Source organism: Streptomyces sp. NPDC048560 (assembly GCF_040650955.1).
Taxonomy (GTDB): domain Bacteria; phylum Actinomycetota; class Actinomycetes; order Streptomycetales; family Streptomycetaceae; genus Streptomyces.
On sequence record NZ_JBEZIJ010000002.1, the window covers coordinates 1 to 755,425 of the forward strand.

At 70.7% G+C, this 755,425-nt stretch carries 636 protein-coding genes, 1 tRNA gene, 12 pseudogenes and 1 riboswitch; of the genes and pseudogenes, 262 read left to right on the forward strand and 387 right to left on the reverse strand.

Annotated elements, in window-relative coordinates:
- The coding region (locus AB0C82_RS06805; RefSeq protein WP_362837105.1) for a DNRLRE domain-containing protein at window positions 1–1,817 on the reverse strand (1,817 nt) is incomplete at its 3' end.
- Between the two features lie 519 nt (window positions 1,818–2,336).
- Between AB0C82_RS06805 and AB0C82_RS06810 the strand changes: the two genes are divergently transcribed.
- Window positions 2,337–2,879 carry a hypothetical protein gene (locus AB0C82_RS06810; protein WP_362837106.1) on the forward strand — a complete coding sequence of 181 codons (543 nt, stop codon included), beginning with the start codon at window positions 2,337–2,339 and terminating at the stop codon, window positions 2,877–2,879.
- Window positions 2,880–2,904: 25 nt separating this feature from the next.
- Here the strand turns inward: AB0C82_RS06810 and AB0C82_RS06815 are convergent, their stop codons facing one another.
- On the reverse strand, window positions 2,905–5,604 hold the full coding sequence (locus tag AB0C82_RS06815) for a SpoIIE family protein phosphatase (protein ID WP_362837108.1): 2,700 nt from the start codon (window positions 5,602–5,604) through the stop codon (window positions 2,905–2,907).
- Window positions 5,605–5,876: 272 nt separating this feature from the next.
- Between AB0C82_RS06815 and AB0C82_RS06820 the strand changes: the two genes are divergently transcribed.
- On the forward strand, window positions 5,877–6,965 hold the full coding sequence (locus tag AB0C82_RS06820) for a CorA family divalent cation transporter (protein WP_362837110.1): 1,089 nt from the start codon (window positions 5,877–5,879) through the stop codon (window positions 6,963–6,965).
- A gap of 9 nt (window positions 6,966–6,974) precedes the next feature.
- On the opposite strand, the gene AB0C82_RS06825 is transcribed toward AB0C82_RS06820, so the two are convergent.
- On the reverse strand, window positions 6,975–7,970 hold the full coding sequence (locus tag AB0C82_RS06825) for an aldo/keto reductase (RefSeq protein WP_362837112.1): 996 nt from the start codon (window positions 7,968–7,970) through the stop codon (window positions 6,975–6,977).
- 126 nt (window positions 7,971–8,096) lie between these two features.
- On the opposite strand from AB0C82_RS06825, the gene AB0C82_RS06830 reads away from it, so the two are divergent.
- Window positions 8,097–8,987, forward strand: a complete 891-nt coding sequence (locus AB0C82_RS06830; RefSeq protein ID WP_362837114.1) for a LysR family transcriptional regulator — start codon at window positions 8,097–8,099, stop codon at window positions 8,985–8,987.
- Window positions 8,988–9,018: 31 nt separating this feature from the next.
- Here the strand turns inward: AB0C82_RS06830 and AB0C82_RS06835 are convergent, their stop codons facing one another.
- Together AB0C82_RS06835 and AB0C82_RS06840 are read right to left on the reverse strand one after the other, a co-directional pair.
- On the reverse strand, window positions 9,019–11,466 hold the full coding sequence (locus AB0C82_RS06835) for a DHA2 family efflux MFS transporter permease subunit (RefSeq protein ID WP_362837115.1): 2,448 nt from the start codon (window positions 11,464–11,466) through the stop codon (window positions 9,019–9,021).
- Between the two features lie 188 nt (window positions 11,467–11,654).
- Window positions 11,655–12,098, reverse strand: a complete 444-nt coding sequence (locus AB0C82_RS06840) for an SRPBCC family protein (RefSeq protein WP_362837117.1) — start codon at window positions 12,096–12,098, stop codon at window positions 11,655–11,657.
- A 197-nt stretch (window positions 12,099–12,295) separates the two neighbouring features.
- Between AB0C82_RS06840 and AB0C82_RS06845 the strand changes: the two genes are divergently transcribed.
- Complete coding sequence (locus AB0C82_RS06845; protein WP_362837119.1) at window positions 12,296–13,342, forward strand: Rv2578c family radical SAM protein; 1,047 nt, start codon at window positions 12,296–12,298, stop codon at window positions 13,340–13,342.
- Between the two features lie 171 nt (window positions 13,343–13,513).
- A complete protein-coding gene (locus AB0C82_RS06850) occupies window positions 13,514–15,136 on the forward strand; it encodes an alpha/beta hydrolase (RefSeq protein WP_362837121.1) in 1,623 nt (540 codons plus the stop codon).
- A gap of 37 nt (window positions 15,137–15,173) precedes the next feature.
- On the opposite strand, the gene AB0C82_RS06855 is transcribed toward AB0C82_RS06850, so the two are convergent.
- Window positions 15,174–15,749, reverse strand: a complete 576-nt coding sequence (locus AB0C82_RS06855; protein WP_362837123.1) for an adenylosuccinate lyase — start codon at window positions 15,747–15,749, stop codon at window positions 15,174–15,176.
- A gap of 375 nt (window positions 15,750–16,124) precedes the next feature.
- Here AB0C82_RS06855 and AB0C82_RS06860 point away from each other — a divergent pair, with 375 nt between their 5' ends.
- Complete coding sequence (locus AB0C82_RS06860) at window positions 16,125–17,906, forward strand: 3-hydroxybutyryl-CoA dehydrogenase (RefSeq protein WP_362837125.1); 1,782 nt, start codon at window positions 16,125–16,127, stop codon at window positions 17,904–17,906.
- Window positions 17,907–18,128: 222 nt separating this feature from the next.
- Window positions 18,129–18,944, forward strand: coding sequence for a TetR family transcriptional regulator (locus tag AB0C82_RS06865; RefSeq protein WP_362837127.1), 816 nt, complete (start codon window positions 18,129–18,131; stop codon window positions 18,942–18,944).
- Window positions 18,945–18,959: 15 nt separating this feature from the next.
- Here the strand turns inward: AB0C82_RS06865 and AB0C82_RS06870 are convergent, their stop codons facing one another.
- Complete coding sequence (locus AB0C82_RS06870; RefSeq protein WP_362837129.1) at window positions 18,960–19,712, reverse strand: restriction endonuclease; 753 nt, start codon at window positions 19,710–19,712, stop codon at window positions 18,960–18,962.
- 139 nt (window positions 19,713–19,851) lie between these two features.
- On the opposite strand from AB0C82_RS06870, the gene AB0C82_RS06875 reads away from it, so the two are divergent.
- The 8 genes from AB0C82_RS06875 to pssA all read left to right on the forward strand — a co-directional run bounded on the left by AB0C82_RS06875 (window position 19,852) and on the right by pssA (window position 28,725).
- Complete coding sequence (locus AB0C82_RS06875; RefSeq protein WP_362837131.1) at window positions 19,852–20,643, forward strand: GNAT family N-acetyltransferase; 792 nt, start codon at window positions 19,852–19,854, stop codon at window positions 20,641–20,643.
- A gap of 351 nt (window positions 20,644–20,994) precedes the next feature.
- Complete coding sequence (gene ccrA / locus AB0C82_RS06880; protein WP_362838340.1) at window positions 20,995–22,338, forward strand: crotonyl-CoA carboxylase/reductase; 1,344 nt, start codon at window positions 20,995–20,997, stop codon at window positions 22,336–22,338.
- A 1-nt stretch (window position 22,339) separates the two neighbouring features.
- On the forward strand, window positions 22,340–24,352 hold the full coding sequence (locus tag AB0C82_RS06885) for a protein meaA (RefSeq protein WP_362837133.1): 2,013 nt from the start codon (window positions 22,340–22,342) through the stop codon (window positions 24,350–24,352).
- Window positions 24,349–25,320, forward strand: coding sequence for a CoA ester lyase (locus AB0C82_RS06890; RefSeq protein WP_362837135.1), 972 nt, complete (start codon window positions 24,349–24,351; stop codon window positions 25,318–25,320). Before AB0C82_RS06885 ends, AB0C82_RS06890 begins: the two co-directional genes overlap by 4 nt.
- Before the next feature lie 2 nt (window positions 25,321–25,322).
- Complete coding sequence (locus AB0C82_RS06895) at window positions 25,323–25,826, forward strand: MaoC family dehydratase (protein ID WP_328906772.1); 504 nt, start codon at window positions 25,323–25,325, stop codon at window positions 25,824–25,826.
- A gap of 24 nt (window positions 25,827–25,850) precedes the next feature.
- Window positions 25,851–27,056, forward strand: a complete 1,206-nt coding sequence (locus tag AB0C82_RS06900) for an acyl-CoA dehydrogenase family protein (protein ID WP_362837137.1) — start codon at window positions 25,851–25,853, stop codon at window positions 27,054–27,056.
- Window positions 27,057–27,236: 180 nt separating this feature from the next.
- Window positions 27,237–27,884, forward strand: a complete 648-nt coding sequence (locus AB0C82_RS06905) for a phosphatidylserine decarboxylase (protein WP_362837139.1) — start codon at window positions 27,237–27,239, stop codon at window positions 27,882–27,884.
- Complete coding sequence (gene pssA, locus AB0C82_RS06910) at window positions 27,871–28,725, forward strand: CDP-diacylglycerol--serine O-phosphatidyltransferase (protein ID WP_362837141.1); 855 nt, start codon at window positions 27,871–27,873, stop codon at window positions 28,723–28,725. Before AB0C82_RS06905 ends, pssA begins: the two co-directional genes overlap by 14 nt.
- A gap of 318 nt (window positions 28,726–29,043) precedes the next feature.
- Here the strand turns inward: pssA and AB0C82_RS06915 are convergent, their stop codons facing one another.
- Genes AB0C82_RS06915 through AB0C82_RS06935 form a run of 5 tightly spaced genes read right to left on the reverse strand, consistent with a single transcriptional unit; the run spans window position 29,044 to window position 33,898 of the window.
- The gene (locus AB0C82_RS06915; protein ID WP_362837143.1) at window positions 29,044–30,297 is read right to left on the reverse strand and encodes an ABC transporter substrate-binding protein; all 1,254 of its coding nucleotides are present in this window, start codon (window positions 30,295–30,297) and stop codon (window positions 29,044–29,046) included.
- Window positions 30,294–31,421 carry a branched-chain amino acid ABC transporter permease gene (locus AB0C82_RS06920; protein ID WP_362837145.1) on the reverse strand — a complete coding sequence of 376 codons (1,128 nt, stop codon included), beginning with the start codon at window positions 31,419–31,421 and terminating at the stop codon, window positions 30,294–30,296. The genes AB0C82_RS06915 and AB0C82_RS06920 overlap by 4 nt, the downstream gene beginning before the upstream one ends.
- Window positions 31,414–32,304: a branched-chain amino acid ABC transporter permease gene (locus AB0C82_RS06925; protein WP_362837147.1), complete on the reverse strand. Its 891-nt coding sequence runs from the start codon at window positions 32,302–32,304 to the stop codon at window positions 31,414–31,416. The genes AB0C82_RS06920 and AB0C82_RS06925 overlap by 8 nt, the downstream gene beginning before the upstream one ends.
- Complete coding sequence (locus AB0C82_RS06930; RefSeq protein ID WP_362837149.1) at window positions 32,301–33,113, reverse strand: ABC transporter ATP-binding protein; 813 nt, start codon at window positions 33,111–33,113, stop codon at window positions 32,301–32,303. The genes AB0C82_RS06925 and AB0C82_RS06930 overlap by 4 nt, the downstream gene beginning before the upstream one ends.
- The gene (locus tag AB0C82_RS06935; RefSeq protein WP_362837151.1) at window positions 33,101–33,898 is read right to left on the reverse strand and encodes an ABC transporter ATP-binding protein; all 798 of its coding nucleotides are present in this window, start codon (window positions 33,896–33,898) and stop codon (window positions 33,101–33,103) included. The genes AB0C82_RS06930 and AB0C82_RS06935 overlap by 13 nt, the downstream gene beginning before the upstream one ends.
- A 249-nt stretch (window positions 33,899–34,147) precedes the next feature.
- Between AB0C82_RS06935 and AB0C82_RS06940 the strand changes: the two genes are divergently transcribed.
- Window positions 34,148–34,867, forward strand: a complete 720-nt coding sequence (locus tag AB0C82_RS06940) for a helix-turn-helix domain-containing protein (RefSeq protein ID WP_362837153.1) — start codon at window positions 34,148–34,150, stop codon at window positions 34,865–34,867.
- 132 nt (window positions 34,868–34,999) lie between these two features.
- On the opposite strand, the gene AB0C82_RS06945 is transcribed toward AB0C82_RS06940, so the two are convergent.
- Window positions 35,000–36,115, reverse strand: a complete 1,116-nt coding sequence (locus AB0C82_RS06945) for a glycerate kinase (protein WP_362838343.1) — start codon at window positions 36,113–36,115, stop codon at window positions 35,000–35,002.
- 134 nt (window positions 36,116–36,249) lie between these two features.
- Between AB0C82_RS06945 and AB0C82_RS06950 the strand changes: the two genes are divergently transcribed.
- Window positions 36,250–36,744, forward strand: coding sequence for an NUDIX hydrolase (locus tag AB0C82_RS06950; RefSeq protein WP_362837155.1), 495 nt, complete (start codon window positions 36,250–36,252; stop codon window positions 36,742–36,744).
- 419 nt (window positions 36,745–37,163) lie between these two features.
- Here AB0C82_RS06950 and AB0C82_RS06955 read toward each other — a convergent pair whose 3' ends face one another.
- From AB0C82_RS06955 to AB0C82_RS06980, 6 genes are all read right to left on the reverse strand, one after another.
- On the reverse strand, window positions 37,164–39,395 hold the full coding sequence (locus AB0C82_RS06955) for a UvrD-helicase domain-containing protein (protein ID WP_362837157.1): 2,232 nt from the start codon (window positions 39,393–39,395) through the stop codon (window positions 37,164–37,166).
- Window positions 39,392–46,396 (reverse strand): DEAD/DEAH box helicase, encoded by a 7,005-nt coding sequence (locus AB0C82_RS06960; RefSeq protein ID WP_362837159.1) that lies wholly within the window; start codon window positions 46,394–46,396, stop codon window positions 39,392–39,394. Before AB0C82_RS06960 ends, AB0C82_RS06955 begins: the two co-directional genes overlap by 4 nt.
- 229 nt (window positions 46,397–46,625) lie before the next feature.
- Window positions 46,626–46,949 (reverse strand): hypothetical protein, encoded by a 324-nt coding sequence (locus AB0C82_RS06965; protein ID WP_362837161.1) that lies wholly within the window; start codon window positions 46,947–46,949, stop codon window positions 46,626–46,628.
- Window positions 46,946–47,290, reverse strand: coding sequence for a DUF6247 family protein (locus AB0C82_RS06970; RefSeq protein WP_185297432.1), 345 nt, complete (start codon window positions 47,288–47,290; stop codon window positions 46,946–46,948). Before AB0C82_RS06970 ends, AB0C82_RS06965 begins: the two co-directional genes overlap by 4 nt.
- 28 nt (window positions 47,291–47,318) lie before the next feature.
- The gene (locus tag AB0C82_RS06975; protein WP_362837162.1) at window positions 47,319–47,666 is read right to left on the reverse strand and encodes a hypothetical protein; all 348 of its coding nucleotides are present in this window, start codon (window positions 47,664–47,666) and stop codon (window positions 47,319–47,321) included.
- A gap of 42 nt (window positions 47,667–47,708) precedes the next feature.
- Entirely contained in the window at window positions 47,709–48,209 is a 501-nt protein-coding gene (locus AB0C82_RS06980) for an ATP-binding protein (protein ID WP_362837164.1), read from the reverse strand.
- A gap of 164 nt (window positions 48,210–48,373) precedes the next feature.
- Between AB0C82_RS06980 and AB0C82_RS06985 the strand changes: the two genes are divergently transcribed.
- Together AB0C82_RS06985 and AB0C82_RS06990 are read left to right on the forward strand one after the other, a co-directional pair.
- On the forward strand, window positions 48,374–49,261 hold the full coding sequence (locus tag AB0C82_RS06985) for a helix-turn-helix transcriptional regulator (RefSeq protein ID WP_362837166.1): 888 nt from the start codon (window positions 48,374–48,376) through the stop codon (window positions 49,259–49,261).
- Window positions 49,258–49,476, forward strand: a complete 219-nt coding sequence (locus tag AB0C82_RS06990; protein ID WP_362837168.1) for a DUF397 domain-containing protein — start codon at window positions 49,258–49,260, stop codon at window positions 49,474–49,476. The genes AB0C82_RS06985 and AB0C82_RS06990 overlap by 4 nt, the downstream gene beginning before the upstream one ends.
- A gap of 105 nt (window positions 49,477–49,581) precedes the next feature.
- On the opposite strand, the gene AB0C82_RS06995 is transcribed toward AB0C82_RS06990, so the two are convergent.
- From AB0C82_RS06995 to AB0C82_RS07025, 7 genes are all read right to left on the reverse strand, one after another.
- Window positions 49,582–50,247 (reverse strand): hypothetical protein, encoded by a 666-nt coding sequence (locus AB0C82_RS06995; RefSeq protein WP_362837170.1) that lies wholly within the window; start codon window positions 50,245–50,247, stop codon window positions 49,582–49,584.
- On the reverse strand, window positions 50,241–51,452 hold the full coding sequence (locus AB0C82_RS07000; protein WP_362838346.1) for an AAA family ATPase: 1,212 nt from the start codon (window positions 51,450–51,452) through the stop codon (window positions 50,241–50,243). Before AB0C82_RS07000 ends, AB0C82_RS06995 begins: the two co-directional genes overlap by 7 nt.
- A 255-nt stretch (window positions 51,453–51,707) precedes the next feature.
- Window positions 51,708–53,075 carry a HEPN domain-containing protein gene (locus AB0C82_RS07005; protein ID WP_362837172.1) on the reverse strand — a complete coding sequence of 456 codons (1,368 nt, stop codon included), beginning with the start codon at window positions 53,073–53,075 and terminating at the stop codon, window positions 51,708–51,710.
- Window positions 53,068–58,110 carry a class I SAM-dependent DNA methyltransferase gene (locus AB0C82_RS07010; RefSeq protein ID WP_362837174.1) on the reverse strand — a complete coding sequence of 1,681 codons (5,043 nt, stop codon included), beginning with the start codon at window positions 58,108–58,110 and terminating at the stop codon, window positions 53,068–53,070. The genes AB0C82_RS07005 and AB0C82_RS07010 overlap by 8 nt, the downstream gene beginning before the upstream one ends.
- Window positions 58,111–58,134: 24 nt before the next feature.
- Entirely contained in the window at window positions 58,135–61,167 is a 3,033-nt protein-coding gene (locus AB0C82_RS07015) for a DEAD/DEAH box helicase (RefSeq protein ID WP_362837176.1), read from the reverse strand.
- Between the two features lie 68 nt (window positions 61,168–61,235).
- Window positions 61,236–62,558 (reverse strand): protein kinase, encoded by a 1,323-nt coding sequence (locus AB0C82_RS07020; protein ID WP_362837178.1) that lies wholly within the window; start codon window positions 62,556–62,558, stop codon window positions 61,236–61,238.
- A gap of 429 nt (window positions 62,559–62,987) precedes the next feature.
- Window positions 62,988–63,401: a (2Fe-2S) ferredoxin domain-containing protein gene (locus tag AB0C82_RS07025; protein ID WP_362837180.1), complete on the reverse strand. Its 414-nt coding sequence runs from the start codon at window positions 63,399–63,401 to the stop codon at window positions 62,988–62,990.
- Window positions 63,402–63,736: 335 nt separating this feature from the next.
- Here AB0C82_RS07025 and AB0C82_RS07030 point away from each other — a divergent pair, with 335 nt between their 5' ends.
- On the forward strand, window positions 63,737–64,321 hold the full coding sequence (locus AB0C82_RS07030) for a TMEM165/GDT1 family protein (RefSeq protein WP_362837182.1): 585 nt from the start codon (window positions 63,737–63,739) through the stop codon (window positions 64,319–64,321).
- A gap of 11 nt (window positions 64,322–64,332) precedes the next feature.
- Here AB0C82_RS07030 and AB0C82_RS07035 read toward each other — a convergent pair whose 3' ends face one another.
- From AB0C82_RS07035 to AB0C82_RS07045, 3 genes are all read right to left on the reverse strand, one after another.
- On the reverse strand, window positions 64,333–64,851 hold the full coding sequence (locus AB0C82_RS07035; protein ID WP_362837184.1) for a methylated-DNA--[protein]-cysteine S-methyltransferase: 519 nt from the start codon (window positions 64,849–64,851) through the stop codon (window positions 64,333–64,335).
- A gap of 11 nt (window positions 64,852–64,862) precedes the next feature.
- Entirely contained in the window at window positions 64,863–66,335 is a 1,473-nt protein-coding gene (locus tag AB0C82_RS07040) for an AlkA N-terminal domain-containing protein (protein WP_362837186.1), read from the reverse strand.
- Window positions 66,336–66,426: 91 nt separating this feature from the next.
- Window positions 66,427–66,819, reverse strand: a complete 393-nt coding sequence (locus tag AB0C82_RS07045) for a hypothetical protein (protein WP_362837188.1) — start codon at window positions 66,817–66,819, stop codon at window positions 66,427–66,429.
- A gap of 64 nt (window positions 66,820–66,883) precedes the next feature.
- On the opposite strand from AB0C82_RS07045, the gene AB0C82_RS07050 reads away from it, so the two are divergent.
- Window positions 66,884–67,099 (forward strand): hypothetical protein, encoded by a 216-nt coding sequence (locus AB0C82_RS07050; RefSeq protein ID WP_362837190.1) that lies wholly within the window; start codon window positions 66,884–66,886, stop codon window positions 67,097–67,099.
- Between the two features lie 20 nt (window positions 67,100–67,119).
- On the opposite strand, the gene AB0C82_RS07055 is transcribed toward AB0C82_RS07050, so the two are convergent.
- The 8 genes from AB0C82_RS07055 to AB0C82_RS07090 all read right to left on the reverse strand — a co-directional run bounded on the left by AB0C82_RS07055 (window position 67,120) and on the right by AB0C82_RS07090 (window position 77,081).
- Window positions 67,120–68,535: an NAD(P)/FAD-dependent oxidoreductase gene (locus AB0C82_RS07055; protein WP_362837192.1), complete on the reverse strand. Its 1,416-nt coding sequence runs from the start codon at window positions 68,533–68,535 to the stop codon at window positions 67,120–67,122.
- 109 nt (window positions 68,536–68,644) lie between these two features.
- Window positions 68,645–69,508, reverse strand: a complete 864-nt coding sequence (locus AB0C82_RS07060) for an inositol monophosphatase family protein (protein WP_362837194.1) — start codon at window positions 69,506–69,508, stop codon at window positions 68,645–68,647.
- 45 nt (window positions 69,509–69,553) lie between these two features.
- On the reverse strand, window positions 69,554–71,395 hold the full coding sequence (locus tag AB0C82_RS07065; protein WP_362837196.1) for a gamma-glutamyltransferase: 1,842 nt from the start codon (window positions 71,393–71,395) through the stop codon (window positions 69,554–69,556).
- A 68-nt stretch (window positions 71,396–71,463) separates the two neighbouring features.
- Window positions 71,464–72,420 carry an oligopeptide/dipeptide ABC transporter ATP-binding protein gene (locus tag AB0C82_RS07070; RefSeq protein ID WP_362838349.1) on the reverse strand — a complete coding sequence of 319 codons (957 nt, stop codon included), beginning with the start codon at window positions 72,418–72,420 and terminating at the stop codon, window positions 71,464–71,466.
- Window positions 72,421–72,503: 83 nt separating this feature from the next.
- Window positions 72,504–73,664 (reverse strand): ABC transporter ATP-binding protein, encoded by a 1,161-nt coding sequence (locus tag AB0C82_RS07075; RefSeq protein ID WP_362837198.1) that lies wholly within the window; start codon window positions 73,662–73,664, stop codon window positions 72,504–72,506.
- On the reverse strand, window positions 73,661–74,473 hold the full coding sequence (locus tag AB0C82_RS07080) for an ABC transporter permease (RefSeq protein ID WP_362838352.1): 813 nt from the start codon (window positions 74,471–74,473) through the stop codon (window positions 73,661–73,663). The genes AB0C82_RS07075 and AB0C82_RS07080 overlap by 4 nt, the downstream gene beginning before the upstream one ends.
- A gap of 74 nt (window positions 74,474–74,547) precedes the next feature.
- A complete protein-coding gene (locus AB0C82_RS07085; RefSeq protein WP_362837200.1) occupies window positions 74,548–75,501 on the reverse strand; it encodes an ABC transporter permease in 954 nt (317 codons plus the stop codon).
- Window positions 75,498–77,081 carry an ABC transporter substrate-binding protein gene (locus tag AB0C82_RS07090; RefSeq protein WP_362837202.1) on the reverse strand — a complete coding sequence of 528 codons (1,584 nt, stop codon included), beginning with the start codon at window positions 77,079–77,081 and terminating at the stop codon, window positions 75,498–75,500. Before AB0C82_RS07090 ends, AB0C82_RS07085 begins: the two co-directional genes overlap by 4 nt.
- 295 nt (window positions 77,082–77,376) lie before the next feature.
- On the opposite strand from AB0C82_RS07090, the gene AB0C82_RS07095 reads away from it, so the two are divergent.
- A complete protein-coding gene (locus AB0C82_RS07095) occupies window positions 77,377–77,901 on the forward strand; it encodes a GNAT family protein (RefSeq protein ID WP_362837204.1) in 525 nt (174 codons plus the stop codon).
- A gap of 48 nt (window positions 77,902–77,949) precedes the next feature.
- Window positions 77,950–78,327 (forward strand): VOC family protein, encoded by a 378-nt coding sequence (locus AB0C82_RS07100; RefSeq protein ID WP_362837206.1) that lies wholly within the window; start codon window positions 77,950–77,952, stop codon window positions 78,325–78,327.
- A 26-nt stretch (window positions 78,328–78,353) separates the two neighbouring features.
- Here the strand turns inward: AB0C82_RS07100 and AB0C82_RS07105 are convergent, their stop codons facing one another.
- On the reverse strand, window positions 78,354–79,079 hold the full coding sequence (locus tag AB0C82_RS07105; protein ID WP_362837208.1) for a response regulator transcription factor: 726 nt from the start codon (window positions 79,077–79,079) through the stop codon (window positions 78,354–78,356).
- Complete coding sequence (locus tag AB0C82_RS07110) at window positions 79,076–80,353, reverse strand: histidine kinase (RefSeq protein ID WP_362838355.1); 1,278 nt, start codon at window positions 80,351–80,353, stop codon at window positions 79,076–79,078. The genes AB0C82_RS07105 and AB0C82_RS07110 overlap by 4 nt, the downstream gene beginning before the upstream one ends.
- Window positions 80,354–80,569: 216 nt before the next feature.
- On the opposite strand from AB0C82_RS07110, the gene AB0C82_RS07115 reads away from it, so the two are divergent.
- Together AB0C82_RS07115 and AB0C82_RS07120 are read left to right on the forward strand one after the other, a co-directional pair.
- On the forward strand, window positions 80,570–81,277 hold the full coding sequence (locus tag AB0C82_RS07115) for an ABC transporter ATP-binding protein (protein WP_362837210.1): 708 nt from the start codon (window positions 80,570–80,572) through the stop codon (window positions 81,275–81,277).
- On the forward strand, window positions 81,274–83,616 hold the full coding sequence (locus AB0C82_RS07120) for an FtsX-like permease family protein (protein WP_362837212.1): 2,343 nt from the start codon (window positions 81,274–81,276) through the stop codon (window positions 83,614–83,616). Before AB0C82_RS07115 ends, AB0C82_RS07120 begins: the two co-directional genes overlap by 4 nt.
- Window positions 83,617–83,710: 94 nt before the next feature.
- Here AB0C82_RS07120 and AB0C82_RS07125 read toward each other — a convergent pair whose 3' ends face one another.
- Window positions 83,711–85,747 (reverse strand): heavy metal translocating P-type ATPase, encoded by a 2,037-nt coding sequence (locus tag AB0C82_RS07125; protein WP_362837214.1) that lies wholly within the window; start codon window positions 85,745–85,747, stop codon window positions 83,711–83,713.
- Window positions 85,748–85,843: 96 nt separating this feature from the next.
- Here AB0C82_RS07125 and AB0C82_RS07130 point away from each other — a divergent pair, with 96 nt between their 5' ends.
- The 5 genes from AB0C82_RS07130 to AB0C82_RS07150 all read left to right on the forward strand — a co-directional run bounded on the left by AB0C82_RS07130 (window position 85,844) and on the right by AB0C82_RS07150 (window position 90,551).
- Window positions 85,844–86,218 carry a metalloregulator ArsR/SmtB family transcription factor gene (locus AB0C82_RS07130; protein WP_362837216.1) on the forward strand — a complete coding sequence of 125 codons (375 nt, stop codon included), beginning with the start codon at window positions 85,844–85,846 and terminating at the stop codon, window positions 86,216–86,218.
- Between the two features lie 126 nt (window positions 86,219–86,344).
- Window positions 86,345–86,839, forward strand: coding sequence for a lamin tail domain-containing protein (locus AB0C82_RS07135; RefSeq protein ID WP_362837218.1), 495 nt, complete (start codon window positions 86,345–86,347; stop codon window positions 86,837–86,839).
- Window positions 86,840–87,097: 258 nt separating this feature from the next.
- Complete coding sequence (locus tag AB0C82_RS07140) at window positions 87,098–88,162, forward strand: biotin/lipoate A/B protein ligase family protein (RefSeq protein ID WP_362837220.1); 1,065 nt, start codon at window positions 87,098–87,100, stop codon at window positions 88,160–88,162.
- Between the two features lie 79 nt (window positions 88,163–88,241).
- Window positions 88,242–89,003 (forward strand): GntR family transcriptional regulator, encoded by a 762-nt coding sequence (locus AB0C82_RS07145; protein ID WP_362837222.1) that lies wholly within the window; start codon window positions 88,242–88,244, stop codon window positions 89,001–89,003.
- A gap of 192 nt (window positions 89,004–89,195) precedes the next feature.
- A complete protein-coding gene (locus tag AB0C82_RS07150) occupies window positions 89,196–90,551 on the forward strand; it encodes an amidohydrolase (RefSeq protein ID WP_362837224.1) in 1,356 nt (451 codons plus the stop codon).
- Window positions 90,552–90,665: 114 nt separating this feature from the next.
- On the opposite strand, the gene AB0C82_RS07155 is transcribed toward AB0C82_RS07150, so the two are convergent.
- From AB0C82_RS07155 to AB0C82_RS07165, 3 genes are all read right to left on the reverse strand, one after another.
- Window positions 90,666–92,888: an NADP-dependent isocitrate dehydrogenase gene (locus AB0C82_RS07155; RefSeq protein ID WP_362837226.1), complete on the reverse strand. Its 2,223-nt coding sequence runs from the start codon at window positions 92,886–92,888 to the stop codon at window positions 90,666–90,668.
- A gap of 99 nt (window positions 92,889–92,987) precedes the next feature.
- Complete coding sequence (locus tag AB0C82_RS07160; RefSeq protein WP_362837228.1) at window positions 92,988–93,665, reverse strand: response regulator transcription factor; 678 nt, start codon at window positions 93,663–93,665, stop codon at window positions 92,988–92,990.
- Window positions 93,662–94,816 carry a sensor histidine kinase gene (locus AB0C82_RS07165; protein WP_362837230.1) on the reverse strand — a complete coding sequence of 385 codons (1,155 nt, stop codon included), beginning with the start codon at window positions 94,814–94,816 and terminating at the stop codon, window positions 93,662–93,664. Before AB0C82_RS07165 ends, AB0C82_RS07160 begins: the two co-directional genes overlap by 4 nt.
- A 168-nt stretch (window positions 94,817–94,984) precedes the next feature.
- Here AB0C82_RS07165 and AB0C82_RS07170 point away from each other — a divergent pair, with 168 nt between their 5' ends.
- Window positions 94,985–95,968: a carboxymuconolactone decarboxylase family protein gene (locus AB0C82_RS07170; RefSeq protein WP_362837232.1), complete on the forward strand. Its 984-nt coding sequence runs from the start codon at window positions 94,985–94,987 to the stop codon at window positions 95,966–95,968.
- Between the two features lie 27 nt (window positions 95,969–95,995).
- On the opposite strand, the gene AB0C82_RS07175 is transcribed toward AB0C82_RS07170, so the two are convergent.
- The 3 genes from AB0C82_RS07175 to AB0C82_RS07185 form a co-directional block, all read right to left on the reverse strand.
- The gene (locus AB0C82_RS07175) at window positions 95,996–97,435 is read right to left on the reverse strand and encodes an amidase (protein ID WP_362837234.1); all 1,440 of its coding nucleotides are present in this window, start codon (window positions 97,433–97,435) and stop codon (window positions 95,996–95,998) included.
- 128 nt (window positions 97,436–97,563) lie between these two features.
- On the reverse strand, window positions 97,564–98,109 hold the full coding sequence (locus AB0C82_RS07180) for a flavin reductase family protein (RefSeq protein WP_362837236.1): 546 nt from the start codon (window positions 98,107–98,109) through the stop codon (window positions 97,564–97,566).
- A complete protein-coding gene (locus tag AB0C82_RS07185) occupies window positions 98,106–99,116 on the reverse strand; it encodes a beta-ketoacyl-ACP synthase 3 (RefSeq protein WP_362837238.1) in 1,011 nt (336 codons plus the stop codon). Before AB0C82_RS07185 ends, AB0C82_RS07180 begins: the two co-directional genes overlap by 4 nt.
- 227 nt (window positions 99,117–99,343) lie before the next feature.
- Here AB0C82_RS07185 and AB0C82_RS07190 point away from each other — a divergent pair, with 227 nt between their 5' ends.
- Window positions 99,344–99,949 carry a response regulator transcription factor gene (locus tag AB0C82_RS07190; protein ID WP_362837240.1) on the forward strand — a complete coding sequence of 202 codons (606 nt, stop codon included), beginning with the start codon at window positions 99,344–99,346 and terminating at the stop codon, window positions 99,947–99,949.
- Window positions 99,950–100,060: 111 nt separating this feature from the next.
- On the opposite strand, the gene AB0C82_RS07195 is transcribed toward AB0C82_RS07190, so the two are convergent.
- Window positions 100,061–100,465: a MarR family transcriptional regulator gene (locus AB0C82_RS07195; RefSeq protein WP_362838357.1), complete on the reverse strand. Its 405-nt coding sequence runs from the start codon at window positions 100,463–100,465 to the stop codon at window positions 100,061–100,063.
- 160 nt (window positions 100,466–100,625) lie between these two features.
- Between AB0C82_RS07195 and AB0C82_RS07200 the strand changes: the two genes are divergently transcribed.
- The 3 genes from AB0C82_RS07200 to AB0C82_RS07210 all read left to right on the forward strand — a co-directional run bounded on the left by AB0C82_RS07200 (window position 100,626) and on the right by AB0C82_RS07210 (window position 104,065).
- Entirely contained in the window at window positions 100,626–102,155 is a 1,530-nt protein-coding gene (locus AB0C82_RS07200) for an MFS transporter (RefSeq protein ID WP_362837242.1), read from the forward strand.
- A 180-nt stretch (window positions 102,156–102,335) separates the two neighbouring features.
- Window positions 102,336–102,902, forward strand: a complete 567-nt coding sequence (locus tag AB0C82_RS07205; protein ID WP_362837244.1) for a hypothetical protein — start codon at window positions 102,336–102,338, stop codon at window positions 102,900–102,902.
- A gap of 347 nt (window positions 102,903–103,249) precedes the next feature.
- Window positions 103,250–104,065 (forward strand): AfsR/SARP family transcriptional regulator, encoded by an 816-nt coding sequence (locus AB0C82_RS07210; RefSeq protein ID WP_362837246.1) that lies wholly within the window; start codon window positions 103,250–103,252, stop codon window positions 104,063–104,065.
- Between the two features lie 114 nt (window positions 104,066–104,179).
- Here the strand turns inward: AB0C82_RS07210 and AB0C82_RS07215 are convergent, their stop codons facing one another.
- The gene (locus AB0C82_RS07215) at window positions 104,180–105,244 is read right to left on the reverse strand and encodes a DUF6081 family protein (RefSeq protein WP_362837248.1); all 1,065 of its coding nucleotides are present in this window, start codon (window positions 105,242–105,244) and stop codon (window positions 104,180–104,182) included.
- Between the two features lie 172 nt (window positions 105,245–105,416).
- Here AB0C82_RS07215 and AB0C82_RS07220 point away from each other — a divergent pair, with 172 nt between their 5' ends.
- The 5 genes from AB0C82_RS07220 (at window position 105,417) to AB0C82_RS07240 (ending at window position 109,054) form a co-directional block, all read left to right on the forward strand.
- Complete coding sequence (locus AB0C82_RS07220; protein WP_362837250.1) at window positions 105,417–106,337, forward strand: pseudouridine-5'-phosphate glycosidase; 921 nt, start codon at window positions 105,417–105,419, stop codon at window positions 106,335–106,337.
- Entirely contained in the window at window positions 106,334–107,011 is a 678-nt protein-coding gene (locus tag AB0C82_RS07225) for an HAD family hydrolase (protein ID WP_362837252.1), read from the forward strand. The genes AB0C82_RS07220 and AB0C82_RS07225 overlap by 4 nt, the downstream gene beginning before the upstream one ends.
- A gap of 89 nt (window positions 107,012–107,100) precedes the next feature.
- Window positions 107,101–108,180, forward strand: a complete 1,080-nt coding sequence (locus tag AB0C82_RS07230) for a DUF6081 family protein (RefSeq protein WP_362837255.1) — start codon at window positions 107,101–107,103, stop codon at window positions 108,178–108,180.
- Complete coding sequence (locus tag AB0C82_RS07235) at window positions 108,177–108,593, forward strand: lipocalin-like domain-containing protein (RefSeq protein ID WP_362837257.1); 417 nt, start codon at window positions 108,177–108,179, stop codon at window positions 108,591–108,593. Before AB0C82_RS07230 ends, AB0C82_RS07235 begins: the two co-directional genes overlap by 4 nt.
- A 2-nt stretch (window positions 108,594–108,595) precedes the next feature.
- Complete coding sequence (locus AB0C82_RS07240) at window positions 108,596–109,054, forward strand: PPOX class F420-dependent oxidoreductase (RefSeq protein ID WP_362837259.1); 459 nt, start codon at window positions 108,596–108,598, stop codon at window positions 109,052–109,054.
- An 85-nt stretch (window positions 109,055–109,139) separates the two neighbouring features.
- Here AB0C82_RS07240 and AB0C82_RS07245 read toward each other — a convergent pair whose 3' ends face one another.
- Window positions 109,140–110,207 (reverse strand): aldo/keto reductase, encoded by a 1,068-nt coding sequence (locus AB0C82_RS07245; protein WP_362837261.1) that lies wholly within the window; start codon window positions 110,205–110,207, stop codon window positions 109,140–109,142.
- Between the two features lie 3 nt (window positions 110,208–110,210).
- The gene (locus tag AB0C82_RS07250) at window positions 110,211–110,675 is read right to left on the reverse strand and encodes a nitroreductase family deazaflavin-dependent oxidoreductase (RefSeq protein WP_362837263.1); all 465 of its coding nucleotides are present in this window, start codon (window positions 110,673–110,675) and stop codon (window positions 110,211–110,213) included.
- A gap of 132 nt (window positions 110,676–110,807) precedes the next feature.
- Here AB0C82_RS07250 and AB0C82_RS07255 point away from each other — a divergent pair, with 132 nt between their 5' ends.
- Both AB0C82_RS07255 and AB0C82_RS07260 read left to right on the forward strand, forming a co-directional pair.
- Entirely contained in the window at window positions 110,808–111,392 is a 585-nt protein-coding gene (locus AB0C82_RS07255; RefSeq protein WP_362837265.1) for a TetR/AcrR family transcriptional regulator, read from the forward strand.
- A 141-nt stretch (window positions 111,393–111,533) separates the two neighbouring features.
- Window positions 111,534–112,667, forward strand: coding sequence for a hydrolase (locus AB0C82_RS07260; RefSeq protein ID WP_362837267.1), 1,134 nt, complete (start codon window positions 111,534–111,536; stop codon window positions 112,665–112,667).
- Here AB0C82_RS07260 and AB0C82_RS07265 read toward each other — a convergent pair.
- From AB0C82_RS07265 to AB0C82_RS07295, 7 genes are all read right to left on the reverse strand, one after another.
- Window positions 112,610–113,338, reverse strand: coding sequence for a 4'-phosphopantetheinyl transferase superfamily protein (locus tag AB0C82_RS07265; RefSeq protein ID WP_362837269.1), 729 nt, complete (start codon window positions 113,336–113,338; stop codon window positions 112,610–112,612). The genes AB0C82_RS07260 and AB0C82_RS07265 overlap by 58 nt on opposite strands.
- A complete protein-coding gene (locus AB0C82_RS07270; RefSeq protein ID WP_362837271.1) occupies window positions 113,331–114,281 on the reverse strand; it encodes an MBL fold metallo-hydrolase in 951 nt (316 codons plus the stop codon). Before AB0C82_RS07270 ends, AB0C82_RS07265 begins: the two co-directional genes overlap by 8 nt.
- Window positions 114,278–115,267: an aromatase/cyclase gene (locus tag AB0C82_RS07275; protein ID WP_362837273.1), complete on the reverse strand. Its 990-nt coding sequence runs from the start codon at window positions 115,265–115,267 to the stop codon at window positions 114,278–114,280. Before AB0C82_RS07275 ends, AB0C82_RS07270 begins: the two co-directional genes overlap by 4 nt.
- A gap of 47 nt (window positions 115,268–115,314) precedes the next feature.
- Window positions 115,315–116,109: an SDR family NAD(P)-dependent oxidoreductase gene (locus tag AB0C82_RS07280; RefSeq protein WP_362837275.1), complete on the reverse strand. Its 795-nt coding sequence runs from the start codon at window positions 116,107–116,109 to the stop codon at window positions 115,315–115,317.
- Between the two features lie 16 nt (window positions 116,110–116,125).
- Window positions 116,126–116,383, reverse strand: a complete 258-nt coding sequence (locus AB0C82_RS07285; RefSeq protein ID WP_362837277.1) for an acyl carrier protein — start codon at window positions 116,381–116,383, stop codon at window positions 116,126–116,128.
- 72 nt (window positions 116,384–116,455) lie between these two features.
- Entirely contained in the window at window positions 116,456–117,745 is a 1,290-nt protein-coding gene (locus AB0C82_RS07290) for a ketosynthase chain-length factor (RefSeq protein ID WP_362837279.1), read from the reverse strand.
- Window positions 117,742–119,007: a beta-ketoacyl-[acyl-carrier-protein] synthase family protein gene (locus AB0C82_RS07295; RefSeq protein WP_362837281.1), complete on the reverse strand. Its 1,266-nt coding sequence runs from the start codon at window positions 119,005–119,007 to the stop codon at window positions 117,742–117,744. The genes AB0C82_RS07290 and AB0C82_RS07295 overlap by 4 nt, the downstream gene beginning before the upstream one ends.
- 174 nt (window positions 119,008–119,181) lie before the next feature.
- On the opposite strand from AB0C82_RS07295, the gene AB0C82_RS07300 reads away from it, so the two are divergent.
- On the forward strand, window positions 119,182–120,192 hold the full coding sequence (locus AB0C82_RS07300) for an acyltransferase domain-containing protein (RefSeq protein WP_362837283.1): 1,011 nt from the start codon (window positions 119,182–119,184) through the stop codon (window positions 120,190–120,192).
- Here the strand turns inward: AB0C82_RS07300 and AB0C82_RS07305 are convergent.
- Complete coding sequence (locus tag AB0C82_RS07305) at window positions 120,174–120,428, reverse strand: acyl carrier protein (protein ID WP_362837285.1); 255 nt, start codon at window positions 120,426–120,428, stop codon at window positions 120,174–120,176. The genes AB0C82_RS07300 and AB0C82_RS07305 overlap by 19 nt on opposite strands.
- Window positions 120,429–120,548: 120 nt before the next feature.
- On the opposite strand from AB0C82_RS07305, the gene AB0C82_RS07310 reads away from it, so the two are divergent.
- Together AB0C82_RS07310 and cofC are read left to right on the forward strand one after the other, a co-directional pair.
- Entirely contained in the window at window positions 120,549–121,007 is a 459-nt protein-coding gene (locus AB0C82_RS07310) for a nuclear transport factor 2 family protein (protein ID WP_362837287.1), read from the forward strand.
- Window positions 121,008–121,012: 5 nt separating this feature from the next.
- Window positions 121,013–121,687, forward strand: coding sequence for a 2-phospho-L-lactate guanylyltransferase (gene cofC / locus AB0C82_RS07315; protein ID WP_362837289.1), 675 nt, complete (start codon window positions 121,013–121,015; stop codon window positions 121,685–121,687).
- On the opposite strand, the gene AB0C82_RS07320 is transcribed toward cofC, so the two are convergent.
- From AB0C82_RS07320 to hydA, 4 genes are all read right to left on the reverse strand, one after another.
- Window positions 121,657–122,148, reverse strand: coding sequence for a MarR family winged helix-turn-helix transcriptional regulator (locus AB0C82_RS07320; protein WP_362837291.1), 492 nt, complete (start codon window positions 122,146–122,148; stop codon window positions 121,657–121,659). The genes cofC and AB0C82_RS07320 overlap by 31 nt on opposite strands.
- A 55-nt stretch (window positions 122,149–122,203) precedes the next feature.
- Window positions 122,204–122,680, reverse strand: a complete 477-nt coding sequence (locus AB0C82_RS07325; protein ID WP_362837293.1) for a hemerythrin domain-containing protein — start codon at window positions 122,678–122,680, stop codon at window positions 122,204–122,206.
- Between the two features lie 470 nt (window positions 122,681–123,150).
- On the reverse strand, window positions 123,151–124,152 hold the full coding sequence (locus AB0C82_RS07330; protein WP_362837295.1) for a TIGR03842 family LLM class F420-dependent oxidoreductase: 1,002 nt from the start codon (window positions 124,150–124,152) through the stop codon (window positions 123,151–123,153).
- A gap of 544 nt (window positions 124,153–124,696) precedes the next feature.
- A complete protein-coding gene (gene hydA / locus AB0C82_RS07335) occupies window positions 124,697–126,085 on the reverse strand; it encodes a dihydropyrimidinase (RefSeq protein WP_362837297.1) in 1,389 nt (462 codons plus the stop codon).
- A 303-nt stretch (window positions 126,086–126,388) separates the two neighbouring features.
- Between hydA and AB0C82_RS07340 the strand changes: the two genes are divergently transcribed.
- Complete coding sequence (locus AB0C82_RS07340; protein WP_362837299.1) at window positions 126,389–126,682, forward strand: metalloregulator ArsR/SmtB family transcription factor; 294 nt, start codon at window positions 126,389–126,391, stop codon at window positions 126,680–126,682.
- Complete coding sequence (locus AB0C82_RS07345) at window positions 126,679–127,065, forward strand: VOC family protein (RefSeq protein ID WP_362837301.1); 387 nt, start codon at window positions 126,679–126,681, stop codon at window positions 127,063–127,065. The genes AB0C82_RS07340 and AB0C82_RS07345 overlap by 4 nt, the downstream gene beginning before the upstream one ends.
- A 54-nt stretch (window positions 127,066–127,119) precedes the next feature.
- Here the strand turns inward: AB0C82_RS07345 and AB0C82_RS07350 are convergent, their stop codons facing one another.
- On the reverse strand, window positions 127,120–128,403 hold the full coding sequence (locus AB0C82_RS07350; RefSeq protein WP_362837303.1) for an aspartate aminotransferase family protein: 1,284 nt from the start codon (window positions 128,401–128,403) through the stop codon (window positions 127,120–127,122).
- Window positions 128,400–129,242 carry a nitrilase-related carbon-nitrogen hydrolase gene (locus AB0C82_RS07355; protein WP_362837307.1) on the reverse strand — a complete coding sequence of 281 codons (843 nt, stop codon included), beginning with the start codon at window positions 129,240–129,242 and terminating at the stop codon, window positions 128,400–128,402. The genes AB0C82_RS07350 and AB0C82_RS07355 overlap by 4 nt, the downstream gene beginning before the upstream one ends.
- A gap of 477 nt (window positions 129,243–129,719) precedes the next feature.
- Between AB0C82_RS07355 and AB0C82_RS07360 the strand changes: the two genes are divergently transcribed.
- Window positions 129,720–132,014 (forward strand): helix-turn-helix domain-containing protein, encoded by a 2,295-nt coding sequence (locus AB0C82_RS07360; protein WP_362837309.1) that lies wholly within the window; start codon window positions 129,720–129,722, stop codon window positions 132,012–132,014.
- Between the two features lie 513 nt (window positions 132,015–132,527).
- Window positions 132,528–133,529 carry a helix-turn-helix domain-containing protein gene (locus AB0C82_RS07365; protein ID WP_362837311.1) on the forward strand — a complete coding sequence of 334 codons (1,002 nt, stop codon included), beginning with the start codon at window positions 132,528–132,530 and terminating at the stop codon, window positions 133,527–133,529.
- Window positions 133,530–133,561: 32 nt separating this feature from the next.
- Here AB0C82_RS07365 and AB0C82_RS07370 read toward each other — a convergent pair whose 3' ends face one another.
- The gene (locus AB0C82_RS07370; protein ID WP_362837313.1) at window positions 133,562–133,903 is read right to left on the reverse strand and encodes a GNAT family N-acetyltransferase; all 342 of its coding nucleotides are present in this window, start codon (window positions 133,901–133,903) and stop codon (window positions 133,562–133,564) included.
- Complete coding sequence (locus AB0C82_RS07375) at window positions 133,900–134,877, reverse strand: pirin family protein (protein ID WP_362837315.1); 978 nt, start codon at window positions 134,875–134,877, stop codon at window positions 133,900–133,902. Before AB0C82_RS07375 ends, AB0C82_RS07370 begins: the two co-directional genes overlap by 4 nt.
- A gap of 129 nt (window positions 134,878–135,006) precedes the next feature.
- On the opposite strand from AB0C82_RS07375, the gene AB0C82_RS07380 reads away from it, so the two are divergent.
- The gene (locus tag AB0C82_RS07380; protein WP_362838360.1) at window positions 135,007–135,486 is read left to right on the forward strand and encodes a carboxymuconolactone decarboxylase family protein; all 480 of its coding nucleotides are present in this window, start codon (window positions 135,007–135,009) and stop codon (window positions 135,484–135,486) included.
- 41 nt (window positions 135,487–135,527) lie between these two features.
- On the opposite strand, the gene AB0C82_RS07385 is transcribed toward AB0C82_RS07380, so the two are convergent.
- From AB0C82_RS07385 to AB0C82_RS07400, 4 genes are all read right to left on the reverse strand, one after another.
- The gene (locus AB0C82_RS07385) at window positions 135,528–136,196 is read right to left on the reverse strand and encodes a YoaK family protein (protein ID WP_362838363.1); all 669 of its coding nucleotides are present in this window, start codon (window positions 136,194–136,196) and stop codon (window positions 135,528–135,530) included.
- Between the two features lie 68 nt (window positions 136,197–136,264).
- Window positions 136,265–136,771, reverse strand: coding sequence for a DoxX family protein (locus AB0C82_RS07390; protein WP_362837317.1), 507 nt, complete (start codon window positions 136,769–136,771; stop codon window positions 136,265–136,267).
- Between the two features lie 65 nt (window positions 136,772–136,836).
- Window positions 136,837–137,499 (reverse strand): hydrolase, encoded by a 663-nt coding sequence (locus AB0C82_RS07395; RefSeq protein WP_362837319.1) that lies wholly within the window; start codon window positions 137,497–137,499, stop codon window positions 136,837–136,839.
- Between the two features lie 123 nt (window positions 137,500–137,622).
- Window positions 137,623–139,503, reverse strand: coding sequence for an amidohydrolase (locus tag AB0C82_RS07400; RefSeq protein ID WP_362838366.1), 1,881 nt, complete (start codon window positions 139,501–139,503; stop codon window positions 137,623–137,625).
- Between the two features lie 490 nt (window positions 139,504–139,993).
- Between AB0C82_RS07400 and AB0C82_RS07405 the strand changes: the two genes are divergently transcribed.
- The 6 genes from AB0C82_RS07405 to AB0C82_RS07430 all read left to right on the forward strand — a co-directional run bounded on the left by AB0C82_RS07405 (window position 139,994) and on the right by AB0C82_RS07430 (window position 147,714).
- On the forward strand, window positions 139,994–140,977 hold the full coding sequence (locus tag AB0C82_RS07405; RefSeq protein ID WP_362837321.1) for an alpha/beta hydrolase: 984 nt from the start codon (window positions 139,994–139,996) through the stop codon (window positions 140,975–140,977).
- 41 nt (window positions 140,978–141,018) lie between these two features.
- Window positions 141,019–141,741 (forward strand): alpha/beta hydrolase, encoded by a 723-nt coding sequence (locus tag AB0C82_RS07410; protein ID WP_362837323.1) that lies wholly within the window; start codon window positions 141,019–141,021, stop codon window positions 141,739–141,741.
- Window positions 141,742–141,887: 146 nt separating this feature from the next.
- The gene (locus tag AB0C82_RS07415) at window positions 141,888–142,466 is read left to right on the forward strand and encodes a DNA starvation/stationary phase protection protein (protein WP_362837325.1); all 579 of its coding nucleotides are present in this window, start codon (window positions 141,888–141,890) and stop codon (window positions 142,464–142,466) included.
- Between the two features lie 204 nt (window positions 142,467–142,670).
- Window positions 142,671–144,758 (forward strand): DUF4139 domain-containing protein, encoded by a 2,088-nt coding sequence (locus tag AB0C82_RS07420; protein ID WP_362838369.1) that lies wholly within the window; start codon window positions 142,671–142,673, stop codon window positions 144,756–144,758.
- A gap of 8 nt (window positions 144,759–144,766) precedes the next feature.
- Window positions 144,767–146,329 carry a DUF4139 domain-containing protein gene (locus tag AB0C82_RS07425; protein WP_362837327.1) on the forward strand — a complete coding sequence of 521 codons (1,563 nt, stop codon included), beginning with the start codon at window positions 144,767–144,769 and terminating at the stop codon, window positions 146,327–146,329.
- Window positions 146,330–146,481: 152 nt separating this feature from the next.
- Entirely contained in the window at window positions 146,482–147,714 is a 1,233-nt protein-coding gene (locus tag AB0C82_RS07430; protein ID WP_362837329.1) for a PP2C family protein-serine/threonine phosphatase, read from the forward strand.
- 351 nt (window positions 147,715–148,065) lie between these two features.
- Here AB0C82_RS07430 and AB0C82_RS07435 read toward each other — a convergent pair whose 3' ends face one another.
- From AB0C82_RS07435 to AB0C82_RS07445, 3 genes are all read right to left on the reverse strand, one after another.
- Window positions 148,066–149,421, reverse strand: a complete 1,356-nt coding sequence (locus tag AB0C82_RS07435; protein WP_362837331.1) for a hypothetical protein — start codon at window positions 149,419–149,421, stop codon at window positions 148,066–148,068.
- A 130-nt stretch (window positions 149,422–149,551) separates the two neighbouring features.
- Entirely contained in the window at window positions 149,552–149,932 is a 381-nt protein-coding gene (locus AB0C82_RS07440; RefSeq protein WP_362837333.1) for a PPOX class F420-dependent oxidoreductase, read from the reverse strand.
- Between the two features lie 80 nt (window positions 149,933–150,012).
- A complete protein-coding gene (locus tag AB0C82_RS07445; protein ID WP_362837335.1) occupies window positions 150,013–150,330 on the reverse strand; it encodes a helix-turn-helix transcriptional regulator in 318 nt (105 codons plus the stop codon).
- Between the two features lie 41 nt (window positions 150,331–150,371).
- Here AB0C82_RS07445 and map point away from each other — a divergent pair, with 41 nt between their 5' ends.
- Window positions 150,372–151,139 carry a type I methionyl aminopeptidase gene (gene map / locus AB0C82_RS07450; RefSeq protein ID WP_362837337.1) on the forward strand — a complete coding sequence of 256 codons (768 nt, stop codon included), beginning with the start codon at window positions 150,372–150,374 and terminating at the stop codon, window positions 151,137–151,139.
- Between the two features lie 153 nt (window positions 151,140–151,292).
- Here map and ggt read toward each other — a convergent pair whose 3' ends face one another.
- Complete coding sequence (gene ggt, locus AB0C82_RS07455) at window positions 151,293–153,092, reverse strand: gamma-glutamyltransferase (protein ID WP_362837339.1); 1,800 nt, start codon at window positions 153,090–153,092, stop codon at window positions 151,293–151,295.
- Window positions 153,093–153,584: 492 nt separating this feature from the next.
- Between ggt and AB0C82_RS07460 the strand changes: the two genes are divergently transcribed.
- Window positions 153,585–154,019 (forward strand): hypothetical protein, encoded by a 435-nt coding sequence (locus tag AB0C82_RS07460; RefSeq protein ID WP_362837341.1) that lies wholly within the window; start codon window positions 153,585–153,587, stop codon window positions 154,017–154,019.
- A gap of 5 nt (window positions 154,020–154,024) precedes the next feature.
- Entirely contained in the window at window positions 154,025–154,939 is a 915-nt protein-coding gene (locus AB0C82_RS07465) for a hypothetical protein (RefSeq protein WP_362837343.1), read from the forward strand.
- 275 nt (window positions 154,940–155,214) lie between these two features.
- Here AB0C82_RS07465 and AB0C82_RS07470 read toward each other — a convergent pair whose 3' ends face one another.
- From AB0C82_RS07470 to AB0C82_RS07495, 6 genes are all read right to left on the reverse strand, one after another.
- Window positions 155,215–156,075 (reverse strand): amino acid ABC transporter permease, encoded by an 861-nt coding sequence (locus AB0C82_RS07470; RefSeq protein WP_362837345.1) that lies wholly within the window; start codon window positions 156,073–156,075, stop codon window positions 155,215–155,217.
- Entirely contained in the window at window positions 156,072–156,716 is a 645-nt protein-coding gene (locus tag AB0C82_RS07475; protein WP_362837347.1) for an amino acid ABC transporter permease, read from the reverse strand. Before AB0C82_RS07475 ends, AB0C82_RS07470 begins: the two co-directional genes overlap by 4 nt.
- 16 nt (window positions 156,717–156,732) lie before the next feature.
- Window positions 156,733–157,647, reverse strand: a complete 915-nt coding sequence (locus AB0C82_RS07480) for a glutamate ABC transporter substrate-binding protein (RefSeq protein WP_362837349.1) — start codon at window positions 157,645–157,647, stop codon at window positions 156,733–156,735.
- A gap of 10 nt (window positions 157,648–157,657) precedes the next feature.
- The gene (locus AB0C82_RS07485) at window positions 157,658–158,401 is read right to left on the reverse strand and encodes an amino acid ABC transporter ATP-binding protein (protein ID WP_362837351.1); all 744 of its coding nucleotides are present in this window, start codon (window positions 158,399–158,401) and stop codon (window positions 157,658–157,660) included.
- A gap of 123 nt (window positions 158,402–158,524) precedes the next feature.
- On the reverse strand, window positions 158,525–158,965 hold the full coding sequence (locus AB0C82_RS07490) for a DUF6278 family protein (protein ID WP_362837353.1): 441 nt from the start codon (window positions 158,963–158,965) through the stop codon (window positions 158,525–158,527).
- Window positions 158,966–159,311: 346 nt separating this feature from the next.
- Window positions 159,312–159,512: a hypothetical protein gene (locus AB0C82_RS07495; protein ID WP_362837355.1), complete on the reverse strand. Its 201-nt coding sequence runs from the start codon at window positions 159,510–159,512 to the stop codon at window positions 159,312–159,314.
- A gap of 171 nt (window positions 159,513–159,683) precedes the next feature.
- Here AB0C82_RS07495 and AB0C82_RS07500 point away from each other — a divergent pair.
- From AB0C82_RS07500 to AB0C82_RS07510, 3 genes and pseudogenes are all read left to right on the forward strand, one after another.
- Window positions 159,684–160,493: pseudogene (locus AB0C82_RS07500) on the forward strand (RNA repair domain-containing protein); the annotation flags it as partial.
- Window positions 160,494–160,702: 209 nt separating this feature from the next.
- Complete coding sequence (locus AB0C82_RS07505; RefSeq protein WP_362837357.1) at window positions 160,703–161,482, forward strand: SDR family oxidoreductase; 780 nt, start codon at window positions 160,703–160,705, stop codon at window positions 161,480–161,482.
- 143 nt (window positions 161,483–161,625) lie between these two features.
- Window positions 161,626–161,889: a mycoredoxin gene (locus AB0C82_RS07510; RefSeq protein ID WP_362838371.1), complete on the forward strand. Its 264-nt coding sequence runs from the start codon at window positions 161,626–161,628 to the stop codon at window positions 161,887–161,889.
- Between the two features lie 16 nt (window positions 161,890–161,905).
- On the opposite strand, the gene AB0C82_RS07515 is transcribed toward AB0C82_RS07510, so the two are convergent.
- The 10 genes from AB0C82_RS07515 to AB0C82_RS07560 all read right to left on the reverse strand — a co-directional run bounded on the left by AB0C82_RS07515 (window position 161,906) and on the right by AB0C82_RS07560 (window position 171,883).
- Window positions 161,906–162,685: an exodeoxyribonuclease III gene (locus AB0C82_RS07515; RefSeq protein ID WP_362837359.1), complete on the reverse strand. Its 780-nt coding sequence runs from the start codon at window positions 162,683–162,685 to the stop codon at window positions 161,906–161,908.
- Between the two features lie 74 nt (window positions 162,686–162,759).
- Window positions 162,760–163,407 carry an MBL fold metallo-hydrolase gene (locus AB0C82_RS07520; RefSeq protein ID WP_362837361.1) on the reverse strand — a complete coding sequence of 216 codons (648 nt, stop codon included), beginning with the start codon at window positions 163,405–163,407 and terminating at the stop codon, window positions 162,760–162,762.
- 12 nt (window positions 163,408–163,419) lie between these two features.
- Window positions 163,420–164,982 (reverse strand): alpha/beta fold hydrolase, encoded by a 1,563-nt coding sequence (locus AB0C82_RS07525; protein WP_362837363.1) that lies wholly within the window; start codon window positions 164,980–164,982, stop codon window positions 163,420–163,422.
- 36 nt (window positions 164,983–165,018) lie between these two features.
- Window positions 165,019–165,615 carry a hypothetical protein gene (locus AB0C82_RS07530; protein WP_362837365.1) on the reverse strand — a complete coding sequence of 199 codons (597 nt, stop codon included), beginning with the start codon at window positions 165,613–165,615 and terminating at the stop codon, window positions 165,019–165,021.
- A 63-nt stretch (window positions 165,616–165,678) separates the two neighbouring features.
- Entirely contained in the window at window positions 165,679–166,848 is a 1,170-nt protein-coding gene (locus tag AB0C82_RS07535) for an ROK family glucokinase (RefSeq protein ID WP_362837367.1), read from the reverse strand.
- Window positions 166,849–166,959: 111 nt separating this feature from the next.
- A complete protein-coding gene (locus AB0C82_RS07540) occupies window positions 166,960–167,796 on the reverse strand; it encodes an ATP-binding cassette domain-containing protein (protein ID WP_362837369.1) in 837 nt (278 codons plus the stop codon).
- The gene (locus AB0C82_RS07545; protein WP_362837371.1) at window positions 167,793–168,851 is read right to left on the reverse strand and encodes an ABC transporter permease; all 1,059 of its coding nucleotides are present in this window, start codon (window positions 168,849–168,851) and stop codon (window positions 167,793–167,795) included. Before AB0C82_RS07545 ends, AB0C82_RS07540 begins: the two co-directional genes overlap by 4 nt.
- A complete protein-coding gene (locus tag AB0C82_RS07550; protein ID WP_362837373.1) occupies window positions 168,848–169,828 on the reverse strand; it encodes a sugar ABC transporter substrate-binding protein in 981 nt (326 codons plus the stop codon). Before AB0C82_RS07550 ends, AB0C82_RS07545 begins: the two co-directional genes overlap by 4 nt.
- 182 nt (window positions 169,829–170,010) lie before the next feature.
- Window positions 170,011–171,003, reverse strand: coding sequence for a sugar ABC transporter substrate-binding protein (locus AB0C82_RS07555; protein ID WP_362837375.1), 993 nt, complete (start codon window positions 171,001–171,003; stop codon window positions 170,011–170,013).
- Between the two features lie 121 nt (window positions 171,004–171,124).
- Window positions 171,125–171,883 (reverse strand): GntR family transcriptional regulator, encoded by a 759-nt coding sequence (locus AB0C82_RS07560; RefSeq protein WP_362837377.1) that lies wholly within the window; start codon window positions 171,881–171,883, stop codon window positions 171,125–171,127.
- Between the two features lie 166 nt (window positions 171,884–172,049).
- On the opposite strand from AB0C82_RS07560, the gene AB0C82_RS07565 reads away from it, so the two are divergent.
- Entirely contained in the window at window positions 172,050–173,057 is a 1,008-nt protein-coding gene (locus tag AB0C82_RS07565) for a Gfo/Idh/MocA family oxidoreductase (RefSeq protein WP_362837379.1), read from the forward strand.
- A gap of 33 nt (window positions 173,058–173,090) precedes the next feature.
- Here AB0C82_RS07565 and AB0C82_RS07570 read toward each other — a convergent pair whose 3' ends face one another.
- Genes AB0C82_RS07570 through AB0C82_RS07590 form a run of 5 tightly spaced genes read right to left on the reverse strand, consistent with a single transcriptional unit; the run spans window position 173,091 to window position 177,878 of the window.
- Window positions 173,091–174,296, reverse strand: coding sequence for a cytochrome P450 (locus AB0C82_RS07570; RefSeq protein ID WP_362837381.1), 1,206 nt, complete (start codon window positions 174,294–174,296; stop codon window positions 173,091–173,093).
- Window positions 174,297–174,307: 11 nt separating this feature from the next.
- On the reverse strand, window positions 174,308–174,727 hold the full coding sequence (locus AB0C82_RS07575; RefSeq protein ID WP_362837383.1) for a PaaI family thioesterase: 420 nt from the start codon (window positions 174,725–174,727) through the stop codon (window positions 174,308–174,310).
- 14 nt (window positions 174,728–174,741) lie between these two features.
- Complete coding sequence (locus AB0C82_RS07580; RefSeq protein WP_362837385.1) at window positions 174,742–175,914, reverse strand: cytochrome P450; 1,173 nt, start codon at window positions 175,912–175,914, stop codon at window positions 174,742–174,744.
- 27 nt (window positions 175,915–175,941) lie between these two features.
- Entirely contained in the window at window positions 175,942–176,664 is a 723-nt protein-coding gene (locus AB0C82_RS07585) for a response regulator transcription factor (RefSeq protein ID WP_362837387.1), read from the reverse strand.
- Window positions 176,661–177,878 (reverse strand): histidine kinase, encoded by a 1,218-nt coding sequence (locus AB0C82_RS07590; RefSeq protein ID WP_362837389.1) that lies wholly within the window; start codon window positions 177,876–177,878, stop codon window positions 176,661–176,663. The genes AB0C82_RS07585 and AB0C82_RS07590 overlap by 4 nt, the downstream gene beginning before the upstream one ends.
- Before the next feature lie 146 nt (window positions 177,879–178,024).
- On the opposite strand from AB0C82_RS07590, the gene AB0C82_RS07595 reads away from it, so the two are divergent.
- Complete coding sequence (locus AB0C82_RS07595) at window positions 178,025–178,228, forward strand: hypothetical protein (RefSeq protein ID WP_362837391.1); 204 nt, start codon at window positions 178,025–178,027, stop codon at window positions 178,226–178,228.
- A 177-nt stretch (window positions 178,229–178,405) separates the two neighbouring features.
- On the opposite strand, the gene AB0C82_RS07600 is transcribed toward AB0C82_RS07595, so the two are convergent.
- Window positions 178,406–179,335: a DMT family transporter gene (locus tag AB0C82_RS07600; protein WP_362837393.1), complete on the reverse strand. Its 930-nt coding sequence runs from the start codon at window positions 179,333–179,335 to the stop codon at window positions 178,406–178,408.
- A gap of 395 nt (window positions 179,336–179,730) precedes the next feature.
- Here AB0C82_RS07600 and AB0C82_RS07605 point away from each other — a divergent pair, with 395 nt between their 5' ends.
- Together AB0C82_RS07605 and AB0C82_RS07610 are read left to right on the forward strand one after the other, a co-directional pair.
- Window positions 179,731–180,471 carry an SDR family oxidoreductase gene (locus tag AB0C82_RS07605; RefSeq protein ID WP_362837395.1) on the forward strand — a complete coding sequence of 247 codons (741 nt, stop codon included), beginning with the start codon at window positions 179,731–179,733 and terminating at the stop codon, window positions 180,469–180,471.
- Window positions 180,472–180,580: 109 nt separating this feature from the next.
- Window positions 180,581–181,411, forward strand: a complete 831-nt coding sequence (locus tag AB0C82_RS07610) for an aldo/keto reductase (protein ID WP_362837397.1) — start codon at window positions 180,581–180,583, stop codon at window positions 181,409–181,411.
- A 142-nt stretch (window positions 181,412–181,553) separates the two neighbouring features.
- Here AB0C82_RS07610 and AB0C82_RS07615 read toward each other — a convergent pair whose 3' ends face one another.
- From AB0C82_RS07615 to allB, 3 genes are all read right to left on the reverse strand, one after another.
- Window positions 181,554–181,883 carry a putative quinol monooxygenase gene (locus tag AB0C82_RS07615; RefSeq protein WP_362837399.1) on the reverse strand — a complete coding sequence of 110 codons (330 nt, stop codon included), beginning with the start codon at window positions 181,881–181,883 and terminating at the stop codon, window positions 181,554–181,556.
- Between the two features lie 104 nt (window positions 181,884–181,987).
- A complete protein-coding gene (gene alc / locus AB0C82_RS07620; RefSeq protein WP_362837401.1) occupies window positions 181,988–183,103 on the reverse strand; it encodes an allantoicase in 1,116 nt (371 codons plus the stop codon).
- A gap of 2 nt (window positions 183,104–183,105) precedes the next feature.
- On the reverse strand, window positions 183,106–184,449 hold the full coding sequence (allB, locus tag AB0C82_RS07625) for an allantoinase AllB (protein WP_362837403.1): 1,344 nt from the start codon (window positions 184,447–184,449) through the stop codon (window positions 183,106–183,108).
- Window positions 184,450–184,810: 361 nt separating this feature from the next.
- On the opposite strand from allB, the gene AB0C82_RS07630 reads away from it, so the two are divergent.
- Entirely contained in the window at window positions 184,811–185,611 is an 801-nt protein-coding gene (locus AB0C82_RS07630; protein ID WP_362837405.1) for an IclR family transcriptional regulator, read from the forward strand.
- Window positions 185,612–185,687: 76 nt separating this feature from the next.
- Here the strand turns inward: AB0C82_RS07630 and AB0C82_RS07635 are convergent, their stop codons facing one another.
- Together AB0C82_RS07635 and AB0C82_RS07640 are read right to left on the reverse strand one after the other, a co-directional pair.
- Window positions 185,688–186,353 carry an ABC transporter ATP-binding protein gene (locus AB0C82_RS07635; RefSeq protein WP_362837407.1) on the reverse strand — a complete coding sequence of 222 codons (666 nt, stop codon included), beginning with the start codon at window positions 186,351–186,353 and terminating at the stop codon, window positions 185,688–185,690.
- The gene (locus tag AB0C82_RS07640; RefSeq protein ID WP_362837409.1) at window positions 186,350–187,441 is read right to left on the reverse strand and encodes an ABC transporter permease; all 1,092 of its coding nucleotides are present in this window, start codon (window positions 187,439–187,441) and stop codon (window positions 186,350–186,352) included. Before AB0C82_RS07640 ends, AB0C82_RS07635 begins: the two co-directional genes overlap by 4 nt.
- A gap of 110 nt (window positions 187,442–187,551) precedes the next feature.
- On the opposite strand from AB0C82_RS07640, the gene AB0C82_RS07645 reads away from it, so the two are divergent.
- Together AB0C82_RS07645 and AB0C82_RS07650 are read left to right on the forward strand one after the other, a co-directional pair.
- Window positions 187,552–188,760, forward strand: coding sequence for a sensor histidine kinase (locus AB0C82_RS07645; RefSeq protein WP_362837411.1), 1,209 nt, complete (start codon window positions 187,552–187,554; stop codon window positions 188,758–188,760).
- The gene (locus AB0C82_RS07650; protein WP_362837413.1) at window positions 188,757–189,389 is read left to right on the forward strand and encodes a response regulator transcription factor; all 633 of its coding nucleotides are present in this window, start codon (window positions 188,757–188,759) and stop codon (window positions 189,387–189,389) included. Before AB0C82_RS07645 ends, AB0C82_RS07650 begins: the two co-directional genes overlap by 4 nt.
- A 22-nt stretch (window positions 189,390–189,411) precedes the next feature.
- Here the strand turns inward: AB0C82_RS07650 and AB0C82_RS07655 are convergent, their stop codons facing one another.
- Window positions 189,412–189,717: a DUF5955 family protein gene (locus AB0C82_RS07655; protein ID WP_362837415.1), complete on the reverse strand. Its 306-nt coding sequence runs from the start codon at window positions 189,715–189,717 to the stop codon at window positions 189,412–189,414.
- A 224-nt stretch (window positions 189,718–189,941) separates the two neighbouring features.
- Here AB0C82_RS07655 and AB0C82_RS07660 point away from each other — a divergent pair, with 224 nt between their 5' ends.
- Together AB0C82_RS07660 and aceB are read left to right on the forward strand one after the other, a co-directional pair.
- Complete coding sequence (locus AB0C82_RS07660) at window positions 189,942–190,547, forward strand: nucleotidyltransferase family protein (protein ID WP_362837417.1); 606 nt, start codon at window positions 189,942–189,944, stop codon at window positions 190,545–190,547.
- A 273-nt stretch (window positions 190,548–190,820) separates the two neighbouring features.
- The gene (gene aceB / locus AB0C82_RS07665; protein WP_362837419.1) at window positions 190,821–192,440 is read left to right on the forward strand and encodes a malate synthase A; all 1,620 of its coding nucleotides are present in this window, start codon (window positions 190,821–190,823) and stop codon (window positions 192,438–192,440) included.
- 104 nt (window positions 192,441–192,544) lie between these two features.
- Here aceB and AB0C82_RS07670 read toward each other — a convergent pair whose 3' ends face one another.
- A complete protein-coding gene (locus tag AB0C82_RS07670; RefSeq protein ID WP_362838374.1) occupies window positions 192,545–193,507 on the reverse strand; it encodes a fibronectin type III domain-containing protein in 963 nt (320 codons plus the stop codon).
- A gap of 158 nt (window positions 193,508–193,665) precedes the next feature.
- Between AB0C82_RS07670 and AB0C82_RS07675 the strand changes: the two genes are divergently transcribed.
- Entirely contained in the window at window positions 193,666–194,271 is a 606-nt protein-coding gene (locus AB0C82_RS07675; protein ID WP_362837421.1) for a TIGR03086 family metal-binding protein, read from the forward strand.
- Window positions 194,272–194,373: 102 nt separating this feature from the next.
- On the opposite strand, the gene AB0C82_RS07680 is transcribed toward AB0C82_RS07675, so the two are convergent.
- A complete protein-coding gene (locus AB0C82_RS07680) occupies window positions 194,374–195,057 on the reverse strand; it encodes an alpha/beta hydrolase (protein ID WP_362837423.1) in 684 nt (227 codons plus the stop codon).
- 62 nt (window positions 195,058–195,119) lie between these two features.
- Between AB0C82_RS07680 and AB0C82_RS07685 the strand changes: the two genes are divergently transcribed.
- On the forward strand, window positions 195,120–195,944 hold the full coding sequence (locus AB0C82_RS07685) for a chitosanase (protein ID WP_362837425.1): 825 nt from the start codon (window positions 195,120–195,122) through the stop codon (window positions 195,942–195,944).
- 286 nt (window positions 195,945–196,230) lie between these two features.
- Entirely contained in the window at window positions 196,231–197,106 is an 876-nt protein-coding gene (locus AB0C82_RS07690; RefSeq protein WP_362837427.1) for a chitosanase, read from the forward strand.
- Between the two features lie 74 nt (window positions 197,107–197,180).
- Here AB0C82_RS07690 and AB0C82_RS07695 read toward each other — a convergent pair whose 3' ends face one another.
- From AB0C82_RS07695 to AB0C82_RS07730, 8 genes are all read right to left on the reverse strand, one after another.
- Window positions 197,181–198,626, reverse strand: coding sequence for a nucleobase:cation symporter-2 family protein (locus AB0C82_RS07695; RefSeq protein WP_362837429.1), 1,446 nt, complete (start codon window positions 198,624–198,626; stop codon window positions 197,181–197,183).
- Between the two features lie 267 nt (window positions 198,627–198,893).
- Window positions 198,894–200,282 carry an 8-oxoguanine deaminase gene (locus AB0C82_RS07700; RefSeq protein WP_362837431.1) on the reverse strand — a complete coding sequence of 463 codons (1,389 nt, stop codon included), beginning with the start codon at window positions 200,280–200,282 and terminating at the stop codon, window positions 198,894–198,896.
- A gap of 45 nt (window positions 200,283–200,327) precedes the next feature.
- Complete coding sequence (locus tag AB0C82_RS07705) at window positions 200,328–201,719, reverse strand: nucleobase:cation symporter-2 family protein (RefSeq protein ID WP_362837433.1); 1,392 nt, start codon at window positions 201,717–201,719, stop codon at window positions 200,328–200,330.
- 67 nt (window positions 201,720–201,786) lie between these two features.
- Entirely contained in the window at window positions 201,787–202,710 is a 924-nt protein-coding gene (pucL, locus tag AB0C82_RS07710; RefSeq protein WP_362837435.1) for a factor-independent urate hydroxylase, read from the reverse strand.
- Window positions 202,711–202,716: 6 nt separating this feature from the next.
- On the reverse strand, window positions 202,717–203,124 hold the full coding sequence (gene uraH / locus AB0C82_RS07715; protein ID WP_362837437.1) for a hydroxyisourate hydrolase: 408 nt from the start codon (window positions 203,122–203,124) through the stop codon (window positions 202,717–202,719).
- Complete coding sequence (gene uraD / locus AB0C82_RS07720) at window positions 203,124–203,636, reverse strand: 2-oxo-4-hydroxy-4-carboxy-5-ureidoimidazoline decarboxylase (protein WP_362837439.1); 513 nt, start codon at window positions 203,634–203,636, stop codon at window positions 203,124–203,126. Before uraD ends, uraH begins: the two co-directional genes overlap by 1 nt.
- A 154-nt stretch (window positions 203,637–203,790) precedes the next feature.
- Window positions 203,791–204,168 (reverse strand): helix-turn-helix domain-containing protein, encoded by a 378-nt coding sequence (locus tag AB0C82_RS07725; protein ID WP_362837441.1) that lies wholly within the window; start codon window positions 204,166–204,168, stop codon window positions 203,791–203,793.
- Window positions 204,165–204,416 (reverse strand): hypothetical protein, encoded by a 252-nt coding sequence (locus AB0C82_RS07730; protein ID WP_362837443.1) that lies wholly within the window; start codon window positions 204,414–204,416, stop codon window positions 204,165–204,167. The genes AB0C82_RS07725 and AB0C82_RS07730 overlap by 4 nt, the downstream gene beginning before the upstream one ends.
- Window positions 204,417–204,632: 216 nt before the next feature.
- Here AB0C82_RS07730 and AB0C82_RS07735 point away from each other — a divergent pair, with 216 nt between their 5' ends.
- From AB0C82_RS07735 to AB0C82_RS07745, 3 genes are all read left to right on the forward strand, one after another.
- Entirely contained in the window at window positions 204,633–205,472 is an 840-nt protein-coding gene (locus AB0C82_RS07735; RefSeq protein ID WP_362837445.1) for a TIM barrel protein, read from the forward strand.
- A 47-nt stretch (window positions 205,473–205,519) separates the two neighbouring features.
- On the forward strand, window positions 205,520–206,413 hold the full coding sequence (locus AB0C82_RS07740) for a 2-hydroxy-3-oxopropionate reductase (protein WP_362837447.1): 894 nt from the start codon (window positions 205,520–205,522) through the stop codon (window positions 206,411–206,413).
- Between the two features lie 195 nt (window positions 206,414–206,608).
- Window positions 206,609–208,066, forward strand: coding sequence for a catalase (locus tag AB0C82_RS07745; RefSeq protein WP_362837449.1), 1,458 nt, complete (start codon window positions 206,609–206,611; stop codon window positions 208,064–208,066).
- Between the two features lie 361 nt (window positions 208,067–208,427).
- Here the strand turns inward: AB0C82_RS07745 and gcl are convergent, their stop codons facing one another.
- A complete protein-coding gene (gene gcl / locus AB0C82_RS07750) occupies window positions 208,428–210,212 on the reverse strand; it encodes a glyoxylate carboligase (RefSeq protein ID WP_362837451.1) in 1,785 nt (594 codons plus the stop codon).
- A gap of 219 nt (window positions 210,213–210,431) precedes the next feature.
- Between gcl and AB0C82_RS07755 the strand changes: the two genes are divergently transcribed.
- The 3 genes from AB0C82_RS07755 (at window position 210,432) to AB0C82_RS07765 (ending at window position 212,093) form a co-directional block, all read left to right on the forward strand.
- The gene (locus tag AB0C82_RS07755) at window positions 210,432–211,136 is read left to right on the forward strand and encodes a hypothetical protein (RefSeq protein WP_362837453.1); all 705 of its coding nucleotides are present in this window, start codon (window positions 210,432–210,434) and stop codon (window positions 211,134–211,136) included.
- Window positions 211,137–211,218: 82 nt separating this feature from the next.
- Window positions 211,219–211,737 (forward strand): GNAT family N-acetyltransferase, encoded by a 519-nt coding sequence (locus AB0C82_RS07760; protein WP_362837455.1) that lies wholly within the window; start codon window positions 211,219–211,221, stop codon window positions 211,735–211,737.
- A 107-nt stretch (window positions 211,738–211,844) separates the two neighbouring features.
- On the forward strand, window positions 211,845–212,093 hold the full coding sequence (locus AB0C82_RS07765) for a hypothetical protein (protein WP_362837457.1): 249 nt from the start codon (window positions 211,845–211,847) through the stop codon (window positions 212,091–212,093).
- Window positions 212,094–212,189: 96 nt separating this feature from the next.
- Here the strand turns inward: AB0C82_RS07765 and AB0C82_RS07770 are convergent, their stop codons facing one another.
- Entirely contained in the window at window positions 212,190–213,797 is a 1,608-nt protein-coding gene (locus AB0C82_RS07770; RefSeq protein ID WP_362837459.1) for an AMP-binding protein, read from the reverse strand.
- Window positions 213,794–215,470 (reverse strand): AMP-binding protein, encoded by a 1,677-nt coding sequence (locus AB0C82_RS07775; RefSeq protein WP_362837461.1) that lies wholly within the window; start codon window positions 215,468–215,470, stop codon window positions 213,794–213,796. Before AB0C82_RS07775 ends, AB0C82_RS07770 begins: the two co-directional genes overlap by 4 nt.
- Window positions 215,471–215,611: 141 nt before the next feature.
- Here AB0C82_RS07775 and AB0C82_RS07780 point away from each other — a divergent pair, with 141 nt between their 5' ends.
- Entirely contained in the window at window positions 215,612–216,454 is an 843-nt protein-coding gene (locus tag AB0C82_RS07780) for a LuxR C-terminal-related transcriptional regulator (RefSeq protein WP_362837463.1), read from the forward strand.
- A 28-nt stretch (window positions 216,455–216,482) separates the two neighbouring features.
- On the opposite strand, the gene AB0C82_RS07785 is transcribed toward AB0C82_RS07780, so the two are convergent.
- From AB0C82_RS07785 to AB0C82_RS07795, 3 genes are all read right to left on the reverse strand, one after another.
- Window positions 216,483–217,607: a winged helix DNA-binding domain-containing protein gene (locus AB0C82_RS07785; RefSeq protein WP_362837465.1), complete on the reverse strand. Its 1,125-nt coding sequence runs from the start codon at window positions 217,605–217,607 to the stop codon at window positions 216,483–216,485.
- A 75-nt stretch (window positions 217,608–217,682) separates the two neighbouring features.
- Complete coding sequence (locus tag AB0C82_RS07790; protein WP_362837467.1) at window positions 217,683–218,738, reverse strand: glutathione S-transferase C-terminal domain-containing protein; 1,056 nt, start codon at window positions 218,736–218,738, stop codon at window positions 217,683–217,685.
- Window positions 218,735–220,243: an MFS transporter gene (locus AB0C82_RS07795; RefSeq protein ID WP_362837469.1), complete on the reverse strand. Its 1,509-nt coding sequence runs from the start codon at window positions 220,241–220,243 to the stop codon at window positions 218,735–218,737. Before AB0C82_RS07795 ends, AB0C82_RS07790 begins: the two co-directional genes overlap by 4 nt.
- 169 nt (window positions 220,244–220,412) lie before the next feature.
- On the opposite strand from AB0C82_RS07795, the gene AB0C82_RS07800 reads away from it, so the two are divergent.
- A complete protein-coding gene (locus tag AB0C82_RS07800) occupies window positions 220,413–222,818 on the forward strand; it encodes an endonuclease/exonuclease/phosphatase family protein (protein WP_362837471.1) in 2,406 nt (801 codons plus the stop codon).
- Between the two features lie 12 nt (window positions 222,819–222,830).
- Here the strand turns inward: AB0C82_RS07800 and AB0C82_RS07805 are convergent, their stop codons facing one another.
- Genes AB0C82_RS07805 through AB0C82_RS07815 form a run of 3 tightly spaced genes read right to left on the reverse strand, consistent with a single transcriptional unit; the run spans window position 222,831 to window position 225,267 of the window.
- Window positions 222,831–223,751 carry an alpha/beta hydrolase gene (locus AB0C82_RS07805; RefSeq protein WP_362837473.1) on the reverse strand — a complete coding sequence of 307 codons (921 nt, stop codon included), beginning with the start codon at window positions 223,749–223,751 and terminating at the stop codon, window positions 222,831–222,833.
- Window positions 223,752–223,768: 17 nt separating this feature from the next.
- Window positions 223,769–225,037, reverse strand: coding sequence for a beta-ketoacyl-[acyl-carrier-protein] synthase family protein (locus AB0C82_RS07810; protein WP_362837475.1), 1,269 nt, complete (start codon window positions 225,035–225,037; stop codon window positions 223,769–223,771).
- A complete protein-coding gene (locus AB0C82_RS07815) occupies window positions 225,034–225,267 on the reverse strand; it encodes an acyl carrier protein (protein ID WP_362837477.1) in 234 nt (77 codons plus the stop codon). The genes AB0C82_RS07810 and AB0C82_RS07815 overlap by 4 nt, the downstream gene beginning before the upstream one ends.
- Before the next feature lie 230 nt (window positions 225,268–225,497).
- Here AB0C82_RS07815 and AB0C82_RS07820 point away from each other — a divergent pair, with 230 nt between their 5' ends.
- The 3 genes from AB0C82_RS07820 (at window position 225,498) to AB0C82_RS07830 (ending at window position 228,490) form a co-directional block, all read left to right on the forward strand.
- Entirely contained in the window at window positions 225,498–225,944 is a 447-nt protein-coding gene (locus AB0C82_RS07820) for a nitroreductase family deazaflavin-dependent oxidoreductase (protein WP_362837479.1), read from the forward strand.
- A gap of 47 nt (window positions 225,945–225,991) precedes the next feature.
- Entirely contained in the window at window positions 225,992–226,723 is a 732-nt protein-coding gene (locus AB0C82_RS07825) for a nitroreductase family protein (RefSeq protein ID WP_362837481.1), read from the forward strand.
- Window positions 226,724–226,939: 216 nt separating this feature from the next.
- Entirely contained in the window at window positions 226,940–228,490 is a 1,551-nt protein-coding gene (locus tag AB0C82_RS07830; protein WP_362837483.1) for a peptidoglycan-binding protein, read from the forward strand.
- A gap of 52 nt (window positions 228,491–228,542) precedes the next feature.
- Here AB0C82_RS07830 and AB0C82_RS07835 read toward each other — a convergent pair whose 3' ends face one another.
- The 7 genes from AB0C82_RS07835 to AB0C82_RS07865 all read right to left on the reverse strand — a co-directional run bounded on the left by AB0C82_RS07835 (window position 228,543) and on the right by AB0C82_RS07865 (window position 240,019).
- On the reverse strand, window positions 228,543–229,220 hold the full coding sequence (locus tag AB0C82_RS07835; RefSeq protein WP_362837485.1) for a hypothetical protein: 678 nt from the start codon (window positions 229,218–229,220) through the stop codon (window positions 228,543–228,545).
- 142 nt (window positions 229,221–229,362) lie between these two features.
- Window positions 229,363–233,016 (reverse strand): S8 family serine peptidase, encoded by a 3,654-nt coding sequence (locus AB0C82_RS07840; RefSeq protein ID WP_362838376.1) that lies wholly within the window; start codon window positions 233,014–233,016, stop codon window positions 229,363–229,365.
- 207 nt (window positions 233,017–233,223) lie between these two features.
- Window positions 233,224–234,363, reverse strand: a complete 1,140-nt coding sequence (locus tag AB0C82_RS07845) for an XdhC/CoxI family protein (protein WP_362837487.1) — start codon at window positions 234,361–234,363, stop codon at window positions 233,224–233,226.
- Between the two features lie 38 nt (window positions 234,364–234,401).
- Window positions 234,402–235,859 carry an NCS2 family permease gene (locus AB0C82_RS07850; protein WP_362837489.1) on the reverse strand — a complete coding sequence of 486 codons (1,458 nt, stop codon included), beginning with the start codon at window positions 235,857–235,859 and terminating at the stop codon, window positions 234,402–234,404.
- A 250-nt stretch (window positions 235,860–236,109) separates the two neighbouring features.
- On the reverse strand, window positions 236,110–238,527 hold the full coding sequence (locus AB0C82_RS07855) for a molybdopterin cofactor-binding domain-containing protein (protein ID WP_362837491.1): 2,418 nt from the start codon (window positions 238,525–238,527) through the stop codon (window positions 236,110–236,112).
- A gap of 2 nt (window positions 238,528–238,529) precedes the next feature.
- Window positions 238,530–239,126 (reverse strand): (2Fe-2S)-binding protein, encoded by a 597-nt coding sequence (locus AB0C82_RS07860; RefSeq protein WP_362837493.1) that lies wholly within the window; start codon window positions 239,124–239,126, stop codon window positions 238,530–238,532.
- Window positions 239,127–239,128: 2 nt separating this feature from the next.
- Complete coding sequence (locus tag AB0C82_RS07865) at window positions 239,129–240,019, reverse strand: xanthine dehydrogenase family protein subunit M (RefSeq protein WP_362837495.1); 891 nt, start codon at window positions 240,017–240,019, stop codon at window positions 239,129–239,131.
- 273 nt (window positions 240,020–240,292) lie between these two features.
- Here AB0C82_RS07865 and AB0C82_RS07870 point away from each other — a divergent pair, with 273 nt between their 5' ends.
- Window positions 240,293–242,032, forward strand: a complete 1,740-nt coding sequence (locus AB0C82_RS07870) for a PucR family transcriptional regulator ligand-binding domain-containing protein (RefSeq protein ID WP_362837497.1) — start codon at window positions 240,293–240,295, stop codon at window positions 242,030–242,032.
- 163 nt (window positions 242,033–242,195) lie between these two features.
- Window positions 242,196–243,008 (forward strand): hypothetical protein, encoded by an 813-nt coding sequence (locus AB0C82_RS07875; protein WP_362837499.1) that lies wholly within the window; start codon window positions 242,196–242,198, stop codon window positions 243,006–243,008.
- 9 nt (window positions 243,009–243,017) lie between these two features.
- On the opposite strand, the gene AB0C82_RS07880 is transcribed toward AB0C82_RS07875, so the two are convergent.
- Window positions 243,018–243,767: a GntR family transcriptional regulator gene (locus tag AB0C82_RS07880; RefSeq protein ID WP_362837501.1), complete on the reverse strand. Its 750-nt coding sequence runs from the start codon at window positions 243,765–243,767 to the stop codon at window positions 243,018–243,020.
- A gap of 145 nt (window positions 243,768–243,912) precedes the next feature.
- On the opposite strand from AB0C82_RS07880, the gene AB0C82_RS07885 reads away from it, so the two are divergent.
- Entirely contained in the window at window positions 243,913–244,761 is an 849-nt protein-coding gene (locus tag AB0C82_RS07885; protein ID WP_362837503.1) for a (2Fe-2S)-binding protein, read from the forward strand.
- A gap of 192 nt (window positions 244,762–244,953) precedes the next feature.
- Entirely contained in the window at window positions 244,954–246,060 is a 1,107-nt protein-coding gene (locus AB0C82_RS07890) for a DUF2637 domain-containing protein (RefSeq protein WP_362837504.1), read from the forward strand.
- A 45-nt stretch (window positions 246,061–246,105) separates the two neighbouring features.
- On the opposite strand, the gene AB0C82_RS07895 is transcribed toward AB0C82_RS07890, so the two are convergent.
- From AB0C82_RS07895 to AB0C82_RS07910, 4 genes are all read right to left on the reverse strand, one after another.
- Window positions 246,106–246,510, reverse strand: coding sequence for an ATP-binding protein (locus AB0C82_RS07895; protein ID WP_362837505.1), 405 nt, complete (start codon window positions 246,508–246,510; stop codon window positions 246,106–246,108).
- 191 nt (window positions 246,511–246,701) lie between these two features.
- Window positions 246,702–248,444: a pyruvate dehydrogenase gene (locus tag AB0C82_RS07900; RefSeq protein WP_362837506.1), complete on the reverse strand. Its 1,743-nt coding sequence runs from the start codon at window positions 248,442–248,444 to the stop codon at window positions 246,702–246,704.
- 65 nt (window positions 248,445–248,509) lie between these two features.
- On the reverse strand, window positions 248,510–250,042 hold the full coding sequence (locus AB0C82_RS07905; RefSeq protein WP_362837508.1) for a protein phosphatase 2C domain-containing protein: 1,533 nt from the start codon (window positions 250,040–250,042) through the stop codon (window positions 248,510–248,512).
- Window positions 250,043–250,156: 114 nt separating this feature from the next.
- A complete protein-coding gene (locus AB0C82_RS07910) occupies window positions 250,157–253,924 on the reverse strand; it encodes a S8 family serine peptidase (protein WP_362837510.1) in 3,768 nt (1,255 codons plus the stop codon).
- A 205-nt stretch (window positions 253,925–254,129) separates the two neighbouring features.
- Here AB0C82_RS07910 and AB0C82_RS07915 point away from each other — a divergent pair, with 205 nt between their 5' ends.
- Entirely contained in the window at window positions 254,130–255,119 is a 990-nt protein-coding gene (locus AB0C82_RS07915) for a helix-turn-helix domain-containing protein (RefSeq protein ID WP_362837512.1), read from the forward strand.
- Between the two features lie 67 nt (window positions 255,120–255,186).
- Complete coding sequence (locus AB0C82_RS07920; RefSeq protein WP_362837514.1) at window positions 255,187–255,669, forward strand: DUF456 domain-containing protein; 483 nt, start codon at window positions 255,187–255,189, stop codon at window positions 255,667–255,669.
- On the opposite strand, the gene AB0C82_RS07925 is transcribed toward AB0C82_RS07920, so the two are convergent.
- On the reverse strand, window positions 255,656–257,050 hold the full coding sequence (locus tag AB0C82_RS07925; protein ID WP_362838379.1) for an AlkA N-terminal domain-containing protein: 1,395 nt from the start codon (window positions 257,048–257,050) through the stop codon (window positions 255,656–255,658). The two genes, AB0C82_RS07920 and AB0C82_RS07925, sit on opposite strands and share 14 nt — an antisense overlap.
- A gap of 81 nt (window positions 257,051–257,131) precedes the next feature.
- Window positions 257,132–258,286, reverse strand: a complete 1,155-nt coding sequence (gene rsgA / locus AB0C82_RS07930; protein WP_362837516.1) for a ribosome small subunit-dependent GTPase A — start codon at window positions 258,284–258,286, stop codon at window positions 257,132–257,134.
- A gap of 362 nt (window positions 258,287–258,648) precedes the next feature.
- On the opposite strand from rsgA, the gene AB0C82_RS07935 reads away from it, so the two are divergent.
- On the forward strand, window positions 258,649–259,149 hold the full coding sequence (locus tag AB0C82_RS07935; RefSeq protein ID WP_362837518.1) for a DUF5949 family protein: 501 nt from the start codon (window positions 258,649–258,651) through the stop codon (window positions 259,147–259,149).
- Window positions 259,150–259,283: 134 nt separating this feature from the next.
- On the opposite strand, the gene AB0C82_RS07940 is transcribed toward AB0C82_RS07935, so the two are convergent.
- The 5 genes from AB0C82_RS07940 to AB0C82_RS07960 form a co-directional block, all read right to left on the reverse strand.
- Entirely contained in the window at window positions 259,284–259,694 is a 411-nt protein-coding gene (locus AB0C82_RS07940; protein ID WP_362837520.1) for a rodlin, read from the reverse strand.
- A gap of 539 nt (window positions 259,695–260,233) precedes the next feature.
- On the reverse strand, window positions 260,234–260,644 hold the full coding sequence (locus tag AB0C82_RS07945; RefSeq protein ID WP_362837522.1) for a rodlin: 411 nt from the start codon (window positions 260,642–260,644) through the stop codon (window positions 260,234–260,236).
- A gap of 186 nt (window positions 260,645–260,830) precedes the next feature.
- Entirely contained in the window at window positions 260,831–261,121 is a 291-nt protein-coding gene (locus AB0C82_RS07950) for a hypothetical protein (RefSeq protein ID WP_362837524.1), read from the reverse strand.
- A 259-nt stretch (window positions 261,122–261,380) separates the two neighbouring features.
- The gene (locus AB0C82_RS07955; RefSeq protein WP_362838382.1) at window positions 261,381–261,572 is read right to left on the reverse strand and encodes a chaplin; all 192 of its coding nucleotides are present in this window, start codon (window positions 261,570–261,572) and stop codon (window positions 261,381–261,383) included.
- A 268-nt stretch (window positions 261,573–261,840) separates the two neighbouring features.
- The gene (locus AB0C82_RS07960) at window positions 261,841–262,242 is read right to left on the reverse strand and encodes a rodlin (RefSeq protein WP_362837526.1); all 402 of its coding nucleotides are present in this window, start codon (window positions 262,240–262,242) and stop codon (window positions 261,841–261,843) included.
- Window positions 262,243–262,719: 477 nt separating this feature from the next.
- On the opposite strand from AB0C82_RS07960, the gene AB0C82_RS07965 reads away from it, so the two are divergent.
- On the forward strand, window positions 262,720–263,538 hold the full coding sequence (locus AB0C82_RS07965; RefSeq protein WP_362837528.1) for a chaplin family protein: 819 nt from the start codon (window positions 262,720–262,722) through the stop codon (window positions 263,536–263,538).
- Window positions 263,539–263,717: 179 nt separating this feature from the next.
- Complete coding sequence (locus tag AB0C82_RS07970; protein ID WP_362837530.1) at window positions 263,718–264,956, forward strand: FAD-dependent monooxygenase; 1,239 nt, start codon at window positions 263,718–263,720, stop codon at window positions 264,954–264,956.
- A gap of 9 nt (window positions 264,957–264,965) precedes the next feature.
- On the opposite strand, the gene AB0C82_RS07975 is transcribed toward AB0C82_RS07970, so the two are convergent.
- Both AB0C82_RS07975 and AB0C82_RS07980 read right to left on the reverse strand, forming a co-directional pair.
- Window positions 264,966–266,189 carry an acetyl-CoA C-acetyltransferase gene (locus AB0C82_RS07975; RefSeq protein ID WP_362837532.1) on the reverse strand — a complete coding sequence of 408 codons (1,224 nt, stop codon included), beginning with the start codon at window positions 266,187–266,189 and terminating at the stop codon, window positions 264,966–264,968.
- 116 nt (window positions 266,190–266,305) lie between these two features.
- Window positions 266,306–267,223: a LysR family transcriptional regulator gene (locus AB0C82_RS07980; RefSeq protein ID WP_362837534.1), complete on the reverse strand. Its 918-nt coding sequence runs from the start codon at window positions 267,221–267,223 to the stop codon at window positions 266,306–266,308.
- Between the two features lie 132 nt (window positions 267,224–267,355).
- Here AB0C82_RS07980 and AB0C82_RS07985 point away from each other — a divergent pair, with 132 nt between their 5' ends.
- From AB0C82_RS07985 to AB0C82_RS08000, 4 genes are all read left to right on the forward strand, one after another.
- Window positions 267,356–268,294, forward strand: a complete 939-nt coding sequence (locus AB0C82_RS07985; RefSeq protein ID WP_362837536.1) for a CoA-transferase — start codon at window positions 267,356–267,358, stop codon at window positions 268,292–268,294.
- 38 nt (window positions 268,295–268,332) lie between these two features.
- Window positions 268,333–269,112, forward strand: a complete 780-nt coding sequence (locus AB0C82_RS07990) for a CoA-transferase (protein WP_362837538.1) — start codon at window positions 268,333–268,335, stop codon at window positions 269,110–269,112.
- 37 nt (window positions 269,113–269,149) lie between these two features.
- A complete protein-coding gene (locus AB0C82_RS07995; RefSeq protein WP_362837540.1) occupies window positions 269,150–270,688 on the forward strand; it encodes a 3-hydroxyacyl-CoA dehydrogenase in 1,539 nt (512 codons plus the stop codon).
- A 204-nt stretch (window positions 270,689–270,892) separates the two neighbouring features.
- Window positions 270,893–271,300, forward strand: a complete 408-nt coding sequence (locus AB0C82_RS08000; protein WP_362837542.1) for a VOC family protein — start codon at window positions 270,893–270,895, stop codon at window positions 271,298–271,300.
- 86 nt (window positions 271,301–271,386) lie between these two features.
- Here the strand turns inward: AB0C82_RS08000 and AB0C82_RS08005 are convergent, their stop codons facing one another.
- Window positions 271,387–272,472: a YihY/virulence factor BrkB family protein gene (locus tag AB0C82_RS08005; RefSeq protein ID WP_362838385.1), complete on the reverse strand. Its 1,086-nt coding sequence runs from the start codon at window positions 272,470–272,472 to the stop codon at window positions 271,387–271,389.
- Between the two features lie 74 nt (window positions 272,473–272,546).
- Here AB0C82_RS08005 and AB0C82_RS08010 point away from each other — a divergent pair, with 74 nt between their 5' ends.
- The 16 genes from AB0C82_RS08010 to AB0C82_RS08085 all read left to right on the forward strand — a co-directional run bounded on the left by AB0C82_RS08010 (window position 272,547) and on the right by AB0C82_RS08085 (window position 287,906).
- A complete protein-coding gene (locus AB0C82_RS08010; protein WP_362837544.1) occupies window positions 272,547–274,184 on the forward strand; it encodes an acyl-CoA dehydrogenase family protein in 1,638 nt (545 codons plus the stop codon).
- A gap of 284 nt (window positions 274,185–274,468) precedes the next feature.
- On the forward strand, window positions 274,469–275,677 hold the full coding sequence (locus AB0C82_RS08015) for a GAF domain-containing protein (protein ID WP_362837546.1): 1,209 nt from the start codon (window positions 274,469–274,471) through the stop codon (window positions 275,675–275,677).
- A gap of 96 nt (window positions 275,678–275,773) precedes the next feature.
- Entirely contained in the window at window positions 275,774–276,370 is a 597-nt protein-coding gene (locus tag AB0C82_RS08020; RefSeq protein WP_362837548.1) for a GNAT family N-acetyltransferase, read from the forward strand.
- Between the two features lie 119 nt (window positions 276,371–276,489).
- On the forward strand, window positions 276,490–276,573 hold the full coding sequence (locus tag AB0C82_RS08025; protein WP_309486338.1) for a putative leader peptide: 84 nt from the start codon (window positions 276,490–276,492) through the stop codon (window positions 276,571–276,573).
- A gap of 114 nt (window positions 276,574–276,687) precedes the next feature.
- The gene (locus AB0C82_RS08030; protein WP_362837550.1) at window positions 276,688–278,385 is read left to right on the forward strand and encodes a nitrite/sulfite reductase; all 1,698 of its coding nucleotides are present in this window, start codon (window positions 276,688–276,690) and stop codon (window positions 278,383–278,385) included.
- Window positions 278,382–278,561, forward strand: a complete 180-nt coding sequence (locus AB0C82_RS08035; protein ID WP_328906565.1) for a hypothetical protein — start codon at window positions 278,382–278,384, stop codon at window positions 278,559–278,561. The genes AB0C82_RS08030 and AB0C82_RS08035 overlap by 4 nt, the downstream gene beginning before the upstream one ends.
- The gene (locus tag AB0C82_RS08040) at window positions 278,558–279,274 is read left to right on the forward strand and encodes a phosphoadenylyl-sulfate reductase (protein ID WP_362837552.1); all 717 of its coding nucleotides are present in this window, start codon (window positions 278,558–278,560) and stop codon (window positions 279,272–279,274) included. Before AB0C82_RS08035 ends, AB0C82_RS08040 begins: the two co-directional genes overlap by 4 nt.
- Window positions 279,274–279,843, forward strand: coding sequence for an adenylyl-sulfate kinase (gene cysC / locus AB0C82_RS08045; RefSeq protein WP_328906563.1), 570 nt, complete (start codon window positions 279,274–279,276; stop codon window positions 279,841–279,843). Before AB0C82_RS08040 ends, cysC begins: the two co-directional genes overlap by 1 nt.
- Window positions 279,840–280,775 carry a sulfate adenylyltransferase subunit CysD gene (cysD, locus tag AB0C82_RS08050; protein WP_362837554.1) on the forward strand — a complete coding sequence of 312 codons (936 nt, stop codon included), beginning with the start codon at window positions 279,840–279,842 and terminating at the stop codon, window positions 280,773–280,775. Before cysC ends, cysD begins: the two co-directional genes overlap by 4 nt.
- A gap of 1 nt (window position 280,776) precedes the next feature.
- Window positions 280,777–282,129 (forward strand): GTP-binding protein, encoded by a 1,353-nt coding sequence (locus tag AB0C82_RS08055; RefSeq protein WP_362837556.1) that lies wholly within the window; start codon window positions 280,777–280,779, stop codon window positions 282,127–282,129.
- Between the two features lie 234 nt (window positions 282,130–282,363).
- Entirely contained in the window at window positions 282,364–283,479 is a 1,116-nt protein-coding gene (locus AB0C82_RS08060; RefSeq protein ID WP_362837558.1) for an ABC transporter substrate-binding protein, read from the forward strand.
- A 43-nt stretch (window positions 283,480–283,522) separates the two neighbouring features.
- A complete protein-coding gene (locus AB0C82_RS08065) occupies window positions 283,523–284,314 on the forward strand; it encodes an ABC transporter ATP-binding protein (protein WP_362837560.1) in 792 nt (263 codons plus the stop codon).
- Window positions 284,301–285,179, forward strand: a complete 879-nt coding sequence (locus tag AB0C82_RS08070) for an ABC transporter permease (RefSeq protein WP_362837562.1) — start codon at window positions 284,301–284,303, stop codon at window positions 285,177–285,179. Before AB0C82_RS08065 ends, AB0C82_RS08070 begins: the two co-directional genes overlap by 14 nt.
- A gap of 7 nt (window positions 285,180–285,186) precedes the next feature.
- Window positions 285,187–285,939: a sirohydrochlorin chelatase gene (locus tag AB0C82_RS08075; protein WP_362837564.1), complete on the forward strand. Its 753-nt coding sequence runs from the start codon at window positions 285,187–285,189 to the stop codon at window positions 285,937–285,939.
- Between the two features lie 482 nt (window positions 285,940–286,421).
- Entirely contained in the window at window positions 286,422–286,844 is a 423-nt protein-coding gene (locus tag AB0C82_RS08080) for a peptidase inhibitor family I36 protein (RefSeq protein WP_362837566.1), read from the forward strand.
- Window positions 286,845–286,955: 111 nt separating this feature from the next.
- Window positions 286,956–287,906, forward strand: coding sequence for a hypothetical protein (locus tag AB0C82_RS08085; protein WP_362837568.1), 951 nt, complete (start codon window positions 286,956–286,958; stop codon window positions 287,904–287,906).
- A gap of 115 nt (window positions 287,907–288,021) precedes the next feature.
- On the opposite strand, the gene AB0C82_RS08090 is transcribed toward AB0C82_RS08085, so the two are convergent.
- From AB0C82_RS08090 to AB0C82_RS08145, 12 genes are all read right to left on the reverse strand, one after another.
- A complete protein-coding gene (locus tag AB0C82_RS08090) occupies window positions 288,022–288,840 on the reverse strand; it encodes an ABC transporter ATP-binding protein (RefSeq protein WP_362837570.1) in 819 nt (272 codons plus the stop codon).
- Between the two features lie 4 nt (window positions 288,841–288,844).
- Window positions 288,845–289,924, reverse strand: a complete 1,080-nt coding sequence (locus tag AB0C82_RS08095) for an iron chelate uptake ABC transporter family permease subunit (protein ID WP_362838388.1) — start codon at window positions 289,922–289,924, stop codon at window positions 288,845–288,847.
- A gap of 29 nt (window positions 289,925–289,953) precedes the next feature.
- Complete coding sequence (locus AB0C82_RS08100; protein WP_362837572.1) at window positions 289,954–290,979, reverse strand: iron chelate uptake ABC transporter family permease subunit; 1,026 nt, start codon at window positions 290,977–290,979, stop codon at window positions 289,954–289,956.
- A gap of 64 nt (window positions 290,980–291,043) precedes the next feature.
- Window positions 291,044–292,102 (reverse strand): iron-siderophore ABC transporter substrate-binding protein, encoded by a 1,059-nt coding sequence (locus tag AB0C82_RS08105; protein WP_362837574.1) that lies wholly within the window; start codon window positions 292,100–292,102, stop codon window positions 291,044–291,046.
- A gap of 56 nt (window positions 292,103–292,158) precedes the next feature.
- Entirely contained in the window at window positions 292,159–293,940 is a 1,782-nt protein-coding gene (locus AB0C82_RS08110) for an ABC transporter ATP-binding protein (RefSeq protein WP_362837576.1), read from the reverse strand.
- Entirely contained in the window at window positions 293,937–295,628 is a 1,692-nt protein-coding gene (locus AB0C82_RS08115) for an ABC transporter ATP-binding protein (RefSeq protein ID WP_362837578.1), read from the reverse strand. The genes AB0C82_RS08110 and AB0C82_RS08115 overlap by 4 nt, the downstream gene beginning before the upstream one ends.
- Before the next feature lie 112 nt (window positions 295,629–295,740).
- On the reverse strand, window positions 295,741–296,124 hold the full coding sequence (locus AB0C82_RS08120) for a nuclear transport factor 2 family protein (RefSeq protein ID WP_362837580.1): 384 nt from the start codon (window positions 296,122–296,124) through the stop codon (window positions 295,741–295,743).
- A 248-nt stretch (window positions 296,125–296,372) separates the two neighbouring features.
- Window positions 296,373–297,575, reverse strand: a complete 1,203-nt coding sequence (locus tag AB0C82_RS08125; RefSeq protein WP_362837582.1) for a S8 family peptidase — start codon at window positions 297,573–297,575, stop codon at window positions 296,373–296,375.
- A 335-nt stretch (window positions 297,576–297,910) separates the two neighbouring features.
- On the reverse strand, window positions 297,911–299,119 hold the full coding sequence (gene mgt / locus AB0C82_RS08130; protein ID WP_362837584.1) for a macrolide-inactivating glycosyltransferase: 1,209 nt from the start codon (window positions 299,117–299,119) through the stop codon (window positions 297,911–297,913).
- Between the two features lie 54 nt (window positions 299,120–299,173).
- On the reverse strand, window positions 299,174–300,469 hold the full coding sequence (locus AB0C82_RS08135) for an extracellular solute-binding protein (protein ID WP_362837586.1): 1,296 nt from the start codon (window positions 300,467–300,469) through the stop codon (window positions 299,174–299,176).
- Window positions 300,469–301,308 carry a carbohydrate ABC transporter permease gene (locus tag AB0C82_RS08140; RefSeq protein ID WP_362837588.1) on the reverse strand — a complete coding sequence of 280 codons (840 nt, stop codon included), beginning with the start codon at window positions 301,306–301,308 and terminating at the stop codon, window positions 300,469–300,471. The genes AB0C82_RS08135 and AB0C82_RS08140 overlap by 1 nt, the downstream gene beginning before the upstream one ends.
- Window positions 301,305–302,252: a sugar ABC transporter permease gene (locus AB0C82_RS08145; RefSeq protein ID WP_362837590.1), complete on the reverse strand. Its 948-nt coding sequence runs from the start codon at window positions 302,250–302,252 to the stop codon at window positions 301,305–301,307. The genes AB0C82_RS08140 and AB0C82_RS08145 overlap by 4 nt, the downstream gene beginning before the upstream one ends.
- Window positions 302,253–302,407: 155 nt before the next feature.
- Between AB0C82_RS08145 and AB0C82_RS08150 the strand changes: the two genes are divergently transcribed.
- The 6 genes from AB0C82_RS08150 to AB0C82_RS08175 all read left to right on the forward strand — a co-directional run bounded on the left by AB0C82_RS08150 (window position 302,408) and on the right by AB0C82_RS08175 (window position 306,749).
- Window positions 302,408–303,274: an aminoglycoside phosphotransferase family protein gene (locus AB0C82_RS08150; protein WP_362837592.1), complete on the forward strand. Its 867-nt coding sequence runs from the start codon at window positions 302,408–302,410 to the stop codon at window positions 303,272–303,274.
- Between the two features lie 149 nt (window positions 303,275–303,423).
- Window positions 303,424–303,828 carry a hypothetical protein gene (locus tag AB0C82_RS08155; RefSeq protein WP_362837594.1) on the forward strand — a complete coding sequence of 135 codons (405 nt, stop codon included), beginning with the start codon at window positions 303,424–303,426 and terminating at the stop codon, window positions 303,826–303,828.
- A 10-nt stretch (window positions 303,829–303,838) separates the two neighbouring features.
- Window positions 303,839–305,176, forward strand: a complete 1,338-nt coding sequence (locus AB0C82_RS08160) for a hypothetical protein (RefSeq protein WP_362837596.1) — start codon at window positions 303,839–303,841, stop codon at window positions 305,174–305,176.
- 58 nt (window positions 305,177–305,234) lie between these two features.
- Entirely contained in the window at window positions 305,235–305,732 is a 498-nt protein-coding gene (locus tag AB0C82_RS08165) for a hypothetical protein (RefSeq protein ID WP_362837598.1), read from the forward strand.
- 56 nt (window positions 305,733–305,788) lie between these two features.
- Window positions 305,789–306,301: a hypothetical protein gene (locus AB0C82_RS08170; RefSeq protein WP_362837600.1), complete on the forward strand. Its 513-nt coding sequence runs from the start codon at window positions 305,789–305,791 to the stop codon at window positions 306,299–306,301.
- A 94-nt stretch (window positions 306,302–306,395) separates the two neighbouring features.
- Entirely contained in the window at window positions 306,396–306,749 is a 354-nt protein-coding gene (locus AB0C82_RS08175; RefSeq protein ID WP_362837602.1) for a DUF4333 domain-containing protein, read from the forward strand.
- A gap of 30 nt (window positions 306,750–306,779) precedes the next feature.
- Here the strand turns inward: AB0C82_RS08175 and AB0C82_RS08180 are convergent, their stop codons facing one another.
- Together AB0C82_RS08180 and AB0C82_RS08185 are read right to left on the reverse strand one after the other, a co-directional pair.
- The gene (locus AB0C82_RS08180; protein WP_362837604.1) at window positions 306,780–307,514 is read right to left on the reverse strand and encodes a 3'-5' exonuclease; all 735 of its coding nucleotides are present in this window, start codon (window positions 307,512–307,514) and stop codon (window positions 306,780–306,782) included.
- A 77-nt stretch (window positions 307,515–307,591) separates the two neighbouring features.
- Window positions 307,592–308,824, reverse strand: coding sequence for an SAV2148 family HEPN domain-containing protein (locus AB0C82_RS08185; protein WP_362837606.1), 1,233 nt, complete (start codon window positions 308,822–308,824; stop codon window positions 307,592–307,594).
- Window positions 308,825–309,171: 347 nt separating this feature from the next.
- On the opposite strand from AB0C82_RS08185, the gene glgX reads away from it, so the two are divergent.
- Window positions 309,172–311,331 (forward strand): glycogen debranching protein GlgX, encoded by a 2,160-nt coding sequence (gene glgX / locus AB0C82_RS08190; RefSeq protein WP_362837608.1) that lies wholly within the window; start codon window positions 309,172–309,174, stop codon window positions 311,329–311,331.
- Window positions 311,332–311,431: 100 nt separating this feature from the next.
- A complete protein-coding gene (gene treY / locus AB0C82_RS08195) occupies window positions 311,432–313,840 on the forward strand; it encodes a malto-oligosyltrehalose synthase (RefSeq protein WP_362837610.1) in 2,409 nt (802 codons plus the stop codon).
- Here the strand turns inward: treY and AB0C82_RS08200 are convergent.
- The 3 genes from AB0C82_RS08200 to AB0C82_RS08210 all read right to left on the reverse strand — a co-directional run bounded on the left by AB0C82_RS08200 (window position 313,743) and on the right by AB0C82_RS08210 (window position 317,950).
- Window positions 313,743–314,840, reverse strand: a complete 1,098-nt coding sequence (locus AB0C82_RS08200) for a cytochrome P450 (protein ID WP_362837612.1) — start codon at window positions 314,838–314,840, stop codon at window positions 313,743–313,745. The two genes, treY and AB0C82_RS08200, sit on opposite strands and share 98 nt — an antisense overlap.
- A 168-nt stretch (window positions 314,841–315,008) precedes the next feature.
- Window positions 315,009–317,243, reverse strand: a complete 2,235-nt coding sequence (locus AB0C82_RS08205; RefSeq protein ID WP_362837614.1) for an MMPL family transporter — start codon at window positions 317,241–317,243, stop codon at window positions 315,009–315,011.
- 140 nt (window positions 317,244–317,383) lie between these two features.
- Complete coding sequence (locus tag AB0C82_RS08210; RefSeq protein ID WP_362837616.1) at window positions 317,384–317,950, reverse strand: DUF1707 and FHA domain-containing protein; 567 nt, start codon at window positions 317,948–317,950, stop codon at window positions 317,384–317,386.
- Between the two features lie 147 nt (window positions 317,951–318,097).
- Between AB0C82_RS08210 and AB0C82_RS08215 the strand changes: the two genes are divergently transcribed.
- Complete coding sequence (locus AB0C82_RS08215; protein ID WP_362837618.1) at window positions 318,098–319,051, forward strand: GNAT family N-acetyltransferase; 954 nt, start codon at window positions 318,098–318,100, stop codon at window positions 319,049–319,051.
- A 92-nt stretch (window positions 319,052–319,143) separates the two neighbouring features.
- On the opposite strand, the gene AB0C82_RS08220 is transcribed toward AB0C82_RS08215, so the two are convergent.
- On the reverse strand, window positions 319,144–319,299 hold the full coding sequence (locus AB0C82_RS08220; protein ID WP_362837620.1) for a hypothetical protein: 156 nt from the start codon (window positions 319,297–319,299) through the stop codon (window positions 319,144–319,146).
- On the opposite strand from AB0C82_RS08220, the gene AB0C82_RS08225 reads away from it, so the two are divergent.
- Both AB0C82_RS08225 and treZ read left to right on the forward strand, forming a co-directional pair.
- The gene (locus AB0C82_RS08225; RefSeq protein ID WP_362837622.1) at window positions 319,298–320,209 is read left to right on the forward strand and encodes a GNAT family N-acetyltransferase; all 912 of its coding nucleotides are present in this window, start codon (window positions 319,298–319,300) and stop codon (window positions 320,207–320,209) included. The two genes, AB0C82_RS08220 and AB0C82_RS08225, sit on opposite strands and share 2 nt — an antisense overlap.
- Before the next feature lie 176 nt (window positions 320,210–320,385).
- Window positions 320,386–322,146: a malto-oligosyltrehalose trehalohydrolase gene (gene treZ / locus AB0C82_RS08230; protein WP_362838391.1), complete on the forward strand. Its 1,761-nt coding sequence runs from the start codon at window positions 320,386–320,388 to the stop codon at window positions 322,144–322,146.
- Window positions 322,147–322,219: 73 nt separating this feature from the next.
- Here treZ and AB0C82_RS08235 read toward each other — a convergent pair whose 3' ends face one another.
- Both AB0C82_RS08235 and AB0C82_RS08240 read right to left on the reverse strand, forming a co-directional pair.
- On the reverse strand, window positions 322,220–323,350 hold the full coding sequence (locus tag AB0C82_RS08235; protein WP_362837624.1) for an aminopeptidase P family protein: 1,131 nt from the start codon (window positions 323,348–323,350) through the stop codon (window positions 322,220–322,222).
- Window positions 323,351–323,435: 85 nt separating this feature from the next.
- A complete protein-coding gene (locus AB0C82_RS08240; RefSeq protein ID WP_362837626.1) occupies window positions 323,436–324,071 on the reverse strand; it encodes a nucleoside/nucleotide kinase family protein in 636 nt (211 codons plus the stop codon).
- 366 nt (window positions 324,072–324,437) lie between these two features.
- Between AB0C82_RS08240 and AB0C82_RS08245 the strand changes: the two genes are divergently transcribed.
- Window positions 324,438–324,827: a VOC family protein gene (locus tag AB0C82_RS08245; RefSeq protein ID WP_362837628.1), complete on the forward strand. Its 390-nt coding sequence runs from the start codon at window positions 324,438–324,440 to the stop codon at window positions 324,825–324,827.
- Between the two features lie 99 nt (window positions 324,828–324,926).
- Here AB0C82_RS08245 and AB0C82_RS08250 read toward each other — a convergent pair whose 3' ends face one another.
- The 4 genes from AB0C82_RS08250 to AB0C82_RS08265 form a co-directional block, all read right to left on the reverse strand.
- A complete protein-coding gene (locus AB0C82_RS08250; protein ID WP_362837630.1) occupies window positions 324,927–325,856 on the reverse strand; it encodes a LysR family transcriptional regulator in 930 nt (309 codons plus the stop codon).
- Between the two features lie 60 nt (window positions 325,857–325,916).
- Window positions 325,917–327,110: a glycine C-acetyltransferase gene (locus AB0C82_RS08255; protein WP_362837632.1), complete on the reverse strand. Its 1,194-nt coding sequence runs from the start codon at window positions 327,108–327,110 to the stop codon at window positions 325,917–325,919.
- 81 nt (window positions 327,111–327,191) lie between these two features.
- Window positions 327,192–328,220 (reverse strand): L-threonine 3-dehydrogenase, encoded by a 1,029-nt coding sequence (gene tdh / locus AB0C82_RS08260; protein WP_362837634.1) that lies wholly within the window; start codon window positions 328,218–328,220, stop codon window positions 327,192–327,194.
- 1,087 nt (window positions 328,221–329,307) lie between these two features.
- Window positions 329,308–330,183: an alpha/beta hydrolase gene (locus tag AB0C82_RS08265; RefSeq protein WP_362837636.1), complete on the reverse strand. Its 876-nt coding sequence runs from the start codon at window positions 330,181–330,183 to the stop codon at window positions 329,308–329,310.
- Window positions 330,184–330,638: 455 nt separating this feature from the next.
- On the opposite strand from AB0C82_RS08265, the gene AB0C82_RS08270 reads away from it, so the two are divergent.
- Window positions 330,639–333,635, forward strand: a complete 2,997-nt coding sequence (locus AB0C82_RS08270; protein WP_362837638.1) for a family 16 glycoside hydrolase — start codon at window positions 330,639–330,641, stop codon at window positions 333,633–333,635.
- A gap of 485 nt (window positions 333,636–334,120) precedes the next feature.
- On the opposite strand, the gene AB0C82_RS08275 is transcribed toward AB0C82_RS08270, so the two are convergent.
- Window positions 334,121–335,266: a CU044_5270 family protein gene (locus AB0C82_RS08275; protein WP_362837640.1), complete on the reverse strand. Its 1,146-nt coding sequence runs from the start codon at window positions 335,264–335,266 to the stop codon at window positions 334,121–334,123.
- Window positions 335,263–335,889 carry an RNA polymerase sigma factor gene (locus AB0C82_RS08280; protein WP_362837642.1) on the reverse strand — a complete coding sequence of 209 codons (627 nt, stop codon included), beginning with the start codon at window positions 335,887–335,889 and terminating at the stop codon, window positions 335,263–335,265. Before AB0C82_RS08280 ends, AB0C82_RS08275 begins: the two co-directional genes overlap by 4 nt.
- A 1,089-nt stretch (window positions 335,890–336,978) precedes the next feature.
- Between AB0C82_RS08280 and AB0C82_RS08285 the strand changes: the two are divergent.
- The 3 genes and pseudogenes from AB0C82_RS08285 to AB0C82_RS08295 form a co-directional block, all read left to right on the forward strand.
- Window positions 336,979–337,140: pseudogene (locus AB0C82_RS08285) on the forward strand (transposase); the annotation flags it as partial.
- Window positions 337,141–337,241: 101 nt separating this feature from the next.
- Window positions 337,242–337,637: a hypothetical protein gene (locus tag AB0C82_RS08290; RefSeq protein ID WP_362837644.1), complete on the forward strand. Its 396-nt coding sequence runs from the start codon at window positions 337,242–337,244 to the stop codon at window positions 337,635–337,637.
- Between the two features lie 683 nt (window positions 337,638–338,320).
- On the forward strand, window positions 338,321–338,944 hold the full coding sequence (locus AB0C82_RS08295; protein ID WP_362837646.1) for a histidine phosphatase family protein: 624 nt from the start codon (window positions 338,321–338,323) through the stop codon (window positions 338,942–338,944).
- Window positions 338,945–339,074: 130 nt separating this feature from the next.
- Here the strand turns inward: AB0C82_RS08295 and AB0C82_RS08300 are convergent, their stop codons facing one another.
- The 5 genes from AB0C82_RS08300 to AB0C82_RS08320 form a co-directional block, all read right to left on the reverse strand.
- Window positions 339,075–339,479 carry an FhaA domain-containing protein gene (locus AB0C82_RS08300; protein ID WP_362837648.1) on the reverse strand — a complete coding sequence of 135 codons (405 nt, stop codon included), beginning with the start codon at window positions 339,477–339,479 and terminating at the stop codon, window positions 339,075–339,077.
- A gap of 26 nt (window positions 339,480–339,505) precedes the next feature.
- Complete coding sequence (locus AB0C82_RS08305) at window positions 339,506–339,652, reverse strand: hypothetical protein (protein ID WP_362837650.1); 147 nt, start codon at window positions 339,650–339,652, stop codon at window positions 339,506–339,508.
- 441 nt (window positions 339,653–340,093) lie between these two features.
- Window positions 340,094–340,762 carry an NAD(P)-binding domain-containing protein gene (locus AB0C82_RS08310; protein ID WP_362837652.1) on the reverse strand — a complete coding sequence of 223 codons (669 nt, stop codon included), beginning with the start codon at window positions 340,760–340,762 and terminating at the stop codon, window positions 340,094–340,096.
- Window positions 340,763–340,834: 72 nt separating this feature from the next.
- Window positions 340,835–341,773, reverse strand: a complete 939-nt coding sequence (locus AB0C82_RS08315; RefSeq protein WP_362837654.1) for an SDR family oxidoreductase — start codon at window positions 341,771–341,773, stop codon at window positions 340,835–340,837.
- Window positions 341,774–341,825: 52 nt separating this feature from the next.
- Window positions 341,826–342,446, reverse strand: a complete 621-nt coding sequence (locus AB0C82_RS08320) for an NAD(P)-binding domain-containing protein (RefSeq protein ID WP_362837656.1) — start codon at window positions 342,444–342,446, stop codon at window positions 341,826–341,828.
- A gap of 283 nt (window positions 342,447–342,729) precedes the next feature.
- Here AB0C82_RS08320 and AB0C82_RS08325 point away from each other — a divergent pair, with 283 nt between their 5' ends.
- Window positions 342,730–343,641: a LysR substrate-binding domain-containing protein gene (locus AB0C82_RS08325; RefSeq protein WP_362837658.1), complete on the forward strand. Its 912-nt coding sequence runs from the start codon at window positions 342,730–342,732 to the stop codon at window positions 343,639–343,641.
- 140 nt (window positions 343,642–343,781) lie between these two features.
- On the opposite strand, the pseudogene AB0C82_RS08330 reads toward AB0C82_RS08325, so the two are convergent.
- Window positions 343,782–344,221: pseudogene (locus AB0C82_RS08330) on the reverse strand (transposase family protein); the annotation flags it as partial.
- 112 nt (window positions 344,222–344,333) lie between these two features.
- Here AB0C82_RS08330 and AB0C82_RS08335 point away from each other — a divergent pair.
- The 3 genes and pseudogenes from AB0C82_RS08335 to AB0C82_RS08345 all read left to right on the forward strand — a co-directional run.
- Window positions 344,334–344,473 (forward strand): annotated as a pseudogene (locus AB0C82_RS08335) (IS5/IS1182 family transposase); the annotation flags it as partial.
- Window positions 344,474–344,671: 198 nt separating this feature from the next.
- Window positions 344,672–345,337: a signal peptidase I gene (gene lepB, locus AB0C82_RS08340; protein ID WP_362837660.1), complete on the forward strand. Its 666-nt coding sequence runs from the start codon at window positions 344,672–344,674 to the stop codon at window positions 345,335–345,337.
- 68 nt (window positions 345,338–345,405) lie between these two features.
- Window positions 345,406–345,810, forward strand: a complete 405-nt coding sequence (locus AB0C82_RS08345; RefSeq protein ID WP_362837662.1) for a hypothetical protein — start codon at window positions 345,406–345,408, stop codon at window positions 345,808–345,810.
- Here the strand turns inward: AB0C82_RS08345 and AB0C82_RS08350 are convergent.
- Window positions 345,775–346,604, reverse strand: a pseudogene (locus AB0C82_RS08350) (IS5 family transposase). The gene AB0C82_RS08345 and the pseudogene AB0C82_RS08350 overlap by 36 nt on opposite strands.
- Before the next feature lie 249 nt (window positions 346,605–346,853).
- Here AB0C82_RS08350 and AB0C82_RS08355 point away from each other — a divergent pair.
- Complete coding sequence (locus AB0C82_RS08355) at window positions 346,854–347,489, forward strand: hypothetical protein (protein ID WP_362837664.1); 636 nt, start codon at window positions 346,854–346,856, stop codon at window positions 347,487–347,489.
- A gap of 650 nt (window positions 347,490–348,139) precedes the next feature.
- Here the strand turns inward: AB0C82_RS08355 and AB0C82_RS08360 are convergent.
- On the reverse strand, window positions 348,140–349,198 hold the full coding sequence (locus AB0C82_RS08360) for a vWA domain-containing protein (RefSeq protein ID WP_362837666.1): 1,059 nt from the start codon (window positions 349,196–349,198) through the stop codon (window positions 348,140–348,142).
- Window positions 349,199–349,630: 432 nt separating this feature from the next.
- Complete coding sequence (locus tag AB0C82_RS08365) at window positions 349,631–350,065, reverse strand: hypothetical protein (RefSeq protein ID WP_362837668.1); 435 nt, start codon at window positions 350,063–350,065, stop codon at window positions 349,631–349,633.
- A gap of 773 nt (window positions 350,066–350,838) precedes the next feature.
- On the opposite strand from AB0C82_RS08365, the gene AB0C82_RS08370 reads away from it, so the two are divergent.
- The 3 genes from AB0C82_RS08370 to AB0C82_RS08380 all read left to right on the forward strand — a co-directional run bounded on the left by AB0C82_RS08370 (window position 350,839) and on the right by AB0C82_RS08380 (window position 353,294).
- Window positions 350,839–351,705: a GNAT family N-acetyltransferase gene (locus AB0C82_RS08370; RefSeq protein WP_362837670.1), complete on the forward strand. Its 867-nt coding sequence runs from the start codon at window positions 350,839–350,841 to the stop codon at window positions 351,703–351,705.
- Window positions 351,706–352,045: 340 nt separating this feature from the next.
- Window positions 352,046–352,645, forward strand: coding sequence for a hypothetical protein (locus tag AB0C82_RS08375; protein WP_362837672.1), 600 nt, complete (start codon window positions 352,046–352,048; stop codon window positions 352,643–352,645).
- 88 nt (window positions 352,646–352,733) lie between these two features.
- A complete protein-coding gene (locus AB0C82_RS08380; RefSeq protein ID WP_362837674.1) occupies window positions 352,734–353,294 on the forward strand; it encodes a hypothetical protein in 561 nt (186 codons plus the stop codon).
- Between the two features lie 20 nt (window positions 353,295–353,314).
- Here the strand turns inward: AB0C82_RS08380 and AB0C82_RS08385 are convergent.
- From AB0C82_RS08385 to AB0C82_RS08395, 3 genes and pseudogenes are all read right to left on the reverse strand, one after another.
- Window positions 353,315–353,533: pseudogene (locus AB0C82_RS08385) on the reverse strand (IS5/IS1182 family transposase); the annotation flags it as partial.
- Window positions 353,534–353,980, reverse strand: coding sequence for a hypothetical protein (locus AB0C82_RS08390; protein ID WP_362837676.1), 447 nt, complete (start codon window positions 353,978–353,980; stop codon window positions 353,534–353,536).
- 155 nt (window positions 353,981–354,135) lie between these two features.
- Window positions 354,136–354,705 carry a hypothetical protein gene (locus AB0C82_RS08395; RefSeq protein ID WP_362837678.1) on the reverse strand — a complete coding sequence of 190 codons (570 nt, stop codon included), beginning with the start codon at window positions 354,703–354,705 and terminating at the stop codon, window positions 354,136–354,138.
- 135 nt (window positions 354,706–354,840) lie between these two features.
- Between AB0C82_RS08395 and AB0C82_RS08400 the strand changes: the two genes are divergently transcribed.
- Window positions 354,841–355,824: a tetratricopeptide repeat protein gene (locus AB0C82_RS08400; protein ID WP_362837680.1), complete on the forward strand. Its 984-nt coding sequence runs from the start codon at window positions 354,841–354,843 to the stop codon at window positions 355,822–355,824.
- A 148-nt stretch (window positions 355,825–355,972) separates the two neighbouring features.
- Here the strand turns inward: AB0C82_RS08400 and AB0C82_RS08405 are convergent, their stop codons facing one another.
- From AB0C82_RS08405 to AB0C82_RS08415, 3 genes are all read right to left on the reverse strand, one after another.
- A complete protein-coding gene (locus tag AB0C82_RS08405; protein ID WP_362837682.1) occupies window positions 355,973–356,557 on the reverse strand; it encodes an SMI1/KNR4 family protein in 585 nt (194 codons plus the stop codon).
- Between the two features lie 261 nt (window positions 356,558–356,818).
- Window positions 356,819–357,382: a TetR family transcriptional regulator gene (locus AB0C82_RS08410; protein WP_362837684.1), complete on the reverse strand. Its 564-nt coding sequence runs from the start codon at window positions 357,380–357,382 to the stop codon at window positions 356,819–356,821.
- Between the two features lie 9 nt (window positions 357,383–357,391).
- Entirely contained in the window at window positions 357,392–357,982 is a 591-nt protein-coding gene (locus AB0C82_RS08415; protein WP_362837686.1) for a sugar O-acetyltransferase, read from the reverse strand.
- A 739-nt stretch (window positions 357,983–358,721) separates the two neighbouring features.
- On the opposite strand from AB0C82_RS08415, the gene AB0C82_RS08420 reads away from it, so the two are divergent.
- Complete coding sequence (locus AB0C82_RS08420; RefSeq protein ID WP_362837688.1) at window positions 358,722–361,136, forward strand: GTPase-associated protein 1-related protein; 2,415 nt, start codon at window positions 358,722–358,724, stop codon at window positions 361,134–361,136.
- Window positions 361,137–361,990: 854 nt separating this feature from the next.
- Here AB0C82_RS08420 and AB0C82_RS08425 read toward each other — a convergent pair.
- The gene (locus AB0C82_RS08425) at window positions 361,991–362,860 is read right to left on the reverse strand and encodes a peptidoglycan-binding protein (RefSeq protein ID WP_362837690.1); all 870 of its coding nucleotides are present in this window, start codon (window positions 362,858–362,860) and stop codon (window positions 361,991–361,993) included.
- A gap of 233 nt (window positions 362,861–363,093) precedes the next feature.
- On the opposite strand from AB0C82_RS08425, the gene AB0C82_RS08430 reads away from it, so the two are divergent.
- Window positions 363,094–363,564: a hypothetical protein gene (locus AB0C82_RS08430; protein ID WP_362837692.1), complete on the forward strand. Its 471-nt coding sequence runs from the start codon at window positions 363,094–363,096 to the stop codon at window positions 363,562–363,564.
- 48 nt (window positions 363,565–363,612) lie between these two features.
- On the opposite strand, the gene msrB is transcribed toward AB0C82_RS08430, so the two are convergent.
- The 4 genes from msrB to AB0C82_RS08450 all read right to left on the reverse strand — a co-directional run bounded on the left by msrB (window position 363,613) and on the right by AB0C82_RS08450 (window position 366,963).
- Complete coding sequence (gene msrB, locus AB0C82_RS08435; protein ID WP_362837694.1) at window positions 363,613–364,020, reverse strand: peptide-methionine (R)-S-oxide reductase MsrB; 408 nt, start codon at window positions 364,018–364,020, stop codon at window positions 363,613–363,615.
- A gap of 10 nt (window positions 364,021–364,030) precedes the next feature.
- Window positions 364,031–365,425 (reverse strand): UDP-N-acetylmuramate--L-alanine ligase, encoded by a 1,395-nt coding sequence (murC, locus tag AB0C82_RS08440; RefSeq protein ID WP_362837696.1) that lies wholly within the window; start codon window positions 365,423–365,425, stop codon window positions 364,031–364,033.
- Window positions 365,426–365,467: 42 nt separating this feature from the next.
- Window positions 365,468–365,920 carry an indole-3-glycerol phosphate synthase gene (locus tag AB0C82_RS08445; RefSeq protein WP_362837698.1) on the reverse strand — a complete coding sequence of 151 codons (453 nt, stop codon included), beginning with the start codon at window positions 365,918–365,920 and terminating at the stop codon, window positions 365,468–365,470.
- Between the two features lie 227 nt (window positions 365,921–366,147).
- Window positions 366,148–366,963, reverse strand: a complete 816-nt coding sequence (locus AB0C82_RS08450; RefSeq protein ID WP_362837700.1) for a pyrimidine reductase family protein — start codon at window positions 366,961–366,963, stop codon at window positions 366,148–366,150.
- Window positions 366,964–367,000: 37 nt separating this feature from the next.
- Here AB0C82_RS08450 and zapE point away from each other — a divergent pair, with 37 nt between their 5' ends.
- From zapE to AB0C82_RS08470, 4 genes are all read left to right on the forward strand, one after another.
- Window positions 367,001–368,095 (forward strand): cell division protein ZapE, encoded by a 1,095-nt coding sequence (zapE, locus tag AB0C82_RS08455; protein WP_362837702.1) that lies wholly within the window; start codon window positions 367,001–367,003, stop codon window positions 368,093–368,095.
- Window positions 368,096–368,181: 86 nt separating this feature from the next.
- The gene (locus tag AB0C82_RS08460; RefSeq protein ID WP_362837704.1) at window positions 368,182–368,607 is read left to right on the forward strand and encodes an OsmC family protein; all 426 of its coding nucleotides are present in this window, start codon (window positions 368,182–368,184) and stop codon (window positions 368,605–368,607) included.
- A 132-nt stretch (window positions 368,608–368,739) separates the two neighbouring features.
- Entirely contained in the window at window positions 368,740–370,116 is a 1,377-nt protein-coding gene (locus AB0C82_RS08465; RefSeq protein ID WP_362837706.1) for an alkaline phosphatase PhoX, read from the forward strand.
- Between the two features lie 293 nt (window positions 370,117–370,409).
- Window positions 370,410–371,279: a polysaccharide deacetylase family protein gene (locus AB0C82_RS08470; protein ID WP_362837708.1), complete on the forward strand. Its 870-nt coding sequence runs from the start codon at window positions 370,410–370,412 to the stop codon at window positions 371,277–371,279.
- Between the two features lie 25 nt (window positions 371,280–371,304).
- Here the strand turns inward: AB0C82_RS08470 and AB0C82_RS08475 are convergent, their stop codons facing one another.
- Genes AB0C82_RS08475 through AB0C82_RS08485 form a run of 3 tightly spaced genes read right to left on the reverse strand, consistent with a single transcriptional unit; the run spans window position 371,305 to window position 373,960 of the window.
- Window positions 371,305–371,508 (reverse strand): hypothetical protein, encoded by a 204-nt coding sequence (locus AB0C82_RS08475; protein WP_362837710.1) that lies wholly within the window; start codon window positions 371,506–371,508, stop codon window positions 371,305–371,307.
- Between the two features lie 14 nt (window positions 371,509–371,522).
- Window positions 371,523–373,271 (reverse strand): ATP-binding cassette domain-containing protein, encoded by a 1,749-nt coding sequence (locus AB0C82_RS08480; protein ID WP_362837712.1) that lies wholly within the window; start codon window positions 373,269–373,271, stop codon window positions 371,523–371,525.
- 11 nt (window positions 373,272–373,282) lie between these two features.
- Window positions 373,283–373,960, reverse strand: a complete 678-nt coding sequence (locus tag AB0C82_RS08485) for an AIM24 family protein (RefSeq protein ID WP_362837714.1) — start codon at window positions 373,958–373,960, stop codon at window positions 373,283–373,285.
- 84 nt (window positions 373,961–374,044) lie between these two features.
- On the opposite strand from AB0C82_RS08485, the gene AB0C82_RS08490 reads away from it, so the two are divergent.
- The 6 genes from AB0C82_RS08490 to AB0C82_RS08515 all read left to right on the forward strand — a co-directional run bounded on the left by AB0C82_RS08490 (window position 374,045) and on the right by AB0C82_RS08515 (window position 380,829).
- Entirely contained in the window at window positions 374,045–374,791 is a 747-nt protein-coding gene (locus AB0C82_RS08490; protein WP_362837716.1) for an aminoacyl-tRNA hydrolase, read from the forward strand.
- Between the two features lie 130 nt (window positions 374,792–374,921).
- Window positions 374,922–375,668 (forward strand): DUF4142 domain-containing protein, encoded by a 747-nt coding sequence (locus tag AB0C82_RS08495; RefSeq protein WP_362838394.1) that lies wholly within the window; start codon window positions 374,922–374,924, stop codon window positions 375,666–375,668.
- A 114-nt stretch (window positions 375,669–375,782) separates the two neighbouring features.
- Window positions 375,783–377,141 carry a DUF692 domain-containing protein gene (locus AB0C82_RS08500; RefSeq protein ID WP_362837717.1) on the forward strand — a complete coding sequence of 453 codons (1,359 nt, stop codon included), beginning with the start codon at window positions 375,783–375,785 and terminating at the stop codon, window positions 377,139–377,141.
- 4 nt (window positions 377,142–377,145) lie between these two features.
- Window positions 377,146–378,192, forward strand: a complete 1,047-nt coding sequence (locus AB0C82_RS08505; RefSeq protein ID WP_362837719.1) for a TIGR04222 domain-containing membrane protein — start codon at window positions 377,146–377,148, stop codon at window positions 378,190–378,192.
- A gap of 103 nt (window positions 378,193–378,295) precedes the next feature.
- A complete protein-coding gene (locus AB0C82_RS08510) occupies window positions 378,296–379,090 on the forward strand; it encodes a TIGR04222 domain-containing membrane protein (protein WP_362837721.1) in 795 nt (264 codons plus the stop codon).
- A gap of 119 nt (window positions 379,091–379,209) precedes the next feature.
- Window positions 379,210–380,829, forward strand: a complete 1,620-nt coding sequence (locus tag AB0C82_RS08515; protein ID WP_362837723.1) for an alpha/beta hydrolase — start codon at window positions 379,210–379,212, stop codon at window positions 380,827–380,829.
- Window positions 380,830–380,861: 32 nt separating this feature from the next.
- Here the strand turns inward: AB0C82_RS08515 and hemQ are convergent, their stop codons facing one another.
- Window positions 380,862–381,590, reverse strand: a complete 729-nt coding sequence (gene hemQ, locus AB0C82_RS08520) for a hydrogen peroxide-dependent heme synthase (RefSeq protein WP_362837725.1) — start codon at window positions 381,588–381,590, stop codon at window positions 380,862–380,864.
- A 4-nt stretch (window positions 381,591–381,594) separates the two neighbouring features.
- Window positions 381,595–383,070, reverse strand: coding sequence for a protoporphyrinogen oxidase (gene hemG, locus AB0C82_RS08525; protein ID WP_362837727.1), 1,476 nt, complete (start codon window positions 383,068–383,070; stop codon window positions 381,595–381,597).
- A 192-nt stretch (window positions 383,071–383,262) separates the two neighbouring features.
- On the opposite strand from hemG, the gene AB0C82_RS08530 reads away from it, so the two are divergent.
- Window positions 383,263–384,183, forward strand: a complete 921-nt coding sequence (locus tag AB0C82_RS08530) for a DUF4349 domain-containing protein (RefSeq protein ID WP_362838396.1) — start codon at window positions 383,263–383,265, stop codon at window positions 384,181–384,183.
- Between the two features lie 77 nt (window positions 384,184–384,260).
- Entirely contained in the window at window positions 384,261–385,643 is a 1,383-nt protein-coding gene (locus AB0C82_RS08535) for an FAD-dependent oxidoreductase (protein ID WP_362837729.1), read from the forward strand.
- Window positions 385,644–385,659: 16 nt separating this feature from the next.
- Here AB0C82_RS08535 and hemE read toward each other — a convergent pair whose 3' ends face one another.
- Window positions 385,660–386,736, reverse strand: a complete 1,077-nt coding sequence (gene hemE / locus AB0C82_RS08540; protein ID WP_362837731.1) for a uroporphyrinogen decarboxylase — start codon at window positions 386,734–386,736, stop codon at window positions 385,660–385,662.
- Between the two features lie 91 nt (window positions 386,737–386,827).
- Between hemE and AB0C82_RS08545 the strand changes: the two genes are divergently transcribed.
- The 5 genes from AB0C82_RS08545 to AB0C82_RS08565 all read left to right on the forward strand — a co-directional run bounded on the left by AB0C82_RS08545 (window position 386,828) and on the right by AB0C82_RS08565 (window position 393,418).
- Window positions 386,828–387,487: a DUF3000 domain-containing protein gene (locus tag AB0C82_RS08545; protein ID WP_362837733.1), complete on the forward strand. Its 660-nt coding sequence runs from the start codon at window positions 386,828–386,830 to the stop codon at window positions 387,485–387,487.
- Between the two features lie 208 nt (window positions 387,488–387,695).
- Window positions 387,696–388,358 (forward strand): response regulator transcription factor, encoded by a 663-nt coding sequence (locus tag AB0C82_RS08550; RefSeq protein ID WP_185297704.1) that lies wholly within the window; start codon window positions 387,696–387,698, stop codon window positions 388,356–388,358.
- Window positions 388,359–388,477: 119 nt separating this feature from the next.
- Complete coding sequence (locus AB0C82_RS08555; RefSeq protein ID WP_362837735.1) at window positions 388,478–389,752, forward strand: ribonuclease D; 1,275 nt, start codon at window positions 388,478–388,480, stop codon at window positions 389,750–389,752.
- Between the two features lie 319 nt (window positions 389,753–390,071).
- Window positions 390,072–391,292 carry an acetyl-CoA C-acyltransferase gene (locus AB0C82_RS08560; RefSeq protein ID WP_356414526.1) on the forward strand — a complete coding sequence of 407 codons (1,221 nt, stop codon included), beginning with the start codon at window positions 390,072–390,074 and terminating at the stop codon, window positions 391,290–391,292.
- Window positions 391,289–393,418: a 3-hydroxyacyl-CoA dehydrogenase NAD-binding domain-containing protein gene (locus AB0C82_RS08565; RefSeq protein ID WP_362837738.1), complete on the forward strand. Its 2,130-nt coding sequence runs from the start codon at window positions 391,289–391,291 to the stop codon at window positions 393,416–393,418. The genes AB0C82_RS08560 and AB0C82_RS08565 overlap by 4 nt, the downstream gene beginning before the upstream one ends.
- Window positions 393,419–393,539: 121 nt before the next feature.
- Here the strand turns inward: AB0C82_RS08565 and galU are convergent, their stop codons facing one another.
- The 6 genes from galU to AB0C82_RS08595 form a co-directional block, all read right to left on the reverse strand.
- Complete coding sequence (gene galU, locus AB0C82_RS08570; protein ID WP_362837740.1) at window positions 393,540–394,454, reverse strand: UTP--glucose-1-phosphate uridylyltransferase GalU; 915 nt, start codon at window positions 394,452–394,454, stop codon at window positions 393,540–393,542.
- 99 nt (window positions 394,455–394,553) lie between these two features.
- Window positions 394,554–396,551: a glycosyltransferase gene (locus tag AB0C82_RS08575; RefSeq protein ID WP_362837742.1), complete on the reverse strand. Its 1,998-nt coding sequence runs from the start codon at window positions 396,549–396,551 to the stop codon at window positions 394,554–394,556.
- Between the two features lie 42 nt (window positions 396,552–396,593).
- The gene (locus tag AB0C82_RS08580) at window positions 396,594–398,600 is read right to left on the reverse strand and encodes a glycosyltransferase (protein ID WP_362837744.1); all 2,007 of its coding nucleotides are present in this window, start codon (window positions 398,598–398,600) and stop codon (window positions 396,594–396,596) included.
- A 3-nt stretch (window positions 398,601–398,603) separates the two neighbouring features.
- The gene (locus AB0C82_RS08585; protein WP_362837746.1) at window positions 398,604–400,274 is read right to left on the reverse strand and encodes a stealth family protein; all 1,671 of its coding nucleotides are present in this window, start codon (window positions 400,272–400,274) and stop codon (window positions 398,604–398,606) included.
- Between the two features lie 54 nt (window positions 400,275–400,328).
- Window positions 400,329–402,146, reverse strand: a complete 1,818-nt coding sequence (locus AB0C82_RS08590; protein ID WP_362837748.1) for a stealth family protein — start codon at window positions 402,144–402,146, stop codon at window positions 400,329–400,331.
- A gap of 333 nt (window positions 402,147–402,479) precedes the next feature.
- Window positions 402,480–403,493 carry a hypothetical protein gene (locus AB0C82_RS08595; RefSeq protein WP_362837750.1) on the reverse strand — a complete coding sequence of 338 codons (1,014 nt, stop codon included), beginning with the start codon at window positions 403,491–403,493 and terminating at the stop codon, window positions 402,480–402,482.
- Window positions 403,494–403,898: 405 nt separating this feature from the next.
- Here AB0C82_RS08595 and AB0C82_RS08600 point away from each other — a divergent pair, with 405 nt between their 5' ends.
- Window positions 403,899–405,005: an LCP family protein gene (locus tag AB0C82_RS08600; RefSeq protein WP_362837752.1), complete on the forward strand. Its 1,107-nt coding sequence runs from the start codon at window positions 403,899–403,901 to the stop codon at window positions 405,003–405,005.
- Between the two features lie 171 nt (window positions 405,006–405,176).
- Here the strand turns inward: AB0C82_RS08600 and AB0C82_RS08605 are convergent, their stop codons facing one another.
- The 9 genes from AB0C82_RS08605 to ngcE all read right to left on the reverse strand — a co-directional run bounded on the left by AB0C82_RS08605 (window position 405,177) and on the right by ngcE (window position 417,396).
- On the reverse strand, window positions 405,177–406,658 hold the full coding sequence (locus AB0C82_RS08605) for an amino acid permease (protein ID WP_362838398.1): 1,482 nt from the start codon (window positions 406,656–406,658) through the stop codon (window positions 405,177–405,179).
- Window positions 406,659–406,929: 271 nt separating this feature from the next.
- Window positions 406,930–408,858, reverse strand: a complete 1,929-nt coding sequence (gene dxs / locus AB0C82_RS08610; protein ID WP_362837754.1) for a 1-deoxy-D-xylulose-5-phosphate synthase — start codon at window positions 408,856–408,858, stop codon at window positions 406,930–406,932.
- A gap of 204 nt (window positions 408,859–409,062) precedes the next feature.
- Window positions 409,063–410,340, reverse strand: coding sequence for a sugar ABC transporter permease (locus AB0C82_RS08615; RefSeq protein ID WP_362837756.1), 1,278 nt, complete (start codon window positions 410,338–410,340; stop codon window positions 409,063–409,065).
- Window positions 410,337–411,125: an ATP-binding cassette domain-containing protein gene (locus AB0C82_RS08620; RefSeq protein WP_362838401.1), complete on the reverse strand. Its 789-nt coding sequence runs from the start codon at window positions 411,123–411,125 to the stop codon at window positions 410,337–410,339. The genes AB0C82_RS08615 and AB0C82_RS08620 overlap by 4 nt, the downstream gene beginning before the upstream one ends.
- Window positions 411,126–411,408: 283 nt before the next feature.
- Window positions 411,409–412,521: a substrate-binding domain-containing protein gene (locus AB0C82_RS08625; protein WP_362837758.1), complete on the reverse strand. Its 1,113-nt coding sequence runs from the start codon at window positions 412,519–412,521 to the stop codon at window positions 411,409–411,411.
- Window positions 412,522–412,641: 120 nt separating this feature from the next.
- The gene (locus tag AB0C82_RS08630; protein WP_362837760.1) at window positions 412,642–413,841 is read right to left on the reverse strand and encodes an ROK family transcriptional regulator; all 1,200 of its coding nucleotides are present in this window, start codon (window positions 413,839–413,841) and stop codon (window positions 412,642–412,644) included.
- A 187-nt stretch (window positions 413,842–414,028) separates the two neighbouring features.
- On the reverse strand, window positions 414,029–414,964 hold the full coding sequence (locus tag AB0C82_RS08635; protein ID WP_362837762.1) for a carbohydrate ABC transporter permease: 936 nt from the start codon (window positions 414,962–414,964) through the stop codon (window positions 414,029–414,031).
- A gap of 14 nt (window positions 414,965–414,978) precedes the next feature.
- Window positions 414,979–415,911, reverse strand: coding sequence for a sugar ABC transporter permease (locus AB0C82_RS08640; protein ID WP_362837764.1), 933 nt, complete (start codon window positions 415,909–415,911; stop codon window positions 414,979–414,981).
- A 36-nt stretch (window positions 415,912–415,947) separates the two neighbouring features.
- Window positions 415,948–417,396: an N-acetylglucosamine/diacetylchitobiose ABC transporter substrate-binding protein gene (gene ngcE, locus AB0C82_RS08645; protein WP_362837766.1), complete on the reverse strand. Its 1,449-nt coding sequence runs from the start codon at window positions 417,394–417,396 to the stop codon at window positions 415,948–415,950.
- Between the two features lie 577 nt (window positions 417,397–417,973).
- On the opposite strand from ngcE, the gene AB0C82_RS08650 reads away from it, so the two are divergent.
- From AB0C82_RS08650 to AB0C82_RS08660, 3 genes are all read left to right on the forward strand, one after another.
- Window positions 417,974–421,792 carry a GH92 family glycosyl hydrolase gene (locus AB0C82_RS08650; RefSeq protein WP_362837768.1) on the forward strand — a complete coding sequence of 1,273 codons (3,819 nt, stop codon included), beginning with the start codon at window positions 417,974–417,976 and terminating at the stop codon, window positions 421,790–421,792.
- Window positions 421,793–422,021: 229 nt separating this feature from the next.
- On the forward strand, window positions 422,022–422,675 hold the full coding sequence (locus AB0C82_RS08655) for a hypothetical protein (RefSeq protein ID WP_362837770.1): 654 nt from the start codon (window positions 422,022–422,024) through the stop codon (window positions 422,673–422,675).
- Between the two features lie 52 nt (window positions 422,676–422,727).
- Window positions 422,728–423,375 carry a class F sortase gene (locus AB0C82_RS08660; RefSeq protein WP_362837772.1) on the forward strand — a complete coding sequence of 216 codons (648 nt, stop codon included), beginning with the start codon at window positions 422,728–422,730 and terminating at the stop codon, window positions 423,373–423,375.
- Between the two features lie 72 nt (window positions 423,376–423,447).
- On the opposite strand, the gene AB0C82_RS08665 is transcribed toward AB0C82_RS08660, so the two are convergent.
- Window positions 423,448–424,074, reverse strand: coding sequence for a histidine phosphatase family protein (locus AB0C82_RS08665; RefSeq protein ID WP_362837774.1), 627 nt, complete (start codon window positions 424,072–424,074; stop codon window positions 423,448–423,450).
- A gap of 130 nt (window positions 424,075–424,204) precedes the next feature.
- On the opposite strand from AB0C82_RS08665, the gene AB0C82_RS08670 reads away from it, so the two are divergent.
- The 3 genes from AB0C82_RS08670 to AB0C82_RS08680 are packed head-to-tail and all read left to right on the forward strand — an operon-like array spanning window position 424,205 to window position 425,850.
- A complete protein-coding gene (locus AB0C82_RS08670) occupies window positions 424,205–425,032 on the forward strand; it encodes a helix-turn-helix transcriptional regulator (RefSeq protein ID WP_362837776.1) in 828 nt (275 codons plus the stop codon).
- Window positions 425,033–425,034: 2 nt separating this feature from the next.
- Window positions 425,035–425,232 carry a DUF397 domain-containing protein gene (locus tag AB0C82_RS08675; protein WP_362837778.1) on the forward strand — a complete coding sequence of 66 codons (198 nt, stop codon included), beginning with the start codon at window positions 425,035–425,037 and terminating at the stop codon, window positions 425,230–425,232.
- 48 nt (window positions 425,233–425,280) lie between these two features.
- On the forward strand, window positions 425,281–425,850 hold the full coding sequence (locus tag AB0C82_RS08680) for an FxLYD domain-containing protein (protein ID WP_362837780.1): 570 nt from the start codon (window positions 425,281–425,283) through the stop codon (window positions 425,848–425,850).
- A 79-nt stretch (window positions 425,851–425,929) separates the two neighbouring features.
- Here AB0C82_RS08680 and acnA read toward each other — a convergent pair whose 3' ends face one another.
- Together acnA and AB0C82_RS08690 are read right to left on the reverse strand one after the other, a co-directional pair.
- Complete coding sequence (acnA, locus tag AB0C82_RS08685) at window positions 425,930–428,644, reverse strand: aconitate hydratase AcnA (protein WP_362837782.1); 2,715 nt, start codon at window positions 428,642–428,644, stop codon at window positions 425,930–425,932.
- A 453-nt stretch (window positions 428,645–429,097) separates the two neighbouring features.
- Window positions 429,098–429,646 carry a GNAT family N-acetyltransferase gene (locus tag AB0C82_RS08690; RefSeq protein WP_362837784.1) on the reverse strand — a complete coding sequence of 183 codons (549 nt, stop codon included), beginning with the start codon at window positions 429,644–429,646 and terminating at the stop codon, window positions 429,098–429,100.
- Between the two features lie 125 nt (window positions 429,647–429,771).
- Here AB0C82_RS08690 and AB0C82_RS08695 point away from each other — a divergent pair, with 125 nt between their 5' ends.
- The 5 genes from AB0C82_RS08695 to AB0C82_RS08715 all read left to right on the forward strand — a co-directional run bounded on the left by AB0C82_RS08695 (window position 429,772) and on the right by AB0C82_RS08715 (window position 433,683).
- Window positions 429,772–430,182, forward strand: a complete 411-nt coding sequence (locus AB0C82_RS08695; protein WP_362837786.1) for a VOC family protein — start codon at window positions 429,772–429,774, stop codon at window positions 430,180–430,182.
- A gap of 126 nt (window positions 430,183–430,308) precedes the next feature.
- Window positions 430,309–430,779 carry an AraC family transcriptional regulator gene (locus AB0C82_RS08700; RefSeq protein ID WP_362837788.1) on the forward strand — a complete coding sequence of 157 codons (471 nt, stop codon included), beginning with the start codon at window positions 430,309–430,311 and terminating at the stop codon, window positions 430,777–430,779.
- 2 nt (window positions 430,780–430,781) lie between these two features.
- Window positions 430,782–431,411, forward strand: a complete 630-nt coding sequence (locus tag AB0C82_RS08705; RefSeq protein WP_362837790.1) for a glyoxalase — start codon at window positions 430,782–430,784, stop codon at window positions 431,409–431,411.
- Between the two features lie 116 nt (window positions 431,412–431,527).
- Window positions 431,528–431,986 (forward strand): pyridoxamine 5'-phosphate oxidase family protein, encoded by a 459-nt coding sequence (locus AB0C82_RS08710; RefSeq protein ID WP_362837792.1) that lies wholly within the window; start codon window positions 431,528–431,530, stop codon window positions 431,984–431,986.
- Between the two features lie 167 nt (window positions 431,987–432,153).
- Window positions 432,154–433,683 (forward strand): UDP-N-acetylglucosamine 1-carboxyvinyltransferase, encoded by a 1,530-nt coding sequence (locus tag AB0C82_RS08715; RefSeq protein ID WP_362837794.1) that lies wholly within the window; start codon window positions 432,154–432,156, stop codon window positions 433,681–433,683.
- Between the two features lie 175 nt (window positions 433,684–433,858).
- Here the strand turns inward: AB0C82_RS08715 and AB0C82_RS08720 are convergent, their stop codons facing one another.
- Entirely contained in the window at window positions 433,859–434,218 is a 360-nt protein-coding gene (locus tag AB0C82_RS08720; RefSeq protein WP_362837796.1) for a PRC-barrel domain containing protein, read from the reverse strand.
- Window positions 434,219–434,756: 538 nt separating this feature from the next.
- Here AB0C82_RS08720 and AB0C82_RS08725 point away from each other — a divergent pair.
- Both AB0C82_RS08725 and AB0C82_RS08730 read left to right on the forward strand, forming a co-directional pair.
- On the forward strand, window positions 434,757–436,028 hold the full coding sequence (locus AB0C82_RS08725) for a SpoIIE family protein phosphatase (protein ID WP_362837798.1): 1,272 nt from the start codon (window positions 434,757–434,759) through the stop codon (window positions 436,026–436,028).
- A gap of 239 nt (window positions 436,029–436,267) precedes the next feature.
- On the forward strand, window positions 436,268–436,627 hold the full coding sequence (locus AB0C82_RS08730; protein WP_362837800.1) for a hypothetical protein: 360 nt from the start codon (window positions 436,268–436,270) through the stop codon (window positions 436,625–436,627).
- A gap of 104 nt (window positions 436,628–436,731) precedes the next feature.
- Here the strand turns inward: AB0C82_RS08730 and AB0C82_RS08735 are convergent.
- From AB0C82_RS08735 to AB0C82_RS08750, 4 genes and pseudogenes are all read right to left on the reverse strand, one after another.
- Window positions 436,732–436,977: pseudogene (locus tag AB0C82_RS08735) on the reverse strand (SCO5918 family protein); the annotation flags it as partial.
- Window positions 436,978–437,711: 734 nt separating this feature from the next.
- Window positions 437,712–438,032: pseudogene (locus tag AB0C82_RS08740) on the reverse strand (hypothetical protein); the annotation flags it as partial.
- A 453-nt stretch (window positions 438,033–438,485) separates the two neighbouring features.
- Window positions 438,486–439,319, reverse strand: coding sequence for an alpha/beta hydrolase (locus AB0C82_RS08745; protein WP_362837801.1), 834 nt, complete (start codon window positions 439,317–439,319; stop codon window positions 438,486–438,488).
- A 106-nt stretch (window positions 439,320–439,425) separates the two neighbouring features.
- Window positions 439,426–440,265 (reverse strand): alpha/beta hydrolase, encoded by an 840-nt coding sequence (locus AB0C82_RS08750; RefSeq protein WP_362837802.1) that lies wholly within the window; start codon window positions 440,263–440,265, stop codon window positions 439,426–439,428.
- A 516-nt stretch (window positions 440,266–440,781) separates the two neighbouring features.
- Between AB0C82_RS08750 and AB0C82_RS08755 the strand changes: the two genes are divergently transcribed.
- From AB0C82_RS08755 to AB0C82_RS08765, 3 genes are read left to right on the forward strand one after another with little or no spacing between them, the layout of a single operon-like run.
- Window positions 440,782–443,124, forward strand: coding sequence for a histidine kinase (locus AB0C82_RS08755; protein ID WP_362837803.1), 2,343 nt, complete (start codon window positions 440,782–440,784; stop codon window positions 443,122–443,124).
- The gene (locus AB0C82_RS08760; protein ID WP_362837805.1) at window positions 443,121–443,795 is read left to right on the forward strand and encodes a response regulator transcription factor; all 675 of its coding nucleotides are present in this window, start codon (window positions 443,121–443,123) and stop codon (window positions 443,793–443,795) included. Before AB0C82_RS08755 ends, AB0C82_RS08760 begins: the two co-directional genes overlap by 4 nt.
- Before the next feature lie 36 nt (window positions 443,796–443,831).
- Complete coding sequence (locus tag AB0C82_RS08765; RefSeq protein WP_362837807.1) at window positions 443,832–444,146, forward strand: hypothetical protein; 315 nt, start codon at window positions 443,832–443,834, stop codon at window positions 444,144–444,146.
- Window positions 444,147–444,207: 61 nt separating this feature from the next.
- On the opposite strand, the gene AB0C82_RS08770 is transcribed toward AB0C82_RS08765, so the two are convergent.
- A complete protein-coding gene (locus tag AB0C82_RS08770) occupies window positions 444,208–445,356 on the reverse strand; it encodes a serine hydrolase domain-containing protein (RefSeq protein ID WP_362837809.1) in 1,149 nt (382 codons plus the stop codon).
- 392 nt (window positions 445,357–445,748) lie between these two features.
- Between AB0C82_RS08770 and AB0C82_RS08775 the strand changes: the two genes are divergently transcribed.
- The 3 genes from AB0C82_RS08775 to AB0C82_RS08785 all read left to right on the forward strand — a co-directional run bounded on the left by AB0C82_RS08775 (window position 445,749) and on the right by AB0C82_RS08785 (window position 451,441).
- A complete protein-coding gene (locus tag AB0C82_RS08775) occupies window positions 445,749–446,198 on the forward strand; it encodes a DUF5707 domain-containing protein (RefSeq protein WP_362837811.1) in 450 nt (149 codons plus the stop codon).
- Window positions 446,199–446,535: 337 nt separating this feature from the next.
- Entirely contained in the window at window positions 446,536–449,631 is a 3,096-nt protein-coding gene (locus AB0C82_RS08780) for a BTAD domain-containing putative transcriptional regulator (RefSeq protein ID WP_362837813.1), read from the forward strand.
- A gap of 904 nt (window positions 449,632–450,535) precedes the next feature.
- Window positions 450,536–451,441, forward strand: coding sequence for an RICIN domain-containing protein (locus AB0C82_RS08785; protein ID WP_362837815.1), 906 nt, complete (start codon window positions 450,536–450,538; stop codon window positions 451,439–451,441).
- Window positions 451,442–451,546: 105 nt separating this feature from the next.
- Here the strand turns inward: AB0C82_RS08785 and AB0C82_RS08790 are convergent, their stop codons facing one another.
- A complete protein-coding gene (locus tag AB0C82_RS08790; RefSeq protein WP_362837817.1) occupies window positions 451,547–452,020 on the reverse strand; it encodes a DNA starvation/stationary phase protection protein in 474 nt (157 codons plus the stop codon).
- Between the two features lie 415 nt (window positions 452,021–452,435).
- Here AB0C82_RS08790 and AB0C82_RS08795 point away from each other — a divergent pair, with 415 nt between their 5' ends.
- On the forward strand, window positions 452,436–453,041 hold the full coding sequence (locus AB0C82_RS08795; RefSeq protein WP_362837819.1) for a TetR/AcrR family transcriptional regulator: 606 nt from the start codon (window positions 452,436–452,438) through the stop codon (window positions 453,039–453,041).
- Window positions 453,042–453,069: 28 nt separating this feature from the next.
- Here the strand turns inward: AB0C82_RS08795 and AB0C82_RS08800 are convergent, their stop codons facing one another.
- Entirely contained in the window at window positions 453,070–453,639 is a 570-nt protein-coding gene (locus AB0C82_RS08800; RefSeq protein WP_362838403.1) for a sigma-70 family RNA polymerase sigma factor, read from the reverse strand.
- A gap of 551 nt (window positions 453,640–454,190) precedes the next feature.
- Window positions 454,191–454,418: a hypothetical protein gene (locus tag AB0C82_RS08805; protein WP_362837821.1), complete on the reverse strand. Its 228-nt coding sequence runs from the start codon at window positions 454,416–454,418 to the stop codon at window positions 454,191–454,193.
- Between the two features lie 283 nt (window positions 454,419–454,701).
- Here AB0C82_RS08805 and AB0C82_RS08810 point away from each other — a divergent pair.
- Window positions 454,702–455,111, forward strand: a pseudogene (locus tag AB0C82_RS08810) (transposase family protein); the annotation flags it as partial.
- Between the two features lie 150 nt (window positions 455,112–455,261).
- On the opposite strand, the gene AB0C82_RS08815 reads toward AB0C82_RS08810, so the two are convergent.
- Window positions 455,262–455,603 (reverse strand): beta/gamma crystallin domain-containing protein, encoded by a 342-nt coding sequence (locus AB0C82_RS08815; protein ID WP_362837823.1) that lies wholly within the window; start codon window positions 455,601–455,603, stop codon window positions 455,262–455,264.
- A 753-nt stretch (window positions 455,604–456,356) separates the two neighbouring features.
- Here AB0C82_RS08815 and AB0C82_RS08820 point away from each other — a divergent pair.
- The 5 genes from AB0C82_RS08820 (at window position 456,357) to AB0C82_RS08840 (ending at window position 461,782) form a co-directional block, all read left to right on the forward strand.
- Window positions 456,357–458,042 (forward strand): ribonuclease J, encoded by a 1,686-nt coding sequence (locus tag AB0C82_RS08820; protein ID WP_362837825.1) that lies wholly within the window; start codon window positions 456,357–456,359, stop codon window positions 458,040–458,042.
- 32 nt (window positions 458,043–458,074) lie between these two features.
- A complete protein-coding gene (locus AB0C82_RS08825; RefSeq protein ID WP_362837827.1) occupies window positions 458,075–458,782 on the forward strand; it encodes a spermidine synthase in 708 nt (235 codons plus the stop codon).
- Between the two features lie 373 nt (window positions 458,783–459,155).
- A complete protein-coding gene (locus AB0C82_RS08830; protein ID WP_362837829.1) occupies window positions 459,156–459,971 on the forward strand; it encodes an inositol monophosphatase family protein in 816 nt (271 codons plus the stop codon).
- A 310-nt stretch (window positions 459,972–460,281) separates the two neighbouring features.
- Window positions 460,282–460,485, forward strand: coding sequence for a cold-shock protein (locus AB0C82_RS08835; protein ID WP_037908938.1), 204 nt, complete (start codon window positions 460,282–460,284; stop codon window positions 460,483–460,485).
- A gap of 70 nt (window positions 460,486–460,555) precedes the next feature.
- Complete coding sequence (locus tag AB0C82_RS08840) at window positions 460,556–461,782, forward strand: transposase domain-containing protein (RefSeq protein WP_362837831.1); 1,227 nt, start codon at window positions 460,556–460,558, stop codon at window positions 461,780–461,782.
- 20 nt (window positions 461,783–461,802) lie between these two features.
- Here AB0C82_RS08840 and AB0C82_RS08845 read toward each other — a convergent pair whose 3' ends face one another.
- Together AB0C82_RS08845 and AB0C82_RS08850 are read right to left on the reverse strand one after the other, a co-directional pair.
- Window positions 461,803–462,165, reverse strand: a complete 363-nt coding sequence (locus AB0C82_RS08845; protein WP_362837833.1) for a hypothetical protein — start codon at window positions 462,163–462,165, stop codon at window positions 461,803–461,805.
- A 242-nt stretch (window positions 462,166–462,407) separates the two neighbouring features.
- Window positions 462,408–464,465, reverse strand: coding sequence for a phosphocholine-specific phospholipase C (locus tag AB0C82_RS08850; RefSeq protein WP_362837835.1), 2,058 nt, complete (start codon window positions 464,463–464,465; stop codon window positions 462,408–462,410).
- A 770-nt stretch (window positions 464,466–465,235) separates the two neighbouring features.
- On the opposite strand from AB0C82_RS08850, the gene AB0C82_RS08855 reads away from it, so the two are divergent.
- The 9 genes from AB0C82_RS08855 (at window position 465,236) to AB0C82_RS08895 (ending at window position 475,234) form a co-directional block, all read left to right on the forward strand.
- On the forward strand, window positions 465,236–466,411 hold the full coding sequence (locus tag AB0C82_RS08855) for a glycosyltransferase family 4 protein (RefSeq protein ID WP_362837837.1): 1,176 nt from the start codon (window positions 465,236–465,238) through the stop codon (window positions 466,409–466,411).
- Window positions 466,408–467,892: an exopolysaccharide biosynthesis polyprenyl glycosylphosphotransferase gene (locus AB0C82_RS08860; RefSeq protein ID WP_362837839.1), complete on the forward strand. Its 1,485-nt coding sequence runs from the start codon at window positions 466,408–466,410 to the stop codon at window positions 467,890–467,892. The genes AB0C82_RS08855 and AB0C82_RS08860 overlap by 4 nt, the downstream gene beginning before the upstream one ends.
- A gap of 2 nt (window positions 467,893–467,894) precedes the next feature.
- Window positions 467,895–469,277 carry an O-antigen ligase family protein gene (locus AB0C82_RS08865; protein WP_362837841.1) on the forward strand — a complete coding sequence of 461 codons (1,383 nt, stop codon included), beginning with the start codon at window positions 467,895–467,897 and terminating at the stop codon, window positions 469,275–469,277.
- Window positions 469,274–471,019: a lipid II flippase MurJ gene (locus AB0C82_RS08870; protein ID WP_362837843.1), complete on the forward strand. Its 1,746-nt coding sequence runs from the start codon at window positions 469,274–469,276 to the stop codon at window positions 471,017–471,019. Before AB0C82_RS08865 ends, AB0C82_RS08870 begins: the two co-directional genes overlap by 4 nt.
- Complete coding sequence (locus AB0C82_RS08875) at window positions 471,009–471,824, forward strand: polysaccharide deacetylase family protein (RefSeq protein WP_362837845.1); 816 nt, start codon at window positions 471,009–471,011, stop codon at window positions 471,822–471,824. Before AB0C82_RS08870 ends, AB0C82_RS08875 begins: the two co-directional genes overlap by 11 nt.
- Window positions 471,821–472,933 carry a glycosyltransferase gene (locus AB0C82_RS08880; protein WP_362837847.1) on the forward strand — a complete coding sequence of 371 codons (1,113 nt, stop codon included), beginning with the start codon at window positions 471,821–471,823 and terminating at the stop codon, window positions 472,931–472,933. The genes AB0C82_RS08875 and AB0C82_RS08880 overlap by 4 nt, the downstream gene beginning before the upstream one ends.
- Before the next feature lie 68 nt (window positions 472,934–473,001).
- A complete protein-coding gene (locus AB0C82_RS08885) occupies window positions 473,002–473,685 on the forward strand; it encodes a lipopolysaccharide biosynthesis protein (protein ID WP_362837849.1) in 684 nt (227 codons plus the stop codon).
- A complete protein-coding gene (locus tag AB0C82_RS08890) occupies window positions 473,682–474,833 on the forward strand; it encodes a GNAT family N-acetyltransferase (protein ID WP_362837851.1) in 1,152 nt (383 codons plus the stop codon). The genes AB0C82_RS08885 and AB0C82_RS08890 overlap by 4 nt, the downstream gene beginning before the upstream one ends.
- Before the next feature lie 116 nt (window positions 474,834–474,949).
- The gene (locus tag AB0C82_RS08895; protein ID WP_362837853.1) at window positions 474,950–475,234 is read left to right on the forward strand and encodes a chaplin; all 285 of its coding nucleotides are present in this window, start codon (window positions 474,950–474,952) and stop codon (window positions 475,232–475,234) included.
- A gap of 83 nt (window positions 475,235–475,317) precedes the next feature.
- Here AB0C82_RS08895 and AB0C82_RS08900 read toward each other — a convergent pair whose 3' ends face one another.
- Complete coding sequence (locus AB0C82_RS08900; protein WP_362837855.1) at window positions 475,318–476,178, reverse strand: tyrosinase family protein; 861 nt, start codon at window positions 476,176–476,178, stop codon at window positions 475,318–475,320.
- 19 nt (window positions 476,179–476,197) lie between these two features.
- Complete coding sequence (locus AB0C82_RS08905; protein WP_362837857.1) at window positions 476,198–476,683, reverse strand: tyrosinase family oxidase copper chaperone; 486 nt, start codon at window positions 476,681–476,683, stop codon at window positions 476,198–476,200.
- Between the two features lie 161 nt (window positions 476,684–476,844).
- Here AB0C82_RS08905 and AB0C82_RS08910 point away from each other — a divergent pair, with 161 nt between their 5' ends.
- The 3 genes from AB0C82_RS08910 (at window position 476,845) to AB0C82_RS08920 (ending at window position 481,438) form a co-directional block, all read left to right on the forward strand.
- Window positions 476,845–478,140: a cytochrome P450 gene (locus tag AB0C82_RS08910; protein ID WP_362837859.1), complete on the forward strand. Its 1,296-nt coding sequence runs from the start codon at window positions 476,845–476,847 to the stop codon at window positions 478,138–478,140.
- Between the two features lie 156 nt (window positions 478,141–478,296).
- Window positions 478,297–479,496: a glycosyl hydrolase gene (locus AB0C82_RS08915; protein WP_362837861.1), complete on the forward strand. Its 1,200-nt coding sequence runs from the start codon at window positions 478,297–478,299 to the stop codon at window positions 479,494–479,496.
- A 394-nt stretch (window positions 479,497–479,890) separates the two neighbouring features.
- The gene (locus AB0C82_RS08920; protein WP_362837863.1) at window positions 479,891–481,438 is read left to right on the forward strand and encodes a sugar transferase; all 1,548 of its coding nucleotides are present in this window, start codon (window positions 479,891–479,893) and stop codon (window positions 481,436–481,438) included.
- 58 nt (window positions 481,439–481,496) lie between these two features.
- Here AB0C82_RS08920 and AB0C82_RS08925 read toward each other — a convergent pair whose 3' ends face one another.
- On the reverse strand, window positions 481,497–482,480 hold the full coding sequence (locus AB0C82_RS08925) for a GDP-L-fucose synthase (RefSeq protein WP_362837865.1): 984 nt from the start codon (window positions 482,478–482,480) through the stop codon (window positions 481,497–481,499).
- A gap of 109 nt (window positions 482,481–482,589) precedes the next feature.
- Between AB0C82_RS08925 and gmd the strand changes: the two genes are divergently transcribed.
- Genes gmd through AB0C82_RS08945 form a run of 4 tightly spaced genes read left to right on the forward strand, consistent with a single transcriptional unit; the run spans window position 482,590 to window position 489,342 of the window.
- The gene (gmd, locus tag AB0C82_RS08930; protein ID WP_362837867.1) at window positions 482,590–483,603 is read left to right on the forward strand and encodes a GDP-mannose 4,6-dehydratase; all 1,014 of its coding nucleotides are present in this window, start codon (window positions 482,590–482,592) and stop codon (window positions 483,601–483,603) included.
- Complete coding sequence (locus AB0C82_RS08935; protein ID WP_362837869.1) at window positions 483,600–486,389, forward strand: LamG-like jellyroll fold domain-containing protein; 2,790 nt, start codon at window positions 483,600–483,602, stop codon at window positions 486,387–486,389. The genes gmd and AB0C82_RS08935 overlap by 4 nt, the downstream gene beginning before the upstream one ends.
- Window positions 486,386–488,641, forward strand: a complete 2,256-nt coding sequence (locus tag AB0C82_RS08940) for a LamG domain-containing protein (protein ID WP_362837871.1) — start codon at window positions 486,386–486,388, stop codon at window positions 488,639–488,641. Before AB0C82_RS08935 ends, AB0C82_RS08940 begins: the two co-directional genes overlap by 4 nt.
- Window positions 488,641–489,342 carry a hypothetical protein gene (locus tag AB0C82_RS08945; RefSeq protein WP_362837873.1) on the forward strand — a complete coding sequence of 234 codons (702 nt, stop codon included), beginning with the start codon at window positions 488,641–488,643 and terminating at the stop codon, window positions 489,340–489,342. Before AB0C82_RS08940 ends, AB0C82_RS08945 begins: the two co-directional genes overlap by 1 nt.
- Window positions 489,343–489,373: 31 nt before the next feature.
- Here AB0C82_RS08945 and AB0C82_RS08950 read toward each other — a convergent pair whose 3' ends face one another.
- On the reverse strand, window positions 489,374–490,567 hold the full coding sequence (locus AB0C82_RS08950) for an RNA-guided endonuclease TnpB family protein (RefSeq protein WP_362837875.1): 1,194 nt from the start codon (window positions 490,565–490,567) through the stop codon (window positions 489,374–489,376).
- Between the two features lie 143 nt (window positions 490,568–490,710).
- On the opposite strand from AB0C82_RS08950, the gene AB0C82_RS08955 reads away from it, so the two are divergent.
- Entirely contained in the window at window positions 490,711–491,538 is an 828-nt protein-coding gene (locus AB0C82_RS08955) for a glycosyltransferase family 2 protein (RefSeq protein ID WP_362837877.1), read from the forward strand.
- Between the two features lies 1 nt (window position 491,539).
- Here the strand turns inward: AB0C82_RS08955 and AB0C82_RS08960 are convergent, their stop codons facing one another.
- Window positions 491,540–492,700, reverse strand: a complete 1,161-nt coding sequence (locus AB0C82_RS08960; RefSeq protein WP_362837879.1) for a glycosyltransferase — start codon at window positions 492,698–492,700, stop codon at window positions 491,540–491,542.
- Between the two features lie 109 nt (window positions 492,701–492,809).
- On the opposite strand from AB0C82_RS08960, the gene AB0C82_RS08965 reads away from it, so the two are divergent.
- Window positions 492,810–494,276, forward strand: a complete 1,467-nt coding sequence (locus AB0C82_RS08965; protein ID WP_362837881.1) for a hypothetical protein — start codon at window positions 492,810–492,812, stop codon at window positions 494,274–494,276.
- On the opposite strand, the gene AB0C82_RS08970 is transcribed toward AB0C82_RS08965, so the two are convergent.
- The 3 genes from AB0C82_RS08970 to AB0C82_RS08980 are packed head-to-tail and all read right to left on the reverse strand — an operon-like array spanning window position 494,245 to window position 498,421.
- Window positions 494,245–495,489, reverse strand: coding sequence for a hypothetical protein (locus tag AB0C82_RS08970; RefSeq protein WP_362837883.1), 1,245 nt, complete (start codon window positions 495,487–495,489; stop codon window positions 494,245–494,247). The genes AB0C82_RS08965 and AB0C82_RS08970 overlap by 32 nt on opposite strands.
- Window positions 495,486–497,162, reverse strand: a complete 1,677-nt coding sequence (locus tag AB0C82_RS08975; protein WP_362837885.1) for a lipopolysaccharide biosynthesis protein — start codon at window positions 497,160–497,162, stop codon at window positions 495,486–495,488. The genes AB0C82_RS08970 and AB0C82_RS08975 overlap by 4 nt, the downstream gene beginning before the upstream one ends.
- Window positions 497,159–498,421: a glycosyltransferase gene (locus tag AB0C82_RS08980; protein WP_362837887.1), complete on the reverse strand. Its 1,263-nt coding sequence runs from the start codon at window positions 498,419–498,421 to the stop codon at window positions 497,159–497,161. Before AB0C82_RS08980 ends, AB0C82_RS08975 begins: the two co-directional genes overlap by 4 nt.
- A 155-nt stretch (window positions 498,422–498,576) precedes the next feature.
- Between AB0C82_RS08980 and AB0C82_RS08985 the strand changes: the two genes are divergently transcribed.
- On the forward strand, window positions 498,577–499,023 hold the full coding sequence (locus AB0C82_RS08985) for an adenylyltransferase/cytidyltransferase family protein (RefSeq protein ID WP_185297793.1): 447 nt from the start codon (window positions 498,577–498,579) through the stop codon (window positions 499,021–499,023).
- Here the strand turns inward: AB0C82_RS08985 and AB0C82_RS08990 are convergent.
- The 8 genes from AB0C82_RS08990 to AB0C82_RS09025 all read right to left on the reverse strand — a co-directional run bounded on the left by AB0C82_RS08990 (window position 498,992) and on the right by AB0C82_RS09025 (window position 506,953).
- Entirely contained in the window at window positions 498,992–499,726 is a 735-nt protein-coding gene (locus AB0C82_RS08990; RefSeq protein ID WP_362837889.1) for a CDP-alcohol phosphatidyltransferase family protein, read from the reverse strand. The two genes, AB0C82_RS08985 and AB0C82_RS08990, sit on opposite strands and share 32 nt — an antisense overlap.
- Before the next feature lie 184 nt (window positions 499,727–499,910).
- A complete protein-coding gene (gene mnhG / locus AB0C82_RS08995) occupies window positions 499,911–500,264 on the reverse strand; it encodes a monovalent cation/H(+) antiporter subunit G (RefSeq protein WP_362837891.1) in 354 nt (117 codons plus the stop codon).
- Entirely contained in the window at window positions 500,261–500,596 is a 336-nt protein-coding gene (locus tag AB0C82_RS09000) for a monovalent cation/H+ antiporter complex subunit F (protein ID WP_362837893.1), read from the reverse strand. The genes mnhG and AB0C82_RS09000 overlap by 4 nt, the downstream gene beginning before the upstream one ends.
- Window positions 500,593–501,222 (reverse strand): Na+/H+ antiporter subunit E, encoded by a 630-nt coding sequence (locus AB0C82_RS09005; protein WP_362837895.1) that lies wholly within the window; start codon window positions 501,220–501,222, stop codon window positions 500,593–500,595. The genes AB0C82_RS09000 and AB0C82_RS09005 overlap by 4 nt, the downstream gene beginning before the upstream one ends.
- Window positions 501,219–502,868, reverse strand: a complete 1,650-nt coding sequence (locus AB0C82_RS09010) for a Na+/H+ antiporter subunit D (RefSeq protein WP_362837897.1) — start codon at window positions 502,866–502,868, stop codon at window positions 501,219–501,221. The genes AB0C82_RS09005 and AB0C82_RS09010 overlap by 4 nt, the downstream gene beginning before the upstream one ends.
- A complete protein-coding gene (locus tag AB0C82_RS09015) occupies window positions 502,865–503,476 on the reverse strand; it encodes a Na(+)/H(+) antiporter subunit C (protein ID WP_362837899.1) in 612 nt (203 codons plus the stop codon). Before AB0C82_RS09015 ends, AB0C82_RS09010 begins: the two co-directional genes overlap by 4 nt.
- Entirely contained in the window at window positions 503,473–506,373 is a 2,901-nt protein-coding gene (locus AB0C82_RS09020; protein ID WP_362837901.1) for a Na+/H+ antiporter subunit A, read from the reverse strand. Before AB0C82_RS09020 ends, AB0C82_RS09015 begins: the two co-directional genes overlap by 4 nt.
- 148 nt (window positions 506,374–506,521) lie before the next feature.
- On the reverse strand, window positions 506,522–506,953 hold the full coding sequence (locus tag AB0C82_RS09025) for a (4Fe-4S)-binding protein (protein WP_362837903.1): 432 nt from the start codon (window positions 506,951–506,953) through the stop codon (window positions 506,522–506,524).
- A 292-nt stretch (window positions 506,954–507,245) separates the two neighbouring features.
- Between AB0C82_RS09025 and AB0C82_RS09030 the strand changes: the two genes are divergently transcribed.
- From AB0C82_RS09030 to AB0C82_RS09050, 5 genes are all read left to right on the forward strand, one after another.
- Window positions 507,246–510,047 (forward strand): nitrate- and nitrite sensing domain-containing protein, encoded by a 2,802-nt coding sequence (locus AB0C82_RS09030; RefSeq protein WP_362837905.1) that lies wholly within the window; start codon window positions 507,246–507,248, stop codon window positions 510,045–510,047.
- The gene (locus AB0C82_RS09035; protein WP_362837907.1) at window positions 510,044–510,481 is read left to right on the forward strand and encodes a roadblock/LC7 domain-containing protein; all 438 of its coding nucleotides are present in this window, start codon (window positions 510,044–510,046) and stop codon (window positions 510,479–510,481) included. The genes AB0C82_RS09030 and AB0C82_RS09035 overlap by 4 nt, the downstream gene beginning before the upstream one ends.
- A 44-nt stretch (window positions 510,482–510,525) precedes the next feature.
- Entirely contained in the window at window positions 510,526–510,882 is a 357-nt protein-coding gene (locus tag AB0C82_RS09040; RefSeq protein ID WP_362838406.1) for a DUF742 domain-containing protein, read from the forward strand.
- Between the two features lie 6 nt (window positions 510,883–510,888).
- On the forward strand, window positions 510,889–511,458 hold the full coding sequence (locus AB0C82_RS09045; protein WP_362837909.1) for an ATP/GTP-binding protein: 570 nt from the start codon (window positions 510,889–510,891) through the stop codon (window positions 511,456–511,458).
- 66 nt (window positions 511,459–511,524) lie between these two features.
- On the forward strand, window positions 511,525–512,658 hold the full coding sequence (locus tag AB0C82_RS09050) for an FAD-dependent monooxygenase (protein WP_362837911.1): 1,134 nt from the start codon (window positions 511,525–511,527) through the stop codon (window positions 512,656–512,658).
- A gap of 35 nt (window positions 512,659–512,693) precedes the next feature.
- Here the strand turns inward: AB0C82_RS09050 and AB0C82_RS09055 are convergent, their stop codons facing one another.
- Entirely contained in the window at window positions 512,694–513,095 is a 402-nt protein-coding gene (locus AB0C82_RS09055) for a RidA family protein (protein WP_362837913.1), read from the reverse strand.
- Window positions 513,092–514,219 (reverse strand): acyl-CoA dehydrogenase family protein, encoded by a 1,128-nt coding sequence (locus AB0C82_RS09060; RefSeq protein ID WP_362837915.1) that lies wholly within the window; start codon window positions 514,217–514,219, stop codon window positions 513,092–513,094. The genes AB0C82_RS09055 and AB0C82_RS09060 overlap by 4 nt, the downstream gene beginning before the upstream one ends.
- A gap of 91 nt (window positions 514,220–514,310) precedes the next feature.
- Between AB0C82_RS09060 and AB0C82_RS09065 the strand changes: the two genes are divergently transcribed.
- The 3 genes from AB0C82_RS09065 to AB0C82_RS09075 are packed head-to-tail and all read left to right on the forward strand — an operon-like array spanning window position 514,311 to window position 517,672.
- Complete coding sequence (locus AB0C82_RS09065; protein ID WP_362837917.1) at window positions 514,311–515,969, forward strand: AMP-binding protein; 1,659 nt, start codon at window positions 514,311–514,313, stop codon at window positions 515,967–515,969.
- Window positions 515,970–515,978: 9 nt separating this feature from the next.
- Window positions 515,979–516,797: a PaaX family transcriptional regulator C-terminal domain-containing protein gene (locus AB0C82_RS09070; RefSeq protein ID WP_362837919.1), complete on the forward strand. Its 819-nt coding sequence runs from the start codon at window positions 515,979–515,981 to the stop codon at window positions 516,795–516,797.
- Window positions 516,798–516,850: 53 nt separating this feature from the next.
- Complete coding sequence (locus tag AB0C82_RS09075) at window positions 516,851–517,672, forward strand: GNAT family N-acetyltransferase (protein ID WP_362837921.1); 822 nt, start codon at window positions 516,851–516,853, stop codon at window positions 517,670–517,672.
- Here AB0C82_RS09075 and AB0C82_RS09080 read toward each other — a convergent pair whose 3' ends face one another.
- Window positions 517,673–519,955, reverse strand: a complete 2,283-nt coding sequence (locus AB0C82_RS09080; RefSeq protein ID WP_362837923.1) for a bifunctional salicylyl-CoA 5-hydroxylase/oxidoreductase — start codon at window positions 519,953–519,955, stop codon at window positions 517,673–517,675.
- A 4-nt stretch (window positions 519,956–519,959) separates the two neighbouring features.
- Complete coding sequence (locus AB0C82_RS09085) at window positions 519,960–520,787, reverse strand: enoyl-CoA hydratase family protein (RefSeq protein ID WP_362837925.1); 828 nt, start codon at window positions 520,785–520,787, stop codon at window positions 519,960–519,962.
- 244 nt (window positions 520,788–521,031) lie between these two features.
- On the opposite strand from AB0C82_RS09085, the gene AB0C82_RS09090 reads away from it, so the two are divergent.
- The gene (locus AB0C82_RS09090) at window positions 521,032–521,493 is read left to right on the forward strand and encodes an ATP-binding protein (protein WP_362837927.1); all 462 of its coding nucleotides are present in this window, start codon (window positions 521,032–521,034) and stop codon (window positions 521,491–521,493) included.
- On the opposite strand, the gene argF is transcribed toward AB0C82_RS09090, so the two are convergent.
- From argF to AB0C82_RS09140, 10 genes are all read right to left on the reverse strand, one after another.
- Window positions 521,494–522,504, reverse strand: coding sequence for an ornithine carbamoyltransferase (argF, locus tag AB0C82_RS09095; RefSeq protein WP_362837929.1), 1,011 nt, complete (start codon window positions 522,502–522,504; stop codon window positions 521,494–521,496).
- Window positions 522,505–522,642: 138 nt separating this feature from the next.
- Window positions 522,643–523,875 (reverse strand): arginine deiminase, encoded by a 1,233-nt coding sequence (locus tag AB0C82_RS09100; RefSeq protein ID WP_362837931.1) that lies wholly within the window; start codon window positions 523,873–523,875, stop codon window positions 522,643–522,645.
- A 69-nt stretch (window positions 523,876–523,944) separates the two neighbouring features.
- Window positions 523,945–526,512, reverse strand: a complete 2,568-nt coding sequence (locus AB0C82_RS09105) for a polynucleotide kinase-phosphatase (protein ID WP_362837933.1) — start codon at window positions 526,510–526,512, stop codon at window positions 523,945–523,947.
- Window positions 526,509–527,987: a 3' terminal RNA ribose 2'-O-methyltransferase Hen1 gene (locus tag AB0C82_RS09110; RefSeq protein WP_362837935.1), complete on the reverse strand. Its 1,479-nt coding sequence runs from the start codon at window positions 527,985–527,987 to the stop codon at window positions 526,509–526,511. Before AB0C82_RS09110 ends, AB0C82_RS09105 begins: the two co-directional genes overlap by 4 nt.
- A gap of 43 nt (window positions 527,988–528,030) precedes the next feature.
- Window positions 528,031–528,978, reverse strand: coding sequence for a homocysteine S-methyltransferase (gene mmuM / locus AB0C82_RS09115; RefSeq protein ID WP_362837937.1), 948 nt, complete (start codon window positions 528,976–528,978; stop codon window positions 528,031–528,033).
- A gap of 90 nt (window positions 528,979–529,068) precedes the next feature.
- On the reverse strand, window positions 529,069–529,992 hold the full coding sequence (locus AB0C82_RS09120) for an LLM class F420-dependent oxidoreductase (RefSeq protein WP_362837939.1): 924 nt from the start codon (window positions 529,990–529,992) through the stop codon (window positions 529,069–529,071).
- Window positions 529,993–530,065: 73 nt separating this feature from the next.
- The gene (locus tag AB0C82_RS09125; protein ID WP_362837941.1) at window positions 530,066–530,584 is read right to left on the reverse strand and encodes a DUF6099 family protein; all 519 of its coding nucleotides are present in this window, start codon (window positions 530,582–530,584) and stop codon (window positions 530,066–530,068) included.
- Between the two features lie 124 nt (window positions 530,585–530,708).
- Window positions 530,709–531,068, reverse strand: a complete 360-nt coding sequence (locus AB0C82_RS09130; protein WP_362837943.1) for a nucleotide pyrophosphohydrolase — start codon at window positions 531,066–531,068, stop codon at window positions 530,709–530,711.
- A 56-nt stretch (window positions 531,069–531,124) separates the two neighbouring features.
- Window positions 531,125–531,529 carry a cell division protein SepF gene (locus AB0C82_RS09135; RefSeq protein ID WP_362837945.1) on the reverse strand — a complete coding sequence of 135 codons (405 nt, stop codon included), beginning with the start codon at window positions 531,527–531,529 and terminating at the stop codon, window positions 531,125–531,127.
- A 125-nt stretch (window positions 531,530–531,654) separates the two neighbouring features.
- On the reverse strand, window positions 531,655–532,455 hold the full coding sequence (locus AB0C82_RS09140; protein WP_362837947.1) for a DeoR/GlpR family DNA-binding transcription regulator: 801 nt from the start codon (window positions 532,453–532,455) through the stop codon (window positions 531,655–531,657).
- A 199-nt stretch (window positions 532,456–532,654) separates the two neighbouring features.
- Here AB0C82_RS09140 and AB0C82_RS09145 point away from each other — a divergent pair, with 199 nt between their 5' ends.
- Entirely contained in the window at window positions 532,655–533,539 is an 885-nt protein-coding gene (locus tag AB0C82_RS09145; protein ID WP_362837949.1) for a sugar isomerase, read from the forward strand.
- 99 nt (window positions 533,540–533,638) lie between these two features.
- On the opposite strand, the gene AB0C82_RS09150 is transcribed toward AB0C82_RS09145, so the two are convergent.
- The 20 genes from AB0C82_RS09150 to AB0C82_RS09245 form a co-directional block, all read right to left on the reverse strand.
- Window positions 533,639–534,187 (reverse strand): hypothetical protein, encoded by a 549-nt coding sequence (locus AB0C82_RS09150; RefSeq protein WP_362837951.1) that lies wholly within the window; start codon window positions 534,185–534,187, stop codon window positions 533,639–533,641.
- A 65-nt stretch (window positions 534,188–534,252) separates the two neighbouring features.
- Complete coding sequence (locus AB0C82_RS09155; protein WP_362837953.1) at window positions 534,253–535,317, reverse strand: iron chelate uptake ABC transporter family permease subunit; 1,065 nt, start codon at window positions 535,315–535,317, stop codon at window positions 534,253–534,255.
- The gene (locus AB0C82_RS09160; RefSeq protein WP_362837955.1) at window positions 535,314–536,351 is read right to left on the reverse strand and encodes an iron chelate uptake ABC transporter family permease subunit; all 1,038 of its coding nucleotides are present in this window, start codon (window positions 536,349–536,351) and stop codon (window positions 535,314–535,316) included. The genes AB0C82_RS09155 and AB0C82_RS09160 overlap by 4 nt, the downstream gene beginning before the upstream one ends.
- 20 nt (window positions 536,352–536,371) lie before the next feature.
- Window positions 536,372–537,418, reverse strand: a complete 1,047-nt coding sequence (locus AB0C82_RS09165; protein ID WP_362837957.1) for an iron-siderophore ABC transporter substrate-binding protein — start codon at window positions 537,416–537,418, stop codon at window positions 536,372–536,374.
- Window positions 537,419–537,560: 142 nt separating this feature from the next.
- Window positions 537,561–538,514: an amino acid ABC transporter permease gene (locus AB0C82_RS09170; RefSeq protein ID WP_362837959.1), complete on the reverse strand. Its 954-nt coding sequence runs from the start codon at window positions 538,512–538,514 to the stop codon at window positions 537,561–537,563.
- Entirely contained in the window at window positions 538,511–539,176 is a 666-nt protein-coding gene (locus tag AB0C82_RS09175; protein ID WP_362837961.1) for an amino acid ABC transporter permease, read from the reverse strand. Before AB0C82_RS09175 ends, AB0C82_RS09170 begins: the two co-directional genes overlap by 4 nt.
- A 92-nt stretch (window positions 539,177–539,268) precedes the next feature.
- Entirely contained in the window at window positions 539,269–540,120 is an 852-nt protein-coding gene (locus tag AB0C82_RS09180) for a glutamate ABC transporter substrate-binding protein (protein WP_362837964.1), read from the reverse strand.
- An 84-nt stretch (window positions 540,121–540,204) separates the two neighbouring features.
- A complete protein-coding gene (locus tag AB0C82_RS09185) occupies window positions 540,205–540,984 on the reverse strand; it encodes an amino acid ABC transporter ATP-binding protein (protein WP_362837967.1) in 780 nt (259 codons plus the stop codon).
- Window positions 540,985–541,163: 179 nt separating this feature from the next.
- A complete protein-coding gene (locus AB0C82_RS09190) occupies window positions 541,164–541,463 on the reverse strand; it encodes a hypothetical protein (RefSeq protein WP_362837969.1) in 300 nt (99 codons plus the stop codon).
- 141 nt (window positions 541,464–541,604) lie between these two features.
- A complete protein-coding gene (locus tag AB0C82_RS09195; RefSeq protein ID WP_362837972.1) occupies window positions 541,605–543,374 on the reverse strand; it encodes an ABC transporter ATP-binding protein in 1,770 nt (589 codons plus the stop codon).
- A complete protein-coding gene (locus AB0C82_RS09200; RefSeq protein WP_362837975.1) occupies window positions 543,371–545,110 on the reverse strand; it encodes an ABC transporter ATP-binding protein in 1,740 nt (579 codons plus the stop codon). Before AB0C82_RS09200 ends, AB0C82_RS09195 begins: the two co-directional genes overlap by 4 nt.
- A complete protein-coding gene (locus tag AB0C82_RS09205) occupies window positions 545,107–546,420 on the reverse strand; it encodes a nitroreductase (RefSeq protein WP_362837977.1) in 1,314 nt (437 codons plus the stop codon). The genes AB0C82_RS09200 and AB0C82_RS09205 overlap by 4 nt, the downstream gene beginning before the upstream one ends.
- A gap of 10 nt (window positions 546,421–546,430) precedes the next feature.
- A complete protein-coding gene (locus AB0C82_RS09210) occupies window positions 546,431–547,786 on the reverse strand; it encodes a YcaO-like family protein (RefSeq protein WP_362838408.1) in 1,356 nt (451 codons plus the stop codon).
- A 26-nt stretch (window positions 547,787–547,812) separates the two neighbouring features.
- Complete coding sequence (locus AB0C82_RS09215; protein ID WP_362837979.1) at window positions 547,813–549,336, reverse strand: CocE/NonD family hydrolase; 1,524 nt, start codon at window positions 549,334–549,336, stop codon at window positions 547,813–547,815.
- On the reverse strand, window positions 549,333–550,193 hold the full coding sequence (locus AB0C82_RS09220; protein WP_362837981.1) for a hypothetical protein: 861 nt from the start codon (window positions 550,191–550,193) through the stop codon (window positions 549,333–549,335). The genes AB0C82_RS09215 and AB0C82_RS09220 overlap by 4 nt, the downstream gene beginning before the upstream one ends.
- A gap of 78 nt (window positions 550,194–550,271) precedes the next feature.
- Window positions 550,272–550,403, reverse strand: a complete 132-nt coding sequence (gene amiA, locus AB0C82_RS09225; protein WP_362837983.1) for a streptamidine family RiPP — start codon at window positions 550,401–550,403, stop codon at window positions 550,272–550,274.
- Window positions 550,404–550,461: 58 nt separating this feature from the next.
- Entirely contained in the window at window positions 550,462–551,352 is an 891-nt protein-coding gene (locus tag AB0C82_RS09230; RefSeq protein WP_362837985.1) for an ABC transporter ATP-binding protein, read from the reverse strand.
- Between the two features lie 41 nt (window positions 551,353–551,393).
- Window positions 551,394–552,407: an iron ABC transporter permease gene (locus AB0C82_RS09235; RefSeq protein ID WP_362838410.1), complete on the reverse strand. Its 1,014-nt coding sequence runs from the start codon at window positions 552,405–552,407 to the stop codon at window positions 551,394–551,396.
- A 56-nt stretch (window positions 552,408–552,463) separates the two neighbouring features.
- Window positions 552,464–553,492, reverse strand: coding sequence for an iron ABC transporter permease (locus AB0C82_RS09240; RefSeq protein ID WP_362838413.1), 1,029 nt, complete (start codon window positions 553,490–553,492; stop codon window positions 552,464–552,466).
- Window positions 553,492–554,472 carry an ABC transporter substrate-binding protein gene (locus AB0C82_RS09245; protein WP_362837988.1) on the reverse strand — a complete coding sequence of 327 codons (981 nt, stop codon included), beginning with the start codon at window positions 554,470–554,472 and terminating at the stop codon, window positions 553,492–553,494. The genes AB0C82_RS09240 and AB0C82_RS09245 overlap by 1 nt, the downstream gene beginning before the upstream one ends.
- Window positions 554,473–554,619: 147 nt before the next feature.
- Here AB0C82_RS09245 and AB0C82_RS09250 point away from each other — a divergent pair, with 147 nt between their 5' ends.
- Window positions 554,620–555,867: a hypothetical protein gene (locus AB0C82_RS09250; protein WP_362837991.1), complete on the forward strand. Its 1,248-nt coding sequence runs from the start codon at window positions 554,620–554,622 to the stop codon at window positions 555,865–555,867.
- Window positions 555,868–555,931: 64 nt separating this feature from the next.
- Here AB0C82_RS09250 and rpsN read toward each other — a convergent pair whose 3' ends face one another.
- Both rpsN and rpmB read right to left on the reverse strand, forming a co-directional pair.
- The gene (gene rpsN / locus AB0C82_RS09255) at window positions 555,932–556,237 is read right to left on the reverse strand and encodes a 30S ribosomal protein S14 (protein WP_362837994.1); all 306 of its coding nucleotides are present in this window, start codon (window positions 556,235–556,237) and stop codon (window positions 555,932–555,934) included.
- On the reverse strand, window positions 556,237–556,473 hold the full coding sequence (gene rpmB, locus AB0C82_RS09260) for a 50S ribosomal protein L28 (RefSeq protein ID WP_362837996.1): 237 nt from the start codon (window positions 556,471–556,473) through the stop codon (window positions 556,237–556,239). Before rpmB ends, rpsN begins: the two co-directional genes overlap by 1 nt.
- A gap of 403 nt (window positions 556,474–556,876) precedes the next feature.
- Between rpmB and AB0C82_RS09265 the strand changes: the two genes are divergently transcribed.
- Complete coding sequence (locus tag AB0C82_RS09265; RefSeq protein ID WP_362837999.1) at window positions 556,877–557,959, forward strand: endo-1,4-beta-xylanase; 1,083 nt, start codon at window positions 556,877–556,879, stop codon at window positions 557,957–557,959.
- A 60-nt stretch (window positions 557,960–558,019) separates the two neighbouring features.
- Window positions 558,020–559,405, forward strand: a complete 1,386-nt coding sequence (locus tag AB0C82_RS09270) for an endo-1,4-beta-xylanase (RefSeq protein ID WP_362838002.1) — start codon at window positions 558,020–558,022, stop codon at window positions 559,403–559,405.
- An 83-nt stretch (window positions 559,406–559,488) separates the two neighbouring features.
- Here AB0C82_RS09270 and AB0C82_RS09275 read toward each other — a convergent pair whose 3' ends face one another.
- From AB0C82_RS09275 to AB0C82_RS09290, 4 genes are read right to left on the reverse strand one after another with little or no spacing between them, the layout of a single operon-like run.
- On the reverse strand, window positions 559,489–561,966 hold the full coding sequence (locus AB0C82_RS09275; RefSeq protein WP_362838004.1) for a glycoside hydrolase family 3 N-terminal domain-containing protein: 2,478 nt from the start codon (window positions 561,964–561,966) through the stop codon (window positions 559,489–559,491).
- Window positions 561,963–562,784 carry a carbohydrate ABC transporter permease gene (locus tag AB0C82_RS09280; protein WP_362838006.1) on the reverse strand — a complete coding sequence of 274 codons (822 nt, stop codon included), beginning with the start codon at window positions 562,782–562,784 and terminating at the stop codon, window positions 561,963–561,965. The genes AB0C82_RS09275 and AB0C82_RS09280 overlap by 4 nt, the downstream gene beginning before the upstream one ends.
- On the reverse strand, window positions 562,781–563,716 hold the full coding sequence (locus AB0C82_RS09285; protein ID WP_362838009.1) for a sugar ABC transporter permease: 936 nt from the start codon (window positions 563,714–563,716) through the stop codon (window positions 562,781–562,783). Before AB0C82_RS09285 ends, AB0C82_RS09280 begins: the two co-directional genes overlap by 4 nt.
- 32 nt (window positions 563,717–563,748) lie before the next feature.
- A complete protein-coding gene (locus AB0C82_RS09290) occupies window positions 563,749–565,050 on the reverse strand; it encodes an extracellular solute-binding protein (protein WP_362838011.1) in 1,302 nt (433 codons plus the stop codon).
- 140 nt (window positions 565,051–565,190) lie between these two features.
- On the opposite strand from AB0C82_RS09290, the gene AB0C82_RS09295 reads away from it, so the two are divergent.
- The 5 genes from AB0C82_RS09295 (at window position 565,191) to AB0C82_RS09315 (ending at window position 571,110) form a co-directional block, all read left to right on the forward strand.
- A complete protein-coding gene (locus AB0C82_RS09295; RefSeq protein ID WP_362838014.1) occupies window positions 565,191–566,222 on the forward strand; it encodes a LacI family DNA-binding transcriptional regulator in 1,032 nt (343 codons plus the stop codon).
- 98 nt (window positions 566,223–566,320) lie between these two features.
- The gene (locus AB0C82_RS09300; RefSeq protein WP_362838017.1) at window positions 566,321–566,794 is read left to right on the forward strand and encodes a MarR family transcriptional regulator; all 474 of its coding nucleotides are present in this window, start codon (window positions 566,321–566,323) and stop codon (window positions 566,792–566,794) included.
- A 68-nt stretch (window positions 566,795–566,862) separates the two neighbouring features.
- On the forward strand, window positions 566,863–568,452 hold the full coding sequence (locus tag AB0C82_RS09305) for an MFS transporter (protein ID WP_362838020.1): 1,590 nt from the start codon (window positions 566,863–566,865) through the stop codon (window positions 568,450–568,452).
- Between the two features lie 260 nt (window positions 568,453–568,712).
- Window positions 568,713–568,997, forward strand: a complete 285-nt coding sequence (locus AB0C82_RS09310) for a hypothetical protein (RefSeq protein ID WP_362838022.1) — start codon at window positions 568,713–568,715, stop codon at window positions 568,995–568,997.
- A 496-nt stretch (window positions 568,998–569,493) separates the two neighbouring features.
- Window positions 569,494–571,110 carry an MFS transporter gene (locus tag AB0C82_RS09315; protein WP_362838024.1) on the forward strand — a complete coding sequence of 539 codons (1,617 nt, stop codon included), beginning with the start codon at window positions 569,494–569,496 and terminating at the stop codon, window positions 571,108–571,110.
- Between the two features lie 209 nt (window positions 571,111–571,319).
- On the opposite strand, the gene AB0C82_RS09320 is transcribed toward AB0C82_RS09315, so the two are convergent.
- The 8 genes from AB0C82_RS09320 to AB0C82_RS09355 all read right to left on the reverse strand — a co-directional run bounded on the left by AB0C82_RS09320 (window position 571,320) and on the right by AB0C82_RS09355 (window position 580,504).
- Window positions 571,320–572,732 carry a non-reducing end alpha-L-arabinofuranosidase family hydrolase gene (locus tag AB0C82_RS09320; protein ID WP_362838027.1) on the reverse strand — a complete coding sequence of 471 codons (1,413 nt, stop codon included), beginning with the start codon at window positions 572,730–572,732 and terminating at the stop codon, window positions 571,320–571,322.
- Window positions 572,733–573,358: 626 nt separating this feature from the next.
- Window positions 573,359–575,422, reverse strand: coding sequence for an iron ABC transporter permease (locus tag AB0C82_RS09325; protein WP_362838030.1), 2,064 nt, complete (start codon window positions 575,420–575,422; stop codon window positions 573,359–573,361).
- Between the two features lie 4 nt (window positions 575,423–575,426).
- On the reverse strand, window positions 575,427–576,413 hold the full coding sequence (locus AB0C82_RS09330) for an iron-siderophore ABC transporter substrate-binding protein (RefSeq protein WP_362838032.1): 987 nt from the start codon (window positions 576,411–576,413) through the stop codon (window positions 575,427–575,429).
- Window positions 576,410–577,270 (reverse strand): ABC transporter ATP-binding protein, encoded by an 861-nt coding sequence (locus AB0C82_RS09335; protein WP_362838035.1) that lies wholly within the window; start codon window positions 577,268–577,270, stop codon window positions 576,410–576,412. The genes AB0C82_RS09330 and AB0C82_RS09335 overlap by 4 nt, the downstream gene beginning before the upstream one ends.
- Before the next feature lie 274 nt (window positions 577,271–577,544).
- Window positions 577,545–577,898, reverse strand: a complete 354-nt coding sequence (locus tag AB0C82_RS09340; RefSeq protein WP_362838037.1) for an STAS domain-containing protein — start codon at window positions 577,896–577,898, stop codon at window positions 577,545–577,547.
- A 1-nt stretch (window position 577,899) separates the two neighbouring features.
- The gene (locus AB0C82_RS09345) at window positions 577,900–579,189 is read right to left on the reverse strand and encodes a SpoIIE family protein phosphatase (RefSeq protein WP_362838039.1); all 1,290 of its coding nucleotides are present in this window, start codon (window positions 579,187–579,189) and stop codon (window positions 577,900–577,902) included.
- The gene (locus AB0C82_RS09350; RefSeq protein WP_362838042.1) at window positions 579,189–580,100 is read right to left on the reverse strand and encodes an alpha/beta hydrolase; all 912 of its coding nucleotides are present in this window, start codon (window positions 580,098–580,100) and stop codon (window positions 579,189–579,191) included. Before AB0C82_RS09350 ends, AB0C82_RS09345 begins: the two co-directional genes overlap by 1 nt.
- A 200-nt stretch (window positions 580,101–580,300) precedes the next feature.
- Window positions 580,301–580,504, reverse strand: coding sequence for a cold-shock protein (locus tag AB0C82_RS09355; RefSeq protein WP_362838044.1), 204 nt, complete (start codon window positions 580,502–580,504; stop codon window positions 580,301–580,303).
- 814 nt (window positions 580,505–581,318) lie between these two features.
- Here AB0C82_RS09355 and AB0C82_RS09360 point away from each other — a divergent pair.
- Window positions 581,319–582,566 carry a PP2C family protein-serine/threonine phosphatase gene (locus AB0C82_RS09360; RefSeq protein ID WP_362838414.1) on the forward strand — a complete coding sequence of 416 codons (1,248 nt, stop codon included), beginning with the start codon at window positions 581,319–581,321 and terminating at the stop codon, window positions 582,564–582,566.
- Between the two features lie 123 nt (window positions 582,567–582,689).
- Here the strand turns inward: AB0C82_RS09360 and AB0C82_RS09365 are convergent, their stop codons facing one another.
- The 5 genes from AB0C82_RS09365 to AB0C82_RS09385 are packed head-to-tail and all read right to left on the reverse strand — an operon-like array spanning window position 582,690 to window position 589,117.
- Window positions 582,690–583,931 (reverse strand): amidohydrolase, encoded by a 1,242-nt coding sequence (locus AB0C82_RS09365; protein WP_362838046.1) that lies wholly within the window; start codon window positions 583,929–583,931, stop codon window positions 582,690–582,692.
- Complete coding sequence (locus AB0C82_RS09370; RefSeq protein WP_362838049.1) at window positions 583,928–584,719, reverse strand: ABC transporter ATP-binding protein; 792 nt, start codon at window positions 584,717–584,719, stop codon at window positions 583,928–583,930. Before AB0C82_RS09370 ends, AB0C82_RS09365 begins: the two co-directional genes overlap by 4 nt.
- The gene (locus tag AB0C82_RS09375; RefSeq protein WP_362838052.1) at window positions 584,716–586,554 is read right to left on the reverse strand and encodes a dipeptide/oligopeptide/nickel ABC transporter permease/ATP-binding protein; all 1,839 of its coding nucleotides are present in this window, start codon (window positions 586,552–586,554) and stop codon (window positions 584,716–584,718) included. The genes AB0C82_RS09370 and AB0C82_RS09375 overlap by 4 nt, the downstream gene beginning before the upstream one ends.
- Window positions 586,554–587,549, reverse strand: a complete 996-nt coding sequence (locus AB0C82_RS09380; protein WP_362838055.1) for an ABC transporter permease — start codon at window positions 587,547–587,549, stop codon at window positions 586,554–586,556. The genes AB0C82_RS09375 and AB0C82_RS09380 overlap by 1 nt, the downstream gene beginning before the upstream one ends.
- Window positions 587,549–589,117: an ABC transporter substrate-binding protein gene (locus tag AB0C82_RS09385; protein ID WP_362838058.1), complete on the reverse strand. Its 1,569-nt coding sequence runs from the start codon at window positions 589,115–589,117 to the stop codon at window positions 587,549–587,551. Before AB0C82_RS09385 ends, AB0C82_RS09380 begins: the two co-directional genes overlap by 1 nt.
- Before the next feature lie 209 nt (window positions 589,118–589,326).
- Here AB0C82_RS09385 and AB0C82_RS09390 point away from each other — a divergent pair, with 209 nt between their 5' ends.
- The 3 genes from AB0C82_RS09390 to AB0C82_RS09400 all read left to right on the forward strand — a co-directional run bounded on the left by AB0C82_RS09390 (window position 589,327) and on the right by AB0C82_RS09400 (window position 594,089).
- A complete protein-coding gene (locus AB0C82_RS09390; RefSeq protein ID WP_362838060.1) occupies window positions 589,327–590,394 on the forward strand; it encodes an AsnC family transcriptional regulator in 1,068 nt (355 codons plus the stop codon).
- A 228-nt stretch (window positions 590,395–590,622) separates the two neighbouring features.
- Entirely contained in the window at window positions 590,623–592,074 is a 1,452-nt protein-coding gene (locus AB0C82_RS09395) for an amidase (protein WP_362838062.1), read from the forward strand.
- A gap of 92 nt (window positions 592,075–592,166) precedes the next feature.
- Window positions 592,167–594,089, forward strand: a complete 1,923-nt coding sequence (locus AB0C82_RS09400) for an acyl-CoA synthetase (RefSeq protein WP_362838065.1) — start codon at window positions 592,167–592,169, stop codon at window positions 594,087–594,089.
- 646 nt (window positions 594,090–594,735) lie between these two features.
- On the opposite strand, the gene AB0C82_RS09405 is transcribed toward AB0C82_RS09400, so the two are convergent.
- The 9 genes and pseudogenes from AB0C82_RS09405 to AB0C82_RS09445 form a co-directional block, all read right to left on the reverse strand.
- Window positions 594,736–596,244 (reverse strand): HAMP domain-containing sensor histidine kinase, encoded by a 1,509-nt coding sequence (locus AB0C82_RS09405; RefSeq protein WP_362838068.1) that lies wholly within the window; start codon window positions 596,242–596,244, stop codon window positions 594,736–594,738.
- Complete coding sequence (locus tag AB0C82_RS09410) at window positions 596,241–596,990, reverse strand: response regulator transcription factor (protein ID WP_362838071.1); 750 nt, start codon at window positions 596,988–596,990, stop codon at window positions 596,241–596,243. The genes AB0C82_RS09405 and AB0C82_RS09410 overlap by 4 nt, the downstream gene beginning before the upstream one ends.
- A 103-nt stretch (window positions 596,991–597,093) precedes the next feature.
- A complete protein-coding gene (locus AB0C82_RS09415; protein WP_362838074.1) occupies window positions 597,094–598,908 on the reverse strand; it encodes a CotH kinase family protein in 1,815 nt (604 codons plus the stop codon).
- Entirely contained in the window at window positions 598,908–599,585 is a 678-nt protein-coding gene (locus AB0C82_RS09420) for a DUF4956 domain-containing protein (RefSeq protein ID WP_362838076.1), read from the reverse strand. Before AB0C82_RS09420 ends, AB0C82_RS09415 begins: the two co-directional genes overlap by 1 nt.
- Window positions 599,582–600,445, reverse strand: a complete 864-nt coding sequence (locus AB0C82_RS09425; protein ID WP_362838079.1) for a polyphosphate polymerase domain-containing protein — start codon at window positions 600,443–600,445, stop codon at window positions 599,582–599,584. Before AB0C82_RS09425 ends, AB0C82_RS09420 begins: the two co-directional genes overlap by 4 nt.
- Before the next feature lie 1,320 nt (window positions 600,446–601,765).
- Window positions 601,766–603,154, reverse strand: coding sequence for a TRAM domain-containing protein (locus AB0C82_RS09430; RefSeq protein ID WP_362838081.1), 1,389 nt, complete (start codon window positions 603,152–603,154; stop codon window positions 601,766–601,768).
- 99 nt (window positions 603,155–603,253) lie between these two features.
- Window positions 603,254–605,302 (reverse strand): APC family permease, encoded by a 2,049-nt coding sequence (locus AB0C82_RS09435; RefSeq protein WP_362838083.1) that lies wholly within the window; start codon window positions 605,300–605,302, stop codon window positions 603,254–603,256.
- Window positions 605,303–605,427: 125 nt separating this feature from the next.
- Window positions 605,428–605,584 (reverse strand): annotated as a pseudogene (locus tag AB0C82_RS09440) (aminocyclopropane-1-carboxylate deaminase/D-cysteine desulfhydrase family protein); the annotation flags it as partial.
- A 153-nt stretch (window positions 605,585–605,737) separates the two neighbouring features.
- Window positions 605,738–606,340 (reverse strand): annotated as a pseudogene (locus AB0C82_RS09445) (GntR family transcriptional regulator); the annotation flags it as partial.
- Window positions 606,341–606,678: 338 nt separating this feature from the next.
- On the opposite strand from AB0C82_RS09445, the gene AB0C82_RS09450 reads away from it, so the two are divergent.
- Together AB0C82_RS09450 and AB0C82_RS09455 are read left to right on the forward strand one after the other, a co-directional pair.
- On the forward strand, window positions 606,679–607,347 hold the full coding sequence (locus tag AB0C82_RS09450; protein WP_362838086.1) for a TrkA family potassium uptake protein: 669 nt from the start codon (window positions 606,679–606,681) through the stop codon (window positions 607,345–607,347).
- Entirely contained in the window at window positions 607,347–608,024 is a 678-nt protein-coding gene (locus AB0C82_RS09455; protein WP_258049716.1) for a TrkA family potassium uptake protein, read from the forward strand. The genes AB0C82_RS09450 and AB0C82_RS09455 overlap by 1 nt, the downstream gene beginning before the upstream one ends.
- Window positions 608,025–608,107: 83 nt before the next feature.
- Here AB0C82_RS09455 and AB0C82_RS09460 read toward each other — a convergent pair whose 3' ends face one another.
- The 8 genes from AB0C82_RS09460 to AB0C82_RS09495 all read right to left on the reverse strand — a co-directional run bounded on the left by AB0C82_RS09460 (window position 608,108) and on the right by AB0C82_RS09495 (window position 615,727).
- On the reverse strand, window positions 608,108–608,863 hold the full coding sequence (locus AB0C82_RS09460) for a DUF3159 domain-containing protein (RefSeq protein ID WP_362838089.1): 756 nt from the start codon (window positions 608,861–608,863) through the stop codon (window positions 608,108–608,110).
- Window positions 608,864–608,866: 3 nt separating this feature from the next.
- Entirely contained in the window at window positions 608,867–609,283 is a 417-nt protein-coding gene (locus AB0C82_RS09465; protein ID WP_362838091.1) for an OB-fold nucleic acid binding domain-containing protein, read from the reverse strand.
- 109 nt (window positions 609,284–609,392) lie between these two features.
- Window positions 609,393–610,085, reverse strand: coding sequence for a response regulator (locus AB0C82_RS09470; protein WP_362838094.1), 693 nt, complete (start codon window positions 610,083–610,085; stop codon window positions 609,393–609,395).
- A 58-nt stretch (window positions 610,086–610,143) separates the two neighbouring features.
- Complete coding sequence (locus AB0C82_RS09475) at window positions 610,144–612,687, reverse strand: sensor histidine kinase KdpD (RefSeq protein WP_362838097.1); 2,544 nt, start codon at window positions 612,685–612,687, stop codon at window positions 610,144–610,146.
- 240 nt (window positions 612,688–612,927) lie between these two features.
- Window positions 612,928–613,671, reverse strand: a complete 744-nt coding sequence (locus tag AB0C82_RS09480) for an ABC transporter ATP-binding protein (protein ID WP_362838100.1) — start codon at window positions 613,669–613,671, stop codon at window positions 612,928–612,930.
- 175 nt (window positions 613,672–613,846) lie between these two features.
- Window positions 613,847–614,614: a DUF3710 domain-containing protein gene (locus AB0C82_RS09485; RefSeq protein ID WP_362838102.1), complete on the reverse strand. Its 768-nt coding sequence runs from the start codon at window positions 614,612–614,614 to the stop codon at window positions 613,847–613,849.
- A 1-nt stretch (window position 614,615) separates the two neighbouring features.
- Window positions 614,616–615,143 (reverse strand): dUTP diphosphatase, encoded by a 528-nt coding sequence (dut, locus tag AB0C82_RS09490; protein ID WP_362838105.1) that lies wholly within the window; start codon window positions 615,141–615,143, stop codon window positions 614,616–614,618.
- Complete coding sequence (locus AB0C82_RS09495; RefSeq protein WP_185297920.1) at window positions 615,143–615,727, reverse strand: PaaI family thioesterase; 585 nt, start codon at window positions 615,725–615,727, stop codon at window positions 615,143–615,145. Before AB0C82_RS09495 ends, dut begins: the two co-directional genes overlap by 1 nt.
- 58 nt (window positions 615,728–615,785) lie before the next feature.
- On the opposite strand from AB0C82_RS09495, the gene AB0C82_RS09500 reads away from it, so the two are divergent.
- Window positions 615,786–616,244, forward strand: coding sequence for a DUF3093 domain-containing protein (locus tag AB0C82_RS09500; protein WP_362838107.1), 459 nt, complete (start codon window positions 615,786–615,788; stop codon window positions 616,242–616,244).
- A gap of 10 nt (window positions 616,245–616,254) precedes the next feature.
- Here AB0C82_RS09500 and AB0C82_RS09505 read toward each other — a convergent pair whose 3' ends face one another.
- The 4 genes from AB0C82_RS09505 to AB0C82_RS09520 all read right to left on the reverse strand — a co-directional run bounded on the left by AB0C82_RS09505 (window position 616,255) and on the right by AB0C82_RS09520 (window position 619,813).
- Window positions 616,255–617,205 carry a hypothetical protein gene (locus tag AB0C82_RS09505; protein WP_362838109.1) on the reverse strand — a complete coding sequence of 317 codons (951 nt, stop codon included), beginning with the start codon at window positions 617,203–617,205 and terminating at the stop codon, window positions 616,255–616,257.
- 12 nt (window positions 617,206–617,217) lie between these two features.
- A complete protein-coding gene (locus AB0C82_RS09510) occupies window positions 617,218–617,514 on the reverse strand; it encodes a DUF4193 domain-containing protein (protein WP_003965732.1) in 297 nt (98 codons plus the stop codon).
- A 405-nt stretch (window positions 617,515–617,919) separates the two neighbouring features.
- Entirely contained in the window at window positions 617,920–619,152 is a 1,233-nt protein-coding gene (locus AB0C82_RS09515; protein ID WP_362838111.1) for an ATP-binding protein, read from the reverse strand.
- Window positions 619,153–619,159: 7 nt separating this feature from the next.
- A complete protein-coding gene (locus AB0C82_RS09520; protein ID WP_014153613.1) occupies window positions 619,160–619,813 on the reverse strand; it encodes a response regulator transcription factor in 654 nt (217 codons plus the stop codon).
- A 369-nt stretch (window positions 619,814–620,182) separates the two neighbouring features.
- Between AB0C82_RS09520 and AB0C82_RS09525 the strand changes: the two genes are divergently transcribed.
- On the forward strand, window positions 620,183–620,356 hold the full coding sequence (locus AB0C82_RS09525) for a hypothetical protein (RefSeq protein WP_328906288.1): 174 nt from the start codon (window positions 620,183–620,185) through the stop codon (window positions 620,354–620,356).
- A 102-nt stretch (window positions 620,357–620,458) separates the two neighbouring features.
- On the opposite strand, the gene AB0C82_RS09530 is transcribed toward AB0C82_RS09525, so the two are convergent.
- Both AB0C82_RS09530 and AB0C82_RS09535 read right to left on the reverse strand, forming a co-directional pair.
- Window positions 620,459–621,259, reverse strand: a complete 801-nt coding sequence (locus tag AB0C82_RS09530; RefSeq protein ID WP_362838113.1) for an inositol monophosphatase family protein — start codon at window positions 621,257–621,259, stop codon at window positions 620,459–620,461.
- Window positions 621,260–621,362: 103 nt separating this feature from the next.
- Window positions 621,363–622,490 (reverse strand): ferrochelatase, encoded by a 1,128-nt coding sequence (locus AB0C82_RS09535; protein ID WP_362838115.1) that lies wholly within the window; start codon window positions 622,488–622,490, stop codon window positions 621,363–621,365.
- Window positions 622,491–622,754: 264 nt separating this feature from the next.
- Between AB0C82_RS09535 and AB0C82_RS09540 the strand changes: the two genes are divergently transcribed.
- On the forward strand, window positions 622,755–624,002 hold the full coding sequence (locus tag AB0C82_RS09540) for an MFS transporter (RefSeq protein ID WP_362838118.1): 1,248 nt from the start codon (window positions 622,755–622,757) through the stop codon (window positions 624,000–624,002).
- The gene (locus AB0C82_RS09545; protein WP_362838121.1) at window positions 623,959–625,281 is read left to right on the forward strand and encodes a D-arabinono-1,4-lactone oxidase; all 1,323 of its coding nucleotides are present in this window, start codon (window positions 623,959–623,961) and stop codon (window positions 625,279–625,281) included. The genes AB0C82_RS09540 and AB0C82_RS09545 overlap by 44 nt, the downstream gene beginning before the upstream one ends.
- A 25-nt stretch (window positions 625,282–625,306) precedes the next feature.
- On the opposite strand, the gene AB0C82_RS09550 is transcribed toward AB0C82_RS09545, so the two are convergent.
- Window positions 625,307–626,311 (reverse strand): hypothetical protein, encoded by a 1,005-nt coding sequence (locus AB0C82_RS09550; RefSeq protein WP_362838124.1) that lies wholly within the window; start codon window positions 626,309–626,311, stop codon window positions 625,307–625,309.
- 495 nt (window positions 626,312–626,806) lie between these two features.
- Between AB0C82_RS09550 and sepH the strand changes: the two genes are divergently transcribed.
- Window positions 626,807–627,871, forward strand: coding sequence for a septation protein SepH (gene sepH, locus AB0C82_RS09555; protein ID WP_362838127.1), 1,065 nt, complete (start codon window positions 626,807–626,809; stop codon window positions 627,869–627,871).
- Between the two features lie 90 nt (window positions 627,872–627,961).
- Here sepH and AB0C82_RS09560 read toward each other — a convergent pair whose 3' ends face one another.
- Window positions 627,962–628,792, reverse strand: coding sequence for a sulfurtransferase (locus AB0C82_RS09560; RefSeq protein ID WP_362838129.1), 831 nt, complete (start codon window positions 628,790–628,792; stop codon window positions 627,962–627,964).
- Between the two features lie 281 nt (window positions 628,793–629,073).
- On the opposite strand from AB0C82_RS09560, the gene AB0C82_RS09565 reads away from it, so the two are divergent.
- Window positions 629,074–629,850 (forward strand): VOC family protein, encoded by a 777-nt coding sequence (locus tag AB0C82_RS09565; RefSeq protein WP_362838132.1) that lies wholly within the window; start codon window positions 629,074–629,076, stop codon window positions 629,848–629,850.
- A 47-nt stretch (window positions 629,851–629,897) separates the two neighbouring features.
- On the opposite strand, the gene AB0C82_RS09570 is transcribed toward AB0C82_RS09565, so the two are convergent.
- The 4 genes from AB0C82_RS09570 to AB0C82_RS09585 all read right to left on the reverse strand — a co-directional run bounded on the left by AB0C82_RS09570 (window position 629,898) and on the right by AB0C82_RS09585 (window position 635,351).
- A complete protein-coding gene (locus tag AB0C82_RS09570) occupies window positions 629,898–630,548 on the reverse strand; it encodes a thymidine kinase (RefSeq protein WP_362838134.1) in 651 nt (216 codons plus the stop codon).
- A 56-nt stretch (window positions 630,549–630,604) separates the two neighbouring features.
- Window positions 630,605–631,792, reverse strand: a complete 1,188-nt coding sequence (locus tag AB0C82_RS09575; protein ID WP_362838136.1) for a nucleotide pyrophosphatase/phosphodiesterase family protein — start codon at window positions 631,790–631,792, stop codon at window positions 630,605–630,607.
- Window positions 631,792–632,388 carry a DUF5998 family protein gene (locus tag AB0C82_RS09580; RefSeq protein ID WP_362838139.1) on the reverse strand — a complete coding sequence of 199 codons (597 nt, stop codon included), beginning with the start codon at window positions 632,386–632,388 and terminating at the stop codon, window positions 631,792–631,794. The genes AB0C82_RS09575 and AB0C82_RS09580 overlap by 1 nt, the downstream gene beginning before the upstream one ends.
- 86 nt (window positions 632,389–632,474) lie before the next feature.
- Window positions 632,475–635,351, reverse strand: a complete 2,877-nt coding sequence (locus tag AB0C82_RS09585) for a GNAT family N-acetyltransferase (protein WP_362838142.1) — start codon at window positions 635,349–635,351, stop codon at window positions 632,475–632,477.
- 161 nt (window positions 635,352–635,512) lie between these two features.
- Here AB0C82_RS09585 and AB0C82_RS09590 point away from each other — a divergent pair, with 161 nt between their 5' ends.
- Window positions 635,513–635,794, forward strand: a complete 282-nt coding sequence (locus AB0C82_RS09590) for an HPr family phosphocarrier protein (RefSeq protein ID WP_362838145.1) — start codon at window positions 635,513–635,515, stop codon at window positions 635,792–635,794.
- A 161-nt stretch (window positions 635,795–635,955) separates the two neighbouring features.
- On the opposite strand, the gene AB0C82_RS09595 is transcribed toward AB0C82_RS09590, so the two are convergent.
- From AB0C82_RS09595 to AB0C82_RS09610, 4 genes are all read right to left on the reverse strand, one after another.
- Window positions 635,956–636,669, reverse strand: a complete 714-nt coding sequence (locus AB0C82_RS09595; RefSeq protein WP_362838148.1) for a GntR family transcriptional regulator — start codon at window positions 636,667–636,669, stop codon at window positions 635,956–635,958.
- A gap of 220 nt (window positions 636,670–636,889) precedes the next feature.
- Window positions 636,890–637,705 carry a M23 family metallopeptidase gene (locus AB0C82_RS09600; protein WP_362838151.1) on the reverse strand — a complete coding sequence of 272 codons (816 nt, stop codon included), beginning with the start codon at window positions 637,703–637,705 and terminating at the stop codon, window positions 636,890–636,892.
- A 13-nt stretch (window positions 637,706–637,718) separates the two neighbouring features.
- Window positions 637,719–637,886: riboswitch (cyclic di-AMP (ydaO/yuaA leader) on the reverse strand.
- Window positions 637,887–638,107: 221 nt separating this feature from the next.
- On the reverse strand, window positions 638,108–639,490 hold the full coding sequence (locus AB0C82_RS09605) for a pitrilysin family protein (protein ID WP_362838416.1): 1,383 nt from the start codon (window positions 639,488–639,490) through the stop codon (window positions 638,108–638,110).
- Between the two features lie 26 nt (window positions 639,491–639,516).
- The gene (locus tag AB0C82_RS09610) at window positions 639,517–640,896 is read right to left on the reverse strand and encodes a pitrilysin family protein (RefSeq protein WP_362838153.1); all 1,380 of its coding nucleotides are present in this window, start codon (window positions 640,894–640,896) and stop codon (window positions 639,517–639,519) included.
- Window positions 640,897–641,145: 249 nt separating this feature from the next.
- On the opposite strand from AB0C82_RS09610, the gene AB0C82_RS09615 reads away from it, so the two are divergent.
- Entirely contained in the window at window positions 641,146–643,596 is a 2,451-nt protein-coding gene (locus tag AB0C82_RS09615) for a DNA topoisomerase IV subunit A (protein ID WP_362838155.1), read from the forward strand.
- A 25-nt stretch (window positions 643,597–643,621) separates the two neighbouring features.
- On the opposite strand, the gene AB0C82_RS09620 is transcribed toward AB0C82_RS09615, so the two are convergent.
- Together AB0C82_RS09620 and AB0C82_RS09625 are read right to left on the reverse strand one after the other, a co-directional pair.
- Window positions 643,622–644,731: a GTP-binding protein gene (locus AB0C82_RS09620; RefSeq protein WP_362838158.1), complete on the reverse strand. Its 1,110-nt coding sequence runs from the start codon at window positions 644,729–644,731 to the stop codon at window positions 643,622–643,624.
- 22 nt (window positions 644,732–644,753) lie between these two features.
- On the reverse strand, window positions 644,754–645,908 hold the full coding sequence (locus tag AB0C82_RS09625) for a citrate synthase/methylcitrate synthase (protein ID WP_362838418.1): 1,155 nt from the start codon (window positions 645,906–645,908) through the stop codon (window positions 644,754–644,756).
- A gap of 129 nt (window positions 645,909–646,037) precedes the next feature.
- Between AB0C82_RS09625 and AB0C82_RS09630 the strand changes: the two genes are divergently transcribed.
- Genes AB0C82_RS09630 through AB0C82_RS09640 form a run of 3 tightly spaced genes read left to right on the forward strand, consistent with a single transcriptional unit; the run spans window position 646,038 to window position 649,760 of the window.
- Window positions 646,038–647,351 (forward strand): citrate synthase, encoded by a 1,314-nt coding sequence (locus tag AB0C82_RS09630; protein ID WP_362838160.1) that lies wholly within the window; start codon window positions 646,038–646,040, stop codon window positions 647,349–647,351.
- Window positions 647,352–647,406: 55 nt separating this feature from the next.
- The gene (locus AB0C82_RS09635) at window positions 647,407–649,086 is read left to right on the forward strand and encodes a sensor histidine kinase (RefSeq protein ID WP_362838163.1); all 1,680 of its coding nucleotides are present in this window, start codon (window positions 647,407–647,409) and stop codon (window positions 649,084–649,086) included.
- The gene (locus AB0C82_RS09640) at window positions 649,083–649,760 is read left to right on the forward strand and encodes a response regulator (protein WP_362838165.1); all 678 of its coding nucleotides are present in this window, start codon (window positions 649,083–649,085) and stop codon (window positions 649,758–649,760) included. The genes AB0C82_RS09635 and AB0C82_RS09640 overlap by 4 nt, the downstream gene beginning before the upstream one ends.
- A 13-nt stretch (window positions 649,761–649,773) precedes the next feature.
- Here AB0C82_RS09640 and AB0C82_RS09645 read toward each other — a convergent pair whose 3' ends face one another.
- The 3 genes from AB0C82_RS09645 to AB0C82_RS09655 all read right to left on the reverse strand — a co-directional run bounded on the left by AB0C82_RS09645 (window position 649,774) and on the right by AB0C82_RS09655 (window position 654,200).
- A complete protein-coding gene (locus tag AB0C82_RS09645) occupies window positions 649,774–651,381 on the reverse strand; it encodes a cation acetate symporter (protein ID WP_362838167.1) in 1,608 nt (535 codons plus the stop codon).
- A complete protein-coding gene (locus AB0C82_RS09650; protein ID WP_362838420.1) occupies window positions 651,378–651,821 on the reverse strand; it encodes a DUF485 domain-containing protein in 444 nt (147 codons plus the stop codon). The genes AB0C82_RS09645 and AB0C82_RS09650 overlap by 4 nt, the downstream gene beginning before the upstream one ends.
- A gap of 246 nt (window positions 651,822–652,067) precedes the next feature.
- A complete protein-coding gene (locus tag AB0C82_RS09655; protein WP_362838169.1) occupies window positions 652,068–654,200 on the reverse strand; it encodes a DNA topoisomerase IV subunit B in 2,133 nt (710 codons plus the stop codon).
- 438 nt (window positions 654,201–654,638) lie between these two features.
- Here AB0C82_RS09655 and AB0C82_RS09660 point away from each other — a divergent pair, with 438 nt between their 5' ends.
- Window positions 654,639–654,872 (forward strand): hypothetical protein, encoded by a 234-nt coding sequence (locus AB0C82_RS09660; RefSeq protein WP_014153643.1) that lies wholly within the window; start codon window positions 654,639–654,641, stop codon window positions 654,870–654,872.
- Window positions 654,873–655,035: 163 nt separating this feature from the next.
- Here AB0C82_RS09660 and AB0C82_RS09665 read toward each other — a convergent pair whose 3' ends face one another.
- From AB0C82_RS09665 to AB0C82_RS09725, 13 genes are all read right to left on the reverse strand, one after another.
- On the reverse strand, window positions 655,036–655,863 hold the full coding sequence (locus AB0C82_RS09665) for a serine protease (RefSeq protein WP_362838171.1): 828 nt from the start codon (window positions 655,861–655,863) through the stop codon (window positions 655,036–655,038).
- Between the two features lie 131 nt (window positions 655,864–655,994).
- Entirely contained in the window at window positions 655,995–657,542 is a 1,548-nt protein-coding gene (locus tag AB0C82_RS09670; RefSeq protein ID WP_362838173.1) for an RNA polymerase sigma factor, read from the reverse strand.
- A 324-nt stretch (window positions 657,543–657,866) separates the two neighbouring features.
- Window positions 657,867–658,754 carry a FadR/GntR family transcriptional regulator gene (locus AB0C82_RS09675; protein WP_362838423.1) on the reverse strand — a complete coding sequence of 296 codons (888 nt, stop codon included), beginning with the start codon at window positions 658,752–658,754 and terminating at the stop codon, window positions 657,867–657,869.
- Window positions 658,755–658,935: 181 nt separating this feature from the next.
- Window positions 658,936–660,666, reverse strand: coding sequence for an ATP-binding cassette domain-containing protein (locus AB0C82_RS09680; protein WP_362838175.1), 1,731 nt, complete (start codon window positions 660,664–660,666; stop codon window positions 658,936–658,938).
- 155 nt (window positions 660,667–660,821) lie between these two features.
- Complete coding sequence (locus AB0C82_RS09685) at window positions 660,822–661,586, reverse strand: NUDIX domain-containing protein (RefSeq protein ID WP_362838176.1); 765 nt, start codon at window positions 661,584–661,586, stop codon at window positions 660,822–660,824.
- Window positions 661,587–661,708: 122 nt separating this feature from the next.
- Complete coding sequence (locus AB0C82_RS09690; protein ID WP_362838426.1) at window positions 661,709–663,631, reverse strand: glycogen debranching N-terminal domain-containing protein; 1,923 nt, start codon at window positions 663,629–663,631, stop codon at window positions 661,709–661,711.
- Window positions 663,632–664,004: 373 nt separating this feature from the next.
- Window positions 664,005–665,351 carry a DUF4192 domain-containing protein gene (locus AB0C82_RS09695; RefSeq protein WP_362838178.1) on the reverse strand — a complete coding sequence of 449 codons (1,347 nt, stop codon included), beginning with the start codon at window positions 665,349–665,351 and terminating at the stop codon, window positions 664,005–664,007.
- Between the two features lie 96 nt (window positions 665,352–665,447).
- Entirely contained in the window at window positions 665,448–666,224 is a 777-nt protein-coding gene (locus tag AB0C82_RS09700) for an ABC transporter permease (protein ID WP_362838180.1), read from the reverse strand.
- Entirely contained in the window at window positions 666,221–667,771 is a 1,551-nt protein-coding gene (locus AB0C82_RS09705) for a hypothetical protein (RefSeq protein WP_362838183.1), read from the reverse strand. The genes AB0C82_RS09700 and AB0C82_RS09705 overlap by 4 nt, the downstream gene beginning before the upstream one ends.
- Window positions 667,768–668,721, reverse strand: coding sequence for an ATP-binding cassette domain-containing protein (locus AB0C82_RS09710; RefSeq protein WP_362838186.1), 954 nt, complete (start codon window positions 668,719–668,721; stop codon window positions 667,768–667,770). The genes AB0C82_RS09705 and AB0C82_RS09710 overlap by 4 nt, the downstream gene beginning before the upstream one ends.
- 194 nt (window positions 668,722–668,915) lie before the next feature.
- Window positions 668,916–669,641, reverse strand: a complete 726-nt coding sequence (locus AB0C82_RS09715; RefSeq protein ID WP_362838188.1) for a response regulator transcription factor — start codon at window positions 669,639–669,641, stop codon at window positions 668,916–668,918.
- Complete coding sequence (locus AB0C82_RS09720; protein ID WP_362838191.1) at window positions 669,638–670,894, reverse strand: sensor histidine kinase; 1,257 nt, start codon at window positions 670,892–670,894, stop codon at window positions 669,638–669,640. The genes AB0C82_RS09715 and AB0C82_RS09720 overlap by 4 nt, the downstream gene beginning before the upstream one ends.
- A 316-nt stretch (window positions 670,895–671,210) precedes the next feature.
- The gene (locus AB0C82_RS09725; RefSeq protein ID WP_362838194.1) at window positions 671,211–673,370 is read right to left on the reverse strand and encodes a RecQ family ATP-dependent DNA helicase; all 2,160 of its coding nucleotides are present in this window, start codon (window positions 673,368–673,370) and stop codon (window positions 671,211–671,213) included.
- Between the two features lie 836 nt (window positions 673,371–674,206).
- Between AB0C82_RS09725 and AB0C82_RS09730 the strand changes: the two genes are divergently transcribed.
- Window positions 674,207–674,848, forward strand: a complete 642-nt coding sequence (locus AB0C82_RS09730) for a hypothetical protein (RefSeq protein ID WP_362838197.1) — start codon at window positions 674,207–674,209, stop codon at window positions 674,846–674,848.
- A gap of 54 nt (window positions 674,849–674,902) precedes the next feature.
- Here AB0C82_RS09730 and AB0C82_RS09735 read toward each other — a convergent pair whose 3' ends face one another.
- From AB0C82_RS09735 to AB0C82_RS09760, 6 genes are all read right to left on the reverse strand, one after another.
- Window positions 674,903–675,526, reverse strand: coding sequence for a hypothetical protein (locus tag AB0C82_RS09735; RefSeq protein WP_362838429.1), 624 nt, complete (start codon window positions 675,524–675,526; stop codon window positions 674,903–674,905).
- A 65-nt stretch (window positions 675,527–675,591) separates the two neighbouring features.
- Entirely contained in the window at window positions 675,592–676,302 is a 711-nt protein-coding gene (locus tag AB0C82_RS09740) for a ribonuclease HII (protein WP_362838199.1), read from the reverse strand.
- 319 nt (window positions 676,303–676,621) lie between these two features.
- A complete protein-coding gene (locus tag AB0C82_RS09745) occupies window positions 676,622–678,514 on the reverse strand; it encodes a DUF4153 domain-containing protein (RefSeq protein ID WP_362838201.1) in 1,893 nt (630 codons plus the stop codon).
- Between the two features lie 193 nt (window positions 678,515–678,707).
- On the reverse strand, window positions 678,708–679,616 hold the full coding sequence (locus AB0C82_RS09750) for an ADP-ribosylglycohydrolase family protein (RefSeq protein WP_362838204.1): 909 nt from the start codon (window positions 679,614–679,616) through the stop codon (window positions 678,708–678,710).
- A 12-nt stretch (window positions 679,617–679,628) separates the two neighbouring features.
- Window positions 679,629–680,288: a histidine phosphatase family protein gene (locus AB0C82_RS09755; RefSeq protein ID WP_362838206.1), complete on the reverse strand. Its 660-nt coding sequence runs from the start codon at window positions 680,286–680,288 to the stop codon at window positions 679,629–679,631.
- A gap of 660 nt (window positions 680,289–680,948) precedes the next feature.
- On the reverse strand, window positions 680,949–681,554 hold the full coding sequence (locus tag AB0C82_RS09760) for a YdbC family protein (protein ID WP_362838208.1): 606 nt from the start codon (window positions 681,552–681,554) through the stop codon (window positions 680,949–680,951).
- 89 nt (window positions 681,555–681,643) lie between these two features.
- On the opposite strand from AB0C82_RS09760, the gene AB0C82_RS09765 reads away from it, so the two are divergent.
- A complete protein-coding gene (locus AB0C82_RS09765; protein WP_362838210.1) occupies window positions 681,644–682,600 on the forward strand; it encodes a DUF1152 domain-containing protein in 957 nt (318 codons plus the stop codon).
- Between the two features lie 125 nt (window positions 682,601–682,725).
- Entirely contained in the window at window positions 682,726–683,262 is a 537-nt protein-coding gene (locus AB0C82_RS09770) for a TerD family protein (RefSeq protein ID WP_362838213.1), read from the forward strand.
- A 143-nt stretch (window positions 683,263–683,405) separates the two neighbouring features.
- Here the strand turns inward: AB0C82_RS09770 and AB0C82_RS09775 are convergent, their stop codons facing one another.
- A complete protein-coding gene (locus tag AB0C82_RS09775; protein WP_362838215.1) occupies window positions 683,406–686,312 on the reverse strand; it encodes a vitamin B12-dependent ribonucleotide reductase in 2,907 nt (968 codons plus the stop codon).
- Between the two features lie 159 nt (window positions 686,313–686,471).
- Window positions 686,472–686,984 carry a transcriptional regulator NrdR gene (gene nrdR, locus AB0C82_RS09780; protein ID WP_362838218.1) on the reverse strand — a complete coding sequence of 171 codons (513 nt, stop codon included), beginning with the start codon at window positions 686,982–686,984 and terminating at the stop codon, window positions 686,472–686,474.
- A gap of 500 nt (window positions 686,985–687,484) precedes the next feature.
- Between nrdR and lexA the strand changes: the two genes are divergently transcribed.
- Window positions 687,485–688,282, forward strand: a complete 798-nt coding sequence (lexA, locus tag AB0C82_RS09785; protein ID WP_362838221.1) for a transcriptional repressor LexA — start codon at window positions 687,485–687,487, stop codon at window positions 688,280–688,282.
- A gap of 78 nt (window positions 688,283–688,360) precedes the next feature.
- Here lexA and AB0C82_RS09790 read toward each other — a convergent pair whose 3' ends face one another.
- From AB0C82_RS09790 to AB0C82_RS09810, 5 genes are all read right to left on the reverse strand, one after another.
- Window positions 688,361–690,331 carry an ATP-dependent DNA helicase gene (locus AB0C82_RS09790; protein ID WP_362838223.1) on the reverse strand — a complete coding sequence of 657 codons (1,971 nt, stop codon included), beginning with the start codon at window positions 690,329–690,331 and terminating at the stop codon, window positions 688,361–688,363.
- A 38-nt stretch (window positions 690,332–690,369) separates the two neighbouring features.
- A complete protein-coding gene (locus tag AB0C82_RS09795) occupies window positions 690,370–692,385 on the reverse strand; it encodes an IucA/IucC family siderophore biosynthesis protein (RefSeq protein WP_362838226.1) in 2,016 nt (671 codons plus the stop codon).
- A gap of 60 nt (window positions 692,386–692,445) precedes the next feature.
- The gene (locus AB0C82_RS09800; RefSeq protein WP_362838433.1) at window positions 692,446–693,132 is read right to left on the reverse strand and encodes a GNAT family N-acetyltransferase; all 687 of its coding nucleotides are present in this window, start codon (window positions 693,130–693,132) and stop codon (window positions 692,446–692,448) included.
- 94 nt (window positions 693,133–693,226) lie between these two features.
- Window positions 693,227–695,113 carry an IucA/IucC family protein gene (locus AB0C82_RS09805; protein WP_362838228.1) on the reverse strand — a complete coding sequence of 629 codons (1,887 nt, stop codon included), beginning with the start codon at window positions 695,111–695,113 and terminating at the stop codon, window positions 693,227–693,229.
- A 28-nt stretch (window positions 695,114–695,141) separates the two neighbouring features.
- Complete coding sequence (locus AB0C82_RS09810) at window positions 695,142–696,533, reverse strand: diaminobutyrate--2-oxoglutarate transaminase family protein (protein WP_362838231.1); 1,392 nt, start codon at window positions 696,531–696,533, stop codon at window positions 695,142–695,144.
- Between the two features lie 317 nt (window positions 696,534–696,850).
- On the opposite strand from AB0C82_RS09810, the gene AB0C82_RS09815 reads away from it, so the two are divergent.
- A complete protein-coding gene (locus tag AB0C82_RS09815) occupies window positions 696,851–698,074 on the forward strand; it encodes a hypothetical protein (RefSeq protein ID WP_362838234.1) in 1,224 nt (407 codons plus the stop codon).
- A gap of 96 nt (window positions 698,075–698,170) precedes the next feature.
- Here AB0C82_RS09815 and hflX read toward each other — a convergent pair whose 3' ends face one another.
- The 6 genes from hflX to miaA all read right to left on the reverse strand — a co-directional run bounded on the left by hflX (window position 698,171) and on the right by miaA (window position 706,121).
- Complete coding sequence (gene hflX / locus AB0C82_RS09820; protein WP_362838237.1) at window positions 698,171–699,691, reverse strand: GTPase HflX; 1,521 nt, start codon at window positions 699,689–699,691, stop codon at window positions 698,171–698,173.
- Window positions 699,692–699,874: 183 nt separating this feature from the next.
- Entirely contained in the window at window positions 699,875–701,326 is a 1,452-nt protein-coding gene (locus tag AB0C82_RS09825; protein ID WP_362838240.1) for a M1 family metallopeptidase, read from the reverse strand.
- An 85-nt stretch (window positions 701,327–701,411) separates the two neighbouring features.
- Window positions 701,412–703,559, reverse strand: a complete 2,148-nt coding sequence (locus AB0C82_RS09830) for an HD domain-containing protein (protein ID WP_362838242.1) — start codon at window positions 703,557–703,559, stop codon at window positions 701,412–701,414.
- Window positions 703,560–703,700: 141 nt separating this feature from the next.
- On the reverse strand, window positions 703,701–704,573 hold the full coding sequence (dapF, locus tag AB0C82_RS09835; RefSeq protein WP_362838245.1) for a diaminopimelate epimerase: 873 nt from the start codon (window positions 704,571–704,573) through the stop codon (window positions 703,701–703,703).
- 64 nt (window positions 704,574–704,637) lie between these two features.
- On the reverse strand, window positions 704,638–705,075 hold the full coding sequence (locus AB0C82_RS09840; RefSeq protein ID WP_362838436.1) for a hypothetical protein: 438 nt from the start codon (window positions 705,073–705,075) through the stop codon (window positions 704,638–704,640).
- Between the two features lie 107 nt (window positions 705,076–705,182).
- Window positions 705,183–706,121 carry a tRNA (adenosine(37)-N6)-dimethylallyltransferase MiaA gene (miaA, locus tag AB0C82_RS09845; RefSeq protein ID WP_362838247.1) on the reverse strand — a complete coding sequence of 313 codons (939 nt, stop codon included), beginning with the start codon at window positions 706,119–706,121 and terminating at the stop codon, window positions 705,183–705,185.
- Between the two features lie 265 nt (window positions 706,122–706,386).
- On the opposite strand from miaA, the gene AB0C82_RS09850 reads away from it, so the two are divergent.
- The gene (locus tag AB0C82_RS09850; RefSeq protein WP_362838250.1) at window positions 706,387–706,626 is read left to right on the forward strand and encodes an antitoxin; all 240 of its coding nucleotides are present in this window, start codon (window positions 706,387–706,389) and stop codon (window positions 706,624–706,626) included.
- Window positions 706,627–706,702: 76 nt separating this feature from the next.
- On the opposite strand, the gene AB0C82_RS09855 is transcribed toward AB0C82_RS09850, so the two are convergent.
- Both AB0C82_RS09855 and miaB read right to left on the reverse strand, forming a co-directional pair.
- Window positions 706,703–707,428 (reverse strand): class III extradiol dioxygenase subunit B-like domain-containing protein, encoded by a 726-nt coding sequence (locus AB0C82_RS09855; RefSeq protein WP_362838253.1) that lies wholly within the window; start codon window positions 707,426–707,428, stop codon window positions 706,703–706,705.
- Between the two features lie 69 nt (window positions 707,429–707,497).
- Window positions 707,498–709,018, reverse strand: a complete 1,521-nt coding sequence (miaB, locus tag AB0C82_RS09860) for a tRNA (N6-isopentenyl adenosine(37)-C2)-methylthiotransferase MiaB (RefSeq protein ID WP_362838256.1) — start codon at window positions 709,016–709,018, stop codon at window positions 707,498–707,500.
- Between the two features lie 121 nt (window positions 709,019–709,139).
- Between miaB and AB0C82_RS09865 the strand changes: the two genes are divergently transcribed.
- Window positions 709,140–710,138, forward strand: a complete 999-nt coding sequence (locus AB0C82_RS09865) for a TAXI family TRAP transporter solute-binding subunit (RefSeq protein WP_362838258.1) — start codon at window positions 709,140–709,142, stop codon at window positions 710,136–710,138.
- Window positions 710,139–710,165: 27 nt separating this feature from the next.
- Here the strand turns inward: AB0C82_RS09865 and AB0C82_RS09870 are convergent, their stop codons facing one another.
- Window positions 710,166–711,560: a HAMP domain-containing sensor histidine kinase gene (locus tag AB0C82_RS09870; RefSeq protein WP_362838261.1), complete on the reverse strand. Its 1,395-nt coding sequence runs from the start codon at window positions 711,558–711,560 to the stop codon at window positions 710,166–710,168.
- 15 nt (window positions 711,561–711,575) lie between these two features.
- On the reverse strand, window positions 711,576–712,268 hold the full coding sequence (locus tag AB0C82_RS09875) for a response regulator transcription factor (protein ID WP_362838264.1): 693 nt from the start codon (window positions 712,266–712,268) through the stop codon (window positions 711,576–711,578).
- Between the two features lie 290 nt (window positions 712,269–712,558).
- On the opposite strand from AB0C82_RS09875, the gene AB0C82_RS09880 reads away from it, so the two are divergent.
- The 8 genes from AB0C82_RS09880 (at window position 712,559) to AB0C82_RS09915 (ending at window position 718,946) form a co-directional block, all read left to right on the forward strand.
- Entirely contained in the window at window positions 712,559–713,344 is a 786-nt protein-coding gene (locus tag AB0C82_RS09880) for an amino acid ABC transporter ATP-binding protein (protein ID WP_362838266.1), read from the forward strand.
- A gap of 59 nt (window positions 713,345–713,403) precedes the next feature.
- On the forward strand, window positions 713,404–714,243 hold the full coding sequence (locus AB0C82_RS09885) for a glutamate ABC transporter substrate-binding protein (protein ID WP_362838269.1): 840 nt from the start codon (window positions 713,404–713,406) through the stop codon (window positions 714,241–714,243).
- Between the two features lie 92 nt (window positions 714,244–714,335).
- The gene (locus AB0C82_RS09890; protein WP_362838271.1) at window positions 714,336–715,001 is read left to right on the forward strand and encodes an amino acid ABC transporter permease; all 666 of its coding nucleotides are present in this window, start codon (window positions 714,336–714,338) and stop codon (window positions 714,999–715,001) included.
- Window positions 714,998–715,909, forward strand: coding sequence for an amino acid ABC transporter permease (locus tag AB0C82_RS09895; RefSeq protein WP_362838274.1), 912 nt, complete (start codon window positions 714,998–715,000; stop codon window positions 715,907–715,909). The genes AB0C82_RS09890 and AB0C82_RS09895 overlap by 4 nt, the downstream gene beginning before the upstream one ends.
- Window positions 715,910–716,082: 173 nt before the next feature.
- Entirely contained in the window at window positions 716,083–717,741 is a 1,659-nt protein-coding gene (locus AB0C82_RS09900; protein ID WP_362838277.1) for an FAD-dependent monooxygenase, read from the forward strand.
- Between the two features lie 32 nt (window positions 717,742–717,773).
- Window positions 717,774–717,860: a putative leader peptide gene (locus AB0C82_RS09905; protein WP_311605579.1), complete on the forward strand. Its 87-nt coding sequence runs from the start codon at window positions 717,774–717,776 to the stop codon at window positions 717,858–717,860.
- Between the two features lie 139 nt (window positions 717,861–717,999).
- Window positions 718,000–718,512 (forward strand): cysteine dioxygenase, encoded by a 513-nt coding sequence (locus AB0C82_RS09910; RefSeq protein WP_362838438.1) that lies wholly within the window; start codon window positions 718,000–718,002, stop codon window positions 718,510–718,512.
- A complete protein-coding gene (locus AB0C82_RS09915; protein WP_362838279.1) occupies window positions 718,509–718,946 on the forward strand; it encodes a rhodanese-like domain-containing protein in 438 nt (145 codons plus the stop codon). The genes AB0C82_RS09910 and AB0C82_RS09915 overlap by 4 nt, the downstream gene beginning before the upstream one ends.
- A 74-nt stretch (window positions 718,947–719,020) precedes the next feature.
- On the opposite strand, the gene AB0C82_RS09920 is transcribed toward AB0C82_RS09915, so the two are convergent.
- Both AB0C82_RS09920 and AB0C82_RS09925 read right to left on the reverse strand, forming a co-directional pair.
- The gene (locus AB0C82_RS09920; protein WP_362838282.1) at window positions 719,021–721,603 is read right to left on the reverse strand and encodes an FtsX-like permease family protein; all 2,583 of its coding nucleotides are present in this window, start codon (window positions 721,601–721,603) and stop codon (window positions 719,021–719,023) included.
- Window positions 721,600–722,373, reverse strand: a complete 774-nt coding sequence (locus AB0C82_RS09925) for a helix-turn-helix domain-containing protein (protein WP_362838284.1) — start codon at window positions 722,371–722,373, stop codon at window positions 721,600–721,602. The genes AB0C82_RS09920 and AB0C82_RS09925 overlap by 4 nt, the downstream gene beginning before the upstream one ends.
- Before the next feature lie 219 nt (window positions 722,374–722,592).
- Between AB0C82_RS09925 and AB0C82_RS09930 the strand changes: the two genes are divergently transcribed.
- Window positions 722,593–723,318: a hypothetical protein gene (locus tag AB0C82_RS09930; protein WP_362838287.1), complete on the forward strand. Its 726-nt coding sequence runs from the start codon at window positions 722,593–722,595 to the stop codon at window positions 723,316–723,318.
- Between the two features lie 363 nt (window positions 723,319–723,681).
- Here the strand turns inward: AB0C82_RS09930 and recX are convergent, their stop codons facing one another.
- Entirely contained in the window at window positions 723,682–724,449 is a 768-nt protein-coding gene (recX, locus tag AB0C82_RS09935) for a recombination regulator RecX (RefSeq protein WP_362838290.1), read from the reverse strand.
- A gap of 3 nt (window positions 724,450–724,452) precedes the next feature.
- Window positions 724,453–725,583 (reverse strand): recombinase RecA, encoded by a 1,131-nt coding sequence (recA, locus tag AB0C82_RS09940; RefSeq protein ID WP_362838293.1) that lies wholly within the window; start codon window positions 725,581–725,583, stop codon window positions 724,453–724,455.
- Between the two features lie 267 nt (window positions 725,584–725,850).
- Between recA and AB0C82_RS09945 the strand changes: the two genes are divergently transcribed.
- Window positions 725,851–726,759, forward strand: a complete 909-nt coding sequence (locus AB0C82_RS09945; protein WP_362838295.1) for an SDR family oxidoreductase — start codon at window positions 725,851–725,853, stop codon at window positions 726,757–726,759.
- Between the two features lie 16 nt (window positions 726,760–726,775).
- Here AB0C82_RS09945 and AB0C82_RS09950 read toward each other — a convergent pair whose 3' ends face one another.
- Window positions 726,776–727,933: an AI-2E family transporter gene (locus tag AB0C82_RS09950; RefSeq protein WP_362838441.1), complete on the reverse strand. Its 1,158-nt coding sequence runs from the start codon at window positions 727,931–727,933 to the stop codon at window positions 726,776–726,778.
- Window positions 727,934–728,194: 261 nt separating this feature from the next.
- Window positions 728,195–728,389, reverse strand: coding sequence for a DUF3046 domain-containing protein (locus AB0C82_RS09955; protein ID WP_173316232.1), 195 nt, complete (start codon window positions 728,387–728,389; stop codon window positions 728,195–728,197).
- A gap of 79 nt (window positions 728,390–728,468) precedes the next feature.
- Here AB0C82_RS09955 and AB0C82_RS09960 point away from each other — a divergent pair, with 79 nt between their 5' ends.
- Window positions 728,469–729,383 (forward strand): hypothetical protein, encoded by a 915-nt coding sequence (locus tag AB0C82_RS09960; protein ID WP_362838298.1) that lies wholly within the window; start codon window positions 728,469–728,471, stop codon window positions 729,381–729,383.
- A 39-nt stretch (window positions 729,384–729,422) separates the two neighbouring features.
- On the opposite strand, the gene AB0C82_RS09965 is transcribed toward AB0C82_RS09960, so the two are convergent.
- From AB0C82_RS09965 to AB0C82_RS09975, 3 genes are read right to left on the reverse strand one after another with little or no spacing between them, the layout of a single operon-like run.
- The gene (locus tag AB0C82_RS09965; protein ID WP_362838301.1) at window positions 729,423–729,728 is read right to left on the reverse strand and encodes an AzlD domain-containing protein; all 306 of its coding nucleotides are present in this window, start codon (window positions 729,726–729,728) and stop codon (window positions 729,423–729,425) included.
- On the reverse strand, window positions 729,725–730,606 hold the full coding sequence (locus AB0C82_RS09970) for an AzlC family ABC transporter permease (RefSeq protein WP_362838303.1): 882 nt from the start codon (window positions 730,604–730,606) through the stop codon (window positions 729,725–729,727). Before AB0C82_RS09970 ends, AB0C82_RS09965 begins: the two co-directional genes overlap by 4 nt.
- Window positions 730,566–731,438, reverse strand: coding sequence for an AraC family transcriptional regulator (locus AB0C82_RS09975; protein ID WP_362838306.1), 873 nt, complete (start codon window positions 731,436–731,438; stop codon window positions 730,566–730,568). The genes AB0C82_RS09970 and AB0C82_RS09975 overlap by 41 nt, the downstream gene beginning before the upstream one ends.
- Window positions 731,439–731,539: 101 nt before the next feature.
- Between AB0C82_RS09975 and AB0C82_RS09980 the strand changes: the two genes are divergently transcribed.
- From AB0C82_RS09980 to AB0C82_RS09990, 3 genes and pseudogenes are all read left to right on the forward strand, one after another.
- Window positions 731,540–736,225 carry a DEAD/DEAH box helicase gene (locus AB0C82_RS09980; RefSeq protein ID WP_362838309.1) on the forward strand — a complete coding sequence of 1,562 codons (4,686 nt, stop codon included), beginning with the start codon at window positions 731,540–731,542 and terminating at the stop codon, window positions 736,223–736,225.
- 56 nt (window positions 736,226–736,281) lie between these two features.
- Complete coding sequence (locus AB0C82_RS09985; protein WP_362838312.1) at window positions 736,282–737,118, forward strand: DNA-formamidopyrimidine glycosylase family protein; 837 nt, start codon at window positions 736,282–736,284, stop codon at window positions 737,116–737,118.
- Between the two features lie 36 nt (window positions 737,119–737,154).
- Window positions 737,155–737,917 (forward strand): annotated as a pseudogene (locus AB0C82_RS09990) (SDR family NAD(P)-dependent oxidoreductase).
- Window positions 737,918–737,920: 3 nt separating this feature from the next.
- On the opposite strand, the gene AB0C82_RS09995 reads toward AB0C82_RS09990, so the two are convergent.
- The 9 genes from AB0C82_RS09995 to AB0C82_RS10035 form a co-directional block, all read right to left on the reverse strand.
- Window positions 737,921–738,130 (reverse strand): hypothetical protein, encoded by a 210-nt coding sequence (locus AB0C82_RS09995; RefSeq protein WP_362838314.1) that lies wholly within the window; start codon window positions 738,128–738,130, stop codon window positions 737,921–737,923.
- 182 nt (window positions 738,131–738,312) lie between these two features.
- Complete coding sequence (locus AB0C82_RS10000) at window positions 738,313–738,696, reverse strand: helix-turn-helix transcriptional regulator (RefSeq protein ID WP_069169097.1); 384 nt, start codon at window positions 738,694–738,696, stop codon at window positions 738,313–738,315.
- A 109-nt stretch (window positions 738,697–738,805) separates the two neighbouring features.
- Window positions 738,806–739,315 (reverse strand): CinA family protein, encoded by a 510-nt coding sequence (locus tag AB0C82_RS10005; protein ID WP_362838317.1) that lies wholly within the window; start codon window positions 739,313–739,315, stop codon window positions 738,806–738,808.
- The gene (gene pgsA, locus AB0C82_RS10010) at window positions 739,312–740,118 is read right to left on the reverse strand and encodes a CDP-diacylglycerol--glycerol-3-phosphate 3-phosphatidyltransferase (RefSeq protein ID WP_362838319.1); all 807 of its coding nucleotides are present in this window, start codon (window positions 740,116–740,118) and stop codon (window positions 739,312–739,314) included. Before pgsA ends, AB0C82_RS10005 begins: the two co-directional genes overlap by 4 nt.
- Window positions 740,115–741,593, reverse strand: coding sequence for a 30S ribosomal protein S12 methylthiotransferase RimO (rimO, locus tag AB0C82_RS10015; RefSeq protein ID WP_362838322.1), 1,479 nt, complete (start codon window positions 741,591–741,593; stop codon window positions 740,115–740,117). Before rimO ends, pgsA begins: the two co-directional genes overlap by 4 nt.
- 129 nt (window positions 741,594–741,722) lie before the next feature.
- Window positions 741,723–742,523 carry a helix-turn-helix domain-containing protein gene (locus AB0C82_RS10020; protein WP_362838325.1) on the reverse strand — a complete coding sequence of 267 codons (801 nt, stop codon included), beginning with the start codon at window positions 742,521–742,523 and terminating at the stop codon, window positions 741,723–741,725.
- A gap of 201 nt (window positions 742,524–742,724) precedes the next feature.
- The gene (locus tag AB0C82_RS10025; RefSeq protein WP_362838328.1) at window positions 742,725–745,475 is read right to left on the reverse strand and encodes a DNA translocase FtsK; all 2,751 of its coding nucleotides are present in this window, start codon (window positions 745,473–745,475) and stop codon (window positions 742,725–742,727) included.
- A 148-nt stretch (window positions 745,476–745,623) separates the two neighbouring features.
- Entirely contained in the window at window positions 745,624–746,307 is a 684-nt protein-coding gene (locus AB0C82_RS10030) for a response regulator (protein ID WP_362838331.1), read from the reverse strand.
- Window positions 746,308–746,551: 244 nt separating this feature from the next.
- Window positions 746,552–751,999 carry a HAMP domain-containing protein gene (locus tag AB0C82_RS10035; protein WP_362838334.1) on the reverse strand — a complete coding sequence of 1,816 codons (5,448 nt, stop codon included), beginning with the start codon at window positions 751,997–751,999 and terminating at the stop codon, window positions 746,552–746,554.
- A 402-nt stretch (window positions 752,000–752,401) separates the two neighbouring features.
- Here AB0C82_RS10035 and AB0C82_RS10040 point away from each other — a divergent pair, with 402 nt between their 5' ends.
- Window positions 752,402–755,026, forward strand: coding sequence for a SpoIIE family protein phosphatase (locus AB0C82_RS10040; protein WP_362838337.1), 2,625 nt, complete (start codon window positions 752,402–752,404; stop codon window positions 755,024–755,026).
- A 46-nt stretch (window positions 755,027–755,072) separates the two neighbouring features.
- Here AB0C82_RS10040 and AB0C82_RS10045 read toward each other — a convergent pair.
- Window positions 755,073–755,145: transfer RNA gene (locus AB0C82_RS10045), tRNA-Thr, on the reverse strand.
- Window positions 755,146–755,425: the final 280 nt, after the last annotated feature.

Here is a 755,425-nt window from a genome sequence, read left to right on the forward strand (position 1 = left end):
TCGTCGTCCGTGCTCGCAGCCGACGGGTCGGTGTACGTGGACCAGTTCAGCTCGGCGCCGGTGTCGTGGATCGTGGTCGGGGTGGCGAGGTCGACACCCTGGCGGCCGTAGGTCAGCACCAGCTTCGGGTAGTTCGCGGACTCGCCCGCGTACCCGAACTCGCTTCCCTCGTAACGCGGCCCGCCCTTGGGCCCGTTGGCGCTCTCGTCACCGGCCTTGATCACGAAACCGTTGTTGGTGTTCGTGCCGTCGATCCAGGACTGGACGGTCTTGGTGACGGGGAAGGTGTGCCAGGTGTTGAGCTCACCCGGCTTCTTCGTGACGACACCGCCCTTCGTGAACCGCACCGAGTCCGCCAGCACGGTCGTCGTGGTCGAGGCGGGAGCGTCACCCAGGACGACCTTGCCCAGGGTGCCCGCCTTGAACGGGTGCGTCCCCAGCGTCTTCCACACACCCGCGGTGCCGGCCTGCTGATTGACCGTGTACGCCTTGCTGCCACCGTTGTACGTCACGGTGTACGGGACGTTCGTGGCACGGTCGGTGGCCGGGACGTAATGCGCCTCGACCTGGTAGTCACCGTCCTCCGGCAGACTCGGCTGCCAGGTATAGGTGTCCCCAACCACCGTGTCCTTGTTGTACAGGTAGTCCAGGTTCGTCGCGTACTGGGTGTACGCCGTGTTCCCCGACGCGGGCCAGGCACCCACCGCCGCGGTACGCCCCGCATCACCGTCATCCACGACGACCGAAGTACCCGACAGCTCACCGGTGAACGTGTTCGCGCTGTTCCACGTCGCACCCGCCTCCGTCCACGGCTGCGTCGCCCGGTGCGCCTCCAGCTGCACCTCGGTGTCACCCGAGGTATGCGTCTGGTCGTAATACAGCTTCAGATCCGCCGAGTCCAGCTTGGTGCCCGCCGGAACCGTGCCCAGCGGGAACCGCAGCAGCGCACGAGAGGAACCCGTCGTGGTGTTACCCACCGACAGACGCCAGTTGTCGTCATAGTTCGACGCCGGACCGTCCGACGAGATCATCACGTCCTGCGCCGAAGACGGCGTCGGCGCGATCGTGATCGTCGGATCGACCGTGACCGGATACACCCGCTCCTTCGCGGCCAGCCACCTCGCATCCGGAATGACCGTCAGCTTCCAGCCCTTACCGGCTTTGGTGAGCTTCTGCTCCACCGACGAGCTGTAACCGCCGCCGTACGGAGCGGCAGCATTCCTCTTCGCGTCCGTCATGAACGCGGCAGGAATCACCAGCACCGGATTCGGCGCGTCACCGTACAGCTCGACCGAGCCGTCCTTGCCCGACTTCGGCGTCAGACCACCCGCATCCAGGGTGAACGTGAACTTCACCGGACCGGCCGGCCGCTGGGCCAGGACGATGTTCTCCTTGACCCGGCCCGGGCCCACCACATAGGAGAGGTCCGCGCCCGGCACGGCGTTCTTGTACGTCACGGTGTTGCCGTCGGCCACCGGCGCGAGCTTGCCCGCACCCTCCAGACCCAGCGTCACCGTGTGACCCTCGGCCTCGAACTTCAGCAGCCGCTCCGCGTCCGTACCGAACCAGCTACGCGCCGCGTTCGTCGTGTTCGCCAGAGCGAAACCCTTGGCATCGGACGGCCGGACCGTCGCATCGATGTCCTTGAACGACTTCCCCGACCGGTAACCCGTCGGCGTGACCGACACCTCGGCCTGCACCCGGCCGTCCGACAACTGCCAGAACCGCTCGTTCGCCGTCCGCCGGCCCGTCAGCTCAGCGACACGCTTCGCCTTCGGCGCCACCTTCCCGACCGGCAACTTCTCCCGGCTCGGCAACGTGGGAATCCCACCGGTCGACGGTCCCTCAGAGCCGTCACCGCCATCTCCGTCGGAGAACCACCCCTTGAAGGAATCGACAATTCCGTCACCCTCATCACCCGAAACCTCAGCCGCATAAGCGACTTGAGGAATCATGGTGGAAGCGACCGCCGAAACCACGAGGCAGGCTACAGCCCGCCCGAATCTCGCTTTCACGCCATTCCCTTCATCGGCACGCCGGCAAGACCCCCCTGCCGGTCGCACTCAAGACGGACCCGAGCGGCCCGTCTCCGGGCATGACAACCGGACCACCCCCCGTACATGGGAAAAGTGGCCTCGCCGGAGACGTGTCGATCAAGGTCGGACGCTGTCTAGCCGATTCTTCGAAGCCTGGTCAAGGGAGGCCGTAATACGGGGTATTTGACACCCCTCAAGGGAAAGGGCGCCCCGATTCGCCCGGTTCTTCCGCACCCTGGCATCTGTCGATTCGGATGGTGTATAACCCAGGGCGAACTCGCTTCGACCGAAAGCGCGGCCATGCCCACAACGCAGGAATCAACCGACCCCGAACAGCCGGAACATTCGGAACCGTCGGAACACCCGGAACGGTCCGAATCCCCGGCTACATCCGGGAAGTCGTCCCTGAGCCCCGACCGTCGCGGCATCGCCGTCGCCGCGGCACTGCTGCTCGCCTGCGGCGCGCTCATCACCTACGGAATTCTCGACACCGGCAGCGAAGAGGCCGACAGGGAATCCACCGTGCCCACGGCCGCCGTGACGTACGAAGTGGTGGGCAAGGGCGTCGCCGACATCTCCTATCGCGGAGACGGCGAGGGCGACCGCGCCAGCCTCGTGGAGAACGCCGAACTCCCGTGGAGGAAGACGGTGAACGTGCCGCTCGGCACGTCGCCCATCGTCAGCATCACCCTCGGCGAGAAGGGCGGCGAGGCGAGCTGCACACTCGCCGTCGGCGGCAAGCACGTCCAACGCTCCACCGCGTCGGGGGTCTTCGGACGCAGCACCTGCACCAGCGAACTGCCCTCGCCGGAGCCGTCGGCACCGGCGGACGGAACCGGCTGATCACGGGCCCGTCCGTGCGGCGTACTCACACCCCCCGTCGGACGTGTGGTGGTGGAGGAGCCGCAGCCAGCGTCTGTTCCGTCCAGATGACCTTGCCGTCGTCGGTGTAGCGGGTCCCCCACCGGTCGGCGAACTGGGCGACCAGGAACAGTCCGCGGCCCCCCTCGTCGGTGGTGGCAGCCTGCCGCAGGTGGGGCGAGGTGCTGCTGCGGTCGGAGACCTCGCAGATCAGCGAGCGGTCACGGATCAGCCGTACGCGGATGGGACCGGCCGCGTGGCGAATGGCGTTGGTGACCAGCTCACTCAGGATCAGCTCGGTGGTGAAGGACTCCTCGGTCAGTCCCCACTCGGTCAGCTTGCGGCACACATCGGCCCGTACGAGAGAGACCGCCGAGGGATCGGACTCCACGTCCCAGTCGGCCACGTCCTCCGCGTCGAGCCGGTGCGTACGGCCGACGAGCAGCGCGATGTCGTCGCGCGCGGGGTCGCTCACCAGCGTGCGGACGACCGCCTCGCAGGTGACCTCCGGCAGGTCGGCCGCGTGATCGGCGAGGGTGCGGCGCAGCAGCTCCAGTCCTTCGTCGATGTCACGCCGGCGGTCCTCGACGAGCCCGTCCGTGTAGAGCACCAGTTCGCTGCCCTCGGGGAGCACGACGTCGAGGGTCTCGAAGGGAAGACCGCCGAGGCCGAGCGGTGGGCCGCCTGGTACGTCGGCGAACTCGGCGGTGCCGTCCCGCTGGACGACAACCGGCTGAAGGTGACCGGCCCGGGCCATCGTGCAGCGTCCGGAGGCCGGGTCGTAGATCGCGTAGAGGCAGGTGGCTCCGGTGACCGCCGCCTCGGCCGGGTCGAATGCCTCGTCCTGGTCGATGCGGGCGACCAGTTCGTCCAGGTGCCAGAGGATCTCGCCGGGCGGGAGGTCCAGGGTGGAGAAGTTGTGGACCGCTGTGCGCAGCCGCCCCATGGTGGCGGCGGCGTGGAGTCCGTGGCCGACGACGTCGCCCACCACGAGAGCGACCCGCGCGCCGGGCAGCGGGATGATGTCGAACCAGTCGCCGCCCACGCCGCCGCGCCCTGCGTGCGCGGGCAGGTAGCGGTAGGCGACGTCGAGGGCGTTCTGCTCGGGAAGGCCGTGCGGCAGCAGGCTTCGCTGCAGGGTCACCGCCATGGCGTGCTCGCGCGAGTAGCGGCGTGCGTTGTCGATGCTGACGGCGGCGCGGGCGACCAGTTCCTCGGCCAGGGACAGGTCCTCCTCGTCGAAGGGCGCAGGGTTGGCCGAGCGCCAGAACATCGCCACGCCCAGGACGGCGCCGCGGGCGCGCAGCGGTACCGCGATCTTGGAGTGGACGCCGTTGTCGACGAGCCTCCGGGCACTCTCGGGGTCCTGCTCCTGCCACCCCGTGAAGTCCCCCAGATCCGTTTCGAGGACGGCCTCACCCCGGCCCAGTCCTGACCCCGTGGGTGTGGTCGGCATGAACCGGAGGGTGGAGCCGACCGGCTGCAGGCCCATGTCCTCGCGTTCGCCGCTGAGGGCCGTGCGCCGCATCTCGGTTCCGCCGCGGATGGCGGCCGGTTCCTCCCCCTGGAGCACGGCCTCGACGACGTCCACGGTGGCGAGGTCGCAGAAGCTGGCAGCGGCGAAACCGGCGAGTTCCTCGCAGGTACGCACCACGTCGAGGGTGGTGCCGATCTCCGCCCCGGCCTCGTAGAGCAGATTCAGCCGTCCCCGCGCCATATCGGCCCGGCCCGTCAGGGCGCGCAGTTCGGTGGTGTCGCGCAGGGTCGTCACGCTGCCTGGCGGTCCGCCGTTCGTGTCCGTCGACCTCTGGTTGACGGCCAGCAGGCGGTCGCCGACCGGGTACAGCTCGTCGGTCACGATGCGGCCGGAGTCGAGCAGTTCCGTGGTGACCGGGTCGAGGCCCAGCTCGGGGACCGTACGCCCGTCCACGTCCGGCGGCAGACCCAGCAGCCTGCGCGCCTCGTCGTTGGCGAGCATGAGCCGGCCGTCGCCGCCGACGATGACCACGCCCTCCCGTACGGCGTGCAGGACGGCGTCGTGATGCTCGTACATCCGGGTCATCTCGGTGGGTCCGAGACCGTGTGTCTGACGGCGCAGGCGCCGGCTGACGAGCGCCGTGCCGCCCGTGGCGAGGACCAGGATTCCGGCGGCGGAGCCGAACAGCAGGGGGAACTGATCCTTCACCACACCACTCACGCGCTCGATGGTGATCCCGGCGGACACCAGTCCCACGACGGTGCCGTCCGGGCCGGTGACCGGCACCACGGCCTGCACCAGCGGCCCGATGGTGCCGGTGATCCGCTCGACGACGACGCCACCGCGCAGGGCGGGCTCCACGTTGCCGACGAACTTCTTGCCGATGCGGTCGGGCAGCGGGTGGGTGTAGCGGATGGCGTCGGTGTTCAGCACGACGATGAAGTCGACCCCGGAGCGTTTTCGGGCCTCCTCGGCAGCCGGCTGGAGCACGGCGGTGGGGTCGGGGCCCTTCAGCGCGGCCGCGGTGCCCGGGGCGTTGGCGAAGGTCTCTGCCACCGCTACGGACCGGTTGCGGGCCTCCCTGTCGCTGTCGGCCCGGGACTGGAGAACGAGCGCGGCCACGGCAGCGGCGACCAGCAGCACCACGATCGCCACTTGCAGGAGAAAGACCTGACCGGCGACGGTCCGCATCTTGAGAACCGAGCGCGGGCGGCCGTAGCGTCCGGCCATGCCCTCTTTTTACACCCTCCGCCCGCCCCGGGCGAGCGGCACGACCGCGTAGCGGGACGTCCGGTGGCAGGCTGTGCCCGGTGAGGGCCGGTGCACCGGCCGGCGGCGGTTACGGCGCGGTGCTCGGCGACGCGCGCGAGACGGGCACCGAGGGGATCCGCGGTGGCTCCGGCGCCGACGCCTCAGCGGGACCTGCCGCAGCCTCCGGGCCACCCCTCGGCGCCGGATGCCCGGATGGCACACTGGCCGCCCGCGCGTGAAGGAGTCCCGCTGTGCCGATCGTCCGCAAACTACGCCATGCGGTACGCCGTACCCGCCGGCCCCGGGTTGACCTCAGCCACCCCGCACGCTCGCCTCTGGGGAGCGCGGTCGTCAACTGCGTGCTGTACGAGGACGGTGTCCGGCATCCGGTCGCCTGCCCGGCGGACGAGGCACTGGACCGGGTCCGGCGCGTGGGGCGCGGTTTCGTCTGGCTCGGTCTGCACGAGCCGTCCGCCGAGGAGTTCGCCGGTGTCGCCGAGCTGTTCGGGCTGCACCCGCTGGCCGTCGACGACGCGGTGAGCGCCCACCAGCGGCCGAAGATTCAGCGGTACGAGGACATGCTGTTCGCCGTCTTCAAGACCTGCGGCTACGTCGAACACGAGCAACTCACCGCCACCAGCGAGGTGGTGGACACCGGTGAGATCATGATCTTCACGGGCGCCGACTTCGTGATCACGGTGCGGCACGGCAGCCACGGTTCGCTCGGACCGCTCAGGGAGGCCCTGGAGGCGGACCCGGAGCAGTTGGCCAAGGGGCCCGCCGCGGTGCTGCACGCGATAGCCGACCAGGTCGTCGACAACTATCTGCTGGTCGCCGACGCGGTGCAGCACGACATCGACGCGGTGGAGACCGCGGTCTTCAGTGAGCAGACTGGCCGGGGCGACGCCGGGCGCATCTACCAGCTCAAGCGTGAGCTCATGGAGTTCAAGCGGGCGGTGGCGCCGTTGAGCCGGCCGCTCCAGGGTCTGGCGGAGCGCCCGGTGGAGCCGGTGGGCCCGGAGTTCCAGCCGTACTTCCGCGACGTCGCGGAGCATCTGGCCCGTACGACGGACCAGATCGTCTCCTTCGACGCGCTGCTCGACTCGGTGCTCCAGGCCCATCTGGCACAGGTGACCGTGGCCCAGAACGAGGACATGCGCAAGATCACGGCATGGGCCGCCGTCATCGCCGTACCCACCATGGTCTGCGGGGTGTACGGAATGAACTTCGAGTACATGCCGGAGCTGCGGTGGACCTACGGGTATCCGTTCGTCGTCGGCCTCATGGCCACCGCCTGCTTCGTCATCCACCGGGGATTCCGCCGCAACGGCTGGCTCTGACGGTACGCGTCAGACGGCGGTGAGGATCTCCTCGATCCTGGCCAGCTCCTCGTCGCCGAACTCCAGGTTCGCCACGGCGCCGACGCTGCTCTCCAGCTGGGCGACGCTGCTCGCGCCGACCACGGCGGAGGTGACCCGGCCGCCTCGCAGCACCCAGGCCAGGGCCAGCTGCGCCAGGGTCTGGCCGCGCTCCTTGGCCACCTGGTCGAGGGCGCCCAGCCGGCGCACCAGCTCCGGCGTGACGGCGTCCGGAGTCAGGAACGGGCTGGAGCCGGCCGCGCGCGAGCCCTCGGGGATACCGCGCAGATAGCGGTCGGAGAGGATGCCCTGCTCCAGCGGCGAGTAGGCGATCGAGCCGGTACCCAGCTCGTCCAGGGCGCTCAGCAGCCCCTCCTCCTCGGGCCGGCGGTCCAGCATCGAGTAGCGCGGCTGGTGGATCAGCAGCGGGGTGCCGAGCTCCCGCAGGATGCGGGCGGCCTCACGGGTCTGCTCGGGCGAGTAGTTGGAGATACCGGCGTACAGCGCCTTGCCCTGGCGCACCGCGGTGTCGAGCGCACCCATCGTCTCTTCGAGCGGGGTCCCGGGGTCGGGCCGGTGGGAGTAGAAGATGTCGACGTAGTCGAGACCGAGCCGGGTCAGGCTCTGGTCGAGGGACGATCGCAGGTACTTGCGCGATCCCCACTCCCCGTACGGACCGTCCCACATGCCGTAGCCCGCCTTGGTCGAGATGACGATCTCGTCCCGCAGGTGCGCGAAGTCCGTCTTCAGGGCGCGGCCCATGGTGATCTCGGCGGAACCGGGCGGCGGTCCGTAGTTGTTCGCGAGGTCGAAGTGGGTGATCCCGAGGTCGAAGGCCCTGCGCAGGATGCGGCCCTGGTCCTCGGGATTCCGGTCGCCGCCGAAGTTGTGCCACAGCCCGAGGGACAGCGCGGGGAGCAGCAGTCCGCTGCGTCCTGTTCGCCGGTACGGCATGGCGGAGTATCGGTCGGCCGACGGGACGTACATACGCGGGCTCCACGGGAGAGGTCCTGGCTACGCGCCGGGCTCGGTGCGCGCCCCCAGGCTTGCGCAGAACGATCCAGCAGTCCAACAGGAGATTCCGGTCGGATTCATCGCCTACATTTCTCAATCATGGAACTGCGTCAGCTTGAGCACTTCGTGGCCGTCGCCGAGGAGCAGCACTTCACCCGCGCCGCCGAGCGCCTCGCCGTGTCCCAGTCCGGGCTGTCCGCGTCCGTGCGGGCGCTGGAACAGGAGCTGAGGACGCCGTTGTTCAGCCGGACGACGCGCTCGGTCCGGCTCACCGAGGCGGGGCGGGCCCTGCTCGTCGAGGCGGAGCGCACGCTGGCGGGGGCGCGGGCGGCGAAGGACGCGGTGGACGCCGTCCGGGGGCTGCTGCGCGGCACGCTGACCGTGGGGGTCGAGCAGTGCGTGGCCGGTGTCAGCCCCGCCCAGCTGCTGGCGGCCTTCCACCGGGCGCATCCGCACATGGAACTCCGGCTCCGGCAGGAGGGCACGTCCAGTCTGCTCGACGGGGTGGCGGGCGGACGGCTCGACATCGCCTTCGCCGCCACGGTCAGTCCGCTGGAGTGGCGCGGCGAGCTGATGCCGCTGGCCCGTGAGCCGATGGTCGTGCTGTGCGCCCCGGGCCACCGGTTCGCGCGGGCCGCCTCGGTGACGTGGACGGACCTGGCCGGCGAGTCGTTCATCGACTTCCATCCGGACTGGGGCCCCCGGCGGGCCGCGGACGAGGCGTTCGCGGCAGCGGGGGTGCGCCGCACGGTGGCGCTCGAGGTGAACGACGTGCACAGCCTCCTGGACCTCGTCCACGAGAGGCTGGGCATCGCGGTGGTGCCGCAGCACTTCGCCCGCAAGCCCGAGGCCGGGCGGCTGGTGGTGGTGGAACCGCTGGGCCCGCACCGGCCGGTGTACGAGAGTGTGGTGGTGCTCCCGCCGGTCCAGGCGATGAGCCCCGGCGCGCGGGCCCTCATGACCTTGGTCGGTACGGACGGCCGGGGCTGAGGGCGCGGGGCGGCCCTTGGCCCCCTCCCGCTCAGTCCTCGTGCCCGAGCTGGAGGTCACGCTCGGTCCGGCCGCCGCCCGCCATCCTCAGGACCGTCGCCACCGGCGGGTAGCCGGCGGCGATCACCGTGTACTCCCCCGATGACAGGTCGACGAACCGGAAGGTCCCGTCCGGCCCCGTCGTGAGGGTGTCGACCACGTTGCCCGCGGCGTCGAGCAGGGTGACCCGGGCGTCCTCCAAGGGCCGTCCGCCGCCGGCGCGTACGGTTCCGCGCAGGACGGCGCCGCCGGCCAGTTCGATGTCCTGCCGGGTCTCCCGGGCCGCCTGCACACTGACCGGCAGGGCCGCCGGACGGAAGGCCGGGGCGCCGGCGGCGAGGGTGTACTCGCCCGCCACCAGCTCCGTCATCACGTAGCCGCCCTCGCGGCCCGTGCGGGCGCTCGCGACGACTTCGCCGCGCACGTCGGTGAGGGTCACCGCGGCGTCCCGCACCGGGGTTCCGTCGGCCGTGACGACCGAACCGGCGAGCCGGCCCGCGCCGCCGAGGACCACGTCCAGCTCCACGGGCCGGTCGCCTACGGTGACGCTGACGGCCTGCGGCTGGTGCCCGCCCGCTGCCGCGATCAGGACGTACGAACCGGAGCCGGGCACGCTCAGCGCGTACCGTCCGTCGTCGCCGCTGGCGCCCCGTCCGGCCTGCTTCCCGTGGCCGTCGACGAGAGTGAGGGCGGCCCGCGGGACCTTGGTGCCGTCGGGGTGCTGGACGTAACCGCAGACCGGCACACCGGAGGAGTGACCGACCGTCACCGTGACGGAGTTCGTACGTGCGGCGGGCACGGGCACCCGGCCGGTCGCCATGTCGTCCGCCGTGGCGGGGGTGGGATGGGACACCAGCGGTTTCTCCTTGAGGAAGAAGGCGAGGAACAGGCCCAGCAGAAGGACCGGCACCAGGTACAGGAAGATCCGCGGCATCGCGTCGGCGTACGCCTGGATGTAGGCGTCACGCAGAGCCGGTTCCATGGCGTGGACGAGCTGCGGGGTGATCGACTCGGGGTCGGGGAGCCCGACGCCCGTCGGGAGCCGTACGTCGAGGGCGTCCGAGAGCCGCCCGGCGAAGAGCGTTCCGAAGATCGCGGCGCCGACGCTGCCGCCGATCTGCCGGAAGTAGTTGTTGGCGCTGGTCGCGGTGCCGAGGTCGGCGGGGCGGACGGAGTTCTGGACGGCGAGCACCAGCACGGGCATGACCAGGCCGATCCCGAGCCCGAGGACGGCCTGCGCGATGCTGTACTCGAAGCGGGACGTACCGGTTTCGAGCCGGGAGAGCAGCCACATGCCGACGGCCGAGACCGCGCTGCCGGCCAGGGGGTAGACGCGGTAGCGGCCGGTACGGGAGATCAGCTGTCCGGAGACGACGGACGCGCCGACGATGCCGCCCATCATCGGCAGCATCAGCAGTCCCGACTCGGTGGCGGACGCCCCGTCGACCATCTGCAGGTACGTCGGCAGATAGCTGGCCGCGCCGAAGAGGGCGACGCCGATGACCGCGCCGACGAGACCCGTGATGTTGAAGATCGAGTCGCGGAACAGGTGGAGCGGAATGATCGGCTCGGGCGCACGGTGCTCCACGGCGAGGAACAGCAGAGTCGTTCCGGCAGCTCCGGCGGCGAGTCCCAGGATGGTGCGCGAGCCCCAGTCGTACTCGGTGCCGCCCCAGCTGGTGAGCAGAACGAGGCAGGTGGACGCGGCGGCGAGCAGCACCGCGCCGAGGATGTCGAGACGCGGGCGTACCGCGGGCTTGGGGAGCTTCAGCACGACGGCGATGACGACGAAGGTGACGAGGCCGAACGGCACGTTGATGTAGAAGCACCAGCGCCAGGAGGCGTGGTCGGTGAAGAATCCCCCGAGGAGTGGGCCCGCGACGGACGCGAGGCCGAAGACAGCGCCGATGAGGCCCATGAAACGGCCGCGCTCACGGGGCGGGACGATGTCCGCGATGATGGCCTGGACGCCGATCATGAGGCCGCCGCCGCCGATGCCCTGGATGGCGCGGAAGGCGATCAGCTCGTCCATCGTGCGGGACCAGCCGGCCAGCGCCGAGCCGATGACGAACACGACGATCGCGAACTGGAAGACGCCCTTGCGGCCGAAGAGGTCGCCGAGCTTCCCGTAGACCGGCAGTCCGATCGTGGAGGCCAGCAGATAGGCGGTGACCGCCCAGGACATCTTCTCCAGGCCGTGCAGCTCACCGACGATCTTCGGCAGCGCGGTGGCGACGATCATCTGGTCGAGCGCCGCGAGCAGCAGGGTGAGCATCAGCCCGACGAAGACCATCCGGACCCGGCCGTGGCTGATCTCCGATGGCGGTGCGGCGAGCTGTGCGGTGTCCCGGCCGGACGGCGGTGCGGGCGGCGCGGTCTGCGTCTCGGCGTCCCCCGTGCCACTCGGTTCGCCCTTCACCAGAGTGATCCCACCCACCACGAAACGCTCCCCTCGTCGCATCTGCGCCGCCCATTTGTCGCATCACGCGGCAAGGCGGGGCAAACACGGCCGGGGGCACGACCGGCGCATTCGGAGGGCTTATGCGCCGGTCGGAGGCACTACGGCGCACAACCGGCCGTCCCGGAAAACCACCCGTTCCGGTGAGGCCGGCCGACAGCGCCCGGAGGCTACTTCTCGACCTCGGTGGCGAGGTTCTGGAGCAGCTCGTCGTAGATGCGGCCGAGCCCCTTGGGCGCGAAGGTCCGCTCGAAGAAACCACCGATGCCGCCGGCTCCGTCCCACACGGTCGACACGACGGCGCGGGACTTGCCCTCGCCTGCCGGGGTGACGGTCCAGGTGGTGACCATCGAGGAGTTGCGGTCCTTCTCGACGAGCCTGCCGTCGGTCGGCTCGGTGACGTCCAGCAGGCAGTCACGGACGCGCTTGCTCGTGGCCTGGAGCTTCCAGTGCACGACGGTGCCCTCGCCGTCGCCGCCCTCGCGCACCTCGTACTCACTGAAGTGACCGGTCATCACCTTGCCCCGGACCTCCTTGTAGTCGGCCAACGCATCGAACACCGCCTCCGCGTCCGCCGCGATGATCCGCTCCGTCGTTGCCTCGACCTGCGCCATGCCAGTTCCTCCACCACTCGACTGTTCGGGGTGTGCTGAGCCAACCACCTCGGGCACGCCCCTCAAAATCGGCCCCGCAAACCCCGTTCGACCCCGCAATCCCGATCGGACCCGCATCGCCTTCACGCACAATCGGTCGCGCACGATCATGGGAACAAGTGTTCTATTCTCTGGTCAGTGCTACCAAGGAGGTGTCCATGCGCTGGGACAATCTGGCCGAAAACACCACAACGGCCCGGAACGGCGCGCTCTTCGCCGCGGACGCGGTGACCACGCGCACGTTCGACACACCCGAATTCAGCGGCATCACCTTTCACGAGGTGCGGGCCCGGTCCATCGTGAACCGGGTGCCAGGGGCGAGCCGGATGCCGTTCGAATGGACCGTGAATCCGTACCGGGGCTGCTCCCATGCCTGCGTGTACTGCTTCGCCCGCAAGACCCACAGCTATCTGGACCTGGACACGGGGCTCGGTTTCGACTCCCAGATCGTCGTCAAGATCAACGCCGTCGAACTGCTGAACCGCCACCTCGCCTCGCACCGCTGGCACGGCGCGCACATCGCGATGGGGACGAACGTCGACTGCTACCAGCGCGCCGAAGGCCGCTACCGGCTGATGCCCGGCATCATCTCGGCCCTCCGCGACCACGCGAACCCCTTCTCGATCCTGACCAAGGGCACACTGATCCTCCGGGACCTGGAGCTGCTGAAGCAGTCCGCCGCGGTCACCGAGGTCGGCGTCTCCATGTCGGTCGGTTTCGTCGACACCGAGCTCTGGCGCACGGTCGAACCGGGGACCCCGTCCCCCGAACGCCGCCTCGACGTCATCCGTACCCTCACCGACAACGGCATCGACTGCGGCGTCCTCATGGCACCGGTCATCCCGTTCCTCGGCGACAGCCCGGAGCAGCTGCGTGCCACGGTGCGGGCGATCGCCGCCTCCGGAGCGACCTCGGTGACCCCGCTCGTCCTGCATCTGCGGCCGGGCGCCCGGGAGTGGTTCATGGAGTGGCTCGGCCTTCACCATCCCCATCTCGTGAGCCGGTACGAGCGGATGTACGCGGACGGGGCGTACGCGCCCACCTGGTACCAGCGGCAGATCACCCGCCGGGTCCACGAGCTGGCCGCCGAATACGGTATGGGCCCCGCGCACCGGGGCGAGTCCCGCCGCGTCACACCGCCCACGGGTCCGCCGCCGGCCGCCGGGGTCCCCGAGGAGGGACCCACCCAACTGACCCTTCTCTGACTCACCGCGACCCACGTCACCTGCGGCGCCCCCGTCACTCCGCACACGCGTGTCCCGCTGTCCAAACGGGTCAACTCTCTGCAGAACATGTCCTTCCGGGCGCGAATGCGGGGAACATGCGGCGGGGGCAGCGGCACCCTCGGCCGCGCTCCCTCCACTTCGGGAGGCCGTATGACGAAACGTGCAGGAATTCTGGTCGCCGTCGGCGCGGCGGTGGCGGGTCTGGTGACCGCCGTACCGTCCGCCGCGACCACCGACACCGGGACGGGCGCGCCGGGCGCCGCGCAGCCCGGGCCGCGTGCCGCACCGCTCAAGTGGACCGGCTGCGCGACCAAGACGTATCCGACGCTGCAGTGCGCGACGGTCCGCTCCCCGCTCGACCACGCCCGCCCGACGGGCCGTCAGGTCACGCTCGCGCTGTCCCGGATCCCGCACACCGCCGCCACCTCGCAGGGCCCGCTCCTGGTCAACCCGGGCGGCCCCGGTGGCAGCGGCCTCTCGATGGCCGGGTTCGTGGCCTCCACGCTCCCGGCGAAGCTCGCCGCGCAGTACGACGTGATCGGCTTCGACCCGCGCGGCGTCGGGAAGAGCCGCCCGGCGCTGAACTGCCTCCCCACGCACTTCGACCCGGTGCGCCCCGACTCCGTACCGCGCTCCTTCCAGGACGAGCAGACCCTCCGGGAGCGGGCCGCCAACTTCGCCGCGGCGTGCGGCGAGAAGCACGGGGACCTGCTGCCGTACATGGACACGGTCAGCGCCGCGAAGGACCTGGACGTGATCCGCGAGGCCCTGGACGCGAGGCAGATCAACTACTTCGGCTACTCCTACGGCACCTACCTGGGCGCCGTCTACGCCAAGCTGTTCCCCGAGCGGGTCCGGCGGCTGGTGCTCGACTCCGTCGTCGACCCCGAGGGCGTCTGGTACGACGACAACCTCAGCCAGGACTACGCGTTCGACGCCCGCCACAAGGCGTTCCTGGCCTGGGTCTCGAAGCACGACACGACGTACGGCCTGGGCCAGGACCCGGCGGAGGTCGAATCCGCGTGGTACGCCATGCGCGAGTCCCTGCGGACACGGCCCGCCGGCGGCAAGGTCGGGGCGAGCGAGCTGGAGGACACCTTCATGCCCGGCGGCTACTACGACGGCTACTGGCCCCATCTGGCCGAGGCGTTCGCCGAGTACGTCAACGACAAGGACGAGGACGCGCTCGTCTCGGCGTACCGGAACTTCGGCGCCACCGGTGCGGGCGGCGGGAACAGCTACTCCGTCTACACGGCCGTGCAGTGCCGGGACTCCGGGTGGCCGCGGGACTGGAACACCTGGCGCAACGACACCTCGACGGTGCACGCGAAGGCACCGTTCATGGCCTGGAACAACGCCTGGTACAACGCGCCGTGCGCCTCCTGGCCGGTGGCGCCGCTGAACCCGGTGCGGGTGACCAACCACAAGCTCCCGCCCGCCCTGCTGTTCCAGGCGACCGACGACGCGGCCACTCCGTACCAGGGCGGTCTCACCATGCACCGCAAGCTGAAGGGTTCCAGCCTGGTCGTCGAACAGGGCGGCGGGAACCACGGCATCACGCTCAGCGGTAACGCCTGCCTGGACGCGTACCTGGTGGACTACCTCGCCAAGGGCACCGTTCCGCGCGGCGACGGGGGCCGGGTGGACGCCGTCTGCGAGGCGCTCGCCGAGCCGAAGCCGCTGCCCGCGGAGAAGGCGCTGCGGAGCTCGGACGGCGCCGGTGGCGGTTCCGAGGGCAAGGCCCTGCACGGGATGCTCGGCTTCCGCGGCTGACCGGCCGGACCTCCCGCGTCCATGGCCGGCCGGCCGTTCACCGTCCGGCCGGCAGGCGGCCGAGGGCCTCGGCCGCGGCTCCGCCGATGCGGGGGTGCGGGAGCGCCGCTTCGAGGACGGGACGGGCCGCACTGTCACCCAGTCGGCCCAGTCCCTCCACGCAGGCGAGGGCCACGCGCCAGTGCGGCTCGTCCGGGTTCAGCAGTCGCTCCAGGGTGCTCACCAGGGCGGGCACCGATTCGGGTGCGCGCAGATCGGTCAGCAGGCGTACGGGATGGACCGCGTAGGCCGTGCGCAGGGTGTTGGTGGCCAGGGCGGCGGCGGCCCGGGGCGTGCGCGGGTCGCCGAGACGCACCAGGGCGTGGGCGGCGGAGACGCAGCGTTCGGGGTCGCGGTGGTTGAGGAGGAGGACCAGCGCCTCGAAGGCACGGCGGTCACCCGAGCAGCCGAGCCGGAACGCGGCGATCTCACGCGCCCACAGGGGGCGCCCCCGCTCCACGAGGACCAGGGCCAGCTCCTCATCGTCGTCGGTGGCCACGAGCCGGTCGTACGTCGCCGACTCCCCCGCCTCGTCGCGCAGCCGGTCGGTCAGCGACCGGAACTCCTCGTCCATGACGCTGAGCGTATCTCCGGACACGGAACGTGCGGGCGCGGTCGGGCGGCCGGGCGGCCGGAAAGTGTGGTCCAGTGCACAGACTCCCAGGGCTGGCGCGCTCGTTACTCGCCGGTTAACCTCATGTGAGCGGGGCACAACCCCGCAGGCTCCGGTGGCCTGGTGACGCAGCCACCCGGAGTGCTTGTCGGTTCGGCAGCTTTGTGAGACGCGACTCGGGACGGAGTCCGTCACCCTTTCCCGGTTCCGGGCACGCCTGTGGCGCCCCGGCCCCTGCACCACGACATGCAGCTCGCGCACGCTCCGCGCCCGGTTTCCCTATCCTCGCGCGCCCCGTGCTTCCTCTTCAGTCGTCACTCACCCTGGAGTCCCGTGATGGACACCCCGCTCAGCACCATCGCCGTCGTCGGTCTCGGCACCATGGGGACCGGCATTGCCGAGGTCCTGGCCCGTGCGGGCCGCGAGGTCATCGGCATCGACATCAGTGACGAGGCCGCCCGCCGGGCCGTCGCCTCCCTGGAAGCCTCCACCGCCCGCGCCGTGGTGCGCGAGCGGATCACCGAGGAGGAGCGGAGCGACGTTCTCGCCCGCTTCCGTACCTTCACCGACCTGCAGGCCGCAGCCGCTGCGGAACTGGTCATCGAGGTCGTGCCCGAGTCGTACGAGATAAAGCAGCAGGTCTTCCGCGACCTCGACGCGATCGTCTCCCCGACCGCGATCCTGGCGACGGGCACGAACGCGCTGTCCGTGACCCGGCTGGCGGCCGAGTCCCAGCACCCCGAGCGGGTGCTGGGCCTGCACTTCTTCAACCCGGCGCCCGCGATGAAGCTCGTCGAGGTGGTCTCCTCCGTGCTCACCGCGCCGCCCGCCGTCGAGACCGTCACCCAGCTGGCCAGAGAGCTGGGCAAGGAGCCGGTCGCGGTCGGGGACCGGCCCGGGTTCGTCGCGGACGGCCTGCTGTTCGGCTATCTCAACCAGGCCGCCGCGATGTACGAGGCGAGCTACGCCTCCCGCGAGGACATCGACGCCGCCATGAAGCTGGGCTGCGGGCTGCCGATGGGCCCGCTCGCCCTGCTCGACCTGATAGGCGTCGACACCGCGCGTACGGTCCTGGAGGCCATGTACTCCGCGTCGCACGACCGGCTGCACGCCCCGGCCCCGATCCTCAAGCAGCTCAGCGAGGCGGGTCTGACAGGCCGCAAGGCGGGCCGCGGTTTCTACACGTACGACGCACCGGGCGGCCAGAGTGTGGTCCCTGACGCGCTGACGCCGAAGGAGGTCTCGGGAGCCGTCGCCGGCCGCGAGGTGCGCTCCGTGGGTGTCGCGGGCTCCGGGACGATGGCCTCGGGCATCGCCGAGGTCTTCGCGAAGGCCGGGTACGACGTCGTGCTGGCCGCGCGCAGCCAGGAGAAGGCGGACACGGCCAAGGGCCGGATCGCGAAGTCGCTGGAGCGGTCGGTCTCCAAGGGCCGGCTCACCGCCGAGGCGAGGGACGAGGCCCTCGCCCGCGTCACCGCCGCCGGGTCGCTGGACGCCTTCGCCGACGTGGACCTCGCCGTCGAGGCGGTCGCCGAGGACCTGGCGGTCAAGCAGCAGCTGTTCGCGACGCTGGACAAGGTCTGCAGGCCCGGTGCGGTGCTGGCGACCACGACCTCGTCACTGCCGGTCATCGCCATCGCACGGGCCACCACACGTCCCGAGGACGTGATCGGGATGCACTTCTTCAATCCGGCGCCCGCGATGAAGCTGGTCGAGGTGGTCCGCACGGTGCTGACCGCCGACGACGTCCACGCCACCGTCCGCGAGGTCTGCGCGAAGGTGCGCAAGCACCCGGTGGACTGCGGGGACCGGGCGGGCTTCATCGTGAACGCGCTGCTGTTCCCGTACCTCAACAACGCGATCAAGATGGTCGAGGAGCACTACGCGACCCTCGACGACATCGACGCCGCCATGAAGCTGGGCGGCGGCTACCCGATGGGGCCGTTCGAGCTCCTGGACGTCGTCGGGCTCGATGTCTCGCTGGCCATCGAGAAGGTCCTGCACAGCGAGTTCCGCGACCCGGGCCTCGCCCCGGCACCCCTCCTGGAACATCTGGTGGCCGCGGGCTGCCTCGGCCGCAAGACGGGCCGCGGTTTCCGCGAATATGCCCGTCGCTGAGAGGGCCCGGCGGGGGGCCGCCCGGCCGGAGAACCGGCCGGGGGGCCGGGGGACCCCGTGATCGACGACGACGCCGCGGGGCGCGTGCCCCGGCTCCATGACGCCGCGAACCCCGCTCCCGGCCCCTCGGAGCCGGGAGCGGGGTGGGGCGGGCTGCTGGGACCTTCCGGCGGCCCGCCCCCACGGGCGCGGCCCCCCGCACCGATGCAGTACGTTCACACCATGTCCCAGCCCGCCAGGTCCACCCGTACCTCAGCCGCGCCCGATGCCCCGGAAACCGCCGCGGGCACACGCGCGGCCGCCCAACGGCTCAAGATGCGCCGTGAGCTGGCGGCCGCGGCGATGGAACTCTTCGCCACGAAGGGCTACGAGGCGACGACGGTCGACGAGATCGCGGGTGCCGCGGGCGTCGCCCGGCGCACGTTCTTCCGTCACTTCCGCTCCAAGGAAGAGGCGATCTTCCCGGATCACGACGACACCCTCGTACGGGCCGAGGCCGTCCTCAACGCGGCACCGGCGCACGAGCACCCGCTCGACACGGTCTGCCGCGGCATCAAGGAAGTCATGAGGATGTACGCGGCCAAGCCCGCCGTCTCCGTGGCGCGCTACAAGCTGACCCGCGAGGTTCCCACGCTGCGGGAGGCGGAGATCGCCTCGGTGGCCCGCTACGAGCGGCTGTTCACGCGCTATCTGCTGGGCCATTTCGACGAGCGCGACCACCATGTCGGCAATGACGACCCCCTGTTGGCGGAGGTCGCCGCATCGGCCGTCGTCACCGCGCACAACCACGTGCTGCGGCGCTGGCTGCGGGCGGGCGGCCAGGGTGACGTGGAGGCACAGCTCGACCACGCCTTCGCGATCGTCCGGGACACCTTCGGGTCCGGGATCGGGGCCGGCAGGACCGCGGCGGCCGAGCCGTCGAAGACCCCGGCCGCGACGGTGGCCACGGAGGGCGAGGTACTGGTCGCCGTGGCGCGCACGGACGCGCCGCTCGACGAGGTGATGCGCACGATCCAGCAGGCGCTGAAGGACCGCTGAGCAGGGCGGTCAGCGTCAGCCGTACGTGTCGTCCACCGGCAGCGGCGCCTCCCAGGGCGGTGGCGTGCCGTCGTCGCTCCACGCCCTGAGAGCCTCGTGGTCCACGCAGAGGATGCCGCACCGGTCCGCGTAGTCGAGGGCCGGGTCGGTGAACTCGCCGGTCGTCACGACGAGCGCGACGTCGGCCTCGTGCACGGCGTAGCAGGTACCCCCGAAACGCTGCACGTCCTGGGAGCCGACCTTGTTCTCGGGGCCGTACCGCTTGCACTGGATGACGACGCGCCGCCGGTCGGGGGTGGTGGCGACGACGTCGGCCCCGAGGTCTCCCGCTCCGCCGACGACCTGGACGTCCTGGAGGCCGTCGCGCTCGCAGAGTCCGGCGACGGCCTGCTCGAACTCGTCCGCGTCCATCACCGCGTAGTCCACCGGCCCGGGGGTGTCCTGGTCCTGCCGGCGCAGGGCCGCGGCCGCCTCCGAAAGCCCGGTGTCCACAAGGGTGTACGTGCCCTCGGTGACCGCCACGGCGGCCCTGCGCGCCGCCCTGCGGTGCCGGTGGTGGCGCAGCAGCGACACCACGCCCGCGACGAGGACGGCCGCCACCACCACGGCGAGGGCCGGATGCCTCCCGGCGCTCTGCCAGGCGGTTCGCAGGGCGGTCCCTCCTCCCCAGAGCAGCAGGGCGGCGAGCGCGAAGGCGGCCGCGGTGCGGCGGATACTGAACGCGGGCCCGCCGTTCGGCGCGGTCCGTCTGCGGGCGGGTATCGCCATCTTCGGTACCTCTTCCCCTCGATGCGGGTCGTCCAAGATCACTTACCTCTGCCACCTGCCCCGACCGGCGGCGTCGACGCCGGGCGGGGGCCATGGAAACCTCGTTGTGCGCCGATGGGGCCCGTGGTCGAGTGACCGGATGAAACCCACAGACCTCCTGGCCCTCTTCGACGACGAGATGCGCGAACACGCCCGCCCCGACGGCCCCGGTGTACGGGTCGAGCGTGCCGGTGACGTCGTGCGCCAGGTCGGTACGGCCGACGACTGGAACGGGGTCGTGTGGTCAGCCCCCGACCTGGACCCCGCGCGGGCGGACGCGGCGATCGCTGCGCAGGTCGCCTACTTCACCTCGCTGGGCCACGACGAGTTCGAGTGGAAGGCGTACGCCCACGACCTTCCTGCCGACCTGCCCGATCGGCTGCTGGCGGCCGGCTTCGTTCCGGAGCCGCCGGAGACCCTGCTGGTCGCACCGGTCGCGGACCTGGCGACCGCCGTCGCGCTGCCCGAGGGCGTCGAGCTGCGGACCGTGACCGACGCGGCCGGTGTGGAGCTGATGGGCCTGGCCCATGAGCGGGCCTTCGGTACGGACTGGTCGCGGCTCGGCCACCAGGTGCTGACCCGGCTGGAGAAGGACCCGGACAGCTTCGTCGGGGTCCTGGCGATGGCGGGCGGGGAGCCGGTCAGCTCGGCCCGCATGGAGTTCTGTCCCGGCACGGGCTTCGCGGGGCTCTGGGGAGGCGGGACGGTGGCCGCCTGGCGCGGCAGAGGCATCTACCGGGCGATGGTGGCCTTCCGTGCCCGGATCGCGGCGGAGCGCGGCTACCGCCATCTCCAGGTCGACGCCACCGACCGGTCGGCCCCGATTCTGCGCCGGCTGGGTTTCTCGGAGCTGAGTACGACGACGCCGTACGTGTACCGCCCCGTGCGCTGACCGCTCGTCGGCAGGACAGACCCTCCCGTAGCGCCCATGGTGTTGCTCATGCGTGCCCTACGGATGACAAGTGAGAGAAATTGTTGGCACTCGGTGCCTTGTCAGGTGTCACGGAGTGCCATACGTTGATGTTGTCCGGGCGGCCGGCGTGCTGAGACCTCACGTACGCCGGCTGTCCCCGCAAGCCACGTGTCTGCGCGCCCGGACGCCTGCGTCACAGGCAAACCCTTCTGCTCCACAGAGCAAGCCGAAGCTCCACCCGCCGAACCGACGGCACACCTCCATACCGCACCGCCCCCCTGCCCGCAGGGTCCCCTCAAGCGTTCCTCAACGCCCAGCTTTGCCGGAGGCATCACCGTGAAGGAAATCCTGGACGCGATCCAATCGCAGGACAGCTCCGCCGCAGACTTCGCGGCCCTGTCCATCCCCGAGTCGTACCGCGCGGTGACCGTGCACAAGGACGAGGCCGAGATGTTCGCCGGCGTCGCCAGCCGCGACAAGGACCCCCGCAAGTCCCTGCACCTCGACGAGGTGCCCGTGCCCGAGCTCGGCCCGGGCGAGGCCCTCGTGGCGGTCATGGCCAGCTCGGTCAACTACAACTCCGTGTGGACGTCGATCTTCGAGCCCGTCTCGACCTTCGGCTTCCTGGAGCGGTACGGCAAGCTGAGCGACCTCAGCAAGCGCCACGACCTCCCGTACCACGTCATCGGTTCCGACCTGGCGGGTGTCGTGCTCCGCACCGGTCCCGGCGTGAACGCCTGGCAGCCGGGCGACGAGGTCGTCGCGCACTGCCTCTCCGTCGAGCTGGAGTCCTCCGACGGCCACAACGACACGATGCTCGACCCCGAGCAGCGCATCTGGGGCTTCGAGACCAACTTCGGCGGGCTCGCGGAGATCGCCCTCGTCAAGTCCAACCAGCTGATGCCGAAGCCGCAGCACCTCAGCTGGGAGGAGGCCGCGTCTCCGGGCCTGGTCAACTCCACCGCGTACCGTCAGCTCGTCTCGCGCAACGGCGCGGGCATGAAGCAGGGCGACAACGTGCTGATCTGGGGCGCGAGCGGTGGACTCGGCTCGTACGCCACGCAGTTCGCGCTGGCCGGCGGCGCCAACCCGATCTGTGTCGTCTCCAGCGACCAGAAGGCGGACATCTGCCGGAAGATGGGCGCGACCGCGATCATCGACCGCAACGCCGAGGGTTACAAGTTCTGGAAGGACGAGCACAACCAGGACCCGCGCGAGTGGAAGCGGTTCGGCAAGCGCATCCGTGAGCTGACCGGCGGCGAGGACGTGGACATCGTCTTCGAGCACCCGGGCCGCGAGACCTTCGGCGCGAGTGTCTACGTCACCCGCAAGGGCGGCACGATCGTCACCTGCGCCTCGACCTCGGGCTACAACCACGAGTACGACAACCGCTACCTGTGGATGTCGCTGAAGAGGATCGTGGGCTCGCACTTCGCCAACTACCGCGAGGCGTGGGAGGCCAACCGCCTGATCGCCAAGGGCAAGATCCACCCGACGCTGTCGAAGGTGTACTCCCTGGAGGACACCGGCCAGGCCGCGTACGACGTGCACCGCAACCTCCACCAGGGCAAGGTCGGCGTTCTGGCGCTGGCGCCCCGTGAAGGCCTTGGCGTGCGCAACCACGAGCTGCGCGAGCAGCACATCGACGCCATCAACCGCTTCAGGAATGTCTGACATGAGCGGCCGCCGGAAGGACCGCCCGTGGCTCATGCGGACGTACGCCGGTCACTCGACGGCCGAAGCGTCCAACGAGCTCTACAGGCGCAACCTCGCCAAGGGCCAGACGGGCCTGTCGGTCGCCTTCGACCTGCCGACGCAGACGGGGTACGACCCCGACCACATCCTCGCCCGCGGCGAGGTGGGCCGGGTCGGCGTGCCCGTCTCGCACCTCGGTGACATGCGGCGGCTGTTCCAGGACATCCCCCTGGAGCAGATGAACACCTCGATGACGATCAACGCCACCGCGATGTGGCTGCTGGCGCTCTATCAGGTGGTCGCCGAGGAACAGGGCGCCGACCCCGGCAAGCTCCAGGGCACGACGCAGAACGACATCGTCAAGGAGTACCTCTCGCGCGGGACGCACGTGTTCCCGCCGGTGCCCTCGCTGCGGCTGACCACCGACATGATCACGTACACGGTCAACCACATCCCGAAGTGGAACCCGATCAACATCTGCAGCTACCACCTGCAGGAGGCGGGAGCCACTCCGGTCCAGGAGATCGCGTACGCCATGTCGACGGCCGTCGCGGTCCTCGACGCGGTCCGCGACTCCGGGCAGGTGCCGGAGGAGAAGTTCGGCGACGTGGTCGCCCGCATCTCCTTCTTCGTGAACGCGGGCGTCCGCTTCATCGAGGAGATGTGCAAGATGCGCGCCTTCGGCCGCATCTGGGACCAGGTCACCCGCGAGCGGTACGGCATCGAGAACCCCAAGCAGCGACGCTTCCGTTACGGCGTGCAGGTCAACTCGCTGGGTCTGACCGAGGCGCAGCCCGAGAACAACGTGCAGCGCATCGTGCTGGAGATGCTGGCCGTCACCCTGTCCAAGGACGCCCGCGCCCGCGCCGTCCAGCTGCCCGCCTGGAACGAGGCGCTGGGGCTCCCCCGGCCCTGGGACCAGCAGTGGTCGCTGCGTATCCAGCAGGTCCTCGCGCACGAGAGCGACCTGCTGGAGTACGAGGACATCTTCGCCGGGTCGCACGTCATCGAGGCCAAGGTGGAGTCCCTGGTCACCGAGTCGCTCGCCGAGATGGACCGCATCCAGGAGATGGGCGGGGCCATGGCCGCCGTCGAGTCCGGATACCTCAAGTCCGAGCTGGTGTCCTCGCACGCCGCCAGGCGGGCCAGGATCGAGGGCGGCGAGGAGAAGATCGTCGGCGTCAACATCTACGAGACGACGGAGCCCAACCCGCTCACGGCCGACCTGGACGCCGCCATCATGACGGTCGATCCGGAGAACGAGGCCGGCGTCGTCGCGGCACTCCACGAGTGGCGCGACAACCGCGACGAGGCACGGGCCACCGAGGCGCTCGCCGCGCTGAAGAAGGCCGCGGCGGGCACCGAGAACATGATGGAAGCCACCGTGGAGTGCGCCCGCGCGGGCGTCACGACCGGCGAGTGGTCCTGGGCGCTGCGCGATGTCTTCGGCGAGTTCCGCGCCCCGACCGGTGTCTCGTCGGCCCCGGTCGCGGTGACGGCCGAGCCGGGCACGCCGCTGGCCGTGGTGCGCGAGAAGGTCGCCCGTACCGCCGAGGAGCTGGGGGCCGGCCGACTGCGCCTGCTGGTCGGCAAGCCGGGTCTTGACGGGCACTCCAACGGTGCCGAGCAGATCGCCGTACGGGCCCGTGACGCCGGTTTCGAGGTGGTCTACCAGGGCATCAGGCTGACGCCCGAACAGATCGTCTCGGCGGCCGTCGCCGAGGACGTGCACTGCGTCGGTCTCTCGATCCTGTCCGGCTCGCACGCCGAGCTGGTGCCGGACGTGCTGACCCGGCTGCGTGAGGCGGGTGCCCACGACATCCCGGTGATCGCCGGGGGCATCATCCCGCCCGCTGACGCCGCCGCCCTGATCGCGGCCGGCGTCGCCGCCGTCTTCACCCCGAAGGACTTCGGTATCACGGAGATCATCGGCCGTATCGTCGACGAGATCCGGAAAGCGAACAAGCTCGACCCTCTGGAGGTCTCCGCATGACCACGCCCACGCCCGTGAACCGTCTGCGTCCGCGCCGCTCCTGTCTGGCAGTGCCCGGCTCGAACCCTCGGTTCCTGGAGAAGGCCCAGGGCCTCCCGGCGGACCAGGTCTTCCTCGACCTGGAGGACGCCTGCGCGCCGCTCGCCAAGGAAGGCGCCCGCCACCACATCGTCGACGCGCTGAACAACGGCGACTGGACGGGCAAGACCCGGGTCGTGCGCGTCAACGACTGGACCACGCACTGGACGTACCGCGATGTCATCACGGTCGTCGAGGGCGCGGGCCCCAACCTCGACTGCATCATGCTGCCCAAGGTCCAGGACGCCCAGCAGGTCGTGGCGCTGGACCTGCTGCTGACGCAGATCGAGAAGACGATGGGCTTCGAGGTCGGCAAGATCGGCATCGAGGCGCAGATCGAGAACGCCAAGGGCCTGGTGAACATCGACGACATCGCCGCCGCGTCGCCGCGTCTGGAGACGCTGATCTTCGGCCCCGCCGACTTCATGGCGTCGATCAACATGAAGACCCTGGTCGTCGGTCAGCAGCCCCCCGGCTACCCGGCGGACGCGTACCACTACATCCTGATGCGCATTCTGATGGCGGCCCGTACGCACGACCTCCAGGCGATCGACGGTCCCTTCCTCCAGATCCGCGACGTGGACGCGTACCGCGAGGTCGCGGGGCGCGCCGCGGCGCTGGGCTTCGACGGCAAGTGGGTGCTGCACCCCGGTCAGGTCGACGCGGCCAACGAGGTGTTCTCGCCCTCGCAGGAGGACTACGACCACGCCGAGCTGATCCTCGACGCCTACGACTGGTGCACCTCCGAGGAGGGCGGCAAGAAGGGCTCGGCGATGCTCGGCGACGAGATGATCGACGAGGCCAGCCGCAAGATGGCGCTCGTCATCGCCGGCAAGGGCCGGGCGGCCGGAATGCAGCGCACCTCCAAGTTCGAAGCCCCGGAGGCCTGATCATGCAGTTCGGACGCACATATGAGGAATTCGAAGTCGGTGCCGTCTACAAGCACTGGCCCGGAAAGACGGTCACCGAGTACGACGACCACCTCTTCTGCCTGCTGACCATGAATCACCACCCGCTCCACATGGACAGCAATTACGCGGAGAAGACGACCGACTTCGGCAAGAACGTCGTCGTCGGCAACTACATCTACTCGCTGCTGCTCGGCATGTCGGTCCCGGACGTGTCCGGCAAGGCGATCGCGAACCTGGAGGTCGAGTCGCTCAAGCACATCGCGCCGACCTTCCACGGGGACACGATCTACGGCGAGACGACGGTCCTCGACAAGACACCGTCGAAGTCCAAGAGCGACCGCGGGATCGTGTACGTCGAGACCAAGGGCTACAAGCAGGACGGCACCGTCGTCTGCGTGTTCCGCCGCAAGGTGATGGTCCCCACCGAGACGTACATCAAGGAGCGCGGCGGAGAGCAGCCCGGCCGCCCCGTCCCCTCCAACTAACCGCGTGAAGCCACAGGAGCAGTCATGACGCGACTCGCCCAGACCGCCGGTCTGACCGACATCCAGCAGGAAATCCTCTCCACGGTCCGGGATTTCGTCGACAAGGAGATCATTCCGGTCGCGACCCAGCTGGAGCACCGCGACGAGTACCCGACGGAGATCGTCGAGGGGCTCAAGGAACTCGGCCTCTTCGGGCTGATGATCCCCGAGGAGTACGGGGGCCTGGGTGAGTCGCTTCTCACATACGCGCTGTGCGTGGAGGAGATCGCCCGCGGCTGGATGAGCGTGTCGGGCATCATCAACACGCATTTCATCGTGGCCTACATGCTCAAGCAGCACGGGACGCAGGAGCAGAAGGACACCTTCCTGCCGCGCATGGCGCTGGGCGAGGTGCGGGGCGCGTTCTCGATGTCCGAGCCGGCGCTCGGCTCGGACGTCTCCGCGATCACGTCCAAGGGTGTGCGGGACGGCGACGAGTACGTCCTCAACGGCCAGAAGATGTGGCTCACGAACGGTGGCACGTCCAACCTGGTCGCGGTCCTGTGCCGCAGTGACGAAGGACACCCCGAGGGCACGGCCCCGCACAAGTCGATGACGACCTTCCTCGTCGAGAAGGAGCCGGGCTTCGGAGAGGTCCGTCCGGGCCTGACGATCCCCGGGAAGATCGACAAGATGGGTTACAAGGGCGTCGATACGACGGAACTCATCATGGACGGACTACGTATTCCGGCCAATCGTGTACTCGGCGGCACCACCGGCCGAGGGTTTTACCAAATGATGGACGGCGTCGAGGTCGGCCGGGTCAATGTGGCCGCACGTGGCTGCGGTGTAGCACAGCGTGCTTTTGAGCTGGGTGTTTCGTACGCCCAGCAGCGCCACACCTTCGGGAAGCCGATCGCCCAGCACCAGGCAATCCAGTTCAAGCTGGCCGAAATGGCCACCAAGGTCGAAGCCGCTCATGCGATGATGGTGAATGCAGCACGCAAAAAGGACTCCGGGGAACGAAACGACCTGGAGGCAGGGATGGCGAAGTACCTCGCCTCCGAGTACTGCAAGGAAGTCGTCGAGGACGCCTTCCGTATCCACGGCGGTTACGGCTTCTCCAAGGAGTACGAGATCGAGCGCCTCTACCGGGAGGCCCCGATGCTGCTGATCGGTGAAGGTACCGCCGAGATCCAGAAAATGATCATTGGGCGCCGACTCCTCGAGGAGTACCGGTTCCAGGGCTGATGTCCCCTTCGAGGTGGTTTTGTCGCGAAGAACATCACACCCTGTGATCCTCGGCCGGCGCCCGTCGGCGGTTCGACTCGGCTGCTGGCTTGCCCAGTTGCGGCCAGCAACCGATACCATCGCCGGAAAAGCCGCCGTCCCCCGTTGCCTGCGCGGCATCATCCGCTACGAAGGTCATTCATGCCCGACAGCCATACCTCTGCACCCCGCGGCGGGGTCCGCCTCGCACGCGGAGCTTCGCCGTGGCTCCTCCCGACCGTCGCCACTGCGGCTCTCAGCCTGTCCCGGGCGCGTAAGTCCGGGCGCTGGGCCGCAGTGGCCGTGCCCACCACCGCGCTCGCGGCGGGCATGCTCTGGTTCTTCCGCGACCCCGAGCGCGAGATCACCGAAGGCCGGGTCATCTCACCGGCCGACGGCGTGGTGCAGAGCATCATGCCGTGGAAGGACGGGCGCACCCGCGTCGCGATCTTCATGAGCCCGCTGAACGTGCACGTCAACCGCGCACCGCTGGCCGGCACGGTGACCTCGGTCGAGCACATCCCGGGCGGGTTCGTTCCGGCGTTCAACAAGGAGAGCGAGAACAACGAGCGCGTTGTCTGGCACTTCGACACCGAGCTCGGAGACATCGAGATGGTGCAGATCGCGGGAGCGGTCGCCCGTCGCATCGTTCCGTACCTCCCGCAGGGCACGAAGGTCGAGCAGGGCGAACGCATCGGCCTGATCCGCTTCGGCTCGCGTGTGGACATCTACCTTCCGGAAGGTATCGATGTCGCGGTCGAGGTCGGCCAGACCACCACCGCGGGGGTGACTCGCATTGACCGTGATTGATCCTGATACGCAGGCCGGCTGGGTGCCGGAGGCAGCCGACGAGGACGACGTCGAGGACATGCCGCTGTCGATGAGGCTGTCGATAGCGGACACCCTCACGCTCGGTAACGCGACGTGCGGATTCATGGCGGTGTACTTCACCACCACGGGGATCCTCATCCCGCACCTCACCGGCAGCAACGAGAGCGGCATGGCGCGGAACTCCGCCGCCACCGCCGTGATCCTCATGCTGCTCGCGGCGATCTTCGACCTCTGCGACGGCCTGGTCGCGCGCAAGCTGCGCTCCTCGCCGATGGGCGCGGAGCTGGACAACCTCTCCGACCTGATCAGCTTCGGACTCGCTCCGGCGTACTTCGTGCTGGTGTACGGCATGGTCGCGGACGACGCCCAGCAGCGGGTGTCGGCGCTGGCGGCGATCGTGGTGCTGCTGGCGGTGGTCCTGCGGCTCGCGAGATTCTCCTGCGTGACCATGAAGGACGGCATGTTCCAGGGGATGCCGAGCCCCTTCGGCGCCCTGACGGTCGTCTCGATCGTGCTCCTGGAGCTGCCCTTCGTGCCGACGCTGCTCGCGATCGTCGGAGTGGCGTGGCTGATGGTCAGCAGGGTCGAGTACCCGAAGCCGCGGGGCGTTCTCGCGGTGGCGATGCTCGGCTGGATCGTGGCCGCGATGGGCCTCCTCGCCGCCTGGGCCTTCGACGCCCCCGGCGGTCAGCTGCTCCTCCAGACGGGCTGCGCGCTGCAGGTCGTCATGGGTGCGGTCATCCCGCTGTTCGCGACGGCACGACGGGTCAACACCTTCCGTGACAACCGGCGCGAGGCGCGGGCGGCGCAGCTGCCGTAACGCCTTCCGCAGCACGTACGACGTACACGAGGGCCCGGATACTCCCCAGTATCCGGGCCCTCGTGCGTGTACGTGTGGAGCGGGGGCCTGGGCCGCTCGTAGCGGCTGCGGGAGCCGGGTGGCGGACCTGGGCCGCTCGTAGCGGCTCCGGGAGCCGGGTGGCGGACCTGGGCCGCTCGTAGCGGCTGCGGGAGCCGGGTGGTGGACCTGGGGGGCCGGGGCCCGGCGCGGGGGGCAGACAGGGGCCGGGGAAACGGCTGAAGGGGCCCGGCCGGTCGGCCGGGCCCCTTCAGGGCTTCAGAGCATCGGTGCGGTGGGTCAGGGCTTCAGCGTGAAGCCTTCGGCGGCGGGGGCGACCGAGGCCGGCCGGACCACCTTCAGGCCACCGGGCGCCGCGGCGTCCGGCTTCATGATGACGCTCTGGCGGGTGGAGGGGGCCGCCGGGTCCGAGAAGTTGTGCGTGATCCCGAATCCGTTGTCGTACGCGGTGAGGGTGAGCAGCGCCTTGTCGACGCCCTCGCGGGTGAGGTCCTTGGCCTCGCACGCCTTCTTCAGTGCCTCGCCGTAGACGGACGCCGCCGAGTATCCGGCGACGACGCCGTTGTCGAGGCCGTCCTTCGGGTACTGGGCCGCGTACTCCTTGGCGAGCTTCGCCGGGCCTGCGCCCGGGTCGCCGATCGGCAGGGTGGAGGAGGCGATGTAGTAGTCCTTGAGCAGGGCCGGGCCCGCCGGGGTCTTGAGGAGCTGCGGGGCGTACGCCGAGTTGTTGCCGACCACCGGGACGTTGAAGCCGGTGGCGGCGGCGACGCCGACCAGGGAGGCCGCCTGGCGGGGGCCGGCGCTGAGGACGATGGCCTTCACGCCCGCCTGCTTGAGCGCGGAGACCTGCGCCGTCATGTCGTTGTCCGTCGGCTTGATCTTCTGCTCGACGACGGTGAGGCCCGCCTCCTTCGCCGCGTGCTTCGAGCCGGCCAGGGCGTTCTCGCCGTAGTCGCCCTCGAAGTACACGTGGCCGATCTTGTCGCCCTTGGCGATGCGCTTCTCCGTGAGCAGGTAGTCGATCAGGTTGATCGTCTCGACGTCGTACGTGGCGCCGATGACCCGGACGTACTTGGAGCCGAGCAGGTTGGCCGACCACGCCTGCGGCAGCACGAGGCCCTTGTCCTGCGTGTCGATCCGCTGCTCGACGGCCGCGACGAACGGGGAGCCGATGAACTGGGTGAAGCCGAGGACGTCCGGCTCCAGCTCGGTGTATCCGGCGATCGCCTTCTGCGGGTCGTAGCCGTGGTCGCGGACCGTCAGCGCGACCTTGCGGTCACAGATGCCGCCCGCCGCGTTGGTCTCCTTCACCCACAGCTGCTGGGCCTGGGTGACGCTCTTGCCCAGCGAGGCGTACACGCCGGTCATGTCCGTCAGGGCGCCGAGTGTGATCGTCGAGGCGGTGACGCCCTCGCCGGTCTTCACTCCGCTCTTGTCCTGCTTGTCGCCGCCGTTGTCGGCGGCCTTTCCGCTGCATCCCACGAGCGTGAGGGTGAGGGCCGCGCATACGGCCGGGATCACTCGCAGTTTCATTTCTTCTCCCCTGGTTTCTTCAGACGCGTAAGGCCGCCGGGCAGGAACAGGACCACCGCGACCACCGCGGCGCCGTACAGATAGCGCGATGCCTCACCCGGTGCGAGACCGCCCGTACCCGGGGCGGAGACCAGGGGAAGGGAGTCGCTGTAGTGGGTGAGCACCTGTGGCAGCAGCGAGACGAACGCGGCGCCGACGACGGCTCCCGCGACGCTGCCGAGCCCGCCGATGACGATCATGGCGAGGTACTCGAGGGACAGGATCATGCCGAAGTACTCCGGCACGGTCCGCTGGAAGACCAGTGCGAGCAGGACGCCCGCGAGGCCCGCGTACATCGAGGACAGGACGAAGACGCCCGCCCGGTAGCGGGCCACCGGGACGCCCATGACACCCGCGGCGATCCGGTGGTCACGGATGGCGTTGAGCGCCCGGCCGGGCCTGCCGCGCAGTACCCCGCGGGCGAAGAGCCCGCTGAGCAGGAGGGCGAGCAGCGCCACGTACCAGAGCTTCTCGGAGGACTGGAAGGGGACCGCCGCGATGACGACCTCGGTGTCGTCGAAGGTGAACCCGAAGACCGAGAGCGGCGGGACGGGGCGGCCGTTGAAGCCGCCGGTGAGGGAGCCCGCGTTGAACAGCACGTGCTGGCCGATGAAGATCAGGGCGAGCGTGGCGATGCCGAGGTAGGCGCCGCGCAGCCGGCCCGCGATCGGGCTGAAGACCCCGCCCGCCGCGCCCGCCAGGAGGACGGCGAGGATCGCCGCGAGCCAGGTGGGAAGGCCGAGGCCGGTGAGCGCGTGCCCGTTCTCGGTGCTGCTCTCCCCCGCCAGGATGCAGTAGCTGTACGCGCCCACGGCGAGGAAGAAGGCGTGGCCCATGGAGAGCTGGCCGGTGGTGCCGGTGAGGAGGTTGATGCCGATGGCCCCGATCGCGGCGGCCATCGCGAACAGTCCCGCCTGGAGCCAGAAGCGGTCCAGGTAGAACGGGAGCACGAGGAGCAGGACCGAGCCGACGAGCCAGAGGTAGGTACGGGGCGTGCGCAGCCGTCGGAGGCTGCCCGCCGGTGCGGGTGTGCTGTCCGGCGGTGCCGCGGGGGCCGCCGTGGCGGATTCGACGGTGTCAGACACGGGCGAGCTCCTTCGTGCCGAAGAGTCCCGCGGGCCGGACGAGCAGGACGATCACCATCACCAGATAGGGCGCGAGGTCCCCGATACCGCGTCCGAGGAAGGACAGGTCGCTCTGGTAGCCGGTGGCCAGTGATTCGGTGACGCCGACGATGAGTCCTCCGGCGAGCGCGCCCGTCGTCGAGTCGAGGCCGCCGAGGATCGCGGCGGGGAACGCCTTGAGCGCGGCGAGCGAGGTGGCCCGTTCGAGGCCGGGGGTCGGGAACACCGTGAGGAACAGCGCGGCGACGGCCGCGAGGGCGCCGGCGACCGCCCAGGCGGAGAGCGAGACCCTGCCGAGCTTGATGCCCATGAGGGCCGCGGTCTGCGGGTTCTCGGCGGCTGCCCGCATCGACACACCCCAGGAGGTGAACCGGAACGCGAGCAGGAACACCGTGATGAGGAGTCCTGCGGCGAGGAACGCGGCGATGCGCGTCTCGGCGAGGGTGATCCCCCCGATGCTGACGACGTCATCGCCCCACGGGTCGCCGAGGGCCATGACGTCGGTGCCCATGCGACGGGTGAGTTCGGTGACGAGGATGATGTCGACGCCGATGGTGACGATGGCCAGCACGCTGTGGTCGCTGCCCCGGTAGCGGCGCATCACGAAGAACTCGACTCCGGCGCCGACGACCGCGGCGCCCGCGATGCCCGCGCCGAGCGCGGGCCAGAAGCCGATGTCGTCGTGGAGCACGGCGGTGACGTATCCGCCGGCCAGCAGCAGTGAGGCGTGGGCGAAGTTGACGACCTCGGTGGCCTTGAAGATGACGACGAAGCCGAGCGCGATCAGCGCGTAGACCGAGCCGATGGAGAGGCCGCCGAGGAGGAGTTCGATGAAGGTGGTCATTCCTGTGCCCCCAAGTAGGCCCGGACGACGGCCGGGTCGTTCTGGACCTCGGCGGGTGTGCCGTCCGCGATCCTGCGTCCGAAGTCGAGTACGGTCACGGCGTCCGCGAGCCGCATCACGACGCCCATGTCGTGCTCGACCAGCACGATGGAGATGCCGAGGCTGTCGCGTACACCGGCGACCACGGCCGCCACGCGGCGCCGTTCGTCGGCGGTCATCCCGGCGACGGGCTCGTCCAGGAGCAGGACCTGCGGTTCCATGCAGAGGGCGCGGCCGAGTTCGACGAGCTTCTGCTTCCCGTACGGGAGAGCGCCCGCGGGGTGGTCCAGCTCCTTGTCCAGGCCGATGAACTCGGCTATCTCGCGGACCCGTTCGAGATGGCGCCTGGCCTCGCGTGCGGCGGAGGGGAGCCACAGGCCGGTGGCCAGGAACCCGGAACGGGTGAGTCGGTGCCGGCCGAGCAGCATGCTCTCGGCGACGGTGGCGTGCGGGGGCAGTGCCAGGTTCTGGAACGTGCGGGCCACGCCGAGTGCGGCGATCCGGTGCGGGGCGAGGCCGGTCAGTTCCGTGTCGCCGAGGTGCACGGTCCCGGAGGTCGCCCGGTAGACGCCGGAGAGCACGTTGAAGCAGGTGGACTTGCCCGCCCCGTTGGGGCCGATGACGGCATGGACGCTGCCCGGTTCGACGGTGAACGAGACCGCGTCGAGGGCGGTGAGCCCGGCGAACCGTACGGTCACGTCCCGGACGGCGAGTGCGGCCGGTGCCGTCGTGGCCTCGGTGGGCGCTGGTGCGCTCTTCACGCGGACCACCTGCTCAGGGTGCGCGCGGCGCTTTCCGCACGGCCGGCGTCCTCGGCGGCCGTCTCGTCGACGACGCCCAGGTAGCGGCGCCGTACCTCGTCCGACGCCGCGAGTTCGTCGGCCGGGCCTTCGAGGGCGACCTCGCCCACGTCCAGGACGTACGCCGTGGTGGCGAGCCGCAGGGCGATGGACGCGTTCTGTTCGACGAGCATCACCGAGGTGCCGGAGGCGTTGATCTCCTGCACGGTCTCGGCGATCTTCTGGGCCATCAGCGGGGCGAGGCCGAGTGACGGTTCGTCGAGCAGGAGCAGCCTGGGGCCGGCCATCAGCGCCCTCCCCATGGCCAGCATCTGCTGCTCGCCGCCGGACAGCAGTCCGGCCCGCTGGTGCGCGCGCTGGGCGAGCACCGGGAACAGCTCGTGTACGCGGGTCAGTGCGGCGGTCACGGACTTGCGTCCGCCGCGGGCACCCAGTGCGCCCGCCCGCAGATTGTCGGCCACCGTCATCCGGGCGAAGACCTGCCGCCCCTCCGGCACCTGGACCACTCCCGCGGCCACCACCTGGGCGGGCCGCAGCCCCTCCAGGGCCTGGCCGTCGAAGCGGATGGTGCCCGTGCCCGTCCCGCGGTGGAAGCCGAGGGTCCGCGATACGGCCCGCAGCAGCGTGGTCTTGCCGGCGCCGTTGCCACCGAGTACGGCGGTGATCGCGCCGGCCGGCACGTCGACGGAGACGTCGCGCAGGGCCCGTACAGGGCCGTAGCCCACGGACAGTGCGCGGATCTCTAGCGTTGCCATGCGTCCTCCTCCTTCCGCCTTGTCGTTGTCGTGTGCAGTGCGTGGTGTGGTGCCACAGACCAGCACCGGGCGCGCCGTGCGTCCACGGCGTGGGGCCGACACGATGCGGGTGACCAGCGTCCGAAGGGCGCGGTTGTGCACGCGCACAGTGCGGCGCCAGGTGCTGGTGACCCCTCCCACGCCGGTGGCATTCTCACCAGCGATGAGCGGCCGCAGAGCCCGAGGGGACCGCGGAACGGGGAGCAGACCATGCAGCGGCGCAGTGACGAGCGGGTCCGGGCGCTGCTCGACGCGCTGCTGGAGGGCCGGGCGTCGCCGGACCTGGCCGAGCGGGCGTCCGCCGGGCTGGGGCTGCCGGAACACGGGCGGTACGCGGTGGCGGTGCTGCGCGTCGAACGGCCCGGGCCGGTGCGCGGGGCGGTGGACGTGGAGGGGATGCGGTTCTGGTGGCGGGCGCGGGAGGACCAGGAGATCGCCGTCGTCGCCCTCGGGGACCGGGGGCTTGAGGAACTGACCGCCGTGCTGGTGGGCCGGTGCCCCGGGCCGGGCGGGATCAGCCCGGTGGTGGAGGGTCTGGCCGGGCTGGACGGCGCGCGGCGGCTGGCCGAGGCGGCGCTGCTGACGTGCGCGGCGGGCTCGAGGCGGATCGTGCGCGTGGAGGACCGGCTGACGACTGCGCTGCTGGTGAGCCAGCCGGAGCTTTCGGCGCGGCTGGTCACCGATGTCTTCGGACCGCTGCTGACGCTGGAACCGGCGGAGCGTGAGCTGCTGGTGGAGACGCTGGACGCGTGGCTGGAGTGCGGTGGGTCGGCGGGGCGGGCCGCGGGGCGGTTGTTCTGTCACCGGAACACGGTGTTCAACCGCTTGCGGCGGCTGGAGTCGCTCACGTCGCGGTCGTTGTCACGGCCGCGTGAGCTGATCGAGATGACGTTGGCCCTGGACGCGTTCCGCCTGACGGCGGTGAGGTGACCGGCGGGGGACGGTCGCCGGTGCCCCGGGGCTCCGCCCCTGTACCCGGTCCGGTGACCGACGGACCGGCTCGGTCTCCGGCGAGCGGCCGTTCAGGGGTGTGGAGGGGCCTGACCCCCCACACCCCGTCCGTCAGAGCAGGAAGTCCCGCCCGATCGACTCCGCCACTCGTTCCAGCAACGGGCCCGCCTGCGCCATGCACACCGCCGGGTCCGGTTCCAGCTCCGTCAGGGCGTACGCGCGCCGGATACCGGCCCGGCCCAGGGCCTCCGGTGGGAGGGCCAGGCGCCCGCACACCGCGACCACCTCCACCCCCGCCGCACGGGCGGCCGCGGCGACGCCCGCCGGGGCCTTGCCGTGCAGGGTCTGCTCGTCGAGCGAGCCCTCGCCGGTGATGACCAGGGTCGCGCGCGCCAGCGCCGGCGCGAAGCCGAGGACGTCGAGCATGACCTCGATCCCGGGGCGGAAGCGGGCTCCGAGCGCCACGAGGGCGCCGTAACCGATACCTCCCGCCGCCCCCGCGCCGGGCAGCGCGGCGTGGTCCGGGCCGAGGACCGACGCGTAGTGCGTGAGGGCCGCGTCGAGGAGCACGATGTCGTCCTCCGTCGCGCCCTTCTGCCGCCCGTACACCTCGGGCGCGCCCTTGGGCCCGGTCAGCGGGTTGTCCACGTCGCTGGCCAGGATCAGGTCGACGTCCGCGAGGCGGGGGTCGAGCCCGGTGAGGTCCGCATCGGCCAGGTCCGCCAGCGCGCCGCCACCCGGGCCGACGGGCTTGCCGTCCGCGTCGAGGAACCGTGCTCCGAGCGCGGCGAGCATTCCCGCGCCGCCGTCCGTGGTGGCGCTGCCGCCTACCCCGAACACGATGGTCCGGGCGCCCGCGTCGAGCGCGGCCCGCAGCAGTTCGCCGGAGCCGTACGTCGTCGCCGTCAGCGGGGCGAACACTCCCGCCGGCAGGTGCTGGAGGCCCGAGGCCTCCGCCATCTCGACCACAGCGGTGGAGCCGCGCAGCGCGTACGCCGCGGTGACCGCGTCCCCGAGGGGCCCGGTCACCCGCGCCTCACGGCGCTCGAATCCGGCGGCCACCGCCGCCGCCACCGTGCCGTCGCCACCGTCCGCGACGGGCAGGGTCTCCACCCGCACATCGGGAACGGCGCGCCTCAGCCCGGCCGTCACCCGCTCCGCGACCTGTACGGCCGTGAGCGAGCCTTTGAACTTGTCCGCCGCGACGAGCACGCGGGCGGTCTTGATCACTGCTCCGTCCGTCACCTTGCATCCCTTGCTTTCGAACAGGCAGTCGCGCCGCCCCGACCCTATCGGGACCACCCCTGATCTGCCCATGGGTGTCCAGCGACCGGGCCACCGCGCCCCACTACGCTGCCCCGGTGACCACCACTGACTACGCCACCTACATCGCGGGCCTGCCCCGTGTCCTGGCCGCAGCGGCCTCGCTGTTCCGCGACGGCGACGGGCGCCTCCTCCTCGTGGAGCCCAATTACCGTGCCGGCTGGGCACTGCCGGGCGGCACCGTCGAGTCGGACGCGGGCGAGAGCCCCCGGCAGGCCGCGCGCCGTGAGACGGCGGAGGAGATCGGCCTCGATCTGGAGCCGGGCAGGCTGCTGGCCGTCGACTGGGCGCGCGGCAGCGGGCGCCCGCCCATCGCCGCGTACCTGTACGACGGGGGTGTGCTCACCCAGGCGCAGTTCGCCGCGATCCGGCTCCAGGAGGAGGAGCTCCTTTCCTGGAAGCTCGTGGAGCCCCGCGGGCTCGGACACCATCTGCTCGGCACACTCGGCCTGCGGGTGGAGGCCGCGCTCACGGTCCTGCACTCCGGGGCCGGCACGGTCGAGCTGGAGGACGGCAGGCCCGTCACGGTCTGAACCCGCTTCCATTCATTCGCCATTGGTCCCTCGTGCACCCGCGCCCGGCAACATCCGGGGTCCACGAGGGATCGGGCACCTCATGGGACACATACGCGGCCTGCGGAAGACGGCCATAACAGCGTCCACCGCAAGGCTGTCGAGCTCGATGTACGGCTTCGAAAGCGTCTCGCACTGCTCGACCAGCAGCAACCGATGTCGACGAAGCCACCGCGGATCCTCAACACAGCGATTGTACTGAGCGTTTCCGATCTGCCTTCTTGCGAGTGAAGATCGCTTCTGTGCGATCACGAGGAGGGCACGAAGTGCGCTCGGTAGGGCCAAGTTCGGCCATGGGATCCAATCCACGCCTGACGCGGTAGCGGGCCTCCTCGACTACCCGCGCGGCATCGGTGATCGGTCTCGTGTGGATCGTCCGGCTACCGCTTCGCGGCGATCAACGGGTGCAGGAATGGGCTGGGTTGTCCGTGCCAGAAGATGTCGAGGCTGTCGCGGGTCCGGGTGGTCGCCACGAACAGGAGGGAGCGGGCGCGCTGTACCTCGCGGCGGTAGCGGACCGGGTCCTCGGCTCGGTACCGGTTAACGGCCTCGCGTGGGATCAGGCCGTCGCTCACGCCGGCGATCACCATGCGCTGGTATTCGAGGCCCTTGAAGCGGTACATCGTTCCGATGTGCACCCCAGCGTCCCCGCGAGGGCCGTCCGAACCGATTTCGACCGGTCGAATGCCACGGCGGGCCAGGGTGCTTCCCATCTCGGACGCCATCGCGTTGGTGGGCACGCAGATCGCAATCTGCTCGGGGGGAATGTCGCCCCAGGACTCGATCAGGTCGGCGATCGCGTCACGCTCCGCCTCCCAGTCCGTGCAGCCGTGCAGGCCCGGTGAGCCCCCGCTAAGGACCGACCGGTAGCCGGCCAGGGTCTCGGTGCTGCCGTCGAGGTCGTCGTAGGTCTCCTGGCTGAGCACCTCGAGTGCGGAGCGGAGGATCTGGCGGGTGGTCCGGTAACTGAGGCGGAGCTTCGCGGACCGGCCGCGAATGTTGACTCCCAGGCTGCCGAGGGTGACCTGATTCTTGTAGATGCGCTGGTGGGTGTCGCCGACCAGGAAGATGTCATTGCCGCCGCGGGCGACCATGGCGCGGAGCATCTTCCAGTGGGCGGGGTGCAGGTCCTGCGCTTCGTCCACGACGATGTGGCGGTAGCGGTATCGGAGCCAGCCGCCGGAGCCTGCCTGCATGTGGATGTTGTCGAGACCACCGGCTTCGTCGCGCTGCCGCTCGATGCTACGGATGCGCTGCTCGCGCTGGGTCTCCAGGCGGGCGGCCCGTTCGGCAACCTGGTCCCAGGTCTGCCGTCCGAGGCGGTCGAGGCGCTGGGAGAACTGCTCGGCGAGCTGCCAGATCTCGGCGCGTTCGGCCCGGGTGACGTTCTTGCCGCGTCCTGCCCGGCGTGCCCGGAAGTAGTCGGTGCGGGAAGTGATCGCCTGTCCGAGGACGACCTGCGTCCACTCCTCGTGGAGGAACTCCGCGTCCCAGCCGGTTTCGTTCAACTCGGCGAGCATGGTCCGCCACTCCCGGACGGCCTGGGCATCGTCGAGGGTCTGCTTGCGACTGCCCGGCTCGGCCTCCCGGACCACCCGCAGCGCCAGTTGGTCGACGTGGCTGATCTCGACCCGCGCGAGGAGTTCCTCGCCGCCCAGTTCGAGGAGGCGGGAACGGAGCTCCGCAGCAAGGTTCTTGTTGAAGGTGGTGAGCAGGATCGGTTTGTCGTGTCCTGCGTGCAGTTGCTGGACGAGATGCCGTACGCGGTGGAGCGCCACAATGGTCTTGCCGGTGCCGGGGCCGCCGCCGACTCTCGCAGGGCCGTTGTAGTCGCGCGTCACCAGTTTGGCCTGCGTGGGGTGCAGAAAGACCTTCCAGCGGCCGAAGTTGCCGCCTTCAAGGGCCTCGCGCAGGGCCTCGTCGGTGGTGGTGACGATGGTCGCGGGTCGTTCGACAGCGGCCTGGAAGTCGTCGGTATCGACCGGCTCCGGGGCGGCGACCGGGGCGGTCACCTGCTCCAGGACCTCGTCATAAGGTGTGCCGTCGTGGAGCGCGAGCAGAACCTCGCCGGTCAGCTGCGGGGCGTGCTCGATCAAACCGAGGAGCTGGTCCTCGGTGGTCAGCGCGTGGATGAGCGGGACCAGGGAGGCGGCGACACCCAGCTCGGTGAGCTGCTGCTCGGTCCACCGGGTGAACAGCGGTACCGGGACAACCGGTGCCTGCGGTGCGGGGGCGGCCGGCTCGGAGGGCGGCAGGCGCTCGGCGAGGACCTGCTCCTCGACGACTTGGAGGTTCACGTACTCGATGCCACCGGTGACCCGGTTGACCGCGTACGCGAGACGGTCGTAGACATCCTTGCGGTGCCGGACGGAGACGATCAACCAGTCGTCGGCGGCGAGCCGGAGCAGCAGTGCCCGGTAATCATCGCTGACCCGCGCCGACCACAGCTTGTCGTAGCCCTGGAGCTGCTTGAGCCGTAGCCCGCCGGTCTCAGGGTGGTCGCGGAACTTGTGCTGGAAGTCGTAGACGGCGCCCTTGACCGAGCGAGGGAGTTTGAGGATCTCCTTGTCCGCCTTGTCGAGCAGGCGCAGGGTCACGTTCCGATTGCTCATGACGTGGTCTCCCCGTTGCCCATGCTGCGGTCTTCTTCTTCCCGGTCAGCCGACGCACTGCCCAATGACGATGATGATGATACGGACATCATGCGGGCGATCTCCTCGGCGTCCCATTCGGTCGCCGGCCGCACCTGCCACCCTGCGGCCTCGAAGGCGCGGTCGCGGTCGTCGGCCTCGGGGTCGGAGTCCTCTCCCTGCGGCGGACGGTGGGTGAGGACGACGGCGATGTGGGCGTCCGGCCAGGCCAACTCGGCCAGCCAACCGTGCGAGTCCAGTTCGAACCCGTCCTCAGGAGCAGGCACTCGGAGCGCGACGAGGCGCTCGGCGAGGGAGGCCAGACCGGGCTCGTCGGGGTCCAGAAATTCGAGGACCTTCGCCCACCGGGTACCGGGGCCGGACTCTGCCACGATCGGCGCCGACGCGGTCGTACGGGCGGGAGCGGCGGCCTGCTGCCCGGCGTCCGCCCGCAGACCGTCACCCCGTACGGCTGTGACTGCCTGGTCTGTGTCCTCGCTCGGTGTGTCCGAGACGTTCGCCGTCTGCACGGCGGTCTCCGCCGCCAGGGTGATCCGCACGCTCTCCAGCCAGCCTGTTCCGCCTGCGGCGGCCAGGGCCTCCACCGGGAATCCGGCGACCTGCCCCCAGGTCAGCTGGGCGCTGTCGCCGCCGCCGTGTTCCAGGAACTGCAGGAGATTGCCCCAGTACAGCCAGGACTGCCAACGCCGCCGGTGCGCGTCCTCGTCGGCGTACACGGCGTCACGGTCGTCGAGGACGGTCAGGCCCGTCCAGACAGGGGGCTTGCGGCGCTGGTCCGCGGCGAGCACCACGGGGCAGCCGGAGCCGGCCGTCGCACGCAGCACCTGGACCTGCCCGCCGGTGCCCACGGGCACCGCGCCGCCCAGGGCCGCGACGATCTGCGGACCCGTGTCGCCGGGGAGGGGGGTTCCACCCCGGGCCCCCGAGCCGATGAGTCCGGCGAGTGCCGCCTCGACGCGGTACAGCCAGCGCCCGGCGTCCGGGTCCCTGAGGTGGGCGATCAGCGTCCGGGCGGGGTTGGTCCACACCGTCTCGGCGAGCTCGCCGGGCAGCCCGTGTCGCACGTTCGCGTAGTAGGCGCGAGCCTGCTTCTGGCCTGATTCGCCGTACGGACGCCATACCGGGTCGGCGGGGCCGGCGCCCGCGTAGCCCGTGTCCTTGAGGCCCTTCTTCCATTCCTTCACGTCGGCGTAGGTGAGCGCGAAGACCCGAAGCCCCTCCGCGCGGAGCCGGGCACGCTTGGTCGCGTCGCCCTCGACCCGGTTGTGGGTCCGACCGGCGTGGAAGGCGTAACCGTCCAGGTAGAGCGCGACGCGTGGACCGGGGGCGTCGAGGCGTTCGAAGAGGACGTCAGGGCGCGTGCCGTCGAGGACCCGCTGCTGGGTGACCCGCCAGCTCAGGGTCTTGCCGCCGTCACCGGTCAGACGCAGGTCCAGGGCGTGGGCGCCGGCCGGGGTGACATAGGCGTCGGCGGTGGCGCGCGACTCGGGCAGCCCGGCCCACTCTCGCAGGGCGTCGAGGAACATCACCTCCAGGTCGCTCTCGGCCTGCTGGTCCATGGAGATCTGCCGGGTGGAGGTGACCTCGGAGGTGGCCCAGCGTTCGCCGTCCGCGCCGAGCAGGTCGTCCAGCATGTGCCGTACCTCGTTGCGGCTGACCCGGTCGTACTCCCCGGCAGGCACCCGGCGCAGCAGGCAGCGGTGGCAGCCGTCGAGGCCCTTGGCGATGCACGGGCAGCTCTCGATGACCTCCCGCGCCTTCAGCAGCACCTCACGGAATCCCTCGGCACTGGCGAGCCGGTGCAGATAGCCGGTGCCACCGGGCAGCCGGTCGTACACCACGAGGAAACGGCGCGGCCAGTCGGAGTCGGAGCCGTCCGGCATGGAGGCGGCGGCGATGTCGATGTGGTCGGGGTCGCCGCCGTAGCGGGCCGCGATGCCCGCGAAGAGGGCTGCGGTGAAGGAGGCGAGACGCTCCTTGGCCCGGGCCACCGACGCGGGCAGCAGGATACGTACCGCCTCGGTGGTCAGCTCGTGGGCGAGGAGCAGGGGGACGTCTTCACCCCGGCCCTGCTCCTGGCCGCCACCGCGCAGCCGTCGGCGCGGGCACCACAGCAGGTGGTGTGCGCTGGCCTTGGTGGCGCGGCCCACCGACTCGCTCAGCTCCTGCTGAGCGGCTTCGACGACCGGCCGGCCGTCGGCGGTCGCGCCACCGCACTCGGTGCACACGTGGAACGGGTTGAGCCGGACGTCCTCGCCGGCCAGGGACACGGTGCTGCTGCCGTCCTGTCGGTCGATGCCGAGGTTGAGGGTGCGTACGGTCGCGCGGCGGGTGAAGTCCGCGCCGAACACGGCTGTGTCGTGCCGCCAGGATCCCTTCGCGATCAGGGCGGGGTCGATGTCCACGGTGGTGATCTGCGAGTACCGGGTGCGTTCGCGGTCGTCCCGGTCGTCCCGGACACGCGCGTCGTCCCGCTTGTCACGCGCGAGGACCCGCTTGGGCTGCAGCACGCGGGCTACGCACCCGGCGTCGGCGATCTCCCGCGATCCGCAACGGGGGCAGGCGGAGGTGTCGTTCACGGCGTTCTCGGTCCGGCAGTAGCCGCAGGCCGGGCAGAGGCGCCACTCCGCCCAGGCGCGGCGCTCCGGACCGCCGATGTCGAGGGCCCGCACCCGGTGCTTGTAGCCGTTGACGTAGAAGGTGTTGCCCGGCGCCAGTTCGGTCAGCGCGAGCTTGCGGGAACGCTCGTAGTCGCGTACTTCACTGCGGTACGTCTTCTTCTCGCCGCCGGTGCCACGGCCCGCGTCGCTCTCGCTCTCGCCGTCCTCGGGTTCGGCGGTCGACTCCGACCAGTAGAGGGTGGCCTCCAGCTGGGTGATGTCGTCGGCGAGGCTGTAGTTCGGCAGCAGGCCGAGATCGACCAGCGCTCCGTGCGCGCTCGCCTGGCTCAGCTCACGCATCAGGTCCCCGGTGCTCCGCCGCTCGGCCCTCAACTCCTTTCGCTCGTCGTCCTGTTCGCGGTCACCGGTACTGACCAGACGGTCCAGGGCCTCGTCGATGGCGAAGAGCCGCCGACGCAGTTCCTCGCGGCGCGCGGTCCATTCCTCCTCGGCCTCCTGCAGGGTCCGCGCGATGCCGGCGGTGGCGTACTCCCGCAGCTCGTCGGCCGCGTGCTGGGAGACCCCGAAGTCCTCCTCGCCGTCCTTGCCCACCGGGAACAGCTCCAGGAACGACTCGACCAGGCGCGCCCCGTGGGTGAGCGCCGCATCGGAGAGGTCCTGGCACCATCCCGTCGTGCCGAACAACGCCGACACCAGCCGCGGCACAGGCTGGAGCAGTTCACCGTCCCCGGTGCGGAGTTCGCCGCGCGCGGCCAGGTCGAGCAGGTGCGCGGTGTACTGGCGGCGCAGGATCTCCACGGCCGACAGGTAGCAGCCCGGCGGCACGATGTCTCCAGCGATCATCTCGCGCGGTGCATCCAGGTAGTACAGGTCACGGGGGCGGCGTCCGCCGAAGGCGACGATCAGCGCGTTGCCGGTCTTGCGGCCGGCCCGGCCCGCCCGCTGCACGTAGTTCGCCGGGCCCGCGGGAAGCGAGCCGAGCAGGACGGCCGACAGGTCCCCGATGTCAATGCCCAGTTCCAGGGTGGGCGTGCAGGACAGCACGTTGGGATCGGTGTAGTGGGTGCCGGCGCGGAAGGTCCGCTCGACCTTCTCCCGCTCGGGCCGGGTCAGCATGCCGGTGTGCTCGGCGGTCACCACTCGGAACGTGCCACCGGTGCGGTACAGCCGCCGGTAGTAGTCGCCGCGGTAGTCCCGGGTCTGCGCGATCTCGCCCGCCGCCGGACCTGCGGCCGCCGAGAGGCTCAGGTCCAGCTGCGGCGGGGTGAGCATGCCCGTGCACCGGAACCGCGGGCACGGATGCCCGTACCAACGGGTCTTCCGCTCCGGCGGCACCACCTGCTCCCAGCCGCACTCCTCGCAGCTCACGTACGCCTTGTTGACCACGGCGTCGTCGAGCAGCCGCACCTCGATGTGGCCGGGCTGAAGCCCGTATACCCGGGTCGCGCGGTCGAGTGCTGTCCGCGCGGACAGCACCCGTTCGTCCACCAGGACCGGAAGCAGCCGGCGCAGGAACTCGGTGGCCCCGGTCGCGTCGAGGCCGAGGCAGCGCATGGCCCAGTCCTGGTACCAGCCGACCCGCCCGGCGCTGCGCCCGCCGACCGTGTCGAAGGCGGTGTTGTCCTTCGGGCCGTCAAGGAGGAAGCGCGGCGCGGCGACCCCGTCGGGGAACGCGGGCATGCCCTCCGGCCGCCCGCCCCAGATCTTGAACCGGTTGGTGCCGGCCTCCCTGATCCAGTCGTTCAGCCATCGGTGCCGCACCCCGCCCCGCACCCGGACGCGCTCCAACAGACCGCGCACGAAGGCCAGATACCGGTCAGAGGTCGCCAGACCGCCGTCCGTCACCAGCTGCCCGGGCAGTGACAGATGGATGTCCCGGGCGAGTGCCGCGATCCTCCCCGGATCCTCCAGCGCGACCTCGGCGGCAGCCGTACGGGTCAGTTCAAGGGTCCGGCCCAGCCGGGACCGCAGTCCGAATTCCATCACCGTCGCGAACGCGAGCCGCTCACCGATCAGTTTCCAGGTACGGGCGTCGCCGGTTCCTCGCCCGGAGAGGAGGCGGTCCACGCCCGCTTCGTCGTGCAGGTCCGGCGGCACCACGGCGGCCAGCGCCTGTGGGTCATCGACCGTGTCGAGGATGCTGCCGATCAGGTCGTTGAGGGCCAGCGGGGCACCGGACTCCTCCATGTTGTGCACGAGCAGCGAGCGCAGCGAGAACTTGTACGAGGCGTTCGCCACGTATCCGGCGCGGTGGGCGGCGTCCTGCGTGGAGTCGTTGAAGAGCAGCGTCTTGCGCTCCTCCGCCTCCAGCGCCACCTGCCCGCCGGTGAACAGTTGCGTCACCGTGGCCGAGGCGAGTGAGGCCAGGGCGGTGCCCATGAAGCGGATGCCGTTGTCGGTGTTGCACGCCGGACAGCGGTCGTCCTTCGCCGCCCGGTCCGCTGTCTTCTTCTCCAGGAGCGCCCGCGCGAACCAGGCGTCCTGCAGCTCCGCCTCCGCGTCGCCCGCCACCGGCAGCCGGTACGTGCCCTGCGCGCCGTCGAGCACGACGACCGTACCCGCCTCGCCGGCCGCGCCTCCCTTGCCCGAGGCGGCGTCGACGGCGGCCCGCGCCTCACCCCAGGTCGCCACCATGAAGTACCGCAACCGCCGCTTGTCACGCCCCGTGCCGGCCCGCCACACCTTGTCCGCGCTCATCACCAGCGCCTGCGGATCCGACTCGGGAGACAGCGCCGCCCACCCGGAACGCCCGCAGTGCCGGCAGTACACGGCCGGAAGCAGCACCTGCGCCGGCCGCCAGGCCGTGTCGGAACCGGGCAGAGCGGCGGCCCGCCGCGAATCCACCACCGGCAGCCTGGCCGAACCGTCGGTCGACTCCTCGCCGCTCGCGCCCGGGGCCGAAGGCCCGGCCGTCGCGACGCGACGCGCCGCCGCCCGCTCGTCCTCGTACCACCGGAACTCCGGCGTGTACCCCACCCCGCGAAGGACCCGGCTGACAGGCCGCACCCAGAGGTGGGCCTCGATGTGCAGCAGCGGCCTGGGCCGCTTCTCGTCGGACTCCGGATCGCGGGCCGACGACAACAGGGCCACCACTCTCGCCAGGGCGTCGAGCGCCAGCCGCGGGTTCTCCCGGGCCGTCCGCGCCCACGCGTACCCGAACCGGGCCATCCGGTCCCGCAGCCCCCACTCGTCGAGCGGCTCCCCGTCGAGCAGGGAGAGAACCCCGTGCGTGAAGTCGTGCCGCTTCAGCATCCGCCCCAGCTGGAACGGGTCGAGCCCGCCGCGGCCCAGCATCTTCTCCGCGAGCGCGTCCAGATCCAGCGCCTCGGGCCGCGACACGACGTCCGGCCCGCCGGACACTTCCACGACCGTCCTCGGGTCCGGTGGCTCGGGCAGCGTGTAGTCCACGTCGCCGGAGAACTCGTCGGCCCGCTGCCGCTCTTCCCCGATCACCGCGTCCGCTCCGAACGGCACCCCGAAGACCTGCTCGGCGACCTGCCGGATCGCCAGGCCGTCCCCGCCGCCCTCGCCGAGCGTCGCCGAGGTCGCCACCGGGCAGATGGCCCCGAGCGGCCGCCCCGGCCGCGACTCGCCGACCGTCCGCGCGAGCCGCCGCAGCAGCATCGCCACATCCGTGCCCTGAGCGCCGTCGTACGTGTGGAACTCGTCGAGCACCACGTACCGCACCTCTGCGCCCTCCCACAGCGCGCGGTCCTCGGCGCGCTGCAACAGCAGGTCCAGCATCTTGTAGTTGGTGATCAGGATGTCCGGCGGCGTGCGCCGCATCTCTTCCCGCCGCGTCATCACCCGTCGGAACTCCGTGTCCGGCCGGTCCCCGATGTACAGACCGGCCGTGACCTGCGCCAGCTCCGGCTGGGCCAGGTACTCGCCGATACGCCCTGCCTGGTCCGTGGCCAGCGCGTTCATCGGATACAGCAGGACCGCCTTGACCCCGCTCCCGCCCCCGGCCTTCGCCTTCTCCCGCCGACAGTGGTCGAGCACGGGCATCAGGAACGACTCCGTCTTGCCCGAGCCCGTCCCCGTCGTCACCAGCGTCGGCTCCGCCGCCCCGTGCCGCGTACTCAGCCGCTGCCAAGCCTTCGCCTGGTGCCGGTACGGAGCGAACCCCGGCCGCCACTCGACCGCAGACTCCCAGCCCGCCTCCGCCGTGTGGAACGGCGTCCTGATCCGCAGGTAAGGCCCCCGGAAGATCCCTGCCTCCGGGTCCCCGAGAAACCGCTCCAGCGCCCGCCGCGTGTCCTCGTCCGCCAGCGCGTACGTCGTCGTGAGGTACTGCGTCAGACTGCCCCGCAGCTGCGCGGCGGCCAGAGTGGGCTTCACGGCGGGGACCCTCCGAAGTGACAAGCGGACAACATGCACGATGATCAGCGCCTACGGTATCCCCGCCCGCTGACAACCGAGGGGGATCCGCCAAGGTCCCCGGCCCGGCCGGTTCCGCATCGGGCCCGTGCCCCGGCCTCCGTACGGTGATCGCGTGCGTGCCGCCCTCAATCGCTCGCCATGGGACTGCCCGCCATGTGCCGCTCGCTCCAGGACGGCAGGTGTCGGGCTATTGCCAGAAGCACTCGTCGATCACGATCTGTGGGTCCGTGGCGCGGGCGGTGAAGTGGTACCTCAGCCATCCGCGGCCGTAGTCGAAGTAAAGGATGTGTTCGCCACGTGGGCGGGTGGACTGGACCGGTTCGACGCTCATCCCGGCCGCCAGACCCCTGTCGGCGTCGATGCCCAGGAAGTACGGATCCTGTGCGGTGACCAGCTCGGCGCGGGCGGCGGCGACAAGGGCCTGGGCTGGTTCGGGGAGGGCGTTGCGGTTGCCCTCGGCTCCCTTGGTCCAGTCGGCCTGCCAGGGCGGACCCATGAATTCGCTTGTCACTGGCCGGGGTTCACCTGCGCCACCGTGCGGCGGATGCGTCCGGCTTCCTCGATGAGGGCCTTGGCGCGGGCGTAGTCCGGTTCCTGGCCGGCCTCGTCCTCCAGGCGGTGGACCGTGGCCTCGTTCCGCGGGTCGCGGGCGAGGGCGTACTCGCCCCACCAGCGGGCCATGAAGGCGGGCACCGGCGCGAGGTCGTAGGCGTCGGCGATGTCGCGGCGCCAGTGCCGGTCGAAGTCCACGAGGAGTTGCGGCGCGTACTGGGCGATGGCGGCGCGGAGGGCCTTGGGGTTCCGCTCGGGCATGGGTGGGACGCCCCTGGCGCTGTGGGCGGCTGTGCTCATGAGCTTGAGCCCTTTCGTGACGGGGTGATCAGGCGGCCGTGGCCGGTTCCTGTACGACGGTGGTGACGATCTTGAGCCGACCGTCGCAGTAGGCCACCAGTAGCGCCTCGAAAGCGGCGGAGATCGAAGTCCCGCCCTGCGCGGCGCGGTGCTCGGCCGCCGTCCAGTCGGCATCGCCGATCTTGATGAGTTTCGCGGTGCGCGAGGCGGCTGCCGGGTTGTCCGCGGGGTCGGGAGTGATCCGGCCGTGGCCGTAGGCGGCGACGAGGCGGCCGCCGGTCCAGCCGATCGGGCGGCCGTCACGCTGCTTGCTCTTCTCACCTGCGCGTTTCCATACGGAAGTGTCCACGTACAGCGAGTGCTGCCGTTCGGGCATGGTGGCCTCCTCCAGCCTCCTGCATGGCGTGGCGCCAGCCTACTACTCCTTTTTGAGATAGAGAGGTGTGGACGCATCGCCGTGCGGTCGGGACGTGCGCGCCACCTCGGCCCAGACCGTCTTGCCTGGGGCGTGGACCCGGTAGTGCCAGTCCCAGCGGGTGGCGAGGCCGGCGACCAGGAGGAGGCCACGGCCCGCCGTGGTCAGTTCCTCGTGCGGCGCGGGAAGGGACGGAAGGCGCTCGCTGCGGGTGTCGTCGACCTCGACGCGTACGCAGGCTGCGTCGGCGGTCACGCGGAGGCCGAAGTCGCGGCCGGGGACTCGGCCGTGCGTGGCGGCGTTCACGCACAACTCAGCTGCGACCAGGAGGACGGCGTCGTGGACGTCGGTGTCGTAGGGGATGCCCCAGGTGTCGAGGCGGGTGGAGGTGAGGCGACGGGCGAGACGGGCACCACGCGGGGTGGAGCTGAAGGCCATGGCGAAGTGGTGCTCAAGGGCCGGGCGTTGGGCGGGATCGGTGTGGGGAGCGAAATTGCTGGTCATGCCTCTACGGTGACGGCCCGTCGCGTAGCGTGACCAGAGGTGACGCGGTGACGGCGGGGCTGTCGTACGCGGACCGGCGTGTTCTGTACGCGGTGTGGGCCGTGACCCTGTCCAGGGCGAGGGGTTGGGCGGGACATCCGGTCTTCTCGGGAGAGGCGGGGCGCATGGACGAGCGGTGGGGCGACGGGCGGGGTGAGTACGGCGATGACGGTGAGTGCGGTGACGTCGGCGACGGGACGCGGCCGGAGGCCCTGCCGGGATCGGGCATCGTGGTCGCCTTCGGCAAGCTGTTGAAGCTGCTGCGCGAGAAGGAAGGGCTGGACCGGGCGGAACTCGGAAGGCGTACGGGGTACTCGGCGTCGACGATCGGGTCCTTCGAGCAGGGGAGGCGGATTCCGCCGGGGACGTTCATCGACCGGGCGGATGAGGTGTTGGGGGCGGGTGGGGCCTTGAAGGTGTTCAAGGAGGGGGTCGCGGAAGCGCAGTACCCGCCCTTCTTCCGAGAAGTGCCGAAGCTGGAGGCCGAGGCGGTCGAACTGCATGTGTACGCGAATCAGGCAGTGCCGGGGCTTCTCCAGACGAAGGAGTACTCGCGGGCGGTGTTCGGGATCGTGAGGCCGCCGCTCGATGAGGAAGCCATCGAACAGCGGGTGGTCGCGCGCATGGAGCGGCAAAAGGTATTCGAGCGCCGCTCGGCACCCTTGACGAGCTTTGTGGTTGATGAGTCCGTTCTGCGGCGGCCCATGGGCGGACGGGACGTCCTTCGTGGCCAGTTGGAGCAGATCCTGCTCATGGGGCAGCTCCGCACCGTCGAGATCCAGGTGATGCCGCTCGACCGCGAGGAGAACGCGGGCATGGCCGGTCCGTTCTCCTTGATCGAGACGAAGCAGGGGCGGAGGATCGCGTACGTTGAAGTGCAGAACGTGAGCCGGGTGCACACGGATCGGGCCTCCGTGCGAAGGCTGGAGGCCAAGTACGGAATCCTTCGTGCCCAGGCGCTTACGCCACGGGAGTCGTCGGCGTTCATCGAGAAGCTTCTGGGAGAACTGTGAGAGTTCAGGGGACTGAGCGCGAGGCGGTCGAGGACCTGACCTGGTTCAAGAGCAGCTACAGCAGCGAGGAGGGCGGCGAGTGCGTCGAGGTCGCCGTCGGGAACGCCACTGTGCACGTACGCGACTCGAAGGTTGCGCCAGGGCCGATCCTTACGGTTTCTTCGCAGGCGTGGGCCGGTCTAGTCGGGCTGGCGATTGAGGGTCAGCCTGCTTGAGATCCTGTGAGCCGGTCCTCCTGCCGCGCTCAGGCCGCGGCAGGAGGATTCGTGACGGGTGCGCCGTGTAGGGATCCGCGCTGAGCGACCAGGACACATTGGGTGCTATTTCCGCCACTTGGACAGATCTCCGGCGAAGTCGACGTAGGAGCGACTGGTCCCCGAGGGGGCTGGGACGACCAGCTTCAGACGGGCCGCCTGCTCTGCGATGGCAGGGGCATCCGACTCGCGGTACGGAGGCTGTTTCAGCAGCCTTTTCAGGTGCTCCTTGGCATTTTCGATCATGCCAAGGTTCCTGCGGCACTCTTGGGCGCTGAGCTTCCAGCCCGGCCGGACTTTGGGGAACGCATCAGGGAAAAGCATGAGCCACGCCTCCATCTCGAACGCGGAGAGCGCGAGGGCGGTATCGCAGCCAGGGGAGAACATGTTTTCAAGCTCTGAGGAGATGCGCTGCCGGGTCTTCGCGTAGTCCGGCCCTTCCACTCCATCGAAGTCGACATGGACGGCGATCGCTGCGAGAGTCGCGCCCTGGCTCCGCTCCATGGCCTGAGCTAGCCTCCTCAGCTCATCCAGACGGGGGCGTAACTGCCTGTCCGCTGCGGCCAGATGGATCTGCTTGCCTATGTGGACAATCTTCGGGCAGGTCCCCGGATGGAGCTCGGAGATCAGGTGTCCCAAGACCTTTCGGTCGAAGAGTCCTTCACCCGCGACGGCTATGAACCGCTTCTTCTTGTCGCGCTGTGCCTGTTCCGGCCGCCCTCTCTTCACCACGCCGTGCCTCCGAGGGCGCCGGAGAACCAGAGATCGCCGAGCGGCAGACCTTCGGAGGCTTCGACGATTTCCTCGATATGTGACGCCTCGATTGCGGGGATCCTGGATCGTCCTCGTTCGTCGCGCTCGCAGATGACGAGTTCCTCGGCCGCCAACTGGTCGGCGAAGGCCGGAGAGTGCGATGTGGCGAGGAACTGTGTGTGCTCGCTTGCTTCCCGGAGGCGGGAGGCGAGGAGGGTCAGCGCATGCGGGTGGATGCCGTGGTCGATCTCTTCGATGCAGGTCAGCATCGGGGGGTTGGGATCGTGGAAGAGGGCGAGCAGACAGAGCAAACGGACGGTGCCGAAGGACGCGTCAGCCAGGCTGGTGGTTCCACGCAGGCCACGCTCGGTGAGGGCAACGGCCACCCGGTCGACCCGGCCGGGCGCGAGGGGGAAGTCGATAGCCTCGATCTGCGGAAGAACCTCGGTGACGTCCGCCATGTAGTTGTCCCAGTGATTCGGGTGGTTCTTCCGGATCTCCTGGAGGAAGTCTGCCAGGTTGGCGCCGTTGTCGGCCAGCAGGACGCCCTCCTGGAATCCGATGGCGGCCGGTCGCCTCGCCGCGCGCACGTCAACGTCGAATACCCGCATCGCGGTGAGATGTTGCGCGAGGTGAGGCGTGGAGAGGAAAGGTGAGGCGGCGGCCGTGGGGGGTTCCAGGACACTGTGGAGACGGTCGATCTTGTGCTCGCTGATTGTGGTCGCGAGCGCAGCGCGTGGATCCGACAGCCGCACTGTGGTGCTGCTCGAGTCGGCGGTCGTCGGGGCAGTCGACGTGTGATGCTCCACCAGGTGTTCCGCACGGGAGAGGACACGATTGTCGGCCGACCCGCCACGGCCCTTCCGGTAGAGCAGAGAAAGCCGGTACTCGTCAGGCTGGTCTTCTGTGGCGTGCTCGGTCCATCTACCCCGAAGGCCGAACCGCATGACAGCCGGGGCGGCTCCTCCGCCGCGATAGGCGACTGCGGGGAAGCCGCTCCGTTCTGCGAGCGTCTGCTGGAGGCCAGTTCGGACCATGTCGGCGAGGAACTCGAAGGTGTGGATGACGTTGGACTTGCCGGCACCGTTCGGACCGACCATCACACTGAGCGGCCCTAGGGGAAGCTCCACCTGGGCGAGCGTGCGGAAGTTCTCCACGGTCAGATGCGAGATGTGTGACTTCAACCCAAAGCCGATCTGAACGGAGTGGCGAGTTCCACCACGTGCGGTACGGGGACCAACGGCCATGATCTGCGGGCCGTGTTCGAACGATGGTAGGAGATGGCACGGGGAGGCAACGGGCGTTCCTGCAAAAGGGATCAGCAGAGACTCTCCGGGCCGGTTCTCGTTGCTTCGTCGGCAGAGCCGGATGAGGTTGCACCCCGCAGATGGCAAGGTCGGCGAACAGGGGGATGTCCTGTTGGGGAGCAGATGAGGTCGTCAGGGGGTGGTGCGCAGGGATTCGGCTACGCGAGGCCGGAGCCAGGACCACTGCCTGTGGCGGCGGATCTGCTGGTACACCTCGTCCGGAGCCGAGGAGAGCTGGAGGAGGCAGAGGACGAACAGCCAGTACAGGGATTCGGCGAGATAGTACTGGGGGGCTCCGACCTGGTCCGGCCTCTTGCCGTAATGGTGGCTGATGTCGTTGCGGAGGGTGACGATGTTTCCGGCCCAGGTCTCGGTGTCGTCACCGACGAGATTCAGGAAATGGGGGCCGGCCGTGCTGATACAGCGATTCAGGGCCCACTTGAGGCTGGGGTCCTTCTTGGGGTTGTCAGTCTCCTTGATGAGGTGGCGGCCCAGGGCTTCGAGCGCGACGACCCGATGGAAGAAACGGTCCTCGACGAAGAGATGAGGGTTGTAGCGGCTGGACATGACCCGGCCGAGGAGAGGCCGGTGGATGTCTGCGGTATTCAGCCAGCGTCGAACGCCTGCGATGCCACCGAGGGCATCGAAGGTGAAATGCATTTGGTGGGGATGGAGTTGGTGCGGAGTTGGGCTGGTGTCCAGGGCCAGCCAGCGGGCGAAGAAGTCGATCGGGGTGCGTATGTCCGGGCGTCCCAATGCGTGGGAGCCCGAGGGCCGGAAGGAGAGGGAATCGAATTCGGCCGTTCGCCCCGTAGCGATACTGACCAGGTCCTGGAGGTTGCTGATCTGGTCCGTCAGGTCACTTGTCGGGAGGACACCGGAGGGTGAAGCGAAGCGAGCCATGTACTTCTCGCTCAGAAAGCTCTGGGTCGGGCTGGGAGCGTCTGCCTTGACGTTGTGGTAAAGGAGCAGGGTCATGCCGTTATCCAGGGGAACCGACTGCTTGGGTTGAGGGACGAGGTCCAGGGAGGCGAACGGGCGGGCGGCGCTATAACCCAGGTCGGGATCAAAGCGGTTGTGGGTGGACCTGATGCCGCTCCGGTCCACCCAGTGGGTGAGGTAGCGCAGATCGCCGGAGATGGATTCTGCGCTGGGCTCCATCGCATTCGGCCAGTGGACACCACGAAAGAAGGATCCGACGTTGTAGGCGGCGGTTTCCGGGCTGTTGTTCAAGTGACCCGATGTTCGCTCGGTCCGGGAGCAGTTCTCCAGGGAGAACAGGTGGTTTCCAGCAGCGCCGAAAATGCGTGCGTGGTGGGCTCCTTGGTTGCCCAGCACGATGCCATGCACGGAGACGTCAGGGGCCAGGCTGTCGTGTATGCGGAGGGTCGTGCCGTCTTCCGGCGAATGAGTCAAGATTCCCTTGACCTTCTTGCTCTCACTGCCGGGGAGCCACCAGTCACCTTCCGCGATGATGCGGCGCGGATCTTTGTCAGGCACGGGGATCCTCGCTGCGGGGCGGTGACCAGCGGCCGGCGGCGATCTCGGCGTCCAGGCGAGCCTGGAAGTGAGCGTGGGCGGCGCGCATCTCGGCGGGGCGGTCGGCCTTGTAGAAGGGGGCGGTGTAGCCGGCGGGGGGCGGGGTGGTGTCGGGGGAGGCGAGATGGGACTGGAGGTCGAGCCAGTCCTGCTTGGTCTGGCCGTGTCCGTAGGTGTTGTGGTTCGCGGCGATCTTGCGGCCGTTGGCGTCGAAGTACATGGCCGACTCGTAATCGGAGAGGACGGGGTAGCGGGACGTGTAAATCGCGACGAGCTGCTCGGCGGTGATGCCGAGCCAGACGGAGACGAGTGCGTCGAGCTCGACGAGGGCGGCTCGGCGCTCGTACTCGGTGCGGAGGGGGGTGTCGTAGGCCCAGGTGGGGGTGAGGTGGGCGGAGAGGGGGGCGAGGTTGGGCCAGTCAGGGTTGGCCCAGTCTTCGTAGCCGGGCCAGGTGGGGTGGAAGAGCTCGGCCCAGAGGGGGGCGTAGTGGTTGGTGAGGCAGTTGAGACGCAGGGAGCGGAGGAGGAGGTCGGGGGCGAGGGGATGTTTTGGGGTAGCGGCGGGCATTTTGTTTGCTTCGGCGACGCGAAGGTCGGAGCGGCCGGTAATGCGGAGGAGGTAGTCCAGGGGGAGGGAAGCCCAGAAACCGGCGTTAAGAGCGGTCAGGCGTTCATCAGGCATGGCCATGGAGTTCACGGCATCGACGTGGGCAGGGCCTGGTGGAATTAGGGAGGCGAATAGGCTGCGCTCACCATCGAAGGAGATCATGCGACGCCAGGCAAGGCGGAAATATTCGGTATATGGGCGACCGGCCCAAACGTCCTGAGCTGCGATGTAGAGATCTTGACCGCAGGATCGAATGTAATTCGTGTGAGGCAATTCGCTAAAGTCGAGTTCGGCGACATTCAGCACATCCCAGTGTTGAATACTCTTGCAGGGGATCCTGGGGCGCTTATAGAAAGGTGTGGCAACGCTGAAGTGTGGTCCCTGAAGGATGACTTCACTTGGTGAATCTGGTGTGGCGCTGGACCAGCTAATCAGGCCGTCCTTCTTGGCATTCGTCTCGTTGTATCCCTGGCTCAGGTGCGGTGCCTGATGGGAAATTCGCTGATTGATAATAGATAGGGCTGTGACCGCACCTTGCTCTTCGGTCGTTACTGGGTACAGAAGTGTCGCTTGAGAAACTTCTGTACCTTCCTCTCCGGAGAGGCGATTCCACTCGGCGAGGCGTGCTGCGTTCACGGTTACTAGCCGAGACTTATGTGGCCGGAGTTCCCACTTTCCTTCGTGCTTGATCCCCGGCGGTTGCCCGTTTCCATTGTGGTCGAGTGAAGAAATTAGCGTGGTGGGGTCGAATAGCCAACTGACGTGAGTGAAAGATACGCTGGATGGCGTGCCGTAAATGTTGATGCTGAACTGGCGAGTCCCCTGCACCTCGTCGAACAGCTGAAGGCGATTGGAAAAATGGGCGTGCGTTCGGAGGTGACGGTAAGTTGCTTCGCGGAGAACTCCTTCTTTTACTCCGCTGAAGTGGCTGTCGGGATGGATCAAGCCCGCCAACCCGCTTTCGTTCAAGTTCCGCCATGCGCGACACATGAATGCCCGATATAGGTCCGCCCGCGTTCCGATCAGATCGGGATATACGGCAGGCGACGTGAGTGTGGTGACTGTGCCGAGGTTCGCTGATAGCTCGTTTAGGTAGTAGCCGCGTGACGGTTCGAGGATTTCTGATTTCCTCAGGCGCCACTCTTCCGCGCTTGGCTTTTCAGCCAGCTTGAACCACGGCGCAAGCTCTGCCAGAACTGAGTCTTCCTGCCAGTCCGGCCGCACCCACGGCGGGTTTCCCACCTGCAAGTCATATCCGCCCCCCGCGAACACCTGCGCGTACTCCAACTCCCAATGGAAGAACCCTTGCCGCTCCGCAATCTCCTTCGCCGCACTCGTCCACGGATACCGGCTCGGCAGCCAGTAGCTCTGCTCCATGCCCATCAGGCCCGGCAGCGCGTCCTCGTACGGCGACAGTTCGTCCAGCGTCTCGAACGCGGAGACCAGCGAGTCGGCCGGGACATCGTGCTTGCCGAGGAGCGACTCGGCGAACGACAGCCAGTCGTCGAGGTCGGCGAGAGACACGTGGGCCTCACGCTCCGCCGCCGCCGTCCGGGCCTTGGCGACGGCCTTCTGCTTCGCAGCCCGGCGCGCCTCGTTCGACTCGGCCGTCACGTCGCCGAAGAGGTCCTCGGACTCCCACTCCACGACGCCCGACAGGGCGGAGACCGAGACGTCGGCGGCGGACTCGCGGGCGTACCTCTCGTCCGTCCCGTTCAGCAAGCCCGCCTCCTGGACCGGCCAGAACCACAGCGAGCACCAGGCGTCCATCAGCGTCTTGAGACGCCAGTACGGGGTGTCCGGTGCCGTCAGGTCCGCGAGGACCTCCTCGCGCTGGACGGCGACCTTCGGCGTGCGGAGCCAGCCGTCGTCCGCGCCCCAGATGTCGATGGTGCGGGAGATGTCCCGTTCGGAGATCTCCAGGCGCCGCACGACCAGCCCCCAGAGGTATTCGGCGCGGCGTGCGAGGGCCTGGAGCTTGGCCGTCTGCTTGGCGGAAGGGGTCTTGGTGATGGCCCTACGCCACGCGGCGAGCGCCTTCGCGTCCGCCGGTGCCAGCGCCTTCGCCTCCTTCTCGGCGGCGACCGCGCCCCATTCCTTCGCCGGGAGGAGGAAGTGGTGGACGGACCCGGCGGGCAGCTCCGTACCGGCGACCGCGTCCGCGAGGGGGAAGCGTTCCGGTGTCGTGCCTAGCCAAGCCCCCTTCTTCAGCTTCTCCGACGGGTAGACCTCCCGCCGCCCGCCGATCAGCGAGTTGCCTCGCCGCAGATGCAGCCCGAACCAGGGGGCCTCCATGCCTGGGTGCATCGTGTTCAGCCACAGCGAGACCTCCGCCAGCTCCACCGCCGTCGAGTTCAGGTCGACGCCGTAGGAGTTGTGCAGGGCGATGTACGCCTTGGCCTTCTGGAACTCGACCGGGTACTTCTCCGTGTCGATGGGCGTGCCCAGCTCGTCCTGGCGGCGGCGCAGGTACTCGGCGGCGACCTGGTTGATGGCCTCGTTGAGGAACGCGCCGGATCCGAGGGCCGGTTCGCAGATCTTCCAGTCCAGCAGCTCCCGCGCCGGGGTGACTGTGTCGTCCTGGTCGAGCCGGTGCTGCAGAGCCAGCTGCACGGTGACCTTGGTCAGCGACTCCGGGGTGTAGTACGAGGCGGAGGTCTGCCGGTCACGCCCCGACAGCCGGTAGACGAAGGACCCGGGTGCGTACCGTACGCGCCGCTCTGCGCCGGTGTCCTCGTCCCGCACCCGCACGAAGACGTTGTCCTCGTACTCGTCGGCCTTGCCCTCGGGGACCAGCCACGAGCCGCCCGACGGGTCGCCGCCCTTGGCCACCTCGTACAGCTCCTCGCCGGCGACGAAGCCGCTGTACGACATCAGGCCCTCGTAAACCGCGCCGAGCTGGTTGATGCCGAGCTGGGCGTACGAGATGAAGCCGCCGCGCTCGCGGCGCTTGCCGCGGGTGAGCATGAGGAGGCGCAGGACGCGGTAGACGGTGGCGTTGCGGAGCCGCGTGTCGAGGAAGCGCTCCTCGCCGGTGGCGTCGACGTCGACGGTGGGGTCGGCGATGGCCCTCGGGCCGATGAGGCGGATCGACTCGGGTTCGAAGAGCTTGGAGTGCAGGGGCTCGAAGCGCAGGCCCTCGCCCTCGGAGGTCTTCGCGGTCACCTCGTCCGTGACGACGCCGTGGGTGCGGCGGGGGCGGTAGCCGGTCTGGACCTTGCGGAAGAGGAGGTCGAGGGATTCGTAGAGGTAGGTGCCGCGGCGGGACTTCTCGTCGACCAGGTCACGTTCGGCGACGAGTTCACCGAGGCGGCCGAGGCCGTAACCCTGCTGATACTCGGGGTAGTCGGAGGGGAGGATGCCGAGCTCGGGGCGGGCCTCGGCGTAGAGCAGGAAGAGGATGCGGTAGAGGTAGCGGAGCGATTCGCGGGTGAGCTGGCGGCCGAGCTCGGGGAGGTCCTTGACGTCCTCGGGGCGCACGCCCTGCTCGCGGATGCGGTCCAGGACCTCGTTGGCGATGAGCTCGACGCTGAGGCGGAGGCCGTCGCGGAGTTCGCCGGACACACCCACCGCGTGCTTCGTGGACTTGCCTACCAGTTCGGCGAGCGGGTTCTCGCCGCCCGCCTCAGGGGTGCGGAGGGAGTCCGCGCCAAACAGAGCGGCCACGGTGTCCAGTTCGCCACCCGGACGGACGTCGTGCCGCTCCAGGGCCGCGTCCAGGGAGACCGCGAGGTAGCGGCCCTCGCCCCAGGCGGCGCGGTCGGCGAGGATCACGACGCCGCCGTTCAGGAGGAGCACGTAGCGCGGGGCGTCGTCGCAGGCGAAGAGGAAGGAGGCCAGCTTGGAGCCGGTGGCGATGCGGTGCTGGGCGTCCAGGGTGAGCGGGTCGAGGAGACGGCCGGGGCCCTCGGGGTCGAGGGCGTCGTCGGGCTCGGGGGACCAGCCGCAGTCGAGGGCGACCAGGCCCTTCTCGGCATGCGCGACCTGGACCTCGTACGCCTGGTCGGCGCGCTCGACGGTGATCGTTCCGGGCTTGGCGTCGAAGCCGAGGGAGCGGACGACGTCGGCGTTGAGGGTACGGACCTGATCGCACCAGCCGGGTGAGTCGTAGGTGGTGGCGTCCTCGTCCTCGACGGCCGCCGCCGCGAAGGCGGCGCGGGCACGGAAGTAGGGGCGCCGCAGGGATCGGAGGCCCATGCGGGGGGTGACGGGCAGGCCGCCGTCGCGGGGCTCGCCGTCCGGGTTCGCCTCGGTGTCGGCCGCGGCGGCCTCTTCCTCGCGGGTCTTCCAGGCGGTCAGCAGGCCGGCCTTGAGGTCCTTGGGCAGTATCTCGGCGAGGTAGTGCGCGGAGAAGTAGTCGCCGCGGTTGACCAGGGAGTCGTACGTCATGTTCGTAAGCCTCAGATGGGGTGATCAGGCCGCGGGGGCGAGGACGGCGAGGACGCGGAGCATGGGGCGGCCTGTGGTGAGGAGTGAGTCGGCCAGGCCGGCGAGGCGGCGGCTGTCGGAGTCCTTGGCCTCGGTTCCGGCTGCGCCGAGGGTCTGCTGCTCCCAGTCGGCAAGGCGGAGCTTGTACTGCTCGATGGGGCCGCGCAACGGTTCGTCCCAGGCGGTGCGGTGGGTCTCCAGGAACGCTTCCGCGGCGTCGAGAACGGCGGGAACGTCCTCGGTGAGGCGTTCGGTGTCGTGGGCGGCGAGGGGGTTGGCCATGGTGGGACCGACACCGGCGCGCTGGAGGACGGCCACCATGTCGTCGTCCACGACGTAGGACTCGGAGTAGGCGGATGACCCGGACCCGGTGCGGACCGCCATCCACTTGACGACGGTGGGGCGGCCGAGCGCGTTCGAATAGATGCCCTGGACGAGGTAGGTGGCGGTGTCCACGGACGCGGTCAGGACCGGGGCCTCCTGACGGTTCAGGCGGACCAGAACCTTGTCGGTCAGCCACTCCACCACCGGGTGGAGGTCGGTGAGGAGGGAGATGTCCGGCCAACTGGAGGTGGAGGACTCGCGGGCCCGGGTCAGGGCGTGCTCGGCGAGGCGGCGATTGAGGGTGACCTTGAGGCGTTCCTTGAGGCCCTGCTCGCGAATGTAGTCCGTCGGGAGCGCCTTGAGGCGGTGGATCAGGTCGGCGGGTGGGACGAAGGAGATCAGGCCCGACTCGGCGTCGGTGGACAGGTCCAGGCGGTCGACGGCGTCGGGGAAGACCTCACGCAGGGCCTCGTCGAAGAAGGCGCGGGTGGAGGTGAAGAGGGTGGGGACGTGGGCGGTGGGAACCGGGCCGGAGAGGGAGTCGGATGCTGATGCCGCGTCCTCCTGCGGGGCTGCTCCGGCGGTCGGGACCGTACAGTCGTCCGCGCTGTCGTCCGTGCCGTCGTTGACGCCGCCGAAGAAGTCGGCGAGGAAGTCGTCCATGGCTCCGTCCTCACCGTCCCCGCCGGCTTCGGCTGCCGGGTGGTGGGAGTCCAGCGACTCGTCGACCGTACGGCCGCGCAGCAGGTCCTGGATCAGGGATTTCTCCTCGGCCTCCGCGCGGTACAGGCCGCTGACCGCCTCCGCGGTGCCGAGGGCGCGGTGGGCTTCGCTCTCGCGGTCCAGGAGGCGTTCGGCGACCAGGGTGTCGTCCTTGGCGCCGTCGACCTCGCTGGTCAGGATCAGCGCGCGGAACTGCGGCTGGTGCGCCTGGCCGTAGCGGTCGATACGTCCGTTGCGCTGCTCGATCCGGATCAGGGACCACGGGACGTCGTAGTGGACGAGCTGGTGGCACTGGCGGTGCAGGTTGACGCCCTCGGAGGCGACGTCGCCGGTGAAGAGCATCCGGACGGGGGTGTCGGCGAGGCCGAAGTCCTCCACGCACTGCATCTGCTGCTCGTCGGAGAGACCGCCGTGCATGATGCGGGCGGCGCTCTTCGCGGTGTCCTTGGCGGGCTTGAAGCCGAGCGCGGCCGGGACCACCTTCGCCAGCCACTCCAGGGTCTGCACCCGCTCGGAGAAGACGACCACGCGGGCGTCCGACCTCGGACCGACGCCGATCTCCCGCAACTGCTCCACCAGCGCCCGGAACTTCGCCGAGTCCGTCTCCGCCATCCCGGCCGACAGCTCGCGCAGCCGGTGCAGGGCGGCCAGCTCGGCGGCGGTCTCCTGCGGCGCGTCCTTCTTCTCCAGCGTCTTGACGCGGGCGGCGACGGTCGAGCGCAGCGCCGCGCAGGAGGAGAGGAAGGACTTCAGGAGGGTGTACGGGAACAGGGGGACGTCGCTGACGGACTTGCGGCCGTCAGCGGACAGCCAGACCTCGGCCAGCTCCTCGAAGATCTTCTCCTCGGCGGGGGTGGCGGCGCAGCGCACCGACTGCGAGGGGCCTCGGGCCGCCCACTGGCCCTTCATCTGGTCCTTGACCTCGGGGCTGACCTTGGTACGGCGGATGAAGAGGTGCTCGATGTCCTCGGCGCGGTAGTGCTCGGGGTCGCGGATGGCAGCCGGGTCGAGGAGGGAGATCAGCTCGGCGAAGGAGCGGGCATTGCCGTTGTGAGGGGTGGCGGATGCCAGGATCAGAGCGTCGGTACGGGGGGCCAGGAGCTTGGCGAGCTGATTACGGAGCGAGCCCTTGTTGATCAGGTTGTGGGACTCGTCGATGACGACGGCGTCCCAGTTGATGCGCTCCAGGTGGTGCTTGTACTGGTCGGTGTTCTTCAGGGTGTCGATGGAGACGATCACGCGCTTGAAGTACGTGAAGGGGTTGCGTCCGGCCGGGATCTCGCGCTGGATCCGCTCGATGCCGACCGAGTCCAGGCGGATCAACGGGATCGCGAAACGGGTCCACAGCTCGTGCTGGAACTGTTCCAGGACGTGCTGCGGGGTGACGACGAGAATGCGCTCGCCGCGACCGCGGCGGATCAGCTCGGCCAGGGTCAGGCCGATCTCCAGGGTCTTGCCGAGGCCCACCACGTCCGCGATGAGCAGGCGGGGGCGCAGGTTGCGACCGGAGAGTGCGAGTTGGGCGGGGCGCTGCTGGTAGAGCAGCGGGTCCAGGAGGAAGGAGTCGGCCAACGCGAGACCGCGCTCGGACTGGGGAAGCGCGGTCTTGCGGAGGACGGCTTCGAGGAAGAGGCGGGAGCGGCGGAAGTTCGGGGAGTCGTCACGGACCAAGCGGGTGTTTCGGGGGTCGAGGAGCTCCACACCCTGGTCTTCGCCCAGGCCCTTCTCCAGCTCGGTGAAGAAGACCGCCTCTTGGTCGCGGACGAAGTCGGAGGCGCCCACGGCCTCGATCCGGGTGCCGTCATGTTCGGTAGGGGTGGCCTTGCGGACCAGCCACACCTCGTCCCGGACCAGGATCTGGGCGCCGGGCGGGAACTGCGCCCGCTCCTCGGAACCTACCGTTCCGTCAGTTCCTCCGCTCCTTTCGTCAAGCGTGCCGAGTGTGCTGACGCTGGACTGCTGGGCGGTCACCCGGAGCCTCCTGAGAACTGAACGAGAGGATGTAAAGGAATCGTGTACTACGGACGATACGGGTGGCGTCAGAACGCGGCACCGGCCGCGTAGGCGGTGCGGAGCTGGGCCGCGGTGCGGCGGGCCTGAGCGGAGTGGCGGATCGGGGGACGCGTAGAGGCCGGACGGGCGGGGCTCCTGCCGGGGCCGGTGCGCACAGGTGGTGCGGTTGGATCGTCGTCGAGCGTGGGGGCCAGCTGTGGCACAGGGGCGGGCTCGTCAGTAGGACCGGCGCCAGGAGCCTCGGGCACAGTGACGGTCGGAGCGAGGTGGAAATCTGGATTGGAGGACGGTGCGGAGGGCGCAGGAGATGCGGGGGGAGCGACGGCAGCCTTCCCGGTAGGGAGGTGCGCGATCCCGGCACCCGGGTCGGCTGGCTCCATGATGTGCGCCGGAGATTGCACTTCAGGCTGTTGCGCTGGAGCCGGAGGCCAGACGACGGTAGGGGTCGGCAGTACGGGGTTGTGCAGGCCGCTCCGTGAGGTCTGTGCAGTCAGCCGGCGTCGGGCCTGGGCCATGTTGAGACCGCTCGCCTCGATCAGCGCCCGGAACCGGGCGACAACCTGAGCGAGCGAGGGACGCTCGGCCGGGTCCTGCGCGAGCATTTCGGAGATCAGCGGAGACAGCTCGGCGGGAAGACCGGACACGTCGGGGTCGGTATCCGGGTCCGTGATCATGTGGAACATGGCGAACACGTGCGACGCGTCGTACGGGTAATGCCCGGTCGCCGCGAAGAGCAGAACCGAACCGAGTGCGTACACGTCTACCGCGCCGGTCAGCGGTTTGACGCCGGCTGCCTGCTCCGGGGCCATGCAGGCGGGGGTGCCCACCACTTGGTGCGGGGCTGTGAGCGAGGCGTTGGACTCGGTGAAGGCGGCAAGACCGAAATCGATGATCTTGGGGCCGTTGGGGCCGAGGAGAATGTTCGCGGGCTTGAGGTCGCGGTGGAGCAGACCCTGCTGGTGAACCGTGGCCAGGCCCTCGGCCAGGATCGCGCCGAGGGAGGCGGTGAGCAGCGGGCTCAGCGGACCGTCCTCGGCGCAGTGCCGACTCAGGTCCGGTCCGGCGATGTACTCCGTGGCCAGCCAAGGCTGCTCGGCCTCCGGGTCCGCTCCCAGGAAAGCGGCGTTGCGGGTGCCCCAGATCGTCTTGAGGACCTCGATCTCCTGGGCGAACCTGAGCCGGGACTCGGTGTCCACCACACTCGGTTTGATCACCTTCACCGCGGCCGGTTCACCACTCGGCGACTCGCCCAGGAACACCTGGCCCATTCCGCCCTGGCCGATCCGGCCGAGCAGGTCGAAGTCTCCGAGCGAGGTGGGGTCCTCGGGGCTGAGCGGAGTGATCTGCACGGTTGGTCCTTGGTCCTTGGTCCTGAAGGGCCTGGCCCGGGGGCTGGGATCCGGCGGCGGGGCGGCGCTGGGACGCCCCAGTCGGGCTGAGCTGCGGCGGCAACGGGTGCCACTACCGTAATAGACAGGATGGTCGCAGGTCAGGCGTACCGCGATCAGCGGTTGAGACACAGGCCGTGAGCCACTTGGCAGAGGCAGCGGCATCCAGCACCGATCCCCGCGAGCTACTGCACTCGGTCGGCGACCTGGTGGTGCTACTAATCATCCTGAGCCTTGGCCTGTACGGCGGCTGTCGACACCGCGGGGGCGGGCCACAGCGGCGCCCGCCGGAGCGGTGGCGGCGCGGGCGGACGTGTCGCGGGCGGAGGCTGCGGACAGCCGCCCGGCCGGGCGCGACACCGTCGCCGTTCGCTCCGGTGGGCTGACGGTTCAGCGGCCGGGGCGCTCCAGCTCCGCCTGTACGCGGCGCGAGGGCTGGAACACGTACAGGTCGAGGATGTCGGGGGCGTCCACGAGGCCGGGGCCGCCGTCGGCGACCCAGGTCGCGATGTCGGCCACCGCGTCAGGATCGTTGACCAGGCCGAGCCAGACCGGCCGGCCGCCCGCCCTGCGGCCCTCGGCGGAGGGCTGTACGACGATGACGTTGCCTTGCTCGCACGCGTCCAGGCACTCCACGGCACGCACCGTGGCGGTTGCGCCGGCCGTCTCCTTCAGCCGGCGCAGCTGCCCGGCGTGGTCGACGCCGGGGATCTTCTCCGTGCCGCAGCAACAGCCCCTGCAGACGCTGACGGTGGGGCGGGGCGTGCCCGGTCCGGGCGGGGCCTTACGGGTGCGGCGGCTCATACGGGGACACTTCCGGTCGCAGCGCGGATGATCACCGTGGGACCTTACCCAGCCCGCCCCCGCATCGAACAGCTGATCACCTCCGCCCGCGGATCGGGTATCGTTGACGGCTGCGAAGGGGAGTAGCCCCGCAAACCGGTCGTCGACACACTGGAGCCCTCGGGTTCCCGGTGGCCGGGCTCGTAGATCCTTACGGGCGGGCGAGACCTTCGGTCAGGTATGACACGCCCGCGCCCTGCGGGCGCTGACGTCATGCCGGGCCGAGTGGTCCTCCGAGAGCCCGACTGGCGCTTCGCGAAGATCCGGGGCCCGGCTCCTACAGAAAGCCACCCGGTATGCATCTCGACCCCCTGGCGATCCTCACCGCCTTCGGGCTGATCTTCCTCGCGGAGCTCCCCGACAAGACGATGTTCGCCTCGCTGGCCATGGGCACCCGTATGCGCCCGCTCTATGTCTGGTTCGGTACGTCCTCCGCGTTCGTCGTGCACGTCGCCATCGCCGTCGGCGCGGGCGGTCTGATCGGGCTGCTGCCCGACTGGACGGTCAAGCTGGTCTCGGCCCTGCTCTTCGCGTTCGGCGCGTTCATGCTGCTGCGCAACGGGGGCGACGACGGGGACGAGGCGGACGAGGTCAAGACCGTGACGGGCTTCTGGCCGGTGTACTCGACCGCCTTCATGGCCGTCTTCATCAGCGAGTGGGGCGACCTCACCCAGATCACCACCGCCAACCTCGCCGCGAGCAACGGCGCCTGGTCCACCGCCATCGGTTCGGCCGCCGCGCTGATGTCCGTCTCGGCGCTGGCGCTCCTGGCCGGCCGCTTCATCGCCAAGCGCGTTCCGCTGAAGACGGTGCAGCGCATCGGCGGTGTCTGCATGGCGGGGCTCGCGATCTGGTCGGCCGTGGAGATCTTCACCGGCTGAGCCTGCGGTGGTCAGAAGAGGGCGGGGACCTCGGCCTCCGTACCGTTCTCGAAGGCCAGCAGCCGCTGCTTGCGGTCGAGGCCGCCGCCGTATCCGGTGAGGCTGCCGGACGCTCCGATGACGCGGTGGCACGGGACGATGATCCCGATGGGGTTCCTGCCGTTGGCGAGGCCCACGGCGCGGGAGGCGCTGGGGTTGCCGAGCAGGCCGGCCAGTTCGCCGTAGGAACGGGTCTCGCCGTACGGGATACGGGTGAGCTCGGCCCAGACGCTGCGCTGGAACGGGGTCCCGGCCAGGTGCATCGGCAGGTCGAAGGCGCGCAGCTCGCCCGCGAAGTAGGCGTCCAGCTGCTCGACGACCGGCCGGAAGGGGCCAGGATCGGGCTCGCCGAAGGTCTCCTCCGGCGGGCGGTGACGCTGGCCGGCCATGTACAGGCCGGCCAGGACACCGTCCGTGGCGACGAGGGTGAGCGGTCCGTAGGGGCTGTCGACGACCGTGTGCCGTCTTGTCGCGGAGCGTGTCGCTGTCATGGGTGGCGTCCTCACACGGGCAGGTGGTTGATGGGGTGGTCGTCGACGGTCCACAGGTACTGCACGGCGTACGCCCGCCAGGGCCGCCACCGCGTCGCGCGCGCGGTGAGCGCGGCGGGGGTCGCCGGGAGTCCGAGCTGTTGCGCGGACCGTCTGATGCCGAGGTCGGTGGGCAGGAAGGCGTCCGGGTCGCCGAGCGCCCGCATGGCGATCACCTCGACGGTCCACGGCCCGAAGCCGGGCAGTGCGGTCAGCTCGGCTCGGGCCTGTTCCCAGTCGGTGTCCGTGCCCAGCCGCAGTGAGCCGTCGGCGAGGGCCGAGACGAGGGTGGTGAGCGTGGTGCGCCTGGTACGCGGCAGGGCGAGCGCCTCCGGGTCGAGGCCGGCGAGGGCCTGCGGGGTGGGGAAGAGGTGGGTGAGTCCGCCCTCGGGGTCGTCGACGGGCGTCCCGTGGGCGGTGACGAGCCGGGCGGCGTGCGTGCGGGCCGCCGCCGTCGACACCTGCTGGCCGAGCACGGCCCGTACGGCGAACTCCGCGCCGTCGACGGTACGGGGCACCCGGCGTCCCGGGGCCTTGTCGACGAGCGGGGCGAGCAGCGGATCGGAGCGCAGCTGTTCGTCGACGGCGACCGGGTCGGCGTCCAGGTCGAGCAGCCACCGGCAGCGGCTGATCGCCTGGGTGAGGTCGCGCGGGTCGGTGAGCATGAGCCGGCAGGCGATGTGGTCGGGGCGGGGGGCCAGGGAGACGATGCCGTGTCCGTGCGGGAGGGTGAGCGTGCGGCGGTAGGCGCCGTCGCGCCACTCCTCGACGCCGGGGACCGCGGTGGCGGCGAGGTGGCCGAAGAGGTTGCTGGGGTTGAGGGGGGCGCGGTACGGGAGGCGCAGCGCGATGACCCCGGGTGTCGTGGGAGTTCCGGCCCCCCGGGCGGCGCGGGCCCGCAGTTCGCCGGGGGCGAGCGCGAAGACCTCGCGGACGGTGTCGTTGAAGGTGCGGATCGAGGAGAACCCGGCGGCGAACGCCACTTCCGCCATGGGTAGCTGGGTGGTCTCGATGAGCAGTCTGGCCGTCTGGGCGCGCTGGGAGCGGGCCAGTGCAAGCGGTCCCGCACCGAGTTCGGCGAGCAGCTGTCGCTCGATCTGCCGGGCGGAGTAGCCGAGGCGTGCCGCGAGGCCCGGCACCCCCTCCCGGTCGACGACTCCGTCGGCGATGAGACGCATGGCGCGGGCGACCGAGTCGGCGCGGGCGTTCCATTCCGGGGAGCCCGGGCTGGTGTCGGGACGACACCGCTTGCAGGCCCTGAATCCGGCCTGCTGACAGGCGGCGGCGCTGGGCAGGAAGGTCATGTTCTCGACCTTGGGCGGCACGACGGGGCAGCTGGGACGGCAGTAGATCCGGGTGGTCAGGACCGCCGTGAAGAACCATCCGTCGAAGCGGGCGTCCTTGGACCGGACAGCCCGTACGCAGCGCTCGGTGTCGGTGTGCATGGTTCAAGGATGGGGCACGCGGAGGCGCGGCGGCTGGCGGAAATCCGACATCAGCCTTCGTCTGCCAGGCAGCCGCGGAAACGCCACCGGATCACACCGGAACCGGAACGTAGACCGGCCACCAGGCGGGAATGCCGTCCGGGCAGGAGGGCGACGGGTAGTCCATGCCTCCGACCGCGGACGTGACGAACCAGAGCAGCCACAGGTTCGCCGCGACGGCGCAGATCGTGGCGGCCGTACGCCCGAACCGCCCCACGGCTCCGTGGACGACTGTCCACACCACGGCCGTCAGCAGCCAGACGACGGGCAGCAGGAAGATCAGGACCATGGAATTCGCGGAGGAGTTGACTCCCACGTCGCAGGAACTCCACATGGCCCCGATGAGGAGGACACTCCCCGCCGCGGTGGGAATCCCCGACACCGCGCCCATGCGGAACCCGGTGGACCAGTGACCGCCGGAAGCGCGGTCCGTCCCTGTGCTCATCAGCCCTCTCCCCCGTTCCCGTCCCAGGCCGTGGCGTCCATGGTGACGTACACGCGGGCAGCGTGTGACGTGCGGGCGGCTCGCCCCCGCGGAGGCGGGCGAGGAGTCGGTGTCGTGGGTGATGGACTGTGTCGCCGACGGTGCGCGGATCCCGATGCGCCTCACGGCCGTGCGTGAGGGCAGCACTCTCGCGGTGTTCTTCGCGCTGCACCTCACGGACCCGGGCAAGGCGGAGCTGCCGGAGGGCATCTGCACCGCGCAGACGGCCGAGCTGGCCTGACCCCGGGCTCCGCGCCGGGCTCAGCCCTTCCTCAGGCGTCGCCAGACCGCCTTCGCCGCGTGGTGGCCCGACATGCCGTGCACCCCGGGCCCGGGAGGGGTTGCCGAGGAGCAGAGGAAGACCGCCGGGTGCGCGGTGGCGTACGGCACGCGGGCCAGTTTGGGGCGGATCAGGGTCTGGAGGCCGGCGAAGGCTCCGCAGGCGATGTCACCGCCCACGTAGTTGGCGTTGCGGGCGGCCAGTTCCGGCGGTCCCGCGACGGCGCGTGCGAGGACCAGGTCGCGGAAGCCGGGTGCGAAGCGTTCGATCTGGCGCTCGATCACCTCGGTCGCGTCGCCCGTCCAGCCCGCCGGGACATGCCCGTACACCCAGAAGACATGGCGGCCCTCGGGCGCCCTGGACGGGTCGGTGAGGGTCGGCTGAGCGGTGATCAGGAACGGGACGCTCGGGTCACGGCCGTCGACAGCGGCGCGCAGGGCGCTGTCGATCTCACCCTCCGTCGGCCCGACATGGACGGTCCCGGCACGCCGGGCGTCCTTCGCGGTCCACGGCACGGGGCCGGACAGCGCGTAATCGATCTTGAAGGTGGAGGCTCCGTACCGGTAGCCGCGGTACGCGTTGCCGAGCCCCGCGATGCGGGCGAGGGCGGTCGGCGAGGTGTCGAATACGTAGGCGCGGGCGGGCGGCAGCTCGTCCAGGCGCTTGACCTCGGTACCGGTGCGGATGGTGCCGCCCAGTTCCCTGAGGTACGAGGCGAGGGCGTCGGAGATGGCCTGCGAACCGCCGCGCGGCACCGGCCAGCCGTTCTCGTGGGCGGCCAGCGCGAAGACGAGGGCGATGGCGCCGGTGGCGAAACCGCTGGTGGGAGCGATGGCGTGGGCGGCGAGCCCGGCGAGGAGTCCACGCGCCCTGGGGCCCCGGAAGCGCCGCGCGATCCAGCTGGCCGGCTGCAGGCCGACCAGGCCGAAGCGGGCGAGGCGGTACGGGTCCCGGGGCAGCCCGTCCCACGGCGTGCGCAGGAAGTCGGCGGCCAGGGTGTCCCAGTCCCCCAGGTGCGGCGTGACGAGACGGCGGTAGGCGCCCGCGTCCCGCGGCCCGAGCGACATCGCGCTCTCCCCCACCGACTGCGTGAGCACGGCGGCGGAGCCGTCCGGGAACGGGTGGGCGAGGGACAGTTCGGGCTGGAGCCATTCGAGGCCGTGGCGGCCCAGCGGCATGTTCCGGAACGCGGGTGACCCTATGCCGAGCGGATGGACGGCCGAGCACGGGTCGTGGCGGAAGCCCGGGAGGGTGAGCTCTTCGGTACGGGCCCCGCCGCCGATGGTGTCCTGAGCCTCGAACACTTCCACGGAGAAGCCCCGGCGGGCCAACTCGGCTGCGGCGGTGAGTCCGTTGGGCCCCGCCCCCACGACGACTGCATCGAGCATCGACGACACCTTGGGACTCCTTTGTCAGCCGGCGGCCAGGACACACAGGATATTCGGGGCCGTCGCCGGCGCGGCCGGGGGTGTCCGTCCGCCGGACCGCACGACGGTGCCGGGCCGGTCAGACGCCGGTGCGGAGCGCGGCGAGGATGCGGTCCTTCGTGGCCTCGTCGCGGGCTGCCGTGAACGGCAGGTCGTTGCCGCCGGTGATCCGGAAGTCGGCGCCGGAGAGGGTGGCCTGCGCGCCGCCCGCCTCGGTGACCAGGAGCAGGCCCGCCGCGTGGTCCCAGGCGAACTCCCAGTTGAACGCAACCGCGTCCTGGGCGCCGCAGGCGACGGCGAGGTACTCGAGTCCGGCGGAACCGCAGGCGCGGGCGTCGATGCCCTCGGTGCGCAGCCCGAGCAGGGCGCGCTTCTGCGCGTCGGAGGTGAAGTCGGGGTGGGACATCGCCACCTTCAGGACGGCGCCGGGCGCGGGCGAGCCCGCGTTCAGCGGCTTGCCGTTGAGGGTGGCGCCCCGGCCGCGTACCGCGATCGCCATCTCGTCCATCGCGGCGGCGTATGTCCACGAGGCGAGGACCTGCCCGTGGTGGGCGAGGGCCACCAGGGTGCAGAAGCCGGGTTCGCCGTGGACGAACTGCCGGGTGCCGTCGACCGGGTCGACGATCCATACGGGGGCTTCGCCGCCGAGTGCGTCGTACACCCGCGGGTCCGCGTGGACCGCTTCCTCGCCGACGACGACCGAGCCGGGGAGCAGCCGGGTCAGGGACTCGGTCAGGTGCTCCTCGGCGAGGCGGTCGGCCGTGGTGACCAGGTCGTGCGGGCCGCTCTTCTCGATGATGTCGTGGGTGGCGAGCTGCCGGTAGCGCGGCATGATCTCGGCGGCGGCCGCTGCGCGGACCGCCGCCTCGACCTGGCTCAGGTGCCCGGCGTTCCCGGCGTTCCCGGCGGTCTCGGCCTTCTCAGCCAGAAAGTCATCGATCATGCCTCCAGCTAAGCACGGTCGGCGGGGGATGCGTCGGGCGGGCGGTCAGCGGCCGACCGCGTACCCCTGCATACCGCGCGGGTTGGCGGCCGCGGACAGGACTCCGGTCCGCGGGTCCCGGGCGACGGCGCACATCCGGCCCTCTGACCACGGGTCGCCGACCGTGACCTCGTGGCCCCGGCGGCGCAGCCCCTCGACGGTCTCCGGGTCCATGCCCTCCTCCACGGTGACGCTGCCGGGCCGCATCCCGCGCGGGAAGAAGGAACCGGGGAAGCTGTCGTTGTGCCAGTTCGGCGCGTCGATGGCGCCCTGGAGGTCGAGGCCGCCCCGGACCTCGGCGCGCAGCGCCACGGCCAGGAAGAAGTGCAGCTGCCACTGGTCCTGCTGGTCGCCGCCTGGCGTACCGAACGCCATCACGGGGACGCCGTCGCGCAGGGCGAGGGACGGGGTGAGCGTGGTGCGGGGGCGGCGGCCGGGGGTGAGGGAGTTGGGCAGTCCCTCGTCGAGCCAGGCCATCTGGAGGCGGGTGCCGAGCGGGAAGCCCAGCTCGGGAACGACCGGGTTGGACTGGAGCCAGCCACCGCTGGGGGTGGCGGAGACCATGTTGCCCCAGCGGTCGACGACGTCGACGTGGCACGTGTCGCCCCGGGTCGCTCCGTCGGCGGAAACGTTGGGCTCACCGGCGGCCGCGCCGTCCTTCGCGACTGTCGGCTCTCCCGCTCCGGCCACCGGGATGCCCATGGCGTCGAAGCCGGCCTCGCCCGAGGCGACGGCGTGGGCGTGCTCGCTGAGAACAGGCGTGCGCCCGTCGGGGCTGCCGGGGCGCAGCTCGTGCGAGGCCTTGTCGGTGACGAGGGCGCGGCGCTCGGCGTTGTACGGCTCGGAGAGCAGGGTGTCCAGGGGGACGTCGGCGGCGTCGCCGTACCAGGCCTCCCGGTCGGCCATGGCGAGCTTGCAGCCCTCGATGAGCAGGTGCACGTACTCGGCGGAGCCGTACGCGGGCAGCTCGTCGGGGAGCAGGGCGAGCTGCTGGAGGAACGCGGGGCCCTGGCTCCAGCCGCCGGCCTTGGCCAGCGTCCAGCCGTTCCAGTCGTACGTGGCGGGGGCCTCGTAGGAGGCGGACCAGCCGGCGAGGTCGGCGGCGGTGAGGGTGCCGGTGTGGTGCGTGCCGCTGGTGTCCATGGTGGGGACGGCGGCCTGGCGGACCATTGCCTCGGCGATGAAGCCCTCCCGCCAGACGGCCCGGGCGGCGTCGATCTGCGCGACGCGGTCCTCGCCGCCGGTCTCGACGGCCTCGGCTATGAGGCGGCGCCAGGTGGCGGCCAGGGCGGGGTTGCGGAACAGCTCACCCGGCAGGGGCGAGACGCCGCCGGGGAGGTAGACCTCGGCGGAGGAAGGCCATTCGGTCTCGAAGAGGGAGCGGACGGTCTCGACGGTCTGGCCGACCCGCTCGACGGGTGCGTGACCGTCCTCGGCGTACCCGATCGCGTACCGCAGGACCTCCTCGACCGTCTTGGTGCCGTGGTCGCGCAGCAGGAGCATCCACGCGTCGAACGCGCCGGGGACGGCCGCGGCAAGGGGCCCCGTGCCGGGGACGAGGTCCAGGCCGAGGGAGCGGTAGTGGGCGACGGTGGCGCCCGCGGGGGCGGGGCCCTGTCCGCACAGCACCCGCACGTCGCCGTCCTTGGGCGCCAGGATGACCGGGACCTCACCGGCCGGTCCGTTGAGGTGCGGCTCGACGACGTGGAGGACGAATCCGGCGGCGACCGCCGCGTCGAAGGCGTTGCCGCCGTCCTCCAGGACGGCCATCGCGGACTGCGAGGCGAGCCAGTGGGTGGAGGACACCATGCCGAAGGTGCCCTGGAGGGTCGGCCGGGTGGTGAACACGGATACGGCTCCTAGTTGTGCTGGTGGTCTGTGCGGATCGTAAGGCGGTCGTCGCCGGGGACGCCGGGTCAGCCCGCCGCGTCGGGCGCCGTGCCGTCGTCCGTCACGAGGTGACAGGAGACCTGCCGGCCGCCCGGGATCTCACGCAGTGCGGGGACCTCGGTGCGGCAGCGCTCGGTGGCGAGCGGGCATCGGGTGTGGAAGCGGCAGCCCGGCGGGGGGTCGAGGGGACTGGGCAGTTCGCCGTGCAGCACGATGCGCCGCCGGGACCGCTGCTCGACCGGGTCGGGAACGGGCGCGGCCGAGAGCAGCGCCTGGGTGTACGGGTGCTTGGGCGCGGCGAACAGCTGTGCTGTGGGGGCCTGTTCGACGATCTGGCCGAGATACATCACGGCGATCCGGTCGGCGAGGAATTCGACGGCGGCCAGGTCGTGGGTGATGAACAGACAGCCGAAACCGCGGTCGCGCTGGAGGTCGGCGAGGAGGTTGAGGACGGCTGCCTGGACGGAGACGTCGAGGGCCGAGGTCGGTTCGTCGGCGACGACCAGATCGGGGTCGCAGGAGAGTGCGCGGGCGATGGAGATGCGCTGGCGCTGCCCGCCCGAGAGCTCGTGCGGGAGCCGGTCGGCGTGCTCGGGGCGCAGGCCGACCTGACCGAGGAGCTTCTCGACCCGGGCCCGTACCTCCGCGCCGCGTGCCTGCCGGTTCAGCCTGATCGGCTCGGCGATGATCTGCCCGATGGTCATGCGCGGGTCGAGGGAGGAGGACGGGTCCTGGAAGACCAGGTGGAAGTCCTTGCGCAGGGGGCGCAGGGCGCGGCGGGAGAGGTGCGTGATGTCGGTGCCGTTGATGCGGACGGTGCCGCCGGTGGGTTCGTCGAGGCGGACGGCGCAGCGGCCGACGGTCGTCTTGCCGCTGCCGGACTCGCCGACGAGCCCGACGACCTCGCCGCGCCCGACGGTGATCGACACCCCGTCGACGGCGCGCACGGCGGCTCCCCCGGAGGCCGCGAAGTGCCTTTCCATGGAGGTGATTTCGAGGACGGGCGGCAGCCCTTCGGCCGCGTCCTGATCGCTCGCGCGCGGTGCGGGGACAGTCAGTGTGCTGGTCACTTTCCGGCCTCCTGGTCGGTTCGCGCGGGAGCGACGGATTCGTCCGCACGGTCGGAGCGGTCGGCACCGTCGGCTCCGTCCGCACGGTCGGATGGGTCCGTGCGGTCGGCTGCGTCCGCACGGCCGGCTTCCTCCGCTCCGTACGGGTGCCAGCAGGCGGCCCGGTGCGCGGCGTCGGTGCCGGACTGCCGGTCGACGGCCTTGAAGCCGGGGCGGCTGCCGGTGCAGGTGTCGTCGGCGCGGGCGCAGCGGGGAGCGAAGGTGCAGGCGTCGGGCTGGCTGTCGAGGCTCGGCACCAGGCCCGGGATCTCCGGCAGTCGCCGTTTCCCCTCGCCGCCCGGGCGCAGTACGGCGCCGAGCAGACCGCGGGTGTACGGGTGCCTGCCGTGACCGAACAGGTCGTGGACCGGGGCCTGTTCGACGGGGCGGCCCGCGTACATCACGAGCACCCTGTCGGCGGCGTCGGCGACCACGCCGAGGTCGTGGGTGACCAGGACGATGGCGGTACCGAGCCGTTCGCGGAGCTCCTGGAGCACTTCGAGGATGCCCGCCTGCACCGTCACGTCGAGGGCCGTCGTCGGTTCGTCGGCGATCAGAACGGCGGGGTCGCAGGCCACGGCGATGGCGATCATCACGCGCTGGCGCATACCGCCGGACAGCTGGTGCGGGTACTCCTCGATACGGCGCGCGGGGGCCGGGATACCGACGAGCGAGAGGAGTTCCACGGCGCGCGCCCTGGCCTCCTTCCTGCTCAGCCCCTGGTGCCTGCGCAGCACCTCGCCGATCTGCCGGCCGATGGTGAGGACCGGGTTCAGCGAGGTCATCGGCTCCTGGAAGATCATCGCGATGTCCTTGCCGCGGACCTTCTGGAGCTCCTTCTCGGGTGCGCCGACGAGTTCGCGGCCCTTGAGTGTGATGGACCCGCCGACGCGGGCGGCCGGGGGGAGCAGTCCCATGACGGCCATCGAGGTGACGGACTTGCCGCATCCCGACTCCCCCACCACGGCGAGCACTTCGCGCGGTGCCAGGTCGAAGGAGACGCCGTCGACGGCGTGCACGGTGCGGCTGTCGGAGCGGAAGGACACCGACAGATCGCGCACGCTGAGGACCGGTTCGCGTACCGGGTCCCGTACGGGTTCGAGAAGGGTCTCGGTCATCGGGTGCCTCCGCGGGGGTCGAGGACGTCACGCAGCCCGTCGCCGAGCAGGTTGAAGGCCAGCGTCGCGGCGACGATCGCCAGGCCGGGGAAGACGGCCATCCAGGGTGCGGGCGCCAGGAAGGACTGGGCCCCGGAGAGCATCACGCCGAGGGACGGGTCCGGTGGCTGGACCCCGAGGCCGAGGAAGCTGAGGAGCGCCTCGCCGATGATCGCGGCGGGGATGCCCACGGTCGCCTGGACGATCAGCGCGGAGGTGGCGTTGGGCAGGATGTGCCGGAAGAGCAGGGTGCCGTCGCCGCCCCCGTTGGCTATCGCCGCGGCGACGTAGTCCGCGTGCCGCAGCCGAAGGGTCTCGGCACGGGTGATGCGGATGACGGCGGGGATCTGCGAGATGCCGATAGCGATGGTCGCGTTGGTGAGCGAGGGGCCGAGGATCGCGGCGAGTCCGACGGCGAGCACCAGGAACGGGAAGGCGAGCATGGTGTCGGTGAGCCGTGAGACGGCGCTGTCCGCGATCTTGCCGTAGTAACCGCCGATCAGACCCAGCGGTACGCCGACGAGGAAGGCAAGCACGACGGCGACGAGGCCGACCTGCATGGAGGCCCGTGCCCCGTAGACGATCCGGGAGAGCTGGTCGCGGCCGAGATCGTCGGTGCCGAGCCAGTGCGCCCAGCCCGGTTCCGCCAGCACGTTCCCGAAGTCCGGCTGGGCCGGGTCGTACGGTGCGAGCAGCGGGGCGAACAGGGCCGCGAGGACGAAGACGGCGGCGATGACGCCACCGGTGAGGGCGAGCCGGTTCCTGCGCAGGGCGCGGAGCTTTCCGCCGCCCTTGCGCCGTGGGGTGACGGCGGGCTTGCCGGGGAGGGATGTGGTCGCTGTGGTCACCGGGCACCTCCGAGCCGGATGCGCGGGTCGATGACCGAATAGACCACGTCGACCAGCAGGTTGATGAGGATGTACGCGGCGGAGGTGCAGAGCACCACGGCCTGGAGCGTGGCGTAGTCACGGGTGAATACCGCGTCGATCGTGAGCTTCCCGAAGCCGGGCAGGACGAAGATCTGTTCGGTGACGACGGCGCCCGAGATCAGGTGGCCGAGCTGGAGACCGAGGACGGTCACCACCGTGACGAGCGAGTTGCGGAGTGCGTGTCCGCCGATGACGGACCCCCGCGAGAGGCCCTTGGCGCGGGCCGTGCGGACGTAGTCGGCGGAGAGCGAGTCGAGCATCGCCGCCCGCGTCTGGCGCATCACGACGGCGGCCAGTCCGGAACCGAGGACGATCGCGGGGAGCACCATGCGGCGCAGGTTGTCCACGGGGTCGGTGCCGAAGGGGACGTAACCGGATGCGGCGAACACCGGTACGGCGATGGCGAATCCGAGTACCAGGACGATGCCGAGCCAGAAGGTCGGGATGGAGAGGCCGATCAGCGCGATGGCGTTGGCGAGCCACTCCTCGGGCCTGCCGCGCCGTACGGCTGCCACGACACCGGCGCCGATGCCGACGACGACCGCGAGGAGCAGGGAGAGCGCGGCGAGTTCGAGGGTGACGGGGAGTGCCTGGGCGATGGCGTCGGCGACGGGGAGTCCGGTACGGGAGGAGGTGCCGAGGTCGCCGGTGAGGGCGTGCCCGATGAACCGTCCGTACTGCACGACGATGTTGTCGTCGAGGCCGTAGCTCTCGCGGATCGCCGCGAGCGACTCGGGGCTGCGTTCCTCACCGGCGAGGGCGAGCGCCGGGTCGCCGGGCAGGGCCCGGATTCCGGCGAAGACCACGATGCTGACGAGGAAGAGCGTGATGAGTGACTGGCGCAGACGCGTCAGCAGGTACGTCGTCATCGGGTGTACCCCGCAGCCGTGACCCGGACCAGTCCGTCGCCGTAGACGCGGATACCCGCGACGTCCTTGGTGGTGACGACGTAGTTCTTCTGCCGGTAGAGGTAGATCATCGCGTGTGCGTCCTGGACCCTGCGGGTCAGTTCGTCGTAGATGCCGGTGCGCCGGGCCGGGTCGGCGACGGTGCGGCCCTCGGCGATCAGCTTGTCGATGGCGGGGTCGCCGAGGCCGTACGCGTTCATGGCGCCCGCCGTCTTGAGGAAGTTGGAGACGTTGCCGTCGGGATCGAGGCGGCCGGACCAGCCGCTGGTGAAGATGTCGTACTCCCCGGCGTCGGTCTCGGCGAGCATGGTCGCGTACTCGGTGGGCCGCAGCGACAGTTCGAAGCCCGCCTCCTTGACCATGGCCTGGAGCACCTGGCCGACGCGCCCCTGCTCCGGGGTGGTGGAGGTCTTGAGCTCGATCTTCACCGGGGTCTTCACCCCTGCCTCCTTCAGCAGCTGCTTCGCCCTGGCGACATCCCGCTCGGGGCAGTCCTGCGGTCGCACACCGGGGGCGATGGCGGACTGCGGGGAGATCGGGCCGCAGGCCGGTTCGTACATGCCCTGGAAGACGACCTTGTTGATCAGATCTCGGTCGATGGCGAGCTCGAACGCCTCCCGGACCCGGACGTCCCGGCCGAGGGGGGTGTCGATCCTCCCCGGCGGCTGCCCGAGGCCCTTCACGTTGCCGACGTTGATGCCGATGCCCTGGTACCCGAGCGAGGGCGAGTTGAACAGCTGGAGCCCCGGTTCGGTGAGGGCGCTGCGTACGTCGACGGGGCCCATCTGGTCGCCGACCTGGAGGTCGCCGGAGCGCAGGTTGGCCAGGCGGACGTTGCCGTCGGGGATGGGCTTGTAGACGACTCCGTCGAGGTGGACCTTGTCGGCGTCGTAGTAGTGGGGGTCCTTCCTGAGGACGATCCGGTCGCCGCCCACGCGCTCGACGAAGGTGAAGGGGCCCACGCAGGAGGGGTGGTTGGTGAAGTTCTTGCCGTACTTCCTGAGCGCGGTCGGCGACATCACCATCCCGGCCCGGTCGGCCAGTACACCGGTGAGGGGTACGTAGGGGTGGTCGAGCTCCAGCCGCACGGTGTCCGGGCCGGTGGCCTCGGCGGTGCGGACGGGCGCCAGTTCGGTGCCGCGCGCCGATCCGGGGAGATCCCGGTGGCGCAGCAGCGACGTGACGACAGCGGCGGCGTCGAGTGCGGTGCCGTCGCTGAAGGTCAGCCCCTTCCGTATCCGCACCGTGACCGTGCGGCCGTCGGCCGAGGTGGTGGGGAGTGCGGCGGCGAGCTGCGGCACGACGGTGCCGTCCTCGTCGATGTCGTACAGCTTCTCGCACATGCCCGCGAAGACCGTGCGGCCCACGAGGGTCTGGGCGAGCGTGGGATCGAGCTTGTCAGGGTCGGAGTTGAGAGCAACGGTGAGCGTCCCGCCGTCGCGTACGGGCCGTTCATCGGACTTCCGCACACCTCCGACCTCGGTCGCCGAGGACTGCAGCGACGCGCAGCCCGAGGTGAGGGACACCAATGCAACTGCCACCAGGGCAACCGCTTTTCGGCGCACGAGGGCCTACCTCCCGCCAGGGGGTGATCAAGGAATATCGCAGACCGTATTTCGCATACAGTCCGCAGTGCAAGAGGGATGCTCACATAGCGGACAAGAATTTTGCGCGCGCCCGGATAACGGGCGGATTGGCCGTTTAGTCAGAGAATCGGGGACTGACGGGCTGCCGCACCGGCGTGCCGTAATCGGGTTGAGCGCGCGTCGGCGCGCGTGTTAGGACTGCCGGGGTCGCGAACGACGATCACACGGACGAACGGGGAGGCTGCCGGACATGGCGCTCGGAGAACTGGTGAGACTGCGGGCCATGGGACCGCCGGACGCCGAGGCCCTGTGGCGGTGGAACCACGACCCCGAGGTCATGCGCTGGATGGGCGACGGCTATCCGCAGCAGCCCGAACTGACGCGGAAGTGGCTGGAGGAGCGGCCCCGCAACGCGTACGGCGATCTGCTGCTCGGCATCGAGGTGCTGGAGAGCGGACAGCTCATCGGCCTGATCCGGCTGCGCGACGCCGAACCGGAGTCGGGAAGCGCCGAGCTGGACATCTACCTCGGCGAGAAGGAGTCCTGGGGCCACGGCTACGCCACCGACGCCCTGCGGACCGCCTGCCGCTACGGCTTCGACAAGATGCGCCTGCACCGCATCGCCCTGACGGTGGTCACCGAGAACGTGGCCGCCCACCACATCTACCGCAAGGTGGGCTTCGTGGAGGAGGGCACCCTGCGCCAGAGCTTCCGCCGCGACGGCCGGTGGTACGACGAGTTCACGATGGCGATGCTGGAGGGCGAGCTGCGCTAGACCTCTTCCTCCGCGTTCGTCCGGTCCTGTCTCCGTACACTGGCGGACATGGCATGTCGCATCAGTGAACTGGTCATCGACGCCGCCGACGCCGAGCGGCTCGCGGCGTTCTGGAGCGAGGTCCTCGGCTACGTGGAGCTCGGCCGGGAGGACGACGGAAGCATCGAGATCGGGCCGCCCGACGCCGGCTTCGGCGGCCCGCAGCCGACTCTCGTCATCAGTCCGAGCAGCGACCCGCGAACCGGGAAGCTCCGGCTCCACATCGATGTCAACCCGACCGACCGCGACCAGGACGCCGAGCTGGAGCGCCTGCTCGCTCTCGGCGCCACACCCGTCGACATCGGCCAGACCGGGAACTGGCACGTCCTCACCGACCCGGAAGGCAACGAGTTCTGCCTCCTGCACACCCGGCTCCAGCCCGTCTGACCTGCCGGCCCCCACCGGCCGCGCCCTCAGGTCTGCTCGGCGCTCTCGCGTAGGCCGACGCTGACCAGCCCTGTCTCGTAGGCGGCGATGACGGCCTGGACCCGGTCCCGGAGACCGAGCTTGGCGAGGATACGGGCGACGTGGGTCTTGACCGTCGCCTCGGCCAGGTGGAGGCGGCCGGCCAGTTCGGCGTTGCTCAGTCCTTGGGCCAGCAGGCCGAGGACCTCCAGTTCGCGCGGGGTGAGCGAGGCCAGGTCGCGGTGCCGGACAGCGGTGTCGCTGCCGGGCCGGGCGAACCTCTGGACGAGGCGGCGCGTGATGGCGGGCGCCAGGAGGGCGTCGCCGGTACGGACCGTGCGGACAGCCGCGGCCAGGTACTCGGGGGTGACGTCCTTGAGCAGGAAGCCGCTCGCCCCCGCTGCCAATGCCGCGTAGACGTACCGGTCCAGGTCGAAGGTGGTCAGCATGATGACGCGGGGTTCGCCGGGCGACGGGGTCGCCCCTGCCCCGACGGAGTCGACAGCCCCGGGACCGCCCAGGATGCGGCGGGTGGCTTCCAGGCCGTCCATCTCGGGCATCCGGATGTCCATCAGGACCACGTCGGGCCTGGTTCTGCGCACCGCTTCGACGGCTTCGGCCCCGTTCGTCGCCTCGGCGACGACGTCGATCCCCTCGGAACCGAGGATCATACGGAATCCGGTACGGACCAGTGTCTGGTCGTCGGCGAGGAGTACACGCAGCGGCTCGGTCACGGGGTCTCCAGGGGAATGAGTGCTTCCACACGGAAGCCGTCGGTCAGGCGCCGGCCGGTGTCCAGGTTCCCGCCGTAGACGGCGAGGCGCTCGCGCAGGCCGATCAGGCCCCGGCCGTTTCCGGCGGTCGCACCCGCGCCGGGGCGTCCACCGGTGTCGGTGACCTCCACCCGCAGCCGGTCCGGGCGGCACTCCACGGTCACGGCGGCGGTGGCCCCGGACGCGTGCTTCACCGTGTTGGTCAGGGCTTCCTGGACCACACGATAGGCGGCGAGTTCGACACCGGGCGGGAGAGGACCGAGCGGGCCGGTCACGGTCAGCTCTACCGGCAGGCCGGTGCCCCGGACCCGCTCGACCAGCGTTTCCAGCTGGCCCAGTCCGGGCTGCGGGGCCAGCTCCGCGGCCGGATCGGCCGTATCCCCACCCCCGTCCGTTCCCTCGCCGTCCATGGTGAGCAGCCCCATGACGTGGCGCAGCTCGGTCATGGCCGCCCGCCCGCCCGCCTCGACGGCGAGCAGCGCGTCGGCCGCCTGCTCGGGAGAGTTCTTCATGATCTTGCGGGCGGCGCCCGCCTGGATGACCATCACGCTGACGTTGTGTGTGACGACGTCGTGCAGTTCGCGGGCGATCCGGGCCCGCTCGTGCTCGACCGCCCGGCGCAGGGCCTCCGTCTGTTCCCGTTCCAGGGCGGAAAGACGGGCGCGGCTCTCGTCGGTCCGGAGTTTCCAGGTGCGCAGTCCGACGGCGGCCACCGCCATCGGAGCCAGGATCAGCAGCGTCACGTACTCGTTGGGGACGATCGGCTTCACCGAGTTCCCGGAGGTGGCCACCAGCAGGACCGCCACGGCCAGCGCCACCAGGGTCGCCACACGGTACGGGCTGAAGACGGCGGCGCTGTAGACGGCGATGACGAACGCGTAGAAGGTCAGCCGCGACACGTCGTACGGGGTGAGCAGCGTCGCCGCCGTGACGACGCACAGCACGGCGAGCGGGTAGCGGCGGCGCAGGACGAGGGCGGCCGAGGCGACGAGCGCGAGGGTCGCCATGAGGGCCAGGCCTTCGGGGCCGGTGGGCGGCACGTGCCGGAACACCCCCGGAGGGACCTGCTGCGTCGAGTTGTCGATGGCGTAGTGGAGGGTGGCGACGCCGACCACCAGCGCCAGGAGCACGTCGAAGTGCCGGGCGCTTCGGGTGGGCCGCGGAGGCGGGCCGACCGGGTGCCTGGCGTCGCGGATCACTCGCCGCAGCCTCTCCGGCGTCGTACGCGCTTTCATCACCGGCCCATTGTCGCCGCCACGCGTCAGGTCCGGATCCGTCCCGGTGGTCATTCCCTGCGCGGCGGATACATCAGCCGACTACGTCGCAGGGATGACGTTTGCGGGGCTCATCCCAGCGCGGTACCGCAATGGGTCCGGGCGGGCGACGCGGGCGGGCCGGGCCCGCTCCTAGCGTTCACGGAGCCGAAGCACGCCTACCCGAGGAGCCTGTCCATGACCATGCCGGTGATCGAACTATGCGGGGTGAGCCGCCGGTACGACGACGGCCCGCCCGCCTTGCACGAGGCGTCACTGACCGTGCGGCCCGGCGAGGCCGTGGCGGTCCTCGGCCCTTCCGGCAGTGGCAAGTCCACGCTGCTCAACCTGATCGCGGGCCTGGACCGGCCGGATACGGGGACCGTCACGGTCGACGGCGTGCGGGTGGATCAGCTGAGCGAGGCGGGATCGGCGCTCTACCGGCGGACCAGGATCGGCATGGTCTTCCAGTTCTTCAACCTGCTCGACGATCTGACCGTCGCCGACAACGTCGTCCTGCCCGCCCGGCTGGCGGGCACGGCACGGGGCGCAGCCGACCGCCGGGCGGCGGAACTCCTGGAGATCCTCGGCATCGGCCGGCACGCCCGCGCCTACCCGGGAAGACTGTCCGGCGGCGAGCGGCAGCGCGTGGCGGTGGCCCGGGCGCTGATGAACCGGCCACCGCTGCTCCTCGCCGACGAACCCACCGGTGCCCTGGACACGGCCGCCGGTCAGGACGTCAGCACACTGCTCAAGGAGCTCAACGCCGAGGGTCAGACCGTCGTGGTGGTCACCCACGACCTGGCCCTGGCCCGAGCCTGCACGCAACGTACCGTCCGGATCGCCGACGGCCGGATCACCGAGGACGTCCGGTCGCACACCGTCGCCCCGGAGGCCGTCCGATGAGTGCGCTCGGCAGGGTGGTGCGCTCGGGAGTGGGACGCCGCCGGGTGCAGACGCTGGTGATCGGGCTCGCCACGATGATCGCGGTGGCCGCCTCGATCCTCGGTGGATCGCTGCTCGTGGTCTCCGGCGCGCCCTTCGACGACGCCTTCGCCAGGCAGCACGGCGCGCATCTGTCCGTCCTGTTCGACGCGGGCGGAGTGACTGCCGCTCAGCTCGCGGCGTCCAAGGACACCGAGGGGGTGAGCAGCGCCGCCGGGCCGTTCCGTACGGCGACGGTCACACCGAGGGCGGACGGCACACCCGGGTGGCCGATGACCGTGGTGGGGCGCGGCGATCCCGGCAGAGGTGTGGACGAGGTGGCACTTCTCGAAGGGCGGTGGCCCGCGCGCCCCGGCGAGATCGTGCTGTCCGCCGGATCCGCGCCCTTCCCGGTCATGGGCATGAGCATCGCCTTCCCCGGGCTGCCCGGTGAACCGACGTTGACGGTGGTCGGTCTGGCGAGTTCGGTCACGCGGACCGCCGACGCCTGGGTGGTGCCTTCCCAGATGCCGGCGCTCACCGCGCCCGGCAGCGGCGGCCACCAGATGCTCTACCGCTTCACCGCCGCCGATACCGCCGCGCACGTCGCGGCGGGCCGCAAGGCCGTGACGGAAGCTCTGCCTCCGCGAGCGGCGGCCGGCGAACAGTCCTGGCTCACCGTCAGGAAGGACGCCGAGCGTGACACCGCCCTCTACGTCCCGTTCCTCGTCGCGTTCGGAGCCCTCGGCCTGGTCATGTCGGTACTCGTCGTCGGCAACATCGTCGCGTCGGCCGTCGGTACGGGAACGCGCCGCATCGGCATCCTCAAGGCGCTCGGTCTCACTCCGGCACAGGTCGTACGGGCCTACGTCGGCCAGGCACTGATCCCGGCCGCGGTGGGCACGGCCGTCGGTGTCCTCGTCGGCCACCTGCTGGCCGTCCCCGTGATGGCCGAGACGGAGGAGGTCTACGGCAGCTCCTCGCTGACCATCGCCCCCTGGGTCGACCTGGTGGTGATCGCCGGGGTGCTCGGCCTGGTGGCGGCGACCGCGTGGGTGAGTGCCTGGCGGGCCGGACGGCTCCGTACGGTCGATGCGCTCGCCGTCGGGCGTACCGCATCGGCGGGGCGCGGCCGGTGGGCGGCCCGCCTGGCCGGACGGCTCCCCCTGCCGCAGCCGGTCGCCCTGGGCCTGGTCCGGCCCTTCGCGCAGCCCGCCCGCGCGCTGGCCATGGGAACGGCGGTCCTGTTCGGTGCCGTCGCCATCACGTTCACCGTGGGGATGGTCGCCACCCTCGGCGAGGTGATGAAGGCCAAGGCCCACGACGTCGCCGATGTCGTCGTGCCCCCTCCCCCGCCGGACTTCGGACCCCGGGGCCCGGAGTCCGGGAAGCCCGCGGCAGATCCCGTCGCGGTCGCCGCGGCCGTCGAGGCGGTCTCGGGAACCGGGAAGTACTACAGAGCCGCGACGGTCCGGGCGACCGTGTCCGGACTGACGGGCGTCATCGACGTGACGGCCTTCACCGGCGACGCCTCCTGGGGCGGGTACACGATGGTGTCGGGCCGCTGGATCGACGGACCAGGCGAGGCCGTCGTACCGACCCCTTTCCTCGCCGCCACCGGCGCCCGGCTCGGCGACAGCGTGATCCTCAAGGGCCTGGCAGGCCCGGTCACCGTGCGGATCGTCGGCGAGGTCCTGGACCCTCGCAACGACGGCATGCAGGTATTCACCGACGTCTCGACCCTGGCGGCCGCGCATCCCGACCTGACGGAGACGAGCCATCACATCGCGGTCACTTCAGGCACCGACGTCACCGCCTACGTCGACGCGCTGAACAAGGACCTGGCAGCGCTGGGGGCCACCGCTCAGGCCGGCGGGCTCGACGCCGGAGGCGACATGGTCGTCACGCTCAACGCGCTGTCCGTGATGCTCACAATGCTGCTCGTCGCCGTCGCCGCGCTCGGCGTGTTCAACGGCGTACTGCTCGACACGCGTGAGCGTGTCCGGGAGATCGGCGTCCACAAGGCGCTCGGCATGACGCCCCGGCAGACCATCGCGATGGTCCTCACCTCCGTCGCCGTGACGGGACTGGCCGCGGGCGCGCTGGGCGTGCCGCTGGGCGTGGCCCTGCACGGCTGGGTCCTCCCCGCGATGGGCGACAGCGTGGGACTTCGCCTTCCCGATTCCGTCATCGCCGTGTACCACGCGGCCGAACTGCTGCCACTGGCTCTCGGCGGTCTGCTCATCGCCGTCCTGGGCGCACTCCTGCCGGCGGGCTGGGCCGCCAGGTCCCGGACCGCCGCCTCCCTGCGCACCGAATAGGAGGCCGGTGTCCGGGACCGCGCCTCCGGCCCCCACCTCCGCGAACGGGCCGGGGGCCGGACTGCGTGTCGCCTCCCGGTGGGGACCCGCCCGGTCAGTGGCTGTCGTCCGCAGGAGTCGCGGTATGGGTCCGGGCCGCGCCGTCGTCCGCCGGTGCCGCGGCGCGGGTCCACGCCGCGTCGCGGAGCAGGCGCAGGCCGTTGAGGCCGACGATGACCGTCGAGCCCTCGTGGCCGAGTACCCCCAGGGGCAGCGGCAGATGACCGGCCAGGTCCCAGACGACCAGGCCGGAGATGAACACTCCGGCGATGACCAGGTTCTGGACGACCAGGCGACGGGCGGCGCGGGAGAGGGCCATGACCGCCGGGACGGTGGCCAGTTCGTCGCGGACGATGACGGCGTCGGCCGTCTCCAGGGCCAGGTCGGAGCCGGCGCGGCCCATGGCGATGCCGGTGTGGGCGGCGGCCAGGGCGGGGGCGTCGTTGACGCCGTCGCCGATGACGAGCACCTTGCGGCCCGCCGCCTCCTCCCCCCGTACGGCGGCGACCTTGTCCTGCGGCAGCAGTCCCGCTCGGATGTCGGTGATGCCGACGTCGGCGCCGAGACGGGCCGCGGCGCGCGGGTTGTCGCCGGTCAGCAGCATCGGCGTACGGCCGGTGAGGGCGGTCAGGTCCTTCACGGTGCTCGCCGCGTCCGGGCGGAGCCGGTCGGCGACGGCCAGGACACCGACCGCGACGCCGTCACGCCGGACGAGCACGGCGGTGCGTCCGTCGTTCTCCAGCTCGGTCGCCAGCGCGGCGGCGGACCGGTCCGGCGCGGTTTCCGGGGCGGCGGGGAGGAGGCGGGCCGGGGAGCCGACCGTGACGGTGCGGCCCTGGACCGTGGCCGTCACGCCGGTGCCCGGCGCCGAGGTGAAGTCCCCGGCGGCCGGTACGCGCAGGCGGCGTTCCTGGGCTGCCGCGACGACGGCGCGTGCCAGGGGATGTTCGCTGGGGTGCTCGGCCGCCGCGGCGAGGGCGAGCAGTCCGTCCTCGTCGAGGCCGCTGTCACGCAGTGGACGGATCGCGGTGACGCGCGGGGTGCCCTCGGTCAGGGTGCCGGTCTTGTCCAGGGCGACCGCGTCGACCTGGCCCAGGCGCTCCATGACGACGGCCGACTTCACCAGCACTCCGTGGCGCCCCGCGTTGGCGATCGCGGACAGCAGGGGCGGCATGGTCGCCAGTACCACCGCACAGGGCGAGGCGACGATCATGAAGGTCATCGCCCGCAGCAGCGCACTCGTCAGATCGCCGCCGAAGGCCATCGGGACGAGGAAGACGGCGAGGGTGGCTGCCACCATGCCGAGCGAGTAGCGCTGCTCGACCTTCTCGATGAACAGCTGGGTGGGCGCCTTCGTCCCGGACGCTTCGGCCACCATGGCCACGATCCGGGCGATCACGGAGTCGGAGGCGTCCCGTTCGACGGTGACACGCAGGGCGCCGGTGCCGTTGAGGGTGCCGGCGAAGACCTCGTCCCCCGACTCCTTGGTGACCGGCAGGGGCTCGCCGGTGATGGTGGCCTGGTCGACCTCACCGGCGCCCTCCACCACCCGGCCGTCCGCACCGACACGCTCACCGGGCCGGATCAGGATCGTGTCACCGATCCGGAGGTCCTCGGTGGCGACCGTCTCCTCACCGCCGCCCGGGGTCAGCCGCGTGGCGGTGGCCGGGGCGAGGTCCAGCAGACCGCGCACGGCGTCCTGCGTGCGGGCGGTGGCCAGCGCCTCCAGGGCGCCGGACGTCGCGAAGATGACGATCAGGAGGGCGCCGTCCATCACCTGGCCGATCGACGCCGCCCCGATCGCGGCGACGATCATCAGCAGGTCGACGTCCAGGGTCCTGTCCCGCAGTGCACGAAGGCCCTCCAGGGCCGGTTCCCAGCCGCCGGTGACGTAGGCCAGTCCGTACAGCGGCCCCCACGCCCAGGCGGGAGCGCCCGTCAGCTGCAGAGGGAGCGCCGCCAGGAAGAGCACGAGCGCGGCGCCGGCCCAGCGCGCCTCCGCCAGAGCGAGGACGCGTGTGCGGCGGCGCGGCGGTGTCGCGGGACCGGCCTGCGCCGCCCGTTCCGGACGTTGCAGCAGAGCAGGAGACATGACAAATCAACCCTTCACGGGCAGGCGGCCGACGACGAGCCCACCATACAGGAACACATGAACAGGTCTTCATGTGTTATCAGTAGGATGGGCTCCATGGGTCACGGAGCCGACGACAAGCCAACCGCCACCACACGTGAACGCCTGGACGCCGTGGGGACCGCCGACGTCGCCGCGACCCTCCAGGCCCTGGCCACCCCGTCCCGGCTGCGCATCCTCGCCCGGCTCCAGGAGGGTCCCTGCGCGGTCGGCGATCTCGCGCAGGCGGTGGACATGGAACCCTCCGCCTGCTCCCACCAGCTACGGCTGCTGCGCAACCTCGGCCTGGTGACGGGCGAACGCCAGGGCAGGTCGATCGTCTACGCCCTGTACGACCACCATGTCGCCGAGCTCCTCGACCAGGCCCTCTTCCATGTCGAGCACCTCCGCCTCGGCCTGCGGGACACACCCGTGGCGGCGGAGGCTGACTGACCTCCGCCCGGCCGATCGGGTCGAACAGTCTTGCCATTGCCCTCGGCAAAGGCTTTCCACATATGCGGAGTTCGTTCGCTCGGTAGTCTTCTGCCCTCATCAGCACCAATGAGGGGGGTACCTCACGTGCGCAAGCACCTTGTCGTCGCCACTGCCATAGCCACCGGCCTCCTGGCCACGCTCGCCGCAGTTCCGGCGCAGGCCGCCGAGTACAGCTCGGCCCTGAAGATCCGGGGAGTCCAGTACGACGCGCCCGGACGCGACTCCAACAGCTGTTCCTCGGGCAACACCCGCGAGGAATACCTGACGCTCAAGAACTACTCGTCCAGCACGACCGTCAACCTCAGGGGGTACGCGGTCAAGGACACCGCCGGCAACAAGTTCACGTTCACGGCGAACCACTACCTGCAGCCCGGGGACTACATCAAGCTGCGCGGCGGTAACGGCACGGACTCCGACGCCAACAACGTCGTCTACCGCGACAACTGCAACTTCATGTGGAACAACGACAAGGACACGATCTACCTCTACAAGCCCTCGGGCAGCCGCTCCGACGTGCACGCCTACTCGAAGTCGGCGAACGACCGCGACGGCAACGGGTACATCACCTTCCACAGCTGAGCCCGTAACGGGCCCGTCCCGCAACAGAGGGCCGGTTCGCGCGGACGTGCGCGCGAACCGGCCCGGCCGCCTGTCAGACCGTGACCACCCGCCGGAGCGACAGATCACGCGAGGACCGGCCGGGCGGGCCGGTACCGCCGGCCCCCGTTCCTGAACCGGTCCGCCGCGACATGTGCGGATTAAACCGCACTGCGGCAGGGTTGTCCCTGGTCGGAGCCGACTCGCGGAGCAGGGTCGGGCGGACGTGGAGGCACGGCTGTGCACGGTGAGTACAAGGTCCCCGGCGGCAAGCTCGTCGTGGTCGATCTGGAGGTCGAAGGCGGCGTACTGCGCCACGTACGCGTGGCCGGTGACTTCTTCCTCGAACCCGACGAGGCCATCGTCGCCATCGACGCCGCGCTGGAGGGCGCGCCCGCGCACACGGACACCGCCGGCCTCGCCGCGCGCATCGAGGCGGCCCTGCCTCCGTCCACGGTGATGTTCGGGCTGTCGGCGGAGGGCGTGGCCGTAGCCGTACGCCGGGCACTCGCGCAGGCAACCGAGTGGAGCGACTACGACTGGCAGCTCGTCCACGACGCCCCGCAGTCCCCGGCCCTGCACATGGCACTGGACGAGGTCATCACCGCCGAGGTCGCCGCGGGCCGCCGCCCGCCGACCCTCAGGGTCTGGGAGTGGGACTCCCCGGCCGTGATCATCGGCAGCTTCCAGTCGCTGCGCAACGAGGTCGACCCCGCGGGCACCGACCGGCACGGCGTCTCCGTCGTCCGGCGCATCTCCGGCGGCGGGGCCATGTTCGCCGAGCCCAGCAGCACCATCACCTACTCGCTCGCCGTGCCGCAGTCCCTCGTCTCCGGCCTCTCGTTCGCCGACAGTTACGCCTACCTCGACGACTGGGTCCTGGAGGCTCTCGGCGACATGGGCATCAAGGCCTGGTACCAGCCGCTCAACGACATCGCGACCGAGGTCGGGAAGATCGCGGGTGCGGCCCAGAAGCGTGTCGTGGGCCCGGACGGCGGTCCCGGCGCGGTGCTGCACCACGTGACGATGTCGTACGACATCGACGTCGACAAGATGCTCGACGTCCTGCGCATCGGCAAGGAGAAGATGTCGGACAAGGGCACCCGGAGCGCGAAGAAGCGCGTCGACCCGCTGCGCCGGCAGACCGGTCTGCCCCGTCAGACCGTCATCGACAACATGATCGAGTCCTTCCGCAAGCGCCACGGACTCACCCGGGGCGCGGTCACCGCGGAGGAGCTGGCACGGGCCGAGGAGCTCGTCCGCACCAAGTTCGGCACGGCGGAATGGACGGCCCGGGTGCCGTAGCGTGCGCGGCGCATATCCTCGCCCGGGCACGCCGAACGCGGAGCGGAAGCCGAGCGCAGGACGGAAGAGGACGGACACCGTGGCGGAGAGAAGCAGAACAGGCTCAGCGGCCACCGACAGCGCACCGGGCACCCACGCCACGGACCCGCCCGCCGCCGCCTCCCTCAGTGCGCAGGCACGCGAGTCCATCCTGCGTCGCATCGTCGACCGCCGGTACGCGCAGGGCGCGCGCCTCGTCGAGCGGGAGATCGCCGAGGAACTGAGCATGTCCCGCGTTCCGGTGCGCGAGGCGCTGCGCGCCCTCGTCACCGAAGGGCTCCTCGAACTGCTCCCGCACAGCGGCGTACGCGTCCGCCGCCTCGGGCGCGCCGACGTGGAGCACCTCTACGAGGTGTGGGAACCCCTCGCCGTGCAGGCGTCGAGGCTGGCGGCGCGTACCGTCGCGGCGGGCGACACCGAGGGGGTGGCCGCGCTGGCGGCGGCCCTGCGTCAGGCCGAGTCGGCGGCGGCGGCGGACGAGGGCACCCGGGAGGTGGCCGCCCACACGGCGTTCCACGAGGGGGTCGTGGCCATGTCCCGCAACCCGCTGCTCGCCCGCACGATGGAGCAGCTGAGCTGGCAGCTGCGGCTGTTGTTCGGTATGCGCGAGGAGCCGGCTCACATGCGGGCCCAGCACGCGGAGATGCACCGGCACATCAGCAACGGCGACGCCGAGGCGGCTGCCGCGAGCACGCTGCTGCACGTACGGGACAGCCGGACGGTCGCCCTGCGCTCCCTCTTCGGCTCGGACGTCGGCTCGGACGTCGGCTCGGACGTCGGCTCGGACGTCGGCTCGGACTGACTCGGCCACAGCCCTTGGTGTCGACTTCAATCGACCTCAGCGTCACTCCCGCCTCTTTGTATACCAACTCCTCGAACAATCCTCCCCGCCTCCCCCTGACACGCACTTTCCTTGCCTCGATCGGACTCTTGGTATACAAACTGGCGGGAGGCGTCGCCGCGCCCTCGACCCACGCCCGCCGAAGGAGTCCCCATGCAGCCGTCCTCGCCCGCTCCCAGCGCGCTCTCCCGCCGCACGATGCTGGCCGCTGCCGCCGCACTCGCCGGCACCACCGCCGTGACGGCCGCCGCCCCCGCCCAGGCCCACCCGTCCGCCGCACCCGCCTCCCCCGCTCCGGCCACCGCGTCCGGAGCGGCCGGGCGCCGCGACCGGGCCGTGGTGTTCCGTGACGTCCGTCCGCTCGGCGCCGCTGAGGCCACGGACCTCGTGGTGGTCGACGGCCGTATCGCCGAAGGACCCGCACCCCGCGGCGCGAAGGTCGTCGACGGCGGCGGCCGGATCGCCCTGCCCTCCCTCGTCGACGCGCACATCCACCCCGACAAGACGACCTGGGACGGCTCGTGGGTCTCACGGCGCCCGGCGAGCGGCATCGCCGACTACGTCGAACAGGACGTGGAGCTGTTCCGCAGCCAGCGCCGCCCCGTCGCGGAACGCGCGTACGGCCTGATGGCCCACGCCGTGACCCGCGGTACGCGTGCGATGCGCGCCCACGCCGACGTCGCCCCGGCCTACGGACTGGCCGGGGTGGAGGGTGTGGCGCAGGCCCGCGAGCGTCTGAGCCACGCACTGGACGTGCAGATCGTGGCGTTCCCGCAGCACGGAGTCATCCGCACCCCCGGCACGGCGGCCCTGCTGGAGGAGGCGGCGCGCCAGGGCATCGTCGACATGATCGGCGGCATCGACCCGATCGGCTTCGACCGGGCCCTCGACGAACAGCTCGACCTCGTCTTCGGCATCGCGGACCGCCACGGCGTCGGCGTGGACATCCATCTGCACGACCGCGGTGAGACGGGCATGAAGGCGATGCGCGGCATCATCGACCGCACCCGCGCGCTGTCCCTCACCGGAAAGGTCACCGTCAGCCACGTGTTCTGCCTGCCGGGCCTGTCGGACCGTGAACTCGGCGCCGTGGCAGCCGACCTGGGCGATCTGGACATCGCCCTCACCACGGTGGCGCCGTCGGGTTCGCTGGTGCTGCCGATCGACCGGCTGCGCGAGCACGGCGTACGGGTCGGGCTCGGTTCGGACGGTGTGCGCGACTCCTGGAGCCCGTTCGGCAACGCCGACATGCTGCACCGTGCGCATCTGCTCGGCTGGGTGACGGACGTACGCCTCGACCAGGAGCTGACCGACTGCTACCGCGTCGCGGCCCACGGCGGCGCGGAGGTCATGGGACTCGCCCACGCGGACTTCGGGCCCGGCGCACCGGCCGACTTCGTCCTCGTCGAGGGCGAGTGCCTGCCCCAGGTCGTCGTCGACATGCCCCGGCGCGACGTGGTCGTGCACCGCGGGGCCGTCGTGGCGCGCGACGGCGTGTTCCTCGACTGACGGCACGGCACCTGGGGGCACGGCTCACGCGGCACGGCACGCACGACCGCCCCGGCCGGGCAGGATGCCGGCCGGGGCGGAGCGCTGTGCGGGAACCGCGTGGGGTCGCTCGGGTCAGCCGAGCGTGGCGACGGCCTGGTTGAACGTGGCCGAAGGGCGCATCACGGCCGCGGCCTTGGCCGGGTCGGGCTGGTAGTAGCCGCCGATGTCGACCGGCGAGCCCTGCACCGCGATCAGCTCGTCGACGATGGTCTGCTCCTGCTCGGCCAGCGTCTTGGCGAGCGGCGCGAACGCCTCGGCGAGCTTGGCGTCGTCGGTCTGGGCCGCGAGCTCCTGGGCCCAGTAGAGCGCCAGGTAGAAGTGGCTGCCGCGGTTGTCGATGCCACCGAGCTTGCGGCTCGGCGACTTGTCCTCGTTGAGGAACGTGCCGGTCGCACGGTCCAGCGTGTCGGCGAGGACCTGGGCGCGCGCGTTGCCCGTGCTCGTCGCGAGGAACTCGAAGCTGGCCGCGAGGGCGAAGAACTCACCCAGGCTGTCCCAGCGCAGGTAGTTCTCCTTGACGAGCTGCTGGACGTGCTTCGGGGCGGAGCCGCCGGCGCCCGTCTCGAACAGGCCGCCACCGTTCATGAGCGGGACGACGGAGAGCATCTTCGCGCTCGTGCCCAGCTCGAGGATCGGGAACAGGTCCGTGAGGTAGTCACGGAGCACGTTGCCGGTGACGGAGATGGTGTCCTCGCCGCGGCGGATGCGCTCCAGGGAGAAGGCGGTGGCCTCCACCGGCGACATGATCTCGATCCGGAGACCGTCCGTGTCGTGGTCGGCCAGGTACGTCCTGACCTTCTCGATGAGCTTCGCGTCGTGCGCGCGGGTCTCGTCGAGCCAGAACACGGCCGGGTTGCCGGTCGCGCGGGCGCGGGTGACGGCGAGCTTGACCCAGTCCTGGATCGGCAGGTCCTTGGCCTGGCACATCCGGAAGATGTCACCGGCGCCCACGGCCTGCTCCAGCACGGCGTTGCCGTCGGCGTCCAGGACGCGCACGGTGCCCGTGGTGGGGACCTCGAAGGTCTTGTCGTGGCTGCCGTACTCCTCGGCCTTCTGCGCCATGAGACCGACGTTGGAGACCGAGCCCATCGTGGACGGGTCGAAGGCACCGTTGGCACGGCAGTCGTCGATGACGACCTGGTAGACGCCCGCGTAGCTGCTGTCCGGGAGGACTGCGAGGGTGTCGGCCTCCTGGCCGTCCGGGCCCCACATGTGGCCGGAGGTGCGGATCATGGCCGGCATGGAGGCGTCGACGATGACGTCGCTGGGGACGTGCAGGTTGGTGATGCCCTTGTCGGAGTCGACCATCGCCAGGGCGGGGCCCTCGGCGAGCTCGGCTTCGAAGGACGCCTTGATCTCGTCGCCCAGGTGGGGCACCGAGTCGAGGCCCTTGAGGATGCCGCCGAGGCCGTCGTTCGGCGTCAGACCGGCCGCGACGAGCGCCTCGCCGTACTTGGCGAACGTCTTCGGGAAGAAGGCGCGGACCACGTGACCGAAGATGATCGGGTCGGAGACCTTCATCATCGTGGCCTTGAGGTGCACCGAGAAGAGGATGCCCTCGGCCTTGGCACGGGCGATCTGCGCGGAGAAGAACTCGCGCAGCGCGGCCTCGCGCATCACGGCGGCGTCGACGATCTCGCCCGCGAGGACGGGTACCGACTCGCGCAGGACGGTGGTGGTGCCGTCGTCACCGACGAGCTCGATGCGCAGGGTGCCGGGCTCGGAGACGACGACGGACTTCTCGGTGGACCGGAAGTCGTCGACGCCCATCGTGGCGACGTTCGTCTTCGAGTCGGCCGACCAGGCGCCCATGCGGTGCGGGTGCGCCTTGGCGTAGTTCTTCACCGAGGCGGGGGCGCGACGGTCGGAGTTGCCCTCGCGCAGAACGGGGTTGACCGCGCTGCCCTTGATCTTGTCGTAGCGCGCGCGGACGTCCTTGTCCTCGTCGCTCTTCGCGTCGTCCGGGTAGTCCGGAAGCGCGTAGCCCTGCGCCTGGAGCTCCGCGATCGCGGCCTTGAGCTGCGGGATCGAGGCCGAGACGTTCGGCAGCTTGATGATGTTGGCGCCGGGAGTCTTGGCCAGCTCGCCGAGCTCGGCGAGTGCGTCATCGATACGCTGGCCGGCTTCGAGGCGCTCCGGGAAGCTGGCGATGATCCGGCCCGCCAGGGAGATGTCGCGGCTTTCCACCGTGACACCGGCCGTCGAGGCGTACGCCTCGACGACGGGCAGGAACGAGTACGTCGCCAGCGCAGGGGCCTCGTCGGTGTGCGTATAGATGATGGTCGAGTCAGTCACCGGGTGCTCCGCTCCACGTCTGCAACATTGCTTGACATCAAGATATCTCCTAGCCGGTCCCCTCTCCACAGGGCCCCGCCCCCGTTCTCGCACGGAACGTCATCTGCGCCGGGGTTCGACCAGCCCCGCCTCGTACGCGAAGACGACCAGCTGGGCCCGGTCCCGGGCGCCGAGCTTGATCATGGCGCGGCTGATGTGGGTCTTGGCGGTGAACGGACTGACCACCATGTGGGCGGCGATCTCCTCGTTGGTCAGCCCCCGGGCGGCGAGCGCGGTGACCTCGCGCTCCCGGCGCGTCAGGATCTCCAGGCCGGGCGCGGTCGCACGGTCGGGGGGCCTGGAGACGAACTCGCCGATCAGCCGGCGTGTGATGGCGGGCGAGAGGAGGGCGTCGCCGCGCGCGGCGACCTTGATGGCCTGGAGCAGCTCGGCGGGTTCGGTGTCCTTCAACAGGAATCCGGCGGCGCCCGCGCGCAGCGCGTCGAAGACGTACTCGTCGAGGCCGTAGTTGGTCAGGATCACGACGTGCACCCCGGCCAGCCTGGGGTCGGCGGCGATCTCGCGGGTCGCCTCGATACCGGTCATCACGGGCATCTGCACGTCCATCAGCGCGACGTCGGGAGCGTGGCGGCGGGCGAGCTCCACGCCCTGGCGGCCGTCGGCGGCCTCTCCGACGACCTCGATGCCTTCCTCGGCGTCCAGCAGCGCCCGGAATCCGGCCCGCATCAGGGCCTGGTCGTCGACGATCACCACCCGGATCGTGTCCTGGTTCCTCACGTGGCCGCCCGCCCCGGCTGCCGTGCGGCGCCGGTGAGCGGAAGCTCGGCGCGCACCGACAGGCCTCCGCCGGCCCGGGGTGCGACGACGAGGGTGCCGCCGAGCGCGGTGACGCGTTCGCGCATACCCGTGAGACCGGTGCCCGGGGTGACTGTGTCGCCGGGCCCGCACGGGCCCTGGTCGTCCACCGACACGACGAGGCTGCCGGCCGTGTAGCCGATCCGTACGGTGGTGCCGGCCCGGTCGGCGTGCCGGGCGACGTTGGTGAGCGCCTCCTGAACGATGCGGTACGCGGCCCTGTCCACGTCCGCCGGCAGTGGCCGTACCCGGCCTTCGGACGTGACGGCGAGCGAGATGCCCGCCGCGCGGGCCCGCTCGGCCAGCTCCCCCATCCGGTCGAGTCCGGGGCCCGGCTCCGCCGCGTCCGTACGCAGGACCTCCAGCGTGGCACGCAGCTCACGCATCGCCTCGCCGCCCGCCTCCTGGATGGCGAGGAGCGCGGGTTCCACCTCGGCACCGCGTTTCCGGGCGAGGTGGACGGCGACTCCGGCCTGGAGTTTCACGATGGAGATGGAGTGGGTGAGGGAGTCGTGCAGCTCCCGGGCGATACGGAGGCGCTCCTCACCGGCCCGGCGCAGCGCGGTCTCCTCCCGGGTGCGTTCGGCGTCGAGGGCGCGCTGTTCGGTCTGGCGCAGGTAGGCCTGCCAGTTCTTGTCGATGAGTCCGGTGACTCCGGCGCACAGGAACCAGCCGAGCAGGAGCAGGCTCCGCTCGACGGAGTCCCGGGTGTCCGTGGTGGTGGCGAGCAGGACGACGACGTAGCCGGCGAGGAAGACGCCGCCCGCGGCGACGCCCGCGGCGCGGTGTCCGCTGCGTGCCGCCGCGTGGACGGCGACCAGCACGGGAAAGGCCGCCCAGGTGCCGGGGTGTGCGTGCAGGACGTACGCGGACATGCAGAGGGTGGTGACGGCGAGCACCGCGCGCGGTGCTCTGCGGTGTGCCGCCAGCGCGAGCGAACCGGCCGCGACGAGCAGCAGGTCGAGAACGCCGGGCGCGGACGCGGCGACGGCCGCGAGTGCGACCGCCGCGCCGATCACCGCGGCCAGTACCGCGTCCAGCAGTTGCGTCCGCCGGCCGATGTCCCCGTGCATGAGCCGCACCCTAACTCCCCTGCGCAGCACGGCGCGTCATCCCGGGAGACCGGCTCCGTGCTACTCCCGGCGGAGTAGCCGCCGCGGCTGGACGTCGGTCCGGCGCAGCGTCGAATGCCTTCCCGTGTACGACGACCGGGGGCGGGCCGGGGGGTGAGCATCGTCCCCATGACCGGACACTTCAGATACACCTCGCCCCAGCCGCCGAAGGCCGCGACCGGAGTGGTCGCCGACGTCTACGCCCAGGTGGCCACCGACTTCGGGATCGAACGCGCCTCCACCTTCGTCGTCCTGTCGGCGGCGCCGCCCCTGCTTACCGCGACGTGGGCCCTCGTACGCGAATCACTGCTGGCCGGACATGTCTCCCGTACGGACAAGGAGGTGGTGGCGGCGGGGGTGTCGCTGGCCAACCGGTGTCCGTTCTGCGTGGTCGCGCACACCGTTCTGCTCCACGCGACGGGTGACCACCGGCTGGCGGAGGTGGTCGGCGGCGGCGGGCTGCCCGACGACCCACGCCACCGCGAACTGCTCGCCTGGGGAAAGGACATGAGTACCCCGCAGCCGTTCCCGGCGGCGCACGCGCCGGAGCAGATCGGGACGGCGCTCGCGTTCCACTTCGTCAACCGCATCGTGTCCTCGCTGCTGACCGAGGACATGCTGCCGGGAGGCGCCCAGAAGTACCGGCTGGTGCGGAGCGTCGCGGGCCGGTCCCTGGCCCGCACCGTCCGCCGGGAGCTACGGCCCGGCGCGAGTCTCGCGCTGCTCGGAACGGAAGGTGCGGAGCCCGCCTGGGCCGCGGGCACTGCGGTCGGTACGGCCTTCGGGGCGCTGCGCTCGGCCGCTCACCTGGGCGCGGGTCTGCTGAGCGACGAGGACGCGGCGCTCGTACAGGAGTCGGTGGCCGGCTGGGACGGTGTCACGCCCCTTCCGCTCAGCGGTGCGGAACTTCCGGACCGGACCGAGCGGCCCGGCGCCCGGCTCGCGCTGCTCGCGGCACGGGCCCCCTACCGGATCACCGACGCGGACGTGGCGGCCTGGCGCGTGCCGCCGTTCACCGACCACTGCCTCGTCCATCTGATCGCCTTCGGCGCGATCTGTGCCGTCGAGCGCGTCGAGGCGAACCTGCCGGCGCACTCCGAGAGGCCCGCGTGAACGGCGTGCGGGCGGGGGCTCGGGTGGTCAGCGCCCGTCGCCCTTCTTCGGCCCCGGTCCGCGCGGGAGCGGCGGCCGGTGCTCGAACCAGCGCCGGTCGGACTCCAGTTGGGCGGCGAGCGAGATGAGCCTCTCCTCGCTCCGGGACGGCCCCAGCAGTTGGGCGCCGATCGGGAGGCCGTCGCCGGTGAAGCCGGCGGGGACGCTGATCCCGGGCCAGCCGAGGACGTTCCACGGCCAGGCGTAGGGGCAGGCTGCCGCCATCGCGACATCGGTGCGCCAGGCGCTGAGGCCGTCGAACGCGCCGATGCGCGGCGGCGGCGCGGCGGTCGTCGGGGTGAGCAGTACGTCGAAGCCGGATGTGTCGAAGAGGGCGCCGATACGCCGGTGCTGGCGCACTTCGCGGGCCCGGGCGGCGCGCACGATCCGGCCGCCGAGGCGGGTGCCGGTGCGCAGGGCGCTGCGGGTGCGCGGGTCGAGGAGCTCGGGTTCGGGGTGGAGTGCGGCGAGTTCGGCGATGCCGGCGGTGGCGCGGGGGACGAACGAGAGACCGATCAGCCCGTAGCGGGGGCGGGCCTCCTCCACGTGGTGGCCCAGGCGGGCCAGGGTCCCGGCGAGCGCGGAGACGGCACGGCGGACCTCGGGGTGGGGTGCCGTGCGGGTGAGGGTGAGGGCCGGCTGGAAGGCGACGGCGATCCGCAGGGTGCCGGGGTCACGGCGGGCCGCGGCCGACGCGCGGACGGCGGGCGGGCGGTGCGGGTCGGCGGGATGCGGTCCGGCGACGGCGTCCAGCAGGAGGGCGGCGTCGGCCACGGTACGGGCGAGGGGGCCGTTGACCGTGAGTCCCTGGAAGGCGTCGCTCTGCGGGTGGACGGAGATCCGGCCGCGCTGCGGTTTGATGCCGACGAGGTGGGTCCACGCGGCGGGAATGCGGACGGAGCCGGCGCCGTCCGAGCCGAGCGCGGCGGGGACCAGGCCTGCGGCGACGGCCGCCGCGGACCCGCCGGACGAGCCGCCCGGTGTGTGTGCCGTGTTCCAGGGGTTGCGCGTGGCACCGAAGGCGGGCCCCTCGGTGAACCCCCACTGGCCCAGTTCGCAGCTGTTCGTCTTGCCGACGACCACCGCCCCGGCCGCGCGCAGCCTGCGTACCACCTCGCTGTCCGAGGTGGCCGGCGGCCGTTCGCCCTCGCAGCCGAAGTAGGTGGGCATACCCGCCACATCGGTGTCGTCCTTGACCGCGACCGGCACACCGAGAAGCGGGAGCCGCTCCCCCGCCGCGAGCCTGCGGTCCGCTTCCGCGGCCTCGGCGAGCGCGGCCTCGGGGCGCAGTTGCCGGAAGGCGTTGAGGGTGGGCTGCGTCGCCTCGATGCGGGCGAGTGCCGCGGCGACCAGTTCGGTGGAGGTGGTCAGTCCCTCCGCGAGGCGGCGCGCGCTCTCCGCCAGGCCGCTCGGGTCTGCTGAGGGCATGGGCCGACACCTCCACGTAGTGACTTACCGGAGGGTAACCACGGGCGGCGGCCCACTCAAGCATTCGGCCGGATTAGCGGAGCCGGCCGCGTCGGGCGGCACACGTCCGGGGGCCGGCCGGCGCACGGTCAGTTCCCCGGCCGGGGTGGTTGAGCCGGATGCCGCAGCCGGCGGAAGGCCCGGTCGTAGTAGACCAGCGGCTCCCCCCGGCCTGGCAGGACGTGCCGGACGGCGCCGACGAGGATGACGTGGTCACCGGCGGGGTGGCGGGCGTGCACCGCGCACTCCAGGGTCACGAGCGCGTCCGCCACCGCCGGGAACAGGCGTGGCGTCGTCGTGGTGTCCTCGGCGCGGAACTTGTCCGCGCCGGAGCGGGCGAACCGGGTGGCGAGCGCGCTCTGGTCGTCGCGCAGGAGGCTGACGGCGAAGCCCCGGCACTCGTCGGCGAACACCTGGTAGGAGCTCGACGTCTTCGCGAGGCAGACGAGCACGAGCGGCGGGTCCATGGACACCGAACAGAACGACGTGGCGGTGAACCCGCGCGGCTGCCCTTCGGCGTCCTCGGTCGTGACGACGACGACACCTCCGGCGAGCTGGGCCATGGCGGCCCGGAACGCGTCGGCGACGGGCGGGGCCCCCGGGTGGGTGATGGTCAGACGGTCCGTGCGGTTCACGGGAGGACCACCACCTGCGCGGCGTAGTTGAGCCCGGCGCCGAAGCCCACCAGCAGGGCCGTGTCACCGGTCGAGGCCTGCTGGGAGGCGAGCATGGATTCCAGCGCCAGCGGAATGGAGGCCGCCGACGTGTTGCCGCTGTGCGCCACGTCGCGTGCCACCGCGGTCGCGCCGGTCAGGCCGAGACGCTCGGACAGGAGGTCGATCATCCGGAGGTTGGCCTGGTGCGGCACGAAGACGTCGAGCGCCTGCGGTGTCGTACCCGCCTCGTCGAGTGCCCGCGCGGCGGCCGGTGCCACCTCGTCCATGGCCCAGCGGAAGACACGGCGCCCGTCCATGCGCATCCACGCCCGGTCCCCCGGCCCTGCACCGGTCGCGGCGCCCGGCCCGGCCCAGGGGGCCGTCATCCGGAGCGCCTCGGCGTGGGCACCGTCCGCCCGCCGCACCACCGGGCCTATTCCCGGCGTGGCGGCGTCGCCGACGACCGCGGCCCCCGCACCGTCCGCGAAGAGGAAGGAGATGGTCCGGTCCGTGGGCTCCACGATGTCCGTCATGCGCTCGGCACCGATGACCAGGACCCGTCGCGCACTGCCCGCCCGCACCGCGTCGGAGGCCATGGCCAGGGCGTGGCAGAAGCCGGCGCAGGCGGCGGAGAGATCGACGGCCGCGGCGCCCCGCGCACCGAGCTCGTACGCCACGCGGACGGAGAGCGGCGGGGTCTGCACCAGGTTGGACATGCTCGCCACCAGCACGAGGTCGATCTCGCCGGGCAGCGTACCGGCCTGCGCCAGGGCCTTCTCGGCCGCCGCGGTGGCCATCATCGGCAAGGTCTCGTCCGGACCCGCGAACCGTCGCTCGACGATGCCGCTGCGGGTCTCGATCCACTCCTCGGTGGAGTCGATGAGCCGGCAGACCTCCGCGTTGTCCACCACCCGGTGTGGCCGGTAGCCGCCGATGCCGAGCAGCGCACTGTGGCGAGTCCCGGCGGTTCTGACGGTCCATGTCATTGCCGTCTCCTCCCTGTCGGCTGCGGCGCCCCGATCCGGACGCTTGCCGCGCCCAGCGTCGGGGCGGGCGGTGGAGAAGTCCTCGAACACGGCTCAGGGCGCGGCCCCTGCGGCGGAACCCGTCCATATGCCGGACAATAGGTCCACAAAACGCCGATCAGCGGGAACGCCCCTGAGTAGCAGGCCTGTTCGACGTACAATCGCCTTCTCTGGGGGAGGGGCTGTTCGTGATACGGCTGGTCATTGCCGAGGAGATGCCCATGCTGCGCGGGGCCCTGGTGGCCCTGTTGCAGATGGAGCCGGACTTCCACGTCGTGGCGGAGGTGGGTCACTGGGACGACCTGCTTCCCACCGCGCTGGAGTACCGGCCCGACGTCGCGGTGATCGACATCGACCTGCCCGGCACCGACGGACTGACGGCCGTGGCGAAATTACGCACCTGCCTCCCCTCCTGCCGGCTGCTGGTCATCACCAGCCTCGGTACGACGGCCTCGCTGCGCCGGACCCTGGCCAACCAGGTCGACGGCTATCTGCTCAAGGACGCGCTGCCGAGCGACCTGACCGAGGCGATCCGCAAGCTGGTGGCCGGGCAGCGGGTCATCGACCCACAGCTCGCCCTGTCACCCCTGGACGGCCCCGCGCCGCAACTGACCCCCCGTGAGGTGTCCGTGCTCCGCCTCACGGCCGACGGCGAGGACGTACGCGTCATCGCGCAGGAACTGCACCTGAGCGCCGGCACGGTCCGCAACTACCTGACGGCGATCGTCCACAAGCTCGGTGCGCGCAACCGGGTGGACGCCGTGCGCATCGCCCGGGAGAACGGGCTCATCTGACCGGGGAACGGGTTCGGACGCCCGTGCCGGACCCCGGGGGCCCCGCAGGATCCGAACCGGACCCTGGCGAGCCCGGCACGATCCGAACGACAGACCCCAGGGCGACAGGCCCTACTCCTGCCCGCCGCCGAGCTCCCGCTCGTAGACGCGGAGGGTCTCGATGAAGGTGCGCCGCTCGGCAGGGCTCAACGGCCGCAGGGCGGTCCGCCACGCCTGTACGCCTGTCTCCAGCCATCGGCGCACCGCTTCCATGTGCGCCCCGGCGATGCTGACGATCTTGCGGCGCCGGTCGGACGCGTCGTCCTCACGGTCCACCACTCCGTACCGGTTGAGCTCGCCCACGAGCAGGCTGACGGTGGCCGGGGCGAGCTCGAGCCGGGTCGCCAACTCGTTGACCGCGAGCGGCCCGTCGAAGAACAGGTAGGCCAGCAGCGACAGGTGCCTCGGCGCGAGGTTGTACTCCTCCAGCTCCTTGGGCACAGGCGTGCGCTTGGTGCGCGCGACCACGCGCGGCATCAGGAGCAGCAGCGTGCGGACTCCGTCGTCGACGCCGGGCTCGGCACCCGTCTCACCATCGCTTGACACGGCACAGCCCCCCGCAATAGCTTTGCTTTGAAAGCAAAGCATTCGGCTCTGCTTTCCCATGCTGCTGCCGAGGCTACCGGAGGGCCGACTCATGACGGTGGAAAAACTGGCCGACCCGACACCACCGCCGCAGTACAGCCCCAAGCGCTGGGCAACGCTGGCGGTGACCCTGTTCGCCGTGTTCATGGACATGGTGGACAACACGGTCCTCAACGTCGCCCTGCCCGCCGTCCAGCGCGACCTGGACGCCTCGTCCTCGCAGCTGGAATGGTCCGTGGCCGGCTACACGCTGGCCTTCGCGGCCGCGATGATCACCGGCGCCCGCCTCGGTGACCAGCTCGGCCGCCGGCGGATCTACCTGATCGGCCTCGGCGCCTTCGTCGTCACCTCCGCACTGGCCGGGGCCGCCGTCAACGTGGAGATGCTCATCGCCTCCCGCATCCTCCAGGGCGCCGCGGCGGCCCTGATGGTGCCCCAGGTGCTGGCGATGCTTCAGGTCGACTTCCCCAAGTCCGAGCGCCCCCAGGCGATGTCGATGTACGGCATGTCGCTCGCGCTCGGCGGCATCGGCGGCCCGCTGCTCGGCGGCGTACTGCTGCAGGCCGACCTCTTCGACCTCAGCTGGCGCCCGCTGTTCTTCATCAACGTGCCGGTCGGCCTGATCGCACTCGCCGCCGCCGCCTACCTCACCCGCGAGTCGCGCGCCGACTCCAGGGAGAGCTTCGACATCCGCGGCACCCTGCTCGCGACGGTCGCCCTGGTCAGCCTCCTGTACCCGCTCATCCAGGGCAGGGAGCTGGGGTGGCCGTGGTGGACCTTCGCGCTGATGATCGCCTGCCCGGTCCTCCTGTGGCTGTTCGCCCGTTACGAGCGCCGGGTCGCCGACCGCGGCGAGTCCCCGATCATCGACCCCGACCTGCTGCGCCACCGCAGCTCGCTCGGCGGACTGCTCGTCGCCGTCCTGTTCTTCTGCGGCATGGCCTACCAGGTGGTACTCACCGTCCACCTCCAGACGGCCGAGGGCTACTCCCCGCTGCGTACGGCCGTGGCTCTGGCCACCTTCACGGTGGGTGTGGGCATCGGCTCGGCCTTCGCCCCCCAGCTGATGCCGCTCGGCCGCCGCGTGGTGCTCATGGGCTGCACGGTGATCGCCGTGGGCATGGGAATCGTGGCCTGGACCGTCAACCGCTACTCCGGCTCGCTGGAGTGGTGGCACATGGTGCCCGGCATGGTCATCTCCGGCATCGGTCTCGCCATGGTCGCCGGAACCCTCCTGACCATCGTGCTCGCCAAGATGCCCAGGTCCGCCTCGGGTGCCGCTTCCTCGCTGATCAACACGGCCATCCAGCTCGGTGCGGCCACCGGCGTGGCGATCGTGGGCACCGTCTACTTCACGCTGCTCGAGGACCGGCACTCGCCCGTCGACTCGGCGGTGACCGGCCTGCTGACCGTCGTCGGGCTCTACGTGATGGCCGGACTGCTCGCCTTCGTCCTGCCCCCGGGCCGGGTCGACGTGAGCGAGCTGGAGGACGACGAGGACCCGGCGGAAGGGGCCGAAGGCAGCGAGCCCCTGTCCGGAGTCACGACGGCCGCGGGGAGCAAGGCTCCCTCCGGAGCCTGAACCCGGCCACAGCAGAACGGACCCGGAAGACCGCTCTTCCGACGGTGCCCCGCCGCGCGTGTTCGCGGCGGGGCACCGCTCCGTCCGCCCACGACTCTCGCACCGCCGTCCCGCAACCCGCCCTCCAGCCCGACCCGCAAACGTGTGCGGCACATCCCCTTTCACAGAAGGAAGTGCCCCATGCCCACCACACCTTCCACCCGGTTCCGGCGTCGCGTGCTCGCAGCTCTGGCCGGCGCGCTCGCACTCGTCTCCGCGGGCTCCGTGACCGCCTGGGGACAGCAGGCCGCTCCCGAGGGAAGGACCGGCGCCGGCCCCATCACCGGACTGGACTTCCTGCTCGGTGACTTCAGTTGCGCGTACACCGATCTCACCCTTGCCGAGCCCGTCACGGTGAACGTGGACTGGAAGACGGAGAAGACCCTCGGCGGCGCGTTCTACGAGATGGACCTGATCGGCACCACGCCCGCTTTCGAAGGTCGCTGGGTGTTCGGCCGTAACGCGATCGACAACGAGTTCACCTCGTTCTACTGGGACACCTGGGGCAATACCGGGACCGCGTCGTCCCACGGCTGGAAGAACGGCATGTTGCGCTTCCAGGGTCCTTACGTGACACCCGCAGGACATGTCGACAGCAAGGACGAGTTCCGTATCGTCGACGGCGACCGGTTCACCGACGACGCATTCATCCGGTTCCCCGGCGAGTCATGGAAGGCGATCAGCCACGTGGACTGCCGACGGAACTGACCCCAGCGGTCGGCATTCATGGGCCGGACGTTTTCCGGACACTCGCGTAAGCCCCGTTCCAGCATGTGGAACGGGGCTTACGTTGCATCCGGCCCCCCACCGTGAGAAATTCACGTTACGCAAAATCGGCCACCCCTCCGCAGCCGTGGCGAATTTCACACTCGACGCCCGCAATGACGTCGCCGTATCGTATTTATTAATTCTGAACTTGGCTTGATCCGGCCCCACTGCAACCCCTCACCAGCCATACGTGACGAATTCATGGACGGTTTCATGACGGATTCACTGTGAGGATTCAATTTCCTCTGCAAGGCTCCCGTTGAAATTTCCGAACAGGGGGCCTGGTTGTGGAAATCAAAGTATTGGGACCGCTCGACGTACGCCTCGACGGCACATCGGTCGTTCCGAGTGCCGGCAAACCCCGTCAGATATTGGCTCTCCTCGCCCTGCGGGCAGGACGGATCGTGCCCGTCCCGGTCCTGATGGAGGAGATCTGGGGGGACCGGATACCCCGCAGCGCGCAGACCACGCTCCAGACCTACATACTCCAGCTCCGCCGCAGGATCAGCGCGGCGCGGCCCGACGCACGCCGGCCGACGGCCAAGGACGTGCTGACCACGCGGTTCGGCGGATACCAGCTCAGCGAGCCTGTCGTCAGCAGCGACGTCGTCGACTTCCAGCGGCTCACCGCGGAAGGGAGCTCGGCGCTGGAGCGGGGAGAGGCCGGCCGTGCGGCCGAACTGCTCGGCCGTGCGCTCGGCCTGTGGCAGGGCCCGGCACTCGTCGACGTGCCGACGGGGCCACTCCTGGACACCGAGATCCTGGGCATCGAGGAGGGCAGGGCCCGGGCGCTCGAACTGCGGGTGGAGGCCGACCTCCGGCTCGGCCGGCACGCCGACCTCATCGGCGAACTGCGCATGCTGGTGGCCCGGCACCCGCTGCACGAGAGCTTCCACGCCCAGCTGATGATCGCGCTGTGCCGTTCCGGTCACAACTGGCGGGCGCTGGAGGTGTACCAGCAGCTGCGGGCCACACTCGTCGGTGAACTGGGGGTCGAGCCGTCCGGCCGGATCCAGCGGCTCCACCAGGAGGTGCTGAGCGGGGACCAGGGCCGGCTGAGCGACTCCTCCCCCGAGCCCGGACTCCTGCTCAGGGCGGGCTGAGGGACCGGCCGGCTGACGGACCGGCCGGCTCGACCGCACCGGCACATGGCGATGGAGCGGGACCTCCCACCAGGGGGTCCCGCTCCATCGCCCGTACGGCGTCCGCCCGCCCGGTCAGGGCCTGACGACGACCCTGCTCGCGTCGAGCCACATCCGGGCTCCCTGGCCGAAGAGCCGGTTCTCGACACGGCTCTCGGGGTCGACGAACTTCTGCTCCACGGGTTCACCGGCCCGCGGGTCGTAGTAGAAGTCCTGCCTGTCCTTGAGCCTGACCAGCGCCGTGCCGTCGGACGCGCCCGGCTTGGCACCGTCCAGCAGGCTGCCCAGCGCCATCCCGCAACTGATCTGATCGAGCGTCAGCAGCTCCTCGGTGCCACCGTGGTCCAGCGTCATGTACTTGCGGTCGAAGGCGCGCGTTCCGATCTTGTCGGTGCGCAGCTTCTGCGCGCCGTCCACGTACCAGGTCACGCGCTTGCCGCCCTGGTCGATGCGCACCTCCAGGTCGTGCATCCGCCCCGGTGTGGTCCTGGCGACCGGTATCGCGTAGCCGTACGCCGCGTAGTCCTCGGTCGCGCTCGGCAACCGCTCGTAGATGGCGTACACGGTGTCGTTGGTGACCGAGAAGTCGGCGATCGCCTGGGACTCGAAGTCCGCGGTGATCAGCGCGATGGAGGCCAGCCGGATGTCGGACGCGGGATCCTTGACGGTGGGCCCGAACGGGTTCTCGGTGCCGAAGGTCCGGCTCGCCACCCGGTGCTCGCAGCTGATGGACCCGGTGTCCGGGACCTCGAAGCCAGGGGTTCCGTCGGCGGTGTAGCGGTTGGGGAAGGCGATCCACTTGATGTGGTCGTCCGCACCCTCGACGCCACCCTCGGGTCCCACGCTCCTCGCGTAGGCCGGGTGACCGGTCTTCGGGTTGACACCGGTCGGCTTCACGTCGAGCACACCGCCCTCGGTGGAGATGACCGCGTCGCCGTCCGGCCAGTGCTCGTCGCCGAGGACCATCCAGTCGCCGTTCTCGCCGGAGTCGAACCCGGTACCGAACCCGTCCTTGAACAGGACCGTGCCGGTCCCCGTCGCCTTCGGGACGGACTGCGCGGTGGCCGGCAGCAGTGCCGTCACCGCCACTCCGGCCACCAGTGCGTACGCCAGCTTGCGTCTTGCCGTTCGCCTTGCCACAACTGCCCCCTGCTTCAACGGTGTTCAGGTCCGGCCACTGTGGCGTGCGTCACCGGATTTTCTCTGGAGCGCCGCTGCGGCGCCGGCTTCGACGGCTGCTCGACCGGCACTCCAGCGGGGGCCCTGATGGTGGCCGAGCCAGCTCTCACCCATGAGGAAGGACACCCCGGACATGGAACGACAGTCCGATCCGCTGCTCGAGGTCAGCGAGGAGATCGCCACCGCCCTGGCGGAGCGCCGTCCGGTGGTGGCGCTGGAGTCGTCGCTCATCACCACCGACCCCTCGTCCGAGACCGCCTCGCTGATCGAGAAGGCGGTGCGGGACGCCGGGGCGGTGCCCGCGACCATCGGCATCGCCGGCGGGAAGCTCGTCGTCGGCCTGACCGACGCGCTCATCGAGCGCTTCTCGGCCACGAAGGGAATCCCGAAGATCAGCGCCCGTGACATCGGTGCCGCGCTGGCGGGCGGCGGGCTCGGGGCGACGACGGTGGCGGGCACGATCGTGATCGCCGAACGGGCGGGCATCCAGGTGTTCACCACCGCGGGTATCGGCGGCGTGCACCGGCGGGGGCAGGACACCCTCGACATCTCCCCCGACCTGCTCCAGTTCCGCCGTACCCGGATGACCGTGGTCTCGGGCGGCGCCAAGAGCATCCTCGACCACCGGCTCACCGCCGAGTACCTGGAGACCGCGGGCATCCCGGTGTTCGGGTACCGCACGGACCGGCTGCCGGCGTTCGTCGTGCGCGAGGCCGACGTACGCGTGCAGCGGATGGACGACCTGCACACCGCAGCCCGTGCGGCCGAGGCGCACTGGGAGGTCAACGGGCCGGGGACGGTCCTGCTCACCAGCCCGATCGACGAGCGGGACGCGGTGGACAACGACGTGGTCGAGGCGGCCATCGCCGACGCCCTCGCCCAATGCGACCAGGACGGCATCGTGGGCAACGCGGTCAGCCCGTACCTGATGAAGGCGCTCGCCAGGGCGTCCGACGGCATGATGCCGAAGGCCGGACGGTCGCTGCTGCTGAGCACGGCCCGGGTCGCCGGCGAGTTCTCCGTGGCCCTGAGCTCCGTGCAGGCCGAGCGGTGACCGCCCCCGCGGCGACCCGCGGGGTGATCCTGGATCTGGACGGGACGCTGGCCGACACCCCCGCGGCGATCGCCACCATCACCGCCGAGGTCCTGGCGGCGGCGGGCACCCAGGTCTCCCGTCAGGCGGTCCTGGCCACGGTCGGACGCCCGCTGCCCGCGTCGCTCGCCGGTCTGATGGAGCTTCCCGTCGACGACCCGAAGGTGACCGCCGCGACCGAGGAGTACGGGCGACGGTTCGGCGCGCACGTGCGGGCCGCCGGTCCCGCACTGCTCTACCCCGGTGTCCTCGACGGTCTGGAGACCCTGTCCCGGGCCGGCTTCGGGCTGGCACTGGCGACCTCGAAGGTGGAGAAGGCCGCGCACGCGATCGCACAGCTCACCGGCCTGGACGCCTGGCTGCGCGTCATCGCGGGCGACGACACCGTGGCCCGCGGAAAGCCGAACCCGGACATGGCCCTGCACGTCGCCGGGAAGCTCGGTCTGCCTCCCGGGCAGTGCGTCGTCATCGGCGACGGGGTTCCCGACGCCGAGATGGGACGGGCGGCCGGGATGACCGTGATCGGCGTGTCGTACGGGGTGTCCGCACCGGACGAACTGAAGCGGGCCGGGGCCGACACGGTCGTGGACTCCTTCGCCGCGGCGGTCTCCGCCGTGCTGGAGGGCCACCGGTGAGTCCGACCGACGTACCCGGCCCCGAGCGGCCGGGCCTTCCGGCCCTTCCGGCTCCGAACGAGCATCCGACGAGGAAAGGGGCGGCTCCCATGCCGCGCAGAACATTCGTCTCCCGGCACGCCGTGCTGCTGGCCGCCGCCGCGCTGGGCACCGTCATGGCGACGCCCGGGACGGCGACGGCACGACGGGACAGCCGCGACTACCGCATGGTCTGGGACGACTTCGCCGACGGCTTCCGCGCCGACGGCGACGACGCCCGCTGGTTCCACGTGGCCGGGGGCCCGTACCGGGCCGACGACGGCGTCGTCACCACCCGCAAGGGCGAACTGTCCGTCCGGGCACGCGGCAGCCATCCGGTGACGGGCGAGCCGGCGTTCACCCAGACCATCCCCGCCGACAACCCCATCGGTATGCCCGGCTCGGGCGACCACGCCAAGTTCATCGCCTACACCAGCCACACCGCGACGAGCGGGCACCCCGGCTTCGACGCCGAGGACGGCTACGAACTGCTCTTCGAGACCCGGCTCTCCGGACGGACCTACGGCACCGCCGGGCACCCGTTCGGCGACGCGGTGAGCGACCCGGACGACGACCTGCGCCTCGCCTCCGCCATGATGCTGACGACGGACCCGGAGACCTCCGTCTCCTTCGACTTCGTCGTCACCAACAAGCGGATCTACGCGTGGTACGGCCGGCCCACCTTCCTGCGCGGCGAGCTGGGCGACTACGCCTCGTTCGCCCACACGGTGCCGCTCGCCGGTCGCCGCCCCGACGACACCCACCGCTTCGGCATCGCCTACGACCGCGCCGCCGGCGTCGTCCGCTGGCTGATCGACGGCCGTGAGGTCTTCCGCGTGGACCGCATCGGCTTCCGGCTGGACCGCTCGACCGCGACCCTCGACGAGGGCGGCGAGGAGACGCCGGTCAGGCCGCGGCAGCTCAACGCGGGACTCGGACTGCTCACCCTGCTGGACGCGTCCTGGCCCACCGGCAAGGGGCTCGTCCGGCTCTCCTCGCGGGCCCACACGACGTACTACCGGCCCTCGGTGGGCGCACCCGCCGAGCTGGACTTCGCCGACGAGTCGAGCACCGACGCCGGCCGGCTCTTCGGACAGGGCGCGTCCTTCCGGCTCGGCCCGTACCGGGTCTCCAGCCGGCGTGTGCGATGACCCCGGACGATGTCGTCGGGGTGTGGCGGCTCGACTCGTACACCGAGGTGGACGAGGCGGGCTCGACGGTGGCCGGCCCCCTGGGCGACTCACCGGCGGGGCTGCTGATCTACACCGCGGACGGTCATGTCGCGGTCAGCATGATGAAGACGGGTGAGGGCCCCGCCCTGGAGACGTACATGGGGTACTCCGGGCGGTGGCGGCTGGCCGGCGACGAGATGACGCACACGGTCGTCGTCAGCGCGCATCCGCGGATGGCGGGCACCGAGCAGGTGCGCCGTGTCGCCCTCGACGGCCGGGCGCTCTCGCTCCGCGGCACGGCCGTGAACCCGGTGGGCGGCCGCGCGCCCGAACGCGTCCTGACCTGGCGGCGCGCAGAGAACGACGACCCGACCCAGCAGAAGAAGGAGTAGACGTGCCCGAGTATGTGGATGCCCCCGAGGGCTGGTGGCGCGAGTTCATCATGGCGGACCCGCCGAGGACCGCGAAGGCCTCGGTGGTCCGTAAGGACGGCAGTCCGCACGTCGTCCCGGTCGGCGTGATCATGGACGGCGACGACATCATCTACACCTGCCAGAAGGACAGCGTGAAGGGCCGCTCCCTCCAGCGGGACGGCCGGATCGCCATGCTGTGGGACGACGAGCGGCCGCCGTTCTCCTTCGTGCTCGTGCGGGGCAGGGCGACGCTCAGCGAGGACCTGGACGAGCTGCGGACCTGGACCGCCCGGATAGGCGGCCGCTACCACGGCCGGGCGCGCGAGGAGGAGTTCTCCGACCGGTTCACGATCCCGAACGGCGTCGTCGTCCGGGTGAAGGTGGAGCACATCGTGGCGAAGGTGAATCTGTCGGAGACGGTCAACGTGAAGGACGCCTGACCGTCACCCGGCGGCGGGCGGACAAGCCACGAGGCGGCGGAGGGGCCGATGCCCTTCCGCCGCCTCGGCGTTCCCTGCCGCCGGCCTACCGCGCCGTCGTGTACCGGTCGTCGGCCGGTACCCGCCGGGCGGTGGAGCGCAGGTCGTCGACCTGCTGCCAGCCGTCGCCGTAGATCGCGTCCCGCATCGCGGGGAAGCGGAGGAAGTCGTGCGGGAAGCCCGGTTCCACCCGGCTGACCTCGTCGAGGCGTGCCAGCCACTCGTCCTCCAGGACCGCCTCGACGGCCGCGAGGTTGTCGGCGAGCTGCTCCTCCTTGGTGGCTCCCATGATGGGCACCACGTTGCCCGGCCGGGACAGCAGCCAGGCGAGCGCCACCTGCGCGGGGCTGAGACCCGCCGCCTCGGCGACCCGTACCGTCTCCTCCACGACGTCGTCACCCGGCCCCCTGCCGCCCTGGCCCCAGGCCACGTGGTCCAGCCTGCCGCCCTCGGACCGCAGGTACTTGCCGGTGAGCCGGCCGTCGGCCAGCGGACCCCAGGCGAAGACCGGGAGGTCGAAGGCGTGGGCCATGGGCAGGAGTTCGCGCTCGACGGTGCGTTCGAGCAGGTTGTACCTGATCTGGAGTCCGGCGAACGGCGACCAGTCGCGCAGTTCGGCCAGGGTGTTGGCCTGCGCCACCTCCCAGGCCGGCCAGTCGGACACGCCGACGTAGAGCACCTTGCCCGCGCGCACCTGGTCGTCGAGGGCGCGCATCACCTCGGGCACCGGCGTGAGGGTGTCCCGGGCGTGGACCCAGAGCACGTCGAGGTGGTCGGTGCCGAGGCGGCGCAGGCTCGCCTCCAGGGAACGCACGAGGTTCTTGCGGTGGTTGCCCGCGGAGTTCGGGTCGCCCGGGTGGGTCTGCATCGTGTACTTGGTGCTGAGGACGAAACGGTCGCGGCGGCCGGCGAGCAGCTTGCCGAGCGTCGTCTCCGCCGAGCCGTCGCCGTACTCGTTGGCGGTGTCGATGAAGTTGCCGCCCGCGTCGGCGTACTGCCCGAGGATCCTCTCGTGGACCTGTCCGGGCAGCTTCCAGTCGTCGCCGAACGTCATGGTGCCCAGCGCCAGCCGGGATATCCGGACTCCGGTCCTGCCGAGCAGTGTGTAGCGCACGGTTCAGTCCTTCCGGCTCAGGACGACCAACGGGATCTGCCGCTCGGTACCGGCCTGGTAGTCGGCGAACGCCTGCACCTCGGCGGACGCCTCGGCGAAGAGGCGGTCGCGCTCCTCGCCGGACGGCACCTCGCGTGCGACGGCCGCGTAGGTCTCGCCGCCTGCCTCGACGGTCACCTGCGGGTTCACCTTGATGTTGTGGTACCAGGCGGGGTGGGTGGCCGCGCCGCCGTTGCTGCCGAAGACGAGCAGGCTGCCGTCCGGCTGCCCGAAGTAGAGCGTGGGCACGGTGCGGGCGAGGCCGGACCTGGCGCCCCTGGTGGTGAGCAGAATCAGCGCCGCGCCCTCGAAGTGGCCCCCGACCTTGCCGCCGTTCTCCCGGAACTGCTGGATGACCTGAAGGTTGTACGCACCCGGGTCGCCCTCGGCGGGAGTGGTGGGCGCGGGGTCGAACTGCACTGAAGTCATGGGGGACTTCCTCTCCGTCGGGACAAGCGGGGAACTGTTCGGCGTGGTCCACGCGAGCCTAAACGGAAAAACTTCCACTTCGCAAGGAACTGCCTCGCGAGCCGCTTGAGCGGCCGAACTATGCTCTCGGCCATGTCCGCAGCTCCCGAACGCGCCGACGCGGCGCGCAACCGCCACCGCATCCTGACCGCCGCCGCCCGCATGGTGGCGGCGGGCGGCGTGGAGCGGCTCGCGCTGGACGAGGTGGCCAGGGCGGCCGACGTGGGAGTGGGTACGGTCTACCGGCGCTTCGGGGACCGCGCGGGGCTGGTCTTCGCCCTGCTGGAGGAGCAGGACGAGCTGTTCCGCGCCCGGATCGCGGACGGTCCCCCGCCACTGGGGCCACGAGGCGCTCCTCAGGAGCGGCTCCGCGCCTTCCTCAACGCGCTCGTCGACCTCTCGGTGGAACAGCGCCCGCTGCTGCTGCTGGCCGAGTCGAGCTCCCCCTCCGCGCGCTACCGCAACGCCTCGTACGCCTTCCAGCACACCCACACCAGCGGCCTGGTGGCCGAGCTGCGCCCGGACGCGGACGCGGCGTACCTGGCGGACGCCCTGCTCGCACCCTTCGCTCCCAGCCTGATCGACCATCAGGTGCGCTCGGGCGGCTTCTCCCCGCAGCGCATCAAGGACGGGCTCGACCAGCTGCTGCGAGGGCTGCTTCCGCCCGGTGACGGCTGAGGCGTTCCTCCGCCGCTCGGCAGCGGCGGGGGCCGTCTGTCGAGCCGGTCTCCAGCCGCCTTCCAGCGCCGGGCGGAAGCGTGACGGCGACGGGTGCGCGAACGCAGACCGCGCACGACGCGGTCCATGGGAGGCACAACCATGCTGGACACCGAGGAACTGGCCCGACAGGCCGCCGCATCCGCGCAGACGGCCGAGGAAGCCCGCGCACTCGACCCCGACGTGGTCAAACTGCTGTTGGGCGCCGGATTCGCCCGTCATTTCGTGCCCCGTGCCCACGGGGGCACCGAGGGCACCTTCGCGGACCTCACGGACGCCGTGGCGCGGGTCGGCGCCGCCTGTCCCGCCACCGCCTGGTGCGCCTCGCTGGCGGCGAACCTGGGCCGGATGGCGGCCTACCTGCCGGCCGGGGGACAGCAGGAGGTGTGGGAGCAGGGGCCCGACGCACTGGTCGCCGGCTCGCTCTCCCCGTTCGGCAAGGCCGCCCCCTCCGCCGGGGGCCACACCGTGTCCGGCCGCTGGCCCTACGTCAGCGCCGTGGCCTACGCGGACTGGCTGCTGCTGTGCGCCACGCTGCCGGACGGAGCCGCGCCCCGGGTCTTCGCGGTGCCCCGCGCCGCGGTGGACGTCGTGGAGACCTGGGACAGCGCCGGCATGAAGGCCACCGGCAGCCACACCGTGGTCGTCACGGACGTCTTCGTGCCCGCCCGGCGGTCGTTCGCCCGCGCCGGCCTGCTGACCGGGACGCCCGTCTCCGCCGTGGCCGCCTGCCACACGGTGCCGCTGGAAGCGTCCAACGGGCTGTCCTTCGCGGCGCCGCTGCTCGGCGCGGCAGACGGGGCGCTCGGCCACTGGACGGCGTACGCACAGGTCAAGGCACGGTCCGCGGTACTGAACCCGCAGGCTCCCGGCCCCAGTCGTGAGGCACTCGCCGGAGTGCTCGCCCATGCCGCCGGGGAGACGGATGCAGCCCGGCTGCTGCTCGAACGGTGCGCGCGCGTCGCCGACCTCGGCGCGGACGTGACGCCGGAGCAGATCCGGCGCAATCTGCGCGACACCGCTCTGGCCGTACGGATGCTGGCCTCGGCCGTGAACCGGCTGGTGGCCAACGGCGGGACGACGGGGTTCAGCGGGGACCGGCCGTTGCAGCGCTACTGGCGGGACGTGAACGCGTCGGTGACCCACATCGCGCTGCAGTTCGACGCGGCGGCGCTGGCCTACGCGGAAGGCCGGCTGTGGACGACGGAGACCAGCAGCCCGCAAGCGGCGCGGTAGCGGCCGGACAGCACGGGCAGGGCGGGCGTGGCCCCTTGGAGGGGGCCCGTCGGCTCGGCCGTCAGGGAGCCGGTGGTCCCGCCGCACGAACCGGTGTGCGTACGGGGCCGGAACACGACGCGGACCGAGCGGAAGGTCAGCGGGGCGGCCGTCAACGGGTTCCAGGCCTTGTAGACCGCCTCCTTGACACTGAACAGCAGTGTCTCCCAGGGCAGCCCCGCCACGGCCGGCAGCGCCGCCAGGTGGGCCAGTTCCTCGTCCGAGGCGATCGCCGCCCGCATCGCGGGCCGCAGCGGCACGGCGCGCTCCGCGTCGATGCCGAGAACCCCGCCCGGGCGGGCGGGGGCGGCCACGGCGGCGCGGTATGCGGCGCTGTGCGTGATGCTGCCCGTGAATCCGGGCGGCCACAGCGGTTCACCCCGCCGTCCGCGCCGCAGCGGGCCGGACGGGTCGGGTGCGCCGGCCGCCGCGAGCGCCCGGCGGGCGCACCAGCGGGCGGTGGCGAACTCCCGGCGCCGCCGGTCCACCGCCGCCCGGCCGAGCTCCGCCTCCTCCAACGGGTGCGGGCGCAGCCAGGCCGGGTCGCCGAGGCAGTCCGCCGCGTGCGCCCGGTCCGGCAGCAGCCCGTCGAACAGGCCCGGCGAGGTCGGGGGTGGCGGGCCTTCAGGCATGGGAGCGGGGCAGGACTCCGCCGTTGTACTCGACCATCTCGCCGAAGATCCCGATCACGTCCATCTCCTGGCCCAGCGGCTCACCGGCCAGCTCGGAGTAGGCGCGGTGCAGGTTGGCCACCAGCCGTTCGGGGTCGAGCAGGCCGGCGAACTCTCCCGGCCCCGCCTCCCTGGCGAGCTGGAGCGGCGTGAGCCCGGCGGCCCGGCCCTCGGCCGCGATCCTCTGGAGCCGGCGGAAGTAGTCCTCCGTGTGGGCCAGCGCCTCGGGACCGCTGACCGGTCCGTGGCCGCCCACGACGGTCAGCGGCTCCAGGTCGCGCAGGAGGCGCAGGGTTGCGAGGCTGCCCGCGACGGAACCCATCAGCACGAACGGCGTGCAGCCGGGCAGGACGACGTCCCCCGCGAACAGCACACGCTCGCGCGGCAGCCAGACCAGGGTGTCGTTGGTGGTGTGCGCGGGTCCCGGGTGGATCAGCTCGATCACGCGCTCGCCCTGATGCAGGGTGATCCCCTGGCGGTACGTCAGCTCGGGGAGCATGAGCTGGATGTCACCCCACTCCACGGCGGGCCACAGACCGGTCAGGCCGAGTCCGGCCGCCGCCATCTCCGTACGGGTGCGCTCGTGGGCGACGACGACGGTGTCCGGCCCCGCGAGTTCGGCGTTGCCGAAGGTGTGGTCCCCGTGGAAGTGGGTGTTGACGATCAGCCGGGGCCGTTCGGGGGTGAGGCCGTGCAGGGCCGCGCGCAGGGCGCGGGCCCGGGCCAGGGTGGCCGCCGTGTCGACGAGGACGGGCCTGCCGCCCCGGCCCGGTTCGAGCAGGATCCCGGCGTTGCTGACGCACCAGCCGCCCTCGGGCTGGATGTAGGCGTACGTCGCGTCGGCCACCTCCTCCAGCCGGCCGGGGGCCCTGGGCGGCGCCCCGGCCGTGGTGCCGGCGGTCACCGGCCACCGCCGGTGCCGCCGAGCCGGTCGCGCATCGCGCGCAGCGTGCCCCGGCTGTTCGCGCCGATGATGTCGCGGGCGCGCACCTTCGCCTGGGCGACGGTGGTGCCCGCCCCGAAGACGTCCTCGACGGCGCCGGGATCGATCGCCACGGTGTGCCGGGCGGTGACCCTGGTGCCGTCGGGGCCCCGGGTCACCAGCCACTCGCCGGTGTGGGCCAGCAGACCGCGCGGCGGCGTCGTCTGCTTGTAGACGATCCGCTCCTTCCCGAAGCACAGCCGTACCGACTGGGTGAAGTGGGTGCTGCCGTCGGCGGCCGAGGTCTGCATGTCCATCGTCTGGACGTCGGCGCCGGCCGTCGTGTCGTCGGCCGGGACGGTCTCCAGGTCGATCCCGGCGACGTGCGGCAGGTACTCGGGCCACAGGTCGGCGCGGTACAGGAACTCGTAGACGTCCGCTGCCGGCGCGTCGACCGTCTCGTGGTCGCTGAAGGCCAGGATCAGGGAGTCCGGCTCCTCCGCCCGTTCCGCCCAGCTGCGCAGCGCCGCGATCTCCGTGTTGCTGTTCGCGTCCAGCGCGGCGGCGATCCGGTCGGCCGCGTGCGGGTCGCCCGCCGTGCTCCAGCGGTGGCCGAGTTCCAGCCTGCCGGGCGAGCCGTCCTCGAACAGCCAGTGGCCGGTCATCGCCGTCAGTGGCGGTGCCGGGTTCTCCTGGGCGAAGCCGATGCGCCTGCCCGCCGGGTCGAGCTCCCGGCGCGAGGTCCAGCTGCGCACCTCCAGGCCGACCACCGCCCAGAGCCTGATGCGCTGGACGCCGTCGGTGCGCTCCAGCTCCTGGGACCAGATGCAGGGCGCGAAGAGCAACGGCCAGCGCCCCACGTTCTCGATGAGCCGGTAGGCGCGGTCGGCCGGTGCGGCCAGCTCCGTGACGTGCTCGGCGGAGCCGGTGGGGCTGTCCGCGGTTCTCGGTTGCGTCGTGGTGTCCACGCGGTCCTTCTCCTCAGTCCGGTGTGTGCCGGGGCTCGGGGCGGGTGTCAGTAGTTGCCGAGGCCGCCGCAGACGTTGATCGCCTGTGCCGTGACCGCCGCTGCCGCGTCCGAGACCAGGTAGGCGACCATCCCGGCGACCTCCTCGGGTTCGGTGTAACGGCCGAGCGGGATCTTGGCGTTGAACTTCTCCAGGACCTCGTCCTCGGTGGTGTCCCAGAGCCGGGCGTAGTGCGCGCGCACGTTGCCCGCCATGGGTGTTTCCACGTAACCGGGGCACACGGCGTTGACGGTGATGCCACTCTTGGCGAGCTCCAGGCCCAGGGCCTTGGTGAACCCGACGACGCCGTGCTTGGACGCCGAGTAGGGCGCGCCGAAGACGACTCCCTGCTTGCCGCCCGTCGAGGCGATGCTGATGATCCTGGCGCGCTTCAGTTCCCTCATGCGGCCGGTCGTCAGCACCTGCTTGGTGACCAGGAAGACGCTGTTGAGGTTGGTGTTGATGACGTCGAACCAGAGCTCGTCTGGGACCTCGGCGGTGACGCCTCCCCCGCTGCGCCCGGCGTTGTTGACGAGTACCTCGACCGGCCCGTACCGGTCGACCGCGGACTGCACGAACTGCCGCACGCTGTCCGGGGAGGTGACGTCGCATGCCTGCCCGTCCACCGTCAGACCGCTCTCGCGCAGTTCCTTGACGGTCTGGGCGAGCGCCTCCGCGTCACGTGCGCAGAGGTAGAGCGGGTGCCCGAGGGCGCCCAGTGACTCGGCGACGGACCGTCCGATGCCCCGGGTCGCCCCGGTGACGACGGCGGTGCCCCGGGTCGTCCGCTGTTCCTGCTCCATGTGTCGGCCCCTCCCCTCAGGCGGCCTGGACGGCGGACTGGTTGACGAGGTCGAGGAACTCCCGGGGGGTGGTGATCTCGGTGACCTCCTCGTCGGAGAGGGTGACGCCGTAGCGCTGCTGCACGGCGGCCGCCGTTTCGAGCAGGGCGAGCGAGTCGTAGCCGAGGTCGGTGAAGGTGACGTCCAGGCTCTCGGACGTCAGTACGACGTTCTCGTCGGCGCCGGCGCACTCGGTGAGCACACCTGCCAGGTCGTGGAGGGTGATGACGGCCATGGGACAGCTCCTCGTGTGTGGTGTCCGGCCGGCGCCGGTGGGCGGGACCGGGTGTGGGGAAGGAACGGGGTGTCAGGAAGCTTCGGCGGCGCGGACGACGACGGCGGCGTTGAAGCCGCCGTGGCCGCGGGCCAGCACCAGCGCGGTGCGCAGGGGTGCTTCGCGGGGGGTGTCGCGTACGAGGTCGAGCCGGTGTCCGGCGACCGGGCTGGCGATGCCCGCGGTGGGCGGCACAACTCCGTCGCGCAGGGCGAGCAGCGCTCCCGCGACGTCGAGCGGGGCTCCCCCGCCGTACAGCCGGCCGGTGAGCGTCTTGGGGGCGGTGACCGACACGCCGTACGGCCCGAAGAGCGAGCGCAGGGCGGCTGCCTCCTCCTCGTCGGCCGCGGGCGTTCCGGCGGCGTCGGCGAAGACCACGTCGACGGCTTCGGGGGTCAGCCCGCTGTCGGCGAGGGCGAGCCGCGCGGCGCGTTCGAGGCCGGGCGGGCGTCCTGATCCGGGCCTCGGGGAGAAGGTGGCGGCGTATCCGGCGATCTCGCCGTACACCCGTGCGCCGCGCGCCCGGGCCGCCGTCGCGTCCTCCATGACGAGGATCGCGCCGCCCTCACCGGGCACGTGCCCGGCGGCGCGGGCGTCGAAGGGCAGGTAGGCGGTGGCCGGGTCGGCGCCGCGGGAGAGCCGGCCGCTCGCGATGTGGGAGGTCAGCCCCCAGGGGTCGAGGGAGGAGTCCATGCCGCCGGTCAGTGACAGCTTCACGCCCTGCCGCAGTGTGCGGCGGGACTGGCCGATGGCGTCGAGCCCGCCCGCCTGCTCGGAGACGAGGACCCCGCTCGGTCCGCGCAGTTTGTGGCGGATGGAGAGCTGCCCGGTGTTGACCGCGTAGAACCAGGCGAACGACTCGTAGACGCTCACCTTCTGCGGGCCCTCGGTCCACAGTTTGCGGATCTCCCGGTGGGTGAAGCCGAAGCCGCCGGTGGCGTTGGAGGTCACCACGCCGAGCGCGTAGTCGCCGTAGCCCTCCTGCCCGGCGAGTTCGGCCGGGTCCGCGCCGGCGTCGGCCAGGGCCTCGGCGCCGGCGACCAGGGCGAGGCGGGTCACCCGGTCGGTCTGCGGGAGCAGCCGTCCCGGGATGTGCTCGGCCGCGTCGAACCCGTCGATGGCGCCGATCAGCCGGGACGGGTAGCGGGAGGCGTCGTAGTCGGTGACCGGTCCGATGCCGCTCTCGCCGCGCAGGGTCGCCTGCCACCACGCCTCGGTGCCGAGGCCGTTGGGGGCGGCGACGCCGATGCCGGTGACGACGGCGCTCGGCCGCGCGGTGTCCCCGGCCGTTCCGGGGGCGGGCGTTGTGGCCGTCGCTGTCATCGCGCGGTCTCCTCTCGGGTGATGACCATGGCGGACTGGAAGCCGCCGAAGCCGCTGCCGACGCTGAGGACGTTGTCCACGCGGTGTTCGCGGGCCTCGTTGGGTACGTAGTCCAGGTCGCACTCGGGGTCGGGCTCGTGCAGGTTGGCGGTGGGCGGCACGGCGCCGTTCTCCATCGCCAGGGCGCAGGCGGCGATCTCGATCGAGCCGATCGCCCCCAGCGAGTGCCCGACCATGGACTTGATGGAACTGACGGGGACCCGGTAGGCGTGGTCGCCGAGGGTCTCCTTGAACGCGGCGGTCTCGTGCCGGTCGTTCTGCTTGGTGCCCGAACCGTGCGCGTTGACGTAGTCGACCCGGTCGGGTGCCAGGCGCGCCTGGTCGAGCGAGTGGCGGATGGCATCGGCCATCTCGGTGCCGTCGGGGCGCAGTCCGGTCATGTGGTACGCGTTGCAACGGGTCGCGTAGCCGCCGATCAGCCCGTAGATGTGGGCTCCCCTGGCCTTGGCGTGCTCCAGCTCCTCCAGCACGAACATCGCGGCCCCTTCGGCCAGGACGAATCCGTTGCGGGTGCGGTCGAACGGCCGCGAGGCGTGCTCGGGGTCGTCGTTGCGCGGAGTGGTGGCCTTGATCGCGTCGAAGCAGGCGACGGCGATCGGTGAGATCGGGGTGTCCGCACCCCCCGCGATCATGACGTCCACGGTGCCCTCGGCGATCAGGTCCCGGGCGTAGCCGACCGAGTCGAGCCCGGAGGTGCACCCGGTGGAGACCACCGTGGCGGGTCCCTCGGCGCCCACCGTCCACGCGACCTCCGCGGCCAGGGAGCTGGGTACGAAGGCGTCGAACAGGTGCGGCGACACGTAGTCGCTGTCCACCTCCCACAGCCGCCCGCTGTCACTGAGGACGAGGTACTCGCGTTCCAGGCTGGTGGTGCCACCGACCGCGCTGCCGATGCTGACACCCGTTCGGTGCGGGTCGAGTTTCACGAATTCCAGGCCGCTGTCGGCCAGGCACTCCCGGGCGCTGACGACGGCGAACTGCGCCGCCCGGTCGAGCCGTCGGGCCTCCCGCGGGCTGAGCCCGTACCGCTGTGGATCGAAGTCGACTTCGGCGGCGACCTGGGAGCGGAAGCGGGAGGGGTCGAAGAAGGAGATCGTACGGGTGGCTGTGCGGCCCGAGACCAACAGGTCCCAGAACGCCTTCTTCCCCACCCCACCCGGCGCGATGACGCCGATTCCGGTGATTGCGACACTTCGGTTCACTGTCCTGCCCCTCGTTCGGCTGCTTCCGACTGTCGGTGCCGCTCCTCGACCACCGCTCGAATACGACTGGCGCCCCCGGCCGGCGGGTCCACCGCCGGTCCACTCCAGGTCGAGACGGCGCGGCGAGGCTCGGCCGCGCGCCGGAGGAGCCGGCGGACGGACGAGGAGGGTTCTGTGGAGCTACGCCGACGTGTGCTTCTGCTGCCGGGCCAGGGGGCACAGCGCGAGCGCATGGCCGCCGGACTCTACGGCGCGCACGGGGAGTTCACCGCGTCCATGGACGCGTTCTTCGACCAGCAGGGCGAGCAGGGGCCGTTGCTGCGGACGCACTGGCTGCGGACGGCCCCGAACCCGGCCATGGACGACGCCGCCGTCGCCCAGCCGCTGCTGCTGGGAGTGGGGCACGCGCTGGGGCGGGCCGTGAGCGGGCCGGGCGGCGGGCCCGGCCTGTTGCTCGGGCACAGCGTGGGCGAGCTCGCGGCGGCCTGCCTCGCGGGGGTGTTCGACGCGGCGGACGTGGGCGCGCTCGCCTCGGCCAGGGCCCGGGTCCTGACGGACGAGGGTCACGGGGGGATGCTCGCCGTCGCGGGCACCCCGCAGGAGCTGTCCGCGGACCTGGGGCCCGGGGTGGCGGTCGCCGCGCTCAACGGTCCGCGCCAGACCGTGCTCGCCGGTCCGGCGGCGGCGCTGGCGGAAACGGCGGAGCGGTTGCGCGCCCGTGGCCGGGTCGTGCGCGCGCTGCGCTCCGGCCACGCCTTCCACAGTCCCCTCATGGAGAGCACCGCCCTGCGTTTCGGTGAGGCACTGGTGGCCCTCGGGCCGCGGGCACCCCGGTCGGGAGTCACGGTGGTCTCGACGCGCACCGGTGTCCCGGTGACCGTGCGGCAGGCCCGGGACCCGCACTTCTGGGGCGGCCAACTGGCCACCCCGGTGCGGTACTGGCCCGCTCTGCGGCATCTGCTGGACACCTGGGGCCGACGGCCGGGGCTGCTGTTGCTCGACGGGTCCGCGGACGGGAGCCTGGGCGCCCCCGCCCGGCACCATCCCGCGGTGCGGGAGGGCGCCAGCGAGGTCGTGCCCCTGTTGGCGCGGGGCCGGGACTGCGGTGGTCCGCAGGACGAGCGGGTCTTCGCCGAGGCGCTGACCCGGCTCGCGGAGTCCGGGGGTCAGGCCGCGGTGAGCTGACCGCGGACGTGCTGGATGAGGGAGGCGGGTGTCTTGAGTTCGTCGAGCTCCTCGTCGGGAATGGTGACGCCGAAGTCGTCCTGGATACGCAGGACGATCTCGTACACGGTCAGCGAGTCGAACCCCAGGTCGGTGAAATCGGTGTCCAGCGTGGAGTCCTTGATCTCCTCGCTGGTTGCTCCGCCGAAGCAGGCGCTCACGACGTCGCGGAACTCTGTGATGGTGAAGTCGGCCATGCGGAACACCGTGTGCGCCGGCGCTCGACGAAGCCTGGAGACCGGCTCGACACCGGCCGGACAGCCACGGCTCCGCCGCCCCTCGATCCCGCCTCCAGCCGTCGCGCCCAGCATCGGGACATGACCACCGACGAGACTCCCGGACCCAAGATCCCCTCGCCCGAACTGTATGTGGAGGTGACCCAGTTCTACGCCCGCCAGATGCACCGCATGGACGGAGGTGACTTCGGCGGATTCGCCGCGTCCTTCTCCCAGGACTCGGTGTTCGCTCCTGCCGGAGGCGGCGGCCTGCGTGGCCCCGACGCCATCGAGGCGGCCGCCCGGGGCGCTGCGGGCAGGTTCGGCGAGGGGCAGCCGCGGCACTGGTTCGACATGATGACGGTCGAGGAGGCGGACGACGGCTCCGTCTCCACCAGCTACTACGCGACGGTGACCGTCGCGTCGCCGGACGGCTCCGTGCTGGTGGAGCCGACCTGTTTCGTCCGCGACACCCTCGTCCGCGTGGGCGGCACGCTGCGCGCCCGGTCACGGGTCATCGAGCGCGACGACCTGGTGGCACGCGCCCGAGCCGAGGGCTGATCCCCGTGTGGTCGGTGGTACTGCCGGTCAAGCCGTTCAGCGCGGCCAAGAGCAGGCTTACGGACGAACTCGGCCCCTGGCGCAGGGAGCTGGCGCACGCCTTCTTCCTGGACACGCTGCGGGCGGTCCGCGCCACCGCCGGGGTCCGTACCGTCGTGGTCGTGACGTCCGACCCGCTCGCCGCCGCGCAGGCCCGCACCATGGGCGCGGACGTCGGCCACGACTCCCCCGGGCTCGGCCTGAACACCGCGGTGCGAGCGGGCGCCGCCCGGTCCTCGGCACTGAACCCCCGGGGACCGGTGGCGGTGCTCACCGCCGACCTTCCGGGGCTGCGCCCGCAGGAGTTGGCGGAGGTACTGGCCCAGGCGCTCCGGCACCGCCGGGCGTTCGTCCCCGACCACAACGGCACGGGGACGACCGTCCTCACGTCTCTCGTGCCCAGTGCGCTCGCCCCGAGCTTCGGGGCCGGTTCCGCCCGGTCGCACGCCGCGAGCGGGGCCTTCTCGATCGGCCCGGCGACGGACAGCGGGATCCGGCTCGACGTGGACACGCCCGAGGACCTGGCTCTGGTGACGCGGCGCGGCGTGGGGTCGTTCACGACGGCGGTCCTGCGGCTGCGCGAGGCGATGGATCCCGCGGCCCGTCCGGTTCAGGAAGTCTCGGCGAGCGCTTCCTCGTAGCCGTGGATGACGCGCACGACGGTGGCGCGCTCCTGGGGGCTGAGGCCGTCGAGGACCTGGTGCCATGCCTTTGCGCTGCTGGCCAGCCAGGCGTCGACGGCCCCGCGCGTGGTGGGGTCCTCGCTGATCGAGACGATGCTGCGCCTGCGGTCGCCGGGGTCGGAGCGGCGCTCGACGACCCCCTGGCGCTGGAGGTCACTGACCATCAGGCTGACGGTGGTCGGTGCGACTTCGAGGCGGGCGGCCAGGTCCTTGACCGGCGTGGGTCCGTCGAACAGCAGGCAGGACAGCAGCGACAGATGTCTGGGCGCCAGCCGGAGCGAACGGAGCTGCTCGGGCACCGGCGTCCTCTTGGCGCGCGAGATCAGCCGCGGCATCGTGAGCAGCATGGCGCGGACCGCGTCCTCCGTGGTGAGACGGTCCTCCGCGTCCTCACCCGGCACCTCTTCCGCCTCTGCCATGGTCACCTCCGGTCCAGGTCGGACACGCTACCCGACGGTCCGCACCCTCCCGCTCTCAGGTCGCCGGGGGCACGACGACGCCCAGGGCGGGGAGCAGATACGTCTCCTCGTAGAGGAAGTGCTCCTCCAGTCCTGCCACGGTCCGCTCCAGTTCCTCCTTCAGCCAGGTGACGTCCTGGCCGTCGTCGGCCGCCACGAGCTTGCCCAGGCGCTCCAGTCCCGCGGCCACCTGCCGGTGCTCCTCGCGGAGCCGCTCGATGACGGGAGCGATCTCGGGGTAGCGCTGTTCGAAGACGGGAAAGGCGCCGTCCTCCATGGTGTGGTGGTGGTGCAGTCCCAGGCAGTACTCCAGGCAGCGGTTGCGCAGCTGCTGGATGAGCGCGGCGTTGGCTCCCGCGTCGCGGACGGCCCCCGCCGCGCTCGTCTCGTCCAGGGCGGCCCGCAGCTCCGCCAGCTGGGCACGCAGTTCCCGGTGCCCGGTGAGCAGTTGCCGCCCTGCGGCCCGGCTGTCGATGTCCTGGGGAACGGGCATGAGGCTGCCTCCGCGAAGTCGGTTTGCTTCCAAAGCAAATGTACCTGGAGGTTACCGAGGCCCGCGCGCTCCCGTCAATCGGCCGCCGCGCGTCCGATCTCCGTCCGGCGCACCCTCGCAGGCACGATTCGCACGCCGGAACACGGCCCTGACCAGGGCTTCCCCAAGGGGGCGACCCGGCCGGACCCCGGTGACGACAAGGGACACCTGCCGCGAGCTGATCACCGACGACGCCGGCAACGCGGCCGGGGCGCTCACCAAGGGCGCCAGGGCCGAGGGGGGCGGCATCCCCGGCGCTGTCCGATGCGCGTATCGGCCCGGGGTTCGTCGGCCGGCGCGGTCGTGGGCTTCTCCGGCTTCGACGAGCCTGTGCCCACGGCCACGCCGTCCGAGGACGAGACAGGCGGTGCCACCACCCTGCCGGGGCGGACTCCCGCTCCGTTCGGAGGCGGTGCCCCGCCGCCGGACGCTCAGCCGGAGAGGGCGGGGATGATCTCGGAACCGTAGGCGTCGATGGTCGCCTCGCGCGCGTCGTGCATGTTGTACACGGCGAACTGGTCGACGCCCAGGTCCCGCAGGACCTGCAGCTTCTCGATGTGGGCCTCGGCCGGGCCGAGCAGGCAGAACCGGTCGACGATCTCGTCAGGCACGAAGGCGGTGTCCGGGTTACCCGTACGGCCGTGGTGGCTGTAGTCGTATCCGGACCGCCCGGCGATGTACTCCGTGAGCGCGTCGGGCACGAGGCCCGAGTGCTCGCCGTACCGCGCGACGAGGTCGGCCACGTGGTTGCCGACCATGCCGCCGAACCAGCGGCACTGCTCACGGGCGTGCGCCAGGTCGTCACTGACGTAGGCGGGCGCGGCCACGCAGATGGTGACGTCGTCCGGGTCCCGGCCGGCGTCGGCCGCCGACTGCCGAACCGCCTTGACCATCCACTCGGTGAGGTAGGGGTCGGCGAGCTGGAGGATGAACCCGTCGGCCTTGCTCCCTGCCAGGGCGAGCGCCTTGGGACCGTACGCGCCCATCCAGACCGGCAGCCGGCCGTCCTTGATCCAGGGGATGCGCACGGGCTGGCCGTCGACGGTCGCCTCCCGCCCCTCGGCGAGGTCCCGGATGGCGTCGATCGACTCGCCCAGGCGGGCCAGGGTGTTGGGTTTGCGGCCGGCGACCCGCATCGCCGAGTCGCCGCGGCCGATGCCGCACACCGTCCGGTTGCCGTACATCTCGTTGAGGGTGGCGAAGGTGGAGGCGGTGACCTCCCAGGTGCGGGTGGAGGGGTTGGTGACCATCGGTCCGACGATCAGCCGCTCGGTGTGTTCCAGGATGCGGCTGTAGATGACGAAGGGCTCCTGCCAGAGCACCGTCGAGTCGAAGGTCCAGCCGTAGCGGAAGCCGTTGCGTTCCGCGCGGCGCATGAGGCCGACGACGGCCGACGCCGGCGGGTCGGTCTGGAGGACGAGTCCGAAGTCCATGACAGGTGCTCCTAGTCCAGGGGATCCTCTGCGGGCACTGTCCGCGAGTGACGCACTCCGGCGGATCCTTCCTCACGAGACCGCGCGGGACCGTGTACGGCGATGCCTCGGAAACCGACTCGCGGGTGACCATCCTGGACCGCTTCTCCTGCCTGGGGAAGCCCCCGCGCCGGTCGACGGTCCGCCGCTGCGAGGTCGTCACCGAGGCGGCGGCGCCGGCCGGAGAAGAACGCGCGGGAGCCTGGCCTGCCGGCAGCGCCCACGGTGTGCGCCGACGCGGCCGTCGGCGGTGACTCGATGGCCCCGGGGCCGCGGCCCGCACCGCCCGCGCCCTGACGGACAACGCGTCCGCCGACGCGCGCCGAGACGGCCGGCCGCCCTCCGTCCTCGCGTCTCCACCGGGGTTCGCGGTGCCGCCCAGACTCGTGCCGGTGACCTCGGCCCGCCGCTCGGCACGCCAGGAACCGCCCGGTGGCACACTTCCGCGTCGTGCGGTCCCGCGTCGTACGGTCCCGCGTCGTACGGTCCCGGGCGCCACCTGCGCTCACAGGTACTGGCACAACCCCCTGGGCACGTAGGCCCCGTGACCCGCGCGGCCGACGTACGCGCCTCCCTCGATGACGGGGACGCCGCGCGACAGGACGGTCTCGACCCGGCCGGTGATCCGCCTGCCCTCGTACGCCGAGTAGTCGACGTTCATGTGGTGCGTCTCGGCGGACAGCACCTGCTGGGCCTCCGGGTCGTACACGACGATGTCCGCGTCGGCGCCCGGCGCGATCGTCCCCTTCCTCGGGTAGAGGCCGAACATCCGGGCCGGCGCGGCGCACGCGATCTCGATCCAGCGGCGGCGTGAGATGTGCCCGTCCACCACGGCCTGATGCAGCAGATCCATCCGGTGCTCCACGCCCGGCATACCGTTGGGGATCTTCGAGAAGTCGCCGACGCCCATGTCCTTCTGGCCCTTGAAGCAGAACGGGCAGTGGTCGGTGGAGACGACCTGGAGGTCGTTGGTCCGCAGCCCGCGCCACAGTGCCGCCTGGTGGTCCTTCGGCCGGAGCGGTGTCGAGCAGACGTACTTGGCGCCCTCGAAGTCCGGCTCGGCCAGGTTGTCGGTGGACAGGAAGAGGTACTGCGGGCAGGTCTCACCGAACACCGGCAGACCTTCGTCACGGGCCCGGGTCAACTCCGCCAGGGCTTCCCGGGCAGAGACGTGGACGACGTACACGGGAGCACCGGCGACCTGGCTCAGCCGGATGACGCGGTGGGTCGCCTCGGCTTCCAGGAGAGCCTTCCGGACCTCCCCGTGATAGCGGGGGTCGCGCTCTCCTCGTGCGAGGGCCTGCTCAACGAGGACGTCGATGGCGATGCCGTTCTCGGCGTGCATCATGACCAGCCCGCCGTTGCCGCTCGCCCGCTGCATGGCCCGGAGAATCTGGCCGTCGTCCGAGTAGAACACCCCGGGGTAGGCGGTGAAGAGCTTGAAGGAGGTCACGCCGGCCTCGATCAGCGTGTCCATCTGCTTGAGGGACGACTCGTTCACGTCGGACATGATCATGTGAAAGCCGTAGTCGATGGCACAGGTGCCGTCGGCCTTCGCGTGCCACGTGTCGAGGCCCTCCCGGAGGGAGCGCCCCTTCGACTGGATGGCGAAGTCGACGATCGTGGTGGTGCCGCCCCAGGCGGCCGCCCGGGTCCCCGTCTCGAACGTGTCGGAGGACGTGGTGCCGCCGAACGGCATCTCCATGTGGGTGTGGCCGTCGACCCCGCCCGGGATGACGTACTTCCCCCGCGCGTCGATGACCCGGTCAGCCGTCCATCCATGACTGTCCGGAGTGGCCAGAGCGACGACCCGGCTCTCTTCGACGAGCACGTCCACGTGGAGTTCGTCGGACGCGGTGATGACAAGACCACCGGTGATCAGAGTGCGTGTCACAGCTCAGCTCCATTCGCTTCGGATCAAGGATTTCGCCTCGCGGGAAGGGGTGGGGCATACGTGGTGAAGAACGTAGAAGTGGGTTACCCACTGTGGCAATACCGCGCCTGCCGGCCGATGAGGACGTTTCCGTTTCCCGTACGGCGTACCCCACCGGCCCAACCCGCCGCCCGGCACGGCGCCGGTGCGGCACCGGGGTCCGCCCCCGTGCGGCGGCGTGTACGTGCGGTGGCGTCCGGACGGGGGAACGCGGGGCGGTTCCTCACTTGATAGGCAAGTCGATGCTTGCCTATCATCGCGTTCATGGCGGAGGATGTCTTCAAGGCGCTGGCCGACCCCACCCGTCGGCACATCCTCGACGAGCTGGTGGAACGGGACGGCCAGACGCTGTTCGAGATCTGCGCCAGGCTGATGACGAAGCACGGCCTGGGCCTGTCCCGCCAGGCCGTCAGCCAGCATCTGGCCGTCCTGGAAGCAGCGGATCTGGTCCGCACGCGGCGCCAGGGCCGCTACAAGTTCCACGATCTGAACACCGCCCCCCTTGAGCGCATCATGACCCGATGGCTCAGGCCCGACGGACCGGAGAGCCCCCCATGAGAATCCACCTGAGCAGCGTCTTCGTCGACGACCAGGCCAAGGCCCTGAGCTTCTACACCGACACGCTGGGCTTCGTGAAGAAGCACGACGTCCCGGTGGGTACGGACCGGTGGCTGACGGTCGTCTCGCCGGAGGACCCCGACGGGACCGAACTCCTCCTCGAACCCTCCGGGCACCCCGCGGTTCAGCCGTACAAGAACGCTCTGGTCGAGGACGGCATCCCGGCCACGTCGTTCGCCGTGGACGACGTACCCGCCGAGTTCGCGCGGCTGCGGAAGCTCGGGGTGCGCTTCACCCAGGAGCCGCTGGAGATGGGGCCGATCACCACCGCGGTCCTGGACGACACGTGCGGGAACCTGATCCAGATCGTGCACAGCAAGTAGGGCCGCGGGACCGGCCGGGTCCGGGCCGCACCCGGCCGGGACCGGCAGCCCGGCCTACTCCACCGCGCGCAGGGCCTCGCCGAGGATCGCCGCCCCCTCCTCGGCCTCGGCGACCGTCAGGGACAGCGGCGGGGCGATCCGCAGCACGCTGGTGCTGTGCCCGCCGCCCTTGCCCAGCAGCAGTCCGCGTTCCCTCGCCGCTTCGAGGACGGCGGCCGCGGTCTCGGGGTTCGCCTCGTCGGTGCCCGGCTTCACCAGTTCGATGCCGATCATGAGGCCGCGGCCCCGCACCTCCCGTACGTGCGCGGAGCCCGCCACGACCGCCCGCAGCCGCTCGATGAGCAGTCCGCCTACGCGCCGGGCGTTGCCCGGGAGGTCGTGCTCCAGGAGGTACGAGAGGTTGGCGAGCCCGGCCGCCATCGTGACCGGCGAGCCGCCGAACGTCGAGATGGAGTTCGCGTCCAGGCTGTTCATGACCTCGGCGCGGGCGACGACTCCACCGATCGACATGCCGTTGCCGATCCCCTTGGCGAACGTGAGGATGTCCGGCGGCCCGTGCTCGGCGTGTGCCTGCCAGCCCCAGAAGTGGTCGCCCGTCCTCCCCCAGCCGGTCTGCACCTCGTCCGAGATCCAGAGGATGCCGTGCCGGTCGAGGACCTGACGGAACGCCGCGTACAGCCCGTCGGGCGGTGAGGTGAATCCGCCGACGCCCTGGATGGGTTCGGCGATCAGCGCGGCGGCGTCGCGGGTGTGCCCGAGCAGGTCCTCCAGATCGGCGACGCATGCCTTGACGAACCGGTCGTCGCTCAGCTCCGCGTACGGTCCGCGGGTGCGGACGCCACCGTGCACGTACAGGGTCTGCAGCGGCGAAAGGCTCGTGGGTGTCCAGGCCCGGTTGCCGGTGACGGAGACGGCCGAGAACGACCGCCCGTGGTAGCTGTTGCGCATCGCGAGAATCTGGTTGGACCTGCGGTAGGCCGTCGCGAGCAGCATCGCCGTGTCGTTGGCCTCGGTGCCCGACGTGGTGAAGAAGACCCGCGCGTCGGGGATACCGGAGAGGGCGGCGACACGCTCGGCGAGTTCCACCATCGGGCGGTTGAGGTAGAGCGTCGAGGAGTGGATGATCCGCCCGGCCTGCTCGGCGACCGCCTTGGTCACCTCGGGCAGCGCGTGCGCGGTCATCGTGGTGAGGATGCCGCCGAAGAAGTCGAGGTAGCGGTTGCCGTCCGCGTCCCAGACGTGCCGGCCCTCGCCGTGGGTGAGCTCCAGCGGGTCGCGGTAGTAGAGCGCCAGCCAGTCCGGGCTGACGGCGAGGTGGCGCTCGTGCAGCCCGGTCACGGCTCGACCAGCCCCTCGTACGCGTCGGGGCGGCGGTCCCGGAAGAACGCCCACTGCTTCCGTACCTCCTCGATCATCCCGAAGTCGAGGTCGCGGACGACGAGTTCCTCGTCCTTGTCGCTGGCGACGTCACCCACGAACTGGCCGCGCGGGTCGACGAAGTAGCTGGTGCCGTAGAAGTCGTTGTCGCCGTACTCCTCCTGGCCGACCCGGTTGATCGCGGCGACGAAGTACTCGTTGGCGACCGCCGACGCGGGCTGTTCGAGCTGCCAGAGGTGGCTGGAGAGTCCGCGTGAGGTCGCGGACGGGTTGTAGACCAGCTGAGCCCCGTTCAGGCCCAGTTGGCGCCAGCCCTCGGGGAAGTGGCGGTCGTAGCAGATGTAGACGCCGACCTTGCCGACGGCGGTGTCGAACACCGGCCAGCCGGCGTTCCCGGGCTTGAAGTAGTACTTCTCCCAGAATCCCTTGACCTGCGGGATGTGGTGCTTGCGGTACTTGCCGAGATACGTGCCGTCGGCGTCGATCACCGCGGCGGTGTTGTAGTAGAAGCCGGACTGCTCGATCTCGAAGACCGGCACGACCACCACCATGCCGGTCTCCCGGGCCAGGTCGCGCATCCGGCGGACGGTGGGCCCGTCCGGGACGGCCTCGGCCCAGCGGTAGTGCTCGGGTTCCTGCACCTGGCAGAAGTAGGGGGCGTTGAACACCTCCTGGAAGCCGATGATCTTCGCTCCCTGCCGGGCGGCCTCGCGCGCGTGCTCCTCGTGCTTGGCGATCATGGATTCGGTGTCGCCGGTCCAGGTCGCCTGGACGAGGGCGGCGCGTACGACGTGGGACATGAGCTGCTCCTTCGACGCGGCGTCAGAGAGCCTCTACGTGGTTTCTACGCCCGTAGACACAGTGCGTACGGGAGAACGTAAGCCCCGTCCCACAGCGGGGCAAGACCATCGCCGAGAACGGGCGGAGTCGATCATGTTTCGCACCCGAGCGGTCCACTCCTTACATGCAAGCGCACTCGACCGAACGAAGGGAACCGCGTACGTCACACCGGTACGCGCGTCGGAGAGCCTGCTCCCGGAGCCGTTCCGCCGGGCCTCCCGCACTACTTCCCGCGCGAGCCGGGTGTCGCGGAGACGCGCACGGCGACCGCTGGGCGGACCTCGACGACCGGCGCACCCCTCTGTCGGCGCACCCCATACCGGCGCACGACGGACGGGGCCTGACATGGCATGACGAAGGCAGCCCTTTCGTCCTACTAGAATTTCATCCGATCATGCCCGGAGGGCTGTGAAGGGGCATGACGATCAGGGGGCAGGGTGAGCGGCGAGTACGGGACGTTCGGGGCTGTGCTGCGCGCACTGCGGCTGACCGCGTCGCTGACCATCGAAGGTCTGGCGGAGGCGTCGGGCGTGAGTGTGCGCGGCATCGGCGATCTGGAACGGGGGCGGCGGGCAGCTCCGCAGCGGCGGACGGTGGCCGCCCTCGCGGACGGGCTCGGGCTCGGCGACGCGGACCGGGAACAGTTGCTGACGGTCGCCCGCGCCGGCCGCAGTGCGGGGTACAGCCCGGCGGGAGTACGGACCTTCCCGCGCGGGGTCGACGACTTCGTCGGCCGTGAGCACGAACTCGCCGGCCTGACCGAGCTCGCGGAACGGGCCGCCCGGCACCCGGCCGTCGGACCGGGGGGCCCGGAAGCAGGTGGCGCCCATCCGGTGGTGGTGGCCGTGTCCGGGCCGCCCGGCACCGGTAAGACCACGCTCGCCCTGCACGCGGCCCGGCAGCTGGCGGACCGCTTCCCCGACGGACAACTGGTACTCGACCTGCGGGGCATGGACGACGACCCGCCCGGCCCCGCCGAACTCATGCTCGCCGCGCTCAAGGCGTTTCAGGTGGCCGACCGCGACCTCGCCAAGGCCGGACCGCAGGGACATCCCGGGCTGTACCGGCGGCTCCTCGCGGACCGGCGCTGTCTGCTGGTGCTCGACAACGCCCGTGACGAGTCGCAGGTGCGGCCGCTCCTGCCGGGCGCCGGGGCCGGGATGGTCGTGGTGACCAGCCGCCGGATGCTCACCGGGCTGGAGAGCGTGCACCGACTCCCGCTGGGCGAGCTGGCCCCGGCGGAGGCCGCCGTGTTCCTGACGGCACTGGTGGGGGCTGAGCGGGCCGAGGCCGACCCGGCCTCCCTCGCCGAGGTCGCGCGGCGCTGCGGATACCTGCCCCTGGCGCTGCGGGTGGCGGGCAACTGGCTGGCCACCCGAACGGGCTGGCCCCTGCGGCGCCTCGCCGACCGCCTCTCCGTCGACGACCGGCGACTGGGCGCCCTGGCCGCCGGGGACGTGCGGGTGTCCGCCGCCTTCGAGCTGTCCTACCGTCAGCTCACCCCCGCTGCCGCCCGTCTGTTCCGGCGTCTGGCACTCGTCCCCGGCCCGAGCACCGGCGCCGCCGCGGCGGCCTGGCTGACCGGTCAGGAGCTGTTCGACGCCGAGGACACCCTGGACGAACTGGTCGAGGCCGGACTGCTGGGCGCGGAACGGGACCGCTACCGGCTCCACGACCTGCTGTGCCTGTTCGCCCGTGCCCGCCTGGAGGCCGAGGAGAGCGCCGAGGCCGTCGAGGAGGCCCGTGCGACGCTGTACCACTGGCTGCTGGAGACCACCGTTCTGGCCGGCCGCTGGTTCGAGCCCGATCACGGCGCGCCGCCGGACACCTGGCAGGGCATGGTCGACCTGTCCTCCGCGGACATGGCCGGTCAGTGGCTGAAGGCGGAGGGCACCAACTGGCTGACAGCCCTGCGCGCGGCCCGGGCAGCCGGCGAACACACCACGGTGGTGGAGGTGGCCGAGGCGCTGCACTGGTTCTCCGACCAGTGGATCTTCTGGGGGCACTGGCCCGAGATCTTCGACACCGCGGTCCGGTCGGCCCGGGCGCTGGGTGACCCGCTCCTCGAAGCGACGCAGCTCAACTACCACGCCTGGGCCCTGCTCCTGTGCGAGGGCCTCCCCCAGGACAGCATCGCCCGCGCCGGCGAGGCCCTGGGCGCCGCCCGGCGCGCGGGAGACGCCCAGCAGCAGGCGTGGGCCCACAACTACCGGGGCTGGGCCTTCGGCAAGGTCGAGGACTACGCGAGTGCCGACGAGGAGATCCGTCAGGCGGCTGCCCTGTTCGAAGCCGCGGGAGACCTGCACGGCAGTCTTCAGGCGCAGCACAACCACGTCATGAGCCTGATGGGTCAGGGCCGGCCCGAGGAGGCACTGTCCGCCTGCCGGCGTGTCTGCGCGTTCCTGGAGGACGCCGGCGACCGGATCGAACCGCACATCGCCGCCATCTGCCGCCTCGAAGCCCACTCCAACATGGGCATGACGTACGCCCAGTTGGAGAGGTGGGACGAGGCGGTCGCCCATCTGCGTACGGCCATCGAGATGTACCACGACGCCGGCAACACCGCCCTGGAGAGCCGCCGGCTGATCAGCCTGGGGGACGTCCTGCTCGCCGCGGGGCGTACGGCGGAAGCGCGCGAGGTCTTCGCACGCTGTGCCGCCCTGGGACCCGGCGCCGATCCGCAGGTCGTCGCCGACGCCCGGGAGCGCCTCGCACGCCCGGCCACGGTGTGACGGGCTCCGCGCGCCACCCGGCCCCGCACTCCCTGAACGGCTCCGCACTCCGCACTCCCTGAACGGCCCCGCACTCCGCCCTCCCTGTCGGTCCGGACCTGCTGAGGGCAGGGCCCGGAGCGCGTCGAGGGGTTGAGGCCCCGGCGCACCCGCGACCACGGTAGGCCGTCGCGGCGCCCGTCTCCTTTCTCTGCGCGCACGCTCTCTGTTCCGTGGGTGCACTTGTGCGGGTGCGCTACGGACGACCGCCAAGTGGCATCGGCTCGTGCCTGTTTCTGCCTGCTTTCTGCCTGGGAACCCGCCCGGCCCGCTGCTTGGCTGGTCAACGGCGGAGAACCGGGCCGCGACGCTGCTGCCCGGCTCCTGCCGCACGGACGCTGTCCGGTCGGCAGGACATCCGCGCAGGACCAGGCACCCGCCGTCGCTCATCCGGGCACCGGCAACCGCCTCGATCCCTCTGCGCTACGGATCCGAGGTCTCCGCCGGTGTCACGTGGACGAAGAGGAGTGGCAGATGAGCCGGGAATTGACGACTGCTTCGGTGCCCCAGGAGCAGCAGCTCGCCTACTGGCGGGAAGCGATGAGTACACAGCCGGTCCCGACGGCCGTCGCCCGGCCGGCCGGCGGCCCCTTCGCCGGCCGGATCACCACCCACCAAGTCGGCTTCCTCCACGTCTCCTCCGTCGAAGCGGACGCTCACCGCACCAGCAGGACGTCGGGGCACATAGGGCGCTCCCGGGAGTCGTTCGTGATGCTCGGCGTCCAGGTCTCCGGCACGGCCACCCTCGCGCAGGACGGCAGACGGGCCACGGTCGGCCCGGGCGGACTCATGGTGTACGACACGGCACGGCCGTACTTCCTGGACTACCCGGAGCGCTTCTCGACCCGGGTCGTGCGCCTGCCCCGGCGCTCGCTGGCCCTGCCCGACGACGACCTCCGCAGGATCACCGCGACGGCGATCGACACCACGCAGGGGTACGGCGCCGTCCTGACACCCTTCCTGTCCACGCTGGTCGCCTCCGCGCCGTCGTACTCCCCGGCCGCAGCCGGGCGGCTGGCCTCCGGCGTCGTCGACCTGTTCGCCACCCTGGTCGCCGAGCAGGCCGACGGCGCGGGGCCGGGACCGCAGGACTCCCGCGGCGCGCTGGTGGCGCGCATACGCGACCACATCGACGGCAACCTGGGCGACCCGGCGCTCTCGCCCGAGGCCATCGCGAAGGCTCACCACATCTCGGTGCGCTATCTGCACCGGCTCTTCCAGGACGAGGGCATCACCGTCGGCAGGCTGATGCTGCGGCGCCGGCTGGAGGAGTGCGCGCGCGAACTGGCGCGCGGAGGCCGGGTGGCACCGACGGTCTCGTCGGTGGCGCAGCGGTGGGGATTCGTCAACCCCGCTCATTTCAGCAGGGTGTTCCGCGGCTCCTACGGCATCTCCCCCCGCGAATGGCGAAGCCTGTCCGCCGGCGGAAGCCGCGACAGCCGGCAGCCGCTGGTCGCGCCGGAGCGAGCCCGGTGAAGCCGGCCCCGGCGCGTGCGCGTACGGCGGGCTCAGCTCGCCGGCACGGTGTCCAGCCACTGCAGGATCTCGGGGGTGACCGGATCGACGATGTCGGCGAACTCGTCATGCTTCTTGAGGAACTTCGCCACGTACGGGCAGACGGGCACGATCCGCTTCCCCGACGTACGTACGTCCGTCAGTGCCTGCTGGACGAGCACGGAGGCCAGGCCCTGTCCGGCGAAGGCGTCATCGACCTCGGTGTGGTAGAAGACGCGCTGGTCATCGCGGTCGCGGTAGGCCGTCAGACCTGCCACCGTGTCGTCGACCAGGATCTCGTAGCGGTGCTTGGGGTCCACTCGCCGGACGGTGGGAGTGGGAACGGGCTGCGTCATCGTGTGCCTTTCGGACGGGTCGGGTTTCTGCGCGGTGTGATGGTGGCGTTGGGCAGTGCGGGCGCGGGGATGCGGTATCCGTCGAAGCCGTCGACCTCACCGAAGCGGTCGGACGCGGCCTGCCAGGCCTCTCTGGCCTCGACGATGTCGTCGTGGCTGCGGCCCACGAAGTTCCACCACATGACGATCTGTTCCCCGAACGGCGGGCCGCCCAGCAGTACGAGCCGGGCACCGGCGTCCGTCTCGTTCGTCAGGGTCAGGGTGCTGCTTCCCGTGTCGCGGTATCCCAGCTCCGCGGCCTGGAGGAGCGTTCCGTCCATGCGGACGCCTCCGCTGTCGACGAGGAGGCCGTGCTCGAACTCCGGGTCCGTCGCAAGGGTCACGGACGCGCCCGGCCGCAGGAGGATCTCGGCGCCGAGCAGGGGGGTGAAGGTCGGCACCGGTGACACCTCTCCGGCGAGGCGCCCCAGGAACACCCGGATGTCGGCGCCGTCCACGTGCACCGAGCCCGGTGCGTAGTGCCTGAAGTCACGCTCCGCGTGCCGGTGTCGCTCCGGGAGCGCCACCCACAGCTGCACACCGTGGAGAATCGTGGTGCGCGGGGTCGACACCTCCGAGTGGCTGATGCCGTGCCCGCCCGTCATCAGGTTGAGCTCGCCCGGGCGCACCATCGCGTGGCTGCCCAGGCTGTCGCGGTGCTCGATCTCCCCGCTGAACAGCCAGCTCACGGTCTGCAGACCGGTGTGCGGGTGGGGAGCCACGTCCATGCCGCCCGTGGCCGCGACGTCGTCGGGACCGTAGTGGTCGACGAAGCACCAGGCCCCGATCAGGGTCCGGGCGCGCTGCGGCAGCGTCCGCCGCACCGTCATCGCGCGCAGGCCGCCCAACGGCACCTCCCGCGCGGAGACCACCTCGACCCGCGACACGGATGCGGCCGGATCCGACACCTCGGGCTCCACTTCGACGTCACTCATCGCGCTCCCCTCCCCCATATATGGTTTCATGTTCAACAATATTATCCATGGTAGGCCGTCACCCCGCGAAGTGCACGGCAGCACGAGTGCGGGACGGAACGTCCCGTGAAGGAGTCCGCGTTGAGCGACATGGCAGCAGGTCCGGCGGGAAAGCGCGTGTACCTCGACAAGCAGAGCCCCAAGGCCTATCACGCACTCGTCGGGGCGGCCGAGGAGGTCCGCACGGTCGCCGCCGACGCGGGCCTCGACCGCATTCTCGTGGAACTGATCAACATCCGCGTGTCGCAGATCAACGGCTGCGCCTACTGCCTCGGTCTGCACACCCGCGCGGCCCTGCGCGCGGGCGAGACGACCCAGCGCCTGGGCGTGCTGCCGGCCTGGCGTGACACCGAACTCTTCACGGCGCGGGAACGCGCGGCGCTCGCCCTGGCCGAGGCGACCACCGCACCGGCGGACGCCGCCCTCCAGGAGAGCGCCTACGCGGTGGCCCGGAACTCCCTCACCGACGACGAGATCTCCGCGGCCATCTGGGTGGCGATCACCATCAACGCCTTCAACCGGATCTCCATCATGAGCAAACATCCGGTGCGGGGGAACGCGGCACAGTGACCTCCGGCCGGGCACGGTCCCGGCCCGGCGCGGCCGACGGATCAGGGCAGCGGCTCGGTCCAGGGCGCGCCGGAACCCGAGAGGCGGTGCGCGACCACCGAGGTCACCACGAGCAGCACCAGTGCCGAGCCCAGTACGGCGGCGAGTTCGGCGTGCCGCAGCAGGACGGCTCCGACGAGGGCGCCGAGGAACATCGCCAGTACGGAGAGGAACCGCCGGCCCGGCCGCGGGGCCGCTCCTCCTGCCGAGGTGGAGTCTGCGGCGAGGCCCGTGAGCGTCAGGGTCAGCACCGTGGTGGTCAGGTCCGGGACTCCGAGGCGCCGCGCCACGGCGTTCTGGAGGCCCATGGCGAGGCCCAGGAGGACGATCAGGGTGTACTGGGTGCCGGTGCCCACCCTGCCGTGCGAGACCAGTGCGGCGACGACGGCCGCGGCGACGAGGACCGCCTGCAGCCCCGCGGCGACGGTCAGCAGCCGGCCACGGTGTGCGGCGAAGCGGGTGCCGAAGCGGCCTCCCGCCAGCGCGCCTGCGAGGAACGCGGCCATCGCGACGAGGGAGGCGGAGGCGGACAGCCCCTCGGCTCCCGCCAGCGCGAATCCGAGGAAGACCACGTTGCCGGTCATGTTGGCGACGAAGACGTGGCCGAGTGCCAGGTAGCTCACCGCGTCCACGAGTCCCGTCACCACCGTCAGCGTCAGCATGAGCGGCATGAGCGGGCCGTGCCTGTCCCCCTTGGGCGGGAACAGGGTGCCGACCACGTCGTTCACCAGCCTGTGCGTCACGCGTCGGTCCTTCCGGTGTGAAGGGGGCGGTGCAGCACCGCGCGGGTGAGCAGTCCGCTGCACGGTCCGAGGACGAGGGCCGCGAGGGAGACCCACAGGGGCCAGGAGGCCAGCCCGAGCGCGTGGTCGAGCGACCACCGGCCCGGGCCGGTGAGCGCCGCCGCCGCGGAGACGGCGACGAGGACCAGCGGATACTCGTACCCGTCATCCTGCACCCAGAGCCCCTTGCGCCACTTGACGGCGCTCGCCACCGTCATCACTCCCATGGCGGCCATGGCCGCCATGGGAGTGAGCAGACCGGCCGCCAGGAACAGACCGGCACCGATCTGGCTGCCGCCCGCCGCGAGCGCGGTCAGACGGCCTCCCCGGAAGCCGTCGCGCCGGAACTCCTCGGTTCCCCCCGCCAGGCCCTTGCCGCCCAGCCGGAAGCTGACCTTCTGCACGCCGTGTCCGGCGATGAGGAGCCCCGCCACGAGGCGGAGGACCAGTAGTCCCGTATCCATTCGTTCTGCCTGTTCCTGACGTTCGGTAGCTGCTCTGATGCTGGGGAAGGTGGGCCGGGAAGGGCTCAGCCGGCCGCGTGGGCGCCGAGGACGGCCTGCGCGTAGACGACCCCGAGGCCGTACGCGCCGGCGTGCTCCTTCACGACGTCCGTGACGGGGACGTACGTGTCCGTACGCGCCCAGTCCCGCTGGAACTCCAGCAGGACCTGCACCCAGGTCACCGGAACGGCGCCGCCCTGGACCATGCGCTGCACGGCGTGCTCGTGCGCCTGGGGGCTGACCCCGGCGGACGCGTCCGTGACGACGTAGACCTCGTAGCCCTGGGAGAGCGCCGAAAGGGTCGGGAGCACGACACAGACCTCGGTCCACAGCCCTGCGATGACGAGCTTCCTGCGCCCCGTCGCCTTGACCGCCTCGACGAAGGAGACGTCCTCCCAGGCGTTCATCGACGTGCGGTCGATGACCTCGTGCCCGGGGAAGACGGCGGCCAGCTGCGGCAGGATCGGCCCCGAGAAGGACTCGGCCGCCACGGTGCTCAGCACCACCGGCACGTCGAAGACCTTCGCCGCCTTCGCCAGGCCCACGGTGGAGTTGACGACGGCGCCGCGGTCTCCGCTCCCGGCGGCGAAGAACATCTGCGGCTGGTGGTCCACGAACAGCACAGCGCAGTTGTCGGGCGTCAGCAGGTCGGGGCTGGGGACCGCCGTGACGTCGGAGATGTCGACCATGGGAGTGCCTTTCTTGTGGGTGCGCGCGGGCGGGTGCCCGCAGCGGGACCGGCCGTCCCGGGGACGGCGGGTGGGGGTGGTGTCCCGGGAGGGCCGGCTCGTGGCCGGGGCCCTCCCGGGAGGTCAGAGTGCGAAGCAGGGGTCGAAGACCGTGCTCGCGGTGTGAGGGGTGAGGCCGCGCCGGGCGCGCCACTGACGGTGCTGTTCGGACTCCGCGACGGCCTGGCCGAGCAGTTCGGCCTGACGGGTGCCGGACAGGCCGGTGGGCGGTGTGGCCTGGTAGCCCCCGAAGTGCGCCACCGGGCTCCAGGCCGGGCTGACGGGCGGCAGTTCCTCGTCGATGCCCTCGTACTCGCCCGTGGCGTACACGATCCGGCCACCGACGACCGTCAGCAGGGCCTCGATGTGGGCGATGTCGGGTTCGGGGACGGTGAAGTAGTCCTCGGACAGGACCGCGAAGTCGCCGAAGAAGCCGGGGCGCAGGACTCCCTTGACGTCCTCCTCGCCCGTCAGCCTGGCGCCCGCTTCGGTGAACATGGCGAGCGCGGTGCTCCGGTCGACGCGGTTGTGCGGCGGGCGGACGACCAGGTCACCGACGGTCCTGCCGGTGATCAGCCAGTGCAGGGCGACCCACGGGTTGTACGTGGACACCCGGGTGGCGTCCGTTCCCGCGCCGACGGTCAGTCCGCGTCGCAGCATGGCGCCGATCGGAGGGGCGTCCGCCGCCGCGCCGGGGCCGTACCGGCGCAGGAACGCCTCCCCCTGGAAGGACAGCCTGTTCTGCACGGACAGGGCGCCGCCGAGCGCGGCGATGCGGTCGAGGCTGTCCGCGGAGACGGTCTCCGCGTGGTCGAACAACCACCTTTTCCCTGACGGGAAGAGTCCCTCGGCGGCCAGTTTCTCGAATACGGCGAGATCGCGTCGGATGGTCTCGTCGTACGTCGCGTGGAGCCGGAATCCCCATCCGTTCTCCATGAGAAGGCGTACCGCCTTCTCGAATTCCACCTCGTAGCCTTCGGGATGGGCAGGACGCGGCTGGGCGAAATTCTCGAAATCGGCTGCCGCCCAGGTGAGATTCTCGCCCGCCCCGTTGAGGCGCAGCCAGGAGTCACCGTCCTGCGGCCGGACCATCTCGATCCACCGGGACAGGTCGGCTATTTCCTGGCCCGCGGTCTGCGGGAACAGGTGATAGGCGATGCGCAACGAGAGCTGCCCGGCTTCGGCGAGCTCGACGACGGTGCTGTAGTTGTCGGGGAAGTTCTGGAATCCGCCGGCCGCGTCGATGGCCGAGGTAAGACCGAATCGGTTCAGTTCCCGCAGGAAGTGCCTTGTGGAGGTCTTCCTGTCCTCCCCTTCCAGGACAGGCGCCTTGGCCAGGGTCGAGTACAGGATCAGGGCGCTGGGCGCGGCCAGCAACATGCCGGTCGGCTCTCCGTCCCTGCCCCGCACGATCTGGCCCCCCTTGGGATCGGGGGTTTCCCTGGTGTACCCGGCGGCCTTGAGCGCCGCCCGGTTGAGTACCGCCGACTGGTACAGGTGCAGGACGAACACCGGGGTGTCCGGAGCAGCGGCGTTCAGCTCGGCGACGGTCGGCAGCCGGCGTTCGGCGAACTGCTCGGCCGACCATCCCCCGACCACCCGTACCCACTGGCCCTTCGGGGTGCGGGCCGCCTGGTCCCGCAGCATCGCCAGGCCCTGCCGCAGCGTGGACACGCCGTCCCAGCGCAGTTCCAGGACGTAGTTGAGGCCGCCCCGGATCACGTGGAGGTGGGAGTCGTTGAGGCCGGGGACCATCCGCCGGCCGATTGCGTCCACCACCTTCGTGGCGGGTCCGATGTACGGGGCGACGTCGCTGTCGTCGCCGACGGCCGTGATGACTCCGGCCGTGACGGCGAGCGCCTCGGCCTGCGGCCGGTGCGGGTCGCCCGTGTGGATCTTCGCGTTGCGGACGACCAGGTCCGCGGCGTCGTCGGTGGCATGGGGCACCAGCCCGCCGACGGGCATCGTTGACACCTTCGACAACCTCCTACGGATTGAGACAGCGTCGAGTGCGCTGCATTGCGATCGCGGCCGGGCAGGGGAGCGAATTCCATGGCGGGCCCGACGAGCGGCTGCGAAGCCCGGCGGGTGAATTCCCGTGCGCCGCGTGATCCGTGGACTTCCACGGTGACCGTCTCCAGGAATTACGCCCCGGGGCCCGTACGGGCCGACAGGCCGACGTATAGCCGCCCGTCGGCCCCGTGGCCCTCGCTGCCCCACCACGTTATGCGGCTCCGTGGCGCAGGTGTGTGCCCGGAGTGCACTGCGTCGGTGCCGACAGTGCACCGGGAATTGTCACTGCGCTGTGAGTCCAGAGTCCGTGCGCTGACGGGCAATTCACCGCACCGCCGCTCCTTTAGCGTGCGAAGTGGCTCATCTCCGTGTGCGGTTGTACGAGCACCCGGGGATGAATCGCCGGCAGGACCGGCGCGCCAACGAAACAGAGGAGTGTCTGATGTCGGATGTAGTGGAGCCCCCGCGACCGGTGCTGGAGCCGGCGGCGGCGGCGTTCGCCGAGGCGACGGCCAATCCCCCGTTCCTGTTCGACCTGCCGCCCGCCGAGGGGCGCAAGGCGGTGGACGAGGTGCAGTCGGGTGAAGTGGCCATGCCGGCCGTCGACGAGGAGTGGATCACCGTCTCCGGCGGTCCGACGGGCAGTGTCCGTGCCCGTGTCGTGCGCCCCGCCGGTGCGGTCGGAACCCTTCCCGTGATCCTGTACATCCACGGCGCCGGCTGGGTGTTCGGCAACGCCCACACCCATGACCGACTGGTGCGTGAACTCGCCGTCGGGGCCGGAGCCGCGGTGGTCTTTCCCGAGTACGAGCTCTCCCCGGAGGCCCGCTACCCGGTCGCCATCGAGCAGAACTACGCCGTGGCCCGCTGGATCGTCGACCAGGGCGCCGGTCACGGCCTGGACCCGTCGCGCATCGCGGTGGCCGGCGACTCGGTCGGCGGCAACATGGCCGCCGCCCTGACCCTCATGGCCAAGGAGCGCGGCGGCCTCCCGCTGCTGGCACAGGTGTTGTTCTACCCGGTCACGGACGCCGCCTTCGACACGTCCTCGTACCACCAGTTCGCCACCGGCTACTTCCTGCGCCGCGACGGCATGCAGTGGTTCTGGGACCAGTACACCACCGACGAGGAAGAGCGCGCGCAGATCACCGCGTCTCCCCTGCGGGCCACCACCGAACAGCTCACCGGACTGCCGCCCGCCCTCGTCGTCACCGGCGAGGCCGACGTCCTGCGCGACGAGGGCGAGGCGTACGCCAACAAGCTCCGCCAGGCCGGTGTCCCCGTGACCGCCGTCCGCTTCCAGGGCGTCATCCACGACTTCGTCATGCTCAACGCCCTGCGCGGCACCCACGCCGCCGACGCCGCGATCAACCTCGCCGTCACCACGCTGCGCACCGCCCTCGGCGCCGCCCCTGACGCCCGCTGACACGGCACTCCGCCCGACAACTCCCCAAGGAGCACCCACACATGCCCACCGAGCCCACCCCCACCGTCGTCCTCGTGCACGGCGCCTTCGCCGACGCCGGCAGCTGGTCCGGCGTCATCACGGAGCTGCGCGACCACGGCGTGTCCGTGGTCGCCCCGCCGAACCCGCTGCGCGGCCTGGCGTCGGACGCCGCGTACATCGCTTCCGTCGCCGCGCAGATCGACGGTCCCGTCATCCTGGTCGGCCACTCGTACGGCGGCGCCCTGATCACGGTCGCCGGCGCCACCGACAACGTCGTCGGTCTCGTCTACATAGCCGCCTACGTCCTGGAACAGGGCGAGAGCCTCGGCGAGCTGCAGGGCCGCTTCGCCCTCTCGCCGCTCGTCGAGAACCTCAGGCAGGCGACGTACCCGGTCGAGGGCGCCGAGCCCTCGGTGGAGGTCACCATCACCCCGGAGGCGTTCCCGGAGATCTTCGCCGCGGATGTCGCCGCCGAGACCACCGCGGTACTCGCCCTGACCCAACGCCCGCTGGCAGCAGCCGCGTTCGAGGAGACCGCCTCGGCCGCCGCCTGGAGGACGAAGCCCGCGTGGGCCCTCGTCGCCGGAGCCGACCGTGCCATCAACCCCGAGGTCGAGCGCTTCGGTGCCGAGCGGGCCGGAGCGACCGTCGTCGAGCTCGACGGTGCTTCGCACGCCGTGGCCGTCTCCCGGCCGAAGGCCGTCGCCGGCCTCATCCTGGACGCCGTGCGCGCGACCAGCTGACTGAACGGCCCGGCAGGCCGCGCGGAGCCCTGAGGGCACCCGCGCGGTCTGCGGCCGTCACGACATCACGTCCACCCGGCACGGCGGTGCGACCCCGCCGTGGACGCACACGGGCACACCCGGCACTGCACCACAGGAGGAACATCATGACCAGCGACCCGACGTCCGGGAACGGCAGTCAGCCCTGGCTGCACCAGAAGGGTGAGGTGATCCAGGAGTTCGGCACCGTCAAGCAGTTCCCGGTCGGCCTGTCCTACGAAGCACGCATGTACTCCTGCCAGCGGCTGAACAAGGTGCTGGCGGACACGCAGATCCTGTACGGCCTCTACAAGAAGCACCACTGGCTGATGCGTGGCGCGACCTTCTACCAGCTGCACCTGGTCCTGGACCAGCACGCGGGAGAGCAGCTCGAACTCGTCGACACCCTCGCGGAGCGCGTCCAGTCCCTGGGCGGCGTCGCGCTCGGGGACCCCCGCCACGTCGCCGAGATCACGTCGATTCCGCGTCCCCCGGACGGCGTCGAACAGGTACCGGCGATGCTGTCCCGCCTCCTGGAGGCCCACGAGGCCATTCTCGTCGACGCCCACGACTGGGCGGCCCGCGCGGCCGGGCTGGGCGACGACGGCACCAACGACCTGTTGGTCTCCCAGGTGATCAGGACGGGCGAACGCCAGGCGTGGTTCCTGGCGGAACACCTGGTCGACACCCCGCTCGTCCGTGTCTGAGAACTCGGCACAGGGAGCACCTGTACGAGCCTGAACCCCGCACCGTACCGCTGCCCGGGCCACCACACGGGCCCGGGCGGCGGGGCTGCCGTCAGCGGGACGGCGCCCGTCGGGCACCGGTACGCGCCTGCCCGTGCGGCCGGGGCCCGCTTCGCGGCTGACGCGCGGAGCGGCCCGGGCTAGTCTTCCTCCAGCATGAGCGCGATGGGGGCGGAGCACGTGACGGGTGAGTCGGCACAGCGGTGGGCTTCGGCCCTCGATTCGGTCGTCGTGTACGCGCAGGGCGCGCTCTGCCGACGGCTGGCCCGTGGCAGCGTCCCACCCGACGGCCGGGTCCGGGTGACGGGACTGCCCCGTTCGCTGGACACGGGCTCGTTGCGCGCCCGGGTCGTCACAGGCTCCGGTGTCCGGGTCACCGAGGCCCGGGTGGAGGTCGAGGCCGAGCCACCGGCCACGGGCCCGTCCGACGAACTGCGGCGCGAGGTCGAGCGGCTGAGCGACGCCTACGCGGCCGCGCAGGAACGCCGGGAGCGCCAGCTGCGCCTGATCGAGGAGGCCAGGTCGCTCCACCCGGCCCCACCTGCCCGCAAGCGCGAGGATCCGCACCGCCGGACTCCGGTCGACGCGTGGCTGGAGCTGGCCGGCTTCGTGGACGAGCGGCTGGCGGGACTGCACAGCCACCTCGTCGAACTGGAGGAGGCGCTGCGCGCCGTCGAGCACGAGTTCACCGTCGCCGCCGACCGGCTTGCCCGCGCCTCCACAGACGCGCCGTCGGCGCATGTGGAGACCAGCGTCTGTGTGCGGCTGACCCTGGACGGCTCGGGTGAGGCGGAGGTGGAGCTGGAGTACGGGGTGCCGGGCGCCGTCTGGGTGCCCTCGTACCGCCTCACCTGCCGTCAGGGCGACGGCAGCGGCCGTCTGGTGCTGCGCGCCTCGGTGGCCCAGAGGACGGGCGAGGACTGGACCGGCGTACGCATCGCCCTGGCCACCGCCGATCTTCGGCGCCGGACCGATCTGCCGAGCCTCCGCTCCCTCCGGATCGGCCGCAGCCAGCCCGCCCCCGCGCCCTCCGGCTGGCGCGAGCCCCCGCCCGGGCTCGCCGGCCTGTTCTCCGGCTACGACACGGCAGGCCCTGGGACGGCCGCGTACCCGGCCGCCCGGACCGGCGCCGCCGCGGCCGTTGCCGCGGCCGTCGCCGGGGGCCCCGGGTCGGCTCCCCTTCCGCCACCGTTGGCGGCCCCACAGAGCTTCGGCGGTCCACCGGCCGCGATCCCGGCGCCGGGCAGCGCGCAGCCGGGCGGGGCGCGACCGCGTGGCGCGCCGCGTACCGGCGGTCCCTCCGCGGGTGCTCCCGCCGCGATGGCTCCCGCCGCCCCCGGCCACCCCTCGCCGCCGCCCCCTCCCGCGCCGTCGGCCGGTCCCCCGCAGCCCGGGGGCGCGCCGCCGGTGCCCGGTCCGCCGCAGCCCAGCGGCGCCGAGCTCGATTACGCCGCCCTCGTCCTGAGCGGCCCCGAGGAGCACGGCGAACGCAGGGGCCGGCTGTTTCCCGGCTCGCCCTTCGACCCGGTGGGTGCGGAGCACCGCCGCCGCGCCGAAGCCGTGTCCACGCTTCCGCTGCCCGGACAGGCCGTCCGGCCCCGGGAGTCGGCAGGTTCCTTCGACCACCGCTTCGACGCCACCGCCCGTACCGACGTTCCGTCGGACGGCACCTGGCACACCGTCACCGTCGGCGAGGTCCCTGTCGGCCTGCGTACCGAGTACCTGTGCGTGCCGTCCGTGGACCAGACCGTGTACGCGACGCTGGTGCTCTCCAACGCCACCGGCCAGGCACTGCTGGCGGGTCCGGTGGAGGTCACCGTCGACGACGACTTCCTGCTCACCGCCGCACTCCCCACGCTGGCGCCCGGCGGCGTCCGCCGGGTGGGGCTCGGGCCGGCCGAGGGCATCCGGGTCACCCGCCGTACCCACCTGCGGGAGTCGACCTCCGGCCTGCGCAACCAGACCACCGTGCTCGACCACCGCGTCCACGTGGAGCTGTCCAACCAGCTCGGGAGGACCGTGACCGTGGAGATCCGCGAACGGGTTCCCGTCACCTCGGATCCGGAGGTCCGGATCGAGGAACGGGCCGACTGGACGGCCCCCGCGGACGTCGCGGGACCCGACCGGTACGCGCCGGGCACCCGCATCTGGCGTGCGGACCTGCCCGCCGCCTCCACCGCCGCCTTCGACGGCGGCTACGAAATCCGCATCCCGGCCGGCAAAGCCCTGGTCGGCGGCAACCGCAGGAGCTGACACACGCCATGCCCGGGGTCCCGAAGCCGATCGCCCTCCCCGTCACCGCCGTCACCTGTCTGGAGGACCGCGCCCATGTCGAGCGCACCGTCGTCCTCGACCTGGCAGCCGGGGTCCACCGGCTGCGTCTCGGGCCGGTCAGCGCTCTGGCCGTGGACCACACGCTCCATGCCGAACTGACCGCCGATCACCCCGCCGCCGTGCTCGACGCGCGGATCGTTCGCAGCTGGACGCCCCGCGGGCCGCTGGTGTCCACGGACGAGGACTCCGCCCTGCGCCTCCGGGTGCGCACCATCGAAGAGGAGCAGCTGACCCTGGGGCAGCGGCGCGACCGGCTGCTCACCCGCGTCGACCTGCTCGGCCGGATCGCCGGCGACCTGCTGCGGGACATCCGTGAGGGGGCCGGCTCCGGGGAGACGGAACCGGGCCGCTGGGCCCGCGAACTCGACCGGGTGGACGCCGAGCGCGAAGAGCAGGGGGAACAACTGCGCCTCGTGGAAGCCCGACTGTCCGCCCTGGCGGTCGAACTCCACGCGCAGCAGCGGGCGATGGACCTCTCCGAGGACCAGCCCGCCGAGCTGGTCGGCCACGTCGAGCTGACCGTGGAGTCGGCGGCCGACGGGCCTGCCGGGCTGCGCCTGAGCCACCTCACGCCGTGTGCGCTGTGGCGGCCCGCCTACCGGGCGGTGCTCGACGGGGACTCCCTGACGCTGGAGACCGACGCGGTGGTCTGGCAGCGCACCGGCGAGGACTGGTCGGACGTGCGGCTGACGTTGTCCACGGCCCGCTCGGCGCTTGCCACCGATCCGCCACTGCTGAACGAGGACCGGCTGGCGCTCAGGGACCGCTCCGCGGCGGAGCGCCGCACGGTCGACGTCGAGGTGCGCGAGGAGAAGATCGGGAACCTCGGACCGGCCCCGGTGCTCGGGCTGCCGGGGGTCGACGACGGTGGCGAGGCCCGGGTGCTGCGAGCCCCGGGGCCGGCCTCCGTACGCGGCAACGGCCGGGCCCACCGCGTACCGCTCTCCGCCTTCACCACGTCCTCGCGCGGCGAGTACGCGGGATCGCCCGAGTTGTCCCCGTTGGTCACCCGCATGGTGCGGTTCGACAACCTGTCGGGCCACGCGCTGCTCGCCGGCCCCGTCGACCTGATCCGCGGCAGCGGATTCGGCGGACGGGCCACCCTGGACTTCGCCGCCCCCGGTGCCCCGGTCGAGCTGGGCTTCGGCAGCTGCGACGACTTCCGCGTGGTCCGGCACACCGAGGAGACCCGCGACACCACCGGGCTCAGCCAGCGGACCGTCGTCACCCGTACCGTCCGGCTGCACGTGTCCCGGTTCTCCGCCCCCGCGGAGCAGGGCGAGCAGGTGGTCGTCCTGCGGGAGCGGATCCCCGTCTCCGAGGTCTCGGCGGTCGAGGTGCGCCTGCGCGCGGACGCGTGCTCACCGGCACCCGACGTGGTCGACGCCGACGGCATCGCCCGCTGGGACGTCACCCTCGCGCCCGGTGGCCGCCGCACGGTCACCCTCGTCTACGAGGTGTCGGCGAGCGCCAAGGTCACCGGACTCTGAGGTCGGGGCCGGGCCGCGACGGCGAACTCGGTCCGCGCCGCGACGGCCTCGCGCCACGCCGGGGAAAGGGCCTGTGACCTGGTGTGACCGACGTACCAGGTGAGCTCGGCGAATCCCTGGGCATAAGTGCCGACAGACGATGGGAGGTTGCCATGGATGGCAGAGACCTGGAGCTCGGCGAGCTTCTGGCCGCAGCGGAATCCGCGCCGCCAGGGGAGTCCGTCGGCGTGATCGCGCACGACCTGCGCAAGCGCTTCGGGGCGGAACGCGTGTCGTTCCTGTTCGTGGATCTCATGGGCCAGCGGCTGTTGCGCCTGACCGCGCCGGCCGAGGGTGACAGGGCGGACGCCGCCGAACGGATCGACGTGAAGGGCAGTACGTACGAAACGGTCCTGCGCACCCAGCGCCAGCACGTCGAGCCGGACGGCCAGGGCGGACGTCGCGTGATCTCGCCCGTGAGCAACCGCGGCGACTGCATCGGCGTACTGGAGGTCACACTCCAGTCCGCCGACGACACCGTGCTCGCGCAGATCAGTGACGCGGCCCACGCACTCGCCTACATCATCGTCACGGACCGCCGCTTCACCGACCTGTACCACGCAGGCCGGCGCACCACCCGGACCAGCCTGGCCGCCGAGATCCAGCATCAGCTGCTCCCTTCGGCGTCCTGCTGCGAGGCACCCCAGTTCACCCTGGCCGCGGGCCTGGTCCCCGCCGACGACATCGGCGGCGACACGTACGACTACACCCTCGACCAGGACACCCTGCACCTGTCCATCACCGACGCGATGGGCCACGACACCGACTCCGCCCTGCTGGCCACGCTGGTCACCAGCGCGTTGCGCGGCGCCCGCCGTGCGGGCTGCGACGCGCTCCGCCAGGCCCATCGCGCCCACGAGGCCCTGCTGAGCCACAGTCGCGGACTGGCCACCGGCCAACTGCTGTGCATCCAGCTGGAGACGGGCACGTGTGAGCTGGTCAACGCGGGGCATCCCTGGCCGCTGCGCCTGCGCGACGGCGCCGCCGAGGCCGAGGAGGTCCAGCTGACCGTCAACCTGCCGTTCGGCGTCGCGGCACCCACTTCCTACCAGCTCCAGGAGCTTCAGTTGCACCCCGGCGACCGCTTGGTCCTGCTCACCGACGGCATGCAGGAACGCGGTGCCGCAGCTGTCGATCTGCCCTCGCTCGTGGGCGAGACCCGCGGATCGCATCCCAGGGAGGCCGTCCGGACCCTGACCACAGCGGTACTGGACGCCTGCCGGGGCAACCTGAAGGACGACGCCACCGTCGTCATCCTGGACTGGCACGGCACGGAGGGGTTCGCTCCACGAGGCGCTCGCGGACGACAGAGACCTGCCCCGAGCGCGTCACGCCCAGCAGCCTGAGCGTTGCCGGTCCCGGGACACGGCCCGGTCATACGAACCGGGGCGACGGCTCACGCCCCGCGCCGGAGGTCACGCACCAGCGTGTACGTGCTGACCAGAAGCACGGCGCAGGCGCCCCGGACCCAGCCGGAGGACGCACCCGTCACGGTGGTCACGAACCGCGAGGATGAGCAGGAGCAGGGCGGCCGGGACACCGAGCGCCGAGATGATGAGGTCGATGCGGCGTGTGACCGTGCCATCCTGCCCGGCGCCGCCCGCCGCCCGCCCCCGTAAGGGCGCCGGGGTAATGACTGCGGCCTGGCGTCCGGTCATGCCGGGCTCGCGGGGTCCGGCATGACCGGACGACGGCCCTCAGGCCCCGGCGATGCCCGCCACCCGCAGTGCGTGGACGAGGTCCCACTCGCGCGCCGCCGACACCTCACGGGCCGCAGCCAGCAGTTGCGGGACGAGGCGGCGCGGATCGCGCTCGGCGATACTGGCCGCGTCCTGCGGTGTGCGTACGCGGACGAACGCGCCCAGCAGCGCCCGCACCTGGGGTGCCAGACCCGCACGGTCGAGGGCGGCCACGGCATCCGCGATCTCGGTCGCGGGACGTGCCGCACCCTGGCGCAGCAGGTCGGCGCAGTCGTCGGCGCGCCCTGCCTCGGCCAGCGCGCCCGCCGCCGCTGCCAGCCCGGCGGGCGGCAGCGTGGACACCTCCCACAGGAGGGTCGCCCAGTCGGCGGCGAGTCCCGCCCTGTGCAGGGCGAGCGCGAGGACGGGCAGATGACCGGCAGGCCAGGCCGCCGCCTCGCAGAGCACGACGTGCGCCTCGCCGCTGCGGCCCTGGGCGCGCAGTTGGACGAGCCGTTCGACGGCCTCGTCGGCGGAGCGCCTGGCGGCGGGGTCGGGTGCGGCCGTGGGCGCGGAGACGCCGGGCGCGTCATCGGGGGCGGTGGCGCCGCGGAAGCGGGCGCCACGCGGTCCCGCCGCGGCCTGCGGCGGTAAGGGGAGCAGCGGCACCGCCGAGGGGACGGTCGCCTCGGTCTCGTCGTCGAGGTCCAGGCCCGCGAAGCGTGCGCCCCGCGGCTTCTTCCGCTTCGGGGCGGGGGCGGGCGGCGCTTCCCGGACGCGCTCCGCCGGGGTTCCGTGCGCGCCCGCGTGGGCGGGCTCCGTGCGCGCGGGCTTCGCCCCGGGCGCCGCACCGTCCGGCTCCTCCGTCCGGAACCAGCCCTTGGGTGTGGAGGCCGCCGCGAGCCTCGCGCGGAGTTCCGAACTGCGCGCCGACGCCCGCTCGTGGTCGTCCCGGGCCCAGGCCAGGGCCTCGGCCCTGGCCTCCGGGGTGTGCGCCGTGTTGCCGGGGACGGCGCGTATGCGCCGCTCGGCATCGGTCTGCTCCCGCAGCATCAGTTCGAGCCGCTGGACCAGGGCCTGACGGCCGCCCGGCCGCCGGTCGTGGGCGGCGGCCGACGCGGAGTACAGCGCGGCGGCCCGGACCGACTCCTGCTCGGCGAACGCCGTCCCGCGAGCCACGGCGAGGTCCTGGAGCAGGGACTCGACCACGTCCCAGGGCGGCACCTCGGTGCCTTCGAAGCAGGCCCTCATCCCCTCGGGATCACGCCGGGAGAACACTCCGTACCAGCCGCGTCCGGGGTCGAGCAGGGCCGTCATGTCCCGCAGGTAGTGCGCGAACGTGGCTACCGCCACCGCGGGTTGCCGCACCGTCATCGTCGCCCTCACCAACCGTCGACCGGAGCCTTGCAGTCCGCAGGTATTCGACAGCAGTCGTGTTACGAGACGACTACGCGGGCTTTTCGGGCAGGGTGCGGTCCGCGGCCCCCGGCAGGGCCCGGGGGTGTCAGAAGGTGATCGCGATTCCCGTCTGGGGGCGCTTGCCGAGCCGTACGACCGTCGCGGGCCAGTCGAGGAGCCAGTACTTCCACGTGTACTTGCGGCCGATGATCTTGCGGACCTTCCGGGTGCCGGCCTCGTCCAGCAGCTGCCCGGTACCCTCGGCGCTCGGGGCGCCCTCGGCTACACGGCCCCGCAGGTCGCAGACCGTGACGGTGACGCGGCTGCTGTTGCGCAGCCGCTTCACCTTCCACGAGTCGGACCGGGTCCAGACGTAGAGCACGTCGCCGTCCGCCGCCGCCCAGACGGGCGTGGCGACGGGGGTGCCGTCCTTCCGGTACGTGGTCAGGCTGACGTACTCACTGCGGGCGAAGTCCTGAAGAGTCATGTGCGCGACCCTACGCGTCCCCGCAGGCCGAACCGAGTGTGGTGTCAGCCGAGTTCACCCCGAAGATCAGCCGCTCCGTCTCAGGCCGTGAGCGGCAGGGGTACGGGTGGCGGCTCCTGTTCTCGTGGGGCGGGACGCGCGGCGCCGGCCGTGGGCTCGGAAGCGCATCCGGCGAGCAGGTCGTCCATCGAGAGGCCGAGTGCGCGCGCGAGGGCGGCGACCGTGAAGAAGGCGGGGGTGGGAGCCCGGCCCGTCTCGATCTTCCGGAGGGTCTCGGCGGAGATTCCGGCGCTCGCCGCGACCACGACCATGCTGCGTCCGTCGCGTGCCTCGCGCAGCAGGCGGCCGAGCCGTTCGCCTCGTGCGCGCTCTTCAGCAGTCAGGGGTGTTCGAACCATGCCGTCATTCTAATACCGCCTCGACCGGTATAGTAATTGGCATGGTGCAACTCAAGACAGACACACATATCGAGGCGATGCGCGAGGCCGGCCGGGTCGTCGCACAGATCCTGACCTCCGCACGGGAAGCCGCCGCCGTCGGCGTCTCGCCGCGCGAACTCGACGAGGTGGCGCGCGAGGTCCTGCGTGAGGCCGGGGCCACCTCCCCGTTCCTGAACTACCGCCCGCACTTCGCGCCCACGCCCTTCCCCGCGGTGATCTGCGCGTCGGTCAACGACGCGATCGTGCACGGCATCCCGTCATCGGAACGGCTCCGGGACGGCGATCTGGTGAGCATCGACGCGGGCGCCCTGCTGAACGGCTGGGCGGGCGACTCGGCCATCAGTTTCACCGTCGGCAGCGCCCGCCCCGAGGACACCCGGCTGATCGACACGGCGTTCGCCGCGCTCGACGCGGGCATCGCGGCGGCGGTCGTCGGGAACCGGATCGGCGACATCGCCCACGCGATCGGCAGCGTGTGCCGCACTGCCGGCTACGGCATCCCCGACGGCTTCGGCGGCCACGGCATCGGCCGGTCGATGCACGAGGACCCGGGCGTCCCGAACGAGGGACGTCCGGGCCGCGGCATGCCTCTGCGGCACGGGATGGTGCTGGCGATCGAGCCGATGCTGATCGGCGGCGGAGGCGACGACTTCCGCCCGGACCGGGACGGCTGGACGCTCCGTACGACCGACGGAAGCCGCGCGGCCCACGCCGAACACACCGTCGCGATCACGGACGACGGCCCCCGCGTCCTCACCGCGCTCTGAAGTCCCGCCCGTCCGGAGTCAGTTGTTCACGAACTCCCTCGCCAGTTCCTTCCCGGCGGCGACCGCGGCACCGCGGCTCTCGATCGGCGACACCCTGGAGTCCTTGAACAGGATGTACCCGGCCCCGAGGCCACCGCTGTCGAGTCATGACGTTCAGCCCGGATGCACCACCATGGCCGAGCCCCCGCCCCTGCGCACTTTCTCCGCCGCCGCGACCCAGCGCCCGTCGGGCAGCCGCTGTACCCCGGTCGCCGCCCCGATCTCGGGATTCAGCCGGAAGGCGTGGCCGAGGGATTCGAGACCGGCACGGACCGGACTGTCCCACAGTCCTGGCTCGATCTCCGTCGTCGCCGAGTTGCGCTGGCTGGCGCGCGGCGCCGCGATGGCGTCGACCAGGGGAAGCCCCCGGTCGAGGTGGCCGGTCAGGGTCTGGAGCACGGTGGTGATGATCGTCGCACCGCCCGGCGAGCCCAGCGCCAGGAGCGGCCTGCCGTGCTTCAGCACGATGGTCGGCGCCATCGACGACCGGGGCCGCTTGCCCGGACCCGGCAGGTTCGGGTCGTGGACGGCCGGATTGGCGGGCGCGAACGAGAAGTCGGTCAGCTCGTTGTTGAGCAGGAAGCCACGCCCCGGCACCGTGATGCCGCTGCCGCCCGTCGACTCGATGGTCAGCGTGTAGGCGACCACGTTGCCCCACTTGTCGGCGGTGGTCAGATGAGTCGTGTTCTCCCCCTCGTACGGGGTGGGGGCGGCCTCGCCGGTGGCGGCGCAGGCGGCGGGGTCGCGCGGGTCACCGGGGGCCAGCGGACTGGTCAGCGCCTTGTCGTCGTCGATCAGGCACTCCCGGGCGTCGGCGAACCGCTGGCTGAGAAGCCCCCGCGTGGGTACGTCCTCGAACGCGGGGTCCCCGACCCAGCGCCCCCGGTCGGCGAAAGCGATCCGGCTGGACTCGATGAGCCGGTGCAGATACCGCTCCTGGCTCGCCTTCGAGAGGTCCGTGGACTCCAGGATGTTGAGCGCCTCGCCGACGCTCGTACCGCCGGAGGAGGACGGCGCCATGCCGTACACGTCAAGGCCCCGGTAGCCGACCCTCGTCGGGTCCTGCCGCAGGGTGCGGTAACGCTTCAGGTCCTTGGCCGTCAGGTCACCGGCGCGCACGACCCGGGTCGCCTCCGGATCGACGGGCGGATTGCGCACCGTCGTGACGATGTCCTCGGCCAGCTCGCCCTTGTACAGGGCGCGGGCACCTTCGCGGCCCAGCTTCTCGTACGTACGCGCGAGGTCGGGGTTCTTGAAGACCGAGCCGGTCACCGGGAGCTGCCCACCCGGCAGGAACAGCTCGGCGGAGGCCGGGAAGTCCGCGAACCTGGCCTGGTTGCCCTCGGTCTGCGCGCGGAACGTGGCGTCCACGACGAAGCCGTCACGGGCGAGCCGCTCGGCCGGTTTCAGCAGCCGGCTCAGGGGCTTGCTGCCCCAGGTGTCGAGCACGGTCTCCCAGGTGGCCGGAGTTCCGGGCGTCCCGACGCCGAGGCCGCTGGTCATGCCTTCGGCGAAGGGGATCGGCTTCCCGTTCTCCAGGAAGAGCGAGGAGTCGGCGCTGCGCGGGGCGGTCTCACGGCCGTCCACGGTCCGCACCGTACCCGTGGCGGCCTCGTAGTGGACGAAGTAGCCACCGCCGCCGATGCCCGCCGAGTACGGTTCCGTGACGCCGAGCGCCGCCGCGGTCGCGACGGCCGCGTCGACCGCGTTGCCGCCGTTGCGGAGCACTTCGATTCCGGCGGCCGACGCATCGGCGTCGACGCTCGCCACGGCTCCCCCGTACCCCACCGCCACAGGCGACTTGGGCGGCGGACCGGCCGGTGTCGTGGAACCGGCCGGAGCGGCCGCCCCGACCGAGGCGATGACGGCGAGAACACCTAAGAACGAGACATTCCGCCCGACGGAACGACGCATGCGCACCTCCAGTGAAGGATCGTCCGCGCAGGGTAACTCCGCCCCGCCCCGATCGTCAGGACCGCCTCGAACAAGAACCCGGATGACCGCTGACACGCACGCCCATGACCGACGACCGGCTGCCGACCTGAGGGCTGCGAGCGCATCGCCCGCGTGGTTCCCACGGTTTCGTCCTCGGGGTTCACGGATGGCCGCCGAGCGCCGCCCAACGCCTGCGTCAGGAGCTCCGGGTGACACCCGCCATGCCCGTTCGGTGGCCGGATCCGGTGGGGTCCCGTGGAAGGGCCCGCCCTGACTCGATCCGGTGCGGAACGGTGCGTAGAACGGGCCGAAGGGGTCGGATCGGCCCCATAGGGCCTTTCTCTTAAGGGTAGTTACGCGCCAAAGATTCCAATACCCGTGTGGATCAAGCGCTGGTACGATCATGCGGTCGCGCGACGAGCAATTCACTTGTCGTGCCTTCGTGTTCGAGCATTTACAGGGGGATTCACCATGCGTCTGAGCCGCAAGATCGCTTCTCTTGGCATCACCGCCACCGCCACCGCGGGCCTCGTGGTCGGAATGGCGCCCCCGTCCCAGGCCGCGGCGTCGCTGTACTGCGACGACTACGACCCGTACTGCATGATCTTCTACTACAACAGCGGAACCTCCGGTTCGAGAACCGCTTTCGTGGGCTTCGACCACTACTCCCTGAACGGCTACAAGTTCCTGCACGACGGTGCCGGCAAGGGCCAGTACGTCAAGAACAACTCGGCCTCCGCGGTGAACCTCAGTGACTACGACCTGAACATCTACTTCAACAGCAACCTCGCGGGCGCCTGCGACTCCATACCGCCCTACAAGACCGCCGGACGCCTCGTGAAGACGTACAACAACAACGCGTCGTTCGGGTACGGGCGCTACAACGGCGACTGCTACAAGTTCTGATCCTCGTGAGACGCCTGGCACCGGCCTGCCTGGCCCTGGCCGCCGCCCTGCTCGGCTGCTCCTCCGGGAGCGGTGCGGGTGGGGGCGGTGGCCGGGCAGGGGCCGCCGACACCCCCGCCCCGTCCGGCCGCCCGGCGGCCGAGCGGCAGGTCACCTACACCGACCGGCTGCCCATCGCCCGGTACAGCTACACGCACGCCGAGAGCGCCTTGATCGACTCGGCGCAGCAGGTACTGACACAGCGCTGTATGCGCACGTTCGGTATCGATTACGAGCCGCCGAAGCCGGCAGGCGAACCGCCCCGGCCCGCCGATCGCCGCTACGGCCTTTCGAGCGAGAGCGAAGCGGAAAGCTTCGGATATCGTCCCGGACCCGAAGCCACGCCGAGCGAAAGGCCCTCTCTCCCGACGGAGGCCCTCCCCGTTTTCTACGGAAAGCGGGGCGCGGTACCGGATGGCGGGGAAAAGGCCACGTACAAGGGGAAAGAGATCCCCGCGGAGGGATGCTTCGGGCAGTCGGTCGTAGAGCTCTCGGAGAAGTACGACGATCCGGACGCGGCAGCGGTCGCGAGCGGTGTCGCCACGGAGAGCTACGAGGAATCCCTCACCGATCCATCCGTGAAGGAAGCATTCCGGAAGTGGTCGGCATGTATGCGGAATTCTGAATTCCGCTATGAGACTCCGATGAGCCCGTTGAACAGCTCCGCATTCCAGGGCAGGACGGTCACCGCGAAGGAGAAGAAGACCGCGGTCGCCGACGTGCGCTGCAAGGAGCGAACCGGACTGCTGGATATCTGGTTCGAGGCCGAGTCCAGGATCCAGAAGGCGGGCATCGAGAAGAACACCGTGGCATTGGAAAAGCTGCGCACCGCCCACCAGGAGAAGACCGATGCGGCGCGCCGCATCGTCGCAGCCGACTGAGGGCTGTCCGGTAATCCCCGGTGGATCGGCGCGGGGCGCGGGCGCATCTGCCGGCGGCCCCGCGTACCTCTCACCGGTCCGCGGGCCGGCCGGAACCGGAAGAGCGGCCCACGTCGCGTGTCTCCACGACGTCGGGCCGCTCGGCCTGTCGAGCACAACCCGGCCGGCGCGCAGCTGACCTTCCCCCCGCCCTGACGGTCCGGATGGTGTCCGGTTCCGCCGTACGAGAAGTGATCACCGGCTGCTGCCGGACGGGTACCACTCGGCTGCCGCCCTCAGGGGAGCAGCGTTCCGGGTTCCGCCGGAGCGACCTCGACGGCCTTGGTCTTGACGTTGCGCCGCTCCCGTTTGGCCACCCAGGTGGCGAACCACGAGAGCAGCATGCAGAGCCCGATGTAAATCGGCGAGATCACCATCACCACAGGGATGAAAGGAAGATCGTAGTCGAGATTCGACGCGATCAGCTTCCCCGCGTGGAGAAACTCCTCGTAGGTGATCAGGAAGCCGAGCGAGGTGTCCTTCAGCGCGACCACCAACTGGCTGATGATGGTGGGCAGCATGGCCCGTACCGCCTGGGGCGCCAGCACGTAGGTGGTGACCTGTGTCTTGCGCATACCGAGGGCGTAGGCGGCCTCGCGCTGGCCCCGGTCCACCGAGTGGATTCCGGTACGGAAGACCTCTGCGAGCACCGAGCCGTTGTAGAGGGTCAGCCCCGCGACGAGGGCGGGCAGCGGCTGCACCTTCAGCGCCACGAAGATGAAGAAGATCATCACCAGGACGGGCATCGCGCGGAAGAACTCCACGAGCAGCGTGGAGATCCAGCGCAACGGCCGGTGGACGGAGAGCCGCCCGACCGCGAGCAGCGCGCCGAGCGCCAGGGAGAGCACCGCGGCGTACGCGAACGCCTTGAGGGTGTTGCCGAGTCCGCGCAGCAGGAGTTCCTGGATGCCCTGGTACTCGAAGGGTGTCCACTTCACGCTGGTGAACTGGTCGGTGTCGAAGAGCAGATAGATGATCCAGCCGAGCAGCGCGAGGATCAGGACGGAGGACACGATGCCGTACAGGCGGTGCCGTTTGCGGGTCAGCGGACCCGGGATGTCGTAGAGCGCGGTGGCCGAGGGCGCGGAGTGGGTCATCGGGCGACTCCCCAGCGCTTCTCCAGCACATGGAAGAGCGCACTGATGGACAGGGTGATGATCAGGTAGCCGACGGCGATCCACACGAAGGACCAGATGATGCTGTAGCCCAGCTCGTTGAGGGTCTTGTAGGTGCCGAGCAGTTCGGTGACGCTGAACGCGCCGGCGATGGCCGAGTTCTTGGCGAGGGCGATCAAAGTCGAGCCGACCGGCGGGATCACCGAGCGGAACGCCTGCGGGAGGACGACCGCGCTCAGGGTCTGCCCGAAGGTCATACCCAGACTGCGGGCCGCTTCGCCCTGGCCCGTGGGCACGGTGTTGATGCCCGAGCGCAGGACTTCGCAGATGAACGCGGAGGTGTAGCACCCGAGCGCGAGCACGGCGAAGACCTCGAACGGCAGGACGAGCCCGAAGCGCGGCAGCCCCAGCAGCACCGCGAAGAACAGCAGGGTGAGCGGGGTGTTACGCAGGACGGTCACCCAGACGGTGCCGAGCGCCCGGAAGGAGCCGACGGGCGCCACCCGGCACGAGGCCATGACGAAGCCGAGGACCAGGGCCAGGATCGACGAGTAGACGGTGAGTTCGACGGTGCCGAGGAAGCCTTCGCCGTAGAGGGAGAAGTTCTCCGTGAGTACATCCATGAGATGGCCGGTCCCCTCAGTTCGTCGGGTAGCGGTCGATGGGCGGCGGCGTCGGCGCGGGCACTCCGGAGAGCCCCAGCGTCGCTTCGAACGCCTTCTTCCAGTTGCCGTTCTTCTCGTTGGCCTCCAGGGCGTCGTTCAGCGCGGCCCGCAGCGCGTTGTCGCCGCGCGGGACGCCGATGCCGTACGGCTCCTCCGAGAACGGCTTTCCGACGACCTTCATCTCCTCCGGTACCTTCGCGGCGAAGCCCAGCAGGATGGCGTCGTCGGTGGTGACGGCGTCGACCTGGTAGGTCAGCAGGTTGTCGACGCAGATCGAGTACGTGTCGTAGGCGACCAGGTCCGCCCGGGGGAACTCCTCGGCGATCCGCTGGTACGGCGTCGAACCGGCGGCGGAGCAGACGGTCTTGCCGTCCAGGTCCTGCGGCCCCTTGATGTCGTTCTCGTCGGTGCGTACGAGCAGGCCCTGGCCGGCCATGTAGTACGGCCCGGCGAAGCCGACGAGTTTCTTGCGCATGTCGTTGATCGTGTACGTGCCGACGTAGTAGTCGATCTGCCCGTTCTGCAGGGCGGTCTCGCGGTTTGCGGAGGCGATGGTCCTGAAGCGGATCTCGTCGGGCTCGAATCCGAGCGAGGCCGCCAGCATGCGGGCGATCTCGATGTCGAAACCGGAGTAGATGCCGGTGGCCGGGTCCTTCTCGCCCAGGTAGGGCTGGTCCTCCTTGGCCCCCACGATCAGGTATCCACGGTTCTTGGCCTCCTGCCAGGTCTTCGATTCGGGCAGCTGGAAGCCGGTGTCGACCTCGTAACTGGGCAGCGCCCCGGCCTTGGGTCCCTTCACCGGCGGACTGCCCTCCTTGCCGCAGCCGGCGGCGAGGACGGCGAGCAGCAGGCAGGCCAGCGCGGCCACGGCTTTTCTCGTACGCACCATGAATCCCCCGTCAGTGCTTGAGGATCTTGGACAGGAAGTCCTTGGCGCGGTCGCTCGCCGGGGCGGTGAAGAACTCCTCAGGGTGGCGGTCCTCGACGACCGCTCCGTCGGCCATGAACACGACGCGGTTGGCTGCCGACCGCGCGAAGCCCATCTCGTGGGTGACGACGACCATGGTCATGCCGTCCCGGGCGAGCTGCTGCATGACCTCCAGCACCTCGTTGATCATCTCCGGGTCGAGCGCCGACGTCGGTTCGTCGAAGAGCAGGGCCTTGGGGTCCATGGCGAGGGCGCGGGCGATGGCCACGCGCTGCTGCTGTCCGCCGGAGAGCTGGGCCGGGTACTTGTCGGCGTGCGCGGCGAGCCCGACGCGCTCCAGGAGCTCCCGTGACCGCTCGTCCGCCTCGTCCCTCTTGCGCTTACGGACCTTGATCTGCGCGAGGGAGACGTTGGCCAGCACGGTCTTGTGCGCGAAGAGGTTGAACGACTGGAAGACCATGCCGACTTCGGCCCTGAGCTGTGCCAGGCCCCTTCCCTCCTCGGGGAGGGGCTTGCCGTCAAGGGCGATGTGGCCGGACTCGATCGTCTCGAGTCTGTTGATCGTCCGGCAGAGCGTCGACTTGCCGGAGCCGGAGGGGCCGATGACCACCACCACCTCCCCGCGGCCGACGGTGAGATTGATGTCCTGCAGTACGTGCAACGCACCGAAGTGCTTGTTGACGCCCCGCAGCTCGATCAACGGATCGACGGCCATACACTGCCCTACCCATATGTCGCTGTATTGAAGTCAGCGCAAACTATCCGTCCGGGTACGGGACTTAGCGGTCGACACGCATTAGAGGGGCATAAGGCTGCTTATCCTGCTTTGGTGAACGCGTCAGTACTCGGCGGACTCCCCGTACACCTGGGAGAGCTCGGGGCTGCCGGAGATCGCCCAGTCGAGACCGGCCTCGACCACGTCGATCTCCCGCCCGGAATCGAGGCAGACGACGGGCTGACCGCTGGGCCGGATACGCCACACGGCGCCGGGCACGTTCCGCACGAGGACGGTGCCGAGATAGAGACCCGCGTCGTTGCCGAGCCAGGGCAGCTCCTCGGGATCGTCGCGCCAGCGGGGTGGGAGCTGATCGAGTGCGGCCAACGAGGCCGGGCTGTCGTCCAGTTCGAGTCCGTTCTGCTCGGCCCGGACGCGCAGCAGCTCGCATTCGGCGAGCAACTCGGCCACACCGGCCGGATCTGCCTCCACGGCGGCCGCGAGCGCGACCCCCCGCGTACCACCCTGGCGCTTACGCCAGTTGTCCAGGAAAGGGATGTTCATGAGCGGGTCCCCCGCGATGCGTTGATGCTGGTTATGGGCCTGACCTGCAGCTCTCCACCTATGCACGCCTCTAGGAAGTTAGCTCTGGTTAGTTTCATTTTGCCCACGTTCACCATGATCATCTCCCAGTCGCCCTCACCGCCTTGACGCCCAGCCGCAGCGGCCCCGTCGACGCCTGTTCACCTTGACACAGAACCGGTCCCGAATCGCTGCACCCTGGGGGGTGTGGACCGGCGGCCCGTGACCGGCAACGTGATCAACGAGGGGGCCGATTCCGGTTGATCGAGCCGAGAGGAACGCGTGTTCGATTCATGGCGCCAACCGGTGGCGGGTGCCGGCGGTCCTGTCAGACGAACAGCCGCAACGCGGACGCGACGATCGCCGCGCCCACGTCCTCGCGGTCGTCGAGATGGACACCCGGGCGGATCCGGACCGAGGACCGGTTGAGGCTCGCGTGCGGGCACTGCAGCGCGACGTTGATGTCGTGTGCAGGTGAACTCGCCGTCGGCCGCCCCTCGTTCGACGACTCGCCCGAGGACGGCGTCAAGCCCTACTCCCGGGTCACCTGCCCCCTGGGTCGAGGTGGGAGGCCTGGGCGATAACCGCCGCCGCCCTTCGCGCTCCTGCCGAAACCGCAGCGAGGTGGACGGGCCGGGCGCCCTGATTTGCGGGGCCGACCGGGCGCGCGTCACCCTGGTGGTCGAGGGCAGGTGCTGACGTGCACACCAGCGACGAGATCTACAACCGGGTGCTCTGGGACCCACGCTTCGACCCTGAGCGGTTCGTGATGGGGATCGCCGAACGCGGGGCCCCGCCGAAGCGGGTCCTGCTCGGCGACTTCGTGCCGGGCGGGGAGATCCCCTGGCACCGGGTGGTGTTCTTCGAGGCGGACGGCCAGGTCGTCTGGGACCGCGCCTCCGGCGTCGACCGGCTCGACGAGACGCTCGTCGGGCAGGCCGTTCCCGTGCCGGCCCCGGCGCCCGGCGACATCCTCGCCGTCCCGTCGACGAACCGCACCGCCGTCGCCTGGCTGCCGCCGGCGAGGTTGTGGCCGCCGATCCAGCACATCCGCCGCGAACACGACCGGCAGATCCGCCGCTGGCCGCCGCACGTCAACGTGCTCTTCGGTTTCGTCCCCGAGGCCGAGTTCGACCGGGCCCTGCCTCTGGTCGCCGCGGCGCTCGCCGAGACGCCGCCGTTCACCGCCCGCCTGGCGGGCGTCCACTGGTTCGGACACCGCGAGGACGCCACCGTCTGGCTCGACCCGGCCGCCGCCGACCACGAGCCCTGGGCACGGGTGCGGGAGTCCCTGGAGCTCCGCTTCCCGCTCTGCGGATCGCACTCGCAGGGCTTCACCCCGCACCTGTCCCTCGGCCGCACCCCGGACCCGCACCGCCTCGCCCCCAAGGTGGAAGCCCTCCTCGGCCCCATGACGGCCCGGGTCGACGAGCTGGCCGTGCTCTCCCGGCGCGGCGACGAGCCGATGCGCGTCCGTGCCCGCGTCACGCTCGGCAGCGGGGACGTACGTCACCCGGAGGTTCCGGCCCCTCGGGGCGACCCTCCGCCGTCACCGCCCTTCCGGAAGGCTTCTCCTTGCTGACGTCCCGCACCGGTGCAGGTCGCGACAGGCGCCCGATCGGAACGGTGCGGAATCGACAGATCAGGATGGACCGTGGCATACCGGAGCACCGAGCGGCCCACTGCGGGCCGAAGAGGGCCCGCGCTTAGGCTTTGGGCATGATCACGCAGTCGTATCTTTCCGACCTCTTCTCCCTCGACGGCCGCGTCGCCGTGGTGACCGGCGGCAGTTCGGGCATCGGCAGGTCCATCGCCGGCGCCCTCGCCCGCGCCGGTGCGAGCGTGGTCATCGTGGCCCGCCGGGAAGCCGAACTCACCACCGCCGTCGCCGAGCTGACCGCGGAGGGCTGCCGCGCAGCCCGGGTCAGCGCCGATCTGGGCACCTCCGCGGGCGTCCGCGCGGGTGCGGACGAGGCGGCCTCGGTGTTCGGCGAGCCGGACATCCTCGTCAACTGCGCCGGGATCAACCTGCGTCCGCCGATGGGCGAACTCGGCGAGGACGTCTGGGACACCACGATGGCGGTGAACCTGAAGGCGCCGTACCTGCTGGGCGAGCGGTTCGGACCCGGCATGGCGGAGCGGGGCTACGGCCGGATCATCCACATCACCTCCCAGCAGGCGCACCGGGCGTTCGTCAACAGCGGTGCCTACGGGGTCTCCAAGGGCGCGCTGGAGTCACTGGCCCGCTCGCAGGCCGAGGCCTGGTCGCCGCACGGAGTCACCTGCAACACCCTCGTGCCCGGCTTCGTGATGACGCCGCTCAACACACGGCTGTCGTCCGACCCGGAGAAGGTGGCCGCGCTGGCTGCGCGCACGATGGTCAAGCGCAACGGACTGGCGGACGACTTCGCGGGCGCGGCCGTGTTCCTGGCGAGCGCCGCCTCCGCCTATGTCACCGGACAGTCGCTCTTCGTCGACGGCGGTTTCTCGGTCCACTGAGTGCGCGCGGCATCCGCGGGGCGACGTACCCGGAGGCCAACAGGCCCCGGGGTGGCGGGAATGAGGGGATCACGATGGCGGACGGTACGGCACACACGGGCGAGCACGGCGGCAGCGGCGGCAGCGGCGGCGCGGACGACGGCATGGTCGTCTACTGGCGGCCCGGCTGCCCGTACTGCATGAAGCTGCGGCTCCGGCTCCGCTTCTCGGGACTGACGTACACCGAGGTGAACATCTGGCGGGACCCGGACGCCGCCGCCTTCGTACGGTCGGTCGCGGACGGCAACGAGACCGTGCCGACGGTGACGGTCGCCGGACAGGCCATGGTGAACCCGTCCACGCGGCAGATCACCGACGCCGTACGGTCCCGTGCGCCGCACCTGCTCCGGGGCGCGCCCCCGGCCTGAGGGGCGTGGGCCCCGCTCAGAGATCGAGGTCGACGACCACCGGCGCGTGGTCGGAGGCGCCCTTGCCCTTGCGCTCCTCACGGTCCACGTAGCTGTCCTTGACCGCGGCCGTGAACGGGGCGTTGCCGTAGACGAGGTCGATGCGCATACCCTTGTTCTTGGGGAAGCGGAGCTCCCGGTAGTCCCAGAAGGTGTACGGGCGGTCGTACTTGAGCGGCCTCGGCATCACGTCCGACAGCCCCTCCTGGCGCAGGCTCGCGAGCGCGGCGCGCTCGGCCGGGGTGACGTGCGTGGCCCCTTCGAAGAGCGCCGGGTCCCAGACGTCCTCGTCCGTCGGGGCGACGTTGAAGTCGCCGAGGACGGCGAACGGATGCGCGCCCGCCGCGTCCGCCGCGACGGCCTTCTGCAGGGCCTCGAACCAGGCCAGCTTGTACGCGTAGTGGTCGTGGGCCACCTCGCGGCCGTTCGGCACGTACACCGACCAGAGGCGGACGGGGCCGCAGGTCGCCGAGATCGCGCGCGGCTCCTGCACACCCTCGAAGTCGGGGCCGCCGGGCAGACCGGTGACGACGTCGGCGAGGCCCACGCGGGAGATCAGCGCGACCCCGTTCCACCGGCCCGTGGCGTTGACCGCGCACTCGTAGCCCAGCTCGCGGAGCGCCTCGGCCGGGAACTGCTCGGCTGCACACTTGGTCTCCTGGAGGCACAGCACGTCCGTGCCGGTGCTCTCCAGCCAGGCCAGCAGCCTCGGGAGGCGGGCGGTGATCGAATTGACGTTCCAGGTGGCGATGCGCATGGCAGTAAACCTAACGCCTCCCACTGACAGTCGCCCCGCTCCCGGCCGCCCGTCCCCCGGCCGGGGTGCGGCGCTCAGAGGTCCGCGACCTCGCCCGGCACCAGTCGGCTGTGGTCGGAGCCGCCCAGTTTCCCGATCTGCGTGTCGTAGATCGGGCGCGCGAGATCGGTGAGCAGAGCGTCGTGGATGTCGATGGCGCGCCGCGGCCGGACCTCGCGCACATAGTCGATGACCTCGGAGATCTTGCTCCACGGGGCCATCACAGGCAGCATCAGCGTGTCCACAGGCCGGTCGGGCACGGTGAGCGCGTCACCGGGGTGGAAGACGGAGCCGTCGATCATGAAGCCGATGTTGGTGATCCTCGGGATGTCCGGGTGGATCACCGCGTGCAGCTCGCCGTGCACGTCCACCTCGAAACCGGCGGCGGTGAACGTGTCCCCGTGGCCCACGGTGTGGACCCGGCCGGGGAAGGCCGCGGAGAGCTGCCCGGCCACGCTGCGCAGGCTCCAGATCTCGACGGCCGGGTCCGCTTCCAGGGCGGCGCGCAGGCGTGCCTCGTCGAAGTGGTCCGGGTGCTCGTGCGTCACCAGGATCGCGTCGGCGCCGGCCACGGCGTCGTCCTCGGAGAAGCCTCCGGGGTCGATGACGATCGCCCGTCCCTCCCTCTCCAGCCGGATACAGGAGTGCGTCTTCTTCGTGAGCGTGAGAGGCGATGCGTCCATGCGCCCATCTTGCTACGCGGGCGGCCTGGTTTCCTCCTGGATCACGGACCGGGCGATGGCGAACGCGGCGCCCGCCGCCGGGATGCCGCAGTACACGGCCGACTGGAGGAGCACTTCCTTGATCTCTTCGGGGGTGAGCCCGTTGCGCAGCGCCGCCCTGGTGTGGGCGGCGAGGCCCTCCAGGTGTCCCGAGGCGACGAGGGCCGTGAGCGTCACGCAGCTGCGGGTGCGGCGGTCGAGGCCCTCGCGGCTCCAGACCTCGCCCCAGGCGTAGCGGGTGACGAGCTCCTCGAAGTCCTCGGTGAACGCGTCGGACGCGGCGAGCGCGCCGTCCACGTGTGCGTCACCCAGCACCTCGCGGCGGACCTTCATGCCGCTGTCGTGACGGTCGCGACCGGCCGCCGCGGCGGACTCGGGTGCGACGGCGGCCGGGGCGATCTCCGCGACGGGCGCGTAGGGGACGGAGAGGGCCGCCGGTACGGCGGGCGGTACGGGGATCGGGCCCGGCGTGTCCTGCCAGGCGGTGGAGAAGTGCATGAGGAGCAGGTCGGTGACGGCGCCGGGCTGCTCGACGGGCGCCAGGTGGGAGGCGCCGGGGACGAGCGCGAGCCGGGCGTCGGGGATGCCGGCGACCAGCGTGCGGGCCTCGGCGGGCCCGGTGACCTGGTCCTCCGCGCCGACCAGGACGAGCGTGGGGACGCTGATGCGGCCGAGTTCCGCCCGGATGTCGAAGGCGGCCAGCGCCTCGCACGCGGCGATGTAGCAGCCGGGGTCGGTCGTGCGGACCATCTGGACCGCCCATTCGACGATGGCCGGCTGGGCGGCCGCGAAGCCGCGGGTGAACCAGGCTTCGGGTGCGGTACGGGCCATCGGCTCCAGGCCGTTGGTGCGGACGATGACGCCGCGCTGGCGGAACTCGTCGGCGCTGCCGAACCGGGGCGAGGCCGCCACGAGGGCCAGCGAGGCGACCCGGTCGGGGTGGCGCAGCGCCAGGTCGGTGCCGATCGCCCCGCCGATGGAGCAGCCCGCGTACCCGAAACGCCGGACGCCGAGGCTGTCGAGCGTGGCGAGCAGCCGGTCCGCCAGGTCACCGACACCCGTGGCGGGGTGCGCGGGGGCGCCGCCGTGGCCCGGGAGGTCGTACCGGAACACCCGCCAGTGCCGGGCCAGCTCGGGTATCTGCCGGTCCCACATGTGCCACGTCGTGCCCAGCGAGGGCCCGATGACGAGGACGGGGGCGTCCTCCGGCCCGTCGAAGCGGTACTGGAGGAGCGGCCGGTCCTGCGGGACGGGCTGCGGGGGCGGCGTGGAGTGGGGGCCGGGGGCGGCGTGGTCGCCGGGCACGACGCCGGGTACGGCGTGGGGCTGACGGGCGACCGGCGGTGCGGGCTGAACGGCCTGCTGGGGCTGGACCGGCTGCGTGTACCGCAGGTCCTGCTGAGGCTGCCGCGTCCCCGGGGCCGGCGCTGTCGGCGCGACCTGCGCGGAGGGCGCCGGCTGCGGCGGCACCTGGCCGGGCACCGGCTGCTGCGGGTCGTACGCGGGCTGTGGGGTCGTCTCAGTCACTTCGCTCACTCGCTCCAGGTTAGCGAGCGGTCCGCCGGTCCCGGATCAGGGGGTCGCCGCGGATACGACATAGACGACAGGGCTGGCCGGATCGGTCATGTTGACCGTGATGTTCTGGGTGGGCCTGGGGTCCTTGTTGGTGTGGGTCACCCCGGCCCAGTGGACGCCGGGCCCGAAGTACCAGCCGGTGATCTTTATGTCCCGCGGGCCGACAGTGACGGCGCCGGGCTTGAGGGCCGCCCGCCCCGTACCGATGTTGCTCAGGAAGCGGTCGAGGCCGGCGGACGTCGTACGGAACTTCACGTACATCCGGCTGGCTTTCCAGTTGTTGGTCTCGTAGTACTGGACGCCCGACGCGTTGCCCGGGATCGGGATCTCGAAGATCCGGCGCTGCATTCCGGAGGGCCAGTCCTCGCGCAGACCCTGCGCGGCGGCCTCGGCCTCCTTGTCCTTGCCGGAGCGGCGGCTCTGCCCGGCGGAGATCACCAGATAGCCCGCCGGGATACCGATGAGCAGCACGATCGTGATCGCCGTGATCAGCCGGCGACGGATCATCCGGCGACGGTCCTGCGGGGGCGGGCCGTCACCGTCGCCGGACGGCGAGGTCTGGCGCGGCGCGACGGTGTGCTCGGCTGCGGTCATGTGCGGAGGTCCCCAGGTGCTGCGGATTCGGAGTGCGGAAGGCCGGGTGCGGGGCGGCGCGGATCAGTCGAGGGTGCGTGTGCTCCGCGTGCTGCTGCGGATCGTGTTCGCCGCCTGGTCGTAGATCTGCGCGTAGCGCTCGTACCGTTCGACCCGGCGGCGGTTTGCGCGACGGAATCTGCGGGCGACCAGGCGGGCCAGGTCCGCGGCGCCGACCATACCCGCTTCGGGGCCGAGCTGCGCCTTGGCGATGCGGGCCTCGGGACGGTAGCCACGGCCCGTGAGGTGCCGCTTGAAGGCGTCCCGGGCGGGGCCGATCAGGAGGTCGTCGGCGGCGCTGACGCCGCCCCCGATGACGAAGCAGGACGGGTCGAGCGCTGCGGCGAGATTGGCGATGCCGACGCCGAGCCACTGGCCGATGTCCTGGAGGAGTTCGACGCACATCGCGTCGCCCTCCCGGGCCAGTTCGGTGATCAGCGGCCCGGTGATGTCGGGGACGTTGCCCTTGACCCGCTCGATGAGCCCGTGGGCCACCGGGGAGTCCGCGGCGGCCAGTTCCCTGGCCTCGCGGACGAGGGCGTTGCCGGAGCTGTACTGCTCCCAGCAGCCCCGGTTCCCGCACGGGCAGCGGTGCCCGCCCGGCACCACCTGCATGTGGCCGAACTCACCCGCGACCCCGTACTTGCCGCGCTTGACCTGCCCGTCCTCCAGGATCGCGCCGCCGATGCCGGTGCCGAGCGTGATCATGACGAGGTGGTCCTCGCCGCGGCCCGCGCCGAAGCGCCATTCCGCCCAGGCGGCCGTGTTCGCGTCGTTGTCGACCATGACGGGGACGACGAGGCGGGAGGCGATGGCATCGCGCAGGGGTTCGTCGCGCCAGGCGAGGTGCGGGGCGAAGAGGACCTTGGAGCGGTCGGCGTCGACCCAGCCGGCCGCGCCGATCCCGACGGCGTGGACGTCGTGCCGGTCGGAGAGGTCGAGGACCAGCTCGACGATGGTGTCCTCGACGACCTTGGGGCTCTTGGACTTGTCGGGCGTCTCGGTGCGCAGCTGTTCCAGGATGTTGCCGTCGGCGTCGACGACTCCGGCCATGACCTTCGTACCGCCGATGTCGATACCGACGGTCGGGACCCGGGGCGCCGTGAGGTGCGAGCGCCGCTCGCGCGTGCCGACGGTCTTCAGGACGGTGGCGCGGGCGGAGCCGCGGTGTGCGAAGTCGCGGTACGTGCTCATCGTCCCTGCGTCGGTCGGGGGGCCGGTGCGTGGTGCCGCCGGCGGCGGACGGTGTCCGCCGGGGTCGATTCTGCCATTGGGTGCGGGTGTCCGTACGGCACCGTTTCGGCCTCAGCTCCCTGTCGTGCCCGATTCCGGTCCGGTGGCCCGTGCCAGTTCGTGGCTCAGTTCCTCCAGTTCGCTGCCGCCCGCCATCTGCCTGGTCAGCTCGTCCAGGGAGATGCTGTCCCGGGTGTGGCTGCCGGACATGACGCCGCGCTTGAGCAGGACGAACCGGTCACCCACGAGGTAGGCGTGGTGCGGGTTGTGCGTGATCAGGACCACACCGAGGCCGGCGTCCCGGGCCGCCGCGACGTACTTCAGCACGACGCCGGACTGCTTGACGCCGAGCGCCGCCGTGGGCTCGTCGAGGACGAGGACCTTGGCGCCGAAGTGCACGGCGCGGGCGATCGCCACGCACTGGCGCTCGCCGCCGGACAGGGTTCCGATCGGCTGGTCGACGTCGCGCAGGTCGATACCCATGCGCAGCAGCGCCGCGTGGGTCGTCTCACGCATCAGCTGCACGTCGAGGCGCTTGAACGGCCCCGTGCCCTTCGTCGGCTCCGAGCCGAGGAAGAAGTTCCGCCAGACCGGCATGAGGGGTACGACGGCGAGGTCCTGGTAGACCGTGGCGATACCCCGGTCCAGGGCGTCCCGCGGGTTGGCGAGCGTGGTCTCCTCGCCCTCGATCAGGAAGGTGCCGCCGTCGTGCCGGTGCAGCCCGGCGATGATCTTGATCAGCGTGGACTTGCCGGCGCCGTTGTCGCCGAGCACGCAGGTGATCTCCCCCGCGTGGACCTCCAGCGAGACGTGTTCGAGCGCCTTGATGTTGCCGTAGAACTTGCTGACGTCGTCCAGTTCGACGAGTGCCTGGGTCGAGGCCTGTTCCGAGGCCGGGGTCTCGGTCATTTCGTCGCCTCCGCGCGCTTGCGCACCCATGCGTTGAGCAGGGTGGCCAGGAGCAGCATCGCTCCGAGGAAGAACTTGAACCAGTCGGGGTTCCACTCCGCGTACACGATGCCCTTGCTGGTCATGCCGAAGATGAAGGCACCGACCGCCGAGCCGATCGCGGAGCCGTAGCCGCCGGTGATCAGACACCCGCCGATGACCGCCGCGATGATGTACGTCAGCTCGTTGCCGACGCCTTCGCCCGACTGCACCACGTCGTAGCTGAACAGCAGGTGCTGGCCGGAGACCCAGGCGGCGAAGGCCACCCCGAGGTACAGCCCGATCTTCGTACGGATCACGGGGACGCCGACCGCCCGTGCCGCGTCCGCCTCGCCACCGACCGCGAAGATCCAGTTGCCGAAGCGGGTGCGGAGCAGGATCCAGGTGGCGATCGCGACGAGCACGAACCACCACAGGATGGTGACCTTCAGCTCCATGCCGCCGATGGTCAGCTGGGAGGCGAAGACCTTGCGGGCCGACTCGAAGCCCTCCATGTCCCCGATGGACTTCGTCGACACGGTGCCGCTGATCAGCTTGGTGAAGCCGAGGTTGAGACCGGTGAGCATCAGGAACGTGCCGAGCGTGATGATGAAGCTCGGCAGTTTGGTGCGGGTCAGCATGAAGCCGTTGAACGCGCCGACGGCGAGGGTGACCAGCAGGGATACGAAGACGCCGACCCAGACGTTGGCCGTCATCTGGTAGCTGAACATCGAGGAGATCAGCGCCGAACTGGTCACCAGCACACCGGCGGAGAGGTCGAACTCTCCGCCGATCATCAGGAGCGCCACCGGCGCGGCCATGATTCCGATCGTGGAGGCCGCGTACAGGACCGTGCCGAAGCTGGAGGTCTGCAGGAAGCTGTCGGCGACGACCGAGAAGAAGAGGAAGACGGCCACGGCGCCGACGACCGAGCCGAGCTCGGGGCGGCCGAGGAGTCTGCGCAGCGGCGAGGTGCGCAGCAGCCGCTCGTCGGAGGCGCCCGGGGCGGGGGCCGCCGGCTGCCCGGTCGCCGTCATCGGGTCCCCCGCTTCGTGTACTCGGCGAGCTCGGGCGCGTCGTCGGCGGTGATGATCTGCGGTCCGGTCAGGACGGGCAGCCCGCCGCCGAGCACGTTGCGGTTGTAGCGGTAGAGCCACAGCAGGTCGACGGCCTCGTACCCCTGGAGGTAGGGCTGCTGGTCGACGGCGAAGCCGAGCGTGCCGGCCTTGAGCGCGGTGGCGACCTTGGCGTTGAGGTCGAACGTGTCGACCTCGGCCTCGCTGCCCGCCGACTCCCTCGCCTTCACGGCGGCGTCGGCGAACGGCGCGCCGAGTGTGACGACCGCGTCGATGCTCTTGTCCGCCTGGAGCTTCGCCTCGATGGACGACTGCACGTCGGGCATGTTCGTGCCGTCGACGTAGAGGTTCTGCATCGTGCCGCCGAAGGACTTCTTGGCCCCGTCGCAGCGCTGCTCGTGGCCGACGTTGCCCTGCTCGTGCAGGACGCACAGCGCCTTCTTGCGGTCCCTCTTGTCGAGCTCGTCGCCGACGGCCTCACCGGCGATGGACTCGTCCTGCCCGATGTGGGTGAGGGCGCCGAACTCCTCGGACTCCGCGGAGCCGGAGTTGACGGTGATCACCGGGATGCCGGCCTTGGTGGCCTTGGCGACGACGGCCTTCATGGCGTCCGGCTTGGCGAGCGTGACGATCAGCCCGTCGACCTTCTTGTCGATGGCCGCCTGGACGAGCTGGGCCTGCTGCTGCGCCTCGTCGTGGTGCGAGTAGAGGAAGTTGATGTTGTCCTTGACCGCGGCCTGCTTGGCACCGCTCTGCACGATGTCCCAGAAGGTGTCGCCGTCGCCGGAGTGGGTGACCATCGCGAAGGTCCAGCGCGGTGTGTTCACCGCGGAGCGGCCCTCGGCCGCCTGCGCCGCGCGCTCCTCCGCCCGCTTGCCGCCGGTGCTGCTGCATCCCACGAGGGATGCGCCGAGCACCGCTGCCAGCACGGCACCCATCGCACGTACCCCTGTCCGAACCCTTGCCACGACGCCGTGCCCTTCTAGTGCTGCTCGCTGTGCTGCTTGGTGGAGCCGGGGAGAGCGCACTCCCGGCCCGGCTGCCCAAGTATCCCCGAGGGGGTGTCCGCCTCGCCCGGCAGGGGCGCGGCGGAGCGGCGGCACGGTGCTGCGCGGGGCGGTCACCGGGTGCCGCGCGCGGTGTATTTCTCCAGCTGCGGTACGTCCTTCGCGGTGACGATCGCGGGCCCGGTGAGCACCGGCTTCCCGCCGCCGATGACGTTGCCGTTGGTCCGGTTGAGCCAGATCTCGTCGACCGCGAGATAGCCCTGGAGGTAGGGCTGCTGGTCGACGGCGAAGCCGACCTCCTCGGCCTTGAGCCGCTTGACCACCTCCGCGTTGAGGTCGAACGTGTCGACCTCGGCCGTGGAGCCGGAGCCCTCCTTGGCCTTGACCGACGCGGCGGCGAACGGGGCGCCGAGTGTGACGATCGCGTCGATGCTCTTGTCCGCCTGGAGCTTCGCCTCGATGGACGACGTGGAGGCCGGCATGTTGGTGCCTTCGACGTTGAGGTTCTCGACCTGGCCGCCGAAGGTCTTCTTCACCCCGGCGCAGCGCTCCTCGAGTGAGACGTTGCCCTGTTCGTGGATCACACAGAGCGCCTTCTTCCTGCCCCGGTCGTTGAGCTCCTCGCCGACGGCCTCGCCCGCGACCGACTCGTCCTGGCCGATGTGGCTGAGCGCGCCGACCTCGGTGGAGAACTGCGCGCCGGAGTTGATCGTGACGACGGGGATCCCGGCGCTGACCGCTTTGGCCACGACGGCCTTGACCGCTTCGGGTTTGGCGAGGGTGACGATGATGCCGTCGGCCTTCTGGTCGATGGCGGCCTGGATGAGCTGGGCCTGTTCCTTGCCCTCCTTGTCGGCGGAATACAGGAACTCGACGTTGTCCTTGGCCGCCGCCTGTTCGGCGCCGCTCTGCACGATGTCCCAGAAGGTGTCGCCCTGCCCGGAGTGTGTGACCATCGCGATCTTCATGCGAGGGGTGGAGACGGCCTTGCCCCCTCCCCCGCCGCTGCCGGACTCCTCGGAGTCCTTCCCGCCGGAACCGCTGCACCCGGCGAGGGTGAGGGCACACAGGGCGATCAGGACTGTTGCCGTGCGAGTGGTGCGCATGGTGGGCCCGCCTTGTCTCCCGGCCGCCCAAGTGCGGCTGGGGGAGTTCTAGCGGCGTTGAAGGGCCACCGTCAAGAGTTTGTCCGAACATTCTTACGCGGACGGCCCGTGGGAGCGGGCCTCACGGGCGCACGAGCAACTGGAACTCGAACGAGTAGCGGGAGGCCCGGTAGACGTGCGAGCCGAACTCGACCGCCCGCCCGGTGTCGTCGAACGTGGTGCGCTGCATCGTGAGCAGCGGCGCCCCTTCGGACTCCGCGAGCCGTGCCGCCTCCTCCGCCGTGGCGGCCCGGGCGCCCACGGACTGCCGGGCGCTGTGCAGGGTGATGCCGCAGGCGCGCATCATCCGGTAGAGCCCGGTGGACTCCAGCTCCTCGGTCGCGAGTCCGAGCAGCCCCGGGGGCAGGTGGTTGCGCAGCAGCGCCATGGGCTCGTCGTGTGCGGACCGCAGGCGTTCGACGAGGTGGACCTCGCTGCCCTCGGCGACCCCGAGCGCGGCCGCGACCTCGGCGGTGGCCGGCTCGACGGTGTTGCGCAGGACCTGGGTGGCGGGGCGCTGGCCCGCCTTCTCCAGGTCGTCGTAGAGCGAGCTGAGTTCGAGCGGGCGCCGGACCTGGCTGTGCACGACCTGCGTCCCGACGCCCCGGCGGCGGACCATCAGCCCTTTGTCCACGAGCGACTGGATCGCCTGGCGGACCGTGGGGCGGGACAGGCCGAGGCGGGACGCGAGCTCGATCTCGTTGCCGAGGAGGCTCCCGGGGGCCAGTCGGCCCTGCTCGACGGCCGCCTCCAGCTGCTGCGACAGCTGGAAGTAGAGGGGCACCGGGCTGGAGCGGTCCACGCTCAGCGGGAGCGGCCGGTCGGTTCCTTGTGTGGGCACGGAACGAGCCTAGTTCGATTGTCCTGACAAAGCCATGCCGTCCCGAACGGGCGCTCGATCCGGCCAGGCGCCCCGACCGGTCGCGCGTTCGCCCGCCTGCTCACGCCTGTTCATTTGTCAGGACAAACGCTTGACATGACGACAGCGCGAACGCCACCTTGGGGCCATGCGCATCGGACTGATCGGAACGGGACGTATCGGCAGCTTCCACGCGGAGGTGCTCAGCCATCACCCCTCCGTCGACTCCCTGGTCGTGGCCGACGCCGACCCGGACCGTGCCGCGCTGACAGCCGCCCGTACCGGTGCGACCGCCGCGTCGGTGGACGAGCTCTTCGCCGGCGGCCCCGCCCTGGACGCCCTGGTGATCACGTCGGCGACCGCCGCCCACGCCGAACTCATCGCCCGTGCCGCCGGGGCAGGACTCCCGGCCTTCTGCGAGAAGCCGATCGCCATCGACCTGCCGGGCACACTGCGCGCGCTCGCCGAGGTCGAATCGGCGGGCACGGTCCTGCAGCTGGGTTTCATGCGGCGCTTCGACGCCGGATACGGCGCGGCGCGCGCGGCCGTACGCGAAGGGCGCCTCGGCCGGCTGCACACGGTGCGCGCGGCCACCTCGGACCCGGCGCCGCCGCCCGCCGCCTATCTCCCGCTCTCGGGGGGCCTCTACCGGGACTGTCTGGTCCATGACTTCGACATGGTCCGGTGGGTGACGGGCCGCGAGGTGACGCAGGTGTACGCGACGGGGTCGGACGCCGGACCCGCGATGTTCCGCGAGGCGGGCGACGTGGACACGGCGGCCGCGCTGCTGACCCTGGACGACGGGACGCTGGTGACGGCGACGGCGACCCGGTGCAACGGCGCCGGGTACGACGTACGCATGGAGCTGGCCGGCGAGCTGGACCAGATCGCGGTGGGGCTCGACGACCGGACGCCTCTCACGTCGACGGAGCCGCAGGGCCCCGGAGCGCCGCCGAAGCCGTGGCCCGGCTTCCTGGAGCGGTTCGCCCCGGCTTACGAGGCGGAGCTCGACGCGTTCGTCCGGGTCGTCCGGGGCGAGCTGGCGAATCCGTGCGACGGACGTGAGGCGCTGCACGCGTTGCGGATCGCGGAGGCGTGCGAGTGGTCGCGGCGCGAGCGCCGGCCGGTGGATCTGAGCGAGGTCCCGGGCGGCTGAACGGACCCGGGACCCTTGCTCAGGACAGCACGGTCACCACCTCACCGGCAGGCTCAGCGGGCCCCGGATCAGCATTCCCGTACGCCAGCGCAGCTTCGCCGCGTCCGCGTCGAGCCGTAGCTCAGGGCAGCGTTCGAGGAGCGACCTGATAGCGATCCGCGCCTCGATCCGGGCCAGCGGTGCGCCCAGGCAGTAGTGGATGCCGTGGCCGAAGGCGACGTGGCCCCGCGCGTCCCGCGTGATGTCGAAGCGGTCGGGGTCCTCGTAGCGGGCGGGGTCGCGGTTGGCGTCCGCCATGGCGACGAGCACCAGCTCGCCCCCGCCCGGAATCACCGTGCCGCCCACGTCGAGCGGTTCCGTGGTGAAACGGTAGGTGGGGGTCTCGACCGGACCCTCGTAGCGCAGGGTCTCCTCCACCGCGTTGTCGATCAGCCCGAAGTCCGCCCGCAGTGCGGCCAGCTGATCCGGGTGGCCGAGCAGTGCGAGCACGCCGTTGGAGATGAGGTTGACGGTCGTCTCGTGGCCCGCGACCAGGAGCAGCCAGGCCATGCCGATCAGCTCGTCACCGGAGAGCCGGTCGCCGTCGTCATCGGACGTGTGGATCAGCGCGCTCATCAGGTCGTCGCCCGGATCGGCGCGCTTGCGTTCGATGAGCTCGGCGATGTAGGCGGTCATCGACGCGGTCGCCGACAGGCGTTCCTCGGCGTCGAGGGAGGACACCGCGGTGTTGGACCACTGACGGAACGCCTGCCGGTCCAGGAACGGCACGCCGAGGAGTTCACAGATCACGGACATCGGTAACGGGAAGGACAGGGCCTCCACCAGGTCGGTGCCGCGGCCGGGCCCCGCGAGCATGGTGTCGAGCAGCTCGTCGGTCAACGCCTGGATACGCGGAGCGAGTTGTTCCATCCTGCGCGGGGTGAACTCCCGGGTCACCAGCTTGCGCAGCCGGGTGTGCGCAGGAGCGTCCGAGCTGAGCATGGAGGTCCCGGACGACACCTTGCTGACGCCCAGTGTGGGCGAGGCACGGCGCCATTCCTTGGACAGCCGCTGGTCGGCGAGCAGTTCGCGGCCCGCCTCGTATCCGACGACGAGCCAGGCGGGCGTGCCCTCCGGGATCAGGACCCGGTGGACGGGGCCGAGCGCGCGCAGTTCCGCGTAGACGGGGTAGGGGTCACGGGTGAAGGCCTCGCCCAGCGCGGCGAGGTCGACGGTGTCGACGAGCGGTTCGGCGGTCAACGCGGGTCCCTTCAGGGCTGCTTGGCGGACAGTACGGTTCCCTGCGCGACGGCGCAGAGGTTCTGCTCGCCGTCGTCCCCGACGGTGAACAGGTCGCAGCGGACCACGGCCTGGCGGCGGCCGGAGTGCACGACGGTGGCACGGGCGGTCAGCGTGTGGCCGGTGGCCGGACGGACGTACTGGATGGAGAACCCGCCGGTCAGCACGGCGGGGCCGAGGGTGGTGCCTGCGGCGAAGGTGATCGCGTTGTCGGCAGCGTAGGCCAGCACTCCGCCGTGCAGGAAGCCGTTCTGCTGCCGGAGTTCGGGCCGGGCATCGATGCCGAGGGTCGCGCCGCCGTCCCCGAACGCCGTGATGCGGGCACCCACGAGGACACTGAACGGCTGGCTGTCGAGGACCTTCTGTGCCGTCCGGAGATCGAGTTCGCTCATGACAGGGTCCTACCTCACCAGATCACCGGCAACCGTCTGACCCCTCTCATCAGCAGGCCGGGCAGCCAGTCGGGCTCGCCGCCCCGCGGGTCACGGGCGAGTTCCGGGCACCGCTCAAGCAGCCTCCGGATCGCGATCCGCCCCTCCATACGGGCCAGCGGGGCGCCCAGGCAGAAGTGGATGCCGTGGCCGAAGGCCAGGTGCCCCCTCGCCTCACGGCGGATGTCGAAGGTGTCGGGCTCCGGATAGCGGCCTGGGTCGCGGTCGGCGGAGGCCAGGGCGACGAGCACCGCCTCGCCCGCCGGAATGAGGGTCGGGCCGATCCTGACCGGTTCCCGGGTGAAGCGGAAGGTCGCGGTCTCCACCGGACCGTCGTAACGGAGCATCTCCTCGACCGCCCCGTCGATGAGACCCGGGTCCGCCCGGAGCAGGGCGAGCTGGTCCGGGTGGTCCAGGAGTGCGCGTACACCGTTGGAGATGAGGTTGACGGTCGTCTCGTGGCCCGCCACGAGCAACAGGAAAGCCATGCCGACGAGTTCGTCGGGGGACAGCCGGTCGCCCCCGTCGTCGCGTGCCTCGATGAGGGCGCTCATCAGGTCCTGGCCGGGTGTACGGCGCTTGTCCTCGATCAGATCGACGAGATAGGCGCCCATCGCGCGGACCGCCTCGCCCTCCTGCTCGGCCGAGGAGGGCGCGACGATGCTCCCGGACATCAGCCGGAAGGCGTCACGGCCGAGGTCCGGCACTCCGATGAGTTCGCAGATGACCGTCATGGGCAGCGGGAAGGCCAGTGCGTCCACGAGGTCGGCCCGCCCGGCGGGGAGCATCGCGTCGAGCAGCTGACCGGTGACCTGCTCGACGCGCGGCCGCAGCGCCTCGACCCGGCGTGCGGTGAACTCACGGGCGACGAGTTTGCGCAGCCTGGTGTGGTGCGGTGCGTCCATCTCCAGCATGTTCGCGTTGATCGAGCCGGCAGTGGCCGACCAGTTGCCGCCCGTGCGCCAGTTCTTGCTGAAGCGCTGGTCCGCGAGGGCGGCCCTGGCCTCCTCGTAGCCGACGATCAGCCAGATACGGTCGAAGCCGTCGGTGCGGATCGTGTGCACCGGGCCCTCCGCGCGCAGCTTCGCGTAGTACGGATACGGGTTCGCCGTGAAGTCGTGCGCTTCCCTCAGATCGACCATGGTCATGGCCGGCCCCCTTCCGGTCCGATCCGTTCAGCGTATGCCGCCGCCGTCGGCCGAGTCCTCGTCGAGCAGCCCTGCGTCGTGGATCAACAGTGCGATCTGGACACGGTTGTTGAGCCCGAGCTTGGCCAGGATGCGGGAGACGTGTGTCTTCACGGTCGCCACGCTGAGGTAGAGCGCACCGGCGATCTCCGCGTTGGAAGCACCCCCTCCGACCGCGAGTGCCACCGCCTGTTCACGGTCGGCGAGTCCGGCGAACCGTTGCCGCGCCCGGTCCGTGCGGCCCGCCCGGTCGTCCGGGGCGCCGCCCGCGGCGCGGACCATGAGCCGGCGGGTGACGGCCGGCGAGAGCACGGGGTCACCGGCGGCGACACGGAGAACGGAGTCCATGATCTGAGCGGGAGGCGTGTCTTTCAGGACAAAGCCTGCGGCTCCGGCGCGGATCGCCCGGAGCACCTGCTCGTCGGCGTGGAAGGTGGTGAGGACGACGACTTCGGGGGCGTTCGGGCGCCGCCGTACGGCCTCGGTCGCGGTGAGCCCGTCCATGACGGGCATCCGGATGTCCATCAGCACGACGTCGGGGTGCAGCCGGTCGACGAGTTCCACGACCTCGCTGCCGTCCGCACCCTCCCCGACGATGTCGATGGCCTCGGCCCCGCCGAGCATCAGGGTGAGCCCGGCCCGTACGAGCGGGTCGTCGTCGACGATGAGCAGCCGGACCGGTCGCGCCACCGGGGGCGTCGGGGTAGTCATGCGGCCCACGGTAGCCAGGCCCGGACGCCGAACCCGCCGTCGGGTTCCGGGCCGTGGCCGAGGTGACCACCGGCGAGGGTGGCCCGTTCGGTGAGGCCGATGAGGCCCTGGCCCGAGCCGGGGACCCGCTCGAAGGGTTCCGTGGGGGCGGGGTTGCGGGCCTCGACGGCGAGCCCCTCACCGGGGCCGCCGGTCAGGGTGAGGGAGACCTCCGTGCCGGGCGCGTGTTTACGGGCGTTGGTGAGGCACTCCTGGGCGATGCGGTAGACGGTGCGGCCGAGGGCGGCCGGGGCGGAGGCCGGGTCGGCGACGCGGTTGTCGAGGGTGACCTTCATGCCGGCGAGACGGGACTCGGCAACCAGGGCGTCCAGGCTCAGGAGGGTGGGCTGCGGCCGGTCGCTCTCGTCGCCCTCCCCGGGGGCGCGCAGGACGCCGATGATCTCGCGGAGGTCCTGGAGCGCCTCGCGGGCGCTGTCCCTGATCACTCCGGCGGCCCTGGCGACCTCGGCCGGTGGCGCGTCGGGGCGGAACTCCAGGGCGCCCGCGTGGACGCTGAGGAGCGTCAGCCGGTGGGCGAGTACGTCGTGCATCTCGCGCGCGATGGCCTCGCGGGCCAGTCGCTGGGCCTGTTCGGCACGGAGCTCCGCCTCGGCCTCGGCGCGGTGGGCCCGTTCGCGCAGCGTGATCACGAGCTGGCGTCCGGAGCGCACGATCATGCCCCAGCTGAGGACCAGCAGGATGAGCAGGACGCCGATGAGGGTGGAGGCGATGAACGAGAGACCCGGGTCGGGGCGCAGCCACGGTTGCAGCGGCGCGACGGCCAGGGCGCCGGCGCCGACGAGAGCGACCGGCCGGAACGGCCGGTGCACGGCCAGGCTGAACAGCGCGATCAGCAGGGCGCCTGCGGCGACGGGTTCGACGATGCCGACGAGCGTGAGGATCACGGCGAGCGGGACGGGCCACCGTCTGCGGACCCACAGCGCACAGCAGGCCGCGGTCCCGATCAGTGCGTCGGCGAGGACGACCGCGTCCGGTGTCGTCGAGTCCGCCTCGATCGTGCCGATGGCGAGCATCCCGACACCCGCGGCGCAGAGGAAGGCGGTGATGTCGACCGCCTGGTCCCGCAGCGTCCGGCGCGCCCTGCCCCGGTCGCCGGGCAGCTCGGGGCCGGCCGTCGCCGAGGGCAGGAGCCGGCGGTACTCCGTTCGCGTCATATCGACAAAGCTACGCAGCCAGGAGGCCGGGAACGGGCTTCCGGCGTGGAGGAGAGACCGAAGTCGTACGGCTTGGAGACTTTCGGCGCGGCCTCGCAGACCGGTGGCCGACGCGGGCCCCGAAGCGCACGGGCGAGGCTCGGCGCATGAAGAAATTGGTCGAGTCGGTGGGCTTCATCGTCTTCGTTCAGGGCGTGGCCGGACTGCTGCACGAATGGACGGGGTGGTTCCGGCTCTGGGCGGTGGTGCGGCGGATCGACTTCCTCAGCGAGAACCAGACGTTCGCCCACGCCGTGCTGGTCGTGACGGGTGTCGCGGTGATGGTCGCGGCCGACTCGATCAAGGAGTGAGGGGTGCGGTCCCTTGAGGGCTGTCCCGTAATCCCTGGTGGATCAGCGCGCGGCGCCAGATGCGGTGCATCACAAGGCGGAGGGACGTCCGCGTACCGGATGTATTCGGGCGTTCCGACAACGCGGCGAGGTGCCGTAGCTGTCGTCGTGCGCCCGCCAGGGGTTACGGGACAGCCCTCAGGGGGTGGCGGCGGCTCTGTCCGCGCTGCGACGCCCCCATGCCGTGCCGGCCAGCACCAGCCCGGCTCCCACCACCGCGAGCACGCCGAGCCGCTCACCGCCGATCGAGATGCCCACGGCCGCCGCCCACAGCGGTTCCGTACCGAGCAGCAGGCTGACCCGGGACGGTGAGGTGCGGCGTACGGACCACATCTGCACGAAGAAGGCGAAGAGCGTGCAGAAGACGGAGAGGAACACCAGCCCGGCCCACTCGCGGACGCCGAAGTCGGCGGCGACGGTCCACGGTGCCGCGCCGGTTCCGGGCAGGGCCGCGAGAACGGCGAAGACGGCGACGGCGCCGCCCAGCTGGACCGTGGTCAGCGACAGCGAGTCCGCTTCCTGCACCGACTTGATCCGGGCCATCAGCAGGACGTGGACGGTACGGGCGACGGCGGCGAGGAGCATGAGGACATCCCCCGTCGAGGGGCTGGTGAAGCCGCCCCCCTGGGTGAGGAGGAGCACTCCCGCGACCGAGAGGCCGGCTGCCGCGAGGAAGGCCCTGGGGGGCCTGATCCTCGTCACGGCGGCCTCCGCGAGCGGCGTGAAGATCATCGTGAGGCTGATGATGAGCCCGGCGTTGGTGGCCGAGGTGTGGACCACGCCGTACGTCTCCAGCAGAAAGATCCCGCTGAGGACGAGCCCGAGGAGACCGGCGCCGCGCCACTGCGCCGCGCTCAGCGCCCGGAGCCTGCGCCACCCGGCGGCCACGAGGACGGGTAGCACTATCGCGAACCGCAGGACGAGCACGGCGACGACGGTGTGGGTCGTCGTGATGCCCTTGGCCGCGAGATAGCTCGACCCCCAGACGGCGGCGACGACCAGCACGGGCAGATCGGTGACCCAAGCGCGGCGCGGGGGCGCCAGGGCGGGCACGGCAACGGCGGACACCTGGTGCTCCTTGTTCTCCACAGCGGAATCAATGTGTGGAGACCTCACCGGCTCGCACGCTGAACGATCACCGTACCGGCGGGTGCGGTCTGCGGGAACACCCGTCTCACCGGCCGGATCCGGCCGCCGGGACGGACGGTGTGGCGCCCGGTGGGCAGCGGTCCCGGCGCGCCGGCCCTCATGAACCGGCCGGCCGGCCACGTCACTCGGAGTGGGCCGTCGAGGAAGCCGGCGTCGTTCACGAGCGGACTCCCGTGCCGGTGGGGGAAGCCGGACTCCCCGTCGCCCACGCGCACAGTGGGCGTCCGTTTCCCGCCGGTATCCATGGCCCGCGAGGACTTTCCTGGTTCTTGTCGCCGGTACGGCGGCGCTCACCGAGCGGCAGGGAATCCGACATGACCAGCAGCAGCAACAGGACCGCACTCGTCACCGGCGGCAGCCGGGGCATCGGCGCCGCCACCGCCATCCGGCTGGCGCAGGACGGCGCCGACGTGGCGCTGACCTACGTGCGGGACGAGGCGGCTGCCCAGGCCGTCGTCCGGAAGATCGAGGGCTACGGCCGCCGGGCCGTCGCCCTGCGCGCCGACGCCTCGGACGCGGCATCGCCCGCAGCGGCCGTGAACGCCGCCGCCGACGCCCTCGGCGGGCTCGACATCCTCGTCAACAACGCCGGGATCGGCATCCTCGGGCCCATCACCTCGCTCACGGACGCCGACATCGACCGAACCCTCGCCGTGAACGTGCGGGCGGTGTTCCTCGCCTGCCGTGCCGCGGCGGGCCGGATGAGCGACGGCGGCCGCATCATCTCGGTCGGTACGGCCCTGAGCAGGCACACGGGCGGGCCCGGCGCGACGCTCTACACGATGAGCAAGTCCGCCCTCGCGGGTCTCACCAAGCCGCTCGCGCGTGAGCTCGGCCCGCGGGGCATCACGGTGAACCTGATCCAGCCCGGCCCGGTCGACACCGACCTCAACCCGGCCGGCGGTCCGTTCGCGGCGGGCCAGCGGGCGGCCACCACGCTGGACCGGTTCGGCACGGCGGACGAGGTCGCCTCCCTGATCGCATACCTCGCGAGCGAGGACGCGGCGTACATCACCGGTACGGAGGTGGTGGTGGACGGCGGCCACGCCGCGTAACCCCGGGGCCCTGGCCGCCGGGCGGGGCGGGGCGGGCAGTTCCCGGCCTGCCCCGACCGGTGGTCCGTCCTACGCTGGCCGGGTAGCCACGCGAACGGAAAGGGAGATCATGTCCGGGATTCCGGCACACACCCTCAACGACGGCCGCACGGTCCCCGCGGTCGGTCTCGGCACCTGGCCGCTGGACGACGCCGAAGCCGAGAAGGCGGTGGCCGGGGCGCTCGGCCTCGGCTACCGGCTCGTCGACACCGCCCTGAACTACGGCAACGAGACGGGCACCGGGCGCGGGATCGCCCGGAGCGGTGTGCCGCGCGAAGACGTCTTCGTCACGACGAAGGTGCCGGGGCGGCATCACGGTTACGAGGAGACGCTCGCGTCGTTCGAGGAGTCCCGGAGCAATCTCGGGCTCGACTACGTCGATCTGTATCTGATCCACTGGCCGCTGCCGCAGGTCGGCAAGTACCTGGAGACCTGGAGGGCGCTGATCAAGCTCCGTGAGGAGGGGCTCGTCCGCTCCATCGGAGTCTCCAACTTCACGGCGGCCCACCTCGATCATCTCCAGCAGGAGACGGGAGTGGTGCCGGCCGTGAACCAGATCGAGATGCATCCGCTGCTGCCCCAGGAGGAGTTGCGGGCGGTGCACCGCGCGAAGGGCATCGTGACGGAGAGCTGGAGCCCGCTGGCCCGGGGCCGCGAGGTGCTGGCGGCCCCGGGTGTCGTGGCGGCCGCCGAGGCGCACGGGGTGACCACCGGCCAGGTGGTGCTGCGCTGGCACGTCCAGGTCGGCGCGGTGCCGATCCCCAAGTCGGCCGACGCGGGGCGGCAGCGCGAGAACCTCGACCTGTTCGGGTTCGAGCTGGCGCCGGACGAGCTCACGCGGATCGCGCCGGGCCGCGAGCGCCGCTTCGGCGGCGATCCGGAGACGCACGAGGAGTTCTGACCCCCGCCCCGCGACCGGGGCGGGGTCCGGCGCGGACGCGTCAGCCGTTGCGCGGCGGGTCCGGCGCGGACGCGTCAGCCGTTGCGCGGCGGGTCCGGCGCGGACGCGTCAGCCGTTGCGCGGCGGGTCCGGCGCGGACGCGTCAGCGGTTGCGGGGCGTGACCTCGGCCATGCGGCCCCAGCTCTCCCCCGGCACCTCGACGTTGATGATCTCCGGAATCTCGGAGACCAGCTCGGACATCGTGTCCATCGCCGCCGCGAAGTGCGCGGACTTCACATGCGCCTCGCCCGCCTCCGGCGAGGCGAAGGCTTCGAGCAGGACGAACTGGTCCGGGTTCTCGACGCTGTACGACCACTCGAAGAAGAGGTTGCCCGGTTCCATGCGGGTGGCCAGGGTGAACTCGTCGACGGCAGGGAGCCAGTTGTCCCGCTCGGCGCTGCGCACGGTGAACTTGACGGCGATGAAGATCATGGCGACTCCTGGTCGGTACGTCCGGCGGATCTCCCATTCAAGCCCGTTCGGTCATCGAGGACAAAACGGCACCTGCCAGGACACGCCGGACGTACCGCGCCCGCTCAGCCTCCCAGTTCGCGGTGGCGTGCGGCGAGCGCCGCCGCCCCGTCCTCGGTCAGCGAGCCGAAGAGCCGCAGCCTGGAGATTCCGCCGTCCGGGAAGATGTCGATCCGGACGTGGGTACCGACGACCGGCTCCGGCAGGACGAAACGGTGGTTGGTGTCGGGCTGCAGCCGGGTCCGGAGCAGGACTTCGGCCCACTCGCCGGTGTCCCCGTCCCGGACCGAGAGCGTCGCCCAGCCCGCCGAGTTGCCCTTGAGGTAGGCGGTGTCGATCTCCACGGCACCGATGCGCGACTGCGCGGCCAGCCGGTAGCGGATCCAGTCGTTGCCCCGGTCGCGCCGGCGCCGGGTCTCCCAGCCGTCGTCCATCTTGTGGGAGCGGCCGGGCTGGATGGTGTTCGTGGCCGGGGAGTAGAAGCGGTCGGAGGCGTCCTCGACCTGGGTGCCGTTCTCCAGGGCCGCCAGGTCGAAGGTGCCGAGTGCGGCGAGCCAGACGGGGTCGGGCGCCACTTCCCCGTACACCCGGAGCCGGGCTATCCCGCCGTCCGGGTGCTGGTTGACCCGCAGGTGGGTGAAGCGCTGTTCGGCCTCGACGAGGAACCCGTTGGCAGCGTGACCGCCAACGGCCGTGCGGGGGACGAGGGTTGTCCACTTCACGTCAGGGGCGAGCAGTTCCTCGGGCGAAGGGGAGCCGGGCAGGGAGACCGCCTGGACGGAGACCGCCTGCGGGTAGTTCCCCCGGAAGTGCGCGGTGTCCACGACCAGACCGCGTACGACGCCGGGCGCCCCGAGCCGGACGAGCGCCCAGTCGTGGTCCTCGTCGGTGGGGTGCGGCTGCGCGGCGCTCACGCCGCGGCGCCGGCGGGTCTCCCAGCCGTCCATGATCTTGCCCTTGTGGCCGAAGCGCTCGGGGTCGAAGACGGCGGGTCCGTGCTTGAGCAGGTTCTCGCGCTCGGCGAAGAACTCGTCGTTGGCGGCGATCACTCCCGCGCCGAGACGGCGGTCGGCGAGATCGACGAGCTGGGTGAAGGGGAAGTCCGCGGTGCGGTAGTCGGCGTACGGGTCGCCACCGCCGTACGGGCTCGCGTCACCGGTGAAGTGCGGGATCGCCGTCATGGTCAGAAGTTCCTTTCGAGCAGGCGGCCGGTGGGTCCGGCGAGGACTCCCCGGTCCGCGATCCGTACGCCGCGCAGCCAGGTGGACTTCACGACGCCGTGCAGGGTCCTGCCCGCGTAGGCGGTGACCTGGTTGCGGTGGAAGAGCTCGGCGGGGTCGACGGTGAAGGTGCCGTCGGGGTCGAGGACGGCGAAGTCGGCGTCGCGGCCTGCCTCGATGGCGCCCTTGCGGTCCAGTCCCGCCAGTTCGGCGGGGGCGGCGGACATCCAGCGCACCACGTCGTCGAGGGTGTGGCCGCGCCTGCGGGCCTCGGTCCAGATGGCGGGGAGGCCGAGCTGGAGGGAGGAGATGCCGCCCCACGCGGAGGCGAAGTCCGGCGTCTTGAGGTCGGTGGTGCAGGGCGAGTGGTCGGAGACGACGCAGTCGATCGTGCCGTCGGCGAGTCCCTGCCACAGAGCGTCCTGGTTGGCGGCCTCCCGGATGGGCGGGCAGCACTTGAACTCCGTCGCCCTGTCAGGGACCTCCTCGGCGGTGAGGGTGAGGAAGTGCGGGCAGGACTCGACGGTGACGCGGACGCCCTCGCGCTTCGCGGCGGCGATCGGCTCCAGCGCGTCGCTGGACGACAGGTGGAGCACGTGGACGCGGGCGTTCAGTCGCCTGGCGTGCGCGATGAGGCCGGCGATCGCGGTGTTCTCCGCGTCGCGGGGACGGGAGGCGAGGAAGTCGGCGTACGCGGGACCGCCTCGCTGCGGGGCCGCCTCCAGGTGGTGCGGGTCCTCGGCATGCACGATCAGGAGGCCGCCGAGGTCCGAGATCTCGGCCATGGTGCGGGCCAGCTGATCCTGGTCGAGCTCCGGGAACTCCTCGACGCCCGAGGGGGACAGGAAGCACTTGAAGCCGAAGACCCCGGCCTCGTACAGCGGGCGCAGGTCCTTCGTGTTGGTGGGGATCGCGCCGCCCCAGAAGCCCGTGTCGACGTGCACCTTGGGGGCGGCCACCCGCTGCTTGGTGCGCAGGTGGTCCACGGTGGTGGTCGGCGGGAGGGAGTTGAGCGGCATGTCGAGGAGGGTGGTGATGCCGCCGGCGGCGGCTGCCCGGGTGGCGGTGGAGAAGCCTTCCCACTCGGTGCGGCCGGGGTCGTTCACATGCACGTGGGTGTCGACGAGGCCGGGCATCAGGACGTCGTCGCCGAAGTCCTCCAGGCGGGCGCCGTGGGGCACCTCGGTGTCGTACGGAAGGACGGCGGCGATCGTCCCGTCGGCGACGGCGACCGTCGCTGGGCGCGTGCCCTCAGGGGTGACGACGCGCGTCGAGCGCAGTACCAGCTTCACTTCCGCACCGGACACCCGTGCTCCTCACTTCGTGGTGGAAACGAAACTCGAAGGTTTCAACGAACTGTTGTTTCAACGAACTGTTGAAGGAGTCTTCATCGGGGAGCCGCCCTCGTCAAGACCTTCACTCTGCTCGCCCGGCGGCAAGTCGACCACCCGTGAGGGGAACTAGATGTTTCCACGAAGTAAAAGCCTAATTCCGCAGCGCGGAATGTAGCATGGACCAGGAAGGGCCCCGGGTGCGTGCTGCGCCGACCTGCGGCACCTGGACAAAACAGCCCCTGACCGGCAAGGACGCCCTCCGGGAACAGTGGGCCGATCGGGAACCGCCCGGTAGGCTGGCGCCTTGCTGTTCCGCATCGAAAGGACCGTTGACGTGCCGCCGTCCCACGCCAGCACATCCGACTCCAAGCCCGCCGGCCCCAGCGGCGGTGTGCAGTCCCTTGAACGCGCCTTCGATCTGCTGGAACGGATGGCGGACGCCGGGGGCGAGGTCGGGCTGAGTGAGCTCTCCGCGAGCAGCGGACTGCCCCTGCCCACCATCCACCGGCTGATGCGCACCCTGGTCGTGTGCGGCTACGTCCGCCAGCAGCCCAACCGCCGCTACGCGCTCGGCCCCCGGCTGATCCGCCTCGGCGAGTCCGCGTCCCGGCTGCTCGGCACCTGGGCCCGCCCGTACCTCCAGCGCCTGGTCGAGGAGACCGGCGAGACGGCGAACATGGCCCTGCTGGACGGCGACGAGATCGTGTACGTCGCCCAGGTCCCCTCGAAGCACTCGATGCGCATGTTCACCGAGGTGGGGCGCCGGGTCCTCCCCCACTCCACGGGCGTGGGCAAGGCCCTCCTGGCGAACACCCCGGCCGACGAGGTGCGGGCCCTGCTCGCCCGTACGGGAATGCCGGCGGCGACCGAGAAGACCATCACCACCCCGGACGGCTTCCTCGACGCGCTCGACCTGGTACGCAGGGCCGGTTACGCGGTCGACGACAACGAGCAGGAGATCGGGGTCCGCTGCCTGGCGGTCTCCGTGCCCAACTCCCCCACCTCTGCGGCGATCTCGATCTCGGGCCCGGCGGGCCGGGTGACGGAGGCGGCGACGGAGCGGATCGTGCCGATCCTCCAGCAGATCGCGAAGGAACTCTCCGAGGCACTGGCGAGCAGCGGCGCCACGAGCTGAGGCCGCAGGCCACTGAACGTCATGACCTCCGGTCGCCGCCGCGGGCCCGACGGGTGCCGGGCCCGCGGCGGCGTTCTCACGTCAGGCGGCCGTCGCGCATCACGGCGACCCGGTCCATCCGCTCCAGGTGGGCGCGGTCGTGCGTGACGAGCACCGTCGCCGTCGACCGCTCCCTGGTGAGGGTGGCCAGCAGATCCAGCACCGCGGCGCCCCGTTCGTGATCGAGTGCGCTCGTCGGCTCGTCGACGAGCAGGAGTGAGGGCTCGTTCATCAGGGCCCGCGCGATGTTGACCCGCTGGCGCTGGCCGCCCGACAGCTGGTGCGGCCTGCGGTCCGCCTTGTCGGCGAGACCCACGGCGTCCAGGAGCTCCAGGGCCCGTGCCCGCGCCGGACGCACCGGCCCGCGTGACAGATGGGCCATCACCTGGAGCTGCTCGGCGGCGGTCAGGGAAGGCAGCAGGTTGGGCTGCTGGAAGACGATGCCGATGTGCTCGCGGCGCAGGGCCGCCTTGTCGGCGGCGCTGAGCCCCGCGGTCTCCGTACCGGCCACGACGGTCTTTCCGCTGTCCGGGGTGACGAGCGTGGCGGCCACCGCGAGGAGGCTCGACTTCCCGGAGCCGGACGGTCCGACGACGGCGGCGAGCGAACCTCCGGGGACGTCCAGGGAGACCTGGTCGAGCGCGGTGAGCCGGCCGTCCCCGTCGGGGTAGGTGAGGGTGACGTCGACAAGGGTGAGGGTCATCGGGCACTCCCGAGCGCGGTGAGCGGATCGACGGCGGTGATCCGCCTGATGGACAGGGCCGCGCCGAGCGCCCCGAGGACGGTCATGACGGCCGCCGGTACGAGCACGGTCGCCAGGTCGAGGACGAACGGCACCGTGCCGCCGCCGATGAACGCGCCGATGCCCGTAGCGAGCGCGGCGCCCAGGCCCGTACCGATCACGAGCACGGCCACGGCCTGGCCCAGAGCGTCGCGCAGCAGATACGCCGTGGAGGCACCCAGCGCCTTGAGTACGGCGACGTCACCGGAGCGCTGGATCGTCCACACGGTGAAGAAGGCACCGATGACGAGGGCGGAGATGGCGAAGAGGAAGCCGCGCATCAGCTGGAGCGAGCCGTTCTCGGCCTGGTAGGAGCCGATCGCGGTGAGGGATTCCGCGACGGTGTGCGAGCTGGTGCCGGCCGCCCTGTCGCCTGCCGCGACGTCCACCTCACCGGTGGTGCGCAGGGCGATGACCGTGGCCCGCTGCTCCGTACGGCCGCCCTGGTCACCGAGCCGCTGCCAGTCGGCGAGGGAGGTCCACACGACCGGCGTATGGCTGTACGAGGCGTCTCCGGCGACGGCGGCGACGCTCAGCTCGACGCCGCCGAGCCGTACCTGGTCACCGGTCGCCACTCCCAGGTCATCCGCGGCCTTCTCCGACAGCACCGCCTTTCCCGCGCCCGGACGTACGCCTTCGGGTCCGAGTCCGCCGTCCGGCTCGACGCCGAAGGCGGAGACCGCGGCGGTCCGCCCGCCCGCGAGCGTGGCGGCGTTCACCGTCCGGATGCCGAGCGGCCGGGCCTCGGCGACACCGGGCCGCTCGGCCCAGGTGCGCCAGGCGCGTTCCTGGACGGCCGAATCGGTGAAGGACACGGAGCGGCCGTCGGGTGGGGCTGCGAAGGCCAGACGGTCGGCGTCCAGCCCGGTGACGGCCGAGGTGTTCTCCCTGGCCAGGCCGGCCGTGAGCCCGGACAGCAGGCCGACGAGCAGCGTGATCAGTACGACGACGGTGCCCATGAGCGCGAACCGCCCCTTGGCGAATGCCAGATCTCTCCATGCGACGAACATGACTCCAGCCTCACGTCGCGGACCCGCACGGACATCGCGCGGGGGAAGGGCCGAACATCAACCTTTCGATTGACTGCCCGCCGGACCCGCGCGTCTACGCTGGACGGACCATGGATTCGCGTTCGCATATGCCGGTCACCGCCGCACTGCGCCTCTGCCTGCACGGCTTGCTCGCCGGGCTGCTGGGCCTCGTCGCGCTGCGCGCGGCCAGTGACGACGCCCCGCACGCCACCGCCGTCGTGGTGGTGACCTGCCTGATGGCAGCCGTGTACGCGGCAGGCGTCCTGGCCCCGGCCGTGCAGCCGCGAAGCCGCGCCGCGGCCCTCTGGCTGACGGTGCTCGGCGCGGTCTGGCTGGCGCTGCTCGTGCTCTCGCCGAACGCTCTGTGGGTGGCGTTCCCCCTCTACTTTCTCCAGCTGCACCTCCTCCCGGTGCGCTGGGCCCTGCCCGCCGTGGCGGTGACCGCGCTCGCTGCGATCACGAGTTTCGTACTGCACGGCCAGGAGACGACGCCTGGCACGTTCATCGGTCCGCTGCTCGGTGCGGCCGTCGCCGTCGCGACGGTGCTCGGTTACGAAGCGCTGTTCCGGGAGAGCGAACGGCGTCGCGAGCTGATCGAGGAACTGGTCGCGACGCGGGAGGAGCTGGCCGTCGCGGAGCGCACGGCGGGAACCCTCGCCGAACGGGAACGGCTGGCCCGGGAGATCCACGACACCCTGGCACAGGGCCTGTCCAGCATCCAGCTGCTCCTGCGCGCGGCCGAGCGCTCGCTGCCCGCCGAGGGGACGGCCACGGCCCACGTCCGTCAGGCGCGCGAGGCGGCCCAGGACAACCTGGCCGAGGCCCGCCGTTTCGTACGCGCCCTGAGCCCGCCCGACCTGGAGCACGGCTCGCTGGCCGCAGCCCTGGAACGCCTCCGCGGCCGCACCGGGTCCCCCGGCCTCATCGTGCAGTTCGCGGTGAGCGGCACCCCGGTGGAGCTGCCCACGCCCTACGAGGTGGCGTTGCTCCGTACCGCGCAGTCGGCGCTGGCCAACGCGGTGCAGCACGCCGGAGCGGACCGGGTGGAGATGACGCTCAGCTTCATGGACACCTCGGTGTCCCTGGACGTGGTGGACGACGGCCGAGGCTTCGAGCCGGGCGCCGTATCCGCGCCGGCCTCCGGTGACGGCGGCTTCGGGCTGCCCGCGATGCGGTCCCGGGCCCGTTCGCTGGGCGGCACCCTGAGCGTCGAGTCCGCCCCCGGCCAGGGCACAGCGGTCGCGGTGACGCTGCCTCTTCCTCTTCCGCTCCCGCACTCCACGGAGGACGCCGCATGAGTACGCCGATCCGTCTGCTGCTCGCCGACGACCATCCGGTGGTGCGGGCGGGGCTGCGTGCCGTGCTCGACACCGAGCCGGACTTCCGGGTCGCGGCCGAGGCGGCGACCGCCGAGGAGGCCGTGGCCCTCGCCGCGACGGGTGCCTTCGACGTGGTCCTGATGGATCTGCAGTTCGGTGCGGGGATGCACGGCTCACAGGCGACGGCCGCGATCACCGGATCGCCCGGCGCGCCCCGGGTGCTGATCCTCACCACGTACGACTCCGACGCGGACATCCTGGCCGCCGTGGAGGCGGGCGCGAGCGGCTATCTGCTGAAGGACGCGCCACCGGAGGAACTGGCGGCGGCGGTGCGCACGGCGGCCGCCGGCCGCTCGGCGCTCGCCCCCGCGGTCGCGCACCGGCTGATGGACCGGATGCGGACGCCGTCGGAGGCCCTCACCAAGCGTGAGCTGGAGGTTCTCCAGCTCGTGGGCGAAGGGCTCTCCAACCAGCAGGTCAGCAAGCGGCTGTTCCTCAGCCAGGCGACGGTGAAGTCCCATCTGGTGCACATCTACGCCAAGCTGGGCGTGGACTCGCGCACCTCGGCGGTCGCGGCGGCGACGGCACGCCGTCTGATCCGCCGCTGACCCTGCCTCCCCCGGGAGCGGTTCAGCGGCGCGGTGGCTCCCCGAAGAGGTCCACCGCGTTCCGTACGTCCCTGAGCCCGGGGGCCAGGGCGCTGACCGAGCCGATCGCCCCCGCGATCAGCAGCAGTGAGCGGCGCAGCCGGGGAGTCTCCGGGGCGCCGCTGACCGCCATGGCGTCCAGCGCCGCGAGCTCGTCCTCGGCGATACCCCGGTCCGGGAAGTCCACGGGATGTCCGGCCAGTTCACGGCGGAGCCGGGAGACGGCCGTCCGCAGTCCCGTCACCCTCGGGTCTTCCCCGCCACGTCCGGTCACCCGCTTCTGCCCCACGCTTCGCAACAAAGCACTCCCCCTCGCACACCTTTGTGCCGGTGTTCCGACCGCCTTGTGCCGGTGTTTCGACCAAGCCCCGGGCCGTGGTCAAGTGCCTGGGGTTGTCGGCAAGTTAACGCCATGAAAGGTGGCGCGCGCCACTCCATGGACAGAATTGACGGTTGCCCCCGGGGGTGACGCGTGTTTCGCCTGTGCGAACGGTGCGGTGGTATCCAGGGCCCATGTCTCCTACATCAGAGAACCCGGTGATCGCCGGTGTCCTGCTCGCCGCGGGTGGCGGCCGCCGGCTCGGCGGCCGGCCGAAGGCGCTGCTGCCGCACCGCGGCCGTCCCCTGGTCGAGTACGCCCTCCGGGTCCTGCGCGACGGGGGGTGCGGTCCGCTCCACGTGGTGCTGGGCGCGGCCGCCGAAGACGTACGGGCGCGGGCCGATCTGACCGGGTGTGTGGTGACCGACAACCCGGAGTGGGAGCAGGGCATGGGCTCCTCCCTGCGGGCAGGACTCGGGGCGCTCGCCGGGACGGGGGCGGACGCGGCACTGGTGCTCCTGGTGGATCAGCCGGGGATCGGGGCGCAGGCGGTGGCGCGGGTGAGGTCGGCGTACCGCGCGCGGTCGAGCCTTGCCGCCGCCTCGTACGACGGGGAGCGCGGCCATCCGGTGCTGTTCGGCGCCGACCGCTGGGCGGACATCGCGGAGGCGGCCGTCGGGGATCAGGGGGCGCGCGCGTACCTGCGGGCGCACCGCGATGCGATCACGCTCGTCGAGTGTTCCGATGTGGCTCAGGCGTACGACATCGACACGCCGGAGGACCTGACGCGCCTGGAGTGACCGCAGCCCTGGAATGGCGGGAACGTACGGACCGTGCCCGCCCTGGCACGCCGCGCCATCGGTGTCCCACGTATGTCGACCCGGAGAATCTCGATATCAACAAACCATTGAACTTCCACCATGAGGAAACTACTATCCACTGGTCAGAAGCGCTTTGAACCCCAGACGGCGCCCACGGCCGCATCTCGGAGCCTTGGCACGCCGTGCCGTCCCAGGCGTCCCGGCGGCCGTGAGAGGCCGCTCGCGCACCGCCCGCTGAAGGAGTGACAGCTCATGTCCGCACCAGCGCCGTCCACGCTGGCCATCGTCGATGCCGAGCCCCTGCCCCGGCAGGACGAGGTCCTGACCCCCGCGGCCCTCGCGTTCGTGGCCGAGCTGCACCGGCGGTTCACGCCCCGCCGTGACGAGCTCCTCACCCGCAGGGGCGAGCGCCGCGCCGAGATCGCACGCACCTCCACCCTCGACTTCCTCCCGGAGACCGCACAGCTCCGCGAGGACGACTCCTGGAAGGTCGCACCGGCCCCGGCCGCGCTCGACGACCGCCGGGTGGAGATCACCGGTCCGACCGACCGCAAGATGACCATCAATGCCCTGAACTCGGGCGCCAAGGTCTGGCTCGCCGACTTCGAGGACGCGTCCGCCCCCACGTGGGAGAACGTCATCCTCGGCCAGCTCAACCTGACCGACGCCTACAACCGCGCGATCGACTTCACCGACCCGAAGTCGGGCAAGTCCTACGCACTGGGGCCCGCCGACGAACTCGCGACGGTCGTCATGCGCCCGCGCGGCTGGCACCTGAACGAGCGCCACCTCCAGTTCGACGGCACCCCGGTGCCCGGTGCGCTGGTCGACTTCGGCCTCTACTTCTTCCACAACGCCCAGCGTCTGATCGACCTCGGCAAGGGCCCGTACTTCTACCTCCCGAAGACGGAGTCGCACCTGGAGGCCCGCCTCTGGAACGACATCTTCGTCTTCGCCCAGGACTACGCCGGCATCCCGCAGGGCACGGTCCGCGCGACCGTGCTGATCGAGACGATCACCGCCGCGTACGAGATGGAGGAGATCCTCTACGAGCTCCGCGACCACGCCTCCGGGCTGAACGCGGGCCGCTGGGACTACCTCTTCTCCATCGTCAAGAACTTCCGCGACGGCGGCTCGAAGTTCGTGCTCCCCGACCGCAACCTCGTCACGATGACCGCCCCGTTCATGCGGGCGTACACCGAACTCCTGGTGCGCACCTGCCACAAGCGCGGCGCCCACGCGATCGGCGGCATGGCCGCCTTCATCCCGTCGCGCCGCGACGCGGAGGTCAACAAGGTCGCCTTCGAGAAGGTCAAGGCGGACAAGGACCGCGAGGCCCACGACGGCTTCGACGGCTCCTGGGTCGCCCACCCCGACCTCGTGCCGATCGCCATGGCCTCCTTCGACGCCGTCCTCGGCGAGAAGCCGAACCAGAAGGACCGCCTGCGCGAGGACGTCACCGTGGCTCCCGGCGACCTGATCGCCATCGACACCCTGGACGCCAGGCCCACGTACGAGGGCCTCCAGAACGCCGTCGCGGTCGGCATCCGCTACATCGAGGCCTGGCTTCGCGGCATGGGCGCGGTCGCCATCTTCAACCTGATGGAGGACGCCGCCACCGCCGAGATCTCGCGCTCGCAGATCTGGCAGTGGATCAACGCGGACGTGGTCTTCGAGAACGGCGAACACGCCACGGCGGACCTGGCCCGCAGGATCGCCGCCGAGGAACTCGGCACGATCCGCGCGGAGATCGGCGACGAGCAGTTCGCAGCGGGCAAGTGGCAGGAGGCCCACGACCTCCTGCTCCAGGTCTCCCTGGACCAGGACTACGCGGACTTCCTGACGCTGCCGGCGTACGAGCAGCTGCGCTGACGCGTGTCGCGCAGGTCGACGCACCTCTCCTGGCGCCCCTGTGGCACCGGGAGCGGTGCGGACACGGCCTGGACCGACGCGTCCGAGCGCCCCGCCACCGCCCGTCAGCCCGGCAGGACGACCGTGCGCTGTGCGGAGAAGTCGCCCCAGGTGCCGTCGGGCAGTTTGGCGCGGATCTTCAGTGAGTAGCGGGTGCCGGGCGGATCGCCGAGCGTCAGACGGTAGGTCGCGCGGCCCTTCGGCGGAGTGCCGCCCCAGACGATCGTCGTGGTCATCTTCCCGTTGAGGTGGAGCTGGTACGCGGGGATCTCGCCGCCGGTGTCCGGCTGGTCCCAGGACAGGCCGACGACGTACTCCTCGCCCTCCTTGGTCAGCGCCGTCCGCAGACCGGTGGGGGCGGTGCTCGCGGGTGCTCCGGGGGCGGAAGCAGTGGTGAGGTCGACGGCCTCGCTGTCGGGTGAGGACTTCTCGGCGGCGTCACGGGCCCGGACAGTGAACGTGTACACGGTGCCCGGGCGCAGTCCGCTCACCCGGGCCTCGGTCTCCGTGCCCGGCACCGTGTGGATCCGGGAGTCCTCCTGGTAGATGTCGTACGCGGTGACGGCCACGTCGTCCGTCGAGGCGCCCCAGGACAGCGTGGCGGCGCGGCTGCCGTCCGCGGCGGCGCGCAGTTTCACGGGCGTGGTGGGGACCCTGGTGTCCGAGGGGGCGGGGACGGGGGTGGTGACCCGCGCGACGGCGCTCGGCCGGGACAGGTTTCCGGCGCCGTCGCGGGCCCGGACGGTGAAGGTGTACGCCGTCGCCGCGGTCAGGCCGTCGATGTCGGTCATCCGCTTCGCGGCCGGTACGGAGACGGCCTTCTCGCCCTCGCGGTAGATCTCGTACCCGGTGATCGCCTTGTTGTCGGACGCGTGCTCCCACATGACGTGCACGGAGGTGGCGCTGCCGGCCTGCGCCGTCACTCCGCGGGGAGCCGTAGGTTTCTGCGTGTCGGCGCTCGCGGTGCCTGCGCACGAAGTGAGCGCGGCGAGGAGCAGGGCGGTGGAACAGGTCAACACGGCGTGCATGTGGGGGCGTTGCACGGTCCTGCCTTCCCCTTCGGGAGCAATGGTCCAGACCTGTATGCCATGGTGCGGGGGTCGCCGACAAGAGGGCCGAACGGAACGTTCCGCAATGTGCCGGTGTGGCCGCGATGAGTTCCGGGCGCCGCGAGGGTCTGACAGATATGGACACGCACAGCACGACCCAGCCCGCCCTCGATCTGAAGTCGGCCGCCGAGCAGATCCTGGCGCTGCTCGGTTCCATCGAGGACCGACAGCTCGACGGCCCGACCCCGTGCCCCGATTACGCCGTTCGGGAGCTGGTCGCCCACCTCGTCGGGCTCACCACGGCCTTCCGTGACGCCGCCAGGAAGGATTTCGGAACGACGACCGACACAGCGCCGGCCTCGGCGCTCCCGGTGCTCGACGCGGACTGGCGCGAGGCGCTGCCGCGCCTGCTCGCCGAACTGGTGGAGGCATGGCACTCCCCCGCCGCACGGGAAGGCATGACCCGGGCCGGCGGCGTGGATCTGCCGGGCGAGGTGGCCGGCCTGGTGGCGCTCAACGAGCTGGTCATCCACGGCTGGGACCTGGCACGCTCGACCGGGCAGGAGTTCCGGGCCGATGAGGCGGATCTGCGCTCGTCGGAAGCGATGCTGACACCGGCGGAGGGCGACCCCGGGGGCTCGGACATCTTCGGTCCGCCGGTGCCCGTACCGGCCGACGCGCCGCTCCTCGACCGGGTGATCGGCCTGAGCGGCCGGCGGCCCGACTGGCGGCCGGGCGACTGAGACCGGGCCCGGCTGGTCGTGGGGCGCGGGCCGGGCGTTGTGGTGCGCGGGCCGGGCGGTGTGAGGCACGGGCCGGGCGGCTGAAGCCGGATGAGGCGCGGCTCAGCTCGTGAAGAACTCGGTGATCTCGTGCGCCACCCGGTCCGCGAGCGTCTCGTGGAGCCGGTGGCCGCCCGCGACCGTGACCATCCTGCAGTCCGGGATCAGCGACGCCGTCTCGGACAGCCACTCCTGCGGCATCGCGCTCGAAGGGCCACCCGAGATGATCATGGTCTGGGCCACGATCTCACCGAGCCCCTCGGCCCACGCGGGATCCGGGTCCGCGAGCTGGCCGAGCACCGCCGGAACCACGCGCTCGTCGTAGTCGACCGGCCCTTCGGGGAGCGGCAGCGGGCTCTCCTCGCCGGGGAACGGCGGCGGGGTCTCGATCAGCACGAGCCGCTCCACCCGGTCCGAGTGCTCGTGGGCCAGGAGCTGGGCCACGACGCCGCCCATCGAGTGGCCGACCAGGCCGACCCGGTCGAGCTCGCACTCGTCGAGGAACCCGACGACGTCCTCACACATCTGGCCGAGCGCGTACTCGTCCGGCCAGTCGCTCTCCCCGTGCCCCCGCAGGTCCAGGGCGTACACCCGCCACTCGGCGCCGAGCAGGCCGCCGAGCGCCTCCCAGTCCGCGGCGGAGCCGCCGAGACCGTGCAGCAGGACGACGGGCGAGCCGAACGGGTCGCCCCAGGCCCGGTACGCCAACCGCACATCGCCGACATCCACGACCGAATGGTCTTCCATGCCTCCGACGCTACAACGCCGGGACTCCCGGAGCCGCCGCCCCGGCCTGGCACGCTTGACCCGTGAAGCACACCGTTCGCTCCCTCGTCGCAACCACCGTCATGACCGCCGTGATGGCCGTGTCGGCCCTGACCGGCTGCTCCGGATCAGGCGGTTCCGCCCCGGAGACCGACCTCGACGATCCGGCGAAGAAGCAGCTCGCCATGCGGCTGGTGTCCAGTGCGGAGAACTCCTCGCTGGACTGGAAGGCGCAGTACAAGTACATCGAGGACATCGGTGACGGCCGCGGCTACACCGCCGGCATCATCGGATTCTGCTCCGGCACCGGAGACATGCTGGCCGTGGTCGAGCGGTACGCGGCGGCCCGGCCCGGCAACCCCCTGGAGCGGTACCTGCCCGCGCTGCGAGCCGTCAACGGCAGCGACGCGCACACGGGACTCGGCCGCCCGTTCACCGAGGCGTGGGCGAAGGCCGCCACCGATCCGGCGTTCCGGTCGGCGCAGGACGCGGAGCGGGACCACTCCTACTTCGACCCGGCGGTCGAGCGGGCGAAGGGCGACGGGCTCAGCGCCCTGGGCCAGTTCATCTACTACGACGCCTACGTGATGCACGGTTTGGGGGACACGGACGGCTCGGTCGGCTTCGCCTCGATACGACGCGCGGCGCTCGCGAAGGCCGATCCGCCCGCACGGGGCGGCGACGAGGAGGCGTATCTCCACGCCTTCCTGGACGCCCGTGTGGCCGCGATCGCCAAGGAGCCGTCCCACACGGACACCAGCCGTGTCGAGACCGCCCAACGGGTGTTCGTACGCGAGGGCAATCTCCAGCTGGAGACTCCGCTGCGATGGCGGGTGTACGGCGAGAGCTACCACGTCGACGGCCGCTGAACCCTTCGGAGTCCGGCGCTCGGAGCACAGGTCCACGTAGCCGTGTGCGCCGGTCACGACGTGGCGGCCGGGGCCCCGCACCGCGTATGCGCGCGGTGCGGGGCCTTCGCGTGGGACGTGCGGGCGGCGCGTGCGACTGGGGCGGCCCGCATGGCGACCAGGGACCCAGCGCCACCGGACGGATTATCGGCTCATCTTCGGCGCGGGGGTGTACCGCACTCACGCGCCCCTGATAGGAAAGCTTCCTAACAGAAGAAGGGCACGACGAACTCCCTCTGGAGGACTGGTGCACAACCCCCATAACGGCACCGCGCGTCGCACCACCCGACTCACCCGCCCGGTAGGCTTCGCCGCCCTGGCACTCGGACTCGCCCTCACGGCGACTCCCATGACCGCCCACGCCGACGAGACCCCCACCACGTCGGCCGCACACCAGCAGGAGGCCGCCGTACCCGGGCTCGACGATCCGGCGAAGAAGGACATCGCGATGCGGCTGGTGTCCAGTGCGGAGAACTCCTCGCTGGACTGGAAGGCGCAGTACAAGTACATCGAGGACATCGGTGACGGCCGCGGCTACACCGCCGGCATCATCGGATTCTGCTCCGGCACCGGCGACATGCTGGACCTCGTCGAGCTGTACACGGAGCGCGAACCAGGCAACCCGCTCGCGGGATATCTGCCCGCCCTGCGCGCGGTGGACGGCACCGACTCCCACGAAGGGCTCGACCCCGGCTTCACCGGGGCCTGGGCGGAAGCCGCGTCCGACCCCGCCTTCGAGCAGGCGCAGAACGACGAGCGCGACCGGGTGTACTTCGACCCGGCCGTCAAGGCGGGCAAGGGCGACGGGATCGGCACACTCGGGCAGTTCGCCTATTACGACGCCCTCGTCATGCACGGCGAAGGCGGCGACAGCGCGAGCTTCGGTTCCATCCGCGAGAGGGCGCTCTCCAGGGCGACGCCGCCGTCCCGGGGCGGCGATGAGGTGACGTACCTCCACGCCTTCCTGGACGCCCGGGTATGGGCGATGCGGCAGGAGGAGGCCCACTCGGACACCAGCCGGGTGGACACGGCCCAGCGGGTCTTCCTCGACGAGGGCAACCTGAACCTGGACCCGCCGCTCGACTGGAAGGTGTACGGCGACAGCTTCCACATCGACCGGTGAACGGCCGGTAACGCCTGTGGCGCGTACGGCCGTTGCCGTACGCGCCACAGCGCGGTGCCGGTGGTGCGGGTCCGTCAGTGGACAGCCACCGGGGCCGCGCCCTTCGAGGCGGGCTCCGAACCGGGGGTGAGCTCCGGGTTGGTGTCCGCGTCCGCGCCCGGCCTGCGGCCGATGTGGTTGAAGGCCAGGTTCAGCAGGATCGCCACCACGCAGCCGGTGGAGATGCCCGAGTCCAGGACGACGAGCAGGTCCTCCGGGAAGGCGTGGTAGAACTCCGGGGCGGCGATGGGGATCAGGCCGATCCCGACGGCCGCCGCGACGATCAGCGCGTTCTCGCCCTTCTCCAGTGCGGCGGTGGCCAGGGTCTGGATACCGCTCGCGGCGACCGAGCCGAACAGCACGATGCCGGCGCCGCCGAGTACCGGCAGCGGCACGACGGCGACGACGGACGCGGCGACCGGGACGAGCCCGAGCACGATCAGGATGCCTCCGCCCGCGGCGACGACGAACCGGCTGCGGACCTTCGTCATCGCGACGAGCCCGATGTTCTGTGCGAAGGCGCTGCACATGAAGCCGTTGAACAGCGGGCTGATGGCACTGCCGAGAGTGTCGGCGCGCAGTCCGCCCTCGATGGTCCGCTCGTCCGCCGGACGGTCGACGATCCGGCCGAGGGCGAGCATGTCGGCGGTGGACTCCGTCATGCACACCAGCATCACGATGCACATCGAGATGATCGCGGCGATCTCGAACTGGGGCGCGCCGAAGTGGAACGGCGTGGGGAATCCGACGACTCCGGCGTCCTGGACGGGGCTGAAGTCGGTGATGCCGACCGGGATCGCGATCAGTGTGCCGATGACCAGGCCGAGCAGGATCGCGATCTGCTGGAGGAAGCCGCGCAGCAGTTTGCGCAGGGCCAGCACGATCGCCAGGGTGGCGGCGGCCATCGTGATGTTGGTCATCGAACCGTAGTCGTCGGCGGTGGAGTTGCCGCCCTGTGACCAGTTGAAGGCGACCGGCAGGAGCGAGACACCGATCAGAGTGATCACGGTGCCCGTGACCACGGGCGGGAAGAACCGGACCAGCTTGCAGAAGTACGGGGCGAGTACGAACCCGAGGAGGCTCGCCACGATGATCGCGCCGAAGATGACGGCGATCCCGTCGTGACCCCGGTCCTTGCCGATGGCCACCATGGGGGTGACACCGGCGAACGAGACCCCGTTGACGAACGGCAGCCGGGCGCCGATGCGCCAGAAGCCGAGGGTCTGGAGCAGGGTGGCTATGCCCGCGGTGAAGAGGCTCGCCCCCATCAGGAAGGCGGTTTCCTTGGCGCTGAGGCCCACGGCGGGGCCCACGATCATCGGCGGGGCGACCACGCCGGCGTACATGGCGGCCACGTGCTGGAGACCGCTGGTGAACATCTTCAGGGGCGGCAGGGTTTCGTCGACCGGGTGTTTCCGGTCGGATCCCGCGAGGGCGGCTGGGTCCTGTGCTGCATTGCGAAACCTGGGCTTGGCGGCCACGGCGGTTCCTCCGGTCGGGTACACGTCGTCGTCGACGTGGGTGTCAGGGAGGTGGTGCGGAGTGGTGCGTTGGTGCAGGCGTTTCGTTACGGGTGCTTCGTCATGCGGGTGGGGATGCCCGGGCAGCGTTCATCACCGGTGCGGAGGGCGCGCACGTGTGGTGTGCGCCCTCCGCACCGGCTGCCGTGGACCCCGCTCGGGTCCACGGCGGCCGGACGAGGGCCGTCCCCCTCGGCCGGCCGGTTCAGGGGGTGTTGCCGCGGGGCCTCAGGCTCCGGCGGCGATCTGCGCGAGGCGGCGGGCCTCGTCGCGGGTGTCACGGGCGATGGCGTCCTCGTCCACCGTGATCAGGTGATTGCCCTCGACGACCGGCTTGCCGTCGACGAGGGAGAGCGTGACCGGGGCCGCGGCCCCGAAGACGAGTGCGGTGACCGGGTCGGCGATGGAGGCGTGGGCGAGGGTGTCCAGCTTCCACAGGACGAGGTCGGCGAGCTTGCCGGCCTCCAGGGAGCCGATCTGGTCGGCGCGGCCGAGGACCTGGGCGCCCCCGTACGTACCGAGCCGCAGGGCCTGGCGTGCGTTGAGGGCCTTCTCGCGGTGGGCACCGAGGCGGTTGATGAGGAGGGCGTTGCGCAGTTCGGTGTGGAGTTCACCGGACTCGTTGGAGGCCGTGCCGTCGACTCCGAGACCGACGGGAATGCCCGCGGCGAGCATGTCGGGTACCCGGGCGATGCCCGCGGCGAGGCGGGCGTTGGAGGACGGGCAGTGCGCGACGCCCGTTCCCGTACGGGCGAAGGCGGCGATGTCGGAGTCGTTCATGTGGACGCAGTGCGCCATCCACACGTCCTCGCCGAGCCAGCCGTTCGCCTCGAAGTAGTCGGTGGGGCCCATCCCGAACAGTTCCTTGCAGAACTGCTCCTCCTCGACCGTCTCCGAGCCGTGGGTGTGCAGCCTCACACCCCGGCGCCGCGCCAACTCGGCTCCCTGCTTCAGGAGTTCGGTCGAGATGGAGAACGGGGAGCACGGCGCGACGGCGATCTGCGTCATCGAGCCGAACGAGGCGTCGTGGTGGGCGTCGATGGCCGCCTCGGTGCCCGCGAGTGCGCCTTCGAGCGTCTCCACGGCGAAGTCCGGCGGCAGCCCGCCGTCCTTCGCACTGCGGTCCATGGAGCCACGGGCAAGGGTGAACCGCACGCCCATGTCGCGTGCCGCCCCGACGATCGCGCCGGTGAGGTCGCCGGAGCCCTTCGGGTAGACGTAGTGGTGGTCCATCGCCGTGGTGACACCGCCGCGCGCCATCATGGCGAGCGAGCCCTGCGCCGCGGCGCGGACCATCGGCTCGTCGATGCGCGCCCAGGTCGGGTAGAGGGCGACCAGCCAGTCGAAGAGGTTGTGGTCGGTCGCGATGCCCCTGGTGATCCACTGGTAGAAGTGGTGATGGGTGTTGACGAGGCCGGGTGTGACGAGATGTCCGGTGCCGTCGATGCGGCGTACGACGTCGGCGAGGCCCTCCGGTGCCTTGCCCGCGCCGACGGACTCGATGCGGTTGCCCGCCACGACGACGTGTCCCGAGGCGTACTCGGTGTCGTGGGCGTCGACGGTCGCGATCGAACAGTTCTCGATGACGATGCGCTGAGGGTCTGCCGAAGCTGCCATGGTGCTTCCTTCTTCTCTCGTCGGCGATGTGGGCACGGCAGGACCCTAGGAGGATTTGAGTGCCACAGCGGGGCGGCTGTGGGTGCCGAGATGGTGGAAGAACAGGTTGAGCAGGACCGCGGTGAGCGCTCCCGCACTGATTCCGGAGCCGAGCACCGTCTGTGCCCAGGCTGGAAATCCCGCGTAGAAGGCGGGCGCGGCGAGCGGGATGATTCCCGCGCCGAGCGCCACCGCGACGAGGATGATGTTGGAGCTGTCGTCGAGGCCGGCCTCGGAGAGCGTGCGGATGCCGCTCACAGCGATGGAGCCGAACAGGACGATGCCGGCGCCGCCGAGTACGGGCATCGGGACGAGCGAGACGACGGCGCCGAGCACCGGGAACGCGCCGAGGACGAGCAGGGCGCCGCCCGCCGCAGCGACCACGTAACGGCTGCGTACCTTCGTCAGCGAGACCACGCCCACGTTCTGGGCGAAGGCGCTCGTCGGGAAGCCGCCGAACACCGGGCCGAGCAGAGTGGCGATGCCGTCCGTGCGCAGGCCGCGGGTGAGGGTAGGGCCGTCGGCGGGCCGCTCGCAGATCTCACCGAGCGCCAGCATTCCGGCGGAGGACTCCGTCATCAGGACCAGCATGACGATGCAGAGGGAGAGGATCGCGGCGGGCTGGAACTCGGGGGCGCCGAAGGCGAAGGGGGTGGGCAGGGCCGCGATGGGTGCGGACCTCAGCGCGGAGAGGTCGGCGAGCCCGAACGGGATCGCGGCCAGCGTGCCGATGAACATGCCCATGAGCAGGGCCACTTGCCTGACGAAGCCGCGCCCGAAACGCTGGATGAGCAGGATGACGGCAAGCGTGAAGGCGGCCAGGGCGAGGTACTTCATGGCACCGAAGTCGGCGGCGTTCGTGTCGCCGCCCTGTGCCCAGGCGACCGGGACGGGCATCAGGGTGACGCCGATGAGGGTGATGACGACGCCTGTGACGAGCGGCGGGAAGAACCGCAGCAGCCGTCCGAAGAAGGGGCCGAGGGCCAGGCAGAGGACTCCGGCGACGAGTACCGCTCCGTAGATCTGCGGGAGTTGGTGACCGGGGGCGCTGGTCTCGGCGATGGCGAGCATCGGGGCGATGCCCGCGGAGGAGGCGGCGTTGACGAACGGCAGACGGTTGCCCGCGAAGCGGCCGGCGCCGAGCGTCTGCAGGAGGGTGGCGAGTCCGGCGATCAGCAGGCTCGCCGCGATCAGGCGGGTCATACCGGCCGTGTCGAGGCCGACTGCCTGGCCGATGATCAGCGGAGGGGTGACGACGCCCGCGTACATGGCGGCGATGTGCTGGAGTGCGGCGGGGAGGAGCCGCGAGGCGGGAAGCTTTTCGTCGACCGGATGCACGGAGCTCTCCGGCGGTGCGGAACACGGGCCTTCTGCCGGCCCCGTTGCGGGCTGTGCCATGGGATGTCCCTCCGGGGTGACCGGCCCGCGCCCGCTGTGGACAGGCGGGGGCCGGATCACTACCGCGTCAGAGGTTGGTCATGTCGACGGGGATCTTCGGCTCGGCGCCGTCCCGCAGCACGGTCGCCTCGATGAGGCCGTACGGGCGGTCCGCCGCGAAGTAGACCTCATTGTCGTTCTTGAGGCCGAACGGCTCCAGATCCACCAGGAAGTGGTGGTTGTTCGGCAGCGAGAAGCGCATCTCGTCGACCTCGCTGCGGCTGTTGATGACCCGCGAACCCATCTGGTAGAGGGTCTGCTGGAGCGAGAGGGAGTACGTCTCGGCGAAGGCCTGGAGCATGTGCTTCTTCACCTGCTCGTACGACTTCTCCCAGTTGGGCATCCGCTGGTCGTCGCTCGTCCAGTTGTAACGCCAGGCGGCCGACACGTCGGTGCACAGGACGCGGTCGTACGCCTCCTTGAGCGTCGTGTACTTGTCCTTGACGTAGCCCCAGAACTCCGAGTTGGTGGAGTTCATGACGGTGAGGTCCTTGAGACCGGAGATGATCTCCCAGTTCTCGCCGTCGAAGGTGATCTGGGTGGTGCGCAGCTCCTGTCCCTTGCGGGCGAAGGAGTGGTTGACCTCGTCGGCGCCGATGAACCTCGAGTTGCCGTCGGAGGTCGCGATGCGCTCCCAGGCGTACTCCTGGATCCGGATGCGCGCGACCTTGATCGGCTCCTGCGAGGTCACGAAGTGCCGGGCGAGGTGGATGCCGAACTGCTCGGCCGACTCGATGCCGTACTCCTTGGCGAACGCGTACACCGTGTTCTTGGTGGTGTCCGTCGGCAGGACGTTGGCGTTGGAGCCGGAGTAGTGGACGTCGTCCATGTCGCCGGAGAGGGCGACGGAGACGTTCAGGTCCTTGATGTGGTGGGTGTCGCCGTCCCGCGTGATCCTGACGACGCGGTTCTCTGCTTTGCCGTACTGGTTCTGGCCGAGAATCGTGGGCATTGTCTGCTAGCTCCCTCGGTAAACGGAGTAGCCGAACGGGTTGAGCAGCAGCGGTACGTGGTAGTGCTCGCCCGGGTCGACGGCGAAGGTGATCGCCACTTCCGGGAAGAACGCACCGCTGTCCCTTACGCGGGGGGCGTCCTGCTGCGCCTCGGCTTGCTGGTTGTTCGCACTGTCGTTCCTGGCGAAGTACGCCTCGACCTCGAAGTCGAGCCGTACGTGGGTCGTGCCCTCCGGCAGCGCCGGCAGGTCCTTGCAGCGCCCGTCCGCGTCGGTGGCGGACCCGCCCAGTGCCGTCCACCCCGCGTCGCGGCCGCTGCGGGCCTCCAGCGAAATGGCGACACCCGCGGCGGGGCGTCCGATGCTGGTGTCCAGGATGTGCGTGGACACCGAAGCGGTGGTGGCGGTGCTCATCAGTCCTTGTCCTCTTCCACGAGACGGGTCAGCCGGATGCGGTTGATCTTGCCCAGTTCGGTGCGCACGTGTCCGCGCTCCTGCTCGGGCGAGTTCTCGATCCGGGTCTTCACCGCGTCGCGCATCTGCTCACCGGTGGCTCCGGTGGCGCAGATCAGGAAGACATGTCCGAACCGCTCCTGGTAGGCCAGGTTCAGTGCGAGCATCTCGTCCTTGAGTGCCTCCGAGGCGCCGGCCATGCCCCGCTGTTCTCGGGAGGAGGTCGGGTCCCCGGGCTTCGGGCGGCCGATCGGTGGATGACCGGCCATGGCTTCGGCCAGGTCCTCCGCCGAGAGCTCGGCCATGGCGGCGTCGCTCGCGGAGAGGAGGGCTTCCACCGTGGCGTACGGGCGCCGGGAGAGGATGACGCTTCCCCAGACCGCACTGGCACACACCTCGTGCAGCACGGCGATGGCCTCGCTGCCCGCCAGGGTGTTGAACCGGGCGAGGCCCGGCGTCGAGCTCGAAGTCACGGGAGCCTCCGTGGCTGTTTTTCGCTGTGCGTTGTTCGGGCTGCGGATAGCTAACGCCCTCCACAACACCACGTCAACACTTTGTTGAAATCTCGCGAACGGAGAAAGCCGCCGTCCCGGCATGCGGACGGCGGCTTCCCCAGGCTTCGATCAACTACTCACCCTTGGCGGCATTTTCCCGGTTCAGGTAGTTGTAGACCGTGAAGCGGCTGACGCCCAGGGCGCCGGCCACCGTCTCCACGCCATGCCGTACGGAAAAGGCACCGCGTGCCTCCAGGGTCCGCACGACGGACTGCTTCGTCTTGCGGTCCAGGTCGCAGAGCGGCATCCCGTGCCGCCGCTCCATCGCGGCCAGGATGTGATCCAGCGAGTCGGAGAGCTGCGGAAGCCGCACGGCTATGACGTCCTCGCCCTCCCAGGCGAGCACCACATCGTCGTCGGCCGCCTGCTCGGGAGCCAGCAGCTCCGCACCCATCGCGTCGACGAGCGGCTTCACGGCGCTGACCAGGGGGTGGTCCGCAGGTTCGGTCACGGCGCGTCCTCCCCGATCACGTTGACCTGGAGGGACACCCGGGTGGCGCCGGACGCCAGGGCCTTGCGCAGCAGGGAGTCGACCGCCGCGAGCACCCGGTCCGCGCCCCCCTCCGCCGTATTGCCGAAGGGGCCGACATCCACGGCCTCCAGCTCGGCCGCCTCGATGACCTCACGGGCCACCACCGCGTGGGCGGGCGCCTCGTCCAGGTCGAAGGGCTCGGTGGTGAATTCCACCCTCAAGCGCACTGTGCCTCCCTCATGTCCTCGTCGCGGCGGTCTGCTCCGCGGCTCGGCGACGACCTTAGCCGCCGGGGCCGAAAACGCGCGGCGGCGCCGGCCGCGGGCAGCGCCCAGGACCGGCCCGGATTTCGGGCACCCCCTTGACAGCCTCGCCAACCGTTGGGCAATCTTCCGTTAAGCAGAAACTAACTTCCGCAATACGGAAGGAGCGCCGAACCCATCATGGGCTACCCGGACCAGCGCTTCAATGTGAACCTTTCGATCCTCTTCACGGAACTCCCGCTCCTTGAGCGTCCCGCGGCAGCCGCCGCGGCGGGCTTCACGGCGGTCGAGCTGTGGTGGCCCTGGATCGAGACCCCGACCCCCGAGCAGGCCGAGCTCGACGCCCTGAAGAGGGCGCTCGACGAGGCCGGCACCCAGCTGGTGGGACTGAACTTCTACGCGGGGCAGCTGCCCGGCCCGGACCGCGGAGCGCTCTCCGTGCCCGGTACGGAGTCGGACCGCTTCCGCGCCAACATCGAGGTGGTCGCCGGCTTCGCCGCATCGGTCGGCTGCAAGGCGCTCAACGCGCTCTACGGCAACCGCGTCGACGGCGTGGAGCCGGCCGCACAGGACGAACTCGCCCTGGAGAACCTGGTCCTGGCCGCCCGTGCGGCGGACCGGATCGGGGCGGTACTCCTGATCGAGACGCTGAACAAGCCGGAGTCGCCGCGCTATCCGCTGGTGAGCGCCCCGGCCGGCGTCGAGGTCGTCGACAAGGTCAACGCGGCGACGGGGCTGGGGAACGCGAAGTTCCTCCTCGACCTGTACCACCTGTCCATGAACGGCGAGGACCTCAGCCAGGTGATCAAGGCGTACGCCGCGAACACCGGCCACGTCCAGATCGCCGACAACCCGGGGCGCGGCGCACCGGGCACCGGCTCACTCCCGCTGGAGCGGCTCCTCGACGAGCTGACCGAAGCCGGTTACGACGGCTGGGTCGGCCTGGAGTACAAGCCGGGCGACCGGCCGAGCGCCGAGGCGTTCTCATGGCTCCCGGCAGAGGCCCGGGCGGCCCGCTGAGGGGCGCCGGCTCCCCTCGTAATCCCGCTTTTCAGGAAGGCACCCTCATGAGCAACAACCTCCCCAAGGTCGCGTGGATCGGGCTCGGCATCATGGGCTCCCCCATGTCCGAGAACCTGGTGAAGGCCGGTTACGACGTCACCGGTTACACCCTGGAACAGGACAAGGTCGACCGGCTGGTCGCGGCGGGCGGCAAGGGGGCCGCCTCGGTCGCCGAGGCGGTCAGGGACGCCGATGTCGTCATCACCATGGTGCCCGCGTCCCCGCACGTCGAGGCCATCGCCTACGGCGCCGAGGGCATCCTGGAGAACGCCAGGTCCGGCGCCCTGCTGATCGACATGTCCTCGATCACCCCGCAGACCTCCGTGGACCTCGCGAACGCGGCGAAGGACAAGGGGATCCGCGTCCTGGACGCCCCCGTGTCCGGCGGCGAGGCCGGTGCGATCGAGGCCGTACTGTCGATCATGGTCGGTGGCGAGCGGGCCGACTTCGACGCCGCGCAGCCGATCCTCCAGGCCCTCGGCAGGACCATCGTGCTCTGCGGTCCGCACGGTTCGGGCCAGACGGTGAAGGCCGCCAACCAGCTGATCGTCGCGGTGAACATCCAGGCGTGCGCCGAGGCCGTGGTCTTCCTGGAGAAGTCCGGCGTCGACCTCGCCGCCGCGCTCGACGTACTCAACGGCGGACTGGCCGGCTCCACCGTACTGACCCGCAAGAAGGACAACTTCCTCAAGCGCGACTTCGCTCCGGGCTTCCGGATCGACCTGCACCACAAGGACATGGGCATCGTCACGGACGCCGCCCGCAACGTCGGTGCCGCGCTGCCCGTCGGCGCCGTCGTGGCCCAGCTGGTCGCGTCCCTGCGCGCGCAGGGTGACGGCGGCCTGGACCACTCTGCCCTGCTCCGCGCCGTCGAGCGCCTCTCCGGCGCGCAGGTCTGACGCACCCCGGCCCCGGAGACGGGGCCCTCTGAACTCCGGGTCGCGGTGGCGCTGACACCTGTCCTGTCGCGCCCAGGCGTCACCGCGATCCGGAACCACCTACTTCGATTTCAACAAACTGTTGACGTGCCGTTCACGGCGAACCTACGCTCCTCAAGCCGTCAGCAGCTCCAGCATGGAAGGTCATCCCGCCACATGGCTAAGCGTGTCCTCACGACCGAGTCAGGCGCCCCGGTCGCCGACAACCAGAACTCCGCCACCGCCGGCGTCGGCGGGCCGATCCTCCTGCAGGACCAGCACCTCCTGGAGAAGCTCGCCCGCTTCAACCGTGAGCGCATCCCGGAGCGCGTGGTCCACGCCCGCGGTTCCGGTGCGTACGGCTACTTCGAGGTGACGGACGACGTCACCGGCTTCACCCGCGCCGACTTCCTCTCCGAAGTGGGCCGTCGCACCGAGACGTTCATCCGGTTCTCGACGGTCGCCGACTCGCTGGGCGGCGCCGACGCCGTACGCGACCCGCGCGGTTTCGCCCTCAAGTTCTACACGGACGAGGGCAACTACGACCTGGTCGGCAACAACACCCCGGTGTTCTTCATCAAGGACCCGATCAAGTTCCCCGACTTCATCCACTCACAGAAGCGCGACCCGTTCACGGGCAGGCAGGAGCCCGACAACGTCTGGGACTTCTGGGCGCACTCCCCCGAGGCCACGCACCAGGTGACCTGGCTGATGGGCGACCGCGGCATCCCCGCCTCGTACCGTCACATGAACGGCTACGGCTCGCACACCTACCGGTGGACGAACGCGCAGGGCGAGGCGTTCTTCGTCAAGTACCACTTCAAGACGAACCAGGGTGTCCGTTCGCTCTCCGCCGAGCAGGCCGCGGAGCTCGTGGGCAAGGACGCCAACTCGCACCAGACGGACCTGCTCCAGGCCATCGAGCGCGGGGTGAACCCGTCCTGGACCCTGTACGTGCAGGTCATGCCGGCGGCGGAGGCGGCGGACTACCGCTTCAACCCGTTCGACCTCACCAAGGTGTGGCCGCACGGCGACTACCCGCTCCAGCGCGTGGGACGGCTGGTCCTGGACCGCAACCCGGACAACGTGTTCGCCGAGGTCGAGCAGGCGGCGTTCTCCCCGAACAACTTCGTGCCCGGCATCGGCCCTTCGCCGGACAAGATGCTCCAGGGCCGGCTGTTCGCCTACGCCGACGCCCACCGGTACCGCCTGGGCGTCAACCACACCCAGCTGCCGGTCAACGCCCCCAGGTCCGCGCCTGCGGACAACTACGGGCGGGACGGGCTGATGGCCACCCGCAACGGCTCGCGCCACGACAAGAACTACGAGCCCAACTCGTACGCGGGCCCCGCGCAGACCGACGCGGAGCTCACGGCCCCGTTCGCCGTCCACGGCTGGACGGGCACGCACGAGGCGCCCGCGCACACCAAGGACGACGACTTCTTCCAGGCGGGTGAGCTGTTCCGGCTCATGTCCGAGGACGAGAAGGGCCGTCTGGTCGCCAACATCGCGGGAGGCCTGTCCCAGGTCACGCGCGACGACGTGATCGAGAAGAACCTCGCCCACTTCCACGCAGCCGACACCGACTACGGCAAGCGCGTGGAGGAGGCAGTCCGCGCCCTGCGCGAGGACTGACCTCCACCCCATGAGCCCTGCCCGTGCCCGTGTACCCGGATGAGGGGTTGTACGCGGCGCGGGCAGGACGAGGCCGCGGCGGCTGTGCGATGCCAGTGCGGTGGTGAAGGTTCCGGAGCGCGTGCGCTGACCTGAAGCGGACGTCCCGCGCCGGGCCGATCGCCGCTGCCGCGGCCCCTGTTCGCCCATGACGAGGGCGCGGAGTACGGATACGGTCCCGTACTCCGCGCCCTTTCTCCGCGTCCGAGCCTGTACAGGACACGCCTTCCAGCCTGTCCGGCTCTTGAGCGCACACTGAGGGCACAGCAGCGGCCCCCTCCCCAGGAAGTCCGGGGAGGGGGCCGTTCGCATCGGCGCCGGGTCAGGACACCGTCAGCGCGCGGATCGCCGTAGGCGCGTGGCCCGGCTCCGTCGCCACGTCCTCGAACTCGTTGACCGACGCGATGTCCGTACCGCTCATCGCGATGTTCGTGACCCGCTCCAGGATCGCCTCGACCACCACCGGCACCCGGAACTCCGCGGCCAGCTTCTTCGCCTCCTCGAACGCGGGCAGCAGCTGGTCCGGCTCAGTGACCCGGATCGCCTTGCAGCCCAGGCCCTCGACGACCTTGACGTGGTCCACGCCGTAGACGCCCAGCTCGGGGGAGTTGACGTTCTCGAACTCCAGGTTGACCTGGAAGTCGATGTCGAAGTTGCGCTGCGCCTGCCGGATGAGCCCCAGGTAGGAGTTGTTCACCAGGACGTGGACGTACGGGATGTTGTGCTGCGCACCGACCGCCAGCTCCTCCATCATGAACTGGAAGTCGTAGTCGCCCGACAGCGCGACGACCTGGCCCTCCGGGTCAGCTGTGGCCACGCCCAGCGCTGCCGGGAGCGTCCAGCCGAGCGGGCCGGCCTGGCCGCAGTTGATCCAGTGGCGGGGCCTGAACACGTGCAGCATCTGCGCGCCCGCGATCTGCGAGAGCCCGATCGTCGTGACGTAACGGGTCTCCGGCCCGAACGCCCGGTTCATCTCCTCGTACACGCGCTGCGGCTTGAGCGGCACGTTGTCGAAGTGCGTACGGCGCTGGAGCGTGGCCTTGCGCTCCTGCGTGGACGCGGCCCATTCCGAGCGGTCCTTCAGCGTGCCGGCCGCCTTCAGCTCGCGCGCCACCTCGACGAAGAGTTCGAGGGCGGCCTTCGCGTCGGACGCGATGCCGAGGTCCGGGGCGAAGATCTTGCCCAGCTGGGTGGGCTCGACGTCGACGTGGACGAACGTCCGGCCCTTCGTGTAGACGTCCAGCTTGCCCGTGTGCCGGTTGGCCCAGCGGTTGCCGATGCCGAGGACGAAGTCGGACTCCAGGAAGTTCGCGTTGCCGTACCGGTGCGAGGTCTGGAGGCCGACCATGCCCGCGTTGAGCTCGTGGTCGTCGGCGATGATGCCCCAGCCCATCAGCGTGGGGACGACCGGGACGCCGGTCAGCTCCGCGAACTCCACGAGGAGTTCGCAGGCGTCGGCGTTGATGATGCCGCCGCCCGCGACGAGCAGCGGGCGCTCGGACGCGTTGAGCATCTCGATCGCGCGCTCGATCTGCTTGCGGGAGGCCGCGGGCTTGTTGACCGGCAGCGGCTCGTACAGCTCGGGGTCGAACTCGATCTCCGTGAGCTGCACGTCGATCGGCAGGTCGATGAGGACGGGACCCGGACGGCCGGAGCGCATCAGCTGGAACGCCTGCTGGAAGACGCCGGGGACCTGCGCGGCCTCCAGGACGGTCGTCGCCGCCTTCGTGACCGGCTTGGCGATCGACGCGATGTCGACGGCCTGGAAGTCCTCCTTGTGCAGCACCGCGGTCGGGGCCTGGCCGGTGATGCACAGGATCGGGATGGAGTCGGCGATGGCGGAGTACAGCCCGGTGATCATGTCGGTGCCCGCGGGCCCCGACGTACCGATGCAGACGCCGATGTTCCCCGCGGCGGCGCGGGTGTATCCCTCGGCCATGTGGGATGCGCCCTCGACGTGCCGGGCGAGGGTGTGGTGCACCCCGCCGGATGCCTTGAGGGCGGCGTAGAACGGGTTGATCGCCGCACCCGGCACGCCGAACGCGTTCGTGACGCCTTCGCGCTTGAGGATCTCAACTGCCGCTCGGGCAGCGGTCATACGACTCATTGAGTGCTCCTGCTCGGACTTGGTGGAGTCGGGCTCTTCGCGCCACCTGAGAGCACCAATTCCGTATTACGGAAATTTAGTTCTGCTATACGGAATCAATCTAAAGTGCGTCCGGATCGCAGTCAAGGGAGGCAAGTGCGCGAAGTCGCCCCCGGAGAGTTCGCTCCTGGTGGACGATGGGAGTACGGAGAGCAGCAGGGGGACCGGAGGGGGACAGCCGTGGAGTCCGTGCCGGTGCGCTGCCCGGTCTGCCGTCGCGATCACGCGTACGTCGCGCCCGTCTATCCGTGCCCGTGCGGCGCCCCGACCGCGCCGCGACTGCTCCGCGGCGCCCCGGCGGAACCCATCACGCACCGCACGTGGAACGACGACTGGGTGACGGTGCGCTGCGCCGTCTGCGGGCGCCGCGACCAGTGGCCGCACCCGGAGCTGTGCTGCCCGTGCGGGACCGTGCTCCGCATACCCGTGCGCCCTCTGACGGCCCCCGCGCCTCCCCCGCCCGGCCCCTCGCACATTCCACTGCCGCGCACGGCCGCGCACCCGCGCCCCGCGTTCCGGCCGAAGACGATCCGCACCGCGCGCGACGCGGTCTCCGCCGCCGCGCTCTATCTGACGTGGCTCGGCTACCGCGAGGTGGTGCCGGCCCGTGAGCGCTCCTCGTCCCGCATCGACATACGCGCCGCCGGGCTGATCGCGCAGGTGGACTCCATCACCACCGCGACCGTCCTGCGCGACGTCGAGTGCCTCTGGCTGAACGCGCTGAACTCCTCGGTCGCCGGAGTCTTCTTCTCCCTCGCCGGATACGCGCCCGACGCCAGGCAACGCGCGGACGGTCTCGCGCTCCCGTTGTTCGTCATGGACCTCACGGGTACCCCGCAGCCGGTGAACAGCCCGGCGGACGAACTGATCAGCACCGGCGCCTGAGAATCCGGACCGGCAGCCGGATCCAGCCGCTCACCCTGACGAACGGTTCCCCGCCACCGGCCCCTCTCGCCATACTGATGTCATGCGTATCCGCCCCGCCCGGCGTTCCGAACTGGCCCTGCTCCAGGACATCGAACGCGCCGCAGGCGAACCGTTCCGCACCCTCGGCATGGCGGCCGTCGCGGACGACGACCCGCCGCCGCTCGGCCTGCTGGAGAGCTACCGGCGGGCCGGCCGCTCCTGGGTGGCGGCGGAGGCCCTGACGTCCGCCGCGGAGCAGCCGCTCGGCTATCTGATAGCCGACGCGGTCGACGACGCGGCGCACATCGAACAGGTGTCGGTCACACCCATGGCCGCCCGCCGCGGCATCGGGCGGGCGCTCATCGACCACCTCGCACAGTGGGCCGCGGCGCAGGACCTGCGGGCCCTGACCCTGACCACGTTCACCGACGTCCCGTGGAACGCCCCCTACTACCGACGGCTCGGCTTCCGGACCCTCACGGAGGACGAACTCACCGACGGACTGCGCGCCATCCGGACCCTGGAGAACCAACACGGCCTGGACCGGTGGCCCAGGGTCTGCATGAGGCGGGAGCTCTGAACCGCCGCCATCGGCCGGGGGATAACCGGGGGCGATAAACAGTCACGTCCGTCACAACGGGCCCGTATGAGCGGTGCGTTGTCAGTGGGGGGACGTAGAGTGAGCACATGGCCTTAACTCCTCGGCTTTCCCGCCCATCCACCCCCGCGCACGCCCCGCACGCCCCGTCAGCCGGCCCCGTCGCGCAGCCGACGGCCGCGTCCGCCGCCGAGGCGAACGAGGCCATACGCGCCCTGGTGGACGCGCGGGCCGGAGAGGACTGGTCGTCCGTGGAGTCCGCAGCGTACGAGGTACTGCTGATCGAGTGGGCCGCGGCGACCCGGGGCCTCGGCTCCGACATCATCGAGGCCGCCTGACGCCGTCCCGTCGGGACAGGGCCGGCGGCCCCTGTGGCCCTGGGCCGAAACCCGGGGCCTCGGTGACCCCGGCCGCCCGGGCCCATCCGCGGGGGCCTACTCGCCGTAGGTCTCGCGCAGTTCGATCTTCCGGACCTTGCCGCTGACGGTCATCGGGAAGGCGTCCAGGATCTCCATCCGCCGCGGAATCTTGTAGTGCGCGAGCCGCTCCCGGCAGTACGCGGTGACGTCGTCGAGGGTCGGCGGGTCGGCCGGGTCCCGGGCGATGACGCAGGCCAGGATCTCCTCGCCATACTTCGCGTCCGGTACGCCCACCACCTGTACGTCGGCGATCTTCGGGTGACCGTGGAGGAACTCCTCGATCTCCCGTGGGTACACGTTCTCCCCACCCCGGATGATCATGTCCTTGATCCGGCCGACGATCCGGACGTAGCCGTCCTCGCGCATCTCCGCCAGGTCACCGGTGTGCATCCAGCGCCCGGCGTCGACCACTTCGGCCGTCCGTTCGGGCTGCTCCCAGTAGCCGAGCATCACGCTGTAGCCACGGGTGCAGAGCTCGCCCGACTCGCCGCGCCTCAGCGTCACACCGGTCACCGGGTCGGTCACCTTCACCTCGATGTGCGGCATCACCCGGCCGACCGTGCCCGTACGGCGATCGAGATCGTCGTCGCGGCGGGTCTGGGTGGAGACGGGCGAGGTCTCCGTCATCCCGTAACAGATCGACACCTCCGCCATGTGCATCTCGGCGACGACCCGCTTCATCACCTCCACCGGGCAGGGAGATCCGGCCATGATGCCGGTACGGAGCGAGGAGAGGTCGTACGAGGCGAAGTCAGGCAGGTCCAACTCCGCGATGAACATGGTCGGCACGCCGTACAGAGAGGTGCAGCGCTCCTGCTGGACGGCCGCGAGCACCGCCGCCGGCTCGAAGGCGGGCGCGGGGATCACGATGCAGGCCCCGTGCGAGGTGGCCGCGAGATTTCCCATGACCATGCCGAAGCAGTGGTAGAAGGGCACGGGCAGGCAGACCCGGTCCTCCTCGGTGTAGGCGATCATCTCGCCCACGAAGAAGCCGTTGTTGAGGATGTTGTGGTGGGAGAGCGTGGCGCCCTTCGGGAAGCCCGTGGTCCCCGAGGTGTACTGGATGTTGATCGGGTCGTCGCAGGACAGCCCGGCTTCGCGAGCCGCCAGCTCGTCGTGGGTGACGGTCCCCGCACCCGCCGTCAGCTCGTCCCACGACGGGTCGCCGATGTAGTGGACCGCGTGGAGCGACGGGCAGGTGGCACGGACCTGGCCGACGAGGGCCCGGTAGTCGCTCGTACGGTGGGAGAGCGAGGCGACCAGGAGCGAGATTCCCGCCTGGTTGATCACGTACGCCAGCTCGTGCGCCCGGTAGGCCGGATTGACGTTGACCAGCACCGCGCCGACGCGGGCCGTGGCGTACTGGAGGAGCACCCACTCCGGGCAGTTGAGGGCCCAGATGCCGACCCGGTCGCCCTTGGCCACACCCGCCGCCATCAGGCCGCGCGCGAGTTCGTCCACGTCGGCGCCGAACGCGGCGTAGGTCCAGCGCCGGCCGGAGGGCACGTCGACCAGCGCCTCACGCTCGGGGAAGGACCGGACCGCCCGGGCGAGGTTCTCGCCGATGGTGTCGCCGAGGAGCGGCGTGCTTCCGGTGCCGTGTGCGTACGACAGTTCGTTCACCGCAGGTCCCCTTCGTCGAACTCGGTGCCCGTGCCCAGAGCGGTGCGCTCGCGGAGCTCGATCCGGCGGATCTTGCCCGAGACGGTCTTCGGCAGCTCGGCGAACTCCAGCCGTCGGATGCGCTTGTACGGGGCGAGGACCGCCCGGGAGTGCGCGAACAGCACCTTCGCGGTGTCGGCACCGGGTTCCCAGCCCTCCGCGAGCACGATGTACGCCTTCGGCACGGCGAGCCGGAGCGGGTCGGGGGCGGGCACGACGGCGGCCTCTGCTACCGCCTCGTGCTCCAGCAGGGCGCTCTCCAGCTCGAAGGGCGAGATCTTGTAGTCGGAGGCCTTGAACACGTCGTCGGCGCGGCCGACGTACGTGATGTAGCCGTCCTCGTCGCGCGCGCCGATGTCGCCGGTCCGGTAGTAGCCGCCCGCCATGGCCTCGGCCGTGCGCTCCGGGTCGCCGTGGTAGCCCGTCATCAGGCCGACCGGAGCCGACGACAGATCGAGGGAGATCTCACCCTCGGCCGCGCCGGGTTCACCGGAGACCGGGTCGAGGAGTACGACGTCGAAGCCGGGGCTGGGGCGGCCCATCGAGCCGGCCTTGAGCAGCTGGCCGGGGGTGTTGGCCACCTGGACCGCCGTCTCCGTCTGGCCGAAGCCGTCGCGGATGGTGACGCCCCATTCCCGCCGGACGGTCTCGATGACCTCCGGGTTGAGCGGCTCGCCGGCCGCGACCACCTCGCGCGGCGGTGTCTTCAGCTGCGAGAGGTCGGCCTGGATGAGCATCCGCCACACGGTGGGCGGCGCACAGAAGCTGGTCACTGCCGAGCGGTCCATCTCCGCCATCAGCCGGCCCGCGTCGAAACGGGTGTAGTTGAAGATGAAGACGGTGGCCTCGGCCGTCCACGGCGCGAACAGGTTCGACCAGGCGTGCTTGGCCCAGCCGGGCGAGGAGATGTTGAGGTGGACGTCTCCGGGCTTCAGTCCGATCCAGTACATCGTCGACAAGTGACCCACAGGGTAGGAGACGTGGGTGTGCTCGACGAGTTTGGGCCGGGCGGTGGTGCCGGAGGTGAAGTAGAGCATCAGCGTCTCGTCGGCCCGGGTCGGGCGGTCCGGCGCGAAGGTCGCGGGCTGCTCGTCCGCGTCGCCGTAGGAGAGCCAGCCGTCGACCTCGGCGCCCACCGCGATCCGTGTGTAGTCGCCGGGCACCTCGCCGAACTTGGCCGCGTCCTCCGCCCGGACGAGGACATGGCGCACCCGGCCGCGTTCGACGCGGTCGCGCAGGTCGGCGGGGCCGAGGAGCGGGGTGGCGGGGATGAGGACGGCACGCAGCTTCATCGCGGCGAGGGCCGTCTCCCACAGCTCGCTCTGGTTGCCGAGCATGACGAGGATGCGGTCTCCCTCGCGTACACCCCGGGCCTTCAGCCAGTTCGCGGCCCGGTTCGACCGGGCGGACATCTGCGCGAAGGAGACCTCCGTACGGTGGCCGTCCTCCTCCACGATGTGCAGCGCGGTGCGGTCGTTGCCCTCGGCGATGACGTCGAACCAGTCCAGCGCCCAGTTGAAGTGCTCGGACCGGGGCCAGCTGAAGCCCTCGTACGCCCGCGCGTAGTCCTCGCGGTGTTCGAGCAGAAAGTCCCGGGCGGCCCGGAACGTCTCCGTCGCACTCGTTGCCGACATGTGCCCTCCTCGTTGCGGACCGGACCGGTCGCTTGACATCATGTGAAAGGTGACCCAGATCTCACTACCCCCGAACGGGGGGAGAGTCCGACGCGTGTCTTCGGGACGGGTGAAATTACGGACGGGGCGGAGGGCTTCGGCGTGCCGGAACCCGGCGAGGCGGTCGAGATGCGCGCGGCGCTTCTGAGGCTGCGCCGGACCAGCGGACTCCCCGTCGTGTTCGGCGGGCTCCTCCACGACGTCCGACACGCCAGGATCGCCGAACTGAACGGGGCCCGGACGGCCGCGCTGCGCGGACTCGTCATCTCCGCGGGCAGCGGCCTCGGCGGCAAGGCGATCGCCCTGTCCCGCCCGTGCGCGGTGACCGACTACCCCTCGTCGCGGCACATCAGTCACGAATACGACACCGCTGTGGCGGCGGAGGGTCTGCGCTCGGTCGTCGCGGTCCCCGTCGTCGTGCGCCGCAGGGTGCGCGGCGTGCTGTACGGGGCGCTGCGGGATCCGCTCACTCTCGGGGACCGTACGTTCGCGGCGGCGGTTTCGGCGGCCCGCGATGTGGAACAGGCCCTGGTCGTCCGGGACGAGGTGCAACAGCTCCTGGCGGCCACCCGGGAGCAGGTGGCCGACCCGGACGCGCCGCCGGGCTCCTGGGAACACGTCCGGGACGTGCACCAGGAGCTGCATGCGCTGGCGCCGAAGATCCTCGACCGGGCGCTGCGCGACGAACTGCTCGCGGTCTGCGGGCGGCTGGCCGCGGCGACCGGCGCCCGCACCCCGTCGGCCCACCGGGTGGTGCTGGCCCCCCGCGAGGTGGACGTCCTCACCTGTGTGGCGACCGGGGCGACGAACGCGGTGGCGGCGCAGCGTCTCGGGCTGCGGCCCGAGACGGTGAAGGGCTACCTGCGTTCGGCGATGCGGAAACTGGGCGCCCACACCCGCCTGGAGGCGGTGGTGGCGGCGCGCCGAGCGGGTCTGCTGCCCTAGGCCGGGCCCGGTCGGCGGTCTGGTCACCTCACCGGTCACCGAAGTCGACGAAGGAGGCGAACCGCACGTCGTAAGCGGTCGCGTCCGTCATCACCGACAACATCCCGGCGGCCTCCCCCGTGATCTCCTCGCGTTGCGCGCCGCTGAGCCGCCCGAGTGCCTGCACCGTGACGGTGGCCGCGTCCCCGGCCGTGTCCAGGCGCCAGATCGCGGCGAGGAATCCGTCGACGAGGAGGCTCCCGTACGACTGGTTCCCCTTGCCGTTGCGCCCCTTGTACGGGGGCGGGATGACGCGGGAGCGGTCCGCGTGGCCGAGCAGCACGTTGTCGAACTCCGGCAGGAAGCGCGGCGCGGCCGGGGTGTCCGGATCCGGGCGCGGCGCGTCCGGGAGGTCGAAGAGCTCGACGCCGTGTTCGTCGCGGAAGGTGAGGAGCCCGGGCCGCAGCCGCTCGAACACCTCGCGCAGCCGGGTCAGTCCGGCCCACACCTGCATGTCCTTCACGGAAGCGGGGCCGAAGGCCGCCAGATAGCGCAGGACGGTCGCGTCGGGTGCGGGAGCCGGCTCCGACGGGCGGCCGAGCCAGTGCTCGGCGGTCGTGAGCGCGACCTGTCCGCTGCGCCCCCACAGCCCGCGGGGGGTGACCTGTACGAGGGGCAGGCGGCAGCGGGCGGCGATGGTCAGGGCCGGCGGGTCGGCGTCCGGCCAGTGGCCGAGCAGGATCTCGCGCAGCTCCTTCATCGTGCGGGGGCGCTCCTCGACGAGTTCCTTGCTGATCGCCGCGAGCCGGTCGAGGTCCACGCCTGCGAGCCCGGCCCGGAACTCGTTCAGTTCGCGTTCGCGAGCGGCCTGGACGAGGGGGCGCAGGGTGAGTGCGTCGTCGGCGGTGTGGGTGTGGATGGTCGAGCGGAGGGTGACGATGCGGACGACCTCACGGGACTCCATCAGGGCCGAGAGGCGGTCGGGCCGGAAGCCGTCGAGGCGGGCGTGGAGCTGGAAGTACGGCGGCCTGGTGTTCTGCGCCTGGAGCCCGAGGAGGTGTGCGACCGCCTCCTTCGCCGGCATGGCGCTGCGGCGCAGGAGCAACTGGCGTTCCAGCGTGGCGCGGTTGAGCGCGCGGCTGGAGAGCACGGGGGCGTTCGTCTTCGCGGCCATGTACGCACGCTACGCGGCGTTGCGGTCAGCTTCGGTCCGCGACCGCGAACCCGTGTACGTCACCCTGCTCCGGGGTCAGGGACGTCCTGGCGCCGGAACCTGCTCGCCCACCGGTACGGGCCCCGGTGCGGTGCCGTCGCCGAACGGGCTGCCGCCCAGCTCCTCCCGGTGGTGCGGGGTCAGCCAGCCGGAGAGATCAGGGCCGACGGGCACGATGCCCGTGGGGTTGATGCCCGTCTGCACCCGGTAGTAGTGCTGCTTGATGTGGTCGAAGTCGACCGTGTCACCGAATCCCGGTGTCTGGAAGAGGTCGCGGGCGTAGGCCCACAGAACGGGGTCCTCGGTGAGCTTCGAGCGGTTGCACTTGAAGTGACCGTGGTAGACGGCGTCGAAGCGCACCAGCGTGGTGAACAGTCGGATGTCCGCCTCGGTGACGGTGTCGCCGACCAGATAACGCCGGTCCGCCAGGCGCTCGGACACCAGGTCGAGGCGGCGGAACACATCGGCGTACGCGCTCTCGTACTCCTTCTGGCCGTCGGCGAAGCCGGCCCGGTAGACGCCGTTGTTGACGTCTCGGTAGATGCCCGCCATGACCTCGTCGATCTCCTCGCGGAGCGCTTCCGGGTAGAGGTCGGGGGCACCGTCCCGGTGCAGCGCGGACCACTCCGTGGCGAAGTCCAGGGTGATCCGCTGGTAGTCGTTGGTGACGAGCCGGCGGCTCGGCACGTCGACGATCGCGGGCACGCTCACCCCGCCGGGGTAGTCGCGTTCCCGGGCGTCGTACGCCTCGCTGAGGAAGCGGATGCCGAGGACCGGGTCCTTGCCGTCCTCGTCCAGGGTGAAGCGCCAGCTGCGGTCGTCCTGCACCGGGTCGGCGACGGCGAGCGACACGGCGCCCTCCAGGCCCAGGAGGCGGCGTGAGACGAGGGCGCGGCTCGCCCAGGGGCAGGCACGGCTGACGACCAGCCGGTAGCGGCCCGGCTCCACCGGCCAGCCGTCGCGGCCGTCGGCCGTGATGCGGTCGGCGAAGTGGCTGCGGGACCGCTTGAAGGGCTTGCGGCCGTACGAGGAGTTCCCGTCGGACCCCTCGCCCGCGGACCGGGACCCGGACGGGTTCTTGTCGTTGTTCATGGCTCGGTTCTCCCTGTGTCGACGGACTCCTTCGTACGACTCCTGCCCCGTCGGGTGGCCCGCACATCGGCGAGGGCGACGATCAGGCCGGCCAGGACGAAGGCGACCGAGACGAGGAGCCCGTGGTCGTAGGCGGTGGCCCAGCCGTCGGGGCCCACCTGGGCGAAGAACACCGCGCCGACCGCGGCGATGCCGATCGCGGATCCGACGCGCTGGCCGGTCTGGAGGGTGCCCCCGGCGCTGCCCGCGCCGGCCACGGGTACCTCCGAGAGTGTGAGGGTCTGGTTGGGCGCGATGACCAGGCCGCTGCCGAGGCCCGCCAGCAGCAGCGGGGACGCCATCGCCCATCCGGCGTTCGTCCCGGGTACGAGGTGCACGGCGAGTGCGGTGAGGGCGAGTCCGACCGCCACCATCGTGAGTCCGACGACGACGAGGGGCCGCCCGAAGCGGCCGACCAGCCGGCCGCCGATGGTCGCGCTGAGGCCGGAGCCCAGGGCGAACGGCGTGACGGCGAGTCCCGCCTGGAGTGCGGAGTAGTGCTGGCCCGACTGGAGGTAGAGCGTGGTGACGAAGAAGATCGAGGTGAACCCGGCGAAGTACAGGAGGATCAGCAGACAGCCGAGCCAGTAGGACCGCAGGCGGAAGAGCGCGAGGTTCAGGACCGGCTGTGTGGAGCGCCTGGGACACCGGGACTCCCAGCTGACGAACGCCGCGAGCAGGGCGGCCGCCAGGAGCAGGAGCAGCCATTTGGCGTTGCCCTGCCACTGCTGGGCCTGTACGAAGGGGAGGAGCAGGGCGAGCACGGCCGCGCCGAGGAGCAGTACGCCGACGGGGTCGAGGTCACGCGCCCGCACGGGCGCCGCCGACGGGGTGTCCGGGAGCAGCCGCCTGGCCAGCAGGAGGCAGACGATGCCGAGCGGCAGATTGACGTAGAACACCCATCGCCAGCCCTCCTCCGCCCCGGCCATCTCGATCAGCAGACCGCCGAGCAGCGGGCCGACGGCCGTCGAGATGCCGACGACCGTGCCGAACATGCCGAAGGCCCGGCCGCGCTCCCGGCCGGAGAACATCTGCTGGATCAGTGCGGAGATCTGCGGGGAGATCAGCCCGCCGGCGAGCCCTTGGACCAGTCGGGCGATCACGAGCCAGAGGCTGGACTGCGCGGCGCCGCAGGCGGCCGACGCGAGGGTGAACAGGGCGAGTCCCGCCATGAACACCACACGCCTGCCCCGGGCGTCGCCGAGACGGCCCGCCGGGATGAGAAGGAGTCCGAACGCGAGCGCGTAGCCGGACAGCACCCACTGGAGGTCGGATTCGGGGGTGTCGAGGCCCTCCCTGATGGACGGCAGCGCCACATTGACGATGGACACGTCCAGGAGGGTCATGAAACCGGCCACCAGACAGACGCCGAGCGCCTTCCAGCGGCGAGGGTCGGGGGCGCCGGAACCTGGGGTTTCCGCACCGGGGCGGGAGCCCTTTCCCGGGTGCGCCGCACTGTCTGCCATGTCTCGCACCCTAGAGCCCCGACGGCTGTCGGGCGGCCTGCGGCACCCGAATCGGGGCGTCCTGGGAGTCGAACACCTCTACGATGCGCGGAATTAACCTCTGATGCCTTGTCACGCCCGTTCTACGCGCATAGCTTTTGCTCTCACTACATAGTTGGGGGCTCCACACGTGCACATATCCAGACACGGTTCCGCTCTGCTCGCCGGCGCCGTCGCCGTCACCCTCTCGGTGACCGCTCTGCCTGCCGCCTTCGCGGCCCCGTCCCCGACCGCCGTGATCTCCGAGGTCTACGGCGGCGGCGGCAACTCGGGTGCGACCCTCACCCGCGACTTCATCGAACTGGCCAACGCCGGGGCCGCGCCGTACGGCCTCTCGGACTTCAGCGTGCAGTACCTTCCGGCCACGCCGTCCGCCGGTTCCCTGTGGCAGGTGACCCCGCTCACCGGGTCCATCGCCCCCGGCGGCCGCTACCTCGTCGCCCAGGCGGCCGGCACGGGCGGCACCGTGGCGCTGCCGACGCCCGACGCCACGGGCACGGTCGCGATGTCCGCCTCCGGCGGCTCCGTCGCGCTCGTCTCCGGCACCGCTCCCCTGACGTGCAAGACGGCCGCCGACTGCGCCGTCGACACCAGGATCGTGGACCTCGTCGGTTACGGCTCCGCCGTCGTGCGCGAGGCCGCCCCGGTGACCGGCGCGTCCGCCACCGCCTCCGTGGCGCGCGGCACCGCCCTCGCCGACACCGACGACAACGCCGCCGACCTCACGGCCGGCGCGCCCAGTCCGGTCAACGCCGCCGGCGAGTCGTCCGGCGGAACGGGCCCCGGCCCCGGCGACCCGGGCAACCCGACCGAGCCCGGCACCGTCCGGGTGCACGACATCCAGGGCGCGACCCGCCTGTCGCCGCTCGCCGGCCAGTCGGTGACCGGCGTCCCCGGCGTCGTCACCGCGGTACGGACCTCCGGTTCGCGCGGCTTCTGGATCCAGGACACCGCTCCGGACTCCGACGCCCGTACCGGCGAGGGCCTGTTCGTCTACACCGGCAGCTCCGCGCCCACCGTCGCCGTCGGCGACTCGGTACTGGTCAGCGGAAAGGTCGCGGAGTACTACCCGGCCGCCACCACCCAGTCACTCACCCAGCTCACCGCTCCGAAGACCACCGTGCTGTCCTCGGGCAACCCGCTGCCCGCCGCTGTCGTCCTCGACGCGGCCTCGGTGCCCGGCGCCTACGCACCCACGGCGAACGGCGGCTCGATCGAGGCGCTGCCGCTCGACCCGGCGGCGTACGCCCTCGACCTGTACGAGGCGCTCGAAGGCACCCGGGTGCGCATCGCCGACACCCGTGTCACCGGGGCGACCACCGCGTACGACGAGATCTGGGTGACGGTCAAGCCCGAGGAGCAGCCGACGGCGCGCGGCGGCACGCTCTACGCCTCGTACGCCGACCAGAACACCGGCCGTATCAAGGTGCTGTCGCTCGACGCCGCCCAGCCCGTTCCGGTCGCGGACGTGGGCGACGTGCTGTCCGGCACCACCACCGGTGTCATGGACTACGCGTCCTTCGGCGGCTACAACCTGCAGGCCACCGAGCTCGGCACGCTCACCGACAACGATCTGCGGCGCGAGGTCACCCGCCCGCAGCGCGGCAACGAGCTGGCCGTGGCCACGTACAACGTGGAGAACCTGGACGCGCTCGACGACCAGGCGAAGTTCGACACGCTCGCCGCGGGTGTCGCCGTCAACCTCTCCTCGCCCGACGTGCTGTCGCTGGAGGAGATCCAGGACGACAACGGCGCGGTCAAGGACGGCGCCGTCGGCTCCGAGGCGACGCTGAAGCGGTTCACCGACGCGATCGTCGCGGCGGGCGGCCCCCAGTACGCGTGGCGCTACGTCGCTCCCGAGGACGGCAAGGACGGCGGCGAGCCGGGTGGCAACATCCGCAACGTCTTCCTCTTCAACCCCGAGCGGGTCGACTTCGTGGACCGCGCGGGCGGCGACGCGACCACCCCCGTGACGGTGGTGGACACCAAGAAGGGCGCCACGCTCTCGGTGTCCCCCGGGCGGATCAACCCGGCGAGCAGCGCGTGGGCCGACAGCCGCAAGCCGCTGGTCGGTGAGTTCCGCTTCCACGGCAAGCCGGTCTTCGTCATCGCCAACCACTTCACGTCCAAGGGCGGCGACCAGCCTCTGCACGGCCGCAACCAGGAGCCGGAGCGCAGTTCGGAGACCAAGCGGGTGCAGCAGGCCGCCGAGGTCAACACCTTCGTCAAGTCGCTGCTCTCGGCCGACAGGTCGGCGCGCGTGGTGACCCTCGGGGACCTCAACGACTTCGCGTTCTCGCCCACGATGGACGCGCTGACGGACGGCAGGGTGCTCAGGCCGCTCATCACGACGCTGCCCGCGAGCGAGCAGTACAGCTACGTGTTCGACGGCAACTCGCAGACGCTGGACCACATCCTGACCAGCCCTGCCGTGAGCCGCTTCGACTACGACGTGGTGCACATCAACGCCGAGTTCGCCGACCAGGCGAGCGACCACGACCCGCAGATCGTCCGTATGCAGGTCAACAAGCGCTGATTCCCGGCACCGTCACCGGGCCGCGCGGGACACCACCACGTCGCGCGCGGCCCGGTCCTGCTTCGGGAGGGCCGCCGGACGGTCCCGTTCGAGCGGCCGGTCGGTGAAGAACCGGGTGACGAGCTCGGCGACGTCGTCGGGCCGCTCCAGGACCACCCAGTGGTCGGACCGGTCGATCGTGAGGAAGCGGCTGCCCTCGATCGTCGCCGCGAATGCCCGCTGGCGCTCGGGCGAGGTCACCGTGTCGTGCTCCCCGGCGAAGACCAGCGCGGGCACCCCGGACAGCCCGCCGGAGAAGTCGGGCCGGTCCCCGAGCGCCCGGCGCAGGGTCTCCGGGGCGTGCGGCGAGTGGGTGAGCGCATGGAGGAAGGAGCGCCGGACGTAGCGCCTGGCGAGCTCCCTGCGGTGCACCGGGCGTTCCGGATCCAGGCACATCAGTCCGTCGGCGGCGAGCCTCGCGAACCCTTCCGTGTCCCCCAGGGCCAGCCGCTCCGACGCCTGCCGCCAGTACCGGATCCGGTCCTCCCCGATGTGCGCGGGGACTCCGCCGAGCACCAGCCTCGCGATCCGGCCCGGGTTGCGCTGTGCGCACCCGAAGGCGATCGCCGCGCCGTAGGAGAAACCGAAGAGGTTCACCCTCGGCACGTCCAGGCTGTCGATGATCCCTGTCACCGCGTCGATCACTGTGTCCGCCGCGGGGCCCGGCGGGAGGGGGTCCGCCGTGCCCATGCCGGGCAGGTCGGCGGTGACCACGTCGGCGTGGGGGCCGAGGTGGTCGTCCATCTGCGGCCAGCCGAACATGCCCTGGAGCGCCCCGCCCAGCACGATGACGGGCTCGGTGCCCGGTCCGCCGTGCGGGGTGGTGCGCGGCAGGACGCGGTAGCCGTAACGGAGCCCGTTCACCGACAGGGACCGGATGATCTCCTCGGACATGGTGGGTGTTCCTCCCGTCACTTGGTGAGCACGAGCGCCGCGTTGTGGCCGCCGAATCCGAGCGAGGTCTTGACCGCGCAGTCGAAGGCGGCGGACCTGGCCTCCTTGCTCACCACCTCGACGGGGATCCCCGGGTCGGGGGCGTCGAGGTTGGCGGTGGGCGGCACCAGCTGCCGCTGGAGGGCGAGGACGGTCAGCGCGGTCTCGATGCCGCCCGCCGCACCGAGAGCGTGCCCGGTCCTGGCCTTGGTGGAGGTGACGAGGGGGTGTCCGCCCAGCACCCGGTGGAGCATGGTCGCCTCGATCAGGTCGTTGGCGACCGTCGAGGTGCCGTGGGCGTTGACGTGGCCGATGTCGCCCGCCCCCACGCCCGCGTCCGCCAGTGCGGTGCGCAGCGCCCGTTCGATCCCGAGACCGTCGGGGTCGGGGGCGACGGCGGAGTGGGCGTCGCTGGACGCCCCGTAACCGGCGACGTGCGCGCGGACGACGGCGCCGCGGGCCCGTGCGTGCTCGGGGTGCTCCATGACGAGGAGCCCGGCGCCCTCGCCGACGACGAAGCCGTCGCGATGGGTGTCGAAGGGGCGGCAGGCCGCCCCCGGGTCGTCCCTGCGGATGGAGACGGCCTTCATCTGGCAGGCGCTCGCGATCAGCAGCCGGGAGCAGACCGATTCGGCGCCCCCCGCGACGACGATGTCGCAGGCACCTGAGCGGAGCATCTGGTGGGCGGTGCCGATGGCGACGGTGCCGGAGGAACAGGCGGTGGAGACGGCCTGGCTCGGTCCGTGCACCCCGAGGTCCATGGCGACGCTGCTCGCCGCGCCGTTGACGACGGTGAGCGGGGCGAGCTTCGGGGAGACCCGCCGGGCGCCGCGTTCGGTGAGGGCGGTGTGCTGCTGGTCGTAGAAGGGCAGCCCGCCGTGTGCCGAGCCGATGACGACGGCGACCCGGCCGCTGTCCCAGACCGAGGGGTCGAGTCCGGCGTCGGCGACGGCCTCGCGGGCGGCGATCACCGCGAGCTGCGCGAAGCGGTCCATCAGCCGCTGGGTGGCCACGCCGAGCACGGCCCGTGTGTCGAGGCCGGGCACGGTGTACATGAAGTCGCAGGGCAGGCCCTCCAGTTCGGGCTGCTGCTGGACGGACGGCACGGCCGCGGGGTCGCAGACCCCGTGCCAGGCCGCGTCCGCGCCGACGCCTGCGGCGGTGACGAGTCCGATGCCGGTGACGGCGGCGGCGAACGGTTCCAGGTGCGGCCTGGTCCAGGACGAGGTGGCCCTGCGGGCCGTCACGCGGTGGCCTTGCCGTGCACGGCGGCGACGAGCCGGCCCACGGTGTCGCGCGAGGTGAGCGCGACGTCTTCCAGGTCGATGTCCATGCGGTCCTCGATCAGGAGCCGCAGCTCCTCCAGCGCCAGTGAGTCCAGGCGCAGTTGCCGGAGCGGCACGTCGGGGCGGATGGCGAGGGGGTCGGTTCCGAACTTCGTCACCAGCAGGGTGGTGATCTCTTCCGATGTGCTCATGGGGCGCTCCTCCGCAGTCGTACGCGGTGACGCCGGCCGCGTGGGGTTGGGGACAGTGCCATCGGGGGCGCCGGCTGCTCCGGAGGGACCCTTTATACGCCTTCACGGGCCGCGCGCGGCCTCGCGTTCCCCCGTGAGGTGGGGGGACGACCAGGTGTACGAATCCCCGCTCCGGTCCGGCGGGATGACACGATGGGCCGGCGGGGGCCTTGGAGAGGGGACGCACAGCGATGACGGCGGAACGGCACGACGACGAGGACGTTCAGGTCAGCCCGGCGACATGGGTCGCCCGGCAGGCCGAGCTGTACGAGTCGTCAGGAGGCACGAAGGGCACCACGCAGCTCGGGGTCCCCTGTCTGCTGATGGACTACGTGGGCCGGCGCAGCGGGGCCGTCCGGCGCACGGTGCTGATGTACGGACGCGACGGGGACGACTATCTGATCGTGGCGTCGAACGGCGGCTCCGACAAGCCTCCGCTCTGGTACCTGAACCTGCTGGCCGGTCCGGAGGTGGAACTGCGGGTCGGGACGGAGCGGTTCCCGGCGGTCGCCGAGACCCTCTCGGCGCAGGAGAAGGAGCGCGTCTGGCCGCACCTGGTGGACCTGTTCCCCCGGTACGCGCAATACCAGCGGGGTACCTCCCGGGACATCCCCGTGGTCCGGCTCAGGCGGCGCTGACCAACAGCGTTCCACCCGCCGGGGCTTGGCCCGTACACTCCGCGATCATGACCATGGAAACAGTTCGGGCCGACGCGTCCGTCCTCGACGGACCCGCCCTCTTCGCGACGATGTCCACGATGCGCGCCATGCGCCGCCTCAAGCCGGACGCGGTGCCTGACGAGACGCTGGAGCAGCTGATACAGGCCGCCGTCTGGGGCCCCAGCGGCGGCAACATGCAGTGTTACGAGTACGTCGTCGTCACCGACCGCGAGGTGATGGCGCGCCTCGCACCGCTGTGGAAGCGGTGCGTGGACTCCTACCTGGCGACGACCGGCAAGTACGCCCCGGCGGGCATGGACGAGGCGGCGTACGGGCGGATGGTCGCGGCCATCGAGTACCAGCGCGACCACTTCGCCGACACTCCGGCGCTGATCATCCCGTGCTACCGCTTCCCCGAGCCGCGCATCGACGAGGAGGGCCTGATCGCCTCCGCGCAGGCGCTCGGTCCGGCGGGCACCGAGCACCTGATGAGCACGCAGACGCGGTTCCAGGCGCTCGCGGAGGGTTCCTGCGTCTACCCGGGCGTACAGAACCTGCTGCTCGCCGCCCGGGCCCTGGGGCTCGCGGCGAACATCACCATCTGGCATCTGATGCTGGAGCAGGAGTGGAAGGAGGCGCTCGGGATCCCCGAGGACATGCAGACCTTCGCGGCCGTGCCTGTGGGGTGGCCGCAGGGCAACTTCGGTCCCGTGCGTCGCCGGCCGGTGGCGGACGTCATCCACCGCGACCGCTGGTAGTCCTGACGGTTAGGCCGGGCGGGCCTGTCCGCTGCCGGGCAAGGCGCCGCTTGAGAGTCAAGTGCCCTATTTATCAAGGCAGTTGACCGACACGCCGCCATCGACGCGTCATTGTCCCGCTCCGGTCGCGTCGATAGCCTGAGCCGCCCTGAACGGCCCTCGTCACCCACTCGGGTGCGAGGGCCATTCCGCTCCCCCCACCGAGCAGGAGCAGACATGCCCAGACCCACCGCCGCCCTCCCGAGAAGCCGGGCAGCCGTCCTGGCCGCCCTCACCGTGACCGCCCTCCTCGCGACGGGCTCCCCGGCCACCGCGGCACCGGCCGACGACCCCATGAACCAGGCCTTCGCGCAGGCCGCCGAGGAGTACGGCGTGCCGCGCGACCTGCTCACCGCCGTCGGCTACGGCGAGACCCACCTCGACGGCCATGCCGGGCGCCCGAGCCAGGCGGGCGGCTACGGCGTGATGCACCTCGTGAGCAACCCCGCGAACCGCTCACTGGAGCAGGCCTCCGCACTGACCGGCGAGTCGGCCGCGAAACTGCGCCAGGACACCGCGGCCAACATCCTGGGCGGCGCCGCCCTGCTCCGCAGGCACGCCGACGCGCTGGGGCTCGACCGCGCCCGGCGCGGTGACATCGACGCCTGGTACCCGGCGGTCGCCCGCTACAGCGGCGCACGGGACGCCACCGCCGTCCTCTACGCGGACACGGTCTACACCTTCCTGGCCCAGGGACTGCGTACGACGGTCGCCGGCGGCGAGAAGGTCACCGTCACCTCCCGGCCGGTGTCCCCCGAGAAGGGCACCCTGGCCACGGCGGGCGTCACCGCGGCGAGCCCCGACTACCCGCCGGCCCTGTGGGTGCCGGCCAGCACCGCCAACTACGCCTCGGGCCGTTCGGCCGCGATCGACAAAGTGGTCGTCCATGTCACGCAGGGCTCGTACGCGGGAACGATCAGCTGGTTCCAGAACCCCGCCTCCCAGGTCAGCACGCACTACGTCGTCCGGTCATCCGACGGCCAGGTCACCCAGATGGTGCGCGACAGCGACACGGCGTGGCACGCGCGGAACACCAACTCCTCCTCGCTCGGGATCGAGCACGAGGGGTGGGTCGACGACCCCTCATGGTTCACCGACACGATGTACCGCTCCTCGGCCGCGCTGACCAGGTACCTCTGCGACCGGTACGGCATTCCCAAGAACCGCACGCATGTCATCGCCCACAGCGAGGCGCCCGGGAACGACCACACCGATCCGGGTGTGCACTGGAACTGGGACTACTACATGCAGCTGGTCGGCGGTGGCGCAGGCGGCGGTACGGGCACCGACGGGCTGAGTTTCCCCTCGTACACCACCCAGCAGTCCGGCTCGACGGGGACCCAGGTCGCGGCGCTCCAGCGGCTGCTCAACACCCAGGGGTACGAAGCGGGTACGGCGGACGGGGTGTTCGGCCCCGCCACGAAGAGCGCCGCGCAGGCGTTCCAGCAGGCCCGCGGGCTGACCGCGGACGGTGTCGTCGGCCGCAGGACGTGGACCGCGCTGCTGTCGGCCGGCACCACCCCGTCCCTCTCGCAGGGCAGTTCCGGGGAGGCGGTGAAGCGGATCCAGCGTGCGCTGACGGCGGCGCTGGGCTCGACGGTGTCCATCGACGGGAGCTTCGGTCCCGCGACGGACACGGCGGTGCGCGCCTACCAGAGCAGCCGGGGGCTCTCCGCCGACGGCGGCGTGGGGCCGGCCACCTGGGCAGCGCTGCAGGCAGGGCGCTGAGCCACCGGTCGGCTCAGGTCCTTCGACGGCGCCCCTGTCCGCGGCGGCGCCGTCACGGACCGGCCGGGTAGCCGGTCTCCTTGACGTCGTCGGCCAGGTCGTCGAGGGCGATCTCCGGGTTGAGTGCCGCGACCACGTCCGCGGTCAGCGGCCGGAGGTCGTACACGTGGCGCACGGCGGCCGGGTCGAGGGTGATCTCGTAGTAGTCCTCGGCCCATTCCAGGTAGGCCTCGGGGGTGCCCGCGACGAGGAGCTGGAACAGGTAGTCCGCGCCGTCCGCGCCCTCCCCCTCCTCGGGGAGGTCGATGTCTCCCGTACGCCACGCGCTGTCCGAGGTCTCCCGCCACAGACACGCCGTCACCAGGGGAACTCCGGACTCGTCCCCGAAGGACGGCTCCTCCACGAAGCGCTGGAAGACCGCGGGGACGTCGTCGAGCACGCCGGGCCACAGCACGTCGTCGACGTACGGGCTCATCGGCGACTCGTGGTCGAAGCCTCGCGCGTACACACCGTCGGGCGAGAACACGATCGAGTACTCGTCACCCGAACCGTTGCGCATGGAGGCCACTTCCAGCGGCTGTTCGCCCGACGCGGACCACTGGGCGTCGTAGCTGTGCCAGCGGTCCGCCCACTCGCGGCACAGGATCGCGTCCAGCATCGCCATGGCACGGCAGAGGTCGCTGAGGGCGGATATCCCGGGCATGTGACGGGCGACGTCGTAAACGCTCATGGCCCCATCCAACCGCACGGCCCCGGCCGGGCCGGCAGCGCCTCTTCTCAGCACTCCCGGCCCGCCTGCACGGACGCGGAAAGGGATGGCCCCGCACCCCTGCGCGGGATGCGGGGCCACCAGGAACGGGCCTCTCAGGAGGTCACTTCAGCCCGAAGGCCCGGATGATCTCCTGGTCGACGGCGAGGCCGCCGGGACCCTCGGCGTGTGCCTTGAGCGAGACGAAGCCGCTCGCCTTCGCCGGGGTCCTGAACACCGCGGTCCAGGCACCCGCCGCGCTCTTGCGCAGCTGCACGGGCGCCCAGTTCCCACCGTCGTCGTAGCTGACCGACAGGGTGGCCCTGTCGGCCCTCACCGCGCCGTCCAGCCACTCCTGCGTACCGGAGGCGAGACCGAGCTCGGTCCACCGGCCGGCCTTGACGTCACCGGCCAGGTCGGTGTCGACGTCGTAGTCCAACTGGAGCATCGGGATGTCCGCCTGCCACGGGCCGTTCGGGTCCATGGCGCCGGAGACGAAGCCCCACTCGCTGTGGGTGCGCGTCGAGGTCTTCCACACCTCGCCGTCACGGGCGGAGTCGATGACGAGCCGGTACGGAACCTTCTCGGACGCCAGGTCCCAGGCGTAACCGGCGCGGCCCGCACCCTTCTTGACCAGCGTGTCGCCCTGGTAGAAGGCGTACGACGTCGTGTCGTACTCGTTCTCGGGCATCGAACCGGAGTGGCCCGGACCGGAGTCCGTCCACACCGGGATGTTGAACTGCATGTCGTTGGACGTCGTGCGGAACGGACCCCAGTAGCCGGTGCCGAGCCGCGGGCGGGTGATCGGTGCGAACCACTCGGCCGTGTAGCTGCGGCCCGCCCTGTAGTCCATCTCGGTGCTGCGCATCTCCGCGGCGATGTCCGAGGCGGTGGCGTTCAGCACGGAGTGGTTCTCGTACCAGAAGGAGTCGCCCGGCAGCGGGTTGACCCACTCGGTGCGGACGCCCGGGAACTTCTCGTACTCCTCGAAGCCGACACCGGGACCGTAGTCCGGGATGTCGTAGCGGAAGCCGGCGCCGAGCGTGGCCTTGTGGCCGTAGAAGGTGTTCTCCACCTTCGCCAGCTCGCCGGTCTCGGGTGCGAAGGCCAGCGGACGGTCCGGGATCGTGCCGTCGTGACGGTCGACCAGGTCGTAGACGTAGCTCGCGAACTTCCGCTGGTCGACGTCGATGTCCTTGCCGCGCTTCGCGGCCTCGATCAGCTTCTGTCCGGCGATGCGCTGCACCGAGGCGACCGGGATGGCGGCCTCCTCGCCCCAGGGGGCGTAGCTCTCCATCGCGACGCCGCGCCCGTCGTTGACGACGAGGAGCACCTTGGCGCCCGCGGCGACCGCGTTGGCCAGCCGTTCCGCGGGGGCGACCGCGTCGCTGCGGTTGATCACGACGGCCTTGCCCTTGACGTTCAGGCCCTCGTAGTCGGCCGCCGCGCCGTCGCCGGCGAAGACGCCGGTGAGTTCCTGCTCGCTGTCCTCCGCGACGACCGAACCGCCCTGGACGGCGACCGGGACGTCACGGCCGTCGGCCGATACGTCGATCAGTTCCTCGCCCTGGCGCCAGCGGGTGAGGAAGCTGAAGCTGCCCTGGGTGACCTTCTCGGTCGGGCTCGCCCACAGCTGGTCGTACATCAGCGGGATCTGGAACAGGTCGCGCTGGACCGTGCCGTCCGGGGCGGTGCGTGCCATGTCGTACCGCAGCTGGCGCGTCTCCGTCTCCTTCGGCGTCCGCACGCTGATCTTGCGGGCCTTGGAGGCGTCGAGGGTGACGGTGGTGGGCTTGTCGAGGATCGTCTCGGGAGCCGCGAGGAAGGCCACGGCCTTGGAGTCGGCGCGGTCGCCGTCGATGTCCACGGAGCTCCACGCGGTGTAGTTGCCCGGGGGCAGCCGCAGCGTGGACTCACCGGAGACCGCGACGACACCGAGATTGACGTCGCCGAGTGCCGCGATGACGACGTATCCGTCCGTCGGCTGGCCCGCACGGTCACGGAGCCGGAGCGTCAGGTCGTAGAGCTCCCGCTCCTTGTTCACCGCGAAGCCGGTGTGCGCGACGGTGGTGCCCGCCGCGTCCTTGGCGGTGACCTGGCCGGAGAACTGGGTGTCGTTCGAGACCTTCGACGGGTCGATCGAGAGGACGGCGTCGGCGGTGGAGCCCGCCGGGACCGTGATCTTCGGCGTGGACAGGGTGTACGCCGCCGAGTCCGTGCCGGTCGACAGGTCCAGCGTGACGTCCTCGGCCCCGGTGTTGCGGTAGGTGATCGTCCGCTCGGCGACCGGGTCGGTCGTCGCGTGCGGCCAGTCGTAGGACGCGACCTCGACGGAACCGGTGGCCTCGACCGTCGTGTCGATCGCCGCCTTCACGTCGAGCCGGCCGGTGCCCTGCTCGTACGGGGTGTAGTCGGGCAGTACCTTGGACGAGCTCATCAGCGCGTCCTTGATGCGCTGACCGCTCCAGTCGGGGTGGCGCTGCTTCAGTACGGCGGCGGCGCCCGCGACGTGCGGGGTGGCCATCGACGTACCGGACATCTGCTGGTACATGCCCTCGATGCCGGGGATCGACTGCGAGGCGGCCGCGTTGATGTCGACGCCAGGGGCGGACAGGTCGGGCTTCAGGCCGTGGGACCTGACCAGGGGGCCCATGGAGGAGAAGTCGGCGCGGCCGTCCTGCTTGTCGACGGCGGCGATGGTCAGCGCCTTCTCCGCCGAACCGGGCGACCCGATGGTGCCCGCGCCGTACGCGTTCCCGGCGGCGATCACGAACAGCGGACCGCCGTCCGCCGACAGCGCGTTCACGGCCTGCGACATGGGGTCGGTGCCGTCGTCCGGTACCGGCGAGCCGAGGCTCATGGAGACGACGTCGGCGCCTTCGGCCTTCGCCCACTCCATGGCGGCGATGATCCCGGAGTCCGCGCCGGAGCCGCCGTCGCCGAGGACCTTGCCGACGAGCAGTCCGGCGCCGGGAGCCACACCCTTGTTCGCGCCGTCCGAAGCGGCGCCTGAGCCCGCGATGGTGGACGCCACGTGCGTACCGTGGCCGTGCTTGTCGTCGACCTCCTCGCCGGGCACGAAGCTCTTCGTACCGAGGATGCGGTCCTTGACGTCGGGGTGGTCCACGTCGATGCCGGTGTCGAGTACGGCGACCTTGGTGCCGTTCCCGTCGTAGCCCGCCGCCCATGCCTGCGGGGCGTTGACCTGCGGCACCGAATCGGCGAGCAGCGCTTCGGCGCGGCCGTCGAGCCACAGCTTCGCGAGGCCGTTGTCCAGCGAACGGGTCGTCTCCGTGCGGGCGATGTCGGTCCAGAAGGACCGCGCCTCGTCCTTGTCGGCCTTCAGCGCGGCGCCGTTGATGGAGCCGAGCTCGCGGACGGTCCTGCTGCCGCGCGGGGCGGCGGGCAGCGAACGCGCCTTGCTCCGCGGGTACGTGGCGATCAGCGGGATGGCACCCGAGGTCTTGTCGTCGTACCCCATCTCCACCAGGGCGGAGACGTTGAAGAGCCGGCGGTCCAGCTTCCCCGCCGCGATCAGCGCGGTCGCCTCGTCGGGCAGGACGTAGATGTCGTCGCCCGCCTGCTGCACGTGCACACCGCCGGTGGCGCCGTCGGGGCGGTCCACCGTGACGGTGTCCTGGTTCCCGGCACCGTCCACGTAGTGCACGACGTCACCGGTGATCAGGGTGAGCTCGTGGCTCTCGGGCTGCGCCTGCTGACGGCCTTCGGCCGCGCGGGGCTGGGGAACGGCTGAAGCGGAACCCGCCGCGGGAAGCATCACACCACTCACCAGGGCGACCGAGGTCGCTATGAGCAGGGCTCTGCGTCCCGCGCGGGCGGATCTCGCCCGGCCGGAAACGGAGGAGGGGGAAAGTGTCATGCAGCTGATCTACCGGCAAAAGCCGGGTGACAGCTGTGTTCAGGGCTGGCGTGAAGCCGCCGTGGCGGTTACCCGCCCGGGAACGACCAGGATCAAGGGGGTCATTCAGGCCACGGAGGCGAGAGAGGGGCCGCCCTCGTGGTGGATCGGGGTGTGGGCGCCGGTGAGCGGGCGCCCGCTGCCGCCGCGCCGTTCGGCGACGATCTCGGCGACGATCGACAGGGCGGTCTCCTCCGGCGTACGGGCTCCGAGGTCGAGGCCGATCGGCGAGTGCAGCCTGGCCAGTTCGGCTTCGGTGACCCCTGCCTCGCGCAGCCGTTCGTTGCGGTCGAGGTGGGTGCGCCGCGAGCCCATCGCGCCGACGTAGGCGACGGGCAGTTTCAACGCCGCTTCGAGCAGCGGCACGTCGAACTTGGCGTCGTGCGTGAGGACGCACAGGACGGTGCGCGCGTCGACGTCGGTCGCCGCGAGGTAGCGGTGCGGCCATTCGACGACGACCTCGTCGGCCTCCGGGAAGCGGGCGCGGGTGGCGAAGACGGGCCGGGCGTCGCAGACGGTCACCCGGTAGCCGAGGAAGGAGCCCGCCCTGACCAGGGCGGCGGCGAAGTCGATGGCCCCGAACACGATCATGCGGGGCGGCGGGACGCTCGACTCGACGAGCAGCGTGACGGGCTCCCCGCACCGCGAGCCCTCCGCCCCGATGACGAGGGAGCCGGTGCGGCCCGCGTCGAGCATCGCGCGGGCCTCGGCGACGGCGGTGCGGTCGAGCTCGGGGTGTCCGCCGAGCCCGCCCTCGTACGTCCCGTCGGGGTGGACGAGGAGCGGGCGGCCGAGCAGTTCCGCGGGCCCTTCGGTGATCCGCGCGACCGCCGCCGCCGCCCCCTCCGCGGCGGCCGCGAGCACCGCGGCGAACACCGGGCGCGCGGGATCGTCCGCACGCACCGGTGTGACCAGGATGTCGATGACGCCGCCGCAGGTCAGACCGACCGCGAAGGCGTCCTCGTCGCTGTAGCCGAACTGCTCACGGACGGTCCTGCCGTCGTCGAGGGCCTGTTGGCACAGGTCGTACACCGCGCCCTCCACACATCCGCCGGAGACCGAACCGATCGCTGTGCCGTCACGGTCGACGGCGAGGGCGGCGCCCGGCTGCCGGGGCGCGCTGCCGCCGACCGCCACCACGGTGGCGACGGCGAACTCGCGTCCCTGCCCGACCCACCGGTGAAGCTCTTCGGCGATGTCCAGCATGGCGTGTCTCCTTAGGCAGAGTGTGGAGGGGGCGGGCGTCAGTGGACGCCCAGCCAGCTCTCGATGGGGTTGAGCGCGAAGTAGACGATGAAGATGACCGTCAGGCCCCACATGAACGCCCCTACCTCGCGGGCCCTGCCCTGGGCGAGCTTGATGGCGGCGTACGAGATGACGCCTGCCGCGACACCGGTGGTGATGGTGTAGGTGAAGGGCATCAGGACGACGGTGAGGAAGACCGGGATGGCCACGGAACGGTCGCCCCAGTCCACGTGCCGGGCGTTCTGCATCATCATGGCGCCGATGACGACCAGAGCGGCGGACGCCACCTCGGTCGGCACGATCGCGGTCAGCGGGGTGAAGAAGAGACAGGCCGCGAAGAAGAGTCCGGTGACGACGGAGGCGAGTCCGGTCCTCGCGCCCTCGCCGACGCCGGTCGCCGACTCCACGAAGACGGTCTGGCCGGAGCCGCCGGCGACTCCGCCGATCGCACCGCCCGCGCCGTCGATGAACAGCGCCTTGGAGAGGCCGGGCATCCGGCCCTTGTCGTCGGCGAGCTTGGCCTCCGTACCGACGCCGATGATCGTGGCCATGGCGTCGAAGAAGCCGGCCAGCACGAGGGTGAAGACGATCATGCCGACCGTCATCACGCCGACGTCGCCCCAGCCGCCGAACTCCACGTCCCCGAAGAGCGAGAAGTCGGGTGCGGAGACCGCGCTGCCGTTGAGCTCCGGCGGGCCGCTGCTCCAGGCCTTGGCGGGGATGTCGCCGATCGCGTTGATGATGATCGCGAGGACCGTGCCCGCCACGATGCCGATCAGGATCGCGCCGGGGATGTTGCGCGCCTGGAGCATGAAGATGAGGAGCAGGGTCACGCAGAAGATGAGGACGGGCCAGCCGGCGAGTTCACCGGCGGGGCCGAGCGATACGGGTGTCGCCGTGCCCTTGTGGACGAAGCCGGCCTTGTAGAGGCCGATCAGGGCGATGAACAGTCCGATGCCCATGGTGATGCCGTGCTTCAGCGCGAGCGGAATCGCGTTCATGATCAGCTCGCGGAGGCCGGTGACCACCAGGAGGCAGATCACCACACCGTAGATCACGCACATGCCCATGGCCTGCGGCCAGGTCATGGCCGGGGCGACCTGCCCGGCGAGTACGCCGGAGACGCTGAGTCCGGCGGCGAGGGCCAGCGGCACCTTGCCGACGAAGCCCATCAGCAGGGTCGTCGCGGCGGCCGCGAGGGCCGTCGCCGTGATCAGGCCGGACTGGCCGAGGAGGTTGCCGTCCACGTCCTTGCCGCCGAGGATCAGCGGGTTGAGCAGGAGGATGTACGCCATCGCCATGAAGGTGGTGACGCCACCGCGCAGCTCACGCGCGACGGTCGATCCTCGGTCGGATATGTGAAAGTACCGGTCGAGCCAGGATCGTCCGGCGGGGACGCGCGAGCCGTTGCCCGCGTCCTCCGCTCCGGTCCTGGGCTCCACTGACTGCTGGGTCATGGTGCCTGACTCCCAAGGTTCACAGGGGCACCCGCGTGGAGAGAACAGATTGCGGGATTTGGGATTGCTGCGTCGGGCAGCACACCCGGGGGACGGCCCGAGGCGAACTGAGCGTGCAGGTACAGATGTACTGAGGCAGTGCAAGGACCGCGAGCGGTGCGGTACTCGGTGTCTCCGGACGGCGCGGTCACGCGGGGAAGTGTGACGTTCACGGCAGCACGCACCGTCCGGAGAGTTCGTGGGAGCTGTTTCAGTTGCCGGTGAGGTGCTCGGGTCGTACCGGCGTCCTGTTGAGCTCCAGGCCCGTCGCGTTCCGGATCGCCGCGAGGACGGCCGGGGTGGACGAGAGGGTGGGGGCCTCGCCGACACCGCGCAGCCCGTACGGGGCGTGGTCGTCGGCGAGTTCGAGCACGTCGACCGGAATGGCCGGCGTGTCGAGGATCGTGGGCAGCAGGTAGTCCGTGAAGGACGGGTTGCGCACCTTCGCGGTCTTCGGGTCGACGATGATCTCCTCCATGACGGCGATGCCCATGCCCTGGAGGGTGCCGCCCTGGATCTGCCCGACGACGGAGAGCGGGTTCAGCGCCTTGCCGACGTCCTGGGCGCAGGCCAGTTCGATGACCTTGACCAGGCCGAGTTCGGTGTCGACCTCGACGACCGCGCGGTGGGCGGCGAAGGAGTACTGGACGTGGCCGTTGCCCTGGCCGGTCCGCAGATCGAACGCCTCGGTGGGCCGGTGGCGCCACTCCAGCTCGATGTCGATCGCCTCGTCCTCCAGCACGTCGGCCACGTCGGCCAGTACCTCGCCGCCGTCGGTCACGACCTTGCCGCCCTCCAGGAGGAGTTCGGCGGTGGCCCAGGCCGGGTGGTACGTACCGAACTTGCGGCGCCCGAGCTCCAGCACCTTCTCCCGGACGGCTTCGCAGGAGTTCTTCACGGCGCCGCCGGTGACGTACGTCTGGCGGGAGGCGGAGGTCGATCCCGCCGAGCCCACCTTGGTGTCGGCCGGCTGGATGGTGACCTGGTTGACACCGAGCTCGGTACGGGCGATCTGGGCGTGCACGGTGACGCCGCCCTGGCCGACCTCGGCCATCGCGGTGTGCACGGTAGCGACCGGCTCGCCGTTGATGACCTCCATCCGTACGCGGGCGGTGGAGTAGTCGTCGAAGCCTTCGGAGAAGCCGACGTTCTTGATGCCGACCGCGTAGCCGACACCTCGTACGACGCCTTCGCCGTGGGTGGTGTTCGACAGCCCGCCGGGCAGGGCGCGCACGTCGACGGTGCTGCCTTCGGCGTCGACGGCCAGCCACTGCCGCTCGGGCGGCAGCGGGCGGGACTTGACCCGGCGCAGCAGCTCGGCGACCGGGGCCGGCGAGTCGCAGGGCTGGCCGGTGGGCAGGAGGGTGCCCTGTTCCATGGCGTTGAGCTGGCGGAACTCGACCGGGTCCATGTCCAGCTTCGCCGCGAGCTTGTCCATCTGCGCCTCGTACGCGAAGCACGCCTGGACCGCGCCGAAGCCTCGCATGGCACCGCAGGGCGGGTTGTTGGAGTAGAGCGCGATCGCCTCGATGTCGACGTTCTCGACGACGTACGGGCCGACCGAGAGTGAGGAGGCGTTGCCGACGACGGCCGGGGAGGCCGACGCGTAGGCGCCGCCGTCCAGGACGATCCGGCACTTCATGTGCGTGAGCTTGCCGTCCTTGGTGGCGCCGTGTTCGTAGGAGAGCTTCGCCGGGTGCCGGTGGACGTGTCCGAAGAAGGACTCGAAGCGGTTGTAGACGATCTTGACCGGTTTGCCCGTGCGGAGCGCGAGCAGGCAGGCGTGGATCTGCATCGACAGGTCCTCGCGGCCTCCGAAGGCGCCGCCGACGCCGGAGAGCGTCATACGGACCTTGTCCTCGGGCAGCCCGAGAACCGGGGCGATCTGCTTGAGGTCGGAGTGCAGCCACTGGGTGGCCACGTACAGCTCGACGCCGCCGTCCTCGGAGGGCACGGCGAGGCCGGACTCCGGGCCGAGGAACGCCTGGTCCTGCATGCCGAAGGTGTACTCGCCCCGGACGATCACGTCGGCGCGCTTCGCTGCGGCCTCGGCGTCTCCGCGGACGATCGGCTGGCGGTGGACGATGTTGGGGTGCGGGACGTGACCGATGTGGTGGTCGTCGCGGCCCTCGTGGACCAGGACCGCGCCGGGTGCGGTCGCGGACGCCTCGTCCGTGATGACCGGCAGCTCGACGTAGTCGATCTTGATCTTCGCGGCGGCGCGGCGGGCGGTCTCCGGGTGGTCGGCGGCGACGAGCGCCACCGGCTCACCGTGGTGGCGGACCTTGCCGTGGGCGAGGACCGGGGTGTCCTGGATCTCCAGGCCGTAGTTCTTGACCGCGGCGGGCAGGTCGTCGTACGTCAGGACGGCGTAGACGCCGGGCGTCGCGACGGCCTCGCCGATGTCGATCGACCTGATCTCGGCGTGGGCGACCGTGGAGCGGAGCGTGTGGCCCCACAGCATGTCCTCGTGCCACATGTCCGAGGAGTACGCGAACTCGCCGGTGACCTTGAGGATGCCGTCGGGACGCATCGTGGACTCACCGATGCCGCCCCTGGTCTTCGAGCCCTGGGTGATCTTGGTGGGGGTCCCGGCCGGCACGGAGGCCGCTCGTGGATGCATCGCCATGGCTATCGCACCGTCTCTTCCTGACGGGCGGCCGCGAGGCGGACCGCGTCGAGGATCTTCTCGTAACCCGTGCAGCGGCAGAGGTTGCCGGAGAGCGCCTCGCGGATGTCCTGGTCGGACGGCGAGGGGTGGGTCTCCAGCAGCTCGTCGGCCGCGACCAGGAGGCCGGGGGTGCAGAAACCGCACTGCACGGCGCCGGCATCGATGAACGCCTGCTGGATCGGCGACAGCTCGGTCGCCTCGCCGCTCTGCCCGTCGGCGGGCCTGGCCTGCCAGCGCCTGGCCGAGTCGAGCGTCGTACCGCAGGCGCCGGAGGCGCAGCCTCCGCCGGGGTGGGCGTCCTCGCGGTGCTTCGCGTAGTCCGCGAGGCCCTCCACGGTGACGACCTCGCGGCCCTCCACCTGGCCGGCGGCGACGAGACAGGAACACACCGGCACCCCGTCGAGGCGCACCGTGCACGATCCGCACTCGCCCTGCTCGCAGGCGTTCTTGGAGCCGGGGAGGCCCATGCGCTCACGCAGGACGTAGAGGAGGGATTCGCCCTCCCAGACGTCGTCGGCTTCCTGCTGACGGCCGTTGACCGTGAAATTCACTCGCATGGTTACGCAGCTCCTTCGAGGGTGCGGCCGGCGCCGCGGTACTGCTCCCAGGTCCAGCCCAGCGTGCGCCGGGCCATGATGCCGACCGCGTGCCTGCGGTACTTCGCGGTGCCGCGCACGTCGTCGATGGGGTTGCAGGCGCCGGAGGCGAGCTCCGCGAACTGCTTGGCCACCGAGGGCGTGATGATCTTCCCGCTCTCCCAGAATCCGCCCTCGTCGAGCGCGGCGTTCAGGAACTCCTCTGCCGCCTTCGCCCGGACGGGTGTCGGGGCGGCCGAACCGATGCCGGTGCGGACCGTGCGGGTCTCGGGGTGCAGGGCGAGGCCGAAGGCACAGACGGCGATGACCATCGCGTTGCGCGTACCGACCTTGGAGTACTGCTGGGGCCCGTCGGCCTTCTTGATGTGCACGGCCCGGATCAGCTCGTCCGGGGCGAGGGCGTTGCGCTTGACGCCGGTGTAGAAGTCGTCGATGGGGATCATCCGGGTTCCGCGTACGGACTCGGCCTCGACCTCGGCCCCTGCGGCGAGGAGCGCGGGGTGGGCGTCACCGGCGGGCGACGCGGTGCCCAGGTTTCCGCCGACACCGCCGCGGTTACGGATCTGTGGTGAGGCGACGGTGTGCGAGGCGAGCGCCAGGCCGGGCAGCTCGGCCCGCAGGTGCTCCATGATCGCGCTGTACGGGACGGAGGCGCCGAGCCGTACGTGCTCCTGACCCACCTGCCACTCGGTCAGCTCACCGATGCGGTTCAGATCCAGGAGGTACTCGGGCCGCCGGTGGTCGAAGTTGATCTCGACCATCACATCGGTGCCGCCCGCGATGGGCACAGCCGTCGGGTGCTCGGCCTTGGCGGCGAGCGCCTCCTCCCAGCTGGCGGGGCGAAGGAAGTCCATGAGTGGCTCTCTTCTTCTCAATCGGTCGTTCGCTGGGGCTGGGGACGGCCGGCCCTCGACTGGTTCGTTCATCTGCTGTTCATGCGGTGTGTGACCCAGTACACAAGCCAGGATCCGGCCAGTGCAGTCACCGAAACCATGAAGGAATTGGCTGGTCTCCTTCCCGGTCTTGTAGATTCGAACGAATGGCGGGGATCAGTAACCTCACCGCAATTCACAGGTATCCCCCGCACCTGTGCCCCCGCACCAACGAAAAAGATCGGCGGCAACGAGATGCGGCTGCGCGCACTGCTGGACACCGACGCGCTGGGCCTGCGGCTGCTCGGCGGCGACGACGAGCTGGACCGCACGGTCCGGGGTGTCATGACGACCGACCTCCGCGACCCCAGCCGCTACCTCTCCGGCGGCGAGCTGGTGCTCACGGGGCTGGCCTGGCGCCGTGACGCGGCGGACTCCGAGCCGTTCGTCCGCATCCTCGCGGGTGCCGGTGTCGCCGGACTCGCGGCGGGCGAGGCGGAGCTCGGTGACATCCCCGACGATCTGGTCGAGGCGTGCCGGCACCACCGGCTTCCACTCTTCGCCGTGAACGAGACCGTGGCATTTGCAACGATCACCGAACACGTGGTGCGCCAGGTCTCCGGCGAGCGGGCCGGCGACCTGGCGGCGGTCGTGGACCGGCACCGCAGGCTGATGACGTCGGGGCCGGCCGGCGGCGGTCCCGAGGTCGTCCTCGATCTGCTCACCTCCGACCTGGACCTCCGCGCCTGGGTGCTCTCCCCCACCGGCCGCCAGATCGCCGGCGCCGGCGAACCGCTGCCCGGCCCCGTCGGTGCCGCACTGGCCGGAAGACACCTGGCGGCGACCCGCACGGGACGCCGTGGCCCGCACCGGGCGGCGGTGGACGGTACGACGTATTCGCTGTTCCCGATCCGGAACACCGGGCGGGGCGCCGCTCCGGCCTCGCGCGACGTGCGCGAGTCGGTGCTCTCCGACTGGCTGCTCGCGGTGGAGGCCGACGCGGGCGACTGGCCGGCCGCCCGCCTGGACCTGCTCCAGGGCGTCACCCAGCTGATCGCGGTCGAGCGGGACCGCCGGGACGCGGCCCGCACGGTACGCCGCAGGCTCGCGCAGGAGGTCCTGGAGCTGGTCCAGGCGGGCGCCGCCCCCGCCGAGATCGCGGCCCGGCTCCGGGTCGCCGCGCCGGTGCTGCTGCCCGGTCTCGGCACGGCACCGCACTGGCAGGTCGTCGTCGCCCGGGTCGAGTGGGCCGCCGACGGCGCGGCCGGCACGGGAACCGGCGCGACGGCGGACATCCCGGGCGGCCCGGTCGCCCAGGCGCTGCTGGAGGAGATCCTGGTCGACCCGTCGGTGACGGGCCCCGACACAGCCGACCGGATCGCGGTCGCGCACACGGGTGACGAGGCCATCGCCCTCGTACCGCTGCCGGCGATGCCCGCACCCGAGGCGACCACCGGCGAGGCCGGGACCGACCCGGCGGCAGCCGAGCAGCAGGACCCGGCGCTGCACGCCGACATACTGCTCGCCGCCGTCCGTGAACCGCTCGCCGCCGGCCTCGCCGACGACGGCCGGCTGACACTGGGTGTCAGCGCGGCCGTGCATTCCGCGGAGGGACTGCGCGGCGCACTGGAGGAGGCCCGGCACGCCCGCCGGGTCGCGGCGGCCCGTCCGGGCCGGGTCTGCGCGGCCGGGCACCACGAGCTGGCCTCGCACGTCCTGCTGCTGCCGTTCGTCCCGGACGACGTCCGCAAGGCGTTCACCGCCCGGCTGCTGGACCCGCTGCGCGACTACGACACGCGCCACCGCGCGGAGCTGATCCCGACACTGGAAGCCTTCCTGGACTGCGACGGTTCCTGGACCCGCTGTGCGGCCCGGCTGCATCTGCACGTCAACACACTGCGCTACCGCGTCGGGCGTATCGAGCAGTTGACGGGGCGTGACCTTTCGCGCCTCGAGGACAAGCTCGATTTCTTCCTCGCCCTGCGTATGAGCTGACGTACGGGCGCTCGCGAGGCCGTACGGCGTTCGGGTCGATTGTGAAATCTTTCACCTGACATTGTCCGGACCTCTTGGCCCGGCGTGCCATTCCGTGCTGAGATGCGCCCAGACTCAACAGCTCGATGGCGTGCTCGGGGAGGGCAATGTGGCGCATACCGCCATGTCTGGTTCCGGAACGACAGCAGATGACGATCCGCCGCTCCAGACAGCGGTATGGCGGCTGCGATCACGCGCCTGCTGGACGGACGCGGCCGCTCTGCTCGAACCGCACGCGGCCACCGACCCGGCTGCCGCGCTCCAGCGCACCGCTCTGCTGACCGAGCGGTGCCTCTACACAGCCGAGGGCTGGACGGACGCCGAGGACGCGCTCCGCAACGCCGAGGCCCTGGCCCACGACGACGCCGAGCGCGGGGCCGCGGCCTGCGAGCGCGGGCACCTGGCCTACGCGTCGACGCTTCTCGGGGTACGGGACCGGGCCGACGAGGCCAGCGTGGCGCTGAGCCGGGCCGCCGCCCTGCTCTCCCCCGCGGCGGCCGGACGTCCGCTGCTGGACTTCCGGCGGGGCCTGATCGCTCAGAACATCGCCGATTCACCGCAGTCCGCCCGCGCCGCGTACCGCAGGGCCCACGCGGGTGCCACGGCCCAGGAGGACGAGCTGCTGCTCTCCTTCACCTGGCGCCACCTGGCCTCGCTCGCCCTGCGCGAGGGCGAGCTGGCAGAGGCGCGGCACGGGTTCACGGAGTCGCTGCGGATCAGGGAGGAGCTGGGTTACCTCGTCGGTACGGCTCCCGCGCTGATGTCCCTCGCCGACGCCGAAACCGAGCCCGAGGCCGCCCGGCTGCGCGCCGAGGCGGGCCGGCTCTTCCGGCTGCTGGGCGGCGTGCCCACCTGGCTGGCCCCCCAGCTGGAGCCCGCGGTGCCGCATCCGGGCCGTCCGCTCGACGACGCGGCGGGAGCCTGGCGGGTCAGATGACCGCGCCGGTCAGCTCTCCGAACCCGTGAAGTGTTCCCGTACGAGCGACTGCACGACGCCGAGGTTCTGGGCGATCAGGGCGTCGAGCAGCGCCGTGTGCTCCACGGCGTCCGCGAGCAGGTCGGCGCGTCGGGTGGCGGGGTTGCTGACCAGCGGCCACTGGGACCGTCGGTGCAGGTCGTCCGCGACCTGCACCAGCTGGTCGTTGCCGGCGAGCGCCAGCACGGCACGGTGGAAGGCCCGGTCGCACTCCGCGTAGCTCGCGCGGTCGCCGACGGCGGCTGCCGCGACCGTGGCGTCGGCCAGTGGGCGCAGCGCGGTCCAGTGGCCCGCGGGCACCGAACGGGCGAGCCGCAGCATGACGGGGACCTCGATCAGGGCCCGCACCTCGGCCAGCTCGGCCAGTTCGCGCGGCCCGCGTTCGCTGACGCGGAAGCCCCTGTTCGGTACGACCTCGACGGCGCCCTCGATGGCCAGCTGCTGCATCGCCTCGCGCACCGGCGTCGCCGAGACGCCGAACCGGGCACCCAGTGCCGGGGCGGAGTAGACCTGGCCGGGGGCCAGCTCCCCGTCGACGAGGGCGGCCCGCAGGGCGTCGAGGATCTGGCCGCGCACCGAGTGCCGCTGGACCGTACGGGGGGCGGGCGGCTCACTGTGGGTGTGCTCGCCGCGCGCCTGTTCCGGCACCCGTCCCGGGGCCGGGACCGCCGGAGCCGCGTACGACAGCCATGCGTCCTCACGCGCTCTGCCCTGCTCCACTGGACCTCCTCGGCCTGCCGTGGGCCCGGCTCGCGTGCGCCATGCCCCGTGTGCACGATAGGCGGAGGAGGCTCCAGTTCAAACATGGATCAGGTCGGGTAAGGTAAGGCTAACCTCTAAACGATCCCGATTCGGTGGTCCCCGCATGACCGTCTCCACGCTGTTCACCGACACCGCGGCGTCCTCCGTGACCGCCGCCTACGCACGCCTGGCCGAGGTCTTCCCCGGGCTGCGCGCCGAGGTGCTCGCGGACGACGCCGAGGCCCCCTCGGGCACCGGCTGGGTGGGCGCCGCCGAGCTCGCCGGTGGCGGCGCGGCCCTCGACGCCTTCCTGGCCTGGGACAACGCCCAGGTGCTGCGTGACTACGGACAGCAGGCCCGCCCGGACGTGGTCGCCAGCTTCGGGCTGCACCGCTACGCGTGGCCGGCCTGCCTCCTGGTGACCGTGCCGTGGTTCCTGCACCGCAGGGTGCCGCGCGTTCCCGTCGAGGACGTCGCCTTCCAGCGCGCGCTGGGACATCTCACCGTCCGGGTAAGGGAGTTCGCCTGCCTGCCGGACGATCCCGCGGCGTCGCTCCCCGGCGCCCGGGTCGTGCCCGACGAGGCCGCACTGCGTGCCGAGGTGCTGGAGTCCGTGGCTCAGCACCTGGGACCGGTGCTCGACGGGTTCGGACCGCGGATGCGGCGCGGCAAGCGGGCCCTGTGGGGCATGGCGACGGACGAGGTCGTCGAAGGGCTCTGGTACGTCGCTCACCTGCTGGGCGAGGAGCGCCGGGCGATGGCGGAGCTGGAGCTGCTGCTGCCGGGCACCACCAAGCCGTACGTGGGCACCGCCGGGTTCCGTGAACTGACCGGCCCCGAGGGCGAATCGCTGCCGACGCGCGACCGGGCGAGCTGCTGCCTCTTCTACACGCTGCGCCCCGAGGACACCTGCGTCACCTGCCCCCGTACGTGCGACGCCGACCGGGTCCGGAAGCTGACGCCCGCCCCCTGATCCACACCCCCCTTCCCGGTGACTCACCCTCGAACGTAAACCCCCTTTCACGCACGGCCGTTCGAGAACATTCCGCTCATCCGTATGCCTCGCCACCCCATTGGCGTTCTCTTGCCCCGAAACCGCCTGAGCCGGGCGGCGTTTCCGTCACGATGGCGCCCGAAACGCCCTACGCGACGCAAGGGACCGCGCATGAGACTGACCGACATATCGCTTGACTGGCTGCTTCCGGGCGCCGTACTGCTCGTGGGGGTCATGGCGGCGGTGACGGTGGTCGCACGCGGCAAGCGCGCCGCCGGCAAGGCATCGGCCGACGACAACTGGGAACGCAGCGAGGACCGCCGCCGGCGCAAGGAGGCGCTCTACGCCACCGCCTCGTACGTCCTGCTGTTCTGCTGTGCCGCGGTGGCCGCCGCACTCTCCTTCCACGGGCTCGTCGGCTTCGGCCGGCAAAACCTCAGCCTCTCCGGGGGCTGGGAGTACCTCGTCCCGTTCGGCCTCGACGGGGCCGCGATGTTCTGTTCCGTGCTGGCCGTACGGGAGGCGAGCCACGGTGACGCGGCGCTCGGCTCCCGGCTGCTGGTGTGGACGTTCGCCGGCGCCGCCGCCTGGTTCAACTGGGTGCACGCGCCGCGCGGCATGGATCACGCGGGCGCCCCGCACTTCTTCGCGGGGATGTCGCTCTCGGCAGCCGTGCTGTTCGACCGGGCGCTGAAGCAGACCCGCAGGGCCGCACTGCGCGAACAGGGCCTGGTGCCACGCCCGTTGCCCCAGATCCGGATCGTGCGGTGGCTGCGGGCACCCCGCGAGACCTTCGGTGCCTGGTCGCTGATGCTCCTTGAAGGCGTACGCACGCTGGACGAGGCGGTCGACGAGGTCCGCGAGGACCGGCGGGAGAGGGAGCAGGACCGGCTCCGCAGAAAGGGCCAGGAGAAGCTGGACCGGGCGCACATCAAGGCCCTGAACCGGCAGAACCGCGCCTGGGTGCGGGGTGGTCGTGGCGGGCAGCAGGACGTCCCCGCCCTCGCACCGCCCCAGGGTGCCGCGCAGGGTGTCGCGGAGCCCGCCATAGCTGAGCCGGGACAGCTGCCCCTGCGGCCCCGGCCATCCCTGCAAGCCGTGAACCGCGCGAGCTCCAAGAGGGCGAAGAACCAGTCGGGTTCTCCGAGCCTCCCGGCGCAGACCGCGGACGGTGACTCCAGGACCGTCGACCTCACCGCCGAGGACGACACCCAGGCCCTGCCCCGGCTCGACTCGCTGGAACAGAAACTCAAGGCCCTGGAACAGCAGTTCGGCTGAGTACACCCCGGTGGGAGGCTGTGTCAGGGCCTCCCACTGCGCGGTTCAGGCGCTCGCCGCGTTCAGCTCGAACCAGACCACCTTGCCCAGCGCCTGCGCCGTGACCCCCCAGGCGTCCGCCAGGCTCCGCACCAGGACCAGGCCCCTGCCGTGCGTACCGTCGTCGGCGTTCGGTACGTACGGCCTGGGAGCTCCCGACATGAAGTCGCGCACCTCCACGCGCACCTTCTCGGGTCCCGCCGTCACCGTGACCACCGCGCCGTGGCGCGTATGGATCAGCGCGTTCGTCACGACCTCGCTCAGCAGCAGCTCCGCCACCTCGGCCGCCTCGGGCTCGGAACGACATCGCAGGAACTCCCGCAGCGCCCGCCGTACGTCACCCACCCCTGACAGGTCGGCGTGCCCCAGTCTGCGTCGGAGCTGGACCGAACGGCCCTCCCGATGCCTCATCGTTTCCCCCGCCCGCACAGTGAATCGACCTCCTTTGCCGCATACCCTCTCGAACACCTTCACGGGGGATGCATGCCCCGTGCGCGGACAGTCACGCTTTTCGAGCCGTCAAGAAGTGAACAGTGCTCATCGGCGGGCGACTTCGGGGCAGGGTGGTGGGGCGGACGCTGGTGCGCCCACCCCACCGCGCCTCAGGGGCGCGGCACGTTACGGAGGTTGGAACGGGCCATCTGGAGCATCCGGCCCACTCCCCCGTCGAGCACGATCTTGCTGGCCGACAGGGCGAAGCCGGACACCATCTCGGCGCTGATCCTCGGTGGAATGGACAGCGCGTTCGGGTCGGTGACCACGTCGACGAGGGCGGGCCCCTTGTGCTTGAAGGCGTCCTTCAGCGCGCCCTCCAGCTGCTTGGGCTTCTCCACGCGGACCCCGTAGGCCCCGGCGGCCCGCGCGACGGCGGCGAAGTCCGGGTTCTTGTTCGTCGTGCCGAACGAGGGGAGCCCGGCCACCAGCATCTCCAGCTCGACCATCCCGAGCGACGAGTTGTTGAAGAGGACGACCTTCACCGGCAGGTCGTACTGGACCAGGGTGAGGAAGTCACCCATGAGCATGGTGAACCCGCCGTCGCCCGACATCGAGACGACCTGGCGGCCCCGGTCCACGAACTGTGCCCCGATGGCCTGCGGCAGCGCGTTGGCCATCGAACCGTGACTGAACGAACCGATCACCCTGCGCTTGCCGTTCGGGGTCAGATAGCGCGCGGCCCACACGTTGCACATACCCGTGTCGACGGTGAACACGGCGTCGTCGTCCGCGAGTTCGTCGAGCACCGACGCGACGTACTCCGGGTGGATCGGTACGTGCTTCTCGACCTTGCGGGTGTACGCCTTGACCACACCCTCCAGCGCGTCGGCGTGCTTCTTCAGCATCCGGTCGAGGAACTTGCGGTCCGTCTTGACCTTCACGCGCGGGGTCAGACAGCGCAGCGTCTCACGCACATCGCCCCAGACCGCCAGATCGAGCTTGGACCGGCGGCCCAGATGCTCGGGCCGGACGTCCACCTGGACGATCTTCACATCGTCCGGAAGGAAGGCGTTGTACGGGAAGTCGGTGCCCAGCAGGATGAGGAGGTCGCACTCGTGGGTGGCCTCGTAGGCGGCCCCGTAGCCCAGCAGCCCGCTCATGCCGACGTCGTACGGGTTGTCGTACTGGATCCACTCCTTGCCCCGCAGCGCGTGCCCGACCGGGGACTTCACCCGCTCCGCGAACTCCATGACCTCGGCGTGCGCGCCCGCCGTGCCGCTGCCGCAGAACAGGGTGACGCGCTTCGCCTCGTCCACCATCCGGCAGAGCTTCTCGATCTCCCAGTCCCCCGGCCGGGCCGTCGGCCGGGTGGTGACGAGCGCGTGCTCGATCGACTTCTCCGGGGCCGGCTTGGAGGCGATGTCGCCCGGCATCGACACGACGCTGACGCCGCCCCTGCCGACCGCGTGCTGGATGGCCGACTGGAGCAGCCTCGGCATCTGCTGCGGGTTGGAGATCATCTCGTTGTAGTGGCTGCACTCCTGGAAGAGCAGCTCCGGATGGGTCTCCTGGAAGTAGCCGAGCCCGATCTCGCTGGACGGGATGTGCGAGGCGAGGGCGAGCACCGGGGCCATGGAACGGTGGGCGTCGTAGAGACCGTTGATGAGGTGCAGGTTGCCGGGCCCGCACGAGCCCGCGCAGGCCGCCAGACTGCCGGTGATCTGGGCCTCCGCCCCGGCGGCGAACGCGGCGGTCTCCTCGTGCCTGACCTGGATCCAGTCGATGGCCGCGTTACGCCGGATGGCGTCGACGACGGGGTTGAGGCTGTCGCCGACGACGCCGTACAGCCGCTTCACCCCTGCCCGCACGAGGATGTCGACGAACTGCTCCGAGACGTTCTGCTTGGCCATGGGTGCGCACCCTCTCCGCTGTGCTCCGTGCTCCTGTGGAGTCCATCAACCCACGGCCCGTACGATCACGCCTCCCAGACGGCGGCGCACGTGCGGTCGTCGGCGTACCCCTTGATCCGGAGCTGGATGTCCGCCAGATAACCGGCCAGTCCCGGCGGCCCGGCGGGTGACCAGCGCTCGGCGAGCTCCTTGGCGAGGGCGGGTTCGCCACGCATCGGGTCGGCGAGGCCGTTGCCGCACAACAGCAGGGTGTCGCCCGGGCCGGCCACCGAGGCACGGAACCGGAAGGGCTCGGAAGGCGGCGGGACGGGGCTCTCGATGTACGGGGCCGGGGCTGTCGTGATCTGGAGGTCCATGGTCAGCCGGTCCCCCTCGGGCCCCTCCTCGCCCTGTGCTCCGCCGGACGGCGCGGAGCCGAAGCCGACGACGCCCTCCCCGGTGAGTGCCCCGGCGTCCGGAACACGGGGTTCGAGGTCCTGCCACACACCGTCCCGCAGCCGGAAGAGGCCACCCGCGCCGACACCGAAGAAGACCCTGGTGCGGCACCGGGGATCGGCCGGGAGCAGGAGGCAGCGCAGGCCGGCGGTGTACTCGTCGGGCTCAAGCCCGAGCTCGGCCGCCCTGGCGCGCAGCTTGCCGTAGGTACGGTCGGTGAGGCGGTGCAGACCGGATTTGAGATCGCCGCGGCGGCCCGCCCTTATGTCTTCGGAGAGCCTGGCGTGGCTCCGGCCGACGGCGCCACCGATCCACTGGACGGCGTCGGCAGCCGCGCGCTGCGCCCCCTCGGCCGCCCGGGCGCCGCCGGCGATGGCGACGAGGACGAGGGCGTTCTCCGCGGCGCCGAAGCGGGCGGTGAGGAGGGCGTCACGGCGGGGTTCGCCCCGGAACCGGGCGGAGTCGCCGCGTACGGAGGCGGCCCGCAGGGTGTACGTCCCGTACCGGGCGCCGTCGAGCACGGTGTCGGGGACGAGCCCCTGCAGATCCAGGGAGCTGGAGGCCGGCAGGGCGGAGGGTTCGGCGTCATAGGTCGGCGGCCGGTCGCCGAGGTAGTCGAGGGGAGGGCGGGCGCCGGGGACGGCGACGGGACCGGGCACCGTGCCGGAGCCGGGCACCGTGCCGGTGGAGGTACGGGTGGCGCTGTGGTCCGCGTCGGCCCCTTCGGAGCTCGCCTCGACCGGCGGTGGCGGTGGCGGGGTCGAGGGCGGCGGAGGCGCGGCGAAGCTGCGCGGCGGTGAGGCTCCCGAGGGCGGTTCCCAGGGCGCCCGGACCGCCATGACGGGTGGCGCCGTGGTGGGTGACGGGATGACGGGTGGTGCCGCGGGCGGCTCCGGGTCCCGCCCCGACACCGGCTCCGACACGGACGCCGATGCCGGCTCCGGGCCGGGGCCCGGGACCCCGTCCGTGTCCCGGTCGGGCCCCGGCCCGGGGCCGGTGTCCATGTGGCCGGCCGCTGGACCCACCGCGTCCGACGCGGAGTCGAAGCGGTCGTCCAGACTGTCGGCCGCGCTGCTCGGCCCGATGTCCGGCGCGCTCTCGTCGTACAGCCTGCGCCACCAGTCGTCCTCATGGGCGGCGGGCCAATCCCCCTGCTGACTCATGCCCTTATTGTCCACCGCGAGCGGCGCACGAAAACGGGTCATCCACAAAAAGAGGTCCGCCGGGCGGCCCCACCCCCCACGGGAAGGACGCCCGGCGGACCGGTCGGAACGTGGTCAGCGCACGGCGTACGCGTCGGCCACGGTCTGGATGACGGAGTTGCCGTTGGCGTCCGTCAGTTCAGTCTTGAGAGTGACGTTCCTACCCGAGGCACCCGCGTGGTCGACGCTCGCGCTCCACCGGCCGTCCTTGCGAGCGGTGGTGGCCCGTGTCCACGTCGTACCGTCGTCGTAGGAGAAGGACACCTCGGCCGCCGTCACCTCGCCGGGTGTGTAGCCCGCGTGGCCGGTGACGCTCAGGTCGATCCTCTGACCGTCCAGCGCCGGCAGGGTCTTGAGCCCGTCCGTCTCCAGCCCGTAGTGCGGGAAGAGCAGCGGGATGCCCTGCGAGTACACGTTCTCGTCGCGCTCCGAGCGGAACTTCCAGGTGGTCTCGGTACGGGTGGAACGCTTCCAGACGGCGGCCGGCTGACCGGACTTGAAGGTCACCATGGTGAGTTCGTAGGCGGCGTCGGCGGCCGGGACGGTGAACACCCCGGACGGCCAGCCGGACTGACCGAGCACCTCACCGCCGCTGGTGAGCGTCATGTTGCCCAGGTCTCCGAAGGAGCCCTGCATACCGCCGTGTTCGCTGTCCGCCCAGAAGCCGGGTGCGACTCCGATCAGGTTGTCCTGGCGCTCGGCGGCGAGCTGCTCCTCGCCCTGGGTGCTGAGCGGGGTCGACGGGCCGAGGATGCCCCGGTACCAGCTCTCGCCGCGCTGCTGGCCGGCCTTGTACGTGCGGGGCCGGTCGAACATCGTCTCGCCCCAGGGGAAGCTGGAGGAGAGGAACCGCTCCCAGCCGGTGTCGCCCGGCGAGTAGAACTCGGTGCGCCTGCCCGGGGCGGCGACGGTGTCGAACAGCCCGACGGAGAAGCGTGCGCCGTAGGGCCGGCCCACGACCATCGAGTCGACGTAGTCGGCCGCCACGCCCATGGCCTCGTACGTGGCGGTGGACCTGCCGAGCTTGCTGTCGCGGACCGTGTACGTGCGGTCGGAGGTGACCGGGCCGGTCTCGGGGAAGCCCAGGTTGTAGACGAACGGGCTGACGGCGGTGCCCTTCCAGCGCAGCGTGACGGCACCGTCGGCGAGAGCCGTGGCCAGGCCGGCGGCCTCGCTCGCCTCGATTGCGAGGGAGGGCAGCGGCGCCTGGCCGTAGCCGACGGACGGCAGCCACGGCCCCGCGGACGGACGGTGCACGATGAGCGCCTTGGCGCCCGCGGCCTTGGCGTTCCGCGCCTGGACGGTCATGTGTCCGTCGTCGGCGACCTTCACCAGGGCGATCTTGCCTGCGACACCGGCGGCCGCCAGCTCCTCGGGGGTGCCGGTGCCCGCGTCGACGAGCGGGGCCTCTCCGACGCCGTCGAGGTTGACGGAGCCGGTGCTCGCCGCCCACGGGTGCAGCCCGGCGCCGCCGACGACCGAGAGCTCCTCGATCAGCGGGGCGTACCTGCGCCAGTAGCTGGCGAATTCGAAGTCGCCGTCGCTCGCCCTGCCCACGATGTCGACCAGGTAGTTCTTGACGGCGCGGCTGCCGCTGATGGATCCCGAGTGCAGCCAGACGTCGTCCCAGCTGCGGCCGAAGGTCAGTGTCGTGGCGCGGTCCTCGGAGTCGCGCCCCGCCGTCCGCACCTGGACCCGGTGGGCCTTGCGGGCGTCCAGCACCAGGCTGGTGTCCTTGGTGAGGTCCAGCTGCGGCCTGGCCAGGTAGCCGACGGACTCGACCATCCTGCCGGTGGCGTCCTCGGGGTCGGGCGAGGTGACGAAGCCGGAGACGAAGTACGCGCCGGGGCGCACCTGGTAGACCTGATCGGCGGCGCCGTCGTTGAAGCGGCGCTCACCGCTGGCGGTGTCGGTCCCGATGACGTCGAGCGAGGACGAGCCGGCCGCGGGCTCGCCGGTGCGGTCGATCAGCTTGACGCGCAGGGTGACGGTCTCGGCGCCGACGTACAGCGAGAACGGGGTGGAGACGTCGACCCCGCCCGTGGCCGTGGCGAGGACGCGTCCGGTGACGTCCCCGTACTGGCCGCGTGCGAGGTGCGCGGTCGGGTCGATCGCCAGGGGGACCTTGACGGTGGCTCCGGCCGGGACGGTGACGGTGCGTGCGCCGAGGCGGGCGACGGTCGGGCGTACGGCCGTGCCGTCGTTGCCGGTGACGTCCGCGACGCGCAGTGAGAGCTCGACAGGCGTGGTGCCGTCGTTGGTGTACGGGACCTCGACGGTCGTGCGGTCGCTGCTGTCCTGCGGCCAGTTGAAGGTGCCCGCCTGGACGGCCGGGGCGCCGGTGACCTTCGTGTCGATGGCGGCCTTGACGTCGAGCCTGCCGCCGCCGGTCTCCCGTACGTCGCCTGGAATGTCGCTCTTCGCCGAGGAGACGAGGGCGGCCTTGACCTGCTGGGCCGTCCAGTCGGGGTGGCGCTGCTTCACGATGGCCGCCGCTCCCGCGACCTGCGGGGTGGCCATCGACGTACCCGACATCGCCTGGTAGGCGTAGACGCCCCGGCCGCCCGCCGCGGCGGCCGAGATGGCGACGCCGGGCGCGGCGATCTCGGGCTTGAGGGTGTGCGCGCCGATGGCGGGGCCCCGGCTGGAGAACTGTGCGGTGGAGTCGTCGCGGTCGACGGCGCCCACGGTGAGCACGCTGGGGGCGCAGCCCGGCGAGGAGACCGTGTTCAGTGTGGGTCCTGCGTTCCCGGCCGCGACCACGAACAGCGTGTCGGTGCCGCGTCCCAGTTCCTCGGCGGCGACGCTCATCGGGTCGGTGCAGTCGGTGGGTGTCGAGCTGCCGAGGCTCATGGAGACGACGTCGGCCTTGTTGTCGACGGCCCACTGCATCCCGGCGATGATCCAGGAGGCGGCCCCCGAACCGCTGTCGTTGAGGACCTTGCCGACGAGGAGTTCGGCGCCGGGTGCGATGCCCTTGTTCCTGCCGTCGCTCGCCGCGCCGCTGCCGCCGACGGTGGAGGCGGTGTGGGTGCCGTGGCCCTGCCGGTCGTCCGTCGTGCTGGAGTCCGTGAAGTTCTCGGAGCCGGCGATCCGGCCTTCGAGGTCCGGGTGCCCGGCGTCCGCGCCGGTGTCCAGGACGGCGACCTTGGTGCCCTTGCCGTCGTAGCCGGCGGCCCAGGCCAGGTCGGCGCGGACCTGCTTGGCCGACCTGTCGAGACTGGCCTCGACCTGGCGGTCGAGCCAGAGCTTCTTGAGCCCGGTCGCCGAACGCGACCGGGAGCCGGTGACGTCCGCCCAGAAGGCGGAGCTCCGCTTCTTGTCGGCCTTGAGCGCGACGCCGTCGATGGCGGCGAGGTCGAGCCCGCGCTCGGCGCCGCGCGGGGTGACGGGAGTGCTGCGCGCGGCCTGCCCGGTGTAGGTGGCGATCAGCGGGACGGTCTTGGAGTGGGCGTCGTCGTAGCCCTGGCGGATGAGGCCGGTGACGTTGAAGAGTTCCTCGTCGACGGTGCCGTCGGCGAGCGCTCCGACGGCGGCTTCGGGGTAGACGTACAGGTCCTTGCCGGCCTGCCGGGTCTGCACGAGGGGGACGGTGCCGTCCTCGCGGGGCAGCGCGGTGGCGGACGCGGTGCCCGTGCGGTCGGTGCTCACCAGGACCCGGTCCCCCGTGACGAGGGTGACGGTGACCGGTGCGGCGGCCTCCGCGACAGCGGCCGCGCTGCCGGTCAGCGGTCTGTCGGTGCTCGCGTCGTCCTGTGGCGACGCCACGGACGGTGCGGTCGCGGTGACGGCCAGGACGGCGGCGGTAGCCACTCCCAGCGCCGTGCGCGATATCGGGCGCATCGCTCTCCCCAGGTCATTCCGGATCGAAGCAGCACAAGGTGCCGTGTTCCGGAGGCTGTTGGTGCTGCGGTGGCGCCACATTTGCAGAGTGGTCACCGGTACAGGGGATGATGTGGGCGGCGGGTTTACGCCGTGGCCCTTTCCCGCCACGGCTGGTCGTCCGGAACGCACGTTGTGCGACCGCCACGCCCGGGGAGGGCCGAGGATGCTGGGTGCGATAGGTCTCGACGAGAGACAGGAAGCGACGTACCGCGCGCTCGTCGCTGCGGGGGCGGCGGAGGTCTCCGACCTGGCCCACCGGCTGGGGATCCCGCAAACCGATACGGAACGGGCGCTGCGCCGGCTGGAGCACCAGGGCCTCGCGGCCCAGTCGTCGGCGAGGCCGGGGCGCTGGGTGGCCGCGCCGCCCGGGGTGGCCCTGGGCGCCCTGCTCATCCAGCAGCGTCACGAGCTGGAGCAGGCGGAGCTGGCGGCCGCCCTGCTCGCCGAGGAGTACCGCGCCGAGGCGAGCGAGCCCGCCGTGCACGACCTGGTCGAGGTGGTGACCGGCGCGAGCGCGGTGACCCACCGCTTCCACCAGTTGCAGCTCGGTGCGGTGTCGGAGGTCTGCGCCCTGGTCACCGGGAAGCCGATCGCGGTGACCGGTATGGAGAACGAGTCCGAGGAACGCGCGGCGAACCGTGGGGTGTCCTACCGCGTCGTGGTCGAGCGCGAGGTGCTCGGGCTGCCGTCGGGAATCCTGGAGCTGTCGGCCGCCCTCAGCCGGAACGAGCAGTGCCGGGTGGTCGACCGGGTACCGACCAAACTGGTCGTGGCCGACGGCAGCCTCGCCATGGTGCCGCTGACGGCCCGCGGGGCGGAGCCGGCCGCACTGGTGGTCCACGCCAGCGGACTGCTGGAGTCGCTGACCGGCCTGTTCGAGGCGGTGTGGCGGGACGCGATGCCGCTGCGGCTCGGCGAGAACGGCTGGGTCGAGGAAGTGACGACGGGCCCCGATCCGACCGATCTGGAGATCCTGTCGCTGCTGCTGGCGGGGCTGACGGACGCGAGTGTGGCCAAGCAGCTGGATCTGGGGCTGCGGACCGTCCAGCGACGGGTCAAGGGCCTCATGGAGCTGACCGGGGTGTCGACGCGGCTGCAGCTGGGCTGGCACGCGTACGAACGGGGCTGGGTGGCCCGTACGCCACGGATCTGACCCGGCCCGAACCCCCTCGGACCTGCGCTGACAGGCGGGACCTGCGGGCTTCCGGCAGGCTGGTGGGATGGGTGTGTGGCAGCTCGTCGCCGTCGGCCTGGTCATGCTGCTCGGGCTGGTCGGCGTGCTGGTGCCGGGCGTGCCGGGGGCGGCGATGGTCTGGGCCGCAGTGCTGTGGTGGGCCCTGACGGACGTGGGTCAGGACGCCTGGGTCGTACTGATCGGAGCAACGGCCCTGCTCCTGATGAACCAGGCACTCAAACCGCTTCTGCCACCCCGCCGCCCCGACGCGTCGGGTGCGCCACGCGGCACCCTGACCCTGGGCGGGATCGCAGCGATCGTCGGGTTCTTCGTCATCCCGGTGGTCGGCGCGGTCGTGGGGTACGTCGGGGCGATCTACGGCGCCGAGCGGGTGAGACTGGGCAGCCGTGGCGCGGGGTGGGCCTCGGTGCGCTCCGTCATGCGGGCGACCGGCTACTCGGTGCTGGTGGAGCTGTTCGTATGCCTGCTGGTGGCGGGCACGTGGCTGGTCGCCGTCATCTGGGACTGACGTCCACGCCGCCCGGACCCGCGAGCAGGCCCGCGCGCTCCAGGTGGCGTACGGCGTACGAACGCCAAGGCCGCCACGCTTCGTTTCCCGGCGTCCCCGCCGGATCGACGTCCGGGTCTCCGAGGGCCCGCATCCTGATCAGGGCCGCTTCCCGGGGGCCGATCCCCGGCAGCCGCAGCAGCGCGCGCTCCGCCTCGTCCCGGTCGGCGCCCGCGTCGAGCCTCACCTCGCCGTCGGCGAGTGCGGCTGCCAGGGTCCGCAGTGCGGGGTCACCGGCCGAGCCGGCCAGCACCCCCGGCCCGGGGAAGAGGTGGGTCAGCCCGCCGCAGGGCACGTCGAGGAGCTTCCCGTACCGCTCGACCAGCTCCTCGGCCGCCGCCCGGCCCACCAGGGTCCGTACGGCGAACTCGTCCGGGTCGGCGGCGCCCGGCGAGCGCAGCCCGGGCCGGTCGGCGACCAGCGGTGCGAGCAGTGGCGCGGCGCCGAGCGTCTCACCGACGGCGCAGGGGTCGGCGTCCAGGTCGAGCAGCCTGCGCAGCCGCTGTACGGCGGTCGTCAGGTCACGGAGATCGGTGAGGTGGATCCGCGCCTCCAGCCACTGCCCCGGGGACTCCTCGTCGACGGCGACGATGCCCGCGCCGTACGGGAGCGTCAGGGTGCGCCGGTACGTCCGGCGGCCGGGCTCGCCGCTAATCTCCTCGATCCGCCTCACCGTGTCGACGGCGAGCAGGTCGAAGACCTCCCGGGCCGCGTACGGTCCCCGGTGGGCGAGCCGGAGCGGAATCCCGGCACGGGTTCCGTCCCGTACGCCCGCGCCGAGGCCGGTACCCGACTCGGCGCGCAGGGCACTGGGGGTCCGGGCGTAGATCTGCCGGATCGTGTCGTTGAACTGGCGGACGCTGGCGAAACCCGCCGCGAAAACGATCTCGGTGACCGGCAGGTCCGTGGTCTGGAGGAGGACGCGTGCCGTGTGGGCGCGCTGGGCCCTGGCGAGCGCGACGGGACCCGCGCCCAGCTCGGCGTTGAGCTGGCGCTGCACCTGCCGGGGGCTGTAGCCGAGCCGGCCGGCGAGACCGGGGACGCCCTCCCGGTCCACGACGCCGTCGCCGATCATGCGCATGGCACGGCCGACGACATCCGCGCGTACGTTCCACTCCGCGGAGCCGGGCACGGCGTCGGGCCGGCAGCGTCTGCAGGCCCGGAAGCCGTTGCCCTGAGCGGCGGCGGCGGTCGGGTAGAACCGCACGTTCTTCCGTTTGGGGGTGACGGCGGGGCAGCTCGGCCGGCAGTAGATGCCGGTGGTCGCGACGGCGAAGAAGAACTGCCCGTCGAACCTGGCGTCGCGGCTGCTCACCGCCTCGTACCTGGTCTTTTCGTCCATCACACCGTCCAGTGTGCGGCACCTCCCGGTGCCGCACTCGCGGTATTCGGACGTCGAACCCGGTGACGGTATCGCCACCCGCTACCGCGTCCGGCCCCGCTTGAACTCCATGGCGGCCCGTCCCTCGGCGCCCCTGCGCTTCCATTCGCGCATGGTCTCCGCGCGGAGCCGGGCATCGGTCTTCGCCGCGATCCGGTGGTTCTCCCGGAGCAGCTTGCGGTAGCTCTCCAGGCGCCGCTCGGGCAGCGTCCCGTCCTCGAGGGCGGCGAGGACGACGCAGCCCGGCTCGGCCACGTGGGCACAGTCATGGAAACGGCACTGCCGCGCCAGGTCCTCGATCTCGGAGAACACCTGGCCGACACCGGCCTCCGCGTCCCAGAGCCCGACACCGCGCAGTCCGGGGGTGTCGATGAGCACGCCACCGCCCGGCAGGACGAGGAGGTTGCGCGTCGTGGTGGTGTGCCGCCCCTTGCCGTCCACGTCGCGGGCGGCCTTGACGTCCATCACGTCCTCCCCGAGCAGGGTGTTGGCGAGGGTGGACTTGCCCGCACCGGAGATCCCGAGGAGCACGCTCGTACCGCCGGAGACGACGGCACGGAACACGTCGACGCCCTCACCGGTGGCGGAGCTGACGGGGAGCACCTGGACGCCGGGGGCGATGCCCTCGATGTCCTGGACCAGATGGGAGAGCGTGACGACGTCCGGCACCAGGTCGGCCTTGGTCAGCAGCACGATCGGCTGCGGGTCGGCCCCGACGCTCGTGCCGCTCTTCCCGAGGAGTGCGTCACCGCTGGAGCTGGACATGGCGAGCGCGAGGAACCGCTCCAGGCGTCCCAGGTCGAGTTCGACCGCGAGCGAGACGCAGATGACGATGTGGTCGAGGTTGGTGGCGAGCACCTGGCCCTCGGAACGCTGCGAGGACGTCGAGCGGACGAAGGCCGTACGCCGCGGCAGCAGCGCACGCACGAACTGCGGGTCGCCGTCGGGGTCGACGGCCACCCAGTCGCCCGTGCAGATGACCCGCATCGGGTCGCGGGGCACCACGAAGGCGGTGTCCGCACGCAGCGGGCCTTCGGGGGTGACGAGGTCGCACTGACCGCGGTCCACCCGCACGACACGGCCGGGCAGCAGACCCTGCTCGGCGTACGGGGCGAACGCGGCGGCCCAGTCCTCGTCCCAGCCGTACGGAGACAGCGCGTGCGACGAGGTCGGAACCGGAAGAGAGGAGAAAGACAAGGGAAACCCTTCGAAGGGCGGCCCCGGCACCGCGTACTCGGACGCGGAAGAAAGGTGAAAGAAGGTCAGCCGGTGGCCACGGGGGTGAGAACGATGCACTTCTGGCTGTGGGCGGCGCCCATCGCAACGACAGTCATCAATGTCCTCACCTCCTGGTTCCTTCACGGCTTACGCGCACGGCCGAGCGTTCCCGGCCCTCTGCGCGGACGTGTTCCACCTTAGCCCGCGGCCACCGGTCGGCGTCAACGGAATTTGTTCGCTGAACATCGAAGGACACGTTCCGCCGGAGTTGTCCCGAAGGCTTCCCCGATCGGGTGATACGGGTGCACAACGACCGGTCTCGGGCCGTTATGGTGCCGAGCATGACCACATCCCAGACCGCCACCGGCACGTTCACACAAGCCCAGTTGGGCACCCAGATCCTGATCGGCTGGAGCGGCCGGCACCCCGAGGCCGACCACGACGTCGCCTTCCTGCTCACCTACTCGCTCGGCGACGGTCAGGACGGCCCGGAGGCCGGCGAGGCTGCCCTGCGCACCGCGCTGGAGCGCACCGGCCTCACCGTCGGCGGCGAACTCACCAGGGCGTCCGAGAAGCCGGGCCTCCAGGTGAAGCTCCTCGTCCAGGCCGGCCAGGCGGTCCTGACGATGCCTCACTTCAAGGCGCAGTACCAGGTGCCGCCGGAGTGGCTGGCCGCCGCGGCCGCCCAGGGCGAGGTCTACGGAATGTTCGCCACCCGCCCGTGGCCGGAGGGCGTACCCGGCCGGCCGGTGAGCGAGGAGGCGCTGCGCGCGTTCGCGGCGGACGAGGAGGTCGTCAGGACGTCCGCGCTCTGCCTCCTGCCGGTACGCAGCCTGGGCTGACCCGGCCCTGTCCCCCGTCCGTGCGCGACGATGCCCACCACCCCCATGGAGTGGTGGGCATCGTCGCGCACGGCGTCGCACAAGGAAATACGGGCGGCCCCGGACGTGCCCGGACCGCCCGCACGGGGAGAACGTCAGTTGTTGCCGACGCCGTTGCCCGAGAGCACCGGGATGTCGTCCAGGATGTGCGACAGGGCCTCGTCACCCTTCGCCTGGGTGGAGTTCTCGGTGCACTGCTGGTTCTGCGGCGAGGACAGGACGTTGATGTCCTGGACCGCGACCGGCACGAGCACGCCGACGAGCGAACCGACGTTGGCCTCGGCCGGGAGACCGATGCACGCCTTGTTCAGCGTGCCCTGCACCAGCTGGGTGTTCGGGCTCCAGTCGCCCTTGGTCACGGCGTTGCCGAACGCCTGCGAGGCGCCGTTGCCGTTGACCGACGTGGTGCCCTCGTCGTTGCCGATCGCCATGGCCGAGGGGGCCGCGGCGGCGGACAGACCGATCAGGGACACGGCGACCGCAGCGCCGGCCATCATCTTCTTCATCAAGCTTCACCTTTCGGAGCGTCCCGTTGTGGAACGTACTGATCAACCTCAATCGGAGGATTCAGTTCCGCAGGACCACTCAAATGGGTTGGATCCGGCGCAAGGTCGACGCCTCGGGTTCACTCACGGCCGGCTTCCCCCGAGCTGCGGGCGGCCGGAACGAACCCGCCGGCCGGACGCCGTACGGGGTGGGAGGGCGCCCCTGACGCGACGCCGCGGCCTGCCGCGCACCACTCCGCGAACAGACGGTCGTAGATCGGTGTGCTGTCCTCCGTGGGCCGCTGGCCGCCCGGCGGGCGTTGACTGTCGTACTGATCCATGAAGTGCCCTTACCCCGTCCGGCGAACCGGGGCAGCCGGTCCTGGTCCATCCGGCCCAACCCGGACGCACGACGAGGGGCCAGCTCGTCCCGTCCACCGGTGAACGGCGGACGTACGGACGAACTGGCCCCACGTGTTGAGCACTTCGGAAAGACAGAGTCCGGGCGGGCCCTGGCGGCCTCGATGAGGTCAGCCGCGGAAACCCGGAACTACGCGACCTCAGTTGTTGCCGACACCGTTGCCGGACAGGACCGGGATGTCGTCCAGGATGTGCGACAGGGCCTCGTCACCCTTGGCCTGGGTGGAGTTCTCGGTGCACTGCTGGTTCTGCGGCGAGGACAGGACGTTGATGTCCTGGACCGCGATCGGGATCGCGCCGATGAGCGAACCGACGTTGGCCTTGGCCGGCAGGCCGATGCAGGGCTTGTTCAGCGAGCCCTGGATGAGCGCGAACTGCGGGCTCCAGTCACCGTGCGTGGCGGAGTTGCCGAAGGCCTGCGAGGCGCCGTTGCCGTTGATCGACGTGGTGCCGCCGTCGTTGCCGATGGCCATGGCGGAGGGGGCCGCCGCGGCGGAGACACCGACGACCGAAGCAGCGACAGCTGCCGAGGCCAGAATCTTCTTCATCATGAAATAATCCTTCCGAGGTATTCTCTTGCCCGCCTATCCGGAGCGTCCTGATCAACTCGTTCCGGCGGGATTGGTTGTGCTCATTCACTCGAACGGTGCTTTCCTGCCTGGCTGCCACCGGATTCGGGGCGCCTGCGCACCGGAGGAATTGCGGTTCTGTGCGGGAATTACCGTCGCGCCGACGGATCAGCCGCCGAGGGGCACGCCGCCGAGCAGCGGGGCGGCGCCCTGGGCCGCACCGGTCGCCTCGCCCGCCAGCTTGCCGACCGCGCCGTCCTCCTGCACCGACTCGGCGGCACCGCCGACGGTGTCGACCAGCGGGTCGACTGCCTGCGGAGCGGCGGCCATGACCTGGTTCAGGCCACTGTCGAGGCTGAAGTTGGGGGCCGTGGCTTCAGTGACGGCGAAGGCGGGAGCAGCCGTTCCGAGAGCAGCCACGGAACCGACAATGAGCGCAGCTGTCTTCGCGTACTTCACTTTCAGGTTCCCTTCTGCAGCGGCATCTGTTTCGGTCGCGTTCCCGCGCCGCACCAGCCTTCTTTAGCTGTGACATCTGCCGCTTTCAAAAGGAGTAACGATCACGCGGCGAACGGGCAACTGCGTGCCGTCGAATTTCTCGGAACGTCTACGGGATTTCTTCCGGCCCCTGCGGGAACCGGTAAAAGAAGCGGGCCCCGGACCGCATGTGCGGTCCGGGGCCCACCGAGGACGAGCTATCAGCTCAGCTCGCCACGTTTCAGTGGTTGATGCAGGTGTTGCCGAACGCGGGGTTCAGCAGACCGATGACGTTCACGGTGTTGCCGCAGACGTTGATGGGGATGTGGATCGGAACCTGCACGACGTTGCCGGACAGAACGCCCGGGGAGTGCGCGGCGACGGCGTTGGCACCGGAGTCGGCCATGGCCGGCGCAGCGGCGCCCATCGCCATGAGAGTTCCGGCGGCGACGGCGGCAACCTTGGTGTACTTCACTTTTTGTCCCTTTCTTGCAGCGGAGTCCGGAGCGGCCACGTCTTTCGTGCCGCACGAGCGCTGTTCTGATCGCCCGTAACTCCGAAGCTGTTATTCGTAACGACGTGGAGCCGGAATCGAAACTCGATCCCGAGCAGATTCTCGGGAAAACCCCCGATTGGCACAGCAGCAGGCCCGGGCCGCTCGGAGGAGGAAACCGGCGGCCCGGGCCTGTGGTGCGTCCGGGTCAGCTGTTGTGGGCGCCGTTCCCGGACAGGACCGGGATGCCGTCGAGGATGTGCGACAGCGGCTCGTCACCCTTGGCCTGGGTGGAGTTCTCGGTGCACTGCTGGTTCTGCGGCGAGGACAGGACGTTGATGTCCTGGACCGAGATGGGCACCAGGCCGATGAGCGAACCGACGTTGCCCTTCAGCGGCAGACCGACACACGGCTTGTTGAGCGAGCCCTGGACCAGACCGAACTGGGGGCTCCAGTCACCGTGCGTCTCGGCGTTGCCGAACGCCTGCGAGGCGCCGTTGCCGTTGACCGAGGTCGTTCCTCCGTCGTCGCCGATCGCCATGGCCTGCGTAGCCGAGAGACCGAGGACGGAGGCGGCGACGGCACCCGTAGCCAGAACCTTCTTGATCACGATTAACCCTTCTCGTACCGATTGCCCCGTGCCGGAGCGCTCTGACCAACTCGCGGCGGCACGTTTGGTTCCGGGTGTTCACCCGAATGCCGCAGGTTCCGCGCGCGCCGGACGGGGGCGCGCCTCGGCCATTCAGGCGCATGTGCGTACGCCTGCCGTTCGTGAAGGAATTGCGATCGTGGCAGCCGAAGCGCCGCGCCCGAACACAGCGGAAGATGCTCACGCGTGCACCGAACACAGGTCCACGGACCGCTCGCCCGGCGGGCAATTCCCGGCGTCAGGGCCACTTCCGCGCCCCCTCACCCCTCGCATTCACGATGAGATCGAACGCGCACACGTCACCCGTTCGGGTGGTTACAGGATTTCCACGCATCTTCAAGTTTCCCGCTCATGCCTCATTCGTTATGGGTGTCGTCCAACGTGCAGTTGGATCGCCCACACGGAATGTCCTGTGGACTGTCCTAGGAAGGACAAGTAATGCGGCAGGTTTTGAATAAAAGCATGATCGTCATGGCGGCGGCTTCGGGCATTCTTTCCGCGGCCGGCGGTTATGCACATGCCGACTCCTCGGCCGATGGCGCCGCTGTCGGTTCGCCGGGGGTCGGTTCGGGCAACGCCGTGCAGGTGCCGGTGCACGTCCCGGTCAACCTCTGCGGCAACACGGTGAACGTGATCGCCCTGCTGAACCCGGCATTCGGCAACTCCTGCGCGAACGTCGACAACGGGAAGGGCGGCGGCGGGCACGGCGGTGGCGGCGGCCACCACGGCGGCGGGTACGGAAACGGCCACGGCGGTGGCAACGGCCACGGTGGCGCCAACGGGCACGGTGGCGGGCATGGCAGCGGTACCTCACAGGGCGGCGCTTCCGCCGACGGCGCTGCCGTGAACTCCCCCGGTGTGCTGTCGGGCAACCTGATCCAGGCTCCGGTGCACGTACCGGTCAACGCCTGCGGCAACACCGTCGACGTCGTGGGCGCGCTGAACCCGGCCCTCGGCAACGACTGCGCCAACGTCAGCGGCCCGGACCACCGGCCGCCGACGGAGGAGCCGCCGACCGGCAAGCCGCCGGTCGAGGAGCCCCCGGCCTCCCAGCCGCCGGTCGAACCGCCGGCCAACGAGCCGCCCGCGAACCAGCCGCCGGCGAAGCAGCCCCCCGCCGACCACGCCCCGCACGGCGGCGGCTCCGCGCTCGCGGAGACCGGCTCGGCCGGCCTCGGTCTGGCTGCCGGTGCCAGCGCCGTTCTCATGCTCGGTGGCGCGGTGCTGCTGCGCCGCACCCGCGGTTCGCAGATCTGACCCGGTCAACTGAGCGGAGGAAGGGGCCGCCCGCATAGCTACCGCTGTGCGGGCGGCCCCTTCCTCGTCGGTCCCCGCCCGTGCCGGTGACAGGTGGCCGGAAGCCGCTCGGCACCGGCGCCCCGGTGCGAGCATGAAGCCGTCCAGCACCTCCCCGTATCGGAACAGGCGGTATCGGCGTGGCGGTATCAGGCGTACGGATGGGCGTGGTCGGCGGCAGCATCGCGGGCTGCGCCATGGCGATCGCGGGTGCCCGGGCAGGCGCCGACGTCACCGTCTACGAACGCAGCGACGGTGAACTCCAGGACCGCGGTCTCGGCATCGTGATTCCCCCGGCGCTGCACGAGGAACTCGTCACGGCCGGATATCTGGACGCCTCGATGGACACGGCGCCTGTCGGGACCCGTGTGTGGCTCACCCGGAAGCCGGACGGGCGCACCGCCCATGAGTTCGGCAGGCAGCCGAGCGCCGTGGTGCCGTGCAACTGGGGGATGCTGTGGCGCTCGTTGCGCGCGCGTGCGGGTGACGTCCGCTACCACCGCGGGCTGCCGGTCACCTCGGTCGAGCGGGAGCCTTCGGGCCGCGCGCTGATCCGTACCGCCGCCGGGGCGGAGTCGTACGACATCGTCGTGGGCGCGGACGGCCATCAGTCGGTCACCCGGCGCCTGCTCGCACCGGGGCTGCGGCCCACACCCGCCGGTTACACGGTGTGGCGCGGCACCGTCGCCCTGAGCGCCTTCGCCGGTCGGCCGGAACAGCTGGAACTGCTGCGCGGCGCCTGGGTGACGGTGACCTTCGAGCGGGGGCACGGTGTCTTCTACCTGATCCCCTCGGCGCGGAAGGAGTCCGGCGGCGCAGGTGGGGAACGGCTCCTCGCCTACGCGGTCTACGGCTTCCTCCCCGCCCCGGCAGCCGGGCGCCGCGAGGAGGCCGCGTACGTACGGACCCTCGCCGACGAGCACTTCCCCGCCGAGTGGGCCGATGTCGTCGCCCGGGGGAAGCACCTCTCCCTGGTGTGTCATCCGGTGACCGACTTCCAGGCGCCCCGGTCCGCGAGCCCGCCGTTCCTGCTCGCCGGGGACGCCGCCGCGATCACCCGGCCGCACACAGCGAGCGGCGCGGTCAAGGCACTCCAGGACGCCCTCTGCCTGGAGCGGGCCCTGCGCGACTCGACGTCGACGGACGAGGCGCTGCGACGGTACGCGGACGAGCGCACAGCCGAAGGTGCCCGGCTGGTGGAGCTGGGGCGCAGGCTGGGGCACGCCCAGGTGGAGCGGACGCCGGAGTGGCACACGATGGGTCCCGCCGACGTGGACACCTGGAGCCGCGCCGTCCTGGGCGGCGCAACGAGCTATCTGTTCGGCGGGCCCCATCGCGGGGCGGACGCGGAACCGCCCCGTGGCAGCGCCTGCTCGTGACAGGACCCGTCAGGCGGCGATGCGTTCGAAGACCGCGGCGAGGCCCTGGCCGCCGCCGATGCACATGGTCTCCAGCCCGTAGCGGGCCTCGCGGCGGTGCATCTCCCGGGTGAGGGTGGCGAGGATGCGGGCTCCCGTGGCGCCCACGGGGTGGCCGAGGGATACCCCGGAGCCGTTGACGTTGATCCGCTCGTGATCCTTGTCGCCGAGGCCCAGTTCCCGGGTGCACGCGAGGACCTGGGCGGCGAACGCCTCGTTGAGCTCGATCAGGTCGAGGTCGGCGAGGGTCAGTCCGGCGCGGCCGAGCGCGGCGTGCGTGGCCGGGACGGGACCGATGCCCATCGTCGCGGCCGGGACGCCGGCGCGGGCGAAGGAGACGAGGCGCACGAGCGGGGTGAGGCCGAGCCGTTCGGCGGTGGCGGCGCTGGTCACCAGGCACGCGGCCGCCGCGTCGTTCTGGCCGCTGGCGTTGCCTGCGGTGACGGTGGCTTCCGGGTCGGTCCTGCCCATGAGGGGGCGCAGAGCGGCGAGTTGCTCGGCGGTGGTGTCGGGGCGGGGGTGCTCGTCGGCGGTGACGACCGTCTCGCCCTTGCGGGTCCGTACGGTGACGGGGACGATCTCCGCGTCGTAGCGTCCCTCCGCGACCGCTCGGGCGGCCCGCTGCTGGGAACGCAGGGCCAGCGCGTCCTGGTCGGCGCGGCTGATCCCGTACTCCCGGCGCAGGTTCTCCGCCGTCTCGATCATGCCCCCGGGTACGGGGTGGTTGACGCCGCCCGCCGTGACCCGGCCGCGGGCCAGGGAGTCGTGGAGCTGGAGGCCTGGGCCCTTGATGCCCCAGCGCCCGTCGTGCGTGTAGTAGGGGGCGGCGCTCATGACGTCGACGCCTCCCGCGATCACGAGGTCGCTGAAGCCCGCCCGGATCTGCATCGCCGCGTCGAGTACGGCCTGGAGGCCGGAGCCGCAGCGCCGGTCGATCTGCGCGCCGGTGACGGTGACGGGCAGTCCGGCGTCCAGGGCGGCGACCCGGCCGATGGCGGGCGCGTCGGACGAGGGGTAGGCGTGCCCGAGGATCACCTCGTCGACCCGGTCGGGGTCGACGCCGGTCCGGGCGACGACCTCGGCGATGACGCGCGCGGCCAGTGAGGCCGGCGTCTGCTGTGCGAACGCTCCGCCGAAGCGGCCGATGGGCGTGCGCAGGGGTTCGCAGACGACGACATCGAGCTGGTCGGGCACGGCGGGGCCTTTCGGAGGGTGGCCGGGGAGTGATGCGGTGTGACGCGTACGACCCTCGCATCAGGGACTGATTCGGTCCAATATCGAATTCGCCCTGATCCGAGACGGGGCGCGTCTCAATGGGGTGGGGGCGGGTTCGCTCCGCCGGGGGTCGGCAGGGCCTCCTCGGCGACGGCGAGCACCGCACGGAGCGCGGCGGACGGGTTGTCCTGGCGCCAGGCCAGCGCCGCCTGGCGCCGGATGGGTGGTCCGGCGAGGGGCCGGTAGACCAAGCCGTTCTGCTGGATGTGCATGCAGGAGGTGACCGTCAGGGTGACGCCGACGCCGGCTGCGACCAGCGCCATGATCGTGTACGAGTCGGGAGCTTCCTGCACCACGCGCGGGGTGAACCCGGAGGCCTCGCAGGCTTCGGTCATGGCGTCGCGCACGGTCGATCCGGTGTTGGCGGGGAAGGAGACGAACGGTTCGTCGGCGAGCACCGCGAGCGGGACGCTGTCCAGCTGGGCGAGCCGGTGGTCCGAGGGCAGCGCGCAGATCAGCTCCTCCTCGTCGATCACGCGGTAGGACACGCCCGGCCGCGTCACGGGCAGCCGGACGAAACCGAGGTCGAGGGAGCCGTCGGCGACCCGGGACAGGGCGACGTTGGCGTACGTCTGGCCCGTCATGACGAGTTCGAGTCCGGGGTGGGCGGCGCGCACGGCACGGGTCAGCCGGGGCAGGGTCTCGTGGCTGGAGGCTCCGGCGAATCCGATGGTGACCCGCCCGTACTCGCCGCGGCCGGCGGCCTTGGCCGCCCGGACCGCCGTATCGAGATCGTCGAGCACGGTGCGTACCGGTCCGAGGAACGACTCGCCCGCGCTGGTCAGACGTACGGAGCGGGTGTTGCGTACGAAGAGCTGCACACCGAGCTGCTTCTCCAGCTGGCGGATCTGCTGGCTCAGCGGGGGCTGGGCCATCTGGAGCCGCTTGGCGGCCCGGCTGAAGTGCAGTTCCTCTGCCACGGCGACGAACGCGGTCAGATGTCGCAGTTCCATGCAGCACTCCGCTCCTGACAGGCCCGTATTCATTGGTTCACGGTCTTGATGCGACCTTAATTTGGTATTGGACAGCAATCAATGGCCGCTGACACGGTGGAGCGTCCCGCACGCGCAGGCCCGAGGAGCACCGTGGACAGAACCGACAAGGTCATGACGATGAAGGCGGCGGTCGCCGCCTTCGTCCGTGACGGGGACACCGTCTGCCTCGAAGGGTTCACCCATCTGATCCCGACGGCCGCGGGACACGAGATCATCCGGCAGGGCCGCAAGGACCTCACCGTCGTGCGGATGACGGCCGACATCGTGGTGGACCAGATGCTCGCCGCGGGCTGTGTCTCCCGGCTGGTCTCCTCCTTCGTCGGCAACTCGTCGGCCGGCTCGCTGGGCAATCTGCGGCGCCGCATCGAGAGCGCCGATCCCGAGCCGCTCGCCTACGAGGAGTACAGCCACTACGGCATGATCTGCCGCTATCTCGCCGGGTCGCAGCGGCTGCCGTTCTATCCGCTGCGCTCCTACGGCGGCAGCGATCTGCCGGGCGTCAACAGCGATCTGCGCAAGGTCACTTCGCCCTACCCGGGACCGGACGGCGAACCGGAGCAGATCTATGTCGTGCCGCCGGTCAACCCCGACGTGACGATCATCCACGCACAGCGGGCCGACCGCGGCGGCAACACCCAGATGTGGGGGCTGACCGGCGTCCAGGCGGAGGCGGTGTACGCGGCGAGGAAGGCGGTCGTCGTGGTCGAGGAGCTCGTGGACGACGAGGTGATCCGCTCGGACCCGAACCGCACGCTCGTGCCCGCCCACGCCGTCGACGCCGTCGTCGTCTGCCCGCGCGGCGCGCACCCGTCGTTCGCGCAGGGGTACTACGACCGCGACAACGCGTTCTACCGGGCCTGGTCGCGGATCAGCCAGGAGCCGGACCTCATCCGGGGGTGGCTGGAGGAGTGGGTGTACGGGACGGCCGACCACGCGGAGTACGTGGCGAAGCTGGGCGAGGAGTTCTGGGCGGGCCTGGCCGTCGGCGAGGCGCTGAGCGAGCCGGTCAACTACGGACGCCGGCTGTGACGGCCACGCACGCGGGACACGAGAAGGAGAAACCGGCCATGACCCTCATCGCGCAGGACACCCCCGTCACCTCGTCGGAGCTGCTGTCCGTCGTGGCGTCGCGCGAACTCGTCGCGCGCCGGACGGTGTTCGCGGGCATCGGGCTGCCGACGCTCGCGACCGAGCTGGCGCATCTGACGGTCGCGCCTGAGATCGAGGTGGTGTACGAGTCGGGAGTCTGCGGCGCGCACCCCTCGCGCCTGCCGGAGACGATCGCGGACGCCGTCCTGATCACCGGGGCCGAGGCGGTGATCTCCATGCCGGCGCTGTTCGGCTGCGTCCTCCAGGGCGGGCACATCGACGTCGGTTTCCTGGGCGCTGCCCAGATCGACCGCTGGGGCAACCTCAACACCTCGGTCATCGGTGACTGGGAGAGCCCGTCGGTGCGGCTGCCGGGGTCGGGTGGCGGTGTCGAGGTGATGGCCAACGCGCGTGAGGTGTTCGTGGTGATGCGCCGGCACACTCCGCGTTCCTTCACCGATCCGCTGGACTTCTGCACGACCCCGGGTCCCGACAGGGCGCTCGCCGACGGCATCCGCCCGCTCGGCACCGGCGTCACCCGCGTCATCACCGAACTGGGCATCCTCGCCCGTGAGGGCGTCGGCCACGAGCTGCGGCTGGTCTCCGTCCAGCCGGGCGTCACCGTCGAGCAGGTCAGGGCCGCGACGGGCTGGGACCTCCAGGTCGCCGGCACGGTCACCACGATCGCGCCCCCGACCGCCGAGGAGCTGCGCCTGCTGCGCGAGGATGTCGACCCCGACCGCGTCTACCTTCGCTGAGCCGGAAACCGATCTACCGAAAGGACCGTCAACCGCCATGCGGATCAGGATCGTCGGCGCCGGGGCCATGGGCCGCGGCATCGCCCAGTGGGCGGCGACCGCAGGACACACCGTCGAGTTGTGCGACGTACGCGCCGAGGCGGTGAAGGACGCCGTGGAGTTCGTGACGGCCATGCTGGAGCGCGCCGTGCAGAAGGGCCGGATGTCCGCCGAGGAGCGCGGGGCCACGGTCGGGCGTCTCGTACCGCTCGACGACCCGTGGGCGCCGGGCCCCGACGTCGAGCTCGTCATCGAGGCCGTACGGGAGGATCCGGCGACCAAGGCCGAGGTGTTCGGCAAGCTGGAGCGTGCGCTGCCCGCCTCAACCGTGTTCGCGACGAACACCTCGTCCCTGTCGGTCACCGGCATCGCTTCGACGCTCCAGGACCCGACGCGCCTGGCGGGGCTGCACTTCTTCAACCCGGTGCCGCTGATGAAGATCGTCGAGGTGGTGCCGGGCGCTGCCACCCGCACGGAGATCCCGCCCCTCCTCACGGCGCTGGTGGAGAGCTGCGGGCACCGTGCCGTCACGGTCGCCGACACCCCCGGCTTCCTCGTCAACCACGCGGGGCGCGGGCTGGTGACCGAGGCACTCGCGCTGCTGGAGGAGTCGGTCTCCGATCCGGCGGGCATCGACCGGATCGCCCGCGAGGTGCTGGGGCTGCGGATGGGCCCGTTCGAGCTGATGGACCTGACCGGCCTCGACGTGACGGCCGCGGTGATCGACTCGATCTGGCAGGGCTTCCGGTACGAGGACCGGCTCCGGCCCTCCTACCTCACCCCGAACCGGGTCGCGGCGGGACTGCACGGACGCAAGACCGGCCGGGGCTGGTTCGCGTACGGGCCCGAGGCACCCGCCCCGTCGCCCGAGCCGCCGGTCACGGGCGACGCCGCCCGCCCGGTGTTCGTGGTGGGCGCGGATTCGGACCCCGAGGCGGTCCGGCTGCGCGGCGCGCTGTCCGGAGCGGGCGCGAACGTGGCGACGGGACCGGCGCCCGGGGCGGACGCGGTCGTGCTCGTTCCGGTGTGGGGCACCACGGTGGCCGCCGCAGTCTCCGCGCACGGCCTGCCCGCCGGCCGCACCTTCGGGGTGGACCCGCTGCCCGCTGCGGGCCGGCGCCGGGTGCTCGCCGTGACGCCTGCCGCGGACCCGGCCGCCGCTCGGGACGCCCGTGCGGTGCTCGCCCTGGCGGCGGACGGCGAGGAGCCCTGGGCCGTTTCGGTGGTCCGGGACACGGCGGGGTCGGTCGCGCAGCGACTGCTCTCCTCCATCGTCTCCGTCGCCGCGTCGATCGCGGAGCGCTCCCTCGCGACGCCCGCCGATATCGATCTGGCCGTCACGACCGGGCTCGGCTATCCCGTCGGGCCGCTGGCCTGGGGCGAGCGCGTCGGGGCCGGGCGGATGCTGGAGCTGCACCGGGCCTTGCACGCCTCGACGGGCGACCCCCGCCACCGCCCGACCCGCTGGGTCACCGAGCGGGCGCAGCTCGGGCTGGCGCTGACGGACCCGGGCTCCTCCCTCGCCGACTGCGGGTAGCGAGTGGGCCGGGCGCCCGGGGGACGCGGTCTCCCCGGGCGCCCGGCCACGACCGTTCCGTAAAGGACCGGAGGGCGTCCGGCGGGCCTGAGGGCTTTCCCGTCCGCCTGTTGCACGTGTTCGGGCGTTCCGGCAACGCGGCGAGGCGCGGTGGCTGTCGTCGTGCCCCGCCAGGGATCGTGGGGCAGCCCTTAGGTTCGGTGCATGACTCCACGACTCGACGCGATCAGCATCACCACCGCCGACCTGGGCGCCTCGCTCGCCTTCTACCGCCGCCTCGGTCTCGACATCCCCGCCGGCGCCGAATCCGCCCCCCATGTCGAAGCGGCGCTGCCGGGCGGGATGCGGCTGCTCTGGGACACCGAGGACGTCGTCCGCTCCTTCGATCCCGCGTGGGCCGGATCGGCCGGCGGGGAACGTCTGGGGCTCGCCTTCCTCTGCGACAGCCCGGCGGAGGTGGACTCGGTGTACGGCGATCTGACCGGCGCCGGGTACGAGGGCCATCTCGCGCCGTGGGACGCGGTGTGGGGGCAGCGTTACGCGGTGGTGCTCGACCCGGACGGCAGCGCGGTGTCGCTCTTCGCCCCCGCCCCGTCGCCCGCGTCCCCGTAACCCCGTGGCCCGCCGACGGCCGCTGGGTGTCGGGGCCCCGCCGCGTCGATGAGCGGCGCCCCCTCCTCGTACATCCGGGAGCTCTCCTACGGGCCTGGTTTCGTCTCCCTGTCGCGGGGGCCGTGCAGCCGGGACTTCACGTCGTCCGGGGGCAGGAACCGCGACCAGCGCTCCGGGAACTCGGACGGCATGTACACGTCGTCCTCGTCGTCTTCGTCATCCGGAGCGCGAGGGGTGGCGGACCAGGTGCGGGCCACGAACTCGGCCGCCTGCGCGGCCCGCGCCCGTTCGTTGGCCGCACGGGCCACGGAGGTCGCGAGCGAGGGCCAGACCCGGTCGATGGCCGCGTTGACCGCAGCGCCGACCAGCACCGCGAATGCGGAGATACCGATCCACAGCAGGACGGCGATGGGCGCGGCCAAGGAGCCGTAGATCGTGGGGCCCTCGACCGTGCTGGTGAGGTAGATCCGCAGCAGGAAGCTGCCGACCACCCACATGCCCAGGGCCACCAGCGCACCCGGCACGTCCTCGATCCACGGGGAACGGACCGGCACAGACACGTGGTAGAGCGTCGTGAGGAACGCGATCGTCAGGAGTATGACCAGCGGCCAGTACAGGACCGCTATGACTTCCGTGCCCCAGGGGACGAACTCCACGACCCGGTCGGGCCCGACGACGAGCAGGGGCAGGACCACCGCTCCGAGCAGCAGCGCGATGATGTACAGCAGGAAGGCGAGCAACCGGGTCTTGACGATTCCGCGTTCGCCGTCGAGTCCGTACATGACGGTGATCGTGTCGATGAAGACGTTCACCGCCCGCGATCCGGACCACAGGGCGATCGCGAAACCGATGGAGATGACGTCGGGACGGGCGCCCGTCGTCACGTCGTCCAGCAGCGGCTTGGCGAAGTCGTTGACGCCGCGCTCGGAGAGGACCGTCTGCGCCGCGTTGAGGATGTTCCGCTCGATGGAGGCGACCGTGGTGGTCGTCGTCCACTCGTCGACGTAGCCGAGCAGCCCGATGAGACCGAGCAGAAGCGGCGGCATCGACAAAAGGGTGAAGAACGCCGCCTCGGCCGCGAGGCCGAGGATGCGGTACTCGATGCACGAGTTGACGGTGTCCTTGAGCAACTGCCATGCCATCTGCCGCTTGGACACGTTGCGGTAGAGCACTCGAGCCCGGTGGAGCCGCCCCGATGGCCGCTCGGGTGTTTCATTTGCTGCCTGCACCTCCTTACCGTAGCTGTATGGCAGCCACCACCCACACAGTGACCAACCAGGTTCCACCGCTGGTCGGCTATGACGTCTTCCATGCCGATCTCGCCCTCACCGAGGCCGTCGAGCGGCACCTCGCCCCGGATCTCCTCTCCTCGGTGCGCGACGAGCTCGGCACGCTCGGCCGGTCGGCAGGTTCCGCCCACGCGCAGGAGTGGGGTGCGCAGGCGAACGAGAACCCTCCGAAACTGCGTACGCACGACCGGTACGGTCACCGCATCGACGAGGTGGACTTCCATCCGTCCTGGCACCGGCTGCTGGGTCACGCGGTGTCGGCCGGACTGACCGACGCCTGGAGCAGGCCCGGCGGTCACGTCCGGCGGGCGGCCGGATTCCTGGTCTGGACACAGAGCGAGGCGGGCCACGGCTGCCCGCTGTCCATGACCCACGCCGCGGTCCCGGCCCTGCGGACCGACCCGGCGCTGGCCGCCGCGTGGGAGCCGCTGCTGACGTCGAACGTCTACGAGGAGGGCCTGCGGCCTCCGCTGGAGAAGGCCGGTGTCCTCTTCGGGATGGGCATGACCGAGAAGCAGGGCGGCACCGACGTGCGGTCCAACACGACGCGCGCCGAACCGCTGGCCGCAGACGGTGAGTACCTGCTCACGGGCCACAAGTGGTTCTGCTCGGCGCCGATGTCCGACGGTTTCCTGGTCCTCGCACAGGCTCCGGGAGGGCTGACCTGCTTCCTCCTGCCGCGGGTTCTGCCGGACGGGACCCGGAACGTGTTCGCCATCCAGCGCCTCAAGGACAAACTGGGCAATCGTTCCAATGCGTCCAGCGAGGTGGAGTTCGACGGCACATGGGCCCAGCGGGTCGGCGAGGAGGGGCGCGGGGTCCGCACCATCATCGAGATGGTGGCGGCCACCCGGCTGGACTGCGTGGTCGGTTCGGCCGCGCTGATGCGGCAGGCGGTGGCGCAGGCGGTCCATCACACGGCGTACCGGCAGGCTTTCGGCGGTCTGCTGATCGAGAAGCCGCTGATGCGCAACGTCCTGGCCGACCTGGCGCTGGAGTCGGAGGCGGCGACGACGCTCGCGCTGCGGCTGGCCGCGGCGTACGACGCCGACACCCCTCAGGAGCGGGCGTTCCTGCGGATCGCCGTGCCCACTGCCAAGTACTGGGTGACGAAGCGGTGCACGGCCGTGGTGGGCGAGGCGCTGGAGTGCCTCGGTGGCAACGGTTACGTGGAGGAGTCGGGTATGCCACGCCTGTTGCGCGAGGCACCGCTCAACTCGATCTGGGAGGGCTCGGGGAACGTCCAGGCGCTGGACGTGCTGCGGGCGCTGCAGCGGGAACCGCATGCGCTGGACGCGTTCCTCAAGGAGATCGGTGCGGCGCGGGGCGCCGACCACCGGCTGGACGGGGCGATCAAGGATCTGCTCACCGAACTGGCGGACCTGGAAGCGGTGGAGGCGCGGGCCCGGCGGCTGGTCGAACGGATGGCGCTGGTGCTCCAGGGATCACTGCTGGTCCGCTGGGCACCGCCCGAGGTGGCCGACGCGTTCTGCGCCTCACGGCTGGGCGGGGACTGGGGATCGGCCTTCGGGACGCTGCCGCACCAGCTCGATCTGGCCTCGATCGTGGAGCGGGCGCGGGCCTACGACCGGTAGCCCGGCCCGGGGAGAAGCCACGGAGGGTGGTGCTGCGCCGACACGGCACCACCCTCCATGCTTGTTCAACACCTGAAGCACGGGACACAGGCCCCGCACCGCGGTGTTCCGCCACTCTCGTCCGGACCTGTACCCGCTGACCAGAGTTGCAAGGGGTTGCAAGCATTGATGACACGCGACGCCGGACAGCGGCAGGATAGGACCTGCCCGGCCACGACCGGCCGGCGGGCGGGCCCCCACCCCGCAGCCTGATCGAGGGGAAGAGCGATGAGGGGGAACGAGTGATGCGGACCAGCCGTGCAGGCCAGCCGCGTGGGGCCGTCCCGCGCGCGGAGATCGACGCCTCGTGGGACCGGGTGGCGCGCAGCGGCGTCGATCCGGAGCAGTCGACGGAGAGCGAGCTGCTGGAACCGGACGAGATCGAGCACCGGCGCACCTCCTCGACACTCGGTGCGGTGATGCCCATGCTGCGCGACGGTCTCGCCTCCATAGCGGACGCCTCGCAGCAGATCATGGTGCTCACCGATGTGGACGGCCGGGTGCTGTGGCGCCAGGGCCATTCGAGGGTGCTGCGCCAGGCCGACGGCATCTGCCTGGAGGAGGGGGCCGCGTGGTCGGAGACGACCACCGGGACCAACGCCATCGGCACGACGCTCGCCACGCGCAAGCCGATCCAGGTGCACTCCGCCGAGCACTTCGTGCGCTCGCTGCACAACTGGACCTGCGCCGCCGCTCCGGTGTGCGATCCGCGCGACGGCAAGCTCGTCGGCATCCTGGACATCAGCGGGCCGGCCCGCACCTTCCATCCGGCGACGCTGGCGCTGGTCGACTCGGTGGCCAGGCTGGCCGAGAGCGAGCTGCGGATGCGGCACCTGGTCTCGATCGAGCGGCTGCGGGCGGTGGCCGCGCCGATCCTCTGCCGGCTGAGCGGACGGGCGCTCGCGGTCGACACCCATGGCTGGCTGGCCGCGGTCACGGGGATGCCGCCGGTGGACCGGCTGCCCCTGCCGAAGTCCCTGCGGGCGGGCCGGGTGTGGCTGCCGTCCCTGGGCATGTGCCGGGTGGAGCCGCTGCCCGGCGGCTGGCTGGTCCAGGTGGCCGACGCGGGACTCGACGGCCCGCCGCGCCGGGTGGTGCTGGATCTGAGCAGGGCCCGGGGGCTGTCCGTCCATGTGATCAACCCGGTGGGCACCTGGACGCAGCGGCTCTCGCCGCGCCACGCGGAGCTGCTGTACACGCTGGCGCTGCATCCGGAGGGGCGCACGGCGGCGGAGCTGGCGCAGGACATCTTCGGCGACGCGACGAGGACGGTGACGGTCCGGGCCGAGATCTCGCGGCTGCGGCGCCATCTGGCGGAGGTGCTGGCCCACCGCCCGTACCGCTTCGGCGAGGACGTGGAGGTGGAGGTGGTCCACCCGGAGGATCCGGCGGATCTGCTGCCGCACTCGAAGGCACCGGTGGTGGTCGGGACGCGCGGCTCCGCGAGTCCGTAGCGGTGGGACTCCCTCGGCTCCGGCACCGCGCCGATCTCGGACGACCGTTCCCGGACCCGCCTTGGCTGAAATCGAACGGCATGATTCCCTGGCCGTATGAGCACCTCGCCGCACCCCGCCCCCGCCACGACCGCGGTGACCATCTGGTCCCTGGAGCAGACCTCGGCCGCCGACCTGCGGCCCTCCGCCGCTCCCGGCGACGGGGTGCGGGTCGTACGCTCGGAGCGGCCGCTGCCGGAGTTCAGCCGGTTCCTCTACACGGCGGTCGGCGGCGACATCCGCTGGACCGACCGGCTGGGGATGTCGTACGCCCAGTGGCAGGAGACCCTGGACCGGCCCGGCGTCGAGACCTGGGTGGCGTACGAGAACGGCACCCCGGCCGGATACGTGGAGCTCGATCCGCAGGCCGAGGGCTCCGTGGAGATCATGTACTTCGGACTGATTCCGGCCTTCCGGGGACGGCGCATCGGCGGGCACCTGCTCTCGGTGGGCGTGGCACGCGCCTGGGACCTGGCCGAGCGCTGGCCGGAGCGGACCCCGACGAAGCGGGTCTGGCTCCACACCTGCTCCGAGGACGGCCCGCACGCGATGGACAACTACCTGCGCCGGGGTTTCCGGCTGTTCGACACCCGGATCGAGCACGGGCCGGCGGTCGAGACCCCCGGCCCGTGGCCCGGAGCGCACACCGCCTGAGTGGATTTGTCGGCCCTCCGGAAGTGACGGACGACACAGTGTCTCATCTTTCGAGACCATGTCGTCCACATCGTGGATCGTGGTGGACTGCCCCGAACTGCGCGTGACACGCTTCCGTCATGTCTGGAACTGGAATTGCCTTGGTGAGTCGGCGGCACGTCGACCTCGGCCGCATGTCCAGCGCCATCTGTCCAGCGAGCTGAGAGACCCAGCACCGCTGAGATCCCGTTACCTCTACTGACCCTGCGCACCGCCGCGCCCTCCGCGCGAGTGTGCAGGTCAGAGCCGCCCTCCGCAGTCCCGAAGGACGTATTGTCATGGCCGCCACCCCGGAACAGCCTGCGACCACAGCGCCCCGCCGCAAGGCCGGACGCCACCGTGGCGAGGGCCAATGGGCGATGGGTCACTTCACCCCGCTGAACGGGAACGAGCAGTTCAAGAAGGACGACGACAGTCTCAACGTGCGGACACGCATTGAGACGATCTACTCCAAGCGGGGATTCGACTCGATCGACCCCAACGACCTTCGTGGACGTATGCGCTGGTGGGGCCTGTACACCCAGCGCAAGCCCGGCATCGACGGCGGCAAGACGGCGATCCTGGAGCCGGAGGAGCTGGACGACCGCTACTTCATGCTCCGTGTGCGCATCGACGGTGGCCGGCTGACCACCGCTCAGCTCCGGGTGATCGGCGAGATCTCGCAGGAGTACGCGCGGGGCACCGCCGACATCACCGACCGGCAGAACGTCCAGCTGCACTGGATCCGCATCGAGGACGTCCCGGCGATCTGGGAGAAGCTGGAAGCCGTCGGGCTCTCCACCACCGAGGCGTGCGGTGACTGCCCCCGCGTGATCATCGGTTCCCCGGTGGCCGGGATCGCGGCCGACGAGATCATCGACGGCACACCGGCGGTCGACGAGATCCACGACCGCTACATCGGCAGCCCCGAGTTCTCGAACCTGCCCCGCAAGTTCAAGACCGCCATCTCGGGTTCGCCGGTGCAGGACGTGGTCCACGAGATCAACGACATCGCCTTCGTGGGCGTGGACCACCCCGAGCACGGCCCCGGCTTCGACGTCTGGGTCGGCGGCGGTCTCTCCACCAACCCGCGGCTCGCGGAGCGGCTCGGCACGTGGGTGCCGCTCGACGAGGTCCCGGACGTCTGGGCCGGAGTGGTCGGCATCTTCCGCGACTACGGCTACCGCCGGCTGCGGACCCGCGCCCGTCTGAAGTTCCTGATGGCCGACTGGGGTCCCGCCAAGTTCCGCCAGGTGCTGGAGGACGAGTACCTCAAGCGCCCGATGCTGGACGGCCCCGCCCCTGCCCAGCCCTCCTCGCGCTGGCGCGACCACATCGGTGTCCACCAGCAGCGGGACGGCCGGTTCTACGTCGGCTTCGCCCCGCGCGTCGGACGCGTGGACGGCTCCACCCTCGCCAAGATCGCCGACCTCGCGGCCGCGCACGGCTCGGACCGGCTCCGTACCACCGTCGAGCAGAAGATGATCATTCTCGATGTGGAGCAGGACCAGCTCGACTCGCTGGTCTCCGGCCTGGAGGCGCTGGACTTCCAGGTGAAGCCGTCGCCGTTCCGTCGCGGCACGATGGCCTGCACCGGCATCGAGTTCTGCAAGCTGGCGATCGTCGAGACGAAGGCGCGCGGCGCCTCGCTCATCGACGAACTGGAGCGCCGCATGCCGGAGTTCGAGGAGCCGCTGACGATCAACATCAACGGCTGCCCCAACGCCTGCGCCCGTATCCAGACGGCCGACATCGGCCTCAAGGGCCAGCTCATGCTCGACGAGGACGGCAACCAGGTCGAGGGCTACCAGGTCCACCTCGGTGGCGCGCTCGGCCTGGAGGCCGGCTTCGGCCGCAAGGTCCGTGGTCTCAAGGTCACTTCGGCCGAGCTGCCCGACTACGTCGAGCGTGTTCTCGGCCGGTTCCAGGAGGAGCGCGAGGCCGACGAGCGCTTCGCGACCTGGGCCGCCCGGGCCAGTGCGGAGTCGCTGTCATGAGCGAGCGAGCCGCGCCGTTCTACTGCCCGTACTGCGGTGACGAGGACCTGCGTCCGCACGAGACCGGGCACGGCGCCTGGGAATGTGCTTCCTGCAATCGCGCGTTCCAGCTGAAGTTCCTGGGGCTGCTGTCCCAGGGCCTGAAGCGCAACGACGTTGAAGGGGACGGGATATGACGGACACTCTGCAGTCCGCCGAGCTCACCGACGAGGCTCTGAGGGAACTGGCCGAGCAGGCGGGCCGGGAGCTGGAGGACGCCTCCGCGCCCGACATCCTGAAGTGGGCGACCGACACGTTCGGGGCGCGGTTCTGCGTCACCTCCTCGATGGAGGACGCGGTGGTCGCGCATCTCGCCTCGCGTGTGGCCCCCGGTGTGGACGTGGTGTTCCTGGACACCGGCTACCACTTCGAGGAGACCATCGGGACGCGGGACGCGGTGGACGCGGTGATGGACGTCAACGTCATCACGCTCACCCCCCGGCAGACGGTCGCCGAGCAGGACGCCGAGTACGGGCCGAAGCTGCACGACCGCGACCCCGACCTCTGCTGCGCGCTGCGGAAGGTCAAGCCCCTGGAGGACGGCCTCACCGCGTACGCCGCGTGGGCGACCGGCCTGCGGCGTGACGAGTCGCCGACCCGGGCGAACACCCCGGTGGTGGGCTGGGACCAGAAGCGCCGCAAGGTCAAGGTCTCGCCGATCGCCAGGTGGACGCAGGACGAGGTGGACGCGTACGTCGCCGAACACGGCGTACTGACCAACCCCCTGCTCATGGACGGGTACGCCTCCGTGGGCTGCGCGCCCTGCACACGGCGGGTGCTGGAGGGCGAGGACGCACGGGCCGGCCGGTGGGCCGGGCGGGGCAAGACCGAGTGCGGACTGCACGGCTGATGACAACGGATCAGGAGACTTCGATGAGCGTGACGGAGACGGGAGCCACCGTCTGGCTGACCGGTCTGCCGAGCGCGGGCAAGACGACCATCGCGTACGAGCTGGCGGGCCGGCTGCGCGGTGACGGGCACAAGGTGGAGGTGCTCGACGGCGACGAGATCCGGGAGTTCCTCTCCGCGGGCCTCGGCTTCTCCCGCGAGGACCGGCACACCAACGTCCAGCGGATCGGCTTCGTCGCCGAGCTGCTGGCGGCGAACGGTGTGAAGGTGCTCGTCCCGGTCATCGCCCCGTACGCGGACAGCCGGGACGCCGTCCGCAAGCGCCACCGCACCGAGGGCACCGCGTACCTGGAGGTGCACGTCGCCACCCCCGTCGAGGTGTGCTCCGAACGCGATGTGAAGGGTCTCTACGCCAAGCAGGCAGCGGGCGAGATCAGTGGCCTCACCGGGGTCGACGACCCCTACGAGGCACCCGAGTCGCCCGATCTGCGGATCGAGTCGCACCAGCAGACCGTGCAGGAGTCCGCAAGCGCCCTTCGTGCGCTGCTCACCGAAAGGGGCCTGGCGTGACGACCGTCGCCACCGTGCCGGAAGGCACCGTCCATCCTTACGCCCTCAGCCACCTGGACTCCCTGGAGTCCGAGGCGGTGCACATCTTCCGCGAGGTGGCGGGTGAGTTCGAGCGCCCGGTGATCCTGTTCTCCGGCGGCAAGGACTCCATCCTGATGCTGCACCTGGCGCTCAAGGCGTTCGCGCCGGCGCCGGTGCCGTTCACGCTGCTGCACGTCGACACCGGGCACAACTTCCCCGAGGTCCTGGAGTACCGGGACCGCACGGTCGAGAAGCACGGGCTGCGGCTCCACGTCGCCTCCGTGCAGGAGTACATCGACGCCGGGAAGCTCCGCGAGCGCCCCGACGGCACCCGCAACCCCCTCCAGACGGTCCCGCTGACCGAGGCGATCCAGCAGCTCCGCTTCGACGCGGTGTTCGGCGGCGGACGGCGCGACGAGGAGAAGGCGCGCGCCAAGGAGCGGGTCTTCTCGCTGCGCGACGAGTTCTCGCAGTGGGACCCGCGCCGTCAGCGCCCCGAACTGTGGCAGCTCTACAACGGCCGGCACGCTCCGGGTGAGCACGTGCGGGTCTTCCCGATCTCGAACTGGACCGAGCTCGACGTCTGGCAGTACATCGAGCGCGAGGGCATCGAACTCCCCGAGATCTACTTCGCCCACGAGCGCGAGGTCTTCAACCGCTCGGGGATGTGGCTGACCGCGGGCGACTGGGGCGGTCCCAAGGAGCACGAGAGCGTCGAGACCCGGCTGGTGCGCTACCGCACGGTCGGCGACATGTCCTGCACCGGCGCCGTCGACTCCGACGCCACCACGCTGGACGCCGTGATCACCGAGATCGCCGCCTCCCGTCTCACCGAGCGGGGCGCGACGCGGGCCGACGACAAGATGTCCGAGGCCGCGATGGAAGACCGCAAGCGCGAGGGGTACTTCTAACATGACCACACCCACCCAGCAGGCCGGCCTCGTGTCGACCACCACGCTGCTTCGGTTCGCCACCGCGGGCTCGGTCGACGACGGCAAGTCCACCCTCGTGGGACGCCTTCTGCACGACTCGAAGTCGGTCCTCACCGACCAGCTGGAGGCCGTCGAGCACGCCTCCCGCAACCGTGGACAGGAGACGCCCGACCTGGCGCTGCTGACCGACGGACTGCGGGCCGAGCGCGAGCAGGGCATCACCATCGACGTCGCGTACCGCTACTTCGCGACGCCCGCCCGCCGGTTCATCCTCGCCGACACCCCCGGCCACGTGCAGTACACCCGCAACATGGTGACCGGCGCCTCGACCGCGGACCTCGCCGTCGTCCTGGTCGACGCCCGTAACGGCGTCATCGAGCAGACCCGCCGGCACGCCGCCGTCGCCGCCCTGCTGCGCGTCCCGCACGTGGTCCTGGCCGTCAACAAGATGGACCTCGTCGCGTACGCGGAGCCCGTGTTCGCCGCCATCGCCAAGGAGTTCACGGCGTACGCCGCGTCCCTGGGCGTCCCGGAGATCACCGCGATCCCGATCTCCGCACTGGCCGGTGACAACGTCGTGGAGCCCTCCGCGAACATGGACTGGTACGGCGGCCCGACCGTGCTCGAGCACCTGGAGACGGTGCCGGTCAGTCATGACCTCACCGCCTGCCACGCGCGGTTCCCCGTGCAGTACGTCATCCGCCCGCAGACCGCCGAACACCCCGACTACCGGGGTTACGCGGGACAGATCGCCGCCGGAGCCTTCCGCGTCGGCGAGCCTGTCACGGTCCTGCCCTCCGGCCGCACCTCCACCATCGCGGCGATCGACGCGCTCGGTGAGAGCGTCGAGGAGGCGTGGGCGCCGCAGTCCGTCACGATCCGGCTGACCGACGACATCGACGTCTCGCGCGGTGACCTGCTCGCCCCCGTCGAAGACGCGCCCGCCGTCACCCAGGACGTAGAGGCGACCGTCTGCCACGTCGCCGACCAGCCGCTCTCGGTCGGCCAGCGGGTGCTGCTCAAGCACACCACCCGCACGGTCAAGGCGATCGTCAAGGACATCCCGTCCCGGCTCACCCTGGACGACCTGTCCCAGCACCCCGCTCCCGGGCAGCTGGTCGCCAACGACATCGGCCGGGTCGTCGTACGCACCGCCGAACCCCTCGCGCTCGACGCGTACGCGGACTCGCGGCGCACCGGCTCGTTCCTGCTGATCGACCCCGCCGACGGCACCACGCTCTCCGCCGGCATGGCGGGTGCCTCGTTCGCCGAGGTGGCCGCCGCCGTGCACGACGAGGCCGCGGCGGGCGACGACGCCGAGTGGGACTTCTGATGACCATCGACATCTTCTCGACCTTCGCGAAGGAGGGCGGCCGGGTCGGCAGCGGCGCCCTCGGCAGCGGCCAGGGCGGCGTCGGGCGATGTGCGTGATGACGTACGCGCACCGCCTGCGCGCCCGCTCGCACCAACCGCACCGCCCGTTCAGACGAAGACCTGCCGACCACCCGGCCGCGTCCCCCGACTTCCGGGGGACGTGAGTACCGGGCCGACGAGAGGAAAGCCTCCCGTGTCTGCCCCCCGTTCCACCGTCCGCCGCAGCATCGCTGCTGCCGCCGCCCTGCCGCTGCTCGCCGTGGTGCTCACGGCCTGCGGCTACGGCTCCGAGGCCAAGGACGACGACGCGAAGAAGACGAACGTCGCCGCCGGCGGCAAGAAGCTCTCCGCGGACAGCGTGAAGATCGGATACTTCCCGAACCTCACGCACGCCACCGCCCTGGTCGGTATCCAGGAAGGGCTGATCGCCAAGGAACTGGGCGGCACCGAGGTGAAGCCCTCCACGTTCAACGCGGGCCCCTCCGAGATCGAGGCCCTCAACGCGGGCTCGATCGACATCGGGTTCATCGGCCCCTCCCCCGCCATCAACGGCTTCTCCAAGTCCCAGGGCAAGAACCTGCGGATCATCGGCGGTGCGGCGTCCGGCGGCGTCAAGCTGGTCGTCGACCCGAAGAAGATCAAGACCCTGGACGACCTCAAGGGCAAGAAGATCGCCACGCCTCAGCTCGGCAACACCCAGGACGTGGCGTTCCTCAACTGGATCGCCGAGAAGGGCTGGAAGGTCGACGCCCAGAGCGGCAAGGGCGACGTCTCCGTGGTCCGTTCGGACAACAGGGTGACGCCGGACGCCTTCAAGGCGGGCTCCCTCGACGGCGCCTGGGTGCCGGAGCCGACCGCGTCCAAGCTGGTCGCCGAGGGCGGCAAGGTGCTCCTGGACGAGTCCACGCTGTGGCCCGACAACAAGTTCGTGATCACGAACATCATCGTGTCGCAGAAGTTCCTCTCCGAGCACCCCGATGTCGTCGAGGCGGTGCTGCGCGGTTCGGTGAAGACCAACGCGTGGATCAACGCCAACCCGGACAAGGCGAAGGCGTCGGCCAACGCCGCGCTGGAGGAGCTCAGCGGCAAGGCGCTCTCCCCCGAGGTCATCGACCCCGCGTGGAAGTCCGTCCGGTTCACGGACGACCCGCTGGCCGCCACCCTCGACGCCCAGGCCAAGCACGCGGTGAAGGCGGGTCTCCTCGATGAGACGGACCTGACGGGGATCTACGACCTCGCGCCGCTCAACAAGATCCTGAAGGCCGCGGGCCAGCCCGAGGTCAGCGACGCCGGTCTCGGCGTCAAGTAACCCGACCGCCCATCCGTTCCAGGATTCCCAGGAGGTGACGACCATGGCGACCACCACCCTCACCAAGGCCGAGGACCGTGCGACGGTCGAGCACGCCGCTCGTATCTCGCACGTCTCCAAGTCCTTCGCAGGACCCACGGGTCAGCAGCTCGTCCTGGACGACATCACGCTCGATGTCGCCCCCGGCGAGTTCGTCACCCTCCTGGGGGCCTCCGGGTGCGGAAAGTCGACCCTGCTCAACCTGGTGGCCGGACTCGACCGCCCGACCGCGGGGTCCATCGAGACCCCCGGCGGGCGGCCGGCCCTGATGTTCCAGGAGCACGCCCTCTTCCCGTGGCTGACCGCGGGGAAGAACATCGAGCTCGCCCTGCGGCTGCGTGGGGTGCCGAAGCAGGACCGCCGCCCTGAGGCCGAGCGGCTGCTCGAACTCGTCCGTCTGGGCGGGGCGTTCGGCAAGCGGGTGCATGAACTCTCGGGTGGTATGCGGCAGCGCGTGGCAATGGCGCGCGCGCTCGCCCAGGACAGTCAGCTCCTCCTGATGGACGAGCCGTTCGCCGCGCTCGACGCCATCACGCGCGACGTGCTGCACGACGAACTGACCCGGATCTGGCGCGAGACGAACGCGTCGGTCCTCTTCGTCACGCACAACGTGCGTGAGGCGGTACGGCTCGCGCAGCGGGTCGTGCTGCTCTCTTCGAGGCCGGGCCGGATCGCCCACGAGTGGTCGGTCGACATCGAGCACCCGCGCCGCATCGAGGACACCGCGGTGGCGGAGCTGTCCGTCGAGATCACCGAACAACTGCGTGGGGAGATCCGCCGACATGGCCAGCACTGACATCAAGACCGACGATCTGGCCGGTCTCGAAGCCGGTCTCGACGCCCTGGACGCCGTGCAGGTGCGGCGGACCCCGGTGCGCGAGGTCCTCGTCGGCAAGGTCCTGCCGCCGCTGCTGGCGGTGGTGCTGGTCGTGGCCACCTGGCAGCTGCTGGTCACCGCGCAGGTCACCGACGACTACAAGCTGCCGCCGCCGTCCGCCGTCTGGGACAGCGCGGTCGACATGTGGCTCGCGGGAACGCTGCTCGAAGTGATCTGGACCAGCGTCTCGCGCGGTCTGCTCGGATTCGTGATGGCCGTCGCCCTGGGGACGCCGCTCGGTCTCCTGGTCGCCCGGGTGAAGTTCGTCCGGTCCGCCATCGGCCCGATCCTGTCCGGTCTCCAGTCCCTGCCCTCGGTGGCCTGGGTGGCACCGGCCGTCATCTGGCTCGGCCTCAACGACAAGATGATGTACGCCGTGATCCTGCTCGGCGCGGTCCCCTCGATCGCCAACGGTCTGGTCTCCGGCGTCGACCAGGTGCCCCCGCTCGTCATCCGGGCGGGCCGCACCCTCGGCGCGACCGGGCTGCGCGGCACCTGGCACATCGTGCTGCCGGCCGCGCTGCCCGGCTATCTGGCGGGCCTCAAGCAGGGCTGGGCCTTCTCCTGGCGTTCGCTGATGGCGGCCGAGATCATCGCTTCGTCGCCCGATCTCGGCCTCGGCCTCGGGCAGTTGCTGGAGAACGGCCGCAACAACTTCGACATGCCGGGGATCTTCCTCTCGATCCTCCTCATCCTGTTCGTCGGCATCGCGATCGACCTGCTGATCTTCAGTCCGCTGGAGCGGTGGATCCTGCGCAGCCGCGGCCTCCTCGTGAAGAGCTGAGTCCGCCATGTCCTCACCTGTCCTCCTCGTCATCGCCCACGGCAGCCGCGATCCGCGGCACGCCGCGACCGTGCACGCGCTCACCGAGCGGGTACGTACGCTGCGGCCGGGGCTGCGCGTGGAGACGGGCTTCCTGGAGTTCAACGCCCCCTCCGTGCCCCGGCAGCTGGAACGCCTGGCCGCGGAGGGCGTGGAGGACGTGGTCACTCTGCCGCTGCTCCTCACCCGGGCCTTCCACGCCAAGACCGACATCCCCTCGGTGCTGCGCGAGGCCCGGACCCGCCTGCCGCGGATGCGGGTGCGGCAGGCCGAGGTCCTGGGCCCGTCGCCGCTGCTGAACGCGGCGATGGAACAGCGGCTGTACGAGGCCGGGGTCTCCCGCGGCGACAAGAGCTCGACCGGGCTGGTCCTGGCCTCGGCGGGCTCCACAGACCCGGAGGCGATCGCAGTGATCGCTGAAATCGCGCGGGAGCTGCGGCACACCGGTTGGTGCGCCGTGCGGCCTGCGTTCGCCTCCGCATCTCTTCCCCGTACCGAGGACGCGGTGCGGGCCCTGCGGGCGGACGGGGTGCGCCGCGTCGCGGTCGCCCCGTACGTCATCGCGCCCGGGCGCTTGCCGGACCGGATCGCCGCGGGTGCGGCGGAGGCCGGCGCGGATGTGCTCGCCGGAGTCCTCGGGGCCGCACCGGAACTGGCCCGGCTGCTGGTGGACCGCTACGACGAGGCGCGGGCCGAACGGCGGACGGCGCTCAGCGCCTAGGGCCTGGTCCGGTTGGCGGGGGCGTGGGTATGTCGCGGTGGCAGGTGAGGCAGGCGCCGGGGTCCAGTGCGTGTCCGGACTCCAACTCAACGCACACGGACGCGACCTGACGATCGTTCACAAGATCTCGAGCACCACCGAACCCGGCAGACACACACCACCACGACCAGCCTGACCACGCACTACTGGGCGCGGGCGGGAATGTGCGCACAGGTCGGAAGGGGAACGTCGTGCCCACTAGACCATGCACCCGGCACGATGCCCTGGCATATGCGCAAGAGTGGCTGGAAACGCACGACTCACGGCTGATAATTACGCTCTCGACGGGACATCGCGGCGCCCGGCCAGCCATCACGTGATCCAGATCACCGATCGATCCCCCCACGAGGTGCACCCCATAGCGGTGACGTTGTGTCAGTTCATCCTGCATTGGCACCTGCTAGCTTCTGGCTCTCCGCCTCCATGGAACGAAAGAGAATCTGATGAACATCAAGCGCCTCGTCGCATCCAGCGGCATAGCCCTGGCCCTCACCGGATCGATGCTCACCTTCGCGGCCCCGGCCAACGCCGTCATCGGCTGCGAGGACTACCACGCCTGCCTGTACTACAACTCCGACTACAAGGGGGCCATGTACAAGCAGGAGTACGACGTCCCGGACTACTACAACCGGTACTTCGAAACCAGCCTCGCGGGCAGCAACGGCAACGGTGTCGTGGTCAAGAACAACGCCGCTTCCGTGGACAACTGGGACAGAGTCAGCCGGATCCGGGTCTACTACAACTCGAACTACAACGGCTCGTACGCCTACCAGACCATCGCGGCGAACGGAAAGGCGAACCTCAACAGCACGATGAAGAACAACAACGCCTCCGGGATGTTCATCGACTACGGCGGCAACAAGTAACTCACCGACGCGAGAGGGGCATTCCGGCCGTCCGAATCCGGTGGCATCCGGCGGAGTGCCCCCCCGTATGCCTTCGCCCCGGATCTCAGCCTTCAAAGGAAACCGACGCTCATGGGAACGTCCCTCTCCCGAACCTTTTCGGCCGCCCTCACGGCCTCGCTCGCGGCGGCCCTGCTCGCCGGCTGCGGCAGCCTCTCAGGGGGCAGGAGCGCGAAGGCCACGGACGTTCCCGCCACCCCTGCCGAGATATCGGAGATCACCACGGCGGTGATCGAACCCGTACCCGTGGAGGCCTATCTGCTCACCGAGGAGCAGTGGACCATGCTCGGGAGGGCCGAGCACGCGCTGCGCGTGCGCTGCATGGAGCGCTTCGGATTCCCGTACGAGGAACCCTTGCCGGTCGGTGAGCCCTCGGGCCAGACCATCTCCCAGTACCGCTACGGCAAGTTGGACCCCGCGAAGACCGCCGTCCACGGGTACCGGATGCCCGGCGCCCCCTCCTCCGCCGGCGGTACGGATGCCGGAGCGACCACGGCCAAGGAGCGACGGAAGAAGCCCACCGCGGCCGAGCGGATGGTTCTCAGCGGCACCGCCGACCTCACGGCGAAGAGCGGAAGGGGCGGCCAGAACGTCAACGGCGGGACGGTGCCCGACGGGGGCTGCGTCGGCGAGGCGCAGCGGAAGCTGGGCGACTACGGGGACGCCCAGATCGCCAACGACGTGAACCTCGGCAGCTTCGGCAAGTCGCTCCAGGACGGGCGGGTGATCGCGGTGTTCGCCAAGTGGTCGCGCTGCATGGCGGAGAGCGGTTACCACTACCAGACCCCGATGGAAGCCTCCGAGGACGAGAAGTGGCTCGGCGAAACGGCCTCCGCCGAGGAGAAGACCGTCGCCACCGCGGACGCCCTGTGCAAGATCAAGAACAATGTCGCGGGGGTCTGGTACGCCGTCGACGTCGCCTACCAGAAGCAGGCCATCGAGGAGCACGCCGAGGAACTCGACCAGGTACGGAAGGGCATCGACGGGCAGCTGAAGGCCGCCGCCGAAGTCCTGGGAGACTGACGGACCCCACGGTGGCTGTGTGAGCGCGATCGCGTCGACGGCGATGAACTCGCCGGCTGCGGACGGGGCCCGGCCCGCCGGACGCGAGGCCGGGCCCCGTTTCTCGGGGAAGCGCTCAGTGCGCAGCCTCTGCGGGGGTGTGGTGCCGGCCGACCGGGATGACGAGCGGGGTGCCGCTGACCGGGTCCGTGGTGACCTGGCAGCACAGCCCGAAGACGTCCTCCACCGTGGCGGCCGTGATGACGTCGGCGGGCGCCCCTTCGGCCACGATGCGGCCGGCCTTCATGGCGATGACGTGATCCGCGTACCGGCACGCCTGGTTGAGGTCGTGCAGCACCATCACGACGGTGCGGCCCTCGCGGCGGTTGAGGTCGGTGACGAGGTCGAGGACGTCGATCTGGTGGGCCAGGTCGAGGTAGGTCGTCGGTTCGTCCAGGAGCAGGACCGGCGTGCCCTGGGCGACGGCCATCGCGATCCATGCCCGCTGGCGCTGACCACCGGAGAGTTCGTCGACGGCGCGGTCGGCGAGGTCCGTGGTGCCCGTGGCCTCCAGCGCGTCGCGCACGGCCTGTTCGTCGGCCTTGGTCCACTGCCGCCACCAGGTCTGGTGCGGGGAGCGCCCCCGGTTGACCAGGTCGATGACGGTCAGGCCCTCGGGGGCGACGGGTGACTGCGGGAGGATGCCGAGCTGCTGGGCGAGTTCCCGGGTGGGGATGGAGTGCAGGGCGCGGCCGTCCAGCCGGACGGCTCCCTGGCGCGGGGCCAGCAGCCGGGCCAGCGCCCTGAGCAGGGTGGACTTGCCGCAGGCGTTGGCGCCGACGATCGCGGTGACCCGGCCCGGTGGCACGGCCAGGTCGAGGTCCGTGACGACGGGGCGGTCGTCGTAGCCCAGGTGCAGGCCCTCGGCCCGGAGGTCGGGTTCGGCGTCGGACATCGGTTCAGCCTCCTGAGCCCGCGCGGTTGACGCGGATGAGCAGCCACAGCAGTACCGGGGCGCCGAGCACACCGGTGACGATTCCCACGGGCAGTTCGGTGCCGGGGATCACCTCGCGCGCGACGACGTCGGACGCGAGGACGACGAGGGCGCCGGTGAGTCCGGCGGCCAGGGGCGGCGGCCAGGCCGTACGGCACAGGCGCTGGGCGATCTGGGGTGCGGCGAGCGCGACGAACGCGACCGGTCCGGCGGCCGCCGTCGCGAAGGCCACCAGGCCGACGCCGGTGAGCAGGACGACGAGGCGCACGGTCTGGACACGGGTGCCCAGCCCGGTCGCGACGTCGTCGCCGAGCTGGAGCGTCCGCATCAGACGGCCGATCAGCAGGGCTGCGGGGAACAGCACGACCAGGGCCGCGGTGAGTGGTCCGGCCTGCTGCCAGTCGCGGCCGTTGAGGTTGCCGACGAGCCAGCCGAGGGCCTCCTGGGCCTGGAACCTGCTGCCCCGTGCGAGGAGGAAGTCGGTGGCGCTGAGGCAGATCCAGGACACGCCGATACCGACGAGGACGATCCGGTATCCGGTGGTGCCGCGCCGCCAGGCGAGTCCGTAGACGAGGAGGGCGCTGGTCAGGGCGCCGAGGATGCCGAGCGCCTGGGTGCCGAGGCCGAAGTCCCAGCCGAGCACGATGCCCGCCACGACCGCGGTCCCGGCGCCGTGGGTGAGGCCGATCATGTCGGGGCTGCCCAGCGGGTTGCGCGTCATCGTCTGGAACAGGGCGCCGGACATCCCGAACGCGACACCGGCGAGCAGCCCCACCATCGCCCGGGGCAGCCGCAGTTCCCGGACGACGAGCAGGGTGCCGGCGTCGCCCGATCCCGTCAGCGCGCGGGCGACGTCGGTGAGCGGGATGCCGTACTCACCGACCGACAGGTCCCAGCACAGGGCGAGGAACACGGCGGCCGCGAGGAACGCGCTCACCGCGAGCTGTCTGGGGTGCAGGATGCCGGAGACGCGTGGCACGGCCAGGCGGAACGGCCGCCCGCCGACCGGGGCGCGCGCCACGGGCGGCGCGGTGGTGCCGTCCATCGGGGCGGGAAGGGCCTTGGGGGTCATGGTCATACCTCCGCGAGCTTGCGCCGACGGACGAGAGCGATGAAGAACGGTCCGCCGATGAAGGCGACGATGATCCCGGCCTGTATCTCGACGGGCCTGGCGATCACCCGCCCGAGGATGTCCGCGGCCAGCAGCAGACAGGCGGCGAGTGCCGCGGACAGGGCCAGCAGCGCGCGGTGGTCGGGGCCGATGCCGGCGTGCTGGGCGAGGACCCTGGCGACGTGCGGGACGACGAGGCCGATGAAGACGACGGGGCCGATGACCGCGACCGCGGCACCGGTGAGCAGGGTGATCGCCAGCACGCCCTGGAGGCGGACGAGGCCGAGCCGGCGGCCCAGCGAGGCGGCGACGTCGTCGCCGAGGGCGAGGCTGTTGAGGGCAGGGGCGCTCGCCAGCGCGAGGAGGGCGCCGACCGCGAGGAAGGGCAGGATGCTCCAGACCGTGGAGGCTTCCTGGTCGGCGAGCGATCCCGCCGACCAGAACCGGAAGCGGTCCAGCGCGTCGGGGTCGGTCAGGACGACGGCGCTGGTCAGCGAGGACAGGGCGGACGTCACGGCGATTCCGGCGAGCGCCAGTTTCACCGGGGTGGGCCCGGAACGTCCCAGCCGCCCCAGCAGGTAGACCACGACGCTCGCCGCCAGGGCCCCGGCGAACGCGAACCAGATGTAGCCGAACAGCGAGCCGATGCCGGCGACCCCGGCGGCGAGCACGATGGCGAAGGCAGCCCCCGCGCTCACCCCCAGGATGCCCGGGTCCGCCAGCGGGTTGCGGGTCAGCGCCTGCATCACGCAGCCGGACAGGCCGAGCGCGGCGCCCGCCGCGAGGCCGAGTGCCGTACGGGGCACGCGCACCGACCAGATGATGTCCTCGATCCGTGCACCGGCCGGGTCCCCGGTCAGTGCGCTGATCACCTGGCCGGGCGGGATCCGGAGGGCGCCGAGACCGATCGACAGCAGGCCGAGCACCACCAGCGCGGCGACGAGCAGGGCCACGAGCAGGGCGGGGCGCCATCGGGCGGGGTGGGTCACGGGGCTTGCTCCACGGTCCGGGTTCCTCACGGGCTGGTCGGGGCGGCCGGTCGTCCGGCGCCGGTCAGGAGGCCGGCGCGGTGACCTCGGTGGCGGTCTTTCCGTCGACGGCCGCGGCCAGCAGGGGCGCCAGCCGGTCGACCGTGTAGGGGAGGCTGAGCGGGCTCACGAACGAGATCGCGTTGCCGAAGTCGCTGTTCGTGCCGACCAGGACCTCGCGCTCCTCCTTGGCCACCCTCAGGTCTCCGTAGAGCGGGTCGGCGTGCAGCTTCTTCCCGTCCTTGGCCACATCGGTGACGAGCCACACGATGGCGTCGGTGTCCAGGAGGTCGGTGCGCTCCTTGCTGATGTTCGCGCCGAACGCGTCGCCGATGACCTTGTCCAGGTCGGCGGGGAGCGCGAAGCCGAGACCGTTGAGGAGACGCGAGCGGTTGTCCGAGGTCCCGTAGACGAACGTGCCCTCGTACGGGGTGGCCATGACGGCGCTCGCGCCCTTGAACTCGGGGTGCGCGGCGGCCGCTTCGGTGATGTGCTTCTCCGTCTTCGAGACGAGCGCGGCGGCTTCGTCGGCCTTGCCGAGGGCGCTGCCGACGGTCTTGGTCTGGTCCTGCCAGGAAATGCCGTAGTCGGGGGCGTCCTTGGGCTGGGCGACGACCGGGGCGATCTTGGAGAGGCTGCGGTACTGGTCCTTGGTGAGGCCGGAGTAGAGGGCCAGGATCAGATCGGGGCGCAGGGAGGCGATCTTCTCGACCTGCGGGCCGGTGCCGGTGTCCTTGAGGACGGTGGGCGTCTTCCCGCCGCCGAGCGCGTCCTCGGCCCAGGGGCCGACGGCGCCCGGGTAGCCGCCGAGCCATTCGGTGGTGCCGACCGGGACCGTGCCGAGGGCGAGGACGGCGTCCTGGTCGGAGAGGCCCACGGTGACGACGCGCCGGGGCTCGGACTTCACGGTGGTGCTGCCGTACTTGTGCGCCAGGGTGACGGGGAAGGCGCCCTTCCCGGCCGGGCTGTTGCCGGCCGTTCCCTCGCTGTCGCCGTCGCCGGAGCCGCAGGCGGCCACCGAGAACATCAGCAGGGCGGACGCGGCCACGGCGGTCAGCCGGGTGCGCTGGAACAAGCGGAACATGACGGAGTCCTCCTGTGAGATTCGGTGGGTCGGCGGCCTTGGGGCGGCCGGAGCGGTCAGGGGTGGGGTGTGGTCCGGCTGCCGGACCAGGCCCGCCAGAGGTCGGCGTACGGCCCGCCGGCGTCGCGGAGTTCGGTGTGGGTGCCGCTCTCGACGACCCGGCCGCCGTCGAGTACGACGACGCGGTCGGCGGCCACGGCCTGGGTGAGCCGGTGGGCGACGACGAGCGCGGTCCGTCCGGCCAGGGCCCGTTGCGCGGAGCGCTCCAGGTCGCGCGCGCCCGCGCTGCCCGCCTCGGCGGTCGCCTCGTCCAGCACGGCGACCGGCGGGTCGGCCAGGACGAGCCGGGCGAGGGCGAGTTGCTGGGCGCGTGCGGCGTCGAGGCGGTGGCCGCCCTCGCCCACGACCGTGCCGAGCCCGTCGGGCAGGGCCTCGGCCCAGGCCAGGGCGTGCACCGTGGACAGCGCGGTGCGCAGTTCGTCGTCGGTGGCGGCGGGGCGGGCCAGCCGGAGGTCGTCGGCGAGGGTGCCGGTGAACACGTGCACTTCCTGGGTGACCAGGACGACGGAGGGGCCGTCGGCGGCGCCCGTGACGCGGACGGTTCCTTCGGTGGGCAGTTGCACACCCGCCACCAGCCGGGCCAGCGTGGACTTCCCGGCCCCGCTGGTGCCGACCAGGGCCACGTGTTCGCCGGGTGCCAGGGTCAGCGACACCTCGTGCAGTACGGGGCTGCCGGAGCCGTACGCGTGGCTGACCGCGTCGACGGTGACGGAGGCCGGGGTGGGCGTGGTCCGCTGCCCCGGGAGGTGGCCGGCCGTCACGTCGTCCCGCGTCGCGGCGTCCGCGGACTCGGTCACACCGACGAGCCGGGCGAGTCCGGCGGCTGCCGACTGTGCGTCGTCCAGCAGGACGAGTGCGGCGTTGACCGGCCCGAACAGGCTGTGGAAGTAGAGGGCGGCCGCGGTGGCCGTACCCACCGAAACGGCGCCGTCGCCGACCAGGACGAACCCGGTCACGAGGACCCCCGCCAGTCCGATGTACTCGGCGATGTGGAGCCGTTGGTAGAAGCCCAGCACGAGATGGACGGCTCGCATCGTCAGGTCGACGGCGGCCCCCGAGCGCTTCGCGGCCCGCTCGGTGTGCTGCTGCTCCAGCCGGTGGCCCCGTACGGTCGTGGCGCCGCCGATGGTCTCCAGGAGCTGTTGCTGCTGGGCCCCGTTGGCGACGCGCTGGTCGGCGTACAGGGTGACGGCGCGGCGCACGTACCAGCGGGCGGTGAGTGCCTGTACGGGTACGGCGAGGAGCGCGGCGAGCAGGAACCGGATGTCCAGCAGGGCCAGCGCGCCGAAGGTGAGGACGATCGCCAGGACCGAACGGGCCAGTTCGGGCAGGGCGGAGCGGACGGCTTCGGCGACCCGGGCGACGTCGCCGGTGACGCGGGCGGTGAGGTCGCCCGCCCCGGCTCGTTCGAGCCGGTCGGCGGGGAGGGTGAGGACGCGTTCGACGAACTGTTCGCGCAGCCGGGCCAGTACGGTCTCGCCGAGGCGGGCGACCTGGGTCAGCCCGATCGTCGTGGTGACGCCCTGGACGACCGCTACCAGGACGAGCAGGAGCACCGGCTGGGTGAGCGCGGCCACGGGCCGGCCGTCGGCGACGATGTCGACGATGTGGCCGAGGAGCGGCTGGACGAGGAGGCCGACGGCCGTGGCGGCGATCAGGACACCGAGTCCGACGGCGGCCCTGCCCCGGTCGGGCCGTACGAGTACGCGCAGCGCGGCCCGGGTCCGGGCGGCGGTGGCGATGGGCAGCAGTTCCCTGCTGTCGGGGGGCGTGGTCATGTGAGCACCGCCGCACGGTAGACGGAGTTGTCGCGGACCAGGTCGTCGTGCGTGGAGCGGGCCGTGATCGTGCCGCCGTCGATGAGGACGACGCGGTCGGTTGCGGCGAGCAGGGCGGGGCTGCTGGTGACCAGCACGGTGGTGCGCCCTGTGCGGGCGGTCCGGATGCCGGTGGCTATCCGGGCCTCGGTGGCGGCGTCCACCGCCGTCGTCGGGTCGTGGACGACCAGGACGCGGCGGTCGGCGGCCAGGGCCCGGGCGAGGGCCACACGTTGTCGCTGCCCGCCGGAGAGTGCGCGGCCGCGCTCGCCGACCTGGGCCGTGGTGCCGCCGGGCAGGGCCGCGGCGACCTCGTCCGCGGCGGCGGCCGTCATCGCGGGGTGCGGGTCGGCGCCAGGGGGCGCGGCGGCGGTGACGTTCTCCAGGAGGGTGCCGTCGAAGAGCTGCGCGTCGTGTTCGGCCACCAGGACCACCGAGCGCAGGGCGTCGGGGTCGAGGTCGGTGAGCGGGATGCCGTCGAGTTCGACGGTGCCGGCCGCCGGGTCGCCGGTCCGGGCCAGGCAGTAGAGGAGGGCGGCGGCGTGGCCGGGGTCGGTGACGACGACTCCGAGGTGTTCGCCGGGCGGGACGGTGAGGTCGAGTCCGGTGAGGCCGGCGTGGGAGAGGCCGCGCAGCCGCAGCTCTCCGCGTACGGGTGCGGGCACCGTCCTCGTGCCGCCGGTGGACTCCCCCGGTGCGGCCAGCACGTCGGCGATCCGGGCCGCGGATGCCCGTCCCTTGGCGAACTCGGCGCCGACCCAGGCCAGCATGCCGATCGGGCCGGGCAGGAAGAGGGCGAGACCGACGGCGGAGACGAGCGCGCCGAGGCCGATGGAACCGCTGAGGACGAGGCGGGCGCCGACGAGGGCGACCAGGGCGATGAAGACTCCGGTGAGCGTCAGCATCAGCCCGCTCTGGAAGGCCTCCGCGCGGGCGGCCCGCACGTTGGCCGCCATGGACGCCTGGCTGGTGTGCCGGTAGCGGTCGACGGCGGCCATTTCGGCGCGCAGCCCCTTCAGTACGCGAACCCCTGCCACGAGGTCCGCGGCGACTCCGGAGGCGTGCGCGGCGCGTTCCTGTTCTGCCTCGCTGCGGTGTTCCAGGGGCCTGGCCAGGAAGTGACCCAGCGCCATCAGGACCGGGGCGCCCAGCAGGACGAGCAGCCCGAGCGGGACGGAGGCCCTCAGCAGGAGCACCGCGCCCGCGACGACACCGACGACGGCGGCGATCCCGAGGGTCAGGGCCATGTTCACGGCACCCACCCTGCGGGCGTCCTCGGTGGCGACGTTCACCAGGGCGCCGGGCGGCCGTCCCGCCTCCGCCCCGCCGTGCGGTGCCAGTACCCGGCGTACGACGTCCAGACGCAGCAGGTGCGCTGCCCGTTCGGCGGCCCGTTCACCGGCTCTGCAGCCGAAGCGGAATCCGAACGAGAGCGCGGCGTAGACGAGGGCGAGTACGACCAGCCAGCGGGCGAGCGCCCCGCCGTCGGGGTGGACGACGGCACGGTCGACGACGAGACCGATCAGGACCGGGACGAGTGCCTCGCCGGTCTGGTGGGCAGCGCCGAGTACCGAGCCGACGACGACGTCCCTGCGTTGCCCCGCGACGGCGCGGCGCATGATGCCGCCCCCGGGCGTGTCAGCCCTCAATCGCTTACCCCTCGAAGTCTCCGGAGCGTCGGAAACGGGGCTCCCGACCGCACACCTCCAGCCAAAACGAAGGCAAGGCTAACCTAAACCTGACTGGACGGGGAACGGCGTATCAGACCTCGGCGAACGGATCGTCGACGTACGGGGTCGCCTGGTGGAAGTAGAGGAGCCAGCCGCTCTCCGTGCGCCGCCACAGGGAACTGCGGTGGGAGTGCAGTCCCTTGGACTCGGTGTCGAAGGTGAGGTGCACGTAATCGGTGCAGAGCTGGACGCCTCGCATCCGGGACGCCGTCAGCGGACCGGGGCTCGGGGCGTCGGCCGCCGTGAGTGCGGCGATGATCGAGTCCCGGTTCCAGAGCCGGCCGCTGGTGCCGATCTCGCGGAACTCGGTGTGGAGCAGCGAGACGAGAGTCTCGGCCGAGGCACGGACGACGGGGTCCAGGAGGCGCAGCTCTCCGTCAATGGCCGCGGCCACGGCGGGCGACGGTTCGGTCACGTGTTCATCTCCACTGGTTGCGCGGGGGCGTTCCGGCCACGGGTCGTCATGGCGCTGCCACCGCCCCCGTGCGGCCGCTCCGTCCCGGTCCCGCGCGGGAATCCGGTGTACGTCGCGGACATGGGCACACCATAGGACGGTGCTCCCGGCCGGAGCGACCGCCGCGCCCCGTGGGGGAAGGCGCGGCGGCCGCCGGTTCGTTGCGGCCGGGCGGCGGAGCCCGCCGCCCGGCCCTTACCGTTGATCGGTTACTCGACGACCTTCAGCAGCTTGTTGGCCGTGCCCTCGGTCGCGTTGGTGATGGCGTCGGGGGTCGCCCCCCCGGTCAGCGCCGTGGCGACCTGCTCCGGGGTGGCGTCCTGGTGTCCGCCGAGGTAGACGGCGGCGGCGCCCACGACGTGCGGGGTTGCCATCGACGTACCGGAGATGGTCTTGGTGCCGGTGTCGCTGTCGTTCCACGTCGACGTGATGTCGGAGCCCGGGGCGTAGATGTCCACGACCGCGCCGAAGTTGGAGAACGACGACTGCTCGTCGCCCACCGTGGAGGAGGCGACCGTGATGGCCTCCGGGACGCGGGAGGGGGAGCCCTCGCCGGCGTCACTGGACTCGTTCCCGGCGGCCACACCGAAGGTGACACCGGAGGCGATGGCCTTCTGGACCGCGGCGTCGAGAGCCGGGTCGGCACCGCCGCCGAGGCTCATGTTGGCGACCGACGGACCCTTGTGGTTCGTGGTGACCCAGTCGATGCCCGCGACGACCTGCTCGGTGGTGCCGGAGCCCGCGTCGTCGAGCACGCGGACGGCCACGATCTTCGCCTTCTTGGCGACTCCGTGGGCCGCACCGGCTATGGTGCCGGCCACGTGCGTGCCGTGACCGTTGCCGTCGTCCGCGTTGTCGTCGTTGTCCACGGCGTCGAAGCCCGAAGTGGCGCGGCCCTCGAAGTCGCTGTGCGTGACACGGACACCGGTGTCGATGACGTACGCCGTGACGCCCTCACCGGCGGCGTCCGGGTAGGTGTACGCCTTGTCGCCTGCGGTCCCGGCCTGGTCGATCCGGTCGAGACCCCAGGACGGCGGGTTGTCCTGGGTGGCGCTGGCCGTGAACTTCTTGTTCTGGACGACCTTGGCGACGGCCGGGTCGGCGGCGAGGCGCTTGGCCTCCGTCTCCGTGAGCCCGCTCGCGGAGAAGCCGTTGATGGCCGACTTGTAGTTCCGCTTGAGCTTGCCGCCGTACTCCTCGGCCAGCTCCGCCTTGTCCGCCTTCTCGTCCAGCATCACGATGTAGCTGCCGGAGACGGCGGTGGCCGCGTCGGCGCCGTAGACCGTGCCCATCGCCGGGGCCGGCGAGGCTCCGGCGAACGAGGTGGACAGAAGGGTGACTCCGGCTGCCGCTGCCACTGCGGTGATCGCGGCGGTCAGCTTGATCCGGCGTGCGCGCTTGTGAATTGCCATGAAGAGGGATCTCCTCGTCATTCTTTGTGGGGGGATTGACCCTCGGCCGGAAGATCTCCGGGGGTTGGCTCGAAACCCTGACCGATTGACACGCTCATATCAAGACCTTCATGTAGCTGTGACTTACTCAACAAGGTTTCGTAATAAGAAATCGGCCACGTCCGGTCAAGTCGGACACGACCCCCAACTTCCTTGATGCGCATGGGGCTTGTGGGGCAAGAACGGGTGTGGCTCCCCCGCCTGGACGGAGAGAGCCACACCCGAGTTGACCGAACACGAGGCGGAGACGGCTTGATCACGCCCCCCTGTCACCGGAAAACAGGCGACCGCGGTCGTCAAGCGGACAGTTCGGCCTCGACGAGGTCGGCCGCCCGCCGCGTGCCGCCCTCCCGCGCCATGCTTTCCCGTACTTCGGCGGCCCTGATGGCTACCGCCGGATCGCCGACGAGGGCGAGCACGGCCTCGCGCAGGGTCACGGCGTTCGCCTCCTCCATCGGCAGATGACGGGCGACGCCGAGCGCCTGGAGCATGTCCGCGTTGCCGAACTGGTCGACGGCCTGCGGAACGGCGACCATCGGCGTGCCGGTCGCGAGCCCCTCCTGGCTGCCGCCCGCGCCCGCGTGGGTGATGAAGGCGTCCGCCTGCCTGAGCACCGCGAGCTGCGGAACCCAGGAGTGCACCTCCACGCTCCCTGGCACGTCGCCGAGTTCGGACGGGTCCACGTGCGCGCCGATCTGGAGCACGACGTGCCAGCCGGGCAGGTCGCCGAAGGCGTCGACGCAGTCGCGGTAGAAGGCGGGCTGCTTCGTGAAGGAGGAGCCGAGGGAGACCAGCAGGACCTTCTCGGCACCTGCCGGGCGCCGCCACTCCCCCTGGTCGGCCCGGTCGCCCTGGCACGCGCCGACGAAGGTGTGGACGGTGCAGTCCACCCGGTCGGCGTGCGGCTGGAGCACCTCCGGGATGAGGACGATCGCCCGTCGCGGCCTGGCCACGAAGTCGTCCGACGACACGTCACCCAGGCCGTTCTCCGCGAGCCAGGCCTCGAAGCGCGCGTAGTACGCCCTGCCTCGCCCGGTCTTCTTGAGCTCGGCGGTCATGGGCTCACCGACCTCCTCCTCGTACCCCTCCCAGGGGACCATGTTGGGCCAGAGGGAGACGGCGGGAACCCCCCAGCGGTGGGCGAGGATCCGGGCCGGGTAGGAGGTGATGTCGTGGAGCACCAGGTCCGGCTCATCCCCTTCGAAGGCGGCGGCGAGCTGGGGCAGCGCCTGGATGCCGTCATTCAGGAACGGTTCGATGTTGTCGATCAGTTCGGTGCCCCAGGCGTCCGGGTCGTCGCCCACGGGCAGCACCGAGGTGTAGAGCACCGGCTCGGCCCCGGTGGCCGCGATCTTCTCGGCGAAGGCGGCAGGCGCGGCGGGGATGGCGTAACTGACGCGGTACCCACGGGCGACGAGTTCCCGGATGACTTCGAGGCTCGGGTTCACGTGGCCGTGGGCGGCGATGGAGAACATGGCGATATGGGCACGCGGCGATTCGGTCATGCGCCCACAATAGGCGAGACGATACGTCTCGTCCAGCCTGAATGCGCGGTCCGCTCAGCGCTGATAGCGGGCCAGGACCCGGTTCCCGTCGTCGACCAGGCGTTCTCGCAGCTCCTCGGTGTCGATCGCCCCGCTGTAGAACTCCTGGAGGGCCGGGGTGGCGACCTTGTCCTTCCATTCGGGGTAGCCGCGCACGGACTGGGCGGGCGCCGGGCGCAGCTCCTTCGCCAGCGCGGTGCCGGTCGCCCAGCCGTTCTCGGTGGTGCGCAGGGCCGGGTCGGCCAGGGCTTCGGTGCCGGTGGGCAGCATCCAGTCGCCCCTGGCCAGGCGGACCATGTTCGGCGGGCGCAGCAGGAAGTCGATGAACCGCATCGCTTCCTTCTTGTACGGGCTGTCCTCGGCGATCGAGAGCGTCTGCGGACTCACCCCCTGGGCGAGCCCGGCGGAGCCCGCCGGGGCGGGCAGGACCGTCCACTCGAAGCCCTCGGGCGCCTGCTCCACGATCTGCTGACGGTAGGCGAAGCCCAGCGGGACCATGGCGTACCTGCCGCCGAAGAAGCCCGGCAGGGTGTCGGAGCCGCCCATGCCCAGGGCCGTACGTGCGGCGCTGCCGTCGGCGCCGACCTGGTCGCGGACGGTTCCGGGGACCATCCGGTCCCCCTCTTCGAAACGGATGGTCACCTTGCCGTCCGCGCCACGGTGGAAGAGCTGCCCTCCGGCGGAGAGGCCGAGGTTGAGGGTGACGGATACCGGCTCCTTGAGCGGCCAGGCGACCCCGTATCTGCCCTTCGCCGTCAGCTCCTTGGTGACCTGGCGGAACTCCGGCCAGGTCCACGGCCGCTCCGGGGACGGGATGCGGACCCCGGACGCCTTGAGGATCCTGGTGTTGGCGATCAGGACGCGGGGCTCCTGGAGGAAGGGGACACCGTAGACACCGCCGTCGAACGTGGTGGTGCGCCAGGACTGTTCCGGGATGTCCGTGGTGAGCCGGTCCGGCAGGAGGGTGCGCAGGTCGGCGAGGTAGCCGCCGTACGCGAAGTCGGCGAGGTCGTCCGAGGCGTCGTGGATGACGTCCGGTGCCTCGCCACCCTCGAAGGAGGTGAGCAGCTGGTCGTGGACGTTGTCCCAGCTGCCCTGCACGTAGTCCACCTGGATGTCCGGGTTGGCCGCGTTCCACTCCTTCACCAGCTGCTTGTTGGCGTCGACGGACTCCTTCTGCCACGCCAGCGACTGGAAGCTCAGCCTGATCGTGCCGGCCGCGTCCCTGCTTTCCCGGCCGTCGGAGCAGCCGCTGAGCAGCAGGGTCAGCGCGGTGGCCGCCGCCGCGGCGGCACGGGTCAGTGCGCGCATCAGCTCTTCACCGCCCCGGCCGTCATGCCGCCGGTGATCCGCCGCTGGATGACCGCGAACAGGACGAGTGAGGGCAGGGTGGCGAGGAACGCGGCGGCGGCGAGCGGCCCGAGGTCGGCCACGCCCTCCGCGCCGAGGAAGTGGGTGAGGACGACCGGCAGGGTCTGCTTCTCCGGTGTCTTGAGCAGGACGAGAGCGAAGAAGAACTCGTTCCACGCGGTGATGAACGCGAAGAGCGCGGTGGCGACGATCCCGGGGGCCAGCAGCGGGGCGGTGACGGAGACCAGGGTGCGCAGCCTTCCCGCCCCGTCGACGGCGGCCGCTTCCTCCAGTTCGGGCGGCACCGCCCGTACGTACCCCGCCAGCATCCACAGGGCGAACGGCAGCGACCAGACCACGTACACCAGGATCAGCCCCCACAGCGAGTTGATCAGATGCAGGTTCTTGAGGATCAGGAACAGCGGAATGATGACGAGGACGAACGGGAACGCCTGGCTGACCACGACCCAGCCGGTCGCGGCGGTGGCCAGCCTGCCGCGGTGGCGGGCCATGGCGTAGGCCATGGGGGTGGCGACGGCCACCGCGATCAGGGCGGCGGAGACAGCGGCGACCAGGGAGTTGACGGCGGCCTGGAACAGCGGCTGCTCGTCGAACGCCTGCCGGAAGTTCTCCAGTGTCGGCTGCGCGGGAATCCAGGTGGGATGCAGCGAGCCGAGTTCGCGGGCGGGCTTGAACGCGGTGGAGATCAGCCAGGCGAACGGGAACGCCAGGAACACCAGGTAGCAGAGCAGCGCGGCGTACTGTCCGGCGCGTGCGGGCCTGCTGGTACGAAGGCTCATGCGTCCTCGCCTCCCCTGAGACGGCCGACGAGGTAGAAGGCGAGGATGACGGAGATCACCGCGACCATCACGCAGCCCATGGCGGCGGCGTAGCCGAACTGGCCGTAGCGGAATGCCTCCTCGTACGCGAAGAGCATCGGCAGCCGGGTACGGCCGCCGGGGCCCCCGCTGGTCAGCACGTAGACCAGTGCGAACGAGTTGAAGTTCCAGATGAAGTTGAGCGCGGTGATGGAGAGGGCGATGGGCCGGACGGCGGGCCAGGTCACCGTACGGAAGCGGCGCCAGGCCCCCGCGCCGTCGAGTGCCGCCGCCTCGTGGAGTTCGTGCGGGGTGTTCTGGAGGCCGGCGAGCAGCGCGACCGTGGTCTGGGGCATACCGGCCCAGATACCGACGACGATGACGGCGGGCAGCGCGGTGGCCAGGCCCGTGAGCCAGTCCCGGCCGTCGCCGAGGCCGAGATCGCGGATGGTCTCGTTGAGGATGCCCGCGTCGGGGTTGTAGACGAGCCGCCACATGATGCCGACGACCACTTCGGGCATCGCCCAGGGGATGATCGCCAGCGCGCGTGCCAGCCACCGCATCCGCAGGTCCTGGCTGAGCAGCAGGGCGAGGCCGAGCGCGAGGACGAACTGCGGGACGGTGACGCCGACCGCCCACAGCAGGCCGATCCGGAACGAGTCCCAGAACAGGGTGTCGTGCAGCAGGTCCTGGAAGTTGAGCCCGCCGATCCACCGGGTGGAGCGGGTGCGGCCGGACTGCGCGTCGGTGAAGGCCAGCGCGATGCCGTAGAGCAGTGGTCCGACGCTGAGGATCAGGATGGGGATCAGGGCCGGAAGCACCAGGAACCATGCGGCTCTGTCCCGCCCGGCCCTGCGGCCGGCTCCGGGCCGTCCCCCGCGCGTGTCCTCGCGTCCGGACCGCTTCGTCGCGGTCGTCAGTGCCACGGATCCGACTCCTTTGCTCCATCGCAACGGATTCATTCCGGTCCGACCGCCCAGGGGTCCTCAGCCATCGTGCTGACGGCCCGTCGGTTCGTCAAGGCGGCCTCCCTCGGGGCTGCCCGCGCCTGGCGGCCTGCGGGGATGCGAAAATCCGGAGCATGAACGAAATGCGTGCGCGCGAGGTGCTGAGCGCCGCCGGACTGCCCGGCGGCGCGGAACTGATCGCGCTGGGCGAGAACGCGGTCTTCGCCGTCGGCGACCTGGTCGTCAAGGTCGGCCGGGACGCCGCGCACCACCCGGAGCTGCGGGAGCGGGCGGAACGGGAGCTGGCCGTCGCTCAGTGGCTCGCGGCGTCCGGCGTCCCGGCCGTGCGGGCCGCCGAGCCCGGCGCCCGGCTGGTCGAGGGCCACCCGGTGACCCTGTGGCACCGGCTCCCGCCCGCCGTTCGCCCCACCGAGCCCCGGGATCTCGCGCCGCTCCTCGCCCGGGTGCACGCACTGAGCGCTCCGGAGGGTCTCGTCCTGCCCCGCCGCGAACTGCTCGGCGGCGTCGAACGCTGGCTGCTGCTGGCGGGTGACGCGATCGACCCGGCCGACGCCGACTTCCTGCGCGAGCGCCGGGACGGGTTCGCGGCGGCCGCCGGCGCCCTGACCCCGCACCTGACGCCGGGCCCGATCCACGGCGACGCGCTGCCGCGCAACGTGCATGTCGGCCCGGACGGACCGGTCCTGGTCGATCTGGAGACGTTCTCCGCGGATCTGCGGGAGCACGACCTGGTGGTGCTGGCCCTCTCACGCGACCGGTACGGCCTGCCCGCCGAGCGGTACGACGCCTTCACCGCCGCGTACGGCTGGGACGTCCGGGAGTGGGTGGGCTGCACGGTCCTGCGCGGCGCCCGGGAGACGGCGAGCTGCGCCTGGGTCGCCCAGCACGCGCCGGCGAATCCCAAGGCACTCGCGGAGTTCCGCCGGAGGGTCGCCTCACTGCGCGACGACGACTCCGAGGTCCGCTGGTACCCGTTCTGACCGGCCCTTACCGTCGGACGCCGGCGCTCCTGGCGCCCGGTGGGCCGCCTGCGGGCAGCTCTGATCACCCCGATAGGGTGCTGGAAAGTCTTCCGTACTCGGCCTGTTGGGCGTGAGGCCGGACAGTTCGATCGCAACGGGGGTTGCCCATGGGGACCGGAGCAGGCGGCGAGCAGAAGCTCGCGAGCTCGGCCGCCGACAAGACGCGCGCGACGAAGTACCTGGACGAGCATCAGATGCCCGACACCCAGGCAGCCGCCCGCATGGCGGCCGGAGGCGGATCGTCGGCATCGATCTTCGTCACCCCGCCGCCCGTGACCGGCCCGCTGCTGAAGCAGGACACCGGGCTGAAGGGTCTCTCCGGCTGGGCATCGGACCAGGGCCTCTCGGACGCGCTGGTCGCCTGGCAGGGGCAGGCCAACCGGCTGATGGCACGGCTCCAGCAGGAGCGGAACGCGCTGAGCGGCACGCAGAACATCCTGCAGAGCCAGGACCTCGCCACCGGGGCTCAGGCCAACTCCATACGACTCCCCAGCAGTTTCGACGGGATGTGACGGGCGCCGCATGACGCTGAACTATCACGACGTGATGACGGCCGACCTGTCCTCCTTCGCGGACGTCTCCGGGGCGTGGAAGAAGATGGGCGAGCGCTTCGGTGAGCTGAAGACCGATTACGAGAAGCACGTCCAGGGCGTGCTGGCCAACGGGAACTGGCAGGGTCTCGCCTTCGGTGCCCAGCAGCAGAACGCCTCCGCCACCGCCTTCGAGTACGGGGCGGCCAAAGCGGAGGCACTGGCCATCGCCAGTCTCCTCACGGACGCGCAGACCGAACTGACCCGCCTGCAGAAGGCGGTCAAGGACCTGGTCGAGGACGCGGAGAAGAAGGAGTACAAGGTCGACAGCTCCGGCAAGGCGACCTACGTCGGGTACGACAACCTCTCCCCGCAGGAGCGGTTCAGCTTCCAGCACGACCCCGACCACTCCCGGCTGCTGGCCGACGCCCGCGACAAGGCGCAGGGCTGGACCGATGAGATCGCCAAGGCGGTCAAGGCCGTGGACGCAGCCGACCAGAGCGTGAAGCGGGCGCTGTCCCGCGCGACGAGCGACGTCTCGATGGACGGCATCGGCATCGGCGGGTTCAACACGAAGGCCGAGGGCAGTCTGGCGAAGGCCGGCAAGGAGGACCCCAAGCCCGGTAAGGAGAAGGAGGAGGGCTGGGTCTCCGAGACCGACTCCGAGGCGACGGGGCCGGGAGTCGGGACGGACGCCAGCGGTCCGAACGTCGGGAAGGGGAAGCTGGCCGAGGCCGAGGCCCATGCCGACCTCGGTCGCGCGAAGGCCGAGGGCACGCTCACCAACGGCCCGATGAAACTGGCCGGAGAGGCCGAGGCCTATGCGGGCGCCAAGGCGTCGGCGGCCGCCGGCATCACCAATGAGGGCGCCCAGGCCGAGGCCAAGGCCTTCGCGGGCGCCGAGGCCTCGGCCAACGGCACCGCCGACGCCGGCCCCGTCGGGGTGTACGCGCGGGCGGAGGCCATGGCAGGCGTCGAGGCCGGGGTCAACGCGGGAGTGGGTCTGGACGGCGTGCAGTTGGGCGCCGAGGCCTTCGCCGGTGCGAAGGGCAGCGTCGGTGCGGGCGCGGACATCGGAGGAATCGGCGCGGGTGTCACGGCCGAGGGCTGGGCCGGTCCCGGCGCGGAGGCGAGCCTGAACGCCAGCAAGGACGCCAACGGCGTCTGGCACTTCGGCCCGAAGGTGGGCATCTCGCCTGGACTCGGTGGCGCCGTGGGCTTCGAGTTCACCGTCGACCCGGGAAAGGTCGTCGATACCGTGGGCGATGCGGCCGGGGCCGTGGGCGATGCCGCGAACTGGGTAGGCGACGGGATCGGCAGCCTGTTCTGACGTACGCCACCGCGGACCCGCAGCACCAAGCACACCCTTGCCGTAAGGAGATACCGGGATGACCACCACGCTGCCCGTACCGATCGCGTTCGAACTGCCGGACGGCTGGCGCGCCACGCCGCCGGACGGGGTGGGCGCTACGGGTGCGGCGTTCGTCGCGCTGCATCCGCGTCCCGACGCGGGGTTCACCGCGAACATCACCGTCGACGGCTCGTTCCGTCCGGACGCGGCGACGCTCCCCGAGATCGCCGACGAATCGGTGGACAACCTGCGCCACTCCGCCGCGTCGGTCGACGTGGCCGAGCGCCGAGAGGTCGGTTCCGCCGACGCTCCCGGCCTCACCCAGACCCTGGCCGTCTCGGCCGTCGCGGGGGGCGCGCTCCGCGACCTCGTCCAGTCACAGGTCTACCTGTCCCTGCTGGACGTGACCGATCCGAGCAAGCGGGCGGTGATCCGACTGGTCCTCACGGTGACCGCGGCCCAGCACCACGAGGTGCTGGAGGACTTCAGGGAGTTCGTGCGCTCGGTCCGCCCGGACACCGGTGCGGCCTCCTGAGGGCTGTCCAAGACCCTTTCTTGCAACGCCAAACCGACCCCTCTTAGGTTGACTCCATGGGACTCTTCGACAAACTCACCGGAACCAGGCACCCCGACGACGGGGTCGCGCCACGCTCGGCACAGGAGCTGCGGACAGCCCTGCTCGGTCTCAACAGGCCGGACGTCCCCTACATCATCAGCGACGGTGCGGCGCAGGGCGCCGATCTGGTGGCGGAGTGGCGGCTCGCCGAGCCCGCCTGGCAGACCTTCTTCATCGGGTCCCAGCTCACGCACGCCCTCCGGATCCGGATGCGCCTGGCCGAGGAGGTCCCCGAGGTGCGGGCCGTCGAGGAGCAGTGGGAGGTGACCCGTGTCGGGAATCCTCCGCGGCTGCAGACCTCGGCGGAGTACGCGCGCGGCGCGGGCAGGACCGTTTCCCGCCGGTGGACCCTCCAGCGGGGGGAGAACGGCCGCATCGAAGCGACGGAGTCGTTCAGCTTCGACAGCGCGCAGCTGACCGATCCCCTGCGGAAGGCCGCCCTCGAAGCGGGCTGGACCTGGCGCGGATTGATCTTCGGTAAGCTCTGAGCGGCCCGTCGGCACCGTCCGGCGGCTTCCCGCGGCACGGTGCCGCGTATGATCCCGGCATCTTCCTCGCTTGATCACCCGGAACGGAACCCTCATGACGATAGCCCGCTTGCCCGCAGCGACGTGGAGCCTCTCGGCCGTGGCCGCCTGCGTGCTGCTCGTCGGCTGCTCGGCCTCGGTCAACGTCGGAAACTCCGAGCCGAAGCTGTCCTCGGACAAGCTGGCCGCCACGGTCTCCGAGAAGCTCGCCGCCACCACGGGGCAGCCGAAGCCGGACATCACCTGCCCCGAGGACCTCGCGGGCAAGGTCGGCACCACCACCCGGTGCACGCTCACGGCCAAGGACGGCAGCACGCTGGGCGTGTCGGCCACCGTCACCTCGGTCGACGGAGACCAGATCAACTTCGACATCAAGGCCGACGACACCGCTTCCCCGGCCGCGGGCTGACATCGGGTCTCCGGCTTCCGGGCCTAGGAGTCAGTCCTTCCCGTCGGCGGGCTCCCGCATCCGGGGGATGAGCGGCCAGGCCGGTTCGACGACCGCCGCAGGATCCGCGGTTCGCCGCAGATACGCCTGCAGGGAGAGCGACTGCTCGGCCGCCGCGCGGACCTGAAGGCCCTGCAGGTCCGCCAACGGCATCACGCCGACGGGCTGGTGCGCCTCCCCCAGGCGCCGCACCACGCGGGCGGCGGCGACGGCGTCGGCCCTCGCGTCGTGCGCGTCGTCGAGCGACACCCCGTAGTGGGCGCACAGCGCGTGAAGGGCCCGCTTCCCCTTCCGGTACTTGTCGACATGCTTGTCGATCACCAGCGGATCGATGACGGGCGAAGGCACGTCGCCCAGCCGTTCGCTGACCGACTCGACCGCGTACCGGCGGCACTCACGGTCGAGCAGGGACAGGTCGTAGCGCGCGTTCATCACCACCAGTGGTGTCCCCGACCGCAGCCCCTCCGCCACGGCCCGGGCGATCTCCTCGACCGCGGAGGCGGCCGGCTCCCCGTGCTCGCGGGCGTGTTCCGTCGAGATGCCGTGGATCGCCGATGCCTGCTCGGGTATGGCCACACCGGGATTCAGGAGCCAGACGCGCTCCTGCGACACGGATCCGTCGGCCTCCAGCCGGACGACCGCCGCCGTCACGATGCGGTCGGTCTCGACGTCCGTCCCCGTGGTCTCCAGATCGAACGCCATCAACGGCCCGCTCATCCAGCTCATCCCGTACCTCCTTCTGTGGTGCGTTCCCCCAAGTGATGACCACCTTCGCACGCACCACTGACAACACGGACCGCGCGTCAGGAGACGGGCCGGGAGTCCGTCCAGACCGACTCGAACTCCTCGCGGTAGGTCTCGAAGAGACCGTGCTCGCTGTCCTGCCCCGCACGGACCACCGCCCGGCCGCCGCCGCGCAGCACCAGCACGGGCGCCTCCATGCCGCGGGCGCGCCGCAGATAGGGCTGGACCACCCCGACCGCGTCGGGCCCGTCGCCGTCCACCAGGTACGCCGTGAAGCGGGGGGTCTCGTCGAAGACCTGGATCTCGAAGGCCCCCGGGTCGCGGAGCTTGGAGCGGACCCGGCGCATGTGAAGGATGTTCATCTCGACCGAACGGCTCAGTTCGCCCTTCTTGAGCCCCAGCTCCCGTTCCCTGCGCTTGACCGCGCTGCTCGCCGGGTTGATGAAGAGCAGCCGGACGCGGCAGCCGGATTCGGCGAGCCTGACCAGCCGGCGGCCGGAGAAGTTCTGCACGAGCAGATTGAGGCCTATGCCGATGGCGTCGAGGCGGCGTGCCCCGCCGAACAGGTCCTCGGCCGGCAGCTGGCGCTGGAGCCGCACGCGGTCGGGGTGGACGGAGACCACGTCGGCGTACCGGTCACCGACGAGCTCCTCGACGGCGTCCACGGGCAGCCGGTCGGCGGACGGAACGGCCGCTCCGCTGCCCAGGATCTCCAGGAGGCGAGCGGAGGCCCGTTCGGCCTGGGCGAGGACCGCCTCGTTCAGGGCGCGGTTGCGGGAGACGACGTTGCGCGCCACCTCCAGCTCGTCGAGAGCCAGCTCGACATCGCGGCGGTCGTCGAAGTACGGCTCGAAGCAAGGCCAGTGCTGGACCATTAGCTCGCGCAGCTGCGGGAGGGTCAGGAAGCTGAGGACGTTGTCGTCGGCCGGGTCGAGCAGATAGCCCTTGCGGCGCGAGACCTCGCGGACGGCGACGGCCCGCTGCACCCACTCCTGCCCGGCGGGTCCGGCGGCGGCCACGACCCAGTCCTCGCCGTGGACGGGCTCGTAGATGGGCCGGAGCACCGCCGCGACCACGGCGCGCAGCCGCTGTTCGACGAGATTCAGCCAAATATAGGCGCGCCCCGCCCGCTGGGCGCGCGTACGCACCTCGCTCCAGGCGTCGGCTCCCCAGTCCAGCTCCGCGCCTATCTCCATGGGCTGTGCAAGGGAGACCGCCCCCGGCGGGGCATCGGTCGATTCCCCCTCGTGACCTGGGCCACCTGGGGGCAGCTCGAAGCCTCCCGAGCTCACCCGCGTACCGCCTTCCACTCCCCCACCAACGATCAAGGAAGGGTACTCCGCGAGGGTGAGCCGGTGCAGCCCGATGCGCAGGCTGCTTTCCCAACTGCCAAGTGAATCAAGCCTGTTCTTTTCGACGAGATCTGGTGGAGTGAGCCGATTCATAGTGATTAGACACCCCGTCCCGACCCCCCGGCGCACAGTCCGGCGCACGGGGCGCACGGATTCCTGTCCAGGGCGGCACCGAAGGGCTCGATGTTGACAGCACCGGCCGACGTGCTAGGCGCACGCCCTAATTTCGGGGAGTATCGGTAGGAAGACCCCGCAGCACCCGGATCAGAAATGGAAGAGTCATATCTATGCAGGTCTGGCCGGGACAGGCGTATCCCCTCGGTGCCACCTACGACGGCGCCGGCACCAACTTCGCGGTCTTCTCGGAGGCCGCCAGCCGAATCGAGTTGTGCCTGCTGCACGACGACGGTTCAGAGACGGCGGTGGAACTGCGCGAGACCGATGCCTTCGTCCGTCATGCCTACCTCCCCGGCGTGATGCCGGGTCAGCGCTACGGCTTCCGGGTGCACGGCCCGTACGAGCCGCAGCGCGGACAGCGCTGCAACTCGGCGAAACTGCTGCTCGACCCCTACGCGCGGGCGGTCTCCGGGAAGATCGAGTGGGGCGAGGCGGTGTACGGCTACCCGTTCGGCCGTCCCGACGCCCGCAACGACCTCGACTCCGCGCCGCACACCATGAGCTCGGTCGTGGTCAATCCGTACTTCGACTGGGGCGACGACCGGCCGCCCCGGACGGACTACCACCGCACGGTGATCTACGAGGCCCATGTGAAGGGCCTGACGATGCTGCATCCGGGGCTGCCGGAGGAACTGCGCGGTACGTACGCGGGGCTGGCGCATCCGGAGGTCATCGCCCATCTGACGGAGCTGGGTGTGACCGCGATCGAACTGATGCCTGTGCACCAGTTCGTCCAGGACCACCGGCTGGCCGACGCGGGCATGGCCAACTACTGGGGCTACAACACCATCGGATTCTTCGCCCCGCACAACGCGTACGCCTCCTGGGGCGACCGCGGCGAACAGGTCCTGGAGTTCAAGCAGGCCGTACGCGCGCTGCACAAGGCGGGCATCGAGGTGATCCTCGACGTGGTCTACAACCACACGGCCGAGGGCAACCACCTCGGGCCGACGCTGTCCTTCCGGGGTCTGGACAACGCCTCGTACTACCGGCTGGCCGACGACCAGCGGTACTACATGGACACCACCGGGACGGGGAACTCGCTGCTCATGCGGTCGCCGCACGTCCTGCAGCTGATCATGGACTCGCTGCGGTACTGGGTGACCGAGATGCACGTCGACGGCTTCCGCTTCGACCTTGCTGCGACCCTGGCCCGGCAGTTCCACGAGGTGGACCGGCTGTCGTCGTTCTTCGACCTCGTGCAGCAGGACCCGGTGGTCAGCCAGGTGAAACTGATCGCCGAGCCGTGGGACGTGGGCGAGGGCGGCTACCAGGTGGGGAACTTCCCCCCGTTGTGGACCGAGTGGAACGGCAAGTACCGCGACACGGTGCGGGACCTGTGGCGGGGTGAACCGCGGACGCTCGCCGAGTTCGCCGGGCGGCTGACGGGCTCCTCCGACCTGTACCAGGACGACGGCAGGCGGCCGCTCGCCTCGATCAACTTCACCACCTGCCACGACGGCTTCACCCTGCACGACCTCGTCTCGTACAACGACAAACGCAACGACGCCAACGGCGAGGGCAACCGGGACGGCGAGAGCCACAACCGGTCCTGGAACTGCGGCGCCGAGGGCGAGACCGAGGACAAGGAGGTCCTGGAGCTGCGCAACCGTCAGATGCGCAACTTCATCGCCACCCTGATGCTGTCGCAGGGCGTGCCGATGCTGAGCCACGGGGACGAGTTCGCCCGTACCCAGCACGGCAACAACAACGCCTACTGCCAGGACAACGAGCTGGCGTGGGTCCACTGGCCCGATCCCGCCGCCCGGTCGGCCGACGGTGAGGAGGACGGCGAGAGCGGCTCCGGAGCGGACACCGGGCTGCTGGAGTTCACGCGCGCCATGGTGTGGCTGCGCCGCGACCATCCCGTCTTCAGACGCCGGCGGTTCTTCCACGGACGTCCGGTGGAGGGCACGCACGACGAGCTCTCCGACATCGCCTGGTTCACCCCGCAGGGGCAGGAGATGACCCAGCGGGACTGGCAGGCCGCGCACGCCAAGGCCATGACGGTCTTTCTGAACGGGCACGCGATCTCGGAGCCGGGACCGCGCGGCGAGCGCATCTCCGACGACTCGTTCCTGCTGATGTTCAATGCCGGGGCGGACACTCTGGAGTTCGCCGTTCCCGTGAATCACGGCCGGCAGTGGCAGATCATCGTGGACACCGCCCGTCCGGACGGGGTGCCGCCCGGCGCCGGGCCGAAGGTCTCCGCGGGTGAGCGGGTCACGCTGATCGGACGGAGCATGACGGTTCTCAAGCGACCGGCGTAGCGGGGCCAGGGCCCTCCGGCGGGTGAATCCGATGCCGCCGGAGGGGGTCGTTGCGCCATGCCGTGACACAGACGGCTCCCCAATGGGTACTTACGTGTTCATGACGCCCACTGCCACGTACCGGCTCCAGCTCCAACCGGACTTCCCCTTCTCCGCTGCCGGTAAGGCAGTGCCGTATCTCGCCGCGCTCGGCGTCTCCCACCTGCATCTGTCGCCCGTCCTGGAGGCCGTGCCCGGTTCCCGGCACGGCTACGACGTCGTCGACCACAGCCGCGTACGCGCGGAGCTGGGCGGCGAGGCGGGGCTGCGGCAGCTGTCCGCGACCGCGAGGGAGCACGGCCTCGGACTGATCCTGGACATCGTGCCCAACCACATGGCCGCCGCACCCCGCCACAACCGGCAGCTCTGGGAGGTGCTGCGCGAGGGGCGGGCATCCCCGTACGCGCGGTGGTTCGACATCGACTGGACGGCGGGTGGGGGCAAGGTGCTGCTGCCCGTGCTGGCGGGGCCCCTCGCCGACGAGATCGGCCGTTTCGAGACCGGTACCGCCGGGGAGTCCGGGGCGCCCGTGCTCCGCTACGGCGAGCAGGAGTTCCCCCTGCGCGCGGGCACGGAGGGACTGCCCCTGGACGAACTGCTGGACGCCCAGCACTACCGGCTCGCCTGGTGGCGCCTCGCCCGTACCGAGCTCAACTACCGGCGGTTCTTCACGATCTCCGAGCTGATCGGGGTGCGGGTGGAGCATCCCGAGGTCTTCACCGCGACACATGCCAAGATCCTCGAACTCCTGAGCGACGGCGTCGTGGACGGCCTGCGGATCGACCATCCGGACGGACTCGCCGAGCCCGCCGCCTATCTGGAGCAGCTGAGCGAGGCCGCCGGCGGCCGGTGGACGGTGGTGGAGAAGATCCTCACCGCTTCCGAGACCCTGCCCGCGGGCTGGGCCGTCGCCGGCACGACGGGGTACGACGCGCTCCACCGGATCGACGGAGTCTTCACCGACCCGACGGGCGCGGCGGACCTGCTCGGCCGGTACCGCGACTTCGCCGGACCGCCCGGGGACCGCGGGGGCTACTGGACGGCGACGGTGCGGCGGGCCGCGTACCGCGTGGTGAACCACGAACTGGCCGCCGAGACACGGTGGCTGACGCGGCTGGCCACCGAGGTCTGCGCCCAGGACGCCGCCCTGCGCGACCACGCCCCATGGGCGCTGCGCGCGGCCGTCACCGAACTGCTCGTCCGCGTCCCCGTCTACCGCCCGTACGTCACCGCGGGAGGCCCGGTCACCGCGCTCGCGGAATCGGCCCTGCCGGCCGAGGCGGTGAGGGACGCGAAGGCGGTGTTCTCCGTACCCGAGGAGGCGACGGCCGTCGACGTGGTGCGGGAGCTGGCCCTGGGCCGGCTCGGGGAGGGCGAGGCGCAGACCGCGTTCTGTGTCCGGTTCGCGCAGACCGCGTCGGCGCTGCACGCCAAGTCGGTCGAGGACACCGCCTTCTACCGCTACGTCCCGCTCATCTCGGCGACAGAGGTGGGCGGTGATCCGGGCAGGCCCGCGGTGACTCCCGAGGAGTTCCACGCCTTCTGCGCGCGGCTCGCCCGGGACTGGCCCGCCACGGGCACGGTGCTGACCACGCACGACACCAAGCGGAGCGCCGACGTACGTGCCCGGATCGCGGTGCTCTCCGAGTGCCCCGAGCAGTGGTCGTCCCTGGTGGCGCAGCTGACCCGGGCCACCGCTCCGGCCGCTCCCGATCCGCAGCTGGCCTGGCAGGCGTGGCAGTCCGCGTACGGCTGCGCGGGGCTGCCCGCGGAGGAACTGGCGGTGCGGCTGGAGCCCGCGCTGCTCAAGGCCGTGCGGGAGGCGGGGCTCTTCACCAGCTGGACCGAACCCGATCCGGCGTACGAGCGGGCGGTGGCGGACTTCGTCGCGGCGGGGCCGGGCAGTGAGACGGGTCCCGCACGAGCGCTGCTGACGCGCTTCGCGGACGGGCTCGGCCCCCAGGTGCGGGCCAACGTGCTGGGCGCGGCGCTCGTGCAGCTGACGATGCCCGGCGTGCCGGATCTCTACCAGGGCACGGAGCGGGAGTACCTCGCCCTTGTGGACCCGGACAACCGCAGGCCGTTCCGCCGGCCCGACCTGGAGGCCGACGAGAAGACGGCGGTCACGGTGGCGGCGCTGGGCCTGCGCCGAGAGCGGCCGGAGCTCTTCGGTGAGTCGGGGACGTACGCCCCGCTGGCGGCACGCGGCCCGGCGGCGGCGCACTGTCTGGCCTTCGCCCGGTCGGGCGAGGTGGTCACCGCGGTGACCCGGCTGTCCCTGCGCCTCGCGGAGGAGGGCGGCTGGCGCGACACCGTGCTGGCGCTCCCCGACGAGGGGCCGTGGCGCGATGTGCTGTCGCCGGGACGGGAGTTCACCGGCCCGTCGGTCGGGGTGGCCGAGCTGTTCGCCGGACGTCCGGTGGCATTGCTCCGTAGGGCCGCACGAGAAGGGTCCGCGGGCCTCGGGTGAGGAGCCCGGTGGCGGTGGGGCGGAAGCCGTCCGCCCAGCGGATGCCGGGCATGGCGTCGAGCAGGGCGTGCAGCCCCTGCTCGGCCTCCAGCCGGCCGAGGAGGACGGCGGGGCAGTGCGCGGGGCCGGTGGTGAGGTGCCCCGGGTCGGGCCTGAACGGGTCGAAGCGGTCGGGGGCGGCGAACCGGTCGGGGTCGCGTCCGGCCGCGCCCATCAGACAGGCGACAGGCACCCCCGCGGGAAGGGTGCCGCCGCTGACGCGCACGTCGGTGAGAGTGCGGCGCAGGACGATCTGCACGGGAGGGTCGCGGCGCAGGGTCTCCGTCCAGGCACCCACGATCAGGTCCGGGTCGGTGCCGAGGACTTCCAGGAGGCAGGGCTCGTCCAGGACGTTGGCGAGGAACGAGGCGAGGGCCGTCTCACGGAGCGCGGTGTGCACGGCGCAGGTGGTCGCGGAGGACCGGGTCATCCGGAGGTGGAGGTCGGCGCGGGACAGGCCCGTGAGGTCGGGGCGGGAGAGGCCGGCGGCGGTGACCGCGCCGCCGAGCGGGAGCCAGTGGCAGAACTCGGGTACCAGGTCCGCCTGTTCCCGGTCGGCTATCCGGCGCGCCAGGACGTAGGCGGTCCGCTCCAGGATCTCGCTGCTGCGGGGCGGCTGAGCGGCGGGCCGGTGCCGTGCGCCGCCGGGCAGGGGTGCGCAGTCGGTGCTTCCCCGGCAGAGCCCGAGGGGCGCGGGGCCGCCGCGCGGTGCGCCCTCGTGCGGGTAGCCGGCGAAGCGGGGGTCGGTGAGTGCGGCGGCCACGTCGGCGTACCGGCTGAGCAGCCAGGCGCCGAGGCCCCTGTCGTACGTCAGCGGGTGGTCCTCGCGCAGCCGGCGGTAGAGGTGCAGCCGGTACGGGTCCCGGTCCGCGCCGGGAGTCAGGATGCTGGGCCCCGCCGCGCCGTCCCGGGTGCGGGGGCTGTCGGTGCCGGGGGATTCCGCGGGCGGGCCGATCTGCATCCGTACCCCCCGGGCTGCGTGCGTCGCCGTCGGACGCGGGTGCCTCCAGCCGACCACTGCCGGGGGCCGGGCGCAGTGGACGTGCGGCCGTTCGGGTGACGGACGGGGCGGCGCCGCCCGCACGGCGCGCCGGCGCCTCCTCGGTGGGAGGCGCCGACGTCACGCTGTTCAGTGCCCCATTTGCCCTGCGCGCACCTGGCGTCCCGTGCCGCCGGCCGGTCCCCCGTCCGGGCCGTCGGTCACGTCCCTCGGTGCCGGCCGGTCGGGCCACCAGCACCGGTCGCCGAGCAGGGCGAGGGCGGACGGCAGGATCAGCGCCCGCAGGACCACGGCGTCGAAGAGGACGGCGACGGTCAGTCCCACCGCGATCTGCTTCATCTCGACCCGGTCGATGAACAGGAAGCTGCCGAAGACGGACACCATGATCACGGCGGCGCTGGTGACGACTCCGGCCGATCCGGCGATCCCGTCGACGACGGCCTGCCGGGTCGGCACCCCACGGCGTACGGCTTCCCTGATCCGGCTCACCACGAAGATCTGGTAGTCGGTGGAGAGGCCGACCAGGATCGCGAACACGAGCAGCGGGGTGCGGGACCCGACGAAGCCCAGTGACTCGAATCCGAGGGGCCCGTCGGCCCAGGTCCCCTGGAAGACCAGGGTCAGCACGCCCCAGGACACCATCACCGCCGCCAGGTTGAGCAGCACGCCGAGCACCGCGAGGGCCGCGGACCGGAACGCGGCGAACATGATGCCGAGCGTCGTCAGCGAGACGAAGAGGATCACCCACGGCAGTCGGCCGCTCTGGTGTTCCGCGTAGTCCACCCCGCCCGCGATCTCACCGCTGACGGCCGTCTCGGCCCCGGCACCCGCCGTCCTGCCCACCGTCGCTGGAATCAGCTCGGTGCGCAGCAGCTCCAGGGAGCGGGTGGCCTCGGCGGAGTTCTGGGCGTGCGGGACGGGAAGGCGCAGCAGGGCGGTGCGTCCGTCGTCGGAGGTCGTCGGCAGCGGTGCGCGGTCGTGGGCGAACAGCGGCTCGCTCTCGACGCGTTCGGCGAGCCGGGCCAGCGCCGCGGTGGCGCCGGCGCCGCGTACGACGACGAGGTGCGCGGGGCCTTCGGACGGGTAGGCCTCGACGAGCCTGTCGTAGGCGGCGACGGACGCGACGCTGTCGGGAAAGGTCTCCTTGCCCTCGGTGCCCAGCTTCATGCCGAGTACGGGCAGGGCGAGCGAAGCCGTCAGGGCCGTACCGATGAGCAGCGTGACCAGGGGCCGCCGCATCACGGGGCGCAGCATCGCCGCCCACATGCGGCTGCCGTCCGGACGTCCCCTCCGGTCGGCCGCCGTACCGCGCCGGGTCGACCGGCTGTCGAGACGGTGTCCCAGTTTGGTGAGCAGGGCGGGCAGGACGGTCAGCGAACCGGCGACCGCCACCAGCGTCACCAGGATCGCGCCGGAGGCGATGGACGAGAAGATCACGTCGTCCATCAGGTAGAGACCGCCGAGCGCCAGGACGACCGCGATGCCGGAGTCGACGACCGCACGGCCCGAGGTCGCCGCTGCCAGTTCGATCGCGGCGGTGTGGCTGATGGTGCCGCCGGACCTCTCCCTCTCCTCGCGTGCCCGCTTGAGGTAGAAGAGCGAGTAGTCGACTCCGACGGCCATGCCGATCATGAAGATCACACTGAGGGCAGCACCGCCCGCGTCGGGAGTGACCCAGGACGCGAGTCCGTACAGGCCGACGGCTCCGGCGAAGGCGGAGAGTGCGAGCAGCACGGGGATTCCGGCGGCGAGCACCGCGCCGAAGACCACGAACAGGATCAGGAACGTCACCGGGAGGCTGATGGCCTCGGTCCGCTGGAGGTCCTTCCCCTGCTTGTCGTTGACGCCGACGGAGATGGACGCGCTGCCCGTCTCCTCGATCCGCAGCCCTTCGTGGGCACGCTGGACCTCGGCCGTCTGGACGAGGAGGGCGTCGACGTCCTCCTTGGCGGTCTCCCTGTCGCCGCGCAGCGTGACCGCGACCATCAGGGCCGAACCGTCCCTGGCGGGCCGGGGGTCGGCGACCGAAGCCACTGCGGGCAGCTTCCGCATCCGTACGGTGATGTCCTGTGCGGCGGAGCGGGCACCGGGCGATCCGGCGGTCGCTCCGTCCGGTGCCGGGCCCTTGCCGGTGATGAGGATCTGCTCGACGGGTGCGGGGGTGAGTCCGCTCTCGGCTGCGAGCTGCTCCGCCCGGCCCGCCTCGCCGACCCAGAAGTCCTCGAAGGTGCCCTTGTTGGTGCCCACCGCCGCGCCCGCTCCGACGCACAGGACGATGAAGACGAGCCACCCGGCCACGGCTCGCCAGGGATGAACCGCACACCAGCGTGCGATACGGACCGTGCTCGGACTTCTGCCCGTCATGCGGGCACCTCCCCTGGGACGCGAATTCCTGCCGTTGATCAGCGTCCCGCCCGGGGAGGCGGAGGTCATTGGGGCTTACCGCCCGGTGCCACTGTGGTTTTCCCTACCCCCGCTCGTTCCCGGGGGAGCCGGGCGAAGGGTCAGGCCGGTGGCTTGGGCAGGGGCGCGGTGAGGCGGAAGCTCATCCGTCCGAAGCTCACCTGGTCGCCGTCCCGCACGGGGACCGAGCCGGTGACCCGCTGTCCGTTGACGCAGGTACCGTTCGTCGATCCGAGGTCGCGCAGGACCCACCGGCTGCCGTGCACGGTGAGTTCGGCGTGCATCCGGGAGACGGTCTCGTGGCTGAGCCGCAGCCCGTTCCCAGGGTCGCGGCCGATGAGCAGCGGGTGCGGGCCCTGCACGGGCAGCAGGAGCTTCGGCAGCCGCTCGGACGTCCATGCCCTGCGCAGCCGCACGGAGAAGGCCGACACGCCGCCGACGGCGCGGAACAGTCCGCGGGTCCAGCGCCCGCCGGACTCCAGGTCACAGGTGAGTGCGTCCAGTTCCTCGGCGCGCCGGGCGACCAGGGCCAGTTCCATGCGCCGCATGAACGTGTCGTGGGAGAGCTTGCCCTGGGCCGCGCCGTCTCTGAGCACACCGAGAGCACGGTCGCGCTGGGCGTCGGAGAGCCGCGCGGGATACGTGGGGAACTCGAAGGAGGACGTCACAGTCCTGATTGTCGGTCCGACGGGGCCGAAGTGTCCAGAAGAACTCCTCATCCCCCCGTGCTGACCTGCACGGCTCCCCCTTGCTAACGTCAGCGCCCGCGGGCCGTCGGCGGGAAGCCGGCGGCCTTTCGCCTCGAAGGAGACTTTGTGCCCGTAGCACCACAGGAACTGACCGTCCGTCCGCTCACCGGACCGGACGAGCTCGGTCTCTTCTGCCGTCTTTCCTACGTTCTCGACCACGAGCTGGCGGACGACCTCGCCACCGGCCGCCGCCGCCCCGACTGGATGTGGGTGGCCCTGCACGGCGAGCGCGTCGTGGGCCGGGCGTCCTGGTGGACCTCGACGGACGGCGGCGACCCTCTCGCGCTGGACTTCTTCGACCTGGACGACACCCTGCCCGCGCAGGAACGTCAGGAGATCGGCGTGCGGCTGCTGGAGACGGCAACGGCCGCTGTCATACCCGCTGGTGCCCAGCGTCCCGAGTACGGCCGGTTCATTCCCCCGGACTGGCGCGAGGACGCGGCGGCGCGCGAGGTCGTCGAGTCCCGGATGCGGGTCATGGAACAGACCGGCGCCCGGATGCTGGTCGAACGTCTGCGCCTGGAGTGGCGCGAGGGCACGCCCGTTCCGCAGGACTCCGGCCGTCTGGTGTTCCGTCCGGTCACCGGGCGCGAGGACCTGGTCGCGCTGATGACCCCGGTCATGGAGGGCACGCTCGACGCCCACGGCCAGGCGGACATGGCGACGGGGATCGGCGCCCGCAAAGCGGCCGAGAAGCATTACGACGAGGAGTTCGCGGGCTTCAAAACGCCGCAGGAGTGGTGGCGGATCGCGGAGCTGCCCAGCGGTGAGCCGGTCGGGTTCGTCGTTCCCGCGCGCAACAACTACCACCCGATCATCGCGTACATCGGCGTACTGCCCGCGCACCGCGGCAACGGCTACATCGACGACATCCTCGCCGAGGGCACCCGGGTGCTGGCCGCGACGGGCGTGGACCGGATCAGGGCGGCGACCGACCTCGGCAACGTCCCCATGGCGAAGTCCTTCGAGCGCCTCGGGTACGTGAACTTCGAGCGCGCGTTCGACATGGTCTGGGACTGACCGGTTCGGTCGCCCGCACGCGGGCCGTTCACGGGAGGCTCGCGAAAACCCGTGGACGGCCCGCCCGGGTCGCGATAATGTGAGCGGCGAAGTCAACGGCCCCGGTCGAGGAAGGAGGCGAGAACAGTGCGTACCAGCACCGGCACCACCGCACGTACCACTTCATTCCCGCGCTCCCGTCCCGTCCGCAGGGCGGTGTCGGACTCCGTCTGACCGGGAGCGCGCTTCGTCCCGGAGGACACTTCCATGACCGATCTGGTCATTCGCGCGCTCACCCCGAGCGACGCCTTTCTTTTCGACTCCCTGCCGGATGACGGCCTCGTCGGCCGTGCCGCGTTCGGACACCGCTACACCAGCGTCGCCGACGGCGGCGAGTACCGCCCCGAGTGGAGCTGGGTCGCCCTGCGCGACGACACCGTCGTCGCCAAGGCCGCCTGGTGGTCGGGGCCCGAGGACACCGAGCCCGTGCTCCTCAACTGGTTCGACTTCGCCGAGGGGGAGGACGAGGCGGGCGCCGAACTGCTGCGCCGTTCCCCGCTGCACGCCGAGTACGAGCTGATCCTGCCCGCGAACTGGCGGGAGGTCCCCGCGGTCCGTGCGGCGGCCGAGGCCCGGATCGCCGCCGCCACCGCGGCCGGTATGAAGCCGCTCGTCAAGCGGTACCGCTATCTCTGGACACCGGACTGCGGTCTGCCGGAGCGTCCCGGCCGGCTGACCTTCCGGCCCGAGCCCGACGACGCGGTGATCCTCGACGTCCTGCGCCGTGTCCACTCCGAGACGCTCGACGCGCACGCCCGCCGTGCCATCGAGGGTCCGGGGGGCCTTGAGGCGGCGGCCCAGGAGGAGCTGGACTTCTTCAACTGGTGCCCCTCGCCGCGTTCCTGGTGGCAGCTCGCCTACACCGCGGACGGCGAGCTGGCCGGCATCCAGGTGCCGGCCCACAACCCCTCGGGTCCGTGCGTCGGCTTCATCGGGGTGGTACCCGAGGCACGCGGGAACGGCTACGGCTACGACCTGCTCGTGGAGTGCACGCACTTCCTGGCCGCCGAGGGCGCCGAGTTCATCGCGGGCGCGACGGACCACGGGAACGTCCCGATGGCCGCCGCGTTCGCACGGGCCGGCCACCTCGTGACGCAGGAGCGCGTCCACCTGATCTAGGGCTTTCGTTCGGATCAGGCAGGACCGGGGCGGGCGCCGCGGGAGCGCGCCCGCCCCGGTCCGGGTACCAGCCGCACGAGGGACCTTCCGCGCCCACCCGGCCTCGCTACGTATGAGGGGGACCCCGCAGGGCAATGATCAGGGGCAGCAGCGGGTTCACGGACGAGGAGTGGCACATGCAGTTCGAGGTGTGGGCACCCGACGCGGAGTCCGTCGGGCTCCGGGTCGCGGGCGGGACGCAGCCCATGGAGCAGGACGTGACACGGCCCGGCTGGTGGACCGCTGCGGCGGAGGCCGCCGAAGGCGACCGTTACGGCTTCTCGGTGGACGGCGGGCCCGTACGCCCCGATCCACGCTCACGCCGCCAGCCGGACGGACCCGACGGCGAGAGCGCCGTGTACGACCAGAACACCTACGTCTGGCGCAACGAATGGGCGGGCCGCGGGCTGCCGGGCGCCGTCCTGTACGAACTGCACGTCGGTACGTACACCGCCGAGGGCACCTTCGACGCCGCCGCCGCACGGCTCGGGCACCTCGCCGAGCTGGGTATCACCCATGTGTCACTGATGCCCGTCTGTCCCTTCCCCGGCACACACGGGTGGGGGTACGAGGGTGTGTCGCTGTGGGCCGTGCATGAGCCGTACGGCGGCCCGGCCGGGCTGAAACGCTTCGTCGACGCGGCGCACGGCCTGGGGCTGGGCGTCCTCCTGGACGTGGTCCACAACCACCTGGGCCCGTCCGGCAACTACCTCCCCTCCTTCGGCCCCTACTTCACCGACACCCACCACACCCCGTGGGGCGCCGCCGTGAACCTGGACGCGCCGGGGTCCGACGAGGTGCGCGCCTATCTCCTGGGGAGCGCGCTCGCCTGGCTGCGCGACTACCACCTCGACGGGCTGCGGCTCGACGCCGTCCACGCCCTCGCCGACAGCCGGGCGCTGACCTTCCTGGAGGAGCTCTCCACAGCGGTCGACACACTCGCGGCCGACACCGGCAGGCCGCTCTCGCTCGTCGCCGAGTCCGACCTGTGCGACCCGCGCACCACCACACCGCGCGAGGCCGGTGGCCTCGGGCTGCATGCCCAGTGGAACGACGACTTCCATCACGCCCTGCACACCGCGCTCACCGGCGAGGCCCAGGGGTACTACGCCGACTTCGCCACCGCCCCGCTCGCGGCCCTCGCCAAGACCGTGACCAGCGCCTTCTTCCACAACGGGACGTACTCCAGCTTCCGTGGCCGCACGCACGGCCGTCCCGTCGACGTCACCCGGACCGCCGCCCACCGCTTCGTCGGGTACGCGCAGACGCACGACCAGATCGGCAACCGGGCCCTCGGTGACCGGCTCGCCGCGTCCCTCTCCCCCGGGCTCCAGGCCTGCACGGCCGGCCTCGTGCTCACCGGTCCCTTCACCCCGATGCTGTTCATGGGCGAGGAATGGGGTGCTCGTACCCCGTGGCAGTTCTTCACCGACCACACCGATCCGGAGCTGGCGGAGGCCGTCCGTAACGGCAGGCGGCGCGAGTTCGGGGCGCACGGCTGGGCGGAGGAGGACATTCCCGATCCGCAGGACCCGGCCACCCGCGACCGGTCCTGCCTCGACTGGAGCGAACCCGAGCGCGAGCCGCATACACGGATCCACGCCTGGTACCGCGAACTGATCGCGCTGCGCCGGGCGATGCCCGATCTGCGCGATCCGGACCTGGCGACTGTGAAGACCGCGTACGACGAGACGGACCGCTGGCTGGCGTACCGCAGGGGCGACCTGCGGATCGCGGTCAACCTCTCCGAGAAACCGGCCGCCATCCCGCTGGGCGGTGGCCGGCACCGCAGCGGCGGGGGCAGGGTGCTCGCGGCGTGGGAGCCTGCCGAGGCGCCCGGTGCGGACGGACTGCTGCACCTGCCGCCCGAGTCGTGCGTGATCCTCGCCGATGACTGAAGCCTGACGGCCGTCCCGGCTTTCGGGGCGGGGGCCCGGTGGGACTGGAGCGGGGGCCGGTGGGACTCGACGCCTACTCCACGATCGCCATCTCGCGCGCGGTGGTGTTCAGCCTGCGGCCGCCGTCCTCGGTCACGGTCACGATGTCCTCGATCCGGACCCCGAAGCGGCCGGGGAGGTAGACGCCCGGCTCCACGGAGAAGCACATGCCCGGCACAAGCGGCTGCTCCTCCCCCTCGATCATGTACGGCGGTTCGTGGGTGGTGACGCCGATGCCGTGGCCGGTGCGGTGGATGAAGCGCTCGCCGTAGCCGAACTCGGTGATGACGGCGCGTGCGGCCCGGTCGATGTCCTGGCAGGAGACGCCCGGCCTGACGGCGCGGCAGCCGGCCTCCTGGGCCTCGCGCACGATGTCGTGCACCCGCTGCTCCTCGGCGGTCGGTTCGCCGACGTGGACCGTCCGGGAGGTGTCGGAGCCGTATCCGTGCTTGAGGCCGCCGAAGTCGAGCACGACCATGTCGCCGTGCTCGATGACGCGCTCACCCGCCTCGTGGTGCGGGTTGGCCCCGTTGGGGCCTGAGCCGACGACGGTGAAGTCGACCTGGGAGTGGCCGAAGTGCTTGAGGAGCACCGAGAGGTCGGCGGCCACGTCGGTCTCGCTGCGGCCGGAGAAGCGCACCTTCAGGATCTCGCCGTACGTGGCGTCGGCGGCGGCTCCGGCGGCCGTGAGCCGCTCCAGTTCACGTTCGTCCTTCACGGCCCGGAACATGGGAAGTGACTCGGTGAGCGAGGTGTACGAGGTGTTCGGCAGGAGCTGCTGGAGGCCGAGGAGGTGCATCGCCCAGGCGTTGTCGCTGATCCCGAAGCGGCCGTCGGCGGCGAGCAGAGGGGCGGTGACGGCGTAGGGGTCCTTGCCGTCGGTCCAGTCGCGCAGCGTGAGGGCGGGGGCTCCGACGGCCCGCTCGGCGTCCGGGGCCTCCAGGGCCGGGACGACGAGGACCGGTTCCTGGTCCGCGGAGAGGACGAGGACGGTGAGGCGTTCGGTGGCCGCGGTCGGCTGGTAGCCGGTGAGGTGGACGAGGTCGGGACCGGGCGCCACGAGCAGGCCCGCGAGGCCCGCTCCGGCGGCGGCCTCGACGGCGCGCGCCATGCGCGCCCGGTAGTCGTCGGCGGTGAACGGCACGGGCTGGCTGGGGCTGGACATGCGGACCTCCTGGCGGCGCGACACGGCACACAGCATCCTGCCGGTCGGAGCACGCTCGTGCGAACGGAAGCTGGATCGCGGCTGGTCAGTGCGCGTGGCCGGGGCTCACGACGAGGTCGGCCAGGGTACGGCCCCGCTCGACCAGGCGGGCGTTCGGTTCGTCGGACGCGGCGACCCAGCGTTCGGCGTACGGGCGGGACTTGCCGAAGCGGACGTGCCGGTCGACGAGCCGGCGCACCCGCAGAGCGGGGTCCACGTCCAGGTACCACGACTCGTCGAGCAGGCCACGTACGGGCGCCCAGGGCCCGTCGTCGTACAGGAGGTAGTTCCCCTCGGTGACGACGAGCGGGGTGGTCGGCGGTACGGGAACGGACCCGGCGACGGGTTCCTCCAACGCACGGTCGAACGCGGGGGCGTAGACGGGGCCCGGCTCACCGGGGTCCCGGAGCCGCCTCAGGAGGGCCACGTATCCGGCGGCGTCGAAGGTGTCGGGGGCGCCCTTGCGGCCGGCGCGGCCGAGGCGGTCGAGTTCCGCCTGGGCAAGGTGGAAGCCGTCCATGGGGACGAGGACGGCGAGCCCGTCCAGTGCCCCGACGAGCCGGGCGGCCAGCGTCGACTTCCCGGCGCCGGGCGGGCCGGCGATGCCGAGGATGCGACGGTGGCCGGGAACGGCCAGGAGCCGGGCACGGGTCGTCAGCGTCGCGAGGTCACTCGTATCCATGCAGGTCATTGTGGTGGGGCGGACGACTGCGGCGTTAGTGTCGCGTACGACGTCGAAAAGCTGTACGCCGTCGAAAAGCTAAGACATCAGAACTCCGGCCACGTCGAATTCCGGCCTACGTCGGGTCCGGCCCAACGTCGGGTCCGGCCTACGTCGGGTCTGGCCTACGTCGGTCCGGCCTACGTCGGTCCGGCCTACGTCGGTCCGGCCCACGTCGGTCCGGCCCACGTCGGTCCGGTGCTTCCTCAGTCTTCGACCCAGGTCGGATTCCGATGCACCTCAGTCCCTCCGGTCCGCGCCGGATACCGACCGCGTCAGTTCCTTGCCCACCTTCGGTTTCCGCCCCCCATCATCACGAGGCATGCCATGTCATATATCGCTCTCGTCACCCTCGTCGTCGCCGACTACGACGAGGCCCTCGCCTTCTACCGCGACTCCCTGGGCTTCGAGCTGGTGGAGGACACCCCGCGGGATGACGGCTCCCGCTGGGTGGTCGTGTGCCCGCGCGGGGGCTCGGCGGGGGCGGGACTGCTGCTGGCCCGTGCGAAGGACGAGGCACAGCGCACGAGCGTCGGGGCGCAGACCGGCGGCCGGGTGGGCTTCTTCCTCCACACGGAGGACTTCGCGGGCGACCACGCGCGCATGACGGCCGCGGGGGTGCGGTTCCTGGAGGAGCCGCGGCACGAGGTCTACGGTTCGGTGGCGGTCTTCGAGGACCTGTACGGCAACCGGTGGGACCTGTTGCAGCCTGCGTGAGCCGCAAGGCGGCGGGCCGGCGTGAGCCGGAAGGCGGCGGGCGTAAGCCGGAAGGCGGCGGGCCGGCGGGGGTACTTTGCCGAACGGTGTCGGCCGACGTTACGGCGTACGGGCGGCCAGGCCCTCTTCTCTTGCCCCCGCCGCCCCCAGAGCGTCCAGCACCGGCCGGATCAAGGGGTGGCCCTCCGCTCCCTGGCGGACCGCGGCGAAGACCCGGCGGGTCGGCGCGCTGCCCTCCACGGGGCGTACGACCACACCGGTCCGTTCCACGCCCCGCAACGCGGTCCTCGGCACCAGGGCCACCCCGGCGCCCGCCCCGGCCAGCGCGACCACCGCGCGGAAGTCGTCCGAGGAGTGTTCCAGCCGGGGCTCGAAGCCCGCGAACTCGCAGGCGAGGACCACCACGTCGTGACAGGGGTTCCCCGGGTAGGGCCCGATCCACGGGTCCTTCGCGAGGTCCGCCACCGCCACCTGGTCCTGACCGGCCAGCCGGTGGTCCACGGGCAGCACCGCATCGAAGGGCTCGGAGTACAGCGGGACCCTGGTCAGCCGTTCGTCATCGGCCCCCGGCGCCCCCCGGTACTCGACGGCGACCGCCACATCCACCTGCCGGTCCAGCACCATCGGGACGCTCGCGTCACCCTCGGCGTCCTGCACGCGGACCCGGATACCGGGCGCGGTGAGGTTCAGCTCGGTGATGGCGGGGGCCAGGACGAGCCCGATACCGGTGGCGAACGCGGCGACCGTGACCGTGCCGGCCACTCCCGCGCTGTACGCGGCGAGCTCCGCCTCGGCCCGCTCCAGCTGGGCCAGCACCACGTTGGTGTGGGTCAGCAGGATCTCCCCCGCCGCCGTGAGCCGCGCACCGCGCGCCCCGCGTTCGACGAGCCGGTGGCCGGTCTCCTGCTCAAGGGCGGCGAGCTGCTGGGACACCGCGGAGGGGGTCAGATACAGCGCGGCGGCCGCAGCAGTCACCGTACGGTGGTCCGCCACCGCACGCAGAATACGCAGCCGCCGTGCATCGATCATGTGCCCTATTGTCCCAGGTCCGGAACGCTCCGGGTCCCGTGGAACCCCCGGGCGGTCCCCCTACGCGTCCAGCGCGGCCCGCGCGTCGACGAACGCGTCCACGGCACGGTTCACGTCGTCCGTGGAGTGCGCGGCGGACAGCTGTACGCGGATGCGTGCCGCGCCCTGCGGGACGACCGGGTACGAGAACCCGATCACGTACACACCGCGCTCGAGGAGGAGCTCCGCCATCCGGCCTGCCTTCGCCGCGTCCCCGAACATGACGGGGGCGATGGCGTGGTCGCCGGGCAGGACGTCGAAGCCTTCCTCGGTCATCCGGGTCCGGAAGAGCGCGGTGTTGGCGTTGAGCTGGTCGCGCAGCTCGCCGGCGGACTCCAGCAGGTCGATGACCTTGAGGGAGGCGGCGGCGATGACGGGCGCGAGCGAGTTGGAGAAGAGGTACGGGCGCGAGCGCTGACGCAGCAGGGCGACGATCTCGGCGCGGGCCGCGACGTAGCCGCCCGACGCACCGCCGAGCGCCTTGCCGAGGGTGCCGGTGATGATGTCGACACGGTCCATCACGTCGTGCAGCTCGGGGGTGCCGCGCCCGCCCGCGCCGACGAAGCCCACGGCGTGCGAGTCGTCGACCATGACCATGGCGTCGTAGCGGTCGGCCAGGTCACAGATCTCGCGCAGCGGAGCGACGTAACCGTCCATGGAGAACACACCGTCGGTGACGATGAGCCGGCGACGGGCCCCGGAGGCCTCCTTGAGCTGCTTCTCCAGGTCGGCCATGTCCCGGTTGACGTAGCGGAAGCGCTGGGCCTTGGAGAGCCGGATGCCGTCGATGATCGAGGCGTGGTTGAGGGCGTCGGAGATGACCGCGTCCTCGGCACCGAGGAGGGTCTCGAAGACACCGCCGTTGGCGTCGAAGCAGGAGGAGTAGAGGATCGTGTCCTCCTGGCCGAGGAACGACGACAGCCGCTGCTCCAGCTCCTTGTGGACCTCCTGGGTGCCGCAGATGAAGCGGACCGAGGCGAGCCCGTAGCCCCAGCGGTCCAGTGCCTCGTGGGCGGCGGCGACGACCTCGGGGTGGTCGGCGAGGCCGAGGTAGTTGTTGGCACAGAAGTTGAGGACCTCGCCGGGGCGTCCGCCGGAGGTGACCGCGACGGTCGCGGACTGCGGGGTGCCGATCACGCGCTCGGGCTTGTGGAGCCCGGCCGCCTTGATCTCGTCGAGGGTGGTGCGCACGTCGTCACGTACGGAGTCGAACATGAAGGGTGTCTCCCGGCTCGGTAGCTTGATGCGTCACTGGATACGTCGTGGATACGGCGGTGGCTGGACCGGAGGTGCGGTTCAGACGGTCCAGTCGAGAATGACCTTGCCACCGAGACCACTCGCCGCGTCGTCGAACGCCGCTTCGAAGTCGCGGAAGCCGTATCGTCCGGTGATCACGGGGGCGAGGTCCAGACCGCCCTCGAGCAGCACAGACATCGCGTACCAGGTCTCGTACATCTCACGGCCGTAGATGCCCTTGATGGTGATCATCGAGGTGACGACGCGGGACCAGTCGACGGCGAACTCCTCGGCCGGCAGTCCGAGCATCGCGATCCGGCCGCCGTGCGTCATGTTCGCGATCATGTCGCGCATCGCCTCGGGCCGGCCGGACATCTCCAGGCCGATGTCGAAGCCCTCGCGGAGTCCGAGGTGCTTCTGTCCGTCGGCGATGGTCTCGTCGGCGACGTTGAGCGCGAGGCTGACACCGACCTTGCGGGCCAGTTCCAGGCGGGCCTCGCTGACGTCGGTGATCATGACGTTGCGGGCACCGGCATGTCGGGCGACGGCCGCGGCCATGATGCCGATCGGGCCCGCGCCGGTGATCAGCACGTCCTCGCCGACCAGCGGGAAGGACAGCGCGGTGTGCACTGCGTTGCCGAACGGGTCGAAGATCGCCGCGATGTCGAGGTCCACGGGGACCCGGTGCACCCAGACGTTGGAAGCGGGCAGCGCGACGTACTCGGCGAACGCCCCGTCCCGTCCGACACCGAGCCCGAGCGTGGAACGGCAGAGGTGGCGGCGGCCGGCCAGACAGTTGCGGCACTTGCCGCAGACGAGGTGGCCCTCGCCGCTGACGAGGTCGCCGACCTTGATGTCGACGACGTCGGAGCCGAGCTCGGCGACCTCGCCGACGAACTCGTGGCCCAGGATGAGTGGGGTGCGCACGGCCTGCTGGGCCCAGCCGTCGTAGGCCCGGATGTGCAGGTCGGTGCCGCAGATGCCGGTGCGGAGCACCTTGATGAGCACGTCGCCGGGACCGATCTCCGGTTCCGGCACGTCCATCAGCCAGAGCCCCGGCTCGGCCTTCTGCTTCACGAGTGCCTTCACGGCTGCGGCTCCCTGTGCCTGGTACGGCGTTGAGTACCCCGGGCCGGGGGCATGGGGGAAGAAAGCCTGCGGCCCGGGGAAGACATGAGGTACGGCAGGTCGCCGGTGCGCGTCGGACGTCCGGCTCCGCGCACCACTCTCTGCCGTCAGGAAGCAATCTGCCGCACCCCGCGCCGCAGGTCCATCGAGGATTTCTTAAGCGCCCCAGCAGCTCCGCTTCACGCCGCGGGCGGGCCGGTGACCTAGGCGGGCCACAAGCCGCAGGCGTCGACGGCCTGGGCGAGCGGACCGGGCGGGGAGGGGGTCGGCGGCTTGGGCGAGTGGGTCGAGGGGGGAAGGGGCGGCAGCCTGAGCGGTTGGCGTTGGCGTTGGCGTTGGCGTTGGCGGACCGTACGCACCTTGGGCCTCGGCGGCCGGTGCACACCACCTCCGGACGCGCGGCCGCGCGGGCGTCCAACCGTGCTCGGTGCGCGGCGGGAAGTTTCTGGCGGCCGGCAGCTCCTCCGGATCGGTGTATCCCTCTGCGCTCGCGCAGCGCGCAGGCGTCTCCGAGACCCGCCCTTCGGCAGCCGGTGCGGGCGCCATCGGGGAATCGAAGAGGCGGGGGCAGGGCGCCGGCCGGTGGCCCGACCACCAGGAGCCGGTGAAGCCGACGGCGGCCCGCGCCGTCGAACAGTAGGAGCCGGGTGAGTGATGCCCGAGTGAGGGCCCAGGCGAGTAATGCCCTGGCCCGGGAGAGGCGCGCGCCCGGGTCAGGGATGCCCCGGCGTGGACGACGGCGCCCGGGCAGCCCGCGACCACGATGCCGACCCGACCCGTCGCCTCAAGGCTCCCGCCCTCACCACCGGTGAAGCCGCGCAAACCAGCAGCGGGGATACGAGCGGCCGGAAGAGGGTGCCCTGCCTTCGCGTCGACGTGCCGTACGTCAACCGTCCCCGTCCCCGTCCCCATCCCTGTACCCGCCCCGCCCCGCCCCGCCCCGCCCCGCCGACAGAGCCTCGATCACGGGAGTCGGCCTCGCGCCTGAGGGCCGGACTGAGCGGGGGGGCGGGGTCGGTCCCTCACCCGGTGAAGAGCCACGGAAGCCTCAGGAAGATGCGCCCTTCAGCAGGAACGCGCTGATGTGTGCGGCTAGCACCGTGGGCTGGTCCTCCGGGATGAGGGTGTAGCTGTCGGCAACCTCCACCAGGTGCCCCTGGGGCAGGAGTTCGGCTAGGCGGCGACCGTGCTCGGGAGGCATGACCTTGTCCTCGGCCGCCCAGACGACGAGCGCAGGGCGGTCGAAGTCCGCCAGCCTTTCCGACCAGCGCGACAGTTCCGCCTTGGGCGGGACTCCGAGGACGTACTTCCGCAGGTCACGACGGATCTCCGGGGAGGTCCACAGCGGCCGGAACCACTCGTCCATCACCGCATGCGGGACGGGCCGCTTACTCATACGGCCCCACGTCACGGGAAGCCTTCGCATGGGCCTCAGCTTCAGGAGAGCGAAGGCCAGACTCAGCCCGCCGGGCAACTTGGCCGAGGCGTACAGATTCGAACCGGGCAGTCCCGGCGGGTAGTTGTCGAACGCCTCACATGATGTGATCACCAGCTTGCCGATCCGCTGGTCCCGCCTATCGGCGACGAGGGACTGGGCCCCACCCCAGTCGTTCATCACGAGCGTCACGTCCTGGAGGTCCAGCACTTCGAGGAATTCCGCGACCAGCCGCGCAACACCGAGCACAGAGAGATCCGCGTCCGGCCGCATGGGCCGCCGGTGTCCGCCGAGCGGCAGGGTCGGTACGACGCACCGGAAGTCACCGCGGAGCCGGTCGACGACGTTGCGCCACAAGGAACCGTTCATGGCGACACCGTGCAGGAGGACGATCACCGGCCCGTCCCCACCCGTGTCCTCGTACGTGATCACCCCTGCGGAGAGCTCGACTTCGGATGGCGCCACGGGGAACTCCGATGCTTCGGCCATCGAGCCAGTCTGTCAGCCAAGCCTGCCTGTCCGCATACCAGGAACCGGCGGGTGCCGTGTCGAAACCCCTTGCGGCCAGCGGGAGTTCGGTGCTCGATCTTCGGCGTGATCCGACGCACGCAACGCTCGACACCGGCCGCTCCCGGCCCGCCCACGACGTTTCCAGCCCGCTCCCGATCCCTTCCAGCCCGCCCATCCACGCCCTCGGGCCCGACGGTCGACAACACCTTCCGCCCGTCATTCGCTGACTTCGGGTTCGCAGCCTCCGACTTTGAACACAGTGATGACGAAGTATGGACGTCGTCAGCAGAAGTCTCCTACTGTTTCCGTCGCAACCCCCCGGACCTCGCACCCCCACCTCTCAAGCCCCAACTTCCTCCCAGGCACAGCGCTACCGGATCACGCCCGTAGAACGTTCGCCCACGTGCTCCTCGCTGGAGGGGCCAGGAGGAAGAATGAGCTCTCGGCTGCATCACCGCTTTCGCAGACGCCTGGTTGGTCTGCTCGTCACCTCCTTCCTGGTCGGCGCCTTCTCCACGTCGCCCGCCGAAGCCGAACCGTCCGATCAGGCGGAACTCCCACCGCAGGAACCCGGCGTCACGCTGCGGGTCTTCGATGTACAGGTGCCTCTCAGCGAGGTGTGCGACATCAAGCCTGGGCAGACGCCGAACGTCGACAAGCTGATGCCGACGATCGACTGGTCCTCGACCGACGACTTCGGCATCGGTGACCACTTCGTGGCGCACGTGATCGGCAATATCGCCGTGCCGCAGGACGGGGAGTACACCTTCCGTCTGACGAGTGACGACGGTTCACGTCTGCTGATCGACGACAAGGTCGTCGTCGATCACGACGGTCTGCACGGCGCGGATCCCAAGGACGGCGCGGTCACCCTGTCGGCAGGACACCACTCCCTGCGCATCGAGCACTTCGATCGGACCGGTGGGCAGCAGATCACGCTGGCCTGGCAGCCGCCGGGCACTTCAGGTTTCGCCCTGGTGCCCAACTCGGTGCTGAGCACCGATGCCGATGTCGTACGGGTCACGGCGCCCGGGCGCAAGGAGTGCGAGGGCGTATCGGACGCTCCGGGTGACGGGCTGCCCCTCAACTCCGTCCACCCCGACTACAAGCTGACCGATCTCCGCCCTGCGGGATTCGAACCGCAGGTCACCGCGATGGACTGGTTGCAGGACGGCCGGCTGGCCGTGACCACCTGGGGCGGCAGCACCAATACAGCAGGGGAGGTCTACCTCCTCGACAACGTCCAGGGAAACACGGACACCGGCAAGGTGACGGCCAAGAAGATCGTCGGCGGGCTCAAGGAACCCATGGGCATCGCGGCGGTCGACGGCAAGCTGTACGTCTCGCAGAAACACGAGCTGACCGAACTCACCGACGTCGACGGCGATGATGTGATCGACGGGCAGAAGACCGTCGCCACCTGGCCGTACGGCGGCAACTTCCACGAGTTCGCCTTCGGCCTGCTGTACAAGAAGGGGTTCTTCTACCTCAATCTCTCCGTGGCGATCAACTACGGCGGCGCGACCACCGATCCCCAGCCCGCGAAGAACCGCGGCTCCACGATCAAGGTGAACCGGAAGACCGGAGAGGTCTCCTACGTCGCCGGTGGTCTGCGTACTCCCAATGGCATCGGCTGGGGGCCGGGCGGCGACATCTTCGTCACCGACAACCAGGGCGGCTGGCTGCCCTCGTCGAAGCTGGTCCACATCAAGCAGGACCGCTTCTTCAACCACTACACCAACCCGGACGGCCCGTTCGACACGAAGCCGGTGACCAAGCCCGTGCTGTGGCTGCCGCAGAACGAGATAGCGAACTCGCCGAGCACCCCGCTCCAGCTCACCCAGGGCAGGTTCGCGGGGCAGATGCTGTTCGGTGACGTGACCTACGGCGGTATCCAGCGGGCGTACCTGGAAAAGGTCAAGGGCCAGTACCAGGGCGCCGTGTTCCGCTTCACCCAGGGGCTTGAGGCCGGAGTCAACCGGATCAGCATGGGGCCGGACGGCGCGATCTACGCCGGCGGCCTGGGCGCGGGCGGCAACTGGGGTCAGGAAGGCAAGCTCACCTACGGTCTCCAGAAGCTGTCGCCCAGTGGCGACAAGGCCTTCGACATCCTGGCGATGCGCGCGAAGACGGGCGGCTTCGAGCTGGAGTACACCCAGCCGCTCTCCGACGAGACAGCGGCGGAGCTGGCGAAGCAGTACAAGGTCAAGCAGTGGTTCTACGTCCCGACCCCCTCCTACGGCGGTCCGAAGGTCGACGAGGAGACCCTGTCCGTACGGTCGGCCAAGCTGTCGTCCGACCGTAAGAAGGTCACCCTGGACATACCCGGCCTGAAGGCCAACCGCGTGGTCCACGTCCGCTCGCCGCGCCCCTTCAGTTCGGCGAGCGGTGAATCCCTGTGGAGCACGGAGGCGTGGTACACACTCAATTCCATGCCCGGCAAACAAATCCAGTCCCCTCTGTACGAGGCGGAAGAGGCGACGCTCACCGGCGGCGCCGGATTCAACACCGACCACCCCGGCTACTCGGGCGGCGGCTTCGTCGACGGCTACGGCACGGTGGGTGCTGCCACCACCTTCGATGTGAACGTCGAAACGGAAGGCTCGTACGACGTGGGCCTGCGCTACTCCAACGGGCCGAACCCGTTCACCGGCACCAAGAGCGTGAGCGTCTACGTCAACGGCACGAAGATCAAGCAGACCAGCCTCCTCAGCACCCGGGACTGGGACACCTGGTCCACCCAGTCCGAGCAGCTCGCCCTGCGCGCCGGCAGCAACAGAATCGCCTACGTCTACGACAGCGGCGACACCGGTCACGTCAACCTGGACCTGATCAGCGTCCGTCCCCACGGCAAACGCATCCCCCTGTTCGACGGATCGAGTCAGGCGGCCTGGCAGCACACCGACGGCCGGGCGGTGCAATGGCCGCTGGCCGACGGGTCCATGGAGGTCTGCTGCGGCGACATCCGCACAAAGGAGTCGTTCAAGGACTTCACCCTCCACGCCGAATTCTGGCTGCCGAACCTCCCTCCGGACGTGACCGGCCAGAACCGTGCGAACAGCGGTGTCTATCTCCAGGACCGCTACGAGATCCAGGTGCTCGACTCGTACGGTGACACGACGCTCGCGGACAACGAGGCCGGTGCGATCTACACGAAGAAAGCCCCGGATCTCAACGCCGCGACCGCCCCTGAGACCTGGCAGTCGTACGACATCACGTTCCACGCCGCCCGCTTCGATGCCGCAGGCAAGAAGACTGCCGACGCCCGGGTCACGGTCGTGTGGAACGGCAAGACCGTCCACGACAACGTCGCCGTCGACGGACCGACAGGTGGCGGAGCCCCCGAAACCGCTACGGCCGGCCCCATCCGCCTCCAGGACCATGGAAGCAAGGTCCGCTACCGCAACATCTGGATCGAACCGCTGCTGTAGTCATGTCGGCCTGTGAACCCTCGACGAGGGCTCACTGCGTCGAGATCCAGAGCTGAGCCGGAACCTGGGCGGCCAGGGCCCCACGCCCCGGCCGCCCAGCCACGCCACCCGGGCCGGCCGGGCCAGCCGTCGGCTGAACCAACTGGGCGGCCGCGCCTGTTGCTCGTACCGTCAGAGGTGACAGCTGTACTAGCTATACTGGCTGTGACAGCTGTGACAGCTGTGACAGCTGCGCCGTTGCGCCAGCCGAGCGGCCGCTCCAGTTGTTCGGGCATCATCGGTTGCTCGGTCATCATCGGTTGCTCGTCCGACAGCTGTTCGGCGGGGCCAGTCGCCCAGCCGTCGGATCACTCGGCCGTACCGATGGCTCGCCGCTTCGGCCCCGTCTCCGCAGCGAGCCGCCCGGTCAAGCCTGCCGTTCCAGCCGCGCCGGTCACCGACCAGCCCGGTCGCCTGACACGACTCGGCGCAGCACGTTACGCCGGTCAGATCTTGTTCCTCGTTCCCGGGCGCTCCTTCATCTCATCGACGATCGCCCGTTCCGTTATCGCGGTGTGCCCGATCACCGTGCCTGCCTTAATACCGCTCCTGTCGCGCATCTGTACCGTGCGCTCCCCCAGGTAGCTGAACGTCTTGGAGTCGAAAATCCACTCGGTGCGGTCGTCGGAACTCTCGTCGGTCCGGGCTATGGCAATCCCCTGGCGACCCACCGCGTCCGTGGTCTTCTCGACCACCATCACACCGGGGATCTTCGCCGCTGCCCGATATAGCGCGGCCGTCAGCTCCGCCGGCATCACCTGCTCCCGGAGCAGGTCGCCGATCGTGGTGAAAGCCTGCTGGTCCGGCCCGTTGCCCTGCCCCTTCGTCTCCTCGTAGATCTTCTTCAACAACTCGTCGGGGTCGGTGGTGAGCTTCTTGAGGTAGTCGTAACTCGGTGCACCGAGCGTCGGCCCCTCGGCCGATCCCTCGCCGCCGGCGTCCAGGGTCAGCCCCTCCCTTGACGTCGTGCCGTTACCAGGCTCGATGAGCCAGCCCTTGCGTCCGTCCGGTGACATCCAGATCTGACGGGGGTGCAACTTCTGCACGAACGTCTTGCTCTTGCCGCTGGCGTCATGCATGTCCGTCAACCAGGAGACCTGGCTCTGGATGTAGATGAACTGGCCGGGCTTCGGCTCGGGCAACTTGTCACGCGAGGCTGCTCCGGAGATCAGGGCGACCGTGCTGTTCAGCCCCTGCGTCGTCCCCTGACCTGGGACGACCGACGCCGGCACCGACTCCTCCGCCGTACCGGCGGCTTCGCTCCTGTCCTGGCCGGCGAACTGCGTGGCTCCGGCCAGTCCTGCCATCACCGTCACCGCGACGGCTGCCCCGATCAGCGCGAGCCGCCGGCCGCCACGCAGCGGCCCACCGGAAGGCTGAGAGGGGATCCGGCCCGCCGCCTGCGACTCCGAGTCCGCCTCCGTCGCGGCGGTCTTTCGAGCTTGTGCCCTCTGGATCTCGTTCATCAAGTGCTCCTCGAGCGTCGTCATGCGGCCGTGGGGCAGCACCGGATCGCCCGGCGCCGGCAGCAGACCCGCCAGCTCCGCGTGGTCGAGCGGCTCAGTGCGCCGCCGCCAGGGGGTGCGATTCATCGGTGCCTCTCCTCTTCCGACCGGACCGCATCGATGCGGTCACTCTGTACTTGTCCGCCCGCCACGACCCGTTCCATCTTTTTCCGCCGCCGACGCAGCTCGCCGTCCGTCAGCTTGCGCAGGCGGCTCCTCGCCCGCGAGAGCCGCGAGCGCACAGTGCCGACCGGCACTCCCAGCGCTTCGGCGGCCTCCGCGTAACCGAGCCCGGACCATACGCACAGCGCGAACACTTCGCGTTCGCTCCTGCGCAGCTGCTCCATCGCAGCCTTCGCCGCCGCCAGTTCCTCCGAGTCGGTGATCCGTCCGACCAGCTCGTCCGCGAAGTCGGGCAGCACGTCGCGCAGCGGGAGTCTGGTCAACGCTCTCTCGTGCCGCCGCGCCGCCCGGCCGGTATTGCGCAGCACGTTGACCGCGATGCCCATCAGCCAGGGCCGAGGGCTGTCGCCCTCGTCCCGCAGCTTGGCGCGCAGCCGCCAGGCCTCCAGGAAGGTCAGCGAGACTATGTCCTCGGCTGCGGCCCAGTCCCCTGTGGTCCGGACGGCGTGCCGGTAGATCAGCTGGGCATGGTCGCGGAACAACTCCCGAAAGGCCTCCGGGTCCCCCGCGCGGATGCGCTCATGCATCGAGTAGTTCACCTCCTGACTTGTCCGCCCACGCCGAGCAGTTCCTGTGATCCACGTCACATGACATGCGCGGCTACGGACCGCCCGCCTGTGGTTTGGCGCCCCCGCTCGGCGGCCTACGCCGTTCCCCCGGCGCCAGTTGGCCAGATGCATGAGCACCCTAGGCCGCACCTGTGGGGCCGCTTCACTCGCCGCTACGGCTGTCAGCACGATTCGCGACGGCCTTCGAACGCGTACGTGACCAGTACAACGGCCACTTCAGCGGCCAGGTCAGCGGCCGCTTCAGCGGTTCATTACAGCCGTTCTCTGACGGGGTTCACAACAGCGGTTCTCATCCGGGGAACTCGCGTGGCTGTTCGGCGCGAAGTTCTGGCTCATGGTGCTGATCGTCGCGGAGGTCTACCTGCGGACGCGGACCCAGGACGACGAGAGCTGGGTGGGCATGGTCGCGCTACTGCGCCTCATCGCCGGCCTCGCCGCCGCGGCCACTGCTCGTCTTCCGCGGCGGCGTCGCAGCGCTGGCCGGTGCGCTCGGCGTCTTCCTACTCGGTACCCTCGCTCCGGCCGCAGCCAGGGCGTGCGGCTTCGGCATCAGTCGCCGCGCCAGCAAACGCACATAGTCCGGTAGCACCGCATCCGACCTTCGCGCAGCAGTTCAAGAGACAACTCGGCTTCGCCACCCGGGACACAGCGCCTGCTGCATGGCCGATACCTGGATTGCGGAGCTTCTGCAGCGTGCAACGCAACAACGAGTCCGCAATAGCGTCACCAAACTTGATCTCTGACCTCGGGTCCCGAACGACTCTTCGTCTTGATCACTCGGAGTGGTAACTGCCGTACGTGCGGGCGGCCTTCGGCTGAGCATGTGATCCGACCAAGGAACACACACGCTAAGCACGAAGGCGGTGGCATGAGCCTGACCCAGCGTGCGGATGCGTTGTTCGAGCTGGCCGATGCCGTGTTGTGTGCGGACGGTCCAGTCGCTGGTGGATCTGTCGCTGGTGGGTGAACACCGTCGCGAGCACGGCGGCTCTACGACGCCTTGGCCGCAGGCCGCGTCGACGTCATCCGGCTGCGACGGGCCCTGGCAACACCTTCCGCCTTTTCAAGCAGACCCTGGGCTGGACCTGCCCGAAGGTCCGCAGTCCCGAAGCCGCAGACCGCTGGACCTGGCTGATCCTCGCTGTCTTCACCCAGCTCCGGCTCGCCCGCCCACTGGCGACCGGTCTCCGGAGGCCGTGGGAGAAGCCGACCCCGCACAACATCGCGGATGCTCCTCCTCTGGCTCACGCCCCGCGCAGGCCACTCCGAATTCTTTAGCAACGCCCACATTCAGTCTCTACAGTCAGCGCATGGCTACCGAGGACGAGCACCCAAGTCACCCCGACATCGCCGCGATGCTCACCGACCAGACGAGCGCGTGCAAGGCAGCACGCGCCGCCATCGCCGTTGGTGGCGAGGTACAGGTCTCGGAAGGGGAGGTGCCCCAGTGGATGGTCGCCGGTATTGCCGCAACCAGGTTGAGACGGTCGGTGAAGCGCGGCTGGCCGACGACCCTCGGCCTCGACGAGAGCGTCGAGATCCTCGCGCGGCACCGTGGCGAGCAGCTGCGCGCCGGGATCATCCTCTCAGCAGACCGGTCCTGGCTCTTCAATCTGTACTTCGACGCAACCGGGACCGAGCTCTTGGCGTGCAGCGGTGTCAAACGCCCTCCGCAACCCAGCACGAAGGGCTCGTGCGAGTCCTGAGCTGAACCGCAGCCGCCACTACCTGAAGAACATCAGCTTCGAGGATCGGGTCTCGGAGGCACGTAATGCCGAATATTCAAACTGCGGCCAGGCATCACGGGACAAGCCTTAAGCGGCGCTGCGGCCGGGGGGGGAGCCGTCGTCAGTCGTTCGTACCTGGTCGCCTGCATCAACATCCGCCATCATTCGCCTGCCAGCTGCCCACATACAACCGCGCTACTGAAGGCTGCCAACTACCACCAGTGGGGCGGTCTGACGTGGCTGCCCCGCGGCTGGGTTGGGACCATCTCTCTATGACGGGATGGATGCACCACCCCACAGTTAGCACCGGCCTCACCTGGGCCTTTGCGGCCGTCCTGCTCTTCTATGAGTGGGCACCGGGCTGGCTGAACCTCTGTTGGTCGTCCTTGGCGATGTACAGGACAGTCGTGGGTCCTGCTGGTGCTCTGGGGATTGTTCGGGTAGTTCCTCGCGCCCGAGCCGGCCGTCCGTCCCCCCGTCCGTCCGGCCCTCCGTCGGTCCGTCCGGCCGGCCGTCCGTCGGAACAACCCTTGGGGCGAACCGCGTCAGCGGCCCCCACTCCTTGTCCTCGCGCATTTGTCGATGGCGGAACGGCACGGCTGATATCAGCGTCAACCCAAGCAACGGAACGATCAAGAGCACTGACACAGAGGGCTGCACACGTGACTGGATCTGCGACGCGCTATCTATACCTCGCCCGGCACGGTGAGGCATCGCCGGATGAAAGCCAACTGACCGACAACGGTCGCCGGCAGGCCGTACTGCTGGGTGAGCGGCTTCAGGGCAGCCCGCTCACGGCGGTCCACCACGGCCCGCTCCCTCGTGCTGCCCAGACTGCCCGGCTGATCTGCGACCAGCTCGGCAACGTTCCCTTGCAGGCGTCGGAACTGGCCGGGGACTACATCCCCTATGTGCCGCAGCGGGAGGAACTGCCACCGGATTCGGCCGACGCCATGCTTGCCCGTCTGGCGCAGTTCACGGCCGAAGAGCGTGAGGGAGGTTCAGAGTTGGCTGAAAGGGCCCTGGCACGCTTCGCTGGACCGGTCGCCGCCAATGGCCCCCGGCACGAGTTGGTCGTCACCCACAACTTCTTGATCGGGTGGCTGGTCCGCGCCGCCCTCGACGCCCCGAAGTGGCGGTGGATGGGGCTGAACCACTCGAACGCCGCGCTGACTGTCATCCGGTACGCGCCCGGCCGGCCTGCGTCCCTGCTCTTCTACAACGACACGGGGCACCTGCCCGCGCAACTCCGCTGGACCGGCTTGCCGCCCGACTTGCACATCTGAGGCAACGCCTCACAGATCGCCTGCACAGCACCACGAGTACGAGGACCCGGGGTGGGGGCGGGAGTTCCGCGCGCCTTCCTGCACGGCCGTGCCTGGACGCGCGCCGAGGGGCCGGTGGCGCACCGCACTATCAGTCGTCCGGAAAGGCGTCCGCACGTACGTGGGGCATAGGGCTGCTGCTCACCCGGTAGGGGTCGCCCGACGGGCGCTCGGCGGGGCTGACGCGCAGGGTGAGCGGCCCCACCCACTCGTAACCCATGCGCTCGCCATGGCGAGCCAGGTCATCGGTGAGAGCCTCCCCCACGTTGCCACCGCTCCGCCGCACCAACTCCTCGTGCACCCGGGTGTCCAGTTCCACGTCGTAGGCGTTCGGCGCGACCACTCTGCTCTCGCTGCACACGATGGCCCGGGAATCGCACTCACGTCGCAACGCTTCGAGCAGTTCGACGGGCTCATGGCGGCGAGCCCGGGAGACCAGAGCACCTTCCCAGCGCTCCAGGGCTCGCTCCCAGCGTGTCAGTCCTCCCTTGGCCATCAGCCTGCCCTCCCGGTCACCGCCCCTCACCGGCGCCCGCGCAGCCGACCTAGGAGGCCGCGGGCCTGGGAGCGCTTACGCGGGTCGGCGGCGACTCGTCGGGCCGACACCATGGCCCGTCGTCCCTGCGGGCTGCGGGTGAACTGCTTGATGCGCATGACCAATCCGGACATGATTCCCTCTCCTTCGCGCTGTGTACCGTTCGCCTACCCGGTGCCACCGCGACGATGTCCGGGGCAGCGCCGAGAAATCGGACGGCCGTGTCCTCGGCGACGTCGGGCCAGTTCGGATCGTGTTCGCGGGCGGCGTGGAAGTCATCGTTCTCGTCCAGGAGCGTCAGGGCCTGGGCGACGGTCTCGATGGCAGCGGGGCAGTCGGTGGCCGGGCCCGTGAGGGCGCCGGGGTCGGGAGCGGGCAGAATTGGTGAGCGGTGGGCGGGGTCGTCGGTGACGAGGACGCCCACGACCGCGAAGGCCGGGCCAGGCGGAGTGGCAGGCGGTACGGTCGGCGGGCATCAGGCGAGGGCGGCGTCGGCGTCGGCGTGTCACCGTCGCGGCGGAAGCGGCCGATGCAGGTCTCCGCTGTGACGTCCGTGCCCAGGCGCAGCAGTACGGTTACCGCGTTGCGGTGGCCAGTGCCGCGCGGATGGCGTCCTCGCCGACCGGCTGGCCCTTCTCGTTCGAGGTCGGCCCGTACGGGGTCCCCCACACCGGCGTGTCCGTCGCCTGCCGCCAGCTATGGGCCAGCGTTCCCGCGTCTACCACGCTGTACCCGATGGATTCGATGAATTCGGTCACTGCCGCCTTCGCCGGCTCGGAGTCCCCGGCGATCGGCAGGTAGGAACGGTCAGCCGCCCCCACCGGGCGAGCGAGTGACAGCAGGTGCTTGAACCAGATGTTGTTGAACGCTTTCACGAGCATGGCGTCCGGGATGTAACGCAGCAGCAGCTCGCTGGAGGTGAGCGACTCTCTGTCGAGCTCGGGGATGTACCCGTCACGCTCGGGGCCGTAGTTGCACGTGTCGATGACCCTCTTCCCGGCCAGTGGCCCGGCGGGCAAGTTAGGGAAAGCATTGACCGGCACCGTGACCACGACGATGTCACCGGCAGCCGCGGCCTCCCCGCTCGTTGCCACGGACGCCCGTGGCCCCAGTTCCGCGGCCGTGTCGGCGAGCGTTTCGGGACCGCGCGAGTTGCTGAGCACGACCTGGTGCCCGGCCTCGATGGCGAGCCGCGCGATGGAACTGCCGAGGTATCCGCTTCCGATGAATCCCACAGTCGTCATATTCTCAGCGTCCTTCCAGAAGACCTGAGCCCTTGCCGTTTGCCGGGCTCGCTGCGATTCGGATCCCTGCCGTCAGCTGGCGGAGAAGTAATGGCCGTTTTCCAAATCGGCGAGCAGGCTGGGCTGAGCGGGTTCCCAATCGAGGGTTCGGCGGGTGATGAGGTTGGCCGCCGGGTAGTTCTGCGTGACCATGTTCGCGAGGAACCCAAAATATCCCGGCACCATCAGGACGTCCGCGGGAATGCTCACGACGGGCAAGCCCAGACGGCTGCCAATGGCCTCGGCGATCTCGCGGAACGGGATGGCCCCGTCCCCAACCGCGTGCCAGTATTTGCCAGCCGGCCCCTTCTCCAGCGCCAAGCGGAACAAGGAGGCGACATCACGGGTGTGCACGGCGTTCCACAGGTTCGCGCCGTCTCCGGGATAGCCGACGACGCCCTTCTCCTTCGCGAGCGAGATCAACGTGGGGAGGAAACCGGTACGGTCGGTCGTGCTGTGCGCGATGTTGGCAATACGCACGACCGAGGACCGCACTCCCCGCTCCGCGAGGCCGATTACGGCGGTTTCCACGACGTTACGGACTCGCAGGGTGCCCTTGTACTCATCGCCGCCGGGAAGGGCAGGGTCCTCCTCAGTGGCGGGCCGGCCCAGGTGCTGCCCGGGCGAGCCAATGCTCCCCGCTGCGACCAGCGGCTTTCCGGTGTCCGCCAGTGCGTCGCCGTACGCGAGCATGATCGGGAGCTCCGCGGCGGCCACGGCGTCGATCCCGCCGGACGGAAGCAGGTCTTGCCTGTGCGCGACGTGGATGACGCCGTCGGAGTCCGCGGCCGCCTCCTTGAGCCCGTCGAGATCCTGCAGGTCGCCGCGACGCACCTTCGCGCCGAGCGCGGACAGCGCCGCCGCCGCAGCGTCCGACCGGGCCAGGCCGGTGACCTCGTGCCCCGCGCCGATGAGCTCGGGGATGATGTACGAACCGGAGTGGCCGGTCCCGCCAGTGACGAAAACGCGCACGCTACTGCTCCTTGTGAATGATGTGGCGCGAGAAGTGGTGGTGCGGGTGCTCTCAGGCAGAAGTGTTGATGCCGAGGGTGAAGTTGAAGCTCCCCGCGCCATAGCGGCCCAGGCCGATCATCACCAGGCCCGTTCCCTCCAGCCAGCGCGCCATTCCCAGGAGGCCGGTGTCCATCGGCCGCAGCCCGAGGCTCTTGATGAATGCCGACACAGCCGCCTTGGCCTCGGCGTCGTCGCCGGCGATGAGCACGTCCAGCGGGTCGCCCTGCGCCAGCATGTGACCGAAGACGGTGTTGAACGCCTTCACGACGTGCGCGCCGGCGGGGGCGACCTTGGCGATCTCCTGTGCGCCGGAACTGCCTTCGGGTGTCACAAGGCCCTGAGAATCGGGGGAGACGGGGTTGGTGACGTCGATGATGACCTTGCCGTGCAGTGCGTCCCCGTGCTCGCTCACCACCGCCGCCGCGCTGGCGTACGGCACGGCGAGGATAACGATGTCCCCCGTCGGGGCGGCGCCGGCCGTCCCGACAGTGGCGCCGCCGAGCACGGCGGCCAGGTCCGTGACCTTGGCCGGGTCGCGACCGATGATCTCGACTGCGTTGCCACCGGCGAGCGCCCGGCCGGCCAAGGCCCTGGCCATGTTCCCCAGGCCGATAATGCTGATGCTGCTCATTGGTGTGCCTGCTTTCTTGAGCTGGATAGGACGCCGCGCCTACCTCGTCGTAATTAACGGTCGTGCCGTCGGCTCTGTCGAATGACGCGACGGACGGCGCTCAATTCCTGATGTGGTCATGGGCCTGGGCCTTGCCACCAAGTAGCGACTCCGAATTCCTATGCCGGATTTACTTCGGCCCCGCTAGGTACTCATTTAGGTTGCCATTGGCCTGAGTTGGTGTCCAAGACCTCTTCAAGTCGTGGTGATACCCTGAAGGCATCACCGGACCGGGAGGCGCTCCATGGATCTGGACCTGCGCAAACTGCGTTACTTCGCTACCGTGGCCGACCAGTTGCACTTCAGCCGCGCCGCCGATGAGCTGCACATCGCGCAGCCGGTGCTCAGCCGTCAGATCCGCGCGCTCGAGCAGGATCTCGGCGCCTCGCTGTTCACCAGGGACCGCCACGGCGTGGAACTGACCGACGCGGGCCGACAGCTGCTGGCCGACGCCGGTCCGCTGCTCGCCTCCGCGCACGCGGTCCGCCGCCGGGTGACCGTGGCCGCGCGTGGCAGCCAGCGGCTTACTGTCGGCTTCCGAGCAGGCATTGCGGTCATCCCGGCGGCGCGGGCGTTCGAGGCCCGGCACCCGGACGTGGTCGTGGACGTGCAGCGGATCGAATGGGGCGACCAGGCCGCGATGTTGCTCGACGGCCGCATCGACATCGGCTATGTGCGGCTACCCATCGACGAGGCCGGCCTGCGCGTCGTCCCGCTGTACACCGAGCCGCAGGTGGCGGTGCTGCCCGCCGGCCACCGGTTGGCCGGCAAGGAGGAGGTCACCGAGGCCGACCTGGCCGGCGAACCGCTCGTCTGGCGTGCCGACCCGAGCACGCAGCCCACCAGGCGCCCGCACCCTAACGCCGGGTACCTGGTGCACGGGGTGGACGAGACGCTCGAGCATGTCGCGGCCGGCCGGGGCATCTCGTTCCTGGCCCGTTCGGCGACCGTGTTCTACTCACATCCGGACATCAGCTACGTGCCCATCCCTGATCTGGCGCCCGACCAGGTGTGCCTCGCAGTTGCGGCATCGCGCACATCGCCGGCTGTCGATGACTTCTTCACCGCGGCTCAGGAGATGGCCGAGATCACAGCAGAATGCGGGAACTACGAAATGTGGCAGCTTGGAAGCGATGCCGTTGCAAAGCACGGTTGAGCAGTCCGACTGACCACAGCAGCGCCAACAGGGGCACGTCGGCCACAGCAATGGCGAAGGCATTGAGCTAGAGGGCGGAGGCGATGTTGGCGCACAGTGAACCTTTCTCGGTAACGTCTCGTGACGGTTCGTGATCATGGTCAGGCGGTGCGGCCGCGTTCGAGCTGGAGCAGAATGAGTGCGGCGCGGGCAATTCGGGTGATCGCTGCCGGGTCGAGGATGACGCGGCGCAGGGCCAAGGTGACCTTCAGCAGGACGTTCGCGCGCTCGGCAACACCGTGGAGGCCCCGGTCACCTTGTTGAATGCCTTGTGGTGCTCGGCGAGTTCACTGCCCTGCGGTCTCTTGACCGGGTAGCGGAAGCTATCGCCGACATTCTCGTAGCCCAGGTCGGTGAGGGTGGGAATCTCCACAATGGTAGGTAGCGAGCTGGTCGAGGGCGTGGATCAGGCCGTGGGCGCGGCGCACGTGGTCCCGTGCTCGCGGCCGGCCCGGACCCCGCGGAAGACCCAGAACGGCCAGCCCTCCGGGACCGAGATGACCTGCACGTTCCCGCCGGGGTGCTCGTGTTTCCCGGACCACCAGGGATGGGAAGGTTCACCCTTCGCGCGCTCCCAAAGCTGATCCACAAGTCCTGAGCATTGCACGTCGCCGTCGGGTGTGGTGGCGAGCAGGGTGCGCTGTTGGCACCAGGCGGGCAAGCTGGACTGGTCACGGGCGGTGATCGACGGCTCGCACCACCAGGCGCGTCGGGGCGGCCCAAAACGGGCCCGAGCCCGGTCGACCGTGCCAGACCGGGCTCAAAACACCACGTGATCACCGACGCGCACGGCCGACTACGGATCCGCGACGACATTCACGAAGCCTTCCTCAAACTGGCCTGCTGCGTGATCACCTACCGACGCGTCAAAGCTTGTGTCAGCTCCTCCAAGCGGCCTTTGGAGCGAGGTGCGTTCCCGTCCTGAGTCCGTTTAACCTCTGCTGGACCGCCCGGCCTTGGGCGGCTTGCGGAGTTCCAGGAGAAGGTGTTCATGCAGCAGCGGGGAGTGGGCAGCGGGCTGAGAGTCGCAGCCTGGGTACTGGTGCCACTCGGGCTCCTTCTGGGCCTGGGGGGCTTCGGGTACTTCTTCACGAGCTACCAAGGGGTCACCGTCATGGGCCAGTCGATGGAGCCCACGTATCGCATGGGCGAGCGGCTGGTTGTCGAGCGTCTGGACACGGGTGAGATACGCAGGGGTGATGTCGTACTCGTCCGAGTGCCCGACCGCTATGGGAGCGCACCGGTCCTGCAGCGGGTCATCGGAATGGGTGGTGATCACGTCGTAGGCGATGAAAATCGGATCGCGGTGAACGGGAAGCCGGTCGACGAACCGTACGTGATGCGCGGCGAAGTGAACCCGGCAAGCGAGCCGTACGACGTACAGGTGCCGAACGGGCGACTTTTCCTGCTGGGAGACAACAGAGGCAACGCGAACGACTCGCGGTTCTTCCTCGACGAGCAGTCGGGCAGCGTCGCGGCCTCCGGAGTGCTGGGGCGAGTACAGGAGGGCTTCGCTGTGTCGGCGGCGTTGTTGGCGCTCGGAGCCCTCGGCATTGTGCTGACCCTGGTCGGGATCGGTCTGGGGATCGCCGGGTACGCGGCCGGGCGGCGTACCCGGCGGCCGCTCGCGGCTGCGCAGCCGCGGTCCGTGGTCTGAGAACTCCTAACGGAATGACTCTTTGGGGCGGCTCCTCGTCGTGAGGTGCTGTCGGGCAGCATGGGGCGATGGACTTCGATCAACCGCTGCCTCGCGAGCTGAAAGCCGTTGATTCGGCCTCGCTGTTCAGGCTGGAGGAGCGGGCGTGTGACCTCGGCCTGAGCCAGCGGTTGGACCCGGCTTGGGTGCGAGCGAAGGCGGCGCCTGATGGCACCCACTACTTGTGGCCGGCCTTGTGGCACGGCCTGTCCCACCGCCCGGACGTTCCACTTCAGCTGCGGTGCGAGCTGCTGATCACTCTGCATGCAGGAGACCGGGTGGTGAGCCTGCTCGACGTGCTTCCCGACGACTTCACCCCGCTGTCGCGGGTGACCTCACGCGAAGAAGGCATGCAGGTCAGCCAGCTCTTTGACCATGTTCCTTCGGTCAGGGAGTGGCTACTGCGGGAGGGCGAGGGCTCGGGTCAACTGTGACAGGCGTCGCCAGCAGATGAGTGCGCATCCCAGGGTGAGGAAGGCTTCGTGGATGTCGTCAGGGACCTCCCAGCGGATCCGCAGGCGGCGGAACCAGTGCAGATGAGCGAAGGCGCGCTCGACAACCCAGCGTTGGGTTCCGAGTCCGGAGCCGTGTTCGGTGCCACGTCGCGCGATCAGTGGCTTCACGCCGAGCGCGCGGACGAGGCGACGGTACTTGTCGTGGTCGTAGCGCGGTCACCGAGCACGACGTCGGGGCGGCGCCGCGGTCGGCCTCGCTTGCCTCGCACCGGCGGCACTGCCTAAAGCGTGGGACGAGCTGAGTGACGTCGTTACGGTTGCCGCCGGTCAGGGTGACGGCGAGCGGAATGCCGGTGGCATCGGTGATCAAGTGGTGCTTGCTGCCCGTCCTGCCCCGGTCGACAGGACTTCGTCCCGTCTTGGGGCCCCTTTTAACGCCCGGATGTGGGAGCCGTCGACCGCCGCCCGGGGGAAGTCCAGGGCGTCCGCGCTGCGGAGCTTGGCCAAGAGCGCTTCGTGAAGCCGGGGCCACACGTCGGCCTCAGTCCACTCGGCCAGGCGCCGCACGTCATACCCGAACCGAAGCCGAGCTCCTGCGGCAGGTGTTCCCAGGCAATCCCGGTATGCAGGACGAACAGGATGCCCTGGAACACCAGCCGGTCCGGGTGCCGCTTCCGTCCCGGATGCCGGGCCCGACGCTCAACCCTGGGCAGCAGCGGCTCGATCACCGCCCACAACTCGTCCTCGACTTCCCACGGCTTCGGCCGAGCCACCCCGCAACCCCCGATCAACGCTCTTGGAGGGATCCAACCACCTCGAAGATCATTTCGTTAGGAGTTCTGAGGCGCGAAGTCTGCGGCTTGAGGTCGGCGGCGTGAGCTCGGAGGCATGAGGTCGGCGGCGTGAGGCGTGAGGTAGGAGGCGTGAGGCATGAGGCCGCGGTCTGCCGCACCTCGTGGGGTGCGGCATTGGCCTCCGCTGACCGCGCGCAACACCGGTGCCGCGATCAGTAAGGTCGCGGCATGAACGGTGCGCGGGTGGTGCTGATCGGCGGAACGTCGAACGTAGGGAAGTCGACCGTCTCCGAAGCTCTGGCGGTGCGGCTGGGGTTCGACTACCTCTCCACCGACGGACTGGCGCGTCATCCCGGGCGGCCCTGGCGGACGCCGGAGTGGGAGGTGCCGGCCCACGTCGCCGAGCATTACGGATCACTCACCGTCCACGAACTGATTTCGTCTGTCCTCGACCACTACGAACGGCTCCGGCCCCGGATCGAGGAGTTGGTCGCGGACTACGCGGCCGGGAGTGGCGCCCATGAGGGTCTGGTACTGGAAGGTTCGGCCCTGTGGCCCGTCTGGGTTGCGAGTCTCACGGCCCCCTGTACCGCTGCTGTGTGGCTGACCGCGGATGAGGCCCTCATTCGGGCCCGGGTCCACGAGGCCGGCCGCTACGCGGAAGCCGCGAACGAGGAACGGCTTCTGATGGACAAGTTCGTGGCCCGCACTGTGCGCTACCAGACACTGATGCTGGACGCCGTCGACAGCCTGGGGCTCGATCGCATCGACACCGGTGGCGGCGAGTCCGTTGCGGAGCTGGTGGACAAGGTACTCACGACCGTGGGTGCGCAATATGCGATCGGTCGGTCGCCCGGCAGGTGACGGCATGACCAGCTGGAGTGGAAGCCGATCTGAGCTGAGCTGAGTCGGCTCATGGTGCAAAGACTGTCTGGAGTTGTCTTCCAAATCCCAGCTGGGCGCATACCAAGGGCGTGCATCGGTATGGGCCCAGCTGGTATCTGGCCGTCACGGGACTGTGTCCACGCGCCTGGCGGAGACGGCGACTTCCCTGTCGCGCGCTGCTGCCTCGACGCGTCCGCGGTCGGTGCATGTAACCGTACTGGGCCAGGGTGCGCGGCGCTTCGGATCGATGTGCCCGTAAGTCGGACCCGGACTGGGTCATTGTCCGGAGGCAGAGGCACTGCCCCGCTTGGGGTAGCGATCCGCGCCAAAAGGGTCTTTGAGCGTCGTCGCGTGGGGGCCGAGACTGCCTACGTGAGGGCCACCGCCCAGGCAGGCCGAGAGCCGATGGAGCCGCCCGCATATGTGACCGTGGTCGATTCGCTCCACAGAACCGCCGCCCCTGACGGTCCAGTTGTCGGTGAGCGGATCCCCTTCGGTGCCGGTGACCGGCTCCATTTGTGGTTCCACGGTGTGGGATCGGCAGAGGGTCGCCGCCGACGCTGCTGGTGCTGATCGCTTTGCTGATGCTGCACGCGTTGCACTGCGAACTCAGCCTGCATCACTGAATTTCAGAGCATGATGAGCAGACGTGTCTTCGGCTTGAGCTTTCTGTTCACCGAACGGCTCTGCACGTATACCTCCAGCTTGGGATTGGTCCCCGCCTTCACGGAGACGGTCCCCCGAATTCCCGTACCGAACAGAAGGCTGCGCGCCGCGTCGCCTGTGTATGCGCGGTCTGTGTCCTTCTCGACGACGATGACTTCCTTGTCGGGCTGCACCTGAACCCGGGTGCCGAGCTGGTAGTAGCACGACCCGCGCTCGTACGTCACGCCCGGATGTGAATCGACGAAGGAACGGATCTCTACCTCCGTGTCGACCTTCAGGAGTCGGTACTTGTCAGCCGGGACCGGTTCGAGATTCGCCCGCACGTCGTCAACCGATATGTCCTGCCCGACCGCGAAAAGGTTCTTCGTACCGCGCACGCCCTGCTCGCGGCCGCGTAGGAAGCTGGTCGCGGCGGCGCGCACCGTACCGATCGCTTCCTCGACACCTTCCTGGGAGTCCGCATCCCAGATGGCGATGTTGCCGGCCGGGAAGCCGTAGTTCTGCGCGGTGCGCTTCGCCAGGGAGTTGGGAACGAGGATCGCGGAAGTCCAGTGGCCCGGAAGAGCACCCATCTTCGCCGCGATCTTGTCGAGCCAGGGGCCGAGGATGGTCATGTCGCCGTCGTGCCGTCTGTCGCCACCGGAGGCGTTCTCCTCGCCGTCCGTCACCACGATCTGGAGGAAGCTGTGCTCGCCATACTCCTCCCAGATGTGGCCGAGGTCGTCCAGAGACTTCAGAGAGGCTTCGATGAGGGCGGTCGCGCCGTTGTTGACCTTGTACAGCCCTCGCATGGACGGCAGGTGCTTCACGTCCATGTCCCAGACCAGGTTCTCCACCCTGTGGTCGAAGGAGTAGAGACTGATCCGGGTCTCATGCCCGAGACTGTCCGACTCGGACTTCAGGCCCGCCACGAACTCGTCTACAACTCGGATGAGTTGGCTCTGGTGCTGATGCATGGAACCGGAACAGTCCACTACCAGCGCGACGTGATTCACCTTGTGCTGGATCTTGTTGGCGGACACGTTTTGCTCCTTCTCCGAGGCTCCCCAAGTGATGTCTCCACACTATGGGGAGGCACTGACAACGGACCTTGACCGCAGATCAGCCCACCTGGCGGAGCAGTGGCACTCGGCGCTCAAGGAGTCCGAGAGCCCAGGCTCACCCAGGTGACCCTCCCCATCGTGCGGGCCCAGGTGGTGAACCGGGAGTGGGTCAGCAGTCAGGCACCCGGAGGGCCCGCCACCGCACTGTGTGACATCGCCACGTCTTCGTCCCGCAGCACCGCCGAGTAGAACCGCTTGCTCTCCTCGCTTCCCGCGATGTCCACGGCGTCTTCCCGCCGACTCGGGAACCGTGCCCTGCTGGAGTGGCTGTCGTGCTCGATTTCGCGGGGGCCTGTCTTGTCGGCGCGTCCTGATCGCGCCGTCGTCCCGCGTCATGCGGGCCGTGAACCTCTATGCCACCCAGCAGTAGACACCTTGGCCTTGGTGTCGGGCGTTGCTGACGAGGGAAGCCAAATCGCCGAGGATCGCCTCGGTAACATCCGTTTCGATGACCTCGCCGTCTTCCGCGCGCTGTGCGACCCACAGTGCGGCGACCTCACGCAGAGTGGACTCCGTAGCCTCAGCGAGTGCGGCGGACAGGCGCGGTGAGATGGCGAAGACAACACACCCGCTGTTGCCCCGGCCGGCGACGAGACGCGGCTCGTCGGCTGCGATGAGCTCCTCGTAGCTGCCGTCGGTAAGCAGGCACTCCCAATCGACCACAGCTTCCTCAGGATCGAAGTTACCGAAAGAGAGTGACTCGTAGGCACGTCTCGGCCCGGTCTGAAGCGTGGTGGCCGCTGAAGTGTCGTCCGGGGCCACGAAGAACTCGACGATGGTGCTCATAGCGCGATCCTGCCCGACCCCCGCCGGCGGTCGGGCATCCGGGGGCAGGGTGACCTGACGAACGCCCCGCTCGGTACAAGTTCCATGCAGGCGGTCTTGCTTGTGGGCCGCTACTCCTCACCACGACGTGGCCGGTCAGACTCGCTCGACCGAAGGTCGGCGTTCTGTCCCGGTGGTGCGGTGCGCTGCCTCAAGTGTGAGCGGGAAAGTCAGGATGGCCGACGTAGGGCGAAGCAAGGTCACGCAAGTCGGTGCATGGCCAGGGGTCGCAGGCATGGCGCGCCAGGATGCGCCGTTTCGCCTTGCGCACCCACGGCCCACCCCGACTTGGCCACCTCTTCGTGGACTCTTCGTAGCGTGGAACGCAACTCAGATTCCGCGATCTCGGAGCCCCGCCGGCGCGCACGGGCGGGGGAGCGCGTGACGGGGATCCCTGCTGCAGATGATGGCTTCCGCGAAATACCTCCTCCGCACCCGCACGGCGTCACCCGGGCGACGCCGTACGCCTGCCCGCCCGTATGCCGGAGCACCCAACTGCGCAACGTGCCGACGCGCCGTTCGATCGCGTTGTCCCCGACCTCTGTCGCGCGCACGTTCCACGCGGGTCGTGCCGCCTGTGGGAGGTACCTCGGACGCATCCCGCACACCGTCCCGCGGTCCGGTCGGTCCGGCACGTCGCAGCGGAGCTGCCTGACAGGCTCCGGATCCGGACCACGCGTCCGCCGGCCGGAATCCGGGTGCGGGCGGGCGGTGCGGTGGTGTGTGATCGGTGAATGGCAATAATGCTGGGCAGGCCTGAAGTCGGCATGTTGGAAACCGCTGTTGACGTGCTGCGGGAGTGGCAGCACGACGGGGCGCCGATGCACCTGCATCCGGGTGACCTGGGCTGGTTCTGGCGGTCTGGTGCGGAAGCCACCGCCGCTGCGGTGAGGACCTGGAGCCGGGACGGGCGGATTCTTGCCGTCGGGCTGCTGGACGGTCCCGGGCTGCTGCGACTGACGATCGCGCCGGCCGCCAGACGGGATGAGGAGCTGGCGCAGCAGTTGGTTGCCGACGTGACCGTCCCGGGGCGGGGCGTTCTGCCCGAGGGGAGGGTGAACATCGAGGCTCCGACGGACGCGCTGATCCAAGACCTGCTGACCGAGGAGGGCTGGGGTGCAGATGAGCCGTGGGCTCCCCTGCGCCGCGATCTCACGGAGCCGGTATCTGACCCCGGCGTGCGGATCGAGGCCGTCGGCCCGGAGCAGGCGCGCGTGTTCGCCGCCGTGCATCGGGCGGCGTTCGACGGGTCGAGGTTCACGGATGAGGGCTGGCAGGCGATGGCGGCAGGACTGCCGTATGCCGACGCCCGCGCGCTCGTCGCGTACGACGAGCAGGGCCGCGGGGTGGCGGCGGTGACGGTGTGGTCGGCCGGCCCGGGCAGACCCGGGTTGCTCGAACCGATGGGCGTGCACCGGGAGCATCGCCGGCAGGGCTACGGCGAAGCGATCAGCCTCGCCGCGGCGGCCGCACTGCGGGAGCTTGGCTCGTCGAGTGCGATCGTCTGCACCCCCAGCTCGAATGTCGGCGCAGTCGCCACGTATGAATCAGCCGGATTCTTGCGGTGCCCCGAGGTCCGGGACCAGGTCCGGAACGTATAGGAGCTGGTCCCGTCGCGGCAGGCGGGGCCGGGGCCGGGGCCTATACAACGCCGCGGCAACGACCCCGGCATGTTCCTCACCTGTGTGCACCGCATCCAATCCCCATGTGGTGCACGCATCCGATCCCCATGCGCACCGATCGCCTCCGCACTCACGAGCTCCTTTGTCCGAGGCAAGGAGGGCGGCACGCAGTCGCGGCGGCCCTGATGGTGAAGAGCGACCGCCGGGAGCCGAGCCGTCGGCGTCGGCGCCGACAAGCACAAGCCCTTCGGTCGCCCAAGGATCCGTTGCCAAAGGGGGTGGCCGGGCCCGCTTCGTCGCAGCCGGGCAGGATGGGACCGTGATCGGCTATTGGAATCCGCTACCCACGGCTCAACGGGTCATCGAGAACCTCGGGGAGCGTGCGGGTGAACTCTTCACGGGCGCCTGGGATCAACGGAACTGGCGCAACGTTCCGGGCCCGTTCTACGCCGGCGAGACCGACAGCATGGCGACCGGGCGCCTGGACGCTCCGGATCACATTGGCTATGACGATGATCTCGGCGGCGGTTTCGGCTCCGAGTTCATCTATCGCCAGCCGGTCGACGAGCACGAGACCGCAGCCGTGATTGACGGCTGCCGGATGGAGTTGTACCGGGGCTACAATTGGGACGGTGACGACCATTGGACGGTGGACGCCGTCCGCGACTGGTGGCGGGACCGAGCCCGCGTTCGGGAATGGGCTGTCGCCATAGCCGCCGACTGGGGTGCGGACGCACACCCCCACTGGGGCTTCAACGCCGACCCGCGATACCTCAGCCACTACCACGATGCAGCTCAGGGACATCGTGATTTCGTCGCCTACATCGATGGCGGACTGGAGACCTACCTGCGCGGCTACCTCTTCTGGCTCGATCAACGCCGTGACCCGCGCGACGACGACGTGCTTCCTCGCCTCTAGTGCCTGTCCGACGGATCTTCAGGCCGCACCGGTTCCCTGAGCTGAAGCGGCCGCTCTCAGCCACCTCAGCGCATCAAGGAAAGACCAGTTGACACCTCACTCCCTCGCGTTCTACACGGACGTGATCAGGTCCGGAACGGTCCTCGGGGCCAAGCCGACGGACAGTCCCGACCAGGTCACCGCGATCCTGGGCTCCGACTTCGCCGAGAACTCCCCTGACGGCCGGAGCATGTGGCGCGACTACGGAATGGTTGAGTTCTTCTGGGGCCGGGAATCGCGCGACCACCCGTGGGAGGGCCACCACTTCACCCTGCAGGTGCATCGGCTTTCATGGGGCGGAAGCGTTGTCAACAGGGAGATACGCGAACGGTACGGCCGCTTCGACCGCCACCTCCGCTTCGACAAGCTGGAACGGCTGCTGGCCAAGCGCGGCGTGCGCATGGAGGACGTCCCGGACTCCAACGCTCCGGTCTACAGCCTGCACTGGCAACCTGTCTCCCAGGTGTCCGTGATGGCGTTCCGGTCTCCTGAGAGGGGAGAGCGCCGGCGGGGCGGTGCGCGTATCGGTGACGTGTATGCCCTCTCATCATCGATGAGTGCCGAGCAGGTGGCCTGGTACAGAGCGCGCTACGGTTGTCAGAACGCCTAGGGCGCTCCGATGTCTGCTGTTCACGGTCCGAGCCATAACCTGATCGCCGCTGCTGTGACCGTCCCGCTGAAGACGTACGCCCTCTCGTCGTAGCGCGTGGCGATGGCTGGGAAGCTCATAGGCCGACTGATGGGCCGGTCAACTTCGTTGCGGCGTCGGTGGACTGTCCTGCAACGGCCGGCGCTGCGGCTTTGCCGTCTTTGCAGGTGACCCCGGTTACGTCGGGACGAGTGCGCCTTTCACGTGCTCGGACGCCACCGGAACCAGTAGCCCGTCCCTCCCGCCTGGTGGCCGGTGCCGCAATGCCGAAGCTCACCCACAAGCCGAGTGGCACCGTCAGGTACCTGACGGTGCTGCTCCAGCAACGCGTCCAGTTCGTCATAGCGGGCGTCCATTCCGCTCTGACCTCGGTAGTCCGGCTGGGCCGTCCCCGCCACATGGCGCTCGTTCCAGCTGACATAGAGCGCCCACTGCTCGCGTTCCCACTCCAGCGCAGCCGGGCTCGCGGGCCAGACTCGGAACTCATCGTCCTCGTCGCCGAAGTACTGGCCGTAGCCGTCGAAGTAGTGGGGCTTCCCGTCGATGGCAGTGAGACCGACGCGAGGTCCGTCGTACCACTCCAGCTCGACGTACACCCGCTCGAAACCGTCCGCGATCAACTGCACTTCATCCCAGGTCTCAACCACACAGGCAGATTACCGACGAGCGAATCTCCGATCCGTGATCGCGCTCTACGACTGGAGTACCAGGCATCGGCGTCATCGCGTCGCTGCCCCCTGCTCCGTTGCTTCGTCGGCTGTTGCGTGAATCCTCCAACGTGGCCGCAGGGTTGTCCCGTCCGTCAAAGGCCTGACGGATGGATGGAAAGCCAGTCAGTATGCCGGTTTCGCGTCCGATCCCGTTCCGCGGGTGTGGGGAGGAAGACGTCGGCGCCGCCGTCGTAGGGACAGTGGATGCGTCGCATCCGGGTGTCGGTGATCAGGGCTCCCGCCACCTTGTCGTCAGCGGTGTCACGCAGCAGCCCGTCGAGGCAGCCGCGCTGCCAAGGCCGGCGGGCGACGAAGAGGTGGCAGTACGTGCGGAGCTCCGGGTCAGGATCGTCTTCCACCAGGAGGCTTCGCCAGTAGCCGGCGTCCGGCTGGAGCGGCGCAACCTCGGTTCCGGCGGCCCAGACCGGTGTGATCACGTATACGTCCCCGTCGGCGAACAGGTCATCGAGGACCGTGTTGTAGCGGTCCAGGACGACGGCGTACTCGCTCTCGTCCTCCGCGTATCGCTTGGACTCCGGCAGGCTGTGGAAGCGCACCCAGACGTCTCGGTACGGGTCGCGGAGCTTGTACCCGACCGGAGGACAGTTGGGCCAACGCTGCTGCCACAGCTCCGTCAGAGCCGACTGCGCGTCTTCAGACATCTGGTGTTCTGGTCCTCTCGCTCACAGTCCGGCCGACGCCCAGGCTGTCCGGGGGCCGTCGGTCCGGCGGCGCCAGCCCTCCGCCTGGCAGGGGCCGGGGAGGGAGATGGCCGTTGCCGGGGATATCCTCCCCCGATGTCGAATCGGTCGGTAGCAGCTGCAGTCGGTCTCGCACAGGTCATGGCGCACTGCGGGGGCAGTCCAGCGGCAGCCGTACAGTATCTGGCCCGTGCCATAACCTCCGCTCCGGGGAGCCCCGAGCCATACGCGGCTCTCGCCGACCTGTGGCGGGAGTCGCCGACGGAGCTGGCCGCCGTCGTCCAGGACTCCGACTCCCTGGCCGGGGTACTGACGCAGTCCTACATCGGTTTCCTCAAGGGCGACATGGACGGGGCTGCGATGGCGCTCGGGTCGGTCACGGGCGCGCGGCCCGACATCGCCTGGGCCGAAGCCCCCTGGTTCGGCGACGATCGCTTTCTGGGCTCGGTGGGTGCCGAGGCGCTGGCCGAGGCCGCGATGCGGACGATGGACTACGGCCATGACCTGGACACGGACAACATGCGGGAACGGTTCCAACCCTGGTTCCGAGCCATCGAAACCGTCTCTGCCCAGCGCCCGTTGCCGGAGGCGATGGCCAGGATGGCGATCCTGCTGCGGGCGTGCGGCCTCACCGACGCCTCGTTCGCCCTCTGCGACCGGGCGGACTCCGTTGAGCGGATCTCGATGACAGAAGTCGTACGAGCGGGTACGTGGCGCAAGTTGGGCAGCCCTCAGCAGACCGGAGCGGCCTTCGAGCGCGCCCTCGCCCTGGATCCGGCCAACTGGTCGCTCTATCTCGATCTGGCCGACGTGCGTGCCGAGCAGGGGGACTTCTCCGACGCGGTACGGCTGATCGGGCTGGGACTGGAGCATGAGCCGAGCGAGATCACGCTCCGCGCGGCCGGGGCCGCCTACCGGGCACGGCTCACCGGCTCCCCTGCCGAGTTGAGCGCACTCATCGAACTGGCGCCGGATCTGCCGAACGGCCCGTACCGGGGTGTGCTGATCGATTACGCGTGCGCTGGTGCCTCGTTGCCTCACGAACTCGTCGCCGCCGCCCGCCGCATCCGGAACAGCTGACTTCGGTCACGTTCCCGCCTGGCTGCGTGCGTTCCTTGGCCGGATCACTGCTCAGCCGAAGGCCGCCTGCGCGTAACGCAGTTACCGGTCCGAGTGATCAAGCACTACGAACCGTTCGGCCTACGAGGTTCGAGGTCGAGTTACCGGGCTACTCGGAGCGCCACCAGCCCTGTCCGAGGTGCCAGTCCCTCACCCAGTCCAGGAAGCCGACTCCAAGTTCTCCGGACGAGGAATAGGGTGTGGCGCATCCGTCTCTGAGCCACCACACCTGGCCGCGCTGCGGGCCGGTCACCACCAACGTCCAGTAGTCGCCGGGTTGGTCACTACCCAGTAGCACCGAGCCGTGCTGGTAGGTCTCATGCAGTGGCGACGAGTGGAGGGCGTGGTCGTAGTACTCGTACTCCCACTGCCATTCACCTGCAAGCGGGAAGGGCCGGTCGGGCTTGCGTACGGCGGTGCCGTCGAACGGCTGAGGACTCATCCAACAGTCAGCCTTCCAACTGACCCAGCTGTCGGGCTTTGCTCCCAGAGGCAAAAGACCGCCCTCGTAAGTCGGGCCCTCGGTCGTACCGTTCGCGATTTCGGCCGCGAAAGTGCGATACGGCTCGGGCAACACGACACCGTGCTCGTCCTCCCAGGACCGAAGCCCCTCCCAGCCCAGCGGCCGGCGACGGGCCTCTGCCGCGAAGGCTTCACCTAGCAGGGCTATCGCGCTTGAGATCGCATCTTCCACGCTCTACAGATATCACCAGCCACCGACATCCAGCCCTGGCGCACAGCACAGTGGGTCAAAGATCGAGCCAGGCGTTACGTCCCCGACCGAACGCGCCTCAGGCGCCGCGCCACGCCCGTCAGGTACGAGTCGCGCCCGTGGGGCGCGGTGTCAGGGCCGCGCCCCACGGGCTGTCCTTGTGCGACGCCACGCCGCCCACGCACCGGCATGCCCATACGCCCGCACGCTCGCACGTCCATGCGCCGCCAACGTCCTACCCCGCTACGCCACCGGCACCCCTACGGCGGCAGCGGTGAGGCGCGCCACGGCCAGGCGTGTCAAGGCGCGGTCGTGGGGTGCGTCGTCCAGCGCTCGGTGGAGCGTCATCCCCTCGATCAGCGCGTCCAGTTGCCGGGAGGTGTCCGCGTCGAAGTGCTGCTCCAGCAACTGGCGGCTGCGCCGCATCCACGCCCGCGTCAGTGACCGGTACTCCACGTGCCGGGCGGCGAGCGTGTACAGCTCCTGTGCCAGGACGAGATCGCGGCGCGGGCCCTCGGAGAGCGTGTGGATGAGGTCGGTGACCGCGTCGCGCGCCCCGTCGGTGCTGTCGGCGCCGCTCAGGTGCAGTTCGAAGAGGTCCTCGACGTGCCGGGCGAACCCGGTGAACGCCTCCCGCAGCAGCTCCTCGATGCCCGAGAAGTGGTACGTCATCGAGCCGAGCGGCACCCCCGCGCGGGCGGCGATCTTGCGGTGGGAGACACCCGCGACGCCGTCGTCGGCGATCAGGTCGAGCGTGGCGGCGAGGATCCGCTCGCGCCGCTGTGGATCCGTCTGTCCGGTGGCCATGAGGTACGCCTAGACGCTGCGGACGGGCCGCGCGGGGTTACCCACCGCGACGACGTCGGCGGGCACGTCCTTGGTGACCACCGCTCCCGCCCCGATGACCGAGTTGTCGCCGATCGTCACTCCGGGACACACGATCACTCCCCCGCCGAGCCAGACGTTGTCGCCGATGGTGATGGGCAGTGCGGCTTCCAGCTTGTCGCGACGGGGCTGCGGCTCCACGGGGTGCGTGGGCGTGAGGAGTTGGACGTTCGGGCCGATCTGGCAGTCCTCACCGATGGTGATCTGCGCGACGTCCAGTGCGGTCAGGTTGTAGTTCACGAACGTACGCGCCCCGACGGTGATGTTGCTGCCGTAATCGACGTGGAGCGGCGGGCGTACGTCGACACCCTCCCCCACGGCGGCGAGCAGTTCCGCCAGCAGCGGCCTGGCGGTGACGGTGTCCTCCACGTACGCGGCCTGGTATCGCGCCGCGAGCCTCATGGCGCGCTGCTGGAGGCGTGCGATCTCCGGGTCGTCGGCGACATAGAGATCGCCCGCGAGCATCCGCTCCAGGTTGGTGCGCGGGTCGTCAGCGAAGTAGTCCGTCTTCTCGGCCGTCATGCGTACGATCGTACACTGTGGGGTGTACGGTCGTACGCTCTTTTGGTCGCGCACCTGCGGGCGGCAGTGACCCGAGTTTCGCCGTCGCGTGCCGCGCCGAGGGCTCCGGCCCGGACGCTCACCGAGCCCACTACGGTCGCTGCGCCCGGTGGGCTACACGTCGGGAGCGGAGAAGGGCGGCCACTCCCCTTCCCCCGTCCAGCATCAGCGCCATGGGCAGCGTCAACAGATTGCGCCAGATGCCCCGCGTGGCTTCGTACGCCGCCGCCTCCGCGACAAGATGCCACCGCACCTGTCCGCTCCGGCCGCCACTCCCGTGCGCCACACGATGGTGGAGTGCACCAGGTGCGGCGTCCCGGGCCGCCCGGAAGCGCTCCCGGACGGCCTCTGCCGCGCCTGTCGCCCCACTCTCGCGACAGCCGCGGACTGTGTCACCCACACCGCCGTGGGGCGTGACGTGCACGCCCTCGTCAACCAGCTGCGTGGCCTCACGCGGACGCCGTAACTCCCGGACCGCCAACCCGGCAACCCGTACGCCGAGTCCCGAGCCCGGGCGAGTTCCGTCCCGGACGCCGCAAGGGCCTGAGCCCCCACATCGGTGCGCGTGCAGGGGCCTGAGCCCGCACATCAGTACGCCCCCTCTTGATAGCGTCGCCCCCACGGCTGCGGGACTTCTCCCCGCCCTCAGCCGTGGGGTGAATTCGGGGATGCTCGCGGCAGGGACGAAGAGGGCCGACGCATGAGCCTTGCACAGCTGCACTACACCTCCGCCGCGCCGGGGAGCGAGGCTTCGGGGGGACGGTTCACGGCGGTAGGTCCCGGGATCTCGGCGGCGATGCTCGACGAGATCGAGCCATTGATCGGATACGAGTTTCCGGTCGACGTGCCCTTCCTTCCCACCGATTCCCAACTGTGGTCGCTGCCGCAGGCGTTCAGTTTCAGTCTGCTGTCCGACGGCAGTCGGCTGCTCTGTCGCACGGTGCCCGTGCGCGGAGCGGGTTCGGCTCCCGTCAGGTTCCACTCCCACGCGGTGTATCTGCCGGTGGACGCACGGCTGACAGGCGGCCGGTTGCCGGTCGACGCGTGGAGGTCACCGCAGTGGGTGTCCGTGACGCCCGGCGGCGCGATACCCGATCCCCTGAGCAGCCTTCCGCCGGGGCACGGGGCGGTACGCGAAGGGCTGGGCGACTTCGCCGTCTCGCGCAGTCCGTGGCTCGCGTCCGTCTTCGCCGATATGCGCCGGGTCAGCGAGGAGAGCCCGCCGGTCTCGCCCGTCGTGCTCGTCGAGCGGCAGAGCGCGGACGTGGCACGGTGGATCGCGCTGGCCGGTGCCGCGCTGCCTCGGGAGAGTGCGGAGCGGCTGACCTTCACGACGTACACCCGGAAGCCCGGATCCTCGCCGCACCGGGTGGTAGGTCTACTTCCGGCTGACGCAGGCGAGTTGGAAGGCAGCGGGCTCCGTGTGCACACATGCACGGGGGTCAGGCCGCAGATGGCTTCCGGGGACGCCTGGGCCGAGACCGCCGCCCGGATCTGGCGCAGTCGCGCGCCCGAGCTGTTCCGTGAGGCGGAAGGGCTGCCCGGGGATCCCTTCGCCGCCGGTCCGCTCGCCGTGACCGCCCTGTGCGCGGGAATCGCGCTCGGCGCCGACGAGCGCGCCGCCGCCGCCGACTGGGCCGCCGAACGGCCGTACGCGCTGGACGCCAAGCAGACGCGGCAGCTGGTGGAGGCACTGACATCACCCGGCGTCGACGACAGGTCCGGGGCCGAATTCGATGCTGTGGGAAGGCTGTTCGGCGCTCTCGACGGACGCTCGCCGGTCACGACGACCGTGCCGCTGGCGGCCATGCTGGTCACGGAAGCGGTGCGCGGAGGGAACGGTTCGCTGGAGCTGCCCGGGCGCTCCGCGTTCGCGGGTCCGGACGGCGAGGCGATCGGGACGGTGCTCGGCCCCGAGATCCTCGCGGAGCTGAGTACGCCCGCGATCAGCGGGGATGTGGCGCGCACGGTGCAGTTGCTGCGGGTGGCGAGGCTGCTGGACGTGGACTGCGCGGAGTTCCTTCCCACGATCGTAGGGCGGTTGGCGCCCGCGCTGCTGGCGGAGGACGATCCGGAGTTCGGACCGGCCCTGCTGGAGTTGCTGGACGAGCAGTTCGACGTGCGGACGGCGCTGCTCGGGGCGCTGGACCGGCTCGCGCCCGACGATCCCGGTTCGGTGGAGCGGTTGCTGGGCCGGGTGACGCTGCCGTTCACCGGGACTCAGGCGCTGCCGCATCTGCGCATGTGCGCCGAGGCGGCCGGGGCACGGGCCACGCTGGGCGGCGACCGGGCGGCCGAGTGGCACCGGGTGCTGCGTGCGGCCGGGCTCTCACCGTTCGCCGAGCCGATGGTGCTGCGTACCGCCGCCGGGCTGGTGTGGGGGGACCGCGCGCCGACTGCCGGAGAGGCGCGGTTGCTGCTCGACGCGGCCACGTCGGACGCGCACCGGACGGCCGGGACGTGGGCGCGGCTGGTCGACGCGGCGCTCGCGGCGTCTTCGGACGACGACGAGGCGGCCGCCCTCTCCCACGACCTGCTGCGCGGCTTCCCGCAGGAGATCGAAGGTCGGGTGCGGGGGGCGCTGCTGCTGTTGGACTTCGCGCGCGAGGTGGGTTCCGGGGTGGCCGGCGAGGGATGGGTGGAGCGGGCCAGGGCGCTGTGCGCGCAGGCCGAGCCGGTCGAACCGGCCGTCCGCGAGAGGGCGTTCGGCGCCCTGGCCGTACGGCTGCTCGCCCACGACCGTCCGGAGGCGGAGCTGTACGCGTTCGTTCACAGTGAGGACACCGACCTGGTGGCGGCGTACGACCGCGCGGCCCGTACGGAAGGCGTCGCCCAGCGTCTGCGGACCGACCCCGTCTACACGGCCGACTGCTTCGGCGTGTGGACCGCGTACCCGCACGCGGGCCCGGCGTGGAACACCGTGGCCGACTCCCTGCTGCGCGAGGTGCTGCGCCCCGCCGTGCGTACGCTCGCGCCCGCCCGGCTCAAAGAGGTCGAGCAGGCCGTGGAGAGCGCGGGCAGCAGCGGCCGGGCGGACGCGTTCCGGGCGTGGAACCGGCCGAGCACGCTCGGACGGCTCGGCCGACGGATCTCGGGGCGGGTTCGGCGGGGCTGAGCCGCAGGGCCGCGAAGGCGTTCGGACCGCGCGGTGCGGAGCGTGGAACGGGACGTGGGCGTCCTTCGCGTGGGGTAAGTGGGACGAGGCGGGGCGGCGGGTCCGGGGCTTGGGACGGTCGCGGGCAGGGAAGCCACTACGGTGCCGGCGGACAGGAGGAAGGCCGCCGCGCTCTTCTCAAGAGTGACGGCCGGGACGATGGGCGACGGTCGCGGGCACGAGAGGCCACTACGGTGCCGGCGGACCGGTGACGGCCGCCGGCGCCCTCCTCCGGAGTGACGGCCGCCGCACTCTCCTCAAGACTGTCCAGGCAAGATCGTTTACGCGCGTCCGGCAGGAGTCACCACCCGAGCGACTGGCCGCTGTACGGGTACGGGAATGCACCGCGACCTCGCGGCGGGAGTGGGACGAACCGGTCGGGAGTACGGCCACGGGCGCCTGAAGCCTTGCCCCGAAAGGGACTTGGGGACCACTACGCCGATGCGGTGAGCTTCCCTCCCCGGCCATGACTCCCGTGTGTCCCGGAGCCGGCGGGCCGCGATGTATGTACTTTTTCACTGCGCTTGATGATCTTGGTGTGGCCGTCCCCCCGGTCCCGCCCGCGCCCGCTTTCCCCTGCCGACCCACGGCCCGCTCCCACGGGTCGCGCGTCACCCACGGCCTTCCCACAGGCCGGTCCCCGCTTCACCCCCACCCCCGATCGCCTGGAGTCCCATGCGTATCCGTCCCTCGCCCGCCCGCCCCGCTCCGCTGGAAGCCCTGCCGCCAGCAGCGAGTGGCCCTCCCGGTCGATGATCCGTCCTCGGTCGCCGGGCGGGCTCTCCAGCCCGTCCGGCGACCGAGGAAGTGGCGTGTCAGACGTTGGGCACCTTGAGCTTGTCCCAGCTCGACCTGCCCGGGATGCCGTCCGCGTCGCTCCCCGAGAAGCCGAGCTTCCGCTGCCACGCGGCGTACGACTCGCGGTCGGCCTCCGACCAGGCCGGGCCGGGACCGACCTCGTAGCGTCCGCAGCCCTGCGCCACCAGCCTTCTGCCCATGGCCGTGATGACGGGGCTGCGACGGCCCACCTGGAAGAACGCGGCTCCGGGGAACGGTTCGTACGTCGCCGGGGGCTTCGGCGGGCCGTCGGGGCTGCCGCCCAGACGTGCCTTGATCCGGGTGCGCATCGAGTCCATCGTGAATCCGCGGGGGTCGATCTTCCCCGGCTGCCACTCCTTGTGGCCGATCACCGAGCGGTACGTCCAGCCGTGAGCCCGGCAGAGCGCGGCCGACGCCTTCTCGATGGCTTCCAGCTGCGCGGCCGGCCACGGGTCCTCGCCGTCGCCGAGGTTGACGCACTCGAAGCCGTAGAAGGAGCGGTTGCCGTCGGTGTTCGCCTCGTTGTCGGCCGGCAGGGCCGATTCGTCGATCACCGCGCGCAGGACGTCGTCGTCGCCGAGCCCCGCGTGGTTGGTCCGGCCGTGGCCGACCAGGTACACAGAGCCGTCCTTGGCGATCACACCGTGGCACAGCGGACCCGGCAGGGTCGAGTGACCGTCGTAGCAGAGGTCCACGGAACTCTGGGTGCCGGAGGTCACGGTGTGATGGATCATCACACCGTGCACGGGCCCCCACGGTCCCTTGTGATTGCGGTTGTGCGTGCGCCAGCTCCGGTGCTCGACGACGCGCAGACCTTCGTCCCGGAGAGCCTTGAGCAGTCGGTCGGCGGACAGAGGAGTTGCCATCGCGGTGTTCCCTTCCCAGGTGACGCTTCAGTACGCGCGCCGTTCCCCGTCGTCCTGCCCACCCGGCCGAGGGACCGAACCGGCTGCGGCGAGGGTCTCCGGCCCGTGGCCTCCGTTCCGGTCCCCGGGCGGGCGGGCCCGCGGCAGCTGGATCGCCGCCTGTTCGTTGGCGTACCGTAGGAGGAACGATTTCGTGGGCCTCCTGGCGGGCTGCGTATACCCAGGAGGAACACATGACGACCAACCGTGGACGCAAGGACGTGATCCGGGACCGGATGGCGGCGACCGGCGAGTCGTACAACGTCGCGGCCCGCAATCTGAAGGCCATGAAGGACATGGGCGCCACCCGGGACGCCCTTCTCGTCCAGCACTGGCTCCCGGCCGACTCCTTCGACGTCCCCTGCCCGTGCGGCGGGACCTGTGAGCCCGGCGAGACGTGCGACCGCTGCCACGCCCGGCACCGTCATGTGAAGCGGTACCCGGGCAGCGTCACGGACGTCGAGACCTGGGCCGACCGTTACGAGTGCACCGGCTGCTCGTCGTCGTACACCATCACCGTTCAGCTGCCCGGCCGCCCGTGGGGCGTCGCCGAGACGGTCATCCAGGGCGGGTCGGCGGAAGCCGTCGTCCGGGCGCGGGTCTTCCCGCGCGTCGTGCATCCCCTGCTGCGTCCCGAAACCCCCGCGGCCCCCGAAGAGGACTGACTCCGGGGGCTGCGGAGGGCTTCCCGGGGGAACCGGGAAGCGGTGGGCTCAGCTCTCGTCGGGCGCCAGCGTCAGCGAGATCGAGTTGATGCAGTACCGCTGGTCGGTGGGCGTCGGGTACCCCTCGCCCTCGAAGACGTGGCCCATGTGCGAACCGCAGCGGGCACAGCGCACCTCGGTGCGGACCATGCCGTGGCTGCTGTCCCGGATCAGCTCGACCGCGTCCGTGTCCTTCGGGTCGAAGAAGGACGGCCAGCCGCAGTGCGAGTCGAACTTGGCGTCCGAGCGGAACAGCTCGGCGCCGCACGCCCGGCAGGAGTAGACGCCCTCGGTCTTGGTGTCGGTGTACTCGCCCCGGAAGGCGGGCTCGGTGCCGGCCTGGCGCAGCACCGCGTACTCGGCGGGGGACAGCTCCGCCCGCCACTGCTCGTCCGGCTTCTCGATCTCGTACGCCACGGTGGCTCCCTCAGCTCGACAGGTGGTCCAGGATCTGCGGGCCGAGGTCCGTGACGTCGCCCGCCCCCATGGTGAGAACGAGGTCGCCGGGCTTCGCCATTCCCGCGACGACCTCGGGGATCCTCGCCTGGTCGTGGACCGCGACGACGTCGGCTCCCGCGGCCTTCGCCGCGTCGACGATCAGGGCGCTCGTGATGCCCGGGACCGGGTCCTCGCGGGCCGGGTAGATGTCCAGGACCACCGAGGCGTCGGCGAGCGCGAGGGCCTGGCCCATCTCGGCGCCGAGCTCCTGGGTGCGGGAGAACAGGTGGGGCTGGAAGACGACGAGCAGGCGGGCGTCGGACGCGGCGCCGCGCATGGCTTCGAGGTCGGCGGTCATCTCGGTCGGGTGGTGCGCGTACGAGTCGATGACCTGGACGCCGGCCGCCTCGCCCTTGAGCTGGAGGCGGCGCTTGACCCCGGTGTACTTGCCGAGGGCGGAGGCGAGGTTGTGGGCCGGGATACCGAGGGCCACACCTGCGGCCAGGGCCGCCACCGCGTTGTGGGCGTAGTGGCTGCCGGGCACGGAGACGGTGAAGGTGAGGTACTTCCCGTTCAGGACGACCGTGACCTCGCTGGTCAGACCGCGCGGGGTGACCTTGTGGACGCGCACGTCGGCTGTCGGCGCGGAACCGTAGGTGACGACGTTGAGGGTGGAGATGTCGCGGACCCGCTGGACCAGCTCGACGGCGCCCGCCTGGTCCGCGGAGACGACCAGGGTGCCGCCGGGGACGATCTTGCCGACGAAGGTCTCGAACGAGTCGTAGATCTCGTCCATCGAGGCGTAGTTCGCGTGGTGGTCCAGCTCGACGTTGAGGACGATCGCGACCTCGGGGTCGTACTTCTGGAAGCTGCGGTCGCTCTCGTCCGCCTCGGCGACGAAGATCTCGCCTTCGCCGTGCGCGGCGTTGGTGCCGGGGCCCTCCAGGTCGCCGCCGATGGCGTACGAGGGGTGGAGGCCGAGCTCGGTCAGGGCGACGGCGAGCATCGACGTGGTGGTCGTCTTGCCGTGCGTGCCGGCGACGGCGATCGCGCGCAGGCCCTCCATGAGGGAGGCGAGCGCGTCGGAGCGGTGCACGACGGGGACCGACAGCTCGGCGGCGCGGACCAGCTCGGGGTTGTCGGAGCGGATGGCGCTGGAGACGACCACACAGGTGGCGTCGTCGGCCAGATGACCGGCGGCGTGCCCGATGTGGACGGTCACCCCCAGCGCCCGCAGCGCCTCCGCGGTGGCGGACTCCTTGGAATCGCTGCCCGCCACCTTCGCGCCCCGCTGGGCGAGGATCTTCGCGATGCCCGACATCCCGGCGCCGCCGATGCCGATGAAGTGCGGCCGTTCAAGGGCGGCAGGAATTCCGGGTGCCATGCGGGTGTCTCCCAGGGTCGATGCTAGTAACGGTCCCCCAGCCTATTCGCTGTGCGCGAAGAGCTTGAGCACCGGTACGCCGACCTTGTGACGGGCCCGGGAAGCCCAGTCGCGGTGGAAGAACTCCTCCACGTAGTGCGGGGCGGTCAGGACGATGACCTCGTCCGCGCTCGCCTCGTCGACGACGGTCTTCAGCTTGTCGAGGGGGTGGTCCTCGACCACCTGTCCGACCGCGTCGGAGCCGGCCTTGCGGAGTGCCTGGAGCGTGAATTCGAGAGCCAGTTCGGCGGGCTCACGGGCCTCCTTGCCCTCCGGTTCCTCGCCCTCGCGGGTCGCTTCCTTCAGCTCGCCGATCGCCACGTCGTCGATCGCGCGCAAAAGTACGTCGGCCTGGTCGCCCCGCGGCTGCATCAGTACGACGAACGAGGTCCGCTCCTCACCGTGGAGGGTGGTGACGAACTCCACGTCCTCCTGGGAGAGGGGCTTCTCGATCATCAAAACGCTTGTGAACACGACAGGCGCCCTTCCGCTTCGTCTCATCGACCGTGACGGTCGCTGCTGAAACCATCCTTCCCCGCGATCGCACGGGGTCTGCAGAAGTAAGTGTGCCCACCGGAAGCTAACCGGAACGGGAAATTCCGTTACTTGTCAGAACTCGTGTCAACACGTACCGCGACCCCGGACCGGAGCAGCGGCCCGCGGGCCGTGCGCCGGGCCGCGTATCAGCGGGAGCGGTCGCGTCGGTACCGGGTGAAGAGGAAGCCGTCCTCCTCCAGCATCGACGTCAAGGCGAATCGTTCCGGCATGCCCACCGAAGGGCCCCCCGCGATCCGCTGCGCGTCTCCGGCGGACAGCATCGGGGACACGGTCAGACAGAGCTCGTCCAGCGCGTCGGCCGCCACGAACTGACCGAGCAGCCGGGGACCGCCCTCCGTCAGCATCCGCTTCAGCCCGAGGGCAGCCAGCTCGCGTACGGCGCGCTCGGGCGCGACCACACCGCCCTCACCTGCGACGACGACCTTTACACCGGCGCGCTCCGCCTCCTGGACCCGGTCGGAGGGGGCGCCCGCGCCGGTCAGCACGAGAGTCGGGACGAGGGGCGAGGTGAACAGCGGGAGCGAGAAGTCCAGGTTCAGGCTCGCGCTCACCACGGCGATCGAGGGGGCGACGCCCTGTCCCGCCGCCGCGCGCCGCGCCGCGAAGGCATCCCGTGCCCTGGCCGGGCGGTAGCCCTCCAGGCGCACGGTCTCCGCGCCGACCACCACCACGTCGGCCAGTCCCCGCAGCGTGCCGAAGATCCGCATGTCGCTCGCGCAGGAGATGCCCTGGGAGCGGCCGTCGTGCTGGGCCGCGCCGTCGAGGGTGGACACCATGTTGGCGCGCAGCCAGGGGCCGTCCCCCGCGGGATAGGCGTAGGCGTCGGCCAGCCGGTCGAGACTCCACTCGCCGCCGTCGGCCGCGGCCTCGGGGGCGGTCGCGCCGGCCACCCGGCCGGTCTCGTCGGTTGTCAGGTCCGTCACAGGGAGCAGGCGTCGCATACGAAGCAGTCTGGCATGGCGCCTAAGCTGGCGTGTTGTGTCGTCATCCACCGCCGTTCCGGGGCAGAGCCCCATAGCTGAAGCGGCCCCGCTGTCCCTGTGCGCCCGTGAGCCGCGCGTTCCCGCCGACCGTCTGGTCGCCGAGATGGTGCCGCCACCGCGCTTCGATTCGGTGCGCTTCGAGACGTACGTGCCCGACCCGAACCAGCCGAGCCAGACCGAAGCGGTCCGTGTGCTGAGCGGGTTCGCGGGCGGCCTCGGCGGTGCGCATGCCACGGGGGCCGGCAAACGGAAGTGGTTCAGCAGGAAGGCGCCCGCCGCTCCGGCGGGGCCACGCGGGGTCTACCTCGACGGTGGTTACGGGGTCGGCAAGACCCATCTGCTGGCCTCCCTCTGGCACGCCACGCCCGCGGCCCCTTCGCTGAAGGCGTTCGGGACGTTCGTCGAGCTGACCAATCTCGTCGGCGCGCTCGGCTTCCAGCAGACCGTGCAGACCCTCGGCGGACACCGGCTGCTCTGCATCGACGAATTCGAGCTCGACGACCCGGGCGACACCGTACTGGTCTCCTCACTGCTCAGCCGGCTGGTCGAGGCGGGGGTCGCGCTGGCCGCCACCTCCAACACGCTGCCCGGCAAGCTCGGCGAGGGCCGCTTCGCGTCCGCCGACTTCCTCCGCGAGATCCAGGGCCTCTCCTCGCACTTCCGGCCGCTGCGGATCGACGGTGAGGACTACCGCCACCGCGGGCTGCCCGAGGCCCCGCCGCCGTACTCCGACGAGCAGGTCACCAAGGGCGCGTACGCCACACCGGGCGCCGCCCTCGACGACTTCCCCGGCCTGCTCGAACACCTGGCCCGGGTCCACCCGAGCCGGTACGGGGCCATGACGGACGGCATCAGCGCGGTCTGCCTCACCGGCGTGGAGCCGGTGCCGGACCAGTCGACGGCGCTGCGGCTCGTCGTCCTCGCCGACCGGCTCTACGACCGGGAGGTTCCGGTGCTCGCCTCGGGGCTCCCCTTCGACAAGCTGTTCAGCGACGAGATGCTGAACGGCGGGTACCGGAAGAAGTACTTCCGGGCCATCTCCCGTCTCACGGCCCTGGCGCGCGACGCAAAGGGACTGGTGGCGCAGTAGGTTCGGGGGCGTACCACCGAACGGGGCACCTCCGGGGGCCTCGTACGTCCTGTATCACCGCGCACACCGTTTGAAGGGATTCCAGCATGGCTACCACGCGTCAGGCGCACACGGTCTGGGAAGGCAATCTGCTCGAGGGCGGGGGCGTCGTCACCTTCGACTCCTCCGGCATCGGCGAGTACCCGGTCTCCTGGCCGTCGCGCGCGGAGAAGGCGAACGGCAAGACCAGCCCGGAGGAACTCATCGCCGCGGCGCACTCCAGCTGCTTCTCCATGGCGCTCTCCAACGGTCTGGCCAAGGCCGGCAACCCGCCGACCCGGCTGAACACCCAGGCCGAGGTGACCTTCCAGCCCGGCACGGGCATCACCGGCATCCACCTCACCGTCCAGGGCGAGGTGCCCGGTCTGGATGAGGCGGGCTTCGTGAAGGCCGCCGAGGACGCCAAGGCGAACTGCCCGGTCAGCCAGGCGCTGACGGGCACGACGATCACGCTTTCCGCTTCCCTGGCCTGATCTCAGGTGGCCCCAGGGCCACTTGCGGCACCGTCGCCACCACGAGGCACAGTGGCCCGCATGGTTCCCGCGCGGCAACACGCGTGGTACACACATGCGGGTCACACCTGTCCGCCAACAGGGAGTTGCCTCATGTCCTCAGCAGCACGACGCCCCGCGACCCGCCGCCAGGTCCTGGCCGGCACCGGCGCAGCCGCCGTCTCGGTCGCCTTCACCGGAGCGTTCTCCGAACTCTTCGCGGGCACCTCCGCCGCCGTCGGCCACAGCGGCTACGGCCCCCTCGTCCCCGATCCGGACGGTCTGCTCGACCTGCCGAAGGGCTTTCGCTACCGGGTGCTCTCCCGCCAGGGCGACGAGCTCCGTTCGGGCGAGGGCCTCGTACCCGGCAACCACGACGGGATGGCCGCCTTCCGGGGCAACCGCGGCCGGGTCCACCTGGTACGCAATCACGAGAACCGCGCCACCGCCGCGCTCGCGGTCCCCACGGTCGACGGCCTCACCTACGACCCCATGGGCAAGGGCGGCTGCACGGCCCTGGAGCTCGACAGCCGCAACACGGTCCTCGGCGAGCGCGTCGCCATCGCCGGTACGGCGGTGAACTGCGCCGGTGGCCCCACCCCCTGGAACACCTGGCTCACCTGCGAGGAGACCGAGGACAAGGCCGGCACGAACGGCTACACCAAGGACCACGGCTTCGTCTTCGAGGTGGACGGCGCCGATCCGCGCCGCACCGGAGCCGTACCCCTCACCGCGATGGGCCGCTTCCAGCACGAAGCCGTCGCCATCGATCCGCGCTGCGGAATCGTGTACGAGACGGAGGACGCGTTCCAACGGCCGTTCGGGCTCTTCTACCGCTTCCTGCCCGAGAAGCCGCTCGGCGGGCGCGGTTCGCTGCGGGCCGGTGGCGCGCTGGAGGCCATGCGGGTGCCGGGCGTGCCCGACCTCTCCGCCATCCAGGACACCGGGGCGTCGTTCGACGGGGTCGAGTGGGTGCCCGTGCCCGATCCGCTGGCCGCCGAGACCCCGATCCGGCTCCAGGACTTCGGCCCCAAGGGCATTACGCACGCCCAGAAGCTCGAAGGCTGCTACTGGGGCGGGTCGTCGGTCTACTTCGTATCCAGCTTCGCGCGCCGGTCCGAGGGCTCGTCGGGCGACCACTACGGCCAGGTGTGGCGGTACGACCCGCAGCGACGCCGTCTCACGCTGGTGGTCGTCTTCGGTCCGGACACGGACATCCAGCTGCCCGGCGAATCCCCCGACAACATCTGTCTGGCACCCGACGGCGGGCTGATGGTCTGCGAGGACGGCAACGGGGCCCAGTACGTACTGGGGGTGACCCGCCGGGGCGAGGTCTACACGATGGCGCGCGGCCGGCAGAACACGGGGACGCCGGAGGAGCCGGAGTGGGGCGAATTCGCCGGATCCACCTTCTCGCCGGACGGTCTGACGATGTATCTGAACTGCTACACGCCCGGAACGACCTTCGCCGTGACGGGACCATGGCGATGACCGCCTGACCTGAGCCGGACCGGCGGCGGGGCCGGGAGCGGACGCAACCGACGTTGCTCACCGCTGCCAGGGCCTTCCGCCGGTTCCGGCCCGGAGCCGCCGGACAGCGTGCGGCACGGGCCGGGGACGGCCGGGCACCCGGCCCCCGGGTCAGTCGGTGACGGATCCGGAGCATCCGAGAAGCGCCGCGCGGCGCACGGGCGCCGCTCACGGCACACCACTCGGCGATCAGTTACGTTCCGAGAGTGACCAAATCCGTACGGAAAATCACATTTGCGGCCATTTTTGGAGCGGTGATCGGGAGCGGCCTCTTCGGATGCGGCAGCCCGGGGGCCGCCCGTACCGAGACCCTTCGGGCCACGACCCACGCGCCGACCCACGCCCCGCCCGCGGCGTCCTCCGCTCCCGCCGGCGCCCTCGCCTCACCGCCTACCGGGCGCAAGGCGCCCACGATGGCGCCCGGGCCGGCCGGCCTGACCCCGGTCTTCACGCGCGGCCCGCGCGGGAGCGGCGACAGCGCACGGTCCCGCGACAAGCTCGTGGCCCTCACCTTCGACGCGGACATGACCGCGGACCAGGGGCCCCGCGCCGCTTCCGGCGAGCGCTTCGACAACCCGGAACTGATCGCTTCGCTGCGCCGGCTGAAGGTGCCGTCGACGGTCTTCATGACCGGTCGGTGGGCGCGGGAGTACCCGGCGCAGGCCAGGGCGATCGGCACCGATCCGCTGTTCGAGATCGCCAACCACTCATACCGGCACTACGCCTACACGTCCCCCTGCTACGGCCTGCCGGTCATCGACGAGGCGGACATGCGCGACGACGTGCGGCGCGCCTTCGCCGCGTTCCGGGAAGCGGGGGCGCGCAATGTGGTGCCGTACTTCCGCTTCCCCGGCGGCTGCTACGACGAGACGGCCCTGCGCACGCTTGCGTCGGAGAAGGTGACGGCGGTGCAGTGGGACGTCGTCAGCGGTGACGCGTTCGCGAAGGACGCCGACGCGGTGGCCGAGCAGGTGCTGGCAGGGGTGACACCGGGTTCGCTGGTGGTCATGCACTGCACGCGCAGCGCGGCACCGGTGACCGAAGAGGCCGTCGAGCGGGTGGTGCCGGAGCTGCGCGCGCGTGGCTACCGGTTCGTGAAGGTCTCCGAGCTGATGCGGAGCTGACGCGTGGGCCGGCCCCGCACACCGCTCAACCGGAGCAGGCGGTGCGCTCCGCTTCCCGCCACTCGCACACCGGACACAGGGTGATGCCCTTGGTCGACTCCGGATACTCGGTCGGCTCGCGGCACAGTACGCACTCCGCGAACGGAGGACCGGTGTCCGTGTCCGTGTCCGTGTCCGTGTCCCTGGTCTCCGGCTTCGGCGCGGGGGGCCCGCAGTACGAATCGTCCATACGTACGAGGGTAGTCACTCGCGCACCGAAGTGAGCCGGCAGACGAGAGCCGCCGCTCCCGCCGCGATCACGAGGGCTCCGGCCGACGGCAGGCCCAGCGGGGGCACCGTCCCGGACAGTGATCCGGAGACGAGCCCGGCCACCGCGTGCTTCGCCGGTGAACCACTGGTCACCAGCGCGAGCAGGACCCCCATGGCGGTGAGGACCACCGACCAGCCAAGCCGGTGCAGCACCGGCCGCGTGCCGAGCGCCCCTACCGTCGCCCCCGTCAGCACACAGCACACCGTTGCGAGCAGCCCGGCCGTCCAGGCTGCGGGCAGCGGCACGGCGGTGCCGTCGGAACCCGCGGGTTCGCTGATCAGCAGGACGACCGAGGCGGCGACGACGCCAAGGACGAGCGCCCACGCCACGGCGGCGAGCAGCATGCAGAGGTGGGCACGCGGCCGTCCGACGGCGGCGGCCACGACGGCGCGCGCGGCGGGCGGTTCCTGCGTGGCGCAGAGCCGGACGAACCATGCGGTGACCGGCACCATCCCGGCGGCGGCGTACCCGAGGGAGTCGAGGACGGGCTGGCCTGACCGGACTCCCACGCCGAGGAAGGCCACGTAGAGGAGGAGGGGGGCGAGCCAGCGCTGCGAGCGCAGGAGGTGGGCGGACTCGTAGCGGACGAGGGCCGCCGCGGCCCGGCCAGGCACCCCGCCGCGCACGGGCGGCCGGGCGCGCACCGGTACGTCGGGCGCGGGGGCAGGGCCGAAGGTCGGCACCGAAACGGGATCGGAGTCGAGGCCGGGCGCCGGAGCGGCATCGCGGTCCGGCGCGAGCGCCGGGGCGGGAACCCGCTCCGGGACAGGACCCCGCTGCGAGGCGCGGCCCGGCTTCGGGGCAGGGGCCGGCGGGGCTGCTCCCCGCTCCGGAGCTTGGCCCGGCCCCGGGGGTTCGCTCCCGGCGGGTGCCACGTGCCGGATGTGCCACGGCCGGGGCGCCGTGAGGAGCGTACGCAGGAGGGCGTCCGAGTCGGCCGCCGGCACCGTGAGGCGCACGGTCGCCGCTTCGGGGCCACGCTCCAGCACGGGGGTGCCCGGGAGGCCCGGCGGCAGGACGGTGTCCGGTGGGCCCGTCGCCTCGATGCGGACGCGGGGGCCGGTGGGCCGCCGGATGGCGCGGACCGTCACCGGGGTGAGCGCGCGGCCGTCGAACCCGTAGGCGAGGTCGACCGAACCGGCCAGCCGGTGCGGGTCGTGGTCGACGAAGACGACGGTCGCCCCTGCCTCGACCCGCTCGGCGACGGCCCGGTCCAGTTCCTCCCGTGCCACGGGGTCCAGGCCCGTCCACGCCTCGTCCAGCACGAGCAGTCCGGGGTCCGCCATCAGCGCGTGCGCGACGGCCACCTTCTGGCTGGTGCCCTTGGAGAGCTCCGCGAGGGGCGTACGGGCGTCGGTTTCGGCCCCGAACCGCGTCAGCCACATCTGCGCCCGAGCCGCCGCCTCCCCGGTCCGCAGGCCGTGGACACGGCCGAGGTGGACGAGAAGGCCTGCCGCCGTGAACGGCAGGGCGGCAGGGAATCGCTCGGGGACGTACGCCGTACGCGGCACCCGGCCGGTGACCCGGCCCTCGCTAGGGGCGTCGATCCCGGCGAGCAGCCGCAACAGGGTCGATTTGCCGGTGCCGTTGGCGCCCTCGATCCGGACCAGGGCACGCGCGGGCAGATCCATGTCGACCCCGCGCAGGACCCAGGGGCCGCCGAGTCCGTACCGGCGGCCCACGCCTCGCAGATTCAGTTGGCCGACGCCTTCTCGGGCTTGACCTCGCTCGGCCGTACGATCACGAACCCTTCGCCCTGGAGCATCAGTTGGGCGGCCTCCCCCGAGCCGCCGCGCACCATCGAGCCGAAGCTCTGCGAGCGGTGCAGGGACGTGGTGAGCCGCTCGCTCCAGCCGACGACCGCGTCGGTGTCGACGTACACCGGCTGCGCCGCCGTCACGGGGATCACCAGCGGATCGCCCTCACATATCAGCCCGAGCTTCCCGTAGCCGCTGAAGACGCTGTTGAAGAGGCCACCGCCGGTCATGCCGGCCCCCTTCACCGTCTTTATCTCGTACGCCAGCGTGGCGTCGAAGCACAGGACGTTGCGGCCGTTCACGGTCAGGACGTCGCCCTGTTCGATCTCCACGATGAAACAGTTCGCCGCCTCGTGGGCGAACCACGCCTCGCCCTGGCCACGGACCGCCATGAGCGGCAGTCCCTCGCCGGTGACCGCGCGCTTGAGCATTCCGCCGATGCCCTGGCCCTTGCGCTCGAACTGAAGACTGCCGCGGAAGGCGATCATGGAGCCCTGGCGTGCGTGCATCTCACCGTTGACGGCGTACATGATGGACTTGCTGTTCTGCAGGGTCATTCCGGGGACGGTGGCAGGCTGGACCATGTGCTCGCTGGAAAAGAGATCGCTCTTCATGCCGAGCATCCTCACCCGGAGCCTTTCGTTCCGCCAAGAAGTTCCCCGAGAAGGGGCGGGCGGGGCGCCTGGCAGACTGGGCGGGTGAGCAGCAACGACATCTTCGCGTCCGATTCCCCCGCCGTGCCCGTCCCCACGGACAGCCCCTTCCTGACGGAGCCGACCGTCCGGGACGAGGCGCCGCAGTTCGTCCTGCCGCTGGTGGTGCACATCGAGAAGACGGCGCCCCCGGCCCGTACGGACGCCCTGCGGACCGCCGCGCGTGCCGTGCTCACGATCCTCTCCGACGAACGCTCGCTCGACGACGGCGAGTGGGCGCAGCTCATGCGGGACTGGCAGGACGCCCGGATCCGCAAGGTGGTGCGCCGGGCCCGCGGCGCGGAGTGGCGCAAGGCGTCCGCACTGCCCGGGATCACGGTCACCGGCGACAGCGCCGAGGTGCGGGTCTTCCCGCCGGTGCCGCTGGACGGCTGGCCGAAGGAGCTGGCCAAGCTCCAGGTGTCGGGCACCGACCTCGACGACCCGGAGCCCCCGGCCGCGCCCGGCCCGGACGGTCCGGTGCTCTGGCTCAACCCCGACGTCGACATGTCGGCGGGCAAGACCATGGCCCAGGCGGGACACGGCGCCCAGCTGGCCTGGTGGGAACTCTCGGAGACCGAGCGCGAGGCCTGGCGCGAGGCGGGCTTCCCCCTGTCGGTGGCCACCCCGGACCCGGCCCGCTGGCGGGAACTCACGGCGAGCGGCCTGCCGGTGGTGCGGGACGCCGGGTTCACCGAGATCGCGCCGGGCTCCTGCACGGTGGTCGCCGACCATCCCGCGCTGCGCCGCTGACTGAACATCCCTGCGCACACTTACGTACCTCCCGGTACTGCCCCACCGGCATTACTGCCAAGTAGCCTGCACACCGAATCAGTTGGCGGTTGATTCGACGCAGTCACGCATCGGCCCGGGAGACACCTTGTTGCGACGTATCAACGGAACGGCCCTCATCATCGCGGCACTTGTCGCCACGCTCGGCGCGCTCGCCTTCCCCGTGTGGTCGTACGCCGACCGCTCGGGCACGGGCGAGGCCAACCTCAACGCGTCGAGCGTCGCCACCCAGTGGGGGCCGCTCTCCGCGACCGACCGGGACTTCCTGGTCAAGGTGCGGCTCGCCGGGCTGTGGGAGCTGCCCGCCGGGCAGCAGGCGATCCAGCGGGCCCCGAGCGAGGCGACGAAGGCCGCCGGGGACCACCTCGTCGTGGGGCACACCGATCTGGACCGGCGGGCCAGGGACGTGGCGGCCAAGCTCGGGATGGAACTGCCGAACCAGCCGACCGCCCAGCAGCAGGCCTGGTTGCAGGAGCTCACCGCGGCGAGCGGCGAGGAGTACGAGCGGAAGTTCGCCAACATCCTGCGGGCCGCGCATGGCAAGGTGTTCGCTCTGATCGCCCAGGTGCGGCACACCACCCGCAACTCGCTGATACGGCAGCTGGCCTCCGACGCCAATCAGACGGTGCTCGACCACATCACCATGCTGGAGGGCACCGGGTTCGTCGACTTCGACCGCCTGGCACGCGAGGCCGCGGGCGCGTCGACCGCCAGCCCCTCGGGCCCGTCCGTGCCCTCCGGCGCGGATGTGCCGCAGGTCCCGGTGCCGGTCACACCCACCGGGGACCAGTCGTTCACCTCCCGCCCCGTGCCCCCCACGATGATGCCGATGCCCTGACGGGCTCAGGCCCGCCAGGAACCTCAAATCAACCTCTGAACGTCCCCCTGTTCGGATTCAGCACCGCCCGCCGGGGCCATCACCCCTGCACGAAGCGGAACTGGGGGGACACGTATGAGGCTGGGAATCGGGATCGGCTGGCGGCCGGAGATAGCGGACGCCGTGGCGGCGCTGCCCGGCATCGACTGGGTCGAGGCGGTCGCGGAGAACATCTGCACCGGCCATCCGCCGGAGGCTCTGATGCGGCTGAGGGAGCTCGGCGTCACGGTCGTGCCGCACGGCGTCTCCCTCGGGCTCGGCGGCGCGGACCGGCCGGATCCCGGGCGGCTCGCGGATCTGGCGGCGCGGGCCACGCTGCTCGGTGCGCCCCTGGTGACGGAGCACATCGCGTTCGTACGCGGCGGGGGGCCGCTCACCGCTTCGCCGAGGCTCGAAGCGGGCCACCTGCTGCCGGTGCCCCGCACCTGGGACGCCCTGGACGTCCTGTGCGAGAACGTACGGATCGCGCAGGACTCGCTGCCCGTGCCGCTGGCTCTGGAGAACATCGCCGCGCTGATCTCCTGGCCTGACGAGGAGATGACCGAGGGGCAGTTCCTCGCCGAACTGGTCGAGCGCACCGGGGTCCGGCTGCTGATCGACGTCGCCAACCTGCACACCAATCACGTCAATCGCGGCGAGGACCCGGTCAAGGCGCTCGACGAGCTGCCCGTCGAGGCCATCGCGTACGTCCACGTGGCGGGCGGCGTCCAGAAGGACGGCGTGTGGCACGACACGCACGCGCACCCCGTGACGCGGCCCGTGCTCGACATCCTCACCGCGCTGCGCTCCCGGGTCGACCCGCCCGGCGTGCTGCTGGAGCGCGACGACGACTTCCCGCCCGCGGCCGAGCTGGCGGGCGAGCTGACGACGATCCGCGCGACGCTGGAGGCCGCGGCGGCCTCGTCCGGCGACGGCGGGGCACGACCTGAGACCGTACGGCCCGAAACCGTACGACCCGAAGCCGCGCGGCCCGGGACCGTACGACCCGGGACCGTACGACCCGAGCGGACCGCCGCCCCGGTCGTGGGCGCGCGGGACCGCAGCGCCGTCGCGCAGACGGCCCTGCTCTCGGCGCTCGTCGCCGGCACACCCGCGCCGGAGGGCTTCGACCACCGGCGGCTCGGGGTGCAGAGCCGCGCCCTCGCCTCGAAGCGGGCCGGTGTCGTCGCGAAGGTGGCCCCCGAACTCCCCGAGATCCTCGGCGACGGCTACCGCCGCGCGTTCGTCGACTACGCGAGGACCCACCCGATGACCGACGGGTACCGTCGCGACGCGGTGGACTTCGCGGAGCAGCTGCTGATCGACGGACTCCCGGCGGACAACGCGGCCCGGCGCCGGCTGACCCGCTGGTGGCAGCAGTGCGTCGATCCGCGTCCGCCCCGCCGTTCCGTCCGACTCGTCCGTGCGGCCCGTGCCGCTCTCGTGGGGAAGTGACCCGATGAACGTTCTCGCCATCCTGCTCAACCTCGCCGTGATCACCACATCGGTCCTCCTCATCGCCCGCGCCGTCGCCGCCGGCCGCCCTGTCGCCGGAGCCGACAGCCAGATCCACGACCTCTACGAGGCGGCGTTCCTCAACGGCGGCCCGGCCAGAGTGGTGGACACCGCGCTGACCGCCATGCAGTCGGACGGGCGGCTGGCCATCGGCGGTCCGGGCATCGTCGCCGTCCTGCGCGCCGAAGCCCATGACCCGGTGGAGCGGGCCGTGCTCCAGGAGACCGCCGCGGCCCCCAGCGGCGCACTGCACACACTCCGGGCGGCAGTGATGCGTCACCCCGCCGTCCAGGAGACCGGCGACGGGCTCGCGGCGCGCGGGCTGCTCGTCGCACCTGCGACGAACCGCCCGCTCCGCGTACGGGCGCTCGTCCAGGGGTTCGCCTGCCTGCTGGCCCTGCCGGTCTGTTTCGTGCTCACCGTCGTCCAGTACGGCCTGCACGAGGGCTACGCGGACACCCCCCTCCCCTTCATCGTCAAGGTGCTTCCCGCGCTTCTGCTCGGCGGCCTCGTCGGGATCGTCGTGGCCTCGGCAACCGGGAGGAGGATCACGAAGGCCGGCCGGCGGGCGGCCGACAGCCACCGGGCCGCGTACGCCCACCGGATGACCCCGGCGCTCCTGGTCGCCACCATGGGGCTGCGCGCGCTGCCCGATCCCGCACTCCAGGCGCAGCTCATCGCCGCAGCCAGGATCCGGACCACCGGGCGAGGCGGGTCGTCGGGGACCACGGACTCCTCGGTCTCCGCGGCACTCCTCGTGCCCACGGTGTGGTGCTCCGGGGCGGGCGGCGCGAGCTGCGGGAGTTCCAGCGGGGGCGGCGGTGGCGGAGGCGGCGGCGGCTGCAGTTCGGGCGGCGGAGGCGGCTGCAGTTCGGGCTCCTCCTGCGGCAGCAGCGGCGGAGGCGGCGGGTCCAGCTGCGGCAGCAGCTCAGGCGGTTCCAGCTGCGGCAGCAGCTCAGGCGGTTCCAGCTGCGGCAGCAGCAGCTCCTGAGCACCGACCGGATCGGGCCACGCGTACCGGTGGCTGGACGGTGTTTCGTCCACATCATGGACGAGGCATGGCGCGGCGGGTCCCGCTCGCATAGAACTCCGGCATGTTCTGGGTCCTGTTCCTGCTGGTCGCGTGGGCCGCGGCGGCCATGTCATGCATCCGCCTCTGCCTCGCCACCGCGGCGGCGGCGCCTCCGGCCGCCGCGGCGCCGGAACCCGCGCGCCACGCGCTGAATCTGTACGAGACGGCGTTCCTGGCCGGAGGCCCCCACCGGGTCGCCGATCTGGCGCTCGTCTCCATGCATCTGCGGCGGCGGCTGCTGCTCGCCCACACCGGGTGGGCGACCGTCGTCGATCCGGAGGGCCGCGACGAGGTCGAACGCACCGTCATACGGGCCATCGGGCCGGGGGGTCAGTCCCGGATAGCTCCGATACGGGCCGCTGCGGCCGCCACCGACGCCGTACGCGGCCTCGCCGACCGGCTCGTCGCCGCCGGACTCGCCGTACCGCACGGGACCCGCTCGGGCGTCGCCTCGGCGGCGCGCGCGGTGCGCGCTTCGGCCGTTCTCGTCGTGCTGCTGGCCGGTGCCGCGGTGCTCCTTCCCGGCCCGGGGCCCGACGGTTCGGGCCCGGTGGTGGCCTGGTTCGGGCTGCCGCTCGTGCTCACGCTGGGGTGCCTCGCGATCGCCCGCGTCGAGAACCAGCCGTACAGCCCGTGGGCCTCGCCCTCCGGGCAGCAGTGGCTCGACTCCCTGCCCGCCCCGGTGTCGGGCGCCGACCGTGACCTGCTGGCCGCGGTGGCCGTACAGGGCGCGCGCGCCGTCGAGGACCCCGCGCTGCGCGCGGCCCTGACGGGTCGTCGCACGGGCTGGTCGGCCCATCCGGGGCATTACCTGTGACATCGCGGTGCGGTGCTTTACATCGCTGATCACCCGCCCGACCATCCTCCTTCGGCTTCACGGGCCCCACCGGACGCACCGACCGCATCGGTCGCACCGGCCGCAGGAAGGGAACGCGTGTGAGAAGTGCAGCGCTGTACGGAACGATCGCGTGCGTGGCCCTGACGCTCGTCTCCGCCCTCGCCGCCACACCCGCCACGGCCTTCGGCCGCGCCACACCCGCTTACGCCGACGACGCCGAGGCCCGGGGCACCGAGCTCGCGGCGGCCCGCGCCGCTGCCGCCGGGATCGCGTTCGGGCCATGCCCCGAGGAGGAGATGCTGCCCGGGTCCCTCCGGTGCGGCACCGTCTCCGTCCCGCTGGACTACGCGGCGCCGTACGGCCGTCAGATCGAACTCGTCGTCAGCCGCGCCCTGGCGAGCGGCGACGCGGACGAACACCAGGGTGCGTTCGTCTACAACCCGGGCGGTCCCGGCGCCTCCAGCATCACCTTCCCGCTGGTCGGTGAACTGCCCGAGTGGAAGAAGATCGCTCGTGCGTACGACATCGTGGGCTACGCGCCGCGTGGGGTAACCCCCTCGGCCCCGCTCTCCTGCCAGGACCCCGCCGAGTTCGCCGAGGCGCCCGCCGACCTGCCGGCGCACCCCTCCCCCGCGTACAAGGAGCGGCGCGCGGAGCGGGCGAAGGCGTACGCGGAAGGCTGCGCGCGGAACGCCGGTCCCGCGCTGCGGCACTACACCTCCCTCAACAACGCCCGCGATCTGGACGTGCTGCGGGCGGCGCTGGGTGAGCGGAAGCTGACGTTCATGGGCGCCTCGTACGGCACGTACTTCGGGGCGGTGTACGCCACCCTGTTCCCGTCGCACGTGCGGCGCATGGTCTTCGACTCGGCCGTGGATCCGGCCCCGGGCCAGATCTGGTACCGCTCGAACCTCGACCAGTCCCTGGCCTTCGAGTCCCGCTGGGAGGACTTCCGCGACTGGGTCGCCGAGCACGACGCGGTCTACCACCTGGGGACCGACGCCGAGGGGGTGCGGCGGAGTTACGAGTCCGTGCGCAGGGCCGTGGCCGAGCGTCCAGCGGGTGGGAAGGTCGGGCCTGCGCAGCTGCACTCCGCGCTTCTCGGCGCCGTGTACTACGACGACTACTGGGCGATGCGGGCGACGGCGCTCTCGGAGTACGTGCGCGGCAATCCGAAGCCCCTGGCCGACCAGGCCTCACCCCGAGCGGCGGCGGCGCGGGACAACGAGAACGCCAACGCGGTCTACACCGCGGTCCAGTGCAACGACGCGCCGTGGCCCGCTGACTGGCGGGTGTGGGACCGCGACCACACGGCGGTCGCCCGCATCGCCCCGTTCGGGACCTGGGCCAACGCCTGGGTGAATCTGCCGTGCGCCCACTGGCCCGCGCCCCGGCAGGAGCCCGTCGACGTCGGTACGGAGTGGGGCGAGCTGCCTCGGGTCCTGATCCTGGCGGCGGAACGCGACGCCGCGACCCCGTACGAGGGGGCGCTCGCCCTTCAGCGGCGGCTGCGCGGCGCGGCGCTCGTGACGGAGCGGGGCGCCGGTTCGCACGGCGTGGGCGGCTCCACGAACACCTGCGTCAACAAGCATCTGGAGACGTACCTGCTGACTGGGAGAACGCCGGTGCGGCGCGCGGACTGCGCGCCGCACCGGGAGCCGAACCCGGTGTCGCTGGAACGAGGGGCGGGGCGGGAAACGCCGGTGCCCACCGTCTGATCTTCCGGGTTGGGGTGGTCGGGAACCGCCGGCTACGCGAGCCCGGCCACCAGGTCTGCGACCGACTTGCGGCGGCCGGTGTAGAACGGGACCTCTTCGCGGACGTGGAGCCGCGCCTCGGAGGCACGCAGGTGACGCATGAGGTCGACGATGCGGTAGAGCTCGTCGGCCTCGAACGCGAGGAGCCACTCGTAGTCACCGAGGGAGAAGGAGGCGACGGTGTTGGCGCGGACGTCCGGGTAGCCGCGGGCCATCTTGCCGTGGTCCGCGAGCATCCGGCGGCGGTCCTCGTCCGGCAGCAGGTACCAGTCGTAGGAGCGCACGAAGGGATAGACGCTGATGTAGTTGCGCGGCGTCTCGTCGGCCAGGAAGGCCGGGATGTGCGACTTGTTGAACTCTGCGGGGCGGTGCAGCGCCATGTTCGACCAGACCGGCTCCAGGGCGCGGCCCAGCTTGGTGCGCCGGAAGAGGTTGTACGCCTCCTGGAGCTCGTCGGAGGTCTCGGCGTGCCACCAGATCATGAGGTCGGCGTCGGCACGCAGCCCGGACACGTCGTACGTGCCGCGCACGGTGATGTCCTTCGCCGCGAGCTGGTCGAACAGCTCCTGGACCTCGTCGGCGTAGCCGGCGCGGTCCAGCGGCAGCACGTCGCGCAGCTTGAAGACCGACCACAGGGTGTAGCGGATGACCTCGTTGAGGTCCTTCGCCTTCTTGCCTGCGTTCGGGGCCTTGCTTGATGTCGCAGTCTCAGCAGCACTCATACGGCTATTGTCCCGCCTCGCTCCGAGTGCCCTGAACCAGGGGTGGGGTGTCGATGATCTCCCCGGTGAAGGAGCGGGCGATCTCGTCCGCCGCGCGGTGGGCGCTCGCGACGCAGGCGGGGATGCCGACACCGTCGTACGCCGCCCCGCAGACCCGCAGGCCCTGCAGTTTGCCGACCTCCTCGCGGATGCGCGCTACGCGGGTGAGGTGGCCGACCGGGTATTGCGGGAGGCCGCCGATCCACCGGGTGACGTCGGTGTCGACGGGCTTCGCCGCGAGCCCGGTCGCGTCCGCGAGGTCGCTCAGGGACACGTCGACGAGCTCGGAGTCCTCGCGGTGGATGTGGTCCTCCTCGCCGTACCTGCCGACGGACGTGCGCAGGACGAACAGGCCGGGCGCGGAGTCCGCCACCCACTGCCACTTGTTGCTGGAGAAGGTGGACGCCTTGATCGTGCGGCCGTCGACCGGTGGCACGAGGAAGCCGGAGCGTGCCCGGAGCGCCTCGGTCGCCGCGATGTCGGCGCGCCGGAACGCCAGGGTGACGAGGGCCATGGAGGCGTACTCGACCCCGGCCAGTTCGGCGGAGGCGGCCGGGGACTCGGCGGCGAGCAGGGTGGAGGCGGACCAAGCGGGGGTGGCCAGGACGATTCCGTCGGCGGTGATCACCCGGGTGTCGGTGCGGACGTCCCAGCCCGTGGCGGTCCTGGTCAGGCCGAGGACGGGCGTACGGGTGAGGATCTCGGCCCCTCCGGCGCGTACGGCGTCGGCGACGGCTTCGGGAAGGCTGCCCACGCCGCCGTCGATCCCCTGGAAGACCGGTCCTGTCCGCTGCTGGGCGGCGGCCCTCTCCTGGGCCCGCCGTACGCCGTCGAGCAGCGAGCCGCCCTCCTTCACCACGTCGAAGAGCTGCGGGACGGCGGCCCTCATCGAGATCCGGTAGGCGTCGCCCGCGTAGACCCCGCCGAGGAGCGGTTCCACGAGCCGGTCGACGACCTCGCGGCCGAGCCGGTCCGCGACGTAGGCGCCCACGGCGACGTCCTCGCCGACGGGTGTGGGCGTGAGGTCGCGTTCCTCGGCGATCCGGGCGAGACCCTCGGGCGAGAGCACCCCGACCAGCGCCGCCGGGTCGCCGGGGACGCCCATGAGGTGGCCCTTGGGCATGGGCCGCAGCGCGTCGCGGGTCCACAGCGACGCGGTGGCGGTGGCGGGCGGCTGGAGACGGTCACCGAGCCCGACCGCCCTGGCCAGTTCGACCGCCTCGGGGCGGCGCGCGAGCATCGACTCCGCGCCGAGGTCGACCCGCGTACCCGCGATCTCGCCCGTCATGAGCTTGCCGCCGACGCGGTCCGTCGCCTCCAGGAGCGTGACCCGCAGCCCGGTGGCGAGCAGCCGGTGCGCGGCGGCCAGACCGGCGATGCCACCGCCGACGACGACGACATGACCCGTGCGCGTGTTCACGCGCTGATGAGAACCCTGCATGGGACCACTCTCTCAAACCCGTACCGAGTCCCGACCGTGACCGCTTCGAAACCGCCGACAGGCAACCCGCACCGGGTGCCGCACGTCGAACCGGCAACGTCAACCACCAGCCTGGGGGGACCAGTTATGGACACCGAGCGACCGATGGACCGACCACTCACTTCGGCACTTCCCGTCCGGCGCGTGCGGCGGATGCGGCACACCGGTGCGGCGCTGGCGGCGGGGACGCTCGCCACGCTGCTGGCCGTCGGCGGCTGCGCCGCCGGTGCCGACGACTCCGCGAGTTCCCAGGACAAGGGCATGGCACAGTCCGACGCGAAGGAGGCGGGCGCCGGGGCGGCGGACAGGGCCGGGGGGAATTCCGCGGACGGCTCCAAGAGCGCGGACAGGACCGGCAAGCCGGCGGCGGTCACCGCTCACGTCATCCGCACGGCGACGCTGTTCGTCGAGGTGAAGAACGTACCGAAGGCGGTCGCGTCGGCCCGGGCCACGGCGGAGGGCGCCGGGGGGCACGTATCGAACGAGACGACGGAGCGGATCGACGACGAGCACGAGACCTCGCACCTCGTGCTGCGCGTGCCCGAGGACCGCTACCAGGACGTCCTGCGGAGTCTCGCGGGCTCCGGGAAGCTGCTGTCGCGCACCTCGAACGCGAAGGACGTCACCGAGGAGGTCATCGACGTCGAGAGCCGGATCGCCACCCAGAAGGCGAGCGTCACCCGGGTCCGGAAGCTGATGGACCAGGCCGAGAAGATCTCGGACGTGGTCACGCTGGAAGGTGAACTGAGCAGCCGTCAGGCAACCTTGGAGTCGCTCCTCGCCCGGCAGGCCAACCTGAGGGACCGCACCTCGATGGCGACGGTCACGCTGGAGCTGGTGGAACCGGACTCCCCGGTCGCCAAGCAGCACGACGACGACTCGGGCTTCCTGGACGCGCTGGGCGGAGGCTGGGACGCGTTCGTGACGATGCTGCGCTGGATCGCCATGGCGATCGGGGCCTCGGCCCCGTTCCTGGCGGTGGCGGCGATCGCCCTGCTGGTCTGGCGCCGCCTGCGCCGCCGCAACGGGAAGAACCCGGCCGCGGCCCCCGGACCGAGCCCGTCGGGCGAGTAGCCCCGCGGCGGGGCCGAAGGCCACGCGCCGCCGCCGAGCCGTACCGTTGGGCCAACGCGTCGTCGAAGGGACCCGGCATGGCAGCGGAGCGACTGGTCGTCATCGGGGGCGACGCGGCGGGCATGTCCGCCGCGTCGCAGGCCCGCAGGCTCAAGGGGCCCGACGAGCTGAGCATCGTCGCCTTCGAGCGCGGTCACTTCACCTCGTACTCCGCCTGCGGCATCCCGTACTGGGTGGGCGGCGACGTCGAGCGGCGGGACGACCTCATCGCCCGTACCCCCGAGCAGCACCGGGAACGCGCGATCGATCTGCGGACGCGCACCGAGGTGACGGAGATCGACGTCGCCGGACAGCGGGTCCGCGCCGTGGACCTGGAGAGCGGCGAGGCGTCCTGGACGGGCTTCGACAAGCTGGTGGTCGCGACGGGCGCCCGCCCGCTCCGCCCGGACCTGCCGGGCATGGACGCCGACGGTGTCCACGGGGTGCAGACCCTGGACGACGGGCAGGCGCTCCTCGACTCCCTGGACCGGGCGCCGGGCCGGCGCGCGGTCGTCGTCGGCGCGGGATACATCGGCGTCGAGATGGCGGAGGCGATGCTCAAGCGCGGCTTCGAGGTGACGGTGCTCAACCGCGGGGCCCAGCCGATGGCGACGCTCGACCCGGACATGGGCAGCCTCGTGCACGAGGCGATGGACGGCATGGGCATCACGACGGTGAACCGTGCGGCGGTCACCAAGATCCTCACCGGTCCCGACGGCCGGGTCACGGCCGTCGCCACGGACGAGGAGACCTATCCGGCCGATGTCGTGGTGCTCGGCATCGGCGTCACACCGGAGACCACGCTGGCCGGAGCGGCGGGCCTCCCGCTCGGCGCGCACGGCGGCCTGGTCACGGACCCGTCGATGCGCGTCGTCGGCCACGAGAACATCTGGGCCGGTGGCGACTGCGTCGAGGTGCTGGACCTGGTCGCGGGCCGTCTCCGGCACATCGCTCTGGGCACCCACGCCAACAAGCACGGTCAGGTCATCGGAGCGAACGTGGGCGGCGGCTACGGGACGTTCCCCGGGGTCGTCGGTACCGCGGTGAGCAAGGTCTGCGACCTGGAGATCGCCAGGACCGGGCTGCGCGAGAAGGAGGCGAAGGCGGTCGGCCTGCGGTACGTCACGGCGACGATCGAGTCGACCGGCCGGGCGGGCTACTACCCCGGGGCGCGGTCGATGACGGTGAAGATGATCGCGGAGTACCGCACGGGCCGGTTGCTCGGCGTGCAGATCGTGGGCCGCGAGGGGGCGGCGAAGCGCGTCGACATCGCGGCGGTGGCACTGACCGCGCGGATGACCGTGGACCAGATGACGGCGCTCGACCTCGGCTACGCCCCGCCGTTCTCGCCGGTGTGGGACCCGGTCCTGGTGGCGGCCCGCAAGGCGAACGCCGCGGTACGCCGGGCGGGCAGCGCCTGACGTACCGGGCGGCGCGTCACCCCCGTGCCGTCTGCGTGTGCACGTACTCCACGAGGCGGGTCAGCGCGTCCGGGTCCATCGACGGCATGACGCCGTGGCCCAGGTTGAAGATGTGGCCCTCCAGGCCGGCCGCCGCGTCCAGCACCTCGCGGGTCTTCTCCTCCACCGCCGGGGTCGGCGCGAAGAGCACCGCCGGGTCGAGGTTGCCCTGGAGCGCCTTGCCCGGACCGACGCGGCGCGCGGCCTCGTCCATCGGGACCCGCCAGTCGACGCCGACGACATCCGCGCCGGCCTCGCCCATCAGGCCGAGGAGCTCACCGGTGCCGACACCGAAGTGGATGCGCGGGACGCCGTACGGGGCGAGGGCGTCGAAGACCTTCGCGGAGGCCGGCATGACCGAGCGCCGGTAGTCCGCGGGGGCCAGGGCGCCCACCCAGGAGTCGAAGAGCTGGACCGCCGAGGCGCCCGCCTCGATCTGGACCTTCAGGAACGCGCCGGTGATCTCCGCGAGCCGGTCGAGCAGGTCGGCCCAGAGCTCCGGGTCGCCGTACATCATGGCCTTGGTGCGCTCGTGGTTGCGGGACGGGCCGCCCTCCACGAGGTAACTCGCGAGAGTGAACGGCGCTCCGGCGAAACCGATGAGCGGTGTGGACCCCAGCTCGGCGGTGAGCATCCCCATGGCCTCGGTGACGTACGGGACGTCCTCGGGCGTGAGGTCGCGCAGCCGGGCCAGATCGGCGCGGGTACGGACCGGCTCGGCGATCACCGGGCCGACGCCGGGCTTGATGTCGAGGTCGATGCCGATGGCCTTGAGCGGGACGACGATGTCACTGAAGAAGATCGCCGCGTCCACCTTGTGGCGGCGCACCGGCTGCAGGGTGATCTCGGTGACGAGCTCCGGCATCATGCAGGAGTCGAGCATCGCGATGCCCTCGCGGACCTTCAGGTACTCGGGAAGTGAGCGCCCCGCCTGGCGCATGAACCAGACCGGGGTGTGCGGCACGGGTTCGCGCCGGCACGCCTTGAGGAAGGCCGACTCATGGGTGGCGGATGACTTCGTCTGCTGGCCCGACGGGCGATCGTTGGCACTCACGCCAAGAATCTTCGCACGAAGCCGTAAGGAGCTTGTGCGCCCCGGGTGTCCCTCCCTGCGCGAGGCTCCGGTTCCGCCTACTCTTCCCCGCATGGCTCCGGCTCAGGGACAATATTCCGATCATTCCGATGGCGCTGACAGCAAGGACAGTACGGAGGAGGCATCCGTCCCGCCCGCGTTCCGGTCGGCGGTCGACGCGTTGCGCTCCGCGCGGCTGCGCCCAGAACTGGAGGTCGAGCCGACGAGGCCGCCTCAGCGGCTCGCTCCGCACGCGTACGCCCTGGAGGCGGCGGTCGTCGACGGGGAGGACGATCTGGCGGACGGCCGTCTCGTACTCCTGCACGATCCGTCCGGTCACGACGCCTGGCAGGGCACCTTCCGTCTGGTGACGCTCGTGCGGGCGGAGCTGGAGCCGGAGATGGCGGCGGATCCGCTGCTGCCCGAGGTGTGCTGGTCCTGGCTGACGGGTGCGCTGGAAGCGCGCGGCCTGTCGTACGGCGAAGCGGGCGGCACCGTGACGCGCGCCGGATCGCACTACTTCGGTGCGCTCTCCTCCCGTCGCCCCGCGACCCAGATCGAGATCAGGGCCTCCTGGACGCCCCGCGAGGGGCGTGGCGGCGTGCCCGACGCGGCGGCGCACCTGGTGGCGTGGGGGGATCTGCTCTGCCAGATCGCCGGGCTGCCGCCTTCGGGGATCTCGGAGGCGACGGTGGTGACGCTGCCCCAGCGGCGGGGACCCCAGGTCTCGTAACACTGCGTCACATGGGTCGCACATTCGCCGACTCTCTTTTCGTACAATCGATCGCGCGTCCTATTTGCCCGAATTGTTACTCACCAAATCGTGATCTTCCTCTAAAGGAGGACGGGTCTGCTGCCGAAGAGGTCAATGACCCTTCAAGCACGGTTCGCCCCGGCTTCATCCCCGAGCCGGCCCGTCCCGCCACTCCCCAGGAGGCCTGGTGTCCGTTCTCCTCGAGCAGCCCGCAAGCCTGGTCGCCTACCGCCCGAACAAGCCGACGGCCATGGTCGTCGTCGCCGACCCCCGTGTCCGTTCCACCGTCACCCGGCACCTGTGGGCACTCGGAGTTCGTGACGTCATCGAGGCGTCGTCCATCGCGGAGGCCCGTCCCAGAATCGGCAACCCGCGCGACATCTGCGTTGCCGACGTCCACCTGCCCGATGGTTCCGGGCTGACCCTGCTGTCCGAGACCCGAGCCGCGGGCTGGCCGAACGGCCTCGCCCTCTCCGCCGCCGACGACATCGGTGCCGTACGCAACGCCCTCGCGGGCGGCGTGAAGGGCTACGTCGTCACCGGCACCCGTACCAACATCGGCCACCCCACCCGCCCCGGCGTCGCACCGATCGGCGCCAACGCCGCCCGTATGCACCGCCGGCCTCCCGGTTCCCCGAGCCACCCGGGCGGCTACCGCGAACTGTCAGGCCGCGAGGTGGAGGTGCTCCGCCTGGTCGCCGAAGGCCAGTCCAACAAGGCCATCGGCGTCTCGATGGGCCTCTCCGCCCTGACCGTCAAGTCCCATCTCGCCCGCATCGCCCGCAAGCTCGGCACCGGAGACCGCGCAGGAATGGTCGCCGTGGCCCTGCGAACGGGCATCATCCACTGACCGCCACTCCCCCGGCCGCGACGTGCACGGATGCGGCCACGGCTGGAATACGTGCATCAGCGCCCGTCGACGGATCATTCCGTCGACGGGCGCTGTACATACACAGATACCCTTGACATGTGACCGACGCCCAAGAGACCGCAGAAGACACATCACTGCGAACCACCGGGGGCGCCCCCCCGGACGACGTCGCCCCGGCGCCGATCCCCTTGCTCGAACCGCGCGAGGGCATTCCCCCGGTGGTGGCGTCCGACGACGCCCTGGCCCAGGTGATCTCCGCCTTCGCCGCGGGCACCGGCCCGGTGGCCGTGGACGCCGAGCGTGCCTCCGGGTACCGCTACGGCCAGCGCGCCTACCTCGTACAGCTGCGCCGCGAGGGCGCGGGCAGCGCGCTCATCGACCCCGTCGGCTGCCCCGACCTGTCCGGCCTGGGCGAGGCGCTGTCCGGCAGCGAGTGGATTTTGCACGCCGCGACGCAGGACCTTCCCTGCCTGCGCGAAATAGGCATGATCCCCACCGGGCTCTTCGACACCGAGCTGGCCGGACGGCTTGCGGGCTTCCCGCGCGTGGGCCTCGGCGCGATGGTCGAGAACGTACTGGGTTACGCGCTGGAGAAGGGGCACTCGGCCGTCGACTGGTCCACCCGCCCCCTTCCCGACCCGTGGCTGCGCTACGCCGCCCTCGATGTCGAACTGCTGATCGACCTGCGCGACGCCCTGGAGGAGGAGCTCGGGCGGCAGGGCAAGCTGGAGTGGGCGCAGGAGGAGTTCGAGGCGATCGCCTCCGCACCGCCCGCACCCCCGCGCAAGGACCCGTGGCGCCGTACGTCCGGAATGCACAAGGTGCGCCGCCGCCGTCAGATGGCCGTGGTACGGGAGCTGTGGAACGCCCGCGACCAGGTCGCGCAGCGCCGTGACATCTCGCCCGGCAAGATCCTCGGCGACGGTGCGATCGTGGAGGCCGCGCTGGCACTCCCGCTCACCGTGCAGGCCCTGATGGCGCTGCCCGGCTTCGGCCATCGCATGGGCCGCCGTCAGCTGGAGCAGTGGCAGTCGGCGGTCGACCGGGCCCGGGCACTGCCGGAGTCCGAGCTCCCGCAGCCGGGCCAGCAGCTCGCCGGCCCGCCGCCGCCCCGCTCCTGGGCCGACAAGGACCCGGTCGCCGCGGCCCGTCTGTCCGCGGCCCGTGCCGCGGTGTCGGAACTCGCCGAACGGCTGAACATGCCGCAGGAGAACCTGATCACTCCGGACACCGTGCGCCGGGTCTGCTGGGAGCCGCCGCAGAACCTGACGGCGTCCTCGCTTGAGGACACGCTCGCGGGTCACGGTGCGCGGCACTGGCAGATCGCACAGGTCGCCCCGCTCCTCTTCCGGGCGCTCAGCACCGAAGCCTGATCCCGTCCCCCTTCGGACACCGACACCCCCGGCCGGCCGGCCGGGGGTGTTCCGGTGCTGCCCCGGGACCCGGGAGCGCCCCGATGGCCGTCCGGGAGGATCGAAATCGCGCCAGGTTGACGGCGCTGCGCGATTTCGCCGCCGCCGGGCGGGATGATCACTGCCTGTGACGACCCTGTGGCGTCCGGGCGTGTGACGTTCGCCGCTCCGGTCCAGGAGGGTGGGCAGTCTGGTTACCCGCAAGTAGCATGAGGGAGGCGGCGCGCTTTCCGAGTGCGCCCCGCAGCAGTGCCATCCCGCACCCTGGAGGAGAGCCACCGTGCCTCGTACCATCCGGGACGTCGTCTTCGTCGACGGCGTCCGCACCCCGTTCGGCAAAGCGGGCCCGAAGGGCATCTACCACGAGACCCGCGCCGACGATCTCGTCGTGAAGGCCATCCGGGAGCTGCTGCGCCGCAACCCGGACCTGGACCCCGCGAAGATCGACGAGGTCGCCATCGCCGCGACCACGCAGATCGGCGACCAGGGCCTGACGCTTGGCCGTACCGCCGGGATCCTGGCCGGCCTGCCGCAGTCCGTCCCCGGTTACTCGATCGACCGCATGTGCGCCGGCGCGCTGACCGCCGTCACCGCGACGGCCGGTTCCATCGCCTTCGGCGCCTACGACGTCGTCGTCGCCGGTGGTGTCGAGCACATGGGCCGCCACCCGATGGGCGAGGGCGTGGACCCGAACCCGCGCTTCGTGTCGGAGAAGCTGGTCGACGAGTCCGCCCTGTTCATGGGCATGACCGCGGAGAACCTGCACGACCGGTACCCCACGATCACCAAGCAGCGCGCCGACGAGTACGCGGTGCGTTCGCAGGAGAAGGCCGCCAAGGCGTACGCCAACGGCAAGATCCAGCAGGACCTGGTGCCGGTCTCCGTGCGCCGCACCAACGCGGAGGCCGGTGAGACGGGCTGGGGCCTGGTCACCGCCGACGAGCCGATGCGCCCGGGCACCACGATGGAGTCCCTGGCCGGTCTGAAGACCCCGTTCCGCGCCCACGGCCGCGTGACGGCCGGTAACGCCGCGGGTCTCAACGACGGCGCCACCGCCTCGCTGCTCGCCGCCGAGGACGTCGCCCGCGAGCTGGGCCTCCCCGTCAAGATGCGCCTCGTCTCGTACGCCTTCGCGGGCGTCGAGCCGGAGGTCATGGGTTACGGCCCGATCCCGGCGACCGAGAAGGCCCTGTCCAAGGCGGGCCTCTCCATCTCCGACATCGGTCTCTTCGAGATCAACGAGGCGTTCGCCGTGCAGGTGCTCGCCTTCCTGGAGCACTACGGCATCGCCGACGACGACGCGCGTGTGAACCAGTACGGCGGCGCGATCGCCTACGGTCACCCGCTGGCCTCCTCCGGTGTGCGTCTGATGACTCAGCTGGCGCGCCAGTTCGAGGAGCAGCCCGAGGTCCGCTACGGCCTGACGACCATGTGCGTCGGCTTCGGCATGGGCGCGACGGTCATCTGGGAGAACCCGAACTTCGACGGAGGCAACAAGTGAGCTCCACCACTGAGCTTCTGAAGGGTGCGGCCGAGCTGTTCCCCGGTGAGGTCGTCACCCAGGCGCACGTACGCCACCTCGACCTCCCGGCCGGTGCCGGCAGGTTCGCGCTGATCACGCTGGACAACGGCCTGGACCACACCAAGCCGACCACCTTCGGACCGCAGTCGCTGGCGAATCTGGACGCCGCCATCGACCAGGTCGAGAAGGAGGCCGCCGACGGCGCGATCGCCGGTATCGGCATCACCGGCAAGCCGTTCATCTTCGCGGTCGGCGCCGACCTCAAGGGTGTCGAGCTCCTGAAGGAGCACAAGGACGCGCTGGCCATCGGCAAGGGCGGCCACGACGTCTTCCGCCGCCTGTCCGGTCTCGCGGTCCCCACGTTCGCGTACTACAACGGCGCGGCCATGGGCGGCGGTGTCGAGGTCGGTCTGCACTGCTCGTACCGCACCGTCTCCAAGGCGCTCCCGGCGTTCTCGCTGCCCGAGGTCTTCCTCGGTCTGGTCCCGGGCTGGGGCGGCTGCGCGCTGCTCCCCAACCTGATCGGCGCCGACCGCGCCGTCACGGTGATCATCGAGAACTCGCTCAACCAGAACCGTCAGCTCAAGGGCAAGCAGGTCTTCGAGCTCGGGATCGCCGACGCGCTCTTCGAGGGCGCGGACTTCCTGGAGCAGTCGCTGATCTGGACCGCGTCCGTGCTCAACGGCACGGTCACGGTGGAGCGCCCCGACGTCGACCGCGGTGACGCCTGGGACCAGGCCGTCGCCCGTGGCCGGGCCGTCGCCGACTCCAAGGTGCACGGGGCGGCCCCGGCCGCGTACCGCGCGCTGGACATCATCGCCGCGGCCAAGGACGGCGACCTGTCCGCAGGCTTCGACGCCGAGGACCAGGCCCTCGCGGACCTGATCATGGGCGGCGAGCTGCGCTCCGGCATCTACGCCTTCAACCTGGTGCAGAAGCGCGCCAAGCGCCCCGCCGGTGCGCCGGACAAGTCACTGGCCCGTCCGGTCACCAAGGTCGGCGTCGTCGGCGCCGGTCTGATGGCCTCGCAGCTGGCGCTGCTGTTCCTGCGCCGCCTGGAGGTCCCGGTCGTCCTCACGGACATCGACCAGGCACGCGTCGACAAGGGTGTGGGTTACGTCCACGTCGAGATCGAGAAGCTGCTCGGCAAGGGCCGCATCAACCAGGACAAGGCCAACCGCTACAAGGGCCTGGTCTCCGGTGTGCTGGACAAGGCGGAGGGCTTCTCCGACGCCGACTTCATCATCGAGGCCGTCTTCGAGGAGATCGGCGTCAAGCAGCAGGTGTTCGCGGAGGTCGAGGCGGTCGCCCCGGCGCACGCGATCCTCGCCACCAACACCTCGTCCCTCTCGGTGACCGAGATGGCGTCGAAGCTGAAGAACCCCGAGCGGGTCGTCGGCTTCCACTTCTTCAACCCGGTCGCGATCCTGCCGCTCCTGGAGATCGTCCGCGGCGAGCAGACCGACGACGCCTCGCTGGCCACGGCCTTCGGCGTCGCACGGAAGCTGAAGAAGACCGCGGTGCTGGTGAAGGACGCCCCGGCGTTCGTCGTCAACCGCATCCTGACCCGCTTCATGGGCGAGATCCAGAACGTCATCGACGAGGGCACCCCGGTCGCCGTCGCCGAGAAGGCCGTCGAGCCCCTCGGTCTGCCGATGTCCCCGCTGGTCCTCCTGGAGCTGGTCGGCCCGGCCATCGGTCTGCACGTCTCCGAGACCCTGAACCGCGCCTTCCCGGAGCGCTTCACCGTCTCCGAGAACCTGGCCGCGGTCGTCAAGGCCGGCAAGCGCGGCTTCTACGTCTACGACTCCGGCAAGCCGGAGCTGGACCCGGAGGTCGCCGCGCTCCTGAAGCAGGGCGATGTCGTCCTGACCGAGGAGCAGGCCCGTGACCGCGTCCTGGACGCGGTGGCGCAGGAGATCGGCCTCATGCTGGACGAGGGCGTCGTCGCCGAGGCCCAGGACATCGACCTCTGCCTGATCACCGGCGCGGGCTGGCCCTTCCACCTGGGCGGCATCACGCCGTACCTGGACCGGGCGGGCATCTCGGAGCGCGTCAACGGCAGGAAGTTCCTGGCACCGGGCGTGGCGAGCGTCCCGGCCTAGCACCGACGGTGTGAACACTGTGAGGGCCGTACGGGGATCACTCCCGTACGGCCCTCACTGATGTGCCCTGCGGCGGCCCCCACCACTCCGGTCCCGGCCGCCCTCGCTGCGGGCTGCCCCGCTAGCGGATGCCCTCTTCCTGCACGAACTCGCGCAGCCAGGCACGGAACTCCGGGCCGAGGTCCTCGCGCTCGCAGGCCAGCCGGACGACGGCACGCAGATAGTCGCCGCGGTCCCCGGTGTCGTAGCGGCGGCCGCGGAAGACCACCGCGTGCACGGGTCCGCCGAGAGCCGGGTCGAGGGCCAACTGTCGCAGGGCGTCGGTCAGCTGGATCTCGCCGCCGCGGCCCGGCGCGGTCTTGCGCAGGACGTCGAAGATCTGCGGGGCGAGGACGTACCGCCCGATCACGGCGAGATTGCTGGGAGCGGTGCCGGGTTCGGGCTTCTCCACCAGATCGGTGACGGCCAGAACGTCGCCCGCCTCATCGTCCAGGGGGGCCACGGCCGCGCATCCGTACAGGTGCGTCCGGTCGTCCTCGACCTCCATGAGCGCCACGACGCTGCCGCCACGCTGCTCCTGGACCTCCAGCATCCGGGAGAGCAGCGCGTCGCGCTCGTCGATGAGGTCGTCGCCGAGCAGCACAGCGAACGGGGCGTCACCGACGTGCGGTTCGGCGCAGAGGACGGCGTGGCCCAGGCCGAGCGGGTTGCCCTGCCGCACGTAGTGGACGTCGGCCAGTTCGCTCGACTCTCGGACCTGGCGCAGTTTGCCGAGGTCGCCCTTCAGCTCCAGCAGGTGTTCCAGTTCGTAGGCGCGGTCGAAGTGGTCCTCCAGGGCCCGTTTGTTACGGCCGGTGACCATGAGTACGTCATCGAGTCCGCTGCGCACGGCCTCCGCCACCACGTACTCGATGGCGGGCCGATCCACGACCGGGAGCATCTCCTTGGGAGTCGCCTTGGTCGCGGGGAGGAATCGGGTGCCGAGACCCGCGGCCGGGATGACGGCCTTGCGGGTACGGCGGTGGTGCGTAGGCATAAAGGTGAACTCCACAGCGGGCTACGGATATGACGATGTGACGGGACGAAGGCCCGGAGCCGGGCCCGAGGCCGGGGATGGGGCCGCAAGGATGGGGTGTCAGGCCTTGTCGGGGCTGACGGTGAAGGACAGCTCGTTGCCGGGCGTGAAGAAGACCCTTCCGCGCGCCGGGCCCTGCGTCGGGTGGTGCCAGCGCTGTGTGGGGTAGACGTCGATCCGCTTCCGCTCCAGGATGTCGTCGAAGAAGCGCGCCAGCCGGATGCGCGGCTGACCGGGTTCCCGCTCCAGCCACAGGTCCCAGTCGTCGTGGCCGCCCGACGAGGCGGCAACCACCCCGGCGAACGGCAGATGCGCCTCGAACGCGCCGTCGTGTCCCAGGGACACCTGGCCCGACACCGTGGACGCGACACTCCCCTTACGGGGCATGGCGCCCAGCCGCAGCCCGGAGAGGTCGGTACCCGGCGGAACGACCAGGCCGCCGCGCACGAGCCAGCCGTCCTGCCCGACCAGCACGTCATGCACCTCGGCATGCTCCACACGATGACGCACGAGAATCGACAGATGGCCGTCCGCGGCACGGTAGGGCAGGGGCCAGTACGCGGGACCTCCCGCCGGAATCCGGCGGACCAGCAGACCACCGGTGTGGACGCCCTCCACGGCGAGCGGCTGGCGCCGGCCGTCCGGCAGCTCCAGGTCCAGGTCGTAGCGGCCCTCGGCGAGGACCGGTGGTTCGGCGGGGACGGCGTACACCGACCGCAGCGTGCCCGTCGTCTCGTCCACCGACGTCCCGAGGGCCGCCAGCCTGACCAGGGTCTCGGCCCTGCGCGGGGTGACGCACAGCGCGGGGGCCTCCGCGCCGGGGTGCAGCAGGACACGGACCTCGATGGCACCGTCGCCGCGCACCATGACCTCCGCCGGGACACCGGACGGGACGACGGACGGGACCGCCGCCGTGTGCTCCTTCGGGACCGAGGCGGCCACGTCCCGCAGGAACGCGTCGTAGCGGAAGGCGATGCGCTCGGCGCTGTAGAGCGGAGCCGTGGCGTAGGCGCCCTGGGACAGCTGCTCCCGCTCGGCCGGCTGTTCGATGAGGTAGCGCATCGCCTGGGCCATGGCCTCCTCGTCACCGACCGGAACCAGGATGCCGTTGCGGCCCGGGACGACGATCTCACCGGGGCCGAAGGGCGCGTCGGCGGCGAGAACCGGAAGCCCGTGGTGCATGGCCTCGACCATGGTCAGGCCGAAGGCCTCGCGACTGGCCGCGCTCACCGCGAACGCGGCCTTGTCCCATTCCCCCGTGAGGTCGGGCAGCGCGCCCATGAGACGGACGGCGTTGCTGAGCCCGTGCGCGTGCACGAGGTCCTGCAGCCGTGCGTGCTCGGGTCCGCGGCCGAAGATGCGCAGCCGCCACTGCGGGTGGTGGGGGGCGACCTGGGCGAACGCGTTGATCAGCGTGTCGAAGCCCTTGCGCGGCACGAGTCGTCCCGCGGCGGCGATCAGCGGCAGTCCGCGCACGGGGGCGTGCCGGGCCGGCGGCGGCACGATGTTGCCGATGGCCGCGAACGGGGGCGCCGCATCACCCAGCTGTCGCTGGTAGTTGTTCAGGTCGGCCTGGGTGAGGCAGACGACGCCGTCCATCTCGCGGTACAGATCCAGAGTGCGCTCGCGCAGCTCCTCGGAGGGCACCATCGAGCCCTCGTGATCGATGATCACGCGCCCGTAGCCGTGCCGTCCATGGGCGATGAAGTACGCGGCGAACGCCGGCCGGGCGGCGATCACGACATCGGCGCCGCTGCCCCCGAGGTGACCGAGGATCAGGTCATCGAGTTCCTGGGTGTACTCGTCGGCCCAGCTGTCCTCGCGCGGCATGATCCGGGACGGCTTGCCGCCCTTGTGCTTCGCCGCCCCCTCGCGCCGGTCGGCCAGGTAGCGCACGGTCACGCCGCTGGACGGCGGGAAGGACGGCCGGTCCGCCGTACGGAAAACCGAGACGATCTCCACCTCGTGGTGGACCGCCAGCGCGGAGGCCAGACTGCTGGTCGCCCGCGGTACACCGCCGAAATTGTCGATGCTGTGGAGCAGGAAGGAGATCCGCACAAGTGTCCTTCGGGATTCTCGGGGTCGGTAGGGGGGCCGCTGTCAGTGGTGCTCGGTCACCACGAGCGAGAGTTCGTTGTCCGCGGTGAAGTAGGGGCGCAGTCCGACGACGGCACGGCCGACGTCGGGCCCGAACAGGTCCGTCGGCTCCTCCCGCACCAGCTCCGGGAAGCGCTGTACATCGCGTCTCACCACCTGGTCGTCGGCGATGCGCGCCACCCTGACCGGCTCTCTGCCGCTGCTGTCGGTGAGCAGCACGTCCCAGTTCTCGCGCATGAGCAGCCGGGCCCTCATGGCCTCGTCCATCTTCAACTCCGCGCCGAACCAGCCGTCTTCGAAGCGGACCCGCCCGGCTGCCAGCATGCGCGCGGGCTCCTGGCGCCGGCGCAGCAGCAGCAGCAGTTCGCCGCCCAGCTGCCACTCCCCCTGCAGCCAGCCCGTCAGCCACAGACTCGTGTCGCTGTAGTCGACGGACACCAGCTCGGCGTGGCTCGGCCGGGACCAGATCCGCAGACGCAGATAGCCGCCCTCGGTCGCGTACGGCAGCGCCCAGTGGAAGTGGTCCAGGTCGCTCAGGTGTCCGACGTCGCGTGCCCCGCCGAGCGTGCACTGCCCGTAGCGCAGGCGTCTCTCCTTGCCCCTGCCGTCCACGGCGTAGAGATCTGCGCGGCCCTCGCCCAGCACGGCGAGGGCGCGAGCGTCGATCAGGGCCCGGGTGCCGCCGCTCTCGACGGCGAAGTCGACCACTCCCTTGCGGCCGCCGCCCTGCTCCTTGACGCGCACGGTGCGAGCACCGGACAATCCGCGCAGGGTGACCTCCCATGCGCCGTTCGGCAGCACGCGGCAGTCGGCGGTGGGCTGGGGACGGTCCTCGGCGGGCGCGCCGCCTCCCGTGCGCCGGCCCTTGCCCCAGCGGCCGCGTGCCCCGGCCTTGACCGTCCCGAACAGTTCCTCGTACGCGTCACCGACCTGCTCAGTGCCCGAGGACCGCGCGGTCCGCAGGGCCTGGACCCGGTGCGCGGAGCGCAGGTGCTCGTTCGCCATGTAGCGCTCCAGGGCGCGGGCCGTGGCGTGGACGTCACCGACCGGCACCATCAGCCCGCCGTGGCCCTCGGCCAGCACCTCGGGTGCTCCGAAGGGCACCTCCGTGGCGACCACGGGCGTGGCCTGGGCGAGCGCCTCCAGCACCGGGCGGGCACTGTCCAGGCGCTCCGCGGCCACCAGCGCGATGTCGGCGTCGTAGTAGTCCTCCTCGCCGGCTTCCCGGTCGACCAGCAGCACGTGGTCGTGGAGTCCCAGCGCGGTGACCAGTTCGCGGGTCTCGCGGCGCAGCGGCCCGGTGCCGACGATCCTCAGCTGCCAGCCCGGGTGAGCCGTACGGGTCTGGGCGAAGGCGTGCAGTGCCAGGTCGACGCGCCGGTGCGAGATCAGCCGCCCGGCGCTGATCACCACGCCCGTCGTCGGTTTGTCCGGGCTCTCGGCGAGCAGCACCGGCTCGGCGATGTGGCGCACCTCGACACCGGCGGCGCGCAGCGCCTGGTACTCGGGGGCGGCGGCGTCGCCCTGGGTGAGCGGGACGACCGCGTCGAGTTCGCGGTAGAGCTCCGTCCAGCGGGCGCGCACCGACTCCGGGAGCCGCTCGACGGGTGCGGGCTGGCGGGCGATGCGCCGCGCGTGGGGGACGCGGCACTGGGCCAGGGCCGCGCCGAGCGCGGAGCTGAGCGCGACCACCACGTCGGCGCCGCTCGCGGACAGGTGCTTGCGGAGCCGTCCGTCGTCGGCGCGGTTGTAGCGCCGGAACTCGGGGTCGCCGGCGATGACGAGCTGCGAGGTGTCTTCGTCGTCACGGTCGCCGGCCGCGACCGAGGGGGCCAGGGCGAGCACGGCGACGTTCTCCGGGAGCCGCAGCGCCGGGTGCGGTGCGGCGGCTCCTCGCACGGTGACGACGGTCACCCGGTGCAGGGCGACGAGGGACTGGGCGAGGCGGGCGGCCGCCCGGGCGCCGATGGAGTCGGTGGCCAGGGTGTGGACCAGGATCTCGACGTTCATGGCTCAGGCCCCCGTCTTCTCGTACGGGCTCGGCACCGGGTAGAAGGCTTCGAGGAATCGGTGGAGCAGCTGGCTCTGGTGCTCGATCTCGGCGGGGTCGCTCGCGGAGTCGTTGAGGCAGAAGGTGTCCCGGTCCCGGCGCAGCAGCAGCAGTTCCAGCTTGTGCTCCAGCTCGGGATCGTCCAGCGCGAAGTAGCCGTACCGGAGGTCGCCGGGCAGGCTGCACCCGGAGTAGTAGCTGTAGTAGTGGTGCAGCGACGAGGCGATGGACAGGTCGGAGATGCTCCGCACCGCGCTGGCGGAGGTGCGCCGGTGCTCTTCGGGGAAGTCCTGTTCGATGGCGGCGAGGATGTCCCGGTTGAGCGCGTACGGCACGTGCTTCATCTTCTGTACGAGCGTGCGGCCGAACCGCTCCTGGATGAGCCGGCGGTTGTTCTTCGCGGCGACCGAGGTGGGCACCTCGTCGGGCTCCGGGGGCCCGTAGGGGACCTGTGCCGGGGACGGGAAGAACTTGGCGATGCCGTTCGGGTGGAAGAACGCGGACGGAGTGAGGGTCCGGCCGATGAACATGTCGTCGTTGAAGTAGACGAAGTGGCGCGAGAGTCCGGGTATGTGGTGCAGCCTGGACTCGATCGCGTGGCTGTTGAAGGTGGGCAGGTGGGACGGGTCGTCGAAGATCTCCCGGTGGTCCACCACGCGGGCCCTGCCGTCGCCGACGGCCCACCAGTTCGGCGTCTGCTGGTCGGTGACGATATAGATGTTCCGCACCCACGGCATGAACATCCGCACCGAGCGAAGGCTGTACTTCAGCTCGTCGCGGGAGACGTAACGGGCCAGGCTCGCCGCCTCCGCGTGGAAGACCTCGCCGCGGCTCTCGGCGCGGCGCCGCTGCCAGGCGGGGTCGTCGCCGTCCACCCAGGTGTACACGACGTCGATGGGGAAGGGGTGCTCGTCGGGGAAGGGGATGTCCAGTTCGGGGCGGGTGCGCGTGGGGCGCAGCGGCGGCACCTCGGACTCGTGGGACCGGCCCACGAGCCGGGTCATCTGCTCTCCGGGGACGACGACCTGCTGGTGGCCGAGGAAGACGTGCTCGCTGGCGCGGTTGCGGCGGGGTGCGGCGAGGCGGTCGACTCCCCGGCCGGGCACGCTCTCCTCGGGCTCCCAGAACTCGATGTCGCATCCCGTGTCGGCGCCGTGCGTCAGGTGCCCTTCCTCCGTGGTGCGGAACCAGAAGGCGCGCACGACGGACAGGCCGCCGGCCCGCTCCCAGGTCTTGTCCGAAGAGCCCTCCCACGCGCCGTCGCCCGGGGCCATCCCGGCCTTGGGGCGGGCGATGTAGCCCTTGCTGCCGGACAGGCGGGCGCGCAGCGCCGCCAGGGCCTGCGGGCGCTGACGCGCGTCGACGCCGACCGCGGAGGCGGTGTCGTCGAGGCCGGGTACCGCGAACCAGTCGATCCCCTCGGCCTCCAGGGCGCGACGGACCGCGAGGTTGTTCAGTTCACGCGCGGCGAGCGGCGTGAGACGGTCGTGCACCAGCGCGACACGCTTGTGCATGTCGACGATGACCTGCCGCTCCGTACGGCTCCTGCGCAGTTGCGCCGGCACGGGCTCCGGGCGAGGGCCGGTGCCCTTGGAGGTCTCGCCAGCCGTTGCTCGGCTGGAGGTGTCAAACACGCGGGTTCACTTTCGGGTCGGGTGATGGGTGGTGCGGCAGGAGAAACGGTTCGCTCACCGTCTGAGCTCGGCCTTCCGCGACCGGATCGGCCGGCTCGCGTTGCGGTACTCGTCCGAGTCGGCCCGCTCGAAGCGGCTGGGGACGGGGAAGTACGCGTCGAGGAAGCTCCGGACCATGTGCTCCTGGGCCTCCGGGTCGGGATGCTCGACGGTGTCGTTCAGGCAGAACGTGTCGAAGTTCCGATGAGCCAGGAGGTTGTCCAGGCGGCGCCGGGCCTGTTCGGCGGCGAGGTCGATGTACTGGTAGCGCAGGTTCCCGACCGTCGTACGGCCTGTGTGGAAGCCGTAGTAGTGGTGCAGGGACGAGGCGATCGGGACGTCCTCGGGAGACCGGAAGCGGGAGTGCTGGGTGCGGTGGTGCTCTTCGCTGTAGACGAGCTCGATGTCGGAGAGGATGCTCCGTCGCAGCGGATGCGGGGTGTGCTTCGTCTTCTGCGCGATGCGCGTGCCGAAGGACCGCTCGATCAGTGCCCGGCTGTTCTTGCCCGCCGCGTTCACCGGCAGGTCGTCCGTGTCCGCCGGGCCGCTCGGTATGAGCGCCTTGGACTGGAAGAACTTGGTCAGGCCGTTGGTGTAGAAGAAGAGTTCGGCGCCGAGCGGGCGGCCGAAGAACACGTCGTCGTTGAGGTAGAGGAAGTGCTCGGACAGGCCGTCGATGTGGTGCAGCTGGCTTTCGATGGCGTGCGAGTTGAACGTGGGCAGAGCCTCGGGGTCCGAGAAGATCTCGCGGTGGTCGACGACTCGGAGGCCCGGGGCGTCGGTGTCCAGCCAGCTGGGCACCTGTCCGGCGGTGACCAGGTAGACGGTGCGGACCCAGGGTGCGTACTGGTGCAGGGAGCGCAGGGAGTAGCGCAGTTCGTCGCGGCTGGTGAAGCGCGCGTCGTTGGCCGCCTGGTCGTGCAGGACCTGGGGCGGGCCGCCCAGCCGTCCCGAGCGGACGGCGTCGCGTTCGGCGCTCCACACGGGATCGGAGTCGTCGACCCAGGTGTAGACGACGTCGATGGGGAAGAGGTGGTCCTCCGCCAGGGGTTGCGTGAACTCGGCCACGGTCTTCGCGCTGCCCGTGGTGTAAGGGCCGGGGATCAGTGCGAACAGGGCCTGCGGGACGGTGTGCCGAGGCGCGTCGACCGGCACCACGTCAACCACCCGGTTGGGGCGGGGCGCTTCCAGCTCCCCGTCCCGTTCCGCCCAGAACTCGAGGTCGCAGCCCTGGTCGGCGCCGAAGACGAGTTCATGTGTGGGGTCGGTGACGTACCAGGCGACCCGGAGTGCGGTGCGCCTTCGCAGCTGGCGCCAGGACCTGTCGTCGTCGCCGGGTCGCATGTCCGACTCGGTCGCGGTGGCCGCCCCCACGTAGCCCGGTGTCTGGTCGAAGGCGATCTTGAGCATCTCCTCCGCCGACTCGCGCTGTCCGAGAGGGATCGCGACGGTCGGAACGTCCTTCGTGGCACCGCGGACACAGAAGTAGTCGATGCCCCCGGCTTCCAGCGCGGCAATGAGAATGTGCAGGTTGCGGGCCCGGGCGGCCCACGCGGTGGCGCCTTCCACGAGAAGGGCGTACATGTGACGGCCCTTGACACGCACCACCCGGCGCGTGGATGCCTCACTGTGCCGGGGCGCGTTGCGGCGGCCGCCCATCGCCCAGACGACCGTGGCCGACCGGATCGAGTCGACGGAGGTGAGCGAGGTCTTCACGGCGGTGCGCAGCGGGGCCGGCACCTTGCGGACGATGCCCCTCCGCGCGCCCACCGGTACTACGGACCGATACGCCGAAACCAGCGATCCCGCCTCCGGATTACCGGAACCGACCACGAGGCATCCACCACCCACGCCACTGCGGTCCAGCGTCTGTCGCCGCCAGGCACTACCTCGTGCCCGGGCGACAAACGGCATGAGACCGAAACCTGTCATCCCCCTCGGGACCGCCCCACCGGGCCGTCCCCCCTGCTCACCCGCGGGTGAGTCACAGAACCTTCACATAAAGAACCGATCAACGTCCAGCCAATGAAGCGCATATAACCGACATATGCCCGTGATAAATCACACCGGATACTCGTACAACCTTTTACGGCTCCACGGAAACACCACATGAACACGGGGCGACCCACCAGTGACGCCCCGTGTTCCGGACGGTGTGTCAGCTGGTCACAGCCGGTGCCAGTGCGGCGAGAGCGTGAGCCCCGGGCCCGGTTCCTGCCGGGCGACGGACATTGCCCCGTCCCGCCCGCGAACCGCCACGACGACGCGGCCCTGTCCGTCGAGGGCGAGCGCGGGATCACCGGTGCACTCCTCGGTGGTGTCGGACCACCACACGCCGCCCTGCTCCCCCTCGGTACCGCAGACCCCGATCAGCAGGGTGCCGGCCGCCCCGCGCTGCGCGAGAACCGTGCAGTCATAGCCGTCGAGCGGGGTGCGCAGCGCCACGACGGCGCCGTCGCCGGGCTGTCCGCCCACCGGCACGGGCCAGGCGCCCGCGCGGTAGGAGACGACCCCCGCCCTGTTCACATCGGTCCAGTAGTAGGTGAGTCGGTCGGGCGCCGTCTCCAGCGCCGTCACGGAGCCGGCCAGAGCGTGGAACGGCAGGGGCGGAGCGATCAGCAACGGGCCGCCCGGATCACCCTGACGCCACTGCTGCGCCCCGCGGTCGCTGGGCGCGAAGACCTCCACGAGCCCGCCGGAGGTCACCGACGCCACGATCTCGGCGGCGAGTCCGGAGCCCTTGACGTCCTGCCAGGCCCCCCATTCGCCGCTCTTGCCCTCGCAGCGCACCTGCAGTCCGCGACCCGCGTTGCGCGCGAAGACGAAGACCGTTCCCCGTGCGTCGACGGCCCCGGCCGCCGGGCCGACCTTCAGGCCCATCTCCCGGTTGCGGTAGAAGTTGCCGAGGGAGCGCCACGCGGAGACGGGACGGCCGGTCTGGTATTGGACGGCGTGCACGAAGTCCACGCTCGGCCCGTCGGAACCACGGCGCTCGCGCCGCCCGAGGAAGTGCACGTACGCGTCGGCGCCCTGAACGATCGTCAGGTCCGTCAGGTCCGCGACCGGTACGAAGTCCGGGCCGTCCCACCGGTCCCCGCCCGGGCTCCGCTGGGTCCAGCGCAACAGGCCGCCGTCCGTGCGGGCGTAGAGCGTCAGCCTGCCGTCCCTGCCGAGCGGCATCCAGCGGCCGTGCGGCGTTCCGAGGACCTGATGACGCCCGGACGACGGGGCGGCAGGGGCACTGCTCGCGGAGTCCGATCCTCTTCTCCGCATGAGCCGTAACGCCCTCTCCGCTTCACGAGTTCTTCATCCTGCCCGCACATGGGGCCGACAACATCATATGCTCAGCGCCGGGCCGCCCTCCGGCAGGGCGTCGGCACTCCGGACAGCGCCGCGCCGGGGCATCGCAGGCACCGCCCGGCCCTCGCAGACACCCTCCGCGCAGGGCCAAATCGCCCATGCGCACGATCCTCTGTTCTATAGTGCACGCTCAGTCATGCACACACGGACCGGCCACACCCCCCACCCGAGTCCCACGCACTCCACAGCCCACCTGGGGCCACGAGATTTGAGGACTCGATCACGATGAGCCACGACGACATATCCCAGGGCACGGACGAAGGCCGTCCGGCGTCCCGCAGCGGCGGACGGAAGCGCAAGAAGGCCCCGGGCAAGCGCCGGCGCGGCCTCAAGATCGCCCTCGGGATCTTCCTCGTGCTCCTGCTCGCCGGCGGCGGCACCGTCTACTGGATGTACAGCAGCCTCGACGGCAACATCAAGGCCGTCGACATCAACAAGGCTCTCGGTGAGGACCGTCCCGAGAAGCTCCCGACGACGGGCCAGAACCTGCTGGTCCTCGGCTCGGACTCGCGGGCCGGCGCCGAGAACAAGGAGCTGGGCGGAGGCGGCAGCGTCGGCGGTGCGCGTTCGGACACCGCGATGGTGGTGCACATACCCGAAGGCCGTACGAAGGCCGTCGCCGTGTCCATCCCGCGTGACACCCTGGTGACGCGGCCGGAGTGCACCAAGTCCGACGGCTCGACGATGTCGTCAGCGAACCGCGTGATGTTCAACTCCGTGTACTCGCTGGCCGGTCCCGCCTGTGTCGTCAAGACCGTCGAGAAGATGTCCGGCGTCCGGATCGACCACTACCTGGAGATCAACTTCGCCGGGTTCAAGGACCTGGTCGACGCCATCGGCGGCGTCACGGTCGACGTCCCGCAGGACATCGACGACAAGGCGTCCGGGCTGAACCTCACGGCCGGTCCGCACAAGCTGAACGGCACCGAGTCCCTCGCCTACGTCCGTACCCGGCACGGCATCGGTGACGGGAGCGACCTCGGGCGCATCGGGCTCCAGCAGCAGTTCATGATGGCGCTGCTGAGCGAGATCAAGTCGCAGGACCTGCTGGGCAGCCCGACGACGACGTACAAGATCGCCAGCTCCGCCACCAAGTCCCTGACGACCGACGAGGGTCTCGCCTCGCTCAAGTCGCTCAGCGACTTCGCGCGTTCGATGAACGGCGTCGACCCGTCATCGATGGAGACGATCATGCTCCCGGTCGCGTACGACAAGCAGGACCCCAACCGGGTCGTGGCGGCCGAGCCGCAGGCCGGCACGCTCTGGAAGGCGATCCGCGAGGACGCGACGATCCCGGAGTCCGCGAAGAAGTCCCCCGCCACCGGCGGCTGACCGCCCCCGGGCCGAAGGCTCACCCGAACTGTCGCGACAGAGGCGGCCCGGTCTCCGGGCCGCCTCTGTGTCGTGGTCACCGCGGACCAGGCGCCCGCGGGTGCGGGCTGCGGGCTCACGGGCGCGGTGCGTGGGGCGGCGTACGGTACGCCCCCGCGCGGCCCGCCGGGGTCAACTGACCTGCTTGCGCTCCTCGCTCGCGCCCAGGCGGCTGCTCCTGCGCCCGTACAGGAAGTAGACGGCGACACCGATCGCCATCCAGACGCCGAACCGCACCCAGGTCTCGGCCGGCAGGTTCAGCATCAGCCAGACCGACGCGGCCACCGAGAGGATCGGGACCAGCGGGACCCACGGGGTGCGGAAGGCACGGTGCAGGTCCGGCCGGGTGCGGCGCAGGACGAGGACTCCCAGGGCGACGATGACGAACGCGAAGAGCGTGCCGATGTTCACCAGCGTCGCCAGCTCGTTGATGCTCGTGAAGCCCGCGACGATGGCGATGACCACGCCGAGCAGGATGGTCGGCCGGTACGGCGTACCGAAGCGCGGGTGGGTGACGGAGAAGAACCGCGGGAGCAGCCCGTCCCGGCTCATCGCGAAGAACACCCGGGTCTGCCCGAGCAGCAGGATCATGCAGACCGTGGTGAGGCCCACGGCGGCACCGAAGCTGATGACGCCCGCGTAGAAGGGGTGTCCGACGGCCTTGAAGGCGTCGGCGAGCGGGGCGCTCACCGAGAGTTCGCTGTAGTGCTGCATACCGGTGACGACGATGGACACGGCCACGTAGAGCACGGTGCAGATCAGGAGCGAGCCGAGGATGCCGCGCGGCATGTCCCGCTGCGGAACCTTGGTCTCCTCCGCTGCGGTGGCCACCACGTCGAAGCCGATGAAGGCGAAGAAGACGACCGACGCGGCGGTGAAGATGCCCATGATGCCGAAGTTCGTGGGCTCGTAGCCGAACATCAGCTGGATCAGGGGCGCGTCCAGGCCGGCCCCGGCGGGCTGCTTCACCGCGTCCGGGATGAACGGCGAGTAGTTGTCGCTGTCGATGAAGAAGGAACCCGCGATGATCACGATGAGGACGACCGTCACCTTGATGGCGACGACGACCGTGGTGACGCGCGCGGACAGCTTCATGCCGAGCACCAGAATGACCGTCAGCAGCAGCACCAGTACGAAGGCCAGGATGTCGAAGCCGAAGCCGTCGGCGACGTCGGGCCCCGAGAGTGCCTCGGGCATCGTCCAGCCGACGTTGTCCATCAGCGAGCGGACGTAGCCCGACCAGCCGACCGCCACGACGGCCGTGCCCAGCGCGAACTCCAGGATCAGGTCCCAGCCGATGATCCAGGCGACCAGTTCGCCGAGTGAGGCGTACGCGAAGGTGTAGGCGGACCCGGCCACCGGGACGGTGGAGGCGAACTCCGCGTAGCAGAGCGCGGCCAGCGCGCAGACGACGCCCGCGGCGACGAAGGCGAGCGCGGTCGCAGGGCCCGCGGTCTCCTTGGCGACCTTGCCCGTCAGGACGAAGATGCCGGTGCCGATGATGACTCCGACACCGAAGACGGTCAGGTCCAGTGCCGAGAGGGATTTCCTGAGTTTGTGCTCCGGTTCCTCCGTGTCCCTGATCGACTGTTCGACGGTTTTGGTGCGGAACATTGTGCTCACCGGTCTGCCTCCGTGATCGTTCTTCTCGTGCGTCGCCGGGGCCCTCGCGTTACCCGAATCACGGCCATGATCGAGAGGGCGCGCGGCAAGAGGGCGGTCGCGCGGGGCGATTCACCCGATGGGGCCCGGGAGAGGGAAGGTCACTGGGCCGTACGGAGTAGGCGCGCGCCCCGGACGGCTCCGGGGCGGCGGGAGCACGGAAGACGGACGCGCCCCCCGGTCCGGTGGGACCGAGGGGCGCGGACGGTGATGCGGGGTGCGGTCAGTCGCGGGCGGACTCCGCCGGAAGGGGCTCGGCGTCCCGGCTCTCGTACCGGCCGTCGAGCTTGGCCACGAGGCCGGTGACCTGACGGGCGATGTCCGGGGCGGTCAGCCCGATCTCGGCCATGACCTCGTTGCGCGAGGCGTGGTCGAGGAAGACCGGCGGGATACCGAAGTCCCGCAGCGGTACGTCGACGTCCGCGTCGCGCAGGGCCTGGGCGATGGCCGAGCCGACACCGCCGGCGCGGCTGTTGTCCTCGACGGTGACGACGACCCGGTGCTGCTCGGCGAGCGGGGCCATGGCCTCGTCGACGGGCTTCACCCAGCGGGGGTCGACCACCGTGGTGGAGATGCCCTGGGCCTCCAGCAGCGTGGCGATCTCCAGGCACATCGGGGCGAGCGCCCCGATGGACACCAGCAGCACGTCCGGCCGCTCGGTACCGGCCTCGCGCAGGACGTCCATCCCGCCGGCCCTGCCAACGGCCTTGACCGCCGGGCCGACCGCGCCCTTGGAGAACCGCACCACGGTGGGGGCGTCGTCCACGTCGACGGCCTCGCGCAGCTGGGCGCGGACCTGGTCGGCGTCGCGCGGGGCGGCGATCCGGAGGGTGGGGACGCACTGGAGGATCGACATGTCCCACATGCCGTTGTGCGAGGCGCCGTCCGTGCCGGTGACCCCGGCGCGGTCCAGGACGAAGGTGACGCCGCACCTGTGCAGGGCGACATCCATCAGGACCTGGTCGAAGGCACGGTTGAGGAAGGTCGCGTAGACCGCGAAGACCGGGTGCAGTCCGCCGGTGGCGAGGCCCGCCGCGGAGACCGCGCCGTGCTGCTCGGCGATGCCGACGTCGTAGATCCGGTCCGGGAACGCCTCCTCGAACTTGCCGAGGCCGACGGGCTGGAGCATCGCCGCCGTGATCGCGACGATGTCCTCGCGCTCCTTGCCGAGCTTGACCATCTCCTCGCCGAAGACGGAGGTCCAGTCGAGGCCCGAGGTGGAGATCGGCAGTCCGGTGTCCGGGTGGATCTTGCCGACCGCATGGAAGCGGTCGGCCTCGTCCTGGAGGGCCGGGGTGTAGCCGCGGCCCTTCTCCGTGAGGCAGTGGACGATGACCGGGCCGCCGAAGCGCTTGGCCCGCTGGAGCGCGGACTCCAGTGCCTCGATGTCGTGGCCGTCGATCGGTCCGACGTACTTCAGGCCGAGGTCCTCGAACATGCCCTGCGGGGCGATGAAGTCCTTCAGGCCCTTCTTGGCGCCGTGCAGGGTCTCGTACAGCGGCCTCCCGACGACGGGAGTGCGCTCCAGGAGGTCCTTGCCCCGGGCCAGGAACCGCTCGTACCCGTCCGTCGTGCGCAGGGTGGCGAGGTGGTTCGCGAGCCCGCCGATGGTCGGGGCGTACGAGCGCTCGTTGTCGTTGACGACGATGACGAGGGGGCGGTCCTTGGCGGCGGCGATGTTGTTCAGCGCCTCCCAGGCCATACCACCGGTGAGGGCGCCGTCCCCGATGACCGCGACGACGTGGTCGTCCTTCTCCAGCACCTCATTCGCCTTGGCGAGGCCGTCGGCCCAGCCGAGCACGGTCGAGGCGTGCGAGTTCTCGATGACGTCATGCTCGGACTCGGCCCGGGAGGGGTAGCCGGAGAGGCCGCCCTTGCTCTTGAGCTTCGAGAAGTCCTGGCGGCCGGTGAGCAGCTTGTGCACATAGCTCTGGTGGCCGGTGTCGAAGAGGACCTTGTCCCGCGGCGACTCGAACACGCGGTGCAGGGCGATGGTCAGTTCCACCACGCCCAGGTTGGGTCCGAGGTGTCCGCCGGTCTTGGACACCGCGTCGACGAGGAACGTACGGATCTCCCCGGCGAGCTGCTCCAGCTGCTCAACGGTGAGCCGGTCCAGGTCGCGCGGTCCCCCGATGCGGGTCAGCAGATCCACCCGTGCCTCCTTGCGTTTGAGCTGGTCGAGCGTGCCGATCCGACGAGTCTAATGTTCCGCCGGCGCGCGCCGTCAGCGGGCGGTGCATTCTGTGTCACCCGATCGGATGACGTAGGGCCTCGCACACCCGTGCGCGACACGGGGGTGCGGACACGCACGAGCCCGGCACCTCGGAAGATGCCGGGCAGGTGCGTGGTGCGGCGGTCAGGCGCGACCGGCCGACTTCTGTGTCTTGCGTGTGACGGAGTCGATGACGACCGTGACGAGGAGGACGCCGCCGGTGATCATGTAGTTGATCGGCGTGGCGATGCCTTCCAGCGACAGGCCGTACTGGATCGAGACGATGACCATGACGCCGAGCAGCGCGTTCCAGGTCCTGCCGCGTCCACCGAAGAGGCTCGTGCCACCGATGACGGCCGCCGCGATGACGTTCATCAGCAGGTCGCCGGTGCCGGAGCCCTGGTTGACCGCGGCGATCTTGGAGGCCCAGAACAGGCCGCCGATCGCTGCGAACGTACCCGCGATGGCGAAGACCGAGACGCGGATCGCCGTGACGTTGATGCCGGCGCGGCGGGACGCCTCGACGCTGCCGCCGAGCGCGAAGATCTTCCGGCCGTACGCCGTGCGGCGCAGGACGAAGTCCGTCGCCACCAGGACCACGAGGAAGAGGACCAGGGCCAGGGGCAGGCCCCGGTACTGGTTGAACATGATCGCGGCGGCGAAGGCGAACACCGCGAGAACGACGGTGCGCACCACGATGTCGGTGATCGGCCGGGCCGGGATGCCCGCCGCCTCGCGGCGGCGGCTGTCCAGGAACGCGGAGAGGAAGTAGCCCACGACGGCCACCGCCGCGAGGCCGTACGCGGCCGCGACATCGGCGAAGTAGTACGTGGTGAGGTGACCGACGACGCCGTCGCCGTCCAGGTTGATCGTGCCGGTGTCGCCGAGCAGCTGGAGCATGAAGCCCAGCCAGAACAGCAGGCCCGCGAGGGTGACGGCGAAGGCGGGGGCGCCTATTCGGGCGAAGAAGAAGCCGTGGATCGCGCCGATGACCGCGCCACTGGCGATCGCGACGAAGACGGCCAGCCACTCGTTCATGCCCTGGGTGACGCTCAGCACGGCCACGAGTGCGCCGGAGACGCCGCTGACCGAGCCGACCGACAGGTCGATCTCACCGAGCAGCAGCACGAAGATGATGCCGACGGCCATCATGCCGGTGGCCACCATGGCGACGGCGATGTCGCTGAGGTTCTTCGCGGAGAGGAACTCCGAGTTCAGGCTCTGGAAGACCACGCAGATGATGACCAGGCCGATGATCACGGGGATCGAGCCGAGGTCACCCGCGCTCATCTTGCGCTTGAACTCGGTGAGGTATCCGCCGAGGCCCTGCTCACGAACGAGCAGCCGGGGGTCGACCGCGGTGGCGGCACCCTTGGCGGCGTCGGGGTTCACGACGGGGGCGGCCGTCTTGTCGGTGCTCACTTCTGAACCTCCGCGTTGCGCGCCGCACGTCGGGTCACGGCGTTTTCCGTGGCGCCGGTGATGGCGGAGATGATCTCTTCCTGCGAGGTGGTCTTCACGTCGAAGACCCCGTTGTTACGGCCCAGCCTGAGCACCGCCACCTTGTCGGCGACAGCCTTCACGTCGGCCATGTTGTGGCTGATGAGGATGACGGCGTGACCGCGCTCGCGCAGCCGCTCGACGAGGTCGAGGACCTGTGCGGTCTGCTCGACGCCGAGAGCCGCCGTGGGCTCGTCGAGGATGACGAGCTTGGGCTCACCGAGCATCGACCTGGCGATCGCCACGGTCTGGCGCTGACCGCCGGAGAGCGAGGCGATCGGGATGCGGACGCTGGGGATGCGGATCGACAGCGTGCTGAGGAGCTCGCGGGAGCGGCGCTCCATCTCGACCTCGTTGAGCACGCCGAACCGGCGGAGCTCACGGCCGAGGTAGAGGTTGCCGACGACATCGATGTTGTCGCACAGCGCGAGGTCCTGGTAGACGGTCGCGATGCCCAGGTTCTGGGCGTCGTGCGGCTTGTTGATCTGGACGGCGTCGCCCTCCCACTCGATGACTCCGTCATCGATGGGGTGCACACCGGCAATGGTCTTGACCAGCGTTGATTTACCGGCGCCGTTGTCGCCGACCAGGGCGACCACCTCGCCGGCGTGGACCTCAAGCTGAACATCGGTGAGCGCCTGAACGGCACCGAATCGCTTGGAGACCCCTCGCAACGCCAACACGGGCGTAGCGGACACGTGAACCATCTCCTTCGCCGCCTGACCGGCGGGGATGCCGCGCCTGGGGAAGGCGCGGTGGGTCGAGCAGAAGAGAAACAAGGGGAGCGCAGCAGTGGCGCGGGTGGGGTGTTCCATCCGGTGCCCCGCCCGGCAGCGGGACAGTAGGTGGGCGAGGCACCGGACAGGTTTCGTGGGCCCGAGTCGCTTGAGGATCAGCGGACTTGGGGCCGGAGGGCGGCCGTCCCGCCGTGTGGCACGGGGGCCGGCCTGCCGTGGGATCCCGGCCGGGAGCGGCCGGGCCCTCGTCGGACTACTTCAGGCCGAGCTTGTCGCAGGCGGCCTTGTACTTGGCCGTGCAGATCTCGTCGACCGTGTAGATGCCGTCCTTCAGGACGGTGTCCTGGATGTTGGCCTGGGTCAGCGAGACGACCGGGACCAGCACGGTCGGGATGGCCTTGTGGGTGGGGCTGTCCACCGTGGAGGTGGCGATCGGGTAGAGCTTCTTGCCCTTGGCCAGCGCGACGGCCATCTCGGCGGCGGCCGCACCCTCGGGGGCGTACGGCTTGTAGACGCTCATGAACTGCTCACCGGCGACGATGCGCTGCACACCGGCGAGTTCGGCGTCCTGACCGGTGACCGGCGGGAGCTTGGAGAGACCGGCGGCCTTGAGGGCGGTGATGATGCCGCCCGCCATGCCGTCGTTGGCGGAGTAGACGCCGACGATCTTGTCCTTGCCGAGAGCCGTGATCGCCGCCTCCATGTTGGCGTTGGCGTTCTCCGGCTTCCACTCCTTGGTGTCGTACTCCTTGCCGTACTTGACCTTGCCGTCGAGCTCGGCCTTGGCGCCCTTCTTGAAGAGGGCGGCGTTCGGGTCGGTGATCGCGCCGTTCATCATCACGATCGTGCCGCCCTCGGCCTTGTCGCCGAGCGCCTCCAGGAGGGCCTTGCCCTGGACGTGGCCGACCTCTTCGTTGTCGAAGGAGGTGTAGGCGTCGATCGGACCTTCGGCGAGGCGGTCGAAGGCGACGACGGGGATGCCCGCGTCCTTCGCCTTCTTGACACCGTTGGCGATGGCCTTGGAGTCCACGGCGTCGATGATCAGCGCGTCGACCTTGTTGGTGATCATGGTCTCGACCTGCTGCGACTGCAGCGTGGCGTCCTGCTTGGCGTTGGCGTAGATGACCTTCGCCTTGCCGTTGGTGAGCTCGCTGACCTTCTCTTCGATGATCGGCTTGTCGAACTTCTCGTAACGGGCCGTCTGGTTCTCGGGAAGGAGCAGACCTATCTTGAGGTCGTCGCCCTTCTTCGCCGAGGTCTCTGTGGCCTTGTCGCCGGACTCCTTGGCGCTCCCGCAAGCGGCAAGCGAGACAGCCATGGCTGTGGCGGCAACGGCAACGGCGGCACGACGCATCTGCGTGTTCATTCTCGAACCTCCCTGACGAGGCCGCGACGTTGCGGCCGAGGTGGCTTGGAGTCAACTCGGCCGCGAGGCCAGCGTCAAGGAGTAAATTCTTAACGAGATGACAACGGTGCCATTCGTTATCTAAGTGAAGGCAGGCGCAGCCGGGGAGAGGGTGCTCTCCAAAAGGGTCGAATCACCCATTTCGTTGAGTACGAGGGCCAGTGCGCCGAGCACTTCGGCCCGCCCTCCGAGGGCCCCCGGAAGCACCGAGAGCTGCCGCGCCGCACTGGGAATGGCGTACCGCGAGACCGAGTCGCGGATCGGTCCGAGCACCAGCTCCCCCGCCTCCGCCAGGGACCCTCCCAGCACCACCCGGCTCGGGTTCAGCAGGTTGCAAAGGTTGGCGACACCGCTGCCGACGTGGCGCCCGACGTCCCCGATGACCCGTCGGCAGCCGGGATCGCCCTCACGGGCCAGCTGGACCACGCGCTCCATGGTCAGATCGGGCCCGTGGCTGGGCTGGAGCAGGGGCAGGACGTACCGCGCGGCCGCGAAGGTCTCCAGGCAGCCCCGGTTGCCGCAACGGCACACAGGGCCCGACTCGTCGAGCGTGATGTGCCCGATCTCGCCGGCGGTGCCGCCGGGGCCCCGGTAGATGGAGCCGTCGATCACCAGACCGGCGCCGACACCGCTCGCGACCTTGATGTACGCGAGGTCCTTGACCCCGCGCCCGCTTCCCCAGACCAGCTCGCCCAGCGCCCCGAGGTTGGCGTCGTTGTCGACGTACACCGGCACGCCGAGGCGTCCGGCCAGTTCCTCGCTGGGATTGATGCCCGTCCAGCCCGGCAGGATCGAGGTGGAGCCCAGCGTGCCGGACTCCACGTCGATCGGCCCCGGCACACCGAGCCCGACTCCGATCACCTTCCCCGGAGCGATGCCACTGGCCTCGATCAGCCTGTTCACCAGTTGTTCGGCCCGGTCGAATCCCTGGGCCGACGAGGCGTCGACGTCCAGCGGCTCCGACTCCTCGGCCAGCACCTGGTGCGCCAGGTTGCCCACGGCCACCCTGAGGTGCGTGTGGCCGAAGTCCACGCCGACCACGATGCCCGCGTCACCGCTGAGCGAGACGCTGCGGGCCCTGCGGCCGCCCGCCGAGGTCGGGGTGACCTCGACCGTGCCGCTGTCCTTCAGCTCGCGAACGATATTGGAGACGGTGGCCGCGGAAAGGCCGGTGCCCCTGGCGATCTCCGCCTGGGTGAGCGATCCCGCCATTCGTACGGCCCGTACGACGCGCTCAAGGTTGGCCCTATGCAGAGATGTCTGCGACCCCGGAGTCTCCATCGACTCTCTCACTCCTGCCGTTTTCTCTAACATGTGAACCCTAAGCAGAGTCTCAGGGACCACCTCCCGTCAAGACCTGAGCGGGGAGGGCCTCGGTTGAGCGGGCGCGGCGGGGAACGCGGAACGCCCGGGCCCGGCTGCTGGGAGGCAGCCGGAACCCGGGCGCGGGAGGAGCGGAACCGTCGGACTACTTCATGGTGCCCGCGGTGAGGCCCGCCTGGATCTGACGCTGGAAGGAGAGGTAGACGACCAGCATCGGAAGCATGGCGATGGCCACGCCGGCGAAGAGCACCGGCAGGTCCGTCGCGTACCCCTGCTGCTGCTGGAGCTGGATCAGGCCCTGGGTCAGCATGTACTTCTCCGACTCCCCCGAGTTCTGCGGCTGCATCAGGACCGAGGGGAGGATGTACTGGTTCCACTGGCCCAGCACGTTGAAGATGCCGATGCTCAGCAGGCCGGGCTTGGCCATCGGCATCATCACCTGGAAGAAGACCCGGGTGTGCGAGGCCCCGTCGATGACCGCCGCTTCGTGGATCGCCGTGGGCAGCGTCCGGAAGAAGGAGTGCATGAAGAAGACGGTGAACGGCATCGAGTAGGCGACGTAGACCAGGATCAGGCCCTGGTACGTGTTCAGCATCGCGAACCGCTGAAGGGTGAAGAACAGCGGGACCAGCGCGAGGAACACGGGGAACATCGCGCCACTGACGAAGAAGTAGTACACGAGCCGGTTGCCCGGGAACTCATACCGCGCCAGGACGTACGCCGCCATCGCGCCGAAGAGCATGGTCAGCGGGACCGAGAACACCAGCACGATCAGGGTGTTGGTGAAGTAGTCGCCGATGCCCTTGTCCCAGGCCCGCCCGAAGACGTCGAAGGACCAGTTCGTCGGCCAGCTCAGCGCCGAGCCACCGATCTGCGCGTCCGTCTTGAACGCGCTGAGCAGCAGCCACAGCAGCGGCAGCACGATCAGGACGGCCCAGACGATGAGGAAGCCGTGCGAGAAGACGTTGAGGGTCAGGCCCTCGGTCCTGCGGTCACCGGGTCCGGGTGTCCGCTTGGGGCCCCGCTGGCCGGGGATACTGTCGCCGGTGGTGAGCGCCGGCTCCTTGATGGGTGTGCTCATTGCTTGACTCCCGCTCAGAACTCGATGCGCTCACGGCGGGTGGCACGCAGCGTGATGACGGAAATGATCATGGTGAGGATGAGCATCACGACGCCCATGGCGCAGGCGTAGCCGCTCTTGCCGAAGTACAGGAAGTTGCGCATCAGCACCGTCGCCATCACTTCACCGTGATGGTCGGGGCCGCCACCGAAGCCCGTACCCGGGGTCATCGTCGACGCGAGGACGAACATGTCCATCGCCACGATGCCGAGGTAGACCCACGCCGTCTGTACCGAGTCCCACAGGAGCGGGAGAGTCACGCGGAAGAAGGTCTGGGCGCGGCCGGCCCCGTCCAGCAGGGCCGCCTCGTAGATCTCCTTGGGGATGGACTGCATCGCCGCGGAGAAGAGCACCAGATAGAAGCCGACCCCGTGCCACACGATGATGACCATGAGGCACCAGAGCACCAGGTCGGGGTCGTTCATCCACTCGATGGGGCTGTCGGCGTCGACGAGGCCCAGCTTCATGAGCAGCCCGTTGAGCAGACCGCCCTGATCACTCCGGTACACCGCCTGGAACAGCACCGCGAGGATCGCGAGCGACAGCACCTGCGGGAAGAAGTAGATGATTTTGTAGAAGCTCGAACCCCTGACCCCGTGCACACCGCCGGCGGCGCTCCGGCCGCCCACGTTCACCATGAAGGCGAAGAACAGGGCGATCAGAATGGTGACGACCGGGATGAATACCAGGAGCAGGATGTTGTGCCAAAGCGCTGTGCGGAAGACATCGTCACGGAACAACTCGGTGTAGTTGTCCAGACCGACGAAGTCGAATACGGGTGACTGCCCGGACCAGTTGGTGAACGAGTATCCGATGGTCTGGATGTACGGCCAGATCACGAAGATCAGATACAGCGTCAACGGCGCGAGAAGGAATCCCGCGATAAATCTGTTCTGCCCTTTTCGCATGACATCCTGCCCCTGGTATTACGACGAGCCCCGAGATCAGTCGCGGTGGTTGTTCTTGCTGGCCGGGTCCTTGGCGGCCTTGTCCACCGCCGCCTGGGCCCGCTTCAGCCACTCGGCGGGCATGATGCGCTTGGACATCAGCTCGTTGGACGCGTTCTGGATCGAGACGTCCATCTCGCTGTACCAGTTGGGGTAGAGGTAGTTGAAGGAGTTGGCGTCGCCGGCCGCCTTCACCGCGTCGACCGTGGACTGGGTGCCCGGGCGCAGCTCGACGCTCGGGTCGACACCGTCCTTGAGGATGGTGAGCGAGTTGGCTTCCTTCGCGAAGGTGGTCGACCACTCCTTGGAGAGCATCGAGCGCACGAACTCCTGTGCCTCGGCCATGTTCTTGGCCTTGGACGGGATGATGAAGGGCTCGCCGGAGCCGGCACGGATGGCCTCGAAGGGCAGCTTGCTGCCGGGCAGCAGGGGGATCGGCAGGAACTTCATGTCGAAGTCCGCCGGGGTCTGCTTGAGCTGCTCGTTCTCCAGCCAGGAACCGGAGGGGATGAACACGGCCTTGTACTGGTTCCACCGGGTCTGCGACTCGGTGTGGGTGAGACCGTTGGTGCCCGGCATCAGCAGGCCCTTCTCGACGATCTCGTACACCGCCTCGATGGCCGCCTTGGCCGCGTCGCTGCCGACGAAGGCCTTCGGGTCGAGGTTGTCGATCGCCTTCATGGCCTCGAGACCGCCGGTCTTGGCGATGAGGTCCATGATCACGATGTTGATGTAGTACGGGTGCTTGCCCTGGTGCGCGAGGCCGCCGATGCCGTCGGCCTTGGCCTCCTTGCAGATCGCGAGGAAGTCGTCCCACGTCTTCGGCTCGGTCCAGCCCTTGTCCTTGAAGAGCTTGCCGGAGTACCAGAGACCCCAGAGGGTGTAGACGTAGTTCAGCGAGACGACCTTGCCGCCCTGCAGGCCCGTGTCGATGGTGCCGGGGATGAGGGTGTCCCGGACCTTCTTGGACGGGTCGTCGATGGACGGGGCGTCGAGGACCGGCGCGAGGTCGAGCAGCTGGCCGCCCTTGAAGAGCACGTCCAGCTTGATCTGCTGGGCGCCCGAGTCGTCGATGACGTCCGGCGGCGTACCGGCGTTGAAGCGCGGCTGGAGCTTGCCGGTGATCTCCTGGGTGCCCAGGTGGGAGACCTTCGTGTCCCAGCGCTTGGCGAAGAGGGCTTCCCATGCCTTGGCGTACTCGTCGCCGTAGCCGCCCTTGAAGACGACGACGTCCAGGGCGCCGCCCTTGTTGACGCCGAAGGGGTTCTCCTTCGAGACCGGGCCCTTGCTCTTGGTGGCCTTCGGGTCTTCCGTGCCGCCGCCGGAAGCGCAGGCGGAAAGGAAGCTCATCGTCGGAACGGCAATCAGGCCGAGCGCCGCAGAGCGCTTGATCAGATTGCGGCGGCCGAGACCGCCGTTGTCGCTCTGCGCAGAGGTGGATCCCATGCTCAAGTCCTCGCCTTCTCCAGGACTCAGGCGGTGTATCGGTCACCCGTCGATATCGCCTCAGGCGAAGGGCCCCGCCACCGCGGTCAGTTGCGCTTGGGTCGTGCAGATTTTCCGGATCTTCGTGCGGTGGGGGTGCGGGTAAACGTAGCGCTTCGAACGCCCTCAGGCGTCTCCCGCGACCGTCCCCCGTGCCCCCGAGTGCACCGCCGTGTGAAGCGGCCGTGCAGATGCCGACAGGTATAGTCCACTTGTCGCCAAGTGAGCAAGATCGAGTGCAGGTTTGAGCGGCAGTCTTTCCCGAGTTGAGACCTCACCGCGACCCGCGCCCTCTCCGTCCGGACCGCTCCGGACCCTGTCCGCCTCGCGCCGCAAGGTACCTATTTCCCCCCGCCGGCTCATTTCAGCACTGTTTCCCCGGCAACACCCTTGACACCACTGGGCGCTTACCTCCCTACTGGACCCTGCGAATCGCGTTTGACAACGTTGTCGAACGCCTTTTCCAGGGGAGGAATCGCTCGGGATGATCCGGATGACCGGGACCAAGAGAGTCCATGCAGTCGCGACAAGAGTCCATATGAGAGCCCATGTCACCGCCCTGGTGGCAGCCGCTTCGCTCCTTGTGGTGACCGCTCCTTCCACCGCAGTCGCCCGGCCCTCCGCCGCTCCGGAGCAACCGGCGGACAGCGCCCGGGAGTTCAGCACCTCGTTCGAAACGGACGAAAGGCAGCCGGACTGGCGCAACACCGTCGAAGAGGGCCCTGACGGCAAGAATCTGTCTTCGGGTGTCGATGGCGGGTTTTCGACCGGCATACCGGGCAATGTCACCGACCGGGTGACGGATCTGCGCGCGAGCGGCGAGAACACCGGTAGTGGCGAGGTCAAGGAGAACCTCGTCGATGTCGAGTCGGGTACGAAGTGGCTGACCTTCGCACCCGCCGGATGGGTCGAGTTCGACCTGGCCGAACCGGTGAAGGTCGTGACATACGCACTGACTTCGGCCAACGACCACGACGAGCGCGACCCGCGCGACTGGACACTGAAGGGCTCCGCCGACGGCACCACCTGGAAGGACCTGGACACCCGAACCGGCCAGACCTTCTCGGAGCGTTTCCAGACCAAGTCCTACGATTTCACGGCGGACACGGAGTACCGGCACTTCCGCCTGGAGATCACGAAGAACAACGGCGCTTCGGACGCGCTCCAGCTCGCCGACGTCCAGTTCTCCGACGGCGACACCTCCGCGCCCGTCCCGGACGAGATGCGCAGCCAGGCCGACCGCGGCCCGTCCGGCTCCCCCACCGCGAAGTCGGGCGCCGGCTTCAGCGGTAAGAAGGCGCTGCGCTACGCCGGTACGCACAAGCCGGACGGCCGCGCCTACTCGTACAACAAGGTCTTCGACGTCGACACGGCGGTCACGAAGGACACCGAGCTCTCCTACCTCGTCTATCCGCAGATGGGCGAGACCGACCTGGCCTACCCGGCGACGCACGTCGCGGTCGACCTGGCCTTCACCGACGGCACGTACCTCAGCGCCCTGAAGGCGACCGACAGTCACGGCGGCGTGCTGACCCCGCAGGGCCAGGCCGACGCCAAGCGGCTGTACGTGAACCAGTGGAACAAGGTCGCCTCGCGCATCGGCTCGGTCGCGGCGGGCAAGACCGTCGACCGGGTCCTGGTGGCGTACGACTCCCCCAAGGGCCCGTCGAAGTTCCAGGGGTGGATCGACGACATCAAGATCGCCCCGAAGGCGCCGGAGAAGCGCAAGGCCCACCTGGCGGACTACGCGCTGACCACACGTGGCACGAATTCCAGCGGCGGGTTCTCGCGCGGCAACAACATTCCGGCGACCGCGGTCCCCCATGGCTTCAACTTCTGGACGCCGGTCACCAACGCCGGCACGACGAGCTGGCTGTACGACTACGCCCGGGGCAACAACGAGGACAACCTGCCCGAGATCCAGGCGTTCAGCGCCAGCCACGAACCGAGCCCCTGGATGGGTGACCGCCAGACCTTCCAGATGATGCCTTCGGCGGCCGAGGGCACTCCGGACCCCTCCCGCTCGGCGCGCGCGCTGCCGTTCCACCACGAGAACGAGACGGCGAAGCCGCACTACTACGGCGTGACGTTCGACAGCGGCCTCAAGGCCGAGATGACGCCCACCGACCACGCGGCGCGTATGCGGTTCACCTACCCCGGTGACGACGCGAGCATGGTCTTCGACAACGTCTCCAACGCGGGCGGGCTGACCCTCGACGCGAAGTCCGGTTCCTTCACCGGTTTCTCCGACGTGAAGAGCGGCCTCTCGACCGGAGCCACCAGGCTCTTCGTATACGGCGTCTTCGACGCGCCGGTCACCGGCAGCGGCAAGCTGAGCGGCGGTGGCGGCGCGGACGTGACCGGCTACTTCCGTTTCGACGCCGGCGAGGACCGTACCGTCGGGCTGCGCCTCGCGACCTCGCTCATCAGCGTGGACCAGGCGAAGCAGAACCTCGCCATGGAGCTCCCGGAGTCGGCCTCCTTCGAGCAGACCAGGGACCGGGCGCGGAGCGCCTGGGACCGCATCCTCGGCAAGGTCGAGGTGGAAGGGGCCGACGCGGACCAGCTGACCACGCTCTACTCCAGCCTCTACCGGCTGTACCTGTACCCGAACTCGGGCTTCGAGAAGGTCGACGGCAAGGACAGGTACGCCAGCCCCTTCTCCCCGCAGACGGGCCCCGACACCCCGACCCACACGGGCGCGAAGATCGTCGACGGCAAGGTGTACGTCAACAACGGCTTCTGGGACACCTACCGCACGACGTGGCCCGCCTACTCCTTCCTCACCCCGAAGAAGGCCGGCGAGATGGTGGACGGCTTCGTCCAGCAGTACAAGGACGGCGGCTGGGTGTCCCGCTGGTCGTCCCCGGGTTACGCGGACCTCATGACCGGCACCAGTTCGGACGTGGCGTTCGCCGACGCGTACGTCAAGGGCGTGAAGTTCGACGCCGAGGCGGCGTACGAGGCGGCGCTGAAGAACGCCACCGTCGTCCCGCCGACCTCCGGCGTCGGCCGCAAGGGCATGGAGACCTCGCCCTTCACCGGATACGCGAACACGGCGACGCACGAGGGGCTTTCCTGGTCGCTGGAGGGCTACCTCAACGACTACGGCATCGCGCAGATGGGCAAGGCCCTCTACAAGAAGACGAAGAACGCGCGCTACAAGGAGGAGTCCGAGTACTTCCTGAACCGGGCCCGCAACTACGTCACGCTCTTCGACGACAAGGCCGGTTTCTTCCAGGGCAGGAACGCCAAGGGTGACTGGCGGGTCCCGTCCGACCGGTACGACCCGCGGATCTGGGGTTACGACTACACCGAGACCAACGGCTGGGGTTACGCCTTCACCGCGCCGCAGGACAGCCGCGGCCTGGCCAACCTCTACGGCGGCCGCGCCGGACTCGCCGACAAGCTGGACACGTACTTCGGCACACCGGAGACAGCCGGACCGGAGTTCGTCGGCTCGTACGGGGGCGTCATCCACGAGATGACGGAGGCCCGCGACGTGCGGATGGGCATGTACGGCCACAGCAACCAGGTCGCCCACCACGCCACGTACATGTACGACGCGGCGTCCCAGCCCTGGAAGACGCAGGAGAAGGTCCGCGAGGTCCTCGGCAGGCTCTACACGGGCAGCGAGATCGGTCAGGGCTACCACGGCGACGAGGACAACGGCGAGCAGTCGGCCTGGTTCCTCTTCTCCTCACTGGGCTTCTACCCGCTGGTGATGGGAAGTGGCGAGTACGCGATCGGCTCGCCGCTCTTCACGAAGACGACGGTGCACCTGGAGAACGGCCGCGACCTGGTCGTCAAGGCGCCGAAGAACAGCTCGAAGAACATCTACGTTCAAGGCTTGAAGGTCAACGGCAAGAAGTGGACGTCCACTTCACTGCCGCACGATCTGCTCGCCGAGGGCGGCGTCCTGGAGTTCGACATGGGCGCCGAGCCGTCCGCCTGGGGCACCGGCAAGAACGCCGCGCCGGTCTCCATCACCAAGGACGACGAGGTGCCGGACCCGAAGGCCGACGTGCTGAAGGGCGAGGGCGCCCTCTTCGACGACACCTCGGCCACGAAGGCCGCGGTCGAGTCGGTGGACCTGCCGGTGGCCTCGGCGACGGAGGCGCTCCAGTACACCCTGACCTCGTCAGCGGCGAAGGAGGCACCGGCCGGCTGGGTCCTCCAGGGCTCGTCGGACGGCACGACCTGGACCGACCTCGACAAGCGGTCCGGCCAGTCGTTCGCCTGGGACAAGCAGACCCGGGTGTTCTCGGTCGGCAAGCCGGGTTCGTACACGGCGTACCGGCTTGTCGTGGACGGCACGGCGACGCTGGCCGAGATCGAACTCCTCGGCCGCAAGTAACGGGTTGAACGCTCAACTGACGCACGGGGTGCCCCTTTCGGCGAGGTCTGCCGGGAGGGGCACCGCTGTGATCCGGCCCGTACGAGCGGGATGCCACTCCTGTGCTGTCGGCCGATCAGGGCACTTCTGACACGTTCTCGTGTCTTATATGACTTTTACGACAATCCATGACATCCCTTAGGCGATCAGGTGATCAGTACGACAATCATCTCGGCTTGAAGGAGCCTTCATGCGCGTCTCCAGTTCCGTCCGCTCCCGCACCCTCCGCACGGGCGCCAAGGTGGCCGCCGCGGTCGCGGTCACCGGCGCCACCCTGGCGGGAGCACCCGCCGCCTACGCCCTGCCCGGCGACAGCGGCGACATCGACGTCCGTTCGGTCAGCTGGCACTCGCGCGGTGACCGCGACGGGGTCGAGGTCTGCAAGTTCGTGCTCGTGGCGAACAACTTCGAGTCGTTCCCCTCGGTGCCCTGGACGATCACCGAGCAGCCCCCGACCACGCCTCCGGGGAACACGCTCCTGGCCACCCTGCCGCTCGTGAACGGCGATGCGCGCAGCCAGGCGTACGTGCTCCCGGAGGGCACGTACAAGCTGGTGTGGATCGTCCCGGCGGGCCCGAAGCAGAAGACCTTCAAGGTCGAGTGCCCGGAGGGCGGTCAGGAGCGGGGCCAGGACCAGCGTCAGGGCCAGGGCGGCAGCTCGTACCACAAGCCGTCCGGCGCGGTGCCCGCGGGCGGCGGCGGCGTCCCGGACATGGAGCCCATCAGCTCCGAGAGCGACTCGAACGTCGGGACCACCGCGGCCCTGGCCGCCGGGGCCGCCGGAGTCGCGGGCCTGATCATGGTGCGCCGGTCGGCACGTCGCCGTGCCCGTGGCGAGGCGTAACGCCCGCTCCCGGCGGCGACGACGAGGACCGACGCGCGCATGTCGTCTCACCATGACGCTGTGCGTGACGTTCTCCCTGGTGACCGGCATCGTGTGGGTGTCCTCGGACTCGTCCGAGGACACCCTGTCGGTCGCCGCCGCCCGCGGCAGTGACGCCGCGGGCGGCGGGCGGGCGCCGTTCCGACGGGCGCCGCACACACCGGAGGCACACGTGCCCGCCTCGCACGCGCCTCTGGTGCCCTCCCGCCCACTGAAGGTCTCCGTTCCCGCCATCTTCATCGAGGCACCGGTCACCGGACTCGGCCTCGACAGGAAGGGCAGGCTCGGAGCCCCGCCGTTGAGCAAGCCGAAGCTGACGGGCTGGTACGAGAAGGGGCCGTCACCCGGTGAGAACGGAACGGCCCTGCTCGTGGGCCACCGGGACACGAGGACCGGCCCCGCCATCTTCCTCAACCTGAACGCACTGCGCCGGGGCGACAAGGTCAACGTGGTGCGCGCGGACCGCAGGACCGCGGTGTTCACGGTCGACGCGGTGAAGACGTACACGAAGGACAAGTTCCCCGACGACAAGGTGTACGGGGAGACCGGGCGGCCCGAACTCCGGCTGCTGACCTGCGGCGGGCGCTTCGACGAGAAGGCCGGCTACTCGGCGAACGTGGTGGTGTTCGCCCACCTCACCTCGATGCGGAAAGCGGCCTGACGCCGCGCACGGGCCCGGCCGGTACCTCGGGGACAAGGTGCCGGCCCGCCCGACCGGGCGGAGACTGCGTGCTCAGCCGCGTACCGCCCCGAACAGCCTTTCCGGCAGGGCCATGTTGAGCGCGGTGATGACCGGCTTGCCGTGCTCCCTGCCGAGCCGGGACAACGCCCCCGTGGCGAGCTGGAACAGCTCACCCCGCGCGGGGGTCAGCCGGAGATAGCGGGCCGTGAGCACGCGCAGGAAGTGGGAATGCGCCACCAGGACGACGTCCCGGTCCCCGAGCCGCGACGCCTCCTGTGCCACCTGCGCCAGCACCCGGTCCGCCCGTGCCCCCACCTCCTCGGGTGTCTCGCCGGGATGTTCGGCCGGCCCGGGGGCCACACCGTCGGTCCAGAGATTCCAGTCGGGGCGCGTACGGCGGATGTCCACCGTGGTCACACCCTCGTACGCCCCGTAGTCCCATTCGTGCAGATCCGGCGTCGCGCGGGGGGCGGGCAGCTCGGCCAGCTCGGCCGTGCGGCGGGCCCGGAGGTAGGGACTGGTCAGGGTGAGTCCGATACGACGCTCGGCGAGGAGCGGGACGAGCGCCTTCGCCTGGCGCTCCCCGAGCTCCGTCAGGGGCAGGTCGGTGTAGCTCGTGTGCTGCCCGGACCGGGACCACTCGGTCTCTCCGTGCCGGATCAGGATCAGCTCGCCCATGGTGGTTCCGCTCTCTGGTATCGGTGGCGCGGCTGTCGCAGGTGCGAACGCGCGGGCCCACGATCGCACTTACGGATGAGCGTTGCCCGATCGCCCCGGCGGCGCGCCCCGCGACGCTACGTTGTGGTGCATGCCGCTGCCGAAGGATCTGGATCCGTACACCAATCCGCGCGCTTTCTACGGATCCGAGTTACGGCGCCTGCGCGAGGCCGCCGGAATGTCCCAGGAGCAACTGGGCGAACGGGTTTTCTGCTCGGGTGCGTACATCGGCATGTTCGAGGCGGCGGCACGGCGTCCGCAGGAGGACATGTCGAAGGCGTTCGACGAGCTGCTGGGGAGTGGCGAACACCTTCAGCGGCTGTGCAGGCTGGCGCGGCAGTCGAAGGTGGCGGAATACTTCGCGGACGCGGCGGAGCTCCAGGAGCAGGCTTCGTCCATCGCGAGTTACACGGCGATGGTGGTCATCGGGCTCCTGCAGACCGAGGCCTACGCTCGGGCCCTCACGCGGGCCTCTCACCCGTACGCGGCGACGGAGGTCATCGAGGGACACGTCCGGACGCGCATGGAGCGTGCATGTCTCCTCGACTCGCCCACTCCGCCGGTGCTTTGGGTGATGATGCACGAAGCCGCCCTGCTCGTGCCGGTGGGCGGGCCCGTCGTGATGGCCGAGCAGCTCAACCATCTTGCGGCGCAGAGCGACGCACGCCCTCGCGTCGTCACCCAGATCCTTCCTTTCACTGCCGGGGCACATCCTTTCCTGCACGCGTCCACGATGCTGATCCGATTCGAAGCCGCCCCAACCGTGGTGTACACGGAGGGCGCCTACAGTGGCCAACTCGGCGAAGAACCACTGCTGGTGGAGCAGTGCAGCGCCGCATACGATCTGGCCAGGGCTGCCGCTCTGTCGCCGAAGGCGTCCCTGGACCGCATCGTCTCGGCGGCGAAGGAGTTCGCGTGACCATGAGCACCACACCTGACCTGCGCACCGCTGCATGGCGTACGTCCTCGTACAGCAATGGTGACGGCGGCGATTGCGTTCAGGTCGCCGACAACGTCCCCGGTTTCGTGCCCGTACGTGACTCCAAGTTGGCCGACAGCCCGGTGCTGGCCTTCCGGGCCGCCGACTGGGTGGAATTCGTGCGGGGCCTCAAGCGGTAGTCACCTACCGTAGGGTCCTGCCTGCACGTTTTCCCGAGGGGGGACCTCTTGTCCGACAGCTTTCCGCCGCCTCCACCGCCGCACCAGCAACAGCAGCAGCCGTGGGTGACCCCACCCGGCTGGGGTGAGCCGCCGCCACGCAAGAGCGGTGCGGGGCTGGCCATCGGCCTGTCCGTCGGGGGTGCGCTCTTCGTGCTGTCCCTCCTGGGCACCTTCCTGTACTTCCTGGGCGATGCCCTTGCGGCGTCCGAGGAGCGGCGCGGCACCCCGCCGGCCGAGGCGCTGCCCGGCCACGAGCCCTCAGTCACGGTCAGCCCTGCGCCCGCCGGTACGGATGCGGAGGAGGACGTCCGGATCGCCAAGTGCACGGTGGACCCGGTGATCGCGTGGCCCGCCGCCCAGGTGGTGATAGTGAACGGCTCAGGGGCCGCGGCGGATTACGCCGTGACCGTGGAGTTCGTGGACAAGGACGGCACCCAGGTGGCGGACGGGATCGTGGGGGTCGTCGGCCTCGGGCCGGGACAGACGGCGAAGAGGAAGGCTCAGGGGCTCGACGAGGCCCCGAGCGGCACGAAGTGCCGGATCGCCGATGTGCACCGGACTCCGGCGGCCGGCTGACCCTCCCGGGAAGCTCTGGAACCGACCGAGGGCCGCACCCCGTACGACGGGATGCGGCCCTCGGTGGTGTGCGGTGCGCCTACTTGCGGATCAGGCTGCGGAGCACGAACTGCAGGATGCCGCCGTTGCGGTAGTAGTCCGCCTCGCCGGGGGTGTCGATGCGGACGACGCCGTCGAACTCCACACCGGTGTCGGTGGTGACCTTCACCGTGCGCGGCGTGGTGCCGTTGTTCAGCTCGGTCACGCCGGTGAAGGAGAACGTCTCCTCGCCGGTCAGGCCGAGGGACGCGGCCGTCTGGCCCTCCGGGAACTGGAGCGGCAGGACGCCCATGCCGATGAGGTTCGAGCGGTGGATGCGCTCGTACGACTCGGCGATGACGGCCTTGACGCCCAGGAGCGCGGTGCCCTTGGCCGCCCAGTCACGGGACGAGCCGGAGCCGTACTCCTTGCCCGCCAGGATCACGAGCGGGGTGCCCGCGGCCTGGTAGTTCTGCGAGGCGTCGTAGATGAACGACACCGGCGCGTCGGCCTGGGTGAAGTCGCGGGTGAAGCCGCCCTCGGTGCCCGGCGCGATCTGGTTGCGCAGGCGGATGTTGGCGAACGTGCCGCGGATCATGACCTCGTGGTTACCACGGCGCGAGCCGTAGGAGTTGAAGTCGCGGCGCTCGATGCCGTGCTCCGTGAGGTACTTGCCGGCCGGGGTGTCGCCCTTGATCGCACCGGCCGGGGAGATGTGGTCGGTGGTGACCGAGTCGCCCAGCTTGGCGAGGACACGGGCGCCGGTGATGTCCTCGACCGGGGTCGTCTCCATCGTCATGCCCTCGAAGTACGGGGGCTTGCGCACGTAGGTGGACTCGGAGTCCCACTCGAAGGTGTTGCCGGTCGGGATCGACAGCGCCTGCCACTGGGCGTCGCCCGCGAAGACGTCCTGGTAGGACTTGTTGAACATGTCCTCGCCGATGGAGTTGGCGACGACGTCGTTGACCTCGGCCTCGGAGGGCCAGATGTCCTGGAGGTAGACGGGCTTGCCGTCCTGGTCGACGCCGAGGGCGTCCTTGGTGATGTCGACCTTCATCGAACCGGCGATGGCGTACGCGACGACCAGCGGCGGGGACGCCAGGTAGTTCATCTTGACGTCGGGGTTGATCCGGCCCTCGAAGTTGCGGTTGCCGGAGAGCACCGAGGTCACGGCCAGGTCGTGCTCGTTGACCGCCTTGGAGACCTCGTCCGGCAGCGGGCCGGAGTTGCCGATGCAGGTGGTGCAGCCGTAGCCGACGAGGTTGAAGCCGACCTTGTCGAGGTACGGGGTCAGGCCCGCCTTGTCGAAGTAGTCGGTGACGACCTTCGAGCCCGGGGCGAGGGTGGTCTTGACCCACGGCTTGCGGGTCAGGCCCTTCTCCACGGCCTTCTTCGCGACGAGCGCGGCGGCGACCATGACGTACGGGTTCGAGGTGTTGGTGCACGAGGTGATCGCGGCGACGGTGACGGCGCCGTGGTCGATCTCGTACGTCGTGCCGTCGGGGGCGGTCACGGTGACCGGGTTCGACGGAACGCCGTTGGCGGTGGCCGGGGAGTCGGATGCCGGGAAGGACTCCTTGCCCGCCTCCTCGTCGTCCGCGACGTAGTTGCGTACGTCCTGGGCGAACTGCGCCTTGGCGTTCGCGAGGACGATGCGGTCCTGCGGGCGCTTCGGGCCGGCGATGGAGGGGACGACCGTGGAGAGGTCGAGCTCCAGCTTCTCGGAGAAGTCCGGCTCGGCAGCCGGGTCCAGCCAGAGGCCCTGCTCCTTGGCGTACGCCTCGACGAGCGCGACCTGCTGGGCGTCGCGGCCGGTCAGACGGAGGTACTTCAGCGTCTCGTCGTCGATCGGGAAGATCGCGGCGGTGGAGCCGAACTCCGGCGACATGTTGCCGATGGTGGCGCGGTTCGCGAGGGAGGTGGCGGCGACGCCCTCACCGTAGAACTCGACGAACTTGCCGACGACGCCGTGCTTGCGGAGCATCTCGGTGATGGTCAGCACGAGGTCGGTGGCGGTGGTGCCGGCCGGGAGCTCGCCGGTCAGCTTGAAGCCGACGACGCGCGGGATGAGCATGGAGACCGGCTGGCCGAGCATCGCGGCCTCGGCCTCGATGCCGCCGACGCCCCAGCCCAGCACGCCGAGGCCGTTGACCATCGTGGTGTGGGAGTCGGTGCCGACGAGGGTGTCGGGGTACGCCTGGCCGCCCCGGACCATGACCGTACGCGCGAGGTGCTCGATGTTGACCTGGTGGACGATGCCGGTGCCCGGGGGGACGACCTTGAACTCGTCGAAGGCGGTCTGGCCCCAGCGCAGGAACTGGTAGCGCTCCTTGTTGCGGCCGTACTCCAGCTCGACGTTCTGCGCGAACGCCTCGTTGGTGCCGAACTTGTCGGCGATGACGGAGTGGTCGATGACCAGCTCGGCCGGGGCCAGCGGGTTGATCTTCGCCGGGTCGCCGCCCAGCTCCTTCACGGCCTCACGCATGGTGGCGAGGTCCACGACACACGGAACACCGGTGAAGTCCTGCATGATCACGCGAGCCGGCGTGAACTGGATCTCCTCGCTGGGCTGGGCCTGCGAGTCCCAGTTGCCCAGCGACCGGATGTGGTCGGCGGTGATGTTCGCGCCGTCCTCGGTGCGGAGCAGGTTCTCCAGCAGCACCTTCAGGCTGTAAGGGAGGCGCGCGGAGCCCTCGACCTTGTCCAGCTTGAAGATCTCGTACGACTCGTCGCCCACGCGCAGCGTGCTGCGGGCGTCGAAGCTGTTCGCCGACACGACAGTCTCCTTCTTCAATGTGCGCGTACTACCGCGCCGCGCGTCATTGGCGGCCGGCGTCGCGTGGTGCCGCATACGGCCCCACCATCCACTAAGGTAAGGATTAGTTAGGTAACCCTTACCGAGCGGCGGCTGCGGTACGCCTCGGCAGATATCTCGATGTCGAGATAACTCTAGTACATAGCCGCCGCGCGGTCATGCCCGGGCATCGCCGACAGACCGCAGTCATCCAATCGAGGCGTTCGGCGGCGAACCCGGTCGTTTCCTGTTCGCGAGTGTCGGCGGCGTCCGCTGCCGGAGCATGGGGCCCCATCCCGAAACAGACATGGCCGGGGCTCGGCGGACGACGACGAAGTCTCCGTGCCCTGCTCCGCCGCTCCGCCTCTTCGTCCGCCGGCGCTGCCTCGGAGGCCGTCGGGCAGTCCCCGGTCACAGCTCAGCCAGGGTCACAGCTCAGCCAGTCACCGTGATCGGGGACCACATGCCGAACCACTGCTCGGCGCCCCACTCCTCGAACCGTCGCACCTCGGTGAACCCCAGCTTCGCCGCGAGGCGCATCGAGCGGACGTTGGCGGTCTGGGTGCAGAGCACCACCGGCTCGCCGGGAAACGCGCCGGCGAACCAGCCGAGCGCCGCCTCGCACGCCTCGGCGGCGTACCCGCATCCCCACGCGTCCGGCAGGAACGTGTAGCCGAGCTCGGCCTCCCTGGCGTCCGGGCCTACGTGCCCCGGACGCTCCGCGTCGCGCCGATCGAGCGTGACCGTGCCGATCATCGCTCCGTCGAGATCGACCACGAACACGCCGGGGCGCCGGCCGGGCAGTTCGGGCACCGCGCGTTCGAGCTCGTCACGGGGTCGAGGGCCACCGAGGTAGGTACGCACCTCCGGCAAGGCGAACAGTTCGATGAACGCCGCACGGTCCCGGGCATCGGACTCGCGGAGCACGAGCCGTTCGGTCCGTATCGGGGCAGGTGGCCAGGCGACGGGTCCGAGCTCAGTCATGGCGGGCAACCTATCGCACGCCCGTGAGCGTGATTCGAAGGAGAGGGCGCACAGGCCGGAGATCGGTTGTGGACCGGTCAGGAATCAAGAAGCGCGGGCGCCCGGCCGCACCTAGCATCGGCGGCATGGACATCACCATTCACACGACCGCGCTGCCGCACGACGACCCGGACGCGTCCTTGGCGTTCTACCGCGACACCCTCGGCTTCGAGGTCCGCAGCGACGTCGGGCAGGGCAAGATGCGCTGGATCACGGTCGGTCCGGTCGGTCAGCCCGGGACATCCATCCTGCTGGCGCCCCCGGCCGCCGACCCGGGGGTCACCGACGACGAACGCCGCACCATCGCCGAGATGATGGCCAAGGGCACCTACGGCTGGATCCTGCTGGCCACCCCCGACCTCGACGGCGTGTTCGAGAAGGTGCAGGCCGGCGACGCCGAGGTCGTCCAGGAGCCGACCGAGCAGCCGTACGGCATCCGCGACTGCGCGTTCCGCGATCCCGCGGGCAACCTGATCCGCATTCAGGAGCTCCGCTGATCGTTGCACCGACAGGCGTCCCGGGGGCAACTGACCGGGGCGCCACCCTCGACCGGCTCCTCCACTCCGAGGGGCCGGTCGTCGCCATTCGAGCGTCGATGAAGAGTCGATGAAGAGGAGTTCACCATGTGTCACCCCTCGTGGGCCCGCGCACGAACCGCCGCGCACCATCTGAGCGAACTCGCGCGACTGCGCCGCGTCCGCGACCGGATCGACCGTGAGTACGCGCAGCCGCTGGACGTCGAGGCACTCGCCCGCAGTGCGAACATGCCGGCCGGGCAGCTCAGCCGCCAATTCCGCCTGGCCTACGGCAAGTCGGCGTACGCGTACCTGACGGCGCGACGCGTCGAGCGCGCCACGGCGCTGCTGCGCGGCAGCGACCTCAGCGTCACCGAGGTCTCTTCCGCGGTCGGCTGCCCCTCCCCCGGCGCCTTCGCCACCCGCTTCACCGAACGGGTCGGCATGTCGCCCGGCGCGTACCGGCACGGCGCGAAAGTCATGGTCGCCGTCGTGACGCCGCCGCGGGTGGCCGGGCGGTCGGCAGGACCGGTCAGGAATCAAGAAGCACCGGCCCCCGCACCCCCACTAGCGTCATGACCATGGCATCCATCGAGAACATCACCCTGGACGTGGCCGACACCGAGGCCGCCGAGCTCTTCTACTCGACCGCTTTCGGACTGGACACGCAGATCCGTCTGCGCGCTTCCGAAGCACCCACGACCGGCTTCCGCGGGTTCACGCTCGCGCTCACTGTCGCCCAGCCGTCCACGGTCAACGCCCTCATCGAGGCCGCGCTCGACGCCGGCGCGACGACGCTGAAGCCTGCCGCGAAGTCGTTCTGGGGCTACAGCGGCGTCGTGCAGGCACCGGACGGGACGATCTGGAAGATCGCGACCTCGGCGAAGAAGGACACCGGACCCGCCACCAAGCAGATCGACGAGATCGTGCTCCTGCTGGGCGTCGCGGACGTGATCGCGAGCAAGCGGTTCTACGTCGGCCAGGGCCTCGGCGTGGAGAAGAGCTTCGGCCGTGTGTACGTGGAGTTCGCCGTAGGGTCGAGCCCCGTCAAGCTGGCCCTGTACCGGCGCCGCGCCCTTGCCAAGGACCTCGGCCTCCCTCCCGAGGGCACGGGCTCGCACCGGGTGGCGATCTGCGGCGAAGGCGTGCCGTTCACGGACCCCGACGGCTTCGCGTGGGAGGCGACGTCACCGGCGGCAGCCCCGTCCTGAACCGGACGCCGGGCGGCACTCCCAAGGCCGGCCGGGACCGCTGCCCACCGACCAGCCCGACGCGTCACAGGTTCGGCCACGAAACCGAGTACGAGCACGAAGTGACTGGAGGAAGCATGACGGACGCACCGCCCCGCGGACTTGAGGAACGGTTGCGGGACACACGCGCGAGGCTGGAGAGCGACATCGATCTCTGGGTCGCGACGTCGGGCACGCCGGGCGGCGTCCACCTCATCCCGCTCTCGTTCCTCTGGGACGGGACCGCGTTCCTCGTCTCGACGCCACGCACGTCGGTCACCAGCCGCAACCTGCTGGCGGACGACCGGGTGCGGCTCAGCTTCGGGCCGACCCGCGATGTCGTCATCGTCGACGGCACCGCGGAGCCGGTGGACATCGACGGCCTCGCCCCCGGGACGGGCGACGCTTTCGCGGCCAAGACCGGTTTCGACCCGCGCGAGCCCGACGAGCAGGCGTACCAGTACTTCCTGATCCGGCCGCAGCGCGTCCAGGCCTGGCGCGAGGCGAACGAGCTGCGGGGACGCCACCTCATGCGCGACGGCCACTGGCTCGGCTGACCGCCGTCACCCGTACGGACGCGCCCGGGGTGCCGGTGCGCCGGTCCCGAGGGAGCGTCACCAGGAGGCGGGTTCACCACACCCGCGAGGGGGCGGGGTCGCGGCACCGTTCGCGACACCCCACCCCCGCCGCGATCTTCATCTCATATCTGAGATAACGTGCGGGCATGGAAGACGACTACCTCGTACGCATCGGCAAGCTCATCCGTGACGCCCGTCAGCACCGGGGCTGGACACAGACGCAGCTGGCCGACGCTCTCGGCACAAGTCAGAGCGCGGTCAACCGGATCGAGCGCGGCAACCAGAACATCAGCCTTGAGATGATCGCCCGCATCGGCGAGGCTCTCGACAGCGAGATCGTGTCCCTCGGCTACTCCGGTCCCATGCACCTGCGCGTGGTGGGCGGCCGCCGGCTCTCCGGCTCCATCGACGTCAAGACGAGCAAGAACGCGTGCGTCGCGCTGCTCTGCGCCACGCTCCTCAACAAGGGCCGCACGGTGCTGCGCCGGGTGGCCCGCATCGAAGAGGTCTTCCGGCTGCTGGAGGTCCTGAACTCCATCGGGGTCCGCACCCGCTGGATCAACGACGGCGTGGACCTCGAAATCGTCCCGCCCGCCGAGCTCGACCTCGCGTCGATCGACGCCGAGGCCGCACGCCGGACCCGCTCCATCATCATGTTCCTCGGCCCGCTGCTGCACCGGGTCGACCACTTCACCCTGCCGTACGCGGGCGGTTGCGACCTCGGTACGCGCACCATCGAGCCCCACATGATCGCGCTGCGCCGGTTCGGCCTGGAGATCGCCGCGACGGACGGGCTCTACCACGCGCAGGTCGACCACGCGGTCTCCCCCGACCGCCCGATCGTGCTGACCGAGCGCGGCGACACCGTGACCGAGAACGCGCTGCTGGCCGCCGCACGGCACGACGGCACCACGATCATCCGCAACGCGTCCTCGAACTACATGGTCCAGGACCTGTGCTTCTTCCTGGAGCTGCTGGGCGTCAAGGTCGAGGGCATCGGGACGACGACGCTGACCGTGCACGGCGTCCCCCAGATCGATGTGGACGTCGACTACTTCCCGTCCGAGGACCCGGTCGAGGCGATGAGCCTCCTGGCCGCCGCGGTGGTGACCGAGTCCGAGCTGACGATCCGCCGGGTACCGATCGAGTTCCTGGAGATCGAGCTCGCGGTACTGGAGGAGATGGGCGTCGACTGCGACCGTACGGCGGAGTACGCCGCCGACAACGGCCGCACCCGACTGGTGGACCTGACCGTCCGGCCCTCCAAGCTGGAAGCGCCGATCGACAAGATCCACCCGATGCCGTTCCCCGGCCTCAACATCGACAACGTGCCCTTCTTCGCCGCCATCGCGGCGTCCGCGCACGGCCAGACCCTGATCCACGACTGGGTCTACGACAACCGCGCCATCTACCTGACCGACCTCAACCGCCTCGGCGGCCGGCTCCAGCTCCTCGACCCCCACCGGGTCCTGGTCGAGGGCCCGACCCGCTGGCGCGCCGCCGAAATGATGTGCCCGCCCGCACTGCGACCGGCCGTGGTGGTCCTGCTCGCGATGATGGCGGCCGAGGGTACGTCGGTCCTGCGCAACGTCTACGTGATCAACCGCGGCTACGAGGACCTGGCGGAGCGACTGAACTCGGTGGGCGCGCAGATCGAGATCTTCCGCGACATCTGACGGGTGGGGTGTCGTGCCCCTTGGGGCGAGGGGCACGACACCTCAACATGCCAGCTGACCTGCGGATACCTACCGACTCTCGGTGCACCGGAGCCAAAGTTGCCAAGGCAGCCGAGCCAGGGCCGGCGGGGTACCGGTTCGCCCGGGCAGGTGGGCCCGCCGGGTGCGCCCTGGTTCAGCGAAGGGGCGCGGCGCGGAGAGAAAGGTAGTAGTCACCGACTGCGGACAGGTAGTCGGGATCACCTGTTTCGCTGTCGGTGGTGAATCGGGGAGCAGCTTTGATTTCCTCCCGGGACGGTGCGAGCTTAACCGTCTGTGTCCTGATATCGATGGCAATGACGGCACCGGCCGGGACGAGCACGCTTCTGCCGAACTTCCACACACCGGTGTCGACGACCAGGTGCTGCATGCCGGGCTGGTCTTGCTGACGGTCCACGTGGCCGATGCCCCCGTCCGCGGCCTCAACGGTGAAGCCCGCCAGCGACTGGCCGTCCGTGTGACCGCTGTCCTGCGCGTACATCCACATACTGCTCACAGACCCAGCCCTTCGTCCCGGCCAACCGCGGACGGTGGCCTGGTCTCCTACGACGATCTCTTCCTTCCCTGCCACTTGCCGAGCAATCAGGCATTCGATGCGACGGTCGGTGCGTAGGCAAGCCAAGTCGGCTGCCGGCCATGCGGGCTGGGTGGCGGCTTCCGCGATCGCCAAGGCCGTTGGCGGAGCCGGCCGTTGCGCGCGAGACGGGCCAAGGTCGGCCGGAGTAATCCGGAAGGAGAATCCGGCGAGGTGGAGGAATCGTTCTGGCATATGTGACGAAATCATGGGGCCGAATCGAACCGCAGCACACCGGGTGGCAGTGGCAAACGCAGAGCCGGCCCTCGTCTTCCGGAGCAAGCACGCGGCGCCGGAGCACTACAGCCGCGGCGAGAGCAGACCAGACGTGTCGGGGGCGCGTCGCTCGACCGAGTAGGTAAGCCGTGCCCTGCAGTGGGGTAGCTTGCCTGTCGTGCTCGGCCGGAAAGTCGTGTCGCCAGGCACGTACACGCGGGCACGCTGGCGGGAGGTCGCTTCCATGCGGGACAGTGAAAGGGACGGGCTGGGTGAGGCGCTGGCCGCGGCGGAGGCTGCGCCGCCGGTGGAGTCCGTCGACGTCATAGCCGCTTCTTTGCGAAGACAGCTCGGGGCTCGGTCGGTGTCGTTCCTGATCACCGACTTCACGGGCGCCTCTGTCGTCCGCCTGGGCACCGCGGATGACATCGACCTGGAGCGTTCCGCAGATCCGATCGCCGTCTCCGGCACCGTCTACGACGAGGTGATCCGGACCCAACGGCCGCATGTGGAGGCCATAGAGGGCGGTACGTGGATACGGGTGATCGCACCGGTCACCAATCGCGGGGACGCGCTCGGCCTGCTGGAGCTCCATCTGCCCCAGTACCCCGGGGCGGACACGCTGCTGAGAATCAGCAGGAGTGCCCACGCCCTGGCCTACATCATCATCGCGAACCGGCCCTTCACCGACCTGTACCAGTGGGGTCGGCGTACCTCCCCGCTGGGTCTGGCCGCCGAGATCCAGCACCGGCTGCTGCCCACGTCGCTGGCCTGCGAGGCGGCCCAGTTCGCGGTCGCCGGGGCCTTGGAGCCGGCCGAGCATGTCGGCGGCGACACCTTCGACTACGTCATAGACCGCGACTACGTCCAGCTGTCCGTCACCGATGCCATGGGGCACGACGTGGACGCCGCGCTCCTGGCCACTCTCCTCGTCGGAGCACTGCGCCGCGCCCGCAGGCAGGGGGCAGGACTCGCCGAACAAGCGCAGAGCGCCGACCGGGCCGTGGCCGAGCACAGCGGCGGCCGCTACGTCACCGGACAACTGCTGCGGATCAGCCTGCACGACGGTCGAACCGAGTTCATCAACGCCGGCCACCCCTGGCCCCTGCGCCTGCGCGGCGGGAAGGTCGAGGAGATCACACCGGCCGTCGACATGCCCTTCGGCTTCATAGCACCGCACACCTATACGGTCCAGGAGCTGGACTTGCGCGCCGGGGACCGGCTGGTCATGCTCACCGACGGAATGCTGGAGCGCAGCGCTGCGGACCTCGATCTGCCGGGCCTCATCGAGAGCACCCAGGACCTGCACCCGCGGGAGGCCGCCCGGCTCCTGATCGAGCACGTCGTTCGTACCCATGACGGGCGCCTGCACGACGACGCCACCGTGATGTGTCTGGACTGGTACGGCACCGGCTCCACCCGCCGCGACGCCGACCACGGCGCCGACGTCTCCGAAGCATCCCCGACGGTCGAGCAGCACACCTCTCCCGCAGAGCCCACTGGGCCTGGCAGCTGAAATTTCCCGGCCGAACTCATCCCCCGTGTCGGAGTGTGCGCCGAGCTCAAAGACCGACTCGACACGGGGGTAAGCCGACTCGTCTCCCCTCTGACCAGGTGGCCACAGTGGGGAGAAATCTTGCTGTCGTGCCACTCAGAGGGCGGTTCCGCGCCTTCAACGACAGGGCCTCAGCGCCGTCCTGGCCGGGAGCGACACCGCAGAACAGCCGCTGATGGCAGACGAATACAATCGGCCTCATGTCGAAGCATGACGCGCTGCTTGTGGACGTTGCCGCCTTGGTGGAGTCCGGACGCAGCAATCAGATGCCTCTGACCGTGGTCGCCGGTGGTGCTGTCGTCACGGGCCGGCTGGCACCCGAAGCCGTCTGGAGGCAGCGGGTGTCGGAGGTCCTTGCGGACTCGGCCCGCCTGAGCGACTTCTCCGCCATGTTCACCACCGCTGCGCCCGAGGAAGGGCCGCCCACGCATCTGCACTTTCACGTGGCTCGGATTCTGCAGGGCACGGTGGGGATCCCGGAGACGGGCGGGATGTACCGGGTCGCGATCGAGGACGTCAGTGCCTGGACGATGGGCGACTTCAGCTACTCCGACCACTGACCCGCTGCCGCGCCGGGACACCTCGATACGCGGTGAGGGCCCGGCCGGAGTGCGTCGGCCGGACCCTCACCACTGCTTACCGGCGGCTCGCGCCAGCCCGTCGGTCAGGCAGCCACAGGGGCGCCGAGCATCGCGGAAGCCCGCTGCAACGGGTTGAGGCCCCGAGTGGGTACGGGGGCCGGGGCCAGGTCGCGGCAGGTGAAGCCGAGCTGGGTCATGGCCCGCAGGACTTCTCCCGCGCTGAAGTCTCGGCGGTCCTGGCGTGTGATGACCTGTCCGACCTGTTTGACGGGGTAGGTGCGTCGGCCGATGATCACGGACTCGCCGGATGCCTGCTCGGGCTTGATGCCATGTCATATCTCCTTTGGGGGCAAAACGTGCAGGATCCGTAATGCACGGATCCGGCGTCGCCGCGATGATGCCCCGCCCGGAGGGAAACCGGAAACACAATGAAGCTTCCACTGGTCGGACAATGACCACGCACAGGCTTGAAGTTTGGGAACCACAACTGCAACTGAGATCGACAGTAGCATGCGGTAATGGTCCGCGTACGGTGAATAATTCCAGTCTCTTTGCTGCGGTAAAAACACTCCCGGCGCGGCGCATTGAACTCTCACGCCGTGGCCATAGATATTGGCCCACCCCGAGCACAGCGTTGCAGGAAGACGCCTATTTTTCACAGCGCGGGGATGCGGACCGCTCGGATGCAGATGGGCGCACCAGCGCGTCGCCGTCAGGACGAAGGGGCAGGGAAGGCGTGCCTGTTGCCGAACAGCCCAGAGGTGCGGCCGGTGTTCGTGGGCTGGGGCTGCCCGGCCCGGGGTGTCGTCACACATCACGGCCTGACCAGCCTGGAGCTCACGGGAGCCCGAAGGGCGCATCACGAACTGGGCAGTACGCGTCCGGGAAGCCGCCCCTGGCTCTGCGGCCGAAGCCCTTCACCGTGTTGAAGCCGCCTCGCAGACGCCGCCCCGGCCAGCCGATGGACATCTTGCGCGAAGCAGCGGCACGACAGAGCACCCACGCCGGAGACGAGAGCATCCTTTCGAGCATGACAACCGCAGGGAGACGGCCCTTGAGCGCACTACCGGCAGGTGGGTTCGGCACCTGCGGGATTTCCACCGGACGCGCAGGGCTTCAGGCCGAGATCGGCGTGCTGGTCGGCTTGGTGCCTCGGTGGGTGTTGGGCGTTGAGGCGCTGGGCTTCCTCGAGTTGCTCCTCAAGGATGACGATGCGGCAGGCGGCCTCGACCGGGGTACCGCCATCGACGAGTTCGCGGGCGCGGGCGGCGACGCGGAGCTGGTAGCGGGAGTAGCGGCGATGCCTGCCCGCGGAGCGCAGGGGTGTGATGAGGCGGGCTTCGCCGCCGATGGCGCGGTGGAACCCGCCGATCGACAACATGTCGCCATCCCTCGGCCTTGCAGCGGCTGCAAGGCCGAATTCCGAGTACGTGCGGCGTGGAACGCGGCACGGCCCTGTCCCCCGAGTCAGGTCGTGGTGCCCACGGTGAACGGTGCGCGCAGGGCGGGCCCTCAAGCCCCGGCGCCGGTACCTGTAGGTGTGTCCGGCGGCCCACGTTGACGAGCCGCGCGCGGAGCCCCTGCCGTCACCGGCGAGACGCCCGCCCGACCATACGGGTGGGCGTCTCGTGTCAGGGGAGCTGGCCGGCCGACCGGCTGTAGCCGACCGGCCAGTTGCAATGCCGCCGTGGTGCGCGTCGACCACTGTCGTCGGCTCGACGGCATGCTTGGCGCGGCTCACGGCCCTGCCGTGCAGCAGCGGAGGTACGGCTCAGTTCCCGCCCGGTGCGTAACCGGCCTCGCGCTGCCTCACGGCAGGTGAGACACCTGCCGCCGGTCACTTGGCGAGGAAGGTGAGGAGAGCGTCGGTGACTTCCTGGGCGTGGGTCCACAGCAGGCCGTGGGGGGCGCCGTCGATGACGACGTAGTCGGCCTGCGGGAGTGCCTGGTGGAAGAGTTCCCCGGTGGCCTCGATGGGCAGGATGCGGTCGGCGGTGCCGTGCAGGATCAGTGCCGGGACGTCAATCTTGGGCAGGTCGGCACGGAAGTCGGTGGACCAGGTGGCCACGCAGGCCAGGGATGCGTACGAGGAGGCGCCTGCGGCGACGTTCCAGCTGTTGCGGACGGCTTCCTCGCTGATGCGGGTGCCCAGGTTCTCGTCGAGGTTGTAGAAGTTCTCGTAGAAGTCGGTGAAGTAGGCGTAGCGGTCGGCGGTGACGGCACCCTCGATGTCCTTGAAGATGGTGCCGTCGACGCCGCCGGGGTTGTCGTCGGTCTTGAGGAGGAAAGGTTCGAGGGAGGCGAGGAAGGCGGCCTTGGCGATACGGGCGGAGCCGTAGGTGCCCAGGTAACGGCCGACCTCACCCGTGCCCATGGAGAAGCCCACCAGAACGGCGTCGTTGAGGTCGAGGGTCTCCAGGACTGTGTTCAGGTCGGCGGCGAAGGTGTCGTAGTCGTAGCCGGTGGTGGGCTGGCTGGAGCGGCCGAAACCGCGCCGGTCGTACGTGATCACGCGGTAGCCGGCCGACAGGAGCGCGGCGGACTGCTTCTCCCAGGAGTGGCCGTCGAGCGGGTAGCCGTGGATCAGCACGACCGGCTGCCCCGTGCCGTGGTCCTCGTAGTACAGCTCGATGCTGGTGGAGTTTTCCTGGCCGACGGTGATGAACGCCATGGTGGTTGCTGCCTTCCGGTTTGACTGCGCTGATGGTGAAGTGCCCGATCGGGCACGGCTGTGCGGGTGCGGTGAGGTGTGACGGGCGCCAGGGCTGGGCCGTCGGTCATCGGACCGTGCGGGCCGCCTGCTCGACGATGCGGGTGACCGCTTCGGGGCGGGACACGGATACGGCGTGCGACGCGTCGATGGTCGTCGTGCGGGCCTTGGCACGGGCCGACATGTAGCGCTGGGCGACCACGGGGATGTTGAGGTCCTTGGTGGTGACCAGCGACCAGGAGGGGATCGTCTTCCAGGCGGCCTCGGTGGACTTCTCCTCCAGAGCGGCGGCGGCGATCGGACGCTGTCCTGCCGACATGAGCCCGGCCTTGTCGGCCGGCACGTCCGCGGCGAACTGGGCGTGGAACTTCTCGGCCTTGATGTACACATCCGCACCCTGACCGCCGTCGGGCAGCGTGTAGTTGACGGGCTCGATGGCCTGGCCGAGGGTGCTGCCGGGGAACTTGTTCGTCAGTCCGAGCGAGCTCTCGCCGGTGTCCGGCAGGAACGCCGCGATGTAGACCAGCGCCTTGACCTTGTTCTCCAGGCCTGCGGCGGCCTGGCTGATGACGGTGCCCCCGTAGGAGTGGCCGACCAGGACCACGGGCCCGTCGATGTGGTCGAGGACGCTGCGCAGGTAAGCGGCATCCGTCGCCGGACCTCGCAGCGGGTTGGCGGCGGACACCACCGGGTAGCCGGCGCGCTGCAGCCGGGTGACGACACCGTCCCAGCTCGCGGCGTCGGCGAACGCTCCGTGCTCCAGCACGATCGTCGGACGTACCGGGTGGTGGGGCGCCGCACCGGCTGCGCCGGGCAGGGTGACGGCGGCGACGGACAGCCCTACGGCCGCGGTGACACCGAGCAGCGCGGATCTGCGGCTCGGACGGACGAGGCGGGTGATGCGCATGCGTGAAATTCCTCTTGGTCGGTTGACGGCCCTCGACGGACCGTGAGGGCGAAGCAGGCCGTGCGTTCGAGGAACGGGGCCACGGGCTACTTCGCCGGTCGCTGAGTTGACATGCGTCCGTCCGCGCCCGTGATCAGCGCGGATCGGACCGCTGGTGGGCGGCAGCCGACAGCGGCCCGGAGAGCGGCTGCCGGGCTGCGGCCCGAGTGGTCTGAGGCATTGCCCTCGCCCGGTTACCGAGTGAGGAGCGTCCTTCGTCCTGTCCTACGAGGGGGCGACTGGACCGGTTCACCCGATGTCGGACTGTTCGCGGACATCGATGATGTGCAGGGCGCCGCGGACAGCGGCTTCCCGACGTGATCGAGCCTATGGCGGAGCGGATGCCGCGGCCATCACGCTCCGGGACGATTACCGCGTCGCACCGTGGGTGCAGAAGCTGCAACCCAGGTAAGAGGGCGGGCTCCCACTCCAGCCGGACGACGACCGCTCCCCCGCGGTCCTAGTCTTACGTCCGCCATGAACCGAACCGATGACCGACTACTGCCGCTTCTTCTCACAGGCTCCCAGGCCGCGGTGTGGCCGGGGGCGGACCTGGCCCGCGGAACCGTCCCGCCCGGGCCGGCCCTTCTCGTGGCGGCCCTCGTCGCCGGACTGGTGACGGCCGCGCTCTCCCTGCGTCGCGCCAGGCCGGTGCTGGCCCTCGTGGTGGTCGCCCCTGCCTGCGCGCTGGGCGCCGGGCCGTTGCCTGCGGGGGCGGTGGCGGTTCTGGGGACCGCGGGCGTCGCTCTGGCCCTGTTCACGGTGACAAGCGAACGCGACGCCTTCACCGCGCTGTTGTGCGTGGTCGCGCTCACCGTATGGCAGATCCTCTACGGCCTCACGCTGCACGGGCTGGAAGAGCGCGACGGACTGGACGTCGCTCTGACGGCCGTGCTGTACGCCGCCACGTTCACGGCCGGGCTGCTGGTGCGGCGGACCCGTCGTTCACGGCGGTCCGCGCAACAGCGACTGCAGCGGGCCGAGATCGAACGGCACCGGCTCCCGGTCGTCGAAAGGCGTCGGATGGAAAGGGAGTTGCACGATGTCAGCGCCCACCATCTGACGGCTGTGGTGGTCACGGCGGGCGCGGCGCTCGGGCTGCGTGACCGTCGTCCCGAGCTGGTGGGTGAGGCACTCCGCTTCGCGGCCGAGACCGGCCGCGAGGTGACCCAGGCGCTCCGTTCAGTGAGGTCACCGGCGCCCTCACGGGAGCAACTGCCCACTCCGAGAGAGCGGCTGCTGGAGTTGTGCGCCGGGTTCTCCCAGCTGGGCCGAGGGGTGGAGTGCGCGATCGATCCGATGCCGGACGGTGCTCCGGCGGACGCGGTGTACGGCATCGTGCGTGAGGCCCTCACCAACGTGGCGCGGCACTCGCCGGGCGCGGCCACGACCGTGACCTGCAGATACGGTGACGCCGGCACGGAGGTCGTGGTCACGAGCGCGCCGCCGCCGGCCGGGTCGGTGGCGCACGGCGCGGGCCTCGGTTCAGGACGCGGCCAGGGCTTCCTTCGGTCGCGGGCACGGGAGGTGGGTGGCACGCTGACCAGCGGGCCGACGGCCGAGGGCGGGTGGGAGGTACGCGCAGTCCTGCCCGGGCGGGCCGCCGCAGCCTCGACGGGGCGGTCGGTTCCGTACGGTTATCGCCTCGCGCAGGCCGTAACAGCCGCCGGTCTCGCACTGCAGCCGTTGCTTCCCATGCTGGTCTTCCGGGAGGAGACAGCCTCGAACACGCAACGGGTATCGGCGGGGGCGCTCTTCGCGCTTCTGGCCGCGGCTCAGGCAGTCGCGCTCCTGTGGCGACATCGCGCCCCCGGCACCACCCGAGGCGTCGTGCTCGGCCTGGTCCCTTTCTGGCCGGTGGCGATGGCCGTCGGCGAGTACACCGGTTGGGTACTCCTACCGCCCTTGCTGAGCATGGTCGCCACGTGCGCGATGGTCGCCTCCGCGGCGGCTGCCGCGGCCACTACCGGCCCGCTCGGCACCGAAAGGCGCACCCGTCTGCCGGCCGAGGCGCTCATGGCTGCCGCGGCCGTGGGGATACACGCCACGACCACGACGGCCACTGTCCTGCACCGAGGTACACACCTCCCCCTCTGGTCAGTCGTCGCCGGAGCGACGGCCCAGGCGGCCCTGGCGGTGGGTGCGGCTTGGTGGGCCGGCACCCTGCGCGGGTGCCGCGACCGGGCCGTCCGCCGTGATCAGACGGAACATCTCGCGACGTGGACCGAAGAGGCGGTCCGGGACGCGTGGGCTGAGCGCCGCCGCATCGCTGCCGGGCTGGAGACCACGGTGCTGACGCGCACTGCCGACATGGTGGCGCAGGCCGAGGCGGGCCGACTCGACGCGGTCGCCGCACACGCCCGCGAGGCCCTCGCGACGATGCGCGCCCTGCTCGACACCGTCCGCGAGGCGGATACGGCACCCTCCTTGGGGCCGCAGCCCACCCTCCAGGCTCTCGACCTCCTCGTCCTCCAGATCCGGGCGACCGGTCGTGAGGTCGACATACGGTGGAGCGACCGTATGCCGGGACGGTTGCCCACCGCTGTGGACCTGGCCGCCTATCATGCCTGCGAAACGCTTCTCACAGTCGGCGGCGACGGTCCGATGACCGTGGCGCTCGACGCCGACGAGTCCGCGTTGACCGTGACAGCGACCGGTGTGCCGGGCACCGTCCGTTCCGCCCTGTGCCGGCAGCTCGCGGTACGCGCCGCGGTGATCGGCGGGACTCTCACCACCAACCCGCAGGGCCCGGTGTGCCTCCGGCTGCCTCTGACCGCGCCACCGACGGTGCGGCATGACGACCAGGAAAGACAACAATGAGTCTCAGAGTGCTGGTCGCCGACGATCAGGGCATCGTACGGGCGGGATTCGCAGCCGTGATCGACGCCGAGGAGGACATGGTGGTCGTCGGCGAGGCCGCTGACGGCGCCGAAGCGGTGCGTCTGGCCGAGGAGTTGGCACCCGACGTCGTTCTCATGGACGTCCGCATGCCCGGACTCGACGGCATCGCGGCCACGCGGATCATCACGGGGCGCCCCGACGCACCCCATGTCCTCGTGCTGACCACTTTCGACCTCGACGCGTACGTGTTCGACACCCTGCGCGCCGGCGCCTCCGGCTTCCTCCTCAAGGACGTGGAGCCCGCTGAACTGCTGGACGGCATCCGCGTGGTTGCCGCCGGCGAAAGCGTTCTCGCCCCGTCCGCGACCCGCAGGCTCATCGGGCACTACGCGTCAAGACCGGGCGCCGGACTCCCGGGCGGCGACGTCCCCCGCGAGCTGGGCAGCCTGACCAGCCGTGAACGCGGTGTCCTGGCCCTGGTGGCCTCCGGGCTGACCAACGCGGAGATCGCCGAGCATCTCGGAATCACCGTCGGGACCGTGAAGTCCCACATCAACGCGCTACTGCGCAAGCTCGAACTACGGGACCGGGTTCAGGCGACGATCTTCGCCTACGACCTCGGGCTCGTCCACCCGAACCCGCCCCACTGACGTGTGGTTCGCAGTCAGCTCTCCGAGGAGTCCACCGTGGTGCCCCGTCCAGTCCTCCTTCCCCTTCGCTCCGCAGGCCGGGCCCTGAACACCCTTGCCGCCCGGCTGTACCTCATAGCCTGCGCGCTCCTGCTCGCCTGGGCGCTCCTGGCTACCTCCGAGGGGTCCATGGCGCTCGTCCTCCCGCTCGTCGCCACCGTCCCGGCCGGCATCGTGCTGCTGCTCGTCCTGCCTGAGGGAGCCGCGGCGTTCTGCCTCTCCATCGTTCTCGGTGCCCTGGTCAACGCCCTGGTCATCGGGTGGTGCGCCCGCGCCCTGCGGCGGGGGCAGAACCCGGAGACAGCGCCCTGACCCACCGGGTCGACAGCTCCACACACGGAGTCTCCGACCGGGCTCGGGGGTGGGGTGCAGATCAGTCGGTGGATTCCAAGACTTCGTAGACATGCTTGATGTAGCTGTGGGTGCGCTCCGAGCCGAGGATTCCGTCGCCCACACGGTTCATGGTGTACGAGAAGGTGACGCGCCGGTCGAGGTCCATCATGACGATCGAACCGCCCCGACCCACCCAGAAGCAGATCCTTCCGGTGGGCATGTGCGGCATCGTCCTCGGGTCGGCGAGCGCGTAGCCGATGCCCCAACGGACGGGGACGCCCAGGAACAGGTCCACTCCGTCGGCCTGTACGTCGAACACCTTGTCCACCGTCTCAGCGGAGAGAAGCCGGACGCCGTTCACCTGGCCGCGCCGTGAGATGACGGAGAGGGCACGGGCCATGCCCCGTGCGTTGCCGTGTCCGTTGACGGCTCCGAGTTCGGCGGTGCGCCACTGCGGAGTGTCGACGTGCTCGTCACGGGCGGGGCTTCCGAGCAACGTCCTGGTGAAGATCCCGTCGGGATCAAGACCGTTGGGTATACCGGAGAGCTGCGAGGGGGCCACCAGATCAGCGATACGCGGCCAGTCGGCCTGGCGCGCGCCGATCTGGACATCGGCTTGTGCCGGCTTGGCGATCTCGGTGTCGACGAACTCCCTCAGAGTACGCCCGCTGACCCGCCGGACGAGCTCTCCCACCAGCTGCCCTTGAGTCTGCACGTGGTACCCCGAAGCGGAGCCCGGCTCCCACCAGGGCGCCTGCGCAGCCAGCCGGGCACTCGCGGTCGGCCAGTGGTACAGATCCTCCATGGTGAAGGGCGCTTGCCAGCCGGAGAGTCCCGAGGTGTGGGCCAGGACGTGCCGCACCTCGATGTGCTGCTTCCCCTGGGCGGCGAACTCGGGCCAGTAGTGCGCGACCGGGCGGTGGAGATCCAATGCCCCTCGGTCGGCGAGGACGAGGGCCGCGAGATTGGTGAGGGTCTTCGTGGTCGACCACATGCTCACCAACGTATCCCTGTGCCACGGCACGTTCCGTGCTTCGTCTGTGTGGCCACCCCACAGATCGACCTCCATGACCCCGTCCACATCGACGGCGATGGACGCCCCCAACTCCTCGTCGGCTTCGAGGTGCGCTGCCAGCGCCGCTCGAACCGGCTCGAACCGGGCGGTGCTCGTTCCCTCGACGATGACCATGCTTTTCTCCATTCCGGATGACAATCGTTCAATCACTCAACGGAATGAACGTCACACCGGTTCACGCATCACCGCAGTTCATGACATGTGTTCACATGCCGCTCCCGCGAGAGGTCGCGCCGCTCCCCGGACGCGGACTCCCACCTGCGGGTTCTCGGTCGGCGGCGACCGGTCGGTGGACGGCTGGAAAGCGTTCTGCACCTCTGGTTAGACACGGCAATCATCCGATGTCCCGAGGACCGGGCCGGCCTCGGGCCATAGTCTCGAAAACGTCGGGGATGCAGCCCGGAGGCCGCTTCACCGGCGTTTTATCCGTCTTCTTCGCCCCTCCCCTCACGCTCGATCCGGCAGGCACACCACGCCGGCTCACACACGAACCAGGAGACCCTTCCATGACCAAGCGTGTCCTTCTCTCGTCCCTCCTCGGCATCGCCGTCATCGGCGCGATGACCGCCGGTGGCCTCGCCATGGCCTCGACCGGCACGGAACCGACGGTGAAGAAGGAGTCGGTCCATTACGTCGCCCCCACGGGCGGCCGCGCCGGGTCGCTCACCTTCACGGCGGAGGCGCACGACGATTCGGGTGTCCGCGGCCTCAAGGTCCTCGCGTGGCCGGCGAGCAGCGAGCTCGATCCGACCAAGGCGGAGATGCGCGACGTGGAGAGCGCCACGTGCCGCGGCACCAGTGACGAAACCGCTCGCTGCGTCTTCTCGCTGAAGGTCACCACCGAAGAGGCGGCAGCGCTGGAGCGAGGCACCTGGTACATCTCGACGCTGGCGACAGCGAAGGACGGAGGCACGGTGTTCCAGCCCCGCGCCGCCACCTTCGACCTCTCCCGATGACCCGCCACCGGCTCCTCGGGCGGCTGCGGCGAGAACACCCCTGCCACGGCGGGGACGGTGGAGGCGCCCTTGTCACGGCGGCCCATCCCGCAGCCGGCGAAGCCTCCCACCGGAGGACGTCCTGCTAATGTCCTGTCCGATATGCGGGAAGCGGACAACGGGGTCCTCGTCGCCCCTGTCTCCGGTGCCGCCGCCACGGAACCCATGCGGGCGTCCGGTGAGGTCGAGCAGGTTTCCGTCACGGCGCGAACAGGCCACCCACGCACCGGGCCCTGGTCGGGCGCGTGCCCCGAGGGTGACGCCGCCAAGTGAGATTCCGGTAGGTACGGTGACAGCTGTGGGGCAAGGTCTCTACTTCGGACTGCTGGGTCCGCTCGAGGTACGGCGGGCGGGCACGGTCCTCGACCCGGGTCGCCGCAGGCAGCGACTGCTGCTGATTCGCCTGCTGCTGGCGGACGGCCGGGCGGTCTCTCCGCAGACTCTGTGCGAGGAACTGTGGCCGCCGCAGCCGGGACGGGCACCGGGCGCGGCACTGGGCTCCCTGCATGCCCACGTCAGCAAGGTACGCGCGCTCCTGGAACCCCGGCACCTTCGCCGGCAGGGCGCCTTCGAGATTCTGGTCACCGAACCCCTGGGCTATGCCCTGCGCGTGGCGCCCGAGAACCGTGACACCACGCGCTTCGAGCGCGCCGTTGCCCAGGCACACCGGTTCATGGACCAAGGCCTGCCCGACCGCATCGTGGAGGAGGCCCAGAGGGCCCTGGACATGTGGCGCGGCACGGCGTTCGCCGACGCCGCGCACCACCTGTTCGTCACCCAGGAGACAACACGCCTGGACGAACTGCGGCAGACCACGCGCGAGATCCGCATCACCGGCCTCCTCCTGCAAGGCCGGATCACCGAAGCCCTCAATGCCGCGGAGGAGATAACCGCGCAGCATCCCTTGCGGGAGACCGGCTGGGCCCTGCTGCTGCGAGCCCTGTACCTCGCCGGCCGGCACCCCGAAGCGCTGCAGCGCTACACGGACGTGCGCCGGCACTTCGCCGACGAGCTCGGCCTCGAACCGGGCCCTGCCCTACGCGCCCTGCACCAGGGCATCCTCCACCATGACCTGCCACCACTGCACCCGGCCGACCGGTCGAACAACACGGTGACCAAGCACGGCAGCCACCCGAGCGGGACTACCACGACCGGAGGACCGGACGAGGGCGAGGCAACCTCGCCGATCGGCCCCGCCACCGGCCGACGCGAGGACGCGGGCACCGTTTCCGACGCACACGGCGCGGCGGTCGCGGATGGCGGGAGAACAGCGCCCCTGCCCCTGGCGCGTCCGGCGCAACTGCCGCGCGGCCTCCCGGTGTTCGCGGGGCGGGCCGCCGAGGGTGCGTGGCTGTCCGCCGTCAGCGGTGCACCGGGCCGCCCCGGACCGACCACCGCCCCTGCTGTGGTCATCAGCGGTGCTCCCGGTGTCGGCAAGACCACCTTCGCCGTGCACCATGCTCACCGCATCGCCTCCTCGTTCCCCGACGGGCAGCTCTTCGTCAACCTGTGCGGATTCCACCCGCACGCACCCGCCGTCGAGCCCGGTAACGCCCTGCACGGCTTCCTCACCGCCCTTGGCGTGCCCGCCCCGCGCATCCCCGAAGACACTGCCGACCGGAGCACACTCTTCCGCAGTCTCCTCGCCGACCGGCGAATCCTGCTGGTCCTGGACAACGCCCGCGACGAGCAGCAGGTGCGCCCGCTGCTTCCCGCAGGCGCGGGCTGCCTCACCCTGATCACCAGCCGCAACCAACTTCCCGGCCTCATCACCACCGACGGTGCCAAGCCCCTCAGACTCCCGCTGCCCTCGCCGACCGAGGCGCACGAGGCCCTCGAACGGCGTCTGGGAGCCGAACGGCTCGCCGCCGAGCCCACCGCAACGGCCGACATCATCCGCCTGTGCGGACGGCTTCCCCTGGCCATGGCCGTGGTTGCCGCCCGCGCGGAACTCGATCCCTCGCTCCCTCTCCACGTCATGGTCGAAGACCTGCAGCACTCCCACGGCGGCCTCGAAGCATTCGCCGGCCTCGACACGACCACCGACGTGCGCAACGTCTTCTCGTGGTCCTACCAGTCCCTGGACGAGCACACCGCCCGGCTCTTCCGCTTGCTGGCCCTGCACCCGGGCCCCGACATCACCGCCCCCGCCGCCGCCAGCCTCTCAGGCTTGTCCCTCCCCCGGACCCGCCGTGCGCTCGCCGGGCTGGTCAGCTCCTGCCTCGTGGAACAACCGCTGCCCGGCCGCTACAGCCTGCACGACCTCCTACGCGGCTACGCCACCGAGCTGACCCACACCCACGACACCGGCCAGGGGCGCCACCACGCCACTCTCCGGGTCCTGGACCACTACATGTTCACCGCCTGCGAGGCCAACGGGTTCCTCAAACAGGACACATCACACGACCTCGAACTCGGCGCTCCCCACCCGGGCGTCACTCCGGAAGAACTCACCACCGTCAAGCAGGCGACCCGATGGCTCGCCGCCGAACACCGTGTGCTGACCAGCCTGCTCCACACCGCCGTAAGCCAGAAGCTGGACCATCACATCACCGGGCTCGCCTGGTCACTCAAGGAATACCTCAACCGCCAGGAGTTCTGGCCCGAAGCCGTCACCGCGCTGACCCCCGCCCTGGAAGTGGCCCGACGTCGGAACAACCTCCTCGAAGAAGGCCGTTGCCTTCGACACCTGGGTGGCATCCACGGCTACCTCGGCCGTCACGAGCAGGCCCTGAACCAGTTGCAACGCGCGACAGCGATCTTCGAAGAGCTCGACGACATCGGTGAACAGGCACGAGCCCACTACGTCACGGCGTGTGCGCTGTTCCTGTTCGGGCGGACCGAGGAAGCTGTGGCGGCCTCCGAACTGGGGCTGGAACTCTCCCGGGAGACGGGCGAAGAGTTGTGGCTGGCCGAGTGCCTCCTCGAACTCGCCTGGTTCCACTCCAATCTGGGGAACCTCGAGAAGAGCCTTCTGTACAGCGAGGAGGGCATCGCCCTGTTCCACCGCCTCGACGCGCCCTGGCAGCTCGCCCAGGGGTGGGACATCCTCGGCTACACCCTCCGTCTGCTCCGCCGTTACGAGGACTCGGTGACCACTTACCGGCGGGCGTCGCGGGCATTCGAGGAGCTGGGCGACCACAGGAACGCCATGGGCACGCTCATGCGGCTGGGCGACACCCGTCTGGCCATGGGCGACAGCGAAGGCGCACGGGCGGACTGGGTCGACGCCCTCCAGAACGCCGACGCGCGGAAGATGTCCCACAGCGCCAAGGAGGTCCGTGACCGGCTCGCCGCCCTCGACATGGATGCGGACCCCGCGCCCACCTCGCCGGAGAGGGCCGTCGGGAATCACAAGCTCCCCGTTCCGAGGAGTAGTGGTCCCGCGAGTTAGGGCTACGGCCGGGCTGAGCCGGCGGATGGTCACGCGTCCGGGAACGCGCCGGCTCTGTTCCGGCTGCCTGCATCGACGTCGATTCCGGTGAGGCCAGATGCGGAAGTGCCCGGAGTGGCACCGGGTGGTGAACGTGACCAGGGCGCCCGCCAGCATGGCCCCGGAGGACGGCAGAACGCGAAGCCGTGAGCCGATCCGAGAAGTTCCGCTTCGTTCCGTCACGGGCGAGGATGCCGGGAGATGGCGTATTCGGGAACTCTCCGTCGGAAGGCTCGGTGGAGCGTCCATCGCGGAACTGTGCGACATGATCTCCGCATGTGTGCCCCTTCGCTGTGAACGGCTGGAACCAGGCGACGGTTCACAGAATCATCCCGATGGCGGTGTTGGAGGCGATCGCAGCCTCCGTCCGGGGCGAGGTCCTTCCTTCAGCACGGTCAGCATTTGCACCCATGCCGATGCGTGAACCGATCCTGCCGTTCACCCGTCCTGTCCAGGAGAGGACACACATCCGGCTGTCGCTGCCCGGCAGCCCGCGACCGAGTGGCCGAACCGCCCCTCTCCCGTCTCGACGAGGTATCTGCTCCGGGCACAGGCACGCCCTGGGTCAGGGTGTGCCTCACGTGCTGAGGGAACCGAACGGAGTCCGGACATCGCGGGCCGCCGGCATCGTCCTCGGGTCCGTCTGCCTTCCTTACGCGGTGGCAATCCGCCGGTCCCACCTTCAATCCCGACCCCTGACTCCTCGGACGAATGAGAGGCAAGAGCGATGTCCCAGACGGACAGCACGGATCCAGCCGGCGCCCCGGCAGGCGGTGGGAGAAGCCCCGGGCCCGTCCCGTTGCCGGTCCGGAAGCCGTCGACGGACCCGGCAAGGACGTCGGGCGAGACCCTGACACCGGACGGGGTGCAACGCGCCAACGTCGCCCGGGCACTACGGGCGACCCGCCGAGCGGCGTCCGGCACATCAGACCCCGCAGCTCGCCCTTCCGATGCCGGGGGCGCATCCCCGCCGGAGGGCCGCTCGCCTGAGGAGAGCGAGACATCGCCGCTGCGCCTTCCGCGCAAACCGGTCCTCGTCGGGGCGATCGCCGGCGTCGTACTGCTTCTCGGGGCGCTCCTGCTGTCCGGTCTCGGCGACGACCCGGGAATCCCCACCGCGTCCCATGTCGCCGGCGAGACCCCGCGGGCAGGCAGTACCCGTTTCGAAGCCGCCCCTTCCGACGACGGGGCGGACATCAGCGCGCGGCCCGCGGAAGAGAAGCGGAAGGCCGGCGTCGCGGGGGAGGTCTCGCCGGACGGCACGGAGAAGGGGAAGGGCAGGAAGACCAGCGAGGCGCATGCGCCCGAAGAGGTCGGCGAGGCCGTGTCCGCTACCACAGGAGCCGATACGAAGACGTCCAGCGACGAGGTGGCTCCTGACCGCGAGGACGGTACGGTAACCGGTCGGACGCTGACGGGCCGGCAGTCGGGCAAGTGCCTCTCCGGAGGAAGCGCCGGGGCTCCATTGACCATCCGGACCTGTGACGGGTCCGCCGATCAGCGATGGGAGTTCCCCTCGGACGGGACGGTCCGCTCGCAGGGACTGTGCATGGCCCTAGTCGGCGCCTCGAAGGACGACGGCACGGCCATCCGGGTGGCCGCCTGCACCGGCGCAGCCTCTCAGCAGTTCCACCTGAACACGACCGATGACTTGGTGGCCGAGTTCGCCGTCAAGTGCGTGGACGTCTACGACCGCCAGTCCGCCGACGGAACCCGGGCCATTCTGTGGCCCTGCACCGGCGCCGCGAACCAGACCTGGACCCGCGGATGACCAGGACGGTGCGGCGACTCCTCGCCCGGCATCAGGAGGGGCCGGGCGAAGATCGCCGCGCGGGGCCGGCCCGCTCGCCCGGTACGGCCGCCGCGGGAGGACTGATCAGACCCGGTTCTCTGCCTGGAACATCCAGTTCTGCTTCTCCAGTTCGGCGGTGAGTCCGATGAGGAGGTCCTGAGTGACGACGTCCGCCGGGCCGGTCTCGTCGATCCGCTGGCGCACTGCCCCGATCACAGCGGAAAGCGCGTGCACCAGGGCCTCGACGGCGTCAGTGTCCTTGGTCCAGCCTGGCGGAAAGGCGGGCACGCCGCTGGTTCCCGCTATGGTCACGGCCCGTCCGTCCGGGCTGACGCCCAGGGCGGCCGCGCGCTCGGCCACTGTGTCGGCGTAGTTCCGCGCGATGGTGGCGGCCTCGTCGAGCTGGACATGCACCGAGCGGAAACGCGGGCCGTGCAGGTTCCAGTGGGCCTGCTTGGCCACAAGGGACAGGTCGAGGAGGTCGGCGAGGGTCGCTTGCAGAGCCGCACCCGCGATCTCTCGGTCGCTCTTCGGCAGAGGGTTGTTGATGACCGGCATGGGAATGCGGTCCTTTCGTGAGTGGCGTCGGCGTCCTGGTCGCGGACGCCGACGACTGCTGACCACAGAGACGTGCCGCAGCCCGACTCCGTGCGGGCGCTGATGAGCCCGAGGCTAGGAACGGCGGTGACCTCCCACGGGTTCAACTCGTCCGGCACACAATTCCGCGCGTTCTGCGATGTTCAGCCACGTCAGGCGTGGGTGCCCTGCGTGGGCGCAAGGCGGACGCCGGGACGAACACGTACGTCTGGCCGGCCGTCACTACCTTGATCAGTTGTGCCGACGAGGCCGGCATGGACCCGTGAACTGACGAGGCACATCCCTTGCATCCGTTGACCGCGGCCGACCGCGCGCCCCGGCTCGGCCCCCGCCCGTCACCGAGTTCCGACATCCGATACCGCATAGGGAATCATTCATGCAGACGACACCGACAAGCCCGGGCCCGGGCCCGTCCCGGCTGAGCGAAGAACGCAGACGAACCATCCTCGTGGCGGTTCGGGAACTGCTCAAGGACGTGGGCTTCGAAGCTCTGACGATGGACATGGTCAGTGCGAAGGCGCGCACGAGCAAGGCGACTCTCTACCGCCGGTGGCAGCACAAGACGCTGCTGGTAGCAGCGGCCCTCGAGCAGACCGAACGCATCCGCATCGACGCCGTCGACACCGGCACCCTCCCGGGCGATCTGGACGGGGTCGCCGTGAGGGCCGGAGAAGACGGGGGCCAGTCCGCCCGCCTGCTTTCATCATTGGCGCACGCGGTACGCGGCGACCGTCATCTCGCGGAGGCCCTGCGCAGACATGTCGTCGAGGGGCACCTGGACGCACTGCGTCTGATGCTGAGCCGGGCGGTGCAGCGGGGAGAAGTCTCCGAGGACTGTCCCGCCATCGCCTACTTCCCCCAGCTGGTGCTCGGCGCGATGCTGTCGCAGCGGGCGGTGACGGGGGCAGACCCCGACACAACCTACCTGCGCGCGTACTTCAGGTGCGTCGTGCTTCCCAGTTTGGAATACAGGCCCCGTTGACGACAATGCGACCGGGGCCGCGCCATGGTTACATCCCCAGAATCCCTTGCTTCTCCAGCACTCTACGCAATGCCCGCATGGCGTAGAAGGCGCGGCTCTTGACGGTGCCGGCCGGTATGCCGAGGTGCTCGGCCGCTTGGGCAACGGTGCATTCCAGGTAGTACATGAGGCAGATGACTGTTCGCTGCTGCTCGTTCAGCTCCCCCAGGGCCTGCGACACCACATGGGAGTCGATCGTGGATGCCGTGTTGTCGCTGTAGGTGTCCAGCTCCTCGACGGGCATGTGCTCCAACGGCCTTATCTGGCGGGCCCGGTGGTGGTCGATGACGAGATTCCTGGCCACGGTGAACAACCACGGTCTGATGCTTTCGTGGCGGGTGCCCAGGAACCGGGCGTGCTTCCAGGCGCGGGCCGCGGTCTCCTGGAAGATGTCCTCCCCCTTGTGCCAGTCACCGTCCAGCAGGCGTGCGGCGTACCGGGTGAGCAGAGGGCCGTACTGGTCGTAGATGTCTCTGATGAAGGCGTCGTAGTCAGCGTCGGATGCGAGGTTCCGATCATGCGACCAAGTCGGAGACGGGGTAGTGGTCACCGTTTCCATGATTCCGTTCATGCGTGGCGCTCGATCCTGTCCAAGTGTTCCGTGGCGTGTCCACCCGCATGCGCGGACGAACGGCTAACACAGTCGCCGGAAGCCCTTGGCGAGGCCTTGTCGCTTTCTTGCCGTTCCCTGCTATGGGCCACAAGCCCTGGAAGCACGCTCTCGCATCGCCACGTGTCCGACGGTCGACGAACACGGCCGGTGGTTGGTACCGGCACCGACCGCATGCCTCAGGCGTTCCATGGCGTCGGTCACCGCGATCACTTCGAAGCACGGTGCCAGGACCGGGCTCGAGCCCTCAGTACGCCAACGCAGCGGCCTGCGGACCGGTCGTCGAGGGCGGACGTGATCGTGGCCTTCGCCACCGAGGGGCCCGGCTCCGGAACCGGGCGCTTCGTCTCCCGCCATGGCGAGGCCCTGAACGAGAACCAGCACCCCGCACCGGGCCGCCGCGGCGACGGGGGTACGGAGCCCGTTCGGCTCCGTACCCCCGCGGATGACCGGGAAGGCAGTTGGCGGCGCGGCTCCGGTGTCGACGAACTCGGCCTGTTTCATGAGGGCCGACAGCTCAGCATGAGGTTCAGCCAGTTCGTGGTCCGGTGGAGCCGGGCGACGTCACCCTTGGCCAGGGGCACGGAGAAACCGCAGGTGCTCGCGTCGGCGGGGAGGTTGGGGTATCGACCCACGACGACGCGCGCTTGAGGGCTGCGACCGGCCAGGACGCACCTGGTGATCACGTCGGCGAAGCCGAGGTCGTTGCCGCCGAGCGTGACGGTCACAGGTCCGTGTCCCGGATGAAGGCGTTGACCTGAGGTGCGGATGCCCCCTCGTGGCTCCACATCGAGCGAGTGGTGGCCCCGCCGCACGTGACGTCCTTGAAGACGGAAGGCTTGTACGTCTCGGCGATCCACGCCGGCTAGCTTCCCTTGGAACGCATGCACCCCGTGTCCGTCTGCTGGGACATGCCTGTTCCTGCGGCGTAGGAGTAGCCGCAGGAACAGGTAATGGTTGACGGATCGCTGCCCGGAAACATCGGCCGGAGCGGCTCCGGAGGTCAGCAACGATTACTCCCGCGAGCACCGGCGCCATGGCGTGAACGTGCAGGTCGTCGCCGATCCAGAAGGCAAGCTTCTGTGGATCTCACCGGCCTTGCCGGGCCGCGCGCACGATCTGACCGGCGCGTGCACCCACCGCATCATCCGAATCTGCGAACGCCAGGGGGTTCCGATCGTCGCCGACCGCGCCTGCATCGGCGCCGGCTCCTGGGTCACCACCGCCATCCGCCGCCCGCCCAACGGCGAACTGTCACCGCCCGAACGGACACTGGACCGGGCACTCGCCCAGGCCGGCGCTCCTTTTCGAACGAGGCGTCGCCCGCCTGAAGTCCTAGCGGGCGACGCCTTGTCCTCTGCAGCCCGAACCGCATGACGGACATCGCCGCCGCGGTCCTCACCTTGGAGAGGCAACGCTGAAAGGGCTCAATGAACCCGTCGCAGCGACGTCATACAGCCGTGTGGACAACTGCAGCTGCGCAACGCCTCCGCGACACGGTGGGTTCCAGAGCTGAGTGCCTGCGCCATCGCTGACGAGGACCCGCTGTCACCTCATTCGCGTGACGGGTGCTACCAGACCCTGATCTTCGTGATCTTGTGGATGGTCTCCCCAGTGGCCTTCCAATAACTCCACTTCTCAAGGGTCGCGCTGGTCGCCGGCGCGCCCAGCCTCGGCACGTACTCCAACGTGAGCTTGTTGTTACCGGTCCAGATCTGGTCCACGCCGTAGATCGCCACGCTTTCCACGCCCGCGTTGGCAAAGCAGAGGGAGCCGCCTGCGTTGTGAAACGTCAGGTAACCCGATTCAGTGCAACTGACGCGATTGATAGCGGACGCCGACGAAGCAGGCAGCACAACGGCCAGGGCTCCGGCCGCCACGACTACCGCGAGGCGTGTGATGAAGCGCTTCACTGGTGAGTTGTTCCTTCCATGGTGGTGTGGTGCCGCCGAGGGCCACAGCACACGGCGGCATCGCAGGGACGCACGCACGTCCAATCCTCGCAACGTGGGAAAGAGCGCTCCCGTTCACCACTTGTGCGCCGGTCTTCGGACGCGGTCGCGATCTCCCTCCAGGTCTGTCGGTCCCTCGCCCGAAGGCGCGTCTTCACGCTCCCGGCAGGGCGCCGGCACAGGTCGCACCTCGCCGGCCGGGCGCCGCCTGGCCACTCCACCCCGAGGGCCGGCGGCGGCGAAGATCGTGCGGATGGTCGCCGCGGCGGCCGTCTCAACACCCGAAGCATGCCGGTGACGAAGCGGAGGAGTCCCTCGGCCGGCGCCGTCCGGTCGAGGCCGCCGTCCGGCCCGACGATTCAGCCGTCAATGGTGACGTTCATCGAATAGGTCACTCCGCGCATCAGGAGTCCTCCTCGGCAGCGGGTCGGCAGTGCGACCGCCGGAGCCACCCGCCGGGCGGGTCGCGGCTCGCGCCGTCGCTCGGACGAATCACCTCACGAGAGCACGAATCTCACACTTCGCCCCGGTGTGCTCCCCGGATTCCCGCACTGAACACCTCCGGCGTCCGGCCCCGCCCCGGGTGGCGTCCGCCTCGGCGGTCCGGCTGCTGGTGGCCTTCGGGTTCCGTTGTTGCGCCAACCAGGCAGACAGATGGGACGGCATTGATCACGTGCCGACGGATTGCCTTGGACCCTCCGGTAGCGTCAGGGCATGAGTCATCCCCATCCAGAGCTTAAAACTGCCCCGCCGCTGCCCAAGGGAGGGCTCAGGGTCACCGCCCTGGGTGGCCTGGGTGAGATCGGCCGCAACATGACGGTCTTCGAGTACGCGGGCAAATTGCTGATCGTCGACTGCGGAGTGCTGTTCCCCGAGGAGAACCAGCCCGGGGTCGACGTCATCCTGCCGGACTTCACCTCGATCCGGGACCGCCTGGACGACATCGTGGCCGTCGTGCTGACCCACGGCCACGAGGACCACATCGGCGGCGTGCCCTACCTGCTGCGTGAGCGGGCGGACATCCCCGTCGTCGGCTCGAAGCTGACGCTGGCTTTCCTGGACGCCAAGCTCAAGGAGCACGGCATCAGGCCGCGTACGGTCCGGGTGCGCGAGGGCGACAAGCGGAGCTTCGGGCCCTTCGAGTGCGAGTTCGTCGCGGTCAACCACTCCATCCCGGACGGGCTCGCGGTCGCGATCCGTACCGGCGCCGGTCTTGTGCTGCACACCGGTGACTTCAAGATGGACCAGTTCCCGCTGGACGACCGCATCACCGACCTGCGTGCCTTCGCCCGGCTCGGCGAGGAGGGGGTCGACCTGTTCCTCACCGACTCGACCAACGCCGAGGTGCCGGGCTTCACGACATCCGAGCGCGAGCTGAACCCCGCGATCGAACAGGTCCTGCGTACCGCGCCGCGCCGCGTCATCGTCTCCAGCTTCGCCAGCCACGTGCACCGTATCCAGCAGGTGCTGGACGCAGCCCAGCAGCACGGCCGCAAGGTCGCCTTCGTGGGCAGGTCCATGGTCCGCAACATGGGTATCGCCCGGGAGCTGGGCTATCTGAAGGTTCCTTCCGGCCTGGTGGTCAGCACCAAGGAACTCGAGAAGCTGCCCGACCACAGGATCACCCTCATCTGCACCGGCTCGCAGGGCGAGCCCATGGCCGCCCTCTCCCGCATGGCCAACCGCGACCACATGATCCGCATCGGCAAGGGCGACACCGTCCTGCTCGCCAGCTCCCTGATCCCGGGCAACGAGAACGCGATCTACCGGGTGATCAACGGGCTGACGCGATGGGGCGCCAACGTGGTGCACAAGGGCAACGCGAAGGTGCACGTCTCCGGGCACGCCAGCGCGGGAGAGCTCGTCTACTGCTACAACATCGTCAAGCCACGCAACGTCATGCCCGTGCACGGCGAGTGGCGCCACCTGCGCGCCAACGGTGACCTGGCCATCCGTACCGGCGTCGACCCCGACCGGGTCGTCCTCGCCGAGGACGGAGTCGTCGTCGACCTCGTCAACGGCCGCGCGTCGATCACCGGCAAGGTGCCCGCGGGCAACGTCTACGTGGACGGCATGACCGTCGGCGGCGCCACCGAGGCGTCGCTGAAGGACCGCGTCACCCTCGCCGAGGAAGGCGTCGTCACCGTGGTGGCGATCGTGGACTCCGGCACGGGCGCCCTCGCGGAGCCGCCGGACTTCCTGGCCCGGGGTTTCGTCCACGACGACACGACCTTCGAGCCGGTCATTCCCGTGATCGAGAAGACCCTCGCCAAGGCCGCCGAGGAAGGCGTGGGAGACGCGCACCAGCTGGAGCAGCTCATCGCCCGGGCGGTCGCGTCCTGGGCGTTCCGGACCCACCGCCGCAAGCCGCTCATCATCCCCGTCGTCATCGACGCGTGAGTGGCGGGCGGACGAGACCGAGAGGTGAACGGATGAGCGCGCGTTTCGAGGAGCTCGACTGGCGCCCGACACCCATGGGTGAGATCAGCCTGCGGCGGCGCCGGGACCCGGCAACGGGAGTCGACGTGCACGAGGTGAAGCTGGGTGACGAGTTCCTCATGTCCAGCCTCTTCACCGCGGGCGAGATCGCACTCACCCGGCTCGGTCTGGCCGGGGCGACCGGTGGCGAACTGGACGTCGTGGTGGGCGGACTGGGCCTCGGCTACACCGCCCGGGCAGCTCTGGACGACCCGCGCGTGCGCTCGCTCGTCGTGGTCGACGCTCTCGCCGAGGTGATCGACTGGCACGAGCGGGGACTCGTGCCGCTGGGCAGCGGCCTGGCGTCCGACCCGCGCTGCCGCCTGGTCCACGGCGACTTCTTCGCGATGGCCGCGGAGTCCAGCCTGGATCCGCAGGACCCGGACCGCCGGTTCGACGCGGTGCTGCTGGACGTCGACCACTCCCCGCGCCACGTGCTGCACCCTCGGCACGCGGCGCTCTACCTCCCCGACGGGCTGCGGGCCCTCGCCGGCTGCCTGCGACCCGGCGGCGTCTTCGCCCTGTGGTCGAACGACCCGCCGGACGAGGAGTTCATCGCCGTACTCCGCGGCGTCTTCGCCGATGCGGAGGCCCACGTCGTGGAGTTCGACAACACGCTGCAGGGCGGGACCTCGACCAACACCGTGTACGTGGCGGCCTAGGGAACCCAGGACCTGGAGCCGTCTACCCCCTTCCGGCCACGTTGGCGGAAGGGGGTTTCGCACTCTCACCGACGCGCGGGCCGGTGCGACGCGCGGGCCGGTGACCGGTGTGCCCTCGGTGGCCGTCACCGGCGTGTGTCACCAGGTGGGGCCCGCAGCCTGCCGCGTGGGGCTGAGCACGTGCTCGACGGCCTGCGCCGTTCGCTCGTCCGACGGCAGACGGCAGACGGCAGACGGCAGACGGCAGACGGCAGACGGACCACCAACTACCTGCGCGTCGGGAGTGAGTTCCGGCGGCACCTTCGTTGCCGGAGCGCTGGTGGCGAAGGCCGCTCCGAGGGCACGGCTCGGTTACGCCGCTACTCTGCACGGCGTGATCAACTCTTATGCGGGGCTTGACGATACCGAGGTGGCGATCGCCGCCGTGCGCGCCGGAGCGGACGTGGTCCACGGGATGTACGGGCAGCGGCTCGCCCGCATCGACAAGGGCGCCGGGGACTTCGCCACCGCTGCCGACGTCGAAGCCGAGAAGGCGATCCTCGGCGTCATCCGCGCCGCCCGGCCCGACGACGCGGTGCTCGGCGAGGAGGGCGGGCACCAGGGCTCCGCCGGTGCCGTACGCCGGTGGCTGGTCGACCCCTTGTGCGGCACGTTGAACTACGCGGCCGGGACCCCTGTCGTGGCCGTCAACGTGGCGCTGCGCGACGGGGCGGCCGCGGTGGCCGATCCGTTCGCGGGTGATGTGTTCTTCACCGACGGCGAGCGCGCCCATGTACGGCACCACGGGGTGGATGCCCGGCTGGTCCCCACGGCCGCCACCGGTCTCGTGGACGTCAATCTGGACCCGCCGTTCCCGAACGCCCCTGGCTTCCGAGCCGTCGAACTCCTGGCGCGACCGGGGTTCACCGCACGCTTCCGGCCACGCGTCGTCTCGACGACACTGGCGCTGACCTGGGTCGCGGCGGGCAGACGCGCCGCGTACGTCACCGACGGCGGCGATCTCTCCGGGAGCGTGCACTTCGCCGCCGGGATCTCGCTGTGCCGCGCGGCGGGCTGCGTGGTCACCGGCATCGACGGCGCTCCGGTCGGACTGGCCGGACATGCCGGACAGACCGGCCGAGGACTCGTCGTGGCGGCCGACCCCGAGACCCACGGGCAGCTGATGTCCCAGATCCGGAACCGCGGGTGAGGGTGTTCGTGCGGCCTTCGGGTCCGACTTGAGGATCACGCGTTCATCGTGCAATCCTCTCGCCGGCCGGTGCCCCGAGGAGAATTCTTGGGCCTGAAAGGTGACTGCCACCCACGGTCGGGGCGTCGTTCACGGTGTGGACAGAGGAGGCTGTGTAGCGTCGGCTCCAGCTGTCGTGGTTCGCAAGGAGCGGCCCGTGGACGAGAGTTCGCGGGCGTTCTGCTGTTCAGTCTCTCCAAGAACCATGGCGATCACCTCCGGTGCCCGTACGGTGCGGGCGCCGATTTCTGTGTCTGCTTGGAGGACAAAAATGGCCAGTGGAACCGTGAAGTGGTTCAACGCGGAAAAGGGCTTCGGTTTCATCGAGCAGGACGGCGGTGGTCCGGACGTGTTCGCCCACTACTCGAACATCGCCGCCCAGGGCTTCCGCGAGCTCCAGGAAGGCCAGAAGGTGAACTTCGACGTCACCCAGGGCCAGAAGGGCCCGCAGGCGGAGAACATCACCCCCGCCTGATCGCCCAAGATCGGAGCGGGCCCCGCACCAGCCGGCGGGGCCCGCTCGCCTTGGCCGTTACGTAGGACCCATGGGGCAGGGATCCATGGACGCGGGGGACTTCACGGTCGCACGTCCGGGCCGGGCGTCGCTGGAGGGCCTCCTCGCGGCGGTACCGCGGAGTGCGGTGGACGAGGCCGTGGCGGCGTGCCGGGTGACGGAACCCCGGATCGCTGAAACCGGGGTCGCGGGACACGGAGCCGCAGCACACGGGATCGATGAGCCCCAGGTCGCTGGGCGCGAAATCGCTGCGCACGGGGTCGCCGAGCGCCTGGACCAGCAGCGCCTGGACGAGCGGCTCTCCCCGTACGCGACCGCCTGTCTCACCATGGCGCTGTGCCTCTTCCCCGACGACACGGCGGAGGACATCACGCACGAGCTCTTCGCCCTGCTGGATCCGTCCGGCGGTCGGGACCCCTCCTGGGAGCCGCCGGCCTCTTCCGACATCCTGCGGGCGCGCGAGCGGCTCGGTCCCGACGTGCTGCGCGAGACCTTCTACCGGGTGGCGGGGCCGGTCACCACCGGCGATACCCCGGGCGCATGGCTCCGCGAACGGCGGCTGGCGGCGATCGACGGGTTCGAGTTCGACCTCCCCGAATCAGCCGCGAACGCGGCGGAGTTCGGTTGCTCCGACGCGCAGGCGGGCCTCCCCGCTCGCCCCAGGGCCCCAGGTGGTGGCCGTCGTGGAGTGCGGATCACATGCCTGCATCGACGCCGAAGCCGGTCCGTGCGGAAACACGGTGACCATGGCGGCCACGCTGCCGGCTTCGGTCTCCCCCGACACGCTGCTGATGGCCGGTCGTGGTTTCTACGGATTCGAGGCGTTCACCGCTGCCGCCCAGACGGGAGCGGCGCCGGCCTGGCAGGTACCGGCCGACCTGGACCTCCCGCGGCTGACGTCCTGTCCGACGGTACGTATCTCTCCGCCCTGGTCGACCCGCGTCTGCCCGGTCATGAGCGGGGCGCGCCGCTGCGGGCCGTCCGATCAGGGGCGAAGCCGGACCCGGTCGCCGCCCACGTCGTACGGGTCGTCGCGTACGACGCCGACGGCGCGGAGCGGGACCGGCTGGTCACCGATCTGACCGACCCGCACGCCGCGACGACCGGTGGACTCGCCGCCGCCCACGATCTGCGGCGGGAGGCCGAGGCCGCGAACAGGCGGGCACGGACGGTCGCGCGGTCCACGGTCCCGGCCCTGGTCCACCAGGAGATCTGGGCGGGACTCCTGGTCCGGTACGCGGTCGGTTCCCGGGGCTGAAAGGCCTGCGGCGCCGCCCGTCAGAGGCTCGCCGCGCTGCCCGGATTCGTGTCCTCGATCGCGGCCAGAAGGTCCCTGCGCCTGCGGCGGGACAGGGAGTCGCCGTCGACGCTGCTCATCGCCCACTGGACGGCGCAGGGGCCGTCGTGGGAGACGTCAGGACACAGCACGTCCGTGAACCGGTCCATCAGCGCTTCGTGTTCGGCCGCTGTGGCGACGACCGCGATGCCGATGTGCCGCAGGCGTGGGCGGTCTGCGGGTTCCGAGGAGTCGGGTGGGGTGGGGCCAGGCGTGATGGAGTCGGGTGGGGTGGGAGCAGTCGTGGTGGGATCAGGTGCGCTGATGTCCGGCCTTGCGGGGTCCGGCGTCGCGAGGTCCGGCATGGGCGGTCTCTTCTCTGCTCGGGGTCGGAACGGGACGCCTCAGATCCGCTGTACGGCCCGTACCGAACACGCCGGTCGCGTCGTCCAGGCGGCGCCCGCTGACCGTAACGCTTGTACGCCGGACCACGGCCGGCCTCCAGGCATCTGCGGGGCCGGGGTCAGCACGAACCGTGCCAGGCTTCCCGGCCTTCTGAAGAACGCCGTCGCCCGCCACAACCAGCGGTGACAGGCGACAGCTTCCCTCAGCCGGTGATGATCGCCGGGTCGCTGACTCCGGGCGCGCCCGTCTCGACGTGCCCCGCGAACCGCCGCCGGAAGGTGCTGCTCCCGTCGGAGACGAGAGTCAGGTCGTACCAGCGCGCGCTCGCCCGCAGGTCGACCGTGTGGTGCACCGTGGTTCCCCTGGCCACCCTGAAGGTCTGCGAGGACCCGCCGTACGCGTTGCTCAGGGTCAGGTCGACGTCGGTGGCGCCCGGGTTCCTCATCGTCAGTACGACCGTGCCGGCGAGGTCGTCGTGGCGGGCGGTCGCTTCCGGGCCGGCGGTCGTGCCGGGTCCCCGGAAAGTGCGGAGGAAGCCGTTGGGGCCGTACACCCAGAGGTCGTACACGCCCTTCGAGTAGCTCGTGTTCCACGTGTCGCCGAGCGTCCTGCCGCCCTCCACGGTGTACGTCCACGGGCCGTCCGTGCGGTTCGGCGACGTGACGTGGAAGCACGCGCCGGCCCGGGCGCCGGCGCCGAAGGTCAGCGTGAAGCGGCCCGTCGAGGGGGTCGCGGCGCCGTCCGTCACCAAGGTGTACGGCAGTGGCCTGGCGGGCCGTGAGCCTGGTTCCTGAACGGGCAGGACACCGGTCGCGGGCGGCTTCGGCACGTAACTGGGGTGCCGGTCCCCGTCCGGCGGCCGGTAGCCGTCGGTGCCCGGCAGCGCGGCGGGGGTCGTGTCCCTGAGGCCGAAGTCGAAGACGGAGGTGAGGTCGCCGCAGACTGCCCGCCGCCAGGGCGAGATGTTCGGCTCGCCCACACCGAAGCGGCGCTCCATGAACCGGAGGATCGAGGTGTGGTCGAAGACCTCCGAACACACGTAACCGCCCGTGCTCCAGGGCGAGACGGCGATCATCGGGACGCGCTGTCCCAGTCCGTAGACACCGGCGGCGTACTTGGTGTTGCCGGGGAAGCGGTCGAGGGCGGTGCTCACGGTGGAGAGGCCCTGGGCGGCGGAGGACGGCGGGTACGGCGGGATCACGTGGTCGAAGTAGCCGTCGTTCTCGTCGTAGGTGACGAAGAGCGCGGTCCTGCTCCAGACCTCCGGGTCGGAGGTCAGTGCGTCCAGGACCTGGGATATGTACCAGGCGCCGTAGTTGGCGGGCCAGTTCGGGTGCTCGGAGAAGGCTTCGGGCGCCGCGATCCAGGAGATCTGCGGCAGGGTTCCGGCGGCGACGTCGGCGCGGAGTCCGTCGAAGAGGCCGTCACCCTTCGACACGTCCGTACCCGTGCGGGCCTTGTCGAACAGCGGATCGCCGGGCCTGGCGTTGCGGTAACGGTCGAAGTACAGCAGCGAGTTGTCCCCGTAGTTGCCGCGGTACGCGTCGGCGATCCAGCCCCAGGATCCGGCCGCGTCCAGGCCGTCGCCGATGTCCTGGTACACCTTCCAGGAGATTCCGGCCCGCTCCAGGCGCTCGGGGTACGTCGTCCAGCCGTACCCGGCCTCCTCGTTGCCCAGCACGGGACCGCCGCCGCTGCCGTCGTTGCCCGTGTGCCCGGAGAGCATGTAATAGCGGTTGGGGTCCGTGGCTCCGACGAAGGAGCAGTGATAGGCGTCGCAGACCGTGAACGCGTCCGCGAGCGCGTAGTGGAACGGGATGTCCTCACGGGTCAGATACGCCATGGTGCCCGCCGACTTGGCGGGGATCCACTGGTCGTACCTGCCGTTGTTGAAGGCCCTGTGACCGCCGGCCCAGTCGTGGTTGAGACCGGCGATGAACTGCATTCCGAGGTCGTCGGCGTCCGGGTGATAGGGCAGGACTTCCTTGCCCCCGTCCGGCTGATGCCAGACCGGTTTCCCGCTCGGGAGCGCCGTGGGACGCGGATCACCGAATCCGCGGACACCCTTCATCGAGCCGAAGTAGTGGTCGAAGGACCGGTTCTCCTGCATCAGCACGACGATGTGCTCGACGTCCGCCAGCGTGCCGGACACCCGCCGGGCCGGGATGGAGGCGGCGCGGGCGATGCTCTCCCGCAGGGCCGACAGGCCGGCGGTCGCGCCGGCGATCTGCAGGAAGCGGCGGCGATTGAGTTCAGGCATACGGTGCGGACCTCTTCGGAGTCGGGGCGGGGCCTTCTGTGACGGTTCCGGTTCCAAGGGCAGCTGGCTGAAGGAGAGTCCGGGCGTCGCCCGGGTCACGAGGTGGCGTATGCGACAAGAACGGCCGGAGTCGTCCGTGCCGTGACGGTCCGTCAGCCTAGGGGCTCGGCCACGGCCGTCGGCCGGTGGCGGCGAAGAGTCCATGGGGACGCGCCGGAAGTCCATGCCCGGCACATCCCGGCATCACTTGCCAACAGGACCTTGGCCGCGTCGGCCGCTCCGGGCAGATGCGGGTGCACCGGATACCGAGCGGCATGAGGGTCCTTCGCGCACCCCGCCCCGTATGGAGCACCTGCAGGAGGCACGCGGTCCGCCCCGCACCGGGTCGGGTGCGGGACGGACCTGCGGCCGTTTATTTCCCAGACCCATTCGAAGGAAGATGGCGGGGCATTTCTGTTCGACAGAAACACGATCGAGTGTACGAAATCCCGGTGCGCAGTGTTTATATGGCCCGAAATACACCCTGACGGGGGGTCGGAACCGACTGCCAAACGGGTGTGCCCCACATGGCCCCATGAGCGAGTCACACGTGTTTTCTGGTCAACTGTCTGCCAAAGTGCACTTCTGTTTTACCCACTTGATCAGTCCTTGGAATCCAGCCGCCCACCTTCATATTTTCGATGGCCAGGGCTTCCCATATCGATATTCCCTGCCGTCGGCGCCTTTTCGGGGGCCCGTCCGTCGGGGGGCACGTGAGAAGAGGGCCATGCGTGCGGCAAAAGAGCTTTCCTGAAGAACGACGGGTAACCGTTCTCCATGTGGTCCAGCCGGTGGAGGGCGGCGTCGCGCGCGTCGTCACCGACCTCGTCAGGGCGCAGGCGCTGGCGGGACTGCGGCCCGTCGTGGCCTGCCCGCCCGGTAGCCCGCTGGCGGACGGAGCCCAGGCAGCCGGCGCCGACGTGCTCGCCTGGCCGGCCGTACGCGATCCCGGTCCCGGGCTGGCCTCGGAGGTGGCCACCGCACGCCGGCTCGTCCGGCAGTGCGGACCCCAGATCGTGCACGCGCACAGCGCCAAGGCGGGCCTCGCGGCACGGCTCGCGGTACGGGGCCGTATCCCCACGGTGTTCCAGCCCCACGCGTGGTCCTTCGAGGCCGTGGAGGGCCGCACCGCGCAACTCGCGCTGAAGTGGGAGCGGTTCGGCGCGCGGTGGAGCGACCACATCCTCTGTGTCAGCGAGTCCGAGCGCAGCACCGGTGAACGGGCGGGCATCTCGGCCCGGTGGGCCGTGGTCCACAACGGCATCGACCTCGGACACTTCCGCCCCGGCGGCCCCGCCGAACGCGCGGCGGCCCGTGCCGCGCTCCCCCTGCCGGACGGCGTCGACGCCCGTACACCGCTGGTCGTGTGCGTCGGCAGGCTCAGCCGGCAGAAGGGCCAGGACGTGCTGTTACGGGCCTGGGAGCAGCTGCGTGTCGACGGCGCACGGCTGGTCCTGGTGGGTGACGGACCGGAAGAGCGGCGGCTGCGTGACACGGCCCCCGCCGGTGTGGTGTTCGCGGGGGCCAGTCAGGACGTCCGCCCGTGGCTCCACGCCGCGGACGTGCTCGTACTGCCCTCCAGGTGGGAGGGGATGGCGCTGGCCCCGCTCGAAGGGATGGCCTGCGGCAGACCGGTCGTGATGTCCGACGTGAACGGGGCCAGGGAGAGCCTGCCCCCGGGCCACGACGTCCACTGCCTCGTACCACCGGAGAATCCGGCGGCCCTCGCCGCCGCGCTCACCACCCTCCTGACCGATCCGGCGCTGAGGGACGAGCTGGGCCGCACCGCCCGGACCCATACGCGGTCCGTCTTCGACGTCCGGAAGACCGCAGGAGCCGTCCATCGCATCTATCAGGAACTTGTCGGCTTGCCCCGGCCCACGACGAGAAAGCGCACCGACCGATGACCACGGAGAGAGCCCCCGCACCCCGCGCTGCCCAGGCGACGGCCGAACCCCGCAAGGCCTCCACGATCCACCCGCCCCGGCGGGGTTCCCGTCATGAGCCGGCCGGGCGCACCACACGCCGCTTCGGCGGGTACGGGGCCACCTGGCGGCTGCCGGCCGCCGACGCGCTGGCCCTGGGGCTCACCTTCGCCGTGCTGCCCGCGACGCCGTGGCCACCGGCCGTGATCGCGGCCCAGGCGGCCGTGCAGCTGCTGCTGCACGCCTACCGGGGGCTGTACCGGCCGGGGCTCTCCGGGTCCTGCCTCGCCGAACTGCCCGCCCTCCTGGGCCTCACCCTGATCCAGTGGTTCGCGACCGCGGAGGTGCTGACCGCGTACGACCCCCGCTACTCGGCCGGCTGGACCGCGCTCTGCCTGGCGATCGTCACCCAGACCCTGCTGTGCTGCGCCGCCCGCGCCCTGGCCCACCGGTCACGGCGCCGCTCGGCGGCCCGCGACCCCCGCTCCGCCCTCGTCATCGGGCAGGGCCCGGCCGCCCAGGAGGTCACGGCCGCCCTGCACGGACACCCCGAGTACGGGCTGCGGCCCGTCGGCCGGGTGGACACCGCGTCCTTCGCCGCCGACACGCCCCCGTCCGGCGCGGCACCGCTGCCGGTCCTGGTCACCCTGGAGGACGTCGGCCGCGCCGTCATCCAGAACAGCGTGCGCGACGCCCTCTTCACCACCGCCCCCACAGCCACCCGCGACGGGGAGGCGCTCTTCGCGCTGCTCGCAGGACACGGCTGCCGCATGTGGCTGATCGAAGGCCCGGCGGCCGGGGCCTTCGCACCGCGCCGGCCCGGGCGCCCCGACCACGTGTGGGGCTTCGCCGCGCACCCCCTGCACAACGGCGGCGGGCGGACCGTCCCGTACGCGGCCAAGCGCGCCATGGACGCCGCGCTGGCCGCCCTCGCCCTCCTCGCGGCGGCACCACTGCTCGCGGTCTGCGCTCTGGCGGTACGGATCTCCGACGGACCGGGCGTGATCTTCCGTCAGGAGCGCGTCGGACGGCACGGACGCCCCTTCGTCCTGCTGAAGTTCCGCACGATCAGACCGGCCGACGCCCACGAGTCCGCCACCCGGTGGAACGTCTCCGCCGACCGGAACATGAGCCGCGCCGGCCGTCTGCTGCGCCGCACCTCGCTCGACGAACTGCCGCAGCTGTGGAACGTACTGCGCGGAGACATGAGCCTGGTCGGCCCGCGGCCCGAACGTCCCTACTTCGTCGACCAGTTCAGCCGTCTGCACACGGGCTACGGGGCCCGTCACCGGATGCCGGTCGGGATCACGGGACTCGCCCAGGTGCACGGGCTGCGCGGTGACACGTCCATCGAGGACCGGGCCCGCTTCGACAACCGCTACATCGAGACGTGGTCGCTCTGGCAGGACGTGTGCCTCCTGGCCCGTACCGCGGGTTCACTGTTCCGCCCGGGAGGCAGCTGACCGTGGCCGCCACCCGGACCGCCGACCCCGCCGTCGCCACCGTTCCGCACCCCCGGACCCACCCGGGAGACAGCCCACGGGCCGGACGGTGGACACGGCAGTGGCCGCTGCTGCCGCTGATCGCGACGGTGCTGCTGCTCACCCTTCCGGTCACGGACGCGGGGACCGGCGACCCGCAGGTCACGCGCCCGGCCGACCTCGTCTCGGGGCTCGCGGTACTGCTCTGCCTGGCCCGCCTTCTGCATCTCCGCCGGCGCCCGCTGACGCCGGCCGCCGCGCTGGTGCTGGGGCTGCCCGCGCTGGGCTTCGCCGTGGCGACGGTCACGGCGGCGGACCCGTCCGCCGCGCTGCCGGGCTTCGTCCGCTACCTCCAGGTCTTCGTCCTGGTCCCCGCCGCCGTGTGCCTCCTGATCAGGGACGCCCAGGGGTTCCGGACCGTCGTCTGCGCGCTCGTGCTCCTGGCCCTGGTCCAGGGGGTGACGGGCATTCACCAGTACGCCACCGGCACCGGTGCCTCCTACATGGGTGAGGACATCCGGGCCGTGGGCACGTTCGGCCCCGGCGACATCATGGGCATGGCCACCGTCGTCGCCTTCGGTCTCCTCGCGACCGCCGCCTGCGTACTGCGTACGCCCGAGGGCGCTCCCCGCTGGCTGCGGCCCTGCGCCCTCGGCGCGACCACCGTGCTCCTCGTCGCTCTCGTGCTGTCGTTCAGCCGGGGCTCGTGGATCGCCACGGCGATCGCCGCCCTCGCCCTCATCACACTGACCGGACCGCGCCAGGCCCTACGCGCCCTGGCGGTCCTGGGCGCCACCGCCGTCGTGCTCATCGGCGGCTTCGGCATCGGCTCGGAGATGGTCTCCCAGCGGCTCACCAGCATCACCGAGGTGACCGCCGACCCCGACCAGTCGGTCACCGACCGCTACACCATGTGGTCGGCGGCGGCGAGCATGTGGCGCGAGCACCCGGCTGCCGGCGTGGGACTGAAGGGCTTCCCCGCGCACCGCGACGGCCACGCCTCGATCGCGCTCTCCGCGGGCAGCGACACCGCGGGCGCCGGTCAGGACTTCCGCAAGCAGCCGCTGCTCTCCCCGCACAACATGTATCTGCTCGTCCTCAGCGAACAGGGACTGATCGGTCTCACCGCCCTCGCGGGCAGCTGGCTGGCGTTGCTCGCCGGCGGCGTCCGCAGGGTCGTCGTCAGCCGTGCGCGCGGGGACACGGCCGTGGACTGCGGACTCGTCGCGGTGGGGCTGATGGTCTGGCAGACCGTCGACTTCCTGTACGCGGACATCGGCGGCCCCTCGACCGTGCTGACGGGAATCGTGCTCGGTCTGGCCGCCTGGTGGGCCCTGGCCGCACCGGAGAAGGTGCGGCCGACGTGAACAACACCGGGATCGAGTCGGGGCCGCCGGTGGAGGCGCTCCCCGAACCACCGCTCACCCCGCCCGCTCCCAGGGAGCCGGCCCTCACAGCCGGTTCCGGAGCGGAGACGTCCGGGGGCGCCGGGTCCCCCGGACTCGGCCGCTTCCTCGCCAGGGCCGCGGCGGTCACCGCCGGACTGACCGTGGCCGGCGCCCTGCTGGGGCTCGTACGCGACCAGGCGATCGCGCACCTCTTCGGGGCGAGCGGCGCGAGCGACGCCTTCCTGATCGCCTGGACCGTGCCGGAGATGGCCGCCACCGTGCTGATCGAGGACGGCATGGCCCTGCTCCTCGTCCCGGCGTTCAGCCACGCGCTGGCGCGCAGGGCGGCGGGCGCCGGGCGCGGGACGGACGCCTCCGCACAGGGCGCGGAGGGCGCGGACGACCCCGTGCGGGAGCTGATCTCGGCCACGCTGCCCCGGCTGTTCGCCCTGCTGGCCTGTGTCGCGGCGCTGCTGGCGCTCGGCGCGCCCTGGGTCGTGGGAGTCCTGGCACCGGGCCTGAGCGATCCGCGGCTCGCCGTCGACTGCACCCGTCTGACGAGCGTCACCGTCCTCACCTTCGGCATCACGGGCTACCTCAGCGCGGCCCTGCGCGCCCACCGCAGCTTCCTGCCGCCGGCCGGTGTCTACGTGGCGTACAACGTCGGCATCATCGGCATGACCTTCGCCCTGCACTCCCTCTGGGGCGTGCGCGCGGCGGCGGCGGGTGTCGCCGTCGGGAGCGTCCTGATGATCCTCACCCAGCTCCCCGCGTTCGTCCGGCTGATGCCCGCCCGGATGCCCAGGAGAGCCCGGGGTACGCGCCCGTCCGCCGGTCGCCGCTTCGCCGGGGCCGCACCTCCGCTGCTGGGGGCCACGGTCCTCGCCCCGGTCGTGATCTTCGTGGTGAGCCGTCAGGCCCAGGTCCTGGTCGAACGGTTCCTCGCCTCCTCGCTGCCGGCCGGTGCGATCTCGCACCTGAACTACGCGCAGAAGGTCGCGCAGATGCCGATGGTCCTCTCGCTGATGATCTGCACGGTGACCTTCCCCGTCATCGCGCGAGCCATGGCGAACGGCGACCGGGAGAAGGCCAGGGACCGGGTCGAACGCGACCTGGCACTGGCCGGCATGGTCGTCCTCGCGGGGACCGCGATGGTGCTCGGGTACGCGCCGCAGATCGTCGAAGTCCTATTTCAGCGCGGGGCGTTCGACGCACTGGACACCAAGGCGACGGCTGACGCGATGCGGGTGTACGCGCTGGGTCTGCTCGGCCACTCCCTCGTGGGAGCACTGAGCCGGCCGTACTTCTCAGCCGGCCGGCCCACCTGGTTCCCGGTCTTCGCGATGGCCACCGGGCTGCTCGTCACGACCGGCGCCGGATTCGCCATGACCCACCGCCTGGGCGTCAACGGCATCGCGGCGGCCAACGCCATCGGGATCAGCACGGCCGCGCTGCTCCTGCTCATGGGCCTCGGCACACGTGTGGTGACCATCCGGGTCCGGGCGGTCGCCCTCTCGCTGATCCGGCTCGCCGGCGCCGCCGCCGTGGCGGGGACCGCGGGGTGGCTGGCGGCGCCCCTGGCGTCCGATCCCCTTCTGAGCGTGGCCGGCGGCTGCGTCCTCGTACCGGTCCTGTTCCTGCTGGCCGGGCTCGTGTTCCGAGCTCCGGAAGTCGTTCATCTGCTGACCCTCATCCGACGGAGGTTGCTTCATGGCCGCTGACCCATCGGCTCGCACCGACTCGCGCTCCTCCCGTCTCCGGCCGGCCGCGTGCGCCCAGCCGTGGATCCTGACGTACCACTCGGTGTGCGAGCGGACGAGCGACCCCTACGGCATCACCGTCTCCCCGGAGCGCCTCGACCGGCAGCTGGCCTGGCTCCGGCGCCGCGACTACACGGGCGTGAGCATCGCCACGCTGCTGCGCACCCCCGCCGACAGGCGGCGCGGGCTCGTCGGGCTGACCTTCGACGACGGCTACACGGACTTCGTCCGCGAGGCCCTTCCGGTGCTGCTCCGCCACGGCTGCTCGGCGACCCTGTTCGTCCTGCCCGGCCGGCTCGACGGCTCGAACGAATGGGACCGGCCGGGCCCGCACAAACCGCTCCTCGGGGCCGCGGGCATCCGCGCCGCCGCCGACGCGGGGATGGAGATCGGCTCGCACGGCCTGCGCCACCGGGATCTGACCTCGCTGTCCGCCGCGGAGCTGCGCCAGGAGACGCACCGAAGCCGTGAGTTGCTGCACGACATCACCGGTGTCACCCCCGAGGGCTTCTGCTACCCGTACGGGTCGGTCGACGAGCGGGTCGTCGAATCGGTGCGCGAGGCGGGATACGGCTACGGCTGCGCGCTCACCCCTGGCCCCCGGCCCGGCCCCTTCACCCTGCCCCGCACCCACATCAGCCACGCCGACCTGGCTCTGCGCCTCTGGGCGAAGGACCTGCGTCACCGGCTGCGCCACCGGGCGGAAGCCGCCCCCGACCGCCTGCTGCCCGCAGCCGCGAGCGCGGTGTCCGGGGAGCGCCGATGAGGGCCCTGCACATCATCACCGGCCTCGGCATCGGCGGGGCGGAACAGCAACTCCGGCTCCTGCTGCGCCATCTGCCCGCCTCCTGCGATGTCGTCACCCTGACCAACCCCGGGGCGGTGGCCGACGGTCTGCGGGCCGACGGCGTACGTGTCACGGACCTCGGGATGAAGGGCAACCGCGACCTGGCGGCGCTGCCGAGACTGGCCCGGGTCATCCGGCAGGGGAAGTACGACCTCGTCCACACCCATCTGTACCGGGCCTGCGTCTACGGGCGGATCGCCGCCCGGGCGGCCGGTGTCCGCGCCACGATCGCCACCGAGCACTCGCTGGGCCGGGCGGAGATCGAGGGGCGTCCCCTCACCCGCTCCACGCGCGCGCTCTACCTGCGGACGGAGCGGCTCGGCTCCGCCACGGTCGCCGTCTCCTCCACGGTCGCGGGGCGGTTGCGTGAGTGGGGTGTACCCGCCGCACGCATCCACCTCGTACCCAACGGGATCGACGCGGAACTCTTCCGGTACGACGAGGACGCGCGACGGGCCACCCGGACGCTCCTGGGCATTCCCGACGACGCCTTCGTGGTGGGGGGCGTAGGCCGGCTCGTCCCCGGCAAACGCTTCGACGTCCTCGTACGGGCCGTCGCGGCACTGCCGGGCGCCCGGCTTCTGCTGGCCGGGGACGGACCGGAGCGCGGCGCGCTCACGGCGCTCGCGGAGCGGCTCGGTGCGGCCGGCCGGATCCGGCTGCTCGGGGAGTGCGACGCCGACCGGCCGGGCGCGGGCCCCGGTGTCCCGGCGCTCCTGAGCGCCATGGACACCTTCGTCTCGACGTCCCGCGAGGAGTCCTTCGGACTGGCCGCCGTCGAGGCGCTGGCAGCAGGGCTGCCCGTCCTGTACGCCGCCTGCCCCGCCATCGAGGACCTGCCCGCCGACCAGGCCGAGGGCGCCACCCGCGTCACCGGCCGCGCCGAGGAGCTGACGGCGGCCCTGCGGCAGCGGATGCGCGCCGGACCCCACAGGCTGCCGCCGCCCCCGGCCGTCGGCCACTACGACATCAGGCGCAGCAGCGGTCACCTCATGGACGTCTACGACCGTGCTCTCAGCGGGCGCTGAAGGCGCCGGCGCCCGATCCCCAGCACTTCCAGCCCCCTCCCACCCCCTCCCCGACGGAGAGCCCCCTCATGACCGAGTCGCCCGAGCAGCGCCCGGCCGTCCCCGGACGGTTCAGCCGACTGCGTCCTCTTCCCCCACTGCCCCGTTGGTGGCCGCTGCCCGCCTGTGTCCTGCTCGGGGCGGCGTGCGGCCTCTCCTACGGGCTGCTCGCCACCCCGCAGTACACGGCCACGGGTTACGCCCTGGCCGTCACCGACAAGGGCGCCGACTCCGCGGCGGCCCTGGGCTTCGCCCAGTCCTACGGCCGGCTCGCCACCAGCGATTCCACTCTCGGCTACGCGCGCGGGGCCGCCGGGGAGTCGGTGAACGAGCTGCGTAGCCGCGTGCAGGTGGAGACCTCTCCCGACTCGCCCATGATCGCGGTCAGCGGTACGTCCGACTCGCCGCGGCGGGCGGCCGAGATCGCCAACGCGGTCGTCGAGGCCATCATCGTCAGCGGCGATCACGTGGCCAAGGACACCGGGGTCAAGCTCATCAAGTTCGGTCACGCCATCACGCCGGAGGAGCCGGTCTCCCCGTCCGCCCCGCTCGGAACGGCCGTGGGAGGAAGCGCGGGCGGGCTGCTCGGCGGACTGGCACTGCTCGTGCGGCCGCGTCCTGCGCGCAGGAGCTCCGAGGCCCACGTGCCCGCCCCGGCCACCGCCCAGGCGGCCGGTCAGCCGGTGGGCGCGGACGAGCGGGAGCTGGTGTGAGGAGTACCGGCCGCAGGGAGGGCCTGACCGTCACGCTCTGCCGCGACCTCGGCGAGTTCGGCGCGCTCGCGGACGAGTGGGACGCGCTGCACCGCCGCTGCCGGACCGCCACCCCGTTCCAGAGCCACGCCTGGCTCCACTCGTGGTGGCTCTCGTACGGACCCGCCGGCCGCCTGCGGGTGGTGCTGGCCCGTCGTGACGGCCGTCTGATCGGCGCCGCTCCGCTGATGCTCGTCCACCGTCCGATGCCGCTGCTCGTGCCCATGGGCGGCGCGATCTCCGACTTCTTCGACGTCCTCGTCGACGAGGAGGAGTCCAAGGTCGCCCTCGTGGCCCTGGAACGCGGTCTCGACCGGGCCGCCCGGCACGCGGTGATCGACCTTCGGGAGGTACGGCCCGACGCGTCGGCCCAGCTCCTGTTCGACAGGTGGTCCGGGCCGCGCACCCGGCTCGACGACTCGACCTGTATGGAGCTGCCCGCGGAGCCGATCGGCGCACTGCTCCAGCGGCTGCCGGGCTCACGGGCCCAGCGGGTGCGGGCCAAGCTGCGCAAGATCGACGCCCTGTCGGTCGAGTGCCGCCCCGTGCCCGCGCTCGACGTGCCCGGCGCCGTGGGCAGGCTGTTGCGCCTGCACGAACTCCAGTGGACCGGCCGCGGCGTCAACCCCGAGCATCTGCGGCCGCGCTTTTCGGCGCACCTGGTGCGGGCCACCCGGCGGATGGTCCGCGACGGCGGGGCCGCCCTGACGGAGTTCCTCGTGGACGGCGACGTCGTGGCGGTGAACATGTCGCTCCAGTCGGACCACCTCACGGGCGGCTATCTGTACGGCGCCCATCCCTCGCTGAGGGAACGGAAGGTGGACGTGTCGACGATGCTGCTGCGCGAGGTGTCCCAGCAGGCCGCCGACACCGGGCGCACCGTACTGAGCCTGCTGCGCGGCTCGGAGCAGTACAAGAACCACTGGGAGCCGGTCCCGGTCGTCAACCAGCGTCTGCTGCTTGCCTGTTCCGGTCTCGACCCGCTGCTGCGGCTGCGGGTGTCGCAGCTGGAGGTCCGGGACCTGGCGGCGCAGACCGTGAAGACCCGGTTCCCCGCCGCCCGCGACTGGCACCGGCGGCTGAACGCGCTGCCCGTCGTCGGACGGTAGACGCGCAGCCGGGTTACGACTTTTGTGCCAGTCCGTTACCGTCTGTCGATTTTTCCGTTGTCAGGTCATACGGGGTCCCCAACTCCGTGGCACACCACACTTCACGAGGAGAACTGATGTCGCGTATCTCGAAGGCAGCCGCTGTCATGGCAGGCACGGGTGCCCTGATCGCGGGCGGCGCCGGCATGGCTGCCGCCGACGCCGGAGCCCATGGCGCTGCCGCCCACTCCCCCGGTGTCCTTTCGGGCAACGCCGTCCAGGTGCCGGTCCACGTCCCGGTCAACCTCTGCGGCAACTCGGTGAACGTCATCGGCCTGCTGAACCCGGCCTTCGGCAACACCTGCGCGAACGTCTCCGGTGGCCACCACGAGGGCCCGGGCGACTACGGCTACGGCAACTGATCTCACGTACCGAGAAGCGGCTGGGCCTCCTCCTGCTCCGGAGGGGAGGTCCAGCCGCTTCCGTGTGTCCGGGGCGGGGCCGTTCAGACGTACCGGTACAGGCCCGCGTGATCGAGGAGTTCCGAAGGCGCCACGTCCCAGGGCGGCATGGGCTCGTCGAGGCCGAAGACGCGGTCACGGTCCGGGCCCGCCTCACGGGTCCTCGCACCGGGCGCGTACCGGGACCTGGGGTGCGCCTTCTGCCAGCGTGACCACAGCAGGTCCATGTAGGCGTGGTGGAACCAGAAGACGGGGTCGTTCGGCGAGGCCGCGCCCGCCATGAGGCCGCCGACCCAGCGGTGCACCTGGTTGTGGTTGCTCACGCCGCGAAATCCCCGGATGCCCCAGCCCTCGATCCGGTTGCGGAATCCGGTCCTGCTGACGCTGTTCCAGGGCTCGGCGTCGTACACCGGGTCCTTCAGGGCGGCCGCCACGTCCTCCCTGCTCGGCAGCGTGACGGGCGACGAGGGGCGTCCGAAGTTCCGCGTGAGGTAGGGCCGTTCGGTGACGCCGTCGTCGATGTTCCAGTTCCCCTCGCCGTAGGCGAACGGCCCCGTCATGACCTGCCGGTCACCCGGCCTGCCGTTCCCGCCCAGCAGGTCGTCCGCCCAGAGCGAGGCGCTCGGAGTGTTCTCCGACGTCCAGTCCCAGTACGGGATGGACACACCGGCGTCGACCTCCTGCAGAGCCGCCTCGAACCGCAGGAGGTACTGGCGGTGCCACGGGAAGAAGGAGGGGGTCATGTGGGCGGGTCTCGGCCGGTCCTCGCCGTCGGTGACGTAGAACTCCCGGTGCAGGACGACGAATTCGTCGTACCGTCCTGACCGCTTGAGCTCCAGCATCGCGCCGACCAGGCGCCGCTTCTCGGTGCGCGTGAGATTCCGCTGGTTCTTTCGGTTGTACACCCGTGCCGGTCCTCCCGTTTCAGACGCTGTGCCGCGGACGGACCGCGGACAGCTGTGCGGACCCGAGCTCGTCGACCGCGGCGCGAGCCGTGGCCAGCAGCGTCGGGAACGACTCGTAGTGGTTGGCATCGCTCACATAGCTGCCGTCGGCGCGCCGCATGATGTGCAACGGCCGCCCGTCCACGTGCACTTCGAGATGCGGGACGAGGTCCGTCGCCCCGGCGCCCGCGGCCCGGACCGTACCGCCGGGCCCGCCCGCCGGCACCATGACCGTCGCCGCGCCCCGGATGTCCCGGCCCCGGTACATCTCGGCGAACCGTTCCGGTCGCGCACCACCGGCCTTCGCCGACGGGGGCACGGGCTCCCGGCCCTTCGCCATGAGGGGGGCGAGCACCGCCGCCGTGGCCGAGGTCACCGCCACGGTGAAAGCGGTACGCAGCACGACCCGTCGGGACCTCCCGCGCACCCCGGCCCCCGTGCCCCTCGCGTCCGTCATCCGGCCCATGGTGTGCGCACCTGCCTCTCGTCCACTCTTCCGAGGTGTTGACGTATCCGACGTTGACAACGAGACACCGACGGAACAGTTCTCGTACAAGCGGCGCGCCGATCACACCGATTGTCCTGAATCGCGCCAGCATGGCCGTCCTGGAATGTGGAGGTTGTGCAATGACTGTTCCCAGGCAGGGAAACCGGGACCGCGCGCTGCTGCTGGAGGACGTGGATCTCGCCGATCCGTCGTTCTGGACGCTGCCCCGGTCCGTCCGGCTGGAGGCGTTCGCGCTGCTGCGGCAGTTGGACGCGCCGGCGCGGTTCACGACCCGGGCGACGTCGCGCGGGGGGACACGGTCAGGGCCGGGAGAGTCGTTCTACGCGCTGGTGAAGCACGCGGACGTGAAGGCGGCCAGCCGTCGGCCGCAGCACTTCGCCAGCGCTCCGGGGGTGACGACCCCGGAGCCGGCCGGCTGGGCGAAGGCCGTCTTCGGCAACTCCATGGTCAACATGGACGGCGAGGAACACGCGGCTCTGCGCCGGATCATCTCGCGCGCGTTCACCCCGAGGCTGCTGGCCGGCGCCGAGGAGAACATCGGTGAGCTCGCGCGTCGCCTGGTGGACGAGCTGGTCGCCGAGCGGCCCGACGACTTCATGCCATCGGCGCCCTCGCGGCTGCCCCTGGAGGTCATCTGCGACCTCATGGGCATCCCGGAGCGCCACCGGCCGCGGATCTCCCAGCAGATCGATCACGCGTCGGCGTACGTCGGGGTGCGGCGGCGGGGGCGGGACCGGCTGCGTGTGCCCGGGCGCGGACTGCGTTCCCTGGCCCGGATGCACCTGGTGATGGCGGGACTGGCCCGGGAGCGCCGCCGCAATCCCACGGGCGACCTCATCTCGGCCCTGGTGCGGGCGGACGTCGACGGTCAGGCACTGACCTCCCGCCAGCTCGGCTCCTTCTTCTCGCTGCTGCTGGTGGCCGGTGTGGAGACCACGCGCAACGCGATCGCCCACGGCATGGCCCTGCTGGCACAGCACCCGGAGCAGCGGGCCCTCCTGGAGTCGGACTTCGACCGGTACATCGACGGCACGGTCGACGAGATCGTCCGGCACTCGACGCCGATCATCCAGTTCCGGCGGACGGTCACCGACGCGTGCTCCCTGGGCGGCCGGAGTTTCCGGCCCGGCGAGAAGGTGGTGCTGTTCTACGCGTCGGCCAACCGGGACGGGTCCGTCTTCACCGACCCCGATGCCTTCGACATCACCCGGAATCCCAATCCCCATCTGGGATACGGCGGGGGCGGGCCTCATCACTGCATCGGGGCCCATCTGGCACGACTGGAGATGAAGGCGCTCTTCCGGGAACTGGTCGCCCGCCAGGGCACGCTGGGGACGGTCGGCGAGCCTCAGCTGGTGGACTCGAATTTCGACAACCGGGTGCGCTCGCTCCCCTTCTCCTTCAACAGCCGCTGAACCGAAGCGAAACCTTCGGAATTTCACCCGAACGGCCCGGCTTGAATCGCGTAGCTTCGCGAATGGCCCACCGGTCGGTGCCTGAACCGCCCCATAAAGAAAATGTCTCCTTATTGTCGAACTGGTAGGAGGAAACACCGGACAGAAGGAGGAGCCGTGTCCGCACAGCGCCGTCTCATCAACATCTGCGTCGGGACGGCTGCGCTCAGTCTCCTCGCCGCCGGTGGAATCGTCGCAACGACCTCGACCGGCACGGACACCACGGACGGTGCCCCGCCCTCACGTGCCGCCGATGACGGCACCACCGCACACGGTGCCTACGTGGGCTACGGCCCCGAGGGCGTACGGCGGACGGCGGAACTGTCACGCTGGCTGGGCGGCGCGGAGCTGCGGGCGGGGCACAGCTACCTGCCGGGCGACCTCTGGTCCAACATCGAGGGCAAGCCGGACTTCCTGCGGTCCTGGGCGACCTGGCGGAACGCCGACGAGGACCGGATGTTCGTGCTCAACGTGCCGATGCTGGAGCGCAACGAGGAGGGGGTGGGCGATGCCGAGGTCCGCAGGCTGCTGCGGGCCGGCGCCGCCGGTGACTACGACCACCACTTCCGGCGGCTGGCCGAGCGGCTGGTCCAGCTGTCGATCCCGGACACGGTGATCGTGCTCGGCTGGGAAATGAACGGCATCACGTACACGCATCGCTGCGGCCCGGACCCCACGGCGTGGAAGGCGTACTGGAACCGCATCGTCACCACGATGCGTGCCGTCCCCGGGCAGAAGTTCCGCTTCGACTTCGCCCCCAGCCGGGGCACGGACGCGGTGCCGTGGACGCGGTGCTACCCGGGCGACGACGTCGTGGACATCATCGGGATGGACACCTACGACCAGCCGCCCGGCCGGAGCTTCGAAGAGCAGGTGAACGGTCCGTACGGTCTGCAGAAGCACGTCGACTTCGCCGCCGAGCACGACAAGCCGATCTCCTTCCCGGAGTGGGGCCTCTTCCGCAACGGCGACAACTCCGTGTACATGCGGCGGATGCTCGAATGGATCGAGAAGCACGATCCGGTGTACCAGACGATCACGGACTACTGTCCGCACGGTGTGTGGCAGTGCTCGGAGAACCCCCAGTCCTCACGGACGTACCGGTCGATGATGAGCAAGAACCCGGCCCCGTCGGCCACGCCGGATCCGAGTCCGAGCCCGACGACGCCGGCCCGGCCGCCCACCCCGAAGCCGACCAAGCCCACGCCGACGGCCCCCGCCCCGGAGCCGAACTCCCGGAAGTGGTGCATCACGGTCCCGCTGAGCGACTGGCTCGGCCGGTGGCTGACGGACCGTCAATTCTGCGTGCGGTACTAGGCGGGCTACGGCGACCCCGGTTCCGGCTCCTGTGGATCCGGGGCCGGGGCCCGGCCTGAACCGGGGTCGGCACTTCGAGGGCGTGTGACGTCGTCCACTGCCACCGATTTCAGGTGACACCCAAGGAAGCTTCCACGTACGGTAGTTGCGCCCGGTTCGTCCAGGTCACAAGCGCTTGCCGAACCCCTGGAAAGCCGAACAGGCGTACACAGAAGCTGAGTTCCCCGTCGGAACCGGCCGAGATGCGAAGCATCCGACCTGTCTGAACTTCACGGGAACTCCAGCGAAATGGCACGTGTGTGGATATCGTGCACCGAGCGAGGGCGCATCCGTCAGTCCAAGGGATCGGCGGATGCGCCCCGTTTGTGGGGATGCGACTTGGGCTGGGGGGTTCATGGGGCATGTCGAAATACCTGACACAGACATATCCGGGCACGTTGGACTGGCAGGTGCGCCACGACCACGCACCGCCGCGTCCAGGAACCGGAACGCCGCCCTGGAGCAGCTGTGGAGGACACCGACCGCGGAGCGCGCGCACATCGAGCGGCCCCGGGCCAGGAAACGGCCGGGACGACACCTGCCGCTGCTCCTCGCGGCCGACGCGCTCGGGCTGGGGGGACCGGCCTGGCTCGTCCAGGAAGCGGGTGACCAGCCCGCTCCGCTGATCACGGCGTCGCTGTCCGCACTGGCGTGGATCGTCGTGCGCGCGGCGCGAGGGAGGTACGCGCAGCGGCTGCCCGCTTCCACCGGGGGCGCGCCGGGAGCCGCCGGCGACTGGCTGCTCCTGCTGGGAGTGCTCGCCGTGCTGCTCACCGTGTCCGGTGAGCCGGTCGACCCGGAGATCGCGGTGGTGGCACTCGTGCCCGGCCTCGCGGTGACCCTCCTGGCCGCGTGGCTGGGACGGTGGCTGTCCTTCGCCCGGCGCCGGCTCGCGGTGCGCCGCGTGCTCGTGGTGGGCCAGGCTGCGGGCGTCGACCGGGCGGTGAATCTGCTCAACTCACGTAAGGACCACGTGTATGCGGTGGCCGCGGTGATACCCGTGGGCACCACCCCGCTGAGCTGCGAAGCTCCGGTTCCGGGCCGGCTCGCCACCACTCCGGCGGAGGACGACCTCTCCACCGTGCTGGGCGGGGCCTTCGCCCATGACGCCGATCTCGTCCTGGTGGCTCCCGGGCCCGAGCTCGCGGACGAGCGGCTGCGGCGGCTGTCGTGGGGGCTGCACGACAGCGGCGTGCCGCTGTGCGTGCTCTCGGAGGTGTCGGAGACGGCGGCGAGCCGGGTGCGGCTCTCCTCCGTTGCCGGACTGACCCTGCTGCACATAGCCCCGCCGCTGCGCAGCGGGCCGCAGCCGGTGCTCAAGACCCTGGTCGACCGGGCAGGAGCCGCGTTCGGCCTGGTGTCCCTGGCTCCGCTGCTGCTCGTGATAGCGATGGCCGTACGGCTCACCTCGCCCGGACCGGTGTTCCACCGCCAGACCCGCCACGGCCAGCACAGCCGGCCCTTCACCATGTGGAAGTTCCGCACCATGGTGGCGGACGCCGAGGTCCGCAAGGCGCAGCTGAGCGCGGCGAACGAGGCCGAAGGTCCGATGTTCAAGATGCGCAGCGACCCTCGGGTGACACGGGTGGGCCGGGCGCTGCGCCGGGCCTCGCTCGACGAACTCCCGCAGCTGATCAACGTGCTGAAGGGTGAGATGTCGCTCGTGGGGCCCCGCCCTCCGCTGCCGGAGGAGGTGTCCCGTTACGACGAGCGCGAGCACCGGCGGCTCGCGGTCAAGCCCGGACTGACCGGCCTGTGGCAGGTCAGCGGACGCTCGGACCTGTCCTGGCAGGAGACCGTCTCGCTCGACCTCTGGTACGTCGACAACTGGACGGTGGCCACGGACATGGGGCTCCTCGCTCGTACCGTGCGCGCCGTCACCGACGGCCGCGGGGCCTACTGACGTGGGCGGCGAACAGATGCGAGGAGCCCGTGCACGGCGTGGCCGCCGTCCCGCGCCCTCAGTCCTGCGGGGACCGCTGGCCGAGCCACCAGGCGTAGGTGCGCGCGATGCCCTCGCGCAGCGGGATCTGCGGCTTGAAACCGAGGGAGGCCAGCCGGGAGACGTCCAGGAGCTTGCGCGGGGTGCCGTCGGGCTTGCTCGTGTCCCAGGCGATGCGCCCCTGGTACTCCGTCACATCTCTGACGGTCTCGGCGAGTTCCCTGATCGTGAGGTCGTCGCCGCAGCCGATGTTCACGGGGTCCTCCCCGTCGTACGACTCCAGCAGCCGGACGCAGGCGGTGGCGAGATCGTCGACGTGCAGGAACTCGCGCCGAGGGCTGCCGGAGCCCCAGAGGGTCACCTCCGGAGCACCGTCCCGCTTCGCCTCGTGGAACCGGCGGATCAGGGCGGGCAGGACGTGCGAGGTCTCCAGGTCGAAGTTGTCACCGGGGCCGTAGAGGTTGGTGGGCATGGCGCTGATGTAGGCCGCGCCGTACTGCCGGCGGTAGGAACGGACCTGGGTGATGCCGGCGATCTTCGCCAGCGCGTAGGCCTCGTTCGTCGGCTCCAGCGGGCCGGTCAGGAGCGAGTCCTCACGGATGGGCTGCGGGGCGTGCTTGGGGTAGATGCAGGACGAGCCCAGGAAGAGCAGCCGCTCGGTGCCTGCGGCGTGCGCCCCGGCGATCACGCTGAGCTGGATGCGGAGGTTGTCCTCCAGGAACTGCACCGGATAGGTGCTGTTGGCCATGATTCCGCCCACCTTGGCGGCGGCCAGCACGACGACGTCCGGGCGGACGTCGCTCAGATACGCCTCGGTCGACGCGCTGTCGCGGAGATCGAGGAGGTCCCGGCCGCGGGTGAGCACCTCGTGGCCGTCGTCGGCGAGGCGGCGTACCAGCGCCGACCCGACCAGACCTCGGTGGCCCGCGACGAATATGCGGGAGCCGGGTCGTAGCAGGGGGCGGACGGATTCCTGGGGAGGGCCGGGGAGATCAGTCGTCATGGCTCGGATTCTGCCAGGAGCCGTGCGAGTCAGTGACCTTTACCGCAGAACACTCAAACTCTGAAATTTCGGTGAACGACCGCCTTCGGGCGGACAGAAGGGGGGGACCATGGCGAAGACCGCGCTCATCACAGGCGTGACCGGCCAGGACGGTTCGTATCTGGCGGAGCTGCTGCTGGAGAAGGGGTACACGGTCCACGGCCTGATACGCCGCTCGTCGAGCTTCAACACCGAGCGGATCGACCACATCTACCAGGGCCCGGAGGAGGCCGGACGCTCCTTCGTGCTCCATCACGCCGATCTCGCCGACGGTGTGGCACTGGTGAACCTGCTGCGCGACATCCAGCCCGACGAGGTCTACAACCTGGGTGCGCAGTCCCACGTCAGGGTCTCCTTCGACGCCCCGCTCTACACCGGTGACGTCACGGGTCTCGGTGCCATGCGGCTCCTGGAGGCCGTGCGTGCCAGCGGCATCGACGCCCGTGTCTACCAGGCGTCGTCGTCCGAGATGTTCGGCGCCAGCCCGCCGCCGCAGAACGAGCACACGCCGTTCCACCCGCGCAGCCCGTACAGCGTCGCGAAGGTGTACGCGTACTGGGCGACGGTCAACTACCGTGAGGCGTACGGGATGTTCGCCGTCAACGGCATCCTGTTCAACCACGAGTCCCCGCGCCGCGGCGAGACCTTCGTGACCCGGAAGATCACCCGTGGCGTGGCCCGGATCAGGGCCGGGCTCCAGGACCGGCTGCACCTCGGCAATCTCGACGCCGTACGGGACTGGGGGTACGCCCCCGAGTACGTGGACGCGATGTGGCGGATGCTCCAGCGCGACACCCCTGACGACTACGTCGTCGCCACGGGTGAGGGCGTCAGCGTCCGGCAGTTCCTGGAGTGCGCCTTCGAGCACGCCGGGCTCGACTGGCGTGAGCATGTGCGTTACGACCCCAAGTACGAGCGGCCCAGCGAGGTCGACGCGCTGATCGGGGACGCGTCCAAGGCCGAGGAACTCCTCGGCTGGAAGCCCTCGGTGAAGTCGCGGGAGCTGGCACAGATCATGGTCGACGCCGACATCCGCCGACTGGACGACCAGCTCAGCGGAGCAGCCGCCAGGACGCACCGATGAAGGGGCCGGGACGCCTCGGACGCAGCCGCTGCGGAGCTCTCGCCGCGGTGCTCGCCCTCGCCTCCGGTGTGCTGTCCGCCGCCGGGGCCGTCGCGCCCCCGGCCGCCGCACTGACACCGCCGGTCGGCTTCACCGCCGACCACCTGTCCACCTACCAGACCAACGGGATCGTCTGGGCGCTGGCCGAGGCGAACGGGGTCGTCTACGCGGGCGGCACGTTCTCCAACGTGCGCCCGGCCGGGGCGCCCGCCGGTACCGGCACCACGGCCGCCGTGAACTTCGCGGCACTCAACGCGGCCACCGGTGCGCCGACCGGCTGCTCGCTCTCCTTCACCCGCAGCAGCGGCACGGCGACCGTCCGCGCGCTCGCGGTCTCACCCGACAAGTCCACGCTGTACGCGGGGGGTTACTTCAGCGCGGTCAACGGCGCGAGCGCGAACGGCCTGGTGGCCATCGACACGGCGACCTGCCGGACCCGCCCCGGTTTCTCGCCCGACTTCAGCGCGACCGTGCGGGCACTCGACGTCGCTCCGAACGGCACGGTCTACGCGGGCGGTGACTTCCAGTCCGTCAACGGCCAGACCCGGCGCTTCTTCGGCGCGGTCACCGCCGCCGGGGCCCTCACCGCGTGGAACCCCGACGCGGACGCCCCGGGCCGTGCGCTGAAGGCCACCCCGGACGGGCAGAGCGCCCTGATCGGCGGGGACTTCTTCACCGTCGGCGGCGCCGACTCGCACGCGCTGGCAGTGACCAGCGCCACCACGGGCGCGCTCACCCGCGCCTACCCCGGCGGCTTCATCCCGTCGACCGCCGTCATCAAGGACATCGTCACCGACTCGGCGTCCGACGGCTGGTACGCGGCGGGCGAGGGCCGGGGCGGTGCGTCCTTCGACGGGCGCCTCGCCATGGAGCTCGACTCCTTCGACCAGCGCTGGCGGGACACCTGCCAGGGGGCGACCCAGGCCCTGCGGGTCTACAAGAGCGTCCTGTACGCGGGCAGCCACGTGCACGACTGCTCGACCATGGGCGGCTTCCCCAACCAGGCCCGCAAACACCTCACCGCGCAGTCCGTCGACGACCCGGCACTGCTGGGCTGGCTCCCGGACACCAACGACGGGATCGGCGAGCCGGTCGGTCCCAGGGCACTGACCGTCGCGTCGCGCGACGGCCGCGACTTCCTCTGGGTGGGCGGCGAGTTCACCACCGTCAACGGGGTCGGCCAGCAGGCCCTGACCCGGTTCGCCAACACTCCCGACACGGGTGCGCCCGCCGCGCCCGCGGTCAGTGTGTCCGCGCCGCGGGCGGGCCAGGTCAAGGTCAGCTGGCGCTCCTCCCACGATCTGGACGACAGCCTCCTCACCTACCGGGTCTACCGCAACGGCGGCGCGACCCCCGTGCACACCACGACCGGTTCCTCGCTCTTCTACAGCCGGCCGCAGCTGACGTACACCGACACGAACGTCGTGGCGGGACAGACGTACAGCTACCGGATCACGGCGAGCGACGGCACCAACACGAGCGGCCTGTCCGCCACCGCGTCCGTCACCGCCGCCTCCACCGCCTCCCCGTACCAGGAACGCGTGCTCGCGGACGGCGCCGGACTGTACTGGCGCTACGGCGAGGCGAGCGGAGCCTTCGCCGCCGATGCCTCGGCCGCCGACAACGGCGGGGTGTACATGAACACACCCACGTACCGCTCCACCCCCTCGGCCGTGGCCGGATCCCCCGCGCTCACGCTCAACGGGACCGACGAGTACGTGTACAGCGACCGGATGCACCGCCACACCTCACCCACCCCCTACTCCATCGAGACGTGGTTCCGCACGACCTCGACGAGCGGCGGTCAGCTCGTCGGGTACGGCAACCGGGTCGGCTTCGCCCAGGGCCACACCAGCAGCATCGCCGACAAGCTCGTCTATCTGACGAGCGACGGACGTCTCGCCTTCGGTGTCCAGATCGGCAGCAGCACCAGCCGGCCCACCATCACCACGGGTGCCTCGTACAACGACGGCGACTGGCACCACGTCGTCGCCACGCAGGGCCCGGCCGGGATGGTGCTGTACGTGGACGGGGTGGCCGTCGGCACCAACCCGGCCACCGGGAACCGCTCGTTCAACGGCTACTGGCGGGTCGGCGGTGACGCCATGAGCAACGCCTGGCCGAACCGCCCCGCGAGCACCTACCTCGCGGGTCAGATCGACGAGACGGCCGTCTATCCCGGCGCGCTGACCGCCGCCCAGGTGGCCGCCCACCACGACCTGGCGGACGCCACTCCCCCGCCGGGCGGCACCACCGTGACCCTCGCGCCGGCCGAGGACGCGTACGTCAACGGCGTCGCGGTGAACACCACGTACAACGACAGCCAGCTCGCCTCGCGCGGCAGTACGCCGTACCTGGCCTATCTGCGCTACTCCCTGCCCGCGGCCCCGCCCGGACAGGTACTCACCGGAGCCCGTATCGACTTCCGCACCTCGTCGGACGCGACGGCGGGCTCCACCGACAGCCACACCCTGGTGCCGGTCACCGGTGCCTGGACCGAGTCGGCGGTCACCTACAACACCCGGCCGGCGCTTTCCGCGTCCGTGCTGGGGACCATCACGGACGCGGCCTCGGTCTCCACCGACTACTCGGTGGAACTGAACGCGACCGCACTGGGCGGAGCGCTCGGCTCCGCCTACTCACTCGCCCTGACCAGCAGCGGGACGGACAGTCTGCGCATCTGGTCGAGCGAGGCATCATCCGCGGCCTACCGGCCGCAGCTCGTTCTCACCTTCGGAGCTGAATGATGAACGGAAGTACGGGGCAGAATTCCGGGGGGCCACGTGGCCGGGTGCGAGCCGCATCCGCCGCGCTGTGCCTCCTGGCCGGAGCCCTGACCGCCACCGCGGCGGGAGCCGCACCGGCTGCCGCGCTGACACCACCGGTGTCGATCACCGCGGACGATCTCACCACCTGGCAGACCAACGGCATCGTCTGGTCGATGGCCGCGACCGACGGGGTCGTCTACGCGGGAGGTACGTTCTCCACCCTCCGGCCGCCGGACGCGGCGGCCGGAACCGGCGAGCAGCCCGCGGTGAACTTCGCCGCGTTCGACGCCGGGACCGGCGCACCGACCGGGTGCGACCTGTCGTTCACCCTCGCCTCCGGAACAGCGACCGTCAGGGCGCTGGCCCTCTCCCCGGACGGCTCCACCCTGTACGCAGGCGGCCAGTTCGGCTCGGTCAACGGTGAGGGCGTCAGCAACATCGCCGCGATCGACACGGCGACCTGCACCCCGCGGCAGGACTTCAAGATCAGCGTCTCGGCGACCGTGCGGGCCCTGGCCGTCACCGACGACACCGTCTACCTGGGCGGTGACTTCAACAGCGTGGAGGGGCAGACCCGGAACAAGTTCGCGGCGGTCACCACCGGCGCCGACCTGCTGCCGTGGACCGCGAACGCGGACGAGGTGGCCCGGGCCGTCGAGGTGACGCCGGACGGGCAGCACGTCCTGCTCGGCGGTGACTTCTTCACGGTCAACGGCACGGCCTCGCACGCACTGGCCGTGGTGGACGCCACGACGGGCGCGCTCACCACGAGCTACCCGGGCTTCATCCCCAACACGTCCACGGTCCAGGACCTGACCACGGACGCCACCGGCTTCTACACCGCCAACGAGGGAACCGGAGGCGGCGTCTTCGACGGCCGCATCGCCCTCGACCTCGACGACTTCCAGCAGCGCTGGCGCGACACCTGCCTGGGTGCCACCCAGTCCGTCCTGGTCCACTCCGGAGTGCTGTACAGCGGCAGCCACGCCCATGACTGCTCCAGCATGGGCGCGTTCCCCGACCAGCCGCGCAAGCACCTCCTGGCCCAGTCCGTGGACGATCCGAAGCTGCTGCCGTGGTTCCCGGACACCAACGACGGCATCGGTGAGCCGGTCGGACCCCGGGTGATGTCCCAGACGGACAGCGGCGGCCGCCACTACCTGTGGGTCGGTGGTGAGTTCACCACCGTCAACGGCGCCGGCCAGCAGGGTCTGACCCGTTTCGCCGACGGCCCCGACACGGGTGCACCGTGGGTGCCCAACGTCAGTCTGTCGACCGTCACTCCGGGACAGATCGACGTCAACTGGCAGACGAGTTTCGACACCGACGACGGCGAGCTGACCTACCGGATCTACAAGGACGGGGCGAGCACCCCGATCCACACCACGACGGGCTACTCCGTCTTCTGGGACCGGCCGCAGCTGCGGTGGACCGACACCGACGTGGCACCGGGCGAGACCCACTCGTACCGGATCACGGCCGGTGACGGCATCAACACCAGCGCCAAGTCCCCGGCCCAGTCCGCGACCGTCGCGGCCACGGCCGAGGCGTATCCGGCGCGGGTGCTCAGTGACGGGGCCTCGCTGTACTGGCGCTACGACGAAGGGTCCTCGACCTTCGCCTCGGACACCGGCGCCGGTCTGGACAACGGCTTCCTTCGCAACGGGCCCGCCTACCAGCAGACCCCGGCCGCCGTCGCGGGCGCTTCGACCGCGATCGGTTTCGACGGGACCGCCGACTACGCCTACAGCAACGAGCGGCGCCCGGCGCCCGCCCGGTTCTCGGTGGAGACCTGGATCAAGACCACCACCACCAGGGGCGGGAAGATCATCGGCTTCGGCAACCGGGTGATGCAGAACAGCTCCTCGTACGACAAGCACGTGTACATGCGCAATGACGGGCGGCTGGTGTTCGGCGTCTACAGCGGCGGAACCAGGACGGTCACCTCGCTCGGTGCCTACAACGACGGCAACTGGCACCACGTCGTCGCCACCCAGGGCACCGGCGGCATGGCGCTGTACGTGGACGGGCAGCTGCGCGCGTCCAACTTCCTGTTCACCGGCAACGAGACCGGCCCGGGCTACTGGCGGGTCGGCGGGGACAACCTCGCCAGCTGGCCGAACCGTCCGACCAGCAATTTCTTCGCCGGGCAGCTCGACGAGACCGCCGTGTACCCGACCGCGCTGAGCTCTTCCCAGGTCAGCGCGCACTACGCCCTGAGGACGGGCTGATGAAGCATCCGTTCCTGGCCGGCGCCGCCGTCGTCGTACTGACGGCGGCGCTGGCCGCCTGCGGCTCGTCAGCCGAGGGGAACGGGCCGGAGGCCGCGGGTGCCACAGCATCCGCGGCCTCCGGGCCCCCCGTCGCCGGACCGTCGGCCGGGGCCCAGGAGGAGCCGGGCCCCGACGCGACCGCGAGCGAGACGAGCGAGGCGCCCAAGGTGCCCGCCGACCGGATCACCCCGGCCACCGGGTCGTTCACGAAGAAGCAGAAGGAGTTCCTGACCGACCGCGTGCCCCAGGGCATGGACCCGGCGGCGGTGCTCCAGACCGGACAGGAGACCTGCGACAAGCTCCGCTACCTCGTCAAGGTCGACCGCGACACAGCGGTCGGCTCCATCGTGACCGGAGAGATCCCCGACGCGAAGCCCGCCGTCGCCCATCTCTGCACCGAGCACCAGGAGTTGGTGGACGAGGCCGCGCTCGGCTACGCCGACGGCACCCACACGGGCAAGCGGCTCCGGGCGGGCGGCTACCGCTCGGCGGCCCCCACCAAGGACTGCACCTGGCAGACCGAGGACGGATCGGGCAAGACCCTCGACTCGGGCTCCTCCGACACCGGGAAGCCCACCCGGATCACCATCCCCCGTACGGCGCGCGCCTTTACCTCCACAGGCTGCTACGCCTGGCTGCCCGAAGGAGACAACGGTTGACTTCACCCCCCTCGTGAACGAGGGGGATTCCTCACTTCGCAGTGAGGGTTTCCTGCTTCGCAGCAAGTTGCCCCGTCCGGGAGGACTCCCGTTGAGGTCTTACACCCGCTCCACAGGCTGTAACCGCCAGTCCGGCGGCCAGAATGTTGCGCGCCGCGTTCACGTCGCGGTCATGCGTTGCACCGCAGCAGCACGTCCACTCGCGGACGTTCAGCGGCAGCTTGTCCCGGACGGTGCCACATGCGGAGCACATTTTGGTGGAGGGGAACCAGCGGTCGATGGTGACCAGGTTCCTGCCGTACCAGGTGCACTTGTACTCCAGCATGGAGCGCATGTCGGTCCAGGCCGCGTCCGAGATGGCGCGTGCCAGAGTCTTGTTCTTGACCATGCTGCGGACGGCCAGGTCCTCGATCACGATCGTTTGGTTCTCACGAACGAGCCGAGTGGTGAGCTGGTGCAGAAAATCCCGGCGCCGGTCAGCGATCCGGGCGTGGATCTTGGCAACCTTGACGCGGGCCTTGTCCCGGTTACGGGAGCCCTTCTCCTTCTTCGCCAAGGCACGCTGAGCCTTGGCGAAGCGTGCGCGGTCCCGGCGTTCATGCCGCGGGTTGGTGACCTTCTCCCCGGTGGACAGCGTCACGAGGCTGGTGACTCCGGCGTCGATCCCGACCGAAGTGTTCAGCGTCGGCAGGGACTTGACGGACGCATCCTCACACAGCATGGACACGAACCAGCGGCCCGCACTGTCCTGGGACACGGTCACCATAGACGGCTCCGCCCCCTCCGGGAGCGGCCGGGACCACACGATCGCGAGTGGGTTCTTCATCTTCGCGAGCATCAGCACACCGTCGCGGAAATTGAACGCCGACTTGGTGTACTCCGCAGAGCGGCGATTCTTCTTCGACTTGAACCGGGGATACTTCGCCCGGCCCTCGAAGAAGTTCGAGAACGCCCCTTGCAGATGTCTCAGCGTCTGCTGCAACGGAACCGAGGACACCTCGGACAGGAAGGCCAGGTCGTCGGTCTTCTTCCACTGAGTCAACATCGCCGAGGTGGCGTTGTAGTTCACCCGTTCCCGGCGCTGGAACCACGCCACAGTGCGGGCGTCGAGCGCCAGATTATAGACCTTGCGGACACACCCGAACGTGCGAGACAGCTCTGCTGCCTGCTCGTTCGTGGGGTGGAAGCGGTACTTGAACGCCCGCTTCACCAGCTCGGTCTTCATATCTCACAAGCTATCAGATTTGTTTGTAAGGACCGGACAGCCAGAACGGATACGCACCAGGTCTCCGCCGCTTCGCGGTGCCGGGCCAAGGATGCGTTTCCTCCCCGAGCCAAAGCACGGGGTATCCACGCAAGGAGTTTGGGATGAGCAAGCTGCCGATAGCGGTCGCGATCCCCACGAAGAACGAGGGCCTCAACATCGCCGAGGCGGTGAAGTCGGTGCTCGGCCACTTCGAGGCGGTCGTCGTGGTGGACTCACACAGCACGGACGACACGGCGAAGATCGCCGAGGAGTGCGGGGCGGAGGTCGTCACGTACACCTGGGACGGCGGTCATCCCCGCAAGAAGCAGTGGTGCCTGGACCACGTCCGCACCGACCTGGACTGGATCCTGCTGCTCGACGGCGACGAGCGGCTCAGCCCCGGGCTGCTCGCGGAGCTGCGGGAGATCTTCGCCGACCCGGCGGCCGAGAAGCCGGCGGCGTACGACATACCGCTGGGCTACTGGTTCTCCGGGAAGCGACTGCGACACGGGTACACCATCCGTAAGCGGTCCCTGACCGACCGGACCCGCTGCCACTACCCGGAGGTCGGTGACCTCGACGCCCCCGGGATCGGCGAGGTGGAGGGGCACTACCAGCCCGTCGCACCGACGAGTGGCGCACTGGTCAACCCGATCGAGCACCAGGACCTCGATCCCGTCACCGCCTGGTTCGAGCGGCACAACCGCTACTCGGACTGGGAGGCGTGGCTGGAGCACCACCCGGACGTCAAGGAGCAGGTGCGGAAGGTGAAGTCCCGACAGGGGCAGCTCTTCCACAAGGCGCCGTTCAAGCCCCTGGTGTCCTTCGCGTACATGTACGTCTACCGGCGGGGCTTCCTCGACGGCCGCGCGGGGCTCGACTTCGCGCTGGCGATGAGCTTCTACCGGTGGCAGATCGCTCTGAAGTCCCGTGAGGGAAAGACGGGTTGAGCTACCGGCGGCTCCGGCGGACCACATCCTCGTAGGTCCGCCGGAGGGTCCCCGTCACGGCCTCGATGGTGAAGTGGTCGTTGACCAGGCTCCAAGCGGCCTTTCCGGCCCGCTCGTTGGCCTCGGGCTCCAGCAGTTCGAGGATGGCCTGCGCGACCTTCCCGGCGTTGGCGGCGTCCTCGCCGGGCCGGCTGTCGACGACGCGTCCCGCGCCCGCCTCGGCCACGTCCGGGGCGAGACCGCAGGTGCGGGTGATGACCACGGGGGTGCCCACGGACATCGCTTCGAGCACGGAGACGCCCAACGGCTCCTCGATCGAGGGGAGCACGTACACGTCGGCCTCCCTTCCGGCGGCGAGCACCTCCTCGTGGCCGAGGGGGCCCACGTGGTCCAGGGAGTCCGTCACACCCAGCCTGCGGGCGAGCGCGAGGGTGCCGGGCAGCGCACCGGTGTCCGGGCCGGCCAGGACGAAGCGCGCGCCGGGGTGCTTCGCGAGCACGGCGGGCATCGCGGCGACGAAGTCCTCGGGGCGCTTGCGCTCCTGGATCCGGGCGAGGAAGAGCACGGTCGGGGGCCTGTCGGGGTCCCGGGCGGGCTTGTGCTCCTGCGGGCGGACACCGTTCACCAGCCGTACGGTCCGGGTGAGCGGGACCGGGGCGGCGACGGCGTTCACATCGAGCCGCTCCATCTCCGTGAGGTGCAGGACGGCGTCGGCGCCGCGCAGCACCTTGCGGACACCGAGCAGGTCGGTGAGCTGGGCGACGCGCTTCTCCGTCGGGTCGACCATGCCGTGCGTCTGGACGACCAGCGGTGTGCGGGTGGCCAGGGCGAGCAGGGCGGCGGGGAGTGTCACGAGGTCGCGCATCAGATGGACGTGTACGAGATCGGCACCCCGCATCATGCGGCGTGCGGCGAGCAGCAGCGCACCGGAGGCGATGCCGCTGACCTCGAACATGGGGAGCACATGACGGGCCTGGAAGAGATGGACGGGAACTCCCTCGACCTCGGTGGGGAGTTCACCGTCGAAGCCGTCGCCCAGAGCCATGATCCGGGCGTCGTCGCCGTGGGCGCGCTGCACCTTGGAGAGGTTGAGCGCGACTCTCGTCGGGCCTCCGAACGCGTGGTCCGGAGTGTGCAGCGTGACGACGTGCAGGATCTTCACCAGGGTCCCCCTCAACCTCGGCCGACTGTTCACAGACTAGCCATCGCATCCCCCCAAGTGCGTTGATTCGTTAAGGTGTTCCCAGGTCGGTCCACGGAGCGGGGAGCGCATGACGTCCGTGCAGGTCGAGTCCGTCGCGAAGCCCATGTCGTGGGCGATGCTCTCGCGGGCGCTCGCGGTTCCGATGATTCTCGGCCTGGTCTGCTTCCTTCCGGCGGTGATCGTCGCGCAGCCGGGCACCGGCGTCCGCGACACCGCGTTCTGGCTGCAGCTCGTCCTCACCTGCTACTCGGGGGCGCGGCTCGCCACGATGATCCTGTCCACCGGGCGAAGGCTGCTGCAGGGCGTCTTCTGGATGTTCGTCTACATCGCCATGGGTGTGGCACCGCTGGCCCAGGCGGTCATCGGGCAGACGCCGACCCCGATGGTCGGACCCCGGTCCGACCTGGTCACGGCGATCGCGCTGATCCTGCTGGGCTGCGCCGCCTTCGACCTCGGGGCCCTGCTGGCCGCTCGGCGGCCGCTGCGCCGGCGCCCGGGGGCGCGGGGCAGGGTGGGACCGACGGCGCACCAGGGCCGGCTCACCCTGCTGGTCGTGATCGCGTTCGTGGCCGGCGGGTACTACATCCTCAAGCTCGGCGGGCCTGCGATCTTCTTCAGCAGCCGGCAGGAGATCAGCGCTTCGGTGGCGGAGAGCGGAGTGGTGTCCACCGAGTCCAACGTGGGATCGGCGTTCCTGAAGGGCTTCGGCACCGTACCCGCGCTGATCGCGCTGCTCTTCTACACGCGCCGCCTGGCGACCTCGCGCAGGGCCCGGCGCTCGCCGTCGACGGTCCTGGTGTGGGTGGCGCTGGTGGCGCTGAACCTGATCGTGAACAACCCGATCTCCAACGCCCGTTACTGGTTCCTGACCGTGCTGGTCTCGCTGCTGTTCACCGCGTTCCCCAGCAGTGCGGCCATCTACCGTTCGGTCCTGGCCATGGGCGTCGTGGGAGCGCTGGTGCTGTTCCCGTACGCGGACCGGTTCCGGTACGACGCGGAGGGCTACAAGCCGCCCGCGGAGTCGGCGTCCGTCTTCGAACCGCTGGCCACCAAGGACTACGACCAGACGGTGATGTTCGCCAACACCATCTCCTGGGTCGACACCCGCGGGCACACCTACGGCCGCCAGCTGGCCGGCTCCGGGCTCTTCTTCGTACCGCGCGCGGTGTGGAGCGGGAAGCCGGAGGACACGGGGGTCCGGGTCGGCCAGTGGATGGGGATGCGGATGACCAACCTCTCCGCGCCGCTGTGGACCGAGCTCTGGGTCGACTTCGGTGCCGCGGGGATGGCCGGTGGGCTCGCGCTGGTCGGATACGCGGCCGCCCGTACGGACCGCAGGTTCGCGGTCGCGGTGACCAGAGCGGGGCCGGGACCCGGCAGTGTGCTGGCGATCACGGCGCCCCTCATCGCCGGATACACCTTCATCCTGCTGCGCGGTCCGCTGCTGCAGTCCGCCGGGAAGTTCGCCATCGCCGCTCTGTGCCTGCTGCTGGTGACCAGCTTCAGGAACCGGCACGGACAGCGCTCGCGCTGAGCTCCGCCTGCCCCACCGCTTCCCCGCCCCGCAGCAGCGCGACGCGCGTCCAGGTGGCGACCGCCTTGCAGACGGACCCCAGGCACAGGCCCCAGGCGGCACCGGTGATGCCGCCGAGGGCGTAGCCGACGGCCAGGAAGGCCACGGCGGCGAGTGAGAACACCACCTGGATGGACAGGGTCGTGCGCGGATCGAGCATCCGCAGGGCGAGCAGACCGCAGGTGCCGACGGCCATCGCCGCGTACTGACTGCCCGTCGCGGGCAGCAGTGCTGCGGCCGCGGGCCAGGTGTCGCCGAGCAGTTCGCGGCCCGCCGCGTCGGGCAGCAGCGCCAGTCCGGTCGCCCAGAGGGCGGCGGTCGCCGCCAGTACGGCGCCCAGCCCCGCCGCGGCCCGCACCTGCCGCCGCCGTGAGCCGAGGCGGCCGAGCAGCGGGGGGCCGAAGCTGGTGGCCGAGGTGTAGAGCACGTTCAGGGGCCCGAAGAGCGTGGTCGCGCCCCGGAGCGCCCCCACCACGAGAGGGTTGCCGACGGCGCCGAGGCCCAGCACGGACAGCTGGCTCGTCGCGTTGCCGACGCCGAACTCGACGGCGAACCGCCGGCCGAGGTGCCCCCGGCGGAACAGAGGGCGCACCTTCAGCGGCGCGCCCGCGGTCCGGCGGTGCAGCAGGACGGCGGAGAGCAGCAGCGCCGGCAGCGCGGAGAGCCCCCAGACAGCCACGAGGCGCGCCGCTCCGGCGCCGTACGGCTGCACGGCCAGCGCCCCCAGCACACCGGCCAGCCGCAGGACGTCGCAGATCAGGGCGAGGTGCGGCAGGCGCAATGTGGAGAAGGCGTAACGCATGGCGTCCTGGCCGAGGACGATCGGCAGGACGAGACCGAGCGCCGTCAGGGCGCGTGCCGTGTCCCCCGGGACGAACAGGCAGACGGCTGCCGCCGGCGCCCCGAGCGCCGTGGCGGCGAGCAGGGTGAAGGCGACGGCCGAGCGGCAGGCACTCCGGGTCCCGTCGTCCTCCCCGCGCCGCAGCACCAGCGGCTGCCCGGTGTAGGCGCCGGACGCGCCCAGCAGGACGGTGAAGACGAGGTAGACGGCGGAGAAGCGTGCGAAGTCGGCGACGGTGGAGAGCCGGGCCGCCGCCACCAGCACCAGGATGTTCGTGAGGGCCGTGACCCCCTGGTCCGCGACCGAGCAGACGATCGCGGTACGGGCCCTCACCGGCGCCCGGCGGAGGCGTCGAAGGCACGCAGACCGAGCGTCTCGGTGGGGTCGCCGGTGATCTCCGGTTCCTCCTGGGCATCCGTCCGGGCCGCCGGACCGCTGCGCCGTCTCGACGACTTCTTGCGGTCCCTGGAGCCGAGGCGCCCGCGGCCGGGGTGGAGGAGGACGCCGAGCACCGAGCCTCCGGACGCGCTGACGATCTCGCGGATGCGCTCCACGTCGCTGCGGTGCACCTCCCGGGGGTCGCAGACGATCATGACGCCCGCCACCCGGTCGACGAGGGCGACGGCGTCGGCGTAGGACAGGACGGGCGGTGCCAGCACGATGACGACCGTGCCCGGCCGGTCGGCCTCGGCGACGAGGCGGCCGACGGGGGCGGAGGTCAGCGCGCGGGGCACGTTGTCGACGCGCCTTCCCGCGACGAGGGTGAAGGCACCGGAGCCCGGCACGTCCACGTTGGAACGGCTGCCCGAGGGCCAGGTGCCGTCGTCGTCGGCGACCCAGCGGGGCGGCCGTGCCTCGTGCGCCGCCGAACCCAGTTCGCGGGCCAGCGACGGCGTACGCAGGTCGGCCTCGACGAGGAGGACGTCACGGCCCATCTCGGCGAAGGCGGCGGCCAGGTTCGCCGCGGCGCCTGCCGCGGCGGCGTTGTCTCCGCGCGGCGCGGTGACCAGCAGCCGGCGGGTCTCCGTGAACGCGGGGTCGTAGGCGAGGCGGAAGGCCACGGCCCGGTACTCCTCGGCGAGCCGGCTTCCGCTGCGCCCGATGGCCAGCAGGCTGTCCGCCGCGCCGCGCTCCCGGGGCAGGGTGCCGAGCAGCGGTGCACCGAGGGAGCGGACGAGCTCACGGGTGGAACGGACGGATGGGTCGAAGACGAGCCGTACCCAGGACAGGAGGAGCCCGAGGGCGAGGCCCACCACTCCTCCGAGGCCGAGCAGCATGGGGAGCCCCGCACCGGTGGGCTCCTCCGGGGCGACGGGCTTCTGGTTGAGGTAGCCGGGCGTCGTGTCCAGGGCTCGCAACTCGCTTATTTTCCGGCTGAGTTCGGAGATGGAGACGATGAGGTTGGCGCGCGCGCTGCTCACGTCGTCGGCCTCGCTCGCACCGACCTGGTCCTCCAGCAGGTCGCGCTTCTCCTCCAGCGGCTTCAGCTGGGCCCGGTAGCCCTCCGCCATGTTCTCGATGCTGTCCTCGGTGCGCTGCCTGCGGTGTTCCAGGTAGGCGTCGGCGAGCGCTTCGGCACGAGACCTGGCCTGCTCGGGGGTGTCGCCCGTGTAGGAGAAGCGCAGGGTCAGCGTGTTGGGCGGGTTGGTGACCTGGAGGCCGGCCAGCAGGTCGCCGGAGTCGACCGGGTCGGCGTCCTTGGCAAGCGCGCCGGCGGCCAGTTCGCCCACGGTGTCGCTGACCGCGGTCTGCCGTTCGGAGCCGATGTTGATGCCCTTGTCCGCCGACGCCCCGGTGGCGAACGGGTCGGCGGTGGCGGAGCGGACGAGGACCACGCCGGTTGCGGTGTACGTCTCCGAGCCGCTGAGCGCCAGGTAGCCGCCTCCGACGAGCCCCACGACGACGCCGACGGCGAGGAGCGCGCGGTAGCGCAGGAGCTGGCGGAACTGGTCGCGCAGCAGCGCCGGTTCGTCCTGTTCCTCAAGGGCACGGATCGGATGCGTCATCGCTGTGGTCTCCCTTGCGCTTTCCCGAGGACCTCGGTGAGCAGGGCGTCGAAGCGGGCGAGTCCCGCCTCGCGGCCCAGGTGGTGTGCGACGTACCGCGGGCCCTGGGCGCCCAGGGCCCCGGCCGCGGTGGCGTCCTCGGTGAGCTTGCGTACGGCCGCGACGAGTGCGGCGGGATCCTCGGGCGCGACCAGGACTCCGGCACCGGACCGGCGTACCTCGTCGGCGGTCCCGCCCTCGTCCGCGACGGAGGCGACGACGGGCCGTCCGGAGACGAAGTAGGAGGTCAGCTTGGAGGGCACGCTCATGTCGAGGACGGAGGCCCGCTGGGTCACCGCGAGGACGTCGGCCGCGGCGAGGACGTCCGTGAACTCGTCCGCGCCGGCCGGCGGCAGGAACTCGATGTTGGGCAGGTTCCCGGCGAGGGCGCGGAGCGTCTCGCGCTGGTTCCCGTCGCCCATCAGCACGACGCGGACGTCCGGGGCGAGCCTGGCGGTGTCGACGAGGACGTCGAGCCCTTGCTTGAGGCCCATGTTCCCGGAGTGCAGCAGGACGGGGGTGTGTTCGGGCCAGCCGAGCCGGGCGCGGGTGGCGGACCGGTCGGCGGACGGGGGCTCCACGTGCGTCCAGTTGGGGACGATGCGGATGCGGTCCGGGTCGACGCCGAGCGCGGTGACGCCGGGGACGAAGGTCTCGTGGATGACGCCGACGAGGGCCGCGTCCCGCAGGGCGTACCGCTCGGCCGACGCGGCGAGGGACGCGGCCCTGCCGCCGCCCCGTATGCCGCTCTGGGCGGCGGCGGCCCCCATCAGGTCCTGGACCACGGGTATGTACGGGACGCGGTGGCGGCGGGCGATGCGGGCGCCGATGACGCCGCCTGCGAGGCTCGGCATCTGGGCGATCACGGCGTCGGGGCGGCCGGGCGGCGGAGCGAGGAGCCCGTGCGCCAGCACCGTGGCCTCGAAAGCGCCTCGGCGCAGGGCCGTCTGCCGGGGCGGCACATAGTGTCTGCGGCGGTGGACCACGACTCCGGCACGGGTCTCGCGGGTCCGCCAGACTCCGCGGTAGCGCGGGTCGAGCCGCCAGGACGGATAGTGCGGCATGCCGGTGAGCACCTGGACCCCGGCTCCGGACGCGGCCCAGTGCTCGGCGAGCTGGGTGGCGTACGGCCCTATGCCCGTGAGCTCGGGCGCGTAGTTGGTCGAGACCACCAGCAGTCGGCGGTTCGCGAACGTTCGGTGATCTTCGGCAGCGGACATCGCTTCGGTCGCCTTCCCCCCGGGAACAGCCACTGCTCCCCCCATGGAACAGTCCCCGGGGGGAGCTTATCCGTTCACGGCCTGCACAAGTGTTCTTCACAGTAAGGTCGTTGGAGATCTACACCGATACCGATATTTCCGGGGGGAGACAGCGGATGGTGCACAGAGTCGGATATGCGCCGGGTGTGTACGACTTGTTCCATGTCGGACACCTGAACATCCTGCGGCACGCGCGCAGTCAGTGCGACTACCTGGTGGCCGGGGTCGTCTCTGACGAGATGGCGGCGCTCGCCAAGGGCCACAAGCCGGTGATACCCCTGCCCGAGCGGCTGGAGATCGTCCGGAGCGTACGTTTCGTGGACGCCGCGTTCGTCGAGACCGTGCCGGACAAGGTCGAGACCTGGCAGCAGGTGCGGTTCGACGTCATCTTCAAGGGTGACGACTGGCGGGGCACGGAGAAGGGGCTCCGGCTGGAGCGTGACTTCGCCGAAGTCGGCGTGGAGGTCGTCTACTTCCCGTACACCGTGCACACGTCGAGCACCCAGCTGCGCCGGGCGCTCGACGTGCTGGTCAGTCCACCCGGAGCGCTCTCAGCTCCCTGAACCACTTCGTCAGGAACGCCACGAGGAAGAGGGCGTGCACGGCGGCGAGTGCGGCGTACCCGGCGAGGAACGGTCCGGGTGCGCCGGACAGCAGGAAGACCAGGCAGAACACCCCGTAGTCCGCGGGGAGCAGCGCCACGGCCCGCACCCGGGAGACCGGGCCCGCGCCCCCGTCCGCCGGGGCGGGGCGGGCCGCGGCAGCCGCCTTGCCCAGCTGCTCGCGGAGCAGTCCGGCGCAGAAGGTGAGCACGGCGACGAACAGGAAGCCGAGCGGCAGCAACAGCCATACGTCCGACGGCAGTTCCGCGAACCGGTGGAACGAGACCAGTACGGCGGTGTGGACCAGGATCATCTTCGCGCAGTCGACCACGTGGTCGAGCCATTCGCCGTCCGGGCCGCCCTTCCCGGTGAGCCGGGCGAGCTGACCGTCGGCCGAGTCGAAGGCGAAACCGACGGCCAGGCCCGCGTAGACGGCCACGCCGAGCGCCCACGAGGGTTCTGCGAGCGCGACCGTCAGGATCGCGGCGAAGGTGAACGCCGCGCTGACCAGAGTGACTTGGTTGGGTGACAGCCCCACCCGGTAGGCCCCGGCGGCGAGCACCCGCCCTGCGGGCCGGTTCACGTGGCGCGAGTAGAGCGACACACCCTTGGCCGTCTTCTGTGCGCCGCGCAACTCGCGCAGCACCGTACCTGTGCTTCCCATACGCCCCCCAGCGTCCAGCGGTGTCCGCATCATGGCACGCCCGGATCCGCCCCGTGGGAGGAGTCCGACTTCGCGGGGGGCGGTCGTGACCGGGATCGCCACCGGCTCCCCGCTCACCCCGCGGGGCTCGGCGCGGTACGCGGCGGCGGGGTGCCGGCCGATCGGGAGCCCGCGTACCGCCCGGTCAGCGCTCCTCGGTCAGCTGCTCGTCCAGTTCGTCGAAGAGCAGGCGCTCGTGGTCGATCTGGCCGGTGCGGTAGGCGGAGCGGGCCACCAGGTGGGCGGCGACCGGGCCGGTCATCATCTGGAAGAAGACGACCAGGGCCAGGGTGGCCAGGTCCATGCCGAAGTCCATCCGCAGTCCGACGCCGGCCAGGACGAGCAGCAGGCCGAGGGTCTGCGGCTTCGTGGCGGCATGGCTGCGCGACAGGACGTCGCGCAGCCGCAGCATTCCGATGACGCCGAGGAGTGAGGTGGCCGCGCCTACGAGGACGAGGACAGCGCCGGTCGTGTCGGCGATCTGGGACCAGGCGCTCACTCGGCCTCCTCATTCGTGCCGGCGGGGGGCGTCGGTCTCGCCCGCGCCTTCGGCCGGTCGCGTACGGCGATGAAGCGGGCGATGCCCACCGAGCCGGTGAATCCGAGGATCGCCAGCACCATCATGATCGGGAAGTAGTAGGGGTCTCTGGAGAACGCGGACTTGGCCCCGAGCCCCGCGATGATCAGGGCGGCGCACACGTCCAGCGCGATGGCCCGGTCGAGCATGGAGGGGCCGCGTCGGATGCGGATCAGCAGGAGCGCCCCGGCGGCGACGATCAGCACCACGGCGGCGGTCAGCAGAATCCGGTCGATGGTCTCGGGAGCGCTCATGCGGTACCTCTGCCCGTACTGGTCCACGGGAGGTCGGGGGGCGGCTGGCCGACGCGGGCGATCTCGTCGCGGGTGCCGAAGGCCCGTACCGTCAGCTCCTCCATGCGCCACACGGAGTTGCGTGCGGCGTCCAGGGCGGTGGGGCTGTCCGCGTCGAGCACATGGAGGAACAGCGTGGCCGTCGAGCGGCGCACCTCGACGATGGAGCCGCCCGGCACGTTGGACACGGCGACGGCGGTCGCGGCGAGCATCAGATCGCTGCGGCAGCGCAGGGGGACACCGATGACGGCGCCCAGGTGGGACCGTCCGTCGAAGATCTGGCGGGTGACCCTCACACCCGAGGTGTACATGTCGTAGAGCAGGTACCCGGCGAGGCACAGGATTCCCCAGGGGTGCAGTCGCAGCCCGAGGTCGACCCTCGGCAGCGGGAACGCCAGGCACACCGCCAGCGCCACGACGACGCCGGTGACGACGTTGGCCCAGGACAGCGAGGACCACAGCAGCACCCAGATGAGGGTGAGCCAGGCGATCAGCGGCAGGTCGATCACCCGGCGGCGCTCGCCGAACTCGCAGCTGAGCGGCGGAAGTTCCTTGTTCCGAAAGGTGAGATTGAGCAGGCGCCTCATCGGCCGAGCACCGCCTCCACGTAGGGGGACCTCGCGATGAGTTCGGCCGCCGCGCGGTCGGTGTACGAGGTCAGCGGCCCGGCGAGCACGGTGAAGGACAGCCCGAGTGCCACCGCCGCCGCCGTCGCCGCCAGCATCGTGCGCGGCAGCCGGGCGGTGGTGGTGACCGCGTGTCCGTGCAGGGTGGCCGCGACGGCGCGGCCGGCCGGGTGGTAGCCCCGCACCACTTCGTCGCCGGTGCCCGGAATCCGGTCGGGGCCCGCGTCGACGTCGTCGTCGGACGCGTCGTCGGACTCCAGGACCGTGCCGTCCTCGGCCTGGCCCGGCGGGGCGGCCCGCCAGAAGGCGAGGTTCCACACCTTCGCCATCACGTACAGCGTCAGCAGACTGGTGACCAGTGACCCGGCCACCAGGATCCAGGCGAGGATGCCCCCGTCCGCGACACCGGCCCTCACCAGGCCCAGCTTCCCGATGAACCCGGAGAGCGGCGGGATACCGGCCAGGTTCATCGCGGGTACGAAGAAGAGGACGGCGATCACCGGGGCGACCTTGGCGAGGCCGCCGATGCGGGTGAGTTCGGTGGTGCCGGTGCGCCGTTCCACGAGCCCGGCGACGAGGAAGAGCGTCGTCTGCACGGTGATGTGGTGGACGACGTAGACGATCGCGCCCGCGAACGCGTCGCGGGTGGCGAGGCCGATACCGAAGACCATGTAGCCGATGTGGCTGATGAGGGTGAACGAGAGCACCCGCTTCAGGTCGGTCTGGGCGACGGCGCCCAGGATGCCGATGACCATCGACGCGAGCGCGGCGATCATCAGCAGGCTGCCGAGCCGGTTGCCGGGGAAGAGCAGCGTCTCCGTACGGAGCATGCAGTAGACGCCGACCTTGGTGAGGAGTCCGGCGAAGACGGCGGTGACGGGAGCCGGCGCGGTGGGGTAGGAGTCGGGCAGCCAGGCAGCGAGCGGGAACACCGCCGCCTTGACGCAGAAGACGACGAGCAGCGTGGCCTGGATCAAGGTCTGTACGCCGAGCGGGAGTTCACCCAGGCGGCCAGCCAGCTGGGCGAGGTTGGCGGTGCCGGTGGCGGCGTACGTCGCGGCGATGGCGATCAGGAACACCATCGAGGAGAACAGCGAGATGATCACGTACGTGGAGCCCGCGCGGATCCGGGGCCCGGTACCGCCCAGGGTGAGCAGGACGAAGCTGGCCACGAGCATGATCTCGAAGCCGACGTAGAGGTTGACGAGGTCCCCGGCGAGGAAGGTGCAGGAGACCCCGGCCACGAGGATGAGGTAGGCGGGGTGGAAGACGGCGACCGGGGTCTCCCCGTCCCGGTCGGCCATGCCCTGGCCGAGGGAGTAGACGAGCACGCAGAGCGTGACGGCCGAGGAGACGGTGAGCATCAGCCCGGAGAGCCGGTCCGCCACCAGGGTCACGCCGAGCGGCGGTGCGAAGTCGCCGAGGTTGACGGCCAGGGGGCCGTTGCGGTCCGCGGCGATCATCAGGGCGACGGACAGGGCGAGCACGGCGGTGAGCACGGTGACGCTGATGAAGCGCTGGAAGCGTTTCATGCGGGTGCCGAAGGCGAGGCTGAGGCCGGTGGCGCAGAGCGGCAGCAGCACCGGCAGTGGGACGAGCGAGTTCATCCGGTGGCTCCTCGGTCGGGTTCGTCCGGCGCGTCGCCCGGCTGCTCGGCCGCGTAGTCCTCCGGGTCCGCGCCCAGCACGTCGTGCCAGAGGTCGCCCGACGCGTCGCGGCCGCGGGCCTGGAGGGCCCGGTCGGCGCGCAGCCGCGCGCTCAGCCGCCGGTGTTCGTCCCGGTAGCGGGCGCGGTCCCCCGGGGTGGGCTCCGCACCCTCGCGGTACTCCGCGCGCAGCTGGGCCCGTTGCTCCATCACTTCGATGCGCAGGGCGATGCGCCGGTCCTCCAGGTCGTCGTGGACCTCGTCGGTGCCGGTCAGCTGGTGGCTGCGGTAGGCCATGGCGAGGAGGAAGGCGGTGGTGGCGAGGGTGATGACGATGGCGGTGACCGCGATCGCCTGCGGCAGAGGGTCGGTGACCTGGTGCAGGGGGACGCCGTAGAGGAGCGGCTCCCTGCCGGCCGACCCGCCGGCGGTCAGGACGAGCAGGTTGATGCCGTTGCCGGCGATCACGGCGCCCAGCAGGATGCGGGTGAGCGGCCGGGTGAGCATGAGGATGCCGCCGACCGCGCAGAGCACCACGCCGGGCACGAGGAGGGAGAGGCTGACCGTCATCGGCCGTCACCTCCCGCCGGGTTCCCGGCCTCGGCGAGCAGGCCCGCGGCACGTTCGATCTGCCGGTCGATCTTGGCCCCGAGCGCGCGCACGATGTCCAGGACCACCCCGAGGACCAGCAGATAGACCCCGGCGTCGAAGAGGACCGTCGAACCGATGTGGTAGTCGCCGAAGACGGGCAGGTGCCCCTTGTGCGTCCAGGCGAGCAGGACCGTGCCCTTGACGAGACCGAGCAGCGCGATCCCTGTGGTGAGGAGCAGTCCGAGTCCGGTGAAGAGTCCTGGCTGGAGCGGCGCCGCCTCCGCCAGTTCGAACCGGCCGCCCGCCAGGTAGCGGGTGATCAGGGCGACTCCGGCGACGAGCCCGGCGACGAATCCGCCGCCCGGCATGTTCTCGGCACAGAACAGCAGGTACACGGAGAGGACGAGGATGGGGTGGAAGAGCAGCCGCGCCATCACCTCCAGGACGACGGAGCGGTGTTCCGGCGCCAGCGTCCCACCGGCCGCCAGCCAGCTCCGCTCGGGTGCCGACTCGTCCCCCTGCGGCAGTCCGGTCAGCCGGGAGGCGGACAGTGACCAGGCGGTGGGGCCTCCGGGGGACTCCTGCGCCCCCGGCCCCTCGCTGCGCCGGTGCCGGTAGATCAGGCTGGTCACCCCGATCGCCGCGGCGGCGAGCACGGCGGACTCCCCCATCGTGTCCCAGGACCGGAGGTCGACGAGGATGGTGGCCACCACGTCCTTGAGTCCGTGGCGTGCGGTCTCCTCGACCATCGCGGCGCCCGCCGGTTCCGCGGTGCGCGCCGCCGCCGCGACCCAGACGACCACGCCGACCGTCCCGGCGGCCGCCAGCGCGAGCGGGATGCGGGCCGCCCGCCGCCAGGCGCTCACCGACTCCTCGAAGCGCACCGGCATCCTGCGTAGGACGAGCACGAACACGATCATCGACACGGTCTCGACGCAGAACTGGGTCAGTGCCAGGTCCGGGGCCCCCTGGACGACGAACAGCAGCGCGGCCCCGTAGCCGGTCAGTCCGGCCAGGACCACGCCCTTCATCCGGCGGCTGACCGTCAGGCAGAACAGCGCCGCCGCGCACGTCAGCACCGCGACGGCGCCCTGGAGCGGGACGTCCCACAGCCGGGGAAGCGCGGCCCCGCGCCAGGGCCGGTCGGTGGCGAGCACGGCGAGCTGGCCGGCCAGCACCACCGCCAGGGTGGTGGCCAGATAGCCGCTGAGCGAGCCGCGCTGGACGAAGCCGGTGATCTGGAGGGCGAGGCGTTCCAGGCCGAGGAGCAGGTGGCCGAAGACGCTGTCGGCGGTGGGCCAGGCGATCCGCCGGGAGACCCGGGTGACGGTGGAGCGCCCGGCGAAGAGCAGCGCGCCGCCCGCCCAGGCGAGCGCCGAGAGGAGCAGGGCGGTGCCGAATCCGTGCCAGAGGGCGAGGTGGTACGGATGCTCGGGAGCGGGGAACGTGTCCGCGTACGCCGCGAACAGCCGTTCCGTCCAGCCGACTCCGGGGCCGAGCACCAGCCCGCAGACCGCGAGGAGGGCGGGCGGCGCGAGGAAGGCCGCGCCGACCGGTCGTACGGGGGTGTCGGCGACGCCGGGCTTACGGGCGAAGGCGCCCCAGACGAACCGTACGGTGTACGCGGTGGTCAGCACCGAGCCCACGACCGTGGCCGCCAGCACCCACCGGTCCGCGAGGTCGCCCTCCAGCAGCGCTTCGAACGCCGCTTCCTTCGCGGCGAAGCCCAGGAACGGGGGGAGCGCGGCCATCGAGGCGGCGGCGAGCACGGCGACCACGCACACGTGGGGCAGCGCCCGGCCGACGCCGGAGAGTCTTCGCAGGTCACGGGTGCCCGTGGCGTGGTCGACGATGCCGGTCACGAGGAACAGCGGCGCCTTGAACAGGGCGTGCGCCAGGATCATGACGGCGGCGGCGAGTGCCGCGTTGCGGTTGCCCGCACCGGCCAGCACGGTGAGGAAGCCGAGCTGGCTTACGGTTCCGTACGCCAGGACGAGCTTCAGATCGTTCAGGCGCAGGGCACGCCAGCCGCCCAGCAGCATGGTGGCGGCGCCGAGCACGAGGACGACGGGCCGCCAGACCGGCACGTCCGCGAAGCCGGGTGCGAGCCGCGCCACGAGGTAGACCCCGGCCTTGACCATCGCGGCGGCATGCAGGTAGGCGCTGACCGGGGTCGGCGCGGCCATCGCGTTCGGCAGCCACAGGGAGAACGGCCAGATCGCGGACTTCGCCAGGGCGCCGCACAGCACCAGGACCACGGCGGCCTGGACGGCCGGTGTGGCCTCGGGCGGGGCGGCCACGATCGTGGAGATCCGGTAGGTCCCCGCCGCCTGACCGATGATCAGGAACCCGACGAGCATCGCCAGGCCGCCGAACGTGGTGACGGTCAGGGCCTGGAGCGCCGAGCGGCGGTTGGACTTCCGCTCGCTGCCGTAGCCGATCAGCAGGAACGAGAAGACCGTGGTCAGTTCCCAGAACACGTAGAGCGAGATCAGGTCGTCGGCGAGGACGAGGGCGAGCATGGCACCGGCGAAGGCCAGCAGGTTCCCGGCGAACCCGGCCAGGCCCGGGGCGTCGTCGGAGAAGTACGACGCGCAGTAGAGCAGCACCAGCGTGCCGATGCCGGAGGCGAGCAGCACCATCAGTTCCGCGAGCGCGTCCAGGCGCAGGGCCACCGACACGTCGTACGCCGGAATCCACTGCCACGACCAGCTGACCGCGTCCCCCGCTGCGGCGCCCTCCCACCGGACGGCCGCCCACACCGTGGCCACGGCCGGGGGCAGTGCCAGGACGAGGAAGGCACGTCTGCCGAGCCTGCGCACCAACGGGCCCGCGCAGGCCGCCAGTACGAAGTGACAGACGATGAGCGCGGTCATGGAGCGGGGTCCTGAGAAGCTTCCGGGACAAAGGGCACTCAGTACAGATATATCGCCCTGTGCCGTTCACTCGTACGCCGCGCCGCGCCCGGAGCGGTTCGGTTCCGCTTCCGGTTCCGCCGCGCCGCCGGTTGCGGTGCGGTCCCGGTCAGAGGTGCCGGGCACAGTCCCCGCTGTGGTCGCAGTACGGCGCGTTACCGGTCCTGCGGCAGCCGCAGAGCATCACCCGGGTCTCGTGGCGGGGTCCCTGCGGGGTCACGACTTCGAGGTTTCCCCGCAGGTGGAGTACGCCGTCGGAGTGCAGGGAGACCCGGGTCGGCGCGTCGGGCACCTCGTCGGGGAGACCGTCGGTGCGGCGGTACTGGAGGGCCCCGCTGGGGCAGCGGTGGATGACGTCGGCGACCTCGTCCGCCGACGCGTTGCCGGGCATGATCCAGGGCTTGCGTCCCACCTCGAACACGTCGGGCAGACCGCGGACGCACTCGGCGGCGTGCAGGCAGCGGTGGGCGTCGTAGCTCACGACGATGCCCTCACCGTCGTACGACCTGGCCGCCGGGGGCGGGGGCGGTTCGCTGGTCACCGGGGGTCTCCTGGGTCTGCTCGGGCTCGGTCCGCACTGTCGTGCGGACGTCTCCAGCGTCTCCCCGCGAGACGTACCCCGCTACTCGGGAGGAAGCGGCACTCCGCGAGTTCGTGGGGATGATGTGGGCGCGCCGTGTTGCACATGTGAGCCCACTTTCTTTTCTTTTTTGCAGTGTGACTAATATCCACGTGTCGAAGTTCTCAATGGATTTGACCAGTCGTCAGGCTGGCCTCACCGCAAGGAGCTTGCCCTGCGCACGCGCGCGTCACGGCGGACCGACTCGACGACCATGTCGTTGCGGACAGCCCTGCTCGTCCTGGCCGTAGTTCCCGGTGTCGCACTGGCAGCCCTGTGGGCCGTGACCAGTGGACAGACACTGCTCGACTTCCAACGCCAGGCAGCCCAGGGACAGTTGGCCGAGAAAGCCGGACAACCGTCCAACATCGTCTACTACAACCTGCAGGAGGAGCGCCGGCTGAGCGCCGAGGCTCTGGCCCGTCCGGGTGCCTCCACCGAGGCGTTGGCGCGCCAGCGTGTGCTGACCGACGAAGCGGTCACCACCTTCCGGTCGCTGTCCGACGTGACCGCCGACGACGCCCCGGCCGAGATCCGCGAGGCGGTGGTCCTGGCCCGTGAGTCGATCGACCGGCTGCCCGGCCAGCGGACCCTCGTCGACCAGGGCGGCAGCGGACAGCAGAAGGCCGTCTACGACTACTACACCGACCTGATCGCCGTGGACCTGAAGCTGTTCGCCGCGCTCAGCCATGTGGACAACGGTCAGGTCACCACGTTGTCCCAGCCGCTCGTGGACCTCTTCTGGACCAAGGAGATGATCTCCCGTTCGGACGCCATCCTGGCCCGTGGCTGGCCGAAGGGGAAGCTGAGCAGCGAGGATCTCCAGCAGGTCCGCGAGGCGGTCTCCGGCCAGTCCTTCCAGTACACGACCAAGGTGATCCCCTACCTGCCCGCCGACGAGCGGGAGATGTGGCGGGAGATCACCGGCAGCGAGGCCTGGGCGTCCAAGTCGCAGGTGGAGAAGGAGATCCTGCGTCCTGCCTCACCGGACCGCGCGGGTTTCGTCGCACTCGGCGCCGAGGAGGAGACCTGGCGCGCGGCGATGGACGGCGTCACCCCTCAGCTGGTGGAACTGCTGGAGCACCGCACCGCGCTGGTCGTCGACGAGGGCAAGGGCAGCGTCATCTCCCTGCTGCTCAAGATGGTCCTCACCACCGTGATCGGACTCCTCGCCGTCGTCGCCGTCGTGCTGACCACCTGGCGGCTCACCCGCAATCTCCGGGAGAGGATCGGCCGCCTCCAGGCGCAGGCCGAGGAACTGGAGAAGGCACTGCCCGACGTCGTGGAGCGCCTCGGCAAGGGCGAGAAGATCGATGTCGAGGCCGAGGCTCGCGCGATCGAGAGCGGCGGCACCGGCGGCAGGTCCGACGAGCTGACGCAGCTCGGCGACGCGCTCAACCTGGCGCGCACCAGCGCCCTCCAGGCCGCCGTCGGCCAGGCCGACCAGCACCGCGGGTTCGAGCGGCTTCTCCAGCGCATCGCGCGCCGTACGCAGCAGTTGATCGGCCAGCAGCTGAAGAAGCTGGACGAGCTGGAGCGCAAGCACGAGGACTCCGAGGTGCTGGAGGGGCTCTACGACCTCGACCACCTCACGGCCCGGCTGCGGCGCTACGAGGAGAATCTGGTGATCCTCGCCGGCGGATCCCCGCACCGGCGCTGGCGCAAGCCCGTACCGCTGCTGGACGTGATGCGTTCCGCGCAGGGCGAGGTCCAGGAGTACCGCCGCGTGGTGCTCGACCTGGACGGCGCCCCGTGGCTGGCGGAGCGGGCCGTCGGTCCGGTCTCCCATGTGCTCGCCGAGCTGATCGAGAACGCGCTGACCTTCTCCAGGCCGCCGAGCCCGGTCGAGGTCCGGGCGGCAAAGGTGAGCCGGGGTCTGGCCATCGAGGTCGAGGACCGCGGGCTCGGGATGGACGAGGAGCAGCTGGCCGAGGCCAACGAGCTGATGAGCCGGCCGCCCCGGATGGATGTGCTGGCGCACGCCGACGACATCCGGCTCGGCCTCTACGTGATCGCCCGGCTCGCCGACCAGCACGGTCTGCGGGTCGAGTTCAGGCCGTCCGCTTACGGCGGCACCCGGGTGGTCGTTCTCGTCCCCGAGGCGCTGACGGTCGCTGCACCGGGTTCACGCCCGGTGGGCGTTCCCACGGCTGCCTCCGACCCGGCCGACGCAGCTCCGGCCGCCGCTCCCCTTCCGGGCGCCCTGCCCACCCGTGTGCAGGGGCAGGCCATGGCGGGCATCACCGCGCTGTCCGGATGGCCCACGCAGCGCGGACGGGCCGGGAACGAGGACACCGGCCCCGAGGCTTCCCTCGACCTCCCCGGACAGCCGTACCCGGAGACCGGCGAGGCGTATCCGGCCGAGGAGCTGGCGTACACGGCCGCCGATGACCCGTACGGGCAGGAGGCCGCCGATGACCCGTACGGGCAGGAAGCGCCGTATACGGTACCCGGACAGCCGTACGCCCCGGCCGACGCGCCGTACGCGGCGGCCGAGCAGCCCTACATGACGGCCGCCGGACAGTATCCCGTGCCGGACCCGGATCATCCGTACACCCCGGCCGACGACCCGTTCGCGGTCCCGGACCGGACCTACGCGGCACCGGAACCCGCGCCTTACACGCCGTCGGAGCCCGCGCCGTTCGCGGCGTCCGGTCCCGCGCCGTACGCGCCGTCCCGGACCGCGCCCCACGCGGCGGCCGGCCGGACCGCGCTGCCGCCGGGCGTGCGCGAACCTGCCGGAACCGGCGCCGATGCGCCCCTCCCGCGCCGGGTCAGGCAGGCCAGTCTGGTGGACGAGCTCCGGCTCGACCCGAGTGCCGGGCCCTCGGTTCCGCGGCGTCCGAAGTGGGACGAGAACCCGCTGCTCCGGCCGGCGCCCCGTAGGGCCGGTGCCGCGATCGGGGCGTTCCAGCGACGGTCGCGTGCGGCCCGCTCGGCCGAGGAGCCTTCGTCCCCGGCGCCGTCCGGTCCTCCCCCGTTTCCCCTCACCACGAGAGAAGAAGATCGGTCATGACACGCACAACGGCGACCCTCCAGGATCTCGACTGGCTGCTCGACGGTTTGGTGGACTCGGTGGCCGAGACCCTGAACGCCGTCCTCCTGTCCGACGACGGGCTGGTGGTGAGCCATTCGCGCACCATCGAGCGTGCCGACGCGGAGCGGCTGGCAGCCATCTGCACCGGGCAGCAGAGCCTCGCCCGGGGTGTCGGGCAGCTCTTCGACGGCGGTTCCGTACACCAGGTGATCGTCGAGCTGGCCGATCTCTGGCTCTTCATCATCACCGCGGGACAGGGCACCCATCTGGCCGTCATCGCCTCCCAGGAGGTCGATGCCGAGGTGATGTCGCTGGCCATGCACAACCTGGTGCAGCAGGTCGGCCAGAAGCTCAGCGCCCCGGCGCGCGGCGAGTTCGACGCCTTCGGCACCGGGGACGGGCAGCGGGTGTGACCCCGCACTGGGAGCAGGAGCCGGAGGAGGACGGCGCGGGCACCATGGTCCGGCCGTACACCATCACCCGTGGCCGGACCGCGCCCGAGCGGGACGACTTCACCCTCATCACCGTGCTCACCACCGCGCAGAACCCGGTGGACGGGCACGGTGCGCCCCTGCGGCCTGTCCGGCTCCAGCCGGAGCACCGCATGATCCTGGATCGCTGCCGCCGCCCGGCGGCGGTCGCCGAGGTCTCCGCCGACCTCGGTCTGCCGGTCTCGGTGACCAAGATCCTGCTGGCCGACCTGGTCGCCCAGGGCCTGCTGCTGGCGCGGGCGCCGCTGTCGGTGGCCCGGGCGTCGGGCGGGGCGAACATGGGCCTGCTGGCCGCCGTACGTGACGGACTCCGGAGACTCTGACCCAATATGACTGACAGCCAGACGGCGCCTGCCGCCGTCAAGATCCTCATAGCCGGTGGCTTCGGTGTCGGGAAGACCACACTCGTGGGCGCCGTCAGCGAGGTCACTCCGCTGCGCACCGAGGAGTACCTGACCCAGGCGAGCATCGGTGTGGACGACCTGGCCGGTGTCGGCCGCAAGGACACCACCACCGTGGCCCTGGACTTCGGCCGGATCACGGTCAGTCCCGAGCTGGTGGTCTACCTCTTCGGCACCCCGGGCCAGGAACGCTTCTGGTTCATGTGGAACGACCTGGTCAACGGGGCGCTCGGCGGCGTCGTCATCGCCGACACCCGCAGGCTCGACACCAGTTTCGCGTCGATCGACTTCTTCGAGAGCCGCGACATCCCGTTCGTCGTGGCGATCAACTGCTTCCACGGCCACAACAGCCGTACGCCCGAGGAGATCCGGGCCGCCCTCGATCTCGACCCGCACGTCCCCCTGCTGATCGGGGACGTGCGCGAGCGGCCGTTCGGCCGCGACGTGCTGCTGGCCCTGGTGGACCACCTGATGGGACTCCCGGCCGGGGTCGGCTGACCCAGGGCCTCCGGGCCGGGTCGGCCGCTTCCTTTCCGTTCACCTCTTTCGCACTGGAGATCTGAGATGGCATCACCCCTGCGCGTCCTCGTCCACGGCGGCGGCATCGGCGGGCTCACCCTCGCGGTCGCCCTGGCCGGGCGCGGTCACACCGTCGAGGTCGCCGAGGTGCGCGACGGGCTGGAGGCGCTCGGCGTCGGGATCATCCAGCCGTCCAACGCGCTCCATGTGATGCGGGAGATCGGTGTGCTCGACGCCTGCGTCGCAGCGGGTTTCGAGTGGGAGGTGCTGACCATCTGCGACCCGGCCGGCGCCACGCTCGCGAAGATCCCTCAGCCGCGGATGGACGACGCCCCGTCCAACAACGGCATCCCGCGCCCCGCCCTCGCCGAGATCCTCGCCACCGCGGCGGCCGCGGCCGGCGTCACGGTCCGTTTCGGTACGACGATCGCCGAGCTGACGGACGACGGCTCGGGCGTGGACGTCACCCTGTCCGACGGTACGGCGGCACGGTGGGACCTGGTCGTCGGCTTCGACGGCATCGGCTCGCCGCTGCGGACCCGGCTGTACGGCGACCGGTACCGCCCCGAGTACACCGGCTTCGCCAACTGGCGGGTCACCGTGCCGCGGCTGCCCGAGGTCCAGGGTGTCGTGATGAGTACGGGCAACCGGGCGGCGAAGGCCCTGCTCACCCCGATCACCGACGAACTGATGTACCTGGGCGCGGTGTTCGCGGAGGCGGAGGACTTCAGGCCGGACCCGGCGCAGGCGCACGAGCAGCTCAGGGAGCGGCTCGCGGGCTTCGCGGGCCCCGTCGCCGAGGCGCTCCGGCACGTCGACGACCCCTCCGCCGTGGTGTACTCGCGGATCTCGCAGGTGACGGTCGAGGAGCCGTGGCACGTCGGCCGGGTCGTCCTGGCCGGGGACGCCGCACACGCCTCCACCCCGCATCTCGCACAGGGGGCCGCGATGGCCGTCGAGGACGCGCTCGTGCTGGCCCTCTCGCTCGAGGGCACGGACGACGTGGCCGAGGCACTCGACGCGTGGGAGGCCCGGCGCCGTCCGCGCGCGATGTGGGTGCAGAACATGTCCCGCGCCGTGCTCAAGCAGGAGACCGGGTGGGCGACCACGCCGGAGGAGGACGAGCTGCTGAAGGTGGGTATCCCCGGCGCGGCGCACGTGCTGGTGCAGCCGTACTGAGCGGATGAGGACGGCGGGGTAGCGGCTGCGGGGGTTCAGTCGAGTGCCGCCACCCCGTCGAGTTCGACCATCGCCTGCTCGTCCCAGAGTCTGACCACGCCGATGACCGCCATGGCCGGGTAGTCCCGCCCCGCCAGCCGCCGCCAGATGCGGCCCAGTTCGGGTGCGTGCTCCCGGTAGTCGGCGACGTCCGTGGCGTAGACGGTCACCCGCGCCAGGCCCGCCGGGGTGCCGCCCGCCGCGCGCAGGGCGGTGAGCAGGTTGGTGAGGGCCTTCTCGAACTGCTCGGGCAGGGTGGCCCCGACGACCTTCCCGGCCTCGTCGAGGGCGGTCTGGCCGGCGAGGAAGACCAGCCGGCCTCCGGTGACGGTCACGGCGTGCGAGAAGCCGGCGGGCGGCGAGAGCTCGGCGGGGTTGATCCGGTTGACCGGGTTCATGCGGACGGCTCCTGGGTCGCGTACAGCTGCTTGGCGATGATCGTGCGCTGCACCTCGCTGGCACCCTCGTAGATGCGCGGCGCGCGGACCTCACGGAAGAGGTGTTCCAGCAGGTGGCCGCGGCGCAGCGCCCGGGCGCCGTGCAGCTGGACGGCGGTGTCGACGACGTACTGCGCGGTCTCGGTGGCGTACAGCTTGGCCATGGCTGCGCGTCCGGGGACGCCGTCCTCACCCGCGTCGTACGCCGCGGCCGCCGCGTACACCAGGAGCCGGGCGGCCTCGGTGCGGGTGGCCATCTCGGCGACCTGGTGCGAGACGGCCTGGAGGTCCTTCAGCGGTCCGCCGAAAGCGGTGCGTTCCGCGGTGTGCCGGACGGTGGCGTCGAGTGCGGCGCGGGCCATGCCGACCGCGAAGGCGCCGACGCTCGGCCGGAAGAGGTTGAGTGTGTTCATGGCGACCCGGAACCCCTGGTCCGGCTCGCCCAGGACGTCGTCGGCGGTGACGGGCACGTCGTCGAAGTCCAGCGCCCCGATGGGGTGCGGCGAGAGCATGTCCAGCCCCTCCCCGGTGAGCCCTGGGCGGTCGGCGGGGACCAGGAAGGCGGTGACGCCGCGGGCTCCCGCCTCCTGGGTCGTCCGGGCGAACACCGTGTAGAAGTCGGCCTCGGGCGCGTTGGAGATCCAGCACTTCTCGCCGGTGAGCCGCCAGCCGTCCGGGGTGGGCCGGGCGGCGAGCGAGAGCGCGGCGGCATCGGATCCCGCGCCGGGCTCGCTGAGAGCGAAGGCGGCCACGGCACGGCCGGCGCGCACTTCGGGCAGCCAGCGCTCGCGCTGGGCGGGGGTGCCGGCCTGGACGACCGGGTACGCGCCGAGCCCCTGGAGCGCGAGCGCGGTCTCGGCCTCCGTGCAGCCGCGTGCGAGGGATTCGCGCAGCAGGCAGAGGTCGAGCGCGCCGGAGCCGAAGAGCCGGTCGAGGTATCCCAGCTCGCCGAGTGCGGCGAGCAGCGGGCGGTTCACCCTTCCGGGTCCGCCCTTCTCGGCGAGCGGCCGCAGCTTGTGCTCGGCGGCCTCGTACAGCTCCGCACACCAGGCGGTCCTGGCCGGGTCGAGCGAGAATGCCGTCATGGCGGCGCCTCTCTTGTCACGTCTTATCGCGAACCGTTGACTACCGTCACTCAAACGATACGCTCCAAGGGCGACAAGGGGGCGATCCTTCATGGAGCCGATTTCCTCGCCGGACGCGACTGCGGACGGTGCCACCGCACACACCGACACGTTCTCCCGTGACCATCTGCCGCCGGCCGCGCAGTGGCCGGAGCTGGTCTTCGACCGGCCCGAGCTGCGCTACCCGGACCGGCTCAACTGCGGATACGAACTCCTCGACCGCACCATCGGCCGCTTCGGGCCGGACCGCCCCGCCTTCCGCAGCGGCGACGGCGGGGTGTGGAGCTATGGGGAGCTGCGCGACCGGGTGGACGGCATCGCCCACGTCCTGACCACCGATCTCGGCGTACGCCCCGGCAACCGGGTACTCCTGCGCGGTCCCACCACCCCCTGGCTGGCTGCCTGCTGGCTCGCGGTCATGAAGGCGGGCGCGGTCGCCGTCACCGTACTGGCACAGGCCCGGTCCCAGGAGCTGTCCACCATCTGCTCACTCGCCCGGGTGAGCCACGCCCTGTGCGACGTCCGCTCCGTCGAGGACCTGCTGAAGGCGCAGGTCCCCGAGCTGCGGGTCACGGTGTACGGGAGTGACGCGGAGGACGATCTGACTCGGCTGGCGAAGGCGCGTCCGGGACCGTACGAGCCGGTGGACACCGCGGCCGATGATGTCGCGCTGATCGCCTTCACCTCGGGAACCACCGGGCACCCCAAGGGCTGTATGCACTTCCACCGCGACGTGCTGGCCGTCGCCGACACCTTCTCGCGCCACGTCCTGCGCCCGGATCCGGACGACGTGTTCGCGGGGAGCCCACCGCTCGGCTTCACCTTCGGGCTGGGCGGACTGGTGATCTTCCCGCTGCGGGCGGGCGCTTCGGCGCTGCTGCTGGAGCAGGCGGGCCCCAAGCAACTGCTCCCGGCACTCGCCGCCCACCGGGTCTCGGTGGTGTTCACCGCGCCGACGGCCTACCGGGTGATGCTGGACCACCTCGACGGACACGACCTGTCCGCGCTGCGCCGGTGCGTCTCAGCCGGGGAGAACCTGCCCGCCGCCACCTGGGACTCCTGGTACGAACGGACCGGTCTGCGCATCATCAACGGCATCGGCGCCACGGAACTGCTGCACATCTTCATCTCCGCCGCCGACGACGCCATCCGCCCCGGCACCACCGGGAGACCCGTGCCGGGCTGGCAGGCGCGGGTGGTGGACGCGGATGGCGAGGAACTACCCGACGGGGAACCGGGGTTACTCGCGGTGCGCGGCCCTGTCGGCTGCCGCTACCTCGCCGACGAGCGGCAGACCCAGTACGTGCGGCACGGCTGGAACGTCACCGGCGACACGTACGTCCGCGAGGCCGACGGTTACTTCCGCTACGTCGCCCGCGCCGACGACATGATCATCTCCTCCGGCTACAACATCGCCGGCCCCGAGGTGGAGGACGCCCTGCTGCACCATCCGGAGGTGGCCGAGGCCGCCGTGGTGGGGCGGACGGACGAGCTGCGCGGCCAGATCGTCGTGGCGTACGTGGTGCTCCGCGAGGGCTCGGCCCAGACGGCGGACTCCCTGCGCCGCTACATGAAGGGCGAACTCGCCCCGCACAAGTGCCCGCGCGTCATCGAGTTCCTGGCCGCGCTGCCCCGGACGGCGACCGGCAAGCTCCAGCGTTTCCGGCTGCGCGGGGACGCGGACCCGCACGGAGCTGGGGACGGGCTCTAGAGTGATCACGTGGCCGAGCTGCACACCCCCCGATCCCTGATCGTCAGCCTCTACGGCGCGTACGGTCGCTCCCCCGGCAACGAACCGCTGCCGGTGGCCGAGCTGATCCGTCTGCTGCGCGCCGTGGGGGTCGACGCGCCCTCCGTACGGTCCTCCGTCTCCCGGCTCAAGCGCCGCGAGCTGCTCGTCCCGGCCCGCACGGCGGACGGGTCGGCCGGGTACGCGCTCTCGGCGGACGCCCGGCAGCTGCTCGACGACGGCGACCGGCGCATCTACGAGCAGCCGGAATCCCGGACGGCCGACGGCTGGGTCCTCGCCGTCTTCTCCGTACCGGAGGCGGAACGCCACAAGCGGCACCTGCTGCGCTCCCGGCTGGGCCGCCTCGGCTTCGGCACGGCCGCGCCCGGGGTGTGGATCGCGCCCGCGGGTCTGTACGAGGAGACCCGGCACACCCTGGAAAGGCTGGAACTCGCCCCGTACGTGGACCTGTTCCGCGGGGACCACCTCGGTTTCGCGGCGACGAAGGAGTCGGTGGCGCGCTGGTGGGACCTGGACGCCATCGCCCGGCTCCATCTGGACTTCCTGGAGCAGCAGGAGCCGGTGCTGAAGGCGTGGGAGGCACGGCTCCCCGGCAGCGAACCGGACCCGGAGGAGGCCTACCGGGACTACCTTCCGGCCCTGGACTCCTGGCGGAAGCTGCCGTACGCGGACCCCGGGCTGCCGGAGGAACTGCTGCCGAAGGACTGGCCAGGGGGCCGCTCGGCCGAGGTGTTCGGCCTGCTGCACGCGCTGCTGCGCGACGCCGGGGAGCGTTTCGTACGTCCGTGAGCGCCGCCCGATATCGGGGTGACCGCCGCACTGCGCAACCGGCAGGATGAGGCATGACCTGGACCTTCACGGATGATGCCGACGCTTTCCTGGATGCGACGGGTGCGTGGCTGGCCACCCGCCCCGCGGAAAACACCCTGGTTCTGACCGTCACCGCGGCGCTGCGGCGCGACGGCCGGCACGCCTACGGCGAGGACGACCCGGTGCTCGGCTGGTGGCGGGGGGCCGACGGCGAGGTCGCCGGGACGCTGGTGCACACACCGCCGTACCCCCCGTTGCTGGGTGCGACCGCCGAGGAGGCGATCGCTCCGCTCGCCCGGGCGCTCGCGCCGACGAGTATCAACGCCGACCGCGCGACGGCACAGGCGATGGCCGCGCACTGGCCGGGCCACCGGGTCGACCAGCGACAACGGCTCCACCGGCTGGGGACGCTCGTCCCGCCCTCCCCCGCCCCGGCGGGCCGGCCCCGGACGGCGACGGCCGCCGACCGGCAACTGCTGCTGGACTGGCACCTCTCGTTCGCCGGGGAGGCCGGTCAGCCCGGCACGCACGTCGAGCGGCTCGTCGACGACCGGACGGCATACGGAGGGCTGACGCTCTGGGAGGACGCGGGCGTGCCGGTGTCGATGGCGGGCGTCTCCAGGGAGATCGCGGGCGCGGTGCGGGTGACTACGGTGTACACACCGTCCGGGTACCGGGGCCGGGGATACGCGGCCGCGGTGACGGCGGAGGTCAGCCGGGCGGCCAGGGAGGCGGGCGCCCAGGAGGTGCTGCTGTTCACGGATCTAGCGAACCCGACGAGCAACGGCGTGTACCGGCGCATCGGGTACGAGGCCGTGGCGGACAGACTGCTGCTCAGCGCGGTGGGCGTGTGATCAGTTCAGCGTGAGGCGGGGCTTCGGCGCGTCCGTGCGGCCCGCCGGCGGGGTGCGGCTGCCCGCACGGTACGGCGGGGGCCAGGGCGCGCCCGGTCCGCGGTAGTCCTGCTCCGCCGCCGCGTGCAGCGTCCAGTGCGGGTCGTAGAGGTGCGGGCGCGCCAGGGCGCAGAGGTCGGCGCGGCCCGCGAGCAGCAGGGAGTTGACGTCGTCCCACGAGGAGATGGCGCCGACCGCGATGACGGGGACACCGACGGTGTTGCGGATGCGGTCGGCGAACGGCGTCTGGTAGGAGCGGCCGTACTCGGGGCGTTCGTCCGGCACGACCTGTCCGGTGGACACGTCGATGGCGTCGGCGCCGTGGTCGGCGAAGGCCCGGGCGATGGCGAGGGCGTCCTCGGCACTCGTACCGCCGTCGGCCCAGTCGGTGGCGGAGATGCGGACGGTCATGGGGCGGTCGGCGGGCCACTGCTCCCGGACCGCGTCGAAGACGTCGAGGGGGAAGCGGAGCCGGTTCTCCAGCGGGCCGCCGTACGCGTCGGTGCGGTGGTTGGTGAGCGGGGAGAGGAAGCCGGAGAGCAGGTAGCCGTGCGCGCAGTGCAGTTCGAGCAGGTCGAATCCGCAGTGCGCCGCGCGGCGGGCCGCCGCCGCGAACTCCTCGCGGATGGCGTCGAGTCCGGAGCGGTCCAGGGCCTCGGGCACCTGGCTGACGCCGGGGACGTACGGGAGCGGGGAGGCGGCGGAGAGTGGCCAGTTGCCCTCGTCCAGCGGCTGGTCGATGCCTTCCCACATGAGCCTGGTGGAGCCCTTGCGGCCGGAGTGGCCGAGCTGGACGCCGAACGCCGTGCCGGGGGCGCTCCGGTGCACGAAGTCCGCTGTCCGGGTCCAGGCCGCGGCCTGTTCGTCGGTGTAGAGGCCGGCGCAGCCCGGGGTGATGCGGCCTTCGGGGCTCACACAGACCATCTCGGTCATGACGAGTCCGGCGCCGCCCAGCGCGCGTGCCCCCAGGTGCACGAGGTGGAAGTCGCCGGGGACGCCGTCGGTGGCGGAGTACATGTCCATGGGTGAGACGACGACCCGGTTGCGCAGTTCGAGCCCCCGCAGCCGCAGCGGGGTGAACATCGGCGGGGTGCCCGGCGGGCAGCCGAACTCCTCCTCGACCGCGCCCGTGAAGTCGGGGTCGCGCAGCCGGAGGTTGTCGTGGGTGACGCGGCGGCTGCGGGTGAGCAGGTTGAAGGCGAACCTGCGGGGCGGCTGGTCCAGGTAGGTGTCCAGCTCCTCGAACCAGCGCAGACTGGCCGCCGCCGCGCGCTGGGTCGAGGCGACGACGGGGCGGCGCTCCGTCTCGTACGCGTCGAGGGCCGTACGCAGGTCCGGCTGCTCCTCGACGCAGGCGGCCAGCGCCAGGGCGTCCTCGACGGCGAGTTTGGTGCCGGAGCCGATCGAGAAGTGTGCGGTGTGGGCGGCGTCGCCGATCAGGACGGTGCTGCCGTGGGACCACCGCTCGTTGACGACGGTGGTGAAGGTGAGCCACGAGGACTTGTTGGAGCGCAGGGGGCGGCCGTCGAGGGCGTCGGCGAAGGTCTTGGCGCAGCGTTCGGTGGACTCGTCCGCGTCGCACCGGTCGAGTCCGGCGGCCCGCCAGACCTCCTCGCGCATCTCGACGATGACGGTGGAGGCTTCGGTGGAGAAGGGGTAGGCGTGCAGTTGCATCACGCCGTACTCGGTCTCGGCGATCTCGAAGCGGAAGGCGTCGAACGCGAAGTCGGCGGCGAGCCAGATGTAGCGGTTGCGGTGCGTGGTGAGGTGCGGGCGGAAGACGTCGGCGTGGGCCTCGCGCGTGGCACTGTGCACCCCGTCGGCGGCGACCACCAGGTCGTAGTCCCCGGCGAGCCGCTCGGCGGGCGGAGCCTCGGTGCGGAAGTGGAGGCGGACGCCGAGGGAGCGGCAGCGTTCGTGCAGGATCTCCAGGAGCCTCCGGCGGCCGAGCGCCGCGAAGCCGTGGCCGCCGGACGTCTCGGTGCGGCCCCGGTGGACGACGTCGATGGTGTCCCAGCGGACGAACTCCTCCCGCAGCGCCGCGTGGACCACGGGGTCGGCGTGCTCGATCCCGCCGAGGGTCTCGTCGGAGAGGACGACGCCGAAGCCGAAGGTGTCGTCCGGGGCGTTGCGCTCCCAGACGGTGACGTCGCGCCCGGGGCCGAGGCGCTTGAGCAGCGCCGCCGCGTACAGGCCGCCGGGGCCGCCTCCGATGACCGCGATGCGCATCGAGTCGCCGGCCATGGCGCTACCTTCCCTGCCACTTCGGTGGGCGCTTCTCGGTGAAGGCCGCGTGGAACTCGGCGTAGTCCTCGCCGTTCATCAGGAGCGCCTGGGTCGCGGCGTCCATTTCGACGGAGGCCGCGAGGGGCATGTCGAGCTCGGCGGTGAGCAGTGCCTTGGTCTGCGCGAGGGCGAGTGCCGGTCCGTCGGCGAGTCTGCGGGCGAGCGCGGCCGCGCGGGCGCCGGCCTGCCCTTCCTCGGTGAGCTCACTGATCAGGCCGATCCGTTCCGCCTCGGGGGCGTGCACCGGGTCGCCGAGCATGAGGAGCCGGGTGGCGTGGCCGAGTCCGACGACGCGGGGCAGCAGATAGGCGGCGCCCATGTCGCCGCCCGAGAGGCCGACCCGGGTGAAGAGGAAGGCGAAGCGGGCGGTGGGGTCCGCGATGCGGAAGTCGGCCGCCAGCGCGAGTACGGCCCCGGCTCCCGCCGCCACGCCGTGTACGGCGGCGATAACCGGGAAGGGGCATTCACGAAGGGCGCGTACGACCTGCCCCGTCATCCGGTTGAAGTCGAGGAGCTGGGCGGTGTCCATCGCCAGCGTGGCGCCGATGATGTCGTCCACGTCGCCTCCCGAACAGAACCCCCGCCCTTCGCCGGAGAGCACCAGGGCGCGCACGGAGCGTTCCCGTGACAGCTCGGCCAGGAGGTCCCGCAGGTCCGCGTAGGCGCCGAAGGTGAGCGCGTTGAGCTTCTCCGGCCTGGCCAGGGTGACGGTGGCGACCCCGTCGTCCAGGGTCAGCCGCAGATGGTGCCAGTCCTCCGTACGCGGTGCGGAACTGCGAAAAGGGCTCATGGGAGGTGGTCCCCTTCAGCCGACGGGCCGCTGAGCCGCCCGCTCCGGGAGGCTCCATCACTTCGAAGTTATCACTCATATGTGACTGCCGTCAGGAGTACGCGATACCCCAAACATGCGAGCGTTGTGGCGAACGTCCCTTTCGTGCCGGTCGCTCGCCCCTATGACTGGGCCACACCGCTTCGTATGGTTGAACGCAGGATTTGTCGATACCAGGAAGTCCCGCCCCGGAACGGAACCAGCTGTGCCCCCCGATGTCCCCATTCCCGCGTCTTGGCGTATCGCCCTGCCGCACTCCACGGCCGCCGTGCCGATCGCCCGCGCGCTCATCCGTACCGCGCTCACGGACATCGACGCCCCCGCGGACAGCTACACCGCCGAACTCCTCACCGCCGAGCTGGTCGCCAACGCCGTCGAGCACACGGACGGCGACGAGCCGATCGAGCTGGTCGTGGAACTCATGCCGACCGGCTGCCAGGTCGAGGTCCACGACCGCGACCCCTCCCCGCCGGGCGACCTCTCCCGGCCGGCCCCCGGCAGCGCGCCGGACCCCTGGCAGGAGCACGGCCGGGGCCTCCTCCTGATCCGTACGCTCAGCTCCGCCTGCGGTCACCGCACGACGGAGCAGGGCAAGGCGGTGTGGTTCACGCTGCCCGCGGCACCGGCCCGGCCCGCTCCCGCACGGCACGCCCGCGCGACCGAGTGATCAGAGGGCCGGACCGGCCAGCGTGGCCACGAGCACGGCCTTGATGGTGTGCATTCGGTTCTCCGCCTCGTCGAAGACGACCGAGAACGGGGACTCGAACACCTCGTCGGTCACTTCGAGCTCGGTGAGGCCGTACTCCGCGTGGATCTCGCGGCCGACCTTCGTACCGAGGTCGTGGAAGGCCGGGAGGCAGTGCAGGAACTTGACGTCGTCGTTGCCGGTGGCCCGCAGGACGTCCATGGTCACGGAGTACGGCGCGAGCGCGGTGATGCGCTCGGCCCACACCTCCTTGGGCTCCCCCATCGAGACCCACACGTCCGTGGCGACGAAATCGGCGCCGCCGACCCCTTCGGCGATGTCCTCGGTGAGCGTGACGGTCGCCCCGCTGACCTCGGCGAGCTTCCGGGCCTGCGCGACGACGTCCGCCGTGGGCCAGTACGCCTGGGGGGCGACGATCCGGATGTCCATACCGAGCAGGGCGCCGGTGACGAGATACGAGTTGCCCATGTTGAAGCGGGCGTCGCCGAGGTAGGCGAACACCATCCGGTCCAGCGGCTTCGCACTGTGCTCGGTCATCGTGAGCACGTCGGCGAGCATCTGGGTGGGGTGCCACTCGTCGGTCAGCCCGTTGAAGACGGGAACGCCGCCGTACGCGGCGAGCTCCTCGACGGCCTGCTGACTGTCACCGCGGTACTCGATGCCGTCGAACATCCGGCCCAGCACCCGGGCCGTGTCCTTCACCGACTCCTTGTGCCCCATCTGCGAGCCGGAGGGGTCGAGGTACGTGGTCGACGCACCCTGGTCCGCCGCGGCGACCTCGAACGCGCAGCGCGTACGCGTCGACGTCTTCTCGAAGATCAGCGCGATGTTCTTGCCGCTCAGCCGCCGGACCTCGGTGCCCGCCTTCTTGGCGGCCTTGAGCTCGGCGGCCAGGGCGACCAGGCCGCGGAACTCCTCGGCCGTGAAGTCCAGCTCCTTGAGGAAGTGGCGGCCTGCGAGGTCTGTGGCCATGTGACTGCTCCTGGTCGGGACAAGGGTCGCTCGAAGCGCTGATTCTGGAAGTCTATACGACACCCTGCATCGCTATACAGGCCTGTACGGGCCCTGGTCGTCAGGACCTCGTACTCCCCCGGCCGTCAGGACCTCTCGCTACACGGGATCACGGACCACCGGGCAGCTCATGCACCGCGGCCCGCCGCGCCCCCGCCCCAGCTCGCTGCCGCGGATCTCGATCACCTCGATGCCCTGTTTGCGCAGGTGCGTGTTGGTGGTGACGTTCCGCTCGTACGCCACGACGACCCCCGGTTCCACGGCCAGCACGTTGCAGCCGTCGTCCCACTGCTCGCGCTGCGCCGCGTGGACGTCCTGGACGGCGGCGAGCACCCGGATCGAGTCCAGGCCGAGCGCCGAGGCGATGGCCCGGTGCATGTGCTCGGGCGGATGGTCGGTGACCTTGAGTTCCCGGGGGCCGTCTCCGGGCTCGATGGTGTACGAGCGGAGCATTCCGAGACCGGCGTACTGCGTGAACGTATCGCCGTCGATCATCGTCATCACCGTGTCGAGGTGCATGAACGCCCGGTTCTTCGGCATGTCCAGCGCCACGATCGTCCGGGCCGACCCCGCGTCGAAGAGGCCCTGGGCCAGCATCTCCACCGCCTGCGGAGTGGTGCGCTCGCTCATCCCGATCAGCACGGCGCCCTGGCCGATGACCAGCACATCACCGCCCTCGATGGTCGACGGATAGTCGTCCTGCCCCTCCGACCAGTGGTGGAACACCCCCGCGTCCGGCCCCGTGAAGAGGGGGTGGTGACCGTAGATCGCCTCGAAGTGGACGGTCTCGCGCTGCCTGGCCGGCCAGCGCATCGCGTTGATCGAGACGCCGTCGTAGATCCAGGCGGAGGTGTCACGGGTGAAGAGGTGGTTCGGCAGCGGCGCCAGGAGGAAGTCGTCCAGATCCATCACATGGAACCGGACCGAGGTCGGCTCGCTGTGCCGCTCCAGGAACTCCCGCTTCGTCATCCCGCCGACGAGCGCCTCGGTCAGCTCGGCGGTGGACAACTCCTCGAAGGCGGACCGCAGATGCTCGGTGGCGAGCGGACCGTACTCCTTCTGCTCGAAGACCCGGTCGAGGACGAGGCGCTTGGCGACCGGGATGTCCAGCGACTCCCGGAGGAGATCCCCGAAGAGGTGCACCTCGACCCCCCGGTCGCGCAGCACGTCGGCGAACCCGTCGTGCTCCTGACGGGCGCGGCGCACCCACAGCACGTCGTCGAAGAGCAACGCGTCCTTGTTGCCGGGGGTGAGCCGCTTGAGCTCCAGATCGGGGCGGTGCAGGATGACGCGGCGCAACCGCCCGGCCTCGGAGTCGACATGGAATCCCATGCCTCCATCCTCACCGCACGGAGCGCCGTTCACCCGGCGAATGGCTCCCCACTTGTCCGTGGCCCTTCCCTACAGCCTCGGGTCGACCGGCTCCGACTCCAGGGCCAGTACCGCGAAGACCGCCTCGTGGACCCGCCACAGCGGCTCCCCGTCGGCCAGCCGGTCCAGGGCCTCCAGACCCAGCGCGTACTCCCGCAGGGCAAGCGACCGCTTGTGGCCGAGGAACCGGGAGCGCAGCCGCTCCAGGTTCTCAGGACGGGTGTACTCGGGGCCGTAGATGATCCGCAGGTACTCCCGGCCGCGCACCTTGATGCCCGGCTGGACCAGCCTGCCCTTCTCGTCCCGCACGAGCGCCCCGAGCGGCTTCACGACCATGCCCTCGCCGCCGCGGCCCGTCATCTCCAGCCACCAGTCGACGCCGGAGCGCACCGACTCCTCGTCGCCGGTGTCGACGACGAGACGCCGGGTGACCTGCAGCAGCCCGGTCGGGTCGTGCTCTACGAGCCGGTCGAGCCATGCCAGCTGCTCGTCGTGCGGTACGGAGGCCAGGGAGCGGCCCTGCACGGCGAGGATCTGGAAGGGCGCGAGCCGCACGCCTTCGAGCCCTTCGGTGCTCCAGCAGTAGCGCCGGTAGGCCCGGGTGAACGCGGCGGCGTCCTCGGTCCGTCCGCGCTGCCGGTCCGCCAGCTCGCCGACGTCGACGGACCGGGCTGCGGCCGCTTCGAGGGCGGCGACGGCGGCGGGCAGGGCAGCGCCCGACGCGGCGCCGACCGCCGCGTACTGCGAGCGCAGCAGCCCGGCCGCCTTCAGCGACCACGGCATCAGTTCGGCGTCCAGGAGGACCCAGTCGGTGTCCCACTCCTCCCACAGCCCGGCAGCGGTGACAGCCGTGCGCAGCCGGGCCAGGACCGACTCGGTGAGCGCGGGATCGTCGAGGAACGGCCGTCCGGTGCGGGTGTGCAGGGCGCCGGTCGGGCCATCGGTGCCGAAACGCTCGCGTGCCGCGTCCGCGTCACGGCAGACCAGCGCCACGGCCCGCGAACCCATGTGCTTCTCCTCGCACACGACCTTGGCGACACCGTCCGTCCGGTACTGGGCGAACGCCTCGGCCGGATGCTCCAGATAGCCGTCCTCGTGCGAGGTGGCGGTCGGCGCCATGGTCGGCGGGAGGTAGGCGAGCAGCCGCGGGTCGACGGCGAACCTGCTCATGACCTCCAGCGCCGCGGCGGCGTTCTCCTCACGCACCGAGAGGCGGCCCATGTGCCGGGTCTCCACGATGCGCCGGCCCTGGACGTCGGCGAGGTCGAGCGGACGGCCCTCGCGGCCACCGGGGGCCTCGGACACGAGCGGCTTGACCGGCGCGTACCAGACCTTCTCGGCGGGTACGTCGACGAGTTCGCGCTCCGGCCAGCGCAGCGCGGTCATCTTCCCGCCGAAGACGGCGCCGGTGTCCAGGCAGATGGTGTTGTTGACCCAGGAGGTGCTGGGGACCGGGGTGTGGCCGTAGACCACGGCGGCGCGGCCCCGGTACTCCTCGGCCCACGGGTAGCGCACGGGCAGGCCGAACTCGTCGGTCTCGCCCGTCGTGTCCCCGTACAGCGCGTGCGAGCGCACCCGGCCCGAGGTGCGGCCGTGGTACTTCTCGGGCAGCCCCGCGTGGCAGACGACGAGCTTGCCCCCGTCCAGCACGTAGTGGCTGACGAGGCCCTCGATGAACTCCGCGACCCGGCCGCGGAACGCGGGGTCGACCGCGTCCTCGCGCTCCAGCTGTTCGACGGTCTCGGCGAGCCCGTGCGTGAGCTGGACACTGCGGCCCTTGAGGTAACGGCCGAGCTTGTTCTCGTGGTTGCCCGGAACGCACAGGGCGTTGCCCGACGACACCATGCCCATGACGCGGCGCAGCACGCCGGGACTGTCGGGACCGCGGTCGACGAGGTCGCCGACGAAGACGGCGGTGCGCCCGTCGGGGTGCGCCCCGTCGACGTATCCGAGGGTGGCGAGCAGGGTCTCCAGCTCGGAGCTGCAGCCGTGGATGTCGCCGATGATGTCGAAGGGACCGGTGAGGTGGCGCAGATCGTTGAAGCGGCGCTCCAGCACGACGCCCGCGTGCTGGGCCTCCTCCTCGGTGCGCAGGACGTGCACCTTGCGGAAGCCCTCGCGCTCCAGGCCGCGCAGCGAACGGCGCAGCTCGCGACGGTGGCGCTGGACGACGTGGCGCGGCATGTCGGCCCGGTCGGGGCGGTTCGCGTTGCGCGCGAGGCAGACCTCTTCGGGCAGGTCGAGGACGATCGCGATCGGCAGCACGTCGTGCTCACGGGCGAGGCGCACGAGCTGCTTGCGGCTCTCCGGCTGGACGTTGGTGGCGTCGACGACGGTGAGCCGCCCGGCGGCGAGGCGCTTGCCCGCGATGTAGTGCAGGACGTCGAACGCGTCCCCGCTGGCGCTCTGGTCGTTCTCGTCGTCCGCGACGAGACCCCGGCAGAAGTCCGAGGAGATGATCTCGGTGGGCTTGAAGTTCTTGCGGGCGAAGGTGGACTTGCCCGATCCGCTGGCCCCGATGAGCACGACGAGGGAGAGGTCGGTCACCGGCAGCGTGCGCGAGGTACTGGGGGTGTCGGTGGTGCTGGTCCCGCTCATGCGGCCTTCGCCTCCTTCTTGTTCTTCTCGTCCGCCGCGCTCATGGTGAACACGGCCATCTGCGTCGGCGGCCCCACCTCGGGGTCGTCCGGTCCCACGGGTACGAAAGCCACCTCGTAGCCATGACGCCCGGCCACTTCTGCGGCCCACTGCCCGAACTCGGCCCTGGTCCACTCGAAGCGGTGGTCGCCATGGCGCACGTGCCCGGCGGGGAGTGTGTCCCAGCGGACGTTGTACTCGACGTTGGGCGTGGTCACGAGCACCGTGCGCGGCCGCGCCGATCCGAACACCGCGTACTCGAGGGCCGGCAGCCTCGGCAGGTCGAGGTGCTCGATGACCTCGCTGAGCACCGCCGCGTCGTACCCCTTGAGCCGCTTGTCGGTATAGGTGAGCGAACCCTGCTGGAGCGTGACCCGGCTCGCCTGCCGTTCGCCCATGCGGTCCAGCTTCAGCCTGCGCGAGGCGATCGTCAGGGCCCGCATCGAGACGTCGACGCCGACGATCTCGGTGAAGGCCACGTCCTTGAGCAGCGCCTGGACCAACTGGCCCTGACCGCAGCCCAGGTCGAGCACCCGGCCCGCCCCGGCGGCGCGCAGCGCCTCCAGGATCGCCACGCGCCGCTGCTCTGCGAGCGGTACCGGCTTCTCCTCGGTGTCCTTCGTCTCGTCCACGGCATTGTCCACGGAGTCCACGTCGAGGTCGTCCGACTCCGCGAGCCGCACCAGTTCGAGACGCTCCATCGCCTGCCGGGTCAGTGACCAGCGGCGCGAAAGATACCGGCTGGTGATCAGCTTCTGCTCCGGGTGCTCGGCGAGCCACCCCTCACCGGCCCGCAGCAGCTTGTCCACCTCGTCGGGGGCCACCCAGTAGTGCTTGGCGTCGTCGAGCACCGGCAGCAGGACGTACAGCTGCCGCAGGGCGTCCGCGAGCCGCATCTCCCCCTCCAGCACCAGCTGTACGTAGCGCGAGTCGCCCCATTCGGGGAACTCCTCGTCCAGCGGCACGGCCACGGCCTCCACGCTCGTCCAGCCGAGCGGGCCGAACAGCTTCTGCACCAGCTCGACGCCACCACGCGCGGGCACTGCGGGGATCTCGATCCGCAGCGGGAGCGACTGCTCCGCCCGCTCGGGCATGGCCCTGCACGCCCCGCTCAGGGCGGACTTGAAGACCGTGCTCATGGCGACGGAGAGCAGCGAGGAGGCGGCGTAGGGCCGGTCGTTGACGTACTGCGCGAGCGCCGCGTCGGGGGCTCCGCCCCTGCCCTTGCCCTTGCCGCGCCGCACCAGCGCCACACTGTCCACCTCCAGCAGCAGGGCAGCCGTGCAGCGCTCCGCGGATGCCTCGGGGTAGAAGACGTGCGCGGTGCCGTGCGAGGTGGAGAACGTCTGCGCCTTGTCGGGATGCTTGTGCAGCAGGAAACCGAGATCGGTGGCGGGACGCTCCGGGGAGCCGGTTGTACTGATAGTCAGGAACACCCGTCCGAGTATGGCCCCGGGACCCTGCTCCCACCAGGCAATTTCATCCTGCCAGCAGCTCTCCCAGCTCCCCGATCCGCGCGGGTCCGACACGGCAGCACCCCCCTACCAGCCGCGCCCCGCCCTCCTGCCACGCCCGCACCCGGCCGGCGTCAAACGTGCTGTCCCCCGCCCAGGTCCGGAGCCCGGCGTCCCACCGCTCCCCGCTGTTCGGATACACGACGACCGGCTTGCCGGTGACCTCGGCGGCCGTCACCACCGCACCGTCCGCGTCCGCCGGGTCGCAGCAGTTGACGCCGACGGCGATCACCTGGCCGTTCCCCGCGGCCACCCCGAAGGCCTCCGCCAGGGGCTGCCCTGCCCTGGTCCGGCCCCCCGCCACGCTGTACGAGAGCCACACGGGCAGTCCGAACTCCCCGGCCACCCTCAGCAGCGCCTCCGCCTCGTCCATGTCCGGCACCGTCTCCAGTGCGAGCACATCGGGCCGCGCGGCGGCCAGGGCCGCCATCCGCGGGCGGTGGAAGCGCTCCAACTCCCGCACCGGGAGCCCGTAGCGCCCCCGGTACTCACTGCCGTCCGCGAGCATCGCCCCGTACGGCCCGACCGAGGCGGCGACCCAGATCTGGCGCCCGGCCCCTTCTCCGGCCCGCCGGGCCAGCTCCACGCTGCCGGCCAGCAGTCCGGCGGCGCGGGCCTGCCCGATCCCGCGCCGCTCGAAGCCTTCGAAGGTTGCCTGGTAGCTGGCGGTGATGAGCACCTGCGCGCCCGCGCGGACGTACGCGGTGTGCGCGGCCTCGATCTGGTGGGGAGCGTCGGCCAGCAGCCGGGCCGACCAGAGCGCGTCCGACAGATCGCAGCCCTGTGCCTCCAACTGGTTGGAGAGGCCGCCGTCGAGCAGGACGGTCCCCCCGGCGAGGGCTTCGCCGAGCGTGCGGACCGGTTGGCCCTGCGCGGGACCTTCGGGGGTGTGCGGTGGCTGGCCGGACTTCATGCGCGCTCCTCTGCTCCTCTGCACCTCGGCTTCCCTGCTCCTTCGGCTCCGCCGGGCCGGTCGGGAGGGATCGGGCGGGATCGGGTCGGGTCAGGTCAGTTGCGACTGGACCTGGGACGAGATCAGGTCCAGATGGTCGAGGTCGCCCAGGTCGAGGACCTGGAGGTAGACCCGGGACGACCCGATCGCCCCGTACCGGCCGATCTTGTCGACCACCTCGGCCGGCGAGCCCGCGAGGCCGTTCGCCTTGAGCTCCTCGACGTCCCGGCCGATCGCCGCGGCCCGCCGCGCCACCTCCGCGTCGTCCTTGCCCACGCACACCACCAGTGCGTTGGAGTACACCAGTTCCTCCGGCGGGCGGCCGATCGCCTTCGCCGCCGCCCGGACCCGGCCGAACTGCCTCTCGCTGTCCTCCAGCGAGGCGAACGGGATGTTGAACTCGTCGGCGTACTTCGCGGCGAGCCTCGGGGTGCGGGTCGCACCGTGTCCGCCGATCAGGACCGGCACCTTGGCCTGGGCCGGCTTGGGCAGCGCGGGCGAGTCGGTCAGCTGGTAGTACGTGCCGTCGTAGCTGAAGGTCTTGCCCACCTCCGTCTCCCAGAGGCCGGTGACGATCGCCAGCTGCTCCTCAAGGCGGCCGAACTTCTCCTTGGGGAAGGGGATGCCGTACGCCTTGTGCTCCGCCTCGAACCAGCCCGCGCCCAGACCCAGTTCGACACGGCCGCCTGACATCTGGTCGACCTGCGCGACCTGGATGGCCAGCACGCCCGGCAGCCGGAAGGTGCCCGCCGTCATCAGGGTCCCGAGCCGGATGCGCCTGGTCTCGCGCGCCAGCCCGGCAAGGGTGATCCATGCGTCGGTCGGGCCCGGAAGCCCGTCGCCCGATCCCATGTGAAGGTAGTGGTCGGAGCGGTAGAACGCGTCGAAGCCGAGGTCCTCGGCCGCCTTGGCCACGGCGAGAAGGGTGTCGTAGGAGGCCCCTTGCTGGGGCTCGGTGAAGATTCGAAGATCCATGCATCCATCCTGCACCTTCGAACACCGGCCGTCCCAGCTCCCGCGACCCGGCCCGGTCACGCCCGTCCCCGCCTCAGGGCGGCCCCGCCGCCGAGCCCGCAGGGCCGTGGAGCACCCCGAACGGGCCGTCCCGCTCACGCTCTCGCTCCGCCTCGCGCTCCGCGAGCCGTCTCAGCATTCCGTGCACCCGGTCGACCGACTCGTCGGCCGCGTCTATCGCTTCGATGCACTGCCAGTACAGACCCTCCTCGTCGGTGTCGCAGGCGACCCCGACCAACGCGATGCCCACCTCACCGAGCAGAGCGACCAGAGCGGTCAACGACCGCCGCACATCCGCCACTTCGGTGAGCTGAGAGGCCCTGGTCCCACCGGCGAGCACCATGGGGTGGTCGAGCGCCGAGCCGCCGCGTCCGCCGGCCTCGCTGAGGCCGCGCGCCTCGCCACGTAATTCCACGGGCCCGCTCAGGAGCAGCCTGCTGCCGACCGTCCTGGCGAGCGCCTGGGCCTGCCACGCCTCCGCCATCACGTTCAGCGAGCCCCGGCTCTCGGCCAGTGCGCGGCGGCCGGCCTCGATCAGTCGCTCCGCTTCCATGTCATTCCCCCGCCTGTACGAAAACCCGGTCACCTCTTTCATTACCCACAGTGAGGTGACGAGCACCGGAAGACCAGAGGAATTCGGAAATCTGTGGACACCAAATCGACTGTGGACAAGTTGATCACTCCGAAGAGTGACCATTTCCGGGTTCCGGGGGCTCCGGAACCGGGAACCGCACCTCGTTCCGGTCGATCTTGGCCGCAAGGGCGGCCAGGGGATCGATACCCAGCACCTCGCAGAACTGCAGCAGGTACGCGAGCACGTCCGCGACCTCGTCGGCCACGCGGTGCGCGGTCTCCGCCGTCTCCATCACCCTCGCCGACTGCTCCGGCGTCAGCCACTGGAAGATCTCGACCAGTTCGGACGCCTCCACGCTCAGCGCCACCGCCAGGTTCTTCGGGGTGTGGTACTGCTCCCAGTTCCGTGCCGCGGCGAACACGGCCAGCCGGCGCTGAAGTCCCTCTACATCGAATTCCGTCACGGCCCAGGTCTACCACTGCGGCTCCGGGCGCCCCGCGGAGCGCCCGGACGCGCCGTCTACGCGTGAGGAACGCCCGCCGCCGCCACTCCTTCGACCTCCATGCCGACCGGGGCCAGCAGGAACACGTTGCGGTCGACGCGGTGCATCGCGCTGCCGAGCCCGAAGACCACGCCACTGCTGAAGTCGAGGATGCGCTTGGCCACATCGGTCTCCGCCGCGGTCAGGTCCAGCAGTACCGGAATCTGCGCGACGAGGTATTCCGCCACCTCGCGCGCGTCCGCGAACACCTGGACCCGCAGCACCACCAGCCGCCTCTGCTCGGCCACCGGTTCGTCCGGGACCGCGCGGTGGTCGACCCGCGAAGGCCACTCGTTGCGGCCGCGCAGCGGTACGACCTGGGCGAGCCCTTCCCACTGTTCGTCGGTGGCGTCGTACCTGTCGTACCTGTCGTACCTGCTCACAGGGCCACCCCGTTCGTACGCCGGTTGACTGCGCGCCGGCTGCGCTCACTGTTCATCAGGCAAGTCTCCCGCTTCTCACCCGTTCGGCGTACCACCGACACGGGCACTGTCCCGACTCGGCCCCCTCACACCGCGATGACGGTGACACCCGCCTCGGCGAAACGGGCCCTCGCCTCCGGTGCGATGCCGGAGTCCGTCACCAGGGTGTCGACCTGCCCGAGATCACAGACGCGGGCGAAGGCCCGCTTGCCGATCTTCGAGGAGTCGGCCGCGACGACCACGCGCTGCGCCCGCTCCGCCAGCAGCCTGTTGATGCTGGCCTCGCCCTCGTGATGGACGTACGCCCCGCGTTCGATGTCGATCGCGTTCACGCCCAGCACCGCGACGTCCAGGGTGATCTCACTCATCACACCATTGGCCAGCGGACCCGTCAGCTCGTACGACTGAGGTCTGGCAACTCCGCCCGTCACGACCAGTTTGATCTGCGGCCGGATCACGAGCTCGTTGGCGATGTTCAGCGCGTTGGTGACGACGGTCAGCGTCGGCTGGCCGCCCGCCGACATCCCTGTCTCGCCCACGATGTCCGGGCGCAGGGCCAGCGCCCGGGCGACCTCGGTGATCGTGGTGCCGCCGGTCAGGCCCACCACCTCGCCCACGGCCACGAGTTCGGAGGCGGCGCGGCCGATTGCCTGCTTCTCCGGCGCGTGCCGGCCGGTCTTGTAGCGCAGCGCCAGTTCGTACGACACTCCGTGGGCGACGGCTCCGCCGCGGGTCCGGGTGAGCAGGTGCTGCTCCGCGAGCTGGTCGAGATCGCGGCGAATCGTCGCCGCCGACACGTCCAGGGCCACAGCGGCGTCCTCGACCTCCACCCGGCCGTTCTTCCCGACCAGTTCCAGCAATGCGTCCCACCGGGCGTCCCTGGCCACGAGTGTGCTCCTTACCTGTCCTGCCTGCGGCACCACGTTTCCCGGGAACGCGGTCGCCGGGCGCCGGACAGCGCAAGCGTCGCACAGGCCGCCGGAGACCCGTTTCCCCCGGCCTCGTATGCTTGTTCTTGCTCGATGTGAGCCTGTAACGTGCAAATTCAAGCATGGCTCATCGTTCACCCCATCAGATGGAGCAGACGTGTCCTTTGCAGCGAGCGAGACAGCCAGCCAGCCCGCGTGCTGGCGCCGCGCGGCGGAACTGGCGGGTGACCGGGCGGACGCCCTGCCCGCCGCCGGTGAACGCATCGCGGTCGTCGGCTGCGGCACCTCCTTCTACATGGCGCAGGCCTATGCCTCGCTCCGCGAGGACGCAGGACTGGGCGAGAGCCACGCCTTCGCCGCCTCGGAGTTCCCCTCCGGGCGCACCTACGACCGGGTCGTCGCGCTGACCCGTTCGGGCACCACGACCGAGGTACTGGACCTGCTCGACCGGCTGGACGGCACCGCCCGTACCGTCGCCGTCACGGCGGACCCCGCCACTCCGGTCATGACGGCCGCCGACGACGTCGTCGTCCTCGACTTCGCCGACGAACGGTCCGTCGTGCAGACGCGGTTCGCGACCACCGCGCTCACCCTGCTCCGCGCCCATCTCGGGCTGCACACGGAACAGGCGGTGCGGGACGCGGAGACGGCGCTCGCCGAGCCGCTGCCCGAAGGGCTCCTGGAATGCACCCAGTTCACGTTCCTGGGCAGGGGCTGGACGGTGGGCCTCGCCAACGAGGCGGCGCTCAAGATGAAGGAGGCGTCGCTGTCCTGGACGGAGTCGTACCCGGCGATGGAGTACCGCCACGGGCCCATCAGCATCTCCACCACCGGGACCGCCACCTGGATGTTCGGTCCGGCCCCGGAGGGCCTGGAGCGGCAGGTGCTCGACACCGGCGCCCGCTGGATCGACAGCGGCCTCGACCCGCTCGCCGACCTCGTGCGTGTCCAGCGCCTGGCGGTCGCCCGGGCGCTCGCGGCCGGGCTCGACCCGGACCTTCCCCGGCACCTGACGCGTTCGGTGGTCCTCAGCCAGGGCTGAACCCGCCGGACGCCGGGTCTGCGGGTGCGGACCCGGGAGAAGGCGGGGTGGGAGGGCGCAACCGGCCGCCCTCCCACCCCGCACGCCGGTATCCGGGTGTCAGGATTCCTCGAAGTAGGCGTCCAGCGCCTCGTCGAGTTGCGCGGGCCACTCCTTGAGGGCGGTCCGCGAGGCGGCCTCGACCTCCGCGTTGAACCAACGACGGCTCGACACGTGCACGGTGACGGTGAACCGGCGCCCGAAGCGGGCCGTCCTGACCTCGACCGCGCCGATCTCGTCCCAGGTGAAGTCGGCCTCCTGGTCGTCCAGTCGGAACCGGATTCCCGTGCGGTCGGCCCGGATGGAACCCCGACGGTCACTGACCTCGAAAACGGGCCCGCCGGACGGGTCTTCCGCGTCCTGACCGGCTTCCGCTTCCGCGCCGGTTCCGGATTCCGCTTCCGCCGCCTCGCCGGACCCGGCCGCTTCGTCCGCCTCGCCGGCCTTCTCAGCGGGACCGTCGACGGCCGCGTCCGCGCCGGGGGAGTCGGCCGGCTCCTCGTCTTCCTCCGTCCGCGCCGAGACAGGGGCCGTGAGGCCGGGGATGAACGCCGGGTCGATGCCTGCGGCGAACTCGGGTTGGGTCTTCGAATCTATGCGCTGCTCCACGGCGGGCAGTATGGACGACGAACCTGTACGAGGCCAGTGGCGGCCGTCCCCGGGGGGTGCGGTGGCTACAGGACTCCCCTCCTCCACTCGCGGGTCAGCAGGTAACCGAGATACGCGCCGCCGATGGCCATCGTGTAGATGCCGACGGGCAGGTTGTCGAAGAGGGGCAGCTGCTGGGCTGCCAGATCGGCCAGGACGAGCAGCAGTGCGCCCGTCACCGCGGAGAGCAGGAGATGCGGCCCGGACACCCTGGTGACGCGCTTGGCGATCTGAGCGGCGGTCAGCGAGATGAAGGCGATGGGACCCGCCACGCTCACCGCACCGGCGCACAGGACGATCGCCAGGAGAACGGCGAGGGTCTTGGTCCGTTGCGGCTCGGAGCCGAGGCCCGCGGCGATGTCGTCGCCCATCTCACCGATGTCCAGGCGCCGGGCGATCAGCGCGCACAACGGAGCCGAGACGAGAAGCACCAGCCAGATCGTGCTCGCGTCGTCCCAGGCCCTCGCGGAGAGACTGCCGTTGACGTACGCCGAGAGGACCGCCGCACGGTCCCGCTCCATCGCGTAGACGACGTACTGCGTGATCGCCGTGCAGATCGCGGCGACGCCGATTCCCGCCACGACGAGCCGCGCGGGGTTGCGGAAGCCCGTACCCGTGGAGACGTAGACCAGCACCATGGCGAGCACCGCTCCGGCGAGAGCCCCCAGGGACACCGGGACCGTGTCCGGCAGCACCAGCGCGACGATGGCGGCGCCCGCGCCCGCCCCGGAGCCGAGCCCGATCACGTCGGGGCTGCCGAGGGGGTTGCGGGTCACGGACTGGAACAGCGCCCCGGACAGACCGAGCGCCGCTCCCGTGCCGAGGGCGACGACGAGGCGGGGTCCGCGCAGCCGTTCCAGTACGAACGCGTCCTTGCCCTCCGCTCCGCCCGTGAGCGCCCCGGCCAGGTCGGCGAGCGGGATGCCGAGCCGGCCGAGCGACAGGGTGGCGACCGCGGCGGCTGCCGTCAGGAGCAGGAGGACGAGCGCGGCGATGACGGAAACCCGCCGGACGGGCACCGCGACGGTGCGGCCGAGGGTCAGGTAGCCCCGTGGCGAGGCGGTTCGGAAGCCCGCCCGGTCGGCCGTCATGTGCTTCCCCTCATTCTGCGTACGGCAAGGAGCAGGGCGGGCGCTCCGATGAACGCGGTCACGACGCCGACCATCAGTTCCTGCGGGCGCAGGAGGATCCGGCCCACCACGTCCGCCACGAGCAGCAGCGCGGGACCGGCGATGGCCGAGAACACGATCTGGACGCGGAAGTCCACGCCGACCAGGGCGCGTACGACGTGCGGGACGGCCAGACCGACGAAGGCGATGGGCCCGACGGCAGCCGTCGCCGCGGCGCTGAGCAGCGTGGCGGCGAGGAGCCCGCCCGCCCGCACCCGTGCCGGATGCGCGCCGAGGGAGGCCGCGGTGGCGTCGCCGAGGGCGAGGGTGTTGAGGCCGGGCCCCAGCACCAGGGCGATGACGAAGCCGACCGCCGCGAACGGCAGGACGGCCGTGAAGACGTCGAAGTCGCGCCCGCCGAGCGCGCCGACGACCCAGTAGCGGTAGCTGTCGAACACCTTGGGCCGGCCCAGGGTGACGGCCTGGATGTAGGCCATCAGCACGGCGGAGAGAACGGCGCCGGCGAGTACCAGGCGCACCAGCCCCGTACTCGCCCCCGAGGAGCCGATGACGTGGACGAGCACTCCGGCGACCAGCGCTCCTGGCAGGGCCCACCACATCGTGGCGGTGCTGCCGGTGGCACCGAGGAAGGCCGTCGCGGTGACGATGCTCGCCGAGGCGCCCGCGTTGATGCCGAGCAGTCCGGGGTCGGCCAGCGGGTTGCGGCTGACGCCCTGCATCAGGGTGCCGGCGACCGCGAGACAGAGCCCGGCCAGTACGCCGAGCGCGGTCCTCGGGTAACGGCTCTCGATGATGGTGGTGATGTTGGCGTCGGCGGTCCCGGAGAGGACGTCGAGGACGTCGCCGAACGAGGTCGACCGGCTGCCGTACATGACGCTCGCGCAGAGGGCGAGCGCCAGGACGGCCACTCCGGCGATCAGGGCCGTCGCACGCCGAGCGGCGCCGGTACGCGAGGTACCGGCGCCGCTCGGCGGTGCCTGCGTGGTGGTAGCCATGCGCGTGCCTGCGGTGAGCGTTACTTGCCCGCGGCGGCGACGGCCTTGTCGATCAGCGGGAGGTAACGGTCGATCACCCACGGAACGGTCAGCGGGTTGATGATCGAGGAGGCGGTGACGAAGGGGTTGTCGTTACTGGCGACGACCGCGCCGCTCTTGATGGCCGGGATCGCGCCGTACAGCGGCTGCGCCTCGACCTCCTTGCGGCTCTTGTCGTCCGTGTAGAACGTGAAGACGAGGTCGCTGTCCTTCAGCTTCTCGGCGTTCTCCAGGCCGATCAGCGCCGAGTCGGTGCCCTCGGTCTCCTTGAACGTGTTCACCACCGGGTCGACGGTCAGCCCGAGGGACGAGACCATCTTGACGCGCTGCTCCTCGGGCTTGAAGACGCCGAGGGTGCCGGGGCCGGTGTTGTAGATGTACGAGAACGTGACGTCCTTGTAGTTCGGCCGGGTGGCCGCGGCGTCCGCGAGCTGCTTCTCGATCTTCGTCTTGAGGCCCTTGGCGTCCTCGGTCTGGCCGAGCGCCTTGCCGATGATGTCGATCTGCTGGTCCCAGTCCGTGCTCCACGCCTGGTCCGGGTAGGCGACGGTCGGGGCGATGTCCTTGAGGATGTCGTACTGCTCCTGCGTGACACCCGACCACGGGGCGAGGATGACGTCCGGCTCGAGCTCCGTGATGGCCTCGAAGTCGATGTCCTCGCCGCCGGTGAACTGCTTGGGCAGCTCGCCGCCCGACTTCTTCACGGCCTCGTTGATCCACGGCAGGTAGCCGCTCTTGTCGCTGCCCCACTCGTAGCTCTCGATGCCCACCGGGGTGGTGCCGAGCGCGATCGCCGTCTCGGCGGAACCCTGGCCGAGGGTGACGATGCGTTCGGGCTTGGCGTCGATCTTCGCGGTGCCGAGGGCACTCTTGACCGAGACGGGGAAGGCACCCTTGCCCTTCGCCGAGGACTCCGTGGTCTTCTCCTCGTCACTGCCGGACGAGCAGCCGCCCAGGACGAGCGCGAGAGCGACGGCGGTGGCCGAGGCTGCGATGGTCTGACGACGCAGGCGGGTGGACCCGAGCATTGGTGTTCCTCATGATTGGCGAACAGCGACAGTTAGGCAAGCCTAAGCTAATCATGTTTCCCGTTCGCAGCGGGGGCCCGTTACCGAAAAGCCACAAAGGGCGGCCGATGACCGCCCGTCGGAACGTCGCGCCCGGGCTCCCCTACGCCGGACCGTCCCCGGAGCCGCCTCCGGTACGGCCGGCTCCTCCCGCCCCGCCCTTGCCCCGTGGCGCCATGTGCTCGCCCGGCGTGGCCAGTTCCTCCACGGCCTCCGCGCCGACCACCGCTCCGGTGGACTTCTTGCCGCGCCGCAGCATTCCCTCCAGCCGGCTCGCGAAGGTGGTGAGGGCGAAGTTGATGAGAACGAAGATCACCGCCACGACCGTGAAGCTCGCGATGGTGTTGGCGCCGTAGTTGGCGCTCATCGGGCGCACCGAGGCCAGCAGTTCCGAGAAGCCGAGCATGGCGCCGCCGAGCGCGGTGTCCTTGACGATGACCACCAACTGGCTGACGAGCGCGGGGAGCATCGCGGTGACGGACTGCGGCAGCAGCACGTGCAGCATCATCTGCCCCTTGCGCATCCCGATCGCCTTGGCGGCATCGGTCTGCCCCCGTGGCAGGGACAGGATTCCGGCGCGCACCACCTCGGCGAGCACCGAGGCGTTGTAGAGCACGAGCCCGGTGACCACCGCGTACAGCGGGCGGGTGTCCGGACTGACGTCGGTGAACTCGGAGAACGCGGAGTTGGCGAAGAGCATCAGGATCAGTACGGGAATGGCCCGGAAGAACTCCACGACCGTGCCGGCCGTGACGCGTATCCACCGGTGGTCGGAGAGCCGGGAGATGCCCAGGAGGGCGCCGAGCGGCAACGCGAGGACCATGGAGAGGGACGCCGCGATGACGGTGTTCCGCAGGCCCGGCAGGATGTACGTGGTCCAGGCGCCGGCGTCGGTGAAGAAGGGGCGCCACTTGGCCCACTCCAGCTGGTTCTTCTCGTCCAGGCTCCGGTAGACCCACCAGGCGAGTGCGGCAAGGACCACCAGGAACACCAGCGTGTACAGCACGTTGCGCCGCTTGGCGCGCGGTCCCGGGACGTCGTAGAGGGGAGGGGTCATCGCCGCACCGAGACCTTCTTGCTCACCCAGCCGAGGAAGAGTCCGGTCGGCAGGGTGAGGCAGACGAACCCGGCCGCGAACACGGCGGAGATGAGGATGAGCTGGGCCTCGTTCTCGATCATCTCCCGCATGAGCGCCGCGGCTTCGGCGACCCCGATCGCGGCGGACACCGTGGTGTTCTTGGTGAGCGCGATGAGCACGTTGGCCAACGGGGCCACCACGGAACGGAACGCCTGCGGGAGGACGATCAGACGCAGGGTCTGCGCGAAGCTCAGCCCGATCGCCCGTGCCGCCTCGATCTGGCCCACGGGCACGGTGTTGATGCCGGACCGCAGCGCCTCACAGACGAACGCGGCGGTGTACGCGGTCAGGCCGAGCACGGCGAGCCGGAAGTTGATGGCCGTGAAGTCCTCGGCGCCCAGATTGATGCCGAGCGTCTGGAAGAGCCCGAGCGAGGTGAAGATGATGATGACCGTGAGCGGGATGTTCCGCACGATGTTGACGTACGCGGTACCGAAGCCGCGCATCAGGGGTACGGGACTGACGCGCATCGCCGCCAGCACGGTACCGAGGACGAGGGAGCCCACCGCGGAGTAGAGGGTGAGCTGAACCGTCACCCAGAAGGCACCCAACAGGTCATAGCCTTCAAGGAAGTCGAACACGATGTCCCGCGCTTTCGCGTGTGGGGAGGGCCAGGTGCGCCGCCGGTGCGGCGGCGCACCTCATCGCCCGGCTGCCGGACCGCGTACGGGTGTCACTGGACGACGTTGCCGATCTTCGGCGCGGGCTCGTTCTGGTAGTTCGCGGGGCCGAAGTTCTTCTCGACGGCCTCGTCCCAGGTGCCGTCGGCGACCATCTTCTCCAGGGCCGTGTTGATCTTCGCCTTCAGCTCACTGCCCTCCTGGACACCGATGCCGTAGTTCTCGTTGCTCAGCTTGAAGCCGCCCAGCTTGAACTTGCCCTTGAACTCGTCCTGCGCGGCGTATCCGGCGAGGATCGAGTCATCGGTGGTCAGCGCGTCGATGGTCTCGTTCTCCAGGCCGGTCAGGCACTCCGAGTAGCCGCCGTACTCCTGGAGTTGCGCCTGGGGCGCGATCTCGTCCTTGACGTTCTGCGCGGAGGTCGAGCCGGTGACCGAGCAGAGCTTCTTGTTGTTCAGGTCCTCGGGCTTCTTGATGGAGTCGTCGTCGGCCCGGATCAGGACGTCCTGGTGCGCGAGCAGATACGGACCCGCGAAGTCGACCTTCTCCTCGCGCTCGTCGTTGATCGAGTACGAAGCCGCGATGAAGTCGACGTCGCCGCGTTCGAGCAGCGTCTCGCGGTCGGCGCTCTTGGCCTCCTTCCACTGGATGTCACCGGGCTCGAAGCCGAGTTCCTTGGCGACGTAGGTCGCCACGTCGACATCGAAGCCCGTGTACGTGCCGTCCGGTGTCTTCAGCCCGATGCCGGGCTGGTCGTACTTGATGCCGATGGTGATCGTTTCGGCGCCGCTCCCGGAGGCACTGCCCGCGCCGACCGCCTGGGCCCCTCCGGAGCCGACGGTCACGGTCGTCAGGGTGAGCGCGAGCGCGGCGGCCGCCGCCGCGGGTGTCCTGCGAACGTTCATGGTGATCATCCCTGGGGGTCTCGGTGGGGAATCTCGGTGAAGTCTCGGTCGAGGCCTCGACGAGCGGCCGGTTCCCGGGCCCGCTCAGTGCTTGAGGATCTTCGACAGGAAGTCTTTGGCCCGGTCGCTGCGCGGGTCGCCGAAGAACTGCGCGGGCGTCGCCTCCTCCACGATCCGCCCGTCGGCCATGAAGACCACACGGTTTGCGGCCGAGCGGGCGAAGCCCATCTCATGGGTGACGACGGCCATGGTCATACCGTCGCGGGCGAGCTGCTGCATGACCTCCAGCACCTCGTTGATCATCTCCGGGTCGAGCGCCGAGGTGGGCTCGTCGAAGAGCATGACCTTCGGGTCCATCGCCAGGGCTCTGGCGATCGCCACGCGCTGCTGCTGACCTCCGGATAGCTGCGCGGGGTACTTGTCGGCCTGCGAGGCGACGCCGACCCGGTCCAGGAGTGAGCGCGCCCGCTCCTCGGCCGCCTTCTTGCCCTTCTTGCGGACCTTGAGCTGCCCGAGCGTGACGTTCTGCAGGACGGTCTTGTGGGCGAAAAGGTTGAACGACTGAAAGACCATGCCCACATCGGCCCGCAGCGCGGCCAGCTCGCGGCCCTCGGCGGGCAGCGCCTTGCCGTCGATGAAGATCTTGCCGGAGTCGATGGTCTCCAGACGGTTGATGGCCCGGCAGAGCGTGGACTTGCCGCCTCCCGAGGGACCGATGACGACGACCACTTCGCCCCGGCCGATGGTGAGGTCGATGTCCTGGAGCACGTGCAGCGCGCCGAAGTGCTTGTTGACGTTGCTCAGTACGACCAGGGCATCGCTCGCGCCCGGCCCTTCGCGTCTCGTATCCGCTGAACGGCTCATCTGCTTCATCGTCCGCCGCCCGCGGCCACGCCGCACGCCGGGAGGAAGGCGCGCTCCGGGAGGACAGCCGGCGTGGGGCGTGTTATCGGACCAGGGCCCGGTGTGCGACGGGCAACGTCCGACGGTGGGCCGAGGGCGTCCTCAGCGGCGTGGAGCGACCGGCGCGCGGCGGACGCTGGTCAGTGGTCGTCCCAGTGCCCCTCGTGCACGGCGTGCCGGTGCCCGTCGTGCACGTAGTCGGTGTGGCCGTCGTGCGGCACGGCCACATGGCCGCAGCCCTCGCCGTGCTGATGCGCGTGGTCCTCGTGGGCCGCGTGCGCACCGGTCCGGCATTCGTCCGCGTGACCTTCGTGGACGCGGTGCACGTGACCGTCGTGGGCGTAGTCCACATGGTCGCCGTGCGGGAAGGCGACGTGGCCACAGCCCTCACCGTGCTCGTGTGTGTGGTCGGTATGGGGCGCGTGCGCCGTCGTGGTCATGATTTTCTCCTCTTTCCAGGCGGTTTGTCCCGATTCATTTTCCCCCCGGATCCGCCGGACGCCACAACAAGGCCACGGCGACAGCCGAGGCCTTGCACGCGTGTGCCGCAACCGAGGGCTGCGACATGCCCCGCGGGCTGCTCACGCGGTGGCCCGCTCCGGCACCACGGCGTCCACGAACGCGCCTCCCTGGGCGGCGAGCTCCTCCCATGTGCCCTCCTGGGCGATGCGTCCCGCGTCGAGCACCGCGATCCGGTCGGCCCGGCGGATCGTCGCCGGGCGGTGGGCGATCCAGATCGTCGTACGGGTGGAGGACGCCGCCGCGAGCGCGGCGGCGAGCTCGGCGTCCGAGGCCGTGTCGAGGTGGGCGGTGGTCTCGTCGAGGACCAGGACACGGGGGTTCGCGAGCAGGGCGCGGGCCAGGGAGATGCGGGCGCGCTGGCCGCCGGAGAGTGTCGTGCCGCGTTCCGCGACACGCAGGTCATCCACGCTCGCCGCGAAGCGGTCGATGCCGCAGCGGCGGACCACGTCGGCCACCTCACTGTCGCTCGCGCCGGGCGCGCCGAGCCTGAGGTTCTCCGCGAGGGTGCCGTGGAAGAGCGGAGTCTCCTGGCCGACCACGGCGACCGCTGCGCGCAGTTCGGCCTCCGCCAGGTCGCGCAGGTCCACGGGTTCAGAACCGTCGGCGGGCAGCAGTTCGACCGCGCCGGCGGACGGGTCCCAGAAGCGGGCGAGCAGATGGGCGCAGGTGGACTTGCCGGCCCCTGAGACGCCCACGAGGGCCACGGTCTCCCCGGCCCGTACGGTCAGCTCGACGCCGTCGAGGACGCTCCGCCCGCCGTAGTCGAAGCGGACGCCACGCAGCCGCACACCCAGCGGGCCTGCGGGAACGGGCCGCGGGGCGAGGGGTTCCGCCGCGCCCGCCGGGGCCGCGACGGCCGCCCCGACCCGGGCTGCGGCCGGCCGCAGCCCGCCCGCCTTGCCCAGCGCTGCCGCCACCTCGGCGGCGGGCGCGAGTGTGCCGAGTGCCAGCGCCATGGCGGCCGGGGCCCAGGGCCCGTCGAGCCGTCCGGCGGCGACGGCCTGCGCCGCGAGTGCCACGACCCCTGTCACCGCGACCACCACGAACGCGTCGCGGACGGCGGCAGCCGCCGCCTCCCAGGACTGCTCGGCCCGCTGCGCGTCGGCCAGCCCCCGGCCCGCCTCCGCCAGTCGCGTACGCCTGGCGGACAGGGCGCCGAAGCCGAGCAGCTCACGCAGCCCGTCGACGGTCTGTACGGCCTCCGCCGACAGTTCGGCCGCCGCCGTACGGGTCCTGGCCCCCCGGCGCGTCCGCCCGCGCCCTTCCAGCAGTGGCGCGAGGACGAGCAGGACCGCGACGGGGACGACCGCGATCAGCATCCGTGGCTCGATGACGGCAAGGGTGGCGGAGCCCGCACCGAAAACCGTGACGGAGGCGCAGAGTTGGGCGATCGCATGGGCGTAGAAGAACTCCAGGGCCTCGACGTCCCCCATCGCGGTCGCCGCCAGGTCGCCGCTGCGGCGGCCACCGATGCGGGCCGGTGCGCTGCGCGCGAGCCCGTCGAAGATCCGTACGCGCAGCACCGCGAGCACCCGGTAGGCCAGGTCATGGCTCAGGTCCATCTCCCGCCAGGTCGCGAGCGCCTTGATGAGGACGAGCGCGATGAGCGCCGCCACGGTGGCGCCGGACGGCGCGTGCCCCTCGATGACGGCGGCGCCGACCGTGTGGGCGGCCAGCGTGACCAGCGCGACGAGTGCCGCCTGATCGGTGAGCGCGGCGGCGCAGGTGCGCGCCACCATGAGACGGTGTGCGCCGAGTGCGGGCAGCAGACCCCGCAGGGCGCCGCGCCCGCCCCGTTCCTCCGGGTGGATGCTGTGGAGGGTCGTCATGCCGCTCGTCCCGCTTCCTTCGTCCGGCCGGCCTCGACCAGCGCCGCGTAGAGACCGTTCTCGGCCATGAGGGTGGTGTGGTCCCCGATGGACCGCACCCGTCCGCCGTCGAGGACGACGATGCGGTCCGCGTCGCGCACGGCGTCCAGACGGTGGGCGATGACGAGGCAGGTGCGCCCCCGGGCGGCCTCGGCCAGGGCCTTGCCTATGCGGGCCTCACCGCGTTCGTCCACCGCGCTGGTCGCCTCGTCGAGGACGAGGACGCGCGCGTCGGCGAGCAGGGCGCGGGCGAGCGCCAGTCGTTGACGCTGGCCTCCGGACAGGGTGGCGCCGCGTTCGCCCAGCACGGTGAGGTAGCCGTCCGGCATGGCGGCGATCTCGTCGTGGAGGCCCGCAGCGCGTGTCGCGCCACGCAGTTCGTCCTCGGTGGCGCCCGGACGGGCCAGGCGGAGGTTGTCCGCGACGGTGGCGTGGAAGAAGTACGTCTCCTGCGAGACGACGGCGATGCCCCGGCGCAGGGAGTCCAGCGCGTAGCGCGCCGCGGGGACACCGTCGAGGCGCACCTGGCCGTGTACGGGGTCGTGGTGGCGGGTCAGCAGGGACAGGAGCGTCGACTTGCCGGCCCCGGAGGGACCGACCACCGCGGTCGTCCGTCCTGCCGCCGCCGTGAACGTCACACCGTCCAGTGCGGGTCGCGCAGCCCCCGTGTATCGGAAGGTCACGCCCTCGAACGCGATCTCCGGTCCGGTGGTCCAGTCCGCCGGGTGGCGGCCATCGTCCGGTACCCCGCCCCCGGCGGTGCGCAGGGCGGCGATGCCGTCGGCGGCGGAGACCCCGAGGTATCCGGCGTGCCACTCCCGGGAGAGGTCGCGCACGGGACGGAAGCACTCCGAGGCCAGCATCAGCAGCAGATAGGTGCCGGTAGCCGTCGTGTTCCCGGAAGCGGCGGAGGCGCAGGCCACCAGTGCGGCCGCCACCGTCCCGCCCTGGATCGCCAGGTCGGTGAGACCGGTGTCGACGAGGGAGACCCGCAGCTTGGCGACGGTGGCCCGGTGCAGGGCGTCCGAGCGGTTCTCCAGGCGCGCCCTGGTCCGTCCGACCGCTCCGGCCGCACGCAGGGCGGACATGCCCTGGAGGGCTTCGAGGTAGTCGGCGGCGAGGGTCTCGTAGGACTCCCAGTGCTCGCGCCCCCGGCGCTCCAGCAGCCGGTCCCACCAGCGGGGGGCGAGCAGCGCCAGAAGCAGGGCGGGCACGAGGGCCAGAAGTGCGTACGGGGCGAGGGCCGCGACGGCGATCAGCAGCAGCGGCGGAACGGCGCAGGTGACGAGGAGCTGGGGAAGGTAGCGGGAGACGTACGCGTCCACTCCTTCGACGCCGTCGACGAGTGTGGCGCGTACGGCTCCGGCGCGGGCGTCCTGGACGTGGGAGGGGCCGAGCCGGCCGAGGTGTTCCAGCAGTGCGTCGCGCAGCCCGACGCGTACGCGGGATCCGGCGCGCACGGCGGTACGGCGTTGCCACCAGCTCAGGCCCGCGCGGGCGACGACGGCCACGAGCACCCCGCCCAGCAGCGCGGCGAGTCGGCGGGTGTCGTCACGGGCGACGGCGGACAGCGCGACGGCGAGAAGCACCGCCTGAGCCAGGTGGGTCAGGGCCACCGCACCGAGCAGGGCGGTGGCACCGAGCAGCGGGCCGCGCGCCGTGCGGGCGGCGCGTGTCAGCTCCGGGTGAAGCATCACGGCTGATCCCCTCTTCCCAGGGCGAGTCCGTGGACGATCCAGTCACGTCCGGGTGGGCCGGCGAGCGCCGCGCCGAGGTCGGCCCGCTGCCAGGAACCGACCGGGCGTGAGGGCAGACGCAGCTGCGAGGCGGCCAGTTGGGCGAGGCCGACGGCGTATCCGGCGGCCAGGTGGTCGCGGCGGACCTGCCGCGCGTCCGCGTCCTCCGGGCACCCGTATGCGAGCAGCACGGCTCCCGCCTCCGCGATCCAGCCCTGTCCGGCGGCCCAGGCGGCGAGCGTCGGACGGGCCTCGCCCGATGCCAGGGGCTGGAGCGCCGGACGGTGCGGCCGGTTGCCCGCGGGTGCGAGCCGCAGCAGGCCGGGGTGCTCACCGCCGACGGCGGCACACCAGCGCAGCCGTGTGGGCAGCGCCCCGGCCGCGCGGGCGAGGACGTGGGCGAGGTCCTCGGGGGCCGGAACACCTCTCAGCGGCGGTGGGGCGCTGCGCCGGGACATCAGGGTGTGGTCGGCCGTGCGTGCCGTCGGCGTCGCCCACTCCCCCGTTCCGGCGGCAGATGCGACGGCGTCCAGGGCCGCCCAGGTCCCCTCCAGTACGGGGGACGCCTCCCCGGCTCCGGACTCCGGCTGCGGGGCCGCGCCGGGCGGGCATGTCGCCCAGCGGGCGAGGGCTGCTCCGGGGTCTCGCGTCCAAGGGCCTGCCGCGACCGCCGCGAGGGGGTGTCGCGGTGTGGTCCCGGGCCAGGTCCGCCGCCACAGGGCGGGTTCGGGAAGGCCCGCCGCCGCCGACAGGAGCAGGCCGTCCGTGTCCAGGCTCAGCCTCGCCGCGCCCGCCGACGCCAGGGCGGCGACGGCGTGACCGGCGTCCAGGAGCAGCAGCGGCAGGGCGCGGTGCCCGTAGTGCGAGACCGTGCGGCGGGCGTCCACCGTGAGGACGACGAGGGTGCCGTCCGGCGGGTCGGACGGGGCGTCTCCCCGCCGGTGCACCCGGTGGCGTACCGCGTCGTAGGCGTAACGCCCGGGAGGCAGCTCGCCGTCGGCGCCCACCAGGAGATGGGCGGACACGGGGTTCAGTCCGCCCGCCGAGGGGGCGGGCCCCAGCCGCCCGTCGCCCGGCTCCGACGGGGTGACGGCGAGTGAGTGTCGCAGGAGGTGGTCGAGGGCGGGTGCGGCAGCCGGGGTGAGCGGCGTCGCCCGGCCCGTCCAGCGGGGGAAGGGCCCGGCAGGAGTGTCCGGGCCGGGCGGTGCGCCCGACCGGGCGCGCGCGAGAGCTTCGCGAACCGGGTCGTCGGTGGTGGTGGGTGCGGGCACGTCGTTTCCCCTACATGTGTGGCGGCGGGACGAGGGTGAAGTCCTGGGGTCCGGACGGTTCTGCCGAACGCCAGCCCCTGGACAGGGCCGCTTCGGCGAAGCGGGGACTTCCGAAGTACGCGAAGGCGGCCGGGGCGTTGGGGACGAGACCGGAGACGAGGACGCGCGCCACCCTGAGCGGTGTCGCCCTGACGTCCTCGGTGGTCAGGTCGAAGGTGATCACCCGGTGGCCGCCCGCCGCGAGCCGGGCGTCGAGGGCGGCGCGGCTGCCCGGCGCGACGTCCGCGATGTCCACGACTCCGTGGGCCGGTTCGGTGAACCGGGAAGCGAGCGGGGTGACCCGCTCGTCGAGCCACACCTGCACGTGTGCGCCGAGGTCGCGCACGGCGGCGAAGTCGGTCCCGCAGTCGTCGAGGTAGCGCCGGTCGGCGCGGTGTTCCAGATAGAGGCCCGGGGCGAACATGCCGGCGTCGACCGCCTTGAAGACCCAGCCGTCGCGCTCGACCGCCCCCTGGGTGAACACCCAGGTGTGCACGGCTTCGAGCACCGCCTTACGGGCCGCCTCGGCCGGGTCGTAGCGGCAGGCGAAGCCCGCCGCGAAGAGGCCACGGCGCGTGTCGTGGACGAGGGCTGCCATGCAGGGGGCGAACTCCGACGGCATCTCCACGATCCACACGTCGAGGCCGCAGCCGTCCAGGTCGGCCCTCAGCCCCGGAACACTGCCCGGGTCGATACCCCGGGCCGGACCGTCGAGGTGCCACCAGAGCTCCAGGGCGTCGCGCTCGACGGTCTCCAGCAGCCCGCGCTCGACGGCGTCGTCGAAGCCCTGGCCGGTGGCTATGCCCGCGTAGTTGAGGTGGTGTGTGCGGGGCAGCGAACGCAGCTCGCCCTGGCGCCAGTTGAGGTGGGTCAGGGACACCGGGGCCCAGCACTCCCCCGGGCCTTCGTCGCCCACGGCCCACAGGGCGGGCGTGTCCGGGAGGAACGGCCGGTAGGGGAAGTCCGGGCGCCCGTACTGCCAGGGCGCGTACCGGGGCAGGTCGTCGGGACCGTACAGCCGCTTCCCCTCGTCGAGGAGCTCCCGGGCCGTGGCGCGCCGTGGCGCCCCGAAGTGCCCGGGCGGGGGCAGCCGGTTGCCGCAGTAGCGTTCGACGGCTTCGGCGATGGCCGCGATCCGGGCTCCCCCGGGATCGCCGAAGGTCGTCCCGAGCGAGACCCGGTCGGCGGGCCAGGCCCCGAACCTCCGGGCGTCCGCGACCTCGGCGGTCATGGCGAGGTAGCGGGGCGGCGCCCCCGCGGGGTGCTCGACGGGCTCCACCGCGCGGATCAGTCCGCAGACGGGGTCCACGAGATCGTCGGGGGACATTGGGGTGGCCGGAACGCCGGTTCTGGTCAACGGCAGATCTCCTGGGCGGGATTGACACGCCCGGCGCGGTGCCGGGCGGCGACGACGGGCAGGGAGAGGGCACTGTCCGCAAGCCGCAGGGACCGGCGTGAGGAGTACAGCCGGGTCGCGGTGACCGGGTCCTCCCCGGTGTGCGGATTGCGGGCGTGCGCGGGGAAGTGGTGCCCGCCGACTTCGACGCGCAGGCGGGTGCCTGCGGGCAGGCGCCGGGACAGGTGGCCGAGCGGGACCGAGAAGCGCGCGGGCTCGTGCGCGGGGTCGGCGCGCCGCACGACACCGGTCGCCGGGTGGTCGGCGACGCCCCGGGGGTCGAGGGCGACGAGGCGGACGACCCAGTCGGCGGTGGGTGTGTCGGCGACCGCGGCCAGCCGGGCCTCTGCGCCACCCAGGAGGTCCAGCGGCCCCGGGAGCGGTGGAGTGACCAGGAGGCAGCGGCCGGGAGGGCCGGCAGCCGGTACGTCCAAGTGGTCGGAACGCATGGGCTGTTCGGGGTCGGCCACGAACGCCGGTCCGCCGAGGGAGCGCAGGGCGGTGGCGAAGGGGTACGCGGTGGGTGCCGGGCCGTCCGTCATGGAGGCCCACCGGCCGCTGCCGCCCAGCGCGGAGACACCCCGCCGGCCCGGGGCGAGTCCGCCCCCGAGGGCCGCCTCGGCCCAACGGACGTACAGGCGACCGAGGTTCAGACGGTGCTGCGGCCGGGCCTCGGGGCCGGGGGATGCGGTCAGCGTGTGGCCCCAGGGGCCCATGAGCAGCCGGGAGGGGCCGCCCCAGTTCCGCCACAGCTCGACCGTGTCGTCGCGGAAGGGGTCACGCGAGCCGCCGACGGCGAGCAGCGGCATCCCGGCGGCCGCCGCGCGGGCGAGCGGTCCGCCCTCGCGTTCCGCCGCCCACAGGCGCGACCAGGAGGGCAGGGCCCGTCCCAGCCTCGACGGGAACCCGGCCACGGGGAGGTGTCCGAGCAGGCGCGGGTCCCGGGCGAGGGCCTCCTCCAGCGCGGCGTCGTCGGACGTGCGGCGGTCACCGTGCGCGGCCCACCAGCCGGCGCGGGCCAACAGCCTTTCGGGGCCGCCCGGTTCGCGCGCGGTCTCCGCCATCCCGAGCGCGGGTACGGCCGCCACCACGGCGTCCGGGCGCCCGTCCGGCTCAGTTCCGAGCGCGGTCGCCAGCGCGCAGTGCGCGGCGTACGAGCTGCCGTGGGCCACCACCAGCCCGTTGCTCCAGGGCTGCTCCCGCAACCGCCGTACGGTCGCGGCGCCGTCGGCCTCCTCGCCCCCGTACGGGTGCCAGCGCCCCTCGGACGCGTACCGCCCCCGCACGTCCTGGGCCAGCGCGGCGAAACCCGCGGACGCCCAGGCCCGCAGCTCGGGCCGGTGGCGGCGGCGGTCGTACGGGGTCCGGATCAGGACCGCCGGGAACGGCCCGTCGCCTGCGGGCAGGCAGAGGTCGGCGGTGAGCCGTACGCCGTCGGCGGTGTCGACCAGGAACGTGGTGCCCGCGTCCGGTGCCGTCATCGGGGAGCGACCCGCCCGGGCATCGGGGCCACGGCGGGCACGGGCAGTACGGGGTGCTCGGCGACCTTCAGGTCGCGCAGGTCCACGCGCCGCAGACGGCGGCGCGGGGGCAGGCCGCCCTCGGTGCGGCGCCCCGCGGCCCAGGCGAGGAGGTCGGCGGTGAGCAGTTCCACGATCAGGGCCGTCCCCGCTTCCGCTCCCCGCCCGCGGACCTCGGACGTCCGGTGGCCTGCCCAGTACGCGGCGAGTTCGCGGTGCGCCGGGGAGGCGGCGAGCCGTCGCAGGCGTACGTCGGCGGCGGTGACGTCACCGGCTTCGGCGGCCAGGGGTTCGATCCAGGCCTGGAAGCCCTCGCGATGGCAGCGCAGCCAGCCGATCCCCTGTGCGGGGAGCCGGTCGGCCGCGTCCCACAGGCCTTCGGGGACGGGTGAGTCCAGGCACCACACGACGACGGCCGGCTTGCCGTCGGTGAGCACGCCGCCGTGTTCGGCCAGCGCGGCGATCTCCTCGCGGCCGGGGCGCCTCACGTCCGCGCCCTCCTCGGCGGCACGGCGCGCAAGGTCGTCGGTCATGGGCTTGTCGCCCAGGACGTAGACGGCCCGGCCGGTCAGCGGCAGTGCGGCGCACTCCCCCGGGACCCCTTCGGAGCCCGCGTATCCGGCGGCCTCGAACGCCGCGACGAGCTTCTCCAGCTCCGGACTTCCCGCCCTGCCGCCTTCGAACCTCGCCACCAGTTCCCGCGCCGCCACCTGCCCGGTGTCGACGCGCAGGAACTCCCCGTCCTGCGTGCGCACCGCGAGGCCCTGTCCGGGCACGGTGACGAGCTCGACGCCTGGTGCGAGTCTGCGGACGGTCACGAGGGCTCCTAGGTGGGGGAAGGGTCGCGAAGACGAAGCGGGCCCGCCCAACGACTGGGCGGGCCCGCTCACTTGGTTCTACTTGTCGTCGTCGCCTGCGAACTCGGCGTCGTCGAAGGGGTTCTCGACGAGGGCGTTGGAGTGGGTCGCCGACAGGTGGGCCAGCTGACCCTGCTCGGCGATCGGGCTGAACACCTTGTTCTGCTCCATGAGAAGTCTCCATTCGCTTGTGGGACCGCGGCAGCCGGTCGGTGCCGCACCACAGACACTAATGAACACGATTATCATTCCGCAATAGCTCCTCAGGGGGCAGAGGGTGATCTGGGTAACACACCGGCCACCCACCGACCGGATCCACGCCCACCCGCCCCGCGACGCCCAGCACTTCGGCGAGCAGACCGGGCGTGACGACGCGTCCGGGCGGGCCGTCGGCGGCCACCCGTCCGCCCCTCAGAGCGACGACGCGGTCCGCGAAGCGCGCCGCGTGGCCCAGGTCGTGCAGCACCATCACCACGGTCAGGGAGCGCTCCTCGCGCAGCCTCACCACCGTCTGCAGCACCTCCAGCTGGTGGCGCAGATCGAGGTACGTGGTGGGCTCGTCCAGGAGCAGTACGTTCGTGTCCTGCGCGAGGGACATGGCGAGCCGGACCCGCTGGCGTTCGCCTCCCGAGAGGGAATCGACCACTCTGTCCGACCAGTCGGTCACGCCGACGTCGGCCAGCGCCCGCGCACAGACCTCGTCGTCACCCTCCCGGAGCATCCCGAGGGGGCCCCGGGCCGCGTACCGCCCCTGCTTCACCAATTGGCGCACCGTCATGCCCGGCACGGCCGGTGAGGACTGGTGGAGCAGCGCCACCCGTCGTGCGGTGGCGCGGCGCGAGAGACGTGCCACGTCCTGCCCGGCCAGCAGCACCCGCCCGGCCGAGGGCCTCAGCAGCCCGGCGACGAGCCGGAGCAGAGTGCTCTTCCCGCAGCCGTTGAGGCCCACCAGCGCCACCGACTCGCCGGGTGCGACCCGTAGCCGGATGTCCTCCAGGACCGTACGTCCCGGATAGCCGAAGCTCACTCCGTCCACGGTGATCGCGTCCGTCGCCGGGGCTCCGGCGGCGTCCGCGCCCTCCTGCCGCTCCTCCGCGTCCGGTGTCTGTGGGATGGTCATCCGTCCTCCTGAATGCATCGGTGTGTCACCTGCAGCCGCGCTCACGTCCGTCCCGCCCCGTGGCCCCGCGCCACGACGAGCAGGAGCACGGCCCCCACGCACGTCGTCAACGCCCCAGCGGGCACGGTCATCCGCTCGGCTCCCAGGCCCTCCATCAGCACCCGGGAGAGCAACTGCGCCGCCGCGTCCGCACCGCACACCACGACCGCGCCGATCAGCGCGGCACCCGGCAGCGTGGTCCGCAGATCGGCGCCGAACACGGCCAGCGCCAGGTGCGGCACCAGCAGACCCACGAATCCGAGCGCCCCCACGGCGGAGACCGCACCGGCGGTCAGCGCGACGGCCCCCACGAGTGCCGCACCGCGCGCCGCGCCGACGGCCAGCCCCGCCGCCGTCGCCTGCTCGTCGCCGCACCTCAGCAGCGTCAGCGGCGCCGCGAGGGCGCAGGACGCGATGCCCCACACCAGGGCCCAGGGCCACAGGAGCGTCCAGTGCTCCCAGACCCTGCCCTCGGTGGAACCGATCAGCCACTGCACGACGCTTCCCAGCTCGCCCGGCGCGACCAGCAGCACCACCGAGGTGAGCCCGGCGAGCACGGCGGAGACCAGCACCCCGTACACCGCCGTCTCCTCGGGGTCGCTCCTGCGGCGCCCGGCGAGCAGCCAGAGCAGTCCCGCTCCGGTGAAGCCGCCCAGGCACGCCGCGACGACGACGGCCGTCGGGGAGTCCCAGCCCGCGAGCCCCAGCCCGGTCGCCGTCACGGCTCCGAGCACGGCGCCCGGGGTCACACCGGTGACCTCGGGTCCGGCCAGCGGGTTGCGCAGCGCCGACTGGAGCAGGAGGCCGGCCAGACCCAGGCTCGCCCCGGCGGCGAGGGCGACGAGCGCGCGCGGCACCCGCAGCCGAAGCACGATGTGCCGGGCGGTGGCGTCCCCACGGCCGGTCAGCACGTCCCACGCCTGGCCTGCGGAAGGGCTCCGCCCGGCGAACAGGCAGGCACCGAACGCGAGGGCCACGAGGACCACGAGCAGGCCGAGTCTCGGTCCCGCCCCGATGGTGAACGCCCTGCGCGGGGTTTCGGGCGCCCGCGCCCGTACAGCGGTCGGCACGCTCACCGTTCTCCTCCCACCACGAGTCCGTGACTCCCGTCGTGAACCCTGGACGCCTTGTCCGGTGGCTGCTTCCGCCGGATACGCATCAGTGCCACGCCGGCCGGGACCCCGAGCAGCGCGGTCCAGGCGCCGACCGGTGTCTCGACGGGCGCCAGTGCGAGCCGGGCCGGCTGGTCCGCGCAGAGCACGACCAGCGCGCCGCAGACGGCCGACCACGGGAGCAGGCTCAGCGCGTCGGCGCCGGGCCTGATCCTTCGGGCCAGTTGCGGGGCGAGGAAACCGACCCAGGCGACCGGACCGCAGACCGCCACGACCGGCGCGATCAGCACGATCGCGAGGGCCAGGGCGCCGAAGCGGGCCCACCGGACGCGTACCCCGAGAGCGCGGGCGTCGTCGTCGCCGAGGCGCAGCACGCCGAGGACCGGAGCACACAGCACCAGTGCGGGCACCGCGACGAGCAGCCAGGGGCCGAGGCCCACCACGTCGTCCCAGGTGCGGGCGGACAGGCTGCCCAGCAGATAGCGGTAGATCAGCTGGAGGTCCAGCTGGTCGGCCAGCACCATCAGCACCAGCAGCCCTGCCTGCAGCGCCGCCGACACGGCCGCTCCGGTCAGGAGCACGGCGGAGGGACTGCGCCCGAACCCCGCCGCCACGAGCGTGAGGACGCCGCCGAACACCGCGCCGCCGAGCGCGAGCAGGGGCTGCACGGCGGCGGGGACCGAGAGGGCCAGCACCAGCGGCGCGGCGACGCCGAGGGCGGCGCCGGAGGAGACGCCGATCAACTCCGGCACCGCGAGGGGGTTACGCAGCGCCTGCTGGAGGACCAGGCCTGCGGCGCCGAGACAGGCTCCGGCGGCGAGGGCGAGGACCATCCGGGGAAGCCGGAGTTCGGTGAGGACGACTGCCTCCAGACCGTCACCGGTCAAGGCGGCGGGCAGCCGGTGCGGCGCCACGTGGGGCGTGCCCACGCACAGCGCGACACCGGCGGCGGCCACCAGGAGGGCGAGGGCGCCGACCAGTTGACGTATCACCGCAGGGCGGCCGTCGCCTCGTCGAGGACGAGACCGAGGGAACGGGTGCCCCGCCCCTTGGCCCAGACCTCGGAGTTCACCTCGACGACCTTGTCGTTCCTGACGGCCGGGATGCGGGACCACAGCGGGTTGCCGGCAAGCTTCTCGGAGAGCTTCCCGTCCGAGGCACCGAAGGACAGCGTCTCGACGAAGAGCACGTCGACATCGCGGGCGAGGATCTCCTCCAGGCTGTAGCCGCCCTCCACACCCCGGCCCTTCCAGGGGTACGAGGAGATCTTCGGGAAGAGCCCGGCGGCGACGTCGTTCTTCGGCGTCGCGACACCGAAGTTCTCGTCGCTGCCGAAGATGATCAGGGCGGTCCTGTCGCTCCTGTCCTTCTCCGCGGCGGCGAGTTTCGTGCGCAGCCGCTTCTCGGCCGCCTCCGCCTGGACCGTACGCCCGGTCAGCGCGGCCAGGTTCCGCAGATAGCCGACGCTGTCCTCCCAGGTGGAGGGCTGGACCGGCCAGAACGTGGTCGCACCCTTCAGTGCGGGGGCGAGCTTGCCGTGCGTGTCCTCCAGGCCGATCACCAGATCCGGCTCGTGCGAAAGGACCGCCTCGGCCTCGGGGCTGAGGAAGCCGCCCGGGATCACCGGGATCCGGCCCGCCCGCTCCGGCCCGAGGAACGCCGGGTGGGCGAGCAGCGCGGAGTTGGTGGCCGTCGGGGTCATGCCGAGTTCGGCGAGCATGTCGTCGCACAGGGCGACGAGGCACACGACCCGCTTCGGTGGCCGTTCGGCGGTGATGGTGACGCCCTGGGCGTCGGTGATCGTGTCCGACGCCTCGACGGGCCGGACGTCGACGGATGTTCTCGGCCCTGCGTCGTCGGCGCCGGCCTTGCCCGGCGCGGGCTCCTCGGTGGCGCCGCAGCCCACCAGGAACGACCCCATCACGATGGCCGCCGCCCATCGGCGGATTCCTCTCACTGCGCGCGACATGACGTGCCCTCTGTTCCTGTTGACGGCCCGGGACCACGGATCGGTGTCGGGGCGCCGTCCCGGACCGGCCTCTCCCCACCGTGATTTAGACATGATAATCATTATCAAACAACCCCTGACCGCCGCCACAGCCCCGGAGACCGCCCCATGCCCCTCGGACCGCGCCTGATCGTCGGCGACCAAGTAGCCGGACAGATAAGCGTCGTCGACCTGCGCGACGGCCGTACGACAGCACGGCTCGACGGGCGTCATCCCGCCGAGCACGCGGGCTTCCTCGCCCTTCCGCACCAACGCACCGCCTGCGTCGACGACCGGGCGGGCGAGCTGTTGATCCTCGATCCGTACGGCCCGGAGTCGGGACGCCCGCTCATCGAGCGCCGGATTCCGGTCGCGGTGCCCGCCGAACATCTGGCCGCCGAACCCACCGGCCGCCTGATCGCCGTCACCACCGGGCTCGGGCGCAATTCGGCCGCCTGGTCCGACCAGTTGACGGCCGTCGACCTGGCGGACGAGAGAGGCCCGGGCGCGGTACGGGTACGCACCCGCGCCGGCGAGCCGGGTGTCACGGTCGTCGGCCCGCCCGAGGACCCCCTGGTCGTACTGCGCCACCGGGAGCCCGGCGAACTGACGGCCTACCGCCACTCCGCCCTCATGGCGTCCGCCCCCTCGTGCCCGCCCGCCGAACCCGCGTCGGCCCTCCCCCTCGCCGACGACGACGGGCACGGCGACGCCTACGATCCGCTGACGGGCTGGGTGTTCGCCGCCGCCGGCTCGGGGGTCCACCGGGCCTGCGCGGACGGCGACGCGCTCCTGCCCGGCACGACACTCCCGTGGGCGGCAGCCGGACGGGACGGGGGCCGCGGCTACTACCTGCGCCTCGATGCCGCGCACCGGATGCTCTGGTCCTGCGTACGCGGCGGCCCAAAGGCCCCCGAGAGCTGGCCGGACTGGAGCAACGACGCCTGGTGGTACCACCTGGACACGGGCGAGGCAGGCCGCCTGCCCCTCGGGCCCGGCCTGGTCTTCCGGCTGGCGGTGGCGGCCGGCCACGTCGCCTTCAGCCGCGTACACCCGGAGGGCGACGAACTCGTGCTCGTCTCCACCGGGAACGGCACACCGGCCGTGACCGCGCGGCTCCCTCTCGCGCCCATGGCGGGCGCGCCACGCCGGGGCGGCACCCCGTGGGACGGCGTCCAGCGCCGGACCGTCGCCGCCTCGCCCGGCGGATCCCTCGTCGCCGTCTCGCGCGGGGGGCATGGGGAGGTACAGGTCTTCGACGCCGCGACGGCGCGGCAGACGGCGCTCGTCACCGTTGCGACCCTCCTCGACGAGGGCGGGCTGCTGGCCCTCACGGAGCCGGGCGACGGGGCCCATCGCGATCCGGTCGGCCGCTGAGACAAGGGCCCGCGCCCCTCGGTGGGGAGCGCGGGCCCTTCGCCCGGCACGGCCTTCGGGGCCGCTACCAGGACGACTTGGTGACTCCGGGCAGGAATCCGGCGTGCGCCTGCTCGCGCATCCGCACCCGGGACAGCCCGAACTTCCGCAGGTGCCCCCGGGGCCTGCCGTCCACACCGTCCCGGTTGCGGATCCTGGTGGCGCTCGCGTCGCGGGGCTGCGCGCGCAACTCCGCCACAGCGGCTGCCCGTTCCGCTTCGGTGGAGGCCGGGCGCCGGACGATCCCCTTCAGCTCGGCCCGCCGGGCCGCGTACCGCGCGACGACGGCCTTGCGCCTCTCGTTCCGCGCGATCTTGCTCTTCTTGGCCATCAGGGCTTCACCCCCCGTGCGCGGATACGGGCCACCGCGGCCTCGATGCCGATGATGTCGATCGCCTTGACGGCCCTGGCACTGAGGGTCAGGCGCACATAACGGCCCTCGCTCGGGAGCCAGTAGCGCTTGCGCTGGATGTTCGGGTCGAAGCGGCGCGAGGTGCGCCGATGGGAGTGGGACACGCTGTTGCCGAAACCGGGCTCGGCGCCGGTCAGCTGGCAGTGGGCGGACATGGGGGTTACCTGCTCTCTGCGGACGAAGGCTTAACGATAATGGAAACCATTGCCAAATAGTATCCGGGACCTCGCCCCGCGGCCCACCTCTCACCTCACCGCACGTCAACAGCCGCCCCGCGACGCTCGACAGGGGTCCGCGATCCCGCCACCGGAGCCCGGGGCGAGCACGCGTGACGGACCGAAATTGTTTCGATTGTGACGCGCCATTGTTTCGGTGGCGCACATCGCCCAGGATCTCTCTGGCAGCCACCTTTCCGTGCGACAGACGGGCAGGGCAGGCTCGTCGGCCCCTGAAAGCTTTCGCGGACTTCCCGGGAACATGCCGGACGCGGAGGGGAGCGCACGCCGCTCCGGGGGCGGACAGGCCTGCCCCGGCCCGTATCCACTCCCAGGAGATCCCATGCCCAGACGCACCCTCCACGCCCTCACAGCGGCGACCACCGCCGTGCTCGTGCTGGGCTCCGTCGCCCAGACGGCGTCCGCCCACCCCGGCAAGCACGACCGGACGCTGCGCACACTCGCCGATCGCGCGGATCTCCGCATCGGCACGGCGGTCGACACCGCGGCGCTCTCCGAGGACGCCCCCTACCGGGCCCTGACGGCACGCGAGTTCGACTCGGTGACCGCGGAGAACGTCATGAAGTGGGAAGTGGTGGAGCCCACCCGCGGCACCTACGACTGGTCGCAGGCAGACCGGCTGATGGCCTTCGCCAAGAAGCACAAGCAGGAGGTGCGCGGCCACACCCTGCTCTGGCACAGCCAGTTGCCGGCCTGGCTCACCTCGGGGGTCGCCGACGGCTCGATCGGCCCGGACGAGCTGCGCGGGATCCTGCGTGCCCACATCACGGCCGAGGTCACGCACTTCAAGGGCCGGATCTACCAGTGGGACGTCGTCAACGAGATCTTCGACGAGGACGGCACGTACCGGGATTCGCTCTGGCTGCGGGAGCTGGGGCCGTCCTACGTCGCCGACGCGTTCCGCTGGGCGCACGCCGCCGACCCCGAGGCCACCCTCTTCCTCAACGACTACAACGTCGAGGGGATCAACGCCAAGTCGACCGCGTACTACGACCTGGCCAGGGAACTGCTCGCCGAAGGCGTCCCGGTCCAGGGGCTCGGCATCCAGGGCCACCTGGACATCCAGTACGGCTTCCCCGGGGACGTACGGGCCAACCTGGAGCGCTTCGCCGCACTGGGCCTGGAGACCGCGTTCACCGAGGTCGACATCCGCATGACGCTGCCGGCGGACGCCACGAAACTGGCCCGGCAGGCCGACGACTACCGCAGGCTCCTCGCCGCCTGCCTCGCGGTCCGCTCGTGCACCTCGTTCACCGTATGGGGCTTCACCGACAAGTACTCCTGGGTGCCCGGCGTCTTCGACGGACAGGGCGCCGCCAACATCCTGGACGCGGACTTCGCCGCGAAGCCCGCGTACACCGCACTGGCCGCCGAGCTGCGGACAGCCGCGCGCACCAGGCGGTAGCCCCCTCCCCCCCCCCAGCCACCCACCCGCACGGTCCGTACACAGAAGGAAGAGGTTGTCATGATCAGCACAAATGCAAGCTCCGGGGAAGGCCGCGGCCCTCTGCGTGCTTACGCGCGCAGGGCCCTGGCTCTCTCCGTCACGGGGCTGCTCACCGCCACCGGTGTCGTCGCCCTGTCCGGCACCGCCCACGCGGCGAGCACCCTCGGGGAGTCGGCGACCGCCAAGGGCCGCTACTTCGGTACCGCGGTCGCCGCGAACCACCTGGGCGAGGCGCCCTACGCCGCCGCGCTGAACACCGAGTTCAACTCGGTGACCCCGGAGAACGAGATGAAGTGGGACGCGCTGGAGGCGTCCCGGGGATCGTTCACCTACGGGGCGGCCGACCAGATCGTCAGCCACGCCCAGGCCCGCGGCATGAAGGTGCGGGGACACACCCTGGTCTGGCACTCCCAACTGCCCAGCTGGGTGGGGTCGCTGGGCGCGAGTGACCTCCGCACGGCGATGAACAACCACATCACCCAGGTCATGCGGCACTACCAGGGCAAGATCCACTCGTGGGACGTCGTCAATGAGGCGTTCCAGGACGGCGGCAGCGGCGCGCGCCGCAGCTCACCCTTCCAGGACAAGCTCGGCAACGGCTTCATAGAGGAGGCGTTCCGCACCGCGCGGGCCACCGATCCGGCCGCGAAGCTCTGTTACAACGACTACAACACCGACGGGGTGAACGCGAAGTCCAACGCCGTGTACGCCATGGTGAAGGACTTCAAGCAGCGCGGTGTACCCATCGACTGCGTGGGCTTCCAGAGCCACTTCAACAGCCAGTCCCCCGTCCCCGCCGACTTCCAGCAGAATCTGCAGCGCTTCGCCGACCTCGGCGTCGACGTGCAGATCACGGAGCTGGACATCGAGGGATCAGGGTCCTCGCAGGCCACCAGTTACGCCAACGTGGTCAAAGCGTGCCTCGCGGTGACGCGCTGCACGGGCATCACCGTCTGGGGCATCACCGACAAGTACTCCTGGCGCGCGAGCGGGACGCCGCTGCTCTTCGACGGCAACTACAACAAGAAGCCTGCCTACGACTCCGTGCTGTCCACCCTGGGCGGAACGAGCGGCGGCGGTGACGGTGGAGGCGGCACGCGCACCTGCACAGTCTCGTACGCGAAGCAGGAGACATGGGGTGACCGCTACAACGGCAAGGTGACCGTGACCGCGGGGAGTTCGGCGATCAGCGGCTGGAACGTCCGCGTGACCATCGCCTCCGCGCAGCAGATCTCGGCCACCTGGAACGGCACGCCCAGCTGGGACAGCACCGGGAAGGTGATGACCATGTCCCCGAGCGGCAACGGCAGCCTCGCGGCCGGCGGGACGACGAGCTTCGGCTTCACCGTCATGACGAACGGCAACACGGCACCGCCCGCCGTCAGCGCCTGCACCGCTTCCTGACCGGAGCGTCGGCAGAGTGACGAAAGGGCCTTCGCGGGTGGTTGTCCCACCCGCGAAGGCCCCTTCCGGTCCGTGTGCGCCGACTACGGCGCGTCCGGGAGGATCTCCGTCGAGACATCCATGTGCAGCCGGCGGGTGTGGTCGACCGTGCGTACCGGGCCGCTCAGCGTGACCCGTGCGGTGAGGCGCGCGTCGGTGCTCGACGCGCTCAGCAGCAGTTCCAGATCGCCGGGCTCGACGATCCGGTGGCCGTCACGGCCCGTGAAGGACGCGAGGTCCGCGGGAACCGTCGCCCGCACCCTCGCCGCCCGTCCGGGACCGAGGTCCAGGCGTACGTAACCGATGAGGCGCCGCACCGGCTGGACGACGGAGGCGACCGGGTCGCTCAGATACACCTGGACCACCTCGGTCCCCTCCCGCGCACCGGTGTTGCGGACGGTGCAGGAGAGCGTGAACTCCCCTTCCGTGGAGGCGTGCCCCTGCTCCACGGCAAGGTCGCTCCACTCGAAGGTGGTGTACGTCAGACCGTGGCCGAACCCGAACGCCGGGGTCGGGTCGACGCTGGACACGTCGCTGGAGTGACCGAGCCGCGCCGCCAGGTAGGTGGAGGGCTGGGAGCCCGGGTGGCGCGGCACACTGACGGGCAGCCGGCCCGACGGAGCGGTGCGGCCGCTGAGCACCGAGGCGATGGCCGTCGTTCCCTCCTCACCCGGGAAGAACGACTGCACCACCGCCGCGGCCTCCTCCACCGCGCGCCCGAGCGCGTAGGGCCGTCCGGCGAGCAGGGTGACGACGACGGGGGTGCCGGCGTCGAGGAGGGCGTCGAGCAACTGCTGCTGCACACCGGGCAGCGCCAGGTTCTCCGCGTCGCAGCCCTCACCGCTCGTGCCGCGCCCGAAGAGCCCGGCCCGGTCGCCGAGTGCGACGATCACGAGGTCGGCGCCCCGGGCGAGTTCGACGGCCTCGGCGAAGCCGTCGGTGGCCGGGCCGTCGACGTCCGCACCGTGACCGGTGACGATCTCGCTGTGCGGGAACTCCGCCGCCAACGCCTCGCGAAGGGTGGGCAGTTCGATGCCGAGCGGGGTCTCGGGGTGCTGGCCGCCGACGTGGACCGGGAAGGCGTAGCAGCCGAGGACGGCCGTGGGGGTGTCGGCGTTGGGCCCGATCAGGGCGATACGGGCCGGGGCGCCGGCGGCCGGGTCCGCCGTGAGGGGCAGGGTGCCGTCGTTGCTCAGGAGTACGACGGCCTGTTCGGCGACGCGGCGGGCGAGCGCGCGGTTCTCGTCACTGTCGAGCCGGACGGTCCCGCGCAGCGCCCCCGAGCCCTCGGCCACGGGACTCTCCACGCCCGCATCGGCGCCGGAGAGCGCCGGCGGCACCGGGCTCCAGTCCGCGTCCAGCAGCCCCAGCTGGGCCTTCTGGACGAGCACTCGGCGTACCGCCCGGTCCACCAGGGCCTCGGGTACGAGACCCTCCGCGATCGCGTCGGCCAGCGGGCTGCCGAACGCCTTGACGGTGGGCAGTTCCACGTCCACGCCGGCGGCGAGCGCGGCGCCGGCCGCTTCGCCGAAGGTCCCCGCCACACCGTGCAGCGTCTTGAGGAACGCGATGCCGAAGTAGTCCGCGACGACGGTCCCCTCGAAGCCCCAGGTGTCACGGAGCAGGCCGGTCAGCAGCGGCCCGTCGGCCGCAGAGGGGATCCCGTCGGTGTCGGTGTAGGCGTGCATGACGGACCGTACGCCGCTCTCGCGTACGGCCATCTCGAACGGCGTGAGGATGATGTCGGCCCGCTCCCGCGCGCCCATGCCGACCGGGGCGAGGTTGCGGCCCGCCTTCGAGGCGGAGTACCCCGCGAAGTGCTTGAGCGTGGCGACGACACCGGCCGACTCCAGCCCCTGCACATAGGCGGTGGCGACCGTTCCCACGAGATAGGGGTCCTCGCCGATCGTCTCCTCGACGCGGCCCCAGCGTGCGTCGCGCACGACGTCGAGCACCGGGGCGAGGCCCTGGTGCACGCCGACGGAGCGCATGTCACGGCCGATGGCGGCAGCCATCTCCCGGACCAGCGCGGGATGGAAGGTTGCGCCCCAGGACAGCGGCACCGGGTAGGCGGTGGCGCCCCAGGTGGCGAAGCCCGCAAGGCATTCCTCATGGGCGAGAGCCGGGATGCCGAATCGATTCGCCCCGGCGATCCGCTGCTGGGTGCGCGACAGTGAGAGCGCGCCCACGGCCGGGTCGACAGGAGCCGTACCGAACGGGCGGGTCAGCTGGCCGAGGCCGTGCGGCAGGAGGTCGTCGAGGGTGACGGCCTCCTCCATGTCGTGCTGGTACGGGGCGACTTCGGCGCCCTCGTCGGACGCGCCCACCCAGACGCCGAAGAGCTGGGAGATCTTCTCCTGGAGGGTCATCGCGGCGATCAGGGCGTCGGCCCTGGCCCCGGGGGCGAGCGTGGGATCGCGCCACGGCGCGGTGCTGTGATCCGTGGCGCCGGATGCCGGCGCCCGGGAGTAGGTGGCCTCGGCGGGTGTCTGCACGCCGGCGTTGTCGATGTTGGCGGTCACTTTCCTCCGACCCCCATCAGCCCCTGGACCAGGGCACGACGGGCGAACAGGTAGACGATCAGGATGGGGAGCATGGACAGGACGACTGCCGCGAGCAGGCCGGGGGTGTCGACTCCGTGTTCCGTCTGGAAGTCGTAGAGCCCCATGGTGATCACCTTGGTCTCGGCGGACTGCGTCAGGACGAGGGGGAAGAGGAAGCCGTTCCACGCCTGGAGCGCGGAGAAGACGATGATCGTCGAGACTCCGCTCTTGGACAGCGGCAGGACCAGCTGGAAGAAGACCCGCCGGGACGAGGCACCGTCCATGGTCATCGCCTCGTACAGATCGGGGGTGATGTCACGCATCACTCCCGTGAGGATCAGGGCGCACACCGGCATCGCGAAGGCCGCGGTCGGCAGGATGACGCCGATGAGGTTGTCGTAGAGACCGGCCTCGCTGATGACGAAGAACATCGGGACGATGACCGCCTGCGAGGGGATCGCCAGGCCGAGGAGGAACAGCCGGAACACCGTGGTGGTGGCCCTGCCGCGGCTCCTGACGATGGTGTACGCGAGCGGCGGCACCAGCAGCACGACGATGCCCACCACGCACACGGTGACGATGACCGTGTTGAGGAAGTACTGCGCGAAGCCGCTGTTGAGGTCGTTCACGTAGTTGTCGAGCGTGAAGTGCTCGGGAAAGGCCAGCGGGCCGTTGGCCGCGTAGTCGGGGCGCGACTGGAACGTGGCGACGAGCATCACGTACAGCGGCAGCCCGACCACGAGGAGCCAGACCAGCGAGCCGAAACCGGCGAAGTAGTTGGGACGGCTCTTCCTCACAGTCCCTCCATGGTGCTGCGCATCTTGTCGTAGCCCGAGAGCCGCACCACGATCAGCGAGATGAGCGTGGATACGAGGACCAGGAGGAGGGCGATGGCGGACGCCGCTCCGTAGTCGAAGCTCTTGAACGCCTTCTGGTACATGTAGTAGGCGCTGATGGTGGTGTCGCTGCCCGGTCCGCCCTGGGTCAGGATGAGCACGGTGTCGAACGTCGTGAGTCCGCCGACCACCATGAGGATCATCGAGGTGATGATCGAGTTGCGCAGCTGCGGCAGCGTGATGTGGAAGAACTGCCGCACCGTGCCCGCGCCGTCGATCTGCGCCGCCTGGTAGAGGACCGGCGGCACCGCGCGCGCCGCGCCCTGGTAGATGAGCGTGTGCAGCGGGGTGAACTGCCACGTGCTGACGAAGACGAGCACACCGATCGCACTGGACTGCATCCCGAACAGGTTGCCGTCGCCGAACAGCCATTTCGCCTGTGCGGGCACACCGAAGTTGGGGTCGAGGACGGCGCGCCACAGCACGGACACGGCCGCGATGGACAGCAGCATCGGGACGAAGTAGATGGCGGACAGGACGGCCCGGTTGCGCTGGTGCCCTGCCGCCCAGACCCCGAGCAGGATGCTCAGCGGGGTCTGGACGACGACCCCGAGCAGGGTGAGCAGGACGCTCAGCCACAGGCTCTTGATCATGACGGGGTCGTCGAGGAGCTTCTTCCAGTTGTCGAGCCCGGCGAATTCCGGGGCGCTCAGACCGTCCCAGCTGGCGAAGGAGAGTACGGCGACCATGATGAGCGGGACGATGGCGAAGAGGCCGAAGAAGACAGCGGCGGGGGCCGCCCAGAGGAATCCCGGGCGGCCCTCTCCGATGCCGGACGAGCCGGCCCTCTTGACCTTCCCGCTGTCCGCGGAGGTTGCGGCAGTTGGGGTCATGTCACGTGTTCCGAGTCCGGATTTCAGGGCGCTCACGAGGTCGGCAGCGCCTGCATGGCCTCGATGAAGGCGTCCTCGTCCATCGAGCCGTTGAAGAACTGCTGGAGGGACTGGTGCATCGTGGTGGCCGCCGACTGGGGGTACGCCTGGTCCCAGGAGAGCTGGAACGCCGGGGCGGCCTTGACCAGGTCGTACTGGAACTTCGCGAACTCGGGGCTGGCGGCGGTGTCCAGGAAGCCCTCGGTGTTCGTCGTGGTCGGCAGGTTGCCGATGTTGAGCTGCGCCTTGACGAACTGGTCCGAGTACATGAGCTTCAGGAACTCGGCGACGGCCCGCGGGTGCTTCGTCTTCTTCAGCACGGAGTAGAAGTTGTTGGTGTTGCCGACGATGTTCGCCTGGTCACCCTTGCCGCCCTCGACGGACGGGAACGCGCTGTATCCGAGATCGTTCTTCGCGAACTCGGGGTGCGCGTCCTGCTGGGTCGAGTACTCCCACGAGCCCATCAGCTCGAACGCGGCCTTGCCGGTCGCCAGGAGTGTGGGAGAACCCTGGTCGGTGAACTTCACCGAGTCGTAGTTGGTGCCGAACGCCCCGGCGTCCACCAGCTCCTTGATCTTGCTCAGTGCCTTCCTGCTGTCCGGGCTCGCCCAGGCGTCCTGGTCGCCGTCCAGGGCCTTCTGGAAGAGCTCCGGGCCGGCGATGCGGTCGTAGAGGTACTCGAACCACATCAGCGTCGGCCACCGGTCGCCGCCGCCCAGGGCTATCGGGGTGACGCCGTCGGCCTTCAGCGCCTTGACCGCGGCCAGCAGGTCGTCCCAGGTCTTCGGGGGCTCGACGCCCGCCTTCTTGAGGACCTTGCCGTTGTTGAACAGCAGCACGGGCTGCGTACCGCGCATGGGGACGCCGTAGGACGTGCCGTCGAGCACCGCGCTGTTGAACACGGACGGCAGGAACTTCGCCTTGAGGTCGGGCTCCTTGGCGATGAAGGGGTCCAGCGGGAGCAGCAGACCGGCATCGACGAACGGCTTGATGCTGCCGCCGCCCCAGTTGAAGAAGACGTCCGGCGCCTGCTTGCTGCTGATGATCGTCTGGAGCTTGGCCTGGTAGTCGGCGCCCGGGATCGTATCCAGAACGGCCTTCACCTTCGAGGTCTTGTTGAAGGTGGCGACGAGCTCCTTCTCCACCTTGTTCGTCGCGTCCCCGTAGACCAGGACGTGGATGGTGTCGTCGCCCGCCGCGTCGGAATCCCCTCCGCACCCGGACAGGGACAGCACCAGAGCCAGCGCGGCACCACCGACGACAACGGTCCGCGAGAACCGTGCGCGTTGCTTCATCGACTCGCCTCTCGAAACATTTTCGGTACGATTACCGAAACTTCCTGAGTCGGGACGCTAGGACCCCTCATCTGGGGGGTCAACCCTCGGTCGCCGCGTTATCAAAGCGTTACGCCTCGGCGGCAGTTGTTTCGTGCTTTATGCTCCTCGCCATGCGCGATGACGAGGAAATGGGCCGCATCACCCTCGCCCAGGTGGCCCAGCAGGCCGGCGTCTCCATTTCGACAGTTTCGAAGGTCCTCAACGGGCGGCAGGACGTGGCGCCCCCCACGAGGGTCAAGGTGGAACGCCTGCTGGAGGCGCACGCCTACCGGCGCACCACACGGTCGGCCCGCGAGGCGCCGCTCATCGAGATCGTGTTCCACGAGCTGGAGAGCATCTGGGCGATGGAGCTGATCCGCGGGGTGGAGAACGTCGCCAAGGCGCACAACGCCGGGGTCGTCCTCACCGAGAGCGGAACCCGCCACTCACCCAGCCCCGACTGGATGGAGGCGATGCTCCAACGCAGGCCACTCGGGGTCGTCCTGGTCTTCTCCGCCCTGCCCAGCGAGGTGAAGCAGCAGCTCAGGGCGCGCTCGATCCCGTTCGTCATCATCGACCCGGCGGGCGACCCCGACCCCGACGTACCCTCGGTCGGCTCGGCCAACTGGAACGGCGGACTGGCCGCCACCCGGCATCTCATCGAGTGCGGGCACCGGCGCATCGGGATCATCACCGGACCCGAGGACATGCTGTGCTCCCGCGCCCGGCTCGACGGCTACCGGTCGGCGATGACCATGGCCGGGCTGGAGGTCGACCCCGGACTCATCCTGTTCGGCGACTTCCACGTGGAGGGCGGATACGACCGCGCCGCCGAGATGCTGTCCCGGCCCGAGCGGCCCACCGCGATCTTCGCGGGCAGCGACCTCCAGGCACTCGGCGTACTGGAAGCCGCCCGGGTGCACGGCCTGCGCGTCCCCCACGACCTCTCGGTGGTCGGCTACGACGACGTGTCCATCGCCCGCTGGGCCAGCCCCGCACTGACCACGGTCCACCAGCCGCTGCGTCAGATGGCGGAGGAGGCCGCGCAGATGCTGATGCGGCTGCGGGCCCAGGAACCGGTGTCGACGCGGCTGGAGCTGGCCACGAGCCTGGTCGTACGCAAGAGCACGGCGCCGCCGCCCGCGGAGTGAGCGGCGGCGAGGGGAGTTCCGTTCCCGCCGCACCGGGACGGCACTCCTGGCCCTTAGGTCTTTTGACATAGGTATCTCTTCATACTTATGGTGTCCGTATGTCTGCCCTCAGCGCGTCCGAACAGGACATCCGGCACATCGCGTCCGCGATGACCGCTGTCCTGCCCGCGCTGCACAGGGCGCTCGACCGGCGTCTCGCCCAGGACATCCCGTACCCGAAGCTCCCCGAGGGGCAGCTGGCACTGCTGCGGCTCGTCGGTGACCGCGAAGCCATCACCGTGCGCGCCGCGGCCGACGAGCTGCTGATGAAGCCGAACAACGTGAGCGCGCTGGTGACCCAGCTCGCGGCCCAGGGGCTGCTGGAACGCAGGCAGGACCCGGCCGACCGTCGGATCGCCCATCTGCACCTCACACCGGAGGCCCGTCGGCGTATCACCGCCGTCGGAGCGCTCATGGACGGGTACGTGGCCGAGGCCCTGTCGGCACTGACCGACGGCGATCTCGACGCGATCGGCTCCGCCCTCGGTGCGCTCCAGGGACTGGCACGGCACATCCACGCCGCCTCGCACTGACGAGACCCGCGCGGACCCGCCCCTCCCCTCCCCTCGTTCCACTCCTTTTCAGGAAGCAAGGCATCCGTATGCCCTCCACTGCCGTGGACCACTCCCCCCTGCCCGCGCGCGAACGCCCCGACGCCCCGGCCGGCCGTCGCGGTAACCCCTGGCTGACCCTGGTCGCCGTCGCGTTCGGTCTGTTCATGGTCGGCCTCGACGGATCCGTCGTCGCGATAGCCAACCCTGAGATCGGCCGGGATCTCAACGCCTCCACCGCCGACCTGCAATGGGTCACCAACTCCTATCTCCTCGCGCTGGCCGCCGCGTTGATCCTCGGCGGGAAGCTCGGGGACCGTTTCGGCCGGCGTACGTACTACCTGGCCGGCGTCGCCGGCTTCACCGCCGCCTCGGTCGCCATCGCCCTTGCGGGCTCCATCGAAGGTGTCATCGCGTTCCGTGCCCTGCAGGGCTTCTTCGGCGCGCTGCTGATGCCCAACACGCTCGGTCTGCTGCGCGCGGTGTTCCCGCCGAAGAAGTTCGGTATGGCCGTGGGCATCTGGGCGATGGTGTCCTCGGTGTCCACCGCGCTCGGCCCGATCGTCGGCGGACTGCTGGTGGAGCACGTCAACTGGGAGTCCGTCTTCCTGATCAACCTCCCGATCGGCGTCGCCGCGCTCGCGTTCAGCGCGTACGTCCTTCCGCAGAGCAAGAACCCGGCCGGTCAGCAGCGTTTCGACGTCCCCGGAGTCATTCTGCTGGCGCTCGGTCTGCTCGTCCTCGTCTTCGGTGTGGTCAAGGGCGAGACGTGGGGCTGGAGTTCGGGCTCCACCCTCGCCACGCTCGCCGGCGGCCTGGTCCTGCTCGCGCTGTTCTGCCGGCACGAGACCCGGGTGGCACACCCGCTGCTGCCCATGCGGCTGTTCCGCAGCCCCGCGCTGGCCATCGGCACGGTCATCACCGCGGTCAACTTCTTCGTCCTGCTCGGCGTGATCTTCTTCGTCATGCTGTACCTCCAGAACGTCCGCGGCTTCACCCCCGTCGAGGCCGGTGTCCGGACCCTGCCGCTGAGCCTCGCCTCGGTCGTCGCGGCCCCGCTCGGCGCGAAGGTCACGGAGAGGTTCGGGGCCCGGCTGTCCATGCCGCTCGGCATGGTCCTCCAGGCCGGAGCCTCCTTCGGCCTCCTGGGCTGGGGCGTGCACTCCTCGTACGGCGCCATGTGGCCGCCCTTCATCGCGCTGGGCCTCGGCGTCGGCATGGTGATGGCCGCCTCCTCGGACGCGATCGTCGGCAACGCGCCCGTGAAGGACGGCGGGGTGGCGGGCGGCCTCCAGGCCACCGCGCTCCAGGTCGGCGGCGCGCTCGGCACATCAGTACTGATCTCCCTGATCAGCAGCCGGGTCGGGTCCACCCTGACCGGCGAACTCACTTCCGCCGGAGTCCCCGGCCCCATGGCCGAGGGGCTGCGCGAGGCCAAGGACGCGGTGTCGATGGGCGTCTCGCCGGTCTCGGGTGACATGCCCGCCCAGCTGAAGGCGGCAGTGATCGAGGGCAGCGGCCAGGCGTTCATGAACGGCGTGCACACCGCGGCGCTCGTGACGGGCGTGCTGTGTGTGGCCGGGGCGGTCCTGGCGGCGGTAGGCGTACGCCGCGATCCGGAGGCTCCCGCCTCCCACTGACGGCGGTGGCGGATGGCCAGGCCGGTGGCTACGCGTTCGTGGGGACGGACGCGCCACCGGCCTTTCCGTTTCGGTGAGTTGACCACTCCAGGCCGCGGGGCGAACTGTTCCGGTCGCACCGGTATCAGCCTCGTGGATCCGAGAGATCACGTCATTGGACGGCGCGAACGGTTCCCTCCGGACGCCCTCTTGCCGCAGTGTGTGATCCATCTCGCGTCCGGCCGTCCGGACGTCACCGGATCCCGCACCAGGAGTCGACGATGACCACGCCCGCCACCCCTGCCAGAACTGCCGTTCCCACGCCGTCCGTCCGGGAGCCGTTGATCAGCGGCCTGATCGGCGGCGCGATCGGCGCGGTGATGAGCGCGGGCATCAACTACCTGCTGGTGGGAATGCCGGGCAGCGAGGGCGTCAACGCCGTCAACCACGCGATCTCGGGCCTTCTGACAGGCTTCATCGTCGGCTTCGCGGGCCTGCTCGCCTACCAGCGCAAGGCGGCGGCCCTGGCCCGGGGTACGGCGGCCGAGGCCCCGGCGGAACAGTGACGCACGGGCCGGCGCCAGGGGGCTCCGGCCGGGGCGTACGTGCCCCTGGGCACATCTCGTCCGCGCACCGGCAACCGCCCTCCCCGCCACCGGCCGGCGCGGTGCCGATCCGGTAGATGTCCTGGGCGGGGTGCGCGCGTGCCCGCGCGAAGGCCGGGCCCGTCGGTGCGGCCGGCCCGCGCATCCGAGAGACCGGATCAGGGTCTGCACCGACCCGCCGGGCTGTCACGCTTCACGAGCTCGGTCCCGCTGGTCGTACGTCAGGCCACAGCGCCCGCTCGCCGGTGCCGGCGGCCGGGGAGATCAGGTCGACACGGTTGCGGGACATCCGCCGCGGGCCGCCCTCGCCGTCGCGGGCGGCGCGGCGCACTGCGCGGCCTGGCCCGTGCCGGTGCGGGGCGCCGGTGCCCTGGGGGATGACTCACGCCCGCCGGCCGACGCACGTCGTGCGGCGGGTCGCCCGTCAGCTCTGGGGATGAATGGGATCATACGCCCCATGTCGCCCAAGACACGCCCCCCGGAGAGCTCGGCCACGGCCCGCCTTGTTCTGCTGACACTCGCCGCCGGCCAGTTCCTGATGGCGCTCGACAGCTCCGTCATGAACGTATCCATCGCAGTGGTGGCCGAGGACCTGGACACGACGGTGACGGGCATCCAGGGCGCCATCACCGCCTACACCCTGGTGATGGCCATGTTCATGATCCCCGGCGCCAAGGTCGGGGCGCTGATCGGCCACAAACGCGCGTTCATGATCGGCTGCGCCGTCTACGGCTGCGGCTCCCTCGTCACGGCCCTCGCACCCAGCCTGCCCGTGCTGCTGCTCGGCTGGGCGTTCCTGGAGGGCGTCGGAGCGTCACTCATCCTGCCTGCGATCGTGGCGCTCGTGGCGGGCAACTTCCCCACTGAACGCCGCCCCACCGCCTATGGCCTGGTGGCAGCGGCCGGGGCTGTGGCGATCGCCCTCGGACCACTCATCGGTGGCGTGGCGACGACGTACTTCTCCTGGCGGTGGGTCTTCGCCGGAGAGGTACTGGTGGTGCTCGGCATCGTGGTCCTCGCCCGCCGTATCGCTCCCGTGGCCGTCGGCGAACGCCGACGCGTCGATCTCGTCGGGGCCGCACTCTCCGCGCTCGGGCTCGGGAGCCTCGTCTACGCGGTGCTCCGCTCCGACGAATGGGGCTGGTTCCAGCCCAAGCCCGGCGCACCGTCGTGGCTCGGGGTCTCCCTGGTCGTGTGGCTGATGCTGGCAGGTCTGCTGCTGATCTGGCTCTTCCTCCGCTGGGAGTCCCGCGTGGTGGGGCAGGGCGGGGAGCCGCTCCTGGACCCCGCCATGCTGAGGAACAGGCAACTCACCGGCGGCCTGACGATGTTCTTCTTCCAGTACCTCGTGCAGATGGGCGTGTTCTTCGTCGTACCGCTGTACCTGTCCGTCGCCCTGGGCCTGTCCACGCTCAAGACCGGTGCCCGCCTCCTGCCGCTCTCGCTGACGCTGCTCGCCGCCGCGATCCTGATCCCACGCCTCCTCCCCGACGTCTCACCGCGACGCGTGGTGCGGGCAGGGGTCATCGCCCTGTTCGTGGGAGCGGTGGTCCTCATGGCCGCACTCGACGCCGAAGCCGGTGCGGAGATCGTCACCCTCCCCCTGCTGCTGATCGGCCTCGGGATGGGCGCACTGGCCTCCCAGCTGGGATCGGTCACCGTGTCCGCGGTGCCGGAGGAACAGAGCGCGGCAGTCGGCGGCGTCCAGAACGCCGGCACCAACCTCGGCGCCTCGTTCGGCACGGCACTCGCCGGCTCGATCATGATCGCCGCGCTGTCGACCTCGTTCCTCACCAGCATCGAACAGAATCCGGACATCCCTGCCGACGTCAAGAGCCAGGCGAACGTGCAGTTGCAGAGCGGGGCGACCTTCATGTCGGATGCCCAGCTCAAGGCCGCCCTCGATGAGGCGGGCACGCCCCCCGGGGTGGCCGAGGCCGCGCTCGACGCGAACGCCGAAGCCAGGCTGGACGGGCTGCGGGCCGCGCTGGCCATCCTGGCCCTGACCGCTCTCCTCGCCATGTTCTTCACGCACCGGATCCCCACGACCCAGCCCCGCTCGGCGGAGCCGTAGTCACGGATCACCGAGCCGGTGGCGGGCGTACGCGCGTGGCCTCGCCAGGCCGGGCCGCCTCCCCGTCGTCGTTGAACCCCGGCCGAGGCACGGCCGGGGTTCAACGGGAGGGTGAGTACCGGTCAGCCGGTGAAACCGCCCGCGCCGCAGACCGTTCGTCCACACGCCGGCAGGCCGCACCTCATCGCGGTCTCCGTGGGTCAGGCGGGTCAGCGCTGAAGAGTGAGGACGCCCGGCCGGTACGGCAGTTTGTCGTAATCGCCGCTCGCGGTCGGGGACTTGCCCTGGTAGAGAAACTGCAGGTTGCAGGGGTCGATGGTCATGGTCTGGTCGGGGTTGTCGCGGACCAGGTCACCGTGGCTGATGTCGTTGGTCCAGGTGGCGCCGCTGTTGGCCTTGCCCGCGAAGGGGCTGCTCTCGCTGCCGGCCTGCGGGGTCCACGAACCGCTCAGGCTGGAGGCCGTGAACGAGCGGAAGTAGCGCCCGTTCGCACCCATCGCTTCGACGATCATGAGGTACTGGCTCTGGCCCTGGACCTTGTAGACCTGCACCCCTTCGAACAGGTTGCTCGTCGAGTCGCTCATGATCGTCGTGTACGACGAGCCGAAGCTGCCCGGGAAGTTCCCGATCGGCATGCTCGCCCGGTAGATCTTGCCGTTGTCACCTGCGAAGAACAGGTACATGTTCTGGCCGTCACCGATCAGGGTCTGGTCGATCGGGCCGGTGCCGGAGCCGGAGATGCTGCCGGTGAAGAGCGGCTGCGGTGAGGACCAGCCGTTGGGGTTGGTGGGATCGCTCGACGTGCGGTAGACGAAGGCCGACGCACCCCACTGGTACGCCAGTACCCAGATGTTCTTGGGCGCGAAGTGGAACAGCGTGGGCGCCACCGCGGCCTGGCTCATCCCGGTCTGGCCGGCCGACGCCATGTCGGACCAGTTCGTGAAGGGGCTGAACATCATCGAGCCGTACGACGATCCCGACGAGTTGGACGCGTAGACCAGGCGCTTGCCGTTGTGCATCACGCTGGTGAAGTCCTTCAGCGAGACCCACCCGTTCGCCGGCTGGGCCAGGGCACCCGTCGACGTCCACCTGTACGTCGACGGAAGAGCACAGGTGCCGCCCGTGGACAGGCCGGTCCACTTCTGGCTGCTGCCGCCGTTGCACGTCCGGATCTCCACCGCCGTGCCGTTGGCCGTGCCGGAGCCCGTGACGTTCAGGCACAGCCCGGACTCCACGCCGACGACCGTGCCGTCGGCGTTCACCCGCCACTGCTGGTTCGCACCGCCGGAACAGCTCCAGATCTGCACCCGGGTACCGGCCGCGGTGGCATGGCCGGGAACATCCAGGCACTTACTGCCGTACACGGTCAACTGGTTGCTGTCCGTCAGCGTCCACTGCTGATTGGTCCCGCTCCAGCAGTCGTAGATCTGCAGGTACGTGCCGTTGGCCTGGCCGGCGTCCGGCACGTCGAGACAACGGCCCGAACCAACACCGCGCAAGGCGCCGCTGGTGGCCGCCTGGGCCGGGTTGGCGACGAGCATCGCCGCCAGCGTGACCAGGGCCGCGATAGCGGCGGCGAGCACCGCGGACAGATGCCTGCGGCTGACTTTTCCACTGCGCATGGGGACTTCCCAAACTTGAGTAAGCGGTTCCGGTCGGCCCCGGCAGAGGCTGTCCGGACGGTCGGTGGTGCGCTCCGCTTGATGTGGGCATGACATACAAATGCGCGGCACGCCCCTTGCGGCCCCGGGCTTCGGCGGGCGTGACCTGTGGGTGGCCCACCAGGGATCGGAGTGACTCCGATGCTGTTCGTGATATCGAACAAGGTTCGGAGTGTCGAGCAGTTTGAATAATAGGGAAGCGGCGAGCGCCGTCAATACTTCTCGCATGAATCGCTGACAGCTCCGAAACATTCGGAGACCATGAGGCACGCCGACCGGACAGCCATTTCAGCAGGTGGAAAGGTATTCGCGGTCGGATCGCGGCCGTTCTCGCGGACAGTGCCGACAGGGAAGACCACCTGTCCGGCATCCGTGGCACGCAGTGGCCCGGACCACCGTTCGAAACTTTTCGAACCGACTTCAGGCGATCCGGGGCAATCGAACGGCGAATGTCGCAGAACTTCCCCCTGCCGTCCGTACCGCTCCTCGACGGGGTGGACGTGTGGGAACGCGCCTTCGCACCCTGGGCTTCCAGGCCGCGGCGCCGGTCCGGCCGAGGGCCTCCTCGGCCGGACCCCGTTCAAGCGCTACCGGCGGCTTCGGGCCAGGAGGTAGAGGAAGTACGGCGTGCCGATCACGGCGGTCATGATGCCGGCGCCGAGCTGGGCCGGGGCGATGACCGTACGGCCCATCATGTCCGCGGTGCAGACGAGGACGGCGCCGAGGAGCACCGCGACCGGCACCACGCGGGCGTGCTGCCGGCCCACGAGGGCACGGGCGGCGTGCGGAGCGACGAGGCCGACGAAGCCGATGGTGCCGGCCGCGGCCACGGCGGTGGCGCTGAGCAGCACGCCGAGGACGAGGAAGCCGAAGCGGGCGCGTGCGATGTCGAGCCCGAGGAGCCTCGGGGTGTCCTCGTCGAGGGAGATGAGGTCGAGTTCCGTGCGCCGGGAGAACGCCACGGCCAGTCCGACGGCCAGGGCGACCGCCAGCGGGACCACGTCGGGCAGGGTCCGGCCGTAGGTGGAACCGGACAGCCAGGTCAGCGCCTTGGTGGCGTTGAACGGGTCGGTCAGGATGATGAGCAGGCTGACCAGGGCGGCGGCGCCGGAGTGGATGGCGAAACCGACGAGGACGAGTCTCGTCTGCTGGAATCCGCCGCGCGCGGCGAGCCCGAAGAGGAGCAGGGAGGCCGCCGCCGCTCCGGCGAACGCGGCACCGGCCACGCCCCACCCACCGGCCTGGGGCACGGTCGTCACCAGGAGCACGGCGCCGAGCGCGGCGCCGCCGGAGACCCCCATGATGCCCGGCTCGGCCAGGGGGTTACGGGTCACGGACTGAATGAGCGTGCCCGCCAGGGCGAGGGCCGCGCCCGCGAGGAGCGCGGCGAGGACACGGGGCAGGCGGGTGTCCAGGACGAAGCCGACGGTCTGCCCGGCCCGGCCCAGCGCCCAGTTGGTGACGTCGCCCAGCAACAGCTTGGCGTCACCGAGCAGGACGGCGGCGATGACCACGCCGAAGGACACGACCACCAGGGCGGCGGTGACGGCGAGGAAGACGGTACGGCTCCGGATGCGCAGCCGGTCGACGGCGACACCGGCGGTGTCCCGCAGCCGGGACGCCATCACGATCACGAAGACGGCCCCGACCATGCTGGTGACCACGCCCGTCGGCACGGCGACCGCCGTGTCCGCCGGTGCGAGGAGGCGCAGCAGCACGTCCGCGCCGAGCACCAGCCCGGCACCGACGAGACCGGCGACCGGGATGCCGACGCGCGTCCGGGCGAAGCCGCGGAACCTGCGGGCGAGGGGACGTACGAGGGCGGGCGCGCACAGGCCGACGAAACCGACCGGCCCCGCCAGGGTGACGGCGGTCGTGGCGAGCAGCGCCGCGAGCACGACCGCGATCAGACGGGTCGCGCGGACCGGGACGCCGAGGCCGCGGGCGGCGTCGTCGCCGAGTGCCAGGGCGTCGACCCGGCGGGCGAGGAGCAGCAGCCCGAGGAGGCCGATGACACCGATCGGCGCCATCTGCACGACGCCGTCGAACCCGTTCTGGGCGATGCTGCCCTGGTTCCAGTGGTAGAGGCCCTCGGTCTCCTGTGGGAAGAGCAGGCCGATGCCTTCGGTCACGGCTGTCAGCCCGAGGGTGAGGGCGCTGCCGGCGAGCACGAGGCGGACAGTGCCGGTTCCCAGGCCGGACAGGCCGAGCACGACGGCCGCCGCCGTGAGACCGCCGACGAAGGCGATGCCGGAGGAGGCGAGCAGCGGCAGGGAGACGCCCGTGGCAGCGGTCACCCCGAGGGCGAAGTAGGAGCCCGCGTTGACGGCGAGGGTGTCGGGGGCGGCCAGGACGTTGCGGCTGACCGCCTGCAGGGCGGCGCCCGCCATGCCCAGCACGACCCCGACGAGCAGGCCAGCGGCCATCCTGGGCAGGCGCGAGGCGATGACGACGGAGGCGTCGGTGGAGTCGGCCCGGCCCGCGAGGGCCTTGAGGACCTCGGACGCGCCGACGGAGGCGGTGCCCTGGGTGATGTCGACGAGCGCGAGGACCGTGACGAGGAGCAGAAGTGCGGCCGTCACCGCGGCCGCGCCCGTCCGGGACGTGACCGCCGACGGACGGGTGGCGGGAGTTGTTGCGGTGACGGCCATGGTCCTACTTCTTCGTCAGCTCGGCGACGACCGAGTCGATGTACTTGTTCATCGACTCGGGGCCGCCGAACATCCAGACGCCGTCGGGCAGCCGGTGGACGTTGCCCTCCTTCACGAACGGCAGCGAGGTCCACACCTTGTCCTTGGCGAGCACGCCGCTGAAGGGGGTGCTGGCCTCGTCGCCCTCGTTGCCGATGTAGGCGAAGTGGACGTCGTCGCTCAACTTGGTCAGGCCCTCGACGTCGGTCGTACCGAGGCCGTAGCCCGGGTCGCCCTCGACGGTCCAGGCATTCTTCAGGCCGAGCTTCTCGTTGACCGCACCGATGAGCGAACCGCTGGTGTAAGGCCGGATGGAGACCTGGTTGGAGACGACGTAACCGTCGGCGAAGGCGTAGTTCGCGCCGCCGAGCCCGGCGGCGGCGAGGGCCTTGCTGCCCTCGCCGATCTTCGTCTGGAACTGCTCCTTGAGCTGGCCGGCCTTCTCCGTGGTGCCGGTGGCCTGGGCGAGCAGGTCGAGGTTCTTGTTCATCTGCCCGATCGGGTCGGCCGCGTCGGCGGACTTGACCTCGACCACCGGCGCGACCTTGCGCAGCTGCTTCACCGCGGCCGGCGGCAGGTCGGTGCTGGCGACGATGAGGTCCGGCTTCAGGGCCGCGATCGTGTCCATGCTCGGCTCGCCGCGAGTACCGATGTCCTTCGGCTCGTTCTTCAGCGGAACCGCGGAGTCCCACGTCTTGTAGCCCTTGACGTCGGCGACGCCGACCGGGTTCACGCCCAGCGAGATCAGCAGCTCGACCTCGTGCCACTCGGTGCCGACGACCTTCTTGGCGGGGCCGTTCAGCACGACCTCCTTGCCCGAGGCGTCGGTGAGCGTGACGCTCTTGGCGGCCTTGGTCTTCTTGTCGTCGGCAGCGGGCTCGGTGGTGCCGCAGGCGGTCAGGGTGAGGGCCGCCGTGGTGAGGACCGCGGCGGTGAGGAGGTGTCGTCTCATGAGGAGGTGCTGAGCCTTTCGCTTCGCGTGTGGTGCCGGCCGATCGCACGGGTACGCAGACGGCCGGTGAGGGGATCGGGCTCGACGTCGATGCGGATGCCGTACGTCTCGGTCAACCGCTCCGCCGTCAGGACGTTTTGGGGGAGATCGTCGGCGACGATCCGGCCGGCGTGGAGCAGGACGATCCGGTCGGCGACGGCCGCGGCCTGGTCCAGGTCGTGCAGGACCACGCCCACGGCGATGCCGTGGTCGTCGGCCAGGTCGCGGATGAGGTCGAGGAGTTCGACCTGGTAGCGCAGGTCGAGGTAGGTCGTGGGCTCGTCGAGGAGGAGTACGCGCGTCTCCTGGGCGAGGCAGCCCGCGAGCCAGACGCGCTGGAGCTGCCCACCGGACAGGTGCTCGACACCCCGGTCGGCGAACTCCTCGACGCCTGTGAGGGCGAGGGCCCGGTCGACCGCGGTCCGGCCTCCCGGATCTGCCTTGCCCCAGCGGCCCCGGTACGGATAGCGGCCGAACTCGACCACGTCCCGCACCGTCAGCCCGCCGGGCGTGGGCCGCCCTTGCGTCAGCAGAGCCACCCGCCGGGAGAAGTCACGCGGACTCATCGCGAGCCCGTCCGTGTCTCCGTCGATGACGAGCGAGGCGGTCCGGGGCCGCTGCAGCCGCGCGACCGTCCGCAACAGCGTCGACTTGCCGCTGCCGTTCGGCCCGACGAGGGCGGTCACCTCGCCCGGCGCCAGCCTCAACGACGCGTCGTGGACCACGTCGACACCGTCGTAGGCGACAGTGACGCCCGTGGCCGAAAGCTCATGCCCGCGAGGACGCGGGTCCACGGGTTTCTGTTCACCAAGATGCACGCAGCAGAGGTTAGCCTAACCTAAGCACCTGCCGAAAGGGGGGCTCCCTTGTGAGCACACAAGGCGCTTTCCCGCCATATGCCGGCCGCCTTGAAAGCCCTCTCACGGGCCACCTGATCTGACGCCCTTTCATGAGGTACGTCATGCGTGCGCCCGAGTACCCCGACACCGGCGACGCCGCACCGTCAGCCACCCGACGAGGGCCGGGAGGCGGGTCGACGAACGAGCGGAACCGTCCACGGCGAGACCGCGCACCGCGGTGCGATCCTGGCGATCAGCGGGCTGTGGAGCCGAGGTCGGTCGCTGCGGACGGGCCGGCCCGGAGAGTGAAGACCCGGTCCAGGCCGACGATGCGCAGGATGCGGGCGGTGTTGGCGGGGACTGCGGCCAGGGCCATGTCGCCGCCCTGTTCCATAGCCAGGTTGCGTGCCGCCAGGAATGCGGTGATGCCGCTGGAGTCGCAGAATTCCAGGCCGGCCAGATCGAGGACCAGCAATTGCCCCCCGGCCACGGTCAGGCGGTCCACGGCCTGACGGAGCTCGGGGGCCGTCGCGTGGTCGAGGTCACCGGCGATCTCCAGAACGGGACCGGTGGCTGCGTCTCGGGCAGTGATCGTGAGCGGGCTCATGTCAGGTGTGCACTCGTTGTGTGGGAAGCGGGGCGGGCACGCCGAGGGCGAGCAGCGCGGTGTCGTCGTCGAGTCCGTCGCCGAAGCCGGCGAGGAGCCCGGCCAGAGCGGCGACAAGCGCGTGGGGCCCCGAGGCGGTCTGTGCGGCGGCGAAAGCGCGCAGGGCGTCATCGCCGTAGAGCTCGCGCTCGGGTCCGGTGCGCGCTTCGGTCAGACCGTCGGTGTAGAGCAGCAGGGTGTCGCCGGGCGACAGCCGGGTCCGGGCGGACGCGAACTGCACGTGCGGCAGGACGCCGATGAGCATGCCTCCGGGCGTGGGCAGGTATTCCGCGGTGCCGTGGGCGCGTTGGATCAGCGCGGAGGGATGGCCACCGGAGGCCAGGTGCACGCCGACGTGGTCGCCGGACGGGTGCAGGACGCCGAAGATCGCGGTGCAGTAGCGGGTGTCGCCGCTGGTGTACCGCTCGTGCAGCACTGTGTTCAGGGTGGTCAGAACGGTGACGGGGTCCGGGTCGTGCAAGGAGGCCGCCCGCAGCGTGTAGCGGGTCAGCGAGGTGACAGCGGCAGCCTGGGGGCCCTTGCCGCACACGTCGCCGAGGAAGAACGCCCATCGGTCCGCGCCCAGGGGGAACAGGTCGTAGAAGTCGCCGCCGAGGAGTTCCGGAGAGGCGGTGTGATAGTAGGAGTCGGCTTCGAGGCCCGGAACCGTGGGCAGTTCGGCGGGCAGCAGGCTCTGCTGGAGGACGGCGAGAGCTTCCTGGAGCCGTTCGCGGTCCGCCTCGGCCCGCCGGCGCGCCTCTTCCGCCGCCTGACGTCCGCGCAGCAGCTCGATCTCGTAGGCGCGGCGGTCCCGGGCGTCGAAGACCGTGGTGCGGACGAGCATCGGTCCGCCGTCGTCGCCGGTCTTCACCTTCGAGGTGACGAGCACCGGCATCCGCTGCCCGTCGGTGGCCTTGATGTCCAGGGCGATACCGCTGACTTCACCGTTCATCTGCAAAAGCGGGGCGAAGTGGGTCTCGTGGTACAGCCTGCCGCCCACGGTGAGCAGATCGGTGAACCGCATCCGGCCCACCACCTGCTGCCGCGAAAGACCCAGCCACGCGAGAAGGGTGGCATTGATCTTCGCGATGGTGCCGTCCATCAGCGTCGACAGGTAACCGCAGGGCGCCTGTTCGTACAGCTCTTCCGCGCTGTCCTCCAGCAGGGCGGTAAAGGCCACGTCGGTGGCTTCCCTGCCTTGCTCCCTGTCCGGAAATTTCGCCCTGTCCGGATACTGATCGCTGCGGCTCATCAACGGGCTGCCTCTATGAAGTCGGTGATCGCCACCACGGTGGCCTGCGGAGCGCTCAGTTGGGGGCAGTGCCCCGTCGCCTCGAGCGTGACCAGGTGGCTGCCCGGAATCGCGGCGTTGACATAGGCGCCGACTTCTCGGGGGGCGATCACGTCATGCGTGCATTCCAGCACCAGCGTCGGCACCGCGACCGTCTTGAGGTCTTCTCGACTGTCGGACAGGAACGTCGCGCGGGCGAAGACCCTGGCCATCTCCGGGTCGGTCGCGCAGAACGAGGTGGTCAGCTCCTGGCCGAGTTCGGGCCGGTCCGCATTGCCCATGATCACCGGAGCCATCGCCGCCGACCAGCCCAGATAGTTCGACTCCAGCGATTCCAGCAGTTCGCCGATATCGTCCGCGCCGAACCCGCCCCGGTACCCGTCCTCGTCGATGTAGCGGGGCGAAGGAGCCACCATCACCAGTCGGGAGAACCGATGGGGCGCCTCGGCCGCCGCGAGGACCCCGACCATGGCACTGACCGAGTGCCCCACGAAGATCACATCCCGCAGGTCGAGCTCCTCGCAGACATCCAGCACGTCCGAGGCATAGCCCTCCAACGAGCTGTAGCGCTGCTCACTCCAGGCCGAAGGGTCCGAGCGGCCGGAGCCCACGTAGTCGAAGAGCACCAGCCGGAAGTCCTCTTCCAGCATGGGGACCACCAGGCGCCACATGTTCTGATCACAGCCGAACCCGTGCGCCAGCAGGAGCACCGGTCCGTCCGCACGGCCGGTGACGGTGATGTTGTTCCTGCGGCGGATGTCCGTGCCCGCCGGCTTCCCTTGGGGGTCCGGATCGGAGCCGGAGCCGGGCGCAGGGCCGGGGCCACCGGTCCGGCCGTGTGAGGAGTAGCCGTCCGTAGGTGCAGGCATCATTCAGAACCTTCCTTGACAGGGCACGTACCAAAGAATTCCCGCCGCGTAGGTAATTCGGGGAATCACGACAACGAGCCGAGAGAACGCGAACCGACACCCGTCGACGGCATTCCCACGCATGACTTCACCACGGGAAGCAGGTGCAATGAGGGGCCACACACCCAGAGATGTGGGCCCACGACCGGGAGTGTGCGCCGACGTCAGACCGGGACAATATTCTCGGCCGTCAGCCCCTTCTCCACCGACGCGACGTCGAAGGTGACCTTCTGCCCCTCGAACAATTCATGGAAACCCGGGGCCGCGATGTTCGAGAAGTGGGCAAACACATCGACACCTCCTCCATCCTGCTCGATAAAGCCGAAACCCCTTGCCGCGTTGAACCATTTCACGATGCCGGACGCCATGTCGTATCCCCTTCGGAGGCAGTACGTCCAGACCCGCAAAGCGCGGATAACGGGCCGCCGCGAGGAGGCCCGCCCCGGAATGACCAGAAATACAAAAACGCTTCCGACGGCTGAAAGTGCCGTTGGAGGCGTTTGGGATCTGGAAACCAGGACTGCAACTGAGATCGACAGTAGCACGCCACTGTAACCGATGTGCGCTACACAATTCAATTCTGTTCGCTGCAGTAAAAACGCTCCCCTCGCGGCGCGCTGAACTCTCATCTCGCGGTCACAACTATTAATCCACCCGGAGCATGATGTTTCGGGAATTATGGTCGCCGTTCGCGAACACGGTCGAGGCAGCGGGTGGCTGCACGACGACGGCGGCCGCAGGAAGGGTGGAGCGGGGTGCCCCTCGATGTCGAGACCGGCATGACGGCGCTGCGCCCTTGCCCACCGGCTCAAGAATCGCCACGCACTCCACGTGCCACGTCATCGGAAGGGTGTGCGCCGGGGCCGGACCCACGAACGCGCAGGTAGTCGGCGTTTCCGCGGGCCTTTGCCCGTCCGTTGAGAGACCCTGAGCGTCAAACGAGCGTCATGACGGCCGGCTTCCGGGCGTGGTTGTCCGACGCACGTCCGACCGGCTGCGCATCCGTTCAGGGCCCTGCGGTGCAAATGGCACCTGCCCGGCAGGGTCTGGCCCCGCCCACCCGAATGAGGGCCTGTGCGCCGGCGAGAGGTGAGGAGGAGTGCGATGACCGTGCACGGGCCCGACGAGAAGGGTGAGGCGACCACTCGTGCTCCCGGGAATGCGGGAGGCCGGGACGGGTCGATGACCTTGGCGAAGATGCTGGCGGCGGCGGAAGCCGCAGCGCCCGTGGAGTCGCTGGACGTGGTCGCGCGCATACTCCAGGAGTACCTGGGGGCCGCGTCGGTGTCCTTCCTGATCACCGACTTCACCGGCGGGTCGGTCGTACGGCTGGGTGCGGCCGGCAGCGTCGACACCGAAGAACCCGCCCGGCGCATCACTCTGCGGGGCACCTTGTACGACGACGTCATCCGCACCCAGCAGCCGAGCGTGGAGGGCGAGGGCAAGGGCGAGGGATCACTGGTGCGAGTCGTGGCCCCGGTGACCAACCGCGGGGACGCCATCGGGCTCCTCGAACTTTTCCTGCGCGCGGCGCCGGATGCGGAGGTGATGCGTGAGATCGGCGAGACCGCGCACGCCCTGGCGTACATCGTCATCGCCAACCGGGCCTTCACCGACGTGTACCAGTGGGGCCGCCGGACCATCCCTCTGAGCCTGGCCGCGGAGATCCAGCACCGGTTGCTCCCTTCCTCCCTGGCGTGCGAGGCCGCACAGTTCGCGGTGGCCGGAGCGCTGGAGCCTGCCGAGCACGTCGGGGGTGACACCTTCGACTACGTGATCGACCGGGACACCGTCCAGCTCTCGGTCACCGATGCCATGGGGCACGATGTCGGCGCCGCCCTGCTGGCCACCCTCCTCGTGGGCGCCCTGCGCCGGGCACGCCGGGCCGGTGCCGACCTCGCCGAACAGGCCCAGCAGGCCGACCAGGCCGTGCGCGAGCACGGCCTGCACGGCTACGTCACCGGCCAGCTCCTGCGCATCAGCCTGATCGACGGCACGACCGAGTTCGTCAACGCCGGCCACCCGTGGCCGCTGCTGATGCGGGACGGACAGGTTCAGGAGATCGTGCCGGAGGTCGATCTGCCCTTCGGCGTCGATGCCCCTCACACCTACCGGGTCCAGTCGATTGACCTGCGGCCTGGTGACCGGCTGGTGATGCTGACCGACGGAATGCTCGAGCGCAACGCCGACAACCTCGATCTCTCCGACCTGATCGTGCAGACCCGCGAGCTGCACCCCCGCGAGGCTGCCCGCACCCTTGTCGCGACGATCGCCGGCGCCAGCGACGGCCACCTCCAGGACGACGCGACCGTCATGTGCCTGGACTGGCACGGCATCGGCCATTCCCGGCGGCACGCCGACACCGGTGCCGACCTCACCGACGCCTCCGCCGCGTCACCGGCCGACCGGCCGACCGCTCGTGAGCAATGACCGACCGCACGTTCCTGCTCACCGCGGTGCTCCCGCTCAGAACCTCGCGCTGAGGGCTGACGTTTCGCGGCTCGGACGGCCACGCTCCCGCCCCCGGCAACCCTGAGGTCGCGGCCAGGCCGCTCACCCCAGTCGGCTCAGCGCCGCCGACACCAGTGTCCGGACACCGGGCAGGAGCACCGAAAGGTCGGGGGCGAACAGGGGGCTGTGGTTTCCCGGTACGTTGCCGATCTTCTCGGCCAGGTCCGCTCCGGGGGCCGCCTCCCACACCGCGGGCGGGGTCGACGTCACGTACCAGAAGTCGTAGGGCACGCCCTCGGGCGCGAGGAGGGAGAAGTCCTCGCTGCCCATCGCGGGGCCGAAGTCGAGCACCGTGAGCGGTCCGAACAGTTCGCGGTGCACGGCGGCGATCTCGCCGTCAAGGACGGGGTCGTTGACGGTGTTCGGATAGCCGGGCCGGACCGTGACCTCCGGCGGGGCCGGGCAGCCGGCGGTCCGGCACTCGCCCTCCACGATGCGGCGGACGGCTCCGAGGACGCGGTCCCGCACACTCGCGTCCTGGGTGCGCAGGTTCAGGGAGAGCCGGGCCTCGGCGGGGATGATGTTGTGCTTCGTACCGGCGTGGAACTGTCCCACCGTCAGCACCACCGAGTGGGCCGCCGCGACCTCACGGGACACCACGGTCTGCAGGCGCGTGACGATGTAGGCGGCCGTCACCACCGGGTCGGTCGTCGACTCGGGGCGGGAGCCGTGACCGCCGACGCCGTGGACGACGACGTCGACGTCGTCGGAGGCCGACATGGTGAGGCCCGGGGTGTGCGGGTAGAACCCGGCGAGACCGGGCGTGACGTGCTGGCCGAGCACCACGTCGGGGCGAGGGAAGCGGGTGTGCGCCCCGTCGGCGACCATGGCCGACGCCCCACCCCCGGCCTCCTCGGCGGGCTGCCCGACGACGACGAGCGTGCCCGACCAGGTGCCGCGGGCCGCGGCCAGCGCGCCGGCGGCTCCGGCGAGCCACGTGACGTGGAGATCGTGACCGCAGGCATGCATCACGCCGTCGGCGGTGGAGGCGTACTCCAGACCGGTGGCCTCCTGGACCGGCAGTGCGTCCATGTCGCCGCGCAGCCACACGGTCGGACCGTCGCCGTTGGCGAGAACACCGACCACCCCGGTACGGCCGACGCCCTCCGTCACGTCGTAGCCGTCCGCCCGCAGCCGCGCGGCGAGCTTCGCGGCGGTGCGGTGCTCCCGGAAGGCGAGCTCCGGGTGACGGTGGAGGTCCGTGTAGAAGTCCTCCAGCGCGGCGGGCCTCAAGCCGGCGGTGATCTCCTGCGTGAGGCGGGCGACGGCGGTCGGTTCGCTCATGCCGCTTCCTCCTTCTCTTCGAATGTCGGCACGCTCGCCAGGAGACGGCGCGTATAGGGGTGCTGTGGGGCGTGGTAGACGTCCCGCACCGGGCCCTGCTCCACCAGTTCGCCCTGGCACAGGACAGCGACCTCGTCGCTGACATGGCGGACGACGGCAAGGTCATGGGAGATGAAGATCATCGTCAGGGATAGTGATCGCCGTAGTTCCTCGAGGAGGTTGAGCACCTCGGCCTGTACGGAAGCATCCAGCGCCGAGGTGATCTCGTCGGCGATCAGCACTTCGGGTTCCACGGCGAGAGCACGGGCCACTGCGATGCGCTGGCGCTGGCCGCCGGAGAACTCGTGTGGGTACCTGTCGGCCGCGGAGCCGTCCAGGGCGACGGTCTCCAGCCACCGTTCGACCGTCGCCGCGTGCTTCCTGGCGTCGGCCCGCAGGGGGTCGACGGCCTCGGCAATGGCCTCACCGACCGTCATGCGCGGGTTGAGCGAGGCGTACGGGTCCTGGGAGACGAGCTGCACCCGACGGCGCACCGCAGCGAGCTCCTTGCGCCCGAGGCCGGTGAGGTCCTCTCCGTCGAGGAGGACGCGGCCCGTCCTGGCGGGGTAGGTGCCGACGATCGCCTTGGCGATGGTCGACTTCCCGGAGCCGGACTCGCCGACCAGGCCGAGGGTCTGCCCGGTCCGGACCCCTGTGGACACGCCGCGCAGCACGGTGCGCGCGCGCCGGCCGTGGCCGAAGGCGAGGGTCAGCTCCTCGACGGCCAGCTTGTACGGGGATGAGGTCATCCGGCCTGTACCTCCTGTCGTACGGCATGGCAGGCCACGTCGTCGATCAGACGCGGTCGTTCGGTCGCGCAGACCGCGTCGAGCGCCACCGGGCACCTGTCGGTGAAGCCACAGCCCCGTGGCCGGTCGGCGGGCGCCGGCGGGCGGCCCGGGATCGTGGCGAGCGGTGCGCGTTCCCCGCTGCCGGTGTCCCGCAGGCGCGGGCTCGCGGCCAGCAGCGCCCGCGTGTACGGGTGCCGGGCGCGGCCCGCCCGGAGGTCGGCCGCGGACAGTTCCTCGACGACTCGTCCCGCGTACATCACCACGACCCGGTGGCACACCGTGCCGACGACACCGATGTCGTGGGAGATGAGGAGCACGCTCGTGCCACGCCGGTGGTTGATGTCCTTCAGGACGTCGAGGACTTCGGCCTGGACGGTCACGTCGAGGGCGGTGGTCGGTTCGTCGGCGACGATCAGCCGCGGACCCGGCAGCAGCGCGGCGGCGATCATCGCGCGCTGCCGCATACCGCCGGACAGCTCGTGGGGATACTGCTTCATGACCCGGGCGGGCTCCTTGATCCGTACCTGTTCCAGGGCCTCGACGGCCCGCCGGTCCGCCTCCGCCCCGCTCACGCCTTGGTGCACGCGGAGCGTCTCGGTGAGCTGACCGCGCATCCGCAGCGCCGGGTTGAAGGAGGACGACGGGTCCTGGAAGACGATGCCGATCTCCGTCGCCAGACGCTCGGCGTCGGCTTCGGGGGCGGCCAGGTCGAGGTCGTCCAAGGTCAGTTGCGCCGCATGGGCGGACAGTCCCTGCGGCAGAAGCCGGGCCACGCTCATCGCTGTCAACGACTTGCCGGAGCCGGACTCCCCCACCAGGCCGACGATTTCACCGGGCATGACGTGGAAGGAGACGTCGTCGACGAGACGGGTGCCGTCCGGCAGGACGACGGCCAGGCCGTCCACCGTCACCAGGGCGTCGGCGGGAGCCCGGTGCGAGGGCGTGGCCACGGCGGTGGGACGTACCGCTGCGGCCTTCGCCCTCCCACCGCGGGGATCGAGCGCTGCGGCGAGGCCGTCGCCGACGAAGCCCACGAGGACGCCGGTGACGGTGATGGCCACCGCCGGGCCGATCGCCTCGGCGGGGTTGGTGTAGAGGGACTGCAGGCCGGAGTTGAGCAGCGCGCCCCAGTCGTAATCCGGCGCCTGCACGCCGACTCCGAGGAAGGAGAGGCCGGACAGGGCGACGAGCACGTTCGCGAAGGCCACCGACAGCAGTACCAGCAGCGGCCCGGAGATGTTTGGCAGGAGGTGCCGGACGAGCACGCGGTACGGCGGTACGCCCATCAGGCGCGCCTGCGTCACGAAGTCGCGCTGCGCCACGGATGCCGCCATGTTCGCCGTGAGGCGGGCGAAGGCGGGGGCGCCGCCCAGGCCGATCGCGAGGACGGAGGCGACGGGCCCGGTACCGAGGACCGTGGCGATCACCAGCGCGAGGATGAGCGCCGGGTAGGAGATCATCACGTCGATCAGGCGCAGGCCCAGCTCGCGGACGCGCCGTCCCGACACCCAGACGCCGGTGCCGAGCAGGATGCCGGCGACCGCGGCGATCGCGGTCGCGGCGAGGGCCATCTCCAGGGTGAGACGGGTGGCGACCAGCGTCCGCGCCAGTACGTCGCGGCCGAGCACGTCGGTGCCGAGCCAGTGTCCGGCGCTCACGTGCGCGCGGGCGGCACCACTCAGCGCGGTCGCCTCATCCTCCAGCAGAAGGGGCGCGACGATGCCGAGGACGACGATCAGTCCGAGGCCGGCGAGGGACACGACCAGGGGTGCGTTCCACCGGATGCGGCGCATCAGCGGCCTCCCTTTCCAGCCAGGGTGCGGGGGTCGAGCAGCGCGAGGACGACATCGACGAGCAGGTTGAGCAGGGCGGCGAGCAGCCCCAGGATCAGGACGCAGCCCTGGATGACGGGGTAGTCGCGGACGAGGAGCGCCTCCACGACGCGTTGCCCGACGCCGGGCCAGGCGAAGATGGACTCGACGACGACCGTGCCGCCGAGCAGCCCGGCGAGGATCAGCCCGCCGAGGGTGAGCGTGGCGGTCAGCAGGTTGGGCAGGGCGTGCCGGGCGTACAGGCGCAGGGGCGGCAGGCGGCGGCCCCGCGCGGTCCGCATGTAGTCCTGGGCAAGGACGTGGGTGGCCTCGCTGCGCACGATGCGGGCCATGACGCAGGTGGCCGGCAGCACCAGGGCGGCGACGGGGAGCACCATCGACACGAGGGTCTCGGCGCCCGCCGCCGGGAACCAGCCCAGCCTGATGGCGAAGCCGAGGACGAGGAGGGTGCCGATGATGTATTCGGGCGTGGCGCCGACCGTCCCGGTGACAAAGGTGAACGAAGTGTCGGTGCGGCGGCTGCCGCGTGCTGCGGCGGCCAGTCCGATCGGCACGGCGAGCACCAGCACCACGAGGACGGAGAGGAGCGCGATCTCGGCGGTGAACGGCAGGCGGCCGCCGATGATCTCGGCCACGGGCTCCCGCGTCTGGAAGGAGGTGCCCATGTCGCCGCGGAGCAGACCGCTCGTGTACGTGCCGAACCGTACGAGCAGCGGCTGGTCCAGGCCGAGGTCGTGGCGGGCCAGCTCCACGTCGGCGGGGGTCGCTTCGGCGCCGGCGACCACGCGCGCCGGATCGCCGGGGATGAGCTGCACCATCAGGAACGTGCCGGCGACGAGCGTGACCGCGACGGCGGTGAGCCCGACGAAACGCCGGACGAGAAAGGTCCCCCAGGGACCGAGCCGCGCCGAGCGCCCGGCCCCCGCGGCCGTCCCGACGGCCGGTGCCGCCGCCATCAGCCGGTGACCCGGAGCGTGGAGACGGAAAGGGACCCGCCCGGCATCGCGAAGGAGACGCCCTTGCGGGCGACGTAGTGCACGTCGACCGTGGCCAGCGGGATCACGTCGTTGGCCCTGAGCAGCGCCTCCTGGGCCTTCTGCCAGGCGGCGCACTTGGCGTTGCGGTCCGTGGTGGAGGTGGCGGCGACATAGTTCTCGGCGTAAGCCGCGTTCTTCACCGCGCCGTAGTTGAGGCCGCCCTTGGCTGGTTCGGGGCCCAGGAAGTACGTGCCACCGCGCGCGAGGGTGCCGCTGATCAGCGGGAAGACGGTGGCGTCCCAGTCGCCCTGGTTGGCGGTGACGTCGGTGGCCCAGGCGGCGTTGTCGGCGTTGGTGAGCTTCACCTCGGCGCCGGCGGCGCGCAGGGCCTCGGCGACGTAGGAGTTGCCCGCGCCGCCGGCGACGGCGTTGGATCCCTCCAGCTTGATGCTGACGCCCCTAAGGACCCGCTTCGCCGCAGCCGTGTCCGTCCTGGTCAGCAGGGAGCCGTCGGTGGAGACGCACGCCGCCTTCTCGTCCACGTACGAGGTGAGGGGCTGTCCGGTGCCGCCGAAGACGTTGTTGAACGCCTTGACGCTGACCGCCTGCGCGATCGCCCTGCGGACCTTCGGGTCGGCGCCCGGGCGCCCCGGGCGCTGGTTGAAGGCGATGTAGTTGCGGATGAACGGCGCGGATTCGACCGTGAACGTGTCGTTGCCCGTGAACCGCGTGGCGTCCGTGCCGGTGAGGGGGGCCAGGTCGAGGGCGCCGGTCTGCAGCTGGTTGGCGAGGGTCGACTCGTTCTTCGAGATCTGCACGCGCAGGCGGCCGGCCGGCTCCCCCGCGGGCATCGAGGCGAACCGCGGATACGCCTTGAATCCCTTGCGCAGCCGCAGTTCGTACGAGGCGCCACGCCGTGCCGTCACCATTTCGTACGGTCCGGTGGCCGCGCCCTTGACGGCGCCCCGGGCGAGCGCGGCGGCGCCCGCGTCGAGGCCGGCCTCGCAGACGATCCCGGCGGCGGTGCCGGACAGGCCGGCGAGGACCTCGCCCCACGGGGTGGCGGTGGTGATGGTGACGGTGCCGGCCGCGTCGTCGCCGGTGATCGTGGTCTTCTCCCCCGTGTTCGCGGCGCCGAAGGTGAGCAGGGCGCCGGCCGAGTTCTTCCGGTAGCGCTCCAGCGAGGCGACGACCTGCGAGGTGGTGAGCGCCGACCCGTCGGAGCAGGTCAGGCCCTTCTTCAGAGTCAGCGAGGTCTTCGTCGGCGTGGACGTCCAGGTGTCGGCGAGACCCGCGACGAACGTACCGCCGTCGTCCTGGCCGATCAGCGGCTGGTACAGCAGCGACGTGAGGGCGTAGTCCGTCGAGCCCGCGCCCTTCGCCGGGTCGAACGAGGTGACGTCGGAGGTGAATCCGATCTTGACGGTGGCCCGGCCCTTGTCGCCGCTCGATGAAGGACCGCCGGTCGGGCCGGTGGTGCAGGCGGAGGCCAGGAGGGAGGTGGCGGCGACCGTGATGGCGCCGGAGAGGAACCGCGAACGGGGCATGGAGGACTCTCCAGGACTGAGAACTGAGAAGGGGCCGGAGGCTGGGAGGGGCGAAGGACTCGTACGGGACGGGGACTTGGACTTCCGTGGGCTGGGCCAGGCGGAGGTCTGGGAGCGCGGGCAGTGCTGCGGTCTGTTGCGGCATACAGAACAGGCCACTTCCCTCCCGACCCCGCAATTGCAAGAATCCGCATCGGAAAGGTGATCGCATGCATGAATCCGCAGGGCCCGTCGGCCTCAGGGCCGCCACCACCCCGTCCCGGGGAACACTCGATGAACTCGATCTCGCCCTCGTCAACGCCCTGCAGATGGCGCCCCGCGCCCCCTGGGCGCAGCTGGCCCGTCCGCTCGGCGTGGACGCGGCGACGCTCTCCCGCCGCTGGTCCCGGCTGCGGGACTCCGGTGAGGCATGGGTCACCTGCTACGCGTCTCCCTCCCAAGTCACCTACGGCGCCCTCGCCCTGATCGAGGTGTCGTGCGTGCCGCAGGCCCGGGAAGCCCTGGCCGACCAGCTCGCCCGGCACCCGCAGGCGATGAGCGTGGAACTGGTGGCGGGATCCTGCGACCTGCTCCTGACGGTTGCCACGGCGACCATGTCGTCGATGAGCGGGTACGTACTCGCCATCGGCCGTATCGAGGCGGTGACCGCCACGCGCACCCACCTGGTGCAGCACGTGCACCGGGACGGCAGCGAGTGGCGCATGGACTCCCTCTCCCGCGACCAGAGGCGCGACCTGGCGGAGACCGAGGACAGTGGCGCCCACACCGCCGTCGCGGCCACGCTCACGCCCGAGGACCGCGTCCTGCTGCGCGTACTCGCCGAGGACGGCCGCCGCTCCGTCACCTCGATCGCCGCCGAACTGGGCCGTCCGGAGTCAACGGTGCGACGGTCGCTGCACTCTCTGCTCCAAGGCGGCAGAGCGGTGCTGCGCTGCGACGCCGCCCACCTGTACGCGGGCTGGCGCAGTTCGGCGACGCTCTGGATGTCCGTACCGCCCGCCCAGCTCATGGCGGCGGGCGACGAGTTGAGCCGCCTGCGGAACACTCGTATGGCGGCGTCGGTGTCCGCCGAGGCGAACCTGGTGAGCGTGGTGTGGCTGCATGCCTTGGACGACCTCGGTCGCTACGAGGTCCAGGCCGCCGCGCGGATCACCTCCGTGCGTGTACGCAACCGGGCCGTGAACCTGCGCTGGATCAAGCGCATGGGCCGCCTGCTCGGCGACGACGGCCGCAGCACCGGCTGCGTCCCGGTCGACCCGTGGCACCCGATCGCCTGAACCACCCCCGTCCGAACCGCCCCCTCCCTCCGGGTCCCGTCCGAGTCGCTCCTTCCCGAACCCACAGCTGCGCTTTCCGGCACACCGCCCCCGGTCCTGGCGGATTCATGCAATCCGCAGGCCGGATGGGGCCGGCCCCTGAGGCTGACACCACCGCCGGACGACAGCCGACCCACCGGCATACCGACCGACCGGCCTCAGCCTCCTGACGGGAAGGACGCCACGCCCATGTCCAGCCGCACCCCCGCCTGCGATGACCTCGTCCACCTCAGCGCCACCGACGCCCTCCAGCTCTTCGCCCGCCGTGCGCTGTCGCCCGTCGAACTCATGCGGGCCGTCGTCGAGCGTGCGGAGAAGGTCGAACCGCGCATCAACGCCTTCACCGAGCGGCTCTTCGACGAGGCCCTGGAACAGGCCCGGCACGCCGAGGCCCGCTACCTCGGCAAAGACGGCCTGGCCCCCCGTCCGCTGGAGGGCATCCCGGTCGCGGCCAAGGAGAAGCACGCCATCCTGGGCCGCACCCTGACCGAAGGCTCCCTCGCCCACAAGGGCCGCATCGCCACGGAGAACGCCCCCGTGATCGACCGCATCCTCGGCGCGGGCGGCATCATCCACGCCCGCACGGCGACCCCGGAGTTCTCCCTCAGCACCTACACGCACTCCCGTATGTGGGGCATCACCCGCAACCCCTGGAACCGCGACTTCACCCCCGGTGGCTCCTCCGGCGGCGCGGGCGCCTCCCTCGCCGCCGGTACGACCCTGCTCGCCTCGGCCTCCGACATCGGGGGCTCCACCCGCATCCCGGCCGCCTTCACCGGAACCGTCGGCTTCAAGGCCCCTTACGGACGCAACCCCGGCCTCGGCGTGCTCAGCGCAGACCACTACCGCGGCGACGGTCCCATGGCCCGCACCGTGGACGACGTCATCGCCTTCCAGAACGTCCTGGCCGGCCCCGACCCCCGCGACCACGCCTCGATCCGCCCCAAGTTGACCGTGCCCACCGCGTACGAGGACGTGACCGGCGCACGTATCGCCCTGTGCGTCCGACTCGGCGAGTACGACGTCCATCCGGAAATAGAGGCGCACACCCGCGCCGCCGCCCAGGCCCTCGCCGACGCCGGCGCACACGTGGAGGAGATCACCCTCCCCTGGACGCGCCTCGACCTGCTGACCGCGGTCGCCGGCCATTTCTCGACCCTCTTCGGCGCCCTCGTCGTCGAGGCCGCCGAAACCCACCGCGACCTGCTCAGCCCGTACACGGTCGCCTTCGCCGACACCATGACCCGCGCCCGTAGCAGGGTGAGTTACCTCGACTCCCTGCGCGCCGAACACCGGTTGCAACGAGCGCTCGCCACCTCCATGGACGGATTCGACGCACTGATCTGCCCCACCACCGCCGTTCCCGGCTGGCACGCGGGCGACGACCTCGCGGGCGACAAGGTCGTGGTGCACGGCGAGGAAGTGGCCGACACCCTGTGGAGCGCCATGACCACGCCTTTCAACATCAACAACCGCTGCCCCGTGCTCAACGTTCCCTCCGGCATGTCGAGTTGGGGAGTCCCCACCGGCCTCCAGATCGTCGGCCACCCCTATGACGACCCCGCCGTCTTCCGCATCGGCAAGACACTGGAGACCCTCCGCCCGTGGTCGTACGCCCAGATCGAGGACGGCCTGCCGTAGCCCGGCGAACGATGCTGACGCCCCGCCCACGCAGGAACGCGCGGTCGGCCCCCACCCACCACCAACCAGCCCACCGTCGAAAGGCAGCTCCTGTGAACGCCCCTGAACCCGATCTGCTCTGGCCGGCATACGACCAGCCGGGCGCCCTGACGACGATCGAGTCCGTCGCGCTCGAGGACCGCGGCCTGCCCGGTTCCACGTACGACCTACTGGCACGCGCCGCCGTATTGTGGCCCGACAGGCCGGCTCTCACCATGCTGCCCAGCGCGGAGCGGTGGACGCGCGGCGAGACCGTGTCCTTCGAGCAACTGCGCGATCAGGTACACCGCATCGCCAACCTCTTCCACCGACACGGCGTCCGCCGTACCACCGCCGTGGGCCTGCTGACCCCCAACGCCGGCCTGCTGCCCGCCACCCTCCTGGCCGCCCAGCTCGCGGGCTGTGCGGCACCGGTCAACCCGGCGCTCGCCGCCGAGCACGCCGAACGGCTGCTGGGTCTGGGCGGGGCAAAGGTCCTGGTCGCGGCCGGACCCGAACTCGACGCCGACGCATGGCGGACGGCCCGCACCGCGGCGGCGTCACTCCGCTGCTCAGCGCTGTTCGCCCTGCGTCCGGTCGGCGCACCCGAGCCCGCGCCCGAACTGGAACGGATCGAGGGGGTCCACGTCGCCTATCTCCACGTCGAGGCCGCCGCCCAGCCGGCAGAGCTCCATCCCGGTGTGGTGCCTCCGAAGGCCGGCGACCTGGCCGCGTACTTCCACACCGGCGGCACCACCGGCGCCCCCAAGCTGGCCGCGCACACCCACGCCAACGAGGTGACCGACGCCTGGATGATCGCGGCCAACAGCGCGTTGGACTCCGATTCCGTACTCTTCGCCGGACTGCCGTTGTTCCACGTCAACGCCTTGGTCGTCACCCTGCTGGCACCGCTGTTCCGCGGTCAGCACGGTGTGTGGAGCGGCCCCCTCGGCTACCGCGAACCGGCGCTGTTCGCAGTCTTCTGGAAGATCGTCGCGCATTTCCGGATCGCCACCATGTCCGCGGTCCCGACCGTCTACGCCGCCCTCGCCCGGGTTCCGCTCGACGCGGACATCACCTCGCTGCGCTTCGCGATAGTCGGCGCGTCCCCCTTGCCGCCGACGGTACGTGCGGCGTTCGAGCACCACACCGGCGCCCCACTCTGCCAGGGGTACGGCCTCACCGAAGCCACCTGCGGCAGCGCTCGGAGCTTCCTTCACGAGCACCAGCGCCCGGAGGCCGCGGGCCAGCGCATGCCCTACCAGCAGGTGAAGACGATACGGATCGACAGCGACGGCACCTGGCACGACCTCCCGCAGGGGGAACCCGGCATTCTCGCCATCAGCGGCCCCACCGTCTTCCCCGGCTACGTCGTCGGGCATGACGAAACCGGACCGCGCACGGACACCCTCGGCAGTGTGCGAGACGGCTGGCTCAACACCGGCGACCTCGCGCGCGTGGATTCCGACGGATTCATCCACCTGCTCGGCCGCGCGAAGGACCTGATCATCCGCGGCGGCCACAACATAGACCCCGCCGTCATCGAGGACGCCCTCCTCACCCACCCGGCCGTCACCGGCGCAAGTGCCGTCGGACGCCCCGACCCTCACTCCGGCGAGGTCCCCATCGCCTACGTCACCCTCAGGCCCGGCACGACCGGCACCGGACCCGACGAGTTGATCGCCTTCGCCGCCCAGCACGTACCCGAGCGAGCCGCGGCCCCCAAGGACGTCATCGTTCTGCCGGCGCTGCCTGTGACCGACATCGGCAAACCTTCCAAGGTCCCACTGCGCCTCGACTCCACGCGGCGCGCGATCTCCACAGCCCTGGCCGGTCCCGGCATCGCTGTCGCCGACGAACAGATCCGATGCGAACTGGCGGACGGCCGCCCAACGGTTTCCCTGCCTCCCGTCGCCGACCCCGGCCGGCGCCGCCGGATCATCGCCCAACTCGCCCCGTACGACGTGAACTGGGCGTTCACCGACCTCGGCAGTTGAGGCCGCCCTGCCGTCACCACGGCATCCCGGCGGCCGGCCGCCGGCACGTGGACCGCAAGGCGAAACACGCCCTTGGCGTCCTCGGCTCCGCGCCCCTGCCAACCCGGGATCCTCCGGGTCCTGCTGACCATGCGGAGCCTGGGGTCACGAACCAGACATCATCACCCACCGGGCCACGGAAACACCGTCCCGGAGCGGCCGACGGACTCGGCCCGCTCCATGGGGAAACAGGACGACCTCACCACCATGGCAACAAAACCGCAGGTCAAACGCCCTTCGAAACAGGCTCCAGAATAGCCACGCACTCCACATGCGACGTCACCGCCCCCACTGGATCTCCGTTGCAGGAATGGGACGGAGGGTGTCCCGGTCGCCGACGAGAGCGGCGAGGGGGGTGTCATCAGTTGAGGTATCGGCGGTTGTGGAGTGTTCAGTTCCATGGCGCGCGTGGCGTAGTTCACGTACACCTGGTTAATGGTGGCGAGCCGTGTGGTGAGCGGGCATGGTCCTGCCAGGACTCGCCGGTGGCGAGGAGGGCGCCGACATCGGAGCAGGGCAGGAGCGTGCGGCGGTCGCTGCCCAGTCGTGCAGGGGCGGTGCGGGTTCTGGTGATGCGCAGGGTGGTCGGTCTCATCGGTGAGCTTCCTCAGTGCGCGGGAAGAAGAACGCGGAAGGTGCATCCGGCTGTGGGTCGGGTGTCGAGTTCCAGGCGGCCCTGATGGGCTTCGGCGATAGCGGAGGCGATCGCGAGGCCGAGGCCGCTGCCTGGCTCGTCCGAGTATGCGGGGGCTGCTCGGTAGAAGCGGTCGAAGACGTGGCGGGCGTCGGCAGGGGTGAGACCGGGGCCGGTGTCGGCGACCTCGATCACGGCGGCGGTGGTGCCGGGGGGAAGGGCGGGGGTGGCGCTGGTGCGGCCGGGCCGGTCGACGCCTCCGGCGGCGGGGCTCGTGCCGATGGTGCCGACGCGTACGTGGATGCGTGCAGTGGCCGGGGTGTGGGCACAGGCGTTGGCCAGCAGATTGGTAACGACCTGGGCGAGCTGGTCGGCGTCGCCGACGGCTTCGACGACGTCGAGTTCCTGATCGCTGGTGTCGGCGGAGCCGGTGTGGAGGGGTTCGAGGGTAATGGCGCGCTCGGGGTGGCGTACGGCCGTGCTGGTGATGCTGTCGGCAGCCAGGGAGAGCAGGTCCACGGGTTCGGGGTGAGGTGCGGGGGCGTGGCCGAGTTTGGCGAGCAGAAAGAGGTCGTCGACCAGGCGGCTCATGCGGTTGGCGTTGGCGGCGATCAGCGCGTGGGCCTCGGTGCGGCGCTCGGCGGGCATGCGGGGGTCGTCGTGGAGGAGTTCAGCGAATCCCTGGATCGCGGTGAGTGGGGTGCGCAGTTCGTGTCCGGCGTCGGCCATGAATCGGCGCATCTGCCGTTCGGAGGCAGCGGTGTGGTGCAGGGCGGTGCGCAGCCGGTCGAGCATGGTGTTCAGGGCCTGCCCCAGCCGTCCGACCTCGGTGGCGGGGTCGGTGTCGGGCACGCGCAGGTTCAGGTCCCCGCCGGTGATCCGCTGCGCGGTGCCCTCGACTCGGGAAAGAGGCCGTAGACCCAGGCGCACGGCGGCGTTGCCGAGCAGGGCGACACCGGCGGCGACGACCACGCCGAGGAACGCGCTGAACCACAGCAGCTTGGTAGTGGCGCCGTCGACGGTGTCCAGGGGCAGGGCGACCACAGCGCGCATGCGGTCGGTCCCGGAGTCTGCGACCACACGCCAGCTGGCACTGCCGTCGCGGGCCTCGACTGTGGCGGGATCGCCGTTGCGCAGGCTCAACTCGTTGGTGCGGGCGGGGAGGCGTGGCCCCCGGTCGTCGGTGCGGCCCAGTGAGTCGTCCATCAGGCGGCCGTCGGAGTCGTAGAAGTAGACGCGGTAATCCGAGGGCAGGGCGTCGTCGCTCTCGGGTGTGCGTAGCCGGCCGTCGGCGATGTCCTCGTAGACGCGGGTGGGCGGCCGGAAGCCGGTGAGTCGGTCGTCGACCTGGTCGGTGAGCCAGGAGCGCAGCACACTCAGTCCGGCGGTCTGACACAGCAGCACGGCACAGGTCGCCAAGACGGTGGCGATGAGCACGAGACGGGTTCGCAACGAGCGCGGAGGGCTTGCGGGGTTCCTCATGAGCGAGGTGTTTCGATGCTGCCGCTGTCCGTCAGACGCAGGCAGTAGCCGACGCCACGGATCGTGTGAATCATTGGGGACGAGTTGGCGTCGATCTTGCGGCGCAGGTTCTTGATGTAGGTGTCGACGATCCGGGTGTCGCCGGCGAAGTCGTACTGCCACACCTCCTGCAGGATCTCTCGTTTGCCGAGTACCCGTTCGGCCTGCGCCATCAGGCAGGCCAGCAGCCGGAACTCCGTCGGTGACAGCTTCAGGGGGCGGCCCGCGTGCTGGACGGTGTGGGCGTCCTCGTCCAGGACGAGGTCGGCGTAGCGCAGAGGCGGCCGGGCGAGGCCGGGTGCGGCCGGGGCCGCGGCGCGGCGCAGGATCGCGCGGATGCGCAGCAGCACCTCCTGGACGTGGAAGGGCTTGGTGACGTAGTCGTCGCCGCCGGAGCTGAGGCCGATGATTCGGTCCTCGACCTCGGTGCGGGCGGTGAGGAACAGCACCGGTGTGTACAGGCCCTGCGCGCGAAGCTGCCGGGTCAGGTCGAAGCCGTCGGCATCGGGCAGCATGACGTCCATAACGATCAGGTCGGGTCGTCTGTCGCCCGCCTTGAACATGGCCTCCTGGCCGGTGACGGCCGCGACGACGGCGTATCCGGCGGCTCCCAGGGCGGAGGTGAGCAGGGTGCGGATACTGGGGTCGTCCTCGACCACGAGGAGCGTGGACCGGGCCGAAACTGGCCCTGAGACGGGGCGGGACATGTGCGGCTCACTGGGGTAGAAGGTGGTGCCGCGCGAGAGTAGCGGCACCACCTGTGGGAGGAGGCCGGAGCCCAGGACGGCTGGGCCGCCCCGGGCTCCGGGGTCATCCGGTGACCTGCTTGTTCTTCGCGAGAGCCGCGGTGCGTTCGGTCACCGTCGTACGCAGCTTCTCCACGGCGGCGTCCATCTCCTTCGAAGGACCGGCCGCCTCGCGGGCCTGCGCCGCGATGGTGTCCAGGGCCTCGGTAGCCGTGCCGGAACCGAAGGTCTTCGCGTACACCTTCTTGTACGCCGCCTTGTAGACCGCGTCGAAGGCGTCGGACTCCAGGAACCGGTCCTTCAGGGCGTTCCCGCCCATCGAGCCGCCCCGGCCGGCATCGCCGTTCCCACCGCCCGGCATCCCCTCCGGCATCTCCATCCCTTCGGGCATCTCCGGCATTCCTTCCGGCATCGCGGGCATGCCCTCCGGCAGTCCGCCTTCCGGCTGGCCGGGGCCACCTTCGCCGTTCTGTCCGTCTCCTCCCTGTCCACGGCCGCCGCCCATGCCCCCCATGCCGACCTTGTCGTCCGGGCCTGCAGTGGTGTCGCCGGAGAAGGTGAGGTTGTAGTCCCACCCCAGGACGGAGAACTTCTTGGTGTCCAGGTCGTAATAGAGCATGTAGTTCTTACCGGGACCGGAGATGTCGTCGAAGTTCAGCAGGAGGTTCTGCGTGGCGATGTACGCGGCGAGCGAGTCGACGTCCACGTACTTGTGCAGTTCCTCCTCAAACTCCTTGTCAGAGGCTTCGTCCGCCCACTTGATCAGCTTCATGACCGGCTTCAGGTCCTGGCTGCCGACCTTGTTGAGCTGGCGGAAGGACGTCTCGTAGTCGGACGGGTCGTCCCCGCGATCAGCGAAACTTCCCCCGGCCCGCGCCTTGTACAGCACCCCGTTTCCGTCGCCGATGGCCTCTGCGTAATCGGTGTCCGGGTTGTCGACCATCAGGCGGGTCACCGCGGGCCGGTTGTTCACCTGCACCGAAGTGAAGCTGTACGCCTCGGCGGGCTGCCCGGAGGACTCCGTCAGCGACAGCGACAGCGCCTCGTTCAACGGCACCTGCTCATTCGCACCGGGGCGCAGCGAGATCTCCCGCTCCCCCTGGTAGGCGCGTCCTTCGATGTACTCGTCGATCTTGATCAGCCACGGCAGTTCCTCGGGCTTCTTCGCGGACAGGTCGTACTGCACCATCCCGCCAGGACCCCCACCGGCGTTGCCCTGACCTCCTGCGGGAGCCGTACCGTCCTGGCCTGCCGTGGCGGCGGGCGGGCCGCCGGTGGCGCCGTTCTCGGCCTTCTGGCCGGGTTGCTGCCCGGTGGTGCCGGGACCGCCGCCGGTGTTCTGGCCGCGGTCCCGGCCCCCGCCCGCGCCCTGATCGGCGGCGAGCGGGGCTCCCTGCTGGTCACCGGCGTTGCCGGGCATGGTCCGGCCGCCACCGGGCATGCCTTTGCCTTTGCCGTTGCCCCGCAGGGACATCAGGGTGGAGTTCCCCTTGAGACGGACCCCGACGTCCTCCAAATGGACGCCGTCGATCGTCAGGTCGGCCGAGATATAGTCCTTCGTCCCCTCGTCCTCGAACTCCTTCATCATCTTGTTGAAGTCGGTCTGCTCGTAGGTGAGCTGAATCGAGTGGGACACCGACACGTCGTAAAGGTCGACAGTGCCTTCGATGTTCTGTGTGATGGCGTCAGCCTCCACTCGCGAGGAGGAGGTCACGTACGGCGACACGCGGGCGTCGCCGAAGAAGTAGACCGCCACCGCGAGTCCCGCGCACAGCGCCCCGGCCGGCTTCCAGTGGTGGCGCAGCCGCACCGGCAGCCGGTCCTTCAACCGCCGCTTGTGTACCGGCACCACCACCGGGTCCCGCTTGTCGCCGGTCATCACAGGTCCGTGGTGTCGTAACCGGTCAGGACCGTCACCCGCTGCCCGGACGTCCGCTCCTGGAGCGCCGCCACCAGATCACCGGGCTCGGTCCCCTTCTTCATCCGCACGGTGTAGAAGACCTCGGTCAGCGCGCCGCCGCGGATCGTCTCAGTGCTCACCAGCTCGTACTCAGTGGTGTACCTGATCAGGACGTCGCTGATCGCCGGGCCGTAGTCCTCGCCCGGCGGGACCTGGACCTTGACGACCTGCCGCTGCACGTTCAGGGCGAACCAGTTGAACTTGAACATGACCAGGATGACGGCGCAGACCACGATGGCGCCGGCCACGGCCAGCGTGTAAAAGCGGGCCCCGCACGCCATGCCGATCGCCATGGTCAGGAAGATGAAGCCGACGTCCCGGGTCTCCTTGACCGCGTTACGGAACCGGACCACCGACAGCGCGCCGACCAAGGAGAACGCCCGGGCCAGGTTGGACCCGACCACCAGCATGATCAGCGCGACGACCATGCCGATGATCACGAGGGTCTGGACGTAGGACTGGCTGTAGGACACATTGCGGTGCGTGTACCGGTACGTGTAGCCGATCACCGTGCTCAGGATGAACGACAGCGTCATCGCCACCACGACGTCGGTGACGCTGAACGTCCCGCTGAGTTCCTGCAGATCGAAATTCACTGTGCTCCTGCTTTCAGCAGCGTCTGCCGCTGCTGCTCGATGGGGGCGGGCGGCGGGCAGTCCGCCTCGTTGATGTGGAAGACCGAGCGCGGCGCCAGGCCGAATGCCTCGATCGACTGCACGTACTTGGAGATCCGGGCCAGGTTGAGGTTCCGCCGGGCGGCCAGATCGGTGATCCAATGGGGCGTGCGCTCGTTGACCTTGATCTCCATCACCGACATGTGCGGCGGAATGGTGAACCGGTTCTCCGGGGTGGGCGTGCCGAAGTGGAAGTCCCGGTCCCGGCCGCGGACGCGCCGGTCGAAGGTGACCCGCAGCCCGGTATCGGCGTCCCGGCCCACCAGGGCTTCGCGCTGGTAGCCCGTGATCGCGGTGGGCTGCAGATTCAGCCGCACGACCAGTTCGAGGACCTCCTGGATGAAGGCACTCTCCTTCACGCTGTGGTCGACCGTCTCGCGGCCGTCACACAAGCGCCGCGCCACCCCGTACGGCAAAGTGATCCGCCGCTTCTGCGTGACCCGGTTGACGCGCTGCTTGATCTCCACGCACACCGGCGAGTCATCAGTGACCCCGTCGAGATCCCCGTAGTGGCGGATGCGGAGCTTGCGGCGGAACTTCAGACCCTCGATCTTCTCCCAGTAGAACCGCAGCTGAGGGGTGTCGTAGTAAAGGCTCCACACGCCATAGCCGCCCACCGGGCTGTTGAGGTCGCGGTCCATCCGCTCACCCAGCTCGTCCCGGATCTCCGCGGCCTGCTCGACCGGCACCAGATACTTCAGCTCGAACCGGTTGAAGGCGTGCAGTCTGCTGGCCACATGCAGCGGCCGACCGTCCTCATCTGCTCCTGCGGCTTGTGACACCTGCGCCTCCTTGTCGTACGGCCAGAACCGGCCGACGAGAAGGAACGCAATCAACCTCGCATGAGGACCCCGTGAGAATCACGGGTGCATTTCAGGAGAACTCCAGATGCCTGTGAGCTAAATCCGAAGGGAGCGACACCCATGTGCGACCTCGGCATCACCGGCGCGGTCCGGGGCAAGAAGGTGATCACGACAATCCAGGGCGGATCCGTCGAGCGGTCCCCGACCTCGTGGACGGCAAGTTCGTCGCGCCGGCACCGAACCGCTGCGGGGTCGCCGACGTCACCTACGTCAAGACCTGGTCCGGAATCGTCTACGTTGTCGACCGTTCTCTCCCGGATCAAGGGCCGGCCCGCATCGAATCCAGGAGACCCAACTCGTCCTGGGAGCCCTGGAGATGGCACTAAGGCAGCGCGATCGCGAAGGCCACCCGCCCCGGCCGAAGAAGCACGTGCACCACTCTGACACCGGGTCGCAATACACTAGTTTCCGGCTCGCCGAACACCTTGACGCGGCCAAGATCGCGGCGTTCATCGGCTCGGTGGGCGACGCCTACGACTGTCATTCTTTTCGTACCGGATCCCGCAAGGATCGGGTAGCCCTGGAAACCCTCTCCCAGGTCGAACTGGCCCCGCCGAACAGGTCGACTGGTACTGCCACCGCCGACTCCACGGTGAGATAGGCCACGTCCCACCCGTCGAAGACGAGACCGCCTACTACCTCACCACCACGAAACCCCAGGTCACAACCACAATCTGAGATCTCTACCGAACCCGGGGCGGTTCACTCCGCGACGATCACTTCTGCTGTGGCCTGATTGATGCCGGGGAGGACGTCGAGCACGTTGCGGCGGCGACGGCCACGGCAAGGGCGGCACCGACGTGGCCGTCGACGTCGTCCGGTCCCTCGTCGTCACGACATGAAACATCGACTTCGGCGTCCACTTCGCAGCGACCATCCCGGTCCCTGAAAACAGCTACCCCGCCCCACCCACAGCAGCCCTCTCCCGCTCCCGCAGCCAACGGCCGCCAGCCCCGTTGAAGGTCCGACCAGCCGAGTACGGGGGCGGACTGAACCGAGGTATGGACAGCCAGCAGACCAGCAGCACCCATCTGCCTGACGCTCCATCAGATCGAGCGTCGAGGCGATTCACTCCCATCTGTGCGGAGTCAGGGCCTTGCATCCGTGATCCCCCGCGAGCCTAGGAAGCAGCAGGTCAGCAGCACTGTCCGACACCTCGACGCAGTCCACGTCATACCACCCACGGAAACAAGTCGGCCCGACCAGCCCGAGATCGACAGGAGCAGGAGAAGCTGCAGGTCAGGAGCCCTTGAGGGCCGGCTCCAGAATCGCCACGCACTCCACATGTGACGTCATCGGGAACAGGTCGAACGCGCGCAGCGTCCGCACCTTGTAGCCGCCCTCGCGGAAGTAGCCGAGGTCGCGGGCCAGGGCTGCCGGGTCGCAGGCCACGTACGCGATGCGGCGGGCGCCCAGTCCCGCGAGGTGCTTGACCGTGGCCTTGCCCGCGCCCGCGCGCGGCGGGTCGAGGACGATCAGGTCGGCTTCCGTGATGCCCGTGCGCGGCAGGACCTGGTCGACCTTGCCGTGCTCGATCCGGACCCGCTCCAGGTCCTTCAGGTTGTGGCGGGCGTCCTCGACGGCGCGCTTGCCGGACTCGATGCCGAGCACCGCGCCCTTCTCGCCGATGCGCTGGCCGATGGCGCCGGCGAACAGGCCGACACCGCAGTAGAGGTCGAGCGCCGTGTCGTTCTTGCGGGGCAGCAGGCCCTGCATCACCGCGCGGACCAGGGTGTCGGCCGCCTGCGGGTGGACCTGCCAGAAGCCGCCGGAGCCGACGCGGTACGTGCGGTCGTCGGCGCGCTCGCGGACGAAGGCGCGGCCGTGGACGCGGTGGACGCCGCCGTCGTGCTCCTCGACGCGGAGGACGGACACCGGCTTGTCCAGCTCGACGAGCGGCAGCCGGCCGCCGGGCTTCGGGGTGAGGATGACCTGACGGTCGTGGGAGCCGGTGGCGGAGATGGCCTCCACCGCGGCCAGCTGCGGCCACTCCCGCTTCTCGATGCCCAGCTCGGTGACCCCGGGGGCGGCGATCATGCAGTGGTCGATCGGCTGGACCTCGTGCGAGCGGTGCTTGCGCAGTCCGGCACGGCCCTCGTCGTCGATCGCGTACTGGACGCGGGTGCGCCACGCGGGCACCTGGCCCTGCGGGAGCTTGTCGCCCTCGGCAGGCATGACCGTGCCGTCCCAGCCGGCCTCCTCGGGGGTCAGACCCGCGAGGCGCTTCAGCTGCTCGGCGATGACCTCGCCCTTGAGCCGGCGCTGGGCACCGGGCTTGGCGTGCTGCCAGTCGCAGCCGCCGCACATACCGGGGCCGGCGTACTTGCAGGGGGCCTCGACACGGTCCTTGGAGGCTTCGATGATCCGGACGGCGTCGGCACGCAGGAAGCGCGAGCCGGTCTCGCCGTCGGTGACGCGGGCGATGATCTTCTCGCCGGGGAGGGTGTGCCGTACGAAGAGGACCTGGCCCTCCGCGGTACGGGCGATGCAGTGGCCGCCGTGTGCGACGGGGCCGACCTCGACCTCGTACTCCTCCCCGATCAGCGAGTCTCCGGTCTTCGGTTCTCCGGCCTGCGCGCCCACGGCCTTCGAGTCCCCGGCCTGCGGCGGAGTGGATTCGTTCTGCATGAGGGGGTGGCTCCAGAGATCAAAGGAAAAGCGGCCGGACAACGACCCACCAGTCTACGTGGGTGCCACCCGGCCGCTTACCACAACAGGCTCCGCCAGTCAGCCCTTACTGGTGGGCTCTTTCTGCTTACGTTCCACGGGGCCTCGGCGCACGGAACCCGGAGCGTTCCATTCCGCCCGCTTCCTGGCGCGCTTCTTCGCGGCTTCGGACGACTCCAGCTGGTACGGCACGGACGTCACCATGACACCCGGGGTGAACAGCAGCCGGCCCTTCAGCCGCAGGGCGCTCTGGTTGTGGAGCAGGTGCTCGTACCAGTGCCCGACGACGTACTCCGGGATGTAGACGCTGACCACGTCGCGCGGGCTCTCCCGGCGCAGGCCCTTCACGTACTCGATGACCGGGCGGGTCACCTCGCGGTAGGGCGAGTCGAGGATCTTGAGCGGCACGTTGATGCCGCGCCGCTCCCACTCCTCCTTGAGCACCCTCGTCTCGTCCTGGTCGACGCTGATGGACAGCGCCTCCAGCCGGTCGGAGCGGATGAGCTGCGCGTAGGCCAGAGCGCGCAGCGTGGGCCGGTGGAGCTTGGAGACCAGGACGATCGAGTGGACCCGTGAGGGCCGCACCATCTCGTCGGACGGCGTCTCGTCTGCGGCGATCTCCTCGGCCACGCGGTCGTAGTGCTTACGGATCGCGGTCATCGTCCCGTAGAAGATCACCATGCCGAGCAGTGCGACCCAGGCGCCGTGCGTGAACTTCGTGGCGAGGACGACCACCAGCACGAGGCCGGTGAAGAAGGCGCCGAAGGTGTTGATCGCACGGGAGCGGATCATGTGGCGGCGCGCTGCGGGGTCCTTCTCGGTCCGCAGATGACGGTTCCAGTGACGCACCATGCCGGTCTGGCTGAGGGTGAAGGACACGAAGACGCCGACGATGTAGAGCTGGATCAGCTTCGTCGAGTCGGCGCCGTAGATCCAGACCAGCAGGACCGCCGCTCCGGCCAGCAGCACGATGCCGTTGGAGAAGGCGAGGCGGTCGCCGCGGGTGTGCAGCTGGCGCGGCAGGTAACGGTCCTGGGCGAGGATCGAGCCGAGCAGCGGGAAGCCGTTGTACGCGGTGTTGGCGGCCAGGAAGAGGACCAGCGCGGTGGCCGCGGCGAGGACGACGAAGAGGAAGGTCCCGTCACCGAAGACGGCGGCGGCGACCTGGGAGATCACCGGGTCCTGGACGAAACTCTCACCGACGGCGGTGCCGTCGCGGATCAGGTCCTTCGCCGGGTTCTCGGCCATCTTCACATCGGTGGCCATGGCCAGTCCGATGATGCCGCAGAACATGGTGACGGCCAGCAGGCCCATCATCGCGAGCGTCGTCGCGGCGTTCTTGCTCTTCGGCTTGCGGAAGGCGGGCACTCCGTTGCTGATCGCCTCGACGCCGGTGAGCGCGGCACAGCCGGAGGAGAACGCCCGCAGGAGCAGGAAGACCAGCGCGAAACCGGCAAGCCCCTGGTGTTCGGGCTTGATCTCCAGGTCCGATGTCGGGGCGTGCATGGTGTCGCCGAGCACGAGCCCGCGGAAGGCGCCCCAGAGGATCATGAGGAAGACGCCGACCACGAAGAGGTACGTGGGAATGGCGAAGAGCTTGCCGGACTCCTTGACGCCCCGCAGGTTCATCACCGTCAGCAGCACGATCGCGCCGATGGCGACGGGGACCTTGTGCTCGACGACGAACGGGATCGCCGAGCCGAGGTTCTCCACACCGGAGGAGATCGACACGGCGACCGTCAGGACGTAGTCGACGAGGAGCGCACTGGCGACGGTCAGTCCCGCCCTGGGCCCGAGGTTGGTGTTGGCGACCTCGTAGTCGCCGCCGCCGCTCGGGTACGCGCGCACGTTCTGCCGGTAGGAGGCGACGACCGTGAACATGAGCACCACGACGGCGAGCGCGATCCACGGGCTGAAGTGGTACGCCGACACACCCGCGATGGACAGCACGAGGAGGACTTCTCCGGGTGCGTACGCCACCGAGGACAGCGGGTCGGATGCGAAGACGGGGAGCGCGATGCGTTTCGGGAGGAGCGTTTCTCCCAGATTGTCGCTCCGCAGCGCCCGGCCGATCAGGATCCGTTTGGGCACGTCGGTCAGTTTGGACACGCAGAGGATCGTATGCGGTGCGTATGGCTGCCGATGAGCCACCACCCCATCAAAGACGGACAATCTCCCCTATTTTCCGGCTTCAGGCACAGAACTTCGCTCAATCTTTAACGTCTTCCTTGCACTCATGCTTCCGCGAAGAGCGTGCTGTAACCGTCGAGTGCGTGAAGGCCCCCGAGAGGGGCGTGCAGGATGGTCGCGCCGCGGGCGATCTCACCGCGGGCGACCAGGTCGGTCATGCCTGCCGTCGGCTTCCCCTCGTACACCGTCGGTGACCTGTCCCAGGGCCGTCATGCGGGCTCCGAGTCTCGGGGTGGGCTGCGGCGGCGACGGCCGGAGGGGTGGCTCTTCGTCCGCGAGCTCTTCGCCCGCGAGCTCTTCGTCCGCGAGTTCTTCGTCCGCGAGTTCTTCGACGGCGCGCCAGATCTCGGCCGTGATCCGGGAGGCCGCTTCCGCGTCCGCCGCTGCGCAGGCGTCGATGAACCGGTCGTGCAGGGCGGCCGAGCCGTGCGCAGCAGGCGCCGTACCGAACCGCCGCCACTCCAGGCGGCGGATCAGCGGGGTGTAGCGCTCGATCGTGGCGGCGACGGCCCGGTTGCCGCAGGCGGCGACGAGCACGCCGTGCAGCTCGTCGTCGGCGCGCAGCGCGGCGGCGGTGTCACCGTCCTCGGCGGCGGCCCGGAACCGTTCGTTCGCGGCCCGCATCGCCGCGATGTCCGTTCCGGTGAGGTGCGGGACAGCGGCGCGGGCGGCCAGTTCCTGCATAGCGCGCACGACGGAGGCGGCGTCCCGGATGTCTCGCGGGACGAGCCGGGTGACGCGGGTGTAGCTCTGCGGCTTGCTCTCCACCAGCCCCTCTGCCGCGAGGCGGGAAAGGGCGTCACGGACGGGCGCCCGGGAGAGCCCGAGCCGTTCGGCGAGTTCGCCGTCACGGACGGACGTGCCGGGCGGGATGTCACCGCGGACGATGGCGTCGCGAATCGCTTCGTACGCGGTGTCACGCAGCAGGGTCCGTCGGACGGGCCGGAGGGGCTCCATGAACTGACATGTTAGATGTCTGTATCCCGTCACTCAAGGGTCCGGGCCCGCGCGGGCCTGTGCGGGCAGTGCCGCGGGCGCTGCGCGGGCAGTGGTGCCGAGGGTGCGTGAGGAGCGCCGCGGGCGCTGCGCGGGCAGTGTCGCGGGCAGTGTGCGGGCGCTGGTCGGGCACCGGAGGCACACTCGGATGAGGCGGCCGATGCGTTGCGGCATAAGCTCAATCCCGGGCAACGCCGCAGGTGGTTGCCCCGTTGTTTGCCCGGCAAGCTGAGAAAGAAGTGTGACCAGGGTGTTTTCGCAGGTCAGCGGGATGACCAGGACGGCGAGGTAGGCGCAAGGTGCACATCGTCATCATGGGTTGCGGGCGAGTCGGAGCCGCTCTCGCGCAGACCCTGGAGCAGCAGGGCCACACGGTCGCCGTCATCGACCGGGACCCCACCGCCTTCCGGCGCCTGGGTTCCGGCTTCGGCGGCCGCCGGGTCACCGGGGTCGGGTTCGACCAGGACACGCTCCGCGAGGCCGGGATCGAAGAGGCCGGCGCGTTCGCCGCGGTGAGCAGCGGCGACAACTCGAACATCATCGCCGCCCGGGTGGCCCGCGAGATGTTCGCCATCGAGAACGTCGCGGCCCGGATCTACGACCCGCGGCGAGCCGAGGTGTACCAGCGCCTCGGCATCCCCACCGTGGCCACCGTCCGCTGGACCGCGGACCAGATGCTGCGCCGGCTGCTGCCCTCCGGCGCCGAGCCGCTGTGGCGCGACCCGAGTGGCGGGGTGCAGCTCGCCGAGGTGCACACCACGCCCTCGTGGATCGGCCACAAGATCAGCACGCTGCAGGAGCAGACAGGCGTCCGCGTCGCCTTCCTCACCCGGTTGGGTGAAGCGATCCTGCCGACGTCGCAGACAGTCCTGCAGGAGAGCGACCTGGTCCACGTGATGATGCGTACGGACGAGATCGCGAAGGTCGAGGCGGCCTTCGCCGAGGGCCCGGAAGAAGGCGGTCACTGATGCGCGTGTCGATTGCCGGGGCGGGGGCGGTGGGCCGCTCCATCGCGGCCGAGCTGCTGGAGAACGGGCACGAGGTGCTGCTGATCGACAAGGCACCGACCGCCATCTCGGTGGAGCGGGTCCCGATGGCCGAGTGGCTGCTCGCGGACGCCTGCGAGATCACCTCTCTGGACGAGGCCGCCCTCCAGCGGTGCAACGTCGTGATCGCCGCGACCGGCGACGACAAGGTCAACCTGGTCGTCTCGCTGCTCGCGAAGACCGAGTACGGCGTGCCCCGGGTCGTCGCCCGGGTCAACAACCCGAAGAACGAGTGGCTGTTCAACGAGTCCTGGGGCGTCGATGTCGCGGTCTCCACGCCGCGGCTGATGTCGGCCCTGGTCGAGGAGGCGGTGAGCGTCGGCGATCTGGTCCGGCTGCTGCGCTTCAGCCACGGCGACGCCAACCTCGTCGAGCTGACGCTGCCCCCGGAGTCGGCGCTCGCCGGCACCCGGGTCGGCGACGTGGCGTGGCCGGAGGACACCTCGCTGGTCACGATCATCCGCGGCACGCGCGTGCTCACGCCGAACGTCGAGGAGTCGCTGGAGGCCGGTGACGAACTGCTCTTCGTGGCGGCCCAGGCGCGCGAGGAACAGCTGGAGGACCTGCTGTCGGTTCGCCGCGAGCTCACCGAGGACTAGCCGGCCCGTCCTCCCGTAACCGCGGGACGCCAGAGGGCCCCGCACCGGATCGAACGGTGCGGGGCCCTCTCGCGTGCAGCCTGTCAGCCTTCGTGGCCGGCCTGTGCCGCCTGCGCCTTGCGGTCCTTCTCGGCCTGCTCCTGCGCCTCCATCTCGGCGAAGACGTCGATCGGCGGCGGCGCCTTCGCGAGGAAGAGCCACGTCAGATAGACGGCGAGGAGGAACGGCGGGATCTTCAGCGCGACCAGTACCCAGCCGAGCTGGGTGGTGTCGGCCCACCAGTAGAGCGGGAAGAGGATCGCGCACTTGGCGAGCAGGATCAGGCCCCAGGCCCAGCTGGCCTTGGCGTACGCGGCCTTGCGGCCGGGGTTCCTGGTGCGCCAGGAGAGGTTCTCCTTGAAGACCGGACCCAGGATCAGGCCGATCAGGGGCACGCCCGCGATGGTCGTGATGATGTAGGCGAGCGCCAGTCCGAGCGTGTAGATCATGCCCGGCAGATAGAAGTCCTTGGCGTTACCGGTCATCATCGCGAAGACCACACCGAAGGCCACGCCGAAGACGCCGCTGAAGGCGTGCTTGACGGTGTCCTTGCGAACCAGCCGCACACCGACCATGAGCAGCGACACGACCAGGGCCGCGATGGCCGCGGTGTGCAGGTCCTTGTTGATGGTGAACATCGTGACGAAGAGCAGTCCCGGAAGGACTGTCTCCACCATTCCGCGGATACCGCCGAACGCCTCGGAGAGCGCGGCCTCGGTCACCGCTTTCGCGGCGGCCTCCTCACGGGCGGTGGGGTGGGACGTGTCCTTGTCGGACGTCGGCTTGTCGAGAGACGTCACCGGCTACTCCTTGCCGAGCGGTCGGAGTTCGTATTTGGGGTTGAACAGCACTCGGCGTCCGTGGCTCATGGAGATACGGCCCGAGGCGATGAGCTTACGGCCCGGCTCGATGCCGACTATGGAGCGCCGGCCCAGCCAGACCACGTCGAGCGGCGCGGTGCCGTCGAAGAGCTCCGCCTCAAGTGCGGGCACTCCGGCGCGCGGACGCAGGGTGACGGTTCGCAACGTACCAGTCACCTTCACGATCTGGCGGTCGGAGCACTCGGCGATGCGGGTGCACCCCGACGCCTGCGCGTCCTCCCGCAGCTCCTCGGACTCCAGGTCCTGCTGGGAGCTGGACAGGCGGTCGAGCATCCGGCGGAAGCGGCCGGACGGCTTGTCCGCCCTGCCGGGCTTCTCGAATCGGGGAACGGCACTCATACCCGAAGGGTACCGGTGTCCAGAGGTGTCGGCGGGTGCCCGGGGGTGTCCCCCGGACGGGTTACCTCAGTCGTCCCGGTATGACCTTCCCGAAGCCCGTTTCCGGCGGTCAGCCACGCTCGAAGCGGTAGCCCATGCCCGGTTCGGTGACGAAGTGTCTGGGGTGCGAGGGATCGGCCTCCAGCTTGCGCCGCAGCTGGGCCATGTAGACGCGGAGGTAGTTGGTCTCGGTGCCGTACGAGGGGCCCCAGACCTCCTGGAGCAGTTGCCTCTGGCTGACGAGCCGTCCGCCGTTGCGGACGAGCACCTCCAGCAAGTGCCACTCGGTGGGGGTGAGGCGTACGTCGCGGCCGCCGCGGTTGACCTTCTTGGCAGCCAGATCGACCGTGAACCCCTCGGTCTCGACGATCACGACGCCGTCGGCGCCGTCCGTGCCGACGGGTTCGGCCCTGCGGACCGCCGCGCGGAGCCGGGCCAGCAGTTCGTCCATGCCGAACGGCTTGGTGACGTAGTCGTCGGCGCCCGCGTCCAGGGCCTCGACCTTCTCGTCCGAGCTGTGACGGGCGGAGAGCACCAGGATCGGCACCCGGGTCCAGCCGCGCAGTCCCCGGATCACCTCGACGCCGTCCATGTCGGGCAGTCCGAGGTCGAGGACGACGACGTCGGGGTGGCGGGCCGCGGCCAGCTGGAGGGCCGTCGCGCCGTCGGGCGCGGCGTCCACCTCGTACTTGCGCGCCTTCAGGTTGATCACGAGGGCGCGTACGATCTGCGGCTCGTCGTCGACCACAAGCACCCTGGTCATCGCGTACCTGCCTTTCTGCTGTCGGGATTGCACGGAACGTGTACGAGGTGCGGGAGCGTCACGAGGTGACCTGGGCGGGCAGTCCCGTGGCGGCGGGAACGTGTCCCGAGGCCGCCTTGAGGGTGAGGACCATGGTCATCCCGCCGCCTGGGGTGTCCTCCGCGTCGAGCGTGCCGCCCATCGCCTCCACGAACCCGCGGGCGACCGCGAGGCCGAGACCGACTCCGGCGCCGCGCGGGGCGTCGCCGTAGCGCTGGAAGGGCTCGAAGATCCGTTCCTTGCCCTCGTCCGGGACCCCGGGGCCCCGGTCGGCGACCCGCAGTTCGACCCGTTCGCCCAGCGAGCTCGCGGCGACGCCGACGCGCTTCCCGTCGGGGCTGTACTTCACCGCGTTCTCGACGATGTTCGCGACGGCTCGCTCCAGCAGCCCGGGGTCGACGGCGACCATCGGAAGCGTCTCCGGGATGTCGAGATCGACGCTGCCCTCGGGTACGCCTCCCAGTGCCATGGGGACGACCTCGTCGAGATCGATCTCGCGGATCAGCGGGGTCACGGTGCCGGTCTGGAGGCGGGACATGTCCAGCAGGTTGCCCACGAGGTGGTCGAGCCGGTCGGCCCCGTCCTCGATGCCTTCGAGGAGCTCCGCCTCGTCCTCGTCGGACCAGGAGACGTCGTCGGAGCGCAGGGAGCTGACGGCGGCCTTGATGGCCGCCAGCGGGGTACGCAGATCGTGGCTCACGGCCGCGAGGAGCGCGGTCCTGATCCGGTTGCCCTCGGCCAGCCGCCTGGCCTCCTCGGCCTCCCCCACCAGACGCTGCCGGTCCAGTACGACGGCGGCCTGGGCGGCGAAGGCGCCGAGGACCCGCCGGTCCTCGGCGGGCAGCACCCGCCCGGAGAGCGCCAGCGCCATGTGGTCACCGACGGGCATGTCCACGTCGGCGTCCTCCGGACGGACGACCGGCGACGGCCCAACGAACCCGGCACAGGTCCACGGATCGACGTCGCTCTGCCGCTCCAGCAGGGCGACGGACTCCATCGCGAAGGTCTCGCGGACCCGCTCCAGCAGGGCGTCCAGGGCGGTCTCGCCCCGCAGGACGCTGCCGGCCAGGAAGGAGAGGATCTCGGACTCGGCGCGCAGCCTGGCGGCCTGGTGGGTGCGGCGGGCCGCCAGATCGACCACCGAGGCGACCGCGACCGCCACCGCGAAGAAGATCACGATGGCGACGAAGTTCTCCGGGTCCTGGACGGTCAGGGTGTGGGTGGGCGGGGTGAAGAAGTAGTTGAGCAGCAGCGAGCCCGCTGCGGCCGACGCGAGGGCCGGCCGCAGTCCGCCGAGGAGGGCGGCGCCGACCGTCAGGAAGAGGAAGAGCAGGACGTCGTTGGCGAGCCCGGGGCCGTCCTCCAGGCTTCTGAGGAACAGCGAGAGGACCGCCGGTCCCCCGACGCCGACGGCCCAGCCCCACAGGATGCGGGCCCGGCCGAGCCGGTTGCCGCGTGCCAGGGGCAGCCCCCGGCCCTTGGCGACCTCCTCGTGCGTGACGATGTGGACGTCGAGGTCGGGGCCGGAGTCCCGGGCGACCGTGGCGCCGACGCCCGGACCGTAGATGTACTGCCACGCCTTGCGGCGGCTTGAGCCGAGCACGATCTGTGTGGCGTTGACCCCGCGCGCGAATTCCAGGAGCGCCGAGGGTATGTCGTCGCCGATGACGTGGTGGAAGGTGCCGCCCAGGTCCTCCACGAGGGTGCGCTGCACTGCGAGCTCCTTGGGCGAGGCCGCGGTGAGGCCGTCGCTCCGGGCGATGTACACGGCGAGGATCTCGCTGCCCGATCCCTTGGCCGCCATCCGGGAGGCCCGGCGGATGAGGGTACGGCCCTCGGGGCCGCCGGTCAGTCCGACGACGATGCGTTCTCGGGCCTGCCACGTGGTGCGGATGTTGTGCTCGCCGCGGTACTGCTGGAGGTATTCGTCGACCCGGTCGGCGACCCAGAGCAGCGCCAGTTCGCGCAGCGCGGTGAGGTTGCCGGGGCGGAAGTAGTTGGACAGGGCCGCGTCGAGCTTGTCGGGCTTGTAGATGTTGCCGTGCGCCATGCGGCGGCGCAGCGCCTGCGGCGACATGTCGACAAGTTCGATCTGGTCGGCGCGGCGTACGACTTCGTCGGGGACCGTCTCGCGCTGCCGTACGCCGGTGATGGACTCCACCACGTCGCCGAGCGACTCCAGGTGCTGGATGTTGACGGTCGAGATGACGTCGATGCCCGCCGCGAGGAGTTCCTCGACGTCCTGCCAGCGCTTGGCGTTGCGGGAGCCGGGCACATTGGTGTGGGCCAGCTCGTCCACCAGGGCGACGGCGGGCGCCCGGTCGCGGACCGCGTCGACGTCCATCTCGGTGAAGACGGCCGAGCGGTACTCGATGTCACGGCGCCCGACCTGCTCCAGCCCGTGCAGCATCACCTCGGTGCGCGGCCGGTCGTGGTGCTCCACGAGGGCGACGACGCAGTCGGTGCCCCGCTCCACCCGGCGGTGGGCCTCGGAGAGCATCGCGTACGTCTTGCCGACGCCGGGTGCCGCACCCAGGTAGATCCGAAGCTTGCCGCGTCCCATGGCCCCATTGTCTTTCAGAAGCGACTGCGGCCGATGCGGCAGCCGATTCCGAAACTACTCCGAGGATTTCCGGCATATCGGACCGGGGGTGGCTCCGGAGCGCGTATTGACGGGATTCTGATGCGCGGCGCCCAGGCCGGCGGGAACGCCCGGCCGGATGTCCGGCGCACGCCCACCCGGCCGGCCGGCGAGGTGTACGGCGGATCAGCGGCAGCTCACGGCCACACTCCCCCGCGGCCCTCAGACCGCCTTCGCGTGCTCCACGATGTGCCCGTCGCTGAGCTCCAGGACCCGGTCTGCGAGACCGAGCAGCTGGGCGTCGTGGGTGGCGACGAGGGCGGTGACGCCCTCGCTGCGCACCACCGCGCGCAGCAGCTCCATGACGGCGAGGCCGGTCTCAGCGTCGAGCTGTCCGGTGGGCTCGTCGGCGATCAGCAGGGCCGGCCGGTTGGCGAGCGCGCGGGCGATGGCGACGCGCTGCTGCTGTCCGCCCGAGAGCTCGCCGGGGCGCTGCCGGGCGTGGTCGCCCAGCCCGACGAGCGCGAGCATCAGCGCCACGCGCTCCTCGCGCTCCCGCGGATCGGCCTTGCGCAGCCGCATCGGTACGCCGACGTTCTCGGCCGCGGTCAGGATCGGGAGCAGCCCGAACGACTGGAAGATGAAACCGATCCGGTCGCGGCGCAGCTCCAGGAGCCCGTTCTCGCCGAGCTCGGAGAGGTCGACGCCGTCGACGACGATCCGGCCGCCGTCCGGCGAGTCCAGGCCACCGACCAGATTGAGCAGGGTCGTCTTGCCCGATCCGGAGCGCCCCTTGAGCGCCACGAGCTCACCGCGCGGGATCTCGAAGGAGACACCGCGCAGCGCGTGGACGGCCGAGGCGCCGGTCCCGTACGAGCGGCGCAGGTCCTCGATCCGCACCATGGGCCCCCGCCCCGTTTCCTCGGCCACCGCCGTGCCGCCCTGTGCCCCGGTGCTCTCGGTCATGTCTCTCCCCGTACGAACGCTTCCCCGCCGCGGCCAGTATGTGCATGAGGCACACAGCCGGGCAATGGCCAGGTGGCGGCGATCGGTCCTGGGCCTCCCGCACGGCATGGAAACGCCGGTGGGCCGTACCCGGGCGTGCGGGTACGGCCCACCGGCCGATGCTGCGGGGAGCGCCTCAGCGCACCTCGGTGATCTCGGGTCCGCGCTGGAGCTGACCCATCCCACCGGAGAACTTGGAGCTCTCCTGCTCCTCCTGCTGCACACCCTCCGGCACCATCTGGGCGTCGTTGGGGAGCTTCAGGACGATGGGGTCACGCGGCGCCATGGGGCCCTCGCCACGGACGACCACGGTGTCCCGGAAGATCGTCTCCAGCAGGCCCGCCGCCTCGGGCTGCACGGCACCCTGACCGGAGATGACTCCCCGCAGGAACCAGCGCGGCCCGTCGACGCCGACGAAACGCACGAGCTGTACGCCGTTCGTCCCGTCCGGAAGCTGTACGGGGACCTGGGCGCGCAGCTCCCAGCCCAGCGGACCCTCGACCTCGTCGATGATGCCGCCCTGCTGGGTGATGCCCGTGGCGATCTCCTCGCGGACCTCGCCCCAGATGCCCTGCTTCTTCGGGGCCGCGAACGCCTGGAGCTGCACCGCGCTGTCCCGCAGGACGACGGTGGCGGCGACGATCGCGTCACCCGCGACCTCGACGCGCAGCTCCATGCCCTCGACTCCGGGCACGAAGATCCCGCCCAGGTCGACCCGGCCCTCGCCGGGCTGGCTCACCTCGTCGACGTCCCACGGCCCGTCCGGCCGGGGGGCCGGCGGAAGGTTCATCCGGCGCGAACCGCTCGCGGCGCCGTCGTCGAGCTCGTCGGCGACCTGCTCGGCCTCGCGCGCTTCGTCCGCCGCGTCCTCGGCGGAACCACTCTTCTTGCGACGTCCGAACACGTCACTGTCCTTCCCGGTCGGATACGACCGAAGCGTAGCTGTTCCCACCCTGGGTGATCCCGCCCCTGACGCCGTCCACCGCGGCATGACCGCCGGTGGACCCGAAGCCACCTTCGGCCCGCGCCGAACCGGGAAGTTCCGCCACCTCGTGGAAGCGCACCTTCTCGACCTGCTGGACGACCAGCTGGGCAATCCGGTCGAAACGTTCGAACCGCACGGTCTCGCGCGGATCGAGGTTGACCACGATCACCTTGATCTCCCCACGGTACCCGGCATCAACCGTCCCTGGGGCATTCACGAGGGCCACTCCGCAGCGGGCGGCGAGGCCCGAACGCGGGTGCACGAACGCCGCGTACCCGTCGGGCAGGGCGATGGAGACCCCGGTGGGCAGCACCGCGCGTTCCCCGGGCGCCAGTTCGGCGGCCTCGGTGGTCACGAGGTCGGCTCCGGCGTCGCCCGGGTGCCCGTACGAGGGGACCGGCACCTCGGGGTCGAGCAGGCGGATCAGTACGTCGAGAGGAGGGCGCATCAGGGGTTCACCTCGAAGGCGCGGGCGCGCTTGACCTGGTCGGGGTCGGCCATGGCGGCCTGGATCTCCGCCGGCCGGCCGTTCTCGATGAAGTGGTCGACCTTGACCTCGATGAACAGGGCGTCGGCGCGGACCGCGACGGGCCCGTCGGGGCCGCCGATCCTGCCGGTGGCCGTGGAGTAGATCTTGCGGCCGTGGACGGCGGTGATCTCGGCGTCCAGGAACAGGACGGTGTCCACCGGCACCGGCCGCACGAAGTCGGTCTCCAGCCGCCCGGTCACCGCGATGACCCGCAGCAGCCAGTTCAGCGAGCCGAGCGTCTCGTCCAGCGCCGTGGCCAGTACGCCGCCGTGCGCGAGACCCGGGGCGCCCTGGTGGGCGGCCTTCACGGTGAACTCGGCGGTGACGCGTACGCCCTCTCCGGCGCGGGCCTGTAGGTGCAGCCCGTGCGGCTGTCCCCCGCCGCAGCCGAAACAGTGTTCGTAGTGCGCGCCGAGGAGTTCTCCCGGCGCCGGGGCTTCGGGGTGCCGGACCGGCGCCACCGCGTCGGCCGGGGGCGTCAGGGCCCTAGATGTTCCACTCACAGGCGCAGACCTTACCCGCGCGGCCGACCGCGGGTCGCGCCGTGCCAAGCTTGGTTTCATGCAGCCTTCCGCAACGTCCTTCGACGAACGCCTCACCGCTCCCCGTTCGTGGTGGGTCATCGCCCTCGGGGTCGGCGTCGCCTGCGCCCTGATGCTTCTGCCGCTCGGCACCGTGCCGCTGCTCGTCGGTCTGGTCGGCGGGACGGCGGCAGCCGCCGTCATCGTGAGTTCGTACGGCTCCGCGCGCATCCGCGTGGTGTCGGGCGCCCTGGTCGCGGGCGACGCGAGGATTCCGCTGTCGGCGCTCGGCGAGGCCGAGGTGCTTGACGCGGAGGGCGCGCGCGCCTGGCGCTCGCACAAGGCCGACCTGCGGGCGTTCATGCTGCTGCGCAGCTACATCCCGACGGCGGTGCGGGTCGAGGTCACCGACCCGGCCGACCCGACTCCGTACGTCTTCCTCTCGACGCGCGAGCCGCAGGCCCTGGTGGCGGCGCTGACGGCGGTACGGGCGGCCTGAGCGCGGGGGCCTAGGGCTGGGACTCCCCGGGAAGCCGCTTGGGGTTCTCGGGCTGTTCCAGCGCGGGCAGGTCCGAGAGCCGGTCCCAGGGCACCTGGTGCTCGCGCAGGTCCTTCCTGACCCGTTCGGCGAGCTTCGTGGTGTCCCGCCGGTTCATCACCGCACCGACCGCGGCGCCGATCATGAACGGGATCAGATTCGGCAGATCGCGCACCATGCGCTTCATGATCTGCTGCCGGAGCTCGCGTTTCATCTGGCCGCCGAGCGCCGCGTTCAGCGTGGTGGGCCGTGCGACGTCGATACCGCGCTCCTCCGTCCAGGACGTCAGATACGCGGTGCTGCGCTGGCCGATGTTGCCGGGCGGGCGCTGCCCGTAGACCTCGTGGAGCTCCGCGACGAGCTTCAGCTCGATGGCGGCGACGCCGGTGATCTCCGCGGCCAGTTCGGCGATCATGGCGGGCGGCACGGGCATCATGGCGGCCGCCCCGATTCCCGCGCCGACGGCGGCGGTGGCCTTGCCCGCGCCCGCGATGAGCTTGTCGGCGAGCTCTTCGGGGCCGAGCCCCGGGAACTGCCTGCGCAGGGTGGCGAGATCGCGCACAGGGACCCGGGGAGCCGTGTCGATGATCCGGTCGGCCAGCTGGCCGGCTACGGCTCTGGCGCTCTCCCCGCCCTTGCGTACGCCCCGTTTCAGTGTGTTCAGACGGCCTGCCCCGGTCACGGGCTCCGTCCTGCCGGGCTCTCCGGCCTGTTCGTCGAGTCCTGCGCCTTCCGCCCGGACTGCTTCGAGCGAGGCCGACCGGCCTCGCTCGTCGTCAGGTGCGCCGCCGGAAGGCGGCAGGGCGGCGGAACGCTCGGCAGACGGGCTTGCGCCTGCTGCCGGGCCTGTGCCGCCCTGATGCGCCTCCGCGGATTTCTTGTGCCACAAGCGCCGCTTCCGGAACGGTGTGTCGCCTGCCACGGCCGGCCCGACCTAGTCGCAGTCGCGGCAGATCGGCTGGCCGTTCTTCTCGCGGGCCAGCTGGCTCCTGTGGTGCACGAGGAAGCAGCTCATGCAGGTGAACTCGTCGGCCTGCTTGGGCAGGACCCGTACGGCCAGTTCCTCGTTGGACAGGTCTGCGCCGGGCAGCTCCAGTCCTTCGGCCGCGTCGAATTCGTCGACGTCGACGGCGGACGCGGTCTTGTCGCTCCGACGAGCCTTGAGCTCTTCGAGGCTGTCCTGGTCCACGTCGTCGTCGGTCTTGCGTGGGGTGTCGTAATCCGTTGCCATGTCGCTCTCCCCCTCATGGGTGTCTGCGGTGTCTCCAGCGCACGTAACGCGTGAGAGGCCGGACTTGTGCCCGACCTGAGGCGGAGATTTTGCCTCACATCAAGGTCTGTTACTCAATCGACACCCAAACGCGCCCCTCGGGAGAGGTCGGCTTGGGTGGCGATGGGGACCGTACACGGTCCTGATACTGCCGTTCACAGGCGCTACCCCGTGTACTTCCCGTGATATCGACCCCCGAAAACCCGGACGATTCCCGGCTTTCCGGCGGAGGCGCGATCACGGAGAGTAGAGGACGGAGTTTTCGCACCTGTGATCGATCACACACGGAATCGCCGGGAGCGGGTCCCGAAAATTCCGCCTAAAGCGAACACTGCGATCCATTGCGGCCTCGCACCACGAACCCTCTCAGACCGGCAGGGTGACGCGCATCACAAGACCACCGCCCTCGCGAGGCTCCGCGATGATACGGCCTCCGTGGGCCCGCGCGACGGATCGCGCGATCGACAGGCCGAGTCCGACCCCCTTGTCGCTGCCCGTCCGCTCCGTACGCAGACGCCTGAAGGGCTCGAAGAGGTTGTCGATCTCGTACGCGGGCACCACCGGCCCCGTGTTCGAGACGACGAGGAGCGCCTGTCCGGGCTGGAGCTCGGTGGTGACTTCCACCCAGCCGCTTTCGGCCACGTTGTAGCGGACCGCGTTCTGTACGAGGTTCAGCGCGATCCGCTCCAGCAGGACACCGTTGCCCTGCACGACCGCGGGAGCCCGCTCGCCGCGGATCTCCACGCCCTTCGCGACCGCCTCCGCGTGCGCCTGGTCGATGGCGCGCTCGGCGACCTCGGCCAGGTCCACGGGCTTGCGTTCGACGATCTGGTTGTCGCTGCGGGCCAGCAGCAGGAGCCCTTCGACCAGCTGCTCACTGCGCTCGTTGGTGGCCAGCAAGGTCTTGCCCAGCTGCTGGAGCTCCGGCGGGGCCTCCGGGTCGGAGAGGTGGACCTCCAGCAGCGTGCGGTTGATGGCCAGCGGTGTGCGCAGCTCGTGCGAGGCGTTCCCCACGAACCGCTGCTGGGCCGTGAAGGCCCGCTCCAGCCGGTCCAGCATGTCGTCGAAGGTGTCGGCGAGCTCCTTCAGCTCGTCGTCCGGGCCGTCCAGCTCGATCCGGCGGGAGAGGTCGGTTCCGGCCACCCTGCGGGCGGTTCGGGTGATCCGGCCCAGCGGGGACAGCACCCGGCCGGCCATGGCGTAACCGAACGCGAAGGCGATGATGCTGAGGCCCACGAGAGCCAGGAGCGACCGGTTCAGCAGCGTGTCGAGGGCTTCCTTGCGCTGATGGTTGACGCAGGTGTTCATGGCCGCGTTGAAGGCGTCGGGCGTCGCCTTCTTGGGGAGGTCGCACACCTCGCTGGTGACCTCGCCGTTCACGATCTGGAACGGGAGCTCACTGCCCACGTGCAGGGCCTGCGCGGCCAGCATGTAGATGATCGAGAGCAGCAGGATGCCCGCGATCAGGAACATGCCTCCGTAGAGCAGCGTGAGCCGTATGCGAATGGTCGGGCGCAGCCAGGGATACGGGGGCTCCTGCTGCTTGGGCTCCCAGGTCGGCTTCGGAGGCGCTGTCACGGGCGCCGGGGCGGCTGGCACGGCGTCCTCAGATCCGGTATCCGGAACCGGGCACCGTGACGATGACGGGCGGTTCACCGAGCTTGCGGCGCAGGGTCATCACCGTCACGCGCACCACGTTGGTGAACGGGTCGGTGTTCTCGTCCCACGCCTTCTCCAGCAGCTGCTCGGCCGAGACGACCGCGCCCTCGCTGCGCATCAGAACCTCCAGTACGGCGAACTCCTTCGGAGCGAGCTGGATCTCCTGCTCGTCCCGGAAGACCTCGCGGCGGTTGGGGTCGAGCTTGATCCCGGCGCGCTCCAGGACCGGCGGCAGCGCGACCGTCGTACGGCGTCCGAGGGCCCGTACCCGGGCGGTCAGCTCGCTGAAGGCGAACGGCTTGGGCAGGTAGTCGTCCGCGCCGAGCTCAAGTCCCTCCACACGGTCGCTGACGTCACCGGACGCGGTGAGCATGAGCACCCGGGTGGGCATCCCGAGCTCGACGATCTTGCGGCAGACGTCGTCGCCGTGGACCAGCGGGAGGTCACGGTCCAGCACCACCACGTCGTAGTCGTTGACCCCGACGCGCTCCAGGGCCGCGGCACCGTCGTAGACGACGTCGACGGCCATGGCCTCCCGGCGCAGTCCGGTGGCCACCGCATCGGCGAGCAGTTGCTCGTCCTCGACGACGAGTACGCGCACAGCGCTGTCCTTCCTTAGGTACTTCGGTGGATCGAAATGGCGAACGGCCCTGGTCCGGGCCGCACGACCGCACGGTCAGCAGGGTGACTGTGCGCGTCCATCCTGCCCGCAACGCGCATAAACCGGCGGTAAGACGACGCGAGGCCGGCTGCTGCCCAGGGGAATGAGGAGGATTCGCGGGCCAGTTGAGGTTTCTGCCGGATCCGGTCTGGGGATGACGACCTCACACCCGAGATCACACCCTGCACGTGGCATGACACTGCCCGTTCGTCCCCCTGGGGGGAGGCGTGATCACCCGCCCTCCGGTCCCCGGCCGGAGGAATCCCGGGCACACCCCCGTGCCACCGACCCACGATGAAGGGGCGCTCCATGGACGCTTTCACCGCAGGTCTGCTGCAACGCATCAAGAGCACCGAGTCCGACCTCACCAGGGCTCGCGAGACAGGTGACGACTTCCTCGCGGATGTCGAGCAGGGAGAGCTGGACGACCTGCGCCGTCTCGCGGCCGAACACGGCGTCGAAGTGAGCACCACAAGCGTCTGAGCCGCCATGAGAGGGCCCCGGCTGCCATGACCGGCAACCGGGGCCCTCTTCTGTGTCCGTGGGCCCGCAGGGCCGCGTCAGGCGCCCGGGCGCACCCGTCCCTCAGTCGTGCCAGGCGCCCAGTTCCTCCAGCAGCGCCTGCAGCGGTTCGAAGACGCCCTGGGTGGCGGCCACCGTCAGCCCGCCGTCGGCGGGGCGTCCCGGACGCCCTCCGGTGAGCGCGCCCGCCTCCCGGGCGATGAGATCGCCGGCCGCGAGGTCCCAGGGATACAGTCCGCGCTCGTAGTAGCCGTCGAGACGGCCCGCCGCGACGTCGCACAGGTCGACGGCGGCCGAGCCGCCGCGGCGGATGTCGCGCAGCAGGGGGATGAGCCGGGCGGCGACGGCCGCCTGGTGGGTGCGGACGTCGGTGACGTAGTTGAAGCCCGTCGACACGAGCGCCTGGTCGAGCGGGGGCGCGGGACGGCAGCGCAGGGCGGCGCCGTTCGCGTACGCACCGCCGCCGAGCACCGCGTGGTACGTCTCACGGCGCATCGGGACCTCGACCACGCCGACGATCCGCTCGCCCTCGCGTTCCGCCGCGATCGAGACCGCCCAGGTGGGCAGGCCGTAGAGGTAGTTCACGGTGCCGTCGAGCGGGTCGATGACCCAGCGGACGCCGGTGCTGCCCTGGACGCTCGCCCCCTCCTCGCCGAGGAAGCCGTCGCCGGGGCGGCGCTCGGAGAGGAAGCCTGTGATCAGTTTCTCGGCGGCGATGTCCATCTCTGTGACCACGTCGATGGGGCTGGACTTGGTCGCGGCCACCCCCAGGTCGGCCGGGCGGCCGTCGCGCAGCAGTGCGCCGGCGCGACGGGCCGCTTCCAGGGCGAGGTCGAGGAGTTCGGTCAGGAGGGGGTCGGTCACGGTGCTCCCAGGAGGATTGCGTTCACGGCGCGCGGGGTCCCGGGCCTCTCGTCCGGATCAGGCCGGGCTCGCGGGGGGTCTGGTCCGATCCGGGCGAAGGACCCTAGGCGTACGGGCTGTCGGCGCCCGCCGCCGCGGGCTTCGGGGCCCGGGGGGGGCAGCAGCCCACCGGGCACAGGTCGTGGCTCGGCCCGAGTGCGCCCAGGGCGCACCGCTCCACGGCGCGCCCCCGCTCGGCCGCGGTGCGTTCCACGACCAGCTCCCGGACGGCGGCGGCGAACCGGGGGTCCGCGCCGACGGTCGGCGACCTGCGCACGGGCAGCCCGATCTCGGCGGCCTTGGCTGTCGCCTCGGTGTCGAGGTCGTACAGGACCTCCATGTGGTCCGAGACGAAGCCGATGGGGACCATCACGACCGCGCGGGCGCCCTCGTCCCGGACGGTCTCCAGGTGGTCGCAGATGTCGGGCTCCAGCCACGGGATGTGCGGGGCGCCGCTGCGCGACTGGTAGACGAGCTGCCACGGGTACGCGGTGCCGGTCCGCTCGCGTACCGCGTCGACGATCACCCGCGCGACGTCGAGGTGCTGGGCGACGTAGGCACCGCCGTCACCGTGCGCGTCCTCGGGGCCCGAGGTGTCGGCGGCGGACGTGGGGATGGAGTGCGTCGTGAAGGCGAGGTGCGCGCCCTCCCTGGCGTCGTCGGGCAGATCGGCCAGCGCGGCCAGTACGCCCTCCGTCATGGGCTCCACGAAACCGGGGTGGTTGAAGTAGTGCCGCAGCTTGTCGACGCGCGGTACGGGCAGTCCCTCGGCCTCCAGGACCGCGAGCGACTCCGCGAGGTTCTCGCGGTACTGGCGGCAGCCCGAGTACGAGGCGTAGGCGCTGGTGGCCAGCACGGCGATACGGCGGTGCCCTGCCGTGACCATCTCGCGCAGGGTGTCGGTGAGGTACGGCGCCCAGTTGCGGTTGCCCCAGTACACCGGGAGGTCCAGGCCGTGCTCGGCGAAGTCCTTGCGCAGGGCGTCGAGCAGGATCCTGTTCTGCCCGTTGATGGGGCTGACGCCGCCGAACAGGAAGTAGTGCTTGCCGACTTCCTTCAGGCGCTCCTCGGGGATGCCCCGGCCGCGGGTCACGTTTGCGAGGAACGGGACCACGTCGTCCGGGCCTTCGGGGCCGCCGAAGGAGAGAAGGAGCAGGGCGTCGTAGAGAGCGGGATCGCGCAGATCGGACATGAACCCGATCCTGCCACCCGGGTCCGGCAGTGAGTCGACCGACATCCGCCCGGGTGTCCACGCCAGCGCGAGCCGATGCCTGTCCGGGCGCTCACGGGCCCGGGTGAGCCGATGCGCGTCCGGGTGTCGGTGGCGCGGCGTGAGCTGATGTCCGGCCGGGTGTCCGGACGCCCGGCCGGTGTCCGTCGAGGTATCGGACACCCGGTTCCGCCCGTAAGCTGTATCGGCCATCTTCACGCGTGACAGGCTCGACCGGAGTGCCCCTTGCCCAGCCCCTACCGCGCCATCTTCGCCGCCCCCGGCTCCAAGGGGTTCTCGACGGCCGGATTCCTCGGACGCATGCCCCTGTCCATGATGGGGATCGGCATCGTCACCATGATCTCCCAGATAACCGGCCGGTACGGGCTGGCCGGCGCACTCGCGGCCACCCTGGCCATGGCGGCGGCTGTCTTCGGCCCGCAGATCTCCCGGCTGGTCGACCGGTACGGACAGCGCCGGGTCCTGCGCCCGGCCACGCTGGTCTCCCTGGCGGCCGTCACCGGACTGCTCGTCTGCGCCCAGCAGCGGTGGCCCGACTGGACCCTGTTCGTCTTCGCCGCGGGCGTCGGCTGCGTCCCCAGCGTGGGCGCGATGACCCGGGCCCGCTGGGCGGACATCTACCGGGGATCGCCCCGTGAGCTGCACACCGCGTACGCCTGGGAGTCGATCATCGACGAGGTGTGCTTCATCTTCGGGCCGATCATCTCGATCGGGCTCTCCACCGCGTGGTTCCCGGAAGCGGGTCCGCTGCTCGCCGGCGGGTTCCTGGCGGTCGGTGTCTTCTGGCTGACCGCGCAGCGCGCCACCGAACCGCTGCCGCATCCCAAGTCGGCACAGTCCCGCGGCTCGGCGCTCCGCTCCCCCGGACTCCAGGTCCTGGTGGTCACCTTCGTGGCGACCGGAACGATCTTCGGGGCGGTGGACGTGGTCACCGTGGCCTTCGCCGAGGAGCAGGGCCACAAGGCGGCGGCCAGTCTCGTACTGGCGGTCTACGCCCTGGGCTCCTGCCTCGCGGGCGCCGTGTTCGGGCTGATGCACGTCAAGGGCAGGCCGTCCACCACCTGGCTGGTGGGGGTCTGCGTGATGGCCGTGAGTATGATCCCCCTCCAACTGGCCGGGAACCTGCCGTTTCTGGCCGTGGCGCTCTTTGTCGCGGGCCTCTCCGTCGCACCGACGATGGTGACCACCATGGCCCTCGTCGAGCAGCACGTACCGCGCGCCGAACTGACCGAGGGCATGAGCTGGACCGGTACCGGGCTCGCGGTCGGAGTGGCGCTCGGCTCCTCGGCCGCCGGCTGGGTGGTCGACGCGTCCGGAGCGGAGGCGGGGTACGTGGTGCCCACCGTGGCGGGAGCGCTCGCGGCCGCTGTGGCGTTCCTGGGGTATCGCCGGCTGTCGAAGCCGGTTCCTACGGGAGGGCGCGGGGAAGATGAGCGACACCTACGGACGGACGACGACGAGCGCGTGGCGTAACTGGGCGGGGAACGTCACCGCCCGGCCTGTACGGGCGGTGTCGCCCGCCTCCGTGGACGAGCTCGCCGAGGTGCTCCGCAGGGCGTCCGAGGACGGCCTGAAGGTGAAGCCGGTCGGCACGGGCCATTCGTTCACCGCGACCGCGGCCACCGACGGCGTCCTGATACGTCCCGACCTGCTCACCGGTATCCGGCACATCGACCGGGCGGCGATGACGGTGACAGTCGAGGCCGGCACCCCGCTGAAGCGGCTCAACCTTGCGCTCGCCCGGGAGGGACTCTCCCTCACCAACATGGGCGACATCATGGAGCAGACGGTCGCCGGGGCCACCTCGACGGGTACGCACGGCACCGGCCGCGACTCCGCGTCCATATCCGCCCAGATCCGTGCCCTCGAACTCGTCACGGCGGACGGCACGGTCCTGCGCTGCTCGGAGGCGGAGAATCCGGACGTCTTCGCGGTCGCCCGCTTGGGGCTCGGCGCACTCGGCGTGATCAGCGCGATCACCTTCGACGTGGAGCCGGTCTTCCTGCTGACGGCGCGTGAGGAACCGATGACCTTCGACCGGGTCACCGCGGACTTCGACGAGCTCTTCACCGAGAACGAGCACTTCGAGTTCTACTGGTTCCCGCACACCGGGAACTGCAACACCAAGCGCAACAACCGCAGCGCGGGTCCGGCCGCCCCGCCCGGCAAGGTCGGCGCCTGGATCGACGACGAGCTGCTGTCGAACGGCGTCTTCCAGGTCGCCTGCTCGCTCGGCCGCGCGGTCCCCGGAACCATCCCGTCGATCGCCAGGCTCTCCAGCCGTGCCCTGTCGGCCCGCACCTACACCGACATCCCGTACAAGGTCTTCACCAGCCCGCGCCGGGTGCGCTTCATGGAGATGGAATACGCGCTGCCGCGGGAGAGCGCCGTCGAGGCCCTGCGCGAGGTCAAGACGATGATCGACCGCTCCCCCCTGCGGATCAGCTTCCCCGTGGAGGTCAGGACCGCGCCCGCCGACGACATAGCGCTCTCGACCGCCTCGGGCCGGGAGAGCGCGTACATCGCCGTGCATCTGTACCGGGGGACGCCCTACCAGGCGTACTTCACGGCGGTGGAGCAGATCATGACCGCCCACGGCGGGCGCCCGCACTGGGGCAAGATCCACACCCGGGACGCCGCGTACCTGGCCGGTGCCTATCCCCGGTTCGGCGAGTTCACCGCCGTACGCGACAGGCTCGACCCGGACCGGCTGTTCGGCAACGACTACCTGCGCCGGGTGCTCGGCGACTGAAACCCGGCGGCGTGGGCGCCTGCCGTCAGCCGGTGGTTCCGGTGTCCGCGGCACCCTCGTCCTGCCGCACCGGAGCCTCGGGCGTCCCGGTCGGCTCCGGGGTGGCGGTGAAGCCGTCCGACGGCGCCGTCGGGGTGGGTGTGGGGCTCGGGGCGGAATCCCCCGAGCCGGAGGGCGTGGGCGTCGGCACTGTGGTCGCGTCGCCTTCCCGGCCGGGGTCCGGATCGGCGGTCGCCGTGTCTCCCTGGTCCGTCTCCGGCGCCGTGCTGGTGCCGGACCGCGGCTCCTGGTCCGTGCCCTGCTCCTGGTCCGTGCTTCCGGCGGGCTCCTGGCCGGCCGGTTCCGGGCGCTGGTCCCCGCCCTGTACGACGGAACCGAAGGTCGTGCCCCGGCCGCCGCTCAGGTCGTTGCCCGAGACGAGCTCGAACGCGGTGATCCCGATCATCGCCAGCGCGAAGACCGCGACGGCCGCGAGCGCGGACTTCCTCCAGCCCCGGATGCGCGTCCCGTGCGTGGTGGCACCGGAGAACGCCTCGTCGGGCTTGAGGAGCTGCATGCGGTCCGGGTCGGGCTTGAGGAGCTGCGTGCGGTCGATGCCGAGCATCTGGGTGCGGTCGAGGTCGGCGCCGTGAGTCCTGGCCCGGTCGGCCGGTTCGTCCCGGTCGGTCCGTACGGTCCGCAGCACGGTCGTCGCGTCGTCCACCGGCTGCTGCCGCAGCCGCCCTCCGCGGTCCGCCGGGGTCGTCTCCCTCGTGCGTACGGTCACCTGGCGGCCCGCCGGGTGCTTCACCTGGACCGTGACCTCCCGGATCTGCTCGCCCGTGCGGCGGAAGAAGTGCTGGAAGACGGAGCCTCCGCAGGTGGCGACGATGCTCATCACGCCCGCGCCGAGAATCGTTCCGTACACGCCCAGTTGCGAGGCCATGACCGCGGCGGCGACGGCCGCCACAGCACTGCCCGCGACCTGCGGCAGACTCAGATCGATACGCCTTTCCTTGGTTTCGGTGTCGCTTTCCGGCTTATCAACCATTACCTGCCCCTGCTTGGCTTCTCTCCCACCGTGCAACAAGAAGGGACCTTTGGGCGAAGTGAATAGTTCCGCTTCTGGTGATTCTGTGAAGCAGGACACGATTGCGCACATATGACCCGTCGGCGCGCGAGCCAACTCCCGTCCCCCGCGAGAACTTCGGCGGCGCGCCGGTCCACCCACATGGCCCGAATGGAGTACTGTGGCGAGCCCTGGGGCCGGACTCCCGCATGGGTTTCCGAGCTTTACGGGAGGGGGCCGAAGACGGCGCTCGAACCGGCGGCGCCGCGGCATCGCACGGCGCCTGCGACACGGAGTGACCATCAAGTCACTGTGTGTCGCAAATAGGTAACCGTGCCATCGCGGTGCTCAAGGGCCAAGGCCCGACACGCCGGGTAACTTGGCAAGGTTGTGGCAGGCTGCACCCGGGCAGGCCACACTCGACTAGCGGAAGCAGCGACGCACGTGACGTCGGCAGGCACCACCCGGGAGGTTCCCATGCCCGAACTGCGTGTCGTGGCCGTCTCAAACGACGGCACACGACTGGTGCTCAAGGCTGCGGACAGCACGGAGTACACGCTTCCGATCGATGAGCGGCTGCGCGCCGCCGTGCGCAACGACCGCGCCCGGCTCGGCCAGATCGAGATCGAGGTGGAGAGCCACCTCCGTCCCCGCGACATCCAGGCCCGCATACGAGCCGGTGCCTCCGCTGAGGAGGTCGCCCAGTTCGCCGGGATCCCCGTCGACCGTGTGCGCCGCTTCGAGGGCCCCGTGCTCGCGGAGCGCGCCTTCATGGCGGAGCGGGCCCGGAAGACTCCCGTGCGCCGTCCCGGCGAGAACGTCGGCCCCCAGCTCGGCGAGGCGGTGCAGGAGCGTCTCCTGATGCGGGGCGCCGACAAGGAAACGGTCCAGTGGGACTCCTGGCGCCGCGACGACGGCACCTGGGAAGTCCTCCTGGTCTACCGGGTCGCGGGCGAGCCCCACTCGGCGAGCTGGACGTACGACCCGCCCCGGCGGCTCGTCCAGGCCGTGGACGACGAGGCGCGCTCGCTGATCGGCGAGACCGACGACGTCGCCGCGCCGGAGCCCAGCTTCCCGTTCGTGCCCCGGATCGCACGGCTGCCGCGCGACCGGCCGCTGGACCGCGCCCTGGACCGCCAGATGGAGCGGCCCGCTCCGCCGCCTCCCCCCGAGCCCGACGAGCGCATCGGCGGGGTGTCGGCCAACGAGCGCGACTCGCTGACGAGCCTGCTGGAGGCCGTACCGAGCTTCCGGGGCGACATGGTCGTACCGGAACGGCCCTCGCAGCCCGAACCGCCCGCCATCGAGCCGGCGGTCCAGGAGCCCGAGGCGGACGAGCCGCCCGCCGCGGCGGCTTCCGCGGGAGCGGGGTCGGCGTACGCGGACGTCCTGATGCCCCGTGCGGTGGCCGGTCACCGCGACCGGCTCACCGGGACGACGGACCGGCAGGCCGAGGCGGACGGTGTCCGTCCGGGCCGCAGGGCAGCGGTACCCAGCTGGGACGAGATCGTGTTCGGTACGCGCCGGAAGAAGCAGGACTGATCCGGTGACCGCCGCATGAGGAGGGCCCGTACGCGCTCGCGTACGGGCCCTCGCTCTGTCCGGGCGCGGGAGCCGGCCCCGCCCGTGGCGTTACTGCGGGTCCGGGCCCGTCGCGACCGGCCTGGACGCGTCGGAGGACCACTCGGACCAGGAGCCCGCGTACAGAGCGGCCCGGTAACCGGCGAGCTCCAGCGCCAGTACCTCGTGGGCGCCGGAGACCCCGGAGCCGCAGTAGACGCCGACCTCGCCGGCGTCCGCCCCGGCTCCCAGCCCGCCGAACCGGGAGGCCAGCTGCCCGGCAGGCAGGAACCGGCCGTCCTTGCCGACGTTCTCCGTGGTCGGAGCCGAGACGGCACCCGGGATGTGGCCGCCGACCCGGTCGATCGGCTCCACGTCGCCGCGGTAGCGCTCCGCGGCCCGCGCGTCGAGCAGCAGCCCGGAACGGGCGAGTGCGGCGGCCTCGTCCGCGTCGAGCAGCGCGAGCGCGCCCGGCTCCGGCCGGAAGTCCCCCTCCGCCGGCGTCGGCGTCACGGTGGAGAGCTCGCCGGTCCAGGCGGCGAGACCGCCGTCCAGCACCCTGACGTCGGGGTGGCCGGTCCAGCGCAGCAGCCACCAGGCGCGGGCCGCCGCCCAGCCCAGACCGCCGTCGTAGACCACCACGGGGGCGCCGCGGGAGACCCCGGCCCGGCGCATCACCGCGCCGAACTCCTCCGGGTCCGGCAGTGGGTGCCGGCCGCCTTTGCCGGCCGGGCCGGCGAGCTCCGCGTCGAGATCGACGAAGACCGCGCCGGGCAGGTGCCCCGCGTCGTAGTCGGGGCGGCCGTGCGGACCGCCCAGTTGCCAGCGGACGTCCAGGAGCACCGGCGGGCGTGGTCCCGCCGACTCGCTCGCGCATTCGGATGCGGTGATGATGGGCTTCATGAGTGCCATCCTCGCGCAGGAGCCACCCGGCTCGCAGTGATGTCGTCGCGGAGCCCGACAGGGAACCGATGTGGTGCCCGGTACGAAATCCGATGCGTATATTCCCCTCCAAATCGGACTCTCCCTGTCGAGAAGCCGTCGAAAGGCGGCGCGGCCGGGGCGCGTGACGCGTCAGGTGGTGCAAGCATCTTCACGGACGTACTCACCTCCCCCACCCTGGGCCGGAGTACCGGTCCTGTCCTTTCGTACGGCCACACAAAGGTCCGAGGAGAGCGAAGACGATGACCGAGGCTGCCGAGCGGCGCACACCCGGAACGCCGTGCTGGGTAAGTCTGATGGTGCACGGCCTGACGGCCACCCAGGAGTTCTACGCGGCCCTGTTCGGCTGGGAGTTCAGGCCGGGGCCCGATCAACTGGGGCCCTATGTCCGTGCGCTGCTCGGCGGCAAGGAGGTCGCGGGGCTCGGGCAGCTGGCCCCCGACCGGCATCTGCCGGTCGCCTGGACGACCTACCTCGCCACCGACGACGCCGACCTCACCGCGGAGACGATCCGCTCCTGCGGTGGCACGGTCGCGGTCGGACCCCTCGACGCGGGTGAGGCCGGGCGGCTGGCCATCGCCTCCGACCCGAGCGGGGCGGTGTTCGGCCTCTGGCAGGCCGCAGCCCACGTCGGTACGGCCCTGGCGGGCGCTCCGGGGACCCCGGTCTGGAACGAGCTGGTGACCCGTGAGACCGCGACGGTCGGCAAGTTCTACCAGGCGGTCTTCGGCTTCGAGACGGAGGCCGTCGTCTCCGCCGACTTCGACTACCAGACCCTGCACGTCGACGGCCGGCCCGTGGCCTCGATGCACGGCGTGGGGCACGCGCTGCCGCGCGACCGTGGACCGCACTGGATGACCTACTTCGAGGTCGCCGACACCGACGAGGCCGCGGCCCGGGTGGCCGAACTCGGCGGGCACGTCCTCCATGCGCCCGCTGATGGCACGACGGGCCGGCTGGCGACCGTCTCGGACCCGGAGGGGGCGGTCTTCACGATCGTGCGGTCCGCCGCCGCCTGAGCCCGGACCCGCCGGGCGGCCCCGGGCGGTTCCCGTTCGGTCGTACTTCAGGCGGAGTTGACCGGGAGGACGTCCGGGGACAGGGCGCCCGCGTGAGCCGCGGCCGAGGTCATGCGACGGCGGTGGTGGCGGCGGCAGAGGACCTCGTAACCGATCTCCTCCGCCGGGCGGTTGACGTCACCGACGACCACCTGGGCACCCTCGACGACCATCTCCCCGCCCACCGTACGGGCGTTGTGGGTGGCCCGGGCGCCGCACCAGCACAGGGCCTCCACCTGAAGGGCCTCTATCCGGTCGGCCAGCTCGATCAGCCGCTGCGAACCCGGGAAGAGCTTGGTACGGAAGTCCGTGGTGATCCCGAACGCGAACACGTCCATGCCCAGATCGTCGACGACCCGGGCGAGCTGGTCGATCTGCTCCGGGGCCAGGAACTGGGCCTCGTCGACGATCACGTAGTCCGCCTTGCCGCCCTGGGAGAGCTGCGCGACGAGGTACGCGTACAGGTCCATGCCATCCGGCGCCTCGACCGCCTCCGTCACCAGGCCGAGCCTGGACGACAGCTTGCCCTCCCCGGCACGGTCGTCACGCGTGAAGATCACGCCCTGCAGGCCCCGCGCATCACGGTTGTGGGCGATCTGGAGCGCCAGTGTGCTCTTTCCGCAGTCCATAGTTCCGGAGAAGAACACAAGCTCGGGCATGAGGGGTTGAGCACCTTTCGGGCGGGCGTGGAGTGGGGGCGGAGGGAGAGAAGGGCTTAGGAGCGTACTTCGAGCAGCGGGACGAGCTGTTCGACAGGGGTCATCGAGCCGTGCATACCGACCATCGCCGACTCGTTCGGCTCCTGGACGGACGCGGTGATCACCACGTCGTCGTGGGCCGCCGCCACCACGTCGCCGATCCTGCCGTAGACCCGCTCGTCGATCCGGGGTCCGAACCAGCCCGCGGCGATCGCCTCGTCCCGGCTCGCCACCCAGAACTGCTCGCCGAGCACCTCCTGCCAGACGGTCAGGACGTCGGCCTCGGCGCCGGGGACCGCGTACACGTGACGGGCCCTGCCCTCGCCGCCCAGCAGGGCGACTCCCGCGCGCAGTTCCCAGTCCTCGTCGAAGTCGATCCGGGACTGTTCGTCGAAGGGGATGTCGATCATGCCGTGGTCGGCCGTGATGTACAGCGCCGAGCGGGGCGGAAGCTGCTCCGCAAGGCGCCGGGCGAGTCCGTCGACGTACATCAGCTGCCCGCGCCAGGCGTCGGAGTCTATGCCGAAGCGGTGCCCCTTGCCGTCGACCTCGCTGTAGTACGTGTAGACGAGGGAGCGGTCGCCCGCGGCCAGCCGTTCGGCGGCGATGTCCATGCGTTCCTCGCCGGAGAGCCGGCCGAGGAAGGAGCCGCCGCTGAGCGCGACCTTGGTGAGCGGGGTCTGCTCGAAGGTGGGGGCGGACACCTGCGCGGTGCGCACGCCCGCCGCGTCGGCGAGCTTGAAGACGGTGGGGTTCGGCTGCCAGACCTTCGGCTCGGTCCAGGGGCGCCAGCGGAGCTGGTTCATCAGCGCGCCGGTCTCCGGATTGCGGACCGTGTAGCCGGGAAGGCCGTGCTCTCCGGGCGGCAGCCCCGTACCGACCGAGGCGAGGGAGGTCGCGGTGGTGGACGGGAAGCCCGCCGTGAGCGGGCGGCCCGTGCCCCCGCGCGAGGACGGCAGGAGCGAGTACAGGAACGGAGCCTCGTCGGGGTGGGTCCTGATCTGCTCCCAGCCGAGCCCGTCGATCAGGAACACGCAGTTCCGGTCGGCCGGCGCGAGCTCCGGGATCGCGGCCTCGAATCCCGGTACGCCCTGTCCGGCGACGAGCGTCGGCAGCAGATCGGCGAGCGAGCCGCTCCCGTACTCGGGGACCGGGGCGGTGTCGAGAGGGAGCAGAACAGGGTCCTGCCACGCGGGCTGGACCATCAGCGGCCGGTCGCCGCGGTCGCGGCCGTGGCCTCGGAGAGCGCCTGGGCGAAGGCGAGCGTCTCGCGCACGGTCTCCGGGCCGTCACCGGCCTCGCTGACCCGCAGGCTCAGGTCGTCGGCGGTGGAGCTGCCCGTGTAGCCGTGGTCGGCCTCGCAGTTGGGGTCGCCGCAGGCGGCGGGCTCCAGGTCGATACGGGACACGGCGCCCCAGCCGATGGTGAGGACGACCTCGCGGGGCAGGGTCCCCGGCACGTACTTCTCCGGGTTGGCCACGACGCGGCTGAGCACGACGGACGAGATCCGGTCGAGCTTCACCGACTCGGTGGAGGTGGTGGCGAACGGAGTCGGCGAATCCGTGTCCGCGGTCTGCTCGTCGGTGTGGCTGACGATGAAGCGGTTGTCCGTCAGGACCAGCACCGTGACATGGCGGCGCACCTCGTTGGAGTCGAAGGTGGTCTCCTGGTGCACCACGTACGAAGCGACCGGCTCCCCGCCGACGGCGGCCTCCACCGCCTCGGCCACGAGGGCCGGGTAGTAGCCGCTGCGCTCGATCGCCGCGCGCAGCCCCTGGGTCGTCGTACCGGTCTTTGCCATAGGGACCATCCTACGGGGGCCCGGTGGCTGCCGGGCACGCCCTGCGGCAGGTGCGGCGGGCCGCGGGGCGGGACGCCCGGATGACCTCAGTAGCTGGGGAGGCGGCGGGGGCCCAGGTCGCTGCGGGCCGGGGGCGGCGCGAGGCGGACGCTCGCTCCGAGCACGGTCAGCCCCTGGGTGGCGACGACCACGGGTTCGAGAGCGATGGAGACCACCTCAGGATGGTCGTCGACCAGCCGGGACACCCGGAGCAGCAGCTCTTCGAGCGCGGGGGTGTCGACGGGTGCGGAACCGCGCCAGCCGAAGAGCACCGGGGCCGCCTTGATGGACCGGACCAGCTCGGCGGCGTCCCGGTCGGTGGCGGGGACCAGCCGGTGGGCGGTGTCTCCGAGCAGTTCGGAGGGGGCTCCCGCCAGCCCGAAGGAGAGGACCGCTCCCGCTGCCGCGTCGATCGAGGCGCGGACGACGGTGTCGACTCCGCGCGGCGCCATGGCCTGCACGACCGGCAGGAGCTCGGCGGGCTTGCCGAGGAGCTCGGTCAGCTCCCCGTACGCCCGTCGCAGCTCGCTCTCGTTGGCGAGGTCGAGCCGGACGCCGCCGAGGTCGGCGCGGTGGCGCAGGTGCGGGGCGGTGGTCTTGAGCGCGACGGGGTAGCCGAGCCGCGCGGCGGCGCCTGCCGCTGCCTCCGGGTCGGGTGCGGGGAGCGTGGGGCGGACGCTGATTCCGTAGGACCCGAGCAGTTCGCGGGCCTCGTCGTGGGTGAGGGGGCGGCCCCGGGGGTCGGGAGCGGGGCCGAGCAGGGTGCCGATCAGGCGGGCAGCCCCTGCCTCGTCGACGGTGTCGTCGAAGTCGGGGACCTTGCCGGGGAAGGCCGCCTGGCGGCGCCACTGCGCGTACTTCACCGCTTCGGCGAGCGCCCGGACGGCCCGCTCGGCGGCCGGGTAGGCGGGGATGCGGCCGATGGGGGCGGGGGTGCTCGTGGTGTCCGGTGCGGCGTCGGCGGCCGGCGGGGTGGCGGGGGCCGGGGCGGCGTCGGCGGCCGGAGGGGCGGCGGGGGCCGTCCTGGGCGCCCCGGTGCGGGCGGGGGCGACCGTGCCGGCGGCTGCGGCCAGGGCCTCGGCCAGCCCGCCGATCTCCACGTGGACCACCGCGACGGGCTTGGCGGGGCCGGCCGCGGCCGCTTCGCGCAGGGCCGCCGCCAGGACCTCGCCGTCACCCGTCTCCGCCTCGCCGTTCTCCCCCACCCAGGGGATCGCGGTCACGATGACGGCATCGCAGGTCTGGTCGCCGAGCGCCCCGGACAGCGCGTCCCGGAAGTCCTGCGGGCTCGCGGCCGTGGTCAGGTCGAGGGGCGGACGCGGGCGCAGTCCCTCCGCGAGGCAGGCGTCGTACGTGAGCAGGCCCAGCGACTCAGAGTTGCCCAGGATCGCCACCCGGGGGCCGGACGGGAGCGGTTGGCCGGCGAGGAGCAGGCCCGCGTCGACCATCTCCGTCACCGTGTCGACGCGGATCACTCCCGCCTGCCGCATCAGCGCCGAGACGGTGGCGTCGGGGATCCGGCTGACGGGCACGGCGTGGCCCGGCGGGTTGGTACCGCTGTGCCGGGCGCCCTTCACCACGACGACCGGCTTCACGGCCGCGGTCCGCCGGGCGAGGCGGGTGAACTTGCGTGGGTTTCCCAGTGATTCGAGGTATAGGAGGGCGACATCGGTGTCCTGGTCCTCGTACCAGTACTGGAGGAAGTCGTTGCCTGAGACGTCGGCCCGGTTGCCCGCCGAGATGAACGTGGACAGGCCCGCGCCGCGCCGGTGGAGTCCGGAGAGCAGTGCGATACCGATGGCGCCCGACTGGGTGAAGAGCCCGATGCGGCCGGGTGCGGGCGACTCGGGGGCGAGGGAGGCGTTCAGCCGGACGGCCTCGGAGGTGTTGATGATGCCGAAGGCGTTCGGGCCGATGATCCTCATGCCGTACGAGCGTGCCTGGCGGACGAGTTCGCGCTGCCTCTCAAGCCCTTCGGCCCCCCTCTCGGCGTATCCGGCGGAGAGGACGACGAGGCCCCGCACACCGTGCTCACCGCAGTCGGCGACGGCCTCGGGCACCCGGTGGGCCGGCACGGCGAGGACGGCGAGGTCGACCTGCTCGTGGATCTCGCCGACGGACCGGTGCGCGGGGACCCCGTCGATCTCCGTCAGGTCGGCGCCGAAGGCCCGGTTCACGGCGTACGTACGTCCGGTGTAGCCGGAACCGAGGAGGTTGCGCAGCACGGTGCGCCCGACCCCGCCGGGGGTGCGGCCGGTGCCGACGACGGCGACGGAACCGGGGGCGAGGAGCCGCTGCACCGATCGCGACTCGGCGCGCTGCTCGCGGCCGCGCTGGACGGCGAGGGATTCGGCGGTGGGTTCCAGGTCGAGCGTGAGATGGACGGAGCCGTCCTCGAAGCTGCGCTGCTGGGTGTAGCCGGCGTCCCGGAACACCTTGATCATCTTGTTGTTGGCGGGCAGCACCTCGGCGGCGAAGCGGCGGATGCCCCGCTCGCGTGCGACGGCGGCGATGTGTTCGAGGAGTGCGGATGCCACTCCGCGGCCCTGGTGGGCGTCCTGGACGAGGAAGGCGACCTCGGCCTCGTCGGCGGGTGCGGGCGCGGGCCTGCCCTGTGCGTCGATGCGGTCGAAGCGCACGGTGGCGATGAACTCGTCGCCGGTCGTGACGGCGAGTCCGACCCGGTCGACGTAGTCGTGATGGGTGAAGCGGTGCACGTCCTTGGCGGAGAGACGCGGATACGGGGCGAAGAAGCGGTAGTACTTCGACTCGTCGGAGACCTGCTCGTAGAAGCTGACCAGCCGCTCGGCGTCGTCGGTCGTGATCGGCCTGATGCGCGCGGTGCCACCGTCGCGCAGGACCACGTCCGCCTCCCAGTGGTCGGGGTACGCGTGATGCGGACTCTGCTCCGGCGTGGGCTGCATGGGCAAAGCCTACGGCGGACGCACCGGTCGCGGAGGGATCGGGGCCGGGGCAGTCTGAGGGTGCCCCACCGGCCGCCGGGACCGGCCCGGGACAGGGCACAGCAGTGCGCACTGCATGAGAGACTGGTCTAGACAACCATTGATTCGTGAAGGGCAGAACCATGGCTGAGCGCCGCGTCAACGTCGGTTGGGCCGAGGGCCTGCACGCCCGCCCCGCTTCCATCTTCGTCCGTGCCGCCACGGCCTCCGGCGTCCCCGTGACGATCGCCAGGGCCGACGGCAACCCGGTGAACGCCGCGTCGATGCTCGCGGTGCTGGGCCTGGGCGCCACCGGGGGCGAGGAGATCGTGCTCGCGTCCGAGGCGGACAACGCCGAGGTCGCCCTGGACCGTCTGGCCAAGCTCGTCGCCGAGGGGCTCGAGGAGCTCCCGGAGACGGTCTGATTCCAGCCGGATTCAGCCGGAATTAATTCTGCGACTCAGTCGCGGCACCCCTGAACGGGTGCCGCGACTTTTTCGTTTCCGAAAAGACATCGAAGGCTCGAATTCGGGCAGCACAAAGAAAGCCCTGCGCACAATTGCCTTCTTTGTATACGGCGCAATTGTTAATGACGGACGCCCGCGATGTTTACGGCATGTTGCGAAGTGCTCACCCGGGACTGCACCGCTCCGCGCCCCTGGTGGCCGGGCCGGTCCGGACGGCGCAGCCGGTGCGCCGCGATCGCCCGCTCGGCGTGCTGGACCGCCAGCGCCCTGGCCCGGTCGGCGTCACCGCGGGCGACCGCGTCCACGATCGCACCGTGCTCGGCCCAGGACTCCGCGGGGCGTACGGGCTGCTCGACCGCGTACATCCAGGCGATCTTGTGCCGGAGCTGGGTGAGCAGCGCGATGAGGCCGGGGCTGCCCGAGGCCTGCGCGAGCGTCTCGTGGAACCAGCCCCCCAGGGAGCGCAGATCCTCGCCCTCGCCCCGCCGAACCCGCTCCTGCCCCAGCCTGACCAGGCCTCGGAGCACCTTGAGGTGCGCCTCGGTGCGCCGCTGGGCGGCCCGCGCCGCACCGAGCGGCTCCAGCAGCATCCGGACCTCCAGGAGATCGGCGGCCTCCTGCTCGGTGGGCTCGGCCACGCACGCGCCGGCATGGCGGCGCGTGACGACGAACCCCTCCGACTCGAGTGTGCGCAGGGCTTCGCGCACCGGGACGCGCGAAACCCCGTAACGACGCGCGAGCAACTCCTCGGTGAGGCGGCTGCCGCGATCGAAGACACCGGAGACGATGTCGTCACGGATTGCCGTGCATACCGAATGCGCGGGAATGCGCATGTCCGAACCTCCGCCTTAATCCCCGCGAAACGCGGCCGATCGACGCCTGTTCTGTGACTCTATTGCAATGAGGCCGAATTTCCGACGGCAGAGCGGAAGCCGGGGATATCTTCTGGCCACGGAAGGCTTCGGCGGAGAGGCTGGAGAGCCCCGGGCGATACGCCGAAGGCCCCGGCGGGAAGCCGGGGCCTTCGGGAAGCACTGCGGAGCGGAGTGCGGGTCAGACGTTCACCCCGTGCGAGCGCAGGTACGCGACGGGGTCCATGTCGGAGCCGTACTCGGGGGTGGTCCGGGCCTCGAAGTGGAGGTGCGGCCCGGTGGAGTTGCCGGTCGAGCCGGAGATGCCTATCTGCTGCCCCGAGGTGACGCTCTGGCCGACGGAGACGCCGATCGAGGAGAGGTGGCCGTACTGGGTGTACGTGCCGTCCGTCATCCGGAGCACGATGTTGTTGCCGTAGGCCCCGCCCCAGCCGGCCTCGACGACCGTGCCGGCGCCGACGGCGACGACGGAGGAGCCGGACGCGGCGCGGAAGTCGACACCCGAGTGGCTGCCGGAGGACCAGAGCGCGCCGCCGGACTTGTAGCCGGTGGTGACGTAGGAACCGGCGACCGGAAGGTGGAAGGAGGTCAGACGCTTGCGCTCGGCCGCTCGGGCGGCGCGGGCCTCGGCCTCGCGGATCTCGGCGGCACGGGCCTTCGCCTTGCGCTCGGCCTCGGCCTTCGCCTTCGCCCTGGCCTCCGCCTTGGCCTTGGCCTCGGCGACAGCCTTCGCCTTGGCCTTCGCGGCGGCCTCGGCCTGCTGCTCCTGGGCCTTCGCCTGGGCGGCGATCTGGTCGGCGAGGGTGCCTTCGATGGCGATGACCTGGGTCAGGCCGGTGTCGCTGACGGTACGGGCCTCGTCGGCCGCGAGGGCCGGGGAGGCCATCCCGCCGATGACGCCTGTGGTGGCCAGAGCCGCGATGCCGGCGACATGAGCGCTCCTGCGCGTCAGACGGCTCGGGGCACGGTGCTTCCCGGTGGCACGGGTGAACGCCATTGAGGGGCTGATCCTTTCCTTCCTTCTCGCCTACCGGGTTAGCTGACGGGTTCGGAGCAGGAAGGTCTCCTACGGGCCCCCGCACCCCCGAAGGAGCGCGGACGTCCGATTCACCCCAGGGACTTCGTGGGTCCCCGGCTCCCCAGGCTCGCGCCTGACGGGGACTCGGCGATGGCTGCCCGGCGCCACGGGTGCGGCATACACATGACGGACAGCCGAGCCGACGCTAAACGGGGCCACTTTCAATCACCAAACGGACAGGCTGATTTGTAGTACATCCCACAGGGCAGATAGGCGGTCTCCCCATCAAAGACGGACAAAAAGACGGGACCCCGAGGGCGAGTTGCCCATCGGGGTCCCTTTTGTGCTCTTTTGTGTGTACGTCGGATGGCGGACCGGTCGTCAGCCGCTGACGACCGACACCTCCCCGATTCCCAGTGCGCGGACAGGCTCCGCGATCTGGGAGGCGTCGCCGACGAGCACCGTGACCAGGCGGTCCACCGGGAACGCGTTGACCACCGCGGCCGTCGCCTCGACCGTGCCGGTCTCGGCCAGGCGCGCGTACAGCTGGGCCTGGTAGTCGTCCGGGAGGTGCTGCTCGACCTGGTCGGCGAGGGTGCCCGCCACGGAGGCCGCCGTCTCGAACTTCAGCGGGGCGACGCCCACGAGGTTCTGCACGGCCGTCTCGCGCTCCGCGTCGGTCAGCCCCTCGGCCGCCAGGGTCCGCAGGACCTTCCAGAGGTCGTCCAGCGCGGGCCCCGTGGACTCCGTGTCCACCGAGCCGCTGATGGCGAGCATCGCCGCCCCGGTGCGCCCCGAGGGGGAACCCGGGCCGGTGGAACGCAGCACCTGCCCGAAGGCGCGTACGCCGTAGGTGTAGCCCTTCTCCTCGCGCAGGACGCGGTCCAGACGCGAGGTGAGGGTTCCGCCGAGGCAGTACGTGCCGAGGACCTGGGCGGGCCAGACACTGTCGTGCCGGTCGGCGCCGATGCGGCCGATCAGCAGCTGCGTCTGCACCGCGCCGGGACGGTCCACGATCACCACACGGCCGCGGTCGTCCGCGGTGATGGGCGGGACCGGGCGGGGCTCGGCGGAGTTGCCCGACCAGTCACCGACGGTCTCGGCGAGGAGCGCGTCCACGTCGACACCGGTCAGGTCACCGACGATGACCAGAGTCGCGGTGGACGGACGGACGTGCGCGTCGTAGAAGGCGCGCACGGCCGCGGCGTCGATACGCGCCACCGTCTCCTCGGTGCCCTGCCGCGGACGCGACATGCGCGCCGTGGCCGGGAAGAGCTCCTTGGAGAGCTGCTTGGCCGCCTTGCGGGCCGGGTTGGCCTGCTCGTGCGGGATCTCGTCGAGGCGGTTGCCCACGAGGCGCTCGATCTCGCTCTCGGAGAACGCGGGCGCCCGCAGCGCTTCGGCGATCAGTCCGAGCGCCTTGGTCAGCCGGGAGACCGGGACCTCCAGGGAGACCCGGACGCCGGGGTGGTCGGCGTGTGCGTCGAGCGTCGCGCCGCAGCGCTCCAGCTCGGCGGCGAACTCCTCGGCGGAACGCTTGTCCGTGCCCTCGGACAGCGCGCGGGACATGATCGTCGCCACGCCGTCGAGGCCCTCGGGCTCCGCGTCCAGCGGAGCGTCCAGGAAGATCTCCACCGCGACCACCTGCTGGCCAGGGCGGTGGCAGCGCAGCACCGTGAGGCCGTTGGGCAGGGCGCCACGCTCGGGTGCGGGGAAGGCCCAGGGCCTGGCCACGCCCGCGGTCGGCTGCGGGTGGTACTCCATCGCTACTCCAGTCACAGCGGCGTCGCTCACTGCTCGGCCCCTTCGTGCGTGTCGGTGCCGGCTTCGGCGGCGTCGTCTGCTTCGGCACCGGCGTCTGCCGGCGCCTCGACCGGCTCGTAGACCAGGACCGCGCGGTTGTCGGGGCGCAGGCGTGCCTTGGCGGCAGCCTGGACCTCCTCCGCCGTGACGTCGAGCACCCGCTGCACGGCCGTCAGGGCCAGCTGCGGGTCACCGAACAGCACGGCGTACCGGCACAGTTCGTCGGCGCGGCCCTCGACCGTGCCGAGCCGGTCCAGCCACTCGCGCTCCAACTGCGCCTGAGCCCGCTCCATTTCCTCGGGCGTGGGGCCCTCAGCGGCGAACCTGGCCAGCTCCTCGTCGACCGCTGCCTCGATCTCCGGCACCTCGACGCCGCCGGAGGTCTTCACGTCCAGCCAGCCCAGCGAGGGCGCCCCGGACAGCCTGAGCAGCCCGAAGCCCGCGGCCACCGCCGTACGGTCACGGCGGACCAGCCGGTTGTGCAGCCGGGAGGACTCCCCGCCGCCCAGCACGGTCAGCGCGAGGTCCGCGGCGTCGCACTCCCGCGTGCCGTCGTGCGGCAGCCGGTAGGCGGCCATCAGGGCGCGCGCCGGAACCTCCGCGTGGACCACTTCGCGCAGCTGCTCACCGATGACGTCCGGCAGCCTGCCGTCCCGCGGCGGCTGCTTGCCGTCGTGCGCCGGGATGGAACCGAAGTACTTCTCGACCCAGGCGAGCGTCTCCTGCGGATCGATGTCGCCGACCACCGAGAGCACCGCGTTGTTGGGCGCGTAATACGTGCGGAAGAACGTACGCGCGTCCTCCAGGGTCGCCGCGTCCAGGTCGGCCATCGAGCCGATCGGGGTGTGGTGGTACGGGTGGCCCTCCGGGTAGGCGAGGGCCGTCAGCTTCTCGAAGGCCGTGCCGTACGGAACGTTGTCGTAGCGCTGGCGGCGTTCGTTCTTCACGACGTCGCGCTGGTTCTCCATGGACTCCTCGTCGAGCGCGGCGAGGAGCGAGCCCATGCGGTCGGCCTCCAGCCAGAGCGCGAGCTCCAGCTGGTGCGTGGGCATGACCTCGAAGTAGTTGGTCCGCTCGAAACTGGTCGTGCCGTTCAGCGAACCACCGGCTCCCTGCACGAGCTCGAAGTGCCCGTTCCCCTTGACCTGGCCCGAACCCTGGAACATCAGGTGTTCGAAGAGGTGAGCCAGACCGGTACGCCCCTTGACCTCGTGGCGCGAACCGACGTCGTACCAGAGACAGACCGCGGCGACCGGGGTCAGATGGTCCTCCGAGAGCACCACACGCAGGCCGTTGGCCAGGCGGTGCTCGGTCGCTGTTCTGCCGCCGGAGCCGGCCTGAGCTGTGGCCGTGTGACCCATGGGCATGTACGTCCCTTCGATCGCGATACAGGTTTTCCTGCCAGACCTGCCACTCTAAGCAAGCGCACCGACACCTGGCGAAGTTCCCGATCCGTGGATGTTGTCGTAGATGCTGCCGTAAACGGAGCCTCCCGCGGGGCCCGCAGGACCGCTTCGGACGGGTCGAGGTCGGCGTTGTCGGTGCGGCGGTCCACAATGGTCCGCGTCAGAACCTGAGGTTGCCCGAACAGAATCCGTGAAGGAGTCGCAGCAGCGATGGCCCGCCGCAGCACGAAGACCCCGCCGCCGGACGACTTCGAGGAGAGAATCCTCGATATCGACGTCGTCGACGAAATGCAGGGCTCCTTCCTCGAGTACGCCTACTCGGTGATCTACTCAAGGGCCCTGCCCGACGCCCGCGACGGCATGAAGCCGGTGCACCGCCGCATCGTGTCCCAGATGAACGAGATGGGGCTCCGCCCCGACCGCGGCTATGTGAAGTGCGCCCGCGTCGTCGGCGAAGTGATGGGCAAGCTGCACCCGCACGGCGACGCGTCGATCTACGACGCGCTGGTACGCATGGCACAGCCGTTCTCGATGCGCCTCCCGCTCGTCGACGGCCACGGCAACTTCGGCTCGCTCGGAAACGACGACCCGCCGGCCGCCATGCGGTACACCGAGTGCCGGATGGCCGACGCCACCTCGCTGATGACGGAGTCGATCGACGAGGACACCGTCGACTACCAGCCGAACTACGACGGCCAGGAGCGGGAGCCGGTCGTCCTGCCCGCCGCGTACCCGAACCTCCTGGTCAACGGTGCGACCGGGATCGCGGTCGGCATGGCGACCAACATGCCGCCGCACAACCTGGGCGAGGTCATCGCCGCCGCCCGCCACCTCATCAGGCACCCGGGCGCGGACCTGGAGACCCTGATGCGGTTCGTCCCGGGTCCGGACCTGCCGACCGGGGGCCGGATCGTCGGCCTGGGCGGGATCAAGGACGCGTACGCGGCAGGCCGCGGCACGTTCAAGATCCGCGCCACCGTCGCCATAGAGGACGTCACGGCCCGCCGCAAGGGTCTCGTCGTCACCGAACTGCCCTTCACCGTCGGCCCGGAGAAGGTGATCGCCAAGATCAAGGATCTCGTCTCGGCGAAGAAGCTCCAGGGCATCGCGGACGTCAAGGACCTCACCGACCGCTCGCACGGCCTGCGTCTGGTCATCGAGGTGAAGAACGGCTTCGTGCCGGAAGCGGTGCTGGAGCAGCTCTACAAGCTCACGCCGATGGAGGAGTCCTTCGGCATCAACAACGTGGCGCTGGTCGACGGCCAGCCGCTCACCCTGGGGCTCAAGGAGCTCCTTGAGGTCTACCTCGACCACCGCTTCGAGGTCGTGCGCAGGCGCAGCGAGTTCCGCCGCGCCAAGCGCCGCGACCGGCTGCATCTGGTCGAGGGCCTGCTCGTCGCCCTGGTCGACATCGACGAGGTCATCCGCCTCATCCGGGACAGCGACAACTCGGCGCAGGCGAAGGAGCGGCTCATGGAGCGCTTCTCGCTGAGCGAGATCCAGACGCAGTACATCCTGGACACTCCGCTGCGCAGGCTCACCCGGTTCGACCGGATCGAGCTGGAGAGCGAGCGCGACCGGCTCAACGCCGAGATCGACCAGCTGAGCGCCATCCTCGATTCGGACGCGGAGCTGCGCAAGCTCGTCTCCGGCGAACTGGCCGCGGTCGCAAAGAAGTTCGGCACCGACCGTCGCACGGTTCTGCTGGAGTCGGCGGGCTCACAGGTCGCTTCCGTACCGCTGGAGGTGGCGGACGACCCGTGCCGGGTACTCCTCTCCTCCACCGGGCTGCTCGCCCGTACGGCCAACGCGGACCCCATCGTCATCGGCGAGGACGCCAAGCGCGCCAAGCACGACGTGATCGTGTCGTCCGTGTCCGCGACCGCCCGGGGCGACGTGGGCGCGGTCACCTCGACCGGGCGGCTGCTGCGGCTCGCGGTGATCGACCTGCCGCGTCTCCCGGACACGCATGCCGCCCCGAACCTCTCGGGAGGGGCGCCGGTGGCGGAATTCCTCGCGCTGGAGACGGACGAGGAGCTGGTGTGTCTCACCACCCTGGACGAGGCGTCTCCCGGTCTGGCGATCGGCACCCTGCAGGGTGTGGTGAAGCGAGTGGTGCCCGACTACCCGTCCAACAAGGACGAGTTGGAGGTCATCTCGCTCAAGGAAGGTGACCGGATCGTCGGCGCGGCCGAGTTGCGTACGGGTGAGGAGGACCTGGTCTTCATCACGTCCGACGCCCAGCTGCTGCGCTACCCGGCCGCACAGGTACGGCCCCAGGGCCGCCCGGCGGGCGGTATGGCGGGCGTCAAGCTCGCGGCCGGTGCCGAAGTGCTCTCGTTCACCGCGGTGGACCCCGCGGTGGACGCGGTGGTGTTCACGGTGGCGGGGTCGCACGGCACGCTGGACGATTCCGAGCTGACGTCGAAGCTCACCCCGTTCGACCAGTATCCGCGCAAGGGCAGGGCCACCGGTGGTGTCCGCTGCCAGCGCTTCCTCAAGGGCGAGGACGTCCTCGTCTTCGCCTGGGCAGGCGCCATCCCGGCACGGGCGGCGCAGAAGAACGGGACACCGGCTCAGCTGCCGGAGCCCGATCCGCGCCGTGACGGTTCGGGCACACCGCTGACCAGCCCGGTCGCGGTGATCGCCGGACCCGTGTAGCGGAAAGCCCGCGGCGGCGCGGCGGCTACGGCCGATCCGCGTCGCCGCCGGGCCGATCCGCGTCGCTGTGAGGCTGCTCCGCGTCCGGGTGCTGTACGTACCGCAGGACGCCCCACATGCTCGTGGCGTCCTGTTCGGCGCTCTCCCGGCAGTCCGAGAGCTCCTTGTGCAGCGCCTCCGCGTCGATGCCGGAACCGATCAGTACGAGCTGGGTGAGCCGCGGCTCGTCCCGCCCCCACTGCTGCGGAACGAAGCGCAGGAACCGGCCGACCGCGTGAAGCGCGTACCGGTTGTCCCGGTCCCCCGGCCCGAAGTCGGCGAACCCCTTGATCCGGTAGAGCCCTTCGGGCCTGCTGTCCAGGAAACGCATGAAGCGGCGGGGGTCCATCGGCACCTCGGCGGTGAAGGAGACGCTCTCGTACGCCGTGTGGAGATGCCCCGGGTACTCCTCGTCGGCCCGGGCCGCCCGCTCCTCGGCGAACAGGTCCTCGAAGCTCAGCTGGCGGGCCTTCTCCTCCTCGTCCGACCTCGGCACGGGGTCGAAGAGCAGTCCGGGATCGATCCGCCCGTATGCGGCGGAGACGACGGCCGCCCGGCTGCCCACCGCCGCCACGGCCTCGCGCAGCCGCCCGTGCTCCGTCCCGTCGACGCGGTCGGTCTTGTTCAGCACGACGAGGTCGGCGATGGCGAGATGACGGTCGATCTCCGGGTGGCGGTCCCGCGTCCCCTCGAATTCGGCCGCGTCGACGACCTCGACCAGTCCCCCGTACCGGACGCGCGGGTTGTCGCTGGCCAGGAGCATCCGTACGAGCTCCTGGGGCTCCGCCAGCCCGCTGGCCTCGATGACGATCACGTCGAGGCGGGCGGCGGGCCTGGTGAGGGTCTCCAGATAGGTGTCGAGTTCGCTCGCGTCGACGGCGCAGCAGAGACAGCCGTTGCCCAGCGAGACCGTCGAGCCGACCTGCCCCGCCACGGTCATGGCGTCGATCTCGATGGAACCGAAGTCGTTGACGATCACACCGATCCGGTTCCCCGCGCGGTTCTGGAGCAGGTGGTTGAGCAGCGTCGTCTTGCCTGAGCCCAGGAAGCCCGCCAGGACGATGACCGGAATCTGCGGGGAGCGGGGCGGGGTCAACGGGGGCCTTCCTCGTGGACGGTCAGGGTGCCGGGACCGGCTGGGGCGCGGGCGTACCGACGTAGCGGGCCGCCGGGCGGATGATCTTGGAGTCCTCCGCCTGCTCCAGGATATTGGCGCTCCAGCCGATCACACGCGCCGCGCAGAAGGTGGGCGTGAACATCTCGCGCGGCAGACCGCAGAGCTCCATGACCACTCCGGCGTAGAACTCGACGTTGGTGTGCAGTTCGCGCCCCGGCTTCAGTTCGGCGAGGATCGCCTCCACCTGCCGTTCGACCTCGACGGCGAAGTCGACGAGCGGTCCGCCGAAGCTCTCGGCGACGGAGCGCAGCATCCGCGACCGCGGGTCCTCGGTGCGGTACACGGGGTGTCCGAAGCCCATGATGCGTTCGCCGGCGAGGACCCGTTCCCGGATCCACGCGTCGACGCGTTCGGGGGTTCCGATGGCGTCGAGCGTGTCGAGGGCGCGGCTGGGGGCGCCTCCGTGCAGCGGTCCGGAGAGCGCGCCGACCGAGGCGACCAGGCAGGCGGCCACGTCGGCGCCCGTCGAGGCCACGACCCGGCCGGTGAACGTAGAAGCGTTGAAGCCGTGGTCGATGGTCGAGATGAGGTACTGCTCGACGGCCCTGACCCGTGCGGCGTCCGGCTCGGCACCGGTGAGCATGTAGAGGTAGTTGGCGGCGTACGGCAGGTCCTCGCGCGGCTCGACGGGTTCGAGTCCCTGGCCGAGCCGGTGCAGGGCGGTGAGGACGGTGGGCACGGCCGCGCAGGCCACGAGGGCGTCGTCGCGGCGGCGCTCGGTGGTGATGTCGTACACCGGACGGAATCCGGCCGAGGCGCCGAGCAGGGAGAGAGCCGTGCGCAGCCCGGCGAGCGGACCGGACACGGCGCCCGCCGCGGCGATCGTGGGCAGGGCTTCCGTGACCTCGCGCGGCAGGTGACGCAACGCCGCCGTACGCGCCGTGAAGGCGGCGCGGGCGGTGGCACCGGGCAGCTCTCCGTGGAACATCAGGTACCAGACGTCCTCGAAGCTTCGGGTACGGGCCAGCTCGATCGCCGAGTACTGCCGGTAGTGGTAGAAGCCCTCGCGCCCCCGCACGTCCCCGAGAGCGGTATCGGTGACGACGACGCCCGCGAGGCCACGGGGTACGTCGAGCGGTGCTGGGTCGGTGGTCATGGCCGTCATGTCGGACTCGCTTCCGTGGTGCATGGGGTCTCCATGTATTGATTCGACTGTCCATGCTTGACTTCGGATCTGTCAATGTTGATTGAGTCAATACATGTCCCGATGGATACGGTGGGCACCATGACGGATCAAGCAGCGCGGATCTCCGGCCCGGCAGCCGCCGAGGACGCGCGCGACGCGGCGGAAGGCCCCCGGCTCACGACGAGGGAGACGGCGGAGCTGCTGGGCGTGAAGCCCGAGACCGTGTACGCCTACGTCAGCCGTGGCCAGCTCAGCAGCAGGCGCGCCCCCGGCGGCCGTGGCAGCACCTTCGACGCCGCCGAGGTGAGAGCGCTCGTCAGGCGTACGGGACGGCGGGAGTCCGCAGCCGCCGACGGCGGCCTCGTCTTCCGTACCGCCATCACGTTCATCGATCGCGACCAGTACTTCTTCCGCGGCGTCGACGCCGTGGAACTGGCCCGCCACCACGGCTACGAGGAGGTCGCCGAGTGGATCTGGACCGGCGAGATCCGGCCGGGTATCCGCTTCACCTCATCGCCCGAATCGCTCGCGGCGGCACGCCGAGCCGTGGACGCGCTGCCCGCGCACAGCGGCTCCACGGACCGCCTGCGGGTCGCGCTCGTCGCGGCGGCGGCCGCCGATCCGCTGCGCTTCGACCTGAGTCCCCAGGGTGTGCTGAGCAGTGCGCGCGGCCTGATCCCCACGCTGGTGGGCGCCCTGCCGACGGCAGGCGGGCCAGAGGCCACCGGTGACGGTGACGGTGACCCCACCGCGATCGCCGCCCGGCTGTGGCCGAAACTCACCACCCGGCCTGCCGACACGGCCTCGCTCACCGTCCTGGACACGGCCCTCGCCCTGCTCGCCGACCACGACCTGGCGGCGTCCACACTGGCCGCCCGGGTCGCCGCGTCCGCCCATGCCCATCCGTACGCCGTGGTCTCAGCGGGCCTCGGCGTCCTGGAGGGACCGCTGCACGGGGCCGCGAGCGGGCTGGCCCACCGGATGCTCGCCGAGGTGGTGGAGCGCGGCAGCGCCGCCCCGGTCGTCGCCGACCACCTCCGCACCGGCCGCCGCGTTCCCGGACTGGGCCACCGCCTCTACACCGGCGAGGACCCCCGTGCGACCGCCCTGTTCGCCCTGCTCACGGACGTGCCGCAGGCGGCCCCCGTGCTGGCGGCGGCCCGTGACGTGGTCGCCACCACCGCCCGCCACACCCCCCTGCACGCCAACGTCGACCTGGCCCTCGCGGTGTTCTCCGTCGCGTGCGCCATGCCTCCGGAGGCGGGCGAGACGGTGTTCGCGGTGTCCCGCACGGCGGGCTGGATCGCGCACGCCCTGGAGGAGTACGCGGAACGCCCCCTGCGCATCCGTCCCACCGGGCAGTACGAAGGCCCCCGCCCCCCGCAGCCCCTGCCCTCACCGCCCGCCGCATAGCCGGTCCGCCACGGGAGATTTCGGAAAGGCCCCGGATGCCCTTTACCTTCGTACGGTGAACGCCCCGCCGACCACCACCGCCCGGGGACCCCGCCGGCTCGGCTGGCCGAAACGGGTCTTCTCCCAGGTCCTGCTGATCCAGCTGACCATCATCACCGGAGTCACGGTGCTGGTCACGGGCCTCTTCCTGGCCCCCCTCAGCGCCCAGCTCGACGACCAGGCGATGCGGCGCGCCCTCGCCATCGCCCAGAGCACGGCGGCCCAGTCGCAGGTCGCGGCGTCCCTTCTCACCACGGGGCCGACCGCGGACGGACCGGTGCAGACCACGGCCGAGCGGATCAGGAAGGCCACCGGCGCGGAGTACGTCGTGGTGATGGACCGGCGCGGAGTGCGCTGGTCGCACACCGACAGCCGGCAGATCGGCCGCGTCGTCTCCACCGACCCCAGCGAGGCGCTCGCCGGCCGCGACGTCATGGAGATCGACAGCGGCACCCTCGGCCGCTCGGCGCGCGGCAAGGTGCCGCTCCACGACGCGTCCGACCGGATCGTGGGGGCGGTCTCCGTCGGTATCGCGTACGACAGTGTCCGTGCCCGGCTGCTCGCGGCGATCCCCGGGCTGCTCGCCTACGCGGGCGGAGCCCTGGCCGTCGGCGCGCTCGCCGCGTATCTGATCTCCCGCCGGCTCCAGCGGCAGACGCACGACCTGGCGTTCTCCGACATCTCCGCGCTGCTGACCGAGCGCGAGGCGATGCTCCACAGCATTCGTGAAGGGGTCGTCGCCCTCGACAGGGCCGGACGCATCAGGCTGCTGAACGACGAGGCGCAGCGCCTGCTCGGCCTCGGCCCGGACGCCGCGGGCCGCCCGCTCGACGAGGCGCTGGGCGAGGGCCGGACCGCGGACGTACTGGCCGGGCGGGTGGTCGGCGACGATCTGCTGACCGTCCGCGGCAGCCGGGTCCTGCTCGCCAACCGGATGCCGACCGACGACGGTGGCGCGGTGGCCACCCTCCGCGACCGCACGGAGCTCGAACACCTCGGTCGCGAACTCGACTCCACGCGCGGCCTGATCGACGCACTGCGCGCCCAGGACCACGAGCACGCCAACCGGCTGCACACCCTCCTGGGTCTGCTGGAGCTGGAGATGCACGACGACGCGATGGAGTACATCACCGAGGTCGTCGGAGTTCACCGTGCGACGGCCGAGCAGGTGACGGAGCGGGTCAACGATCCGCTTCTGGCCTCGCTCCTCGTCGGCAAGGCCACGGTCTCCGCCGAGCGCGGGGTATCGCTGCGGATGGCGCCGGGCACCCTGCTCCCGGACCGGCTGGTGGACCCGCGCGGACTGGTCACCGTCCTCGGCAATCTCGTCGACAACGCCCTCGACGCGGCGGCCGGGTCGAAGGACGCCCTGATCGAGGTCGGGCTGCGGGCGCAGGGGCGTACGGTGATTCTCCGGGTACGCGACAGTGGCCCCGGCGTACCGGCCGACCAGCGGGAATCCATCTTCACGGAGGGCTGGTCCACGAAGACCCTCCCGGCGCACGGCAAACGCGGTCTGGGTCTCGCGCTGGTCCGGCGGCTGGCGGAGCGCCAGGGCGGCAGCGCGACCGTCACGACTGCCGCGGAGGGCGGGGCCCTGTTCACGGTGGTGCTCCCGGAGGCACTGCACGAAACCGAGGCGCCGGACGCCGGTGGTACGGGCTCCCGGCTCGCGACGACGGGAGAGGCCCCTTGATCGAGGTGCTGATCGTCGACGACGACGTGCGCGTGGCCCGGATCAACGCGGCGTACGTCGCCAAGGTGCCCGGCTTCCGGGTGGCCGCCCAGGCCCACAACGCCGCCGACGCACTCGCCCGCATCGCGGACGTGCCCGTCGACCTCGTCCTGCTCGACCACTACCTGCCCGACCGCAACGGTCTCTCCGTGGTCCAGGAACTGCGTGCGCTCGGCCGCCACACCGACGTGATCATGGTGACCGCCGCCCGCGACGTCGCCACCGTCCAGGCCGCGATGCGCCACGGCGCGCTCCAGTACCTGGTGAAGCCGTTCACGTACGCGGGTCTGCGCACCAAACTGGAGGCGTACGCCGCCCTGCACCGCACCCTGGAGGGCGGTGGTGAGGCCGAGCAGACCGAGGTGGACCGGCTCTTCGGCGCCCTGTGGACCGTCGGTGAACCCGACCTGCCCAAGGGGCACTCCCCCACCACGGCGGAGCTCGTCCGGCAGGCTCTGCGGAGCGCCGAGCAGCCGCTCTCCGCACAGGAGATCGCGGAGAGCGCCGGGATGAGCCGGCAGACCGCGCAGCGCTACCTGAAGCTTCTGGAGCGCACCGGGCGGGTCCGGCTGACCCTGCGGTACGGCGAGACCGGCCGGCCGGAGCACCGCTACACCTGGGCCACCGGCAGCTGACGGCCCGGTCCCGTCACACCGCTCCGGCCCCGGTCAGGGAGCGGACCTCGGTCTCGGCGTGCTTGGCCTCGTCGGGCGGTTCCGACGACGTCACCGTGCCCAGCCAGCCGGCCAGGAAGCCGAGCGGGATGGAGACGAGTCCCGGATTTTCCAGCGGGAAGAGCTGGAAGTCCACGTCGGGGAACAGCGCGTTCGGGCTGCCCGAGACGATCGGTGACAGCAGCACGAGCAGCACGGCGGGGATCAGGCCGCCGTAGACAGCCCAGACGGCACCCCGGGTGGTGAACCTCCGCCAGAACAGGGAGTAGAGCAGCGCCGGGAGGTTGGCGGACGCCGCCACGGCGAAGGCCAGTCCGACGAGGAACGCCACGTTCAGATCCTGTGCGAGGAGGCCCAGTGCGATGGCGACCACGCCGACCCCCGCGGCGGCGACCCTGGCGACCGCCACCTCGCTGTGCCGCCTGGCGCCGGGGCGCCTGAGCGAGGCGTAGAGGTCGTGGGCCACGGACGCCGACGAGGCCAGGGTGATGCCTGCGACGACCGCGAGGATCGTCGCGAAGGCGATGGCAGCGACCACGGCGAAGAGAACCGTTCCGCCGGCGGATCCCTCACCACCGCCCAGGACGAGGGCCAGCAGCGGAACAGCAGTATTCCCGGAGGCGTTCGACGCGCGCACCTCCGCCGGTCCGACCAGCGCCGCCGCACCGAAGCCGAGCACGATCGTCATCAGGTAGAAGCTGCCGATGAGCCCGATGGACCAGACGACGGACCGCCGGGCGGCGCGGGCCGTGGGCACGGTGTAGAAGCGCGAGAGGATGTGGGGCAGACCGGCCGTGCCGAGCACCAGCGCCAGGCCCAGGCTGATGAAGTCGAAGCGGGCCGTCCAGCTGCCGCCGTAACGGAGCCCGGGGGCGAGGAAGTCCTTTCCGTGGCCGCTGCGTTCGGCGGCGGAGTTGAGCAGCGCGTTGACGTTGCCGTGGAAGTGCACGAGGACGAGCACCGTGAGCGCGACGGCTCCGGTCATCAGCAGGACGGCCTTGACGATCTGGATCCAGGTGGTCGCGCGCATACCGCCCATCGACACGTAGATCACCATCAGGGCGCCGACTCCCACGACGGTCCAGGAGCGTGCGGCGTCGCTCGTCCCGCCGAGCAGCAGCGCGACGAGGCTGCCCGCGCCGACCATCTGCGCCACGAGGTACAGCACGGAGACGGTGACGGACGAGGTGCCCACCGCCGTGCGCACGGGCCGCTCCGCCATGCGCGCCGCCACGACGTCGGCGAGCGTGAACCGGCCGCAGTTGCGCACGAGTTCGGCGACGAGGAGCAGGACGACAAGCCAGGCGACGAGGAAGCCGACGGAGTAGAGCATCCCGTCGTAACCGAAGAGGGCGATCAGCCCTGAGATGCCCAGGAAGGAGGCCGCCGACATGTAGTCACCCGCGATGGCGAATCCGTTCTCCATGGGCGAGAACAGCCGTCCGCCCGCGTAGAACTCCTCCGCCGAGCCCTGCCGGTTGCGGCTCACCCAGGTGGTGATGCCCAGGGTCACCGCGATGAACGCGCTGAACAGCAGGAGTGCGAGCGTCTGGTGGTCACCGCCCCACTCGTCCGCGCTCAACGGCCCATCCCTCTCGTCATCTCCTGCGTGTCCCACCGCAGATCGAGCGCCGCCCGGTCCCTGCGCAGCCGCGCGTGCCGTGCGTACGCCCAGGTGAGGAGGAAGGTGGTGCAGAACTGGCCGAGTCCGGCGACCATCGCCACGTTGACGGCGCCGAGCACCGGACGCGCCATCAGCTCGTGCGCCGTCGTCGCCGCGACCACGTAGGCGACGTACCAGAGGAGGAAGGCGACGGACGCCGGGACCACGAAGCGGCGGTAGCGGCGGCGCACTTCGCGGAACGCCTCGCTGCGCTGCACCTCCAGGTAGATGTCCGCCGCGCTGTGGCCCTGCCGCGGCAGCACGGGTCCGGGCGGCCCGGCGGGCACGGCGTTCCCCGCGCCGTCCAGCTCGTCCCAGCCCGGAGGCGGCTCCTCGCACCACGGGTCGTCCAGCCGCACCGCTGCGGCCTCGGACCCTGCTTCCTTCTCCACCGAACAACTCCCTTGTCCACGGACCTTTTCGGCCGCATAGCCAAGAATGGGCAGATCGGGAAGATCCCGGGCACATCATTCACCGGGCTTCACCTCTTCAGGTGACGTAGGCCCCGGTCGGTTGTGCGGTGATGCGAATGTGCGTGTAGCGCATACGTCAGGGGCCCTCCCGGCACGGGAGAGCCCCTGAGCGCGAAACGTCCGAGCGACGTGTCAGACGTCGATACGCGACCTGTCGAGCGTGGCGGCCGAGCTGGTGATGAACTCCTTGCGCGGCGCGACCTCGTTGCCCATCAGCAGATCGAAAACCTGCTCGGAGGATTCGAGGTCGCCGATGTTGATCCGCCGCAGGGTGCGGTGCCTCGGGTCCATCGTGGTCTCCGCCAGCTGGTCGGCGTCCATCTCACCGAGACCCTTGTAGCGCTGGATCCCGTCCTTGATCCGGACGTTCTTCCGCCGGAGCTCCAGCAGCGTCTGGCGCAGCTCGCCGTCGGAGTAGGTGTAGATGTACTTGTCCTGGCCCTTCCTGGGCTGGACGAGCTCGATCCGGTGCAGCGGGGGTACGGCGGCGAAGACGCGTCCCGCCTCGACCATGGGGCGCATGTAGCGCTGGAAGAGCGTCAGCAGGAGGCACCGGATGTGCGCACCGTCGACGTCGGCGTCCACCAGCAGGACGATCTTGCCGTACCGGGCGGCGTCGAGGTCGAAGGTCCGCCCGGATCCGGCTCCTATGACCTGGATGATGGCCCCGCACTCGGCGTTCTTGAGCATGTCCGTGACGGACGACTTCTGCACGTTGAGGATCTTGCCCCGGATCGGCAGCAGTGCCTGGAACTCGCTGTTCCGGGCCAGCTTCGCCGTACCGAGCGCCGAGTCGCCCTCCACGATGAAGAGCTCGCTGCGGCCGACGTCGTCGCTGCGGCAGTCGGCGAGCTTCGCGGGCAGCGAGGAGGACTCCAGCGCGGTCTTGCGACGCTGCGCGTCCTTGTGCTGACGGGCTGCGATCCGCGTACGGGCCGCGGCCACCGCCTTCTCCAGCACCGCCCTGGCCTGCGCCTTGTCGTCACGCCTGGTGGACGTCAGGAACGCCTTGAGCTCCTTGGTCACCACGTTCGAGACGATCCGGTTGGCCGCCGACGTGCCGAGGACCTCCTTGGTCTGCCCCTCGAACTGCGGCTCCGCCAGTCGTACGGTGACGACCGCCGTGAGGCCCTCCAGAGCGTCGTCCTTGACGATGTCGTCCTCGGCGACGCGCAGCATCTTGGCGGAGCGGAGCACCTCGTTGACCGTCTTGGTCACGGAGCGTTCGAAGCCGGTGACGTGTGTGCCGCCCTTGGGGGTGGCGATGATGTTCACGAAGGACTTGACGTTGGTGTCGTACCCGGTGCCCCAGCGCAGCGCGATGTCCACGCCGAGTTCCCGGGTCACCTCGGTCGGCGTCATGTGGCCGCGCTCGTCGAGGACCGGCACGGTCTCCTTGAAGGTGCCGGTGCCCGTCAGACGCTGGATGTCGCAGACGGCCTTGTCCTGGGCGAGGTACTCACAGAACTCGCTGATGCCGCCGTCGAAGCGGAAGGTCTCTTCCGTCTTCCCCTCGCCGTCGATGCCGCGCTCGTCGCGGACGACGATGGTGAGGCCGGGGACGAGGAAGGCGGTCTGGCGGGCCCTCTGGTAGAGCGTCTCCAGATTGAGCTTGGCGTCCTTGAGGAAGATCTGGCGGTCCGCCCAGTACCGCACCCGGGTACCCGTGCGGTTCTTCGGGACGCGCTTGGTCTTGCGCAGCCCGTTGGCCGGGTCGAACGGGCTGTCCGGGCCCTGCTCCGTGAACATCCCGGGGACCCCGCGCCGGAAGCTGATCGAGTGGGTCGAACTGTTCCGGTCGACCTCGACGTCTAGGCGGGCGGAGAGGGCGTTGACGACGGAGGCGCCCACACCGTGCAGACCGCCCGAGGCGGCGTACGAGCCGCCGCCGAACTTGCCGCCGGCGTGCAGCTTGGTCATGACGACCTCGATGCCGGAGAGCCCCGTCTTGGGCTCCACGTCGACCGGGATGCCCCGGCCGTTGTCCCGGACCTCCACGGAGGCGTCGTCGTGGAGGATGACCTCGATGGAGTCGCAGTAGCCCCCGAGAGCCTCGTCGACCGAGTTGTCGATGATTTCCCAGACACAGTGCATGAGACCGCGGCTGTCGGTGGACCCGATGTACATCCCGGGGCGCTTGCGAACCGCCTCCAGACCCTCAAGGACCAGAAGGTGCCGCGCGGTGTAGTTGGAGCTGTCCCTGTCTACGACGCCGCCTGCTCCGGTCAGCAGCGCAGTGGACGGCACGGACGTATCGGCGGTCACGCGGTTCGCTCCTCGCTGAATTTCATTTGGGGCCCACTGGGTAACGGGCTCGACTTCGGTAGCCGCTGAGAGCCTACAGAGGCCTGGTAGAGCGGTTGTAACGCCACCCACGGGGAATCCTTATGCTAGTGCAGGCTCGCATACACGTTCGATCATTCGTTGGAGTGACGTGCACATCACGTTCCCTTCGAGGCATGAACCATTTAGGCTCCGGGCACGTCCTCATGAACAACCCGGCAAGCCGGCCGGGGGGACGGACCCACCAAGACAAGCAACGCGAAACCGTAGCGCTACGCAATACGGCACATTCGCCGCCAACCGGCAACAGACAGCCATCCTGAGAAGAAGTTTCGAAGAAAAGCCACGAGCGGGAACGTTTTCGGCCTGGTTGGATGTTGACCCTGGTACGACAGCTCGTCGAGCTAGAGAAGAGGCGACGTGACTACTGTTCTGACCCCCGCGAGCCCGCTGACCGCAGCAGACCGCTGTGACCGTTGCGGCGCCCAGGCATACCTGCGCGTCGTCCTCATCAGCGGCGGTGAACTGCTCTTCTGCGCCCACCACGGTCGCAAGTTCGAGCCGGAACTCAAGAAGATCGCCGCGGAAATACAGGATGAGACGGATCGGCTCACTGCCGTGCAGGCAAGTGCCGCCGACGAGGAACAACACTGACACCTCGCATCCACGACGAGCCAAGGGTCCGGTTCCCGAATCGGCCGACGGGCGGCTTCCCCACCAGGGGAGGCCGCCCGTTCTCATGCGCTCACGCGAAACCGCTCGATCCCACCCGCTCCTGCGCGGCCTCACGCGTCCCGCGCCCTCCTGCGGACGGCGGTCAGCGGCCCGCCATCCAGCCGATCGCCGCCGAGATCCGCGTGTACACCCCCGGGTTCTCCGCCTGGCCGCATCCGTTGCCCCAGGAGACGAGCCCCACGAGCCGCCCAGCGGCCACCAGAGGCCCTCCGCTGTCTCCCTGGCACGCGTCGTACCCTCCCCCGGGATCGCCCGCACAGAGCATCGTTGCGGCCTCGTACGCGCCATACAGGCCGCCCGGGTACGCCCGCTCGCACATCCCGTCCGCCAGGACCTGGACCGGGGCCGCCCGCAGAGCTGAGGCGTAGGTCCCCCCGCCCGTGGTGTCGCCCCAGCCGTAGACCCGCGCCGGGGTGCCCGGCCGGTAAGCCGCGTCGCCCGCCTTCGCCATCTCGATGACGCTGCTCTGCGGCAGCGTCACGGACAGCGTGAGCACCGCCAGGTCGCCCGCGTTCGTGTCCGGGTCGTATGCGGGATTGATCCAGGTGTCACGTACGGCGATCTCCTGACCGCCCTCTCCGAGCAGCTCGTCCCTGCCTGCGATGACGAGGAGGTCGGGGACCTCGCCCACCTCGGAGCCCAGCACGTCACGCCCGAGGCAGTGGGCCGCGGTGAGGACCTCGGTCGGCGCGATCACCACACCTCCGCAGAACTGGCCTGCCCGGGTTCCTCCGAACCGGTCACGGCTGGACAGCGCCACGGCCCAGGGACTGTCCGCGACGTGGGCAGGCTGACCACCGATGACGATGCTGTCCGCGGCCGCCGGAGCCGGCGATGCCAGGGGCAGCACAGCAGCGGCGGCCGTCAGGGCGAACGCCCCGGTCACGGTGCGAAGGACGGTACGGGTCATGGGGGCTCCTGACGCTGCGGTGAACACGGTCCACTCAGAGTCATCCAGCCCGCTCCCGGCCGCACACGCAAAAGGCCGAGGGCCCGGTTTCCCCCATGGGGTCCGGGCCCTCGGCCTGCTTACGCCGCTGCTCAGTCGAGGTAGTCGCGCAGCACCTGCGAACGCGACGGGTGACGCAGCTTCGACATGGTCTTCGACTCGATCTGACGGATGCGCTCACGCGTCACGCCGTAGACCTTGCCGATCTCGTCGAGCGTCTTCGGCTGACCGTCGGTGAGACCGAAGCGCATGGAGACCACGCCGGCCTCACGCTCGGAGAGCGTGTCGAGGACCGAGTGCAGCTGCTCCTGGAGCAGCGTGAAGCTGACCGCGTCGGCCGGAACGACCGCCTCGGAGTCCTCGATCAGGTCTCCGAACTCGCTGTCGCCGTCCTCACCCAGCGGGGTGTGGAGGGAGATCGGCTCACGGCCGTACTTCTGGACCTCGATGACCTTCTCAGGGGTCATGTCGAGCTCCTTGGCCAGCTCCTCCGGGGTGGGCTCACGGCCCAGGTCCTGGAGCATCTGACGCTGCACGCGCGCGAGCTTGTTGATGACCTCGACCATGTGCACCGGGATACGGATGGTGCGGGCCTGGTCGGCCATGGCGCGGGTGATCGCCTGACGGATCCACCAGGTGGCGTACGTGGAGAACTTGTAGCCCTTGGTGTAGTCGAACTTCTCGACCGCGCGGATCAGACCGAGGTTGCCCTCCTGGATCAGGTCCAGGAACAGCATTCCGCGGCCGGTGTAACGCTTGGCCAGGGAGACCACGAGGCGGAGGTTGGCCTCCAGCAGGTGGTTCTTGGCGCGGCGGCCGTCCTCGGCGATGATCTCCAGCTCGCGCTTGAGCTTCGGAGCGAGCTTGTCGGAGTTCGCCAGCTTGTCCTCGGCGAACAGGCCCGCCTCGATGCGCTTGGCGAGCTCGACCTCCTGCTCGGCGTTGAGGAGCGGGACCTTGCCGATCTGCTTCAGGTAGTCCTTGACGGGGTCGGCCGTGGCGCCGGCGACGGCGACCTGCTGCGCAGGTGCGTCGTCCTCGTCGTCGTCGGAGAGGACGAAGCCCTTGTTCTCGCCCTCGCCCTCCTCGTCCTCGCCCTTGCCGGCCTTGACGTCCTCGGCCGACTCGTCGCCGTCGAGGAGCTCGTCGTCCTGCTTGCCGGACTTCTTCGCTGCTGTCTTCTTGGCTGCCGTCTTCTTCACGGCAGTCTTCTTGGCAACCGTCTTCTTGGCTGCGGTCTTCTTGGCCGGAGCGGTCGCGGTGGCGTCGTCGGCCGCCGCATCCGCACCCTCGGCCGTCGGGGCGGCAGTGGCCGCGACGGTCCTCGTCACGGTCGTCTTGGCCGCGACAGTCTTGGTGGCGGTGCGCTTGACCGGGCTCTTCGCTGCGACGCTCTTGCGGGCGCGCTTCGGCGACTCCGCGGCACTGACCATCAGCGTCACACCCTCTTCCTCGAGGATCTGGTTGAGGCTGCGCAGAACGTTCTTCCACTGGGTTGGCGGAATCTGGTCAGCCTCGAAGGCCCGACGCACGTCATCGCCGGCGATCTGCCCATCAGCCTTTCCCCGCTCGATGAGCGCCATCACAGACTCGGACTCGGCGATCTCCGGCGGGAGCGTACGGGATGTGCTGGCCGACACGAACAACCTCTCGGAACGATGGAAACGGCTTCCGGCCCGGCCCCTCAAGGGGCTGGAACCGACGACCGTCGGCTGGGAATGTTGCCGACGGCGCGGGTTTGGCCTCAGAACTGCACAGCGCACTGGGTAGCTGCTGTATTCCTTCCGCGACGGTCACCTCTTAAGTCATCGCACTGTTTCGAGGAGTGTTACGCCCAATCCGCGTGGCCCGAGTCACACCTCATATACGACGAACAGTGCCAGAGGTGACTTCTCTCCACAATTGTGCCGCCGGATCCCCATGATCCGGCGACACCTGGCCCGTGCGCCCCGGTCCTGTTGACCTCAGTGCTCGCGCGGCGCGGGAACCACACGCGGCTCCCCGTCCTGGCGGGGCTCCACTTCCGGGTGAACCGTGAGCAACTGGCGCATCGCGACCTCGGCGCCCGCGGAGTCACCCGTGGCGAGTGCGTCGACGATCCGCGCGTGGTGACCGAGGGACGCCTCGGTGGGACGGTCACAGCCGGTGATGGGTGCTCCGGAGACCTGGAGGGCGGCCGAGACGATGCCGGAGAGGTGCTCCAGCATCCGGTTGCCCGCGGCCTGGATCAGGAGGGCGTGGAATTCGGCGTCGGCGCGGGAGAAGGTGATTCCGTCACCCTGAGCCATCGCATGGCCCATGATCTCGACCATGTCGCCGAGGCGCTGCTGAAGGTCCTCGCGGCCGTGGCCGGCGGCGAGCCGGGCGGCCAGCGGCTCGATCGTCCACCGCAGGTCGCCGAGCTCCCTGCGCTGGTCGTCGCGCGAGGGCCCGAACGCCCGCCATTCGATGATGTCGGGGTCCAGCAGATTCCAGTCGCTCACCGGGCGGACCCGGGTGCCCACGTTCGGACGGGCGCTGACCAGGCCCTTGGCCTCAAGAACACGCAGCGACTCGCGCACGACTGTGCGCGAGACCTCGAAGCGCTGGCCGATCTCCTCCGGCACGAGGGGGCGGTCGGCACCGAGGTCCCCGGAAACGATCATCTGGCCGAGCTGCTGAACGAGTTGACCGTGGAGACCGCGGCCGCGGCTGGCCGCTCCCCGTCGGCTCGCCCGTCCCAACTCCGAATCGGTCCCGCCCCAGGAACGCAGCGCGGCGCGTTCGCCGGCCGGCGCCTCCGCGTAGGGGTAGCGATCGAGATCGCCCGAGCCGGCGAGGCCGGATTCGACGGTGCGGGCGGCGGTCATCATGGTGTGCGCAAGGGTACTCACGCATCCTTTGTCGGCGCGGCCCGCTCAGCCCTTGAGGTCTTTGGTGAAAAGCACACGAAAGGGTGATCGGCGCCTGCCTCGCAATTGACGCCAAATATGCATAAAGCGGGCATTTACCCGAGAGTTACGGGCCCAAGGCCACCTCCTCGCGCCCCATTGATCACCAACGCGTCCTTCCTCGAAGGCTGGTGATCACATACGCGCAGATCAGGGCTGACAACGACAGGGAAAGCGCCGTCCCCACCGGCTGCGCCACGACCTTCACGACCCCCATCAGCCACCGGTCCGCCTCGTCGGGCCACTGCAGCCAGGCCAGCTCGCGCAACCTGCCGGGAAGTCCGGCGATCGAGCGGGCGGACGGGCCCGCCAGCACCTTCTGCACGAGCGGGACGACCAGGACGGGAACGGCCAGGACCGCGGCGATTCCGGCTCCGGCCACCCGGAAGACGCCTGCGGCCAGCAGCCCGGCCCAGGCGCAGCCGACCGTGAGACCGGCCCAACTCACCGCGAGAGAAACGGCGTTCGGCGGCACCTTGGCCAAGTCGCCGCCGTACAGGAGCCGCAGGAGCTGCGCGTCGGCCAGCACGACCAGAGCCGCGAGGAGAAGCCCGGCCCCCGCGGTGACGGCCAGCTTGGCCAGGAGCAGACCGATCCGGCGCGGGACGGTCCCGCGGCCCGCCGCGAGTGCGGGATAGCGGAACTCGTCCCCGAAGGAGAGCGCCCCGAGCAGACCGGCGCCGAGCGCGGCGGGCGGCAGCGGCAGCAGGGCCGGCCAGGCTCCCAGGAGCTTCGGCAGGGGCGTTCCGCCGGAGCGCGCCAGCAGGACGGACAGCCCGGCGGAGACCACGAGAACGGCCGCCATGATCACGGTGGTTGTCCGCACACCGAACAGTCTGCGGAGTTCGTAGCGGAGCAGACGCACCGGGCCGCGTGCCGGGCGTACCGGGATCGACGGGGGGAGCTCGGAGGGGGCGACGGACGAGTCCGCCCGCTGCTCGGCGCCGGGCGCGGCCGGGGGACCGGCATCACCGGTCTCGTCGGCGAGCTGGTGTACGGGGACACCGTGACGGAAGGCCGTGTCCCCGATCTCCGCGCAGCTGCTCCCGTACACCGAGAGGCGGCAGCTCTCCTCGGCCACGACCTCCACGGACCGCTGCGCGGCCCGCGCCTCGCGGCTGACCACGGCGGCGAGGCGGGCGGCCTGCGGCGAGCGGACCGCGACGCGTGGACGCAGTCGCGTACGGGAGAAGTCGGCGACGTCCTGGTCCGCGACCAGACGTCCTTCGTCGATGGTGACGACCTGGTCGGCCGTGCGCGCGGCCTCCTTGGGGTCACTGGTGGTGTGCAGGACCGTTCCGCCTTGTGCTGCGTGCGCGCGCAGGAGCCCGTACAACCAGCTGGTCTCGCGCGGCGAGAGCCCTTCCGCGGGTTCGTCGAGAACGAGCGTGTGCGGGTCGCCCAGGAGCGCGGAGGCGAGGCCGAGCCGACGGTCCATGCCCACCGACAGGGTCCCGATCCGCTGGTCCCCGAGCCCGGCCAGACCGACGACGTCGAGCACCTCGTCCGCCCGGGACGCGGGAACTCCGGCGGCGGCGCAGAGCATCCGGAGCTGGCCCCGCGCCGTACGGGCGGGGTGGCCCGGTACGTCTCCGAGAAGAACGCCCACCTCGCGGGGCGGACGGCCGATGCGGTGCAGCGGCCGGCCCCGGAAGTACGTGACGCCGCGGCCCGGTTCGAGTTCGAGCATCAGGCGCAGGGCGGTGGTCTTGCCGGAACCCGGGGCGCCGAGCAGGGCGGTGACACGGCCGGGACCGGCTTCGAAGGTCAGATCGGCCACGGCGGGCGGAAGGTCGCGGCGGGGGCTGCTGGTGAGTCCGATGGCCTGGAGCATCGCTTCTCTCGCGGGAGGTGAGACCGCTCGGCGGCTGGGTGGGTACCGCAGCAACATAACGCGACAATTCCGACTTTTTGCGCAGCACGAACCCGCGGGTGTTCCGCAAGCCCGGTCTCCCGGCGCTCCACGGGACGGCCGTGGGCGTCACGGCGTCAGACTTCGGGCCTCAGCATCGGCGGGTTGAGCACGGTGGCCGCACCCGCGCGGAACAGCTGTGCGGGACGGCCGCCCTGCCGGGTGGTCGTCCCTCCGGAGGGAACCAGGAATCCGGGAGTACCGGTGACCTTGCGATGGAAGTTGCGGGGGTCGAGCACCACGCCCCACACGGCCTCGTAGACCCTGCGCAGCTCACCGACAGTGAACTCCGGCGGGCAGAACGCCGTGGCCAGCGAGGAGTACTCGATCTTCGAACGCGCCCGCTCGACACCGTCCGCGAGGATCTGGGCATGGTCGAAGGCCAGCGGTGCGGGCTGTTCGCCCTCGTGGCCGAAGCCGCCCTCAAGGCCGAGGAGATCTTCGACGGGAGCCCAGCGGGCGCTGTGCGCGTCACCCCCCGCGCGGGGGGCGGGCAGGTCAGGAGCCAGCGCGAGATGGGCCACGCTGACGACCCGCATCCGGGGATCGCGCTTGGGGTCTCCGTACGTCGCGAGCTGCTCCAGATGCGCGCCGTTGCCGACGGCCGGGGCCGATGGGTCGTGGGCGCAGAGCCCGGTCTCCTCGACCAGCTCACGGGCGGCCGCCGCGGCGAGATCCTCGTCGGCCCTGACGAATCCGCCGGGCAGCGCCCATCTCCCCTGGAAGGGTGTCTCACCACGGCGTACGACCAGGGCGCAGAGCGCGTGACGGCGCACGGTGAGCACAACCAGATCGACGGTGACAGCGAAGGGCGGGAAGGTCGACGGGTCGTAGGGCGGCATGTCGTGATCATAGTCGTCTTCCTGACGATAAACAGTCCCTTCGCGATGCTCGTCATGACCGGTCAGGTCGCCCACCACGGTCGCCTTACCCGTCGGCGCCGGCCCTCACCGCTTCCCCTGCCTCACACTCCCAGCTGCAGTCCGGCGGCCGCCTCCTCGATCATCCCGAGCCCGAGCCGGCTGATCCGGACGGCGAACGGCTCGCCGGCGACGCGCAGCCCCGACAGCTGGACGGCACCCAGCGGGGCGCACCGGACCGGACGGAGGGAGACAGTCGCCGCCGGCGCGTCCGGGCGGATGCCCGCCAGGGTGGTGACCAGGTGAACGCCGGCCGCCGCCGCGACGGCGGCCGGCCGGCAGGCCGTCGGATGAGGTGCCGGAACGCTGCCCGCACGGCGCTGCTCCCCCGCGTACATCTCGGGGAGGCGGTAGCCGAAGGCCTCGGCGGCGCCGAGTACCCCTCGCAGCAGGCCACTCGCCTCCTTCTCGTACCCGGCGGCGGCCAGTCCCGCGCAGGCGACCGCAGTCTCGTGCACCCGGACCGCTCCGGAGCGGTGACCGAACGGATTGTGGCCGGGTTCCTTCGCCCCGAGCGTGCGCAGCCCCCAGCCCGAGTCGAGTGCCGGGCCGCCGAGAAGTCTGGCCAGCCGGCCCGTCCGTTCCGCGTCCAGCAGCCCGGGAGCGAGCCGGCCCCCGCCCAGCAGACCGGTGTCCAGCAGATGCGCCGCGCCGCTGCCCGGATACGCCACCGGCCGGCCGGGGCCGCTGCGCGCGGCGGCGGGGCAGCCGCCGGCGCGGTCGTCGATCCAGAAGTCCGCCCTGAACCGGCTCCGCAGCGCACCCGCCCACTCCCGCCATGCGTCGCCGCCTCCCCCGCCGCATTCGTCGAGCAGCTCCGCACCGAGCAGTGCGGCCCGGTGGGCGTGGGCCTGGGTCTCGGCGCGCCGGTACCCGTCGGGTCCGCCGTCCGGGACCAGCCCGTCCTCCTCCGACGAGGTACGCAGCCACCGCAGGCACCGTTCGGCCGCGGGGAGGAGTTCGGCCACCTCCTGTTCGGACAGTCCCCAGCGGCGCGCCTCCGCGAGCACGACCGGATACGCGAGCGTCGCCTCGACGCCCGTGCAGCTGGGAGGGAGCCGGGGACCCGCGTCCCGTAGCGGGCCGGGGATGCGACCGTGACCGGTCCCGGGGCCGGTCAGTTGCGTCCGGGCCAGCGTGCGCAAGGTTGCCGCGGCGAGTCCCGTACCGAGCGGCAGCGCCATCCGCGCCGCCCACAGAGCCTCGGCAGGGGCGGGGCCGCAGCGCCACGGGACACCGGCCGCCAGCCAGCCGTCTGCCGGGCCCTGTTCGCCGCTGACCAGCAGCGCCCGGAGATCACCGAGCGCGGTCCTGACGAGCGGTTCGACCCTGGCGTCGTCCGCCTCGGCCCGGACGTCGGCGGACAGCCGGTTCGCGGGCCGTCCCGGAGTCCTCCCCCGGCGCTCGGGACGGATGCTCAGCTCGATGCCGTACGAGGCCCCGGGCGCCAGCAGCACGTCCCAGCGAAGGAGCCCCGCGGAGGCCACCGCGTCCTGGGGCGGCGGATCGGCCGCGACGGTACAGCCGGGTCCGTCGGCGGCCGTCCAGCGCAGGCCGGAGCCGTACACGCTGGGGATCCGCTCCGGGCCGGGCCGTCCCGTCGCGATGGCGCCCAGCTCCGCGAGGTCGGTGGCCAGCGAGATCTCGACGGGAAACCGCCGGGTACGGGCCGACGCGCTGTGCAGGGTGATCCTCTCGGTGCCTTCGGCCCGGCGCATTCGCTCGACGGTGATCTCGGGGTCGGGTCCGGCGTCCGCCGCCGTCCGCACCACGCCCAGGAAGCGCGCGCTGTCCGAGGTGACCAGGGCGCCCTGGACGGCGATGGGTTCGCGTCCCGCGACGCGCAGATGACAGCGCGAGAGCAGTCTGCGGCCGGACCGGTAGAAGCCGTCAAGCCCTTGTCCGGTGAGCTGACCGTGGTCCGGCGACACGGCCATCGACGGCAGGGCGACGCAGATGACCGCCATGTGCGCGGAGGGCAGCTCACGCGGGCGCCGGTCCGTGTGCGGCCCCGGGCCAGGAGGTCCGGCGGCGCGCACGGCCAGGGCGGCCGGGACGGTCTGCACCGCGGTACGCACGGGCGCGACGGGGCGTCCGGCACCGCGCCCGAGCGGGACAGGTCGGTCGGCGTCGTGTACCGCCGGTGCCGCCCGGCCCGGGTGGACGTGGACAAGGGGCGAGGGGACCGCGGACTTGGGGTCCCCGGGAGGGAGGGTGAGGGCCATGGTGGTCTTTCTGCGCCGTCCGTGCGCTCCGGACGGCCGCTGTCTCTGCGACGCCACGGGTCGTGCGACTCCGCCACCCCCGTGAACGGCTCCGTGGTCCGCCCGGTCACGGCCGTCATCGCTCGCTCCTGCTGCCGCGCCGGCCCTGACGCTTCGATTCCCGCGTGCGGCGACGGACCACGACGGCTCCGGGACCGGTGTCGCCCGGCGCGGCCCTGCGCCGCGCGGTCGCCTGCGGGGGAACCGTGCGGGACCTCGGCCGCCTCCCCGTACGCCGCCCGCCCCGGCCCGCGTGCACCTCGCGGACCTCGGGGACCTCATGACGGTCCTCACCCGCTCCGGCGCTGCGCTCGCCCCGCAGACAACGGCGCAAGGTCTCAGGATCGAGGCCCTCGTTGCACGCCTGGTGGAGCAGCTGAGCGAAGGTGTAGTCGGGGTCGGCGCGTAGGGCGAGCCCCAGGGCGACCCTCGCCGCGGGCTCGTCGCCGGTGGACCAGGAGACCCAGCCGGCCAGGGTCAGCGGCGCGGCCGCGTGCTCCACGTAAGGGCCGACGCAACGGCGTGCGAGGGCCCTCCACAGCCGCAGCGCCGACGTCGCGTCCGGGCCTTCCATCCACTCCGCAGCCTTGTCCCTCGTCTCCCGGTCCTGCAGCCCGAGAATCAGGGCGGCGGCCTCGTCGTGGCTGATCAGCCGGTCGTCGTTCGTGTCCGCGGCGGAGGGCGGGCCGGTGGGCGCCCGGCCGAGACGGTCCATCAGCGCGTGCGCGAGCTCCAGGGTCTCCCCCGCGACTTCTGCCCGGCCCTCGGTGTCCAGGATCCTGGACACCAGCACCGCGCCCGCCGAGTCGAGCGCCTGTTCCTGACTCCGCGCCCCGGCGGTCTCCATCGGGGCGAGCCGCGCCTCCATGTCACGCAGCGATCCGCGTACCTGAATGCCCGCGTAGGTGGCTGCCGCCGCCATGACCGTCGTGCCGGGCAGCGCCAGTGGCTTGCCCTCGTGCGGGCAGCAACGCTCGTCCGGGCAGCAGTAGGACCAGTAACGGCCCCCGGAAATGCAGAGTGCTTCCAGCACGGGCACGTCGAGCGTCCCGCAGGCCGTGCGCAGCAGTTGCGCGAACGGCCGCAGCCGCTCCATCGCCTGATGCCCTGTCACTCCCTCCACCGGGTCCTGGCAGAGGAAGACGACGATCGCGTCGGGCCGCGAGCCACGCCGCTCGCTGCCCGAGATCAGGCACTCCGCGAGCTGGTCGGCGACGGGCTCCCACTCCCTGGGCGACTGCGGAATACCGAGCCTGAGCCGCCCTCCGAAGCGCCCTCGTCCGCCGTGCAGGGCCACCATGACCACGCTGTCGCTGGGATGGAAACCCATGAGGTACGGAAGGGCGTCGGCGAGCTCGGCGGGACCGCGCAAGGTGATCTGCTGCTCGTCGGTCGGACCGGTGGATTCGTGGTGCTTGTTCATGGGATGACCGTCCCGCGAGCAGCGGAATTCCGAAACCCCCTGTGGATAACTTGTCCACAGGGGGGCGGAGTTACCGGGCCCGGCCGTCCGGTCCGCTCATGCGTCGCGCGAGCGCAGCATGACGCCGCCGGCGGCCAGCGCCCCCGACGCCCACAGGGCCACCACCCCGAGGCCTTCCCATGGACCGATCGGGAGCCGGTCGACGCCGATAGTCGTCTGGACGGAGAGGCCGGCCGTCATCGGAGCGACCTGTTGGAGGAGTCGCTGCCAGTCGGGGTCGTCGATCACCTGAGTGAGGACGGGGAAGAAGAAGAGCAGTCCCAGAACGATGCCGACGGCCGTGGCCGAACTCCGCACGACGAGCGCGGTTCCGAGGCCGATCAGCCCGATCAGGGCGAGGTAGAGGACGGATCCCACAGCGGCGCGGAGCGTCGCGGAGTCGGCCGGCGACATCGCCTCGTACCCGTGTGCCTCGGTGAAGCCCCGGCCCGGCAGCACCGTCCCGCCGGTCAGGAGGGACCCGACGACGCCGATCGTGCCCGCGACCAGTACCACCGCACTGAGCACGGCCGCCTTCGAGAACAGGACGGTCAGCCTGCGCGGTACGGCGGCGATCGTGGTCTGCATCATGCCGGTGCCGTACTCGTTTCCGGCCATCATCACCGCGACGATCGCGACGACGACCTGACCGACCATGACGCCGGTGAGGCTGAGCTTCGTGGCGTCCTGTCCGCAGCCCAGGGCATCGCATCGCGCCGTCATCGCCACCGCGGAGCCGACCGCGAGGGTCAGGGCCACGGCGCCGAGCAGCAGCCAGGTGTTGCTGGAGTCCGTCCGCAGCTTCGTCCACTCCGAACGTCCCGCGTATCTCATGCGTCCCTCCGGCGGATCAGGATCACGGCGGCGCCGAACGCGACCGCGGCGTACGCGCACAGCACCGCGAAGCCCTCCCACGGCGACAGCGGGAAGTAGCCGTGCGCGGGCGAATGGACGGTGACCACCTGGTCGTAGCGGGTGACGCTCTGCTGGATCGCGAACCCGGCGGCCGGGGTGACCTTGAGGAGCCAGTCCGAGGCCGCGGGGGGCAGGACGGACGCGGTGGCCAGCAGGTAGGGCAGCACCATGCCGACGACCACCACGGTGATGGTCACGGCGCTGCGCCGCAGGATCGCGCCGACGGACAGCGCGAACACACTGGCGACCGCGAGCAGCAGGCCCGTACCCGCGACGACCCGCAGTTCGGTCGACACGGGCACGGTCAGGACGGGAAAGCCGTTCGCGAGCGACCGTGCTCCCCCGAACGGCACCATGACGGCGGCCGCGATCCCTCCGGCGAGGAAGGCCGCGCAGCCCACCACGAGTGCCTTGGCGACCAGAACGTGCCCCCTGCGGGGAACGGCCGCGAAGGTGACGCCGGTCAGCCCTCGCCGGTACTCGACGGTCACGTATCCCGCGGCGACGACAACCATCATGATCAGCCCTGCGAACGCGCCCACGAGGAAGTTCGAGATGACGCGCACGCCGCTCGCGGCCGGTCCGCCGGCCACCGGCGCGATGTCGCCGGCCCCGGTGATGCTGTATCCCGTGGCGGACGGGACCACTTCACCCTTCGTCGACCGGCTGTAGCTGCCGTTCGTGCCGGCCCCTTCGCCGACCTGCCGGTCCTGCCAGGCGTCGCCGTTCCACCCGCCCCGCACGATGGGGGCGCTGAACGTCCCGGTGGCGACCGCGGGGGTGAGCCCCGTTCCGGTACCGGTCTCCTCCGTGGCCGACGGCGAGGTCACGAACAGCCCGACCTGCGGCGACTCCGAGAGGCCGGGGAGCCGGGCCGTGCCCACGTGGGTCCACCTGCTGCCGTCCGTCGACTGAGAGCCGGTGACGGTGTCGCCGGAACGCTCCAGACGGAGCCAGCGCGGCGCGTCTGCCGACACCGGGCCGGGCAGCCCCGCGGTGTCGTGCGTGAAGTCGTACTGCATGCGCACACCGTGGTCACCGGTGACCATCATCGACGCGTACGGCGAACCCGGTTCGAGGGAGTCCTTCACGATGATCCCGGCCTTGGCCCAGGGAGCCAGACCGGGCTTGTCCTCCGTGGGCGTCGTCGCGACCTGACCGGTCAGCGAGGAGACGGACACCGTGATGCTGCCGTCGCCCTTCAGCGGCTGGTGCATGAAGTAGAAGGCGTCGTTGACCGCCTGGCCGCCGGGACCGACCGGAAGTTCCGACGCGTCGGCACCGTCGTTGCTCGACGCCGTGGCGAGCAGTCCGACCAGGCAGATGACCACCAGCGCGCCGGCCGTGCCGAGCACCCAGCCACGCACGGTGCGGAACTTCGTCCACTCCGCGTGCAGTACGCGTCCGAAGCCGCCCCGCTCCGGCCGTACGCCGGCCGTCACGGGCGGAGAGACCGTGGCGCTCATCGTCCGGCCTCCTCGGTGACGGCCGCGCGGTACTGCACGGAGTCGCGGGTGATCTCCATGTACGCCTCTTCCAGGGACGCGCGGTGCGAGGACACCTCCGAGAACGGCACCGCGCTCGCGCCGAGCACGGACACGGCCTCCTCGGCCGGCAGGCCCGTCACACAGACCGTGTCGCCCCCGGTGGAACTCACCGTCGCACCGGCCCGCGCGAGTACCTCCATCGCCCGTGCGGGGGCCGCCGTACGCAGCGTCACGCGGCCCTCGGACACGGACGCGAGCAGCTCGCGCACGCTCGTGTCGGCGACGACCTTCCCGCGCCCGACGACGATCACGTGGTCGGCGGAATCCTCCAGCTCGCTCATCAGGTGACTGGACACCAGCACGGCGCGCCCCTGTTCGGCGAGCGAGGCCAGGAAGCCCCGCATCCACATGAACCCTTCCGGATCCAGGCCGTTGAACGGTTCGTCCAGCATGAGCATCGGCGGGTCGCCGAGCAGTGCGGCCGCGATGCCCAGCCGCTGCCGCATCCCCAGGGAGAATCCGCCCGCCTTGCGTCCGGCCACGTCCTGGAGACCCACCCTCCGGATCGCCACGTCGACCGCGGCGGTGCCGAGTCCCTGCGAATGGGCCAGCCACAGCAGATGGTTGCGGGCTGTCCGGCCCGGCTGCACGGCGGCCGCGTCGAGCAGTGCGCCGACATGCTTCAGAGGCGTGCGCAGCATCCGGTACGGCCGGCCGCCGACCAGCGCGACCCCCTTGTCCGGCTTGTCGAGGCCGAGGACGACCCGCATCGTCGTGGACTTGCCGGCCCCGTTCGGGCCGACGAATCCGGTGATCTGCCCGGGCCGGACGGTGAAGGTCATGCCGTCCAGCGCCTGCGTGCCACCGAAGCGCTTGTGGACGTCCCTGACCTCGATCACGGCTTGCGATCCATCGATCGTCTTCTCCATGGGAGGAGGCTAGGGAGGCGGAGGGGTACGGGTCATCACGGCCGGGAGCGAGGTTTCCCGGTACTCCCGTGGGGGACGGGCGAGACGGGACCTCACTCGCACGAGGGAGCGGCGATCTCCCACACGCGGGTGAAGCCGGGCTACGGGCCCCGTCCGCGGACGGGACTCCGTGCCGGCCGCCCCCTCGCGGTGTGTCAGTTGTCGTGCGGCCCCGGTCCCTGGTCGGTTCTCCGCAGCCCCGGGACGACGAGTCCCGTCTCGTACGCCGCGATCACGGCCTGCGTGCGGTCCCGCAGGCCCAGTTTCGTCAGCGTGCGGCTGACGTGCGACTTCACCGTCTCCTCCGTGACGAAGAGGCGGGCGGCGATCTCCCCGTTGGACAGGCCTTCGGCGACGAGCAGCAGCACCTCGGTCTCCCGTGCCGTGAGCAGCTTCAGGCCCGGTGACGGCTGCGCCCGGGTCCTGGCGGGCAGTTGGGTGAACTCGCTGATCAGGCGACGGGTGACGGCGGGGTCGAGCAGGGCCTCTCCGGCGGCGACGACCCGCACGGCGTCGAAGAGCCGCTCGGCGGTGGCGTCCTTGAGCAGGAAGCCGCTGGCCCCGGCCCGCAGCGCGTCGTAGACGTACTCGTCCAGGTCGAAGGTCGTGAGGATGAGGACCCGCGGCGCCTTCGCTCCGTCCGGCGCTTCACCGACCAGCTGCCGCGTGGCCTCTATGCCGTCCATCTCGGGCATACGGATATCCATGAGGACGACGTCCGGAGACACCTCGCGGCACACGCGGACCGCGTCGGCACCGGTCGTGGCGGTGTCCACGATGGTGAACTCCGGCTGGGAGTCGAGGAGTGCGGCGAATCCGGTGCGCACGACCAGGTGGTCGTCCGCGATGACGACACGGATCGGTGGCGGCGGGGAGCTCATGTGGTCCGTTCTGGCTGGCCGGGGAAAGAGACTTCGACGATGAATCCACCGGCGTGCGCCGGACCGGTGCGGATCAGTCCACCGACCGCGGCGGCCCGCTCCCGCATTCCGAGCAGACCGTATCCCCCGTCCGGCGTCGCGGGCGCCCTGCCGGGACCGTTGTCCCGGACGCTGAGGTGGAGGGCGTCGTGGGCGTAGTGCAGCTCCACGTCGACCGGGGCGCCCGTCGCGTGCTTGCGGGCGTTGGTGAGTGACTCCTGGACGATGCGGTAGGCGGCCAGTTCGATGCCCGGGCCCATGGGGCGCGGCACACCGCTGAGGACGAGACGGATCGTGGAGGCGGAGGCCTGGCGGGCCTCGTCGAGGAGTTCGCCGAGTTGCGCCAGTCCTGGCTGTGGTCTGCGCTCGCCACCGGTGTCCGTCGTGGTGTCGTCGCGCAGTACGCCGAGCAGGCGGCGCATCTCGGTGAGGGCGGCCCGGGCGGTGTCTCCGATGCCGAGCAGCCGCTCACTGCCTGCCGTGGGCATTCCAGGGGTCGCCACGCGGGCCGTCTCGGCCTGCACCGCGATCATGGAGACGTGGTGGCCCACGACGTCGTGCAGTTCGCGGACGATACGGGAGCGCTCCTCCCGGGCGGCCTGCTCCCACCGGGTTCCGGCCATGACTTCCCGTACGGCGTCGTGTTCACGTTCCCGCCGGCCGGCACGCCGGGCGAGGCCCGCGAACGCCGCCATCGGGGCTGCCGAGGCGACGAGCACCGTACGCACCAGGTAATCGGTGCCGGGAGCCGTGCCGGCGGATGCGGCGAGGGCCAGTGCGAGGAACGGCACGGCGAAGAGCATCGGCGCGAGGACATGCCCACGGCGTCCGAGCCGGTAATGGGCGGTCAGCTGCGCGGCGCATCCCGCCAGAGTCAGCGTATGGAAGATCGTGAGCGAGCCCAGGCTCGCGGCGGTCACCGTGAAGCCGGCGAGGGCGGGCCGCAGGAGAGCCAGTGGCAGCGCGGTGCACAGACACAACAGGCCGACGACCATCGCCAGTTGGACGCCGATGGCGCTGCCGCCTTCGGTGGCGCTCCGAGAGGTGTCCGCGAACATCCGGGGTATCGAGCCCCGAAAAGCGACGAACTCGGCGAACGAGCCGGCGACCGCCAGGACGCACAGCGCCGGTACGAAGACCGCGCTGCGGGGGAGTTCCGTGGCCCGCCTCAGCTTTCCGGTCCAGCTGTCGCGCCAGGCAGTCGGACGGTTCACGCAGGTCATTATGGCAGCCGGCCCCTGACACGGCCGTCCCTCACGCCAGTGATCGCTGCTCCCCCGCGCGAGTGAGTGCGACGTCGCTCGCGCGGGGGACGGGGCGTCGCTCGGACGCAGGACTCGCCACCCCGGCGCCGACGACGGGGCCCTGCCCTCCCGCCGTTCTCACCGCGGCGAGCGTGTCGTCCTCGCCGGGGCACTGGGTCGTGCTCACCGCGGCGCACGTGTCGTTCTCACCGCGGTGCACGTGTCCTCCTCACCGCGGTGCTCAGCCCGCCGTGGCCGGAGCGCTCTGCCCGCGGTGGCGCGAAGGTCAGCCCGCTGCGGCGAGAACCAGGGGAAGCACCTGTTCGCTGCCTGCCTGGCGGAGCAGCCGGGCGGCGACCGCCAGTGTCCAGCCGGAGTCGGTCGAGTCGTCCACGAGCAGGACCGGGCCGGGCGTGCCCGCCAGGGCGGCGGCGAGGTCATCAGGAACGGCGAAGGTGCCGGACAGCGCCCTGAGGCGCTGGGCGGAGTTGCTGCGGCGGGCCGCGTGCGCGCCGTTCGGCCCTGTGTAGGTGAGGGTTCCCAGGAAGGGGAGGCGGCCGATGGCCGCGATCCCCTGAGCGAGCGATCCGACCAGCTGCGGCCGGGACATGGAGGGTACGGCGACGATTCCGACCGGCCGGGCGGAGGCGTCGGGAGCCTGGGACGCCCAGCCGCCCGGTGAGCGGGCCCAGTCGGCGAGGACCGCCACGGCGGCCTGCAGGACGTCGTCCGGGACCGGCCCGTCCGGGGCGTTCTCCGCGAGCAGCGGGCGCAGGCGGTTGCCCCAGCCGATGTCCGAGAGCCGCCCGAGGGCACGCCCGGTGGAGCACTGCTCCTTGGCCGGGATGCGTCCCTTGAGCTCGATGCCCAGTGCGGGCATCCCCGTGGGCCACATCCGGCGCGGCTCGATCTCCACCCCCGGGCGGTCCAGCTCCTTCGCCGCCCCGGTCAGGGTCTCCGCCGAGACGGAGGTGTCGGCCCAGGCCCCTGCGCAGTTGTCACAGCGCCCGCAGGGAATCGCCCCCTCGTCGTCCAGCTGCCGGCGCAGGAACTCCATCCGGCACCGGGACGTGCTCACGTAGTCGCGCATGGCCTGCTGCTCGGTGGCCCGCTGCCTGGCCACCCACGCATAGCGCTCGGCCTCGTAAACCCACTCCGCTCCGGTGGCCGCCCAGCCGCCCTTCACCCGCTTGACCGCGCCGTCCACGTCGAGAACCTTCAGCATCGACTCCAGCCGGCTGCGCCGGAGGTCGACCGCCGCCTCCAGAGCCGGCACGGACAGGGGCCGTCCCGCGTCGGAGAGGGCCGCCAGGGTCTGGCGGACCTGCGGCTCCGGCGGGAAGGCGGTGTCGGCGAAGTAGCGCCAGATGGCTTCGTCCTCCTTGCCGGGCAGCAGCAGTACGTCGGCGTGGGCCACGCCTCGCCCTGCGCGCCCCACCTGCTGGTAGTAGGCGATCGGCGAGGACGGCGAGCCGAGGTGGACCACGAAGCCCAGGTCCGGCTTGTCGTAGCCCATGCCGAGGGCGGATGTCGCCACCAGCGCCTTCACCCGGTTCTCGCGGAGGTCGATCTCGGCCTGCAGCCGCTCGGCGTTCTCCGTCTTTCCCGTGTACGAGGCCACATGGAAGCCGCGCTGGCGCAGGAAGGCGGTGGCCTCCTCGGCAGCGGCGACGGTGAGGGTGTAGATGATGCCCGAGCCCTGCAGCTCGTCCAGGTGCTCGGCGAGCCAGGCCAGGCGGTGTGCGGCATCCGGCAGCTGGACGACACCGAGCCGCAGACTCTCCCGGTCGAGCGGACCCCGGAGCACCAGCGCCTCCCCGGCCCCGGTGCCCAGCTGCTCCGCCACATCCGCGGTGACCCGGGCGTTGGCGGTCGCGGTGGTGGCCAGTACCGGAACCCCTTCGGGAAGCTCGGCCAGCATCGCCCGCAGCCGCCGGTAGTCGGGGCGGAAGTCATGTCCCCAGTCGGAGATGCAGTGCGCCTCGTCGACCACCAGGAGGCCGGTGGTGGCCGCGAGCTTGGGCAGCACCTGATCGCGGAAGTCCACCGAGTTCAGACGCTCCGGGCTCACGAGGAGCACATCGGTCTCACCGCGCTCGACCTCCCCGTAGATCGTCTCCCACTCCTCCGGGTTGGCCGAGTTGATGGTGCGCGCCTGGATACCGGCTCGCGCCGCCGACTCGACCTGGTTGCGCATCAGTGCCAGCAGCGGCGAGATGATCACCGTGGGGCCCGAGCCACGCCTGCGCAGCAGGGCGGTGGCCACGAAGTACACCGCGGACTTGCCCCAGCCGGTGCGCTGCACCACCAGCGCGCGGCGACGCTCCTGCACCAGGGCCGCCACCGCCTGCCACTGGTCCTCCCGCAGCCGGGCCGAGCCCCCGGGGTCACCGACGAGCTCAGCGAGGATGGCGTCGGCTTCGGAGCGGAGTTCCAGGTTGTCCATACCCCCATGCAACCTGATGCCACTGACAATCGGCGACTTCACCCCGCGTGACACCACCCTCACTGGCGAGCGAGGTGACCCGTCGTGCGCCGGTGCGACCGGTACGAGGGAAGAATGGGTGCCATGACGACATGCGCGAAATGCGGCGGGCAGAAGCGGCGTTGGCCTCGTTCGTGTGCACGGTGCCGCAGTGGGTCCGACCGGGCGGAAGCGACCGCGGAAGCCGGTGAGCTGGCCGCGGAAATGGGCGCGCTCGCCTGGATCGGTCGGGGGATCGCGGGCGGGCTACGGCTCCTGCTGCGCACTTTCGACTGACCGAGGGCGGTCGGAACGCCACGAGAGCACCCCGGCCGCCTCACGACGAGCCGAGTACCAGTGCCCTCGCCGGTCGTCGCGTCAGCGGTCAGCGGTCAGGGAGCGGGCGCCGCGGCCCATGCCGGCGGCGCCCGCGGCGAGAGGGTGACGTCAGCCTCGTGGGCCGGCCCGTACGCCCTCGTACGCCCGCTCCGGGGCTCTCGCCGACCCTCCGGCACACGGTGAACACGCACCGCTACGAGGCCCGGCCCAGCAGAGCGGGCCACATGGCGTGTTTCCGCTGGTCCTCGCCGTTCGGACGGGGCTGAGGGAGTCGCATGGGCACACTCTGGGCAGGGATATCAGTGTCATTCCGGTTGATTCCCGTCAGCCGAGCCAATTGCTCGTTGCCGCCTGCCGGTACGCCAGGAAGAATTGGAGTCGCTCCCCGCACGGTCTTTTTCGCGGCCCGGATGGGCCGTGCAGCGGCGCGCCCCCACCCGACCCTGCCCGCGCCGTGGGCGCGTAGCGAAGGGAGGATCGTGACCTTCGGATTCGCTCCGTCCCAAGCCTCTTCGATGCCAACGTCCTCGGCGTCCGCAGGCTCCGTCAACAGCCTTGCCAGGACGCTGGAACCAGCCGAGTGGGCCTCTGCGGGCATACCCCTGCTGCGGAGCCCACGTGAGGTGGTCAGTGGCCTGCACGCCCGCCACAGGCCGACTCCGGCGACCGCTGTCGTAGCCGTCCTCGACCACGAGGAACGGCTCACTGCCAGCGCCTCGTTCGCCCGCCGGACGAGTGTGGCCGCCGACGGCTGGGAGTTCCGCAACGCCCTGCTGGCCCAACTGCGCCGGGTCCTTCCGCACGACCTGCGCCGCCGCACTCCCATCCGTACAGCGGTGCTGCTCTACTGCCGCGAGGGCGACGAGCGTTGGACGGAGGAGGACGGTGCGTGGATGTGGGGACTACGGGACGCCTGCACGCTTCACGGGCTGAGGTGCGGCGCGTACATCACGCTGACCCGGGGAGGGTGGCAGGTGCTCGGCGAGGGCCGGGGCGGGCGTCGGCCCAGTTCCGTGTCGCCCGCCTCGAAGCTCTCCGAGACGTACGTGGATCTCGACCCGGCCCCGCAGCGCACCGGCGGCGGGGCGGTGGACGCCCTGCGACGGACCGCCGCCCGCTGAGACGCGCAAGGTCCCGGCCACCCCTTCGGGCGGCCGGGACCTGAGGCGTACGGCTCAGACCCCCGCGCCCAGCACGGAGTTGATCTTCTGCGGGTCTCCGCACACGATCAGCAGCGCGCCGGCGCGGTCGCGCGCCACGGGCAGCGCCCGTGCGGTGGCGTCGTCGATGTCTCCGTTGACCGCGACCACGACCACCGGGCGGGACGCCGCACGGCCGGCCGCCGCGAGGTGAGCGAAGAAGACGTCGTCGCCGGCGTCGTGCTGCGCCCAGTAGGCGGCTTCTCCGAAGGAGATCTCGTGCGCCGTCCAGGGATGCACCTCACCCGTGGTGAGGACCAGGATGTCGCCCGGCGCGCGTCCCGAGTCGAGCAGCAGGTCGACTGCCTCGTCGGCCGCGTCGAGTGCGCCGCCGGCCGACGCCGGGATCAGCTGGAGCTGCGGCGCGGAACGATTCTCCGGCCGGGCCGGGCGCGCGGCGGGAGCAGCAGCGGTGGACGTGGGCTGCGGGCGCTGCGCCGGGGGCGCGGGCCGCACGGGGCCGGGGCCCGGACGCCCGGGACGCGGCGTGGCCGCGGAACGCGGACCTGGTACGGGACGTGGGGTCGGCGCGGTGCGGCCGGTGGCCTGCGTGACGCGGGGACCCTGGGCACTCTCGTGAATCTGAGGCTCCTCGGGGATGAGGCGGGAATGTGACGTTCGAGCGCCGACGCTTCGGGCGTCGGCTGGTGGTTACGCGTGCGCGATCAGAAGTCGAAGCCGAGCTGGCCCCCGCTTTCCAGTGCAGCCGCCTCGGCGGAGAATCGGACCTTCTTCAGGTGCTGCCACCTGGGCAACGCATCAAGATAGGACCAGGAGAGGCGGTGATGGGGCGTGGGCCCCCGCTCCTCCAGTGCGGCCCTGTGTACCGGTGACGGGTATCCCGCGTTGGCGCCGAAGGCGAAGTCCGTGTACTCACCGGAATCCGCGCCCAGTTCGGCCATCATCGTGTCCCGGCGGACCTTCGCGATCACCGAAGCGGCCGCCACGGCGATACAGGACTGGTCGCCCTTGATCACGGTGCGTACCTGCCAGGGATCTCCGAGGTAGTCGTGCTTGCCGTCGAGAATCACCGCGTCCGGCCGGACGGGCAGGCCGTCGAGCGCCCTCACCGCCGCCAGCCGGAGCGCCGCCGTCATGCCGAGGTCGTCGATCTCCTGCGGCGAGGCGTGTCCCAGCCCGTAGGCCGTCACCCAGCTCTCCAGCAGCGGAGCCAGTTCGGCACGTCGCTTGGGACTGATCAGCTTCGAGTCCGTGAGCCCTTCCGGGGGTCGGCGAAGCCCGGTGACGGCGGCGCAGACGGTGACGGGACCGGCCCACGCTCCGCGTCCGACCTCGTCGACACCGGCGACGGTCCTGGCACCGGTGGTAGCGCGCAGTGAGCGCTCGACGGTGTGCGTGGGTGGTTCGTACGGCATGGCGCCAGCAAGCGTACGCCGATGACCACGCCAAGAACACCCCGGGGCACCCGGTCTCCCGCGACTCCTTCGCGCGCCGCTGCCCGCCACGCGTCCGACGTGCGTCCACCGCGCCTCCGGCGTACGTCCACGGCGCTTTTGCCCTGCGGTCCGTCGCACGTCCTCGTACGCCAGTTCCTCACGCCCGCGAAGGGCGCCGCACGAGGCAGGGGCGTCATCCAGCCCGCTCGGTGCGAGCCGGAGGCAGGTGGGTGGTTCGCGCACGGGAACGGTCGGCGGGTCGGTACAGCAATGCTGTACCGACCCGCCGGCCAGTGCGTCAGTACGGGTCGTACGGGTCGTAGAACTCCCCGTCCACACCGTCCCGTTCGCCCTCGCGCTCGCTGCCCGTCCCGTAGCGTCCCGCCCTCCCGCAGTCTTCCGCACGCTCCAGCGCGGTGCGCTCCGCAAGGATGTCGCGGGCGCGCGCGACGCCCCAACTGGAGGCGTACCAGGGCTCGTCCGAGCGGTCCAGATCGCGCTCGATACGAGCGAGCGCGCAGGAACGCAGCGGCTCCGGCAGCTTGTCCAGAGCCGGTACGGCGTCGGCGGAGAGCGTCTTCAGATAGTCGATGTCGATGGACTTCTTGTCCTCGTACCGCTGGACGTTCTGCTCCGCGATCAGCGCGTCCGGCGAGACGAGACCGAAGGCGAGGACGCCGACCGCCGCGCTCACGGCAACGGCGCGCGGCAGCAGCCGCGCGCCGAACACGCCCGCGGCGATGATCAGGACCAGCACCACACCGAGCCAGAGTTCCATGGCCGCGACAGAGATCCGCAGCCTGGTCAGGCCGTACGCGTCCACGTACAGGTCCATGCGGCGCAGCGCCGATGCGACGACCACGAGGGTGAGTACGCACAGGGCGCCCAGCACACCGCGTACCAGCGTCCGGTCCCTGGGCCCGCCGCGTGGTGCCCAGCGCAGGGCGAGGGCGATGACGAGAAGCGTGAGCAGAGTGGCCCACAGCAACTGCCAGAAGCCCTGGCGCGCGTACTCCGCGTAGGAGAGGTCGGTCTCCGCCAGCACCTTGTCGTATCCGCCGAACAGGACGGCGAGCTGGAGTGCGATGAACGCCGCGAAGAGCAGGTTGAGGACGATCAGCGGAAGCGCCCACTCCACCCTCCCCCTGGCCGGACCGGGCGTGATGGTCACCTTGTCCCACCGGGCCGGAGCGGCAGCGGTGTACGCCGCGGCGAGCGCGCCCACCACACCCAGCAGGAACAGGAAGACCCGCCATGGGCCGTCCTCGATCGACACATCGGGTACGAGGTTGCCCAGCAGGTCGGCGAAGGCCGCGTCGGCTCCGGCGAAGAGCGTGCCGAACACGATGAGCAGCACCACGGCCACCGCCGTGGTGCGGACGACCACGCCCCAGCGCTCGCGCGAGACCTCCGCCTGGGACCGCAGCCCCTGCCATCCCCACCGCAGGCCGGGAACGGCCGAGCCGACCAGTCCCAGCGAACCCAGGAAGATGCCCAGCCAGCTGCGGCTGCCGTGCAGTGCCAGGGAGCCCAGCGCGAGAGCGGACACCACGGCGAGGAAGGTCGGCCAGCCGGCGTCGCGGAGCGCCGGCACCGCGAGCAGCGCCAGACCTCCGACCGCCCAGGTGAGCGTCCACGGGCGCGGCCTCCGGCCGGCGTACAGCGCGGCGAAGAAGGCAGCGAGAGCGGCCGGCACGGCCACGATCAGGAGGTTCGGGCCCAGGCCCTCGCCCAGCAGGACGGCGCTGAGGAGCCCGGTGGCGAGGACGGACCAGAGCGTGCCCGCCGGTATACGAATCGAGGGAGCCGGATGCAGCCCGGAACGCACACCCGGGGGCCGTACCCCCTGGTGCCATGGGTTGGCCTGCTGCCGCTGTCCCGGAACGGGGCCGGCGGGCTCCCCCACCGCGCGTGCGCGGGCAGCGCCCGGCGCGGAGGATGGCGCGCCCTGGGCATCCGTACGCGGAGCCGCCGCCTGGTGCTCAGGAGCGGCGCCCCCGGCTTCAGGAACCGCACTCACCTCTGACGCACCGCTCGCATCGGGCGTACCACCAGGAGCGGGCGCACCGCTCGACTCTGCTGCTCCGCGAGGAGCGGACACCTTGGACGGTGCGGGTGACGTCGACGTGTCGGGTGACGCGGACGCGTCGGGTCGGCGCGACGCCTCGGACGGTTGATCGGACTCGGACATGGGACCCCTCCCCGCCGGGCCCGCTCGCACGGCCAGCAGGCGCACGATCGCCCCGGCGTCTCGTTCGGCGCCATGCCACTACAAGATCAACGAGTGGCGGCGTGGCCGAAAGAGTATTCCCCTCGCGGTCCATCCAGCAGCCGTGGACCGCGCTGTGGCAGGACCGTGACAGTGGGCTCGGCCGGGCGGGTCGTCAGCCGCGCGCGACCGCGATCCACGGCGGCGGCTCTTCCGTCTGCGCCAGCCAGTCGGCGGGCGGCGCCCCCGCCGGGCCGGCCGCCACCACACCTCCGACGATGGCGCAGGTCGTGTCGACGTCACCACCCACCTGGGCCGTCACCCAGAACGCCTGCTCGAAATCACCGAGGCTCCGCGCAGCCGACCACAGGGCGAACGGAACGGTGTCATGTGCACTCGTGCGGCGCCCGTTTCCGAGAACGGCTGCCACCGTCCCCGCGTCCCGGTAGTCGAGCATGTCCCGGGCCCGGCGCAGCCCCGCGCCGACCGCGCTGCGCGGTACGAGGGCGATGACGCCGTCGAGAAGATCACCGGGCGTCGGCGGGCCCCCCGGGGCTGCGGCCAGCGAGGCTGCTGCGGCCACCGCCATCGCGCCGACGACGGCCTCCCGGTGCTGGTGCGTCGTGTACGAGGAGATCTCGGCCTGGTGGACGGCCTGCTCCGGGTCGTCCGCGTACCAGGCCCCGAGCGGCGCGATCCGCATGGCGGAGCCGTTGCCCCAGGAGCCCTGCCCGTTGAAGAGCGCGGACGCCAGCTCACGCCAGTCGCCACCCTCCCGGACCAGTCTGAGCAGCCGGTTCACGGCGGGGCCGTAGCCCCGGTCGAAATCGTGGTGCCGGGCGAAGGAGTGAGCGAGCGCGTCCTGGTCGATCCGGCCGTGCGCGGCGAGCACGGCGAGAACCGAGGAAGCCATCTCGGTGTCATCGGTCCACTGCCACGGGCCGGGCGGCAGGGCGCGCCTTTTGAGCAGCGGATAGTTGACGGGGACGAAGAACTGGGAGCCCAGCGCGTCGCCCACGGACAGCCCACGCAGGCTGGCCAGTGCGCGTTCGAAGCGCCGGTCGGAAGCAGAATCAGCGGTCATCGCTCTGCCACTCTATCCGGTGATGCCGTACGGCTCCGGGGTGCGCCAGTGCTCGAACGGCTGGTCAAGCACGTAGCGGCCGTCCTCGCCCAGCGTCAGCGTCCGGGTCTCCCCGTTGCCGGGGTTGGACAGCGACTCGAATTCCGCCACGGACCAGTGGAACCAGCGCATACAGAACAACCGCATGGTCAGCCCGTGCGTGACCAGCAGGACGTTCTCCGGGTGGCTGGGTTCCTCGAAGCTCCGGAACAGGCTCTCGAGGAACGCCCCCACCCGGTCGTACACATCGGCCCCGGACTCACCCTGGGCGAAGCGGTAGAAGAAGTGGCCGTACGCGTCCCGGTACGCCTTCTGCAGACGTACGTCGTCCGGGTCCTGCCAGTTCCCCCAGTCCTGCTCGCGCAGTCTGGGCTCTTCGCGCACCCGCACCTTGTCGGGGTCGAGACCGAAGGACCTGAACGTCTCGTGAGTCCGGCGGTAGGGCGAGACGTAGACGCTGACCCGCTCCCCCTCGAACAGCTCGCGCAGCCGGACGCCCGTCTCCTCGGCCTGCCGCGTTCCCTCGGCCGTGAGTCTCAGCGCGTGGTCGGGCTCCCGCTCGTACACGGTGTCGTCGGCGTTGCCTTCGGACTCACCGTGCCGGACGAGGACGATGCGCTGCGGTCGTGCCATGTCATGACACTAGGCCCCGGGCGACTGGCGCGAGCAGTCGTCCGGACTCCATCCGGCATATGTGACCAACGAAACGGCCGGCGGAGAAGCCAGTAGCGGGAGAGCACCACGAGCGCGCCCGGCCCGTGGGAAACGCCCTCCCCCGGCTCCTGGACCGGCCTCCCGCCCGGTCGTACGCCATCGTCCTGTTGCCCGTGATGGCTGCCCGGGTGCGAGGTCATGAGCGGTGGTCGCGACGTACTCCCGAAGCCGGGAAGCCCTCCGCCCACCGGGCGTACACCTGCTCCCGTCGGATCCGTGCCGCCTTCCGTTCCGGCCACGAAGCCCGCGTATCCCCCGCCGTACCGAAAGATCGTCCTGCGGTCGGCGCCGAGCTCCAGGACGGCCGAGGTGACCACTCCAGGAAGCCCTGTCGTGCGAGTCGGCCACCCACCCGTGCCGGGGTGGGCGCTCAGGGCTCCTTCCGGCCATTCCGGAGCACCTTCGTCGAGATGGTTGGCGGGCCCGTCCAGCAGGATCACCTCCGGGGCCGCCGCGATCAGGCAAGCGATCCCATGCGGTCCGCGGCTCCCCGCCCAGGACGCTTCCGAGGGTCCGATAGCGAGCGAGGGCCGCGCATCGGCCGTACCCGGATCCGCCGAAGGAACCGACGTCAGCCGGTCATACCGTCCACAGCGGCTGGATCTCCACCACGTCCCCGGTCAGCTCCGCCACATCCGTCTCCGTCTGCGCACGGACCGAGAGCCGTTCCACGCCCTGCGGCCGGTACTTGCCGCGCTCGGCGCTCGACTGCCACATCGACAGCACAAGGAACTCGTGCCCCGGCGCTTCCCCGAACATCCCGCGCAGCATCCCCGGCGATCCCGCCATCGCCGGATTCCACACCTGTCGCTGCATCAACGAGAAGTGCTCCCCACGGTCCTCGTGCACCCGGCTGTGAGCCACCCTGACGACATCCGCGTCGGTGAAGTGCGGTTCGAAGCCGGTCTTCACGTCGAAGCGGTACTCGAAGAGCTTCACCTGCATGTCCCGGTACATGCCGGACTGCGCCCCGGCCAGCCGGTCGTGACCACGCGCCATGAAGGAGTCGTAGAAGACGCGGTTCTCCCAGAACGCGAAGACATGAGCCACATCCGGCTCCGCCCGGCTCCATCCCCCGCTCTGTCCCCTGAACCCCGGCTCACCCAGCAGCCCCGCCCACTTCCGCTGCCCCCGCTCGAACCCATGACGGTCCACCACGGTGCAGCGAATCCACTTCACCAGCACCGCGCCATCGTACGGCGCCGGACGTGGCGCGGGTCACGCTACGACGGACTCCGCCCGGAGCAATCCCCTCCCGCCGCAGAATGATCAACATGACTGCGCTGCAAGCCAATCCACTGTTCGCCCGGCTCGAATCCGCCGAGCGCGTTCTCGTCGCCGGCGCCGGCGGCGGATTCGACATCTACGCGGGACTCCCCGTGGCCCTCTCCCTGATGCACCAGGGAAAGGACGTCCGACTCGCCAATCTCTCGTTCAGCGCGGTCGAGGGGCTTCCGCTCGAATCCTGGCTCGCGCCCGATGTCGCCACCATCGGACCGCGAAGCGCGCTCCACCAGGCGTACTTCCCGGAACGCACCCTCGCCCAGTGGCTCGAACTGCACGGTTATCCCAGCACGGTTCACGCGTTCCCACGTGTCGGTGTGCAGCCGCTCCGCGCCGCCTACCGGGCGCTGATCGACGCCTACGACATCGACGCCGTGGTGCTCGTCGACGGCGGCACCGACATCCTGATGCGAGGCGACGAGTCGGGACTCGGAACTCCTGAGGAGGACCTGACCAGCGTCGCCGCGCTGGCGGGCATCGACGTCCCGGAGCGCCTGGTCGTGTCCATCGGGTTCGGGGTCGACGCCTATCACGGAGTGAGCCACGGCCTCGTCCTGGAGAACATCGCCGCCCTGGAACGCGCGGGTGCCTACCTGGGCGCGTTCTCCGTGCCTCGCGCGACCCGTGAGGGCGCGCTCTTCGTCGACGCCGTGGCCCACGCCCAGCAGAACACGCCCGAACACCCCAGCATCGTCAACGGTTCGATAGGCGCGGCCGTCCGAGGTGCCTTCGGGGACGTCCAGTTCACCTCGCGCACCCGTGGGAGCGAGCTGTTCGTCAACCCGTTGATGTCGCTCTGCTTCGCCTTCGAACTGGAGGGCCTGGCCAGGCAGTGCCTCTATCTCGACCGCATAGAGAACACCCACCTCATGCGCCAGGTCAGCACAGAGATCGAGTTGTTCCGGGAGGAGGTCGTGCAGCGGCCTCCGCGCCGCATCCCGCACTGAGCGCCCTCTCCGCGACCATGGCCCGATTGCGCCGCCGACCGCCAAGGCGGTTGGATTCACGGACAGTTACGGTCATGATCTGGCGGTGAGAGAGTCCGCCGGGCCGGCGCGAGGAGGGAAGTCCGATGAGCACTCCCAATAAGGACATCGACAAGGTTGAAGTGAGGCTCAAGTGGGATCCCAGCACAGCGGGCGAGCCGGCACATGACCTGGACATAATCGCCGCGCCGTACACAACGGACGATCTGTACGGAGGCCCCGCCTACCTGGTGCACTTCGACAGCCGCTCACCGGACGGCACGATCACGCTCAACCGGGACAGCAGGACCGGTCAGGGGCTCGGATTCGACGAGATCATGACGCTCGAACTGGACCGGCTGGCCGAGACGTACGGCCGGGTGATCATCGGGGTCGCGATCCAGCAGCGGGACGGCCGGAGGACCTTCGGCGACATACAGCGCACCGGTGTGCAGATCCGCGAGGGGTACACGAACCTCTCGGAGAGCGACTTCTCGGAGGTGTCGGGGGCCACTGCGGCGGTGGTCGCGGAGTTCACCCGGGACAGCTCGGGTGTCTGGGCGTTCCACCCTCAGGTGCGCGGCTTCGACGGTGACCCGGACGAGTTCGCCGCTGCCATGGGGCACCGCCCCCCGGGCTCCTGAGCTGATTCCTGTACGGCTTCCTGTGCTTCCGGCGTGCCGCGCGGACGCCGGAACCCGTCCGGCAACCGCTCAGGGCGGTGGCGCCGAACAATCGGCGCCACCGCCCTGAGCAGGTGTTCTACGCCCGGATCGGGCGTCCTGGATCAGCTGCAGCCGCTGGTCGAGCCGCAGCCCTCGCAGATGTAGCAGGAACCGGCGCGCTGCATCTTCGTACCGCAGGAGAAGCAGAGCGGCGCGTCCGCGCTGATGCCGAGCTGCATCTCGACCAGCTCGGCCGAGGTGTGGGCCGTCTTCGGAGCCGGCGCCTCAGCCACCGCCTGCGGGGCCGCGACCGCCTTCAGGGGCTCCGCCTGAAGCGGAGCCGACTGGGCGAGACTCTCGGTGTCCAGCCCCTCCTCCTCGAACGACGGCTCGTACGAACCGGTGTCGAGGTGACGCTGACGCTCGTCGGCCGAGTGGATACCGAGCGCGGAACGCGTCTCGAACGGCAGGAAGTCCAGCGCCAGGCGACGGAAGATGTAGTCGACGATCGACTGCGCCATCCGCACGTCCGGGTCGTCCGTCATGCCGGCCGGCTCGAAGCGCATGTTGGTGAACTTCGAGACGTACGTCTCCAGCGGCACGCCGTACTGGAGGCCGACCGAGACCGCGATCGAGAAGGCGTCCATCATGCCCGCGAGGGTCGAACCCTGCTTGGACATCTTCAGGAAGACCTCACCGAGACCGTCGTCCGGGTAGGAGTTCGCGGTCATGTAACCCTCCGCGCCACCGACCGTGAAGGAGGTGGTGATGCCCGGACGGCCCTTGGGCAGGCGCTTGCGGACCGGACGGTACTCGACGACCTTCTCCACCGCGGTGCGGATGGTGTCCTCGGTCTTCGCGGTGATCGCGTCCTTCTTCTCCTCCCACTTCTTCGTGGAGAGGGGCTGGCCGACCTTGCAGTTGTCGCGGTAGATCGCGAGCGCCTTGACGCCCATCTTCCACGCCTCGAAGTAGACCTCTTCGACGTCCTCGACGGTGGCCGTCTCCGGCAGGTTCACCGTCTTGGAGAGCGCGCCGGAGATCCACGGCTGGATGGCCGCCATCATCCGGACGTGGCCCATGGCGGAGATGGAACGCTCGCCCATCGCGCAGTCGAAGACCTCGTAGTGCTCGGGCTTGAGGCCCGGGGCGTCGATCACGTTGCCGTTCTCGGCGATGTGCGCGACGACCGCCTCGATCTGCTCCGGCTGGTAGCCGAGGCGACGCAGCGCCTGCGGGACCGTGCCGTTGACGATCTGCATCGAGCCGCCGCCGACGAGCTTCTTGAACTTGACCAGGGCGAGGTCGGGCTCGAGGCCGGTGGTGTCGCAGGACATCGCGAGACCGATGGTGCCGGTGGGAGCGATGACCGAGGCCTGCGCGTTCCGGAAACCGTTCTTCGCGCCGAGCCGGATCACGTCCTGCCAGGCCTCCGTGGCGGCGGCCCAGATCGGCGAGTCCAGGTCGTCCACGTGCACGGCGACGGCGTTCGCGTCGGAGTGCTGCTTCATGACGCGCTGGTGCGGCTCCGCGTTGCGGGCGTAGCCGTCGTACGCGCCGACGACCGCGGCGAGCTCGGCGGAGCGCTTGTACGAGGTACCGGTCATCAGCGACGTGATGGCGCCGGCGAGCGCGCGACCCCCGTCACTGTCGTAGGCGTGGCCGGTCGCCATCAGCAGGGCGCCGAGGTTGGCGTAACCGATGCCCAGCTGACGGTAGGCGCGGGTGTTCTCGCCGATCTTCTGCGTCGGGAAGTCCGCGAAGCAGATCGAGATGTCCATCGCGGTGATGACCAGCTCGACGACCTTGGAGAAGCGCTCGGACTCGAAGGACTGGCGGCCCTCGCCGTCGTCCTTGAGGAACTTCATCAGGTTCAGCGAGGCCAGGTTGCACGAGGTGTTGTCCAGGTGCATGTACTCGCTGCAGGGGTTCGAGCCGTTGATCCGGCCGGACTCCGGGCAGGTGTGCCAGTGGTTGATGGTGTCGTCGTACTGGATGCCGGGGTCGGCACAGGCCCAGGCCGCCTCGGCCATCTTGCGGAAGAGGGACTTGGCCTCGACCTCTTCGATGACCTCACCGGTCATCCGGGCGCGGAGACCGAACTTCCCGCCGGACTCGACGGCCTTCATGAACTCGTCGTTCACGCGGACCGAGTTGTTGGCGTTCTGGTACTGGACGGACGTGATGTCGTCGCCGCCCAGGTCCATGTCGAAGCCCGCGTCGCGCAGGGCGCGGATCTTCTCCTCCTCCTTGACCTTGGTCTCGATGAAGTTCTCGATGTCGGGGTGGTCGACGTCGAGAATGACCATCTTGGCCGCACGGCGGGTCGCCCCACCGGACTTGATCGTTCCGGCGGAAGCGTCGGCGCCCCGCATGAAGGAGACCGGGCCGGAGGCGTTGCCGCCGGAGGAGAGCAGCTCCTTGGAGGAGCGGATACGGGAGAGGTTCAGGCCGGCACCGGAGCCGCCCTTGAAGATCATGCCCTCTTCCTTGTACCAGTCGAGGATCGACTCCATGGAGTCGTCGACGGCCAGGATGAAGCACGCGGAGACCTGCTGCGGCTGGGGCGTTCCGACGTTGAACCAGACCGGCGAGTTGAAGCTGAAGATCTGGTGCAGGAGGGCGTAGGCCAGCTCGTGCTCGAAGATCTCGGCGTCAGCGGGAGAGGTGAAGTAGTTGTAGTCCTCACCGGCCTTCCGGTACGTCTTGACGATCCGGTCGATGAGCTGCCGCAGACCGGTCTCGCGCTGCGGGGTGCCGACGGCGCCCCGGAAGTACTTGCTGGTGACGATGTTGACCGCGTTCACCGACCAGAAGTCGGGGAACTCGACGCCACGCTGCTCGAAGTTGATCGAGCCGTCGCGCCAATTGGTCATGACGACGTCCCGGCGCGCCCACGCCACCTCGTCGTACGGATGCACGCCGGGGGTGGTGTGAATGCGCTCGATACGCAGACCCTGCCGATTCGCAGTCGACTTGGTGCCCTTGGTGCGGGAACCTCGTGCCGGGCCGCTCGCCGTCTCTGTCATGCCGCCTCCCATATGTGGGCAAAAACGCCCTGAAGTACCCAGTTCTTCCCAGGGCACAGTGTGTGTCTGATGCTCCGGGCGCCGCTGGCAGCGCCGGGAACAGGTCTTGGTACCGCCCTGCGTCCGGCCGGCAGACCTCCGCCGGCCGACCGGTGCCGATCAGTCGGCGGCGATGGCGGGCGCGGGGACCTCAAGGGTCTCGCCGCTCCCGCGTCCCTTCGCGGAAGGCCGTTGCTCGCGCAGTTGCGCGATGGCGGCCTCGAAGTCTTCGAGTGAGTTGAACGCCCGGTACACGGACGCGAACCGCAGGTACGCGACGAGGTCGAGTTCCTGAAGGGGGCCGAGTATGGCCAGACCCACGTCGTGGGTGGTCAGCTCGGCGCTGCCCGTGGCGCGCACCGCCTCCTCGACCCGCTGGCCGAGCTTGGCGAGTGCGTCCTCGGTGACGGGCCGCCCTTGGCACGCCTTGCGGACACCGGAGATGACCTTGGTGCGGCTGAAGGGTTCCGTCACGCCGCTGCGCTTGACCACCATCAGCGAGCAGGTCTCCACCGTCGTGAAACGGCGGGAGCAGTCGGGGCACTGGCGGCGGCGTCGGATCGACGTGCCGTCGTCGGTGGTGCGACTGTCGACGACCCTGCTGTCGGGGTGCCTGCAGAAGGGGCAGTGCATGGCTCCCAACCCTCCTTCACAGCACGACTGAATGGCCTCTCCAGGCCCTTCACGGACCCTTGGAAGCAGGCTCAAGCATAGGCGATCGCCGCTCCCCCGATGAACCAGGGACCACAACCTCTGGGCGACCGGGGCAATCCAACCACTAGATCTAGGGTTTCGCGTCACTTTCGGCCCTAGCGCGTGTCGCGCTCCCGTACCGCCGCCGCGACATGCGGCCAGCCATGAGGGTACGGGAAACGCGCGGCCCGCCGGATGCCGGGGCACCGGGTGGCAGACTGGCGCCGAACCCCCGGAAAAGGCCCCCCGCACACGCTTCGGGGACCGGCGGACGCTACCGTAATGATCCGAATTGCCGGTCGCCCCGAAGGGTGCCCATACACCCCGCTGTAAGCCCCAGGCGGGCCTTTATTTGTTTTTCACTCGAACGTGTGTTTGGCGCAACCTTTCGAAAGCTACTACCGTTGTCCAACTAGGGAGAACATTCGAGAGGGGCCGACGTGACCACGACCGCAGACAGTGCCACCATCACTGCCCAGGACCACCGCTCCCAGAGCCGACTTGAGCCGGTGCATGCAATGAATGACTCAGTCATGAACACGGAGGGGCAGGAGCCCACGCGTCCCGCGCGCTCCATGCCCGGCCGCCCACCAGGAATCCGGGCGGACAGCTCCGGGCTCACGGACCGGCAGCGGCGGGTGATCGAGGTCATTCGCGATTCGGTTCAGCGCCGGGGGTACCCGCCCTCGATGCGGGAGATCGGCCAGGCGGTAGGACTGTCCAGCACGTCGTCCGTCGCTCACCAGCTGATGGCCCTGGAGCGCAAGGGCTTCCTGCGTCGCGACCCCCATCGCCCCCGCGCGTACGAGGTCCGCGGTTCGGACCAGCCCAGCACCCAGCAGACCGACACGACGGGCAAGCCCGCCGCCTCGTACGTTCCGCTGGTCGGCCGGATCGCCGCCGGCGGCCCGATCCTCGCCGAGGAATCGGTCGAGGACGTCTTCCCGCTGCCCCGCCAGCTCGTGGGCGACGGAGAGCTCTTCGTCCTCAAGGTCGTCGGCGACTCGATGATCGAGGCCGCCATCTGTGACGGCGACTGGGTCACGGTCCGGCGCCAGCCGGTCGCCGAGAACGGGGACATCGTCGCGGCCATGCTGGACGGCGAGGCCACGGTCAAGCGGTTCAAGCGCGAGGACGGCCACGTATGGCTCCTCCCGCACAACTCCGCCTACCAGCCGATCCCCGGCGACGAGGCCACCATCCTCGGCAAGGTGGTGGCGGTCCTGCGGCGGGTCTGAAGCCTCGCCCGTTCCGACCGGGGCCCCGGGATGCACTGCGCCGATCCCGGGGCCCCGCCCTGTCTGCCGACAGGCCGCCTACCGCCCGTCGGCCTTGGCCGCCGTGTCGATGGCCGCGAGAGAGCGCCTCACCTGACCGCGGTCCGTGGTGTACCAGAAGTCGGGCAGGGAAGCGCGCAGGTAGCTTCCGTACCTCGCATTCGCCAGCCGGGGGTCGAGCACGGCGACCACTCCCTTGTCGCCCGTGGCCCGTACGAGCCGGCCGGCGCCCTGAGCCATCAGCAGGGCCGCATGGGTCGCCGCGACGGCCATGAACCCGCTACCTCCCGCCTCCTCGACCGCCTTCTGGCGGGCGCTCATCAGCGGGTCGTCGGGGCGCGGGAACGGAATCCGGTCCATGATCACGAGCTGGCAGCTCGCTCCGGGAACGTCGACGCCCTGCCAGAGCGACAGCGTGCCGAACAGACATGTCTCCGGATCCGCCGCGAAGCTCTTGATCAACTCGCCGAGCGTCTCCTCCCCCTGCAGAAGGATCGGCTTGCCGAGCCGGCCCCTCAGCTCCTCGGCCGCGGCCTGAGCCGCCCGCATGGAGGAGAAAAGCCCCAGGGTCCGGCCGCCGGCCGCCTCGATCAGCTCGGCGAGCTCGTCCAGCATGTCGGTGCGCGAACCCTCCCGTCCCGGCGTGGCCAGATGCCGGGCGACGTAGAGAATGCCCTGCTTCGGGTAGTCGAAGGGGGATCCGACGTCGAGCCCCTTCCACTGCGGGATGTCATCACCCGCCGTGCCCTCAGGAGCCAGCCCCAGTGAGGCTCCGACCCCGTTGAAATCCCCGCCCAGCTTCAGCGTCGCCGAGGTCAGGACGACGGAACGGTCGGCGAAGAGCTTCTCGCGGAGCAGGCCCGAGACGGAGAGCGGGGCTACCCGCACCGAGGCGCCGAAGCGGTCGTGCCGCTCGTACCAGACGACGTCGTACTCGGAGCCCTGGGTGATGCGCTCCGCCACACCGTGAATGGTCTCGACCGAGGCCATCGCCTGCTTACGGACCGCGTCCTCGTCCTGGACGGACTTGTCCCGGGTGGACCCCAGGGCGGAGATCACCGTACGGGCGGCGTCCCGCAGTGCCATCAGCGCGTATCCCAGGTCCTCCGGGACTTCTTCCAGACGGCCCGGAAGCGCCAATTCCATGACCCGCTCGAAGCCCTCCGACGCGGTCATGAGGGCATCGGCCGCCTTCTCGTTGACCAGCTTGGCCGCACGGCGCACCGCGCGGTTCACCTGGCCGGGCGTGAGCTCTCCCGTCGCCACGCCCGTCACCCGGGAAACCAGCTCATGGGCCTCGTCGACGATGAGCACCTCGTGCTGCGGGAGCACCGGGGCGCCTTCGATCGCGTCGATGGCGAGCAGGGCGTGATTGGTGACGACCACGTCGGCGAGCTTGGCCCGCTCCCTCGCCATCTCGGCGAAGCACTCGGCTCCGTACGCGCACTTCGAAGCCCCGAGGCACTCGCGGGAGGAGACGGAGATCTGTGCCCACGCCCGGTCCGAGACACCGGGAGTGAGATCGTCCCTGTCCCCGGTCTCCGTCTCGTCCGCCCAGTCCCGCATACGCAGCAGGTCCTGCCCCAGCTTGCTGGAGGGCGCGGCCGCCTCGAACTGATCGAAGAGACCGTCCTCCTCTTCCTGCGGCACTCCCTCGTGGAGCCGGTGCAGGCAGAGGTAGTTCGACCGGCCCTTGAGCATGGCGAACTGGGGCCTGCGCCGCAGTATCGGATGGAGGGCGTCGACCGTACGCGGAAGATCTCGCTCCACGAGCTGCCGCTGGAGCGCGAGGGTCGCCGTGGCCACCACGACGCGCTCCCCGTGCGCCAGTGCGGGCACCAGATATCCGAGGGACTTGCCCGTGCCGGTGCCGGCTTGGACCAGCAGATGGGAATGGTCGTCGACGGCGTCGGCAACGGCCTCGGCCATGCTGACCTGGCCAGGCCGCTCCGTACCGCCGACGGCGGTGACGGCGGCGTGGAGGAGTTCGGTGAGGGATGGCTTCGTCATAGCCCGACCAGCCTACGGCGCGGCACTGACAACGGTGCTCACTCCCGGACCCGGGCCACGGCGTGGAGCGGGTTGGGAACGGTGCCGTGGACAGCGGCGTGCGGGCGCTGCGGCCGGTCCCGGTAACCGTCCAGATGCAGCCGGTTGCGGTTGAGGCAGAGGCGCTCGATGCGGGGGGTCAGCATGTCGAACATCTCGAACCGGTCCTTCAGCTCGGGGAACCGGGCGTGATGCCTGAGGATTTCCGCCCGCAGGAGTGACCAGAATTCGTCCTCCGGAACTCCCAGCTGTTCCTCACACAGAGGAGAGAGGTAGCGGAAGACGCCGATGAACAGCCCGGAGTGGATGAACTGTGTAAGGAAGGAGGGGTGCTCCGTCAGCAGGATGCGGCGCACGGACTCCGGCATGCTGTCGTGCTCGGGCAGCGGATGTGCGCTGATGTTCACGTCGTCGACGAAGTCCTTGATCGCCAGACGCACCGGCACGTCCTGGCCGTCGAACACGACGATGGCGTTCTCTCCGTGCGGGGAGAAGACCGTGCCGTAGCGGTACAGGAAGTGCAGGAGCGGTGGCAGGAGCGCCGCGAAGAGCCGCGTCAGCCATGCGGTGGGTGTCAGCCCGGACCGGCTGACCAGCTCCGCGACGAACGCGCGTCCCTCCGGGTCGGTGTGGAGCAGCGAGGCCAGCGTGCGGGCTCGCTCCCCCGGGGCGAGCCGGGGGTGCAGGGGCTCGCGCCAGATCGCGCCCAGTATCTCCTTGAACTGGTAGGGCGTCTCAGGGAGACGGTCGTACAGCGGGTGCTCGACGGCCACGGAGGCGACCTCTCCGAGGAGAATGACGCCGCAGGTGTCCCGGAGGAACGGATCGGACTCGCACCGCCCCTGGACCCAGGCGGTGACAGCCGGAGCCGCGAGGGTTCGCTCGGTGGGCAGGCCGCGCCAGACGAGTGTGTTGAGGATGGACAGCGGCAGCTTGACCGTGTGCCTGTCCTTCCGCGCCACGTTGGAGAACGTCCGGATGGACTGCTGCGGAAGGCGGAGATCGGTATCGGCGTGCAGCGGCACGATGTCGCCGTCCGCGATCGCCGGGGCGAAGTGCGGCATGATCCACTCGTCCCACTGCCAGGGGTGGACCGGAAGGAACAGGTATTCCTGGGGGTCGAGGGCCCGGGCGCGCAGCTCGGCGTCGAACGACGCGCGGACGGAGGGGTCGAGTTCCTGGGCGTACAACTGCTCGGGGGTCGCCAGACGGGGTACTCCCCTGTATCCGGCGATGCGGGTGCTGACGGCGATCCAGGGCAGCCGGACCGTACGGCGCGCTTCGGGGGCGAAGCGGGCCATGTCCTCGGCGGAGAATCCGAGACGCCCCTTGTTGGCGACGAGCCAGGGATGGCCGGTCTGATGGCCTTCGAGCTCGGCGTAGTCCAGCTCCGCCAGACGGGCCGCGCTGACGGCCGTGTGATCGGTCCGGGCATCGGCGGCGAGCGTGGTCGTGAGCTCGCGGATGAGGTGGCCCAGCGTGGCGCCGTCGATTCCCAGCAGCCGGTGGGCGCGGGCCAGGAACCGCAGGGGGTCACGGAAGGGGCGCGGCTCGGAACGTGCGGCGCCGGTCAGCTCCGCGGGGATTCCCGCATGATCTTCGGCGCTGTGCGAGGCGTCGTCCCGGGTGCGCGGCGCGGCGTCAGGTTCGGTGTGCTGCGGGGCGCTGACCTCGGCGTCCTGCGCGGCTGCCCCTTCGGTGTGCTGCGCCGTGTTGCTCTCGGTGATCGAGGCCCTGGTGCTCTCCGTGATCGAGCCGGCGTCCACGCGCCAGCTCCCGTAGACGCCGCGCCGGGCCCGGAAGGTCAGCGTCGCGCCGTCGTCGAGCGTAAGGGAGTAGGTGTCCCCCGCCTGGCCCAGCGCGGTCGGGCGGATGACTTCCTCGTAGGCGAACTCGCCGAGCATTTTCGCCAGCAGCCGGACCGAGGCCCGGTCCCAGCCTGTCCGGTTCAGTTCCGGAGCGCTGTGCAGCGCGCGGGGCTCCGCCGAGTCATTGCTCGCAGGAAGTTTCGGCACAGGGACTCCTCCGGGTGGAACCGATGGGGTTCGAGCGGTGTATGTAAGTCAGCGAGCTGTTCACAGTTGGGCACGATGGGCTCGGTCTCGAATCATCAAGGCGGCTCTTTTGCCGGGCAGTTCGACTTCCGCCGAGAAGCGGAAGCCGGCGCTCAGGAAGGCTGCGACGGAGGGGGTGTTACGCATGTCCGGTTCGGCGACCACACGTGCGCACAGGGGAAGGTTGTCGAGTACGAGGTCGGAGACGGCACGCAGCAGCGTGGTGCCCACGCCGCGGCCACGGTCGGTCACGCCGCCGATCAGCAGGTGGATACCCGTGTCATGGGGTCTGGCCGGGTAGTGGCGCGCCAGCGGGTCCAGATCTGCCCGGTAGATCTCCCAGTAGCTCATGGGAGTACCTCCGAGAACTCCTAGGCAGGGCACGCTCCGCCCGTCCCCTTCCAGCTGCGGACGGAGGTGGTCTGCGGTGACGGATTCGGCTCCGGCGAGATCCCAGAAGGCAGCGACAGCGGGGTCGTTCATCCATCTGGTGATGAGCGCGAGGTCCCGCTCCAGCCGTGCCGGCACGAGCTGGAAGACACCGGCGGGGGTGGTGACCGGGCGCCAGGCCGCGGGGTCGCCGAGCAGATCGGAGGTCGTTGGCCGTGTGGCGGGCAGTGCGGTGTCGTCACCGAAGAGGGCGAGTAGTTCCTCGGAGAGCCTCAGGTCCAGGGTGTCTTCGGCGCCCGTGACGAGTTGCGGGGCGATGTCCGTTCCGGTGTCCGTGTCCGTGTGCGCGTCGGCCGGAGGCACGTGACGCTCTCCTCTCATGGGTTCGGATGGCCATGGTGTTCGGGATCTTTCAGGGGTGCAGGGGGTTGGCGATGGTGACGTAGACGGACTGGGTGTCGACCGGGCCCACGAGCTCGTCGAGGCCGTGCAGCCGGGTCAGGAGGTTCGCCTTGCAACGCAGTTGGGGCGCCTCCAGCAGGTAGGCGGGAAGGGGGGAGCCGAGTCCTGAGACTCCGTCGAGGAAGCGACGGAAGGCGGCAAGGAGCACCTGCTCGTCCGCGAGACGCTGGGAGCCGAAGGCTCCGACGAGTCCGAGGACGTTGTTGATGCCCAGGTAGTAGGCGAAGCGCTCGTCGGTGACCGGGTCCGGGACGAAGGTGTCGCTGAGTGCGCCGATGCCTGGCAGCCTGCTCTCGAGTGCGGCCCGGTGGGACTCGCGGAAGTAGTAGCCCTGGTTGTCCCGGTAACGGCCTCCGATGGGCCAGCCGTCGGGGTCGAGCATCACCAGCGTGTTCTGCTGGTGGGCTTCCAGGGCGACTCCGGCCGTGGCATCGAGCCAGAGCACGGGCCTCACGACTCGGTCCAGGTAGCGCAGGAACCACTCGGCGGAGACAGCGGCCTTGGTCCGGCCGGTGCGTGCGGCGAGCTGGGAGACGCATTCGGCCAGGCGCGAGTGCATCCCGGCGCGGTCCGGCCAGGGGCGCGGGGCGGTGAGCCCGGCGATGCACACCGCGTCGTCCTTGGGGCCGAACGGGTTGTGCCGGAGCATGGCGTCGAGTCCCGCGACCGGTTCGCCCTCCGGGGAGTCGACTGCCATCCAGGCGGGGTCCCTGACGATGTCGAAGCCGGGGTGGACCTTGTGCCACTGCTCGGCGAGGCCGCTGCGCAGGAGCCTGTGGACCTCCGCTCCGCGGTGGAGTTCCTTGCGGAGATTCTCCCGACGGGAGTTGGTGATGCGTACGCCCAGGGACAGCTTCAGCATGAGTTCCGCACCGGGCTGGTGCACGGTGCGTACGGAGGAGGTGGGGTGCCAGTGCTTTCCGTGCGCGCCGAGGTCATGGAGAAGGCCGGCCTCGACCAGCGCGCCGACTTCCGGGCGGCGCAGCAGTTCGCCGGCCTGCCAGGGGTGGAGTGGGAGGGCCGTGGTTCCGTCGGGAACGCGCAGGCCATCGGCGTGCGGTGCGAGGAGATCCTCGGCGGTCACCGGGCGGCCCCCCTGTGTCCAGGCCGATTCAGTGGCCAGGAGAGACCGGTGGACACCCATCCAGTGCAGGGGGAAGGAGCCGTGCAACTCGGGTGAGTAGAGCCGGATCTCGGCCTCGGAGAGGCCTTCGCGGCTCTTCGGCGTGGGGTGCAGGGGGTGGCCGAGGAGGAGTGCCTGTTCGGCGGTGAGGAACAGGTCGGCCACGGCCGGCGAGGTGGTTGTGCGTCGCCGTTCCTCGATGAACGCAGCCGTGTGCCGGACCGAATCGGCCACCCTGGCCACCAGATCGTTGCCCGCGCCCCGGTCGGCCTCGCGGTGCAGGAGAGCAGCGAGGGTGACGGCATCCACGGGCGGCGCGGACTCGGGCGCTGTCTCGAGGGTGGGCGCACCGAAGCGGTGCCATCCGGTGGCGGACCAGTAGAGGACCGGGGCGAGCAGGGCGGTGCCGCTGGCGGGGAGCGGGATGCGCAGGGTGCCGCGGTCCGGGCGGCGGAGATCGTTCTCCCGGGCCCAGCAGCGCAGGAGATTCTCGGTGCCGGCCGCGTCCGCCGCCCGGAGCGGGTCCGGATGGTCGAGGAGGTCCTGTGCCGCGCCGACGGGTGCGCTCATGGCGGAACGCCGGTCTGATCGGGGCGCGGTCTTCTGGCGCGGGACGGTCGTCGCCTCGACTGCCACGGGGCTGTCCGGTCCGTCCTGCCCGGGGCGAGGGCTGGTGAGAGGGCCGTCGGCCTCGGGCGCGGGGTTGGGGTTCACGGCGGTCTTCCTTACGAGGGATCCGGGATCAGCGGTGCGGCCCGGCAGTGGTCCGACGGTGCGGTGAGCGCTCTGCGGCTGCCAGTGCGTCGGCGAGGCGGTCGACGACCGCTGTTGCCTGTTCGTCGGTGAGAGTCAGGGGAGGGAGCAGACGTACGACGGCGGAGTGACGTCCGCCCAGCTCGACGATGAGGCCGCGGGTCAGGCACTCCTGCTGGACCATCGCGGCGAGGCTCGGGTCCGGCGGCGGGGCGGTGGGGTACTCGGACCGGCCGGAGGGGACGGCTGCTTCCGGGTCGACCAGTTCCATGCCGATCATCAGTCCGCGGCCCCGGACGTCCCCGATGCTGGGATGGTCCGCTCGCAGCGCTTGCAGGCGCGTGAGCATCCGTGCTCCCAGCGTCGCGGCGCGTTCCGCCAGCCGGTTCTCGCGCACGTACTTGAGCGTGGCCGCGCCGGCGGCCATGGCCAGTTGGTTGCCACGGAAGGTGCCTGCGTGCGCGCCGGGCTGCCAGAGGTCGAGCTCGGACCGGTAGACGATCACCGCGAGTGGGAGGGAGCCACCGATGGCTTTGGACAGCACCATCACATCGGGCACGATGCCGCTGTGCTCGACCGCCCAGAAGGCACCGGTCCTGCCGACACCGGTCTGCACCTCGTCGGCGATGAGCGGGATGCCGCGCGCCGCGGTGATCTCCCGCATACGGCGCAGCCAGTTGTCGGGGGCCGGGTTCACTCCGCCCTCGCCCTGGACGGGCTCCACGATCATCCCGGCGGGAGCGGGCACCCCCGCCTTCGGGTCGTCCAGGAGGTGTTGCGTCCAGTGAGCCGCGATCTCCGCACCGCGTTCCCCGCCCACACCGAACGGGCAGCGGTACTCCTGCGGGAAGGGCAGCCGAGTCACTTGTACGTCGGGGGCACCGCCGGACGCCGCAAGCGCCCCGGCCGTCATCCCGTGGTAGGCGCCGGTGAAGGCCAGGAGTCCGGCGCGGCCGGTCGCTGCGCGCACCAGTTTGAACGCGGCCTCGACGGCGTCCGTTCCGGCGGGCCCGCAGAACTGGATCCGGGCGTCCTGCGCGAACTGCCGGGGCAGGGTGGCGAACAGCTCGGTCGTGAACGCGTCCTTGACCGGGGTGGCGAGGTCGAGCACATGCAGGGGTGCGCCGGAGTCGATGACCTTCCTGATCGCCTCGAGCACCACCGGATGGTTGTGGCCGAGCGCCAGAGTGCCCGCCCCTGACAGGCAGTCGAGATAGCGCCGCCCGTCCGCGCCTTCGATGGTCAGCCCCCGTGCCCGTACCGGCACGATCGGCAGGGACCGCGCGTAGGTACGGGCCGCCGATTCACGCTGTGACTGGCGTCGCAGAATTCCCTCGTGGGCGGGGGGCGATGCCACCGGAGCTGGTTCGGTCACGGCCACGGCTGTTGATCCTCCTGCTGTAAACAGTTGCGTTGCACGTCAGTACGTTGCCCCCGGGGAAGGGCCGTGACGGTGAACGCTGCCCGGGTGTCCCCCTTACGTACCAACGACGCGGGTCGCGGAGGATCACGGGTAAATCGGAAGATCCTTGCGGTGGCGGAACCATGGCCCTGGTGAGCGCCGTCCCCATCGGCACCGGCATAGTGGGGCGCGCACCGGGGGCCGGCCGTTCCGGCGTCCTGTGTGCGCGGCGCGCCACCACTCGCCGCCGCGCCTTACCGAAGTAACGAGTGACGAAGTCCCAGGGGGATCACCACATGCGACCCATTCGCCCGACCGACGCCGCACGCCGTGGGAGGAGCGCACGTCGCAAGCTCTCCCCCGTGCTCGCCGCCGCGTCTCTCGCGACCGTTCTCGCGCTCACCGCCACCGCCTGCGGCCCGAGCGAGGACGAAGCGAGCAACAAGCCGACCGACTCCGTGAGCCAGCCGTCCGACGGCAAGATCACGATCCCGGACGATCTCAAGGACCGGCTCAAGGAGCACGGGATCGACCTCGACGAGTGGAAGGGCGGCGAGTGGAAGAACTGGGACAGGGAGAAGTGGCTGCGCGAGGCCAAGGACTACGTCAACCCGATCATCGAGGACCTCTGGGACCCGGACCGGATGCGGGATGCCGACAAGTCCCCGGAGAAGCCTGTCGACAACGACATCTCGGGTGACGACGGCGTGACGGACCCGACGCCGGCTCCGGTGTCGGCGGCCCCCCTGGCGACTCCGTACCACGACAACGCGCCGGAGTCGGGCAAGCTCCTCTTCGACGGACCCGAAGGCTCGATGGTCTGCTCCGCGACCGTCGTGAAGGACCCCGCGCACCCCGGCAAGTCCAACATGGTGTGGACCGCCGGACACTGCGTGCACGCGGGCAAGAAGGGCGGCTGGTACCGCAACATCGCCTTCGTCCCGGCGTACAACAACACCGGGCTTTCCGTCGCCGAGCTCGAGAACGCGACCAAGGAGCAGATCGCTCCGTACGGCGTGTGGTGGGGCCAGTGGGCCCAGACCTCCGAGCAGTGGATCTCCCAGGGCGCCTCGGTCGGCGGCCAGGGCGCCCCGTACGACTTCGCGGTCCTGCACGTGACGCCGGAGAAGGGCGCCACGGGCAAGTCCCTGGAGGAGACGGTCGGTTCCGCGCTTCCGGTCGAGTTCAACGCCCCGGCCGTGCCCGAGATCGCAGACATGACGGCCACCGGCTACCCGGCGGCCCCGCCGTTCGACGGGCAGAAGGCGCTCCAGTGCAAGGACAAGCCGGGCCGCCTCTCGATCTTCGAGGCCCAGCCGACGATGTACCGCATCGGCTGCACGATGACGGGCGGCTCCTCCGGCGGCGGCTGGGTCGCGGCGGGCCAGGACGGCAAGCCCGCGCTGGTCTCCAACACCTCCATCGGCCCGGTGACGGCCGGCTGGCTGGCCGGTCCGCGCCTCGGCGCCGAGGCCAAGGGTGTATTCGACTCGGTCAGCGAGAAGTTCGCCGGCCGGTAGGACTCAGCAGGAGTTCGGCGGCGGCATGACGAAGGCCCGGTCCCTCTCGGAGAGGGACCGGGCCTTCGGGTTGTCCGGTAAAGCTGTGCCGGACCGTCAGCCGGTCACGGGAACGAACGTCGAGAGATCCGCGGCCAGTTCCTCATGGACGCGTGCCCTGAGCAGCGTGCCCTCCGGGGTGTGCTCCTCGGAGAGGACCTCGCCCTCGGCGTGCACCCGGGAGACCAGCGCTCCCTGGATGTACGGCACGAGCGCCTCGACCTCGACGGACGGCCGCGGCAGTTCCGCGTCGATCAGCGCGAGCAGTTCGTCGATACCGGCGCCGGTCCGCGCCGAGACGGCGATCGCGTGCTTCTCGATACGCAACAGCCGCTGCAGCACGACCGGGTCGGCCGCGTCAGCCTTGTTGATGACCACGATCTCGGGTACGTCGACCGCACCGACTTCGCGGATGACCTCACGGACTGCGGCGAGCTGCTCCTCCGGCACCGGGTGGGAGCCGTCCACGACGTGCAGGATCAGGTCGGACTCGCCGACCTCCTCCATCGTGGAGCGGAACGCCTCGACGAGGTGGTGCGGGAGGTGCCGTACGAACCCGACGGTGTCGGCCAGGGTGTAGGTCCGGCCGCTCGGTGACTCGGCCCGGCGCACGGTCGGGTCGAGGGTGGCGAACAGCGAGTTCTCCACCAGGACGCCCGCACCGGTCAACCGGTTGAGCAGAGAGGACTTGCCCGCGTTGGTGTATCCGGCGATGGCGACCGAGGGCACCTTGTTGCGCCTGCGCTCCTGGCGCTTGATCTCGCGGCCCGTCTTCATCTCCGCGATCTCCCGGCGCATCTTCGCCATCTTCTCGCGGATCCGGCGCCGGTCCGTCTCGATCTTGGTCTCACCGGGACCACGCGTGGCCATTCCGCCACCGCCGCTGGACCCGCCGCCACCCATCTGCCGGGAGAGCGACTGACCCCAGCCGCGCAGTCGCGGCAGCATGTACTGCATCTGTGCCAGCGACACCTGCGCCTTGCCCTCCCGGGACTTGGCGTGCTGGGCGAAGATGTCCAGGATCAGGGCGGTGCGGTCGACCACCTTGACCTTGACGACGTCTTCCAGGTGAATCAGCTGGCCGGGGCTCAGCTCACCGTCGCAGACGACGGTGTCGGCCCCGGTTTCGAGAACGATGTCGCGCAGTTCGAGCGCCTTGCCGGAACCGATGTAGGTGGCCGGATCCGGCTTGTCGCGCCGCTGGAACACGGCGTCGAGCACCTGGGAACCGGCTGTCTCGGCGAGCGCCGCGAGCTCCGCGAGGGAGATCTCCGCGTCATGCACGGTGCCGGAGGTCCAGACACCGACCAGCACGACGCGCTCAAGGCGTAGCTGGCGGTACTCGACCTCGGTGACGTCCTCCAGCTCGGTGGAGAGACCCGCCACGCGCCGCAGCGCCGTTCGGTCCGAGCGGTCCAGCTGATCGCCGTCCCGCTCTCCGTCGATCTCGTGGCTCCAGGCGACGTCCTCTTCCATCAGGGCGTCGGCCCGCAGGCCCTCGGTGAGGCTTTCGGTGACATTCTCCGTAGCGCTCTGCGCCTTCTGCGCGTCCTGGGGAAAGGAAGAAGAGGAGGTCATTGGATCCTTACGTCGATGAAATTCACTTACGTCAGTCACAACGTGTGACCTCGCCGGATGATTCCCCTGCCGGGTATCCGGTCCGGCTGCCGCGCCGACCCGTCGATAGTGGCATGGCGCCACCTGGCCCGTCACTCGGGTTTACCGGTCCCTCCGGCGCCGTCCGCCGGGGCAGTGGGCGGGTCACCGAGTCGTGGGCTTCTCGCTGCGCCAGTCCGGGTGGCCCGGCATGGGCGGTGTCTTCTCGCCGTACAGCCAGGCCTGGAAGAAGGCGCTCAGATCGCGGCCCGCGATCTGGGAGGCGAGTTGCGTGAAGTCCGCGGTTGTCGCGGATCCGTCCTTGTGGCGCCGCACCCAGGTGCGCTCCAGCCGGCCGAACGCGGCGGTGCCGATCTCCTGCCGCAGGGCGTAGAGGACCAGTGCGCTCCCGTCGTACACCACCGGCCTGAACAGGCTGATCTTGCGGCCCGGCTCAGGGGCGTCGGGATGCGCGGGCGGGCCGCCGGCGGCCCGCCAGGCGTCGGACCTGGCGTAGGCCTGGCGCATCCGGCGTTCGAGCGGCTGCTCGGCGTGCTCCTCGGCGTACCGGGCCTCGTACCAGCTGGCGTGTCCTTCGTTCAGCCACAGGTCGGACCAGGTCTTCGGGGAGACGCTGTTGCCGAACCACTGGTGTGCGAGCTCGTGCACCATGATCGAGTCGACGTACCACTCGGGATATCCGGCTTCGGTGAACAGGGACCGTTCGAAGAGCGAAAGCGTCTGCGTCTCCAGCTCGAAGCCCGTCTCCGTGTCGGCGACGAGCAGCCCGTACGTCTCGAAGGGATACCGCCCGACCTGGCGCTCCATCCACTCCATCTGCGCCGACGTCTTCTTCAGCCAGGGCTCCAGCTTCTGCCGGTCCGCGTCCGGCACGACGTCGCGCAGCGGCAGTCCGTCGGGCCCCGTGCGGTGCAGGACCGCGGAGCGGCCGATGGACACCTGGGCCAGCTCGGTGGCCATCGGGTGCTCGGTGCGGTAGGTCCAGGTGGTCGCGGCGCCGTTGCGCTCGGTACCGACGGGCAGTCCGTTGGCCACGGCGGTCAGCTTCTCGGGGGCGGTGATCCTGAAGGTGAAGTACGCCTTGTCCGCCGGGTGGTCGTTGCCCGGGAAGACGCGGTGTGCGGCGTCCGCCTGGTTGGCCATGGCCAGGCCGTCGGCGGTGCGCAGCCAACCGCCGTCGGCGCGGCTGCCGTTCGGGTCGCTGGTGTGGCGGACGGTGATGTGCAGGGGCACTCCGGCGGGGAGCGCCGCGGGTGCCTGGACGACCAGGTCCTCGCCCTTCGTCCCGAACTCGGAGACCAGGCCGTTGACTTCGACCGCACTGACCTTGCCCCGCGCGAAGTCGAGGTTGACGCGCTCCAGCGGCTGGGTGGTCCGGGCCTCGATCTTGGTGACGGCGTCCAGGGGCTTGCTGTTGCTTCCGTGGTACGTGAACGCGATGTCGTACGAGAGGACGTCGTATCCGGGGTTGCCGAGCTGGGGGAAGAGTCTGTCTCCGATGCCGAGCGGCTCGGGCGCGGGCAGGGTGGCGGCGACGAGGGTGGCCGAGGCGGTGGCCAGCAGGGCGGCGCGCAGTCGACGGGAGGTGAGCGGCATGGACTACGGCTACCAGCGACCGTCCGCTCCGTCGGGGTGCCGCGCGCCGTACCACCCGAACGAGATCTTCCGGGGACCAGGGGTGTCAGGTGGTGGTCGTCTGGTGCTGTGCGCGGCTCACGTCGTACACACCGGGCACGTCCCGCATGGCACGCATGAGTCCGGGCAGTCCGGCGGCGTCGGGGATGTGCAGCGTGTAGGTGTGCCGGACCCGCTGCTCGCTCGGCGGTTCCACGGTGGCGGAGACGATGGCGGCGTCGGCCGCGGCGATGGCTTCGGTGAGGTCGGCGAGGAGCCTGGGCCGTCCGAAGGACTCGGCGACGAGGGTGACCCGGCACTCCCCCGCGTCCCGCCGGTCCCCGTCGTCGTTCCAGCGGGCCCCGACCGGTGGCCGCCCGTCGGCCCTCATCCGGGCCACCGCCGGACACTCCCGGCGGTGCACGGTGACGGCGCCGCCGCGCACGGTGAAGCCCGTGACCTCGTCCGGGGGTACGGGGGTACAGCATCCGGCGAGGCGTACCGCGGTCCCTGGCCCGTCCACGGCGACACTCGCGACACGCGCCCCCTGCTTGTTGCGGCTGTCCGGTGTCTCGTCCGCGGGCTGCTGGGGCTGGGGCTGCCTGCGGGGGTCGGGCTGGCCGACCAGCCCCTGCGTGTCGTCCGGATGGGCGTCGAGCCATCCGGTGATGGCGATCCGCGCGGCCGCGGTGCGTGCGTGGTCGAGCCAGTCGGGAGAGGGGCCGGACGTCGCGTCGCTGCTGAGCAGGGGCTGCACGGTGTCGCCGTCGCTCAGGACGGTGCTGAGCGTGGCGAGCCGCCCGTTGACCCGGGCCCCGATGCAGCCGTGGGCCTCCTCGCCGTACTGCGCGTACGCGGCGTCGACACAACTCGCGCCCGCGGGCAGACCGAGCGTCCCTCCCTCGGTCGAGAAGACGGTGATCTCACGGTCCTGGGCGAGGTCGGCGTGGAGCGTGGTCCAGAAGGTGTCCGGGTCGGGGGCGGACTCCTGCCAGTCGAGGAGCCGGGAGAGCCAGCCGGGCCGGGTCGGGTCGGCGCGCTCCCCGTCCGCCGGTTCGGACTGCTGGGCCGCGGTGCCGTCGGGGGTGTACGGGTTCCCGAGTGCCACGACGCCCGCTTCGGCGACCTTGTGCATCCGGTGCGTACGGATGAGGACTTCGGCGACGGCACCGTCCCGCCCGACGACCGCGGTGTGCAGCGACTGGTACAGGTTGAACTTCGGGGCCGCGATGAAGTCCTTGAACTCGGAGATCACGGGCGTGAAGCAGGTGTGGAGTTCGCCTAGGACCGCGTAGCAGTCGGCGTCCTCGGCGACCAGGACGAGCAGACGTCCGAAGTCGGTTCCACGCAGTTCGCCGCGTTTGACCCTGACACGGTGGACGGAGACGAAGTGACGGGGCCTGATCATGACCTCGGCGGAGATGTCGGCGTCCCGGAGCGTCGTCGTGACGCGCTCGGCGATCTCGGTCAGGGGGTCCTCGTCGCCGCCGGAGCCGGCGATCAGGGCCCGGGTGTGTTCGTACTCCTCCGGGTGGAGGATCGCGAAGGCGAGATCTTCCAGCTCCGTCTTGAGCGCCTGCACGCCGAGCCGTTCGGCGAGGGGGATGAGGACGTCCCGGGTGACCTTGGCGATCCTGGCCTGTTTCTCGGGCCGCATCACCCCGAGCGTGCGCATGTTGTGCAGCCGGTCGGCGAGTTTGATCGACATCACCCGGACGTCGTTCCCGGTGGCGACGAGCATCTTGCGGAAGGTCTCGGGTTCCGCAGCCGCCCCGTAGTCGACCTTCTCCAGTTTGGTGACGCCGTCGACGAGGTAGCAGACCTCTTCGCCGAACTGCGCGCGCACCTGATCGAGCGTCACCTCCGTGTCCTCCACCGTGTCGTGGAGGAGGGAGGCCGTCAACGTGGTGGTCTCGGCGCCCAGTTCGGCGAGGATCAGGGTTACGGCGAGAGGGTGCGTGATGTAGGGCTCGCCGCTCTTGCGCATCTGGCCGCGGTGCGAGGACTCCGCCAGGACGTACGCCCTGCGCAGGATGGTCAGGTCGGCGTCCGGATGGTGGGCCCGGTGGGCGTCGGCGACGTGGCCGATGGCATCGGGCAGACGGCCGCGGGAGGCCGGGCCGAGCAGCGCCACGCGGCCGATCCTGCGGAGATCGATCCGGGGACGGCTCCGCCTGCGAAGGGGAGCACCTGGATTGGTGGCCTCTGCACTCATGGGGCACCTCCGGCAAACGTCGACCGGCGGTGAGGAGGCGCGGATGCGTCCCCGGGCCGGTGCTTGATGCTACCGACCCCACCACGTGGCGCAGTCCGCCTCTCGCTCAGCGTGAAACGGATCACCCATTCGAGCGAAGCGCTAGCCGATCACGGTTTCGAGCCAGGCGGGGTCGAGGAATCCTTCGGCGGCGATCACGGCGGGTCCCGTCATGTCGATCGCACCGTCCGGGTGCTCGGTGATCACGAGGGTGCCGCCGGGCAGGTCCACCGTGTACGTCACGGGGCTCCCGGTGAGTGCGGGGTCGGTGCCGTCCCTGCGGGCGGCCGCGACGGCCACGGCGCAGGCCCCCGTGCCGCAGGAACGGGTCTCGCCGGAGCCGCGCTCGTGCACACGCATCGCCACGTGGCGCGGTCCGCGGTCCACGACGAATTCGACGTTGACGCCGTCCGGGTAGACGGCCGCGGGGGTGAACTCCGGTGCGGCGTAGAGGTTGCCGGCGTGTGCGAGGTCCTCGACGAAAGCGACGGCGTGCGGATTGCCCATGTTCACGTTGCGGGCGGGCCAGCTGCGGCCGTCCACCGTGACCGTGACCTGCTCCTCGGGGAGCAGGCGCCGCCCCATGGAGACGGTGATGCTGCCGTCCTTGGCGAGGTGGACCCGCTTGACGCCACCCCGGGTGGCGACGGCCAGGTCGCCCTCCTCGACGAGTCCGGCCCGCAGCAGGTAGTGGGCGAACACCCGGACGCCGTTGCCGCACATCTCGGCGATCGAGCCGTCCCCGTTGCGGTAGTCCATGAACCATTCGGCCTCTGCCGCCATGGCCTGCGCCTCGGGGTGCGCGGCGGACCGTACGACGTGCAGCAGACCGTCGCCGCCGATACCGGCCCGGCGGTCGCACAGCCGGGCCACCACGGAAGCGGGCAGGTCGATGGCGTTGCCCGGATCGGGAACGATGACGAAGTCGTTCTCGGTGCCGTGGCCCTTGAGGAAGGCGATCTGCGAAGTGCTCACGGACCAACTGTACGAGGCCGCACCGACAGCCCGCGAAGGCGGACCGTTCACGGGCGGGGCCGTGTCAGCGGAGCCGCGCCACGCGCCAGACGGCGAGCGCGACCAGCCCGGCGCCCACGGCGACGTACAGGGCGATCACACGCCAGTCGGGGCGCGCGCCGGAGCCTCTTGCGGGCAGACCCGGCCAGGTGTGGCCGACGCGGCGGGCGGCCATCATGCCCCAGCCGGCGGCGCAGCAGCTGATCAGGAGGCCCAGCATCGCGACGATGGCACCGCCGTCGCCGAACTCGAAGGCGAGCGGGAAGGCGAACATCAGGGAACCGACGGCTGCGAGCATGATGATCGGTGCGAGCTGCCAGATACGCATCCGGCGTGCGGGCCGCAGCTCGACCTCGACCTCAGGGGTCACGTCGTGCTCGTCGGGCCCGTCCGGGCTCAGACGTCCCGCCTCGTGCCGCGCATCCGGTACGTCTCGGTCTGTGTCGCGAGGGCCGGCTTCCATCGCCACGCGCCCTCCCAACTCGGACTCCACTGGTCGATCGATGCTCGATGATGGCACGCTCCCGGGTACCGAAATGACGGGCGGAGCGTCCCGATGCCATCACGTGATCAGGCTGTAACCGCTCGTTCGATCAACGCCAGCGCCATGTGCGGGAGTTCCGCGCGCCGATCGGCGGCACCACTGAGCCAGTGGACGCGCGGGTCGCGGCGGAACCAGGAGTCCTGACGGCGGGCGAAGCGCTTGGTCGCGCGCACGGTCTCGGCGCGCGCCTCGTCCTCGGTGCACTCTCCCGCCAGGGCGGCGAGCACCTGCTGGTAGCCGAGGGCACGGGAGGCGGTACGTCCCTCACGCAGCCCCTGGGCCTCCAGGGCGCGCACCTCGTCCACGAGGCCGGCCTCCCACATCCGGTCGACCCGGACGGCGATCCGCTCGTCGAGCTCGGGGCGTTCCACGTCCACACCGATCTGCACGGCGTCGTAGACCGCTTCGTCCCCGGGGAGGTTGGCGGTGAAGGGCTTGCCCGTGATCTCGATCACCTCCAGGGCGCGCACGATGCGGCGTCCGTTGCTCGGCAGGATGACGCGGGCCGCCTCCGGGTCGGCGGCGGCGAGCCGGGTGTGCAGGGCGCCGGAGCCCTCCCGCTCCAGGTCCTCCTCCAGCCGGGCGCGCACCTCGGGGTCCGTACCGGGGAATTCCAGGGCGTCGATGGCGCCCTTCACGTAGAGCCCCGAGCCGCCCACCAGGACGGGGGTGCGGCCCTCGGCCAGCAGCCGGTCGATCTCCTTGCGGGCCAGCCGCTGGTACTCGGCGACGCTGGCCGCCTCGGTGACGTCCCAGATGTCGAGAAGGCGGTGCGGGATGTCGCCACGCTCCGGGAGCGTCAGTTTCGCCGTGCCGATGTCCATCCCGCGGTAGAGCTGCATGGAGTCCGCGTTGACCACTTCGCCGCCGAGCTGCTGGGCGAGAAACACACCCAGGTCGGACTTTCCGGCTGCGGTGGGGCCTACGACGGTGATGACGCGCGGGGCGGGAGCTGGTCTTCTCACCGACCCAGTCTCCCAAACACCGGGCGCCTTCCCGACCGATCCGGGGCCGGGTGCCCCGATCGGTCGGGGTGCCGGGCGCACCGCAGGTGGCCGCTGCCGGAGCGCGACCGGACGGCCGGCCCCACGGCAGGGTAAAATGTTGTACAAATATCTAGTACACGTATTGCTTCGACGCCCGTCTGAGCATCGGTCCGTCGGCGAAGCAGCGGATACTGAAGCTGCAGAGCACGCCCGAGCACAGTCCTCAACGCACGGAAGGTGACCCATGGGTTTCCTGGACAACCTGAAGGCCAAGCTCGCTCCGGCCAAGGACAAGGTCGGCGACCTCGCGCACCAGCACGGGGGCAAGATCGAGCAAGGCCTCGACAAGGCTGCGCGCACGGTCGATCAGAAGACCAAGGGCAAGTACAGCGACAAGATCGTGTCCGGCACCCAGAAGGCCAAGGACGCCGTGGACCGGCTCGGTCACAAGGACGAGGGCGGCACCAAGCCGCCCGCCGCCTGACGCCGGCGGAACAGCGCGGAAAGGGCCCGGAGCGTATACGCTCCGGGCCCTTTTTTTCGTGTTCGGCGTCAGTGCGTCATGACCAGACCGCGACGGTGTAGCCGACTCCGTAGGGCGCGTCCGCGTACAGCAGCCGGCCCGCCAGGCCCGCGCCCTCCGCGGCGCCCGCGAGCACCTGCCAGGGCGCCCTGCCGGCCGCCTTGAGCGCGTACCCCAGCGAGGCGTCGAGGGAGCTCAGCGCGGGGAGGTCCGCGTCGCCCAGCGCGCGGGTCACCGCCGTGTCGAAGGCCACGGCCCGCTCGTCCAGGTATCCGGGTGCCTTCACCGTGCGGCAGGCGCTGCCGTCGCCCATGACCAGCAGGGCGACCCGGTCGGCCCTGGCCGCCAGTTCCTTGCCCGCCAGGGCGCAGCTGTCGGCCGCGAGCCGCTCACCGACGGCCAGGCCCTCGACCGCGGCGCCCGTCCAGCGCGCCCGGTCCAGCAGCCACGCCCCGACGGCGAGGGACGCCGGCAGGCGGCGCCCTGCCGGGGCGGTGTCCCCGGAGACGTCGCCCCCGAGCCGTACCGAGAGGCCGACGCCGAACCCTTCGAAGGAACCGGTCGCTCCGGCGGGGTACGGCCCCTCACCGTCGGTTTCGGCGCACGGGCCCACGACGATCAGCAGATCGGGACGGGCCGCGGCGATGACGCCCAGGGCGTCCCGGCACGCGGTCCGTGCGTCGTCGAACTCGGACGCCGCTCCGGCGGCGACCTCGGAGACCAGGAGCGGCGGGCAGGGGCAGACGGCGGCAGCGACAAGCATGACGGTCAGCGTACTGCGCGGGCCCGCGGGTGCCCTGCGGCCTCTCCGGGTGCTGCGAGGTCCCCGCCGTCAGCCGATGCCGCAGCCGGGCGCGGAGACGGCAGGCAGCGGGGCGGGCGCGCCGATGCCGGGCAGGCCCAGCATCACACCGGCGGGCTTGGCGGCCGCCGCGGCGCTCCGCGCCTCCCAGGCGTCCCCGGAACGCGTGCGGCGTACGCCGAGGGGGGCGCCCTCGGCCAGCAGGTGGTGCGGAGCCGCGTACGTGATGTCGACCGTCACCACGTCCCCGGGGCGTACCTCCTGCGCGGGCCGGGTGAAGTGGACCAGTCGGTTGTCGGGGGCGCGACCTGAGAGACGGTCGGTGGAACCGTCCTTGCGGCCCTCGCCCTCCGCGACCATGACGTCCAGCGTGCGGCCGACCTGCTTCTTGTTCTCCTCCCAGGAGATCTCCTCCTGGAGGGCCGACAGGCGCATGTACCGCTCCTGGACGACCTCCTTGGGGATCTGGCCCTCCATGTCCGCAGCGGGCGTCCCGGGGCGCTTGGAGTACTGGAAGGTGAAGGCGTTGGCGAAGCGTGCCTCCCGGACCGCGTGCATGGTCTGCTCGAAGTCCTCCTCGGTCTCTCCCGGGAAGCCCACGATGATGTCGGTCGAGATGGCGGCGTCCGGCATCGCGGCGCGCACCTTCTCGATGATCCCGAGAAAACGCTCCTGCCGGTACGAGCGCCGCATCGCCTTCAGGATGGTGTCCGAGCCCGACTGCATCGGCATGTGGAGCTGCGGCATCACGTTCGGCGTCTCGGCCATCGCGGCGATCACGTCGTCGGTGAAGTCACGCGGGTGCGGGGATGTGAAGCGGACGCGCTCCAGGCCCTCGATGGCGCCACAGGCACGCAGCAGCTTGGAGAACGCTTCCCGGTCGCCGATGTCGGAGCCGTACGCGTTCACGTTCTGTCCGAGCAGGGTCACCTCGGAGACGCCCTCGGAGACGAGCGCCTCGATCTCGGCGAGGATGTCGCCGGTACGGCGGTCCTTCTCCTTGCCGCGCAGCGCGGGGACGATGCAGAAGGTGCACGTGTTGTTGCAGCCGACGGAGATCGACACCCACGCGGCGTAGGCGGACTCACGGCGGGTGGGGAGGGTGGAGGGGAACGCCTCCAGGGACTCGGCGATCTCGATCTGCGCCTCCTCCTGGACGCGGGCGCGCTCCAGGAGGACCGGGAGCTTGCCGATGTTGTGCGTACCGAAGACGACGTCCACCCAGGGGGCCCGCTTGACGATGGTGTCGCGGTCCTTCTGCGCGAGACAGCCGCCGACGGCGATCTGCATCCCCGGGCGCTTGGTCTTCATCGGAGCGAGCCGGCCGAGGTTGCCGTAGAGCTTGTTGTCGGCGTTCTCCCGCACCGCGCAGGTGTTGAAGACGACGACATCCGCGTCACCGTCGGCGTCCGCGGGCGCCCGGACGTATCCGGCGTCCTCCAGGAGCCCCGACAGCCGTTCCGAGTCGTGGACGTTCATCTGGCACCCGTAAGTGCGTACCTCGTAGCTTTTCTTGACGTCCACTGCTTCGCTCCGGTTGCCGCTGCTCATGCGACAAGGGTAGGCGGTACCGGGAATGCCCCTTGCCGCCGGACTCCCGGCACGGGGTCCCGGAGCCGCACCCCGAAGCCTGGGCCTGGCCATTACGGGGAGTGGCTGGCAGGATCGCGCCATGCCCTCCGTACTGTCCCGATTCGACCGACGACGCACCCTTCAGGCGGGTGCGGCCGTAACGGTCGTCCTGGGGCTGCTCCTGTGGTGGGTCCTCCCCCTGAGGGAGTCCTCGCCCACGGGCTCGCTGACCTTCTCCACGGGGGTACGCAACGGGGTCTACCAGCGCTACGGCGAGCGGCTCGAAGGAGCGCTGGCCAAGGACATGCCCGAGGTGTCCATCGAGCTGCAGACCAGTGAGGGCTCCCAGCAGAACATCGAACGGGTGGCGACGGGGAAGGCGGACTTCACCATCGCCACCGCCGACGCCGTCGCGACCTTCATGCAGAACGGCAGGCCCGGAGCCCAGCGCCTGCGCGCCTGCGCGCGGCTGTACGACGACTACGTACAGCTGGTCGTCCCTCGCGACTCGGACGTGCAGACGGTCGCCGACCTGCGCGGCAAGCGGGTGGGTGTGGGACAGCCGGGGTCAGGGGTACGGCTCGTCGCGGACCGGCTGATGAGCGCCGCCGACCTGGACCCGGAGAAGAGCATCGTCCCGGTCTCGGTCGGCATCGACACGATGCCCGCCCGGCTGGCGAACGGGACGCTCGACGCCTTCTTCTGGTCCGGCGGCCTGCCGACGAACTCCGTGCAGGAACTGTCGGAGCGGCTGCCCATCCGGCTGATACCGCTGGACGACCCCCTGATCGCCCGGCTCCAGGCCGTCGGCGGATCGACCAGGTACTACCGCTCGGCCGTGATGCCGGCCGACGCCTACCTCAACGCGCAGCAGGGCCAGGCCGTACCGACGGTCGCCGTCGCCAATCTGCTGGTCACCACGGACCGTACGGACCCCGAGATGACCGAGGCGTTCACCCGGACCGTGATCGACAGCCGCGACCGCATCGGCCGTGAGGTGCACTCCGCGCAGGTGGTGGACCTGCGGACCGCCATCTACACCGATCCGCTGCCGCTGCACGAAGGCGCCGGGCGCTACTACCGGTCGGTCAAGCCGTAGTCCGGTCACACCCGGCCGGGGGACCGCTCAGGCGTGGGGTGCGTGGCGCGGCATGGTCACGGTCACCAGCAGCCCGTGGGGCTCGTTCCGGGCGTACGTGATCGAGCCGCGGCCGGCCGTGAGCAGAGCACGCGAGATCGAGAGCCCCAGCCCGGAGCCCTTGACGTTCTGGTGCCGGTTGCTGCGCCAGAAGCGGTCACCGATGCGCTCCAGTTCCCGACCGGTCAGTCCCGGCCCGCGGTCGGCGACCCGCACGGTGACGTTCTCACCGTTGGACGCGACAAAGACGCGTACCTCCTCGTCCGGCGGCGTGAACTTGAGCGCGTTGTCGATGACGGCGTCCAGCACGCTGGAGAGCGCGATCGGGTCCGCCCACCCGGTGGCCGCCGACGGACTGTCCTGGAGCAGCCGCACCCCCTTCTCCTGGGCCAGCGGACGCCATGCGGCGACGCGCTCGGCCGTGAGGGCGCCGATGTCCGTGAGCCGGAGGTCGGGGGCGGCGTGCTCGGCCAGTGCCAGGTTCAGCAGGTCGTCCAGGACCTGGGCGAGGCGCTTACCCTCCGTGCGCACCGCTGCGATCTCCTCGTTCCCCTCGGGGAGTTCGAGTCCGAGGAGCTCCATGCGCAGCAGGAGTGCGGCCAGCGGATTGCGCAACTGGTGCGAGGCGTCGGCGACGAAGGCGCGCTGCTGCTCCAGAACGTCTTCGACGTTGTCCGCCATCTCGTTGAACGAACGGGCCAGGCGCCGGAGTTCCGGAGGCCCGCCGGACGCGGCCACCCGGGACCGCATCCGGCCACTGGCGATGTCGTGCGTGGCTGCGTCCAGGATGCGCACCGGCAGCAGCACCCAGCCCGTGAGCCGGAATGCCGCCCCGACCGCGACGAGCAGGGCCAGGGCCTCGCCGAGGCCGATCAGCAGCCAGCCCCGCAGCGTCCGGGACCGCATCTCGCCGGTGGGCGAGTCGATGACGACGACGGCGACGACATCGCCGTCCCGTACGACGGGCGAGGCCACGACGACCCGGCCCGTCTGCCACGGCCACACCTGCCCCGGATCGTGGGAGCGCCGTCCCAGGAGCGCCTCCCGGAACGCGTCGCGGCCCTCGCCCTCGGTGGGCAGCATCCAGGAGGTCGGGGCCTTCGCCAGGGTCTGGTCGTCGCGGTAGAAGACGCCGGCCCTGATCTCGTACACGGAGTCGTACGCGTCGAGCTCGGCCTGGAGGATGCGCTGCCGCTCCTCGTTGCCCGGCAGGGAGACGCTGACGAACTGGGCGAGCGCGGCGAAGCGTGCGGTGTCGTCGATCCGGTCCACGACGAGACGCTGCTGTTCGGCGGCGGCCACCCGGGCGGCGAGCGGGACCCCGAGGGCGAGCAGTACGGCCGCCATCAGGATGATGAGCAGGGGAAGCAGACGCGTGTGCACGGGGTACGTACGCCCCTACGCGGACGGCGAGACGAGCCGGTAGCCGACGCCCCGCACGGTCTCGATCAGTGCGGGCAGCCGCAGCTTCGAACGCAGCGACGCGACGTGTACCTCAAGCGTGCGTCCCGTCCCCTCCCAGCTCGTGCGCCACACCTCGCTGATGATCTGCTCACGCCGGAAGACCACACCGGGCCGCTGGGCCAGCAGCGCCAGAAGGTCGAACTCCTTGCGCGTGAGCTGGACCTCCTCGCCGTCGACACTGACCCTCCGGGTCGGCAGCTCGATTCGGACAGGTCCCAGCACCAGACCACCGGCCGGCGCCGGAGCACTCTCCTCGCCGGCCGTCTTGCGCCGTGCCACGGCGTGGATACGGGCGAGCAGTTCACCGGTGTCGTAGGGCTTGACGACGTAGTCGTCCGCCCCGAGGTTGAGCCCGTGGATCCGCGAACGGACGTCGGCACGCGCGGTCACCATGATCACGGGGATCGAGGAGCGCTTGCGGATCTTGCCGCACACCTCGTAGCCGTCCTGGTCGGGCAGGCCGAGGTCGAGCAGGACGACGCCGAACGGCTCATTGTCGGCGGGCAGGAGGGATCGCAGGGCCTCCTCGCCGTTGCGGGCGTGCACGACCTGGAACCCGTGCCGGGCGAGCACGGCGGACAGGGCCGCCGCGACATGGTCGTCGTCCTCGACGAGCAGCAGTCTCATGTGGCCCTCCTTCCGGCGCCCGGCGGTCCGGGACGGTTCACGTGGTTTCTTCTCATTGCCCTACAGGGCATCCACTCCGATGACGGGTACGCCAGTCAAGACCTTGCCGGTTACAGCAGGGTTTCCGTTACCCACCCGGTACGCCCCAGCAGCGTCGAGGACGTCCTGTTCACGCGGTGTGTCCGGTTGCGGCCGGATCGTTATGCTCAATTTCCGCTCAGATGTAATGACGCTGATCGCACTGCGTCACTAGTGTCCTTGCCAACCGAGGAGGACGGAGCATTAAGCCGATGAGCGGAGTTTCAGTGACCAAGGCCGCCGAGGATGCCGCGCAAGCGGCGAACGACCTTGTCGTACTGAGCAACGTCAACAAGCACTTCGGCGCGCTGCATGTGCTCCAGGACATCGACCTGACCATCGCCCGTGGCGAGGTCGTGGTTGTGATCGGGCCTTCGGGTTCCGGAAAGTCCACGCTGTGCCGCACCATCAACCGCTTGGAGACGATCGACTCGGGCGCGATATCGATCGACGGCAAGCCCCTCCCGCAGGAGGGCAAGGAACTCGCCCGCCTGCGCGCCGACGTGGGCATGGTCTTCCAGTCGTTCAATCTCTTCGCGCACAAGACGGTGCTCGAGAACGTGATGCTGGGCCAGGTCAAGGTCCGCAGGACGGACAAGCAGGCCGCCACGGAGAAGGCCCGCTCACTGCTCGACCGGGTGGGCGTCGCCTCTCAGGCGGACAAGTACCCCTCCCAGCTTTCGGGTGGTCAGCAGCAACGCGTAGCCATCGCACGCGCCTTGGCGATGGACCCGAAGGTCATGCTCTTCGACGAGCCCACGTCGGCGCTCGACCCGGAGATGATCAACGAGGTGCTGGAGGTCATGCAGCAGCTCGCCCGGGACGGCATGACCATGGTCGTCGTCACCCACGAGATGGGCTTCGCACGGTCGGCTGCCAACCGCGTCGTCTTCATGGCGGACGGAAAGATCGTCGAAGAGGCGGCCCCCGACCAGTTCTTCAGCAACCCGCGCAGTGACCGGGCCAAGGACTTCCTGTCGAAGATCCTTCACCACTGAGTTCCGGATCAGCTGATCACTCACCTCGCGCACATCGCGTCAACCTAGGGAATACCACCATGCAGCTTCGTAAGGTCACCGCCGCCTCCGCCGCCGTGCTCGCGCTCGCCCTCACCGCCACCGCCTGCGGTTCCGAGGAGAAGGAGGGCAAGTCGGGCTCCGGTGGCGAGAAGATCACCATCGGCATCAAGATCGACCAGCCCGGTATCGGCCTGAAGACCCCGGACGGCAAGTACACGGGCTTCGACGTCGACGTCGCCACGTACGTCGCCAAGGAGCTCGGCTACGAGGCCGGCGACATCGTCTTCAAGGAGACCAAGAGCGCCGACCGCGAGACCGCGATCGACCGCGGCGACGTCAAGTTCATCGCGGCCTCCTACTCGATCAACGACGAGCGCCTGCAGAAGGTCGACTTCGCCGGCCCGTACCTGCTGGCCCACCAGGACATCCTGGTGCGCGCCGATGACGACTCGATCAAGTCCCCCGAGGACCTGAACTCGAAGAAGCTCTGCTCCGTCACCGGCTCGACCTCCGCGTCGAACGTCAAGGAGAAGCTGGCCCCGAAGGCTCAGCTCCAGGAGTACGGCGGCTACTCGGAGTGCCTGACCGGCCTGGAGAACAAGGTCATCGACGCCCTGACCACCGATGACTCCATCCTCGCCGGCTTCGCCGCGCAGGAGCAGTTCCAGGGCAAGTTCAAGCTGGCCGGCTTCAAGATGAGCAACGAGAACTACGGCATCGGCCTGAAGAAGGGCGACGCCGACCTCAAGAAGAAGATCGACGCCGCGCTGACCAAGATGGTCTCCGACGGTGCGTGGGACAAGGCCGTCGCGGACAACTTCGGCCCGGCCAACTACAAGAACGAGCCCGCGCCGAAGATCGGCAACATCGTCAAGTAAGGCCGTTCGCGGTCCAGCAGCTGGGCCGATGAGGTGCGCCGCCGCTCCGGCGGCGCACCGAGCCGTCCCCACACGCGGAAGCACGGGAGATCGTGTTCGACTTTCTTGAGCCCTACGACCTACTGGGGGCCTTCTGGGTAACGGTGAAACTCACCGTCTACTCCGCCCTCGGTGCCCTCATATGGGGAACACTGCTGGCCGGTATGCGGGTCGGCCCGGTCCCCCTGATGCGCGGTTTCGGTACCGCCTACGTAAACGTGGTCCGTAACATCCCGCTGACCGTGATCATCGTCTTCTCGTCGCTGGGTCTGTTCCAGACGCTGCAGATCACGTTCGGATCCGAAGACTTCACCGTCATCAACTTCCGGCTCGCGGTCCTCGCACTCTCCCTCTACACCGCCGCCTTCGTCTGCGAGGCGCTGCGTTCGGGCATCAACACGGTGCCTGCGGGCCAGGCCGAAGCCGCCCGCGCACTCGGGCTGAGCTTTACGCAGGTTCTGCAGCTGATCATCCTCCCGCAGGCGTTCCGCTCGGTCGTCAACCCGCTGGCGAACGTGCTGATCGCACTGACGAAGAACACCACCGTCGCCGCGGCGATCGGAGTCGTCGAGGCGGCCTCGCTGATGAAGACCATGATCGAGGCGGAAGCCCAGCTGATCCTGATCTCCGCGGTCTTCGCGTTCGGATTCATCTGTCTCACCCTCCCGACCGGGCTCCTGCTCGGCTGGGTGAGCAAGAAGGTGGCGGTAAAGCGATGACATCCGTCCTCTTCGACACCCCGGGACCCCGCGCCAAGCGGCGCAACGTCGTGTACTCGGTCGTCTTCCTGGTCGCACTCGCAGGCGTGCTGTGGTGGGTCTACGACGGCCTGAACTCCAAGCACCAGCTGGACTGGGTGAAGTGGGAGCCGTTCTTCACGAGCTCCCTGCCGTGGCAGACGTACATCTGGCCCGGACTCCAGAACACGCTCAAGGCTGCGTTCTTCGCCCTGATCATCGCTCTGCCCCTCGGGGCGCTGTTCGGTATCGGACGGCTCTCCGAACACCGGTGGGTCCGGATGCCGTCCGGCATCGTCGTGGAGTTCTTCCGCGCCATCCCGGTGCTGATCCTGATGATCGCGGCGAACGCGGCGTACTCGGAGTTCACGAACCTCAGCAGTGACGTGCGCCCGCTGTACGCCGTCGTCACCGGTCTTGTGCTGTACAACGCCTCGGTCCTGGCCGAGATCGTGCGGGCCGGCATCCTGTCGCTCCCGCAGGGTCAGACGGATGCCGCCAAGGCGATCGGCATGCGCAAGGGCCAGACCATGCGGTACGTGCTGCTGCCGCAGTCCGTCACCGCCATGCTGCCCGCCATCGTCAGCCAGATCGTCGTCATCGTGAAGGACACCGCGCTCGGCGGTGCCGTGATGACATTCCCCGAGCTGCTCGCCTCGGTCCGCCCGATGGCCGCGAACTACGGCGCGAACACCATCGCGTGCTTCACCGTGATCGCCCTGATCTTCGTCGCGGTGAACTTCGCGCTCACCTCCTTCGCGAGCTGGCTCGAAGCGCGCCTGCGGCGTGCGAAGAAGAGCACGGGCGCAGTGGTCGGCGCCGGCCCCGGTGGCGGCCTCGAGATCATCGACGCTCCCCCGGTCAAGGTCGCTGACCCGTCGGATTCCTGACAGCTCGTCGATAATCCGACCGCGGGGAGCACGGGCACATCTGCCGTGCTCCCCGCCACGGGTCTCCGTCGCTTGACGCAAGCACCGGCAGTAGGTTGCATACGTTCTGTGATCGCGCCCCGAGCCTCCGTCCCCGCTTCTCCTACGACCGTACGGGCCGGAGGGTGTGCGCCGTGGACCCGGTGATCGTCGTCGGCGCCGGGCCCGTCGGTCTGGTGCTGTCGCTCGCCCTCGCCGCACAGGGCGTCCCCTCCGTCGTCCTCGACGAAGGCCCGGGGAAGGACGAACAGCGGCTGGCCCGCACCGTCGTCCTTCGCGAGGACACCGCCGCCCTCGTGGAGCGGCTCGGCTGCACGACCCTGAGCGACGAGGGCCTCCGGTGGTCCGGGTGGCGCTCTGTACGGCGCAAGCAACTGGTCCGCGAGCTGCCGCTCGGCGAGGCGTCGGAGAACGGCCCGCTGCCTGCGCCGGTCCATCTGCCGCAGCACTCGCTGACCCGCGGCCTGCGCGCGGCGGTCGCCGCGCAGAGTCTCGTGCGCATCGCGCCGCTCAGTCGCATCGACACCCTGGAGCAGGACCCGGCCGGGGTCACCGTGCACACCCGGGAGCCGGATTCCACCTGGTGGCGGGGCAGTTATCTGGTCGGTTGCGACGGTGCCCGATCCACCGTGCGCAAGCTTCTGGACATCAGGTTTCCCGGGCGCACGGCGGTGGAGCGCCACGCCGTCGCCGCACTGCGTACCGAACTGCCGTGGCCGGGTGAAGCCGTGCTGCACCGGGCGCCGCCGTGGCGCAGCGCCGGCCCCGAGGTGACCGCGAGGCCGCTGCCCGACGGTGTCTGGCGACTGGACTGGCTGCTTCCGCCGCGTGGTGAGCTGGTCACTCCTGACGCCCTGATCGCCCGGGTCCGGGACACGCTGGCGGGCTGGTGCGGGGAGACCCCGGCGTACGAACTGCTCGACACCGGCGTGTACACGCTGCACCACCGCCTGGCCCGGCGCTGGCGCTCCAAGCGCGCCTTCCTTGCCGGTGACGCCGCGCATCTCCTGGGGGCGCTCGGCACACAGGGCCTGGACGAAGGCGTACGGGACGCCGAGAACCTGGCCTGGAAGCTGGCACAGAGCTGGCACCACGGTGCCTCGGAGCTGCTCCTGGACAGTTACCAGGCGGAGCGCAGGGCGGCGGTCGCCTCACGGCTCCGCGCCGCCGACCAGTCGCTGCCGATACTGCGCGGGGGCGGCGGTCTTCGGACCCTCGTGCCGGGCAGCGCGCGTGGTCACGACACCTTGCTCACCGACGGCCATCTGGGGTGCGGACCTCTGGGTGCGCCCCCTTCGTACACGCATTCGCCCCTTGCGCCCCCGCACGCCGAGGCGCACACCTCGGTGGGTACGCCCCCCGGTGCGCCGGTCGCCGATGTGCGGGTGACCGCGCCCGACGGCAACAGCGTCCGCCTGCGCGACCGGCTGGGCCGGGGGCATCTGCTGGTCGTGCTGGTCGCACCGGGGACCGGGGTGTGGGACCGGCGGCACTGGCTCACTGCGGGAGTCATGCCCCGGCTCATCGAAGCCGTTGGCGCGCTGCCGGTGAAGGGAGAGCTCCTGGTGGCGGAGAGCTACCCCGGGGCGCCGGCACACACCGTGCTGCTGGTGCGGCCCGACGGACACCTCGTGGCGGCCTTCGGCGGCGTACGTCCCGCAGAGCTCTTCGCCGCAGCCGACGCGGCGCGCGGAGGCGACGTCGAACCGGCCCGTGGGCACGGCACGGGCACGGAGCGGGAGGAGTCGCGGCACACGTCCGCGCGCTCCGAGCGCGCCGCCCACATCAATTGACCGTCACGGGCGCACATGGTGTACTCCAGATCATGACCGACACCGATGTGCGCCTGTGGCGGAGGGTCCATATGGACCTCGTCCGCTATGCGGGCTGCGTGTGTCGACCGTCCTGCTGAATCGCTTCCCACTGCCGCGCCGTGCTGTCGAGCACTTCCAGTACCCCGGTACGGCCCTGGCTTCACGCGAACTCCCAGGACGGTTCCTGTGTCTGCACTGCCTTCTCCTTTCCCTGCTCCCGTACGCCCTTCGGCGTCCGTGCCCGCGCCCTCCTCGCCCGTACCGGACGCCGCGCAACTGCTCGCCTTCGTCCGGCGTACCGCCGAAGACGCGGCGCTCGTCGCCTCACTGCCCCTCGATCCCGAGGGCCGCACCTGGATCCGGCTGGACGGACCGGGCGGCAGCGAGGCATGGCTGATCGGCTGGCCGCCCGGCACGGGCACCGGCTGGCACGACCACGCCGACTCCATCGGCGCCTTCACCACCGCGGTGGGCACGCTCAAGGAGCACTCCCTGGCCGCCCGGCTGCCGACCGACGGCTGGAAGACCCTGGAACTGAGCGAGGACGTCGATCGCACCCGCCGGTTGACGGCAGGTCGGGGCCGGTCCTTCGGCCGCCACCACGTTCACGAGGTGCTGAACGAGTCCACCGACACCCACGCGGTCTCGGTGCACGCCTACTACCCCCCGCTGCCGCGCATCCGCCGCTACAGCCGTACGGGCGCGGTGCTGCGCCTTGAGCAGATCGAACGACCGGAGGACTGGCAGTGAGCGACGAACACAGGGCCGCCCCCGCGATCGCCGCTACGGCTCCGGTGGGCATCGACGGGCTGCTGGATCGGATCCGGACCGGAATCGACCGGATCGGCCCTCCCGAGGCCGCTGCGGCAGCCGCCGACGGCGCGCTCCTGGTGGACATCCGATATGCGGCCCTGCGGGAGAGGGACGGGCTCATCCCGGGTGCGCTGGTCGTCGAACGCAACGAGTTGGAGTGGCGACTCGATCCCTGGGGAAGCCATCGCGCCGCCGAGGCGGTGAGCCACGATCTCCAGGTGGTGGTGATCTGCAACGAGGGCTACGCGTCGAGCCTCGCGGTCGCGTCCCTGCACCAGCTGGGACTGCACCGCGCGACCGACCTCATCGGCGGGTTCCAGGCCTGGCGTGCGGCGGGGCTCCCGGTCGAGGTGCGACCGGGAGCCGTATGACCGGGAGCCGTATGACCGGTTGCCGAACGTCCGGGAGCCAGATGCCAGGGAGCCCATGACGCCGGTGGCGGTGGTCACTGCCTGGCTGTCACCATCTCCACCGGGCGGGGCCTGAGGGCCAGATGACCGGGGAGGGCGGTGGCCACCAGCGCGAGCAGCGCCGCGGCGCCCAGCACCGTCGCGTACACCGCGGGCAGGACGGCCGGCGCCGCGCTCCCCGTCATTCCGACACTGAAGGCGGTCAGGACCGCCAGGGAGATGCCGCTTCCCAGGACGGCGGCGATCACCAGGACCGTCATCGCCTCGATCCTGAGCATCCGCAGTACTTGGCGGCGGGTCGCGCCGGCCAGCCGGAGCATGGCGAACTCCCGGACCCGCTCGGACACCGACATTGCGAGGGTGTTGACGACGGCGATGGCGGTGAAGGCCAGCACGAGCCCCATGGCCAGGTAGTTGACCTCGGCGTTCCGCTGCTGCCGGTCGGCCTGCAGCCGGTCGACATCGGCGGGGTCGAGTACGGCCACCCCGGGGAAGGCCTTCAGCTGCCCGGCGATGTCGGCCCGGTCGCGGTCCCCGGCGATCAGGACGGTGGCGGCGAGCGGGTTGTCCATGTGACGGGCGACCAGGTCGTGCGGCAGCGTCAGATCACCGAAGCCGAGTCCCCTGTCGTAGACGGCGACGACGGTGAGGCTCGCCGGGGTGCCGTCGCCGAGGTGCAGCTCCAGCGGGTCGCCCGGGCTCAGCTTCAGCCGGTCGGCGGCGAGTTCGCTGATCGCGGCGGTGCGGGAGCCGTCCGTGAAGTCGGCGAGCGAGCCGCTGGTGACCTCGGGATCCCAGGTCCGGGTGAGTCCGGTGGGAGTGACTCCCTGCGCCGGATACGCGTCGAGCCCGACCCGCAGAGTCGTCCGTACGACCTCCGTCGCAGCTGTGATCCCTGGCATCCCCCGAACCGCTTCGACCGCGGCAGGCGGGACACCCGGCCCGTCGGCCACCAGGACCGAGGTGGCCCGGGTGCCCTCCCTCGCCTCGGTGCGCGCCGCATCGGAGAGGGTGGGCTGAACGAAGAGAACGGTGCAGGTCATGCCGATCAGCAGGGTCAGCGGCGTGACGACCGCGGCCATCCGGGTGGCATTCCCACGGACGTTGGAGGCGGCGAGGAAACCACCGTGACCGGCGAGGCGCAGCGGGCCGGCCAGCACCGCGACCGCTCCCCTGACAAGACTCGGCCCCAAGAGCGACACGGCAGTCGCCAGCACCACCACGGCGAGGAAGGTGACGGGCGTCGAGGCCGCCTCGGTGCGCAGCGCGGCGAGTACGAAGACGAGGGCGACACCACCCACGAGCAGGACCAGACCGGCGACGAGCCGTCCCCTGGCCGGACGGACACGCTCCGCAGCGGCCTCGGCCATCGCCTCGGCCGGCTTGATGCGGGAGATACGACTGCCGGAGATACGGGCGGCGGCCCACGCACCGAGGAGGGTGACGGCGAGAGCGACAAGCATGGGGATGACGCCGGACGTTCGTTCCAGGGTGGCGGGAACAGCGCCCATGTCGATGAATCGACCGTGGAGCCACCTGGAGAGTGGCAGTCCGGCGAGCGCGCCCAGGACACCCGCGGCGGCTCCGACCAGCAGAGCCTCTCGGCAGAGCAGCCGGCGGACCTGACGGGAGGTGGCGGCGATGGCGCGCAGCAGGGCCAGTTCACGGTGCCGCTGCTGGATGGAGAGCGCGAAGGTGCCGACGACTACGAGCACCGCGACGAGAAGCGATGTGCCGCCCATCGCCCCGCCCATGGAAACGAGCTTGATACGGGCGCCCGCGGCGTCCAGGAACTCGACCGGGCCGCGGGCGTCGCCGGAGGAGACCTGTGCGGTGGTGCCCTGGAGAACCTGCTTCACCTGCCGCTCCAGGTCCGCGAGATCCGTTCCCGGAGTGGGGATCAGGCCGAGTGCCGTGATCTGGCCCGGGCGTGCCGCCAGGCGCTCGGCCTCAGCGGTGGAGAAGAACAGGGAGGTCTGCCGGCGAAGTTCTTCACCGGCTACGGAATCGGCGGCCGCGCCGGAAGTGGTGGGGGCCGCGATGCCGCTGACGCGGTAGGAGCGCGGATTGCCGGTGGACTGCACGGTGAGACGGTCCTGGGGCTTCAGACCGGCCCGCCGGGCGAGCCCGCGGTCGATCACGATCTCGTCGGCGGATGCGGGGGCGCGGCCCGCGGTGAGAGCGAAGGGGGTGAGCTGCGCGGAAGTCCAGGCGTGGCCGTACGAGGCGCGGCCGGCGGGCTCTTCGGCGGCGTCCTGGATGACGGGCCGTGCGAGAAAGGTGAGTTCGGGGATCACCTTGACGCCTTCGACGGCGCGGACCCGGTCCGCGACGGCGGCAGGCAGCCAGGCCCGTTCGACGACGGCCTTCGCCTTGTGCTTGACCTTCGTCTTGCCGTTGCCCTTGTGCTTGACGGTGGTCCGGTGGACGTTCTGGTCGGCCGAGACGATCAGAGGTGTGGCGGCATAGCGTTCGGTGGCGATCCTTCCGCGCAGTCCGGTCTCCAGGAGCGTGCCGCAGGCCGTGATGAGAGCTGCGGCGCACATGAGGGCAAGTAACGCACCCAGGAACCCGCCCTTCCGGTCCCGGATGGTGTGCAGTGCGTAGCGCAGCATCATGATGCGTCCGTCTCTGATCGGTGGTCTGCGGGAGCGGGGGCGGGGGCCGGGAAGGCGAGCAGTCGCGTATGGACCGTGCGCGCTTCAGGCGGGGTTGCTGCGTCAGGGCGCTTGTAACGGTTCGTCAAGGCGATGTACTCCTCGAAGAACGCACGCAGTTCGGGAAGCGTGAGCCTGATGGAGCCTCGCGAATACAGGAACGCGTCGACCCACTCGTCACCCTGACCGAGCTGATCGGTCCGTACGGTCACGTCGGTCACGTCGGTCACGTCGGTCCGGTCGGTCACGTAGGTCCGGTCGGTCCGGTCGGCCGGGTCGGCCGCGTCGGTCCGGCCGGGTTGTCCTCCGGCACGCTGGAGCTGCTCGAAGAGCGCCAGGTCGGCGGCGTACGCGTGTCTGTTGAGCTCGTCCATGACGAGCCGTGTCTCGGGTGTCTGGCGGGAGCGGGGCGGGAAGCGCCGGTCACCCGGTACCACCTTCCACCAGCGCCGCCTCCTGCTTCCGGGCCCCTCGGCCCCGGAACTCGCCGGGCCGGCGGCACGGGCTTCCACGTCCTCCGGCGCGGCGTCATCCACGAAGCCGTATCTGGCCAGTTCGCGCAGGTGGTAGCTGGTGGCCCCGGTGTTCAGCCCGAGAGCGCGGGCGAGGATCGCGGAGGTCGCCGGCCCGTTCAGGGTGAGGTGCTGGAGGATCTGCTGGCGCCGCGGCTGGGCGAGCGCCTTGAGCGCGGCCAGCTCCGTGATCTCGGTACCGCCGGGTTTCTCTGCCATGACACACACACTGCTCTGTGCACAGGTGCCTGTGCACTGGAGCATTCCTGCGTCTTCGTACGGGGGTTAGCCCCCTCATCGCCCTCCCCCGGTCGCCGGCTCGCGAGCCCCGGGTGCGCGTCGCCCCACCCGAACGCCACGCCCCGGTGGAGGGATCGCCGTGGGCCCCGCACATTCGCCTCAACACAGAGGACCGAAATGTACGGAGATGCCCCGCCGATGAAGACCCTCCACCTCACCCCGGATCAGCTCGACGCGCAGGCGTCGCACATCCACGACACGGCGGCGTGGCAGGACATCATCAGGGGCTGGGAACACACCGCTCCCGAAGACGCGCCGCTTCGCCCGGAGCCGGGGTCAGGACCTCGGCCAGGACCGGAGCCCGAGCCGGGGTCAGAGCCGGGGTCAGGGCCGGTCGACGGCGGCCTGGCCCACGCCCCGTCCCGAGCCCGGCCCCACGCTCCGGGTTCGGCCGACTGGCGTGACCTGCTCTCCGTGCCCGTCGAGCAGCTCATCGAAGAGTCGGTGCGGGCACTGCCCACGCCTGCGCCCCAGGAACGCCCGCTGCCCGGGCGATTGGGCGCGGTCCTGCCCGAGCGTCTGCACAGCTGGCGGCGTATCGGCCGGCCCGATGTGCGCCCCTCCACCCATCTCGGCCACGCCCGGCGGATCCTGGTCGAGTGGGGCTGGCAGAACACCCCCTACCGGCTGCGCAACGCCCGGGGTGCCCGCTGTATCTGCGGCGCCATGCTCACCGCACACCGTCTCGGGTACGGCTCCCTCGACACGGTGGACCGGGCCGGGGCCTGGATGATCACCGAACTCCGCTCGCAGGGCTGGACCGACCTGATCGGCCCGTGGAACCGGCACCCCGACCGCACCGCCGCCGACGCCCTGTCCCTCCTCGACGCCACCATCCGGCGGGCCGCACGCGCAGGCCACTGACCGCCCCGACCGTCGCCGGAGCACCGAGCACCGAGCACCGAGCACCGAGCACGATCCTCCGCCCGAAGTCCGAAGTTCCGAATCCGGAGTCCGTCGCCCGCAGCCAGCCCATAGCCCTCAGCCCGAATCCGGGCGCCCCCGACCGCAACATCCACCCGCCACTGCGGCAACGGGTCGGCCGCCGCGCCCCCCGTTCACCGCGCCCTTTCCGACAACCCGGCGGCGGCGTCTGCACCCCCGCGCAGACCACCATCACGCCCACCTCTGGCGCACCGCTGACCGGAGCCCCTTCCCAGGTCAGCCGTCCGCACCACGCCCCGGGCTGCCCCGACCACCCAGGGCTCTCCCCGGCCGAACGAGCGCTCAGAACGGCTCGTCCAGGCCCTCCGTCTCCTCGCCCTCTTCCGCCAGGGCCTGCCTCACCACGCGCAGGGCCATCCCCTCCCCGTAACCCTTGCGAGCGAGCATTCCCGCGAGACGGCGAAGTCGCTTGTCGCGTTCGAGGCCCCTGGTGGAGCGCAGTTTTCGCGCCACCAGCTCACGGGCCGTCTCCTCCTCCTGCTCCGGGTCCAACTGCTCGATCGCCTCGTCGATCAGTCCGGAGTCCACGCCCTTGGTGCGCAGCTCCTGGACGAGAGCCCGGCGAGCCAGCCCCCGGCTGCGATGCCGGGACTCGACCCACGCCTCGGCGAACGACCCGTCGTCGATCAGTCCCACGTCCTCGAACCGCGACAGCACCTCTTCGGCGGCCTCCTCGGGGATCTCCCTCTTGCGCAGGGCATCCGCGAGCTGCTTGCGGGTGCGCGGAGTCCCGGTGAGCAGGCGCAGGCAGATGTTGCGCGCCTGCTCGACCGGGTCCTGCGGCTCCTCCGTCTCGGCCCTCGACGAGACGGAGGAACCGCCGCTTCTGGAACCCCCGCTCCTGGAACCCGTGCGGGAACGACGGCCGGCACCCCCGCCCGGCCCCGCACCTTCACCGAATCCCCGGCCACGGCCGCCCTCACCGAACCCCCCGCCCGAGCCTCTCCCCCGAGACCCTCCGTCGCTCGCGGCGGACTCTGCGGCGAATGGGGGGCCGGCGCTCCAGCCGGGGCCGGTGTCGCCGTCCGACCACTCCGTACGACGTGTCACGGCCTAGCTCTTGGCCGCCGCAGCCTTGGTGGCCTTGGCCTTGGTGGCCGGCGCGGCCGCGGACTTCGCCGAAGCGTCGTCCGCGCCATCGGCAGTGCCGGTCGCAGCGACGGCGGGCTCGATGGCCGGGGTCTCGGCCCGCACACCGATACCCAGCTTCTCCAGGATCTTCTTCTCGATCTCATTGGCGAGATCGGGATTGTCCTTGAGGAAGTTACGGGCGTTCTCCTTGCCCTGGCCGAGCTGGTCGCCCTCGTACGTGTACCAGGCGCCGGCCTTGCGGACGAAGCCGTGATCGACACCCATGTCGATCAGGCCGCCCTCACGACTGATGCCGTGGCCGTAGAGGATGTCGAACTCGGCCTGCTTGAACGGCGGCGCGACCTTGTTCTTGACGACCTTGACCCGGGTGCGGTTACCCACTGCCTCCGTACCGTCCTTGAGCGTCTCGATCCGTCGGATGTCGAGACGCACCGAGGCGTAGAACTTCAGCGCCCGGCCACCGGTCGTGGTCTCGGGGGAGCCGAACATCACACCGATCTTCTCGCGAAGCTGGTTGATGAAGATCGCGGTGGTCTTGGACTGGTTGAGCGCGCTGGTGATCTTGCGGAGCGCCTGGCTCATCAGACGGGCCTGCAGACCCACGTGCGAGTCACCCATCTCGCCCTCGATCTCGGCACGCGGCACCAGGGCCGCGACGGAGTCGATGACGATCAGGTCGAGCGCACCGGAGCGGATCAGCATGTCCACGATTTCCAGCGCCTGCTCACCGTTGTCCGGCTGGGACAGGATGAGGTTGTCGATGTCGACACCGAGCTTCTTCGCGTACTCGGGGTCGAGAGCGTGCTCGGCGTCGATGAAGGCCACCGTGCCGCCGAGCTTCTGCGCGTTCGCCACGGCGTGCAGCGTCAGAGTCGTCTTACCGGAGGACTCCGGCCCGTACACCTCCACCACGCGGCCGCGCGGCAGACCGCCGACGCCGAGGGCGACGTCGAGGGCGGTCGATCCGGTGGGGATCACCTCGATCGGCTCGTTCGGCCGCTCGCCGAGGCGCATCACCGCGCCCTTGCCGAATTGCCGTTCAATCTGTGCGAGTGCGGCGTCCAGCGCCTTCTCGCGGTCGTTTCCTGCCATGGGTTCCACCCGATTTGCTTGAGTCGATCGCTTCACGTCAAAGACGCTAACCCCTGCCACTGACAATGGGCCTCGACGTCCTCCCGGCCTGTGGACAACTCCACGGTCGGGCCCGGGAAAACCCGGCCGGAACCTCATGAGAATGGATGTTCGATTTCAGTGTCAAGCGCACCACGCCGGACCATCCAGTCGAGAGTAGCCGCTTATAACAGCCTGGCGCGAGCAAGTCAATGAAAAGTGTTTGACCTCATGCTAGGTTCCGGGCACATGGGGACATCTCTGGCAGGAAAAGTCGCTCTCGTCGCAGGCGGCACCCGCGGCGCGGGAAGAGGCATCGCGGTGGAGCTCGGCGCAGCCGGAGCGACCGTGTATGTGACGGGACGCACCAGCGGCTCCGAACGGTCCGAGATGAACCGGCCGGAGACGATCGAGGAGACCGCGGCTCTCGTGGACCGGGCAGGCGGCCACGGGATCCCCGTACAGGTCGACCACCTCGTCCCCGCGCAGGTCAGCGGACTGGTGGCGCGCATCCGGAGTGAGCAGGGCGCCCTCCACGTGCTGGTGAACGACATCTGGGGCGCCCGCATCGAGTGGAACCGGTCCGTATGGGAATCGTCCCTGGACAACGGGCTGCGCACCCTGCGGCTGGCCGTCGACACCCATGCCATCACCAGCCACTACGCGATCCCCCTGCTGATCGAGTCGCCCGGCGGACTGGTCGTCGAGATGACCGACGGCACCACCGCGTACAACGCGGACAACTACCGGGTCTCGTTCTTCTACGATCTGGCGAAGGCCTCGGTGAACCGGATGGCGTTCGCGCTGGCGCACGAGTTGGCGCCCCACCACGCGACCGCCGTGTCACTCACCCCGGGCTGGCTCAGATCCGAGGCCATGCTCCAGGCCCACGGCGTCACGGAGGCCAACTGGCGCGAGGCGATCGCGCACTCGCCCCACTTCGCCATCTCCGAGAGCCCGGCCTACGTCGGCCGCGCCGTGGCCGCCCTGGCCCAGGACCCCGAGGTGGCCCGCTGGAACGGGGAGTCGCTGTCCAGCGGCCGACTGGCTCAGGTCTACGGCTTCACCGACGTCGACGGCAGCCGGCCCGACGCCTGGCGCTACCTCACCGAGGTCCAGGACCCGGGTCTTCCCGCGGACGTCACCGGGTATCGCTGACCCCCGGAGCCACGCCTCAGCCGTTCTCGCCCGGGCCGCTCTCCGGCGCCTTCCCAGCCCCATCGGGTTTCCGCAGTGCCCGGCGCATCCGCGCCCGCACGGACACACGGCCGCGTCCGCGGCGCCCGCCGTGCATCCTCGGATCGTCCGTCACCGCGTACCGCTTCACGTACGCACCGAGGAACGCCTGCAGCGTCGCGATCGCCGGGATCGCGATCAGCGCACCCACGGCGCCCATCAGCGCCGCCCCCGCGACGACCGAGCCGAACGCCACCGCCGGATGGATGTCGACGGTCTTGGAGGTGAGCTTGGGCTGCAGCACGTAGTTCTCGAACTGCTGGTAGACCACGACGAAACCGAGGACCCACAGCGCGTACCAGGGGTTGACGGTGAACGCGATGAGCATCGGCAGGGCGCCCGCCAGATACGTACCGATGGTGGGGATGAACTGGGAGACCAGGCCGACCCAGACCGCGAGCGCCGGGGCGTACGGCACGCCCAGGATCACCAGCAGCACGTAGTGCGCGACGCCGGAGATCAGGGCCATGAGCCCGCGCGAGTACAGGTAGCCGCCGGTCTTGTCGACGGCGATCTCCCAGGCGCGCAGCACCTCGGCCTGGTGCGCGGGCGGCAGTACGGAGCACAGCGTGCGGCGCAGCCGGGGTCCGTCGGCCGCGAAGTAGAAGGCGAACAGGAAGATCGTCAGCAGCCGGAACAGTCCGCCGAGCACCGTCGTGGAGACGTCGAGGACTCCTGTCGCACTGTTCTGTACGTACTTCTGGAGCCAGTCCGAGTGGAGCAGGCTGTCCTGGACGTCGACCCGGGAGATATCGGTGCGGAAGGTCTGGTTCACCCAGTTGATCACCGAGTCGAGGTAGTCGGGAAGGTCCTCGACCATGTCGAGGATCTGGCCCGCGAGCATCGAACCGAGCAGCAGGACGAAGCCGACAGCGGAGATCAGGACAGCGATGAAGACCAGGAACGTGGCAAGGCCGCGACGCATACCGCGCGATGCCATCCGGCTCACGGCAGGTTCGATCGCCAGCGCCAGGAAGAACGCGAGGAGGATGTTGATCAGCAGTCCGATGAGCTGGTCGAACGCCCAGCTGCCGAGCTGGAAGCAGGCATAGAGCGCGAGCGCGAGAACCATCGCACGCGGCAGCCAGCCGGGCATACGGACCGGACCGGAACCGGCCGGCGGCGCGGGTGGCGCGGCCGGCGGGACGGGCGGTGGGGAGGGCGGCTGGGTCTGGGCGGTCTCGTCTGTCGGTGCCACGGGACAAGTCTCGCCCATGCGGCCGGCATCCGGCCGCCCGCCCCGGACGCCGGGAAGGAGTGCGTCCCGGGTGACGTCAACGCCGTCCGGCGTCACCGCTCGTCCGTGGGACGCCGCCCTGGCCCGTGCGCGTGCCGCCCGAGCGTCCCGGGGAAGCCGTCAGCGCTTTTCGGCGGGAACGCCGACCGCCGCGCAGACTCCGCGCCAGACGTCCTTGGCGTCCCATCCGGCAGCCAGCGCCTGGTGCACCGTACGGCCTCCGAGCTCGGACATCACATGATCACGCGCGAAGGAGTCCGCGTACGCCTCACCGAAGTGATCCGCCATCCGCTCCCAGAAAATCGTCAACCGCATGAATCCATTATCCCGCTCCTGAGGGTGCAGCCGGGCCGCCCGGCCTTGCCGACAGCGCTTTCCGCTCTACGGTCGGTCCATGGCTGGAACCGGAGCACATCCACTCGCCCGCGCCGAGCAGTTCATCTGGCTCACGGCCCGCGTCCTCGAACAGCGGCGGTTCGCCCAGGAGTTCCTGGGCGGCAGCACGGACGCGGTCGAGACCGCGCTCGCCGCGTATCTCAACGAGGACGGCGGCTACGGGCACGCGCTCGAACCCGATCTTCGCGGCCCCGTGAGCCAACCGCTGCACACCGCTCACGCGCTCAACGTGCTCGACTCCATCGGCAGGTGCACCGGAATGCGGGTGGAACGCATCTGCCGCTATCTGACCGACGTGTCGACCAAGGAAGGCGCACTGCCCGCGATCCACCCCTCGCAGCGCGGCTACCCGGCCGCCCCGTTCATCCCCGTGGTCGACGACCCTCCGGCCGAACTGCTCGCCACCGGCCCCGTCGTCGGTCTGCTCCACCGCAACCAGGTGTGGCACGCGTGGCTGTTCCGGGCCACCGATTTCTGCTGGGCCGCCGTCGACGCACTTGAACAGTCCCATCCGTACGAGATCCAGGCGGCCGTCGCCTTCCTGGACGACGTCCCGGACCGGGCGCGCGCCGAAGCCGCGGCGGACCGCCTGGGACGACTGGTACGCGACCAGCGGCTGGCGGTGCTGGACCCGGATCGGCGTACCGAGTACCCGGTGGCCCCCGGGTACGCACCGGGCGAGCACCACTTCCCGTACGACTTCGCCCGCACTCCCGGATCGCTCGCCCGCCGCTGGTTCACCGACGAGGAGCTGGAACGCTCGCTCGACCACCTGGCTGCCGGGCAGCAGGACGACGGCGGCTGGCCGGTCACCTGGCGCCAGTGGGCGCCGGGAACAGCCCTGGAGGGCCGCCCGCTCGTCACCCTCCGGGCGCTCCAGACGCTGCGGGCGTACGGCCGCGGCCTCAGCTGATCCCCCTCCGCCTTCGGTCGGCGCGGCTCCAGGTGACACCTACCCCAGGGCGCGTACCCCTGCCGTCACGGCCACGGCTGCCCCCACGACGACCAGGAAGGGCGCGCGAAGCACCAGGGCCAGGGCCGCTGCCGCCAGACCCGCTCCTCGCGCGTCCAGGGTGAGCTGCTGTCCGTCTCCGAACGTCTGCTGAGCGGTGAGCGCCGCGAGCAGCGCGACAGGCAGGAGCGCGGCCAGCCGTTGCACCAGGGGCCGTTCCAGCGCTCCGGCGGGAACGAGTAGTCCAAGGAGCTTGGCGAGGTAACAGCCGACGGCGGTGAGCCCGATGGCGATCCAGATGTTCACCGGCTGATCTCCTCGTCCTGTGTCACCACGGCCGTCCCCTTGTCACGCCGCCCCATCAGGAAGAGGACGACGGGTGCGGCGAGGGCGGAGAGCAGCACCGGCAGCCCTGCCGGCAGGACCGGCAGGAGCCCCAGAGCGATCAGCACGGCGACGCCGGCCGTGACGCGCTCCGTGGTGCTCTTCAGCATCGGTGCGAGCAGCGCCAGGAACACGGCCGGGCTCGCCGCGTCCAGCCCCCACGCGTCGGTGTCGCCGAGCGCCTCGGCGCCGAGCGCCCCCACCAGGGTGGTCAGGTTCCACAGGACGTACAGGGTGAGTCCGGTGACCGTGAAACCGATCCGGGCCGCACGCCTGGTGGGCTGCGGCAGCGTGACAGCCGTCGTCTCGTCGATGACCCACTGGGCGGCGAACGGACGCACGGCGCGAGGCAGTGCCAGCAGTTGCGAGAGCCGCAGCCCGTAGAAGGCGTTCCGTACGCCGAGGAAGAAGGCCCCCGCCGCCGCCGTGTACGGGTTCCCTCCGGCCGCGAGCGCGCCCACCAGGGCGAACTGCGAGGCGCCGGTGAAGACGAGGAGACTGAGCGCGCAGGTCTGGAGCAGAGTCAGTCCGGCGCCGGCCGAGGTGACCCCGAAGGCGAATCCGGAGAGCCCGACGGCGACACCGACGCCGAGCGCGTCCCGTACGACCTCCGCGTCGCGCTTCGGGGCGGCGGCCGTGGCCGATCCGGAGGGGTGCGTACCGGGCGCTCCGGCCGCGCCTGCCCCCGGGCCGTCGGGTGTGCTGTCGTCCACGCGGTCGCTTTCTGGAGGTGCTGTCTGTTCTGCCACGCCCGGAACGCTACGCGGAGGTGTCCGGGCCGGTCTTGTACGTTCTTGCACGTCCGCGCTGGTACGCCCCCGGCGGCACTCCCACGATCCGGGTGAAGTGACGGTTGAGGTGGGGCTGATCCGTGAAGCCGACGGCCGTGGCCGCGTCGGCGGGCGTGCTGCCCCGGTCCAGCATGAGGCGGGCCTGTCGCACCCTGGCGTCGGTGAGCCAGGTGTGCGGCGGCATCCCGTACCGCTTCTTGAACGCGCGGAGCAGTGCGAAAGGGCTGGTGCCGAGCTCGACCGCGAGCGCCTCCAGGGTCGGCGGTCCGGCCATCCGCTCCTGGAGTACCGCCCGGGCCCGGGCAGCGTCCCTGGCACCCGCCGAGTGGAGGACCGGGGTGGGCAGTGCCCCGCCGTGCCGGCCCAGGAGCCGGGAGACCATGACGCGGAGCAGACTGTCCGCGGCGAGGGCGTTGCCCTCCTCCGCCGCCCGGTGGATCTCGGTGATCAGCCGGGCGGCGTGCGGGTCGAGCACGCTGGTCTCGGCGAAGCCGACGGTTCCGCGCAGATTCGTCATGTCGGCCGCGATGTCGTTGATCACCTGTGCCGAGGGGTAGAGCGTGGCGTACACCCAGCCCTCCGGGACACCCGCACGGGCGGTGTGCGGCACCTCAGGATTGATCATGACCACGGCTCCGGGGCCCGCGTGCACGGTTTCGCCGGGCAGGCCCACATCCTCGACGCCGCGCGTGATCGTGCCGAAGACATAGCCCTCGTGGCTGTGGCGCCGGAAGGTGTGGCGCACGTAGCGGGCCCGCAGGAGGTCGAGTCCGGGCAGCTCCGCGTACTGCCAGTACCGCGCCCACTCCTTCTCCGACTTCTCCGTCCCCAGTGCCGCCATGGGCGAATTCTCGCAGCTCCGGGGCGCGGCCCGCAGATCCGGTCACCGTCACGGCCCGCCGTCACCGGCCGTTGTCAGTGGCGAGGTGCACGATGGGGGACATGGCCGCAACCGCACTCGACTCGTTCTCCCCCGCGACCCGCAGCTGGTTCGAAGGGGCGTTCAGCGCGCCCACCGCGGCGCAGGAGGGGGCATGGCGGGCCATCGCCGAGGGTTCGGACGTGCTCGTCGTCGCGCCCACGGGATCCGGCAAGACCCTCGCCGCGTTCCTGGCCTCGCTGGACCGGCTGGCCGCCGTCCCGCCACCCGCCGACGCGAAGAAGCGCTGCCGTGTGCTGTACGTGTCGCCGCTCAAGGCCCTCGCCGTGGACGTGGAACGCAACCTCCGTTCGCCGCTGACGGGCATCCGCCAGGAGTCCGTACGCCTTGGGCTCCCCGAGCCCGAGGTGCGCGTCGGGATCCGCTCGGGCGACACCCCTCCGGCCGAGCGCCGCTCCATGGCGACCAGGCCGCCCGACATCCTGATCACGACACCGGAATCGCTGTTCCTCATGCTCACCTCCTCGGCCCGGGAAGCCCTGGCCGGCGTCGAGACGGTGATCCTGGACGAGGTGCACGCCGTCGCCGGCACGAAGCGCGGCGCCCACCTGGCGGTCTCGCTGGAGCGTCTCGACGAGCTGCTGCCCCGGCCTGCCCGACGGATCGGCCTGTCGGCGACCGTCCGCCCGGTCGACGAGGTCGCACGCTTCCTGTCGCCCCAGCGGAAGGTGGAGATCGTCCAGCCGCCCTCCACCAAGCAGTTCGACCTCTCGGTGGTCGTGCCCGTCGAGGACCTGGGAGAGCTCGGCGGCTCCCCCGCCACCGACGGCGGAGCCGACCAGGCCGAGAAGCCCTCGATCTGGCCCCACGTCGAGGAGCGGATCGCCGACCTCGTCCAGTCCCACCGCTCCACGATCGTCTTCGCCAACTCCCGCCGCCTCGCGGAACGGCTCTGCAACCGGCTCAACGAGATCGCGTACGAGCGGGCGACGGGCACCGTGTTCGACGAGCACGCCGCCCCGCTGCCCGAGGCCCATTCCCCCGCCGAGATCATGGCCCAGTCCGGCGCGGCCAAGGGCGCCCCCGCACTGCTCGCCCGCGCCCACCACGGATCGGTCTCCAAGGAACAGCGTGCCCAGGTCGAGGAGGACCTCAAGGCAGGGCGGCTGCCCGCCGTCGTCGCCACGTCCAGCCTCGAGCTCGGCATCGACATGGGCGCCGTCGACCTGGTGATCCAGGTCGAGTCCCCGCCGTCCGTCGCCTCCGGACTCCAGCGCGTGGGCCGCGCCGGGCACCAGGTGGGGGCGGTCTCCACCGGAGTGGTCTTCCCGAAGTACCGGGGCGACCTGGTCCAGGCGGCCGTCGTCACCGAGCGGATGCGCGAAGGCGCCATCGAGGCCCTCCGGGTCCCGTCCAACCCACTGGACGTACTCGCCCAGCAACTGGTCGCCATCGTCGCCCTGGACACCTGGCAGGCCGACGACCTGCTGGCCCTGGCCCGCCGCGCCGCGCCCTTCGCCTCGCTCCCGGAGTCCGCGTTCACGGCCGTGCTCGACATGCTCGCCGGCCGCTATCCGTCGGACGCCTTCGCCGAGCTGCGCCCCCGCGTGGTGTGGGACCGCGTCGCCGGTACGGTCACGGGCCGCCCGGGTGCCCAGAGGCTCGCCGTCACCTCCGGCGGAACCATCCCCGACCGGGGACTCTTCGGGGTCTTCCTCGCCGGGGCCGACCCGAAGAAGGGCGGCGGGCGCGTCGGCGAGCTCGACGAGGAGATGGTGTACGAGTCCCGCGTCGGCGATGTCTTCACCCTGGGCACCACGTCCTGGCGGATCGAGGACATCACCCGGGACCGCGTCCTGGTCTCCCCGGCGCCGGGAGTCCCCGGCCGGCTCCCGTTCTGGAAGGGCGACCAGCTGGGCCGCCCGCTGGAGCTGGGCCGCGCCCTGGGCGCGTTCCTGCGGGAGATCGGGGGGCTGTCCCGGGAGGACGCCAGAGCAAGACTGCTGGCCGCCGGCCTGGACGACTGGGCGGCCGACAACATCCTGTCCTATCTGGAGGAACAGGTCCGCGCCTGCGGACACGTGCCGGACGACCGGACCATCCTGGTCGAGCGGTTCCGGGACGAGCTCGGCGACTGGCGGGTCGTCGTGCACTCCCCCTTCGGAGCCCAGGTCCACGCCCCCTGGGCGCTGGCCCTGTCCGCCCGTCTCGCCGAGCGGTACGGCATGGACTCCCAGGTCATGCACGCCGACGACGGCATCGTGCTGCGGCTCCCCGACGCCGACCTGATGGGCCTCGACCTCCTGGACTTCGACCCCGTCGGCCCCGCCCGCGACCCCGGCGCCGCCGGCGGACTCACGCCACCGGACGCCGCCTTCGACAGCGAACAGGCCCCGGTCGGCGCGGCCGACGTCGTCTTCGACAAGGGCGAGATCAGTCAGATCGTCACCGACCAGGTGGGCGGCTCCGCGCTGTTCGCCTCCCGGTTCCGCGAATGCGCAGCACGAGCCCTGCTGCTCCCCCGGCGCAGCCCCGGCAAGCGGACCCCCCTCTGGCAGCAGCGCCAGCGTGCGTCCCAGCTGCTCCAGGTGGCCTCCGAGTTCGGTTCGTTCCCGATCGTCCTCGAAGCGGTCCGCGAATGCCTCCAGGACGTCTTCGACGTCCCGGGCCTCACCGAACTGATGGGTGACCTCGAAGCGAGGCGCATCCGCCTGGTCGAGGTGACCACCCAGGAGCCCTCACCCTTCGCCCGCTCCCTCCTCTTCGGCTACGTCGCGCAGTTCCTGTACGAGGGCGACTCGCCCCTCGCCGAAAGGCGGGCGGCCGCCCTCTCGCTCGACTCCCACCTCCTGGCCGAACTGCTCGGCCAGGCGGAGCTGCGTGAGCTCCTGGACCCGGAGGTGCTCACCGAGCTCGAACAGGAGCTCCAGTGGCTGACCGAGGACCGGAAGATCAAGGACATCGAGGGAGTCGCCGACCTCCTGCGCGTCCTCGGCCCCCTGACCGAGGCGGAGCTGACCGAGCGCGGCGCGCAGCCGCAGTGGGCACCGGAGCTGGAATCGTCCCGCCGGGCGATCCGGGTCCGCATCGCCGGAGCCCCCCACTGGGCTGCCATCGAGGACGCGGGCCGCTTGCGCGACGCCCTGGGCACCGCGCTCCCCGTCGGAGTCCCCGAAGCCTTCACCGAACCGGTGAAGGACCCGCTCGGTGACATCCTCGCCCGCCATGCCCGTACACACGGCCCGTTCACCTCCCCGCAGGCCGCCGACCGCTTCGGTCTCGGCACCGCCGTCACGGACGGGGCCCTGCAGCGGCTGGCGGCCTCGGGGCGGATCGTCCAGGGCGAGTTCCATCCGGCCGGCATCGGCCAGGAGTGGTGCGACGCGACCGTCCTGCGGCGGCTCCGCCGCCGCTCGCTCGCCGCGCTCCGCCACGAACTGGAACCGGTGCCGCCCGCCGCCCTGGCGACCTTCCTTCCCCAGTGGCAGCACCTCGGAGACCACGGCCTGCGCGGAATCGACGGGCTGGCCCGCGCCATCGAGCAGTTGCAGGGCGCCCCCGTTCCCGCGTCGGCCCTGGAGAAGCTGATCCTGCCGAGCCGCGTATCGGGCTACACACCCGCGCTCCTGGACGAGCTGACGACGGCCGGTGAGGTCGTCTGGGCCGGCGCGGGCGCGCTCCCCGGCAAGGACGGCTGGCTCTCCCTCTACCTCGCCGACAGCGCGCCGCTGCTGCTGCCCCCCGCGCACCCGCTCGAGGAGTCCGCCCTGCACGAGTCGGTCATGACCACGCTCACCGGCGGTTACGGCCTGTTCTTCCGCCAGATCGCCGACCAGGTCCGCGCGACCACCCACCCGGACTGCACCGACCCCCAACTGGCCGACGCACTCTGGGACCTGGCCTGGTCGGGCCGTCTCACCAACGACACACTCGCCCCGCTGCGCGCGCTCCTCGGCTCCGGGCGCACGGCGGGTTCCACGGCGCACCGTGCCAGACGCAGCGTCCCTCGCGGCCGTTACGGCACACTGACCGCCGCGGCCCGTCCGGCCTCCCGCACCGGCCCGCCCACGGTCTCGGGCCGCTGGTCCCTGCTCCCGGCGGCCGAGCCGGAGCCGACGCACCGGGCGCACGCGCTGGCCCGCACACTCCTTGACCGCCACGGCGTGGTGACACGCGGCGCGGTGCAGGCGGAAGGAGTCGAGGGCGGCTTCTCCGCGACGTACCGCATCCTCGCCGCGTTCGAGGACAACGGACAGGCGCGTCGCGGCTACGTCGTCGAGGGCCTCGGCGCCGCCCAGTTCGCCATGGAGGGAGCGGTGGACCGGCTGCGAGCCGCGTCCACGGCCCGCGACCGCGCCGACCCGGGCACCGCCCCACGGGCCGTGGTCCTCGCCGCGGCCGACCCGGCCAACGCCTACGGAGCCGCACTGCCTTGGCCCGAGCCACCGGACGGCGCCGGACACAAGCCCGGCCGCAAGGCGGGCGCGCTCGTGGTGCTCGTCGACGGCGAGCTGACGCTCTACATGGAGCGCGGCGGGAAGACCCTGCTGGCCTGGCCGACCGATCCGGAGGACCCGGCACTCAGGGCCGCGGCCGAGGCACTGGCCTCCGCCGCACGGGCCGGAGCACTCGGCACGGTGACCGTGGAGCGCACCAACGGGACCTCGTCCCTCACCTCGCCCCTCGGCCGCACCCTGGAAGCGGCCGGCTTCCTCGCCACCCCGAGGGGCCTGCGCCTGCGCGCCTGATCCGAGCGGGTGCCCACCACATCCCCTGCACGCCCCCGAGTCCGGAGAATGGAGACATGCCCGAAGGAGACACCGTCCTGCAGACCGCCAGACGTCTGCACACCGCGCTCGCAGGTCAGATCCTCACCCACTCCGACCTCCGCGTCCCCCGCCTCGCGACCGTCGACCTGACCGGCCGCGAGGTCCTCGACGTCACCCCTCGCGGCAAGCACCTCCTCACCCGCATCGAAGGCGGTCTGACCCTGCACAGCCACCTGCGCATGGACGGTGCCTGGCGCGTCTTCGCGGCGGGCGAGCGCTGGCGCGGCGGCCCCGACCACCAGATCCGCGCCGTTCTCGGCAACCGCGCGCACACAGCCGTCGGTTACCGCCTCCCCGTCCTGGACCTGCTCCGCACCAGCGACGAGGAGAAGGTCGTGGGCCACCTCGGCCCCGATCTCCTGGGCCCCGACTGGGACCCCGGCACCGCACTGCGCAATCTGCTGTCCGACCCGGACCGCCCGCTCGGCGAAGCGCTCCTGGACCAGCGCAATCTCGCGGGCATCGGCAACGTCTTCAAGTGCGAGCTCTGCTTCATGGCCCGTGCCACCCCCTGGCTCCCCGTCGGCGAACTCCCCGCCACCACCGCCCGCCTGCTGGTCAGCACCGCCAAGCAGCTCCTCGAAGCCAACCGCGACCGCCCCACCCGCACCACCACGGGCAGGACCCCTGCCGCCGACACCCCCCGCACCGGCGCCCGCATCCCCACCCGGGTCCGCCCGCAGGAACACCTCTACGTGTACGGCCGGGAGCGCCGCTCCTGTCTGCGCTGCGGCACACCCATCAGGAAGGCCGTCGACGCCGACCGGCCCACCTACTGGTGCCCGCACTGCCAAGCAGGCCCCACACCATAGTTGACGGCCCGTCAGGTCCGGTCGTACGGTCCCGTCATGCCCCTCTCCGCGTACGACCTCACCGGCCGGTCCGCGTTCGTCACCGGCGCGGCGAGCGGCATCGGCCGCGCCTGCGCGGTGCTGCTCGCCGAAGCGGGAGCCACGATCCACTGCGCCGACCTGGACGAGAAGGGCCTGGGCGAGACGCATGAACTGGTCATCGGCGCAGGTGGCGCGTCCCACACCTATCGCCTCGATGTGACAGACCGTAGTCAGGTCCGGTCCGCGGTCGAGGAGGCCGGCGAGGTGGACATCCTGGCCGCCGTCGCCGGGATCATGCACACGAGCAGCGTCCTCGACACGAAGGACGAGGACCTCGACCGGGTCATGGCGGTCAACTTCAAGGGCGTGCTCCACGCCTGCCAGGAGGTCGCCCGCAGCCTCCTGGCCCGCTCGGCGCCCGGATCGCTCATCACCATGGCCTCCGGTGCGATCGACGCCGCCGGCCCTGGCCTGCTCTGCTACAGCGCCGCGAAAGCGGCGGTCGTCCAGCTCACCAGGACGCTCGCGACGGAGCTCGGCCCGCACTCCATCCGGGTGAACGCCGTCGCCCCCGGCTGGATCCGCACCCCGATGACCGAACGCCACGACGCGGACCAGCAGCAACGGGCGGAAGCCGCGATGGTCCGCGTATCCCCGCTCGGCCGGGTCGGGGAACCGATGGACGTCGCACACGGTCCTGCACCTCGCATCGGACGCCTCGGCCTTCATGACCGGGCAGATCCTGCGGCCGAACGGCGGCGTCGCCATGCCCCGGTGACCCTCACCCGAGCCCGCCCCCGGTGACGCCCCCGGACCGGCCCCCCGCCCGGGCGGGCGAGGTCACGTGGACAGGCAGCAGACTCAGCCCCCACCCGCCGGCCGCCACGGCGCCCTCGATCACCCCGGCATGTTCCGGCGCCAGCACCAGCCGCAGCACCGCCCACCACCACAGCCCGCCGAGGGCGAGCGCCGGCACCCAGCGCCGTGTCATGGCTGCCTCCTCCGGCTCACGCGCGTCCTGGGCAGTTTCCCTCCGGACGGGCGTCGCTGCATCCGCGAAGAGCCCTCACGCGACCCCGGGCACCCGGCGTACGGACCCAGCCACGCAGAAGCCCCGGCCCACCCACGAGGGGCGGACCGGGGCTCCGGTGCACACATGCATGACCGCGCGGATCAGGCGGCGACGACATCCACCGCTTCCGCGGGCGCCTTGATGGTCACCCGGCCCGTCGGCACACCTGCCACCGACGAAACGGAGACTGAGTTGAGCATCGGGCGTACCGGTACTGGTACCGGATCACTGGCTGCCGCCGACTCGGCCAGTTCAGCCAGGGACAGCTCGTCGCTCACTTCACGCATGAGCTCGGACATCCGTACGTCAAGCGCGTCGCAAATCGCGGAGAGCAGCTCGGAGGATGCCTCCTTCTGCCCCCGCTCCACCTCGGACAGATAACCGAGTGAGACCCGGGCGGACGAGGAGACTTCGCGCAGAGTACGGCCTTGGCGCTGGCGCTGCCGACGCAGCACGTCACCAAGCAGGCGACGGAGCAGAATCATCGGTGGCTCCCTCCTCGGACCGCGTAGCCGCATCCTTCACGCCCCACCGTACCGCCTTGCGCTGCGGCCGTGCGGGGAGCGATGTCGTGTTCACTCAGGGCTGCAAACATCAATTCCCCCCGATCTGTTCCGTATCCTGTGCCCTCGCATTTTCACCGAGTTCTCCGGACAGCAGTTCGAGCACGCTCCGTACGCTCTCATTACGGATGTCCGCCCGCCCGCCGTTCAACCGCAACGCGGCGACTTTCTCCACGCCCCCGGGCCCGGAAACCGCCACGAAGACCGTGCCGACGGGCTTGCCGTCCTGCTCCTCGGGGCCGGCGACCCCGGTCGTCGAGATGCCCCAGTCCGCGCCCAGCACCCGGCGCACTCCGGCGGCCATACCCAGCGCCACGTCGGGATCCACAGCGCCTCGCTCGGCCAGAAGGGGCCCGTCGACGCCCAGCACGTCCCTCTTGAGGGCGGTGGCGTACGCCGTGACGGCCCCGCGGAAGGACTGCGAGGCACCGGCGACGGAGGTGATCTCGGCCGCGACCAGACCGCCGGTCAGCGACTCGGCGACGGCGAGGGTCTCACCGCGCTCCACGAGCCGCCCCAGCACTCTGGCCGCGGCCGTCACCGATCGGCCTCCGCGGGCCCGCGCGCCTCGGCACCCGGACGGGAGACGTTCGCGCCGGCGTCCGCGCTCTCGGAGGTCACGGCGCCCAGCGGGGCAGCTCCCGAAACCTCGGCCGCCTCTGCGTCGGCGGCGGCCGTGACGGCCACCAGAGCGGCTACGCGTTCGGCCGCGAGCCCCCTGCGCCGCAGCACCACGGCCTGGCGCACGTAGTCGAGACCGGTGAGCACCGTCAGCGCGACGGCGATCATCATCATCCAGAAGCGGAGGGTGGCCAGCGGCCCGGTCATCACCAGGACGTACATGCCCACGGCCGTGCCCTGGGCCAGCGTCTTGAGCTTGCCGCCTCGACTGGCCGGGATCACCGCGTGGCGGATCACCCAGAAGCGCATGAGCGTGATGCCCAGCTCACGGAAGAGGATCACACCGGTGATCCACCAGGGCAGATCGCCCAGCACCGACAGAGAGACCAGCGCCGCACCCATGATCGCCTTGTCGGCGATCGGGTCGGCGATCTTCCCGAAGTCCGTGACCAGGTTGTACCTGCGCGCCAGATGGCCGTCGAAGAGGTCGGTGATCATCGCGACGGCGAACGCGGCCCAGGCGAAGGCGCGCCAGACCGGGTCGTAGCCGCCGTCGTGGAACAGCAGCATCACGAATCCGGGCACGAGCAGCAGTCGCACCATCGTGAGGATGTTGGCGATGTTCCACAGGCTGGCCTGGTTGACGGCCGCAGTGCCCAGCTTGCCGCCGCGGACCGGCTTCGCGCCGGACCCGCCTGCCGCGGATGCCGGGGCTCCGGTCATCTGGCCACCTCCGCGAGCTCGTGGTGTTCGGCCACGAGGTCCACTCCCTCGGTACCGACGACCTTTGCCTCGACCATACGGCCCGGCACGAGTCCCTCGCGTGCGGTGAAGACGACCTGTCCGTCCGTTTCGGGCGCCTGGTGGGCCGCGCGGCCCACCGCGACCGGTCCGTCCTCCTCGTCCTCGACGGATTCGACGAGCACCTGGAGGGTCTCGCCGATCCGCTCCTCGGCACGCTGCGAGGTGAGCTCCTCGGCCAGCTGCGAGATGTGGGCGAGCCGCTCGGCGATCACCTCGGCGTCCAGCTTGTTCGCGTAACCGACCGCTTCGGTGCCCTCCTCGTCGGAGTATCCGAAGACGCCGATGGCATCCAGCCTGGCGCCGGTGAGGAAGCGTTCCAGCTCGGCGAGGTCGGCCTCGGTCTCGCCGGGGAAGCCCACGATGAAGTTCGACCGCGCACCGGCGTACGGCGCCTTGCCGCGGATCGTCTCCAGCAGTTCGAGGAAACGGTCCGTGTCGCCGAAGCGGCGCATGGCCCTGAGCACCTCGGGGGCGGAGTGCTGGAAGGAGAGGTCGAAGTACGGGGCGACCTTGGGCGTGGACGTCAGGACGTCGATCAGCCCGGGCCGCATCTCGGCGGGCTGGAGGTAGCTGACCCTGATCCGCTCGATGCCCTCGACCTCCGCGAGCTCCGGCAGGAGGGTCTCCAGGAGCCGGATGTCACCGAGGTCCTTGCCGTACGAGGTGTTGTTCTCGGAGACGAGCATGACCTCCTTGACTCCCTGCTCGGCCAGCCAGCGGGTCTCACCCAGGACGTCGGAGGGACGCCGGGAGATGAAGGAGCCGCGGAAGGAGGGGATGGCGCAGAAGGAGCAGCGGCGGTCGCAGCCGGAGGCCAGCTTCACCGAGGCGACCGGGCTCGTGCCGAGCCGGCGGCGCAGCGGTGCCCGGGGGCCGGACACCGGGGCGACACCCTCGGGCAGGTCCTCGGGGGCAGCGGCGATCTCCTGCGCGTGCCCGGGGAGTGCCACGGAGGCGTCCTGGCGGTCCGCCGGGCTGATCGGCAGCAGCTTGCGCCGGTCACGAGGCGTGTGCGAGGCGTGGATTCCGCCGTTGAGGATCGTCTGCAGACGGTCGGAGATGTCGGCGTAGTCGTCGAAGCCGAGCACCCCGTCCGCCTCCGGCAGGGCCTCGGCGAGGTCCTTGCCGTAACGCTCGGCCATGCAGCCGACGGCGACCACGGCCTGGGTTCTGCCGTGGTCCTTCAGGTCATTGGCTTCGAGGAGGGCGTCGACGGAGTCCTTCTTGGCGGCCTCGACGAATCCACAGGTGTTGACGACGGCGACGTCGGCGTCGGAGGCGTTCTCGACGAGCTCCCAGCCGTCCGCTGCCAAGCGGCCTGCAAGCTCCTCCGAGTCCACCTCGTTACGGGCGCATCCGAGAGTGACAAGGGCGACGGTACGGCGTTCGGGCATGGACTCAAGACTACTTTGTCCCGGCACTGGCCCCGCCGTGCAGGGTTCCCCCCTTACAGGCAGTGACAAAGACGGTGAGCGCCCGGCAGAACTGCCGGACGCTCACCGTGGTGGAAGGGGTGGTGCGGGTCAGCCCGCTTCGGGGTCGCCCTTGGTGTAGGAGAGCCGCTCGACCTGTCCGGGCTCGAAGCGGTCCTGGACCTTCTTGCCGTTCACGAAGAGCTCGATCGCCCCGGCGTCGCCGAGGACGAGGTCGATGCGCTCCTTGTCCTGGAACGTCTTGGACTGGCCCTGGAGCAGCAGCCCGTCGAAGAGCAGTCGCCCGTTGTGGTCCTTGGCGGAGATCCAGCTCTTGCCCTGTACGGCGCTGAGCTTGACCGTCACCTTGTCCCGCGGAGCCGCCGCGATGGCGCTCTCCGAGGGCACGGGCTTGGGATCGGACGGCTTGGTGGTGGTGGGCTTGGGAGTGGTCTTGTCGGCCGTCGAGCCCTCGGCGACCTGAGCCGTGCTCGGGCGTTCGTCCTCGCTGCTGAACAGCGTGAAACCGACGAAGCCGACCACGACGACGATGGCCGCGACCATGGCCGCGGTCCAATTGGGCCGTCGGGGTTCCGAACGGATGCGTTCGGCCTCGAACAGCGGCGCCGCAGGAGTCGGAACCGGACGGCCGCCGTGCTCGTCGTCGTACTGAGCGACAAGCGGGTCCGGATCGATACCGACGGCACGGGCGAGCGTACGGATGTGACCGCGCGCGTAGACGTCGCCGCCACAGCGCGAGAAGTCGTCCTCCTCGATCGCGTGCACGATGGGGATGCGCACCCGGGTGGAGCCGCTGACTTCCTCGACCGTCAGACCTGCGGCGATACGAGTCTGCTGGAGCACGCGACCGATCGAAGGCCGGTCGTCTTCGGGGGAGTTGCCGATGGACACGGGGGCGCCTTTCGAGCGTGAGCCACCTGCTGGATGTTCAGTCTAGGGGGGGTACGAAAGGGTGGGGCAACCGGGAGGGACGACTTTGTACGCCATCGGGTTCCCCGGAGAGCCCTGCGGACAGAGCGGGAAGCGGAACATCTTTCCGTCCCTCCCCACAACTTGACGTACGACCGGGCGAAACGGTTGCCCACAAAACCCCTACGAAGCGGTTTCCCCCCGAATGATGGACAACACCCCGTCGAGTTCGTCCGGTTTCACGAGCACGTCGCGGGCCTTGGACCCCTCGCTCGGCCCGACGATGTTGCGCGACTCCATCAGGTCCATCAGCCTCCCCGCCTTGGCGAAGCCCACACGGAGCTTGCGCTGGAGCATCGAGGTCGAGCCGAACTGCGTGGTGACGACGAGCTCGGCGGCCTGGCAGAGCAGATCGAGGTCGTCGCCGATGTCCTCGTCGATCTCCTTCTTCTGCTTGGTGCCGACGACGACGTCCTCGCGGAAGACCGGCGCCATCTGATCCTTGCAGTGCTGGACGACGGCGGCGACCTCGTCCTCGGTGACGAACGCTCCCTGCATACGCGTGGGCTTGTTCGCCCCCATCGGCAGGAACAGTCCGTCACCCTTTCCGATGAGCTTTTCGGCGCCCGGCTGATCGAGGATGACGCGGCTGTCGGCGAGCGAGGAAGTCGCGAAGGCCAGACGGGACGGCACATTGGCCTTGATCAGACCGGTCACGACATCGACCGAGGGCCGCTGCGTGGCGAGCACCAGATGGATACCGGCGGCGCGGGCGAGCTGCGTGATGCGGACGATGGAATCCTCCACGTCACGGGGCGCGACCATCATGAGGTCGGCGAGCTCGTCGACGATGACCAGCAGATACGGGTACGGCGACAGCTCGCGCTCGCTGCCCTCAGGCGCCTTCGCCTTGCCGTTGCGCACGGCATGGTTGAAGTCGTCGATGTGCCGGTATCCGTACGCCGCCAGGTCGTCGTAGCGCAGATCCATCTCCCGCACGACCCACTGCAGCGCCTCGGCGGCCTTCTTCGGGTTGGTGATGATGGGGGTGATCAGATGGGGAATGCCCTCGTACGCGGTCAGCTCGACCCGCTTCGGGTCGACCAGCACCATGCGGACGTCGTCCGGGGTGGCCCGCACCATCACCGAGGTGATCAGACAGTTGATGCAGGAGGACTTACCCGACCCGGTCGCGCCCGCGACCAGGACGTGCGGCATCTTGGCGAGGTTGGCCATCTCGTAGCCGCCCTCGACGTTCTTGCCGAGCGCGACCAGCATCGGGTGATCGTCCTCCGCCGCGTCCGCGAGCCGCAGCACGTCGCCGAGGTTGACCATCTCGCGGTCGGAGTTGGGGATCTCGATACCGACGGCCGACTTCCCCGGGATCGGCGAGATGATCCGTACGTCCGGGCTGGCGACCGCGTAGGCGATGTTCTTGGTGAGGGCGGTGATCCGCTCGACCTTCACGGCCGGGCCGAGCTCCACCTCGTACCGCGTGACCGTCGGCCCCCTCGTGAAGCCCGTGACGGCCGCGTCGACCTTGAACTCCGTGAACACGTTCGTCAGTGACGCCACGACCACGTCGTTGGCGGCGCTGCGCGTCTTGCCGGGTCCGCCGCGCTCCAGCAGGTCGAGCGAGGGCAGCGAGTACGTGATGTCGCCCGAGAGCTGGAGCTGCTCGGCACGGGCGGGCAGCGCCTCGGAACGCTCTGGGGCCGGCTTCGTCAGATCGGGTACGCCGGCGGACGGCGAGGCCGCCCTCTCGCCGGGCCTCGGCCGCTCCGCCTCACGGGCGCCGGGCACCGGCGTCCTCTCGCGTCCGCGATCGCGGTCGGCGGAGACGCCCTGCGTCAGATCCGCGACGACCGGCGAGGGCGGCATCCCGTTGAGGACAGCGCCGTCGAGGGCCGCCGCGGCGGCGGCCGCGACGTCCACGGCGTCCATCGTCCGGTTCATGGCCGGCTGCACGGACGGCCTGCGCGGCCTGCGCCGCTTCGAGAGCGCCGCCGACTCGGCGAGACCGGGGTCGTGGTCCACGTCCGCCTCGGAGCGGCGTGCGGTACGGCGTGACCGCTCGGGCAGCGCCTCGCGCCACTGCTCGTCGTACCGGTCGTCGTCGCTCTCGCCCTCCGCGCCCGGCCCGTACGCCGGTTCGACGATGCCGAGCTTCACACCGAGCAGACGCAGCCGCTGCGGAATGGCGTTGACCGGGGTCGCGGTGACGACGAGCAGCCCGAAGACGGTCAGGAGCAGCAGCAGCGGCACGGCGAGCACGTCGCCCATGGTGAAGACGAGCGGCTTGGACGCGGCCCAGCCGATCAGACCGCCCGCGTCCTGCATCGCTTCCGTACCGTCCTCGCGACCGGGTGAGCCGCAGGCGATGTGGACCTGTCCGAGCACGCCCAGCACGAGGGCGGAAAGGCCGATGACGATACGGCCGTTGGCCTCGGGCTTCTCGGGATAGAGGATCAGCCGTACGGCGACGACGCCCAGCAGTATCGGTACGAGCAGATCGAGCCGCCCGAACGCCCCAGTCACCAGCATCTCGACGAGGTCACCGACCGGCCCGCGCAGATTCGACCAGGTGCCCGCGGCCACGATCAGCGCGAGGCCGAGCAGCAACAGGGCGAGCCCGTCCTTGCGGTGAGCGGGGTCGAGTCCCTTCGCGCCACGCCCTATCGACCGGAACATCGCTCCGACCCCGTGCGCGATCCCGAGCCAGATCGCGCGAACGAGCCGGTAGATGCCGCCGGTCGGGGAGGGCGCGGGCTTGGGCACCGCCTTCTTGGCAGGCGCTTTCCTGGGCGCCGCGGTCTTCTTCGCGGCGGACTTCTTGGCGGGCGCGGCTTTCTTCGCCGGCCCCTGGGTACGGCCGACGCGCTTCGCGGTGCCCGCCGTGCCCTGGGAACCCTTGCCGGACGTACGTGAGGCCATGGGCCAGAGGTTACCGGTGCTTACGCCGGTGGACACGTGTGCCTACTGCTTCACCCGACCGTGTCGCCCTGCGGGGGCCGCGAACTGACGCACGCTCATGCGCCGGCCGCGGGCTCGGCCCCGTGCGCGGGGCCGGGAGGTGGAGAGGTCAGCCCTGCGAGGGCAGCACGGACGAGGAACCGCCGGTGCCCGGCTCCAGCGCGTCGAGCGCGCGGCGGAGCCCGGTGAGCTTGCGTTCCAGATGGGCCGCGGTCGCGACGGCCGCCGCGTCAGCCGATTCGTCGTCGAGCTGCTTGGAGAGCGCCTCCGCCTGCTCCTCGACCGCCGCGAGCCGCGCCGAGAGTTCGGCCAGCAGACCGGCCGGCTCCTTCTCGTGGGCCGCGCCCGTGTGACCGCTGCCTTCGAGCTGGAGCCGCAGGAGCGCGGCCTGCTCACGCAGCTGGCAGTTCTTCATGTACAGCTCGACGAAGACCGAGACCTTGGCACGCAGCACCCACGGGTCGAACGGCTTCGAGATGTAGTCCACCGCGCCGGCCGCGTAACCCCTGAAGGTGTGATGCGGACCGTGGTTGATCGCGGTGAGGAAGATGATCGGGATGTCCCGGGTCCGCTCTCGCCGCTTGATGTGCGCGGCGGTTTCGAATCCGTCCATACCCGGCATCTGGACGTCCAGCAGAATGACCGCGAAGTCGTCCGTGAGCAGCGCTTTGAGCGCTTCCTCCCCTGACGATGCCCGTACCAGTGTCTGATCGAGCGCAGAGAGGATGGCCTCCAGCGCCAGCAGATTCTCCGGCCGGTCATCGACCAGGAGGATCTTGGCCTTCTGCACCATGGCCCGCCCTCCTCGCCCCGGCTTCGCACCGGGGGCCGCCCCAGGGGACGACTCCCTTACGCCGTCCGTCCTTGTGCCGGTCATGGTAGCCGCACCCCGCCCGTCACCACACCCTGTCACCGCGATGTCACTGTGCACGTACCGAAAACGCGGTGCGAGACGAGAAGGTTCCCCGGATACCCCGTACTCACACCCGTTCAGACAGAGTCGATCAGCAACTCATCGCGATTCTTTTCATTAGTCATCACTCACCACGCATCCACTGCTCCATGACAGACAGCAAGTGATCAGGGTCGACCGGCTTGGTGACATAGTCGGAAGCGCCGCAGTCGATCGCCTTTTCCCGGTCACCCTTCATCGCCTTCGCGGTGAGCGCGATGATCGGCAGTCCGGCGAACTGCGGCATCCTGCGGATCGCCGTCGTCGTCGCGTAACCGTCCATCTCGGGCATCATGATGTCCATCAGCACGACCGTCACATCGTCGTGCTGCTCCAGGACTTCGATGCCCTCGCGGCCGTTCTCCGCGTACAGCACGGACAGCCCATACTGTTCCAGCACGCTGGTGAGCGCGAAGACGTTACGGATGTCGTCGTCGACGATCAGTACCTTCTCGCCATGGAACCGGAACGTCCGCCGCGGCTCCTGCTCCTCCTGCCCCGTCGGCGCTTCCTGCACCCACTCCTCGTGCGCGGCACTCCCCGCGCTCTGCCGGCCGCTCGGCAGGGCGGCCTGCCGGGCCGAGGCGCCCAGGGCGTTGCGCCGGCGCCGGAACATGCCCGCCGTCGCCGCCGGGTCACCCAGCCGCGGCTGCGTCCCGCCGGTCGCACGACCTTCGGGGGTCTCCGGGCGCAGACCGCTCTCGACCGCGTTGCCGTGCGCCTCGTCGGGGCCCCCCAGTTGCGGGTAGCCCTGCGCCGGCAGTTCGCTCGCGTGCAGCGGCAGGTAGAGCGTGAAGGTGGAACCGCGGCCCGGCTCGCTCGCCGCGTGGATCTCACCGCCCAGCAGCCGGGCGATCTCCCGGCTGATGGAGAGACCGAGTCCCGTACCGCCGTACTTGCGGCTGGTCGTCCCGTCCGCCTGCTTGAACGCCTCGAAGATCACCAGCATCTTGCTGGACGCGATCCCGATGCCGGTGTCGGTGACCGAGAACGCGATCAGGTCGGCGTCCGCGTCCCGCAGCGAACCCGCCTCCAGCAGATGCTCCCGGATCGAGTTGGGCACATCGGCGCCGGCCGGCCGGATCACCAGCTCGACGGCCCCGCTGTCGGTGAACTTCACCGCGTTGGAGAGGAGGTTGCGCAGCACCTGCAGAAGCCGCTGCTCGTCCGTGTGCAGCGTGGCCGGCAGCTCCGGCGACACCCGTACGGAGAAGTCGAGCCCCTTCTCCGCGGTGAGCGGCCGGAACGTCGCCTCCACGTAGTCGACCAGCTGGACCAGCGCGATCCGGGTCGGGCTGACATCCATCTTGCCCGCTTCGACCTTCGAGAGATCGAGGATGTCGTTGATCAGCTGGAGCAGATCGGAACCTGCACCGTGGATCGTCTCGGCGAACTCGACCTGCTTCGGCGAGAGGTTGCCCTCGGCGTTGTCCGCGAGCAGCTTGGCCAGGATGAGCAGCGAGTTGAGGGGCGTGCGCAGCTCGTGCGACATGTTCGCCAGGAACTCGGACTTGTAGCGCATGGAGACGGCGAGCTGTTCGGCACGCTCCTCCAGCACCTGCCGGGCCTCCTCGATCTCGGTGTTCTTCACCTCGATGTCACGGTTCTGCTGGGCCAGCAGCTCGGCCTTCTCCTCCAGTTCGGCGTTGGACTCCTGAAGAGCCTTCTGCCGGTTCTCCAACTCCTGCGAGCGGTCACGGAGTTGCTCGGTCAGCTCCTGCGACTGTTCGAGGAGCTTCTCCGTCTTGGTGTTGACACTGATGGTGTTGACGCTCGTCGCGATCATCTCGGCGAGCTGGTTGAGGAAGTCCCGCTGGATGTGCGTGAACGGCTGGAACGAGGCCAGCTCGATCACACCGAGGACCTTCCCCTCGAAGAGCACCGGCAGCACGATCACGTGCGCGGGCGGCGCCTCCCCGAGACCGGAGGAGATCTTCAGATAGCCCGGCGGCACGTTGTCCACCTGGATCGTCCGCTTCTCCTCGGCCGCCGTCCCGATGAGCGTCTCACCCGGCCGGAAGGACGTCGGCATCGAGCCGGCCGAGTATCCGTAGCTGCCGCGCATACGCAGTACGTATGTACTCTCCCGGCCACCGTCCGCGCCCACCTCGTCGGTGTCGCCCGGCGTCATGGCCAGGAAGAACGCACCGTGCTGGGCCGAGACCACCGGAGTCAGCTCGCTCATGATCAGCGAGGCCACGTCGTCCAGATCGCGGCGGCCCTGCATGAGGCCGGAGATCCTGGCGAGGTTGCCCTTGAGCCAGTCCTGCTCCTTGTTGGCCAGGGTCGTGTCGCGCAGGTTCGCGATCATGGTGTTGATGTTGTCCTGCAGCACCTGGATCTCGCCGGCCGCGTCCACGTCGATCTTGAGATTGAGATCGCCGCGCGTCACCGCGGTGGCGACGGCCGCGATGGCACGCACCTGCCGGGTGAGGTTTCCGGCCATCTCGTTCACGGACTCGGTGAGGTCGCGCCACGTGCCGTCCACGTCACGGACCCGCGCCTGGCCGCCCAGCTGCCCCTCGGTACCCACTTCGCGGGCCACCCGGGTCACCTGCTCGGCGAACGACGACAGCTGGTCCACCATCGTGTTGATGGTGTTCTTCAGCTCCTGGATCTCACCACGCGCGTCGATGTCGATCTTCTTGGTGAGATCACCCTTGGCGATGGCCGTGGTGACGGTCGCGATCTGCCGCACCTGACCCGTCAGGTTCGACGCCATCGAGTTCACCGACTCGGTCAGGTCCTTCCACGTACCCGAGACACCCGGGACGCGCGCCTGGCCGCCCAGCTCGCCCTCCGTACCCACCTCACGGGCCACACGTGTCACTTCGTCGGCGAACGAGGACAGCGTCGTCACCATCGTGTTGACGGTGTCCGCCAGCTCCGCGACCTCGCCGCGCGCCTCGACCGTGACCTTCTTCGTCAGATCACCGTTGGCGACCGCGGACGAGACCCGCGAGATGTTGCGCACCTGACTGGTCAGGTTGTTGGCCATCAGGTTGACGTTGTCGCTGAGGTCCTTCCAGATGCCCGTCGCACCGCGCACCCGGGCCTGACCACCGAGGATGCCCTCGGTGCCCACCTCACGGGCGACCCTGGTCACCTCGTCGGCGAAGTTCAGCAGCTGGTCGACCATCGTGTTGACGGTCGTCACCAGTTCGAGGATCTCGCCCTTGGCGTCAACGGTGATCTTCTTGGAGAGATCGCCCTTGGCGACCGCCGTGGTGACCTCGGCGATGTTGCGCACCTGCATGGTCAGGTTGTTCGCCATGCCGTTGACGGACTGGGTCAGGTCCTTCCACGTACCGGACACGCCCTGCACCTCGGCCTGACCGCCCAGAATGCCTTCCGTACCCACCTCGCGGGCGACCCTGGTCACCTGCTCGGCGAAGTTGGACAGCTGGTCCACCATCGTGTTGAGGGTGTTCTTCAGCTCCAGGATCTCGCCCCGGGCATCCACGTCGATCTTCTGCGACAGGTCACCCCGGGCCACCGCCGTGGCGACCTGGGCGATGTTACGGACCTGAGCGGTCAGGTTCCCGGCCATGCCGTTCACCGAATCGGTCAGGTCCCGCCACACGCCTGCCACACCGGGCACCTGCGCCTGACCGCCGAGCCGCCCGTCCGTACCCACCTCACGGGCCACCCGCGTCACCTGCTCGGCGAACGCGGAGAGCTGGTCCACCATCGTGTTGATGGTGTTCTTCAGCTCCAGGATCTCGCCCCGGGCATCCACGTCGATCTTCTGCGACAAATCACCCCGGGCCACCGCCGTGGTCACCTGCGCGATCTGACGCACCTGGGAGGTCAGGTTCCCCGCCATGAAGTTGACGGAGTCGGTGAGCTCCTTCCACGTACCGGAGACACCGTCGACCCGCGCCTGTCCGCCCAGGCGGCCCTCCGTACCCACGTCCCGCGCCATCCGGGTCACCTGGTCGGCGAACGAGGACAGCTGCGCCACCATCGTGTTGACGGTGTTCTTCAGCTCCAGCATCTCGCCGGCGACATCGACGGTGACCTTCTGCGACAGATCACCGTTGGCGACCGCCGTCGTCACCTGCGCGATGTCCCGCACCTGACCCGTCAGGTTCCGGAACGCCGTGTTCACCGAGTCGGTGAGGTCCTTCCACGTCCCGGCCGCACCCGGCACCTCGGCCTGCCCGCCGAGGCGGCCCTCGACGCCGACCTCCCGGGCTACCCGGGTGACCTCCGAACCGAAGGACTGGAGCTGGTCCACCATCGTGTTGACGGTGTTCTTCAGCTCCAGCATCTCGCCGGCCACGTCGACGGTGACCTTCTGCGTCATGTCGCCGCTGGCGACCGCGGTGGTCACCTGCGCGATGTCCCGCACCTGCGTCGTCAGGTTCCGGAAGACCGTGTTCACCGAGTCGGTGAGGTCCTTCCAGGTCCCCGCCGCACCCGGCACCTGCGCCTGACCGCCGAGCAGACCCTCGCCACCGACCTCACTGGCCACCCGGGTGACCTCGTCCGCGAAGGTACGCAGCGTCTCGGTCATCTGGTTGATCGTCTCGGCCAGCTGCGCGACCTCGCCGCGCGCGCTCACCGTGACCTTCTGCGACAGGTCACCGTTGGCGACCGCCGTCGTCACCTCCGCGATACCGCGCACCTGGGAAGTCAGGTTCCCGGCCATCGTGTTGACGGAGTCGGTCAGGTCCTTCCACACCCCGGCCACACCCGGCACCGTGGCCTGACCACCCAGCTCGCCCTCCGTACCGACCTCACGCGCGACCCGCGTCACCTCGGAGGAGAACGAGGACAGCTGGTCGACCATCGTGTTGACGGTGTTCTTCAGCTGAAGCATCTCGCCGGCCACATGAACGGTGACCTTCCGTGACAGGTCACCCTTGGCGACCGCCGTCGTCACCAGAGCGATGTCTCGCACCTGCGCGGTCAGCCGGTACGCCATGGTGTTCACGGAATCCGTGAGGTCTTTCCATGAACCGGACATGCCGCGGACCTGGGCCTGACCACCCAGTTTGCCCTCGGTACCCACCTCGACCGCGACCCGCGTCACCTGCTCGGTGAACGCCGACAGCTGATCGACCAGGTTGTTGACCGTGCGCGCGACCTTCAGGAACTCACCACGCAGCGGCCGGACCGTCTCGTCGGCCGTGTGCGACCGCAGCTCCATACGCTGCTCGAGATCACCGTCGGCGACCGCCGACAGCACCCGTCCGACCTCCGAGACCGGCCGGGCCAGATCGTCCACGAGCTCGTTGGACGCGTCGATGGCAGCCGCCCAGGACCCCTCACAGGCCCCGGTCTCCAGGCGCTCGGTGAGCTTTCCCTCGCGTCCGACCACACGGCGTACACGTGCCAGCTCGCCGGTGAGGTGGAGATTCCGGTCCGCGACCTCGTTGAAGACCGCCGCGATCTCGGTCAGCACGCCGTCGCCGGAGACGGTCAGCCGCCGGCGGAAGTTGCCGTCCCGCATCGCCACGAGGGCCGCGAGCAGTCTGTTCAGAGCTGCCGCATCCACATCGATGGTCCCATTGCGCTGTTTTTTCACGGACTGTCCGCCTTTTGTGCGCGTGCCTGAACCCCGCGCCGCCACGCCAGACTCCACCGTGTCCCTCCCGCAGGGGTTGACCGTATCGCTCGGGCCTATCCGGAAGCTTGCCCAGATCTTCTTTGGCTCACCGCCCCAGGACACCGTTGACGGGTGACCATGCGGACGTCAAATCGTTGAAACGTACCAGGCCACACCTGTCCGGGGTGGAACCTCCGACGGTTACCCCCCATCCTCCCTCCCGAAGACCACAGTTGTGCGCCCGCGCACGACTACCGGGCCTCCTCCGTACCGAAGTCGGCCCTCGTGTACCCGGGACGGTGACCGAGCGTCTAGCCTGGCTAGGCGAATCGAAGCGGCAAGAATCGGGCACAGGACTCGGGGAAGCGACGAGACACCAATATGGGGAGTGCTGTGATCACCGCCCGCGCGGCCGCCACCTTCGACCCGGTCGGGCGTTCGGTCGCGACCGCCCGCGCCTTTGTCCGTGACACGCTCCAGGGATGGGGCTACACGGACGTCGTCGACGACGCCGTGGTCCTCACCAGCGAACTTGTCACGAACGCCGTCGTCCACGCGGGGACCGCGGCGGACGTCCTGTGCCTGCGCACCGAGGACGGCGTACGGATCGAGGTCTCCGACCACTACCCCGAGCGGGAAGTCCCACTGCGGGGCTCCGTCATGGACATGAGCCCGGAGCGCGAGAGCGGTCGCGGCCTGCTGCTCTGCGGCGCGCTCGCCTCCCGCTGGGGCGTCGAGTACACCCCCACGCACAAACACGTCTGGTTCCAGCTCGATCTGCCCGAGCGCCCTGTCGGAATCCGCTCCGCGGGCCCCGTCCTGCCCACGGCCCTGCTCCCCGTCACCGACGAACGGGTACGGGTGGCCGTCGTCCAGATCGACAGCACGGGCGCGGTCACCGCGTGGAACGACGACGCCGCCTTCCTCTTCGGTCACACGGCCGAGCAGGTCACCGGCAAGCAGCTCACCGACTTCGCGGCCTGGCCGCAGACGCCCGGCACCAGCACCGGCATCGCCGACGCGCTCCAGCTCTCCCGCTGGGAGGGCAGCTACGGGTTCCGCGGCGCCGACGGCCGCGTCATCCCCGTTTACGCCTCGCACCTGCGGGTCCGCGACACCCAGGGGGAACCGTCAACGGTCTGCCTCCTCGTACGCGACTACGAGCGCGCCGTGCTCCAGTCCCCCGTGCGCACGCCGGTCACCGACACGGGCGCCGAGCACCGGACCACGGACCCGTTCGAGGTCTTCATCGGCTCCCCCGCCCCTGACGACCTGGACGGACTGCTCCAGCGCACGGTGGAACGGGCCCGCGACATGCTCGACGCCGACTCGGCGTTCCTGCTGCTCGCCACCGACGACGAGACCGAGCTCGAAGTACGGGCCACGACCGGACTCCCCTCGGCCCGCCAGCGCTTCGCCAGGGTTCCCGTCGAAGCCGGCACAGGACGGTACGGCTCCGCCAGGATGCCCGCGGTCCACGAAGACCTCACGGCCGTACCCGGCGCCGTCCCCCTTCTCATCGACACCGGGATGAGATCCGTCGTCACGGTGCCGCTGAAGGTCGAGGGCCGGCTCACCGGCTCCCTCGGCGTCGCCGCCGAAGCACCGGGCCGCTACTCCAACGAAGAGGCCCTGCGTCTCCAGTTCGCCGCCGACCGCATCGCCCTGGCCGTCGAATCGGCCCGACTCGGCGAACTGGAACGGCTGCGCCGCGGTTCCCTGTCCTTCCTCGTCGAGGCCTCCGACCTGCTCGCGGGAACCCTCGACCGGGACCAGACACTGGCGCTCATGGCCCAGATGACGGTCCCCACCCTGGCCACCTGGTGCGCCGTCTACACGATCGCCGACCAGTCCTCGGAGCCGTACCTCTCGTACGTCCTCCACGAGGACGAGGAGCTCATCGACGGCCTCAAGGCCCTGCTCTCCAAGATCGCGCCGCCGGACCCGGTACCGGCCCCCGGGGCACGCGTCTGGTCCGCCCCGTCGGAAGCCGCCCACCGGGCGGCCCTCAACACGTCCACGCGCAGCCTGGACCGCGACGCGCCCCTCAGCATGGGAATGGCGACGCGCACGATTCTGGCCACGGCCTCGGCGGTGGGCGGCGAGACGGTGGTACTCCCCCTGGTCGCCCGCAACCGCGTCATCGGAATGCTCACGCTCGGCAAGCCCTCGGACGACCACTTCCGCCAGGAGATCCTGGAACTGGCCGAGGACCTCTCCCGCCGTGCCGCACTGGCCCTCGACAACGCCCGCCTCTACTCGGAGCGCATGGCGATCAGCCAGTCGCTCCAGCGCAGCCTGCTGCCCCCGGGGCTCCCCGACGTGCCCAACGTCGAGATCGAGGTCATCTACCGCGCCGCCGGCGAGGGCAACGAGGTCGGGGGCGACTTCTACGACGTCTTCCCGATCCACGACGGCGCCTACGGCTTCGCCATCGGTGACGTCTGCGGTACGGGCCCGGAGGCAGCGGCGGTCACGGGCCTCGCCCGCCACGCACTGCGCCTGCTGGCCCGGGAGGGCTTCCCCGGCCCGGCGGTCCTTGAGCGTCTCAACGCGGCCATCCTCGACGAGGGAACCCGCAGCCGCTTCCTGACCCTCCTGTACGGGGAGCTGTGGCCCCAGGAGGACGGCAGCGCGCTCCTGAAGGTGGTGTGCGCGGGCCATCCCCTGCCGTTGCGTCTCAAGCAGGACGGCACGGTCGTAGCCGCGGCAGAACCTCAGCCCCTGCTCGGCGTCATCGAGGACCTGGAACTCTACGAGCAGGAGGTCACCCTCGATCCGGGCGACGTCCTGCTGTGCGTCACGGACGGCGTCACCGAACGCCGCGAGGGTGCCCGGATGCTCGGCGACGACGGCCTCGCCGACGTGCTGGCCACCTGTACGGGCCTCACGGCCGGAGCGGTGGCCGCACGCATTCTGCGCGCGGTCGAACGCTTCGCCGCTGAGCCGGCCTCGGACGACATGGCCATCCTGGCCATGAGGGTGCCCGAGCCGCCCCTCCTCTAGACATAAGAAAGGCCCCCGCCATTGGCGGGGGCCTTTCTTATTACTGAGCCCCAATGCGGAATCGAACCGCAGACCTTCTCCTTACCATGGAGACGCTCTACCGACTGAGCTATTGGGGCCTCGCTGCCCTGCGGCAACGAGCTAAAGCATACCTTGAGTTCGAGGGTACGCAAAACCCTGACGACCGACCCGCTGGAGCGCCGACGGAAGCACCCGCGCACGGCACCCGACCATCGGGCCGGTAGCCGGCAGGGCATCCGCCCACAAGTGGCGATAAACGCAGAAAAGCCCCGTACCTTGCGGTACGGGGCTTTCCCGGAATAATTGTTCGGCGGCGTCCTACTCTCCCACAGGGTCCCCCCTGCAGTACCATCGGCGCTGAAAGGCTTAGCTTCCGGG

Coding starts and splice junctions, on each gene's coding strand:
- AB0C82_RS06810 (WP_362837106.1), top strand. CDS start 2,337: ATGCCCACAACGCAGGAATCAACCGACCCCGAACAGCCGGAACATTCG.
- AB0C82_RS06815 (WP_362837108.1), bottom strand. CDS start 5,604: ATGGCCGGACGCTACGGCCGCCCGCGCTCGGTTCTCAAGATGCGGACC.
- AB0C82_RS06825 (WP_362837112.1), bottom strand. CDS start 7,970: ATGTACGTCCCGTCGGCCGACCGATACTCCGCCATGCCGTACCGGCGA.
- AB0C82_RS06830 (WP_362837114.1), top strand. CDS start 8,097: ATGGAACTGCGTCAGCTTGAGCACTTCGTGGCCGTCGCCGAGGAGCAG.
- AB0C82_RS06840 (WP_362837117.1), bottom strand. CDS start 12,098: ATGGCGCAGGTCGAGGCAACGACGGAGCGGATCATCGCGGCGGACGCG.
- AB0C82_RS06845 (WP_362837119.1), top strand. CDS start 12,296: ATGCGCTGGGACAATCTGGCCGAAAACACCACAACGGCCCGGAACGGC.
- AB0C82_RS06850 (WP_362837121.1), top strand. CDS start 13,514: ATGACGAAACGTGCAGGAATTCTGGTCGCCGTCGGCGCGGCGGTGGCG.
- AB0C82_RS06855 (WP_362837123.1), bottom strand. CDS start 15,749: ATGGACGAGGAGTTCCGGTCGCTGACCGACCGGCTGCGCGACGAGGCG.
- AB0C82_RS06860 (WP_362837125.1), top strand. CDS start 16,125: ATGGACACCCCGCTCAGCACCATCGCCGTCGTCGGTCTCGGCACCATG.
- AB0C82_RS06865 (WP_362837127.1), top strand. CDS start 18,129: ATGTCCCAGCCCGCCAGGTCCACCCGTACCTCAGCCGCGCCCGATGCC.
- AB0C82_RS06870 (WP_362837129.1), bottom strand. CDS start 19,712: ATGGCGATACCCGCCCGCAGACGGACCGCGCCGAACGGCGGGCCCGCG.
- AB0C82_RS06875 (WP_362837131.1), top strand. CDS start 19,852: ATGAAACCCACAGACCTCCTGGCCCTCTTCGACGACGAGATGCGCGAA.
- AB0C82_RS06885 (WP_362837133.1), top strand. CDS start 22,340: ATGAGCGGCCGCCGGAAGGACCGCCCGTGGCTCATGCGGACGTACGCC.
- AB0C82_RS06890 (WP_362837135.1), top strand. CDS start 24,349: ATGACCACGCCCACGCCCGTGAACCGTCTGCGTCCGCGCCGCTCCTGT.
- AB0C82_RS06895 (WP_328906772.1), top strand. CDS start 25,323: ATGCAGTTCGGACGCACATATGAGGAATTCGAAGTCGGTGCCGTCTAC.
- AB0C82_RS06900 (WP_362837137.1), top strand. CDS start 25,851: ATGACGCGACTCGCCCAGACCGCCGGTCTGACCGACATCCAGCAGGAA.
- AB0C82_RS06905 (WP_362837139.1), top strand. CDS start 27,237: ATGCCCGACAGCCATACCTCTGCACCCCGCGGCGGGGTCCGCCTCGCA.
- AB0C82_RS06915 (WP_362837143.1), bottom strand. CDS start 30,297: ATGAAACTGCGAGTGATCCCGGCCGTATGCGCGGCCCTCACCCTCACG.
- AB0C82_RS06925 (WP_362837147.1), bottom strand. CDS start 32,304: ATGACCACCTTCATCGAACTCCTCCTCGGCGGCCTCTCCATCGGCTCG.
- AB0C82_RS06935 (WP_362837151.1), bottom strand. CDS start 33,898: ATGGCAACGCTAGAGATCCGCGCACTGTCCGTGGGCTACGGCCCTGTA.
- AB0C82_RS06940 (WP_362837153.1), top strand. CDS start 34,148: ATGCAGCGGCGCAGTGACGAGCGGGTCCGGGCGCTGCTCGACGCGCTG.
- AB0C82_RS06955 (WP_362837157.1), bottom strand. CDS start 39,395: ATGAGCAATCGGAACGTGACCCTGCGCCTGCTCGACAAGGCGGACAAG.
- AB0C82_RS06970 (WP_185297432.1), bottom strand. CDS start 47,290: ATGAGCACAGCCGCCCACAGCGCCAGGGGCGTCCCACCCATGCCCGAG.
- AB0C82_RS06975 (WP_362837162.1), bottom strand. CDS start 47,666: ATGCCCGAACGGCAGCACTCGCTGTACGTGGACACTTCCGTATGGAAA.
- AB0C82_RS06980 (WP_362837164.1), bottom strand. CDS start 48,209: ATGACCAGCAATTTCGCTCCCCACACCGATCCCGCCCAACGCCCGGCC.
- AB0C82_RS06985 (WP_362837166.1), top strand. CDS start 48,374: ATGGACGAGCGGTGGGGCGACGGGCGGGGTGAGTACGGCGATGACGGT.
- AB0C82_RS07010 (WP_362837174.1), bottom strand. CDS start 58,110: ATGACGTACGACTCCCTGGTCAACCGCGGCGACTACTTCTCCGCGCAC.
- AB0C82_RS07025 (WP_362837180.1), bottom strand. CDS start 63,401: ATGAGCCGCCGCACCCGTAAGGCCCCGCCCGGACCGGGCACGCCCCGC.
- AB0C82_RS07030 (WP_362837182.1), top strand. CDS start 63,737: ATGCATCTCGACCCCCTGGCGATCCTCACCGCCTTCGGGCTGATCTTC.
- AB0C82_RS07035 (WP_362837184.1), bottom strand. CDS start 64,851: ATGACAGCGACACGCTCCGCGACAAGACGGCACACGGTCGTCGACAGC.
- AB0C82_RS07040 (WP_362837186.1), bottom strand. CDS start 66,335: ATGCACACCGACACCGAGCGCTGCGTACGGGCTGTCCGGTCCAAGGAC.
- AB0C82_RS07045 (WP_362837188.1), bottom strand. CDS start 66,819: ATGAGCACAGGGACGGACCGCGCTTCCGGCGGTCACTGGTCCACCGGG.
- AB0C82_RS07060 (WP_362837194.1), bottom strand. CDS start 69,508: ATGATCGATGACTTTCTGGCTGAGAAGGCCGAGACCGCCGGGAACGCC.
- AB0C82_RS07070 (WP_362838349.1), bottom strand. CDS start 72,420: ATGGAAAGGCACTTCGCGGCCTCCGGGGGAGCCGCCGTGCGCGCCGTC.
- AB0C82_RS07075 (WP_362837198.1), bottom strand. CDS start 73,664: ATGACCGAGACCCTTCTCGAACCCGTACGGGACCCGGTACGCGAACCG.
- AB0C82_RS07085 (WP_362837200.1), bottom strand. CDS start 75,501: ATGACGACGTACCTGCTGACGCGTCTGCGCCAGTCACTCATCACGCTC.
- AB0C82_RS07095 (WP_362837204.1), top strand. CDS start 77,377: ATGGCGCTCGGAGAACTGGTGAGACTGCGGGCCATGGGACCGCCGGAC.
- AB0C82_RS07100 (WP_362837206.1), top strand. CDS start 77,950: ATGGCATGTCGCATCAGTGAACTGGTCATCGACGCCGCCGACGCCGAG.
- AB0C82_RS07110 (WP_362838355.1), bottom strand. CDS start 80,353: ATGAAAGCGCGTACGACGCCGGAGAGGCTGCGGCGAGTGATCCGCGAC.
- AB0C82_RS07115 (WP_362837210.1), top strand. CDS start 80,570: ATGACCATGCCGGTGATCGAACTATGCGGGGTGAGCCGCCGGTACGAC.
- AB0C82_RS07120 (WP_362837212.1), top strand. CDS start 81,274: ATGAGTGCGCTCGGCAGGGTGGTGCGCTCGGGAGTGGGACGCCGCCGG.
- AB0C82_RS07125 (WP_362837214.1), bottom strand. CDS start 85,747: ATGTCTCCTGCTCTGCTGCAACGTCCGGAACGGGCGGCGCAGGCCGGT.
- AB0C82_RS07130 (WP_362837216.1), top strand. CDS start 85,844: ATGGGTCACGGAGCCGACGACAAGCCAACCGCCACCACACGTGAACGC.
- AB0C82_RS07150 (WP_362837224.1), top strand. CDS start 89,196: ATGCAGCCGTCCTCGCCCGCTCCCAGCGCGCTCTCCCGCCGCACGATG.
- AB0C82_RS07165 (WP_362837230.1), bottom strand. CDS start 94,816: ATGCACGGGGACATCGGCCGGCGGACGCAACTGCTGGACGCGGTACTG.
- AB0C82_RS07170 (WP_362837232.1), top strand. CDS start 94,985: ATGACCGGACACTTCAGATACACCTCGCCCCAGCCGCCGAAGGCCGCG.
- AB0C82_RS07175 (WP_362837234.1), bottom strand. CDS start 97,435: ATGCCCTCAGCAGACCCGAGCGGCCTGGCGGAGAGCGCGCGCCGCCTC.
- AB0C82_RS07185 (WP_362837238.1), bottom strand. CDS start 99,116: ATGACATGGACCGTCAGAACCGCCGGGACTCGCCACAGTGCGCTGCTC.
- AB0C82_RS07195 (WP_362838357.1), bottom strand. CDS start 100,465: ATGCCGCGCGTGGTCGCGCGCACCAAGCGCACGCCTGTGCCCAAGGAG.
- AB0C82_RS07200 (WP_362837242.1), top strand. CDS start 100,626: ATGACGGTGGAAAAACTGGCCGACCCGACACCACCGCCGCAGTACAGC.
- AB0C82_RS07205 (WP_362837244.1), top strand. CDS start 102,336: ATGCCCACCACACCTTCCACCCGGTTCCGGCGTCGCGTGCTCGCAGCT.
- AB0C82_RS07220 (WP_362837250.1), top strand. CDS start 105,417: ATGGAACGACAGTCCGATCCGCTGCTCGAGGTCAGCGAGGAGATCGCC.
- AB0C82_RS07230 (WP_362837255.1), top strand. CDS start 107,101: ATGCCGCGCAGAACATTCGTCTCCCGGCACGCCGTGCTGCTGGCCGCC.
- AB0C82_RS07235 (WP_362837257.1), top strand. CDS start 108,177: ATGACCCCGGACGATGTCGTCGGGGTGTGGCGGCTCGACTCGTACACC.
- AB0C82_RS07250 (WP_362837263.1), bottom strand. CDS start 110,675: ATGACTTCAGTGCAGTTCGACCCCGCGCCCACCACTCCCGCCGAGGGC.
- AB0C82_RS07255 (WP_362837265.1), top strand. CDS start 110,808: ATGTCCGCAGCTCCCGAACGCGCCGACGCGGCGCGCAACCGCCACCGC.
- AB0C82_RS07260 (WP_362837267.1), top strand. CDS start 111,534: ATGCTGGACACCGAGGAACTGGCCCGACAGGCCGCCGCATCCGCGCAG.
- AB0C82_RS07265 (WP_362837269.1), bottom strand. CDS start 113,338: ATGCCTGAAGGCCCGCCACCCCCGACCTCGCCGGGCCTGTTCGACGGG.
- AB0C82_RS07280 (WP_362837275.1), bottom strand. CDS start 116,109: ATGGAGCAGGAACAGCGGACGACCCGGGGCACCGCCGTCGTCACCGGG.
- AB0C82_RS07285 (WP_362837277.1), bottom strand. CDS start 116,383: ATGGCCGTCATCACCCTCCACGACCTGGCAGGTGTGCTCACCGAGTGC.
- AB0C82_RS07290 (WP_362837279.1), bottom strand. CDS start 117,745: ATGACAGCGACGGCCACAACGCCCGCCCCCGGAACGGCCGGGGACACC.
- AB0C82_RS07305 (WP_362837285.1), bottom strand. CDS start 120,428: ATGGCCGACTTCACCATCACAGAGTTCCGCGACGTCGTGAGCGCCTGC.
- AB0C82_RS07310 (WP_362837287.1), top strand. CDS start 120,549: ATGACCACCGACGAGACTCCCGGACCCAAGATCCCCTCGCCCGAACTG.
- AB0C82_RS07320 (WP_362837291.1), bottom strand. CDS start 122,148: ATGGCAGAGGCGGAAGAGGTGCCGGGTGAGGACGCGGAGGACCGTCTC.
- AB0C82_RS07325 (WP_362837293.1), bottom strand. CDS start 122,680: ATGCCCGTTCCCCAGGACATCGACAGCCGGGCCGCAGGGCGGCAACTG.
- AB0C82_RS07330 (WP_362837295.1), bottom strand. CDS start 124,152: ATGGACTTCGGACTCGTCCTCCAGACCGACCCGCCGGCGTCGGCCGTC.
- AB0C82_RS07340 (WP_362837299.1), top strand. CDS start 126,389: ATGGCGGAGGATGTCTTCAAGGCGCTGGCCGACCCCACCCGTCGGCAC.
- AB0C82_RS07345 (WP_362837301.1), top strand. CDS start 126,679: ATGAGAATCCACCTGAGCAGCGTCTTCGTCGACGACCAGGCCAAGGCC.
- AB0C82_RS07355 (WP_362837307.1), bottom strand. CDS start 129,242: ATGTCCCACGTCGTACGCGCCGCCCTCGTCCAGGCGACCTGGACCGGC.
- AB0C82_RS07365 (WP_362837311.1), top strand. CDS start 132,528: ATGAGCCGGGAATTGACGACTGCTTCGGTGCCCCAGGAGCAGCAGCTC.
- AB0C82_RS07370 (WP_362837313.1), bottom strand. CDS start 133,903: ATGACGCAGCCCGTTCCCACTCCCACCGTCCGGCGAGTGGACCCCAAG.
- AB0C82_RS07375 (WP_362837315.1), bottom strand. CDS start 134,877: ATGAGTGACGTCGAAGTGGAGCCCGAGGTGTCGGATCCGGCCGCATCC.
- AB0C82_RS07380 (WP_362838360.1), top strand. CDS start 135,007: ATGGCAGCAGGTCCGGCGGGAAAGCGCGTGTACCTCGACAAGCAGAGC.
- AB0C82_RS07385 (WP_362838363.1), bottom strand. CDS start 136,196: ATGCCGCTCATGCTGACGCTGACGGTGGTGACGGGACTCGTGGACGCG.
- AB0C82_RS07390 (WP_362837317.1), bottom strand. CDS start 136,771: ATGGATACGGGACTACTGGTCCTCCGCCTCGTGGCGGGGCTCCTCATC.
- AB0C82_RS07395 (WP_362837319.1), bottom strand. CDS start 137,499: ATGGTCGACATCTCCGACGTCACGGCGGTCCCCAGCCCCGACCTGCTG.
- AB0C82_RS07400 (WP_362838366.1), bottom strand. CDS start 139,503: ATGCCCGTCGGCGGGCTGGTGCCCCATGCCACCGACGACGCCGCGGAC.
- AB0C82_RS07405 (WP_362837321.1), top strand. CDS start 139,994: ATGTCGGATGTAGTGGAGCCCCCGCGACCGGTGCTGGAGCCGGCGGCG.
- AB0C82_RS07410 (WP_362837323.1), top strand. CDS start 141,019: ATGCCCACCGAGCCCACCCCCACCGTCGTCCTCGTGCACGGCGCCTTC.
- AB0C82_RS07415 (WP_362837325.1), top strand. CDS start 141,888: ATGACCAGCGACCCGACGTCCGGGAACGGCAGTCAGCCCTGGCTGCAC.
- AB0C82_RS07420 (WP_362838369.1), top strand. CDS start 142,671: ATGGGGGCGGAGCACGTGACGGGTGAGTCGGCACAGCGGTGGGCTTCG.
- AB0C82_RS07425 (WP_362837327.1), top strand. CDS start 144,767: ATGCCCGGGGTCCCGAAGCCGATCGCCCTCCCCGTCACCGCCGTCACC.
- AB0C82_RS07430 (WP_362837329.1), top strand. CDS start 146,482: ATGGATGGCAGAGACCTGGAGCTCGGCGAGCTTCTGGCCGCAGCGGAA.
- AB0C82_RS07435 (WP_362837331.1), bottom strand. CDS start 149,421: ATGACGGTGCGGCAACCCGCGGTGGCGGTAGCCACGTTCGCGCACTAC.
- AB0C82_RS07440 (WP_362837333.1), bottom strand. CDS start 149,932: ATGACTCTTCAGGACTTCGCCCGCAGTGAGTACGTCAGCCTGACCACG.
- AB0C82_RS07445 (WP_362837335.1), bottom strand. CDS start 150,330: ATGGTTCGAACACCCCTGACTGCTGAAGAGCGCGCACGAGGCGAACGG.
- map (WP_362837337.1), top strand. CDS start 150,372: ATGGTGCAACTCAAGACAGACACACATATCGAGGCGATGCGCGAGGCC.
- ggt (WP_362837339.1), bottom strand. CDS start 153,092: ATGCGTCGTTCCGTCGGGCGGAATGTCTCGTTCTTAGGTGTTCTCGCC.
- AB0C82_RS07460 (WP_362837341.1), top strand. CDS start 153,585: ATGCGTCTGAGCCGCAAGATCGCTTCTCTTGGCATCACCGCCACCGCC.
- AB0C82_RS07470 (WP_362837345.1), bottom strand. CDS start 156,075: ATGACCCACTCCGCGCCCTCGGCCACCGCGCTCTACGACATCCCGGGT.
- AB0C82_RS07475 (WP_362837347.1), bottom strand. CDS start 156,716: ATGGATGTACTCACGGAGAACTTCTCCCTCTACGGCGAAGGCTTCCTC.
- AB0C82_RS07480 (WP_362837349.1), bottom strand. CDS start 157,647: ATGGTGCGTACGAGAAAAGCCGTGGCCGCGCTGGCCTGCCTGCTGCTC.
- AB0C82_RS07485 (WP_362837351.1), bottom strand. CDS start 158,401: ATGGCCGTCGATCCGTTGATCGAGCTGCGGGGCGTCAACAAGCACTTC.
- AB0C82_RS07490 (WP_362837353.1), bottom strand. CDS start 158,965: ATGAACATCCCTTTCCTGGACAACTGGCGTAAGCGCCAGGGTGGTACG.
- AB0C82_RS07505 (WP_362837357.1), top strand. CDS start 160,703: ATGATCACGCAGTCGTATCTTTCCGACCTCTTCTCCCTCGACGGCCGC.
- AB0C82_RS07510 (WP_362838371.1), top strand. CDS start 161,626: ATGGTCGTCTACTGGCGGCCCGGCTGCCCGTACTGCATGAAGCTGCGG.
- AB0C82_RS07515 (WP_362837359.1), bottom strand. CDS start 162,685: ATGCGCATCGCCACCTGGAACGTCAATTCGATCACCGCCCGCCTCCCG.
- AB0C82_RS07520 (WP_362837361.1), bottom strand. CDS start 163,407: ATGGACGCATCGCCTCTCACGCTCACGAAGAAGACGCACTCCTGTATC.
- AB0C82_RS07530 (WP_362837365.1), bottom strand. CDS start 165,615: ATGACCGCAGCCGAGCACACCGTCGCGCCGCGCCAGACCTCGCCGTCC.
- AB0C82_RS07535 (WP_362837367.1), bottom strand. CDS start 166,848: ATGAGCACGTACCGCGACTTCGCACACCGCGGCTCCGCCCGCGCCACC.
- AB0C82_RS07540 (WP_362837369.1), bottom strand. CDS start 167,796: ATGACCGAGACCCCGGCCTCGGAACAGGCCTCGACCCAGGCACTCGTC.
- AB0C82_RS07545 (WP_362837371.1), bottom strand. CDS start 168,851: ATGACGGCGACCGGGCAGCCGGCGGCCCCCGCCCCGGGCGCCTCCGAC.
- AB0C82_RS07550 (WP_362837373.1), bottom strand. CDS start 169,828: ATGGGTGCCGTGCTGGCAGCGGTGCTCGGCGCATCCCTCGTGGGATGC.
- AB0C82_RS07555 (WP_362837375.1), bottom strand. CDS start 171,003: ATGCGCACCACTCGCACGGCAACAGTCCTGATCGCCCTGTGTGCCCTC.
- AB0C82_RS07565 (WP_362837379.1), top strand. CDS start 172,050: ATGCGCATCGGACTGATCGGAACGGGACGTATCGGCAGCTTCCACGCG.
- AB0C82_RS07575 (WP_362837383.1), bottom strand. CDS start 174,727: ATGAGCGAACTCGATCTCCGGACGGCACAGAAGGTCCTCGACAGCCAG.
- AB0C82_RS07580 (WP_362837385.1), bottom strand. CDS start 175,914: ATGACCATGGTCGATCTGAGGGAAGCGCACGACTTCACGGCGAACCCG.
- AB0C82_RS07585 (WP_362837387.1), bottom strand. CDS start 176,664: ATGACTACCCCGACGCCCCCGGTGGCGCGACCGGTCCGGCTGCTCATC.
- AB0C82_RS07590 (WP_362837389.1), bottom strand. CDS start 177,878: ATGACGCGAACGGAGTACCGCCGGCTCCTGCCCTCGGCGACGGCCGGC.
- AB0C82_RS07595 (WP_362837391.1), top strand. CDS start 178,025: ATGAAGAAATTGGTCGAGTCGGTGGGCTTCATCGTCTTCGTTCAGGGC.
- AB0C82_RS07605 (WP_362837395.1), top strand. CDS start 179,731: ATGACCAGCAGCAGCAACAGGACCGCACTCGTCACCGGCGGCAGCCGG.
- AB0C82_RS07610 (WP_362837397.1), top strand. CDS start 180,581: ATGTCCGGGATTCCGGCACACACCCTCAACGACGGCCGCACGGTCCCC.
- AB0C82_RS07615 (WP_362837399.1), bottom strand. CDS start 181,883: ATGATCTTCATCGCCGTCAAGTTCACCGTGCGCAGCGCCGAGCGGGAC.
- alc (WP_362837401.1), bottom strand. CDS start 183,103: ATGACGGCGATCCCGCACTTCACCGGTGACGCGAGCCCGTACGGCGGT.
- AB0C82_RS07635 (WP_362837407.1), bottom strand. CDS start 186,353: ATGACCCTCACCCTTGTCGACGTCACCCTCACCTACCCCGACGGGGAC.
- AB0C82_RS07640 (WP_362837409.1), bottom strand. CDS start 187,441: ATGTTCGTCGCATGGAGAGATCTGGCATTCGCCAAGGGGCGGTTCGCG.
- AB0C82_RS07645 (WP_362837411.1), top strand. CDS start 187,552: ATGGATTCGCGTTCGCATATGCCGGTCACCGCCGCACTGCGCCTCTGC.
- AB0C82_RS07650 (WP_362837413.1), top strand. CDS start 188,757: ATGAGTACGCCGATCCGTCTGCTGCTCGCCGACGACCATCCGGTGGTG.
- AB0C82_RS07660 (WP_362837417.1), top strand. CDS start 189,942: ATGTCTCCTACATCAGAGAACCCGGTGATCGCCGGTGTCCTGCTCGCC.
- aceB (WP_362837419.1), top strand. CDS start 190,821: ATGTCCGCACCAGCGCCGTCCACGCTGGCCATCGTCGATGCCGAGCCC.
- AB0C82_RS07670 (WP_362838374.1), bottom strand. CDS start 193,507: ATGCACGCCGTGTTGACCTGTTCCACCGCCCTGCTCCTCGCCGCGCTC.
- AB0C82_RS07675 (WP_362837421.1), top strand. CDS start 193,666: ATGGACACGCACAGCACGACCCAGCCCGCCCTCGATCTGAAGTCGGCC.
- AB0C82_RS07680 (WP_362837423.1), bottom strand. CDS start 195,057: ATGGAAGACCATTCGGTCGTGGATGTCGGCGATGTGCGGTTGGCGTAC.
- AB0C82_RS07700 (WP_362837431.1), bottom strand. CDS start 200,282: ATGGCAGCTTCGGCAGACCCTCAGCGCATCGTCATCGAGAACTGTTCG.
- AB0C82_RS07705 (WP_362837433.1), bottom strand. CDS start 201,719: ATGGCACAGCCCGCAACGGGGCCGGCAGAAGGCCCGTGTTCCGCACCG.
- pucL (WP_362837435.1), bottom strand. CDS start 202,710: ATGCCCACGATTCTCGGCCAGAACCAGTACGGCAAAGCAGAGAACCGC.
- uraH (WP_362837437.1), bottom strand. CDS start 203,124: ATGAGCACCGCCACCACCGCTTCGGTGTCCACGCACATCCTGGACACC.
- AB0C82_RS07735 (WP_362837445.1), top strand. CDS start 204,633: ATGGGCTACCCGGACCAGCGCTTCAATGTGAACCTTTCGATCCTCTTC.
- AB0C82_RS07740 (WP_362837447.1), top strand. CDS start 205,520: ATGAGCAACAACCTCCCCAAGGTCGCGTGGATCGGGCTCGGCATCATG.
- AB0C82_RS07745 (WP_362837449.1), top strand. CDS start 206,609: ATGGCTAAGCGTGTCCTCACGACCGAGTCAGGCGCCCCGGTCGCCGAC.
- gcl (WP_362837451.1), bottom strand. CDS start 210,212: ATGAGTCGTATGACCGCTGCCCGAGCGGCAGTTGAGATCCTCAAGCGC.
- AB0C82_RS07760 (WP_362837455.1), top strand. CDS start 211,219: ATGCGTATCCGCCCCGCCCGGCGTTCCGAACTGGCCCTGCTCCAGGAC.
- AB0C82_RS07765 (WP_362837457.1), top strand. CDS start 211,845: ATGGCCTTAACTCCTCGGCTTTCCCGCCCATCCACCCCCGCGCACGCC.
- AB0C82_RS07775 (WP_362837461.1), bottom strand. CDS start 215,470: ATGTCGGCAACGAGTGCGACGGAGACGTTCCGGGCCGCCCGGGACTTT.
- AB0C82_RS07785 (WP_362837465.1), bottom strand. CDS start 217,607: ATGGCCGCGAAGACGAACGCCCCCGTGCTCTCCAGCCGCGCGCTCAAC.
- AB0C82_RS07790 (WP_362837467.1), bottom strand. CDS start 218,738: ATGAACAACGACAAGAACCCGTCCGGGTCCCGGTCCGCGGGCGAGGGG.
- AB0C82_RS07795 (WP_362837469.1), bottom strand. CDS start 220,243: ATGGCAGACAGTGCGGCGCACCCGGGAAAGGGCTCCCGCCCCGGTGCG.
- AB0C82_RS07805 (WP_362837473.1), bottom strand. CDS start 223,751: ATGTCCGAGGAGATCATCCGGTCCCTGTCGGTGAACGGGCTCCGTTAC.
- AB0C82_RS07815 (WP_362837477.1), bottom strand. CDS start 225,267: ATGAGCACATCGGAAGAGATCACCACCCTGCTGGTGACGAAGTTCGGA.
- AB0C82_RS07820 (WP_362837479.1), top strand. CDS start 225,498: ATGACGGCGGAACGGCACGACGACGAGGACGTTCAGGTCAGCCCGGCG.
- AB0C82_RS07825 (WP_362837481.1), top strand. CDS start 225,992: ATGACCATGGAAACAGTTCGGGCCGACGCGTCCGTCCTCGACGGACCC.
- AB0C82_RS07830 (WP_362837483.1), top strand. CDS start 226,940: ATGCCCAGACCCACCGCCGCCCTCCCGAGAAGCCGGGCAGCCGTCCTG.
- AB0C82_RS07835 (WP_362837485.1), bottom strand. CDS start 229,220: ATGAGCGTTTACGACGTCGCCCGTCACATGCCCGGGATATCCGCCCTC.
- AB0C82_RS07840 (WP_362838376.1), bottom strand. CDS start 233,016: ATGCTTCCCGCGGCGGGTTCCGCTTCAGCCGTTCCCCAGCCCCGCGCG.
- AB0C82_RS07845 (WP_362837487.1), bottom strand. CDS start 234,363: ATGCTGGACATCGCCGAAGAGCTTCACCGGTGGGTCGGGCAGGGACGC.
- AB0C82_RS07850 (WP_362837489.1), bottom strand. CDS start 235,859: ATGACCCAGCAGTCAGTGGAGCCCAGGACCGGAGCGGAGGACGCGGGC.
- AB0C82_RS07855 (WP_362837491.1), bottom strand. CDS start 238,527: ATGGCGATGCATCCACGAGCGGCCTCCGTGCCGGCCGGGACCCCCACC.
- AB0C82_RS07860 (WP_362837493.1), bottom strand. CDS start 239,126: ATGCGAGTGAATTTCACGGTCAACGGCCGTCAGCAGGAAGCCGACGAC.
- AB0C82_RS07865 (WP_362837495.1), bottom strand. CDS start 240,019: ATGGACTTCCTTCGCCCCGCCAGCTGGGAGGAGGCGCTCGCCGCCAAG.
- AB0C82_RS07870 (WP_362837497.1), top strand. CDS start 240,293: ATGCGGCTGCGCGCACTGCTGGACACCGACGCGCTGGGCCTGCGGCTG.
- AB0C82_RS07875 (WP_362837499.1), top strand. CDS start 242,196: ATGTCTGGTTCCGGAACGACAGCAGATGACGATCCGCCGCTCCAGACA.
- AB0C82_RS07885 (WP_362837503.1), top strand. CDS start 243,913: ATGACCGTCTCCACGCTGTTCACCGACACCGCGGCGTCCTCCGTGACC.
- AB0C82_RS07890 (WP_362837504.1), top strand. CDS start 244,954: ATGAGACTGACCGACATATCGCTTGACTGGCTGCTTCCGGGCGCCGTA.
- AB0C82_RS07895 (WP_362837505.1), bottom strand. CDS start 246,510: ATGAGGCATCGGGAGGGCCGTTCGGTCCAGCTCCGACGCAGACTGGGG.
- AB0C82_RS07900 (WP_362837506.1), bottom strand. CDS start 248,444: ATGGCCAAGCAGAACGTCTCGGAGCAGTTCGTCGACATCCTCGTGCGG.
- AB0C82_RS07905 (WP_362837508.1), bottom strand. CDS start 250,042: ATGAGTCAGCAGGGGGATTGGCCCGCCGCCCATGAGGACGACTGGTGG.
- AB0C82_RS07910 (WP_362837510.1), bottom strand. CDS start 253,924: ATGCGCCCGATATCGCGCACGGCGCTGGGAGTGGCTACCGCCGCCGTC.
- AB0C82_RS07915 (WP_362837512.1), top strand. CDS start 254,130: ATGCTGGGTGCGATAGGTCTCGACGAGAGACAGGAAGCGACGTACCGC.
- AB0C82_RS07920 (WP_362837514.1), top strand. CDS start 255,187: ATGGGTGTGTGGCAGCTCGTCGCCGTCGGCCTGGTCATGCTGCTCGGG.
- AB0C82_RS07925 (WP_362838379.1), bottom strand. CDS start 257,050: ATGGACGAAAAGACCAGGTACGAGGCGGTGAGCAGCCGCGACGCCAGG.
- AB0C82_RS07935 (WP_362837518.1), top strand. CDS start 258,649: ATGACCACATCCCAGACCGCCACCGGCACGTTCACACAAGCCCAGTTG.
- AB0C82_RS07940 (WP_362837520.1), bottom strand. CDS start 259,694: ATGAAGAAGATGATGGCCGGCGCTGCGGTCGCCGTGTCCCTGATCGGT.
- AB0C82_RS07945 (WP_362837522.1), bottom strand. CDS start 260,644: ATGATGAAGAAGATTCTGGCCTCGGCAGCTGTCGCTGCTTCGGTCGTC.
- AB0C82_RS07955 (WP_362838382.1), bottom strand. CDS start 261,572: ATGGCGATGGGCGCCGCTGCGCCGGCCATGGCCGACTCCGGTGCCAAC.
- AB0C82_RS07965 (WP_362837528.1), top strand. CDS start 262,720: ATGCGGCAGGTTTTGAATAAAAGCATGATCGTCATGGCGGCGGCTTCG.
- AB0C82_RS07980 (WP_362837534.1), bottom strand. CDS start 267,223: ATGGAACTGCGACATCTGACCGCGTTCGTCGCCGTGGCAGAGGAACTG.
- AB0C82_RS07990 (WP_362837538.1), top strand. CDS start 268,333: ATGACCCTCATCGCGCAGGACACCCCCGTCACCTCGTCGGAGCTGCTG.
- AB0C82_RS07995 (WP_362837540.1), top strand. CDS start 269,150: ATGCGGATCAGGATCGTCGGCGCCGGGGCCATGGGCCGCGGCATCGCC.
- AB0C82_RS08000 (WP_362837542.1), top strand. CDS start 270,893: ATGACTCCACGACTCGACGCGATCAGCATCACCACCGCCGACCTGGGC.
- AB0C82_RS08010 (WP_362837544.1), top strand. CDS start 272,547: ATGGCAGCCACCACCCACACAGTGACCAACCAGGTTCCACCGCTGGTC.
- AB0C82_RS08015 (WP_362837546.1), top strand. CDS start 274,469: ATGCGGACCAGCCGTGCAGGCCAGCCGCGTGGGGCCGTCCCGCGCGCG.
- AB0C82_RS08020 (WP_362837548.1), top strand. CDS start 275,774: ATGAGCACCTCGCCGCACCCCGCCCCCGCCACGACCGCGGTGACCATC.
- AB0C82_RS08025 (WP_309486338.1), top strand. CDS start 276,490: ATGTCTGGAACTGGAATTGCCTTGGTGAGTCGGCGGCACGTCGACCTC.
- AB0C82_RS08030 (WP_362837550.1), top strand. CDS start 276,688: ATGGCCGCCACCCCGGAACAGCCTGCGACCACAGCGCCCCGCCGCAAG.
- AB0C82_RS08035 (WP_328906565.1), top strand. CDS start 278,382: ATGAGCGAGCGAGCCGCGCCGTTCTACTGCCCGTACTGCGGTGACGAG.
- AB0C82_RS08040 (WP_362837552.1), top strand. CDS start 278,558: ATGACGGACACTCTGCAGTCCGCCGAGCTCACCGACGAGGCTCTGAGG.
- cysC (WP_328906563.1), top strand. CDS start 279,274: ATGACAACGGATCAGGAGACTTCGATGAGCGTGACGGAGACGGGAGCC.
- AB0C82_RS08055 (WP_362837556.1), top strand. CDS start 280,777: ATGACCACACCCACCCAGCAGGCCGGCCTCGTGTCGACCACCACGCTG.
- AB0C82_RS08065 (WP_362837560.1), top strand. CDS start 283,523: ATGGCGACCACCACCCTCACCAAGGCCGAGGACCGTGCGACGGTCGAG.
- AB0C82_RS08070 (WP_362837562.1), top strand. CDS start 284,301: ATGGCCAGCACTGACATCAAGACCGACGATCTGGCCGGTCTCGAAGCC.
- AB0C82_RS08075 (WP_362837564.1), top strand. CDS start 285,187: ATGTCCTCACCTGTCCTCCTCGTCATCGCCCACGGCAGCCGCGATCCG.
- AB0C82_RS08080 (WP_362837566.1), top strand. CDS start 286,422: ATGAACATCAAGCGCCTCGTCGCATCCAGCGGCATAGCCCTGGCCCTC.
- AB0C82_RS08085 (WP_362837568.1), top strand. CDS start 286,956: ATGGGAACGTCCCTCTCCCGAACCTTTTCGGCCGCCCTCACGGCCTCG.
- AB0C82_RS08090 (WP_362837570.1), bottom strand. CDS start 288,840: ATGTCCGACGCCGAACCCGACCTCCGGGCCGAGGGCCTGCACCTGGGC.
- AB0C82_RS08095 (WP_362838388.1), bottom strand. CDS start 289,924: ATGGACGGCACCACCGCGCCGCCCGTGGCGCGCGCCCCGGTCGGCGGG.
- AB0C82_RS08105 (WP_362837574.1), bottom strand. CDS start 292,102: ATGTTCCGCTTGTTCCAGCGCACCCGGCTGACCGCCGTGGCCGCGTCC.
- AB0C82_RS08110 (WP_362837576.1), bottom strand. CDS start 293,940: ATGACCACGCCCCCCGACAGCAGGGAACTGCTGCCCATCGCCACCGCC.
- AB0C82_RS08125 (WP_362837582.1), bottom strand. CDS start 297,575: ATGGCAATTCACAAGCGCGCACGCCGGATCAAGCTGACCGCCGCGATC.
- mgt (WP_362837584.1), bottom strand. CDS start 299,119: ATGACCGAATCGCCGCGTGCCCATATCGCCATGTTCTCCATCGCCGCC.
- AB0C82_RS08135 (WP_362837586.1), bottom strand. CDS start 300,469: ATGCGCGCACTGACCCGTGCCGCCGCGGCGGCGGCCACCGCGCTGACC.
- AB0C82_RS08140 (WP_362837588.1), bottom strand. CDS start 301,308: ATGAGCCTTCGTACCAGCAGGCCCGCACGCGCCGGACAGTACGCCGCG.
- AB0C82_RS08150 (WP_362837592.1), top strand. CDS start 302,408: ATGAACGAAATGCGTGCGCGCGAGGTGCTGAGCGCCGCCGGACTGCCC.
- AB0C82_RS08155 (WP_362837594.1), top strand. CDS start 303,424: ATGGGGACCGGAGCAGGCGGCGAGCAGAAGCTCGCGAGCTCGGCCGCC.
- AB0C82_RS08160 (WP_362837596.1), top strand. CDS start 303,839: ATGACGCTGAACTATCACGACGTGATGACGGCCGACCTGTCCTCCTTC.
- AB0C82_RS08165 (WP_362837598.1), top strand. CDS start 305,235: ATGACCACCACGCTGCCCGTACCGATCGCGTTCGAACTGCCGGACGGC.
- AB0C82_RS08170 (WP_362837600.1), top strand. CDS start 305,789: ATGGGACTCTTCGACAAACTCACCGGAACCAGGCACCCCGACGACGGG.
- AB0C82_RS08175 (WP_362837602.1), top strand. CDS start 306,396: ATGACGATAGCCCGCTTGCCCGCAGCGACGTGGAGCCTCTCGGCCGTG.
- AB0C82_RS08180 (WP_362837604.1), bottom strand. CDS start 307,514: ATGAGCTGGATGAGCGGGCCGTTGATGGCGTTCGATCTGGAGACCACG.
- glgX (WP_362837608.1), top strand. CDS start 309,172: ATGCAGGTCTGGCCGGGACAGGCGTATCCCCTCGGTGCCACCTACGAC.
- treY (WP_362837610.1), top strand. CDS start 311,432: ATGACGCCCACTGCCACGTACCGGCTCCAGCTCCAACCGGACTTCCCC.
- AB0C82_RS08200 (WP_362837612.1), bottom strand. CDS start 314,840: ATGCAGATCGGCCCGCCCGCGGAATCCCCCGGCACCGACAGCCCCCGC.
- AB0C82_RS08205 (WP_362837614.1), bottom strand. CDS start 317,243: ATGACGGGCAGAAGTCCGAGCACGGTCCGTATCGCACGCTGGTGTGCG.
- AB0C82_RS08225 (WP_362837622.1), top strand. CDS start 319,298: ATGACCGATCTGGTCATTCGCGCGCTCACCCCGAGCGACGCCTTTCTT.
- AB0C82_RS08220 (WP_362837620.1), bottom strand. CDS start 319,299: ATGGAAGTGTCCTCCGGGACGAAGCGCGCTCCCGGTCAGACGGAGTCC.
- treZ (WP_362838391.1), top strand. CDS start 320,386: ATGCAGTTCGAGGTGTGGGCACCCGACGCGGAGTCCGTCGGGCTCCGG.
- AB0C82_RS08235 (WP_362837624.1), bottom strand. CDS start 323,350: ATGTCCAGCCCCAGCCAGCCCGTGCCGTTCACCGCCGACGACTACCGG.
- AB0C82_RS08240 (WP_362837626.1), bottom strand. CDS start 324,071: ATGGATACGAGTGACCTCGCGACGCTGACGACCCGTGCCCGGCTCCTG.
- AB0C82_RS08245 (WP_362837628.1), top strand. CDS start 324,438: ATGTCATATATCGCTCTCGTCACCCTCGTCGTCGCCGACTACGACGAG.
- AB0C82_RS08250 (WP_362837630.1), bottom strand. CDS start 325,856: ATGATCGATGCACGGCGGCTGCGTATTCTGCGTGCGGTGGCGGACCAC.
- AB0C82_RS08255 (WP_362837632.1), bottom strand. CDS start 327,110: ATGTTCGACTCCGTACGTGACGACGTGCGCACCACCCTCGACGAGATC.
- AB0C82_RS08265 (WP_362837636.1), bottom strand. CDS start 330,183: ATGGCCGAAGCATCGGAGTTCCCCGTGGCGCCATCCGAAGTCGAGCTC.
- AB0C82_RS08270 (WP_362837638.1), top strand. CDS start 330,639: ATGAGCTCTCGGCTGCATCACCGCTTTCGCAGACGCCTGGTTGGTCTG.
- AB0C82_RS08275 (WP_362837640.1), bottom strand. CDS start 335,266: ATGAATCGCACCCCCTGGCGGCGGCGCACTGAGCCGCTCGACCACGCG.
- AB0C82_RS08280 (WP_362837642.1), bottom strand. CDS start 335,889: ATGCATGAGCGCATCCGCGCGGGGGACCCGGAGGCCTTTCGGGAGTTG.
- AB0C82_RS08290 (WP_362837644.1), top strand. CDS start 337,242: ATGGCTACCGAGGACGAGCACCCAAGTCACCCCGACATCGCCGCGATG.
- AB0C82_RS08300 (WP_362837648.1), bottom strand. CDS start 339,479: ATGGCCAAGGGAGGACTGACACGCTGGGAGCGAGCCCTGGAGCGCTGG.
- AB0C82_RS08305 (WP_362837650.1), bottom strand. CDS start 339,652: ATGTCCGGATTGGTCATGCGCATCAAGCAGTTCACCCGCAGCCCGCAG.
- AB0C82_RS08310 (WP_362837652.1), bottom strand. CDS start 340,762: ATGACGACTGTGGGATTCATCGGAAGCGGATACCTCGGCAGTTCCATC.
- AB0C82_RS08320 (WP_362837656.1), bottom strand. CDS start 342,446: ATGAGCAGCATCAGCATTATCGGCCTGGGGAACATGGCCAGGGCCTTG.
- AB0C82_RS08325 (WP_362837658.1), top strand. CDS start 342,730: ATGGATCTGGACCTGCGCAAACTGCGTTACTTCGCTACCGTGGCCGAC.
- lepB (WP_362837660.1), top strand. CDS start 344,672: ATGCAGCAGCGGGGAGTGGGCAGCGGGCTGAGAGTCGCAGCCTGGGTA.
- AB0C82_RS08345 (WP_362837662.1), top strand. CDS start 345,406: ATGGACTTCGATCAACCGCTGCCTCGCGAGCTGAAAGCCGTTGATTCG.
- AB0C82_RS08355 (WP_362837664.1), top strand. CDS start 346,854: ATGAACGGTGCGCGGGTGGTGCTGATCGGCGGAACGTCGAACGTAGGG.
- AB0C82_RS08365 (WP_362837668.1), bottom strand. CDS start 350,065: ATGAGCACCATCGTCGAGTTCTTCGTGGCCCCGGACGACACTTCAGCG.
- AB0C82_RS08370 (WP_362837670.1), top strand. CDS start 350,839: ATGGCAATAATGCTGGGCAGGCCTGAAGTCGGCATGTTGGAAACCGCT.
- AB0C82_RS08395 (WP_362837678.1), bottom strand. CDS start 354,705: ATGTCTGAAGACGCGCAGTCGGCTCTGACGGAGCTGTGGCAGCAGCGT.
- AB0C82_RS08400 (WP_362837680.1), top strand. CDS start 354,841: ATGTCGAATCGGTCGGTAGCAGCTGCAGTCGGTCTCGCACAGGTCATG.
- AB0C82_RS08410 (WP_362837684.1), bottom strand. CDS start 357,382: ATGGCCACCGGACAGACGGATCCACAGCGGCGCGAGCGGATCCTCGCC.
- AB0C82_RS08415 (WP_362837686.1), bottom strand. CDS start 357,982: ATGACGGCCGAGAAGACGGACTACTTCGCTGACGACCCGCGCACCAAC.
- AB0C82_RS08420 (WP_362837688.1), top strand. CDS start 358,722: ATGAGCCTTGCACAGCTGCACTACACCTCCGCCGCGCCGGGGAGCGAG.
- AB0C82_RS08425 (WP_362837690.1), bottom strand. CDS start 362,860: ATGGCAACTCCTCTGTCCGCCGACCGACTGCTCAAGGCTCTCCGGGAC.
- AB0C82_RS08430 (WP_362837692.1), top strand. CDS start 363,094: ATGACGACCAACCGTGGACGCAAGGACGTGATCCGGGACCGGATGGCG.
- murC (WP_362837696.1), bottom strand. CDS start 365,425: ATGGCACCCGGAATTCCTGCCGCCCTTGAACGGCCGCACTTCATCGGC.
- AB0C82_RS08445 (WP_362837698.1), bottom strand. CDS start 365,920: ATGATCGAGAAGCCCCTCTCCCAGGAGGACGTGGAGTTCGTCACCACC.
- AB0C82_RS08450 (WP_362837700.1), bottom strand. CDS start 366,963: ATGCGACGCCTGCTCCCTGTGACGGACCTGACAACCGACGAGACCGGC.
- AB0C82_RS08460 (WP_362837704.1), top strand. CDS start 368,182: ATGGCTACCACGCGTCAGGCGCACACGGTCTGGGAAGGCAATCTGCTC.
- AB0C82_RS08465 (WP_362837706.1), top strand. CDS start 368,740: ATGTCCTCAGCAGCACGACGCCCCGCGACCCGCCGCCAGGTCCTGGCC.
- AB0C82_RS08475 (WP_362837710.1), bottom strand. CDS start 371,508: ATGGACGATTCGTACTGCGGGCCCCCCGCGCCGAAGCCGGAGACCAGG.
- AB0C82_RS08485 (WP_362837714.1), bottom strand. CDS start 373,960: ATGAAGAGCGATCTCTTTTCCAGCGAGCACATGGTCCAGCCTGCCACC.
- AB0C82_RS08500 (WP_362837717.1), top strand. CDS start 375,783: ATGAGGCTGGGAATCGGGATCGGCTGGCGGCCGGAGATAGCGGACGCC.
- AB0C82_RS08505 (WP_362837719.1), top strand. CDS start 377,146: ATGAACGTTCTCGCCATCCTGCTCAACCTCGCCGTGATCACCACATCG.
- AB0C82_RS08510 (WP_362837721.1), top strand. CDS start 378,296: ATGTTCTGGGTCCTGTTCCTGCTGGTCGCGTGGGCCGCGGCGGCCATG.
- hemQ (WP_362837725.1), bottom strand. CDS start 381,590: ATGAGTGCTGCTGAGACTGCGACATCAAGCAAGGCCCCGAACGCAGGC.
- hemG (WP_362837727.1), bottom strand. CDS start 383,070: ATGCAGGGTTCTCATCAGCGCGTGAACACGCGCACGGGTCATGTCGTC.
- AB0C82_RS08530 (WP_362838396.1), top strand. CDS start 383,263: ATGCGGCACACCGGTGCGGCGCTGGCGGCGGGGACGCTCGCCACGCTG.
- AB0C82_RS08535 (WP_362837729.1), top strand. CDS start 384,261: ATGGCAGCGGAGCGACTGGTCGTCATCGGGGGCGACGCGGCGGGCATG.
- AB0C82_RS08545 (WP_362837733.1), top strand. CDS start 386,828: ATGGCTCCGGCTCAGGGACAATATTCCGATCATTCCGATGGCGCTGAC.
- galU (WP_362837740.1), bottom strand. CDS start 394,454: ATGCCTACGCACCACCGCCGTACCCGCAAGGCCGTCATCCCGGCCGCG.
- AB0C82_RS08580 (WP_362837744.1), bottom strand. CDS start 398,600: ATGAACGTCGAGATCCTGGTCCACACCCTGGCCACCGACTCCATCGGC.
- AB0C82_RS08595 (WP_362837750.1), bottom strand. CDS start 403,493: ATGCCGCTCGGCAGGGACGGCAGGCTGACGCTCTACGCCCGCACGGAC.
- AB0C82_RS08600 (WP_362837752.1), top strand. CDS start 403,899: ATGAGCCACGACGACATATCCCAGGGCACGGACGAAGGCCGTCCGGCG.
- AB0C82_RS08605 (WP_362838398.1), bottom strand. CDS start 406,658: ATGTTCCGCACCAAAACCGTCGAACAGTCGATCAGGGACACGGAGGAA.
- AB0C82_RS08620 (WP_362838401.1), bottom strand. CDS start 411,125: ATGGTTCACGTGTCCGCTACGCCCGTGTTGGCGTTGCGAGGGGTCTCC.
- AB0C82_RS08625 (WP_362837758.1), bottom strand. CDS start 412,521: ATGAACACGCAGATGCGTCGTGCCGCCGTTGCCGTTGCCGCCACAGCC.
- AB0C82_RS08630 (WP_362837760.1), bottom strand. CDS start 413,841: ATGGAGACTCCGGGGTCGCAGACATCTCTGCATAGGGCCAACCTTGAG.
- AB0C82_RS08635 (WP_362837762.1), bottom strand. CDS start 414,964: ATGAGCACACCCATCAAGGAGCCGGCGCTCACCACCGGCGACAGTATC.
- AB0C82_RS08640 (WP_362837764.1), bottom strand. CDS start 415,911: ATGCGAAAAGGGCAGAACAGATTTATCGCGGGATTCCTTCTCGCGCCG.
- ngcE (WP_362837766.1), bottom strand. CDS start 417,396: ATGGGATCCACCTCTGCGCAGAGCGACAACGGCGGTCTCGGCCGCCGC.
- AB0C82_RS08650 (WP_362837768.1), top strand. CDS start 417,974: ATGAGAGCCCATGTCACCGCCCTGGTGGCAGCCGCTTCGCTCCTTGTG.
- AB0C82_RS08655 (WP_362837770.1), top strand. CDS start 422,022: ATGCGCGTCTCCAGTTCCGTCCGCTCCCGCACCCTCCGCACGGGCGCC.
- AB0C82_RS08660 (WP_362837772.1), top strand. CDS start 422,728: ATGACGCTGTGCGTGACGTTCTCCCTGGTGACCGGCATCGTGTGGGTG.
- AB0C82_RS08665 (WP_362837774.1), bottom strand. CDS start 424,074: ATGGGCGAGCTGATCCTGATCCGGCACGGAGAGACCGAGTGGTCCCGG.
- AB0C82_RS08670 (WP_362837776.1), top strand. CDS start 424,205: ATGCCGCTGCCGAAGGATCTGGATCCGTACACCAATCCGCGCGCTTTC.
- AB0C82_RS08675 (WP_362837778.1), top strand. CDS start 425,035: ATGAGCACCACACCTGACCTGCGCACCGCTGCATGGCGTACGTCCTCG.
- AB0C82_RS08690 (WP_362837784.1), bottom strand. CDS start 429,646: ATGACTGAGCTCGGACCCGTCGCCTGGCCACCTGCCCCGATACGGACC.
- AB0C82_RS08695 (WP_362837786.1), top strand. CDS start 429,772: ATGGACATCACCATTCACACGACCGCGCTGCCGCACGACGACCCGGAC.
- AB0C82_RS08700 (WP_362837788.1), top strand. CDS start 430,309: ATGTGTCACCCCTCGTGGGCCCGCGCACGAACCGCCGCGCACCATCTG.
- AB0C82_RS08705 (WP_362837790.1), top strand. CDS start 430,782: ATGGCATCCATCGAGAACATCACCCTGGACGTGGCCGACACCGAGGCC.
- AB0C82_RS08710 (WP_362837792.1), top strand. CDS start 431,528: ATGACGGACGCACCGCCCCGCGGACTTGAGGAACGGTTGCGGGACACA.
- AB0C82_RS08715 (WP_362837794.1), top strand. CDS start 432,154: ATGGAAGACGACTACCTCGTACGCATCGGCAAGCTCATCCGTGACGCC.
- AB0C82_RS08725 (WP_362837798.1), top strand. CDS start 434,757: ATGCGGGACAGTGAAAGGGACGGGCTGGGTGAGGCGCTGGCCGCGGCG.
- AB0C82_RS08730 (WP_362837800.1), top strand. CDS start 436,268: ATGTCGAAGCATGACGCGCTGCTTGTGGACGTTGCCGCCTTGGTGGAG.
- AB0C82_RS08745 (WP_362837801.1), bottom strand. CDS start 439,319: ATGGCGTTCATCACCGTCGGCCAGGAAAACTCCACCAGCATCGAGCTG.
- AB0C82_RS08750 (WP_362837802.1), bottom strand. CDS start 440,265: ATGCGCATCACCCGCCTCGTCCGTCCGAGCCGCAGATCCGCGCTGCTC.
- AB0C82_RS08755 (WP_362837803.1), top strand. CDS start 440,782: ATGAACCGAACCGATGACCGACTACTGCCGCTTCTTCTCACAGGCTCC.
- AB0C82_RS08760 (WP_362837805.1), top strand. CDS start 443,121: ATGAGTCTCAGAGTGCTGGTCGCCGACGATCAGGGCATCGTACGGGCG.
- AB0C82_RS08770 (WP_362837809.1), bottom strand. CDS start 445,356: ATGGTCATCGTCGAGGGAACGAGCACCGCCCGGTTCGAGCCGGTTCGA.
- AB0C82_RS08775 (WP_362837811.1), top strand. CDS start 445,749: ATGACCAAGCGTGTCCTTCTCTCGTCCCTCCTCGGCATCGCCGTCATC.
- AB0C82_RS08790 (WP_362837817.1), bottom strand. CDS start 452,020: ATGCCGGTCATCAACAACCCTCTGCCGAAGAGCGACCGAGAGATCGCG.
- AB0C82_RS08795 (WP_362837819.1), top strand. CDS start 452,436: ATGCAGACGACACCGACAAGCCCGGGCCCGGGCCCGTCCCGGCTGAGC.
- AB0C82_RS08800 (WP_362838403.1), bottom strand. CDS start 453,639: ATGGAAACGGTGACCACTACCCCGTCTCCGACTTGGTCGCATGATCGG.
- AB0C82_RS08820 (WP_362837825.1), top strand. CDS start 456,357: ATGAGTCATCCCCATCCAGAGCTTAAAACTGCCCCGCCGCTGCCCAAG.
- AB0C82_RS08825 (WP_362837827.1), top strand. CDS start 458,075: ATGAGCGCGCGTTTCGAGGAGCTCGACTGGCGCCCGACACCCATGGGT.
- AB0C82_RS08835 (WP_037908938.1), top strand. CDS start 460,282: ATGGCCAGTGGAACCGTGAAGTGGTTCAACGCGGAAAAGGGCTTCGGT.
- AB0C82_RS08840 (WP_362837831.1), top strand. CDS start 460,556: ATGGGGCAGGGATCCATGGACGCGGGGGACTTCACGGTCGCACGTCCG.
- AB0C82_RS08845 (WP_362837833.1), bottom strand. CDS start 462,165: ATGCCGGACCTCGCGACGCCGGACCCCGCAAGGCCGGACATCAGCGCA.
- AB0C82_RS08850 (WP_362837835.1), bottom strand. CDS start 464,465: ATGCCTGAACTCAATCGCCGCCGCTTCCTGCAGATCGCCGGCGCGACC.
- AB0C82_RS08860 (WP_362837839.1), top strand. CDS start 466,408: ATGACCACGGAGAGAGCCCCCGCACCCCGCGCTGCCCAGGCGACGGCC.
- AB0C82_RS08875 (WP_362837845.1), top strand. CDS start 471,009: ATGGCCGCTGACCCATCGGCTCGCACCGACTCGCGCTCCTCCCGTCTC.
- AB0C82_RS08880 (WP_362837847.1), top strand. CDS start 471,821: ATGAGGGCCCTGCACATCATCACCGGCCTCGGCATCGGCGGGGCGGAA.
- AB0C82_RS08885 (WP_362837849.1), top strand. CDS start 473,002: ATGACCGAGTCGCCCGAGCAGCGCCCGGCCGTCCCCGGACGGTTCAGC.
- AB0C82_RS08895 (WP_362837853.1), top strand. CDS start 474,950: ATGTCGCGTATCTCGAAGGCAGCCGCTGTCATGGCAGGCACGGGTGCC.
- AB0C82_RS08905 (WP_362837857.1), bottom strand. CDS start 476,683: ATGGGCCGGATGACGGACGCGAGGGGCACGGGGGCCGGGGTGCGCGGG.
- AB0C82_RS08910 (WP_362837859.1), top strand. CDS start 476,845: ATGACTGTTCCCAGGCAGGGAAACCGGGACCGCGCGCTGCTGCTGGAG.
- AB0C82_RS08920 (WP_362837863.1), top strand. CDS start 479,891: ATGGGGCATGTCGAAATACCTGACACAGACATATCCGGGCACGTTGGA.
- AB0C82_RS08925 (WP_362837865.1), bottom strand. CDS start 482,480: ATGACGACTGATCTCCCCGGCCCTCCCCAGGAATCCGTCCGCCCCCTG.
- gmd (WP_362837867.1), top strand. CDS start 482,590: ATGGCGAAGACCGCGCTCATCACAGGCGTGACCGGCCAGGACGGTTCG.
- AB0C82_RS08935 (WP_362837869.1), top strand. CDS start 483,600: ATGAAGGGGCCGGGACGCCTCGGACGCAGCCGCTGCGGAGCTCTCGCC.
- AB0C82_RS08940 (WP_362837871.1), top strand. CDS start 486,386: ATGATGAACGGAAGTACGGGGCAGAATTCCGGGGGGCCACGTGGCCGG.
- AB0C82_RS08945 (WP_362837873.1), top strand. CDS start 488,641: ATGAAGCATCCGTTCCTGGCCGGCGCCGCCGTCGTCGTACTGACGGCG.
- AB0C82_RS08950 (WP_362837875.1), bottom strand. CDS start 490,567: ATGAAGACCGAGCTGGTGAAGCGGGCGTTCAAGTACCGCTTCCACCCC.
- AB0C82_RS08955 (WP_362837877.1), top strand. CDS start 490,711: ATGAGCAAGCTGCCGATAGCGGTCGCGATCCCCACGAAGAACGAGGGC.
- AB0C82_RS08965 (WP_362837881.1), top strand. CDS start 492,810: ATGACGTCCGTGCAGGTCGAGTCCGTCGCGAAGCCCATGTCGTGGGCG.
- AB0C82_RS08975 (WP_362837885.1), bottom strand. CDS start 497,162: ATGACGCATCCGATCCGTGCCCTTGAGGAACAGGACGAACCGGCGCTG.
- AB0C82_RS08980 (WP_362837887.1), bottom strand. CDS start 498,421: ATGTCCGCTGCCGAAGATCACCGAACGTTCGCGAACCGCCGACTGCTG.
- AB0C82_RS08985 (WP_185297793.1), top strand. CDS start 498,577: ATGGTGCACAGAGTCGGATATGCGCCGGGTGTGTACGACTTGTTCCAT.
- AB0C82_RS08990 (WP_362837889.1), bottom strand. CDS start 499,726: ATGGGAAGCACAGGTACGGTGCTGCGCGAGTTGCGCGGCGCACAGAAG.
- AB0C82_RS09000 (WP_362837893.1), bottom strand. CDS start 500,596: ATGAGCGCTCCCGAGACCATCGACCGGATTCTGCTGACCGCCGCCGTG.
- AB0C82_RS09005 (WP_362837895.1), bottom strand. CDS start 501,222: ATGAGGCGCCTGCTCAATCTCACCTTTCGGAACAAGGAACTTCCGCCG.
- AB0C82_RS09010 (WP_362837897.1), bottom strand. CDS start 502,868: ATGAACTCGCTCGTCCCACTGCCGGTGCTGCTGCCGCTCTGCGCCACC.
- AB0C82_RS09015 (WP_362837899.1), bottom strand. CDS start 503,476: ATGACGGTCAGCCTCTCCCTCCTCGTGCCCGGCGTGGTGCTCTGCGCG.
- AB0C82_RS09020 (WP_362837901.1), bottom strand. CDS start 506,373: ATGACCGCGCTCATCGTCTGTCACTTCGTACTGGCGGCCTGCGCGGGC.
- AB0C82_RS09030 (WP_362837905.1), top strand. CDS start 507,246: ATGTCGTTGCGGACAGCCCTGCTCGTCCTGGCCGTAGTTCCCGGTGTC.
- AB0C82_RS09035 (WP_362837907.1), top strand. CDS start 510,044: ATGACACGCACAACGGCGACCCTCCAGGATCTCGACTGGCTGCTCGAC.
- AB0C82_RS09040 (WP_362838406.1), top strand. CDS start 510,526: ATGGTCCGGCCGTACACCATCACCCGTGGCCGGACCGCGCCCGAGCGG.
- AB0C82_RS09045 (WP_362837909.1), top strand. CDS start 510,889: ATGACTGACAGCCAGACGGCGCCTGCCGCCGTCAAGATCCTCATAGCC.
- AB0C82_RS09050 (WP_362837911.1), top strand. CDS start 511,525: ATGGCATCACCCCTGCGCGTCCTCGTCCACGGCGGCGGCATCGGCGGG.
- AB0C82_RS09055 (WP_362837913.1), bottom strand. CDS start 513,095: ATGAACCCGGTCAACCGGATCAACCCCGCCGAGCTCTCGCCGCCCGCC.
- AB0C82_RS09060 (WP_362837915.1), bottom strand. CDS start 514,219: ATGACGGCATTCTCGCTCGACCCGGCCAGGACCGCCTGGTGTGCGGAG.
- AB0C82_RS09065 (WP_362837917.1), top strand. CDS start 514,311: ATGGAGCCGATTTCCTCGCCGGACGCGACTGCGGACGGTGCCACCGCA.
- AB0C82_RS09075 (WP_362837921.1), top strand. CDS start 516,851: ATGACCTGGACCTTCACGGATGATGCCGACGCTTTCCTGGATGCGACG.
- AB0C82_RS09080 (WP_362837923.1), bottom strand. CDS start 519,955: ATGGCCGGCGACTCGATGCGCATCGCGGTCATCGGAGGCGGCCCCGGC.
- AB0C82_RS09085 (WP_362837925.1), bottom strand. CDS start 520,787: ATGAGCCCTTTTCGCAGTTCCGCACCGCGTACGGAGGACTGGCACCAT.
- argF (WP_362837929.1), bottom strand. CDS start 522,504: ATGGCCACAGACCTCGCAGGCCGCCACTTCCTCAAGGAGCTGGACTTC.
- AB0C82_RS09100 (WP_362837931.1), bottom strand. CDS start 523,875: ATGGGATTCCATGTCGACTCCGAGGCCGGGCGGTTGCGCCGCGTCATC.
- AB0C82_RS09105 (WP_362837933.1), bottom strand. CDS start 526,512: ATGAGCGGGACCAGCACCACCGACACCCCCAGTACCTCGCGCACGCTG.
- mmuM (WP_362837937.1), bottom strand. CDS start 528,978: ATGAAGTCCGGCCAGCCACCGCACACCCCCGAAGGTCCCGCGCAGGGC.
- AB0C82_RS09120 (WP_362837939.1), bottom strand. CDS start 529,992: ATGGATCTTCGAATCTTCACCGAGCCCCAGCAAGGGGCCTCCTACGAC.
- AB0C82_RS09125 (WP_362837941.1), bottom strand. CDS start 530,584: ATGGAAGCGGAGCGACTGATCGAGGCCGGCCGCCGCGCACTGGCCGAG.
- AB0C82_RS09155 (WP_362837953.1), bottom strand. CDS start 535,317: ATGACGGCCGACCGGGCGGGCTTCCGAACCGCCTCGCCACGGGGCTAC.
- AB0C82_RS09160 (WP_362837955.1), bottom strand. CDS start 536,351: ATGGCTACCACCACGCAGGCACCGCCGAGCGGCGCCGGTACCTCGCGT.
- AB0C82_RS09165 (WP_362837957.1), bottom strand. CDS start 537,418: ATGCTCGGGTCCACCCGCCTGCGTCGTCAGACCATCGCAGCCTCGGCC.
- AB0C82_RS09170 (WP_362837959.1), bottom strand. CDS start 538,514: ATGACCCCTCCCCTCTACGACGTCCCGGGACCGCGCGCCAAGCGGCGC.
- AB0C82_RS09180 (WP_362837964.1), bottom strand. CDS start 540,120: ATGAACGTTCGCAGGACACCCGCGGCGGCGGCCGCCGCGCTCGCGCTC.
- AB0C82_RS09185 (WP_362837967.1), bottom strand. CDS start 540,984: ATGAGCCGTTCAGCGGATACGAGACGCGAAGGGCCGGGCGCGAGCGAT.
- AB0C82_RS09190 (WP_362837969.1), bottom strand. CDS start 541,463: ATGACCACGACGGCGCACGCGCCCCATACCGACCACACACACGAGCAC.
- AB0C82_RS09195 (WP_362837972.1), bottom strand. CDS start 543,374: ATGACGACCCTCCACAGCATCCACCCGGAGGAACGGGGCGGGCGCGGC.
- AB0C82_RS09210 (WP_362838408.1), bottom strand. CDS start 547,786: ATGTCCCCCGACGATCTCGTGGACCCCGTCTGCGGACTGATCCGCGCG.
- AB0C82_RS09215 (WP_362837979.1), bottom strand. CDS start 549,336: ATGACGGCACCGGACGCGGGCACCACGTTCCTGGTCGACACCGCCGAC.
- amiA (WP_362837983.1), bottom strand. CDS start 550,403: ATGGAGCAGAACAAGGTGTTCAGCCCGATCGCCGAGCAGGGTCAGCTG.
- AB0C82_RS09230 (WP_362837985.1), bottom strand. CDS start 551,352: ATGACCATCCCACAGACACCGGACGCGGAGGAGCGGCAGGAGGGCGCG.
- AB0C82_RS09245 (WP_362837988.1), bottom strand. CDS start 554,472: ATGTCGCGCGCAGTGAGAGGAATCCGCCGATGGGCGGCGGCCATCGTG.
- AB0C82_RS09250 (WP_362837991.1), top strand. CDS start 554,620: ATGCCCCTCGGACCGCGCCTGATCGTCGGCGACCAAGTAGCCGGACAG.
- rpsN (WP_362837994.1), bottom strand. CDS start 556,237: ATGGCCAAGAAGAGCAAGATCGCGCGGAACGAGAGGCGCAAGGCCGTC.
- rpmB (WP_362837996.1), bottom strand. CDS start 556,473: ATGTCCGCCCACTGCCAGCTGACCGGCGCCGAGCCCGGTTTCGGCAAC.
- AB0C82_RS09265 (WP_362837999.1), top strand. CDS start 556,877: ATGCCCAGACGCACCCTCCACGCCCTCACAGCGGCGACCACCGCCGTG.
- AB0C82_RS09270 (WP_362838002.1), top strand. CDS start 558,020: ATGATCAGCACAAATGCAAGCTCCGGGGAAGGCCGCGGCCCTCTGCGT.
- AB0C82_RS09285 (WP_362838009.1), bottom strand. CDS start 563,716: ATGACCCCAACTGCCGCAACCTCCGCGGACAGCGGGAAGGTCAAGAGG.
- AB0C82_RS09290 (WP_362838011.1), bottom strand. CDS start 565,050: ATGAAGCAACGCGCACGGTTCTCGCGGACCGTTGTCGTCGGTGGTGCC.
- AB0C82_RS09295 (WP_362838014.1), top strand. CDS start 565,191: ATGCTCCTCGCCATGCGCGATGACGAGGAAATGGGCCGCATCACCCTC.
- AB0C82_RS09300 (WP_362838017.1), top strand. CDS start 566,321: ATGTCTGCCCTCAGCGCGTCCGAACAGGACATCCGGCACATCGCGTCC.
- AB0C82_RS09305 (WP_362838020.1), top strand. CDS start 566,863: ATGCCCTCCACTGCCGTGGACCACTCCCCCCTGCCCGCGCGCGAACGC.
- AB0C82_RS09310 (WP_362838022.1), top strand. CDS start 568,713: ATGACCACGCCCGCCACCCCTGCCAGAACTGCCGTTCCCACGCCGTCC.
- AB0C82_RS09315 (WP_362838024.1), top strand. CDS start 569,494: ATGTCGCCCAAGACACGCCCCCCGGAGAGCTCGGCCACGGCCCGCCTT.
- AB0C82_RS09320 (WP_362838027.1), bottom strand. CDS start 572,732: ATGCGCAGTGGAAAAGTCAGCCGCAGGCATCTGTCCGCGGTGCTCGCC.
- AB0C82_RS09325 (WP_362838030.1), bottom strand. CDS start 575,422: ATGGCCGTCACCGCAACAACTCCCGCCACCCGTCCGTCGGCGGTCACG.
- AB0C82_RS09330 (WP_362838032.1), bottom strand. CDS start 576,413: ATGAGACGACACCTCCTCACCGCCGCGGTCCTCACCACGGCGGCCCTC.
- AB0C82_RS09340 (WP_362838037.1), bottom strand. CDS start 577,898: ATGAGCCCGCTCACGATCACTGCCCGAGACGCAGCCACCGGTCCCGTT.
- AB0C82_RS09345 (WP_362838039.1), bottom strand. CDS start 579,189: ATGAGCCGCAGCGATCAGTATCCGGACAGGGCGAAATTTCCGGACAGG.
- AB0C82_RS09350 (WP_362838042.1), bottom strand. CDS start 580,100: ATGATGCCTGCACCTACGGACGGCTACTCCTCACACGGCCGGACCGGT.
- AB0C82_RS09355 (WP_362838044.1), bottom strand. CDS start 580,504: ATGGCGTCCGGCATCGTGAAATGGTTCAACGCGGCAAGGGGTTTCGGC.
- AB0C82_RS09360 (WP_362838414.1), top strand. CDS start 581,319: ATGACCTTGGCGAAGATGCTGGCGGCGGCGGAAGCCGCAGCGCCCGTG.
- AB0C82_RS09365 (WP_362838046.1), bottom strand. CDS start 583,931: ATGAGCGAACCGACCGCCGTCGCCCGCCTCACGCAGGAGATCACCGCC.
- AB0C82_RS09370 (WP_362838049.1), bottom strand. CDS start 584,719: ATGACCTCATCCCCGTACAAGCTGGCCGTCGAGGAGCTGACCCTCGCC.
- AB0C82_RS09375 (WP_362838052.1), bottom strand. CDS start 586,554: ATGCGCCGCATCCGGTGGAACGCACCCCTGGTCGTGTCCCTCGCCGGC.
- AB0C82_RS09380 (WP_362838055.1), bottom strand. CDS start 587,549: ATGGCGGCGGCACCGGCCGTCGGGACGGCCGCGGGGGCCGGGCGCTCG.
- AB0C82_RS09385 (WP_362838058.1), bottom strand. CDS start 589,117: ATGCCCCGTTCGCGGTTCCTCTCCGGCGCCATCACGGTCGCCGCCACC.
- AB0C82_RS09390 (WP_362838060.1), top strand. CDS start 589,327: ATGCATGAATCCGCAGGGCCCGTCGGCCTCAGGGCCGCCACCACCCCG.
- AB0C82_RS09395 (WP_362838062.1), top strand. CDS start 590,623: ATGTCCAGCCGCACCCCCGCCTGCGATGACCTCGTCCACCTCAGCGCC.
- AB0C82_RS09405 (WP_362838068.1), bottom strand. CDS start 596,244: ATGAGGAACCCCGCAAGCCCTCCGCGCTCGTTGCGAACCCGTCTCGTG.
- AB0C82_RS09410 (WP_362838071.1), bottom strand. CDS start 596,990: ATGTCCCGCCCCGTCTCAGGGCCAGTTTCGGCCCGGTCCACGCTCCTC.
- AB0C82_RS09415 (WP_362838074.1), bottom strand. CDS start 598,908: ATGACCGGCGACAAGCGGGACCCGGTGGTGGTGCCGGTACACAAGCGG.
- AB0C82_RS09430 (WP_362838081.1), bottom strand. CDS start 603,154: ATGCAGAACGAATCCACTCCGCCGCAGGCCGGGGACTCGAAGGCCGTG.
- AB0C82_RS09455 (WP_258049716.1), top strand. CDS start 607,347: ATGCGCGTGTCGATTGCCGGGGCGGGGGCGGTGGGCCGCTCCATCGCG.
- AB0C82_RS09465 (WP_362838091.1), bottom strand. CDS start 609,283: ATGAGTGCCGTTCCCCGATTCGAGAAGCCCGGCAGGGCGGACAAGCCG.
- AB0C82_RS09470 (WP_362838094.1), bottom strand. CDS start 610,085: ATGACCAGGGTGCTTGTGGTCGACGACGAGCCGCAGATCGTACGCGCC.
- AB0C82_RS09475 (WP_362838097.1), bottom strand. CDS start 612,687: ATGGGACGCGGCAAGCTTCGGATCTACCTGGGTGCGGCACCCGGCGTC.
- AB0C82_RS09480 (WP_362838100.1), bottom strand. CDS start 613,671: ATGACCGAGAGCACCGGGGCACAGGGCGGCACGGCGGTGGCCGAGGAA.
- dut (WP_362838105.1), bottom strand. CDS start 615,143: ATGCGCCCTCCTCTCGACGTACTGATCCGCCTGCTCGACCCCGAGGTG.
- AB0C82_RS09500 (WP_362838107.1), top strand. CDS start 615,786: ATGCAGCCTTCCGCAACGTCCTTCGACGAACGCCTCACCGCTCCCCGT.
- AB0C82_RS09510 (WP_003965732.1), bottom strand. CDS start 617,514: ATGGCAACGGATTACGACACCCCACGCAAGACCGACGACGACGTGGAC.
- AB0C82_RS09525 (WP_328906288.1), top strand. CDS start 620,183: ATGGACGCTTTCACCGCAGGTCTGCTGCAACGCATCAAGAGCACCGAG.
- AB0C82_RS09535 (WP_362838115.1), bottom strand. CDS start 622,490: ATGTCCGATCTGCGCGATCCCGCTCTCTACGACGCCCTGCTCCTTCTC.
- AB0C82_RS09545 (WP_362838121.1), top strand. CDS start 623,959: ATGAGCGACACCTACGGACGGACGACGACGAGCGCGTGGCGTAACTGG.
- AB0C82_RS09550 (WP_362838124.1), bottom strand. CDS start 626,311: ATGGTTGATAAGCCGGAAAGCGACACCGAAACCAAGGAAAGGCGTATC.
- sepH (WP_362838127.1), top strand. CDS start 626,807: ATGCCCGAACTGCGTGTCGTGGCCGTCTCAAACGACGGCACACGACTG.
- AB0C82_RS09560 (WP_362838129.1), bottom strand. CDS start 628,792: ATGAAGCCCATCATCACCGCATCCGAATGCGCGAGCGAGTCGGCGGGA.
- AB0C82_RS09565 (WP_362838132.1), top strand. CDS start 629,074: ATGACCGAGGCTGCCGAGCGGCGCACACCCGGAACGCCGTGCTGGGTA.
- AB0C82_RS09570 (WP_362838134.1), bottom strand. CDS start 630,548: ATGCCCGAGCTTGTGTTCTTCTCCGGAACTATGGACTGCGGAAAGAGC.
- AB0C82_RS09575 (WP_362838136.1), bottom strand. CDS start 631,792: ATGGTCCAGCCCGCGTGGCAGGACCCTGTTCTGCTCCCTCTCGACACC.
- AB0C82_RS09580 (WP_362838139.1), bottom strand. CDS start 632,388: ATGGCAAAGACCGGTACGACGACCCAGGGGCTGCGCGCGGCGATCGAG.
- AB0C82_RS09585 (WP_362838142.1), bottom strand. CDS start 635,351: ATGCAGCCCACGCCGGAGCAGAGTCCGCATCACGCGTACCCCGACCAC.
- AB0C82_RS09590 (WP_362838145.1), top strand. CDS start 635,513: ATGGCTGAGCGCCGCGTCAACGTCGGTTGGGCCGAGGGCCTGCACGCC.
- AB0C82_RS09595 (WP_362838148.1), bottom strand. CDS start 636,669: ATGCGCATTCCCGCGCATTCGGTATGCACGGCAATCCGTGACGACATC.
- AB0C82_RS09600 (WP_362838151.1), bottom strand. CDS start 637,705: ATGGCGTTCACCCGTGCCACCGGGAAGCACCGTGCCCCGAGCCGTCTG.
- AB0C82_RS09605 (WP_362838416.1), bottom strand. CDS start 639,490: ATGGAGTACCACCCGCAGCCGACCGCGGGCGTGGCCAGGCCCTGGGCC.
- AB0C82_RS09610 (WP_362838153.1), bottom strand. CDS start 640,896: ATGCCCATGGGTCACACGGCCACAGCTCAGGCCGGCTCCGGCGGCAGA.
- AB0C82_RS09615 (WP_362838155.1), top strand. CDS start 641,146: ATGGCCCGCCGCAGCACGAAGACCCCGCCGCCGGACGACTTCGAGGAG.
- AB0C82_RS09625 (WP_362838418.1), bottom strand. CDS start 645,908: ATGACCACCGACCCAGCACCGCTCGACGTACCCCGTGGCCTCGCGGGC.
- AB0C82_RS09630 (WP_362838160.1), top strand. CDS start 646,038: ATGACGGATCAAGCAGCGCGGATCTCCGGCCCGGCAGCCGCCGAGGAC.
- AB0C82_RS09665 (WP_362838171.1), bottom strand. CDS start 655,863: ATGACCCGTACCGTCCTTCGCACCGTGACCGGGGCGTTCGCCCTGACG.
- AB0C82_RS09675 (WP_362838423.1), bottom strand. CDS start 658,754: ATGATGACCGCCGCCCGCACCGTCGAATCCGGCCTCGCCGGCTCGGGC.
- AB0C82_RS09680 (WP_362838175.1), bottom strand. CDS start 660,666: ATGCTCCAGGCCATCGGACTCACCAGCAGCCCCCGCCGCGACCTTCCG.
- AB0C82_RS09685 (WP_362838176.1), bottom strand. CDS start 661,586: ATGCCGCCCTACGACCCGTCGACCTTCCCGCCCTTCGCTGTCACCGTC.
- AB0C82_RS09690 (WP_362838426.1), bottom strand. CDS start 663,631: ATGGCGGTCATCTGCGTCGCCCTGCCGTCGATGGCCGTGTCGCCGGAC.
- AB0C82_RS09695 (WP_362838178.1), bottom strand. CDS start 665,351: ATGAACAAGCACCACGAATCCACCGGTCCGACCGACGAGCAGCAGATC.
- AB0C82_RS09700 (WP_362838180.1), bottom strand. CDS start 666,224: ATGAGATACGCGGGACGTTCGGAGTGGACGAAGCTGCGGACGGACTCC.
- AB0C82_RS09705 (WP_362838183.1), bottom strand. CDS start 667,771: ATGAGCGCCACGGTCTCTCCGCCCGTGACGGCCGGCGTACGGCCGGAG.
- AB0C82_RS09710 (WP_362838186.1), bottom strand. CDS start 668,721: ATGGAGAAGACGATCGATGGATCGCAAGCCGTGATCGAGGTCAGGGAC.
- AB0C82_RS09715 (WP_362838188.1), bottom strand. CDS start 669,641: ATGAGCTCCCCGCCGCCACCGATCCGTGTCGTCATCGCGGACGACCAC.
- AB0C82_RS09725 (WP_362838194.1), bottom strand. CDS start 673,370: ATGGACAACCTGGAACTCCGCTCCGAAGCCGACGCCATCCTCGCTGAG.
- AB0C82_RS09740 (WP_362838199.1), bottom strand. CDS start 676,302: ATGCCGTACGAACCACCCACGCACACCGTCGAGCGCTCACTGCGCGCT.
- AB0C82_RS09745 (WP_362838201.1), bottom strand. CDS start 678,514: ATGTCCGAGTCCGATCAACCGTCCGAGGCGTCGCGCCGACCCGACGCG.
- AB0C82_RS09750 (WP_362838204.1), bottom strand. CDS start 679,616: ATGACCGCTGATTCTGCTTCCGACCGGCGCTTCGAACGCGCACTGGCC.
- AB0C82_RS09755 (WP_362838206.1), bottom strand. CDS start 680,288: ATGGCACGACCGCAGCGCATCGTCCTCGTCCGGCACGGTGAGTCCGAA.
- AB0C82_RS09765 (WP_362838210.1), top strand. CDS start 681,644: ATGACTGCGCTGCAAGCCAATCCACTGTTCGCCCGGCTCGAATCCGCC.
- AB0C82_RS09770 (WP_362838213.1), top strand. CDS start 682,726: ATGAGCACTCCCAATAAGGACATCGACAAGGTTGAAGTGAGGCTCAAG.
- AB0C82_RS09775 (WP_362838215.1), bottom strand. CDS start 686,312: ATGACAGAGACGGCGAGCGGCCCGGCACGAGGTTCCCGCACCAAGGGC.
- nrdR (WP_362838218.1), bottom strand. CDS start 686,984: ATGCACTGCCCCTTCTGCAGGCACCCCGACAGCAGGGTCGTCGACAGT.
- AB0C82_RS09790 (WP_362838223.1), bottom strand. CDS start 690,331: ATGACGAAGCCATCCCTCACCGAACTCCTCCACGCCGCCGTCACCGCC.
- AB0C82_RS09815 (WP_362838234.1), top strand. CDS start 696,851: ATGCGACCCATTCGCCCGACCGACGCCGCACGCCGTGGGAGGAGCGCA.
- hflX (WP_362838237.1), bottom strand. CDS start 699,691: ATGACCTCCTCTTCTTCCTTTCCCCAGGACGCGCAGAAGGCGCAGAGC.
- AB0C82_RS09825 (WP_362838240.1), bottom strand. CDS start 701,326: ATGCCGCTCACCTCCCGTCGACTGCGCGCCGCCCTGCTGGCCACCGCC.
- AB0C82_RS09830 (WP_362838242.1), bottom strand. CDS start 703,559: ATGAGTGCAGAGGCCACCAATCCAGGTGCTCCCCTTCGCAGGCGGAGC.
- AB0C82_RS09840 (WP_362838436.1), bottom strand. CDS start 705,075: ATGGAAGCCGGCCCTCGCGACACAGACCGAGACGTACCGGATGCGCGG.
- AB0C82_RS09850 (WP_362838250.1), top strand. CDS start 706,387: ATGGGTTTCCTGGACAACCTGAAGGCCAAGCTCGCTCCGGCCAAGGAC.
- AB0C82_RS09855 (WP_362838253.1), bottom strand. CDS start 707,428: ATGCTTGTCGCTGCCGCCGTCTGCCCCTGCCCGCCGCTCCTGGTCTCC.
- miaB (WP_362838256.1), bottom strand. CDS start 709,018: ATGAGCAGCGGCAACCGGAGCGAAGCAGTGGACGTCAAGAAAAGCTAC.
- AB0C82_RS09865 (WP_362838258.1), top strand. CDS start 709,140: ATGCCCTCCGTACTGTCCCGATTCGACCGACGACGCACCCTTCAGGCG.
- AB0C82_RS09875 (WP_362838264.1), bottom strand. CDS start 712,268: ATGAGACTGCTGCTCGTCGAGGACGACGACCATGTCGCGGCGGCCCTG.
- AB0C82_RS09880 (WP_362838266.1), top strand. CDS start 712,559: ATGAGCGGAGTTTCAGTGACCAAGGCCGCCGAGGATGCCGCGCAAGCG.
- AB0C82_RS09885 (WP_362838269.1), top strand. CDS start 713,404: ATGCAGCTTCGTAAGGTCACCGCCGCCTCCGCCGCCGTGCTCGCGCTC.
- AB0C82_RS09895 (WP_362838274.1), top strand. CDS start 714,998: ATGACATCCGTCCTCTTCGACACCCCGGGACCCCGCGCCAAGCGGCGC.
- AB0C82_RS09905 (WP_311605579.1), top strand. CDS start 717,774: ATGACCGACACCGATGTGCGCCTGTGGCGGAGGGTCCATATGGACCTC.
- AB0C82_RS09920 (WP_362838282.1), bottom strand. CDS start 721,603: ATGATGCTGCGCTACGCACTGCACACCATCCGGGACCGGAAGGGCGGG.
- AB0C82_RS09925 (WP_362838284.1), bottom strand. CDS start 722,373: ATGGCAGAGAAACCCGGCGGTACCGAGATCACGGAGCTGGCCGCGCTC.
- AB0C82_RS09930 (WP_362838287.1), top strand. CDS start 722,593: ATGAAGACCCTCCACCTCACCCCGGATCAGCTCGACGCGCAGGCGTCG.
- recA (WP_362838293.1), bottom strand. CDS start 725,583: ATGGCAGGAAACGACCGCGAGAAGGCGCTGGACGCCGCACTCGCACAG.
- AB0C82_RS09945 (WP_362838295.1), top strand. CDS start 725,851: ATGGGGACATCTCTGGCAGGAAAAGTCGCTCTCGTCGCAGGCGGCACC.
- AB0C82_RS09950 (WP_362838441.1), bottom strand. CDS start 727,933: ATGCCCGGCTGGCTGCCGCGTGCGATGGTTCTCGCGCTCGCGCTCTAT.
- AB0C82_RS09955 (WP_173316232.1), bottom strand. CDS start 728,389: ATGCGGTTGACGATTTTCTGGGAGCGGATGGCGGATCACTTCGGTGAG.
- AB0C82_RS09960 (WP_362838298.1), top strand. CDS start 728,469: ATGGCTGGAACCGGAGCACATCCACTCGCCCGCGCCGAGCAGTTCATC.
- AB0C82_RS09975 (WP_362838306.1), bottom strand. CDS start 731,438: ATGGCGGCACTGGGGACGGAGAAGTCGGAGAAGGAGTGGGCGCGGTAC.
- AB0C82_RS09980 (WP_362838309.1), top strand. CDS start 731,540: ATGGCCGCAACCGCACTCGACTCGTTCTCCCCCGCGACCCGCAGCTGG.
- AB0C82_RS09985 (WP_362838312.1), top strand. CDS start 736,282: ATGCCCGAAGGAGACACCGTCCTGCAGACCGCCAGACGTCTGCACACC.
- AB0C82_RS09995 (WP_362838314.1), bottom strand. CDS start 738,130: ATGACACGGCGCTGGGTGCCGGCGCTCGCCCTCGGCGGGCTGTGGTGG.
- AB0C82_RS10000 (WP_069169097.1), bottom strand. CDS start 738,696: ATGATTCTGCTCCGTCGCCTGCTTGGTGACGTGCTGCGTCGGCAGCGC.
- pgsA (WP_362838319.1), bottom strand. CDS start 740,118: ATGACCGGAGCCCCGGCATCCGCGGCAGGCGGGTCCGGCGCGAAGCCG.
- rimO (WP_362838322.1), bottom strand. CDS start 741,593: ATGCCCGAACGCCGTACCGTCGCCCTTGTCACTCTCGGATGCGCCCGT.
- AB0C82_RS10025 (WP_362838328.1), bottom strand. CDS start 745,475: ATGGCCTCACGTACGTCCGGCAAGGGTTCCCAGGGCACGGCGGGCACC.
- AB0C82_RS10030 (WP_362838331.1), bottom strand. CDS start 746,307: ATGGTGCAGAAGGCCAAGATCCTCCTGGTCGATGACCGGCCGGAGAAT.
- AB0C82_RS10040 (WP_362838337.1), top strand. CDS start 752,402: ATGGGGAGTGCTGTGATCACCGCCCGCGCGGCCGCCACCTTCGACCCG.